The sequence below is a fragment of the Chryseobacterium turcicum genome, assembly GCF_021010565.1.
Lineage (GTDB): Bacteria > Bacteroidota > Bacteroidia > Flavobacteriales > Weeksellaceae > Chryseobacterium > Chryseobacterium turcicum.
The window spans coordinates 1,948,089-2,870,834 of sequence record NZ_JAJNAY010000001.1; the positions used below are offsets into that span (position 1 = coordinate 1,948,089).

General features: G+C 33.3%; 835 protein-coding genes, 3 tRNA genes, 1 other RNA gene, 11 pseudogenes, 1 CRISPR repeat array and 1 riboswitch (1 of these 852 cut by a window edge). Of the genes and pseudogenes, 417 read left to right on the forward strand and 433 right to left on the reverse strand.

Annotated features, from left to right (window positions below; translation table 11 throughout):
* Positions 1–115: 115 nt before the first annotated feature.
* The 4 genes from LO744_RS08830 to LO744_RS08845 all read right to left on the reverse strand — a co-directional run bounded on the left by LO744_RS08830 (position 116) and on the right by LO744_RS08845 (position 3,986).
* On the reverse strand, positions 116–1,339 hold the full coding sequence (locus LO744_RS08830) for a DUF3883 domain-containing protein (RefSeq protein WP_230668717.1): 1,224 nt from the start codon (positions 1,337–1,339) through the stop codon (positions 116–118).
* 176 nt (positions 1,340–1,515) lie between these two features.
* A complete protein-coding gene (locus LO744_RS08835; protein ID WP_230668718.1) occupies positions 1,516–2,412 on the reverse strand; it encodes a pPIWI-associating nuclease domain-containing protein in 897 nt (298 codons plus the stop codon).
* A gap of 207 nt (positions 2,413–2,619) precedes the next feature.
* Entirely contained in the window at positions 2,620–3,357 is a 738-nt protein-coding gene (locus tag LO744_RS08840) for a DUF6882 domain-containing protein (protein WP_230668719.1), read from the reverse strand.
* Positions 3,358–3,515: 158 nt separating this feature from the next.
* The gene (locus LO744_RS08845; protein WP_230668720.1) at positions 3,516–3,986 is read right to left on the reverse strand and encodes a hypothetical protein; all 471 of its coding nucleotides are present in this window, start codon (positions 3,984–3,986) and stop codon (positions 3,516–3,518) included.
* A gap of 393 nt (positions 3,987–4,379) precedes the next feature.
* Here LO744_RS08845 and LO744_RS08850 point away from each other — a divergent pair, with 393 nt between their 5' ends.
* A complete protein-coding gene (locus tag LO744_RS08850; protein WP_230668721.1) occupies positions 4,380–5,357 on the forward strand; it encodes an IS110 family RNA-guided transposase in 978 nt (325 codons plus the stop codon).
* Between the two features lie 37 nt (positions 5,358–5,394).
* Here the strand turns inward: LO744_RS08850 and LO744_RS08855 are convergent, their stop codons facing one another.
* The 6 genes from LO744_RS08855 to LO744_RS08880 form a co-directional block, all read right to left on the reverse strand.
* Positions 5,395–6,165, reverse strand: a complete 771-nt coding sequence (locus tag LO744_RS08855; RefSeq protein WP_230668722.1) for a formyl transferase — start codon at positions 6,163–6,165, stop codon at positions 5,395–5,397.
* On the reverse strand, positions 6,155–7,138 hold the full coding sequence (locus LO744_RS08860; RefSeq protein WP_230668723.1) for a polysaccharide deacetylase family protein: 984 nt from the start codon (positions 7,136–7,138) through the stop codon (positions 6,155–6,157). The genes LO744_RS08855 and LO744_RS08860 overlap by 11 nt, the downstream gene beginning before the upstream one ends.
* Positions 7,139–7,314: 176 nt before the next feature.
* Entirely contained in the window at positions 7,315–7,737 is a 423-nt protein-coding gene (locus LO744_RS08865) for a hypothetical protein (RefSeq protein WP_230668724.1), read from the reverse strand.
* Positions 7,738–8,100: 363 nt separating this feature from the next.
* Positions 8,101–9,744, reverse strand: coding sequence for a tetratricopeptide repeat protein (locus LO744_RS08870; RefSeq protein ID WP_230668725.1), 1,644 nt, complete (start codon positions 9,742–9,744; stop codon positions 8,101–8,103).
* Positions 9,745–9,963: 219 nt separating this feature from the next.
* Positions 9,964–11,136, reverse strand: a complete 1,173-nt coding sequence (locus LO744_RS08875; RefSeq protein ID WP_230668726.1) for a peroxiredoxin family protein — start codon at positions 11,134–11,136, stop codon at positions 9,964–9,966.
* A gap of 188 nt (positions 11,137–11,324) precedes the next feature.
* The gene (locus LO744_RS08880; RefSeq protein WP_230668727.1) at positions 11,325–11,699 is read right to left on the reverse strand and encodes a hypothetical protein; all 375 of its coding nucleotides are present in this window, start codon (positions 11,697–11,699) and stop codon (positions 11,325–11,327) included.
* A 432-nt stretch (positions 11,700–12,131) separates the two neighbouring features.
* Here LO744_RS08880 and LO744_RS08885 point away from each other — a divergent pair, with 432 nt between their 5' ends.
* From LO744_RS08885 to LO744_RS08905, 5 genes are all read left to right on the forward strand, one after another.
* On the forward strand, positions 12,132–12,464 hold the full coding sequence (locus LO744_RS08885; protein ID WP_230668728.1) for a single-stranded DNA-binding protein: 333 nt from the start codon (positions 12,132–12,134) through the stop codon (positions 12,462–12,464).
* Positions 12,465–12,486: 22 nt separating this feature from the next.
* A complete protein-coding gene (locus LO744_RS08890) occupies positions 12,487–12,948 on the forward strand; it encodes an HRDC domain-containing protein (protein ID WP_230668729.1) in 462 nt (153 codons plus the stop codon).
* A gap of 361 nt (positions 12,949–13,309) precedes the next feature.
* Complete coding sequence (gene hisS / locus LO744_RS08895; protein ID WP_230668730.1) at positions 13,310–14,680, forward strand: histidine--tRNA ligase; 1,371 nt, start codon at positions 13,310–13,312, stop codon at positions 14,678–14,680.
* Between the two features lie 11 nt (positions 14,681–14,691).
* A complete protein-coding gene (locus LO744_RS08900; RefSeq protein WP_230668731.1) occupies positions 14,692–15,159 on the forward strand; it encodes a DUF1835 domain-containing protein in 468 nt (155 codons plus the stop codon).
* 28 nt (positions 15,160–15,187) lie between these two features.
* The gene (locus tag LO744_RS08905; RefSeq protein ID WP_230668732.1) at positions 15,188–15,379 is read left to right on the forward strand and encodes a hypothetical protein; all 192 of its coding nucleotides are present in this window, start codon (positions 15,188–15,190) and stop codon (positions 15,377–15,379) included.
* A gap of 52 nt (positions 15,380–15,431) precedes the next feature.
* Here the strand turns inward: LO744_RS08905 and LO744_RS08910 are convergent, their stop codons facing one another.
* The gene (locus tag LO744_RS08910) at positions 15,432–15,938 is read right to left on the reverse strand and encodes a thermonuclease family protein (protein ID WP_230668733.1); all 507 of its coding nucleotides are present in this window, start codon (positions 15,936–15,938) and stop codon (positions 15,432–15,434) included.
* A gap of 354 nt (positions 15,939–16,292) precedes the next feature.
* Positions 16,293–16,937 (reverse strand): TerD family protein, encoded by a 645-nt coding sequence (locus tag LO744_RS08915; protein WP_230668734.1) that lies wholly within the window; start codon positions 16,935–16,937, stop codon positions 16,293–16,295.
* Between the two features lie 605 nt (positions 16,938–17,542).
* On the opposite strand from LO744_RS08915, the gene LO744_RS08920 reads away from it, so the two are divergent.
* Positions 17,543–18,340 (forward strand): class I SAM-dependent methyltransferase, encoded by a 798-nt coding sequence (locus tag LO744_RS08920; protein ID WP_230668735.1) that lies wholly within the window; start codon positions 17,543–17,545, stop codon positions 18,338–18,340.
* A 62-nt stretch (positions 18,341–18,402) separates the two neighbouring features.
* Here the strand turns inward: LO744_RS08920 and LO744_RS08925 are convergent, their stop codons facing one another.
* From LO744_RS08925 to LO744_RS08935, 3 genes are all read right to left on the reverse strand, one after another.
* Complete coding sequence (locus LO744_RS08925) at positions 18,403–18,642, reverse strand: YtxH domain-containing protein (RefSeq protein WP_230668736.1); 240 nt, start codon at positions 18,640–18,642, stop codon at positions 18,403–18,405.
* 101 nt (positions 18,643–18,743) lie between these two features.
* Complete coding sequence (locus LO744_RS08930; RefSeq protein ID WP_230668737.1) at positions 18,744–19,586, reverse strand: isoaspartyl peptidase/L-asparaginase; 843 nt, start codon at positions 19,584–19,586, stop codon at positions 18,744–18,746.
* A gap of 60 nt (positions 19,587–19,646) precedes the next feature.
* Entirely contained in the window at positions 19,647–20,531 is an 885-nt protein-coding gene (locus LO744_RS08935; RefSeq protein WP_230668738.1) for a cyanophycinase, read from the reverse strand.
* Between the two features lie 198 nt (positions 20,532–20,729).
* On the opposite strand from LO744_RS08935, the gene cphA reads away from it, so the two are divergent.
* Entirely contained in the window at positions 20,730–23,357 is a 2,628-nt protein-coding gene (gene cphA / locus LO744_RS08940; RefSeq protein WP_230668739.1) for a cyanophycin synthetase, read from the forward strand.
* A 45-nt stretch (positions 23,358–23,402) separates the two neighbouring features.
* Here cphA and LO744_RS08945 read toward each other — a convergent pair whose 3' ends face one another.
* The 9 genes from LO744_RS08945 to LO744_RS08985 form a co-directional block, all read right to left on the reverse strand.
* Positions 23,403–23,858: a hypothetical protein gene (locus tag LO744_RS08945; RefSeq protein WP_230668740.1), complete on the reverse strand. Its 456-nt coding sequence runs from the start codon at positions 23,856–23,858 to the stop codon at positions 23,403–23,405.
* Positions 23,859–23,873: 15 nt separating this feature from the next.
* Positions 23,874–25,058: a hypothetical protein gene (locus tag LO744_RS08950; protein ID WP_230668741.1), complete on the reverse strand. Its 1,185-nt coding sequence runs from the start codon at positions 25,056–25,058 to the stop codon at positions 23,874–23,876.
* A 397-nt stretch (positions 25,059–25,455) separates the two neighbouring features.
* Positions 25,456–26,289 carry a type 1 glutamine amidotransferase gene (locus tag LO744_RS08955; RefSeq protein ID WP_230668742.1) on the reverse strand — a complete coding sequence of 278 codons (834 nt, stop codon included), beginning with the start codon at positions 26,287–26,289 and terminating at the stop codon, positions 25,456–25,458.
* A 29-nt stretch (positions 26,290–26,318) separates the two neighbouring features.
* On the reverse strand, positions 26,319–27,440 hold the full coding sequence (locus tag LO744_RS08960) for a carboxylate-amine ligase (protein WP_230668743.1): 1,122 nt from the start codon (positions 27,438–27,440) through the stop codon (positions 26,319–26,321).
* Positions 27,441–27,465: 25 nt separating this feature from the next.
* Positions 27,466–28,419, reverse strand: coding sequence for an ATP-grasp domain-containing protein (locus tag LO744_RS08965; protein WP_230668744.1), 954 nt, complete (start codon positions 28,417–28,419; stop codon positions 27,466–27,468).
* 49 nt (positions 28,420–28,468) lie between these two features.
* Complete coding sequence (locus LO744_RS08970) at positions 28,469–29,179, reverse strand: alpha/beta hydrolase-fold protein (protein ID WP_230668745.1); 711 nt, start codon at positions 29,177–29,179, stop codon at positions 28,469–28,471.
* A 90-nt stretch (positions 29,180–29,269) separates the two neighbouring features.
* Positions 29,270–30,481, reverse strand: a complete 1,212-nt coding sequence (locus tag LO744_RS08975) for an ATP-grasp domain-containing protein (protein ID WP_230668746.1) — start codon at positions 30,479–30,481, stop codon at positions 29,270–29,272.
* A gap of 140 nt (positions 30,482–30,621) precedes the next feature.
* Positions 30,622–32,037, reverse strand: a complete 1,416-nt coding sequence (locus tag LO744_RS08980; protein ID WP_230668747.1) for a M17 family metallopeptidase — start codon at positions 32,035–32,037, stop codon at positions 30,622–30,624.
* Positions 32,038–32,054: 17 nt separating this feature from the next.
* Positions 32,055–33,170, reverse strand: coding sequence for an alpha/beta hydrolase (locus LO744_RS08985; protein WP_230668748.1), 1,116 nt, complete (start codon positions 33,168–33,170; stop codon positions 32,055–32,057).
* A gap of 178 nt (positions 33,171–33,348) precedes the next feature.
* Here LO744_RS08985 and glgB point away from each other — a divergent pair, with 178 nt between their 5' ends.
* From glgB to apaG, 7 genes are all read left to right on the forward strand, one after another.
* Positions 33,349–35,298, forward strand: coding sequence for a 1,4-alpha-glucan branching protein GlgB (glgB, locus tag LO744_RS08990; RefSeq protein WP_230670522.1), 1,950 nt, complete (start codon positions 33,349–33,351; stop codon positions 35,296–35,298).
* Entirely contained in the window at positions 35,295–36,701 is a 1,407-nt protein-coding gene (locus tag LO744_RS08995; protein WP_230668749.1) for a glycogen synthase, read from the forward strand. The genes glgB and LO744_RS08995 overlap by 4 nt, the downstream gene beginning before the upstream one ends.
* Positions 36,702–36,717: 16 nt before the next feature.
* Positions 36,718–37,986 (forward strand): glucose-1-phosphate adenylyltransferase, encoded by a 1,269-nt coding sequence (locus LO744_RS09000; RefSeq protein WP_230668750.1) that lies wholly within the window; start codon positions 36,718–36,720, stop codon positions 37,984–37,986.
* Positions 37,987–38,162: 176 nt separating this feature from the next.
* Positions 38,163–39,203: an SRPBCC domain-containing protein gene (locus tag LO744_RS09005; RefSeq protein WP_230668751.1), complete on the forward strand. Its 1,041-nt coding sequence runs from the start codon at positions 38,163–38,165 to the stop codon at positions 39,201–39,203.
* A gap of 123 nt (positions 39,204–39,326) precedes the next feature.
* The gene (locus tag LO744_RS09010; protein WP_230668752.1) at positions 39,327–42,140 is read left to right on the forward strand and encodes a 2-oxoglutarate dehydrogenase E1 component; all 2,814 of its coding nucleotides are present in this window, start codon (positions 39,327–39,329) and stop codon (positions 42,138–42,140) included.
* A 99-nt stretch (positions 42,141–42,239) separates the two neighbouring features.
* Positions 42,240–43,478, forward strand: coding sequence for a 2-oxoglutarate dehydrogenase complex dihydrolipoyllysine-residue succinyltransferase (gene odhB, locus LO744_RS09015; RefSeq protein WP_230668753.1), 1,239 nt, complete (start codon positions 42,240–42,242; stop codon positions 43,476–43,478).
* Positions 43,479–43,560: 82 nt separating this feature from the next.
* Positions 43,561–43,947 (forward strand): Co2+/Mg2+ efflux protein ApaG, encoded by a 387-nt coding sequence (apaG, locus tag LO744_RS09020; RefSeq protein ID WP_230668754.1) that lies wholly within the window; start codon positions 43,561–43,563, stop codon positions 43,945–43,947.
* A 51-nt stretch (positions 43,948–43,998) separates the two neighbouring features.
* Here apaG and LO744_RS09025 read toward each other — a convergent pair whose 3' ends face one another.
* The 3 genes from LO744_RS09025 to LO744_RS09035 all read right to left on the reverse strand — a co-directional run bounded on the left by LO744_RS09025 (position 43,999) and on the right by LO744_RS09035 (position 46,495).
* Entirely contained in the window at positions 43,999–44,553 is a 555-nt protein-coding gene (locus tag LO744_RS09025) for a 3'-5' exonuclease (protein WP_230668755.1), read from the reverse strand.
* Positions 44,554–44,626: 73 nt separating this feature from the next.
* The gene (locus LO744_RS09030) at positions 44,627–45,616 is read right to left on the reverse strand and encodes a glycosyltransferase family 2 protein (RefSeq protein ID WP_230668756.1); all 990 of its coding nucleotides are present in this window, start codon (positions 45,614–45,616) and stop codon (positions 44,627–44,629) included.
* Positions 45,617–46,495, reverse strand: coding sequence for a lysophospholipid acyltransferase family protein (locus LO744_RS09035; protein WP_230668757.1), 879 nt, complete (start codon positions 46,493–46,495; stop codon positions 45,617–45,619). It abuts the gene before it with no gap.
* A 78-nt stretch (positions 46,496–46,573) separates the two neighbouring features.
* On the opposite strand from LO744_RS09035, the gene LO744_RS09040 reads away from it, so the two are divergent.
* Positions 46,574–47,149: a thioredoxin family protein gene (locus LO744_RS09040; protein WP_230668758.1), complete on the forward strand. Its 576-nt coding sequence runs from the start codon at positions 46,574–46,576 to the stop codon at positions 47,147–47,149.
* A gap of 34 nt (positions 47,150–47,183) precedes the next feature.
* Here the strand turns inward: LO744_RS09040 and LO744_RS09045 are convergent, their stop codons facing one another.
* From LO744_RS09045 to LO744_RS09060, 4 genes are all read right to left on the reverse strand, one after another.
* Complete coding sequence (locus LO744_RS09045) at positions 47,184–48,545, reverse strand: aldehyde dehydrogenase (protein WP_230668759.1); 1,362 nt, start codon at positions 48,543–48,545, stop codon at positions 47,184–47,186.
* 43 nt (positions 48,546–48,588) lie between these two features.
* Complete coding sequence (locus LO744_RS09050) at positions 48,589–50,151, reverse strand: MFS transporter (RefSeq protein WP_230668760.1); 1,563 nt, start codon at positions 50,149–50,151, stop codon at positions 48,589–48,591.
* Between the two features lie 161 nt (positions 50,152–50,312).
* Positions 50,313–51,359: an HlyD family secretion protein gene (locus tag LO744_RS09055; protein ID WP_230668761.1), complete on the reverse strand. Its 1,047-nt coding sequence runs from the start codon at positions 51,357–51,359 to the stop codon at positions 50,313–50,315.
* Between the two features lie 5 nt (positions 51,360–51,364).
* A complete protein-coding gene (locus LO744_RS09060) occupies positions 51,365–52,702 on the reverse strand; it encodes a TolC family protein (protein ID WP_230668762.1) in 1,338 nt (445 codons plus the stop codon).
* Positions 52,703–52,837: 135 nt separating this feature from the next.
* Here LO744_RS09060 and LO744_RS09065 point away from each other — a divergent pair, with 135 nt between their 5' ends.
* Complete coding sequence (locus LO744_RS09065; RefSeq protein ID WP_230668763.1) at positions 52,838–53,641, forward strand: helix-turn-helix domain-containing protein; 804 nt, start codon at positions 52,838–52,840, stop codon at positions 53,639–53,641.
* A gap of 613 nt (positions 53,642–54,254) precedes the next feature.
* Here the strand turns inward: LO744_RS09065 and rplI are convergent.
* From rplI to LO744_RS09095, 6 genes are all read right to left on the reverse strand, one after another.
* Positions 54,255–54,776 (reverse strand): 50S ribosomal protein L9, encoded by a 522-nt coding sequence (gene rplI, locus LO744_RS09070; RefSeq protein ID WP_230668764.1) that lies wholly within the window; start codon positions 54,774–54,776, stop codon positions 54,255–54,257.
* Between the two features lie 166 nt (positions 54,777–54,942).
* Positions 54,943–55,245, reverse strand: coding sequence for a 30S ribosomal protein S18 (gene rpsR / locus LO744_RS09075; protein ID WP_034757623.1), 303 nt, complete (start codon positions 55,243–55,245; stop codon positions 54,943–54,945).
* 35 nt (positions 55,246–55,280) lie between these two features.
* Complete coding sequence (gene rpsF, locus LO744_RS09080; RefSeq protein ID WP_066676900.1) at positions 55,281–55,622, reverse strand: 30S ribosomal protein S6; 342 nt, start codon at positions 55,620–55,622, stop codon at positions 55,281–55,283.
* 133 nt (positions 55,623–55,755) lie between these two features.
* The gene (locus LO744_RS09085; RefSeq protein ID WP_230668765.1) at positions 55,756–57,120 is read right to left on the reverse strand and encodes a chloride channel protein; all 1,365 of its coding nucleotides are present in this window, start codon (positions 57,118–57,120) and stop codon (positions 55,756–55,758) included.
* A 406-nt stretch (positions 57,121–57,526) separates the two neighbouring features.
* Positions 57,527–58,837, reverse strand: coding sequence for a dihydrolipoamide acetyltransferase family protein (locus tag LO744_RS09090; protein WP_230668766.1), 1,311 nt, complete (start codon positions 58,835–58,837; stop codon positions 57,527–57,529).
* Positions 58,838–58,900: 63 nt separating this feature from the next.
* Positions 58,901–59,728, reverse strand: a complete 828-nt coding sequence (locus LO744_RS09095; protein WP_230668767.1) for an SAM hydrolase/SAM-dependent halogenase family protein — start codon at positions 59,726–59,728, stop codon at positions 58,901–58,903.
* 126 nt (positions 59,729–59,854) lie between these two features.
* Here LO744_RS09095 and LO744_RS09100 point away from each other — a divergent pair, with 126 nt between their 5' ends.
* From LO744_RS09100 to LO744_RS09120, 5 genes are all read left to right on the forward strand, one after another.
* Positions 59,855–60,811 carry a PhoH family protein gene (locus tag LO744_RS09100; RefSeq protein ID WP_230668768.1) on the forward strand — a complete coding sequence of 319 codons (957 nt, stop codon included), beginning with the start codon at positions 59,855–59,857 and terminating at the stop codon, positions 60,809–60,811.
* 103 nt (positions 60,812–60,914) lie between these two features.
* On the forward strand, positions 60,915–61,586 hold the full coding sequence (locus LO744_RS09105) for a porin family protein (RefSeq protein WP_230668769.1): 672 nt from the start codon (positions 60,915–60,917) through the stop codon (positions 61,584–61,586).
* Between the two features lie 129 nt (positions 61,587–61,715).
* Positions 61,716–62,225: a hypothetical protein gene (locus LO744_RS09110; RefSeq protein ID WP_230668770.1), complete on the forward strand. Its 510-nt coding sequence runs from the start codon at positions 61,716–61,718 to the stop codon at positions 62,223–62,225.
* Between the two features lie 207 nt (positions 62,226–62,432).
* Complete coding sequence (locus tag LO744_RS09115; protein WP_230668771.1) at positions 62,433–63,089, forward strand: outer membrane beta-barrel protein; 657 nt, start codon at positions 62,433–62,435, stop codon at positions 63,087–63,089.
* A gap of 315 nt (positions 63,090–63,404) precedes the next feature.
* Positions 63,405–64,028, forward strand: coding sequence for an OmpW family outer membrane protein (locus LO744_RS09120; protein WP_230668772.1), 624 nt, complete (start codon positions 63,405–63,407; stop codon positions 64,026–64,028).
* A 150-nt stretch (positions 64,029–64,178) separates the two neighbouring features.
* On the opposite strand, the gene ffh is transcribed toward LO744_RS09120, so the two are convergent.
* The gene (gene ffh / locus LO744_RS09125) at positions 64,179–65,540 is read right to left on the reverse strand and encodes a signal recognition particle protein (protein ID WP_230668773.1); all 1,362 of its coding nucleotides are present in this window, start codon (positions 65,538–65,540) and stop codon (positions 64,179–64,181) included.
* Positions 65,541–66,141: 601 nt separating this feature from the next.
* Between ffh and LO744_RS09130 the strand changes: the two genes are divergently transcribed.
* The 34 genes from LO744_RS09130 (at position 66,142) to LO744_RS09295 (ending at position 98,447) form a co-directional block, all read left to right on the forward strand.
* Complete coding sequence (locus LO744_RS09130; RefSeq protein ID WP_230668774.1) at positions 66,142–66,510, forward strand: hypothetical protein; 369 nt, start codon at positions 66,142–66,144, stop codon at positions 66,508–66,510.
* Positions 66,511–66,597: 87 nt separating this feature from the next.
* On the forward strand, positions 66,598–67,674 hold the full coding sequence (gene atpB / locus LO744_RS09135) for a F0F1 ATP synthase subunit A (protein WP_230668775.1): 1,077 nt from the start codon (positions 66,598–66,600) through the stop codon (positions 67,672–67,674).
* A 45-nt stretch (positions 67,675–67,719) separates the two neighbouring features.
* Positions 67,720–67,926 (forward strand): ATP synthase F0 subunit C, encoded by a 207-nt coding sequence (gene atpE / locus LO744_RS09140; RefSeq protein ID WP_066676872.1) that lies wholly within the window; start codon positions 67,720–67,722, stop codon positions 67,924–67,926.
* A 90-nt stretch (positions 67,927–68,016) separates the two neighbouring features.
* Positions 68,017–68,511, forward strand: coding sequence for a F0F1 ATP synthase subunit B (locus tag LO744_RS09145; protein WP_230668776.1), 495 nt, complete (start codon positions 68,017–68,019; stop codon positions 68,509–68,511).
* 2 nt (positions 68,512–68,513) lie between these two features.
* Positions 68,514–69,053, forward strand: coding sequence for an ATP synthase F1 subunit delta (gene atpH / locus LO744_RS09150; RefSeq protein ID WP_230668777.1), 540 nt, complete (start codon positions 68,514–68,516; stop codon positions 69,051–69,053).
* 18 nt (positions 69,054–69,071) lie between these two features.
* Entirely contained in the window at positions 69,072–70,649 is a 1,578-nt protein-coding gene (gene atpA / locus LO744_RS09155; RefSeq protein ID WP_191178554.1) for a F0F1 ATP synthase subunit alpha, read from the forward strand.
* An 88-nt stretch (positions 70,650–70,737) separates the two neighbouring features.
* Positions 70,738–71,607: an ATP synthase F1 subunit gamma gene (gene atpG, locus LO744_RS09160; RefSeq protein WP_230668778.1), complete on the forward strand. Its 870-nt coding sequence runs from the start codon at positions 70,738–70,740 to the stop codon at positions 71,605–71,607.
* A 99-nt stretch (positions 71,608–71,706) separates the two neighbouring features.
* Positions 71,707–73,062 carry a hemolysin family protein gene (locus LO744_RS09165; protein ID WP_230668779.1) on the forward strand — a complete coding sequence of 452 codons (1,356 nt, stop codon included), beginning with the start codon at positions 71,707–71,709 and terminating at the stop codon, positions 73,060–73,062.
* Between the two features lie 10 nt (positions 73,063–73,072).
* Positions 73,073–73,378 (forward strand): ATP-dependent Clp protease adaptor ClpS, encoded by a 306-nt coding sequence (locus LO744_RS09170; protein WP_230668780.1) that lies wholly within the window; start codon positions 73,073–73,075, stop codon positions 73,376–73,378.
* Between the two features lie 68 nt (positions 73,379–73,446).
* Entirely contained in the window at positions 73,447–74,115 is a 669-nt protein-coding gene (udk, locus tag LO744_RS09175) for a uridine kinase (protein WP_394799522.1), read from the forward strand.
* 1 nt (position 74,116) lies between these two features.
* Entirely contained in the window at positions 74,117–74,473 is a 357-nt protein-coding gene (locus LO744_RS09180) for an FtsB family cell division protein (RefSeq protein ID WP_230668782.1), read from the forward strand.
* Positions 74,474–74,575: 102 nt separating this feature from the next.
* Complete coding sequence (locus tag LO744_RS09185; RefSeq protein ID WP_230668783.1) at positions 74,576–75,739, forward strand: methylmalonyl-CoA mutase family protein; 1,164 nt, start codon at positions 74,576–74,578, stop codon at positions 75,737–75,739.
* Complete coding sequence (locus tag LO744_RS09190; RefSeq protein ID WP_230668784.1) at positions 75,739–76,179, forward strand: DinB family protein; 441 nt, start codon at positions 75,739–75,741, stop codon at positions 76,177–76,179. The genes LO744_RS09185 and LO744_RS09190 overlap by 1 nt, the downstream gene beginning before the upstream one ends.
* Before the next feature lie 2 nt (positions 76,180–76,181).
* Positions 76,182–77,345, forward strand: a complete 1,164-nt coding sequence (locus LO744_RS09195) for a class I SAM-dependent methyltransferase (protein ID WP_230668785.1) — start codon at positions 76,182–76,184, stop codon at positions 77,343–77,345.
* A gap of 126 nt (positions 77,346–77,471) precedes the next feature.
* Complete coding sequence (locus LO744_RS09200; RefSeq protein ID WP_230668786.1) at positions 77,472–77,744, forward strand: hypothetical protein; 273 nt, start codon at positions 77,472–77,474, stop codon at positions 77,742–77,744.
* Between the two features lie 231 nt (positions 77,745–77,975).
* Positions 77,976–79,358, forward strand: coding sequence for a dipeptidase (locus LO744_RS09205; protein WP_230668787.1), 1,383 nt, complete (start codon positions 77,976–77,978; stop codon positions 79,356–79,358).
* A gap of 130 nt (positions 79,359–79,488) precedes the next feature.
* Positions 79,489–80,424: a T9SS type A sorting domain-containing protein gene (locus LO744_RS09210; protein ID WP_230668788.1), complete on the forward strand. Its 936-nt coding sequence runs from the start codon at positions 79,489–79,491 to the stop codon at positions 80,422–80,424.
* A 340-nt stretch (positions 80,425–80,764) separates the two neighbouring features.
* Positions 80,765–81,820 carry a T9SS type A sorting domain-containing protein gene (locus LO744_RS09215; RefSeq protein ID WP_230668789.1) on the forward strand — a complete coding sequence of 352 codons (1,056 nt, stop codon included), beginning with the start codon at positions 80,765–80,767 and terminating at the stop codon, positions 81,818–81,820.
* A 370-nt stretch (positions 81,821–82,190) separates the two neighbouring features.
* On the forward strand, positions 82,191–83,051 hold the full coding sequence (locus tag LO744_RS09220; RefSeq protein ID WP_230668790.1) for a T9SS-dependent choice-of-anchor J family protein: 861 nt from the start codon (positions 82,191–82,193) through the stop codon (positions 83,049–83,051).
* Positions 83,052–83,129: 78 nt separating this feature from the next.
* The gene (locus LO744_RS09225; protein ID WP_230668791.1) at positions 83,130–83,837 is read left to right on the forward strand and encodes an SDR family oxidoreductase; all 708 of its coding nucleotides are present in this window, start codon (positions 83,130–83,132) and stop codon (positions 83,835–83,837) included.
* Between the two features lie 280 nt (positions 83,838–84,117).
* On the forward strand, positions 84,118–84,864 hold the full coding sequence (locus tag LO744_RS09230) for an electron transfer flavoprotein subunit beta/FixA family protein (protein ID WP_219242761.1): 747 nt from the start codon (positions 84,118–84,120) through the stop codon (positions 84,862–84,864).
* Between the two features lie 86 nt (positions 84,865–84,950).
* Positions 84,951–85,898, forward strand: coding sequence for an electron transfer flavoprotein subunit alpha/FixB family protein (locus tag LO744_RS09235; protein ID WP_230668792.1), 948 nt, complete (start codon positions 84,951–84,953; stop codon positions 85,896–85,898).
* Between the two features lie 180 nt (positions 85,899–86,078).
* The gene (locus tag LO744_RS09240; RefSeq protein WP_230668793.1) at positions 86,079–86,678 is read left to right on the forward strand and encodes a bifunctional nuclease family protein; all 600 of its coding nucleotides are present in this window, start codon (positions 86,079–86,081) and stop codon (positions 86,676–86,678) included.
* Positions 86,679–86,698: 20 nt separating this feature from the next.
* On the forward strand, positions 86,699–88,033 hold the full coding sequence (locus tag LO744_RS09245; protein WP_230668794.1) for an MFS transporter: 1,335 nt from the start codon (positions 86,699–86,701) through the stop codon (positions 88,031–88,033).
* A 109-nt stretch (positions 88,034–88,142) separates the two neighbouring features.
* Positions 88,143–88,697 (forward strand): RNA polymerase sigma factor, encoded by a 555-nt coding sequence (locus LO744_RS09250; RefSeq protein ID WP_230668795.1) that lies wholly within the window; start codon positions 88,143–88,145, stop codon positions 88,695–88,697.
* On the forward strand, positions 88,663–89,349 hold the full coding sequence (locus tag LO744_RS09255; RefSeq protein ID WP_230668796.1) for a hypothetical protein: 687 nt from the start codon (positions 88,663–88,665) through the stop codon (positions 89,347–89,349). Before LO744_RS09250 ends, LO744_RS09255 begins: the two co-directional genes overlap by 35 nt.
* Positions 89,350–89,433: 84 nt before the next feature.
* Positions 89,434–90,516, forward strand: coding sequence for a hypothetical protein (locus tag LO744_RS09260; RefSeq protein ID WP_230668797.1), 1,083 nt, complete (start codon positions 89,434–89,436; stop codon positions 90,514–90,516).
* A gap of 148 nt (positions 90,517–90,664) precedes the next feature.
* On the forward strand, positions 90,665–91,054 hold the full coding sequence (locus tag LO744_RS09265; protein ID WP_230668798.1) for a hypothetical protein: 390 nt from the start codon (positions 90,665–90,667) through the stop codon (positions 91,052–91,054).
* A gap of 51 nt (positions 91,055–91,105) precedes the next feature.
* Positions 91,106–92,284, forward strand: coding sequence for an acetyl-CoA C-acyltransferase (locus tag LO744_RS09270; RefSeq protein WP_230668799.1), 1,179 nt, complete (start codon positions 91,106–91,108; stop codon positions 92,282–92,284).
* A 302-nt stretch (positions 92,285–92,586) separates the two neighbouring features.
* The gene (locus LO744_RS09275) at positions 92,587–94,065 is read left to right on the forward strand and encodes an MFS transporter (RefSeq protein WP_230668800.1); all 1,479 of its coding nucleotides are present in this window, start codon (positions 92,587–92,589) and stop codon (positions 94,063–94,065) included.
* A gap of 74 nt (positions 94,066–94,139) precedes the next feature.
* Positions 94,140–95,072, forward strand: coding sequence for a mevalonate kinase family protein (locus LO744_RS09280; RefSeq protein WP_230668801.1), 933 nt, complete (start codon positions 94,140–94,142; stop codon positions 95,070–95,072).
* Positions 95,073–95,082: 10 nt separating this feature from the next.
* The gene (locus LO744_RS09285; RefSeq protein ID WP_230668802.1) at positions 95,083–96,012 is read left to right on the forward strand and encodes a UbiA family prenyltransferase; all 930 of its coding nucleotides are present in this window, start codon (positions 95,083–95,085) and stop codon (positions 96,010–96,012) included.
* A gap of 63 nt (positions 96,013–96,075) precedes the next feature.
* Entirely contained in the window at positions 96,076–97,242 is a 1,167-nt protein-coding gene (locus tag LO744_RS09290; protein WP_230668803.1) for a proline dehydrogenase family protein, read from the forward strand.
* A gap of 749 nt (positions 97,243–97,991) precedes the next feature.
* Entirely contained in the window at positions 97,992–98,447 is a 456-nt protein-coding gene (locus LO744_RS09295) for a T9SS type A sorting domain-containing protein (protein ID WP_230668804.1), read from the forward strand.
* A 4,859-nt stretch (positions 98,448–103,306) separates the two neighbouring features.
* Here the strand turns inward: LO744_RS09295 and LO744_RS09300 are convergent.
* Positions 103,307–103,834 carry a helix-turn-helix domain-containing protein gene (locus LO744_RS09300; RefSeq protein WP_230668805.1) on the reverse strand — a complete coding sequence of 176 codons (528 nt, stop codon included), beginning with the start codon at positions 103,832–103,834 and terminating at the stop codon, positions 103,307–103,309.
* Positions 103,835–104,676: 842 nt separating this feature from the next.
* On the opposite strand from LO744_RS09300, the gene LO744_RS09305 reads away from it, so the two are divergent.
* Positions 104,677–105,786: a M14 family zinc carboxypeptidase gene (locus LO744_RS09305; protein WP_230668806.1), complete on the forward strand. Its 1,110-nt coding sequence runs from the start codon at positions 104,677–104,679 to the stop codon at positions 105,784–105,786.
* A 78-nt stretch (positions 105,787–105,864) separates the two neighbouring features.
* On the opposite strand, the gene LO744_RS09310 is transcribed toward LO744_RS09305, so the two are convergent.
* On the reverse strand, positions 105,865–106,377 hold the full coding sequence (locus tag LO744_RS09310) for a DUF4920 domain-containing protein (RefSeq protein ID WP_230668808.1): 513 nt from the start codon (positions 106,375–106,377) through the stop codon (positions 105,865–105,867).
* 142 nt (positions 106,378–106,519) lie between these two features.
* Between LO744_RS09310 and LO744_RS09315 the strand changes: the two genes are divergently transcribed.
* From LO744_RS09315 to LO744_RS09355, 9 genes are all read left to right on the forward strand, one after another.
* Complete coding sequence (locus tag LO744_RS09315; RefSeq protein ID WP_230668810.1) at positions 106,520–107,932, forward strand: APC family permease; 1,413 nt, start codon at positions 106,520–106,522, stop codon at positions 107,930–107,932.
* A 1,916-nt stretch (positions 107,933–109,848) separates the two neighbouring features.
* Positions 109,849–110,289 (forward strand): GPW/gp25 family protein, encoded by a 441-nt coding sequence (locus tag LO744_RS09320; RefSeq protein WP_230668812.1) that lies wholly within the window; start codon positions 109,849–109,851, stop codon positions 110,287–110,289.
* 24 nt (positions 110,290–110,313) lie between these two features.
* Positions 110,314–112,191: a type VI secretion system baseplate subunit TssF gene (locus tag LO744_RS09325; protein ID WP_230668814.1), complete on the forward strand. Its 1,878-nt coding sequence runs from the start codon at positions 110,314–110,316 to the stop codon at positions 112,189–112,191.
* A gap of 21 nt (positions 112,192–112,212) precedes the next feature.
* The gene (locus LO744_RS09330; RefSeq protein WP_230668816.1) at positions 112,213–113,139 is read left to right on the forward strand and encodes a DUF3829 domain-containing protein; all 927 of its coding nucleotides are present in this window, start codon (positions 112,213–112,215) and stop codon (positions 113,137–113,139) included.
* A gap of 355 nt (positions 113,140–113,494) precedes the next feature.
* Positions 113,495–116,323 carry an excinuclease ABC subunit UvrA gene (gene uvrA / locus LO744_RS09335; RefSeq protein WP_230668818.1) on the forward strand — a complete coding sequence of 943 codons (2,829 nt, stop codon included), beginning with the start codon at positions 113,495–113,497 and terminating at the stop codon, positions 116,321–116,323.
* 274 nt (positions 116,324–116,597) lie between these two features.
* Positions 116,598–117,002 carry a hypothetical protein gene (locus tag LO744_RS09340; RefSeq protein ID WP_230668820.1) on the forward strand — a complete coding sequence of 135 codons (405 nt, stop codon included), beginning with the start codon at positions 116,598–116,600 and terminating at the stop codon, positions 117,000–117,002.
* A gap of 99 nt (positions 117,003–117,101) precedes the next feature.
* Positions 117,102–117,614 (forward strand): DUF421 domain-containing protein, encoded by a 513-nt coding sequence (locus tag LO744_RS09345; RefSeq protein ID WP_230668822.1) that lies wholly within the window; start codon positions 117,102–117,104, stop codon positions 117,612–117,614.
* A gap of 3 nt (positions 117,615–117,617) precedes the next feature.
* Positions 117,618–118,112, forward strand: coding sequence for a GNAT family N-acetyltransferase (locus tag LO744_RS09350; RefSeq protein ID WP_230668824.1), 495 nt, complete (start codon positions 117,618–117,620; stop codon positions 118,110–118,112).
* Between the two features lie 103 nt (positions 118,113–118,215).
* Positions 118,216–118,500 carry a hypothetical protein gene (locus LO744_RS09355; RefSeq protein ID WP_230668826.1) on the forward strand — a complete coding sequence of 95 codons (285 nt, stop codon included), beginning with the start codon at positions 118,216–118,218 and terminating at the stop codon, positions 118,498–118,500.
* Between the two features lie 56 nt (positions 118,501–118,556).
* On the opposite strand, the gene LO744_RS09360 is transcribed toward LO744_RS09355, so the two are convergent.
* Positions 118,557–118,871, reverse strand: coding sequence for a DUF4286 family protein (locus LO744_RS09360; protein WP_230668828.1), 315 nt, complete (start codon positions 118,869–118,871; stop codon positions 118,557–118,559).
* 149 nt (positions 118,872–119,020) lie between these two features.
* Here LO744_RS09360 and gyrA point away from each other — a divergent pair, with 149 nt between their 5' ends.
* Positions 119,021–121,621 carry a DNA gyrase subunit A gene (gene gyrA, locus LO744_RS09365; protein WP_230668830.1) on the forward strand — a complete coding sequence of 867 codons (2,601 nt, stop codon included), beginning with the start codon at positions 119,021–119,023 and terminating at the stop codon, positions 121,619–121,621.
* Positions 121,622–121,648: 27 nt separating this feature from the next.
* Entirely contained in the window at positions 121,649–122,701 is a 1,053-nt protein-coding gene (locus LO744_RS09370; RefSeq protein WP_230668832.1) for a tetratricopeptide repeat protein, read from the forward strand.
* 258 nt (positions 122,702–122,959) lie between these two features.
* Here LO744_RS09370 and LO744_RS09375 read toward each other — a convergent pair whose 3' ends face one another.
* Positions 122,960–123,616, reverse strand: coding sequence for an NAD(P)H-binding protein (locus tag LO744_RS09375; protein ID WP_230668834.1), 657 nt, complete (start codon positions 123,614–123,616; stop codon positions 122,960–122,962).
* A gap of 115 nt (positions 123,617–123,731) precedes the next feature.
* Between LO744_RS09375 and LO744_RS09380 the strand changes: the two genes are divergently transcribed.
* A complete protein-coding gene (locus LO744_RS09380; protein ID WP_230668836.1) occupies positions 123,732–124,085 on the forward strand; it encodes an MmcQ/YjbR family DNA-binding protein in 354 nt (117 codons plus the stop codon).
* 49 nt (positions 124,086–124,134) lie between these two features.
* Here the strand turns inward: LO744_RS09380 and LO744_RS09385 are convergent, their stop codons facing one another.
* Positions 124,135–125,055 carry a bifunctional riboflavin kinase/FAD synthetase gene (locus tag LO744_RS09385; RefSeq protein ID WP_230668839.1) on the reverse strand — a complete coding sequence of 307 codons (921 nt, stop codon included), beginning with the start codon at positions 125,053–125,055 and terminating at the stop codon, positions 124,135–124,137.
* 205 nt (positions 125,056–125,260) lie between these two features.
* Here LO744_RS09385 and atpD point away from each other — a divergent pair, with 205 nt between their 5' ends.
* From atpD to LO744_RS09400, 3 genes are all read left to right on the forward strand, one after another.
* A complete protein-coding gene (gene atpD, locus LO744_RS09390) occupies positions 125,261–126,769 on the forward strand; it encodes a F0F1 ATP synthase subunit beta (protein WP_191178508.1) in 1,509 nt (502 codons plus the stop codon).
* 55 nt (positions 126,770–126,824) lie between these two features.
* A complete protein-coding gene (locus LO744_RS09395) occupies positions 126,825–127,109 on the forward strand; it encodes a FoF1 ATP synthase subunit delta/epsilon (RefSeq protein WP_230668841.1) in 285 nt (94 codons plus the stop codon).
* Positions 127,110–127,189: 80 nt separating this feature from the next.
* Entirely contained in the window at positions 127,190–128,017 is an 828-nt protein-coding gene (locus LO744_RS09400; RefSeq protein ID WP_230668843.1) for a hypothetical protein, read from the forward strand.
* Positions 128,018–128,170: 153 nt separating this feature from the next.
* On the opposite strand, the gene LO744_RS09405 is transcribed toward LO744_RS09400, so the two are convergent.
* The 3 genes from LO744_RS09405 to LO744_RS09415 form a co-directional block, all read right to left on the reverse strand.
* On the reverse strand, positions 128,171–130,366 hold the full coding sequence (locus LO744_RS09405) for a B12-binding domain-containing radical SAM protein (RefSeq protein ID WP_230668845.1): 2,196 nt from the start codon (positions 130,364–130,366) through the stop codon (positions 128,171–128,173).
* Between the two features lie 155 nt (positions 130,367–130,521).
* Positions 130,522–131,784 (reverse strand): aminotransferase class I/II-fold pyridoxal phosphate-dependent enzyme, encoded by a 1,263-nt coding sequence (locus LO744_RS09410; RefSeq protein WP_230668847.1) that lies wholly within the window; start codon positions 131,782–131,784, stop codon positions 130,522–130,524.
* A 74-nt stretch (positions 131,785–131,858) separates the two neighbouring features.
* On the reverse strand, positions 131,859–132,896 hold the full coding sequence (locus LO744_RS09415; RefSeq protein WP_066676628.1) for a PLP-dependent cysteine synthase family protein: 1,038 nt from the start codon (positions 132,894–132,896) through the stop codon (positions 131,859–131,861).
* Positions 132,897–133,120: 224 nt separating this feature from the next.
* On the opposite strand from LO744_RS09415, the gene LO744_RS09420 reads away from it, so the two are divergent.
* The 7 genes from LO744_RS09420 to LO744_RS09450 all read left to right on the forward strand — a co-directional run bounded on the left by LO744_RS09420 (position 133,121) and on the right by LO744_RS09450 (position 143,221).
* A complete protein-coding gene (locus tag LO744_RS09420; protein WP_230668849.1) occupies positions 133,121–136,606 on the forward strand; it encodes a protein O-mannosyl-transferase family in 3,486 nt (1,161 codons plus the stop codon).
* A 91-nt stretch (positions 136,607–136,697) separates the two neighbouring features.
* Complete coding sequence (locus LO744_RS09425; RefSeq protein ID WP_230668851.1) at positions 136,698–138,185, forward strand: hypothetical protein; 1,488 nt, start codon at positions 136,698–136,700, stop codon at positions 138,183–138,185.
* A 74-nt stretch (positions 138,186–138,259) separates the two neighbouring features.
* Positions 138,260–138,784, forward strand: a complete 525-nt coding sequence (locus LO744_RS09430) for a DUF1697 domain-containing protein (protein ID WP_230668853.1) — start codon at positions 138,260–138,262, stop codon at positions 138,782–138,784.
* Positions 138,785–138,947: 163 nt separating this feature from the next.
* On the forward strand, positions 138,948–139,757 hold the full coding sequence (kdsA, locus tag LO744_RS09435) for a 3-deoxy-8-phosphooctulonate synthase (RefSeq protein ID WP_230668855.1): 810 nt from the start codon (positions 138,948–138,950) through the stop codon (positions 139,755–139,757).
* A gap of 42 nt (positions 139,758–139,799) precedes the next feature.
* Positions 139,800–142,028: a TonB-dependent receptor plug domain-containing protein gene (locus LO744_RS09440; RefSeq protein ID WP_230668857.1), complete on the forward strand. Its 2,229-nt coding sequence runs from the start codon at positions 139,800–139,802 to the stop codon at positions 142,026–142,028.
* 9 nt (positions 142,029–142,037) lie between these two features.
* The gene (locus LO744_RS09445; protein ID WP_230668859.1) at positions 142,038–142,691 is read left to right on the forward strand and encodes a DUF4844 domain-containing protein; all 654 of its coding nucleotides are present in this window, start codon (positions 142,038–142,040) and stop codon (positions 142,689–142,691) included.
* Positions 142,692–142,747: 56 nt separating this feature from the next.
* Positions 142,748–143,221, forward strand: a complete 474-nt coding sequence (locus LO744_RS09450; RefSeq protein WP_230668861.1) for a DUF3347 domain-containing protein — start codon at positions 142,748–142,750, stop codon at positions 143,219–143,221.
* Between the two features lie 32 nt (positions 143,222–143,253).
* On the opposite strand, the gene LO744_RS09455 is transcribed toward LO744_RS09450, so the two are convergent.
* From LO744_RS09455 to LO744_RS09470, 4 genes are all read right to left on the reverse strand, one after another.
* Positions 143,254–144,372, reverse strand: a complete 1,119-nt coding sequence (locus tag LO744_RS09455; protein ID WP_230668862.1) for an FAD-dependent monooxygenase — start codon at positions 144,370–144,372, stop codon at positions 143,254–143,256.
* Positions 144,373–144,470: 98 nt separating this feature from the next.
* Positions 144,471–145,058 carry a hypothetical protein gene (locus LO744_RS09460; protein WP_230668864.1) on the reverse strand — a complete coding sequence of 196 codons (588 nt, stop codon included), beginning with the start codon at positions 145,056–145,058 and terminating at the stop codon, positions 144,471–144,473.
* Between the two features lie 215 nt (positions 145,059–145,273).
* Positions 145,274–146,140, reverse strand: coding sequence for a sigma-70 family RNA polymerase sigma factor (locus LO744_RS09465; RefSeq protein WP_027385416.1), 867 nt, complete (start codon positions 146,138–146,140; stop codon positions 145,274–145,276).
* A 500-nt stretch (positions 146,141–146,640) separates the two neighbouring features.
* A complete protein-coding gene (locus LO744_RS09470; protein WP_230668866.1) occupies positions 146,641–147,432 on the reverse strand; it encodes a S1/P1 nuclease in 792 nt (263 codons plus the stop codon).
* 313 nt (positions 147,433–147,745) lie between these two features.
* On the opposite strand from LO744_RS09470, the gene LO744_RS09475 reads away from it, so the two are divergent.
* The 6 genes from LO744_RS09475 to LO744_RS09500 all read left to right on the forward strand — a co-directional run bounded on the left by LO744_RS09475 (position 147,746) and on the right by LO744_RS09500 (position 155,442).
* Complete coding sequence (locus LO744_RS09475) at positions 147,746–148,687, forward strand: type VI secretion system baseplate subunit TssG (protein ID WP_230668868.1); 942 nt, start codon at positions 147,746–147,748, stop codon at positions 148,685–148,687.
* Positions 148,688–148,740: 53 nt separating this feature from the next.
* The gene (locus tag LO744_RS09480) at positions 148,741–149,634 is read left to right on the forward strand and encodes a TssN family type VI secretion system protein (RefSeq protein ID WP_230668870.1); all 894 of its coding nucleotides are present in this window, start codon (positions 148,741–148,743) and stop codon (positions 149,632–149,634) included.
* Between the two features lie 32 nt (positions 149,635–149,666).
* Positions 149,667–150,812: a hypothetical protein gene (locus LO744_RS09485; protein ID WP_230668872.1), complete on the forward strand. Its 1,146-nt coding sequence runs from the start codon at positions 149,667–149,669 to the stop codon at positions 150,810–150,812.
* 235 nt (positions 150,813–151,047) lie between these two features.
* Positions 151,048–152,226 (forward strand): aminotransferase class V-fold PLP-dependent enzyme, encoded by a 1,179-nt coding sequence (locus LO744_RS09490; RefSeq protein WP_230668874.1) that lies wholly within the window; start codon positions 151,048–151,050, stop codon positions 152,224–152,226.
* An 85-nt stretch (positions 152,227–152,311) separates the two neighbouring features.
* Positions 152,312–154,714, forward strand: coding sequence for a S9 family peptidase (locus LO744_RS09495; RefSeq protein WP_230668876.1), 2,403 nt, complete (start codon positions 152,312–152,314; stop codon positions 154,712–154,714).
* Positions 154,715–154,866: 152 nt separating this feature from the next.
* Entirely contained in the window at positions 154,867–155,442 is a 576-nt protein-coding gene (locus LO744_RS09500; RefSeq protein WP_230668878.1) for a Crp/Fnr family transcriptional regulator, read from the forward strand.
* Between the two features lie 333 nt (positions 155,443–155,775).
* Here LO744_RS09500 and LO744_RS09505 read toward each other — a convergent pair whose 3' ends face one another.
* From LO744_RS09505 to LO744_RS09550, 10 genes are all read right to left on the reverse strand, one after another.
* Positions 155,776–156,294, reverse strand: coding sequence for a GNAT family N-acetyltransferase (locus LO744_RS09505; RefSeq protein WP_230668880.1), 519 nt, complete (start codon positions 156,292–156,294; stop codon positions 155,776–155,778).
* Positions 156,295–156,296: 2 nt separating this feature from the next.
* A complete protein-coding gene (locus tag LO744_RS09510) occupies positions 156,297–156,809 on the reverse strand; it encodes a GNAT family N-acetyltransferase (protein WP_230668882.1) in 513 nt (170 codons plus the stop codon).
* 120 nt (positions 156,810–156,929) lie between these two features.
* A complete protein-coding gene (locus LO744_RS09515; RefSeq protein ID WP_230668884.1) occupies positions 156,930–158,294 on the reverse strand; it encodes an MATE family efflux transporter in 1,365 nt (454 codons plus the stop codon).
* Positions 158,295–158,363: 69 nt separating this feature from the next.
* Positions 158,364–159,548 carry a sigma-54-dependent transcriptional regulator gene (locus LO744_RS09520; protein WP_230668886.1) on the reverse strand — a complete coding sequence of 395 codons (1,185 nt, stop codon included), beginning with the start codon at positions 159,546–159,548 and terminating at the stop codon, positions 158,364–158,366.
* A gap of 56 nt (positions 159,549–159,604) precedes the next feature.
* Positions 159,605–160,264 (reverse strand): YggS family pyridoxal phosphate-dependent enzyme, encoded by a 660-nt coding sequence (locus LO744_RS09525; RefSeq protein WP_230668888.1) that lies wholly within the window; start codon positions 160,262–160,264, stop codon positions 159,605–159,607.
* Positions 160,265–160,425: 161 nt separating this feature from the next.
* Positions 160,426–161,289: a polysaccharide deacetylase family protein gene (locus LO744_RS09530; protein ID WP_230668890.1), complete on the reverse strand. Its 864-nt coding sequence runs from the start codon at positions 161,287–161,289 to the stop codon at positions 160,426–160,428.
* Positions 161,290–161,487: 198 nt separating this feature from the next.
* Positions 161,488–162,384: a GLPGLI family protein gene (locus tag LO744_RS09535; RefSeq protein ID WP_230668892.1), complete on the reverse strand. Its 897-nt coding sequence runs from the start codon at positions 162,382–162,384 to the stop codon at positions 161,488–161,490.
* A 101-nt stretch (positions 162,385–162,485) separates the two neighbouring features.
* On the reverse strand, positions 162,486–165,230 hold the full coding sequence (locus tag LO744_RS09540) for a heavy metal translocating P-type ATPase (RefSeq protein WP_230668894.1): 2,745 nt from the start codon (positions 165,228–165,230) through the stop codon (positions 162,486–162,488).
* Between the two features lie 201 nt (positions 165,231–165,431).
* The gene (locus LO744_RS09545) at positions 165,432–165,992 is read right to left on the reverse strand and encodes a helix-turn-helix domain-containing protein (RefSeq protein ID WP_230668896.1); all 561 of its coding nucleotides are present in this window, start codon (positions 165,990–165,992) and stop codon (positions 165,432–165,434) included.
* Positions 165,989–166,384: an acyl-CoA thioesterase gene (locus tag LO744_RS09550; protein ID WP_066680486.1), complete on the reverse strand. Its 396-nt coding sequence runs from the start codon at positions 166,382–166,384 to the stop codon at positions 165,989–165,991. The genes LO744_RS09545 and LO744_RS09550 overlap by 4 nt, the downstream gene beginning before the upstream one ends.
* A gap of 256 nt (positions 166,385–166,640) precedes the next feature.
* Between LO744_RS09550 and LO744_RS09555 the strand changes: the two genes are divergently transcribed.
* Entirely contained in the window at positions 166,641–167,018 is a 378-nt protein-coding gene (locus LO744_RS09555) for an RNA recognition motif domain-containing protein (protein ID WP_230668898.1), read from the forward strand.
* 273 nt (positions 167,019–167,291) lie between these two features.
* Here LO744_RS09555 and LO744_RS09560 read toward each other — a convergent pair whose 3' ends face one another.
* Both LO744_RS09560 and LO744_RS09565 read right to left on the reverse strand, forming a co-directional pair.
* A complete protein-coding gene (locus LO744_RS09560; RefSeq protein ID WP_230668900.1) occupies positions 167,292–167,771 on the reverse strand; it encodes a BlaI/MecI/CopY family transcriptional regulator in 480 nt (159 codons plus the stop codon).
* Positions 167,772–167,780: 9 nt separating this feature from the next.
* Positions 167,781–168,383, reverse strand: a complete 603-nt coding sequence (locus LO744_RS09565; RefSeq protein WP_230668902.1) for a phosphatase PAP2 family protein — start codon at positions 168,381–168,383, stop codon at positions 167,781–167,783.
* Between the two features lie 126 nt (positions 168,384–168,509).
* Here LO744_RS09565 and pdhA point away from each other — a divergent pair, with 126 nt between their 5' ends.
* The 3 genes from pdhA to LO744_RS09580 all read left to right on the forward strand — a co-directional run bounded on the left by pdhA (position 168,510) and on the right by LO744_RS09580 (position 172,227).
* Positions 168,510–169,511: a pyruvate dehydrogenase (acetyl-transferring) E1 component subunit alpha gene (pdhA, locus tag LO744_RS09570; protein ID WP_230668904.1), complete on the forward strand. Its 1,002-nt coding sequence runs from the start codon at positions 168,510–168,512 to the stop codon at positions 169,509–169,511.
* Between the two features lie 108 nt (positions 169,512–169,619).
* A complete protein-coding gene (locus tag LO744_RS09575; protein WP_230668906.1) occupies positions 169,620–171,224 on the forward strand; it encodes a pyruvate dehydrogenase complex dihydrolipoamide acetyltransferase in 1,605 nt (534 codons plus the stop codon).
* Positions 171,225–171,381: 157 nt separating this feature from the next.
* Entirely contained in the window at positions 171,382–172,227 is an 846-nt protein-coding gene (locus LO744_RS09580) for a GLPGLI family protein (RefSeq protein WP_230668908.1), read from the forward strand.
* 49 nt (positions 172,228–172,276) lie between these two features.
* Here LO744_RS09580 and LO744_RS09585 read toward each other — a convergent pair whose 3' ends face one another.
* The gene (locus LO744_RS09585) at positions 172,277–172,633 is read right to left on the reverse strand and encodes a hypothetical protein (RefSeq protein ID WP_230668909.1); all 357 of its coding nucleotides are present in this window, start codon (positions 172,631–172,633) and stop codon (positions 172,277–172,279) included.
* Between the two features lie 152 nt (positions 172,634–172,785).
* Positions 172,786–173,058, reverse strand: coding sequence for a hypothetical protein (locus LO744_RS09590; protein WP_230668911.1), 273 nt, complete (start codon positions 173,056–173,058; stop codon positions 172,786–172,788).
* A 328-nt stretch (positions 173,059–173,386) separates the two neighbouring features.
* On the opposite strand from LO744_RS09590, the gene LO744_RS09595 reads away from it, so the two are divergent.
* Positions 173,387–175,045: a helix-turn-helix domain-containing protein gene (locus LO744_RS09595; RefSeq protein ID WP_230668912.1), complete on the forward strand. Its 1,659-nt coding sequence runs from the start codon at positions 173,387–173,389 to the stop codon at positions 175,043–175,045.
* A 512-nt stretch (positions 175,046–175,557) separates the two neighbouring features.
* On the opposite strand, the gene LO744_RS09600 is transcribed toward LO744_RS09595, so the two are convergent.
* Positions 175,558–175,728, reverse strand: a complete 171-nt coding sequence (locus LO744_RS09600; RefSeq protein ID WP_111944949.1) for a lmo0937 family membrane protein — start codon at positions 175,726–175,728, stop codon at positions 175,558–175,560.
* A gap of 540 nt (positions 175,729–176,268) precedes the next feature.
* Between LO744_RS09600 and LO744_RS09605 the strand changes: the two genes are divergently transcribed.
* Complete coding sequence (locus tag LO744_RS09605) at positions 176,269–176,988, forward strand: hypothetical protein (protein WP_230668914.1); 720 nt, start codon at positions 176,269–176,271, stop codon at positions 176,986–176,988.
* 106 nt (positions 176,989–177,094) lie between these two features.
* Positions 177,095–177,367: a SemiSWEET transporter gene (locus LO744_RS09610; RefSeq protein ID WP_230668916.1), complete on the forward strand. Its 273-nt coding sequence runs from the start codon at positions 177,095–177,097 to the stop codon at positions 177,365–177,367.
* A 33-nt stretch (positions 177,368–177,400) separates the two neighbouring features.
* Here the strand turns inward: LO744_RS09610 and LO744_RS09615 are convergent, their stop codons facing one another.
* The 4 genes from LO744_RS09615 to LO744_RS09630 all read right to left on the reverse strand — a co-directional run bounded on the left by LO744_RS09615 (position 177,401) and on the right by LO744_RS09630 (position 182,773).
* Positions 177,401–178,375, reverse strand: coding sequence for an FAD:protein FMN transferase (locus LO744_RS09615; RefSeq protein ID WP_230668918.1), 975 nt, complete (start codon positions 178,373–178,375; stop codon positions 177,401–177,403).
* Positions 178,376–178,594: 219 nt separating this feature from the next.
* Positions 178,595–180,790 (reverse strand): PepSY domain-containing protein, encoded by a 2,196-nt coding sequence (locus LO744_RS09620; RefSeq protein ID WP_230668920.1) that lies wholly within the window; start codon positions 180,788–180,790, stop codon positions 178,595–178,597.
* A gap of 13 nt (positions 180,791–180,803) precedes the next feature.
* A complete protein-coding gene (locus tag LO744_RS09625) occupies positions 180,804–181,289 on the reverse strand; it encodes a DUF2271 domain-containing protein (protein WP_230668922.1) in 486 nt (161 codons plus the stop codon).
* A 5-nt stretch (positions 181,290–181,294) separates the two neighbouring features.
* A complete protein-coding gene (locus tag LO744_RS09630; RefSeq protein ID WP_230668924.1) occupies positions 181,295–182,773 on the reverse strand; it encodes an ankyrin repeat domain-containing protein in 1,479 nt (492 codons plus the stop codon).
* 358 nt (positions 182,774–183,131) lie between these two features.
* Here LO744_RS09630 and LO744_RS09635 point away from each other — a divergent pair, with 358 nt between their 5' ends.
* Entirely contained in the window at positions 183,132–183,458 is a 327-nt protein-coding gene (locus tag LO744_RS09635) for a hypothetical protein (RefSeq protein WP_230668926.1), read from the forward strand.
* 3 nt (positions 183,459–183,461) lie between these two features.
* On the opposite strand, the gene LO744_RS09640 is transcribed toward LO744_RS09635, so the two are convergent.
* On the reverse strand, positions 183,462–183,899 hold the full coding sequence (locus tag LO744_RS09640) for a hypothetical protein (protein WP_230668928.1): 438 nt from the start codon (positions 183,897–183,899) through the stop codon (positions 183,462–183,464).
* Between the two features lie 110 nt (positions 183,900–184,009).
* Between LO744_RS09640 and LO744_RS09645 the strand changes: the two genes are divergently transcribed.
* Positions 184,010–184,717 (forward strand): DUF421 domain-containing protein, encoded by a 708-nt coding sequence (locus tag LO744_RS09645; protein ID WP_230668930.1) that lies wholly within the window; start codon positions 184,010–184,012, stop codon positions 184,715–184,717.
* A gap of 59 nt (positions 184,718–184,776) precedes the next feature.
* Here the strand turns inward: LO744_RS09645 and LO744_RS09650 are convergent, their stop codons facing one another.
* The 9 genes from LO744_RS09650 to LO744_RS09690 all read right to left on the reverse strand — a co-directional run bounded on the left by LO744_RS09650 (position 184,777) and on the right by LO744_RS09690 (position 193,047).
* The gene (locus tag LO744_RS09650) at positions 184,777–185,196 is read right to left on the reverse strand and encodes a hypothetical protein (RefSeq protein WP_230668932.1); all 420 of its coding nucleotides are present in this window, start codon (positions 185,194–185,196) and stop codon (positions 184,777–184,779) included.
* Between the two features lie 146 nt (positions 185,197–185,342).
* Positions 185,343–186,632 carry a cryptochrome/photolyase family protein gene (locus tag LO744_RS09655; protein ID WP_230668934.1) on the reverse strand — a complete coding sequence of 430 codons (1,290 nt, stop codon included), beginning with the start codon at positions 186,630–186,632 and terminating at the stop codon, positions 185,343–185,345.
* Positions 186,619–187,311 (reverse strand): lycopene cyclase domain-containing protein, encoded by a 693-nt coding sequence (locus LO744_RS09660; protein WP_230668936.1) that lies wholly within the window; start codon positions 187,309–187,311, stop codon positions 186,619–186,621. The genes LO744_RS09655 and LO744_RS09660 overlap by 14 nt, the downstream gene beginning before the upstream one ends.
* Positions 187,311–187,769: a sterol desaturase family protein gene (locus LO744_RS09665; protein ID WP_230668938.1), complete on the reverse strand. Its 459-nt coding sequence runs from the start codon at positions 187,767–187,769 to the stop codon at positions 187,311–187,313. Before LO744_RS09665 ends, LO744_RS09660 begins: the two co-directional genes overlap by 1 nt.
* A 1-nt stretch (position 187,770) precedes the next feature.
* A complete protein-coding gene (locus tag LO744_RS09670) occupies positions 187,771–188,232 on the reverse strand; it encodes an SRPBCC family protein (RefSeq protein WP_230668940.1) in 462 nt (153 codons plus the stop codon).
* 19 nt (positions 188,233–188,251) lie between these two features.
* Complete coding sequence (locus LO744_RS09675) at positions 188,252–189,088, reverse strand: phytoene/squalene synthase family protein (protein WP_230668942.1); 837 nt, start codon at positions 189,086–189,088, stop codon at positions 188,252–188,254.
* An 8-nt stretch (positions 189,089–189,096) separates the two neighbouring features.
* Positions 189,097–190,563: a phytoene desaturase family protein gene (locus LO744_RS09680; protein WP_230668944.1), complete on the reverse strand. Its 1,467-nt coding sequence runs from the start codon at positions 190,561–190,563 to the stop codon at positions 189,097–189,099.
* 2 nt (positions 190,564–190,565) lie between these two features.
* A complete protein-coding gene (locus LO744_RS09685) occupies positions 190,566–191,234 on the reverse strand; it encodes a MarR family winged helix-turn-helix transcriptional regulator (protein ID WP_230668946.1) in 669 nt (222 codons plus the stop codon).
* A gap of 439 nt (positions 191,235–191,673) precedes the next feature.
* Positions 191,674–193,047, reverse strand: coding sequence for a tetratricopeptide repeat protein (locus LO744_RS09690; protein WP_230668948.1), 1,374 nt, complete (start codon positions 193,045–193,047; stop codon positions 191,674–191,676).
* 354 nt (positions 193,048–193,401) lie between these two features.
* On the opposite strand from LO744_RS09690, the gene LO744_RS09695 reads away from it, so the two are divergent.
* Positions 193,402–195,210, forward strand: a complete 1,809-nt coding sequence (locus tag LO744_RS09695; RefSeq protein ID WP_230668949.1) for a hypothetical protein — start codon at positions 193,402–193,404, stop codon at positions 195,208–195,210.
* A gap of 400 nt (positions 195,211–195,610) precedes the next feature.
* Here the strand turns inward: LO744_RS09695 and LO744_RS09700 are convergent, their stop codons facing one another.
* Positions 195,611–196,906: a voltage-gated chloride channel family protein gene (locus tag LO744_RS09700; protein ID WP_230668951.1), complete on the reverse strand. Its 1,296-nt coding sequence runs from the start codon at positions 196,904–196,906 to the stop codon at positions 195,611–195,613.
* 27 nt (positions 196,907–196,933) lie between these two features.
* Positions 196,934–197,000, reverse strand: a riboswitch (Fluoride riboswitch).
* A 181-nt stretch (positions 197,001–197,181) separates the two neighbouring features.
* Here LO744_RS09700 and LO744_RS09705 point away from each other — a divergent pair.
* Positions 197,182–198,126, forward strand: coding sequence for an aldo/keto reductase (locus LO744_RS09705; protein ID WP_230668953.1), 945 nt, complete (start codon positions 197,182–197,184; stop codon positions 198,124–198,126).
* A 63-nt stretch (positions 198,127–198,189) separates the two neighbouring features.
* Here LO744_RS09705 and LO744_RS09710 read toward each other — a convergent pair whose 3' ends face one another.
* Positions 198,190–198,915 (reverse strand): MBL fold metallo-hydrolase, encoded by a 726-nt coding sequence (locus LO744_RS09710; protein WP_230668954.1) that lies wholly within the window; start codon positions 198,913–198,915, stop codon positions 198,190–198,192.
* Positions 198,916–199,579: 664 nt separating this feature from the next.
* Between LO744_RS09710 and LO744_RS09715 the strand changes: the two genes are divergently transcribed.
* The 6 genes from LO744_RS09715 (at position 199,580) to LO744_RS09740 (ending at position 205,216) form a co-directional block, all read left to right on the forward strand.
* On the forward strand, positions 199,580–200,203 hold the full coding sequence (locus tag LO744_RS09715) for a TetR/AcrR family transcriptional regulator (protein ID WP_230668956.1): 624 nt from the start codon (positions 199,580–199,582) through the stop codon (positions 200,201–200,203).
* 88 nt (positions 200,204–200,291) lie between these two features.
* A complete protein-coding gene (gene dnaX / locus LO744_RS09720; protein ID WP_230668958.1) occupies positions 200,292–201,377 on the forward strand; it encodes a DNA polymerase III subunit gamma/tau in 1,086 nt (361 codons plus the stop codon).
* 134 nt (positions 201,378–201,511) lie between these two features.
* Positions 201,512–202,000: a hypothetical protein gene (locus LO744_RS09725; protein WP_230668960.1), complete on the forward strand. Its 489-nt coding sequence runs from the start codon at positions 201,512–201,514 to the stop codon at positions 201,998–202,000.
* 358 nt (positions 202,001–202,358) lie between these two features.
* Positions 202,359–203,438, forward strand: coding sequence for a chorismate mutase (locus tag LO744_RS09730; RefSeq protein WP_230668962.1), 1,080 nt, complete (start codon positions 202,359–202,361; stop codon positions 203,436–203,438).
* A gap of 103 nt (positions 203,439–203,541) precedes the next feature.
* Entirely contained in the window at positions 203,542–204,468 is a 927-nt protein-coding gene (gene rsgA / locus LO744_RS09735; RefSeq protein WP_230668963.1) for a ribosome small subunit-dependent GTPase A, read from the forward strand.
* A 331-nt stretch (positions 204,469–204,799) separates the two neighbouring features.
* Positions 204,800–205,216, forward strand: coding sequence for a nucleoside-diphosphate kinase (locus tag LO744_RS09740; protein ID WP_074228878.1), 417 nt, complete (start codon positions 204,800–204,802; stop codon positions 205,214–205,216).
* A 407-nt stretch (positions 205,217–205,623) separates the two neighbouring features.
* Here LO744_RS09740 and rpe read toward each other — a convergent pair whose 3' ends face one another.
* Complete coding sequence (rpe, locus tag LO744_RS09745; protein WP_230668965.1) at positions 205,624–206,274, reverse strand: ribulose-phosphate 3-epimerase; 651 nt, start codon at positions 206,272–206,274, stop codon at positions 205,624–205,626.
* 113 nt (positions 206,275–206,387) lie between these two features.
* Positions 206,388–207,464, reverse strand: coding sequence for a chryseobasin maturation metalloprotease ChrP (gene chrP, locus LO744_RS09750; protein WP_230668967.1), 1,077 nt, complete (start codon positions 207,462–207,464; stop codon positions 206,388–206,390).
* Positions 207,465–207,516: 52 nt separating this feature from the next.
* Here chrP and LO744_RS09755 point away from each other — a divergent pair, with 52 nt between their 5' ends.
* Positions 207,517–208,224 (forward strand): DUF4294 domain-containing protein, encoded by a 708-nt coding sequence (locus LO744_RS09755; protein WP_230668969.1) that lies wholly within the window; start codon positions 207,517–207,519, stop codon positions 208,222–208,224.
* Between the two features lie 20 nt (positions 208,225–208,244).
* On the opposite strand, the gene LO744_RS09760 is transcribed toward LO744_RS09755, so the two are convergent.
* The gene (locus LO744_RS09760; RefSeq protein ID WP_230668970.1) at positions 208,245–208,661 is read right to left on the reverse strand and encodes an NUDIX hydrolase; all 417 of its coding nucleotides are present in this window, start codon (positions 208,659–208,661) and stop codon (positions 208,245–208,247) included.
* A 192-nt stretch (positions 208,662–208,853) separates the two neighbouring features.
* Positions 208,854–209,528, reverse strand: coding sequence for a tRNA (5-methylaminomethyl-2-thiouridine)(34)-methyltransferase MnmD (mnmD, locus tag LO744_RS09765; protein ID WP_230670524.1), 675 nt, complete (start codon positions 209,526–209,528; stop codon positions 208,854–208,856).
* Between the two features lie 84 nt (positions 209,529–209,612).
* On the opposite strand from mnmD, the gene LO744_RS09770 reads away from it, so the two are divergent.
* The 12 genes from LO744_RS09770 (at position 209,613) to LO744_RS09825 (ending at position 220,588) form a co-directional block, all read left to right on the forward strand.
* Positions 209,613–210,683, forward strand: a complete 1,071-nt coding sequence (locus LO744_RS09770) for a branched-chain amino acid aminotransferase (protein WP_230668972.1) — start codon at positions 209,613–209,615, stop codon at positions 210,681–210,683.
* A 272-nt stretch (positions 210,684–210,955) separates the two neighbouring features.
* Positions 210,956–211,465, forward strand: coding sequence for an FKBP-type peptidyl-prolyl cis-trans isomerase (locus LO744_RS09775; RefSeq protein ID WP_230668973.1), 510 nt, complete (start codon positions 210,956–210,958; stop codon positions 211,463–211,465).
* A gap of 79 nt (positions 211,466–211,544) precedes the next feature.
* Positions 211,545–212,549, forward strand: coding sequence for a peptidylprolyl isomerase (locus tag LO744_RS09780; RefSeq protein ID WP_230670527.1), 1,005 nt, complete (start codon positions 211,545–211,547; stop codon positions 212,547–212,549).
* Between the two features lie 74 nt (positions 212,550–212,623).
* Entirely contained in the window at positions 212,624–213,199 is a 576-nt protein-coding gene (locus tag LO744_RS09785) for a hypothetical protein (protein ID WP_230668975.1), read from the forward strand.
* Between the two features lie 105 nt (positions 213,200–213,304).
* Complete coding sequence (locus LO744_RS09790) at positions 213,305–214,492, forward strand: DUF4062 domain-containing protein (protein ID WP_230668977.1); 1,188 nt, start codon at positions 213,305–213,307, stop codon at positions 214,490–214,492.
* Positions 214,493–214,790: 298 nt separating this feature from the next.
* Positions 214,791–215,627, forward strand: coding sequence for a 1,4-dihydroxy-2-naphthoyl-CoA synthase (locus LO744_RS09795; RefSeq protein ID WP_230668979.1), 837 nt, complete (start codon positions 214,791–214,793; stop codon positions 215,625–215,627).
* Positions 215,628–215,808: 181 nt separating this feature from the next.
* On the forward strand, positions 215,809–216,354 hold the full coding sequence (locus LO744_RS09800) for a PH domain-containing protein (protein ID WP_230668980.1): 546 nt from the start codon (positions 215,809–215,811) through the stop codon (positions 216,352–216,354).
* Positions 216,338–217,837 carry a PH domain-containing protein gene (locus LO744_RS09805; protein WP_230668981.1) on the forward strand — a complete coding sequence of 500 codons (1,500 nt, stop codon included), beginning with the start codon at positions 216,338–216,340 and terminating at the stop codon, positions 217,835–217,837. Before LO744_RS09800 ends, LO744_RS09805 begins: the two co-directional genes overlap by 17 nt.
* A 62-nt stretch (positions 217,838–217,899) precedes the next feature.
* Positions 217,900–218,829 carry a 1,4-dihydroxy-2-naphthoate octaprenyltransferase gene (menA, locus tag LO744_RS09810; protein ID WP_230668983.1) on the forward strand — a complete coding sequence of 310 codons (930 nt, stop codon included), beginning with the start codon at positions 217,900–217,902 and terminating at the stop codon, positions 218,827–218,829.
* A gap of 289 nt (positions 218,830–219,118) precedes the next feature.
* Complete coding sequence (locus LO744_RS09815) at positions 219,119–219,565, forward strand: SRPBCC family protein (protein WP_230668985.1); 447 nt, start codon at positions 219,119–219,121, stop codon at positions 219,563–219,565.
* A gap of 5 nt (positions 219,566–219,570) precedes the next feature.
* Positions 219,571–219,879, forward strand: coding sequence for a hypothetical protein (locus LO744_RS09820; protein WP_230668987.1), 309 nt, complete (start codon positions 219,571–219,573; stop codon positions 219,877–219,879).
* Positions 219,880–219,901: 22 nt separating this feature from the next.
* A complete protein-coding gene (locus LO744_RS09825) occupies positions 219,902–220,588 on the forward strand; it encodes a metal-dependent hydrolase (RefSeq protein WP_230668989.1) in 687 nt (228 codons plus the stop codon).
* A gap of 62 nt (positions 220,589–220,650) precedes the next feature.
* Here the strand turns inward: LO744_RS09825 and ffs are convergent.
* Positions 220,651–220,747: signal recognition particle sRNA small type (ffs, locus tag LO744_RS09830), an RNA gene on the reverse strand.
* Between the two features lie 132 nt (positions 220,748–220,879).
* Between ffs and LO744_RS09835 the strand changes: the two genes are divergently transcribed.
* From LO744_RS09835 to LO744_RS09875, 9 genes are all read left to right on the forward strand, one after another.
* Positions 220,880–221,476, forward strand: a complete 597-nt coding sequence (locus tag LO744_RS09835; RefSeq protein WP_230668991.1) for a DUF4199 domain-containing protein — start codon at positions 220,880–220,882, stop codon at positions 221,474–221,476.
* A gap of 17 nt (positions 221,477–221,493) precedes the next feature.
* A complete protein-coding gene (locus tag LO744_RS09840; RefSeq protein WP_230668993.1) occupies positions 221,494–222,444 on the forward strand; it encodes a glycosyltransferase family 2 protein in 951 nt (316 codons plus the stop codon).
* A 5-nt stretch (positions 222,445–222,449) separates the two neighbouring features.
* Positions 222,450–222,833, forward strand: a complete 384-nt coding sequence (locus LO744_RS09845; protein ID WP_230668995.1) for a hypothetical protein — start codon at positions 222,450–222,452, stop codon at positions 222,831–222,833.
* Positions 222,833–223,534: a GIN domain-containing protein gene (locus tag LO744_RS09850; protein WP_230668997.1), complete on the forward strand. Its 702-nt coding sequence runs from the start codon at positions 222,833–222,835 to the stop codon at positions 223,532–223,534. The genes LO744_RS09845 and LO744_RS09850 overlap by 1 nt, the downstream gene beginning before the upstream one ends.
* A 118-nt stretch (positions 223,535–223,652) precedes the next feature.
* Positions 223,653–223,967: a four helix bundle protein gene (locus LO744_RS09855; protein WP_230668999.1), complete on the forward strand. Its 315-nt coding sequence runs from the start codon at positions 223,653–223,655 to the stop codon at positions 223,965–223,967.
* Between the two features lie 84 nt (positions 223,968–224,051).
* Positions 224,052–225,767: a phospho-sugar mutase gene (locus LO744_RS09860; RefSeq protein ID WP_230669001.1), complete on the forward strand. Its 1,716-nt coding sequence runs from the start codon at positions 224,052–224,054 to the stop codon at positions 225,765–225,767.
* Positions 225,768–225,869: 102 nt separating this feature from the next.
* Positions 225,870–227,123 (forward strand): pyridoxal phosphate-dependent aminotransferase, encoded by a 1,254-nt coding sequence (locus LO744_RS09865; protein ID WP_230669003.1) that lies wholly within the window; start codon positions 225,870–225,872, stop codon positions 227,121–227,123.
* 85 nt (positions 227,124–227,208) lie between these two features.
* Positions 227,209–228,534: a S1 family peptidase gene (locus LO744_RS09870; protein WP_230669005.1), complete on the forward strand. Its 1,326-nt coding sequence runs from the start codon at positions 227,209–227,211 to the stop codon at positions 228,532–228,534.
* Between the two features lie 31 nt (positions 228,535–228,565).
* The gene (locus LO744_RS09875) at positions 228,566–231,397 is read left to right on the forward strand and encodes a VIT domain-containing protein (RefSeq protein ID WP_230669007.1); all 2,832 of its coding nucleotides are present in this window, start codon (positions 228,566–228,568) and stop codon (positions 231,395–231,397) included.
* Between the two features lie 208 nt (positions 231,398–231,605).
* On the opposite strand, the gene LO744_RS09880 is transcribed toward LO744_RS09875, so the two are convergent.
* On the reverse strand, positions 231,606–231,914 hold the full coding sequence (locus tag LO744_RS09880) for a hypothetical protein (RefSeq protein WP_230669009.1): 309 nt from the start codon (positions 231,912–231,914) through the stop codon (positions 231,606–231,608).
* Between the two features lie 192 nt (positions 231,915–232,106).
* On the opposite strand from LO744_RS09880, the gene kdsB reads away from it, so the two are divergent.
* From kdsB to LO744_RS09895, 3 genes are all read left to right on the forward strand, one after another.
* The gene (gene kdsB, locus LO744_RS09885; protein WP_230669011.1) at positions 232,107–232,829 is read left to right on the forward strand and encodes a 3-deoxy-manno-octulosonate cytidylyltransferase; all 723 of its coding nucleotides are present in this window, start codon (positions 232,107–232,109) and stop codon (positions 232,827–232,829) included.
* A gap of 271 nt (positions 232,830–233,100) precedes the next feature.
* The gene (locus tag LO744_RS09890) at positions 233,101–233,763 is read left to right on the forward strand and encodes an outer membrane lipoprotein-sorting protein (RefSeq protein WP_230669013.1); all 663 of its coding nucleotides are present in this window, start codon (positions 233,101–233,103) and stop codon (positions 233,761–233,763) included.
* A 15-nt stretch (positions 233,764–233,778) separates the two neighbouring features.
* Entirely contained in the window at positions 233,779–234,357 is a 579-nt protein-coding gene (locus LO744_RS09895) for a glutathione peroxidase (protein ID WP_230669015.1), read from the forward strand.
* A gap of 65 nt (positions 234,358–234,422) precedes the next feature.
* Here the strand turns inward: LO744_RS09895 and LO744_RS09900 are convergent, their stop codons facing one another.
* Positions 234,423–234,905, reverse strand: a complete 483-nt coding sequence (locus LO744_RS09900) for an Lrp/AsnC family transcriptional regulator (protein ID WP_230669016.1) — start codon at positions 234,903–234,905, stop codon at positions 234,423–234,425.
* A 108-nt stretch (positions 234,906–235,013) separates the two neighbouring features.
* Here LO744_RS09900 and LO744_RS09905 point away from each other — a divergent pair, with 108 nt between their 5' ends.
* The gene (locus LO744_RS09905; protein ID WP_230669018.1) at positions 235,014–235,928 is read left to right on the forward strand and encodes a DMT family transporter; all 915 of its coding nucleotides are present in this window, start codon (positions 235,014–235,016) and stop codon (positions 235,926–235,928) included.
* Here LO744_RS09905 and LO744_RS09910 read toward each other — a convergent pair.
* The gene (locus tag LO744_RS09910; protein ID WP_230669020.1) at positions 235,925–236,578 is read right to left on the reverse strand and encodes a metal-dependent transcriptional regulator; all 654 of its coding nucleotides are present in this window, start codon (positions 236,576–236,578) and stop codon (positions 235,925–235,927) included. The two genes, LO744_RS09905 and LO744_RS09910, sit on opposite strands and share 4 nt — an antisense overlap.
* An 85-nt stretch (positions 236,579–236,663) precedes the next feature.
* On the opposite strand from LO744_RS09910, the gene LO744_RS09915 reads away from it, so the two are divergent.
* The gene (locus LO744_RS09915; protein ID WP_230669022.1) at positions 236,664–237,695 is read left to right on the forward strand and encodes a threonine aldolase family protein; all 1,032 of its coding nucleotides are present in this window, start codon (positions 236,664–236,666) and stop codon (positions 237,693–237,695) included.
* 81 nt (positions 237,696–237,776) lie between these two features.
* Here LO744_RS09915 and LO744_RS09920 read toward each other — a convergent pair whose 3' ends face one another.
* The 4 genes from LO744_RS09920 to LO744_RS09935 all read right to left on the reverse strand — a co-directional run bounded on the left by LO744_RS09920 (position 237,777) and on the right by LO744_RS09935 (position 241,325).
* The gene (locus LO744_RS09920; RefSeq protein ID WP_230669024.1) at positions 237,777–238,307 is read right to left on the reverse strand and encodes a hypothetical protein; all 531 of its coding nucleotides are present in this window, start codon (positions 238,305–238,307) and stop codon (positions 237,777–237,779) included.
* 426 nt (positions 238,308–238,733) lie between these two features.
* Positions 238,734–239,966 carry a MutS-related protein gene (locus LO744_RS09925; RefSeq protein ID WP_230669026.1) on the reverse strand — a complete coding sequence of 411 codons (1,233 nt, stop codon included), beginning with the start codon at positions 239,964–239,966 and terminating at the stop codon, positions 238,734–238,736.
* A gap of 46 nt (positions 239,967–240,012) precedes the next feature.
* The gene (locus LO744_RS09930; RefSeq protein ID WP_230669028.1) at positions 240,013–240,612 is read right to left on the reverse strand and encodes a 5'-methylthioadenosine/S-adenosylhomocysteine nucleosidase family protein; all 600 of its coding nucleotides are present in this window, start codon (positions 240,610–240,612) and stop codon (positions 240,013–240,015) included.
* Positions 240,613–240,626: 14 nt separating this feature from the next.
* A complete protein-coding gene (locus tag LO744_RS09935) occupies positions 240,627–241,325 on the reverse strand; it encodes a DsbA family oxidoreductase (RefSeq protein ID WP_230669030.1) in 699 nt (232 codons plus the stop codon).
* Between the two features lie 144 nt (positions 241,326–241,469).
* On the opposite strand from LO744_RS09935, the gene LO744_RS09940 reads away from it, so the two are divergent.
* The 5 genes from LO744_RS09940 (at position 241,470) to LO744_RS09960 (ending at position 246,412) form a co-directional block, all read left to right on the forward strand.
* A complete protein-coding gene (locus LO744_RS09940; RefSeq protein ID WP_230669032.1) occupies positions 241,470–242,504 on the forward strand; it encodes a serine hydrolase domain-containing protein in 1,035 nt (344 codons plus the stop codon).
* Between the two features lie 250 nt (positions 242,505–242,754).
* Positions 242,755–243,597 (forward strand): M23 family metallopeptidase, encoded by an 843-nt coding sequence (locus LO744_RS09945; RefSeq protein ID WP_230669033.1) that lies wholly within the window; start codon positions 242,755–242,757, stop codon positions 243,595–243,597.
* A gap of 407 nt (positions 243,598–244,004) precedes the next feature.
* Positions 244,005–244,355, forward strand: coding sequence for a hypothetical protein (locus tag LO744_RS09950; protein WP_230669035.1), 351 nt, complete (start codon positions 244,005–244,007; stop codon positions 244,353–244,355).
* A 21-nt stretch (positions 244,356–244,376) separates the two neighbouring features.
* Positions 244,377–245,234, forward strand: coding sequence for a GLPGLI family protein (locus LO744_RS09955; protein ID WP_230669037.1), 858 nt, complete (start codon positions 244,377–244,379; stop codon positions 245,232–245,234).
* Between the two features lie 164 nt (positions 245,235–245,398).
* Positions 245,399–246,412 (forward strand): SDR family NAD(P)-dependent oxidoreductase, encoded by a 1,014-nt coding sequence (locus tag LO744_RS09960; protein ID WP_230669039.1) that lies wholly within the window; start codon positions 245,399–245,401, stop codon positions 246,410–246,412.
* A 291-nt stretch (positions 246,413–246,703) separates the two neighbouring features.
* Here LO744_RS09960 and LO744_RS09965 read toward each other — a convergent pair whose 3' ends face one another.
* On the reverse strand, positions 246,704–247,429 hold the full coding sequence (locus tag LO744_RS09965; RefSeq protein ID WP_230669041.1) for a DUF6261 family protein: 726 nt from the start codon (positions 247,427–247,429) through the stop codon (positions 246,704–246,706).
* Between the two features lie 440 nt (positions 247,430–247,869).
* The gene (locus LO744_RS09970) at positions 247,870–249,291 is read right to left on the reverse strand and encodes a sugar MFS transporter (protein WP_230669043.1); all 1,422 of its coding nucleotides are present in this window, start codon (positions 249,289–249,291) and stop codon (positions 247,870–247,872) included.
* 296 nt (positions 249,292–249,587) lie between these two features.
* On the opposite strand from LO744_RS09970, the gene LO744_RS09975 reads away from it, so the two are divergent.
* A complete protein-coding gene (locus LO744_RS09975) occupies positions 249,588–250,337 on the forward strand; it encodes an NUDIX hydrolase (RefSeq protein WP_230669045.1) in 750 nt (249 codons plus the stop codon).
* A gap of 292 nt (positions 250,338–250,629) precedes the next feature.
* Here the strand turns inward: LO744_RS09975 and LO744_RS09980 are convergent, their stop codons facing one another.
* Positions 250,630–251,256, reverse strand: a complete 627-nt coding sequence (locus LO744_RS09980; RefSeq protein WP_230669047.1) for a CatA-like O-acetyltransferase — start codon at positions 251,254–251,256, stop codon at positions 250,630–250,632.
* Positions 251,257–251,436: 180 nt separating this feature from the next.
* Here LO744_RS09980 and LO744_RS09985 point away from each other — a divergent pair, with 180 nt between their 5' ends.
* The 4 genes from LO744_RS09985 to pdeM all read left to right on the forward strand — a co-directional run bounded on the left by LO744_RS09985 (position 251,437) and on the right by pdeM (position 257,706).
* Complete coding sequence (locus LO744_RS09985) at positions 251,437–252,444, forward strand: ligase-associated DNA damage response exonuclease (protein WP_230669049.1); 1,008 nt, start codon at positions 251,437–251,439, stop codon at positions 252,442–252,444.
* A gap of 256 nt (positions 252,445–252,700) precedes the next feature.
* A complete protein-coding gene (locus LO744_RS09990) occupies positions 252,701–254,281 on the forward strand; it encodes an ATP-dependent DNA ligase (protein WP_230669051.1) in 1,581 nt (526 codons plus the stop codon).
* A 228-nt stretch (positions 254,282–254,509) separates the two neighbouring features.
* Positions 254,510–256,966 (forward strand): ligase-associated DNA damage response DEXH box helicase, encoded by a 2,457-nt coding sequence (locus tag LO744_RS09995; RefSeq protein WP_230669053.1) that lies wholly within the window; start codon positions 254,510–254,512, stop codon positions 256,964–256,966.
* Entirely contained in the window at positions 256,963–257,706 is a 744-nt protein-coding gene (gene pdeM / locus LO744_RS10000) for a ligase-associated DNA damage response endonuclease PdeM (RefSeq protein ID WP_230669055.1), read from the forward strand. The genes LO744_RS09995 and pdeM overlap by 4 nt, the downstream gene beginning before the upstream one ends.
* 3 nt (positions 257,707–257,709) lie before the next feature.
* On the opposite strand, the gene LO744_RS10005 is transcribed toward pdeM, so the two are convergent.
* Positions 257,710–258,060 carry a hypothetical protein gene (locus tag LO744_RS10005; protein ID WP_230669056.1) on the reverse strand — a complete coding sequence of 117 codons (351 nt, stop codon included), beginning with the start codon at positions 258,058–258,060 and terminating at the stop codon, positions 257,710–257,712.
* Between the two features lie 383 nt (positions 258,061–258,443).
* Here LO744_RS10005 and LO744_RS10010 point away from each other — a divergent pair, with 383 nt between their 5' ends.
* On the forward strand, positions 258,444–259,037 hold the full coding sequence (locus tag LO744_RS10010; RefSeq protein ID WP_230669058.1) for a Crp/Fnr family transcriptional regulator: 594 nt from the start codon (positions 258,444–258,446) through the stop codon (positions 259,035–259,037).
* A gap of 54 nt (positions 259,038–259,091) precedes the next feature.
* Here the strand turns inward: LO744_RS10010 and LO744_RS10015 are convergent, their stop codons facing one another.
* Both LO744_RS10015 and LO744_RS10020 read right to left on the reverse strand, forming a co-directional pair.
* Complete coding sequence (locus LO744_RS10015; RefSeq protein WP_230669060.1) at positions 259,092–259,592, reverse strand: CinA family protein; 501 nt, start codon at positions 259,590–259,592, stop codon at positions 259,092–259,094.
* Positions 259,593–259,868: 276 nt separating this feature from the next.
* A complete protein-coding gene (locus LO744_RS10020) occupies positions 259,869–260,483 on the reverse strand; it encodes a Crp/Fnr family transcriptional regulator (RefSeq protein WP_230669062.1) in 615 nt (204 codons plus the stop codon).
* A gap of 444 nt (positions 260,484–260,927) precedes the next feature.
* On the opposite strand from LO744_RS10020, the gene LO744_RS10025 reads away from it, so the two are divergent.
* Both LO744_RS10025 and LO744_RS10030 read left to right on the forward strand, forming a co-directional pair.
* Positions 260,928–261,434 (forward strand): pyridoxamine 5'-phosphate oxidase family protein, encoded by a 507-nt coding sequence (locus LO744_RS10025; protein ID WP_230669064.1) that lies wholly within the window; start codon positions 260,928–260,930, stop codon positions 261,432–261,434.
* Positions 261,435–261,474: 40 nt separating this feature from the next.
* Positions 261,475–261,825 (forward strand): hypothetical protein, encoded by a 351-nt coding sequence (locus LO744_RS10030; RefSeq protein ID WP_230669066.1) that lies wholly within the window; start codon positions 261,475–261,477, stop codon positions 261,823–261,825.
* Between the two features lie 119 nt (positions 261,826–261,944).
* On the opposite strand, the gene LO744_RS10035 is transcribed toward LO744_RS10030, so the two are convergent.
* From LO744_RS10035 to LO744_RS10060, 6 genes are all read right to left on the reverse strand, one after another.
* Positions 261,945–262,538 carry a Crp/Fnr family transcriptional regulator gene (locus LO744_RS10035; RefSeq protein ID WP_230669068.1) on the reverse strand — a complete coding sequence of 198 codons (594 nt, stop codon included), beginning with the start codon at positions 262,536–262,538 and terminating at the stop codon, positions 261,945–261,947.
* The gene (ytxJ, locus tag LO744_RS10040) at positions 262,535–262,915 is read right to left on the reverse strand and encodes a bacillithiol system redox-active protein YtxJ (RefSeq protein ID WP_230669070.1); all 381 of its coding nucleotides are present in this window, start codon (positions 262,913–262,915) and stop codon (positions 262,535–262,537) included. Before ytxJ ends, LO744_RS10035 begins: the two co-directional genes overlap by 4 nt.
* Positions 262,912–263,367, reverse strand: coding sequence for a hypothetical protein (locus LO744_RS10045; RefSeq protein WP_230669072.1), 456 nt, complete (start codon positions 263,365–263,367; stop codon positions 262,912–262,914). The genes ytxJ and LO744_RS10045 overlap by 4 nt, the downstream gene beginning before the upstream one ends.
* Positions 263,364–263,903, reverse strand: coding sequence for a YfiT family bacillithiol transferase (locus LO744_RS10050; protein ID WP_230669074.1), 540 nt, complete (start codon positions 263,901–263,903; stop codon positions 263,364–263,366). Before LO744_RS10050 ends, LO744_RS10045 begins: the two co-directional genes overlap by 4 nt.
* Positions 263,860–264,483 (reverse strand): hypothetical protein, encoded by a 624-nt coding sequence (locus LO744_RS10055; RefSeq protein ID WP_230669076.1) that lies wholly within the window; start codon positions 264,481–264,483, stop codon positions 263,860–263,862. The genes LO744_RS10050 and LO744_RS10055 overlap by 44 nt, the downstream gene beginning before the upstream one ends.
* A gap of 145 nt (positions 264,484–264,628) precedes the next feature.
* Positions 264,629–265,771 carry a DEAD/DEAH box helicase gene (locus LO744_RS10060; RefSeq protein WP_230669078.1) on the reverse strand — a complete coding sequence of 381 codons (1,143 nt, stop codon included), beginning with the start codon at positions 265,769–265,771 and terminating at the stop codon, positions 264,629–264,631.
* 154 nt (positions 265,772–265,925) lie between these two features.
* On the opposite strand from LO744_RS10060, the gene pncA reads away from it, so the two are divergent.
* The gene (pncA, locus tag LO744_RS10065) at positions 265,926–266,531 is read left to right on the forward strand and encodes a bifunctional nicotinamidase/pyrazinamidase (RefSeq protein ID WP_230669080.1); all 606 of its coding nucleotides are present in this window, start codon (positions 265,926–265,928) and stop codon (positions 266,529–266,531) included.
* Positions 266,532–266,533: 2 nt separating this feature from the next.
* A complete protein-coding gene (locus tag LO744_RS10070; protein ID WP_230669082.1) occupies positions 266,534–267,223 on the forward strand; it encodes a hypothetical protein in 690 nt (229 codons plus the stop codon).
* A gap of 123 nt (positions 267,224–267,346) precedes the next feature.
* Here LO744_RS10070 and LO744_RS10075 read toward each other — a convergent pair whose 3' ends face one another.
* Positions 267,347–268,498, reverse strand: coding sequence for a pseudouridine synthase (locus LO744_RS10075; protein WP_230669084.1), 1,152 nt, complete (start codon positions 268,496–268,498; stop codon positions 267,347–267,349).
* Between the two features lie 100 nt (positions 268,499–268,598).
* On the opposite strand from LO744_RS10075, the gene aroB reads away from it, so the two are divergent.
* Together aroB and LO744_RS10085 are read left to right on the forward strand one after the other, a co-directional pair.
* A complete protein-coding gene (gene aroB, locus LO744_RS10080) occupies positions 268,599–269,645 on the forward strand; it encodes a 3-dehydroquinate synthase (RefSeq protein ID WP_230669086.1) in 1,047 nt (348 codons plus the stop codon).
* Between the two features lie 252 nt (positions 269,646–269,897).
* Positions 269,898–270,542, forward strand: a complete 645-nt coding sequence (locus tag LO744_RS10085; protein WP_230669088.1) for a porin family protein — start codon at positions 269,898–269,900, stop codon at positions 270,540–270,542.
* An 83-nt stretch (positions 270,543–270,625) separates the two neighbouring features.
* On the opposite strand, the gene purF is transcribed toward LO744_RS10085, so the two are convergent.
* The 5 genes from purF to LO744_RS10110 all read right to left on the reverse strand — a co-directional run bounded on the left by purF (position 270,626) and on the right by LO744_RS10110 (position 274,685).
* A complete protein-coding gene (gene purF, locus LO744_RS10090; protein WP_230669090.1) occupies positions 270,626–272,125 on the reverse strand; it encodes an amidophosphoribosyltransferase in 1,500 nt (499 codons plus the stop codon).
* A gap of 64 nt (positions 272,126–272,189) precedes the next feature.
* A complete protein-coding gene (locus LO744_RS10095; protein WP_230669092.1) occupies positions 272,190–272,549 on the reverse strand; it encodes a four helix bundle protein in 360 nt (119 codons plus the stop codon).
* Between the two features lie 37 nt (positions 272,550–272,586).
* Entirely contained in the window at positions 272,587–273,309 is a 723-nt protein-coding gene (purC, locus tag LO744_RS10100; RefSeq protein ID WP_230669095.1) for a phosphoribosylaminoimidazolesuccinocarboxamide synthase, read from the reverse strand.
* A gap of 72 nt (positions 273,310–273,381) precedes the next feature.
* The gene (locus tag LO744_RS10105; protein ID WP_230669097.1) at positions 273,382–274,077 is read right to left on the reverse strand and encodes a DUF3307 domain-containing protein; all 696 of its coding nucleotides are present in this window, start codon (positions 274,075–274,077) and stop codon (positions 273,382–273,384) included.
* Positions 274,078–274,079: 2 nt separating this feature from the next.
* Positions 274,080–274,685, reverse strand: a complete 606-nt coding sequence (locus LO744_RS10110; protein WP_230669099.1) for a SatD family protein — start codon at positions 274,683–274,685, stop codon at positions 274,080–274,082.
* A gap of 320 nt (positions 274,686–275,005) precedes the next feature.
* On the opposite strand from LO744_RS10110, the gene LO744_RS10115 reads away from it, so the two are divergent.
* From LO744_RS10115 to LO744_RS10125, 3 genes are all read left to right on the forward strand, one after another.
* Complete coding sequence (locus LO744_RS10115) at positions 275,006–275,575, forward strand: Crp/Fnr family transcriptional regulator (protein WP_230669101.1); 570 nt, start codon at positions 275,006–275,008, stop codon at positions 275,573–275,575.
* Between the two features lie 73 nt (positions 275,576–275,648).
* Entirely contained in the window at positions 275,649–277,628 is a 1,980-nt protein-coding gene (locus LO744_RS10120) for an alkyl/aryl-sulfatase (protein WP_230669103.1), read from the forward strand.
* A 60-nt stretch (positions 277,629–277,688) separates the two neighbouring features.
* Positions 277,689–278,366: a DUF2490 domain-containing protein gene (locus tag LO744_RS10125; protein ID WP_230669105.1), complete on the forward strand. Its 678-nt coding sequence runs from the start codon at positions 277,689–277,691 to the stop codon at positions 278,364–278,366.
* A gap of 367 nt (positions 278,367–278,733) precedes the next feature.
* On the opposite strand, the gene LO744_RS10130 is transcribed toward LO744_RS10125, so the two are convergent.
* Positions 278,734–280,599: an endonuclease gene (locus LO744_RS10130; RefSeq protein WP_230669107.1), complete on the reverse strand. Its 1,866-nt coding sequence runs from the start codon at positions 280,597–280,599 to the stop codon at positions 278,734–278,736.
* Positions 280,600–280,791: 192 nt separating this feature from the next.
* On the opposite strand from LO744_RS10130, the gene LO744_RS10135 reads away from it, so the two are divergent.
* The 11 genes from LO744_RS10135 (at position 280,792) to LO744_RS10185 (ending at position 292,491) form a co-directional block, all read left to right on the forward strand.
* Complete coding sequence (locus LO744_RS10135; protein WP_230669109.1) at positions 280,792–281,931, forward strand: acyl-CoA dehydrogenase family protein; 1,140 nt, start codon at positions 280,792–280,794, stop codon at positions 281,929–281,931.
* 210 nt (positions 281,932–282,141) lie between these two features.
* Entirely contained in the window at positions 282,142–285,072 is a 2,931-nt protein-coding gene (locus tag LO744_RS10140) for a reprolysin-like metallopeptidase (protein ID WP_230669111.1), read from the forward strand.
* Positions 285,073–285,461: 389 nt separating this feature from the next.
* On the forward strand, positions 285,462–285,929 hold the full coding sequence (locus LO744_RS10145) for a nucleoside triphosphate pyrophosphohydrolase family protein (protein WP_230669113.1): 468 nt from the start codon (positions 285,462–285,464) through the stop codon (positions 285,927–285,929).
* A 1-nt stretch (position 285,930) separates the two neighbouring features.
* Complete coding sequence (locus LO744_RS10150; RefSeq protein WP_230669115.1) at positions 285,931–286,503, forward strand: TlpA family protein disulfide reductase; 573 nt, start codon at positions 285,931–285,933, stop codon at positions 286,501–286,503.
* On the forward strand, positions 286,500–287,105 hold the full coding sequence (locus tag LO744_RS10155; protein ID WP_230669117.1) for a DUF4230 domain-containing protein: 606 nt from the start codon (positions 286,500–286,502) through the stop codon (positions 287,103–287,105). The genes LO744_RS10150 and LO744_RS10155 overlap by 4 nt, the downstream gene beginning before the upstream one ends.
* A gap of 12 nt (positions 287,106–287,117) precedes the next feature.
* Positions 287,118–287,303: a hypothetical protein gene (locus LO744_RS10160; RefSeq protein WP_230669119.1), complete on the forward strand. Its 186-nt coding sequence runs from the start codon at positions 287,118–287,120 to the stop codon at positions 287,301–287,303.
* A gap of 305 nt (positions 287,304–287,608) precedes the next feature.
* The gene (thrS, locus tag LO744_RS10165) at positions 287,609–289,546 is read left to right on the forward strand and encodes a threonine--tRNA ligase (RefSeq protein WP_230669121.1); all 1,938 of its coding nucleotides are present in this window, start codon (positions 287,609–287,611) and stop codon (positions 289,544–289,546) included.
* Positions 289,547–289,685: 139 nt separating this feature from the next.
* Positions 289,686–290,186: a translation initiation factor IF-3 gene (gene infC, locus LO744_RS10170; RefSeq protein ID WP_066678569.1), complete on the forward strand. Its 501-nt coding sequence runs from the start codon at positions 289,686–289,688 to the stop codon at positions 290,184–290,186.
* Between the two features lie 369 nt (positions 290,187–290,555).
* Positions 290,556–290,753 (forward strand): 50S ribosomal protein L35, encoded by a 198-nt coding sequence (gene rpmI / locus LO744_RS10175; RefSeq protein ID WP_230669123.1) that lies wholly within the window; start codon positions 290,556–290,558, stop codon positions 290,751–290,753.
* A gap of 117 nt (positions 290,754–290,870) precedes the next feature.
* Complete coding sequence (rplT, locus tag LO744_RS10180) at positions 290,871–291,215, forward strand: 50S ribosomal protein L20 (RefSeq protein ID WP_230669125.1); 345 nt, start codon at positions 290,871–290,873, stop codon at positions 291,213–291,215.
* Positions 291,216–291,312: 97 nt separating this feature from the next.
* Entirely contained in the window at positions 291,313–292,491 is a 1,179-nt protein-coding gene (locus tag LO744_RS10185; RefSeq protein ID WP_230669127.1) for a M28 family peptidase, read from the forward strand.
* A 109-nt stretch (positions 292,492–292,600) separates the two neighbouring features.
* On the opposite strand, the gene hisIE is transcribed toward LO744_RS10185, so the two are convergent.
* The 30 genes from hisIE to amaB all read right to left on the reverse strand — a co-directional run bounded on the left by hisIE (position 292,601) and on the right by amaB (position 319,383).
* Positions 292,601–293,188 carry a bifunctional phosphoribosyl-AMP cyclohydrolase/phosphoribosyl-ATP diphosphatase HisIE gene (gene hisIE, locus LO744_RS10190; RefSeq protein ID WP_230669129.1) on the reverse strand — a complete coding sequence of 196 codons (588 nt, stop codon included), beginning with the start codon at positions 293,186–293,188 and terminating at the stop codon, positions 292,601–292,603.
* Positions 293,185–293,937 carry an imidazole glycerol phosphate synthase subunit HisF gene (hisF, locus tag LO744_RS10195; RefSeq protein ID WP_230669131.1) on the reverse strand — a complete coding sequence of 251 codons (753 nt, stop codon included), beginning with the start codon at positions 293,935–293,937 and terminating at the stop codon, positions 293,185–293,187. The genes hisIE and hisF overlap by 4 nt, the downstream gene beginning before the upstream one ends.
* A gap of 360 nt (positions 293,938–294,297) precedes the next feature.
* Positions 294,298–295,011: a 1-(5-phosphoribosyl)-5-[(5-phosphoribosylamino)methylideneamino]imidazole-4-carboxamide isomerase gene (hisA, locus tag LO744_RS10200; RefSeq protein ID WP_230669133.1), complete on the reverse strand. Its 714-nt coding sequence runs from the start codon at positions 295,009–295,011 to the stop codon at positions 294,298–294,300.
* Between the two features lie 2 nt (positions 295,012–295,013).
* On the reverse strand, positions 295,014–295,592 hold the full coding sequence (hisH, locus tag LO744_RS10205; protein ID WP_230669135.1) for an imidazole glycerol phosphate synthase subunit HisH: 579 nt from the start codon (positions 295,590–295,592) through the stop codon (positions 295,014–295,016).
* A 1-nt stretch (position 295,593) separates the two neighbouring features.
* The gene (gene hisB, locus LO744_RS10210; RefSeq protein WP_230669137.1) at positions 295,594–296,688 is read right to left on the reverse strand and encodes a bifunctional histidinol-phosphatase/imidazoleglycerol-phosphate dehydratase HisB; all 1,095 of its coding nucleotides are present in this window, start codon (positions 296,686–296,688) and stop codon (positions 295,594–295,596) included.
* Between the two features lie 2 nt (positions 296,689–296,690).
* The gene (gene hisC / locus LO744_RS10215) at positions 296,691–297,716 is read right to left on the reverse strand and encodes a histidinol-phosphate transaminase (RefSeq protein WP_230669139.1); all 1,026 of its coding nucleotides are present in this window, start codon (positions 297,714–297,716) and stop codon (positions 296,691–296,693) included.
* 4 nt (positions 297,717–297,720) lie between these two features.
* The gene (gene hisD / locus LO744_RS10220) at positions 297,721–298,995 is read right to left on the reverse strand and encodes a histidinol dehydrogenase (RefSeq protein ID WP_230669141.1); all 1,275 of its coding nucleotides are present in this window, start codon (positions 298,993–298,995) and stop codon (positions 297,721–297,723) included.
* A 1-nt stretch (position 298,996) separates the two neighbouring features.
* Positions 298,997–299,854 (reverse strand): ATP phosphoribosyltransferase, encoded by an 858-nt coding sequence (hisG, locus tag LO744_RS10225; RefSeq protein ID WP_230669143.1) that lies wholly within the window; start codon positions 299,852–299,854, stop codon positions 298,997–298,999.
* Positions 299,855–300,104: 250 nt separating this feature from the next.
* Positions 300,105–301,205, reverse strand: a complete 1,101-nt coding sequence (locus LO744_RS10230) for a glycosyltransferase family 4 protein (protein ID WP_230669145.1) — start codon at positions 301,203–301,205, stop codon at positions 300,105–300,107.
* Positions 301,189–301,863: a glycosyltransferase family 32 protein gene (locus LO744_RS10235; RefSeq protein WP_230669147.1), complete on the reverse strand. Its 675-nt coding sequence runs from the start codon at positions 301,861–301,863 to the stop codon at positions 301,189–301,191. Before LO744_RS10235 ends, LO744_RS10230 begins: the two co-directional genes overlap by 17 nt.
* 11 nt (positions 301,864–301,874) lie before the next feature.
* Positions 301,875–302,687, reverse strand: coding sequence for a 2,3,4,5-tetrahydropyridine-2,6-dicarboxylate N-succinyltransferase (locus LO744_RS10240; RefSeq protein ID WP_230669149.1), 813 nt, complete (start codon positions 302,685–302,687; stop codon positions 301,875–301,877).
* A 109-nt stretch (positions 302,688–302,796) separates the two neighbouring features.
* Positions 302,797–303,399 (reverse strand): methyltransferase family protein, encoded by a 603-nt coding sequence (locus LO744_RS10245; protein WP_230669151.1) that lies wholly within the window; start codon positions 303,397–303,399, stop codon positions 302,797–302,799.
* Between the two features lie 66 nt (positions 303,400–303,465).
* Positions 303,466–304,035, reverse strand: a complete 570-nt coding sequence (locus LO744_RS10250) for a C40 family peptidase (protein WP_230669153.1) — start codon at positions 304,033–304,035, stop codon at positions 303,466–303,468.
* A gap of 269 nt (positions 304,036–304,304) precedes the next feature.
* Complete coding sequence (locus LO744_RS10255) at positions 304,305–304,679, reverse strand: hypothetical protein (RefSeq protein ID WP_230669155.1); 375 nt, start codon at positions 304,677–304,679, stop codon at positions 304,305–304,307.
* Between the two features lie 627 nt (positions 304,680–305,306).
* Complete coding sequence (locus LO744_RS10260) at positions 305,307–305,825, reverse strand: DUF4468 domain-containing protein (RefSeq protein WP_230669157.1); 519 nt, start codon at positions 305,823–305,825, stop codon at positions 305,307–305,309.
* Between the two features lie 13 nt (positions 305,826–305,838).
* Positions 305,839–306,375, reverse strand: a complete 537-nt coding sequence (locus LO744_RS10265) for a hypothetical protein (protein ID WP_230669159.1) — start codon at positions 306,373–306,375, stop codon at positions 305,839–305,841.
* A 6-nt stretch (positions 306,376–306,381) separates the two neighbouring features.
* Positions 306,382–306,930 carry a hypothetical protein gene (locus tag LO744_RS10270; protein ID WP_230669161.1) on the reverse strand — a complete coding sequence of 183 codons (549 nt, stop codon included), beginning with the start codon at positions 306,928–306,930 and terminating at the stop codon, positions 306,382–306,384.
* A gap of 87 nt (positions 306,931–307,017) precedes the next feature.
* Positions 307,018–307,245, reverse strand: a complete 228-nt coding sequence (locus LO744_RS10275; RefSeq protein WP_230669163.1) for a hypothetical protein — start codon at positions 307,243–307,245, stop codon at positions 307,018–307,020.
* 85 nt (positions 307,246–307,330) lie between these two features.
* A tRNA-Ala gene (locus LO744_RS10280) sits at positions 307,331–307,404 on the reverse strand.
* Between the two features lie 119 nt (positions 307,405–307,523).
* Complete coding sequence (locus LO744_RS10285) at positions 307,524–308,003, reverse strand: MarR family winged helix-turn-helix transcriptional regulator (RefSeq protein WP_230669165.1); 480 nt, start codon at positions 308,001–308,003, stop codon at positions 307,524–307,526.
* Between the two features lie 3 nt (positions 308,004–308,006).
* Positions 308,007–308,495: a GNAT family N-acetyltransferase gene (locus tag LO744_RS10290; RefSeq protein ID WP_230669167.1), complete on the reverse strand. Its 489-nt coding sequence runs from the start codon at positions 308,493–308,495 to the stop codon at positions 308,007–308,009.
* A gap of 163 nt (positions 308,496–308,658) precedes the next feature.
* The gene (locus LO744_RS10295) at positions 308,659–310,074 is read right to left on the reverse strand and encodes an efflux transporter outer membrane subunit (protein WP_230669169.1); all 1,416 of its coding nucleotides are present in this window, start codon (positions 310,072–310,074) and stop codon (positions 308,659–308,661) included.
* A gap of 21 nt (positions 310,075–310,095) precedes the next feature.
* Positions 310,096–313,242: an efflux RND transporter permease subunit gene (locus LO744_RS10300; RefSeq protein WP_230669171.1), complete on the reverse strand. Its 3,147-nt coding sequence runs from the start codon at positions 313,240–313,242 to the stop codon at positions 310,096–310,098.
* On the reverse strand, positions 313,242–314,426 hold the full coding sequence (locus LO744_RS10305) for an efflux RND transporter periplasmic adaptor subunit (RefSeq protein WP_230669173.1): 1,185 nt from the start codon (positions 314,424–314,426) through the stop codon (positions 313,242–313,244). Before LO744_RS10305 ends, LO744_RS10300 begins: the two co-directional genes overlap by 1 nt.
* A gap of 1 nt (position 314,427) precedes the next feature.
* A complete protein-coding gene (locus tag LO744_RS10310; RefSeq protein ID WP_230669175.1) occupies positions 314,428–314,883 on the reverse strand; it encodes a transcriptional regulator in 456 nt (151 codons plus the stop codon).
* 122 nt (positions 314,884–315,005) lie between these two features.
* Positions 315,006–315,524, reverse strand: a complete 519-nt coding sequence (locus LO744_RS10315; protein WP_230669177.1) for a GNAT family N-acetyltransferase — start codon at positions 315,522–315,524, stop codon at positions 315,006–315,008.
* A 180-nt stretch (positions 315,525–315,704) separates the two neighbouring features.
* A complete protein-coding gene (locus LO744_RS10320; protein ID WP_230669179.1) occupies positions 315,705–315,935 on the reverse strand; it encodes a DUF2007 domain-containing protein in 231 nt (76 codons plus the stop codon).
* A gap of 63 nt (positions 315,936–315,998) precedes the next feature.
* Positions 315,999–317,321 carry an L-lysine 6-transaminase gene (gene lat, locus LO744_RS10325; RefSeq protein ID WP_230669181.1) on the reverse strand — a complete coding sequence of 441 codons (1,323 nt, stop codon included), beginning with the start codon at positions 317,319–317,321 and terminating at the stop codon, positions 315,999–316,001.
* Positions 317,322–317,334: 13 nt separating this feature from the next.
* A complete protein-coding gene (locus tag LO744_RS10330; protein ID WP_230669184.1) occupies positions 317,335–317,826 on the reverse strand; it encodes a hypothetical protein in 492 nt (163 codons plus the stop codon).
* 6 nt (positions 317,827–317,832) lie between these two features.
* Entirely contained in the window at positions 317,833–319,383 is a 1,551-nt protein-coding gene (gene amaB / locus LO744_RS10335; RefSeq protein WP_230669185.1) for an L-piperidine-6-carboxylate dehydrogenase, read from the reverse strand.
* 135 nt (positions 319,384–319,518) lie between these two features.
* Here amaB and LO744_RS10340 point away from each other — a divergent pair, with 135 nt between their 5' ends.
* Positions 319,519–319,713, forward strand: coding sequence for a hypothetical protein (locus LO744_RS10340; protein ID WP_230669186.1), 195 nt, complete (start codon positions 319,519–319,521; stop codon positions 319,711–319,713).
* Positions 319,714–319,764: 51 nt separating this feature from the next.
* Here LO744_RS10340 and LO744_RS10345 read toward each other — a convergent pair whose 3' ends face one another.
* The 3 genes from LO744_RS10345 to ccsA form a co-directional block, all read right to left on the reverse strand.
* Positions 319,765–319,953 (reverse strand): Arc family DNA binding domain-containing protein, encoded by a 189-nt coding sequence (locus LO744_RS10345; RefSeq protein WP_230669187.1) that lies wholly within the window; start codon positions 319,951–319,953, stop codon positions 319,765–319,767.
* Positions 319,954–320,124: 171 nt separating this feature from the next.
* Positions 320,125–321,003, reverse strand: a complete 879-nt coding sequence (locus LO744_RS10350) for an SPFH domain-containing protein (RefSeq protein ID WP_230669188.1) — start codon at positions 321,001–321,003, stop codon at positions 320,125–320,127.
* A 219-nt stretch (positions 321,004–321,222) separates the two neighbouring features.
* Positions 321,223–324,558 carry a cytochrome c biogenesis protein CcsA gene (gene ccsA / locus LO744_RS10355; RefSeq protein ID WP_230669189.1) on the reverse strand — a complete coding sequence of 1,112 codons (3,336 nt, stop codon included), beginning with the start codon at positions 324,556–324,558 and terminating at the stop codon, positions 321,223–321,225.
* A gap of 250 nt (positions 324,559–324,808) precedes the next feature.
* On the opposite strand from ccsA, the gene LO744_RS10360 reads away from it, so the two are divergent.
* The 6 genes from LO744_RS10360 (at position 324,809) to LO744_RS10385 (ending at position 331,692) form a co-directional block, all read left to right on the forward strand.
* On the forward strand, positions 324,809–327,388 hold the full coding sequence (locus LO744_RS10360) for an FtsK/SpoIIIE family DNA translocase (RefSeq protein WP_230669190.1): 2,580 nt from the start codon (positions 324,809–324,811) through the stop codon (positions 327,386–327,388).
* Between the two features lie 64 nt (positions 327,389–327,452).
* The gene (locus LO744_RS10365) at positions 327,453–328,100 is read left to right on the forward strand and encodes a LolA family protein (protein WP_230669191.1); all 648 of its coding nucleotides are present in this window, start codon (positions 327,453–327,455) and stop codon (positions 328,098–328,100) included.
* A gap of 67 nt (positions 328,101–328,167) precedes the next feature.
* Entirely contained in the window at positions 328,168–329,622 is a 1,455-nt protein-coding gene (locus LO744_RS10370) for an LptF/LptG family permease (RefSeq protein ID WP_230669192.1), read from the forward strand.
* 124 nt (positions 329,623–329,746) lie between these two features.
* Positions 329,747–330,535, forward strand: a complete 789-nt coding sequence (locus tag LO744_RS10375; RefSeq protein WP_230669193.1) for a hypothetical protein — start codon at positions 329,747–329,749, stop codon at positions 330,533–330,535.
* A gap of 70 nt (positions 330,536–330,605) precedes the next feature.
* A complete protein-coding gene (locus tag LO744_RS10380; protein WP_230669194.1) occupies positions 330,606–331,307 on the forward strand; it encodes a hypothetical protein in 702 nt (233 codons plus the stop codon).
* Positions 331,308–331,350: 43 nt separating this feature from the next.
* On the forward strand, positions 331,351–331,692 hold the full coding sequence (locus LO744_RS10385; protein WP_230669195.1) for a hypothetical protein: 342 nt from the start codon (positions 331,351–331,353) through the stop codon (positions 331,690–331,692).
* Positions 331,693–331,839: 147 nt separating this feature from the next.
* Here LO744_RS10385 and frr read toward each other — a convergent pair whose 3' ends face one another.
* On the reverse strand, positions 331,840–332,394 hold the full coding sequence (gene frr / locus LO744_RS10390) for a ribosome recycling factor (protein ID WP_230669196.1): 555 nt from the start codon (positions 332,392–332,394) through the stop codon (positions 331,840–331,842).
* A gap of 108 nt (positions 332,395–332,502) precedes the next feature.
* The gene (gene pyrH, locus LO744_RS10395) at positions 332,503–333,210 is read right to left on the reverse strand and encodes a UMP kinase (RefSeq protein WP_230669197.1); all 708 of its coding nucleotides are present in this window, start codon (positions 333,208–333,210) and stop codon (positions 332,503–332,505) included.
* Between the two features lie 168 nt (positions 333,211–333,378).
* Here pyrH and porQ point away from each other — a divergent pair, with 168 nt between their 5' ends.
* The 5 genes from porQ (at position 333,379) to LO744_RS10420 (ending at position 336,459) form a co-directional block, all read left to right on the forward strand.
* Complete coding sequence (porQ, locus tag LO744_RS10400; protein WP_230669198.1) at positions 333,379–334,371, forward strand: type IX secretion system protein PorQ; 993 nt, start codon at positions 333,379–333,381, stop codon at positions 334,369–334,371.
* Positions 334,372–334,451: 80 nt separating this feature from the next.
* Positions 334,452–335,138, forward strand: coding sequence for a (d)CMP kinase (gene cmk, locus LO744_RS10405; RefSeq protein ID WP_230669199.1), 687 nt, complete (start codon positions 334,452–334,454; stop codon positions 335,136–335,138).
* A gap of 79 nt (positions 335,139–335,217) precedes the next feature.
* A complete protein-coding gene (locus LO744_RS10410) occupies positions 335,218–335,568 on the forward strand; it encodes a YtxH domain-containing protein (protein WP_230669200.1) in 351 nt (116 codons plus the stop codon).
* 81 nt (positions 335,569–335,649) lie between these two features.
* Complete coding sequence (locus tag LO744_RS10415) at positions 335,650–335,958, forward strand: phage holin family protein (RefSeq protein ID WP_230669201.1); 309 nt, start codon at positions 335,650–335,652, stop codon at positions 335,956–335,958.
* A gap of 3 nt (positions 335,959–335,961) precedes the next feature.
* On the forward strand, positions 335,962–336,459 hold the full coding sequence (locus tag LO744_RS10420; protein ID WP_230669202.1) for a phosphoribosyl-ATP pyrophosphatase: 498 nt from the start codon (positions 335,962–335,964) through the stop codon (positions 336,457–336,459).
* A gap of 78 nt (positions 336,460–336,537) precedes the next feature.
* On the opposite strand, the gene LO744_RS10425 is transcribed toward LO744_RS10420, so the two are convergent.
* Positions 336,538–337,263, reverse strand: coding sequence for a TrmH family RNA methyltransferase (locus LO744_RS10425; RefSeq protein WP_230669203.1), 726 nt, complete (start codon positions 337,261–337,263; stop codon positions 336,538–336,540).
* On the opposite strand from LO744_RS10425, the gene tamL reads away from it, so the two are divergent.
* Positions 337,249–339,852, forward strand: a complete 2,604-nt coding sequence (tamL, locus tag LO744_RS10430) for a translocation and assembly module lipoprotein TamL (protein ID WP_230669204.1) — start codon at positions 337,249–337,251, stop codon at positions 339,850–339,852. The two genes, LO744_RS10425 and tamL, sit on opposite strands and share 15 nt — an antisense overlap.
* Here the strand turns inward: tamL and LO744_RS10435 are convergent.
* Together LO744_RS10435 and LO744_RS10440 are read right to left on the reverse strand one after the other, a co-directional pair.
* Positions 339,849–340,466 carry a SanA/YdcF family protein gene (locus LO744_RS10435; RefSeq protein ID WP_230669205.1) on the reverse strand — a complete coding sequence of 206 codons (618 nt, stop codon included), beginning with the start codon at positions 340,464–340,466 and terminating at the stop codon, positions 339,849–339,851. The two genes, tamL and LO744_RS10435, sit on opposite strands and share 4 nt — an antisense overlap.
* Positions 340,463–341,587 (reverse strand): 2Fe-2S iron-sulfur cluster-binding protein, encoded by a 1,125-nt coding sequence (locus LO744_RS10440; protein ID WP_230669206.1) that lies wholly within the window; start codon positions 341,585–341,587, stop codon positions 340,463–340,465. Before LO744_RS10440 ends, LO744_RS10435 begins: the two co-directional genes overlap by 4 nt.
* Before the next feature lie 116 nt (positions 341,588–341,703).
* Between LO744_RS10440 and LO744_RS10445 the strand changes: the two genes are divergently transcribed.
* The 13 genes from LO744_RS10445 (at position 341,704) to LO744_RS10500 (ending at position 354,312) form a co-directional block, all read left to right on the forward strand.
* Positions 341,704–342,261 carry a TlpA family protein disulfide reductase gene (locus LO744_RS10445; RefSeq protein WP_230669207.1) on the forward strand — a complete coding sequence of 186 codons (558 nt, stop codon included), beginning with the start codon at positions 341,704–341,706 and terminating at the stop codon, positions 342,259–342,261.
* Positions 342,262–342,281: 20 nt separating this feature from the next.
* Entirely contained in the window at positions 342,282–343,253 is a 972-nt protein-coding gene (locus LO744_RS10450; RefSeq protein ID WP_230669208.1) for a FecCD family ABC transporter permease, read from the forward strand.
* A gap of 400 nt (positions 343,254–343,653) precedes the next feature.
* A complete protein-coding gene (locus tag LO744_RS20380) occupies positions 343,654–343,785 on the forward strand; it encodes a hypothetical protein (protein ID WP_262908704.1) in 132 nt (43 codons plus the stop codon).
* Between the two features lie 407 nt (positions 343,786–344,192).
* Positions 344,193–345,116: an ABC transporter ATP-binding protein gene (locus LO744_RS10455; protein ID WP_230669209.1), complete on the forward strand. Its 924-nt coding sequence runs from the start codon at positions 344,193–344,195 to the stop codon at positions 345,114–345,116.
* A 166-nt stretch (positions 345,117–345,282) separates the two neighbouring features.
* Positions 345,283–345,732: a MarR family winged helix-turn-helix transcriptional regulator gene (locus LO744_RS10460; RefSeq protein WP_230670530.1), complete on the forward strand. Its 450-nt coding sequence runs from the start codon at positions 345,283–345,285 to the stop codon at positions 345,730–345,732.
* A gap of 116 nt (positions 345,733–345,848) precedes the next feature.
* Positions 345,849–348,242, forward strand: coding sequence for a 3-hydroxyacyl-CoA dehydrogenase/enoyl-CoA hydratase family protein (locus tag LO744_RS10465; RefSeq protein WP_230669210.1), 2,394 nt, complete (start codon positions 345,849–345,851; stop codon positions 348,240–348,242).
* Between the two features lie 102 nt (positions 348,243–348,344).
* Complete coding sequence (tnpA, locus tag LO744_RS10470) at positions 348,345–348,806, forward strand: IS200/IS605 family transposase (protein WP_230669211.1); 462 nt, start codon at positions 348,345–348,347, stop codon at positions 348,804–348,806.
* 106 nt (positions 348,807–348,912) lie between these two features.
* Entirely contained in the window at positions 348,913–350,091 is a 1,179-nt protein-coding gene (locus LO744_RS10475; RefSeq protein WP_230669212.1) for a thiolase family protein, read from the forward strand.
* Between the two features lie 48 nt (positions 350,092–350,139).
* The gene (locus LO744_RS10480) at positions 350,140–350,508 is read left to right on the forward strand and encodes a four helix bundle protein (protein WP_230669213.1); all 369 of its coding nucleotides are present in this window, start codon (positions 350,140–350,142) and stop codon (positions 350,506–350,508) included.
* Positions 350,509–350,628: 120 nt separating this feature from the next.
* The gene (locus tag LO744_RS10485) at positions 350,629–352,407 is read left to right on the forward strand and encodes an acyl-CoA dehydrogenase family protein (protein ID WP_230669214.1); all 1,779 of its coding nucleotides are present in this window, start codon (positions 350,629–350,631) and stop codon (positions 352,405–352,407) included.
* 189 nt (positions 352,408–352,596) lie between these two features.
* A complete protein-coding gene (locus LO744_RS10490) occupies positions 352,597–353,367 on the forward strand; it encodes a hypothetical protein (protein WP_230669215.1) in 771 nt (256 codons plus the stop codon).
* Positions 353,368–353,456: 89 nt separating this feature from the next.
* A complete protein-coding gene (locus LO744_RS10495; protein WP_230669216.1) occupies positions 353,457–353,759 on the forward strand; it encodes a hypothetical protein in 303 nt (100 codons plus the stop codon).
* A 106-nt stretch (positions 353,760–353,865) separates the two neighbouring features.
* The gene (locus LO744_RS10500) at positions 353,866–354,312 is read left to right on the forward strand and encodes a phosphohydrolase (protein WP_230669217.1); all 447 of its coding nucleotides are present in this window, start codon (positions 353,866–353,868) and stop codon (positions 354,310–354,312) included.
* 84 nt (positions 354,313–354,396) lie between these two features.
* On the opposite strand, the gene LO744_RS10505 is transcribed toward LO744_RS10500, so the two are convergent.
* Positions 354,397–355,113 (reverse strand): DUF2490 domain-containing protein, encoded by a 717-nt coding sequence (locus LO744_RS10505; protein ID WP_230669218.1) that lies wholly within the window; start codon positions 355,111–355,113, stop codon positions 354,397–354,399.
* 52 nt (positions 355,114–355,165) lie between these two features.
* Positions 355,166–356,977 (reverse strand): TonB-dependent receptor plug domain-containing protein, encoded by a 1,812-nt coding sequence (locus tag LO744_RS10510; protein ID WP_230669219.1) that lies wholly within the window; start codon positions 356,975–356,977, stop codon positions 355,166–355,168.
* Positions 356,978–357,372: 395 nt separating this feature from the next.
* Between LO744_RS10510 and uvrA (LO744_RS10515) the strand changes: the two genes are divergently transcribed.
* Complete coding sequence (gene uvrA / locus LO744_RS10515; RefSeq protein ID WP_230669220.1) at positions 357,373–360,159, forward strand: excinuclease ABC subunit UvrA; 2,787 nt, start codon at positions 357,373–357,375, stop codon at positions 360,157–360,159.
* A 53-nt stretch (positions 360,160–360,212) separates the two neighbouring features.
* Here uvrA (LO744_RS10515) and LO744_RS10520 read toward each other — a convergent pair whose 3' ends face one another.
* Both LO744_RS10520 and LO744_RS10525 read right to left on the reverse strand, forming a co-directional pair.
* Entirely contained in the window at positions 360,213–362,021 is a 1,809-nt protein-coding gene (locus LO744_RS10520; protein ID WP_230669221.1) for a T9SS type A sorting domain-containing protein, read from the reverse strand.
* A 336-nt stretch (positions 362,022–362,357) separates the two neighbouring features.
* On the reverse strand, positions 362,358–362,816 hold the full coding sequence (locus LO744_RS10525; protein ID WP_230669222.1) for a hypothetical protein: 459 nt from the start codon (positions 362,814–362,816) through the stop codon (positions 362,358–362,360).
* A gap of 412 nt (positions 362,817–363,228) precedes the next feature.
* On the opposite strand from LO744_RS10525, the gene LO744_RS10530 reads away from it, so the two are divergent.
* Positions 363,229–363,774 carry a peptidoglycan-binding protein LysM gene (locus tag LO744_RS10530; protein ID WP_230669223.1) on the forward strand — a complete coding sequence of 182 codons (546 nt, stop codon included), beginning with the start codon at positions 363,229–363,231 and terminating at the stop codon, positions 363,772–363,774.
* 293 nt (positions 363,775–364,067) lie between these two features.
* Here the strand turns inward: LO744_RS10530 and LO744_RS10535 are convergent, their stop codons facing one another.
* The 3 genes from LO744_RS10535 to LO744_RS10545 form a co-directional block, all read right to left on the reverse strand.
* A complete protein-coding gene (locus LO744_RS10535) occupies positions 364,068–364,592 on the reverse strand; it encodes an endonuclease V (RefSeq protein WP_230669224.1) in 525 nt (174 codons plus the stop codon).
* A gap of 3 nt (positions 364,593–364,595) precedes the next feature.
* A complete protein-coding gene (locus tag LO744_RS10540) occupies positions 364,596–364,964 on the reverse strand; it encodes a VOC family protein (protein ID WP_230669225.1) in 369 nt (122 codons plus the stop codon).
* A gap of 117 nt (positions 364,965–365,081) precedes the next feature.
* Complete coding sequence (locus LO744_RS10545; RefSeq protein WP_230669226.1) at positions 365,082–366,131, reverse strand: M28 family metallopeptidase; 1,050 nt, start codon at positions 366,129–366,131, stop codon at positions 365,082–365,084.
* 84 nt (positions 366,132–366,215) lie between these two features.
* Here LO744_RS10545 and LO744_RS10550 point away from each other — a divergent pair, with 84 nt between their 5' ends.
* The gene (locus LO744_RS10550; RefSeq protein WP_230669227.1) at positions 366,216–367,355 is read left to right on the forward strand and encodes an aminotransferase class I/II-fold pyridoxal phosphate-dependent enzyme; all 1,140 of its coding nucleotides are present in this window, start codon (positions 366,216–366,218) and stop codon (positions 367,353–367,355) included.
* A gap of 476 nt (positions 367,356–367,831) precedes the next feature.
* On the opposite strand, the gene LO744_RS10555 is transcribed toward LO744_RS10550, so the two are convergent.
* A complete protein-coding gene (locus LO744_RS10555) occupies positions 367,832–370,573 on the reverse strand; it encodes a sodium-translocating pyrophosphatase (protein WP_230669228.1) in 2,742 nt (913 codons plus the stop codon).
* Between the two features lie 135 nt (positions 370,574–370,708).
* Here LO744_RS10555 and LO744_RS10560 point away from each other — a divergent pair, with 135 nt between their 5' ends.
* Together LO744_RS10560 and LO744_RS10565 are read left to right on the forward strand one after the other, a co-directional pair.
* The gene (locus LO744_RS10560) at positions 370,709–372,415 is read left to right on the forward strand and encodes an amidohydrolase (RefSeq protein ID WP_230669229.1); all 1,707 of its coding nucleotides are present in this window, start codon (positions 370,709–370,711) and stop codon (positions 372,413–372,415) included.
* A 40-nt stretch (positions 372,416–372,455) separates the two neighbouring features.
* On the forward strand, positions 372,456–373,424 hold the full coding sequence (locus tag LO744_RS10565; RefSeq protein ID WP_230669230.1) for a SphA family protein: 969 nt from the start codon (positions 372,456–372,458) through the stop codon (positions 373,422–373,424).
* Between the two features lie 77 nt (positions 373,425–373,501).
* Here the strand turns inward: LO744_RS10565 and LO744_RS10570 are convergent, their stop codons facing one another.
* From LO744_RS10570 to pepE, 11 genes are all read right to left on the reverse strand, one after another.
* Positions 373,502–374,113: an inorganic pyrophosphatase gene (locus LO744_RS10570; RefSeq protein WP_230669231.1), complete on the reverse strand. Its 612-nt coding sequence runs from the start codon at positions 374,111–374,113 to the stop codon at positions 373,502–373,504.
* Between the two features lie 21 nt (positions 374,114–374,134).
* Positions 374,135–374,647, reverse strand: a complete 513-nt coding sequence (locus tag LO744_RS10575) for a DUF7935 family protein (protein ID WP_066675677.1) — start codon at positions 374,645–374,647, stop codon at positions 374,135–374,137.
* Between the two features lie 248 nt (positions 374,648–374,895).
* Entirely contained in the window at positions 374,896–375,792 is an 897-nt protein-coding gene (locus LO744_RS10580) for a phytanoyl-CoA dioxygenase family protein (protein ID WP_230669232.1), read from the reverse strand.
* A 108-nt stretch (positions 375,793–375,900) separates the two neighbouring features.
* The gene (locus LO744_RS10585) at positions 375,901–376,809 is read right to left on the reverse strand and encodes a hypothetical protein (RefSeq protein WP_230669233.1); all 909 of its coding nucleotides are present in this window, start codon (positions 376,807–376,809) and stop codon (positions 375,901–375,903) included.
* On the reverse strand, positions 376,806–377,483 hold the full coding sequence (radC, locus tag LO744_RS10590) for a RadC family protein (protein ID WP_230669234.1): 678 nt from the start codon (positions 377,481–377,483) through the stop codon (positions 376,806–376,808). Before radC ends, LO744_RS10585 begins: the two co-directional genes overlap by 4 nt.
* Positions 377,484–377,501: 18 nt before the next feature.
* A complete protein-coding gene (locus tag LO744_RS10595; RefSeq protein ID WP_230669235.1) occupies positions 377,502–378,266 on the reverse strand; it encodes a DUF6263 family protein in 765 nt (254 codons plus the stop codon).
* 14 nt (positions 378,267–378,280) lie between these two features.
* Entirely contained in the window at positions 378,281–378,853 is a 573-nt protein-coding gene (locus LO744_RS10600) for a murein L,D-transpeptidase catalytic domain-containing protein (RefSeq protein ID WP_230669236.1), read from the reverse strand.
* Positions 378,854–378,863: 10 nt separating this feature from the next.
* Positions 378,864–379,532: an ABC transporter ATP-binding protein gene (locus LO744_RS10605; protein ID WP_230669237.1), complete on the reverse strand. Its 669-nt coding sequence runs from the start codon at positions 379,530–379,532 to the stop codon at positions 378,864–378,866.
* A 67-nt stretch (positions 379,533–379,599) separates the two neighbouring features.
* On the reverse strand, positions 379,600–380,757 hold the full coding sequence (locus tag LO744_RS10610; RefSeq protein WP_230669238.1) for a sensor histidine kinase: 1,158 nt from the start codon (positions 380,755–380,757) through the stop codon (positions 379,600–379,602).
* Between the two features lie 7 nt (positions 380,758–380,764).
* Entirely contained in the window at positions 380,765–382,135 is a 1,371-nt protein-coding gene (gene dacB / locus LO744_RS10615) for a D-alanyl-D-alanine carboxypeptidase/D-alanyl-D-alanine endopeptidase (RefSeq protein WP_230669239.1), read from the reverse strand.
* Positions 382,136–382,445: 310 nt separating this feature from the next.
* The gene (gene pepE, locus LO744_RS10620) at positions 382,446–383,138 is read right to left on the reverse strand and encodes a dipeptidase PepE (protein ID WP_230669240.1); all 693 of its coding nucleotides are present in this window, start codon (positions 383,136–383,138) and stop codon (positions 382,446–382,448) included.
* 188 nt (positions 383,139–383,326) lie between these two features.
* On the opposite strand from pepE, the gene LO744_RS10625 reads away from it, so the two are divergent.
* Together LO744_RS10625 and fsa are read left to right on the forward strand one after the other, a co-directional pair.
* The gene (locus LO744_RS10625) at positions 383,327–383,884 is read left to right on the forward strand and encodes a tetratricopeptide repeat protein (RefSeq protein ID WP_230669241.1); all 558 of its coding nucleotides are present in this window, start codon (positions 383,327–383,329) and stop codon (positions 383,882–383,884) included.
* A 178-nt stretch (positions 383,885–384,062) separates the two neighbouring features.
* The gene (gene fsa / locus LO744_RS10630) at positions 384,063–384,716 is read left to right on the forward strand and encodes a fructose-6-phosphate aldolase (protein WP_230669242.1); all 654 of its coding nucleotides are present in this window, start codon (positions 384,063–384,065) and stop codon (positions 384,714–384,716) included.
* Between the two features lie 117 nt (positions 384,717–384,833).
* On the opposite strand, the gene LO744_RS10635 is transcribed toward fsa, so the two are convergent.
* Together LO744_RS10635 and era are read right to left on the reverse strand one after the other, a co-directional pair.
* Complete coding sequence (locus tag LO744_RS10635; protein ID WP_230669243.1) at positions 384,834–385,262, reverse strand: DoxX family protein; 429 nt, start codon at positions 385,260–385,262, stop codon at positions 384,834–384,836.
* Positions 385,263–385,331: 69 nt separating this feature from the next.
* The gene (era, locus tag LO744_RS10640; RefSeq protein WP_079465058.1) at positions 385,332–386,207 is read right to left on the reverse strand and encodes a GTPase Era; all 876 of its coding nucleotides are present in this window, start codon (positions 386,205–386,207) and stop codon (positions 385,332–385,334) included.
* Positions 386,208–386,449: 242 nt separating this feature from the next.
* Here era and LO744_RS10645 point away from each other — a divergent pair, with 242 nt between their 5' ends.
* The 3 genes from LO744_RS10645 (at position 386,450) to LO744_RS10655 (ending at position 388,267) form a co-directional block, all read left to right on the forward strand.
* Positions 386,450–387,019: a Crp/Fnr family transcriptional regulator gene (locus tag LO744_RS10645; RefSeq protein WP_230669244.1), complete on the forward strand. Its 570-nt coding sequence runs from the start codon at positions 386,450–386,452 to the stop codon at positions 387,017–387,019.
* Between the two features lie 175 nt (positions 387,020–387,194).
* Positions 387,195–387,521 (forward strand): DMT family transporter, encoded by a 327-nt coding sequence (locus tag LO744_RS10650; RefSeq protein WP_230669245.1) that lies wholly within the window; start codon positions 387,195–387,197, stop codon positions 387,519–387,521.
* Positions 387,522–387,562: 41 nt separating this feature from the next.
* On the forward strand, positions 387,563–388,267 hold the full coding sequence (locus LO744_RS10655; protein WP_230669246.1) for a T9SS type A sorting domain-containing protein: 705 nt from the start codon (positions 387,563–387,565) through the stop codon (positions 388,265–388,267).
* Positions 388,268–388,316: 49 nt separating this feature from the next.
* On the opposite strand, the gene LO744_RS10660 is transcribed toward LO744_RS10655, so the two are convergent.
* From LO744_RS10660 to gpmI, 5 genes are all read right to left on the reverse strand, one after another.
* Positions 388,317–389,084, reverse strand: a complete 768-nt coding sequence (locus LO744_RS10660; RefSeq protein ID WP_230669247.1) for a class I SAM-dependent methyltransferase — start codon at positions 389,082–389,084, stop codon at positions 388,317–388,319.
* Entirely contained in the window at positions 389,084–389,893 is an 810-nt protein-coding gene (map, locus tag LO744_RS10665; RefSeq protein ID WP_230669248.1) for a type I methionyl aminopeptidase, read from the reverse strand. The genes LO744_RS10660 and map overlap by 1 nt, the downstream gene beginning before the upstream one ends.
* 161 nt (positions 389,894–390,054) lie before the next feature.
* A complete protein-coding gene (locus tag LO744_RS10670; RefSeq protein WP_230669249.1) occupies positions 390,055–390,486 on the reverse strand; it encodes a BT0820 family HAD-type phosphatase in 432 nt (143 codons plus the stop codon).
* A gap of 94 nt (positions 390,487–390,580) precedes the next feature.
* Positions 390,581–391,561, reverse strand: coding sequence for an acyl-ACP desaturase (locus tag LO744_RS10675; RefSeq protein ID WP_230669250.1), 981 nt, complete (start codon positions 391,559–391,561; stop codon positions 390,581–390,583).
* Positions 391,562–391,709: 148 nt separating this feature from the next.
* On the reverse strand, positions 391,710–393,251 hold the full coding sequence (gene gpmI, locus LO744_RS10680) for a 2,3-bisphosphoglycerate-independent phosphoglycerate mutase (RefSeq protein ID WP_230669251.1): 1,542 nt from the start codon (positions 393,249–393,251) through the stop codon (positions 391,710–391,712).
* A 384-nt stretch (positions 393,252–393,635) separates the two neighbouring features.
* On the opposite strand from gpmI, the gene LO744_RS10685 reads away from it, so the two are divergent.
* The 4 genes from LO744_RS10685 to LO744_RS10700 all read left to right on the forward strand — a co-directional run bounded on the left by LO744_RS10685 (position 393,636) and on the right by LO744_RS10700 (position 396,506).
* Entirely contained in the window at positions 393,636–393,959 is a 324-nt protein-coding gene (locus LO744_RS10685) for a translation initiation factor (protein WP_230669252.1), read from the forward strand.
* A 294-nt stretch (positions 393,960–394,253) separates the two neighbouring features.
* Entirely contained in the window at positions 394,254–395,108 is an 855-nt protein-coding gene (locus LO744_RS10690) for a nucleoside phosphorylase (protein ID WP_230669253.1), read from the forward strand.
* A 166-nt stretch (positions 395,109–395,274) separates the two neighbouring features.
* Positions 395,275–395,574 carry a hypothetical protein gene (locus LO744_RS10695; protein ID WP_230669254.1) on the forward strand — a complete coding sequence of 100 codons (300 nt, stop codon included), beginning with the start codon at positions 395,275–395,277 and terminating at the stop codon, positions 395,572–395,574.
* Between the two features lie 122 nt (positions 395,575–395,696).
* On the forward strand, positions 395,697–396,506 hold the full coding sequence (locus tag LO744_RS10700; RefSeq protein WP_191179599.1) for an enoyl-ACP reductase FabI: 810 nt from the start codon (positions 395,697–395,699) through the stop codon (positions 396,504–396,506).
* Positions 396,507–396,815: 309 nt separating this feature from the next.
* Here LO744_RS10700 and LO744_RS10705 read toward each other — a convergent pair whose 3' ends face one another.
* The 3 genes from LO744_RS10705 to LO744_RS10715 are packed head-to-tail and all read right to left on the reverse strand — an operon-like array spanning position 396,816 to position 402,514.
* Positions 396,816–398,246, reverse strand: coding sequence for a glycoside hydrolase family 30 protein (locus LO744_RS10705; protein ID WP_230669255.1), 1,431 nt, complete (start codon positions 398,244–398,246; stop codon positions 396,816–396,818).
* A 2-nt stretch (positions 398,247–398,248) separates the two neighbouring features.
* Positions 398,249–399,712, reverse strand: a complete 1,464-nt coding sequence (locus tag LO744_RS10710; RefSeq protein WP_230669256.1) for a RagB/SusD family nutrient uptake outer membrane protein — start codon at positions 399,710–399,712, stop codon at positions 398,249–398,251.
* Positions 399,713–399,721: 9 nt separating this feature from the next.
* Complete coding sequence (locus tag LO744_RS10715) at positions 399,722–402,514, reverse strand: SusC/RagA family TonB-linked outer membrane protein (RefSeq protein WP_230669257.1); 2,793 nt, start codon at positions 402,512–402,514, stop codon at positions 399,722–399,724.
* A gap of 180 nt (positions 402,515–402,694) precedes the next feature.
* On the opposite strand from LO744_RS10715, the gene LO744_RS10720 reads away from it, so the two are divergent.
* From LO744_RS10720 to LO744_RS10730, 3 genes are all read left to right on the forward strand, one after another.
* A complete protein-coding gene (locus tag LO744_RS10720; protein ID WP_230669258.1) occupies positions 402,695–403,879 on the forward strand; it encodes an MFS transporter in 1,185 nt (394 codons plus the stop codon).
* Positions 403,880–403,901: 22 nt separating this feature from the next.
* Complete coding sequence (locus LO744_RS10725) at positions 403,902–404,642, forward strand: NUDIX hydrolase (RefSeq protein WP_230669259.1); 741 nt, start codon at positions 403,902–403,904, stop codon at positions 404,640–404,642.
* 72 nt (positions 404,643–404,714) lie between these two features.
* Positions 404,715–405,893: an acyl-CoA dehydrogenase family protein gene (locus LO744_RS10730; RefSeq protein WP_230669260.1), complete on the forward strand. Its 1,179-nt coding sequence runs from the start codon at positions 404,715–404,717 to the stop codon at positions 405,891–405,893.
* Between the two features lie 55 nt (positions 405,894–405,948).
* On the opposite strand, the gene LO744_RS10735 is transcribed toward LO744_RS10730, so the two are convergent.
* The 4 genes from LO744_RS10735 to rsmG form a co-directional block, all read right to left on the reverse strand.
* Positions 405,949–408,651 carry a PD-(D/E)XK nuclease family protein gene (locus LO744_RS10735; RefSeq protein WP_230669261.1) on the reverse strand — a complete coding sequence of 901 codons (2,703 nt, stop codon included), beginning with the start codon at positions 408,649–408,651 and terminating at the stop codon, positions 405,949–405,951.
* Positions 408,648–409,184, reverse strand: a complete 537-nt coding sequence (locus LO744_RS10740) for a DUF922 domain-containing protein (protein WP_230669262.1) — start codon at positions 409,182–409,184, stop codon at positions 408,648–408,650. The genes LO744_RS10735 and LO744_RS10740 overlap by 4 nt, the downstream gene beginning before the upstream one ends.
* Positions 409,184–409,591: a hypothetical protein gene (locus tag LO744_RS10745; RefSeq protein WP_230669263.1), complete on the reverse strand. Its 408-nt coding sequence runs from the start codon at positions 409,589–409,591 to the stop codon at positions 409,184–409,186. The genes LO744_RS10740 and LO744_RS10745 overlap by 1 nt, the downstream gene beginning before the upstream one ends.
* A 63-nt stretch (positions 409,592–409,654) precedes the next feature.
* The gene (rsmG, locus tag LO744_RS10750; protein WP_230669264.1) at positions 409,655–410,290 is read right to left on the reverse strand and encodes a 16S rRNA (guanine(527)-N(7))-methyltransferase RsmG; all 636 of its coding nucleotides are present in this window, start codon (positions 410,288–410,290) and stop codon (positions 409,655–409,657) included.
* 92 nt (positions 410,291–410,382) lie between these two features.
* On the opposite strand from rsmG, the gene LO744_RS10755 reads away from it, so the two are divergent.
* Both LO744_RS10755 and LO744_RS10760 read left to right on the forward strand, forming a co-directional pair.
* Entirely contained in the window at positions 410,383–411,576 is a 1,194-nt protein-coding gene (locus LO744_RS10755; protein ID WP_230669265.1) for a pyridoxal phosphate-dependent aminotransferase, read from the forward strand.
* Between the two features lie 7 nt (positions 411,577–411,583).
* Positions 411,584–414,523, forward strand: a complete 2,940-nt coding sequence (locus LO744_RS10760; protein WP_230669266.1) for a M16 family metallopeptidase — start codon at positions 411,584–411,586, stop codon at positions 414,521–414,523.
* Positions 414,524–414,572: 49 nt separating this feature from the next.
* Here LO744_RS10760 and LO744_RS10765 read toward each other — a convergent pair whose 3' ends face one another.
* Both LO744_RS10765 and LO744_RS10770 read right to left on the reverse strand, forming a co-directional pair.
* Complete coding sequence (locus tag LO744_RS10765; RefSeq protein ID WP_230669267.1) at positions 414,573–415,397, reverse strand: GLPGLI family protein; 825 nt, start codon at positions 415,395–415,397, stop codon at positions 414,573–414,575.
* Positions 415,398–415,463: 66 nt separating this feature from the next.
* Complete coding sequence (locus LO744_RS10770) at positions 415,464–415,676, reverse strand: bacteriocin-like protein (protein ID WP_230669268.1); 213 nt, start codon at positions 415,674–415,676, stop codon at positions 415,464–415,466.
* A gap of 146 nt (positions 415,677–415,822) precedes the next feature.
* Between LO744_RS10770 and LO744_RS10775 the strand changes: the two genes are divergently transcribed.
* From LO744_RS10775 to LO744_RS10790, 4 genes are all read left to right on the forward strand, one after another.
* On the forward strand, positions 415,823–416,170 hold the full coding sequence (locus LO744_RS10775) for a helix-turn-helix domain-containing protein (RefSeq protein WP_262908707.1): 348 nt from the start codon (positions 415,823–415,825) through the stop codon (positions 416,168–416,170).
* A gap of 210 nt (positions 416,171–416,380) precedes the next feature.
* Complete coding sequence (locus LO744_RS10780; RefSeq protein WP_230669270.1) at positions 416,381–417,013, forward strand: peroxiredoxin; 633 nt, start codon at positions 416,381–416,383, stop codon at positions 417,011–417,013.
* A 303-nt stretch (positions 417,014–417,316) separates the two neighbouring features.
* Positions 417,317–417,622 carry a thioredoxin family protein gene (locus LO744_RS10785; RefSeq protein WP_230669271.1) on the forward strand — a complete coding sequence of 102 codons (306 nt, stop codon included), beginning with the start codon at positions 417,317–417,319 and terminating at the stop codon, positions 417,620–417,622.
* 55 nt (positions 417,623–417,677) lie between these two features.
* Positions 417,678–417,926 (forward strand): DUF6952 family protein, encoded by a 249-nt coding sequence (locus tag LO744_RS10790; RefSeq protein WP_055978832.1) that lies wholly within the window; start codon positions 417,678–417,680, stop codon positions 417,924–417,926.
* A 180-nt stretch (positions 417,927–418,106) separates the two neighbouring features.
* Here LO744_RS10790 and LO744_RS10795 read toward each other — a convergent pair whose 3' ends face one another.
* From LO744_RS10795 to LO744_RS10805, 3 genes are read right to left on the reverse strand one after another with little or no spacing between them, the layout of a single operon-like run.
* Positions 418,107–418,796 carry a Bax inhibitor-1/YccA family protein gene (locus LO744_RS10795; RefSeq protein ID WP_230669272.1) on the reverse strand — a complete coding sequence of 230 codons (690 nt, stop codon included), beginning with the start codon at positions 418,794–418,796 and terminating at the stop codon, positions 418,107–418,109.
* A 20-nt stretch (positions 418,797–418,816) separates the two neighbouring features.
* Entirely contained in the window at positions 418,817–419,263 is a 447-nt protein-coding gene (locus tag LO744_RS10800; protein ID WP_230669273.1) for a peptidylprolyl isomerase, read from the reverse strand.
* Positions 419,264–419,308: 45 nt separating this feature from the next.
* The gene (locus LO744_RS10805) at positions 419,309–420,343 is read right to left on the reverse strand and encodes an acyl-CoA reductase (protein ID WP_230669274.1); all 1,035 of its coding nucleotides are present in this window, start codon (positions 420,341–420,343) and stop codon (positions 419,309–419,311) included.
* Positions 420,344–420,402: 59 nt separating this feature from the next.
* Here LO744_RS10805 and LO744_RS10810 point away from each other — a divergent pair, with 59 nt between their 5' ends.
* From LO744_RS10810 to LO744_RS10840, 7 genes are all read left to right on the forward strand, one after another.
* Complete coding sequence (locus LO744_RS10810) at positions 420,403–420,753, forward strand: 4Fe-4S binding protein (protein ID WP_191179578.1); 351 nt, start codon at positions 420,403–420,405, stop codon at positions 420,751–420,753.
* Between the two features lie 128 nt (positions 420,754–420,881).
* Positions 420,882–421,946, forward strand: coding sequence for a 3-phosphoserine/phosphohydroxythreonine transaminase (gene serC / locus LO744_RS10815; RefSeq protein ID WP_230669275.1), 1,065 nt, complete (start codon positions 420,882–420,884; stop codon positions 421,944–421,946).
* A 112-nt stretch (positions 421,947–422,058) separates the two neighbouring features.
* Positions 422,059–423,018 (forward strand): D-2-hydroxyacid dehydrogenase, encoded by a 960-nt coding sequence (locus LO744_RS10820; protein ID WP_230669276.1) that lies wholly within the window; start codon positions 422,059–422,061, stop codon positions 423,016–423,018.
* 7 nt (positions 423,019–423,025) lie between these two features.
* Entirely contained in the window at positions 423,026–424,267 is a 1,242-nt protein-coding gene (locus LO744_RS10825; RefSeq protein ID WP_230669277.1) for a DUF1015 domain-containing protein, read from the forward strand.
* A 196-nt stretch (positions 424,268–424,463) separates the two neighbouring features.
* The gene (locus tag LO744_RS10830; protein WP_230669278.1) at positions 424,464–425,864 is read left to right on the forward strand and encodes a M28 family peptidase; all 1,401 of its coding nucleotides are present in this window, start codon (positions 424,464–424,466) and stop codon (positions 425,862–425,864) included.
* 277 nt (positions 425,865–426,141) lie between these two features.
* Positions 426,142–426,522: a hypothetical protein gene (locus LO744_RS10835; protein ID WP_230669279.1), complete on the forward strand. Its 381-nt coding sequence runs from the start codon at positions 426,142–426,144 to the stop codon at positions 426,520–426,522.
* Between the two features lie 47 nt (positions 426,523–426,569).
* The gene (locus tag LO744_RS10840; protein WP_230669280.1) at positions 426,570–427,925 is read left to right on the forward strand and encodes a M20/M25/M40 family metallo-hydrolase; all 1,356 of its coding nucleotides are present in this window, start codon (positions 426,570–426,572) and stop codon (positions 427,923–427,925) included.
* Between the two features lie 188 nt (positions 427,926–428,113).
* Here the strand turns inward: LO744_RS10840 and LO744_RS10845 are convergent, their stop codons facing one another.
* On the reverse strand, positions 428,114–429,280 hold the full coding sequence (locus LO744_RS10845; protein ID WP_230669281.1) for an aspartyl protease family protein: 1,167 nt from the start codon (positions 429,278–429,280) through the stop codon (positions 428,114–428,116).
* Between the two features lie 177 nt (positions 429,281–429,457).
* Here LO744_RS10845 and LO744_RS10850 point away from each other — a divergent pair, with 177 nt between their 5' ends.
* Together LO744_RS10850 and LO744_RS10855 are read left to right on the forward strand one after the other, a co-directional pair.
* Positions 429,458–431,161 carry a DUF4041 domain-containing protein gene (locus LO744_RS10850; RefSeq protein ID WP_230669282.1) on the forward strand — a complete coding sequence of 568 codons (1,704 nt, stop codon included), beginning with the start codon at positions 429,458–429,460 and terminating at the stop codon, positions 431,159–431,161.
* 128 nt (positions 431,162–431,289) lie between these two features.
* A tRNA-Ser gene (locus LO744_RS10855) sits at positions 431,290–431,374 on the forward strand.
* 91 nt (positions 431,375–431,465) lie between these two features.
* Here the strand turns inward: LO744_RS10855 and LO744_RS10860 are convergent.
* Genes LO744_RS10860 through LO744_RS10875 form a run of 4 tightly spaced genes read right to left on the reverse strand, consistent with a single transcriptional unit; the run spans position 431,466 to position 433,917 of the window.
* Positions 431,466–432,434 (reverse strand): ISAon1 family transposase, encoded by a 969-nt coding sequence (locus tag LO744_RS10860; protein ID WP_230669283.1) that lies wholly within the window; start codon positions 432,432–432,434, stop codon positions 431,466–431,468.
* A gap of 4 nt (positions 432,435–432,438) precedes the next feature.
* Entirely contained in the window at positions 432,439–432,792 is a 354-nt protein-coding gene (locus LO744_RS10865; protein WP_230669284.1) for an ISAon1 family transposase N-terminal region protein, read from the reverse strand.
* Positions 432,789–433,559, reverse strand: a complete 771-nt coding sequence (locus LO744_RS10870; RefSeq protein WP_230669285.1) for an ISAon1 family transposase — start codon at positions 433,557–433,559, stop codon at positions 432,789–432,791. The genes LO744_RS10865 and LO744_RS10870 overlap by 4 nt, the downstream gene beginning before the upstream one ends.
* Positions 433,560–433,563: 4 nt before the next feature.
* Positions 433,564–433,917, reverse strand: coding sequence for an ISAon1 family transposase N-terminal region protein (locus tag LO744_RS10875; protein WP_230669284.1), 354 nt, complete (start codon positions 433,915–433,917; stop codon positions 433,564–433,566).
* A 648-nt stretch (positions 433,918–434,565) separates the two neighbouring features.
* Here LO744_RS10875 and LO744_RS10885 point away from each other — a divergent pair.
* The 5 genes from LO744_RS10885 to LO744_RS10905 all read left to right on the forward strand — a co-directional run bounded on the left by LO744_RS10885 (position 434,566) and on the right by LO744_RS10905 (position 441,662).
* Positions 434,566–435,450 (forward strand): ABC transporter ATP-binding protein, encoded by an 885-nt coding sequence (locus LO744_RS10885; protein WP_230669286.1) that lies wholly within the window; start codon positions 434,566–434,568, stop codon positions 435,448–435,450.
* The gene (locus LO744_RS10890; protein ID WP_230669287.1) at positions 435,443–439,147 is read left to right on the forward strand and encodes a M1 family aminopeptidase; all 3,705 of its coding nucleotides are present in this window, start codon (positions 435,443–435,445) and stop codon (positions 439,145–439,147) included. The genes LO744_RS10885 and LO744_RS10890 overlap by 8 nt, the downstream gene beginning before the upstream one ends.
* Positions 439,148–439,623: 476 nt before the next feature.
* The gene (locus LO744_RS10895; protein WP_230669288.1) at positions 439,624–440,190 is read left to right on the forward strand and encodes a Crp/Fnr family transcriptional regulator; all 567 of its coding nucleotides are present in this window, start codon (positions 439,624–439,626) and stop codon (positions 440,188–440,190) included.
* A gap of 65 nt (positions 440,191–440,255) precedes the next feature.
* Positions 440,256–440,654 carry a YybH family protein gene (locus LO744_RS10900; protein WP_230669289.1) on the forward strand — a complete coding sequence of 133 codons (399 nt, stop codon included), beginning with the start codon at positions 440,256–440,258 and terminating at the stop codon, positions 440,652–440,654.
* Positions 440,655–440,663: 9 nt separating this feature from the next.
* Positions 440,664–441,662 (forward strand): NAD-dependent epimerase/dehydratase family protein, encoded by a 999-nt coding sequence (locus LO744_RS10905; protein WP_230669290.1) that lies wholly within the window; start codon positions 440,664–440,666, stop codon positions 441,660–441,662.
* Positions 441,663–441,933: 271 nt separating this feature from the next.
* Here the strand turns inward: LO744_RS10905 and LO744_RS10910 are convergent, their stop codons facing one another.
* Both LO744_RS10910 and LO744_RS10915 read right to left on the reverse strand, forming a co-directional pair.
* Positions 441,934–442,461 carry a RidA family protein gene (locus LO744_RS10910; RefSeq protein WP_230669291.1) on the reverse strand — a complete coding sequence of 176 codons (528 nt, stop codon included), beginning with the start codon at positions 442,459–442,461 and terminating at the stop codon, positions 441,934–441,936.
* The gene (locus tag LO744_RS10915; protein ID WP_317207249.1) at positions 442,454–443,245 is read right to left on the reverse strand and encodes an alpha/beta hydrolase; all 792 of its coding nucleotides are present in this window, start codon (positions 443,243–443,245) and stop codon (positions 442,454–442,456) included. The genes LO744_RS10910 and LO744_RS10915 overlap by 8 nt, the downstream gene beginning before the upstream one ends.
* Before the next feature lie 136 nt (positions 443,246–443,381).
* Here LO744_RS10915 and LO744_RS10920 point away from each other — a divergent pair, with 136 nt between their 5' ends.
* The gene (locus tag LO744_RS10920) at positions 443,382–443,951 is read left to right on the forward strand and encodes a Crp/Fnr family transcriptional regulator (protein ID WP_230669293.1); all 570 of its coding nucleotides are present in this window, start codon (positions 443,382–443,384) and stop codon (positions 443,949–443,951) included.
* 748 nt (positions 443,952–444,699) lie between these two features.
* Here the strand turns inward: LO744_RS10920 and LO744_RS10925 are convergent.
* From LO744_RS10925 to LO744_RS10940, 4 genes are all read right to left on the reverse strand, one after another.
* On the reverse strand, positions 444,700–445,233 hold the full coding sequence (locus LO744_RS10925; protein WP_230669294.1) for a hypothetical protein: 534 nt from the start codon (positions 445,231–445,233) through the stop codon (positions 444,700–444,702).
* Positions 445,234–445,331: 98 nt separating this feature from the next.
* Entirely contained in the window at positions 445,332–448,415 is a 3,084-nt protein-coding gene (locus LO744_RS10930) for a DUF11 domain-containing protein (protein ID WP_230669295.1), read from the reverse strand.
* A gap of 5 nt (positions 448,416–448,420) precedes the next feature.
* Positions 448,421–449,083 carry a hypothetical protein gene (locus LO744_RS10935; RefSeq protein WP_230669296.1) on the reverse strand — a complete coding sequence of 221 codons (663 nt, stop codon included), beginning with the start codon at positions 449,081–449,083 and terminating at the stop codon, positions 448,421–448,423.
* 703 nt (positions 449,084–449,786) lie between these two features.
* Positions 449,787–451,517: a helix-turn-helix domain-containing protein gene (locus LO744_RS10940; protein ID WP_230669297.1), complete on the reverse strand. Its 1,731-nt coding sequence runs from the start codon at positions 451,515–451,517 to the stop codon at positions 449,787–449,789.
* A gap of 284 nt (positions 451,518–451,801) precedes the next feature.
* Between LO744_RS10940 and LO744_RS10945 the strand changes: the two genes are divergently transcribed.
* Positions 451,802–452,020 carry a hypothetical protein gene (locus tag LO744_RS10945; RefSeq protein WP_230669298.1) on the forward strand — a complete coding sequence of 73 codons (219 nt, stop codon included), beginning with the start codon at positions 451,802–451,804 and terminating at the stop codon, positions 452,018–452,020.
* Between the two features lie 538 nt (positions 452,021–452,558).
* Here LO744_RS10945 and LO744_RS10950 read toward each other — a convergent pair.
* The gene (locus LO744_RS10950) at positions 452,559–453,584 is read right to left on the reverse strand and encodes a rod shape-determining protein (RefSeq protein WP_230669299.1); all 1,026 of its coding nucleotides are present in this window, start codon (positions 453,582–453,584) and stop codon (positions 452,559–452,561) included.
* 275 nt (positions 453,585–453,859) lie between these two features.
* Here LO744_RS10950 and LO744_RS10955 point away from each other — a divergent pair, with 275 nt between their 5' ends.
* Positions 453,860–454,441: a YdeI/OmpD-associated family protein gene (locus LO744_RS10955; RefSeq protein ID WP_230669300.1), complete on the forward strand. Its 582-nt coding sequence runs from the start codon at positions 453,860–453,862 to the stop codon at positions 454,439–454,441.
* 107 nt (positions 454,442–454,548) lie between these two features.
* Here LO744_RS10955 and LO744_RS10960 read toward each other — a convergent pair whose 3' ends face one another.
* On the reverse strand, positions 454,549–457,416 hold the full coding sequence (locus LO744_RS10960) for an AsmA-like C-terminal region-containing protein (RefSeq protein WP_230669301.1): 2,868 nt from the start codon (positions 457,414–457,416) through the stop codon (positions 454,549–454,551).
* Between the two features lie 220 nt (positions 457,417–457,636).
* On the opposite strand from LO744_RS10960, the gene LO744_RS10965 reads away from it, so the two are divergent.
* From LO744_RS10965 to LO744_RS10985, 5 genes are all read left to right on the forward strand, one after another.
* Complete coding sequence (locus tag LO744_RS10965) at positions 457,637–459,955, forward strand: outer membrane beta-barrel family protein (RefSeq protein WP_230669302.1); 2,319 nt, start codon at positions 457,637–457,639, stop codon at positions 459,953–459,955.
* Between the two features lie 277 nt (positions 459,956–460,232).
* On the forward strand, positions 460,233–462,569 hold the full coding sequence (locus tag LO744_RS10970) for a TonB-dependent receptor (RefSeq protein WP_230669303.1): 2,337 nt from the start codon (positions 460,233–460,235) through the stop codon (positions 462,567–462,569).
* Between the two features lie 107 nt (positions 462,570–462,676).
* The gene (locus LO744_RS10975; RefSeq protein WP_230669304.1) at positions 462,677–463,486 is read left to right on the forward strand and encodes a DUF4249 domain-containing protein; all 810 of its coding nucleotides are present in this window, start codon (positions 462,677–462,679) and stop codon (positions 463,484–463,486) included.
* 174 nt (positions 463,487–463,660) lie between these two features.
* Entirely contained in the window at positions 463,661–465,814 is a 2,154-nt protein-coding gene (locus LO744_RS10980; RefSeq protein WP_230669305.1) for an outer membrane beta-barrel protein, read from the forward strand.
* A 165-nt stretch (positions 465,815–465,979) separates the two neighbouring features.
* The gene (locus LO744_RS10985; RefSeq protein WP_230669306.1) at positions 465,980–466,267 is read left to right on the forward strand and encodes a hypothetical protein; all 288 of its coding nucleotides are present in this window, start codon (positions 465,980–465,982) and stop codon (positions 466,265–466,267) included.
* 54 nt (positions 466,268–466,321) lie between these two features.
* Here LO744_RS10985 and LO744_RS10990 read toward each other — a convergent pair whose 3' ends face one another.
* The 6 genes from LO744_RS10990 to LO744_RS11015 are packed head-to-tail and all read right to left on the reverse strand — an operon-like array spanning position 466,322 to position 473,597.
* The gene (locus LO744_RS10990; RefSeq protein ID WP_230669307.1) at positions 466,322–466,693 is read right to left on the reverse strand and encodes a response regulator; all 372 of its coding nucleotides are present in this window, start codon (positions 466,691–466,693) and stop codon (positions 466,322–466,324) included.
* 33 nt (positions 466,694–466,726) lie between these two features.
* Positions 466,727–467,299, reverse strand: a complete 573-nt coding sequence (locus LO744_RS10995) for a chemotaxis protein CheB (protein WP_230669308.1) — start codon at positions 467,297–467,299, stop codon at positions 466,727–466,729.
* Positions 467,300–467,308: 9 nt separating this feature from the next.
* The gene (locus tag LO744_RS11000) at positions 467,309–468,139 is read right to left on the reverse strand and encodes a CheR family methyltransferase (RefSeq protein WP_230669309.1); all 831 of its coding nucleotides are present in this window, start codon (positions 468,137–468,139) and stop codon (positions 467,309–467,311) included.
* Positions 468,140–468,484: a response regulator gene (locus LO744_RS11005; protein ID WP_317207250.1), complete on the reverse strand. Its 345-nt coding sequence runs from the start codon at positions 468,482–468,484 to the stop codon at positions 468,140–468,142.
* Positions 468,485–468,508: 24 nt separating this feature from the next.
* Entirely contained in the window at positions 468,509–472,117 is a 3,609-nt protein-coding gene (locus LO744_RS11010; protein ID WP_230669311.1) for a response regulator, read from the reverse strand.
* Positions 472,118–472,121: 4 nt separating this feature from the next.
* Entirely contained in the window at positions 472,122–473,597 is a 1,476-nt protein-coding gene (locus LO744_RS11015; protein WP_230669312.1) for a hybrid sensor histidine kinase/response regulator, read from the reverse strand.
* 412 nt (positions 473,598–474,009) lie between these two features.
* Between LO744_RS11015 and LO744_RS11020 the strand changes: the two genes are divergently transcribed.
* Together LO744_RS11020 and LO744_RS11025 are read left to right on the forward strand one after the other, a co-directional pair.
* Entirely contained in the window at positions 474,010–474,600 is a 591-nt protein-coding gene (locus tag LO744_RS11020) for a hypothetical protein (RefSeq protein ID WP_230669313.1), read from the forward strand.
* A gap of 404 nt (positions 474,601–475,004) precedes the next feature.
* A complete protein-coding gene (locus LO744_RS11025) occupies positions 475,005–475,205 on the forward strand; it encodes a lmo0937 family membrane protein (RefSeq protein WP_230669314.1) in 201 nt (66 codons plus the stop codon).
* Here LO744_RS11025 and LO744_RS11030 read toward each other — a convergent pair.
* The 19 genes from LO744_RS11030 to LO744_RS11115 all read right to left on the reverse strand — a co-directional run bounded on the left by LO744_RS11030 (position 475,152) and on the right by LO744_RS11115 (position 501,297).
* Entirely contained in the window at positions 475,152–476,504 is a 1,353-nt protein-coding gene (locus tag LO744_RS11030; RefSeq protein ID WP_230669315.1) for an IS5 family transposase, read from the reverse strand. The two genes, LO744_RS11025 and LO744_RS11030, sit on opposite strands and share 54 nt — an antisense overlap.
* Before the next feature lie 302 nt (positions 476,505–476,806).
* Complete coding sequence (locus LO744_RS11035) at positions 476,807–478,540, reverse strand: sensor histidine kinase (RefSeq protein ID WP_230669316.1); 1,734 nt, start codon at positions 478,538–478,540, stop codon at positions 476,807–476,809.
* Positions 478,540–479,664 carry a sensor protein KdpD gene (locus LO744_RS11040; RefSeq protein ID WP_230669317.1) on the reverse strand — a complete coding sequence of 375 codons (1,125 nt, stop codon included), beginning with the start codon at positions 479,662–479,664 and terminating at the stop codon, positions 478,540–478,542. Before LO744_RS11040 ends, LO744_RS11035 begins: the two co-directional genes overlap by 1 nt.
* 155 nt (positions 479,665–479,819) lie before the next feature.
* Positions 479,820–480,899: a porin gene (locus LO744_RS11045; RefSeq protein ID WP_230669318.1), complete on the reverse strand. Its 1,080-nt coding sequence runs from the start codon at positions 480,897–480,899 to the stop codon at positions 479,820–479,822.
* Between the two features lie 276 nt (positions 480,900–481,175).
* Complete coding sequence (locus tag LO744_RS11050; protein WP_230669319.1) at positions 481,176–481,742, reverse strand: K(+)-transporting ATPase subunit C; 567 nt, start codon at positions 481,740–481,742, stop codon at positions 481,176–481,178.
* A gap of 108 nt (positions 481,743–481,850) precedes the next feature.
* Positions 481,851–483,860 (reverse strand): potassium-transporting ATPase subunit KdpB, encoded by a 2,010-nt coding sequence (kdpB, locus tag LO744_RS11055; protein WP_230669320.1) that lies wholly within the window; start codon positions 483,858–483,860, stop codon positions 481,851–481,853.
* Positions 483,861–483,915: 55 nt separating this feature from the next.
* On the reverse strand, positions 483,916–485,610 hold the full coding sequence (gene kdpA, locus LO744_RS11060) for a potassium-transporting ATPase subunit KdpA (RefSeq protein WP_230669321.1): 1,695 nt from the start codon (positions 485,608–485,610) through the stop codon (positions 483,916–483,918).
* A 145-nt stretch (positions 485,611–485,755) separates the two neighbouring features.
* Positions 485,756–485,833: a potassium-transporting ATPase subunit F gene (locus tag LO744_RS20460; protein WP_394799523.1), complete on the reverse strand. Its 78-nt coding sequence runs from the start codon at positions 485,831–485,833 to the stop codon at positions 485,756–485,758.
* A 2-nt stretch (positions 485,834–485,835) separates the two neighbouring features.
* Positions 485,836–486,216, reverse strand: coding sequence for a DUF7674 family protein (locus tag LO744_RS11065; RefSeq protein ID WP_230669322.1), 381 nt, complete (start codon positions 486,214–486,216; stop codon positions 485,836–485,838).
* A 98-nt stretch (positions 486,217–486,314) separates the two neighbouring features.
* The gene (locus LO744_RS11070; protein WP_230669323.1) at positions 486,315–486,455 is read right to left on the reverse strand and encodes a hypothetical protein; all 141 of its coding nucleotides are present in this window, start codon (positions 486,453–486,455) and stop codon (positions 486,315–486,317) included.
* Between the two features lie 12 nt (positions 486,456–486,467).
* Positions 486,468–486,827 (reverse strand): DUF7674 family protein, encoded by a 360-nt coding sequence (locus LO744_RS11075; protein ID WP_230669324.1) that lies wholly within the window; start codon positions 486,825–486,827, stop codon positions 486,468–486,470.
* Between the two features lie 159 nt (positions 486,828–486,986).
* On the reverse strand, positions 486,987–488,339 hold the full coding sequence (locus tag LO744_RS11080; protein ID WP_230669325.1) for a sigma-54-dependent transcriptional regulator: 1,353 nt from the start codon (positions 488,337–488,339) through the stop codon (positions 486,987–486,989).
* 566 nt (positions 488,340–488,905) lie between these two features.
* Positions 488,906–490,363, reverse strand: coding sequence for an OmpA family protein (locus LO744_RS11085; protein ID WP_230669326.1), 1,458 nt, complete (start codon positions 490,361–490,363; stop codon positions 488,906–488,908).
* A 411-nt stretch (positions 490,364–490,774) separates the two neighbouring features.
* Positions 490,775–491,539 (reverse strand): LytR/AlgR family response regulator transcription factor, encoded by a 765-nt coding sequence (locus tag LO744_RS11090; protein WP_230669327.1) that lies wholly within the window; start codon positions 491,537–491,539, stop codon positions 490,775–490,777.
* An 81-nt stretch (positions 491,540–491,620) separates the two neighbouring features.
* Positions 491,621–492,940, reverse strand: coding sequence for a RagB/SusD family nutrient uptake outer membrane protein (locus tag LO744_RS11095; protein ID WP_230669328.1), 1,320 nt, complete (start codon positions 492,938–492,940; stop codon positions 491,621–491,623).
* Positions 492,941–492,951: 11 nt separating this feature from the next.
* Entirely contained in the window at positions 492,952–496,293 is a 3,342-nt protein-coding gene (locus LO744_RS11100) for a SusC/RagA family TonB-linked outer membrane protein (protein WP_230669329.1), read from the reverse strand.
* Positions 496,294–496,299: 6 nt separating this feature from the next.
* Positions 496,300–498,864 carry a zinc-dependent metalloprotease gene (locus tag LO744_RS11105; RefSeq protein WP_230670533.1) on the reverse strand — a complete coding sequence of 855 codons (2,565 nt, stop codon included), beginning with the start codon at positions 498,862–498,864 and terminating at the stop codon, positions 496,300–496,302.
* Between the two features lie 121 nt (positions 498,865–498,985).
* Positions 498,986–500,569 carry a histidine kinase gene (locus LO744_RS11110; protein ID WP_230669330.1) on the reverse strand — a complete coding sequence of 528 codons (1,584 nt, stop codon included), beginning with the start codon at positions 500,567–500,569 and terminating at the stop codon, positions 498,986–498,988.
* Positions 500,570–500,913: 344 nt separating this feature from the next.
* Positions 500,914–501,297: a hypothetical protein gene (locus tag LO744_RS11115; protein ID WP_230669331.1), complete on the reverse strand. Its 384-nt coding sequence runs from the start codon at positions 501,295–501,297 to the stop codon at positions 500,914–500,916.
* A gap of 206 nt (positions 501,298–501,503) precedes the next feature.
* On the opposite strand from LO744_RS11115, the gene LO744_RS11120 reads away from it, so the two are divergent.
* A complete protein-coding gene (locus LO744_RS11120) occupies positions 501,504–502,307 on the forward strand; it encodes a DNA alkylation repair protein (protein WP_230669332.1) in 804 nt (267 codons plus the stop codon).
* A gap of 92 nt (positions 502,308–502,399) precedes the next feature.
* Here LO744_RS11120 and LO744_RS11125 read toward each other — a convergent pair whose 3' ends face one another.
* Together LO744_RS11125 and LO744_RS11130 are read right to left on the reverse strand one after the other, a co-directional pair.
* Positions 502,400–502,579, reverse strand: coding sequence for an alpha/beta fold hydrolase (locus tag LO744_RS11125; RefSeq protein WP_230669333.1), 180 nt, complete (start codon positions 502,577–502,579; stop codon positions 502,400–502,402).
* Between the two features lie 57 nt (positions 502,580–502,636).
* Positions 502,637–503,089: an alpha/beta fold hydrolase gene (locus LO744_RS11130; RefSeq protein WP_230669334.1), complete on the reverse strand. Its 453-nt coding sequence runs from the start codon at positions 503,087–503,089 to the stop codon at positions 502,637–502,639.
* A 572-nt stretch (positions 503,090–503,661) separates the two neighbouring features.
* Here LO744_RS11130 and LO744_RS11135 point away from each other — a divergent pair.
* From LO744_RS11135 to LO744_RS11175, 9 genes are all read left to right on the forward strand, one after another.
* On the forward strand, positions 503,662–503,949 hold the full coding sequence (locus tag LO744_RS11135; RefSeq protein WP_230669335.1) for a hypothetical protein: 288 nt from the start codon (positions 503,662–503,664) through the stop codon (positions 503,947–503,949).
* A 91-nt stretch (positions 503,950–504,040) separates the two neighbouring features.
* Complete coding sequence (locus LO744_RS11140) at positions 504,041–504,322, forward strand: hypothetical protein (protein WP_230669336.1); 282 nt, start codon at positions 504,041–504,043, stop codon at positions 504,320–504,322.
* Positions 504,323–504,437: 115 nt separating this feature from the next.
* Complete coding sequence (locus LO744_RS11145; protein ID WP_230669337.1) at positions 504,438–505,046, forward strand: hypothetical protein; 609 nt, start codon at positions 504,438–504,440, stop codon at positions 505,044–505,046.
* A gap of 131 nt (positions 505,047–505,177) precedes the next feature.
* Positions 505,178–505,987, forward strand: coding sequence for a class I SAM-dependent methyltransferase (locus LO744_RS11150; RefSeq protein ID WP_230669338.1), 810 nt, complete (start codon positions 505,178–505,180; stop codon positions 505,985–505,987).
* A 660-nt stretch (positions 505,988–506,647) separates the two neighbouring features.
* Positions 506,648–507,802 carry a porin gene (locus LO744_RS11155; RefSeq protein ID WP_230669339.1) on the forward strand — a complete coding sequence of 385 codons (1,155 nt, stop codon included), beginning with the start codon at positions 506,648–506,650 and terminating at the stop codon, positions 507,800–507,802.
* An 18-nt stretch (positions 507,803–507,820) separates the two neighbouring features.
* Positions 507,821–509,251 (forward strand): anion permease, encoded by a 1,431-nt coding sequence (locus tag LO744_RS11160; protein ID WP_230669340.1) that lies wholly within the window; start codon positions 507,821–507,823, stop codon positions 509,249–509,251.
* A 114-nt stretch (positions 509,252–509,365) separates the two neighbouring features.
* Entirely contained in the window at positions 509,366–510,022 is a 657-nt protein-coding gene (locus LO744_RS11165) for a succinate dehydrogenase cytochrome b subunit (RefSeq protein ID WP_230669341.1), read from the forward strand.
* Between the two features lie 11 nt (positions 510,023–510,033).
* The gene (locus tag LO744_RS11170; protein WP_230669342.1) at positions 510,034–511,950 is read left to right on the forward strand and encodes a fumarate reductase/succinate dehydrogenase flavoprotein subunit; all 1,917 of its coding nucleotides are present in this window, start codon (positions 510,034–510,036) and stop codon (positions 511,948–511,950) included.
* A gap of 566 nt (positions 511,951–512,516) precedes the next feature.
* A complete protein-coding gene (locus LO744_RS11175; protein WP_230669343.1) occupies positions 512,517–513,266 on the forward strand; it encodes a succinate dehydrogenase/fumarate reductase iron-sulfur subunit in 750 nt (249 codons plus the stop codon).
* A gap of 15 nt (positions 513,267–513,281) precedes the next feature.
* Here LO744_RS11175 and LO744_RS11180 read toward each other — a convergent pair whose 3' ends face one another.
* The 4 genes from LO744_RS11180 to LO744_RS11195 are packed head-to-tail and all read right to left on the reverse strand — an operon-like array spanning position 513,282 to position 518,066.
* Positions 513,282–514,427: an ABC transporter permease gene (locus tag LO744_RS11180; protein ID WP_230669344.1), complete on the reverse strand. Its 1,146-nt coding sequence runs from the start codon at positions 514,425–514,427 to the stop codon at positions 513,282–513,284.
* Entirely contained in the window at positions 514,424–515,590 is a 1,167-nt protein-coding gene (locus tag LO744_RS11185; RefSeq protein ID WP_230669345.1) for an ABC transporter permease, read from the reverse strand. Before LO744_RS11185 ends, LO744_RS11180 begins: the two co-directional genes overlap by 4 nt.
* Positions 515,591–515,624: 34 nt before the next feature.
* Positions 515,625–516,623, reverse strand: coding sequence for an HlyD family secretion protein (locus LO744_RS11190; protein ID WP_230669346.1), 999 nt, complete (start codon positions 516,621–516,623; stop codon positions 515,625–515,627).
* A gap of 12 nt (positions 516,624–516,635) precedes the next feature.
* Positions 516,636–518,066 carry a TolC family protein gene (locus LO744_RS11195; protein ID WP_230669347.1) on the reverse strand — a complete coding sequence of 477 codons (1,431 nt, stop codon included), beginning with the start codon at positions 518,064–518,066 and terminating at the stop codon, positions 516,636–516,638.
* 340 nt (positions 518,067–518,406) lie between these two features.
* Between LO744_RS11195 and LO744_RS11200 the strand changes: the two genes are divergently transcribed.
* The 10 genes and pseudogenes from LO744_RS11200 to LO744_RS11245 all read left to right on the forward strand — a co-directional run bounded on the left by LO744_RS11200 (position 518,407) and on the right by LO744_RS11245 (position 527,788).
* Entirely contained in the window at positions 518,407–518,697 is a 291-nt protein-coding gene (locus LO744_RS11200; protein ID WP_230669348.1) for a DUF3817 domain-containing protein, read from the forward strand.
* A 685-nt stretch (positions 518,698–519,382) separates the two neighbouring features.
* Positions 519,383–519,763 (forward strand): hypothetical protein, encoded by a 381-nt coding sequence (locus tag LO744_RS11205; protein WP_230669349.1) that lies wholly within the window; start codon positions 519,383–519,385, stop codon positions 519,761–519,763.
* A gap of 106 nt (positions 519,764–519,869) precedes the next feature.
* On the forward strand, positions 519,870–521,285 hold the full coding sequence (locus LO744_RS11210) for an aminotransferase-like domain-containing protein (protein WP_230669350.1): 1,416 nt from the start codon (positions 519,870–519,872) through the stop codon (positions 521,283–521,285).
* A gap of 79 nt (positions 521,286–521,364) precedes the next feature.
* Positions 521,365–522,150, forward strand: a complete 786-nt coding sequence (locus tag LO744_RS11215; RefSeq protein WP_230669351.1) for a PhzF family phenazine biosynthesis protein — start codon at positions 521,365–521,367, stop codon at positions 522,148–522,150.
* Between the two features lie 385 nt (positions 522,151–522,535).
* The gene (locus LO744_RS11220) at positions 522,536–523,021 is read left to right on the forward strand and encodes a hypothetical protein (protein WP_230669352.1); all 486 of its coding nucleotides are present in this window, start codon (positions 522,536–522,538) and stop codon (positions 523,019–523,021) included.
* Positions 523,022–523,032: 11 nt separating this feature from the next.
* Positions 523,033–524,127, forward strand: coding sequence for a hypothetical protein (locus LO744_RS11225; RefSeq protein ID WP_230669353.1), 1,095 nt, complete (start codon positions 523,033–523,035; stop codon positions 524,125–524,127).
* 140 nt (positions 524,128–524,267) lie between these two features.
* The gene (locus tag LO744_RS11230; RefSeq protein WP_230669354.1) at positions 524,268–526,109 is read left to right on the forward strand and encodes a chloride channel protein; all 1,842 of its coding nucleotides are present in this window, start codon (positions 524,268–524,270) and stop codon (positions 526,107–526,109) included.
* Between the two features lie 282 nt (positions 526,110–526,391).
* Positions 526,392–527,124, forward strand: a pseudogene (locus tag LO744_RS11235) (IS1595 family transposase).
* Between the two features lie 83 nt (positions 527,125–527,207).
* Positions 527,208–527,363, forward strand: coding sequence for a transposase (locus tag LO744_RS11240; protein ID WP_230669355.1), 156 nt, complete (start codon positions 527,208–527,210; stop codon positions 527,361–527,363).
* Positions 527,342–527,788: a transposase gene (locus tag LO744_RS11245; protein WP_230669356.1), complete on the forward strand. Its 447-nt coding sequence runs from the start codon at positions 527,342–527,344 to the stop codon at positions 527,786–527,788. Before LO744_RS11240 ends, LO744_RS11245 begins: the two co-directional genes overlap by 22 nt.
* 13 nt (positions 527,789–527,801) lie before the next feature.
* Here the strand turns inward: LO744_RS11245 and LO744_RS11250 are convergent, their stop codons facing one another.
* Complete coding sequence (locus LO744_RS11250) at positions 527,802–528,650, reverse strand: hypothetical protein (protein WP_230669357.1); 849 nt, start codon at positions 528,648–528,650, stop codon at positions 527,802–527,804.
* Positions 528,651–528,752: 102 nt separating this feature from the next.
* Here LO744_RS11250 and LO744_RS11255 point away from each other — a divergent pair, with 102 nt between their 5' ends.
* The 7 genes from LO744_RS11255 (at position 528,753) to LO744_RS11285 (ending at position 534,965) form a co-directional block, all read left to right on the forward strand.
* Positions 528,753–529,904, forward strand: coding sequence for an ABC transporter ATP-binding protein (locus LO744_RS11255; RefSeq protein ID WP_230669358.1), 1,152 nt, complete (start codon positions 528,753–528,755; stop codon positions 529,902–529,904).
* A gap of 21 nt (positions 529,905–529,925) precedes the next feature.
* Positions 529,926–531,803, forward strand: coding sequence for a DUF2254 domain-containing protein (locus LO744_RS11260; RefSeq protein WP_230669359.1), 1,878 nt, complete (start codon positions 529,926–529,928; stop codon positions 531,801–531,803).
* A gap of 56 nt (positions 531,804–531,859) precedes the next feature.
* Positions 531,860–532,384, forward strand: coding sequence for a Crp/Fnr family transcriptional regulator (locus tag LO744_RS11265; protein ID WP_230669360.1), 525 nt, complete (start codon positions 531,860–531,862; stop codon positions 532,382–532,384).
* Between the two features lie 54 nt (positions 532,385–532,438).
* Positions 532,439–532,999, forward strand: coding sequence for a DinB family protein (locus LO744_RS11270; RefSeq protein ID WP_230669361.1), 561 nt, complete (start codon positions 532,439–532,441; stop codon positions 532,997–532,999).
* Between the two features lie 325 nt (positions 533,000–533,324).
* A complete protein-coding gene (locus LO744_RS11275) occupies positions 533,325–533,930 on the forward strand; it encodes a DUF2911 domain-containing protein (protein ID WP_230669362.1) in 606 nt (201 codons plus the stop codon).
* A gap of 19 nt (positions 533,931–533,949) precedes the next feature.
* A complete protein-coding gene (locus tag LO744_RS11280; protein ID WP_230669363.1) occupies positions 533,950–534,486 on the forward strand; it encodes a GNAT family N-acetyltransferase in 537 nt (178 codons plus the stop codon).
* Positions 534,487–534,596: 110 nt separating this feature from the next.
* On the forward strand, positions 534,597–534,965 hold the full coding sequence (locus LO744_RS11285) for a cupin domain-containing protein (protein ID WP_230669364.1): 369 nt from the start codon (positions 534,597–534,599) through the stop codon (positions 534,963–534,965).
* 285 nt (positions 534,966–535,250) lie between these two features.
* On the opposite strand, the gene LO744_RS11290 is transcribed toward LO744_RS11285, so the two are convergent.
* From LO744_RS11290 to LO744_RS11300, 3 genes are all read right to left on the reverse strand, one after another.
* On the reverse strand, positions 535,251–536,036 hold the full coding sequence (locus LO744_RS11290) for a dienelactone hydrolase family protein (RefSeq protein WP_230669365.1): 786 nt from the start codon (positions 536,034–536,036) through the stop codon (positions 535,251–535,253).
* Entirely contained in the window at positions 535,999–536,154 is a 156-nt protein-coding gene (locus LO744_RS11295) for a hypothetical protein (RefSeq protein ID WP_230669366.1), read from the reverse strand. Before LO744_RS11295 ends, LO744_RS11290 begins: the two co-directional genes overlap by 38 nt.
* A gap of 381 nt (positions 536,155–536,535) precedes the next feature.
* Positions 536,536–536,805 (reverse strand): hypothetical protein, encoded by a 270-nt coding sequence (locus LO744_RS11300; protein WP_230669367.1) that lies wholly within the window; start codon positions 536,803–536,805, stop codon positions 536,536–536,538.
* A gap of 26 nt (positions 536,806–536,831) precedes the next feature.
* Between LO744_RS11300 and LO744_RS11305 the strand changes: the two genes are divergently transcribed.
* Both LO744_RS11305 and LO744_RS11310 read left to right on the forward strand, forming a co-directional pair.
* Positions 536,832–538,583: an RHS repeat domain-containing protein gene (locus tag LO744_RS11305; protein WP_230669368.1), complete on the forward strand. Its 1,752-nt coding sequence runs from the start codon at positions 536,832–536,834 to the stop codon at positions 538,581–538,583.
* A gap of 15 nt (positions 538,584–538,598) precedes the next feature.
* Positions 538,599–539,048, forward strand: coding sequence for a hypothetical protein (locus tag LO744_RS11310; RefSeq protein WP_230669369.1), 450 nt, complete (start codon positions 538,599–538,601; stop codon positions 539,046–539,048).
* Between the two features lie 71 nt (positions 539,049–539,119).
* Here the strand turns inward: LO744_RS11310 and LO744_RS11315 are convergent, their stop codons facing one another.
* Positions 539,120–539,488, reverse strand: a complete 369-nt coding sequence (locus LO744_RS11315; protein ID WP_230669370.1) for a helix-turn-helix domain-containing protein — start codon at positions 539,486–539,488, stop codon at positions 539,120–539,122.
* Positions 539,489–539,602: 114 nt separating this feature from the next.
* On the opposite strand from LO744_RS11315, the gene LO744_RS11320 reads away from it, so the two are divergent.
* The 3 genes from LO744_RS11320 (at position 539,603) to LO744_RS11325 (ending at position 541,062) form a co-directional block, all read left to right on the forward strand.
* Positions 539,603–540,484: an IS5 family transposase gene (locus tag LO744_RS11320; RefSeq protein WP_394799516.1), complete on the forward strand. Its 882-nt coding sequence runs from the start codon at positions 539,603–539,605 to the stop codon at positions 540,482–540,484.
* Positions 540,481–540,699 carry a transposase gene (locus tag LO744_RS20465; RefSeq protein WP_394799517.1) on the forward strand — a complete coding sequence of 73 codons (219 nt, stop codon included), beginning with the start codon at positions 540,481–540,483 and terminating at the stop codon, positions 540,697–540,699. Before LO744_RS11320 ends, LO744_RS20465 begins: the two co-directional genes overlap by 4 nt.
* Positions 540,700–540,912: 213 nt before the next feature.
* On the forward strand, positions 540,913–541,062 hold the full coding sequence (locus LO744_RS11325; protein WP_230669371.1) for a hypothetical protein: 150 nt from the start codon (positions 540,913–540,915) through the stop codon (positions 541,060–541,062).
* A gap of 17 nt (positions 541,063–541,079) precedes the next feature.
* On the opposite strand, the pseudogene LO744_RS11330 reads toward LO744_RS11325, so the two are convergent.
* Positions 541,080–541,349 (reverse strand): annotated as a pseudogene (locus LO744_RS11330) (IS3 family transposase); the annotation flags it as partial.
* Positions 541,350–541,667: 318 nt separating this feature from the next.
* Between LO744_RS11330 and LO744_RS11335 the strand changes: the two are divergent.
* From LO744_RS11335 to LO744_RS11405, 16 genes and pseudogenes are all read left to right on the forward strand, one after another.
* Positions 541,668–541,994 (forward strand): hypothetical protein, encoded by a 327-nt coding sequence (locus LO744_RS11335; RefSeq protein ID WP_230669372.1) that lies wholly within the window; start codon positions 541,668–541,670, stop codon positions 541,992–541,994.
* Entirely contained in the window at positions 541,945–542,160 is a 216-nt protein-coding gene (locus tag LO744_RS11340; RefSeq protein ID WP_230669373.1) for a hypothetical protein, read from the forward strand. Before LO744_RS11335 ends, LO744_RS11340 begins: the two co-directional genes overlap by 50 nt.
* Positions 542,161–542,241: 81 nt before the next feature.
* A complete protein-coding gene (locus LO744_RS11345) occupies positions 542,242–542,709 on the forward strand; it encodes a T9SS type A sorting domain-containing protein (RefSeq protein ID WP_230669374.1) in 468 nt (155 codons plus the stop codon).
* Positions 542,709–546,140, forward strand: coding sequence for a hypothetical protein (locus tag LO744_RS11350; RefSeq protein ID WP_230669375.1), 3,432 nt, complete (start codon positions 542,709–542,711; stop codon positions 546,138–546,140). Before LO744_RS11345 ends, LO744_RS11350 begins: the two co-directional genes overlap by 1 nt.
* 295 nt (positions 546,141–546,435) lie before the next feature.
* Complete coding sequence (locus LO744_RS11355; protein ID WP_230669376.1) at positions 546,436–548,058, forward strand: T9SS type A sorting domain-containing protein; 1,623 nt, start codon at positions 546,436–546,438, stop codon at positions 548,056–548,058.
* Positions 548,059–548,061: 3 nt separating this feature from the next.
* On the forward strand, positions 548,062–551,514 hold the full coding sequence (locus LO744_RS11360; protein WP_230669377.1) for a hypothetical protein: 3,453 nt from the start codon (positions 548,062–548,064) through the stop codon (positions 551,512–551,514).
* Positions 551,515–551,522: 8 nt separating this feature from the next.
* Positions 551,523–555,095 (forward strand): DUF6443 domain-containing protein, encoded by a 3,573-nt coding sequence (locus LO744_RS11365; protein WP_230669378.1) that lies wholly within the window; start codon positions 551,523–551,525, stop codon positions 555,093–555,095.
* Position 555,096: 1 nt separating this feature from the next.
* Positions 555,097–555,642 (forward strand): hypothetical protein, encoded by a 546-nt coding sequence (locus LO744_RS11370; protein ID WP_230669379.1) that lies wholly within the window; start codon positions 555,097–555,099, stop codon positions 555,640–555,642.
* A 10-nt stretch (positions 555,643–555,652) separates the two neighbouring features.
* Positions 555,653–555,841, forward strand: a pseudogene (locus tag LO744_RS20470) (RHS repeat-associated core domain-containing protein); the annotation flags it as partial.
* A 682-nt stretch (positions 555,842–556,523) separates the two neighbouring features.
* Positions 556,524–556,805 (forward strand): hypothetical protein, encoded by a 282-nt coding sequence (locus LO744_RS11380; protein WP_230669381.1) that lies wholly within the window; start codon positions 556,524–556,526, stop codon positions 556,803–556,805.
* 47 nt (positions 556,806–556,852) lie between these two features.
* Positions 556,853–557,596 (forward strand): annotated as a pseudogene (locus LO744_RS11385) (RHS repeat-associated core domain-containing protein); the annotation flags it as partial.
* Positions 557,597–557,611: 15 nt separating this feature from the next.
* Positions 557,612–558,178 (forward strand): hypothetical protein, encoded by a 567-nt coding sequence (locus tag LO744_RS11390; protein ID WP_230669383.1) that lies wholly within the window; start codon positions 557,612–557,614, stop codon positions 558,176–558,178.
* A 116-nt stretch (positions 558,179–558,294) separates the two neighbouring features.
* Positions 558,295–558,351 (forward strand): annotated as a pseudogene (locus LO744_RS20475) (hypothetical protein); the annotation flags it as partial.
* The gene (locus LO744_RS11395; RefSeq protein ID WP_230669384.1) at positions 558,352–558,804 is read left to right on the forward strand and encodes a JAB-like toxin 1 domain-containing protein; all 453 of its coding nucleotides are present in this window, start codon (positions 558,352–558,354) and stop codon (positions 558,802–558,804) included.
* Between the two features lie 91 nt (positions 558,805–558,895).
* A complete protein-coding gene (locus LO744_RS11400; RefSeq protein WP_230669385.1) occupies positions 558,896–559,096 on the forward strand; it encodes a hypothetical protein in 201 nt (66 codons plus the stop codon).
* The gene (locus tag LO744_RS11405) at positions 559,093–559,692 is read left to right on the forward strand and encodes a hypothetical protein (RefSeq protein WP_230669386.1); all 600 of its coding nucleotides are present in this window, start codon (positions 559,093–559,095) and stop codon (positions 559,690–559,692) included. Before LO744_RS11400 ends, LO744_RS11405 begins: the two co-directional genes overlap by 4 nt.
* Here the strand turns inward: LO744_RS11405 and LO744_RS11410 are convergent.
* A pseudogene (locus LO744_RS11410) lies at positions 559,681–561,171 on the reverse strand (YWFCY domain-containing protein); the annotation flags it as partial. The gene LO744_RS11405 and the pseudogene LO744_RS11410 overlap by 12 nt on opposite strands.
* 30 nt (positions 561,172–561,201) lie before the next feature.
* Here LO744_RS11410 and LO744_RS11415 point away from each other — a divergent pair.
* Together LO744_RS11415 and LO744_RS20480 are read left to right on the forward strand one after the other, a co-directional pair.
* Positions 561,202–561,402 carry a hypothetical protein gene (locus LO744_RS11415; protein WP_230669387.1) on the forward strand — a complete coding sequence of 67 codons (201 nt, stop codon included), beginning with the start codon at positions 561,202–561,204 and terminating at the stop codon, positions 561,400–561,402.
* 15 nt (positions 561,403–561,417) lie between these two features.
* Positions 561,418–562,374, forward strand: a pseudogene (locus tag LO744_RS20480) (PDDEXK nuclease domain-containing protein); the annotation flags it as partial.
* Here the strand turns inward: LO744_RS20480 and mobB are convergent.
* The gene (mobB, locus tag LO744_RS11430; RefSeq protein WP_230669389.1) at positions 562,371–563,669 is read right to left on the reverse strand and encodes a conjugal transfer protein MobB; all 1,299 of its coding nucleotides are present in this window, start codon (positions 563,667–563,669) and stop codon (positions 562,371–562,373) included. The pseudogene LO744_RS20480 and the gene mobB overlap by 4 nt on opposite strands.
* A gap of 4 nt (positions 563,670–563,673) precedes the next feature.
* Positions 563,674–564,108, reverse strand: coding sequence for a conjugal transfer protein MobA (gene mobA / locus LO744_RS11435; protein WP_230669390.1), 435 nt, complete (start codon positions 564,106–564,108; stop codon positions 563,674–563,676).
* A 652-nt stretch (positions 564,109–564,760) separates the two neighbouring features.
* Here mobA and LO744_RS11440 point away from each other — a divergent pair.
* The 14 genes and pseudogenes from LO744_RS11440 (at position 564,761) to LO744_RS11505 (ending at position 575,902) form a co-directional block, all read left to right on the forward strand.
* A complete protein-coding gene (locus tag LO744_RS11440; RefSeq protein ID WP_230669392.1) occupies positions 564,761–565,528 on the forward strand; it encodes a ParA family protein in 768 nt (255 codons plus the stop codon).
* 10 nt (positions 565,529–565,538) lie between these two features.
* Positions 565,539–565,940, forward strand: a complete 402-nt coding sequence (locus tag LO744_RS11445; protein WP_230669394.1) for a DUF3408 domain-containing protein — start codon at positions 565,539–565,541, stop codon at positions 565,938–565,940.
* 132 nt (positions 565,941–566,072) lie between these two features.
* Positions 566,073–566,579, forward strand: coding sequence for a conjugal transfer protein TraD (locus LO744_RS11450; RefSeq protein ID WP_230669396.1), 507 nt, complete (start codon positions 566,073–566,075; stop codon positions 566,577–566,579).
* Positions 566,580–566,971: 392 nt separating this feature from the next.
* Positions 566,972–567,277 (forward strand): DUF4134 domain-containing protein, encoded by a 306-nt coding sequence (locus LO744_RS11455; RefSeq protein ID WP_230670541.1) that lies wholly within the window; start codon positions 566,972–566,974, stop codon positions 567,275–567,277.
* Between the two features lie 9 nt (positions 567,278–567,286).
* Complete coding sequence (locus LO744_RS11460) at positions 567,287–567,619, forward strand: DUF4133 domain-containing protein (RefSeq protein ID WP_230669398.1); 333 nt, start codon at positions 567,287–567,289, stop codon at positions 567,617–567,619.
* Positions 567,616–570,123, forward strand: coding sequence for a TraG family conjugative transposon ATPase (locus LO744_RS11465; RefSeq protein ID WP_230669400.1), 2,508 nt, complete (start codon positions 567,616–567,618; stop codon positions 570,121–570,123). Before LO744_RS11460 ends, LO744_RS11465 begins: the two co-directional genes overlap by 4 nt.
* 35 nt (positions 570,124–570,158) lie before the next feature.
* Positions 570,159–570,776: a DUF4141 domain-containing protein gene (locus LO744_RS11470; RefSeq protein ID WP_230670544.1), complete on the forward strand. Its 618-nt coding sequence runs from the start codon at positions 570,159–570,161 to the stop codon at positions 570,774–570,776.
* A gap of 1 nt (position 570,777) precedes the next feature.
* A pseudogene (traJ, locus tag LO744_RS11475) lies at positions 570,778–571,757 on the forward strand (conjugative transposon protein TraJ).
* 13 nt (positions 571,758–571,770) lie between these two features.
* A complete protein-coding gene (gene traK, locus LO744_RS11480; protein ID WP_230669402.1) occupies positions 571,771–572,394 on the forward strand; it encodes a conjugative transposon protein TraK in 624 nt (207 codons plus the stop codon).
* 11 nt (positions 572,395–572,405) lie between these two features.
* Complete coding sequence (locus LO744_RS11485; RefSeq protein ID WP_230669404.1) at positions 572,406–572,648, forward strand: hypothetical protein; 243 nt, start codon at positions 572,406–572,408, stop codon at positions 572,646–572,648.
* Positions 572,641–573,972 carry a conjugative transposon protein TraM gene (traM, locus tag LO744_RS11490; protein WP_230669406.1) on the forward strand — a complete coding sequence of 444 codons (1,332 nt, stop codon included), beginning with the start codon at positions 572,641–572,643 and terminating at the stop codon, positions 573,970–573,972. The genes LO744_RS11485 and traM (LO744_RS11490) overlap by 8 nt, the downstream gene beginning before the upstream one ends.
* Before the next feature lie 21 nt (positions 573,973–573,993).
* Positions 573,994–574,881, forward strand: a complete 888-nt coding sequence (gene traN / locus LO744_RS11495) for a conjugative transposon protein TraN (protein WP_230669408.1) — start codon at positions 573,994–573,996, stop codon at positions 574,879–574,881.
* Between the two features lies 1 nt (position 574,882).
* Positions 574,883–575,446, forward strand: a complete 564-nt coding sequence (locus LO744_RS11500; protein ID WP_230669413.1) for a conjugal transfer protein TraO — start codon at positions 574,883–574,885, stop codon at positions 575,444–575,446.
* 9 nt (positions 575,447–575,455) lie between these two features.
* Entirely contained in the window at positions 575,456–575,902 is a 447-nt protein-coding gene (locus LO744_RS11505; RefSeq protein ID WP_262908713.1) for a DUF3872 domain-containing protein, read from the forward strand.
* A 234-nt stretch (positions 575,903–576,136) separates the two neighbouring features.
* Here LO744_RS11505 and LO744_RS11510 read toward each other — a convergent pair whose 3' ends face one another.
* On the reverse strand, positions 576,137–576,394 hold the full coding sequence (locus LO744_RS11510; RefSeq protein WP_230669415.1) for a hypothetical protein: 258 nt from the start codon (positions 576,392–576,394) through the stop codon (positions 576,137–576,139).
* A 513-nt stretch (positions 576,395–576,907) separates the two neighbouring features.
* Here LO744_RS11510 and LO744_RS11515 point away from each other — a divergent pair.
* On the forward strand, positions 576,908–577,609 hold the full coding sequence (locus LO744_RS11515) for an META domain-containing protein (RefSeq protein WP_230669416.1): 702 nt from the start codon (positions 576,908–576,910) through the stop codon (positions 577,607–577,609).
* A 323-nt stretch (positions 577,610–577,932) separates the two neighbouring features.
* On the forward strand, positions 577,933–578,781 hold the full coding sequence (locus tag LO744_RS11520; protein ID WP_230669418.1) for an alpha/beta hydrolase: 849 nt from the start codon (positions 577,933–577,935) through the stop codon (positions 578,779–578,781).
* A gap of 192 nt (positions 578,782–578,973) precedes the next feature.
* Here LO744_RS11520 and LO744_RS11530 read toward each other — a convergent pair whose 3' ends face one another.
* Together LO744_RS11530 and LO744_RS11535 are read right to left on the reverse strand one after the other, a co-directional pair.
* Positions 578,974–579,438, reverse strand: a complete 465-nt coding sequence (locus LO744_RS11530) for an AraC family transcriptional regulator (RefSeq protein ID WP_262908714.1) — start codon at positions 579,436–579,438, stop codon at positions 578,974–578,976.
* Positions 579,439–579,478: 40 nt separating this feature from the next.
* On the reverse strand, positions 579,479–579,889 hold the full coding sequence (locus LO744_RS11535) for a single-stranded DNA-binding protein (RefSeq protein ID WP_230669420.1): 411 nt from the start codon (positions 579,887–579,889) through the stop codon (positions 579,479–579,481).
* 531 nt (positions 579,890–580,420) lie between these two features.
* On the opposite strand from LO744_RS11535, the gene LO744_RS11540 reads away from it, so the two are divergent.
* Positions 580,421–580,690: a DNA-binding protein gene (locus tag LO744_RS11540; protein WP_230669422.1), complete on the forward strand. Its 270-nt coding sequence runs from the start codon at positions 580,421–580,423 to the stop codon at positions 580,688–580,690.
* A 1-nt stretch (position 580,691) separates the two neighbouring features.
* The gene (locus LO744_RS11545) at positions 580,692–580,970 is read left to right on the forward strand and encodes a hypothetical protein (protein WP_230669424.1); all 279 of its coding nucleotides are present in this window, start codon (positions 580,692–580,694) and stop codon (positions 580,968–580,970) included.
* 110 nt (positions 580,971–581,080) lie between these two features.
* On the opposite strand, the gene LO744_RS11550 is transcribed toward LO744_RS11545, so the two are convergent.
* The gene (locus tag LO744_RS11550) at positions 581,081–582,412 is read right to left on the reverse strand and encodes a site-specific integrase (RefSeq protein WP_230669426.1); all 1,332 of its coding nucleotides are present in this window, start codon (positions 582,410–582,412) and stop codon (positions 581,081–581,083) included.
* Positions 582,413–582,595: 183 nt separating this feature from the next.
* On the opposite strand from LO744_RS11550, the gene LO744_RS11555 reads away from it, so the two are divergent.
* Positions 582,596–582,949 carry an ISAon1 family transposase N-terminal region protein gene (locus tag LO744_RS11555; protein ID WP_230669284.1) on the forward strand — a complete coding sequence of 118 codons (354 nt, stop codon included), beginning with the start codon at positions 582,596–582,598 and terminating at the stop codon, positions 582,947–582,949.
* 4 nt (positions 582,950–582,953) lie between these two features.
* The gene (locus LO744_RS11560; protein WP_230669283.1) at positions 582,954–583,922 is read left to right on the forward strand and encodes an ISAon1 family transposase; all 969 of its coding nucleotides are present in this window, start codon (positions 582,954–582,956) and stop codon (positions 583,920–583,922) included.
* A gap of 541 nt (positions 583,923–584,463) precedes the next feature.
* Here the strand turns inward: LO744_RS11560 and LO744_RS11565 are convergent.
* The 28 genes from LO744_RS11565 to LO744_RS11700 all read right to left on the reverse strand — a co-directional run bounded on the left by LO744_RS11565 (position 584,464) and on the right by LO744_RS11700 (position 613,172).
* Complete coding sequence (locus LO744_RS11565) at positions 584,464–584,820, reverse strand: hypothetical protein (RefSeq protein ID WP_230669428.1); 357 nt, start codon at positions 584,818–584,820, stop codon at positions 584,464–584,466.
* Positions 584,821–584,893: 73 nt separating this feature from the next.
* Positions 584,894–585,154, reverse strand: coding sequence for a helix-turn-helix domain-containing protein (locus LO744_RS11570; RefSeq protein ID WP_230669430.1), 261 nt, complete (start codon positions 585,152–585,154; stop codon positions 584,894–584,896).
* 363 nt (positions 585,155–585,517) lie between these two features.
* Positions 585,518–590,668, reverse strand: coding sequence for a helicase-related protein (locus LO744_RS11575; RefSeq protein ID WP_230669432.1), 5,151 nt, complete (start codon positions 590,666–590,668; stop codon positions 585,518–585,520).
* Positions 590,661–591,341, reverse strand: coding sequence for a hypothetical protein (locus LO744_RS11580; RefSeq protein ID WP_230669434.1), 681 nt, complete (start codon positions 591,339–591,341; stop codon positions 590,661–590,663). The genes LO744_RS11575 and LO744_RS11580 overlap by 8 nt, the downstream gene beginning before the upstream one ends.
* A gap of 70 nt (positions 591,342–591,411) precedes the next feature.
* Entirely contained in the window at positions 591,412–592,602 is a 1,191-nt protein-coding gene (locus tag LO744_RS11585) for a hypothetical protein (RefSeq protein ID WP_230669435.1), read from the reverse strand.
* A gap of 182 nt (positions 592,603–592,784) precedes the next feature.
* Entirely contained in the window at positions 592,785–593,405 is a 621-nt protein-coding gene (locus LO744_RS11590) for a hypothetical protein (protein ID WP_230669437.1), read from the reverse strand.
* 133 nt (positions 593,406–593,538) lie between these two features.
* On the reverse strand, positions 593,539–594,069 hold the full coding sequence (locus tag LO744_RS11595) for a tRNA (adenine-N(6)-)-methyltransferase (protein ID WP_230669439.1): 531 nt from the start codon (positions 594,067–594,069) through the stop codon (positions 593,539–593,541).
* A gap of 21 nt (positions 594,070–594,090) precedes the next feature.
* Entirely contained in the window at positions 594,091–594,783 is a 693-nt protein-coding gene (locus tag LO744_RS11600) for a hypothetical protein (RefSeq protein WP_230669441.1), read from the reverse strand.
* Complete coding sequence (locus tag LO744_RS20410; protein WP_317207251.1) at positions 594,773–595,612, reverse strand: M23 family metallopeptidase; 840 nt, start codon at positions 595,610–595,612, stop codon at positions 594,773–594,775. The genes LO744_RS11600 and LO744_RS20410 overlap by 11 nt, the downstream gene beginning before the upstream one ends.
* A 41-nt stretch (positions 595,613–595,653) precedes the next feature.
* Positions 595,654–597,642 carry a type IV secretion system DNA-binding domain-containing protein gene (locus tag LO744_RS11610; RefSeq protein ID WP_230669443.1) on the reverse strand — a complete coding sequence of 663 codons (1,989 nt, stop codon included), beginning with the start codon at positions 597,640–597,642 and terminating at the stop codon, positions 595,654–595,656.
* Between the two features lie 5 nt (positions 597,643–597,647).
* The gene (locus tag LO744_RS11615) at positions 597,648–597,956 is read right to left on the reverse strand and encodes a hypothetical protein (protein ID WP_230669445.1); all 309 of its coding nucleotides are present in this window, start codon (positions 597,954–597,956) and stop codon (positions 597,648–597,650) included.
* Between the two features lies 1 nt (position 597,957).
* Positions 597,958–598,845, reverse strand: coding sequence for a DUF4138 domain-containing protein (locus LO744_RS11620; RefSeq protein ID WP_230669447.1), 888 nt, complete (start codon positions 598,843–598,845; stop codon positions 597,958–597,960).
* Between the two features lie 4 nt (positions 598,846–598,849).
* Entirely contained in the window at positions 598,850–600,055 is a 1,206-nt protein-coding gene (gene traM, locus LO744_RS11625; protein ID WP_230670556.1) for a conjugative transposon protein TraM, read from the reverse strand.
* Positions 600,051–600,404 (reverse strand): hypothetical protein, encoded by a 354-nt coding sequence (locus LO744_RS11630; RefSeq protein ID WP_230669448.1) that lies wholly within the window; start codon positions 600,402–600,404, stop codon positions 600,051–600,053. Before LO744_RS11630 ends, traM (LO744_RS11625) begins: the two co-directional genes overlap by 5 nt.
* 2 nt (positions 600,405–600,406) lie before the next feature.
* On the reverse strand, positions 600,407–601,021 hold the full coding sequence (gene traK / locus LO744_RS11635) for a conjugative transposon protein TraK (protein ID WP_230669450.1): 615 nt from the start codon (positions 601,019–601,021) through the stop codon (positions 600,407–600,409).
* A 53-nt stretch (positions 601,022–601,074) separates the two neighbouring features.
* Positions 601,075–602,220 carry a hypothetical protein gene (locus LO744_RS11640; RefSeq protein WP_230669451.1) on the reverse strand — a complete coding sequence of 382 codons (1,146 nt, stop codon included), beginning with the start codon at positions 602,218–602,220 and terminating at the stop codon, positions 601,075–601,077.
* A gap of 103 nt (positions 602,221–602,323) precedes the next feature.
* The gene (locus LO744_RS11645) at positions 602,324–603,154 is read right to left on the reverse strand and encodes a hypothetical protein (protein ID WP_230669452.1); all 831 of its coding nucleotides are present in this window, start codon (positions 603,152–603,154) and stop codon (positions 602,324–602,326) included.
* Positions 603,155–603,159: 5 nt separating this feature from the next.
* Positions 603,160–603,828: a hypothetical protein gene (locus tag LO744_RS11650; protein WP_230669453.1), complete on the reverse strand. Its 669-nt coding sequence runs from the start codon at positions 603,826–603,828 to the stop codon at positions 603,160–603,162.
* Between the two features lie 97 nt (positions 603,829–603,925).
* Positions 603,926–604,648 carry a hypothetical protein gene (locus tag LO744_RS11655; protein WP_230669455.1) on the reverse strand — a complete coding sequence of 241 codons (723 nt, stop codon included), beginning with the start codon at positions 604,646–604,648 and terminating at the stop codon, positions 603,926–603,928.
* Between the two features lie 9 nt (positions 604,649–604,657).
* Positions 604,658–605,311, reverse strand: coding sequence for a hypothetical protein (locus LO744_RS11660; protein WP_230669457.1), 654 nt, complete (start codon positions 605,309–605,311; stop codon positions 604,658–604,660).
* Positions 605,298–608,363: a TraG family conjugative transposon ATPase gene (locus tag LO744_RS11665; protein WP_230669459.1), complete on the reverse strand. Its 3,066-nt coding sequence runs from the start codon at positions 608,361–608,363 to the stop codon at positions 605,298–605,300. The genes LO744_RS11660 and LO744_RS11665 overlap by 14 nt, the downstream gene beginning before the upstream one ends.
* A 24-nt stretch (positions 608,364–608,387) precedes the next feature.
* A complete protein-coding gene (locus LO744_RS11670) occupies positions 608,388–608,699 on the reverse strand; it encodes a DUF4133 domain-containing protein (protein ID WP_230669461.1) in 312 nt (103 codons plus the stop codon).
* 1 nt (position 608,700) lies between these two features.
* Positions 608,701–609,021, reverse strand: a complete 321-nt coding sequence (locus LO744_RS11675; protein ID WP_394799518.1) for a DUF4134 domain-containing protein — start codon at positions 609,019–609,021, stop codon at positions 608,701–608,703.
* Between the two features lie 122 nt (positions 609,022–609,143).
* Positions 609,144–609,734, reverse strand: a complete 591-nt coding sequence (locus LO744_RS11680) for a hypothetical protein (protein ID WP_230669463.1) — start codon at positions 609,732–609,734, stop codon at positions 609,144–609,146.
* A gap of 45 nt (positions 609,735–609,779) precedes the next feature.
* On the reverse strand, positions 609,780–610,463 hold the full coding sequence (locus LO744_RS11685; protein ID WP_230669464.1) for a ParA family protein: 684 nt from the start codon (positions 610,461–610,463) through the stop codon (positions 609,780–609,782).
* A gap of 60 nt (positions 610,464–610,523) precedes the next feature.
* Positions 610,524–611,987 (reverse strand): relaxase/mobilization nuclease domain-containing protein, encoded by a 1,464-nt coding sequence (locus LO744_RS11690; protein WP_317207252.1) that lies wholly within the window; start codon positions 611,985–611,987, stop codon positions 610,524–610,526.
* Positions 611,988–611,998: 11 nt separating this feature from the next.
* Positions 611,999–612,349 (reverse strand): hypothetical protein, encoded by a 351-nt coding sequence (locus LO744_RS11695; RefSeq protein WP_230669468.1) that lies wholly within the window; start codon positions 612,347–612,349, stop codon positions 611,999–612,001.
* Between the two features lie 28 nt (positions 612,350–612,377).
* The gene (locus tag LO744_RS11700) at positions 612,378–613,172 is read right to left on the reverse strand and encodes a hypothetical protein (protein WP_230669469.1); all 795 of its coding nucleotides are present in this window, start codon (positions 613,170–613,172) and stop codon (positions 612,378–612,380) included.
* Positions 613,173–613,377: 205 nt separating this feature from the next.
* On the opposite strand from LO744_RS11700, the gene LO744_RS11705 reads away from it, so the two are divergent.
* The 6 genes from LO744_RS11705 to arsB are packed head-to-tail and all read left to right on the forward strand — an operon-like array spanning position 613,378 to position 616,962.
* Positions 613,378–613,704 carry an ArsR/SmtB family transcription factor gene (locus LO744_RS11705; protein ID WP_230669470.1) on the forward strand — a complete coding sequence of 109 codons (327 nt, stop codon included), beginning with the start codon at positions 613,378–613,380 and terminating at the stop codon, positions 613,702–613,704.
* 56 nt (positions 613,705–613,760) lie between these two features.
* Entirely contained in the window at positions 613,761–614,231 is a 471-nt protein-coding gene (locus LO744_RS11710) for a DUF6428 family protein (RefSeq protein ID WP_230669471.1), read from the forward strand.
* Positions 614,232–614,241: 10 nt separating this feature from the next.
* Positions 614,242–614,733, forward strand: coding sequence for a GNAT family N-acetyltransferase (locus LO744_RS11715; protein WP_230670562.1), 492 nt, complete (start codon positions 614,242–614,244; stop codon positions 614,731–614,733).
* A gap of 24 nt (positions 614,734–614,757) precedes the next feature.
* On the forward strand, positions 614,758–615,531 hold the full coding sequence (locus tag LO744_RS11720) for a metallophosphoesterase family protein (protein WP_230669473.1): 774 nt from the start codon (positions 614,758–614,760) through the stop codon (positions 615,529–615,531).
* Between the two features lie 18 nt (positions 615,532–615,549).
* A complete protein-coding gene (gene gcvH, locus LO744_RS11725) occupies positions 615,550–615,927 on the forward strand; it encodes a glycine cleavage system protein GcvH (protein ID WP_230669475.1) in 378 nt (125 codons plus the stop codon).
* A 3-nt stretch (positions 615,928–615,930) separates the two neighbouring features.
* Complete coding sequence (gene arsB, locus LO744_RS11730) at positions 615,931–616,962, forward strand: ACR3 family arsenite efflux transporter (RefSeq protein ID WP_230669477.1); 1,032 nt, start codon at positions 615,931–615,933, stop codon at positions 616,960–616,962.
* A gap of 584 nt (positions 616,963–617,546) precedes the next feature.
* Here arsB and LO744_RS11735 read toward each other — a convergent pair.
* Positions 617,547–617,687, reverse strand: coding sequence for a hypothetical protein (locus LO744_RS11735; protein ID WP_230669478.1), 141 nt, complete (start codon positions 617,685–617,687; stop codon positions 617,547–617,549).
* A gap of 218 nt (positions 617,688–617,905) precedes the next feature.
* Here LO744_RS11735 and LO744_RS11740 point away from each other — a divergent pair, with 218 nt between their 5' ends.
* Positions 617,906–618,394, forward strand: a complete 489-nt coding sequence (locus LO744_RS11740) for a helix-turn-helix transcriptional regulator (protein ID WP_230669479.1) — start codon at positions 617,906–617,908, stop codon at positions 618,392–618,394.
* Between the two features lie 2 nt (positions 618,395–618,396).
* Positions 618,397–619,044, forward strand: coding sequence for a nucleotidyl transferase AbiEii/AbiGii toxin family protein (locus tag LO744_RS11745; protein ID WP_230669481.1), 648 nt, complete (start codon positions 618,397–618,399; stop codon positions 619,042–619,044).
* Here the strand turns inward: LO744_RS11745 and LO744_RS11750 are convergent, their stop codons facing one another.
* From LO744_RS11750 to LO744_RS11775, 6 genes are all read right to left on the reverse strand, one after another.
* Entirely contained in the window at positions 619,045–619,890 is an 846-nt protein-coding gene (locus LO744_RS11750; RefSeq protein WP_230669483.1) for a toprim domain-containing protein, read from the reverse strand.
* A gap of 402 nt (positions 619,891–620,292) precedes the next feature.
* Positions 620,293–621,390 (reverse strand): hypothetical protein, encoded by a 1,098-nt coding sequence (locus LO744_RS11755; RefSeq protein WP_230669484.1) that lies wholly within the window; start codon positions 621,388–621,390, stop codon positions 620,293–620,295.
* 50 nt (positions 621,391–621,440) lie between these two features.
* Positions 621,441–622,178, reverse strand: a complete 738-nt coding sequence (locus LO744_RS11760; RefSeq protein WP_230669485.1) for a hypothetical protein — start codon at positions 622,176–622,178, stop codon at positions 621,441–621,443.
* Positions 622,179–622,430, reverse strand: a complete 252-nt coding sequence (locus tag LO744_RS11765) for a DUF3853 family protein (protein ID WP_230669486.1) — start codon at positions 622,428–622,430, stop codon at positions 622,179–622,181.
* A gap of 530 nt (positions 622,431–622,960) precedes the next feature.
* Entirely contained in the window at positions 622,961–623,806 is an 846-nt protein-coding gene (locus LO744_RS11770; protein WP_317207253.1) for an RteC domain-containing protein, read from the reverse strand.
* Positions 623,807–623,852: 46 nt separating this feature from the next.
* Positions 623,853–625,637, reverse strand: coding sequence for a helix-turn-helix domain-containing protein (locus tag LO744_RS11775; protein ID WP_230669487.1), 1,785 nt, complete (start codon positions 625,635–625,637; stop codon positions 623,853–623,855).
* Positions 625,638–625,895: 258 nt separating this feature from the next.
* Between LO744_RS11775 and LO744_RS11780 the strand changes: the two genes are divergently transcribed.
* Genes LO744_RS11780 through LO744_RS11795 form a run of 4 tightly spaced genes read left to right on the forward strand, consistent with a single transcriptional unit; the run spans position 625,896 to position 628,199 of the window.
* Positions 625,896–626,165: a hypothetical protein gene (locus LO744_RS11780; RefSeq protein WP_230669488.1), complete on the forward strand. Its 270-nt coding sequence runs from the start codon at positions 625,896–625,898 to the stop codon at positions 626,163–626,165.
* Positions 626,166–626,197: 32 nt separating this feature from the next.
* On the forward strand, positions 626,198–626,368 hold the full coding sequence (locus LO744_RS11785) for a hypothetical protein (RefSeq protein WP_230669490.1): 171 nt from the start codon (positions 626,198–626,200) through the stop codon (positions 626,366–626,368).
* 11 nt (positions 626,369–626,379) lie between these two features.
* Entirely contained in the window at positions 626,380–627,885 is a 1,506-nt protein-coding gene (locus tag LO744_RS11790) for an HTTM domain-containing protein (RefSeq protein ID WP_230669492.1), read from the forward strand.
* A 35-nt stretch (positions 627,886–627,920) separates the two neighbouring features.
* Entirely contained in the window at positions 627,921–628,199 is a 279-nt protein-coding gene (locus LO744_RS11795) for a DUF6520 family protein (protein WP_262908727.1), read from the forward strand.
* A gap of 20 nt (positions 628,200–628,219) precedes the next feature.
* On the opposite strand, the gene LO744_RS11800 is transcribed toward LO744_RS11795, so the two are convergent.
* The 3 genes from LO744_RS11800 to LO744_RS11810 are packed head-to-tail and all read right to left on the reverse strand — an operon-like array spanning position 628,220 to position 635,146.
* Positions 628,220–630,736 carry an alpha/beta hydrolase family protein gene (locus LO744_RS11800; RefSeq protein WP_230669494.1) on the reverse strand — a complete coding sequence of 839 codons (2,517 nt, stop codon included), beginning with the start codon at positions 630,734–630,736 and terminating at the stop codon, positions 628,220–628,222.
* Positions 630,736–632,121 (reverse strand): RagB/SusD family nutrient uptake outer membrane protein, encoded by a 1,386-nt coding sequence (locus tag LO744_RS11805; RefSeq protein ID WP_230669496.1) that lies wholly within the window; start codon positions 632,119–632,121, stop codon positions 630,736–630,738. Before LO744_RS11805 ends, LO744_RS11800 begins: the two co-directional genes overlap by 1 nt.
* A gap of 34 nt (positions 632,122–632,155) precedes the next feature.
* Positions 632,156–635,146 carry a SusC/RagA family TonB-linked outer membrane protein gene (locus tag LO744_RS11810; protein WP_230669498.1) on the reverse strand — a complete coding sequence of 997 codons (2,991 nt, stop codon included), beginning with the start codon at positions 635,144–635,146 and terminating at the stop codon, positions 632,156–632,158.
* Between the two features lie 692 nt (positions 635,147–635,838).
* Between LO744_RS11810 and LO744_RS11815 the strand changes: the two genes are divergently transcribed.
* The 4 genes from LO744_RS11815 (at position 635,839) to LO744_RS11830 (ending at position 638,773) form a co-directional block, all read left to right on the forward strand.
* Positions 635,839–636,135: a helix-turn-helix domain-containing protein gene (locus LO744_RS11815; RefSeq protein WP_230669500.1), complete on the forward strand. Its 297-nt coding sequence runs from the start codon at positions 635,839–635,841 to the stop codon at positions 636,133–636,135.
* A 52-nt stretch (positions 636,136–636,187) separates the two neighbouring features.
* Positions 636,188–637,216, forward strand: coding sequence for an HNH endonuclease family protein (locus tag LO744_RS11820; protein ID WP_230669502.1), 1,029 nt, complete (start codon positions 636,188–636,190; stop codon positions 637,214–637,216).
* Positions 637,216–637,581, forward strand: coding sequence for an HIT family protein (locus LO744_RS11825; protein WP_230669504.1), 366 nt, complete (start codon positions 637,216–637,218; stop codon positions 637,579–637,581). Before LO744_RS11820 ends, LO744_RS11825 begins: the two co-directional genes overlap by 1 nt.
* 211 nt (positions 637,582–637,792) lie before the next feature.
* On the forward strand, positions 637,793–638,773 hold the full coding sequence (locus tag LO744_RS11830) for a hypothetical protein (protein WP_230669509.1): 981 nt from the start codon (positions 637,793–637,795) through the stop codon (positions 638,771–638,773).
* 246 nt (positions 638,774–639,019) lie between these two features.
* Here the strand turns inward: LO744_RS11830 and LO744_RS11835 are convergent, their stop codons facing one another.
* A complete protein-coding gene (locus LO744_RS11835) occupies positions 639,020–639,235 on the reverse strand; it encodes a hypothetical protein (RefSeq protein WP_230669511.1) in 216 nt (71 codons plus the stop codon).
* Between the two features lie 2 nt (positions 639,236–639,237).
* Entirely contained in the window at positions 639,238–639,450 is a 213-nt protein-coding gene (locus LO744_RS11840) for a hypothetical protein (RefSeq protein WP_230669513.1), read from the reverse strand.
* Positions 639,451–639,557: 107 nt separating this feature from the next.
* On the opposite strand from LO744_RS11840, the gene LO744_RS11845 reads away from it, so the two are divergent.
* From LO744_RS11845 to LO744_RS11885, 10 genes and pseudogenes are all read left to right on the forward strand, one after another.
* Positions 639,558–639,989, forward strand: a complete 432-nt coding sequence (locus LO744_RS11845) for a RidA family protein (protein WP_230669515.1) — start codon at positions 639,558–639,560, stop codon at positions 639,987–639,989.
* A 141-nt stretch (positions 639,990–640,130) separates the two neighbouring features.
* Positions 640,131–640,847 (forward strand): hypothetical protein, encoded by a 717-nt coding sequence (locus tag LO744_RS11850; RefSeq protein WP_230669517.1) that lies wholly within the window; start codon positions 640,131–640,133, stop codon positions 640,845–640,847.
* A gap of 100 nt (positions 640,848–640,947) precedes the next feature.
* Positions 640,948–641,121 (forward strand): DUF3606 domain-containing protein, encoded by a 174-nt coding sequence (locus LO744_RS11855; protein WP_230669518.1) that lies wholly within the window; start codon positions 640,948–640,950, stop codon positions 641,119–641,121.
* A gap of 113 nt (positions 641,122–641,234) precedes the next feature.
* Entirely contained in the window at positions 641,235–641,852 is a 618-nt protein-coding gene (locus tag LO744_RS11860) for a hypothetical protein (RefSeq protein ID WP_230669519.1), read from the forward strand.
* 161 nt (positions 641,853–642,013) lie between these two features.
* A pseudogene (locus tag LO744_RS20485) lies at positions 642,014–642,151 on the forward strand (DUF3606 domain-containing protein); the annotation flags it as partial.
* 207 nt (positions 642,152–642,358) lie between these two features.
* A complete protein-coding gene (locus tag LO744_RS11865; RefSeq protein ID WP_230669520.1) occupies positions 642,359–642,769 on the forward strand; it encodes a hypothetical protein in 411 nt (136 codons plus the stop codon).
* A 216-nt stretch (positions 642,770–642,985) separates the two neighbouring features.
* Positions 642,986–643,930, forward strand: a complete 945-nt coding sequence (locus tag LO744_RS11870; RefSeq protein WP_230669522.1) for a hypothetical protein — start codon at positions 642,986–642,988, stop codon at positions 643,928–643,930.
* Positions 643,931–644,071: 141 nt separating this feature from the next.
* Entirely contained in the window at positions 644,072–644,245 is a 174-nt protein-coding gene (locus LO744_RS11875; protein WP_230669524.1) for a DUF3606 domain-containing protein, read from the forward strand.
* A gap of 118 nt (positions 644,246–644,363) precedes the next feature.
* Positions 644,364–644,960: a hypothetical protein gene (locus LO744_RS11880; protein ID WP_230669526.1), complete on the forward strand. Its 597-nt coding sequence runs from the start codon at positions 644,364–644,366 to the stop codon at positions 644,958–644,960.
* A gap of 10 nt (positions 644,961–644,970) precedes the next feature.
* Positions 644,971–645,633, forward strand: coding sequence for a hypothetical protein (locus LO744_RS11885; protein ID WP_230669528.1), 663 nt, complete (start codon positions 644,971–644,973; stop codon positions 645,631–645,633).
* A gap of 70 nt (positions 645,634–645,703) precedes the next feature.
* On the opposite strand, the gene LO744_RS11890 is transcribed toward LO744_RS11885, so the two are convergent.
* Together LO744_RS11890 and LO744_RS11895 are read right to left on the reverse strand one after the other, a co-directional pair.
* Positions 645,704–646,555, reverse strand: coding sequence for a hypothetical protein (locus tag LO744_RS11890; protein WP_230669530.1), 852 nt, complete (start codon positions 646,553–646,555; stop codon positions 645,704–645,706).
* The gene (locus LO744_RS11895) at positions 646,542–648,485 is read right to left on the reverse strand and encodes an AbiJ-related protein (RefSeq protein WP_230669532.1); all 1,944 of its coding nucleotides are present in this window, start codon (positions 648,483–648,485) and stop codon (positions 646,542–646,544) included. The genes LO744_RS11890 and LO744_RS11895 overlap by 14 nt, the downstream gene beginning before the upstream one ends.
* Before the next feature lie 251 nt (positions 648,486–648,736).
* On the opposite strand from LO744_RS11895, the gene LO744_RS11900 reads away from it, so the two are divergent.
* The 6 genes from LO744_RS11900 (at position 648,737) to LO744_RS11925 (ending at position 655,343) form a co-directional block, all read left to right on the forward strand.
* Entirely contained in the window at positions 648,737–651,991 is a 3,255-nt protein-coding gene (locus tag LO744_RS11900; RefSeq protein ID WP_230669534.1) for a hypothetical protein, read from the forward strand.
* 152 nt (positions 651,992–652,143) lie between these two features.
* Positions 652,144–652,860, forward strand: a complete 717-nt coding sequence (locus LO744_RS11905; protein ID WP_230669536.1) for an HNH endonuclease — start codon at positions 652,144–652,146, stop codon at positions 652,858–652,860.
* Between the two features lie 105 nt (positions 652,861–652,965).
* Positions 652,966–653,430 carry a hypothetical protein gene (locus tag LO744_RS11910; protein ID WP_230669538.1) on the forward strand — a complete coding sequence of 155 codons (465 nt, stop codon included), beginning with the start codon at positions 652,966–652,968 and terminating at the stop codon, positions 653,428–653,430.
* Positions 653,431–653,448: 18 nt separating this feature from the next.
* Complete coding sequence (locus tag LO744_RS11915; RefSeq protein ID WP_230669540.1) at positions 653,449–653,868, forward strand: hypothetical protein; 420 nt, start codon at positions 653,449–653,451, stop codon at positions 653,866–653,868.
* A 166-nt stretch (positions 653,869–654,034) separates the two neighbouring features.
* The gene (locus LO744_RS11920; protein ID WP_230669542.1) at positions 654,035–654,172 is read left to right on the forward strand and encodes a hypothetical protein; all 138 of its coding nucleotides are present in this window, start codon (positions 654,035–654,037) and stop codon (positions 654,170–654,172) included.
* A gap of 145 nt (positions 654,173–654,317) precedes the next feature.
* Positions 654,318–655,343 (forward strand): AAA family ATPase, encoded by a 1,026-nt coding sequence (locus tag LO744_RS11925; protein ID WP_230669544.1) that lies wholly within the window; start codon positions 654,318–654,320, stop codon positions 655,341–655,343.
* Here LO744_RS11925 and LO744_RS11930 read toward each other — a convergent pair.
* The gene (locus tag LO744_RS11930; protein ID WP_230669546.1) at positions 655,332–657,779 is read right to left on the reverse strand and encodes a S8 family peptidase; all 2,448 of its coding nucleotides are present in this window, start codon (positions 657,777–657,779) and stop codon (positions 655,332–655,334) included. The genes LO744_RS11925 and LO744_RS11930 overlap by 12 nt on opposite strands.
* A 294-nt stretch (positions 657,780–658,073) precedes the next feature.
* Between LO744_RS11930 and LO744_RS11935 the strand changes: the two genes are divergently transcribed.
* Both LO744_RS11935 and LO744_RS11940 read left to right on the forward strand, forming a co-directional pair.
* Entirely contained in the window at positions 658,074–658,691 is a 618-nt protein-coding gene (locus LO744_RS11935; protein WP_230669548.1) for an NADAR family protein, read from the forward strand.
* Positions 658,692–658,735: 44 nt separating this feature from the next.
* Positions 658,736–661,597 carry an ATP-binding protein gene (locus LO744_RS11940; RefSeq protein ID WP_230669549.1) on the forward strand — a complete coding sequence of 954 codons (2,862 nt, stop codon included), beginning with the start codon at positions 658,736–658,738 and terminating at the stop codon, positions 661,595–661,597.
* A gap of 659 nt (positions 661,598–662,256) precedes the next feature.
* Here LO744_RS11940 and LO744_RS11945 read toward each other — a convergent pair.
* Entirely contained in the window at positions 662,257–663,537 is a 1,281-nt protein-coding gene (locus LO744_RS11945) for a DUF3945 domain-containing protein (protein WP_230669551.1), read from the reverse strand.
* A 56-nt stretch (positions 663,538–663,593) separates the two neighbouring features.
* On the reverse strand, positions 663,594–664,022 hold the full coding sequence (locus LO744_RS11950; RefSeq protein ID WP_230669553.1) for a JAB domain-containing protein: 429 nt from the start codon (positions 664,020–664,022) through the stop codon (positions 663,594–663,596).
* 510 nt (positions 664,023–664,532) lie between these two features.
* Here LO744_RS11950 and LO744_RS11955 point away from each other — a divergent pair.
* A complete protein-coding gene (locus LO744_RS11955; RefSeq protein ID WP_230669555.1) occupies positions 664,533–664,754 on the forward strand; it encodes a hypothetical protein in 222 nt (73 codons plus the stop codon).
* 208 nt (positions 664,755–664,962) lie between these two features.
* Here the strand turns inward: LO744_RS11955 and LO744_RS11960 are convergent, their stop codons facing one another.
* Positions 664,963–665,781, reverse strand: a complete 819-nt coding sequence (locus LO744_RS11960) for a hypothetical protein (protein WP_230669557.1) — start codon at positions 665,779–665,781, stop codon at positions 664,963–664,965.
* 47 nt (positions 665,782–665,828) lie between these two features.
* On the opposite strand from LO744_RS11960, the gene LO744_RS11965 reads away from it, so the two are divergent.
* Both LO744_RS11965 and LO744_RS11970 read left to right on the forward strand, forming a co-directional pair.
* On the forward strand, positions 665,829–665,993 hold the full coding sequence (locus LO744_RS11965) for a hypothetical protein (protein ID WP_230669558.1): 165 nt from the start codon (positions 665,829–665,831) through the stop codon (positions 665,991–665,993).
* 113 nt (positions 665,994–666,106) lie between these two features.
* Positions 666,107–666,499, forward strand: coding sequence for a VOC family protein (locus tag LO744_RS11970; RefSeq protein WP_230669562.1), 393 nt, complete (start codon positions 666,107–666,109; stop codon positions 666,497–666,499).
* A gap of 83 nt (positions 666,500–666,582) precedes the next feature.
* Here the strand turns inward: LO744_RS11970 and LO744_RS11975 are convergent, their stop codons facing one another.
* Genes LO744_RS11975 through LO744_RS11985 form a run of 3 tightly spaced genes read right to left on the reverse strand, consistent with a single transcriptional unit; the run spans position 666,583 to position 669,242 of the window.
* Positions 666,583–667,497, reverse strand: a complete 915-nt coding sequence (locus tag LO744_RS11975; protein WP_230669563.1) for a helix-turn-helix domain-containing protein — start codon at positions 667,495–667,497, stop codon at positions 666,583–666,585.
* Positions 667,498–667,514: 17 nt separating this feature from the next.
* Positions 667,515–668,252: an SDR family oxidoreductase gene (locus LO744_RS11980; RefSeq protein ID WP_230669564.1), complete on the reverse strand. Its 738-nt coding sequence runs from the start codon at positions 668,250–668,252 to the stop codon at positions 667,515–667,517.
* Between the two features lie 12 nt (positions 668,253–668,264).
* Positions 668,265–669,242 (reverse strand): aldo/keto reductase, encoded by a 978-nt coding sequence (locus LO744_RS11985; protein ID WP_230669566.1) that lies wholly within the window; start codon positions 669,240–669,242, stop codon positions 668,265–668,267.
* Positions 669,243–670,111: 869 nt separating this feature from the next.
* Between LO744_RS11985 and LO744_RS11990 the strand changes: the two genes are divergently transcribed.
* The gene (locus LO744_RS11990; RefSeq protein ID WP_230669569.1) at positions 670,112–670,708 is read left to right on the forward strand and encodes a DUF1353 domain-containing protein; all 597 of its coding nucleotides are present in this window, start codon (positions 670,112–670,114) and stop codon (positions 670,706–670,708) included.
* 18 nt (positions 670,709–670,726) lie between these two features.
* Here the strand turns inward: LO744_RS11990 and LO744_RS11995 are convergent, their stop codons facing one another.
* The 9 genes from LO744_RS11995 to LO744_RS12035 all read right to left on the reverse strand — a co-directional run bounded on the left by LO744_RS11995 (position 670,727) and on the right by LO744_RS12035 (position 682,309).
* Positions 670,727–671,053, reverse strand: a complete 327-nt coding sequence (locus tag LO744_RS11995; RefSeq protein ID WP_230669570.1) for a helix-turn-helix domain-containing protein — start codon at positions 671,051–671,053, stop codon at positions 670,727–670,729.
* Between the two features lie 99 nt (positions 671,054–671,152).
* On the reverse strand, positions 671,153–671,584 hold the full coding sequence (locus tag LO744_RS12000; RefSeq protein WP_230669572.1) for a transposase: 432 nt from the start codon (positions 671,582–671,584) through the stop codon (positions 671,153–671,155).
* A 1-nt stretch (position 671,585) separates the two neighbouring features.
* Positions 671,586–672,914 (reverse strand): hypothetical protein, encoded by a 1,329-nt coding sequence (locus LO744_RS12005; protein ID WP_230669574.1) that lies wholly within the window; start codon positions 672,912–672,914, stop codon positions 671,586–671,588.
* Between the two features lie 370 nt (positions 672,915–673,284).
* On the reverse strand, positions 673,285–674,268 hold the full coding sequence (locus LO744_RS12010; RefSeq protein WP_230669576.1) for a helix-turn-helix transcriptional regulator: 984 nt from the start codon (positions 674,266–674,268) through the stop codon (positions 673,285–673,287).
* Between the two features lie 154 nt (positions 674,269–674,422).
* Positions 674,423–675,790 (reverse strand): aldehyde dehydrogenase, encoded by a 1,368-nt coding sequence (locus LO744_RS12015; protein WP_230669577.1) that lies wholly within the window; start codon positions 675,788–675,790, stop codon positions 674,423–674,425.
* A gap of 12 nt (positions 675,791–675,802) precedes the next feature.
* The gene (locus LO744_RS12020) at positions 675,803–676,600 is read right to left on the reverse strand and encodes an SDR family oxidoreductase (RefSeq protein WP_230669578.1); all 798 of its coding nucleotides are present in this window, start codon (positions 676,598–676,600) and stop codon (positions 675,803–675,805) included.
* Between the two features lie 98 nt (positions 676,601–676,698).
* On the reverse strand, positions 676,699–678,045 hold the full coding sequence (locus tag LO744_RS12025; protein WP_230669580.1) for a TolC family protein: 1,347 nt from the start codon (positions 678,043–678,045) through the stop codon (positions 676,699–676,701).
* Between the two features lie 47 nt (positions 678,046–678,092).
* Complete coding sequence (locus LO744_RS12030) at positions 678,093–681,194, reverse strand: efflux RND transporter permease subunit (protein WP_230669582.1); 3,102 nt, start codon at positions 681,192–681,194, stop codon at positions 678,093–678,095.
* A gap of 14 nt (positions 681,195–681,208) precedes the next feature.
* Complete coding sequence (locus LO744_RS12035; RefSeq protein ID WP_230669584.1) at positions 681,209–682,309, reverse strand: efflux RND transporter periplasmic adaptor subunit; 1,101 nt, start codon at positions 682,307–682,309, stop codon at positions 681,209–681,211.
* 119 nt (positions 682,310–682,428) lie between these two features.
* Here LO744_RS12035 and LO744_RS12040 point away from each other — a divergent pair, with 119 nt between their 5' ends.
* Both LO744_RS12040 and LO744_RS12045 read left to right on the forward strand, forming a co-directional pair.
* Positions 682,429–683,277, forward strand: a complete 849-nt coding sequence (locus LO744_RS12040; protein WP_230669585.1) for a helix-turn-helix domain-containing protein — start codon at positions 682,429–682,431, stop codon at positions 683,275–683,277.
* A gap of 304 nt (positions 683,278–683,581) precedes the next feature.
* Positions 683,582–684,115, forward strand: a pseudogene (locus tag LO744_RS12045) (SDR family NAD(P)-dependent oxidoreductase).
* A gap of 118 nt (positions 684,116–684,233) precedes the next feature.
* Here LO744_RS12045 and LO744_RS12050 read toward each other — a convergent pair.
* Positions 684,234–684,584, reverse strand: a complete 351-nt coding sequence (locus LO744_RS12050) for a winged helix-turn-helix transcriptional regulator (protein ID WP_230669587.1) — start codon at positions 684,582–684,584, stop codon at positions 684,234–684,236.
* 109 nt (positions 684,585–684,693) lie between these two features.
* Here LO744_RS12050 and LO744_RS12055 point away from each other — a divergent pair, with 109 nt between their 5' ends.
* Positions 684,694–685,563, forward strand: coding sequence for an SDR family oxidoreductase (locus tag LO744_RS12055; RefSeq protein WP_230669588.1), 870 nt, complete (start codon positions 684,694–684,696; stop codon positions 685,561–685,563).
* A 146-nt stretch (positions 685,564–685,709) separates the two neighbouring features.
* Here the strand turns inward: LO744_RS12055 and LO744_RS12060 are convergent, their stop codons facing one another.
* A complete protein-coding gene (locus tag LO744_RS12060; protein WP_230669590.1) occupies positions 685,710–686,087 on the reverse strand; it encodes an MmcQ/YjbR family DNA-binding protein in 378 nt (125 codons plus the stop codon).
* Between the two features lie 131 nt (positions 686,088–686,218).
* On the reverse strand, positions 686,219–687,094 hold the full coding sequence (locus tag LO744_RS12065; RefSeq protein ID WP_230669591.1) for a helix-turn-helix domain-containing protein: 876 nt from the start codon (positions 687,092–687,094) through the stop codon (positions 686,219–686,221).
* Positions 687,095–687,233: 139 nt separating this feature from the next.
* On the opposite strand from LO744_RS12065, the gene LO744_RS12070 reads away from it, so the two are divergent.
* The 4 genes from LO744_RS12070 to LO744_RS12085 all read left to right on the forward strand — a co-directional run bounded on the left by LO744_RS12070 (position 687,234) and on the right by LO744_RS12085 (position 690,291).
* Positions 687,234–687,695, forward strand: a complete 462-nt coding sequence (locus LO744_RS12070; protein ID WP_230669592.1) for a DUF4440 domain-containing protein — start codon at positions 687,234–687,236, stop codon at positions 687,693–687,695.
* Between the two features lie 284 nt (positions 687,696–687,979).
* A complete protein-coding gene (locus tag LO744_RS12075; RefSeq protein ID WP_230669593.1) occupies positions 687,980–688,351 on the forward strand; it encodes an MmcQ/YjbR family DNA-binding protein in 372 nt (123 codons plus the stop codon).
* The gene (locus tag LO744_RS12080) at positions 688,351–689,082 is read left to right on the forward strand and encodes a DUF5131 family protein (RefSeq protein WP_230669595.1); all 732 of its coding nucleotides are present in this window, start codon (positions 688,351–688,353) and stop codon (positions 689,080–689,082) included. The genes LO744_RS12075 and LO744_RS12080 overlap by 1 nt, the downstream gene beginning before the upstream one ends.
* Before the next feature lie 171 nt (positions 689,083–689,253).
* Entirely contained in the window at positions 689,254–690,291 is a 1,038-nt protein-coding gene (locus tag LO744_RS12085) for an NAD(P)-dependent alcohol dehydrogenase (protein ID WP_230669597.1), read from the forward strand.
* Positions 690,292–690,408: 117 nt separating this feature from the next.
* Here LO744_RS12085 and LO744_RS12090 read toward each other — a convergent pair whose 3' ends face one another.
* The 3 genes from LO744_RS12090 to LO744_RS12100 form a co-directional block, all read right to left on the reverse strand.
* A complete protein-coding gene (locus tag LO744_RS12090) occupies positions 690,409–691,317 on the reverse strand; it encodes a helix-turn-helix domain-containing protein (protein WP_230669599.1) in 909 nt (302 codons plus the stop codon).
* Between the two features lie 49 nt (positions 691,318–691,366).
* Entirely contained in the window at positions 691,367–692,377 is a 1,011-nt protein-coding gene (locus tag LO744_RS12095; protein ID WP_230669600.1) for an aldo/keto reductase, read from the reverse strand.
* A 156-nt stretch (positions 692,378–692,533) separates the two neighbouring features.
* Entirely contained in the window at positions 692,534–692,860 is a 327-nt protein-coding gene (locus LO744_RS12100) for a DUF6616 family protein (RefSeq protein WP_230669601.1), read from the reverse strand.
* Positions 692,861–693,075: 215 nt separating this feature from the next.
* On the opposite strand from LO744_RS12100, the gene LO744_RS12105 reads away from it, so the two are divergent.
* From LO744_RS12105 to LO744_RS12115, 3 genes are all read left to right on the forward strand, one after another.
* The gene (locus LO744_RS12105) at positions 693,076–693,945 is read left to right on the forward strand and encodes a helix-turn-helix domain-containing protein (RefSeq protein ID WP_230669603.1); all 870 of its coding nucleotides are present in this window, start codon (positions 693,076–693,078) and stop codon (positions 693,943–693,945) included.
* 198 nt (positions 693,946–694,143) lie between these two features.
* Positions 694,144–695,037: a helix-turn-helix domain-containing protein gene (locus LO744_RS12110; protein WP_230669605.1), complete on the forward strand. Its 894-nt coding sequence runs from the start codon at positions 694,144–694,146 to the stop codon at positions 695,035–695,037.
* A gap of 102 nt (positions 695,038–695,139) precedes the next feature.
* Entirely contained in the window at positions 695,140–696,267 is a 1,128-nt protein-coding gene (locus tag LO744_RS12115; protein ID WP_230669607.1) for an NADH-dependent flavin oxidoreductase, read from the forward strand.
* 170 nt (positions 696,268–696,437) lie between these two features.
* Here the strand turns inward: LO744_RS12115 and LO744_RS12120 are convergent, their stop codons facing one another.
* Positions 696,438–697,337 carry an SDR family oxidoreductase gene (locus LO744_RS12120; protein WP_230669608.1) on the reverse strand — a complete coding sequence of 300 codons (900 nt, stop codon included), beginning with the start codon at positions 697,335–697,337 and terminating at the stop codon, positions 696,438–696,440.
* A 37-nt stretch (positions 697,338–697,374) separates the two neighbouring features.
* Complete coding sequence (locus LO744_RS12125; RefSeq protein ID WP_230669610.1) at positions 697,375–697,752, reverse strand: nuclear transport factor 2 family protein; 378 nt, start codon at positions 697,750–697,752, stop codon at positions 697,375–697,377.
* A 112-nt stretch (positions 697,753–697,864) separates the two neighbouring features.
* Between LO744_RS12125 and LO744_RS12130 the strand changes: the two genes are divergently transcribed.
* From LO744_RS12130 to LO744_RS12140, 3 genes are all read left to right on the forward strand, one after another.
* Positions 697,865–698,197: a winged helix-turn-helix transcriptional regulator gene (locus LO744_RS12130; RefSeq protein ID WP_230669612.1), complete on the forward strand. Its 333-nt coding sequence runs from the start codon at positions 697,865–697,867 to the stop codon at positions 698,195–698,197.
* A gap of 10 nt (positions 698,198–698,207) precedes the next feature.
* A complete protein-coding gene (locus LO744_RS12135) occupies positions 698,208–699,080 on the forward strand; it encodes an AraC family transcriptional regulator (protein ID WP_230669613.1) in 873 nt (290 codons plus the stop codon).
* Between the two features lie 65 nt (positions 699,081–699,145).
* Positions 699,146–699,688 carry a cysteine hydrolase family protein gene (locus LO744_RS12140; protein ID WP_230669614.1) on the forward strand — a complete coding sequence of 181 codons (543 nt, stop codon included), beginning with the start codon at positions 699,146–699,148 and terminating at the stop codon, positions 699,686–699,688.
* 98 nt (positions 699,689–699,786) lie between these two features.
* Here LO744_RS12140 and LO744_RS12145 read toward each other — a convergent pair whose 3' ends face one another.
* From LO744_RS12145 to pckA, 18 genes are all read right to left on the reverse strand, one after another.
* Entirely contained in the window at positions 699,787–700,383 is a 597-nt protein-coding gene (locus LO744_RS12145; RefSeq protein WP_230669615.1) for an NAD(P)H-dependent oxidoreductase, read from the reverse strand.
* Positions 700,384–700,405: 22 nt separating this feature from the next.
* Positions 700,406–701,551, reverse strand: coding sequence for an aldo/keto reductase (locus tag LO744_RS12150; protein ID WP_317207254.1), 1,146 nt, complete (start codon positions 701,549–701,551; stop codon positions 700,406–700,408).
* Between the two features lie 200 nt (positions 701,552–701,751).
* Positions 701,752–702,648: a helix-turn-helix domain-containing protein gene (locus tag LO744_RS12155; RefSeq protein WP_230669616.1), complete on the reverse strand. Its 897-nt coding sequence runs from the start codon at positions 702,646–702,648 to the stop codon at positions 701,752–701,754.
* A gap of 56 nt (positions 702,649–702,704) precedes the next feature.
* Complete coding sequence (locus tag LO744_RS12160; protein ID WP_230669617.1) at positions 702,705–703,004, reverse strand: putative quinol monooxygenase; 300 nt, start codon at positions 703,002–703,004, stop codon at positions 702,705–702,707.
* Positions 703,005–703,066: 62 nt separating this feature from the next.
* Positions 703,067–703,996: an enoyl-CoA hydratase/isomerase family protein gene (locus LO744_RS12165; RefSeq protein ID WP_230669618.1), complete on the reverse strand. Its 930-nt coding sequence runs from the start codon at positions 703,994–703,996 to the stop codon at positions 703,067–703,069.
* Positions 703,997–704,022: 26 nt separating this feature from the next.
* Complete coding sequence (locus LO744_RS12170; RefSeq protein WP_230669619.1) at positions 704,023–704,763, reverse strand: SDR family oxidoreductase; 741 nt, start codon at positions 704,761–704,763, stop codon at positions 704,023–704,025.
* A 36-nt stretch (positions 704,764–704,799) separates the two neighbouring features.
* Positions 704,800–705,603 carry an SDR family NAD(P)-dependent oxidoreductase gene (locus LO744_RS12175; RefSeq protein ID WP_230669620.1) on the reverse strand — a complete coding sequence of 268 codons (804 nt, stop codon included), beginning with the start codon at positions 705,601–705,603 and terminating at the stop codon, positions 704,800–704,802.
* A 252-nt stretch (positions 705,604–705,855) separates the two neighbouring features.
* The gene (locus LO744_RS12180) at positions 705,856–706,716 is read right to left on the reverse strand and encodes a helix-turn-helix domain-containing protein (RefSeq protein ID WP_230669621.1); all 861 of its coding nucleotides are present in this window, start codon (positions 706,714–706,716) and stop codon (positions 705,856–705,858) included.
* A 336-nt stretch (positions 706,717–707,052) separates the two neighbouring features.
* Entirely contained in the window at positions 707,053–707,832 is a 780-nt protein-coding gene (locus tag LO744_RS12185; RefSeq protein ID WP_230669622.1) for an SDR family NAD(P)-dependent oxidoreductase, read from the reverse strand.
* A 25-nt stretch (positions 707,833–707,857) separates the two neighbouring features.
* Entirely contained in the window at positions 707,858–710,923 is a 3,066-nt protein-coding gene (locus LO744_RS12190) for an efflux RND transporter permease subunit (protein ID WP_230669623.1), read from the reverse strand.
* Between the two features lie 6 nt (positions 710,924–710,929).
* On the reverse strand, positions 710,930–711,973 hold the full coding sequence (locus LO744_RS12195) for an efflux RND transporter periplasmic adaptor subunit (RefSeq protein WP_230669624.1): 1,044 nt from the start codon (positions 711,971–711,973) through the stop codon (positions 710,930–710,932).
* 16 nt (positions 711,974–711,989) lie between these two features.
* Complete coding sequence (locus LO744_RS12200; RefSeq protein ID WP_230669625.1) at positions 711,990–713,324, reverse strand: TolC family protein; 1,335 nt, start codon at positions 713,322–713,324, stop codon at positions 711,990–711,992.
* 156 nt (positions 713,325–713,480) lie between these two features.
* Positions 713,481–714,401 carry an NAD(P)/FAD-dependent oxidoreductase gene (locus LO744_RS12205; RefSeq protein ID WP_230669626.1) on the reverse strand — a complete coding sequence of 307 codons (921 nt, stop codon included), beginning with the start codon at positions 714,399–714,401 and terminating at the stop codon, positions 713,481–713,483.
* A gap of 198 nt (positions 714,402–714,599) precedes the next feature.
* Entirely contained in the window at positions 714,600–715,217 is a 618-nt protein-coding gene (locus LO744_RS12210) for a TetR/AcrR family transcriptional regulator (RefSeq protein ID WP_230669627.1), read from the reverse strand.
* Between the two features lie 401 nt (positions 715,218–715,618).
* Positions 715,619–716,188 carry a class I SAM-dependent methyltransferase gene (locus tag LO744_RS12215; RefSeq protein WP_230669628.1) on the reverse strand — a complete coding sequence of 190 codons (570 nt, stop codon included), beginning with the start codon at positions 716,186–716,188 and terminating at the stop codon, positions 715,619–715,621.
* Between the two features lie 133 nt (positions 716,189–716,321).
* Positions 716,322–717,422: a glycine cleavage system aminomethyltransferase GcvT gene (gcvT, locus tag LO744_RS12220; protein ID WP_230669629.1), complete on the reverse strand. Its 1,101-nt coding sequence runs from the start codon at positions 717,420–717,422 to the stop codon at positions 716,322–716,324.
* A 1-nt stretch (position 717,423) separates the two neighbouring features.
* The gene (gcvH, locus tag LO744_RS12225) at positions 717,424–717,807 is read right to left on the reverse strand and encodes a glycine cleavage system protein GcvH (RefSeq protein WP_230669630.1); all 384 of its coding nucleotides are present in this window, start codon (positions 717,805–717,807) and stop codon (positions 717,424–717,426) included.
* 13 nt (positions 717,808–717,820) lie between these two features.
* On the reverse strand, positions 717,821–719,425 hold the full coding sequence (gene pckA, locus LO744_RS12230) for a phosphoenolpyruvate carboxykinase (ATP) (protein WP_230669631.1): 1,605 nt from the start codon (positions 719,423–719,425) through the stop codon (positions 717,821–717,823).
* A 161-nt stretch (positions 719,426–719,586) separates the two neighbouring features.
* On the opposite strand from pckA, the gene LO744_RS12235 reads away from it, so the two are divergent.
* A complete protein-coding gene (locus tag LO744_RS12235; protein ID WP_230669632.1) occupies positions 719,587–720,165 on the forward strand; it encodes a hypothetical protein in 579 nt (192 codons plus the stop codon).
* Between the two features lie 42 nt (positions 720,166–720,207).
* Here LO744_RS12235 and LO744_RS12240 read toward each other — a convergent pair whose 3' ends face one another.
* Positions 720,208–720,927, reverse strand: a complete 720-nt coding sequence (locus LO744_RS12240) for a YoaK family protein (RefSeq protein ID WP_230669633.1) — start codon at positions 720,925–720,927, stop codon at positions 720,208–720,210.
* Between the two features lie 71 nt (positions 720,928–720,998).
* A complete protein-coding gene (locus tag LO744_RS12245) occupies positions 720,999–722,024 on the reverse strand; it encodes a PLP-dependent cysteine synthase family protein (protein WP_230669634.1) in 1,026 nt (341 codons plus the stop codon).
* Positions 722,025–722,340: 316 nt separating this feature from the next.
* Here LO744_RS12245 and LO744_RS12250 point away from each other — a divergent pair, with 316 nt between their 5' ends.
* Complete coding sequence (locus LO744_RS12250; RefSeq protein ID WP_230669635.1) at positions 722,341–723,021, forward strand: Crp/Fnr family transcriptional regulator; 681 nt, start codon at positions 722,341–722,343, stop codon at positions 723,019–723,021.
* 720 nt (positions 723,022–723,741) lie between these two features.
* Here LO744_RS12250 and LO744_RS12255 read toward each other — a convergent pair.
* The 15 genes from LO744_RS12255 to holA form a co-directional block, all read right to left on the reverse strand.
* Entirely contained in the window at positions 723,742–724,437 is a 696-nt protein-coding gene (locus LO744_RS12255) for a VIT1/CCC1 transporter family protein (RefSeq protein WP_230669636.1), read from the reverse strand.
* 65 nt (positions 724,438–724,502) lie between these two features.
* The gene (locus LO744_RS12260) at positions 724,503–725,693 is read right to left on the reverse strand and encodes a DUF3570 domain-containing protein (protein ID WP_230669637.1); all 1,191 of its coding nucleotides are present in this window, start codon (positions 725,691–725,693) and stop codon (positions 724,503–724,505) included.
* 34 nt (positions 725,694–725,727) lie between these two features.
* Positions 725,728–725,949 carry a DUF4266 domain-containing protein gene (locus LO744_RS12265; protein ID WP_230669638.1) on the reverse strand — a complete coding sequence of 74 codons (222 nt, stop codon included), beginning with the start codon at positions 725,947–725,949 and terminating at the stop codon, positions 725,728–725,730.
* Positions 725,946–726,872, reverse strand: coding sequence for an FAD:protein FMN transferase (locus LO744_RS12270; protein WP_230669639.1), 927 nt, complete (start codon positions 726,870–726,872; stop codon positions 725,946–725,948). Before LO744_RS12270 ends, LO744_RS12265 begins: the two co-directional genes overlap by 4 nt.
* Positions 726,873–726,877: 5 nt before the next feature.
* Entirely contained in the window at positions 726,878–727,321 is a 444-nt protein-coding gene (locus tag LO744_RS12275; protein WP_230669640.1) for a thioredoxin family protein, read from the reverse strand.
* Positions 727,322–727,391: 70 nt separating this feature from the next.
* The gene (locus LO744_RS12280; RefSeq protein WP_230669641.1) at positions 727,392–727,781 is read right to left on the reverse strand and encodes a hypothetical protein; all 390 of its coding nucleotides are present in this window, start codon (positions 727,779–727,781) and stop codon (positions 727,392–727,394) included.
* Between the two features lie 39 nt (positions 727,782–727,820).
* Complete coding sequence (locus tag LO744_RS12285) at positions 727,821–730,328, reverse strand: cation-translocating P-type ATPase (protein ID WP_230669642.1); 2,508 nt, start codon at positions 730,326–730,328, stop codon at positions 727,821–727,823.
* Positions 730,329–730,380: 52 nt separating this feature from the next.
* Complete coding sequence (locus tag LO744_RS12290; protein WP_230669643.1) at positions 730,381–730,869, reverse strand: heme-binding domain-containing protein; 489 nt, start codon at positions 730,867–730,869, stop codon at positions 730,381–730,383.
* A 35-nt stretch (positions 730,870–730,904) separates the two neighbouring features.
* The gene (locus tag LO744_RS12295; RefSeq protein WP_230669644.1) at positions 730,905–732,044 is read right to left on the reverse strand and encodes an efflux RND transporter periplasmic adaptor subunit; all 1,140 of its coding nucleotides are present in this window, start codon (positions 732,042–732,044) and stop codon (positions 730,905–730,907) included.
* Between the two features lie 3 nt (positions 732,045–732,047).
* On the reverse strand, positions 732,048–736,397 hold the full coding sequence (locus LO744_RS12300) for a CusA/CzcA family heavy metal efflux RND transporter (RefSeq protein ID WP_230669645.1): 4,350 nt from the start codon (positions 736,395–736,397) through the stop codon (positions 732,048–732,050).
* Between the two features lie 138 nt (positions 736,398–736,535).
* Positions 736,536–736,922 carry a hypothetical protein gene (locus tag LO744_RS12305; RefSeq protein WP_230669646.1) on the reverse strand — a complete coding sequence of 129 codons (387 nt, stop codon included), beginning with the start codon at positions 736,920–736,922 and terminating at the stop codon, positions 736,536–736,538.
* A gap of 430 nt (positions 736,923–737,352) precedes the next feature.
* On the reverse strand, positions 737,353–738,579 hold the full coding sequence (locus LO744_RS12310; protein ID WP_230669647.1) for a site-specific integrase: 1,227 nt from the start codon (positions 738,577–738,579) through the stop codon (positions 737,353–737,355).
* A 253-nt stretch (positions 738,580–738,832) separates the two neighbouring features.
* Positions 738,833–738,917: transfer RNA gene (locus LO744_RS12315), tRNA-Ser, on the reverse strand.
* Positions 738,918–739,143: 226 nt separating this feature from the next.
* Positions 739,144–740,085, reverse strand: coding sequence for a thioredoxin-disulfide reductase (gene trxB, locus LO744_RS12320; protein WP_230669648.1), 942 nt, complete (start codon positions 740,083–740,085; stop codon positions 739,144–739,146).
* Positions 740,086–740,253: 168 nt separating this feature from the next.
* Positions 740,254–741,291, reverse strand: coding sequence for a DNA polymerase III subunit delta (gene holA / locus LO744_RS12325; protein ID WP_230670571.1), 1,038 nt, complete (start codon positions 741,289–741,291; stop codon positions 740,254–740,256).
* 7 nt (positions 741,292–741,298) lie between these two features.
* Between holA and LO744_RS12330 the strand changes: the two genes are divergently transcribed.
* The 3 genes from LO744_RS12330 (at position 741,299) to LO744_RS12340 (ending at position 742,832) form a co-directional block, all read left to right on the forward strand.
* The gene (locus LO744_RS12330) at positions 741,299–741,730 is read left to right on the forward strand and encodes a type I restriction enzyme HsdR N-terminal domain-containing protein (protein ID WP_230669649.1); all 432 of its coding nucleotides are present in this window, start codon (positions 741,299–741,301) and stop codon (positions 741,728–741,730) included.
* Between the two features lie 116 nt (positions 741,731–741,846).
* Positions 741,847–742,185: a hypothetical protein gene (locus LO744_RS12335; RefSeq protein WP_230669650.1), complete on the forward strand. Its 339-nt coding sequence runs from the start codon at positions 741,847–741,849 to the stop codon at positions 742,183–742,185.
* Positions 742,186–742,217: 32 nt separating this feature from the next.
* On the forward strand, positions 742,218–742,832 hold the full coding sequence (locus tag LO744_RS12340; protein WP_230669651.1) for an HAD family hydrolase: 615 nt from the start codon (positions 742,218–742,220) through the stop codon (positions 742,830–742,832).
* A 129-nt stretch (positions 742,833–742,961) separates the two neighbouring features.
* Here the strand turns inward: LO744_RS12340 and LO744_RS12345 are convergent, their stop codons facing one another.
* From LO744_RS12345 to LO744_RS12365, 5 genes and pseudogenes are all read right to left on the reverse strand, one after another.
* Positions 742,962–743,576: an IS630 family transposase gene (locus LO744_RS12345; protein ID WP_317207255.1), complete on the reverse strand. Its 615-nt coding sequence runs from the start codon at positions 743,574–743,576 to the stop codon at positions 742,962–742,964.
* Positions 743,577–743,786: 210 nt separating this feature from the next.
* Positions 743,787–744,961: pseudogene (locus LO744_RS12350) on the reverse strand (IS3 family transposase).
* A 231-nt stretch (positions 744,962–745,192) separates the two neighbouring features.
* Positions 745,193–748,372: a carbamoyl-phosphate synthase large subunit gene (carB, locus tag LO744_RS12355; protein ID WP_230669653.1), complete on the reverse strand. Its 3,180-nt coding sequence runs from the start codon at positions 748,370–748,372 to the stop codon at positions 745,193–745,195.
* Positions 748,373–748,634: 262 nt separating this feature from the next.
* Positions 748,635–749,708, reverse strand: coding sequence for a carbamoyl phosphate synthase small subunit (locus LO744_RS12360; RefSeq protein WP_230669654.1), 1,074 nt, complete (start codon positions 749,706–749,708; stop codon positions 748,635–748,637).
* A 147-nt stretch (positions 749,709–749,855) separates the two neighbouring features.
* The gene (locus LO744_RS12365; RefSeq protein ID WP_230669655.1) at positions 749,856–750,746 is read right to left on the reverse strand and encodes an aspartate carbamoyltransferase catalytic subunit; all 891 of its coding nucleotides are present in this window, start codon (positions 750,744–750,746) and stop codon (positions 749,856–749,858) included.
* Between the two features lie 241 nt (positions 750,747–750,987).
* Between LO744_RS12365 and LO744_RS12370 the strand changes: the two genes are divergently transcribed.
* Complete coding sequence (locus tag LO744_RS12370; protein WP_230669656.1) at positions 750,988–751,449, forward strand: Lrp/AsnC family transcriptional regulator; 462 nt, start codon at positions 750,988–750,990, stop codon at positions 751,447–751,449.
* A gap of 151 nt (positions 751,450–751,600) precedes the next feature.
* Here LO744_RS12370 and argH read toward each other — a convergent pair whose 3' ends face one another.
* The 8 genes from argH to LO744_RS12410 form a co-directional block, all read right to left on the reverse strand.
* On the reverse strand, positions 751,601–752,905 hold the full coding sequence (gene argH, locus LO744_RS12375) for an argininosuccinate lyase (RefSeq protein WP_230669657.1): 1,305 nt from the start codon (positions 752,903–752,905) through the stop codon (positions 751,601–751,603).
* A 244-nt stretch (positions 752,906–753,149) separates the two neighbouring features.
* Positions 753,150–754,232, reverse strand: a complete 1,083-nt coding sequence (locus tag LO744_RS12380) for a M20 family metallo-hydrolase (protein ID WP_230669658.1) — start codon at positions 754,230–754,232, stop codon at positions 753,150–753,152.
* Positions 754,207–755,001, reverse strand: a complete 795-nt coding sequence (gene argB, locus LO744_RS12385; RefSeq protein WP_230669659.1) for an acetylglutamate kinase — start codon at positions 754,999–755,001, stop codon at positions 754,207–754,209. Before argB ends, LO744_RS12380 begins: the two co-directional genes overlap by 26 nt.
* Positions 755,002–755,070: 69 nt before the next feature.
* Positions 755,071–756,030, reverse strand: coding sequence for an N-acetylornithine carbamoyltransferase (locus tag LO744_RS12390; RefSeq protein ID WP_230669660.1), 960 nt, complete (start codon positions 756,028–756,030; stop codon positions 755,071–755,073).
* A gap of 197 nt (positions 756,031–756,227) precedes the next feature.
* Positions 756,228–757,367 (reverse strand): aspartate aminotransferase family protein, encoded by a 1,140-nt coding sequence (locus tag LO744_RS12395; RefSeq protein ID WP_230669661.1) that lies wholly within the window; start codon positions 757,365–757,367, stop codon positions 756,228–756,230.
* A 311-nt stretch (positions 757,368–757,678) separates the two neighbouring features.
* Entirely contained in the window at positions 757,679–758,665 is a 987-nt protein-coding gene (gene argC / locus LO744_RS12400) for an N-acetyl-gamma-glutamyl-phosphate reductase (RefSeq protein WP_230669662.1), read from the reverse strand.
* 173 nt (positions 758,666–758,838) lie between these two features.
* Complete coding sequence (locus LO744_RS12405) at positions 758,839–760,035, reverse strand: argininosuccinate synthase (RefSeq protein WP_230669663.1); 1,197 nt, start codon at positions 760,033–760,035, stop codon at positions 758,839–758,841.
* The gene (locus LO744_RS12410; protein ID WP_230669664.1) at positions 760,007–760,603 is read right to left on the reverse strand and encodes a GNAT family N-acetyltransferase; all 597 of its coding nucleotides are present in this window, start codon (positions 760,601–760,603) and stop codon (positions 760,007–760,009) included. The genes LO744_RS12405 and LO744_RS12410 overlap by 29 nt, the downstream gene beginning before the upstream one ends.
* Before the next feature lie 158 nt (positions 760,604–760,761).
* Between LO744_RS12410 and LO744_RS12415 the strand changes: the two genes are divergently transcribed.
* From LO744_RS12415 to nhaA, 15 genes are all read left to right on the forward strand, one after another.
* Positions 760,762–761,178 (forward strand): IS1/IS1595 family N-terminal zinc-binding domain-containing protein, encoded by a 417-nt coding sequence (locus LO744_RS12415; RefSeq protein ID WP_230669665.1) that lies wholly within the window; start codon positions 760,762–760,764, stop codon positions 761,176–761,178.
* A 262-nt stretch (positions 761,179–761,440) separates the two neighbouring features.
* Complete coding sequence (locus tag LO744_RS12420; RefSeq protein ID WP_230669666.1) at positions 761,441–762,820, forward strand: porin; 1,380 nt, start codon at positions 761,441–761,443, stop codon at positions 762,818–762,820.
* Positions 762,821–762,860: 40 nt separating this feature from the next.
* Positions 762,861–764,441 (forward strand): MFS transporter, encoded by a 1,581-nt coding sequence (locus tag LO744_RS12425; protein ID WP_230669667.1) that lies wholly within the window; start codon positions 762,861–762,863, stop codon positions 764,439–764,441.
* Positions 764,442–764,484: 43 nt separating this feature from the next.
* Complete coding sequence (locus tag LO744_RS12430; protein WP_230669668.1) at positions 764,485–764,712, forward strand: DUF6814 family protein; 228 nt, start codon at positions 764,485–764,487, stop codon at positions 764,710–764,712.
* Positions 764,713–764,812: 100 nt separating this feature from the next.
* Positions 764,813–765,007, forward strand: a complete 195-nt coding sequence (locus LO744_RS12435) for a hypothetical protein (protein ID WP_230669669.1) — start codon at positions 764,813–764,815, stop codon at positions 765,005–765,007.
* A complete protein-coding gene (locus LO744_RS12440; protein ID WP_230670574.1) occupies positions 765,000–767,708 on the forward strand; it encodes an ATP-binding protein in 2,709 nt (902 codons plus the stop codon). The genes LO744_RS12435 and LO744_RS12440 overlap by 8 nt, the downstream gene beginning before the upstream one ends.
* Before the next feature lie 289 nt (positions 767,709–767,997).
* Positions 767,998–768,441, forward strand: a complete 444-nt coding sequence (gene tnpA / locus LO744_RS12445) for an IS200/IS605 family transposase (protein ID WP_230669670.1) — start codon at positions 767,998–768,000, stop codon at positions 768,439–768,441.
* Between the two features lie 303 nt (positions 768,442–768,744).
* Complete coding sequence (gene tnpA, locus LO744_RS12450) at positions 768,745–769,251, forward strand: IS200/IS605 family transposase (protein WP_230669671.1); 507 nt, start codon at positions 768,745–768,747, stop codon at positions 769,249–769,251.
* A gap of 205 nt (positions 769,252–769,456) precedes the next feature.
* Positions 769,457–769,819, forward strand: coding sequence for a response regulator transcription factor (locus tag LO744_RS12455; protein ID WP_230669672.1), 363 nt, complete (start codon positions 769,457–769,459; stop codon positions 769,817–769,819).
* Between the two features lie 187 nt (positions 769,820–770,006).
* The gene (locus LO744_RS12460; protein WP_230669673.1) at positions 770,007–771,899 is read left to right on the forward strand and encodes an AMP-binding protein; all 1,893 of its coding nucleotides are present in this window, start codon (positions 770,007–770,009) and stop codon (positions 771,897–771,899) included.
* A gap of 21 nt (positions 771,900–771,920) precedes the next feature.
* The gene (acs, locus tag LO744_RS12465) at positions 771,921–773,828 is read left to right on the forward strand and encodes an acetate--CoA ligase (protein WP_230669674.1); all 1,908 of its coding nucleotides are present in this window, start codon (positions 771,921–771,923) and stop codon (positions 773,826–773,828) included.
* 69 nt (positions 773,829–773,897) lie between these two features.
* The gene (locus LO744_RS12470; protein WP_230669675.1) at positions 773,898–774,824 is read left to right on the forward strand and encodes a DUF6438 domain-containing protein; all 927 of its coding nucleotides are present in this window, start codon (positions 773,898–773,900) and stop codon (positions 774,822–774,824) included.
* 159 nt (positions 774,825–774,983) lie between these two features.
* Positions 774,984–775,349 carry a hypothetical protein gene (locus tag LO744_RS12475; RefSeq protein ID WP_230669677.1) on the forward strand — a complete coding sequence of 122 codons (366 nt, stop codon included), beginning with the start codon at positions 774,984–774,986 and terminating at the stop codon, positions 775,347–775,349.
* A 120-nt stretch (positions 775,350–775,469) separates the two neighbouring features.
* Positions 775,470–777,674, forward strand: coding sequence for a RelA/SpoT family protein (locus LO744_RS12480; protein ID WP_230669679.1), 2,205 nt, complete (start codon positions 775,470–775,472; stop codon positions 777,672–777,674).
* A 9-nt stretch (positions 777,675–777,683) separates the two neighbouring features.
* Positions 777,684–778,853 carry a Na+/H+ antiporter NhaA gene (gene nhaA, locus LO744_RS12485; RefSeq protein ID WP_230669681.1) on the forward strand — a complete coding sequence of 390 codons (1,170 nt, stop codon included), beginning with the start codon at positions 777,684–777,686 and terminating at the stop codon, positions 778,851–778,853.
* Between the two features lie 201 nt (positions 778,854–779,054).
* Here the strand turns inward: nhaA and LO744_RS12490 are convergent, their stop codons facing one another.
* Positions 779,055–779,441 (reverse strand): hypothetical protein, encoded by a 387-nt coding sequence (locus LO744_RS12490; protein ID WP_230669683.1) that lies wholly within the window; start codon positions 779,439–779,441, stop codon positions 779,055–779,057.
* The gene (locus LO744_RS12495; protein ID WP_230669685.1) at positions 779,431–780,444 is read right to left on the reverse strand and encodes a YihY/virulence factor BrkB family protein; all 1,014 of its coding nucleotides are present in this window, start codon (positions 780,442–780,444) and stop codon (positions 779,431–779,433) included. The genes LO744_RS12490 and LO744_RS12495 overlap by 11 nt, the downstream gene beginning before the upstream one ends.
* A gap of 31 nt (positions 780,445–780,475) precedes the next feature.
* On the opposite strand from LO744_RS12495, the gene LO744_RS12500 reads away from it, so the two are divergent.
* A complete protein-coding gene (locus LO744_RS12500) occupies positions 780,476–780,949 on the forward strand; it encodes a 23S rRNA (pseudouridine(1915)-N(3))-methyltransferase RlmH (RefSeq protein ID WP_230669688.1) in 474 nt (157 codons plus the stop codon).
* On the opposite strand, the gene LO744_RS12505 is transcribed toward LO744_RS12500, so the two are convergent.
* From LO744_RS12505 to secD, 6 genes are all read right to left on the reverse strand, one after another.
* A complete protein-coding gene (locus LO744_RS12505; protein WP_230669690.1) occupies positions 780,950–781,276 on the reverse strand; it encodes a hypothetical protein in 327 nt (108 codons plus the stop codon).
* A 133-nt stretch (positions 781,277–781,409) separates the two neighbouring features.
* On the reverse strand, positions 781,410–781,865 hold the full coding sequence (locus LO744_RS12510; RefSeq protein ID WP_230669692.1) for a tRNA (cytidine(34)-2'-O)-methyltransferase: 456 nt from the start codon (positions 781,863–781,865) through the stop codon (positions 781,410–781,412).
* 216 nt (positions 781,866–782,081) lie between these two features.
* Positions 782,082–782,648, reverse strand: coding sequence for a phosphatase PAP2 family protein (locus LO744_RS12515; RefSeq protein WP_230669694.1), 567 nt, complete (start codon positions 782,646–782,648; stop codon positions 782,082–782,084).
* Positions 782,649–782,651: 3 nt separating this feature from the next.
* Positions 782,652–782,987 (reverse strand): Sec-independent protein translocase subunit TatA/TatB, encoded by a 336-nt coding sequence (locus LO744_RS12520; protein ID WP_230669696.1) that lies wholly within the window; start codon positions 782,985–782,987, stop codon positions 782,652–782,654.
* A 60-nt stretch (positions 782,988–783,047) separates the two neighbouring features.
* Positions 783,048–784,265, reverse strand: a complete 1,218-nt coding sequence (locus tag LO744_RS12525; protein WP_230669698.1) for a TCR/Tet family MFS transporter — start codon at positions 784,263–784,265, stop codon at positions 783,048–783,050.
* Positions 784,266–784,422: 157 nt separating this feature from the next.
* On the reverse strand, positions 784,423–787,320 hold the full coding sequence (secD, locus tag LO744_RS12530) for a protein translocase subunit SecD (protein WP_230669700.1): 2,898 nt from the start codon (positions 787,318–787,320) through the stop codon (positions 784,423–784,425).
* A gap of 208 nt (positions 787,321–787,528) precedes the next feature.
* Here secD and LO744_RS12535 point away from each other — a divergent pair, with 208 nt between their 5' ends.
* Complete coding sequence (locus LO744_RS12535) at positions 787,529–788,890, forward strand: PQQ-dependent sugar dehydrogenase (protein ID WP_230669702.1); 1,362 nt, start codon at positions 787,529–787,531, stop codon at positions 788,888–788,890.
* 71 nt (positions 788,891–788,961) lie between these two features.
* On the opposite strand, the gene hemN is transcribed toward LO744_RS12535, so the two are convergent.
* The 4 genes from hemN to LO744_RS12555 all read right to left on the reverse strand — a co-directional run bounded on the left by hemN (position 788,962) and on the right by LO744_RS12555 (position 794,001).
* A complete protein-coding gene (hemN, locus tag LO744_RS12540; RefSeq protein WP_230669704.1) occupies positions 788,962–790,320 on the reverse strand; it encodes an oxygen-independent coproporphyrinogen III oxidase in 1,359 nt (452 codons plus the stop codon).
* Positions 790,321–790,413: 93 nt separating this feature from the next.
* Positions 790,414–791,325, reverse strand: a complete 912-nt coding sequence (locus tag LO744_RS12545; RefSeq protein ID WP_230669706.1) for a sialate O-acetylesterase — start codon at positions 791,323–791,325, stop codon at positions 790,414–790,416.
* 77 nt (positions 791,326–791,402) lie between these two features.
* Positions 791,403–792,428 (reverse strand): WD40/YVTN/BNR-like repeat-containing protein, encoded by a 1,026-nt coding sequence (locus LO744_RS12550; RefSeq protein WP_230669708.1) that lies wholly within the window; start codon positions 792,426–792,428, stop codon positions 791,403–791,405.
* Positions 792,429–792,492: 64 nt separating this feature from the next.
* Positions 792,493–794,001: an APC family permease gene (locus tag LO744_RS12555; protein WP_230669709.1), complete on the reverse strand. Its 1,509-nt coding sequence runs from the start codon at positions 793,999–794,001 to the stop codon at positions 792,493–792,495.
* Between the two features lie 168 nt (positions 794,002–794,169).
* Between LO744_RS12555 and pnuC the strand changes: the two genes are divergently transcribed.
* The 5 genes from pnuC (at position 794,170) to LO744_RS12580 (ending at position 800,059) form a co-directional block, all read left to right on the forward strand.
* The gene (gene pnuC, locus LO744_RS12560; RefSeq protein WP_230670577.1) at positions 794,170–794,847 is read left to right on the forward strand and encodes a nicotinamide riboside transporter PnuC; all 678 of its coding nucleotides are present in this window, start codon (positions 794,170–794,172) and stop codon (positions 794,845–794,847) included.
* Entirely contained in the window at positions 794,844–795,464 is a 621-nt protein-coding gene (locus tag LO744_RS12565; protein ID WP_230669711.1) for a hypothetical protein, read from the forward strand. The genes pnuC and LO744_RS12565 overlap by 4 nt, the downstream gene beginning before the upstream one ends.
* A 91-nt stretch (positions 795,465–795,555) precedes the next feature.
* Positions 795,556–796,326 carry a diaminopimelate epimerase gene (gene dapF / locus LO744_RS12570; RefSeq protein WP_230669713.1) on the forward strand — a complete coding sequence of 257 codons (771 nt, stop codon included), beginning with the start codon at positions 795,556–795,558 and terminating at the stop codon, positions 796,324–796,326.
* A gap of 35 nt (positions 796,327–796,361) precedes the next feature.
* A complete protein-coding gene (gene mltG / locus LO744_RS12575; RefSeq protein ID WP_230669715.1) occupies positions 796,362–797,387 on the forward strand; it encodes an endolytic transglycosylase MltG in 1,026 nt (341 codons plus the stop codon).
* Between the two features lie 167 nt (positions 797,388–797,554).
* Positions 797,555–800,059, forward strand: a complete 2,505-nt coding sequence (locus tag LO744_RS12580; protein WP_230669717.1) for a TonB-dependent receptor domain-containing protein — start codon at positions 797,555–797,557, stop codon at positions 800,057–800,059.
* A gap of 128 nt (positions 800,060–800,187) precedes the next feature.
* Here the strand turns inward: LO744_RS12580 and LO744_RS12585 are convergent, their stop codons facing one another.
* The 4 genes from LO744_RS12585 to LO744_RS12600 are packed head-to-tail and all read right to left on the reverse strand — an operon-like array spanning position 800,188 to position 803,461.
* Entirely contained in the window at positions 800,188–800,622 is a 435-nt protein-coding gene (locus tag LO744_RS12585; RefSeq protein WP_230669718.1) for an adenylyltransferase/cytidyltransferase family protein, read from the reverse strand.
* A gap of 25 nt (positions 800,623–800,647) precedes the next feature.
* On the reverse strand, positions 800,648–801,670 hold the full coding sequence (galE, locus tag LO744_RS12590; RefSeq protein WP_230669720.1) for a UDP-glucose 4-epimerase GalE: 1,023 nt from the start codon (positions 801,668–801,670) through the stop codon (positions 800,648–800,650).
* A gap of 20 nt (positions 801,671–801,690) precedes the next feature.
* Entirely contained in the window at positions 801,691–802,287 is a 597-nt protein-coding gene (locus tag LO744_RS12595) for a hypothetical protein (RefSeq protein ID WP_230669722.1), read from the reverse strand.
* Positions 802,288–802,336: 49 nt separating this feature from the next.
* On the reverse strand, positions 802,337–803,461 hold the full coding sequence (locus LO744_RS12600; protein ID WP_230669724.1) for a DegT/DnrJ/EryC1/StrS family aminotransferase: 1,125 nt from the start codon (positions 803,459–803,461) through the stop codon (positions 802,337–802,339).
* Positions 803,462–803,617: 156 nt separating this feature from the next.
* Here LO744_RS12600 and LO744_RS12605 point away from each other — a divergent pair, with 156 nt between their 5' ends.
* Positions 803,618–805,219: a S8/S53 family peptidase gene (locus tag LO744_RS12605; RefSeq protein WP_230669726.1), complete on the forward strand. Its 1,602-nt coding sequence runs from the start codon at positions 803,618–803,620 to the stop codon at positions 805,217–805,219.
* Between the two features lie 5 nt (positions 805,220–805,224).
* Here the strand turns inward: LO744_RS12605 and LO744_RS12610 are convergent, their stop codons facing one another.
* The 4 genes from LO744_RS12610 to LO744_RS12625 all read right to left on the reverse strand — a co-directional run bounded on the left by LO744_RS12610 (position 805,225) and on the right by LO744_RS12625 (position 809,391).
* Positions 805,225–806,871, reverse strand: coding sequence for an alpha/beta fold hydrolase (locus tag LO744_RS12610; protein ID WP_230669728.1), 1,647 nt, complete (start codon positions 806,869–806,871; stop codon positions 805,225–805,227).
* A gap of 125 nt (positions 806,872–806,996) precedes the next feature.
* Positions 806,997–808,127 (reverse strand): peptidogalycan biosysnthesis protein, encoded by a 1,131-nt coding sequence (locus tag LO744_RS12615; RefSeq protein ID WP_230669730.1) that lies wholly within the window; start codon positions 808,125–808,127, stop codon positions 806,997–806,999.
* 42 nt (positions 808,128–808,169) lie between these two features.
* A complete protein-coding gene (locus tag LO744_RS12620) occupies positions 808,170–808,688 on the reverse strand; it encodes a DUF1761 domain-containing protein (RefSeq protein ID WP_262908744.1) in 519 nt (172 codons plus the stop codon).
* Between the two features lie 76 nt (positions 808,689–808,764).
* Positions 808,765–809,391 (reverse strand): hypothetical protein, encoded by a 627-nt coding sequence (locus LO744_RS12625; RefSeq protein ID WP_230669732.1) that lies wholly within the window; start codon positions 809,389–809,391, stop codon positions 808,765–808,767.
* Positions 809,392–809,459: 68 nt separating this feature from the next.
* Between LO744_RS12625 and LO744_RS12630 the strand changes: the two genes are divergently transcribed.
* Positions 809,460–811,358: an ABC-F family ATP-binding cassette domain-containing protein gene (locus tag LO744_RS12630; RefSeq protein ID WP_230669733.1), complete on the forward strand. Its 1,899-nt coding sequence runs from the start codon at positions 809,460–809,462 to the stop codon at positions 811,356–811,358.
* Between the two features lie 57 nt (positions 811,359–811,415).
* Here the strand turns inward: LO744_RS12630 and LO744_RS12635 are convergent, their stop codons facing one another.
* The gene (locus tag LO744_RS12635; RefSeq protein WP_230669735.1) at positions 811,416–811,574 is read right to left on the reverse strand and encodes a hypothetical protein; all 159 of its coding nucleotides are present in this window, start codon (positions 811,572–811,574) and stop codon (positions 811,416–811,418) included.
* A gap of 52 nt (positions 811,575–811,626) precedes the next feature.
* A complete protein-coding gene (locus LO744_RS12640) occupies positions 811,627–812,682 on the reverse strand; it encodes a Gfo/Idh/MocA family oxidoreductase (RefSeq protein WP_230669737.1) in 1,056 nt (351 codons plus the stop codon).
* Between the two features lie 169 nt (positions 812,683–812,851).
* On the opposite strand from LO744_RS12640, the gene LO744_RS12645 reads away from it, so the two are divergent.
* Positions 812,852–815,062 carry a TonB-dependent siderophore receptor gene (locus tag LO744_RS12645; RefSeq protein WP_230669739.1) on the forward strand — a complete coding sequence of 737 codons (2,211 nt, stop codon included), beginning with the start codon at positions 812,852–812,854 and terminating at the stop codon, positions 815,060–815,062.
* A 342-nt stretch (positions 815,063–815,404) separates the two neighbouring features.
* Positions 815,405–815,995 carry a hypothetical protein gene (locus LO744_RS12650; protein WP_230669741.1) on the forward strand — a complete coding sequence of 197 codons (591 nt, stop codon included), beginning with the start codon at positions 815,405–815,407 and terminating at the stop codon, positions 815,993–815,995.
* A gap of 101 nt (positions 815,996–816,096) precedes the next feature.
* Here LO744_RS12650 and LO744_RS12655 read toward each other — a convergent pair whose 3' ends face one another.
* Positions 816,097–816,732, reverse strand: a complete 636-nt coding sequence (locus LO744_RS12655; protein WP_230669742.1) for a peroxiredoxin — start codon at positions 816,730–816,732, stop codon at positions 816,097–816,099.
* Between the two features lie 93 nt (positions 816,733–816,825).
* On the opposite strand from LO744_RS12655, the gene LO744_RS12660 reads away from it, so the two are divergent.
* Positions 816,826–817,716 (forward strand): mechanosensitive ion channel family protein, encoded by an 891-nt coding sequence (locus LO744_RS12660; RefSeq protein ID WP_230669744.1) that lies wholly within the window; start codon positions 816,826–816,828, stop codon positions 817,714–817,716.
* Between the two features lie 51 nt (positions 817,717–817,767).
* On the opposite strand, the gene LO744_RS12665 is transcribed toward LO744_RS12660, so the two are convergent.
* Positions 817,768–820,302 (reverse strand): phosphoenolpyruvate carboxylase, encoded by a 2,535-nt coding sequence (locus LO744_RS12665; RefSeq protein ID WP_230669746.1) that lies wholly within the window; start codon positions 820,300–820,302, stop codon positions 817,768–817,770.
* A 148-nt stretch (positions 820,303–820,450) separates the two neighbouring features.
* Here LO744_RS12665 and LO744_RS12670 point away from each other — a divergent pair, with 148 nt between their 5' ends.
* The 11 genes from LO744_RS12670 (at position 820,451) to LO744_RS12720 (ending at position 827,025) form a co-directional block, all read left to right on the forward strand.
* Complete coding sequence (locus tag LO744_RS12670; protein ID WP_230669748.1) at positions 820,451–820,909, forward strand: SLATT domain-containing protein; 459 nt, start codon at positions 820,451–820,453, stop codon at positions 820,907–820,909.
* Between the two features lie 96 nt (positions 820,910–821,005).
* Positions 821,006–821,263 carry a hypothetical protein gene (locus LO744_RS12675; RefSeq protein WP_230669750.1) on the forward strand — a complete coding sequence of 86 codons (258 nt, stop codon included), beginning with the start codon at positions 821,006–821,008 and terminating at the stop codon, positions 821,261–821,263.
* 434 nt (positions 821,264–821,697) lie between these two features.
* Complete coding sequence (locus LO744_RS12680; protein ID WP_230669752.1) at positions 821,698–821,922, forward strand: hypothetical protein; 225 nt, start codon at positions 821,698–821,700, stop codon at positions 821,920–821,922.
* Between the two features lie 96 nt (positions 821,923–822,018).
* Positions 822,019–822,423 (forward strand): putative periplasmic lipoprotein, encoded by a 405-nt coding sequence (locus LO744_RS12685; RefSeq protein WP_230669754.1) that lies wholly within the window; start codon positions 822,019–822,021, stop codon positions 822,421–822,423.
* A 184-nt stretch (positions 822,424–822,607) separates the two neighbouring features.
* Positions 822,608–823,021, forward strand: a complete 414-nt coding sequence (locus tag LO744_RS12690) for a hypothetical protein (protein ID WP_230669756.1) — start codon at positions 822,608–822,610, stop codon at positions 823,019–823,021.
* 4 nt (positions 823,022–823,025) lie between these two features.
* Entirely contained in the window at positions 823,026–823,283 is a 258-nt protein-coding gene (locus LO744_RS12695) for a hypothetical protein (RefSeq protein ID WP_230669758.1), read from the forward strand.
* 26 nt (positions 823,284–823,309) lie between these two features.
* Positions 823,310–823,747, forward strand: a complete 438-nt coding sequence (locus tag LO744_RS12700; protein WP_230669759.1) for a WG repeat-containing protein — start codon at positions 823,310–823,312, stop codon at positions 823,745–823,747.
* A 91-nt stretch (positions 823,748–823,838) separates the two neighbouring features.
* Positions 823,839–825,002, forward strand: coding sequence for an iron-containing alcohol dehydrogenase (locus tag LO744_RS12705; protein WP_230669761.1), 1,164 nt, complete (start codon positions 823,839–823,841; stop codon positions 825,000–825,002).
* A gap of 225 nt (positions 825,003–825,227) precedes the next feature.
* Complete coding sequence (locus LO744_RS12710; protein WP_230669763.1) at positions 825,228–825,686, forward strand: lipocalin-like domain-containing protein; 459 nt, start codon at positions 825,228–825,230, stop codon at positions 825,684–825,686.
* Between the two features lie 69 nt (positions 825,687–825,755).
* Positions 825,756–826,412, forward strand: a complete 657-nt coding sequence (locus tag LO744_RS12715; protein WP_230669765.1) for a GDSL-type esterase/lipase family protein — start codon at positions 825,756–825,758, stop codon at positions 826,410–826,412.
* A gap of 148 nt (positions 826,413–826,560) precedes the next feature.
* Complete coding sequence (locus LO744_RS12720; RefSeq protein ID WP_230669767.1) at positions 826,561–827,025, forward strand: lipocalin-like domain-containing protein; 465 nt, start codon at positions 826,561–826,563, stop codon at positions 827,023–827,025.
* Between the two features lie 68 nt (positions 827,026–827,093).
* On the opposite strand, the gene LO744_RS12725 is transcribed toward LO744_RS12720, so the two are convergent.
* From LO744_RS12725 to LO744_RS12805, 17 genes are all read right to left on the reverse strand, one after another.
* Entirely contained in the window at positions 827,094–828,446 is a 1,353-nt protein-coding gene (locus LO744_RS12725; protein ID WP_230669769.1) for a DEAD/DEAH box helicase, read from the reverse strand.
* A 455-nt stretch (positions 828,447–828,901) separates the two neighbouring features.
* Positions 828,902–830,545, reverse strand: a complete 1,644-nt coding sequence (locus LO744_RS12730; RefSeq protein WP_230669771.1) for an ABC1 kinase family protein — start codon at positions 830,543–830,545, stop codon at positions 828,902–828,904.
* Positions 830,546–830,639: 94 nt separating this feature from the next.
* Positions 830,640–830,987: a hypothetical protein gene (locus LO744_RS12735; protein WP_230669773.1), complete on the reverse strand. Its 348-nt coding sequence runs from the start codon at positions 830,985–830,987 to the stop codon at positions 830,640–830,642.
* A 6-nt stretch (positions 830,988–830,993) separates the two neighbouring features.
* Complete coding sequence (locus tag LO744_RS12740) at positions 830,994–831,695, reverse strand: hypothetical protein (protein ID WP_230669776.1); 702 nt, start codon at positions 831,693–831,695, stop codon at positions 830,994–830,996.
* A 259-nt stretch (positions 831,696–831,954) separates the two neighbouring features.
* Positions 831,955–832,791, reverse strand: a complete 837-nt coding sequence (pheA, locus tag LO744_RS12745) for a prephenate dehydratase (protein WP_230669778.1) — start codon at positions 832,789–832,791, stop codon at positions 831,955–831,957.
* 192 nt (positions 832,792–832,983) lie between these two features.
* Positions 832,984–833,358: a hypothetical protein gene (locus tag LO744_RS12750; protein WP_230669780.1), complete on the reverse strand. Its 375-nt coding sequence runs from the start codon at positions 833,356–833,358 to the stop codon at positions 832,984–832,986.
* Between the two features lie 64 nt (positions 833,359–833,422).
* A complete protein-coding gene (locus LO744_RS12755) occupies positions 833,423–833,941 on the reverse strand; it encodes a hypothetical protein (RefSeq protein WP_230669781.1) in 519 nt (172 codons plus the stop codon).
* Positions 833,942–834,030: 89 nt separating this feature from the next.
* On the reverse strand, positions 834,031–835,560 hold the full coding sequence (guaA, locus tag LO744_RS12760; RefSeq protein WP_230669783.1) for a glutamine-hydrolyzing GMP synthase: 1,530 nt from the start codon (positions 835,558–835,560) through the stop codon (positions 834,031–834,033).
* A 313-nt stretch (positions 835,561–835,873) separates the two neighbouring features.
* Positions 835,874–837,112: a phosphoribosylamine--glycine ligase gene (gene purD / locus LO744_RS12765; protein WP_230669785.1), complete on the reverse strand. Its 1,239-nt coding sequence runs from the start codon at positions 837,110–837,112 to the stop codon at positions 835,874–835,876.
* Positions 837,113–837,200: 88 nt separating this feature from the next.
* On the reverse strand, positions 837,201–838,715 hold the full coding sequence (gene purH, locus LO744_RS12770) for a bifunctional phosphoribosylaminoimidazolecarboxamide formyltransferase/IMP cyclohydrolase (protein ID WP_230669787.1): 1,515 nt from the start codon (positions 838,713–838,715) through the stop codon (positions 837,201–837,203).
* A gap of 305 nt (positions 838,716–839,020) precedes the next feature.
* Positions 839,021–839,593 carry a phosphoribosylglycinamide formyltransferase gene (gene purN, locus LO744_RS12775; RefSeq protein ID WP_230669789.1) on the reverse strand — a complete coding sequence of 191 codons (573 nt, stop codon included), beginning with the start codon at positions 839,591–839,593 and terminating at the stop codon, positions 839,021–839,023.
* A 254-nt stretch (positions 839,594–839,847) separates the two neighbouring features.
* Positions 839,848–840,840 carry a phosphoribosylformylglycinamidine cyclo-ligase gene (gene purM, locus LO744_RS12780; protein ID WP_230669791.1) on the reverse strand — a complete coding sequence of 331 codons (993 nt, stop codon included), beginning with the start codon at positions 840,838–840,840 and terminating at the stop codon, positions 839,848–839,850.
* A gap of 271 nt (positions 840,841–841,111) precedes the next feature.
* The gene (locus LO744_RS12785; RefSeq protein ID WP_230669793.1) at positions 841,112–841,669 is read right to left on the reverse strand and encodes an NADPH-dependent FMN reductase; all 558 of its coding nucleotides are present in this window, start codon (positions 841,667–841,669) and stop codon (positions 841,112–841,114) included.
* 145 nt (positions 841,670–841,814) lie between these two features.
* Entirely contained in the window at positions 841,815–842,543 is a 729-nt protein-coding gene (locus LO744_RS12790; protein ID WP_230669795.1) for a pirin family protein, read from the reverse strand.
* A gap of 243 nt (positions 842,544–842,786) precedes the next feature.
* Positions 842,787–843,317, reverse strand: a complete 531-nt coding sequence (locus LO744_RS12795; RefSeq protein WP_230669797.1) for a nuclear transport factor 2 family protein — start codon at positions 843,315–843,317, stop codon at positions 842,787–842,789.
* 121 nt (positions 843,318–843,438) lie between these two features.
* Positions 843,439–844,491, reverse strand: coding sequence for a succinylglutamate desuccinylase/aspartoacylase family protein (locus tag LO744_RS12800; protein WP_230669799.1), 1,053 nt, complete (start codon positions 844,489–844,491; stop codon positions 843,439–843,441).
* A gap of 12 nt (positions 844,492–844,503) precedes the next feature.
* A complete protein-coding gene (locus LO744_RS12805) occupies positions 844,504–845,505 on the reverse strand; it encodes a bile acid:sodium symporter (protein WP_230669801.1) in 1,002 nt (333 codons plus the stop codon).
* Between the two features lie 150 nt (positions 845,506–845,655).
* Between LO744_RS12805 and metG the strand changes: the two genes are divergently transcribed.
* Positions 845,656–847,692 carry a methionine--tRNA ligase gene (gene metG, locus LO744_RS12810; RefSeq protein ID WP_230669803.1) on the forward strand — a complete coding sequence of 679 codons (2,037 nt, stop codon included), beginning with the start codon at positions 845,656–845,658 and terminating at the stop codon, positions 847,690–847,692.
* A 197-nt stretch (positions 847,693–847,889) separates the two neighbouring features.
* On the opposite strand, the gene LO744_RS12815 is transcribed toward metG, so the two are convergent.
* The 3 genes from LO744_RS12815 to typA form a co-directional block, all read right to left on the reverse strand.
* Positions 847,890–849,494, reverse strand: a complete 1,605-nt coding sequence (locus LO744_RS12815; protein ID WP_230669805.1) for a glycoside hydrolase family 10 protein — start codon at positions 849,492–849,494, stop codon at positions 847,890–847,892.
* Positions 849,495–849,842: 348 nt separating this feature from the next.
* On the reverse strand, positions 849,843–851,270 hold the full coding sequence (locus LO744_RS12820) for a T9SS type A sorting domain-containing protein (RefSeq protein ID WP_230669807.1): 1,428 nt from the start codon (positions 851,268–851,270) through the stop codon (positions 849,843–849,845).
* Positions 851,271–851,504: 234 nt separating this feature from the next.
* On the reverse strand, positions 851,505–853,313 hold the full coding sequence (gene typA, locus LO744_RS12825) for a translational GTPase TypA (RefSeq protein ID WP_230669809.1): 1,809 nt from the start codon (positions 853,311–853,313) through the stop codon (positions 851,505–851,507).
* Positions 853,314–853,669: 356 nt separating this feature from the next.
* Here typA and LO744_RS12830 point away from each other — a divergent pair, with 356 nt between their 5' ends.
* Complete coding sequence (locus LO744_RS12830) at positions 853,670–856,075, forward strand: hypothetical protein (protein WP_230669811.1); 2,406 nt, start codon at positions 853,670–853,672, stop codon at positions 856,073–856,075.
* A gap of 105 nt (positions 856,076–856,180) precedes the next feature.
* On the opposite strand, the gene LO744_RS12835 is transcribed toward LO744_RS12830, so the two are convergent.
* Positions 856,181–856,537, reverse strand: coding sequence for a DUF1294 domain-containing protein (locus tag LO744_RS12835; RefSeq protein ID WP_230669813.1), 357 nt, complete (start codon positions 856,535–856,537; stop codon positions 856,181–856,183).
* Between the two features lie 12 nt (positions 856,538–856,549).
* On the opposite strand from LO744_RS12835, the gene LO744_RS12840 reads away from it, so the two are divergent.
* Complete coding sequence (locus LO744_RS12840; protein ID WP_230669815.1) at positions 856,550–856,906, forward strand: hypothetical protein; 357 nt, start codon at positions 856,550–856,552, stop codon at positions 856,904–856,906.
* A gap of 21 nt (positions 856,907–856,927) precedes the next feature.
* Positions 856,928–860,284: a CRISPR direct-repeat array (repeat unit 47 nt; unit sequence GTTGTGAATTGCTTTCATTTTTGAGTATCTTTGAGATATAACACAAC).
* A gap of 57 nt (positions 860,285–860,341) precedes the next feature.
* On the opposite strand, the gene cas2 is transcribed toward LO744_RS12840, so the two are convergent.
* The 4 genes from cas2 to LO744_RS12860 form a co-directional block, all read right to left on the reverse strand.
* Positions 860,342–860,680 (reverse strand): CRISPR-associated endonuclease Cas2, encoded by a 339-nt coding sequence (gene cas2, locus LO744_RS12845; RefSeq protein ID WP_230669817.1) that lies wholly within the window; start codon positions 860,678–860,680, stop codon positions 860,342–860,344.
* A gap of 170 nt (positions 860,681–860,850) precedes the next feature.
* Positions 860,851–861,744: a type II CRISPR-associated endonuclease Cas1 gene (gene cas1 / locus LO744_RS12850; RefSeq protein WP_230669819.1), complete on the reverse strand. Its 894-nt coding sequence runs from the start codon at positions 861,742–861,744 to the stop codon at positions 860,851–860,853.
* An 11-nt stretch (positions 861,745–861,755) separates the two neighbouring features.
* Positions 861,756–865,985, reverse strand: a complete 4,230-nt coding sequence (gene cas9, locus LO744_RS12855; protein ID WP_230669821.1) for a type II CRISPR RNA-guided endonuclease Cas9 — start codon at positions 865,983–865,985, stop codon at positions 861,756–861,758.
* Positions 865,986–866,466: 481 nt separating this feature from the next.
* Entirely contained in the window at positions 866,467–870,981 is a 4,515-nt protein-coding gene (locus tag LO744_RS12860) for a fibronectin type III domain-containing protein (RefSeq protein ID WP_230669823.1), read from the reverse strand.
* Between the two features lie 350 nt (positions 870,982–871,331).
* On the opposite strand from LO744_RS12860, the gene LO744_RS12865 reads away from it, so the two are divergent.
* The 3 genes from LO744_RS12865 (at position 871,332) to LO744_RS12875 (ending at position 874,762) form a co-directional block, all read left to right on the forward strand.
* On the forward strand, positions 871,332–873,455 hold the full coding sequence (locus LO744_RS12865) for a Tex family protein (RefSeq protein ID WP_230669825.1): 2,124 nt from the start codon (positions 871,332–871,334) through the stop codon (positions 873,453–873,455).
* Between the two features lie 51 nt (positions 873,456–873,506).
* Positions 873,507–874,142 carry an HAD family hydrolase gene (locus LO744_RS12870; protein ID WP_230669827.1) on the forward strand — a complete coding sequence of 212 codons (636 nt, stop codon included), beginning with the start codon at positions 873,507–873,509 and terminating at the stop codon, positions 874,140–874,142.
* A 71-nt stretch (positions 874,143–874,213) separates the two neighbouring features.
* Positions 874,214–874,762, forward strand: coding sequence for an RDD family protein (locus tag LO744_RS12875; RefSeq protein WP_230669829.1), 549 nt, complete (start codon positions 874,214–874,216; stop codon positions 874,760–874,762).
* 34 nt (positions 874,763–874,796) lie between these two features.
* Here LO744_RS12875 and LO744_RS12880 read toward each other — a convergent pair whose 3' ends face one another.
* The 4 genes from LO744_RS12880 to LO744_RS12895 form a co-directional block, all read right to left on the reverse strand.
* Positions 874,797–876,359 (reverse strand): M20/M25/M40 family metallo-hydrolase, encoded by a 1,563-nt coding sequence (locus LO744_RS12880; protein ID WP_230669830.1) that lies wholly within the window; start codon positions 876,357–876,359, stop codon positions 874,797–874,799.
* Positions 876,360–876,579: 220 nt separating this feature from the next.
* Complete coding sequence (locus LO744_RS12885; RefSeq protein WP_230669831.1) at positions 876,580–877,413, reverse strand: GLPGLI family protein; 834 nt, start codon at positions 877,411–877,413, stop codon at positions 876,580–876,582.
* A gap of 6 nt (positions 877,414–877,419) precedes the next feature.
* Positions 877,420–878,565 carry a carboxypeptidase-like regulatory domain-containing protein gene (locus LO744_RS12890; RefSeq protein WP_230669833.1) on the reverse strand — a complete coding sequence of 382 codons (1,146 nt, stop codon included), beginning with the start codon at positions 878,563–878,565 and terminating at the stop codon, positions 877,420–877,422.
* Between the two features lie 123 nt (positions 878,566–878,688).
* Entirely contained in the window at positions 878,689–879,831 is a 1,143-nt protein-coding gene (locus LO744_RS12895) for an Atu1372/SO_1960 family protein (RefSeq protein WP_230669835.1), read from the reverse strand.
* 63 nt (positions 879,832–879,894) lie between these two features.
* Between LO744_RS12895 and LO744_RS12900 the strand changes: the two genes are divergently transcribed.
* A complete protein-coding gene (locus tag LO744_RS12900) occupies positions 879,895–880,707 on the forward strand; it encodes an AraC family transcriptional regulator (protein WP_230669837.1) in 813 nt (270 codons plus the stop codon).
* Positions 880,708–880,746: 39 nt separating this feature from the next.
* Here the strand turns inward: LO744_RS12900 and LO744_RS12905 are convergent, their stop codons facing one another.
* A complete protein-coding gene (locus LO744_RS12905) occupies positions 880,747–880,923 on the reverse strand; it encodes a histone H1 (RefSeq protein ID WP_055981058.1) in 177 nt (58 codons plus the stop codon).
* A 496-nt stretch (positions 880,924–881,419) separates the two neighbouring features.
* On the opposite strand from LO744_RS12905, the gene LO744_RS12910 reads away from it, so the two are divergent.
* The 8 genes from LO744_RS12910 to LO744_RS12945 all read left to right on the forward strand — a co-directional run bounded on the left by LO744_RS12910 (position 881,420) and on the right by LO744_RS12945 (position 890,973).
* Complete coding sequence (locus tag LO744_RS12910; RefSeq protein WP_230669839.1) at positions 881,420–882,271, forward strand: helix-turn-helix domain-containing protein; 852 nt, start codon at positions 881,420–881,422, stop codon at positions 882,269–882,271.
* Positions 882,272–882,900: 629 nt separating this feature from the next.
* Positions 882,901–883,425 (forward strand): hypothetical protein, encoded by a 525-nt coding sequence (locus LO744_RS12915; RefSeq protein ID WP_230669841.1) that lies wholly within the window; start codon positions 882,901–882,903, stop codon positions 883,423–883,425.
* Between the two features lie 73 nt (positions 883,426–883,498).
* The gene (locus tag LO744_RS12920) at positions 883,499–884,290 is read left to right on the forward strand and encodes a fimbrial biogenesis chaperone (RefSeq protein ID WP_230669843.1); all 792 of its coding nucleotides are present in this window, start codon (positions 883,499–883,501) and stop codon (positions 884,288–884,290) included.
* Positions 884,283–885,314: a hypothetical protein gene (locus LO744_RS12925; RefSeq protein ID WP_230669845.1), complete on the forward strand. Its 1,032-nt coding sequence runs from the start codon at positions 884,283–884,285 to the stop codon at positions 885,312–885,314. The genes LO744_RS12920 and LO744_RS12925 overlap by 8 nt, the downstream gene beginning before the upstream one ends.
* 10 nt (positions 885,315–885,324) lie before the next feature.
* Positions 885,325–888,120, forward strand: coding sequence for a COG1470 family protein (locus LO744_RS12930; RefSeq protein WP_230669847.1), 2,796 nt, complete (start codon positions 885,325–885,327; stop codon positions 888,118–888,120).
* A gap of 362 nt (positions 888,121–888,482) precedes the next feature.
* Positions 888,483–889,547 carry a 3-oxoacyl-ACP synthase III family protein gene (locus tag LO744_RS12935; RefSeq protein WP_230669849.1) on the forward strand — a complete coding sequence of 355 codons (1,065 nt, stop codon included), beginning with the start codon at positions 888,483–888,485 and terminating at the stop codon, positions 889,545–889,547.
* Positions 889,548–890,028: 481 nt separating this feature from the next.
* On the forward strand, positions 890,029–890,478 hold the full coding sequence (locus LO744_RS12940; RefSeq protein ID WP_230669851.1) for a GNAT family N-acetyltransferase: 450 nt from the start codon (positions 890,029–890,031) through the stop codon (positions 890,476–890,478).
* Positions 890,479–890,484: 6 nt separating this feature from the next.
* Positions 890,485–890,973 carry a GNAT family N-acetyltransferase gene (locus tag LO744_RS12945; RefSeq protein WP_230669853.1) on the forward strand — a complete coding sequence of 163 codons (489 nt, stop codon included), beginning with the start codon at positions 890,485–890,487 and terminating at the stop codon, positions 890,971–890,973.
* Between the two features lie 2 nt (positions 890,974–890,975).
* On the opposite strand, the gene LO744_RS12950 is transcribed toward LO744_RS12945, so the two are convergent.
* Positions 890,976–891,542 (reverse strand): Crp/Fnr family transcriptional regulator, encoded by a 567-nt coding sequence (locus LO744_RS12950; protein ID WP_230669855.1) that lies wholly within the window; start codon positions 891,540–891,542, stop codon positions 890,976–890,978.
* A gap of 132 nt (positions 891,543–891,674) precedes the next feature.
* Between LO744_RS12950 and LO744_RS12955 the strand changes: the two genes are divergently transcribed.
* Positions 891,675–892,301, forward strand: a complete 627-nt coding sequence (locus LO744_RS12955) for a CatA-like O-acetyltransferase (RefSeq protein ID WP_230669857.1) — start codon at positions 891,675–891,677, stop codon at positions 892,299–892,301.
* Between the two features lie 82 nt (positions 892,302–892,383).
* Here LO744_RS12955 and LO744_RS12960 read toward each other — a convergent pair whose 3' ends face one another.
* The 13 genes from LO744_RS12960 to LO744_RS13020 form a co-directional block, all read right to left on the reverse strand.
* The gene (locus LO744_RS12960) at positions 892,384–893,643 is read right to left on the reverse strand and encodes an efflux RND transporter periplasmic adaptor subunit (protein WP_230669859.1); all 1,260 of its coding nucleotides are present in this window, start codon (positions 893,641–893,643) and stop codon (positions 892,384–892,386) included.
* 1 nt (position 893,644) lies between these two features.
* Complete coding sequence (locus LO744_RS12965) at positions 893,645–898,009, reverse strand: CusA/CzcA family heavy metal efflux RND transporter (RefSeq protein ID WP_230669861.1); 4,365 nt, start codon at positions 898,007–898,009, stop codon at positions 893,645–893,647.
* A 154-nt stretch (positions 898,010–898,163) separates the two neighbouring features.
* Positions 898,164–898,490 carry a DUF6660 family protein gene (locus tag LO744_RS12970; RefSeq protein WP_317207256.1) on the reverse strand — a complete coding sequence of 109 codons (327 nt, stop codon included), beginning with the start codon at positions 898,488–898,490 and terminating at the stop codon, positions 898,164–898,166.
* 63 nt (positions 898,491–898,553) lie between these two features.
* The gene (locus LO744_RS12975) at positions 898,554–899,852 is read right to left on the reverse strand and encodes an HlyD family secretion protein (protein ID WP_230669865.1); all 1,299 of its coding nucleotides are present in this window, start codon (positions 899,850–899,852) and stop codon (positions 898,554–898,556) included.
* Positions 899,853–899,871: 19 nt separating this feature from the next.
* On the reverse strand, positions 899,872–900,228 hold the full coding sequence (locus LO744_RS12980) for a four helix bundle protein (protein ID WP_230669867.1): 357 nt from the start codon (positions 900,226–900,228) through the stop codon (positions 899,872–899,874).
* Between the two features lie 71 nt (positions 900,229–900,299).
* The gene (locus LO744_RS12985) at positions 900,300–902,495 is read right to left on the reverse strand and encodes a peptidase domain-containing ABC transporter (RefSeq protein WP_230669869.1); all 2,196 of its coding nucleotides are present in this window, start codon (positions 902,493–902,495) and stop codon (positions 900,300–900,302) included.
* A 62-nt stretch (positions 902,496–902,557) separates the two neighbouring features.
* Positions 902,558–902,761 (reverse strand): bacteriocin-like protein, encoded by a 204-nt coding sequence (locus LO744_RS12990; protein WP_230669871.1) that lies wholly within the window; start codon positions 902,759–902,761, stop codon positions 902,558–902,560.
* Positions 902,762–902,919: 158 nt separating this feature from the next.
* The gene (locus LO744_RS12995) at positions 902,920–903,081 is read right to left on the reverse strand and encodes a bacteriocin-like protein (RefSeq protein WP_230669873.1); all 162 of its coding nucleotides are present in this window, start codon (positions 903,079–903,081) and stop codon (positions 902,920–902,922) included.
* A gap of 10 nt (positions 903,082–903,091) precedes the next feature.
* Positions 903,092–903,238: a bacteriocin-like protein gene (locus LO744_RS13000; protein WP_230669875.1), complete on the reverse strand. Its 147-nt coding sequence runs from the start codon at positions 903,236–903,238 to the stop codon at positions 903,092–903,094.
* A gap of 31 nt (positions 903,239–903,269) precedes the next feature.
* The gene (locus LO744_RS13005) at positions 903,270–903,413 is read right to left on the reverse strand and encodes a bacteriocin-like protein (RefSeq protein ID WP_230669877.1); all 144 of its coding nucleotides are present in this window, start codon (positions 903,411–903,413) and stop codon (positions 903,270–903,272) included.
* A gap of 82 nt (positions 903,414–903,495) precedes the next feature.
* Positions 903,496–905,019 (reverse strand): vitamin K epoxide reductase family protein, encoded by a 1,524-nt coding sequence (locus tag LO744_RS13010; protein WP_230669879.1) that lies wholly within the window; start codon positions 905,017–905,019, stop codon positions 903,496–903,498.
* Positions 905,020–905,471: 452 nt separating this feature from the next.
* Entirely contained in the window at positions 905,472–905,792 is a 321-nt protein-coding gene (locus tag LO744_RS13015; protein WP_230669881.1) for a helix-turn-helix domain-containing protein, read from the reverse strand.
* A 64-nt stretch (positions 905,793–905,856) separates the two neighbouring features.
* The gene (locus LO744_RS13020; protein ID WP_317207257.1) at positions 905,857–906,186 is read right to left on the reverse strand and encodes a hypothetical protein; all 330 of its coding nucleotides are present in this window, start codon (positions 906,184–906,186) and stop codon (positions 905,857–905,859) included.
* Positions 906,187–906,646: 460 nt separating this feature from the next.
* Between LO744_RS13020 and LO744_RS13025 the strand changes: the two genes are divergently transcribed.
* A complete protein-coding gene (locus LO744_RS13025; RefSeq protein ID WP_230669885.1) occupies positions 906,647–908,326 on the forward strand; it encodes a tetratricopeptide repeat protein in 1,680 nt (559 codons plus the stop codon).
* Between the two features lie 192 nt (positions 908,327–908,518).
* Here LO744_RS13025 and LO744_RS13030 read toward each other — a convergent pair whose 3' ends face one another.
* The 6 genes from LO744_RS13030 to LO744_RS13055 form a co-directional block, all read right to left on the reverse strand.
* Complete coding sequence (locus LO744_RS13030) at positions 908,519–909,274, reverse strand: LuxR C-terminal-related transcriptional regulator (RefSeq protein ID WP_230669887.1); 756 nt, start codon at positions 909,272–909,274, stop codon at positions 908,519–908,521.
* Positions 909,275–909,897: 623 nt separating this feature from the next.
* The gene (locus tag LO744_RS13035; protein WP_230669889.1) at positions 909,898–910,467 is read right to left on the reverse strand and encodes a hypothetical protein; all 570 of its coding nucleotides are present in this window, start codon (positions 910,465–910,467) and stop codon (positions 909,898–909,900) included.
* Between the two features lie 80 nt (positions 910,468–910,547).
* The gene (locus tag LO744_RS13040; RefSeq protein WP_230669890.1) at positions 910,548–916,100 is read right to left on the reverse strand and encodes a DUF6923 family protein; all 5,553 of its coding nucleotides are present in this window, start codon (positions 916,098–916,100) and stop codon (positions 910,548–910,550) included.
* A gap of 37 nt (positions 916,101–916,137) precedes the next feature.
* On the reverse strand, positions 916,138–916,728 hold the full coding sequence (locus LO744_RS13045) for a hypothetical protein (protein ID WP_230669892.1): 591 nt from the start codon (positions 916,726–916,728) through the stop codon (positions 916,138–916,140).
* A 301-nt stretch (positions 916,729–917,029) separates the two neighbouring features.
* Positions 917,030–917,683: a hypothetical protein gene (locus LO744_RS13050; protein ID WP_230669894.1), complete on the reverse strand. Its 654-nt coding sequence runs from the start codon at positions 917,681–917,683 to the stop codon at positions 917,030–917,032.
* Between the two features lie 521 nt (positions 917,684–918,204).
* A complete protein-coding gene (locus LO744_RS13055; RefSeq protein WP_230669896.1) occupies positions 918,205–919,161 on the reverse strand; it encodes a pentapeptide repeat-containing protein in 957 nt (318 codons plus the stop codon).
* A 383-nt stretch (positions 919,162–919,544) separates the two neighbouring features.
* On the opposite strand from LO744_RS13055, the gene LO744_RS13060 reads away from it, so the two are divergent.
* Positions 919,545–921,602: an Ig-like domain-containing protein gene (locus tag LO744_RS13060; RefSeq protein WP_230669898.1), complete on the forward strand. Its 2,058-nt coding sequence runs from the start codon at positions 919,545–919,547 to the stop codon at positions 921,600–921,602.
* 295 nt (positions 921,603–921,897) lie between these two features.
* Positions 921,898–922,746, forward strand: the 5' portion of a protein-coding gene (locus tag LO744_RS13065; protein WP_230669899.1) for a hypothetical protein. It continues 57 nt past the right edge of the window; 849 of the gene's 906 nt are visible here — the first part of the coding sequence; the start codon lies at positions 921,898–921,900; the stop codon falls past the right edge of the window.

Consider the following 922,746-nt stretch of genomic DNA (forward strand, 5'->3'; position numbering starts at 1 on the left):
TGATGGTTGGGCAATCGAAGCGCAAAACCTCAATTTTGCACAAAAGTTGAACCGAAGAACAACTGTTGAACTTTGCAGTTTCGCCCCACTAGCGCAAAACCCATGTTGTACCCAGTTATTTTGTATGCATATTCAATTTATATAAAATCGGTTCTTTTACAATATTTTCATCGCTCAATAAATCCGAACTTTTAATTCTCCATATTTTTGGTCGTGTACTTCCAACTTCGTAAACAATGTAGAAATAATAGTTTTTCTCATTTTCTGCAACTTGTAACTCGTTTGCTGAAAGGAAAATATTGCTTTTGCCTATTTTTCTCAAAGTTGATTTGACTTCAATTAGTTTTTCGGTTCCGTCCAAATCATAGGATTTTATATCATATCCAACACTATCATCTCTTTCAGAAATTTGGTCAACTAATTTTGCTAAATCCATTTTGCCATTTTTCTTTAGAAATTGTCTTTCTGCTCTTAAAACAATTTGCTCACCTCTGTCTCCAATTCGTTTAAACTTTTTTGAACGGTTAGAATAATCAATTTTTGTTTCTTTTTCTGTTCTTTTTTCTTTCGGCTCAGTAAGTTCATTTGTTTGTAAATCAACATAGTCAAATTTTAAACTTTCAATTGGCGGAAAATCTCTTAATCTAAAATATTTAAGTTCTTTGGAAATATTATGTTCTTTTACTTCGTCATTTGGATTTCCAAATGATTTGTATAGGAATTTGCTAAACTCGTAAACATCCCATTCTTTCATCACTTTGTCGCTATTTTTATAGTGAAGCAAAAGTGCTTGTTTATCTAATTCAGATTTCGAATCATTATCTAAACCAAGAATATTAATAAAATAATTTAGGTGCTTTGCAGAGAAAATATTTAAAAAATCATTTGGGTAATAAACTGACAATATTTTCCCTTTGTACATTGGTGAAATCGGATTTTTCTTTAAAATATCAAAATCATCTTTGTTCTCTAAAAGTTCGACGATTGAAGAAAGTATTTTTTTAAGTGCGATATTTTCATCTGTTCCATATTCGTTTCGTCCAATTCTATATTTTCGAGTTTTATCTTCTCCGTATTTTCCGAAATATAGACCAAATTTTATTGCTGGACTACCATGAATATTTCCCCAATCGTTAAGGTCATTTTCTATTCTGTTACAAAATGTTGAATCGCCTTTTCCAATTACATATTCATCTTTTGTCAAATTTGCAATTTCGTGAATAGGATAGTCTAATGTGAATTTTTTCCGTAAACCATTTATTACTATAAAACCTGAATTATAATCTGCTCTGATTTTTTCAAATTCAATTTGGTAATCTCTTAATTCAGTTATTTTCATTTAAGTTCTGGTTAGGATTCGGGTTCTGTTATAATTGGGTACGACGTTCCGGGTATTGCCGAAGGCGGGGATTTTTAGCACAAAAGTTCAATATAACTACAAATGTTGAACCTTGCACAAATGTCCAATCGAAGCCGCTCAGCCCCGCTTTTGGCAATACCTTGTTAGCGGTAGTTTTATTCTGTTTCGTTAATTCGTTTGTCAATTTCTTTATCAATCTCGTTTTCGTAATACTCTTCGTCTCCATACCATTCGGACGTGTCTACATCAAATTCGTCAACTTCATATCTTTGAGAAGGAAAATCATCTTCTATTTCGTATCTAATGTTAGTCTCAAAAGGAAAACACTCTTCTAAATCAAGTCCATCGTCATCACGCCTTTCTTGCTTTGAGCCATATTCTAAAGTAACGTGCAAATCACCAAAAACAGAGACAATTATTTCTTGGTCTGTTATTTCGGAAATGTGATAGTCTTTCAGTTCACTATAATTCAAAGAATAATACGGGGCTAAATGGTCAAGGTTTTCAAAATAATTTGATACTACTGATGAAATCATATGGTCTTCTATATGTCCGTCCAAAAACGTTTTTAGTTGCTCTCGGTAACTTTCAATAGTTTGAACAAAGTTTTTAAAAGCTGACAGAACATCATTTTTATATTTCTCTATTTCGTCTTCTTTTAAGTCAAAAACATCTGGATTAATATGTGTGTATTTGCTTAAAGTGTCAATAACAGCCTTAATTTCTTTTATTGTTTCATTTAACTCTTCTATGTCAAAGCCCCATTTTCCAAGTGTCTTATTGGTTATACCGCCCTGAATTGCATACCTAATTCTTTGCGACCGTGTTGGTTTTCCATCTTCAGTTTCCTTTTTGTACCAACTACAATTTTTTACATTTTGTTCAGGGGCAAGTCTATGCAAAAAATGTCTTGACAACTCTCTTATAGAATAAGCAAAATTGTTATACCTCAGTTTGTTGCCTGTCTCGTTTAAGCTTGCTAGCGAAGCTTCAAACAAGTCTGTTTCAAACTGTGATGTTAATAGTCCTTTAATGTCATTTACGCTGTCCATAAAAATTACCGCTAACGTTCCGAGGCTTGGCGGAGTGGCGGAAATTGGAAACTAAATTTTCAATTTTGACGACACAGAGCAAAAGCCAATTATTATAGAGTAAATATAACAAAAACCTTTATAAAATTTGTTTTTTCGAAATAGTAAACCACTTTTTCAATTCACTTCGACAACAGCCATTGCGTCAAACCTATTAGCAGCCGTTTTTTATCCGTTTAGTTTTGTTAGTCTTGATAATTCGTCAAATTCAGCAGTTATTGTTTGTCCATTTTTTGTCATAATTAATTTTGTCCCATTTTCTGAAATTGTATAACCTTTTGCAATTAGATAATTTGTCAGAGCAAAATTATGGTTCATTTCAAACTGCGAAATTAATTGAGGAAAAACGGTTAAAATTCTATGATGATTATCTTCTTTATGAATTCTGTCCACTTTTTCGCTTTTTATTGTTACAACCATTGCACCTTGTCCGTAATCACAAATATAATATCCACTAAAATTATTAATTCCGGACGCAATAATTCCGATTAGATGTAAGTCTTCTTTTGTAAAATCGAAAGTATCATTTCTTAAAAGGTCAATCCCATTTTCTTCGCCATATTTTTTGAGTTCCAGTGCTTGCTTTATTACATTTTCGGAAAGACCAGATTTTGTGTTTGCCCAAGCCCAAAGCCAAGTCTGCGAAGAATGAGAAATTGTACCAAGAACTTGCATAGGAAGAACAATGTCATCTCCAAAGCTTATTTCTCCGTTTGCAATATTTATATTCCAATTATTATTACCAATAAAATCGCCAAAACTTAATTGCTTATCCATTGCAATTCCTCCATATCTTTCTATAAGTTCTTGTTCGGTTTTGCAAGGTGTCAAATTTTGTTGTGGTCGCGTTTCGTTAGTTTGTTCTGTTTTGTCGTTTTGTCCAAAAATTTTATTAAAAAACCCCATATATTCTGTGTTTTATTTTAGGTCGTCTTAATGTTAAAGGTCGCTCGTTTTAAAATGGCTGCTAACGTTCCGGGTATTGTCGAAGGCGGGGATTTTTAGCACCCAAACTCAATAGAAATACCTCATCAAATATAAACAAAAAGCTCAATAGAAGTGCTTCAGCCCCGCTTTTGGTAATGCCTTGTTAGCGGTTCGTTGTTTTTTTTATAATCCGTCAAATATCCCCCCCCGATAAATTCTCCAATTCCTTCAAAAACATCACCAAAATCTAACCAGGATGCGTCAATGTCAATATTTGGAATATCAAATAAATCAGTGTTTGAAGAAACTGACAAACCACTTAACATTTCAGATTTCATTTCAGTATAATCACAAACTTCGCCTGTTTCTTCATGATATTTATCAAAATCGGTATGAGAAGAAAATGTACTCATACCCCAGCAAGAAAAATCAACACCGTCATACCATTTACTTTTTTTATGTGATTTTGTAACTTCTTCTGGTTTATAGTATTTCTTTTTCCCATAATCATTAACCAAAATTTTTCCAATATCAGAAATATATTCTTTTTTATTTATTGGAGATGGAGTACAAGATATTCCCATGAACAATTTTTCGTTTTTAAGCATCCGTTTTTTACAATGACCGCTAACGTTCCGAGGCTTGACGACACAGAGCAAAAGCTAATTATTATGGAGTAAATATAACAAAAACCTCTATAAAATTGGTTTTTGCGAAATCGGAAACCAATTTTTCAATTCACTTCGACACCAGCCATTGCGCCAAACCTATCATATGTTTGCAATTCTATAAATTTATTAATTATAAAACGATAAAAAAGAAAGAATCAATGAGCAGAATAAGATAGGCAAACCCTTTAAGCATTAAGCTTGGCTAACATGATTATCCCTGCTCATTTTCTTACCACAAACCGTACAGTTTATTTGAACATCAAGTTCGTGCTAGGATCGTTGGTTAAAAGGTAAGAATCATTCTCTCAATAAAAATTAAAAGTATAAAAAATGGAAGAGAAAAACAATTATTGCGGTATTGATGTTTCCAGTGAGACATTAGATATTTATTTTAAAAACAAGGAAGGAATTCTTCAGCATTTACAAGTCACAAATACAGTTTCGGGTTTTCGTAAAATAATAAAATTATCGGGCAAGTCAACTCATTTTGTAATGGAAGCGACGGGAGTTTATCACTTGCATTTTATTTTTTTTTTGAAGGAACAAAATATGGCTTTTAGTGTGGTAAATGCGTTGCAGATCAAGCGTTACATCCAGATGCATTTGGAACGTAACAAATCGGATAAAAAAGATGCAAAACGAATCTACGAATATGGTGTTGACCGACAACCGGAAATCTACGCCATGCCCGATACAGCGTACTTTGAGTACCGTTCTTTAAACAACGCTATTCACGATTTAACGAAAGAAATCACCAAATTCAGCAACCAGATCCATAGCATCAAAAAATGTCCTTTTGAGACGAAAACCATTGAGAAAAGCTTTGAAAAAATAATAAAAAAACTTAAGGAAGAGAAGCAGAATTTAGAGATGATTTTGCAGCAAAAACTGATGGCCTGGGAGTCAGAAATGTTGAAATTGGTTACCAGCGTAAAAGGAATCGGCAGCAGAGCAGGAGCAGAACTTATCATCTATACCCAAGGTTTTAAAGATATGGATTCTTACAAGCAATTGATCTCTTATGCAGGTCTAAGTCCCACCGAATATCGGAGCGGAAGCAGCATCCGTGGACGGGTTAGAATCTGTAAACAGGGCGGAAAACAACTGCGGCATATTCTGTACATGTGTGCCTTAAATGCGAAGAAAACCAATGCACAATGCAAAGCACTTTTTGACCGTTTAGTTGAGAAGGGAAAGAACAAAAAAGCAGCCATCATTGCGGTGTGCAACAAGCTGCTCAAGATTGTATTTGGGGTGGTAAAAAACAAAACAATGTATCAAGATAATTTTATTGCAAAAAGTGCCTGAAATGTTTGGTTTTTTACACAATTCATGTTGGGCGAAGCTATTTTATACCTCTTGAAATTCTATGATACATATAACCCCATATTGTTGGGTGATAATATAATTTACTTTTTCCCTTTTCTTTTGAGATAACAATACGTTCATTAAAATAATTATCTACTGCTTCTACAAGTAATTTAACGCCTATTGATAGCTGTAACATTGGATAAGTAGAAAAATTGTCATGAGAATTGGGTACAATTTGTTTTTGTGCAATTATGTTGCCTGTATCTATTCCTTCATCAACAAAATGTACTGTTACGCCACTATTGTCTACGTCGTTGTTTACAAGCGCCCAATATGTTCCATGTACGCCTCTATACATAGGTGTAATACCTGCATGTGTATTGATAAATTTACAATTAACACTTTGTAGAACTTTTTTTGAAATAATTCTTGTCCCATTTACAATAATCAAATCTGGGTTTAATGACTTAATTAATTCTATTGAACTTTTAGAGTTTATTGAAGTTGTTTTTTTTATTTTGTGTGAAGGTATTTCATCTGTTATTAAGTTGTTACTTTTCAATATTTCTTCATTTCTATTTTTCGATAAGAAGTGAAGTGTTTTTGGTATAATGAGTTGAAAACAGATTTGTCCAAATACAGTAGTAAATCCAAGTCGCTTTATTCTTCTTTTTAAGAAAATTTTTAAAGGTTCTTTATCTTCAATAATTGCAGTAACAACATTAAATTTTTCATTTAATGCGTTAAATACAATGCTGGTTGATTGTCCATAACCACCAAGCAAAATTATCTTTTTATCCTTCATTTTGTATTTTTTTTGCTAAATTACTCATTGTAATACTTTGAAAATTGTATTTTAGATTTAAAAGTTTGTAATGCTCTAATATTTTTTCTAAAAAATTGAAATTTTCATTTTGATTTATTCCGAAATTATGTGGATGCCACCACAAATGATAGGTTAAATTATTTTTTGCAGCATATGTCATTCCTGATTTTATACGATTTAATCTTAGTTGGTCAAATATCTTTAAGCTATTACTAAACGGTCTCAAAAACCTACTTGATGGTATGTCAATAGGGAATTTACTCTTTAAACATTCTGTACTATAACAATTATGTCCTGAAATATTAATGTAGGCATCTATTAAACGTAAAGCTCTTCGGAAACTACTTTCTTGTTTTCCATTTTTTGCTTCATAAAGCCAAGAATGCTCGTTGCCTCTATAACAAATTATACCTAAATCATTACAGACGTTTAAATATTCTTCATTAAACTGATTTCTAGGGAAAATTAATGATGTGATTACTACATTATTTTTTGTTGCAACTTTCATTGCATACGTAATGTCATCACGAAATTGCTCAACTGTCTGACCACTTTCTAAACAATAATAATGCGAAAATGTATGTGAGCCAATTTCTTGTTTAGGATATTTCTTTATTTCTGCTATTAATTGTGGTGCAAAGTGGTATAAATCTTCTTTATAATTATCTCCAACTAAATTAAAATGTCCTAAGTAAGGGGAAAAATCATTATTATCATAACTCGGTAAATTTGATGGAATATTGCCAAGCAATTGTGCCTTATTTTCAAAAAACAAAAAACCTACTGTTGAAAATGTAGCATTAATGTCAAAAGTATTGAATGTATTTAAGAGTCTTGGAATAACAGTATGAACGCCTCTGATATTTTCGCCATATTCTTGAAATGTTTTTTTGTCTCGAACTCCCCAATGAAGTTCAAAGTCGAGTGATATTACAAATTTTCCGTTATTCATATTTTCGTTTTAGGATGTTGCTGTTATAGTTTTGCCCAACGTTCTGCCGCTTGGTGCAGTAGCGACTGCGTGGAACGATTATTTCTTGCTAAGATAAGATTTTCCAGCGGAAAATCGAACGTGATGCTAATTGTAAATTTAGCTATTGTGCCAAACCGTTGTTAGCCGTAATTTTTTTATAAAATCGGGTCGTATTCAATATTTTTTATTTCTTGATTAATAATTTCGAGTCTGAAACCGAAATCATTTTGTAAATAATCATAAATAAATATTTCAGTTTCTATAGTTAAATCTTCTTTTATTTCTATTATAAAATCATTTGGTTCATGATTTGCAAAAATACAACAATCACCTGTTATTGGCATATTCTTATTTAAAACAACTATACTTTTAATTTTTTTTGAAGTTTTTATTAGATAAGAATTTTCTTCATATTTTTCAATTATAAAACTATCCTTTGAAAGAATAGAGGCTTTTTTGACTATTTTAGAATCACGTAAATCTCTATATATTTTAACATTCCAATTATTACGTTGATTATTGATTCTAGTTTGAATAGACTTTAATCTTTCAATTTTTTTACCTTTAGCGTTAACCATTGAATTATCAATTGTTTTTAAAGCAAATGCATTTTTACCAACTAAATTATAAATTTCGGCTAGAATATAATTTCTTCAAAATTTTTTTCCTTAATGTCTTTTAATAAATTATATCATATAAATTTTCGACGCTATTTTCAGTCTTATTTGAGTTTAGAAACTCTTTTTTAGCATTTATAAATCTGTTTGTTAATTCTTTCACAATGTTGATTTTAAAATTACTGCTAACGGTTTGGGACTTTGCGTTCGGGCGGGAAATAGAAGTACAAAAGCCGAGTTTATTACTAATGTTCAATTGAAAAACTACTATTGAGTTTTGTACTTCAGCCCGCCTGACGCAAAACCCATCCTAGCAGAAGTTTTTTATCTGGTGATTTCTAAGAACTGACTATCATTATGTAGGTTTTCAAGCTCTTCATATGTTTTTGCATCTTCCTTAATATTTGGGTCAAGTTGAAAAGCTTTTTTTAGATAGTCGATGCTTTCAGATGTTTTTCCTTGCAAGTTATTTATGATTGCAATTTGATAATAGTTCCAAGCAAAATCGTAAATTTTGTTTTGGGAATTAAACACTTGAATAGCTTTATCGTAAAGATTTTTTGATTTGTAGTACAACCCTTTTCTATATTCAATATTATAACTTTCATTAGGATTATTATTATTATTATTATTATTATTATTATTTAATTTTTCAATGTAATTTTCAACTTCCGTTTCAGATTTATAAAGTTCTAACAATTCTATAATAAAGCCAACATAGTTCATATTGGTATTATCTGTTGAATATATCTTTTCAGTTATTTTCAAAGCCTCATCGTATGATTTTTGAGAAACTAAAATACGAGCTTTATTAAAAAGCGCATTTACATTATTTGGGACGATTGCTAAAATCTGTTCTATTTCTATGTTGACATCATAATCAGTGTTAGCTTCAGAATATAAGGTTACTCTATTTTGTCTTGCTTGAATGTCGTTCGGATTAATTGCTAAATATTCATCATAAGATGAAATTGCAACTGTTTTGTTCTTATCAAAAAAGAAATCTGCTTTAGCTTTTAGAACAACAGCGTTCTTTGTTTTTTTATATTGTATGTCAAAAAATGCTTTCGCATCATCTATTTTATTTTTATGAAAATTAAGGTTTGGAATTATATGATGTATAATTATTTCTTGAGGAAACAGAGAGGTCATTTTTAGGTATAAATCTTCCGCTTCTTTTACAAGTCCTAATTCATATAAAACCCCAATCTTACTTAACTGAGGCCCAAAAAGTTCATCTGAACCATCTGTTAAGTCAATAACTTTATTTAAATTTTTAAGAGCAATTTCGAATTCATTGTCTTGAACATTGAGTTGAGAAAGAGAAAAAGTTGCTTCTAAATTATTACTGTCAATTTCAATTATTTTTTCGTAACATTTTTTCTCTTCTTCGTGTAATTCCAAATGTTCACAAGTAACAGCTTTATTTTTGTAATAAATGATTTCTAAAGGTTTTATCTCTATAGCTTTATTTATGTTTTCTAAGGATTTTTCAAAGTCATTTATTTCATAGTTTAGAATACTTAAATTTGAATAAACTTCATCCGCATTTGGGTTGATAAGTAAACATTTTTGGTATAATTCTAAAGCATTTTTTTGTTTTCCATTTTGAGCTTGGTATGTAGCAAATGAAAACAATTTATCAAAGTAATTCCTTATTTCGAGTTCACTTATTTCTTTTTTTATAATTTTATCCAACAAATCATCGGATATTCCAAAATCAGTATTTTGTATATTAAAAGTTTGTTCAGGTTCAATTATTTTTTTAGTTTTTTCTAATACATAATCAATTTGTTCATCGCTCAGTCCAACTTTTTTTAGTTCTTTGATTGCGATATAAGGATTGGAATTGTTTTCTTTTAGTTTCCAGAGCGCTAAAGCACAAATTTCATTTTGAAACTGATTAGAAAGAAACTTATTTTCATCAATTCCTTTATTTTTTTTCGTTAGAAAGTCAAATATTCCCATATGGTCGGTTTAAAATTGCTACTAACGTTCTGAGGCTTGGCGGAGTGGCGGAAATTGGAAACGAAATTTTCAATTTCGACGACACAGAGCAAAAGCCAATTATTATGGAGTAAATATAACAAAAAACTCTATAAAATTGGCTTTCGCGAAATCGTAAACTACTTTTTCAATTCAATTCGACACCAGCCATTGCGCCAAGCCTATGTTAGCGGTAGTGTTTTATTTTAAAGCATTTTTTATTATGGATTCAATTTCGTTTTCGTCTGATTTTTCATTTTGGAGATAAATTATTTTTCCATTTTTATCAATTATTAATATTGTTGGAAAAGAATAAACACCATAATTTTTCGCTACCAAATTTCCATTTGTAAGAACTTGATATTTTAACTTGTATTTTGTGTGAAATTCTTTTATTTTTTCATTAGAATCATAAGAATTTAATGCTAATAAAACAAAATCTTTATTTTTGAATTTTTCTTGAAGTTCATTCAAAAATGGAATATTTTCAATACAAGGCGAACAATTTTTTATCCAAAAATCTAACAGAACAACTTTTCCTTTCAAATCATCTAAACTTAATACTTTTTTTTCATTCAGCAAGTTAAGTTTCCAGTTTGGTGCTTTAGAACCTAAAGATAAATTTGATTTTTGTAATTGTTTTTCTGTGCTGTGATATTCGTTTTTATATGTTGAGTAAAACCAAGAATTTTCGTTAGGAATATTTGGATGTTCGTTAATATTATCAAAATTAGTTTTAATAAAATCGGAATTAGAATTGTTCGATTGTAGAATTTCTATTGGAAAATTATTTTCGGAATCAACTAAAATTGTAAAGATAAAATCATATTCAGTTTTCATTTTGTCAAAATTTCCTCCTAAGTTCTGAATTCTTCTTTTTCCAATATTTATTTTTACTTTTTGATACAATTTATTATTTATCAAAGTGTCTGTAACAGATTTTTTTGAATCTTTATCCGCAATAAGTGTTGGTAATATATTTCGAAGCGTTATAATTGAGTTGTAAAAATAACTATTACTTGCAAAATCTTCTTTTTGAGGTTTGCTTAAAAGTTCATAAGTCTTATCTTCTTTGTTTAACTCAAAATATTCTGTTCCATTAAAAATGTATGATGAAGTTGAATTGTCAATTTGAAATTTAAAACCAATTGGATTTTCGTTTAAATCAAAAAAATAATTAGAATTCCATTTGGAAACAGCATTGTAATTATTGGAAGGATAATTTAATTCTCTGGATAAATCGTAGCTCAAAGAATTTAAGCCTTTCAATTTAAGATACATTTTTTCCAAGGTTTGATTTACTGATTTTTCTTCTTGAGAATAGACAAAATTTGCGTTTAAGAATATTGTCAAAAGTACTATAAAACATTTCATTTTTTTTCGGTGATTTCTTTTTAAACACGATATTTTCTGGAACATTACCGCTAACGTTTCGGGGCTTTGCGATGGTGGGGCAATCGAAGCACGAAACCTCAATTTTGCACAAAAGTTGAACCGAAGAACAATTGTTGAACTTTGCAGTTTCGCCCCACTAGCGCAAAACCCGTGTTAGCCGTTCGGTTTTATTTTTTTCCTGCTTCTACTTTTGTTTTCGATAGTTTTTTCAATTCACTTTCTTTGTTAAAACTCCAAATTATTAAAATATTATTTTTAAAGTAGATTTCTTCAGGATTCTTATTTGTTGGTTTATTGCTTGTACCCCAAAGTAAACTTTTTACAAAACTTTCAGATTCAAATTTATTTGCAAATTCTAAATAAAGTATACTTCCGCTGTCTTTTGAGCTTTCAAAATTTTGGATTTCTTGAGATTTAATTTTCCCAAAAATCATTTCGTACATTTTCGGATTATTAAATAAAATGCTCGCTTGAATAGATTTACACTGATTTTCTTCGGTAAGTTTATACTCTTTTGGTATTTCGCTTTCTGTTAATTTCATTTCCTCAATTTTTTGAGAAAACATTTTCAGCGAACAGATTAATAAGCAACAAATTAACAATATATTTCTTTTCATACATTTATTCAATTTCCAATTTAAAGTTTTTATTTTATGCAGTTTGCCAAACTGACGGCTAACATCCAAATATACGCATTGCGCAAATACAAACTATATGTTATTGCATTAATGCTGTTGTTTTTTTTTTTGTTATCTTACTGTTTATAAGGGTGTTGTGTTTTGGTTTATTTAGATAAACTCAATTTTATAGGTGAATAAAATTAAATTTTCTTATCCGTTTTCAAACGACTACAAACGAATTTAAATAGTTTACAACCGACTAAATTTCCTAATGTGATGAATCTTTGCAATAGAGATTTGAGAAAACAAGTGAACGTCTCTTATCTAAATTGTTAATCTAAAAAATATAAAGTTATGTCACTAAGAAACAAAGTAACCTTAATTGGTTTTACAGGAAAAGAAGTTGAAATGATAAACTTCGAAAATGGAGGAATGAAAGCTTCGGTATCACTCGCAACAAATGATCATTACACCAATGCGAAAGGCGAGAAGGTGGAAGAAACACAATGGCACAGTTTGGTAGCTTTCGGAAAGACAGCAGAGATTTTTCAGAAGTATGTTTCGAAAGGGAAAGAGATTGCCATTGAAGGGAAATTAACGTACAGATCGTACGACGATAAAGACGGTGTGAAAAGATATATTACCGAAATTAGAGTAGATGAACTTCTGCTTTTAGGTGGTAAATAATTACTCAATTTTAAAATCAGAAATGATGAAAATAAAAGTTTTTAAAATCAGAATTGCAAACGAGTTTCTGCACAATGACCAAAGAATGATTGATGATTTTCTGGAACATCATGATATTATTAAAACAGAAACAGCTTTTATTCATGACGAACAATTTTGGAGTGTTATACTTTATTTTAATGAAGAGAAATCAATTCCGATTAATATGGTAGTAAAAGATTCTAAAGCAGTAAAATACTCTGCAGACGAGGAAGTGCTAAATGAGGATGAAATTAAAATTCTCGACGCTTTAAAACTTTGGCGCTCTGAAAAAGCAAGAGAACAAAACCTCCCAACATATTTTATTGCAACCAACAAAGAACTAGTTTCTGTTGCGAAATACAAACCTGCAAAAAAAGAAGAGCTTCTGGATATTAAAGGCTTCGGAAAGCATAAGATAGAAAATTATGGCGAAGAAATTCTTGAAATTTTAGAAAGTGTATAAAATGTGATTAAATACCAAAACTCAAATGTTGAAAATTACAAAGCTTGAGAAATCTAATCTCTGGCTTTGTTTAATATGAATTGTTTAAGCTTTTTATTTAACCACAAAAGGCACAAAAAGGTTTAAATATTTCTATTAAAGCTTATTTTTAAAATGAAAAAAGAACACATCAATTTTCAAAAATCTTTAATTTTTATTCTTTTGAGAGCTTTTAATATCTAATCAGATACATTTCGAATTTCTTTTGCCTATTTTGCGGTTAAACAAAAATTAGTTTAAACAGCTTTACGCTGAAAGTGTTTTCAATTGCTTATTTTTGCAGTCAATTACTCATTACAGATTTATTCATTACCCATAAATTATGAAGCCAAGCTTAGCAAAAGGAACGAGAGATTTTACCTCACTGGAAGTTTCAAGAAGAAAATACATCATCAATATATTACAAAAGAATTTCGAATTGTTTGGGTTTCAACCTTTGGAAACTCCAAGCTTTGAAAACCTATCTACCTTGACCGGAAAATACGGGGAAGAAGGAGACCGTTTGATTTTTAAGATTTTAAATTCGAGCATCAACGAAGCTAAAGAGGATAAAAAAACTCAAATGTTGACCGATTTTCAGAAAGCTTTAGATAAACCATTCAGCGCAGAAAGTCTTACAGATAAAGCACTCCGTTATGATTTAACGGTACCTTTCGCAAGATTTGTAGCGATGAATCATGGGAAATTGACTTTTCCTTATAAACGTTATCAAATTCAGCCGGTTTGGAGAGCAGATCGCCCACAAAAAGGGAGATTCAGAGAGTTTTATCAGTGCGATGCCGATGTTGTAGGTAGCGAAAGCCTTTATCAGGAAGTAGATTTAGTGCAATTGTATTTAAAATCTTTTGCTGAATTAAAAGTTTCTGTGACCATTCATATCAACAACCGAAAAATTCTTTCAGGGTTGGCTGAATATGCGGGAATTACTGATAAATTGATTGATTTTACTGTTGCTCTGGATAAATTGGATAAAATAGGGAAGGATGGAGTAGTGAAGGAACTTTTGGAAAGAGAAATTTCTCAGGAATCGATTGATAAATTAGATTTCCTTTTCAATCAGTCTAACGATGCTTTAGAAAATCTTCTTCAGCTTAAAGAAAAGTTTGCCGGAAACGAGATCGGATTAAAAGGAGTTGAAGAATTGGAGTTTGTGATTACACAATCTTTAAATTTGGGTGTTGATATTCAGAATCTTGTTTTTGATATTACTCTAGCGCGTGGTTTAGATTATTACACCGGAGCAATTTTTGAAGTAAAAGCAGATGAGGCACAAATGGGTTCCATCGGTGGTGGTGGTAGATATGATAATCTTACCGAAGTTTTTGGAGTGAAAAATGTTCCGGGAATCGGAATTTCTTTCGGCCTTGACCGTATTTATCTGGTAATGGAAGAGCTCAATCTTTTCCCAGAAGATGCAACCTCAAACGTAGAATATCTTTTTGCTAATTTCGGAGGTGAAGAAACTCTGGACGCTTTGAAATTAATTATTAAATTAAGAGAAAAAGGAATTTCTGCAGAGCTGTATCCTGAAAGTGCAAAAATCAATAAGCAGTTTACTTACGCAGAGAAAAAAGGAATTAAAAATCTTGTTTTCTTAGGAGAAGAAGAGCTTAAAAATAATACCGTTACCTATAAAAATCTTGAAGTCGGAGAGCAAAAAACAGTTTCTTTGGAAGAATTTCTTAATTCTTAAGCTCTTGATAGATGAGAGCTTTTCACATTCTGAATGGTGATTGTTTAGCCGAAAAATTTCCAAAAAAATTGGACGGTGAAAGTATTATCTGGCGTGAAGCTTTAATTGATGGATCTGTTTCAGATAATAATTTCTTTGAAAATCGCAAAAAATTTATCAAAAAAAATTACGATTCAGAAAGCAACTATGACGAATTGGTCGTAAAAGAATTTCAAAGAATACAAAATATCCCAGAGGATTCTGATGTATTTTTCTGGTTTGAAGACGATTTGTTTTGTCAGACAAATTTTTGGTTTTTAATTTCGAAATTGAATTTAAATAATACAAAAGTTTTTAGAGTATTCCCAAAAAATAAAGAAAAGGGATTTGCAGAAACTAATGAAAATGACCTGCTGGAAATGTTTCATTTTGCAAAAGAAATTACTGATACAGAAAGAAAATTAATATCTAACCATTTGGAATGGTTTCCAATAAAATAATTTATCTAAAGAGACCTCATCAGAAATTGTGAGAAACCTTGAAGAACTGATTACCGCAAACGAAAATAGGTTTAACGGAACTTTGGAAAATCAAATAAAAGATATTCAAAAGAATGCAGAAACTTTTGAAGCAGTTTTCAAAATCTTCAATCAAAAATATCCTGTTTATGGATTCGGAGATTTACAATTGAAGAGATTGATGAATCAGTTTTTTGGATGATTTTAGATGAAATATTAAAATTCCGGCTACGAAATAGCCGGAATTTTTTGTGTTATTTGCTTTTAGCAATTGTAGATAAAGTTGGTTTCGAAGATTTTTTTCGGGATTTTCTCCATTCCCAAGGTGCTGTAGGAGTTTTGTCATTCCATAATCCTACTTTCAGTTTTCTTGCATACTTTTCTAAATCATCATAACTATTGTCTTTCGAATATTTTTTGTAATGCCAAGCTAAACCATTTTTTACGAGTTCTTTATTAAGGTTTTTCCCGTTTGATAATATAATCTCCGCAAGCAATCTTTTATTACGATCTTTTTTCCAACCTGTAGAAAGTTTAACTTTTTTTCCAAAGCACAAATCTGATGCAAACTGTTTTGCGTTGTTTCCGAACGGCTGTTTTTTTTCAGGACAATCAATATGCGAAAGTCTCACGACTTGCGGTTTTCCATCCATTGATATTTCTACAGTATCACCGTCTTTTACCCCGATTACTTTGTAAGATTTATTTTGCGAAAAGATAATAATTGGAAATAGTAAGAGAAGAAAAATTTTATAAATCATTTAAATATAATTACATTATCATTGTTATTCGCTTTCAATCATACCAAAATCTACAGATAAGATTTCTTAAAAAGTATTATTAATTACGATTGCCTCTACATTATTTAAATTAATATTTTTACCTTTTTCAGGTATTAAATCAATTTTCTTAGTACACGACAGAAAAGCTTAAGTATCTTTTTTGCTGCAAAAGTATCAAAAGAAATGATAAATTCAAAAGATTACGAAATCTTAAAAACTCTTCTCTGCAAATGCTTTTAACAAATAAAATCCTGTGATAACTTTGTAAAGTTACCACAGGATTTGAGATAATCGTTTTAGGAAATATAAGAATAATTTATCTACAATAGAATATTAAAATCCACGAGTAAGTTTAATAAATTTTTGCTCATCAATTCCTTTCCCTATGGCTTTAAATTTCCACTCATTATTTTCACGGAAAAGTTTTCCTAAGACTAAAATTCCTTTATTTCTTTTATTATAATTGGGTATAACGTTGAACTCGACTAATGGATGATCAACTTTTACATCTTCATTAATCTTTAAATTCACAGATTCTACCATTGAAAAATCGGTTTCCTTTATTTTTTTTCGATCAATACTTAAATAAAAAAATACCGTTTCTATTTCATTCCCTATTTTTTTAGGATTTATTTTTATCGTTTTTTTATACTCAGAATCATCGTTTAATGTTTTGTAAAAATGATTAAAGGCGTTGTCTTTTGAATGGTATTTACCTAAAGGGAAATTATGATGAATAAGCCAGCTGTTGTATTTCGGAGAGTATATCCAGTCGATTGCTTTTTTTTGAGCATCAAACATAATGCAAGTTAAGTCAAGGTCAATATCTAAAGTAATTTTTTTTGTTTTTATTCCTAAAAAATTACGTTTCTGTATTTCTATTTTCCCCCAATTTACACCCAAAGTATAAATTGCATCATTGCTTTTAGAATCTCTAAATATATTGGTGACCTGACTTTTCTCTAAAATTGCTGTCATAATTTTTTGTGAAATTTTTACTTAAAAAAACTAATCTCAAGCTGTTCGCATGTTGTAAACAAAAGTAATTTTTGTTGAAAAAAATAAATGTAATTCCAGTTTTGATTTAAATAGATTAATCAAAACTTAAAAAAAGATGAAAATATAAAATTGAAGATTTTTATTTGATTCGATATTTGGAAATACAGTTGTTTAATTAGTTTTTAGCTCTTAGTTTGGGACAAATTTAACATAGTTTTTTGAAATAACTCTACTTTTTTTTTCTTTATTTAAGTAATATTTAATGTTTTTTGTAATATGTTACGTTAACATTAAATATAATTAGTAAATCATTAATTAATTGAATGTTTTTTGTAGATATATTATCTCTCTTTCAAAATTTTTGTTTCCAGTTGATTTACCTTCCAGTTTTGTGGCATAAAGCATTCAGCATAGAAATAAAAGAAGCCATGAAAGAATATAACATTGTTTTTTTTACTTAAAACCAGAAATTCAGTATTCTAATTTTCTTCAAAACTACAGTGGGATTCTTATATTTTTTTACGGGAAACCATAAAGGATAAATGTTTCTGAAAAAAATTATATTTACATTAAAGAAAAACTCAATGGAAAACTATTTAGAAATCAACAAAAAATCGTGGAACGCCAAAGTAGAACCGCATCTGAAATCTGACTTTTATTTTGTAGATGAATTTTTGAAAGGAAGAACATCATTAAATTCTATAGAACTAGGACTTTTAGGAGATGTTAAAGACAAGAAAATTTTGCATTTGCAGTGTCATTTCGGGCAAGATTCTATTTCACTCTCAAGAATGGGAGCAAAAGTTACAGGAATGGATCTTTCGGATAAAGCGATTGAAGCTGGGAAAGATTTAGCAGAACAATGCAATACTGATACAGAGTTTATCTGCTCTGATGTATATGATTTACCAAATATTTTAAACGAAAAATTTGATATTGTTTTTACAAGTTACGGAACAATTGGCTGGCTTCCTGACTTGAAGAAATGGGCGAGTGTAATTGATCATTTTTTAAAACCTGACGGACAGTTTGTCATCGCCGAATTTCATCCTGTTGTTTGGATGTTTGATGACAATTTTAAAGACATTGCCTACAATTATTTTAATGAAAAGCCAATTATAGAAACCTACGAAGGAACGTATGCTGATTTTTCTGCCGAAATCGTTCAGGAATACGTGATGTGGAATCACTCGTTATCAGAAGTAATGCAAAGTTTGATGGATGAAAACTTGATAATAGAGAAATTTCAGGAGTTTGACTGGTCACCTTATCCTTGTTTTAAGCATATTGTAGAGTTTGAAAAAGGAAAATGGCGAACCGAAAAATTTGGAAATAAAATACCCATGGTTTATGCTATTTCAGCACAAAAAAAGTCATCGTAATGATGACTTTTTTATATGAATGTTAAAAAATGAATATCTAATGTTTGTTGATTCAAATTTTATTATTTAGAGGCAGAATCTTCTACTTTTGACTTTGCTTCTTCAAATTTGCTTTGAGCCTGGGAAGCCACTTCATTTGCTTTATCTTTCAAATCATTTCCCCATTGGTTCAAATTATCTTTAGCACTGTTAATTTTGTCTTTTACAGCTTGCTGCTGCTCTGGAGTAGATTTTTTGTATTTCCAATATGCTAAAGCACCTAATCCTAATAAAGCTAATATTCCGTTTGTCTTATTTCCCATGATTTTTGATTTTTAAAGGTTGTAATATTAAAATTTTGTTATTAGTAGCTATGTAAAATGTGTGCCAAATATATTTTTGGAATAATAAATAAATGTTAAAATTATTTAAATATTTCAAACTGATTTCCATCAAAACTTGCAAAAACCATAGTGGGGTATGAGTCTTGATGATACATATTTCCGTTTTTATCAATCGCAATCGCTCCGGCAAAACCGTCAATTGTTTTTAATTCTGCAAAAGTTTTGTCAAAAGCTTCTTTCAGGCTCATTCCGTCAGTTACTCTTGTCACAATTTTAGCTGAAGTGGCGTTGCTTACAATATCTTCACCCACTCCGGTGCAGCTTACTGCGCAAAATTCATTGGCATAATTTCCAGCTACCGTTGCAGAATCTGAAATTCTTCCCGGAATCTCAAAACCTTTTCCTCCGGTAGAAGTGGCAACAGCTAAATTCCCATTTTTATCGATGGCAACACAGCCTACCGTTCCTTTTCCGCCATTTGCCAGTTTAGCTTCGTATTCTTTTCTTCGTTGAGGAATTTCTGTTGAGAAGTTTTCAAATCCGTTTTTATCAGCATATATTTTAGCGCCATTTCCACCTAAAACCCGGTCGTCTTCTTTCATTAATTCTTTCGCCACAAAAATAGGATTCTTCACATCTTGAATATTGATAACACCACTCATTTTCTGGGTTTCACCATCCATCAAAGCGGCACTCATTCTTATAATTCCGTCACTCTGAATTTGTGAGCCAATACCTGCATTAAATAATTCATCATCTTCCAAAAGTGAAACTGCATAGGCAACCGTATCAACCGCTGAATGGGTTTGTAAATATTGATATGCTTTTTCTGCGATGCTTTTTAAAGAATTTTGTTTTGCTGTTTTTACTTCGTGGCTTTGGTCGCTTTCAGAGAAAAAACCGCCGTGGATGATAATTTTCATTTTAATTATTTGACTTAAATATATAAAAAAAGTGAAGAAAAACTTCACTTTAATTTATTTTTACGTTTGAGGTATCGGATTAAACTGCGAATTTTCTATCGTCAGCTTTCTTGTTGTTAAATCATAATGATCGTTCATCGACATGACATGAACCGTAAGATTGTCAATTGAAATCGGCTCACCCAAATTGATGTTCGTAAGATTGGTATCTTTAATGAATCTTCCGTCAACAATAATTACCAATCCAGATCCTACTGCAGTCATTATGTCATTGTGAATAAAAAGCCCGGTGTCTTCACCTAAGCCAATTCCTAATGTTCTAGGATTATTGACAACCGCTTGGAAAAGTCTTCCGATTCTTCCTCTTTGTACGAAATGCGTATCTACAATTACATTATCGATTAATCCTAAACCTTGAGTGGTCTTGATTTCACCTTTCAATAAAGCTTCAGAGCTGCTTCCCTGATAAATCATATTCTCAGAAGCTGCTGCAGCTCCTGCTGAAGTTCCGGAATAGATAAAATCTTGCTCCTGATATTTCAGTAAAATAGCATCGTGAAATCTAGTTCCTCCTAAAATTGAAGTCAATCTTAATTGGTCTCCACCTGTAAACATCACAACATCTGCTGCATTGGCTCTTGCAACAATAGCATCAGAATTAGCTTCTTCACGATTGTGAATATCTAATATATTGACGTTTTTGGCTCCTAAAAATTCAAAAGCTTTTTTATATTCAGCACCCACAATTTGAGGGATTTGCGACGCAGTAGTCACAACCTCGATGATTGAGTTTTCTTTATTTTTAGATTCAGTAATGATTTTTCTTAAAATCCCCCTTTCAAAAAAGTTGAGATTTTTTTCCACATTCTGGTCGTAATCGGTCTCCGAAAAACTGCCTTTATTAACAGCTCCACCAATAATAATTAATTTTCCAACAGGTTTCATAGCTTGCAAATTTAAAAAATAATAAATTGTTAATGCAATGTAAACTCATTTTTAACGTATTTGCTTTGATTTATAATCGATTACACAAATTATATTTTTTTAATAAATCTTTAATAACGCTATGGTTTTGTTTAAGGTTTTGCATTATCTTTGATTTAGAAAGATGTTTTTATTAATATAATAAGGTATAGCTAAACTATGAAAATTGAGAAGATACAGGCTTTGCGTGGTCCAAATATTTGGAGCATAAGAAGAAAGAAGCTGATACAGATGCGTTTGGATCTGGAGGAAATGGAAAACTTTCCTACCAATAAAATCGAAGGTTTTCGTGAAAGAATAGAACGTCTTATGCCTTCGCTTATTAGTCATCGTTGTTCTGAAGGAACGATAGGCGGTTTTTTTCATAGAATAGAAACCGGAACTTGGATGGGGCATGTGATTGAGCACATCGCCTTAGAGATTCAAACTTTAGCGGGTATGGATACTGGTTTTGGACGAACACGTGAGACAAAGACTCCCGGAGTTTACAACGTAGTGTTTGATTATATAGAAGAAAATGCAGGGATTTATGCTGCTGAACAAGCGGTAGAAATTGCTTTAGCTTTAATAGAAGATAAAGATTATGATGTTAATGCCTGTATTCGAAAATTAAAAGAAATAAGAGAACGTGTACGATTAGGTCCTTCTACTGGAAGTATCGTTGAGGAAGCTGTTTCAAGGAAAATTCCGTGGATACGACTGGGCAGCAATTCTTTAGTGCAATTGGGTTACGGGATTAATCAACAGAGGTTTCAGGCGACAATTACTGGGAATACAAGCTCAATTGCTGTAGATATTGCGTGCAATAAAGAATTAACCAAAAGAATGCTTCATGATGCTGCAATTCCTGTTCCGATGGGAGATTTAATTGTAGATGAAGAAGAATTACAAAGCGTTATCAAGAAAATTGGATATCCTATCGTGATTAAACCTTTAGACGGAAATCATGGCAAAGGTTCTTCCATTAATGTCAATGATTGGGTTTCTTCGGTTATTGGGCTAGAACATGCTCAAAAATATTCAAGAAAAGTAATTGTTGAAAAGTACATTACCGGATACGATTTCAGAGTTTTGGTGATTAATAATAAAATGGTTGCGGCGGCGAGAAGAGTTCCTGCACATATTGTAGGAGATGGAGAGTCTAATATTGAGCAATTAATTGAAAAGGAAAATCAAGATCCAAGAAGAGGGTATGGACATGAAAATGTGTTAACCGAAATTAATGTTGATAAAGATACTTTAGAATTACTCGAAAAACTTCAATATACGTTAGAAACGGTTCCTCAAAAAGGGGAAATAGTTTATCTGAAATCTACGGCGAATCTTTCTACTGGTGGTACTTCTATTGATGTAACCGATATGGTGCATCCTGAAAATATCACAATGGCAGAAAGAATTTCAAAAATCATTGGTTTAGATGTCTGTGGAATCGATATTATGGCAGAAAATCTTACTCAACCTTTGAAAGAAAGCGGTGGAGCGATTATCGAAGTAAATGCAGCGCCTGGTTTCAGAATGCATTTGGCTCCAAGCGAAGGTCTTCCGAGAAATGTTGCGGCTCCGGTTGTTGATATGTTATATTCACAAGGAAAGCCTTTTACGATTCCTATTATTGCGGTAACCGGAACCAATGGTAAAACAACAACGACAAGACTAATTTCTCATATCGTTAAAAATAATGGCTATAGAGTAGGTTTTACTACATCTGATGGAATTTATATTCAAAATACGATGTTAACGAAAGGGGATACTACCGGTCCCATTTCTGCGGAATTTATTCTAAAAGATCCTACCGTAGAATTTGCCGTTTTGGAAACTGCACGTGGTGGAATTCTTCGTTCAGGTTTAGGGTTTTCTCAGTGTGATATCGGAGTTTTAACCAATATTAAAGAAGATCATTTAGGAATGAATGATATTCACAATCTAAAAGATCTTACCAAAGTAAAAAGGGTAGTGCTCGACAGTGTAAAGAAAAACGGATGGAGCGTTTTGAATGCTGAAGATGAATATTCAATGAGAATTATCAACGACTTGCCAAGTAATGTTGCGATTTTCAGTTTGGATGAAAATAATCCATACATCAAAAAATTTGCTAAAGAAGGTCGTATAACTTGTGTTTACGAAGAAGGTTTTGTAACCATTAAAAAAGGTGACTGGAAGATCAGAATTGGCAAAGTAAAAGACTTCCCGATTACGATGGAAGGAAAGGCAAAATTCATGATTGATAACGTTTTGGCGGCAAGTTTAGCTTGCTACCTTTACGGTTTCGGAATTGAAGATATTTCCAACTCACTTCGTACATTTATTCCAAGTGCACAGTTGACTCCTGGAAGATTGAATGTATTTAAATTTAAAAACTTTAAAGTTTTAATAGATTTTGCACACAATCCTTCAGGTTACGAAGCAATTGAAGATTACCTTAAAAATGTAGAGTCAACCAAAAAAATCGGAATTATTTCTGGTGTTGGAGATCGTCGAGATGAAGATATAAGACTGTGCGGAAAAATTGCCGGAAGAATGTTTGATCATATCATCATTAGAAATGAAAAACACCTTCGTGGACGAACAGAAGAAGAAATCAATAGCTTGATTATCGATGGAATGCAATCTTCGGGAAGAGATGTAAGCTATGAGACGATTCCCAAAGAAATTGAAGCCTTAAAACATGCCATGGGAATGGCGGAAGATGGTACTTTTATTACCGCTTTAAGCGATGTTATTTCCAATGCGATTGACCTTGTTCAGGAATATCAAGCGAGAGAATTGCTTGAGGATGATAGGATTTAATTAATATTTTCGGCGGCCTTTTTATAGTCCGCCGATTTTTTTTACTTATGAGTCATTTTTTTTCACTTTTAATATTCCGAACTTTTTAAGTTCAATTATTTCTGTGAAAGCATCATAAGAGTCAGCTTTCCAAATATTGTTGTGATATATGAATGATAAAAATTCTACCCAGTATTTATTTCTTTGAAAATTTATCTGCAAATTATCTCCTTCTTTAGGATGGTAATCAAAATCAAAACAATTTTTATTATTTATATTATCAAGTACGAATTCTTCAGTTAAGGAAAATCCAATTTTTTCACTTGGCATGTCCAAAAGACCCATAATTCCTTCATTACTTTGATGACCGATATATTCGTAAATTATCCAGCTATAAGATTCTTTAGAGTTTGGTAGCTTTTTATTCTGGAATTTTTCTAATTTTTGATGAATGTTAATTATTTCCAGGTCTTTAAGCTCCAAACAAGTACAAAACTTTAATTCATTTGAAATTTCACACATTTTAATATAGTTGTATTATTCTTCTCCAAAAAACGCATGAGAACTTCCAATCCAAATGGCATCTTTTTTATTAAAATCTACATTCACCATAGCTGCTTTGGTCATTCTTGAAAGGTTTTGAATTAAAATAGGGTGCTCTTCATTTTCCTTCCAGATATAAAGTAAACGGATTTCTGCTCTTGAAAAATCTCCGTTGATATCTTCAAAAATAGGTTCGTAGTTTACTTTTCGCTGCAAGATATAATTTTCTTTGTCTAAAATAGCATCTGTGATTTCTTTGGTTGGATTTAAATTGACACCGCTTCCTGCAAAAGAAAACAAAGGTTTTAAAACAAAGTTTTCTAAATTTTCATTTTCAGGGAATTCGTGCAGGAAATAGCTTTTTGGGACAAATTCATGTTGTAGTAAAGGCAAAAGATATTTAGAAATTTTGAAAAACCAATTCGGATGTGTAATCCATTCTACATCTGCTTCCTCACGGAAATTAAATTCAGTTTTAAGATTAGGAATTTTATCAAGCTCATCAAAAATAACGCGGTTGTAAATTCTTTTAATTCTAATCAGTTCGCCACTATGTTCATAAAATAATTGATTTTCCTGCTTTTTTACTTTTGTAAGACAAACAGTTTTTATCCCTAAAAGTTTCTCTGTTAAAGCAAAATCAATGGCTGTTTTTTGTTTTTCAGGATAAATTTCAAGCAAAATAACGTTTTCAGGATTTTCTTTACCAACAATCAATTCATATAAATGTTTTTGGTAATCTTCAGGCGAAATATTATTTTTCAGAGTATTTAAAAATGGATAAACCTCACAAAAAGTATCTTCATAAACATTCTGAAAAGCATACAGCGAAGGAAAAGCTTGCAGCTCTATCAGTTGAGGTTCTATTTTACCGTTCTCGCTTCTGCATATTCCAAAATCGATGGTGAAAAAATGAGGCTGTTTGGTGTCGTTGGGAACTTTACAGTTTTCAGGAATTGATTTTTCTAAAGTTCCTGCAGGAAAATTTTTAATTTGATTAATAATACTTTCACTTGCCGAAACTAATTTTTCTTTGAATTTATGAGTCAAAAAAATCGGACTTTCAGACAATCTGAATGTAGGTTGTATGCCGCTTTTTTCTTCTAAGATTGATTTTATCTGATCGTATTTTTCGCTGGTGAATTCTTCGTTAAACTGTTTTCTGTATTTTGGAATCATATTTTTTCTTTTGTGATTTAAAAAATCGAACAATGTTGCTCGATTTTATTGATTTTTTTGAACTTTAATTTTTTTAAATTTAAATGGAAATAATTTCTCTCGCAGATTTTGCTGATTAAGCAGATTAATTTCTCTGTTTTTAATATGCTAAATATTTGAGGATCATATAAATATATGACAAAAACTTAAAGTCTCTTTTTAACCACAAAAGCATCAAAAGAAATGATTGGAAAAAGAGAAGTTCAAAAGTTTACAAAATGTTTTTTTTAATTTATCACTTGTTTTGTTAGCTTTTGGATGACTTATCTATTATAAAATATTTTGTCACTTTTGCGTTAAAAAAAATGTCATGTACTAAATAATTAACTTACTTAATGTTTAGAAAATTTAAAAATATCTAAGCTGTTGCCGTCTTTTGTTTCAAAATATTTCTCTTAGCATCGCTTAAAAAGCGAGGTAGAATTTGAGATTGTGTAAGAACAATTTTGTCTTCGTCATTAATTCGGTCTACGGTTTCCAGATATTTTTCCATACCGAAGTTTTCAATCATGGCTTCTTTATTTTTTTCATCTTTCAGATTTTCCAGCATTCCATCAGGATTAGCTTCTGGATGAAACTGTGTTCCGAAAATTTCATCAGAAAATCGAACTGCCATAATTGCTCGTTCAAGATCGATATGTGGACGGGATTTTTCAATCGCCACCATTCTCATTCCCAATTCTTCAAAACGCTCTATATGAGGCTCAATAAATTGATACGCTCTGGAATCTACTGCATAAAAAGGATCAGGTAAGTTTTTGAATAAAAATTCATCTTCACCTTCTTCTGTTTTGTGAATAGGCTGCACACCAAATGAGTAAGATTTTCTTTTGCAGATATTCCCTAAATCCCAATGAATACTTGCTAATTGGAAGGAATGACAAATTAAAAAAAGATATTTCTTGGCTTCATTCTGCTTATTGTGTTCATAAACTTCATCTAAAAAATCTGCAAATTTCTGTTCCCATTCAAAACCTTCACGGTGAGGATTTCCCGGTCCGCCAGATGAAATAAATATATCAAAATCCTTAATATTTGGAATTTCATTTTTATGTCTTACATCAAAGCTTGTAATGCTAATATTTTCTTCCGATTGCTTTTTGAAGTTTTCAGAGATTTCTTTAATATTTTTAAATCCCTGATTTGCCTGATTATTATTCATATCCAGCAAAGCAATTCTTACCTCTTTCATAACTTCATAATTTCTACAAAGTTATAAAATTATTGCGAAGCAGTTTCGCCATGAGTGATGCCATATTCTGTCTCAGAAATCATATAATCAACAACTTTCTTGAGGTCTCCGGTTTCTTTGTAAATAGCCAATTGACGGTCTGCGCCGGTTCCGTTTTCCAAAATTTTCCAAGCATATTCTACTTCTTTTCTGCATCCTAATTCATCTACAACATCATCGATAAACTCTAAAAGTTCTTTTAAAAGATCAGGATAGGGTACCGATTCTTCTTTACCAAAATCAATCAGTTTAGAATGAATTCCATCTTTGGAAGCACGCCATTTGTTTTCATTAAGCAGTAACCTTCGGTAACTTCTGAAACTTAAATTTTGCTGATGAAGTTTATAGATTTTAGCCACTAAACTTTGCATAATTGCCGCTAAACAAACTGTTTCTTCAATTCTTAAAGGCATATCGCAAATCCTGAACTCAATGGTAGGATAAAAGGGATGAACACGCAAATCCCACCATATTTTTTTAGCATTATCAATCGTTCCGGTTTTTACCAAAAGGTCAACATAGCTGTCAAACTCTGCCAAAGAATTAAAATAACTTGGAATACCGGTTCTTGGGAACTTTACGAAGATTTCCTGTCTGTAAGATTTAAAACCTGTACTTCTGCCAATCCAGAAAGGTGAATTTACCGAAAGTGCATACACATGCGGAAGGAAATAACGCATGACATTCTGTATTCTCACGCCTTCTTCACGATTGGGAATCCCGATGTGAACATGCAACCCGAAAATTAAATTTCCACGGGCAACATCACCCATATCGTCTACAATTTTATTGTAACGTTCGCCGTTTGTAATCGTATTGTGTTCCCAGTTTGAAAAAGGATGAGTTCCACCTCCGGAAACTCTTAAACCTTGTTCGTGGGCGGTATTAATTAAATGTCTTCTAAGATTGGTGAGTTCAGCTTGTGCTTCCTGAATGTTTTGGCAAATTCCGGTCTCCATTTCAATCATTGATTCGTGCATTTCATGCTTTAAATTTTCACTTAAAACAGCTTTTCCGCCTTCAATAATTTTTGAAACATGAGAAATTAAATCACGGCTTTCAACATCGATAATCTGATACTCTTCTTCGATTCCTATTGTAAATTGATGCATTTTTTTTCAGTGTTTTTTTTAGGTTTTATTTTACAGAGTCCTTTACGAAAGTTCCCCATGAAATATTTGGTTTTCCGGGAACGTATTCTTTAGCTTTTTCAATGGCTAATTTTGCTGAATGCTCTACAATCCAGGCAAAATTTTCTTCTCCTACAGAGTTTCTGTCTGCATCCGGAGCAGGGTTACAGAAATCAATAGCGTAAGGAATTCCGTCTCTTACCGCAAATTCTACGGTGTTGAAATCATATCCTAAAGCCTGATTCATTTTAATGGTATAATCATGAATTGTTTTCAGTAATTTTTTTAAATCCTCACCTTCTGTTTGATGAGTCGTTTCATATCTCAAGTGAGGTGCATTTCTTGGCTCATAAGGCATAATGTGAACGTATTTTTGTCCTAAACAATATACTCTGTAATAATCCTGAAATACAATTTCTTCCTGAACCATCATTACCAACTGTTCTGTTTCGCTCAGTTTATCCCAAAGGTCTTGCGGATTTTCTACTCTGTAAACGCTTTTCCAGCCACCCCCATCGTGAGGTTTCATATAAGCCGGAAATCCTACGTAATCAAAAATATATTCCCAATCGTGTGGAAATTTTAGGTTTCTGAATGAAGTTTCTGAAGTATCTGTAGGTCTTTCATGTGAAGGAAGCAAAACAGTTTTCGGTAAAGGTATTCCAAGTTTTGACATCAAAGCATTGTTGAAGAATTTTTCATCGGCACTCCACCAAAAAGGGTTGTTAATGACATAGGTTCCATTTAAAGCTGCATTTTTCAGATAAGCTCTGTAGAAAGGTACATCTTGAGAGATTCGGTCAATAATTACGGCATAACCATAATCTGCACCTTGTTCCAGTTTATCTATATTTACTGCTTCAGCGATGATTTCACCGCCTCCGAGTTCGTTTACTTTATCAATGAATGCCCACGGAAACGTATCTTCCATACCGAATAAAATTCCTACTTTTTTTGCCATAATTTTTGTTTTTTTTAATGTTTACTATTAATATTTTGTTTTTTGATACTTAAAAAAATGTACCGATATACGTTGGGAAGACCATTCTCCAAAGAGGCCAGTCGTGATTAATCCATTTTTTTTCATCATACCAAAAATTGATTCCTTTGGAGGCTAAAATTTCTGCCATTTCTACATTTTTTTCTTTGCAGATATCTTCATCAGAAGTACTCAAAACAATATGCATATGTTTATATTTCCAAGCTTCATCATTTTTTACAAACTCTCTTGGACAATTAAAATAAACCAGTTCATCATCATATCCATCCATGAAATTTCTGATGCTAAACGCTCCCGAAAGACAGAGTAAATGTGAAATTACATCCGGAAATCTGAATGCAAAATTCGCAGCATGATAGCCTCCAAAACTCGCTCCTGCAATGGCAACACGATGGGTCTGATGTATTTTTTGAATGTAAGGAACAAACTCCTGAATTAGAAACTGTACATATTTTTCATAATTTCTGATTCTTTGCTGAGGCGAAATTTTTTCGTCATAAAAAGTCCACGCATCGATTGTTTGAACGTTATATAGCTTTACTTTTCCCTGCTCAATAAAATAATTAATGCTGCTGTTCAGGTGAAAATCGTGATTTTGAGTATATAAACCCTGAGAAGTAGGAAACATAATAATCGGATAACCGTAATGACCTGTAACTTCCACTTTAAGGCTTGTTCCTAAAATATTGGAATAATAATCTGTATGTTCTATATGAGGCATATTTTTTATAATTGATAAGTAATGAGTAATAGATAATAATTTTGCATCTAACATCTAACATCTAACATCTAACATCTAACATCTAACACTTTAGCTTGATGGCTTATCTTTCGGAGGAAGCACATTCAACATTTCTGCATGAATTTTTTCTGCTGCGGAATCAAGTCTTTCCTGAACAACGCCAGAATCTTTTGATTTGTAAACAATTCCCACATGGTAATCGATAGGAAGAAATTTTACGACTTCTTCACATTCAAAATCTTTATAATTGGGAGCTAAATCTTTAATCAATGCCACAATTAATCCCGAATAATATCCCGTTGGTTTTGAAACTTCGTAATGATTTCCTCTTAAAAGTGCATCTTCAATTCTTGCCCATTCACGCCAAATATTAATGTTGCTCGAAGCTTCCACTAAATCGGGAATATGCGCACCTCCAACTCTTGAAGAGGTTTCTAAAAAATACCATTTTCGGTCTTCTTTACCACGGATGAATTCTGTATGCGTTGCGCCATTCATCAAACCAAAATTTGATAAAACTTTGGCATTAGCCTCTTCTAAAGCTTTAAACTCATCAGAATATCTTCCTAAAGTTTTGGTTCTGAAAACACCGCCTTCGTGAGAAACCTGCATGGGTGGAGCGAGATATTTTGAAGCGGAAGTAAAGACAATTTCTTTATTAAAAGTTAAACTATCAACATGATAAACATCTCCAGGTTTAAAACTTTCGAGAAGAAATAAATGTCTTTCTTCACCCAGTTTCTCCAATGCTTCCCAAAGTTCTTCCTGCGTTTTTAATTTTTTAATTCCTGATGCTGAAGCTTCCGAGCGTGGTTTTAAAACCCAGGGCGGAGAAACTTTATCGGTAAAATCTCTTACTTCCTCATTATTAAATACAGCAGTAAATTCCGGAACATTGATTCCCGAATCTTTTGCTTTTTGACGCATCGCCAGTTTATCTCTGAAATAGCGGTGCGTTGTTTGCCCCATTCCGGGAATACGAAATGTTTCACGAATCAATGCTGCCTTTTCAACGTCATAATCGTCCAAAGCAATGACAGCATCTACTTTTCGGGTCTTCATCAGATGAGAAAACCCCTGAATAAGATGGTCGAGATTCCATACCGAAGGTTTAAGTTCCGGCATATAGAAAACCTCATCGACAGCGTGCCATGGCCAGTTTTTTTCTTTTAAATTTTCCGATGTTATGAGGATGATTTTATTGCCGAGTTTTTTCATCTCGTCCATAAAATCGTAACCTTTATAATAGCACGAAATGCATACGATGGTTTTCTCCTTCATATAATGATTTTTAATTTTTATTAAATTATAAAAAATAAAAGCTTATGATTATTGATTATTTAATATTAAAAATTGATAATCGGTGTGCTTTTGAAAATTACTAATCAAGTATAAGGAGAAAAATTTTAAAAAACTAATTTTTAATAATAATTTTCGATTAAATCGGCCAGCAATTGCACTCCAAAGCCGGTTGCTGCTTTTTCTTTGGCATATCCTACATTTCCAAAGGCAACTCCTGCAATGTCTAGATGCGCCCAATTTGGATGGTTTTCGATAAACTGTTCCAAGAATTTTGCCGCAATAATACAATCTCCAAGAGGCTTCATTGATATGTTTTTAAAATCAGCAACATCAGATTTAAAATCATCTAACCAGATATCCCATAAAGGCAAATTCCATAATCTCTGATTGGTTTTATCACCGGTTTTAATCAATAGATTTTTTAACTCTTCATTATTAGAAAACATGGCGCCGCAAGTGTCTCCAAACATTCTCACAGAACTTCCTGTAAGGGTTGCAAGGTCAATTAAAATATCTGTTTTATAATTTTTTGAAAGATAAGAAAGCCCGTCAGCAAGAGTCATTCTACCTTCAGCATCGGTGTTTAATACTTCGATTGTTTTTCCGTTGTACGCGGTGATTACATCGCTTGGCAAATAAGCGTTTTCTGAAATTGCATTGTCGGTAATCGGTAAAATCGCGGTAATGTTAACGGGAAGTTTCATTTTGGATGCGTAAATTAACGCTCCAAGAACGGCAGTGGCACCTCCCATGTCAGATTTCATATAATGCATATTGTCTGAAGCTTTCAAAGAAATTCCTCCGGTGTCAAATAAAACACATTTTCCTACAAGTCCGAAAGTTTTGGCATTTTTCTCGGTGGTTTTATATTCTAAAATTGTAAAAGCCGCATCATAAGCACTTCCCTGATTAACAGACAGGAAAGCTCCCAAGCCAAGTTCTTCGCATTTTTTTCTGTTGAATGCCGTATATTTTAAATCATTTTTCTGGGCTAAATTTTTCAAATATGCATTGAAAATTTCAGGTTTCTTTAAGTTAGCCGGTTTGTTGAGCCAATCCTGACAAGCAGTTTGTCCGTCGCAGATAGCATTAATTCTTTTGGAAATATCCTCCAGTTTTTTCTGGCTTAAATTTTCAAAGTGTAGCTCAAAAGATTCGTTCCAGAAAGTGTGGGTTTTGTTAAAAGGGTAGTTGTAAGTTCCTAGGAGTAATCCTTTTGTGAATTCTTCAAACTGTTTTTCATTAATAAATTCAGAAACTAATAAAGTAGGCACTTTCTGAATATTTTTTTTCTGAGTCTGAGAAAATTTAAGTCCAATTTGCTGAAATTCAAAATCTTTTAAACTTTCTTTTCCAAGACCAATATAATAAATGATGGTTTCTTCATTGGTTTCAATGAAAACTTCTTGCTTTTTTCCAGCAAAAAGAAATGCTATATTTTTATTAAAGTTTTTAGAATTTAAGGCCCAAGATTCTTCTGTAAATAATTGAAAAATCTGTGTGTATTGTTTATTTTTTTTGTTTAATAATTTCATTTTTAAAAAGTTTTATTTTAAATATTTTCCTGCTTAGGTTTTACTTCAACAGGATTTTCTGTATTGTTATAGAAAAGCCATTCAATTGCCCTCGGGAATTCCTGTGACCAGTAAAATTCGTTGTGTTCGCCATCTGGGTTGATGTTAGTCTTAAATTCAAAATCAAAAAGGTTTTTCTTTTCCCATCGTTTCAAATAGTTTTCAAAAACCTGAATTCTTTTTACCATTTTAGAACCTTCACGTTCACCACCATACAGATAAATTTTCGTTTTAAAAGGAACTCTGAAGTTCATCATGGGGAAATTATTGGTAGGCTCTATCCAAAGAGAAGGAGAAAAAATAAGCAGCTTAGAATATACTTCAGGATAAAGAAATCCGCTGTAAATACTGATGAGTGCGCCTAAAGAACTTCCGCCAATTCCGGTGTTTTCGCGGTCTTTTTTGGTACGATAATGCTCGTCAACAAAAGGTTTTAAAGTATCAGTAACAAATCTGATGTATTTTTTTCCTTCAGACCCGTTGGCTACATTATCGTTGTCGAAAATATATTCTTTAATTCGGTCTTCATTACCGTGTTCTACAGCGATGACGATGATGTCTCCACGACCATATTCTGCAAGAATAGACAGTTTTTTATCGATTTCCCAATTTCCGTACTGACTTCCTTCATTAAATAAATTTTGAGCGTCCTGAAGATAAAGCACAGGGTATTTTTTGTCTGAAATATAATAATCATAGGGTAGAAGTGCCCAAACTTTACGGTAACGGTCAAGCTGCGGAATGTAAAAATCTTCAGAAATAACTTCTACAATAGGAAAAAACTCATCTTTGAAAGGTCCCCAATTGAATCTCCATTTTTCTACAAAATCATTGATTACTGCAGATTTTTTTTTGACTTTCCTGTTGGGTGTAATATTTCCGTATTTGTCTAGTTCTACATTTTCCCAACCTCCTTTGGTGAATTTATATTCTATGTCATCATTGAGTAACTGGTCATCAATATTAATGCTGTAGGTATTTTCATCAGAAATTTTAAGCTGAAAATTGTAATCTTTCGGATTCCATTTATTAAAATTTCCGGTAATGAAAATAGGTCTGGTGTCTTTTTCTGCCGTACTGAGTGTAAATTTCATTCTGTGTTTTTAACGGTTTTAAAACTTTTAAATTTATAAAAAATATTTTTATGAATTCTTTTTAATATTGACTAAAAATAGCTCTTTCCACGGGAAAAGTTTATATATTTGGTAGTCATCGTAATTCAGTGAAAAAAAAAGAGATGCTGATGATGACTTAGACCAAAAACCGATTATGATGAATTTTGTAAAAACCTACACCCTTTTTACGGATCATGATGTTTATCTTTTTAAAGAAGGTAAACATTATAGACTCTACGAAAAGTTTGGTGCTCATTCTGTTGAAAAAGACGGAATAAAAGGGGTTTATTTTTCGGTTTGGGCTCCGAACGCTAAAAAAGTTTCTGTCATCGGAAATTTTAATAACTGGAATCACCGCGAGCATATCCTTTTCCCAAGGTGGGATGAATCTGGGATTTGGGAAGGTTTTATTCCGGTACTTTCCTGGGGTACGCTTTATAAATATGCCATAGAAACGGTTCAGGGAGGAATTTTAGAAAAAAGTGATCCTTATGCATTAAGCTGGGAGCAAAATCTACAAGCCGCATCAATGGTTTCTACCAATTGGTATGAGTGGGAAGATCACGAATGGCTTGAAAAACGCTGGCAAAAAAATAGTTTAGATGCTCCGATTTCGGTTTACGAAATACATTTAGGCTCTTGGATGCAGAATGAAAATAATCCTAAAAAATTTCTGAATTATAGAGATATAGCTTCCAAACTCGTTCCATATATTATTGAAATGGGTTTTACTCACGTAGAATTTATGCCCGTAATGGAATATCCTTATGATCCGAGTTGGGGATATCAGATTACCGGTTTCTTTGCGGCAACTTCTCGTTTTGGTTCACCACAGGATTTAATGTTTTTGATTAATGAACTTCACAAAAATGATATTGGTGTTATTTTAGACTGGGTTCCTTCACATTTTCCCGGTGATGCAAATGGTTTACATCGTTTTGATGGTTCTTATTTATACGAACATGAAGATCCGAGAAAAGGTTTTCATCCTGATTGGAAGTCTTATATTTTTAATTACGGAAGAAATGAAGTGAAATCTTTCCTGATTTCAAATGCTGTATTTTGGTTTGATCGCTATCATGCAGACGGACTTCGTGTTGATGCAGTAACTTCGATGCTTCATTTGGATTATTCTAGAAATGAAGGTGAATGGGAACCTAATATTTATGGCGAGAATGTAAATCTTGAAGCAAAAGCTTTTCTTCAGGAATTTAATACAGCCGTTTATAAAGAATTCGGAAATAATATCATGACCATTGCCGAGGAAAGTTCAGATTTTCCAAAGCTGACAAAACCTGTACATGAAGGCGGAGTAGGATTTGGAATGAAATGGATGATGGGCTGGATGCACGATACTTTATTTTATTTTAAGCAGGATTCTGTAAACAGAAAAGATTATCATAACAAGCTAACTTTTTCTTCGATGTATATGTATAATGAAAATTATATGATTCCGCTTTCACATGATGAAGTGGTGCATGGAAAAGCAAGTTTGATTTATAAAATGAAAGGAGATGAATGGCAAAGATTTGCCAATCTCAGAGCTTTGTATGTATATATGTTTACGCATCCCGGAGCAAAATTATTGTTTATGGGCGATGAATTCGGGCAAACCAACGAGTGGGATTTTCAGAAAAGTTTAGATTGGCACTTATTACAATATCCGGTTCATAAAGGGTTACAGAATTTAATAAAAGATTTGAATCACCTTTATAAAAATGAAACGGCGCTTTTTGAAAATCAATTTAATCAAAATGGGTTTGAATGGGTTGAAGCAAATGATCAGGATAATTCTGTCTATATTTATTTAAGGAAAGGAAGAAGAAGGGATGATGTTTTTATGGTGATTTTAAATCTCACGCCAAATGTTTTAGATTATAAAGTGGGTGTAAATTTATGTACACACTGGGAAGTAGTTCTTAATTCAGATGATGAAAAATATAATGGAAGCGGAGTTGAAGCTAATATTTTCAGAGAAGACCATGATGAATGGATGAACCGTCCAAGATCAATAAGCCTTAATCTTCCTGCGCTTTCCGGAATCGTTTTAAGACAGAAAAAAGATAAAAAGTATAAATTAAATAGGATTAAACAACACAAAAAATGACAATATTTCACCTCAGTACAGAATGTTATCCCGTAGCAAAAGTTGGCGGACTTGCAGATGTAGTTGGTGCTCTTCCAAAGTATCAGAATAAAATAAAAGAGGTCACGGCAAAAGTAGTGATGCCTTGGTACAACAAACATTTTGTATACGACTACGATTTTGAAGTAGTCTTTGATGGGTTTATTCATCAGGGTTCCAATATGCTTCAGGTGCAGGTAATGAAAGAAACTACCGATGTTTTGGGGTTTGAATTGTTTATGGTGAAAATACCGGGATTGCTCGATCGTGAAAATCCTTATGGTTACGAAGATGAAAGTTTTCAGTTTTTAGCCTTTCAGCACGGCATTCTGCATTGGTTGTCTGCGATGAAAATTCGACCTGATGTTTTGCATTGTCACGATTATCATACCGGCTTAGTTCCTTTTATGATAGAAAATTGTGATGAGTTTGAATTTCTGAAAGGGGTGAAAACGATTGGAACGATTCATAATGGAGAATATCAGGGAATGATGAGTTGGGATATGGTGAATTATATGCCTGCTTTTGATCATCATAAATGGGGACTTCTCGATTGGAATGGTTTTATCAATCCTTTAGCGAGTATGATTAAATGCAGCAGTGCTTTTACAACGGTTTCTGAAGGATATCTTGAAGAGTTATTTGTGAGTTTCAGAGGTCTTGAAAGTTTGGTGAGAGAAGAGTTTTCTAAAGCTTACGGAATTATCAACGGGATTGATACTGATGTGTGGAATCCACAGACCGATCCGATGATTGATTTTAATTTTAATAGTAAAAATGCACTTAAAATAAAGAAGAAAAACAAGGCTAAACTTTGTAAAGAGTATGGTTTGAATCCTGATCTTCCTTTATTTGCTTTCATCGGAAGATTTGCCACTGAAAAAGGTGCAGATTTGTTACCTGATTTAATTTGGAGAAGCATCAAACAAAGCTTTGGAGGTTTAAATATCATCGTTCTCGGTTCGGGAAATGCTTATATAGAACAACAGCTGAAAGAATTGGATTCTGTATACTCCAATTTTGCGACAGATATAGGGTACAAAGAGCATCTTTCTCATAAAATTTATGCTTCGGCAGATTTTTTGTTGATGCCTTCCAGAGTTGAACCTTGTGGTCTCAATCAAATGTATGCAATGCGGTACGGAACTGTTCCTGTGGTAAGCTATACTGGCGGATTGAGAGATACCGTAAAAGATATTACAACCGGAGGTGCTGGCTTAAATTTTACCTATCCCGGAGTCGACGATATTATTCACGCAATGAGTCGTGGTGTGGATATTTACAAAAATAAAGCGCAAATGGATGAATTGGTGTTATCTAATATGAAATTTGACTTTGCCTGGGAAAAATCAGCAGAAAAGTATTTAACTTTATATAAAAATTAAAAAAACGCAGATATTTATGAAACACAACGTTATTTCTATTGTGTTGGGAGGAGGTAGAGGAACAAGGCTTTTTCCATTAACTTATACAAGGTCTAAACCCGCTGTTCCTATTGCAGGAAAATACAGATTGGTAGATATTCCAATCTCAAATTGTCTTAATTCTGGACTGAATAAAATTTTGGTTTTGACTCAGTTTAATTCGGCTTCCCTTAATTCACATATTAAAAATTCTTATCACTTTGATATTTTCAGTCAGGGTTTTGTAGATATTTTGGCAGCGGAGCAGAATGTTGACAGTGATAGCTGGTTTCAGGGTACAGCAGATGCGGTTCGTCAATCGATGAAGCATTTAGAAAAGTATGATTATGAATATATTTTGATTCTTTCCGGAGATCAATTGTATCAAATGGATTTTAATGAAATGCTTGATTTTCATATTGAAAAAGGAGGTGATGTAACGATTGCAACGATTCCCGTAAATTCTAAAGATGCTACAGGTTTCGGAATCTTAAAATCTGATGATGAAGGAAACATTACTTCATTCGTAGAAAAACCAGCATTTGATGAGCTTGAAGGTCTGCAATCTGAAGTTTCAGACGAAAATAAAGTGAAGGGAAAAGAGTTTTTAGCCTCAATGGGAATTTATATTTTCTCTAAAAGTATTTTGAAAAAAATGTTTGAAGAAGGTGCTGGAGACGATTTTGGAAAAGATATTATCCCCAATTCTATCGGAAAATATACGACTTTAAGTTATCAGTATGAAGGATATTGGACGGATATAGGAACCATTGAATCTTTCTACGAAGCCAACTTAGATTTGTGTCACGATTTTCCACAATTTAATCTTTTTTCATCAGCGCCTATTTTTACGCGTGCAAGAATGCTTCCGCCATCGAAAGTTAATGGTTCTTACGTAAGCAAGGCTGTTTTTGGTGATGGTTGTATTATTATGGCAGATAAAATTGAAAATTCGGTGATTGGAAACCGTACAAGAGTTGACAAAGGAAGTACCATTGTTAATTCATATATTATGGGGTCAGATTTTTATCAAAATACAAATGATATTGTCAGCAATGATCAAAAAGGACTACCTAATATGGGGATTGGTAAATATTGCTACATTGAAAAAGCAATTTTGGATAAAAACTGCTACATTGGAGACAATGTAAGAATCATTGGTGGGAAACATCTTAAAGATGGCGATTACGGAACCCATTCTGTACAAGACGGAATTGTTGTGGTAAAAAAAGGTGCAGTTCTGAAACCAGGAACTCATATTGGATAAGAGGCTGGAAGTTTGGTACAGGAAGCTGGATGTTTTGAGAGCTAATAACTTTCAAGCTTAGTTTTTAATTCAAAATTTTTACAGTCGAACATCAAACATCCAATACCCATCAAAAAATAAAAAACAAGAGTGATCAAGTTATTGGTCACTTTTTTTATTTGTATTACTTTTGTGTGATGCGTTTTTTCAAAATTATAGCGGTTATTGTAGTATTGTTGGTGGGAGCTTATGCGGCTTCTATGTACTATTTTGTGGATGAAAGTAAAAGGTTTACCATAGAAAAAGAGGTAGATTATCCTTTAGAAAAGGTTTTTAATCAGTTTAATAATTTACAGAACTTTACCCGTTGGAATAATTTTTTCTCCAGCTCAAAAACCATTACCATTGACTATTATTCGCCTTACGAAGGGCAAGGAAGTGCCATCAGCTACGATGATCCTAAAAGTAAAGATGGCGGCGAAATGTTTATCCGCTACGAAAATCCGAATAAAACCTTAAGGTATCAGCTTTTCGAAGATGAAGATGAGAATCCTACTTTAATTGATGTGAAATTTACAGCAGTTTCACCGGAAAAAACAAAAATTACATGGTATGTTCACACTCCAAAATTATCGGTTTTATCTAGAGCTCAGAATTTTTGGACGGAAGATAAATTTGCAGATAATATTGAGAAAAGCATGCTTAATCTGAAAAATGTGTTAGGCAATAAAGTAGAAAAAGACAATCAGTTGGCTGCCATAAAATATGATAGTCTGATGGTGGAAAAAGAAGAGGAGAAAATGATTTTGGGTATCAATGTAAGTACATCTAATAAAAAAGATGCCTTGTATAAAAATATTGTCATGAATTACAACAAGGTCAATAATTTTGTAACGATGGATTTAGGTAAAAAAAATGATGAGGTAGGGTATCCTGTTCTTATTACCGATGCCGATAATTTTAAAGATAACGAAGTCTCTTATTTTTTCGGAATTCCTTTATCAAAAAAAATAGGAGTTGCCGATAATAATTTTAATTTCAGATCTGTGAGCCCTACAGAAAATTATGTAATGTATTACAAAGGTTCTTATCCGGGAAGAATAAAAGCAATTCAACAGCTTATACAAAAGGCAAAGAAAGACGAAATGCGTTATGGTGATGTTTATCAGACTTTTATAGAGCCACCTGTAGACGGTAAAGATGTTAATCTTAAACTTTCTCTCTCTGTTTATAGATGATTTTTTCCCAATTATCTTTTTTATATTTTTTTTAAGGTTTTGAGGTCATCCCAACTCGGTTTTTTTTATTAAATTTGAGGATTAATACGTTAAACAAAATTTAATAATAGATAAACTGTAATAATGGACAGATTTTCATTCCTAAACGCAGCTCATTCTCAGTTAATTGAGGATTTATACCAACAATACTTAAAATTCCCTGACTCTTTAGAACCATCATGGAAAGCCTTTTTTCAAGGCTTTGATTTTGCAATTGAGAACTACAGTGATGATGAAAGCATCCAGTATGTACAAAATTTGGTGAAATCTTCTCCTGCTGTGCAGCAAATTTCTCAGGCAGCATCAAACGGTGAAGTACCAGAGCATATCAAAAAAGAATTTAAGGTGGTAAACCTTATAGAAGCTTACAGAACGAGAGGTCACTTGTTTACAAAAACAAACCCTGTACGTGAAAGAAGGCATTACACACCAACTTTGGATATTGAAAATTTTGGTCTTGATCAATCAGATCTAAATACAAAATTCAACTGTGCTGTTGAAACAGGGATGAAAGGTCCTGCAACTTTAAAGGATTTGATTGCACATTTACAAAGCATCTACTGTGATTCTATTGGTGTAGAATATATGCACATCAACAATGTTCAGGAGAAAGACTTTATCAAGCAGTGGCTTCAGGTAAACGAAAACCACCCCATTCTTTCTTCAAACGAAAAAACTGAAATTTTATTAAAATTAAATCAGGCAGTTGCATTTGAAAATTATCTTCATACAAAATTCGTAGGGCAGAAAAGATTCTCACTAGAAGGTGGTGAAACTTTAATTCCTGCTTTGGATCAGTTGATCTCAAGATCTTCTCAGCTAGGAGTAGATGAGGTTGTTTTGGGGATGGCTCACAGAGGAAGATTGAATGTTTTAACGAATATTTTCGGAAAATCGTACAAGCAGATTTTCTCAGAATTTGAAGGAAAAGAATTTGAAGAAGATGTATTCTCGGGTGACGTAAAATATCACTTAGGATCATCTAAAAAAATAAAAACAGCTTCTGGAGAAGAAGTAGCTATCAACTTAACGCCAAACCCGTCTCACTTAGAGACTGTTGCAGCTTTAGTTGAAGGTATTTGTCGTGCAAAAGTAGACGATAAGTATAAAGATTATTCTAAAGTTTTACCAATCATTATTCATGGTGATGGTGCAATTGCGGGACAAGGTATTGCTTACGAAGTTGCTCAGATGATGACTTTGGAAGGGTACAAAACGGGTGGTACCGTACATATTGTTGTAAATAACCAGGTTTCATTTACAACAAACTATATGGATGCTAGATCTTCTACATACTGTACAGATGTTGCAAAAGTTACAGAATCTCCTGTAATGCACGTAAATGCTGATGATGCAGAAGCGGTGGTACATGCTATTCATTTTGCTGCTGATTTCAGAGCTAAATTTGGTAAAGATGTATATATTGATTTATTAGGATACAGAAAATATGGTCACAACGAAGGTGATGAGCCAAGATTTACACAGCCTAATTTATATAAATCAATTTCTAAGCACCCGAATCCTAGAGAAATTTATAAAGATAAATTACTGAAAGATAACATTACCTCAAATGATGTTATCGCAAAAATGGAAACAGAGTTCAAAGCACTTTTAGATAAAGATTTTGATGCTTCAAAAGAAATCGAAAAGAATGTAATGGATATTTTCATGGCAGATGACTGGACTAATTTCCCGATTGCAAAAAGAGGAGCTGTTCAGAATGCTGTTGATACAAAATATGACTTAGAGAAGTTGAAAGAATTGGCTATTAAAATGTCAACGCTTCCTACAGATAAAAAATTCATTAATAAAATTACGAGACTGTTTGATAACAGAATCAAAGCAATTGAAGGAAACTCTTTAGATTGGGCTTTAGGAGAATGGTTAGCTTACGCTACACTTCTTGTAGAAGGTCACAACATAAGAATTTCCGGAGAAGATGTTGAAAGAGGAACTTTCTCTCACAGACATGCCGTTGTGAAAACTGAAGATACCGAAGAAGAATATGTTCCTTTAAAAGAAGTTTCAGAAAGCAGATTTGATATTTTCAATTCTCACCTTTCAGAATATGGAGTTTTAGGATTCGATTATGGGTATGCAATGGCATCTCCTAATACTTTAACGATTTGGGAAGCTCAGTTTGGAGATTTCGTAAACGGTGCTCAGATTATTGTTGACCAATATTTGGCTGCAGCAGAAGAAAAATGGAAGATTCAGGACGGTTTGGTCATGTTGTTACCTCACGGTTCGGAAGGTCAAGGTGCAGAACACTCTTCAGCAAGACTAGAGAGATTCCTTACACTTTGTGCTAACGAAAATATGGTCGTGGCGAATATTACTTCTCCTGCCAACTATTTCCACTTATTAAGAAGACAATTGAAATGGTCATTCAGAAAACCATTAATTGTAATGAGTCCGAAATCTTTATTAAGACATCCAAAAGTGGTTTCTCCGCTTGAAGATTTCTCAAACAAAGGATTCCAACCTATTTTAGATGATCCTACGGCAGATCCAGCAAAAGTTGAAAAATTAGTGCTTTGTTCAGGTAAATTATACTTCGAACTATTAGCTAAAAAAGAAGAATTGAATTGTGAAAATATTGCATTGGTAAGATTCGAGCAGTTGTATCCATTACAAAATGATGCAATTGAAGCTATTTTTGCTAAATATGACAATAGAAAATCAATCATTTGGGCTCAGGAAGAACCAGAAAACATGGGAGCTTGGTCTTATATCTTAAGAAATTTCAGAGATACAGGAATTCAAGTTGTTTCTCCGGTACAAAGTGGTGCTCCGGCTCCGGGAAGTCACAAAATGTTTGAGAAAAACCAAAATGCTGTGATCAACAGAGTGTTCGACAGAGATGATGCTCCGGCTAAAAGACCAGTAACAGCTTAATAAAAAAAATAGAAACTAGAAATTAGAGGTTAGAAATTAGTCTTTTATCTATTTTCTCAAAGTCTTAATAAATATCAATTAAAAAATAAAAAATACGATATGTCAATTTTAGAAATGAAAGTTCCTTCACCGGGAGAATCAATTACAGAAGTTGAAATTGCAACTTGGCTTGTAAAAGATGGTGATTACGTACAAAAAGATCAACCAATCGCTGAAGTAGATTCAGACAAGGCAACTTTAGAATTACCTGCAGAAGAAAGTGGTATTATTACTTTAAAAGCAGAAGAAGGTGAAGTGGTACAAGTAGGTCAGGTTGTTTGTTTAATTGATATGGCTGCGGCGAAACCAGAAGGTACTGCTGCTGAAGCTCCAAAACAGGAAGAAGCTAAAGCTGCTGAACCTGCAAAAGCTGAAGCTCCAAAACCAGCTCCGGTTGCTGCTCAGTCTTACGCTACAGGAACTCCTTCTCCGGCTGCCAAGAAAATTCTTGACGAAAAAGGAATCGATGCTTCTCAGGTTTCAGGTTCTGGTAGAGACGGAAGAATCTCTAAAACTGATGCTGAATTAGCTGCCGTTCCTGCAATGGGAGGAAGCTCTTTAACAGCTACAGGGGCGAGATCTACGACTACAACTAAACTTTCAGTTCTTAGAAGAAAAATCGCTCAGAGATTAGTTTCTGTAAAGAACGAAACTGCAATGTTGACGACTTTCAACGAAGTTGATATGTCTGAAATTTTCAGATTAAGAAAGCAATATAAAGAAGAATTTGGCCAAAAACACGGAGTAGGACTTGGTTTCATGTCTTTCTTCACAAAAGCAGTTACCAGAGCATTACAAATGTATCCTGATGTAAATGCATCAATCGACGGAGATTTCAAAATTAATTACGATTTCTGCGATATTTCAATTGCGGTTTCAGGTCCTAAAGGATTAATGGTTCCGGTATTGAGAAATGCTGAAAATATGTCTTTCAGTAGTGTTGAAGCTAATATCAAAGACTTAGCAATCAAAGTAAGAGACGGTAAAATTACAGTTGACGAAATGACAGGAGGTACTTTCACGATTACAAACGGTGGTACTTTCGGATCTATGTTGTCTACACCAATTATCAACCCGCCACAATCTGCAATCTTAGGAATGCACAACATTATCCAAAGACCGGTTGCGGTTGACGGACAGGTTGTTATCCGTCCAATGATGTATGTTGCAATGTCTTACGATCACAGAATTATCGACGGTAAAGAATCTGTAGGATTCCTTGTTGCGGTAAAAGAAGGGATCGACAATCCTGTAGAAATTCTATTGGGTGGAGACGAAAGAAAAGGCTTAGGATTATAATATTTTTTCAAATAGATATATATCTACAATCTCGCCTTAAAAAAGGCGAGATTTTTGTATTTACTAATTTAAATTGAATGAAATGTTTTCTAAAATTACTTCTAACATCAAAGTTTCGGTAGACCCTGAATATGATAGTAAGAACTCTTATCCTTCAGAAAACCGTTACGTTTTTAAGTATAACATCGTTATTGAAAACGATGGCGATTTCCCAATTAAAGTCCTAAAGAGAAAATGGCTTATTTTTGATGTAGGATTTGGGTTTACAGAAGTTGTCGGCGATGGGGTAATAGGTCTTACTCCAGATGTAGTAGCTGGTGATAATTTTGCTTATTTTTCGAATGTAATGCTACGTTCAGGCGTAGGAAGTATGAGCGGAAAATATCTGGTTGAAAATTCAAATACCAAAGAACAATTTGAAATTGATATTCCAAAATTTAGCCTTTTATCTGAAGTTTTAAGCAATTAATAGAAGCTTAAATTATTTAATCAGAGAAATATTTGAACTGAAAATTAAATATTAAAGCGCTTTAATTTTCAGTTTCATAAAATCTGATACTTCATCATTGCTGGTAAGAATAAGCTTTTCAAAAGCTAAAAGTGATATTCTGGCACAAGCTTCCGCATCATCTCCGGCTCTGTGATGTTTAAACTGAATATTATGATATTCTGCAAGATGCTTTAAACCATATTTTGGAAGATAATTCCATGATTTTTTGGCTAACTGAATACTGCAGAGATAATTTAATTTTGGGGTAAACATGCCATAATAATCAAGGCAGCCTCTTAAAACACCGGCATCAAAACTTGCATTGTGGGCAATCATCAATGTGCCATACATCATTTCTTGTACTTCATGCCAAATTTCATCAAACCTAGGTGCATCTTTTACATCATTGGGTAAAATACCGTGTACATCAATATTTCTTTGATGAAAATAAGGGAAACTTGGCGGTTTTATCAGCCACGTTTTGGTTTCCACAATTTTAGAATCCTGAACAATACAGATTCCTAATTCACAAGCAGAATTTCTCTCGTGAGTAGCCGTTTCAAAATCTAATGCGCAGAAATCCATAAAGTTTTTTTATAATTTATTATTGATAATTTTAAAACCTAAAACCTAAAACCTAAAACCTAAAACCTAAAACCTAAAACCTAGTTCCTAAAAAATGCTTAAAAATAAGCCATTTTGTTTGGTAATACTTTGATTTTTGATGTTTTTGTCGACGTTTAATGGTTTCAGGAAGTTGAGCATAGAATCCAAAATGTCCTCTTGCAACCGCCCAAAGATGTGAAAAACCATTTTTATATGCAAAATAGAATGAGGCAACTCCATCTAGACATAATCTGAAAAATATCAACCCAATCAATTGAGGAAAAGGTAGATTTTTAAGCATCATCGAAAGATTATTTCTGATGTTTAAATATGTTTTTTGTGGGCTCTGTTTGTTTAATGTTCCACCTCCTACATGATAAATTTCTGATTTTCCGGTGTAAAATATTTTCTTTCCAGAATTAATCAATCTCCAGCAAAGGTCAATCTCTTCCTGATGGGCAAAAAATCTTTCGTCAAAACCATTTTGCTCCCAAAAATCTTTCGATTTGATGAAAAAACAACAACCCGAAGCCCAAAAAATTTCAGTTTCGTCATTGTATTGTCCTTTGTCTTCCTCTACATCATCAAAAACTCGTCCTCTGCAATAAGGATAACCTAAATTATCAATTAATCCACCAGCAGCACCTGCAAATTCAAAATATTTTTTATTGCTAAAAGATAAAATTTTAGGTTGAATCGCAGCAATTGAAGAATCTTTTTCAAATAAATCTACAACAGGCTTAATCCAATTTTCTGTTACTTCTACATCAGAATTCAAAAGGCAGTAATATTCTGCATTTATTTTTTTTAAACCTTGATTATAACCTCCTGCAAAACCGTAATTTTTATCATTAATTACAATTTTTACGGTAGGAAATTTTTCCTTTAAAAAATCAACAGAATCATCAGTCGAATGATTGTCGATAACGTAGATTTCAGCTTCTTCAGAAAAACGAATAACGCTTGGAAGAAATTTTTGAAGCCAGCTTTTACCGTTCCAGTTGAGGATAACTACGGCAATGTTTTTAGAATTTTCTGTCATTTATTCACCATCATAAGTTTTAATAGAATCCTGATATTTCCATTTTCTGTGTGACCAAAGGTAGTTGTCGGGATTTTTTCTTATCGTATTTTCAAGTAATTGATGAAATTTTCTTACCACTTCATTCTTTACAAATTTTTCACCTTCCGGATATATTCTGTGGTAATTAACTTGATAATGACCTCTTTTTACTTTTTTCATGTCACAGTAAATAAAAATAAGATCCATTCTTGTAGCCAGTTTATCATAACCGATAAATGCAGGAGTTCTCTGATTTAAGAATTTTAATCCGTAATTGACATGAGCAACGTGTGGTGTTTGATCTGCAACAAAAAGATAAAGAGTGTCTCCATCATTTTTGTTTCTGAAAATATTTAAGATAACTTCATTTGCTTCTAAAGGTTCATTTCCGAATTTACTTCTCAATTTTTTCATGTGATTTTCCCAAAAACTGCTGTTAACTTTTCGATACACAGGATGCGAATTTTTTTGTGGAGTAGTGGGTGCCAAAGCATTCATCCATTCCCAGTTGAACACATGACCCGCCATAAGAATCATATTTTTACCTTCAGCTTTTGCATCGTGAAATACATGTTGATTAATGTATTGCATTCGGACACGCGTCTCGGTTTCAGAAATACTGAAAGATTTTATCGTTTCAGCTAAATAATCTGAAAAATTTAGGTAAAATTTCTTTCTGATGGCTTTAATTTCTTTCTCTGTTTTTTCAGGAAAAGAATTTTTTAAATTCTGGGTAATAATTTTCTTTCTGTAGCCTACAAAATAGAAGTTTAAAAAAAAGATAATATCCGAAAAAATATATAATATTTTAAGCGGTATCTTAGAAATCAGGTAAAGTATTTTTATCAGGAAATTCATAAAGTATGCAAATTTAGTGATAAAAAAAATATGGTTTCATTTTTGCAAGTAATAAGTATTATTTTTTATTTTTATAGTATGAAAAAAATGTCGTTAGTAGCTCTTTTGACCTTAAGTACATTGGCTTGGGCTCAGAAGATTAGTAAATCAATAGATGCTAAAAATTCAAGTGATAAAGCTTTGTTGGTAAAAAGTGATGCAGCAGAATTGGAAGCGAAGAAAAAAGCAGTGGCAGAAGAAAAGGCAAAAATGCCTAAACCTTATGACGCTAAAGCTGATGCGCAAGCAGATATTAATAAGCTTATCGCTCAGGCAAAGAAAGAAGGAAAGAATATTATAATTCAGGCGGGTGGAAACTGGTGTATCTGGTGTTTAAGATTTAATCAATATGTACAGACAACTCCCGAATTGAAGAAAATCGTTGATGAAAATTATCTTTATTATCACTTAAATTACTCTCCAGATAATAAAAATGAAAAAGTTTTTGCAAAGTATATTAATATTAATGAACAACAATTTTATCCATTTTTTATCATTTTAGATAAAAATGGTAATAAAATTCACGTACAGCAAAGTGATGTTTTAGAGCAAGATAAAGGGTATAGCTTAGAAAAAACGAAAGCATTTTTTAATCAATGGGCTCCTAAATCATAAAAGTAAAACCGAGAAAGTTTCTCGGTTTTTTTATTTACAAAAATCTTTTAATCCAGCTTAATTTTTTCTCAGAATAAGGAGGATATTTTATATTGGGTTCTCCCCAGGTTGCTCTTTCAAGCATGGATTTTTGATGCGAAAAGGTTTCAAAGCCATATTTTCCATGATAATTTCCAATTCCGGAACTTCCAACGCCGCCAAATGGGAGGTTTTCGTTTCCTAAATGCATAATCACATCATTGATGCAACCGCCACCGAATGAAAGTTTATGAGTAAAGTTTTCTTTTTCTTCAGCATTATCAGTGAATAAATAAGCGGCTAAAGGTTTTTCGAGTGCTACAATCTCATTTAGAATCAAATTAAAATTTGTAAAAGAAATTACAGGTAAAATAGGTCCGAAAATTTCTTCCTGCATCACATCATCTTCCCAGGTAATATTCATTAAAATAGTAGGTTCTATATATCGTTTTTTATCATCATAGTTTCCTCCAAAATAAACTTTATCTTGATTAATTAATTTAATTAATCTTTGGAAATTTCTTTGATTAATAATTTTTGTATAATGCTCAGATTGGGGTTCATATTTAAATTGCTGAATGTTTTTTCTCAACATTTCTAAAAATTGTTCCTGTATAGATTCTTCTACCAATAAATAATCAGGTGCGACGCAGGTTTGTCCGGCATTTAAAAATTTCCCCCACACAATTCTTTTGGCAGTCACTTCAAGATTGGCATCTTTTGTAATAATAGCAGGGGATTTTCCACCTAATTCTAAAACTACAGGAGTTAAATTTTCAGCAGCAGCTTTGTAAACGATATTCCCGATTTTTGTACTTCCGGTAAAAAATATTTTATCGAATTTGAGTTTTAAAAGCGCTGTAGTTTCATCAATTCCTCCTTCGTAAGCATATAAATATTCCGGTGGGAAATTCTCATTGATGATTTTTGCCATTATTTTCATCGTGTTTTCGGCAATTTCGCTTGGTTTTAAAATACAACAGTTTCCGGCTGCTAAAGCTGCTACAATAGGAGATAAAGAGAGTTGATAAGGATAATTCCATGCGCCAATGACCAAAATGTTTCCTAAAGGTTCGCTATGAATTCTGCTTTTCCCAAATTGATTAGCAAGATTTGTTCTTACTTTTTTGGGTTTTGAAAGTGAGTTTAAATTCTTTAGATAATATTTAATGTCATTTAAAATAAAGGAAATTTCTGTGGTAAATGTATCGAATTTTGACTTTCCGAAATCATTGTAAATTGCTTCATATAAAAGGTTTTCGTTTTCTAAAATTACGTCACGAAGTTTCTCAAGATACATTTTTCTGAATCGGATACTTTTCGTTTGCTGTGTTCTAAAAAATGCTTTCTGCTGTGATACAATTTCCTGAATTTCCATAAATCAAATTTCAGGAAATATATCAAATCTTTTGCCTAAAATTTTACATAATATTTCTGATAGCAATTTTTACCGGATGATAAAGCAATACAATAAAAGCAGTGATTAGAGCTAGCCAAAATAATCCGGTGAAAATCTCCATATTAGACAGCAATATTGCCTGTGAATTAATTTTAGCTTTAAAAGCACCCACCGTCATCGATAATGATTCATTTACCGGAAGTTTGGCGATATTGGCTCCGAAAATTTGATTCCATTGTGAATAGAATATGGGATTGGTATCGGCAAACTGTGAACTTAAAGTATCAGAATGTTTTAAGGTTAAAAATAACATTAAATTTTGCATTAAAGCGTATCCTATTGCGGTGGTCCAGAATCTTGTTGAAGTTCCGACTGCCGTTGCATTAGATACATATTTTTCGGGCATTCCGGCAATTAAGAAAAAGACGAGAGGTGTAAAAAGTAATCCCTGTCCTACACCTTGAAGAAATAAGGGCGGACAAATCGTTTGAACAGTAGTGTCTGGATAAAAAGTGTAAGTAAACCAAGCACAATCAACTGCCAAAATCAAAAAACCTGCGAAGAAAACCAACCTTGACGAAGCTCCTTTTGTAATACATAATGCAGAAATAATAACTCCCAAAAAAGTTCCTGCAACATTCCAATATTGAATTTCAACAATATAATCCCAAGGCCATTTCCATACTGTTGCCATAATGTTGTAAACGTTGTTTATCGACGCTCTCAGAATATAAAAAATGAAAAAGAGAATAACGCCTACAATCACATTTTTAGAATTGAAAACTTCAAAATGAAAAAACGGTCTTGCAGAATTTCTTTGTTTCAGCATAAACAAACCTCCGGAAATCATACAGATGAAAAGACAGATTATAATAGTATTCGACTCGAACCACATTAATCTTTTGCCATAAATTAAAGCATATCCACCTGCCTGGAGACATCCCCAAAGCAAAAACCAACTCGTAATATCTAATTGATACAAAGGTTTTTTGGCGAAAAATCTGTTTTTATTAAAAATAGCGATGGCAATAATCAAAACAAAAACATGAAAATAAACCATCATTAAAATCATGTGTTGAAAATCGTAATCTTCAATACTCGATTTCAAAAAAGAAGTGGTAATCGTTCCGCCAATGAGAATAATGGTGTACATAAAAAGATAGGCAATTTCTTTGGCGTGTTTTGTTTTCAGCTCGGCAATAATTAATGGTAAAAAAATAGCGCCTTCCAAAACTCCAAAAATCCCCTCCAAAACACGAATTACCAAAATTAAATGATAATCGTTGGTAACAGAGAGCGCATAAAGCGTAAGAATAGAAACTGAAGACATCAGCAATGTGTAATATTTCACACTGAAATACGCCATAAACCTCTGTATTACTAAAAGTGTCACCACAAAAGTTCCATACATCAAAATCATTAAATATTGAATGTCGTCTGAGTCCGCATCCATAAATGAAGCAGTAAAAGCACTATTGGAATGCAAAAGTGATAACAACATCAGGTGCGGAAAAAGTGCTAAAATCAAAAGAGGAATCTTAAGCCATTGCGGCACCCATTTATGATAAACTGTATTGTGTTGCATGATTTTTTTTGAAACAAAATGCGAAAAGACAAAAGGGCAAAAGGTGTAAAAGTAAAGGTAAGATGGCAAAATTGCGATTCTGTCTTTTCGCGAAAATAGTTTAATTTGAAAATTTGAAAATGAGTTAATTTGAGAATTAAAAAGCTTTTTTACTCTAAAACCTATATCTTCTTAGCACTCACCAGAACATTCATTCCGGAAAGCAGTTTTTCGTTATTTTGATGACTATTGAGAATAATTTTCACTGGAAATCTTTGTTCTATTTTTACGAAATTTCCTGTTGCATTGTCTGGTTTTATTAAAGAAAATTGCGAACCTGAAGCTGGGGAAATAGAAACTATTTTTCCTTTAAATTCTACGTCAGGATAAGCATCTGCTGTGATGATAACTTCTTTATTCTGGTTGATTTGCCCGAGTTGAGTTTCTTTATAATTGGCAATAATCCATTTTTCTTTACTTACGATTTGAACCAAAGCCTGACCTTCTTTGATTAGCTGACCCTCCTGAATGGTTTTCTTGCCGACCCAACCATCATAAGGAGCCGTAACAACCGTATAAGAAAGAAAAAGTTTAGCATTATTTAAACTTGCAGAGCTTTGCTGAATCTGGCTTTTTGCAGGGGCAACTTTTGTTCCCTGCTCGTTAACACTTGCTCTCACAGCATTTTTTTGTTGTTCTAAAGCTAAAAGATTGGCTTTTGCCTGTTCGTAAGAAGCTTTTGCATTTTCAAATTGCTGTTCTGTGGCAGCGTCTTCTGAAACTAGGTTTTTATATCTTTTAAAATCCTGCTCGGTTCTCCAGATGTCGATTCTTGCAGAGGCAATTTTGGCATCGATGATTTTATTATCGCTTGCTTTGGTGTTTACGCCACTTTCAATGGTGCTAATATTTTCAGAATTTGCATTGAGATTAGCTTCTGCCATTTTCACTTGATTAACAAATTCACGATTGTCTATGACGATTAAAGTATCTCCTTTATGAACAAATTGATTTTCGTTAAACTTAATAATTTTTATAAATCCTGAAACTTTGCTGGAAACCGGAGTAATATACTGCTCAATTTGCGCATCGTTTGTGGTCACGTTTTTTCTGGAAAAAAGATAAAAGCTTAGCATTCCCGTTATTCCTGTGATAATGAGAATCCATGCTAATAAAGTAATCGTCTTGTTGATTCTTTTTTCCTTTCGTGTTAATTGCTTCTGTGCCATAGTTTTTATAGGTTTCCAATCGTGTATTGGAGTTGATAATATTTAAGTTGACGATTTATTTTTACTGAAATTAAATTAGACTGAGCTTCCAAATATGTATTGTCAGCATCGATTAATTCGGTGATTAAACTTAGTTTGTTGGTGTATTTTGTTCTTACAATTCTATAATTTTCTTTAGCCTGATTAATAGCTTCTTCTGCAATGGTTACCTTTTGATTGGTTTCTTCAAACTTCTTGTAAGCTTCGTAGACGTTATGTCTTATATTTTCTTCATTTTCTTCAATTTGCAGCTTTGCAAGGCTTATATTCTCTTTTGCTTCCTGCATTTTATACTTATTTTTATATAAGTTTTCGATAGGATACGTAAGATTTACGCCAATCATTCCAAGACGATAGGCATAAGGTTCGGGCGGAAAAAACATCATATTCGGATATTTTATAAAATATTCTCCACCTGCGGTAATTTTTGGTAAATAATTCGCTTGTGTTATTTTTTTGTCTATTTCTTTTAGTGAAAGATTTTTGCTCGCCATTTCTACAGATTCATTTTTATGTAAAGCGGTTTCCGTTAAATCATTCACATAAGGGATTTCGGCATTTTCTGAAATCAAATCTCCTGTATCTACATGCATTTCCTGATTTTCGGGAAGGGAAAGGATTGTTTTTAATTTGTGTTCGGCAATCTGTACATCGTTATCCAGCTCTGTCCAGCTCATTTTATGATTAGAAAGCTGTAAAGAAGTTCTCAGGACTTCATTTACCGTCACAACACCATTTGCTTTCAAGGCTTTGACATGTTTGATATTAACTGAATCTTCATGCATTTTATCATTAATCAAACCTTGCTGTTCTTTTAAATGATGAATTTGAAGAAAAGCCGTGATAATTTCCATCGTTAATTGTCTTTTGTCTAAATGAGTTTTTAGTGAAGAAATTTCGGTGTCAATAGCTGCTTTTTTCTCTGTATTTTTAATTTTTCCACCCATATAAACCGGAATAGAGGCTGAAAGCGTAAAGTCGTACATTCCATTTATGATGTCATACTTTGTAGCTTTTCCAAATACGCCATTTTCGTGCTGAAAAAGATTAGAAACCTGATTGTAGCTTGTATGAAACTCAATATCCGGAAGCCTTTCCATTTTGAGGTCTTTTTCTTTGGTCTCAGACATTTCACTTTTCAGATGGCTGATTTGAATGTTTTTGTTGTTTTTTAAACCAATTTCAACGGCTTGCTCTAGGCTGAGATGTTGATAATCGATTATTTGGGAGTGTAAAATATTGCTTATTAGTAATAAGCACAACGCGATACAGTGATATCTGTTTGCGTTAAATATCATTTTCATAATTTATTTGAACGTTTTTTGAAAAATTGATTTTGATGCTGCAAATTTACGGGGTGAAGTTAAAGACACGATTTGTGAAAACAGAAAAATATTTGTCCATTTGCGCCAAATTGATTTTTTTATTACCTTTATGGTATGGATGACAGTCATTTTGGAGCCGTTGAAGAATTAGATGCCGAGTTTTATATTTATCATGTTCTCGCAGGGAGTATAAAAACAGAGATTCATCACCATAGTTCTGCACAGTTGGTGTATGCTGAAGGCGGTATTGTGCATATTTTTACCGATTTGAAACACTGGTATTTACCGGCGAGATGTTTTATGTGGATTCCTGCAGGAACTCCGCATTATATTTTTTCAACAAGCCCAAAAGTAGATTTGTATAATTTTTATTTTAAAAAAGAAGAAAATGAAGATGGCTTTTTTGATGAAATAAACATTTATTCGGTCAGTCATTTGTTGAGAGAGATGATTTTATATACAAAAGAATGGGATGGGAAAATCACAAAAAATGATAGCACTAATTATTATTTTCTCAAAGCTTTAAAAGCTATTTTACCTGATAAGAGAGATAAGAAACTAGCGTTCCCGATACAGCATCCTTTTCCTAATGATGAAACTTTATTGAAGATTGCCCAATACATTCATGCTAATCTTGAAAAGCCTTTAACCATCGAATCTACGGCAAAAGAATTTGGAATGAGCACAAGAACACTCTCAAGGAAATTTAAAGAGATTTTGGGGATGAATTACGTTCGTTTTCTAAGAGCTTTAAGAATTACCCGTTCATTAGAATTAATGATTGAAGAAAAATACAATATGTATGAGATTGCTATGATGGTGGGATATAACAGTCTTTCTTCTTTCAGTAACATTTTCAAAAAAGTAATTGGAATTCCTCCGACGGAATATCAGCAAAAGCTGAGAGGGAATGGTTAGGTGGGAGAGTTATGTGTTTGAGAGTTGGAGGGTTCTAGAGATAGTGAGTTTTTGCTGCGAAGTTTTTTGTGTCATTGAGAGGAATGGAGTGACGAAGCAATCTCTTTAAAAGAATTATTAATAAGATTTTCACAAAGTTTGTCATCCTAAAAGAATTTAGGTAACGGTTTTTACAAATCAGTCTCTACAAAAAGATTTTAGATTCCTACCGGAATGACAAAGTGGATGTAGATTTTAATTTTATATCGAGATTACTTCGATGCGACACTCCTCGCAATGGCAAAACTTCTAACGCAAGAATTATTCCCCTCCTTTGGAGGGGTGGCGAAAATTCGAAAGAATTTTTGACGGGGTGGTTTTTGAGGCTAAAAATTGCTTTGTCACTCCACTTCTCGCAATGACAAAAGTGGAATGAAAAACATATTTCCTAGCCCCGATAGAAACGGTTACCCCGCAACAAGGAGTGGGAAAGCATGAGGGTTTTGGCGGGGGAGAGTTGGTGGCGTGAGGAGTATGAGTGGATAGCGGGAAATAGCTTCTAAAAAATAGATTAAAAAGAAAAAAACCACTTCAGATGAAGTGGTTTATATTTTAGAGAAAATCTCTTGAATTCTTAAGCTTCTTCAGAAGGAGTTTCTTCTACTTTAGCTACTGGCTTTGGAGCAGCTGGTTTAGGAGCTTCTACTGGTGCGTCAGATACGATGTCGAATTCGAAGTTGTATTCTACATTTCTGTGTAATCTTACGTTAGCAGTTACTTTACCAGTTCTCTTGATTGTGTTTCCAGGGATTTTGATATATTTCTTGTCAACAGAAACTCCAGCTTTAGAAAGAGCAGCAGAAAGATCTGCATTGTTGATAGATCCAAATAATTTATCACCAGAACCTACTTTTGCAGGAATAGTAATAGAAGTTTTCTTTAATTGATCAACTACAGCGTTTGCAGCAGCGATTAATTTAGCTTCTTCTTCTTTTCTAGCTTCCAAAGTAGCTTCAAGAGCTGCAATGTTTTTAGGAGTAGCTAAAAGAGCAAAACCTTGAGGTAACAAGAAGTTTCTTGCATAACCTGGCTTTACATTTACTGTGTCGAATTCAAGACCTAAGTTTTCTACGTCTTTTTTTAGAATAATGTTCATTGTTGTTGTCCTTTTTTAGATGTTAGAAGTTAGATGTTAGAAATTAGATGTTAGACATAGTCTGTTATCTGAAATCTGTTATCTGAAATCTAAAATCAAGTTAGAATTAATATGTATTCAGCAACAAAAAGCCAAAAGCGATGAGCTAATGGCTAATTGCATTTTTTTATTTCAATAAGTCAGCTACGTAAGGCATCATTGCAAGGTGTCTTGCTCTTTTGATAGCCGAAGAAACTTTTCTTTGGTACTTCAAAGAAGTTCCAGTATATCTTCTAGGTAAGATTTTACCTTGTTCGTTTACAAATTGTAATAAGAAATCAGCATCTTTGTAATCAACGTGCTTAATTCCGAATTTTTTGAATCTACAGTACTTTTTATCAGTTTTAGTGTTGATATCAAGTGGTGTAAGGAATTTCACTTCAGATTCTCCTCCAGCTGAGGCTTGTTTAGCCATATCATCTATTGCCATGTCTTGTCTTTTTTAAATTTTGGGTTAATAAATAATTAAGCTCTTGAAGCTTTAAGTTTAGTTCTTCTAGTTACAGCGTACTCTACAGCGTGCTTGTCTAGTTTTGTAGTAAGGTAACGAATTACTCTTTCGTCACGTTTGAATGCTAATTCTAAATCAGCAACTACAGTACCTTCACCTTTAAACTCGATTAAAGTGTAGAATCCATTCTTTTTAAGTTGAATAGGATAAGCTAATTTTTTTAATCCCCAATTTTCTCTAGTGACAATCTCACAGTTCTTTTCTTTCAAAAGATCTACATACTTGTTCACTGCTTCCTCCACCTGAGCTTCAGATAGAACGGGAGTTAAAATGAAAACAGTTTCGTAATTGTTCATAATGTTAAATGAATTTGTTAATTATTTCGAGGTGCAAAATTATGAAATGTATTTGGAATATGCAATAAATAAAAGCTATTAATAATAAAATTAATTTGGCGAAATCATTTCCATTAATTTAAAAAATAGAAACTTAAGCTTCCTGATCTTCTTTATTTCTAATTTCGGTAAGGAAATTCATTTTCAATACATCATAAAGCGAATGTCTGCTTACTAAAATTGAAAATATTGAAGAAATCATCCCCGCCAACATCAAGTGAAAAATTAAAGAATGCCTGTCGGTCATTTCCAAAACGATGATTGCAGAGGTGAAAGGCGCTCTTGTAATGCCTGTAAGAAAAGCAACCATTCCTCCTAAAACTACAACATTGGTCTCATTAGGGGTAAGATGTATAATTCCAGAAACGACAGATCCAATACTTGCACCCGCCGTTAATGCAGGTGCGAAAATTCCCCCTGCTCCGCCTGAAGTAAATGATAGAGCTGGACCCAGCATTCTCAAAATGGGAACATACCAATCTTCATGTTTATCCTGAGTGAAAAGTACGCGCTCTATAATTTCTTTTCCTGAACCTAAAATTTCACGGCTTATAAAAAACGAGATACAGGCTATTAGTAAGGCACAACCTACTAAAAATATGATGTGGTCTCTATTTGTTTTTAATTTTCTTTTTTTCCAGCTACTTATTTTAAGCATAATCACTGAAAGTTGACTGGCTAAAATTCCGGCAATTCCGGCAACTAAAACAATAGGAAACATCACCATTAATGAAACATCGTTGGTTTTAGGATACGCTAAATACAAATAAGAACCGGCTAAAGTCTGTGCCGTTAATCCAGCAATAATGACTGCGGTAAACAATGCTGTTTTAAAGTAATTGATGTGTGTTTTTGAGAGTTCTTCCACCGCAAATACAATTCCGCCAAGAGGAGTGTTGAAGGCAGCAGCTAATCCAGCAGCAGCTCCCGTCATAATCATGTTTTTTTTTGATATTTTTGGCCACCATTCCGGAAGATATTCATTTACTTTTCTAAAAATAGACCCTGCAATCTGAATCGTGGGTCCTTCTCTACCTACAGCGCCACCTCCGATTACCAAAACAACGGAAGAAAGGATTTTAAATACAATAATTTTTATGCTTAAAAGACTTCTGATTTTTTTATGCTCTTTAGGATTGGCTAATTCTACAGCTGCCATTACTTGAGGAATACCGCTTCCTTTAGCGTTGGGAGCAAATTCTTTTACCAACCACCACGACAAAACAAAACCAACGGGAGCAATAAAGAAAATCATCCAATCGTGCCAATTTAAAATATAATGAAGCAAACCTTCACCCCATGAAAATATTTTAGCATACATCACTGCAAAAAAGCCTGTAATAATCGAGCCTATCCAAAAAGGAATCGCCTGAAGCAAATTATGTTTCAGTTGTTCGTTTCGGATGTTGTCGAAAGATTTTTTAAGACCTTTTCGGATGTAGACCAATATTCTACGCATATTTCAAATCTAAACTAATTTTTAAGGATATGAAAATTTTATATCTAATTCTGATTGTTAAATTTTGGAATTAATAATATTAGAGCTTGTTTAAATTTAAATAATTTATCTCGCAGATTTTGCTGATTAAGCAGATTAATTTCTCTGTTTTTAATCTGCTTAATCTAGGTAATCTGCGAGAATTATATAAAAAATGATTGAAAAAAATCACAACTTAATCGTACAGAATTTAAATTAATAAAATTTAAACAAGCTCTTGGTATTGGAGGCTTTACTAAAATTTAATTTGAAACATTAAAAAGGTAAAATAATTAATGAAAAGACATGAAAAAAAACCTTCGAAAAAAATCGAAGGTTTTTATATTTTCAAATTGGCAAAAATTACTTATTACCAATTATTCATTACTTATATTTCAGTGTTAAGATCCCAGTTTTGTAGGTAATCGTGAACGTGCTTCAACATCATTCCACCTAAAGAACCGTCTACCACTCTGTGATCGTAAGAGTGAGACATGAACATCAACTGACGAATAGCGATTACATCACCATCTTTAGTTTCAAGAACTGCTGGTTTTTTAACGATCGCTCCAATTGCCATAATTGCAACCTGAGGCTGAGGAATAATAGGAGTTCCCATTAAGTTTCCAAAGCTTCCTACGTTAGAAATAGTGTAAGTAGCCCCTTGAGTATCTTCTGGTCTTAATTTTTTGTTTCTTGCTCTGTATGCTAAGTCGTTAATCGCTTTTGCTAAGCCTGAAAGTGATAACTGATCAGCGTTTTTAATCACAGGAACGATAAGGTTTCCGTCTGGTAAAGCTGTTGCCATACCGATATTGATATTTTTCTTCTTGATAATGTTTTCACCATTGATAGAAACATTGATCATTGGGAAATCCTGAATCGCTTTTACAATTGCTTTTACAAAAATAGGCATGAAAGTCAGTTTTTCACCTTCACGTTTTTCGAACATATCTTTGTTTTTAGCTCTCCATTTTACAACGTTGGTTACGTCGGTTTCGATGAAAGAGGTAACGTGTGGAGCGATATGTTTTGCTTTCACCATGTTTTCAGCGATGATTTTTCTCATTCTGTCCATAGGAATGATTTCGTCACCTGCAGCTGTACTGATGGTAGCAGCCGGAGTTGATACTGCTTTTACTGCTGGAGTAGAAGCTGCCTGAACTGGCGCAGCTTGTGGAGCTGGCTGGTTTCCTCTGTTAGCAACATGTGCTAAAATATCTTCTTTGGTAATTCTTCCTTCTAGACCACTTCCTTTGATCGTTTGTAGTTCAGATTCAGAAATATTTTCTTGCTGAGCGATAGATTTTACAAGAGGAGACAAGTAAAGATCTCCCGAAAACTCTACATGAGAGGTAGCTGTTGCCGCTAAAGGCTCTTCAATTGTCTTAATTGTTGCTGCATCCGGAGCTTGAGTTTCAGTTTTTACTTCCTCAGAAGCTGTGTTTCCGCCTTCTCCTTCGATTTCTAAAATAGCGATGGCTTCACCTACTTTTGCAACTTCGTCTTTTTGTTTAAGGATTTTTACAATTCTCCCTGAAACTGGTGTCGGAACGTCTGAATCTACTTTATCTGTTGCAATTTCTACTACCGAATCATCTTCTTTTACCTGGTCGCCTTCATTGAATAACCAAGTGATAACTGTAGCTTCCATCACGCCTTCACCCATAGAAGGAAGCAATAATTTGTATTCTGCCATTTTTAAATTTTAGATTTTGACAAATATATAAAAAAAATCGGTTTTTTTATGAAATAGATAATCTTAGAAAAATTCTATGTAAATATTTTCTCCCACATTAAGCCCAAAAAGCGTTTTTGCCCCATTTTTTTTACTGCCTTTGTAGATGGTTAATTCAAGTTGGTCACAGTCATTAAAAATAGCTGCAGATTGCCCATGATATTCGGTTTCTCTTTCCCAATCTACGACCAATTCTGTATGGCTGGAATATATTTTTGAAAGACTTAAGTTCCTGAATTTGATGGTAAAACTTTCAAAACCTTTGGCTAAGGTTTCAAAAAAATCTTTGTTAATATTTGAGATTATATTTCCGAAATTATCAATGTACATAACATCACCAATAATCATTTTTTCAGACTCATTATAAACCGGTTTCGGGAACAAAAGCTGCTTGGTAGATTCTATTTTTCTACCGATTACTTCGGGGAGTCCGCCATTGGCTAAATGTACAGCAACAGGAACAAAAACATCGGTCGAAGTGAAGCTTACGATGTCATCAAATCGGTTGTTAAGTGTGATTTCGTAAACGGCTTCAGGTTTAATGTCGAAAAAAATAAGACTTAAAAGCCCGTTATCGGCTGCCAAAAAATAATGGCCATCTGATTTATATAAAATATTTTTTCTTGATTTATGAAAAAAACTGTCAACAGAAATAATGTGAATTGTTCCGGTTGGGAAATATTTGTAGGCATTTCTTACAATATAAGACGCTTGAATCAAATTATACGCCTGGATATCATGAGTGATATCAACGCTGTTTACGTCAGGGTTAAGCGACAAGATTTTTCCTTTCATAGCTGAAACTCTGTAATCTAAGCGTCCGAAATCTGAAGTGAGGGTAATAATTGACATGAATAAAAGGGATAGTATTGCAAATTTATCTAAAATAAAAAGAAAGAAACGGCTATTGTGGATAAGAATTTAATTTAAAATTAAAAAAAAACTTCTAAATTTAAATTCTAATATAAAAATATTTGCATGTTTGAATTAACGTATGATTTAGATGATATTGATTCAAAAAACTTCTATGGAGTTAATAACCAATATTTCAATTTAATAAAATCAAGCTTTCCAACCATTAAAATTACTGGTAGAGACCATTTTATCTTTGCGATCGGAAATAAGGAGGCTTTAGATATATTTAAGCAAAAGCTTGACGATATTGTCGCTTTTATTTCTAAAAACAATGCTATAGGGCTGAAAGACGTAGAAAATATCCTCAATATAAAAGATGAGCACGAGAAGCAACTTGTTTTCGACCAGGATATCATTGTAAAAGGGGTTAATGGAAAAGTTATTAAGGCTAAAACCACCAACCTTAAAAAGCTTGTTAAAGAAACGGATAAGAAAGATATGGTTTTTGCAATTGGCCCTGCAGGAACCGGAAAAACATATACTAGTGTTGCTTTGGCGGTAAGAGCTTTAAGAGATAAAGAGGTTAAAAGAATTGTTTTGACAAGACCTGCGGTAGAAGCCGGAGAAAGTCTTGGTTTCTTACCCGGAGACCTTAAAGAAAAGCTTGACCCTTATTTGCAGCCATTGTATGACGCTCTCCGCGATATGATTCCACATGAAAAATTGGAAGGATATATGGAGAAAAAAGTGATTGAAGTGGCACCGTTGGCATTTATGAGAGGTCGTACATTAGATGATGCCTTTGTAATTTTGGATGAAGCGCAGAATACAACCCACGCTCAAATGAAAATGTTTCTTACAAGAATGGGGATGAATGCTAAATTTATCATTACAGGAGATCCTACTCAGATTGATTTACCTCCAAAGCAGCATTCTGGGCTGAAAGAAGCAATGCGAATTTTAAAAGACGTAAAAGAAATTGGCTTTGTGTATTTAACGGAAGAAGATGTAGTGCGCCATCCTGTAGTTAAAAAAATTATTTTAGCGTATAACGAAGAAGATAAGAGAGCTAAAGAGTAATGTATTCGTATAATTTTTTCAAAAATATTTAAAAGTATTTTGCGATTCCAGTAAAAGTGATATATTTGGAATCTTAAAATTTGTTAAAAAAAGACTGTAAATTATGAAAAAATTATTACTTGTTGCTTCTGTAGTTTTAATGGGAGTTGGTGTAAATGCTCAGGAGTTTCGATTTGGACCAAAAGCTGGTTTCGCAATGTCAACAATGAAGATTGATGATAAACAAGATGATCTTGGTGCTAGAAAAATGAGCCCTAAATACACTTTCTACGTTGGGGGTATGGCAGAATACAAAATCAATGATAACTTTGGTCTTCAGGCAGAAGTTTTATATTCTCCGCTGGGAGCAAAAGAAAAAATTGATGGGATAAATGCAGGAGTTGTTTTTGTTGGTGAGCAAACTAAGGTCGAGTTGGGGACTATTTTGGTGCCGGTTTCTGCGAAGTATTTCTTTACAGAAAATATTTCGGTTGCTGCGGGTGCAAACTTTGGAGTGATTCTTACAGCGAAGCAAAAAACGGTAATTGGTTCTGATTTTATTAACGTGGGCGTAGTAGACGAAGAAAATAATTCAGGCGAAATAGATATTAAAAAAGATATCAAAAAATTAAATATTGCTCCATTTGTAGGAGTTGAATATATGTTGGAAAACGGACTCTTCTTTGATGCAAGATACAGCTTAGGAGTATCTAATCTTTCTAATGACGGAAGTGGAGGAAAAGTAACCAACAGCTTTGCGCAAATTGGTGTAGGCTTCAAATTTGGAGGAAACTAAGAAATTATTTTTCAAATATAATATTATGCAGGGCAGTTTTGCTCTGCATTTTTATTGTAATATACTCCTGCGGCATTGTGTTTGCTATAAAGAAGCATTGAGTTAATAACAAACATTTAAATTTTTAAAATGAAAAAATTACTATTGCTAAGTGCATTTGCATTGTTTGGTGGAGCTTTACAAGCTCAAGAAGGGTTTAAACTGGGAGCTCACATTGGTGCGCCAGTAGGTGATGCGGCAGATTTTGCTTCAGTTACTTTAGGCGTTGATGCTTCATATATGTGGAATATCACAAAAGGTTTAGACGTAGGTATAGCTACAGGATATTCACATTTTTTCGGTAAAGACCGTTGGGAAGATTTCGGATTTATTCCTTTGGCTGCATCAGGAAAATACAGATTTAATGGTCTTCCTCTTTTTGTGGGCCTTGATTTGGGTGGTGCAATCTCTACTAAAGATGGAATTGATAGTGGTTTATACGTGTATCCAAAAGTAGGTTTTCAGTTGCCTAAAGCTGAAATATATTTAGGATACCAGAATATTGGAAGCGAAAGAGGAGATTGGGATAGAGACAGAGACCGTAGAATTGATTCAAACTTTGGTGCCATCAATTTGGGGGTAAATTTCTTTTTGAAATAAATTCTTAAACAATGATATTGAACTCTGATTGAAAAATCAGAGTTTTTTTATGTTAATTTTTGAAAATAAAAACATTTCTATCTCTTAGTTGTGATTTCTACCTGATAAAACCTAATATTCATGCGTGATATTAATCACATTAACAAATTTTAATATTTCCTGAGGTCAGTATAAATTTGCAGTCAAGAAAGTATAAAATTATTCAAAATGAAAAAATTATTAATTGCAAGTGCTGTTGCACTTTTCGGTTTATCAAACGCACAGATTGCTAAAGGAACTGTATATTTATCTGGATCTGTTGGTTATTCTCAAGAAGAAACTAACAACGGAGATTCTAAAGTAGAAAACTTCAACGTTCTTCCTACAGTAGGATATTTTGTTGCTCCAAACTTAGCAGTGGGTGTAGGTGTAGGTTACAAAACTAATACAACTACTGATATCGATACTAACGTATTTGGTGCAACTACAATCGTAGACACTGATAAAGTAAAAACACCAGCATTTGTTGTTGAGCCTTTCGTAAGAAAATACTGGACTCTAGGAGAAAAATTATATTTCTTTGGACAATTGTCAGTACCAATGCAGTTTGGAAAAACTGAAGTTGAAGGTTCTAATGTAACTACTACAGGTTCTACTGTAACTACTACAACGACTTCTACTGAAGCTAAATATACTTCTGTTGGAGTTACTGTAAAACCAGGTTTAGATTATTTCTTAAACAAAAACTGGACTATTGAAGCTACAATCGGTGAGTTTGGTTATAATAACTACAAACCAAAAGAGGGTGATGCTACAAACAACTATAACTTCGGTTTAAACTTATCTTCAGTTACAATCGGTGTTAAATATGTATTTGCTAAGTAATTAGTAAACATAAATTAATATAAATCCTGAGATTATTTCTCAGGATTTTTTATGTTTTAAAATAAAATATTTCAAATTAAAATGAATTAAACTATTTTATTTGAGTCATTTTTTTGACGAATTTGGATGTATTTTTAAGTTAAACGAAATTGGTTTTTTATTAAATATTTATAGCTTCGAAGTGAATGTGTTCTCAGTATGGATGGGGTATTACTTTGTTTTTACAAAGTATTTTTTTTGATGAAAAATAGTAAAAATACCTGACTTTTCTTAGAACTTTTTTTGTATTTTCGCCGATTCAAATATCAATAAACTATGAAAAAATTATTATTAGTTGGAGCAATCGCTCTTTGTGGATTATCAAACGCACAAATGACTAAAGGAGACTGGGTAATCAGCGGAAATACAGGTTTAGGTTTCAACTCTGCAAGTTCTACAGTAAAAGCTAACGGTGAATCTGAAGACGGGCCTAAAATTTCTAAATTTTCTATCACACCATCTGTTGGATATTTTGTAATGGATGGATTAGCTGTAGGAATTGATCTTGGATTAGACAGCGAAACAAAAAAATATGATGGCGATAAGACAACGGATACCAGATTTTCTGTAATGCCAACAGCAACTTATTACTTCAATACAGGTAGCAAATTTTTTCCTTTTGTAGGAGTGGGTGTTGGTTATGCGACAAACAAAACAAAAGAAACATTGTCTGGAATTTCTGACAACTATACAGCTGACGGATTAACTTGGAAAGCTAAAGCTGGAGTAACTTATATGGCTACGCAGTCTTTAGGAGTTAATTTAGGCGTTGGTTTTGACCAGTTTTATAGTAAGAATACTTACTTTAATACAGAAGTTAAAACGACAAGAAATAATTTTGGTGTAAATGTAGGTTTCTCTTATTTCATCAAATCTAAATCTCAGAAATCTGATAAATAATCATTGATTATTTTGATTTAATATAATCCGATTCAAAAAAATTTGAGTCGGATTTTTTTATAAGATTGTGTGCAAAAAAACTCTCAGAAAAATCTGAGAGTTTTGTATGTTTCAATGCCATTAGCTAAAAGCAAATAGCTATTAATTTCTCTATTTTCCAAACATTCCGCCCATTCCCGGCATATTTGGCATTTTGCTCATCATCTGCATCATCTGCTTTCCTTGAGGGCCTTGCATCATCTTCATCATTTTCCCCATTTGGTCAAATTGCTTCATCAAAGCGTTTACATCTTCAATTTTTCTTCCGGCACCTTTAGCAATTCTGTTTTTTCTCTGAGTATTGATGATTGAAGGTCTTCTTCTTTCATCTGGAGTCATAGAATGAATAATCGCTTCAATATGTTTGAATGCATCATCACTGATCTCAACATCTTTAATGGCTTTTCCAACTCCCGGAATCATTCCCATCAAGTCTTTCATATTACCCATTTTTTTGATCTGATTGATTTGCTTTAGGAAATCGTCAAAACCAAATTCGTTTTTAGCGATTTTTTTGTGAAGTTTTTTGGCTTCTTCTTCATCAAACTGCTCCTGAGCTCTTTCTACTAACGAAACAACATCTCCCATTCCTAAGATTCTGTCGGCCATTCTTTCTGGGTAGAAAAGATCTAAAGCTTCCATTTTCTCACCTGTAGAGATAAATTTGATTGGCTTTTCAACAACAGAACGAATGGTAAGAGCAGCTCCACCACGAGTATCACCGTCTAATTTCGTTAAAACAACTCCGTCAAAATTCAAAGTATCGTTGAAGGCTTTTGCTGTATTTACAGCATCCTGACCTGTCATTGAGTCTACAACGAATAACGTTTCGTTAGGTTTAATAAGAGAATGAACCGTTTTAATCTCGTTCATCATCTGCTCATCAACTGCCAAACGACCAGCGGTATCCACGATAACAACATCATGACCGTTAGATTTAGCAAAATTAATAGCATTTTGAGCGATGCTTGCAGGATCTACAGAACCTTCTTCACTGTAAACAGGAACTCCTATCTGTCCACCAAGAACTTTCAACTGGTCAACTGCTGCAGGACGGTAAACGTCACAGGCAACCAACAAAGGCTTTTTAGTTCTTTTCGTTTTTAAATAGTTAGCCAGTTTTCCAGAAAAAGTAGTTTTACCAGAACCCTGAAGACCAGCAATAAGAATTACAGACGGTTTTCCTGAAAGGTTAATGCCTTCCTGAGAACCTCCCATCAAATCTACCAACTCGTCGTGAACAATTTTCGTCATCAGCTGTCCCGGAGTAAGCGATGTCAAAACGTTTTCACCTAAAGCTTTATCCTGAACTCTTTTGGTAAGATCTTTAGCAACTTTATAGTTAACATCGGCATCTACCAGTGCTCTACGAATTTCTTTTACGGTTTCCGCAACGTTGATTTCTGTAATCTTTCCACGTCCGGAAATATTATGAAGGGCTTTGTCTAATTTATCCTGTAAACTATTAAACATACTGTTTCTATATTAATGGATTGCAAAAATAACAATTTTATATCTAAAAACCTCAGTGTGATTAATATTTAAAAGAATTTGAATTTTTATTTAAGTAATACAAGTCATTTTATTGGTTTTTAAGAATCATTAAAACGATTTTTTTTAAAAGATTTCGCATCTGGATTCTAAAAAATTATAAGCTACCAATACACAAATGCTATTATGTGAAAATGAAAAATATTCGTGCATTAGTGGCAAATACAGATTCTAGAAAATATAAATTGATTCACTTACCCTTTTAATTAATATTGAATAACAGCCATTTAGTAAGCGGTTTTCTAACAGAAACCCTTCGGCAAGCTCAGGGTGACATCTCTTATGCTAACTAGAAAACTTATACATTGTCAGCCTGAGCCTGTCGAAGCCTTTATTAGTAAAAGGGATAGGTCAATACATTAATTTCTAATCCTTAATTAAAACGATGAATTTATAGTTTATAAATCGTTTGGTTTCTAAAACAGATTGATGAAATCTATTTTTCAATTATGGGGTAAATGTCATTTTTTCCATCGGAGATTTAGATTGGGATATATCATAAATTTTGGTAGTTTTGCAACCAATGAAAAATTTTTTAGTAGTTTTAAAAGGATTAGGATTGTTTTTGCTAATGTCTGCATTGCTTTTTGTTTTGCAATGGCAGTTGGCAGAAAACAATGTGATTGTGCTCAATTATAAAATTCACATTCTGATATTTTTTATTACACTCATTAGTTTGTTAACGATGTTTGTGGTTTTTATCTTAGAGAAAAAAAATATCATAGGATTTATTTTTCTGGGGTTTGTGGTTTTTAAATTCTTTGCAATGGGGTATATTGCTGTGTTTCAGGAAGAATTTAAGCTAAATATTATCCCATACTTTATTTTGTATTGGATTTATTTGACGATAGAAGTGGTTTTTGTTTTAAAGTTAGTTAAAAAACAAGACTAATATCATGTAATATAAAATTGAAGAATCACTAAAAATCGAATAAAAATTTATATTTTTGCAAAAAATTTAGGAAATAAAAGTCTAGTCATGAGTTTTAAAAAACTGTTAATCGCCCTCTATCTTTTTGTCTTCTGCTTTAGTTTTGCAGAAACACATGAAGGTACTGCGGAAGCTGCAAAGGATGAAGTATACAATCCGGTTCCATTTATTATGCACCATATTGCGGATGCACACAATTGGCATCTTTGGGGTGAAGGTCACAATTCTGTAGGAATTTCTTTACCTGTAATTCTTTGGGATAATGGTTTGAAAGTATTCAGCTCTGAAAAATTCGGTCACGAAGAAGAGAAAGTTGCTGAAGTAGATGGTAACTTCTACAAAGTACACCACAACAAAATTTATTCTACCAATGCTGCAGGTGATTTAAACATGCACGACGGTCATCCTACAAACAATGAGCCTTTAGATTTCTCAATCACTAAAGTAGTTGCTCAGATGTTATTAGCTGCAATTATTTTATTAATTATTGGTATAGCTTCAGCTGCAAGTTATAAAAAATCTCAGGTTCCTTCAGGAATTGCAAAATTCATCGAGCCTCTTGTAGTTTTTGTAAGAGATGATATTGCTTTGCAAAACATCGGATCTGTAAGATATAGAAAATATGTACCTTATTTGGTAACTCTATTTTTATTCATCTGGCTTCTTAATATCTTAGGATTACTTCCAGGAGCTGCAAATACAACAGGTAACATTGCATTTACAATGGTTTTAGCAGTATTTACTTTGCTAATTGTAAACTTAAGCGGTAGAAAAACATACTGGATGCACATGTTGGATCCTTTAGGAAAGAATATGCCATTTGGTGGTAAGATTTTAATCTACATCATCCTTATTCCTGTAGAATTATTAGGAATTATTACAAAACCTTTTGCATTGATGATTCGTCTTTTTGCCAACATGACAGCAGGACACATCATTATCATGAGTTTGATTTCTTTGATTTTCATCATGAAAACTTACTTGATTACACCGGTATCTATCGGTTTAGCATTATTCATTTATGTATTGGAAGTATTGGTAGCAGCTTTACAGGCTTATATCTTTACAATGTTGACAGCATTATTTATCGGGTCGGCGGTAGAAGAACCTCACCACGATCATTAATTGAAATTTAGAATTAAGAAAAAATAACTTTTTAAATATAATATTATGACAGGTAGTATCGCAGCAATCGGAGCTGGTTTAGCAGTAATCGGAGTTGGATTAGGAATTGGTAAAATTGGTGGTAGCGCAATGGAAGGTATTGCAAGACAACCAGAGCAATCAGGAAAAATCCAAACTGCAATGATTATCGCAGCAGCTCTTATCGAAGGTGCTGGTCTATTCGGTATCGTAGTAGCATTACTAGGTAAATAAGAATAGTAAACAAATAGAATTCTACAAACGGTTGGTTTGTAGAATTCTTTTAAAAAAGTTAAAACAAATTAAAAAAATAATTGATATAAAATGGAATTATTAACTCCTTCAATTGGTAACATATTCTGGACAGCAGTAGTATTTTTATTATTGGTAGTTCTTCTTAAAGCTTTTGCTTGGAAGCCTATCCTTAGTGCTGTGAAAGAAAGAGAAGACAATATTCAGGATGCTCTTAACCAGGCTAAATTGGCTAAAAAAGAGATGGAAACTCTTAAAGCGGATAACGAAAGAATTATGCGTGAGGCTAAAATCGAAAGAGATGCTATGTTAAAAGAAGCTAGAGAAATCAAAGACAGAATTGTAGCTGAAGCTAAAGATGCAGCTAAGTCTGAAGGAGATAAATTAATCGAAGCTGCAAGACAAACAATCAACGAAGAGAAAAATGCTGCAATGGCAGATATTAAATCTCAAATCGGTATTTTGTCTGTAAATATCGCAGAATCTATCTTGAAGCAAAAGCTTGAAAACAGCGAAGCTCAAAACGAATTGGTTCAGAATTATTTAAACAAATCAAATCTTAACTAAGAATGCTTACATCTAAAGTAGCTAAAAGATACGCACAAGGTTTACTAGAATTCACCAACGAATCTGGGCAAACTGAAGCGGTTTTTTCTGAAATGAAAGATGTAGTGAAGCTGATGTCTGAATCTAAAGATTTGAACAAATTTTTCCTTACACCTTATATTGATGCTCATAAGAAAACTGAGATTGCAAACGAAATTTTTAAAAACTTTTCACCTGTAGCTCAGAATTTGATTAAACTGATCATCAAAAACGGAAGAGAAAACCAAATTAAAAATATTGCACAGCAGTATATCAATGAAGTTGAAGATATTAACGGGATTCAAAGAGTTACGATTACTACCGCAACACCACTTTCTCAAGAAAATATCGATCAAATTTTGAAGTCTACCTCTTTAGTAAATGCACAAAGTAATGCAGATGTTGAAGTAAATGTAAAACCTGAAATCTTAGGAGGTTACATTTTAAGAGTAGGAGATCAACAAGTTGACGCTTCTGTGAAATCAAAATTGAATAAGATTAAAAAAGACTTTCAGTTAAATTAAGAAAAAAACAACCATACAATGGCAGAAATAAATCCAGCAGAAGTATCTGCGATCTTAAAACAGCAATTGGCCAACTTCGATACTCAATCTAATGTTGAGGAAGTAGGTACAGTTCTTACCATCGGTGATGGTATTGCTCGTGTTTACGGGTTAGAAAATGTACAATACGGTGAGTTGGTAAAATTTGCTAGCGATGTAGAAGGTATCGTACTAAACCTTGAAGAAGACAACGTAGGTGTTGCTTTACTAGGGGAAAGTAAATTGGTAAGAGAAGGAGATACCGTAAAAAGAACAAACAGAATTTCTTCTATTAAAGTAGGAGAAGGGATGTTAGGTAGAGTAGTTGATACTCTAGGTAACCCTATCGATGGTAAAGGTCCTATTACAGGAGATTTATACGAAATGCCATTAGAAAGAAAAGCTCCCGGAGTTATCTACAGACAACCGGTAACTGAGCCTTTACAAACAGGTATCGTTGCAATCGACTCTATGATCCCTGTAGGAAGAGGTCAGAGAGAATTGATTATTGGTGACAGACAGACAGGTAAAACTACTGTTGCTATTGATACAATCATCAACCAAAAAGAATTTTTTGATGCTGGTCAGCCAGTATATTGTATATATGTTGCAATCGGACAAAAAGCTTCTACAGTAGCTCAGATTGTAAAAACATTATCAGACAAAGGGGCTTTAGCATATACAGTAATTGTTGCAGCTAATGCTTCAGATCCAGTTCCTATGCAGGTTTATTCTGCAATGGCAGGGGCATCTATCGGTGAGTTCTTCAGAGACTCTGGTAGACCAGCTTTGATCGTTTATGATGATTTATCTAAACAAGCAGTTGCTTACCGTGAGCTTTCTCTACTATTGAGAAGACCACCGGGACGTGAGGCTTATCCTGGAGACGTTTTCTATCTTCACTCAAGATTATTAGAAAGAGCTGCAAAAGTAATCGCTGATGACAATATTGCAAGCCAAATGAATGATTTACCTGAGTCTCTAAGACCAATCGTAAAAGGGGGTGGTTCATTAACGGCACTTCCTATTATCGAAACTCAGGCGGGTGACGTTTCTGCGTATATTCCAACAAACGTAATCTCTATTACTGACGGACAGATTTTCTTGGAGTCTGATTTATTCAACTCAGGAGTTCGTCCAGCAATCAATGTAGGTATTTCTGTATCTCGTGTTGGAGGTAATGCTCAGATTAAATCAATGAAAAAAGTTTCTGGAACTCTTAAATTAGACCAGGCTCAATATAAAGAATTGGAGGCGTTTGCTAAATTCGGTTCAGACCTTGATGCTTCTACTTTAGCAGTTATCTCTAAAGGAGAAAGAAACGTTGAGTTGTTGAAGCAGCCAGTTAACTCTCCACTTCCTGTTGATAGCCAAGTTGCTATGATCTATGCAGGTACAGAGAACTTAATGAGAAACGTTCCTATCAAAAAAGTAAAAGAATTCCAACACGAATATATCGAGTTCCTAAGATCTAAGCACCCTGAAACAATGGCAGCTCTTAAATCTGGAAAATTCGATAACGATATTACAGGTGTTCTTAAGCAAGTTGCTACAGATTTAGCTTCAAAATATAATTAATTTAGATAATTTGAAAATTAGATAATTTGAGAATTTTTTATTCAAATTATCTAATTTTTCTCAAATTTTCAAATTTTCAAATTAAAAAATGGCAAACTTAAAAGAAATACGAGGAAGAATTACTTCAATTTCATCTACGATGCAAATTACACGTGCTATGAAAATGGTTTCCGCTGCGAAACTTAAAAAAGCACAAGATGCCATCGTAATGTTGAGACCTTATTCTGAAAAACTTCAGGAAATCATTCAGAATGTAAATTCTAGTTCAGATCCTGATCAGGTTTCTATTTACGCTCAGAAAAGAGAAGTAAAAAAAGTATTGTTTATTGCTGTAACTTCAAACAGAGGTTTGGCAGGTGCTTTCAACTCTTCTGTTGTAAAAGAATTAAATCACCAGTTTCAGAACAATGCTCAGTACGAAATTGAAATTCTTACCATTGGTAAAAAAGTTTATGATGCTGTAAGAAAAAACCGTGCGGTGTTTTCAAATGAAAGTGCAATTTTTGATAATCTTACTTTCGATAAAGTAGCAAATATTACAGAAAGTGTAATGGCTAGTTTTGTAGAAGGTAAATTTGATGAAGTATATGTTGTGTATAATAAATTTATCAACGCTGCAACTCAGGAAGTGATTACAGAGCAAGTTCTTCCAATTTCAATGGTTGAAACCGAGAAAGAAGAGAATCAAACTGAAACTGATTACATCTTTGAACCTAATAGAAACGAAATTTTAGATAATTTAATTCCGAAATCTATTAAAACTCAGGTTTTCAAAGCAGTTTTAGATTCTGTAGCTTCAGAACATGGTGCGAGAATGACAGCAATGCATAAAGCAACAGACAATGCAGAATCTCTTAGAAATGATCTAAAGATTTTCTACAACAAAGCAAGACAAGCTGCTATTACAAACGAAATCTTAGAAATCGTTTCAGGAGCAGAAGCTTTGAAAAACTCGTAATAAAATATTCAAAAAATATGAAAGCATCGATATCTTCGGTGCTTTTTTTGTTAGTTTTATTTTGTATATCTTTGCATTATAAAATATATTTTTTTTTAAATGGACTCAGACGTCGTCAAGCTTTTATTAGCGCTATTCTTAGTATTACTCAATGGTTTTTTTGTAGCCGCAGAATTCTCTATCGTTAAAGTTCGTTACTCTCAAATTCAGCTTAAAGCTGCCGAAGGAAACTCTATGGCAAAACAAGCTGAGCATATTATTAAACATTTAGACGAGTATCTCTCTGCAACTCAGTTAGGTATAACATTAGCTTCACTTGCATTAGGTTTTGTGGGTGAAAGTGCACTTCATCATATTTTTGAAAATATTTTTCACTATTTCAATTTTCAGATTGCAGATGCTACGATAACAAGTATCGCATTGGTTTCTAGTTTCCTTTTAATTACTGTAATGCATATTGTCTTCGGAGAATTGATTCCTAAATCTTTAGCGATTAGAAAATCAGAAGCAACAACCATGTTTATTGCAATGCCGTTGCGTATTTTCTACACCGTTTTCAAACCATTCATTTGGACGATGAATAAGATGTCGAACTTCTTTTTACGTTTAATGAAAGTGCATCCCGCCTCAGAAAACGAAATTCACTCGACTGAAGAGCTTCAGCTTTTGGTAAAACAATCAGCCGACAGCGGAGAAATTGAAGAAGAAAATTACGAAATCATCAAAAATGCATTTGATTTTACAGACCATTCTGCAAAACAAATCATGGTTCCGAGACAAAATATTACTTCTATTGATTTTTCTGATGATTTGAATGAAATTATCGATAAAATTATGGATAGTGGATATTCCAGAATTCCGGTCTATGAAAATTCGATAGACAACATTATCGGTGTTTTTTATACCAAAGAAATTATCAGAGAATTTGTTAAAAGAAAAGGACAGCTTAGTCATGATGATTTAAGAGAATTGATGCGTGAATCTTTCTTTGTGGTAGGAAGTAAGAAAATTTCAGACTTATTGAAGATTTTCCAACAGAAAAAACAGCATTTAGCAATTGTAATTGACGAATTTGGTGGAACTGAAGGAATTATCACGCTTGAAGATATTTTGGAAGAATTGGTAGGAGAAATTCAGGATGAAGAAGATGATGAAGAAAAACTGGTTGATAAGATTGCTGAAAACACCTATTGGGTAAAAGCAACGCAGCCATTGGAAGAAATTAACGAATCTTTGCCTAAAAAATTGACTCTTCCTGAAGAAAGCGAGTACAATACTTTAGCCGGATTTATTCTGCATGCTTTAGAAGATATTCCGGAAGAAAACCAGGAGTTTGACCTTGAAAATTATCATTTTAAGATTTTGAAAATGAATAATAAAAGCGTTGAAATGGTTGAGTTAAAGTATATTGAGCCCAATATGGTAGATGATATATTAGATAAATTAGACGTTTAAATATAAAATAATGATTTTTTATAACAGCATAAAAGATTATGAAAATCCGAAACGAAAGTACGAAGAAGACGTATTGGTTTTGGATGATACAGATGAAGTGTATAAACTGATTCTGCATAATGACGATATTCATACTTTTGACGATGTAATTGAAGCATTAATTCAAATTTGTAAGCACGACCCAATACAGGCAGAGCAATGCACGATGTTGGTTCATTTTAAAGGCAAATGCACGGTAAAAACAGGTTCAATGGATCTTTTGAAACCGATGCACGAAAAATTAATAGCAAGAAGCCTAACAAGCGAAATCGTATAATATAAAACTCCGGCAATAGTCGGAGTTTTTTTTGAATCTAAACTAAGCTCTAAATTCTAATTTCTAACATCTCATTTCATCTAAAATACTATCTTTGTAAAAACTCTAAAGAAATAAATAGAATGCTTGTAATAGGAATTGCCGGAGGTACAGGATCGGGCAAAACTACCGTTGTTGATAAAATTATTCAACAGCTTGATATTGAGGGAATGAATATTCTTTCTCAAGATAATTATTATAATGATAATCACAATCTTACGCTTACAGAAAGAGAAGCTTTAAACTATGATCACCCAAAATCTATTGATTTTGCTTTACTGCTTCAGCATGTAAAAGCGTTGAAAAATAATGAAGCCATAGAGCAGCCTATTTATAGTTTTGTAACGCACGGAAGAACCGGAGATCATATTACCGTAGAACCAAAAAATGTTTTGGTCGTTGAGGGAATTCTGGTTTTAACCAATAAAGAATTATTGAAAGAATTTGACTTAAAAGTATTCGTACATGCAGATTCAGACGAGAGACTCATTAGGAGAATTAAAAGAGATACACAAGAGAGAGGAAGAGATCTGAATGAGGTTTTACACCGTTATCAGACTACCTTGAAGCCTATGCATCAGGAATTTATCGAACCTTCAAAAAACGAAGCCGATTTAATTATTCCCAATATGAGACAGAATTCTGTCGCGATTGATTTTTTAACAACAGTTATTAAAAATTCATTAAGAAAACACTAAAATGGAAGAGAAAGAGCTTATTAAAGAGATCAAACCAAAATCGGAAACGTTTAAATTTTTTCAGAGTTATGTTTTAAACAAATATATTCTGACAATTTTCTTGTTTTTGGTGTGGATGATTTTCTTTGATCAAACTTCTTTTCTTGTTATCCATGAGCTTAATGGCGAAATTAATAAATACGAAGAACAGCTCGATTATTACAAATCAGAATACGAAAAGAATGATAAATTCTACAAAAAACTGATGAATAATAAATCTGAAAAAGAAAAATACGCCAGAGAAAATTACTTTATGAAAAAACCTAACGAGGAAATTTTCATCCTCGTTGTAGATAGTGCAAATATTGCTAAAAAATAATTTTAAAGTAAATTTTGCAAATAGTCAATCAGCTTCGCTGTCAATTTAAAATAAGTACGCAAATCTAGATTGCCCATTACTCATTACCTATTACCATCATTTATGTCAAATACCGAAACCTTCTCAAACTGGGAAAATCTTGTTAAAAAACAACTTAAAACGGAAGATATCTACACCATTCTGAAAAAAGAAAATTTAGAGGGAATTGATATAAAACCTTTTTATAATTCTATAGAAAAACCAATGGTAAGCCTTCCGAAAATAGAAGAAAGCACCCACTTGGTAGCCAGTTACCACGAAAGTTTAGAAGATGATGTTTTCGCATTTCTATTAAATGAAAATGTAGAAAACCTGGTAGGAAAAACTGTTTTTATCAACAATAAAGAGTTAGCAGAACATATCAGTCCGCAAGATGAAGATCAATATTTTTCGCTAATCGATGTTTTTGATGAGAAAAATGCTGAAATTAATGATCAGTTGGTGAAAGAACTTTTAGCAAAAGATTTTAAAAGAAACATTTGTGTAGATATTTCACTTCATCAAAATGCAGGAGCAGCAATTTACCAGCAATTGGGAATCGCTTTGGCAAAAACAAAAGAACTCGTTGAAGTTTACGGAGCGGAAATTATCAATAAATTGATTTTTAGAATTGCCATAGGAGGAAATTATTTCTTTGAAATGGCCAAAGTTCGTGCTTTAAAATTGGTATTTAATCAATTGACGAAAGAATATGGTTTAGATGAGATTCCGTATATTTTTGCTGAAACGTCATTGAGAAATAAAGCCATTTCAGACAGTGAAAATAATCTTATTCGTTCTACCTTAGAATTGGCTTCAGCCATGATTGGTGGAGCAGATGCGGTATACAGTACCAATTATTTGGTTGAAAAAAGTACAGATAATTCTGAAGAAATTTCTTTCAAACAGCAAATTGTTCTGGCTTATGAAAGTATTATTAATGTTTTTGAAGATGCCTCAAACGGAAGTTATTATTTAGAAAATATCACCAATCAGATTGCTGATAAATCTTGGACTTACTTTGTTGAAATTGAAGAAAAGGGAGGTTATCTTGAGCTTTTAAAGCAAGGATTCATCCAAAAAAATATCTACGACCATGCCGTTGAAGAACAAAAATGGGTGGAAGAAGGTAAAATAAAACTGATTGGCGTTAATTTATACCCCAAATTAGATCAGAAAAAATCTATTGAGGAATTGTATAATCAAAATGAAATAAAAGCTGTTCGTTGGGCTGAAATGTTTGAATAATGAAAGAAAATATGATTGACTTGTTTGAGTATACTTTTCATTTTAATAATGAAATGATTAAAGTAATTTCTGAAAATTTCTCGAAAGTAGACGAAAAGACAATTAATTTAATTAATCATACTTTAAATGCTCAACAAATTTGGAATTCAAGAATTTTAAATGAGAAAAATTTCGAAGTTTGGCAGATAAATTCTTTTGAAGATTTGAATGAAATTAATGAGCTTAATTTCCAGAAAAGTTTAAAAATTGTTAATGAATTTGATTTAAATCAAGTGATTGCGTATAAAAATTCACGAGAAGAAAAATTTGAAAATACAGTTTTTGAAATGCTTTTTCAAGCAATTAATCATTCAACTTATCATCGAGGACAGATTAATTCCCAATTAAAACAAAATGGAATAAATCCTTTACTCACAGATTATATTTTTTATAAAAGATAAATTTGGAGAAAATATTCGTGCATTCGTGGCATTCAAACAAAGAAATTCAAGACTATATTAATAAGAATCTAAATTCAGATTTGCATTCTTTGTTATTGAAAAAATCCCCGTTTCCTGAGGTTTCGATGCAGGAAATCGTTCAGCAGATTAAAGGGAAACAGGTCGCTCAGAAAAAGTTTCCTTTTCTTTTGAAGGAAGGTATTGTTTTTCCGCCACAACTTAATCTCGAGCAATCTTCTTCAGAAAAAACGGCGCTTTATAAATCTGAAATTTTAAAAGGCGAGAAATTCATCGATTTAACAAGCGGTTTTGGTATCGATGCGTATTATTTGTCTAAAAATTTCAACGAAATAACTTTAGTTGAACAAAATACTGAGCTTTTAGAAATTGTACAGCATAATTGGAGTGTTTTAGGGAAAAAAGCAAAATTTATTAACCAAAAATTGGAAGATTTTCTTAGCCAAAACAAAGAAAATTTTGATGTCATTTATCTTGATCCGGCACGACGAGATCAGAATAAAAATAAAGTTTTTTTACTTGAAGATCTTTCCCCGAATATTCTGGAAATTCAGGATCAGTTGCTGTCTATTTCAGAAGAAGTTATTATAAAGCTATCTCCTTTAATTGACTTAAAATATCTGATTTCCGTTTTAAAAAATATCTCTAAAATAGAAATTATTGCCGTTCGTAATGATGTAAAAGAGATTGTAGTTTTTCTTTCTAAAAATTATTCCGGAGAAATTATTTGTAATTGTGTGAATCTTGAAAGCGAGGAGAAAAGTTTTAGTTTTACTATTAATTCTGAAAAGAATGCTTCTGCTGAATATTCTGAGCCCCATAGATTTATTTATATTCCAAATAATACGATTCTGAAAGCTGGAATTTTTAATTTGATTTCAAGTCAGTTTAAACTTAAAAAATTGCATCCAAATACTCATTTATATACTTCTGAGGTTAAAATTGAAGACTTTCCGGGAAGAGTTTTAGAGATGGAAGTGGTTGACTCAAAAGAAATTAAAAAGAAAGAACAATTTAATCTTATTTCAAAAAACTATCCTTTAAAACCTGAGGAAATCAAGAAGAAATACCAGTTAAAAGATGGCGGAAACCGGTATCTTATTTTTACACAATCCAAAAAAGGTAAAATAATATTAAAATCAGTCTAAAAATGTTGCCGAAAAATGCAATATTTCTTACTTTTGGGCAATTAAAAATTCGAGAAGAAATCGCAAAAGCTTAAACGCTCACAAAATAAGGTGATTTCATAAGATCTTAAAAATAAATATCTGCATATGAAAAAAATAGTTATATGTTTAGCTCTTGCAACGGTAGCGGTAAGCTGTAAAAAAATCCAGGCTGGAGGTAATAAAAATATCATCAAATTGGAAGAGGGTACAGAAAGATATTCTGATGATCACCAAGGTGGCTCAGAAGCTCATGGAACTGCTCACGAAACGACGACTACTGCTCATGCAGAACCAGCTAAAGATGCTAAGGGAACTGAAGCTCCAAAAACAGATTCTACTGCTGCAAAGAAAGTAGAGCCTGCAAAAGCTGGGCACTAATTTTCTGAAAATAAAATACACGAATCCTGCTTTTTGCAGGATTTTTTGTTTAAAATTAATTTGTGAAATGTAAACCTCATAATTTTCTAAAACATGTAAGGTTTAATGGAGTGCTTTATTTGCTTCAAGTCGGTACGTTTTTTACAAAAAAGACAATATTGCTAAATAAATAGCATCTTTTGTTTGCCTTGCCGATTCAAAATTTTTAATTTTAACGAAATTTAATTTATAATGCAAGAAACATTAAATTATATCAACGAAAACAAACAGCGTTTCGTAGATGAATTGTTTGACTTACTTAGAATTCCTTCTATTTCTGCCGATCCGGCTTACAGCAAAGACGTTTTACAATGTGCGGAAGTTTGTGCAGAATACCTTAAAAATGCAGGAGCTGACAATGTTGAAGTTTGTACAACAAAAGGGTATCCTATTGTTTTCGGTGAAAAGCTGATTGACGCAAATCTTCCAACGGTTTTGGTTTACGGTCATTATGATGTACAACCTGCTGATCCTTTAGAACTGTGGAAAAAGCCACCTTTTGAGCCTTATATCGAGAAAACAGAGCTTCATCCTGAAGGAGCGATCTTTGCAAGAGGTTCAGCAGACGATAAAGGGCAGTTTTTTATGCAGGTAAAAGCATTTGAAGCGATGATGAATACCAATTCTCTACCTTGTAATGTGAAATTTATCTTGGAAGGTGAGGAAGAAGTAGGTTCTGTAAGCTTAGGAGATTGGGTAAATGAAAACAAAGAAAAGCTTTCTTGTGACTGTATTTTGATTTCAGATACTCATATTTACAGCAATGAGCAGCCAACCGTTACAACCGGTTTAAGAGGTCTTAGCTATGTGGAAGTAGAAGTGGAAGGGCCAAACAGAGATCTGCATTCAGGTCTTTACGGAGGTGCGGTTCCTAACCCTATTCATGTGCTTTCAAGGATGATTGCTAAGTTAATTGATGACGAGGGGCAAATCACAATTGATGGTTTTTATGACAATGTAGAAACTGTTTCTGATGAGGAAAGAGCTGAAATGAATAAACTGAAAGATAATCCTGCAGAATTTAAAAAATCTATCGGTTTGAATGATGTAGAAGGTGAGAAAGGATATACTACTTTAGAAAGAACTTCAATTCGTCCAACATTAGACTGCAACGGAATTTGGGGCGGTTATACAGGTGAAGGCGCAAAAACAGTGATTCCATCTAAAGCTTCGGCTAAAATTTCAATGCGTTTGGTTCCGTATCAAACTCCTGAAGAGATTACAGAGAAGTTTACAAAATATTTTGAGAAGATTGCTCCTGCAAATGTAAGAGTAAAAGTTACGCCACATCACGGTGGGATGCCTTATGTTTTACCAACCGATACCAAAGAATATTTGGCGGCTAAAAATGCAATGCAGACCGCTTTCGGGAAAGAGGTTTTACCATATAGAGGAGGAGGAAGTATCCCAATTACCTCAATGTTTGAGCAGGTTTTAGGAGCTAAATCGGTATTGATGGGCTTCGGTTTAGATTCTGATGCAATTCATTCACCAAACGAACATTACGGCTTGTTTAATTTCTATAAAGGAATTGAAAGTATCCCGATGTTTTTTGAGAATTATTCAAAGTCTTAAAAAAAAGTAAATTAATTTATTAAATAATACTCCTTGAGAAGCCTTTCTTAAGGAGTATTTTATTGAATATATTATCATGGACGTGTGAGTTTTCCATATATTTGCGAAAAAATAACCAAAAATTAAGTTTATGAAGAAAATTTTATTTTCTATGTTGGTAGGAGTTTCTCAATTGGCATTTTCTCAACAGTTAATTTCTTTTGAAGCGAGTGAAGGATACACAGCTGCAAACATTGATACACAGCAGGGATGGGCAACTTCTGCTAATGGAGTGGGTTTACCTAATATATCTGGTCAAAAAGTTTCTGCAGAACAATTCGCGGATGGAGCAAGATCATTAAAAATCACAAAAGAGGCAGCTTTAATAGCACAAACTAGCCCTGTTGTAGGAGCTTTCAAACCGATTGGTTCATTCCTAGAATATAATAATTTTACTATTTCATTTGATATTCGATTTACTGAGAAAGGGTCTACTGCATCACAGTATGAATTTCAGACATTAGGGAATGGTCCTCTAGGGAGAATTTATGTAATACGATTGAGATTTAATAAAACAGGAGAGATTGTTGTTGCACAAACTACTGGTACATCATCTACATTAGCGACTACCACTGGAACATGGAATGCTAATACTTGGTATCGTGTGAAAATTGTTGGTACCGCTACAGGGCTTACATATTATTTAAATGATACTCAAATTTATACTGGTAATTTCTTCAATAATTATAATTTTGATGAGATGACTTTTGTACATGATAACTATTCTGGAAGCGCTTATGTTGATAAGATTGCAATTAATAACGAAGGGGGAGTGTTATCTACAAAAGATGATGTGAAGATGATAAAAAATAGGTTATCAATCTATCCAAATCCTACTTCCGACGTTTTAAACATCAAAACAGATTCTAAAATCAATTCAGTTTCTGTTGTAGATATTACAGGTAAAAAAGTAAATGTAAAATTAGAAAATGATAAAATCGACGTTAGAAATCTTCCCGCAGGAATTTATCTAGTCAATATTGAAACAAAAGATGGGATCTCTACAGAGAAATTCATTAAAAAATAAATTGCTGATCAATCTCAGTATATTAAAAAACGCTCCAATTGGGGCGTTTTGTTGTTTATATAATCTAGGATAATTTAAAGTAAGATGGAGAAATTAAAAATACAAAAAATACCATCTTTATTCGAATAAGATTGGCGATGTTTGTTTAATTTCTGTGAAAAAATTGAGCGTATCTTAATGTTTTTTGAGAATTATTCGTAACCGTAAAAAGCAAATTAATTTATTAAATAATTTTCGTTTAGGGGTTTTTCTTAAGGAATATATTTTTTTTAGGAATATATTATCATGAATGTGTGATTTTTTTATATATTTACGAAAAAATAATTAAAAATTAAGTTTTATGAAAAAAATTCTATCTTCTTTACTGTTAGTTTCTGGAACTATCTTGATGTTCGGACAAGCTCAGACTCTAGTAAATGAAAATTTTGAAGCATTAAATTTAGGAGATGTAACTACTGATGTAACTGGAGCAACTGCAGGACAGGGAAATATGTATTTGTCTGGTGGTACATCTGCAAATTATCAAATAGCAACAATAGATGCGGCTAATGGTAAGTCTTTACAAGTAACAACAGGTAACGGCGCTCCTACTAGTACAGGAAATACAAATACGAGATGGGTTTGGAAAGAAATAACAGCTACTGCCACAGCTGCAAACAATATTACAGTTACAAGGGGTAAAATTTACACAGGCGCAGCAAACGGTGCAGGAAATATTAAATTAATTATTTATGGCGCGATTGGTACTTCATCGGGAACTTTAGGAGGAATTAAATACAACTATGCTACGAAAACTATTCAAGGCGAGGCATATATTACTTTAAATTCAACCCCTCAATCAGCTGGAGTTTTAACTGTGACTTTAGGAACACAAACTTTTCCTGCAAATACTTGGGTAGATGTGGAGCACCGTTACAATAAAACAACTGGTTTACATGAGTTTAAATATACAGGTTCAATTGTTTATTCTTATTCTTCTGGGCAAGTTACGAGTGGTGGATTAACCTACACAGGAACTACTGTAGCAGGTTTAGTTCCTGCAGAATCTGATATTGTAAATGATACTGCTGCCGGAAATACAGTTGCAAATACAGCAGGAGTAGATCTTTGGAATGTAGAGTTTTCAAATAATGTTACATTATCAGTAGGAGAGACTAAAGAGGCTGTTGCTGGAAAGCTTTTTATTTCTATTTATCCAAACCCGACTTCAGATATTTTAAATATCAAAACAGATTCTAAAATCAATTCAGTTTCTATTGTAGATATTACAGGTAAAAAAGTAAATGTAAAACTAGAAGGCGACAAAGTTGATGTAAGAAATCTACCTGCAGGAATGTATCTAATTAATGTTGAAACAAAAGACGGTATCTCTACAGAGAAATTCATCAAAAAATAAATTACTGATCAATCTCGGTATATTAAAAACGCTCCAATTGGAGCGTTTTTGCTGTTTTAAGGGTTGAGAGTAAAGATGTTTTAAATGTATATCGTCATTTTTCATCCCAATCAGGGTTGATCTTATTCAGATGAAAGTTTGTTAAGATTTTTCGAAAAAATAACACCAGTAAATGACGATGTTTTTATAGAGTTATTCGAAGTTTCTAATACTTAATCTATTTATTAAATATTAATCTGTAAGGGTTGTAAGTTGGTAATTATTTGATTTATATGGGGTTTTGTTGATTTTGTTGAATATTTTTTTATAACTTTAACAGGAACTTTTTAATTATGATATTATGAAAAAAATTCTATTACTAAGTGCCCTTATGGGGCTAGGATTGTTAAATGCACAATCAACTCTTTTTCAAGAAAATTGGGATGGGCAAGGTCCGGGAATTAGTTCTTGGACTCTACATAATGTTGATGGTCTCACACCAATTGCCGCTTCAGCTGCTTCTAACGATGGATTGCCAGCTCTTGTAACAAATGCCTGGAATGTGTTGTCATTAACTCAAATTAAAAACTCTGGAGCATCATCATACTTAACGTTTGCTTATCCTCCAGCAGCTACAGGTATGGCAGGTAATGTAGCAGTTGTTAATTCTTGGTATAATCCCGCTGGTGTTGCAAATGATTGGCTTGTATCTCCACAGATTAATATTCCTGCAGCAGCAACAGGCGTTAATCTAACGTGGTCTGCGACAAGCTTGGGAGCAGCTTCGTATTTAGAAAACTATAAAGTTTATATTTCTACTACAGGTAATCAAGTCGCAAACTTTACTACAATTTTGAAAACAGTGACCGATGAATCAAGTTCAGGAACATATCACACCGTTAATCTTAATTCATATATAGGTCAAAATGTTTATATAGCTTTTAGAGATGATAGTAATGATGAATACATAATGTTATTAGATAATATTAAAGTAACATCTACTAATACACTTGCAACAGCTGATATAGCAAAAAAACAAACTTATTTTTCTCCTAATCCAACAAGAGATTTTCTTAACATCAAAACAGATTCTAAAATCAATTCAGTTTCTGTCGTAGATATTACAGGTAAAAAAGTAAATGTAAAACTAGAAAATGACAAAGTTGATGTGAGAAGTCTTCCTGCAGGAACTTATCTAATCAATGTTGAAACAAAAGATGGTATTACTACCGAGAAATTCATCAAAAAATAAATTGCTGACCAATCTCAGTATATTAAAAACGCTCCAATTGGGGCGTTTTTGTTATTTTAGGGTTTTAAAATTTAATCTATGATAGAAAATAAAGTAGCTTATATTACAGGAGGAACAAAAGGCGTAGGATACGGAATTGCAAAAATATTGCTTCAAAATGGTGTTTCAGTTGCGTTTTCGGGGAGAAAAAAAGAGGATGTTGAAAAAGTAGAAAATGAATTAAAACAATATTCAACTCATGTTTTGGGATTGGTTTCGGATGTTAAGAATTTGGATAGTGAATTTAACGCCGTTAAAAGCATCATAGAAAAATTTGGAAGATTAGATTTTGTAATCGCCAATGCAGGATTAGGAATTTTTAAACCTGTTGACGAACTAAGTTCCGAAGAATGGAATGAGATGATTGACACCAATTTAACCGGAGTTTTTCATACTTTAAAAGCATCAGTTGAAGAGTTAAAGAAAACAGAAGGGTATTATATTACGATTTCAAGTTTGGCAGGAACTAATTTCTTTGAAAACGGAACAGGCTACAATGCTTCAAAATTTGGTGTTGTAGGTTTTACTCAGGCGGCAATGATTGATTTGAGAAAGTATAATATTAAATCTACGGTGATTATGCCGGGTTCGGTAGCAACCCATTTTAACGGAAATATTCCTTCAGAAAAAGATGCCTGGAAAATTCAGCCGGATGATATGGGAAATCTAGTATTGGATGTTTTACGAATGAACCCAAGGGTTTTACCTAGCAAGATTGAGTTTAGAGCAACAAAATCAAAAGCTTAGAAACTTATAATGCGCTGAATAATAATTAAATAAGTATTATGCATGCATAATATATTTTTTATTTATATTTACAAAAATTAACAAACAAAAATAGCTTCAAAAAATTTTCCGATTTAAAGAGGCTAAAAAGTAAACAAATAGAGTACACATGGAGCCGTAAAGCTGCATATGGCAAGTGAAAATAATTAAAACAACATATGAAATCGCCATGATTTGGAAACGCTTTTACCAATGAAAACAAGCGATAACATATGGCAATTAAAAACAATAAAATCTACATATGAAAATATTAGTTTGCATCAGTAGTGTTCCAGATACTACTTCAAAAATCAACTTTACAGCAGATAAGTCTGCATTCGACAAAAACGGAATTCAATGGGTAATCAATCCATTAGATGAATTTGCATTAACAAAAGCAATCAAATTACAAGAATCTCAGGGAGCAACAGTGACGGTTTTAAACGTAGGAGATGCTGCTACAGAACCGGTAATCAGAAAAGCTTTGGCAATTGGTGCAAACGATGGAGTAAGAGTAAATCTTGACCCTAAAGACAGCTATTCTACCGCTAAAGAAATCGCTTCAGTAGCTCAGAATGGTGGTTATGACTTAATTCTTTGTGGTAAAGAATCAATTGATTACAACGGAGGTTCTGTTCCTGGGATGGTTGCTCAGTTATTGAATCAGCCTTTCGTTAATGCATCTGTAGGTTTAGATGTAAACGGAGCTGAAGCTACTGCTGTAAGAGAAATTGAAGGCGGTAAAGAAACTATTTCTGTGAAATTACCTGCTGTAATCGCTGGTCAGAAAGGATTAGTAGATGAAAAAGATTTGATTATTCCAAACATGAGAGGGATTATGTCTGCAAGAACAAAACCTTTGCAGGTAGTAGAGCCTACTTCTTCTGAAGTAAAAGTTCAGGGAGTTTCTTATGATTCTGTTCCTGCAAGAGCAGCTGTGAAAATCGTTTCTCCAGACAATTTAGATGAGTTGGTAAGACTTCTTCACGAGGAAGCTAAAGTAATTTAAAAAAAGATAACAGATCTTAGGTATAAGGTAATAGCTTAAAACCTAATTCCTAAAACCTAATTCCTAAAACCTAAAAAAATAAAATCATGGCAGTATTCGTATACGCAGAAAATATAAATGGTGTTTACAAGAAAGCAGCTTTTGAGGCAGTTTCTTATGCTAAAGCAGTGGCAGACCAAGCGGGAGAAACCGTTACGGCAATCTCTGTAAACCCTACAGATTCTTCAGATTTATTGTATAAATATGGAGCAACAAACGTAATCAATATCAAAGACGAAGGTCTTAAAAATTTCTCAGCAAAAGCTTATGCACAAGCAGTAAGTGAAGTTGTAGATGGAAATATCCTTGTTTTCCCTCACACAACAGATGCTTCTTCTGTAGCACCAATGTTAGCGATAATGAAAGATTACTCTCTTATTACCAATGTTTTGGAAGCTCCTGAAAGTCAGTCTCCATTTCAGGTAAAAAGAAAAGCATTCTCTGGAAAAGGTTTTATGCATGCAAAAGCTGAAGGAACAGGGGTAATCCTTACCGTTTCTCAAAATGCTTTCGGTGTTAAAGAAAATACAGTTTCTGGTTCTGAAGAGGTGAAAAATCTTTCTGTTGCTAATGAAGATACTAAAGTTATCTCTCATGAGCAGAGTTCAGGGAAATTAGACCTTAAAGAAGCTGAAGTAGTTGTTTCTGCAGGTAGAGGATTAAAAGGTCCTGAAAACTGGGGTATGGTAGAAGAGTTAGCAAACGTTTTAGGCGCTGCTACAGCTTGTTCAAAGCCGGTTTCGGATATCGGATGGAGACCTCACACAGAACACGTAGGTCAAACTGGTAAAGCAATTGCACCTAATCTTTATATTGCAATTGGTATTTCTGGAGCGATTCAGCATTTGGCTGGTGTAAACTCTTCTAAAACAATCGTTGTAATCAACAGTGATGCTGAAGCTCCGTTCTTCAAGTCAGCTGACTATGGGGTTGTAGGAGATGCTTTCCAGATTATCCCTGCATTAACTGAAAAGATTAAAGCACTTAAAGGATAGAAAGGTTAATGGTGAATTTTGCTTCACAAGTCAATATTGAATTTTTTAAAATTGATAACGAAGTAATTGACATTTGACCATTCACAATTTAAATAATTACAATAAAAGCTCGGCTTCCGGGCTTTTATTTTTGTCTAAAAAGTAAAACCTACAATAAAAAATTAATTTATATTTGTAGTTATGGATTATAAACAGCTAGTCATACGCGGAATATCGTACAGCCAGACCCAGTCTGGAGCTTACGCATTGCTATTGGAACATGAAGAAACAAACATTAAATTGCCCGTGGTTATCGGTAATTTTGAAGCGCAATCCATTTCTTTAGGTTTAGAAAAAGATATTCATCCGCCACGTCCGCTTACACACGATTTATTTACAAAATTTATTATTTCTACCCATTATAAATTGGTTTCTGTAATCATTTATCAGATTGTAGACGGTGTTTTCTTCTCAAATATCAATTTTAAAAATTCCGAAACCGAGGAAGAGCTTATTCTTGATGCAAGAACATCAGACGCTGTTGCAATGGCAGTAAGATTTGATGCACCCATTTATACCACACAGCAGGTTTTAAATGAAGCCGGAATATTATTGGAATTGGAAGAGGTAGCTAAAGAAGATGAAACTTTTTCTGAGGCTGTTGAAGCTGAAGACAGTTTAACCTCTGCTTCAATGGAAGAATTGCAGAAATTGCTGGATGAAGCGGTAAAAGAAGAAGATTTTGATACGGCTCTTGAGATTCAGGAGGAAATCAAAAGGCGAAAAAAGAAAATAGATTAAAGAGATATTATATTTAAAAAATGAATTTAAAATTACGATTGACCATCCTGAGCTTTCTCCAGTTTGGAGTATGGGGAGCTTATTTAACTTCCATGGGAAATTATTTAGGATCGGTAGGATTGGGCTCTAAAATTGGTCTTTTCTACGCAATGCAAGGAATTGTATCTATTTTTATGCCCGCAATTATGGGAATTATTGCAGATCGATGGATTCAGGCTCAGAAACTTCTTGGGATTTCACATTTTCTTGCTGCAGCTTTCTTGGCATGGGCTGGATATTACGGGATGTCAGCAGGAGCCGATGTAGAATTCTCAAAATTATTTCTTTTATACGGCTTAAGTGTAACTTTCTATATGCCCACAATTGCGCTTTCAAATTCGGTTGCGTATTCGGTTTTAGTGAATAATAATTTTGATACTATAAAATCGTTTCCTCCAATTCGAACAATGGGAACTGTAGGCTTCATCTGTGCCATGCTATTCGTAAATTTTGCAGGCATTCAAGATGGAAATTTAAGTTTCAACTTTTCAAATGAAGCAGGTTTTTCAAGTTTTCAAAATAGTTATAGCCAATTTTTTGTTTCTAGTATTTTAGGAGTTGTTTTGTTTATTTATTCATTTACCTTACCTAATTGTGAAGTGAATAAGAGTGATGAGAAAAGAACTTTATCTGATGCTTTAGGCTTAAAAGCTTTTGCTCTGTTTAAAGAGAAAAAAATGGCTATTTTCTTTATATTTTCTATGTTTTTAGGGGTTTCATTGCAAATTACAAATGGTTATGCCAATCCTTTTATTACTAGTTTTAAAGAAATTCCTGAATTTGCCAATACATGGGGTTCAAACAATGCAAATGCTTTGATTTCATTGTCACAAGTTTCAGAAACACTTTGTATACTATTAATTCCATTCTTTTTAAAGCGATACGGAATTAAAAAAGTAATGCTAATGGCAATGTTTGCTTGGGTTCTAAGATTCGGATTATTTGCAACCGGAAATCCTGGAGGTGGAGTTTGGATGTTTATTCTTTCTATGATTGTTTACGGAATTGCTTTCGACTTCTTTAATGTTTCAGGTTCGTTATTTGTTGATAAAGAGACTGATAAAAGCATTCGTTCTAGCGCACAAGGAGTATTTATGATGATGACTAACGGTTTTGGTGCAACTATCGGAATGTTGGGAGCTCAGGAAGTAGTAAATCATTATGTTTTCTCACAAACCGATCCGAGCTTACAACTAGCAGGATGGCAGACGGCATGGTATATTTTTGCGGGTTACGCACTAATAATAACGATTGCTTTTGCCATTGTTTTTAAACATAAACATGATCCTAAAGCGGTTGCCAATATCAATCATTAACTAAACTAATGCTTAAATATTACATTGCACTTTTGAAAAAAAGTGCAATTTTTTTTATTTTTAGGCAACCATTTTCAAATTACACCGTCTTATAGATAGAAACTAATCAATGAAGCATTTAGAAGAGAATTTTAAACTTGCCAAAAAACATGACCGGAGAGCTCAAAAAGCGCTTTACGATTTGTTTTCAGCTAAAATGTTGGCGGTTGCAAATTCTTACACAAATAATATTCATGATGCAGAAGATATTTTACTGAATGCTTTCCTGAAATGTTTCAATAAAATCAATGATTGCAAAGACTGGAAAAGTTTTCCTTTTTGGCTCAGAAAAATTGTTGTTAATGATTCTATCTCTTTTGTCAGGAAAAATAAAAATATTCTTTACGCAGATATTGAGATTGCTGATGATTATCCGGAAGAAGAATTAGATGAAAATATAAGTCAAATTAATATTCAGGAGATTTTTTCTCAAATGCCTACAGGCTACCGATTGATTTTTAATCTCTATGTATTTGAAGACAAGAAACATCAGGAAATTGCTGAAATCCTCAATATTTCGGAAGGAACAAGCAAAAGCCAGCTCAGCAAAGCCAAAAAATGGATTGCAGATTATTTAAAAGCAAAAAAAAATGGACAAAAACATACTGAAACAGTTAAAAACTGACTACGAAGACCTCGAAATAAAGCCTTCAGTTAATCTTTGGAATCAAATTGAAAGTAGAATTGAAGGAACTGAAAAAGAGGCGGAAAAACCATTATTTCATTGGTGGAAATACGCTGCAGTACTTGTTCTTTTAATTTCTGTAGGTGGTTTGTTTTATTTTAATTCTAATGAAAATTTAAGACCTAAAGAACTAATTGCAACTCATTCTACTTCAAATAATGCATCTAAATCAGTAAATATTTCGAATGAAGCTATTGTCTTAAGTGAAAATATAACACAAAAAACTTCCACTGAATTTAGAGAAAATAAAAATGAGTCACATACACCTGAAAATAGAATAGCTGAAAAAAAAGAATCTGCTCAATATTCAATTATTACTGAAAAAGGGAGTGAAATTGTCGAAATTCCAAAGGTTTCAATCGAAAAAATAGAATCTACGATTACTAAACCTCGTATGGTTGAAAGCAAAAAAACATCCTACATCAGCGCTGATGACTTACTTTTGGGAAGAGAATTTGACAGAACAAGAGGAGAGGCAAGTAGCAATAAACAATTCGGTGTTTTGGATGCTTCAAATTTAAAAATCAAACAACTACATTCTCTAAGAATCTTCGGAATGAAAGTCTTTTCAGATTCTTCATCCGCAGAATAATCAATTTAAATTAAACGAAAATAGTTATAAATACTGCTTGAAAATTCAAACAGCACTTAAGAATTATGTCTAAAGTAAATCAAAATGAAAAATAAAATTACCTTATTATCTTCGTTATTAATCTCTTTGCTGGCTTTTGGTCAGAGCGACAAGACAATACATTCTGAAATGGATGTGTACACAAAAAAAATAGACAGTATTATTATCTCAGAAAAATCAAAGATGAATGTTGAGCTTGATCAACTTGATCAGGATTTTAAAGGGAAATCTGCGGTAGAAGAAAAGCAGAAAAGAAAAGCCGAAATTGCCGAAAAATATCAAAACAGTCTGAATGAAAAGATAGAAAATGAAAAAGCAACGCTGGAAGATTCTACAAAGGAAATGGTAAGAAATATCGTACTAAATCCTAATAAAAGAAATAGTTTTATCATTGATCCACAAAATGGTTTTATGCGTTTTTCAAATAAAAGAGTAAAACTGCCGAAAGATTATTTACATTCTATTAAACTTACGGGAAGTTTTGTATTTTCATCACTTACTTCTGGAGATAAACCATTTTCTTTTTTTAATAATGATTCCGATGTTAAGCGTCCAAGTAAAAATATGTCGGGATATACAACTTTAAGATATGAAAATCAATTAGGAAAGTTTACCAGTCCGCTTTTTTACCGCACAGGTTTAGGTTTCCGTATCGATTATTTTACGCCGGAGAATAACAAAGTATTTGCACAGGATGGAAAGAATTTATTCTTACAAAATTTTGAAAAAGGACATTTGAGAAAAACGCTAATTTACAATTCCTACATAATGATTCCGTTAGAATTGAGATGGGTTCTTAATCCTAAATATACAGATTACGAAGGTGTTAAATATATTGACAATAAGAAAACACAGTTTTATGTAATGGGTGGTTTTTATGGCGGTTTAAGAACGGGAAGTACAATTTATAATAAATATTCTACTGATTATACAAAAAAAATAGTGGAGAGAGAAAGGGTAATGGTTGGCGTAAATAATTTTATTGGAGGTGCGAAAATTGGAGTTGGCTATGGCGGGATAGCATTATTTATTCAGAAAGATTTTAATCCAACTTTTAACGATGATGCGCTTCTTAATAACAAATATGGTTTGCAAATCGGACTTGAATTTTTAAGTATTAATTTTTAAATTTACAACGTAATTAAATTAATATTAAATAATCAATATTTTTTAGCTAATAATTTTATATAAACTGAGGTTTAAGTTTTAATTATTTGATTTTAAAACATACTTAGAAAAAGTATGTTTTTTTTCGTATTTTGGCATTTTAAGAACAATGAAAAATTTACAGCTTTTAGGGTTAATCTTAGTGATTGTAGGAAGCTTTCTTCCGCTTGTTCATGTTCCTATCATCGGAAATTGGAACTATTGGCAACTCGATCATTATCTGGCAATATTTTGCTGGATATTCTGTGCCTGCGCAGTTTTCGGGATTGTAAATAACCGTTCGGTTTTAGTCAATACTTTTGCGGTATTTTTGTTAATACTTTTTGTATTTACTTTATTTGCGGTAAAATATCAGGCAGCAAGCTATTTTAGTTTTTTACCATTTAAATCTTGGACTAATGCTTTGGCAGGTACCGTAAAACTAAAATGGGGCTGGTTTATAGAGTTTTTAGGGGCTCTTATTATGCTTTTTGCTAAAAATAAGGCGAAAGCACAATAATTTTTTATCATTCAATTCAACTAAAAATTAATTAATAAAATTAAAAAAGATATGAAAGAAGTATTCATCGTTTCCGCAGTAAGAACTCCAATTGGAAGTTTTATGGGTAGTTTAGCTACAGTTCCTGCTACAAAATTAGGTGCTGCAGCAGTAAAAGGAGCATTAGATAAAATAAACCTTGACCCGAAAAACGTTCAGGAAATCTATATGGGAAATGTGCTTCAGGCAGGTGAAGGACAGGCTCCTGCAAGACAGGTTGCTTTAGGTGCAGGATTATCAAACGAAACTCCGTCTACTACAATCAATAAAGTTTGTGCTTCAGGAATGAAAGCTGTTTCAATGGCTGCACAGGCGATTAAAGCTGGTGATGCAGACGTAATCGTTGCAGGAGGTATGGAAAACATGTCTATGGTTCCTCATTATTATAATGCAAGAAATGCTACAAAATTAGGCGATGTAAAAATGCAGGACGGAATGATTCTTGACGGCCTTACAGACGTTTACAACAAAGTACACATGGGAGTTTGCGCAGAAAAATGTGCAACAGACTATAGCATTACAAGAGAAGATCAGGATAATTTTGCAATACAATCTTATACAAGATCTGCAAAAGCTTGGAGCGAAGGGAAATTCGCTGAAGAAGTTGTTCCTGTATCAATTCCACAGAGAAAAGGTGACCCAATCATTTTCGCTGAAGATGAAGAATATAAAGCAGTAAATTTCGACAGACTTCCTACACTTCCTACAGTGTTCAAAAAAGAAGAAGGAACGGTAACTGCAGCGAACGCATCTACTTTAAATGACGGTGCTTCTGCTTTAATCCTTGTTTCTAAAGAGAAAATGGAAGAATTAGGATTGACGCCTTTGGCAAAAATCGTTTCTTATGCTGATGCAGCTCACGAGCCAGAAAACTTTACCACAGCTCCGGCAAAAGCATTGCCAATCGCCCTTAAAAAGGCAGGTCTTGAGGTTTCAGATATCGATTTCTTCGAATTCAACGAAGCTTTTTCTGTAGTTGGTTTGGCAAACAATAAAATCTTAGGATTAGATGCTGCTAAAGTAAATGTAAACGGTGGAGCAGTAGCTTTAGGACATCCACTTGGAAGTTCTGGTTCAAGAATCATTGTTACTTTGATTAACGTTTTGAAGCAGAATAATGCTAAATATGGTGCTGCTGCAATCTGTAATGGTGGTGGTGGTGCTTCGGCAATCGTTATCGAAAATATATAAAATTTAGTTTTATTGTTATATTGAAACCAAAAGCATTCGTGTTTTTGGTTTTTTTATGTCTTTATTTTAAATTTTCTACTTTAAAATATTTGAACTAAAACTTGCTCCATAAGAACGATACTTTAGTAATGAAAATGATGATGGAAAGCTTAAAGCTCCGTAGGAGCGACACCTTTTTCAATGCTTTTATATTTTTAAATCACCTTTAATTTTAACAAATCAATAAAATTTCGCCTAAAAAAAATAAAAGCCTCCGAATGTTCAGCGGTTTTTCTATTTTTGTGCAACTAATTCATTTGAAAATGTCTGAAACCGAAATTCAACCTACTCAAAATATTAAAAATAATCCAAAAATCATGAAAGCCTGGGCAGTTTACGACTGGGCAAACTCTGTGTATTCTTTGGTAATTACTTCTGCGATATTCCCAATTTATTATACAATTCTTACGACGGCTTACAATAAAAAAGAATTCGTTCCGGAAGCGGGAGAAGTTCAGGAAATCCCGGTTAGAAATATGATAAAGGTTTTCGGGGAAGCGTACGAACCGGAAGCGGTTTTAAGTTTTTCGTATGCAATTTCATTCTTTTTAGTTGTGTTATTGTCTCCATTCTTATCTTCTTTGGCAGATACGATTGGGAACAAAAAATCATTTCTTCAGTTTTTCTGTTACCTGGGAGCGACATCTTGTATGGGTTTGGCGATGTTCACAGGCATGGAAAATATCTTTTTAGGACTCCTTTTTAGTATTACAGCGAGTGTTGGTTTTTGGGGGAGTTTGGTGTTTTATAATTCATTTTTACCAGATATTGCCACTCCGGATAAGCAAGATGCATTGTCTGCAAAAGGATATATTTACGGATATATTGGTTCTGTAGTTTTATTAATTATCTGTTTGGTATTGATTCAGGTGGTTGCAAAAGGACCGGATCAGGCTAAAATTTATATCAGAATAAGCTTTTTATTAACGGGAGCTTGGTGGTTTGGTTTCTCACAATATACATTCAAACATTTACCGCAGTTTGGTGATGTGAAGGATAAACTTCCTAAAGATTTAGTGCTTTTAAATTATAAAAACATCTTTAAAAAACATCAGGAGCAAGGAGGCTTTTTTGAAGTTTTAAAAGATAATATCAGTTTCTACAAAGATATTGCGAAAGAGAGTTTCAGAGAATTATACAGTGTAGGGAACAAGCTTTTTTCAGACAAAGCATTAAAGTTTTTCTTGTCTAGTTTTTTCTTTTACAGTGTAGGGATGCAGACTATATTTTTAATGGCTGTGCCTTTTGGAAGTACAGTGATTTTCCCTAAAGAAGCCGATAAATACAAATTGATTATTACCATCTTGGTTATTCAGATTATAGCGATTTTCGGAGCCTTCTTATTCTCTAAATTATCTAAAAAAATAGGGAATAAAAACGTGATTACTATTGCTGTCATTATCTGGATTATCTGTTGTTTATCTGCTTATTCATTAAACAAAGAAAACCCTAATATCCAACTGCAGTTTTACGGCTTGGCAGCTTTGATTGGTTTGGTAATGGGAGGTCTTCAGGCAATGTCTAGGTCTACTTATTCAAAACTTTTACCTGAAAATTCTATGGAAAATACGACTTATTTTAGCTTCTATGATGTGTTAGAAAAAATTGCTATCATCTGTGGAATGCTTATTTTCAGCGTATTTATTCAGAAGTTTCATAATATGCAATATGCTTTTATTTCGATGTCGGCATTTTTTGCGACGGGAGCGATTCTTATCAGATTCTTAAAAACGAAGATATAAGTTCCATAATGGCTTAAAATTTGTTAATATTCAGCAGAATAATAGTAACTTTGCATAAAGATTTTTAACACACAATGACGAACCCTTTATTTTACGCTAAAATAATCCTCTTCGGAGAGTACGGAATGATAGAAGACTCACAAGGTCTTGTAGTTCCCTACAGTTTTTATAAAGGCACGTTAAAGTTTTCAGATTCAGATTCAGATTCAGAATTTGAGAAAAAATCAAATCAGCATTTGCAAAAATATGCTGATTATCTTGAAAATTTAAGCCTTCCCGAGCAGTTCAAATTAGATGTAAACCGTCTTAAAGAAGATATTTCAAAAGGACTTTTCTTCGATTCAAACATCCCTCAAGGATATGGAGTGGGAAGTTCTGGAGCATTAGTTGCCGCTATTTTCGAAAAATATTGCTTCACAAAACACAACCCTGAAACGATTTCTAAAGACGATTTAAAAAATATAAAAGCTATTTTTGGCGAAATGGAAAGCTATTTCCATGGTAAAAGTTCAGGAATGGACCCTTTAATCTGCTACATGAATCTTCCTATTCTTATCGAAAATAGAGATAATTTAGACAAAGTAGCAATCCCAAAAGGTGAAGAAGGAAAAGGAGCAATCTTTTTAATTGACTCAGGAATTACAGGCGAAACAGGTCCGATGATTCAGATTTTCTTTGAAAAAATGAAGACCGAGGGTTTCCGTAAAACATTGAAGGAAGAGTTTATTCGTTACAATAATGCTTGTATCGATTCTTTCCTTAAAAAAGATATGAATCCATTTTTTAGAAACCTTAAAAAGCTTTCTTACTGGGCTTACGAACATTTCCGTCCGATGATTCCTGAAAGCATTTTTAACATCTGGAAAAAAGGATTAGATTCTAATGCTTATTACCTAAAACTTTGTGGAAGTGGCGGTGGGGGCTATATTTTAGGCTTTACTAAAGATTACGAAAAAGCAGAAAAAATGCTTGATGGCTTCCAGAAAGAAGTGATTTATAGATTTTAATAGATGCTGAATGAGTTCTGAAAAAGAAAGTTTCCAACAGAAAAATTTTGTTTCGAAATCTTTGTTTTACAGGTTTTCTCAGCTTGTAGGATTTCTTTTGGGAGCGAGATTTTTTGTTGCTGTCTTGCTTACTTTTGCATTGTACGTTTCTACTTTTTTCCTTTTTAATCAGGAAGAATCTTTCAGAAAATTTGTATTTGATTTCAAAGTTCACGGGATTATTTTCTGTACCGTTTTAAGTATTCTTGCCGGCGGAATCATCAATCAGTTTTATGATTTTGAAAAAGATCACATTGTAAAACCTTTCCGGACGAGAATTCAAAGCTTTATTCAACAGAAATATTTCCTCTATGTATATTTGGCTTTAACGGTCATTTCACTCGGAGTCGCAAGTTTTATCTCCTACAGAGTTTTAATTTTCTTTATTATTTATCAGTTTTTCATGTGGTTTTATAGCCATAAACTGAGTCGCATTTTAATTCTGAATAACCTAACTTTTGTTAGTTTAACTTTGTACCCATTTTTTGGAATGATGGTCTATTATCAGACTTTTTCAAAGAAGGTTTTTTTGATGGCAATTTTCTTGTTTTTGATTCTTTTATGCATTGATATTGTAAAAGATACATTGACAAAAAGTGTAGATAAAGCTTTTGGTTATACTACAATCCCAAACTATTTTAAGAGTAAAAACACTAAGATTATTCTTATTTCTTTGCTGATGATAACAATGGCGGTTTCGATGAAGCTTATTGTTAAAACTGGAATTTCAGGTTTTATGGCTTATTATTTTACTGGTGGTTTGTTTGTAATGGTTATCTGTATTTACCTTCTTTTAAACTCTTCGAGACGTACCAATTTTCTTACACTCAATATTTTACGTTTTTGGGTTTTCATAGGAATTCTTGCAATGCTGCTTAACGGAATTGAAGGTAAATTGTAGAAAAAAAGCTTTAAAAAAGCTCAGGTTATTCTTACATTTGTAGAATTAAATTTAACAAAAAGAATGCCCATTTTTAACGATACTAAAGTTGCATTTGCCGATAAAACCGATGCACAGCTGAGAAAAGCCTATTGGATGTTTAAGATGATTGAACAGCCAGCTTTGACAAGTCTTGGAACTTCTGTCCTGAATTTTACTGTTCATAATAATTTTCCATTCGTCACCGGAATTGTAAAAAACACTTTGTTTGAGCAGTTTGTAGGGGGTGAAACTCGTGAAGAAAGTATGAAAGTTGTAAAGCAGCTTTTCAAAAGAGGAGTTGGAAGTATTTTCGATTATTCGATAGAAGGGAAAGAAGAAGAAGAAGCTTTTGATGCAGTCTGTAAAGAGATTAAAGATATCGTTAGATTTTCAGTGGGAAATCCTGCCATTCCATTTATTGTTTTTAAACCTACAGCATTCGGAAGAATTGACTTGTATGAAGCGGTGGGAAAAGGTTCAGAGCTAACTTCAAGCCAAAAAGAAGAATGGCAAAGAGTCGTAAAAAGATTTGACGAAGTTTGCCAACTTTGCCATGAGAACAATAAAAAAGTAATGGTTGATGCAGAAGAAACCTGGATGCAAGATGCGGCAGACCTGCTTTGTGAAGAGATGATGGAGAAATATAATCAGGAAAAACCGATTGTTTGGAACACCATCCAAATGTACAGAACCGGCCGCCTAGAGTATATGGAGCAGAATCTTCAGAGAGCCAGAGAAAAGAATTATTTTATTGGCTATAAAATTGTTCGTGGTGCATACATGGAAAAAGAAAGAGCGAGAGCTGCAGAAAAAGGGTATGCAGATCCTATACAGCCTACAAAAGATGCTTCAGATAAAAATTATAATGCAGGAATCGATTTTGTAATGAATCATTTGGATAAAGTTTCTGCGTTTTTTGGAACTCACAACGAGATATCTTCTGAATTGGTGATGGATAAAATGAAGGCTAACGGTCTTGAAAACAGCCATCCAAATATCCATTTTGGACAGCTTTATGGGATGAGTGATAACATTACATTTTATTTGTCTGACAAAGGATATAATGCAGCAAAATATCTTCCTTATGGTCCTGTAAAAGATGTTGTTCCTTATCTTACCAGAAGAGCGAGAGAAAATACTTCGGTGGCCGGACAAACCGGAAGAGAATTAGGATTAATTAAAAAAGAATTAGATAGAAGAAAGAAATAATTTATTTTGTCATATATTGAAGAAACTTCGTTGAATACGAAGTTTTTTTTGTTATTGACTTTTTTTTGGACGTGTATCTTTTTAATAAATTATTGATTTTATTAAAAAGATATTGGTTTTGTAATATGTTTATTGTCAGTTAAATAGGTTTTAATTATATTAGTTTACCAATAAAAATTAATAATTATGAACAAAAAATTACTTTTGCTACTATTCTTTTAGCAAATTTTACAATCCCACAGACCTATAATAATGGAGGTTTAAGCACAGGAGCTACATCTAAAAGTGGAGGCGCTGCATCTACGGGATACACATGGTCTGAGCTTCAGAATAATACTGGAAATACTACAGAATCTAATATAAGTTTAGGATAAGGAGGTACGTACAGCTCTACAACAGCAAGTTTTTTTCTTGCTGATGATTTTACAATACCTGTAGGTTCTCAGTGGCAGATAAGCAGTGTTGATTTTTTTGCTTATCAGACAAGCTATACAGGAACAACTTCCCCATTCAACACGGTTAGGGTTAATATTTATAGTTCAGACCCATCTATTACAGGTGCTGTAAGTGTTTTTGGAGATGACACTACTAATAGATTTAGTTCTAGCGTAGATTCAAATATATACAGAATAGGGAATAGTATTATTCCAACTACTACTGCTGCACCATTAACAAATAGAAAGATTTGGAAAGTAACAGCAAATACTCCTGTTACTTTAGGCGCTGGTACTTATTGGATAAAATATCAGTTGCAAAATGTAGTTACTGCTAATTCAGGGTTCTTTCCGCCTGTTACGATTGCTGACAGTAGAGGATTGCCTACTTTTAATGCTAAGCAATTGGATGCAATAGGAGGTGTATGGTCATCCCCTGTAGACGGTGGAAATCCTGCGACAGCACCCGATGTACCTATAGATATGCCGTTTGTTATCACCTATACTTCTGCTACTTTAGGTACAAAGGAGGTAGTGCAATATGACAATAGAATACAGGTTTATCCTAATCCTGTAAAAGATGTTTTTAAGATCAATAATCCAGAAAAGCTTCAAATAGTTTCTGTTGAAGTGATGGATGCAACGGGTAGAGTTGTGAAAGTATTGAAAGGATCGGAAGAATATAATGTGTCAGATTTACCAAAAGGAAGTTATATTCTTAAAATTTTAAATAATGAAAGTCCTAAAATTACCAAACTTATAAAGCAGTAATTTTTATATTTATAGAGCCTGATTTTTCTGATCAGGCTTTTTTTATGGCTCAAAACTTCCAAATTTTCCATTTTCGTAGAACAAGATAATACGTTTTATCTTACTGTTTTTATTTCAAGTATTTCATCATTCGATTTTTCTGATTTTAAGAGTTGATAATTATAAAAAACAGTTGTTTTTTTTGCTTTAAAATAAAAAAACGAGAATGAATTATTGTGAAATTCCTTCAGGTTTTTCAGATAAGTAATCATTAAAAAGGTCAAATTGTCTATGATTTTAGCAGGAATAATTACGGAGATTTTGAAAGTTTTAGTTGAATAAATTGCATCAAATTGACGGGGCAAAAGTGTGTTTTCAGAGCTGAGAATTTCTAAAATAGCAGTTACTTTTTTTGCTTTAAAATAAAAAAACGAGAATGAATTATTGTGAAATTCCTTTAGATTTTTTTAGATAAATAATCTTTAAAAATTTCAAATTATCTCTGATTTTAGCAGGAATAATTATGGGTGTTTTGAAGGTTTTATAAACGAATAAATTGCATCAAAACTGTTGGGTTAAAATGTAATTTATGGGTTGGAAATTGCCGAAATAACTGTTGCTTTTTGTGTCTGAAAACTTAAAAAATGAGCTTGAATTATTGTGGAATCCCTTTGGTTTTTCAGATAAGTAATCTTTAAAAAGGTCAAATTATTTCTGATTTTTGCAGGAATAATTACGGATATTTTGAAAGTTTTTGATAAATATATTGCATCAAATCGACGGAACAAAATGTGTTTTTAAAGTTGAGAATTGCCAAAATAACAGTTGTTTTTTTTGACTTGAAAACTAAAATCCTAGCTTAAATTATTGTAATTTTCTTGTAATTTTCAGAGTAAAAAGCGCTAAAAAAAACCTTTAAAAATGTTCAATTAAATTCCGAATTTTAAGAAAAAGTACTGTTGATTTTAAACAAATTAGAGACTGAAATTGCATCAAAACTGTTGGGCTAAAATGTAATTTATGGGTTGAAAATTACCAAAATAACAGTTACTTTTTGTGTCTGAAAACTTAAATAGTGAGCTTGAATTATTGTGAAATTTCTTCAGATAAGTAATCTTTAAAAAGGTCAAATTATTTCTGATTTTAGCAGGAATAATTACGGATATTTTGAAAGTTTTAGATGAGTAAATTGAATCAAATTGACGGGACAAAAATGTATTTTCAAGGTTGAGAATTGCCAAAATAAAAGTTGTTTTTTTTGCTTAAAAAGTAAAAGTGGAGCTTAAATTCTTGTGTTTTTTCAGGGTAAATAATCCTAAAAAAGTTGAATTAAATTCTATTTCAAATACGAATTTAATGAAAAATTCAGGTTGATTTAAAAAAAAATAGAGATTAAAATTGCATCAAAACTGTTGAGTGAAAATGTAATTTATGGGTTGGGAATTGCCGAAATAACAGTTGCTTTTTTTGCTTGAGACCTACAATTTGAGCTTAAATTATTGTGAAATTCCTTCAGATTTTTCAAATAAGTAATCTTTAAAAAGGTCAATTTGTCTCAGATTTTAGCAGGAATAATTACGGATATTTTGAAAGTTTTAGATGAATAAATTGCATCAAATCGAAGGGATAAAAGTGTGTTTTCAAGGTTGAGAATTGCCAAAATAACAGTTGCTTTTTGTTTCTGAAAACTTAAAAAATGAGCATAGTTATTGTAAAATTCCTTCAGATTTTTCAGATAAATAATCTTTAAAAAGTTAAAATTATCTCTGATTTTAGCTGGAATAATTACGAATATTTTGAAGGTTTTTGATAAATAAATTGCATCAAATTGACGTGGTAAAAGTGTGTTTTAAGGTTGAGAATTCCCAAAATAACAGTTACTTTTTGTTTCTGAAAACTTAAAAAATGAGCTTAAATTATTGTGAGATTCCTTTAGATTTTTTAGATAAATAATCTTTAAAAATTTTAATTTATCTCTGATTTTAGCAGGAATAATTACGGAGATTTTAAAAGTTTTAGATGAATAAATTGCATCAAATTGAAGGGGCAAAAGTATGTTTTCAGAACTGAGAATTTCTAAAATTTCAGTTACTTTTTTTGTTTGAAAACTAAAAAGAAGCTTAAATCATTTGAAATTCCTTCATTTTTTTTCAGATAAATAATCTTTAAAAAGCTCAAATTATCTCTGATTTTAGCAGGAATAATTACGGAGATTTTGAAAGTTTTAGATGAATAAATTGCATCAAATTGACTGAACAAAAATGTGTTTTCGGGGTTGAGAATTGCCAAAATAACAGTTGTTTTCTCGTGTCTTAAAATTAAAAATGAGCTTAAATTGCTATGGTTTTTTCTCGAAATTATCAAGATAAATAATCCTTAACAAGTTCAAATTTTCTCAATTCAAATTAAGAATTTAGTAGGAATAATTACGGATATTTTGAAAGCTTTAGATGAATAAATTGCATCAAATCGAAGGAATAAAAATGTGTTTTTAGGTTTGAGAATTGCTAAAATAGCAGTTACTTTTTGTGTCTGAAAACTTAAAAATGAACATGGATTATTGTGAAATTCCTTCAGGTTTTCAGATAAATTATCTCTGATTTTAGCAGGAATAATTACGGATATTTTGAAAGTTTTTGATAAATAAATTGCATCAATTCTCAACCCTAAAAATATATTTTTAGGGTTGAGAATTGCCGAGATAACAGTTGTTTTTTTATCTGAAAACTAAAATTTGAGCTTAGATTATTGTAAAATTCCTTCAAATTTTTCAGATAAATAATCTTAAAAAAGTTCAAATTATCTCTGATTTTAGCAGGAATAATTACGGGAATTTTGAAGATTTCAGATGAATAAATTCCATCAAATTGACGGAATAAAAATGTGTTTTTAGGGTTGATGATTGCTAAAATAACAGTTGCTTTTTTGTTTGAAAATTCAAAACTGAGTTTAAATTACTATGAGTTTTTCTCGAAATTTCAAGGTAAATAATCCTTAAAACTTCAAATTATCTCTATTCAAATTAAGAATTTATTAGGATTAATTACGAAGATTTTGAAAGTTTTAGACGAATAAATTGCATCAAATTGACGGAACAAGAATGTGTTTTAAGGTTGAGAATTGCCAAAATAACAGTTACTTTTTAGTGTCTTAAAATTAAAAAATGAGCTTGAATTATTGTGAAATTCCTTCAGGTTTTTTAGGTGAATAATACTGAAAAAGTTCAAATTACCTCTATTCAAATTAAGAATTTATTAGGATTAATTACGAAGATTTTGAAAGTTTTAGATGAATAAATTGCATCAAATCGAAGGAACAAAAATGTATTTTTAGGTTTGAGAATTGCCGAGATAACAGTTGTTTTTTTATCTGGAAACTAAAATTTGAGCTTAGATTATTGTGATATTCCTTCAAATTTTTCAGATAAATAATCTTTAAAAAGTTCAAATTATCTCTGATTTTAGCAGGAATAATTACGGGAGTTTTGAAGATTTCAGATGAATAAATTCCATCAAATTGACGGAATAAAAATGTGTTTTTAGGGTTGAGGATTGCTAAAGTAACAGTTGCTTTTTTGTTTGAAAATTTAAAACTGAGTTTAAATTACTATGAGTTTTTCTCGAAATTTCAAGGTAAATAATCCTTAAAACTTCAAATTATCTCTATTCAAATTAAGAATTTATTAGGATTAATTACGAAGATTTTGAAAGTTTTAGACGAATAAATTGCATCAAATTGACGGAACAAGAATGTGTTTTAAGGTTGAGAATTGCCAAAATAACAGTTACTTTTTAGTGTCTTAAAATTAAAAAATGAGCTTGAATTATTGTGAAATTCCTTCAGGTTTTTTAGGTGAATAATACTGAAAAAGTTCAAATTACCTCTATTCAAATTAAGAATTTATTAGGATTAATTACGAAGATTTTGAAAGTTTTAGATGAATAAATTGCATCAAATCGAAGGAACAAAAATGTATTTTTAGGTTTGAGAATTGCCGAGATAACAGTTGTTTTTTTATCTGGAAACTAAAATTTGAGCTTAGATTATTGTGATATTCCTTCAAATTTTTCAGATAAATAATCTTTAAAAAGTTCAAATTATCTCTGATTTTAGCAGGAATAATTACGGGAGTTTTGAAGATTTCAGATGAATAAATTCCATCAAATTGACGGAATAAAAATGTGTTTTTAGGGTTGAGGATTGCTAAAGTAACAGTTGCTTTTTTGTTTGAAAATTTAAAACTGAGTTTAAATTACTATGAGTTTTTCTCGAAATTTCAAGGTAAATAATCCTTAAAACTTCAAATTATCTCTATTCAAATTAAGAATTTATTAGGATTAATTACGAAGATTTTGAAAGTTTTAGACGAATAAATTGCATCAAATTGACGGAACAAGAATGTGTTTTAAGGTTGAGAATTGCCAAAATAACAGTTACTTTTTAGTGTCTTAAAATTAAAAAATGAGCTTGAATTATTGTGAAATTCCTTCAGGTTTTCCAGATAAATAATCTTTAAAAAAGGTCAAATTATCTCTGATTTTAGCAAGAATAATTATGGATATTTTAAAAGTTTTAGATGAATAAATTGCATCAAATCGATGCAACAAAAGTGTGTTTTCAGAGGCGAGAATTGCCAGAATAATAGTTGTTTTTTTTGATTTGAAAACTAAAATCCGAGCTTAAATTATTGTGACATTTCTTCGTGTTTTTAATATGAATAGCCCTAAAAACCTTGAAAGAATTGGAAGAATATTATGTGTCAGAATTACCAAAAAGAAGTTTTATTTTTAAAATTTTAAATAATGAAAGTCCAAAAATTAGCAAACTGATAAAGTAGTAATTTTATATTTATAGAGCCTGATTTTTTAAATTAGGCTTTCTTATGGTTCGAAACTTTCAAATTTTCCATTTTCGTAAAATAAAATAATTCGCTTTATCTTATTTGTTTGATTATCAATTACTTGGTTTATGATTTGTTCGTTTGGTTTTCCTAATTGCTGAGAATCGAATATTTTCTCGTTTGCTTTACTTTGATACGTTTTAACGGATTCTGAAGGGCTCTCAATAATGGCCGATTCTTCAAATTCTTTGCTGCCAAAATCTTTATCGCTATTTATCATGGTAAATAAATCGGGTAGGGAAGTAGGTTTTACCTTTCCTTCCGTTACCGGTTCTTCTGTATCGGGAAGTTCAGATTTTAGCATTTCACCTTCTCCAGTAACCAACCAATCCCATAAAATTTCTGGAAAACGAGATTTTATTTTGATGATAAATTCTAGAGAAGGTTTATTTCTTCCTGATGTTATGTGAGAAATAGATGACCGTTGTACATCTACTTCATCTGCAAATTCGGAAGGAGTAAACCCCGAATATTCTATAACTTTTGAAATTCTTTCATTTAAATTCATACAAGAAGATATAAAATTGTATTTACAAATGTAAATAATAAATTTACAAAACACAAATACAAATGTAAACAGTTTTGAATTCTTAAATGTACAAAAGTAAATAGTGTTAAGTAGTTGTAAAGCAGACACTTAAAACAAATGTAAAATTTGAGCAGTTAAATTACTAAACAATGTTTCCACAATCTATTGCTGATAAGTAATACCTAAAGTAAATGAAGATGTAAGATGGATATTGTAAATTTGAAAAATAATTGTGAGTAAATTAGACTGTTAAATTTGATTTTTTAGTGATTAATAAAAAGATTTACCTTCTTTAAAGCTTTATAGAGTAGGATAGGGTCTAGATATCATTAGAAGGCAATTTTTGTAAGTGTTTCTATTGGTGAAATAGGTGTCTTTTACTATAGATACTCGCTTTTAATGATTTTTAAAAATGAATATTCTATATGCGGGTATTTATTTTTAAAGTATTGTATTAAAAGTCATATTCGAAGGTCGATTTTATCCTTATTCCGATGAATTAAACTTAAAGTTATCCGCAATTAACATTTGTATATCGTGTTAAATGTTGATTTTGTCCACAAATTATTTGTTTGAGTTAGTTTTACTCATTTTGCTAAAAATAGTAATATTCAGACTTAAAGAATGTTTAATCTATCACTACATTTAAACAATATAAATTAATGATTTTCAACTACTTAAGTGTTTCTTATTGAAATATTGCTAATCCACAATTTAACTAACAGACAAAATGACAATATCTACTGTTTAGTAATGTTACATGTGTAAATCTTATCTTTATAGCTAAAATTGTTAATTTTGAAAAATGTAAATTATTATTAATGAACTTTGAACATTTCTACATTCCAAATCCTGATTTCCCTAATCGGTATATTTCGCCTGAAAAATTATTTTCTTACTTACAGACCAATCTCAAAGATTACATTCAAGAGATTGGAAAATCTTATTTAGATAAACCTATTTATAAATTAAGTGTAGGAACGGGTAAGATTAATATTTTAGCTTGGTCGCAAATGCACGGGAACGAATCTAATGCAACGCATGCAATGCTTGACCTGTTAGTGAGTTTTGAAAATGCTCCTGAACTAAAAGAAGAATTATTCAGTAAGATAAGTTTAGATTTTATTTTTATGCTAAACCCGGATGGTTCTGAAAAATGGACGAGACTGAATGCATTGGAAATAGACCTCAATAGAGACTTTCATAATGAAGCGAGTAAAGAGATTAAATTTCTGAAGAACTTGGCGGTTTCGAAGAAATACGACTATGCACTAAATCTTCATGAGCAACGCACGATCTTTACCACCGATGGAATTCATCCGGCGACACTCTCCTTTTTGGCACCTTCAGAAAATATAGAACGAACGGTTACCGAAAACCGAAAAAAATGCATGGCGGTAATTGCGGATGTTTATAACCATTTGAAAGAATTAATTCCTAATCAGATTGGCAGATATTCTGATGAGTTCTATCCCACTTCTACAGGTGATAATTTTATAAAAGCCGGAATGCCTACCATTCTTTTTGAAGGCGGTCATTTTGTAAATGATTATCCAAGAAAGGAAACAAGAAAATATTTTACCCTTGCTTTGTATTACGCGTTAAAATCAATTAGCGAACTCAATTCTGATACCAGAGGTTGGGAAGTTTATCAAGAGATTCCAGAAAACCAGGAAACGCATTATGATGTTATTTACAGAAACGTAAAATTAAATACGGAACATGAATGTATTTTGGATATTGCTGTTCAGTACAGAGAAATTTTTGAAGAAGGTAAAGATGAAATTTCATTTATCCCTTTTGTGATAGAGGCGGGAGATGTGAAGAAAAGAAAAGGCTGGTTGGAAATTGACTGTACCGGAAAAAAATATATTTCGGATACCAAATATCCTAAACTTGAAGCAGAAGTAAATTTCAAAATAGAAGACTAAAAAAAGCGGAACAAATTGTTCCGCTTTTTGTTTTTATATTCTGTCGTGCTGAGCAAAGCTGAAGCATTTCAGGTAGATTTAGTTTACCACCTTAATTCCGTTGGCTACGAATCTAATTTCTTCTTTAGGCTGAGTAATCGCATCAATTTCTGCTTTTGGTTTTTTAGCATCTTCTGCGTAATGTTTCTGTTCGTCAATAGAAGTTACTTTTCTTTCAGCAGTTCCGTCTAGTACCACTGTTTTTCCTTTTAATGCAGTAGGAACGAAAAATGCATAATCTTTCATTTTTACGAAAAACTGAGAATTGTCTTCAGTTTGAATCGTTAACCAACATCCTTTTTTCTCGCAAACGTCTATTACTTTTCCTTTTACAGCTACGTTTTCTACTTTTTTATTTTCTTTCTTAAGTTTTTTGCCTAATTTTTCTACAGTAATTGCTTTAGACTCCACATTAGAAGCTACTGCCGAACCATAGGTGTCTCCTACAATCGCATTCCCTTCAGGTGGTCCCATTTTTTTCTTTCCCTCCTGTGCAAAAGCTAAAGTAGATATACTTACTGCTGCTAAAACTAATATTCCCTTAAATTTCATTATTAATATTTTTTTCAAAATTAACAATAAAATTTGAATGTAGAATGATTATAAACTTGATAAATAACAGGTCGTTTATAAATTGAAAACAAAAGTGCGAAATAATTGCAGATTTATTTATATTTGAATGCAATATTTGAATATGCAGAAAAAACTAAAACTTTGGGACGCCATTATGCTCGTGATGGGCTCAATGATTGGAAGCGGAATCTTTATCGTAAGCGCCGATATGATGAGAAATCTCGGCTCGGGATACTGGATGATTCTCGTCTGGGTTATCACCGGAATAATGACGGTTGCTGCAGCGATAAGCTACGGCGAGCTGTCGGCATTGTTTCCAAAAGCGGGAGGGCAATATACTTACCTTACAGAGATTTTTGGTAAAAAAATGGGCTTTCTCTACGGATGGGGATTGTTTACCGTTATTCAGACCGGAACCATTGCTGCCGTTGCTATGGCATTCGGGAAATTCACAGCCTATCTTGTTCCGGAACTAAATAATGCAGCTCCGATATTTCAGAGCGGAACATTTCAGATTACCTGGATTCAGATTTTAGCAATCGCCGTCATTATTCTGCTTACCTACATCAATACACGAGGGGTAGAAAGTGGAAAGATGCTTCAAAATGTTTTTACTGGGTCTAAAATTTTGGCATTGCTGGGTTTGATAGCTTTGGGATTCATCTTGGTCGACGTTTCTCATTTGGCTGAAAACTTTAGCTTAGGAACAGATGCTTTTAACAATTTGAAACAAGATGCCAAAGGAGTCTTTTTACAGTCGGGTTGGGAGCCAATATCCGGAATGACTTTAATGGGCGGAATTGCCGCTGCTATGGTAGGCTCGGTATTCAGTTCGGTAGCTTGGGAAAGTGTAACTTTTGTTTCAGGTGAAATCGAAAACCCGAAAAAGAATGTTGTAAAAGCTATGATTCTGGGTACTTCAGCGGTAATGCTTTTGTATATTGCGGTCAATTTTGTTTACATCAATGCGCTAGACAGAGATTCAATTGCGTTTGCAACAAATGATAGAGTCGCAGTTGCTGCTTCACAGAATATTTTTGGAAGTGCAGGAACGGTGATTATTGCGGTCTTGGTGATGGTTTCTACCTTCGGATGCAATAACGGATTAATTTTAGCGGGGTCAAGAGTTTTCCAGACCATGGCAAAAGACGGATTGTTCTTTAAATCTGCTGTTGACAATAATAAAAATCAGGTTCCGGGAAATGCACTTTGGATGCAGGGGATTTGGGCATCACTTCTTTGTTTGAGCGGACAATACGGAAATCTCTTAGACATGATTTCATTTGTCATTGTATTGTTTTACATGATTACCGTTTTCGGAGTAATTTACTTAAGAATTAAACAGCCCAATCTCGAAAGACCTTACAAGGCATGGTTATATCCGGTTACCCCGATTATTTATCTGCTTATCGGAACCGCCTTTTGTGTGTTGCTATTAATTTACAAACAACAATACACATGGCCAGGATTTTTGATTGTTCTTCTCGGACTTCCCGTTTATTATCTCATCAATAAAAATAAAAAAACAGATTAATATTTTTTTAGGAGCTTTTTCCCGCTTTCACTACTCGCTTTTTTGTTGATTTTGCAGCAGCAGTTTTGCCTTCACCGAAAAATCAACAAAAAGAGCTCAAACAGACCGTTCAATCGGGGCTATTGATAAATTCAGTTACTAGTTAGGAAAAACAATTAAGATTGAATAAAAGCTCTTAAAAACACTTGTATTATTGGAGCAAGCAAGTTGAAGAAACAGCCCTCATCTGAATAGTGAAGTTTTTATAAAAAAAACCGTGTCAAGTTTTAAATCTTGACACGGTTTTTTTATGACACAAAGCTTGATTTTCGTAAATCTAGTTTTTAAGGAGCAAATACAAATCAATAAATCCTTCACTTTATTCAAGCTTCATCAGCGACTCTGTCGCCATTCTTTGCTCCTTAAAATATTAAGCTTAAAAATAAAAATCTTTGCGTGATAAAAAAATGCTCAATTTCCTATTTCGAACTCAAGTTATTTACAGAAAAAATCTTAATTCTGTTTTTGAGAAGCCAAGACAAATCAATAAATTACTTTTTATAAATTATTCAGTTTACTCAAGCATCATCAGCGACTCTGTCGCCATTCTTTACTCCTTAAAATATTAAGCTTAAAAATTAAAATCTTTGCGTGAAAAAAAATGCTCAATTTCCTATTTCGAACTCAGGCTAATTATAGAAAAAATCTTAATTCTGATTTTGAGAAACAATGCAAACGCAGTATCAAAAAATCTCTCCAACAATTTCGTAAATTTAGTTTTTAAGGAGCGAATAGAAATCAATAAATCCTTCAGTTCATTCAAGCTTCATCAGCGACTCTGTCACCATTCTTTGCTCCTTAAAATATTAAGCTTAAAAATTAAAACCTTTGCGTGATAAAAAAATCTTCAATTTCTTATTTCGAGCTCAGGCTAATTATAGAAAAAATCTTAATTCTGTTTTTGAGAAACAAAGCAAATGCAGTATCAAAAAATCTCTCCAACAATTTCGTAAATTTCGTTTTTAAGGAGCAAATACAAATCAATAAATCATTCACTTTATTCAAGCTTCATCAGCGACTTTGTCGCCATTCTTTGCTCCTTAAAATATTAAGCTTAAAAATTAAAATCTTTGCGTGATAAAAAATGCTCAATTTATTATTTCTAACTCAGGCTAATTATAGAAAAATCTTAATTCTGTTTTTGAGAAGCAAAGCAAACGCAGTATCAAAAAATCTCTCCAACAATTTCGTAAATCTAGTTTTTAAGGAGCAAATACAAATCAATAAATCATTCACTTTATTCAAGCTTCATCAGCGACTCTGTCGCCATTCTTTGCTCCTTAAAATATTAAGCTTAAAAATTAAAACCTTTGCGTGATAAAAAATGCTCAATTTCTTATTTCGAACTTAAGTTAATTAGAGAAAAATCTTAATTCTTATTTTGAGAAGCAAAGGCAAATTAATAAATCATTCAGTTTATTCAAACTTCATCAGCGACTCTGTCGCCATTCTTTGCTCCTTAAAATATTAGGTTTAAAAATAAAAAACTTTGCGTGATAAAAAAATGCTCAATTTCTTATTTCGAACTCAAGTTAATTAGAAAAAATCTTAATTCTTATTTTGAGAAGCAAAGGCAAATTAATAAATCATTCAGTTTATTCAAGCTTCATCAGCGACTCTGTCGCCATTCTTTGCTCCCTAAAAATATTAGGTTTAAAAATTTAAACCTTTGCGTGATAAAAAAATCTTCAATTTCTTATTTCGAACTCAAATTAATTAGAAAAAATCTTAATTCAGTTTTTGAGAAACAATACAAACTCAATATCAAAGATTTTTCTCCAACAATTTTAAGATTCCATAAGGCATTATTTCTCAAAAATGATTAATTTGGTATTTCGTTTAAAATAACACCAAAGAGAAATAACAAAATATCACGTATGGACACACCAAATTACAGAATGCCTTTTGTACCATCTACACTCATGTCCGAAGGTGGAAGTATCGATACCTGCGACATGGGCGAGAGCATAGCTCACAACATTATGCTTTTAATCACAACAAAAAAAGGAGAAAACAGATATGATGACAACTACGGAAACGATGTTTGGAATCTGGAATTCGATAACGGCGTAACATCAGCGGTTTGGGAAAATGTATTTATCAAAAGTCTTAAAAGACAAATTTTACAATACGAACCCCGAATTGTACAGCCACAGATTGATGCTCACATAAATTTTGTAGAGCATAACTATGATACCAAAGAGCACACGGAAATCAAGAAAAAAGTAAAAATAGGAATCAATGCAAAAATGGAAGCTACAGGCGAGCGTTTCAGTTTTTCTACCGAGCTTTTTCTAAGCCCGATGTCTATCGACTAAATATGTATTTGTAATAAAATTTTTATGAATTTAAATCAGAATATTTATTCCAAAGAATCCGTAAAAGCGAGAATGCTTCAGAATGCTACAAAAGTTTGGGGACTAAAAAGCCCACAGTCACTAGACCCTTTTGTGAAATTATTGATTGATGCATTTAGCACCGAAGTTTTTAAAGCGAATAATGAAATTCAAACCGTTAATGCAAGAATTTTAGAGAAACTTGCAAAGCTATTAACACCTTCAATTTATACACATCCAATTCCGGCTCATGCTTTGGCGTACACTGCACCGTATGAATCTTCAGAAATATTATTGGAACATACCGAATTTTTTTTCAGGAAGCATATGAATTCCACTATAAAATCAGAATCAGACAAACAACTGAACATTCCTTTTACACCAGTGGGAAGCGTAAGAACAAACAAAGCGCAGACCGCAATTATGTTTGTGGGGAATACATGTTACAGTGTAGATGAAAGACTAAATAAAATTCCAATCTCAAGATTCCAGGGAAGACCCGAAGATTACAGAAAAGTAACCATCGGAATTGATGTTTCAAAATTTACGAATGAAAGGTTTCCGAAAACATTAAGTCTTTACTGTTCAAATCCAGCTTTTGAACATCTTGATTTTGTGTACAAGCTTTTACCGTACTGTACGGTTTCAAGCAACGGAAATCCTCTGTTCATCAAAGAAGGGATATCTTATGTGAAAAATAATGAAGCAGAAGGGTACGAACAGTTATTTCACGAGCAATCGATACGAACAAAAATTGTGGATGATATTAAAAGCATCTACAGTCATAAATTTGTTGAAGTTACCGGTCTTTCAAGAGAACTTTTCACTAAAGACCTTCCACAGGATTTAGAATTTTTAAAAGGAAGAGAAGAAATTGAAAAATATCTGAATGGAAAAGAATATTTGTGGCTTACTTTTGAATTTCCGCCACAATTTTCAGCAGAAATATTAGATAATTTTACTTTTGTTTTAAATGCTTTTCCTGTATACAATCGTGGTTGGAAAAAAACAGAGTACAGTTTAGATATCATGGGGAATAATATTCCATTGATTACAGAAGAGGCTGAACATTTCTTATATGTAGATGAGGTTCAGGATGGGGATGGACGAAAATATACCGAAATTCCTTTTACGCCTTCAGATAATCTTAAAAAAGGGTTATACACCGTAAGAAAAGGTGGAATGGAACGTTTCAACAACAGAAATGCTGTAGACATGATTTCTAATGTTCTTGAACTGACAAGAGATGAGATTGCGGCATTTTCATTATTAAATCGAGATAATGTAAAAGGAATGCTGGGCGAAATGTCTGATAAGATGAAATCGATGGTACAGAAAGTAAACAACGCCAAAAGAAACATCAGACAAGAACTCAACTACGTCATCATGGAGCCTGTAGAAAAAACTGACCATACTTATGCTTCATTTTGGATTACGCATTGCACTTTTGCCAATCATATGCGTCCCGGAACTGAACTTTCAAACCAGTTAAAATCACAATCGATGATTTTATTGACAGAAACAATCGGTGGTGCCGAAGAGCAGAAAGGTTCAGACAGTATTCAGGCTTATAAATATGCCTTAACGACTAGAGATAAAATCATTTCTCTGGAAGATGTAAAAAATTATTGCCGAATGGTCTTAAAAGATGAACTGAAAGATGTTCGTGTAAAACGCGGAACCATGATTAGCAATAAACCAAAAGAAGGTTTTGTAAGAACAGTAGAAATAGAAATCATACCTAATAATTATTCTTTCTACGGAAGAATGTATTGGGAAAACATGGCTAATATTCTGCGAAACCAAATTGTAGCAAAAGCAATCGATGGAATAGAGTATATCGTGAAAGTAAGCAATGAAGACACCGATTTTTTTGAAAATTAATTAAATACCAAAATATAAAATATGAAAAAAGTAATGATGGTTGCACTGGCTTTGTCGTTGAGTGCGGCAAGTGTAAGTTGTAAAAAAGGAATGGATAAAATAGGGAATGCCGTTCTGAAAGCTGGAGAAAATGAATCGCAGGCAATAATTGATTTTAATAATGACTTTTTAGATTCTTACAAAAGCTCTTCTAGATATATTGAAAATATTGTAAAGTATGCCGAAGCAGCCGTTAAAAAATCTAAAGGCGAAACCGTGTACAGCATGCCGGTGGTAATTAGCTCTATGGATTCTGCGCTGAGTAAAATAAAAGAAGTTCCGTCTGGTTTTGAAAAAGATAAAACCCTTGTAGAAGCAGATTTCAATACTTATAAAGCAAAGAAAGAAAGTATCGCAAAAACGTTTGAACAACTAAAATCATATATCACTTCCGAAGATTATAAAGATGACAAAGGCGTAAAAGCTGAAGCGATGAAAAAAGCTATTGATGCCGACGCGCAAGCATTTTTTACTTCCGGAGAAAATATTTTAACGAAAATAAAACCAGCAACCGATGCAGCAGAAGAAGTCATTTTGAAAGATCATCCGATGAAAGAGTTTATTGTTTCGTCTAAATCTTTGATGAGCTCAATGGATTCTGTGATGGATGTTTTAGATAAACAATATGCGGGAAGCTTCAATGAAGCCGAGGCGCAGAAAAAATATGACGAGTTTGAAAAAATAGTCGAAATCAATTCTAAAAAAGTCTTCAATGTAAAAGAACAGCAATACGCTTACAAAAAAACTCAGCTTGAAACACTGAATAATAAAGCATCAGACTTCTTAGATAAATACAGAAAACTAATCAGAGATTCAAAATCTGCAGGAAAAATTCCAGATAGTAATATCAATGAAATGGATTCTGCTTACGAATCTGTATTGAATTCTTACAATTCATTTGTAAAATAAAATTAATTTTAGATAAATTGAGATTACCGATGGAATTTTTTCATCGGTATTTTTTGTTTAGTATAAATTTCAATTACAGGCTTTAGTAATATATCTTGTTTTTCTTTCTTAAATGAAATGCCTTTGTTTAACTTAATTTTAAAGCAGCTATTCTAAAAAACTTTGTCTGCCTTTGCCGTTATTAAGCATAAAGAACTATTTTCAATAAACAATAAAATAATTTTATAAAATCTAAATTAAAAGAGAATATATTTTCAATTTTACAGATTTTAAACTAACATTTTTTAACACTATAAAGTCCATAAAATTCCGTAATTTTGCACATCGTGATTTTCAGGTAAAGTCACCCCAAATTATGAGTAAATCAACTGAATATATAGAAGTTTACGGAGCTCGTGAACACAACCTTAAAAATATTAATGTAAAAATTCCGCGCAACGAATTGGTTGTAATTACCGGACTTTCGGGAAGCGGAAAATCATCATTGGCTTTTGATACTATTTTTGCAGAAGGTCAGCGTCGTTATATCGAAACTTTTTCTGCCTATGCGAGACAGTTTTTAGGAGGTTTAGAGCGTCCGGATGTTGATAAAATTGAAGGACTTTCTCCCGTAATTGCTATTGAGCAGAAAACAACCAACAAAAATCCACGTTCTACGGTAGGTACGGTTACAGAATTGTACGATTATCTGCGTCTTTTATATGCGAGAGTTTCTGATGCGTATTCACAGACTACAGGAAAAAGATTGGTAAGCTACACCGAAGACCAGATTCTTGATGCCATCAAAGAAAATTATAAAAATGAAAAAATAATGTTGATGGCGCCGGTGGTGCGCTCCAGAAAAGGGCATTATCACGAACTTTTCGTGCAAATGGCTAAAAAAGGATACGGACAGGCAAGAATCGATGGCGAATTGCAGGATATTGAGTATGATTTAAAACTAGACCGTTACAAAACCCACGATATCGATATCGTTATCGACCGTTGGATTATCGGTGAATCAGCCTCTGAAGCCAGAATGGAAAAATCGCTCAGAACAGCCATGGAAATGGGTGAAGGTTTAATTGGTATTCAAAAACTGGGAAGCACCGAGATTGAATATTTTTCAAAAAACTTAATGGATGCCGAAACCGGTCATTCATTGGCTTTGCCGGAACCCAATACATTTTCTTTTAACTCACCAAAAGGAAGTTGCCCAAGCTGTAAAGGTTTAGGAACGATTAAAAAAATCAACACCGATTATTTTGTAGAAAATAACAAATTATCAATCAACCAAGGTGGTTTGTTGCCATTGGAAGATATTAAATCTAATAAATATATACTTGCTCAAATTAAAAGTATTCTTGAAATTTTTGGTTTAGGATTGGCAACGCCTTTTAAAGATATTCCTGAAGAGGCATTAGATTACATGTACAACGGTTGTAACAAAGAATTTAATAAAGATTTAAAATACGCAGGAATTTCCAAAAAAATTAAAATCAATTTTGATGGTTTGATTCCTTTTATGGAAGAATTGATTGAGGAAAGAGAATCTTACGAAGCAATTTTGTTGGAAAGACATTTCACAACCGAAGAAACTTGCCCTGAATGTAATGGAGCACGTCTTCAACCTTCAAGCTTGAGTTTTAAAATCGATGGAAAAAATATTGCTGAAATTAATGGATTAAGTTTATCAGACTTAAAAGAATGGTTGGCTGATGTAAAAGATAAATTTTCAGAAAAAAAGGCAATCATCGCTCATGAAATTTTAAAGGAAATCGAAACCAGACTTCAGTTTTTATTAGATGTAGGTTTAGATTATTTAAGTTTGAGCAGAAGCTCAAAAACACTTTCAGGTGGAGAATCTCAAAGAATTCGTCTGGCAACACAAATTGGTTCTCAATTGGTCAATGTACTTTATATTTTAGATGAACCAAGTATCGGGTTGCACCAAAGAGACAACGAAAGATTGATTAATTCATTAAAAAATCTTCGTGACATCGGAAATTCTGTTTTGGTGGTAGAGCACGACAAAGATATGATTATGGAGGCCGATGAGGTTTTAGACATTGGTCCGAGAGCCGGAAAATTTGGTGGCGAAATTCTTTGGCAGGGAAAACCGAAAGATTTGCTAAAAGCAGATACCATTACTGCAGATTATATTACCGGAAAAAGAAAAATCGCCATTCCGGAAGTGAGAAGAGAAGGAAACGGTAAAAATATAGTATTAAGAGGAGCAACAGGAAACAACCTTAAAAATGTAACCCTTGATATTCCGTTAGGGAAATTGGTCGTGGTTACCGGAATTTCAGGAAGCGGAAAGTCTTCTTTGATTAACGGAACATTGTATCCTATTCTAAATAAACATTTCTACAGAGCAGTTCAAGAACCTTTACCTTACAAAAAAATTGAAGGTATTGATAATATTGATAAAATTGTAGATGTAGACCAAACTCCGATTGGAAGAACTCCGCGTTCAAATCCTGCAACCTACACCGGAATGTTTACCGATATCAGAAATTTATTTTCAGAATTACCTGAATCTAAAATCCGTGGGTACAAACCGGGAAGATTTTCTTTCAACGTAAAAGGTGGAAGATGCGAAACTTGCCAGGGTGGTGGTTTGAAAGTTATTGAAATGAACTTTTTACCGGATGTTTACGTTCATTGTGAAACCTGCAACGGAAAACGCTTCAACAGAGAAACGTTGGAAGTTCGTTACAAAGGAAAATCAATTTCTGATGTGTTGGACATGACGATTGATGAAGCGGTAGAATTTTTCCAGCCGATTCCTAAAATTTTTGCTAGAGTAAAAACTTTACAGGATGTTGGTTTGGGATATATCACAATGGGGCAGCAGTCGACCACACTTTCGGGAGGTGAAGCGCAACGTATCAAATTAGCAACCGAATTAGCAAAAAGACAAACCGGAAATACGTTATATATATTAGATGAACCAACAACTGGGCTTCATTTTGAAGACGTGAAAATCTTGATGGATGCGATTAATAAATTAGTCGAACTAGGAAATTCATTCATTATCATTGAACATAATATGGATGTTATTAAATTGGCAGACCATATTATCGACGTTGGACCAGAAGGTGGAAAATATGGCGGTGAGATTATTGCCAAAGGAACTCCGGAGGATATTATTAAATCTAAGAAGAGCTTGACAGGGAAGTATTTGAAGAAGGAGATGTAGTTATTTTAATAATTAAACCTAACAGATTTTAAAAACCTGTTAGGTTTCGTAATAATTAAAGCCAAATCATGAGATTTGGCTTTTTTGATACTTAAATTTTAATTCCAATGTTAATAATTCAATTATTTTTATTATTTAAGTAATTGAAAATCAGTATTTTATGTTTCAATGTTAACTTAATGTTAACTTAATGTGAAATTTGTATGAATATTTTTTTATATCTTTGATTTAGAATTTAAAACAAGTTTAATATATAATTTAAAATCAAATACATATGAAAAATAAAATTCAAATATTCGTTGCTTCTCTTTTCGTTTTAGGATTAACAGCAATCGTAGGTAATGTAAAAGCTCAGACAACTTCAGATAATACAATTCAGGAAGTTCAGTTAAATAAAAATGATGCTTTCAGCGAAATCAGAAATTTATTGATGGCTAATTTCGATTTTACCAATCAGGATTATAAGCAAGGCGTGGTAAACTCTGAAGTGAAGTTTGATATTGCAGAAAACGGTAAGATTGTAAATATTCGTTCAAAAGGAGATTGCAAAAATGTAAGCAAAGAAATAGAAAATGTACTTTCTCACCTTCAATATAAATTAGATGCCAACAAAATGAATGAAAATATGCTGGCTTCATCTTTTGTAATGCCTGTGAGAGTAGACATCAACAACAGATAATTCAATAGAAACAAACGATATAATTTTCTTTAAACTGCTTGAAAAAGCAGTTTTTTTATTTCCGCTAATTGTATACATTTGATTTAAATTTTCTACACTTTGAATCCAATTCTAGATGTCGTCATTCGTTCACTCTGTGTTTATCTTTTTATGATAATCGCAATCCGTTTATTTGGGAAAAATCAGCTTTCACAATTGAATGCAGGAGATGTCGTTTTGCTGTTGCTCATTTCAAATGCTGTACAAAATGCAATGGTTGGAGAAAATACTTCCTTGGAAGGTGGTATTGTAGCGGCACTCGTTTTATTTGCGGCTAATTTTACATTAAAGAGATTGATGTTTTCGAATCCTGGCTTTGCAAGCTTTATGGAAGCGGATCCTGTGATTTTGGTGAAAGATGGAAAAGTAGATCAGGTTTCTTTAAGAAAAGTAAAAATTACTTTTGATGAACTGAATGAAGCCATCCGAGAACATGGAGTAGAAGTGATGGAAAATGTGCGACTTGCTATTTTGGAAGTTGACGGAAACATTAGTGTGATTTCTGAAGATAAAGATGACCAGCAAACTCATTACTCCAGAATTAAAAGAAAAAATAAAAGAAAATACCATTAAAAAATGAACTACGAGATAAGAGAAATGCTTCCGCATGACGAAACTAAGGTTTTAGAAATTTTTCAGCAGGGAATTGATGGAGGAATCGCAACCTTCGACACCGAATTACCAAGCCTAGAAGCCTGGAATTCTAGTTTTTTCAATGATTGCCGATGGGTTTTGGAAAATGAAAACAACGAAGTTATTGGCTGGTGTGCTTTAAAACCTGTAAGTAAAAGAGATTGTTTTAAAGGGGTTGCCGAAGTGAGTATTTATTTTGACACTAATTATGTTGGGAAAGGTTTAGGTTCGATTCTTTTAAAAAAGCTAATTCTCGACAGCGAGAACCACGGATTTTGGACTTTACAGTCGAATATTTTTCCTGAAAACGAAGCCTCTATAAAATTTCACCAGAAAAATGGCTTCAGAATCGTAGGTAAAAGAGATAAAATTGGTCAGCTTCATGGGGAATGGAAAGATTTAATTATGCTCGAAAGAAGAAGTCCGAATATTTTTTAGTCTGAGATGATAAATTTTTCTTAAAAATTAAGGAAAACGTAGTTGTAATCAATTATTGGCATCAGTATTGTAATTTTGGTTTACTAATTTGAAATTGATTATTATGAAAATGCTAACTAAAGTAATTGGACTGTTTTTAATTGTTTTTTCAATCGTGTTTTATCAGGCTGCACCTCTTCAGAGAGGGCATGGTCACGGTCACCACAAAAAACATCATCATCATGGTCATCACAAGCCGAAATATAAAAAAGTAGTATATTATCATAAAGCTCCAAGACATTATAAGAAACATTATTATAAGCCGGCAAGACCGCATCATTATTCTCATGAAAGAAACAGACATCCGCGAGTGTATCATAACAGACCGGTTGTTATTGTAAATTTATAAACAAAACAGGCTGTCTCTACAATGAGGCAGCCTGTTTTGTTTGGGATGAGGTTTGTTTAAAACCTCTTTTTCTTAGGATTTAATGAAGTGTTGAAAATCATCACATCTTGCCCGAATTTCGTCTCTATTCTTTCGGAGATGTTTAATAATTCACTTTCCATAAAGTCTGTTCTCTTTTCTTCATCATCAAAAATCAAAAGAAGATTATAGTTTTTTCCTTCTTCAATAAAATCGCTGTGAACTTCAGATAAGATGTATTTATCAACATCTAGAAGGTTTTCAGCCATTAAAATTAAAGTTTCATTCACATAGATTTCCCACTCATCGATGCTACTATTTATGCAATGAAAAGTTATACTTAATACACTCATATTTTTAATATTTTTTAAGACATTTTGCTTAATTTCTCAGGCAAAAATCGGTAAAAATTTTGTAACTTAGCACGTTATTAATTATTCAAAATAAATAGTTTTCAGACCCATTTTTAAAAGTCTGATTATCATTACAATAAAACTTATATATGCAAAAAGAAGGAGAAAGATTAATTCCTATCAACATTGTTGATGAAATGAAATCATCTTACATTGATTATTCGATGTCCGTTATTGTTTCAAGAGCTTTACCGGATGTAAGAGATGGCTTGAAACCTGTTCATAGAAGAGTACTTTATGGTATGTATGGTTTGAATGTATTTTCAAATAGAAAACATTTAAAATCGGCGAGAATTGTAGGGGATGTTTTAGGTAAATATCACCCACATGGTGACTCTTCTGTTTACGATGCTATGGTAAGAATGGCTCAAACTTGGAGTTTGCGTTATCCACAAGTAGACGGGCAGGGTAACTTTGGTTCAATGGATGGGGATCCTCCTGCTGCAATGCGTTACACTGAAGCAAGATTAAAGAAAATTTCAGACGATATCTTATCAGACCTTGATAAAGAAACGGTAGACTTTCAAAATAACTTTGATGATAGTTTAACGGAGCCCACTGTAATGCCTACAAAAATTCCAAATCTTTTGGTTAATGGTACTTCTGGTATCGCAGTAGGTATGGCAACTAATATGGCGCCTCATAATCTTTCTGAAGCGGTAGATGCAATCAATGCGTATATTGATAACAAAGAAATTACCATCGATGAATTGATGCAGCACATTATTGCTCCAGATTTTCCTACCGGCGGAATTATTTACGGATATGATGGGGTAAGAGATGCTTTCCATACAGGAAGAGGAAGAGTCGTTCTAAGAGCAAAAGTAAGTTTTGAAGAAGTTCATAACAGAAACGCAATTATTGTTACTGAGATTCCTTACCAGGTAAACAAAGCAGAGATGATTGCCAGAACTGCTGAGTTGGTAAAAGATGATAAAATCGTTGGTATCTACGAAATCAGAGATGAGTCAGACAGAAACGGGATGCGTATTGTTTATGAATTAAAAAATGACGCAATTCCTAATGTTGTTCTGAATTTATTATATAAGTATACTTCACTACAAACGTCTTTCAGTGTAAACAATATCGCTTTGGTACACGGAAGACCAGAGCAGTTGAACTTAAAAGACATTATTCACCATTTTGTTGAGCACAGACATGTGGTGATTGTAAGAAGAACTCAATACGAGCTTAAAAAAGCTAAAGAAAGAGCCCACATTCTTGAAGGTTTCATGAAGGTGATTGGTTCTCAGAGTTCTCTAGATAAAGCGATTGCAATTATTCGTCACAGCGCCAATCCGCAAGCTGCAAAAGAAGGAATTATTCAGGAGTTTGATTTATCAGATACTCAGGCGCAGGCAATTCTTGATCTACGTTTGGCTCGTCTTACAGGGATGGAGCTTGATAAGATTCGTGACGAGTATGATGCCATTATGAAAGAGATTAATAATTTAGAAGATATTTTGGCTAATGAACCAAGAAGATTCCAAATTATTAAGGAAGAATTAGCTGAAATAAAAGAAAAATACGGCGACGAAAGAAGAACAGAAATTGATTATTCTGGAGGTGAAATGTCTATTGAAGATATTATTCCGAATGAAGCTGTGGTTCTTACTATTTCTCACGCAGGATACGTGAAGAGAACGTTGCTTTCAGAATACAAAATTCAAAGTAGAGGGGGTGTTGGAAATAAAGCGGCGACAACGAGAGATTCAGATTTCTTAGAGTATATCGTTTCTGCGACTAATCACCAGTATATGTTGTTCTTTACAGAAAAAGGGAAGTGTTATTGGTTAAGAGTATTTGAAATTCCTGAAGGTTCTAAAACTGCAAAAGGAAGAGCGGTACAAAACTTAATCAACATTGAGCCGGATGATAAGATTAAAGCATATATCAGAACCAATGATTTGAAAGATGTAGATTACATCAACCAAATGAGCGTGGTAATGATTACTAAAAATGGTACAATCAAAAAGACCTCTTTAGAAGCTTACTCAAGACCAAGAGTAAATGGTATCAACGCTATCGAAATCAGAGAGAACGATCAATTGCTAAGTGCTTATCTTACCAATGGGGAATCTCAGATTATGATTGCTACGAAAAACGGTAAATGTATTCGTTTCCCTGAAGAGAAAGTAAGAGAAGTAGGAAGAGGGTCTATCGGTGTACGTGGTATTACGATGGAGGAAAATGATGAGGTTATTGGTATGATTGTTGTAAACGATGTAGAGCGCGAAACGGTTCTTGTGGTATCTGAGAAAGGGTATGGTAAGAGAACAGCAGTAGAAGACTATAGAATTACCAACAGAGGTGGAAAAGGAGTTATTACTCTTAATATCACTGAGAAAACAGGTAATCTTATTGCAATTCAGAATGTTACAGATGAAGATGGATTGATGATTATCAATAAATCGGGTGTTGCCATCAGAATGAATATGGATGAAATGCGTGTGATGGGTAGAAATACTCAGGGTGTAAAAATGATTAATCTTAAAAAGAATGACGAGATTGCAGCCATCGCAAAAGTTGAAATGGATAGAGATGTAGAAGAAGAAGGCCTTGAAGGTGAAGAATCTCAAGAGTCTGCTGAAAATATTTCAACTGAAGAAAACGCTTCACCACAAACAGAAAATAATGCAGAAAATGAAAACCCAGTTGACGAAACTGAAAATTCAGAATCTGAAGAATAATATAAAATATAATTAAAATTCATATTTATGAAAAAGCTAATTTTAGGTATAGCAATCGTTTCTTCAGTTTTTGCTTTTGGGCAGAAAGATGATAAAAAAGATTTAAATGCTCAATTGCAAGCTACTAATAAAGTAGCGATGGATGCATATAATGCGAAAAATTATACAGTTGCTGGACCTAAGTTCATAGAACTTTATGATTTGTTAAAAACAAACGGTCAAGAAGATAAAACTTATAAGTATTATGCTGGTTTGAGCTATGCATTAGCAAATAACTTAGAAGAGTCTATTAAAATTTATACTGATTTAATCAACTCTGGGTATACTGGCGTACAGACAACTTACACAGCCAAAGAAAATAAAACAGGACAAGTATCGGGATATGATAAAGCGACTTGGGATTTATTGAAAAGTAAATCTGCCAAAGATTATTCTGATTTCAAAACTGAGCAATCTAAAAGTGTTGAGCCAGATTTATATGAAACTTTGTCTACATTGCTTTTAAATGCAAAGAAAAATGATGAAGCTTTAGCGATTATAGAAAAAGGATTAGCAAAATATCCTAATAATGCTAAACTAAAAGAATATCATGGTTCTGCTTTATATGCGACAGGTAAGACTGATCAGTTTATGACAAACCTAAAAGAGCAGTTAGCAAAAAATCCTAATGATGCTACTAATTGGTATAATTTAGGAGTTTTACAGTCAAAAAATCCTGCTACAGAAGCTGATGCCATTAATTCATTTAATAAAGCAATTGAGCTGGCTGTAAATGATGTTAAATTGAAAGACAATGCTTATCAAAACTTAGTGTATACTGCTATTGGTGATGATGATAAGGCTGTAAAAGAAATTAACGCAATAAGAAAATCAGATCCAGATAAGGCAACAACGTTAATTGAAGCAAGAAAAGAAAGATTTGCCAAAGCATTGCCTCATGCTGAAAAATGGTATCAGGCAAGTCCTAACAATATCGATGCCGTTGGAACTTTGAAAGATATCTACGGAATGTTGAAAAATCAGGCAAAAGTTACTGAATTAAAAGCTAAAGAAGCTGAGCTTCAGGCTAAAGCGAAGTAGTTTTTTAAAGATTTTCAATTCTATAATAAGGAAAAACGTCTCACTTTTGAGACGTTTTTTTTGCTTTAAATAATTAATAGTTTGTTGAAATTTCATTATTTAAAAGTAAAAAGGTAAAATTGCCACGAATTCACGAATGTTTTTTGATAAATGTATTTCTTGTATTTGTAGCAGTTTAACAAAATCATGAAAAAATCAGCTTTATTTACAACATCTGCGAGAGAATGTGTTTATTCTCATTGAAGTTTTTAATGGGTTTTAAGTGTTGCTTTTCTCAGCAAAACAGAAAATATTCCCAAGCTTAATACTTGAGTAACCATTACTTTTTATTTTTGAAGAATTAATCATTGCTTTAGCTAAAACATCCGTAGGCAAAGGTTTCTGACTTTCAAAAAGCCCCAATTTATTGGCAAACTTAATAATCCTGCTGCCTAAAACTTCCCCTGTTCTTTCAGAATCTTTTCTTTCGAGCATTCCCGGTTTGAAAATGGTAATTTTATTAAAATGAAGCTTTTTTACAGCTTCTTCAAGCTCGCCTTTCATTTTAGAGTAAAATATTTTCGATTTAGGATTAGCTCCGTAAGCTGAAACCAGAATATAATCATCTACATTATTTTCTTTTGCCGCTTTTGCAAACTTATATTGATAATCAAAATCAACTTTTCTTTGCAAATCTTTACTTCCGGCAGCTTTAAGCGTCGTTCCAAGGCAAGAAAATACAACATCACCTTTCACAAGATTTTTCCAGTCTTCAAATTTTTCAAAATCTACAACATGAGTTTTCAACTTTTCATTTTGAATAGATAAAGGTTTTCTTACAAAAATATTAACCTCTTCAAAATCATTATCCTCTAATAATTGGTTCACCAAATCTTTTCCTGTAGCACCTGTAGCACCGATTACTAAAGCTTTCATAATAATGTAGTTTGTATGATGGTATTTTTCTTTCTTAAATTTACTAAATTTGAGATAATTATTTAAGATAAAAGATTAAATATATCAATTATTTCTTACCTATTACTCATACGAAATGGATGCCAACCAAATTTTAGATTATTGTCTTGCAAAAAAGGGAGTTACAGAAAGTTTCCCGTTTGATAACGAAACTTTAGTTTTAAAAGTAGGAATAAAAATTTTTCTGCTAATGTCTTTAGAAAGACAGCCTTTAAGTATTAATGTAAAAACGGATCCCGAATGGAGCGAAGAACTTCGCGAGCAACATCCACAGATTACCGGAGCATTTCATATGAATAAAACCCACTGGAATTCTGTTTCTCTAGATGGTTTAAGAAGAGATTTAATTTTAAAAATGATTGACCAGTCGTACGATTTGGTTTTCAAATCATTGACGAAAAAAGCGAAAGAGGAGATTGAAAACTCTTAAAAATGTTTTTTAAAAAAAAGATCAATCATCTTTTATAAAGTTAATTTTCCTAAAAAATAAACTCCTCGGTCAATCTTTTATCCTCGTCCAACCTTTCAATCAGTTTATCAAGACCTTCAAATTTAATTTCTTCGTGTAGATAATCTCTGAATTTTACGGTAATTCTTTCATCGTAAATATCTCCTTCAAAATCAAGAATATAAACTTCAACGGTTAATTTTTCTCCATTGACGGTTGGGTTGGTTCCAACACTCAACATTCCTTTGTATTGTTGGTTTTTCACAAAGACTTCAACAATATAAGCTCCTTTTTTAGGAAGTAATTTAAGGTTTTCAGTTTCAATATTGGCGGTAGGATAACCAATCGTTCTGCCCAATTTTTTCCCATGAACAACCGTTCCGGAAACAGAGTAGGAGTAACCCAACATTTCATTGGCCTCTAAAATAGTACCTGCCAATAAAGCATTTCTGATTTTCGTTGAGCTGATGTTATTTTCGTGGATATTAATCGCTTCCATTTGCTCAACTTCAAAATCTAATTCTTTAGAAAGTTTTTGAAGCAATTCAAAATTTCCACTTTTATTTTTACCGAAAGAATGATCGTAACCGATGATTAAATATTTAACATTCAATTTCTCAATTAAAATCTGACGCACAAACTCTTCACCGGTAAGGTTTCTGAATTCATCATCAAATTCTTTTAAAAATAAATTATTAATGCCATATTTTTCCATCAGCAAAGTTTTTTCATCCAATGTATTAAGAAGCTTAAGGTCTTCGTTTGGATTAAAAACAAACCTTGGATGTGGCCAAAAAGTAAGGATTGCAGTTTCCAGATGATGAGCAGAGCCCACTTTTTTCAGTTCGTCGATGATACATTTATGACCAAGATGTACTCCGTCAAACATTCCCAATGATAGCGCTAGAGGCCTGTGAGAGGGATAATCACTAAAATTTCTGAAAACTTTCAAGATGAAAAAAATTTGACTGCAAATATAGGGATAATGTAACAATCTAACAATGTAATAATATACCAATGTTTTGATAGCGAAATGATTGGTAAAAGGATAAATTGCGATATTGGTAAATTGGTAAAAAAGTATGATAAAAATCTGTTTTTTACCAATTGCAGGTTTAGTAAGATTTGTTATATTTGCACCAAGAAAAAATTTAGCAATGGCAAACCAAATTAAAGGAAAAATTTCTCAAATTATTGGTCCTGTAATCGACGTAGTTTTTAATAATGTAGAAGCTATACCAAGTATTTATGATGCTTTGGAGATTACAAAAGAAAACGGTGAAAAAGTAGTATTAGAAGTAGAGCAGCATATCGGTCAAGATACAGTAAGATGTATCGCAATGGATGCAACTGACGGTCTTAAAAGAGGTCAGGAAGTAATCGGATACGGAAATCCTATTATTATGCCAATCGGTGATGCAGTAAACGGAAGACTATTCAACGTTGTTGGGGATGCTATCGACGGACTTCAAAATATTTCTAAGGAAGGTGGTCTTCCTATTCACAGACCAGCTCCAAAATTTGATCAACTTTCAACTTCTGCAGAAGTTTTATTCACAGGTATTAAAGTAATCGACTTAGTAGAGCCTTACTCAAAAGGAGGTAAAATTGGTTTGTTCGGTGGTGCAGGTGTAGGTAAAACAGTATTGATCCAGGAGTTGATTAACAATATTGCAAAAGGACATGGTGGTCTTTCTGTTTTTGCCGGTGTAGGTGAAAGAACGAGAGAAGGAAATGACCTTTTGAGAGAGATGTTAGAATCAGGAATTATCAAGTATGGTGATGATTTTATGCACTCTATGGAAAACGGAGGTTGGGATCTTTCTAAAGTAGATTTAGAAGCTATGAAAGATTCTAAAGCAGCATTCGTTTTCGGACAAATGAACGAGCCACCTGGAGCAAGAGCAAGAGTAGCACTTTCGGGTCTTACTTTAGCTGAATACTACAGAGATGGTGGTGAAACAGGTCAAGGTAGAGACGTATTGTTCTTCGTAGATAATATCTTCCGTTTTACACAAGCTGGTTCTGAAGTTTCTGCACTTTTGGGTCGTATGCCTTCTGCGGTAGGTTACCAACCAACATTGGCATCTGAAATGGGTGCGATGCAGGAAAGAATTACTTCAACTAAAAACGGTTCAATTACTTCAGTACAAGCGGTTTATGTACCTGCGGATGACTTAACTGACCCGGCTCCTGCTACAACATTTGCTCACTTAGATGCAACAACCGTATTAGATAGAAAAATTGCTTCATTAGGTATTTATCCAGCAGTAGATCCATTGGCTTCTACGTCAAGAATCTTGGCTCCGGAAATTATCGGTGAAGAACATTATAACTGTGCTCAAAGAGTAAAAGAAATTCTTCAGAGATACAAAGCATTGCAAGATATTATCGCAATTCTTGGTATGGAAGAACTTTCTGAAGAAGATAAATCTGTAGTTTACCGTGCTAGAAAAGTTCAGAGATTCTTATCTCAACCTTTCCACGTAGCTGAGCAGTTTACAGGTCTTAAAGGATCATTAGTAGACATCAAAGACACCATCAAAGGATTTACGATGATTATGGATGGTGAGCTAGATCACTTACCAGAAGCTGCTTTCAACTTGAAAGGAACTATCGAAGAAGCGATCGAAGCTGGACAAAAAATGTTAGCTGATAACGCATAATAATGCTAATTGCTGATAGCCAATAGCTATTAGCCAAAAGCCAAAAGCAATTACAATGAATATAAAAATTTTAACACCAGAATACGTAGTTTTTGAAGGAGAAGTAGACTCAATATTGCTGCCCGGAAAAAATGGTGAATTTCACCTTATGAAAAACCACGCAGGAATTGTTTCTTCATTATCTGGCGGTAAAGTAAAGCTTTTTACAAAATCTGTAGGCGAAGCTTATGCGAATAATTTTACCAAAGAAAATGAAAATCAAAGTGAGTTTTTTTCTTACCCTATCAAAAGCGGTGTTGTAGAATTTAATAATGAAAAAGGAATTATCCTTTGCGAATAATTAAAATCGAAGCTAAATATATTTTCAAAAAAGTGTAACTTTGGTTACACTTTTTTTATGCTTTGTAAAAATCTGATTTTATGAAACAAAGTTTAATCATGTTCTTTACAGTTTTGGGCTTCATTCTAAATGCTCAAATTATTAAAACGAAAAGAGGCATTGTTAGTTTAGACGGAATTCATGTTGCAAAAATCTCTAGTAAATCTGGAGAATATACTTTTATGGACTTAAAAGAGACTCCTATTTTTACCATGGAGTTTATAGATAAAAGTGTTGTAGATTCTGTACGAGATAGCTATATAAAGCTTAATAGGATCTATAATCGCGATAAAACGTTAGATATGGACTATATTTCACCGTCGGCATTTTCAGGAGATGAAAAATCTGCAGTTTATACTTCTATTAAAGCTTTGAAAATTATTGATGATCGAGGAATTAATGTAAAAAACCTGGATAATCTCTTCAAAGAAATGCCCAAACGTAAGCTAGATACAAAAACCAAAGAAGCGTATACGATACGGTCTAAAATTGATAGATTGAATATCAGCGTTAATAATGTTGGTGAGATCCTAAGCAACGGTGTTCCTGTAGGATATTTCACCAATTTACCTGTAAGTTTTGGTTCTGAAGATACTGTTTCAGATAAAACATTTATGGATATTGAAATTTATGATGCTAAAAGTAAATTAATAGGCAGATACAGTACCACCACAAAAAGAATTACCACAGCAGGCGGCAAAATCTTTACTTTGTATAGAGAAATGTCGGGTAGAGCTTCTATTTTGAAATTTCCTACCTATAAAGCGCTTGCAGAGAGAATGGCAATTCTTGATCCCAGTTTTATAAAAGTACAGGATAAAATAATTGTGGGTGAAGTAGTAAAAGATGGTGTGGAAAAAGATAAATAATAAATTTTCTAAAATTATTACTCGGTAAAATCGGGTTTTAATCCGATTATAAAAATAAAATTGAGTATTTTGGTCAAAACTTAAAAATCCTGAAAATAATTTTCAGGATTTTTTTTATTTGTTGTTTTCTGTAACTTCAATAGTATCAATTATTTACAAACTTAAAATAATACCGTTTTCTTTGAGTTGTTGCATTGGTTTTGAAAACCAGAATAATTCAAAATCATCAAAATTTTCTTCAAACTGAGTCTTAACTTGTTGAAGTGTAATACGTTTCGGATTTTCAAAAGTATTTTCTGCAATAATTTTTATCAACCAATCTGCTTTTTCCTGCTCTAAATCTACACTTACAATATTCGTTTTTAGATGAAATGTAATTCTTGTGTACGGCCAAGAGTTTTGTTTTTTTGTTTTTATGTAATTCTCAGCGATTACGTTTTTCTCCAAAAATACAATTTTAGAGTTTCCTTTAAAGCTAAATTGATTTTCATCTAAAAGACAATCGTGAATGTAATCAGGATGAATCGTAGTTTTTGGAATTTTAAAATCAAACCAGTCCTGCAGAGGAAGTTCAAAATTAATTCCGTGCATAAAATTGAAGAGCGATTTTTTTAATCCAAAACTAAATTTACTGTGATCGATTCCGGTTTTATCTTTAAAATCGATGTCATTATTAGCAAATTTAATTTCCAGTTTAATCGGAGTAACTCCAAATTCTTCAGGATTTTGACCCACCGGAGAATGTGCGGTCATGGCAAACTGATGCCAAAAACCACTTTGTAAAATTCCCATTTCGAAAAGCTGACGAACCATTTCTAAAGAATCTACCGTCTCTTGAACCGTTTGGGTAGGGTAGCCATACATCAAATAAGCATGAACCATAATTCCGGCTTCGGTAAAATTTTTGGTAACTTTTGCAACCTGATCTACAGAAACTCCTTTGTCAATTAACTTCAGTAATCGGTCACTCGCCACTTCCAATCCGCCAGATACGGCTATACAACCAGAAATTTTTAGTAAGAAACATAAATCCTGAGTAAAGCTTTTTTCAAATCGAATATTAGTCCACCAGGTTACAACCAAATTTCTTCGTAAAATTTCTAAAGCCACTTCTCTCATTAGAGCAGGAGGTGCAGCTTCATCTACAAAATGAAATCCGGTTTCGCCGGTTGTTTTAATTAATTCTTCCATTCTGTCGACCAAAATTTTGGCAGAAATGGGTTCATAAATTTTAATATAGTCTAAAGAAATATCACAAAATGTACATTTCCCCCAATAGCAACCGTGCGCCATTGTCAACTTATTCCATCTTCCGTCGCTCCATAAACTGTGCATCGGATTGGCAATTTCTATAACAGAAACATATTTATCTAGCTGTAAATCACTATAATCTGGAGTTCCTATTTCCGATTGTTTATAATCGTGTTTTGTCGTGTTATTTTTGTAAGTAACTTCTTCATTTTCAATTAAAAATGTTCTTTTATACTGAGGTTCTTCGTTTTGCTCAACATGGAAAACGCTTTCATACACCAACTCGAGAGGAACTTCACCATCATCTAAAGTGATAAAATCAAAAAACTCAAAAACTCTTTGATCTTTAATTTCTCTTAATTCAGTATTAGGAAAACCACCACCCATGGCAGTTTTGATGTGCGGATAATTTTCTTTTATAAATTTTGCAGATCGAAAAGCTGAATATAAATTTCCAGGAAAAGGAATCGAAAAACACACCAATTTCGGTTGGACCAATTCTAATTTCTCGTGAAGAATTTTTAAAGTAAAATCATCAATAAATGTCTGATCAGAATTTAATTTTAAATATAATTCGTCGAAAGAATTGGCACTTTTCCCTAATCTTTCGGCATATCTGCTAAATCCAAAATCAGAATCTACGTTTTCAAGAATATAATCAGACAAATCTTCTAAATATAAAGTGGCCAAATGCTTGGCTTTATCCTGAAGACCCATATTTCCGAAAGCAAATTCAACGTCATCCAACTGATTAAATCGGGAGGCTTCGGGCAGAAAATTCATCGAACAAATCTGTCTTGCCAAAGTAGGATTTTTATTCTGAAGAAATAAAATGACATGATCAATTGTTTTTAAATATTCATCTCTTAAAGCAAAAATACGCTGCGAGTTTTCTGAAATATTCTGTAAATTAATTTCTATATCAAAAACTTTTTGAATTCCGTCTTTTGAAAATAATGCCAAAATTACTTCAATCCCTAAATCGATTTGATAGCTTGAAATATTTTTAGTGTTTAGAAAACCTTTAATATAAGCTGTCGCCGGATAAGGAGTATTAAGTTGCGTAAAAGGTGGAGTGATAAGAAGAAGGTCTTTCAAAAGGAATTTTTTTTTTGCAAATTTATTGTAAATCTTTTAGTTTTGCCACGAATGCACGAATATATTTTCAGATACTACTAAATAAATTCGCGCATTCGTGGCAAAAAAAACCGCTAGAAATTTCTAACGGTTCTTATATTTTAATGAAATCAAAATTACATTTGCTTGTATTCGATATTCATTTGTTTTTCCATTTCTGCATATACTCCAGTATCAAATTTTTCTTTGATACCTTCAAAAGCAGCTAAAGTTTCATTAATTTCAGCATCAGTATGTGAAGCTGTAGGAATTAATCTCAATAAAATCATTCCTTTTGGAATTACAGGATATACAACCACTGAGGTAAATACTCCGTAATTTTCTCTTAGATCTTTCGCTAAAAGTGTTGCTTCGATAGTTGTTCCTTGAATGAATACTGGTGTTACACAAGTGTTTGTGTTACCAAGGTTGAAGCCTCTTTCTTTTAATCCGTTTTGTAATTTATAAACGTTTTCCCACAATTTATCTTTAATTTCTGGGCGTGTTCTTAATAATTCTAATCTTTTCAAACCTCCAATTACCATTGGCATTGTTAAAGATTTAGCAAAAATCTGAGAACGAAGATTATATTTCAAATATCTGATAATCGTTTCATCTCCCGAAAGAAAAGCTCCGAAACCAGCCATTGATTTAGCAAAAGTAGAGAAGTAAACATCAATTTGATCTTGACATCCTTGCTCTTCACCAGCTCCGGCTCCTGTTTTACCTAGAGTTCCGAAACCATGTGCATCATCAACTAAAAGTCTGAAATTAAATTTAGATTTTAAATCACAAATTTCTTTTAGTTTCCCCTGCATTCCTCTCATTCCGAAAACACCTTCCGTAATCACTAAGATTCCACCACCGTTTTCTTCAGCCACTTTGGTTGCACGAGCCAAGTTTTTCTCTAAACTTTCAATGTCATTATGTTTGAAAGTAAAACTTTTTCCCATATGAAGACGCACACCATCTACGATACAAGCGTGAGAATCTGCATCATAAACAATAACATCATGTCTTGTTACCAACGCATCAATACACGAAACCATCCCTTGATAACCGAAGTTTAAAAGATAAGCAGCATCTTTTTGAGTAAATTCTGCCAATTCTTTTTCCAATTGCTGATGTTGTTGAGTTTCCCCAGACATTGCTCTTGCACCCATCGGATAAAACATTCCGAATTCTGCAGCCGCTTTTGCATCTGCCTCCAAAACTTCAGGATGATTACACAATCCTAAATAATCGTTGGCGCTCCAAAAGATTACATCTTTACCTTGAAATTTCATTCTCGGACCAATTGGACCTTCCAATTTTGGGAATACAAAATATCCTTCTGCGTAGTCTGCAAACTGACCTAGTGGCCCTGGATTTTGTTTTATTCTTTCAAAAATATCTAACATTGTATGAGTATTTTTTATGTAAAAAAGCCCTTTGTAATTTACTAAAAGGCTTAATTTGTATTAATTTATTCTTGTTATTTGATGAATTCTGTTTTGAAAACTTCATCATAGTTGTGGAAACAGTTGTTGATGAAACCTTGTTCCTCCATCCATTTGTCGCTGTACACTTTTGTAATATAGCGTGAACCATGATCGGGGTAAATCATTACCACAAAATCATTTTCGGTCAACTCATGAGACTGCGCATATTGCATTAATCCCTGAGTAACCGCTCCTGTTGTATAACCACCCATAATGGCTTCTTTCAAAGCAAGTTCTCTGGTTCTGTAAGCCGACATTTCGTCATTTACTCTCACAAACTCATCTACTTTATCAAATAAAAGGGCAGAAGGGATTAAGTTTTTCCCCATTCCTTCAATCTGGTAAGGATGTACATCTTCTTTGTGAATTTTACCGGTTTCATGGAAACTCTTTAAAATAGATCCATCAGCATCAACACCGATAATTTTAATATCTGGATTTTTTTCTTTTAAGAATTTTGCAGAGCCCGATAGCGTTCCACCCGTTCCAGTACATGCAAAGAGGTGAGTAATTTTGCCTTCAGTCTGCTCCCAAATTTCAGGACCTGTGGTTTGATAATGAGCATCAATATTAAGCTCATTAAAATACTGATTGATATAAACAGAATTTGGGGTTTCGGCAGCAATTCTTTTTGCTACCTCATAATACGATCTTGGGTCATTCGCAGGTACATTCGCAGGACATATATATACTGTAGCACCAAGAGCTTTTAGATAAGCTATTTTTTCAGCTTTTGTTTTGTCACTTACCGCAAGAATACATTTGTATCCTTTAATGATGCAAACCATTGCAAGTGAAAAACCTGTATTGCCGGAAGTAGTTTCTACCACTACTGAATCTTCCTTTAATAAACCTTTTTTCTCAGCGTTTTCAATAATATGAAGTGCGATTCTATCTTTTGTGGAATGTCCAGGATTATATGATTCTAACTTAGCATAAATTTTGGCAGGAATTTCTTTAGTCACCGTATTAAGTTTCACTAAAGGAGTGTTCCCAATTAAGCCAAGAATATTATCGTAAACATTACTCATTATTTGTTATTTTTCAAATAAAAATCTGACCGCAAAAATACAAAAAAATAAATAATCCTTAAAACTTTTACTCAACTATAAGTTTGCTATTTGTATAAATAGGTGATTTATTTTTGCTTGCAGCCCACCGAACCACACAAAAACCACGCCATAATTTTTAAATTTTGTTAAAATTAATTTAAACTAATCTAAAAACCTTATTTTCGCATAATTGATTTTATACTATGAAAAACTGGACTTTTAGGCAATGGAATACCCTTCTCGGATGGGTGACTTTCGTTATTGCATTTTTCACGTACTTATCAACTATGGAACCCAATTTTAGTTTTTGGGATTGTGGTGAGTACATTTCTTCAGCAGTAAAATTAGAAGTAACGCATGCTCCCGGAGCAGCTTTATTTCAGATTGTGGGAGCAGTAGCTGCCATTTTTGCTTTTGGTAAGGGTGAAAATTACTCTCTCGTTATTAACGGAATGTCGGCATTATTCAGCGCATTTACAATTTTGTTTTTGTTCTGGACGATTACTCATTTTGTAAGAAGACTTCTCAACAAAGATTTTGAAGAAATCACAAAACATCAGGAGATTTCTATTCTTTTTGCTGGACTTGTTGGAGCTTTGTGTTTTACATTTTCTGATACGTTTTGGTTTTCAGCAGTGGAAGGTGAAGTATACTCGATGACCTCGATGTTTATTGCGCTTTTAGTTTGGTTGATTACAAAATGGGAAAACGAATACCTTGAGAAAGACAACGAAAGATGGATTATTCTAATCTTTTTTATCTTAGGTCTTTCGGTAGGAGTTCACATGATGGGAATGCTTGCTATTCCTGCTGTATGTTTAGTTTACTACGCAAGAAACTACACATTTACGTGGAAAAATTTTATTATTGCAAACCTTATTACTCTAGGGATTTTAATTCTTGTATTTAAAATTATCTTCCCGGTAATCATGTCTTTATTTGGAAAACTTGAAATCTTCTTTGTGAATGGTTTAGGATTACCTTTCCATTCTGGAACGATTGCTGGCTTTATCATTATGGTAGCGCTTTGCTATTTCCTTATAAAATATGCAAGACAATCGAAGAAAAATATTTTTCAGACGGTAGCTTTATCTGTGGTTTATATGATGATTGGTTTCTCTTGTTGGATGGTAATTCCGATCAGAGCAAACGCTAATCCGCCAATGAACCTTAACGATCCAGATACTGCAATTGGTATGCTTGATTATTATAACAGAGAGCAATACGGAGATTGGCCAACAATTTACGGTCAAAACTATACTGCGTTTTTGGATGCAAACGGAATTCAGAAAAACGAAGACGGTAGTTTTAAAACTAAAAAAACCGGAGAAGTTTACGAAAAAGACGAAAAAACAGGAACTTACAGAAAAACAAGTGAGCGTTTTAATTATATTTTTGATAAGTCTCATGTGAGCTTAATGCCAAGAATGTTTAACGATGATAAAGATGTAATGTCAAATTACATTTCTATGTATGGCGCACCAGATTTTCAATTTAACTATGCGAATGAGGATGTGGCAGATAGCCCGGAAGCAAAACAAATTTTTGATGAGCTGAGAGCGAAATATGAAGATGGATCGATTACCGCTGCAGATTATCTAAAAGTAAGACCTTATAACTTAATCACTGTTCAGAAGCCATCTTTAGCTCAGAATATGGATTATTTTATTTCATTTCAAAACGGATATTATTTCTTAAGATATTTGATGTGGAACTATGTTGGAAGACAGAATGACCTTGAAGGAAACAGCGAAAATACAAAAGGAAACTGGATCTCGGGGATTGCACCAATCGATAATGCACTTTGGGGAAATCAGGATGCGATGCCTGCAAAATTCAAAAATGAAAGTACAGTAGCATTTTTCTTTTTACCATTATTATTAGGTATTTTAGGATGTTATTTCCAGTTTAGCAGAGACTTCGGAAGATTTTACGCGATATTATCTTTATTTATTTTAACAAGTGTCGGAATTATTTTCTACACCGGAGTAAAACCTTTTGAGCCGAGAGAAAGAGATTATGCAATGGTAGGTTCGTTCTATGCATTCGCCATATGGATTGGTTTGGGAGCCGGAGGAATTCTTTGGTACTTGCAGTCTAAAGTAAAATCTAATGCAGCCAATATTGGTTTTGGAGTGATTTTGTTGGGAGTTCCATTTATGATGGGTTTCCAAAATTATAATGTTCACGACAGAAGCAATAGATATACAGCATACGATTATTCTTATTCAGTATTAAAATCATTACCAAAAGAAGATATCTTATTTGTTTACGGTGATAACGATACCTATCCGGTTTGGGCAATGCAGGAAACGGAGAGATTCCGTGACGATGTGAAAGTGGTTAACTTTACATTGCTTTCAACGCCTTGGAATATCGATCAGGTAAAAAGAAAAACATATAATTCAAATCCTATTCCTAGTGAGCTTACTCACGAAGACTATAGAGATGGTGTGAATGATCAGATTTATCTGATGAAGAAAAGTGATTGGAAAAATATCATCGCTAATCTACAAGAAGCAGGAGCTCCAGAAAGTGCAATAGCACCATTCCAGAAATATTTGGTTCAGGATTCTATGACTTTAAAAGAGGCAATGAGCTTTATTAAAATGAAATCTCCTGAAAAAGATGAAGTTTTAAAAATGATTTTTGGTGAAGAGCGTTACGAAAAGTACAATTTCCTTCCGGTAAATAAATTTGTAATTCCTGTAAACAAAGCAAATGCAGTGAAAGCAGGAATCATTAATGCTTCAGACCTTCCTAATACAGTAGATCAGATTGTTGTTGATTACAAATCAGGAACTTTATACAAAAATAACCTGATGATGTTTGATATTTTGGCAAACTTCGATTGGAAAAGACCTATCAACTTCTCTTCAGGAGGGGTTTATGAAAGCGAAAATATTTTCTTCTTAGACGAATATCTGCAGTTTGATGGTTTCAGCTACAGATTGGTTCCTATTCACACGCCAAGAAGCAGTGATGGAGAAATGGGAAGAGTAGATGCAAACTCATTATATAATATTGTCAAAAACTACAGATGGGGTAATTTCAAAGACTTGAAAGTTCATTTTGATGAAACGGCAACTTCAAACATTATGAGCTACAGAAGTTCAGCAAGCAGAGCAGCAGCAGCTTTAGCTCTATCAGGACAAAAAGCAAAAGCTTTAGAAATATTAGACCTTGCATCAAAAGAAATTCCTGCAGAAAAATATAATGATCCTCGTTCTTTAAGTTCAATGGTTTACGGATACATCGTTGCAGGACAAGAAGAAAAAGGATTGAAACTGGCTGAAATTCTTAAAAAAGGAATTTTTGAAGAGTATGATTATTATTTATCTTTAAGTCCGGCTGAGCAAAGATTTGCAGGAAGACCAATGAGATCAAAACCAATGGAATATTCGTTAGTAGTAACTTCAGTAACTGATGCTTACAAAAAAACAGGGCAGACTGAGAAAGCGTATAATTATCTTGTGAAATCTATTGAGCCTGTTGATAAGAAATTTAATGTATTTATTAAAGATCTTCAGCAAATGGGTAAAGAGAAAGCAATGAAAGAATCTGAAAAAGTACAGAAAATCACCCCGTTTTATCAATATTTATTTGATATAATGGAACCATTTGATTCTACTTACGCTAAAGAAAAAGAAGATCAGATTACCACAGCGATTATTAAAGCAACACAATAAAATCAATACTTAAAACGGAACTTCGGTTCCGTTTTTTTTATGTTGATATTCCTGAAATTTAGAATTACCTTTGTGTAACTAAAAAAACGCAATGGCTGAATCTCAAAATAAGAATCTCCCAATCTACGCTGTATTTTTTGCAATCATTGCAAAACTTTATTTTTTACTCACGCACCACATTCAGGAGGATGCATTTATCACTTGGCGGGTTGCCCAAAATCTGATGGATTACGGAGTAATCGGTTTCAACGGAGCTACGAAAATATCGGCTTCTACAACGCATTTATATGTTTTTGTATCGTATATTTTCAATATTATTTTCGGAAAAGAAAATTTTATAGAGCCTTTGCTTGTTTTCAATACTACACTTTTTACGATTGGAAGTTTATTTCTGTCGCATCTTTTATTTAAAAATAATTGGCATAAAGCAATTTTCATCTTATTATTTGGAATTTTACCGCCATCAATAAAGATTTCTATTCTCGGAATGGAATATGGAATTTTGTTTTTCCTTGAAATGGCATTGCTGTATTATGGTTTTAAAAAAGAAAAAAAATGGGCTTTTATTGTGCTTCCTATTTTAATACTGTTCACAAGAATTGATACGGTAATCTTCTTAGGAATTGTATTTTTAGTGGATGTTTTCTGGAATAAAAAAATCAGATGGAGCTATATTTTAGGTGGAATTTTAGGCGTTGCAGTCTGCGTTTCTTTCAACTGGTTTTATTTTGGTGAATGGGTAAACAATACGATTGTTGCGAAAAAACTGGCGTACGATCAAGCATTTACTTTACAACAGAATATAGAATATTTTAGGTTAAACTATGGCAATTTCTGGGGAATGTTAAAGCTGCCCGGAGATTTTAATCCGATTACCATTGTGATTGCTCTTTTTGAACTTGTATGTTTTATTTATTTAATAAGACAGCGTGAAAAAAGAAACTATTTTCTTTGGATTATTTTTTTGTTTGCATGGTCTAAACAGATTATTTTCCTTTCTCAAAAAAGTCTTTTTGATTGGTATTATTGGGTGCCACAGATTCTACTTTTCGTTCCGGTTTTGATTTTTGTTTTAGAGCAGAAAGTGAAAAGAAAACTTTGGCTGACTTTATTAATTCTTATTTACATCTTACCAATGCTGGCTTTCCAAACCATACATTCTATTGCCACAGGAAACGGTGAATGGAATTACAGACGCTCAATTGGTTTATTTTTAAACACGTATGAAAAAGATAAAAAACAATGGATTTTACTCGAACCGGCTGGTTATATTCCTTATTTTTCAGGCTTAAAAACGATTGACGAAGTAGGATTGGTGGATAAGCAAATTCAGGAAGAGATTAAAAAAGATAAATCCAATTATTGGATAAATACGGTAAAAAACAGAAAACCCAAGTATCTGCTTTCTTACAAAAGTCTGTTTGAAGATAAAGATTCTACGTATTATAAAACGCATTATCGTCTCCTGAATGAGTTCAGAATAAACAATCATCTGAAAAGTGAGTATCCGATTTTAGAAAAAATTTATAAACTGAAACCTTCAGGCACTGACTATAATTTGTACGAAAAAGTAAAGTAAGAATTTGTATTAAAGTAAAAAGTAAAAAGTAATTTTGAGCTCTAAAACTCTAAAACTCTAAAACTCTAAAACCTATGCAGTACTGTGCTTTTCTCCGTGGCGTCAACGTAAAAGGAACGAATATGAAAATGGCAGAAGTTTGCCAGGTTTTTAAGGAAGCCGGAATGGAAAATGTGAGTTCTATTTTAGCTTCAGGAAATATTATTTTCAGCTCCGATAAAGATGCCGTTGAGCTTAAAACTATTTTAGAAAAAGCAATGTCAGAATATTTTAATTATGAAGCTTTTCTATTTATAAAGACAGTAGCAGAAACAGAGTTGTTTTGGACTAAAAATCCGTTTGAAAAGAATGAGAATTTTCATACTTACGCATTTGTAGGAAATGAAAATGTAGAAAATGTTTTAATGAATGAGTTTGAAATAGCTTTAAAATCTGAAAATGAGCAAGCTAAGATTGTTAATAATATCTTTTATTGGCAGGTTTCAAAAGGAAATACCTTAGATTCTAGCTTTGGAAAAGTTTTAGGTAAAAAAAGTTTGAAAAATCAGTTTACCAGCAGAAATATTAATACTTTTGAAAAGATTCTTAAGAAATTTTAATACTTTCAGTTATTATTCCGAGAAACGAACAAATATTTAATTTTTTTCTCTTTTAAAATAATTTTTAATTCTAAAAACCGTTTACAGGTTAAGTTTATAAATAATTTCCAATTATAAAACTTTCTCAGTATTTTTACTGAACTTTTTAATTTAAATAAAAATAATGATTCAACATTTAGATAACATACAGCACAAAGATTCAAAAAACTTCTTCTTAATTGCAGGACCATGCATTATCGAGGGCGAAGACATGGCATTAAGAATTGCCGAAAAAGTAATTGAGCTGACTAATAAATACAATATTCCTTATATTTTTAAAGGAAGTTTTAAAAAAGCAAACCGAAGCAGAGTAGATTCTTTCACAACAATTGGTGAAGAAAAATCTTTGGAAATTCTTAAAAAAGTAGGAGAGACCTTCAATATTCCTACCACAACAGATATTCACGAAAACGAACACGCTGCTTTGGCGGCGCAATATGTTGATGTTCTTCAGATTCCTGCATTTTTGGTGCGTCAAACCGATCTTTTAGTGGCTGCCGCTGAAACAGGAAAATGTGTAACATTGAAAAAAGGACAATTCCTTTCTCCTGAATCCATGAAATTTGCGGTTCAGAAAATTACGGATTCTAATAACCCAAAAGTAGCAATTATTGAAAGAGGAAATTCTTTCGGATATACCGATTTAATCGTTGATTACAGAGGAATTCCTACCATGAGAGAATATGCTCCGGTAATTCTGGATGTTACGCATTCTTTGCAGCAGCCTAATCAAAGCTCAGGAGTTACAGGAGGAAGACCAGATCTTATAGAAACTGTTGCTAAAGCTGGAATTGTGGTGGGTGCAGACGGGCTCTTTATAGAAACTCATCCTACTCCAGAAACCGCACTTTCTGATGGGGCAAACATGCTAAGATTAGATTTATTGGAAGATTTATTACAAAAACTCACAAGAGTTAGAGAATCTATACTATAATTGTTAAAAAATACTTAATTTTAGAATTCTAAAAAATTCCTTTTGAAAAAACTAGTTTTACCACTAAGCCTTATGGTTCCGGTTTTGATATTTTCGCAAACAAGAAAAAGAGATACCACAACGACAAGGGTTACCAATATTGAGGAAGTTGTTTTCCAGAAAAAAGTTACCGGGAAAACCACTGATATTACAGCAGTAAGAATTTCAGCAAAAGATGCCAAAAATGTCGCAAGTATCTCTGGCGGTGTAGAAGGAATGCTAAAAACACTTCCGTCTGTAAATTCAAATACCGAGCTTTCTTCACAATACATGGTGCGTGGTGGAAACTATGACGAAAACCTTATCTATATTAATGATATTGAAATTTACAGACCTTTCCTGATTAGAAATTCTCAGCAGGAAGGTTTAAGTATCATCAATCCGGATATGGTTTCGGCAGTCAATTTTTCGGCAGGAGGTTTTGAACCAAGATATGGCGATAAAATGTCTTCTGCTTTAAATATTTATTATCGTGAGCCTAAGAAGTTTGAACTTTCAGGGGAAGCGAGTTTAATTGGCGGAAGATTAACCACAGGTTTTGCATCAGGAAAAGAAGATGAAAACGGAAATAAAAAATTTACCGCTTTATTTTCTGGAAGATACAGAAATACTAATCTGGTTCTGAATACTTTAAATGAAGATACTGATTTTAATCCTACCTATTACGATTTCCAATCTTATCTGAATTACCATGTCAACAGTAAGCTTTCACTATCATTTATAGGATATTATTCTAAAAATGATTACGAAATGATTCCTAAAGAACGTAGCGTAGATTTTGGAACGATAAATCAACCCATTAACTTGTCAGTTTTTTATAATGGTAAAGAAAATGACCAATATAAAAACATGATGGGAACGTTTTCTGTAAACTATAAACCGTCGGATAAATGGAGGTTTACGCTCGATAGTTTCTCTTATCAAAACCGTGAAAGAGAATATTATTCTATTGCTTCAAGCTATATTCTGCAGACTTTTGATCCTATTACAGGAACTCCTATCACATCTTACGATGTTGGTGGGCAAATAGAGCATGCGAGAAATGATCTTTTTGTAAGAACGTATGGAACACAATTCAGAACTCGTTTTTCACCCAATGTGAATACCGATATTGAAGTAGGATTTAAATATGAAAAAGAAAATCTTCGAGATTTAACGAATGAATGGAAATTGGTGGACTCTTCAGGATACAGCATTCCGCATCCGGTTGATGATCCTAGATTTCCAGATGCTTCAGATTTAGATTTATTTTACAGTATTTCGGGTGCTAATCATATTGAACCAACAAGATTATCGGCTTACGGACAGTATTCTCAGAAGTTTTTCTGGGGTGCAAGTAAAATTTTGGTGAATGCCGGGGCAAGAGTGGCACACTGGAGTTTTAATAAAGAAACTATATTTTCACCAAGAGCTCAGTTTGCAATAAAACCTGATTGGGATACCGATATGTGGTTCAGACTTTCTGGAGGTGTTTATTATCAGGCTCCTTTTTATAAAGAAATTAAAGATCTGAATGGTAATTTTAATCCAAATATAAAATCTCAGCGATCTATTCAGGCAATTTTAGCCAATGAAACTGAGTTTGAGTTTGAAGACAGACCATTCAAATTAACGACAGAATTATATTATAAAAAAATGGATAATGTAATTCCGTATTATATGGATAATGTGAGAATTCGTTATTCAGGGCAAAATAATGCTTCAGGCTACGCGTACGGAATTGATACCAGATTATTTGGTGAATTTGTTCCTGGGGTAGATTCTTGGCTTTCTGCAAGTTATGCACGAGTTTTTGAAAATATTGATGGAAGAGGAAATATTCCAAGACCTACAGATCAGAGATTTAGATTTGCAATGTTTTATCAGGATTATATGCCGAAATTCCCTCAAATGCGTGTAAATCTTACCTTAACTTATGCGATGGGATTACCAAACGGAGCACCGGTTTTCACAGATCCTTACCAATATCAGAAAACTTTACCTTCTTACAAAAGGGTAGATTTGGGGCTTTCTTATGCATTTGTTGATGCTGAAGCAAAAAAACAGACCTATGGTTTCTTGAGTAATTTTGATGAATTAACTTTAGGTGTTCAGGTTTTCAATGCCTTTAATATCAATAATACAATTGCCAATCAATGGATTACGGATGCAAATAGTAGTATCATGTATCCTGTTCCGGTTCGCTTGACGGGTAGATTCTTTAATGTGAAATTAGAATTTAAAATAAAATAATTTTTATTGATGAGTTCTAATAAAATTGAGATATTAAATAATTTAAAGAATACAAGAAAATTTGGAGACAAAGATTGGATTAAAAGAGGATTAAATCCTTCTAATCAGGAGGTTTGTGAATTATTGGAAAATAATATTGATAATTGTTTAGTTGAATTAATTCAAAAGCTAGAAATTAAATATTCGGATAAAGATATTCTGAAAATTTTGAAAACTAATTTGAAAAAACTAGGAAAGAATTTTGATACTGAAGAACGAGAATTTGTAGCAGATTATTATGATCAAATCTCAAAAATTTTATCAATCGATTTTAGTAGTGAATTAAATAGTTGGCTGTATGGATCTTTATTTTCATCTCTACAAAGAGTAAATGACTTCTTTAGAGGAAAAGAAAAGATTCTTAATATTATTCAAACAAAATGTACCAAATGTAATTCTAATTTAGATACTTTTATTTTAGAGAAAATGGATAACGATATTCAGAATGACTATAATATCGTTAAATGTATAAATTGTTCTGAATATAATTTAATCGATAATGAATCTGGCAATAAAAGAATTAAATTTGGTAATTATGAATTGATAGAACAATTACCAAAAAATAATTTTAATCTTGAAGATGCGGAAATTCGATTAAAGCAGATAAAAATATTCAGAAATTAAAAGCCTGAGAGCATCTACTCAATCTTTGGGACAAAAAAAATAAAAAAATAGAAAAAATGAAAAAACATATCATCACATTCTTGTTTTCAATATTTACAGTCGTGTCTGTAACTGCACAAACGAAAATAAATCCTCAACTTTCAAAATTATATCAAAACTATATCGCAGTAAAAACAGCTTTATCTTCTGATGATTTTAAGAAAACTTCGGTTGCGGCAGGAGAATTTCTGAAGACAGCTTCTTCAGTCAATTCAAAATCTTTAGACGAGAAAAAGTTGAATTCGTTGAAAGCTGATGCAAAAACAATTTCTTCGGCAAAAAATATCGATGCACAAAGAAAACCGTTTTACAGATTATCTGAAGTAATGATTGCTGTTGCTAAAGAAAACAAAATTTCTGATAAAACCATCTTCGTACAATATTGCCCAATGGCTGAAGGAAGCTGGTTGAGTAACGAAAAACAGATTGTCAATCCGTATTATGGAAGTTCAATGCTTAAATGCGGTTCTGTAAAATCTGAAATAAAATAAATGAAAAAGAAACTCAAATCGAGTTTCTTTTTTTATATCTCCAGTTTTAAAATCTTTTCTACCATTTTCTGATTAAGGTTTTCCGGTATAGTGCGCATCAAAAAATTCCTTAGCTGATTTCCTTTTTCCCACTGAGAAATTGTACCAATCGTCCAGCTGTTTTTAACAATCGTATCAACTTTTTTTCTTCTGATATTCTGAAATTCTTCAAAAACTGAATTCAAATCTTGGTTCTTTTCTAATAGTTTTCCGATTACATAAGCATCTTCAATCGATTGACAAGCGCCTTGTCCCATATTTGGAGTCGTTGCATGAGCAGCATCACCAATCAGACAAAGATTTTCAGTACACCATTTTGGAATAGGAGTGAGGTCGATAATATCGTTCAGAATAATATTTTCCTGTTTTGTGGCTTCTAAAATTTCTAAAACTAAAGAATCAAAATCACCGAATGTTTCAATTAAATTTAGATTTTCTTTAAATTTATTTTCATTAATTAAAGCATACCAATACACTTTTTTGTCTGAAATTTTCACAAAACCAAAACGTTTTCCCTTTCCCCAGATTTCCAAAGCATGATGATTGTATTTTTCAGGAAGATTAAAATCGGTTAATCCACGCCAACATTTTTGACCGGCATTTCTGATTTTTCCATTTCCAAAAATCTGATTCCTGACTTTAGAATGAATTCCATCGGCTCCAAAAATGATTTCACTTTCTGTTTTAAAACCGTTTTCAAATTCTAAAAGATAATTTTTTTCCTTCTGAATTTGCTGTAAAGAATGATTTAATTGAATATTTTCAAAACCTAAATTTTCTGCTAAAATGCTCTGAAGCTCGGCTCTGTGAATTGCTACATTGCAAGAATTGAATTTTTGTTCTAAAGCCAAAATATTTGTCGTAGAAATGGTTTTCAGCTTTTCATCCGTAATAAATATTCCATGAATTTTATTTCCTCTGTTTTCAATTTTCTCTTTTAAACCTAAAGTCTCAAAAATTTGCATTGCATTGACCGCCATCATAATTCCGGCTCCGACAGGTTTTATTTTCGCAGCAGATTCATAAATCGTAAAATCTAAATGGTGTTGTTTCAGAACATTTCCTAAAGTTAAACCGCCAATTCCGGCTCCGATGATTGAAATTTGATTCATTTATTAGTTTTTGCTTTAGATTTGTTCAGTTGATAAGCCAGGAATGCACGAATAATTTTAAATAACAATTAGGAAGTTTGTGCATTGGTGGCAAATATTTACTTCAAATTTTTCAACTCGTTCAACAATTGATTTTGCTTGTCGATGAAATTATTTAAGATGTCAGTTTTTAGAGGATGTGCATTTTGATATTTTTCAATTTTGGGAAGCGTTTTCTTGATTTTAAATGCTTGATAATAACTATAAATTTTGTGATTATTTATGCTAACTTGTTTTGTTAGTTCTTCAAATTTAATCTTCTTTTGAGTGAATTTTTCTGAACTATTTGTTAGAATAGCAAAAATTTCTTTTTTCAGCAAAGAATCATTTATCGCCTTTGCATTAGATTCCGCAATGTTGTAATAATCATTTGAATTATTAATTATATCGCTGTAGAGTTCCTTCATTATTTTGCTGTCGCTAGTAATTGCATTAACTTTTTTGTCAAGTTTTTGAAGTTCAGTATCATTTTTCATTAATTCAGTGTAAATTCCATCTAAAATATTTTGAGCATTGCTCATTCTTTTAATTGGGAAACTTGATTCTGTATTTTCGGCTGCTGTGTCAACGATTTTATTTTCTGTGTCTTTTTGATTACAGGAAATTATGAATAAAAATAGAGTAGAAGTAATAAGTATTTTTTTCATGTTTGTTTGTTTATTGAATTTGTCATTTCGACTATAAGAGAAATCTCTTAATGGTTTAAAATATTGAGATTCTTCACTTCGCTACGCTTCGTTCTGAATGACAAACGTGCTGTTTAATTTATTATTTTAATGAGCTGAAGATACTCAAAAAATTGTCACAAAAAAGCGGAGCTTGAAAAAATCAAACTCCGCTTAATAATTATTTAAAGCTAAAATTATTTACCTAAATAAGACTTCAAAATCTTACTTCTCGTATTGTGTTTTAGTCTCTTAATTGCTTTTTCTTTAATCTGACGAACTCTTTCTCTCGTAAGGTCGAAAGTTTCACCGATTTCTTCTAAAGTCATTGGATGTTTTCCGTTTAATCCGAAATACAACCTTACCAAATCAGCCTCTCTTGGCGTCAAAGTATTCAATGCTCTTTCAATTTCAATTTGAAGAGATTCAAGCATCAAATCTTTATCCGGGCTTGGAGATTCTCCAGAACGTAAAACGTCATACAAGTTAGAATCTTCACCTTCCACCAATGGTGCATCCATAGACAAATGTCTTCCGGAGTTTTTCATTGATTCTTTAATATCTTCCTCGCTCATGTCAAGAACTTCAGCCAATTCTTCAGGTGAAGGTGGTCTTTCGTTTTCTTGCTCAAGGTGAGCGTAAGCTTTGTTGATTTTGTTAATCGACCCAATTTTGTTCAATGGCAATCTTACAATTCTTGATTGCTCTGCCAAAGCCTGTAAAATCGACTGACGAATCCACCAAACCGCATAAGAGATAAATTTGAAACCTCTGGTTTCGTCATATCTTTTTGCTGCTTTCATTAATCCTAAGTTACCTTCATTAATCAAATCGGGTAAAGAAAGACCTTGGTTTTGGTACTGTTTAGATACTGAAACTACGAAACGAAGGTTGGCTTTAATTAATTTTTCCAGTGCTGCTCTGTCGCCTGCACGGATTCTCTGTGCCAAATCTACTTCTTCGTCTGCTGTAATTAGTTCTACTTTACCAATTTCCTGCAAATACTTGTCTAGTGAAGCGGTTTCCCTGTTGGTAACCTGCTTGGTTATTTTTAATTGTCTCATTTATTTTATCTCAAAAATAGAGTTGCTACTACATTATACGTTCGAAAGAATAAAAAGGTTACACATGTTGCAATAATTTTTTATTTAATTAATTTGATTTCAAAAAAATATTTGTAAATTATCGCTCTTACGACCCAGAACAACGATTTTAGAGTAAATTTTATTTGAAATATATTTTTCAATTATTGAGAGAGTAGATTTAATTGATAGAAATCTCGTTTATTTTATGAGAAGCTATTTCCCGCTATCCATTGTATCTTTTTAATTGTGAATTTGCATCGTCACTTCGAGTAGATTTTGAAAAAATCGTATCGAGAAGTTGTTGAGTATAAGACAAGTTTTATTTGAAGTTCACTGGTTCTCGATACATTTTTCTTCCACTTTGTTGCAGAAAAATACTCGAACTGACGAAAACAAAAAAAGCGAAACCGAAGTTCCGCTCTATATTAAATGTGAAGATAAAATTAACTTTTAAAATTCACCATTAACTTTTTACTTTTTTAGAATAAATCATTCAACAATTTCGCCAATCTTAAACCTCCGTAAAGAAGCTGTCTTTCCATTGTATCATTAAACTTATACTGATAGTCATAAGATAATTTAGACCCGTCCGGAGTTTGCGCATAGATTTTATTGGCAATCTGATGAGAATCATACAACCAGTTTTCTAATGTTCCAGATTGTATTTGCTTTACTTCGTCTTTAGATTTAATATCTAAAAGTTTGGCATATTCGGTATAGCTGTATTTTTGTGAATCTACTAATTTTCCGTCCCAAACTGAGTGAAGATTTGTTTTATCTCCAAAATAAGTAACGTTAATTTTATTTCCACCCAAATCTCCAGACCTTCCGGTGTGCATTGGTTGTGCTAAATCTCCCATCATGTGAATCAGGAAAATTAAAGCAATTTTTCTATCTTTTTCAGAAGTTTTTACATCTTTAATCTGACTAGATAATACTTTAATCTGCGAATAAAGATTAGCTCCTGCCTGAGCTTTCAAATCTTTTTCAAATGCTGTAAAATCGGTTTGTGGATCAATGTTTACATAATGCCAAGCTGAAGCCTGTTTCCAGGCACCTGTAGTATCAGATTTAATAAAATCTGGCCAGTTTGCCCAATACGCCATTCTTTCTTGCCCCAACATTTTTTTCATTTCTCTCTTTGCCTTTCCCGAAAGATGGTTTTCTGCAATCTCAGCAATCACTCTGTGACCCGTTAATCCCCATGCATAAGAATAAACCGAGCTCGCTACGAATGCTAAAAGCAAAATTTTAGAATAAATACTTTTCATTTCTTTAAATAATTTTCGAATTGCAAAGATAGGTCAGCCTCATGGAAATTTAAGTTTAAAATGATAATTTGTTGCTTGTAGCACTGTTAATTTTTTGTAAAGTATTTATTAAAGAAAGTGATAACCTTTAATACGGATCGTAAAATTATTGAGTATAAAACGTATTTTTTACCTCAGACAAACGTAATACAAAAGAAAATCAGTAAATTAGTACAGACGAAGTATTTAAATTCAAAAAAATAATCTAAATGCTTTTTCAATATAAAGAGATATTTTATCTTTACGATACCAAACATGATCACAGAAAAAAAATATGTACGACAACAGCACGATAGATATGCATTACAACAAGCTGCAAACAGACTTTAAAGCTGAAGCAGTAGCTGTAAATCTCCTAAAATATCACAAATCTGTAAGCAATATTTTTATTGACCGAATAGGAATAAACGACAGAGCTTATCTAAAAGATATTAAAAGTATTTCGAGTCATTACTTAGGTTTTGACGAGGAAGTTCTTAATATTAAAACGTATCGCGAAGGAATATACGATTATCTTCCTGAGGGTATTTTTCATCCGCCATCACTCAATACTTCACGAAAAAATGTAGAAAGCGTTGTAAAAGAAATCCGTAAACAAAAAAGGGTAGAAGACGATGCTCGAAAATTCTTCAGACCGTTTGAGCTTGAGATTTTTTTTACAGAAATAAGCGCCTTGCTGAAAGAGTATGATTTTGATTTGGCAAGTGAAACAGATTCACTACTCGATATTTTCAGTGAACTTTGGCCGATTATTAAAATGCTCGATAAGCAGAATGCTTATATTTTTCTTCATGTCTTACCTTTTTTTCATAACATCAGAGGTGACAAAAAATGGTTTGAACGTTGTATGACCGCTTTCTTAAAAGTTCCTGTAGAAATTACTTTTACACCCAACGAAATAGACAGGATGAAAGAAGATGATTCTTCTATTCTTTTAGGAAATTCAAGACTGGGAGTAACCTATATTGCCAGCGGGAAACATATGGATGGTGAAAGAAACTGGATTGTAAATATAGGCCCGATTCCTTACGACGAGATGAAAAATTATATTCCGGGGCATCCTTTCAGAAAAGTTTTGCAGGCTTTGTATGATTATTGCCTTCCTGTTTCTGTAGATATTGAAGAAAATTTTATTACAGAAAAAAAAGACTATTCTTTTGTGTTAGAAGACAATCAAAGAAATGCAAACAGACTCGGTTATTCTACTTTTCTGTGAAATAATTTATTATATTTACATTCATCAATCAAACTAAATATTAATAGAAATCAATGGAAGTTTCTTCAGTAAAAGGTATATTTTTCAGGTATATTTTGGTGCCGCTTATAGCGGTTATCATGATGGTTGTTTTAGGATTCATCAGGAAAAGCCAGCCTGCTATAAAAATAAAAGTCATCATTATTTATGTGCTTTTATGTAGTCTGTGTCTTGCATTACCAGGTTTTTTCGGTTTTGCAGGTAATTCATTTAATCCGTATTGGTATTTAATTTCACAGATAATTTATCTTATTTTCGGGATTATTCATGTGAATTTAATGCATAATTTTTTCAGAAAGCATTTTAATTCTCAAACAAAAAGCATTCTTTTCGAATCTGTATTATCGGTAACCTGTGCTCTTGTGGGAGCTTATCTTTTTGTATTAATTTTCGAATGGATTAGCAAAGGAGCAGGATATCCTGTAATGTCTGCAACCAGTGTCTTGATATTCTTTGTACCAATGGTTTTTTACTATTGTTATATCATGTTAATCAGTATTCCGGTAGATATTTATAAAACATGGAAATATTCTCCCGATCAGAAACCACCTGATTTTGACGGCGCAGACTTTGACCGTTTAATGGTTTTAAATGTTGAATTGAGTAAAAATCTAGAAGATGCCAACAGATTCAGAATTAAAGCAAAAACTTTACCGACCGGCGTAACTTTTGGAGACTGGTTTTTCCGTGTAGTTGATGATTACAACCATAAAAACCCAAAATCTGTCATTCATTTAACAGACGAACAAAGAGAATCTTATTACTGGATATTTTATACTAAAAAATCATTTTTCAGTTTTAGAAAATACATCGATTTCGATCAGGATATTACCACGAATACGATTTCTGAAAATGAAGTTGTCATCTGTAAAAGAGTTATTCAGCACGAAGAAGAAGGAAAAAAATAAAATCAAAATCACACCACTAAAAATATTACACTATGATACAGCCCATAAAACACTTTGCTATCAACTGGGTTGATGGAATGAAAGTTTCGCAGAGACATCTCAACGATCAGGATAATTTTTTAATAGATACCATAAGAGACGCAAATTCTCTTGCCATTACCAATTATAATTACGGCTTGTTGCCTTTGTCTAATGAATTTACAGATAAAACTATTTTTGATGTTCATAATACGGCAACCAATGATGTACAATTGTTTATCAAAAACTGCAGCGCTGTAACTTTGGCAGGATATAGACTGGAGTTGAAAGATAGGAGAGTAAGTGTAAAATCTTTGGCTAAATCTCTCAACATCGATGAAAACCAAATGGATGGCGAATATTATATTTTAATCTCTGTAAACCCTTTTGATAAAGTGCCGTTTGGAGATATTGATCCCGAAGAAATTCCACCACGACACCCGAATGCGCAGGCCAATTATCATATCGAATTGCTTCCAATAAGTTCATTAAACAGCAATTATTCGGGCGGAAATTACCTGGTAGTTGGAAAAGTAGATTTTAAAGGTAATATTGCACAGGTAAACACTAATTTTATTCCGCCTTGTACATCGATTCAGAGTCATCCTGCTTTGATTGATTATTACAACGGATTTGCAAAATCTATTGGAAACTTACAGCAATATGCTTTCAAAATCATTCAGAAGGCTTCGCATAAAAACCAAAATACATCTTTGGCATTAAATGTAAAAGCTTTGTGTACTGTTTTGGTCGATACATTTGGTGATATGTATTTTCAGTTCAGAAATATTATTCCTTATCAGGCACCAGTTTTTTTGATTGAAACTTTCGCTAAATTAGCGTTAAGAATGTACAATTCTACACAGGTTTTAGTTCCAGGCGAATTGGAAGAAATGCTTAATTATAGTTTAGAATGGAGCGAAATTGCGCCACACACTTTACTTAATCAACTTTCTACGGTTGCAGAAACCAATTATGACCATCATAATACTGGAGAACCTCTTTTACATATCCATCAGATGTTGAGAAGTTTAGAAACAATTTTTGCTAAGCTGAGTGAACTGGATTATATAGGCCAGAGAAAAGAAAATATTATTGTTAACGAACAGGAAGTGTCTTCAAATACCAATCCTAAAAGAGGTTGGAGTGTTTTAGATTAAAAAGATAATTTTAAAATAAAAATAAATCCCGATACTTCAGATTCGGGATTTTTTGTATAAAATTGTTGTGTCTTATGAGAAAAAAAAACTAAGCATGATGTTGTCATTACGTAGGAATCTAAACAAGAATTGTAATATTAGATTTATACAAATAGATTTAGATTCCTACGGAATAACAAACTCTGTGAATAAGTAAGTAAATTATAGTAAATTCATTCGAATTAAAAGTAAAAAAATGAATACAGATAAAATAAGAGAGGAAATAAGAGGTCTGTCAGACGATAAATTATTCTTTAATAATGCAGGTTCTTCATTAATGCCCAATATCGTAGTTGATTCTATGATTGATTATCTGCAACAAGAAGAACAGTTTGGAGGATACGAAGTTGCGAACAGAAATGCAAAATTGCTTGAAAATTTCTATACTGAAACCGCAAAGCTCATTAACTGCAAACCTTCAAATATTGCTTTTATGACAAGTGCGACTGAAGCATTTTCGAAAGCACTATCGAGCATTATTTTCAAAGAAGGAGATGTTGTTATCACTACAGCAGACGATTATATTTCTAATCAGATTACATTTATTTCGCTTCAGAAAAGATTAAATGTAAAAATAATTCGTATCAAAAAACTTGAAGATAACGAATTGGATTTAGAAGACCTTGAAAATTTAATTCAACAACATCAACCGAAATTGGTTGCTGTTACTCATATTCCGACCAATTCAGGATTGATTCAGGATATTGAGGCGGTAGGAAAAATATGTCGTCAGTATGATATTTTATATTTGGCAGATTGTTGTCAATCGGTTGGGCAAATGGTCGTGGATGTTGAAAAAATAGGTTGTGATTTTTTGACTGCAACAGGAAGAAAGTTCATGAGAGGACCACGAGGAAGTGGCTTTTTATATGTTTCAGACAGAGTTTTAGAAAAAAAGTATGCACCGGTTTTATTAGATATGAGAGGCGCACACTGGTCGGAATATAATAATTATGAACTATTTAAAACCGCCAAAAGATTTGAACATTGGGAAGTTTCTTACGCCGCTGTTTTAGGAATGATGGAAGCTGTAAAATATGCCAACAATGTAGGGCTTAATAATATTGAAAATTACAATAGAAAATTAGCCGAAACACTCAGGATAAATCTTAAAAACAGCGGTTTCAAAGTTTTAGATATTGGAAATAATCTATGTAGTATCGTCACTTTCTGTGGTCCTGATAATGATTTAGAAAATATTCAAAAAGTTTTGAGAGAAAATAATGTTTTCTTCTCAGCAAGTTACAAACATTCGGCATTGATTGATTTTACCGATAAAAAAGTTGACGGAGCTGTAAGACTTTCACCCCATTATTTTAATACTTTAGGTGAGATTGAAAAAGTTTCGGATATTTTGAAAAAAAGTTTGAAATAGCGAGTAAACTATTTATGAAAGATAAATCAATAGATTTTTTTTCATTCGAAACTTTCATTAAATTCGTAAAAAATCAAAAAAGATAATGAAGATCAAATTGACCATCTGTCTTCTTGCGTTTCTTAATTTCTATGAAGCTCAAGAAAATATCACGTATCAGAAGCCGTCTGCAGAGATTTTAAAGCTTGCAGATTACGACCGACCGCCAAGTGTTTTAACCAATTCAAAAAAAGACTGGGTTATTTTTGTGTATCGACCAACCTATAAAACGTTAGATGATCTCAATCAGCAGGAAATGAAATTGGGAGGATTAAGAATCAATCCTATAACCAATATTTCGAGTACTGCAACCTACTCTAACAATCTGAAAGTGCGTAAAATGAATGATAAAACGGAGGTTCAGGTTAAAAACTTACCTGCAAATCCGAAAATCACTAATACCGCATTTTCTCCGGATGAGAAAAAATTAGCCTTCACTCATACTACAGATAGTGGAGTTGAGCTTTGGATTGTTGATCTTGAAACGGCAACCGCAAAAAAAATAACCAAAGATAACCTGAATGCCAATTTAGGAAATCCTTACAGTTGGATGAAAGATTCTCAAAGCTTTCTGATTAAAGTGCTTCCGGGAAACAGAGCTAAACTAACAGATTCTTCGAAAGATCTGCCAACTGGACCAATTGTTTCAACTGCCGATGGAAAAGTTTCTCAAAACAGAACGTATCAAGATTTACTTAAAAATCCTCAGGATGAAAGAAATTTTGAAATCCTTACTGCTTCTGAGTTGTATAACGTAGATTTAAATGGTGGTTTAAAAAAGATAAAAGATCAGGATTTATTTGCCGGAGTAAGCTATTCTCCCGATGGAAATTACCTGATGCTGACAACGATTAAAAAACCTTTTTCTTACATCGTTCCGCTAAACAGATTTCCAATGACCACAACCGTTTACGACGCAAAAGGAAATACTGTAAAAGTGGTGAATGAAGTTCCTCTAAATGAAATTATGCCGAAAGGTTTTTCATCTGTAAGAACGGGAAAAAGAGATATGGGTTGGAGAGCCGATCAACCTGCAACTTTGGTTTACGCTGAAGCTTTGGATGGTGGTGACCAATCTAAAACGGTTGATTTCAGAGATGAAGTTTTCAATTGGGAAGCTCCGTTTACTGCTCAGCCAAAATCTTTCTTTAAAACAAAACAAAGATACGGCGGCGTAAGCTGGACCAACAATCATTACGCTATTGTTGGTGAAAGCTGGTACGATACCAGAAATACAAAATCTTACTTAGTTGATTTAAACACAGGCAAATCTGAAGTAATAGAAGATAGGAATTACCAGGATGTCTACAGTGATCCCGGAAGTTTTAATACCACAAAAAATGATTTCGGAAGATATGTCATCGATATTAAAGGTGAAAAATCTTACCTGATTGGTGATGGATTTACAAAAGACGGTCAACATCCTTTCATCGATGAAATGGATATGAAATCTTTAAAAAAGAAAAGACTCTACACTTCAAATCTTAAAAATGCCAAAGAAGAAATTATCGATATTATTGATCCTAAAAAAGGAGAGGTATTGACGATTCAGCAGTCAGCAAGTCAATATCCGAATTATTTTAAGAAAAATATTAAATCTAATAAAACAGAAGCGGTAACCAATTTTGCCAATCCGTTTGAAAGCATTAAAGATGTTTACAAAGAAGTAATTACCTACAAAAGAAACGACGGAGTTACTCTAACAGGAACACTTTATTTGCCAGCAAACTACGATAGAAAAGCTAAAAAAGATAAACTTCCTCTATTAATTTGGGCATATCCTACAGAATATAAAGACAAAAATACAGCAGGACAAAATACTCAAAATCCGAACGATTTTACGTTCCCATATTACGGTTCTTTTGTGTATTGGACGGCGAAAGGATATGCAGTTCTTGATGATGCAGCATTCCCAATTATCGGGGAAGGAAAAACAGAGCCGAATGACACTTTTATTCCTCAATTGGTTGCTAATGGAAAAGCTGCGATTGATGCGGTAGATCAGTTAGGATACATTGATAGAACAAAAGTGGCTGTGGGAGGGCATTCTTACGGAGCATTTATGACCGCGAATCTTTTGACACATTCTAAAGATTATGCGTGCGGAATTGCAAGAAGTGGAGCATACAACAGAACGTTGACGCCTTTTGGTTTCCAGAGTGAGCAGAGAAATTACTGGGATGTTCCGGAAATTTACAACACGATGTCTCCATTTATGAATGCCGATAAAATGAAAACGCCTATGTTATTGGTTCATGGTGATGCCGACAATAATCCGGGAACGTTTACTTTGCAAACCGAAAGATATTTCCAGGCTTTGAAAAATCTCGGAGCTCCTGTGAAAATGGTTCTTCTTCCAAAAGAATCTCACGGCTATGCTGCCAAAGAAAATATTCTGCATTTGCTTTGGGAACAAGATCAGTTTTTGGAGAAATGTTTGAAGAAATAATTATACATAAAACTCGCTCAGTGGAGCGAGTTTTTTTATGGATTTAATTTAAATAATTCATATTCTATTCATTTTAATTTTTGTAATTTTTCGGCTCATAAAAGTGAGTATAAATAATAGATTCCGAAAGGTGTCTATCTGAAATAAAAATAATGTTAAGAACGAACCAACCATTTCTAAATTATCTTGAGATACTTTTCCATAGCCAGGAACATAAAGGAAATATTATTTTAGAATCCTTCGAAAAAGACGAAAAACTATTAACACAAGGCGAAGTTTCCGACAAAATAATGCTCATTAAAAGCGGAATTACCAAATGCTTTTTTACAGAAGAAAACAAAGAGGAATACATTGTTGAGTTTTTAGGAAAAGGAGAAATTCTTGGGGAAATAGAGATGATGAAGAATGTTCCTTGCATTTGCAGCATTGAAGCGATTACCGAAGTTACGGTATTTACCATAACGATTCCGTATTTCCAGTCGTTGATTAAAAGTGATCTTAATTTAAACAATTTGCTGCTCGATGTTTTTGCAGAACGTATTGCAAACACTTCAAACCGATCATCTTATCAGCAACTTCACGCTACAGAACATACGCTGTCTCAACTTCTCGAATTAAAAGCTAAAGAAATGAAAATTTCAAAAGAAGATATGGCTTCCTATTTGGGAACAACCGTAAAAAGTCTTACCAAAGCCATAAAAGATTATGAAAAGAAAAAGACAGTGTAAATTAAATCCAGATATTTATTTTTTCGAAATTCAAAACAAAAAAGCTGATGAGAATACCAGTTTTGAATATTTTTTTTAAGATGGAACTCTAGCTTTATTTAGCTTACGGAGGAATTTTACTTTAAAAATATAGTTTTTATCTGATTAAATAAACATAAACTTTTCACGAAGATTATACCAAAAGCTCCCGTCGACTTACATAAATCCACGGGAGCTTTTAGAAAAAGCAGGCGTGTAATTATGAAAAGCATGCCACCTTTTTAATTTTGCTTATTTAGCTTTTTCAAACTTCATTACTTTAAGATTAATTTTAAGTGAAAAGCTATTTGATAATTACAACTCCTTTCTCATCATCAAATCCGTCTGCTCTTCGTCACCAAATTTAAAAATATGCTTATCAAATTCTACAAAACCATTCTTTTTATAAAATTGAACGGCTCTGTGATTTTCTTCCCAAACGCCTAGCCAAACGTATTGTAAGTTTTTGCTTTGTGCAATATACAATGCTTTGTCGTATAAAATCTGTCCAACTTTTTTGCCGTGAAAATCTTTTGAAACATAAATCCTTTCAATTTCAAGAGCATTTTTATCTTGTAATTCAGTTTGTGCATCTCCTGAGTTGACTTTCAAATAGCCGACAACATCACCAAGATAGATAGCAAAGAAAAATTCAGAATTTTTATTTTTAAGTTCTGATAGCAATTTTTCTTCAGAAAACTTTTCATTCAGATACTTTTCCATATTTTCTGCAGTATTATAAGGCGAAAAGGTTTCGAAAAAAGTCTTTTTAGCGATGCGCTGAAGCTTTTCAGTATCGTCGATTTTAATTTTTTCAATGACTATATTTTCCATATTTATTTTATCATTTTATTTTTAATTGTATAAATCACACCTTCTTGCTCATCAAAATCGAAGCCTTTTTCATATTGAAGTCCTATTTTTTCTAAAACTTTTATAGATGCTGTATTTTCTTTCATTGCTCTTCCTACAATTGTTTTTAAATTTAATTTTTCAAAACCATAATCGATGCAGGCTTTTGCGCTTTCGGTAGCAAATCCTTGATTCCAGAAATGTTCAAAAAACCGAAAACCAATGTCAGTTTCATTTAAATCTTCATCATACTTTAATCCGCACCAACCTATAAATTGTTGAGTTGATTTATCGATAACTGACCATCTTCCAAAACCATTTCTTTGATAATCTGAATAGTTTTCCAAAAAAAGTTTAGCTTCATCAATATCTTTAAACGCAGAGTTTCCAGTATATTTTATAACATTTGGATTTAAATTTAATTCATAAAAATTTTCTGCATCGCTGATGTCAAATTCTCGAAGTAAAAGACGGTTGGTTTCTAGTATTGTTTTCATTAAGAATTAGTTTTTAATTTTAAAGATAATAAATCATTGCGCCTTGTTTAGTATTAAAAACAATCTTTGCATTTTTCAACATACTCAATAAAAAAAGCGATCCAAAGACCGCTTTCAATATTATATTTTGTTTCCTTTAATTCGTCTTGCAGACATGTTGAGAAAACGTTTCACCAGCATAATCGCTGAAATTGTTAATCCTAATCCAAGGGCAATCCACATTCCGAAAGCTCCCATTTCCATGGTCACACACAAGAAATATCCTAAAGGAATTGTAATCAACCAATACGCAATAAATGTAATGATTGAAGGGATTTTTACGTCCTGTAAACCTCTCAACATTCCTAAAGCTGTTACCTGAATTCCATCAGAAAGCTGGAATAAAGCGGCAATAATCATTAATTTTGAAGCTAACATAATTACTTCCACCTCTTCTGGTTTTGTGAAAAATGTAGGTAAAATATTTCGTCCTAAGATGAATATAACTCCACAAAAACACATAAAAAGAAATGCTATTTTCAGGTTGTTGATTCCTATTTTTCTTAATTCTACAAAATTTTGTTCACCCAATTTTCTACCAATCATTACTGTTGACGCCACGCTGAAACCAATACATAAATTGAAGGTGAATGATGCCATACTTAAAGCAATCTGGTGCGAAGCGATATCATGAGATGAAATTAATCCACAGATAAACGCTGCTCCTGCAAAAGCGGTAACCTCAAAAAACATTTGTAATGCAGTTGGAAAGCCTAATCTTACCATTTTTTCAAACATTTTCTTTGAAAATACCTGTATTTTTAATGAAAATGCTTTGAGATACTGTCTTGTTTTTGGCTCTTTCATTAAAACAAAATAAAGAAAGACTACCATAAAAACTCGGGCAATTAAACTCGCTAAAGCAGAACCTTTTACGCCCATTTCAGGGAAAATCCAAATTCCTTGAATCAATACATAATTAAGGACAATATTGATTACGTTAGCAATAATAGTCGCTTTCGTTACGCCAATGGTATATGACAAACCTTCAGAAACCTCTCTCAGAGTCTGAAACGCCATAAACGGAACAATACTGATGGCCATAATCCATAAAAAATCTACCGTATCAGGAATAATTTTTGCCGGCTGACCAGAATGATAGAGTAGCGGTAATCCTAAAAACAAGATAAGCATCAGAATAATACCTACCGTCATGTTGATGACAAAACCGTGACTGAAAACTGAATTAATTGTTTTGTGGTCATTTTTAGAGTGTGCCTCAGAAACCAGTGGTGGGATGGCAAAAGAAAAACCCAGCGCCAAAACAAACATTGAGAAAAATACAGCATTTCCCAAAGAAACCGATGCCAACGCATCTGCACCCAAAAGTTGTCCTACAATGATATTATCAAAGAGGTTGACAGACACCTGTCCTACTTGCGTAAGCATTACCGGAAGAGCCAGCGTTAAGGCTTCTTTCGTGTAATTTTTATTTAAAAAACTCATAATAGTTCAAAAAAAATTTGCAGTATAGGTACTGCAAATTTTTATAATTTATTTTAATTAAATATTAAATTATTTTCTTACAAAACTTGCAACATCCTCTTCAGAAACCGTAGCTCCCCCAAGAATAATTAATCTTTCCACAACATTTCTCAGTTCTCTGATGTTTCCAGTCCATGAAAGGGCTTTTAATGCGTCAATCGCAGAATCATCAAATTTTTTCAATACAGTACCGTGTTCATCAGCAATCAATCCCGAAAAATGGCTCACCAAAAGACTGATATCATCTTTTCTTTCATCCAAAGGCGGTACATAAATTTCAATCACAGAAAGCCTGTGATACAAATCTTCTCTGAATCTTCCAGCTTCAATCTCTGTCTGCATATTTTTGTTGGTTGCAGCCAAAACTCTTACATCAACTTTGATTTCTTTATCGCTTCCTACCGGAGAAACTTTGCTTTCCTGCAATGCTCTCAAAACTTTTGCCTGAGCAATAAGACTCATGTCACCAATTTCGTCTAAGAAAATAGTTCCACCGTTAGCTTGCTCAAATTTTCCTTGTTTGTCTTTAATAGCTCCTGTAAATGAGCCCTTTACGTGTCCGAAAAGTTCAGATTCAATTAATTCAGAAGGTATTGCAGCACAGTTTACTTCTACCATGGGTCCTCTCGATCTTTCACTTAAATTGTGAATGGCGTGAGCTACCAATTCTTTTCCTGCTCCGTTGGGTCCAGTAATCAAAACTCTAGCGTCTGAGACTGCTACTTTTTCGATCATATCCTGAATTTTCTTTAAAGCAACAGATTCACCAATCATTTGGTATTTTTTGTTGACTTTCTTTTTCAGGGTTTTATTTTCGGTCTGAAGATTTTTATTTTCTTTCTTTAATGTTTCTTTAACCAAAGCATTTTTCACGCTTGTTATCAATCGGTTGATATCGATTGGCTTAGAAATAAAATCATATGCTCCATCCTTTAAACAAGAAACCGCAGAGTCGATGTCAGCGTGGCCAGAAATCATAATAAAAGTAGATTCAGGCTTAATCGCTAAACTTTGCTTTAAAAGCTCAGTTCCTGAAAGCTTTGGCATTTTAATGTCTGAAATCACTAATGCGAAATCTTCTTTTTCTATTTGTTTGTAGCCTTCCAAACCATCATCGGCGATTACAAATTCATAGTCAGTTAGTTCATCCGAAAGGATACTGTGAAGTACTCCGGAGATTGCTTTTTCGTCTTCTACAATAAGGATTTTTTGCATAGTCGCAAATTTAGGTATTTTTTGCTTGAGTATTAGCAAATATCATTCCTAAAAGTCTATATTGAGTAATCTCTTCGTCCAAAAATTGCAGAACCTACCCGTACAGAATTGGCTCCACACTCAATCGCAATTGGGAAATCATCACTCATTCCCATTGATAAAGTTTCGAGTTTTCTGGTTTGGTTTAATTGATCGAACAGGTTTTTTAAGACTGAAAATTCTTTTTTTATTTGACTCTCGTCTTCTGTAAAAGTTGCCATTCCCATCAAACCTGTGATTTCGATATTTTCAAATTCTCCGGTAACGAATTTTTCAAATAAAGATTTTGCTTCTTCAATTTCTAATCCGAATTTTGTGTCTTCTTCGGCAATTTTTACCTGAAGTAAAACTTTTATCTTACGGTTGTGTTTTCCGGCTTCTTTGTTAACTTCTTTCAAAAGCTTTTCAGAATCTATACTTTGAATAGTATCAACAAATTCTGCAATATATTTCACTTTATTAGTCTGAAGATGTCCGATGATATGCCACTGAATATCTTTTGGAAGAAGAGGGTATTTCTCAACCAGTTCCTGAACTTTATTTTCACCAAAAACTCGTTGTCCCAAATCATAAACTTCCTGAATGGAAGAAACGGGATGCGTTTTTGAAACAGCAACCAATTGTACACTTTCCGGTAATTGATTTTTTATTTCTTTGTAATTATTCTGAATACTCATACTTGCAAATTTCCGAATTTTAAACTAAATGATAAAGAATTATTGCTTTTTATAAATCCCACAGATTATGCAGGTTTTCACAGGTGACTGTACATCATATATTTATATGAATTTATAACGCAAACATGTGTGAAAATCTGTGCGATCTGTGGGAGATAAAATTAATTCAAAATCTCATTGATTTTCGGATACGCAGAAATTTTCCTGAAAACAAAACGGTTTGATTTCTGTAATTTTTCAATAAATAAATCAAGCTCAATAATTGAGTCTGCATCGGTAAGATATTGATCGTGGGTAAGAAAAACCAAATGTCTTGATGTTTTTTCAAGGTCATTAAAGAAAATACTGTCTACTTTTTTAAGCATTTCCTGATGATTTCCTTTAAGGTGCATTTTATTGGTTGGTTTCCATTCCAGATCCCAGCCAATAACTTTATAGCCCGCAGTTTTTAATCTATCGGCTGCTTCATTAGAGCTTTTAATATCGGTAACATTGATGTTATTAAGCCTCCATATATTTCTTCCGGGAGTTCTCGCTATTTTTCCGGAAAGTTTTAAGCTGTCTTTGGCAATATTAAAATCATTAAGAACAGCCTCAGGATTTTTGTAAAAATCTGAATATTTATTGTGAGCATGAGCATAACTGTGATTGGCAATTTCAAGCAAGCCATCAGTTCTCATTTTTTCGAAATCTTCTCTTTGTTTTTTACTATCTGATGCATGTTTACCTACAAGAAAAGCGGTTGCAGTGACATTTCTTTTATGTAAAATTTTCAAAAGATTTTCGGTGCCACGATTGGGGCCATCGTCGAAGGTAAGGTAGATTACTCTTTTATCGGTAGGTACATTTTCATCATCTATTCTGGGGACTTTTGCGACGGGAGGCAGCTTTGAAAGTGTTTTTTCTGTTTCTTTTACTTCAGTTTTCTGATTGCAGCCTGTAAATAATGTTGATGTTACAGTCATCACTGTAATCATCCTTAGAAAAATCTTCTTCATAGACTTTTCCGCAAAAGTTTTTTTCATAAAGAGTAATGGGAATTAAATTGTTAAAAATCGTTAAATTTTACGAATTTTAGTTAACAAAGATAATGCCATTTATTCTTAAAATTTCACTTTTTAATGAAATTTTAAGAAGTTTTTTTAAAATTCATTTTTATAAGTAATTGAGATGTTTTTAAAACTAAATTGTTTGATTGTCAGAATGTTATTTATAATGTTAAATTAGTATCTATAAAGGTCAAAATCTAATCTATTATTGCTTTTCTTCAAATTTTCTCTAAATTGTTTTTCATTATTTCTCATGACTTCATTGGGATCCAGTTTTTTTCCTGTGGCACCATCCCTAAAACTAAAATTAGAGTTTCCTTGGGCATCATTACCTAAAGCTGCCATTTTTTGTCTCGTTATTTTATTGGGATCACGTACATGTTCTTGCCAAAGCTTTTTAAATTGTTGATTATTGATAGCAATTTCGCTTTGTGGGCCAAAAGCATGGTTTTCATTTTTTTTCTGAATTACAGGTTCTTTAACTGTTTTGTTTCCAATTAAAGTCATGACATGAGTCTGGGCTCTATCTTCTAATTTTACAATCAATCCGGGTAAACCATAGAATTTATACGGACCATCTTGAAAAGGTAAATCAGTACAAAACCAAGCTGTCCATTGTCTTCCTAAATATTTGGTGGTTGCTTTTTGAGATGAATAACTTCCGATTTTTACTTTTTCAGGATGTATTTTCCAAACGGGCTTATCGGTTTCTTCTATTTTATAAAAATCTGAGCTCAGAGAAGCGTGCAAATAGGTTTTGTAATCGGGATATTCTTTACTGACTTTACTTCGGATACTTCCTTTAAAGTTGCTATTAGGTTTTACAATTCCCCATGGGGTTCCAGAATCTCCCTGTTTTTCCAATTCGGCACTTATTATAGAGTCTGTCACAAAAATATCGTAGCTGTAATATTTAGAACCGCTATTTTGGATGTCTAAAAGCATTATTTCTTTTTTTGCAGCTGCTCTGTTTGTAGAGTCTGTAATAAAATTATACTCATAGGTAAAGCGTTGAATTTGTGAAGAATATAAAGAAAAGATTAATAAAAATATAAAAGTGTAATTTTTCATATATAAAATGCAGTGTTTTTAAATCTGAGCTTAAAGCTTATTTTCAAATATAAACTTTTTAATGATTCCTCAAATATAAAAACACTGCATTTTAATTTTTCTTATTTAATTTTTAAATCCACAGAATTTAATCGCAATGAATTTAAAATCACCGATAAAGAACTAAGACTCATTGCCGCAGCAGCAATCATTGGAGATAATAAAATCCCGAAGAATGGATAGAGTAGTCCTGCTGCAACCGGAATCCCCAAAACATTATAGATAAACGCAAAAAATAAGTTTTCTTTGATGTTTCTCAATAGTTTCTCGCTTAAGATTTTTGCTTTTGCAATTCCTAAAATATCACCTTTTAGTAATGTGATTTCTGCCGTTTCTATAGCAACATCGGTTCCTGTTCCCATTGCAATTCCTACGTTTGCTTGCGCTAGAGCAGGAGAGTCATTGATTCCGTCTCCGGTCATGGCTACGATTTTTCCTTGCGCCTGAAGTTTTTTCACCTCATTTAATTTATCTTCAGGAAGACATCCCGCTTTATAAGTTTTGATTCCTAGTTCATCAGCAACAGCTTTTGCCGTATTTTCGTTGTCACCAGTCATCATAATCACCTCAATTCCTTCGTTGATTAAGTGCTGAACTGCCTTTCTCGAACTTTCTTTAATCTTGTCACTAAAACTTATAAAACCTAAAGCCTCATTTTCCTGAGCGATATATGAAATGGTATGCGCTTTTGATTGAATTTCCTGAGCTTTTAATTTTAAATCTTCTGAAATCTGAATTTTATTTGAAACTAAAAGATTTTCATTTCCTAAATAAACAGTCTTACCGTTAATAATTCCTTTCACTCCTTTTCCGGAAATGTTTTCAAATTTTTCAACTTTTTCGGCAGAAATGTTTTCTGCTTTTGCTTTCTTAATTACAGCACTTGAAAGTGGATGTTCTGAATTTTGATTTAAAGAATAAGCTAATTTTAAAATTGAATTTTCCGAAGCATTATTTACTGTTTCAATATGTTCTAAAGAAGGCTTTCCTTCGGTTAGAGTTCCAGTTTTATCAGTAATTAAAACGTTTACTTTATGCATTAATTCTAGAGCTTCTGCATTTTTTATTAGAATTCCGTTTTTGGCACCTTTACCAATTCCTACCATCAGAGACATCGGAGTTGCTAAGCCTAAAGCACACGGACAAGCCACAATAAGAACCGCAACTGCATTAATAAAAGCAAATAATGTTTTCTGACCTTCTGGACCGAAAATCTGCCATAAAATAAAAGTAATAGCAGCAACTAAAATAACAGTTGGAACAAAAACCTTCGCCACTTTATCAGTCAGTTTCTGAATTGGAGCACGGCTTCTGCTTGCATCGTTCACCATTTTTATAATCTTCGAAAGTAAAGTTTCGTCACCTACTTTTTCAGCTTTCATCAGAAACACTTGATTTCCGTTAATCGTTCCTGAAGTTACCTGGTCATCAATGTTTTTCTCAACAGGAATAGGTTCTCCGGTAATCATACTTTCGTCAACGATAGAATTTCCTTCGATTATTTTTCCGTCTACAGGAATTTTTTCGCCGGGTTTTACTTTCAGGATATCGCCAATTTTCACTTCAGAGAGCGGAACTCTTTTTTCTTCATTATTCACCATTAGGTTGGCTTCGTCAGGAGAAAGATTCATCAGTTCTTTGATGGCGTTTCCTGTTTTTTTGTGCGCTAAAGCTTCCATCAATTGACCTAAAATAACCAAAGTCATAATTACACAGACTGCTTCAAAGTATAAAGGAATCTCATGGTTATGACCTCGAATTTCATGAGGAAGCAAATCTGGGAATGCCAAAGCAACAATACTGAAAATAAATGCTGCGGCAACACCTAAAGCAATTAAACTAAACATATTAAGATTCCAGGTTTTAAATGAAACCCAGCCTCTTTTCATTAAAAACCATCCTGAATAAAATAAAACAGGAAGCGTTAAAATCAATTCAAAAATCCCCTGAATATTATGCGAAAAAGGAAAATCAATCACCATTCCACCCATTGAAAGAATAAAAACAGGAATCGTGAAAGCTAAAGAAATAATGAATTTTCTTTTTAAAATAAGATAAGTATCATCGGTTTCTTCTTCGCCTTTTTCAGGATATTTTACCAAATCCATCCCGCAAACCGGACAGCCAACGTTGCTGTCGTAAGTTTTGTCACCTTCACAGAACATCGGGCAGTAGTATTTTCCAGCCATGTCGTCTGTAACTTTTGGTGTTTCTTGCTGCTGATGATTGTGGTGATGGTGTGAATGAGAATTTGAAACAGTATTTTTCACCAGCTCTTCGGTAATTTCCTCCAAATGCATGTGACAAACCGGGCAGTCTGTTTTTTCGTTATACACTTTATCTCCTTCACAGAACATCGGACAATAGTAATCACCAATGTGGTTTTTAAAATTTTCGGGTAAATTGGTTGAAGAATACGTAGCTTTATAGTTCGGGTCTTTTGCTAGCTTTTCCTCAATCGGAACCAAGTACATATTGCAATCAGGACATCTTTTTCCCTGTTGAAAATATACTTTATCACCCTCACATTCCATCGGACAATAATAAACGGAAGAAGGAGAAACTCGGTCTTGAGGTTTTATAAATGTATTGTCAGGATTTTTTGAGTCTTCAAGCTTATAATTTCCTATTTCTGAAAGTGTTTTATTTAAATCATCAAGATTAACTTCAACATCAGAATTTATGTCAACAGTATTGTTTTCAAGATTTACATCTGCTGAAATTCCGTCTAAACTGTTCAGTTTCTCTGAAATTTTTTTCTGGCATCCAGAACAGGTCATTCCTAAAACTTTATATTGTCTGTCCATAACTTTAAATTTATATTACAAATTTCCGAAAAGGCTTTTGTAAGCTGTTATAAATTTAGGGATAATATTTACAATATTATGGAAATTTTTGACTTGGGGAGTTTGAGAATTTGAACATTTAAGCGTTTTTAGAATGATATCTTAGTGAGAATTAATTTTGCACTAAAACACTAAAACACTAAAACACTAAAACACTAAAACTTAAACTTTATCAAGTGGTTTTCTGTCATGAACTTTCAGTTTTTTAAATTCAGTAGGGGTAAAACCTGTCGTGTTTCTGAATTGTGATGATAAATGTTGTACACTTTTATAGCCCAGTTTTCCGGCAATTTCAGTTAAGTTGAATTCATTGTAAAGAAGCAGTTCTTTTACTTTTTCAATTTTTTGAAGAATAAAAAACTGCTCAATTGTAATATTTTCATTTTGCGAAAAAGTTTTCGATAATGCGCTATAGTCTTTATGGAGCTCAGAACTTAAAAATTTTGAGAGTAAAAAGTCTTCATCAATATCAAGCTTTCCAATTTTAATAATGATAAGATTTTTAATTTTTTCGACCAATTGATGACTTGCATCTTTTATTCTTTCAAAACCCGTTTCCCTTAGGCGATTTTCAATAAGTTGGATGTTGCTTTTTGAAATTTCATCCGCAGTTTCTACTTCACCTAAAGAGATTTTGGTTATTTTAATATTCAACTCTTCAAAAATAGTTGAAACGGCAGCAATGCACCTTCCGCAAACCATATTCTTTATGAAAATTTTCATAAAGAATTGTTCAATCTGTCTTTCACAAATTCTACTTTTGTTTTTCCGTGTGCTGCAGGATTTCCGTTTTCATCAAGATTCACCATTACGATTTTATCGACAGTGATAATGGTTTGATGAGTCATTTTATTTCTTACGTCACATTTTAGGGTGAGAGAAGTAGAACCAAATGATGAAACCTCGATGCCAATTTCGATAATATCACCTTGTTTTGCAGAGCTTACAAAATTGATTTCTGAAATAAACTTGGTGACTACTTTCTTGTTTTCCAGTTGGATAACTGCATATAAAGCCGCTTCTTCATCAATCCACTGTAGTAGTTTTCCTCCAAATAATGATTGGTTAGGATTAAGGTCTTCCGGTTTTACCCATTTTCTAGTATGATAATTCATTTTTATGATTGTTTTCAGTACAAATTTAGTTTTAAAAATAAGCTTTTAAAAGTTTATTTAATGAAAAATTCATCATTTTTTTGCCATATTATTACAGGTTTAGAGGAGAAGTGAATTAATCTATTAAAAAGTTTTGATTTGAAGTTTTTAATTGTATCTTGCACCTGTTTATATTTGGAATCAATATCATGTTCATTATTATGTTGCTTTTCTTTTATATACCAATTTTATATATTAATTTTTAATTTTTTTTAAAATGAACATTTTTGTTTCAAACATCAATTACGCAACTAAAGAATATGAGTTGCACGATTTATTCGCAGAATTTGGCGATGTATCATCAGCTAAAATTGTAACAGACAGAGAGACTGGTCGTTCTAGAGGTTTCGGTTTTATCGAAATGGGTGACGAAGAAGGAGGTCAAGCTATTGAGGCTCTTAACCAGAAAGAATTTAACGGAAAAATTCTTAACGTTTCTGAGGCTAAGCCAAGAGAAGAAAAACCAAGAAGAAGTTTTGATAATAACAGAAGCGGTGGTGGAAGTTATGGTAACAACCGTTCAGGAGGTAACTCTGGAGGTGGTTACGGAAACAACAACCGTGGAGGTAACGGAGGCGGCGGAAGTCGTTGGTAAAAAATTGAAGCGGCTTTTTAAGCCGCTTTTTTTATGTCTTTATTTAAATTTATATTCTTAATTTACCTAAGTAAGCTTTGTTTATTTTTTACTTTTAAAATATTAAACATTTGTTTAATGATAAGTATTTTAAGCGTTTTACTTGGGATTCATTTAAGCATAAGCCTTTGAAAATCTTAGTGATTAAAAAAGGCTTGATGAAAATTTAAACAAGCTGACAGTAGTTCTTTATTTTAAACCAACAGCCAACAGCTAAAAACTAGCAATTATTAACTAGTCTTCACTCTTTTTCTTCTTCTTTTTCTTGTCCTTATCTTTTCCTTTTTTAACCTTTTTAGGATTTAGAATTTCTTCTGCATATTCTAGTTTAGGTTCTTTTATTTTTACAGGTTTTATTTCGATTTTTAAGTCAAAATAAGTTCTAAGGTCATCCTGTGAAATCAGATTTTCATTAAATAAAAATTCTAGAATTTCTTTTCCTGAATCATTAAAGAAATTATGTGAAAGTTCTTTCAATAAAAACTTTTTATAATCTTCAAAAGGTACAATTACGGAGTATTTAAAAATCCTGCCTTCTTTTTCGGTAGACAAATAACCTTTTTCAACTAATATTTTCAGATAGGTTGAGACGGTATTTTGATGGGGTTTCGGTTCTGGATGTTGCTCCATAACTTCCTTTAAATAAAAGCTTTGGAGTTTCCAGAATAGTTTCATTAAGTTTTCTTCAGCAGAAGTAAGATGATTTATTTTCATAAAATATTCTTAGTGTTGAAATTGAATATTGCAATAAAGATAAATAAAAGATATCAAAAAAGCTATTCCTGCGCCCATAAATACCTCTTTTACGGTGTGTCTTTTTAAAATAATTCTTGTAATTCCTACCAAAGCTGCAATTCCTAACCAGAAAATCCCCGCCTTCCAGTCGAATGCGTAAAACAGTGCGGCAACAAATACATTGAAAGCTGTGTGCATCGAACTTTTGATATATAAATTACTATACTGAAGGGCAAATAACAAGACTAAAATAAAAAGCATCACAAAATCAATGAAGCCATTTATGATGTAATGATAAATTTGATAGGTAATAATACAAACTGCAATAAAAATATATAAAGATTTTCTCTGCACTCGATTTGAAACATCCATATTCGTATATCTGCCTGTTTTTACATTCCAGATAAGCCAAAAAATGACCGGAATGATAACAATTAATAGAATAGGAAGGAAATGGATAATTGCTTGTTTAAAAGTGTAATTCTGAAAGCTTAAATATAAAAAATAAATAAACAGAGAAACTAAAGGATTGAAAAAGTCTGAGATAATTCTCGAAATAATATGCAGTGCCGAAGTCTTTTTTTCTTCCATAAATGAGTTTGAAATGTAAATATAACATTATAAGTAAAAAAACAATTGCCGAGCATATAATAAAAACGAAGTTTTTTTTATATTTTTGCTCAACTATTTCATAATAAATAAGCAAGAAGCTCGCACATGAAAGAATTTTCTAAAGAGATATACCTAAAGTGGTATGAAGATATGACAATGTGGAGAAGGTTTGAAGACAAATGCCGTTCTCTTTATCTAAAACAAAAAATCAGAGGTTTTTTACATTTGTACAATGGCCAGGAAGCTATTCCTGCAGGTTTTACACATGCAATGGATTTAACTAAAGATAGTATGATTACTGCTTACAGATGTCACATTCATCCGATGGCAATGGGGGTAGACCCTAAAAGAATCATGGCAGAACTTTGTGGTAAAGCTACAGGTACTTCCGGAGGTATGGGTGGATCTATGCACATTTTCAGCAAAGAACACCGTTTTTACGGAGGTCATGGTATTGTAGGAGGGCAGATTCCTTTGGGAGCTGGTATTGCATTTGCAGATAAATTCTTCGACAGAAAAGCAGTAAACATCTGTTTCTTTGGTGATGGTGCTGCAAGACAAGGTTCTCTTCACGAAACTTTCAACATGGCAATGAACTGGAAACTTCCTGTAGTATTTGTTGTTGAAAACAATCAATATGCAATGGGAACTTCTGTAAAAAGAACTGCTAACCACGAAGATATCTATAAATTAGGTTTAGGATACGAAATGCCGTGTCTTGCTGTAGACGCAATGGATCCTGAGAAAGTGGCTGAAGCTGCTTACGAAGCTATTGAAAGAGCAAGAAGAGGTGATGGACCTACTTTTATCGAAGCTAGAACTTACCGTTTCAGAGGGCATTCAATGTCTGATGCTGAGCCTTACAGATCTAAAGAGGAAGTTGCAATCCATAAGAAAGATGATCCTATTGAATTAATCAAAGAGAGAATCTTAGTAAACAGCTGGGCAACTGAAGAAGAATTGGAGGTGTTAGATAACAAGTCTAGAGATTTCGTAGAAGAATGTATCGAGTTTATGGAAAACTCTCCATATCCTGATGTAGAAAAGGTCTATGAGTATGTTTATGCTCAAGAGAACTACCCGTTTTTAGATAAATTAGAAAACTAAAGATAATTAAGTCAATTTGAAAATTTGAAAATTTGAAAATGAGATTGTAAATACATCCTTTTTTAATTTTCAAATTAGCAAATTCCCAAATTTTCAAATTAAAAAAATATGGCAGAAGTGATTACAATGCCACGTCTTTCTGATACAATGACAGAAGGAAAAGTGGCTAAATGGCATAAAAAAGTAGGTGATAAGGTAAAAGAAGGAGATATTTTAGCCGAAATCGAAACTGATAAAGCAGTACAAGATTTTGAATCTGAAGTGGAAGGAACTCTTTTATATGTTGGGGTTGAAGAAGGTTCAGCTGCTGCAGTAGATTTAGTTTTGGCTATCATCGGAAATGAAGGAGAAGATATTTCAGGATTAACAGGCGGAGCTGCTGCTCCCAGTGTTGCTTCTGAAGACAAAAAAGAAGAACCAAAAGCAGAATCTAATACTACTGCAACTGAAGAAACTTCTGCGGAAGTTCCGGCTGGAGTAGAAGTGATTACAATGCCAAGACTTTCTGATACAATGACGGAAGGTAAGGTTGCTAAATGGCATAAAAATGTTGGAGATACAGTAAAAGAAGGTGACCTTCTTGCTGAGATTGAAACCGACAAAGCTGTTCAGGATTTTGAATCAGAATTCAATGGAATTCTTTTAAAGCAAGGTGTTGAAGAAGGTGGTGCTGCTCCGGTTGATACTGTTTTGGCTATCATCGGACCTGAGGGAACTGATGTTTCTGCAGTGGGAGCTCCAAAAGCTGCTGCAAAATCTACAGATAAACCTGCTGAACAAAAATCTGAAACAAAAACAGAAGAGAAATCGGTTGCATCAACTGAGAACTCATCTTCAGACAGAGTGGCAATTTCTCCATTAGCTAAAAAAATGGCTCAGGATAAAGGAGTTGACATCAATGCCGTACAAGGTTCTGGTGAAAACGGAAGAATCGTTAAAAAAGATATTGAAAACTATCAACCTTCTGCAAAACCAACTGTTTCAGCTCCGACCGCAAGTCCTGCTGCTCAAGTTGCATTAAGTTTTGTACAAGGTGAAGATACAGAGACTCCAAACTCTCAAGTAAGAAATATTATCGCAAAACGTCTTGCTGAAAGTAAATTCTCTGCGCCTCATTATTATCTGATGGTTGAAATTAACATGGATAAAGCGATTGAGGCTAGAAAAGAAATCAATTCTTTACCAGATACAAAAATTTCTTTCAACGATATGATTATTAAGGCGACTGCAGTTGCTTTAAGAAAACATCCACAAGTAAATTCTAGCTGGGCGGGAGATAAGGTGATTCACAGAGGGAATATCAACGTTGGTGTTGCGGTTGCAATTCCTGACGGATTGGTAGTGCCTGTTTTGAAAAATACTGATCAAATGAATTATACTCAGATTTCTGCTGCTGTAAAAGATATGGCTGGAAGAGCAAAATCTAAAGGTCTTAAAGCAAACGAAATGGAAGGTTCTACGTTCTCAATCTCAAACTTGGGAATGTTCGGAATTGAAACGTTTACAAGTATCATTAATCAGCCTAATGCAGCAATTCTTTCTGTAGGGGCAATTATTGAAAAACCAATCGTTAAGAACGGTCAAATCGTAGTTGGAAACATCATGAAGCTTTCATTAGCTTGTGACCACAGAGTAGTAGACGGAGCAACAGGAGCTCAGTTCTTACAAACATTAAAAACGTATTTAGAAAGTCCTTTAACTTTGTTACTGTAACTTTTTAGGATATAAATTATTTAAACCTCTCATTTCGAGAGGTTTTTTTTTGTTTTAAAGTTTAGTTAAGGTCGCAATTCTTAATTTTGTTCCTAATTCCTAAAATTCAAAACTTTGTCAATAAAAAATAATATCCTATTTTAGTGAAAAAATATTTATGAAGAGAATTTTTGTCGGCATGATGTCAATTTTCAGCATTATTACTTATGCGCAAAATCAACGTTTTTCTTACGAATATAAATTTATAACAGATTCTACTAAGGTCAATGAAGTAGATTCTGAAATAATGTATCTTGATGTAGCTAAAAAAGGTTCGAAATTTCTTAGCGAGAAAAAAAGTATTGCCGATTCCATACATCAGGATCGTATAAAGAAAGGAACAAGAGACTTTACGGGGATTGATTATGGTTCGGTATTGTATGTTGTAGAAAAATCTTATCCGGATTTTAAGATTGATTTCTTCAAAAATCTTGAGATGACAAAATATAAGGTTTCTGACACTCGAGAAATGAATTGGAAAATCTTGTCTGAAAAAGAAAAAATTGGTGAATTTAATACTCAAAAGGCTTCTCTTAATTTTGCCGGAAGAATTTGGACAGCGTGGTTTGTTTCTGATATTCCAATTCAGGATGGACCGTATAAATTCCATGGGTTACCCGGATTGATTATCAAAATTGAAGATAAAACAAAATCGCATTCTTTCGTTTTAAAAGAAATAAAAAACATTCCTACGGATCAGGAATGGGTGAGTGACAGTATGAGAAAAAGTTTAGGGAATATGATTACTGTTGATCAGGAAAAATACAAAAAACAAGTCGTTGATTTTAGAAATAATCCAACAAAAGAAATGCGTCAAATGCTTTCCGGAAATACTAAAATTGCAATGATAGATGAAAATGGGAAACCGTTAGATATCGAAAAAATACTCAGAGATAAAGAGAGGGATGCAAAAGCAAATAACGCAAGGAATAATAACTTTTTAGAATTAGATTTATTGAAGTGAAATTATAAATTAAAAACCTGCTGAAATATGCAGCAGGTTTTATAAAATTTTAGTTTTTCGCTCCCATTCTCCAGTGAGAGCCATCCCTTGGAGGTTCTTTGCAGTCATCTGTGCTAAGAGTTCGCCAATGAGAACTATCTCTAGGTGGATTTTGAGGCGGCGGAGGGGGCGGTGGACAGTCTTCTTTACTATTAGCTTCTAACAAGCTCATGTCAATTTTTATTGAATTCTCATTAGCTTTAGAAATTCTCCATTGAGAACCGCTATTAGATGTTGCTTGAGTTTTCTCTGCTTGTAAAGAAAGTTGCTGTTGTTCATTTTCTACTAGCATTTCATCATTTTCTCTACAGGCAATACTTGAAAGACCGATTGCAATTAAGCTTATTGCGATAATTTTAGTTTTCATGTTGATTATAAAAGTTTTTATGCTTCAAATCTACTGAAAATTATTTATATAGAAAATTATATTGCGATTTGGTAAAATGATTTTAATTCTGAAATTATGATTAAAAAAACCTACTAAAATAATTCAGCAGGTTTTTTGTGTTATTAAAAATTTTATTTTCCTTTCCAGTGAGTACCATCCCTCGGAGGGTCTTTTGGTCCATTATCAGGATTATCTAGTAAAAGTAATGATAAAGAATCTGTTTTTTTTGTTTGATTAGCTTCATCTACTTTCCAATGTGTTCCGTCTCTTGGAGGATCAGTTTCTAAATTTTCTATAGATAAAGAATCACTAGCATTTCTTTGTAATTCTGTAGATGTATTTTCTTTCAATGATGATTGAAAAGTTTCTTCTGTTAGGCTTTCATCGTCTTGCCTACAGCTCATTGTGCAGATTCCAGCGACGATAAGGCTGAGTGCAATAAATTTAGTTTTCATTTTATTCTAGGATTAATGATTATATTTGTTCTGTATTATTCTCTTCGAAAGTAGTCAAAAATATATATACATAGCAAGTGTAACACGGTTCGATTTATAAATTTTTACCTTGCAAAAATACATTTATTTTTATAAATGATATGTTAAATAATTAAACTGATTACTCTCTAATAGCTTATAATAAATAGTTTTTGTGTATTTTTGAATAAAATTTTCTTAGATATATCTGATGATTAAAAGAATTTTTACGTTTAGCTGTTTTTTCATTATTAACATAATGTATTCACAGGATTATTACTCAAAGCTTAGAGAGAAATACTGGGCTTATGAAGAAAATAACCCTAAGGCACTTGTATATGTAAATCAATATATTAAAAAAGCAAAATCTGAAAAAAATTATTCAGAACTTTTTCAGGCCTACAAAGACGCAATCATATATTCTGAAAATCAAAAAATGATTTATGCAGATAGTGCTTTGGTTGCTGCAAAAAAAACTGAAAAAACTGATCTTATTGGACAAGCATTTTTAAGTAAAGGTGCCATTTATTATTTTAACCAAAGAAAATTTCAATTTGCGTTAGAAGAATATTTAAAAGCATATGAATATCTAAAGGATTCTAAAAACGAATATTTAAAGTATCAGAATATTTACCATATTGGTGTTGTAAAAAGTTACTTAGGCTATTACGATGAAGCCTTAGAAATATTTGAGCAATGTATTGATTTTTTTGAGGCTAGAATTGATGGTAAAATGACTGATAATAAGGTTTTTAATAACACTAAAGGCTATCTAAATTCTTTACATCAGGCAATTGTTTGCTATCAAATGCTCAATAAAAATGCAGAAGCTATAAGTTTATTAAAAAAAGCGGCCGAAAAAACACCAAATATAAAAGAGTTTTATTTAGAAAAAAGTTATTTTACAAAATGTCTTGGAGTTTCCGAATTCAAAAATAAAAACTATACAAAGGCGATTCAATACTTCGACCAGGCTCTTCCTGAGCTTATAAAGGTTAATGATTTTACATGGGTTTCGTATATTTATTTTTATAAGGGCAAGAGTTATGAACTTTTGGGTGATTTGAATCTTGAGGTTGAAAATTATAGAAAAGTAGACTCTATCTTCAATAAAAATAAATTTATTCTTCCTGAATTAAGAAGCAATTATGAAGAGTTGATTGGATATTATCGAAAAGAAAATAATCATAAAGAAGAATTATACTATACGAATCAACTTCTTAAAGTTGATAGTGTAATATCTTCAGACTTTAAACATCTTTCTACGCGAGTATACAAAGAGTATGATACAAAGATGCTTTTGGAAACCAAAGAAAATTTAGAGAAAGCAAACTCTTATAGCAAATTGCTCATATTCATTTGTTTAGCGATTATTATTGCGCTTGGAATTGTAATGTATTACAGAATCCGAAAGCAAAAAAATATTCAAAAAAATTATAACGATTTATTAATAAAGCTTGAAGAAAATAATCAAGCTGAAGTGGTTGCTCCGATTGTAAAATCTGAAGTAGCAGAAACAGGAGATAAAAATATAAAGTTTGATAATAGTATTGTAGAAAAGCTTTTAAACGACATTCATACCTTCGAAAATAAGCAAGGATACCTAGAGCAGGGATTAACGCTTAAAAAGCTGTCAGAACAGTTTAAAACGAATACTTCTTACCTTTCACAAGTTATTAATGAATACAAAGGAAGTAATTTTAATACTTATATCAATATTTTAAGAATCAACTTTGCAACGCAGAAAATCTATCATGATAAAGAATGGAGAAAATATTCTATTGAGCATATTGCTTCGGCAGCAGGGTTTAGCAACAGACAGAGTTTTTCAAATATTTTTCTTGAACAAAATGGTATAAGACCTGCCGATTTTATTAAAAAGAGAATTAAAGAACTGGAAGATCAAAATCTTTCTTAGTTCTAAAACTTAAACCTATTTAAAATGAAAACCGAACCTTCAATGAAGGTTCGGTTTTTCTATTAATAAAATGTGATAAATGGTGTCTAATTTAGAATTGTAGATAACAGGGTTCTTATTCCTAGATTGTCAGAACCCTGATGTTCTACATGAAAACTGAATGATGAAAAGTTATTATATATGAATGATTTAGTGTCTCGTTTTATCTGTAGCAAATATATAATCATAAAATTTCATCAACAACTTATTGTGGGAGCTATTTATAAATGTTGACGTAAAAACGTGTAAAAAAATCGATTTTTTTACACGTTTAATTAATTGATAATCATGTTTTTAATGCTGTTTTTAATGTTAAATAAAAATGATTTGTAAATATGAATAGTTTTAATGGAATAAAACCATAATTTAATGTTTTCAAGGATAATTCTTAGATATTTTAATATCAGATTAGTTTTTTTTAATAAAAAAATCAGGATAATTTGATCCTGATTTCCTATTTTTTGATTAATGTTTTAGTCTAAAGGTTTTCTACCGGAAATAATATTGTAGAGAACTACAATTACTGCAATTACTAATAAAACATGAATTAAATAATTGGTACTAATCCCAGGAATAATGTTTAGCATTCCTAAAAGCCAAACAATAATACAGATGACGGCTACTAGCCATAATAAGCTTTTCATAATAATATTTTTTAGGTTGATAAGCAGTAATTAGCATATTGTATGCCTTTTCAGAAAAAATAAAATATTTTTAATAAATAGTAAACTCTAAAGTGATAATGTTTTAAAATTAAAACCTTAAAAAGCTTTTTCAAAATAACTTTGACATATAAAGGATAAGCCTTGAATTTTCTTACGATTTTTTTTCATCAAGGCAAATTGATATCAATATGTTTTCTGTGCGGATAGAATTATTTTATGAAAATAAGCTCATGCAACTTGAAGTTTTCGAATACATTAAAATTTTGTATAACAAAAAATACAAATATTCTAAGACGTATGTAGAAAGTTAAAAAATAGGAGGGGAACAGAAGTTCTTACAAAAATTAAACCCTCCTTGTGGGAGGGTTTAATAAAAACACAAATGATGAAAAAAAAATTTTCAGTCCAAATATACTCAAAAATTTAATATAGGTGCTAATTAATTTAAAAAAATATCATCTATTTATACTTTTTTATAAAAAATGATATTGCTTAATCATTGGTAAATTGATTTATTCAATGAAAATTTATGATTTTAATATTGAAAAAGGAATGAAAATTGTAACTAAGTTTTGGATTAGTAAATCATTGTTTGGTTTTAAACCATACTATAATAAATTAATGCAGATTAAATTAATGAAGGCAAAAAAAATTCCTGGAATTCCGTTGCAGGTTAAAGGACAGTTTCATGATACTGAGAGTATCCAAAAATTTGAAAACGCTCAAGAAACTGAGCTAAAATACAATCTCCTTAAAGAACGTTTTTTTGATATAAATAAATGGAATACTTATTCAAATGAAAGTATTGCAGAGTTTACTTTATGTGACTCTTCGGGAAATACAGTCCACAGATTACCTTTTATAGGGGATTATATTAAAATATTATTGTCTGAAATTAAAAAATCGGAAAAAGAGAGTTATCAATGGGTACGCATTGATATGATAGACAAAACAAATCCTAACAGCATAATGATACAATGTAGACCTTCAAAATTACCTGGTAATCAATTTGGGGGCGATACAGTTCATTTTCATTCAGGAGGTACCACTTCTACATTTATTATCTCAAAAGGCAATGATTATATTAAAATGGCAATTTATGGAAGAAATGAAAAACCTAATCAAAATACAGATATCATTAGCAGCATAAAAAATATGTTTATAGCTTTTAAAGGAGTCGTGGGACCGTCAAAAATTCAATGGAAACAGCTTGCAGATGGGATGGTTAATTTAAAATAAAACACGGCATTTTAAAATTTATCGATATTTTTTTATTAGAAAGGCTTATAAAATTTGATTTTTGAATCCCAATGTGAGAATTATAGTTTACAGATAATCTAAAAAAATGGACGTACAGATTCTAGGATTAATCGCAGGAGCTTTAACAGCCATTGCATCAATGCCACAGCTTATTAAAGTAATCAAAACAAAAAATGTAGAAGACATTTCTTGGCTGATGCTTGTTATTTTGATTTCCGGACTGTCGCTTTGGATTTGGTATGGTTTTGAACAAAATGAGTTGCCTATTATTTTATCAAATTCTTTTGCCGTATTGATAAATACGACGCTACTGATTTTTTATTTTATTTTTAGAGAAAAAAATGATGATTTGACATAAATATCTGTCCATTTTTGGCAAAAATATAGACCTTTAATTCTTCAAATTTCTTATAATCTTCCCAGAATCAGTAATTAATAAATATTGATATTCAGGGAATTTTTTTATCAGCTTCAGACCTTCTTTTTTTCCTAAAACCATTATTGATGTACTGAAGCCATTGGCCATTGTTGCATTAGGTCCCACAACGGTAACGCTCGTTAACCCGGTTGAAGGATAACCTGTTTTGGGATTCATAATGTGAGAATATCTTTTACCATGAATTTCTGCATATTTCTCATAGCTTCCCGAAGTGGTCACAGCATTTTCTTTTAAATAAAGAACTGCCGCAATTTTATCATCTTTAAAAGGGTTATTAATTCCAATTGCCCACGGTTTTCCATCGGGTTGAGTTCCCCAAGATGCAATATCTCCGGAAGCATTAATTATTCCTGCTTTTACTCCAAAACTTTTCATCAATTCTCTGGTTTTATCAGCTGCATAACCTTTTCCTATCGACCCGAAGCCTATTTTCATTCCTTTATTTTTTAGAAAAATCGTAGAATTGGTTTTATCTAAAATAATATTTTGATAGCCAACATTTTTCACAGAATTTTTTATAGATTCTTCTGAAGGTAATTCGTTCATAGAATCATCAAATTTCCAGATTTTATCCATGGCAACGATGCTGATGTCAAAAGCTCCGTCAGTTAGTTTTGAAAAGTAAATGGCTTGCTCGGTTAACGCAAAAACTTCTGCGTCAACTTTCACAGGTTTAATTCCTGCATTTCTATTGACTTCCGAAATTTGAGTCTCCGGATTCCATTCTGAAATTAAATTTTCTATTCTTCGGATTTCAGCAATAGATTTATCAATATTTTTTTCTGCTGAAAGAGAATCTTTGTCTACCAAAGTAATTTCAAACTTACTTCCCATCAAAGTTACTACGCGACTTCTTTCAACCTGAGCAAAAACCGCTACAGAAAGCAATAACAGAGAAAAAGTAATGAAGTTTCTTAGAATTTTCATTGTTTTAAAATTAATAGTAATCAGTTTAGTACATGATAATTTTTTTAACCGCAAAAGTGACAAAAGATTTTATGATGGAATAAGTTAATCAAAAGCTAACACAAAAAATAAATGAAAATTTTACACTTTGTAAACTTTTGAATTTCTCTTTTTTCAATTATTTCAATTATTTCTTTTGACTCTTTTGCGGTAAAAAGTATTTTAAGTTTTTTTTATGTATTAGTAACAATCGGTTAAGATCTGTCCGTTTGATTTATAAATTTCGTAATCTTTATTTTTTGACGAGCATAATGTTCTCAAAATATCTTCCACATCATGCTGCATTTTAAGCGCTCCGCAAATCATAATATATCCTCCGTTTTCTAATACATTGATAAATAATTCGGCATCTCTTTTTACCAAATCCATCACATATTGGGATTTTTCTTCACGCGAAAACGCTAAATTGAATGATGTTAATTTTTCTTTCTGAATATTTTCATGAGCGAAATGCTCGTAATTAACAATCAGTTCGGTTGATTTCCTGAAACCACAATACAAATGAGTTTTGGTTTTTCCGGTTTGCTCTTCAATCATGCCTAAAAACGGTGCAATACCAGTTCCGTTAGCAATCATAATCACTTCAGAAGCTTTTTTAGGAAAATGAAATTCTGAATTTTTAATTATTCTCGCTTTTATTTCCTGATTTTCTTTTAAACGATGTAGAAATCCTGAACCAATACCATTTTCATGAAGTTTCACAACCAATTGAATCGCTCCGTTAACTTTTCCGATAGAGTAGAACCTTTCTTTATGGTCATTCTCAGGATAAATAGCAAGTAAATCTCCAGATTTAAATTTTACCAAAGAATTAGGCTTTAAAATGACTTTAAAAGTGGTTACTTCATCAATAATTTCACTTTTACCAATCACTTTCATCTTCTTTAAAGACGGAATTTTCTCATTATATAAAGACGGTGCAGTAGCTAAAGGAATCATCGTTTCGTAACTCCATTGTTTTGCCCATTCTGTAAATTCTGTAGTTGATTTATCGTTTACAGTATGCATTTCAATCAAAGATTCTGCCCAAGTTTGCTCAGATAATAATTGATTGACTTCAGTAGCGAAACCACAAAAATCTTCGTACGATTGAGAACCAAAACCTGCAACAGAATATTTAATCTTTTGCTGCTGCGGAAACTCCTTCAAAAGCTTTTTAAATTGAGAAGCATTAGTCGGAGCATCACCTAAACCATAGGTTGAAGTGAAAATAATAAGGTGTTCTGCTTTAGGATATAATTTATATTGATTAAGCTGAGAAATAAACGATTTTTTTCCATCTGATAAAAGCTGTGAATGAATTTTATTGGCAAAACCTAAAGTCGAGCCATTTTCAGAACCAACCAAAATGATGATTTCTGCATTTTCAGCTTTGTATTTATTTTTAATTTTATTTCGGGTTCGTTTAAAAGTAATGACAAAACCTGAATAAATAAATAGTAAAATACCAATAGATGAAAGCCCTAAAACCGTTGACCAAACAATACTTCCGCGGCCAGTATGAAAGGTTAAACTAAGATTTTCATAAATAATATTCAGCGGATATTTTTCTTCTTTTACAATTTCCCCATTAATTTGGTTGACGGTAATTTCTCTGTCTTTTAATTTTAAAACAAAAAATTCTTCTGCATCATCTTCAATAAAAGGAAATTCAATTTTCTTAACTGCACTAAGTTTAGTTTCTTTAAAAATAGGGAAGTCGGTTAATTTTATCTGGGTTTCAGAATTGGTGATTTTATGAGGAATCTTTTCGTTTTTACCTTTCGGAATCAATTCAAAACGATGCATAAAAAGATAAGTTCCCGTCAAAGAAATTACAAAGATAGGAATCAACAAAATTCTTCCGGAAACGACATGAAAATATTGTGAGAAAAAATCTTTTTTAATTTTAGAAAAGAAATATCTGATTCCGTTTTGTCTTTTAATAATCAAGATAAGCCCGGAAATACTTGTAATCATTAACAAAAAAGAAACAACTCCTACAGCAAATCTTCCTGTTTCTTTTAAAAATAAAGAACGGTGGAGTGAAGTCACCCAATTGATAAATTTAGTTTTCTCAACAGGTTTTCCTAGAATTTTTCCGGTTTTAGGATTGATGTATGCTTTGATGTTTTCACCATTCTCGTCTGAACCTTCCAAGGTTACAAACTGATTGTGGTCAACACTTATTTCCATTATTTCCGGAAAAACCTTGCGCAGTTCCGGTAAAGACTGTGCAAGGTTTATGGTACTGAAATCATCAACACGATAAGGCTGAGTTTTTTCCTGTGCGGCATCGTATGCTAAAATTATTCCTGTAGTAGATGCTACGATGAGAAATAAAAATGTAAGTAATGCTAAAGTTAAATGGGCATACCTCCAAATTGATAAGGTCATTTGTAGGTTTTTTTTAAAGCTTATTCATTTTTACATAACGAATATATCCGCCTTTACCTTCTGTTTTTGTGGTAATAGCATCCGCAGTGAAAGGAATTTCCAAATCGGTAACGTTATATTTTTTGTCTTCTACAGCCGTTTCAAAACGTACTTTGTAGCCTTTGTTCAGATATTTATCTTCAATTGAAAAGGTAGAAATATTTCTATCTCCATCTGCAACAGAAGCTCCGGTAATGGCATTTAATTTTACAGGTTTTTTGCTCTGAAATTTATACCATTCTTTCAAAGTATCGTGCCACTTTGCATCTGGCCCCATCATGTAAAGTGTTTTTTCGTATCCTCCTTTAGGATTTATCAAAGAAACCACAACGTACGCACCTTCACCGCCATAACTTGTCAATTGAAGCATGCATTTATATTTTGAAGCTTGTGCGTTGGCAAAACCTGCACAAAATAAGGTCATTAAAATTCCTAAAGCCTGAATTTTAAAATATTTCATATTATTTATTTTAAAAAGTCGATTGATACGTTATTATTTTTTAAGCTTTCATTTTCTGAAGCAAGGTCATAAGCTGTTTCGTCAAATTCTGTTTTGATTGTTTTATTAGCATCCAAAGAAACCAAATATTTCAAAATTGAATCATCTTTCGCGACTAAAACGGCTTTATGAAGCACAGTCATACTTTCTTTATTCACAGAATTGATATCGATTTTAAGAGTATTCAATTTTTTAAGAAGCTCAAGGTCATTTTTCGCAATCGCCAAGTGGAGTAGTGTATTGCCATCTTTTTGCGGAGCCGTAACATTTACATTATTCGATTGAAGAATATTTAATTTTTCTGAAAACTCATCAGGACCTCTTTGTGGGCCAGGTCTGTAAGACTGAATCAAATAATATGCTAAGTTATTTCCTTTAGCATCAACAATTTTGGCATCAGCTTTATTAGAAATTAAAAATTTAGCAATCTCTACAGAACCATTTTGGATGGCTTGAGTTAAAGCAGACTCTCCATTTGCATTTATAGCATTTATATTTTTTGTTTTTGCTAAAATTGCTTTTACATTTTCAATATCTTTTCCTCCTGAAGCAACTATTAAAGCATTATTGCCTTCCTTGTCTGTTTTATTGGCATCAACTCCTTTGCTCAATAAATAATCAATAATTTCTTTTTGATTATTTTTTTTAGCAATAATTTGTAAAGCATTTGCACCGTTTGCATTGACAGCAGAAGGATTCAATTTTACTTCATCAATTAAATATTGATAAACAGCAAGTGGATTGGTAGCTGCTCTTGTTCCTGTTGCAGCATTAACCAAAGCTTTATCTGAAGCTTTTACACCCTGATTTTTTAATGATTTTAAAAGCTCGATATTTCCTAAACTTGCAGCATAGTCAAAAGAGGTTGCTCCGGTTTCATCTACATCTTTTATAGAAAGACCTTTTGAGGTGAATAGTTTTTGTAAAGAACCATCTTTGTCGTTTCCAATCGCTAAAAGCAAAATATTGGCTCCGTTTTTATATTGATGTTTTGGATTTACACTGGCTTTGAAAAAAGCTTCATATACTTTTGGGTCGTTTAAACCAGATACTGCTGCAAAAGCAAGCGGAGTTAATCCTTTTGTATCTAATTTATTAACATCAGAACCTTTAGAAATAAAATATTCAATAATTTCAGGATTTCCAGCCATTGCCGCCCAGTGAAGGTAAATTCTACCATCATGAGTCAATTTGTCTACTGAGTTTCCTTTTTGCTCTAAAAGAAATTTTACAGTTTCCAAAGGAGCTTTATTACTCAATGAAAGAGAAACGGCATCGAAAGTATTTCCGTTGAATTCAGACGGATTATTTCCATTGGCAATTTCGTGCTTTACTTTTTCAACATCGGGTTTAGATTTCCAAAAATCTGCCTGTAGTAAAGTGTTTTTTTGAGCACTGATTAGTACCGAAAACAATAATAGAGCAGAATACAATATCTTTTTCATTGTTATTTTTATTTATTCTAAATATTGAACGCAAAATTAGTCTTTCCTATCGAAGCGGAAAAGAAATCTATATAAAAATTTACAGCTTAATGGTTGATTAATATCATAAATTATTATTCAATAAATAACGCAAACAGCATCATTATGCGTTAAATCATAAAATCTTAGATTCAGTATGCATAATTTTGAGTTTATAGATAGTATCAATCCAATATTTGTCATGTCTATGTTTTTAACTCAAGTTTTTTAAGACTGTTAGTTTTTGCTGACAGTCTTTTTAGTTTTAAATAACAGTTTAGAGATACCACAGATTTTATGGTTGGCAATAGATTTGTTTTATCTGATGAAATATTAGTTTATGAAAAATTCAGTAAAAATCACATTAGGTATTATTGCAGGTGGAATTTTAGTCTTTTTAAATAAAAAGAGAAAGCAGCGCATGAACAATAAAAAACAAACATTTACCGCTCCAGATGGTTGTCAATATAATGAGAATCAGATGTACAGAACATCAGAAGGTGAAGTTTTTAGAAACGGTAAAAAAATGCGTGTTCAGATTCCATTAGACTCTTCTCAGAACTTAAGCAAAGTTGATTCAGGTTTTAATAACCAACATCTTAATGAGAATTTTAATTTACCAAAAACGGAAGTTTCTTATCATCAAAAAGGAACGCGACATCATTAATGTTTAGCAATCATTAGCATTGTAGTTGGCTTTTTCAAGTTCATCTTCCATTTTTTCAATTTCAGATTTAGAATGTTTTATCTTTTTTAAACTGACTTTAAGTTGCTTTTTTCCGTCTGGAGAAATCCATAACCCTTGAAGGTTATCAGAATTACGTTTTAGCAACATAATTCCTGTATTATAATGCTCAACAAAAGTATATTGTTGAGCTTTTTCTGAAAAAGTAGTATCTAAAAGAATCCAATTTCCTGTTTTATTGTCGGTGTATTTATAAATTCCCGAAGCAATAATATTTGGACAGCCTGTTTCTTCGATTTTTAGATAGAATGAAATATTTATTTTTCCGTCAATGGTTCCTATATACTTTTCTTGTGCGAGAATTTTTTGTGAAAACGCTGAAATAGATAGTAATAGAAGAATTAGTATGCTTATTTTTTTCATATTTTTATTTTACTAAAGTTAAAGAAATATTTTATAGAAAAAAAATTTAAGGTTAGATGTTGCTATTTCTCTTGGCTTATTTTTTGAATCTCTGAATCTAAAATTAAATCATGTTTTTAGCTACTTTTTTAAATTTTAACTGGAAAGAATTATTTCTAGGAACTGAGGATTGGGGATTTCTTATGGAAATTGTGCTTCGTACTATTATCATGTTTCTTACCATTATTATAAGTCTTCGTGTTTTAGGAAAAAGGGGAGTGAAGCAATTGTCGATTTTTGAATTAGTCGTTATTATTGGCTTAGGTTCAGCAGCCGGAGACCCTATGTTTTATAAAGAAGTAGGAATTGTTTCTTCCATCATTGTTTTTGTAGTGATTATCGTCCTTTATTCAACAATAACTTTTTTGATTGGAAGATTCAAAAAAATAGAAAACTTATTTGAAGGAAAAGCAATTTGTTTAATCGAACACGGAGTTTTTGCCATTGCTAATTTTAAAAAAGAAAACTTAGGAAGTGATGAGTTTTTTGCAGAATTAAGAGTGAAAGGTATTTCTCATTTAGGACAAATTGAGCTTGCTATTGAGGAAGTTTCCGGTGAAATAAGCGTTTTCTTTAATGAAGATAAAGAGGTGAAATATGGCCTGCCGATTATGTTGAATTCTTTAGATTATCCAATACAATATATCAATAAGGAAGGTCATTATTCTTGTACCTTTTGTGGCTTTACAGAAATAAAAGAAGAAGGAAATGCTGGAAATTGTAAAAATTGCAATAAAAAGAATTGGGTTGAAGCCAGCAATAAAATAAGAATAACGTAAAAATCCCCGATATAAAACCAGGGAAATTTAAAATATATAAAACTTAATTGATGTAGTTGCTACACTATAGCTTTGTGAAAAGAGCTTTTCATAAAGATGGTCGTTTCTTTGCCAAAAAGAGAAGAGAAAATATTTTGAAACTCGTGTATGTATTTACATCTTATCGTATTTCCGTAAATTTTTAAACCTTCAAAAATCTTTTTTGAATTCAAATCAATATCATATTTAATGAAAGATTCTGGCCTTTCGTAACGGATAATTTGCTGATCCGAAGCATACGTTTTCAGGAAACCAAATTTTTCTAACCAATCTTCTGTAATCTGAATAGGATTGATGTTTTCTGCAGGAATAGAAATCGTTTGCAAATCGTTTTTTATTTTAACAAAATAAGCGTTGTCATTTTGGTATATTTCGGTAATCGTAAAAATCTCATGATTATATTCAACAAGATTTTTAATCTTTAGATCGGTGACTTTCATTTTAATTTAGGTATGGCGGTTAATAATAGATACTCTAGAAGTATGTGCAAATACTATGCCTTGCATTATTTGTGTGGTATGTTAAATACCAATCTATTATGAATTTTTCGTAACAATTATAAAATGAAGTTCAGTTTTTAACCTATTTAATCTTTTACCGCCTTTTTATACGTTTCCAATGCTCTGTTTCTTGCAAAAGTATGATCAATCATGGGCACAATTTCTGAATAATTTTCAGGAAGCCATTTTTTGATATATTTTTGGTCTTTATCAAATTTTTTGGTTTGCTCACTCGGATTGAAAATCCTGAAATAGGGAGCTGCATCACAACCACAACCTGCAGCCCATTGCCAGTTTCCGTTGTTGGAAGAAAGTTCGTAATCTAAAAGTTTTTCAGCAAAATAAACTTCGCCCCACCTCCAATCAATTAATAAATGTTTAGTAAGAAAGCTAGCAACAACCATTCTCACACGATTATGCATAAATCCGGTCTCGTTGAGCTGTCGCATTCCGGCATCTACAATAGGGTAGCCGGTTTTTCCTTCACACCAAAGTTTAAACTCATCTTCATTATTTTGCCACTCAATTTTCTCATATTTTTCTTTGAAAGACTGGGTAACAACTTTCGGAAAATGGTAAAGAATCTGCATGAAAAATTCTCTCCAAATTAATTCATTAAGCCATGTTTCATTGTGTTCTGAAGCATATTTTACACATTTTCTGACCGAAATTGTTCCAAAACGTAATGCAATTCCCAACCGTGTTGTTTGGTCTAAAGCCGGAAAATCTCTGTTTTTATCGTAAGATTCGATGATTTTTTTATCTAAAGTTGGTTCATTGAAAACTATATCTGTTTTTTCAAAACCAATTTCTTTTAAACTGAGAATATTTTTAGATTCAAATGAATGAAAATTTTCAAAATTGATATTTGTTGAATAAATTTCAGTCTGGTACAATTTTTCCTTCCATTTTTTTGAAAAAGGAGTAAAAACAGTGTATGGTAAACCGTCGCTTTTCACAATTTCATCTTTTTCGAAAATGACCTGGTCTTTACAATCTTTAAATTCAATATTATTTTTATTTAAAAAATCTTCAATTTCTTTGTCCCGTTTTATCGCTTGTGGCTCGTAATCACGGTTGCAGAAAACAGTTTTAATATCAAATTCTTGGATAATTTCTTTAAAAATATCAAGCGGTTTTCCTTGATAGGTTTTAATTCCGGATTTATAGTTTTTTAATTCTTCATGAATTCCTTCTAAAGCCTGATGAATATAATCAACTCGTCGGTCAGATTTGTTGTCAAGCTGATTTAAAATTTCAGTATCAAATATAAAAATAGGAATTACTTTTTGGTCTGATTTTAAAGCAGCATTCAGACCTAAATTATCTTGAAGTCGTAAGTCTCTGCGAAACCAGAATATATTAATTTTGCTCATCTTTTTTTAATTTATGAAAGAAGAAAAGATTCCAGAGAATCATTTCGTATCCGTAGACCGTATCTTCAATGGGAATGGTTAAAATTCTGAAACCTATAAAATCTTTTGGGTTATAATTAACGATAGGAGAATCGAGTCCGGTTCCTGTAAGAATTCCGTTAACAGCTAAAAATCCGGGCATTAGAATTAAATAAATAAAAGAAGCTTTGCCCATCGATTTTACCTTTAAAATAAAATAAAGAACAATTAGACTGATTGCAGTCGTTAAAAAAGTAACGAAAGAATATATTTTATCTTTAAATAGAATTGCCAAAATAAGACACGAAATAATTGAAATGATTACAAAAATCTTTTCAATGGAAGGTTTCCAATCGAGTTTGAAGAATTTATCTAAACAGAAATAGGTGAAAACACAAGAAAAAGGAATGCAGATAAAAAAGAGCAATTCCTCAATCGGAAGACCAAAAAGTCGTTTACCAATTAAATATTTATCATTAAACCACCAAACTCCATTTGCCGTAAACCAAACATCCCAAGCAATAAAAAAAACAGCAACAATGACTGAAGATATCAAAAATGCCTTGAAATGCCTGTGAAATTTAATCTTTGGATGAAAAGAAAAAATAAAACAGATAATAATCGTAAAAAAGTTAATCGATAGATACGTATAATGCCACATTATGCTTTGTTTTTATTAAAAAACATTTTAAAATATTTTACAGGAACCCAAAGAAAACCGAAACATTCACCTTGTTCTTTTCCAGTGTGTTTATGATGTTGTTTGTGACCTCTTCTAATCGCTAATAAATACGGGTTTTTAGTATTCTTCAAAATATTGAAACGCTGATGAATAAAGATATCATGAACAAAAAAATAGGCCATTCCGTATAGCGTAATTCCTATGGCGATATAGAAATATATGTTAAAATTATTAATTGTTCCGTAGTACATTAAAGCAATCGTCGGGATGGCAAAAATGGCAAAAAAGTAATCGTTTCTTTCCATTTTTCCTTCGTTGCTATGGTCGTGGTGGTCGCGATGAAGCGTCCACAAAAAGCCATGCATAATATACTTATGAATAAGCCATGTCATACCTTCCATCACAAAAAATGTCGCTAAAACAATTAAAAAATTCATGCTATTTTTTATTAAATGTTTCTTCAAGAATTTTAAAACGGTAGTCGAAAATATTTTGTAACTTTTTCTTTACCATTGCACTATGGGCTATTTCACCTAAAAACCCGAAAGGCAATTCGTAACTTATAGTGTCTATCATCAACACTCCTTTATCATTCAAAATAAATTCATGAAAATGATTCCACAATTTAAAAGGGCCTTTTTTCTGGAAATCAGTAAAGCTTTCTTGATGATTAACCTGTGTAATTTCGGTTTGCCAGTTTAATTTAATTCCCAAAAGAGGTGAAACATAATAATCAATTAGCATTCCTTCGTAGATTTCATCATTAGAAAGCTGAGTTCTCACTACAAAACTCATATCTTTTGGTGTAATTTCTGAAAGATTATTGGCTGAAGAGAAAAATTTCCAGGCAGTTTTTATATCGCAGTTAAGTTGTTGTTGACGCTTTAATTGATGTACCATATTTTAAAATTTAAATTATTTACAGAAATGACATTTTATATTGTACATAACTGCTCATCATCAAAGAAAATTTCTTTCCGTTTGAAATCCTGATTCTCTGATTAATTATATTTTTTGCTGAAGTTTTTTTTATTTTTCTGAAAAGTGAAATGTAATATCGATACGCCAAATACACTCCAAATCTTGATGAATTGGGAAGATTTTTTATTCCTTCTAAAGCTTCTTTAAATTCGGCGTAAATTTCCTGTTCAATCTGAGCTTTTACCACGTTATCAAAGTAAGAAATATCAACATTCGGAAAATAGGTTCGTCCCAAAATCTGATAATCATCTTTCATATCACGCAAGAAATTAACTTTTTGAAAAGCCGAACCCAGCTTCATTGCGGAAGGTTTCAGTTTGTCGTACATTTCTTTATTTCCATCGACGAAAATATGAAGACACATCAAGCCGACAACTTCGGCAGAACCTAGAATATATTCTTTATAAAGTTCAGAATCGTAATCGATTTTCTGCAAATCCATTTCCATACTGTTGAGAAATTGATTGATAAGCTGCACATCGATATCATATCGATGAATAGTCTCCTGAAAAGCCTGTAAAATAGGATTTAAAGAGATTTTCTCTTCCAAAGCCTGATTGGTTTGCTCTCGAAATCTTGCCAAAAGAGTAGTGCGGTCAAAACCATGAAAACTGTCTACAATTTCATCAGCCAATCTTACATATCCGTAGATGGCATAAATAGAATTCCTGATTTTCGGGGAGAGTGCCAAAATCCCCAAAGAAAAACTCGTGCTGTACTGTTTTGTGGTCTGCTTGCTTATCTTATAAGATAGTTCATCGAAAAGTTTTTTCATATTCTTGGTTATTTAGTGGCTTCGGTTGCGGCTATTTTTCCTGAAATAATCGAAGGCGGAACTCCCGGTCCTGGAACGGTAAGCTGACCTGTATAAAAAAGATTTTTCACCTTTTTATTTCTCAGTGAAGGCTTTAAAACTGCAGTCTGATTCAGCGTATTGGCTAAACCATAAGCATTACCTTGATAGGCATTGTAATCTTTTTTGAAATCACTGATGCAATAGCTTTTTTTATAGTCGATTTTTGATAAAAGATTTGAAGATTTGGTGTGCTTTTCAAGTCTTTGTATCATGTCGAGAAAGTATTTTTCCCGTGTTTCTTCGTTGTCTTCAATTCCTGTAGCGATAGGCATTAAAAGAAATACATTTTCACAGTTTTCTGGAGCTACATTTTTATCTGTTTTGGAAGGGCAACACGCATAAAACAAAGGCTTTGTAGGCCATTTTTTATCTTTATAAATTTCTGACGTATGTAAATCTAAATCATTTTCAAAAAACAAAGTGTGATGTTTTAAGTTTGGAATTTTTTCACTAAATCCTAAATAATAAATCAGGCAAGAAGGTGCAAAAGTTTTCTTTTTCCAGTAATCTTCGCTGTAATTTTTATATTCTTTGGGTATTAAATTTTCTTCAGTATGATGATAATCTGATGAAGCAATGACAGTGTCAAACTCTATTTCATTTCCGTTGACAACAATTGATTCTGCATTTCCGTTTTTAATTTTAATTTCATCAACATTTGAATTTAAATGTATTTGAACACTTTCACCTTTGGCAATTTCAGACATTGCTTCAATGACTTTATAAAAGCCTCCCATAGGATACCAAGTTCCTAGTTTGTAACCTCCATAATTCATCAAACTATACAAAGCCGGAATATCTTTTGGCGCAGCTCCAAGAAAAATTACAGGAAATTCCATTAGCATAATCAATTTCGGATTTGAAAAATACTTTCTTACAAACCGATGGAAATTTGATAATAAATCTAGCTTCAATGCACTTTTTGCAATCGTTGGCGAAACAAATTCAAACCATGAATGACAAGGTTTTGTGACAAAATTTTTCATCCCAACTTCATATTTGTATTGAGCATCTTCCATAAACTCATCAAGCTTTTTGGCTGCTCCTTTTTCAATACTTTCAAAAAGATTTCTCATTTCTGAATAATCCTGTGGAACTGCCATAATTCCATCTGAAAAAACCATTTCAAATTGCGGATTTAATGGTACTAATTCATAATAATCTGATGAAGTTTTCCAAAAATCATTAAAAAAACCTTCAATAATATCGGACATCCAATACCAACTTGGGCCCATATCAAAAACATAACCATTATCGGTTTTAAACTGTCTTGCTCTACCTCCAAGACTGCTATTTTTCTCAAAAATATGAACTTCATGACCTTGTTTTGCGGCATAAGCAGCCGCTGATAGTCCTGAAAATCCTGAACCGATAACTGCTATTTTTTTAATCATAATTAATTATCATTAAATGAATTTTCTTTAAAAACCGTATCTATTAAATTTGCACTCTCAATATTTCTTCCAAAAATAGGATTGTGAAAATGGTCAAGCTTATTTAATAGCTCAATTAACTCATATTTTTCATCCTCAGTAAGATTACCACTTACGATTTTAGTAGCATTTCGGATGTTTGCCATTTGTTTTTCAAGCGCATCCAGCCCTTTTTGAGTAATTGCGATAATTTTAGTTCTTTTATCTGTCTTAGAATCGGCTTGTTTTACCCAGCCATTTTTGATAAGACGAGTGATGATGAGGTTTCCGACAGGTTTATCCTGAATATTCTTTTTAATCAATTCAGTTTTTGACATTTCACCGAAAGATTTCAGATTAATCAGATAGATAAATTCTTCCTGAGTCGAAAATTCTGAACCGGCAATCGCTGATTTTGAGTATGTTTTCGCATACCTATTCATGTGAACGAGTAGTGTGCTGATGATACTTTCTGGACTTCTTCCGCTTTCTTTGCCTTCCCAAGTAATGTTTTTTCGTGAAGGTTTGTCTTTTTGCTGGTGAAAAACCCAGCTTTTAAACCCTTCTATATCAGGAGGGTATTGAGAATTTGTGTTTTCAGAATCGAATTGTTGAAGCAGTTGAATAACATCTTTTGCTAAATTATAATTCATGTCTAAATTATTTTAATAGTATACAAATGTACTTATTATAATATATAAAACATCTTTATAAACTATTTTATATTTAAATAAAAAAATAAGACTTTGAAAAATCAAAGCCTTACTCTTCTAAATTTAATTTAGAGCCTGTTTAAGTTTTATTAATTTAAACTCTGTATGATTGGTTTTTTGATTTTTTTTTAATCATTTTTTATATAGTTCTCGCAGATTATACAGATTAAGCAGATTAAAAACAGAGGAATCAATCTGCTTAATCAGCAAAATCCGCGAGAGAAATTATTTCCATTTAAATTTAAAAATTCTTAATATATACGATTTATTTCTTCTAATTTTTAATCATTTGTTTGTCATTTTTCAAATTGATTTTCATGAAGTAAATTCTTCAAAAATAAGCTGTTACATCGACTCTATGATGAATTATGAAACATTTTTAAATCTGGTCTATCCAATGGTAAATGTCTACATTCTGAGGGATGTCTAGTTTTTTTCTGATTCGGTATTTTTTATTCTGCACCGTTCTGGTTTCTATAAAACTGATTTTAGCAATTTCTTTAGTGGTCAGTTTCATTTTTAAAAGAGCACAGAATTCTATTTCCGATTGTTGCAAGTCTGAGCTTTTTGCTAAAAGTTTAGAAGAAAAATCAGGGTAGATATTTTCAAACGCAAAGATAAAAGCGGGGTCTCTTTTTTCTAAAAGCTTCATCAAATCATGATACGCTTCACTTAGATTGATTTCCGGCTTTATCTCATTATTATTTTTAGTTTCAATAGTTCTTTTGCCTTTTCTTTTGTAGACGAAAAAGCTAATTACTCCAATAGATGCTAAAGCAGGAACAATCCAGAACCATAAAGCATTTTGAGAGTTTTCCTGTTCTTTTTTATCTTTATTAATAACTTCCTGCAAAGAATTGTATTTACTTTTCAAAGCTTTCAGTTCGTATTGCTCAATTTTATTTCCGTAAAAATTGATACTGTCATTTACTTGTAGAATTTCATAAATTTCTTTTAGAGAATGATAAATCTGGTTGGTGTTGATTTCTGTTCCTGTTTTTTTGCTGATAAAGAGAGCTTTGTGGAAGTTTTTTAAAGCACTTTCGTAATTTCCTTTATCCTTATAAACTTTTCCGATGACAGAATAATTATCAATCATCGATTTGTCGTCAATAATATCACCAGGTTTTATTAAAATTGATTTTTTAGCGTAATGATAGGCGGAGTCAGCATTTATTTGGCTATAAATATTGGCAAGATTAGCATAATTCAGATACTGAAAATTGTCACGTTCGTATTTGTCTTTTAATTTTTTTCCGCTTTCAATTTGCTCGTAAATTTTTTTTGCAGCTTCCTTAGGTTGGTTTTTATCTAAATAGATATTGGCAAAACTGCTAAGTACATTAGCTTTTGCATAGAAAATCCTTTCGCTGTTTGCATCTCCTTTTTGTAGGATTTTGTAAGCAGAGTTAAGATAGGCGATTGCTTTATCGGGAAATTTATTGATAGAGTAGGTTTCTGCAATATAAATATTAGACATCGCTTCAAAATAGACATCTTTATATTGATGAGATTTTTTCTGAAGATTTTCACTCGTAATAATCAGGCTGTCCATCATATTTTTACTGTAGAAATACCTGCACTTTCTATCCAGAAGTTTCATTTCTGAAATGGAATCTTTCAGAATAACAGACTCTTTCAAGAGATTGTTTAGCTCTTTGTATGCTTCATCGATATTAGCCTTGTAAAGTTTGGTATTGTTGCTGATTTTGGTTTTCAGCTCTTTAGCAGTAACTTTATTTTGTGCTACCATTAGAAAACTAAAAAATAGGCAAAACAAGAATAGTACTTTTCTTAAGTCAGTCATTAAAATAGATAAATCTCTTATATTATTAAAAGATAAAAATAGTGAAAATATGCTAAAAATAATCATAGATTAATGTGATTTTTAGCAATATGAAAGGTTAATTTAGGTTTTTCTTTAATTGTTCAATTAGTTTTAAATTTATTCATCATAAGAGACAAAACTCAGAAAAATATCATTTATTATTTGTTGCATAGTGAGGTTTAAATTTTTACATTTGTCAAGAATTTAATACAAATTCACAGGTTTTCAGATCATTATCACTTTCATAGAAATATGAAAGTAAATTTATTGTTTAAAATAATGATTAATAAACCTTTACACAGTTTTCATATTCCCGTTATGGGATTATCTTACACGATAGACAGCCCTATTCGTGTTGCACAATACGGAATTTCTTCAGTTATATCAATCATCGATGACGAAATTGTAGAGAAAATGAAAAATTTCTACAGTAAAAAATTCAATCTTAATTATTTGGGGATCTCTTCTAAAACGGAAGATTACAGAGCCAAAAGAATTACAGATTATCTCGATATGATGGATGATATCGTCACAGAAAAGTTTGAATCTTTTAAAGATGAAATTTCTAAAAATACAGACGCTCTGAAGCATTTTATGGCCATACTGCCTAATACGTCAGAACTGAAATGTGGTTTACAGAATATCATGAATCAGAAAGATTCTTTTGCTTCAAACATTAAAAGTTTTATTGAAAAAAATCTTACACCTGGAAGTATTGATGTCAATATCATGACTAAAGTTGATAAAGATAACTATCGCAATAACGAGCCGCTTCCGGTAATTTTTAATGATGCACATGCTTCTCTCAGAGGTTTTGCCCAGAGTAAAATTTCATCATCAATGGTGCTTTCTGCAGGGATGAATCCTCGTTTGTACAGTTATATTGAAGAGTTTAATGACTTCTTCCCAGGCTCAAACAATTATATCAAAAAGAAAATCATTCTTAAAGTAAGCGATTTCCGTTCTGCAATGATTCAGGGGAATTTTTTAGCTAAAAAAGGACTCTGGGTTTCAGAATATAGAGTTGAATCTGGACTTAATTGTGGCGGTCATGCTTTTGCGACAGAAGGTTTGTTGCTGGGTCCAATTATGGAAGAATTTAGGGTAAAGAAAGATGAATTGATTTCTTCTGCACATTCTTTAATGATTAAAGCGCTTGAGCAGAAAGGAAAATATATTCCTAATGAGCCATTAGAAATGAAAATTACGGTTCAAGGCGGAGTAGGAACTTCTGAAGAACACGATTTTTTGATTGAAAACTATCAGGTTGACAGTGTAGGTTGGGGATCACCATTTTTACTGGTTCCTGAGGCGACATCTGTAGACCGTGAAACGCGTGATCTTTTGGTAAAATCAAAACAAGATGATTATTATCTGAGCAATATTTCTCCTTTGGGAGTTCCATTTAATACGGTAAAAGGAACCTCAAATGAAATTTTGAAGCATCATAAAGAAGCAAAAAGTAAATTTGGAAGCTCGTGTCCTAAAAAACTATTGGCATTAAGTAAAGAATATTCTCCAAAAGGAATGTGTACTGCCTCAAAAAAATATCAGGATATTAAACTGAAAGATCTTGAAGCTGTAAAAAGTGAAATTACTCAGAAGCAATTTGAATCTGAAAAAAAGAAAATTACCGATAAAGCATGTTTGTGTGTAGGTTTGGTAAATTCAGCCTATCTAGAACAAGGAATTGAAATAAAAGGCGAAAAGCAAGGGGTTGTTGTTTGCCCTGGACCGAATTTAGCCTATTTTGATAAAGAAGTTTCTCTTTCAGAAATGATAAAGCATATTTACGGCAATGGAAATATTCTTCCTGACGCCGAGCGATCGAATATGTTTATTAATGAACTAAAAATGTATGTTGAGCATCTAAGTAAGGAGATTGCAGATTTCTCAGCAGAACTCACTAATTCTCAAATCAAAAAATGGAAAGCTTTTAAAGCTAATCTTTTTGAAGGAATAGCGTATTATGAAACTCTTTTTAAGACCACTTCTTTTTTTGTGACTGATAAAAATAAGATACAAAGACAGTTAGAAGATTTTAAAATGAATTTAGATGAAATTGTAATTCCAGAATTACAAAAATAAACTTTACCTCTAAGGCCGGAACTTATTAATTTCGGCCTTAGTTTCTATTGGGTTATTATAGCAGGCAGATAGCATTGCGAAGTATACAACTAAGTTTGCGATAAAGCCAGATGCATTTGCGCAACCTACAGATAGATTTGCACAGTGAACAGTTGAGTTTGCGAAGAGGTCAGATGTATTTGCAGAACAGACAGATAAATTTACAGGGCGACCAGCTTCTATTGCGAAGTGTACAGTTGAGTTTGTGATAGTGCAAATGTATTTACACAACAAACAGATGATTTTGTAATGGGTACAGATAGGATAGATGAATGTACAAGGAGAATGAGTAGATGTCAAAAAGTATTTTGATTCTTTTATGGTTAAAAAATGTAAAATACTAAACTTGCTTTTAGATATTTTAAAGATACTCCTCCTTTTTCCAATATCTTTTGTGCTTAGACTTGCCAAGAATTTGACTTTTATAAATACTGTTTTGCCCGGACAACAGATAGGAAACAACACATGCGATAATGACATACACTGCGCATTCGTATCCAAATAATTCTATTGCCATAATGCTACAAGCAATCGGTGTATTGGTAGCTCCGGCAAAAACGGCCACAAAACCCATTCCTGCTAAAAGTGCTAACGGTAAAGGGATGAAATATCCCAAAGCATTTCCTAAAGTTGCTCCAATGAAAAATAAGGGAGTTACTTCACCACCTTTAAAGCCTGAAGCCAAAGTAATAATGGTAATAATCGCTTTTAACGCAAAATCATAAGCCGGAAGCTCTTCTGAAAAAGAATCTAGAATTGTGGGAATTCCTAAACCGATATATTTTGAGGTTCCCATTAACCAGACCGATAATAAAACAATAATTCCTCCTATTAAAGGTCTAAATGGAGGATAAGAGATTTTAGATTTAAAAAGGTTACCTGTTTTATGAATAATTTTACTGAATAGTGCAGCACAGATTCCGAAAAAAAGACCAGCAGCTACAGCATATAAAATGTTTAGAAAAGAAATAGAAGGCACAAAATTGATAAGATAATGAGTATGGTGTGTATTCAGGGATTTTGTAACCCAATCTGCAATTAGCGATGCGGAAATTGCAGGAAATAAGGCTTTGTATTTAATTTTTCCTGTAAGAGAAACTTCTAATCCGAAAATCGCTCCGGCTAAAGGTGTTCCGAAAACCGAACCAAAGCCTGCGGCAATTGCAGAGATGATTAAAATTCTCCTTTCATCTTTTGAAAGTTTTAATGGTTTTGAAAACTGATCAGCAATTGATGCTGCCATTTGTAAAGCTGTTCCTTCACGCCCTGCAGAGCCTCCAAAAAGATGAGTCATCATCGTTCCTAAATATACAAAAGGCGCCATCTTGAAGGGAATAGTCTTTGATGGTTGGTGGATGTTTTCTAGTAATAAATTATTTCCCGCTTCAACATCTTTTCCGAAATAGTGATAAAGTAGACCAATTAAAAAACCTCCCAATGGTAAAAAAATAATAATCCATAAATGGTTTTCTCTGAATTGCGTTGCCCATTCTAAAGTTTGTAAGAAAAAAGCAGAAGCAGCCCCAATACAAATCCCGATGATTGAAGTGATAAAAAGCCATTTTACTATAAAAAATACAAAAGGATATTTTCTAAACAATAAACGGATTAAAATAAGGAGGATTCTAAAAACTGATTTTTTACTTTTTTTAAACATACTAACCTGATTAAATGTGAGACATTCAACTAATCAGGCGCCATCAGCTTTTTTAATGCGGTTGGGTAAGGAAGACACCATTTCCTTTATTCGAAAGAACAAATGTAAGACAAAAATTTTATTCACTAATAATTTGATGGTAAGATTGAGTTTAAACATTTTTTAATCGAAATTTTCTATGGGTTAAATTTTTATTAAAACTAAATTCCAGAGCCTTTTTACGAAGGTTGTTTCATAAATTAGCTCTACTTTTTTAAATGATATAAATCTATTTTATGGAAAAAATAAAAATAAAAAATACCGATCTTTTGATAGCGCCGGTAAATTTTGGAGGAAATGTTTTTGGATGGACTTTAGATGAAAAGAAATCTTTTGATATTCTAGATCAGTTTACCGCTGGAGGATTTAATTTTATTGATACAGCCGATACCTATTCGTGGTGGGTTAACGGAAAAGGCGGTCAGTCTGAAGAAATCATCGGAAAATGGATGAAAGAGAGAAATAACCGAAATGATTTGGTGATTGCTACAAAAGTTGGTTCCGAAACAAAAGAGCATGGCTTTGACATCAGCAAGAAACATATTCTGAAATCTGTAGATGAATCTTTAGCCCGACTTCAGACCGATCATATCGATCTTTATTACACGCATTTTGATGATCAAAAAACTCCGGTTGAAGAAACTTTAGAAGCCTATGATGAAATTATAAAAGCTGGGAAAGTAAGATATATTGCTGCATCAAACCTTTCGCCTGAAAGATTGAAAGAATCTTTTGATGTTGCTGAAAAAAATAATCTCCCGAAGTATGTTGCACTACAGCCGCATTATAATTTACTGGAAAGAGAAAAATTCGAATCTCAATATGCAGATTTGGTAAAAGAATATGATCTGAGTGTTTTTACCTATTGGTCTTTAGCATCAGGTTTTCTTACAGGGAAATATCGTAATGAAGAAGATTTAAAGAAAAGTGCAAGGGGAGAAGGTGTAAGGAAATATTTAGATGAAAAAGGTCTTCATGTTTTAAAAGCTTTAGATGAAATCAGTATAAGATTAGAAACTACTCAAGCTTCTGTGGCTCTAGCGTGGCTTTTGGCAAATCCTTTAGTAACGGCTCCTATTGTAAGCGCAACCAGCGAATCTCAACTGAAAACTTTATTTGCTGCTCCTGAACTGAAATTAAGTTCTGAAGATATTGAACTTTTAAATACAGTAAGTCAATAATTAATCTTGCTTATCCAAAAAAATCTCCTGTGATTATTTTTGCAGGAGATTTTTTATGAAAAGCTAAAACTGCAGAATGCTTTTTTCAAGATCGTGATAAAGAAGAACTTTCCAGTTGTTTTCAATAGCTTCTTTTTGCCATTCTATCCGAAGTTGCATCGCTTTTTTACCATCAAAATCACTTTTGTAAGCTACATGATATTTTAAATAAGACTCCTGTGGAAGATCATCGGCACCATAAAAAGCCGTTTCATTATTTTCTGTAATTTTAAAAATCTGCATGAAAGGACTGTGGCCACCCACAACTTCATAATAAATTTCATCATTTATTTTTCCTTGATCATCTTCCATCCAAATAATATTGGGTTGTTGAATGAGTGCTTCTAAAATCTCAAAATCAAACGATGGGTTTCCTCGGTTTTGAAAAGCAAAATCAAGCTCTCTTTTCTGAATGTAAATTTTAGCATTCGGGAAATTTGGCTCAAATCCATGCTTTGTTTTCAATAAAGTTCCATTAATGTGGTCTTTATGCAAGTGGGATAGGAGAACTTTTGTGATTTGGCTGTTCAGAATATTTTCTTCTTGTAAAATTTTATTTATAACCATTTTGTGCTCCGGGTTTTTCCAACCGAAGCCTGTATCGACAAGGATATAATCGTTTTGTGTAATGATTAAAAATGGCTGAATAGACATCTTTACTCCTTTGGCTTCTGGATTTTCTTCAAGAATTTTAAAGTTTTTAAACTTGTCGGCGACAAAATTGCCTTCTTTTAGAGGGATGATTTTCATTTAAGTTTAAATTATGTACTGATTTTTTTTAATAATAAATTCAGTTTACAGTTGCAAAGATACATTTCGTGATAATTATGAAAATAAAAATGACCGATAATATTCTGTACACAAAAAAAATAAACTTGTAAACCGGAAATTACTTTGAAAATTGAAGTTGGTATCAAATGTGCAACAGTGCAGGGAATGCGGTAGAAAAAATTATAAATATCTTTTGAGGATTTATAGTTTGATATTAAAAAAAATTGTAATTTTAATTAAGGATATTAAGTGTTTTCAATTGGTAATATTATATGTATTATAATACCATTGTTGTAATTATTTTACTTAAATGGTATTAAATTTATTCATATGATAATGTTTGATTATTATGATTAAAAAAATAATATTATTATGTGATTATTATTTGATTAGGATGTAGTATTTTTGCACTTTTTATTTGAAAAAAAATTAAAGATTAAAAATATTTGTTTGTTTTTTTTGCAGACCAAAAACCGGATGATGAAAAAAATCGTATTTATTAAAATATATCTTATACAATTCTCACACAAGAGATGTATATTTGTTAGACAAACTTGTTAAATCTTTTGTTTACAAAAGATTAGATGTTGTGTAAGATTTTTAAATATTAAATTAATTGCTTTTAGCAAAATAAATTGAAACGATGCCTAGAAAAGTTGTACAAGGTCCGATTAGAGACAAAGAAAAAACAAAACAAAAACTACTCAATGCAGTAGGGAAGATTTTGAAAACTAAAGGATATTCAGGATTGATGGTAAGCAAAATTGCTGCTGTTGCTGGTTTTGATAAAAAACTAATCTATGAATATTTTGGAAGTACTGACAAATTAATTGATGAATACATTAAATCTCAGGATTACTGGAGTAAATTTGCACCAGAAGGAGATGTTGATTTGTCTGATGGAGGAAAAGAAATGTCTAAATTGGCAATTCTTAACCAGTTTGAAACTCTAAAAAAGAATAAAGAACTTCAAAAGATTTTAGTTTGGGAAATGTCTGAAAGCAGACCTATTCTTAAAAAACTTTTAGATCAAAGAGAAGAAGTTGGAGAAGAGCTTTTTAAAAATATTACCGATCCTCATTTTGGCGATAAAGCTGAAGAATACCGAGCGATTACTGCTATTTTAGTAGCCGGAATTTATCATTTAAACCTTTATACAGGTCATAATGGATCTACTTTCTGCGGAATAGAAATGAAAACTGAAGAGGGACGAAAGAAAATTGAAAAAGCATTAGTGGATATTATAGACTACGCTTACAGTAAATAATATTCTGTTACCCAAAAGTAACAAAGAGTTTACTAAAATTTGAAAGCTAAAATTTTTAAATTAAAACTATATTTCTTACTTTTGGGCAATGGAAAATTTTATAGTATCTGCAAGAAAGTACCGTCCTCAACAGTTTGATACCGTTGTTGGACAATCGCATATTACAGATACTTTAGAACACGCCATTGAAGAAAACCAGTTGGCACAGGCGCTGTTGTTTTGCGGTCCGCGTGGCGTAGGCAAAACTACATGTGCCCGAATTTTAGCAAGAAAAATCAATGAAAAAGACGGCTCTGTCTCAGAAGATGGTTTTGCTTACAATATTTATGAGCTCGATGCAGCATCCAATAACTCCGTTGATGATATTCGTGAATTGATAGATCAGGTGCGTTTTGCACCTCAGGTTGGTCAGTACAAAGTGTATATTATTGATGAGGTTCACATGTTGTCTTCTGCTGCATTTAATGCTTTTCTTAAAACTTTAGAAGAGCCACCTGCTCATGCTATTTTTATCTTGGCAACGACCGAAAAGCATAAAATTATACCCACTATTTTATCGCGTTGTCAAATTTATGATTTTAAAAGAATTACCATTCTTGACATTCAGAATCATCTGAAAGGTATTGCTGAAAAAGAAAATGTAAAGTACGAAGATGATGCATTGTATCTGATTGCACAAAAGGCAGATGGTGCATTAAGAGATGCTCTTTCGATTTTTGACAGGCTTTCTACCTTTTCTCAAAAGAATATTACTCTTGCGAAAGCTGCAGAAGTTCTCAATATTTTAGATTATGATCAATATTTAAAAATTGTTGATTTTGCTAAAGAAAATAAAATTCCCGAAATACTTTTTGCTTTTAATGAAATTGTAAAAAAAGGTTTCGATCCTCATTTATTTATTGCCGGACTTGGAAATCATTTCCGAGATTTGATGATGGCTCAAAATTCTTCAACGATAGATTTAATTGAAGTAGGAGAGCAGACTAAAGTGAAGTTTGTGGAGCAAGGGCAAAAATGGAGTCCTCAAAATCTCATCGATGGAATAGAAATTTGCAATCATGCAGATATCAATTATAAAAATTCAAAAAATCCTAGACTTACTGTAGAAATTGCTTTAATGCAATTATCTTCTCTTTCAGCCCCTGGCGAAATAGCTAAAAAAAAAAGTTCTTAATACTAGCTCCATTCCTTCAGGAGAAACAGGAAGTTAAATTACCTACCCAAACTCTTGAAAAGAAACCAGAAGTTGAAGTAAAGCCTCAACCTCAAGCAACGCCTGAGCAACCTTCACAGCCTGTTGCTAAAGCTTTGAAGCCTTTATCAAAGCCTAATATCTCATCAGGATTTAGCATTAATTCTTTCTTAAATAAAGAAGAAAAATCTACTGAAGAAGCTGAAAAAGCAGTTGTCATTAATACCGATAACCTTCCAGAGCATCACTTTACCGAAACCGATGTTCAGAATGAGTGGACTGAACTTTTGAAACAACTCCGTACCAAAGATCCGGTTATTTTTAATGCTATAAAAGCTTTTAAGCTTCATAAAAAGGATGAAAAAGTTATCCAAATTTCTTATCCGTCAGACTCTGCAAAAGTAGAATTTGATAAAATAAGTATTGAGTTTTTTAATCATTTTAAACATAAAGTAAGCAACCATTCTATCGTTTTTGAATTTAATAAAGACCACGAAAACCTTAAGATTGAAATCATGACGAAAAAGAAAATCTTTGAGAAATTTGTTGAGATGAATCCTCTTTTAAAAGATTTAGATGATTTAATGAGGTTTGATTTATCATAATTTTTATATATTTGCTGAATATTTACAAAGACAAAGATAAATACAGTATAAAAATTGGAACATTCCAAATTTACATATACACCTGATTTTACTCAAACAATCAGTTTTACACCTGCTTATTTCTTAAGCAGTTATCTTTCTTTTGCTACATTTTATTATAGAAATTTCAGAAGTTATTATCGATTTTATTGGTATAGCTAATTTAATTTCTTTCTTAAAAAATATAAGGACTCAATCTTAGATTCCTGATTTCACAACAATTTTTGTACGACATTTTTTTGAAAGAATTATAAAGTAACTTTATAATAAATATACTATTGACTCTAATTTTAAAATATAAATATAAATATAAAACAATATGAATTTAAGAGATTTGGAAAATAGCTGGATTAACCAGTTTCCACAGCCACTCATTATTGCAGGACCTTGCAGTGCAGAAAGCGAGCAACAGATGCTCGAAACGGCCAAAAGAATTAAAGAAACCAATGCGCAGGTTCCTATTTTCCGTGCAGGAATTTGGAAGCCGAGAACGAAACCTAATGGTTTTGAGGGAGTTGGGGTAATTGGTTTAAACTGGCTAAAAAAAGTAAAGGAAGAATACGGTTTCAAAACAGCGACAGAAGTTGCCAACGCTCATCATGTAGATGCTGCATTGAAAGCAGATGTTGATATTTTATGGATTGGCGCACGTTCTACAGTAAATCCTTTTACCGTTCAGGAAATTGCAGAAGCTTTAAAAGGAACTGAGAAAATAGTTTTGGTTAAAAATCCTGTAAACCCCGATTTAGCTTTATGGATTGGTGCTTTAGAAAGGCTTTTAGGTCAGGATATTAAAAACTTAGGTGCGATTCACAGAGGTTTTTCTACATACCAAAAAACAAAATACAGAAATAATCCAAACTGGCAGATTGCTTTAGACTTTAAAAGTCAGTTTCCTAATGTCCCTATATTGATTGACCCTTCACATATTTGTGGAAATCGTACCGGATTGGCAGGTATCACTCAGGAAGCCCTGAATGTCGGTTACCAGGGTGCTATTATTGAATCGCATTGTAATCCTGATGAAGCGTGGAGTGATGCTTCGCAGCAGATTACGCCGGAAGTTTTAGGTGAAATGATTGCTAATCTTAAAGTTAGAAATACCGGTTTAGCAGGTTTTGACGATGAAATGGGAAGACACAGAACTTTAATTTCTGATTTGGATTTTCAAGTGATTGAATTGCTTTCTCAAAGAATGAAAATTTCTGCCAAAATCGGAAAACTGAAAAAAGAAAATGATATTGCCATTTTCCAGCCAGACCGTTGGAAAGTAATTACTGAATATGCTGCTCAAAAAGCTTCAGAGACAGGAATGTCGCAAGATTTTATTGAAAAAGTTTTCAAGGCAATTCATGAAGAGTCTATTGAGGTACAAAACAGTATTATGATTAATAAATAAATTGGTTAAAAAAGGTGATAGGGTTTAGAATGTATGATTCAGTAATCTGACATAACTAAATCCTATTATCTAAAACCTAATTCCTTATATTTGCACTTATCGTATGAAAGGAAAAATCATTAAATCTACAGGAAGCTGGTATCAGGTTTTGGAAACGGAAACCGGAAAAATTTTTGAAGCGAGAATTCGTGGAAAGTTTAAACTAATAAAAACCAGACTTACAAATCCCTTGGCCGTTGGTGATTTTGTTGAATTTCAATTGGAACAAGACGATGTGGCATGGATTACCAAAATTGAACCCCGCAGAAATTATCTCATCCGAAAATCAGTAAATCTTTCAAAAGAAGCGCACATTATTGCGTCAAACATTGATTTGGCGTGTTTTATTTTTACATTAAAGCATCCTGAGACTTCTCTCGGTTTTCTTGACCGATTTCTTGCTTGCTGTGAAGCGTACAACATTAAACCGCTTATTTTGTTTAATAAAATGGACGTTTTGGCAGAAGAAGAGTCTGAAATTGTAAAAGACATCGAATTTTTATATAACGAAATTGGATATAATTCTTTGGAAATATCTTCTTACTCTAAACTTAATTTGGATAGTCTTGTTGAGTTACTGAAAGATAAAACCTCAGTGTTTTTCGGGCATTCTGGTTGTGGAAAGTCTACATTGGTAAATGCAATGCAGCCGAATCTTAATTTGAGAACATCTGAAATTTCTGATACTCATTTAAAAGGAAAGCATACTACTACTTTTGCGCAAATGCACTTTTGGGATTTTGGCGGAAACGTAATTGATACCCCTGGTGTACGTGAATTTGCCATGATTGATATTGAAAAAGAAGAAGTGCAACATTATTTTCCTGAGATATTCAAAAAGAGAGAAGAGTGTAAATATCACAACTGTCTTCATGTGAATGAGCCAAAGTGTGCAGTCTTGGAATCTTTAGAAACTGGCGAAATTCAAACTACAAGATATTCTACCTACGTTAAGCTTATGGATGAAGCGGAAGAAAACGCTCGAAACTAAGTAATTCTTATCTTATTTTTAAAATTTCAATTATTGCTTTAGTTCATTTTGAAGCAATAATTTGTTGTGCCTATTTATATATTGTTTTACAATTGCGAATTATATAATTAAATTAGCCTTTTAATGTAAATAAAAAACCCAGCCGAAGCTGGGTAAAAACTAATAACCATGAAAACTCAAATTAAACATGAGAATCGAATTAATAATAACAATAACCGTGCCAAAAATGTTTTTTAAATTTTTTATTGAAAGTTATTTAATGTTAAAATTAAATTAAAATTATATTTTGGATATTTTTTGTAATTTTGCGCCATTAAAAAAATATTTACTTATGTCAAACATTACATTTACAATGATTAAGCCAGATGCAGTTGCTGACGGTCATATTGGTGCTATTCTAGGAAAAATTTCAGAAGGTGGATTTAAAATCAAAGCGTTGAAATTAACTCAACTTACTGTTGCTGATGCAAAAAAATTCTATGAAGTACACGCAGAAAGACCTTTTTACGGTGAATTGGTTGATTTTATGAGCTCTGGGCCTATCGTTGCAGCAGTTTTGGAAAAAGACAATGCAGTTGAAGATTTCAGAACTTTAATTGGTGCTACTAATCCTGCTGAAGCAGCAGAAGGAACTATCAGAAAAATGTTTGCTAGAAGCATTGGAGAGAATGCAGTACATGGTTCTGATTCTAACGAAAATGCATTAATTGAAGCTCAATTCCATTTTTCAGGAAGAGAGATTTTTTAATTAAAACTTTACGAAAAAAAATCCGGAAATTATTCCGGATTTTTTTTTGATATTATTTTGGAAGGTAGTTGTCTGTCATTTTGACTTTCTTAATATCAGGAAAAAAATGATTTTTCAGAATTGCGATTATTTAGATTCGATATAAATAACTGTAATTTATCTGATATTTTGTTAATTGATATTGCGATATGTTTAGAATAAAAACTAAAATAAATGCTTATTAATTAAAATTTCAGTGTTTTTACGGATAGGTTGATGTTTTGTATTTTACCATCTTTATATCAGCAAAAAACAGAAAGTCAGATTTTTCTGATATCTGAATCGAAAACGTGAAAACTAACGACCATATAATTACTCTTTCTCAATAATGGGAAGAAAGACAGTTGATTAAACTGTCTTTTTTTTATTTAAATTTTTAAAAGCTCAATCGTTCTTTCAGGGTTTTCTGTTGAGAAAACAGCATTTCCAGCAACCAAGACATCTGCGCCAGCTTCAAACAATTTAGATGCATTATCTAGATTTACTCCACCATCCACTTGAATAAGGGCTGTAGAGTTATTACTTAAAATAAGGTCTTTGGTTTCAGCGATTTTTTTATAAGTATTTTCGATGAATTTTTGACCGCCAAATCCAGGGTTTACACTCATTAGTAAAACTAAATCTACATCTGCAATGATATCTTCAAGAAGCAATACAGGTGTTGAAGGGTTTAAAACAACCCCAGCTTTTACCCCTTTGCTCTGAATGTGGTGAATTGTTCTGTGAAGATGAGTACAAGCTTCATAATGTACAGAAATTAAATCTGCTCCGTGATTGATAAATTCATCGACATATTTTTCAGGCTCTACAATCATCAAATGTACATCTACGAATTTTTTTGCATGTTGCTGTACAGTTTTCATTACAGGAAATCCAAAAGAAATATTAGGCACAAATCTACCATCCATCACATCAATATGAAACCAGTCTGCCTGAGAATTATTAAGCATTTCGATGTCTCTCTGCAGATTCCCAAAGTCTGCGGATAATAGGGAAGGAGCGATAAGTTTTGTTTTCATTTTTACTTTACTTAGATATTAAATATTAGAAGTTAGATATTAGAAGTTAGATATTAGAAATCAACCATTAGTTTTTAACTAACTTCTAAAGTCTAATATCTAACTTCTTTTTTTTAATGATACTTCAGCTTCATTTCTGGCTTTATTTTTAGAAGGGTTTCGTAGATAAGTTGAATAACGTTTCCTACATCTTCTTTAGAGACCATTTCCACGGTTGTATGCATGTAGCGCAAAGGTAAGGAAATCAAAGCACTTGGTACACCACCGTTAGAATGAGCAAAAGCATCTGTATCTGTACCAGTTGCTCTGCTTGCTGCTGCTCTTTGGAAAGGTATTTTTTTGCTTTTTGCGGTGTCAATAATCAATTCTCTGATGGTATGATGTACACTTGGTGCGAAAAATACAACCGGACCGTCACCACATTTTTGGTCGCCTTCTTTTTTCTTTTCAATCATTGGTGTCGTTGTGTCGTGGGTAACATCGGTAACAATTGCGATATTAGGTTTAATAGTATCTGCAATCATGTCTGCTCCATAAAGACCAACTTCTTCCTGTACCGAATTGGTAATGTATAGCCCGAAAGGAATTTGTTTTTTGTTTTCTTTTAAAAGTCTTGCGACTTCTGCAATCATAAATCCGCCAATTCTGTTATCTAATGCTCTGCAAACAAAATAACGGTCGTTCATTTCAAAAAACTCATCAGGGTAAGTAATCATACATCCTACGAAAATCCCTAAGTCTTCTACTTCTTGTTTTGTGATTGCTCCACAGTCGATAAAAATATTGTCGATTTTTGGAGTCGGTTCGTTTTGATTAGCGCTTCTTGTGTGAATGGCAGGCCAGCCAAATACTCCTTTTACAATTCCTTTTTCACCGTGGATATGTACTACTTTAGAAGGCGCAATGGTTTGGTCTGAACCTCCATTTCTGATTACGTAAATTAATCCATCATCAGTAATATAGTTTACGTACCATGAGATTTCGTCTGCGTGTGCCTCAATAACCACCTTAAACTCTGCTTCAGGATTGATAATTCCGTAGCATGTTCCATAGTGGTCAACTTCTACTTTATCTACATAGGGGGTGATATAATCCATCCAAACTTTTTGTCCGTTGTGCTCGTAACCTGTTGGTGATGAAGTGTTTAAATATTTCTCTAAAAATTTCAAAGATTTCTTTTCGAATTTCATATAAAGGGAATGATTTTTGTTATCAAATTTTGTTATAATACGTGTAAAAATAATGAAATTTCATAAAATCGCCTGCCTTTTTCTCCTGTTTTTTGCAATTGGTGTTTTCGGACAAGGCAAAGATTCTATAACAATCAAGCCTCTCAGTCAGTATCCACCGGAAGAATTGAAAACGGATGAGTTTGGTAATAAATATTATTACGATGCAAGGCAAAAAGCTAAGTTCTACGAAATCAATGGTGAAACTGTCGTCGTGATGGATGAGTTGGTGCTTTTAAACAAACCTAAATTTAATAATCAACTCGATAAAAATTATTACTTTTTTTTAAATAAGAAATTATATAGAGTGTACCCATTATTTCTAACTGCTTTGCAGCAATACAGAGACATTCAGGGAGAAATGAATAATTTGGATAGCGCTGCCAAAAGAAAATACGTAAAAGACAGACAAAATATGTTGGCTGACCAGTATGAAAAGCAATTGCGAGACTTAACAACCACAGAAGGTCAGGTTTTTGCTAAATTAATGAATAGAGGAACAGGAAAAAACGTTTTCGAAATCATTAGAGAATTACGCGGTGGATGGAGTGCATTTTGGTGGAATGTAAAAGGGAAAATGGCAGATATTGATTTGAAAGACCCTTACAATCCTCATAAAAACAGAACAGATGAGTTTTTAGAATCGCTTTTGCAATCCAATTGGAATTCTGGGTATTTGCAACCCTATCCTGGAGCAAATGATTTTAAGGTTTCTAAATAAAGAAAAATTCCTGTAAATATTTACAGGAATTTTTCTTTCAGTTTATCGAAAACAATTTTGTCAATTGGCAAGCTAAAGGGGTTTTCAGCCGAGTCAATAGAAATCCAGTCTATTTTTTCAATACATGGATCCATAATGATGAAGTCTTCTTCATTAATAATGTTTACCATATAATATATAGTAAGAAGCTGCTCGTTTTCTTTGAAGCGGGAAACCAAGAAATCTTCCTGTGTGTAAAGATGTTCTACAACTTCTATATTTACATTCAGCTCTTCTTCAAACTCTCGCTTCAGGCAATCTGTTAATCCTTCTCCATATTCAAGACCGCCACCGGGGAATTTCATTAAAGCTTCTCCTGCGTATTCTTCAAAAAGGGTAAGAACTTTTTTGTCTTTTACAACGCACGCATAAACTCTTACATTAAAATTGTTAATCATAAATCATATTTAGATGAGCTAAAATAGGGAAAAATAGTTGTCAATTGTCAATGATTAATTATCAAATATGAGTTATGAATTTTAAATTAAAAAAAATCGTAAGACTTTATAGATTAATTTTTTCCACTTATCACTTATCACTTATCATTTGTCACTTATCATTTATAATTAACAGTTAACAATTAACCATATTTATAACTTTATTGCATTAATCATTTCTCTTTTTCCGGGAGGCCCTTGTTTTTTTTCAACTTTAAAATTAAGGTCTTGCAAAACTCTTCTTACACTCCCTTTAGAAGAGTAGGTCGTTAATAGTCCGTTTACATTCATTTTATCGGCAACCATTTCAAATAAAGGCATTTCCCAAAGGTCTGGCTGTACTCTTGCTCCAAAACAATCGTAGTAGACAAGGTTAATCTTCGGTAAATCAATGTTTTTAAGGTCGAAAAAATCACACTGTATCTTATGTAGATTAAGACCCGGAGTAATTTCTACCGATTTCTCCCACTCAGATTGATGAATTTTTTGATAAATATTTTTTAATTCAGGGTTATCAAACAGTTCGAAATACGCCAAATTGTCAATTTCAGATTCATTTATAGGGTATTTTTCAAGCGTAAAATAGTTGATGACATGATTTTTGTCAGTTTTTAAATATTCATTAATTGTCACTAAAACATTCAAACCTGTTCCAAAACCGAGTTCTAAAATGTTAATTTCGTAATCATTTATTAAATTTAGTCCATTTTTGATAAATACGTGTTCGGCTTCTTGAAGAGCGCCATGATGAGAATGATAGTTTTCATTTAATTCATTGATAAACAATGTTTTGCTTCCGTCGTTTGTAGTCTTAATCTCTCTTTCCAATGTAATTTTTTTCAAATTTAATCTAAAATTTTTATATTTGAAAAATTATGTTAAATTTGTAGAACATCATAAAAATTTTAAGAAATGATAATTCAAAAAACAGAAAACTCTAGAATTTCTACTTTCGATCCCAATAATTTTTCTTTTGGAGGAACTTTCAGCGATCACATGATCATCTGTGAGTACGAAGATGGAAAATGGGGCGAGGTAAAATTGGTTCCTTACGGGCCTTTATTGTTTACACCTGCGATGATGGGAGTGAATTATGGACAGGCTTGCTTTGAAGGTATGAAAGCTTACAAAGATAAAGACGGACAGGTTTTCCTTTTCAGGCCAGAGAAGAATTTTGAGCGTATCAATAAATCTGCAAATCGTTTGGCGATGCCTTCGGTTACAGAAGAAATCTTTTTAGAAGGCTTGAAAGCTTTAATTGATATTGACAGAGAATGGGTTCCTCAAGGAGAAGGTAATTCTTTATATATTAGACCATTAATTTTTGCTACGGAAGAAGCTTTAAAAGCAAGAATATCTAATAAATATATGTTTGCAATTGTAGCAACACCTGCAAAAATGTATTACACTGAGCCTGTATCTGTGAAAATTTCTGATCACTATTCTAGAGCAGCAAGTGGTGGTGTAGGTTCTGCTAAAGCGGCAGGTAACTATGCGGCTTCTTTCTACCCAACTCAATTGGCAATGGAAGAAGGTTATGATCAAATTATCTGGACTGATGATGCGACGCACGAGTATTTTGAAGAAAGTGGAACAATGAATGTTTTCGTAAGAATTAACGATACAATCTTTACCCCTCCAACTTCAGAGAAAATCTTAGATGGTGTTACAAGAGATAGCTTCATTCAATTGGCGAAGAAAAGAGGATTTGATGTAAGAGTAGAGCCTATTAAAGTAAAAGATGTGGTAGAAGCCCAGAAAAACGGAACTTTGAAAGAAGTTTGGGGAGTAGGAACAGCAGTTGTTACTACAGTTTTCCAGGCTTTAGGACATAATGGTGAAAAGCTTGAATTACCAAGACTTTCAGACGAAGAAAGTTTTGCGGTAATCCTTAAAAATGACTTAGTAAACCTACAAAATAATCTTTCTGAAGATCCTTTCGGATGGAGAGTTTTGGTTGACCATGCATTAGAAACAGTTTAATTTTTACAATTAAATATCAATATAGAGTCGGGAATTATTCCCGACTTTTTTTGTTTTAAAATGAATTAGTTTAATGAAAATTTTTCTAGCAGATCTTTCAGATTAGGCAGACTATTTTTTTTGATTCTAAATCTGCTAAATCATTAAAATCTGCGAGAGCTTAAAATTTATCTTAAGCAACTTTAATTATTAAAAAAGTCAAAATTTTATTTCAATAAATTCAACAACTTTTGTTAATCATTCCCGAAATGCTTATTTTCGCAAAAGTTTTTATGAAAAAAATACTTTTTATATCCATTTTAAGCTTACTGAGCTGTAAAAGAAATAACCCGGTGCATCCACCGGTTGGCGGTGTTTTGAACCAAAACGATTTGGATGTTTCCAAAAACAGAATGAAAAATCTCAATACGGTTGAAAGGCAACAAATTCAGGATTGGATCACAAGTCAAAACGTTAAATTCTTTCCCACACAACTGAATTATTGGACGACAGTGGAGGGTTTTGACAAAAGAGAAAGAAGACCTGATGAGTCTACTATTTCGTATTCGTATGATCTTTACGATTTTGATCAGACTAAAATTTATGATAAATCCATAAGCAGAAACGATGCGAGATTCGGACATTTTGATGAACTTAAAGCGGTTGAAAACGCACTTCGATATATACAAAACGGTGAAGAAGTAACGCTTCTTGTACCGTCATCATTAGCTTACGGAACCTACGGAGACGAAAATAAAATTGATAACGATATTCCTTTAATTATAAAATTAAAAGCACTGTAAAATGAAATTCTTAAACAAAAATATAATCTTAGCAGCGGCGAGCGTTTCGCTTTTAAGCTGTACCCCAATTTATAAAAAGATGAACGTAGACAAAGAAACTTACGAAGGGCTTAAAGACGGACTTTACGCTAATATTCAAACTACAAAAGGTAACCTTATTGTAAAATTTGAAGACAAAAAATCACCAGTAACTGTGGCTAACTTTGTTGGTCTTGCAGAAGGGAAAATAGATAATAAATCTAAGGCGAAAGGAGTTCCTTTTTATGATGGAACAATCTTCCACAGAGTAATCAAAGATTTCATGATCCAGGGAGGTGATCCTAAAGGAACAGGAATGGGAGACCCAGGATACAAGTTTGAAGACGAGAAAAACGACCTTAAACACACTGGAAAAGGTATTCTTTCTATGGCGAATTCTGGTCCGAATACCAATGGTTCTCAGTTTTTTATTACTGAAATTGCAACTCCTTGGTTAGACGGAAAACACACTATTTTTGGTGAAGTAGTAAAAGGTGACGATGTAATTGATGCAATTGCTAATGTAGAAAAAGGAGCACAAGACAAGCCAAAAACGGATATCGTATTAGAAAAAGTAAGCATTTTCAGCAAAGGAGATGAGTACAAAGGATATGATGCTGCAAAAACTTTTACAGAAGGGAAAGGTAAAATTGCTGCAAACAACAAAGCAATGGCTGAAAAAGCTGAAGCTGATGCAAAAAAAGCTATTGAAGATTTAAAAGCGGGAATGCAGGTAACTGAATCTGGTCTTTACTATAAAATCACTAAAAAGACTGAAGGAAAAGCTGCTAAAGCTGGAGATAACGTTCAGGTGCATTATGCTGGTAAATTGACAAACGGAACTGAGTTTGATTCTTCATTCAAAAGAAATGAGCCTCTAGAATTCCCTGTAGGAACAGGTAGAGTAATCAAAGGTTGGGACGAAGGAATCTTATTATTGAAAGAAGGTGAAACGGCTACTTTATTGATTCCACCAGCAATGGGTTACGGAGAAAGAGGTGCAGGAGGAGTTATTCCACCAAACGCATGGTTAATCTTCGATGTAGAATTGGTAAAAGTTCCTTAATCGGAAATTTTTAAATATATTTGAAAGCCGTCTCGAAAGAGGTGGCTTTTATAATGTTTAAATAAAATCATTTCATGAAAACTAAATTAATTACCGCGCTGCTTATTTTTATTTCACTATTTTCTTTAGCTCAAACAAAAACTAATGCAGATGATCAGGCAATACGCAAATCGATGGTTTATTTTGTCAATACGATTAAATACAAAAAAATAGATCAAACGGTAGAATGCATTTATCCAAAGTTTTTTACGGTAGCAAATAAAGACCAGTTGACACAAATGCTGAATATGACCTACAATAATCCGTTTGTGAAAATTGATGTTTTAGATATGAAATTTATTTCGGTAGGTAAACCAGAATTGATAGATGGTGAAAACTTTTCGATCAGCAGTTATTATTTAAAGCTGAAAGCCGATGTAAGCTCGATGGGTGAAGAGATGAAAAAGTCTATTTCAGAAATGCTTACTAAAAAATATGGCAAAGGAACGGTAGAATATCTCGCCAAAGAAGGTGCTTATGTCATTAACGCTCCCATGAAAATGGTTGCTGTTTCAAAGGATAAGAAAAGCTGGAAAGTGGTTTTTGCTGATGCAGAATATAAAAAGAAACTGATAAAAGTTCTTCCAAAAAAGATTTTGGATAAGTTATAAATTGAAAAGCCAATTCGTGAGAGTTGGCTTTTAATTAAAATATTTTAGAAATACGGATTCCCATAATATTGTTTACTTCTAAATTTATAATTTCACAAAAAAAATATGGCAAAAAACATTACCAAGTATACAATTTTTCTAGGTTCTCCAGGTGATTTAGAAGAAGAAAGATTTGAAGTTGAAAATGTGATTAAAGAAATAAACTTAACCTATGGATATAGAGATAATTTAGTGTTGGAATTATTAAAGTGGGAAACACATTCTGCTCCAGGTATTACTGATACATATACTCAAGATTTAATAAGTAAAGACATAGGTAATGATTATGATATTTTTATAGGAATGATTTGGCAAAAATTTGGAACAAAAACTAATGTAGCTAATTCAGGAACAGAAGAGGAATTTTTAAATGCCATAAAGCGATTCGAAAATAAGGAAAACATACAGATACTATTTTATTTTAAAAATAAACCACCACTTAGGTTAGATGATATAAACATCGAGGAATTAAGTAAAATAAAAAAGTTTAAAGAAGTCTTAAAAGAGAATAATGTTTTCTATAGTTCATTTAATGATGTTGATGATTTAAAAACAAGTCTTCGCATTCACCTACCTAAGAGAATTGATAATTTGAAATCATTTCAACCTAATTATGAGAAAGGGGTCATTTTAAAAAATTCAGAGTCTGAAGATTTTAATGATAATTTAGTTTTAGATGAAGATTACGGCGTGTTTGATTATTTAGTTGAATTTGAATCTTTACTAATGATTTCTACTAATTCCATTCTGAATATTAATGAAAGTACGAAAAATATTGGAATTGAATTTGCGAAAAAATCTGAAGAAATTGAGAGATTAATAAATTACCCTAATCCTAACAAGTTTCAGATGATTGATTTATTCAAAAAGATTTCAAAGCTAATGGATGGATATTCTGATAAAGTAAAGATTGAAAATTCTATTTTTTATAATAATTTTCAGAATGCGATAGATATAGGATTAAAATATATAAATAGTATGGAAGATTTAGATAAAGAACATCATAAACAAAATTTAGAATCTATATTAATTGCTACTGAAGGTCTTTATAAAAATATTCCTTTTGCAATACAAGGAATGTCTGGTTTTCAAGCTACAGTAAAAACATTACCGAGATTACAGTCAAATCTGAATGCATCAAAGAGAAAATTAGATAAACAATTAGACGAACTTATTTTCAATTTAGAAGGTATTAAAAATCTTACGGGTGAATTTATAAATGAAATAAAATATAAATTGTCTAGACTTATTTAAAATTAAAAACTACCTCAGAAGAGGTGGTTTTTAATTTTAAATATTGTAAACATTTTTTATCTTCCTTTCTTCTTGAAAAAAACTAGATTTAATAAATAAAATTTTTTTCAGAATTTCATCCGAACCGACGAAAGTTATCATACTTAGTAAACATTATTTTAAACTTTTGTAAAACCAAACTCATTTTTTTAGAACTAATAATATTACTTATTGCCAATTACTCATTCTTCATATTTCAACAGCGACTATCATAAAACTCTCTCTCTAATTCCGTATATTTGGGAAAAATTTTTACAAAATGATCGAGTGGAAAACCGTGAAGGAATACGAAGATATTACTTATAAAAAATGCAACGGAGTGGCAAGAATTGCCTTCAACAGACCAGAAATCCGTAATGCTTTCAGACCAAAAACAACTTCAGAATTGTACGATGCTTTTTATGATGCCTCAGAAGACCCTTCTATTGGCGTGGTTTTGCTTTCAGGAGAAGGGCCAAGTTCTAAAGACGGAGTTTTTGCATTCTGCAGCGGAGGCGACCAAAAAGCAAGAGGCCAGCAAGGTTATGTAGGCGAAGATGGAAGACACCGTTTAAATATTCTTGAAGTTCAACGATTAATTCGTTTTATGCCGAAAGCGGTAATTGCAGTGGTTCCGGGCTGGGCAGTGGGCGGTGGTCACTCGCTTCATGTAGTTTGTGATTTAACTTTGGCAAGTAAAGAACACGCTATTTTTAAGCAAACCGATGCTGACGTTACAAGTTTTGACGGTGGTTACGGTTCTGCTTATCTGGCTAAAATGGTCGGACAGAAAAAAGCACGTGAGATTTTCTTTTTAGGAAGAAATTATAATGCACAGGAAGCTTTCGATATGGGAATGGTGAACGCTGTAATTCCTCACGATGAGCTTGAAGATACAGCTTACGAATGGGCTCAGGAAATTTTAGCTAAATCTCCAATGTCTATCAGAATGCTGAAGTTTGCGATGAACCTTACCGATGACGGAATGGTTGGTCAGCAGGTTTTTGCAGGTGAAGCAACCCGTTTAGCTTATATGACGGAAGAGGCAAAAGAAGGTAGGAATGCTTTCCTTGAAAAAAGAAAGCCAGACTTCGGAAAAGACCAGTGGATTTCTTAAAATCTAAACAAAATAATAGGTAATGAGTGATTTCATTACCTATTATTTTGTTTAGATGCTTTTCATAAGTTTAGAATTATATCAAAAAGGGGTTATTTAATAATTTTTTCTAAAACCTTAAAAAGACCTGAAATAATTTAAAATCTGCTTTATCTGCAATATCAGCGAGAAATTTTACACTATGGAACAAAACTTTCAAAACCCTCAGATTTTCGACCTTGAAATCCCTGATTTCGATGATTTAAAATTGACGGCGGTCTCGCCAAAATATCTTAAGATTATCTTATTTAATCTGGCTTTATTCTCTGTTTTTCTAATTGGAGCAATAGCAGTCACTTTTTACTTTTTTTATTTTAATTTAAGCAAAGTTCAGGCTTTGGCAATTGTTACTGGAATTTTTCTAATGATTGCTTTTCTTTTTCTGAATACGCTGATTGGATTTAAATTCAGAAAATATGCAGTTCGTGAAAAAGATTTAGTCTACCAACACGGCTGGCTGAAGCGAAGTATAACGATTGTTCCGTTCAATAGAATTCAGCATATTAAAGTAGAGCAGGGATGGTTTTCAAAACTATTGCATTTAAAATCGGTTTCTGTTTTTACGGCAGGAGTGAGTGGGGGTGATATTACCGTAAACGGTTTGCCTGAAGATATTGCAGAAGGAATTAATAATCACATCAGAGGAACCATTTCCAAAGAAAATTTAGAAAATGGAGGAGAAGCTTAATTCTTTTTTTCAGCCTCAACGGCAGTCTAAAACAGGTATTGTTTTGCTTTTCTTGTACAATGTAGGGATGGTGATTAAAAACTTATGGGTTTTTGTCATCCTTTTTTTTGTGAGAAAAGATAAAATCGAATCCTGGATTATTGTGCTTGCCATTATTGCTGGGCTCTTAATTCTTATTGTTTCTGCGGTTTTACAATATTATCATTTCAAATATTATATTGATGAAGAAAATGAAGAGTTTGTCATTCACGAAGGAATCATCAACACGTCAGTAACTAAAATTAAAAAAGAAAATATTCAGGAGGTTAATATCTCACAACCTTTTGTTCATCGGTTTTTTAATATCTATAAACTTGAAATCGACACCCCGGGAAGTTCTGAAAAAGAAGTGAAAATTTCTGCTTTAACGAAACAAAATGCGATAGACCTTAAGAAATATCTTTTAACGGAAGTTAAAGTCGAAAATAGTGTACATGAAGGTGCTGAGATTGCCGAAAATCAAGATGTCAATACGCTTCGTTCAATCAAAATTTCGACGTTTAGCATTTTAAAATATGGTATTACTGCCAATTATGTCCGTAGTTTTTTCGCTTTGGTCAGTTTAATGATTTATGGTTTTTCTGAACTCACCAACTTGCTAAAAAAAGCGAAACTAGACACGCAATTAGATTATGACACGGTAGAATCTCAGTTTTTAGCATTTTCGATTCCAGTCATTTTTGGGATTGTTTTGGTGGTGATTATTCTTGGGATTTTGATTAATACGGTTCGTACATTGATTAAGTTTTTCAACTTTAAAATCAGCGAAAATAATCAGAGTTTTTCTTTTGAATACGGTTTATTTAATACCCGAAACTCGATTGTCAACAAATCAAAAGTACAGGTCATTACCGAAACACAAAACTGGATTCAGAAGCAAATGAATATTTCTTTTGTGAAGTTTCTCCAAATCGGTAAAAACGAAGAAGAAGAAAAAAATGTTGCCGCTGTTCCCGGAATTAATAATGATGAAAAAAGAAAGCTGATTTCTACCATCTGGAAAGAGAATCCGGTTTTTGAGAATAATTTGACACCTAATTTTCGATTAGTTATTGTCAATAATTTTCAGTTTATCATTATTCCTTTGCTGTTGTTTTTTATTATTGAAAAAGATTTGTTGATAAACTACTGGTTTTTAGCAGTTATATACATTGTATTAGCGGAGTTATTCATTTTGATTGCTTTCAGAAATTTAAAATTGTTTTACAATGAAAAATTTATAAGATTAAAATCAGGAATTTGGGACATCGATACACGAACTTTTGAGGTCGAAAAACTTCAGACTGTGAAAATTTCTCAGTATTTTTGGCAACGGAAAACAAACTTAGGAAGTATTACTTTTTATACCTCTGCAGGACGTTTTAAAATGGTGGCTTTAAACTTTAAAAAGCTTAAAAAACTTTTGAATTACTGCATCTATAAAATAGAAACATCTAAAAAATAAATGATAATTTATTAATGATAATCGATATATCATTAATAAATTATCTCTTATCAATTATAATTATGGTCAATTGGATAAACGCCGCGAGGCTGAGAACGTTACCGCTTTCGTTAAGCGGAATAATCATGGGTTCTTTCATTGCAAAATGGAAACTAAAAGAAGAAGGAGGAATTTGGGACTGGAAAATATTTGCGCTGGCACTTGTGGTGACTTTGCTGTATCAGGTTTTATCAAACTATGCTAATGATTACGGAGATGGTGTAAAAGGTACGGATGCCAAGAGAATTGGTGAAGCAGAAGCAAGAGCGGTGGCTTCAGGAAGAATTACTGCAAAACAAATGAAAAACGCAGTGATTTTGTTTTCTATTTTGTCATTTGTAGCAACAGTTGCGCTTTTATACCTTGCTTTTATCCCTGAATTTATGAATGAGTTTTATATTTTCATCGGATTGGGAGTCGCGAGTATTTTAGCAGCAATTGGTTATACAGTTGGTAAAAAACCTTATGGGTATATGGGATTGGGCGATGTTTTCGTGTTTATATTCTTTGGTTTAGTTTCAGTTTGCGGAAGTTATTTTCTGTTTACAAAAACTTTTTCTTGGGACATTCTTTTACCGGGAACGGCTATCGGAATGATGAGTATGGCAGTTTTAAATCTGAACAATATGCGTGACATTGAAAGCGACAGATTGTCAGGAAAGAACAGTCTTGCGTTGAGAATAGGTTTCAGAAATGCAATGATTTACGAAATGGTTTTATTGCAGCTTCCATTGATTCTTATTCTTGTGTTTTTAGGGATGAATAATTTTATTCAGATGCAAAATTATTATGTGTTTATCGTAATGATTTTATTGATTCCCGTTGCGAAATTGAGAAGAAATATCATGGCGGTGAAAGAACCAAAGCAGCTTGATCCATTTTTGAAACAAGTAGGGATTTTGACTTTGATGATGGCTGTTTTAACGGCTGTAGGTCTTAATTATTTTAGCTAATTACTTATAATGAAGTTGAAAATATTAAATATTATTTTTTCAATATTGATATTAATTTCAAATATCTATTTCATATCCGCAACATTTAATTTAATAAAAGACGATGGAGGACCAATGGGATTTGGTTATGTTATTTTACCACTTTTTCTTTTAATAAATTTAGGAATCATTCCATCATCTGTTGTTATTTTTGGAAAAAAATATGAGAATAAATTATTGTTTATTTTGAACTCTAGTGTGGTAATTTTAATATTATATATTCTATACTTATCATTATAAAAATTAAAGAATGGACTCGAAGATTTACGTTAAAGTACAGATGTTAATCAGAAAACCAGTTCAAGAGGTTTTTGAAGCATTTATAAACCCCGAAATCACAACCAATTTCTGGTTTACAAAATCTACCGGAAAACTGGAAGAAGGTAAAATAATTACATGGGAGTGGGAAATGTACAATGCAAAATCTGAGGTTAAGATTTTACAAATTATCCCAAATCAATTGATAAAAACAGAGTGGGGATTGTTTTCAAACAATGTAGATTATGAGTTTAAACAAATGGAAAAAGGAACTCTGGTTGTAATTAAAAGTTACGGATATTCCCAAACTGGAGAAGATTTCTATAAGATTATTAATGACAATACAGGCGGATTTACTACCGTTTTAGATGGTTGCAAGGCTTATTTAGAACACGGGATTAATTTGAGATTAATAGAGGATAAATTTCCAGCGAAATAAATATCATGAAAAATAGATTCTATAAAATTATTTCTTGGGTATCAGTAATTATCCCAATTCTATTTTTTATTTTATTAATTAAAGAATTGATATTTGAAGAATTGTCTTTATTTGAAATCGCATTAACTCCATTTGTTTTAGGGGGAATTTTATTGATTGATTTTTTTGTTTCTTTTTATATTTTAAAACAAAAAATAAAATCAAATATCACCATTTTGCTATTTCAGTTGATAATAATTATATTTTGCACTTACCAAACTTATTATTACAATAGCGCTATGTCTAAAAAGGTTGATCATGTTATTAGCCCATAATAAACTATAAAAAAATTATAAAATGAAAATACAATACTTAGGACAAAATTGTTTTTTGTTCACGTACAAAGACAAAACGATTTTATGTGATCCTTTTTACAATTACAAAAAGGCTGAATCAGGATTTGATATCTCGGCTCAGAAAATTGATTATATTTTAATCACTCACGCTCATGGCGATCATATTGCAGATGTAGGAGAGGTTTTGCAGCATTATCCTGAAGTTATGATTATTGGTCAGCCAGAAATCTGTGCGTATTTTAAAAATGCAAAAAACACCGATGATGTGAATCTTGGTGGGTCTGCAAAAATTGATGATCTTAAAATCTCAATGGTTCCGGCGCATCATACAAGTTCATTTCCTGATGGAACTTACGGTGGAGTGCCAGTAGGATATATTTTTAGACTTCCTGAGGGTAAAAACGTGTACTTAGCTGGTGATACAGGAGTAATGGCAGATATGCAGCTGTTTCCGGCGTTGTACGGAGATTTAGATCTTTCAATTCTTCCGATTGGTGGTCATTACACAATGTGTGCGAGAAAAGCAGCTTTTGCAGCTTCAGAATTATTGAAAACTCCAAAAGTAATCGGATGTCACTTTGATACTTTTCCTGCGATAGCAATCAATCATGAGAGTGCGGCGAAACATTTTGCTGATAAGAATGTTGAATTGGTTTTACCTAAACTCGGAGAAAGCTTCGATATATAACAAAAAAAAGAGATTAAGTAATTTAAATTAAATCATCTTAATCTCTTTTTTATAAAATAAAAAAATGGCAAGCTACCTAAATCACACCGCTCAACCAATTACCTTTGCTGCGTTCCCACCCTGGAGGGTTTTTAGGAGCTGGTTGTTTAGGACTTGCCGTTGCAAATATAGGAACTTATTTTAAAATTAAAAATATTATTACAGAAAAAATCTTTAAAAATCCCTTTATTAAAGCTAAAACGCTGAAATTTAGAGCAATATTTTTTGAGAAATTTTCTAAAAATTAGAATTATGACGAAAAGTCCACTTACCCTAGGAATTTTACTGTATGCCGTTACCATGGCCATCTTTTTTGTAGTCTACACATTTTTTTCAGGTGTTGAATATTTTGATACCACGCTGAAAGTCAATGCTTTTGTTTTACCAATCGTATATGTCTTATTTGCATTTTGGTCTGTAAAATCTCATTGGAATAACCACCAAATGAATTTTAAGGAAGCTTTTAAAAGAGCATTCGTGCCCATGTTTGTAGGCGGGATTTTATCTATTGTTAGTATTTTTTCGTTCTTAAACTTCATTGATACTGATGCAAAAAAGCTGTTGAACTATCAATATGTACATCGTCAAAAATCTGAATTGGAGAAAGAATATCAGTCGGCAAAAAAGATTTTGAAGCACCAAAAAGACATCGACGAACTAGAGCAAAAATATCAGGAAGGCCTTCAAAGATTTGATCCTGCGACAATAAAAGATAAAGATATGCTTACGGCGAGTCATTTTTCAGGATATTTTGCCGCAATTCTTATATTTTACGTAATTTTGTCTGTCTTTTTTGGAGCGTTTTTTAGAAAGAAAACAAACCATCAGGAAGAAATTAATCAAGACTAATTTTTATTAAAAATTAAATGAATTTATCTATAGTAATTCCGTTACTCAACGAAGAGGAGTCTCTCGAAGAGTTATTTACAAGAATCGACAACGTTTGCAAAACCAGCAACTTGTCTTATGAAGTTTGGTTTATCGATGACGGAAGTACAGATTTGTCGTGGAGCATTATTGAGAATTTAAAAGTGCAGCATCCACAAATCCACGGAATAAAATTTTCCAGAAATTACGGAAAATCTCAAGCGCTTCATGCGGCTTTTGAAAGAGCAAACGGTGATGTTGTTATCACCATGGATGCAGATTTACAAGACTTCCCGGAAGAAATTCCTGAACTCTACAAAATGATAGTTGAAGATAATTACGATATCGTTTCAGGTTGGAAAAAGAAGCGTTTTGATAATGTAATGACTAAAAATATTCCTTCAAAACTCTTCAATGCAGCAGCTAGAAAAGTTTCAGGAGTTTATTTACATGATTTTAACTGTGGTTTAAAAGCTTATAAAAAACAGGTCGTAAAATCAATCGACGTGTACGGTGATATGCACCGATATATTCCGGTTTTGGCTGCCAATGCTGGTTTTAGAAGAATTACCGAGAAAGAAGTTCCGCACCAGGCAAGACCTTACGGAACCTCAAAATTCGGAACGGAAAGATTTGTTCGTGGATTTTTAGATTTGGTAACGCTTTGGTTTGTAAGTCGTTTTGGCGGAAGACCAATGCATTTCTTTGGGGCAGTAGGTACAATCATGTTTATTGTAGGTTTTCTTTCAGCTTTTTGGTTGGGGATTTCAAAGCTGATTGATGTAGCAAGAGGTATTTATGGACATTTAATCACCAATAATCCTTGGTTTTTTATTGCACTAACGATGATGTTGATGGGAACTTTGCTTTTTATTGCAGGATTTTTAGGTGAAATGATTATCCGTACAAACAGAGAACATAAAAATTATAATATCGACGAAGTGATATAAGCTGTATGAAATTTTATCTATTAATTCTATGTACTTTGTTTCTATCATGTTCGAAAGTGAAAGAGACTACACCGATAACTTCTCGATGGGAATTTATCAGCATCAATGAAGGTGAAAGAAATGAAGTTGACGCTAAAATGTTGAATAACATTAAAGAAGAGTATGGTACTGGTACACTAGAATTTAAGGATGATTTATCTTTTTCATCGTTGGGAAGCAAAAATAAAAGTGAGGGTACTTATACTTTAAAAAATAATATTTTGGTGATGCAATATTCTAATCTGCCTGAGCCCATAGAGTTTAATTATTCTGTAGTTGAAAAAAAATATTTGCTTTTGAAGAATATTGATGGTAAAAAACTAACATGGCTTTATAAAAAAAGTAAATAATGAAAAAAATAGTTGCAGGAGTAAGTTTACTAGCTATATTTTCTTGTGGAAAAATTTCTCCCAAAGGAAATTTAGAAAAAAAAGAAATTGATGTTGAAGAATTTGTAAACCTTGACCTTGAAGGAAAGTTTAGAGTATTTTATGCAAGAGGGCCGAAAAACTTTGTGGAAGTAGAAACTTACCCAAACATAGCTGGAAACCTGGATATCGATGTAGATGATAAAACTCTTTCCATTAAAGAAAGCAGAAAAACAAAGGGCGTTGATTTTTATAATATCACGATTTACTCAAAATATAATTTGGAAAAAATTTCAATTTCAGACTCTGTGGAAATGAATATTTCGAGTGAAATTAAAACAGATAATTTCAAATTAAATTTGAAGAATTACGCTACTTTTATGGGTTCGTTGAACACGCGAAGAGCTGAAATTGACATGCAGAACAGAAGCCGTGCTAATTTTTTAGGAGCGACTAAAGATGCGGTGATAAAAATCTCAGATACAGCAAGTTTAATAGCTCCTTACTGGAAAATTGTGAATCTAAATGTTGATTCTCAAAACGGTAATTATGCAGAAGTTAATGTAAAAGATACGCTGAAAGGAACTGTAAAAAACACAGCAAAATTTGTGTATTATAATGATCCAATTAGAGCTTTTAAAGTTGATAAAACTACGAGAGTAGAGAATAAGAAATTGAACTAAAAGTTGGAAGTTAGAAGTTGGATGAGGGAAGTTTTCTTAGTATAAAGTTTCAAAATTAGTAATCAATACAGATGAAATGAGTTTTAAATTTGAAAAGCTGAGAATTTGGTAATTATCAATGGTATTTGGAGAAAATATTTACAAATTATCTCTAAATTTTCCTAAAGATGAATCTTTTAATCTTACTTCTCAAATTAGAAGAGCTTCGGATTCTATTGCATTAAATATTTCGGAAGGAAGTATTTTGCAGTCTAAATTAGAGTTTAGAAAATTTTTAGGCTATTCAATACGATCATTAGCTGAAGTAGTAACTTGTTTGTACAAAGCGAGAAATAGAAAATATATTTTAGAAGAAGAATTTAATAAATTATATAATGAAAGTTATAGCTTAATGAATCAAATTATAGCTTTCAGAAATCAAATAAAGGAATAAAAAAGCTAGAAGCCTGAAGCAGGATGATGGAAGACTTCCAACCTCCAGCTTCCAACTTCCAGCCTAAAATAACAAAATACACATATGACAACATTAGAAAAAGCGAAGCTTTGGTTAAGCGATACCTTTGATAAAGAAACAAGAGATGCTGTTCAATTATTAATTGACAGTAACTCTCCTGATTTAGAAGATTCTTTTTACAGAGAATTAGAGTTCGGAACCGGAGGAATGAGAGGGATTATGGGGGTAGGAACCAATCGTTTAAATAAATATACGTTAGGTCAGGCTACACAAGGACTTGCAAATTATATGTTGCAGCAGTTTCAAGGTGAGGAAATTAGTGTTGCGATTGCTTATGATGTAAGACATAATTCAAAAGAGTTTGGGAAATTAGTGGCAGATGTTTTAACAGCAAACGGAATTAAAGTTCTTTTGTTTAAAAATCACAGACCAACTCCTGAATTATCTTTTACGGTTCGTGATAAAAAATGTAACGGAGGAATTGTTTTAACAGCTTCTCACAATCCACCAGAATACAACGGATATAAAGTATATTGGAATGATGGGGCGCAAATTGTTCCGCCACATGATGAAGCAATTATCAATGAAGTATATTCTGTGAAATTCGAAGAAATTAAATTTCAAGGAAACGACGATTTAATCGAATGGATTGGAGATGAGCAGGATGACGTTTATATCGATGCCTGTATCGAAAATTCTTCGTATCAAGATGTTGGAAAAGGTAATTTGAATATCGTTTTCACATCGATTCACGGAACGACTTACACAACGGTGCCTCAAGCTTTGGAAAAAGCAGGTTTTAAGAAAGTCGATTTGGTTAAGGAGCAAATGATTCCTAGTGGAAATTTCCCGACCGTAGCTTCTCCAAACCCGGAAGAACCTGCAGCTTTAGAGATGGCAATGGATTTAGCTAAAATCACCAATGCAGATATCGTTATTGGAACAGATCCAGATGGTGACAGATTAGGAATTGCCGTGAGAAATCTGGAAGGTGAAATTCAATTGCTCAACGGTAACCAGTGTAATACTATTTTAACGTATTATATTTTGGATCAGTGGAAAAAACAAGGGAAAATTACAGGAAAAGAATTCATCGGTTCTACCATTGTAACTTCAGATATTTTCTTTGATATTGCCGAAAAATTCGAGGTTGACTGCAAAGTAGGCTTAACAGGTTTCAAATGGATTGGAAAAATGATTCGTGATTTTGAAGGTCAGGAAAAATTTGTTTGCGGTGGTGAAGAAAGTTTCGGGTTTATGACCGGAGATTTTGTACGTGATAAAGATTCTTGTGGAAGTATCATTTTAGCTTGCGAAATTGCAGCTTGGTGCAAAGCCAACGGAAAAACGATGTACGAATACCTGATTGAAATTTATCAGGAAACCGGAATGTATTATGAAGGTTTAATCAATATCGTTAAAAAAGGAAGAGACGGAGCCGAAGAAATTCAGAATATGATGAAGAATTTCCGCGAAAATCCTCCAAAAGAATTAGCGGGTTCTCCTGTGGAAGAAGTTAAAGACTTTAAAGAACAAACCAATTACGTAGTTTCTGAAAACAAAAAACACGTAATGGATGATATTCCAAAGTCTAATGTTTTGATTTATTACACACAAGACGGTACAAAAGTTTGTGTAAGACCTTCGGGAACAGAACCGAAGATTAAATTCTATGTTTCTGTAAAAGAAACGATCACTTCAAAAGAAGACTTTGAAGAAACGTTAAAGTCTCTGGAAGCAAAAATAGAAGAAATAAGAAAAGATCTTCAATTGAATTAAAATAAGGTTGCAGAAATTAGGTTTTAGGTAATAGTTTTTAACTTCTATTTAAACCTAATTCCTGCAACCTATAATCTAAATATCTAATTTAATATATAAAAAGTGAAAGTTTCAAAATTAGCAGCGAACCTTATTGGTTCAGAAATTGTAAAAATTGGTAATGAAGTAAATGATTTAAAGGCGAAAGGGGCAGAGATTGCTAATCTTACGATTGGTGATTTAAACTCAAATCTTTACCCGATTCCTGCTGAATTAAAAGAAGAAATTCAGAAGGCGTACCAGAATAACTTAACCAATTACCCACCGGCAAACGGATTATTATCTTTAAGAAATGAAGTTTCTAAAGACCTTAAAACAAGATGGAATCTTGACTATTCGGCAAATGATATTCTGATTACAGCTGGTTCAAGACCGTTGATTTATGCAGTGTATAAAACAATCGTTGATGAAGGTGATAAAGTAATTTATCCTACACCATCTTGGAACAACAATCATTACGCTTATCTTACTTCTGCAGATGCTGTTGAAGTAAAAACTACTCAGGAAAACAATTTCTTACCCACTGCGGAAGATTTAAAACCACACTTAAACGGAGCTGTTCTTTTAGCACTTTGCTCACCGTTAAATCCTACAGGAACTATGTTTACAGAAGCTCAGTTAAGAGAAATCTGTGAAATGATTTTGGAAGAAAACACAAAAAGAGGAGCAGACGAAAAGCCTTTATATTTAATGTATGATCAGATTTATTCTAATCTTACTTTTGGGGCAAAACATGTAGATCCAGTGTCTCTTTTCCCAGAAATGAGAGAATTTACAATCTATATTGATGGTATTTCTAAATGTCTTGCCGCGACTGGAGTTCGTGTAGGATGGGGATTTGGTCCGGCTCATATTATAGACAAGATGAAAGCTTTATTAACTCATGTTGGAGCTTGGGCACCAAAACCGGAGCAGGAAGCAACTGCAAAATATTTCCAAAATCCCGATAATGTAAATACATTTATCAATGATTTTAAAGGAAAATTAGAAGCGAGTTTAAAAGTTCTTCATAAAGGAATCCAGGATTTAAAAACCAATGGTTTGACGATTGATAGCATTGAGCCGATGGGAGCAATGTATCTTACCATTAAATTAGATTATATCGGAAAAACAAAACCAGACGGGGCAGTAATTGAAAATTCTTCTGATTTGGTTTTCTATTTAATCAATGAAGCAGGAGTTGCTTTAGTTCCTTTTTCTGCTTTTGGCGAAGAGAAGTCAGAACCTTGGTTTAGAGCTTCTGTTGGAGGTTTAGATATCAAAGAAATCGAACTGATGATGCCTAAATTGGAAAATGCTTTAAATAATTTAAAATAGTTTAAATTATTTTTCTAACTTTATACAAGTTGATTCTTATTATAAGAATCAACTTTTTTATTATAAATACTTAATATCTACACAAATGGATAATGAAAAAAAAGAAACCAATCAAGAGTTGGAGCAAAATCTGCCAGAACAAAATAATAATTCGGCTTCTGGTGACTTTTCAGAACATCAAAATTCTGAATCTCAAAATACCGATTCTGAAACTCCCGAAAATACTTTAGAACAAAATCTAAAACAAACTTTACCTGCAGCCGAAAGAAAGAAAAGAAATCCTTATAAAATTGCTTTTTTTAGCTTGGGAGGAATTATTATTTTAGGTGGTGCTTTTTATTTTGGATATAAATATTATAAAGATCATCAGGTTGTACCCATCGTTGAAAACGTTTGTCTTGATAGCGATACCAAGATTTATGATGCCTATAAAGATGCAGTGGTTATGGTAAAGCACAGATATGCTTTTTTTGCTAAAATTAAAGGAAAAGAAGTTCAGCTTACTATTCCTGAAGCTTCTGAGGAAACGCTTTTTGGAACTGCATTTTTTGTCGATAAAAAAGGGAATATGATTTCAAACAGTCATGTTCTTCAACCTTGGAATTCATCCGAAAATATAGAGAAAATATCCACTGATGCTGCAAATATCCGTAGAAAAATAGCATCTATTCTTACGACAGATATTACAGAAGACGGTTACGAAACTTTTATAGCATCCAATTGGGGAAATGCTTCGTCAGAATACAATGAAGAAGGTGATGGCGATTATCATGACGAAAGCTCGGAAAGAAATGAGGGTGAAGAATTCATTAATTCAAATGATACAGTAGCAGATTCTGCGTCTGAATCTGTAGATATTGCAGCTTCAATTCCGCACAAAAATTACGTTTCTGAAGACGATATTGAAGTCTACATGAAAACCGTAGATATTTCTGTTGCTCTTCATAATTCAGCGGAAGAATGGTTGCCATGCTCCATTGAAAAAATTTCTGAAGATGCAACTATTGATTTAGGTGTCTTACAATTAGCAACAAAAGAAACACCCAATACCGTCGTAAATATTATCAATCTTGATAATGCCATAACTGATGATCAAACTTTACGTCCAGGCGAAAAAGCGGTATTGATTGGCTATCCTTTGGGTGAAGATTTAGCACAAACTATTTCCGGGATTAAAGTGCAGTTGTATAATGGGCAAATCAGTAAAGAATCAGACGGAACCAAAATTCAATACAGTGTTACTTCAACAAATGGAGCAAGTGGGTCGCCCGTTTTTAATAATTGCGGACAACTTATTGCCGTAAATTTCAGTGGTGTTGAAAAAGTACAAGGTTATAATTTTGGAATTATTGCTAAAAAAATCTATGCTGTATATCCTGTTACAGATACGACAGCAACACAAAATAAATAATAATTGTAACGAATAAAAACCAAATTATCAGATGAAAAAAATTAATTGTTTTATGGCAACCTTGCTCTTCAGTGTTGCATTTGCCCAATTTCCGATATTAGAAATCGGAAATGAAAAAAAACATCCTGTTATTCTACAGGAAGCTAAAATTGATACCAAAATTCTCGGAAATCTTGCTACAACGACGGCAACTTATACTTTTTATAATCCAAGCAATAGAATTCTAGAAGGAAAACTTACTTTCCCGCTACCAGAAGGAGTAAGTGTAAGTGGTTATGCATTAGATATCAACGGAAAACTCAGAAACGCTGTTCCCGTCCCTAAAGAACGAGCCAAAGAAGTTTTTGAAAGCATTGAAAGAAGAAATGTAGACCCCGGAATTATTGAAAAAGTAGAAGGAAATAATTTTAGAACGAGAATTTATCCTATTCCACAAAACGGAAGCAGAACGATTCAAATTACTTATCATCAGGAACTGAAAAATTTCGCTTCAGATTATCAGTATTTTTTAAGTTTTGCCAATGCCACCACCATTCCAAAGTTTAATCTTAAAGTTTGGATTAGCGAAACGGCAGCCATTCCTAAAATACTAGAAAATCCTGATGGAAGTTTTTCTTTTCAGAAACAAGGAAATCAATGGATTGCAGAAATTTCTAAAAATGATTTTAGACCTAATGAAAGTTTAAAAATAACAATTCCTAAAAACCAAAATTCGTCAAATGTTGTTTTACAGAAAGCTTCAGGAGATAAATATTATTTCGCTGCAAACGTTGGATTAGATTTTCCTGTAAAAGAGAAACCAAAGTCTCAGAAAATTGCCATTATTTGGGATAATTCTTTCAGCGGGTCTAAGCGTAACAGAGATAAAGAACTACAATTTTTGAATGCTTACTTTAACGATAATAAAGAGGTTTCTGTTTCTTTTTCTTTGTTGAATAACACGTTTGAAAAGGCTGAAGAATATAGTATTTCTCAAGGGAATTGGGCTGATTTGAAAAATAAAATCCTCAATCTAAAATATGATGGCGGAACTGATTTTGGAGCTTTAAAAGAAATTAATGGAGTAGAAGAATGTCTTCTTTTTTCAGATGGAATTTCCAATTTTGGAGATTTTATAATGAAATTTAAAAAGCCTGTAAACAGTATTTCAAGCACGCCGACTTCAGATTTTAATCTGCTTACATTATTAGCCAATCAATCGGGTGGAAATTTTATTAATTTAAATGAATTAGATACATCAGCCGCTTTTAAAGCGTATAAAAAATTGCCCATTCGTTTTTTAGGTTTTAAAGAAAACCAAAATATGCAGGAATTGTTTCCCAACATTGGCTTAGTAATTAGTGAGCCTGTCAATATTTTTGGGATTACTACCGGAAATGTAGGTAAATTAACCGCTGTTTTTTCTGTTGGAAACGAAAAATTTGAATCACCTGTTGACTTTTCAAAAGCTCAATTATTAGAAAATTGGCAAATCTCACAGTTTTGGGCACAAAGGAAAATAAACGAATTAGAATTAAATTCTACCCAAAACCGTCAGGAAATTAAAAATATCTCTGAACAGTTCGGTGTGGTCAGCAAAAATACAAGTTTGATTGTTTTAGATGATATTGATGATTATATAAGATATAAAATAACACCACCGCAAGAGTTATTGGCTCAATATCAGAAAGTTATTGCCAATAGTGAAAATAAAGTTTTAGAAAAGAGAAAAATTCTTTTATCTAAAGCTTTCGATAAAACCAAAGAATTAAAAACATGGTGGAATACAGAATTTAAACCTCTAGAAAAGAAAAAATATCCTAAAGTTGCTAATCAGTCTGTGGCAGAACCTCAAGCAAATGCTGTGATGAGTGAAGTTGTAAATTCGGGAAGAGTAGATATGTCAATGGAGATTTATAGTGATAAAGCTATAAAAAAATCACAAGATTCTAACGGGAAAATTACTCTAATTGATATAGAAAGTACTGAAGAATACATGCAAGACTTCCAAAACTTGCAGTCTGCAGATGTAATTTATCAGAAGTATTTAGAAAACCGTTCAAAGCATGAAAAACAAGTTTCATATTATTTTGACGTTTCTAAATTACTGTTTAAAAAAGGAGATAAAGTGCTTTCACTAAAAGTTTTAAGTACTTTGGCTGAGCTTGATTTAGAAAATGAAGAATTGTATAAAACGATTTATTACCTTTTAAAGCAACGAGGTTATTACGATAAAGAACTATGGGTTACCCAAAAAATCCTAGAATGGCGACCTTTTGATGCACAAAGTCACAGAGATTACGCATTGGCTTTGGTTGATAATAAGAAACCTCAGGAAGCGCTCAATGTATACAAATCTTTATTGTATCAGGAATTTACAGACGAAATTTCTACACGAGATAACGGAATTGAAGAAATCCTGATTATGGAAATCAACAATATTTTAAAGCAAAATAAAAATATTGACGGAAGTAAAATTGATGACCGTCTTAAAGCCGATCTTCCAGTCGATATCCGCGTTGTTATCAATTGGAATAAAGACAATACAGACATCGACCTTTGGGTGACAGACCCTAAAGGAGAAGACTGTTCTTATTCTCACAAGTCTACCGCAATCGGGGGAAGATTGAGCAATGATTTCACTCAAGGTTTCGGGCCAGAGCAGTTTCTGCTGAAAAAAGCCGTTAAAGGAAAATATAAAATTAAAACCAATTTCTTTGGTGAAAGACAAAATATGATTTCGGGACCTACAACAATTATGGCAGAAGTTTATCTCTATTATTCGGATGGTAGACAAGAGAGAAAGATTGCCGTTTTCCAAAGCCAAAAAGAAAATAAAAAAGAAAGTGACAGTAAAATTCTGATTGGAGAATTTGAGTTTTAAGAAAAATCACATAAATTGCCGAAGGTTTGTACTTTGGCAATTTTATTTGATCAAAGTAGAGAGTGAAAAAAAATAAAAAATGATTAATGAAATTCCAGAGAAAAACTTTTCTTGAAACAAAATGGTTAAGCTATTTCACTGTAGCAATTATCATTTTGGTTATTTTGAGTGTTTGGCTTTCCGGTACACATTCTCACAGATCTTTATTTCAAAATTCTATCGTATCAACATCCATTTTAGCTGGAGTTTTTTTTATTTTTATTAGCTCAGGACTATATTTTGGATGGAAACTTAAAGATAATGTCGGGCATATTTTGCATAAAGAAAAAGTTAAAAAGTATTCAGAGAATATTTCTTTACCTGATGTTTCCGGATTTGATCCACCTGCTGTAGGAGACGGAATAGGGGGAGTTATTGCCTCAATTATTTTATGGTTTTTAATTTCAATTGTATTTGCTTTTTTATTATACTTTTTAGGGTTCTTCTTCTGGGCGGCAATTTTATTTTTCGCTGCCATGTTATATTGGATTTTTTTCCGAGCTTTACGATTGGTATTTAAAAATTCAAGAAAATGCAAAGGCTACTTATTGAAAAGTTTAGCATTTGGATTTTTTTACTCTTTTCTGTACATTTCATGGATTTACGGAATCATCTTTTTAGTTAATTATTTAAACTAAAACTCACATTTAATAATTTATATTCAAATAAAATGAAAATTATCGCGGTTATTCCTGCACGCTATGAAGCCAGCCGTTTTCCGGCAAAACTGATGCAGATTTTAGGAGACAAAACAGTTATTACAACAACATATCAAAATGTTGTGGAAACCGGACTTTTCGATGAAGTTTTTGTAGCCACAGATTCTGAATTAATCTTTAAAGAAATTGAAAATCATGGCGGAAAAGCTGTAATGACCGGGCAACATGAAACAGGAAGCGACCGTATTGCAGAAGCCGTACAAAATATTGACTGTGATATTGTAATCAACGTTCAGGGAGACGAACCGTTTTTGAAATTAGAACCTTTAAAACAACTCATTGAAGTTTTTAACGAAGATGAAAATCAGGAAATTTCTTTGGCTTCATTAAAAATAAAACTTCACGAAAAAGAAGAAATCGAAAGCCCAAATAACGTAAAAGTGATTACTGATAACAATGGTTTTGCTTTGTATTTCAGTCGTTCAGTGATTCCTTTTCATAGAGAAATCTCTTATAATGTTGATTATTTCAAACATATCGGTGTCTACGCTTTCAGAAAACACGCTTTACTGCAGTTTTCAAAATTAGAAATGAAACCATTAGAGATTTCAGAAAAAATAGAATGCATCCGTTATTTGGAATATGGAATGAAAATAAAACTCATAGAAACCAATTTCATCGGAGTCGGAATTGATACACCGGAAGACTTAGAAAAAGCAAGGAAGTTAATTTGAAAATGTGTTAATTTGAAAATTTAATACGAATGTCCGTTTTTAATTATAATATTAGAAATCAACAGTACTTTTTTATTCCGAAAGAATCTCAACATCCTAAAAATAAAGCAGTTTAGGCTCTTATGGAAAGACAAATAAGTTGTTATAAGCTAAGTTATTATTAATTGCAGATATTTATGAAATGTAATGCATAGTTTGCCATTTTCAAATTACCACATTTTCAAATTTTCAAATTAAAAAAACCTTATATTTGAATTTATAAATTGATTTAATGAAGAAATTACTCATCGTTTTCGTCCTGATTATTTCTCAACTGGCTTTTGCCCAGACTGCTAAAGAAATTATTGATAAAAACATAGAATCGTCGGGAGGATTAACTAGTTGGAAGCTTTTAAATTCAGTATTCCTTCAAGGGAAAGTAATTTTAGGGATTAAAGACGAATATCCTATTAAAATATACCAGCAAAGACCAAACCTAACCAAAACGGTAATTACGATTAGTGGAAAAGATACTGCTATTGAAGGGTATGACGGAACTAAAGGCTACGCGATGAATTATGCTACCAATAAGCTACAGGAGTATAAAGAATATGTTCCGGAAAGCTTTGATAATGATTTTATCGATTGGGAAAATAAAGGGTTTGAGGCTAAATATTTAGGCAAAGAAAAAGTAGGAGAGGTTTACTGTCACAAAGTAGAATTGACTAAAAATGTCAACAAAAACTACTATTATTTTGATACCAAATCGTTCATGCTTTTAAAAGAAATGAAAAAAGATGAAACTTTAACATATTCAGATTACAAAAAGGTAGGAAATTTGATGATGCCATTCAGAATAGAATCATCAAGTGCCAAAAAAGACGGCGACTATGTAATGCTTCTTAATAAAGTGGAGATTAATAAAGTCTTTCCTATTAATAGTTTTAAATTTTAAAATAGATATCTCAAAATGAAGAAGATTTTTATAGTGCTTATTTCTTTCATAGCATTTTCTAACAGTTGCGCTCAGAAAAAAAGCGAAGTTTCTAAAGTAAAAAGCAAACAGGTTATGTCAAAAACAATATACGATTACAAAGTAGATGCTCTTGAAGAAGGCAAAACAATTAATTTTGCAGATTTTAAAGGGAAAAAAATCCTTATCGTAAACACTGCTTCAGAATGTGGTTTTACCCCTCAATATGAAGATTTGGAGAAGCTTTCTAAAGAATATGGTGATAAATTGGTAATTGTTGGTTTCCCTGCAAACAATTTTGGAGGACAAGAGCCAGGAACCAATGTTGAAATTGGTGCTTTTTGTCAGAAAAACTATGGCGTTACTTTTCCTTTGGCAGCTAAAGTTTCTGTAAAAGGAGAGGATACAGCTCCAATTTTCAAGTATCTTACTGAAAAAGAATTGAATGGAGTGAAAGACACTGAAGTAAAATGGAATTTCACCAAGTTTTTATTGGATGAAAATGGTAAGCTGATTGATAGTTTTGTAAGCAAAGTAAAACCTACAGACGAGGCAATTACTAAATATTTGAAATAATTATCAAAATATATTTTTAAAGCGGATTTTTTAATCCGCTTTTTTTATGTCTAAAATTTTCTAATCTATTCCAATTGCTCTAATATTTCATCGGGCAATTCAAGATTAGACTTCAAAATATCCATGTTTACCATTGTTCGGAAATGGTTGATATTTTTATTACTATAGAAAATTTTTCTCGTTAAAACTTCATAATCTTTCATAGAAGGAACTACAATAATCAGAATAAAATTAGAAGTTCCGGTGACGAAATAGCATTGCTGCACTTCAGGAGTAGATGTAAAAACTGATTTGGCATAATCTAAAAGTTCAATCTTTTCACTTTCCATAAAAATTTCTACAATTAATGTAATACAGTGATTGATTTTATTAATGTCAATCACCGAAACATCTGCTTTTATAATTCCAGATTCACGCATTCTTTTAATTCTACGCTGAACAGCAGCAGCAGAAAGCCCAATTTTTTCGCCAATATCTCTTTGAGGAGTTAAATTATCTTTCTGAAGAATTTTTAAAATGGCAGTATCAAATTGATCGAGTCTTTTCAAAATAGTAATGATTAAAATTAAATATGAAACAAAATTGCAAAAAAGTATTGAAATTTCATTAAAAAGCAATTGTTATTTGATGCAATTTTGCAAAATAATTATCGAACAATGAATGTTTTTAAAGGTTTTCTATTAGCTGTAGTTGCAGCGCTACTTTGGGGAGTTTCCGGAACTTTCGGGCAATTTCTTTTTCAGCAAAGAGGAATTAATATCGAATGGCTGATTACCGTAAGAATGCTAATTTCCGGGATATGTTTACTTTTGTTCGCTAAATTCATTGATAAGGCAGACTTATTTTCTATTTGGAAAAACAAAAAAGATGCTATTCAATTAACGGTTTTCAGTATCACCGGAATGCTTGCCGTGCAATACACTTATTTTGCAGCAATCAAACATTCAAATGCGGCTACAGCAACAGTTTTGCAATACGCAGGTCCAGTTGTAATTGCTATTTATTTAGCTTTTAAAAATAAGAAAACTCCTTTGATGATTGAATTTTTAGCAATTGCTTTAGCGGTTACCGGAACATTCTTATTGGTAACTCACGGAGATATTAGTAGTTTGAATATTTCAAAAACGGCATTGTTTTTTGGCTTAGCTTCAGCTGTGGCACTAGCCATTTACACCTTACAACCGGTAAAATTACTTTCAAAATATAAATCATCGGTGGTCATAGGATGGGGGATGATGTGCGGTGGTTTTGTTTTTAGCTTTGTGAAATCTCCGTTCAGCATCGAAGGAATCTGGGATTTTCAAACATATTGGTACACCGCATTTATTGTGATTTTTGGAACCTTAATTGCGTTTTATGCATATCTTACCGCTGTACAAATTATCGGCGGACAAAAAACAAGTCTTTTAGCTTCAATGGAACCGCTTTCTGCAACAGTTTTGGCAGTACTTTGGCTGAACGTTTCTTTCTCTACAATCGATTGGATTGGAAGTTTACTTATTATCTCAACCGTATTTTTACTCAGTAAAAAACCAAAGAAATTAAGCGAAATAAAAGAAATTGAAAATTAATGTTTTACCAAAATCTTTTCAGTTGCTTTCTTGCTTAAGACTTCTGTTTTTTCTAAAATTTCTATGGTCATAGATTTATCAAAATCTTCAATTTTAATAATTTTAATCTTCGTATTTAAAAGAAGTTTTCTTTCGGTAAGGTAATTCAAAAAGGCGTCATCAGATAAGGTAACCGAAGTAAAAACAACAGTTTCACCAATTTTACAGTTGCTTAATTGCTGCAAATCCTGAGAGATGATATTTCCATCTTTATCGGGAATAGGCTCACCATGAGGGTCAAATTTCGGATAATCTAGAATTTCATCCATTTTATCAAAGAAAACCTGAGAATGTACATGTTCCAATTGCTCTGCAATCTCGTGTACATTTTCCCAGCCAAAATTCATTTTTTTTACCAAAAACATTTCGGTAAGACGGTGTTTTCTTACCACCAAAGCAGCTTCACGTCTACCTTTTTCGGTAACTCTTAGTGGCTTATAGGTTTCATAGATTACCCAGTTTTTATCGGCAAATTTCTTCATCATGTTATTAACGCTGGGCATTTTTACGTTTAGAAATTTGCTCAGCTCGTTAATTGTAACTTTCCCTTCATGGTCAACTACATGAAACAAAGCTTTCAGATAGTTTTCTTCTGTTAATGTTGTTCTCAAAATGTTAGATGATTTTCGTTACAAATCTAACAAAATATTTTTTAAATCTAGGTCTTGTTATTTTAAGATTTTTTAATTTTGCAGGATGAAATTTTCTTTTAAAAACGATTATTCCGAAGGATGTCATCCTCAGATTTTAGAATCTCTTCTTCGAAATAATCTCGATCAGCAAGCAGGATATGGGGAAGATGATTATTCTAAAAAAGCTAAAGATATAATTAAAGCTAAGATTGAAAATAAGGAGGCAGAAGTGTACTTTGTTTCTGGTGGAACTCAGGCTAATCTTATTGTAATTTCCTCAATATTAAGACCTTATGAATGTGTTATTTCTGCATCAACCGGTCATATTTTAAACAACGAAACAGGAGCAATTGAAGCAACGGGGCACAAAATTTTAAGTATAGAAAAAGAAGACGGAAAACTTTTTCCGGAAGATATTATTCCTGTTTTAGAGAGTCATCAAAATATTCCGCATCAGGTAATGCCCAAGTTAGTTTATATTTCAAATTCTACTGAACTCGGAACAACTTACACGAAAAAAGAGCTGGAAAATCTTTCAGCGTTCTGCAAGAAAAACAATCTGTATCTTTTTATGGATGGAGCTAGGCTAGGGCACGCGTTAACTTCAGAAATCAACGATTTAGAATTAAAAAACATTGCTGAATTAACCGATATTTTCTACCTGGGAGGTACTAAAAATGGAGCTTTATTAGGGGAAGTAATAATAATTACTGAAAATGATTTGAAGCGAAATTTCGCCTTTAATATAAAGCAAAAAGGTGCGTTATTAGCAAAAGGAAGACTTTTGGGAATTCAGTTTTTAGAATTGATGCAAGATGACCTTTATTTTGATTTAGCCAAAAACGCAAACCAACAGGCTATGAAGATTAAAAAAGCGCTGTCTGATAGGGGAGTGCAGTTTCTCTCTGATACATATACCAACCAAATCTTCCCTATTTTAAACAATCAAACTATTGAAGTTTTAGCTGAAAAATTTGAATTCTATATTTGGAAAAAAATCGATGAAAATTCTTCAGCAATCCGCTTAATAACCTCTTGGAGCACTCAGAACAATGCTGTTGAAGATTTTATTGAAACTTTTAATAGTGAATTATAGTAAGATTAGCCACGAATACACGAATGTTTTTATGCAAAACATGATGAAAACATTCGTGTATTCGTGGCAAAAAAAAGCAATTTATTGTAAAACTTTTGCTACAACCTTACAGTCTGTTTTTTCTAGCTTTTGCCCTGCTTTATAATCTATTTTCTTCTCATCTACATAACGCATTACTCCATTGTCATCTGTTTGATTTCCAATTCCTTCCGTTAAAAGATTTCCTTTCTGAATAAAGAAAATATCTCTTTTGCTGGTGGTTCCTTCAGCAGCAAACTCGTAAGTAAGTTTTAAAGTATCCCCCGATTTGAATCCGGATAATTCACCTTTTGAACCATCTTTTTCATTATTTTTATAAGCCATTTTTCCTGACAGCGTGCCCAAATTATCATCAATACTTACAAAAACACTGTCTTTTCCGGTAACACCTGAATAACAGGAGCTTTTTGCACCTAAAGTATCAATAACCGTTTCAGTTGGAGCTTCAATTGAATCTGCAATGACCACAGGTTTTACAGATTCTTTTTTTTTATCGCAGTTCATCATCAAAATAGACAATGCACTGAGTAGAATATACTTTATGTTAAATTTTATAATTGCTAATATAAACATTAAAAAACTCTGAAACTAATTCAAATCTGCACATAAATGCTAATCGCTGAGAATCGCGTAAAAAATATTTTTCGGATTACGTTCCGTTTTAACGGAAAATTAAATTTACCATTTTTAAATGAAATTGTATTATTATTAAATTTAAAAAGAAAGTTTCAAATCTATTAGGCAATTCATTCATATTGAGTAATTAAATTAGAGCTTATTAAATAATCCACTAAGTCAATATTAATCTAAAAGCAACTAATTATATGTTTATTTTTGATAATTATAAAAAGTCCTATAATTTATATTATGTTAAATCGTGTATTTTTTTAGAAATTTAAATACTTCAATATCACCCATATAATTAATGTGACGTCGATTTTTTGAAAATACATTAATGATGAAAAATTTGCTTATACACGAAATATCCTATTATATTAACTAATCGTGTTTTAATAAATCATTCAAGCCATATTTATCGAAAAGTATTTTTCCGATTTCAAGTTTAGACCAACCTTCTTTTAGTTTGTAAGTAAATTTCAGTTCATTATCAATAAGAAAAGACTCCAGATTTAGCAACATAATATTTTTATTGTTGACTAAATAATTTTCAATCATATTTAAATGGGTCGAAAAAATAAACATTGAGTTTTTATATTTAGTTAATCCTTCAATCGTATCAACCGTTATTTTTGAGGCATCATTAATATTGGTCCCGTTAAATATTTCATCAAAAACTACGAAACAGTTTTTTGTCTTTAATTCCTGTAATACATTTTTTAGATTTACAATTTCCTGCATAAAATGACTGTAACCTTCTTTTAAATTATCGTTTACAGAAAAATGTAAAAATATACTTTCATAAAACGGAATGTTGCAATTTTCTGCCGGAACAGCAATTCCCAAATGAGCCAGCAATACAACAATACTGATTGACTTCATAGCGGTTGATTTACCAGACATGTTAGCTCCTGTAAAAATAATCGTGTTTTTCTCCGTCGTTGTAATTGTATTTTTAACCGCATCTTTTAAGTCTAGATGGTAAAAATTTTTAATGCTAAATGTTTTATCAGAATTAAATCTGGGAAATGTTAAATCGTATTTTTTAATTCCTTTCGCGATGCTTGAATAAACATCAAACATATAAAAGAAATTCCAAAATGATATAAAGTTTTTGTTTTTAACTTGAACTTCTATTTTAGACAAAATATTTTTCCTTTGTTTGAAATCTAAGACTTTATGATGATATTTATTTATGGATAAAGAATCAATAAATTGAATATATTTTTCAACTTCATCAGAATAATCTTTACATAAATCAGACTTCTGAAAGTTTTTTAAAATCAAACTAAAACGGTGAAAAAATTCGATAAATAAAGAAATATTATTATTCGTTTCTTTGAAAAAATCTCTGTACATAATACTCGTTAATAGATTATAATTTTCAAGATTTACTTCACCCAAAAACTTTTGAATCGATAAAACGATATTTTCACTACTCTTATAACCATCAATAAGTTGAAAATTTTCTAAAAACATTTTCAACTTATTCTGAGTGTATAAAGTTTGATTCTTATTAAAGCTTTTTTGATTGAAAAATGATGTTAAATACTGTTTAGATTTCCTGGTTTGGGTGAAATTAAAATGTGAAATTATTTCCGAAATATTCTCCATAACTCATTTGTGTTGATTGATTTAACCAGTTTTTTTATAGAAATTCTTAATTTTCAATAACTAAATCTGTAAACAATATCTGTTTAAAAGCTTCAGAAGCAAGATGTACCAGAACCGACCAATCGTCTGCAGCATCACTTCCTGCATCATCTGAAATATATTTTAAACATAAAAACGGAATATTTTCTCGCATGGCAATCAAGGCTAAAGGATAAGCTTCCATATCAATTACATTATATTCTGTATTGATATGATTCATCTCAAAACTGTCTCCACTTCCACAAATTCCTTCTTTTAGGTGGTCCATTTTCAATCCATTTTCCAAAACAATGGGAATGCCAGAAAGCGGAGTTTCAAATTTTTTGAAACCTAAGCCTTGAGCGTCCATATCTCTCTGAATAAATTTTGTACAGCAAATAACATCTCCTTTTTTGAAGCCGTTCCCTCCTGCTGAACCCAGATTGACAATCATTTTTGGCTTTTTTTCCTGAATCGCTTTTGTAAGTTCAATAGCTGCATTTACTTTTCCGATTCCGGTAATGAGTTTTCGGGTATGATCAAATACTTTTCCTGCCTCATAATCTAAGGCGAAAACAAAAAGCGTTTCAGAAATGGGATATGTCAGTTCTTTATTTAATGTAATCATGAAAATATATTATGTTAAATTGAGCAGCCATCTGCATCACACGAAAGATTGTTTTGAGATTGATCTTTAAATGGAACAACGGTTTCTTCGTAAGTCTGTGTCAACGCATTTTTCAAAACTTCAGCAGGTTGTGCCCCTGAAACAGCGTATTTACCATTCAAAATAAAAAACGGAACACCTGAAATTCCATTATTTCTAGCTTCTAATATATCCTGATTGATTTCGTAATTAAATTCTTCAGACTGCAACGATTTTTTTGCTTCTTCAGCATCAATTCCTAAAGAAACGGCTAGAGAAACTAGCGTATCAATATCTCCCACATTTTTTCCGTCTAAAAAGTGTGCTTTAAACAACTCCTCCTCCATTTCTGAAGATTGATTATGTTTTTTTGCTAAATGAAGAAGTTTGTGAGCTGTAAAGGTATTGGTAATCAAAGCTTTTTCAAAATTAAAATCAATTCCTGAAGCTTTTCCCATCTGTATCACCTGATTGGTCATTTGTTTTGCCTGCTCTTCAGGAAAACCTTTTTTTTCTCTGAAATATTCTGCGGTAGTTTTAGTTTCCGATTGTTCTAAAGTTGGGTCTAGCTGAAAGCTCTTCCACTCTACTTTTACTTCATCTTTGAATGGTAAATTTTCTAAAGCCTCTTCAAAATTTTTCTTTCCAATATAGCAAAACGGACACATCACATCCGACCAGATTTCTATTTTCATTTATTTTAAATTTACGTAAAGATAAGAATTCATTGAATGATTGCCGGGTTTTAAAAAGTAAAAAAATAAATTAATCACGATAGTTTTTTTCCATGAAATGTCGTAAAAGATTATATTTGGAACCTCTAAAAAATTCACGAAATAATGATTTCAAAAACGATAATTTCTAGCTTTCTTATTTTTTCTTTAAGCATCAATGCTTTTTCTCAAACTCAAAAAAACTTGCAAAATAAAATAGACAGCGTTGTTCAAATCAAAACTCCTACAACATTTAACGGCGTTATTTTGGTTTCTAAAAAAGGAAAAATGATTTATTCTAAAGCTTTTGGATTCTCTGATATTGAAAATAAAAAGGTTTTGAAAATGAATAATCAGTTTGAAATCATGTCAAACACCAAGCAGATGACTTCCGTTTTGGTGTTAAAAGAAGTTGAAAAAGGAAAGATTAATCTCCACACTCCTATCAAAAAATATTTACCCGAATTGAAACAGACTTGGGCAGATTCTGTGACTGTTCATCAGCTTTTGAATCATACCCATGGAATTATTGATATTGAAAAACCCCTAGCTTTCAAACCCGGAACTGATTTTAAATATGGAAATCTTTCGAATATTCTTTTAGGAAAAATCATTGAAAATACAAGCAAGAAAACATATCGTCAGTTAGCAACAGACTTATTCAAACAGTTAAAAATGAATGATACTTTTTGTTATTCTAAAGATGATAAAAAGAATCTTGTTTTTGGTTATATCAACAAAGAAAATCAATTTTCAAAAGTTGAAAATTCTTTTATTAATGAAGAAAATATACCTGCAGATGGCGTTATTACCACTGCAAAAGATTTAGTTATTTGGAATAATCAACTTCATAAAGGTAAAATATTAAGTGCAAAATCTTATCAATTGATGACTTCAGAATCTGTGAAATCTCAACATAATGTTTTTGGAAAAGAGAAAATGGGCTATGGATACAATATCAGAATTGCTGAACATAATGGTGTAAATTACCTCGGTCATACAGGTTTAGGTGATGGTTTTTCTTCATTGAATATTTACGTTCCAAAATCGGATGTGAGTATTATCATTCTTGAAAATCAAATGAATGAAAGCAGTGATTTGTTTTATTATTTTGAAACTTTGATTAAAAATATTGTTCTTGAAAGCGAATTGGTAAAGTAATCCGTAAAGTACATGACATTTTTTTTCAACCGCAAAAGCAACAAAAGATTTTACAATGGTTCAGTTATCCAAAAGCTAACAAAACAAAGGATAAAGGAAAGGTTTTACATTTTGTAAACTTTTGAACTTTTCTTTTTTCAATCATTTCTTTTGAAACTTTTGCGGTTAAAAAGCATTTTAAGTTTTTTTGTCATGTACTAAAAGTAATCTGTTATTAATTATTGTAATTTTTGAATCTAAATTAAAACATATGAAGTTCTATAAAGCATTATCTATTATTTTGTTTTTTTGCCTTTCATTATATGATGCGCAGGAACTTCCTAAGGAAACGTATTATCAATTTTCTTACCATAGAAATGTTGTATATGAAAATGATACGATTACTTTGAGTGTTAAAAATCCTTTATATTCTCCATTGAGAGTGAATATTTTTTCGGGCTATTTAAAAGAGAAAAATGTAATTGATGATACTATTAGATTAGTGATTAAAGAAAATTCAGAATCTAAAATTAAATTATTTGCAAAAAAATTGGAAAGCTCAAAGTTTGATTTTAAACTCAATACGGCATTTGGCGATGATAGTAAAACTATAAAGCATAACAATCTTGCACTACCCTTTCCAAAAGGTAAAGAGTATAGAATTATGCAGGCTAATAAAGGTGATTTCAGTCACAATAATGATTACAGCAGATACGCAGTAGATTTTGATATGAAAATTGGTGATACCATTACAAGTTCAGATGATGGTTTTGTAGTGGGAGTCATCAAAGATTATGAATTTGGAAAAGAAGATAAACAATGGATTCCTTATGCCAATTACATTACGATTTATCATCCTCACAGCGGATTATTTACACAATACGTGCATTTGAAAAAAGAGGGTAGCTTGGTAAAAGTGGGCGATGCTGTAAAAAGAAATCAGCCTATAGGTTTAAGCGGTGCGACTGGTTTTCGTTCTGGTGAACATTTGCATTTTAATGTTTTGATTCCTGAAAAAGGAAAGACTTTAAAATCTGTACCATTTCATTTTGAGCATAATATTTCTTCAAAAAGTCTGAAGCGAGGCATGAAAATTAAAAACCAATACGAATGAAGCCATCAATATTACCAAACATATTTTAATCAGAATATGAGCGGCTGAAATTCCATTTCTACTGCTCAATTTTTATTCTGAAATAGCGATTGAAACCAATAGAAAACGCGAACACAGAGCCGATGTTGGTTTAGGTATCGCTATCATTTTTGTATTGATTATTTTGATGATAGGTTTTATTACCGATTTTGTCATCAGAATTTCTAAAAAACAATATTCTATCGCAGTGATTGATGTGCCTTTTTTGATATTATTTTTAGTTCGGGTTTTATATATCTTTAGTTAGTTTTAAACAAAGTGTTTTATTGTCAATGTTTCGTTAAAAAAAACGTATAATTCATAAATAAATATTAATCTTTACACTGCGAAGAGATTTATATGTATTTTCGTATTATTAAACAAACTATATGAAAAGATTATTTAGAATCTCAGGAGCCTTCGTGCTTCTTCTAATTTCTCAAAACACTTTTGCTCAGGAAAAACAATCTGAAGATAAGATTGAATATAAAGGAGATAATGTAAAACAAAATGCTAAAGAGAAAACGATTATTTTACAGGGAAATGTAATGTTAAAAACAAAAAACATTTCTTTAGGAAACGCTGAAAAAGTTACCATTGACGAAAAAAATAGTACGGTAACTATTTATAATCCAAAAGATTTTAAAATACTACAAGCCAAAACCGTGTCAAAAACTGCACAGAGTAATAAAAATATCATCGTTTATAATACCAAAGAAGAAACAATTACTTTCCAATAAACTATTTTTCAAAAAAAAACCATGAAAATAAAATTCCCTATTCTGTCAATATTAATTACAGGATTATCTTTCGCACAATCTAATCAGTTTGTTTATGAATACAAATTTAAGATGGATTCTCTTAATCGAAATCAATCTGAAGTTGAAAATATGGTTCTGCAGACTTCTCCTAAAGGATCAAAATTTTACAGTCAGGTAAAAGCGGTTTATGATTCTACCATGACGGCTACATTTAAAAATGCAAATGCCACACAGCAGACTCATTTTGATTTTACCAAATTAATACAGTCGAAAGTAAGTACCGAAGTTATAAAAACCTATCCGGATTATAAGCGCACTTTAAAAAAAGAGATCAGTTCAAACCAATTATTGATTAATAATGATAAAAAATTAGATTGGAAAATTAGTAAGGAAAAGTCTAAGGTTTTAGGATATGACGTACAAAAAGCAACAACAACTTTGTATGGAAGAAAATGGAGTGTTTGGTTTGCTCCCGAAATCCCAATTCAGGATGGTCCGCACGAGTTTTTCGGTCTTCCTGGTTTGATTCTAAAAGCTGAAGATTCTAAAGGAGACCACATCTTTACGCTTGTTGGAACAAAAAAAACAGAAGTAAATTCTGATGAAATTATAAATAAAAAAACAAGAGAAATAGCAATAAACGAAGAGAAATTCAGGAAAATTTGGACTGAGTACAAGAAAGATCCAGTAAAAGATATGCGTCAAGATTTAGTTTCATCGGGAGGTTCAGCTGAAGTATCTATGACATTTGAAGGGAAAACTTATACTCAGGATGATGTGTTAAGATTAGTAGAAAAAGAAAGAAAAGAAGGGCTTCAGAAAAATAACAATTTCCTCGAACTCGATTTATACAGATAAAACACTTTTATAAATATTATTTCAAAAAAAGCATGGGCAAAGATGTCTGTGTTTTTTGTTTTATGATAATTTGATTTAAAATTAATCGCTCCGAAAGTCTTATTTGGTGTAAAAATAGATAGGTAATTGATAACACTCAATTCAAAAATATAAAATACCTAAATATGAAATCACCAAACAGTTTAGAAAAAAGAAGCCTTCGTGGGAAAACGGTCGTCGTTACCGGAGGAACCAGTGGCGTTGGAAGAGCAGCCGTTGAAGCTTTTGCTTTTGAAGGTTGCAACATCGTTATCGCAGCAAGAGGTCAGGAAGCTTTAGATGAAACATTAAAAATCTGCAAAGAATTAGGAGTAAATGCCATAGCAGTTTCCACAGATGTTTCGAAAGCAGAGGATGTAGAAAACCTTCTACAAACTGCTGTAAAAGAATTCGGACGAATTGATATCTGGGTAAATAATGCCGGAGTAATGGCAAGCGGAAAATTTGAAGAAATACCAATGGACCTTCATGAGCAGGTCGTTAAAACCAATCTCTTCGGATATATGCATGGAGCCTACTCGGTTTTACCACTTTTCAAAGAACAGAATGAAGGAATATTAATTAATAATATCTCGATTGGCGGATTTATGCCCGCTCCTTACAGCGCTGTTTATTCGGCAACAAAATTCGGAATCCGTGGGATGATGGAGTGTTTGCATGGTGAAATTTCAGATTATCCAGACATTCATATTGCGAATCTGTATCCGCAAATTCAGAGGTCAACGGGAAATATGCATTCGGCAAAGTTTTCAGGATTAGATTTTAAAATCCCTCCGTTTGCATCAGATCCAAGAGATACCGCAGACAAAATTGTACAATTAGCGAAAGAGCCACAGAAAGATTTATTTCCTGATATTAAATCGAAAGCATTGGTCAATTTATATGAAATGTTTCCAAAGGTAATTATCAATACCGCTTCCGCTGGAATGCGATTGATGATGAAACTTAAAAACGGAGAACCTACTTCCGGAAATGTACTTAAACCTTCATCAGAACCCCATCGAATTTATGGGGCAACCATCTTACCCATACCCGGAAAGAAAACAAAAATAGCTTTGATTGCCGGATTAGGTTTAGGAATAGCTTTTATGTTATTGAAATCGAGAAAATCAAATGATGATATTTACCTAGATGATTAATGGTCAACTTCCGTCAGTTCGAGTAAAATTCTGAAAGAATTTGTATCGAGAACCTTACTTGAAACCTAAAACGAGAATCTGTAAAAGATTCTCGTTTTTTATTGCTTAAATTTATTCGGAAAGCCGCCACTTCGAGTAGCTTTTGCAAAAAAAGCGTATCGAGAAGTTTATGCTTTTAAATTCGGTTCTCGATACATTTTTCTCCGCTTTTTGCTGCTAAAAAAACTTGAACTGACATTGGTTACCTTTATGTAGCCACCCTGTCAGAAATTCTTTGAATTTTCGCTACCCCTACAAAGGAGGGGAATTTTTTTTAAATTGCTGGATATTATTTTCGGGTTTATTTAATGTGGAATTTTTGGCTGCTTTTGCTAATTCATTAATATCTGCGTGCAACAGTTTCCAGTCTAAGACATCTTTCATCGCAGTGATAAGATTGATAAAAGATGTCAATATTTTTTCTAAATCTCTGCGAATTGCTGACGCAGTTTTCATCGTTCTGAGATTGGCATTGGCACTGGCCTGTTCTGAAAAAATCTGCTCGAAAGCTTCATGTTTAGATTTCATTTCATAAAAAGATGGTAATAGTAAAAGGGCATTTAGCTTTTGGATGTTTTCCGGAGTTTCAAGCTCTTCAATGAGCTTTTTCATCTGTGCGGTTTGGGAAGAGTAGCTCAGTTTGTCTAGATTGAGACTATATGTTTTGAAAATTTCAAATATATCTTCAGCAAATTGATAGTTGGGCATTAAGACCATTTTTCTATATCCGTTCAGGAAATTTTTAAAGTTTCTAAACGAAATATCTCGGTCTCTATCAGAATTTGCAACATCTGTTCCCCTACCACTGAATGTTTCTTTGGTGTAAACATCATCATAATCTGCATACGTTGTTTTGAGTTCTATAAGCAGCGGATGATTGGTAATAACGCCATATGTACCAGAATCTGAAGTGTTAATAATACGTTGAGTGAGCGTAGCCAAGTCTTTTGTGCTCAGCCTTGTTAAAGCAATTTTCATAATCAAGTGTGTTTTTGTTAAAAAATTATTTAAATATTTCAAGTATGAAGATACTCATTTTTTCATTCAGTAAAAACGATGGGTTTAAACTTTTCGTAGCAATACGAAGCGTTTAAACTTTCGGTTTGAATATTCTGTAGATGTACAGAGTATTTAATCTGACGGTTTAGAGATTCTGTAAAGGTACGGAGCGCTTAATCTTTGGGTTTGGACTTTCTGTAGATGAAGGTTTTGTTTAAACTAATAGTTTATGTTTTCTCAAGGGACTTGAGAGGTTAAATATGTTAGTAGAGATAATGATTTGAAATTAATCTTTAGTATTGAGCACGAGGAGACGCTCACACCAGTATCAAAGACAGCTTCCAACTCGTATTTCTTATGTAGTAATAACAAAAAAACCTGCTGTTGAGCAGGTTTTTCCATATATAAAAGTAAAACTATTAATGTCCAGATTTCGCATCAGCATCCTGCTTCACATGGCTTAAATATTTAGTACAATACGCACCAAAAATTAAAATCGCCACATAACAGAACACCGGAATAATAAATGATTGCTGTACTCCGAAAATATCAGCCAAATACCCCTGGAAAATAGGAACAATAGCACCACCTAAAATAGCCATTACGACTAATGAAGAACCTTGGCTTGTGTATTTTCCTAATCCTGAAATGGCCAATGTGTAAATATTAGAGAACATAATCGAGTTGAAAATTCCTATTCCTAAAATGCTGTACATTGCCATTTCACCGTGATTTACCATTGCTGAAATCAATAATATTACGTTGATTCCTGCAAAGATAGATAAGGTTCTTGCCGGAGCAGATTTCCCTACAAAGAATGCTACAAAATTTAAAGCAATAAACACTAAGAAGAAACTCATTTGTGAGAACGTAAGGTCAACAATACTGAATATCACAAGGAAAACCGCTGCTGCAGCGCCCAACATATATAATGCTTTCTTCTCTTGACTGATAGAATGATTTAATGAAATTGCGCCTAAGAAACGTCCAATCATTGCACCTCCCCAATACATTGAAAGGTAGTTTTTGCTTACGACTTCAGAAAGATTCATAATCTGAGGTTGTTCTAAAAAGCTGATGATAAAACTTCCTACCGCTACTTCCCCACCTACATAACAGAACATGGCAAAAACACCAAACTTTAAGTGATTGAATTTAAAAGCACCAAAACCTTTTTCAATTTCCTCTTCCGCTGTTTGGAAAGATGGTAATTTCACTCTTGAAATTAATAAAGCGACCAACAATAAAATTCCTGCAAAGATTAAATAAGGAATTCTTGTTGCTACAGCAGAGAATGAACCGTCTGCTGAAGAGAAGAATTCAAAAATTAAATGTCCGCCCAACACTGGAGCAATTGTTGTTCCGAATGCATTGAAGGCCTGCGTCATATTCAGTCGGCTTGATGCAGAATCTTCAGAACCTAAAAGTGAAACGTAAGCGTTTGCGGTAATTTGAAGAACCGTAAATCCTAATCCAAGAACGAATAATGCGCCTAAAAACAATCCGTAAGAAGAAAATGTTGCTGCCGGATAAAATAAAATGCATCCAAATGCCGCTAGAAAAATTCCAAAAAGAATTCCTTTTTTATAGCCTACTTTGTTGATGGGGTCTCCGCTTGATGTGGAAACCAGAAAATAAATTAATGAACCTATAAAATAAGCTCCAAAGAAACAAAACTGTACCAACATCGATTCGAAAAAGGTAAGTTTAAACAGCTGTTTCAGGTATGGGATAAGGATATCATTCATACAGGTGATGAATCCCCACATAAAAAATAAAAGGGTAATGGTAATCAAAGGAATGGTATAATTCCTTTTTGATTGTACTTCATTATCTATCATATACATTAAAATTAAAGGGCTAAGATAATCTCTTTTGTTGGTAATCTCTTAATTTGAGACAATAAATTTGATGTAAAGGGGCAATATTTTGGTAAAAAGGAATAATAATTCAATTAATTTCTAAAACTTTTTTTATTGAGAAATGCAGTCAAGAGAAACGATGGCGTTTACTTTTAAAATTTATTTGTGATAAAAATTAAGTTAAAAAATCCTAAAAATGGTTTCAAGTCCTCATTAATAGGTGAGTTTTAGATTTTAATGTTAAATTTGTGAAATTAAGTATTCACAAAAATTTTATGGATTCACAACAACAATTTTTAAAGAAATCTGAGGAGGCAAAAGACCTTTTTCTTCCACACCTTTCTGCAGACCCTGTAGTTTTTGGTTTTGACCAAAGTGAATTGAAGGTGCTTCTTCTTCAGATGACCTATCGCAAACAATGGCTTTTACCGGGCGGTTATGTGAAAAAAGAGGAAGATTTGGATGATGCCGCCAAACGGGTTTTAAAAGAAAGAGCAGGAATTTCAGATGTTTATTTGGAAGAGTTTGCTGTTTTTGGTAAAAATAAAAGAAGCGAATTTTATTTTGAAGATTTCGATGATTCTCTATGGCAGAAGCAGCGTTTCGTGTCTATAGGGTATTATGCTTTATACAATCCGGATAATGCAAATCTTATTGTAGATGAGCTTAGTGAAAAATGTGAATGGGTGTATCTAAGCAAGCTCAACGAAATTGAATTGGCAATGGATCACCGTGAAATTATAGAAAAAGCCTTGTTGACTTTACGCGAAAGAATTTCATATAAACCAATCGGTTATAATCTGTTACCCGAGAAATTTACCCTTTCAGAATTACAGAAATTATACGAAACAATTCTTGGAAAAGAGCTTAACCGCGGAAATTTTTACAGAAAAATAAAAAATCTTGAGATTCTCAGAAAATTAAATGAGCAACGTCGTGGCGGAGCTCACAAATCTCCCGACCTCTACTCTTTTGACGAAGAAAATTATAAAAAAGCCTTAGAAAACGGGCTAAATAATTGGTAAACTTTTTATTAAACCACAAAAGGCACAAAAGATTTAGATTAAAGCTTATTTTAAAATGAAAAAAGAACGCATAAGTTTTCAAAAATCTTTGATTTTTATTCTTTTAATAGCTTTGAATATCTAATTATATACATTTAAAATATCTTTTGACTTTTTTGCGGTTAGACAAAAATTAGTTTAAACAGCTTTAGTAATAAAAAAATCCTGAGTGAATCAGGATTTTTATTTTTTGTATTCAATTATATTTTTATAACAATTAACAATTAACAATTAACAATTAACAATTAACAATTTATAAGCTTAATTGTCTCTGAAATTCTTCAATATATTTTGCCAAATGAAGCCCATCTGCCAATCCGTGATGTGCCTCGATTGAAACAGGAAGATACTTCTTACCTTCACGAATGCTGAATTTTCCAAATGCAATCTTTGGTATAGATTCTTTAGGGTCAAAATTTGTCGGATGCAAAATGGTAGTAAATGAGTTCCAAGGGATTGTAGTATGTCTAATGTGATTAATGGGTAAGACATCGTTGCTTATTCCTAAACCTGTAGAATTTTGTACAGATTTAATTTCTTCTTGAAGTCTTTTGTTAAAAGTTTCAAAGTCTTGAGAATAGTGAAAAAATGAAAACCCAAATGTTCCGTCTGCTCTTCCAATTGTGCCTCCTACATGTACCTCATCATACAAAATCACTTGCCCGTCAACAATTCTGAGTTTTAATTCATCCACAGTATTTATTGCCACCATTGATTTATAAAGATAAATAGCATAAAAAGAATGACCTTCTTTTTTGGCTTTATCATAAGCTTTCGTGCAGTCTACCTCCGTTGTAAAGCCAAAATACGGGCTTTTCATTTTAGAAAAAAACTCAAAATGCTCTTTTCTGTTCCAACTTTCTACATCTATAACTTTCATTGATTTATTTTTTGCAAATTTCCGTAAGATTTATTAAATGTTGACTGATTAAATAGAGAAATTTTATTTTTTTAATTATCCTATAGAAGATAGTGTGTAGAGCAATTTGCAGAAAAGTCTTGAAAAGAAATAATTTGGTTAGGTTTTTGAATATTCAGAAATACACTAATCATCACGCTCTTGAAACTCATTACATTCACAAACAAAGGTATTTACTGTCCGCAAGGGAAATTCTATATTGACCCTTGGCGACCCGTAGATTTTGCGGTCATCACCCACGGTCACGCCGACCATGCAAGATGGGGAATGAAAAAATATCTTTGTCATCATTTTACAAAACCTATTTTAAAGAAAAGAATTGCCGAAGACATCGAATGTCAGACTTTACAGTATGGTGAAGTTTTAGATATCAATGGTGTAAAACTTTCGCTTCATCCTGCAGGTCATATTATTGGTTCAGCACAGGTTTGTCTGGAATATAAAGGTTATGTAAGTGTGGTTTCTGGAGATTATAAAATTCAGGATGATAGTTTAAGCACGCCTTTTGAAGTGGTAAAATGCAATGAATTTGTTACCGAAAGCACTTTCGGACTTCCGATTTACAATTGGCTGGAAGTGGATGATTTGAATAAAAAAATGCAAAATTGGGTTTTACGAAATCAGGAAAATCAAAAAACTTCCGTGTTCATTGGTTATTCATTGGGGAAAGCACAGCGAATTATGAAAGCCGTTGAAGGAATGGGAAAAATCCACGTCCACTACTCCATTGGTAAACTTAATCAGGCTTTTGAAGAAGTTGGAATTGTGCTTCCAGAGTATGAAATTCCTGATTTTCGGGAAAATATCAAACACGTTGCGGGCGATATTGTTATTGTTCCTCCGGCTTTATTAGACAGCAATGTCATTAAAAAAATTCCGGATGCGGCTATGGCAATTTGCTCAGGCTGGATGCAGGTTCGTGGTGCCAGAAGATGGCGAAGTATGGATGCTGGTTTTCCGATGAGCGACCATGCCGATTGGAAAGGTTTATTACAGGCTATAAAAGCCACAGAAGCTGAAATCGTTCACGTGACGCACGGACAAACTGAAGTTTTTTCTAAATACTTAAATGAAATAGGAATTAAATCTGATGTTGTGGAAACACTTTATGGAGATGATGACGAAGACGAAACTGATAAAAAAAATTGAAAATTAAAATTTTGACACTATAAAAAAGCTCCGTAGGAGCGACATATTTGTAGAAAATAATCGCAATAACGCATTTTAAGCTCCGTAGGAGCGACACTTTTACAGGGAATTGCTCGCAGCCCGGCTTGAACGGAGCTCTTTTTTTATTTGTTACTTTCGGCTACGCTCAGGCAACAAATAAAAAAAAGCGGGAGTGGAAGACGGAAATAGCTGCCCAAATTATTGAAATCATATTCTGAAACATCATTGATAATTTATGAAACATTTCGCAGAACTCATCAATGCTCTCGAAAGCACCAATAAAACAACCGCAAAAATTGATGCGATTGTAGATTATCTGGAACGTGCGCAGGATGATGATAAATTGTGGTTTATTGCTTTGTTTACAGGTAAAAGACCGAAACGAAATGTCAATACCAATTTTATGAAAGAATGGGCGTTGGAAATTGTGCAATTGCCATTTTGGTTATTTCAGGAAAGTTATTCTGCGGTTGGAGATTTGGGTGAAACGATTTCTCTCATTCTACCTCCACCAAAAGAAAAGATTGAAAAAACGTTATCTGAATGGATGCACGAAATTATAGATTTAAAAAATAAAACAGAAGCTGAGAAAAAAGATTTTGTTCTGAATTCCTGGAACGGTTTAGACTATACAGAACGACTGATTTTCAATAAATTATTAGGCGGAAGTTTTAGAATTGGTGTTTCATCAAAAACATTGATTAATGCTCTGACTAAATTTTCCGGACAGGAAGCAAGCACGCTCATGCACAGTTTGATGGGAAAATGGCAACCCGACGAAGTTTCATTTAAAGAATTAATTTCTGCTGAAAATATCAATCCCGATAATTCTAAACCTTATCCTTTCTGCTTAGCTTATCCTTTGGAAAAAGATGTAGAAGAACTTGGCAAACCCGATGAATGGCTTGTGGAATTTAAATGGGACGGAATTCGTGGGCAAATTATCAGAAGAAATGATGAAGTTTTTATTTGGTCTCGTGGTGAAGAATTGGTAACAGAACAGTTTCCTGAAATTGCAGAAACCATTCAGAATATGAAAGGGAATTTTGTTTTAGACGGGGAAATTCTAGCAGTAAAAGATGGAAATGTTTTAAATTTTAATGAATTACAAAAACGTCTTAATCGAAAAAATGTAACAAAGAAAATGCTTTCCGAAATTCCGATTGAAGTTTTTGTTTATGATATTTTGGAATTGGAAGGTACGAATGTAAGAGAAAAACCAATTTCTGCAAGACGAGCAATGCTGGAAGAATTATTGTTGAATGAAGCTCCTGAAAAAATCAAACTTTCCCCATCAATTGACTTTGAAAAATGGGAAGATTTAAATCAAATAAGAGAAAATTCCAGGGAAATTAATAGTGAAGGATTAATGCTGAAACAGAAAAATTCACCTTATCATTCCGGACGCAAAAAAGGCGATTGGTGGAAATGGAAAATAAGCCCTTTAACGATTGATGCGGTCTTAATCTATGCTCAAAAAGGAAGTGGAAGGCGAAGTGCTTACTACACCGATTATAGTTTTGCAGTAAAAAGCGGAGATAAATTAGTGACGATTGCCAAGGCATATTCCGGATTAACTGATAAAGAAATTATGGAAGTCAGCAAGTTTGTCAACAAAAATGCAATTGAAAAATTTGGTCCGGTCCGTACCGTAAAGCCAGAATTGGTTTTTGAGATTGCTTTTGAAGGAATTGGTTTCAGTAATCGTCACAAAAGCGGTGTTGCATTACGTTTTCCAAGAATTTTGCGTTGGCGAAAAGATAAAGCAGTGGACGAGATTGATGATATTGAAGAGATAAAGAAACTGATACAATAACTTTAAAAAATTTAACCACAAAAGGTACAAAAGTTTTTTTATTAGAGTTATAATTCTTCTTTTTTAAAGTTCAAATAAGGCGATGCAAAACTTTATGAATTAATGTTCAAGAACAAAAAATTAAGATTTCAACATAATACAGATTGTGCGTATAACTTTTTTGGACTTTGATTTAACTTAAAATTTAACACAAATGCTTTTGTGACTTTTGTGGTTTAAAAAAATAATTTGAAAACATTCGAAAATACAGAAGGCTTTAAAATCATTCAAAACTGGATGATGGAAAAATCGATTTCACCATTCAAATTTCAAATTGATACCTGGAGAAAATTTGGAAATGGTTATAGCGGAATGGTTGTCGCTCCGACGGGCTTTGGGAAAACATTTTCTGTATTTTTAGCGTTGATTTCAGATTTTCTGACAAACCCCGACAAATACAAAAAAGGACTGAAAATGATTTGGGTTACCCCACTCCGTTCACTTTCAAAAGATATCGCCAAAGCAATGCAGGAAGCAATTGACGAAATTGGATTAGATTGGGCAGTTGGCGTGAGAAACGGAGATACAGACCCAAAAGTACGTCAACAACAGGTAAAGAATATGCCTGAAATTCTTGTAGCAACACCTGAAAGTTTACATCTTCTTCTCGGACAAAAAAATCATCAGAGATTTTTTCTGAACCTGCAAAGTATTGTGATTGATGAATGGCACGAATTATTAAGCTCAAAAAGAGGCGTTATTGTTGAATTGGGGATTTCTCAATTGAGGAAATATGTTTCCAAACTAAAAATCTGGGGAATTACCGCAACCATTGGAAATCTTGATGAAGCAATGGAAGTTCTGATTCCTTATCCTATCAAAAAAACAAAAATCTCAGCGAAGCAACATAAAAAGATTGATATTATTCCGGTTTTTCCTGATGAAGTGGAGATTTTGCCTTGGGCAGGACATCTCGGGCATAAATTAGCTTATAAAGTGGTTCCGATTATTTTAGAATCAAAATCAACAATTGTTTTTACCAATACCCGAAGCCAGAGTGAAATGTGGTATCAATTATTATTGGATGCACATCCTGATTTTGCCGGACAGATTGCAATTCATCACAGTTCGATTGATGCTCATTTAAGAAGCTGGATTGAAGAAAACCTGAGCAACGGAAAATTAAAAGCAGTTGTTTCTACCTCATCTTTAGATTTGGGAATTGATTTTAAACCTGTTGATACGGTGATACAAATAGGTTCTGCGAAAGGTGTTGCAAGGTTTTTACAAAGAGCCGGACGAAGTGGCCACTCTCCTTTTGAAACTTCAAAAATTTATTGTGTTCCTACCCATTCTTTAGAATTGATTGAAGTGGCTGCTTTGAAAGAAGCCGTCAAACAAAATGTAATTGAACCTCGTGAGCCACAGGTTTTGTGTTTCGATGTTTTAGTTCAGTTTTTAATGACATTGGCAATTGGGGACGGTTTTTATCCTGAAGAAACGTTTGAAAGGATTAAACAAATTTATGCTTTTCAGGAAATGCGTGATGAAGAATGGAAAGAAATTATCGATTTTCTCACCATTGGCGGAACTGCGCTGAAAAACTACGAAGAATACCATAAAGTTGTGGTAATGGAAGATGGTTTGCACAAAGTCATTTCGAGAAAAATTGCGATGCTTCATCGGATGAATATGGGCGCAATTGTGAGTGATGCGATGCTCAAAGTAAAATTTATTTCAGGCGGATATATCGGTATGGTGGAAGAATATTTTATCTCAAGACTCAAAAAAGAAGAGAAATTTATTTTAGCGGGAAGAGTTCTGGAAGTGGCAATGATAAAAGATATGACGGTTTTTGTGCGGGCTTCTAAAGGAAAAGCGAAAGCTCCAAGTTATCTGGGCGGAAGATTGCCTTTAAGTTCAAACCTTGGATATTTTTTAAGAGAGAAACTTTCTGGGGCGTTAAATCCTAAAGCTTCAGAAAAGGAATTGAAATTTCTGCATCCGCTTTTAGTTAATCAAGAAGAAAGGTCTCATATTCCTAAAGAAGATGAATTTTTGGTGGAAATGATTAAAAACCGGGAAGGATATCATCTATTTATCTATCCTTTTGAAGGTCGTTTGGTACACGAAGTGATGGCGGCTTTGGTTGCGTATCGGATTTCAAAATTAGCTCCGATTTCGTTTTCAATGGCAATGAATGATTATGGTTTTGAATTATTTAGTGATAAAGAAATTCCGTTGAATGAAGATAATCTGGAGAAAATATTGACGAGAGAAAATCTGATGACTGATGTTATTTCGAGTATCAATTCTGCAGAAATGGCAAGAAGAAAATTTAGAGATATTGCGGTAATTTCAGGGATGGTCGTTCAAAATTTTCCGGGACAACAACGTTCTAATAAAGCTTTGCAAAGTTCTGCTGGATTGATTTTTAAAGTGTTGGAAGATTATGATCCAAATCATTTTCTTGTGAGGCAGGCCTATACAGAAGTTTTTAATATGCAATTACAGGAACAACGTTTGGTGGAAGCTTTCAAAAGAATTGAAAAATCTAAACTTATCTTAAAATATTCCACTCAATTTACGCCATTGAGCTTCCCGATAAAAGTTGACAGTTTACGACAGACTTTGACAAGTGAAAATCTAGATGTGAGAATTCAAAAATTAATAAAACAGTCGGGAAGAAATATTAAAGATGAATGATTCAATCATTAAAATTATTTATCGAGTTTGTCATTCTAAAAGAACCTAAACTACTGATATTCTTTCAGAATGACAAACCAACATTACAAAACTCTATGAACATAGCGACAAAAAATATAACCATTCAAAACGAAATTTTCACCTTAACCAATCAGCGAGCTCTGTTTTGGGAGAAAGAAAAAGCATTGATTTTTTCGGATTTGCATATTGGTAAAACGGCACATTTTCGAAAAAATGGAATTGCTTTAGCCAATCAAATTATGAAAAATGATTTGGAGCGACTTTCCATTCTGATAGAATATTTTAAGCCAGAAAAATTTATCATTGTCGGAGATTTACTTCACGCTGGAGATAATTCTGATGTCGATGATTTTTGCAATTGGAGAAATCAATATCCGGAGTTAAAATTTCATTTAATTGAAGGCAATCACGACAGAATTTCAAAAAAGCTGGAATCAAAATTAGGTTTACATTCTAAATTAAAATCTTTAGAAATTGATGCTTTTACCTTTGTTCACGATTTTGAAAAATCAAATTCGAAGTTTCAGATTTCGGGTCATATTCATCCAGGATTTGTTATCAATTCACCTGTTAGAAAAATAAAGCTTCCTTGTTTTGTAATCACAGAAAATCAATTACTACTTCCTGCTTTCAGTGAATTTACAGGTCTGGATACAAAAAATCTCCCTAAAAAAGGAAGATTCTATGTTTTTACTGATGCGGAAATTTATGAGGTTTAATTTTTAAAGCTGATCAAACCATTTATAAATATCAGTATCTGAAGAAATACTAAGTTTTTTTCTTAATCTGTTTTTTCTATTTTGAATTGCCTTTGGTGTTACAAATGTGTAGAGAGCGACCTCTTTGGTACTCAATCTCAATTTGAGATAAATACAGAAAATGATTTCAGAATTTTGCAAATTTGAATTAATTACTGCAAGGTTTTCAAAAAAATCGGGATATGCAGATTTGAATTTGCTTAAAAGACGCGGCGAATTTTGTTTTGCTAATCTAATGATTTCTTCGTCTTCTAAGATTTTTACGCTGTAGTGTTCTGCGTTAAAGTTTTGTGTTGTTTCTATATTTCTATTCATAATGTGGCAGAATTTTTCTCTATCATTATCAAAAACTTCGGTAAAGCTTTGATTTGATTAACGTTCTTATTATCATTTTTTTAATTATTGATGCAGAATCATATTTTTTTTAAATTCTTGATTCAAATGTATCAGAATTTTCATATTGCTTTTTATGATTCTAATCAATATTTATATTTTTTCGGATAACTAAAATAATATCTATTTGATATTTTATGTTGAGCAATTATTATAATGCTTGTTATTTTGTGTGGTATCTGTGTGGTAGGTAAATAATTCACTTTTGTATAAAATTATTCTTTCTTTACATCTCTAAAAATCTTGCCATTATTATGTTTTTAGTATAATAATGATATTTTTTAGATGTAATTAATCCCTATAATATGATAAATGAAGATGTTTTGTTTTCTTTTGGAGCCGATTTGAAAACGTATGATTCTGATGATTTTATTTTTTCTGAAGGTGAAGTTCCTGGCTTCTTTTTCCTGATTTCTAAAGGAAAAGTGAAATTAAATAATTATAATGAAGGTGGTAAAGAGTTTATTCAGGGAATACTTTTACAAGGTCACAGTATAGGCTCATCTTCCCTTTTTACTGAAAAATCTTACCCTATCAATGCGGTTGCTATAGAAGAATCTGAAATTATAAGATTACCTAAAGCTCAGTATTTACAGCTTTTACAACAACATCCCGAAAATTATTTTACAACGATGCAGAGTCTTTCAGAACATTTGCATTACAAGTTTTTGATGATGCAGAGCATGGCTTTTCAAAAACCTGCTCAGAAACTTTTAACTTTAATGAATTATCTAAAAGATTATTATCAAAATCAGTCACAATACTCACTCCAGATTCTTTTAACGAGACAACAGCTCGCGTCGCTTACCGGATTAAGTGTAGAGACCGTTATCAGAGAGATAAAAAACATGGAGAAAGAAGGGATTTTAAAAATTAAAAACAGAAAAATTTTTTATTAGTTTTAAGTAACATTCTTATCCAATTGTTTAAATTTTGGCTTTTTCCTTCAAAGTTTATTTTAAAATTAAAATTTTATTAATCTCACTTTTAAAACATCCTAATATAAACTCGGTATAGTATTGCTGTGCTCCCAATGCTTGTGTTTTGGGATGTAGTTCCAGCTTTTTAGATAAAATAATTTCCCCTTTATAGGCAAAAGAATAATACGAAAATATTTTGTAGGTAGAATTTCTGCTTGGGTTAGCATAGCCTGTAACCGCAATAGACCAGTCGGTTTCAAACAATTTGGCTACATTAAGCGCCATCGTTTCTGCAATTTGCTCAGAGACGCTATCACATGTGCTACCTTCTTCAAAATCTACATTCAAAAGTTTTGTTTTTGGTTCTAATGTGTACGCTGTAATTCCGCCTTTATAAAATAATGCGGCATTTGGCATTTGTGAAAAAGCGAGTTGAAAAAGCCCTGAAGTGACACTCTCAGCGATAGAAATACTTTCATTGGTTGTAATCAATGCTTCGCTGATATAATTGAGTAAGTTTTGTTGAAATTCCATAAGATTTTGTTTTTAGGGAGGTGATGATTGAATACTTTCATATCTTTTACATTATATTTCTTGATTTTGAAGATGATTTATCTTAATAATCAATTTCATATAAAGTCTTCTCAGAATCTGAGATTTAAAACGACATCCGTTAAAGTCTTATGGGGTAAAATAGAATTTTTCTGTTTTCATAGTAGTCTGTTAATTTAGGTGGCGGTTTCTTATTATAATAAAAGATATCAAATATACTTAAGTCAGGAGGCATCAATTTATGATTTGAGTCCTATCTTAATAATATATTTTGCGGTCTTCAATTTTCAGCAGATTTTCTTTTTCCATTTTTTTAATGGTTCTGATGATGGTTTCTACACGCAGACCGGTAAGGTCGGCAATTTGCTGTCTTGTAAGCTTTATATTAAAAGCATGTTGGTCTTCACAATCGGTATAACTTCTAAGGTAATTAAAAAGACCAAGAATTCTTGCAGAAGGCTGTTGCGAGACCATATCATGTATCATTTGCATTTTAAAATAAAGACGATGCGATAAACATGCATTTATTTCTAATGAAACATGAGGATTTTCCTTTACCAAATCGATGAAATTTTTTCTTGGTAATATGATAACTGTCGCGGGTTTCAGAGCATAGGCATTCACCGTGTATTTTTTTTCTATAAATAAATGTGCATCTCCAAAGCTCTGCCCTTTTCCTAAAATATTATGTATAAATTCTTTTCCTTCTTCACTGTAAGTATTAACCTTTACTACACCTTCTACAATCTGATAATAAAAATTTGGCGAGTCGCCTTCTCTAAAGATAATCTCTTTTTCTTTGTAAGTTTTAATTTCAGCGTGGTAAGATTTCAGCAATTGCTCGTCAATCTTCATACAACTTATAGTTTTCATGGTATAAAAATTTTTATCATTGGCATACAGTATTATCTGTAAATTTATTTTACTGTAGGATTTTGTAATCGCATATTTTGTGCCAAAATTTGTTTAAAATAAAGCTTACAAAAATAAAATTCGTTCATTTTAATCTATAATTCAGTTATTTAGAGTAAAAGTAGATGGAAAAATTAGATTATGTTTTTACGATTACTTATTTTAAAATTATGCGGCGTGCATAACAATTTTATAAATTTAGCATCTATGAAAGTTATTTTTTATGATTGTAATCATAAATTCTATTGAATTTTGATTGTTTATTCATAATAATGTGTATTTTTAATTTCTTTTACAGATAAATTGATTTTATTTTGAATATTTTATATTTTTGGTTAGGTTTTTGAAGTGACCAATATTCATAGAATTTTTATTCTAAAATACACCAACCAAAAATATATTAATATGTCAACAGAAAATTTGAATCACACAGAAGCTGTAAAGAAAATCAAAGAACTTTCAGAAAAAGCTAAAATTTGTATGTTTTGCACTAATCTCGAAAGTTTACCGATTAATACCCGACCGATGGGGCTTCAGGAAACTGATGACGACGGAAATCTATGGTTTATTAGCAGTGAAACCAGTAATAAAAATTTTGAAATAAAAGATGACAAAAGAGTGCAGCTTTTATTTATGAATAATTCAAACTCAGAATATCTTTCTATATTTGGTGAAGCTACCATTTACAAAGATAAATCGACGATTGAAGAAAAATGGTCAGCAATGGCAAATGCATGGTTTGACGGAAAAGATGACCCCAATGTTTCCATCATCCGAGTAATTCCAAAAGACACCTATTATTGGGATACGAAAGCTGGAAAATTGGTAAGCCTGCTAAGTTTTGTAACAGCAGCGGTTACCGGAAATAAAACCGATAATTCTGACGGTGTAGAAGGCAATGCAACTATTTAATTTTTAAAATATAATTCCTTACTTAAAAAACTATAAAATCATGATATTTGAAGATGACCCACACGCTGTTGTTCATGAAACGAATAACAAACCTTTAAGCAATTTTGCGATGATTACTCAGGTAATTCAATTCACCGGAGACAAATCTTTTATCTTAAATTCTTTACAGAAAATAAAGAACAGTACGATTTGTGAAATTAAAAGGAAGGTAATCGAAAAATTTATTCATGAATATTCCGTAAATTTTACAGGATATGTAGAAAACGATTATTATCAGTTTCAATCTGAAGGTTATCAATTGTCACCTGCCTATGCAAAGCAGTCTTACGAAAAAGTTTTAAGAGAACAGGAATATCTCAATAGAATAATCACCACACTAAACAACGATTAATTGTGTGGCGTGGTGATTCTTTTCACTTGTAAATCAGTGGTTTAGAGTGTTTGATTGCATATTTTTATCCTTTAAAGATTTGAATATCAAATCATCAATCGACAACTAATAACCATCAACTACTTATCAGTAACAAAATTCTTTTTTGCCAATTCTTTTCTTACGCGGCTCAAGCTTTCCGGGGTAATTCCCAAATAAGAAGCAATCATCCACTGTGGAACTCTCAGCAAAAGGTCTGGATACATTTTAATGAATTTTAAATATCTTTCTTCTGCAGTTTCGCCTAATAAAGAATTGATTCTATCTTGTAAACTTTTTACGTGTTTTTGGATAATTAAATCATTTTTCTCTATCGAATTAGGAAATTCTTCCAATAATTTACTGAAAAAATCTGGCTGAAGAAACAAAACTTCAGAATCTTCTACCGCCTCAATATAATATCGGGATTTTTCATTAAAATAAAGACTGCTTCGGTCACCAATCAACCAATTTTCAGGGGCAAATTGTATCACATGCTCTTTACCGTTTTTATCGATAGAATACATTCTCAAAAGTCCTTTTTCAACAAAAAAAGTATTTCGGCAAACTTCCCCTTCCTGCAAAAGCATTTCGTGCTTGCTTACTTTTTTTAATTCATACTGAATGCTGCACAAATTCACTTTTTCTGCAGGAACTTCAAAAACTTTGGCTAAATAATTATTTATATTACTCATAGAATCTGGCTTAAAGAAATATCCTGATGTGATGCGTTGTTAATGGCTTTTCCGTTTTCAAAAACAATCAATTGCGGACTTTCGTGGCGAATACCAAAATCTTCCGCGATTTTATTAGAAATCGGTCGGAATGCCAAGAGGTCTAGAAAATAAAAACTCACATTTTCGTCATCTGAATTTTCAATTTCTTTTTCAAAATTTTTCAAAACCGTTTTGCTGATAAAACAGCTTGTAGAATGTTTGAAAATGGCTATTCTATTTTCATAAGATTCTTTGATTGCTTTGTTTAAATCTTCCTCAGATTTTATTGTTTTCCAGAAAGATTTTGATTCTTTCTGCTCTTCTTTTCCGCCAAATATTTTATCTAAAAAACTCATACATTAAATTGTTTTAAATGGTGATTAAGATGTTTATACTCCATAAATCCCCAGTCTTTTTCTTTCATTTTACCAAAAAGCTCATGTTTGTTTGGTAAAATATGCTGCTTTGAAGCCAATTGATATTCATCTAACCTCTTTAAAAGATTGTTTTTGGCTTCCTCAAAGTTACATTCAAAATTAACGATTACTTTTTTAAAAGTAGGCATATTTCGGGGAATTCCGTTATTGAAAATCTGTATTTCTCTTTTCACAAAAATCCCTATCGATTTAAACAGAAAATTGATGGGTGGAAGAATTATTTTCTTTAATGCTATCTGCAAAATCAAATCGCAGTGTACAAGCATTTGAGAAACATTCATACTCCCCCATTTTCTATCTGAGGTTTCTGAAAGCTGAGCAATTCTCTGCTTAATTTCGTTAAAATCGTTTTCGTTATGAAGGCTTTTCACGACCAGTTTTGTTCTTTCTTAAGATTCTCAATATGCGCAAAATGATGATTACAATGCCAAACGTAATTGGCAAGATAAACTCTCAGGTTATAATTTTGGTTGTTTTCGGGATGATGAAAAGTTCTTTCAAACTGTTTATTGGTCATTGCTTTCAAGAGAACAGTCCATCTTTGGTGTGTTCCTTTTATAATTCTCATGGCAGGTTTTATCGGCATGTTGGCGCTGTCTTGAAGTTCTGCAAATTTGGCTTCGTCGTAAGGTTTTATCGTGGGATTTTCTTCCGTAAGAGCCAATTTTAAACGAATAAGACTATTCATATGACTGTCTGCAATGTGATTAACGAGTTGTCTTACCGTCCAACCGCCTTCTCGGTATTGTGTGTCTAATTGGTCGTCGTTAAAATTTTCAATCAGATTTTTTAATGTATCAGGGAAATCTTTAATGACTTTAATATATTCTGTGAGTTTGATGTCGCAGATATTTTCAGGAGTTTCAAAGCGACCTATTGGAAATTTTTTCTGTTCTAGATTGTTCATTTTTAATTATCGTGTTTAATACTTCAACTAAAATTACTGCGTTTTTGTCTTTAAGATAATATAACATTATATTTTTGTATTGATCTTCTTTCGAATAAATCATAAAATAATGGTTATACTTTTTTATAGCTAAATCTGAATACAATATTTCTTTCTTATCAAATTGTATGCAAGCATTTTTGAAAAGAATTCCGCCAAGATCAAATATTTCATTATTATTGTATTGTAAGAGATAATGATTCAGAATATCATTAAAATAATAGTTCCAAAGCTCGTCAACAATGTCAGAAAATAATTGATGCTTTTCATTTAGCTTTCTACCGTAAAAAAGTTTGAAGAATATTTTTACTTCTTTTCCTGACTGAGTTTGAACAAAAATCTGATATTCTCTACCAATATAAAATTCTAAACCTTTAATGAAATGAATTCCATAGCGAATTCCTACAATTTCATTTTTAGGAATAATTGAAAATAAATCTTTAATATGATCTTTGTTTTCGAATTTTAAGAAATTTTCATCAATAATCAACTGTCGTTTTCTTATATCAAAAAGACCTCTCACAACGGTAAATTCTCTCATAGATTTTTTATTATTTAAGAACTAAAACCTACATCAGTTTATAATTATTAATTTTTGTAAATGTATTTAAAATTTAGATTTTTTCGCACAAAAAAGGTTTCAATTTTAATTAAATTGAAACCTTTTTTATTTTTAAATTAATCTCTTAATAACCGTGCAAATCAATATCTTCAGTTCTTTGCAGCGTCACTTTCTTACCCATTTTCTTTTGAATCACTCTGAAATGTTGCAGCTCATCATCAGTTAAAATACTGATTGCAGTTCCCTTTTCTCCTGCACGACCCGTTCTACCAATTCTGTGAATATAATCTAAAGGCGAACGAGGTAATTCGTAATTAATTACACAAGGTAAAGACTCTATGTGAATACCGCGACCAATTAAATCAGTTGCCACCAAAATCTGTGCGCCGTTTACTTTAAATTCCTCCAGATTATTTCTACGTGCACCCTGAGATTTTTGACTGTGTATTGCGACTGCTTTTATTTTATTCTTCTTCAGTTTTTCAACCAAATTATCTGCAGATCTTGTAGATGAAACGAAAATTAAAGCTTTTTCAACTTTCTTTTCTTTAATTAAATATCGCAAAAACGGACCTTTATTCTCAGGAGAAACATGATACGCCAATTGCTCGATATTATCAATTTCTACTTCTTCTTTTTTAATCTCAATCATCACAGGATTGATTGATAAACGCTCTTTTATCTCAGAAACTTTATCATTTAAAGTTGCAGAAAATAAAGTCGTCTGTTTGGCAACAGGCATCATTGCAAAAAGTTTATTCATCTCTTCACCAAAGCCTAGCTGAAACATCTTGTCGGCTTCATCAATAACTAAATGCTGAATTCCCGATATACTCAACGCATTATGATCGATCAGGTCTAATAAACGACCCGGTGTTGCTATAAGCACTTCTACACCATACATTCCTTTCATTTGAGGATTGATGGAAACACCACCATAAACAGCCATCGTCTGAATCTCACGTTTTAAATTATCTTTAAAAGCGTTGAAGACCTCTTCGATCTGAATGGCCAATTCACGGGTTGGAACCAAGATTAAAACCTGAATATTTCTATCTTTTTTTACTTCGGCATTCTGTAGTTTTTCCAAAATAGGCATAACAAAACAAGCTGTTTTCCCTGAGCCTGTTTGCGCAATTCCCATTAAGTCTTTTCCTTGCAATATAACAGGAACAGCCTGCTCCTGAATAGGAAATGGTTTTAGGTAACCTAGTTTGTTTACAGAACGAATAATATTGTGTGATAATCCTAACGATTCAAATGACATACCTCTTTATTTGGGACAAAGATAAGCTATTGAGATTTTTATTTATCGCTTAAAACGAAATTCTATTTATAAAATGCCGTTTTGTCAGATAATCGTATTTTGGACAAATATTTGAATGTTAATTTTGAATCATTAAAAAAGAGAAAAACGATATATGAAAAAAGCATTAATAATAGTAGATGTTCAGAATGATTTTTGTGAAGGTGGAGCTCTTGCAGTTCCAGGAGCAAATGAAATAATTCCTTATATTAATCTTCTGATGGAAGATAATCAATACGATCAAATTATTCTTACCCAAGATTGGCATCCTGCAAATCATAAAAGCTTCGCAAGTAATAATGACAGAAAGGTTGGCGAAAGCATCATTTTAAATGGTGTACCACAGTTTATGTGGCCAGATCATTGTGTACAAGGAACTTTCGGTGCAGAATTTCATAAGGATTTGAATAGAGAAAAAGTAACACACGTTATTCAAAAAGGAAAAAATACTGAGATTGATGCTTATAGCGGTTTCCAGGATAACAATCACTTTATGAAAACTGGGTTGGATGATTTCTTAAAATATAATGAAATTCAGTTGGTAGAAATTGTTGGTTTAGCAATGGATTATTGCGTGAAATTTACCGCTATGGATGCTGCAGCCAATGGATATGTGACATGTTTACACTTCAACGGATCTCGTGCTGTCAACGTAAAACCGGATAATGGAAAAGATGCTATCTTTGAAATGGTACAAAAAGGAGTGACTATATTGGGATAATTATGGATAAATCAATTTTTAGAAAAAGTAGTGATAAAGCTGTAATACAAGAAATAGCTTTCATACTAGACCAGAATACAATTCATTATGAAATTATTGATAATGAAAAGGATTTTGACCCTAGTTTTGTGACCAATGTTTCTAAAATTGATTATCAGCTTTTAATCTCTAAAGATGACTTTGAAGCAGCCAACGAATCTATCTCAAGTTATTTTGCAAAAGAAGTTAGTATTCCTGAAGATTATTATTTATTAGATTATTCAAATGAAGAGCTTAAAGAAATTCTTTATAAAAAAGACGAATGGAATGAGTTTGATTATGAAATCACCAAAAAAATTCTTAAAAATAGAGGCGAAAATATAAGTGATCAAGAATTAACTCTTCTCAATGAAAAGCGTAGTTTAGCCTTAAGGAATGAATATGAGAAACCCAAAGAAGTAGAAAATTATATCATTATAGGTTATATTTTTTCTGTTTTAGGTTGTATTTTGTCTTTATTTTGGGGAATTTTAATTTTTGTGAGTTATGGAATTGCAATTGCCATTATTAAACTCAAAAAGCAACTGCCCAATGGTGAAAGAATTTATTATTTTAATCAAAAAGACAGAAAACATGGGAAAAACATATTGTATTTAAGTTTAGCCTTTACAATTTTTTGGATCTTGTTATTAGTCTTTAAATCTAAATCTTAGGGATTACTTTATTACAACACAAAAAAGCCGCAGAATTAATTTTCTGCGGCTTTTTTATAATTTAAGTTTGAAAATTTTAAGGACCAATTAAACTCATAATTTATCACTTAAAACGTTTAACTTTTAAAGCATTTTCAAAGTATTCACTTCCAAATCGCTAAGGATTCTCCAGTGACCTCTTTTGATGTTTTTCTTGGTTAATCCTGCAAACATTACTCTGTCTAAAGATTCCACTTCGTATCCTAATCTTTGGAAAATTCTTCTGATAACACGATTCCAACCGATATGAATTTCGATTCCGACTTCATTTCTAGGTTTTCCTTCGATGAAAGATATTTGGTCAACTTCAGCAATACCTTCATCCAAACGAATTCCTTCGGCAATAAGCTTAAGGTCTTCATTCGTTAGTTTTTTATCTAAAGTTACATGATAAATCTTCTTAGCATCAAAAGATGGATGCGTTAGTTTTTTAGTCATGTGACCGTCATTGGTCAATAGAATAACTCCAGTTGTAGAACGGTCTAATCTTCCTACCGGGAAAACTCTGTACGGAGAAGCATTAGCAACCAAATCCATTACGGTTTTTCTTGCTTTATCATCTTTTGTCGTAGAAATATAACCTTTAGGCTTATTTAATAGTACATAAACAGGCTTTTCTGGCGTAATGCTTTGTCCGTCGAAAATTACTTTATCAGTTTTTTCAACTTGGTAACCCATTTCGGTTACTACTTTCCCGTTAACTTCTACCAAACCTTGAGTAATTAACTCATCAGCTTCTCTCCTGCTGCAAATTCCAGAATTGGCGATATATTTATTCAGACGAATAGTGTCTTTGTGAACATCTTGCTCTACTTTCTTGAATCTTCTTTGTTGTACAAAAGACCTTGCCTTGTCTGAATCTTGATCTTTACCTTCAGATCCGGGTCTTCTTCCGTATTTCAGGCTGCCTCTTTCGTATTTATCTCTAGCATCAAAACTAGTGGGTCTGCTACCTCCTCTTTTGGGAGCAGATTTACCGAAAGTCTTTTTCTCTTCACCTGAACTGGTAATAAAAGGTTCTTGTTCAGTTTTTGAATATTTCTTATTCATTCGAGCCTGATAACTGGTATCATCACTTCTTTTGGAATCAGAATTTCTTTCTCCTGCTTTAGGGAATGACTTCTTGAAAGGTTTTGATCCGGAATCTCCAGATTTAAGAGAACGAGGACTGTCTGAGTTTCTTGTTGAAGATCTAGGTTTTTTAGGTCTCCCTGAATTATTATTGTCTCTGCTCATTCTAAATATTTTTGCAAAGATAGTAATTTAGTTACGAGTTAGAAATTAAGAATCATAACTTTGTAGCTTAGAATAGCTTTAATTATAAAAAAATCATAAGATGATTACCTTATTAGACGAAAATTTTTCGCAGCTTAATCAATTTTTAACCGAAAAATCATTCAGCAAAATTTTTATTTTAGTGGATGAAAATACGCATGAATATTGTCTTCCTGTATTTTTAGGCAACTTAGAAACAGAGATTTCTTTTGAAATTTTAGAGATTGAGGCAGGGGAAGAAATGAAAAATATTCAAACTGCCAATCAGCTTTGGGAAATTCTTACAGAAATGAAAGCCGACAGAAAAGCATTGATTATTAATCTTGGTGGCGGTGTGATTACCGATATGGGAGGTTTTGTAGCTTCTACTTATAAAAGAGGAATTCAGTTTATCAATATTCCAACGACGCTTCTTTCAATGTGTGATGCATCTATCGGAGGCAAAACAGGTATTGACTTGATGCACTATAAAAATATGGTGGGAACATTTTCTTTTCCTGAACAAATATTTGTTTACACTCGATTTTTAGATACCCTTCCTGCAAAAGAACTCAAAAGCGGATTTGCAGAAATGCTTAAACATGGTTTAATCGCTGATAAAAAACATTGGGAAGACTTAATTCAGCTTCAGCATTTAGATTCGGTGGGTATTGAGCCGCTTATTTATCAATCGATGGAAATAAAACAAGAGGTTGTTAATAAAGATTTTCACGAAAAAAATGTAAGAAAAACGTTGAATTTCGGTCACACGATCGGTCATGCTATCGAAAGTTTATGCCTTCAGAGTGGAAACCCGATTCTTCATGGGGAAGCTGTAGCATTGGGAATGATTTGTGAAAGCTACCTTTCTTTTCTTGAAGGTTTAATTGTAAAAGAAGATGCAGATGTAATTATAGAAAATATACAACGATACTTTAGTTTTATTGATTTGAATAATTTTAAAGATGAAGATATTTTCAATTTATTATTGAATGATAAGAAAAATGCAGACGCTAAAATCAATTTTTCTCTGCTTTCCGCAATAGGAAATTGTACTTATGATTACGAATGCAGTACCGAAAATATTCAAAAATCAATCAATTTTTATAAAACACTGAGTGGATTTTAGCTTTTAAACTAAAGTTTTAGATAAATATTTAATAATTTGCTATTTAATACATATTAATTATTTTAAGTTTAACTTGTTTTATTTCAATTAATTATGATAAAAACCATTTGCTTTAGTGAATGGTTTTCTTATTTGTCGCATCAAGTGAATGAATTTTTGGCAAACAATTTGAAAGATACGACTCGTCAAACTGAAAAAGCTTGACAGTAAAATTTAAAATTAGAATTAGTAAAATATTAAAAAATTTAAGTTATGAAAAAGTTAATTTTAGGAATCGCAGTTTTGTCAACATCTTTGGCATTTGCTCAGACGACAACCACTACAACTAAAACAACATCATCTTCAGATGTAAGATTCGGTATTAAAGGTGGTATGAACGTTTCTTCGTTGTCAAAAGACGGTTCGTTAGATGATCAGAAATCTAAAATAGGATTTAATGCAGGTGTATTTGCTACGATTCCTGTGGCAGAGTCTTTCAGCATTCAGCCAGAGGTTTTATACACTCAATATGGAAGTAAAGCAGATTATACAGTATTAGGAACTAAATATTCTTCATCTACAAAATTAGACTATGTTGCCGTTCCGGTAATGTTCCAATATAATTTTGTACCTAACTTTTATGTAGAAGCAGGTCCTGAATTTGGATTGATGGTAAGTGCTAAAAATAAAGTTAAAAACGAATCTAATGGTGCTTCATCAACTACAGATAACTATAAGGATGATTTAAATTCATTCAACTTAGGTATTGGTCTTGGTGCAGGTTATTATTTCACAGATAATATCGGTATTACTGCAAGATATGTTGCTGGTGTAACTGATATTGCTAAAGACAGACCAAGTAATTCAGATGCTGTAAGAAATAATACTTTCCAAGTAGGTTTAGCTTACAAATTCTAAGACAAGAAGATAAAATCTTATTTCAATAATAAAGGTCAGACTTAATTTTAAGTCTGACCTTTTTATAGTTGATTTAATTAATCTTAATTAAATAATTCTATTTCTTCTCCTTTTGCAACCGGATATTCTTCAGTAAAGCATCCGAAACAGTGGTTTGAAGAACCTAAAATTTCTTTTAAATTATCAGTACTTAAAAACTCTAAAGAATCTACTCCTAAATAATCTCTAAGTTCTTCTGTTGTCATATTTGCAGAAATCAAATCATCTTTTGATGGTGTATCAATTCCTAAATAACAAGGTGCGATAATCGGTGGAGAAACACTTCTAAAATGAATTTCCTTCACACCTGCTTCTTTTAAAATTTTAACCAATCTCTTAGAAGTTGTTCCACGAACGATAGAATCGTCAATGATAACCACTTTTTTATCCTTGATTTCAGAAATAATCGGGTTCAGCTTTAGGTTGACAATTCTTTCTCTCATTTCCTGAGTAGGAACGATGAAACTTCTACCAATATATCTGTTTTTAATTAAGACCGGACGGAAAGGTATTCCTGAAGCCTTAGAAAAACCAATGGCAGCAGGAACTCCAGAATCAGGAACTCCAATCACGATATCGGCATCTACAGGAGCTTGTTCCCAGATTTTCTCACCAGATTTTTCTCTGATTTCGTAAACGTTAATGTTTTCTAAAGTAGAATCGGGTCTTGCAAAATAAATATATTCAAAAGAACAGATTCTTTGCTTAGCTCTTTCTTCATCTACCATAATTGAGTGGATTTTCCCAGGCTCATTTTCATTTGTATAAATGATTTCACCAGGTAAAATGTCACGTACATATTGAGCGCCTACAGCATCCAAAGCAACAGATTCTGAAGCAACAACATAAGAATTCTCGTTGATTGCTCCTAAAACTAAAGGTCTGATTCCGTTGAAATCTCTGAAAGCAAAGAATTTATTTCTCGTCATTCCCACCACAGAATAAGCACCTTCAATTTTCTCCATTGTCGCTTTAATAGCACCACGAAGTCCAAGGTCAAGATTTTTTTGAATCAATCTTAAAATAACCTCAGAATCTGAAGTCGCTCTGAAGACTACACCTTCAGCTTCCAACTCTTGTTTTAGCTCTTTTGCATTGGTTAAATTACCGTTGTGAGCAATAGAAAGTATAATCTGGTCGTACTCATTTTTTGCAAAAAATGGCTGAAAATTATACTTCTTTTTGTCTCCTGCAGTCGTGTAACGGGTATGTCCGATTGCAGAATTCCCCATAAAAGTCTCAGGATTCTGAATCTCTTTATAAACATCCAAAACCAAACCTTCATCTTTCATGTTGGTGATTTTCCCGTCTTTAAGGACAGAAATACCACAAGCTTCCTGACCTCTGTGCTGAAGTGCAAAAAGCCCGAACTGTGAAAGTGAAAACGTATCCAAATCGTTATCAGAATACATTCCAAAGATTCCGCACTCCTCATTCGGAGCATCCAGTCTTTCTTCTTCCTGCGTTCTGAAAAGATTTCTTCCGTAGGTTTGAGTGTCAAACTGTTTTAAATATTCACTTTTATGAATGTCTAAACTTTTCATTTCTATTTTTTCTAAATTAGAAGTTAGATATTAGATGTTAGAAATTAGTCTAAGTTAACTTCAATTATAATTTTAAACTTGTCTTCAATGAATAAATCATTTTCTGTATCTCAGTTAAAAGTTCTTTTAAAGGAATTATTTTCGTTTCAGAAATAAAATTTAAATCTATTAATAATTGTAACTGAGTTTGTAGCTCATATGTAGAGCCAAACGCAATTCCAAGAAATTGATAAAATTCGTTTTTATTATTTCTTCCTGCTCCTTCTGCGATATTAGATGGTATTGAGACTGCACATCTTCTGATTTGAGAAAGTAAACCAAACCTTTCTTCATTTGGCAATTCTGCAGTAACCAAATAGACTTCTTTTACTAAAGCCATTGATTTGCTCCAAACTTTCAAATCTTCAATTCGGTGCGATTTCATACTAAATTCTAATATCTAACTTCTAACATCTCAAACTTTACTTATTAAGTACAGTTTTCAATCTGTTATAGATCTCAACGTAAGCTTCAGTTACTTCACCAAGATCTCTTCTGAATCTGTCTTTATCTAGCTTCTTCATGGTATCTTTGTCCCAAAGTCTACAAGTATCAGGAGAAATTTCGTCAGCAAGAATGATTTCGCCGTTCGCCGTTTTTCCTAATTCGATTTTGAAATCTACCAAGATGATGTTCATTTTATCGAAAAGATCGATTAAGATATCGTTGATGTCTGAAGTTAATTCATACATCTCATCAAGCTCTTCATACGTTGCAGCTCCTAAGAAAACAGCGTGGTGATCGTTGATTAGCGGATCTCCTAATTCGTCTTTTTTGTAGCAGATATCGAAGATTGTTACCGGAGATTTAATTCCTTCTTCCACTCCTAATCTTTGAGCCATGCTTCCTGCAGAATAGTTTCTTACCACCATTTCCAAAGGAATAATTGATACTTTTGTTACCAATTGCTCTCTTTCGTCTAATTGTTTGATGAAATGAGTTTTAATTCCTTTCTCATTTAAATATTCAAAAATAAGAGTAGTGATGGCGTTGTTCATTTCACCTTTCAAATCTACAGATCCTCTTTTTTGAGCATTAAATGCAGTTGCATCGTCTTTGAAACGTACGACAACTTCTTCAGGATTTTCGGTTGCAAATACTTGTTTTGCTTTCCCTTCATACAGCATTTCTAGCTTTTGACTCATAATTTTTACTTTTTTTACTTTAGAAAACCTCGAATCAAAGGTTTTCTGTTATAGTTAGATTTATATTACTTTTCACTTAATTAAAATTCCTGCTAAAACAGCGATTCCAAAACTTAATAAGGTACCTATTAATACGTACTCTGTAAGTTTTCTCTGTTTTGCCTGTGCCAAATCACTAAATCTGAAAACAGATTTTGCGGCAATCATAAAACCTACGCCTTCCCAATGATTGACAACAATAAAAGTGAAGACTAATAAACGTTCTAAAATTCCGATATATTTTCCGGCACTCGATAAAGATTCTGTTTGTATATTTCCTTCTTCTTCCGTTACTGGAGTCCAAGATGATAATAATAGTTTAATGAAAATTGATGCGGGAGTCGTTAAAAATAAAGCGCCCATTGTAATTTTCAAAAAGTCCTGATTTTTAAGAAAATCAAAATTAAATTCACCAAAATAAAGAGAAACTCCACCAATCACAGCAACATGAAGTGCCTGATCGATGAAAAACCAGCTTTTTTTAGTTTGATTATTCTGGAAACTTAGTTTACACGCGTCAATAATGAAATGAGAAATACCCACTAAAACAGCTACCCACCAAAGTTTAAGATCCCAAAGAAAAATAAGACTTAAAACAGTATGAATTAGGACGTGAAAATAGAGGTATGAACTTTTCAGTTTATTGCGCTCTTTATCTGCAACCCAAGAATTTGGCTGAAGAATAAAATCTCCGAGTAAATGTGCCAATATGAGTTGAATAAAAATCATGCTTATAGTTCTGAAATTTTCTTTCTAAAATATTGATTGGTTTCTACGATAAGTTCGTAGTTTGCCCGTTTCAGTCTCTGACTGATTGATGACTGAGAAATTGCAAATTTCTTTGCCAAATCTTCCTGGGTGATATCTTGGTTCATGATCATTTCGTGAATGATTTCAGAAGTAGCCATCGTCCAGTTATCGAAATCTTTAGATGCCCATTTTAATAAAATATTCAGATCTCGGTCTATTGCATCGTTGGAGGTTTTGATGGAAACGGTGTCGCCATCACTCTTCAGGTCATTTAATAATCTTCCGGAGTTTACATACGCAGTACCATTGGATTCTGTGATTTTTTCGGATGAAAAATTCTCCAGCCCAATTCCAATTGCGATTCTAACGTCTAAATTTTCCTGACTTTTTATAAGAGATTTGATAGCTAAGAAATGCCAAAAGACATCATCGATATTACATTTAAACTGAAACTCGTCTCCTCTGTATATTTCCCATACTTGTGGAGCATTCCCCCATTTTTCTAGGAGATTTTTAAGCTTGGTAATCCAAACTTCAGTGTCTGCATGTTGCGAATTAATAATATCACCCGTGATGACCGCTATCATTTTGCAAATATAATCATTATTACTTATAAATAAAATATATAAGTAGATTTGCTTATAATTTTTAAATATTAGCTTTTTTGCTTATAATTCTTTATCGATATTAAAAATAAAAAAAGCTGTAAGCTATGCATATTTAGTTGGCATCATTCTAAGATTGAATAGTGCTGATGTTGACATCAACTACTCTATTGTTGGGTTTTAATTAATTTTATTTTTCCTGTAATCAACTTACAAGTAATTAGTTACAGTCTGAAAAGAAAAAGGTGTTATCGTGTATATGATTGATTAAAAAATTTAAATTAGATAAAACTTTAATTGTAATGGATTTGCTTAAAGAAAAATTTCCATTTTTATCTGATGAAGATTTGGAATCTCTTGCTCAAATATCAGACGTACAAACGTATGGTAGGCGTGAAGAAATCATTAGCATCGGCAAGTATAGTGGCGATTTTATGTATACTATAAATGGTATTTTAAGGGGATATTATATAGATGATTTAGGGGAAGAGAGAAATGTTTTTCTAGTCAATAATAATATGTTTTTTGGAAGCCCGGAATGTATTTTAGATGATAAAGCTTCTAATTATATTTTTGAAACGGTTACAAATACATCACTTATAGTTTTCGAATATAAAAAACTCGAGCAGCTCGCCAGTGAAAACAAAAATATCTTCCGTTTTTACACCGATGCCGTAAAAAGTATCCTCCGTTTTTTTGTTATTAGATTAAATGATTTCACTTGCTCATCTCCGCAAGAAAGATTTCTAAAACTACAAGACTCGCGTCCTCTTTTAATAAAAAATGCTAAAACAAAATTATTAGCAAATTTCCTTGGTTTATCACCAAATTCTCTTTCTAGAATTAAAGCAAGACTTTTTAAGAAACGCTAACTTTTGTATATTTTTTTCTCAAAGCCATTATATAATTTTGTCACTGTTTCCATTAACTTAAATATTTAAAATAATGAAAAAATTAATCTTAGATAGTTTGATCGTTGTTGTTTCTACAGCTTCAATTCAAGGTCAAACGATAAAATTAGACGCAAAGCAAAAAGAAGCCACTGTACACACTAAAAAAACAAACAATGACTTGTTGAGTTATTTGCCTTTTGGTGATAAAACTGATTTCGATAATGCCCGAAAAGGATTTATTGCAACTTTGGATGAAGGTGAAATAAAAGATGAAAATGGGAATGTAGTGTATAGTATGAAACAGTATGATTTCATTAAAGGAAACGCGCCAGCTACAACAAACCCTAGTCTTTGGAGGCAAAGTGAATTAAATAGCATCAACGGTCTTTTTAAGGTTACAGACGGTGTTTATCAAATCAGAGGTTTTGATTTAGCTAATATGAGTTTAATCGAAGGAAACACAGGGTGGATTATTGTGGATCCTCTGCTTTCGCCTTCAACAGCCAAAGCTGGTCTTGATCTTGCCAATAAACATTTAGGAAAAAGACCTGTCGCAGCTATCATTATTACCCATAGCCACATTGATCATTTTGGAGGTGTAAGAGGCATCGTTGATGAAGCAGATGTAAAAAGTGGTAAGGTGCCCATTTATGTTCCGGAAGGGTTTTTTGAACACTCGGTGGCAGAAAATGTAATGGGAGGAAATACCATGGGGAGGCGAGCTTCATATATGTACGGGAACTTGTTGGCAAAAGATGCTAAAGGAACTTTAGGAACCGGATTGGGGCAAACAACTTCTACAGGAATGGCAGGTATTTTGGATGGTACACATATTATTAATAAAAAAGAAGAAAGTCATACGATTGATGGGATTGAAGTAGAGTTTACTTACGCGCCAGAATCTGAAGCACCTGCAGAAATGATGTTTTATTTTCCGAAATATAAAGCATTTTGTCAGGCAGAAGATTTGAACCATACACTGCACAATTTATATACTTTAAGAGGAGCTCAAGTGAGGAATGGTAAAAAATGGAGTCAATATATTGACCATGCCATTGCGAAATGGGGAGATAATGTTACAGCATCATTTGGTTCACACCATTGGCCAACTTGGGATAATAAAAACATTAGAATTTATTGGGAAAGTCAGAGGGATTTATATAGATTTATTCACGATCAAACACTTAGGCTGGCAAATAATGGATTTACACCAAGAGAAATTGCTGAAATGTTGAAACTCCCCGAATCATTAGATAAAAAGTTTTACAACAGGGGTTATTATGGCTCTGTGAGTCATGACGTAAGGGCGCAGTATCAGTTGTATTTTGGTTGGTTTGATGGCAATCCTTCTAATCTTAACAAGCTTACTCCAACAGATGGCGGAAAAAAATACGTTGAATTTATGGGTGGTGCAAACAATTTACTTGCACAGGCGCAAAAATCCTATGATAAAGGAGAATATCGTTGGGTAGCAGAAGTCGTGAGTCATTTGGTTTTTGCAGAGCCTAATAATAAGAATGCAAGATATCTTTTAGCAGATGCTTATGAGCAGCTAGGCTACATTGCAGAATCTGGTCCGTGGAGAAATTTTTATATTTCTGGTGCTTTAGAATTAAGAAATGGTGTGAGAGAACTGCCAACTCCTAATACAGCTGGGCCAGATATGATAAAAGGAATGACCACAGAGTTGTTTTTTAATTTCTTAGCGATGAAGTTTATTGGCACTGATGCTGAAGCTTCAAAAATGAAATACAATTTCAATATTACAATGCCTGATGTGAATGAGAAATTGGCATTAATTGTTGGAAACGGAACGGTAACGCCTAGAATCGGTTCGCATGTTAAAAATGATATCACCGCAGATATCACACTTAATAGGTCAGATTTAGACAGGATAAATCTTGGTGAAACAAGTTTTAATGATTTATTGAAAAGTAAGAAAATTAAAATAAAAGGAGATGAAGCAGCATTTGCAAAATTTTTATCTAAGATTGATAATTTTAAATTTTGGTTTAATATTGTAGAACCTTAAAAAAGAATGAATTCGGTTGGTATAATAAGTATATATCAACCGAATTTTTTTATTGAAACTATGAAAAAATCAATCGCTTTACTATTGCTAATTTCTGTAAATTTCTTTGCTCAAGCTCAAGAAGATTTTTTTTATGAAATGAAAGTTTCTACAAACCTCGTTGAAAAAGAAAGCTTTTATTTGGAAGTTAATACTAACTGGAAGCATGTTTATAATGAAGTTGGCTGGAGGCGTTTGGGTGTTGCGGGTATGGCGACTAAAAAAATAAATAACTGGTCACTTTATGGTGGTTTGTCTACATTTTACACATTCAATAAAGATATCGTTAATTATTTAGAAATAAGACCACGGATAGGTTTGGGGTTAACTACCCCTATTGTAGACAGACTTACTTTAAATCAAAGACTTTTGGGTGAATGGCGAAATCATTTCTATTCTAAGGAAAATAAAAACAGAAGTTACACAAGGTCTCGTTATCGAGTATTGCTGAATTATACAATTGCTGAAAACAAAGAAAAGCAAACGGCATGGAAAGTAAAACCAAGTATAGAATGGTATTTTACTAAAAATGTTGCTTATGGCGAACGCTTTGCAGAATCTAGAAGATATACTTTAATGCTGTCACGTGAATTTAAAAACAAAGATGAATTAAGTATTGGCTACAGATATGAAGATTTTATAAAATTATTAGAACAAAACAAAATTGGACACCTTGTTTTATTAGAATATAGTTTTTGATTAAAAACTTATTTAAACTTTTTATTAAACCACAAAAGGCACAAAAGATTTAGATATTTCTATTAAAGCTTATTTTTAAAATGAAAAAAGAACACAGAAGCTTTCAAAAATCTTTGATTTTTATTCTTTTGAGAGCTTTGAATATCTAATCATGTGCATTTCAAATATCTTTTGTCTCTCTTTTGCGGTTAAACAAAAATTAGTTTAAACAGCTTTTAAATATTATTGCTTCTAAACTAATTTAATTGAAGATTTTTTAGCTAATTAGGTGTCTTTTCTTATCAGTTCTTTTGCGATAAACAGTTTTCCTAAAAAAAAACTTCGCCCAATATTGAGCGAAGTTTTTTTTATATTTCGTTTCAGAAGCTTATTTCTTAATAAACGGATAAGTTTTATCATCCAGTTTTAATAAATAGGAACCTGTTTTTAAGTTCTGTACAGAGATATTTTTCTTTTTTTCGAATGGATTTTTCTCTGTGTAAAGTAATTTTCCTGAGTAATCGAATATTTTTGCTTCTTGAATGTTTTCTATTTTTCCACTCACAAAAATGTTTTCATGAGCCGGATTTGGATAGATTTTAAATTCTTTTCCAGCTAATAGTTCTACATCAGAAGTTGATAAAGAGCCTGTATTTTCGCAGTAATTACTTGCATAAGAGTCCCATTCGCTTACAGTGAATGTTGAATTAGGTTCTGTGACAGTATTTTTTCTGTATAACGAAACATTTGCATTGTTATTGCTTATAAACTTATTTCCAATTGCATCAACCTTTGTTGATTGATAAGCTAATTCCACATATTGAGTTCCTGTGAAAGCTAAAGCCTCTCCTGCTGTAAGAAATAATGCATCATTGTTTGTGAAACATGATAGTGTAGATTTTGGATTAAGGATTACAAAGCTTTCGTTGTTGAGGATTTTACCTTCGAGCTCAAAAGTTCCGGTAAAATAATAAGAATCAGTTGTGTTATTGTAGTATTGGGCTTTTATACTGTAGTTATTTAAATTGACTTCATGTCCGGTTTTATTTACAATTTCCAAAGCCTTATTATTGTCTGTTCCTTCAATGTATTTTGTAATTAAAAGATCTTTAAAATTTGAATCTGTTGCAAGAGTTGATACATTCGCAGTATTGCTGTCTGTAGATTCTAAATAGCCTTGATCGTAAGCTCTCACCGTAAATGAATAAGATGTTGCAGGATTTAAATGATCAACAATAAGGGAAGTTGATTTTGTTGTCGTTAGAAAAACTCCATTTTGATATACATTATACCCTATTACGTCGTTACTTGTGCTCGGTGACCAAGTCAGATTTGTAAAATAAGCTCCGGATTGAGAGGTGTTTAAATTGGTAGGAGCCTGTGGTGCAATAGCATCTGGAGTTTGTGTCCAAATTTCGTTAACCCATTGAGGGTTGTCAATAAAAGGATTCCTGTTATTCTGAATAGTATATACGGCATTGTTTCTATTGATTTCTCGCTGAGAAACAGGGTCTTGTGTATGCCATTGAATAAGCATTGAAATATAAGCAGAATCAAAAGCTCGCTCTGCTGTACCATCAAATGGAGAGCGGTCAATCGCAGGATTGATATTGGTAGAATGATTAAATCCAGGCAGTTTGTCTTCATATCTTACTGCAAAATAAAGCAGCATTCTTGCGATATCACCCTTAAATTCATTGATGGGTTCATAAACTCTATTGGTGTATGAGTAATTAGGAATAGCGCTATTGGCAATCTTAGATGTGTTGCTGAAGGTATGGTGGATGGTAGAATTTCCAATTCCATACGGATAATTGTTTCGCAATTGATTGATTCTTGCATCGGTAGGAATTACAAAATGCAAGTCTGAATACATCGGATAATTGCTATTAAATGTACTTTGGGGTATCGCATGTTCCCTATTATACCCTAATCCTTCAGTTCCGGAAGTACTGATTAGGTTTGCAGAAGTATATTCGTAAGCATCCGGTCCGGCAGGGATTTCAGAATATATATCCAGTAAAATTGTGGTATTGTTAGATCCGTGATCATAATATTGATCTAAATCGGTTTGGTTGTAATAGTTAGGCAAATCCCCATAGCCCCAATTTACATTTTTGGTTGCAGTAATTTCATGCAGCTTAGTCTTTAATGCGTACCCAGTCAGTCCTGTCGTTCCATTATAATATCCCGATGGAATCTGGGCTGAAATAGAAGCGGATATTAAAAGTATAGGAAGTAAAAAATTTTTCATGTTTAAAAAATTGGACAACTAAAGTAAGAAATAAACATAATTAAAATCAAATAAGATGATTAATATAATGTTAATAATTTGAAATTAATTTACTGAATATTAATTACTTATTTGCTTCAATTTAGCTTCAGAACAAATTATTTTAGTATTTCAGCAATTTAAGTATCTTTGGGACATAACTATACATGTAATATGAACACAGAAACGATTAACAACATCAAAATGATCGCGGAAACAGCAAAGGAATTTGCTGAAAAGAACATCAGACCCAATATTATGGAGTGGGACGAAAGTCAAACTTTCCCTAAAGAGCTATTTCATCAGTTAGGTGATATGGGTTTCATGGGAATTGTAATTCCTGAAGAATATGGCGGTTCTGGTCTTGGTTATCATGAGTATGTTGCTATTCTGGATGAGATTTCTCAGGTTGATCCTTCAATCGGATTATCTGTTGCAGCGCACAACTCACTTTGTACCAACCACATTTATGAGTTTGGTAACGAAGAGCAAAGGAACAAATGGTTACCACAATTGGCTACCGGAAAAGTAATAGGAGCTTGGGGGCTTACAGAGCATAACACAGGGTCAGATTCTGGTGGGATGTCTACTACAGCTGTAAAAGATGGTGATGAGTGGATCATTAATGGAGCTAAAAACTTTATTACTCACGCAATTTCTGGTGATATTGCAGTAGTAATGACAAGAACAGGTGAAATTGGAGCTAAAAACAATTCTACAGCATTTGTTTTAGAAAAAGGAATGGCTGGTTTTACTTCTGGTAAAAAAGAAAACAAATTAGGAATGAGAGCTTCAGAAACTGCAGAGCTTATTTTTGATAACGTTCGTGTTTCAGATGCAAACCGTTTAGGTGAAGTAGGTGAAGGTTTCAAGCAGGCGATGAAAATTCTTGACGGTGGTAGAATTTCTATTGCTGCTTTAAGTTTAGGAACAGCAAAAGGAGCTTATAAAGCTGCTTTAAAATATGCTAAAGAAAGAAAACAATTCGGAAAATCAATTTCAGAATTCCAGGCGATTAACTTTATGTTGGCAGATATGGCAACAGAAATTGATGCGGCAGAATTGTTGATTCAAAGAGCTTCTACTTTGAAAAATGCAAAACAAAAAATGACCAGAGAAGGGGCAATGGCAAAATTATATGCTTCTGAAGCTTGTGTGAGAATATCAAACAATGCGGTTCAGATTTTTGGAGGTTACGGATATACTAAAGATTTCCCAGCTGAAAAATACTACAGAGATTCTAAACTTTGTACAATTGGTGAGGGTACTTCAGAAATTCAAAGATTAGTAATCGGAAGAGATATTACTAAATAGTTTTTGGTTTAAATTACCTTAATTCAAGATAAAGCAATAGCATACGAGATATTCGTATGCTATTTTCATTTTATAGAGATTTATTTTTAATTATATTTAATGTATTGCATATTGTTTTATATTAATTGTCTAAAAATTTCTTAAATAATTTTGTTTTTCATAATAATATTTTTATTAGCTTTGATATTCCAAAATCAAAATAGATATTATATGAAAAAACAACTATTGGTGATTGGGATGCTGGCTTCGGGCATTTCTTTCGCACAGACAGACCGTCTTTGGTCTGAAGGTTCTAGAAAAACAAATTCAGAAATTTTTGAAAACAAATCAACAATCAACAATCCGAAAATCTATAGTTTAGATATTGAGGGGTTAAAAAATGCTTTGGCAAAAGCTCCAAAAAGATTGGCTGTTGGTGAAAAATCACAAATTATCATTTCCTTCCCAAATTCTGAGGGCAAAATGGAGAATTTTAAAGTGAGAGAAAATTCTAATTTTGATCCTCAATTGGCTGCGAAATATCCGGATATCAAATCTTATGTTGGTGAAGGATTGGGAGATTCAAATTCGACAGTTTATTTTAGTATTTCTCCATTAGGATTATCCTCGATGGAGATTTACAATGACAAGTCTGCGGTTTTCATTGAACCTTATACTAAAAATCTTTCAACGTATGTCGTTTACAGAAAATCAGACAAAAAAGATGACCTTAATAAATTTGAATGTACGGTAATTGATGTAGCTCAAAAAGGAGTTTCAGGTTTAGATAATCTTCAGGCGAGACCTAATGCAGATGATGCCAAATTAAGAACATTCAGATTAGCTTTGTCTTCCACAGGAGAATACACCACGTATTTTGGAGGGACGAAAGCTCTTGCTTTAGCAGCAATGAATAATACAATGACCCGTGTAAATGGAGTTTTTGAAAAAGATTTTTCAGCAAGAATGGTTTTAATTGCCAATAATGACGCGGTAATCTACACCAATGCTTCTACAGATCCTTATTCTGCAGCTTCAGGAATGAGCAGCTGGAATTCTCAGCTTCAATCGACCTTAACTTCAGTAATTGGTGAGGCTAATTATGATGTAGGGCATTTATTCGGTGCTTCCGGAGGTGGCGGAAACGCAGGCTGTATTGGTTGTGTTTGTGTAAACGGATCTAAAGGAAGTGGTTATACTTCGCCTGCAGATGCAATTCCTTCAGGTGATAATTTTGATATCGATTATGTAGCTCACGAATTGGGTCACCAGTTTGGTGGAAATCATACTTTCTCTCATTCTAATGAAGGTACGGGTGTAAATATGGAGCCAGGCTCGGGATCAACTATTATGGGATATGCCGGAATTACAAGTCAGGATATTCAGGCGCATTCAGATTCTTTCTTTCATGCGGTGAGCATCCAGCAGATTACCGATAATATTAAAGCTAAAACCTGTCCTACAAGTACGAGTACAGGAAACTCAATACCAACAGCAAACGCAGGTGCAGATTATACCATTCCAAAAGGGACGCCATTTATGTTAACTGGTGCGGGAACTGATGCAAACGGTGATGCTCTTACTTATATTTGGGAACAAATGAATAATGCATCTTCTTCTCAAACAGGAGCGAGCTCAGCAGCAAGTGCTACAAAGGCAACTGGTCCTACTTTTAGGTCATGGACTCCACAAACAACGCCTACAAGATATTTTCCAAGAATGGCTTCTGTTTTAACTGGAGCTACCACAACGGCTGGTTCGGAAATTACTGTTGAAGCATTGTCAAATGTTGCAAGATCTTATAATTTTAGATTTACAGTTCGTGATAATAGATCTGGAGGTTCAGGGAATAATTCTGACGATGCAGTAATTACAGTAAACGGAACTGCAGGTCCATTCAGTGTGAGCTCTCAAAACACATCGACAACTTATTCTGGAGGAACTTCTCAAACGATTACCTGGAATGTTGCTGGAACAACGGCTAATGGTGTGAATGCAGCTAATGTAGATATTCTTTGGTCTACAGATAGTGGAAATACGTGGACTACTCTACTTTCAGGAACTCCAAATGATGGCTCTCAAGCGGTAACAATTCCAAATACTTCTACTACGACAGGAAGAATTATGGTAAAAGGTTCGAATCATATTTTCTTTGATGTAAATAATGCGAATATTACAGTAAATGCAGGCTCAGGAACTTCAGATACTACTCCACCGACAGCTCCAACTTTAGCGGCTTCAGGAACAACTTCTACAAGCACCAATCTTTCTTGGTCGGGTGCTACAGATAATGTTGCGGTGACAGGTTACGATGTTTATCAAGGGACTTCATTGGTGGGCTCTACAACTTCAACTTCTTATACGGTAACAAGTTTAACGCCTTCTACAACGTATAGTTTTACTGTTAAAGCTAAAGATGCTGCAGGAAATAATTCGGCTTCAAGCAATACGGTTTCTGTAACGACACTTGCGGGAAGTGTAGTTACTTATTGTTCTGCAACTGCAACGAATACGGCAGATGAAAGAATTGGAAATGTAAGCTTCGGAACGATTAATAATACATCAACGGGAACTGCGGGTTATGAAAACTTTACGGCAGTTTCTACAAACATAACAAGAGGTACAGCGTATACAGTTTCTGTAACTCCGGTTTGGACTTCAACTAAATATAATGAAGCGTACGCGGTATATATTGACTACAATAAAGATGGAGATTTTACAGACAGCGGAGAATTGGCTTGGACAAAAATAGGTTCACAGACAAGTCCGGTGACTGGATCTATTACAATTCCGTCAACTGCAACACTTGGCACTACAAGAATGAGAGTAATGATGCAGTATAATTCTGTTCCGTCGTCTTCATGCGGTTCTTATACTTACGGACAGGTTGAAGATTATACTTTAAATATTGTGTCATCAGGAAGAGGTGACGATTTTGATACAAAAGATTTAATGACAGATATTAAAGTGTATCCAAACCCAGCAAGAGATATTTTGAATGTCTCAAATACAACAAATGAAGATTATAAAATCTTCGATATGGGTGGAAAACTAATCAATTCCGGAAAACTTAAAAGTGGCTCAGTGAATATAAGTGGTCTTGTAAAAGGCGCTTATGTGATTCAGGTGGGCGAAATGTCTAAGAGATTTATTAAAAACTAATTATCATCTTAATTAACCTTGAGATAGGAAGGCTGTTCGGAAACGAGCAGTCTTTTTTTATGAATAAAATATCTACAGATCAAATTACGATTAGCTTTTTGTGTTGTTTTTTTTGGTACATAACAAAAACTAAAAACGTCTTTTTAACCGCAAAAGTATCAAAAGAAATAATTGAAAAATGAGAAACTCAAAAGCTTACAAAATGTTTTTTTTTATTTTATCAGTTGTTTTGTTGGCTTTTGAGTAACTTATCCATTATGAAATCTTTTGCCGCTTTTGTGGTTAAAAAAAATTATGTACTAAAACTAAATCACTAAAATCTAATTTCTGCAACCTAAAACCTAAAATCTAATATCTAATTTTTATATTTGCCTTAAATAAAAAATTTCATGGATAAAATTGACAGCCTGAACCAAGTAGCAGAATTCCACACCACTTTTAAAGCACCTATTTTAGAAACTCCACAAATTCCTTCTCAGGAAAGATGCGACTTGAGAGTTGAGCTTTTACAGGAAGAATTAAATGAATTGAAGCAGGCGATTGCTGATAATAATATTGTAGAAATTGCTGATGCATTGTGCGATTTGCAGTATGTTTTGAGCGGTGCAGTTTTAGAATTCGGATTGGGTGATAAATTTGTAGAATTATTCAATGAAGTTCAGCGTTCTAATATGTCTAAAGCTTGCGATAACGAAGAGCAGGCAAATGAAACTGTAGAATTTTATAAAGAAAAAGAAGTTGAATCTTTCTACGAGAAATCAGGCGAAAAATTTAACGTCTACAGAAAAGCAGATCATAAAGTATTAAAAAATAAATACTACTCTCCTGCGGATTTAAAAACAATAATTGAAAAATAAGATGAAAAAATTGATTACCAAAATTTGCACCCTCACCGTTTTAACCTTGGCTATGCAGCAGTTTAGTGCTCAGAAAGTTGTGGTAAACAGAGAGGTTGAAACGACTAATGACGGCAAAATGCTTTTGGGGCATCAGCTTAAAGAGCAGTTTTCTAAAGAGCCTTATTCAGAATGGTATACAAAAGAATTTAACGAATATGCTTTAGACCAAAAAGCGGTTACGGAACTAAGAAAAAATAATATTAATTCTTACAATCTGATTGTTTTTGTGGGAACTTGGTGCGAAGATAGCCATAGAGACTTTCCTAGGTTGATGAAGATTTTGGCGGAAGTAAAATATCCGGACAGTAGATTGACAATTATTGCGGTTAACCGTAAGAAAGAATCTCCTACTGGGGATGAAGCAAAATATAATGTTTCAAAGGTTCCTACAATTATTGTTGAAAAATATGGCAAGGAAATTGGAAGAATGATAGAGATGCCGACTACCGGGTATGTAGAAAGAGACCTTGTAGAAATCTTAAAAAAAGATGACCAGTCGGTAATCAAAGAAATATTTAAAAAAGAAAATTGAGAAATTTAAAGTTAATTATTCCATTTGTTGCGGGCATTCTTTTGATGCTGATTCTGTTTTTTAGTTTTAAATCTTGCTTTAAAATGAGCGAGAAAACTGAAAAATCGGATTATTATATTCTGACCAATCAGATTTCTAAGATGAACAAAATGGTTGTTTTAGAACAGGATTTTTCTGCGATGCAGAAAACAAAATTTGGTTACGAATTCCTTGGGAAAGAAATGACGAGTAATAGCATAATTACTTATACTAAAACCAATGCTCAGGTTTCTTACGATCTGAATAAGATGAAAATAGAAGTTGATTCTATTGGTAAAAGACTTATTGTTAAAGAGCTTCCCAATGCAGATATCAGAATTACGCCGAGTGTAGAAATTCAGTCATTAGACGATTCTTTCCTCAATAGAATTTCTGAGCAGGATATCAAAAATGTGCAGCAAAAAGCCAAACAAGCCGCCATAAAATCTGTAGACCAGAATAAATTGAGAAGCGAAGGTCATCAACAATTAATGGAAAATCTTAACAATATTTTCGTTTTGGCAAAGGCTTTGAATTATAAGATAGAAGATCAAACCGGAAAAATCGGTGTTCTTGGACTCTAAAAATTCAAAATTATGGATTCAAAAGACAATAATAAAAAGAAAGAATCTGCCAATTCTGCAGAAACCAAAAAACAAAATGAAGACTTCCGAGATATTCCGGCGTCTTCACAGAAACAAAATCCGCCTGCTATTGATAAAGAAGATGTACAAGAATCTTCTAAAAACAACAAATCCGGAAAAACAGATAATACCAAGTGAGAGCTTGGTATTTTTTATGGCAGCTATTTCCGCCCTCCACTCCCGCTATTTTTTGCACAAATTGTAGACACCGATAGAATTTTATTACCAAGCAAAAAATGAGCTCCATTCAGGTCGGGCTGCAAATTTCAACACTTTCTCAAGATTTGTCATTACTTCAATGTAGTACCAATGTTCAACTATCAAAAAGAATCGGCAACGTAAAAAGTTAAAATAAATTGTATTTTTTTGTGAATTATCGCGCTACAATTTCTTAAAGACGTAAAAAAAACGTATTTTTGCAACTTAAAATTTCTTAGTAAACAATGATAAAAATTACACTTCCAGACAATAGCGTCAGAGAATTTGAAGGAGCAACGACTCCTTTGGATGTGGCAAAATCTATAAGCGAGGGATTGGCTAGAAATACCATTTCCGCAGTTGTAAACGGCACACAAGTCGAAACCACCACGCCTATAACCACAGATTCTACGGTACAGCTTTTGACATGGAATGATGATCTTGGGAAGAAAGCTTTTTGGCATTCTTCAGCTCACCTTTTGGCGCAAGCTATCCTTGAGTTTTATCCTAATGCTAAGTTAACGATTGGTCCTGCTATTGAAAGCGGTTTCTATTATGATGTAGATTTCGGTGACGAAACATTATCAGAAAAAGATTTCGAAAAAATAGAGAAGAAAGTTTTAGAAAACGCTAAAAAAGGATCAACATTCTCATTGTATCCGGTTTCTAAAGAAGAAGCTTTAAAAACGTATGCAGACAATCCTTACAAAGTAGAATTAATCTCTAATCTTAATGATGGAGAAATTACTTTTGTAACACACGATAACTTCACCGATCTTTGTCGTGGTGGTCACATTCCAAATACAGGAATTGTGAAGGCAATGAAGATTTTAAATGCTGCAGGAGCGTACTGGAGAGGAAATGAGAAAAACCCTCAACTAACAAGAGTATACGGAATTTCTTTCCCTAAACAGAAAGAACTGACTGAATATCTTGAGTTATTAGAAGAGGCTAAAAGAAGAGATCATAGAAAATTAGGTAAAGAATTAGGAATTTTTGCTTTCTCAGAAAAAGTAGGTGCAGGTTTACCGCTTTGGTTGCCAAAAGGTACTGCCTTGAGAAAAAAATTAGAAAATTTCCTTTCTGATGCTCAGAAAAAAGGAGGTTACGAATTTGTAATGTCTCCACACATTGGTTCTAAAGAATTATATGTAACTTCAGGGCACTGGGATAAATATGGAGCAGACAGCTTCCAGCCAATTAAAACTCCGAATGAAGGAGAAGAATTTATGCTGAAGCCAATGAACTGTCCGCATCACTGTGAGATTTACAAAACTTCACAATGGAGCTACAGAGATTTGCCAAAAAGATATGCAGAATTCGGTACCGTTTACAGATACGAGCAAAGTGGTGAGCTTCACGGTTTAACGAGAGTTCGTGGGTTTACTCAGGATGATGCGCACCTTTTTTGTACTCCAGATCAGTTGATGGATGAGTTTAAGAAAACAATTGATTTGGTTCTTTATGTTTTCGGTTCTTTAGGTTTTGCTGACTTTACGGCTCAGATTTCATTGAGAGATCCTGAGAATAAAGAAAAATATATCGGAACTGATGAAAACTGGGAGAAAGCAGAAAATGCAATTGTAACTGCTGCCAAAGAAAAAGGATTGAATACCATTACAGAATATGGCGAAGCTGCATTCTATGGTCCTAAATTAGACTTCATGGTGAAAGATGCTTTAGGTAGAAAATGGCAATTAGGAACAATCCAGGTTGACTATAACTTACCTGAAAGATTTGACCTAACTTATATCGGAAGTGATAACGAAAAGCACAGACCGGTGATGATTCACAGAGCACCATTTGGTTCTATGGAGCGTTTCATCGCTATCTTATTAGAAAATACGGCTGGAGATTTCCCATTATGGTTGGCTCCGGATCAGTTTACCATATTACCAATCAGTGAAAAATATGTAGATTATGCTAAAAAAGTTTCACAACTTTTAGAAAATAACGATATTAGCGGATTGATTGACGACAGAAATGAAAAAACGGGTAAAAAAATCCGTGATGCTGAATTAAAAAAGATCCCATTCATGCTTGTAGTGGGAGAAAATGAAGAAAAGGATGGCACAATTTCTGTAAGAAGACGTGGAGAAGGAGATCTTGGAGCAATGAGTCTTGAAGATTTTGTCTCTTATTTTAAAGAAGAATCAAAAACTGGAGTTGAGTATCAAGCTTAAATCCAAAGAGTTATTCTGAACGAAGCAAAATTTTGTTTAGATGATTATAAATAGAAATTAACCAATAAAATTTAATACAATAGCACAGCGATTTAACAACAGAGGCCCACAAAGACGTCCTGTACAAGAGGACTTACACATGATAAACGATAAGATTCGCGTAAGAGAACTTCGTTTAGTGGGCGATAACGTAGAGCCAGGAATTTTCCCTATCGACAAGGCAAGACAGATTGCCAAAGAACAGGAACTAGACTTGGTCGTAATTTCAGATAAAGCTGAGCCTTTTATTGCGAGAATATTAGACTATAAAAAGTTTTTATACGAGCAGAAAAAAAAGCAGAAAGAGCTTAAAGCAAAACAAATCAAGGTTGTCGTAAAAGAGATTCGTTTCGGACCTCAGACTGACGAGCACGATTATGAGTTTAAGAAAAAACATGCTGAAAAGTTCTTAGAGGAAGGTTCTAAACTGAAAACATACGTGTTTTTCAAAGGACGTTCTATTATCTTTAAAGACCAAGGTGAAATTTTACTTTTAAAACTGGCTCAGGAATTAGAGCACGTGGGTAAAGTAGATCAGTTGCCTAAACTTGAGGGTAAGAGAATGATTATGATGATGAGTCCTAAGAAACCAGCTAAATAATACATCAAAAATGTCGGAAAGTTGGAGGCTTAATGCTTCTAACTTAATGATTTACGATATACAGAAGAGATTTTCTTTGAAAGTCTCTTTTCGTATTATTATTTTTCGTAATTTTGCACACGCAATTATCTGCGTAAGGGATAGGAATGAAAAGCCCACAGCAAAAGCCGGAATATGCGGCGGTGCGAGGACTTGTAATGAATAGCCCGACCCAAATGAGTGAATGGAGCGAAGCGGAATGAAGGAGTGAGGGATACGCCCAAAGTAATGTAACAATATAAAAGTCTAACAATGTAACAATCATTGATACACTGACAAATTGCTACACTTGAAAACAGTATTGATAACAAAAACATAAAAAAGCAAACAATGCCAAAATTAAAAACGAAATCAGGTGCTAAGAAACGTTTTGCTCTTACCGGTTCTGGAAAGATCAAAAGAAAAAACGCTTACAAAAGTCACATCTTAACTAAGAAAGAAACTAAGCAGAAGAGAAATCTTACTACTACTTCTTACGTAGCTAAAGTGGATGAGAAAGGCGTTAAGCGTCAATTAGCAATTAAGTAGTTTTTATAAATCTTATTCGGTTTATAAGAATTCAAACAAATTCAACATTTTAACCCTGAAACGGTGCACCCAAGAACAACAATTGTTGTCGCCCTTTTCAAAAAAACAATTTAAATTATGCCAAGATCAGTAAATGCCGTAGCTTCTAGAGCGCGCAGAAAGAAAATAATCAAACAAGCTAAAGGTTTTTTCGGTAGAAGAAAGAACGTTTGGACTGTTGCTAAAAACGCGGTACAAAAAGCAATGCAATATGCTTACCGTGGAAGAAAAGAGAAAAAGAGAAATTTCAGATCACTTTGGATCATGCGTATTAACGCAGGAGCTAGAGAGCATGGAATGTCTTACTCTCAGTTTATGGGAGCTCTTAAAAAGAACAACATTGAATTAAACAGAAAAGTTCTTGCTGATTTAGCAATGAATCACCCTGAAGCTTTCAAAGCAGTTGTAGATCAAGTAAAATAATGTAAAATTTTTTGTTATCAATATAAGATCCCGAGTTTTTTGCTCGGGATTTTTTTATTATCTACATTTGCGTATTATTAAAGTACCATCATTTAAAGTGAAAAAATTAACAGGTCTTCTACTTCTTTCTTTGGCATCATATAATTTGAATGCACAAAATTTTATTCAGGCTTATCAAACAAGAGCGAATCAGATTACTCAAACCAATATTAATACGCTGCTTCAGGAATTTGCAAGCTATGGCGTAAAAACCACAGGTTCTGCGGCAAATACAAATGCATTGAATTGGCTTAAGGCTAAGTATCAATCTTTTGGTTATACTACAAGTCAGATTACAGAAGATTCTTTTACTTATGGTAGCTCAACTTCTAAGAACTTAATTATTACTAAAACTGGGACTTTGTATCCTAATACCTATGTCATTATTTGCGGGCATTATGACACTGTAAACGGACCCGGGGTAAGTGATAATGGAAGCGGAACTTCAATTCTATTGGAAGCTGCAAGAATTTTAAAAGATGTTCCTACGGAATATTCGGTTAAATTTATTCATTTTTCTGGTGAAGAGCAAGGATTGGTAGGAAGTAATCATTATGTAAATAATGTTGTTTTTCAAAATAACGCTCGTCAAATGACTATTAAAGTTGTCTTTAATATTGATCAGGTTGGCGGACAGATTGGAAATATCAACGATACAATTACCTGCGAAAGCGATCAAACATCTACCACAGGAACAACAGGAAATAATGCTGCGTCACTTTTAAAGACTCAAGAATTAGCAAATTGCACAACATTATACTCTCCTCTTCAGGTAAATATGTCGAATGCTTACGCATCTGATTATATGCCATTTGAAAATAGAGGCGATATTATTACTGGGTTTTATGAAACAGAAAGAAGTAATAATGAACATAGTGTAAATGATACTTATGCAAATATTGATCCTGTGTATGTATTTAATGTAGGAAAAGCAGCGGTTGGCGCTTTGCAACATTTTGCAGTCGCAACTTCGGTTTTAGGAACTCATGAGAGCAGTCAAAATAAACTGGAATCTATTAAAATTTATCCAAATCCGGCAAAAGATATTTTGAATATTGAAACTCCGAAAGAGATTAAAAACTTCAGTTTTGAGATAAAAGATATGAATGGAAGGCTCATTTCAACCTATGAAAATGAAACAACAATTAATGTTTCAAAATTATCAAACGGCGTTTATCTGTGTACGGTAAAATCTGATGGAGAAACGATTACGAAAAAAGTGATTATTGAAAAATAAGGAAGTATAAAATATATTTTGCTTTTCAATTTGTAAAAGTTCTTTGCCACTAATGCACGAATATTTTTCTAAATAATATTCATGCATTAGTGGCAAAATATATTATAAGCTACTTATTTCTCGCTAAAAGTATTTCTTCAATATCTGTTAACGTTACATTTTTAGCTTTCAGTAAAATTAAAAAGTGATACAGTAAATCTGCTGCCTCATTTTTGAACAGATTATCATTATCATCTTTGGCTTCTATCACTAATTCTACCGCCTCCTCTCCTACTTTTTGAGCTACTTTATTGATTCCTTTTTCGTAGAGAGAATAGGTATAGGAATCTTGAATTTTATCATCAATTCGCTGGCCGATTTTTTCTTCTAATTCATACAAAAATCCTTTAACATTTTTTTCTCCAAAGCAGCTGAAGCTTCCGGTATGGCAAACTGTATTTGTTGGAACTGCTTTAATTAAGATGGTATCTTGATCACAATCTATATCCATACTTTTTACGGCTAAAAAATTTCCAGATTCTTCGCCTTTAGTCCATAATCTGTTTTTTGAACGGCTAAAAAAAGTAACGACTCTTTCTTTTTTTGTCTTGTTAAAAGCTTCTTCGTTCATATAGCCCAACATCAAAACCTGCAAAGTTCTTTCGTCCTGAATAATGACGGGAACGAGCCCATTTGTTTTGTTAAAATCTACTTTCATCTTACTTCAATATTTTTATTTTTCAATTCATTTTTTAAATCATTAATTTTAATTTCATCAAAGTGAAAAATACTCGCCGCCAAGGCTCCTGTTGCTTTGGTTTGAGTAAAAACATTTTCAAAATCTTGAGTTTTACCGGCGCCGCCCGAAGCAATTGCCGGAATATTTACAGCATCAGCAATCAGTTGCGTTAATCTTACATCAAAACCATTTTTGGTTCCGTCACCATCCATTGATGTGAGAAGAATTTCGCCTGCACCCAATTCTTCTACTTTTTTAGACCAATCTAAAGTTTTTAAATGAGTCAATTCTCTTCCGCCTTTCACAAAAACCCAATCGGTTTCATTAATCAATTTTGTATCAATAGCGACAACAATACATTGGCTTCCAAATTCTTTAGCCAAATTAGAAATAAGTTTTGGATTTTTTACCGCTGAAGAATTAATGCTTATTTTATCTGCTCCGGCTTCCAAGAGTTTTCTTACATCTTCAACAGAAGAAATTCCGCCTCCGACGGTAAATGGAATACTGAGTTCTTTTGATATATTCTTAACTAATTCAACGAAAGTTTTTCGTTCTTCAATAGTTGCAGTAATATCCAAGAAAACCAATTCATCAGCTCCTTCATTTTCATATTTTTTGGCTAATTCGATAGGGTTTCCGGCGTTTCTTAAACCTTTAAAATTGATACCCTTTACGGTTGTTCCGTCTTTTATATCCAAACATGGGATAATTCTTTTTTTTAACATTTTATTACGTTTTTTAATAGGGTTTTCACCCTATTCTTTATTAAATCGTCCCTTTTAGGACTTCAATTAGAAAACTAATTTCATCCGCTAAAAAATCTTTGATTTTTAAAAACTTACGTGTTCTTCTAAAGCAGTTAGTAGTCACTTACAATTTCTAATGTGTTAAAAAAAATGTGTTTTTACTACCGCGAATATTGATAGGATTTTCATCCTATTCTTTATTAAACCGTCCCGTTGGGACTTAAGTTGTTTGATGTTTAACACCCGCTAAAAAATCTTTGATTTTTAAAAACTTAGGTGTTCTTCTAAAACAGTTAGTAGTCACTTACAATTTCTAAAGTGTTAAAAAAACTTTTGTGGTTAAACAAAATCCTGTAATTCTTTCAGTCTAATTTTTTCCTCGTAAATCGCTTTTCCGATAATTGTTCCGCTGCATCCAATTTCCTTCATTGTGTAGACATCTTCAATACATGAAATTCCGCCACTTGCAATCAATTGAATTGTAGCTTTATCTAAAATTTCCTGATACAATTCTGTGGAAGCTCCCTGCAACATTCCGTCTTTTGAAATATCGGTACAAATCACATTTTTAATACCTTTTTTCTGATAATCAAGAATAAAATCAATTACATTTTCATTACTTTCTTCAAGCCATCCTGAGGTTTTTATTGTTCTATTTTCACAATCAGCTCCCAAAATAATTTTTTCTGAACCGTATTTTTTAATTAATTCCAAACAAAACTCAGGGTTTTGAATCGCGATACTTCCGATAGTAATTTGTTTTGCTCCACAATTAAAGGCAATTTCTATATCTTCTAAAGTTTTTAAACCACCTCCAAAATCAATTTGTAATGAAGTTTCTTTTGCAATATTTTCCAGTACTTTTTGGTTGACAATATGTTTTGATTTTGCGCCATCCAAATCCACCAAATGCAAATATTTAATCCCAAAATTTTCAAATTCTTTGGCAACTTCTACAGGATTTTCATTGTAAATTTTTTGTGTGTTATAATCACCTTTTGAAAGACGTACACATTTTCCATCAATAATATCAATGGCAGGAATAATTTTCATTTTTAAAGTTTTAAAAAATTGTTTAATAATAAGCTTCCTATTGCCCCAGATTTTTCAGGATGAAACTGCATCGCGTAGAAATTATCTTTTAGCAAAGAAGCACTGAATGGCAAAATATAATCACAAACTGAAGTGGTATTTTCAGATAATTCGCAATAAAAACTATGCACAAAATAAACATCATTATCTTCTATAATCTCTGAAAAAATAGAAGATTTAAAATTTGAAATTGTATTCCAACCCATATGTGGAACAATATTTTTTGCAGGAAATTTCTTTACATTAATATCAAAAATTCCCATTCCGACAGTATTTCCTTCTTCATTGTTTTTACACATCAGCTGCATTCCTAAACAAATTCCCAAAACAGGTTGTTTTAAAGTTGGAATTAACTGATCCAAACCTTTTTCCTTTAAAATTTTCATCGTGGAAGAAGCCTCACCAACACCAGGAAAAATCACTTTATCTGCTTTTTTTATCAACTCAAAATCATCCGTAACAATAGATTTCACATTTAATCTATTCAAAGCATTTTGTACAGAATTCACATTTCCGCCGTTATATTTTATAATCGCAATCATTTTATAAACTTCCTTTGGTTGATGGTAAATTAAAATTCTTATCCGTTTGATTAACCGCCATTTTTATCGATTTTGCAAATGCTTTAAAAATAGATTCAATCTTATGATGCTCATTTTCACCTTCACCTTTAATATTTACATTACATTTGGCCGAATCGGCGAAAGATTTAAAGAAGTGCTGAAACATTTCCGTTGGAACATCACCAATTTTCTCTCTTTTAAAATCAACCTCCCAAACCATCCAAGGTCGCCCTCCAAAATCAATGGTAACTTGCGCCAAACAATCATCCATCGGAAGAAGAAAACCATATCTTTCAATTCCTTTTTTCTTGCCTAAAGCCTTTAAAATAGCTTCTCCCAAAACAATTCCGGTATCTTCAATCGTATGATGTTCATCCACTTGCAAATCTCCTTTTACTTTAATTTTTAAATCTAAATTTCCATGTTTTGAAATTTGTTCTAGCATATGATCGAAAAAGTGTAAACCTGTTGAGATTTCAGATTTTCCGCTTCCATCGAGATTGACTTCAATTTCAATTTCGGTTTCATTCGTTTTTCTGAAAACTTTAGCCTTTCTTGGAATTTGCTTTAAATATTGGTAGATTTCGCTCCAATTCTCAGTTGTTAACTGAGAATTTTTATTGATTGATTTATTAATGAAAATTGCTTTTGAGCCTAAGTTTTGAGCCAACTGGATATCCGTAATTCTGTCTCCAATCACGAAAGAATTTTTCAAATCATAATCTCCATAAATATATTTTCCCAACATTCCGGTTTGTGGTTTTCTAGTTGGCAAATTTTCATGCTCAAAACTTTTATCTATTAAAATATCACTGAAAATAATTCCTTCATTTTCAAAAGCTTTCAGCATCTTTTCATGTGGTTTTATGAAGTCTTTAAAAGGAAAACTCTCCGTTCCCAAACCATCCTGATTTGTCACTATTACCAGTTCAAAATCAAGTTCTTTGGCAATTTTTGAAAGGTTTTGAAAAACTCCGGGATAGAATTCAAGTTTTTCTAAAGAATCTACCTGAAAATCTGTTGGCGGTTCTAAAATTAATGTTCCGTCACGGTCTATAAATAATACTTTTTTCATGATTAAATACTTTTTAAAACCTGAATTAATTGAATATTTTCTTCTCTGGTTCCTACATTAATTCTGATACAATTTGGAATCTGAGGACTTCTTTTGCTGGTCAAAATTTCTTTTTCCAAAAGTTTATCGTACACTTTTTCTACATCTTCAAACTCAATTAAAAAAAAATTAGCATCAGTTGGATATACTTTTTTAATACAATTAACTGATTGGAATTCATTTTCTAACCATGAAATTTCATTTAAAATACTTTCTATGTTTTGCTTTAAATTTTCTTGTTTATCAATGAGTTCAATTACTTTATTCGAGCTTAAAGAATTCACATTGTAAGGCGCTTTTACCGTATTAATTAGCCGAATAATTTCTTCAGAAGAATATGCTATTCCTACTCTTGCTCCAGCCATTCCCCAAGCTTTTGAGAAAGTCTGAAGGATAATAAGGTTAGGGTATTTTTCTAATAACTCAATACAAGATTTTTTACCTGAAAACTCAATATATGCTTCATCGACAACTACAATTCCATTGAAGTTTTTAATGTAAAACTCAATATCTTTTACAGAATTTCCGGTCGGATTATTGGGTGAACACAGAAAAAAAACTTTAGATTTAAAATCTTTTACAATTTTCAAAAAATCATCTTTTACAATCTCAAAATCTGCATTTAAATCGAGTTTTATTACTTTATTTTCATTGATAGAAGCATAAAAACCATACATTGCAAACGATGGATTCATCATTAAAACTGAATCTTTTTTAGGTTCACAAAATACTTTTATAATCAAATCGATGAGCTCATCGCTTCCATTTCCGACTGCGATTTCATTAGCCGAAATATTTTTTACTTCTGATATTTTTTGCTTTAATTTTTTCTGAGTAGAATCAGGGTAACGACTCAGTTCTCCAAACGGACTTTCATTAGCATCCAACAAAACTGGATTTTCAAATTCATTATTGTCCCTAAAACTTACGTAAGGCTGTAATTCTAAGATATTTTTTCTTACTAAACTATTGATGTTAAATTCTTTCATTTTCTTATTTTAATCTGATTGATACGGCATTTTTGTGAGCAAATAATCCTTCTGCTTCGGCCATAAGCTCTATTGTTTTTCCTAAATTTTGAAGACCTTTTTTTGATAGATTCTGAAACGTTATTTTCTTTACAAAACTGTCTAAAGAAACTCCGCTGTAATTTTTTGCAAATCCGTTTGTTGGAAGGGTGTGATTGGTACCACTCGCATAATCTCCTGCGCTTTCACAAGAATAATTTCCCAGAAAAACAGAACCAGCATTTTGTATTTTATCGATATAATTTTCAAAATTTTCGACTGCTAGAATCAAATGTTCCGGAGCATACTGATTGCTAAATTCTAAAGCTTCATCAACCGTTTTTAACAAAATAAAATGACTGTTTTTTAATGATTCTTGAGCAAATTCATTTCTTGGAAGTTCTTTAACTTGTTTTTCTATTTCTCCGATAGTTTGATTAAAAATTTTCTTGTCTGTTGAAATAAAAATCACCTGACTGTCATTACCGTGTTCAGCCTGAGATAATAAATCTGCTGCACAGAATTCTGGAACTGCATTTTCATCGGCAATTACTAAAACTTCGCTTGGTCCAGCAGGCATATCAATTGATACTCCGAAATGCTGAGAATACTCTTTTGCGGCAACAACAAACTGGTTTCCGGGACCAAAAATTTTGTAAACATTCGGAATGCTTTCCGTACCGAAAGTCATGGCGGCTATCGCTTGAGCACCGCCAGTTTTAAATATTTTTGTAATACCACAAAGTTTTGCGGTGTAAAGAATTGCAGGGTTGATATTTCCGTTTTTATCTGGAGGTGTACACAAAATAATTTCACTACAACCTGCTAATTGTGCAGGAATTGCCAACATTAAAACTGTAGAAAACAATGGAGCTGTTCCTCCCGGAATATAAATTCCCACTTTCTCAATAGCTCTATTTTCTCGCCAACAAACGACTCCTTTTGTAGTTTCAATTTTCTGAATTTTAGGAATTTGTGAAGCGTGAAACTTAGTAATATTTTCTTTTGCCTGTTGAATGGCAAGTTTCAATTCTTCGCTTATTAAATTTTCTGAACTTTCTAATTCTTCTTTCGAAACTTTGATTTTTTTTACTTCTGCTCTATCAAATTTTTTATTGAAATCAATTAAAGCCTGGTTTCCATTTTTTTCAACTTCATCAAAAATATTAACGATTAATTCTGAAAGTTGCTCTCTTTTTATTACTGGTCTTTTTATCAAGTCAGACCACGTATTTTTTGCAGGATAATTACTAATTTTCATCTTAAATCACCATTTTATCGATTGGAATTATTAAAATATCTTGTGCTCCTTTTTCTTTTAACTCGTCGATGACTTCCCAGAAACGGTCTTCATCAATCACTGAATGAATGCTGCTCCAATCCTTTTCTGCTAAAGGAATTACGGTAGGACTTTTCAAAACAGGAAGAACATCTGAAATTTCTGAAATCTTTTCGTTCGGAACATTCATCAAAATATATTTTGAATTTTTTGCTCTTAAAACAGACTGAATTCTAAACAGAAATTTTTCTAAAATTCTTTGTTTATCATTATTTAGTTGAGATGTTTTTGCAAGAACAGCTTCAGACTTTAGAATGGTAACAGTTTCTCTCAATCCATTTTTAAATAAAGTACTTCCCGAGCTTACGATATCACAGATTCCGTCGGCAAGACCAATATTTGGAGCGATTTCTACCGAACCGGAAATGATATGAATTTCTGCTGAAATATTATTTTTTATTAGAAAATTTTTCAGTGTATTCGGATACGATGTTGCTATTTTTTTTCCTTGAAAATAATTAATATCGTCGGTTTCAATTTCTTTTGGGATAGCTAAAGAAACTCGGCATTTTGAAAATCCTAAACTTTGAATAATCTCAATGTTTTTCTGTTTTTCAACTAAAAGATTTTCACCGACAATGGCAATATCTACTACACCATCTTCCAGATATTGTGGGATGTCTGAATTTCTAAGATACATAATTTCCATAGGGAAATTGTCTACGGAAACTTTGAGCTGGTCTTTTCCGTTGTTGACGTAAATACCGCAATCTTTGAGGAGTTGGAGCGATTCTTCGTAAAGCCGTCCGCTTTTTTGTATGGCAATTTTTAATTTACTCATTTTATTATTTTAAATCTGAGTAAACGAAAATGATTAATTGAAATAAATTGCCCGGGAAGAATTTAGAAACAAAAAAACCGTCTGTTTACTCAGACGGTTTTTAATTATTTTGATTTTTAACATAGTTACATATCAATCAATTCCGTCTTAGCAGAGATGATGATAATAATGATGTACTGTTAAAAAATTGGGTTTCATTGTTGAAAATTGTGGTACAAATGTAGAACTTATTTTTAAACTTCCAAGAGTTTTAGGAAATAATTTTTTGATAAAGACTCATCACCTGATTGGCAATAGGCTCATCATTAAACTTCTGAACAAACTCAAAACCTTTATCAGCACGGCGTTTTCTTTCAGATTCGCTATCCCATAAAAATTTTATTTTTGAGCTTATATCCAGCTCATTTTTTGGGTCGATATAAACAGAATCTTTACCTCCAGCCTCGGGAAGACAACTTGTATTGCTCGTAATGGCAGCCGTTTTTGAGAAAAGGGCTTCTATTACAGGAATTCCAAAGCCTTCGAAGAAGCTTGGATACACAAAAATATCAGCCAATTTATAGATTACAGCCAGCTCATCCATAGAAACTCCTTCCAAAAAATGAATCTGTTTTTCCATTTTATTTTTTTTGATAAAACCTGCTATTTTCTGATAATATTTTGTCTTTTTTCCGACTACGACTAAAGGGATATCGGTGTCTTTTATTGCTTTAACAATATTCAAAAGATTCTTACGCTCTTCAATGGTTCCTACATTTAAAATGAACCTTTCAGGAAGATTAAACTTTTGCTTTGTTTGCTGAATAAATTCTTCAGATTGTTGTTCTTTAAAAGCTTGATGACAGCCTTGATAAATCACTTCAATCTTGCTTTCAGGAACTTTTAAATACTGAATAATATCGCGCTTTGTTTGCTCTGAAATTGCTATGATTTTATCGGCCGAATGTGCGGCTTTTTTAAATTTCCAAAGATGAATTTTACGGTCAAAAAAAGAATAATATTGAGGATATCTTACGAAGATTAAATCGTGAATGGTAACGATTTTTTTGATGGGCTTTTTGTCCCATTTCAAAGGTAATTCACCCGATAATCCATGGAAAATATCTGCATTTTGTTTTTGAGCATCTTTTCCCGTTTTAAACTGACGGGACATTGCTCCTTTTGAGCTTTCAACAAAAGTAACAGTAGGATTTTCTAAAATATCGGAACCTCTTTCCGATTTGTTTTTATTAAGTAATAAATACTGATTTTCAGGATAGTATTTAGATAAAATTCTGACTAAATCTCGCGAGTAATTCCCTAATCCTGAAGTATTATGAAAAAAACGTTTGGCATCAAATGCTATCTTCATTCTCAGGTTTTATAATGTTTTGGGTAAGCTGCTTTCTCTTCCAGTGTTCAGATTTATCACTGTAAAGGAAGAATTTTCCCAATTTATATTTAAACTGCATATTATTGTCATAATGTGGCCCCATAAAACGATGCGGGATTGTTGGGTCTTCACTTAAACATGCTTTAATAGCATCTGTGTAAACGGTGGGTCCGGTTGTTTTATGCACATTATGAGGAAATGGATTGTTTTTGATATTATCTAAAATCATTTCCAAAGTTCTCTGTAAAAATGGGTGTCCTGCAGCATATGCAAGACCCCATTGTACATAATATGTTTGAGGAATCTCATCGGTCACCAAAGCTACATCGTCTTCACGAATAAACTTTTTGATGGGCTTGTTGATTCCGCTGTCTACGTCTAAGTAAACGCCACCTTTTTTATAAAGAATGGCATATCTGAAAAAATCGGCTTTGGCAGCCCCTATCGTCAGTCTGTTGTAAGCCTTCAAATATTCTGGCGGAAACTCATCTTTAAAGAATGTCTGAATCCTGTTATCATCATAAAAATGATATTCGTACTCAGGATTTTTTTTGAGCATTCTGTTGATATGAAATTTCGTAAGCCAAGGAAGCTTATCGGTTTTAAAAGTCTGAAAAATTTGTTTGGGAATTGCCATTTTGCAAAGATTTAAACAGCTACGTTATTTTCTCTTAAAGCATCGTTTAGTGATGTCTTTTTATCAGTAGATTCTTTTCTCTGACCGATAATCAAAGCACAAGGAACCTGATATTCTCCTGCAGGATATTGCTTGGTATAGCTTCCAGGAATTACCACTGAACGAGCAGGAACTCTACCTTTAATTTCAATTGGAGTATCACCCGTAACGTCAATAATTTTTGTGGAAGCAGTCAATACAACATTTGCTCCTAAAACAGCTTCTTTTTCAACGTGAACTCCTTCTACAACGATACATCTAGAACCGATAAAACAATCATCTTCAATGATAACCGGAGCAGCCTGAAGAGGTTCTAAAACACCACCAATACCAACACCACCACTCAAGTGAACGTTTTTACCAATCTGTGCACAGCTTCCTACTGTTGCCCAAGTATCAACCATCGTTCCCGAATCTACATAAGCACCAATATTTACATAAGAAGGCATCAAAATAACGCCTGGAGCAATATAAGCTCCTTCTCTTGCAATGGCATGCGGTACAACTCTTACGCCTTTCTCTGCATAATTTCTTTTCAAAGGCATTTTATCATGAAATTCAAAAGGACCTACTTCAATCGTTTCCATTTTCTGGATTGGGAAGTACATTACTACAGCTTTTTTCACCCATTCATTCACCTGCCATCCGTTTTCTGTAGGCTCTGCTGTACGAAGTTCACCTTTGTCAACTAAAGAAATAACCTCTCTAATCGCCTTTTGGCTGTCTTCATTCTGCAATAATTCTCTGTTGTCCCAGATATTTTCAATAGTTTGTTGTAATGACATAATAAAATTTAAAAATTGTTTAAAAAATTCACTGCCAAATATACAAAAAAGTTGGGCAAAAGTGATGACTTAGAATTGATGGAAGTGATTAAAATTTTATTAAATATTTCTATAAAAATCTTCTTACTTTGGCTTTGTACTGCAGATAAACTTTATCGTGTTGTTTTAATAAAAATTCTTCTTCCAATCTGATTTGGGTTTGAATTAATATGTTGGCTACGATTAAAAAACTTAACGAAATAAAAGTGGGTACTGTGAGAAACATTCCGATTAAACTAAGCAGCATTCCCAGAAAAACAGGGTTTCTAGAATAATTGAAAAGTCCGTTTGTGATTAAATCTGTTTTATGGTCTTCATCAATCCCTATTCTCCAGGAATTTTTCATTTGAAACTGAGCGATGAGAACCCATGCTAAACTGAAAAGCATTAAAATAATCCCTACATATTTAAAGAGATTGTTTTCTAAGAAATTAATTGAAGATTTCAAAGTGGATGTGCTGGGAAAAAAGAAAAGCAAAAGAGTGTAAATGAAAAGAAAAATCAGGGTTAGTTTAAAATATCTGCCAATCAATCCGTAAGCGGAATCATCTTTTGGAAGAACATTTGGATTTTTACCGATTCTTTTTGAAACGATAAAACTTGTTCCGAAAAATGCAGTAAGAAAGAAAACGATAAAAAATAGAGGCATAAAAACTCTTATAAAATCTGTCATAATTAATAATTTTTGACAAATGTAGAGCTCAATGAAATGCAATTCTATTGCAAAGTTTTGGTTTAATTATAAAACGCGTTGTGCGTGAAGATAGGCTTTGTTCCAGTATTTTTCGTTTAAAGAAGAAATAATGACTCCTTTTGATGTTGATGCATGAATGAATTTTATTTCGCCATCATTTTCAATGGTGTGAACGATGCCAACATGGGAGACACGGCTTCCGCCTGCAGTTGCAAAAAATAAAAGGTCACCTGGTTTTACGGTTTTAATATCAATCAATTTTCCTGAATCTGCCTGGTCGGCTGACCTTCTTGGTAAGGTGAAATTGCTTTCCTGAAAAACTTTTACGGTAAATCCTGAGCAATCAAATCCTGAAGAATTATTCCCGCCAAATTTGTAAGGAGTTCCCAAATAAGTTTCGGCATCTTTCAAAAGGCTTTTTACAGAGCCTGAAATCTTCCCGTCAAAAGAAGAATCTAGTTTTCTTAGATTTTCGGACTTTGTAACAGTTTTTGACGGAGTTTTCTTTGACGAAGAAACATTTTTAGAGCTTCCACAAGAAACAATAACTGTAGTAGCTAGAGCTAAAGCAACCAACTTTTTACATAATTTAATTTCCGAAAAACGCAATTCCATATTCATTTGAATAATCAATTAGATATTAATGAAACAAATATAAATTAAATTTTTTAACGATGAATTTTAGATATAGAAAATGAGAAAGAAAAAAGAACGGTGAAGGCAGGATTAAAAACTAAATTTTGAAAATGTTTTTTCAGAAGAAGATGTGATTTATTTTACCGTACTCAAAAAATATTCTCAAATTCTACAGATGGGATTTGTTTAAATAAAAAAATCGGCCGCAAACAAAGTTCACAGCCGATTTTAATTTATAATAGTTACATCTATTTTTTATCTTTCTCTCCGCTCCAAGATCCGCTTCTTACAGGAGTTGGCGATTCGTTCGTCCAGCTTCCGCTTCCTTTTTTCTCTGTATTTAATGTTCCTGAGAACTGCCCGTCCGCTGGAATTACCAATTCTGCAGTAAGCTGCCCAGAGCTGTTTAAGAATCCTGAGATGTTATAGTTTTCATTACTTGATTCATTATACATGGTTCCTGTAACTTTTCCGTCACTGGCAACTACCAGCTTCCACAGGCCTTTTTCAGTACCTTGATACGTTCCAGACCAGGTTCCTATGTAGTCGTTTAGGGTTTCATCGTCTGAAGTACAGCCAATTAATGAAAAAATAGTCAATAAAAGTAAAAAAAGTTTCTTCATAGGTTAGAATAGTTTATAAAATAAGTTTATTCGTTCAATTAATTTTTAAAAAGTTGTACAATGTTTCAATATAATTATGAAAATATTAAAAAAAGGTACGCTTCTTTGAATTGGGCAAATATATTAATTTAATTTTATAGTTTAATCTTTTAGGGATGATATTTTAAACAGTTTTGAGGAAATTTATTTTCAAATAAAATTTTCCATCATTTAGTTTTTCTTCTGCTCAGTGAAGGGTTCTTTTAATGAAAAGCAATTTTTAAATTGATAAGATTTTCGATAATGTGATTTGAATCATAAATGACTGACTCATAAATCAATTAGTTTTGAGAAAATTAATAACCACAGAGATTTAGGTTTAAATAAACATAAAAACCTTCCAGATTTGGAAGGTTTTTGTATTTTTAATAAAACACGGGTTTCAAGTTGTGGAGAATACGGGGATCGAACCCGTCACCTTTAGACTGTCAGTCAGAAATTAAACTTAATTATACGTATTAATGGCGTTTAAACCGTGTTATTGCTTTTATTTATTGGTGTAAAGATAATGTGTATTGCTACCGATTTTGTTACTGAATTTATCCTTATATAATACAGAAAAAGAGACTGATTATAGTCTCTTTTCTCTTACCAGTCTTTGGATACTTCGTATTTTTTATTCATTGCTGATTTTAAATCCGAAATAATAGGATTAACAAAGTCTGTGATTTTATTTATTATATCAACAAATCCTTTGTCTGTGTTTTCTGGCTCATAACGAAGTACTCCTAGATCTAATCTACTACAATTAGCTCCCCGTGAACCTTTATGCTCGAATGTATGAAATTGATATTTGTACCGTCCGTCCTTAACATAAATGTTCATCTTATAACTAATTGGACCCTCAATACATGATGCTCCTAAATAATTTTTCTTTGTTCGATAATCAATCACTCCGACGCCTGCAATTTCTCCATCTTCTTTATCTTCTATATTTACTGAAGTTTTCTTAGATTTAAAACTTTGGTTTGCCCAAATTCTTGCACGATTATAAAGTTCTTCTTTTGTGATTGTAGAATCCATCTTTACTACTTCTTCAAATTGAAATTCCTGAGAGAATGCGAGAATTGAAAGCAATAGTGTAAATAACGTAATAGTCTTTTTCATTTTTTTATTTTTTTCACCAATCATTGGTTTTATTACTTGAAACTTCGTTTTTAATATTATTTACAAAAGAATTTGTAAAAGCTTCCACAAAATTAGCAGCGTTTTCAAGCCTCACAATTCCTCTACTATTAAAGAAAGAACCTAATAATGTTGTTGAAGTTTTATCTGCATTAGTTAGATTTACAAATGTTGGTTTAATCATTATTTTATCATCCTTAAAATTGATTTCAAAATAATTAACGACACTCCAGACGTTTGAACCTCTTTTATTGATAAATACAGTTCTACTTGTTTGGCTCACAACTTCAAATAATAATTGGTCATTCACAGTTTCTTTTAATTTCTCTTTATCTAAATATGGATAATTAGAAGTGATGTAATTTTTTGTCTTATCAAATAAGGTTTGCTTATTCACTCCGGGAAAAGATAAAACAATGTAGTTTTTGGATGTATCATCAGAAACCTTAAAGTTATCTTCTGTTAATTTAAATTCCTGTGAGAAAATAAAAATTGAAAATACCAAGGTTATTAATATAATTATCTTTTTCATAAGCTATTAATCTCTTTCCTTTAAATTTTCATCAATTACACTAAAAAACGTTTTAGATGCCATGTTGAAGTTATAATATAAATTGTCCTTTTTAAATGCAATGGAATAGGTATAATCTCCTAGTGATTTGCTTTTTCGTAATATATTTACCATAGCGTTAAAATCTATGTCTTTTTCATAAATATCATCTTCACTTCCACTGACAAACGAATTGATAAATTTATACTCTTTATTAGCATTAGCAGCTTTCGCAATGTTGTACCATAGCTCATCGTTATTGCCTGTCTTTTCTGTAAGAATTGATATTTTAGAAATTTTATTTTCTTCATTATTACTTTCTACTAGTATTTTGAAGGCTTTTAAATTATACACTCGTGATTCTAAACCGAATTTAGAACCTCGGTCAAAAGGTTTAATGTTCATTGTTTTCTCTAAAACATCAAAAGTCTTGTTGTAATTTGATGCTAATTTCTCAATGTCATTTAAATTCTGACCTAAACAAAAATTACCGCATAAAATAATTAGCAATGATAATAATTGTAGTATTTTATTCATATAAAAGTTTTAATTCGCAAATGTAATAATAAGAAAACACATCAAATTACGGGTATCCGTATTTATACGGTATTTCAAAAATAAATGTTAAATTAGTAGATTTGGATTTAAACCTATCTGCTCAGTCATTTGCTTGAGAAGACTCTTTTCAATATGTTTTCGCTCTTTCTCGTCTTTGAACCTGTTAAGCCTTCGGAGATGAGTAAAAGGTTTTTTTCTATCCGGTTCGTAAAAGCGACATTGAATAAACCAGTCATTATTTGAGCTGGTCGTAAGGAAATCGGATCGTTTGCATCCGAAGTTAAGGTTTTTCATACGTATTAATTTTTGTTACCGATTAATACGTATGAAAAAAAGTTGTTTTTCTCGTAAACCACTTGTGGGATGAGGTTTACAGTAGTGGAGAATATCGGACTCGAACCGATTACCTCAACACTGCCAGTGTTGCGCTCTAGCCAGATGAGCTAATTCCCCTTTCTCAGATTATTATTTCTGAAGCTGTACAAAAGTAAGTATTTAAAGTACATATGCAAACTTTTTAGTGAAATTTTCTTTAATAATTTTACTATTCAATAATCGATTATCAATATGACTTATTGACTACTTTTTAATTCTACAACTCTTTGTAAAAAAGACTGTTTAGCAATTTTTTCTTCGGCTTCATTTATTGCTTTCAGTAAATGATTCTCATTATCGGCTATTTCTTCCAATACTTTGGAGATGATTTCCCACGCAGGTTTCATTTTTTCTATCAATTCAATACCTTTTGGTGACAATTCGATTAAGCGTTTGCGTTCATCTGTTTTATCTTTTTTAGAGATAATCATTTGTTGCTTTTCAAGCTCTTTTAAAAGGCTAATTGTTGAGGGATGCGTATATCCTATTTCATTAGCAATTTCTACAACGCTGAGTGTATTTTTGTGATGTAATGTAAAGATTACCGGAAACCATTTAGGCTCGAAATTTATTCCAAATTCTTTATAAACTAGAGCTCCATCCTTACGCAATTGCTCACTAAGGCGTTGTAATCTTGTAGATAAAGCTAAGGTTCCAGATTCATTGATGACATTCATAAGCTATGATTTTAGATCCAGAAAACAAAATACATTATCGGCACTCATTAAAGGGAATTTTTCTGGTAGAAGTTCTTTTTCAATGATTTTAAAATGATTTCGCTCGTAAAAACGCAATGCAGCCTGAAGTATTGATACTGTTCCCAAATATACTTTATCTATTTCGTTTTTCTGGCAATAAGCAAGCAGGATTTCTAATAGTTTCTGAGCGATACTGTGTTCTTTTCCTCTGAATTCTTTTTTCACAAACATCTTTCGGACTGCTGCTGCTTTTTCATCAAATTTCACCAAAGCAATTGTTCCGACAAGCTCACCATTAATAAAAGCTCCCCAAAAACTTCCGCCATTAGCAAAGTAGAAATCTTCAATTTGCATAAGGTCCGGCTGGTCTTCTATTGTGATTGGAACATTAAATTCCTTTTGCTGAATATTCAAAACCAAATTTATTATTTCTTCTGAATGTGTATTGTTTACAAGATTAATTTCTAACATAATATTTAATTTAAGTACAAAACTACGTAGTTGACTACATATATGCAATAGAAAAATGAAAATTTAATTTAAAACGTATCAATTTTTTATTTTAATCAAAAAAAAACGTGCACTGTTTCCAGTACACGTCTTAACAAGATTTGAATATATAATAACTAACTTTTTATTTCCATCCGCCGCCTAAAGCCTGATATAAATCTACGGCAGCTTTCATTTTGCTATATTCTGCATTTGAAATATTAAGTTCGGCATTCAATGAGTTTACACTTGCATTTAAAACTTCAAGGTAATTTGCCATACCATAATTAACCAATTCCTGAGAATAGTCAACTGATTTTTTGTAAGAGTCTAATTCTTTTTTCTTTAAATCGATAAAAGAATCCTGAACAGAAAATACTCTTATGGCATCAGAAACTTCTTTTCCGGCAGTCAAAATAGATTTTCTGAAATTCAGATACGCTGTTTCTTTGTTCGCCAAACTTACATCGTAAGCAGTTTTGATTTGCCTTTTATTTAAAATTGGCTGTGCTAAACCAGTTACAACATTTGCAAAAAGAGAGTTTACACTAAACAAATGATCGATGTCTACTGACTGCACTCCTCCACTTCCTGTTAGTTTCAATGTAGGGTAAAATTGAGCTTTAGCTACATTTGTCAACTCAAAAGCATTCATTAAATTAAATTCTGCTTGCATCACATCCGGACGGTTTGATAACAAACTTGCAGGATATCCTAAGGCTAAACTTTCTGGCAATGACTGCGATTTTAAAGAAGACCTTGCAATCGTCTGCGATGAATCACCCATCAACAAACTCATCGTATTTTCTAAAAGTTGAATTTGAGTATCGATGTCAATCAGTAAAGATTGAGCATTATAAACCAACGCTTGACTTTGCTGAACAGCAACTTCTGTTACTGATCCTGACTCTTTTAATGCTTTTGTGGCTTCTAAATTATTTTCTCTTACTTTGATTGTTTCTTGAATGATTCTCTTCTGATCGTCATACGTTAACAATTGAAAATATGCCGAAGCGATTGAGGCTACCAAGTCACTTTTTACCGCTTTGTGAGCGGCTAAGGTTCCCAAATAAGTCGCTAATTGAGCTTTTTGCTGAGACTTCATTTTTCCCCACAAATCTGCTTCCCAACCTATCGTAGCTGTAATATCAAACTGGTTTACATAACGTCTTTCTCCGATAATCTGACCAAACTGAGTATTGATAGATTGTGTTTGAAAAGTGTAATTCGGTCCTATTGATAAAGTCGGTTCGTAGGCTGCTTTTGCCTGTTTTAAATAAGCTTCTGCAGAAGTGATACTCTGTACAGCGATTCTTACATCAAGATTATTTTCTAAAGCTTTTGTAATGTGTCCCTGAAGAATAGGATCTGTAAAAATCTCTTTCCAGGAAACATTCGCAATACTTGTGCTATCCTGAGGCAGCATATCTGTACGGAATAGTTTTTCGTCAACTGCAGTTGCGGGTCTTTCGTACTCTTTTCTTACCATACAAGACGATAAAACCGCGAACGCGACCACTGAAAAAGCAGTTCCTTTTATTATTATTGATAAATTTTTCATTATTTAAATCTTAAAGATTTCTTATTCAGCTAAGTTCATTTCTTCGTGCTTGATAGGTTTTATTTTTTCCTGTAAAGTCTGGAAAATAACATATAAAACCGGAATCACAAACACCCCTAAAATAGTACCTATTAATAACCCTATTGCAGCACCTGTAGCAATAGAACGGTTACCTACAGCACCAATTCCACTTGCTAAAACGAGAGGTAATAGACCACAAATAAATGCTAAAGAGGTCATCAAAATAGGTCTTAGTCTGGCTTTGGCTGCATTCACTGCAGACTCCACAATCGTCTCACCATGATGTCTTCTCTGTACCGCAAATTCGATAATCAAAATCGCATTTTTCGCTAATAAACCGACTAACATAATCAATGCAATCTGGAAGTAGATATTGTTTTCTAAGCCCATTATTTTCTGTCCGAAATATGCTCCCATTACCCCAAGAGGAAGTGAAATTACCACAACTAAAGGAAGAATATAACTTTCGTACTGAGCAGAAAGAATGAAATAAACGAACACCAAACTTAAGGCAAAAATCAATAAAGTCTGAGATCCTGAATTTAATTCTTCTCTTGTAAGACCTGTAAATTCAACACTGTAATTTTGATCAAGTGTCTCTTTTGCTACCGCCTGAACTGCCGTAATTGCATCACCCGAACTGAAACCTGCTTTGTTTGCTCCTGTAATCTTTACTGATGTAAATAGGTTATAACGACCTACAGATTGAGGACCATAAGATTTAGTCAACGTCACAAATTGTGAAATAGGTGACATCTCTCCAGAGCTCGTTTTGATATAGTATTGATTAAGATCTTCAGCATTTATTCTGTTTTCTGGTGGTGCCTGAATCATTACTCTAAACTGTTTCCCATATTTGGTAAAGTCAGCAGCATAAATTCCACCAATATATCCTTGCATCGTAGACAAAATATCATTTACAGAAACTCCTTTTTGTTTCGCTAACGGAACATTGATTTCCATTAAATACTGTGGATATTTTGTGTTAAATGAAGTCTGAGCAAATTCAATTTCTGGTCTTTGCATTAGGTTTCCGATAAACTCGTTGGTTTTAGCATCAAGCTGAGCAAAATCACCCCCTGATTTATCTAAAAGTACCATCTCAAAACCTGCACTACTACCAAAACCTGGTACACTCGGTGGTTGGAAAAATACAACTTTAGCATCAGGAACTTTTCCTGCAAGACCAAATAGTCTCTTTGTAATCTCGTCAGAAGATAAACCTTCTCCTTTTCTATCATTAAAAGGTTTAAGCTTAACAAAGGCAAGACCATTATTACTTCCGTTTCCAGATAATAATCCTCTACCTGTAGAAATGGTTACGTTTTGAATTCCCGGAATCTGCATTGCATTTTTCTGCAACGTTTTCAGAACATTGTAAGTTCTTTCCATAGATGCTCCCGGAGGAAGCTGTACGTCTGTAAAGATAATTCCTCTATCTTCTGTAGGTACAAAACCTTTCTTCATACTTCCGTTTGCCCAGTAGATAATTCCACAAGTAACGACAAGAATTAATACAGTCACCCATTTGTGTTTGATAAGAAAGTTAAATCCTCTACCATAACGATCAGTTGCTGTTTTGAAACCGATATTAAATTTATAGAAGAATTTTTGCATGAAATTCTTATTCTTATAACCTTCGTGATGATCTTCGTGAGGCTTTAAGAATAGTGAACATAAAACCGGACTTAAAGTTAATGCATTTACTGCCGAAATAATAATCGCAATAATTAGGGTAATCCCAAACTGCTGATAAAATACTCCGGTAGGACCTGTAATAAATGTAACCGGAATAAATACTGCTGCCATTACCAATGTAATTGAAATAATAGCACCTGTAATTTCGTCCATTGCTTCTACAGTTGCCTTTTTAGCATCAGAAATTCCATGCTCCATTTTAGCATGTACGGCCTCGACGACGACAATCGCATCATCTACCACAATACCAATTGCTAAGACTAAAGCAAAAAGCGTTAATAAATTTAATGAATATCCAAAAAGATTCAGGAAGAAGAATGTTCCTACAATAGATACCGGAACTGCAATCGCCGGAATTAATGTCGATCTGAAATCTTGTAAGAAAATATATACTACAATAAATACAAGAATGAAAGCTTCAATTAAAGTATGAATTACTTTTTCAATAGAAGCATCCAAGAATTCGTTGGTATCAAAGTTAAATGTATATTTTATGCCTTCAGGATAAGAACTTTCATTTTCTTTAAGCTGAGCTTTAATGTTGTCAATAATCTCCTGAGCATTTGATCCCGGAGTTTGAAATACTCCCATACTGATGGAAGGATAATCTCCGTTTTCACCAACACCACTGTAAGATAAACCACCTAATTCTACTTTTGCAACATCTTTCAACATTAAATTCTGCCCGTCTGGAAGAGATTTAATGATAATATCATCATATTGCTCCTTGTCACTGAATTTACCTACATATTTAATAATATATTCAAAAGAACTTCCGCTGTTTTGTCCTAATGACCCTGCTGCAGCTTCTCTACTTTGATCATTAATTGCATTGGTAACTTCAGCTGGTGTAATTCCGTAAGCTGCCAATTTTGCCGGATCAAGCCATACTCTCATCGAGTAGTTTTTTCCACCAAAAACATTGGCTTCCCCAACTCCATTAATCCTTTGCATATTTGGAATAACGTTGATATTCAAAAAGTTTTGAAGATAAGTATCATCAATATTTTTGTTTTCAGAATAAAAAGAAAGGTACATCAATGCACTCGTTTGTTGCTTCTGAGTAACAACTCCCGCACGGGTAACCTCACTTGGAAGTAATGGGCTCGCTCTAGAAACACGGTTTTGAACGTTCACCGCAGCAATATCAGCATCGATTCCTTGTTTAAAGAAAACTTGAATCTGTGCTGAACCATCATTTCCTGCTGTTGAAGTAATATAATCCATCCCTTCAACTCCATTGATTTGTTCTTCCAAAGGAACAACAACACTTTTCATTACAGTTTCAGCATTTGCTCCTGTATAATTTGCTCTCACACTCACCGTTGCCGGTGCAATATCGGGATATTGCGTAACCGGAAGCGCTGTAAGTCCCAATACACCGAGAATAACGATGATGATGGAGATTACAGTGGATAAAACCGGTCTGTTAATAAAGTTCTTTATCATTAGAATTTCGGTTTTACAGATTGAACGAGGCTATCCATGCTGATTTTTTTAGGCTTTACGGCGGTACCAGGCTTTACATTTCCTGTTCCAGCTGCAATAATTATTTCACCTTTTTTAACCCCAGATTTTATTAAAGCTAAATTGTCGATTCTTTCAATTAATTCAACAACTGTATTTCGTGCAGTATCTTTTTCAACTTTATAAACGTAAACAATTCCTTGTTGTTCGTATGTTGCACTTTCTGGTACTACCAAAACGTTGTCGTAATGTTTAGGGAATCTGATGGTTCCACTGTTACCGTTAGTTAAAAGTTTCTGTGCATTATTAAAGGCTACTCTAAACTGAATTGTTCCTGTTGAGCGATCTAGAGAACCTGTAACTGCTTCAATTCTTCCTTTTTCAGGATAAATACTTCCGTTCGCTAACTGAAGCTCTACCATAGGAAGGTTTTTTATTTTTTCAGAAATGCTTGATCCTACAGATTTTTCTAAGAAATCGAAATATGCCTTCTCATTCATTGAGAAATAAGCAAAAATTTCTGAAGTATCTGAAATCGTCGTTAAGGCAACCTGATCTGTAGGTCCTACTAAACTTCCTACTTTCAAAGGAAGTTTACCAATCACTCCAGAAATAGGAGCACGGATTATTGAGTAATCAATGTTTGCTTCTACCCCTTTGTAGTTAGCAACAGCCTGTCTTTTTGCAGCAATAGCCTGTTGTAAGCCTGCTTGAGCCTGAGCTAAACTAGCTTGAGCGGTTTGTAACTGAACATTGCTAATGATGTTTTTCTGAACCAATGGTTTCAGCTTATTAACTTCTACGGTAGCGGCATTTACCTGAGCTTGTGCTGCTGCAATGTTTGATTCTGCAGCGCCAATTCCTGCTTTTGAGGCAGCGGCATTTTCTGTCAGAATATTCGTTTCAAGGCGAAATAATGGCTGCCCTTTAGTTACATATTGACCTTCATCTACCAAAACCTGAGTAATATAACCCTGGATTTTTGCTCGAACATCATTATTAATTCTACCTTCAATACTTGCAGGGAAGTTGTCGTACCCTACTATATTTTTAGTCTCTACCGAAACCACAGGGAAAGTTTTTGCGCCATCCTGTTTCGGAGCTTCTTTTTTGCAGGCAGTCAATGAAAATGCTGCTACAGAAAATAATATAAGCTTGTTTGTCATTTTATAGTTTATTAAGAGATTCCTGAATATTTGATATGCTTTTATTTAAAAGAGCTTTGTAGACTTCTACTCTTTCGTCGTCGTCTTTATGCTCAGTTTTTCTGAAATTTTTAAGGTTTTCTAAAAGCACCAATTCATCCTGCATTTTTTGAACAATCTTTTCAAATCGTATTTTTTTATAATCATCATTGGCGAAGAAATACCGTTTTCTTTCATCCATTTTGTTAACGTCGATAATTAATTCTGAATTGATGAGTAAATTGAGACTGGTAGAAACTGAACTTTTGCTTGCAGAAAAGACTTCTACAAACTCATCAAAGGTAATTCCTACCTTGTCAAAATCGAAAATAAGGTACGAATAAATTTTTGAAGCCAGAGGTGGTAGATTAAAAACAGTGCTGTAAAATTTTACAGCATCCTGAAAAATTTTCTCATCTACCTTTAAACTTTTTTTCATTATTTAAAGTTTTCAACAAAAGTAAAAATTAGTTCGGAACTAAACGAACAAACATGATAGAGTTTATGAATAAACAGTTTCTTAAAGAATCAATGAGTATTGATTTAACCTTTTGTATTTTTTTACATCAACACTTTTTCAAATGCTTTTCTTGCACCTCCTGCAAGAACAACTTCCCCGCAATAAGAATAACCTTTAGATTCTAAAATTTTCAGCATCGCCAAATTATCAAAATTGGTATCAACTTTTATGCTTAATACATTTTGTGATTTAGTATATTCTTCAATATAATCAAAAAGTTTTTTCGCTAATCCTTGTCCGGCAAAGTTTTCAGAAACTGCGACTCTGTGAACGACGACAAACTCGCCGGTCGTTAACCAAGCTCCTTCAATAGAGCTATAAGCAGGCTCATCATTGAAAATCAGTGCTACATAAACCGCAATTTTATTATCTACGGTAAGAACGTGCCCAAATCCTTTAGAAACATCACTTTCTACAGTTTGCAGATTGGGATAACCATTTTGCCACTGTGTACTTCCGTCTATTCTTCTTCGTTCTATTGATTGTTGAATAATTTCCCAAATAACAGAAATATCGGATGTGTTTGCTTTTCTAAAATGGATTTCGTTTTTATTAATCATAAGAAGTTTTATATTACAGACTTTAAAATTGGGAAATAACATCATTAATGCCAAAAATGGTACATTAAAATTTTATTAAGAATATTAATTTTTCTTTAAAGCTTAAGACCAAAAAAACCGAAAATTAACAAGAATTAATTTTCGGTTCTGAAGTAGTAAAATTTAAAATTATGAAATTTTTTATTGATTTAGATTTTCCTGAAGATAAGCATCAATAATATCGAATGCTTTCTTTTCGTCTTGTAAATCTACCATTACTTTTAAAGTTGTCGCCGTAGGCGTTGTTGTAAAAGTCAAATAATTATTTTCAACATCACTAGTGATTTGCGCATCATCTAATTTTGACTTTATCAACTGAATTTCTGCAGATTTATCGCTTTCAAAAACTGATACTCTCGTGTTACGTTCCATATAATATACATTTTGAGTATCTAAATTTAGAATTTTTTTTTCAGAATTCCAAATTTTGAAGCTTTAAATCTTATTAATATTATTTTCAATTTTATCTAAAGCAATCTGAATTTCCTCTTTGCTAACATTCAAATGTGGTCTGAATCTTATAGATTGATCGCCACAAGAAAGAATAATTAATCCATCATTATACAACTCATTTCTGATGTGGTCTCTTTGCTCGCCCGATGGTAAATCTATGGCACACATTAGACCTTTACCTCTTGCATTAGATAATTTTTCAGGATGCTTCTGAGCTAAATTTTGTAATCCTTCCAAAAGATATTCTCCTACAATATTGGCATTTTCTAAAAGGTTTTCTTTTTCGATAACTTCCATTACCAATTGGAAACGCAACATGTCAATTAAGTTACCTCCAAAAGTAGAATTGATTCTAGAGCTTTCTCTGAAAACGTTATTTGGGATTTCGTCAAACTTTTCTTTATTCGCCAACACTCCACAAACCTGAGTTTTTTTACCGAAAGAAATAATATCAGGTCTTACGCTTAAATGCTCAAAAGCCCACATTTTACCAGTGATGCCTATTCCGGTTTGTACTTCGTCGAAAATTAAAAGAATCTCATGCTCATCACAGATATTTCTTAGACCAACAAAAAACTCGTCTCTGAAATGATTATCACCACCTTCAGCCTGAATTGGTTCAATAATAATACAAGCAACTTTATCTGGATTTGCAAGAATTGCTTCTGTAATTTGTATTAACGCTAAATTTTCGTTTTTAATAGTTTCTTCTAAATTTTCTTCTGTAATTGGGAAATGCAATTTAGGATTTAGAATTCTTGGCCATTCAAACATCGGGAAGTACTGATATTTACGTGGATCTGAAGTATTTGTTAAGCTCAAAGTATACCCACTTCTTCCGTGAAATGCCTGTCTGAAATGGATGCAAATTCCTGCTTCGGTGTCAAGACCTTTTTCGAAATTTTTTCTTGTTTTCCAGTCGAAACATGCTTTCATTGCATTTTCAACACCTAAAGCTCCACCTTCAATAAAAAATGCATACTGCAATTCTTCAGGTAAAACTACTCTTTCGAAAACTTCCAGAAAATGAGCATATTCTTTAGAATAAACATCTGCCAAAGTAGGCTTGTTGACTGCCATTTTTCCCAGCCACTCAGATTTTTCAACCAAATAAGGATGATTATAACCTATTGAAGCTGAACCGAACATTGAAAACATATCTAGGAAATTTTTCCCTGAAACTGAATCGTGAATCCAAGATCCGTGAGAGTTTTCAATATCCATTACAAAGTCGAAACCGTCTGCTAAAACGTGTTTTCCAACGATTTCTTTTATTTTATTTGTTTTTTCTAATGTATTATCCATATAGTTTTTTTATTTAGTGATTGTCATAAAATTCCAACAACAGATCTTTTAATTTTTTCCTCTCTTTTAGAAACCATTTATTATTTTTTTTCTCAAAAAGAGCAAGAAATACATCCTCTTTAGAATATTGTACTAATGCCTGAGATTTACTGTTGTCAAAACCTAAATTTGAAAAAATTATTGATCCATTGTTTTTATAATTAACTATTACAATGTTTTTATCAGAGTTGAAATTATTATATATCGTATTTTCCTTTCTATTATTCGCAATAAAATTTTCATAAGTACTTTTCCGTAGAAATAAAAATTTCCTCATAAAGATTTTAAATTCTTGCTTTTCATCAGGGTTTCCTTCGAAATTTAAACGAAAAACTTTATCATTAATTTTAAGTTCTTTTTCCGGAAAACTATTGATAATCAAGGAATAAATTTCTTTCTCATCCGCATCTTGAGAAAAACAAAAAATGGATAATAAGAAAAAAACACTCAATAATAATCTCTTCATTGTAAGTTACAAATCAAATTTAATTCCCTGGGCCAATGGAAGGCTTGCGGTGTAATTGATGGTGTTGGTTTGTCTTCTCATGTAGTATTTCCAAACATCAGAGCCAGATTCTCTACCGCCTCCGGTTTCTTTTTCTCCACCAAAAGCTCCACCGATTTCAGCACCTGAAGTTCCGATATTTACGTTGGCAATTCCACAATCTGAACCTGCATGAGAAAGGAATAATTCTGCTTCTCTCAAGTTCTGAGTCATAATTGCTGAAGATAAACCTTGAGGAACATCATTCTGAATAGCAATTGCTTCCTCTAAAGTTTTGTATTTAATTAAATATAAAATTGGTGCAAAAGTCTCGTGCTGTACGATTTCGTAAGAATTTTTAACTTCTGCGATACAAGGTTTTACATAACAGCCAGATTCGTAATCTTTACCTGTTAAAACTCCACCTTCAACAACGAATTTCCCACCTTCTTTTTTACATTTTTCGATGGCTAATTCGTACTGATTTACTGCAGCAACGTCGATAAGAGGTCCAACGTGCATATTTTCGTCTAATGGATTTCCTATTTTCAACTGTCCGTAAGCTTTTGCCAAACGGTTTTTTACTTCGTTGTAAACAGATTCATGAATAATCAATCTTCTTGTAGAAGTACATCTTTGACCAGCAGTTCCTACAGCTCCGAAAACAGCTCCGATAATTGACATGTCTAAATCGGCATCTTTAGAAATAATAATAGCATTATTTCCACCTAATTCTAAGATTGATTTACCAAATCTTTCAGCAACTTTAGAAGAAACCATTCTTCCTACTCTTGTAGAACCTGTGAATGATACCAAAGCAACACGTTTGTCATCAACCAATTTTTGCCCAATTGTGTGGTCTCCTACCATTACGCTAGAAATTCCTTCAGACAAATTATTTGCTGCTAAAACTTCATTCATAATATTTTGGCAAGCAATTGCACAAAGCGGAGTTTTTTCTGATGGTTTCCAGATGGTAACGTTTCCACAAATCCAAGCTAAAGCGGTATTCCACGCCCAAACTGCTACCGGAAAGTTAAATGCTGTAATAATACTTACAATACCAATTGGGTGATATTGCTCGTACATTCTGTGGCCTGGTCTTTCAGAATGCATCGTGTAGCCGTGAAGCTGTCTAGATAAACCGACTGCAAAATCGCAGATATCTATCATTTCCTGTACTTCACCAAGGCCTTCCTGTAAAGATTTTCCCATTTCGTAAGAAACAAGTTTCCCTAGGTCGTCTTTGTATTCTCTTAATTTTAAACCAAGCTGGCGTACGATTTCACCTCTTTTTGGTGCCGGCACCGTTCTGAATTCCAGAAATGCTTTTTGAGCAGATTCTAATACTTTATCATAATCTTTCTCGCTCGATAATTTTACTTTACCTATTAATCTTCCGTCTGCCGGAGAATAACTTTCTATCGATTTTCCTGATGCAAAAAATTTACCTCCTGTAGAAGTTCCTTTATTTTCATCTTTGATTCCTAAATTTTTTAATGAATTTTCAATTCCGAAATCTTTGATTTTTTTTGACATAAAAATGTAACTTTTCGTTTTGCCTAAGATAAAAATAAATATGGTATCAGGAAAATTTTTATGATTTAATACTGTTTTTATTTGGAATAATTATAGATATACTTATCTTTGTACCACAACATTTACCACTTTGAAATGGAAAATAAAGAAGTTATCAACGAGCAAAATGCAGAGAAAAGTACAAGATGGAAAAAGATGCTGAAGAAATTCGGAGTCTGGGGAATTGTATTTTTTACCGTAAAAGGAATTATTACTTCTACCTTAATTTATTTTCTGGGTAAAAATTTCTGGAGCGTAATTAACGGTTTTTTTACTGGTGCTGCCCAATAAAAAAAAGCAAAGAAATTATTCTCTGCTTTTCATTTTATTTAAAACTAAATTTCACTCTTTTTTCTTTCTCCCAGCGTTGATTAGATTCTGATTAAGAAGATACTCAATCTGTCCGTTGACGCTTCTAAACTCGTCATTTGCCCATTTTTCAAGAAGTTTATAGGTAGACTCATCTATCCTTATTACGAAAGATTTTTTGCTTTTGTTTTCGGAAGAATTTTGAGTTTTTTCTGACTTCATTTTGTTTGTTTTTCTAGTCGCTGCTTTGTTTTTAAACGCAAAGAGCGCAAAGTTTTTTCTTAAATTATTGAGGATATTTTTTTGTTCGCAAAGGCGCTTCGCTCAGCAAAGGCTTATTCTTAATTTAATGATTAAGTTACGTTATTATCAATCTTAACCTAAGCCTCAACCTTAATTATATAACGTTCCTGCGTTTAAGATTGGAGTTGCTGCTTTTTCGCCACATAAAACAACCATAAGATTACTTACCATTGCAGCTTTTCTTTCGTCATCTAGTTCAACAATATTTTCAGCTGAAAGTTTCTTTAAAGCTAAATCTACCATTCCAACGGCGCCTTCTACAATTTTTGTTCTTGCTGCAACAATCGCTGTTGCCTGCTGTCTTTGAAGCATTGCTCCTGCGATTTCTGATGCATATGCCAAGTGAGAAATTCTTGCTTCCTGAATGATGATGCCTGCTTTAGAAAGTCTGTCTGTTAATTCTTGCTCCAAAATAGAATTGATTTTTTCGCCACCTTCTCTTAATGTAATTGGCGCATGGTCATCTTCTAAGTTATCGTAAGGAAAGCTCATTGCCAAATGACGAACTGCCGCCTCGCTCTGCATTTTTACAAAATCTGAGTATCTTTCAACATCAAAAGCAGCTTTGTAGGTGTCTCCTACTTTCCAAACCATTACAACTCCAATTTCGATAGGATTACCCATTTTATCATTTACTTTCAAAGTCTGTCCTTGCAAATTCTCCGAACGTAAAGACATTTTCTGAGAAGAATACAAAGGATTAATAAAAAACATTCCGTTATCTTTTACAGAACCTACATATTTTCCAAAGAAGTTTAGTACTCTTGAATGGTTAGGTTGAATAATCATTAAACCTTTCAATAAAAAACAGGTAATAAAAAATGCAACAATTGAAATGATGACAGAAGTGGCATCTACATTTTCTCCATCATTAATACCGTAAATAAAAAGATATACCGAACCTCCTAATAAAATAAGAGAGATTACAAGTGCCAAATAACCTGACATTGGTTTTAAAACTTTTTCCATGATTGTAATTTTTAAAGTGATATTGTTTTGATATCATAAAGATATGAATAAATTATTAGTTATTAGTTATTAGTTATTAGTTATTAGTTATTTTGGTTGATAAGTTTTGTTGTTTTTGAAAGAGTAGTTTTTTACTTTGCTTAATTTTTTGGTTTTCTGTTTCATAAAAAAATCCCGAAAATTATTTTTCGGGATTTTTTATTTATTTAAAATTGAGTTTTACTTTTTCTTAAGAGCAGTAAATTTGAAGTAAGAAACTAGTGCTAGTAAGAACATCACTGCTAAACCAATGTATACCCAAGCCGGAACCGGAACCGGGTCACCTGCTGCGTAAGAGTGAAGTCCGCTTAAGTAATAGTTTACTCCGAAATACGTCATTACCATTGAGCAAAATGCAAACATTGTCGCAACGTGTACCGCCCATCTGCTTCTTAATCCTGGAACCAATCTCATGTGTAAAACAAAAGCGTACACCATAATTGAGATAAAAGCCCACGTTTCTTTTGGATCCCAGCTCCAGTATCTTCCCCAAGATTCATTTGCCCAGATACCTCCTAAAAAGTTTCCTACAGTAAGAGCAAAAAGACCTATTGTTAAAGACATTTCAGAAACAATTGCCAATTCTTTCAGTGTAGAATCATTGTGGGTTTTAAATAGATTTTTATCTGCAATAATATAGAATACTAATGAAATTACTGCAATAATCATTGACAGTGCAAAGAATCCATAACTTGATACAATAATCGCAACGTGTACAATTAGCCAATAAGATTTAAGAACCGGAACCAATGGCGTAATTTGTGGGTCTAATGCAGAACCTCCATGAGCAAATCCCATCATGATTACCGCAACCATAAATCCAGCAGCTGGAATTAACGCGTTTGACGTATTTTCTTTTTTAATCTTTTTTGTTGTAGACTCTAATGCTTTTTTACCTAAACTTGGTTTCCCAAATCCGAAATAGAACATCAATCCTGCTGAAATCCCTACCCAAGAAATGAAGATAATTGCTTCGTAACCGTTACTCCAAGGAGCGTGACCAGAAATAAACCATCTTGCTATCAATCCGAAGAAATGACAAACATATCCTACTATCCCTACATAGATAATTCCTTTGATGATTTTATTAAGAGTTTTATTAGGCTTAAATAATGCTACAAAACCTAAAATCAATAATAAACTTCCAATAATAGTATAGAAAATCAATAATTTGAAATTGATATCCGCTTTGTTCATGAATACTTCCAGCTTAACTTTTGCTTCAGATGGCACGACTGCTTTCGCCCATTTTTGCTGATAATCTGAAAGCTTTTTTAGTTCCGCATCAGCTTTGCTCCAGTCTCCTGTTTTTTGTGCCTGAAGTGCTTCTGCGAAGTAAGGTCCCATTACTTTTTGAGACTCCATATCCGGCTCCATTTTTTGGTCTAACCAAGAATGCCAAGTATGATTCGGGTCGTTTTTTACAGGAACAATTCTCATAAACTGTCCGCTGAAAAACTCATTAAAAATCTGAACTCTTTCGTTCAGTTTGATAACTTGTTTGTCGTATTCAGACTGCTCTGCCGGTTTCTTACGGAATGCCGTATTGTATTCTGCGTCTAGGATATAAGTAAGATTTCCGTTGGCATCAGAAGGGAAAAGGTTCATCAAAGAAGTATATCCGTCTGCATCAGCTTTTGTAATTTTCAAAAGCTCCTCACCTCCTTTTGCATCCACTTTAATCAACGGAACCATTGTCCAGCTTGGTGTATCTGTGTTAATAGACAAGAACCACTGTTCAGCCGTTAAGTATTTTCCGTCAGTTCCTTTAAATTTATCTCTTTTATAAAGCTTTCTTAAAACATCTAAAGCCTGAGTATTAATAGGAACAATTCTACCTTCAAAATTTTGTACCAAAAGATATCCAAACTTGTCTGCATGTTCTTTGGTAATTTTATTTCTGGCAATCATTTCGTCTGGCGAAATCATTCTCATTTTCGTTAACGGTGCTGCCAAAGAATTTTGTTGATGACTTCCTTGTGGCTGAGTTGCTTGAGGAGCTGCATCGTGAGTGTGACCATCGCCTTCTACATGTACATGTTCTCTGCTTCCGTCTGTAGTACCATGAGTTTCAATTTTCTGAGCGCCCAAACTTAAGCTTAACAATAATAAAATTACTGTTGCCGCTCTTTTCTTGTTGATGTCTTTCAGCATTTTATTAAGTTTCCAAAAGTGGGTTCCTTTCCAGAAGAACATCACAAACATCCCTCCGAATAAGAATGCATAACCAATATAAGAAATTAAAGTTCCCCAAAAGTCGTGATTTACAGAAAGTAAAGTTCCCATTCTGTCTGGCGTATAACTCGCTTGGAAAAAGCGGTAACCTTTATAGTTAAGAACGTTATTCATGTAAATTTTATAAGGCGTTTGTTTTCCTTCGTCTATAATTTTTATGTGGCTTTCATAGGCACTTGGAGATGAACTTCCAGGATAAGTTTCCATCACGAAATCATCTAATTTTATAGCAAAAGGAGTGGTGTAAATTTTAGGACCAAAACCAACCATGATATTCAGGTTATCCATGGTTACTTGTTTGTAAGCGTTAGGATTTCCTCTTTCTACAGAAAGTTCTACAACTTGTTTTGTTTTCGGACCTTCAATTTCTATTGTCATCGCGTCAGGAACATTCTGGTCTTTTTTTCTGTCACCTTCAAAAGCCATTAACTTTCCTTTTCTAAGACCTTCAGGAACTACTAATTTTAATTCGTTAATGCTGTAAAGACTTCTCAAAACTAAAGGTTGATACTGGTCTTTCGCAGTATTTCCTGTTGCCTGAGTTGCCATGGTCATATAGGTTGCGTCAACGGGAGTTTTGATTAACATCTGTCCGTTTTCCTGCTTAAATTCAACAGCTCCTTCGATGGCTCTGTTGAATGTTACCAAAGTTCCGTTGATAGATTTTGTATCTCCAGATTTGATGTAGATATTCTGTCTTCCGGTTTCTGTAGTCGATACTAAATGAAGGTATTCTGCCCCATTGTTATCAGCAACTAAACTGTCTTTTTTTCTTTGAACATAATCCAAAGTTTTTATCTTAACTTGCTTTCCGTGGAAATCATAAGTTGCTTTAAAATCTTTGTGTAATGGAGACATTAAATAAGGAACATCCTGATAATTCAGTACATCTCCTTTATCTTCGATTTGAATTTTAAAGAAATTTTTATCGGTAACGATTTCGTTTGAGGTTTCGCCCTCTCTGATGCTCATTTGACCTTCAAAACTAATGTATCTGGTAATAGCACCCCCAATGAAAATTAAGATAAATGAAAGGTGAAACACCAAAACGGGCCATTTTTCTCTTTTCCAGAGACGGTATCGTCCGATATTTCCCACAAAATTAATAATGAGGAGAAGCATAATGAGTTCAAACCATTTTGCTTCATAAATTAAGGCTTTTGCCGTTGGAGTTCCATAATCGTTTTCTAGGAACGTTGCATATGCCATGGCAAATGCATAAACCAGCAATAGAACAGCCATTGTTCTGGTGGAGATAATTATATCCTGCAGCTTCTTCATGATATTTTTTACTTGACATGCAAAAATAAGGATGATAAACCGAAAGAGGGCTAAAAAAAGCTGTTTTTTGTCACGTTAAAAGGGATTTAGCTTATTTTTAAACGTTCTTAATAAGCGTTATTTTATTAAATAAAACATAAAAATAAGCCTTGATTTTAGCCATTAAATATGACATCAAAAAACAAACGTGTTTTCTCCTAAAAAATATTTAAAATCTAAAAAAAACATTAAATTTGCGCAGACTGACATTATGGAAAAGAAATCACAAAAAAACCGAGCAGCAATGCCTGAAACAAGCAAAATCTTATCAAAACAACGTATTTTTTTCGGACTTACACTTATTGTGTTCGCCGGAGTATTAACGCTGTCATTTATTTCTTATTTAATGAATTGGAAGGCAGACCAAAGCCAAGCCGGAACAATACTAGATAAGACGATAAAATCATCAAATATTTTTGGAAAACTCGGCGATTGGCTAGGTAATATCTTTATTTTTGAAAGTATTGGTATTGCTTCGTTTATCATTGCTTTTCTGTTTGTGGTCTTAGGAACAATGATTTTAAAGAAGAAAATCTTCAAACCTTGGATGACGTTTGGGCACTCACTTTTTTTCATTTGTTGGTTGCCAATCTTATTGGGGGCGATTACAAGAGGCAATGGTAATGGCGGTGTTTTAAGCGGTGTGTATGGGTATCAGATTATGGATTCTCTTTCTGCGATTATTGGAACTGCCGGTCTTTGGGTAGTTTTAGTGGTAAGCATTGCGTTGTATTTCATTCTTGAATTTAATCTTAGACCTAGCTCAATAAAAGCTAAGCTGAATATGATTAATGAAAATACCATTGGAAAAGTAAAATCAATGATGCCAAATTCTGACCAGGATTTTGATGCCGATGAGGAACTGGAAGAAGAATTACACGATGAAGAAGATAAAAATATTACTGTTACCGAAGTAGCAAGTCCTAAAAAAAGCCCTGTAACGGCCAAAAAAAATACGGTTATTCCGGAAAATCAGCCAACTCAGTCAATCGCAGAAGTTGAAACGATCGTCACGCCTAATCAAACTTCTTTTGAAGAAAATAAAGAGATTACTCCCTCTTTAAATATTACTACAGCATCTAGCAGTCCTACGATAAAACCTGAAGATGCTTTTGATGCTCCAGTTACAAATTTTTCAACATCAGCATCTTCTTTTTCTACTCCAGCTCCTACTTCTACCCCAGAACCGGAAGAAATTAAATTGAAAGTAGAAATTGCTCCGGTCATTGATATTATTGATGAGGCAGATAAACAGTCACAGGATTTGGTAGACAAACATGGTTTGTATGACCACCGACTAGATTTGGCTAAGTTCCAAATGCCGCCCGTAGATTTGTTGAAGGAATACGGAAACGAAGAAATCTCAATTAATAAGGAAGAATTAGAAGAGAATAAAAATAAAATTGTTGGTCTTCTTAAAAATTTCAACGTTGGAATTGCTGAAATTAAAGCAACCATCGGGCCCACGGTTACTTTGTATGAAATCGTTCCTGAAGCGGGAATCAGAGTGGCTTCGATTAAGAAATTGCAGGATGACATTGCCTTGAATCTTTCAGCTTTAGGAATTAGAATTATAGCGCCAATGCCTGGAAAAGGAACGATTGGTATTGAAGTTCCTAGAAAAAATCCTACGATGGTTTCTATGAGGTCGGTGATTGCTTCTCAGAAATTCCAAAATACAGATATGGATTTACCTGTTGTTTTTGGAAAAACAATTTCTAATGAAGTGTTTATGGCAGATTTGTCTAAAATGCCTCACCTTTTGATGGCGGGAGCAACCGGACAAGGAAAATCTGTAGGTATTAATGCAATCCTTACTTCTTTATTATACAAAAAACATCCGAGTGAACTGAAGTTTGTAATGGTGGATCCTAAAAAGGTTGAACTTTCTTTATATTCAAAAATCGAAAGACATTACTTGGCAAAACTTCCTGATTCTGATGATGCAATTATTACGGATACTAATAAAGTGATTAATACGCTAAATTCTCTCTGTGTTGAGATGGATCAGCGATATGATTTGCTTAAAAATGCTTTCTGTAAAAATTTAAAAGAATACAATAAAAAGTTCACTGAAAGAAAATTAAACCCAGAAAACGGACACCGTTATTTACCTTACATTGTTTTGGTGGTGGATGAGTTTGCAGATTTAATTATGACTGCCGGAAAAGAAGTTGAGCTTCCTATCGCAAGATTAGCACAACTGGCAAGAGCGGTGGGAATTCACTTAATTGTTGCAACACAAAGACCGTCTGTAAATGTAATTACAGGGATGATTAAAGCTAACTTCCCTGCAAGAGCTGCATTTAGGGTAATTTCAAGTGTAGATTCAAGAACGATTTTAGATTCTACAGGAGCTGATCAGCTGATTGGAAAAGGAGATATGCTTTATTTTAACGGAAATGAAATTTTAAGACTTCAGTGTGCATTTGTAGATACTCCGGAAGTTGAAAGACTGGCTGAGTTTATTGGGGAACAAAAAGGGTATGCTTCAGCGTTCTTACTTCCAGAATATGTTTCTGAAGAAGCAACAAGTACTGTCGGAGCCTTTGATCCTAACGAAAAAGATTCTTTATTTGAAGATGCAGCAAGAATTATCGTTTCAACACAGCAGGGTTCTACTTCTATGCTTCAAAGACAGTTGAAATTAGGATATAACAGAGCCGGAAGAATTATGGATCAGTTGGAGGCAAGCGGTATTGTTGGTGGGTTTAATGGTGCTAAAGCGAGAGAAGTTCTGATTAGTGATTTGTATTCTTTGGAACAGTTTTTGGAAGATTTGCGAAATTAAATTTTAAAAAGACAATCTTTAACTTTCAGGTTGTATGAAAGTCTAAATAATAGAAAAATTAAAAATGAAAAAAATAATATCAAAAATAGTTGTAGGAACATTGGTCGTAGGAAGTATTGGTTTTGTGCAGGCTCAAAAAATTGATGCCAAGGCAAAGAAAATATTAGATGATATTACGGCAAATTATAATTCTAAGAAAAATTCATACTTCAAATTTGCTTTCGGAAGCGGAATGAACGGAACTGTTTCTAAAACAGAGCCGGGAATTTATTATTCTGCAGGCGATAAGTATAAGTTGAAAATCATGGAAACGGAACAGATTTTTGACGGAAATAAAATCTACAACATCAATACCGAAGACATGGAGGTGACCGTGGCAAAGCCAAATGCAAACAGTACGATGTTCTCCCCTATCAATTATCTTACTTCTTACAGAAAAGATTATAATGTTGCTTACAGCGGTAAAAAAACGGTAGATGGTGTGAGTGCAGATTTAATTAAACTAACTCCTGTAAAAGCAAACGGATTAAAATATATTTATCTTTATGTAGACTCAGACAAAAAGCAAATGCTGAAACTAGAGCAATACGGAAACAACAAAGATATCTCTGTAATTGCAATTAAAGAATACAAGGAAAACCAACAATTAGACCCTAATATGTTTGTTTTTGACAAGACAAAATTTAAAAATTATCTTGTTACAGAATTATAAATCTAAATAAATATTAAAATTTAAAGTCACAAAGAAAACTTTGTGGCTTTTTTATTAATTTTGGCGAATGTTTAAAATCTTAGACCGATATATCATCAAGACCTTTTTTGGTCCGTTTTTATTTATATTCAGTGTACTGTTTTTTATATTTATAGTAAACATTATCTGGATTCAGCTGGGTCAGTTTATGGGTAAAGGTTTGACGACTTTACAGATCATGAAGCTCCTTTTCTATCTTGGAGTAAGTGTAGTAAGTATGGTGTTGCCATTAACAGTTTTATTGGCAAGTATCATGTCTTTCGGGGAACTGGGAGAACGGTACGAATTGGCCGCCATGAAAGCTGCCGGAATATCTTTAACGCGTGTGATGCTGCCGCTTTTGGGGGTAACCGCTGTTTTAGCAGTCATGCTCTACTTTTTCTCTAATAATATTATTCCTGATTTTCAACGGAAGGCGAAAAATATGCTATTTAATATTGCTCAAACCAAACCTGCCTTAAACTTTACGCCGGGTCAGTTTATTGATCAGATTCCTGGTGTCATGGTTAAATTTGACAAAATAAAAGGGGAAGATGGAAGAGATTTGGAAGGTATTTTTATCCATAAAAAAGCAGGTAATTACGAAAATCAACAGACGATTGTTGCCGAAAAAGGAAAATTTGCAAATGCTGTGAATAGAAAATATATGAAGCTTATCCTTTATAACGGAAGTGTAATTGAAGACAATTATGCCGGAAAAGCAGATAATGTAAGATTAAAGCAACCTGATCAGGCAACAAAATTTGATACTTTGATCACGCATTTTGACATTAGCGAATTAATTGATAAAGCCATCGAAAAAGAACAGATTACAGACGACTACCGTTTTCAAACGTATACTGAGCTTTTAGGTACAATTGATAAGGCTAAAAAAGACAATAGTAGAACTGCAGATAATATCAGTAACGACATTATTTCTCAAACGAATTCTGTAGTTACGTATATGGATAAAAATAAAACCAAAGCCCCTATAAAGTCTCAGTATAAATTAGACACCATAAAAGGAGAAAAGAAACTACAGATTCTTACCAATGCTTATTCTAGGTTGGATAATCTGAAAACCAATTTAGATGCTAAAGAAAAAGAGATTGATCCTAGTGTAAAATATTTCAGCAAAGTGGTTATTTACCAGCAGAGAATCCTTACCTATTCTTTTACATGTATTATATTTTTTATGATTGGTGCCAGTTTAGGATCTATTATCCGAAAAGGAGGAATGGGCGTTCCGGTAATCATAGCGATTGTAATATTTATTATTTTCTATGTCATTAATGTAGGTTTTGAAAACGTAGCATGGTCCGGAAAAATGAGCCCGTATATTGCGGCTTGGCTTCCCAATATTATCTTATTTCCTTTTGGGATTTTAATGACTTATAAAGCCTTAACAGACTCTCAGCTATTCGATTCTGAAAAGTATAAAACTTTGTTTAAACCAATCACGAAGTTATTCGTCAAACAAAAAGAACATCAACGTTATCAATAAACATAAAAAAATACTTAAAGATTCGGAGGTTTTCCGAATCTTTTTTTGTAGTATGTTGAAAAAATATCATTTAAGTTTATTTAATTATAAAAAATTATCTTTGTGGGGATTTAAATAAATTTATATGAAGAAATTATTACTTGTTGGATTATTAAGCCTAGTTTCATTGAATGTATATGCTCAGGATGATAATACTGAATACGAAATGAGAGTTGGCGAAAAAACTGGCTATATCATCGACAAAAGCGGAAAGAAAATTGAAGGTATTGTAAGGTTGGTAGGTGATGAAATGAATCCCTGGACTAATCAGAAGAAAGTAAAATTCATTGCTTCTGCTGATATTGACAATGCTAAGAAGAAACAAAAATTCAAAACCTTCGATACGGATGATTTGAAAGGCTATATGGCAATTGATAACAATAACGAAAGACATTTTGAATCTATAAAATATACCAATACAAAAGAAGCTTACAACACATCGAACGGAGGATTAAGTGGAGGATTAAAAGCATTTAATAACCTTACAAAAAGTAATCAGTTTGCTGAGTTAGTGGCAGATGGTAAGATTAAAGTATACAAATTGTACGGTTATCCGACAACTTTTTCAGCGGGAGGTCAGGTTGCTGTAGCAGAGGAAGAAACTAGAAAAATGAGAGTAAATCCGTCTTATATTTACTCTAAAAAAGGTGGAAAAGCGGAAGAACTGACAGTGGCAAAAGCAAAAATGATAGTTGCAGACTGTCCTATTGTAAAAGGAAAAGTAACAAGTGGAGAATACGGTTCTTTAAAAGAAGATAAAAAGAAAAGATCAGGATTGGGGAAACTCATCAAAAATGAAATCGACAATGCAATGTCCGATAATCTTTCTATTGTGAATGAGGTAATCTATGATTACAACGAAAATTGTAAATAGGTTTTTATTAAAATAAAGAGGAAATACATTTGTATTTTCTCTTTATTTTAATAAAACTTTAAAAATAGATATGAAGAGAATTATTTTTATTCTATCAACGATTTCAGTAATTTCTTGCTCGGGGAATTCTGAAGGCGTTGCAGGCTCAAGCAATATTAATCAAGAATCTCCCATTGAAAATCTGAACGTTCAAACTACTAATTTTTCAGAAATTGACAGTAGTGGAGTTTTGATGTTTCCACTTAAAATGGGCGAAAGCAGAAGTGAAAATGGAAGTTCTTCTTATAAAGAGATTCCCCAATCTGAATTTTGGAACATCATGTTTTACAACTCTAAAACAAGTAATTATTATTTACTGACAAAAGATAAAATTTTAATTGAGAATTTTAATGATGCAGAAACAATTTCAACTAATAAAACAAATTATATTTTTTATACAGCCAGAAGTTTAGATTATAATAAAGACAAACTTTTGAATCATCAAGACCCTTTATATCTGTATGTGTCAAATAAAAAAGGTGAAAATTTTAGACAACTTTCTCCAAATAATTTTAATCTGGAAAATTGGGAATATATAAAATCTACCAATAAAGTGGTTTTCTCTGCATCAAAAGACAGTAATAAAAATAATCTTTTTGACGATAAAGATGAAGTTGTTGCTTTTGAAGTAAACGTTGATTCAAATGAATTGGCAAAAGAAATTTTCAGTTCTGAAACAAAAAACGAACTCAAAAAACTATATGACAGAGACTGGAAAAAGGTGAAAAAATAGTCTGCCAACATTTGCTTTTAATCATTTGAAAATAATATGTATCATGAAAAATGTATTTATGTTAGCCTTAATTTTCTGTGCTTCATTTTGTTTTGCTCAAAAGGAAGACCTTAAAAAAACAATTAAGGAAGAAAGTATTGGTGGTAGTTTAGATTTTACTAAAACTATAGAAGAAAAATACTCATCTGCTCCGTTTATTCGTTTTGGTGATATTCTGTATAATAAAAAAGATTTTGCTATTTTATTTTGGGGTGCAAAAGTGAAACATTTGGGGATAGAATCTTTAGACGAAGCGATTAAGCTTTGGGAAGAAATTCATAAGAAAAAATTAACGAAGTCGGAAAATAAAGCATTAAAAACAGGTTTTGAAACAAAGTTTGAGTAAGGGTATTAGTTTGAAAACTCTATATTTTCCATATTTTTTGCTTTACTCAAAAAAAACAAAATCTTTATTCAAATTGTATTTTATAAAAACAAACAAGAGGATCCATCACTGAATCCTCTTGTTTTATATATTTTCAAAATCTGAAAATTATACTTTCATAATTTCAGCTTCTTTTGTCTTCAGGTGGTCTTCACAAGATTTCACATATTTGTCGGTAAGCTCCTGAATAGTTGCTTCCACATTTTTTACTAAATCTTCAGAAACACCTTCCAGTTTTTTCAGTTCTTTAATACCGTTTTGTCTTGCATTTCTTACAACAATTTTAGTATCTTCTGCTTCTCCTTTAGCTTGTTTTGCTAAATCTTTTCTTCTGTCCTCCGTTAAAGGTGGTACATTTAAGATGATATTTTCACCGTTGTTAGACGGAGCAAAACCTAAATTAGAATTGATAATTGCTTTTTCTATCGCTCCAATCGCAGTTCTATCCCAAGGTTGAATAGAGATGGTCATCGCATCGGGTACAGAAACGTTAGCAACTTGATTAAGAGGAGTTGGAGCGCCATAATATTCTACCATTACATCCTGAACCATGTTCGTAGATGCACGCCCAGCTCTGATTCTTTGAAATGCATGCTCCAAGTGCTTTATAGCCGCTTCCATATCATGTTTTACAGATTCTACGATAAGATCTAATTCTTCCATTATATATATAAAATTTGAATAGTTACACATTAATAATATAAATAATAAGTAATGGGTAATGAGTAATTGTTTTTACCTGATTCCTAAAACCTATTATCTCCTACCTAGTTACAAATTGACTAAAGTTCCTACATTTTCGCCATCTACAATTTTCACCAAATTACCATCTTTATTCATATCAAAAACAATAATCGGTAATTTATTTTCATGGCTTAATGTAAAGGCAGTCATGTCCATTACTTTAAGGTCTTTTTCAAAAACTTCTTCGAAAGTTAAAGAATTATATTTTACTGCATTTTCGTTTTTCTCAGGATCGCTGTCGTAGATACCGTCTACTCTTGTTCCTTTTAGAATCACATCAGCTCCGATTTCGATAGCTCTTAATGTTGCTGCAGTATCAGTGGTGAAATAAGGATTTCCTGTTCCAGCTCCGAAGATTACGACTCTACCTTTTTCAAGATGTCTTACTGCTCTTCTTTTAATGAAGGGTTCAGCCACTTTATCCATTTCAATAGCAGATTGTAGTCTGGTTTTAATTCCTGCATCTTCCAAAGCACCTTGCAAAGCCATTCCGTTGATTACCGTTGCAAGCATTCCCATATAATCGCCTTGTACTCTATCCATCCCTTTTGCAGCTCCTGCTACACCACGGAAAATATTTCCTCCTCCAATTACAATCGCAATTTCGCAGCCTCTGTCAACCACTTTCTTGATTTCCTGAGCATATTCCATCAGCCTTTCGGTATCAATACCATATTGTCTGTTTCCCATTAGTGCCTCACCGCTCAGTTTTAGAAGGATTCTTTTATATTTCATCTTTAATTTTAAATAATAGTTTTTTAAGAATTAATTTCCTTGAAAATTAACTTTGCAAATATAATCATTAAAAATATTGTAAAAAAGAAAAATATTATACATAAATAATGACCTAAATATTTTGATAAGTAGCAAAAAGGATTATTTTTGCATTAATTAAATACTGATTTGAAGAAAGTACTAATTTTTTCACTATTTCTTTCGGGAATTGTTTCATTTGCTCAAAATGGAACAAACGTTTACTCTTTCTTAAATATTCCCGTCTCTGCAAGACAGGCTGCTTTAGGTGGTGATGCAATTACCATTAGAGATTACGATGTATCTTTTGCTATTGCCAACCCGGCTTTGCTTAATAAAGATTCAGATAAACAACTTTCGATAAATGCTTCTACCTATCTGGCAGACTCAAAATTCGGAACACTTGCTTTTGCTAAAGATTTAGACAATGGGCATATGGTGACTGTAAATGCGAGATATTTAGGCTACGGAAACATCCCCAGAACTGACGAAAGCGGTTTTGAAATGGGAGAATTCTCAGCGTCTGATGTTGCTGTAGGAGCAGGATATGCTTATCAGTTTGAAGAAGACTGGACGATTGGTGGAGGATTAAATTTTATCACTTCAAAAATCGATACCTATACTTCTTCTGCCCTATCTGGGACTTTAGCCGCAACGTATCACAACAAGCAAAGCAAAGAAGTTGCTTCTGTAGTGCTTAGAAATTTCGGATATCAGTTTAAATCTTTTAATGGCGAAAGAGAAAATCTTCCGTTTAGAATAGATTTAGGATATACCAAAATATTAAAAGCAATACCTCTTGCAATTACGATAACAGCCCACGACTTACAAAAATTTGATATTTCTTCTGATTATAATGTTAACGGACAGGAAATTGGCTTCGGAAGAAAACTTGCCGACCACTTTTCTTTAGGTGCCGAGCTTTTCCCTGAAAAAGGATTCAATATCAGATTAGGTTACAATGTAAGAAGAGGAAATGAGCTTGCTGTTGTTGACCAACGAAACTTTACTGGGTTGTCTGCAGGTTTTGGTCTTAAGATTTCAAAATTCCGTTTAGATTATGCTCATGTGAGATATCATAACTCTTCCAATGTCAATCAAATCGGGATTTCTGTAGATTTAAGCGGACGTAGAGGAGAATAAATTTTATCTAATTTTAAATTATTCAGGTTTAAACTTGAAACATTCTTGATTTTTTCAGAAAATTTCTTGAAATTTGTCCTATGAAAAAACCAGTAATCGCTATTGATGGATTTTCTTCTACCGGAAAAAGTTCTATCTCAAAAATTATTGCCAAAAAATTGGGTATCGTACACTTAGATACCGGTGCTTTATATCGGGGTATTACTTGGTTTGCTCTGCAAAATTGTGTTGATGAAAATGATAATATCAATTTATCAGAACTTTTCAAATCATTTCATTTAATTGAATTAGAATTTAAAAAAGAAGACGAAGAACTGGTTCTTTTCCTTAATCACATCAATATTGCCAAAGAAATCCGAAGCAACGAAGTGTCTGAAAATGTAAGCTTAGTGGCAAAACAGAAAGAAGTAAGAGATTTTTTGTTGGATGCACAAAGATTAATAGCAAAAAATGGCGGAGTAATTATGGATGGAAGAGATATCGGAACTGTAGTTTTACCCGATGCTGATTTTAAATTTTTTCTCACCGCAAGTATTGATGAGCGTACAAAACGAAGATACAGCGAACTTCTATCTCTAAAAATAGAAGCTGATGAAACTAAAGTAAAAGAAAATCTTATTGAAAGAGACCGTATTGACAGTGAAAGAGAAATCTCACCCTTGCGACAGGCAGAAGATGCCATCGTTATTGACAATACAAATATGACAAAAAGTCAAACAATAGAAAGCATATTACAATATCTTACAAAAATTAACAATTTTTATTAGACATAAACCTTGATTGGTATATTAATTGCAACCTTTTAAAACGAAAACTAGTATTTATTAACTATTAAAAAAACAAAAAATGTCTAGAAAAGGAAATAATACAGCAGGTATTTTAGCAGGTCTTTTAGCAGGTGCTGCGGCAGGTGTAATTTTAGGAATGCTTTATGCCCCTGAGGAAGGAAAAGAAACAAGAAAAAAAATCAAAAGCAAAGCCGACGACTTAAAAGATCAGGCAAAAAATAAATATGGTGAAGTATCTGAAATAGTAAAAGATCAGTATGATAATATCTCTTCTACTTTCAAAGAAACTGCCAATAATGTAGCACATACTGTAAAAGATGGGTATGACAAATATAAAGATCAAATCGTTTCTAAAACTACAGACATGGTAAAAGATGTAGAATCTGGATTGAACGATCTTAAGAAATAATATTTAATTTTTATTGAATATAAAAAAGGAACTTTAAGTAAAAGAGTTCCTTTTTTTGTAACTTTTAAAAAAAATATACGGATGATTGAAACTATTAAAGAATACGCATCTAAAAGAATAGATTTGCTGAAAATTGAAGCTACAGAAAAATCTTCAATTTCTGCAGGTGTTATTGCTTATTTAGTGATATTGTTGGTGGCATTTGGCTTTTTTATCATTCTCTTCAATTTTGGGTTGGCATTTCTTATTGGGAAAGCTTTAGATAATTATTCATATGGATTCTTAATTGTTGCTGGATTTTATTTTGTGGTGATGATTTTAGTTGCTACCTTTAAGAAAAGAATCGTAAATATGGTGGCAAATAAAGTAATCGAATTTTTAAATCATTAAACTATGGGCAGAAATTACGAGAGTCTGGAAGAGCTTAAAAGAAAGAAGAAACTGTTGAAAAGTGAAATTACCGATTTGGAAGCTCTTTTAACTTTTAAAAACACAAAAGAAAGCTTGAGTGCATTTACCAATGGTCTCAGCGATCAATATTTGAAAGAAAAAATTGATGAAGATGGTGAAGAAACAACGGTCATCAGAAAAGATGTTATCGCAAAACAAATCACATCTGAGGTAAAAGACCTTTTGCTAAGTAAAAATACCGCAATGGGAATTGCAGGAAGCGCATTTAAAGGTGATGCGATGGATGCTGTTGTAAAACTTGCTGTAACTGCTTTTGTGGCAAATTACGCTAAGAAAAATATGAAAAGTCCAAACTGGAAAAAGAAGATTTTGGGGGCAGCATTAATTTATGTGGCACCCATGGCTTTAAAATTTGTCCGTACAAAGTTAGAAGCTTACCAGAAAACAAAAAGTGTCTCTAGTATGGAGCAACTTATATAAGTTTTAGAGTCAGAGTATTTGAGAGTTGTAGAGTATGATTAGGTTGTTACCTTCTCAAACACTAAAACTCTCAAATACTCAAACTTTAAAAAGCTGTCCTAAAATTATTCCTGCAGCCATAGAAACATTAAGGCTTTCTGTAGACTGTGATTTTCCAAATCTAGGAATACTTATTCTTTTGTGAAGAAATTGTTCTGTTTCATCGCGCATTCCGTTTCCTTCGTTGCCTAAAATCAAATTGATTTTCTTAGGTTTTTCAAATTGATAAATATTCTCCCCTTCCATATCGGTGCCTACATTGGTATTTTCAGTTGTCGAAAGATATTCTGTCAAATTACAATACACCATGTTTACTCTTAGAAAAGAGCCCATGGTTGCCTGTATCACTTTTGGGTTGTAGAAGTCGACCGTATCTTCACTGCATATAATTTGTTCGATACCAAACCAATCTGCCAAACGAATAATGGTGCCCAAATTTCCGGGATCCTGAATACCATCTAAAACCAATTGAAAATCTTTGTCTTCAAACTGAGGCTCTTCAAGCAACTCACAAACGGCTATAGAATCTTTGGGATTTCTTAGGAAACTTATTTTTTTGAGTTCATTTTCAGAGATCTGTGTAATTTCTACGTCTTTACATACAAGATTTTTAGGATCTGTAGAAAATATTTCTTTAATTTTAAAGTTAGAATTAGGAAGTTCGGAAATGATTTTATTCCCTTCAACCAAAAACAAATTGTATTTTTGTCTGAACTTCTTTTTATCTAAAGACTGTAAAATTTTAATTGTATGAGCTGTAAGCATTTTAAGAATTCTCCTCAAAAATATTATAAAATAATATCATTTGCAACATTTATTGGATTACTTTATGCGTGCAGTACCACAAAAAAAGTTCCTGATGGTGAATATTTGCTTACTCACAACAATTTTGAATTTGAAGATAAAAAGCAATTTTTCGATGATGAGCTACAAGATTATGTACAGCAGAAACCTAATAAAAAGCAGCTGATTTTCATGCCGCTGAGTCTTCTTTTTTATAATGCTGCCAATCCTAAATACGATACTATTCTTAATGAATATATGACCTATCCTAGTGAGATGAGAAATCAGAAACTTCGTGATTCTCTTTTCATTAAATATAATATGCAGAGCAGTGTCGGGAAAAGTCTTTACATGGACAGGTTATTTCATAATTGGGGAACTCCGCCTGTGATTTTAGATCAGACAAGAACTGAAAAAAGTGCTCAATCTATCGAAAAAAGGATGACGTACAGAGGTTTTTGGGATGCCGAAGTTAAATACGCCCATAAGCTTGATTCAGCCTCAAAAAAAGCATCTGTAAACTATTCAATTAAACACAATAGCCCCACAAATATCAAAGAATATTATTACAATATTCCTGATTTAGGTATAAAAGGACTTTATCAGCAAAAAATGCATGAAAGTTTGGTGAGAAGCGGGCAATTGCTTGATCAAACGGTTTTAGAAAAAGAAATTATGCGTATCAACGATTGGATGCGTGAAAATGGATATTACAGGTTCAATGCCGGAAATGATGAAGTAGGATTTGTAGCAGATTCTCTATTAAGTCGTAAAGAAGTTCCTTTGATTTTAGAAATCCGTAAAGATTCGATAAATCGTCCTTACAAAAGAGCGACTTTTGGTAATATCGATGTTGCAATTGTTGATCATCATTCAGATTTTCCAAGAAAAACGGTGAAAGACAGTCTTAGAAGAATTAGATTTCATAAGATGAATGAAAACTATAAGATTTCGTCGTTATGGAGAACAATTATTGTAGATAGTAAAACTGTTTATGATCAGAAAAAATTAGATCTTACCAAAAGAAATCTTTTGGCGATGAATAATTTCAGTATTCTTAAAGCCCGAGATTCTTTGAGACAAGGAGGGGCAACTTCACCAAATGACAGTATTGTAGATGTTTTATATATCCTGAAACCTTTAGATAAATATGAGCTAAAGATAGGAACAGATGTCAATTATTCACAGTTATTAAACTTAGGAGTTTCGCCTTCAGTAGATTTAACGAGCCGAAATATCTTCCGTGGAGCCGAAAACTTAACGACGAGTATTGCAGGAACTTTCGGATCTATAAGGAACCCTAAAAACTTAGATACAAGAATTTTAGCGTATGAATATTCTGCGCAGGGATCTCTAAGCTTTCCTAGGCTTTTACTTCCATTTAACTATTACAAACTGATTCCTAAAAGATATACCCCAACATCTTCGATTGTTTTGGGAGCTTCGGTGCAGAATAATATCGGTTTGGGAAGAACCAATTTTAATACTGGTTTAAATTATTTTGCCAATGTAAATGATCAGGTATCACACAGGTTGACATTGTTTAATACTCTTTTCAGTTTAACAAAAAATAAAGACAATTATTACGATTTCTTTGTCAATGACGATGTCGTGAGACAAACGGTTTTTGATGACTATTTTATTACTAATTCTCAAATTAAACAAGACTTTGAATCTGGAGTTTTAACCAGAGATCAAGTTTCAGAAAAAATTATTACCGATTTAGAATATGCTGCTTCTGCAGCCCTTGACCCTAAAAGAGCAGATGATTTGATTTCTTTTTTGGGAACAATCGTCAATAAAGACAGACAGACTCAGGACGTTCTTATCTCATCGATGATTTATAATTTTATTTATAATGAAATTGGTAAAAAAGATTATCCTAATGCTTTTTATTTTAATGGAAAAGTAGAATTGGCAGGAAACATCCCGAGTGTTTTTAACAAAAAAAGACAAGACGATGGTGGAATTTTAAGAAGTCCCGAAAGAACAATTTTCGGAATTCCATACGCACAGTTTGTGAAATTTGACTTTGATGTAAGAAAATATTTTAAATTTAATGGTAATCAAACTTTAGCATTACGCCAGTTTATCGGAATTGGTATTCCTTACGGAAATTCTTCAGCAATGCCGTTTGTGAGGTCTTATTTTAATGGAGGTTCTAATGATATTCGAGCTTGGGTTGCTTTTGGAGGTTTAGGGCCTGGAGCTTCTCAGATTGACGAAAAAGTACGTACTTATTTAATGGGAAACATTAAGCTGACAACTAATATAGAATACAGAGTTCCGTTTACCGAAATGTATGAAGGTGCTATTTTTACAGATATCGGAAACGTTTGGAATACCGAAAATAACGGTTTTGATGACCAGTTTAAATTCAATAAATTTATTAAAGAAATGGGGATTGGTAGCGGGTTTGGTCTTAGAGTAAATGTTGCTTACATCACATTAAGAGTAGATTTAGCGTATAAAATTTATGACCCCAATAAACCTGAAGGTGACAGATGGAGATTCCATGATATTAAGCCTTTAAAACCTACCTTAAATATCGCTTTCGGATATCCTTTTTAATCTGAAGAAATTCCTAACACAAAATACACTACAGCGACCACTCTTGCAAGTATTTCGCGGGATTGGTTTCTGTAGTAACTCTCTGGTTTTGTAACATCCTGAGCATCGAATCCTAGTGCATTCATATTATTATTTCGTGCAAAAAATAATGCTCTCAAATTATGAAAACCTTGAGAAACGATAATCACATTTTTCTTTTTGTACACATCTTTACAACGTAAAATACTTTTGTAGGTATTAAAGCCTTCTGGGTCTTCCATAATGATTTCTTCAGGCACCCCTTCTTGATAAATAAGATAGTTTTTCATCGCAGCAGGCTCGTTATATCCTTTGCTTTTTTCGCCGCTTACGATGATTTTTTTTATTTTTCCGTGATGATAAAGCAATGCAGTGGCATCCATCCTTTTGGTAAAATAAGGATTAGAAAGCCCGGAACGCATTCTTGGTGATGTCCCTAAAACTAAAGCCACTTCTCTAGGCGGAATTTTTGAAATTTTGGTATAGGTTCTTCCATTGGTGAGCCCAAAAACCCAGGCATTAGATAAACATATCAGAAGAAAAACAATTTCTACTGACACAAAAAATAGCTTAAATATGTTTCTGATTATTCTCAATTGAAATCAAAGTTAAGCTTTATTTTCTTAGTTTTTGCAATTGACATACACGCTAATATTTTCCCATGAGCTTCCTCCTTTTCGGTAAGATATTCGTTTTCTAAAAGCTCTACTTCGCCTTCTTCCAAAGTACATTCACAGCTGCCGCAAATTCCAGATTTGCAAGAATAAGGAACTGGGAAATTTTGAATTAAAAGCTGCTGAAGTATCTTCTCGCGGTTATCTGAAAGCTCCGTTTGATAGGTTTTTCCTAAAATTTTAAAATCTACCTGCACATTTTCAATCAGTGGAAATTCTTTTTCTACAGGATAAATATCATCATTAAACTCTTCAAACAATTCAAAATGAATATTCTTTTTAGGAATTCCGTGATGATGACAAGCGTTTGCCAACGTTTTTATCATTTCCCCTTTTCCACAAATTAAAACTTCATCCACAGCATCCCAAATCGTAGATTCTTCATCGGTATCATCTAAATGCAGAATTTGATTGATAATTAAGTTTAGTTTTTTAGCATCCAATCTTCCATAAAAAAACTGGTCGGCGGTTTTTTCCTGTGAGTAAAAATAGAAAATTTGCAGTCTGTCTTGGTGTTGCCTTGCAAGATTATCTAAAAGTTCACGATAAATAAGTTCTTCAGAATTTTTATTTCCAAGAAAAAGAAACAGTCTCGTTCTTGGTTCATTATGAAGGATATTTTTAAAATGACTTAAAATGGGTGTGATTCCAATTCCAGCCGCAAAACCAACAATAGTCCTGAATTCGCTCGGTTTAGAAACCAAAGTAAATCTTCCGTTAGGTTCACTTACCAAAATTTCATCTCCAATTTCGTAGTTTTCAAATAATTGAGCAGTCGCTCCTTCTGTTGAGTTTATTTTAATTCCCAAACATATCTTTTTCTCATACGGAGCCGACGTCATCGAATAATCATTAATGACATTTTCACCATGAGCCTGAAATTTTAAACTTACATATTGACCTGCTTCAAATTTAAAATTCTTTTTCAAATCCTCAGGAATTTCAAGCTCCAAAGAAAAAGTATTTTTGGTCAGCCTTTCTTTTTTAGCTATTTTTAACCGATGAAACTGCGTGAGTTTCCCTTTATAGATTTGTTGTTCCATACTGCAATTCAAAAATAAATAAAAAATAATTATGAAACCGCGATTGCTCAGATTTTCTTGATAATAGAAATTTGGTTAATCATCATAAGCAACTTAATAAAATTAAAAATCTCCGTATGAAAAAAATAATTTTGACTGCCTTTTTAGCTACTGCATTGATTAGTTGTAAAAAAGAAGCTGAAAAAACGGATGAAAATATCGGTGTGACAGATTCTACAGATATTCAAAATACTCCAGAAGCAGCAAATGTTTCATTAAAATCGTTGTCTATACCAGAGACTGCTGATTTTTTACAAAAGAAAAACGATACCTTATACGTAACCAATTTTTTTGCGACTTGGTGTGGACCGTGTGTAAAAGAAATTCCTCATTTTAAAAAGAAAATAGAAGAACTGAAAGACCAACCTGTAAAAATTACTTTTGTAAGCCTAGACCAAAAAGAAATTTGGAACACTGAAGTTCCTCGTTTTACAATGCAGCACGGAATTCAAAATCATACTGTTCTTTTAGACGGACAGCTTTTAGACGACAGCTTTTTTAAAAATAATTTTAAAGAATGGACTGGAAATGCAATTCCGTTTACGTTTATGAGAAGAGGTGATAAAACAGACGAAACGTTGGGTATGATTAGCGAAGAGCAACTCAACGAAAAAATTTCTACTCTTTTGAAATAAAAGTTAAGCAGTAATTCAAAATGTCTAAAAAATTTAAAATCCTGTGTCTATTTTTAGTAATCGCAGTTATTTTGACAGCGCTCATTAATCTGAATACAGGATTTTTAACTTTAAATCTTCAGGATTTCTTTCAGGATTCCACCAACAGTCAGATAGCAGAAATTCGTGTAAATAGGGTTTTAGTGATGCTTTTGGCGGGAATTTCAATTCCTACCTCAGGTTTTCTCATGCAGGAATACTTTCAGAATCCTCTTGCCGGACCTGATATTTTAGGAATTACCTCAGTTGCCAGCTTATCGGTTGCATTTTATATTTTCTTTTCCCATAATATTTTCCTGCCAGAATTTTTGCAAAACAGTTTTCTCAGTTTATCGGCAATTATCGGGAGTTTAGTCTTGATGCTCGTTTTACTGTCAATGTCGAATAAATTTCAGGATAAATCATATCTTATTATTTTCGGTTTTCTGGTTTCAGCTTTTGCAGGAGCTATTGTTTCTCTGCTTCAGTTTTATGCAGAAAATCAAAGCTTAAAAAACTATATTTTATGGTCTTTTGGAGCTAATAATATGGTGTCGAGAAATCAGATTATTGTTCTTTCTGTTTTAGTTTTTATTGGATTATTTATTTGTTTTAAAGCTATAAAACCATTAATTGGAAATTCTCTGGGAAGTTCATATGCTCAAAGCTTAGGAGTTAATTTAAATCATTTGAAGTTGATGATTATTGTTGCTTCTTCTCTACTTTCAGCCTCTGTTACAGCGTTTTTAGGCCCGATATTATTTATTGGAATTATTGTTCCTCATTTCTGCCGATTAATTTATAATCCTTCAAAACTTTGGCAACAATGGATTTTGAATATGTTTTTAGGAATGCTCATGATGTTATTCTTTTCAATCATTGCCGAAAAATCACAAATCCCATTAAATGTAATAAGTTCAGTTTTCGGAATTCCTGTAATTTTAATGATGCTTTTAAAACAGAATAAAGTGTAAATGTTGGTATTTCGCAAAGGCGCAAAGTTTAATTATAAAAGTGTCTGTTTTAAGGCGCAAGGATTTTATCTTTGATAAAATTTAAGGCTGTAAAATATAAGTGATAAAATAATTTCAATATTGGTTGAAAATCTTTGATTTTCTTGCGCCTTAAAAACAGTATGAAAATTTAAAAATTGCGCCTTTGCGAAATACTAACAATAAATAATAAACAGACAACACAATGACAGAGAGGATTGCTATTGAATTTCCAATCTAATCTATTCAAAAATGGAGTTACAAGAATTGTGAATTTTTTATAAATTAATCCGTACGAAAATTTGACTTTGTCAAATTCCTTACGCCTTAAAAACACTATTTTTGTAAAAGAAACTTTGCGCCTTTGCGATAAACCAACAAAATGCACCTACAAATAAAACAAGCCAATATAGGCTATGACAAAACCTTAATTTCAAATGCTAATACATCTTTGAATTTGGGAGACGTTTGCCTGTTAATTGGTAATTTTAATGATGCTTTTAAAACAGAATAAAGTGTAAAGGTTGGTGTTTCGCAAAGGCGCAAAGTTTAATTATAAAAGTGTCTGTTTTAAGGCGCAAGGATTTTATCTTTGATAAAATTTAAGACTGTAAAATATAAGTGATAAAATAATTTCAATATTGGTTGAAAATCTTTGATTTTCTTGCGCCTTAAAAACAGTATGAAAATTTAAAAATTGCGCCTTTGCGAAATACTAACAATAAATAATAAACAGACAACACAATGACAGAGAGGATTGCTATTGAATTTCCAATCCGATGTATTCTAAAATGGAGTTACAAGAATTGTGAATTTTTTATAAATTAAGCCGTACGAAAATTTGACTTTATCAAATTCCTTGCGCCTTAAAAACACTATTTTTGTAAAAGAAACTTTGCGCCTTTGCGATAAACCAACAAAATGCACCTACAAATAAAAAAAGCCAATATAGGCTACGACAAAACCCTCATTTCAAATGCTAATACATCTTTGAATTTGGGAGACGTTTGCCTGTTAATTGGAAATAATGGTGTTGGTAAAACTACTTTAATTAAATCCATTCTTCATCAAAACCCTTTATTGAGCGGCGAAATTTTAATTAATAATAAAAATATAAAGGATTTATCGGTAAAAGAAATTGCTGAAAATATAGCTATTGTTTTTTCTAAAGCTGTCATTCCGCAGAATTTTACGGTTGAAGATTTAATTTCTTTAGGGAAATACATTTATTATCCCTTTTATTTTGAGCTTAAAAAAGAAGACCGGGAAGAAGTTTCAGATATTATTACAACATTAGATTTAGAGCAATATAAAAACACACCTTTAAAAAACCTTTCCGACGGAAATCTTCAAAAAGCATTTATTGGTAGAGCATTAACACAGAACTCTCCTATTATTATTCTCGATGAGCCAACAACCCATTTGGATGAAAAAAACAAAATTATCATCCTAAAAACACTCCGAAAACTTGCCAAAGAGCAGAATAAATTAATTTTACTTTCTTCCCATGATTGGCGTTTGGCAAAAGAATTTGCAGACAAAATTTGGTATGTTAAAAATCAGGAATTATTTTCAGGGATTGTAGAAGATGTGTTACTAAAGCATGATGAGTTGACCAATGCATTTTTATTTCAGGTGAATGAAAATTTTGTAGCACCTTCTATTATTTCGCCCGAAATTCAAAAAGAAATGTTGTACTCATTGTTGCAAAAAAACTTTCAAAAAGACCTTTCTTTATTTCAATTTGAATATAACAATACATTTTGGGAGATTTTTTATAAAAATGAAATCTTCAAATGCGAATCTTTTGAAGAAATCGTAAATTTAGTCTCAAAGCTTCATTAATTCATTCTTTTACTTATTTATTCTACATACTATGCATGCATAGTATTATGCTTGTCATACATTTTAAAGATCTTTAAATCAATCTGTTAATAAATTTTAATAGTATTTAATGCTATGCATGCATAATATTTGCTACATTTGATAAAACCGATAAGCAAAAAATATGATGGATAATAATAAAGAGAAAACAGAAAACGTAGACCTCATTCTAAAGCAGACTTGGCTGGCTGTTTCAAAAATGTATACTGAACTTGCCCAAGAACATGATTCTACAGCAGTACAAGCCCTAACTTTATTGAAAATTGACCCTAAAGAAGGCACAAGAAGTACCAATTTAGGTCCTAAAATGGCAATTGAGCCTACATCTCTTACAAGGATTATTAAACTCCTTGAAGACAACGGATATATCTATAAAGAAAAGACAACCACAGATAAAAGAGAAGTTATCATCAAGCTTACCGATAAAGGATTAAGCTCAAGAAACATGTCGAAAGAAGTGGTAGTAAATTTCAACAAAAAAGTGATGGAGAAAATAGCTCCTGAAAAGTTGGAAACCTTCAAGGAAGTAATGAGTGAAATCATGAAAATCGCTGCCGACTTAAATCATAGAAAATAAAAATCACATCTCTTGAAGCGTGGTAAAATTTGAAAAATTTTAAAGAAGTGATTTAAATAAACTTCAATAAAATTTTTTGAAAATATAATTTTAATAAATAACTAAAATAAATATTAATGAAAAGAAGAATCAAACACGTTACGGTATTAGGTTCAGGAATTATGGGAAGTGGTATTGCTGCGCATTTTGCCAATATTGGTGTGCAGGTTTCACTGCTCGATATTGTTCCGTTTGAATTGAATGAAGCCGAACAGAAAAAAGGTTTGACCAAAGATGACAAAGCCGTTCGTAACAGAATAGCTTCAGAAAACTTTGAAAAACTGAAAAAATCGAGCCCTGCACTACTCTATTCTCCGAAATTTGCGGAGCGTATTAAAGTTGGAAATTTTGATGATGATTTAGCGAAAATAAAAAACACAGACTGGATTATTGAAGTGGTTGTCGAAAGACTTGACATCAAAAAATCGGTTTACGAAAAAATCGAACAGTTCAGAAAACCTGGAACTTTAGTTTCTTCAAATACTTCAGGAATTCCAATTAATATGTTGGTGGAAGGAAGAAGCGACGATTTTAAACATTATTTTGCAGGAACGCATTTCTTCAATCCTGTAAGATATCTTCCTCTTTTAGAGATTATTCCAACAAAAGATACGGCACCGGAAATCATTGATTTCTATATGAATTACGGAGCAAAATTCTTAGGTAAAACAACAGTTCTAGCAAAAGATACTCCAGCATTTATAGCTAACAGAGTTGGAGTTTTCTCCATGATGGATTTGCTTCACAATGTCCAAAAATTAGGTTTAACGGTCTCTGATGTAGATAAATTGACAGGTCCTGTAATCGGTCGTCCAAAATCTGCGACATTCAGAACAGCCGATGTTGTTGGTTTAGATACCTTGGTAATGGTTGCCAATGGCGTTCGTAATAGCGGTGTTGAAACAAATAATTTCAATGATGTTTTTGCGCTTCCAAATTACATCCAGAAAATGGTTGATAATAAATGGCTAGGTTCAAAAACTGAGCAAGGTTTCTATAAAAAAGTGAAAGGTACAGATGGTAAATCTGAAATTCACGGTTTAAATCTCGACACTTTAGAATACGAACTTCAAGGAAAATCTTCTTTCCCGACTTTAGAATTAACTAAAAATATCGACAAACCAATTGATAGATTTAAAGTCTTAATTGGTGGAAAAGATAAAGCGGGAGAATTGTACAGAAAATCTTTAGGTGCGTTATTCGCGTATGTTTCGCATAAAGTTCCTGAAATTTCTGATGAAGTTTACAAAATCGACGATGCCATGAGAGCTGGTTTCGGTTGGGAAAACGGACCGTTTGAAATCTGGGATGCTGTTGGAGTTCAAAAAGGAATTGAATTAGCTACAGAAGCTGGTTATGAAGTTTCAGATTGGGTGAAAAACATAGAAAACTTCTATAAAGTTAATGACGAAGGACAAAGTATTTACGTTGATAAAAACTCTGGTGAATACAATAAAATTCCGGGTCAGGATGCTTTCATTATTTTAGATAATATCAGAAAAAATAAAACGCTTTGGAGTAATTCGGGAGCTGCAATCGAAGATTTAGGCGACGGAATTATCAACTTCGAAATCCGTTCTAAAATGAATTCTCTTGGAGGCGAAGTTTTAGATGGATTAAACAGAGCGATTGATTTAGCTGAAAAAGAATATGACGGTTTAGTGATAGGAAATCAAGGCACAAATTTCTCTGTTGGAGCTAATTTAGCAATGATTTTAATGATGGCAATCGAGCAAGATTGGGATGATTTGAATATGGCTATTGCATATTTCCAAAAATCGATGATGAGAGTTCGTTATTCTTCAATTCCTGTCGTAGTCGCTCCTCACGGAATGACGCTTGGTGGTGGTTGTGAAATGACCATGCATGCTGACAGAGTTGTCGCAGCCGCAGAAACGTACATCGGATTGGTAGAAACCGGAGTTGGTGTAATTCCTGGTGGTGGTGGTACGAAAGAATTTGCTTTGAGAACTTCAAGAGAATTCCACAGTGATGATGTGAAAAACAACCGTCTTCGTGAAGCTTTCATGAATATCGCAATGGGTAAAGTAGCAACTTCTGCTTACGAAGCCTACGATATGGGAATTCTTGAAAAAGGAAAAGACATCGTAGTTGTTGATAAAAAACGTCAGATTGCAGAAGCCAAAAAAGTGACAAAACTATTAGCTGAACAAGGCTACACACAACCTATCGAGCAAACTGTAAAAGTGTTAGGTAAGGACGCTCTTGGAATGTTCTACGTTGGAACCGACCAAATGTTAACCGGAAATTTTATCTCTGCACACGACAAGAAAATTGCCGATAAATTGGCAAATGTTTTAGTAGGTGGAAATCTTTCTGAACCAACAATCGTTACCGAACAATATTTGTTGAATCTTGAGAGAGAAACGTTCTTACAGCTTTGTGGTGAAAGAAAAACTCTAGAGAGAATTCAGTTTATGTTGCAGAAAGGAAAACCGTTGAGAAATTAATAAGGAGAGCTCCGTAGGAGCGAACTGTTAATAGCAGAGTAATTTTAGAAAAACGTTGAGCCTCGTAGAGGCGACCTGATAATAGAAGACCACGTTAATTTTATGGCAAATACATACACCCAAATTTATATTCAAATTGTTTTTGCTGTCAAAGGAAGACAAAATCTGATTTCAAAAGAAAACAGAGAAGAATTACATCAATTTATTACAGGTATTGTTTCCAATAGAAATCAAAAATTATTCGCAGTTTTTGCAATGCCTGATCATGTTCATATCCTCGTAAGTATGAGTCCTACTTTTTCGGTTTCAGATTTAGTAAGAGATCTTAAAGCAGGTACTTCAAAGTTTATTAATGAAAAAGGATGGATGAATGGGAAATTTAATTGGCAGGAAGGTTACGGTGCTTTTTCTTATTCTAAAAGTAGTGTAGATTCTGTTGTAAAATATATTTTAAACCAAGAAGAACATCATAAAAAGAAATCATTTAGAGAGGAATATTTAGATTTTATGTCAAAATTTGAAATTGAATATGATTCGAAATATTTATTTGAATGGATGGATTAACAGGTCGCTCCTACGGAGCTCCGCAATTGCAAAACAATAAAAAGCTATGAACAGTTTACCTCTACGAGGCAAATAATTCTCAAAACAATTTAATTAAACAAAAAATATGAAAACAGCATATATCGTAAAAGGATTTAGAACAGCGGTGGGAAAAGCACCTAAAGGTTCACTTCGCTTCACTCGTCCCGACGTCATGGCGGCAACCGTAATTGAAAAATTAATGGCTGAACTTCCGCAATTAGACAAGAATAGAATTGACGACCTTATCGTAGGAAACGCAATGCCCGAAGCTGAACAAGGCTTGAATGTCGCTCGTTTAATCTCTTTAATGGGATTGCAAACTGATAAAGTTCCAGGAGTTACCGTAAACAGATATTGCGCTTCAGGAAGTGAGGCAATTGCGATTGCTTCTGCAAAAATTCAGGCAGGAATGGCTGATTGTATTATCGCAGGAGGTACAGAATCCATGTCTTATATTCCGATGGGTGGTTATAAACCGGTTCCTGAAACGGAAATTGCTAAAACAAATCCTGATTATTATTGGGGAATGGGTTACACCGCGGAAGAAGTGGCTAAGCAATACAACATTACAAGAGAAGAGCAAGACCAGTTTGCTTTTGAATCTCATATGAAGGCTTTAAAAGCTAATGCAGAAGGTAGATTTGCTAACCAGATTGTTTCGATTCCTGTTGAATATAATTTCTTGGATGAAAACCAGAAAATGCAGACTAAAAAGTTTGATTTTTCAGTAGATGAAGGTCCAAGAGCGGATACTTCTTTAGCTGGTTTGTCTAAATTAAGACCTGTTTTTGCCAATGGAGGAAGCGTAACTGCCGGAAACTCGTCTCAAATGAGTGATGGAGCAGCTTTCGTAATGGTGATGAGCGAAGAAATGGTAAAAGAATTAGGTCTTGAACCAGAAGCAAGATTAGTTGCTTATGCAGCTGCAGGTTTAGAACCAAGAATTATGGGAATGGGACCGATTTATGCAATTCCAAAGGCTTTGAAACAAGCTGGTTTAGAATTAAAAGATATCGATTTAATCGAATTAAACGAAGCATTTGCCTCACAATCGGTTGCGATTAAAAAAGAATTAGGTTTGAATCCTGATATTTTAAATGTAAACGGAGGAGCAATTGCTTTGGGTCACCCTCTTGGATGTACAGGAACAAAATTAACCGTTCAGCTTCTTGACGAAATGAGAAAACGTGGAAACAAATACGGAATGGTTTCTATGTGTGTAGGAACCGGACAAGGAGCAGCGAGTATTTTTGAGTTGCTATAAGACAATAAGAGAATAGACGGATAGATAATAGATTGTACACAAGAAATGATGAATGACTTTAAGAGACATAATTTCAAAAAGCTTAAAATTTGGCAAATGGGTATGGAATTATCAAAATTTACTTTAGACCTTACTGATACTTTTCCAGCCTATGAAAAGTATGGTTTAAAAAGTCAAATGGATAGGTGTTCAATCTCAATTCCTTCAAACATCGCCGAAGGTTCAAGCAGAACAAATAAGTCTTTTAGTCATTTTTTAGATATTTCTTTAGGTTCATCTTTTGAATTGCAAACACAAATATTGTTGGCAAATCACAGAAAATATTTATCTGAGGAAAAATGTGAAACCTTTGAGATTAAGATTGAAGAATTTCAGAGAGCAACAATGGTATTTCAGAATACGCTTAATAAAGACTAAAAAGATGATAGACGGATAGAAAATAGGCAAGCAAAATATAGTTTATAGACACCAAAAAGTCTATCCTCTATCCGTCTATTATCTAAAAGTCTAAATAACTAAAATTTAAAATAAACAATAATGAGCAACATAGTAAAAGGAGGAGAATTCCTAATCAAAGAAATCCTTGCAAACGAAATTTTCAGTCTTGAAGAACTGAGTGAAGAACAAAAAATGCTTCGCGATTCTGCGAAAGAATTTATAGATAGAGAAGTGATTCCGCATCATGATCGTTTTGAGAAAAAAGATTATGCATTGACTGAAGAAACAATGCGTAAATTAGGAGAAATGGGACTTCTTGGAATTACCGTTCCTGAAGAATACGGAGGTCTTGGAATGGGATTCGTGAGTACCATGTTGGCTTGCGATTATGTTTCTGGAGGAAACGGATCATTAGCAACAGCTTATGGAGCTCATACCGGAATCGGAACGCTTCCAACTCTACTTTATGGAAGTGAAGAATTAAAAAAGAAATACCTTCCGGATTTAGCGACTGGGACAAAATTCGGAGCCTATTGTTTGACAGAGCCGGATGCTGGTTCTGATGCAAACTCTGGAAAAACAAGAGCGAAATTGTCTGAAGATGGAAAACATTATATCATCAACGGACAAAAAATGTGGATTTCTAATGCAGGTTTTGCAGATACTTTCACTTTGTTTGCGAAAATTGATGATGATAAAAACATCACAGGTTTTGTGATTAACCGTTCAGAATTAGAAGATCCAAACAGCTTAACTTTTGGTGAAGAAGAGCATAAATTAGGTATTCGTTCGTCTTCTACACGTCAGGTTTTCTTCAACGATATGAAAATTCCTGTAGAAAATATGTTAGGGGAAAGAAATAATGGTTTCAAAATCGCTTTGAATGCATTGAATGTTGGTAGAATTAAGTTGGCTGCAGCAAATCTTGACGGACAAAGAAGAATTTTAAACCACTCTATTCAATATTCAAACGAAAGAAAACAGTTTGGGGTTTCAATTTCGACTTTCGGAGCGATCAGAAAGAAAATTGCAGAAATGTCAACCGGAGTCTTCGTAAGTGAAGCGGGATCTTACCGTTTAGCAAAAAATGTAGAAGATAAAATTGAAGAATTGGTTGCTGGTGGAATGGATCATCAACAAGCCGAACTAAAAGGGGTTGAAGAATTCGCTGTAGAAGCTTCTATTCTTAAAGTTTTCGTATCTGATCTTACTCAAAATACTGCCGATGAAGGAATTCAAATCTATGGTGGAATGGGATTCTCAGAAGATACTCCGATGGAATCTGCATGGAGAGATGCAAGAATCGGAAGAATCTATGAAGGAACCAACGAAATAAATAGACTTTTGGCGGTTGGAATGCTAATCAAAAGAGCAATGAAAGGAGAATTAGATTTACTTTCTCCGGCAATGGCAATCAGCAAAGAATTGATGGGAATTCCGTCATTCGAAGTTCCGGATTATTCTGAATTGATGAGCGAAGAAAAAGCGATTATTGCTAATTTGAAGAAAGTATTCTTAATGGTTTCTGGAGCTGCTCTTCAAAAATATATGATGGATATTGAGAAACAGCAACATTTACTATTAAATGCTTCTGAAATTCTTAACCAAATCTACATGGCAGAATCTGCTATTTTAAGAGCTGAAAAACACTTCTCTGCTGATTCTGTAGAAGCTGCAATGGCTCAGTTAAACCTTTACAAAGCGATTGACAAAATCATTGCTGCAGCTAAAGAAGGAATTGTTTCTTTTGCAGAAGGTGACGAACAGAGAATGATGCTTTCAGGTTTAAGAAGATTTACAAAATATACAAATAGTCCGAATGTAGTCGCTTTAACTGAAAAGGTAGCCGCTCATTTTATTCAAAAAGGGCATTATTAGTCTTTACAAATAAATTTGATTTCAAAACGTCTCAATTATTTGGGACGTTTTTTTATTGCTTCAAAACAACAAATTTAGGATAGAATTTCATCCTATTTTCATCTTTTAGAGGTTAAGCAAAATAAATTATCGCTTTATAATAATTTTATTTTATCATTGCAGAGATATTTAATTTAAGATAATAGACTAATGAGAGTTTCTTTAATAATAATTGCAATCGCTTCTTCCATTTTTGCCAAAAGCCAAGTGATGTATCATACACCGGCTGGAAAAGATTCTTCAATTGAAGAAAAAATTTACGGCAATAAAGAACCCTACGAACAAGCCGAAACATTTCCTCAATTTAAAGGAGACATTACTCAGTTTAAAAAAATACTTTTTGAAAAATTAGATCTTAAAAGATTTAATGATAGTAATGAAATTTACTTTTCTGAGCTTAGTTTCATTATTGAAAAAGATGGCTCTGTAAGTTCTATAAAAGCAGAGGGTGACGAGAAAGAATTTAATACAGAAGTAATTAACGCATTTAAAAAAATGAAAACCGAATGGATAGCTGCAAGAACTACAAACTGGGAGGTTCGGTATCATGTAAGTGTTCCTGTTACTTACAGTAAAAATAAAATGGGCAAAGGCAACAGTGGTAAATACAGGTTTTTTGGAGATAAAAAAATAAGTACCCTTGAAATATTCACTGCAGTAGAACAGAAACCCGTTTATACAAAAGGTGATTTTAAAAATAATATACGTTCAAAAATTGGAAATCTTGCAGATTCTTATCCGTTTACAATGACTTTTGTGGTAGAAAGAGACGGGCAATGTTCTAATTTGAAAATTTTTGGGACAGATGAAGAAAAAAATGAAAAATTAAAAAGAGTAATTTTGCCGATAAAAGAAATCTGGATTCCTGCTAAAGTTAGCGGACAAATTGTGAGATGTAAATATGGAATTAATTTTCCTTGAGAAGTAATAAATAAACGTTTTCAGTTGTCTTATAATAATACATGGGTTTTTGAAACGTTACAATTTAAATCTAATTAACATTTAAGACAATGAAACTATTATTAATATTTACCTTATTAAGCTCAATAACTATTACGGCACAGGTTTCTATAAGAAAACCTTTGAAAATAGATTCTACAGCGTTTCCGAAATTAGAAAAACCTTTTGGTATAGTACCTTCTGGCGTTATCAAATTTGACAGTTCAATAGTTAATTTATACAAAATACCAGTTGCAAAACCTCAAAATCCTGAAATTTATTCTAGTTTAAAGACTCCTAAAAAAGATTCTACATTACATAAAATACCAAATCTTCTGGATATAGCCAAACCACCAAAGTTAAGTGTGAAATAAATTCATTAACATTTAGAATTGTTGATAAAATCTCTTAAATTTTTCTTGAAAAACATCAAATTTATCTGAGCTGTTTTATATTTTTGTATTCTATTTTTCTAAAAGAATGACAAAAGAAGAACTTTTATATAAAGCCATAAAAATTGCCGACAAAGCACACAAGGGGCAAAAAGATAAGTATCATGCTCCATACATTGCTCACGTAATGCGTGTAATGGAATATGGTAAAACAATGGACGAGAAAATTGTTGGTGTTTTGCATGATGTCGTAGAAGATCATCCTGAAGAGTTTAGCTTTGAATATTTAAGATTTGAAGGCTTTCCTGAATACATCCTTTTTGCAATAAGCTGCCTCACAAAATTTGATCCCGAAGAAGTTTATGATGATTTTGTAAAAAGAACCGAAAGATCACCTCTTGCTGTCGCAGTAAAGCTTAATGACCTTCGCGATAATATGGATTTGAGAAGGGTAAACCGAGAATTAACTTCTAAAGACATTCATCGTTTTAATAAATATTTAAAAGCATATCGATATTTATCTGATAAATATTAATACCTGCTAAAATTTTATAATTCTTGCTGATTTTACAGATTAAAAACTTAGTTTAATCGGTAAAATCAGCAAGTTTTTTTTAGATTAGTCTGCTCCTGGGAAATGGTAAGTTTTGTTATCATTATCAGTACCATCGATATTGATGTTTAAAGCTAAATAAAGAAAATGTACGTTTTTATTTCCTTTTGCTTCAAACTCTCGCTGCCACAAATAACCACCTAACACTCCAAAGTTTTCATCAATTTGGTATCCCAAACCACCATACACTCTATTTCTTGCAAATGAAGGTTTCATTGGAGTAACTACAAAAATTTCGTCATAAACATTGGCAAAAAGGGTTCCTGGAGCTATCTTTTTAGCATTTAAAGGTACCGAAACATTTAAACGGTAACGGTATCGCATTCTTTCAGAGTTTTTATCAGTTTGTGGCTCATAAAACCATGACTTTTCTGCACGGAATCTGTTTTCAAATTTTACGACTCCACTTTTGAAATCAATTACATCCTGCAGCCAAATACGAAATTCTTCTTTGTTAATTGCGTGGTCTTTGTAAGTCGCATATCGACCTAAACCGATAAAAGGTTTATGATTTTTGGTAAGATTATATCCTAAACCTCCTTTTATTTCGTAATAATCAGGATAAGTGTAGTCTTCAATACCTCTCAATTGGCCTTCAGCATAAAGGAAAAATTTTGGGTGAAATTTATAGGTTAGAGTCAAGGCATTGAACGAGGAAATATGTTCCTGTGCTTTGAAAACACTTAAACTGAAAAGTAAACTTAGGCTTAAAATAAATTTCATTTTAAAAAATTTTTGCAAAATTATACCATTTAACTATTCCGTAATATTAAGTTTACTTAATATTAATATTGTACGAAAAACCAATGTGAAACCACCTTTGAGGCATAGGCACCCCAAACGTTTCCGTATATTCTGAATCGGTTACATTGTTGATTAATGCATACACCGAAAAATCTTTTTTATTAAAGCTTAGTTTTTCATCCAACAGATGATAACTTCCCAAATTCATTCTGTCGTTATATCTGTAAACCAATTCGTTCGTAAAATATTTAAGGAATTTTGTCTGAAGTTTTGCAACAAACTGATGTTTCAGATTGTCTAATGCATAGCGGGAGTTTAAGTCATTTAAATCTTTCAACTTGTTATCGATGTACGTGTAACCTACTGTATATTTCATCCAGTCGAAAACTTGATGCCCTACTTCCACTTCAATCCCTTTTGTTTCTTTATTTCCGATATTTCTTGAGTACCAAACAGGGTCTTGTAGAGAATTTTTAATCCAGTCGATAGAATTATTAGAGTCTCTGTAGAAACCGCTTAGTTTTGCTAAAATATTTTTGTTCTGATACTGATAACCAATTTCTGCATATACTGCATTTTCAGGAGTCAGATTTACATTTCCCTGCTCAGTTTTGCTTGAATAATAAAGGTCTGTAAAAGTAGGAACTCTGTGAACTTTTGAAATACTTCCAAAAAATTTATTGTTCTGATAAAATGTGTATCCAACATCTAATCCAGGGTAAAAGAAGTTACCGTTGGTAGAATAGTTGGCCCAAGAAGCTCCCGGACTAATATTTAATTTTTTGTCAAAAAACGAAAAGTGATGCTCAAAGAAAACCTGCGTTACAAAACGTTCTCTATCACCTAGATTATTGCTTGCCAAGAATTCTTTTCTTAATTCAACCCCTAAACCTGTGGTTCCTAGGCTTGATTGGTAGCTTGAATTAACTTCTCCACCTACATTGTTCCCGATATGCATATTTCTATAAATCTCAGGCTTTTCTCTGTTAAAAAGATACATATCTTGCCCTCTTCTCCAATAAACATTAGAGTTAAGTTTAAGTTTTCCAAAAGTTTGCTGATGAGCAACACTTATAATTGACGCTTGTAATTCTTCATATTGTTCTGTAGCTTGTGGTGAAGAATAAAATCCGTTGGCGCCAAATTTCTTTTCAGAAAAACCAGCTTGTAATCTTATGTCACCGTTTTTTATCTTCAACTGATTTTGATAGAAAACATTTCTGATTTCAAAATCGGTATTGTGTCTGTAGCCTTGCGATGAATTTGAATTTGCCTGCAATGAGTTTGAAAATTTTTCGTTCCCCAGATTGGCATTAAATCCGAAACCATACGTCTCATAATCTCCTGCATTGGCACTTATTTTCACACTTTTACCAATCTGACTTTTAGTAATAATATTAATGGCTCCAGCATAAGCATTTTGCCCGAATCTTCTTGCTGAAGGTCCTTTAATAACTTCTATTCTTTCAACATTATCCAAATCAACAGGAACATTTAAAGAGTTATGTCCGGTTTGAGAATCATTCATCCTTATTCCGTTGATAAGAATTAAAACCTGCTCAAAATTGCTTCCACGGAAACCTACATCACTCTGCACGCCGTTTGCTCCTCTCCTTCTGATATCCATCCCTGGAATCTGTTGCAAAATTTCATCAATACTTGTAGCTGGAGAGCTCAAAATATCAGCTCGTGTGATGATAGAAATATTCTGATTGGCATTTTTGTAGGTAGTTGCAATAAATTTTCCTTGGATTTCAACAGAGTCAATTTCCAATGTTTTTACCTGTGCATTTAATGCGCAAAACGTCGCGAGAAAAAATACAGTTCCGAGATTCTTATTCATAACACTTCTTAGTTTATTTTGAAGTTTCCAAAATTAGGAGACTTTCGCAAGACCAAAAAATGATAGATATCATAAAAAAGACGCATATTTCATGCGTCTTTTTGGGTTTGGGAAACCTTTTTTATCTTTTTTTCATGAGATGTGTAATAAAATGTTTGAAAAGTGTTCTCATTTTTTATTACTTATTTCGTTCTGCAATTTTACACGAAAAACAGGTGAAAAACAAGTAATATTGATAGAAATATGATGTTTTCATGCTCATTTAGCACCTAAAATAGAAGAGCTTGATTTATAATAATTTAAAATATCTTTATTTGTATCGATAAAGTTTTAGTCTAGAATTCTTTTGAGAAAATCCGGCAAAAATTCGTATTTTTGTTAGTCTTAATTTTACTATGGCTTCAACAACAGAAATAGATATTAAAAAACAGGTTTTCGTTAAAAACGCACACCTTAACAACCTGAAACATATTGATGTTTTAATTCCAAAGAATAAACTCATTGTCATAACGGGGGTTTCAGGAAGCGGAAAATCTTCTTTAGCTTTTGATACAATTTATGCAGAAGGGCAGAGAAGATACGTAGAAAGTCTCAGTTCTTATGCGCGTCAGTTTTTAGGGAAATTAGAGAAACCTAAAGTTGATGACATCAAAGGTTTAGCACCTTCTATTGCTATTCAGCAGAAAGTAATTTCTTCAAATCCGCGGTCTACAGTAGGAACTTCTACTGAAATCTATGATTATATGAAACTTCTTTTTGCAAGAATCGGGAAAACATATTCTCCGGTTTCTGGCGATGAGGTGAAAAAAGATTCGGTTACTGATGTTATAGATTATATTAAGAGTTCTAAAAATAAAGTTCCGTTTTTACTCACTTCACCATTGAATTTTGATGTTGAAACTTTTACAGATACTTTAAATGTTTTAAAACTCGCAGGCTTCACCAGATTAGAAGTCAGTGGGAATCTTGCAGGAATAGAAGATTTGGAAAGTTTTGGTTTCACTCCTGAAAAAGGAATGGAAATCAATTTGGTGATTGACCGTTTTTCGTATGAAGAAGATGAAAGTTTTCTTCAACGTTTAGCAGATTCTATTCAGATGGCTTTTTATGAAGGTCGAGGTTATTGTTCATTAAAAAATACTGAAACCGGAACTGTAAAAAATTTTTCAAATAAATTTGAGCTCGATGGAATAGAATTTCTTGAGCCCAATGTTCATTTTTTTAGCTTTAATAATCCTTTTGGAGCTTGTCCGACTTGTGAAGGCTACGGAAAAGTAATCGGTATTGATGAAGACTTGGTTATTCCAAACAAAGCTTTATCAATTTTTGAAGACGCTGTAGCTTCGTGGAAAGGAGAAACCATGAGCGAATGGAAAAAAGACTTCATTAAAAAAGCAAACGATTTCCCTATTCATAAGCCTTATCATCAATTAACAAAAGAGCAGAAAAACTATCTTTGGAAAGGTGATGGCAAAAGCAGCTTTCCTTCTTTGAATAATTTCTTCAAAATGCTTGAAGAAAATTTATATAAAATTCAGTATCGTGTAATGTTATCTCGTTACCGCGGTAAAACACTTTGTCCTACTTGTGAAGGTTTACGTTTGCGTGAAGAAACAAGCTGGGTAAAAATTGACGGAAACAATATTCAATCAATGATTGAACTTCCTTTGGATGAACTTTTACCTTTAATTCAAAGCTTAAAACTTTCAGACCACGATAAAGAAGTAGCTAAAAGATTATTATACGAAATCACAACTCGTTTAGAATTTTTATTAAAAGTAGGTTTAGGTTATTTAACGATTAACCGAACCTCAAATACTCTTTCTGGTGGTGAAAGCCAGAGAATTAACCTGGCAACAAGCTTAGGAAGTTCTTTGGTAGGTTCTATTTATATTTTAGATGAACCTTCTATTGGTTTGCATTCCAGGGATACCGAAAATCTAATTGGAGTTTTAAAAAACCTTCGTGACATTGGAAATACAGTGATTGTTGTTGAGCATGATGAAGATGTAATGAGAGCTGCAGATTACATCATTGATATTGGCCCTGAAGCTGGATATTTGGGTGGTGAACTGGTTTTTGCAGGCGATTATGCAGCATTGAAAGATGCCGATACGCTGACTTCAAAATACCTTACCGGAAGATTAGAAATAAAAGTTCCTGAAAAACGCAGAAAAGCAAAAGAATTTATTCATATCAAAGGAGCACGGTCAAATAATCTAAAGAACATTGATGTAGATATTCCTTTGGAAAGTTTAGTCGTTATTTCCGGAGTTTCAGGAAGCGGAAAATCGACTTTGATGAAAGAAATCCTGACCAATGATATTCAGATTCAGTTGGGAATGGGAGGTAAAAAAGGAGATTACGATTCTGTAGAATTTCCAAAAAAGCTGATTAAGCATATTGAATTAATTGACCAAAATCCGATTGGAAAATCGTCCCGTTCAAACCCAGTAACATACCTGAAAGCTTATGACGATATTCGTGATTTGTTTTCTAAGCAGAAAAGTGCCAAAATGATGGGCTACAAGCCGAAACATTTTTCTTTCAACGTTGATGGCGGAAGATGTGACGAATGTAAAGGAGAAGGTATCATCAGCGTTTCGATGCAGTTTATGGCAGATATCGAGCTTGAATGTGAGACTTGTAAAGGAACCCGTTTTAAAAATGAAGTTCTGGAAGTAAAATTCGATGAGAAAAACATTTCAGATATTCTTCACATGACGGTGGATGAAGCATTAGATTTTTTCAGAGAAAATAAAGAAGATAAAATCGTCACAAAACTGACTCCGTTACAAGATGTTGGTTTAGGATATCTACAGTTGGGGCAGAGCTCTTCTACCCTTTCTGGAGGTGAAGCGCAACGTGTAAAATTAGCTTCTTTCCTTGTAAAAGGGATAACAACCGATAAAACGTTATTTGTTTTTGATGAGCCTTCTACAGGATTGCATTTCCACGATATTCAGAAACTATTAAAATCTTTGCAGGCTTTGATTGACTTAGGACATTCTGTGATTGTAATTGAGCATCAACCGGATATTATGAAGTGCGCTGACCACATAATCGACATCGGCCCCGAAGCCGGAAAATACGGTGGAGAAGTTGTTTTCGCAGGTACTCCGGAAGATTTGGCAAAGAATAAAAAATCGCATACAGCGAAGTATATTGCTGAGAAATTGTGATATTTCAATATTTTAAAATAAAAAGGAAGCAAAATTTGCTTCCTTTTTATTACTTATTTAACAGTCATTTTAAAGACTTTTAGTTTTTCTGCTTTTTCGGTACTTATTTCAACTAAATAGTTTCCGGATTGTAATTTACCATTCAATTGTAGATAATGGGTTTTGTTTAGAGTGAGATACTCCGTATTGAGTAATTTGCCAGACATATCAAAGATTCTAACAATTGTCTTTTGTTTTTCTAAAATTTTTCCGGACACATAGAAGTTGCCATTATTGGGATTATCATAAAGCTGGAGCTCATTTTGCTTAGTTAATTCAGAAGTTGACAATTCATTTTTTACGCTAAACTTAGCGATAAAACCAAATGGTATATTTGGATAAGGGTTAATCATATTTTGATAGGCCGCGCCTTCTGTTCCAATTCCCGTTGTTGCCCCTGTAGTTCCCCATAATATTAATGAGCCATTATCCATAAATTTAGCATTGATATGTTCGCCAAGATTGTTACTACCACCACCGCCATAATATGATGCCCAAATTCTATTGCCATTAGAATCAAACTCTGCAAAATACATATTAGTAAGTCCTAAAGAGGTATTTGGAACTGTTGTGAGAAATGCTCCAGGTGTTGATATATTGCTTGTGGCTCCGTGCTGACTTCCAGTGATGACAATTCTGCTTCCCAAAACAGTTAGGTTGTTTGCTCCAAACAGACCATCATAGCCCGCACTTCCAAAATACGTACTCCATATTCTGTTTCCACTAAAATCAAATTTAGATAAGAACAGGTCACCATTTACCAATTGAGATTTATAGGCACCTATGGTTGCAAAATAATTGGGATATGCATCGTTTTCATCTTGTCCACTTACATAGATTCCGGTAGAATTAACATCAATTGCGCTTATACCATAACCTGTAAATGAAGTAGGATTGATAGGTGTTCCATAAAAAGTACCCCAAATTTTCTGACCTGTATTGGCATTAAATTTTAAAATTATATTAGCTGCTTCTGCTGTCGGCTGGAACGTTCCTGGATTGGTGAAATTTCCAGGCATTTGCGGTGAATAATTTGCTACAATATATAATTCATCATTAAACCATTTGAAATCAATTATTCCCGGAGTTGAAAAAGTACCCCATAACTTTTGGCCAGAAGAATTGAGCTTTACAAGGTATGAATTCTCATGTACGCTTCCGCTCGTCACATAGCTTGCATAGTTTTCCTGAAATACCCCGGGAGTTCCCAGTCCAGGCACATCATGCGTTACAGATCCTAATAAATAGATATCCTGATTATCATCAAATCTTAAGCTCATGGTATTGCTTGGCACATACGTAGTCCATGCTATATTATGAGAAGGGTCATATTTTGTAAGGGTAGAAGTTTGATTATTTGCAGTATTTACATTTTGATTGAGCCAAGCTCCTGGTGTTGCTAAATTGGGTACTTGTGTAGGATATTTTTTTAGAACGTAAACATTTTCAGAATTATCAATTCCAACAATTCTTTCAAAATTATTTGAAGCACCATTATAACTTCCCATGAGCATTTGTCCGGTAGGAGAAATTTTTGCAGAATAATAATTACTTTGATTTGGTGTAATTGTATTTCCACCTCCGGTTACGAATTGATTATAATAGGCTGAAGTATAACTATTTTGATAAGAAATATGCCCATTTACAAGAATATTTTGTTGAGAATCAATAAAGAAAGAATTCCCGTTTATGCTAAAGTCACCAAGATAAGTTCCGGTAGCTCCTATATAAGTTCCCCAGCTGCGTTGATAAGGAAATGTTTGCGTGTTGTAAGATGTAGAAAGTGAGCTAAACGCTATTAGTAGGAGTAATTTTGATTTCATGGCATGGTATTTAATTCACTTGCAATATAGTTATTTTAATTAAAACCTTTTAAATTAATAATTGATTGATATGAAGTATTACTTTACCCACAGTAAAAATTGGACAAATTGTTAGTTTTAACATTAAATTCACATTGCGTATTAAAAATATTCTTACATTTACTATGTAATAAAAATGAAATGAATCTTTTTTTTGCCTTTTTCAATTACGGAATCGCAATTAAATTTGAAATAAAAATTTAAGCACAGCATCGTCGGCTGTGCTTTTTTGTTGTTGTCTAATTAAAAAATGAGATGTATTTATCTATTGAATCCACTTCTAAAGAGTGGGTTCTTTTATTTTTTAGATTTCACAAAAGGTTTCTCCTGAGAAATCATAATTCCATTAATTACGTTTTGGTCTCTGTAAATCCAGATGTTGATGTATTTTAAATCTTTAGATTTTTCAAAATCAACATCAAAAACAATCAATTCTACGGGGTCGCTATTTTTCGTGTAATCTTTGACATACGCCGAATTAAGCTTTATCGCATTGATTTTTCCAGATTGATTCACTTCTTCACACTTCTTTTCGTAATCCTCAAAAAGTATTCTTTCTAACCTTTTGTCTAAAATAAAATGAGTGAATTGAGAATAATCTTTATTCTCACATTTTTTGTAATATTCTTTAATGAAATTTTCGCTCACATATACTCTTTCAGTGCTGATTTTGGAAGTGCCGATTTTCGTGTAATTTTTTTGAGCGGATGCAAAAAGTGAACCTGTTATTGCAAGTAGTAATAATTTTTTTTTCATGACAATGTGTTTAATTGTCTTCAAATTTAAAAATTAAAATTAATAAAACCTGAATTCGAGTTAAGTAAAGTTTAAAAATAGTTGACCATCATTCACTTTATTCAAATTTAATGATAATAATAAATTTACCAACCTATAAATATTGTTTGTAAAAAAACTAATGAAAAATTATACGCAAACAGTAATTTATATTACGACAGCTTTATAATAGAAATAACAGCAGTTTATATAAGCCCTCAACACGCGAAAGTGTTGAGGGTTTTTCTATTTAAATTAAATAAATGAACCGTGTAGTTATTTTACTACAACAACTTCCATTTTCAACTACAAAGAAACTTTTTTCGCCACCGTAGATTTGTAGTGTTCAAAAGAGAACAATTAAACAAGAATAAAAAATTAAAATATTATTACCATGACAAAACAATTCGCAATCGCAGCATTAACTATCGGAGCAATCGTATTAGGAACTAACAATGCTAAAGCTCAAAATACAACTGCTACTACAACAGTAAACATTACCCTGAATGACGTCATCTCCATTGATGCTGGAAGTACTGCAATTGGTAATACCGTTGACTTTAACTATGTTACTGCAGCAGATTATAACTCTAATCAAACCATTACTAAAGCCAACTCTTTGAAAGTTACTTCAACCAAGAACTTTAATGTAAAAGTAAAAGCAGGAGGTGCCAATTTCATGAATGGAGTTAACTTAATCCCTGTAAATGTTTTGACAATCAAAGCCGCTACAGCTGCCGGAACAATGGGCGGAACAAAAAGCGCGGTTGTTTTATCTGCAACTGATCAAAATTTAGTAGCAAATGCTCCACTTGGAAGTGCATTAACGCTGAATTTAGACTATACCATTCCAGCGGCGAAATCATCATCTTCTGATATTTTAGGTAAACCAGCTGGAACTTATACACAAACAGTAACTTATACTGCGACGGCTTTATAATATTTTTTTTTCATATTAATATTTTGTGATTTGGTGTTCTAAGGCTTCCTAAAGGAGGCCTTAAATTTTATATTTATTGATACCAACCCATCGAAGGTTTTCCAGGTTCAGACAATCCTTTAAAAACTTTATGGTTTAAAAAAACAAAAAACCGACAAGCAATGCTTATCGGTTCTTGAAAAATGAAAAATTAATATGGATATGAACTATTTGACGTTTTAGAATCGTTTTTAATTCTGAAGCAAATTTATATTTATTTAGAATAAATATAAATAATATTCGCCTGACTTTTATCAGTTTCTACTATTTAGTTCATTTTTCTCTCTTGTAAGCTGGTCAAGCTTTTTCAATAATGTAGGCATTCTATATGCGCCGTGCATATTTTCTACATTACTTTTCATATCATCTGCATCAATTCCAATCGCAGTAAGAAATAATGGTGTTTTGCTTTCTCCACGAAAAACGGTTTTTCTTAAAGAATCTTCACTGGCAAATCCGTTTTTAGCAATACCAATAACAGGATTTTTTTCATTTAAAGATTGATAAAGATAGCCTCCTAATCCTATTTTTCCAGTATTATCCAACGTTACATAGCCATCAACAATAATGAGGTCATCATCTGCTAAATCAATTTGTTTTAATAAGCTTAAAATGCAAGGTAATTCTCTTTTGTAAAAAGCTCCACTTTCATAATCAGCATTAATTTCTGTATTTTCGGTATAAATAAAACTTTCAATTTCAGAAGTCCAGTTTTCGAAGGCAATACAGACCGTTTTTGCAAAATCTTCGTAATAAAAAGTATCAAATGCGTAAATCATATTTTAAACAGTAAAAAATTCACCAAAATGCCACAAAACACCCGCCGGGTCAATAAGAAAACATTCTTTACCCCAATCCTCAGTTTTTATAGGAACCAATCGGATGGAGTCGTATTTTTCTTTTAGATTTAAAGAAATAAGTTCTTCCCAATAAAGGTCTACATTTTCTATTTCAAGGAAAATCATGGTGTTTTCAATCCACTCTTTTGCATAATAATCTTGTAGATAAAAGGCAAAATCTCCTTTTTTAAAGACCGAAAATTTAGGGTCAATTTCTACTTCTTCAAATCCTAAATCTCTGTAAAATGCTCTGCTTTCTGCAAAGTTTTTAGAACCTATAAAGGATCTTATTGATTTGATTTTTTGATTCATGATTTTAGGGATTAGTTGTTTAGTTTTTAGTTATGCAATTCAAAAAATAAAAATTTAAAGGTTTAAAAATCAATACACTGAAATACTTTAAAACTAAAATACTAAAATACTCCAAGTTTATTTTTTATCAACTACAATTCTTGCTTCACGATTTGCAAGCTCCCAAGCGGTAGCAAACACGAGCTGCGTTCTCTTTTGTAACAACGGAAAGTCAATTTTCTCAACATCATCTGTTGGCTTGTGATAATCTTCATGTATGCCATCAAAGAAAAATGCTACAGGAATCCCATGTTTTGCAAAATTATAATGATCTGAACGGTAATATAATCTATCTGGATCTTTAGGGTCATCATATTTATAGTTTAATTCCAGATTATTTGTTTTTTTGTTAGCTGCTTCATTAATGATTTTTAATTCTGAACTTAGCATCTCAGAACCAATCACATACACGTAGTTTTTTCCTCTGTTTTCTGCGTCATCTCTTCCAATCATGTCGATATTTAAATCAGCAACGGTGTTTGCCAAAGGAAAAACAGGATTGTCAGAGTAATAAGAAGACCCGAAAAGTCCGTGCTCTTCTCCCGTTACGTGTAAAAATAAAATCGACCGTTTAGGACCGTTTCCTTTATTTTTAGCATTTTGAAAGGCTTTTGCAATCTGCATTACTGCAACAGTTCCGCTTCCATCGTCATCTGCCCCGTTATAAACTTCTCCATTTTTTGTTCCTACATGGTCGTAATGTGCAGAAATTACAATGATTTCTTCTGGTTTTTCGCTTCCTTCTACAAATGCTAAAATATTTTCAGAATCAGGAAGATTTCCGCCACCTCTTTTATTCATGTAAGAAGACGGTACTTTTTGATAATATGAAGCTAATTTTTTAGGATATGAAACGCCTAAATCTTTATAAAATTGAATAATATACTCACCTGCCTTTTTCTGACCAGGACTTCCCGTGTCTCTTCCTTCCATTTCGTCAGACGCAATCACATATAGATTCTTCTTTAAGTCTTTAAGTTTAATCTTCTGATATGCTTTATTAAAGGCTTTCTCATTTTTAAGATTACTTGAACTCGCATTTTGGTTCTGATTATTAATCGATGTATTTGCTGCTCCACAACTCGTAAGAATAATTGCAGAAAATATCGGAAGAAGTAATTGCTTCATAATTAAAAAAATATTTCTCTAAAAATAACAAAAATATTTCACCTGCTTACCGATACCATTTTTTTTATATATTTGGGAAACACTATGGAAAAAAATTACGGATTTAATGATTATAAATTTTTCACAGAAATGTCTGAGCTTTCTTCCAGACATCAAAGTTACGATTTGTCTTTAGGGCTTCCCGATTTTGAAATTGACCCGCGTCTTCGGTATTTCCTCAAAGAATCTGTAGATATGATTAGCCACAGCTACGAATCGTTGGCGGGTAATTCTTTATTGATTGAGAATATTATTCGGTTTAATTTAAACAGGAAAAACAGTTTAAAATTAAAATATGAAGAAGTAAACATCGTTCCGTGTTCTACATTTGGGTTATACACATCTTTAAAGTCTATTTTAAATGCGGGTGATGAAGTTATCGTTATTCAGCCTTCTTATTACACCTATGCTCCTTCTATCGTTTTGAATGGCGGGGTTCCTGTTTACTATAATTTGGATAATGATTTTAAAATTGATTGGGAAAAGCTTCAACAATGTATTTCTACAAAAACAAAAGCGATTATTGTAAATTCTCCTCAAAATCCCACCGGAAAAACGTGGACTAAAGAAGACTGGAATCAATTGTATGAGCTTATCAAACATCAGGAAATCTATCTTATTTCTGAGGAAGTTTATGATATTTACTATTATGACAATGAAGAACATTATAGCTCATTTTTACATCCTGAATTAAGAAAGAGAACGTTTTGTATATTTTCTTTTGGCAAAATGTTCCACGCAACAGGCTGGAAGGTTAGTTATCTTTTAGCTTCAGAAGAATTACTTATCAATTTCAGGAATCATCAGCAATATATTTCATACAGTTCCAATTCGCCTTGTCAATATGCCATTGCAAAGTATCTTGATGTCTTTAATCCAGCAGAAAATCAAAAAATCATGCAGGATAAGCGTGATATTTTTAATGAATTGATACAACCGACTCCTTTAGTTGTTGAAGAAATATCTCAGGGTGGTTTTTTTCAAATTGTAAATTTCAGAAATCTTACCAAAACAATGACTGATGTTGAGTTTTCGAAATGGTTAACTGTAGAAAAGAAAGTTTCTTGCTTACCACTTTCTGCATTTTATCACTCTAAAACAGACTCAGATTATATCCGATTTAGTTTTGCTAAAAAAGATGAAGTGATTATTCAAGCTTTGGAACATTTAAAGAAGAACTTGTAATAAATAAGCAGTTTTTACTCTCTCTAATTTCACCGAATTATATAGATTGTACGGTCTTAGAATATTAATTTAAATTCTGTATGATTGACTTTTGATTTTTTTAATCATTTTTTTATAGTACATGGCAATAACTTAAAATCTTTTTTAACCGCAAAAGCATCAAAAGAAATGATTGGAAAAAGAGACGTTCAAAAGTTTACAAAATGTTTTCTTTACTTCATCACTTGTTTTATTAGCTTTTGGAAAACTTATCCATTATAAAATCTTTTGTCACTTTTGCGGTTAAAAAAAATGTCATTTACTAAATCATTTTTTATACAATTCTCGCAGATTAAAAATAGAAGAATCAATCTGCTTAATCAGCAAAATCTGCGAGATAAATTATTTTCATTTGAATTTAAAGCTCTAAAAGCCGGTAGATAAAAATAACAAAAGCACCGCAAAATGCAGTGCTTAAAATTTCCTTTTAATTTGTTTTAAAGAGCAGTAACTCTTACATCAATTCTTCTGTTTTTCGAGCGACATTCCTCGGTGTCATTAGCTTCACAAACTGGATGTTGCGAGCCGTAGCCTTCTGTTTCGATACGGTCTCCTGAAATTCCCAATTCTAAAAGTTTCAGCTTAGTTGTCTGCGCTCTAAGATTAGAAAGCTTCTGATTGGTTTCCTGATTTCCGGTATTGTCGGTATAGCCACCCAATTTTATTTTCATAGTAGGATATGCATTCATCAATTCTACCAAATTTAATAATTGAGCTTCTGCTTTAGGTTTAAGGTTGCTTGAGCCTACTTCAAAATACAAATTCTCCAATGTAAACCAGTTATTTGGGTCTAAAACTGCCTGGTCTTTGTTTTTTACGGCATTATACATTTGATAAAGCTGACTTCCTTCACCAATAGTAATTTTCTTGCCACCTTCAAGCTCTACTTCCTGAATATTTCCTGTATCGTAAACGAAATCTCCGTCTTCATTCAGATAACCTTTAATGATTTTTGGTGCAATAACCACGGTATTGATGACGTGTGTATTGGCTATTATAGCAGGATAAATTCCTGACATTTTTGTTAAAGCTTCAATTTTCGCCTTTCTATTGGCTTCAATTTTATCTTTATGTAAAACAGCTAAAGTAGGTGCAATAACCAAAGAAACAATCGACATTAATTTAATTAAAATATTCATCGAAGGCCCTGAAGTATCTTTAAACGGATCACCTACTGTATCTCCTGTTATAGAAGCTTTATGGGGTTCTGAACCTTTGTAATAGGTTTGCCCATTGATATCTACTCCTTTTTCGAAAGATTTTTTAGCATTATCCCAAGCTCCACCAGCATTATTCTGGAAGATTCCCATTAAAACGCCGCAAACTGTGGCTCCAGCCAAAAAGCCGCCCAATACTTCAGGTCCGAAAATAAAGCCAACCAATAATGGTGATACAATTGCAATCGCTCCCGGAAGCATCATTTTACGGATTGAAGCATCGGTAGAAATGGCAACACATTTTTGATATTCCGGTTCGGCTGTTCCTTCAAGAATTCCGGGGATTTCTCTAAATTGTCTTCTCACCTCTTCCACCATTGCCATTGCAGCCTGTCCAACGGCAGTAATCGCCAAAGATGAAAATATAAACGGAATCATTCCGCCGACAAATAATCCAGCTAAAACATCGGCTCTGTAAATGTCGATACCGTCAATGCCTGCAATTCCAACAAATGCTGCAAATAACGCGAGTGCTGTTAAGGCTGCAGAAGCAATTGCAAACCCTTTTCCGGTGGCAGCGGTAGTATTTCCTACAGCATCTAAAATATCTGTTTTTTCTCTAACTTCTTTTGGTAGTTCACTCATTTCGGCAATACCACCTGCATTATCAGCAATAGGCCCGAAAGCATCGATTGCCAACTGCATAGCTGTTGTAGCCATCATTCCTGCTGCGGCAATGGCAACGCCGTATAATCCGGCACATAAATAAGAACCGTAAATTCCTCCAGCAAGCACTAGAATTGGTAAAAATGTAGATTCCATTCCTACAGCAAGTCCACCAATGATATTGGTTGCGTGACCGGTAGAAGACTGTTTAACAATACTGGAAACCGGTCTTTTTCCCATTGCCGTATAAAATTCGGTGATAATACTCATTAAAGTTCCTACGACTAAACCAACGATAATGGCTCCAAAAACACCCATTTTGGAGAACTCATGACCTCTGAGAACCATCGTTTCAGGTAAGAGATAATTAACTAAGAAATAAGAAGCTACTGCTGTGATGACGATACTTCCCCAGTTTCCTAAGTTTAAAGCATTCTGTATATTTGATGTAGATGCTCCTTCATTATCATTAATTTTAACGAATAAAGTACCAATCATTGAGAAAATAATCCCAGTTCCGGCAATAAGCATGGGTAATAAAATCGGAGCAAACCCTCCAAATGAATCATTAGAAAGAGTTTCTCTTCCCAAGACCATCGTTGCTAAAACTGTGGCTACATATGAACCAAATAAATCAGCGCCCATCCCTGCTACATCACCTACGTTATCTCCCACATTATCTGCAATTGTTGCTGGATTTCTAGGGTCGTCTTCAGGAATTCCGGCTTCTACTTTTCCTACTAAATCAGCTCCAACGTCGGCAGCTTTGGTGTAAATACCGCCTCCCACTCTGGCAAATAAAGCAATAGATTCTGCGCCTAAAGAAAATCCTGTGAGGATTTCAATAGCTCTTTCCATTTCGTGAGAATCTACGGTTGCATGAGGAGCAAAAATTTGTTTAATAATTAAATAGACTGACCCTAAACCTAAAACAGCTAATCCGGCTACTCCCATTCCCATCACAGAACCCCCAGTGAAAGATACTTTAAGAGCTTTAGATAAAGAAGTTTTTGCAGCTTCGGCAGTTCTTACATTGGCTTTTGTTGCAATTTTCATTCCTATAAAACCTGCCAATGCTGATAATATGGCGCCGATAATAAAGGCAATTCCAATAGCCCAATGTGAATTGGAATTAGTCATTCCCATCACGGCTAATAAAATGGCAACTATAATCACAAAATACATCATAATCTTGTACTCGGCCTTTAGAAAAGCCATTGCACCGTCAGCGATATGCCCGCTGATAACTTTCATTTTTTCATTTCCGGCATTTTGCTTACTCACCCACCTGCTTTGAATAAAAGTAAAAAGAAGGGCAAGTACCCCAAAAATTGGAACTAGCATAAATAAATCCATAGTTTATTATTTTTATGTTAATAAATTGTAATTATCTTTATAAATGTAATGAATTTTGTAAATACTTTTAAAAATTAGGTATGATTATTCTATTTTTTTGTAAATTTATTCAATACCATTTTATATAAAACTATTATGAAAACTTTAATTTATTTATCAATTTCAGCATTCTTCATCAGTAGTTGCCAAACTAGAAAATCTGCAGAATCTCTTTATTTTGGAGGATCTATTTTGACAATGGAAGACGCCTCTCCCAAAGTGGAGGCAGTTGTTGTAAAAAATGGAAAAATATTTTTTGCAGGATCTAAAACTGAGGCTAATCATCATGTCAATAATAAGACAAAAATGATTGACCTTAAAGGCAAAACTTTATTGCCAGGCTTCATAGATGTTCATGGTCATTTTACTTCAAGAGCAGGTTTAATACAAGCGATAGATTTATTTCCTGAACCTTATGGCACTGTTAACTCTATTAAAGATTTACAAAATACCATTAGAAATTATATAAAAGAGCATAAAATTCCGGAAAATCAGCCTATTATTGGGAATGGATACGATGATGCCATCATGGTAGAACACCGACATCCAACAAAAGAAGAGCTTGATGCAATCAGTACAACCAATCCTATTATTGTAATTCATACTTCGGGTCACGTTAGTGTTGCTAATTCTGCGATGCTAAAACTAGTCAATTTATCAGATGCATCAAAAGATCCTGAAGGAGGACATTTAGGAAGAGATAAGAATGGAAAACTTAACGGAAAGTTAGAAGAAAATGCAAGTTTTAAAGCATTACTTACTATTACCGAAAAAATGAAAACAGGTGATTCTAAAGCTCAGGCTATGAATAATCTTATGAAAGCACAAGAAGAATGGCTAAGTTATGGGCAAACCACAATTTGTGATGGAAGAACGATGGGAGAAAGTGTAGATCTTTTGGAACAAGCCGCTGCTGAACATTTATTTAAAGTTGATGTGGTTTATTTTCCAGATTATGAGTATTTTAAAAAGGATTTGGATGTTTTTAAACCTAAATACATGAAATATCAAAATCATTTAAAACTTGGAGGGTTTAAATTTTCTGATGATGGCTCTCCACAAGGAAAAACAGCCTGGCTAACACAGCCTTATCTTGTTCCACCTGAAGGTCAGTCTAAAGATTATAAAGGCTTCCCAATATTTACAGACGAAGTTCTATACGAAGATTTAAAAACTTTATTTCAAAATCATATCACCGCTCAGCTTCACGTAAATGGAGATGCTGCAATAGATCAAGCGATACGGGTTATCAAAAGATTAAAAGACGAAAATATTTATACTCCAGAATTGCGTGCAACGTTGATTCATGTACAAAATAGCCGCCCTGATCATATTCAAAAAATAAAAGATTTGGGGGTTATTCCTTCTTATTTTTCCACACACACTTATTTATGGGGAGATTGGCATTACTCAAGTGTTTTCGGTCCTGAAAGAGCTTCTTTTATCAGTCCAGCAAACTCTGCATTGCAAGCAGGGATTATTTTCACGATTCATCATGATGCCCCTGTCACCCCTCCAGATTTGATTACTGCCGTTTATGCTGCTGTTAACAGAAAAACCCGTTCTGGACGAATCTTAGGACCTGATGAAAGAATCACTCCTCTTCAAGCATTGAAAGCAATTACCATCAATGCTGCTTATCAACTTCAGGAAGAAAAAACAAAAGGCTCAATAAAAGCTGGAAAATTGGCAGATTTTGTCATACTAGATAAAAATCCGGTAACGATAGATCCAGAAAAAATCCGAAGCATTATTGTTTTAGAAACAATAAAAGAAGGCATTCCGGTTTACACCAGAAAGTAAATGATTTCAGAATTATAGTTTTCATTAAAAACAACTTATTATGAAAAAAATTATCTCATGCATCGTTTTTTTATTTTCAGGAACGATATTATTTGGACAAGGTCATTACAACGGATCTTCCTTTAATCCGAATGATTATTTTGCCCCTCATGCCGGATGGATTATCCCAGTCTGGTACGGATATGCCAATATGGATTATCATAATGCTTCAGGAAAAAAATCTGATCAATTAATAAATCCAGCTCCTGGAAATCCTACAGATCTTAAGATTAAACAAAATGTAGTCACCAATTCTTTTATTTTAATGGCAATATATGGAGGAAAAGGTAAGGTTTTAGGAGCCAATTGGGGAATGATGATTATTCCTACCCTGAATAGCCCGACGGCAAATATTGCTTTAGACTATTATTCTAGTCAGACGGGATCAGGAACTTATGTTTTCACCAACAAAAGCATCGGGATTGGCGATATGTACATTCAGCCCGTTTGGTTATCTTGGACGAAAGGAAAATTCAGTTACGCTCTTAATTACGGAGTCTGGGCTCCCACAGGAAAATATAAACCTCACGATTTAGATAACGGAGGACATGGATATTGGTCGCATAACATTCGTGTAGCGGGAAAAATGAAGCCAACCTCTAAAACCAATATTAGTTTGGCAACGACTTTAGAGGTGAATCAATGGCAAAAAGACACCGATTTCAAAGAAGGGACTCATTTTACAATTGATGCAGGCGGATCTCACGTCTTAAACTCAAGAGGAGACGAAATAGGAGCATTTGCCCACTACGCTACTCAAGTAGGTGATGATAAAGGGACTAACGGAGGTTTTGCGTCTGATCAAATTGCTGGGATTGGAGCTTTTGGCTCTTACTGGATAGTTCCCATGAAAATTGGAGTAATGGCAAGAGTTACTCAAAATTTCGCAACAGAAAATCGATTTGGAGGAACGGCAATACAAGCCGGCGTCAATATTTTAATTCCATCTTCTTCTTCTTCTCATCATTAAATATTTAGGTTGTAAAAACTAAAAAGGGTAAATGAATTGTTCATCTACCCTTTTTTATATCTTAAATAAAGAGAATCTTATCCTCCAAATTTACTTGCGTAATCTTCCTGAGAAGCTATAATTACTTTTCTTGCATGCTCTGCTCCGTACACTTCCTGGATTCTACATTTTGCAGGCTCATCTGGTAAGTTTTTATACGTTAAGAAATAGTGCATCAATCTTTTTACTTCAGCTTCAGGCAATTCTGAAATATCTCTGAAATGACCAAATGCGTGATCACTAACCATTACGGCTACAATTTTATCATCAGCTTCACCTCCATCAATCATTTTGAAACCTCCGATAGGAATAGCTTCCATCAAAAGTCCTCCTGAATGAATATTGTGAGAGCTTAATACACAGATATCCAAAGGGTCATGATCTCCCATCGTAACGTCTGTAGCACCACTTTCTACCGCTAATCTCATTACTTCTTCATTACAGTAAGTTCTAGGAACAAAACCGTATAATGCAGGAATAATATTAGAAAACTTCTGAGGTCTGTCTACTTTAAGGTAACCAGTTTCTTTATCTATTTCATATTTAATGGTGTCTGAAGGAACTATTTCCACGAATACGTTAACCACGTTTGGCGCATCTTCCCCTGCAGAAATCCCATGCCACGGATGTGCTTTAAAATTTGGAATCATTATTTATATTTATTATTTAAATTAAGCTATTATTAAAATTTCTCTTCTCAAATCTTCTATTGTTGCCCCGATATAATCATTATCATTCATATAATTCATGATAAAAACGGTTTTATATTCATTAAGATTCGGGTTGTTATTAAGACTTTCGTAAGTTTTGTGCAGCAAATCTATGATTGCGTTTTTAGAATCTACGATATTCTGCCATGAATTTTTTGTTAAATAAAGTTGCTGTGAAGCATTATAATCAAACTCTTCATTGATGGTTTTCTCGGTAAGAAATACAAACTCGTGAGCTGCAAGGTCTTTATCAAACTTAAGAATAAGGTTTGAAGGTTTTATCCTTTCTAAAAAAAGAGTCATTCTTTCATAAGAATGGGTTTTATTTTCAGAATTAGATTTTACAGAAAGTAGTTTTATCTCCTGATTTTTTAAGTTGATGTACGAATACACAAATTGTCTCAGCAAAACCAAAAACGGAATTGCTATAACTAATGCGGCTGCATAGGGTAAATAGTCTGAAAAATCTGTCATAATTTGAGGTAGCAAAATTACTAATAAATTGGCTCTTAGGAAAGTTTTTTAAATAAATCTTCTTTTGAACTTTGAATGTAAACTAAACTAAGAATAATGATGAGATAATAACCAATCATCATTCTGTTGACCATCGGTGGAAAAATCAAAAATCTAAGAAAAATAGATAGCATCAACAATGTAATATTAAGGATTTGTAGAGATTAATAAGATAAAGCTATCAAAAAAGATCGTTTTCTTAGGTATATTTACAATTCAAATAAGGCAGGTCTTTGGGTAACCTCATGATAACACACGCTTTTCTCATCAAAATAATGATACACTAAGCTTTTTCTTGTCTTTGTTTTGTCTAAGTGTGGTTCGCCACCGTGAAGAATATTGGCATGCCAAATCAAAAGATCTCCTTTTTTAGCTCTGAAAATTTCCTTTTTTAATCCTAATTCTTTCACTTTATTTTCTAGATACTCTTCGTAAGCCAAATAGCTTTTCTTACCTATTTTAAATGGAGTTCCTTCATTATCGTAATCAGAATTCAGGAAATACGGAAGTTTATGGCTTCCCGGAATATAATGTAGAGCACCATTTGTTTCATCTACATCTTCTAGGGCAATCCAAACTCCGAGAAGGCCACCCAAAGGATAAGTCGTCATGTGAATGCTGTCTGAATGTGTTTTTTGCTGGCTTCCATTGATAAAATTGATGCTCTGAAACAATTTGGCATCTCCATCAATCAAAACCGATAAAAATTCGAGTAGGTTTTTATCATTTCCAATATTTTTAATGATTTCAGAATGATGAATAACAAACATCAACTTGCCTCCATAACGAAATTTTATGGTTCCCGCTTTCATCAGTTTCTCAATCTCATCATTGATTTGATCTGCAGTTTCGGGTTTAATATAATTCCTCAAAACTAAGAACCCTTTATCGTCAAAACCTGCGGCACTGGTTTTATTTTCTTCGGAAAGATTCTTGTAAAACTCTGTATCGAATAGTTTTTGCTCATCAAATATCCTTTCATTTTCAGGTAAATGGGCAAAATCTTTGCTTGAGATGCTTGAAAAGTAGCTTTTATCAAGTCCGTATTTTTTATAAAGCGGAATGTTATGCTGTAATTTTTTTTTATTGAAAAAATTATAAATCATGTAGGGCAACTTATAATTGCGAATCTTCTTTAGCATTGCGATTAGTTTGTAAATACTTTTATAAATTTAAGAATAATATGTAGAACTATTCTAAAGAGCGTGATTAAATTAAAGTTTCATGATAAATTTCAAGTTCAGCAATTTTTTAATGATGTCTTTTTTTGAATATTCAATCAAATGGTAAGGACGAAGCTCCGGTCTGAAGCCTCTAAAAAACTCTTCCACATTCGGTAATTCGCTCCCTTCAAAATCAAATATTTTTGTTTGAATATTTTCTTTTATATACTTGTCTATCAAAACAGAAGCTCCCGATACTTTAACGGATTCTTTATCATTAAATGTTCCCAAAAGTGCTGCATTAAAATCATCAACATACATTACAATAATATTGATAACTCTTTGGTTGAGATAAAAAGCCGAAAAATTCAAACAGTTTGCCTCATACATATTTTTAAAAATATTCATGAAAAACTCTACATCTTCTTCTTTATCTGCTCCTAAAAAATTCTCTTTAATAAAGCTTTCAGCCTGAGAAAAACTAATATTTTTAATCTCAGAATTCTTTACGATTTCTTCATCAAGCCTAAGCTTTCTTTTCCTTTTTGGTGAATATTTAGAATAAACAGTCTCATAATCATTAGGTAAAATAAGATAGTTTTTTTTAGATTTTAAAGAGGTTTTAAAATGATTGAATTCATTAAAACTATAAATTCTGATAAGATAATTTTTCTCTAAGAAACCAAGAAACTGCTCATTAATTTCTACATTATCTTCTTTTGAAAAAACCCCTAATTGCTGACAAAGCATAGGATTATGAACGATTTTAATCCCCGATTTAAACACATAAGGAACCGGCATTACAGCTTCGTAATCTCCATACACCAAAAGTTCCCATTTTTTGTCAGAAGAAATATCTAAAAACTGTTTTGCGGCAGAGTATTTTCGCTGTGCGGAGTTTTCAAGGCATTGAGTGTATTTTTCAAAATCAATTTCATTATATTTTAATCTTCTAATCATAATAATCCTTCGTCTGCAAAACTTGTATATGTGTTTTGTGTAATAATTAAATGGTCCAAAAGCTGAATATTCATAACATTTCCTGCTTCCTTCACTTTTTGGGTGATATTGAGGTCTTCTTCGCTTGGTTTTAAATTTCCTGACGGATGATTGTGCGAAATGATAATGCCTGTAGAAAAATGGTCTAAAGCTATTTTAAAAAGTATTCTGATGTCTACAATTGATTGATTAATTCCGCCTTGTGTAAGCTGGGCGATGTGAATTACTTTATTGCTTTGGTTCAAAAAAATAGCCCAAAACTCTTCGGTTCTGAGGTCTGATAAATGTAGTTTCAGGATGTTATAAGCATCTTTACTGCTTGAAATCGTTGGCTTTTCGGGGATTTCCTGGCTCGCTCTTCTTTTTCCTATTTCTAAAGCTGTGGCGATTGAAATTGCTTTTACTTCCCCCACTCCTTTAAATTTCATTAAATCTTTAATCGTTAATAAACTCAACTGATGCCAATTATTATCAACCGATGCCAGAATTTTCCTTGCTAATTCTACCGCTGTTTCGTCTCTGCTTCCGCTGCCCATAATGATAGCCAAAAGCTCAGAATCAGAAAGTGAGTTTTTACCTTTCAGTAAAAACTTTTCTCTCGGTCTGTCATCTTCTGCCAAAAATTTTATAGACATAAGTTTGGTTATTAAATTTTAATTAAAACCTTCCATTTTTTGAATAATTTCAAAAGTAACTGTTCCACCACCCGATTGTACAGGCATTTGTCTTTCTGCAGAAATCAGTGCTTTGGTTTTGCTGTCAAAAAGATATTTACCATTAATCTCCGTATCTTTTAAAACATTAGACATTCCCGACATTCTTGAAAGAACAGAAACTTCAATTTTACCGTCTTTTATCCCTCTGTAGGTGTAATCTGTAGTTACGGGTAAAAATTTCGTTAACGTATTTATGACTTTGCCCTTCCACATAAATCCTACATCTACGCTTTCGTTAGGAAAAGACAGAGGAATAAGAGTGTATTGGCTTGGGTCTAAATCTTTCGAAATTTCAGCTTTAAACTTATGCTTTTCAAGAACTTTCCCGTGTTTATCTATTTTAAATGTAAAAGGATTATTGATGACGGGTTTTATTTCAGCACCTAATCCAAAATCTGAATTTGACTGATCCCTCGAATCATAATAAATTGTTTCACCAAACATATTTTGACTAAAATTCATCCTAAGAACTTCACCGGTGATGTAATAATTTTTATCCTGATCTACAGAATCTACTTTATATTTTACTTCTGTAGTATCGTTCATTTCACCATTTTTGTTCCCAACGGTCGAGGTTGTATAAATCAAAGTCTGTTCGTAGCCTTTTTTAAGGTTTAAAGACAAGTCTTCCTTATGTATTTCTTTTTTTTGACAAGAAGCAAGGAGAGTTAAAATAAATAAAATGGTAGAAGTTTTTTTCATCAATTATTGTTTTTTTAGTAAAAAGCATATAAAATAATACTCTTTTTTGATTGGTCTAAAATCTTTGCTGTTTCCTTAAAAGCTTTTGTAGAAAGCATAGGACAACCTAAGCTTAAACATGCCAAATTTTGAGATTCCTGATCAGGAACACATCCAAAAGAATGCAAAACAATCGCTCGCTGCATAGCGTTACTATTGGTAGAATCTAAACCTTGTAAGCGATAGGCTTTACCAAATTGCCCTACATAACTTTGTCTAATTTCATATTTCCCTAAAGAAGATTGGTAAGAACCTTCAACATTAGAAAATTTAAGCTGATTCGATTTCGGAATTACTGATCCTGACCCATGAGATACAATTGCTTTCTGTACTATTTTATCATTTTTCAAGTCATAGACAAAATACCGATACTTTCCTGAATGAATTTTAAAATTAATGAAAACTGCCAGATTTTGATTGTAGTTTTTATCTTTAATATAATTTTTAAGCTCTGAAATTCTTTCTTTAGGCAAAACATCTATATTTTCCTGAGCTTTTGACTGAGTACAGGAAATAAAAAATATAAATACAAAAATGAGAGATTTCATAATTGAAAAATTATTCAATGATTAATCCGTCTTTCATCACCAGTTTGCGATCTGTAATTTCTGCCAATTGTGGATTATGTGTTACAATTACAAAAGTTTGGTTGTATTTATCTCTCAAATCGAAAAATAATCGGTGAAGATCATCAGCGTTTTTCGAGTCTAAATTTCCTGTCGGCTCATCTGCATAAATAATTTTCGGAGAATTAATCAAAGCTCTTGCCACAGCAACTCTCTGTGCTTCACCACCCGATAACTGATTGGGTTTGTGATGAACTCTTTCTGCGATTTTTAAATCTTCAAACAATTGATAAGCCTTATCTAAAGCTTCCTTTTCGCTGGTTCCTGCAATTCTGGTAGGCAGCAAAACATTTTCTAAAGCAGTAAATTCAGGAAGTAACTGATGAAACTGAAAAACAAAACCAATATTCTGGTTTCTGAATTTTGAAATCTGCTTATCGCTCATATAAATGAAAGATTGGTCATTCAGCAAAATTTCAGTCTCGTAATTTTTAGGAGTTGAAGGCGTGTCTAAAGTTCCTAAAATCTGTAATAATGTAGATTTTCCGGCACCAGATTCTCCAACAATAGAGACCACTTCCCCAGTTTTGATGTGAATATCAACTCCTTTTAATACTTCCAGACTTCCATAAGATTTATGGATACTACTCGCTTTAATCATGCTTCAAAAATAGTGAAATTTTTGCTTCTGGCTTTTAGCAATTAGCTTTTGGCATTAATTTCTTTTATTATTTTTCTTTTTTAATCACAATTCTAAAAGTAGTTCCTTTTCCTACTTCTGTTTGAGAGATTTTAATATCACCATTATGGTATTCCTGTACAACTCTTTTTGCAAGACTTAAACCTAATCCCCAACCTCTTTTTTTTGTAGAATACCCTGGCTTAAAAGCATTTTGAGCCTGATATTTTGTCATTCCGCTTCCATTGTCTTTTACTTCAACCAAAATGTTTTTGTTACGTTCAAAAACCGACATTTGTAAAGTGCCTTCCCCTTTCATTGCATCAACAGCATTTTTTACCAGATTTTCAATCACCCAGCTCATCAGAATTTTATTGTGCGGAACCAAAATATTGTAGGTGGGAAGCAATAGTGTAAAATCGATTTTCTTTGAAATTCTTGTTTTCAGATAATCGTAATTTTCTTTAATGGTTTCATTAAAATTACTATCGTTCAATTCGGGAACGGAACCAATTTTTGAGAATCTTTCAGAAATTGTTCTGAGTCTTTCAATATCTTTTTCTATTTCGTTTACACCATCAGAATCGGGGTTTTCAAGCTTCATGATTTCCATCCATCCCATCATTGACGATAACGGAGTTCCGATTTGATGAGCTGTTTCTTTTGCCAAACCAGCCCAAAGATAACCTTCATCAGTTTTTTTAACTGTCCTTAAAAACCAGAAAGAAAATAAGAAATAACACAGCACAAAAAATCCTAAAAGAAAAGGGAAATATTGAAGGTTATTCAACATTTTTGAGTTGTCATAATACACATATTGATCATTTCCACCCTGAACTTTTATTTCTATGGCCGGATATTTTTTCTCCATTTTTTTTGCTTCAGCAATGATAGCTTGAGGATCATCGCCAATTTCTTTTGGCAAATGTTTATACTCTATAAGCTGATCATTTTTATCTAAAATAATCACAGGAATCGTTGTGTTTGAACTATAAATAGCAAGAAGCAGCTCCTGAACTTCAAGACTTGGGGTAACATCCTGTTGAAATTTTATAGCTTTCACCAAAATATCAACTCTCTTTACTTCATCCTTCTTTAAGTAATTGACGACCATTGTTGAAGCAATTACAATGGCCACGACCACCAATGTCATCAGCGAAAAAATAAACCAGTTGTTGAATCTGGCGAATATGGATCTTTTTTTCAATTCTATTTTATTTTAAAACATTCAAAATCTTCTGTAGTTCTGTACTTCCGCTACCCTGATAATTATTGATAATAATCGAATATACATACTTTTTTCCGTCTTTAGATGTTTGGTAGCCTGCGTAGGATTTGGTATCGCGCATGGTTCCGCTTTTCATTTTCATGCCATTATCCTGAGTAGGAAATCCGTCATAATACGATTCAAACCAGGGTTGTTTTTTAGCGTAAATTAAAGCCTGAACCTGTGCTTTTGCAGAAACATAATTTTGTGGCGAAAGTCCGCTTCCATCAGCAAAATTGATCATATTTGAATTGATTCCTTTAGCCTTCCAGAATTCTTTTAAGTAAGCAATTCCACTTTTGAAACTTGGATTGCCTTTTTTCTCTTTACCCAAGGTTTTAATTAAATTTTCGCCATATAAATTCACAGATTTTCTCAGAAACCAATAAATTATTTTATCTAAAGTCGGCGATTCGTAAGTAAAAAAAATATTGTTTTTTGGAGTTTCTACGATTTTACCTTCGATTTCCAATTGAGCATGAGTGACTACTTTTCCTGAAAAATCAATTCCTGATTCTTTCAGCCATTTCTGAACTTCTACCCCCAATTGCAATGGCGGATTAGGAACAGATCCCGAAACGGTAGTTACTTTTCCTGCCGGTAAACTTCCGTTGATTAAAGCAACGCTAGAATAAGGCGCTGTAAAAATTAAACTTTGATCTGAATTTCCGGCTGCTTTTAAATCATTCAGCCATTTTACTCCTTCTAAAGGATAAGAAAAACTTTTAAAATCTGAACCATTGATATTGATATCGAATTGGTTTTCTCGCCAATTGACTCCCCAAACTCCAGCTCCGTAATAGTTTCCTAAATCATCCCAAGGCCAACCTCCGGGAATGGTTTGATGGTCAAAATAAGAATCATCAATGACTAAATCTCCTGAAATCTTTGTAATCCCGGATTTTTTGATGGCTTCAATCAGTTTTTGCCTAAAATTTTCAGGTTTGTAGCCTTCATATCTCCAACTTCCCAAAGTAGGATCACCATTGGATGTGATGAAAAGATTACCGTTTAGATTTCCATTAGAAATTGTTCCGGAATATGAGGATGTTGTTTTGTACGTATAATTTTTGCCTAAAGTTTCCAAAGCTGCTGCTGCAGTAAAAATTTTCTGCGTTGAAGCTGTTGAAAGTCCTTTATTTCCCTGAAAGTCATACACAAGATTTCCGCTTTCATCTGAAACGTAGAAAGATAGATTAGATGAAATAGCTAAAGAGGAATTCATTAGATTTTTTGTAGCATCATCTAATTTTTGAGCAATATTTTGAGCAAAAATAATTTGTGTAGAAAGGGTAAGAAATACAAAGGTTTTCTTCATGGAAATATTATTTATTAAAATATAAAGATAAGAATCATTCGACTCTTAACCATTTTGTATGTAAATGAAATTCTATAAACTCTATTTTGAATCTATAAATAAATATAATTTATAGAATTTTAATTTTTAAGTTTTTTTAAGCGAAAAATCAAAGATTTTATTTATCGGAACACTTAAAACGAAGCTCTACTTAATTTTTCTTTAATCTTAATCGCTCTTAATGTTAAAATAAATGAATAACTTCATAAATGTCGGTTATTTGTCACAATACATAATTTCATCCGCAGTTTTTGGCGAAGAACTAATCGTTTTAAAGTTCGCTTCCGGCTTCAATCTCGTAAGGTTCTTTATCTTTTTCAAAAATTCTGGTCAGTTCATTTCCTTCAACGGTAATTTTATTGCCAATTTTTCTAATCCAGTTTCCTTCGCGAAGTCCTACAACTTTGATGTCGTTTTGCGTTAAAAATTCTTTAATTCTTGTTTCTCGGGTTTCTCCGTTATGTTTCAAATCAGGATTAGGATCTAAATAATGTGGATTGATATTAAACGGAACCAATCCCATACAATCAAAACTTGGAGGATAAACAATCGGCATATCATTCGTCGTTTTCATGTTTTGTCCGCCAATGTTACTTCCTGCGCTGCAACCTAAATAGGCTTTTCCGCTTTCTATGTTTTGTTTTAAAGCTGACATTAGATTTTCTTCATGCAACGTTTTAACCAGTAAAAAAGTGTTTCCACCACCCGTAAAATATCCTTTTGCTGAATCTAAAGCTTCAATTTCATCATCAAATTCATGCAGACCTTTCACTTTAATATTAATAGTTTCAAAAAAAGACTTTGCCTTTGCGGTGTAATCATCATGCGAAATACCTCCCGGTCTTGCAAAAGGAATGAAGATAATTTCATCAATTCCTTTATATAAATCAATGAGTTCTTCTTTTAAATATTCAAGATATTCTCCACCAAAAAGTGTAGACGTTGAGGCTAATAATACATTCATAAGATGAAATATAATAAGGTTGTTATGAAACAAAGATAAACTCAAAGAAGCTAAAAATCAAAAAATACGCTAAAAAAAGTCTTCTAACTGTTAATACGTTCAAAAAAAACTTAAGAAATCTAAAACTTTGCCTTTTGTGGAATTATTCTTGAACTTCAACAGCTACAATTTTAAATATGTAAAATAATATGAAAACGATTAAAATTAATACGAAACAACTATTTGTAGCTTTAATAATGATAGGAAGTACAGGAGCTTTTGTGGCCCAAACCACTCCGAAAACTGATAGTGTAAAAGTCGTTGCTTCTACAACTCAGGTACCAACCAATCCTGTAATTGAAGGTTTAAAAAAACAAGTTGAGACCAACCCCAACGATGCAGAATCTCTAGCAAAATTAGCCACTGCATATCAGGATGCTACAGATTGGCAAAATGCAATTGCTACGTGGAAAAAAATATCAGTACTCTTACCTGATTGGTCTCCATCTTATTACAGTCAGGCCTATTCTTATCAGTCTGCAAAAGATGATTTGAATGCCAAACTTTCTTATGAAAAATATATTTCTACCGTAAAACCGGAAGAGATTGAAACAAGTAAAAAAAATCTTGCATACGCTTATTATTTCATTGCTTTTAATGAGCAAAAAGGCAACACTGATAAAGCAAAAGAGTATGTCGCAAAATCAATTCAGTATGACCCGAGTAATCAGGATGCTGTAAAATTAAGTCAAGTTCTTAATTCATAAACATTAAAAAACCGAAGCATTTAATTTCTTCGGTTTTTTAATTGTTTTTAAAGGTATGATTATACAGGTGGTCTTCAAAAAGAAGGTGATTTTGAATGTTAAATCTTGTAATTCATAAATTAATTTCGCACTCAAAATGGAATGTTTATCTTTACGAAATTAAATCTATTTAAAGAAAATGAAATTTTTTATTGACACTGCTAATTTAGAGCAAATTAAAGAAGCAAAAGACCTTGGTATTTTGGATGGAGTAACAACCAATCCATCATTAATGGCTAAAGAAGGAATTAGGGGAACTGAAGCTATTAACAACCATTACAAAGCGATTTGCGAAATTGTAGATGGAGATATTTCTGCTGAAGTACTTTCTACAACGTATGAAGAAATGATTAAAGAAGGTGATGAATTGGCTGCAATTCACCCGAATATTGTCGTGAAAATCCCGATGATTAAAGACGGAATTAAAGCTTTAAAATATTTTTCTGATAAAGGTATCAAAACCAACTGTACTTTGATTTTCTCTCCAGGACAAGCTCTTTTAGCAGCTAAAGCGGGTGCTACTTACGTTTCTCCTTTCTTAGGAAGATTAGATGACATTACTACAGATGGTTTAAACCTAATCAAAGAAATCAGATTAATTTTTGATAACTATATGTATGACACTGAAATTTTAGCAGCTTCTATCCGTCATTCAATGCACATTATTGACTGTGCAAAAATCGGTGCTGATGTTATTACTTCACCGCTTCCTCCAATCTTGAGTTTGTTGAAACACCCTTTGACAGACAGCGGTTTGGCTCAGTTTGTTGCAGATTCTCAAAAATTAGCGTAAGAATTTGAAATCTGAAGTTTGAGATTTGATATTCGTTCATTGAATAAAATATTTCAAATTCACATAAAAAATCCCGAAACAAAATGTTTCGGGATTTTATTTTATAACAAATTGACGTTACCAGTCATTAGCTCTTCTGCGTTTTTCAATCATTCCATCAATTGAAAATCTTCCGGCTCCAAATGAAATGATGATTAAGTAAATTGAAAGATACAATAAACTTAATTCTCGTTTGTCAAAACCGTCTGCTCCATGAACTACAAATGCCGCAATAGCCATCGTAAAGATTAAAAATCCTGAAGCAATTCTTGTAAATAAACCAAGAATAATAAAAATGGAACACACAAACTCAGCAAAAACCGTTAATATTAAAGAAATTTTCGGACCAAGCCCGATAAAATCATAAAAAGGTTTTTCAACACCATTAATTAAATCCTGAAGTTTGGGAAATCCATGCGAAATCATCGCAAATCCTATAAACAATCTTACTATAAGTAATACAATATCGAAAATTATTGGATTCGTTTTTGTGTTTGAATAGCTCATTGACTGAAAATTTTAACTAAAGTTAATAAAAATATCCGTTAATACAACGATGAATAGAGATGTTTTAGTCTATCTGTATCCAAAATTCTTTAAATCTCTGTCATTTTTTCGCCAATCTTTTTTCACTTTTACAAAAAGATTCAGGTGAATTTTTTTTGAGAAAAACTTCTCCAAATCAATTCTAGCTTCTGTTCCTACTTTTTTTATAGCCTCACCTTTATGTCCGATGATAATTCCTTTTTGGGTATCTCTTTCTACATAAATAATAGAATCTATGAAGATAATCCCTTCTTTTTCCTTAAACATTTCCGTTACCACTTCTACAGAATAAGGAATCTCTTTCTCGTAATTTAAAAGAATTTTCTCTCTGATAGCTTCGTTTACAAAGAAACGCTCCGGTTTGTCGGTATACATATCTTTATCGTAGTATGCCGGACTTTCGGGTAACATTGATTTTAATTTCGGTAGAATAATGTCAAGGTTGAAAGCATTTAACGCAGAAATAGGAAGAATTTCAGCTTTAGGAATTCTCTCGTGCCATTCAGTCGCAATTTTTTCAAGGCCTTCTTGGTTGGTTTGATCAATTTTATTTAATAATAATAAAACCGGTACCGGAATTTTATTTAGTTTATCAATTAAAAATTCTGAGGGTTCTGCTTTATCGGTAACATCTACAATAAAAAGAAAAACGTCTGCATCTTGTAAAGAATCTTTTACAAAATCCATCATTTTTTCCTGCAAACCGTATTTTGGGTCTAAAACTCCCGGAGTGTCAGAAAATACAATCTGCAAGTCTTCTTCATTATAAATTCCAAAAATTCTATGTCGGGTTGTCTGAGCCTTTTGTGTAACAATAGCCAGCTTCTCTCCCATCAATTGATTAAGAAGGGTAGATTTTCCGGCATTTGGCTTTCCAACGATATTTACAAATCCTGCTTTATGCATATATAAAAATTAAGTCGTTTTTATTACAATCTGCAAAGTTAGTAAAACAAAATCGGTCTTTCGTTTAATATTGGAAAATTAGATGCTTAAAAAAGTTTATTTTTGAAATAAATTTAAATATCTCAAAGTCTCAAAAGTATTATCCATGCTAAATACTTTTTAAGATTGTAAAAGATTTGATTTTAATTAGCTATTTTGATATGATTGGAAATTCTGCTATTAATTCCAAACAAATTATTCTGATGAATATTAAAGAAATTATTGATACGATATATCCTCTTCCGAAAGCTTCTAATGAAAGCTTAATACAGCATATTTCTGAAGTAAGCTATCCTAAAGGATTTTGCCTGATGGAAGCCAATAAAGTGATTCCTTACCTCTATTTTTTAAAGAAAGGAATCGTGCGCGCCTATGCTTCTACAGAAAATAACGACATCACTTTTTGGTTTGGAACTGAAGGCGAAACCATTGTTTCGATGAAAAGTTATGTCGATGAAAAACCGGGCTATGAAAATATAGAACTTTTGGAAGACTGCGAATTTTACAGATTGGAAACCAGTAAGCTTAAAACGCTTTATAATGAAGACATTCACATTGCAAATTGGGGTCGGAAATTTGCAGAACACGAGCTTGTAAAAACTGAAGAATTAATCATTTCCAGGCAATATAAAACTGCAATGGAAAGGTATAAAGACTTGCTAAAAGAAAAACCTTATCTGCTGCAGCGAGTTCAGCTTGGTTATATTGCTTCTTATTTGGGAATTTCTCAGGTAAGTTTGAGTAGAATTCGAGCAGAAATTAAGCATTATTAAATTATTTTCGCAGATTGAGCAGATGACTCAGATAAAAAATTTGCTTAATTAGCTAAATCTGCGGGAGTTTTTCATTGTATTTATCAAAAAAACCTTAGAAATAAATTTCATTTTTAACATTTGTAAAATTTTATTTCACTTTAAAACCTCAATTTTGCAGTATAAAATTATATCAATGAACTGGATTATTTTAATCATTGCAGGATTATTTGAGGTGGCTTTTGCATCATGCCTCGGAAAAGTAAAAGAAACAACCGGAAACGAAATGTATTGGTGGTTTGGAGGATTTTTGGTTTGTCTCATCATCAGTATGCTTTTGCTTATCAAAGCTACAGAAACATTACCTATCGGAACCGCTTATGCAGTCTGGACCGGAATTGGCGCTGTAGGAACCGCTTTGGTAGGGATTTTAGTATTTAAAGACCCTGCAAGTTTCTGGAGGATATTCTTCATTTCTACATTAATTGGTTCTGTAATTGGTTTGAAAGCTGTTTCTCATTAAAAGTAAAAGGTATATTTCTTATATTTGGGAAAAACTTTTCTATGAAAACAAAATTATTCTTTCTATTCATCAGTTGCTCTTTGTTTGGGCAAAATGCTGAGCTTTTTAATAATAATTGGTACATTTCACAAATAACAATTGCCAATCAGACGGTTAATAGTCCGATAATGGAATTGCCGATTGCATCTTCTCTTTTCCAAAATAATGGAAGCAGTGGCTATAGTTTTGTTTCTTCGTACTATAATTCTGCAGGTTCGAGCATTACGTTTAATACAGTTACAGACAGTTTTACCCGACATGGAACAGCAGTAACATTATTAGTATACAATGGTACAAATGCTGCTGCAGCGCAGAGTTATGATCAAAAAAATTGGGAATTTTATTTTAATGCACCTGTAGGAAACATTTACAATTATCAGATTATGAATAGTGGCAGTTCAAAAACACTCACTATAACAAATGCGACCACAGGAGATAAAATAGTATATAACAATTCATTTCTTGGGACAAAAGAAAGCGCTCTTAAGAAAAAAGCTAGAATATTTCCGAATCCGACGAGTGACTTTTTAATTGTGGAAGATGTAGAAAAGAATTTAAATGTTAAGATTTTTGATTTATCTGGTAAGGTGTTGTATGAAACATTATCTTCAGGTAAAGAATTAAAAATCAATACTACAGATTTTCAAAAAGGTCAATATATTTTAAGTATCGAAAACTTTAAACCTGAATTTTTTATTAAGAAATAAATTTCAACTTATCAAACAAAAACGGCTTCAAAATCTGAAGCCGTTTTTGTTATTTCTTTAAAACGATGGGTAAAATTTCGTTGAGTCTTAAACCATATTTTTTTATTTCTGAATTAGAAAACTGTTGTGAGTAAAAATTAGCTTCCACTTCAAAACCGGCATCTTTAAGTCGGTCAAAATAATCCATACCATACCAACGAACGTGATCGTATTGACCGAAGTGTTTTTGGCGTTCTTTCGGGTCGGTAATGGTGAAATCTTCATAGGTTTTCTCCAAAGAATTTTTCATAGGAACCTGCAAAATACCCCAACCTCCGGGTTTCATCACTCTATATAGCTCGCTCATCGCTTTTGCATCATCCTGAATATGCTCTAAAACATGATTACAGAAGATAATGTCAAAACTTTCATTTTCAAAAGGTAAATCTAAAATATCTGCTTTCACATCTACAATCGGCGAATATAAATCGGCAGAAATATAGTTGAGATTGCTCATTCTTTTAAATTTTCTCAAAAATTCCTGTTCGGGAGCAATATGAAGAACTTTATAGTTTTTAATGAAAAAATCGGTTTCATTTTGAAGATAAAGATACATTTGACGGTGTCTTTCTAGACTTAACGTTCCCGGAGACAAAGCGTTTTCTCTTTGCTTTCCGTAACCGTAAGGAAGAAATTTACGATAAGATTTACCATCGATAGGATCGTAAAACTTATCACCTTTGAAAAATTGATAAATCAACGGACGCGCCCAAATACTCATCTTAATAAGTATAGGACGAGGGATTTTATTTAATAAAAACTTAGTCAGCTTTTTCATTAAAAATCCAATTGAAATGGCTTTTCTTCATCACTTACAATGCCTAAAGCTTCGTAAATATAATCGAAAGTTGACAGTAAAACCGGTTTACCATTGATTACACAAACATCATGCTCAAAATGCGCAGAAGGCTGATTATCAAGTGTTGTAACCGTCCATCCGTCATTATGGAATTTTACTTTTTCAGTTCCTAAGTTAATCATCGGTTCGATAGCGATTGCCAAACCATCTTTGATGACTTTTCCGCTACCTTGTTTCCCGTAATTTGGAACCTGAGGATCTTCGTGCATTTTCTTTCCTAAACCATGACCAACAAGCTCTTTTACGACTCCATAGCCTTCTTTTTCACAATGACTTTGGATCGCGTGAGAGATATCACCTATTCTTTTTCCTCTGATACACTGCTCAATTCCTTTGTAAAGAGATTCTTTGGCAACTTTCAGTAATTTTTTGGTTTCAGGGTTTACTTCACCAATTTCAAAAGTATATGCGTGATCACCTACGTAACCATTAAGAATCGCACCACAATCTACAGAAAGTATATCTCCTTCTTTGATTTCGTCTTTATTAGGAAAGCCGTGTACCACTTGCTCGTTGGGTGAAATACACAAAGAATTCGGAAAACCTCCGTATCCTAAAAATGCTGGTTCAGCACCGTGATCTTTAATAAAATCGTGCGCTAATTTATCTAAATATAAAGTAGTAATTCCCGGTTTGATTTCTTTTGCCAACATTCCTAATGTTCTAGAAACCAATTGAGCACTTTCTTTCATAAGACGAAGCTCGTCTATTGTTTTTAATTGAATCATTTTTTAATATAGATTTAGATATTAGATGCTAGATATTAGATATTAGATTTTCAACTTTATGAATAAATCTTTTAACTCTAAACATCTTTACTTTCTTGATAAAATTATTAGAAGTTATATTAAAACTAATTTTTAACATCTAACTTCTAATTTCTCAAATCTTACCAGAAAAGTCCTTTTTTCTTTTCTTTTTTTAGTTTTGAATATGCTAAAACCTCATTACCTTCTACTCGGAACTCTATTCTTTCGTTGATGATATTATAAATCTCTCCCCATCCAGGAAAGCCACCTAAGTTTCTGTCGTCGATAAACCAATCTGCATCCAATTTTCTCGACTGAGTTCCAGAATCAAAAACTTCTCCTTCAAAGCTTGAGTTAATTGCGTAGAACTCAATACCATTCTTTTTGCAGAACTCTACAGCCTCGTCCAAAGCTTTACCATGTCTGTACGTCCAAAGTATCAATCTAAAACCTTGAGCCTGAAGTTTTTTAAGTGTTTCGAAAGCGAAAATTTTAGTTTTCCCAATTGCAGGATAGGCGTCGTCTACGATAGTTCCGTCGAAATCAACAGCAATTTTTTTATTATTTAACATTTTGTTGCGTTTTTAGCTGGGCAAAGATACTAAATAAATAAAAGTGCCGAAAAACATCCGGCACTTCAATTTATAATTTATTGTTAAAATCTTATTATTTTTTTACCCAGTTAAACTCAAACTGTAAATCTGGAGTAGAAATTCTATCGGTAATTTTTTGTAATCTCGAAGGAAGCTTAATTAGGTACTCCTGAGCTTTCTCTGCTTTTTCAGTAAGACCTGTAACATGCTCAATTTTCCATTCATCAAGAAGATCTTTCATGATGTTGATATAATCCTGACCGGTGTATACCATACATCTTTGTGCTGCATCAGAAAAATGACCCCACAGTTCACCTGCTTTCTGACCAGACTGTCTCATCATATGTGCTGGCATAACGATTTTTTTACGCATCATATCTTCAAATGCCAAAATCATTTCAGAAGGGTCTAATTCTAAAATTTTAGCTACGAAATGCTTGTATGCTTTTGCGTGTCTTGCTTCATCTGCAGCAATTACACCACACATTTTCGCCAGTTTGCCGTTTCCTGTCTGTTTAGCTAAAGTGCCTACTCTTCTGTGCGAAACATTAGTTGCAGTTTCCTGGAAGCTTGTATAAATAAAATTTCTATAAGGATCCATACTGGTTCCGATATCAAAACCATCACTAATTAGATATTGGGTAGTAATTTCCATTTGTCTCATGTTTACTCTACCACATAAGTACAGATATTTTCCAAGTAAATCACCGTGTCTGTTTTCTTCGGCAGTCCAAGATCTTATCCAGCTTGCCCAGGTTGGTCCGCTTTTTTCTTGATCAATTCCTTCAACACTCATTAGCCAAGATTCGTAAGAAGGTAAAGCTTCTTCAGTAATACAATCCCCGATCAATGTTACAAAAAGATCATAAGGCATTTCTTGAGCGAAAGTTTGAATTTCTTCTAAGTCATATTTAAAATCAGAGCTTGAAGGATCTGGTAGATAATCTGAAGGTTGCCAGATTTTCTCAATTGGAGTCAAAAACTTATCGAGAAAAGAACCGACTTCCTTTTCCAAAATACCCATTACTTCTTTTCTTACGAGAGCATTATACATCAAAAATAAATTTATAATTTACAAATATATGATTTATTTGTTATTTACAACATAAGATAATATGTAAGTCATAATAATTCTGACATAAATCATAAAAAAACACCGCTATTACTAGAATAACGGTGTTTTTTCAATATTATTATTCACCTTAGCTTACTAAAATATCTCCTGTCATTACTGCAGGAATTTCAATGCCCATTGTGTGTAAAATAGTTGGAGCCATATCTCCTAACTTCCCGGGTTTTAAATTCCAGTTTTTATCTTTATCCATCACAATTAAAGGAACCAAGTTGGTTGAATGCTGTGTGTTTGGAGAACCATCCGGATTCATCATTACATCAGAATTACCATGGTCTGCTAAAATGAAAACGGCATAACCGTGCTCGTAAGCCATTGTCGCTACTTTCTCAATGCATTTATCTACGGTTTCGGCAGCTTTTACAGCCGCTTCAAAAACTCCTGTATGACCTACCATATCAGTATTTGCAAAATTTAAACAAATAAAATCTGCAGTTTCATTTTCCAATTCCGGTAAAATAGAATTTGTGATTTCATACGCAGACATTTCAGGCTTCAAATCGTACGTAGGAACGTCTTTCGGACTTGGGCAAAGCAATCTTTTCTCTCCATGGAATACCTCTTCACGACCGCCAGAAAAGAAAAAGGTGACGTGTGGATATTTTTCAGTTTCTGCAATTCTAATCTGGGTTTTTCCGTTTCTTTCTAAAACTTCTCCCATCGTATCTTTTAAAACTTCTTCATCAAAAACCACATTTACATTCTCGTATGTTTTATCATAATTAGTCAATGTAACATAATGTAAATCTAGTTTTCGCATAAAATAGTCGGGCATATCGTGCTGACAAAGTACCTCTGTAATCTCGCGACCTCTGTCTGTACGGAAATTGAAGCAAATCACGACATCATTATCAACGATTTTCCCTACAGGAACAACGTTTCCAATCTGAGTTTCTTTCACCAAAATAATAGGCTTAATAAACTCATCAGTGATATTTTCATCATAAGAAGCTTTTATGGCAGCCAATGCGTTTGTCGTTTGCAAACCTACACCTTCAACCATTGCGTCATAAGCCAATTTTACACGCTCCCATCTCCTATCACGATCCATTGCATAATATCTACCCGTAACCGATGCAAGATGCCCTGTAGTTTGCGCCATATGATTTTGAAGCTCTTCAATAAAACCCAATCCTGAAAGCGGGTCGCAATCTCTACCGTCAGTAAATGCGTGAACGTAAACGTTTTCATTTAAACCAAAATCTTTTGCTGCGGATAAAAGTCCTTTTAAATGATTGATATGTGAGTGTACTCCCCCATTGGAAACCAAGCCAATAAAGTGTACATTTTTATTTTCTCTTTTAGCGTAAGCAAAAGCCTCCTGAATTACTTTCTCCTGTCCTAAAGTTCCATTTTCCACAGCCATATTAAGCTTTACCAAATTTTGGTACACTACTCTCCCTGCTCCCAAATTCATGTGTCCTACTTCAGAATTCCCCATCTGACCAAGGGGTAGCCCTACTGCCAAACCGCTTGCTTCTAAAGTTGTATGTGGAAATCTGTGGTAACAACTATCTATAAATGGTGTATTTGCTTGCGCTAAAGCCGAAACTTCAGGATTTGTTCCCAAACCCCAACCGTCAAGTATTGCTAATATTGCTTTTTTAGACATTTTAATTTGATTTTTAAACAAACAAATTTATTGATTTTAAAGTGAATTGAAGAATTTTCAATGTTTAAATTTTAAAGCTGTTTAAACTAATTTTTGCTTAACCGCAAAAGAGACAAAAGAAATTTGAAATGTATATTATTTAGATATTCAAAGCTCTCAAAAGAATAAAAATCAAAGATTCTTTGAACTTATGTGTTCTTTTTTCATTTTAAAAATAAGCTTTAATAAAAATATCTAAATGTTTTGTGTTCTTTGTGGTTAAATAAAAAGTTTAAACAAGTTTTCTGCTTAAGAATCGTGATTTCAAATTAGAATTACTAAAATATTATTTACGATTAAAATTAAATTATCTTGAATTATAAATATTATTTTTAATTTTGTTTTATGGATTTTAGAGACCAATTAAAAAACCTTTTTCCTGAACACGAAGAGCAGGATTTTCAAATGCCCGAAGAAGAATTTAAGCAGAAAGAACCTTTGGTATGCAAATTTGAAAAAAAAGGACGAAACGGAAAACCTGTCACCATCGTTGAAGGTTGGGAAGGTAGTGAAGATGATTTGAAGAAGATTTCAAAAAAAATAAAAACAACATTAGGAATTGGTGGTTCTGAAAAAGACGGAAATATTATTATTCAAGGGGATAACCGTGATAAAATTATGGCGATTCTAAAAGATATGGGTTATAAAACCAAAAGAGTTGGTGGATAAATGACATTTAGGTCATAGGTTGCAGGTGATAGAATAAATTCAAAGCTTTACAACTGAAAAGGAGGCATAAATATTATCCGGAAATTATTTTCAACATTTCATAAATAAAAAAATTGCCATCGACAAAGAACATGACGACAGCAACAGAGAAAGTGTAATTATTAAAAACACAAATCTAAGATTTCAATATTAAGAGAGTTTTAATCTTAAATTAAATAAAGATTATCTTTTGATTGATTTATCTTTATTAAAACAAAATTCTTATCTTCACCTTCCTTTTTTAATAAAATAATTATGCTAAATAAACTTGCAGCTTCAGAATTGATTCTGAATGAAGACGGAAGTGTATATCACCTTAATCTATTACCGGAAGATATCGCCACTAAAATAATTTTGGTGGGCGACCCAGACAGGGTTCCAAAAGTTTCAAAATACTTTGATAAAATTGAAGTTAAAAAAAATAAAAGAGAGTTTTACACTCATACAGGAACTTTACGTGGCGAAAGAATTTCTGTAATGTCAACAGGAATCGGTACCGAAAATATCGATATCGTGATGAATGAGCTGGATGCTTTGGTGAATATTGATTTGAAACAGAAAGAATTTAAATCTGAACATCAATCATTAGAACTATTCAGAATGGGAACTTGTGGGAGTGTAAATCCTGATGTACAGGTAGATAATATGCTGGTTACTCAAAATGTGGTAGGTCTTGACGGCTTGATGCATTTTTATCAAGATTATCATTTTGAAAATGAGTTTTCTAAGAATTTCTTCGAAAAATTCCCTTACGAAAAGATAAAGCCAATGCTTTATTTCTCTGAATGGTCTGAAGAATTGGGAGAATTGTATAAAGATGCAAAGTATCACGGAAATACTGCTACTTTCCCAGGTTTTTATGCTCCGCAAGGAAGACAGCTTCGTTTAAAAGCTTTAGATGAAAAGTTTTTGGAAAACTTAAACGATTTAGGAATTACCAATTTTGAAATGGAAACTTCAGCCATTTATGCTTTTTCAAAATTATTAGGGCACAAAGCAATTACGGTAAATAATGTAATTGCCAACAGAAGACGTGGTGAGTTTTCATCAGACCATCATGCTTCTGAAAAGAATTTGATAGAATGGGTTCTCGACAGAATCATAAAATAACACAGAAAAGGATTTCATGAATTTGAAATCCTTTTTTATTTATAATCATAAACATCTTGTTTTTTAAAAGATGTTTTTCAAACATTATGAAAAATTTAACAGCATGATTTGTTTTTGGGAATAGTTCTTGTTTAATCTATAAGTATAACACTTAAATATTAACATAATGGAAAATCAGGATTACAACAAAGCCGAAAAAGCAGTAAATAACACAGAGAATTCTCTAAAAAATGCAGCATCTGATGCTAAGTGGAAAATAAGTGATTTGGCAGATAAAGCCAGAGACTATATCAATGAGAAAAGAAATAATGATGAAGAAGCAAAACATGAAGATTGGCTAGACCGGGTAAAAGCTAATGCTGCTGATGCATGGGAAGATATTAAAGATGGGGCCAATGAAGCTTGGGAGAAAACTAAAGATGCTGCAGAAGATGTAAAAGCAGAATGGAACAAAAAAACAAACTAAATTTATTAGTCTTTTATATATTATCAAAGAAAAACGAAGTCTTTTTAGGAAGGCTTCGTTTTTTATTATGTTCTAAACACAAATTATTGCTACATTTGTGAATTAATAAACATTAAAAAATTATGTCATACGGTTTACTTAAAGGCAAGAAGGGAATTATTTTTGGAGCCCTTAATGAACAATCTATCGCATGGAAAGTTGCTGAAAGATGCCACGAAGAAGGCGCAGAGTTTATCCTGTCAAACGCTCCTATCGCTCTTAGAATGGGAGAATTAAACGATTTAGCAGAAAAAACAGGTTCTGAGGTAATCGGTGCAGATGCAACTTCTATTGAAGACCTTGAAAAGCTTTTTGATGCTGCTGTTGCAAAATTTGGTAAAATCGACTTTATTCTTCACTCAATTGGTATGTCTATCAACGTGAGAAAAGGAAAGCATTATACAGAAATGAACTACGATTGGTTGGAGAAAGGTTGGGATATCTCAGCGGTTTCTTTCCACAAAGTAATGAGAGTAGCTTACGAAAAAAACTGTATGAACGAATGGGGAAGTATTTTAGCATTGACTTATATCGCTGCTCAAAGAACGTTCCCAGATTACAACGATATGTCTGATAACAAAGCATATTTGGAAAGTATTGCAAGAACTTTCGGAAACTATTGGGGTGAAAGAAAAGTACGTGTAAACACGGTTTCTCAGTCTCCTACTCCTACTACTGCAGGAAGTGGTGTGAAAGGTTTCGGAGGTTTCTTAGGATATGCTGAAGATATGTCTCCTCTTGGTAACGCGACGGCTCTAGAATGTGCAGATTATTGCGTAACTCTTTTCTCTGATTTAACCAAGAAAGTAACGATGCAGAATCTTTTCCATGATGGAGGTTTCAGCAGTTCTGGAGTTACTCAGAAAGTAATCAGCAAATATGATGTTGAATAAGTGAAATTTTCACTCTAAATAATTAAATCCGAAACATTTTGTTTCGGATTTTTTTTTGGAAAGTTTATTTGAAAATTTTAACGCAAAGTTTTTATTTTGAATACGGTTGATTTTAAGGGGCAAAGATTTGCGACAAGTCGCTTATGAAGCTCGCTCCTGAAATATTTACGTTTTTAAAAAAAACTAAAATTTAATTTTATTAATAACAAAGTCCGCAAAAAATATTTGCGGACTTTATTTATCATTTTAAGGATTGAAAATATTCTTTAATTAGTAAAGAAGACAATCTTAATGCAATTAAATCTTAATTTAAAAAACATAGGTTGCCACAGAATTTCCAGTCAATGTAGCCGGAGCTGTTTTTTGATTGTATTTAATATTAAAATTTTCATCCGTTTTACTATAATTCTGAACAATCAAAACTGTTTTTCCTGCCGGGGTTTTAAAAGCAACGGTAGATAAGTTTTCAGTTTGTGTAGAGGCGATTCTCTGAGAATTTGCCGGAACAAATTTTGAAGCATGAGCAATAATATAATATGCAACATTTCTGGTGAAATTTTCGCTGTCTGAAACCGTAATCGCTCCTTTACATTCTGTACATCCTCCCGGAGTATGTGGTTTATATTGAGGGTCATTCGCAAGATTCCATTCTAAAGCAATTTTACTCCAGTTTCTCATGGATCCAATGACAACGTTTTTGGTATGCCAATTTAAATCTTCATTGAAAGTCCCTTTTGCACCTGTCCATTGCTCTGTAAAATAAAGGTTTTTATTGGGGTGAGCATCGTGAACGGTACTTAAAGCTGAAATATCCCCTTCATACAAATGAAAAGCAGAGCCATCAATGTATTGATTAGCTTCCGCATCATTTAAAATATTGATAGCATACTCCGGCTTGTTGCAATTGTGATCGTAAACAACAATCTTCGTTTTAATATTGTTAGATTTAAAAATCGGCCCTAAACTTTGCTTAATAAAATCTCTCTGTTGATCTGAAACCATTAGCAAACTTGGGTTATTTCCGGGATGTAAAGGTTCATTTTGAGGAGTAACAGCATCAATCGTAATACCTTCTTTCTGCATTCCCTGAATATATTTTACAAAATACTTTGCATATACGTCGTAATATTCAGTTTTTAAACTTCCACCAATTGATTTACCATTATCTTTCATCCAAACCGGCGGCGACCAAGGTGCAGCAATGATTTTAATTTTAGGATTAATGGCTAAAATTTCTTTTAACATAGAAATCAAATCCTTGTCTCTTTCCAAACTGAATTTAGAAAGAGAAGGGTCGGTTTGACCTTCCGGTAAATCATCATACGAAAAAACTTCCCCATCTAAATCGGACGCACCAATGCTTAATCTTAAATAACTAATGGAAATTGAGTTTTTATCATTTCCAAAAAGTTCGTTTAATAAAGCTTTTCTTTTAGAAGGTGAAAGTCTATTGATTACTTCTACGCTTCCACCCGTTAATGTATACCCAAAACCATCAATATATTGAAATTTCTGAGTGTCGTCAATTTCAATATTCTGAAAATTATTAGAAATATTTACAAAAGCTAATGTATTTTGCTGTTGCAATTTTACGCTTTCATCGCCTTTGGTCATCCAAATTTGAACTTTTTTATCTGTATTTGCTACAGATTTACACGATGATAAAGGTAAGAGTACCACACCGCTAAATAGCAGTGCAGTACTCTTTAAAAAGAAACTATATGATTTTTTATTTAACATATTTAATATCCAGGATTTTGAGTTAAATTCGGGTTATTATCCAATTGAGTCTGTGGAATAGGCCAAAATAGTCTGTTTTGATTTAAATTATTGACATAAGGCAGAAGATTTCCATTGGCATCTCTTTGTTGTGAAAGTATAGAAATTGCTTTTCCTGTTCTTTTCAAATCAAACCAACGGTGACCTTCAAATGCCAATTCTAATTTTCTTTCTTTAAGAATTTTATTAATCCCATCATCTGTACTGGTAATGGTAACCGGAGCTAAACTTGAGCTTGCTCTTCCTCTCACTTGATTAACCAACGTTGCAGCATCTGCAAAATTCCCTTGACGAACTAAAGCTTCAGCTCTAATTAAAAGCAAATCAGCATACCTCATTACATAGAAATTCTGATGTCCTGTGGTAATTCTCATTTTATACATGAAAGGAAAACTTGCGCTCGGCCAAAAGTTATCTGACCAACCAACTGCAGTAGGAGAAACCCAAATGCTCGAATTTTTTCTTACATTATCGTTTTCAGTATTGAACGTATTTACGATGTCATAAGAAGGCGTATTAAATTTCTTCCAATCTGTTCCGTAAAACATCGATGATCCCCATGCCCAAAGATTTCCTGCGTTTCCGTTAGATTCAAAAATAGATTCTGCGTTGGCTTCATGACTTCCGTCAAAAAGTTGGTCATAAACGGGAAGTAATGAATAACCTTGTCCCATTAACTGAGTTGTATAGTCAATTACTTTTGTATAATCAGGATTAGGTTTTGTTGCATACACTTTTGCCAATAAAGATAAAGCTAAACCTCTTGTTGCTCTGTATTTATTTGAACTTGCCGGTGCGTTAGCTAAAGCACCTTCCAAATCTGCGATAATTTGAGCATATACTTCGTTTACAGGTTTTCTTGTTGGATATACTTGGTCATATACTTCTTCGAAATTTTCATCATTTACCCCAATTACAGCTTTTGTTACCAGAGGGAAATCCCCCCAAAGTTGTACACCTTGGAAATTATACATTGCTCGCATAATCGCCGCTTCAGCTTTCATTTCTGATTTTCTTGCACTTGTAAGAGAAGGATCAGGAACATTATCTATATAATTTAAAACTTTGTTACAGTTGTTAATAAAAGTAAATAAGTAGTTCCAATCTCTGTTAACGTTTGAGTTGGTAGCAATAATTCTGTATTCATCAATTTGGAAATTTTGAATATTATCACTTCCAGCATGAGCAATTTCAGTTTGTGCATCTCCGTTAAAAAAATAATCTAGCTGCCAATATTCATTACCTAAATCTGCATAAATAGTTGACATTAAACTTTCACCTTCTGCAGCTGTTTTATAAGGGGTGTCTGAAAGTGGAATTGCTCTGTCAGTTAAAGGTTCTGTATCCAAATAATCGCTACAAGATGTTGTTCCTATAGTTAAGGTTGTTCCCAACAGAAAATAATATATTGTTTTATTAAATTTCATAATAATTGATTAAAAATTAGCTTTAAGACCGAAAATAAATGTTCTTACCTGTGGATAAGTACCGTAATCAACGCCAGAGACACCCGGCGTTGTATTGAAAGCATTTACTTCAGGATCAAAACCTGTGTAATCAGTCCAGGTTAAAAGATTTTGTCCAGTGACATAAACATTAATTTTACTCACTCCTTTAAACGGACTTAGGAAATTGTACCCTAAAGTTGCACTTTTGACTTTAAGAAAAGAACCGTCTTCCACAAATCTGTCTGAAACATATTGTGAACTTGGAGAATTAGCTCTTGGAGTATTTGTAATTTGTCCTGGAGTTGTCCAACGATCTAAAACTGCAGTTGATTGATTTTTAAAGTCATTCATCATTTCCAAATCAAATCTTGATGCATTATAAATTTCACCGCCATAAGACCCTGTTATTAGTACATCTAAATACCAGTTTTTATAAGAAAAATTATTGCTAAAACCAAAAGAAAAATCAGGGTTTGGATTCCCTATAAACGTTCTGTCGCCAGTATCAAAATATCCGTTTCCATTAGTATCTTTATAAACAAAATCCCCTGTTTGAGAGTCAACATGATCTATCTGATAACCATAAAAAGAACTAATTGCTTGTCCTGGAGTAAATCTCACTAAATTAGCTCCTACAGTTTCGATATTAGCTTTATCGAGAATAGGAACCCAATTTAGCTGTAATACTTTATTATTTGTGAATGCAATATTGAAGTTGGTATTCCAATTAAACCCCTCTCCTTTAAAATTTTGGGTATTTAAAGCAAATTCTAGCCCTTTATTTTCCATATTTCCAACATTTCTATAAAAAGGTACTTGTGCTGGTCCCATTGGTATTGGAATTATTAGGTTATTTGTTTTTCTTTGGTATGCATCAATGCTTAATTTAATTCTATTATTAACAAATCCCATATCAAGACCAACATTAGTATCGCTGGTAAGTTCCCAACCTAAATTTCCACTATCCCATTGACGGCCTCGCCAAATACCATCAGGGCCTACACGTGAAACTCTTTCTAAATTAAAGTGAGAATATGATGGAATCCCAGAAACATTTCCAGTTTGTCCCCATCCTCCGCGCAATTTCAATTCTGATATAACCTTACTTTCAGATAAAAACTCTTCATTAGATACTACCCAAGATGCAGATACTCCTGGAAAAAAACCCCATTTGTTTCCAGGAGCTAAAGCAGAACTTCCGTTATATCTAAACACTCCCATAATAGTATATTTATTATCTAGGGTATATAATGCTCTACCAAAAAAAGAAAGCTCTCTTAAATGTTCTTTTACAAGAGTTTCTCTTTTATCATCAATTACTGTATTGTAATCAAAAAAAGATGTTCCTGCAGGGAAATTATTTCCTTCATAGTTATGCCAAGTGTTTCTCTTTTCATGTATCTGATTTCCTCCTAATAATGATAAATCATGAACTCCTGACTTTATGGTATACGTTAAAGTATTCTCAATATTCATATCCTGATAAGTCGATAAATATTTTCCACCAATCCCTTTTTTCTCTCTTCCATAGCTAGTCTGAAATCCATCGGTGAATTGATCATTTGTAACATCAATTAAGTCAAATGAAACTGTAGGTTTCCAAACTAAATTTTTAAGCAGATTAACTTCCAATCCTAAATTACTCATAAAACGCTGCGTCTGAGTTTCGTTCTTTCTCGATTGATAGGCAACAGGATTTTCCCAAGATGATTGAAATGGGTTTAGCGCAAACTGACCATCTTTGTAACCATCAATAAAATTTCCTGAAGCATCTTTTTCTCTTACCGCAAGTTGACTTCCATAGATTGGTAAAAACGAAGGTGTATTTAATGCACTTAAAATAACTCCACCTCTTGAGGTTCCTAAATTGTCATTTGTATTTTTTAAACCTGTGTTAATGTAATTGAAATTACCCGTCAACTTCAACCAATTGGTGATTTTAGCATCTAAATTCATCTTTGCTGAAATCCTTTCGAATCTCGCAGGATCAATAATTCCGTCAATTCCTTGATAGCCTAATGCTGTATAAGCTCTTACTTTTTCATTCCCAAAAGAATAGTTTACATTATAATTTTGATCAAAACCAGTTCTGAAAACTTCGTCTCTCCAGTTGGTATTAATGCCTTCGTAACGAGGATTATTGATTAAAGGAAGATAATTTGTTCCTCCATTAGCATGAAAGTCAAACATCAAGGTTTTATATTGGTCTAAATTTAAAACATCAATATTGTTTACCGTTTTAGACATTCCCCAATAGGCGTTGAATGCTAATTGCGGTTTATTGGCTTTTCCTCTTTTTGTAGTCACAATCACAACTCCCGAAGAACCGTTAATTCCATAAATTGCTGCAGAAGTCGCATCTTTCAGAATCGTCAGCTCTGTAATGTCATCAGGGTTAATTCCGCTAATATCGAAGGTTTGAATGCCGTCTACTACATACAATGGGTTTACACTCGATGAGATTGAATTGTTTCCCCTGATTTTCACATCAATCGCAGCGCCCGGCTTACCCGAAGACTGTATTACATTCACCCCTGCAGCATTTCCCTGCAACGCCTGTCCGACATTATAAATAGGTCGATCGTCAAATGTTTCAGATTTCACGGTTGATACTGCACTTGTAAGGTTTGATTTTTTTACCGAACCATAGCCAATAACAACTACTTCCTCAATCTTCTGTTCTTTGGAAGCAGTATCTCGCGGTGTAGTCTGTGCATTGAAATTTGCCGTAAAATAAAGGGCGGCAATAATTCCTAAGCTTCTTGATATTTGTACATTCATATACAGTTAAGTTTTTTTTAATTCTCAAATTGAGACAATAAAAATATATATTTTTTTTAATAATTAACATTTTTTTAATAATTATTTTAATATTTCCACTATTTTTGAGCTTCTAAAGTGAAAAACAGAATAGGTTTATCAATTAATTGTTAATAAAACCTATAAAAATAAATTCCCAAAATGAACGTTAAGCAGCCCAATATCTCTCTTCCATTGAAGCTTACTTTCCTTATTTTCTCAATGGTTTTGAATTGCATAGGGATTGTAATTATTCAGCTTTCAGAGCAGAAAATAACCTACGATAAGCTTGGTTTTTTAGATTCTTTCAAAGATTTACCGAATGCTCTATTTTCACTTTTCGTCGTAAATTTTATCAGCAGATTCGGAACAAAAAAGTCCTTAATTTTTGCTTTAATGCTTGTTGGAATTTGCTCGTTATTTTTACCTTTTGTAGAAGTTTTTTGGTTTTATAAGCTATGGTTTGCCATTATCGGAGCTTGTTTTGCGATAGGAAAAATCTGTGTGTACGGTATTATTAGAAACAATATGACCGAAGAAAAGTCATTAGCTAAAACAATGAATAGTGTAGAAGCGTCTTTCATGATTGGTATTTTTACGGTTAATACAGGTTTTGGATGGCTAATTTCCAGTCAATTTGGAGAATATTGGAAATTTGGGTTTATGTTTATCTCTTTGATTTCTTTTATTACCGTTTATCTTTTTATGAAAATTAAAATTGCTGAACCTCAAAATAAAAGCACCAGAATTTTCCCTGATCTATCAGGATTTGGTAAAAAAACATTTATCCTTTTTTTTGGAGTAAGCTTTTTTATTATTTTCATCGAACAAAGTTTTAATTCTTGGCTTCCAGCGTTTTACAAAGATCATTTGAAAGTCAATTCTTTCTTTGCACTTCAGGCATCTTCATTTTTAGCGCTCTTTTCGTACACCGGAAGAACAATTACCTCAAAGATTATTCAGCGTTTTCCGCTGTCAAAATATTTTATGACATGTGTAATGATGATTGTTTTTTTATTGATTATTACTTCAGTCATTCAATTTTATTTTAGCGAAAATGCAAGGGTTTTATTATTCATGTTTCCTATCATCGGCTTGTTCCTTGCCCCACTCTATCCGCTAATTAACTCAAAAATGATTGCAAAAATTGATAAAGATAAAATCAATGCTTTTACTTCTTTAATCGTTATTGTATCTGCGGTAAGCAGTTCTATAAATTCAATTTCGATTTCAATACTATTTAAATATCAGATGCTTACCTATTATTCTCTCTATATTTTGGGAGCTGTAATGATGGTTTCTGTTTTGGCATATTCTTATTTTAAACTTAGCTCTAATAAAATTTAAAAAATAATTTTATTTTTACCCCATGAAAACTGATCACAATAAAAACATAGAGACCCTAAAAGAACTTATTGATAGCAAAGACCTTATTCCCAATGTATCTGTCGACTGTACCATTTTTGGCTTTCACGATAATATCCTTAAAGTTTTATTATTAAAATACCACGACCTTAATTTATATTCTCTTCCGGGCGGATTTGTTTTTATTGATGAAGATTTAAGGGAAGCGGCTGATCGTGTTTTGTATGAAAGAACACATCTTAAAGGATTGTTTCTGGAGCAGTTTCATACGTTTGGAAGACTCAACAGAACGGCAAATAATGTACACAAAACATTAATCAACAACAAAGGTTTGGATGTTCCTAAAGATCATTGGATTTTACAAAGATTCATCACTGTTGGATATTGTAGCCTCATAGATTTCACCGTGGCCAATACTTTTCCTGATGCTTTTAATGAATCTTGTGCTTGGTTTGAAGTCAATAAACTTCCAGAAATGGCGTTTGATCACGACAGAGTGATTGCTGAAGGACTAGAATATCTACGTAAAAACATCGATACTCAGGTTGCAGCAAGCAATTTACTACCCGAAAAGTTCACCATGAAAGATTTACAATCGTTGTATGAAACAATATTAGGTGAAAAATTCAGACGTAACAATTTCCAACGTAAAATACTAAGCACTAATTCCTTAGAAAGGATGGAGAAATTATTCGATGGCTCTGCAAACAAGGCACCTTATCTCTATAAATTCATTGCAGAGTAGTTTTTTCTCTCTTTGAAAAAATTTTCTTTTCAGCATTCCGAAAAAATCCTATTTTTAGGAAAATTAAATTACATGTCATATTATCCTCTTACCAGCATCCCCGATTATTACGGAATAGATGCTTTACTTACCGAAGAACACAAGCTTATCCGTCAATCTGTAAGAGATTGGGTAGAGAGTTTTGTAATGCCGAATATTGATGAAGCAGCTCAAAATCATACCGATTTGCCTAATCTGATGAAAGAATTGGGGAAAATTGGGGCTTTAGGACCTTATATTCCTGAAGAATACGGCGGTTCTGGCTTAGATCAGATTTCTTACGGTTTGATTATGCAGGAATTGGAAAGAGGAGATTCTGCGGTACGTTCTGCGGCTTCTGTACAGAGTTCTTTGGTGATGTTCCCGATCAACGAGTTCGGTTCTGAAGAGCAAAAAAGAAAATACTTACCCAAGCTGGCTTCTGGTGAGATGATTGGATCTTTTGGCCTTACTGAGCCTAATCACGGGTCTGATCCTAGTTCTATGGAAACTTATTTTAAAGATATGGGAGATCATTATCTTTTGAATGGAGCGAAAATGTGGATTACCAATTCTCCATTGTGCGATATTGCAGTAATTTGGGCTAAAAATGAAGAAGGAAAAGTACAAGGATTGATCGTTGAAAGAGGAATGGAAGGTTTCACTACTCCGGAAACTCATAACAAATGGAGCTTAAGAGCATCTAAAACTGGTGAGTTGGTTTTCAATGATGTGAAAGTACCTAAAGAAAACTTATTGCCAAATGTTACAGGATTAAAAGGACCTTTATCTTGTCTAAATTCTGCGAGATATGGAATTTCTTGGGGAGTAATCGGAGCGGCAATTGATTGTTATTGTACTGCAGTTCAATACTCTAAAGAAAGGAAACAGTTCGGAAAACAAATCGGTGGATTCCAGTTACAACAGAAAAAATTGGCTGAGTTTTTAACCGAAATCACTAAGGCTCAGTTGCTTTGTTTACAATTAGGAAACTTGAAAAACGACCATAAAGCAAGTCCGGCGCAGATTTCTATGGCCAAAAGAAACAATGTAAAAATGGCGATTGATATTGCTAGAGAATCTAGACAAATTCTTGGCGGAATGGGAATTATGGGTGAATTCCCGATGATGCGTCATGCTGCAAACTTAGAGTCAGTGATTACGTATGAAGGAACACACGATGTTCATTTGTTGATTACAGGTCTTGATATTACAGGAATTAACGCTTTTTAAAATAAATTTATTCAAAACCTCCCAAATTTCTAAAAATCTGGGAGGTTTTATAATTTTAATAAGCGCTAAAAGTTTTTACATTTTCAATAAAGCTCATTTCAGGATTTAAAATTTCCAGAATTAAATTTTGAATAGAAACCATTGCATCATCAAGACTTCCCTGAGCAAAGTCAAGTGATACAACACCCTTTTTAGCGTCAGCAAAGCTCCAAATCCCTGTTTCTACAGGAAATCCCCAGAATTCTGGCAAACTCTGAATTACATATTGATATAAACAAAGCTGCATTGCCTGTTTTCTGTCGCTATTTTGAAAGTAATCTGATTTATTTAAATCATCAATCTTGACAGTAAGATTCTTTGTTTTCGCTGTTTTATAATCGATAATTCTTACCGTTCCGTTTAATCGGTCGATGCGGTCGATGAAACCAAAGAAAGAAACCTTATCATTTTTCTCTTCATTCAGATAAAAATCTACAGCTTCAAATCGTCTTTCAATATCAATTATTTCTAAAGAATTCCCAGCTTTTATCAATTCCAAATCGTAATTCAGAATATTCTCAATCACTTTTTTGGCAATTGCTTTGTGGATGTAATTCATCCCTTTTTTATAAAATTCGGGTTGATGTTTTAGCTTTTCAATAGCCATATCAATAAATTCATCTATTCGTTTAATTGAATCTTGTAAATCGTTTAATTTTAAAATCTTACCTTTTAATACCTCATAAACTTCTTGAAGGGTATAATGAACTAAATTACCGTAATTTCTAATCGATAATTCTTCTTCAATTTCATCTGCTTCAGAGGTATTCAGAATCTTTGAAAGATAAAAATCAATTGGATTATAGAGATAACTTGTCAAATGAGAAGCTGAAACTTTTTCTTTCCATTTTAAAAGTTGCTGCTTTACAATTTCAGTTTTAAAAACTTCGATAGGCTGACTTAAAATTGGCTCCGAAGAATTTTCAACAATAACATGCTCAATATGATGATTACTCTCCATTTCAATCTGAGTAATAAACCTACTCTTCTCTCCTGTATTTACTCCCGAACTTAAAGCATTAAAAAGTAAGTGTACATTCTGCGCGTCCTGAATCAAACGGTAAAAATGGTATGCATAAATACTGTCATTTTCAAGAAAAGTATGCAAATCAAAATATCTTCTGATATCGAAAGGAATATAGGTGTTTTGGGAGTTTCCGAGCGGTAACTTACCTTCATTAACCGATAATAGAATTACGTTTTCAAAATTCAAAAGACGGGTTTCCAAAAGTCCCATTACCTGAAGCCCTTTCAATGGTTCACCCTGAAAATCGATGCTTTCTGAATTAATATGCTGGTTGATAAGAATTTCAAGCGTTTCCATCTTGATTTCAAAACCATACGGTGTAATCTGATTTTTGATGATTCTAAATGCATTTTCAAAATGAGAAACGTTTTCATACTGAATATCATCTAGTTTCAACCATTTTATTTTTTTACAAAATTCAATCAAGTCATCTAAAAATGAATATCCTGAATCTGCTTTTTGAAGCAAATTAAAATAGGAAAGGTTCTCTAATAGCTCTTTTAAAAGCTTTTGTGAAATATAAACAATATTCCTCTCCTCTATTTTGGATTTGAAATCCGTAATAATTTTTTCATCCTCCTCAGATTTTGGAAGTTCTTCCAGAATTGGATAAACATCGCGGTAATAATATGAAGATTTGCTTTTTTCAAGCTGTTTCTGAAGATAAAAAAGTTGTTTTACCGCATTCGAAAAAGAAAGGTTTTTCAACGGAAAACCCATTGTAATGTTTAGATTTTCAACATCATGCATCACATCCAGACTTGCAGGAAGAAGGTTTTCATCGAGTAAAACGACTGCGGTATTGGTAAATGTTTTATTATCTATATTTTTAAATAATTCAGGTAGAATTTTGGTTTGGGTAACGTTTCCGGAAACTTCGTAGACTTTTATGTTTTTAGGCTGGTTAAAATCATCCTCAATCCAATTGAAAGCTCTGTTGTCATCAAATTCTTTCCAGGTTCTATGATTTCTTAAAAATTTTCCAGCTTCCTGTCTTTCGTCATCAAAATAATATTTATCTCCCTGAAAAAAACATTGTGCTTTATCCCATTGCAAAAGATTTCTAACCAGTTTTTCTTCAACCGGAGTAAAAGCATTAAAACCGCAGAAAACAAAATTTTCGGTGTTGTTTTTTGCAAATTCGCTTATTTTCGCCTTAGCAGACTCGTGAATCATTCCGGGAGTTGCCCAGTTTTTTTCTTTTAATTTCTCCTTTAAAACAGGAAGGAAAACATTCATATTCTGCCAAAAATTCAGGAATTTTTTTCTTGGGACGTCGTCATCTTCTCCTAAATCCTGTGCCCATTCTTTGATACGTTCTTCGTCAAACATATATTCTAAAACAGCTTCATCTGAGTCTGAAAATTTCAAAATATCATCCCAATCTTTCTGGAGCGTAGGAAACCATTTTAAAAACTCCGAAAAATTATCGTTGGGAATAAAATTCAAACTTTTATAAACATCAAATGCAAAAAGCCATAACGGAATCCCCTGAATTGTTTGCTGGTCTACAATATTTACAATCAGTTCTTCGATGGTATAAAAATTAGGAAGAAATCCTGAGTAGTTATTTTCTTCTAAAATCTGACGTATAAAAACGATGGGTCTTTTACCGGGAAGAACAATGTTGAATTGCGATAAATCAGTGTTTTGAATTAATAATTCATCGATTATTTTATTTAGAAATTTCAAATTTTCTGAAAGTTTTTTAGATTATTGAGTTCTTCGGCGATTAAAATATTGTATTCTGCTTGTTTTTCTTTATTCATTCCATGTTCTGTAATACGGTCATAGTCAGTCTGAAAACCTTTATATTCAGAGGAGATTTTCGCATAAATTATTTTGAATAACTTATTGTAATCAGCAGTCGTTTTTATTTTTTCTGAAACTTCTTTTCTTAATTTTCTGGCGTGAATTTCAGCGATATCAAAATGTTTCTGCTCATGAAGAAGTACATAATCATTGATTCTTTTAACGTCTTTCCATGATTTATTTTCATTAAAAACCGTTTGAATCGTGATTTTTACAGGAATTTTAGGGTCACTCGATGTGGTTGCAGAATATTCCCAACCGCAATGGGTATAAGCTACCACCGTGGAACCACCTAAGTTATTGGTTTTACTTTTAAAATTGTCCCAAACCAACTTTTGATTCTCACTCCAGTAAATATTTTGAGACCATAGATTATTGAAAATCAATAAAAAACCGATTAAAAAAAACTTCATTATTCCACTACAATTGTTTTGGTAATCCAGTTGTTATTACCATTCCAAAATCTGAATGTATAATTTCCTTTTTTTCGTGGACTAAAATTAATCTGATTTGTCGATTTATGATTTGCCTGCGAGCACATCCCATTGGTGAGGTATTGATAAGCAGTAACATCTCTGTCAAATTCTCCAGTATGTGCATAATCGTAGCCGTAAAATCCCCTACAAGTTGACGCGTATGTAGAATAGGTTCTAATACTTTGAACAGTAAAAACACTCATGGTATCTCTAACGATTTTCACACTATCGATTTTTACTTTATCTACAGATTGTATCGTTTGATAATCATCATCATCTTTACATGAAGTAAAAAAAGCACCTAAAACTGCCGCAGCAAGACTTATTTTTATTAGAGATTTCATGATATTGGATTTTATCATTTGGAAGTATAAATTTAGCAAAAAAAAATGCCAATTAACATGATTTTAAGAGTTAAAATTACCTTTTGAAAGATATACTACTTTTTTAGTATCAAAAAATTCTTCTTCAAAGTAGTTTTTAAGACTAAAAAGCTCACATTTTAATCCTGCAAGTTCTTCGGCTAAATCTCCACCTTTAAGATATAGAACTCCGTTGTGTTTTGGGTTAAACTGTTCTTTTTCAAATTTACCTTTCAGCCATCTTAAAAATTCAGGCATTTGAGTAACGGCGCGACTCACTACAAAATGGAATTTTTCTTTTACTTTTTCTGCTCTTCCATGAATGGCAGTAAGATTTGATAAACCGATACCTTCTGCAACAGCATTTACCACTGTAATTTTTTTACCGATAGAATCGATTAACGTAAATTGAGTTTCCGGGAACAAGATTGCCAAAGGAATCCCTGGGAACCCACCACCTGTACCGACATCTAAAACTTTGGTTCCGGGAGCAAATTCCATAACTTTTGCAACGCCTAAAGAATGCAGAATATGCTTCTCATAAAGAGATTCCATATCTTTTCTGGAAATAACGTTGATTTTTTCATTCCATTCTTCATACAGGCTTTCAAGCTTTGTAAACTGCTCGATTTGTTTCTCTGTAAGATTCGGAAAGTATTTTTGAATGATTGATATTGACATAAAACTAATTCTAAAGAGCAAAAATAAGTTTTATTCACACTTTATTCAAATTAAGTTTTTATATATATTTGTTAAAAAGACAAAAAGAATACATGAATAAACTTTCAGACAGAGTAAACAGATTGGGTTACTCGCAGACATTCGTCATGTCAAACAAGGCTAGAGAGATGAAAGCCAGCGGAATAGATGTAATTTCTTTAACATTGGGTGAGCCCGATTTTAATGTTCCCGATAATATTAAAGAAGCTGCTTTTACTGCAATCAATGAAAATTATAGCCACTACTCTCCTGTTCCGGGATTTTTAGAACTTCGTCAGGCGATTTCAGAAAAATTAAAAAGAGATAATCAACTCGACTATAAACCAACCCAGATTTGTGTTTCAAATGGCGCAAAACAGGCAATTATCAATGTTTTAGCAGCTATTATCAATGATGGTGATGAAGTTATTCTTCCTTCTCCTTTTTGGGTAAGCTATGATGAAATGGTAAAAATGATGGGTGGAAATTCTATAATGCTTCCTACTTCTTACGTTACCGATTTTAAAATCACTTCAGAACAGCTTGATGAAGCGATTAACGAAAAAACAAAAGCTATTCTTTTCAGCTCACCTTGTAATCCTTCTGGTGGATATTACACTTATGATGAGTTAAAATCTTTAGCGAAAGTTATTGCTAAATATCCGCATGTAACGGTAATCTCTGACGAAATCTACGAATACATTAATTACGAAACCAAAAGTACGTCTATCGCTCAGTTTCCTGAAGTATATGAGCAAACCGCTGTAATCAACGGAATGTCTAAAGCTTTTGCGATGACAGGTTGGAGAATCGGTTATTCTGCTTGTCCGGAATGGTTGGCAAAAGCCTGTGAAAAAATTCAAGGACAAATGACAAGCGGTGCAAATACAGTGGCTCAGAGAGCTTCAATTGTTGCTTTAAAAACTGATCCTTCAGAATATAAATACATGATTGATGCATTCGAGAAAAGAAGAAATTTAGTATTCGATTTAATGAAAGAAATTCCAGGATTTAAGGTGCTTTTACCGAAAGCTGCTTTCTATTTCTTCCCAGATATTTCTCATTATATCGGAAAAACATTAGATGGAACCGAAATAAAAGATGCTGATGATTTTGCGATGTTTATTTTAGAAAATGCTCATGTAGGTTGTGTAGGCGGCGTTTCATTCGGAAGCCCGGAATGTATTAGATTTTCTTATGCTGCTTCTGAGGAAGAATTAAGAGAAGCGATGAGGAGAATAAAAGAATTATTAGAAAAATTTAATTAAAACATAAATGAATTTATTTAAAAAATTAACGATTGTAACCAGCATTGCAGCAGCAAGTTTTTGCGGTTACGCTCAAGCTCAGGATTTTCAGTGGAAAGAAGCAAAATCAAATGGTTACACCTATAAATACGTAACCAACGACCCTACTTCCGCAAGATATTATAAGCTTAAAAACGGATTAACGGTAATTTTGAGCCCTACCAATAAAGAACCTAGAATTCAGACTTATATTGCAACAAAAGCAGGGAGTAAAACCGACCCGGCAACTCACACTGGTCTTGCGCATTATTTGGAACACATGCTCTTTAAAGGAACCGATAAATTTGGTTCAAAAGATTGGGCAAAAGAAAAACCTCTTTTAGATAAAGTGGATGCTCTTTATGAGAAATATAACCAGACAAAAGATGAAGCTAAGAGGAAAGAAATTTACAAAGAAATAGATAAAGTTTCGGGAGAAGCTGCCAACTACGCCATCGCCAACGAATACGACAAAATGATGGCAGGAATGGGCGCAGACGGTACCAATGCATTTACTTCTTTTGAGCAAACTGTTTATGTAGAAGATATTCCGGCTAATGCGGTTGATAAATTTTTGGCTGTACAGTCTGAACGTTTCAGAGCGCCTGTTTTAAGGCTTTTCCATACAGAGCTTGAAGCGGTTTATGAAGAGAAAAACAGAACTTTGGATGATGATACCGACAAAGTTTACGATAAAATGTTTGAAGCTTTATTTCCAAATAACAATTACGGTAAACAAACAACGATTGGGAAAATTGAACATCTGAAAAACCCTTCTTTAAAAGCAATTAGAGAATATTACAACAATTACTATGTTCCCAATAATATGGGAGTAATTATGTCTGGAGATTTTAATCCGGATGAGATGATTGCTAAAATTGACAAGGCTTTTTCTTACATGAAGACTAAAGCAGTTCCCGAATATGTTGTAGGACAGGAAAAACCAATTTCGTCACCTGTTATAAAAGAAGTTGTAGGACCAAATCCTGAAAGCGTAATGATGGGATTCCGATTTCCCGGAGCAACAACCAAAGATGCAAGACTTTTAACGTTAGTTGGAAATATGCTGACCAACGGACAAGCTGGATTGATTGACCTTAATCTTGTGAAAAAACAAAAGCTTTTGGGAGCTTACGCCTTTCCATATGTGTTAAAAGACTATTCAGTATTGCTTTTACAAGGAAGGCCTACCGAAGGTCAGTCATTGGATGATGTGAAAAACCTTCTTCTTCAGGAAATTGACAAACTCAGAAAAGGTGAATTTTCTGATGATTTAATTCAGTCTATCGTCAATAATGAGAAGAAAAGCATTATTCAGAAAGACGAAAAATACTCTTCCAGAGCGGGAATTTTAATGGATGAATTTACCTCAGAAATTGACCACAAAACGTCATTGGAATATGTAGATGAAATCTCTAAGCTTACAAAAAAAGATATTATGGATTTTGCTTCCAAATATCTTCAAAACAATAATTATGTAGCCATTTACAAAAAGAAAGGCGAAGATAAAAGCATTGTAAAAGTAGACAAACCTACCATCACGCCGGTTTCTGTAAACAGAGAAGATAACTCTCCGTTTCTTGCAATGATTGAGAAGATGCCAGAAAACAATATTTCTCCGGTTTGGTTAAATTTTGAAAAAGACATTGCTAAAAGCAAGGTTAAAAGTGTTGATGTTCTTTCTGTAAAAAATACAGATAATGACCTTTTCAGAATGTATTATTACTTTGATTCAGGGAAATGGAATAACAAAATGCTTCCTTTAGCTGCAGAATATTTAGAATATTTAGGTACAAAAAATAAGTCTTCTGAAGCAATTAGCAAAGAATTTTACAAACTGGCTTCAAGCTTTAGGATAAGCGCAGGAAACGAAGAAACCTATGTAATTTTGGAAGGGTTAAATGAAAACTTTGATAAAACTGCAGATTTATTTGAAGATTTAATTAAAAACTGTCAGGCAGATGAAGGAGCATTAACCGCTTATAAAGCAAGAGTAAAAAAAGCTAGAGACAACGCAAAACAAAATAAAAGCGCCATCATGCAGGGATTACGAAGCTATGCACAATATGGCGCTCAAAATCCATTTAACAATGTTTTAACCGATGCAGAATTAGATGCTTTGAAGGCTGAAGATTTGGTAAATATCCTTCATGATTTATTTAATTTTAAACATAAAATTCTTCATTACGGACCAAAATCGGCAAACGAAGTTGCATCTTCTTTAACTCTGATTCATAAAGTTCCGACAACATTGAAGGAAATGCCGAAATCTAAAACCTTTACTCAAATCCCAACAGATAAAAATAAAGTTTTGTTTGCCAATTACGATATGGTACAAGCTGAAGTTTTCTGGGTGAGAAATGCGGATAATTACAACCCAAATCTTAGTCCTACAATAAGTTTGTTTAACAATTACTTTGGTGGCGGAATGGGTTCTATCGTTTTCCAGACCATCAGAGAATCTAAAGCTTTGGCATATTCTACTTATGCATACTTTGGTCAGCCAAACAAAAAAGAGGATAAAAATATGATTACGGCTTATGTAGGAACTCAGGCTGATAAACTGAATGAATCTACAACTGCGATGAACGAGCTTTTAACGACTCTTCCAAAATCTGAGCAGTTGTTTGAAACGGCAAAAAGCGGCTTAAGAAAAACGATTGCTGCAGAAAGAATTACCCAAGACGGAATTATTTTTTCTTATTTATCAGCTCAAAAATTAGGTCTCGATTATGACAGGAGAAAAAGTGTCTACGAGCAATCTCCGAAACTGAGCTTCTCAGACATCAATACGTTTCATGACAAGGAAATGAAAGGGAAAAACTATACTTACTGTCTTGTAGCGTCACAAGACAAAGTGAAAGATGAAGATTTGCTGAAATTAGGTGAACTAAAAAAGCTAAGCCTTACAGAAATATTCGGTTACTAAAACCAGAAAGAGCTTCGAAAGAGGCTCTTTTTTATTCATACTAAAGCGATTATTGATAATCTATTTTGTGATTGAGTTCTATTGGATTGTTATTGTTTCTTATCACCTTCTTTATTCTATCAGTTTCAAGCTTCAAATCGAGTGAAACTGCATTTCCTGCTCCATCATCTTTTTTTATCGGAACTCCCATAGATTTCATACGCGCATAAGGATCAGAATAGTAATTTTCAGCTAATTTTTTAAATTGTTCCCAATTTAGTTCTGTACCTTTATTTCTGTAATAGATCTTTTCACTACCATTTTTTATTTCAGTTAAATTAAAGATATAATTGTTCTGATCATCTGAAAGATTAACAATCAAGCCTGGTAAACCATTAAAAACATAAGGACCATCTTGAATGGGAATTTCTGTTGTGAACCAAGCGATCCAATTTCTGCCACCATAAGTTACTTTTGCTTTTTGAACATTGAAATTTTCGATTTTACTTTTTTCAGATAAGATTTCCCAGTTAAGTTTTTCAATGATTTTTATCGAATAGAGATCTCTGTAAATATTTTGAATACTTTTATACGTAATATTTTCAGTAAAATTTTTAATAACATAAATCTGATCTTCCAGTGTTATTCCTCTTCCCAGTCCTAAACCAGTAATTGCAATAAGAGAATCAGATCTCCTATCATGCTCAGTTCTAAAAACAGAACTTTTACCATTTTCTGAATCTAAAACCATTTTTTTTAGAGTGATGCTATCCTTTCGTGGATTTGATTTATACTCTAAATCGTATTTGAATAATTTATTTTGAGCATGAATGTTATCAAAAAATATGACAATACAAAAAAATAGGAATTTTATAAGAAGTTTATTTTTTTTCATACTATAAATATAATAATCATATAAATAATGAGACGTAAAATTTTACGTCTCATATTTAAAATTAATTTATTGACATCTATTTCCCCAATCATTTACTCCACATTGAAAAAATCCACAGACAAGACCATATTGTCTACAACCGTCATCTGTACCTCCTCCAGTTGGCGTACACATATCAGCACATCCACCACCACTTCCACCACCTATATAAGGTGGTAATTTCTTCCCTCCATTTAAAGATTTCAATTCATTTCTCGAAAGTTTTTTTAAATTTTTCATACTAAATTTTTTAGAATTAATAATTATTTTGTAATTCAGCAGTTTTTTCTGTGTAAATTGCTTTTGCTAATATGGAAATTTCTTCATATTTTAACCAACTAAGAAATTAATTATTTCAATTAGAAAATTAATCAAACACAAATGATATGAACACAGGTACTAAAATTAAAAATTTGAGAGAAGAAATGCATTTTTCTCAAGCTCAATTAGCTTTTGAGTTAGGAATTTCACAAGGAACTTTACACAACATAGAAAGCGGACATTCTAGGAAAATTGACTTTTTACTGGTAGACAAAATTTGTCAGTTTTTTGATAAAGATTTTAAATATTTTTTAGATGAAAAGACAGTGAATAATATAAATGAAAATCACGGTCAAACTGTTTTTCTAAATAATCTCCAAGAAAACTACTTAGAAGAATTCAAAAATTTGGTTTTAAGAAATAAAGAGAATGAAGAAATTATTAAGGAATTAAAAAACAAACTTAATTTTTAAAAATAGAAAATTTATTAAAAACCCAAAAAGAGCTTCGAAAGAGGCTCTTTTTTTATAGAGTTAATAGAAAATTAACTGTGAATTCAGAGCTTTTTTAGTAATTTAGATTAAAAACAATTATAGATTTTATTTATCAAAAAGTATTTTATCGATAGATAAAACTGTGTATATTTGCATTGTAAAATTAATCAAATTAAAAATTAGAAAATTATGTCTTTAGTAGGTAAAAAATTTCCAAACGTAACGATTGACGCAATGTCTGAAATGGGTGATGATCTTAGAATCAACATCTTTGAAGAGACTACAAAAAACCAACAAAAAGTGCTTTTGTTCTGGTATCCAAAAGATTTTACTTTTGTTTGCCCAACTGAGCTTCACGCATTTCAAGAAGCTTTAGGTGAGTTTGAAAAAAGAAACACTAAAGTGATTGGTGCTTCTTGTGATACAAACGAAGTACACTTTGCTTGGTTGAACGTTTCAAAAGACAACGGTGGTATTGAAGGAGTTACTTATCCGCTTTTAGCTGATACTCACAGACAATTGGCAAACTTATTAGATATTGTAGATCAAGATCTAGAATTTGACGAAGAAGGAAATGAGTATTTCACAGGTTCAAACGTAACCTACAGAGCAACCTATTTGATCGACGAAACAGGAAAAGTATTCCACGAGTCGGTAAATGATATGCCTCTAGGAAGAAATGTAAAAGAATATTTAAGATTAATCGACGCTTATACTCACGTTCAGAAGCACGGTGAGGTTTGCCCTGCAAACTGGGAAGAAGGTAAAGACGCGATGAAAGCTGACAGAACTTCTACTGCTGAATATTTAGCGAAGAACTAAGACAATGTGGTAATTTGAAAATGAGATAATTTGAAAATTAATCACATTGGTTATTTAATAATTATCTCATTTTCTATTTCTAAGAGTCAGTTTAAGTTTTATTATTTTAAATTCTTTAGGATTAACTTTTTGAGGTTCTCAATCAGTTTTTAGTGTAATTCTCGCTGATTTTGCTGATTAAGCAGATTTGTTTCAATGTTTTTAATCTGCGAGATTTCTACAATCTGCAAGAGAAACTATGAATTTAAAACAGACTCTAAACATTTTCAAATTAATAAATTCTCAAATTTTAAAATTAAACTTATGTATACAGAATTAACAGAAGATACGTTACAAAATATCGTTAATGAAAACGAAAAAGTAGTTGTACAATATGGTGCCACTTGGTGTGGAAACTGCAGAATTATGAAGCCTAAATTCAAGAAATTAGCTTCAGAAAATGATGCGATTCCTTTTTTATATGTTGATGCTGAAAAATTGCCAGAAAGCAGAAAATTAGCAAAAGTAGACAACTTGCCTACGTTTGCAATCTTCAAAAATGGTGAATTGGTCAACCAAGTACAAACTAACCAAGCAGAAAGTTTAATTAACTTGTTTAACGAATTGTAATAAGGAATTTACTTTTTTAGTGAATCCATATTACTTATAAAAATAAAAATCAGATATGAAACTGCCAATTATAAGACAATTTTATCAAAACCAAACTCCAGAAAATTTAGAAAAAACGTTAGAGGTTTTAGAATCTTTTACAGAGTTTAGAGGAACTACCGAAGAAGATATGAATGTTGCAGGTGAATTGATTACCAATATTTGTGGCGCTTTGGAAGTTCATGCTAACGTACAAAACGGAATGAGCGAGAAAGATGCTTTAAACTCTTTTGCACAAAAGGTTTTAGGCTCAATTGATAAATAGTATTTAATCACGAATGTTTTCAAATAAAAGACTAAAGATTAGTGTTATTTGTTATAAAAATTAGAGCTATTCGTGTTTAAATCTCAAAAATAAAATCCCGATGAAAAACATCAGGATTTTTTGGGTTTATAAAAGTTTAGGATAATTTATATCTCAAAACTCATCATTTATAATTCTAAATTAGCTTCTTCGGCTCATTAATATTCTTAAAATATACCAAAATAATAACATAATAGAAGCAAAAAGCTGTAAAGAAGCGCCAACATATTGATCAATTGTATAAGAATCTTTCAACTTACTCGTTTGATATAAAATCGTTACAGAAGCTAAGATTACCATTCCTACCGAGAACCAAAGCCCAAGGTCAAAACCGAAAATCATTCCTGCAACAATTAATCCTAAAGCGATAAAACCTCCTATTGTAATAATATTTCTAAGGAACGAAAAATCTCTTTTAGAAGTAAACGCTACTGCAGAAACCCCTGCAAACATTGCAATAGTAAGAGTTGCTGCCTGAAAAATCAACTGCCCTGTATTAGGATATGCCATTGCCATATACATCATCGGCAAAAAGATAATTGCCTGAAGCACGGTGTAAAGAGCAAGCCCCAAATATTGAATCGACCTGCTTTGAGCTAAAGACCATTTGTTTGCTAAAAAAGAAGCCAACCAAAACAGTCCTAAAATCAAAAGCCAGCTGTATTTCTGCCCGACCATCATATACACTATTTCGCTCGGAACAACGGCTAGCAAAGTAGTTTCAACAGCAATAAATGCAAGAATTGCAAAAGCAACATGCAAATAGGTTTTTTTGTAAAAATTAGCCTTTTCTACATCCGAAGAATGTGCGACTAAAACATCTGTCATCATAAGTTTTCTATTTATATTTTTTAATTACTATAATTCGGTTTTACCCCAAGTATTTTACCATCGTTCTCAAAAATAACGGTAATCAAATCTCTTGGTGGGTCATTTTTATCATCTTCATATTTGTATTGAATCGCAGGATACGTCTGATTATCTAAAAGCTTTTGATAGCCAGATTCATACACTTCCGTCTTTCTTTCAAAGCTTATTCCGCCGGAAAGTTTCTGAATCATGTTTTCGTTTACCATGCTCTTTACTTTTTCAGAAATAAGCAAACCAACTGCTTGTTTATCTGCTGTTTTTAGCGCAGAAACAAATTTGGAAAAAGACTGATTGTACAATTCAATTTTATCTTTAGGTATGCTGGCTAAAACATCCATTGCTGGAGTTTGAACCTCTACTTTACTTATATTTTGTGCAGATGCAAAAGTGATAGCGAAAAGACCTAAAGCTGCAAATATTTTTTTCATGTCAAATAATTTTTAATTTGGCTGATCTAATTTAAGACAAATAAATTAAATACCTTCCAAAAATTTCATTGTATCTACATTGTCTGCGTAGGTATTCAATCCTGGGTTTTGTGCTTCTCCGAATGGAATTGAGGCTATTTCAAGCTCACTTTTCGCGACAATACACTGAATATTTTCTTCATTTTCAGCAATGAAATTTTTCACTTCATCTAAAGAAGAATATCTGCTAAAATTAATCACAGAAAGCGGACTGAACAATTGATTATCTTCTTTCAGCATTACAAAATTATTATCCCAGAATTTATCTTGGTTTAAAAGATAAACCGCTCTGTTATAATCATAATTATTGGCATATTTATTATGGTTAATAATATCTTCAAAACCAATAAAACTCTCAAACAATCTGTCGATTACAAAATCTTCAGGAATAAAAATTCTAGTTACATTTCTGCATCCTAAACCAAAATATTGAAAAATATCTTGCGCTAAAAGCTTCAGTTCTTCTTCTGTTTCATCGCCTTTTAAAACAGCAATTGAAGTTCTGTTTTTACGGATAATGCTTAAATGATTTTTAAAATAATATTCTAAATATCTTGCTGTATTATTGCTTCCTGTCGCAATCACTGCATCAAAATTCTCTAATCTTTCTACCAATTCAAAGTCAATTGTTTCTTCAGAAAACTCGCTCCATTTTTTAAGTAAAAAAGGAACCATTAGTCTGTCTTTTGAAGAAAGTTTAATTAAAGGAATATGATTGCTTAAAATTACAGAAATCACATCGTGAAATCCTACCAAAGGAATGTTTCCGGCAAGAATTAATCCTACTTTTTTTGCTGTTTTTGAGGGTGAATAGCTCTGCAGCCACTCATTTATATTCTCCTGATTCAACAATTCAGACCACTGCTTTAAAGCATACTTCTGATTATCAGCCGTAAACCACGGGTTTTCAATTTCCGATTTTTTCAACACCTGTTGAAATTCAACATCACTTTCATTATATTCTTCAGAATTCTTTGCTAAAAACTCTTTTATATAACCGCTTAACTTATTTAGTCCTAAAACTCTTTTTTCGATATTCATAATTACTGTAAAATTGGGGAATATTTTGTAATTTTGTGCAAATTTAAAAAAAATTAGCGATGGCTATTAAAATAACTGATGAATGCATTAATTGTGGGGCTTGCGAACCAGAATGTCCAAACAATGCAATATATGAAGGAGCGGTAGATTGGAAAGCATCCGAGGGTACTGAACTTTCAGGAACTGTAACTTTACCATCAGGTCTTACAGTTGACGCAAATGCACCACAGGAACCTGTGAGTGACGACGTTTATTTTATTGTAACAGACAAGTGTACAGAATGTAAAGGCTTCCATGAAGAGCCACAGTGTGCTGCGGTTTGCCCTGTAGACTGCTGTGTTCCGGATGAAGACCATGTAGAATCTGAAGAAGCTTTGCTAAACAAAAAAGCGTTCTTACACGGTGAATAAAAACTACCGTCTCATACATTATGAGACGGTTTTATTTTATATTTAAATTAAATCTCTTCAAATAGTAATAATGAAACCGCAGATTTTATTTATCTTGAATAAAATTTGCAAAAACAACAAGTAAAATTATGAGCAAAAAGCACAATTTCAGCGCAGGACCATGTATCTTACCTCAGGAAGTATTTGAAAAATCAGCAGAAGCAATTTTAGATTTTAATGGAATTGGTTTATCAATTCTTGAGATTTCGCACAGGAGTAAAGATTTTGTTGCGGTGATGGATGAAGCTCGTGCGATTGTAAAAAGATTAATGAATCTTGGTGATGATTATGAAGTTCTGTATTTGGGAGGCGGTGCAAGTCTTCAATTTGCAATGGTACCTTACAATTTGATGAAAGTGGGCGGTAAAGCAGCTTATCTCGATACCGGAACTTGGGCTGCAGGAGCTATAAAAGAGGCTAAAAAAGTAGGAAGTGTAGATATTGTAGGTTCTTCAAAAGAAGAAAATTACTCATTCATTCCTAAAGATTATAAAATAGGTGCAGAATATGATTATTTTCACTGTACATCAAACAATACTATCTATGGAACTCAAATGAAAACTTTCCCTGAAGTAGACACTTTAATGGTTTGTGATATGAGTTCTGATATTTTCTCAAGACAATTAGATTTCTCAAAATTTGATTTAATCTACGCCGGAGCTCAGAAAAACATGGGACCAGCAGGGGTGACTTTAGTGGTTGTGAAAAAAGAAATTCTTGAAAAAGCAGGAAGAGAAAATATGCCTTCTTATTTTGATTATTCTCAACACATTGCTAAAGAATCAATGTACAATACTCCACCGGTTTTCCCTGTGTACGCATCTTTGCTTACGTTACAGTATTTAGAGAAAAACGGAGGTATTGCAGCGGCAGAAGCAAGAAATGAAGCGAAAGCTAAATTATTATACGACGAAATAGATTCTAACCCATTGTTTGAAACATTCTGCGTGAAAGAAGACCGTTCGTTAATGAATGTTTCTTTTAAACTAAATGATGATTCTAAAAAAGAAGAATTTGATGCAGCATGGAAAGCCGCAGGAATTAATGGTTTAAACGGACACAGAAGCTTGGGAGGCTACAGAGCAAGTATGTATAATGCATTGCCAATAGAGAGCGTACAAGTTTTGGTAGATGTAATGAAATCTATAAAATAATTCAGCAATAAAGAAATCAAGATTTAAAAGATGTTTTTCATTCTCTTAAATTTTCTTAATTTGCGCAACTATTTATTTTTTAAATTCATCTTAAAAATATTAGATAAAAATAATGAAAGTTTTAGCTAACGACGGAATCTCCCAAGCTGGAGAGCTCGCTTTAAAAGAAGCCGGAATTGAACTGCTCGATAACAGAGTTGCTCAGGAGCACGTTATCAATTTCATCAATGAAAATAACGTAGATGTTCTTTTGGTGCGAAGTGCTACCAAAGTTAGACAAGATTTGATTGACGCTTGTCCTAATCTTAAAATCGTCGGAAGAGGCGGGATTGGGATGGATAATATCGATGTAGAATATGCCATTGAAAAAGGATTGTATGTAATCAATACTCCTACTGCTTCATCAAAATCGGTGGCAGAGTTGGTGTTTGCACATTTCTTTTCTTTAGCAAGATTTTTACATGAATCTAACCGATTGATGCCATTGGAAGGAGATACCCATTTCAATGCCATGAAAAAGTCTTTCAGCAAAGCTTACGAACTTTCAGGAAAAACGTTAGGCGTCATTGGTTTTGGAAGCATTGGCCAAGAAGTCGTAAAAATGGGAATTTCTTTAGGAATGAAAATAAAAGTTCTTACAAGAAAACCCAGAACAGAAGTTTTAACCTTAAATTTTTTTGACGGACAAACTTTAAATTTTGAAATTACTTCGACGAATGATACCGACGAGTTTTTAAAAGATGTAGACTTCATCAGTATCAATACGCCACAAACTGAAGGATACATTATTGATACTCCACAGTTTGAAAAAATGAAAGACGGTGTTTACATTGTCAATACAGCAAGAGGAGGCGTCATCAATGAAGTTACTTTGCTCGATTTTATAGAATCTGGTAAAGTGGCAGGAGCCGCTCTAGATGTTTTTGAAAACGAACCGTCACCTGAACTGATTTTGCTAATGAACCCTAACCTTTCTCTTACACCGCATTTAGGAGGAAATACTGTAGATGCACAGGAGAAAATAGGAGTAGAACTTGCTCATCAGATTATTGAAATTAAAAAGAAACTATAAATTATATATGCCAGTTTTTAAACCTTTCCGTGGAATACGTCCTCATAAAGATTATGAGTCTACGTTTCCTACTCATCCTTTAGATAATTTCACACAAGCTGAAATTGCTGAGAAAGCTCAAAAAGAGAAAACTTACATCAATATGATTAAACCCTATGTTGTAAGTAAATCTAAAGATGTAGACAGGAATTTAAGGAAAATACGGACTACTTTTGAAGAACTTTTAGAAGACAAAACCTTAGTTCAGGATAGCTCTGCCTATTATCTTTATGAGCAGACTTATCCAAACAAACAAAAATTCAGAGGACTTCTTGGCTTATCGAGTATTGAAGATTTCTGGAACGGCAAAATAAAAAGGCACGAAAGTACCATCCCTCAAAGAAAAGAAAAGCTGGCGCATTATCTTGATAAAGTAAATCTTCAGGCTGAACCTGTTTTGCTGACCTATCCGTCAAATTCAAAGATTGAATTGTTGATGAATCATGAGGAAAAAAATGTTCCGATTTTCAATCATATAGATACTATTGGCATTAGACATAAAATCTGGCGAATAGACAACCGCCTGAAACTGCAACAATTCAAAGAAGTAATCGACCAAATCGATTCTTTTTATATTGCAGACGGTCACCACAGAATTGGTTCTACAGCCCTTCATGCAAAACGTTTGAAAGAAAAAAATAAGCGTCATAACGGAACTGAAGCTTATAATTTTGTCTATAGTTTTATTGTTTCTAATCAATCCATTAAAATTCACGATTATAATAGAATTTTAAGCAACATCGGAGATTTATCTACCGAAGATTTCTTGAAAAAACTGGAAACATATTTCCTTATTCACGAAAAAGATCAGACCGCATACTACCCTTCTCAGAAGTTTCATATTTCAATGTATTTGGATGGAAAATTCTATTCACTTCACGTAAAGCATGAATTGCGTTCTCCGGAGATGTCATTAGACAATCTTGATCATCATATTTTAGATAAATATATCATTAAAGATATTTTGAATATTGAAGATTCAGACAGCTCAGATCAGATTACTTACGTGAAAGGAACTTCAAATCTTGAAGGAATTAAACTATTGAAAGAGAAAATCGATAATGGCGAAGGAAAAGTAGGTTTTGGAATCTATCCTGTAAGTTTTAATGATATGATTAAAATATCTGATTTAAAGTTACGTATGCCTCCAAAATGCACATTTATCGAGCCCAAACTTGTTAGTGCATTATTAATGTATGATATGAAATAGTTTTTGCCGACTAGCGGATTGCTTTTAGCTTCCCTTTCAAAGTGAAAATTATGATAATATATTTCCTCAAAATTACTTTCTCATATCTTCTAGAGAGTAATTTTGAGGATTTTTAATTATAAGCATAATCTAAATCTACCATACTTACTGAATTTTTCTTTATTTTTATGCTCCGAAAAGAAAACGGTCAGTAAAAATGAAAAAAATCTTACTCATCATATTTCCACTCTTTTTGAGTGGTTTTTTATTTTCTCAAAAAAAGACTCCGGCAAAAAAGCCAAAACCAATTCCTAAATTCAACTATCATGAAGAATTTAAGAAAATCTCTGATGAAATTTTTCTTCACGGAAAAGCTTACGATAATCTTGGTGAATTGACTAAAGGAGTCGGTCCTAGATTTAGTGCAACACCAGGATATACAAAAGCAACTGAATGGGCCGAAAAAAATCTTAAAGAAGCCGGCGCTGAAAACATATGGAAACAGGAAGTAAGAGTTCCGATTTGGATTAGAGGAAAAGAATCTTTACAGATTAAAACGTCCAGCGGTGACTGGAAGTCTATAAAAATGCTTTCTTTTGGAAATTCTGAAGGAACAAAAGGTAAAGACCTTATTGCTGATATTCTTTTGGTGAAAGATGTTCAGGAATTGGTAAATCTTAGAACTTCCGATGTAAAAGATAAAATTATTTTTGTTAATTATCCGATTGACCCTACCGTTATCAGTACCGTAGATTCTTATATGATTACTGCAAAATCTAAACTTATTTCGGCATCAGTTATTGGACAAAAAGGAGCGAAAGCTTTAATCATAAGGTCATTAACAACTGCTACGGATGATATTCCTCATGCAAAACAAATTTATTACGAACCTGACGACAAGGCAAGAATACCTGCAATGACCATTGGTGTTCGTTCTGCGGATGAACTTGAGCAACTTCTCAAGAAAACAGGCGTAAAAGCTAAAATTAATATGTCTGCTGAATCAAAAGGCGAAACGATTAATCATAATATTATCGGAGAAATTCCTGGTAAAAAAGATTCAAAAGTAATTGTTCTCGGTGCCCAACTCGATTCTTGGGATTTTGCCGAAGGCGCCCATGACGATGGAACCGGAGTGGTACAATGCATGGAAGTTTTAAGGACGTTTAAAGCTTTGGGGTACGACAATAATCACACCATAAGAGTTGTTCTTTATGCTAACAGTGAAAATGGCGGAATGGGTAGAGAAACCTACGCCATGAGTGTAAAAAAGAAGGAAGAAAAACATATTTTGGCTTTAGGAAGTGATTCCGGAGGATATTCTCCGCGTGGTTTTTCGTTAGATATGTCGCCACAAAGAAGAAGGCTTATTTTCGAATGGAAAAACTACTTTTTGCCGTACGGAATTTATGATTTCGACCAAACCTATGCAATTCAGGATATTGCACCTTTGAAAAAACTAGATATTCCGTTGGTAGAAATGGTGGTTGATACCCAAAGATATTTTGATTATCATCATTCTGAAAAGGATACTTTTGATAAAGTAAACAAAAGAGAATTGCTTCTCGGAGCGGTTGCTATGACCCAGCTTGTTTTTATGATTGATAAAAACTGGTAGGTAGTTTTAAGAATATATTAATTTCAAATAATCACAGAAAATACTTATCAATACATTAAAAGATTTAAACTATTTTAAATACAATTCGGCTGAAGAAAAGAAGAAATTTGAAGATACTATAAAACGTTATGGTTCAAATCGAAAAAATCTTAATAAACTAATCAATAAATTCACATTTAATTATGATTACAGAACTTATTTAATTGATGAAAGTATAGATGATGATATTTTATTAATTGATAAAAATGGTAGAGATGATGAGTGGGAAGAATTTGCTTTGAGTTCTGAATACATCAACAATGGAGATTTCAATAATTTTCTGGAAACACTTGGCCTTTCTATTTCTTATTCTGAACTGATTTTATTTGATGAAAATAGCGAAGTCAAAACTTCTATCATCATTATCAACAACACAGAATATAAAATTCAATATCCGTATTTGAAGGAGGAAATATTATTAAGCAGTTTTGCAGAAACTATAAATAAAGAATTAATAAAAGTAAACGCACAGGAGCGATGTTATTTAATTGATCGATATCCTACAATAATGATATTTATTTCTGAAGAAATTTATAAATATCTAATTCAATTGGAATCTGATAATCGTTTTGAAATATTAAAACCAGAAAAATGGATTCAAAAATTCATCACAAACTAATCTAAGGTAATAGTTATATCATTGTACACTTTCTCAAATCCAGAAATATGAAAAATATTCTATCAACTGCTATTGTCTTTTTAAGTCTAAATGTATTTGGGCAGACTCAAGAAGACTCAATCCAATTCAGTAAAATTTCAACAGAAATTTTAAACAAAGGAAAATCGTATACCGAACTTAGAGATTTAACCAAAAATATAGGTCATCGTTTGAGCGGTTCTGAAGCTTATGAAAAATCGGTGAAATGGGCCGAACAAAAATTGAAAGAAGCCGGTGCTGATAAAGTCTGGCTGCAGGAAGTAATGATTCCGGTTTGGGAAAGAGGAAAAGAATCTTTAAAAATAAAAGCTCAAAACGGTAAATGGAAATCTTTAAAAATGCTTTCTCTTGGTAATTCTGAAGGAACGAGCGGAAAAGATGTTTCGGGAGAAATCATCATGGTAAAATCTTTAGCAGAATACGACAAACTAAGCCCTGAACAGGTAAAAGATAAGATTGTTTTCTTTAATCATCCTTTCAGCCAGTCTTATGTTCAGACTTTCAAAGCGTACAGCGATGCGGCAGTTTATCGTTCTACGGCTGCTTCATTAACCGCTAAAAAAGGTGGAAAATTTGCCATTGTAAGGTCGCTTTCTTCGGCATTTGATGATGTTCCACACACCGGAGCAATGAGATATGGAGATTCTGATAAAATTCCAGCCGTTGCCATTGGAAACACCACTGCAGACGAATTGGAAACGCTTTTAAAATCACAAAAAATCACCGCTAAACTCAACTCAAATTGTGGTATGAAAGGTGAGAAACTCTCCCACTCTGTCATCGGCGAATTAACAGGAAAGAAAGATAAAAGCGTTATCGTTGTAGGTGGGCATTTAGATTCTTGGGACGTTGGTGAAGGAGCTCATGACGATGGAGCCGGAATTGTACAAAGCATTGAGGTTTTAAGAACTTTTAAAAATTTAGGCATAAAAAACAATCATACCATTCGAGTCGTTTGCTTTGCAAATGAAGAAAATGGTGTGAAAGGTGGCCAACAATATGGAAAAACTGTAAAAGAGAATAACGAAAAGCATCTTTTTGCTTTAGAATCCGATGCGGGAGGTTTTTCACCAAGAGGAATTGCTTTAGAAATGGATGATGATAAAATCAATCAGATAAAGAGCTGGTCTCCCCTATTTCTTCCTTACGGAGCCTATGATTTTGACGGAAGATATTCGGGAACAGATATTTACCCTTTAAAAGATATGGGAATTCCTACAGCAGAGCTCGTTCCCGATTCTCAGCGCTATTTTGATATTCATCACACCGAAGAAGATACTTTTGAAAAAGTCAATCGTCGCGAATTGTTATTAGGAGCAACAATTATGACGCAAATGATTTATATGATTGATAAAAACTGGTAAAAATAGAAAGTCCTCAAATTTTGAGGACTTTTTTAGTATATGACATTTTTTAAACCGTAAAATCAACAAAAGATTTTATGACAGATAAACTATTCAAAAGCTATCAAAACAGACTTTAAATGAGGATTTTATATTTTGTAGACTTTTGAATTTTTCCTTATTCAATTGTTTCTTTTGCGGTTAAAAAGTTATTTCAAATATTCTTTTTTAGCTATCGTAAAATCTAAAACTTTACCTTCTCTTTTCACTTTTACATCAATAGAATCTCGATTTTTTTCTATCCGATTTTGAAGATAGTTACAAACCGATTCTTTATCTAAATTTTCTAAACTTATATTGTTGATGCTTAGAATTTCGTCGTCAAGTTTAAGAGGCATATCATTTCCGTTAAAAAGTAAAACCACCATTGCTTTTTGGTCCACAAATCGATAGGCAAAGCCAAAAGATTCTAATTTTGAAGGGTAATCTTTAATTTTATTTAAATAGATTTTATTGTTTTCCCAATCGATTATAAATCTGAACTTTTTCAAAAACTCATTTCCAAGCAGACTTGAAGAACCGGTAGAGATAATTTCGTTTTCAAATTTTTGTTCGGCCAGAAACACTTTGTCTGGTTTAAAATAATAAGAACTCTCCGGTTTTCCTGCTCCGAAAGCTCCGATGGAAGCCGTTCCATAAGTTTCAACAAACTTCCCTTTGCTATTTTTTGCATCGTATTCCTGATTAGAAATTCTCACTGTTCCTGTAAATCCGGTATCAAAAGTAAGATTGATTTTCTTATCTAAAATATAAGCTTCTATAACAGGCGTTTTCTGAGGTTTTGGCTTAAAAGACCATACAGCTTCATACCCTTCTGTAGGAAAATTTGCCAAATCTTGAGTTGCTTCTATTGAGTTTTCAGAATAATTAATTCTCCAGAAAAGCTTTGCCATTTGATTGGCTCCGATAATACCATCAATTTTAAAGCATTCAAATTCAATTCCTTTTAAATCCATCACAACAGCACCAATCTTTTTGAAAGTAATCTGATTAATTATTATTTCAGGAACTTCTGTAAAAATTTGCTCTTGCTTATTTTTTTTGGAATCGGTGACTTTACTGCGATGTTTTCTCTTAAGATTCAGCTCATTATAAATTGACGTAGAAATTACAGTAGGCGCTCCAGTATCAAAAAGAAATTGATATGTTTTCCCATTAATATTTACCTTAACAAAAGGTAATTCGTTAATATAAGTCAGATTAATTTTTTCAACAGGATTTTTTAGTTCGACTTCCCCATTTTCAAAAAATCGTTTTCCTTGTGCTGAAGCTAAAATTGTAATAAATATTAAGACAAAAAAGAAATGTTTTTTCATGACTTATTTTTTATAAAAATAGTGTTTTATCATGAATGAGATTGAATGAATATCAAAAGGTTAATATGCTTTATTTTAAACAAACCTTAGCTTAATATTAATTTAAACCAAAATACGGTTTCCCGTAAAGAAACAATTTAATATTTGTGTATTATTGCATTACAAAAACTAATAACCATGGAAATTTTACTCATTGTAATATTTGCTGCATTGGCTGTGTATTTTTATACCCAATCTAATAAGTTGAAGAATGAAATTAAAAATAAGAATCTTACAATTAATGATTTAACACAAAAAATAAATCAGTTTCAAACTGAAATAGTAAAGTATCAGACTGATAATAATTCTCTAAAAACGAATCTTCAGTCTGTAAAAAAAGACTTTTCCTATGTTCAAATTACCAATCGGGAACTAAAAGATAAAATTGCAGAACTGAGTCAATATCAAAACATTATTGATGTAAAAGTTGAGTGTGAATATTTGCTTAAAAAAGCTCAGAAAGATTACGAAAAACTAAGAGAAAAAGGCAATCAGGAACTATCTGAAGCTCAGGAAAACGCAAAAGAATCGCGTAGAAATATCAAAGAATTAACCGAAAAGAAACAGAGGGAAATAGAACTTTTATATGAAAACGCGGTAAGAGAATCTAATCGAATCATCGATAATGCTGAAAATAAAGCAGAAACTATTGGCGGCGATGCGTACAGAAGCCTGAGAGAAGCTAATGAAATTGCAGACAGAATTCAGGCCATGAAAAACGTTATTGAAGGTTACGGAAATGAATATCTTGTCCCGAGTTATACTCTTTTGGACCAGCTTGCAGAAGATTTTAGTCATAAAGATGCCGGAGAAAATCTAAAAAAACTTCGTCAGAATAACAAAATGATGATTATTAACCGACAAGCCGGAATCTGTGAATACATGGATGAAGAAAGGCAAAAAACGGCGGTAGATTTTGTCATTGATGCCTACAACGGAAAGGTAGATTCTATTTTATCAATGGTAAAAAAAGATAATTACGGAATTTTAAAACAGAAAATAGAAGATGCTTTTCAGCTGGTTAATTTTAATGGAAAAGCTTTCCGTAATGCAAGAATCTCAGAAGTTTATCATCAGGCAAGACTTGAGGAACTTAAATGGGCAGTTGTGACACAGGAATTAAGAGCAGCTGAACTTGAAGAGCAGAGAGAAATTCGCGAACAGATTCGTGAAGAAGAGAAAGCTCGAAAGGAATTTGAAAAAGCAATAAAAGACGCCGAAAAAGAAGAGCAAACTTTAAAAAGGTTAATAGAAAAGGCTGAAGCTCAAGTTTCGAGAGCTAATGAAGAACAGAAAGCTCTTTTCCAGCAGAAATTGGAGGAGCTACAAGGAAAACTTGAACAGGCAGAAGAAAAAAATCAAAGAGCTATCTCCATGGCACAGCAGACAAAAAGCGGAAATGTATATGTAATTTCAAACATCGGTTCGTTTGGAGAGCACATTTATAAAATTGGAATGACAAGACGTTTAGAGCCTTTAGACCGAGTTCGTGAACTGGGAGATGCAAGTGTTCCGTTTGAATTTGATGTACACGCAATGATTTATTCGGATGATGCTCCTGCTTTAGAAAGACAGCTTCACAAGAAATTCCTTAAAAATCAACTTAATAAAATCAACCCCAGGAAAGAGTTTTTCAGACTTAATCTAAGTGATTTAAAAAATCATTTGGAAACGATTGGAATCAATTGTAAATGGACACTTTTAGCCGAAGCAAAACAATACAGAGAAACTTTAAAACTTGAAGAAGAGATGAAAACCGATAAAACGCTTGAAGCGGAATGGGAACTTTACCAAAAAACTGCTGATTCCGTTAATTACGAGGAACTCATTGAAGAAATTTAAGTTTCATAAACAATTCATTTATTGTTATTTAACTAAAAACTTACAATAAATGTGAAATTTTTCTTTGCTGGTATTAAAAAACCTTATATATTTGCACCACTGAAAACAACGATACAATCGGAGTTTAAGGAGAGGTGGCAGAGTGGTCGATTGCGATAGTCTTGAAAACTATTGACTGTAACAGGTCCGGGGGTTCGAATCCCTCCCTCTCCGCTAAAAGAGTCTTCAATTTGAAGACTCTTTTTTTTGTTTAAAGATTAAAACGGATCAATGCCAAAACCGGATCAATGCCAAAACCTGGGGACTAGGCAAAAAGTTTTGATAATCTGAATAGGAAAAATGCTTTATCTCGTACACCTCGAAGTTGTAACCTGAAGTTTTTTATTTTGGCATTGAAAGATTCTGCTGAAGCATTTGTGCTTCGCTGGTTAAAATAATTGAGAATGCCGTTGTAGTTATGCATAATAGTTTTTGTTAAGGTATTAAAGGATTTAAATCCAGATTCTTCCACTTCTCTAAACCAATGGACTAACTTTAACATAGCGACAGATTTTTGAATGTTCTGATTATAAATTTTCCTGAGCCCATCTGATAAATTGTACGCCTTTTCTAAATCGGGATACTCCTTAAATAGGATTTTTGCTCTTTGTTTTTGTGATAAAGTCCACTTTTCTCTAGTTTTATAAAGCAGGTATCTGCTTCTTGCTAAAAGTTGCTTTCGGGTGTCATCGTTTTCAAAAACTTTAATTATAGGTTTTCGCTTCTTTTGTTTCGCTTCCGTGAGCAAGTTATTTTCTTGCTCAATGGCCTGCCAGCGATGCTTAATCCTTATTTCCTGAAGGGCTTCTGTGGCGAGTTTCTGAACATGGAAGCGATCGATAACCGGTGTTGCATTAGGAAAACATTTTTTGGCAATAAGTTTCATAGACCCAGCCATATCTAAAGTAATTTCCGTTACTTTTATTCTTAATTTTCTGTTGATTTTAAAAAGATGTTCAATTACTGTTTCACTCTGTATTCCTCTGATAATGGCTACAATTGAGCCTTTTCTACCCTTTCCCTTTTTTGAGGTGAGAACGGTATAGAGTTCGCCATCAGAAAGGGCAACTTCATCCAGAGAGAGCTGCTCTGAAATATTTTGAGGATGCAAAATCCAGTCTTCGGCGTGCGGTTTTTGCTCCCAATTTTTAAAATCGCTGAGGGAATGTTTGTACTGTCTTTGAAATTTTCTGCCCTCCACACCGTAAAGCTCTCCAATGGTTTTGCAGGACAAGGCTTTAGCATCGGCAGATTTTTTTTAAGAACTCGGCAAAATCTTGTGTCATGCGTGTTCCTTGGGCAATAAGAGTCCAATCTCTTTGGAGAATATTCCCCGTTTTCGTGTCTGTCCACCTTCTTCGTTTGATGTGGAGTTTTACGGTTTTTCCACGAAGCGGAAAATCATCCACCGTAATTTCTTCTAAAAAACCTTTGGAATACAAGGTTAAAGAAGAAAACTCTTTTGGAATCCTACTTTTCTCTTCGAAATAAAGATGTAAAATTTTGTTTTCTTCTTCAAAATTTATAATATCGAAGTGCTCGATTAAATATTCTGGTAATAATAATTTGAGTAGCCCGGCATCGTTAATCATACCCCAAAATTAAGTATTTTTATTTTTCTCCCCAGGTTTTGGCATTGATCCATGTTCTGATTATAAATTTTCCTGAGCCCATCTGATAAATTGTACGCCTTTTCTAAATCGGGATACTCCTTAAATAGGATTTTTGCTCTTTGTTTTTGTGATAAAGTCCACTTTTCTCTAGTTTTATAAAGCAGGTATCTGCTTCTTGCTAAAAGTTGCTTTCGGGTGTCATCGTTTTCAAAAACTTTAATTATAGGTTTTCGCTTCTTTTGTTTCGCTTCCGTGAGCAAGTTATTTTCTTGCTCAATGGCCTGCCAGCGATGCTTAATCCTTATTTCCTGAAGGGCTTCTGTGGCGAGTTTCTGAACATGGAAGCGATCGATAACCGGTGTTGCATTAGGAAAACATTTTTTGGCAATAAGTTTCATAGACCCAGCCATATCTAAAGTAATTTCCGTTACTTTTATTCTTAATTTTCTGTTGATTTTAAAAAGATGTTCAATTACTGTTTCACTCTGTATTCCTCTGATAATGGCTACAATTGAGCCTTTTCTACCCTTTCCCTTTTTTGAGGTGAGAACGGTATAGAGTTCGCCATCAGAAAGGGCAACTTCATCCAGAGAGAGCTGCTCTGAAATATTTTGAGGATGCAAAATCCAGTCTTCGGCGTGCGGTTTTTGCTCCCAATTTTTAAAATCGCTGAGGGAATGTTTGTACTGTCTTTGAAATTTTCTGCCCTCCACACCGTAAAGCTCTCCAATGGTTTTGCAGGACAAGGCTTTAGCATCGGCAGATTTTTTTTAAGAACTCGGCAAAATCTTGTGTCATGCGTGTTCCTTGGGCAATAAGAGTCCAATCTCTTTGGAGAATATTCCCCGTTTTCGTGTCTGTCCACCTTCTTCGTTTGATGTGGAGTTTTACGGTTTTTCCACGAAGCGGAAAATCATCCACCGTAATTTCTTCTAAAAAACCTTTGGAATACAAGGTTAAAGAAGAAAACTCTTTTGGAATCCTACTTTTCTCTTCGAAATAAAGATGTAAAATTTTGTTTTCTTCTTCAAAATTTATAATATCGAAGTGCTCGATTAAATATTCTGGTAATAATAATTTGAGTAGCCCGGCATCGTTAATCATACCCCAAAATTAAGTATTTTTATTTTTCTCCCCAGGTTTTGGCATTGAGCCCCAAAACCTGGAGACTAGGCAAAAAGTTTTGATAATCTGAATAGGAAAAACGCTTTATCTCGTACGCCTCGAAGTTGTAACCTGAAGTTTTTTATTTTTGCATTGAAAGATTCTGAATTGAAAAAAATTGTCGGCCTTCAAAATAAATTCAATCCGACAACTCTTGGATTTGATAGATCAGACTACGATCGCTTAAACAGTAAATATAGCTTTTTTACTTTTGGCAATTTTGACGGCCAAAACGACCATAGCTTCGATGTTTACTTAAATAACCCCAAATTTCAGAAAATGGTTGAAGCCTATATAGAATGATAAGCATTATAAAATCCTAACTCTGGTTGGGATTTTTTGTTTTAGACTTAGCCCCATCTTTTTAATTTACGAAAAAATGTAAAATACCCGATGTTTCAAATCAGTCAAGGTTAATCATATTTCGTATTAAAATTGATATTTTAAATAAAGTCTGCCTAATTCTATCGTCTAAGATTACAAGACTAATTTCATACTAATTTATTTAATATTCCCTTCTATTTTAGAGATTCTGTAACAAATCCTATAAGTAATCGTCTAATAAATTAAAATATTAAATCATCAACTATGGAACTCAAAATAAACAACATCAGCAAAACCTACGGAAATGGTTTGAAGGCTTTAGACAATGTTAACCTTACTATTGGAAAAGGAATGTTCGGCTTACTTGGTCCCAACGGCGCCGGAAAATCATCTTTAATGAGAACCATTGCCGGATTACAGGCTCCGGATACGGGAGAAATATTTTTGGGAGACCTGAATGCTTTGACTCAAAAAGAGGAACTCAGAAAAATTCTTGGCTATCTTCCTCAGGATTTTGGTTTTTATCCAAAGGTAAATGCTGTTGAGCTTCTCAATCATTTTGCCATTCTTAAAGGAATTTCAAATAAATCTGAACGTAAAGAAATTGTAGATGGACTTCTTCATCAAACCAATCTTTTCGAAGCCAGAAAAAGAAATGTCAGTGAATATTCCGGTGGAATGCGTCAAAGATTTGGAATTGCACAAGCACTTCTTGGGAATCCAAAATTGATTATTGTGGATGAGCCTACTGCAGGTCTGGATCCTATGGAACGTAACCGTTTCCATAATCTCCTGAGTGAAATTGGTGAAAACACCATCGTTATTCTTTCCACGCATATTGTGGACGATGTTAAAAATCTTTGTAACCGTGTGGTTGTTCAAAATCAGGGTCAGATTATTCTGGATGGTACACCAAAAGGAGTGATTGAGAATTTTCAGGGGAAAATATGGAAAAAACTTATTGAAAAATCGGAAGTTGAGGCTGCTAAAGAAGAGTATCAAGTTATTTCAACCCATATTTCTGAAGGAAAAGTGGAGATTCGTGTTTTTGCAGAAACCCAACCAGATGCAGGTTTCATTCCCGTAGAATCCAACTTGGAAGATGTGTATTTCTCAAGTATCACCAAAAAAACAACAGCAAATGTTTAAAGAACTATTCTCATTTGAACTCAGAAACGGTTTTAAAAAATGGAGTACCCAGATTTATTTTTTGGTCTTTCTTACATTGGGTGTCCTTGTAGGACTGGGAACTACAGGTGCATTTGACACTTCTACTTCAGATTCTATTCTTATCAAAAACTCTTCTTTGGCCATTGCTAAGCTAATTGTCGGGATGAGTGGGAATATTATGGTTCTCATCAATGGCGTTATGATGATCAGTATTATGGCAACAGCCATTCAGAAAGATTATGCGTTTAATTTCCATGGCTTATTATACACGACTCCCATTACAAAAAACGGTTATTTTTTCGGAAGATTTTCTGCTAACTTTCTTTTATCAGTCTATGTTTTCTCAGGAATGCTCATTGGTTATTTCTTTGGAACCCTTTACGGACTTGGAACTCCACAGCTAGGCCCTGTTAATATTTTCAATTATTTATGGCCTTTTTTGGTTTTCACAGTAATTAATACTTTGATTATCGGTTCTATTTTTTTCGCATTAACAACCCTTACAAGAAGTACTTTATCTTCCTATCTTTTCTGTATTATTCTGCTTTTAATTTCGATTCTAAGTGAAAGTATTTTATCAGATATCCAGAACAAAGATCTAGCATCACTCATCGATCCGTTTGGGAGTTTTGCATTGAAACAAACTATCGAATATTGGACTCCTTTCGAACAAAATAAAAACACAGTTCCACTCTCCGGTGTTTTACTATGGAACCGTTTACTTTGGTTAGGCATTGCATTTTTATGCATAGGATTTACCTATCTTAAATTTGATTTTAATCAATTTCTACAACCTTTTTCTCTGTTCAAAAAGAAAAAATCAGATGTTGTAGAAGCCACCTATACTCATTCCGGAAAATCACTGCAGGAAATCCTGAATGTCCAGAAAGATTTTGGATGGATTGCTAAATTAAAAGAGCTTTTCTACCTTTCATTTTTCGAAGTAAAAAGAATTGTTTATACGCCATTTTTTGGCATTATCGGTTTCATTTTCGGTGTAATGCTGATTGTGATTTCTAATTTTATGAAATCGATGTACGATGCGGAAGCTATTCCAGTGACATTTTTGTTGGCAGAACTGTCAGAAGAAGGCCTTTCTTTTTTCCTGCTTTTACTGATCGTTTTCTTCTCAGGAAATATTGTCTGGAGAGAACGTGAAAATAAAATCGATGAACTGATTGGGGTAAGTACCGTTTCCAACTTCAACCTTATGTTTTCTAAATTTTTGGGATTGGTTTGGATGGTTATCATTATGCAGATTTTTTCTAATTTAATCTGTATTGGGATTCAGTTTTACAAAGGATTTTATGATGTAGAACCACTTACGTATTTAAAATTTGACCTTTACAATCTACCTTATTATTTGGTTTTAATAGGTTTCAGTCTGTTTGTTCAACTCGTTGTCAACAATAAATATTTTGGCTTTTTCCTAGCCATTTTTCCAATCGTCTTCCTTCCGATTATATATAATTATCTTGAGCTTGACGGCATTTTGTACAGCTTCAATTCCAATGGTCCTCAACTACCCTATTCTGCTTTGAATGGTTTTGGACAAGTGCTTTACAGCTACTTTATTGTAAAATCGTATTGGATTTTGATGATGCTATTCTTATTGTTTATTGCACTCATGGTTTTCCCAAGAGGTAAGGAAAAAGGATTGTCTAAAAAATATCTTCTTTCAAAAACATCTTTTCATTTGAAACATAAGACCTTGATGTTTTTATTCCTGTTTTCAACTGTTGGGCTTGGAGCCTATATTTATTACAACACTCACATACTGAACAAAATCTACACAGAGGTTGAAATAGAAAAAATGCGTGTTGATTATGAAAAAAAATATAAATATTTAGAAAAAATCAATCAGCCAAGAATTGTTTCTTCAGATTTGAAAATTGATCTCTTTCCTAAAACATCCGGCTGGAGTGTCGATGGAATTTACTATCTAAAAAACAAACAACAGAAACCTGTTGACAGCATTATTATCAAATATCCAAATAATCTTGATGGGCATTACTCTTACCAAAAAATACAATTATCAGCTTCCGGAAAAGAGATTTTCAATGATGAAAAAGCTGGTTTAAAGCTTGTAAAACTCAACCAGCCACTTCAGCCGGGAGATTCTATTGCTTTTAAATTTCAGTATCAATTCCAACCCAAAGGTTTTGCCAACTCCGAGACAGAAACTGATGTGGTAGGAAACGGATCATTTTTCAATTCTCATAATTTACCTGGATTGGGATATGATTCAGAGACAGAACTTTCTGAAAATGATGCGCGAAAAAAATATGGTTTAAAGCCAAAACTGAGAATGGCAAAAGTGAATGACCAAAAAGCGAGAATGAATAATTTCATTTCAAATGACGCTGATTGGATAAGATTTAATACTCAGATTTCTACAGATGAACATCAAATCGCGATTGCACCGGGCTATCTCCAAAAAGAATGGAAAGCAAATGGCAGAAGATATTTTACGTATAAAATGGATTCTCCGATTCTCAATTTCTACGCATTTCTTTCCGCAGATTATCAGGTGAAAAAATCAAAATGGAACGATGTAAACATTGAAATTTATTATCAGAAAGGCCACGAATATAATTTAGACAGAATGATTTCATCTGTCAAAAACAGTTTAAGTTATTACACCAAAAACTTTGGACCTTATCAGCATAAACAAGTCCGAATCATTGAGTTTCCACGTTATGCTTCATTTGCACAATCTTTTCCTAACACGATTCCATATTCCGAAGAAATTGGCTTCCTGACGAAGGTTGAACCCGATAAACCAGAAAAAATAGATCTTCCATTCTACGTAACGGCTCACGAAGTTGCGCATCAGTGGTGGGGACATCAGGTTGCCGGTGCTAATGTTCAGGGAAGCGCCATGATGTCTGAAACATTTTCACAATATTCAGCTTTGATGGTCATGGAGCATGAATACGGCGCTCAAGCTATGAAAAAATTCCTGAGTTATGAGCTTGACAAATATCTAAAGGGACGAACAATGGAATCTAAAAACGAAATGCCTTTGATGTTAGTTGAAAATCAGAACTACATCCATTATAATAAAGGAAGTGTAGTGATGTACGCACTCAAAGATTATCTGGGTGAGGCAAAACTGAATTCGATTTTAAAAAAGTATTTAAATCAGACTCGATATCAGGAACCACCTTACACCAATTCTGTAGAATTTGTCAATCTCCTAAAAAAAGAAACACCGGACAGCCTGCAATATTTGGTAAAAGATATGTTTGAAAACATTACATTGTATGAAAATTATGTGAAAAACCTTTCATACAAAAAAATTGGGAACAAATATGAAGTAAAACTTACCGTGGGAAGTGCCAAGTACAGAGTTGACGGAAAAGGAAAATCCAAAAAAGTTCCGGTTGCTGATTACATCGATATTGCCGTTTTAGGATCACAATCTAAACAATTTCCTGAAGGAAAAGAGCTTATTTTAAAGAAGATAAAAATGGACAAACCCGAAAAAACTTTCACATTCCTCATCAACGAAGAACCTTTGAAAGCGGGACTTGATCCTTACGCCAAACTTATCGACCGTAATGTTAAAAATAATGTTCACGATTTCAAATCTCAACCAACAAAAGTGAATCTGGATGAAGATGACAAATCTAGCGGAGCAGGAATGAAAGTAACTGTAAATACCGGAGATTAAAAATTTTAAATATTCTGAGCCTCCATTGTGAGGCTCTTTTAAAAATTAAGGTACTCAAATTTTTCTTTAAAATAATCCTTTGTACTATTTACAATAATTTTTAAATTACCAAAATCAAATAGAGAACACTTCAATTGACATAGCTTTTGGTTTTTAAATAGAATTTTATTCTGTTCAAAAAAAAGGAAATTGAATCAAAACGTCATTTATTAATTTAGATTTCTACTAAAGAAAAAACAAAATTTACCCTAAAATTTTTCAAATATTTATGTAATGCTTGATATTTACATTTCTCCTCTGCACAATCTAGAATTGGATACTTTGACCAATCAATAATAATTGCTGTTCTTTACTATGATAATTTTCAGCGTACATTACATTTAATTTATGATTAGCTCTAGAATTTAGCCATATTGAAGTACTGCTTAAAAAATTGTTACTTTGTACAAGAAAAACGTAACCTCAAAAAAGAAACGATGTTAGTAATAAAAGAACATCTCCAGAAACTTAGTCTCTTATCAGAAGAGGATTGGAATCATTACGCCTCTAAATTTGAAAAACATACTTTTAAAAAAAATAGCCTCATCATTCAGACTGGAGAAGTTGAAAATTACCTTTCTTTTATTGAAACAGGTATTGTTCGCTTTTGGATTGATATCAAAGACAATGAAGTGACTTTTGACTTTGCTTTCGAGAAACAATTTTTCAGTGCTTATCCATCATTTTTAACACGCGAATCAACAAATTGGAATATCCAAGCATTGACCCCAATCGTTTTATGGCGAATTTCACATGCTGACCTTCAATTGATTTATCAGCAAACTCAATCGGGTGATAAACTCGGAAGACTTGCCACTGAAAGCTTATTTATTACAGCTGCAAAGCGAAAAACTGACCTGCTGACTCAAACCGCAGAGGAGCTTTACTTAAGACTCTTGCAGGAACATAAACAATTAATACAATATATTCCATTAAAATACTTGGCCTCATATATAGGCATCACTCCCCAAGCGCTAAGTCGGATTAGAAAACGTATTTGTTAACCGAAGTTCATTTTTTTATCCTTTAGCTATCAATACTTTTGTGATTATAATTTAATAATCAACACATGAGTGAACGTTTGGATAAAAAAAGTCCAGAAAGAATGGTACGTTATTTTCGTCATTGTATTTTCCAGGGTGACTTACAAGGGGCTTTAAGTTGTTTTGATACTGAAGGAGTCTATATTGAAAGAGATGGTCAAGAAGTTAAAGGCCTAGACAACATTGAAAAAGCACTCGAAAGTATATGCGTATGGAAACCAAAAATTAGCAGTGTTAAACATAGAGTAACCATTGTTGACAATCATGCTATCTGGACAGATAAATATTTTGTAAAAGCTAAAACTCCTCATGGGGAGCCCATCGAAATGGATGGCGTTACAGCTTGTCTAATGAAGTGTAATATCAAAGGTGATTGGCTATGGTTGGTTGACAATCCATTTGCTGCAAACGATATAACTAACTAAAAAATAGACATGAACAAAAAAATGACATGTTTAGTTACAGGAGCAAATGGTCATCTTGGCAATAATCTTGTTCGAGCCCTAATAAAAGATAACTATCAAGTAAGAGCAAGTGTGCGAGATCTTAATAATAAGAAACCCTTTGAAGGCTTAAACTGTGAATTAGTATATGCAGATTTGCTGAATAAGGAATCTTTGAAAAAAGCGATGAAAGATGTGGCTATTGTATTTCATGTTGCCTCTGTTTTTAAGCATTGGTCAAATAATCCTCAAAAAGATATTATAGAACCGAATGTGATAGGTACTAAAAATATCATGGAAGCAGCAGCAGCTTGTAATGTAGATAAAGTAATAGTAGTCAGTTCAATCGCTACGCTTGATCACACCTTAGTACCGATGACGGAAAATACATGGAATCGCTCTTTCCCGAATGCTTATTACCAATCCAAACAAGAGGCTGAACAAATGGCTTGGGCAATGGCCAGAGAATTACAAGTAAACCTAATTACTGTACTTCCTTCTTCGATCATTGGAGGGCAAGTATGGAGCAACTTAACCCCTACCATGGCATTTTTTGATGGAATACTAAACAATGTATTTCCCATCAATCCTAATTTTTCCTTTAATTATGTAGATGTTACAGATGTAGCCGCAGGAATCATTTTAGCCGATAAATATGGGAAAATAGGTGAACGCTATATTTTAGCTACCGAACCGTCAATCACTACTTATGATGTATTTTCTATAGCTCAGGAATTATTTCCCGAAGTTTTAATTCCACCTAAGCTATCAAAGCCTGAACTGCTTGAGCTGGCTAAACAAATGGAAAGAGAAAGTATGATTACAAAGCTTGCTCCACCACTTATGGTGAATACGGTCATGGCATATTATGGAGTTGATTCCCGAGTGAATATTTCAAAAGCACGAACAGAATTAGGTTACAATCCTATATCTCCAGTAGAAGCCATCAAAAACACATTGTTATATTTAAAACAAAAAATGGATAAATAAAAACAGTATGCCCAATACTGAAGTATCCTTTAAAATAAGATTATCTGCTTCAATGATATGCTTGAAGCCGTGTCAATGCCTTTTAATTTTTCAATGAGCGTATCCATTTGTTTTCATATATATAATTGATTTCAAAATATTAAATAGTATCACTTTAATTCCTTCAATTTAATCAATCTTTAATATAGGAATATTCTTTATTCATCATTTGAATTTACATAAAAAAAGCATCTAACTATGTTCAGATGCTTAAAAAAATAACGAAAATCATTTATAACGGCTTAAATGCAATGGCATCCACCTCAATGAGCATGCCATCCAGCGCCAGTTTTGGAACTGGAATTAAAGTACTTGCCGGAAATTGATTTTTATCCCATACCTTATGCATTTCTTCTGTCCATATTTTAAGTTTCTCATGATCGTGGTCAACAATCAGTATTGTAATTTTAAGGACATCATTAGTTGTCAGACCTGATGCTTTAAGAACAGTGTTCAGGTTTTGAAGAGCAGTTTTAACCTGTATTCGGAAGTCCTCCGAAAGCCTATGTTCTAAACCATCTCCCCCACTTTGCCCGGAGATAAACACTAAACTTCCGTTTCCTGAAGCAGATGTAGAATGGGAAAATACAAATGGTGTGGGGTCGAAAAGCCCTTTGGGATTGTTGAATTGAATATTTGACATGTCTTTTGGATTTGGTGGATTATTTTCATTTTTAGAACAACCTATCAACAATAAAATAAATAATGGAGAGATAAGGATATTTTTTTTCTTATCCTTAAAAAGTTTAAAATTAATCATGGTTTGCAAAGAATTGTTTGATTTGAAATATCTGAGTAACTGCAGTCTTGGACCAATAGTTTGCATCATGACCACCGGGACGTTCTTCATAAATATGAGAAATATTCAATTTGATTAATTGCTCGTGAAATTTTCTGTTTTGTGTAATCAAAGGGTCGCCGGTTCCACAACTGATCAGGATTTTTTGTCGGCTGTCTTTAAGTTTATCTATCTGAGAGATGGCTGTGTAAGAAGACCATTTTTCGGTATTTTCTCCTAATAATTTAGGGATACCATATTCTCTTCCAAAAGGAACGAAATCTATAACACCACATATGCTTCCAATAGCACCAAAGACATTCTGATGTCTTGCACCTATATACAGAGTACCGTGCCCGCCCATACTCCAGCCCATTAAAGCAGTTTTAGATTGATCAGAACTATAATTTTTTTGAATAAAACCCGTCAGTTCTTTGGCAATAAACGTCTCATACATCAAATGGGGACTATCTATATACCAGCTATCATAATTTCCGTCGGGTAGCACGAATATCATCTTCATTTCTTCACTAAGCTTTACTAAGGAAGGAATATCTTGTATTAATGTTCTTTTCGGATAACCACTATATCCATGTAGTATATAAACCGTTGGCAGTTTTTCATTCTTTTCGTTTGAGGGGTGCAACACAAGGGTTTTTATTTCCTTGTTCATAGAAGCACTATAAATATTCAGTGAGTCGACTTTTTGGGAAAACATTTTTATTCCAATGCAGGTAACGACCAATGCAAATAATGACTTTATCATTGTAATTGATTTTTGTAGGAGCAAAGTTAAAAGTCCAGATCCTCAAAAATCTTTACATATGTTGAGGGAATGAGAAAATAATTCAATTTCTGAAAATTCGTATCACCTTCTTTCTGATTTAACTTATCTTTATACAATGACAGAATTTTGGGAATTTATAAATAATTATTCTTCGATCTCTGAGGAATCTAAAAAGGCTTGGTTTGCTTTGTTAAAAACGTCTGAAATAGCCAAGGGAAATCTTTTATTGGAACAGGGCACAATTCCGAAGAACATCAACTTTATATCTAAAGGACTGCTTTCGTATTATTATCTTAGTGAAAAAGGTGAAAAAATAATCAAAATATTTTTTCCAGAAAACTCCCTTGTTGCTTCTACAAGCGCATTGTTAAAGCAGGAACCTGGATTTTTCTCCATTGAGGCACTGGAAGATACGGAAGTCATCAGCTATTCTTTCAGGGATTTCAAAAAGCTTACAACAAAGCATAATGATATCGCTACTTTCTACATCACCTATCTGGAACGTCATTGGGTCGTTGAAAAAGAATTTGCCGAAATCACACTAAAATCTGCTACGGCAAAACAAAGATATTTAGAATTTGAGAAGAAATATCCTGAGCTAATTGTGCGCTTAAAGCTTCATCAAATAGCCTCCTATCTGGCAATTACTCCTACTCAACTGAGCAGAATAAGAGCGGAGCTTTAGTAATTCTATCGACATACATAAAGAATTTTATATTTTTTACGATTTATAATAAATTGATCTAAAGGCTATTATTATCATAATTTAAAAAAAACGATGAACATATAATCAAGTACTCTGCACTAAAAAGTATAGAAATTAACACCAGCTTCTCCTATTCTTTTTAGAGATTTTATATAATTCATTTCTTCACCATCAAAATGTTCCCTGAAAAAACCGACTACATCGATAAATCGTGAAATAGATCTTTTACAATGTCCTTTTTTAATTTCGTTTACAATATTTTATTTCATCATTCATACTCTGACCACCGCGTATATCTGTTTTTCCATCATATAGCTTTTTAGATATAAGCCTTCATTACGTTTTACGTCATTTAAGGGCTTTTTTTGAATTATTAAAACAATTAGTAATTTTCAGTAATATATCCTTGAAATTTAAGCCTAAGAAACTTAAAAAGTTGTTATAGGAATACGTATTAGAATACAATTATCAAAATTGTTAATTCTTTAAAAACCAATAAGACAAACAATTGACAGAAACTTAAAATTTTTGCTAAGGTTTTGGAATTTCTAACTCCGAATACACATAATTCCCCGCCTCAACAACGGAATACATTGCTTTAAAAAATCGGGTAATCCTTAATACCAGCTGTACTTTGAAAGTTGCCCATGATTAAATCAAAAATAAATTAACAAAAAAGACTACCCGATGTGGGTAGTCTTTATTATCATTGTTGTGTTTTTAGAATCTATGGTGCCCAGAAAGTCCATTTACTTCCGTTGAAAACAGCTAATCTTTTGTTGGTCCCTTTGATGTAAACCATCATTCCTGGAGCAGGGTTGATAACAGCATCTGTACTGGTTACCTGTGGTAAAATCATCGCTTTATTAGAAGATTCTAAAACCAGAAGTCCTGTTGCAGAAGTCTGATCTGATCCTATAATCGTTCCTATTGTATTGCTCTCAGCTACTATAGGTTGTTTTGTAAGTGCCGAACTTATATCTGCTTCATTCCCGCTACTTAAATCTTTCCAAGTGCCATTGTAATATTTTACTTTAGCCCTAGTCGGATCTGTTGCGTCTACCATAATAGTTCCTTCTGTAGGAGCAACAGGCATGGTACGCAGATAAGGAAGTACAATCCCTCTGTCATTAGTATTGGCAAACTCCAGTAAAACCGAAGTTTTATCTGTAGCTGTTCCGATACCGTTCCCGATGATGACTTGCGAAAAAACCACTCCGGAAATCATTAAACATAATGATGATATGATTATTTTTTTCATTTTAATATAATTTTGAAATTAAAAAATAAGTTCTAAGGTCCATTAATGATATTTAAGCATCAATCAACGATTAGAATACTTTTAAAAACCTAGAATAATTATGGGCAAGCAGGTGTACTAAAACATTTCCACTCTGTACCTGTATAGATTTTCAGACATTTGTCTGTGGTGTCATATACCATCATTCCTTCCTGTGGTTTTGTGATATTCCCCAAGTTAGCCTTCGCTATTCTGGTCGGCACGAAACCTTGATTATTAGACTCCAAAGCCATAAACCCTCCTTTTCTTACCATTGGCCAATTATCAGCATCTTGAGCACTCGCTCTTTTCAGTAAGGTGATTCCTACTTTGGTATCTTGAGCACTTCCAGCGGTAACTGCTGGGTTGTAGCAAAGAAATTCAGTGATAGGCGAACTAGGACAATGGGCAGCGTCGTTAATTGATGAAGAAGGTGAATCTGACACCTTAGTTCTAGTACCCGTTACAATATCAAATTTATAAAAGCCTCCTGAGTTTAGAAAACCATAGATTTCTCCATTAGCACCAATCATTCCTCCAAAAGAACGGAGTACCGGGTCTGCAGCACCAATAGTGGTCACTGTACCCGTTAAACTTACTTTAATTAACATCCCGTTTTGAGCAGCTCCGATATTATCTAATACAGCATACAGATGGTTGTCATTTTTATTAAATGCAAAATCTAAAACTGTAATATTATTATCTAATGTTATAGGAGTAGCTGTTTTTGTACTTACATTAATTTTATAGAGTATGTTTCCGACTACATTTATCTTTATATATAAATTACCAGCCAAATCAAATTCACCCGCATTATACTCTACATTGATTGGTAAACCTAACACAGTACCTAAATTAATAAATGAACCATCAGCGCCAAATTTTATAAGCTCACCGGTATTGTTTTTAATACCATAAATATGATTATCTATCGCATTATATCCTATCGCATTAAAATTAATCGCCGAATTAGCCCCCACCGGAGAAAACTGTAAATTGGCTAGATTGGTTGTATTAACTAAATTCAGTTGTGTGGGATTGTTTTGAGACAAATACATGTTTTCATTACAAGCAAAAGGATTGCTGAAATACGTGACAACAACAGATTTAATGTTATTACAAGCTGTAGACAATCCGTTATTTGCACATTCATAGAAAGGATCTGTTGGAGGAGTGTTTACATCTGGATTGGTTGCATCCGGGTCAGTAACATCATTAGGTCTCAATATGGTCGCTGTAAAATTATTGTTTCCGTTGGCAGGAGTTACTACTGTATTTACTTTTACAGGAAAAGAATAAGTAATCTCACAACCATTAGGCAAAGCTAATTTTGAAGAATAAATCCTGGTTGTCGCATTGTAAGTAATTCCTAGATTTTCACTACCACAAGTGTTACCTGTAAAAACAGGGGTTCCGTTTGCTTCGAAGCCGGCAGGAAGTATGAAACTAAATGGCGCTCCAGTAACACCGTCTGGGCCGTCGTTCTTTACTTTAACTTCAATATTAAAAGTATCTCCTGCTGATAAATTGCTTTTATCAGTAGTAATTGATGAGACTTTAAGGTCTGCCACTTTAATATTGACACTGGTGGTTTTAGTAACTGTTGAACCTTGAACAAAAGACCAAGTATCCATTGATTTTTCATTACCAAAACTATAACTACCTTTTCCACCGTTACCAGATCCTGACGAAGCGCTGTACGTTCCCCATTTGTGCCCATTGGCAAGAGTGGTACCAATAGTGGTACCACTGCTTAATCCTGTTAAATTGGTAAGAGGACTAGACTTTTCTCCTGCTAGACCTGTTAAAATTAAAGAATCGTCCCAATACACAACATCAGATTCTACAGAAAGATCTGCTCTTAGTAATTCAATAATGATACCTTTTGGGTTAATTTCCATATCGATATAAGGGAAATGAACTTCTCCACCTTTCAAGGTAACACTTACTTTAACGGGGATATTGCCTGTAATGGGCAGGTTATTTCCAGCACCGTCTTTTCCATTCCAAAAAACAGTATTAATCCCCATTTCAGAGTCTCCTGTTAATGTTCTTGAAGGAAAAACTACCCCTGGATCATCGCTTTCAATAAGAACGACATAAGTACCATGAGAATCTGAATCAAAAGCAATATTGCCTCCTTTTTCTCCCATTTGTCCTGCCGTACCATCTACACCCGAAAATGTAATATTACTAGCAGTAGCGGTTGATCTGGGAGATTTAAGCCACGTAGAAACACCTCCTGGCACTGCTTTGCTATTGGAAGATATAGGTAAATCCGTTGATGGTAAATTATAAAACAATTTATGAGTCAATCCCTTAGGACCATCTGGATCTCTTGGATCTTGACCTTGTGTAGCAGTAATGGTTGAAGTAGTTAAACTTTTATAGGTTTGTTTATTAGCACTGTCTACAAAACCTTTAGAATTAACATACGAAATAAAACCAACCCCATTAGAGCCATTGTTATTTACATGGTATATATATCCGTCTTTGGTTAATACATAGTTTTTACCATAAAAAGATTTAGCTTCTGTAAAGCTAGCATTAATTATAAAATTAAACTGGTTGGTATACACTCTCCCATTTACCCATGCGTTATTAGCAGAATTTCTAACCGACACGTCCCATGCTGCGATACTTGCAGTGGTACCGGCATTATTATTTGCTTGAGACCAACTGCCTGTCGCAGCCATATCAACTTGAGGAGTATCTGATGCGGTAATACCTCCTGGTGCAATAAATTCAATTTTCCAAATACCCACTTGGTCATTCGTAGCTAATCTGTTAAAAGTGGAATACGCATCACCAACGGTAGCACCTGTTGAACTAGGGCCAGCAACCTCTGCAATTCGATTCGGAATTTGACCTGTTGTATTGGCCCCACTTGTATATACTGTACCATCTGGTGCGGTAAGTCTTATTCTACCATTTCTTACTCCTTGGGCGCTAGAAGCAGCATGAATTGTTTCACCGCTTTTCACATACGCATAATGTATTCCAAGATTACCATAGGGATAACTAGCTGTATTCACTCCTGTTCCACTCACCAAAAATGCTCGGTTTCCTACTGCATCACTTGGGTATAGATCTTTTGACCCTTCTGCATAACCATAGCTTAATCCTAAAAATAAAAAAACTAAGCTGTATAAAAATTTGTTCATTAAAATTATGTTAAAATTGAAATTTGTTTTATTTTCTGATTTAAACATAATGAAGGAGGGCCTCTATCTTTAAGATTAATAAATATTTCATGAATAATAACGCATTGTTCTCTGGTGGGAATTTTGCGTTTTACACAAAAAGAAGATAACAAAAACTTAGATTCAATGACGAGATAAGCTTTTTGTATTTCTTGAGATCTAGTAAGGATTAAAGAATTTTTTTCTTGAGATCTGGTAAAAAAGCCACTAGATTCAGACTCTTTAACGAGCCGTAATTCTTCTTTTTTAGGGCCATTTTTTTTAGAAACTTTTGAGAGTGTATTTTGTTTTACAGCCTTCGCTGGAGTTTTTGTATATTTTGTCTTATGTTTTTCATGCTTAAACTTACCATTTTTAAGCTCTTGAGCATTGATAATTGTGGCACCGTTGCTTACAAATACAGAGATGCTATCTTGTTTATTAGAGACATAAACACCTAACCCAACAGTCTGTGTACCAGTTGAAATATGTATTGTGGGAGTTTGTGCAAAAATAGGGATTGAGACCCACAACAGAAAAATACACCCCAAAAAAGTGAGCTGCTGTGTGTTTATTTTTTTAAATAATAAGGAAGAAAGGTTTTTTTTGGCCAAATTAGCTTGTTTGTCCGCTACTGAAAATTTTTGCAATATTACAAAATATTAATTTATTTTTTTATCACTATTTATTGATAAAAAACAAGCAATAAAGGACATTAATCTTATTATTCATAAGTATTACAACATTTTTAATTTGATTAATTATCACAACAATAAGAATATTAATAAAACAATAAAACATTTCATATAAATAAGTTTTATTAATCTATAGAAAAAAACTGATGCTTATCGTAAAAATGAAAAATTGTGAATTTCTGACCCTGAATTTTTAAACATTGGCTTTACAGATTAAGACAGTATTTAAAGAATATTTTGCGACTTAGCGATGGTCAACTTTTTAGTTTAAATAGATTTAGAATTAAGTATAGCACCTGAGGGGTCAAATTACTATTATTTTAGAGCTTGTTTAAATTTTATTAATTTAAATTCTGAACAATTAAGTTGTGATTTTTTCCAATCATTTTTTATATAATTCTCGCAGATTACTCAGATTTAGCAGATTAAAAACAGAGAAATTAATCTGCTCAATCAGCAAAATCCGCGAGATAAATTATTTTCATTTAAATATAAACAAGCTCTTAATATATTATAAAAAATATCTATTACGAATCACGACAAGCTTAATTTAAAATTAGGTAGTCATATTTCTAAGTAATAAATATGAAGCAATAAGTTAAAAATAACCAATAATATTATAGACTATTTACCTTCTCCCTCAAAAAAAACATTCTCGTTACGCAGGATGAGATTGTAGAATCTGATTATTCTCCAAATCCTGATTACGGTTTTTTATGAAATCAACGGGACGAATTCCATTGATTTCCTGAAAAAGATTTGAAAAGTTTGTTCTGGAAGCGATTCCGCACTTTTCTGCTAATGTCTCAATTTTGTAGTTTAGATACACTTTATCATTATACAACTTATTGGTAATATAATTGATACGAAGTTCACTTAGGTATCTATTAAAATTCATCTCCTTATACTCATTGATTACCTGAGAAAGATAATTTGAATTGGTATTAAATTTCATCGCCAACTTATTCAATGTCAATCCATTTTCAACAAATCCAGACTTTCTCTCAAAATTATCTAATTTTAAAAGTAAGTCGTTAATTATTGCGTCGCTTAATCCTGATTTTTCGTCTCCGTTTGGTTTTACTTTACTTTTTTCTGTAACAATTTCTGCAGAAGATTTATTCAGAATCTTTTCTTCCAAAATAAGATAGTTTGCTTTAATTCTTTTCTCATTCTTATATTTTATCATTAAAGCAATCGTAAGCGCTATGAGTAGAATAATTAAGCCCACAATAATCCAAATACCCCAAGATGTTGCTTTTTCTAGCCTTTCTTTTTCTTCGGTTAATGCTTCTGTATCATATTTTTTATGAATTGTTGATGCGAGGTAAGAAAAGTCTTTTGATATTACACTATCAGCCTTCAATAGTTGCTTGGTGTAATAGAGTTCTTTTTTGAGCTCACTATCTTTTTTATAGTAATTAATCAGTAGCTCATAGTTTTCACGAAGTTCCGGGAGTATAAAATTATGCTTTTGGAACACGGAGTCTACCTTATTAAAATGTAAAATGGCATTTGAATAATCCTGAAGACCTAAATACGATTTACCAATATAAAAGTAAACTACAGTCGCCCAGGCAAAATCGTTAATATTGGTAATTGGTTTTATTGATTCATGAAGTAAATTCAATGAATTTCTGTAATTTTTTTTCCGATATTCATTAATACCCTTTTCCTTTAGAAAATAGCCATATTCCTGCTGGAAATCTTTATTGTTTTTCGTCTGTTGAAATCCTATATTAAGAAGAGAATCTACGGCTTTGTAGTTATTTAATTTCCTATAAGATACAGCCATCTGATGAAGGCTATTGTAATACCCTCTTTTATTATTAAATACAATATTGGAATGTACTTTTTCTTTTGATTTTAATTCAAAATAAGATTGTGTTTTTTTAAAATGAATTAAAGCTTCTTGATTATATCCCAAATAACTTTTCACCACTCCCATATGATAAAGAATAGCATTTTTCAAGAAATCATCTTGGGAGTTTTTAGAATATTCATAAGCTTTTAAATACTCCTGTAAAGCAGACTGATATTTTTTATAATTAAAGTAATATACTACTCCTTTTCTAAGGTAAGCATCACTTATCAAATCGGTATTATCAGATAGCTTTGCCGCAAAAATAGCACTGTCGGCATATTTCAACTTAGCATTCGCAGAAGAAGAATAAAAGGTAGCATCATGATATCCTTGTACCAAATGCGGATAGTCTTTTTCTTTTTTAGCCAACGAGATATACTCTTTCAAAAACTGAAAAGCACGAGCGTCATTTTCAGAATAATTTTCGTATTTCTTCTTTATTTTATAGAAATCACTATACGATTCTTGTTGTGAATAGAAAGTGTTAAAAATAAATAAAAGCAGAATAAAGTAAAACCTGTTCAAAAATTCGGATTATGAGATGAAATATTTATCCTATAAAAGTAGCTAAAATCTAATTAAAACAATCAGAAAACAACACTTTAACATCATAAAATTCAAATTACACAAAAACACATTTAAATCACTGAAAATCAAAAACTTAAAATTGAGCTAATTCATTAATTAGCACGTGCTGATTCTACAATAAGTACTACAAACGTTTTCGTAAGCGGGTAAAGCGGTCTAAATTCGAAATCTGAATTCAAAGATAAAACCGGCCGGGATAACCTTTCAAAACAAAGTAGAAAATGAAAACGCTTATCTCAATATTTTTAGTTTTAACCATATTAATATCAACAATATCATGTAGGGTTCAAGATGATGATTTTGAAACAAATGAAATTGTAAATCATACAGAATTACAATTAGCTAGCAGAAAAAGTAACGACACTGCTACAACAAAATTCATTAATAGTCTAGGAGACCCGCCCCCAAAAAACGGAACACAATGGAGAATAAAAAAATAAAACCATAACCATAAAAACTTCAATTACAAAAGCAGCCAAATTAAAAAAATGAGTTTCTCACGTTTGGTTGCTTTTTCATCTTTTTTAATTTGAAGAATTTATAATTTAATCAATAATGACACACCAAAAGCATAGTCTATAAAGCCAAGAATCAGCAATACTGAAACTGATAAAAGCTACTTTAAATTTCAAAGAAAGAGCTTGGAGGCATTTACCCAAAGCTGAGAATGAACTGACTTTACAAATTAATCGGCTCAACGATGAGCAAAAAAGTGTAAAAATCAGCAACAACAAAGAAAAACACAACATCAATATCATTCTCAGCATAAGGGTTAAAAAGAGTGTTATAAAAAGCGTATTATGCGTAATAATAGACAAGGGGTCTGTATTTAAATTCTAGGTAAATTTCGTTTCTACGGAACCCCTAATAATAAAAGCTGTAATTTAATTATTACAGCTTTTATATTTTCGATGAAATTATTTTTTTAAAAATCCGAAAGCAAGTTTAAAATTACTACAGATTTTCGGATGTTTTACTCTATCTCATAAGAAATCTGAATCTGTCAATGTTTTTAAGCGCAATACCCGTTCCACGAACGACTGCTCTTAATGGGTCTTCAGCTACAAAAACAGGCAATCCTGTCTTTCTGTGAATTCTATCTGCTAATCCGTTAAGCAACGCACCGCCTCCTGCAAGGAAAATCCCTGTTTTATAAATATCTGTTGCAAGTTCTGGTGGTGTAATGGAAAGCGTTTCTAATATAGCGTCTTCAATTCGTATCAAAGATTTATCTAAGGCTTTAAAAATCTCTTTATAATTAACGATAATCTCTTTTGGCTTACCTGTAAGAAGGTCTTTTCCCTGTACAGAAATATCATCTAAAGGAAAATCTAATTCTTCCAATGCAGAACCAATTTCTATTTTTATTTTCTCAGCAGTTCTTTCACCAATATCCAGATTGTGCTTTGTTCTGATGAAATAAGAAATATCATTGTTAAAAACATCACCTGCTAATTTTAAAGATCTGTCGCAGACGATTCCACCTAATGCAATAACGGCTATTTCGGTTGTTCCACCACCTATGTCAACAATCATATTTCCTTCCGGACTTTCAACATCAATACCCGCTCCTATCGCTGCTGCCATTGGCTCATACACCATTATAATTTCTTTGGCATTTACTTTCTGTGCAGAATCTCTAACCGCTCTTCTTTCTACCTCGGTTATTCCCGAAGGGATGCATATAACGATTCTAAGTGCAGGCTGAAAAAACCTACCCTTAATTTGAGAAATCTGCTTAATAAATTCTTTAATTAGATGCTCAGAAGCGTGAAAATCTGCAATAACACCATCTTTCAACGGTCTGATAACTCTTATATCTTCATGCGTTTTACCCTGCATGAGTTTTGCCTCCTGTCCTACGGCGATTGCTTTTCCAGTCAAGCGGTCCATAGCAACAATAGAAGGTTGATCAATAACAATTTTATCCTGGTATATAATTAGGGTATTAGCCGTTCCTAAATCCATAGCAATCTCTGCCGTAAACATATCAAATATCCCCATTCTTACAATAATTTATAGGGCATAAAATTACGCCTATTCCTGATATTTACCGCTAAAATAAACTACTTAAGAAGTTAAACATACGTTAAAATTACAGATATAAGGCTTGATGAGCTTCACTTTCAAAAAAACAATGCTTTTTAAGAGTAATTTAAAGTTTAAACATTCTGTTCAGCTTTAAATATTATGGTTGATAATGTAAATTATTATTGGTAAATATTTTATCTTGGTATTTAAAATCTGAAGGTAGAAAATAATCATAAAAAGCAATTAAAATGAATCTACAAGCTGAGCAATTTTTCGAAAAAGCTAAGAAATGGAAAGAAGAATTCTATCTCTTACGTGAAATCATTTCTGAAAATGATGTTTTGGAAGAAGATTATAAATGGATGCATCCCTGTTATACATTAGATGGAAAAAATGTGGTGCTTATTCATGGTTTTAAAGAGTACTTTGCGCTGCTTTTTCATAAAGGTGCATTGATGAAAGATTCTGAACATATTCTCATTCAGCAAACCGAAAATGTACAGTCAGCAAGACAAATCAGATTTAAAAATATTGAGGAAGTAGAAAAACAACGAACCATTATAAAAAAATACATTGAAGAAGCAGTAGCAATAGAAAAATCCGGACAAAAAATAGAATTAAAAAAGGTTTCAGAATATCCTGTTCCAATAGAATTTCAACGAGCATTAGATGAAGATGTAGCTTTAAGTCAATCATTTTATGCATTAAGTCCTGGAAGACAAAAAGGATATTTATTTTATTTCAATCAGGCTAAACAATCAAAAACGCGTGAAACCAGAATTGAGAAACACTACCAAAATATTCTGGATGGAAAAGGAATGGATGATTAACCCATTAGAACTATTAAACAAAAACTCTCGCAGATTAAGCAAATTTTGCAGATAAGATTTTATAAATAATCAGCTCAATCTGCGAGAGTCTTTTTTTTAAAATGAATTTATTTTTCCTTCAGATCTTTATTAATCTGCTTTTCGGCATTTTTAGCTTTCTGTTCCTGAGCCGCTTTTTCTTTACGTTGCTGTTTTTTTGTCTTCTTCTCAGCACGTCTTTCTTCACGAATTACTTTGTTTGATTTTTCGTTATACAAAGCATCTACAATCCCCTGCCCTTTTTTACTGAATATTTTCACCTGTGGTTTCTCATGGGTTCCTGTAACAACAATAGGGAAACCAATTAATCCACCAGGAAGAATTCCAACACGTACTCTCAAATCTAGCAAACCATTAAAACTGGTTGTTCCACTGATGGTAGGTCTCAAAATAGACACTTTAAAAGTAAATTTATCAACGTGAATCAAATTATTCTTGATATGCGTTTCAATATTCACCCCTTTCATATCAGGATTATTAAAGGCTTTTGCTCCAATATTATCTCCCACTGCAGAAAGCATTTTCAGATTTTTAACTTCCACATCACGAAGATTGACTACTCCACCACCTTCTAAAGACGGATAAATCGGGGTCATATTTTTATCAAAATCTCCTTTTAATTTATAATCTAAAGAAACAATTCCTTTCACATTTTTGGCGGCAGTTGCCATTTCTCGCACCATATCAATTTCATTATATGCTCGCTGAACATCAAAATCTAATACGTTAAGAGCAATATCATAATTAGCCGTTAACGGCGACTCATCCTGATAACGAGCATCAATTTTCATTCTGCTTCCCACCAAGTCAAATGATGTATTTTTTAGAAAAACTTCACCTTTATTGACCGATGCCAAACCGAAAAGATTATTAAGATTCAAGCCTTTAAATTCAACATTTTTAGCATCTGCTTCCAATGAAACGTCTAAATTTTTAGGAATAATCACCACCCCGCTGCTTTTCGGATTTTCAACTTTAGCATAATCTACTTCTATCGATTTTTTTGAATTATCTCCGTCTTTAAGAGCCATAAATTCATCAATGAGAATGTATCTTGATTTTAATTTAAACTTCCCGTGAAGCGTACCTTTTCTTTCAATAAAATAATTAATAGTGTTTAAAAGATAACCATTTAAAGCAAAATCTGATTTTCCATAATTGGCAAAAAACTTTCTGAACCACATTTTCTCATTTTCAAACTCAAAATTTCCTTCTTTAATATAGAATGATTTCGGAAGATACTCTGTCGTCGCTTTTATATTTTTTAAAATTAAATTTCCTTTATTATCCAATCTGCTGTACTGACCTGTTGTTGCATAACTTTGTCGACCGTTCAGTGACAAATCTGCCATGATTAAACCACTCACATCTAAACCTTTTTTAGCAAAAACTTTATAAATTCGTCCCACATTCAGAGTTCCTTTTGCACGAACTTTATAAAGAACATCTTCAAAATTCTGCAAATCTGCGTTTATAAAAACAGGATTTCCTTCAAAATCAAATTTAAACGGGTCTAGCTTTACACCTAAACTCTTAAAAGTACCGTCTGAATTGATAATATTTGCTACAATATTGATGTTTTGGATAGGATTAGGATAATATTTTGTTTTCAGCCAACCATTTTTCAAGTTAAGGTAACCATTCGTTTTGGGGAACAATTTTTTATCTAAACTAAAAATCCCGTTCGCTTTGATATCTGTATCCATCAAACCTCTTACATCAATATCTTTTAGCCCTAAAGACTGACTTAAAGTCTGTAAATCAACTGCACCTTTTACATTGGCATTAATAAACATTTCATCTAAACCTTTTGTTTTAACAACCGCCTTAAAGTTATTATTCGGACCGAGGTCGAAGCTTAATTTTTTTAAATCAATTTCTAGTTTTTCTGTATTTAAATCGGGTAAATCTACATTAAGGTTCATATTAAAATTGTTCATCGGAACCGGAGCTTTTCCGTTGGAAACAAAACCGTCTTTTACAAACAATCTCGCTTTCAATCTTGGTTTTTGATTTTGAGGCTCACTGAATCGTCCTTTCAGACTAAAAAACAAATCACTATTTCCTTCAATTTTGGTGTCTTTTGCCCAATCTAAATACTGTGGCGGAAGCACAGAAATCATATCACGAATGGTTGTTTTTTCTGATGCGACATTGATGTCGAGATTATAACCGTCTTTTAAAATACTTACAAAACCTGTAAATTTTAAAGGTAAATCATTAATTCTCAACTCATTTTTTCTAAGCACAAAAGTCAAAGCATTGGTATTGATTCTGGTAATTAAATCGGCGTGCAACGTTTTTTGTTTAGCGTAATAAATTCTGTTTAAGCTAAAATCAAGCTTATCAATATTCAAATCTGTTGTAAGGTCAAAAATATCTTCACTTAAACCACCTTTTCCTGTATAATTTAATCCTTTTGCATCCACCAAAACTCTTGCGGCATGGTCGTTATACTTGATATTCCAGTTTCTTAATTTAATTAAATCAAGCTTTATAGATGCTCCGGTTCCTGTTGTATCTTTTGGCTTTTCTGAAGGTTTTGAAACATAAACGTTATAATTTGCTTCTCCTTTCGTATTGACAAAAACATTGGCATAAGCATCTGTAACATAGATTTCATCAATTTTCACTTCACCATCGAAAATTAGATTTTTAAGATTAATCCCCACGGCTACTTCTTTTGCAGCAAGCAAAGTGTCGTTTTGAAAAGGCTTTGAACCTTTCAGTAAAAAATCATCAACAGAAACCGTCAATGATGGAAAGTGTCTAAAAAAAGTAAGGTGTGTTTTTTTATAATCCAGTTTACCTGCAAGATGATTATTGGCAAATAGTTTTACCTGCTCAGAAACTGTTCCCGGAAATAAAACAGGAATGATAAACATAAGAAAAAGAATGGATACGATTGAAATTCCTATCCATTTCAAAATTTTCAAGATTATATTTTTAAACCTATTCATGGCTGAATTATTTTGTGATTATACGTGTGAATTCTATAAGAATATTTGATTATCATCTAAAATCGAGCCATTGAAAACCTTAGATATTCTGAAAATCACTAAAACTGTTCAGAAAGAAATAATTTTCTTTTTTATCACTAACAGATGTAATATTTATATCATTTTGATTGTCAATAACAATATAAACCATACTCGAATGACTAAATATCAAATCTTTTTACTCTTTATTTTCAATGTTGTATTTTTTTCAGCTCAACAAAAATTTACTATTAATGGTACTGTTTCCAACCGTAATAACAACAGTTCACCAGTAGAAATCTATCTGTATAACAGCGAAAATAAGCTGGTAAAAACTACAGTAACCCGAGAATCAAAATTTGAGTTTAACGATTTAATATCAAACACCTATTATCTTCAGATTTCTTCTGGGGAAACAGAACAAAAAGAAAAACCATTCTTACTAAACCGTAATGAAAGTTTCAATATCGTCTATCAACCTAAAATAAATGAAATTGAGGGAGTAACTATCAATCGGGAGAAGAAAAAATTCAGTGTAGAAAACGGAAATATCACATTAGATATTGCAGATTCACCTTTAAATAAAGTAGCTAGTTCTTCAGAATTATTGGCTAAATTACCTTTTGTCACCCTTGATGCAAATGGTGAAGGTCTTTCTATGGTTGGGAAAGGTACTCCTTTGTTGTATGTTGATAATCAACGGATAGATTTTTCTACTCTGGCAGGAATTTCAGTGGAAGATATAAAATCGGTTGAAATCATTAGAAATCCATCTGTGAAGTATGAAGCTGAAGGCAAAGCAGTCATCAAAATCAATTTGAAAAAGAGTAAAAAAGATGGCTCTAAACTTTCATTATCTGAAACAGCGACTTTTCAAAAACGATTCAGCAATTATTTTAATGCAAATTTTCAGCAGAAAAAAAACAAAACAGAGTGGAAAATCAATGCAGCCTACAACGCCATTCAACATTGGGAAAGCAATGGCTACAATTATGCGGTACCCAGCCAAAACATTTCGTCAGATTATACTATCCTTTCTCTTACCAATCGCCCGCAAACTATTTTCGGAGCAAGTTTGTATCAGGAATTAAACGATGATGGAGATTATCTTACTTTGACTTTCAACAGTAATTTCCGTCCGGATAAAGGAGATAACAATACCAATACAAAATATTCTGAAAACGGAATTTCTAAAAACATCTTGACGTTAAATCATCAAGATAGCAAAAGAGCATCTATCAATTCAATTTTTAATTATAATAAGAAATTAGCTGATTGGGATGCTAATATTTTTACTGGATTTCAATACACACGAGAAAGCCGAAATGTAGATTATGAGTTTTTGAATAATATTGATGGTTCAGGATATGAATTCAATCAATTTCGAAGACAAATGTATGCCGGTGATGTTTATTCGGGAAGAATTGATTTTGAAAAAAAACTCAATGAAAATTACAAATTAGAACTTGGCACAAGTTTTACAAAAGCAGAAACAATTACCGATAATATCACAGATTTTGCAGCTTTAAAAGCTCCCGAATTTTTTAATTATCTTTTTAAAGAAAATAATAGCGGGTCATACATTAATTTTGGAGCTGAAAAAGATAAATGGAACTTTAAAGCCGGAATTCGTATGGAAACTACTTCCGCAAAAGGATTTGATAATATTTTGAAAGACACTACCCTATCTCGAAATGCCCTCGACTGGTTTCCCAATGCAGAAATTTCGTTTCAACAAAATAAAGAATATGTTTACACCTTAAATTTCAGAAAAACAATCTCAAGACCTGGTTATGGCAATCTTTCTTCAGGAGGATTATACGGAAGTCCTTATATAGAATACGTTGGAAATCCCAATTTAATCCCGACATACACCAATACATTATCTTTTAATACAAGCTTAAAAAAATGGTCGGTAAATGCATCGGTTTACACAAGCAAAAACCCGATGGGATATACTTTGGTTTATGATGATGCAAAAAACATTTCAAAATTTACACTTATCAATTTTGACAAAGAGATGGGAGCAAGCATCGGTGTAGATTTCCCTTTTGAATGGAAAATATGGTCTTCACAAAACAGTATGTCTGTAAATTATGACAAGACAGAAGACAGTTTAGCTTTAATGAAAAAGTCCAATCCCTACTTATATTTCTACACCAACAATACTTTAAAAATTACTAAAACTTTTTCTCTATTAATGGATGGCTCTTACATCAGCAAGCGTACTCAAGGCTTGTACGAAAACAATGCAATTTGTGCCGTTAATTTTGGTATCACCAAATCTCTATCTGATTTTGATTTTACCTTCAGATACAACGATGTTTTTAAGCAGCTGAATTATGTCCAGACCATGACCTATGATAAAATTATTTCTACAGGAAATTTTTATGGAAATACACCCACCGTATCCTTTGCCGTAAAATATAATTTTGGAAGGCTTGAAAAATCGAGCTATAAAGAAAATAATGTTAATGAAACTTCTGGGAGGTTGTAAGAACATTTGCTTTTTTTAGTACAAGAGAAGTTCACCCCTGTCAATGTTTTAAACCTTGACAGGATTTTTTATATAGATTATGAAATGTAAACTATTTCTAAATTTATTATAGATAACCCTAATTTAATTATTTTTTAATATTAGCTTGCAATAAACAATCTACATCACCGTTGTTTAGGCAGATTTAAAGTTTTTATTTCTCAGTGTTTTGAAGAATAAGTATTTTATTTTTCTTTAATAAACTCTTTATTTTAATTAAAAAAATAAACTAAAAAAATTGATACAGAAAACATCATTAAGGGCTGCAACCACTATCGCTGCAGTCTGCTTTAGTACTGTAGTTTTTGCGCAGCAGAAATACTCGATAAGCGGTACGGTAAAGGATAAAAAAAATGGAGAATTGCTCCTCGGAGTTGCCGTAAAAGTTGCCGAAGACCCTACTATTTCAGTTGTGGCTAATGAGTACGGATTTTACTCGCTCTCACTTCCCAAAGGTTCTTATACTTTGGTTGTTTCAAGCCCGGGTTTTAAAGATTTTCAGCAGATTATTAATGTTGAAGATAATATTAAACAAAATATTGAGTTGAATCAGGAAGATGAGGAAAGAACAGCCAAAATTGATGAAGTCATTATTTCTGGTGTTAAAAAAGATAAAAATCTTTCTTCAGCACAAATGGGAACTGAAACATTAAGCATTAAAAACATTGAAAAACTTCCCGTTTTATTTGGTGAAAAAGATGTGATGAAAACGATTCAGCTTTTGCCGGGGATTAAAAGCAGCGGTGAAGGAAGCAGTGGTTTCAGTGTAAGAGGTGGCGCCACAGACCAGAATTTGATTTTATTGGATGAAGCTCCTGTTTATAATGCATCGCATTTACTAGGATTTTTCAGTACCTTCAACAGTGATGCGCTGAAAGATGTGAGCATCATCAAAGGAAACAGTCCGGCTCAATATGGAGGTCGTTTGTCTTCTGTTTTGGATGTAAAAATGAAAGACGGAAACAACAAAGATTATAATGTTAATGGCGGAATTGGTTTAATAAGCAGTCGATTAAGTGTAGAAGGTCCGATTCAAAAGGAAAAGTCATCATTCATTGTTTCGGGAAGACGAACCTATGCTGATGTTTTTCTGAAAGCAACCGATGATTTCAAAGACAGTAAATTGTATTTTTATGATTTAAACTTAAAAGCCAATTATCAAATCAATGACAATAACCGATTATATTTATCAGGATATTTTGGAAGAGATGTTTTAGGTTTAGGTGATACTTTTTCTACAGATTGGGGAAATACTACCGCTACTCTACGTTGGAACAGTATTATCAATAGTAAATTGTTCTCCAACACGTCATTCATCTACAGCAACTACAATTATAATGTAAGTTTAAGCAGTAACAATAATACTTTCGGATTAGATTCTGAAATTGAAGACTGGAATTTGAAGCAGGATTTCACATGGTTTGCAGGAAATAAGCATTCAGTAAAATTTGGTTTGCAGTCTATTTACCATACCATTACACCAAGCAGTGCTTCTGGAACAAGTGTGAGTAGCTTTCCTAGAAACCCGAGATATTCTTGGGAAAATGCAGTTTACATTAATGATGATTTTAAAGCAACTGAAAAATTAACGATTAATTACGGAGCAAGATTGGCGATGTTCTCTGTTTTAGGAGGTGATACTTTTAATACGTATGAAAATGGAGTTTTGACCGATTCTGAATTTTTAGAAAAAGGAAAATTTGGCAAAACTTATATCAATCTTGAGCCGAGAATTACGGCAAATTACAGAATTAATCAGGTAAGCAGCGTGAAAGGAGGATATTCCAGAAACACTCAGAATCTTCATTTATTGAGCAACAGCGGAAGCGGAAATCCTACCGACCAATGGATTGGGAGCAGCTATACCGTAAAACCTGAAATTGCCGACCAGATAAGCGCAGGCTACAGCCGAAATTTCAACAATAATAATTATGAGTTGAATGCTGAGATTTACTACAAATCAATGCAAAACCAAATCGACTTTAAAAACGGAGCGCAAATTAGTTTTGATACTGCTGCAGATGTAGAAAGCGAATTGCTATTCGGGAAAGGAAGAGCCTATGGTTTAGAATTAATTGCCAAAAAGAAAAATGGAAAACTAACCGGCTGGATTTCTTATACTTTGTCTAAAACTGAAAGAAAAATAAACGGTATCAACGATAACGAATGGTATGATGCAAGACAAGACAAAACGCATGATCTTTCTATTGTGGCAACATATCAACTGAATCCGAAATGGTCTTTTTCAGGATTATTCCTTTACAGCACCGGAAATGCAGTAACTTTCCCAACCGGAAAATATGAACTGAACGGGCAAACTGTTTTCCAATACAGCAAAAGAAATGCCGACAGAATGCCCGCTTATCATAGAATGGATTTGAGTGCAACCTATGAACCTAGCTCTAACAAACGCTTTAAAGGTTCTTGGTCATTCGGAATTTACAATGTCTATGGAAGACAAAATGCGTACACAATAACTTTTGAAGACAACCCGGATAATCCGGGAACTACGAGAGCAATGCAGACTTCGCTATTCCGTTGGGTTCCTAATATTACGTACAATTTCAAATTTTAATACATGCTAAAAATCTCATGTACTTAATAAAATATTTTAGTTTTTTTAATTTTAGTCTCAACTAATTTCTAAAATATAAAATCTAATTTCTAACTTCTATTTAATTTATGAAAAATATATTTTTAATCATATTATCCCTGTTTTTGGTAACGTCTTGTGAGAAGGAAATCGACCTCGATTTGGATGATCAAAGCGGAAGTATTGTCATAGAAGGCAATGTAACCGATCAGGCGGGTCCGTATTACGTGAAAATCACAAAATCGGTTGCTTTCACCCAAGCCAATCAATATCCGGCTATAGAAAATGCTCAGGTTGTTTTAAGCGACAATACCGGACAAACCGAAACCTTGTTATATATTGGAAACGGAAAATACCAGACATCAACTTTCGTTGGACAATCTGGAAGAACTTATACGTTAAAAATTCAGGCAGAGGGCAAAGAATACACTTCAACAAGCATAATGCCTGCAGCGGTTTCTTTTGACGGTTTAGACCAAGATTCTTTTATGGTGGGTGGTGAAACCAGTTACACTCTTTTACCGGTTTTCACCGATCCTCAAGCTTTAGGCGACCGTTATCTTTTTGTATACTCAGTTAACAACAATCCTAAACAGTTTTTTTCTGAGTTTTCTGATAATGTTAACAACGGAATGCTTAACCAAAGACCATTAATTTTACCCAACGACGATGGCGATAAACCAGACGATATAAAAGTTGTGGTAGGCGACACCATTCATGTAGAAATGCAGTGTATTGATGATAAAGTGTACACATTCTACTCAGCATTGCTTCAGCTTTCGGGAGGTGGCGCTGGCGGTGGTGTTACCCCAAGTAACCCACCAAGTAATATTAGCAATGGCGCTTTAGGATACTTTTCGGCACATACCGTGAGGAAAAAAAGTATCGTTATTCAATAAAAAAACGAGAAAAATATAAATAAAAGCTATTTCATTAATTTGAAATAGCTTTTTTATTGTATTGATTTATAGAGCATTTATATCACTAAAAAATACGTTAACAATAATTAACACAATTTAAATGTAACAAATATTCCCATTTCGGTGTCTTATAATTAAAATATGTAACTTTTAATGAAAAAAATATTAGCACCCATTGCTTTATTAATAGGAACTCTGGCTTTTTCACAAGCTGCTAAAGATACCATAGAATCAAAAGTAAACGAAATAGAAGAAGTAACTTTTGTTGCAAGAAAGCCTACTGTAGAATCTAAAGTTGACCGTACTGTTTTTAACGTTGCCAACAGCTCTATTCTTGCAGGAAATACGACTTGGGATGTTCTGAGAATGACCCCTTTGGTAAGTATTGATAACAACGACGCATTGAAAGCAGAAGGCGAATCTGTTACTGTTTACATCAACGATAGAAAATCTGTTTTTACAGGGAAAGAATTAAAAGAATATTTGCAGACAATGCCTGCAGATAATCTGATGAAAATAGAGGTTATTACAAGCCCGTCTTCAAGGTATGAAGCTTCAGGATCGGTTATAAATATTGTTTTGAAAAAGCGTGATGATGAAGGTCTGAAAGGAAGCGTAACATTCAACAACAGACAAAACACTCAAAATTCTCAGTACACCAATCTTAATCTTAATTATCATAAGAAAAATTTCACACAAACCCTTGTAGGAAGTTATAGCGACAATACTTGGGTGCAAAGAAACTCATTTTTGAATACATTTTATGAAAATAATGTCGTTACTGAGGGATCTACGAATAATATCTACAAAGGGAAAAACCCTTCTATATCTTCAACTTCAGAATATGAGTTGAATGACAAAAATACGATAGGCCTTATTTTAGAAGCCTATCAAGGTAAAAGAAGTAATAATTCAGACGCATTAGGAACTCGTTTTGAGAATAATATATTAGATTATTCTTATGATCAAAATCAAAACTCATCAACCTTAAATCGTACTTTTGGGACCAATTTTTTCTACAAATATTATGATAAAGAAAAAAACAGAATTTTAGATATCAATTTAGGAACAAACTACGACGGAGAAGATGATAACAGTTATTTTATCAAAAATAAAGTATCCTCAACTAAAACTGAGATTCAGGAAACTAGACTGCTTTCTGATGTTGAAAACCGAAATTATTACATCAAAGTTGATTACACTCAGCCTATAGGGAAATCAGGAGGTAATTTTGAAATTGGAGGTAAGATGGATTTTAATAATAATGTCATTCCCAATCAACTTTACGCAAATCAATTGAAAGGATTAAGTACAGGAGACACCTTCCATTATCAGGATAATATCAACTCTGTTTATGCCAATTATTCTAAAACGTTCTTCAAAAAATTAGAAACAAGAATTGGTTTACGTTATGAGCATATTGATTACAAATTCCGTCAGGATGTAGCAGGAACATCACGAGATGAATCTTACGGGAAATTGTTACCCAATATTTTACTTAAATATTCTTTTTCAGACAAATATGATCTGAGTTTAACGTATAATAAAAACCTTTGGAGACCATGGTATGCAGAATTTAACCCTTTTATGCAGCCTACCAGTGATGGGTTTTATAGCCGTGGAAATATGGAGCTCAACCCCAACCCAAGTGACAGGTTTTACATGAAATTCGGGTTTTTGAAAAAGTATTTTCTTTCGGCAAGATATACTTTCACAGATCAAGATTATTGGACCAAAGATGTTATCGAAGGCGACAAAATTATTTCAGAGCCAGCCAATTTTGTAGGAAAAGTTCATAAATACAATCTTTATGCAAACACCAATCAGTCTTTCCTTAAAAATAAATTAAACGTCAATTTAAGCTTCGGATGGAACTATCTAGACAATAGCGATTTTAACACAAAAAATGACTTAAACTCTGACAACAATTATATAAGTTATTGGGCAGGTTCTACCAACTTAACGTATACCAATCTTTTTAATAAAAATATTAATTTGAGCGCTTGGGTAGAAGTTTCTAATCAGAATAACGGAAACTCTGTTGCGAATAAAACCAATGTTTTTCATAATATTTCGGCAACAAAAATTTTCCCAAAAACTCAATTAGAGTTTAGCTTACAGCTGATGAATATTTTCGCAAGACCTACGTTTGATTCTACAACATTTAGTCCGACCGGAAGTCGGAGAAATTCAACAAGATCAGACTGGTATGGAGCTTCGTTTTCTATTGTAAAGCGATTTGGAAACCAGAAAGTAAAAGAAAATACCAAAACCGATGTTGAGAAAAACAGCGGTGGCGGAAAATAAAGAGTAGTTTTTTTATCATTGGAACGGATAGTGAGTAATTCATTGTCCGTTTTTTTGTCTTAATTTAAAAATACAATTGCAAAGAATGCTTTTTTTTATAATTATTAAAATTTTAACACCTCAATGGCATAAATATTATTAGTAATTATAGTAAATACTGAAAGAATGGAAAAAAGGTTACTAAATAATTACTTGGCTCTATGTGTGAAACAGCAGCTAGGTTTGAATGTAGATCTCACCGATCAATATGATTTTGCAGAAAATTTGGTATCGAAAAAAAGTATTATTGCGCCTACCTTTACAGATAAAGTTTTGTCTAATAATCAGCTTAAAATATTTTTATCTTCATTGATTACCGAATTAAACTACGAAAAGTGCAGCGCAGATGATATAAAAGAACGCCTGGAAAATCTTAAAAAATCTCATCTTGAAGAAATTAAAAAGGTTGTATAAACACTAAATCCCATCAGAAAAACTGATGGGATTTTTATTTTTAAAGAAATTATTTTAAACTTTTTCTACTAAATACTTGGCTACTTTATCTTCTAAATCTTCAAGATTAAAAGGTTTTGCGACATAATCATCAGCCTGAGCTTCTTTCGCCAATGCCACGATATCGTTATTTGCCGTCACATAAATGACCGGAATCGATTGAAACTCCTCATGATTCTTTAAAAGTTTGGTAGCTTCTACTCCACCAATTCTGGGAATCCAGTTATCCATGAGAATTACATCGGGTTTAAACAGAGAAACCTTTTCGATAATATCATGAGATGTTTCTGAAATTTCGACCAGATAACCATTTTCTTCAAAAATGATTGCGATCACTTCCAGAATTGTTTTATCATCATCAAAAATCAAAATTTTCTTCTTACTCATATTCTTATATTTAACTTTAATTTGTTTAATTTTTTATAACTGATTGATATAATCTGCCAGATTATCGGGTCTTATAAGCAAATCATACTTTACGCCTTCCACAGCATGTTTGGGCATATAATTTACTTCTGCCGTTTCCGGGTTTTGAATCCAGACTTTGCCATTATTTTTTTTAATGTAAGACAATCCTTCTACTCCGTCTGCATTGGCTCCAGATAGCAAAATTCCTACCAAAGTTTTACCATAAATTTCTGCTGCAGATTTAAAAGTAACATCTATTGACGGCCGAGAGTAATTCATCTTTTCAGAACTGTCTAGAGACATCATTTTTTTGTTTTCAAATAAAAGATGATAATCTGCTGGGACGATATAAATTTTATTTTTTTTAATATCTGTTTTATCATCAATCTCTACTACTTCTGTTGAAATAAACTGTTGAAGTAAAGTCTGCAAGATATTGGTTGACTGCGCTTTTCTGTGCAATACCAATATAATCGGAAAGTTTAAATTTTCATTTAAATTTTTAATCATTTCTAAAATTACCTGCAGACTTCCTGCGGATCCGCCGATTAAAACCAATTCGGTATTTGAGCTTTCAGTATGCATGGTAAAATATTAGTTATGATCTATTTTTTTCCAGATTCTCTGGTCATCAACCTGATGAAAATTTTTGTCTAATTTAGAAAATCTAATGGTTTCTTTTCCTCCTAAAGCCAAAAAGCCTAAATTTTCTAAACTGTTATCAAAAAGTTTGAAAACCCTTTCCTGCAAACCACGATCAAAATAAATAAGAACGTTTCTGCAGATAATCAGTTGAAAGCTGTTAAATGAACTGTCTGAAACCAAATTATGTGTCGATAAAATAAGCTTCTCCTGCAGGCTTTTATCAAATTTTGCACTGTCGTAATTCGCAGTGTAATAATCTGAAAAATCTTTTTTTCCACCCGATAACCTATAGTTTTCAGAATATAGTTTCATTTGCTGTAATGGGAAAACTCCTGCTCTTGCCGTCTCTAAAACCGAAGGATTCAGATCTGTTCCATAGATTAAAGACTTATGATACAAATTGGCTTCTTTCAATAAAATAGCTATAGAATATGCTTCTTCACCTGTAGAGCAACCTGCCACCCAAATTCTGATTAAAGGATAAGTTCCCAATTGGGGTAATATTTTTTCTCTTAACCCTTTGAAAAAATAAGGATCTCTGAACATTTCGGTTACATTCACTGTTACTTCTTCTACAAAACGCTTCAAGTATTCAGGCTCATTGATGAGGGTGTAACGTAACTCGGCAAAGCTCGTAAATCTGTCTATAAGGCAGATACGGTTTATTCTTCGTTTAAAAGAGGCTCTGCTGTACTCAGAAAAATCATATCCGTACAGTTCGTAGACATCTTTAATAAGATATTCTACCTCTTCATCTTTTACAATACTTGGTTCGAGCATTTAAGAAAGTTTTTCGAGAGCTGTTAATAATAAATCAACGTTTATAGGCTTTGATACATAATCCCGTGCTCCTGCATCCAGACATTTCTGGCGATCTTCAGGCATTGCCTGTGCAGTAACTGCGATAATATAGACATCAGCAATCTCCGGTGTATTTCGGATAATTTTTATGGCTTCATAACCATCCATTTCGGGCATCATCATATCCATTAAAACTACAGAAATATCTTTATCACTTTTAAGCATATCAATAGCTTCTAAAGCCATTGTAGAGCTTTCGATTTGATATCCTCTTGCTTTCAGGGTCAGTTTGAGAGCAAATATATTGCGTGGATCATCGTCCACTATTAAAATCTTCTTATTCATCATTTAAATTTCATACAACCATACTCTTAGCAGGGACAATAACTGATCGATATCTACCGGTTTTGAAATATAATCTGAAGCTCCTGCATCGATACATTTCTGGCGGTCTCCTATCATCGCTTTTGCAGTAATGGCAATAATTGGAAGCTTCGCAAATTTCGGCATTTTTCTGATTTCCTGAATGGTCTCATACCCATCCATTTCGGGCATCATCATATCCATTAAGATAACATCAATATCAGGATTTTGCTTAATTTGTTCCAAAGCATGCTTTCCATCCATTGCAACAATAGCTTCCACTTTATATTTTTCTAAAGATTTGGTTAAAGAGAAAATATTTCGGGCATCATCATCGGTAATCAGAATCTTTTTACCACTCAAAACTTCTGTTAATGAGCCTAACGTTTTCGTTCTAACATTTTCCAAAGAATTATTTTTCTCTTCCACTAAATGTAAAAATAAACCTACTTCATCTAAAATTCTTTGATAAGAATGCGCAGTTTTCACCACGATAGAGTCTGCATATTGCTTAATTTTCAACTCCTCAGATTGAGACAGGTTTCTTTCTGTAAAAATAATAATCGGAAGATTTTCAAGACCTTCATAGCTTTTTATAGATTCGATTACCTGATATTCATTACCACGAGAATCGCCAATGTCTAAAATCACACAATCGGTTTGGTTAGAAGTTAATGCTTTCACAACATTTTCCACATTATTCTCAATAGATAAAGAGATATTAAAATTGCTTAAGAAATAAGACAAAGCACTCGCATGTTTGGCATTTTCTTCCACAATCAATACTTTCTGTGGAGATTTTCTAATGGCTTCTTCAATTTTTTTAAAAACATCTGCCATCTGATCTAAAGCCATGGGTTTATTAATAAAATCAATCGCCCCTTTCATCAAACTTTCTTTCTTTACATGAAGCACAGACATCATGTGCACCGGAATATGTTTTGTTTCAGGCGTTGATTTTAATTCATCCATCACCTTCCATCCGTCTTTTACGGGAAGCTGTACATCGAGTAAAATTGCTTGTGGATGATATTGTTTTGCCGCAGCTAAAGCGTAATCTCCTCTTACGACAACAACGCCTTTATAATCCTGTATTCTTGCATATTTTAATAAAGCTTTTGCGAAGTTGATATCATCTTCAATAATCAAAATCACTTTATCATCTTCGCTGATATTATCTCTGTCATCTTCTACATTTTCAGGGATTTCAAGAACAATATTTTCATAATATTCCGTTTCACCATCATCCAGAATATTCTGAATTTCTTCTACGTCTTCACGAATGATATCTACTAATTGCTGATCGGTTTCATATTTTGTGATTTCAGCAATCGGTTTGATTGGAATGATTAAATTAAACTCACTTCCTTCATTTACCTTGCTTCTTACACTAAGTTCTCCGCCTAATAATCTTGCAATTTCTCGGCTTATTGATAATCCTAAACCTGTTCCTCCAAACTGTCTGCGTGTAGAACCGTCTGCTTGTTGAAAGGCTTCAAAAATAATTTGCTGTTTATCTTCTGCAATTCCGATTCCGGTGTCTTTTACTGAGAAAATGACGAAATCTTTATTTTTAGGGTCTTTTTTAATATTTAAATTAATACTTCCCTTTTTTGTAAACTTCAATGCATTCGAAAGAAGATTTCTTAATACCTGATCGACACGTAAACGGTCTGTTTCAATCGTTTTTTCAACCTCCTGATCAATTTCGATATTAAATTGAAGTTTTTTATCTAGAAATACGGGATTAAAGAGGTTTTTCAAATCTTTTACAACTTCAGAAATTTCAACATCATGATATTCTAAAGTCATTTTCCCGGATTCTATTTTCGCTAAATCTAAAATTTCGTCAATCAATGTCAAAAGACTGCTTCCTGAACTTTGAATTACTTTTGCTGATTCTACCTGATCTTCATTCAGATTTTCTTCAGGATTTTCTGCCATCAGTCGGGAAAGAAGAAGGATAGAATTCAAAGGTGTACGCAACTCATGAGACATGTTTGCTAAAAACTCAGATTTATACTTTGTGCTTAAAGCCAGTTCTTCAACCTTTTTCTGAATTTCGTTATTTCTTTCGGCAATCAGATGATTTTTATCTTCCAATAGTCTGGAACGTTCCTCCAATTCAGCGTTTGCCTGCATCAGTTCTTCCTGCTGTACTCTCAATTCTTCCTCTGAAGCCTGAAGTTTTTGAGTTTGAGCCTCTAGTTCTGTATTTAGATTTTCTAATTCAGAATGTTGTACTTGTAATTCCTCAGACTGAGCTTGTGTTTCTTCCAACAACTGCTGTTCTTTTTCGCGCCCTTTTGCTGCGTTGAGCGCTATTCCTATATTTCGAGTTCCTTCTACAAAGAAATCTACTTTATCCTCCTCAAAATTAGTAATCGACGCCAATTCTAAAACACCTATGCTGTTGCCATCAGAAAATATAGGAATCAACAATAAAGCATTTACTTTCAGCTTGCTGCTTGCAAAGCTTACTACAAAATCATCTTCTTTAAGATCGTTATAGACTTTAGGTTTTTCGTTAACGAAAGCTTGACCAATCATTCCTTCACCGGGCTCAAAACTTTTTTTCATACCGCTTTCTAAGCCAAAAGCTGAATTTAGTCTTAAAATTCCTTCATCAAAAACGTATAAAGATCCGTTGATGCATTTTCCATATTCGATAATTTGATTCAGAGATTTTTCTGACACTTCTTTTACCGATTTATTTCCTACTAAAGATTCGTTTAATAATGCTAAACCTTTCTGTTTCCAATCACTTTTATTAATGGTTTCGAAAGCTATTTTCAAAGAATCTGTCATGTGATTAAGAGAGCCTACCAAATCTCCCAAGTCGTCTTGCGAGTTATCTACTACTTTTTGACTGTAATCACCATTGGCTACTCGGTTTGCAATTTGCTGAATAGCAGTTACCCTTCTTGATATTTGCGCATCTTTATCTCTTAAATCTTTTTCAAGCTTTTCTCTACGCACAAGATCTGACCTAAGTTTTAAGTAGAAAAACACCGTCACTACAATTGCTGAAAGTGCTGAAAATATGATGAATAAAACCGTTGTATTCGATGAACGGTTGAGGTCTTTATTTTTTATTTCGAGCTGAGCTTCTTCATACTGTACAAAGTCTTTTACCACTTGACGGCATTTGTCCATATACACCTTACTCTCTAAAATCTGCTGTTGAGTCATCACAATACCTTTGCGTCTGTTTTCAACATAAAATTTCAGATTGTTGATGCTTTTTTCAACATTTTCCTCTAAAATATTTAAACGCTTTTCCTGCGCTTTATCTGATACATCTAAACGTTTTGCAAGCGCTATAGCATTAGAATATTCATTTAAACTACGGTTATAAGGTTCAAGAAAACTCTCTCTTCCGGTAAGTTGATAGCCTCTGCTTCCGGTTTCGGCATCCAAAAGAGCTACTAAAACATCTTTTACAGCAGTTGCCGAACGTCTGCTTTTCCCAACGCTTTCACGATGATCCATTTGGTTCTGAATACTCAGATATGAAGCAATTGAGCTTGCAATTAATATCAATAATGAAAAACCGACCCCAAACTGCAGATTTCTTAGTATTTTTTTCGGCATAAAATTAATTTAATGGTAATGTGAAATAAAATGTAGAACCTTCGTCTAAAACACTCGAAACTCCTATATTTCCGTGATGCTGTTTGATAATCTCCGAGCAGATGTAAAGACCAATTCCCATTCCCTGAAACTGAAGTGAAGATTCTTCGACACGGTAAAATTTGTGAAAAACAGCTTCCTGCTTAAAATCTGGAATACCAATTCCAAAATCGGTAATACTCACCTTTACTTCCTGCTCTTCTTCGTCAACAAATGTGGTAACGATTACCTGATGATTCTCCGGAGAATATTTGATGGCATTGGTTAAAAAATTAATCAAAACCTGCTCAATACGAATGGCATCTAAAGGAATAAGAATATCCGGAATATAACCATGGCGATCAATTTTCACTCTTTTTTCGTCGTGAGTCTGAAGAATGGTCTCGATTGCATTTTGTATTAGCTGATCAAGATTGGTAGGTTTTTTATTGATTTTAAGTTTTCCGTTTTCGATTTTAGAAACATCCAGCAAATCTGAGATAAGTGTATTGAGTTTTTCGATCTGATCCTGAACTTTCACCATAAATCCAGCTTCTGCGCTTTCTTTATTTAATTTTAATTTTCGGTCTAAAAGCTGAACGTAAGCCTTAATACTCGTTAAAGGAGTTTTCAACTCATGACTTGCAATACTCAAAAATTCGTCTTTTTCTTTCTCTACTTTTTTCTGATCATTGATATCGGTAAAAGTTCCTACCCAGTTTTTGACTGCATTCTCTTCACGCACCGGAGTAACACGAAGGAGATGATATCTAAATTCCCCTGATTTTATATTTTTTATTCTGATTTCTAATTCGAGTGCTTTTCCTTTCTTTTTGCAACGGGCAAATTCTTCTAAAATACAGAAGTCATCGGGATGAGTTTCGGGAAAAATAGTGTCGGAATGAGAGTATTCGTACCATTTTCCATTCACAAAATCCACAGTTCCTTGTTCGTTAAGCGTAAATGCAATTTGTGGTAAAGACTCCAGCATGAGATGGAAGTGATCAATTTGAGACTTCATGGTAACTTGAGATTCGCGTCGACCTTTTACTTCAAGCTCCAGACTCTGCTGTGTTTTTTTCATCGCAATATTCTGCTCTTGAAAGTTGTAAAATGTTTTTACTTTTAAGAGTAGAATTTCAGAATCTACAGGTTTTGTAACGTAATCTTTTCCCCCAGAAGCGTACCCTTTTGTAATAAATCTTTTCTCTGTATTAACAGCTGACAAGAAAATAATCGGAATATCTTTGGTTCTGCTGTATCCGGCAAGAGTTTCGGCAACTTCAAACCCATCCATTTCCGGCATTTGCACATCCAAAATAATTAAGGCATAATCATTTTTTAATGCTTTTCCCAATGCTTCGGGACCCGAATCTGCGGTATCTACCTGAAAATCTTTGGATTTTAATAGTTTTTTTAATGAAAAAAGATTGTTTTGGTTGTCATCGACGATTAAGATCATATCTAAGGTAAAAGCAATTATTTATTATATTCTTCTGAATCAAAAATACTTACAATTATCCGATAAACAGTTATTTATAAACCATTTTTATCATATTCTACATTATCAATAATTTATTCTAAATAATTAACAGAAAATATTTCAAATATGATAAATTTGACTGCTGATTATTTAAGAGAAAATTAGCTTAGTTTGAAAAAAACAATGATTATAAAAATAATCCCTCCTTCAGTTCCAAAATAATAATCTTCTAAAACAGAATATCTTACCCAGTAAATATCTTTTCATTATTCTCCTGATTTTGTTTATCTTGTCCGTTAAAATTTGGATATTTTTTTGTTTTAAACTTACCATCGATGATGTAAATTTTTGTTCAAAAAAAACAATCCGATCATAAACTTTTACCAAAACCATGAAAAACACATTGCTGATATTTTTAGTTTTCACTTCATTGAATGTCTATGCGCAACAACAGAACAACACAGAACATTTTACGGTACGCGTAAGAGAAGAATTAGGCGACCTGAACAGAGACGGACTGCAGGATAAGGTTGTTTTAACAATGGATACTGTTGATGCACAGCAACCACTAAAACTACAGATTTTTTTACTGCAATCGAACCGAAAGCTCAGATTAGAATTTTCTTCGAAAGAGATTTTCAACCCTCAATATCCTAATGGAAAATATGGGGGCGATCAAGTTCCGAGTGTACTTATTGAAAATGGAAATCTTATTCTTTATTGTGAAATAAAAGATGTAAAAGAGTACTATACATTCCGTTATCAGAATGGAAAATTTGAATTAATTCAGATTACCAAAATCATTTGGGATGGCAAAGACACGACAACTGAAACAAAATTTGACCTCGTAAAGGGAGAAAAAACTGAAATTAGCAAGCAATTAGGTACAGAAAAAGCTAAAAAGAAAAAGCCTACAAAAATTACTCTGAAAGCTTTACCTACATTACAAAATTTTAGAAACCCCGAGAATCGATTGGAATAAAAAAGGCTAAAAAATTAAGATTTAAACGATATAGAATTATGAGCTATAGTACTTTATGATTAGTAATATAATAATCTTATTCGATTGAAAAAAAATAAAAGTTTAGATACCACACAATCTATGCATGGCATATTAGTTGATATTTATGAAATATACCAGTATCAACTATATTATTATGATATTAAATTGCCTGCATTATGTGGGCAATTTTCTTTTTTTCAGTCACGACAATTAAAGATAAACGTCTTTATATTTTAAAATCACAAAAAAACATACCACTTTACAGAATTTAAGCAACTGTAAACCAGCTGTAAACTAAAATGATTAAAATGTAAAATAAAGCTCAAAGCCAATTAAGGCACAGAAAATGCATATATCTACGTACCAACCAAAAATTTATTATTATGAGAAGTATATTATGGCTTGTTGCAGTAATCTGCATCGTAATTTGGCTACTAGGAATGCTCGGAGTAATTCCAGGAATGGACACTGGAAGTTTAATTCACGTTCTTTTAGTTATTGCAATAATTGTAGTACTAATTAGTCATTCCTTAAAAAGCCACTATTTTAGTTTCAACAAAAATAGTGGCTTTGTTTTTTGTTGAAAAGTTGAATATTATTTGAAAGCAAAAAATAATTTGGGCTTTGATGTGATTTAATCGAAGCTTTAAGTTGTATCCTATCCCCGCTAAAATAGCATTATGGATATCTCCTATTACTCCTTTTAGAAAGTTTAAACCTAAAGAATGGTTTCTTTTTAAATGAGAGATACAAGGCTCAATGGCTGCTCTCGCTCGGAATCTTTTTCTGGCAACTTCTTGACCATATTTGGTGCTTGCTTTTTTATTTTGTGGAATTAAAATTTCGGTTCCCTCTATTTCTTTTACTCCTCGAAAACCACGATCTGTACTCGCTATTTCAGGTCTTGTTCCGCCAATTAATTCTCGAACCCTTTGGCTTTGGGCTAGAGATTCTTCTAAAGTTTTGCTGTCATGTGGATTCCCTGAAAATCTTTTTATGGAAGTGATAACACCCGTTTTTCTTCCTCTCACAACCGCTACTTTTGACCCAAATTCATAAGCCTTCCCCGATTTCCCTTTTGCGATACACGAAGTTTGGGGCTCGTGCAAACTGTAAATCTTATCTTTCGTAGTTCGCTCTTGGGTCAAAACTTTTTGATACTTTTCAAACTCCAGTTTGTAGTTTTCTAAAATAGTTTCCGGTAATTTTCTCTCCAATTCACGAAGTAGTCTTTTTCCCAAAGTCCGAAGCTTTTTCCGTGACATCAATGCTTTCTTTTTTCGTCGCGGATGATGACCAAAATACGCATCTCTCAGCAATTGTTTGCTCACTCTTTTGTAGGTTTGCCTCTGGGGAATACCTTCTTTTTTAGCTATTTTCACGCAATTGTCAATCACTTTTTTTGCCAGTTTTGCATCCGTGGGAAAAGTGATGTTTTTCTCCTGAACCGTCGTGTCTATTTGAACTTCTTTTTCAAATTTTGCTCTCGGATGAAGCTTTACGCTTTGACTCAACAAATATTCCAGACCTCTTTCTCCTATCCTTTTTCTGAAATGAACGAACTGGCTTGGATCAAATGGTTGTGCGGTTTGAAAAAAGGTTTCTCCCGTGAAATATTGCCAATAGGCGTTCTCTATCCATCTTTCCACAACGGATTCATCGCTTTCTTTAAAGAGTTCTTTCAAAAGTAATAAACCGGCAATTTTACGAATGGCAACAGAAGGTCTTCCGTGGGTTGAAAAGAATTTTTCAAACTCCTGTTCCAAATGATCCCAATCAAGCTCATGTGCTAATTGCACAAGTGGATGCTCCATATTAATGAGTTCCGTGAGTCTGGTTTTAAATAAATTCTGTTGTAAATCTTGTTTTATTTTGCCTAACATATTGCCGCTTTCTATACTCTAAAATACAACTTTTTGGCGATTTAGAAGATAGAGTTTATGTGTTTTGTTTAACTAAAACACTGAAATACAATAAATTAAATACATTTTAAGGTATGACTAATTAATGTTATTTCTGGACGTAAACCACTCAACTAAAGAGTAATTTAAAAGATAAAAGAAGCTGAAAATAGTATTTTCAGCTTCTTTTTATTTTGGCTAAACTGGTTGTTTTTTTGCCACGAATGCACGAATATTTTTTCAAATTCTACTTAATGATATTCGTGGCTTACTAAATGTATATTTTATGAATTAAGTTGTAAAATGATACTAAAAGTACTACCCTTTTCTATCTCACTTTCTACAGCAATACTTCCGCTCTGCGCTTCAATAAACTCTTTACTAATACTGAGCCCTAAACCTGTTCCTTCAGCTTTGGTACCGGGAACTCTGAAATATCTTGTGAAAATATGTTTTAGATATTGCTCTTCAATACCCATCCCTTCATCTTTTACAGAAAATTTCACTTGGTCAACATCAATCTTTTCTACTTTTATGATGACATTTGAGCTCTCGAAAGAGTAACGAATTGCATTAGAAACAATATTATTGAGTACCCACAATGTTTTTTCTTGGTCAGCACTCATTATATTTAATCTAGAATCGATATCTGTAATCATCGAGATTTGCTTTTTATCTGCTGCCGATTTATTGGTTTTAATAACCTCTTCAAGCATTGCACCTATCTGAAACGGACGAATATTCAATTGGCTTACTCCTGTTTCTAATTGAGCAATATTTAGTAGTTCAGAAGTTATTTTAAGCAATCTAAGAGCGTCTTCATCAATTCCTTTAACGAGTTTTTGCTGTTCTTCATTCAGACTACCAATTTTTTCATTTTCTAAGAGCTGCAATCCCATTTGTATTGAGGAAATAGGAGTTTTAAATTCATGAGAAACCGTACCTATAAAACGGGTTTTAGCCAAATCAAGCTCTTTAAAAGGTGTAATATTTCGAAGCATAATTACCTGACCAATAAAACGACTGTCATTTTCACCGGTAGGAATTACATTGATATCTAAAATTTCTTTTTCAAAATAATTTTCTTTGCCTTCTACAAAGATTTTTAATAATTCTGAAGGATTTTTCTCTGTATTCGGATCAATGATTTCCTTAATAAGGTCACGTACCAAATCATTACTCACTGCGACATCCTGAATAAGCTTACCTACAAAGTTTTCCTTTTTAAGACCTGAAACTTTTAAAGCTTCATCATTCACAAAAAGAACTTTTCTGTTTTCGTCAATCCCAATTACCGCATCATGCATATTGTCAATAAGTGTTTCGATGCGCTTTTTTCCTTTTAAAATTTTATCGATTCTGCTTTCAGAATATTCATGAAGTTTTTCGGCCATTGTATTAAAAGATTTCGCCAATTCGCCAAACTCACTGTTGCTCTCAAACTGCACGCGTTGTCTGTAATTTTGATTGGCAATTTGATGAATACTAGAAGTTAATTCACGAATCGGGTTTGAAATATTGGCGGGAAGATTGACCATCAGAATAAAAGCAATCAAAAAACATAACGTTCCGGCGATAGAGATAACGGCAATTGCATTTTGTGCTGTTCTATTGGCAATTCCGCTTTTAATTTGGATGGCGTTCATATTGAGCTGCATCAATTCGGCAATATCTTTTCGAATAGCTGAATGTAAAGCTAAATTCTCTTTATCATTTTTTAAATCTGAAAAATGACTGAATATATTTTTTGTTGCTTCTTTTTCACCATCTTCTGTAATATTCTTTCGCTGCAAATCAAGATTCTTCTGAAATTCGGCTATTGCAAAAGGCTCCGTACCTATTTCTTCAAGCGACAGCAGCATATTTCGGGAATACTGCAAGGTGTTATAGTTATCCGTAAGAATATTCTGTGTATCTTTTTTAAGCTGATAAATAAACCATCCACCCAAAACAGACAGTACAATTATCATAAAAAACAGCAGACCAACCCCTGCATTAAGTTTTGTTTTTATTTTCATTATGACAAAATTACTAAATCTACGTTCTGTTTTGAAAGTCTTTTGAGCAAGGAATTGAAAGTGTCTGTTGCCAGAATTATTCTCCAGATATCCAGATGTGGTTTGCCAATACATACGGTGGTAATCTTACGTTCTTCACATTGTTCCATAATTGTCATTGCAATATTTTCACTTTGAACTTTGATGATTTCTGCACCCAATTCTGTAGCTAATCTGAAGTTATTGATGAGATGTCTTTGTTTATTCAATGCAATTCTGTCTGCCGACTCACGAGGAACCTGTACATATAACAAAAACCACTGACTGTTATAGTAACTTGCCAACCTTGCCGTTTTTCTGATTACATTTTTAGCCGTTGTTTCGTTTGAGCTGATGCAGGCAAGAAATCTTTCTTTTTTTAAAGTCTTTCCGGTTATAATTTCGGTTTCCACTTTTCTGGTCACCTGCGACGCTACTTCTTTCAATGCTAACTCACGAAGCTGAAGAATATTTTCATTTTTAAAAAAATTACTCAGCGCAGAAGAGATTTTACTTTGGTCGTAAATTTTCCCTTCTTTTAGTCGGGTAATCAATTCATCAGCGGTAAGGTCAATATTCACAACCTCATCAGCAGAAGCCAAAACAGTGTCTGGAATTCTTTCTGTGACTTCTATTCCTGTGACAGTTTTCACCTCATCATTGAGGCTTTCCAAATGCTGAATATTCACTGCGCTGATGACATTAATTCCGGCATCTAAAATCTCAAAAACATCCTGCCATCTTTTTTTATTTTTGCTACCTTCAATATTAGTATGCGCCAACTCATCGATAATCACAATTTCTGGACGGAGAACAATAATCGCAGGAACATCAAGTTCATCAAGCTCTTTGCCTTTGTAAAATAATTTTCTTCTGGGAATAATAGGCAAACCTTCCAATAAATCGTGCGTTTCTTTACGATTATGCGTTTCCACATATCCTATTTTCACATCAATTCCGTTTTGAAGAAGTACATGAGCTTCCTGCAGCATTCTGTAGGTTTTTCCTACGCCTGCACTCATCCCGATGTAAATTTTCAGTTTACCGCGTTTTGAACTGTTAATCAGGTGAAGAAATTCTTCTGCAGATTTTCGTGATTCATTCATTGGTTTAATTTATAAATCTTTTTAACCATTAAGAGCATTTAGTTTTTAAGAATAAAACAATTCATACTTTTTAAGATTCACCTAGATGAATGATTTAGCAACATTCTTAAATCAATCAATTATCTTAATGGTTAAAAAGTCAAATTTTATTTTTATTAAAATGAAATTGCCAATGCTGTAGTTGCTGTCAAACTATTTTTATTAAACTCATCTGTTCTGTTCATAAAGATAGCATCTTTACTACTTAAATTTCTAATTTCAGTTCGCCAGACAAGATTGGGGGAAATCTGATAGTCTAAGTTTAAAGAATATCCGAAAGTTTTGAAACCATTTTCTGTACCTGTAGAAATAATGACTCCTTTTTCATCCTGATAATATTCTCCTCTTACTGTAAAACTCAGTTTATCGGTGGCATTGTATTTTACAATTAAAACCGGAGTATACCAAATATTATATTGATTACTTCCTTTTACTTTTTGTTCGGCTCCGATATCGAAGCCGGCAGTCAATCCAAACTTTTTATTGATTTGATAGATTGCATACAGATTATGAAAATACCTCATCTGTCGAATACTGTCGGGCTTATCATTTCCTATGAACGAGCTGCTGTTTAGAGTCAATTTTTCATTAGGCTTAAATATCAGTTGATGCCCGAATGCAGGAGTAGAATTTCCATCAACTCTTTGAATGCGTTGCCAACCGTTGAGAACCAAACCACTTACAAACCATTTTCCGCTTTCTGAAGTATAAGAAATCTTTGCTCCCGTTTCGAAATAGGGAGAATTGTCTGCGAAAAGACTTCTTGTGAGTGTCCAGTTATCTTTTCCTATTGCACTTTCAAAACCTAAATGGGATGGGAAAACTCCGGCATCAATCCAGAGATTATGTTTTTTAGAGATTTTTAAACCTGCATTAGCTTCATACACATTTTTCATCACGTCTTGTTCGGCTGCATAATTGGCATTCATGTAAGTTCCTGCTGCAAGAGCAAGATTAGCTCGTATATTTTCTGTATTATAGGCTGTTTTTATAAAAGCTAAATTGATATTGACTTCATTATTTCTATTGTGGCTGTACACAAATCCCGGTCGGTTATTGTTTTTAGGATTATTAAAATCTGCTGTATAGTAAACTTCAGCATATCCGCTTACAGTAAAGGGTTTATTGATTGAATCATTTTGAGCAGATGCAGTAATTCCGCATACGGCCGACAAAACAAAAAGTATTTTTTTCATTGATTTTTAAATTAAAAAGTTTGGGAGAATTTATTTAATACACGGCATTTTTTTTAACCGTAAAAGCAACAAAAGATTTATAATGAAATAAGTTATTCAAAAGCTAGCAAAACAAACAACAATTCAAAATTTCACATTTTGTAAACTTTTGAATGTCTCTTTTCCCAATCATTTCTTTTGATACTTTTGCGGTAAAAGATATTTTAAGTTTTTGTCATGTACTATAAAAGAATTTCATTGAATAAAATTCACGATGATAATATTGATTTTTTAAATTTATTTTCCGCTTAATTCGTCTAGTGCGATATTCAATTTAAGAACATTGATTTTTTCAGGACCAAACATTCCCATCAAAGGTTTTTCTGTATGTTGAGCGATGAGGTCATTAATTTTTTTCTCATACATGTTTCTGCTTTTAGCAATTCTTTTTGCCTGAATTTTCGCAGCCTGAACTGAAATATTCGGGTCGAGACCGCTTCCGCTTGCGGTTACTAAATCTGCAGGAATTTCTGACTTTGCTATCCCCGGATTTTTCATTAAAAAAGTATCAATACGAGCCTGAACTAATTTAAGATATTCTTCATTTGATGGACCTTTGTTGCTTCCTCCAGAACCTGCAGCATTGTAATCAACCGCAGAATGTCTTGACCAAAAATATTTATCGCTGGTAAAAGACTGTCCGATATTGGCATAGTAGGTTTTGTCATTGTGTGTAATCAAATCTCCTTTTCCATGATTTGGTGAAAGCTGAGCAATTGCCCAAATAGAAATCGGATAAACAATCGCAAGAAGAATGATGCACAAAGCAGTCAATTTTATTGCAGGTAAAATATGTGTTTTCATTTTATAATAATTTAATGAAAGGCAAATGGCAAGAAGATATGGAATCGTTAAAAGGACGAAAAGTGTGATTAGATAATAAAGCCTCTCCTTGCCAAGCCAGTTAGATATTTAGAAAAATAAGGAAACGATGAGGTCTATAATTTTAATACCAATAAATGGAATTATCACACCACCCAATCCAAAAATGAGTAAATTGCGTCTCAGCAAAGCCGATGCACCAATAGGTTTGTAAGCCACTCCTTTAAGTGCCAACGGAATTAATATCGGGATAATAATCGCATTGAAGATGACCGCAGACAAAATTGCACTTTCCGGACTGTGAAGATTCATAATATTTAAACCTTGTAAAGCAGGAATTGCAGTGATAAACAAAGCCGGAATAATCGCAAAATACTTGGCGACATCATTGGCAATACTGAATGTCGTCAATGTTCCTCGTGTCATTAATAATTGCTTCCCAATTTCTACAACTTCTATCAGTTTTGTAGGGTCATTATCTAGGTCAACCATATTTCCGGCTTCTTTTGCAGCCTGAGTTCCGCTGTTCATGGCAACACCTACATCGGCCTGAGCTAAAGCTGGAGCATCATTGGTACCATCTCCCATCATCGCAACCAAACGACCATCGTTTTGTTCTTTTTTGATGTAATTCATTTTATCTTCCGGTTTTGCTTCGGCGATAAAATCATCAACCCCTGCTTTTTCAGCAATAAACTTTGCCGTTAAAGGATTATCACCCGTAACCATTACGGTTTTAATACCCATTTTTCTAAGACGGTCAAAACGTTCGCTGATTCCGGGTTTAATAATGTCCTGAAGCTCAATTACTCCTAAAACTTTTTCATTTTCTGAAACTACTAAAGGCGTTCCTCCGTTTTGAGAAATTTCTTTTACTTTTAAATCTATTTCTTGAGGAAAAGTATGTCCGGCTGATTCTGATATTCTTCTAATAGCATCTGTTGCTCCTTTTCGAATACGGGTTTCATCATAATCAACTCCTGAGCTTCTGGTTTCTGCAGTAAATTTGATAAATTTAGGATTGTTAATTTCATAGCTTAAAGGATTAATTCCAGCCAACTCAATAATCGATTTTCCTTCAGGAGTTTCATCTGCCATTGAGCTTAGAACCGCTGCTTTTATTAATTGTTTTTCATCAACTTTGTCAGCAGGATAAAAACTTGTTGCTTTACGATTTCCGATGGTGATTGTTCCGGTTTTATCTAGCAATAAAACATCGATATCTCCTGCTGTTTCTACTGCTCTACCACTTTTTGTAATCACGTTGGCGCGCAACGCTCTATCCATTCCGGCAATTCCAATTGCTGATAAAAGTCCACCAATTGTAGTAGGAATAAGACATACAAACAAAGAGATAAACGAAGCAATAGTGATTGTAACATTAGAATAATCAGCAAATGGTTTTAAGGTAACACAAACAATAATAAAAACTAATGTAAAGCCTGCCAATAAAATGGTTAATGCTATTTCGTTCGGCGTTTTCTGTCTGGAAGCACCTTCTACTAAAGCAATCATTTTATCTAAAAAGCTTTCTCCCGGCTGCGTAGTTACCTGTACTACAATTTTATCTGACAAAACTTTTGTTCCTCCTGTTACAGAGCTTTTATCACCCCCTGCTTCACGAATTACGGGAGCAGATTCTCCGGTAATCGCACTTTCATCAATCGTAGCAAGACCTTCGATGATTTCTCCGTCTGAAGGAATAATATCTCCTGCTTCACAAACAAACACATCTCCTTTCTGTAATTTGGATGACGAAATTGTATCACCATTTTGAAGTTTTGCGGGAGTTTCTTCTCTCGTTTTACGAAGACTGTCTGCCTGAGCTTTTCCTCTTGCTTCGGCAATGGCTTCGGCAAAGTTTCCAAACAGAACAGTCAGTAGAAGAATGATAAATACGGTGAAATTATACGCAAAGCTTCCCTGAGATTTTTCTCCTGTCAAAGTCCAGATGCTAACAAAGAACATTACTAATGTACCAAGCCATACGAGAAACATGACAGGGTTTTTAAACATTAGTTTAGGATTTAGTTTCACAAAAGACTGTTTCAATGCTTCCTGAACCAATTCTTTTTGAAACAAAGATTTATTTTGAGTCATTTTAATTTCTGTTATTTTAAATTTAATCTGAATTTTATTTAATTAGGTATCAAAATCATAGCGATTTCATTGAAAAATATTCTGCAATAGGCCCTAAAGCTAATGCCGGAAAGAAAGCTAGTGCTGCAATAATGGCAATCACTGCAAAAGTCATTAACCCAAAGGTTGAGGTATCAGTTTTCAGCGTTCCTTCCCCTTCCGGAATGTATTTTTTCTTAGCCAGTAATCCTGCAATTGCGATAGGACCAATAATTGGCAAGAAACGACCGAGAAGCAATACAATTCCTGTAGAAATATTCCAGAAAAGATTATTATCGCCTAAGCCTTCGAAACCACTTCCGTTGTTGGCAGCAGAAGATGTATATTCATACAATACTTCGCTGAAACCATGAAATCCGGGATTATTGAGTGTAGAAGTACCCACTTCCGGAAAATAAGTAGCTATTGCAGTTCCTACAAGAATTAGAAACGGATGAAATAGTGCTACAATCATCGCAATTTTCATTTCACGGGCTTCAATTTTTTTACCCATAAATTCAGGAGTACGGCCTACCATTAGTCCACTGATGAATACGGCAAGAATTATATAAATGAATATATTTAGGATTCCTGCTCCGTCACCGCCATAGAAAGCATTCACCATCATGGCAAGCATTTGGGTCATCCCTGAAAGTGGCATTGCACTGTCATGCATAGAATTAATAGACCCGGTAGAAATAACCGTAGTTACAATACTCCAAAAACCTGAAGCCGCCGCTCCGAAACGAATTTCTTTTCCTTCCATTGCACCTAATGATTGGTCAATTCCCATCTGACTGATTGCGGGATTACCATTCATTTCCATAATAACTGTCGGTACCGCCAACAAAAGGAATCCAACCGTCATGACTCCAAAAATCATATATCCGAATCTCTTTCTGCGGATAAAATGTCCGAATGCAAAAACCATTGCCATTGGAATGATAAACTGAGCAAACATCTCAACCATATTGGTAAAGTAAGTTGGGTTTTCAAGTGGATGTGCTCCATTAGCTCCAAAAAAGCCTCCACCATTAGTTCCTACATGTTTAATCGGAACAAATACTGCAACAGGTCCTGTAGAAACGTCTACATTTTTACCTTCGAGTGTAATCATTTTATCTTTCCCGCTGAAAGTCATTGGCATTCCCTGAAAAACCATTACCACACCCATTAAAAATGAAAGAGGCAATAAAATTCTGGTTGTTGATTTAAGGAAATAGTCGTAAAAATTCCCCAGTTTTTCGGTAGATTTTTCTCTGAAAGCTTTAAAAATTACGATTGAGGCAGCCATTCCTGTTGCTGCAGAAACAAATTGAAGGAACATCAACCACATCTGTCCCAGATAGCTCATCCCGGTTTCTCCTGAATAATGCTGTAAGTTGCAATTAACCAAGAAAGAAATGGTTGTATTGAATGCCAAATCCGGCGACATATCCGGATTTCCGTCTGGATTGAGAGGAAGCCAACTCATATTCATCAAAACCAACATGCTTAGGAAAAACCATAAGACATTGATTGTTAAAAGAGCTGTGAGATGCTGCTTCCAGTTCATTTCATGATCAGTATTAATCCCTGATATTTTGTAGAAAAACCTCTCTATGGGTTTGAAAACAGGATCAAGAAATGTTTTTTCTCCTGTGTAGACTTTTGAAATATACTTTCCAAAAGGTATCGCCAGTAGCAATGTTATTAAAAACATCGCTACAACGCCTAAAACTTCAGTGTTCATAATTTGTTTAATGAATTAATGCAAATTCTTTTACGGAAATCACCAAGTATAAAAAAGCAATGACGAAGCTGATCCAAAAAATCAGAATTCCCCATTCTTTTAACTGATGTATAATCTTGCGGTTCATTTGCTTATTAAATTGTTTTTAAAATTTCTCTGGTTTTACCAGTACATAGCAGATGTAAATGAATATCGCTATTGAGAGAAGGAATAATAAGGTCATATCTATAGTTTTAAATTTTGATCTTTTTTTGTTTGATCACTGTACACATTTCTAAAATCTTTTGGAATTTCCTGATAGATAAATTTCCATTGTTGTGGTTTTAGATTTTTTCTTAAGGCTCCGAATGAACGTACAAAAAGATTTTCTATAATGTATCTGATGTAAGAGTTTCCATTTTTGTAAATCCAGTACATTCTTTTAATTGAAATATTAATTTTCTGTACATTTGAATTTTCTGTAAGCACTTTTATATCATCTACTGCAACCTGTACAACTCCTGGAAAATTATTTTGCTCAGAAAGCGCTACAATCTCTTTTCTAACTGTTGGAAAAAAAACTTTCAGATATTCTACAGCAGTGAATCTGTTTATTTTTTTCAACATTTTAAATTTTTTCGAAATATTCGATGAGGCTATAAAACAAAACGAATAGCAGAACTGCTGTTGCTAATAGAATAATTGTGGTCATTGTTTATCTGTTTTTAGTTAACCTGTAGAATTGCTGCGGCGACAAACACGCCAAGGATTACAGCAATATTGATGGTTATTATTTCAAGATTATGTTTTTCACGGGTAGCTTTTAAGAGTTTCCAGTTCCCTATTTTTCTAATTTTAGACTTCATTTTTTTTTAGTTTTAAATTCCAGATTTATAAACTTGACGCAAATAATTATTTTGAAGACCCGGAGACATTCTCGCAAAAATCAATTCTTTGTATGCCGGTTCGCAGCAAAACGTAAGGCTATCTAAAGAATAGATGAAAATATTTTCGATAGCGTTTTTTAATGCCTGATCTCCTTTGTTGTAAAGCAGATTCATCTTGGTAATCGACTTCATCAGAATTTTCTGATCGTGATTTTTAATCAGCTTTTTTATTTGTTTGGTGAAAACACTGATTACCATAAATGGTGTTTTGGTTTTGTAAGATTCTTTAAATTCTTCCTCAGATTCAGGAATGATTTTTACGATTTCTTTTACAGCGTCTGTATGATTCATTTTTAGATTGTTTTGAATACTTATGCCAAGATTTATTCCTTTGACAAAACAACACACATAAAAGCTTGAAAAACAAACAATTAAACAAAACACAAGATGTGCTAAAACACAAAAAACCCTATCAAAATGATAGGGTCGTTATCAGAATGGAAGTATTTCCTACGAGACTTTATATTCTTCAATCTTTCTGTACAAGGTTGCAATACCGATTTCGAGTAATCGAGCGGCTTCAGCTTTATTGCCTTTTGTATGATTGAGAACTTTCTGAATCTGCATTTTTTCGGCACTTGCCATAGAAAACGCAGACATGAGTTTTGTTTGTAGAGTATCTTTTTCGTTATTGTACACGGCAATATCGATAGGAAGACTTTCTATCCCTAGTTCGGGAGAATCGGTGAGAATAACACTTCGCTCGATTACGTTTCGAAGTTCACGAATATTGCCTCTCCAAGAATGATTTTTTAAAGCTTTTAAATAATCTGGAGAAGCTGAGGTTATATTTTTTCCTGTTTTAAGCGAAAAACTTTTCAGAAAGAATTTAACCAACAATTCAATATCTGCAACTCTTTCTCGCAATGAAGGAAGTTTTATCTGAAAAATATTAATCCTATAATATAAATCTTCACGGAAGTTTCCATTTTCAATCTCCGTTTCAAGATTTCTATTGGTGGCAGAAATGATTCTGACATCGGTTTTGGTAGGTTTACTGTCTCCAACTTTCAGAAATTCACCAGATTCCAAAACACGTAATAGTTTTGCCTGCAAATCTAATGGCATCTCTCCTATTTCATCAAGAAAAACGGTTCCCTGATTCGCTTCTTCAAAAATACCTTTGCTATCTTTCATAGCGCCTGTAAAAGCACCTGCTTTGTGGCCAAATAGTTCGTTTTCTAACAAGTCTTTGCCAAAAGCTGAACAATTGATGGCAACAAAAGTTTTTTTGTTTCTTTTGCTTGCGTGGTGAATGGCCTGCGCAAAAACTTCTTTCCCGGTACCTGTTTCACCTGTTAAAAGAACCGTAGCATCTGTTCCTGCAACTTTCTGAGCCGATGAAATTGCGGCAGAAAACGAATCTGACTGACCAATAATGCTGCTAAATGATTGTTTGGTATCTAATTGTTTTTCGAGTTGTAAAACCCGTTTATTGAGCGCTACTTTTTCTGCAGCTTTATAGACAAGCGGAAGAATTCGAGTATTGTCATCTCCTTTTGTAATATAATCGAAAGCTCCATTTTTAATCGCAAGAACACCATCGGGAATGTTTCCAAATGCGGTTAACAGAATAATTTCTACGGTAGCAAATCTCTCTTTAATTATTTTTGAGAATTCCACACCATTTCCATCGGGCAATTTAACATCGCAAATCACAATGTCAATTTCTGAGGTTTCAAGTTTTTTTAATCCACTCTTCAGATTGCTTGCTTCGAAAACTTCAAATCCTTCAAGACTGATGATGCGTGACAAAAGCGACCTTATTTTCGCTTCGTCGTCGATAATTAAAATAGTATTCAATTGTGAAAAATTATAAGTTTCAAAATTATAACTAAAATTGAGTAATTGATTAAATATTTTTTGAAACTTAACAATAAGTTTAAACTAATTTTTCTTTAACCGCAGAAGACAAAAGATATTTGAAATGTATATGATTAGATAGTCAAAGCTCTTAAAAGAATAAAAATCAAGTGTTCATTTTTCAGAAAAAAACATTGTTGTCCGATTAAAGGAATAAACAAATTGACAAACTTAATGTTAATAGGATAAATCGACAGGTCGCTCCTCTGGAGCTTAGTTTTGGGTAATTTCATTTTTCTATTAACAGAAAATCCCGATGGGATTAATACAGTTTCATTAGGAGCAAACTGTTAATAGAAAATAGTGGTTCTTTTATCATTAAAGCTCCTGAGGAGAGAGCTCTTAATTATATTTCTAATTTTACCAGACAAGAATGATTTAAAAAATAAGCTTTAATAGAACTTTCTAAACCTTTTGTACCTTTTGCGATTAAAGAAGAATCTCAAATTTTTCTAAAAAAAAGACTGCCATTAAATGACAGTCTCAAAAATTAGAAGTTATTATTTTTATTTTGCTTTAAAATACACTCTTCTATTGGCTTTGTTTTTCCATTCAGGACATTTTGAGGCAGGATCACATTCAGGATACTTTAAATCTGCTTTTCCATTTCCCTGTGCATCAAGTTTATGAGATTCTACTCCGTTTTTAATCAAATACTGCATTACATTACTTGCTCTTTTTTTGGATAAATTTTTATTGTATACTTCACTTCCTCTTGCATCTGAAGCTCCTACAACGGTGTAAGAAGCATTTGAAGAATTAATATAACTCACTGCGTTATTCAAAATCGGAGTATTGTTTGACAAAATTTTATCTGAATTCAATTCAAATTCAATTCCATCTAATTTAGTTTCAGATTCTGCAACAACACCCGTTTCTTGGTTTGTAACCGGACAGCCGTTATTCTCTACAGGCCCAGGAACTGTTACACATTTATCATACAAATCAATTACTCCATCTAAATCAACATCAAGCGCAACACCCGAACCATCAACTCTTGCTCCTGCAGGAGTATCTAATTGTCTGTCCCAATCATCGCAAACACCGTCATTATCAGCATCACCAGCTTTGCAAGATTCAAGATCATTGATTTTAGATTCTAAAACTTCTGTTCTAGAATAGACTTCCTGCATTGGGTCGTGCCACATTAAGTGTGAGTCGTGTTTACCTAACTTTAATGAAAGACCAAGGGTAGCATTGATAAAATTATCAGAATTATTATCTTTCAGCGTATTCACTACTCTGTCTCCACCATCAAAACTATCGTCTGTAGTAACTACATACATCACTCTTCCTTCAACATCCCATCTTTTGTTGATTTTATATTTCAAACCGGCACCACCCTGTGCAAAAAATGAAATACCATTTTTAATTGGAGTAACATCTGTTACCAGACGCTGTCCTTTTTCATCTTTCAGATAAGCTCTATATCCTATAGTTCCTATACCACCATATCCGTGCAACGCCCATCTATATGGAGATTTATTATCCACTCTTCTAAAAAGATTAGAGAAATTAATATCCCCTAAAATCGAAATAGCATCATACTGAGTTCTCCCACCGTACTTTCCTGTTGCAGAAGCATTTGCTGGAGCAGCATTTTTAGTATTAAAAGCACCCTGACGAGTCTCTCCGCGGTCATACTGTAACTTCAATCCGAATGTATGGGTAATTGCTTTATCAATACTCAAATAAGCAGAGTATCCAACCATGCTTTTTCCGGCTCCCTCACCAAATTTTAATGAAGTAAGATCTGCATACTGCATTAACGGAACACCTGCACCAAATGAAATAGACCAGTCATTAAATCTCTTAGAAGACTGTGTAAAAGGCTCTACATTTGCAGATCCTGACGAGAATGTGTTTGGATAAACTCCATTGTTTGTTACTTTGAGAGAATCCTGCGCAAATACGCATGAAGGCACAGCTATCGCAAGCGATAGAATTGCTAATTTTGATTTCATATAAAAATTTTAATTTATTTAAAAAAAGGAAGATAAGTGTAGGATTAATTCATCCTATAAAACCTATCCATTTTCCCAAAAGCACTTGCCAGTGCGGGTTTTCAGCTGTGCCATCTTACATTCAATTACTGTACCAAAAAAGGAAATTCACATGCCACATTTTTTGGATTGGTTTGTAAAGAGTTGAAAGTTAGTCAACTTAAAACAGGAATTTATTTTAAAAACAAGTTAAAAAGATTGCTTTTTTAACCAAAAATTTAGAAGGATTATTATAATTTAAGAATACAAATTTTTGATCCAGATAGAATCAAAAATCATAGATAAAACAGCGTATGCAGGAAATATTTTGAAGATTTAAATCAGAACACGATTTTCAATATTGTTGTCGTAAAAAAAATACCTCTTTTAAGATTAATTCGTCATCCACTGCAAAAAATCTGTAATCTGTCTTTTACTGACAAATACATCCGAATTAATTTCGGGTGCAGGAGAAAGTTTTAATTCAATTTTTTGGCTTGAATGTTTAATGATTTCAACGATTGCCATTTTATTGATAATAAACTTGCGGTTGATTTTAAAAAATAGTTTGGGAGTTAATTTAAAGATGATATCTTTTATGGTATCATCATAAATATAAGTACGATTATCTGTCGTTGTTAAAAAAAGATATTTTCCGGAAGCAAAAAAATAAGCCGTATTTTCCTCTGGCACAGACTTTATTTTGTTGCCGTCTGTTACCATAAAGTGTTTCATCTTTTCAGTATCATTAGCCTTGTATAATGCAGAAATAGACTTCAGTACAGGTTCGGGATTAAAATTACCTCTTATCGAAATAAATTTTTGCAAGGCTTTATGTAAATCTTCTTCTTCAAAAGGTTTCAGGAGATAATCTATGGTGAAATGTTTGAAAACCCGCATCGCATATTCATCAAAAGCAGTAATAAAAATAATCGGTGTAAAAAGCTCTACCTGCTCAAAAATCTCCAGGCTCATGCCGTCGCCTAGGTGAATATCCATAAAGAGAAGATCGGCAGCATCATTTTTGAAGAAATCGATAGCCTGCTTTTTTGAACGAAGAATGACGATTTCTGTAATAGGGACAATGGTTTGTTTATCTAAAAGATCTTTCAGATAATTAACCGCCAATAACTCATCTTCTATGATTGCAATTTTCATAACATTGCAAAAATACAAAAAAACCGCTAAAACAATTAAGTTCAAGCGGTTTCGAGGGTTGTTAATATGAATGTTAAATTTTTATAAGTACGGATTGTTCTTCTTCGCACTTTTTGGGAACTCTATCGTATATCTTACATCATTTTGCTGAAGAATATATTCTTGTCCGTTGACGTTGTGAATGATTTTTTTCTGATTTAATCGTCTTAAATCAAACCAACGCTGACCTTCTAAGGCAAATTCTCTGAATCTCTCATCCATCATAAAACTCATGAATTCTGTAGCGTTCATCGCATTGACATCAGTTTGAATAGAAGTAAATCCAGCTAGAGTGTATCTGTTTTTCAAAACTTTAAGCAAGGTTTCTTTAGCTTCATCTAATCTGTTTAATTTTACTAAAGCTTCAGATTTTATAAAATATAATTCTGATGTTCTGAAAGAAACTCTGAAATCTGAACTTCCACCTTTGATGATTTTATATTTGCTGCCATTTTTTTGGAAATAGACTCCAAATCTTTTGTCGGTGGTTGTATTGTATTTTGCAAGTAAATCTGTAGAAGCATACGATATATTCTGTACAGCGCTGTTGAAAGAATTATCCAAAGCCATAATAGATTCTACCGAAGTAAAATGATTAGGTGCTTGAGTAGAGGTATTTAGATTGCTTAATTCTCCTTTAATGGCCAAAGCCTGCTCAGAATAGTTTAAAGCTTTACTCCAATTCCCTTCATACAAAGCTGTTTTTGCCTGAAAAGCCAATAATGAAACTTTCGAAAATCTATAATTGATAGGAGCTGTCTGCTTCTGCTCAATCATCATCTCTTCTGCTTTATTGATATCAGCATGTACCTGATCGTAAACTTCCTGTACGCTTGAAGGCTTTAAAACCTGCTCAAGATCGATTTCCAAATTAATAGGAACTCCTCTATCCTGAGATGCTGTCGCTGCATTGTATGGTTTTCCGTATAAATTGACCATATCAAAATAAACATACGCACGAAGCGCATAAGCTTCTGCCAAAATCTGCTGCTTTTCCGGAGAATCAGCCATTGTTTTGCTTCCTTCGTTGATGACCTGATTCAGATAAAAAACAACCGAGTAAAAGCTTACCCACGGAAACTCAATCGTAGACTGGTCGTTATTGCTGTCTTTCCACATCGCAATTTCACGGTAAGCGATGAAGTCACTTGTATTTTCATCTATATTAAGTTCATCTGTACGAAGCGAAACTAAAGATTTGTGAATAGGGTATTTTGAATACGCCGAAGTTAATACTTTACGGTAGTCTTCTACAGTAACAGGAATAATTTTTCCTTCTGGTTGTATATCTAAAAAACGATCGCATCCTATACTGGAAAAACTTAATGCTGCAACCGCAATGAATGTTGTAATTTTTCTCATGTTTTTAAATTTTAAAAAGAAACATTAAATCCTACTGTAACCGACTTAGTAATAGGCTGTGCATAAATATTACCATACGTTTCAGGATCGAAATATCCTTTATATCCATTACTGAATACAAATAAGTTACGCCCTTCAACACTTAACCTCAACGCACTAATCCCCATCGGAGCTGTAAATTCTTTAGGCAAAGTATATCCTAAACGAATGCTGCTGATTCTTACATAACTGATTTCTTTTGCCCAGATATCAAGAAGGCTGTATGCATTAGAACGGTTATCAGAAAGCCATTTGTTCCCCATCCAACCAGGGTTGGTTTCCATATCAGGACTTGTAATTCCCGGAAGTGTAGTCCCTGCGTTGTAGATATCTTTGGTATAATTTCTTCCTCTATCCAGCTCCATTCCACGGTAAGAAGGCGTTTGCATTACCGTTTGTTTAAGATTAAAAGTAGCAGAAACTGTAAAATCAAAGTTACTGATTTTAAAGGTGTTAATAATACCTCCTGTAAACTTAGGATCTCTGTCACCTACATACGTGAAAAGACTTCTCAGTTCTGCATTAGAAAGCTTAGAATCTACCAATTGACCCGGAAGGAAATCTGCATATACATCATACAATGCAAAGAAATCTTCAATTTTCACTTTTTCATTTCCTTTCCAGAACATTGGGTTTCCGTTTTCATCTATTCCTGCCGTTTTCAAAGCAAAAACAGCGTTTACCGGAAGACCTTCTCTTGAAGGAAGCAATGCATTATCACGAGGTTGCTCACTAAGAACATTACTCTTGTTGTGAGCAAAGTTAATGGTGGTAGACCATTTGAAATTATCTTTGTTGATGTTTCTTGTAGATAGCGCCAATTCAAATCCTTTGTTGGTTAAGCTTCCCCAGTTCATCATGGTATATTCAAATCCAGTTTCAAGAGGCGTTTCTTTCATACTGATCATATCTGTTCCCTTTCTGTTGTAAACATCAGCAGTAAGGTTGATACGATTATTAAATAAGCCTAAATCTAGCCCAAAATTCACATTGGTAGTCTTCTCCCAACGAAGTTTATCATTTGGAGGACTGATTACGTTGATGATATTCTCTTTTCCACCCGGAAGAATGGTCGTATCACTGTATTCACCAATAAAAAACGGTGATGTATTACGGTCAATATTTCCCTGCAAACCATAAGAAGCTCTTAATCTAAAGTTAGAAATAGCCGAAAGATTCTTCATAAATTCTTCTTTCGACACTAACCAAGAACCAGAAACCGCCCATATCGGAAGATATTTGTACTTTTTATTAACTCCGAATAAATTGGTACCATCATATCTCACACTTCCAAAGAAGGTATATTTCTGATCGTATGTATAAGAAGCCGTTGCAAACATTGAAGCGTATGCATTCTCAATTGGAGGCATTTCTCTGTAAGTTTCGTACTTTCTTTCCGCTGCAAAATTCGAGCTTGGAAAAACAATCGCAGTAGCTCTTCTCGTCACAGAATCATACCCGAAAGCTCGTGTAACTGTTGTATTATCCTCAGTTTTACGAAGTTCAGTTCCCGCCATTAAATCAATCTCGTGTACCGAATTGATTTTTGTGCTGTAGCTTCCCTGTAATTTCCAGTTGTACTGAAAGAAATTATTATCCCAGTTTTGTTTTACTCCACCACCCGGCAAAAAGTAACGGTATGCACCATCTTTGTAATAACGGGTTCCCTCTTTCATCTTTCTGGTAAAGTAGGTGTTTTCGGCTGCAAATTTCTCTGTCTTATTGCCGTCGTACTGAATCCCTAACTGTGAAGTAATTTTCAGACCTTTTGCTACTTTATAATCTAAATCGAAAATCGCTTTTAATGACTGATTTTTCAGGGTATAGCTTGTATTTTCTCTCTCTTCTAAAAAGTTGAAAGGAATATATCTGTTTTCAAAACCATCAATATCCTGGTCATATCTATAGCTTCCATCAGCATTGTAAGGACTTAAATAAGGATTTGCATTTCTTGAATAATTAATCGGGCTTATAGAAGCATCGGCATCGGTAACAAATGATGTTCTCTCACTTTGTGTCCCAAAAACTGAGACTCCAAAATTAAGTTTATCATTTATTTTATAATTGTTTTTCAACGTCAGGTTATAACGCTCAAAACCAGTTCCAATCGTTGTTCCCTCTTCATCATAATATCCTAAAGAGAAATAGTAGTCTGAACGGTCACTTCCTCCGGAAATACTCATACCATACTGCTTATTAATTGCATTTTGATACAATAATTTTCCCCAGTCTGTATTGTTGTTTCTTAAACCGTCGATTTGCTGACGTGTCAATAGATTTAAACCTCCTAAACCTCCATTTCTATAGGCATCAAGCTGTCCGTTTTTGGTTAAGATTCTCATCACTTCCCCTTTATCGGTACGGTACGTTAAGTCGGTACGGTTGGCAAGCATTAATTCTAAATCTACTTTTTCAGAAGCATTTAAAAGATTAAGTTTACCAAAATCAGGACGTGCCGTAATAAAAGTATCTGCTGAGAAGTTGACTCTTAAACTTCCTTTTTTTCCTTTTTTTGTTGTGATAGAGATTACTCCATTCGCTGCTCTTGCTCCATAAATAGCTGTAGCTGCTGCATCTTTTAGAATGGTAATATCTTCAATATCATTAGGGTTTAATCCCGCAATAGAAAAATTCTGAAGCTGATCGATATTGTCTTTATCACTAAAATTTGGCACATCATTTCCCTCCAACGGAAGACCATCAATTACCCATAGCGGATCTTGAGGTCCCGAAAGTGAAGCGGTACCACGGATTCTTATTTTTGCAGGACTTCCGGGAGCTCCTGTTTCAGGCGTAACCGCTACTCCGGCAATCTGACCGGCTAATAACTGATCTACACTGGCAACACCCGCCTGCTGAATATCGTTCATCTTCACTGTAGTTACAGCTGAAGTTTGTTTACGCTTTTCAATTTTTTGATATCCTGTAATAATTACTTCCTGAATATTGTTTTTTTCAGGAATATCGGCACTTACAACAGGTGTTAAAGTTATATTATAATTGGTTTGACCTTCAGAAACCTCAATTACTTTAGGTTCATACCCAAGATAACTTACCGTTACAGATTTTGTATCTGCAGGGATTTCTAAAATAAATTTTCCGTTTTTATCTGTGATGGTTCCGATAGAAACACTTTCAATAATTCCGGATTGATTTGTTTTTGTAGAAACAGATTGAGTTTCAATTTTTATCGATGCCCCCGCAATGACTCTTGAGGTATCTCCGTCATCAATTTTCCCGGTAATGGTTTTCTTTTCTTGGGCTAATGCAATCTGAGCCGCCAAAAGAGGTAAAAGTATAAATGCTTTTTTCATAACTGATTACTTGTTTAAAGCCTCTTTAATACGGATGATTAAGTCAGCATAATGAGCCCTAGAGGCATCATCTCCCTTGTTTTTACTTTTGTTTAATAAATTCAACACCTTCTGTAGCTCTGCTCTTTTATAAGTAGTAACCTCAGACACTCTTTTCATCGATGAATAATTAATATTCCTTAGATTTTGAGCTTCTTCCTGGAAATTACAAATGGTAGGAATATTCAACGTTTTATCTATTTTTATTGCTTTCACAGCAGTTTTTTCAAATAATTTATTCACTGAAACGATTAGAGCGTCCACATAATTTTTCTGTGTCATCTTCTCAAGAATCGTTAAGCTTCCTTTTTTATTAAAAATTGAACCTCTTACTTGCTCAAATAGATTTTCTACGGTATAAATTTCTTCCTTAGAGCCAGAAATCTGGTGTTTCAATTCGTTTTCAATCATTCTCAACAAACGATCATCCATAAACAAAGAATACAAATTACCATACTGCATTCCTCTTGCAAGATTGTAAGGAGTCTGCTCAAATGGTCCCATTGGTGAGTTTTTAACAGGATATGTTTTCTCAGTAATCGGATTAAAAAATAACCATTCCGGAAGGTTTATCGCATTTTTAACAAGATAATCAACCGCTCTTTTCTGAGTTTCGGCAGGAACCGCTTCGTAAGCTTTTTTGTTACTTCCAAAAACAGTATGATCCAAATAAACTCCTCCTACATTTGCCATCACATGACCAGAATACAAATCCCATTGCCCGATTGCTCCTAAATAAAGCTTACCGGCATCGGTATACTTTTTCCCATCTTCATAAGTCCATTTTAAAAGATTATCAATTACAATCTTTAAGTTTTTCATCCCATACTCACTCGCCTTCATCGCATCATCACCTAAATCTTCAGACTGCGAACGCGGATCGATGGTTTCTAGATAACTCTGTTGCTCACCATAAAAATAGGTAGGATCATCTTGATGTTTTTCTATTAAACTTCTCAATGCTTTTTTCTCAGACACTGCATCTGAATACCAACGGTACCCCCATTCAATGGCATATTTATCATAAAGTCCGATTTTTGGAGTAATTGCAGTAACGCCATCCTCGGGCTGAGCTACATAGTTATAACGTGCATAATCCATAATTGAAGGCGCTGTACCTCCCATTTCATCTGTAAATTCTTTTGAACGCAATGATTCAACCGGAAAAGCAAATGAAGAACCCATATTATGTTTCAATCCAAAGGTATGCCCTACTTCATGAGATGATACAAAACGAATCGCTTCGCCCATATGCTCGTCACTAAATACATTTCCTCTCGCTTTTGGATCAATAGGCCCAGTCTGAATTCTCATCCATTCTTGAAGAGAAGTCATTACATTATGCCACCAAATAATATCAGATTCAATAATCTCGCCACTTCTAGGATCTACCACAGAAGGTCCCATCGCATTAGATTTTGGTGAAGCCGCATAGGTAATCACCGAATATCTTACATCATCAATATCAAAATCTGTATCATTCTCATCCGGCATTTTTGCGATAACGGCATTTTTAAAACCAGCCTTTTCAAAAGCAGCTTGCCAATCGTAAACTCCCGCTATAATTTTTTTACGCCACTGGATAGGAGTTGCAGGATCAATATAGTAAACGATAGGCTTTTTAGGCTCTACCAATTCTCCTCTCAGATACTTTTCTTTATCTTCATCTTTAGGTTCCAAACGCCATCTTGTAATGAAACGTTTTTCATCCATTCTTTGTTGACGGTCATTAAAAGCCCAATGTTTTTCACTGAAGAAACCAACTCTAGAATCATCAGTTCTAGAATCCATCGGTACTTTAGAAAGCAACACAATATTACTGGTCACCCCAAGTGTTACAGGTAAATCAACCCCTCCTTCATTAACTGTAGTGGTCAATTGAGACTTAACGACAAGGTTTTGAGGAAATGTTTTTACGCTTTCAATATAAGAAAGATTAGATTTTACCGACCCTCCAAGACCAACATTTGCCAAAACATCGTTGAAGCTTTTTTGGTTACCGTCAAAAACTTTATTTACTTTAATAGCTACCGAAGTAGAATCGGTATTTTGTGCTTCAATATCGAAAACCTCAATTACAGATTCTGAAAAATTATCTTTAACAGATTTTGTAATCACATCATTTTTTGGAGAAGACACTTGTGGAATTACCGTTTTAACCCAAATCTTTTTGGCGACATAATCACGGTGAAAAGAAATGACCTTATTTTCATAATTCATTCCTTTATTAAGTCCAGCTTCATTCACTTGCATCGGAACTTGTGAAAGCTTATTGACCACCAAAAACTGTCGACCGATTAAACTGTCTGGAATTTCAAAATAAATATCTGTTTTTACCTGAATCGTATTAAAAAGACCTTTTTTATAAGTTCCTTTTTTGATCAGTTCATCAATTTTTTTCGTTTTTTTTGAAGAAACATCTGTTTTAGCAGATTTTTCTTTGTCGGTAGTTACCGTATCTTTTTTCTGTGCAAATACTGACGGAGAGGCCAAACTAAGCCCCAGATACAGTGCAAGCCTGTAATTCTTCATTAAAATAGTACATTTCATGCCCTCTAGGTTTTCAATTGACAAAACTATAACCTATGAAACTATATCTATATTAATAGGGAGTGAAAGGGAGAATTATCGGAGTGAGTGGATTTTTAAGCTTTTAATCCATCAATGGAAGAAAACAGATAAAATACCCATCTTGCATAGAGATATCCAGATTATTATTCTTAAAATATTGATAAATCTGATTTAAATAATCTAAACCAAACTTTTCGCTTTGGATATCTTCTGTCTTCGGTTGCCATGTATTTTTTACAATAACTCCATCTTTTTCTACGGTGATTATAATGGATAAAGGATTATCTATTGTTGCGATATTATGCTTAATGGCATTCTCTGTAACCAACTGAAGAGACAAGTAGGGAATTCTCTTTTCTAAACTTTCTTCATGATTGATAATCAATTCAAAGCTAATTTCCTGATCAAACCGACTTTTCAAAAGATCCATATATTGTTTGATAAAGCTGATTTCTTGTGAAACTGGGACAATATTTTCTTTTGGAGGAACAATAAGATATCGATAAATCTTTGAAAGATTCATGGTAAACTTCTGAGCATTATCTTTGTTAAGCCCAATCAACATATAAAGAGAGTTTAATGAATTAAAAAGAAAATGCGGATTGATATTATTTTTAAGCTGTTGAAGCTGATTCAAGACTTCTGCGCGATGCATTTTTTCATTTTCAACAAGGAGTAAATTCTTTTCTGACTGTATTTTTTCTTTCTCCTGAAACGCCATATTGGTTGCCCTGTAAAATAAAATAAATACCGTCACAATAAGTAACAAAGCTGCCAGAAAAATATAAACGGTATATCTTTTTGTTTGATTTACACTCTCATCAATAAGAAAACTTACATAGTTTACCACTGCATATCCTTCAAAATTATCGGTTTTTAAAGGTTTTATAAATCGTATAACTTCTACATCAAGATATTCTGAGATTGTATTTCGTTCCGTATATCCCAATTGAGTTTTGCTCGTTAAGGTATCTTCTGGCTGAATATCTGTAAAGTCGAAAATATTTTTACCCAAATATTTTTTTTCAGGATGAGTAATGCAAATGCCTTCTTTTGAAAAAACATAAGTATACGTATTCGGAGACTGATCGATGGTCGCAAAATACTGATGAAGATTATCAAGACTTACCGCAGAACCGTAATACAGCATATCTTTATTTGCTTGTATCAAAGAATCGTAACTTAACCAATAAATACTGTCATTATGACTAATGATATAATTATTAAAGTTACCAGGGGCTTTATTTTTTATTTTGGTGTACTTTTCTACCTTTTCATCTTTTTTGAGAATATCTGATAAAAGATCTTTATTGCCAGATTCTCCAGAAGCGCCATTGTAGTAGTAATACCAACTATAGGGAATGAGTTTACGCCTTTTATTTAAACTATTTAAGACTGAGGAATAATCTTTGTAATTTTTAAGCCCATCTTTCTGAATCAAAGCACGAAGAAGGTATTGATAATCTTCAATGTTTCTAAACTCTTTTTCTACCGTTTCATATTTCCTCAAAAAAGTTTTTCGGGCAAACTCTTCATTATTTTTTCGGCTATCGTGCGTAATAAGAAGACTCAGCACCGCAAAAGCGACCGCTGCTATAAAACAAGCTGACAAACCTGCTATAAAAACAGATCGTTTTGTAAGTACATGTTTAAAATTAATCTTCAAAGGTTCCGAATTATTATAGCTTCCAGTAAGTACAATGGCTCATGAAAAGCTCAGTTTTTAATCTTGTTGTTTTATTAAAATAGATGGAAATCAAATAAACATTTCCATAAACAGAAAACGAATATACATAATTTTTTAAGCAAAAAAAGAGAGTTTATGATTCAAAAATTGGAAATGGATAGCGCTATTTATCTCTAAAACCTTATTATTAAAGCATAAAAAGTAGTTATTAAAGCCTTTTTAGTTTAAAAAAAAATCACTCATTTTCACAAAGAAAAGGAACTGAATAATTATTCAATTCCTTTTTATTTTAATGAACAAGAGCTTCCTCTCATCAATATATTTTAATGAAAATTATATGACAAACGGTAAATATCTCTAAAGTAAATTTCAACTTCTGAAACGTCTTCATATTTAGGCGTTATAGTCGATGATTCCGAGAAGTTTATTTTTTGAGTAACAAATACTGCTTTTATTTTTTTCTTACATCCACAATATTTATGATCATTTTTCTTATGTTCCTTCAACGGAATCGTTTTTATGGTAGTGTATTCTAATTGTTCAGCCTTACTAAAACTAGATGGGTTTAAAGTAAAATAAGGTTCACCATGATAGAAGTAATGATCAATAATTTCGGGATTATTTTTCTGAGACGAATCGGCGTAGGTTGAAGCATGATATCCGCTACATTTTTGGCAAAAAGCCACCTTGATATAAATCTGTTCCATACATTAATTTTGCTATGCGTTATATAACAGATTGCATGCCATAATCCTTTGCGAAGCTTAAATTATTGATTTTTTACGATTTTTTCATATTGAGTTAACATAAGTTTACTTGTAAAAACACTTTACTTTTTTATGGAGAATAAAGGCGAAAAATAATCTATACATTTGTGCATTAACCTACATCGATTTTATATCGAAAAATTGTTATGACAGAAATAAAACGCAAAGGTTCTCGCTCAACAAAAGATATTCCCAAAGATATTTTAGAACAGTTGAACCGTGGAGAAATTGAAACAGCAAATTTAATTGAATGGTTGGCAGTTGACCAACGGCTTTTATTGGAAAACATATTGATGCAGTTTAATAGAACTAAATATTTAAAACCAATTTTATCCGAGATTCAAAATCTAAAAAAGCAAACGGTAAACACCATTAATGAAGCCATTGGAACACAAATCCTTGAGCTGTCATTAAAAAATAAAGACCCTGAAATAGTATCAATAATTACCCATCACACCTCAGATTTAGTTCGGTGTTGGGCTACCTATACCATTGGTAAAAATCAGGCATTAGATATTTCTCAAAAACTTCAACAAATTCAGGTATTTTCAGCTGATAAGCATTTTGGAGTAAGAGAAATTTGTTGGTTGGCAGTACGACCAAGCATCGCTAAAGACTTAGCAAAAAGTATTGAAATATTATCAAATTGGACAACCCATAAAGACCTAAACATAAGGCGATTTGCAAGCGAAGCAACACGACCTAGAGGCGTTTGGTGCGAACATATTGAAGAATTAAAACAAAATCCAGAATTAGGCTTATCTATTGTAGAACCTTTAAAATCTGATGAAGCAAGATATGTACAAGACAGCGTTGGAAATTGGCTAAACGATGCAAGTAAAACACAACCCGATTTTGTGAAAACAATTTGCGACAAATGGAAAACCGAAAGCCCAACCAAAGAAACAGCTTACATTATAAAAAAAGCATTGCGGACTATTGAAAAATAATTTAGATATTTTTTCTAGAATATGTCGCATTTTTTATGAAATAAGCTCTTTTAAAAACACTTTAAAAGAGCTTATTTTAAGTAAATGCTATGTTATAAACTTGCAGCGGCTTCTTTAATTAAATTGGCTATTTCTTCAGGATGAGTAGCCATTGAAGCGTGGCTTGCATCTAATTCGATTACTTTTTTAGGATTCATTCTCGCGCTCATTTCTCGCTGTGTATCGGGATGTATCATTTTATCTTGATTAGAAACCTGGTACCAAACTGGCAAATTTTTCCAAGAAGGACTAGCCATTTCATCTCCAAAACATTGTCCGTTAATTGCTTTTTATGACAACGACATCACCAATGCATCATTATCATTTAAATCAGGGCAAAAAGCTTGTTGAAACTCATCATATTTTATCCATAAAAAACCTTTGTTATCTGGTGCAATACTTTCTCCACCAGAAGTAGACCGTTTTGCCAATAAACTCCCTAAACTTTCTCCTTCATCAGGTGCAAAAGCGGCTACATACACCAAGCCTACCACTTTATCATGGTTTCCCGCTGCAGTAATCACAGCACCACCATAAGAGTGCCCAACCAACAAAACTTTTCCATCCTGAGCATCAATTAAATCTTTGGTTTTTTGAACATCATCCGCTAAAGAAGTTAAAGGATTTTGAACTGCACGAACTTTATATCCCGCATTGACTAAACTTGGAATAACACCCTTCCAATGAGAGCCATCTCCCCAAGCACCGTGTACTAAAATAATCGTCAAATCTCTGTTTTCCATTGTATTAAATTTTATTGGTTAGTAATGATTTCGTTGAGTATAATCAGTTTACCTATTAATTTAGACTTATTTTATGCGATTTTATTCAAGGATTTCGGCTTCATAATGTCTAAAGATTTTATAAAACTAATTTTAAATTCTACAAAAGCATCTTAGCTAAATTAAGTAAAAAAGTAAAACAAATGGTTTTTGAATTATCTTTCTCAAAGATGAGAAGGCGTAAGGTTTTCCTGATAATTATAGTTTCGATTTTACTTTTTGTGATATCAAATTTTTGTACATCAATTTCCTTTTTTTTAATGTCATGTTCAAAAAATGAGAAGCTATATCATCAAAATAGTAGATATTTATGTTGTCGGATTTGGTAATTGTGATTCACCTAACCAAATTGTAAGAGATATCGTTGACGTTGAAAGATTCACAAAAATAAAAAGATATATATACTTGTTAAAGTCAAATTAGAAAAAACCTAATGCTAAAAATAGGAAGTACTACTCTATTTTGATTAACTTGGCTTTATTGAAAAAAAATCAGCTAAAATTCCTTTTAGACAAGCTTAACACTGTAATTATATGAATCAAAACCGTAAAGAAACCGCTTGGAAGAAAAATAGAAAATTTGGAGACATTTATGGTGGACGTGCGCACTTAAAATGTGCTGATGGAATTTTTAAAAAACTACACAATCTTTTACCTCCAAATGAAGGAGAAGTAACCCCAATTTTCATTATTGAAAATACTTCAAGAGACTTTTATTTCCCTGTTACAATTGATGAAATTAAAGAAACACTGACAAAACTTCCAACATCACATACTAAATATTTAACCCATATTTGGCTAGATAAAGTTAAAAAAAACTGAATATCTGAAAAGAGAAACTGTACAAGGAGAGTTTATTTATGGAAGTAAAGTATTTCTGATAAAACTTTACGCAGTTCCTATAAATAATAGAATGCTTTTCGGTCAGATTAAACCAACGTCAAAGCAATTAAGTTTCTATAAACAATATTGTACAGATTTATGTCACGACAAAAATGGTTGGTACTTGCAATGGACAAATGAAAGTTATAAAAAATATTACCTTGAAAAATTGCTTTTACATGAAATTGGTCATTGTGTAGATTACTTCTATCAAAGGTATTGGAGCAAAGCAAATCTAAAACAAGTTGAAGATTTCGCAGATAATTATGCAGTAATCTGGAGTAATAAAATTAAACAAATTATTGGTGAATAAAAACTTTGCATCCTAGAATTTAAAATATAAACCTCAACTTTAATCATTGCTCATTCATTTAATTTCACATCCCCATTTCTGACGAAAAACAATCTCTAAATTCCGTAAAAAGTTTATGTCAACAGCACATCAAAAAATCTTAGAAGAAAAATTCACAGCCTATATCATTAAATATATTTCTCCAAATTTTGTTGATGGGATTTATCTTATTTGGTTTACTGATAATGATTCTGAAAGTACAGACAAATTACTAACGTTAAAAAATGGAAGAATTTTTTCATCAAAAAAGATAGAAAATATTAAAGATGAAATTATTAATCTTAAACATGAAATTGACAATTACGAACGATTCATTATTTGGCTAAATGACGATAGTAATCTTGAGTCAATTGAAGATAATTTTTATGACACTAAATTTCTTTTGAATCAAATCGAGCAAAATAATTTTCCAATTGATAGTATTGAACTTTTTGCAAACTACATTAATCTTTTTGGAGATTATGCGAGACAAAACGAAAAAAACAATTATTTGTTAGAATTTGAAAATAATTCAACGATAAAACAATTATGGAATTATTATTACGAAGCTATCTTTTGGCCTAGATTTTATAATAAAGTAGATTTTGAAAGCACACAACTTCCATTTCTAGATATAAATAAATCAGAATTACACATACGACTTTCAGAAATCATTACCGAACTTGATAATAAGATTCATTCCTAAACATCCTTTTAACATAGTATTTAATAAGAGAATTAATTGAAAAGTATTAAAAAACAAATAGATTTCTATTTGTTTTCCTCAAAATTCCATAATTTTAATATATTTGAGGCTTAAAAATATCTCACACCATTATGAATCCTGAAAATAATTATATAGAAATAAATAAACATTCTTGGAACAACAGAACCGACACTCATTTAAACTCTGATTTTTACAATCTGGAAGGTTTTTTAAAAGGAGAAACTTCTTTAAATCCTATCGAATTGGAAATACTTGGAGATATAAAAGGTAAATCTGTACTGCATTTACAATGTCATTTTGGGCAAGATACAATTTCATTAAGCAGGCTTGGTGCAGATATTACGGGCGTAGACTTATCTGATAAAGCGATTGCAAGTGCTCAAAAAATCGCAGAAGAAACCAACTCCACTGCCCAGTTTATTTGTTGCGACTTATACGATTTAGAAAATCATTTAGACAAACAATTCGACATTGTTTTTACGAGTTATGGTACGATAACCTGGCTTCCAGACTTAGACAAATGGGGAAAACTAATTTCTAAATTTTTAAAACCTAACGGGAAATTTGTTTTTGTTGAATTCCATCCTGTTGTCTGGATGTTTGACGATAATTTCGAAAAAATTGGTTATAATTATTTTAATGTAGAACCTATTGTAGAAACAGAAAATGGTACTTATGCAGACAAAGAGGCCAACATTTCGCAATCCTATGTTACTTGGAATCACAGCTTGAGTGAGGTAGTAAGCAGCCTGATTAATAATGGCCTTGAAATTCTTCAATTTCAAGAGTATGATTATTCTCCGTATAATGTTTTTAGTAATATGATAGAATTTGAGCATAAAAAATTCAGAATAGAACATTTGGGCAGTAAGATTCCAATGCTTTATTCTATTGTTGCAAAAAATAAAAAAACGGAATAGAAAGATATCAATTTACTCTAATATTTGATTCTTTACAATAACACTTTATAATTGAAAATTTCAAATTTCTAAAATTTTCATAGTTCAAAAACACAAAAGCCTTTCACATCGAAAGGCTTTTTAAGTTCGATTTAAATCTTATTTAATTAGATTAAAATTCCGATTTTCATCATATTATTGTATGTATTAACTTCATGTCTACAGTGAATAATCACAATGCAAAATTACGCGCTGTGTTCTAATAAAGACTGTGTCCATAGTAAAGAATGGTGTATCCGTTTTGAGAGAATTTGGTGAAACATTATTTCACTTGTTTCTAATTATCTCTTCCGATTGTTTCTGTTTTTTAGATATCTGTAAGTAATTACAAATATATTAAGTATTTTAAAACTAAGGCTTTCTAAAAAAGAGAGAAGGTTTCTGTTGCAATTTCATCTAAATATCATTTATTAGAAACATATTATTTACTTCTCAATAGAATCTGGAGAAATATTTTTGAAATAAAACTCGGTTCGAGATTTACAGGATTAATTTTAATTTAAAATTAATCCTAATAATGTGATTATTAACATTTATTTTCTTATTTTTAACTTAATTTAACAATCGTGTTTATTCTAAAATAGATTGCTAAAAAACCATACACCAACAAAAATAATAAAAATGAATACTTTTTTACTCTTAAAAAAGCATCTGCTTTTATACTTTACACTCCTTAGTGTTATAGTTACCGCTCAAGTACCCGACACTTTAACGACTCAATCCGAAGATTTAGTAAAGTATCCTCAAATCCAAATTAAAGGACTTTTTCAGGCGCGTTATTTAGTCGGAATGAAAAATGATGTGGATGTCAACGGATTGCATCACACAGATGGCTCTGGGACAAATAATAATTTCATGCTGAAATACATGAGAATTCAGGTTCGTGCACAAATCAGCAAACGGACCGAAGTTGTCGCATTAGCCAATCTTGCAGACTTTAAAAATGACCCAAAATCAAGAGTTCTTGAAAATGCGTATTTAAAATACACGTTCAACTCAAAATTAGCTCTTACAGTTGGGCAATTCAGGCCTTGGTTTGGTATTGAAGAAACCTATCCTATTGACATTATTAAATCTCTGGACTGGTCAAATCAATATACAGAATTTGGAAAATTGGGCTGGACGAGCTTTCAGATTGGAATGTCTGCAACGGGGCAAACTCAGTTGGGAAGTATGCCGTTTCAGTACGCTGTTTCGGTGGTCAATGGAAATGGTAAAAATCAGGTGAATGATAATAACGACGGTAAACAATATTCCTCAAGATTGGTTTTTGGTTTGGTTAAAAAGTATAATTTTAATGTTGGTTTAAATGGTGGTATCGGTGATGTTTTCGGAAAGAAAATTTATGCCGTGGGAATCGATTTTAGTTCACTCGTTAATTTCGATTCAAGATGGAGTCTCGATATGCAACTGGAAGGAAAACAGGCAACCAATCATCCTTTATATTTTGCGGTGGCACCAGAGTTAAGGCCTTCAAATCCTGACGAATACCTTATTCGCGGCGCATACTTTCTTCCAAATTTAAGATATGAAGTCAATCATAAAAACCTGAGTGCTTTCGAATTATCTTGCCGTTACGAATATTTAGATACTAATTTTAGATTAAATTCAAATCCTAGACAAACCATTACACCAATGGCTGGTCTGGAATTTCTAAAAAATTACGGTGCTAGAATTCAAGTAGGTATCCAGTTCGACCGCTACAAGCATCAGGTAGAAAATACATCTCAATACAATAATAATTTATTCATAGTTCAGGTACAAAGTAGATTTTAATTCGTAACACTCATTATTATGAAAGAAATTAACATTAAAGCCATTGCAATCACCTTTGCAGTTGCGCTTATCATCTGGTTTATTCCTGCTCCGGAAGGCGTTGCAGAAAATGCGTGGCATCTATTCGCTATTTTTGCAGCGACTATTTTAGGAATTATCCTTAAAGCCGCTCCAATGGGAACGATGTGCATGATGGCTATAGGATTTACCGCTTTAACACAGGTTTTAGCTCCCGGAGAAGCCGGAAAATCAATCACAAAAGCACTCTCAGGATTTGGAGATAAAGTAATCTGGTTGATTGGAATTTCATTTTTTATTGCCAGAGGATTTATTAAAACGGGCTTAGGAAACAGAATTGCTTTTTTATTCATACGAGTTTTCGGAAAAAGTTCTTTGGGTTTAGCATACGGATTGGGATTGGCAGACGTTTGTTTAGCACCTGCAATTCCTAGTAACACTGCAAGAGGTGGCGGAATTATTTATCCGATTATGAAGTCGATGGCGATAAGTTTTGATTCAGTTCCTGATAAACCCGAAACCCATAGAAAATTAGGTTCTTTTTTAACATTGAATAGTTATTACATGAATCTAATTGCTTCTTCCATGTTTTTGACCGGAACAGCAAGCAACCCAATGTGTCAGAAATTCGCAGCCAATTTGGGAATTAATATCACGTGGATGTCTTGGGCAGCCGCAGGTTTTCTCCCAGGATTAGTTGCTTTTTTTGTAGTGCCTTTGGTTTTATACAAATTATATCCGCCTGAATTAAAAAAGACCGGTGATGCTCCGAAAATGGCAGCCCAAAAATTAAAAGAAATGGGTCCTATTTCTAAAAACGAATGGTTAATGCTTTTTGCATTTTTCATTTTATTAGCCCTTTGGATTTTTGGAGGTTCATTATCTATTGATGCAACCACAACGGCTTTCATAGGATTAACCTTGCTTTTATTAACCTCTGTTCTAACTTGGGAAGACGTAAAATCTGAAAAAGGCGCTTGGGACACCATCGTTTGGTTTGCGGTTTTAGTAATGATGGCAAGCTCACTCAACGAGCTAGGTTTCATTGATTGGTTTAGTAATCTTATTAAACTTAAAATCGGTCACATGACATGGACACTCGCTTTCCCTGTAATTATTCTCGTCTATTTCTTTAGTCATTATATTTTTGCAAGTGCAACGGCTCACGTTGCAGCAATGTACGCTGCCTTGTTAAGTGTTGGTGTCGCAGTTGGTATTCCTCCAATGTTATTGGCGATGATGCTTGGGTTTATGGGCTCTATTTACGGTGTTTTGACGCATTACGGTCATGGTCCAGCTCCTGTATTTTTTGGTAGTGGATATGTCGACTTAAAATCTTGGTGGCTAAGAGGTCTCGAAATTGGAATTGTTTTGCTGATTATCTACATGGGAGTCGGCGGACTTTGGATGAAAATTTTAGGGTATTATTAAAATTTCAGCGCTGGAAGATGGAAGCACGAAGCTGATAGTTCATGAAAAATAAATTTAAAACCTCCATTTTCCCTCTTCCAACATCAATCCTCTTTAACAAAAAACAAAAAAAATATGCTGTCTACATTATCAAGAAAAATGCTGATGTGTCTTACAGGATTGTTCCTGAGCTTCTTTCTGTTGATTCATTTCTTGGGGAATCTTCAGCTATTTTTACCACAGGAGCAGGCGCATCTTCAGTTTAATGCCTATTCGCATTTTCTGTCGGGAAATATTGTCATCAAAATTGTTTCTTACGTTTTGTACGCAAGTATTATCCTTCATGCTGTGGATGGTTTAATCATTACTTTAAAAAACAAAAAATCTGGCGCCAATTATCAATCTGATAAACGCGGAAGAGCTAGTAAATGGGCGTCCCGAAATATGGGAATTCTAGGAACACTACTGTTGATTTTCTTAGTCATTCACTTTCAGAACTTCTGGTATGTTTATAAATTCGGGAATCCACCTTTAGACGAAAACGGAAACAAAGATTTATATATTTTGGTCGTAACTGTTTTCAAAGAATGGTGGTATGTGATTATTTATGTTTTGTCGATGATTGCGTTGTGTTATCACTTAATTCATGGGATTTACAGTGCTGTAAGAACATTAGGATTGTATCATCCGAAGTTTATAAAATGGTTTAAAACCATCGGTGTTGCTTATTCAATCATCATCAGTGTAGGATTTGCTTTGATGCCAATTTATGTTTTTTTCACTGCCAAATAAATTGATAAACTATGATTTTAGATTCAAAAATACCGGAAGGGCCTTTAGAACAAAAATGGGATAACTATAAAAAGACAGCCAAATTGGTGAATCCTGCCAACCGAAAAAAATTAGACGTTATCGTTGTCGGAACCGGTTTAGCGGGAAGTTCTATTGCGGCTTCGTTGGGTGAAATGGGATATAATGTAAAATCATTTTGTTTTCAGGACAGCCCGAGAAGAGCTCATTCCGTTGCTGCACAAGGTGGTGTAAACGCTGCTAAAAATTATAAAAACGATGGCGACAGTGTGTACCGAATGTTTGTTGACACGTTAAAAGGCGGCGATTTCAGAGCCCGTGAAGCCAATGTTTACAGAATGGCAGAATGTTCTTTAAACCTTATTGACCAAGCCGTTGCACAAGGCGTTCCTTTTGGCAGAGAATATGGTGGTTATCTGAATAACCGTTCGTTTGGGGGCGTTCAGGTAAGCCGTACGTTTTATGCGAGAGGACAAACGGGTCAACAACTACTTTTAGGCGCTTATCAAGCATTGATGCGACAGGTTGGAAAGAAAAGTGTTCAATTATTTTCAAGACACGAAATGCTCGACTTGGTCATGATTGACGGAAAAGCAAGAGGCATTATCGTAAGAAATTTAGATACCGGAGAAATTGAAAGGCACGCTGCCCACGCTGTAATTTTGGCAACAGGCGGTTATGGTAAAATTTATTATTTATCAACTTTGGCGATGGGCTGCAATGGTTCTGCCATCTGGAGAGCACATAAAAAAGGAGCGTTAATGGCTGCTCCAAGCTGGATTCAGGTGCATCCTACTTCATTACCGCAGTCTGGAGATTATCAGTCAAAATTGACTTTAATGTCTGAATCTTTAAGAAATGACGGCAGAATTTGGGTTCCTCTAAAAGAAAATGAAACCAGAAAAGGCAACGACATTCCCGAAAACGAAAGAGATTACTATCTGGAAAGACGTTATCCAGCTTTTGGAAATTTAGCGCCAAGAGATATTTCGTCAAGGGCAGCCAAAGAAAGAATTGATGCAGGTTTCGGAATCGGACCGTTGAAAAATGCCGTTTATCTTGATTTTTCAAAAGCCATTAACGAACAAGGCAAAGAAAAAATTCAGGAGAAATATGGGAATTTATTCGATATGTATCTTAAAATCACAGGGTATAATGCTTACGAAGAACCGATGATGATTTCGCCTTCTGCACACTTTTCGATGGGCGGACTTTGGGTAGATTATGAATTAATGACCACCATTCCGGGATTATTTGCGCTGGGTGAAGCTAATTTTGCTGACCACGGAGCCAATCGACTGGGTGCAAATTCTTTACTTCAGGCTTCTGTGGATGGATATTTTATAGCACCTTACACCATTGCCAATTATTTGTCTCAAGAAATTCATACTGGAAAAATTTCAACCGACCATGCTGAATTTGATAAAAGTGAAAACAATGTTAAACAACAGATTCAAGGTTTTATAAATATTAATGGCACAAAAACCGTTGATTATTTTCATAAAACATTAGGTAAATTGCTATACGATTATTGTGGATTAGCCCGAAATGAAGAAGGTTTAAAATTTGCCATCGAAGAAATTAAAAAACTGAAACTAGAATTTTATAAAGACGTAAAAGTTTCCGGACAAGGTGATTCTATGAATAATGAATTGGAAAAAGCTGGTCGTGTCGCTGATTATTTTGAAATCGGTGAACTGATGTGTTATGATGCATTAACCAGAAACGAATCTTGCGGAGCGCATTTTCGTGAAGAATATCAAACCGCAGATGGAGAAGCGTTAAGGAATGATGCTGAATTTCAATTCATCTCAGCCTGGGCTTGGAAAGGCGAAAATAGCGAACCGGAATTGATTAAAGAACCGTTAGTTTTCGAAGAAATACAGCCTATTGTAAGAAGTTATAAATAAAGCGTTGATAAAGAATAACTTATTGAACCACAAAAGTTTTTAACACATTAGTTATTTGAAGTTGAATATAAAACCGCAGAAAAGAACACATTAGTTTTAGGAAAATCTTTGATTTTCTTCTTACGTGGTCTTAATATTTTCAAAATAATAAGCTTAAAAACTAAAGTGCTCTAAAGTGTTAAAACAAAAAGTACAAAAGTTTTAACACATTAGTTATTTGAAGTTGAATATAAAACCGCAGAAAAGAACACATTAGTTTAGGAAAATCTTTGATTTTCTTCTTATGTAGTCTTAATATTTTACTAATAATAAACTTAAAAACTAAAGTGCTCTAAAGTGTTAAAACAAAAAGTACAAAAATTTTAACACATTAGTTATTTGAAGTTGAATATAAAACCGCAGAAAAGAACATATTAGTTTAGGAAAATCTTTGATTTTCTTCTTATGTGGTCTTAATATTTAATTAATAAATTTCTTAAATCTCATGTGACTGATGTGTTAAAAATCACAATATTTTATGGTTAAAGGAATATTAATCGTCAATCAGGACTAAAAATAAAGAAATTATGGATTTACACCTAAAAATATGGAGACAGAAAGATAACCAGAGCGCAGGAAAACTGGTAAATTATGATTTAAAAGAACTAAATCCGCATATGTCTTTCCTTGAAATGCTGGATATATTAAATGAAAAATTAATTGTTGAAGGCGATGAACCTGTCGAATTTGACCACGATTGCCGTGAAGGAATTTGCGGGCAATGCGGTGTCATGATTAATGGTTTAGCGCATGGACCTTTAGAAAATACCACAACCTGCCAACTTCATTTACGTTCTTTTAAAGATGGCGAAACCATTGTTATAGAGCCATTCCGTGCTTTGGGATTTCCGCTTAAAAGAGACTTGAAAGTCGACCGTTCTGCCTTTGACCGAATAATTTCTTCAGGTGGTTTTGTTTCAGTTAATACAGGTCAAGCTCCCGATGCAACGGCAATTGCAATCACTCATCAAACTGCGGAAGAAGCCTTTGATTCGGCAGCGTGTATCGGTTGTGGTGCATGTGTCGCGACTTGTAAAAATGGAAGTGCCGCGTTATTTACTTCAGCGAAAATCACCCATATGGCTTTGCTTCCTCAGGGAAAAGAAGAACGAAGCAAGCGTGTTGTAGATATGGTAAACCAAATGGATGCCGAACATTTTGGTCACTGTTCCAACACCGAAGCGTGTGAAGTAGAATGTCCGCAAGGGATTTCGGTATTGAATATCGCCAGAATGAATTATGAGTACAGTCGGGCTTTGTTTTTTAGGAAGAAGTAAAGTCGTTTAAAACGGTTATGTTTTAACTAAATACTTTATTCTAAAGATTAAAAGAAGTTTAAAAACAATCCATAGCACAATTAAGTGGATTACTGAACTGATATTATCGGAAAGTGAACCTCCTGCTTGTACAATTGAAATATAAGTTTTCAAAAATGGAGACGTGGGAAGTGTATCTGATAACATTTGAACAAATTTTGGCAAAGCCTGATAAGGCATAGAATATCCCGTAATCAAAAAAATCGGATACGATGAAAATACCAAAACCTGAAATGCAAAAAGTTTTGTTTTAAAGAAACTGCCAATCAACATTCCAAAAACAATAATGGTTGAAATAAACAATGCCGAAACTACAGCAAGGTCTAAGTAATTCCCTCTAACCTCAACTCCAAAAACTGAAAAATTAACCACCGAAAAAAACAATCCAAAAATCATAAATACAATAAAATACAGCAAGCTTTTTCCAAAAATCATTTTAGAAATACTCTGCTTTGAAACTTGATAAAGATTTAATAGTTTCTTCTCTTCTCTTTCTGACGTAAAAGCTGCTGCAACACCTATTAAAAGTGTTTGCTGTAAAATAATAGCTAATAATCCTGGCAAAAGAAATGAGCCATACGTCATGCTTGAATTATAAAGCGGTCGATAATCCATATTAATCGGATTGGTCATTTTCATAGCCTCGTCCTCTCCCATTCCCTGCTTGTTAAAATATGTTTTTCTAACTCCGGCTCCCACGGTAAGACAAACTTTTGTAGCGGTACTCAGCAAATCGCTCGAAGGTAAAAACCGTGAGGCATTCAAAACCAAATTCACATTTGCTTGCTTCTGCGAAAAAATATTCTTTTCAAAACCTGACTGAATATAAAAATATCCCTGAACATCTCCTTGAAACATCTTTTCCTGAGCTTCAGAAAGATTTGAACTTGGCACAATTTCAATCATTGGGGTTGAGTTTAATTGCTCTGTCAATGTTCTGGAAATAGCAGTTCCATCGTTGTCAATCAATGCCAATCTTACTTTTTCTTCTCCTTTATTCAGATAAATACTACCATACATAAATGCATAAAGAATCGGTGCCAAAAGCAAAATCAGAAACAGACTCGAATCTTTCGATACGTTTCTCAGCTCCCTTTTTAATATTTCTAAAATTTCTTTCATGCCTGATTTTCTTTAAGGTATTGATTGATTTTTTTCTGAAAAAACAGAATACTCAAAGGGAATGTAAGTCCAATAAAAATCAGTAATTTGAAAATTTCCGAACTTGCATAAGACAATGGAAGTTCCATAAAATAAAGCTTTATAAATCCGTCTAAAAAGTGAGTATAAGGCATGATATCCGCATAAAACTGGTCGTACCAAGGCATTGCCCATCTTGGAAATGTAAAACCACTGAAAACAAATGCAGGCGACGTAAAAAACAAAGCAACATCGGTCACAAAAAGAAGGTTGTTAGAAATGGCAGAAAGCATCATTCCAATCCCAATACATGCTAAAGACATTAAGCTGTAAATCAGGAAAAAATTAAAATCGGTTTGCGGTTTTCCCAATTCATAAACTGGAAAAACGATATAAGCAACCAATACAAAAAGTATCCACGAAATACAGAGATGAGCGAACATTTTCCCTACCACAATTTGTGAAGATGATGTCGAAATCTGTAGCAGTTCATCAATTGTATTTCTTTTAAATTCGAGATTTAAAATTAAAACAGAAGCCACTATCAAAGCCATTTGAAGCCCTACTGTTATCAATCCTGGGGTGAGATACAATTGGTAATTGAAATCAGGATTATACAATGTGGTTGTATTTAATTTGATAGGTTGCACCAAAGTATTTGCTTTTTCAGCAGGCATTCCTTGCTTTTCGGCTTTTTGAAGAACAACGGCAAGTCCGCCTTTGATAATTACTCCGGCAGCACCTTTGTAAATCATTTTTGCAGGAACCAAATAAGCGCCGTTGGTGTAAAGTGTAATATTGGATTGATGATTTTTTTTGGCATCAGACTCCAGATTTTTTGGAAAATGTACCGCTCCGAAAATCTTTCCTTCCCGCATTAATTTTTCAATTTCGGCATTGCTGTAAACCGTTTGCGTAAAGTGGATGAACTCATTATGCTCCATCATATCAATCAACGTTCTTGAAACAGAAGATTGGTCTTCATCCCAAACGGCCATTGGAAGCTCTTTTGCAAATTGTTTCTGATAAATAAATCCGTAAAAAAGAAAAATAATAGGCGGAATAACTAACAGAATCACGTAGAAATTAGGAATCGAAAAAATTCGTTTCCATTCTCTAATCATGATTTGGCTGATGATTTTCAATAGTTTTATTTTTTTTGAATTAAGACAATATTTTTTAATCAAAAAGAAGCTGAGCGGTCATTCCTGAACGAAGTCCTTTTATAAAATTCATATTCTCAGGCTTCACTTTTATTCTGAATGTTCTTAGCTCAAATTCTCCATTTTGCTTCTCAGGAACCCAATCTGCATAGCCTAAAGCCGGTGCTAATTCTACCACAACTCCTTTCACTTCTTCCGGTGTACAACCCGGGATTTTAATTTTCACCACACTTCCTTTATCAATTTTGTTCATTTGATTTTGACGAAGATTAAATTTCACGAAAAAAGAATCGTCTTTCTGAATCGTCATCATCGGATATCCTGCATTCACCATTTCACCTTTATTAGAAATCATTGTAGAAATTTTCCCCGAAGCAGGTGCTTTTATAGATGCATTATCTTTAATTTCCTGAGCAAGCTGGTCGGCACTTTTGGCTTGGTTTAAAATTGCCTGAGCTGAGTTTTTAAGTTCCTGATTATTTCCACGCTGCAAAAGCTGTACGTTTAGATTCGCAGTTTCCAGCTCTTTTTGAGCAGCTTTATATTTAAAATAAATAACGTCTCTTTCCTGCCCTGAAACCACCCCTTCAGCATAAAGATTCTGAAAACGAGTGTAGGTTTTATTCATCAAATCCATCTGTTGTTTTGCAATTTGTTGAAGATTTTCTGCAGATTTTAAAATTTCAGGTTCTACTCCACGATTAATCTTATCTAATTGATTCTGAGCAACCGTTACCGCTTCAGAAACCTGCGCCTGAATAGTTTCTATTTCAGAAGTTTTCATTTGAGCAACCACTTGGCCTTCTTTTACATCATCGCCTTCTTTTACCAATAGTTCGACAACTCTTCCCGGCAACGAAGGAGAAACATCCACAAATTCAGCATCTACCATTCCTATTACGTTTTCTGCTTTACTGCTTTCGGATGATTTATTTTTAAACAGGTAAATAAGTGCTATAACCAATACAATAATTGGAATAAAAACGGCCCAGTAATTTTTTATAAAGTTTTTCATCTTGTTAGTAGTTTAAGGAATGTAGTTGGTGATATTTTCAATGTTTCCTGTGACATAAAAATAAGTTACAATCACGGTTTGGTAAGCAACCAAAGAGGTGTAATATAATTTTTCGGCTTCGTACTGAAGCTGCAAAGCATCATTTACATCTTTTACAGAAGAAAGACTGTTTTCCATTCTCTTTCTTACCATTTCGGTGGTGGTATACGTCTGTTTTCTTGCTGCGTCAAATGTTTCGTTCTGTTCTTTAAAGCTAATTAATTTATTCTCAGAAATTTTAGTCGCCAAATTCACCGATTTTTGCTTTTGATTAATAAGAAGATCAGCTTCCTTTATTAATGACGCTGAAGCCAGGTTTCTGGATTTTCTTTCAGGGTCAAAAAGTGTCCATTGCATTTCTACCCCCACCAGCCAAGGTGGTGTAATCAGCGGAAGGTCATTTCTGAAAAACTGTACATTTCCAATGGCAAAAATATTAGGTTTAGAAAGTGATTTTGTAATATTATGGGTAGTTTCGGCTTCTTTCTTTTTACTTAATAATAGTTTTAAATCTGCATTTTTTTCTGTTGAAGAAAAATTAGGCACATCAATATTTTCATTCAAATCTTCATTAATTTCCAAAGATTCATCTAGAGAAACTCCCATAAGGTCTTTCAAAGTTAATAGAGCATTATCTTTTTCAAGTTTCAGATTTTTAAGATTGGTTTCGCCCTGAAGTTTTGTAATATTCGACCAGTTTTTCAAATAAGGTGGAATAAGCTCTGCTTTTAAAAGACTTTGCGCATATTTTTCATTATCAACAAGAGATTCTACAATTTTTTCCTGCTTTTTAATCATCGAATTCAGATACATCAACTGAATATAATTTAAAGAAATATTATAAGCTGTGAGGTCCTGAGAAGATTCAAGATTTGCTTTTCCGCTTTCTACCTGCTGTTTTGAAAGCTCTTTTGCTGCATTTAGTTTTCCTCCTAAATAAATAGGTTGACGCACTGCAATTCCTGCTAAAAAGTAACTTTGTTTGGTGATTGCAGGATTATAATTGGGATACACTGCACTGATAATATCTTTAGAGGTTTGATAAATCACATCCTTTACCGGTTGTGAAAGTTGATTTCCGGTAAGCTCCTGGTAAGCTGCATTTGCAGAATATACACTTTGATTGGCTGAACCTTCAACGATTCCGTCTTTTACCTGTTGTAAGTTAATTCTTATGGGTTCACCGATATAATTATAACCACCCAGGAAATCTGCTTTTGGCAGCCCGTTATTTTTATTCGATTGTAAAAGCTTTTCACGGGTTTCTAAGGATTGCTCTGCCAACTTTATAATGACATTGTTTTGTTTTCCCTTTTCAATACATTGTTGTAGGGTATATTGCTGACAAAACATTTTAGAGGAAATCATCAGAAAAGAAGCAAACAGGATTTTCTTGCACCTCATAATTTTCAAAATTTTCTATTAAAATATTTTACTGTTTAGAATTTTTTCGTAAGACAGTGTATATGATTTGTAGTGGTATAAATTTAATTAAAAAAATCACTAAAAATCGATTTAATATGTAATAATTTAGTCGCATTTTTATGCCTGATAAAAATGGAGATAAATTTTATTACTTTTTTTAATTATTACGCAGACATATATAAGAATTTTTGACAAAAAAGAAGAGGCTAATGATATACTCATTGATTTTGATAATCGAAATACGATAGTGTAAATTAAAAAAAAGATAAAATAAAAAATTTCAGCAAAAAAATAAATATTTTAAAACAACCATAATTTTATGATCAATCTATACCGCAAAACTGCAATCATCGAAGGTATATCGTATTTAATTTTACTTTTTATTGCAATGCCTATTAAATATATACTTGATATTGCTGAACCAGTAAAATATTTTGGCTGGATTCACGGGGTTTTATTTCTGTTTTATATGGTAATTTTAATCATTGCTTCTCTGAAATACCGTTGGAGCATTAAAAGAATGATTATTTACACGGTAGGATCGGTATTGCCTTTTGTGCCTTTTATTTTAGATAAAAATTTGAAAAAAGAATATCCTAATCATTCATAATGATTCCCAACGTGAAAATATTAAAAAGATCTAGCAGATTGTAGCTAAACTTATCTTAAATAAATCAGACCTAACAGATTAAAAAAACTTTTAGGTCTGATTTAGAGGCTGTTTACGTTTTATTAATTTTAATTCTGTAAGATTGGCTTTTAATTTTTTTTAATCATTTTTTTTAGTACATGACATTTTTTTTAACCGCAAAAGTGACAAAAGATTTTATTATGGATAAGTTATCCAAAAGCTAACAAAACAAGTGATAAAGTAAAAGAAACATTTTGTAAACTTTTGAACTTCTCTTTTTCTAATCATTTCTTTTGATGCTTTTGCGGTTAAAAAGAGATTTTAAGTTTTTGTCATGTACTAAATCATTTTTTATATAATTCTCGCAGATTCCCTTTAAATTTAGCAGATTAATAACAGACGAATTAATCTGCTTAATCAGCAAAATCTGCGAGATAAATTATTTCCATTTAAATGTAAACATTCTTAGTATACATTCCTTTATAAGCTAAGCAATCTCTTACTATAGAGTTCATTTTCATTATCAATTTTAAATATATCGATTCTAAAAAAAAGAGATTAAAGATTCTTTTTCCAACCTCAAACTGTATCCATTAAATAACTCATTTCTGTATCTGTAATTATTAAGCGACTGTAAATAAATTTGTTTTCATAAAAAAACAGTATGCCAACAATAATAAATGAAGAAACAGGTTTGGAATTTGAATCTATTCACCTTTCCGATTTAGCTAAAATAATAGATTTATACTTTGGGCAATTAGAAAAAAAATATGCTGACCGACCTAAACTCACAGAAGAATTCGGGTTTCCAATTGATAAGCTGACTCAAGGAAATCTCATCATTGGTTATTCCTATTTTACAATTGAAACTTCAGGTGAAATTATTTTCAAAGCAATCATCAATCCTGGAGATTCATCTGGAGATTTAGAAAATAAAATGATTAATTATTCTAGACAAAAGTATCTTTCAAAGAAGGAATTAGATCATAACGGAATGAGAAATTCGATCCACAGAATTGTAGATTGGCTAAACTGGTGCGGGTAAAACCAAGATTTAATGACAAAAATATGCTACCTTAATTTCAATCAACTATTTTTTGAGATTTAAAAACATAATTTTAATAAATTTACAAGAAACAGAACGTAAAATAATGGCGAAGGAAATTTTATATGTAAAAATTGCAAAGATTTTAGAAGATCAGATTCTGTCGGGAACTTTGAGAATTGGGGACAAAATCCCATCAATCCGTTCTGTTCAAAAAATTTATGATGTAAGTCTCAATACTGTAAAATTGGCTTTTTTGGAATTAGAAAGCAAATCTCTCATTGAATCGAGACCCAAGTCTGGTTATTATGTGAGCAAAACATCACAAAGAAAATTTGCGTTACCTTCTGTAAGCAAACCAGAAATTTGCGAGAAAGAATCTAATCCTGAAGACCTCATCAGTAAAGTGTTTGATACTTTACACCATAAAAACATAAGACAATTTTCGCTGGGAGTTCCTGATCCCGGTTTACTTCCCATTGCAAAATTGAATAAAGGAGTTATAAAAGCCATAAGGACTATGGAAGATAGCGGTACAGCTTACGAACCTGTGGAAGGCAACCTTAATCTTAGAAGAAATGTTGCAAAATGGTCTCTTGTTTTAGAAGGAAAACTCTCTGAAGATGATATCATAACCACTTCTGGAACAATGAATGCTATTTTTAATTGTTTGATGGCAGTGACCAAGCGAGGCGATACATTAGCGATTGAGAGCCCTGTTTATTTTGGAATTATACAGAGTGCAAAAGCAATGGGTCTAAATGTGATTGAATTACCAACTCATCCGATTACAGGCGTAGATATTGAAGTTTTAAGAAAAAATATTCATAAAATAGATGTTTGTTGCTTTATCAGCAATTTCAGTAATCCTTTGGGCTCTTTGATGCCTGAAGAAGTGAAAAAAGACTTGGTAGAATTGCTTACGTATCACAATATTCCGTTGATAGAAGATGATTTGTACGGCAATCTTTACTTTGGTACAAGCAGACCTAAACCTTGCAAAGCATTTGATGAAGCGGGAATCGTGATGTGGTGCGGATCAGTTTCTAAAACCTTAGCGCCCGGTTACCGAGTAGGTTGGGTGGCTCCAGGAAAATACAAAGAAAAAATCTTGCGTCAAAAACTTATTCAGACTATTTCTACACCACCTCTATACCAGGAAGTTATCGCAGATTTTATGGAAAACGGAAGATATGATCATCATTTAAGAGGTTTTAGGCAAAAACTTCATACCAACTGCCTCAAATATCAAAGAGCTGTTGAAGAATATTTCCCTGAAAACACCAAAATATCTCAGCCTCAAGGCGGATTTGTACTTTGGCTGGAATTAGATAACAGAATTGATACCGCAAAATTGTATGATGTTGCTGTAAAACAAAATATATGTTTTGCTCCTGGTCGTATTTTCACACAACATGACCAGTTTAATAATTGCATGAGACTAAATTTTGCTTTAAAATGGGACGAAAGTCTTGAAAGTGATTTAAAAAGATTGGGAGCAATCGTTAAGAATGTGCTCTAAACTGTATCCATTAAATTACACATTTCTGTATCTGTAATTAGTGAAGTTTATTTCTGAACTTTGACTTAAAATCAAAACAATGAAAATAAAGATATATCAGGTCGATGCATTTACTGATGAAGTATTTAAAGGAAATCCTGCAGCAGTTTGCCCTCTCGAAGAATGGTTGCCGGAAGAAACTTTACAGAAAATTGCCGCAGAAAATAATCTTGCAGAAACTGCATTTTATGTTCCAAAAGAAGACGGTTTTGAAATCAGATGGTTTACACCTACCGTAGAAGTCGCTTTGTGCGGGCATGCAACTTTGGCAAGTGCTTTTGTGTTGCATCATTTAGAAGGATTTAAAGGAGATTTAATTCACTTCTATTCACTTCATAGTGGAACCTTAACCGTGGAAATTAAAGAAAGTCAATTTTTACTTAATTTTCCTGCAGACCAATATTCTGAAACTGAAACAACGGATGAGTTATTAAATGCTACTAATAAAATACCGTTTGCTGCATTTAAAGGAAAGACAGATTATCTGCTGGTTTTCGATAATGAAGAGGATGTTATTTTACTACAACCCAATTTAGAAATTATTTCAAATTTAGATGCGAGAGGGATTATTGTCACTGCAAAAGGCAAAGACAGCGATTTTGTATCTAGATTTTTTGCTCCAGCTGTCGGAGTAAACGAAGACCCCGTTTGTGGTTCAGCACACACCACTCTTACTCCATATTGGGCAAAAGTATTTCAGAAAAATGAACTTACTGCCATTCAACGCTCAAAAAGAAGTGGAAAACTACACTGTAAATTGCTCAACGACAGAGTTGAATTAGGTGGAAATGCAGTTCTGTATATGGAAGGACACATTTCAATTTAATTAAGAAATTCTTGATATTTAGAGACTGTTTAAGTTCTATTATTCTAAAATTCTATAGAGTTGATTTTTTATATAATTCTCGCAGATTATATAGTTTTAACAGGTTAAAATTGAAAAGCAAATCTGTTGAGCTGTAAAATCAGCGAGATAATTGTTTTATTTAAATTTAAATAAGCGCTTAAACACCATTAAATAAAGCAATAAACCACTGAACAACAACTATTTAAAAAAATAAGCAAATAAGTATAAAAATAATTCTCTCTTATTCTTTGAAAGAAAACCTGTCAATTATAAAAGAAAAAGAGACCTAACATAAATCATTAAACTCTATCTTTCTGATACAAGCTTTTTTAACTATTTTTACTTCAAAATATATAAATAACTTATGAAAAAAATAGTATTCGCTGGATTAGTGATTTTAGGAGGATTTGCAACAATAAATGCACAGTGTAAAACAGTCTCTACTCTTACAGAAAACTTCGATTCTTGGAAAGAAATTAACAAATGTTGGACGGCTCTACCAGGGAAAGCAATGCTTTATGCTAGTGAAAAAAAGATTGTATTCTATTCGATGAACAGTCCGAAAGAAAACATGTATTTGGTGACTCCAAAAATTAAAGCCGGAAAATATACATTGACTTTTGATGCGTCAGACAATGGAGGTGAAACTTCAATGGAATTGTTCACTATCAACAATGCATCTGACCCTAAATCTTATGTTTCAATAGCTAAATCTTCAAAAATAACTGGAACTAAAAAAACATTTGATGTTACTTTAAAAAAAGATTCTAATTTAGGATTGAAAGTTGTATTAAACGGAATACATCAAGCGGTTTACGTAGATAATTTTTCTTTGACTCCGAAAAAGTAATTCGTTACCCTATGAAATTCAGTGTTTTATTCTTTACTATTGTTTCTTTTACATCAATCACTTTTGGCCAACAATTAGTTACCAAAGCAAAATTCGATACCATCGAGTATGTAGAAGATGTAGATTGGCATAGTGAAGATATTTACTGTGCGGGTTTCAGTTTTAAAACAGTAATTAATGACGGAAATGCATGCGATGCTTATCTGATACATTATGACACCCAGCTGAAACCCAAATGGACACTGAAATTAAATGATTATCACACCAATAAAATTTTTGCAGTAAAAAGGTATAAAGACAAAATTTACGCTCTGGTTATTCAAGGCAAAGCTATCGGCTCCGATGAAGATGTTTTTATGAAATTATTTACCATTAATCTGAATGGTGAGATTGAGGATAAAGTAACTTTCGGGCGTACTTTCAACAGTCCTTCCAATTTAGTAATCAACGGCTCGAATTTGATTTTCGGATATAGAATTACAAACAGTACAAGCTACTCTACCGACTTTAAGTGTGAAATCATTAATTATAATCTCGATACCAAAAAATTTGTACGCCATACAAGTACACAATATCTGGCAACCCCAAAGAAAATAGTAGTCGATAAGTCGAATATTTTTCTCTTCGGAAACTATATTCATCCCAATCAGCCTAATATTATGGTTTACAAAAATGGAAAATACTCTGAAATTTCTTTAAAATCACCCAAAACGGAATACTTTCTCGACAGTTATATCAATAAAAATACCCTGACTGTGCTTTGCGCATTTCCTGGAGAGTATGGGGATAAACGTACTTATTTAAAATATTATTACCTCAACCTGGCTACTAATGCCATTACTTCAACTGCTATTCCTTATGAAAAATTAGGTTGGAGTGATTTGAATTTTGACACTTTTACTCAGGGAGAATCTTCATGGTTGATTGTAGAAGATGCGAAAACAAAAACATTACAATATGTTCTCATTGATAGTAAAGGAAAGGTAACAAAGACCTTAAATTTTGACCAAAATAATGGAAATGGCGCATGGGAAAACTATATCATCAGAGACGGTATGTTGTTAAATGCAAATGCTGATGGAATTAAAATGTATAAAACTGAATAAAAATTAAACAGATTTAGCATCTAATTTTTGGAAAGCTGGAGACTGTTTTAAATAATCGGGTTTATATCGGGTAAGAGTTGTCGATACATTTTAATACCTTTGCGGGTAAGTATATCAATAATTACTTCATTTTATTCAAAATGAATTTCCAAAACAAAAAAAAGTTCGTAAGTTTTCTTAAGTTCAGAAGAGATTTTCAGCAATATGGTCTCAAAAAAGCACGCAGCTATGAGATTATCCTTCATTGGCTCAAGAAACATTTAAGCAGAAATCAATTTCTTATTCTCTCGGGTATTCTGGTAGGATGCACTGCGGGTTTGGCAGGAGTTATTTTAAAAACATTTGTACACAATATTCATCATTTTATTACCCATGAGGTACATTTTGAATATCAGATTATATTTTATATCGTATTTCCATTTCTTGGAATTGTTTTAACAGCAGCTATTGTAATTGCCTTATTTAAAGGTCAAGACAAAAAAGGAATTGGCGCCATATTATATGAAATTGCCCAAAATTCAAGCATTGTCTCGAATGTAAAAATGTATTCACAGATAATACAAAGTGCGGTTACCGTTGGCCTTGGTGGTTCTGCCGGAATCGAAAGCCCGATTGCTGTTACCGGTGCGGCGATTGGTTCTAATTATGCAAGAACTTATAGACTAAGCTATAAAGAACGAACACTTCTTTTGGCTGCAGGTGCCACTGCCGGAATTGCTTCTGCATTCAACGCTCCGATTGCCGGAATTATGTTTGCATTCGAAATTCTGCTTACTGGAGTTGTATTTACAGATTTTATTCCTCTTGTTGTAGCGGCAGTTTGTGGAAGTTTATTATCAAGAATATTACTTCAGGAAGACGTTTTATTCAGATTTTATACCCGTGAACCATTTGATTACTATAACGTCCCTTATTATTTAATTCTTGGTCTTATTACGGGGTTATATGCAAGATACTTTGTAGTTGTCTCTCAAAAAGTAGAACATTTCATCAATGGCTTACAGCTTTCAAGACTAAAAAAAGCCATGTTTGGTGGTGCCATACTTTCTTTGTTGTGTGTACTTTTCCCGCCCTTATTTGGTGAAGGCTATGATACGGTGAAAGATTTCACAAATGGTAACATCGATTTGGTGATGAACAACAGCCTTTTCAGATATTTTGAAATAAAAGAATGGACAGTTATTCTGTTTCTGGTGTTAGTTTGTCTTTTAAAAGCCTTCGCAACTTCATTTACTATTTTCAGTGGTGGAAATGGTGGAAATTTCGCTCCTTCCCTATTTGCAGGAGGTTCTGTGGGATTTTTATTTGCCTTTATCTGTCAAACCTTAGGATTTTCTAATGTTCCCGTAACCAATCTTATTTTAGTAGGAATGGCCGGAGCAATGAGCGGCGTACTGTATGCTCCTCTTACCGCAATATTTCTGATTGCAGAATCTAGTTTCGGATATGATTTGTTTATTCCATTAATGATTGTTGCCGTGATGTCTTATCTTATTGCCAAATGGTTTGCCCCTATTTCACCTGAATTAAAAAACTTAGCAGACCAAGGCAAAATATTTACTCATAAACACGATAACAATCTTTTATCTTCATTGCAAACCAGAGACTTCATCGATTTTAATTCTCAGATTATCCATGAAAATTCTTCATTACAAGAACTGTATGACATCATCAGTAACGGAAAAAAGAACAATTTTGCAGTTGTAGATGATGAAAATAAATTGAAAGGTGTTCTTACGTTAGATGACATCCGTCCTTATTTATTTAATGAAAACCAAAAACTGGATATTTCTAAACTCATCAAAGTTCCGGATGGGTTTGTGCATCTCAATGATAAACCTGTAACCATTATTCAGCTATTTGATGATACTGATACCTGGCATCTTCCGGTTGTGGATGATGAAAATAGATTTATCGGATTTATTTCAAAATCAGCCATGCTTACAAGTTACAGACAGCTATTGAAAGATTATTCTTCATAGAAATACCTTTTTTTACCGAGTTTATTTTTAAAAGTAAAAATTTTCCTAAAAAATGGGGAGCTAAAACTTACTGTTGAAACAAAAAACAGTAGAAAAGCCAAGGATAAATACAATGATTGCTTTTTTGAACATTTGAATTTGCTTTGCGGGGCAATATCAGTAAATCGTTCATTTTGTGACTTGTAATAGGTAATTTTTAAAGATTATAATTGTTGTTTTTTATTTATGAATATCCGTAATCATTAATAACTTTGTGTATTTGACTGTAATTTAATACGTTATATGGATGCATTTAGTTTTACGGCTCATTTTGGTACTGAGGCAGATTGCAGAATTCATTTTAAAGAGCAGAGAGATAAAATTGGGGTGCATTGTAAATGCGGTCACAATGAGCATTTCTGGATTAAAAGTATTTGGAGCTACGAATGTAAAAAGTGTCGTAAAAGAATTTCCTTGAAAAGTGGAACGATTATGCAGAACTCTAATCTTTCCTTTTTAATTTGGTACAAAACCATGTTTCTGATGAGCGTTACCAAGAAAGGTTTTTCGTCTAAAGAAATCCAGAAGCAATTGGGATTAAAGCGTTATGAGCCAGTTTGGGCGATGGTTCATAAACTAAGAAAAGCAATGGGAACTCGAGATGAAAGATATACCTTGGAAGATATGATAGAATTTGATGAAGGATATCTCACAGTAGAATCGAGCGAGATTGAGCAAGACAAAGGGATTCGAGGGCGAGGTGCAGCGGGGAAACAAAATGTTGCTGTAATGGCTGAGCCTACTCCTTTGGAAAATGTTGAAACTGGTGAAAAGTCTAAGTCTTGCAGATATTTTAAAGCTAAAGTTTTAGAAACCCATCTATCCTTAGAAATTAAAGAATCTATCAATAATGAAAGAAATCAAAAGAAAGTACTTACAACTATACTTGAATGAATTTATCTACAAGCTAAACCGAAGATATTTTGGAGACCAACTATTCGAAAGGCTCATTATTGCTAATATTATTGCGGTATGAGTAAAAACGGATATACATAAAAAAAAGAGTAAGAGTTAAACTTTGAATAAATTGTCATTTTAGAGTTGCAAAACAAAATAGCAATGTATTCAACAGATTTAACCCAAACTCAGTGGCAATTTATAAAAAAAGCATTAGATTTCGATGATAGAAAGCGGAAATATGATTTACTTGTCATTTGGAATGCGATTCTTTATCTCGTGAAAACAGGCTGTCAATGGCGGCTATTACCTTGTTGAATGGTTATGATGGGGCTAAAAAAATAAAAGGAATCAAAAGACATGTTGTGGTAGACAAAAATGGATTTTTATTAGCAGTAATGGTCAGTGTTGCTAATATTCATGACAGTAAAGCATCAATACTGTTGATGAAAACCCTTCAATACTTATTGATTCCTCTTAAGGTAATTCTTGCTGATGGAGGTTACAGAGGTGAGATTATTGAGGAAATAAGAATTAAGTTTAATTATATCATTCAAATCGTTATGCGGAGTGAGAAAAAAATAAAAGAATTTAAGCCTATTCATAAACGATGGATTATAGAACGTACATTTTCTTGGTTTGATAACGACAAAAGACTCTGTAGAAATTATGAACTTCTCATGGAATCATCTGAAAATATTGTCAAATTATATGCTATAAAATTATTATTGAACAAAATTTAAACAGACTCTTAAACTAATTAATTTTGTAATAAGGTTCATTAAAATATTTACTTGGTTTAAAATAAATGATTTGTCTTTCTGCATCAAAAATCCAGTTGAATCTTCTCAATAAATCAGCACCGAAATAACTGACTTTTTGTGTTTTCAAATCTCCTACAAAAAATCCTGCGGAAATATCTTTTAAAACGGTATTTCCAAGCTTTAGAAAAGGTAAAATTCCTTGTTTTGTAATAACGCTTTTTCCTGCAGAATTTTTTAATGTTTTTTCTCCGGTAACTTTTAGCTTTTTCTCTAATTCTTTTCCGTCTGCAAATTCGTTACTATAAAGAATTCCGCCAGAATAGCCTGATTGTAATAAAAAATAAACTTCCTGTTGTCTATTATCAAGCACATTATCAGCGACAATATAAAACTGTCCGTTTTCAAAAAACAACGGAGTTGATTCATATCCTTTTAAGTCAGGCATTTTATCATAAATTACAAACTGGTTTTTATCATAATCGATTTTAAAAGTTTTTCCTTTAAAAATTCCGGTTCCTATTTTTCCATCGGCTTCATGACCGGTCAGTTCATTATCAAAAAATCTGATGTTCTCGTATTTTTTATTGCTGATTTTTATTGTATTTCCGTCACTTATTTCATCTTTAAATTTGATATGGTCTGCTTTTCTGATTCTGTTCGGAGAAATTGAAGCATCTTCCATTGCAATCTGGAACATCAGATGAAGCGAATCTTTATCATTTACCAAAGTTTTTACGATGATGTTATTGTGTTTTGTGATTCTAAAAGGAATCGTTTCCTGAGCCTGTAATAGCGCTAAACTCACCATAACTGATAAACCGAATGCAATTTTTTTCAACATTTTAAATAGAAATTTCACCAAATATAATCATTAAATTTATCTCTATAAATTGATTTAATTATTGTTAAATTTTCTATATATTAGAATCACTAAATATAACAAATGACGAAACATCAACATCGTGTGAACGAAGTGTATCATTTTTTTGATAATAAAGATACTGTTCTGGGTTTCAGAAAACTACTCGATTGCGCCATGGATACACAAAACATGAAGATTTACAGAGAAGCTATCGAACTTACCGACTGGAAAGAAAAATTCCCAACTTACACCGAAGAATTGATAGAAAAATCTAAAATTCTCCTTCATAAAATTGAAAAAATTCCTGTTCAGGAACATGTAACAGAAAAATCTGTCTTACGAGCAAGAAATATCTTAAAATCCTATGGAAATAATCGTTTTTCGCTTGGTCCGGTTTCTATGGAAATCAACAAAGGCCAGGTGTATGGTTTGGTAGGTGAAAACGGAAACGGAAAAACCACGTTATTGAGAATTTTGGCTAAAGAAATTTCTTTTAATGAAGGTGATCTGCATTTTTCTTTCAACACAGAGCCCAAAGACGATTATGACCTTTGTACGAAACTTGTTTACATCCCGCAACGTACAGAAAAATGGTATGGAAGCCTGAAAGATAACCTAAAATTTGTACTTTCTAATTACGGTATAAAACCTGAGGAAAATGAAACCCGAACGTTAATGATGATTGCCCGTCTTGGACTTTGGAATTACAAACATCTGAAATGGAGCGAGCTTTCTTCGGGCTATAAAATGCGTTTTGAATTGGCTCGAACCCTTCTTAGACAACCCGAAATCCTACTTTTAGATGAGCCTTTAGCTAATCTTGATGTTTTGGCGCAACAGGTGATTCTTGAAGATTTGAAATCTATCGCCAACTCGGTCAATAATCCGATTGCGTTAATTTTAAGTTCGCAGCAGTTGTATGAAGTAGAAAAAGTTTCAGACAAAGTTATTTTCTTGAAAAACGGACAGTATAAAGACAATTCTGAATTAAATAATTCGGAAAATGAAGGATTGATTATCGAAATCGATACGCAAAGCTCACGTGAAAATCTTTTGGAAGTTTTTAAAGCTTTTAATTTGGATAAATTGAATTTTAACGGCGGTGTCCATGTCGCATATTTCTCTGCCGATACCGAGTTTTATGATGTAATGGTTGCTTTGGGAAATGCAAAAACCGACATTGTTTACATCAGAAATATTTCGTCTTCTACGAGAAGGTTTTTCGTTAACTAATCATCATTAATTCAAATTACAATGCAAAAAATAAATAAATTTAATCAGTATCTCCTCGAAAAATATCCTACGATTTGGAACACCAAATTAGTCTGGATGCTTATGGCAGGTTTTATGGTGCATATTCTATTTTTTATCATCGGTTATATTTCACATATCAACCCAAAATCATTGCAGACATCAAATGTAACCAACGATTATTTCAATGATGGGATTATTTTAGTACATCTTATCATCTCTATTTTGATGATTGTGGGCTGGCTGATTATGATGTTTAAAAACAACGCTTTCAAAAACTTTTATCCCAGCTCAAAAGGCAAACTTTTTTCACAGTTCTTTCAGTATTTTGTGATTATTTTTGTTTGTACTACTTTTTACTTTTCTTACATGATTGGTTTCAAGATGTATATAAATAATAAATATCCTGATGCCGAGATGAAAGAAAATATTGAAGTTGTCAACCGCGGAAATGCTTTTTTAAGTCAGAATTTAGAATTATATACCTTAGACAACCGTCTTTCACCAAAACCATTTTACAATTTATATTGCGAAACTAATATAAAAAAAGTAGACCGTACAAAGAAATATTTTGTTTTTTATGACAGAGTGTATCAATACAATTCTGTTTATTCAAAAACATCTTACAAAAAGAATAAAGACAAAGAGTTTATTGTTCCAGAGCCTGAAAAAACGGAGAATAAAGAAGTTATTTACTCTGAAACGAATGACAATAAATCGGAAACCTTTTACTTTAAAAAAGATGTGGTCGATGTTTCTCAATATATAAAATATGAAGGGTTTAGCTTTTATAATTTTTCAGAATTATTTTATGAATACAAATCTGAACACTATGATTATAGCGCCATCAATTATTACGATAAAAACCATATCGATTACGAAAACCTTTTATTAAAAAAGAAAAAAGCAGAGGTTAACAGAAAAACTGCCGAACTTTTAGATAAAAATAATGCCGTTGAAGTTGAAAAATTGCTTTCTCAGTTTTTAAAGATATCCACTCAATTTGCCATTGAAAATAATTTGGATGCAAAGCAATGGAGTAAAATGGTGTATGCACCACAAGATTTTAAAGTGCGTTATTTCATCAAAAAATATAAACCGATAAGAGGGCAAGAGTATAATCCAGATAATTCCGAGTATTATGATGATGCTTCAGTTGCGGTAGATTCAGCAGTAATTGCGGTAGATGAAGATGCTGCAATAGTAAATGAAAACGGTCAGATTGTTGACGACAGTATTTTGATAAAAGATTTTAATCCGGAGCTCGATAAACAGATTTCTCCTGAAGAATATTTTAAAAAGAATATCACAGATTATTACTATAATTCTGATGATTTGAAAGATTTTTTGGTAAGTGTAGATGATGTGAAAACTTTCGATTTTTTCTCTGCAAATATTCATATTTATCTTTGGATTGCTTTTTTCTTAGCTACATTTATTTTCAGTTTTAGAATTACAGGTTTAAAATCACTATTATTTAGTGTAATTTCGGCAGGATTACTTACTTTGGCAATTACCTTGGTAACGGTTCTATACTCGGTGTCAATTACAGGAAAAGAAGAGTTTTTTGTAGCCTATTTAACGTTGATACTATCGATTTTTATACTTTCGGTACCCGTTTTTATGATGAATAAGTTTAATAAACTCGTTACTTCAATCTTTGTAAATATTTCATTGAATGGCTTCGTCTTATTTGTTTTCCTGATTTTTGGGATTATCACGATTCATCAAAAAGAAGCATGCCGAAATATTGATGATTACTGTGAAAACATTATAGAGGTTTTAGGATTTGCATTGAGTTACCTTATTTTAATTTTCGGTTTTCTTTTTGTGTTTTTCTATACAAAAGTTCTCCAGAAATGGAAAGCGAGACCAGAATAAACTTATTATAATCTAAGCCTCATAACTGTTTATGAGGCTTTATACATCTTCAGAATATGAGTATTCTTCAAAAATTATTAAATTCCGATTTATTTAAAAAGAAAATGACGTTGAGCCGATATCAATATTTATCTATTGAGGCTGAAATTAATACCAATATTTATTTTATTGAAAGCGGAAGTGTTAGGATATTTATCAGAGATAAAGATGAGGAAAGGATTATTAGGTTTGGTTATTTTGGAAATATTATCGTGAGCTTAGATTCATTTTTATCAGGAAAACCATCTGATTTTTTTATTCAAACGCTTAAAAAGACAGAAATCAGGATGGCTTCAAAAAAAGACTTTTATGAATTTATACACTCTTCTGATGAAAACCTGAAATTCTGGATATTGATTTTAGAAGATTTAGTTCTGCAACAGATGGAAAGAGAAAAAGATTTATTAATAAATTCTCCAAGAGAACGCTATGAAAGAGTTTTGAAGAGAAGTCCTCAACTTTTTCAGGAAATACCTAATAAATATATTGCCAATTACCTCAGAATGTCACCTGAAACTTTATCAAGGCTCAAAAAATCTTGATTTCAATCAAGATTTATCATGTTCCAAAATCAGAAATTTGTTATAAAAATTGACATGAAAATTCCTACCCAACAATTGCTTAATGATTTAAAAATAATAACAGAACAAAACGTACAACTTGTTGAAAGTCTTTTAAGTGAAACGGAAGAAAAACTCAATTTCAGACCTTCAGAAAAAAGCTGGAGTATTTTGGAGTGTATTGAACATCTGAATCTTTATGGCAAGTTTTATATTCCGGAAATTGATAAGAGAATTCAAAATTCAAATACAAAAGCTACAGAAAATTTCAGTTCAGGATTTTTAGGAAACTACTTTGCCAATAGCATGCTTCCAAAAGAAAAACTGAATACAATGAAGACTTTTAAATCAATGAACCCCATTCACAGTACACTTGACAGAAGTGTTTTAAATGAATTTATTTTACAGCAAAAACAGACGATTAATCTTTTAAATAGGGCTGAAAATATAGATTTGAATACAGTAAAAACCAGCATCAGTATTTCAAGTTTTATCAAATTGAAGCTTGGTGATACTTTTCGGGTGGTAATGTATCATAATGTAAGACACATCGAGCAGGCAAAAAGAATTTTAAAATTAACAAACTTTGTTGAGTAGAGCGTGATTGCGAATGGGAAATATTCTCATTTTTTTTTAAAATGTACTATTTGTACTAAAAAATAATCAATATAATAACGAATATCTGCAATTAGTAATACTTTAGTTTTAACGGTTTATTTGTCTTTCCGTAGGAATCTAAACTACTTTATTTTCTAGTATATTGAGATTCCTACCGGAATGACAAAGTGTATGCTGATTCTAATGTTATGATTAAAACAGAGAGTCATATAAATAATTAGAGAAATTTAATTTAACAAAATTTATCAATCTCAAAAAGTGATTTATAAGCTCGATTTTGTAATTTTATCAAAATTTAAAAAAAGTGAAAAAATTATTATTTGCAGTTTGCATATCGGCTTCAATTTTCAGTTTTGCACAAGATTATTCTGTACCGGCAGCAAGCCCGCGTCAGAAAGTAGAGCAGCAGTTTTCAATGTCAAAAGTCTCTGTAGATTATGGAAGACCGGGAGTAAAAGGACGTAAAATCTTCGGAGAATTGGTTCCTTACGGACAAGTTTGGAGAGCGGGCGCAAATTCATCTACAAAAATTACATTCGGACAGTCGGTAAACTTTGGTGGTAAAACTGTTCCGGCAGGAACTTATGGTTTATTTATCGTACCAACAGAAAAAGACTGGAAAGTTATTTTAAATAAAGATTTCCAACAGTGGGGAGCTTATACATACGACCCAAAACAGGATGTTGTAGACGTTACAGTTCCTGTTAATAAATTGGCAGACAAACAAGAGTGGTTTGAAATTACTTTAAACCCAACCGATGAAAACTCTGGAAATTTGGTAATCAAATGGGATACTGTTCAAGCTGAAATAGCGTTAAAGCCTGCAAAACCTGAAGCAGTAACGAAAATTGCTGAAAAATTAAAAGAAATCAAAAAAATAGAATCTGACGCTGCAAAAGCAAAAGGCTAAGATTCAAATTGATAAAAAGATGAATTTTTCTATTCAGCTCGTTTTAGAAAACGAAGAATATCAATTAATCCCCTTACAGCAAGGGGATTTTGACTTATTGTACGAGGTAGCTTCTGACCCTAGAGTTTGGGAGCAACATCCTAATAAAGACCGGTATCAAAGAGAAGTTTTTGAAAACTTTTTTAAAGGAGCGATGGAAAGCGAAGGTGCTTTTAAAATCATTGAAAAATCCAGTAGAAACGTTTTGGGAAGTACCCGTTTTTATGATTTTGATGAAAATAAAAACTGCATTTTTATTGGCTACACTTTTTATGGGACAAAATCTTGGGGAAAAGGCATCAATCCTCAAATTAAAAAACTGATGTTGGATTATATTTTCCAATTTGTAGAAAAGGTTAATTTTCATATTGGAAAAGAAAATTTCCGTTCTCAGATTGCATTAGAAAGACTAGGTGGAAAAAAAATTGCGGAAGAAGAAGTAGCGTATTTCGGAGAACCTACAAGAACCAATTTTATTTACGAAATAGCAAAAGAAAATCATTTTAAAGTTGATTAAACTGAAATGAATTCTCTCGCAGATTTAGCAGAATACGCAGATTAATTTTAGGAATTAAAATCTGCTCAATTAGCTAAATCTGCGAGAAGTTAATTAAACAAAATATCATCATGAAAAAATATAAAATTCAGAAATCCCCATTTGTAGTTCCGACTACTGACGGAAAAGTGATAGAAGAACATTGGGGAAATTCAACCCAAAATTCAAATATTTCTATTGCGCACATGGTTGCTCCTCCAGATTGGAGTGAACCTCATCAAACTCCAGAGTTTGATGAATTTACCATCATTATTTCCGGCAAAAAACAATTTGAAATTGACGGAGAAGAGGTGATTTTAGAAAAAGGACAAAGTATTTTGATAGAAAAAGGAGCAAGAATCCGTTACAGCAATCCGTTTTCAGAACCTTGCGAATATATTGCAATCTGTCTTCCGGCTTTTTCGATGGATTTGGTGAATAGAGAAGAAGAAATAATTTAAATATATGGCGTTACAAATTTGCCCAAAGTGTAAAGAGAACTCTTTTACATGGTTTATCAACGGAAAGTCTCATTTGACAAGTTGGAGTTGTTTTGACTGCGATTATGAAGCGAAAGAAAATGAAAGCGATAGATGTGTCTGTGAAAGTTGTGAGACGAAAACAAAGATTAAGTTGAAAGATAAGGAAACTGAATACTGGTGGTGTTCTAGTTGTAATACAATCAGTGATTTATAAATAGAAACAACCTCAGTAATTGAGGTTGTTTTTAGTTTATTGTAGTTCAATTATTTCAAAATTTCTTTCAAAAATAAAAGCGTATGATTCCAGGCTCTTTTTGCCATCACTTCATTATAATCGGGAGATTTTGGGTCTGTAAAAGTATGTTTTGAATTGGCATACGTAATGATTTGCCAATCCGCTTTACCGTCATTCATTTCTTTAACCAGATTATTGTAATCTTCCGGCGTCACACTTTTATCTTCTGCAGGATTTTCAACCAAAATTTTAGTTGAGATAGCTTCATTTGGTCTCGATTGGTCTTTTCCAATGCTTCCATGAATGGAAACAACACCCGCAACAGGCAACTTTCCTCTTGCAGATTCTAAAGCACCAGTTCCACCGAAGCAATAGCCAATCACAGCAATTTTATCGGTAATGGCTCCGTTTTTCTTCAATTGTTCCAAAGCTAAAGAAATTCTTTTCTGATAGGCTGCGAAATCTTTTTTGTAAAATCCGGCAGTTTTTGCAGCTGAAGCATTATCAGTAAGAACATTTCCTTCGCCATAAATATCAGCAATAAACGCAATGTAACCTTGTTTCTCTAAATCTGCTGCGGCAGTTTTAGCTTCATCATCAATTCCTTTCCAGGCGGGAAGAATCAATACTCCCGGAAGTTTTTTTCCTGCATTAGATGTTACTAAACCATTCAGTTTTTGCGAACCATCCTGATAAGATACAGGTTTTAAATTCTGGCTAAAAACCGTTGTTGAAATGAGTAAAGCTATGTACAGCAAGATAGATTGAAAAGATTTTTTATTTAAGGATTTCCCATTTATTGTTTTTGTATTCATAAGTTGTAATATTTTTGGTGTCATTTATTTCTATTTTGTAAGGAGTCTTGAACAAAACTTCTATAGGAATTGGAATTTTTAATTTGCTGTTTTCTGAGGCGAGAATCTTAACTTTCATTATTTTTGGATCGTAATATTTTTTGATGAAATTATATATTTCATAATCTATAATTTTACGATATTCATCAAAATCATCATTTGGAATTTTCGTTGAAAGATAGATTTCTTTAATAGGTCACGATTTTGGATATCCAAATTGTAGCTCACTATCATTTTTTGAGATTGTTTTATGATAATTATGATTATTTTTGAAGAAAGGCTCAGATTATAAAATCCGAGCCCTAACTTTTCAACTTACACACTTCCTGGGATAGTGTCTTATTATCGAAAGCTTTCACGTATCCATCTTTAAATGTACTCATAAAACCCTTCAGCATGCCCCGTTTTTAATGGTTTCTGGGCGCAATTACATCTTATCCAATTATATTTTTATCCATTTTTACATTTTAATATATCCTATAGTACCATTATCTATAATTTTTTTCCAACCGTGTAATTCTTCATTAGTTATTTGAATTGTATTATTATCTGAAATATAATATAATTCATCACCATTTGGATAATTGTATAAGGGCTGTTCTTCTAACCTCTTACTATTTGATTTTAGAGTTGGGTTACTTGTTTGAAACATCCCATTAGAAGAAGAACTAGGGATTTCAAATAAAGGAGTTATGCTTACTACATTATTTAAATCTTGATTTAATTCCAAACTACTTATTTTTTCAGACCTTTTATTTGAGTATCTTATTTCCCAACAAAAAAAAGGTATCCCAAAATAATCCTTTAAAAAGATATGGCTATGTATATGATGGATTAAATAGACTGAAAGCAGGCTTTTATCAAAAGGCAGGTACTGAAGCATCCAAAGAATATTTTGAAAAAATAGAATATGATCTTAATGGCAACATTAAAAGGCTAAAAAGATCAGAAGGTACTCTTCAGAACGGTAGTATTGCCTTGCAAGTTGATAATCTAAAATATGATTATGTAGGAAACAGATTGACCAAAATTACAGATGAGCAGGAAAATCCGTCAGGATATCCGTATTTTGTAAATCCAAATGATATTGAATATGACAATAATCAGGCTAATGGAAATGGCAATATGACCAAACATTTAGATAAAGGTATTTCATCAATTCAGTATAATTATTTAAATTTACCAAAGCAGATTACTCAAAATACTCAGGTAACCAATTATCTTTACCGGGCAGACGGAGTAAAACTAAAGAAGCTCTTTGCAGATATTGAAACCAATTATCTGGATGGTTTTCAGTATAAAGCTTTGAAGCCATCGCAGGAAAATCCTGGTGGCTTGGTAGGCCCTGATGATATTGCGGTGATGAAACTGAGAATTATTCCAACATCAGAAGGATATTTTGATGCGGTTACAAATCAGTACATTTATAATTACACCGATCATTTAGGAAATATACGGTTGAGCTACACTGACACCAATAAAGATGGAATTATTCAGCCAAGACAATATTTCGTAAGTGAGTGTAGTGGTAATTGGAATCCTCCATTTGAATTTCCTATATGTATAGATAACTGGAAACCAGGCGAGATTGTAGAAATTAACAATTACTATCCATTCGGATTGATGCATAATTATACAACTACCACGCAGAATGCTTATCAATATAAGTACCAAGGACAGGAGTTGCAGGAAACAGGAATGTATATGTTTAAGTACAGAACATATATGCCTGACACAGGTCGGTTTATTCAGTTAGACCCATTGACGGAAAAATTTCCTTACAATTCTACCTATGCTATTCAAGAGAATAAAATGGGCATGGGTATCGAATTAGAAGGTCTTGAATTACTTAAAACAAATTCCGGTTATTTTGCTATTAAAGGAAATCAAATGACTGTTAAACAAGCTCCCATCACACAAAGAGATTCCTTCGGAAGACCATCTTTCAGAGCAGGAGATATTGGATTAACGACAAGCGGATATAATTCTAATGGTGCAAGAATTACGGACGGAGCAACTGGGCTAAAACTTAATTCTTATAAATATAATGGTGCAACAGATTCAGAGCCAAAAATGGAGGGTTTAAATAGGGATAATTTACCTACTAATGTTTGGTATAAAATGTATATTCCTGCTGCTGACAATGCGAGAAAAGCTGTAGGAGGTTTGAAAGAGCTAATAAAAAATGCAAAAATGGCTTTAGACATTCCTGAAGCAATAAAAAGTACAAATGATTATGTACAAGCAACAAAAGATGTAAACTCTGTTTTAGATCAAGCGGGAATTATGGGAGACGCTATCAACTATGTAGATTCGAGCGGGATAAAAATGGGTCCCCAAACTCGTAATGATGTTGTTAATTTTGTTTTTGATGGAACCCTACCTCCGGGAACAGATACACAAAACGGTCTTATTATTCAGAATGGAACTTCAATATTAAATTCTAATAGTATACCTGTTCGTCCTACCCCCGAACAAATTAATCAGAAAAAAATAGATAATTTATAAATATATTCCACAGTCATGAAGATAATTAAATTTACAATTATATTACTTATTTTCTTTAGTACCAGTTGTGTAAACAAAAAAAATAAGGATGAGCAACAAATAAAAGAAACTGTTCAGGAATTTTGGAAAAAAGCTAAAATAAATGATTTTGAAGGCTATAAAAAGTTAGTCGAGGATCCTGATGTTTTTTTAGGATCAATGCAGGCAGAACTTAATTTTATTCATAAAAATTATGATCAAATAAATCCTAATGATATACTTTTAAAGAATATTAAGGTAAAAGATACAAGTATTGCAGGACCTAATGTGCATCAAAAATATGTACAGTATATAATAAAAAAAGAAAATGACAGTAATTATCTGAAAAAACCTTTAATTATTACATTATTATTTTATAAACCCGTGGGATATAATAAAATATTTAATAGGAAAATATTACAAAACCATATAGGATGGGATAAATAAAAATCCCTCCCGCACGATTGTATCGTGTAGCAGATAAATAAAAACCCTCGCAAAATGCGAGGTTTTTTGTTTTATAGTGCAGCTACATTTTTATTAAAGAAGTCTTTAAATTTTTTCTTTGTAAGCATTGTTTCTACAATCTTAAAGACGGTTGTTTTATCTTCTTCGTCTAATTGCTGAATAAGTTGCATTTGTTCAATGGTATTTTTATCATCAAAAGTTACTTCATTAGGAATCTCTCCCTCAAAGTTTACTAGATCGTCGATAGTCATATTAAAAAATCTTGCAATTTTTCCCACAGCTTCAATAGATAAATCTCTGTCATCTGTCTCTACTCTGGAGTAATTAGAACGATGCATTGCAATTAAATCCGCAATCGCTTGTTGAGTTAAACCCTTTTCCTCACGTATTTTTTTTATGTTTTTGCCGATGTGTTGCATATGATAAACTTTACACGAAGTTATCTAAAAAGCACAAATTATACAATATAAGACCATTGCACGGTGAAACTTCAGAAACAATATACCTAATACATTGTTTATCAATTAAATAATATGTATTTTCAGGTTATGAAAATAGAGAAGTCTCCAAGTTTTGCAGATACCATTTGCGATTTACGAGTTCGGAAAATAAAAAGTGTTTTTTTCACTCAGATTGATGTTTTAATCGATTGGGGATTGATTAGCAACATCATCAATAAATATTATGCTAAGGGTAATAATGTGGTTGGAAATCCAAGCTACGATGGACTTTTGCTTTTCAAAATGAGTCTATTACAGATGTGGTATGGTTTGAGTGATTATGAAGTTGAAGAACGTATTAATGATTCGATATCTTTCAGTAAATTTTGTGGTTTAACATTGGAACAAACATCTCCTGATCATAGTACTTTGAGTAGGTTTAGAAGCAGAATGACTGAGAAAAAAGGCTGCGAAAAATTATTAAAAGAGTTTAATCGACAACTGGAAAAACATCAAATCATTGTTAAAACAGGAGCTATTGTGGACGCTTCTGTGATTGATACCCCATTGAAACCGAAAGGAAAATCGAGTTATGAAGCTGCGGAAGACCGAAAAGAAGATGAGAGATCGGAGGGGAATTTGGAGAAAGAAAAGGCAGAAAAAATATCATTAAAAATCTTAAAACCCAGTGTAGATACCGATGCAAGTTGGATTAAGAAAGCTGGAAAACTTCGCTATGGTTACAAAAAGCATCACGTTACCGATGAAAATGGGTTAGTTTTAGGAATTTTAACAACATCAGCAAATGTGAATGAGATTTCGAATTTAGAAGAAGTTTTGGCGACAGCGGATTTACCAAAAGGGACTATAATTTATGGTGACAAAGGCTATCAATCCTCAAAAAATGAAGAATTATTAAAAAAGAAAAATCTCAAGAACAGAATTCTAAAAAAGCAAAAAAGAACAAACCATTGAGCGAAATCGAAAGGAAATTTAATAAATTATGTGGCAAAGTTCGTTACAAAGTAGAACGTACTTTTGGTAGTATTCGGCGTTGGTTTAATGGTGGTACAGCACGATACAAAGGAATTAAAAAGATGCATGCGCAGAATTTATTAGAAGGTTTAGCCTATAATTTATATCGAAGTCCAGCCATAATTATGCCTAATGCTCTAAAAAACGAGAAATAGTACGTGAAACAAACAGAAAAAAGCACTTTATCTACAAAATAAACAAAAAATTAAGACCAAATTAAAAATTAAACTTCGAAAAATTTATAATATTTGATGATGTTTAATTGTGCAACGGTCTTAATATGTGTTAAATTAATAAAATAAATGTTGTTGAAATGATACTTTTATTTTACTTTTGTAATGTATCAAAATAACACAACATAAGCTTTTATGGAAATCTCCGCAATCAAAGAACGTTTAAGTTTATCCGAAGTTCTGCAACATTACAGTTTACAACCTAAAAACTCGATGCTGAAATGTTTTATGCACGAAGACAAAACGGCAAGTGGATATGCAAATAAAAAATCCAGTATAAGTTAAGCAGCATTTTTACAAATTTAGTTTTGATTGTTAAATTCTTCTATCGTTTGGTAATTCAGGGTGCTATGACGTCTTTTTTTGTTGTACCAGATTTCTATGTATTCGAAAACTTCCAGCTCCATTTTTTCTTTTGTAATGAGCTTGTTACTATAAATGAGTTCCGTTTTTAATGATTTGAAAAAACTTTCAGCCACTGCATTATCCCAACAATTTCCTCTGCGGCTCATACTTCTTGTGACGTTATAAAAATCTAATGTATTTACAAATTTTTTGCTTGCATATTGAACATGGATATACTAATTTAATGTCCAGTAAAGGTTAAGCATAAAACCTTAATTTTAACATATGAAACGCAAGCAAAAATTTATGATAATGCTTTTCTTTACTCAATCAATATTTAATATCTCAATTTAATCATTATATTCTTACAATTTATCTAATTCTCATAGCGTTTTATTACACTAAAAATATCACGTCAAGTTTTGACGTGATTGATATTTACATTTGTCACATTAATATGATAATACTCATATTAAATCTAAAATAAGAGATTATAAAATTATTTAAAAAGCATTAAATTCGCAATCAAAATTAATAACCAAATCATGAAAAAACTCTACATGAGCGCATTCATTATATGCACAACTGCTGTACTGTATGCTCAGGATGTTGTATGGCAGAAAGATATTAAATCTTCTACTCAGGATTTTCTTTCACAAGTCACCACAACAATAGACCAACAGTATCTTATAACAGGAAGCTCTATTCAATCTAAAAAAATAACTTCGGATAATAAACAGAACAACGGCTACGATTTTCATTTAGTTAAATTGAATCAGCAAGATGAAGAAGTCTGGGAAAAAAATTTCTCGGGACAGAATCATGGTTTTTACTTCATCCGGATATATTATCGGGGGAGAATCGAGATCTGAAAAGTCAGGAAACAAAACCGTTGGCATTGAAGAAGGAACCGATGTTTGGTTGATTTCTTTAAACACAAAAGGCGACCAACAGTGGCAAAAATCTTACAATTTTAAAAACCGTGATATTCTGATGGGAATGAATGTCATCAGCGGAAAACCATCAACTGACAACTGACAATCATCAACTAAAGGCATCTTACTCGGAGGTTACACTCAGGCAGAAGGAAGAATAGAAGCCGATGATGAAACATTCTGGATGATGTACATTGATAATGACGGGAAAGAGCAATGGCGAAAACATGTAAAAGGAGAATCTAGAAAGAAAGAAGAACGGCTTTCTGACCTGAAAATGAATAAGGATGGTTCTATTGTTTTAGCAGGAACTAGTGCTGAAGAATTAGGTAAAGAGAACTGGAAGATTGTGAAATTGGGCGATCAACAAATTGATCAGTTGATAGAAAAACAGAATATTAAGATTTATCCTAATCCGGTATCAGACTACGCTTATGTTGAAATAGGATTTGACTCTTCGACAAGCTCAGAGCAAGGTTTTAAGGAAGCAGACATCACCCTTTATGATATGGGTGGTAGACAGCTTCAGAGCTTGAAAACAAAGAATAAGATAACCAAAATAAATACGCAGAGTTTGATTCAGGGAGCGTATCTGATTGTGATAAAAACAGATACTGAGAAAACTGCGAATGCTAAATTGATAAAGAAATAATGAAAAAGATACATAATATATTTAAGATTGTACTGCTGCTATTTTACGGCTTTTATTTTTCACAATCGACAGGTTCTTCGGTAAGTAACCCTATGGATAATATCAATCAAATGTATCCGGCTTCTCCAACTGTGAATAATTTGATGAAATTTGAAGAAACACCTACCAATAATTATACGGGAATTCCTGATATTAAAATTCCGATTACCAGCCTGTCCACAAAATCTCCTAGTGTAAAGGTTAATGTATCATTAAATTACCATCCAAACACGGCAAAACCTGAAGATAAATCTTCGGAAGTAGGGCTTGGCTGGAGTTTGTTTGCAGGCGGGTCGATTTCCAGAACAGTCATGAATGGGCCTGATGGTGATGTTGTGATTCCAAATCTGCATCAGATACCAAAAACAGGGATTTATTATGATGAATTTTCCCCCGGCTCTCAAACTAATCTTACAAGAAAATTTTTGGACTCTCTTGAAACTGAAGGGGTATATGTTCCTATTGTAAAGTCGCCAACCTACAACAGCTTTTTGAATTTTGCATATAAAGCCTGTTATTTAAATTTATTTGATACGGAATATGATCTGTACCAATATAATTTCATGGGGTATAGCGGCAGGTTCATTATTAAAAAAAATTCAAGCAATCAGTTGTATGTTCAAAAGCTTGACGAAAACAATCTAAAAATTGAAATTAGCTCACTGAACCCTAATAAAACATATGATGTCAGTAGATTTACCATAATTGATGAATTTGGAAATAAATATATTTTCAATGTTACGGAAGACTCGAAAATCACATCCTATAGTCATAGAATAGGATTTAATGGATATATTAGTGATAATATGTATAATATAGGAGCGGTTACATCTGCATTCCACTTAGGTGAGGTTCAAGATGTATTGGGGGATACTTTGATAAAATTCAATTATTATCCTTTAAGCCCTGTTTTCTTTACGACCAATTCGAGTATTACAAGAAATAGTTCAACTCTGATTGAAAATTCTTATACCTATCCCCATAATTTTGGAAATGTAATTCCTGCAGCACAAGAATTTTCTACCAACAGTATCAATACTCAAACAAGACTGTTGAAAGATATAGAAATAGTAGGCCGTGGAAAAATTAACCTTTCCTATCTCCAGAGCAGGATAGATACCAATTATAGCAACCCCAACCAACTCAATAAACTTGATTATATTCAGATACTGAGCCCGGCGGGAAACATTATGGATACCTATAAATTCAATTATTCCAATTTCAGTTTTGATTTACACAACATGCAGGAATACCGTTTGAAATTGGATAACATAAGTGTTTTTGATGCTTTACAACAAAAAAAATATGATTATCAATTGAATTATACGAGCAATATACCATTATCCTCTTCAAAACTGAATATAGATCATTGGGGCTGGTTTAATTGTATTAAGCCTACCGATAATACTCTTTTGAGTAGAAATCCGTCTCCTGCCTGTATGAAATATAATATCTTAGAGAGCATCAAATTACCTACAGGGGGAATACAGAAATATGATTTTGAAAGCAATACCTATTCATTTATTGGTTCTGAACCGGCTGATATCTATGATAACCCGGATAATTGGGATGCTAACAGTTATATGACGACCCATAGCGGATCTCAGCAAAACGTAAAGAATTATTTCTTCTCGTTGTCTGGCGTGCGCCAAATGGAGATTAGTTTTCCGGATCTTGAGGATAACTATAATATTAGAAACAATACCTGGACATTTAGTATTTATAAAAAAGTGGGGAATGTCTACAATCTCATTACGATTATTGGACCAACAGTTGATCCAGATCCTGATTATCCAGCATATCATCTGAGAAATTTAGAGGCAGGTGATTATTATACAACATTCCAGGTTATTTCAAATACCAGCTATGTTAATTATGGCCAGATAAAAATATTGGCAGAGTTTAAAGAAAAGAAAAGTACAAATCTTATCCAATATGTAAACGGAGGCGGTATCAGGATCAAGAATATCAGCTATTATACAGATGAAAATATTTCTGTGCCTGCAAAATCAATAAACTTTGACTATAATAATATTGAGAACGGTCAGGAAATTTCTGGGGCTTTAATTTATCCGAAACCGCTGCACAATTATTTTTACGAATATAGTAACATTTTTACGGGTTCGGCGGGATCTTTAGGTTTTGATAAAGCATATACGATACTCTCTTCCGACAATTTTATTCCCGTTCAAAAAACACAGGGGGCAGATGTCGGGTACAAAAATGTATCAGTTTCAGAATTAAATAAAGGGAAAACTGTTTACACTTATACGTATCCTGAAGATACTCCAAACGCTATATTTCCGTCATCTTTTGCCCCTCCGTTTATATCATATCCGAATTTTGATTTTAAAAGAGGACTTTTAGTCAAAGAAAGAAAAGTAGATGTATTCAATAATGATTTATCTATTAGTGATAATGTACATCAGCTTCGTTCTGTTTATAAATATACAGGAATCAAGTTCCAGTATCCGGATTCGCCTTACAAAGAGTTTACAACAGCTGGTGCATTTATGAGTTATGAACACTATCGTCAAATATGCACAAGTGGTGGTATCCCTGGTCCAAATTGTAATTTCTATCAAGATCCCAAAATTTTTGTCAGCCTGGAAGTGGTAGGAAAAGCCAATATGACTAATTCTGTTTCAAAAGACTATAATAACGGAAGTTATATCCAAACAGTTAACAATATTTTATTTAATGCGAGAGACCTTCCGATTAAGAAAGAAACGATTCTTCCATCTCAGGAAATTAATGAGACCCTTTACTCTTATGCCCATGAAAAAGGAAATACAAGATTAATTAATGCTAATATCATTGGAATTCCTCTTGAAACATCTATTATTAAAAAACAAAATATTACTGATCCAGGGAAGGTACTTTCAAAAATAGAAACAAAATATGACAATCCTTCCAACTTGTTCCCAAGTTCAGTGTTATCTTATGATTTCAATAATGTTGCTCAAACCGAAGTCACTTATGATCAATATGATTCCAAGGGGAATTTAGTGCAGTACACAACCAAAGACGGTATTCCTACAGCAATCATTTGGGGATATAATTCTGCTCAGCCTATTGCTAAAGTTACAGGTGTTCCTTATTCCGTTGCCGGTAGTTTGGCAGCAGAGATTATCACTGCCTCTGATGCTGATATTAACGCAACTACAGAGCAGACTTTAATAGACAAACTAGATGTATTCAGAAAACAGTCTGCATTTCTCAATGCCCAAGTAACGACATATACTTACGACCCTTTGATTGGAGTAACAAGCATCACTCCACCGTCAGGAATAAGAGAAGTTTATAAATATGATTCTGCCAACAGGTTAGAAAGTATCAAAGACATTAACGGTAAACTGTTAAAAGAATTCAAATACAACTACAAACACTAACCCAAATCATGAAAAAAATAATCATCCCAATAAGTGCATTGTTTGTAGTAGGGTTTTCCCATGCGCAGACTTTGAATTTAAGTTCAAACTAGAATTGGATATACTAATTTAATGTCCAGTAAAAGTTTAGCATAAAACCCTCATTTCTTCATTAAAAATATCACGTCAAGTTTTGACGTGATTGATATTTACATTTGTCACATTAATATGACAATACTCATATTAAATCTAAAATAAGAGATTATATAATTCATTCGAAAACATTAAATTCGCAATCAAAATTAATAACCAAATCATGAAAAAACTCTACATGAGCGCATTTCTTATATGCACAACTGCTGTACTGTATGCTCAGGATGTGATATGGCAGAAAGATATTAAATCCTCTACTCAGGATTTCCTTTCACAAGTCACCACAACCATAGACCAACAATATCTTATAACAGGAAGCTCTATTCAATCTAAAAAAATAACTTCGGATAATAAGCAGAACAACGGCTACGATTTTCATTTAGTTAAATTGAATCAGCAAGGGGAAGAAGTCTGGGAAAAATATTTTTCAGGACAGAATCATGACTTTTTATCGGCAACCGTTGCTACACAGGAAGGAGGATTTCTTTTAGCAGGAACTTCTTTTTCAGGAAAAGGTCTTGATAAAAAAGAGAGTTCAAAAGGAGGATCTGATATATGGCTGATCAGAATCAATGAATTTGGAGATGAACTGTGGCAAAAAACCTTAGGAACCTCTCAGGATGAAGAAGCGAGATCTGTCATTCAGACTGCTGATTTTGGTTTTATGGTCGCTGGAAATGTTCAGAATTCAACTAATGGTTTCGGTTCTAAAGATGTGACCGTAACCAGGCTTGATAAAAATGGAAAAGTAATTTCAGAAATAATCTTAGGCGGAAGAGCCCTCGATGAAGTGGAAAAAATGATTCCTACACCTGATGGAGGTGCTTTGCTAGGTGTTTATTCAAGAAGTAATTCAACAACAGGAAACAAAACAGTAAAAAGTGATGATAAAGAAAATCCTGTTATGACTCAATTTACTGCAAAAACGACAGAAAACTTCGGGGAAGGCGATTACTGGGTCATCAAACTAAGCAAAGACAATAAAATAGAATGGGAAAAGAATTTTGGAGGTAAAGGTGATGACCATTTAAGAACCATGGTTTTTACTTCATCCGGATATATTATTGGTGGAGAATCGAGATCTGAAAAGTCAGGGAACAAAACCGTTGGCATTGAAGAAGGAACCGACGTTTGGTTGATTTCTTTAAACACAAAAGGTGACGAACAGTGGCAAAAATCCTACAATTTTAAAAATCGTGATATTCTGATGAGTATGAATGTCATCAGTACCGGAAATGGCAGAAACACGAAAGGAGTTTTACTCGGAGGTTACACTCAGGCAGAAGGAAGAATAGAAGCCGATGATGAAACATTCTGGATGCTGTACATCGACAATGACGGAAATGAACAGTGGCGAAAACATGTAAAAGGTGAATCTAGAAAGAAAGAAGAAAGACTTTCTGATTTGAAAATGAATAAAGACGGTTCTATTGTTTTAGCAGGAACAAGTGCCGAAGAACTAGGAAAAGAGAACTGGAAAATTGTGAAATTGGGAGATCAGCAAATTGACCAGTTGATAGAAAAACAGAATATTAAGATCTATCCTAATCCGGTATCAGACTACGCTTATGTAGAAATAGGATTTGACTCTTCGACAAGCTCAGAGCAAGGTTTTAAGGAAGCAGACATCACCCTTTATGATATGGGTGGAAGACAACTTCAAAGTTTAAAGACCAAGAATAAAGTAACCAAGATTAATACGCAGAATTTGATTCAAGGAGCGTATTTAATCGTTGTGAAAACAGATACTGAGAAAACGGCGAATGCGAAAATTATAAAAAAATAAAATATGATAAAAATATTTAATAATTTTCTTTTTGTTGTTATTTCTATCGGATTGTTCACAACAACAAAAGGACAAAGCAATGTAAAAAATTATGTTGAAGATGTTAATAAGATATACCCAGCTGCTCCTACCTCAAATAATTTGATGAAATTTGAAGAAGTTCCAGTAAGTAATTATACAGGAATTCCGGACATTAGCATACCTCTTGTTTCTATTCCTTCAACAAATCCCAATGTAAATATAAACATTGGATTAAAATATCATCCACTAAATACAAAATCCGAAGACAGATCAGGAGAAACAGGCTTAGGATGGAGTTTAATGGCCGGAGGAACGATTACAAGAACTGTAAGAGGTGGCGGTCCAGATGAAAAAAATAAAACAATTCCATTTGGATTCAACTATAAACTTGGAATTTATAATCATGTACTAAATCCTACTTATAAAATTATCAGCGGTGAAACAGCTTTGTTTGAAGGTAATATATTAGACAATAATGAATATGCTTTCTATGCAGTAAAAGGTAGGTATGATACTGAATATGATCTGTATCAATATAATTTTATGGGAATTTCAGGAAGATTCTATATTGTAAAAAATAATGATGGTAGTTTTACCGTTGAAAAACTTGACAGAAACAATGTACAGATTATCTGCCATAAAGATGTAGTAAGCGGAGAATTAGATGCATTCACTATCATTGATGATAAAGGAATTAAGTACAGCTTTAATGGAATGGAAAGAATTCACAGAGAATTTAATACCATTAAAATAGGCCTTACAACAAGCTTTGGCTATACCAGTTCACAGATAGAAGGTAGCGATTATTTTTCTGCATATCATTTGGTGAAGATCATGGATCAGGCAGATTCTGATTTAGTAACATTTACTTATGATCTTTTTTCTAATGTGAAATTTCAAGAAACCCCCACCTTTATAAACAGGATTGCAAGTGATGTATCTTATCAAAACCTTACCAGCGAAGTCACGGGTGATTACATAGAGGTGGATGAAGTAATGCCAGGTGCTATAGAAACACAACACACATTTAATACTTCACACACAAAACTTTTAACACAAATTAATATCATTGGCAAAGGGAATATAAAGCTAAATTACGAGGTTGGAAGGCAAGATTCAAATTATACTGAACCCAATAATCTTTATAAATTAAAATCAATTCAGACCAACTACCTAGGACAAGATCCAATAAAATTTACCGAAAAATATAATTTTGAATATGATTATTCAGATACTAACTTTTTGGAGCGCACAGACTTATCTCCCATTATTTTAAAACGTATGCTTCTGGATAAGGTAATTAGAGTTACGGAGAATAATCAAAATACAGAATATAAGATTGAATATAACCGTTTTTCAGGTATTGAATTAAAGAAAGATAAATGGGGATATTTTTTGGATTCCGGGTTGAATTATGTTGCCCAGGATGTTGTTAAATCAATCACCTATCCTACAAACGGTAAAGTTGCTTTTGATTTTGAGGCAAATGAATATAGTTACTTTCCGGGCTCAGGAAATGGACTTTTACAGCAAGTAGAAGGATACTTCAGACCTGAATATGATGGGCATTCTATACATTTTGGAAACTTTAATCCCAACATTAAAAAAGAATTTTTCACAGTTATTTCACCTCAGAAGGTAAGTTTAAAACTGATGCTGGGAAATTTAATTTATTGTAATTGGAAACTTAATATTTATAAAAAAATTAGCGATAATCAATATTCTCCGGTTGTTTACAATTACGAAATGTCAAGCCAGATGTGTAGGCGTACAACACCGCCATTCTGCCCCAATGACAATACGAATCCAGATCAGGAGATAATAAGTGAAATAAATCTTAATATTGATTTTGAACCAGGAGTTTATTATGCCTCTTTGACAGGCGATTTTGCATTTTCTTCTCCAATAGCAAATACGATAGATACTTTTGAGGCAACTACTGTAGAAAATGTTTTTGTTGATACAAAAAAAGAAAAAGGTGGAGGATTAAGAATTAATAATATTTCTTATTTCGAAAACTCAACCTCAGATATTTTCACAAAAAAATATACGTATAACTATGATGATATAAATGATCCGCAACGTAGTAGTGGCGCATTGGTATTTCCTGTGCCAATATTCAATTACTCGGTACAGTATGATTACATAGACCAGCCAGTATACCAGAAAATTCACTACAATGCTCATCTTAATGTGACTACAAACTACAACATACTTCCTGTAATGAAAACGCAAGGCGCTGATGTGGGATATAAGTTTATAAGCATACAATTACTTGATAAGGATGGAAACAGCAAAGGTAAAAGTCTTTATAATTATAGGTCTCCTATAGATTTCAGGAATACGGGAGCACTTTTAATCGATATGCCTATCATACCAATTCCTGATCAAGATTATCTCAGAGGACAACTGATTTGGGAAAAAACGACTGATGAAAACAATAGATTGCTTGCCGAAACTGAAATTATATACAATACAAAAGACGCTCTTAAAGTAAGCGGTATTAAACTGCGTGAAACATCATTTTCAAATATGATTAATCATTGCTATAGTCTTCAAAACTATACCCCTATTGTCATCAATTGCAAGTATGTAACAATATATAAAAACACTGAAAAATTTGGAATCACATTGCCTATTCAAAAAAAAGACAAATCCTACTTTTATAAAAATAATATCCCAGATATAGTTTCTACAATAACTAATTATACTTATAATACTAGAGATTATATTACAGCTACTACACAAATTTTTGCAGATGGCACTATCAACGCTTCCGAAAGTCAATATGCTCATGAAAAAGGAAATACAAGATTAATTAATGCTAATATCATTGGAACTCCTTTAGAAACGTCTATTGTTAAAAAACAAAATATTACTGATCCAGGGAAGGTACTTTCAAAAATAGAAACAAAATATGACAATCCTTCCAACTTGTTCCCAAGTTCAGTGTTATCTTATGATTTCAATAATATTGCTCAAACCGAAGTCACTTATGATCAATATGATTCCAAGGGGAATTTAGTGCAGTACACAACCAAAGACGGTATTCCTACAACAATCATTTGGGGCTACAACTCAACTCAACCTATTGCTAAAATTGTAGGTTATCCATATGCTTTAGTAAACGGTTTAGCCACCGATATTATTACAGCTTCTGATGCTGATGCTTTAAATCCTTCAAATGAGACAGCATTGATAACAGCTTTGGATAATTTTCGTCATCTCCTGCAGCTAAAAGAGTTTCAAATTACCACTTACACATATGATCCATTGATTGGAGTAACAAGCATTACCCCACCATCAGGAATCAAAGAAGTATATTTATATGATTCTGCGAATCGATTAAAAGAAATAAAGCAACAGGAAAAAAATACGGCAGGAAACCTGATTTATAAGACGGTAAAAGAATTCAAATACAATTACAAGCACTAACACAAATCATGAAAAAAATAATCATCCCAATAAGTACATTGTTTGTAGTAGGGCTATCCCATGCACAGGCTTTAAACCTAAGCACAGATCAGAATTATGTTTATTCAAAAACATATCTTGACTATGATACAAATAATCAAGCTATTAAGGCAACAGAAACCGTTCAGTATCTTGACGGTTTAGGCAGACCCAAGCAGGTTGTCAATATCAAAGCATCCCCATTGCAAAGAGATATTGTTTCTCACATCGAATATGATGGATTTGGAAGACAGGCTTTGGATTATCTTCCCGTTCCTCAAGGGGGTACAATGAACGGTGCTATTGTTCCGAATCCTTTGGCAAATGCATCCAATACACCTTTAGGCAACGAAGTTATTTTTGCTAAAAAAGAATTTGAAAACTCACCTTTAGACAGGATTTTAGAACAAAAACAGGTAGGCCAGGCATGGAGCGATAAGCCTGTAAAATTTAATTATGATGCTAATATAGATGGAGAAGTGAAAAAGTTTACAGCCACATTTGACTATACAAATTTAGAATCAAAGCTTACTCTATCAACATCTTACACTATTGCCCAATTATATAAAAATATGGTAACCGATGAAGACGGAAATAAAACCATTGAATATAAAAATGGCCGAGGTCAGGTATTGCTTATCAGAAAAGTACTAAGCGACACAGAAAATGCCGATACTTATTATGTATACAATAATTATGACCAGTTAGCGTATGTTATACCCCCTTTAGCAGCAGATGCCGTTAAAAATTTAACTAGTGGTCTATTTCCTGATATTACATTAAACAATCTCTGCTATCAATATAAATACGACAGTAGAAACCGTTTAGTAGAAAAGAAGCTGCCGGGAAAAGGTTGGGAATATATGGTCTATGACAAAACAGATAGATTAATCTTTACACAGGATGCCGTAATGCATCCTTCCAAGAAATGGCTTTTCACCAAATATGATCAATTTGGCAGAGTTGCCTATACCGGAGTTATACATCTTCCCGGCCAAACTCGTGAAGAATTACAAGCTATCACTAATAATCAGGTTATTACTGAAAAACGAGAGGGAAGTCTTTTCAGTAATGGAATACTTATTTTTTATAGCAATGATATGTACAGTCAGATAGAAACGGTATTATCTGTCAATTATTATGATAATTATCCTCGAGAAACCCCTCCTATTCCGTCACAGATTTTAGGACAGGATGTTCTTTCACAATATTCTCAGAATTCAAATATCAGCACCAAAAGTTTACCCGTAGCTTCTTATGTAAAAAACATTGAAGATGATAATTGGACCAAAAACTACACCTGGTACGACCAAAAAGGAAGACCAATCGGAAGTCATTCTATTAACCACTTAGGAGGTTATACCAAAACTGAATCTGAACTCGACTTTTCCGGAACTCCCAAGATGGTAGTTACCAGACACAAAAGATTAGACAGCGATACTGAAAAAGTAATTACCGAAAACTTCACCTATGACCATCAGAATAGATTAATGACTCACACCCACAAGGTGGACAATAATCCTGTAGAATATCTTGCTCAAAATATATATAATGAGCTTTCGCAGCTGGAAAGCAAAAAGGTAGGCGGTACAAGTTTAGGAAGTGGACTTCAACAAGTAGATTATCTATACAATATCCGTGGTTGGATGACGCAGATTAATGATCCTGGAAATTTAGTAAATGGAGATCTTTTTGGTTATAAAATAAAATATAATCAGGTAGAAGGTGAACAGACTCCTAATAATGATTTTTCAACTCTTCAGGTAAAGCCTAAATACAATGGAAATATTGCGGAAATAGATTGGAAAACATCTACACAAGAAAACGAACCGTTAAAAAGGTACGGTTATGTATATGATGGATTAAACAGGCTGAAAGCAGGCTTTTATCAAAAAGATATCAATCCTACAGCGAAAGAATACTTTGAAAAAATAGACTATGACCTAAACGGAAATATTATGAGACTCCAACGTTCTGCTGAGCTCATGACAGGAAATACTGCAGCCTTTAAGATTGATAACCTTAAATATGATTATATAGGAAATAGGCTTACAAAAGTTACTGAAGAAGAAATTGGAAAGAGTGATGGCTATCCTTATCTGGCAAGTCACAATACCATTGAATATGATAATAATGTGACAAACGGAAATGGAAACATGACCAAACATTTAGATAAAGGCATTTCTTCTATTCAATATAATTATCTAAATTTACCCAAGCAGATTACTCAGAATGCTCAAATAACCAATTATATTTATCGGGCAGATGGAGTAAAAGTAAAGAAGCTCTTTGGTGATATAGAAACCAATTATCTGGATGGTTTTCAGTATAAATCTACCAAATCATCGGGAGTTGGTAATGGAGGCGGATTTGGAACAATTGATGACCCTAATGAGGTTGCTGTTATGAAGCTCAGAATTATTCCGACTTCGGAGGGGTATTTTGATGCTTTGAGCAATCAGTATATTTATAATTATACCGATCATCTAGGAAATGTGAGGTTGAGTTATAGTGACACTAACAAAGATGGTATTGTTCAAGCAAGACAATATTTCGTAAGTGAATGTAATGGAAATTGGAATCCACCATTTGAATTTCCTATATGTATAGATAACTGGAAACCGGGCGAGATCGTAGAAATTAATAATTACTATCCATTCGGATTGTTGCATAATTATACAACTACCACTCAGAATGCTTATCAATACAAGTACAACGGTAAGGAGCTGCAGGAGACGGGAATGTATGACTATGGCGCAAGGATGTATATGCCGGATATTGGTAGATGGGGAGTGATTGATCCGTTGGCAGAAGTTTATAGACGTCATAGCCCATATAATTATGTCGTAAATAATCCAATAAGATTTATTGATCCTGACGGAATGCGAATAAGGTGGGCATCATGGGGGGATGTTCAAAATGATGAAGAGTTAAGTAAAACATTTTCTTCAAGAAAAGAATATAGAGAAGCAAGGAGAGAACTGAAAAAACAATATAGAGAAGTCGTTAATAATTCAGAAACAGCATCTTTGATTTATAATGATTTGGAAAAGGATAGTAACACCCATACAATTTTTGCAACAAAAGAAAATGGTGGAAGTACTGTTAAAAATGATGATGGAGGTACAACAATAAAAATGGGAATAGGAAATGGTAGTGATAAATATTTAGAAGGGGTTTCTAGTCTTGAAGCTAATATTCAAGCCACAGTAGCACATGAAGGAGGTCATGCATGGTTAAAGATGAAGGGTATTGAAGGAGAAATGTCAGCCCCTGATTTAAGCTCAATGCCGGAATTTAAGATATCAGCTTTCAACAGTTATGTTGAAAACAGAGAGCGTAGAGCGTCGCATATAGAAAATATTATCAGAGGAGAATTGATAAATAATGGAATTAAAAATATGAACCTATCTAGTGAGTATTCGGCACAAATGATGAGATATGATTCAAAATCCTTTTTAAAAATGCAATTACAGACTGTTCCATTAAAATTATTAGAAAATAATCCATACAATGCAAATGACTATTTAAATAGAGTATATAAAATATCTGATATTAAATAAGATGAAATATTTATTGTTATTAACATTATTTTTTGTCTCATGTAAAGGGCAGAATTTTAGAAAAAATTCAGATTGCAATGTGATAGAAACAAAAAAAATAGAAGAGTTTGACAGAGTATATGAAAATATTATAATGCCAGATAATTATAAAAATATAATTAATGGTAATGATGCAAGTAATAATTATGAAGTTATTTTATTCATTACAGGAGATAATAGTGATGGAAGTATTACTATTCTGAAAAATAATGATAAGAAAAATATTGGTTATAAGAATTACTTTAAAACAAATCAAAGCTTAAGTTTCAAAGAGAAGGATTTTAAGACTATTTCAGAAAATTTAGAACTTTTAAATTATGGTTTGTATTACGAGAACTGTAAAAAAGAGACTTCTAAGAATATTTACTTACTAATAGTAAAAAAAAATGGAATTGTAGTTTCAAAATACTTAACATACCATTCATTAAATTTTGAAAAAAGCCAGTCTAACGGAAACCTTAATTATTTAAAGAATATTTTAGAAATAATGTATAGAAATTCTTGGTAGTCACTATATCGCTTATCAATACAAGTACAACGGCAAAGAACTCCAAGAGACAGGAATGTATGATTATGGGGCAAGATTTTATATGCCGGATATTGGAAGATGGGGTGTGTTGGATCCGCTGGCAGAAAAAGACAGACGTTGGACTCCATATCGTTACGCATATAACAATCCTCTTCGCTTTATCGATCCGGATGGAAGAAGAGAAGAGTTATTCATAGACGGGGATAGAGCTGAAGAATCAACAGCAGAATTACAAAAATCTACAAATCTTAAGTTAACACGGAATAGTGAGACAGGAAAAATTGAAGCTGAAGGTAAGGCAATTACTAAAGCGGATAAAAAATTACTTAAAACAATCCAGGATAAAAAAAATGTTGTAAAGTTAGAAGCAACTTCGTCTTATACTATTGGAGATGACGGATTAATAATAGTCGGGGCATATTTGGGATCAAAGGCTGAAGGAGATAAAATATTCGGAGAACAAGTCATTAACATTGATCAAGCAAAGAAAATAGAACAAAATGGAGGAAGTAAGGCTTCAGCAAATGTTTTACATGAGGTATTAGAATCATATGAAGCTATGAGTATAGGCAATGGAATTCATGACTACCGCTCAGCAGATGTGCAAAAATATATATATAAGAAAGCCCATAAAATAGTAAACAAAATACCTGAAGCGAAATCAGATGAAAATATCTTTAAAGATGAAGGTATTTATAAACCAGGGTATAATACCTATTATCATTTAAATCCCACAACAGGAAACAAGAAAATTTTATTTATCTATGAAAACGAACCTTAATTTAAGTTTTTATAGAATTATATCAATAATATTTTTATTAATTATATATTCTTGCACAGGTATTTCAAACAATACTACTATGGAATCGAATAAATTAAAAATTTTATCAATCGATTCAACTAATGATTATTATGTATTTAATGTCCGAAATGATATTATTCTTGCTGAGAAAAGAAAGGTTACTTCATGCAATTTTTTTAAAAATATAATTAAAGATAGTATTATAGAAACAAGCAGACTTAAATCAGGAAAAAAACATGTTATAATTGGTTTTAATGAATTAACCATAAATAATGTGAAAATTAAGAAAAAAGGAAAATTGGCAAAAGTGATTAATGGTTGTGGGGCATTTATACCATAAAAATCTAAGTTTATAATTCTCGCTACGAGCATTTTTTCACAAATAACTACAAGTACCAAGGACAGGAGTTGCAGGAGACTGGTTTCTACAGTTTTAAATGGAGAAATTATATGCCCGATGTAGGAAGGTTTTTTAATGTTGACCCGCTTTCTGAAAAGTATGCTTACCAATCTCATTATAATTTTTCTGAAAATAGGGTTGTTGACGCAAGAGAACTTGAAGGTTTAGAAAAAGTTTTAATTAATACAGCACTAAATAGAGATAAATTATTTAAAAGTGCTTATACTGCAAATAGACAAACAACAGGAGGTAAACAATTTTTACAAAAAGTACAAACTCAAAACAAGTATAATGTTTTATATGCGCCCTTCTGGAATAAATATGATCCTTCTTCTGGAAGAGAATTCTCTGTGTCAAATCAGCAAGAGTACAACACTACTATTTCAAATTATGGTTTAAAGATTAATAAATCAGAATATAATAATATTACAGATAATGGAACCAAAGAATTAATTATTATTGGTGTTCAATTAAAAACTAATGGTAGTAGAAAAGATGTAGAAAAAGAAGAAACGCTTAATTTGGCAGCAACCATTAATCATGAAGAATCTGCACACGCGGTATTTAGTTTAGATAACATTGAAAAGTCTAATGCGGAAGGATATAAATCATATTATGGTGAAAAAAAAGAGTCTTCACCTTCCCCAAGAGATGTTTTATCTGATAAAAAATATGAAAGAACGCAAGCAAAAATGAACTTTAAAGAGTTATTGAAAGTCATTTTTAAATAATAAAATTTTATTCTGATGAAGATTTATTTTAATTATATTTTAATATTAATATTATTAATTAATTGCAAAAGTGACAAGTGTTCTTTTGATAATTCCTTTGCTATATCACAAGAAAGTGTTGCTCTACCAAGTTTAATGATAACTTCTAATTTTTGCAATGAACTATTGCTTAAAGGTGATTTTGCATATTATCTCAAAGGTTATAAAATAAGTAAAAAATTATACTTAAGAGACAGTGTTTATAGTTATCAAGTTAGCAACAATGACACTATACTGTTCGATTATAGTTCAAATAGGAAAAATGGGCATTTAAAAATTAGTAATTTAAGAGAATTGAATGTTAAGTTTTTTATGGATATAAATTTTAAAAGCAAAAATTATAGATTATTTAAAATTGACGACATTGATAGCTTCTATACATTGAAATTATCTAAAGTTTATATTACTCAATATAATTACGGAATTGTAGGAGAATTTATTCTTGCTAAAGAAAATAATGAATGGATAATAACCAATTTAAAAGGTTATATACCTAATGAAAAAAAAATTTTCTCAATATTCAAACAAAGAAATCTTGAGTAATATCCCCGCTCTCGCATGATTTTATCGTGTGGTAGATAAATAAAAAGCCCTCGCAAAATGACAATGGTAAAGAGTTGCAAGAGACGGGAATGTATGATTATGGTGCGAGATTTTATATGCCGGATATCGGGAGATGGGGTGTGGTAGATCCGCTGGCGGAAATGTATCAACCAATGTCTACGTACCATATGTCTGGAAATAATCCAATTTTTTATGTAGATTCTAACGGAATGAACTACCATGATTATGGAGTTGATGACAATGGAAATACTAGCTTAATTCAAACAACTGAGGATAAATTTGATAGACTTTATAAAGCAAAAAGCGATTCTAAAGGAAATGCCATAAAAGGTTCTGATGGTCTTGCACAGAAAGCAACTGAAGGAACTGGAAAAGAAGATCGGGATTATGTAAAGGTAAACAAAGAGACAAAAAATAGTGGAACCATTATTAGCCAGCTTTCAGGTAAAGATAGCGAGGGTTTAAGTCATGGTACAACAATAAATTCTGTAGATGCTAGAAAGGTTTTTCAATTTGCGGCAGATAATAGTCATGTAGAGTGGACTATAGGAGGATTTAGAACAGGGAAAGAAAATATATTTTTTAGTAGGCACATCTCATGCTAACGATAGAGTTAGAGTTCCTTGGCAATTTGGGGAAAAAGGGCTTAATTTCGAAAACATTACGTATCATGGTCATACCCACCCGAATTCTAGAATGCCATTATCGCATGATGTAGGAATATCGAATCCCGCTGCATATAATTTTATATATTATACAGGAGCAAATACAAAAGACAGAGAAAACTATTTTGTCCCTTTTAGCATACTTTCTGGGAAAAACGGATCATCAATTGCTACTCCAAAACAAAACAAAGGCCAAATAAAATTACCAAACTTAATACCTGTTGCACAATGAAAACCTATTTATTATTAGTTTTCTTTTTTCTTTCAAATACAATTTTTGCTCAAGATCGATTATCATTTGTAAAAGATGAGAAAGTAAAAAAAGAGATGTTAAGAAGTATAGAATACTTTCAAAAAACTATTCCCTTAGAAGTTAAAAACAAAATTGTTTTTATATCATTTCAGTTTGAAGAACTCCTTGAGGTCGAAAATCTTAGTATCTATTATTCTACTAATGTGCTTACTCAATATGCAAAATTGAATAATGAGGGTCAATTTATAAGCAGTTCTCAGAATAAAATTCTATATTATAATTATTCTCCCAATATTATTATAGTTATAGAAAACGGGTTTAAATATTTTGATATTTACAGATTAAAAGAATTATCAGAGCAAATTGGAATTAGCAAAAACAATTTAACAAAATCAGAATTTTTTAAATATGAAAAAGGTAATAAATACAGCGCAGATGTAGTTGAAAATTTCATTAGTTTAGATAAGATAAATAATGAATTTATTCCGGTTCGTGTCAACACATTTGATTTAAAATCATTTATGGAAATTTGGTACAGATTAGATGTAAAAGAAATTCCGGTTAGTCAGACATGAATAGTCCTGAAAACCTAAACATACCGCAACTTTATTACTTCTAGCTGTTGCAATCAAATTATCCAACCCCCTAAAATAAATTGTAGGCAATTCATCAATGATGACAGAACTTTTCAGTTTTCCTTTTTTATTAATCAGTTTAACAATTCGGGAATTATATAAACCCAAAGCGGCGGAGTAAATATTCTGTCGGTCGGGATTGTTTCCGACACATAAAATTTTAGGTTCTTGGGGATTGTTAATATCTAAAGTAAAATCATCTCCGGTCATCACCCAATATAGATTAGGAGATATCATTCTTAAAAGAGGTATTTTAGCTGATGCAATCTGACCCTGTAACTGATCCTGCGCACCACCCTGCCAAGCATCCATAAAAGGGGAAAGATAGTTTTCAAGATCGGGATATGACGTCAAGATTGTAAAAATATCAGAATATTTTTTATTGAGCAATTCAATGGCATGAGGAAATGTGCAGTATTTTCCATTATCATAAATCTTCAGGTACCAAATGATAGCGGCTAATAAAATAATTTGTGATTCTACAAAAAAATCACCCTGTTTCTGAATCCAGCTGCGGTTAAGGTTCAACATTATGGTTTATGCTGCCTCATAAGCGTCTGATATATCTGTCATAAAATCAGGATTAAGAGGGTTACATCTGTGACTTTTTCTTGGATCATCAAAATTGATCACATAAAATTGAGGCGGAATTCTGTACTGATGCTTATTCTTCAGCAAATGATTGTAAGCAATAGTTGACAGATCATCAAACTTAAAATCATAGATATACATAGAAAATCCTTTTTCTATTTGTTGTTTGATGAAATTATTGACAATAGCATATGATTTTCCCGATCCTGGAGTTCCCAGTACAATCGTCGCTCTGAAAGGGTTGACAATATTAATCCAGCCATGATTCCATTTTCCTTTATAGTAAAACTTGGTAGGAAGATTAACAGAGTACTCGTTTTCCATTAATTTTGTTTCCTGTAAAAAGCTTTCGTTTTCATTATTGAAGACATCATCCATCAGATTATTTCTTAAGAGCCTGCTCATCCATACTCCCGCCATCAGTAAAGAAATGTACCCTAATGCAATCGTCAATATGTAAAGAAATTTTCCGACGGGAGCAGACAAATGGAGCAGAAAATGATTCATAAAAAACAGTACCGCACCAACTCCCAAAAGCATGTAAATTTTTGGCCATGTTATTTTTTCATTTTTTGCCCCTTTTGTTCCAAGGCAACTTAATGCCAACAGCACAACAGCAAAAATTTTAGTGTAAAGTGGATGTGAGAATAAGCCTACAGTTTTTTGGAAATTATATAATATCTTGTTGATTAATTCCAACGTCCATTGTCTTTCCTGAAAGAAACTGTAACAATACCAATATAAGTGAATCAGTACGAGTAATATACTGACAGCTCTCATGAATCCCATAATCTTGGCGAGTCCTCTTAAATCGTCTTCTCCCTGCATACTTTAAAATTTAATGTGGGGCTAATATAGATGCTACAACAAAGTATTTTTGAAGTTGGAACTATATGGCTTCAATTGTCCGGTTGTGACAGTTTCCAATCAGATATTTTAGTACTCTACAAAGATTTTAAATTATGTAGAATGTTTACATTTGCTGATACAGAATTAACGATGACGCCGACAGAATTAAAGTATACAAAACTTCTTGACACGATAGGTTCAACGATTTAAACTGCGAGGCAGAGTGCTGTTAAAGCAGTCAACATCAAATTGGTGAAATCCAATTTTGAAATCGGCAGGCACATTGTTGAATATGAGCAAGAAGGACAGGAACGTGCTGAATATGGAAGTGACCTGTTAGCAATCCTTTCCAAGGATTTAAGACTTCGTTTTGGTAAAGGATTTGGCAGGCGTAATATTTTAGATATGCGTCGTTTTTATTTAGTCTATCAGAAATGGCAGGCAGTGCCTGCCAAATTAAGCTAGACCCATATTGTTAATTTATTAGGTATTTCCAATGATACAGCGCGTAAGTTTTATGAAAAACTGGCGGTATTGGAAAACTGGGGATATCGGGAGTTGAACAGGCAAATCAATTCATCGCTTTTTGAACGTTTGGCATTAAGCAAAGATAAAGATGGCGTTTTGCAGCTGGCAGAAAAAGGACATGTTGCCAAAAGCCACTCAGAGGTTGTTAAAGATCCATATATACTGGATTTCTTAAAAATTTCACAAAGCCATCGGGTCACAGAAAAGGGTTTGGAGCAAAAAATTATTGATAATCTGCAGCTGTTTCTGTTAGAACTCGGAAAAGGATTTGCATTTGTTGGCAGACAGTATAAGATTTCACTTCGAAACAGACACTTCTATATTGATCTTGTGTTTTATCACCGTATTTTAAAATATTTTGTACTGCTTGATTTAAAAATCAAGCAGGTAGAACATAATGACATCGGACAAATGAATATGTATCTAAATTATTTCAAAGCCGAAGAGAATGTCGAAGATGACAATTAACCCATCGGTATCATCCTGTCGGGTGAAAAAGATGAAGTTTTAGTAGAGTATGCCACGGGAGGAATTTCTAATAAAATATTTGTTTCAGAATATCAGTTGTATCTGCCTGATAAGAAAGAGTTGCAAAATAAAGTACAGGCAATTTGGAGAAAGAAAGATCAAAGTAATTTCGATTCTGCAGGTTAATGCCTTTTCTTTCTTTTAACCTTCATTCGCCGTGCAAAATCGTGTTCCTGCGAATCTTCTGAATCGGAAAAATTTAAAAGCCCACCTAAACCTTGAATTACTTCTTCTGCATCATTTCGCTCATTGTTATTTTGAAGGAAATCAAATAAAGGATGAATTTCTGTTACAGAAGATTTTTCTCTGTTGCCAGATTCTACAGGTTTTAATTTTCTATTGGTAGATTTATCTTTAGCAGCATCTTTACTTTCCTTCCATCTTTCTTGAAAAGCATTAGCAGCATATTCTTTTCCCAAACCTGACCCATTCCAAACGGTTTTAGAATGGTGATCAATGAATGTTATTCCATAAATGCGACCTAAATCATTTCTTCTCACCACAGTATTGATACCGTTGGAAACTAATTTCTTTATAAAATCCTCTTCATTTTTCGATGAGTTTAACACTTGGTCAACAGTTTCTTGTAAAGCTTTTTTAGCAGCAATGATGTTAGTATTGGTAAGTGATTGACAGCACTTTAGAAAATATAAATCCATTGCAGATAGTCCAGTATTCTTTCCGAAAAGAGAAGATTTAAAAGGATGACCTACTCTATTTCCATCTCCATCCAATGCTGAATAGACTAATCCACGCTGTAGCTTGCCGTGAAGTTCACCTTCTATTTTTTCCACGTTGATGTTGAATAATGATAAAAGAGCATTGTATTCACCCAAAGTTTTAAAATGATAATATTTCTGCACGTTACGAATGACGTTAGCAATCTGTCTTTTTACATCTCCGGATGCATAATCTACTTTTCGAAAAATCTGTGCATTTGTCTGAGTTTCTTTTTCAGTTGCAGATTTTAAATGATACTTCTTTTCAAGGTCTCTGCAAATTTCCATCGACTTTCTTTTTTCAAACCGGTCTGATATTTTCCTCCCTTCCTCATCAACACAAACCGAAACAATATGAATATGAGTTCGGTCAATATCCGTATGCTTGAATACTGCATAAGGTTGGTTTCCATATCCCATTTCATTCATATATTCATTGGCTATTTTACTGAAGGTTTCATCGTCGACCTTGTCTTGAGGATCAGGATTGAGTGAGATATGCAGCGTATGTTTTTCTGTATTTCGGTTTGCAGCAATATGCGATTCAAAAGATTGCATTAATTTGATAACAGAATATTGTCCATTAGCCGTTTCAATCATCTTATTAAGATGTAAAATTTCTCCGTTTCCATCTTCAACTTTCTGATTATCATAGGCTAAAGCACCATATAAATTACTGCTTCTTCCAATTTTCGCAATCATTAATTTATTTTTTATTGATGGAAATATTATTAAATTCTTCTGCTAGCTGGAGAATCTTTTGACCTATCATGGCTAATTCAGCCGTCTGCTTTTCCAATTTATAGAGGAAAGCTGCTGCCTTTTTTTCTGTAAAATGGGTATATAGAAGCTTGACGACCTGGTTATAGTTAACGCCGACTGCGCGAAACTGAGAATATAAAGAAGTTAATCTAATATAAAAGTCTGATTTCCCTTTATCAATTGTCACTGTTTTAATTTCTTTTGAAAATAAAACTGAAGTAATAAATTTCGCTTTATTAGTCATCCCGGAAGCTTCAAAAAGAGACAGTAATCTGTTGTTTTCTTCATCATTCAGCCTAAAAACGTGACGATGAATGCTTGGGTCAATCTTTGGCTTTCTACCACCTTTGTGCTTATTGTTCATTTTACCTTTATTCATAATAATCAATTTAAATTTTATAAACCTCGACTTCGGAGAGTGTTTTTCTGCTCCCGTCAGGGCAAGTTGTTTTGAGGCACAAAAAACAGTTATGAGGCACTCAAAACACAACTTGCCGTGTTCCGGTGAACACCAATTATAATTGACCCTTCAATTATTCATGTATAAAGATCAACTACAACTAGCTCTCAGAAATTCATGGATGGATAATCAAGTTCACTTTTACAAAGTAAAAACCTATTGGTTAAAAGACTACAAAGTTTGGCGGAGCCAATCAAAGCTAAATTGCGAAAAATGATACCGGTTAATCATCATGATTAAAAACACTTACGTTCTTTACCGTAGTGCTCGAACGAAAATTTACAATATTGTGAAGCATAAAAATTACTAAACAGAATTACAGAAAGCACGTAATCTAAATTTCCTTAAAAGCATATAGTTTTAAAAATATAAAAGCATAAAAGCATTTTGCAAAATGTATAAGCAAGATCCTTTCATTATGTACTTCCACATGGTCAAATAACAAAATATTTTACCACATGTAAAAATTGCTTTGCATTAATAAAGTAATAAAAGATAACAGTTATATGTAAAAACACCAACCAACATTCTGAATCAATTATGAAAAAATATAATCTTAAAATTCTAAAAAATGGAAACAGCAAAAAAAACTTTAAAAATTAGTTTTTCTACACAAAAAGGAGGAGTAGGAAAATCAACAATGACTACTCTACTCGCCAGCATTCTTCATTATCGATTGGGATATCATGTGCTGATTATGGATTGTGACTTTCCTCAATACAGTTTGAGCAATTTGAGAGAACGAGATAAAAAAAACATTATGCTGAATGAGTATCATAAAAAGGCAGCAATGAAACAGTTTCAGACCATTGATAAAAAAGCATATCCAATTATTCGCTGCAAGGCAGAGAGTGCATTGGAAAAATCTGAAGAATTCTTAGAACAATCATTGGAAATACCCGATATCATTTTTTATGATTTACCCGGAACTGCGAACACGAAAGGGGTTCTAACGACTCTTAAAGCAATGGACTATATTTTTTCTCCAATGACTGCTGACCGGTTGGTTGTAGAAAGCACATTAGCATTTACGAAAGCTTTTTTGGAGCTACCTCATTTGGAAAATGAGAGAAAAGAACAAGTGCTGACCTTATTTTGGAATCAAGCGGACGGTCGGGAAAAAACGAGTCTTTATGATGCTTACGAGCAGGTCATTAAAGAGTTGGGCTTAAAAATCATGAAAATCAGAATTATGGACAGCAAACGTTTCAGAAAGGAGTCGGATGATATTGGAAATACAATTTTTAGATCAAGTTTATTGCCAGCTGAAGCTTCAGCACTCAAAACAACCAGAATGGATTTGTTTGTAGAAGAGTTTATAAAAATAGTAGAACTCTAAAACATTACTTATGGCTATCGACAGAAAAAATGAAGATTTTGAAAAACCACAGGTAGATGAAGAATATCTGCTGAATGTAATCAGCGGAGAAGAGCTGAGCACTATAAATCTACCTGAAAAACTAAAAACTTCCTCAGAAACAAAACCTAAAGAAAAGTCAAAGGTTCAGTCATTTAAGAAAGCTGATTATGAAGAAACCTTTATGACTAACCGTTTTCCGTCAGGACGAAACGGCAAAGTCGTCTATATCCGTCCGGAATATCACGAACGTCTGATCCGAATCGTTCAATTGACGAGAGATGAAAAAATGACTTTATATTCCTATATCGACAATATACTTGAACAGCATTTCAAAGATTACGGAGACGATATTACTCAGTATTTTAACGATCGTTTCAAACCAATACTTTAAGCTATGGAAATTCTTATATTCATATGTTTACTCATCATCATCTATTTGATGATACAGAATAAATTTAATCATGCACCAAGAAAATTACATTCTCCTGAAACCACAGTACATTACAGTAATAACACTTCGATAATGGGAAAATCTAAAACAGTAGTGAGTCAGTTACTGCCAAAGTCCTCCATAGAAAGTCAGGAATCAGATACTAATATAGATCCCAGTACTTTAGATATAGAATTTGATATCAATGAAAGTCTCAATGGTCAAATTCTACAGGAGGAACCGGAAAAAGATTCCGGTAGTCAGTTAGATTTTTTAGAAGAGGAAGAAGAATGGAATAAATACAGAATAGTCAGTGAAGATAACGGTTTAGCTCAGGGAGTTACCTATGAAGAACTAAGCAATGTGGAGATGATGTTACAACAGGATATATTGGAATCATCTCAAAAGGAAACAGCAATTGCTACAGTTCAGAAAATTTACGGAACCGAATTACATACTTTGCTTGAAAATTCTATTGAAAACGCTTCCCAAAAAATAGCTGAGCTTTTGGATAACAGTATTTATACTAAAAAAACCGGTTCCTCTATTTTACAAAATAATCATTCTAATCCATTTAACATTGATGGATATATTACATAAAATACTGAAAACATTTTAAATTTTATCAAATACTGCTAATACTAAAGATTTCAAAATTTTCGCAAAAATATCCATCAAAGAAAATTACAACTTTTTAACAAATTTTGGTTTGTTTATTGCTTCTTATAGAATCTTCTCAAGTTAATTGAGTTTTCATGGTTATTAGTTTTTAAACCCAGCTTTTGCTGGGTTTTTTCATTTCCACCGATTATTAATCCCAAAAATCAATCATCTTTTCTTAAAGTTCAAATTCAATTTTAATTTCCGGAGAGAAATACTAAGCCATTGTATTCCATGTAATTCCAATTCTCATATTTCATTCTATTGTCCGGATATATTTGTTCACGAACCTGCAAAGCGCAGATTTCTCGAACAAATTAATTATTATAATCATGGGACATAACAAATGTAAAATCCTGATTACAGCATTAGCTTTAACTATCGTAAGTCCACTCTCAGCTCAGGGAAACGGTACCGCCGGAATCAATGAAGCCACCCAGATGGTCACCTCCTATTTTGAGCCGGCTACCCAACTTATTTATGCTATCGGAGCCGTCGTCGGACTTATCGGAGGCGTAAAAGTTTACAACAAATTCAGCAGTGGCGACCCTGACACCAGCAAGACCGCTGCCAGCTGGTTCGGAGCCTGTATTTTTCTGATTGTTGCAGCTACCATCCTCCGTTCATTTTTCCTTTAAAATGAAGTTATGAATACCTATAACATCAATAAAGGAATCGGAAGAACCGTAGAGTTCAAAGGATTAAAAGCACAATACCTCTTCATTTTTGCAGGAGGTTTATTAGGACTTTTGATTGTAGTCATGATCATGTACATGACAGGAGTCAGTACTTATTTCTGTTTAGGAGTAGGAGGTCTAAGTGCAAGTTTACTGATTTGGAAAACCTTCTCTCTCAACAGAAAATATGGAGAACACGGACTCATGAAACTCGGAGCTAAAAAGAGGCATCCCAGATACATTATCAGCCGAAAGTCAATCTTCAGGCATCTGAAATATAACTCCAAAAAAACTGCAACATGATAAATCAATCGAAAGCAGCTACTTTGGAAAGCAAATTTCCACTGCTGGCAGTAGAAGAAAACTGCATTATCTCAAAAGATGCTGATGTTACAGTTTGTTTTAAAGTGAGACTTCCTGAATTATTTACTGTTGCTTCAGCGGAATATGAAGCGATTCATTCAGCGTGGTTTAAAGCTATTAAAACTTTGCCAGATTTCACAGTTGTTCACAAGCAGGATTGGTTTATCAAAGAAAATTACAATCCTGACTTATCAAAAGACGACCAAAGTTTTCTTTCTAAATCTTTTGAAAGACATTTTAACGAAAGACCATTTCTTAATCATTACTGCTACCTGTTTATAACCAAAACAAGCAAAGAGAGAATGAGAATGCAGAGTAATTTCTCATCGCTCTGTAAAGGCAAACTCATTCCAAAAGAAATCAGAGACAAAGAACTGATGAGTAGATTTATGGAAGCTGTCGATCAGTTCGAACGAATCATGAATGACAGTAGTTATGTTCATTTGGAAAGAATGACCGAGAATGAGATTACCGGCACTGAAAAACAGTCAGGATTACTTGAACAATATCTGACCTTATCAAGAGACGTTAACCCATCTCTTCAGGATCTGAATTTAGGAGCAGAAGAAATGAGAATCGGCAATAACCGTATCAGTATGCATACGCTTTCAGATACAGACGATTTACCGGGGACAGTTTCTTCTCACAGTCGTTATGAAAAACTGAGTACCGACAGAAGTGACTGCCTCTTATCATTTGCATCTCCGGTAGGATTGCTGCTCAATTGCAATCACATTTATAATCAGTATCTGTTTATTGACAACAGTGAAGAAAACCTGGCAAAGTTTGAAAAGTCAGCCAGAAATATGCATTCACTCGCAAGATACAGCAGAGCCAATCAAATCAATAAAGAATGGATTGAAAAGTACCTGAATAAAGCCCATTCATTTGGACTGCAATCTATCCGTGCTCATTTTAATGTAATGTCATGGTCAGACAATCTTTCTGAATTGAAGCAACTGAAAAATGATACAGGAAGTGCTTTGGCACTGATGGAATGCAAACCCCGACATAACACAACGGATGTAGCAACATTATATTGGGCGGGAATTCCCGGCAATGCAGCAGATTTTCCCGCTGAAGAAAGTTTCTACACGTTCATCGAACCGGCATTATGTTTTTTCACGGAAGAAACCAATTATCAAAATTCCCCCTCGTCATTTGGAATCAAGATGGCTGACCGTTTAACTGGAAAACCTATTCATTTGGACATCTCCGATCTTCCAATGAAACAAGGAATTATTACCAACCGTAATAAATTTATTCTCGGACCTTCAGGAAGCGGAAAATCATTCTTTACCAATCACATGGTAAGACAGTATTATGAGCAAGGCGCTCATGTTCTTCTAGTCGACACTGGAAATTCCTACCAAGGATTGTGTGAACTCATCAAGGGAAAAACCAAAGGTGAAGATGGTGTGTACTTTACGTATACAGAAGACAATCCTATTGCTTTCAATCCATTTTACACCGATGACGGTATCTTTGATATTGAAAAAAGAGAAAGTATCAAGACTTTGATTCTTACCCTATGGAAAAGAGATGATGAGCCTCCAACGAGATCGGAGGAAGTTGCGCTGTCCAATGGAGTGAGCGGATACATTGAAAAAATCAAAAACAACAATGATTATCCTTCCTTTAACGGCTTCTACGAATTTGTAAAAGAAGATTATCAATCTGTTCTTGAACAGAAGAAAGTCAGAGAAAAGGATTTTGACATTGCTAATTTTCTCAATGTGTTAGAACCTTACTATAGAGGAGGAGAGTATGATTATTTACTCAATTCAGACAAACAACTTGATCTATTATCCAAACGGTTTATTGTTTTTGAGATCGATGCTATCAAAGACCATAAGATTTTATTTCCTATTGTAACGATCATTATAATGGAGGTCTTCATCAATAAAATGCGAAGACTCAAAGGTATCAGAAAATTGATTCTCATTGAAGAAGCATGGAAAGCCATCGCGAAAGAAGGGATGGCTGAATACATCAAGTATCTGTTCAAAACTGTCAGAAAATTCTTTGGAGAAGCCATTGTAGTCACACAGGAAGTGGATGATATCATTCAGTCACCAATCGTCAAAGAAAGCATCATCAACAATTCAGACTGCAAGATTTTATTAGATCAGCGAAAGTACATGAACAAGTTTGATGACATTCAGGCGATGTTGGGTCTGTCCGACAAAGAGAAAGCGCAGGTCTTATCTATCAACATGAACAATGATCCTAAAAGACTATACAAAGAAGTCTGGATTGGACTGGGTGGAACTCATTCAGCAGTCTATGCTACGGAAGTTTCTACTGAAGAATATTTGGCTTATACCACAGAAGAGACAGAGAAAATGGAGGTCATGAATTTGGCATCCGAACTTGACGGCAATGTCGAACATGCCATCAAGAGGATTTCGCTCAAGCGAATCAAATCAACAAAAAAAAATTAATCAATTAAAATTTTAAGACAATGAAAAATTTAATCATGACCACGATGGTGGTTACGGCGATGGCTCTAACCTCCACAGCAAAAGCACAGTTTGTAGTAACAGACCCAGCCAATCTTGCTTCAGGAATTCTGAATTCAGCGAATGAAATTGTTCAGACCTCAAATACGGTTTCCAATGTCGTCAAGAATTTCAATGAAGTCAAGAAAGTCTACGAACAGGGTAAGGAATATTACGACAAACTGAAAGCAGTGAATAACCTCGTAAAAGATGCAAGAAAAGTTCAGCAGACTGTACTGCTTGTAGGTGATGTCTCTGAAATGTATGTCAACAATTTCGGAAAAATGCTCAATGACCCAAACTTCAATGCTCAGGAATTGACGGCTATTGCCAACGGTTATTCCACATTACTCAATGAGAGTACTGAACTTTTAAAAGAGCTAAAACAAATTGTCAATACCAGCAGTCTTTCACTGAATGATAAAGAACGAATGGACATTATTGACAAGGTGTACAAATCAGTCAAAGACTATCACAATCTGGTTAGGTATTACACGAACAAGAATATTTCTGTAAGTTATCTGAGAGCGAAAAAACAGAACAATACGCAACGAGTACTTAATCTGTACGGAACGTCGAATCAAAAATACTGGTAAGATGGAGCCTACAAACTTACACGAAGTACTGCGCTCTATTTACGACGAAATGATGCCAATGTGTGCAGATATGGCCGCCGTTGCCAAGGGTGTTGCAGGATTGGGAGCACTTTTTTATGTCGCCATCAAAGTTTGGCAGGCGTTAAGCCGTGCTGAACCTATTGACTTGTTTCCTATGCTAAGACCATTTGCTATCGGAATCTGTATTATGTTTTTTTCAACGATTGTTTTGGGAAGTATCAACGGGGTTTTAAGCCCCGTTGTTCAGGGCAGTCATTCCATGCTGGAAAATCAGGTTTTAGATATGAATGAACTGCAGCAGAAAAAAGATTTATTGGAAAGAGAAGCCATGCTCAGAAATCCTGAGATGGCTTACTTAATCTCAGATGAAGAATTTGATAAAAAGCTAGAAGAGCTGGGATGGTCACCGTCAGATCTTGTAACGATGTCAGGAATGTATATGGAAAGGCAGATGTTCGAAGTAAAGAAACAAATCAGAGATGGCTTTCGTGAATTTTTAGAGATTCTCTTCCAGGCAGCAGCCCTCGTTATCGATACCATCAGAACTTTCTTTTTAATTGTTCTGTCAATACTCGGTCCTATTGCCTTTGCCATATCGGTTTGGGATGGATTTCAGTCGACTCTCACGCAGTGGTTGACTCGGTATATCAGTGTGTATTTATGGCTACCCGTCGCTGACATTTTCAGTGCCATTCTTGCTAAAATCCAAACACTGATTTTAGAACGAGATATAGAGATGCTGGCTGACCCAGCTTTTATTCCTGATACCTCCACATCTACATGATTATCGGAATCATAGGCTACTTCACCGTTCCAACTGTTACAGGTTGGGTTATTCAGGCTGGAGGTGCAGGAAACTTTATGCGCAATGTCAATCAGGCAGCTTCGAAGTCAGGAAATATTGCGGGAGCTGCTGCCGGTTCAGCAACGGGTAATATTTCAGGCAGATTATTAAAATAATTAAAACAAAAAAATGGAATTTAAAATCTTAAGAAATATCGAAAACAGCTTCAGGCAAATCAGGTTATTCACTTTTGCTTTTGCACTGTTATGTTTTGGAATTGTAGGCGTGGTTGTTTACAAATCCTATGAATTTGCTGAAGAGCAACGCCAGAAAATTTACGTTTTGGATAATGGTAAATCTTTGATGGTTGCTTTATCTCAAGATATGTCATTGAACCGACCTGTTGAAGCAAGAGAACACGTCAGACGCTTTCATGAACTATTTTTCACGGTTGCTCCTGATAAAAATGCTATTGAAAGCAATGTGAAAAGGGCATTTAATTTAGCTGACCAGTCTGCTTTTAACTATTACAAAGATCTTTCTGAAAAGGGATATTACAACAGAATTATTTCAGGGAATATTCAGCAGAGAATTGAAATAGACAGTGTAGCTGCCAACTTTGACAGTTATCCTTATCAGGTTCAGACATTCGCAAAGCAATTTATCTACAGATCCAGCAATCTGACCAAGAGAAGTTTAATAACCAGCTGTATGCTCGTGAATTCCGTACGATCTGACAATAATCCGCAAGGATTTACTATTGAAAAATTCAATGTTATTGAAAATAAAGATCTGGAAACTGTTGACCGTTAAAAATTTACATCATGAAAAAATTCCGAACAACAATTGAGTGGTACATTCATGCCTCCGACAACAGTTGGAAAGCTTTAAGTGTTAACAAACAAAGGCTTTTGACAAAACTATTTTTGGGTGTCTACTTCTTATTGACATTAGTAACACTGACCTATATCTGGTATGAGACTGCTAACGGAGGCAATATCCTCTCCATCAGCCATATTCAGGGGATTCCTCAAAATATAACTAGTAAAGTCCATCAAAATGAATAACGAAAACAAAACCCAAATCCAAATTACAGAAGGAAACGCTAACAGTTTGACTAATGAGGAACAATCATTAAGCAATCTGCAAAGAATTGAAAAATTTAGAAAACCGCTCATCTATTTTCTAATGGCTGTTGTTTGTGCAGGATGCCTGTACCTCATCTTTAAACCAAAAGAAAAAAATGTTATAGCTGAGGAAGCTGGTTTTAATTCTGCAGTTCCTCAGGCAGCAGATGATAAACTGCAGTCTGATAAGCAAAAAGCTTACGAACAGCAACTGTTGGAACAGAAGAATGAAGAAAAAAGAAATAATCTGACTTCATTGTCAGATTATTGGAGCGACAATCAGTCTGCAAATCCGACAGCTCAACCAACTCCTTTAAGCTCAGTAGATAATTCTGGAGCGTTGATGCAGGGCGACCAAAATGCTGTGAACAGTTACCACAATGCGCAAAAGACCTTAGGAAGTTTTTACAGTAGGGACGATCAGGAAGTCGGCAATTTGAAGAGAGAGATTTCTAGATTGAAAAGTGAATCTCTGAACAGTAATTCAGTACCGAAAGGGAGCGGAATTAATGAGCAGTTAGAGCTGATGGAAAAATCTTATCTGTTGGCAGCAAAATATCTTCCATCATCTTCTCAACAGAAAGAAACTTTCGAAGAACCAAAAGCATCCAATACCTCCGAGAAATCAGACTCAAAAGAAACAAAAATTAAAATCTCAACTGTTAAGCACCTCGACAAAAACGTAGTATCTGTTCTGTACCGTGAACCAAGTGACAGTGCATTTCTGGCAGGATTTAACAGAAACAGTTTCACCGGAATTCAAAATGAAAGTCAGCTTAATAATGCACTAACCACAAACAGTATTCGGGCAGTGATTCATCAGACTCAGCTTATCACTAATGAGAGTTTCATTTCATTACGATTGTCTGAGCCAATAATGTTGGGTAAAATGACAATACCGAAAGGAACTTTACTGAAAGCCTCCTGCAAATTTCAGAGCGAAAGACTGCAGATGAAAATATCAAGTATCGAATATCAAGGTTCAATACAGCCTGTTGAAATCAATATTCATGACAATGACGGGCAACTAGGGTTAAACATTCCCTACACTCCGGAACAGAGTGCAGTGAATGATATCGTTGCCAATATGAGTCAGTCATCAGGAACAAATATTATGATGACGCAATCCGCGGGTCAGCAGATTGCTTCTGATTTGACTCGTGGAGTTGTTCAGGGAGTTTCTGGCTATTTTCAGAGAAAAGTCAGAATGCCAAAAGTTACTGTAAAAGCAGGTCATCAAATAATTTTGGTGGCTAAGAATTAACTCAAAATAAATTAAAATTCAATGAAAAATATTATAAATAAATGGATATCATTACTTCTATTTACAATCATTTGTCATTCAGTAGATGCACAGGATAAAGATGGTTTAATGTCGCTAAATCAGGGGAGAATTGAATCCTACAAAATGGAAGTAACTTATAACTTATTATTTCCATCACCCATCAAATATGTTGATTTAGGAAGTGAAAACCTAATTGCTAACAAGGCAGATGATGTCGCCAATGTGTTAAGAGTTAAAGCATCAACCAGAGATTTTGAAGAAGAGACCAATTTTTCAGTAGTTACTGAAGACGGAAAGTTTTATAGCTTCGATGTTTTTTACAGTTCTTATCCTGATACTTTGAACTACGACCTGCTCAAACTTCAAAGAAATAATGAAAAAGATTATGCATCGGAGGTTGCTTTTGAAGACATGAAGGGGAGCTCATCTTTGCTTAGCAACTTAATCATGCAGTCCTTGTATGAAAACCCAAAAAGAAGCATTAAACATATTGGAAACAAGAGTTTTGGAATTCAGTTTCTGCTTCGGGGACTGTATGTGCATGAAGGCAAATATTACTTTATCCTCCATCTAAAAAACTCTGGCAACATTCCGTATCCGGTAGATTTCATCAGTTTTAAAATAATCGATGAAAAGAAAATGAAAAGGACTGTTATCCAAGACAGGATATTGTCTCCAATTCGAAATTTCTCAACAATATCAACTGTGGAAGAGCATCAGGAATCTTTTGATGTTTTCCTATTAAATCAGTTTACGCTGACGGAAGGACAACTTTTAGAAATAGAGGTTTTAGAGAAAAAGGGAGGCCGTAATTTAAAAATGCAGGTGACCAATAATGAACTGATTGAAGCATCTGTTTTTAAAGACATGAATCTAAAACTGAAATAATATGAAAAATCTACACCTCTGGATAATCGGATTATTGCTCATGAGCTTAACGACAACAAATGCTCAGCGGTTAATTCCTAAACAAAAAGCGATTGAATTGAATACAGGACTAGTTTTAAATAACTCTAAGAGTGAGAATTATTTTGTCAGCGCAGGAATGACAATTCAGTCCGGAAAAGGAAATTATAGTTTTGTTGGCTTCGAGTATAATAGAGAAATACAGAATTACAAAACGGTCACCATCCCTATTGAAACATACATTGCTGAAGCAGCTTACAGTTTAAATCTAATAGCTGACCGAAGAAAAAATGTTCTTATTAATTTTTCGTTATCCGCAATAGCTGGTTTTGAACGTATCAATAAAGGAGAAGAATTACTTTTTGACGGAGCTATGATTTTGAGTGAATCCAATTTTGTGTATGGTGGAGTAGGTAAACTTTCAGTTGAAGTTTATATTTCAGACCGCATTGTTTTAATTCCACATGTTAAAACAAAAGCGTTGTGGAATACCTCCCGTGAACTGTTCAGACCATCTGCTGGATTAGGCATTAGAATTAACCTTTAAAATTTAACAATGAAAAATATAAGAAAGCAAATTAAAAGAGGAATTGGTTTATTACTGATTATTCCTGTCATGATTCTTTTTGAGTTAACTCTCTCATCATGTTCAACAGAAGAAATAGAAATACAGCAGAACTTTCCTTTTGAAGTTTCAGTCATGCCTATTCCAAAAGATATTGCGAACGGTGAAACCATTGAAATTAGACTCAAAATTATTCCAAAAGGGAATTTTTCTGAAACCAAATACTATCTAAGGTATTTTCAGTTTGATGGAAGTGGAACTCTTCAACATTCTAATGATCCACCTTATCAGCCTAATGATGCTTATGAACTTGTTAAAAAGGAATTCAGACTATATTACACTTCAACATCAAATGTCTCGCAAAGTTTCAATGTCTGGATATTTGATAATTTTGGAAATGAAAAGCATATTAGTTTTCAATTGAATAGCAAAAATTAGCACTTATAAAGCCTACTTTTCTAGTGGGCTTTATAATTTTAAGATCAAATATATTTTTATCTTTCTGCCTAAATATTCTGTAGGTAAGAGCCATTAAATTCTTAAAACATAAATACTTCTTTAAAAATTGATTTTTAAACTGTTTTTTCTTTTGATGTGAATATTTTTCTATAGTCACTTCTTTTACATTTATAGATTCTTTTACTAAAACACTCAGGTTGAAATAGTAAATTCTTATTTGATGAGAACTACATCAGCAATGTCATTTTCATCAAATCCTATAAATGTTTTCTTTCTTCTAAACAAAAACATTCTCACAGAATAAATTATATTTCCTTCAGAATCCTCAACATATTTATTTCCTAATATTGATATTATTTCAGTTTTTGTTTTGCCTGTCAATTTTATATTTTTAGAAATATAGTCATTATTGTTTTTCCTCATCTTTACTAATTCATTGGTGTTAAATAGTTTTGGACAGTTTTCATTCATCGATTACCTGGAAATTTATTTTTCATTACTTTCATTTTTTTATAATTTCTTTATCTGAACATTCAAAATATGATGATAACCTTAAACTCTGAGTTGCGTCAATTCTAGCAACACAAACTCATTAAAACATTACCTATCATCAATTTACCTCCTAAAATATCTACAAATCTATTATTCTAAAACATAGATACTGTTTCAAATCATTGGCTCATCGTTCTGCCAAATATTTAAAACAGTATTGGTTACAAAAACAGATAAGTACATAAAAAACATTTCACTTTATTTTTAAGCTTCTGAAACATGCAGCAAACTACATATAAAACAACAAAAAACACAAAAACACAATCATTTATCATCTGAATGCTTTTACATTTAATTTTTTTACAATAAATTTACAATTGAATCACTAAATTAATATCGATGAAAAACTTATCTATTTCATTTTTTTGCTCCTTTCTATTATTTACTGCATGTACAGTATCAAATAAAACCACTACAGAAAACAAAACCAGTATGATTACAAATTCTTTAGTCGATACTCAATGGAAGCTTATAGAACTTAATGGCAAACCTGTTGACGACAAAATAAATGGCAAAGAACCATTTTTAAGACTTCAGCAAGCAGACAAACGATATATGGCTTCAGCAGGTTGTAATGGTATTGGTGGACAATTTACCCTTTTGGAAAATGGAAGAATAAAGTTTTCTCAAGGTATGTCTACAATGATGGCATGTGAAAATATGGAGGTCGAAACTCAACTTGCGAATGTATTGATAGCAGCAGACAATTATACTATAAACGGAAGTACTTTATCATTAAATAAAGGGAGAATGGCACCTCTTGCCCGTTTTCAAGCAATTGAAGCGTCTACCGCTAATAATGAATTGAACGGAACCTGGGAAGTTGATTATGTTTCAGGATCAAGAATAGCTTTTGACGGCTTGTATCCTAACAAAAAACCAATCATTACATTTAATACTGCAGACAATAAACTAACGGGAAACAGCAGTTGTAATAACTTTAATACTACTTTTAAAATTGATGGAAATTTCATAAAATTCAATAGCCCAATGGCTACAAAAATGGCGTGCCCAGGAGAAGGTGAAACTGTTTTTTTTAATACGCTTAAAACTGTTAACAAATATGATGTTAATGGTAATACGCTAAACCTTATCATGGGAGATATTGCCGTAATGCGTTTACAAAAGAAATAAACGATGACCTAAAAGCATCATTTTAAACACAATCAATTTAGCTAAGCTCAATCACTTAGCTAAATTTGACACTATCTCGCTACATTCATTATTTTGTTTGAATGAAAGAACTCGTTTTTTTTGAGCTTAGCAACATATTACAGTAATTTACGATTAAATTGCCGTGTTTAATTTTCACTTAACAATAAAGCAGAAATACTATGTTCAAGAAAGTTGTGGTTATGCTGTGTATCTTTATTGCACTAATTTACCTCGCATTCCAAATATCACCTTGGCCTGCTGCTCTGGTTATTCGAAAGCTATTTGATAGTAATGGTGAAAAGATGAATAAAGCATTACTGAAAAATGTTCCTGCTGAAATAATCTCTGTAAAAAATCAACAATACGATCTAAAAAACACTTCTTTACTATTTGATGTCTATTACCCAAAAACAGATTCTCTACTTCCTGCTATTATCTGGACACATGGTGGTGGCTTTCTTTCAGGAAACAAAGGGCAGATAGAAAATTACGCCAAAATTCTCGCATCAAAAGGCTATGTCGTGTTTTGTTTAGATTACAGTATTGCGCCTGAAAAAAAATATCCTACTCCTGTAATTGAGATAAATAAAGCATTGCAATATATCTCGACACACCATCAAAAATATTTTGCAGATAAGAATTTCATTGTTTTAGCAGGAGATTCAGCTGGTTCTATGATTTCGGCACAGGTCGCTAATATTATTACAAATCCTGAATACTCAACCATAATGAAGATACAGCCCGGAATAGATTCTGAGCAATTAAAAGGATTATTGCTTTATTGCGGTTTTTACGATTTGAATCTGATTATAGAAAATGGCACTTCTGGTTTTTTTCTAAAAACGGTCGCATGGTCATACTTTGGAAAAAAAGACTTCAAAATTGATGAATCTCTAAAAACAGCTTCTGTTGGCAATTATCTCACAAAAAAATTTCCTCCTGTTTTTATTTCGGCAGGAAATACTGACCCCCTACTTTATCAATCTGAATTTTTTACTCAAAAATTAAAGGACAACGGAATTAAAACACATACATTGTTTTTTGAAAGAAACCTTTCTCCTGGGCTCAATCATGAATATCAATTTAAGATGGATCATTATGGCGAACAAGCTTTAGGTTGCTCTTTAGGGTTTCTTAATTCATTAAAATGAAGAATCATTACACAACAATTCAAGAAAAGAATGTATATCCGTTTTCACTACTATTTTATAATTTAACGCAAAAGCAAACAAAGAATATTAAAATTTCATTGTTTTAAAATGATACTAAAGGGCGTAAACTTAGCAAAGAAATACAAAAAGTTATAAAATATGAGAAATTGCGGACAAGCAGTAAAAATAATCTCAATTTCTATTGTTAAGGATATTTTTTCTGTAATCTATTGGTGAAATTTGATAATAGATATTAAATGTTCTGTAGAATGACGAGCGAGAATTAAAGCCACTTTCCATCCCAATTTCTTCAATAGCATCAAAAAAAGAAAATGCTTCACGGTTTTGTACAATGTGGTAATCTTTGCCGACTACCCCTAAAACGGTATTGTTGTCGGTTCTGATATTGGCAAAATAGTTGGAAACTTCCAATTCGGAATTGGTTATTTCGATACCGTCGGCTTGTTCAATAATGCCCGAGCCTTTGGTAAAAATAGGCGATTTTTCTACCTCATAATCCAGACCTGCAAATTTGATTGCTTCTTCACTCGTTGGATGTTCCTTGACAATTTGTCCCAAGCTGTGCCATGCTTTTTCTTTGACGCTGAAAAAAGAATATTTTCCTGTTCTGTTGTTGAAATTAAGATTGTGTGCCATGATGTTAATATTTAATTGTTAGAAATTTTGTTTTGTAGTTTTAAAATGGTAAATCGTCATCTTTGTCGCTGTTATTCTCATTGGATTTCGGTTTGGCTTCTTCTGCTTTGTGTTGAGATTTGACAGTGGTGTTTTCATTCTTTTTGCCACCGCCATGAATTTTTATTTGTGAGGTGTGAAAATTCATTCCTGCGTGCGGTTCTCCGTCTTTTCCTATCCATGCTGTTGCGTAAGCTCTGCCGTTGAGTTCTACCAGAGTTCCTTTGGTTAAGAAGTCGGCAACCTTTTCAGAAATCCAGTAGGAGCATTCAAAATAGGTGGTCTGTTCAATTTTTTCGCCTTGTTTGTTGCGATAGTTGTCATTGGTAGCAATAGAGAAATTGACTACTTTTTTGTCTTTCGGCAAGTTGCGGACTTCCGCATTTCTTGTCAGTCTTCCGATAACGTTCATAACTGTTTTGTTTTAAGATTGTACATTTTGATTTATTCTCAATCTGTTCTCCGACCCATCTCCTAAAAGCCTTTCAGGCTTCGCTGAATATTTTTCAAAAGAAAAACCGGAAAAAAGAAAGCAGATAATCAAAGCGGTCAATGCTGAAAGCCAAAAGGAAACGGAATAATTGGAGGGCACCTTCAGGGAGGAAACCGTTTATGCCGTAGTCTTTTGGCTGGGAATGGTGATGCTGGCCGCTCTAACTTAGCTGCCTTTTTACAGGTTGATTATGAAAAGAATTCTCAATGAATCAATCCGATAAAATCCAGCATTTTTAGGGATTTATAATGAAATATAAGAGCAAAAGAGATTAATAACAGGAATTTTATTTTTTGACTAAGAACAAGCAAACAATTTATGTGATGGTACATAGAGAGTTCATGATTTAATTATCATAGCTTACCATTTAATGCCAAGTTAAGCTTCACACTACCTAATGTTGTAATACATTAAATACAAAAAATAACTTTATTTTCTAAAATTGAAGATATGGAAAATATTACCCGCGCAGATCTAAGGGATCTAAAGATTGAGATTATCAATGAGTTTAAAAGAATTGCCGCAGAAGAAATTTCTAAAGATTCTTACACTGAAAATGATTTCGAATGGCTACGAAGTAAATCAATCAGGAAGATTATGAATATTTCCCCAGCGACTTTACAAAACCTACGGGTAAGTGAGAAAATAAGATATAAAAAAGTAATGGGCTCTTACTATTACAACAAAAAGGATCTTTATAAACTATTTGAATCTGAATAATATGGATCGTAAATGGATTAATTTTTTGCAAAAAATTTCTGATGACAAAAGACTGAATGTATGGCATATTGCTATTATTGTAGCAATTATCCAAATTGCGATTGCCCAGAATGATATAGATCGAATTAAAATCAGTCGAAGTAAACTGATGAAAAAATCACATATCAAAACCATTCCTACGTATCACAAATATTTTAGAGAATTACAGCTTTTCGGCTATACAAAATATACACCTTCCTATCATCCACAAGGCAGGAGTTATATTGAGATATTTTACTAATTTTTTTGATAATTAAGATATTTACACTCATTAATTTTTCAGGGCGTTCTTTCCATTTTTCAGAAAAAATCCGTTAATTTTTTATTTAACGGATTTTTATTGTTTGAATTTTATTTCATCTTTAAAATCATATTTTTAACTAACTCAAAATCTTTGAGAATCCTAAGATCCTCTTCATTAAGAATTTGAGAAAGTCTTCCCGTGTCTGGTATTGCCACCTCATTCTTATCCAACTTCTGCTTGAGTTTCAACATTTCGCTATTGATCATTTCCTGAGTTGTCAATGCATACTGCTCAGTTTGAGTAACAGAATAATGCCCCATCATTTCCTTTACAACATTTATCGGCACACCGTTTTTCAGAGTAACTGTACTGCCGAATGTTCTTCTAGCTCTATGGGTGTTCAAGTCACCGTCTATCTCGCATAAAATTGCAATCTCCTTCAAATATTCATTCATCTTCTGATTTGACTTTACAGGCAACACTAAATTATATTCTTTGCAAATAAGATCATCCTTGTACTTTTTCATTATTTCAATAGCATTTTTTAATAATGGAATATTTGTGGAAGAGTTAGTTTTTTGCCGTTTCGACATAATCCACATACTGCCATCAATTTCAATTTTGATATCTTTATAAGAAAGTTGCTTAATATCCATGTAAGCCAAACCTGTGTAGCATTGGAAGACAAAAATATCTCTGATCGCTGTTAAGCGCTTAGTTGAAAATATTTTATTTTCCAAGACATTCAGTTCATACGTACTCAAAGGTTTTTTATCCAGTTTTGTTTTTTTGGCCTTAAATAATTTGAAAGGATCTTTTAAAATTATTTCCTTTGCTATTGCTCGAAGGACAATCTTCTTGAAATTGGCAATATACTTAAGGGTGGTATTATTAGAGCATTTTCTAACAGTTTTTAAAAAAAAATCATATTCTGTAACAAAAGTATAATCAAGCTCTCTAAATTCAATATCTTCACGTTGATAACGATGCTTAATGAATTCTTCTACATGAGATCTTGCAGTGACGTATCTTTTATAAGTTCCGATTGCGAATTGTTTGTTGTCAACCAACTGTAGCATTTCATCGTTATGATTTTGAAATTCTTCTAAAACCATAACTCTGGAAACATCTTTTCCTTTAATATGATCAATTATTTTCTGTGCAGTGGCGAACTGACCACTATTATGCAGCTCAGTCCGCAATTTGGTAATGCTTAAGACAATAGAATCTAAAAAATAGTTGAGTGATCTCGCATCCTCCTTACTACCACTAGCTCTTTCGGTTTTTTGATTCCAGCGATCCAGTTCCCATCTAAGCATGGTTGAAACCTCTTTTGAGATTCCGTCAACGGTAACTCTTAAATAGATTGTTCTATTAGTTACTTTCTTCTTACTTGGCGATTTTAAAAAAAATGTAGTGCCAAAACTTTTTTCTAACATAATTCAAAAATTTCATTTAATAAATTTCGAATTAAATTGCTTATTAATCAAGACGTTAATACCATTTACTAGTTTGATATTCAAATGGTTATAACGTATTTTGTGGCACGAATATTTTTACTGGTCGTTGTGGGCTCAATGCCAAAACCTGGGGAGAAAAATAAAAATACTTAATTTTGGGGTATGATTAACGATGCCGGGCTACTCAAATTATTATTACCAGAATATTTAATCGAGCACTTCGATATTATAAATTTTGAAGAAGAAAACAAAATTTTACATCTTTATTTCGAAGAGAAAAGTAGGATTCCAAAAGAGTTTTCTTCTTTAACCTTGTATTCCAAAGGTTTTTTAGAAGAAATTACGGTGGATGATTTTCCGCTTCGTGGAAAAACCGTAAAACTCCACATCAAACGAAGAAGGTGGACAGACACGAAAACGGGGAATATTCTCCAAAGAGATTGGACTCTTATTGCCCAAGGAACACGCATGACACAAGATTTTGCCGAGTTCTTAAAAAAAATCTGCCGATGCTAAAGCCTTGTCCTGCAAAACCATTGGAGAGCTTTACGGTGTGGAGGGCAGAAAATTTCAAAGACAGTACAAACATTCCCTCAGCGATTTTAAAAATTGGGAGCAAAAACCGCACGCCGAAGACTGGATTTTGCATCCTCAAAATATTTCAGAGCAGCTCTCTCTGGATGAAGTTGCCCTTTCTGATGGCGAACTCTATACCGTTCTCACCTCAAAAAAGGGAAAGGGTAGAAAAGGCTCAATTGTAGCCATTATCAGAGGAATACAGAGTGAAACAGTAATTGAACATCTTTTTAAAATCAACAGAAAATTAAGAATAAAAGTAACGGAAATTACTTTAGATATGGCTGGGTCTATGAAACTTATTGCCAAAAAATGTTTTCCTAATGCAACACCGGTTATCGATCGCTTCCATGTTCAGAAACTCGCCACAGAAGCCCTTCAGGAAATAAGGATTAAGCATCGCTGGCAGGCCATTGAGCAAGAAAATAACTTGCTCACGGAAGCGAAACAAAAGAAGCGAAAACCTATAATTAAAGTTTTTGAAAACGATGACACCCGAAAGCAACTTTTAGCAAGAAGCAGATACCTGCTTTATAAAACTAGAGAAAAGTGGACTTTATCACAAAAACAAAGAGCAAAAATCCTATTTAAGGAGTATCCCGATTTAGAAAAGGCGTACAATTTATCAGATGGGCTCAGGAAAATTTATAATCAGAACATTCAAAAATCTGTCGCTATGTTAAAGTTAGTCCATTGGTTTAGAGAAGTGGAAGAATCTGGATTTAAATCCTTTAATACCTTAACAAAAACTATTATGCATAACTACAACGGCATTCTCAATTATTTTAACCAGCGAAGCACAAATGCTTCAGCAGAATCTTTCAATGCCAAAATAAAAAACTTCAGGTTACAACTTCGAGGTGTACGAGATAAAGCATTTTTCCTATTCAGATTATCAAAACTTTTTGCCTAGTCCCCAGGTTTTGGCATTGATCCTCGTTGTGCCACGATTTTGCCACAAAAATTATGAGTAATTATAAAAATTTTGCGCATCTTATAAACACAAAAAAAGCTGTAAATCGTTAATTTACAGCTTTTTAAATAAATTTTTGAGCGTTTTTGAAAAGTTTGCTTTTCCTACTCTGCGGAGAGAGAGGGTTTTTGTAACTTCTTCTCGTCCTTTTATTGATAAGCGTTTCGCTGTAGCATCTTGTGAAAGGCCTTAAATAGGACATTTGCAAAAAGCGGTAAAATCCATTATAAAAATTTTACGTAGTAAAAGTAGAAATTTTCGTTCGGATTCACAAACATTTTTTTGAAAATTCACTCAGATTCAAACATCTCAAAGTATGAAATTACGAGTCGGTATTTCGTAATTTAAACACTTAACTACAAGACCTGAAAAAATTATCTATTTAAGAAAATCTGGATTTATGATTTTGAAGTTATTTGTTAAAAATGATTTTTGTATCAAATGAAAATTTTACTCAAGAAAATAATCAATGCCTCGAAATCTATAGTTCAATAAGCTTGGTACAATCTATTTTTATTTTTGTTTGCTTTAGATGAGGTTTTAATTCATCTGTGAAATCCAACATAAAAACTTGGCTTCCTGTGAATGGATTGTAGGATGGTTGATAATCTATATATCCTAAAGAATGTAGATTCTTTAGGCATTTATGATATGTCGCTCTTGAATATATTTTACTTATCCGCATAACTTCATCTCTGGAAATATTAATCGGATTTCTGAAACGGTTGAAGTTCCAAAATTGAAATAAAGCTATATATAAGCTAATATGTGTAGGATTTAATGTTTTGTCCTGAGCTACTTTTTCAAAAAAACCTGTTAAATGTTTAATGTAATTCATTGCGAATAATGATTATTAGTTGATAGAAATTTCTCATACGTCAGAATGCCAGCCAAAGTGCGATATACTAAAATTAACCATCGCTGTTTAGCAATTCTTCTATATCTTTATAATTATAGTATAATGTTGCCCCGACACGAGTGTAGGATATTGTTCCCTTGTCACGAAGGGTTTGTAGGGTTCCAGAGGAAATTTTTAAAAGTTCTTTAACCTCTGATGAACGTAGCCATAATTTCTGTTCTGAAGTCTTGATTTTAAATAATTTTTTAATATCTTCAAGCAATTCACTTTTAAATTCTTGAAGATCCTCTGTGGTAATGATATTTACTTTCATAACTATTTATTTCACTTTGTTATTGATTAAAAATTAATGTAAAGTTGAAGTATATGAATAGTAAAAACAATAGTACTCAAGAGTTTTGGACTGAATAAGATGAATATGGAATGTTTAAAAAAATGTAGGAACTAATAACGTGTGTTTTGTGTCAATTACTATTGTCCCTGAGACAAAGAAACATTTACCATCAAAGTTTTGCATCAAGAAAAAACAAATGACAGAATTGGGAATTAATGATACAAATCTATATCATTTTCAATGGATAAAGGTTTCAAACCCTATTATAAGCTATTGATTTTATGAAATTTGCAACATTTACACTTCATATATGATTGATTCGAAATTGATTTTAGAAAATCGTTATCGTTTTCTAGAAAGTCCCAAATTTTGATCTTGCCTTGGAATATCATTAACTTTTTTTTGATCTGGAATCTCCAAGCTCATATTATTTATTTTTAAAAACTGAACATTCTCAATAGCTCTTTCTTTTATGTAATCCCAATGTTCATTAATCTTCAGTTGTTGCTTTTTTTCAATAATATATTGAATTGTAAGATTATTCTTAACCTCCGGAAGATCTTCAAGTTGCTTATCCAGTTCCGCAATTTTATCTTCGGTAGTTTTGGTTTGAAATTCAATTTGAGTAACATTTATTCCTTTTTGAGCCAAATTATCAATTACTTCTTGAACTTGAGCTTTATGCAGGGCTATTGTTTTCTGATAAGAAGGGAGCTGATTTTTCCAGTAGTCAGAATCTCCATCTCCATTTTTTGAATAACCTTCAATCCTGTTATAAGAATGTTCAGCTTTTGTAACCAATTCTTTCACTTTTATGAAATCTTCATACTTTCTCAAAACAAATGCACTATCTGCGAGTTGTTTATTTTTCTCACTTTCAATCCTTTTTTTCATCAATTCAATTTCAATATTTGCCCTGGTTTCAGGATTTGTTATGATGGAAGTTTTCAATTCCTGTGTACTGATGTCTGAAATATCCAAAACATCTGCGCCTTTTTTCATCGCTTCCAAATATCTTGCCTGCTTAGCTTGCAACTTTTGAAGCATAAAAACATCAATACTGTCATTGGTCAGCATAAAATTTATTCTTACATTTTCGTTTTTATTTCCTTGTCTGTGTGCTCGTCCTTCCACTTGTCGCAGGGAAGTAAAATTGTAAGGCAAAGAAAGAAAATACACATCCGTGGTATTTTCCTGAAGATTCATTCCTTCTTGAATCGCCTCACTTCCAATAACAACTTTTATTTTTCCCTCATTAAAATCATTTTGGATATTTATTCTTTGATTTTTATTGATTGCCCCTGTAATAACTCCAATTTCTTCCGGTTTGTAACCAATTTCAGTAATGAGATATTCTTTCAGCTTTGAAAATTGAGCAACAGCTAATTCAGAATATATAATTTGTCCCGATTCCGGAATGTCCTTTTTATTCTGAGCGATTAAATCCATCGTTTGTTTCAACTTCGGAGAATTTTCAATAAATTCTTTTAAGGTTGGTTCTTCATCTTCATAATAAGGCGAGAGATAAGGTGAAATGGCGATGAGACGGGCATTGAGAATATGTGTAAGAATTGCCCCTTTTTCAGTTTCATTGAAATTTTCATTAAGTAGATCGTATTGTTCTTTCGTCAGATCGTTCTGCTCAATTTTATATTCTTTATTGATCTTACTAGGACGGATCAATTCCGGATTATCTTCTTCTCCTTTGATGTCAATAAATTCAGATAAGAGCTGTTGAAAGAGAGAATTATTTTTAAATCTTCTAACGTTGGCTTTGAATTTCACATCGCCTTTTGCATCGATCTCCATATCATTATCCGCTTCCATAAAGGTTTCAAAGAAGGTATTGACATTGAAGTAACCTGATTCCTCCAATCGTTTATTTGCGATCAGTGATAAGATGGAATAATATTCTAATGGTTTATTGGTGAAAGGTGTTGCAGATAATAAGGTAACATTTCTTCCGTCGTTTTTATCCTGTATATATTGACATGCCATCCAAGTATTAATCCCCAGTTTGGAGGTCTGCTGGTTCTGACCTCTAAAATCAGAAGCAAATCGTCGGTCTTCAATCTTTACTTTTCCAACGATATGATTGGCGTTATGAACTTCGTCATAGGTCAAATGGTCAAACCCAAAATCTTCCCAGTCGTAGATTTTCCCACGTTTCATCTTACCTTCAATCTCTTTTTCTTTCTGCAGCTCAATTTGAATATCCCTTTCTGTATTGGTAATACTTTTCAACTCACTTGCAGAGATATAATTGAATTTTGAACATAAGCTTTCGGTGATCTCATTAGAAAATCCAATGTTATTAAAACCTTCATAAGTAACGATGGTAATTTCTCCGTCCTTATTATCAAATTTTGAAAGGTCATAGTCTATGCCAAGATTTCCGAGCACATTGACTTTAGCATTGGGAATGATTTCAAAAATCGTTTCTACCCATTGCTTCAAAATACTGTCATTTGGAACTACGATGAGTGGTCTTCTTATATTTCCTCTCCCCATTGCTTCGTGCATTGATAAGATTCCCGACAATGTTTTCCCAAAACCAACTTCGTGCGCCAGCAAACCAACACCTTTTGTGGTTTGTCTTCCAATTCCTGCTTTCTGAACTTCGGTCAATCTAAGTTCTTTGCCTTTGAAATTTAGATGAATTTTAGAAAACAAAGGAAATTTAGAATAATCAGGGACGTGAATGTTGTTATAATTCCTGTTGAATTCTTTTACAAATCGATCTCTTATTTCATCGGACAATTCTTCTCTCAGAAATTTATAAAACAAATCATTGGCAGCTGCTTTTCTTCTTTCTCTGACTAAAGCATTTCTTTCTTTATCACTTCCCGTGACCGTTTCGTTATCTACGAAACTTTTGACTTCCCAAGCAGAAGAACCTGCAAAAGCTTCACTCGGTAAATTGCCAGCAAAATCCTTGAAATTTTCTGCAAGATTATAATTTTCTGTTACAAGTTCTGTAGCTCTTGAAGCGGAATTGTATCTTAGCTTCTCAATAGTTCCCAAATCAAATTTGTGGACAAATTCGTGGTTAGGACTGATGAAAATCTCATCAAGTGATTTGGGCTTTGGCAAAACATTTTCTAAGAGTGCTTTTTGCTTTTTATAATATTTCTTTTCAAGACTACCTATTCCCCAATCTTCAATAAAATCTTTTTCTAATTGATTTAACTTTTCATAAATATTTCCTTCGACATAATAAAAATCGTGAACATATTCTCCATTATAATAATTAACGAATTCAAAATGTCTTGAATAATTTTTTATAATTCCATCATAGGAGGTGGCTTTAAACGCTGCAATTTGTTCTTCAGTAATGTCAGAATTATTTTGCAGAGAAGCTTCAACAATTTCATCAGCTTTGGAAAATTGATATTTTAAAATACCTTTCTTGATTTCCGGTTTTGTCTGGAATTTATATTCCGTATTTTTTTTTCCGTTTTGAGATTGGATGATCTTATCCGCTTTCTGATGAATTTCCTCAATGCTTTTTTTATTGAATTTTTTAGGTTCATCAATAATTTGGGATTGAAGTTTCATGTATTTATCGATTTCTTTTATAACTGCAGGAGATTTGAATTTGATATCATCTAATTTGGAAAGAACTTCACTAATTTTCTCTTGAACCTCGGTTACATTCCATTTAGTTGCATTTTTACTCACAAGCTTTACCGAACTTTCGGTTATTGCAGTAATTTCTTTTTGTCTGGATTCTTTATTTTCAACCTTAATTTCAGAATCATCTAAAAATAGATCTTCAAAAAGATTTCCGATTCGCTGAGTTTCTTTCCTGTTTTTAAACTGTTCAATTTTAAATAAGGCTTCCTCTAAGCTTCCGTATACGTATTCTTCCAAACGACCGAAACGGTTGGTTTTTTCTTTGGTTTCACCTAAGATTCTATCCGGATTAATTTCAAAATATTCGGAAATGTCGGTAGGTATTTTTTGAGAATCCTTTTTTAAAATGATAATATCCGTTCCGATTTGCGTTTCTGCAAAAGTACCAGTTGGCAGCCTAAAGCCCTCCAAAATATGGGCGTTTGACAAATTATTTTGTCGGTTTAACCAACCTGATGGAAGCACCATTGCTAAAATTCCGTTTGGCTTTAATGAGTCCAAAGACCGTTTAGTAAAATAATCTTCGTATTTAGAAATTTTCGGTTCTTCGCCCAAACCTTTATACAATCCACGATGTTCACCATAAGGTGGATTACCAATAACCAGATCATATTTTTCAGAAAAGTTTTCAGATTCCTTTTTGTTTCCTTTATCATCGATGAATTCAGTTTCAAAAGAACGAAGGTTAACATTCGCTTCAGGATGAAGTATTTTTGCAATTTTTGCGGTAGTTTCATTGATTTCAAAACCAGTAATAGCAGTTTTTATTCCTAAATCTTTCGCAGCGTAAAGAAAATTTCCCGTTCCAACACTTGGTTCTAAAACTGAAATTTCAGTTTTATTTTTAAATTGGTCTTTAATTAAATTGCGAACAGCATTAACGATTTTAGAATGTGTGTAATATTCATCTAAAATTCCTCTCCCCTCTTTTGCTGTTCCGCCACTTTGGAATTGGCTGCAAATTTCTTTTAGATCATCAGTAATTTGAAGGTTTTCTTTCAGATTGATTTTGTGATTGTCAGAAACAAAACAAGCTGAAGAAACCACTTCTGCAACTTGCTCATTGGTCAGTTTTTGACCTTTATATTGTTCTATAAGGTTTTCTACATCGGAAACTGGTCTTCCTCCTTCTCTTCTATCGGATACGATTCCGCCCAAGGAATGTTCTCTTCCCTCATTTTTTTCATCATCTTGCGGTTGTGTTCCGTCATCGGATCCTCTTCTTTGTTCTCCGTGGTTTCCCAAATTGTTCCGCTCTGAGCCTGCAGATCCATTTCCAGCATCGTTGCTGCCCATTCTTTGTCTGCCGGAGTAATCTCCGTTTTGCTCGGATTGGATGTTTTCGCCAAGTTCTCCAAAATTTCTTCCAGAAGACTCGGATCCCAAGTGCTGAGTGTCGGAAATTTGGTCGGATTGAGTGCTGTCGTTTTCATTGATTAGAATTTTTGGTTCAACTAAATTAAGATTTTTATTTTGGATGTGTAATTTTTTTTGCAGATACTCAGTCAGGTTATTATTCTCATTTTCAGAAATTTGATATCGTGGACGAATGTCTTTGATATTTTTGTTTTTAAATTCCGTAAGCATTTTTTTGGTTGCTGCATCTCCTGTTCTGCCTCCGTTAAGGCAAAGAAATATCTTACCCTCAAAATTCTGATACCTATTTAGAAATTTCTTCGCATTTACAATATAATTTAAAGTAATAAGGGTTCTGTCATTGCTTTGATTGTTTAATTTCAAAAGCTCCAGAAATGAAAGCGTATCGCTCCTATTTTCAAATAAAATGATTTCATCTTTACTTCCTTCAAGTATAGAAATATCTTCATTGAAATCGGCAGTATTGAATGATCTATTCACTTTTTCTGTTTTTTATGAAATGATTAAAGTCAAAAATTTCTTTGGCTTCTCTGTCCCAGTGTTTTCTCGCTATTAATTGAAGCGTCACAAATATGTCGGTCTTTTTATTGTACGAATCGATACGTTCCAATCTGCCTTTATAGTCTATTTCTGCGTGTTTATAAATTGAATAAGGTAAGATGGTATCAGTTGGATAAATATAAAAACGCGTGTACATCCAAGGTGAATTGATCTCAAATCGTTTGTATTTTTTCTTGAATAAAATCGTGTCTGACAAATTTTTTCTGTTTCTGTAGTTGGGGATGAGCTCCTTAGAAAATAAGATTCCTCCTTTTTTGTTTTCAACCGGAATCGGTGTATGTTTTTTTGTAATTTCAGACAAGATAATTTTACTCGCATCTTCATTTTCAATCGTGTAGCATAATGAATCTTTAATGAAGTGAATTTGTTTCGTTATTTCGGGTGCATCAATATCCGGAATTCTTTCTATAATGGAATCTCCTGAATAATTGAGGCTCGACAAATGAAAACTCTGTATTTTGTTCAGATTTTTAGAAGCATCGAAATAGACATTAGAAACAACATCGATTCCGCCTTTTTTCGATTTGATCTCTTTGTGGCAGGAAATCGTTGTAAATAAAAAAATTAGGATTGAAAATAGTATTTTTTGCATCATTTATAGGTTTTAAAAAGCGGCAAATATTTTAGAACTTACCGCTTTAATGATTGTTGGGTACTGTTAATTATCGTTTAATACTCTGTTCTTTAGCATTGCTTTTTTCTTGTTTGTTGTCATTCTCTATGCCTTCCAAAGGTTTGTTGGTATTAATCCGACTCATATCCTGGTCGTACAGGTTCAGATTTTTATATTGCGGATTCAGAACTGCTTTTCCTTCTACAACCTTATCATCCAGTTCAAATTTCACTTTCACCACATTTCCTTTTTCCAAAGATTTTATCGTGTTTTCTTTGTATTCAGGTTTATCAAAAATGAGATTGGATTTTTCGACTATGTTAGCCGTGTCTACACCATAATTTTTGTAAAAATTCTGAAATTGATAATTTCCTTTTTCTGTTTTTGGTTCGAGAAAATCAAGTTTGACAAAGGCTGGTTCCTTTTGATTGGTTTTCGGATTCTGAAATTCAATTTTTACTGCACGCCCTTCAAGCAAATTAACCGCTTCTTTAGCAGTGAATGTATTTTCCCGATTTACAGGAAAATTATGGGAGATATTTTTTGCTTTCTCAGTATTTAAAGTAGCATTATAGGAATTAAGAAAAACACCTCCATTTTCCGTTTTGTTGAATTTTAGGGTAAAATCTACTTGGTTTCCGGGCAACGCCTTGTCAGAAGACGTTTTAATCTCAAACTGCGGTTTGACTGATTTAATGCCTTTTTCAAGATCTTTGTGAAGTTTTTCACCTTCTCCGAAACCAAGGTATTTTAATTGGTCTTTTAGGTATTGTACCTGATCGAATTCTTTTAGTGTTTCCATAATTTCTGTATTTTGATTGTTAAAATTTATATCACTGGTTGTTAATGTTCTATATGATGGTAAACTATCTTCATCCATATAGATTTTTAATATTTCATAGGATTTGCCATACCTTTGTTTTTCCAAAAGGCCAAAAGCTAATTCGTATTTATCATTCTTTGATAGATTATGTCCATCAAGTGTATCAGGAATTTTATCCAATTGTTTCTTCGTCAGAGTAAAGTCTCCATCTATTGTCGCAAAATCCTCTTCTTTTGAAAAACTCTTTCTTTGCTTGTCGGTTATGCTCAGATTTTCGAGGATGAATTTATTTTCCTTATTAAAGATTATGTAATTGAGTAGATTATTTTTTTCATCTTCGGAAAGCTTCGGAGAAAGATCATTTTGTGCCGCTCTTTCTTTCAGATCATTTTCAGCATAGGTCTTAAATTCATTCAAACTTTTAGATCACTCATAAAAATCTTTCATACCTGTCCAACGATTGTCCAATGTTGGTGACCTATATTCCTGAGTTTGCATATCATAACTATAGTAATTGTAGCCGCTTGGACTTTTTAGTGAACCACTCCCATCATCATATTCCCGCCAAATTCAGCCGTCCGGAAGATCAGATGCGGGGACTAAAATTTCGCCAAAGTCTTCTTCCGAAAACTGACCATCAAATTCGGGACTGTTTTCTTCCCAGTCAAGTTGACGGATACTATTTGGTCTTCCGTATGCTCTTCAATAAATGGCGTTATTTCAATTCCCAACTTTTCAGCTTCAATCATATGTTTCAGTAGATGATAGGCTCGCCTTTCATCGATTTGCGTAAGCGTTAATCCTGAACTCAAATCCGTTCTCTTTTCCAATTCTTTTACCCATAAATCAGATAAAAACTTTTCTTTTTCTAATTCATTTTTAATGCAAATTTCAAATTGATTCGGAATATCTTGATAGATATAAGTGTGCTTATCTGAAAATTCTAATAAATCCATTTGACTAAAAAAAGCCTTCAAAGAAGAAATATATAATGAGCATTGTAGTCTGTTTTTATATAATACTGCTATTTTAAAAGCATAGCCCTCTTTTGCCTTTTCGTAATTCAGTCTGTTATATATTTCAAGAAATCGTCCTTGCGTTTTGGAGAGTCCTTTATTCAAATATTCTTCAGTATTACTTTCAAACTTTTTTATAAATTTTTTATATGCCGGAATTCTTGTTGTGATATGTTTTTCAGACCAGGACAGTTCGTTTTTCATCCGTGTATGATTATGTTTGTTTGAATTAATAAAATAACTAGTAAATTGAACCTTAGTAGAAATAAAACACTTAAAATCAAAATTTCAGACATTTAAGTTACTCTGAAATAAAATCTGAACACGACGTAAAATGCTAATCTTTAGGGATGGCTTTTGTTGTATTAATCGTATGCATTATTATTTGCTTCGGTAAAAAATTCCAACAATAATAACTGCTGCTAAACGTGATTTTATTGTTTACTATTCCTCGACAGTTGAATCTGACTCTTTTATCAAACATTAGTAATTGTAACTCTTTTTGCATAAAAAGTTGTTTTGGAGCAGCATCATTTAACCAAGTATTTGACATTAGCAATGCAAAAGGTTTATTGAAAGCCATACATCTTTCAAAAACTTTTCTTTTATTAGTATAGGGCGGGTTTGATATGATAATGTCCCAGTTTTCTGGTTCATATCTATAAAAATCCTTACCATTATCGATATGTGAAAACTCAACTTTGTTTGTTTTAGAAATCTCTTTTACAAATCTGCTATTTTGTGTATCAAAGGGGCACCAGATAATGGCATTTTTGGGTATATATTCTATGATTGGAATAACTGCATAGTCTGGAGTATGGCATTCGTCATTATTTCCCTTTGAATATAAAATTTCATTACTCTTCATAATTATTGTTCAAATAAAAAATTACCTTCCTCTGCCTTTGGGTCTGTGTAGTTCTTCTTCCTCTTCCCAGTATCGCCTGGAATTTTGATACATATCAGGGTCATTGACATTCAGCTGAATGTCAGTTTTATCCAGTTTTTGAGTATCATTTTGCTTTTTAGAAATTCCATCAACCGTCCCTATTTCTTTAGCTACAATATTCAGATCATTGGTGATCTCTTTTGCCATTTCCGGGAACTGGTCAATTTTATACTGAAGGAAAGATTTTAGTTTTTGAAGTTCAGTTTTGTAGCGGTTAGTTTCAGCGATATCTCTTTTATCCGCGATAATTGCGGTGAGTTCTCTTGTATTTTTGATCAGGTCAAATTCAACCACCTTATTGGTTTCTTTGTCGAAAATGAAAGCCTTTTTTTCATAAACCATTTCTTTCTCTGATTTTGAAAGGTCTTGAATATTGGAATATTCAATATTGGCTTTACTGTTTTTAAGAATCTCATCAATACTTTTATCTCGTTCCAAAAAAATGACCTTCAGTTTGGAATTATTTTCAGTAAGCTGAAAAGTAGCCCTGTTTTTGTTGTGGTCTGCAACGATGGTGTAGCCTTTCAGAAATTTCTGAACATCATCTGCATTTAATTTTTTAGAAAATGATAGATCTTCATTGATTATTCCGTATTTCTTTAGTTCGTCTGTTGGTAAGGTTTTAGTGTTCATAATGGTTTGCTATTAAATTGTTTACTTTTATGAGGTCGTTTAAAAATTGAGAAGGATTGATATTTTGTCCAAATTCCTTCACCGAAAAATGCAAATGTGGTCCCGTGGAGTTTCCGGTATTTCCACTTTTACCAATAATAAATCCTGCTTTTACTCTATCTCCAATCTTATAATAGATCTCGGATAAGTGCATATAGGTCGTTTCAAAACGATTGAAATGTTTTACTTTGATGAAATTTCCGCCGCCTTTAGGATCCCAACCTGTTGCAGTTACAATACCATCTATTACGGAATAAACATTTTCATAGCTGGCTTTTAGGTCGATCCCGTTGTGCATTTTTTTGCTTCCGAAAATGGGATGCGTTCTGGTTCCATAAGATGATGTCACTGTTAATTTATTTTTAAGTGGCATTACAATTTTTGAAAAATATTCTGTTGGTTCATCTGCAAAATCATAAGTCCTAACTGCATTCTGTTTTTTTAATGTTTCTCTTTTCTTTTCGAGCTGATTCTGAGTGAGCTGCGTTAAAGAAGTTTTCAGTTTTTCAATGTCATTTATCCTTTCATCCTTTACACTTCCATATTCTTTAATCAGCATTTTCAAGGAATCTATTTCTTGCTTTAAAGCTGATTTTGTTGTGATGTTTAAAATTTGTTTCCAAAATTTTTTATCTTTTTTTTGTTTCGCCGGGTCTTCTTGATCAGATTTTTCAGCAATTTTTAGATTTTCAGATTTCTTTGGTAATGTTGGTATCAACGTATTGAACTGGGCAAAGGAAAACCCGCTCATTAGTATGAAACCCAACAATATTATTTTTGATTTTTTCATCTGTAGATATTTTTGTTTTTATTTTTGGTGATTTCATCAGATTATGCTTTAACTAATTCGTCAACAATCAACTCCACCTCTTTGTTAATTCTTCTAAAATTGGTCATCAGCACTTCTTCTTTACGGTTAACCCCTTTTTTATCTACAAAAGAGTAATATGACGGCATTTTCACATAGTTGCTTTCTTCTTCTTTTATCGTTTTCATATCCAAGTTGATCTTACCACTAACCGCAGAAGTCTTGTATTCTTCTGCATCATTTTCTTCTCCCTGTGCAATCATTCCAACCATTTCTCCGGTTTTCAGAGCTGCAATTTTTCCGGCAGGGATCATATTGTCCATTTTTTCATTAATGCTGGTCGTAGTTCCTTGTTGTGAAATGGATTGTGAGTATGACTTCTGTTTAATTTTTCCGAATAATTTTTCCAGCCAATCAAGTGTATTTTTGTCTCTGGCGGATCCGGAAAGAATATTTCCAACAATTGCAGAAATAGTATCGGCAACTTCTTTTTTATAAAACTGACGAAGTTGAGGAAGTTCCTGAAGACCGAGTAAAACAGCCACCCGATTGCTTCTTGCGGTAGCAACGATGTTATCAATCTTATGAATGTAAATCGTTGGAAACTCATCGGCGATAATTCCGCCAGGTAAATTGTGTTTGGAATTGATCAGTCTTAATGTTCTGTTTAATACTGATGAATAAAGAGCCGAATTAATATCCTGTGTTCCGGGATCTGATGCTAAAATGATGATGGAAGGGTTTTCTCTGTCTGTTATTTTTAATTCAACTTCATCACCCGAAAAGACCCAAAAACTTTCTTTAGTTGCCAGTCTGGAAAGAAAAATTTTTAATGTTCCGACTTGTCCTTCCAATTGGTCAAAAGCTTTGTTTTCATAAGCAGATTTGAACGGAGAAAGCAAAGAGAAAATTTCTTCATTAGTAAAAAGGGTATCAAAAATTTCTTTATAACTTCTATTCATAAATGAAAGTATGTGCGGTAGATCTGAATATTTTCCGTTTTCGTGAGTAGCAAAAAAATAAATGCAGGATGAAAGGAAATTGATCGCAGATTGAGTGAAAAAAGCATCAGAACCACCACCTCCAGAAGAACCTCCTTTTTGAAGGGAAGAAACCATCGATTCTGCCATTTCCTGCGCTTCCGCCAAAGTTTTTACATATTCTTTTTTGAATGGGTTGACCCGTTTTGATTTTTCAACCTCATTTAGATTGATGACGTGAAAATTGTAAGCGTAGTCTGAATCTTTACTTTTTTTTAGTAAATAATGATAGTAGGCAATTTGTGCTAAATCCGGGAATTTAAAATCGTAAATACAGAGACAAAACCCTTTGGCAATCATTTGTCTGATGGCGGGATTTATAACCCCAAAAGTTTTTCCGGATCCTGGCGTTCCTATAACTATCGTTCCACGAAATGGATCTATATTTATTACGCCTTTATTTAACTTTCCTTTCCATCTAAATTCATAAGGAATATTAATGCTTGTAGGTGTATTTACCAATTCTTGGTTTTGGTCAAATGATTCCTCTTCTATGTTCCATCGGTCTTTCCCCATCTTTTGCTGCATCAGTTTTGAAATACTGTCAGCTCCCATTTGCAGAATTACCGCTCCCAAAAATGAAAGGATCGCATAAATGACTTGATAGAGATTAAAGCCCGGAAATACTTTTGGAAGTTTTGTATCTCCTGCCTCATTCTGCCAAATCAATGAAGAAAATAGCATCAGTAATCCCAAAACCATCGGGATAACAATCTCAGTAGCGATATTTAAGTCTTTCTTTTTCTTCGCTTTTGTTCCGATGGCAACCAATCCAATCAAAATCAATGTTGCAAATTTCGCATTGATCGGAGGATAAATAAAACTCAACTTTGAGAAATTTTTCAGAAGGTTGGATACTACTGGAACATCGGCATTTAGGTAAAAAAGCGAAGCACAATCTAACGCAACGACCGCATACACTGCTTTCTGCAGGAATCCGTAAATCTTGATCTGATGTTGTTGCTCTTGCATTCTTTCTAAATATTATTTTCTTTTAATTTTACTTTTAATCTGATCATAAAATGTTCTTCATTCTCAAAAAACACTCTCGCTTTGGATATGTTTTTAAAATATTGTTGTCCAAATTCATTTAGAATACTCTTTTGCTGATGTGATAGTATTTTCTCCTGCATTATGCTTCTGATGGACTCACTTTCTTCCCATCTGATAACTGCTTTCATCTTATTATCAAGCAAGTATTCCCCGATATCATCTATTCCAAACGAAATTGCTTCCTGCCGAATTTCTTTACCCTGGGATCTTGATAATTTTATGGTGTATTCCATTTCAGAAAGTATCGGCTTTGAGAATTTCAGAATAATTGACTTTCATTTCAATGGTTCTGCCTGAGAGTTGTTCTTCTATCAGACGAATCATCATCACCTTGGAGTTGGGATAAGTGAATTTTTTGAAAACATAAATGTTCCTGAAATTTTTCCTGAAGTGTTTTTGAGGATTAAGCTGTAAAATGGGAATCAGTTCTACACTCTGGTTGTTGGTTGCCTTATGGATTTTTTTGTCCTCTAAGGAGAATTTTAAATCTTCAATATCATAGCTCAGATTAGAATTATTCTTGATAGTCATATCTAAAAAAATATAGTCACTGATGACATATACATTATTGAGCTGAAAGCCGAGTTTCAGATTTTTTTCTTCCCGAATCGGATTTTTCTCAGATTTTTTCTGAATAATATCCATCGCAAACTTTCTTAACTCAAGATTAGAAAATGTTATTTTTTCAAACTCAACGGGTTGCATTGCTTCGGGTTGGATATGGATATTGGTAATCGTGTTTAGATTATCCTGATTTCGATAAACCACTTTGTACTGTGCAATGAAAGACTGTGCAACAACGGTGATAATACCAATATTACTTCCATTGGTATAAATATTACTATTGGCGTTAACGATAGCTTTTTTTAGTTTCTCTTCTTTGGTAGCAGTAGTATTATCCGTGATTTTAATTCTGGCAATATTTCCAGCCGGAAGATCTCCTGTTAATTGTTCTGTTGACAAATCCACATATTGTATAGGCTCTGGTGAAATAATATGCAGGTTGATGCCTTCAGTCAATTCAATCTCCGGTAAATCGGAAATAATTTGTTCCTTGGTGGCGGTTTGTGCCGTTAATAAATTTGCAATAAATAGTAACAGAGTGTATAATGTAATTCTCATTTGTTTATTTTTTTTGTTGGTTTTGTGAATCTTTCAGTTGTTTTTCGTCGATCAAAAAGACGTAAGAATTGTATTTTAGTTTTGCTTTGTTTTCTTTGATCAGATTGGCAATTGATTTGGAAGTTGAAGTAAACAAGCTGGTTCCAATACTTGAGAAGAATCCTTTCCCACCCATATCCATCTGGGTTCCCTGAACCGAATTACTTCCCATCTCCCGCATCATATCTCTGAAAACACTTTGCGGAACGTACAGTCCTTTCATCCCATCAATATCATAAATGGAAAGGTTGACAGGAAAAATTTCTCCTTTGGTAAATACTGATACAATACTCAGATTAACTCTTTGCATTGAAAATCCTGAGATCTGCCCATATAATATTGAACCTTTGCTTATTTTTCTGTTTCCGACAAAGATGTCTTCCAATAATCGGAATCTGATTCTGCTTCCGAGAAAGCCTTTGTTATTCTCGTCAACAACAGCTTTAATAAAGCTGTTTTCTTTTTCCTTATAAAAAGCATTGAACTCATTGTTAATTCCTGACTTGCTGACATTGAACGTGGAATTAAGAAAATCTTCCATTTTGTCTTTATTTGCTTTGAGTTTTTGCTCAGCCGCCAATTTGTTTTGATACTCAGGATCACGGGATTTTTCTAAAGAATCCATCACAAGCATTTGTTCTTTCAGGTATTTTACAGGATCTGGCTGGACACTTTGTGGTTTTTCTTTTGGTATATCTCCATATTTGTTATCGTCTTTTCCATAAGATTTTTCATTCAACATTTTGATGATCTCTGAAGACCTTTTATAATCTTTGTCATCCCGTTGCTGATTGGGATTGTAATAGGAAGATTGATCTCCTTTTGCCTGGTATTTATTCTGTCTCCCGTTGACTGTCTTTAATGAATCAATTTTTCTTTTTTGGTCTAATGATAATTGATCATCGTAGCTTAATAAACTGTCTGATTCCTTATCTAAACCACCAAGCATCGTTCGGTTGTCTTCTTTTTTAAAGAATTCATCATAAGCATCGTTTTTAGTCATAATAGAATCCTGCGTATCGCCCAATGAGAGAGACAATTCTTTTGGTTTATTTTTTTCAGACGTGTCTTCCTTCATAAACTGCGCTCCCACATAGCCGAAAAGAAAAAGAAATGGCAGAGCCAAAAGCGGCAAAACGTATTTTTTATCTTTAAAATTGATTTTTTTAATGTCCATTTTTTAAATTTTGATATTGGTTAAACAGATAGTCAATTCGTAAACTGTCTTCTTTTTTCAGAGTATTTTGGTCTCTTTTCACTTTTAAAATTTTGAGTTCGTTCACAATCTGCTCCATCTCTTTATCATTGTTCACGGGAAAACTTTGATTCACCTTATTTTTAGAATAGAGAACCGGAGGTCTTATTTTGAAGGCTGTTTCGGAAGGAAAAAATATACCCTGAATAATCGATGCTATAAAAGAGACTGACAGCAGGATCATTGAATAGGTAAAGAATTTCTTCGGATTTTGAACTGCCCATTGTATCCATTTTTGTCCCTTTTGTTTTAATATATTACTCATTTTTAATAAGAATTTTTAGTTTGATTTGATAACTCTTCATTATTAATGATCCGCCAGTTTTTAAGAATCACGCCGTGAGGATTATTCGGACTTCGGATAATATCCTCAAAGAAGCCTTCCGTGATCAGCTTCCTAGTAATGACTGAAGATTTTCTTGCGATCATCTGCTTGCCGAAAAAACCAAATTTCTTCTGTTCCATATTGATGGTAATAGAATCGGTATGGATGCTGACCATTGAACTGGAGGCGATGATCTGATTATAAAATCCTTTCTCCTTTAGATTAGTATATTCTTTTTTTCCACTGTCATCAATGAGATACATTGACTTTTGAATATTATCCTTGATGTAAGCATCATCCGGAGCCAGTGTGAAAAACAGTCTGTGGAAAAGCTCTATCTGAGCTTTGTATTCCACAGGTCTGTTCAACAGCACATCGGTTTGTTTGGCGAGAACCGGAACACCATTGTCTAAAATGTAAATTGATTTTCGTGAATCTTCAATCATTTTGTAGGCAAAGAAAAATCCGCCAATGACTATGAAAACAGCAAAAGCAATGGTTGCTATGGACACTACTTTATTTACTTTAATTCTTTGTTCTATATTTTTTATTAGCATTTTTATTTAGTTGTTGGTTGATCGTGTTTGGTTATTGGTCATTCTTAATAGAGCTATTTTCCGTTTTTCATCGCACTATTTACCCTACCAGATGCAGAACCGGCTGCTGCATTTTTAGCTGTGGCAGCTGCTACAGAAGCACCTCCTGTTTTGGCAGCCAATATTGCTGTTTTGGTACCGCTGGCTATTTTTCCGGCTGCATTTTTCATTTTGGTCATTGAGCCCGCTCCTCCTGCTGAAACAATACTGTCTGCAATAGTTGGCGTCATTAGAACCCCGATTCCTGTCACAACATAAGCAACACAGGTAAATAACTGGTTGTAGATCATTCCCGAATTACTCACATAGACCATCAACGCGTCCAAGTTTGTAATCATTCCGTTGGATAATAAGGTGTCATATCGTTCTATTTCCATCTCATAGCCGGAAGCGATCAACTGCTGACCAATATTGATGATGGTATAGGCAACAAAAGTGTAGAGATTGATATTGATAAATTTCGATACCCAGCTATATAATGAATTTTCAAAGCCTGGAACTAGCGCCATTCCTACGGCTATCGGTCCTAAAATGATGAGTATATAAGCCCATATTTTTTGAATGAAGAAAATGAGATATACACAGATTCGAAGGATGGAAAGGCAGACAAATTCAATGAGTTCTGCTACCAATTTTTGCATCTGGAATTCCATTCTTATGGACCATTCTTTGATAGGCTGAATTAATTTATCCAAGCCCTCACTGATATCAAACCAAGAATCATCTACATCTTCAGTGGTGTTTTCAATGACTTCCTGCTTCGCATCTTCTTCCGCTTTCAGTTTTATGACGGCATCCAATAATTGTTGCTGCTTTTTGAATCTCTCAACACGCAGGTCATTTACTTCAGATTCTATTTCGCTGAAAATTGATATTCCTGGTTCTGCAATGGCTTCAAAGGGTGCCTGGATCATACTGACAAATCCGTTCCAATATACAAGCGTAAATCCTATCAGAATTGGTTTCAGCATCGGCGTGATTTCCCATTCTCTGTCTCCGGCTGCCATTTGCCAGCCCATATATCCGAGATACATCAGAGCACCTAAACCGCCTATTGCTTTTCCGACCAAAGCAGAACCCGCAGCGCTATCTTGTATAGTGGTGTCGAGTTTTGCGAAAACTTCCATAAACCATTTCTCAAACGCGCCGTCACCCTTCAAAAATTGGAGTAAATTACTGTAATCACTATCTGTCTGGGCGAAACCCATTGCAGGTAAAAGCATTGCCAGCAGGCAACAAAAAATTGTGAGATTTTTATTCATTTTAATATCTGTGTTTATAATGTTGCATCGTGCTATGGACGATCTGCCCGTCTGATGCCGGTGTCCATGCAGGCGGTAAAGCGTAATTTGAATGGTTTTTTAAAATGTTCTTGTAATCAGTGAGAAGTGTCGTCTTGTTATTGTGATTTCTTAATTCCCATACAAATTTTCTCCATTTCATAAGGGTTTCGTGGTACATCAGGAATCGTTTTCCTCTTGGCATATCCATACTTCTGGACATTGTATATTTTTCTTTGATGAGATCCAGTTCTTCCTGAAGCCTTTTTATCGTCCCTGTGATATTAAGGGTTTCATAGGTTTGTGGGTCTTTCAGCTTCCATTCTAAAAAATTCTGTGGATGATCGGGGAATTCAGTAATGGGTTTTAACATTCGTTTGTAATAAAGCAGCCAAAGAGGGTCTGCATCAACTGTAGCGGAAGTCCAGTGGGCAAAATCCTGAACGCTTCTTTTATGAATAGTATCCGAAGCGGTTTTTATCTTTTTTGCTTCTTCTTCCTGAAATTTCAATTGGGCGAATCGTTGATTTTGAACTCCAGTAGGTTTTAACGGTCTGATGTCTTCACCATCTTTGTAATCCCTGTTGATATTAGGTGCCCACATTCCCCAAACCGTAGCGTAAGCAAAATTGGTTTGGATTCCCAGAAAATATTTGGGATATGGTCGCCAGTCTCCCCAGCTTTCAAATGTCATTCTCTTATGCTGGGCTACAATTGATGGGTCATTCAATCTTTTCACACTGACTTGTCCAAAAACATTTGTTACAATCAATAATAAGAGGAAAAATTTTCCTTTTCTTAATAAATTTTCCATAGTTTTTAATTAAAAATGTATTTGTATTTTTGAATAATATCGCCAACAATAAGTTTGTCTATATTGATGTAATTTCTTAGTACAGGAACCTGATACAGATAAGGGATCTTCTTGGCATTCTCTAATCGTAAATTGATGTACAGTATATTCCCGTTAATGTTTCTGACCCTTATAAATATTTTTTCAATGAGCATTTCCCTATCCATCGAATCCATCAGAAAACCTTTGTCTTCTTTTAGGATATCTTCCGTAACTTCTTGCTGAAGCTTCAAAGTCTGCTTGCCGATTTCTACATAGTATTTTGAAACCAAGACAGCATATTCGGGATGTTGTGCAGATAGATCCAACATTTTGTTGGAGTTGGTCACTATTTTACTGAGATATTGATACAGGTATATGAGCTTTTTACTCTGTATCAGTGCGGAATTGACATTTTTCAGTTGTTGATAGATGTATTCCTGAATCGCTATAATTTGCGTTATTTTATTATTGACGTCATCATACAATTCTTTTTGCTTTTCATAAGAATCTAAAAAAGTCTGCTCGCTTCCTAACCGAACACCATGATTGACAGTGATCTGTGATAACAATTTGTCATTAATCACTATTTGCTGGCTGTTTACAGGTGCTATAGTGAAAAATAAAGCTCCAAAAAGAATTGCTTTTTTGCTCATATCATTATTATTTCATTAAGGAATTTGCCAAATACATTGGCTACGCCGAATCTTCGATTTCATCGACTGACAGGAGATAATCTTAGATTTCTCATTTCTAAAAAGATTTAATGTTTACCATTATGTTTTCAACCACCTGCCTGTCTCTATTGACATAGTATTGGAAGGTTCTTTTATTACGCTTTACTTTGGCTTTTATATCTCTTATCTTCAAAAGCATATGCGTGGAATTCCTGCTCAATGTTTTTACTTCACCCAAAGCATAATCCAGTAAAATCTTACGTTCTGATTTCTCCATTTGGTTGATGGCTCCGTAAGACAAAATGATTCCGGTTACAAGCCGTGTTATCATTTGCAAATCATTCACAAACTGAACTTGAGCAGGCAAAACAGCTATAATTGAATAGGGTGCATCATTAATTTCGTTGATGATTGCGGTCTGATTTTGTGTGATCTTCGTAATCTCCCTGCTCATTGCAATTCCGGCTGGAATTGCCTGAATGGCAAATGAAACAATCCTCAATCTGTCCTGAATTTTAGTAACCTTATCTTTAAAATTGTTCCATTGCGTTCTGTTGGCTGTTTCGACCGTAGCATTCAGTGTTTGCTTTTGGCGCATTTCTGTTTGCCTTTCGTGTTCTTTCATCGTGGCATTGATCTCTAAATCCATCATAGGAAATGATACATTTTCCTGCTGCCACGCAGGTGTAGAACCACCACCAGAAGAAGTGATAACAATGTATATTACAGAAAAAAGCAAACTTAAAAGCAATTTATTTTTGCCTCCGTAAAGTCGGCGAATCTCATCCTTCGATTTCATCTTATGCTTTTAAAAATTCTTTTTATACCGATCCATAATATTTTCAACAATAGCTTTGTCTGTATTGATATAGCCTGCCAATGGGTTGATGGAATTCCAAAACCCCAATCGGTTGGCTTTTTCCAGTCTTAATTTGATCGCCAAAAGCCAAAGCTTCAGATTCTTTACATTACCCGAAATATTGTGTAAAAGCTTGTAGCGATCTCCTGCCGTTGCCAAATTCAGTTCTCCAGAGGTTAATAGATCCGAAACATCTGTCACTATCTTTAAACTTTGCTCGTAGGTCTTTTGTGAAGCTTTAACCCCGAAAATCGCGTACTGCGGATGTTGTGATGCCAATTGTACCACCTGTGATGAATAATTGTAACATTTATTGAGCTCAGAGTAGATTTCCTGTACCTGAATACCATTCTGCAGTGTTCCTGAAACTTCTTTTAAGCCTTTCAGAATTTTATTCTGAATATCATTTGCTGCCACCATTTGGGTTCCGACCCAGGTTTGAGCATCTTTTAATTTTGAAGTTTCTTCAATGACCTCATTCTGCTTGGCTTTCAGATTTTCAGAATACAGAATCATTGCCGCCGTTACCGTAGGATCGATATAGGTATTTTGTGAATAAAGTAATCCTCCAAATCCTAAGAAAATAATGCTAAACTTTTTCATATTGCTGTTTGTTGATTAATACTGAAAAACTGATATTACGGTCTTCTAATTCCTGTGAGATGATTTTGAAAACATTCTTTCCTTTATGCTGTATTTTCATCATTCTGTAATAAGAATTGATTTTTTCATCCAAAGGATTCTGATATAAATTCACGAGTGATACCAAGTTTTCCAGACTGTCTCCGAAGATTTTTAAATCACCAACTATTCTGCGTAATGCTTCGTCATAATCCCCATATTGATGTACATAATATTCAACAGCTAATTTTTCAGGCTTTTCTGTCGTGTAGGTCAGATACTGCTCCAATGAAACCTCGTTTCCATAGACTTCCCCTTTCGAACCCCGTTTCAGATAAAATTCCTTGAATCGGCTTCGTCCGAATTTATTATTGAGATTATTGATGGTGAAAATCTTGTTCTGCTCGACTTTATTGAGTGAAAGCAATGAAGCGATTTTGTCAAAGTTGTCCTTGAATTTGGTTTGATCAAGCAAAATGAATGTATCCGAGTTGTTGATGATACTGTCTTTTACGACTGCGTTTCCGATAATGTCATCCAGTTCCTGCGTTACCACCACCGCTTCTCCCCAAAATTTCCTTACCGTTTTATACAAATAAAGAATGTAACCTCCCATCAGTTTACTGGCAATCGCTTTCCAGGCTTCTTCAATGATGAGGGCTTTTCTACGGTCTTTTCTGAGTCTCATTTTCTGAATAAAAGTGTCCATAATAATGAGCGTTACAATCGGAAACAGTTTCGGATTGTCTTTTACATTGTCGATCTCAAACACAATAAATGTTTCGTCAAACAGCGTATTATCCGTACTTTCATTTAGCGTTGTTCCATACCTTCCACCTTTGTAAAAATCTCTCAGAACAAACAAAAATGTTCGAAGATTAAACTCCTTCTCAATGATGTTGTGCTTCTTATTATTCAGATAGATTGGAAGAAATTGGTCGCAATAATCATAAAATCCATTGAAAGAAAGTTCAGTTACAAGCAGCTTTTCTTCTAGTTCTTTGATTTTTCTAATGATCGCTTTTCTAAAAGATTCATTCCAATCATCAGCTGATCTTGGTTGCTTGATGATATCGCTCGACTTAATTAAAATCAATTGGGTTTCATTGTATATTTTCCGCCTTTCTTCATCATTCAGCGTGTCATAAGCTTCATAGACTTTATAAAAAATTTCACTTTCATATTCCGGATTGTTGATGTTCTTATCAGGATGATAAAATTTCAACAGTTTTCTTCCCGCTTCTTTTATTTCATCGGAACTGGCGTCGAAAGTAATTCCTAAAACATCGTAATAGTTTTGCTGCCACTTAACTTCATTCTCATATTCAGAAAATAGATCCTCTTCGTGAATATTGTATTTATTGAGATATAGAATTAATTCTTCCGAAGTTTTTCCCTCATACCACTCTTGTCCGGAATTAAAATACTGATGATAATACGACATCAACACATTGTCTAATATAGATTTTTGTGCAGATGACATTGCAGCATCAGGACCTTGCCAGATCAGGAAAATCAAATTGGTTAAGAATTCAATTTTTTCAATATTAAATTCTTTTTTATCCATTAGAAAAGGATTCATTGTGATTGGTTTTTCTTCTGTGTATTGGATATATCTTCCTCCTTTATATTTGCAGGTTCCAGAATAGGAATCTCCGGTATCAACAATTACGACATCATAATTATAGGTCAGATACTGCTCAATAATATTGTTCATTAAAAAACTCTTGCCTGACCCGCTGGGTCCAAGAACAAACTTATTTCTGTTGTTGATTCTTCCTATTTTCATCGGTAAATCCGAAGGATCAACTTTCAGCGGAACACCTTGCCTGTCTGTAAATCTCAGGTAGAAATTGGAATCTTCATTGACGGGGTAACTTTCCTTAAAAAAAAAACACAAGGCCGCTTCGCTTGTCGTCATAAATAGATCGTATTCTCTGAGTTCGGTTCCATTACCCGGAATGGCCGCCCTCCAAAGTTCCAATTGATTGTAGGCATTTTTAGAAACAATGATGCCTTTCGTAAAAAGCTTATTTTCAATCATCGACTGAATGTTCTCCATTTTTTCCAAAGTATCTGCGGAAAATAAGATTGAAAAATGTGCATTGACAACGAGCTGTCCGTCAATGGCTATGTTATGAAGCAAAGTCTGAATTTCATCTGCTATAATCGCATTGGACGGAGAATTGTTGGCTGCTCCTTCGTGCTTTTTCTTCTTTTTATCAAGCTCCCTTTGCTGTTGTGCCTGAAGCGGAATCGTAATGATTTGATTGTAAACAATGGTCTCATAATCTTCCAGTTCATTGATGAAACTAAAATTGTCAACTGCCGTCTCAGCTGCAGCTCCGTTTCCTCCAAGAACAGAATAAGGTTCAATTTCTGAAGGCAGATCAATGTTTTCTACATCGACGTAAGCAATGTTTTTCACAAACCTGTTTCCTATCTGCAGAAATTCATTGGTACTTTTTATATTATCAAAGGTTGGAGACTTAGAAAACTGCATCGACAATACGCCTGATATATAGTATTCCAGATCTTTCTCGAATAAAAACTGTGGTTCGCAGTCGCTTTGTTTCAAAAGCATAAATACTTTCTGACATTTGTCCCGTAATTCTTTGTAGCTTTTTTCAGAGAATTGGTAATGTTTAGTTTTCTTTTTCAGTTTGTCATCGATGATATCCGTGAAGAATAGCACGGTTTCAATGGTCTTAAAAAGCCTGCCTTCAAAATGTTCTGAATATTTTTGCTGTAGAAATTGATTGGATTGTTCTGCAGTATATTTCTTTTTAGAAAAAATGTCAAGCTTCTGGACAATTCTTCCTTCTCCAATAATCGATACCACCTGATTTAAGACTGTATGAAAATGCAGGTACGTATCCGGATCTGCAGAATATTGCTCAACAATGTTTTTTATCCTGATGCCAATGATAGGATTTCCGTACTGCCCAAAAAGAACATCAAAATCCCAATTGAAATCTTTGGCATAGTCATACCCGATAAAAGGGATATTAAATGCTTGTTTTTCCTTTTTCATATGAATTTATTTATTTTTTATTGGTCATATGAACCTTTCGGTTTCATCACTTTTTAAAAGTCTTTTGTTGGTTAATTTTTTTGGAAAGATCAAGATCTGATCGAAATTTTTGGTCTTGTCATACAATCCATATTTATCCTGTCTTTTGAAGATCAGATAAACGCCTCCTGCAGTTATTGCTAATCCGAGTAAAGAACCCAGTAATCCGAATTTGGATAGTATTAATGATGCAATTACTCCGCTTCCGATCACACCTACTGCGTAAAAAATGTATTTCCCTTTCAGTCCAAAAAACACAAGGGGTTTTTTGAGCCCCTTGTATAAATAAAATCCCATTTTAGGCAAAGAATGCGGTTACAAATTCTGGAACTACAAGCAGGAAGATCATTGCTCCTCCATAACCAAGGATCTCTTTGTTGACATCCTGGTCTCCATTCGTCCATTTGTTGTACACTCTCAAACCTCCGATGAATCCTACCAATCCACCAACTGCTTTTAAAATAAGCTTGATAGGATCCCAGTAATCTTTAATATCGTTGGCGGCATTCGAGATTGCTGTTGCACCGCCTTGTGCAAATGCAGGTGTTAGTGCCATCACTACCAAGGCGAGGGTTAGAACTTTTTTCATCATTTGGTGCTTTTTGAATTTTTGCTTCATAATAAATGTGCTTTTAGAAGGTTAATAAATGGGTTGATTTTTGGTTTTTGGGCGTAGAACACCCTGCATCGTAATTTTAATACGTTGATTATTAATACTTTATAATTATTTAGATTTTAGAACTACATCGTGGAGTTATACACTTTGTGTCCGTCGTAGTTGGCAACCATTTGAACTAAAGTTTCAGATAGATTAAGCATCTTCTTCCATTCTTTTATTCTGGAATTTTCTGTGTCTTTATCGATAGTAGTTTTGTTTTGGAGAACTTCGTTAGGTTTTTGGATTTCCTGTTCGTTTATTATTTTTTTCGTTTGCTCAGGATATGTTTCGCGTGATTCAGATTTTTCGGGACTAGATTGATTTTCAGTTTCCGCAGAATCATTTTTTGTTACAGTGTCCAGTTCCTCCAAATCTTGCTCAGATTCAAACTTACCTTTCAAAAACTGTAAATACTGTCGTTCATTCGATTCTTCCCCAGCATCAGGAATCAATTCTTTTCTGTTGAATGATTTTGGAGTTATAATGTTTTCTACATCTTCAATCCCGATAGTTCTCGTTAATTCTTCGTATTGATCGGAGATTTCTGATAAAGAAAATTCCTGAGTCTCTTCTTTATAAGCTTCTTTTTCTTTTTTGAGAAACAGATCGTATAAAATATTACCTGCATAATACATCAGGTAAACAGCCAGTATGCTAAGTGAAATTTTTATCATTTTTTATTGATTTAGTGGTCATTTGAGAGTGGTCTGTGTTGGTATTTAGTCTTTGGTTTTTTCCTTCTTTTTCAGAATTTCTATTTTGAGTTTTGAATTTTCATTGATATGCTTTATAAGTTCATCGAACGTATTTTCTACTGCATATTTTTGCTTGCCAGCCAAGTTTCTGGTATTAATAGTTTGCAGGATGTTTCTTTTGAATACCGGACTTGGCAGAAGCATTCCATATTTTGCCAGCTCAATATCCATTGCTTCCTGATTTAGGTATTTGTATCCTTTATCATATTTGGAACGGATAAAAATTCTTTCAGCCTCACTTTCAAGTAATCCCAGCATATTTATGAAAACTAAAGTCGATTTTACAGAAACATCTGAATATTCAAATGGAATCACAATAAAATCGCTGTATATCAAAAGATCGCTGTATTTTGCATCGAGTGTTCCTGCCAAGTCAAAGAGGTTGATCTCCTCACTTTCTTTCAGATCAATAAGAGTATCAAAGTCCGAAAACGGCTGCTGATCATCTTCACCAATAATCTCAACATCATACAGTTTCGGGATTTCCAATGCTTCATCTTCTTTCCATTTATAGTAAAAGGACTTCTGATAATCAAAATCGAATACATTTATTTTTCTTTCCGAATTGGTGGAAATATAATTGGCAAAAGCAATCGCCAATGTTGTTTTTCCGGTTCCTCCTTTTTGAGTAGCAAAAGTGATAATCATACGCTTTTTGATGGTTTTTGGTTGATAGTTGTTGACTCTAATTAAAAGCCGAACTTCGGCCTACCTTCTCTTCTTCCTTCGTTTTTTGAGTGCATTTTCAGCAGGGTCGTTTGCAGTTCCTGAATTCTTCATCCATTCAAAAAGCATTTCATTGACCGCTTTATTTAATTCTGCTTCTTCCTTAATATCAGTTAAGGTTTCACTTACATTAAGCGGATTTAGAAATTTCTGATACTCCTTTTCTCCAATTAATGATTGAAGTTCTCCGATGTAGTGAAAGCGGGTATGAACTGCATACCTATTCCCGTCTTCGCCTATGGTTATTGTAATATTTTTCTCATCATTTGTATTTTTGTAATTCCTGATAAATTCCTTTACTTCAGACTGAACTTTTCGGTAGGTTTCCAAATCTTTTTTTCCTCTGTTTTCAAAAAGCATAAATGCCTTGATCTCTGTCCCTGGATATTGTTTTTGTAAAAACTCCAACAATATTTTTTTTGATTCCTGATTCCGAATGTTATAATCTTTTAAGACTTCAAAAAGCTTCTTGTCCAACGTTTCAGTAGTGAATTCAAACAACTCATTCATTTTTAAAATATCACTTCCTTTATATACTCTATCTGTTTTATGGTCGATCAAAGTATAACCAAATGGTTTCAAACCTTCTTTTTGATGAAAAACAATATCTATCCCGAATACATCCTTCAGCTTTTTCTGAAGCTCACTTTCAAATTCAATTTTAGCCTTTGAATGATTTTCTCCTTCAGCTTTTCTTTCTTGTGGGAGCATCGATTCTTTTCGTCTGTTGTCTTCCACCTTAAAAACTTTGTTGGAATACAGTTCCTTATATTTTTTTAGGATGGCTTTAATCTGTCCGGCTCTTTTGTCGTTCTTTTGGTTGTCAAATACAATTTGATTTCCTGAAAGTGTCCGTTGTACTACTCCGTTTTTTAAAATGTTGTAAAAATTTTCAACATTTGTGTTTCTGTTTATTTTGTAACCATTTCTATTCAGTAAAGTTTCCAGTTGATTGATCGAACTTATTCTGTAATTCAACAGTTTGTCCAAATCTGTGCTTATATTCAGACCGTACAATTTTTCCATTGTACTGCTTAATGCCTTTTGAGCTTTAAGTCTCTCGTAGCTATCATTGATTTTCTTTCCGGATTGTTTATCAACCCGCGATGAAACAATATGGACGTGGTTGTTATCTGTGTCCTTATGGAATACCAAAATAAATGGCTGGTTCCCGTAACCCATTTCGTCCATAAAATTTTCTGCAACTTTTGTCAGTTCTTCTTTGCTGTGCTCCTGAAATTTGGTTGAAATAACGGCGTGGAATTGAGGTTTTTTTACTTTTTCGTTTTTTGATATTGATTTTAAATAATCCCTGACTTCCTTTTGACTGCTGGCTTCATTAATGAACGAAGGAAAATTTTTCATCAGCATCAATTCCCCTGTTCCTTTATTTACTTTTTTATCGTTGTAATTGACTCCCGGAAAGCTGGAACCAGATGGTTTCATTATTTTAACGATCATTGTCCGAGCAAAGAATATATTTTAATAAAAATGTTATTCTGTATGATCTTTAAATCAGCTATTTCAGATAGTTTGTTTGAAAAATATTGCAAGTCTGTTGGACTGATATATTTTTGAGCATTTGCAAATTTTGCAACTTGATTGATATTGGTTTCTATTTTCACGAATAGGTTATCCTGTTTTTCAATGAACGCTAATACTTTTCTTCTCTCATCATCCATTATTCTGTTCTCTACCGAATCGATGATTAAATTGGTTAGAGAAATTTGCTTTTTGGAACACAGTTCTTTCCAGTTTTCTTTCCGATCTTTTTGAATCCTTATGAAAATACGTACTTCTTTTTCCATACTTCATCATGTGTTATTTTTAAAAATATTATGGTAAATAAGGTTTTATCCAATTAGAATACCCTTGAACTTCTCCGTACGTGTAGTACATTGTGGACATTGCACTTAAAGAGGTTTGAGGAATTATAAGAGAGCTAAATTCGAGCAATGCCGGGAAAAATTGTGTTGAACCTTCGGTATGCAACAACGCGATCTGATGAGGAACATATCCTATATCATTGTATATATCTGCAAGGCTAATAAAAGCATTACCGATAATAGGATTCGAATCAGTCGACCTGTATATTTGAAATTTTATGTTGACAATACCTTGAACTTTTCTAAATAAAATAGACCCTTTTAAGCCTCCATAATTTTTGGTTCCTATAGTATAATATTTTGAAGACGTTAAATAGGCATTGGTATTGCCATTATAATTTACCGGAGCGGACCAGATAGAAGTTGCACTAAGTCCTGCGGTGCTGTTATGGTCAAATGTTAATAAAATTCTGTATTCAGTGGGCTGCTTTTCTTTTGAAAACCCTTGCCACAAAACACCATCAAAATAATATAAGCCGGGGTCTGTTACATTAATTACCTGACCCGAAAAATTGGTTGCAGGAGAAGTTGCAAATACTACAGCTCCTTTTTTTGCAGAAGAATATGTCTTTGTAGCGAGCTGGTTTCCTGTGATACGTGGCGGAATGATTCCGTCATAATGATTGACATCGTTTGGCTTTCCTACTACTTCTAAAGTAGCTTCGGGTATTTGGGTATTGATGCCCACTTGTCCGAAAAGTAATGTTGTGCTTAAAAATAATAGAAGGTAATTCAACTTTTTCATTTGCATTCTGATTTAATATTCTGATGCAAAATTGAGCGTTAAAATTCTTCAAAACAATAGTATTCAAGGGAGTTGGGCTAACTAGGAATACTCTGGATGAGTCTGGAATCTTCAAAGATTAAAAAAGAATAAATTGGATTATTTTGGATTCCTACTATTCTATTAAAATATTTATCGTAATATTGCAATATTAAATACATTAGAAATGGGAGCAACGAAGACTGAACATTTTACAAACCGACAAAATCAAATTGCAACAATTGCAAAAGCGTTAGGACATCCTGCAAGAATTGCCATCATCGAGTATTTGATGAAAGTTAATGAGTGTATTTGTGGAGATATTGTCAATGAATTACCATTAGCTCAACCAACCGTTTCTCAACACTTAAAAGAATTGAAAAATGCTGGTATTATAAAGGGTAATATTTCTGGAAATGCAATTTGCTATTGCATAGACGAAAAAACCATAGAAATTTTAAATACATATTTCTCCCAAATAGTACAAACTGTTTCAAAAACAAGATGCTGTTAAGCATTTTTTTAACAAAGTATATCGCAATATTGCATTTTAACTATAAAGATTTAATTATGAAATTATCAGAAGTAAAACAAATTTTACCAACATTGGAAAATGTAGAATTCCAATTAGAAAATGGAACTTTTGTTCCGGAACATTTTCACGTTACAGAGATAGGAATGATTACCAAAAACTTTATTGATTGTGGTGGTGTTATCCGTTCTGAGAAAGTAGTGAATTTTCAATTGTGGAATGCTGACGATTTTGAACATCGTTTGAAGCCAAACAAATTACTCAACATAATCACACTTTCCGAAGATAAACTAGGAATTGAAGATTTTGATATTGAGGTTGAATATCAAAGTGAAACTATCGGAAAATACGATTTAGAATTTAATGGGAAAACATTTGTGTTAAAAAGCAAAACCACAGCTTGTTTAGCACAAGAAGCTTGCGGAATTCCATCAGAAAAACAAAAGAAGAATTTAATTGAACTGGTTAGCAACCAAAACAATTACACCCAAAATTCAGGATGTTGCTAATCAAATTTCTATGGAAATAAAATTGATTACCAAGGATAATTTTGCGGAGTTAATAGAAATCTATCGTCAAGGACTAGCAACGAATATCGCAACTTTTCAAAATGATTCGCCCATATGGAAAGATTGGGATAAGGGACACCTTGATTTTTGTAGAATTTGTATATATGAAAATAGCAAGATGCTTGGTTGGACTGCGCTATCTCCAGTTTCAAGCAGATGCGTTTATTCAGGTGTAGCTGAAGTAAGTGTTTATGTCGCAACAGATTCAAGAGGAAAAGGTATAGGCAAACTGCTACTGAATGAATTGATTAAGCAGAGTGAATCAAATGGAATATGGACGTTGCAATGCGGAATATTTTCAGAAAACCAAAGTAGCATAAAATTACACGAGAAATGCGGTTTTAGAATTGTTGGCTACAGGGAAAAAATTGGAAAGAAAAATGGCGTTTGGAAAGACAATGTATTGATGGAGTACAGAAGTAAAATTGTCGGAATAGATTAAAATAAAATTATAAAATCAATAAAAATGAAAATTGCATTATTCAGCGACATTCACGCTAATCTCCCTGCATTAGAAGCATTCTTTGCAGATGTCGAGAAAAGAAATCCAGATAGCATCTATTGTTTGGGCGATTTAGTTGGCTACAACATTTGGCCAAACGAAGTTGTAAATGAAATTCGTAAAAGGAAAATACCAACTATTGCTGGTAACTACGATTTTGGCATTGGAAGAATGAGTAACGAATGTGGTTGTGCATACAAAACTGATAGCGAAAAAGATAATGGAAATATTTCTATTTCCTTTACCAATTACTTGATGAAAGACGATGAACGAGCTTACTTGCGTACACTTCCAGCTCACATCAAAGTCGAATTTCAGCTGAATGAAGACAAATTAAATCTGCTCTTGGTACACGGTAGCCCACGAAAAATAAATGAATATCTTTTTGAAGACCGTGAAGAAAAAAGTATGATTCGAATTATGGAGCAAGCCGATGCTGACATTATGTGCTTCGGACATACACACAAACCTTATCACAGAGTTTTGAATTCTGGTAGTGGGGGACAAAATCATTTTCGTCACGCAGTAAATATCGGTTCGGTAGGAAAACCAAAAGACAATGATATTAGAGGTGGTTATGTGATGTTGACAATCAATGAAAACAGCTCAATACTAGATAAAGAGAGTATTGGCATAGAGTTTATTCGCTTTGATTATGATTTTGAAAAAGCTGCAAAGGCTGTAGAAGAAAGTCCTCTTCCAAACGAGTATGCAGAAAATCTAAGACGTGGCTATTAATCTTTAAAATCTAAAAAAATGGAACTTCCAAACGATTTATATTACTCTAAAGAACATACTTGGGTTCGTATTGACAACGAGACTGCAACTATCGGTATTACAGAATTTGCTCAGAAGGAGTTGGGCGAAATCGTATATGTTGACTTACCGAATACTAATCATAGTTTCAAACAAGACGAGGTATTTGGTTCTGTAGAAGCTATTAAAACTGTCAGTGATTTGTTTATGCCTCTATCAGGAGAAGTAACTGAAATTAATGAGCAACTTTTAAGAGAACCAACACTGGTAAACTCTAATCCCTTCGATAAGGGTTGGATGATAAAAATTGAAATTGAGGACTTAAAAGAAACTGAAAATTTATTAACAGCGGAACAATACGCTCAACTAAACAATTAGAGAATGCAACCAAAATTAAAATTCCTCGACCGCTTTCTTACACTTTGGATTTTTTTAGCAATGCTTTCAGGTGTTGGTTTAGGATATTTCTTTCCTAATATATCTAACATTACAAACTCTCTTTCTGTAGGAACGACTAATATTCCCTTAGCAATAGGATTAATTTTGATGATGTACCCGCCTTTGGCAAAAGTAGATTATTCTCTATTACCAATGGCTTTTAAAGATAAAAAAGTGATGTCGGTATCTTTACTTCTAAATTGGATTATCAGTCCAGTTTTAATGTTCGTATTGGCAATTATTTTTCTTAGTGATGAGCCGGACTATATGATTGGCTTAATCTTGATTGGTTTGGCTAGATGCATTGCTATGGTAATTGTTTGGAATGATTTAGCAAAAGGTAATAGAGAGTATGCAGCTCTGCTAATAGCATTAAACAGTATCTTCCAATTAGTTTTTTACAGTTTTTATGTTTGGCTTTTCATTAATATATTACCTCAAAAACTTGGACTAGGAACCTTTAACGTTGTTGTACCGATGAAAGACGTTGCCGAAAGTGTTTTCATTTATTTAGGAATTCCATTTATTGCAGGATTTTTGAGCCGATATTTTTTGATTAAATTAAAAGGACAAGACTGGTTCAACAGAAAATTTATTCCTGCTATTTCTCCAATGACATTGTATGCTTTACTTTTTACAATAGTATTAATGTTCAGTTTGAAAGGAGATAAAATTTTAGAATTGCCAATGGACGTTGTGAAAGTAGCCATCCCATTAATAATTTACTTCGTCCTTACATTCTTTATCAGCTTTTTCATAAGTAAAGCATTGAAAGTTCCTTACGACAAAAATGCATCTATCGCCTTTACGGCAATAGGAAATAATTTTGAATTGGCTATTGCTGTTGCCATAGCGGTTTTTGGAATTCATTCATCACAGGCATTTGTAGGAGTTATTGGACCTTTAGTAGAAGTGCCTATTTTAATTCTATTGGTTAGGGTTAGTTTATGGTTGAAACAGAAATATTACAAATAATATGCGTGAATAACGTTATTTCTAAATACTCCACGTAACAGTATTATTACATATATCTAATTTAAAGCAGAAAAAAAACAAGTTCCGCCGTTTTCCCCCTTTTTGCAAAAAAGGCAAGATCGTCTTTGTGTATCAGACTTGAAAAGTTTGTACGTACAAAGACACATCTTGCCATTACTTTGTGATAAATAAATACAAATATTTTACAGGTCTAAAATACTGAAGCCATTTCATACAAATAACTAATAATCAGTATTTTAATTTTCAAATTAATAATTAGTGCATTTGAAAGAAAAGAGAGCAATAGTTTTGGAAGAAAAAACGAAAGCTATCATCATTTTTGACAGGTTGAATATTGACCTATAGCTATTTTATACATATTTAACGATAACCTATATTTATTATTCAGCATATGAAAATGCTAATGAAAAATAATAACCTGTGTATAATAAACACAGGTTTAGATATAACTAGTATCTAAAATGAACAGATTTAATAAATGATCTGCAAATTACTTAGAACTGTTAGATAATACTCATTAATAAAAAACCTAGAACACTTTAAAATGCCCTATGTTTTGTATCCTAAGGGGCTCTTGATTCCACGATCAGAAAGTGGGCAATTCGTTCTTTAATGAGCCATTTTCCGTTTTGAATAAAATATTGGTCATCATATTTTACGCTGTAATCCGTTAAAATATCTTTGCTTTCAACCTCTCTAATCATTTTATCTGACTCTAAGATACACCTGGAGTACCGCCGTCAATTTTTACAGTTTGCTGTCCGTTGCAATAGTAAAAAGCCAAACCTCAGTAGAGGTGATTAAAATGAGGGAAGTAACATTCCGGAATGTGGAAAAATTTAGCAGAATAAACAACGGTTTTTTAAAGATTAGAAAATTTCAATTCTTTCAACATGTAAACAAATTTGTTTATATTTGTACTATGAGTTCATTGTTAAAATATAAAGGAATCCATCCGGGAATCATTCTTGAACGAGAGCTAGAGAAGCGATCGCTTAAGAAGCGTCCTTTTGCTTTATCTATAGGTGAATCTGCACAAACGATTAATAATATTACAACCGGAAAAAGAAATATTCCTGTTGCGCTAGCACTAAAAATAGAAAGAAAACTCAAATTGGAAGAAGGTAGTATTGTTCTTCTGCAAAGCTATTATGACATCAAAATTGAAAAAGAAAAAATAAAGGAGTCCCCAAAACTTTCTGTGCTTCGCAGATCTTTATTTTGGGACACAGAAATCAACCATATCGATTGGGATAGGCAATATAAGGCTGTCATTAACAGGATTTATGAACGTGGAAATGATGATGAAAAAAATGAAGCGATCCGTTTTTATGGAAAAATAAAGGTCGAAATTGCATTAAAGTCAAAAACAACACAGCCTATGAAGCTGCAAAAAAAATCTTCCTCATAAGTATGTATTACAATACCGTAAATGATTTACTGAAAAGCAGCTTGCAGATCCTTATGGCTTCAAAGGTTTTTGATGATTTCAGGCTTGTAGGTGGGACATCTTTAAGTCTTCAGCTAGGACACCGTATATCAATAGACATCGATCTATTTAGTGACGTACCCTACGGAAGCATTAATTTTACTGAAATTGATCTTTTTCTTAAATCTGCGTTTACCTATGTTGATGGTTTTTCAGACCTAGATCCTGCTATGGGTAAATCCTACCTTATTGGAACCGATAAGCAGAACTCAGTAAAACTTGACTTATACTATACAGACAGTTACATACGACCTGCTATACTAGCCGAAGAAATAAGATTAGCAACGGTAGACGAGATCATTGCGATGAAGGTAGATGTAGTCCAAAGAGGCGGTCGTAAAAAAGATTTTTGGGATCTTCACGAATGTCTTCCCGAATATGGTATCGGAAAAATGCTGGAGCTTCACGAGGAGCGCTATCCATATGATCACGACAAGGAATTAATTCTGAAAAAATTTATTGACTTTATTATCGCAGATGATGATTTTGACCCTATCTGCCTGCACGGCAAATATTGGGAATTTATAAAAGAGGATATTGAAGAGGCGGTCAGCAAATATCAGAATTTGTAATTATCTGCGGTAATTACAAAACCACTCGTTCATATCTTTAAAATCACTGTATATTAATGAACAATCCTCCACTTTTTCATAATTCATTTGGATTGTTTCTTTGGTCAATCTACCATTAGTATCATTGTCCAGAAATAGTGATATTAGATCATATTCATTCAAGGCATCCCTGACCTTAAAAAGCAATGCTGTTGAATTCAGAATCAGATAATCCGCTTTTGAACTCTCTTCTCGAGTCATATTTCTGTACGCCAGATAATCAAAAAAACCTTCAAAAATAAGTACCTCATTATTTACGTTCGGCTCATTTTTGACCCAAGTAACATCCTTTTGGCCTAAACATATCTTTGTATATTTATTTCTGATTTCATAACCTCCCGAATTATTTAGAAAGCCAATTGCGAATAATGTTTTGCCGTCCAAACGATAAAGTATCTCTTCTACTAAATGTTTCTGTTCAAAGACCTCTCGAGATTTTAAATATTGGATCAATGCAAGGTGTCTGATTTCACTAACTTTAATGATCTGGTAATTCTTAACTTCAGTAATCATTTTAACGTCTACATTTCTAAAAACAGGAATATTAAAGCTTAGAAGATATTTCAGCGCTTCAGAAACAGAACATTTATTCATCTGCTGAACTAGTGATATTACATCATAATTTTTACCAGTGCCAAAATCAAATGCCGTATTTTTCACAAAATCGACTGACAGGCTGGGAACAGTTTCCTCCCTATCAAGTGCAAAATAAAAAGCAGTTTTCCTGTTTTCTTTCACAGGAAAAAGATTGAACGATTCCAAAATCGTTCTGATCTTTATTTTTTGTCTGGCTTCCTCGCAGTTCATTTTTTTTTCTTAAGCAATTTTATTATCTATTTTCTTTTTAATAAAAAAGAACTTTTATATTCTTTTGAAATACTTTTAATAAGTTATCCGACCCCTTTCACCAAAGGGTAATAGCGGACTTTACAATGAGTATTATTCCGAAATTGGAATGAGTATAATTCCGAAATTGGAAGAAGTTCAAATCCGAATGTAGTTCTATTTTGTAATGAGTACTATTCCGAATGGTTAGCATTATAAAGAACTTTTATGCATATTCTCGTTTCAAAAATTCGGTGAAATGAGTACAATTCCGAAAACTCAACATTTTAGATCCGCTATTTAATATTTTCTTAACGCCAGTGAGCGTAATTCCGAAATACGGATGAGTACAATTCCGAAAGTGAGATGAGCGCAAATCCGAATTCAGATAATGTGTGGGTAACCGTTTGGGAGCAACTCTCCCATTTTTGTTCTCCTGTAGAAAAGAATAATATATTCCTGAATTTTGTTCAAAAATTCCAAACCTTTAAAATTTGTTGACTTAACATTTCTTATTCTGCAATTTTTGATAAATTCTTTAAAGCATTTTTCGATCATCTCTCTCGTCTGGTGAATATTCCGATACTGATAACTGAACTGAACCATTTCATCAACTGTTAGGCAGTATCTCTTTTTAAAATAATTCAGTCTCCTAGTGACGATTGAGTGTTCCGCTACATTTGTCTTTAATTTATCCTGTGGAATTGATTTGGTGTAGTAAGGAATAATATATATCAGGTCTTTTTTATATTTATAGTTGAAAGACAGATTATTGAACTGATCCAGATTGATCCTGGCCGATTTTAGAAATTTAAAACAAAAATCATTGGTAGTTTTATAATTGAGTCCGAATCTTTCGTTCAATGTAGAAAGCTTTATGGCGGTACCTTTTTCAGGAAGCTTTGAAAGCCATATGGCAAAGATGATATGTTTGTTATTTCGTATAGTGTATACCAAATTGTAAAGTATATAATTGTACTCGGGAATGACCAGTAATTTTTTGAGCCAGTAACTGCTGATCAAAAATGTGGTAAAACCTCTCTGGTCATAACTCGGATTTGAGATCAAACCGCCAAATGTTTTGATTTCCCGACCCTTTAAATTGACGGATTTGTACCAGCCCATCTTGTATCTCGCTAAAAACTCATAAGCATCGATAACTTGCTTAGTAGAACCACTTGGAGAAATTTTGTTATTCCTGATCCGAAGTGACGCAAACACATTATTCTCCGTTTCAAATTCCTCATCAAACAGCGACAATTGTTTAGGCCTATCTTCCGGACGAAATTGTTCGTTACCAATAATAGAAATTATATTAAATATCACGCGTAGGGCATTGATGGGAATATCGGCAGTCTGCTGGCCCTCAAAAATAAAATCATCAATAAATCCGTTACCCAAACGGATTCTTTCAGATGCTCCATTGTCCTTTTCCACAAAAATCCTACGGATCAATTTAGAATTCTTATCATTATCACTCATTTCAAAAATATTAATTACAAATCAGTCTCCAACCACAGTACTAAAAAGTGCTATTTATTTTTATCTGACGGATATTGAGGACGTCTAATCTTTGGAATTGTGCCTTCATAAAGCGTTTTACCTAGATTCGAATCAAGTAGGAAGGGCAATGCACTTTTTAAAGAAGACTTCCAGTTCGTAATAGGTCTTTTTGCATTATTGCACCAGCCTTTTTCAAGCCATTCACTGTATTTTTTTCGAATTTTAAATTCAAGAGTGGAATCATAACCATCCAATGTTTTTGCATATTCCAGGTATTCTTCGATTTCTGGTATTATCATCTTCATTTTTAATGGCAAAATATCCTTTGACGGCACTATAGCATTTTCCTTCGAACTATTACCATTCAAGCAACTACTCACGTTTGCTTCAGTACCTATGTCCTCTGCCATCTTTATGTCCAGCGATGTTTTATCGTTGATGGATTCTTCCATATTGATTTTCAACAACTCTAATTGCCCGGAATTATCTATCGGGTAATTGATAATCATCCTATATCTGCAAGGAAGTCCGTTTTTTGTCTTAAAATCTATCAATCTCAATTTTCGAAGTCGACCCTTCGTTGTAATAACCGTGTTCCGGCTTAGCCCTAAATCCCTGCTAATGGCTACATCTGAAATTGTAAAATCGTAATGTCCATTGCTGTATGCAGTTTTCAAAAGATACAGATACATTGCAACAGCGGTAGATCCGACCTGAGCATTTTGATTGTAGGTCCAGAAACGTTGTATCAGTTCAAGATAGTACATCTATTTTTTACCAAAAAGCTGAAGAGCTTTTTCTTTATCAATAATGATAATATTTCCATTTTGAACAATCGCAGCATCCAACATGCCCGAGGATTTTACTTCTGAAGCTTTGGAAAGAGAACATCCTAAAATTTTTGCCAGTCCTTTCAGTCCATACTCGTATTTTTTTTCAGAATTAATATTCTTTGAAACCTCTAAGAATTCCCCTACTGTCAATTGCCAAATAGGTGTAGCAGGATCAATTTTCTTCATTTTTATATTTTTTTTCCAGATTAATTAAGAATTATAATAACTTAAATTTCGCAGTCGTCCAATGATTTTTATAAAATCAAGACCTTCAACTAATACAAATTTCAGAATTGCATTTGATTATTTTTCGGTAGTTTCTCGTATGTACCGAGTGAATCTTCTATGTTTGTATTCAATGTTTAATCTCTTATTCTTAAGTTATTCCATCAGAATCCAGATATGAGGTACTAGTTGTATTTTTTAGCGAGGGCTAACAAAAGGAAAAAATTACCAAACCAGATAAATTCATCTGTTTGTACATTTCCACATTTTACATATTGCGCCTCATCATTGGAATTTTTAAATTATTTAAACAAATCAAATCCCGAGAAGATCTGCTCTCTAATTCATCGAATCTCAACTCAAATGATCATATAACACAGAGAGAATACGGTAGCATGGAAAAACTACCGTACACAAATTTTACAGTCAAAAGCAGATATAAACTACTGGAACATAAATTTAAAATTCATCATTTAAAGGAGTACAATATATCATTGATCAGAATTTTCCAGATAACTCTGCATATTTTGCTGGATAAGCTTTAGAAACCTGGTTTGATCTGTTTTTCTCTGTCTGATCTCGCTTAAAGTTTTATGGTAATTTCCAAGATTGATATTCAATGCGGTTTCTGCCCAGCGGAAGACATCTATAGCATCGCACTGACCTCCATTGAAACATTTGGTCAGATATAAAGCATATAGCAATTCGGTCATTGCCACCTTTGGAGCTGTCCATTCGAGCTGACTGCTCTGAAAAACCATCCGCTCGAGAATATTTTCTGAGCTGATCTTCTCTGCCAGATAAGACTCAAGAAGGTCATTGGCTAAGATCTGTGAAACCGTATGGTCGTGAGATGTAGAAAAATCCTGATCGTAGCTATAGAATTCAGGACTTAACTTCAATTTAAAATCAAAATTACGCCTTACAAAATACTTTTTATCCAAGTACATTGCCTGACGCCTGTAGTAACTTATAAAATCTCTGTTTTCTTGATAAAAATAAATGAGATTGCTCCTTTCCTTTTCATAGTACGATCTCAATATCTCAGGGTCTGCATATGGTCTACCACTCTCAATGGCCAAGATCTTGGAATAATAGATGTACAGTGAGACAAATTTGGGTTTTGTCGTTTTAAAAAAATCTATTTCCTCACGCCAACCCTTAAACTCGTTCTCCCCGGCATATTCCTTAAGTTTACGCAAGGCACTATCTATTTCCATCAGGATTTCTTCTGATTTTAGAATAATGTCATTCTCTGTCCTATTAATCTGATCGATCTGTGTGTTAAGATCCTTCCACAATTGCCCTGTAATCGACTTAAAATTCTCTCCATTCATACGTATATATTTTTAGTAACGTAAAAATCGGATAAAAAATCAGTGTTTAGAGTCGATCTAGTTCCGCAAACCGTTTCTTTACAAAATCCTTTGGGGTCATACCGTTGATCTCCTGAAAATGTACTCTGAAAACTTGCCTGCTAGCCATTCCGCAAATTTCCGCAAGACTTTCAATCTTATACTGCAGGTATTTTTTGTCTTCCAATATTAATTTAGTAATATAATTAATCCTCAACCCTTTGATATACTCGGGGTATCCAATGTTCATATGCTCGTTCAATATATAGGACAAGGTAGTCCTGTTAGTACCTACGAGAATAGCAACGTCAGGCAATTTGAGATTTTTGTTGAGGTACAGTTCTTTTTGTTCGAAAATTTTCAATTTATTTAATACTTTTTCAACAAGCTCTGTATTGTACAATTCTTTCGCATTTCCATCTTCATCCATTGATTCCTTTTGATCTTCTACGCTGAAATGAGGGTCGATATATTTCGTATTACCATCATTGCATATTTTAACATCATAAGCTGATAAAGAATTTTTTCCAAGCTGGTTCATCTTAGCTAAAATCAGATTATATTTATCCGTAAGGATTCTTTTCTTTCTTTTAAACCGGTGTAACACAAGAGATAGAAAAAAAACACCGACGGTAGTTGTAGATGCAAATGCTATGGTTCCCAAATGCTTAATTTTCATCAAGTCGTTTTTTTCAGCCATAAGCCGCTCCGTATCATATTCGTATTTCATTTTTGAGGATAACGGTGGGAAGTCTGTTATAATAATCGAATCTGCTTTCAACAGTTGGGTTGTGTAGTAGAGACGTTTATCCTTGTTACCGTGTTCCTTAGTGTCATTGATCAGATATTCGTAGCTAGACCTAATTTCTGGCGTTATCATTTTATATTTGTTGAACATTGCATCCACTTTATTGAGATGCACCAGAGACTCTTTCCTTTTGCCAGCATTCCAGTAGAGCTTCCCTAAATAAAAATTAACCGTGGCCAGAGAAGCAACGTCTTGCTTATGCATAAGAATATCTTCTGCAATCTTAAAATGGAGCAAAGCTTCATCAGGTCTTTGCTGACGTATCAATTGAATTCCCCTTCCTTTCTGAAAATATGCAAATTCGGTCGAGAGCTTGTCAGATCCATCTATTTTGTCAAGGCCAATCTTAATCAAGGAATCTTCCTTAACGTAAAGCTTCAAGTTATGATAACATTTACTAAGTCTGTAGATACTGTTGAAATATCCAGACTCATAATTCAGCCGTGTATTTTCGTGCAGACCATCGGATTTCATATTTGTTTCAAAATAACTTGCTGTTTCAACAAAATGTCCCGCAGCTTCACTATTGTATCCTAAATAGCACTTTACAATACCTAAATGATAAATGATCTTGTTTTTCAGATATTCATCTTCTGAGCCTTTAGAATATTGGTATGCCCTAATGTATTCTGCCAACGCTTTTTTAAAGTTTCTGACATTGTAGTAGTAAATAATACCTTTACCTAAATAAGAACGTGATATCTGATCTTTATCTTCCGCTTTCAGTGCCGTAATTATGGTACTGTCGCTATATTTTAACTTGCGCTCTATTAACGACGAGTAATAAATTGCCTCTTCATATCCCACGATAAGTCTTTTCAGATCGGATTCTTCCTTAGCTTTTTGTATATATAAATTAACATATACCATTGCCCGTTCATCATTTTCGACATACTTATTAAAAATTGACGAAAGTTTTTTATAGGAATTTTGCTGTTCCTGACTTTGAAAAAGATTCACGAACAGAAAAAAAACAAATGCGATATGTCCTTTGAGAATGAGCATATGATATAAATCATATCAAATTTAGTTAAAAAGTATCTTTAAATCCTTGGGATAAATGGTTTACGCTTCGATAATCCACAATACATTGAACAACAATACAATAAAGGCTAATAAACAGGGAATAATGGATCAATTATTCCTTTTAAATGGTCCATTATTCCAGAATAAACTTTTTTGATGGATGAGATCATTCTAATTTCGAATCAGAATTCTAATCACCCCGGCCGGGATAATTTTTCAACATTCAAATAAAAAATTATGAAAAAGTATATCTCAATTTTTAGCTTAATAAGCATATTTCTATTGCACTCATGTGAAAGATCCACTGGCGGTATAATTTCCGAAAATCAGGACTTTACCCATACGAACAAAAGCAGCCTAAAAGATCAACAGTTAAACACCACCGCTAAAAATGAGGAGCCATCAGCAAGTGATATTCCCTCTGCAAATAATTTTAACGTCAACGATGAAGACGAACCAAGAAGGGATAAACAACATTGGAGAACTGTGCAAGACAGTATTCGGTAAAAAGAAAATCACGGGATTCAAAAACAAAAGATATGAATGATGGAAAGAAGACCAGTGCTCTCGAGTCAGGAAAACTTTGTACGGTAAGCGGTGAATATGAAAAAGTAGGATCTATAACCACTATTGTTTTTTTATCTAGAGGTGATGTGATGCCTGAATATTGTGGTAAGAAGGTTAAATGGATTTTAGTTAGAAAAGGATAAATACCTAAGTTATGAAAACGATCATAATAAGATTTGTAGAATTTGTGTGCTACTTTTTCATCCTGCTGTTTTGTTATGCCAGCATCAGTAAAATTATCGATTTTGAAAATTTTCAGGTTCAGATAGCGCAATCCCCTATTTTAAGTTCAGTTGCAGGATTTATTTCTTATGGTGTGCTGATTATAGAATTGGTGGTTTGTTTTCTGCTTATTTTCGAAAGAACTAGAATTATCGGACTGTACTCATCTTTTTTCCTGATGGTCTCGTTTACGATCTACATTTATGTAATTCTAAATTACAGCGATAATGTCCCCTGTTCTTGCGGTGGAATATTGGAAAAAATGGGATGGAGAACCCATCTCATTTTTAACATTGCAACCGTCATACTTTCATCGTCTGCGATTCTTTTGCACACAGGCCAGAGAAGGAAAAAAATAATTACTTCTGTTTTTGTACAACTTCTCTTATCTGTACTTAGCACCGCAATGATCCTCGTACTATATCACCGCTCTGATTATATGATAAAGAAAGAAAATCATTTTATAAGAAGATTTCTTCAACATCCGATCACGGAAGAGAAGCGGTACGATCTTGAGGTTAATTCTTACTATTTCGCAGGTTCATCAAAAGACTCTGTTTATCTCGGAAATTACACCACTCCCTTCTCGCTGATATCTTTAGATACAGGACTAAAAGGAATGAATGAAAAAAAGATCATTCCGGATCGTTTTGATTTCAATTTCAAGAGAGCTATTTTACAGATCAATGCGCCTTATTATTATCTGTATGATGGAACCGTTCCTGTCATTTATAAAGGCTTGCTGGGAAATGAGAAAGTGCATACTTATAGTAGATCACAAGCCTACTTCAGTCAGCTAATCAATTGGGATCAGCGTTCTTTCATTTTCAGTACCTACTATGCGCCTTTGAAAAAACAGTCGTTAGGCATTTTGTCTCCTGAAGAAAAGAATCCTCTTCAATTAAAACCAGATCTTTTACAGAAATCTAAAGATGGGGTTTTTGACACAGACGGAGTGATACTTTTTGATAGTGAAAACCAAAGTCTGGTCTATGTTCATTACTATAAAAATCAGCTTTTGATGATGGATAAAGACCTGAATATAAAAGGTAATTTCAAAACCATCGATACCATAAGCCAGCCCCAAATTGATGTTGCTGAATTAAGCGATGGGAGAAGAAAGATGAATAAGCCCCCGCTTAAGGTCAATTTTACATCCACCGTTAAATATGGTCTGCTGTTTAACCAATCTAATTTAATGGGCAGATATGAAAACAGTAAGAATTGGGAAAATAATGCTGTAATCGATGTGTATTCCATTGCTGAGCAAAATTATATAGGCAGCTTTTACCTTTCAAAACCTAAAGAAATTAAAAAAATACAATTGGAAATCGTAGGAGATCATCTTTTTGTATTAGTCGGAAATGAAATCATCAGGTATCGTTTTGCGCAGAACATTACCAGGCATTTCATTAAAGGGGAAAGCCGAAAACCCTGACCAAGAGTAGGCACCAATAACAAATTTCAACCATTATGAAAAATTTCAGAAAAATCGCATTGCCCGTAGCAATCCTATTGATGGGTGCCGGAAGTGCGTATGCTACCACAGCATTCAAGTCAGCAAAAACAGATTTCCAAGGCTATCGTTTTGATCCTGCAGCACCTGTCGGACAAAGATGTGTTCTGACGGAAAAAATGTGTACTGATATTCGAGGAGAAGTCTGTACCTACAGCGATGCTTCCGGAACACACAATCTATCCAAGAACATCGACGGGACTTCTTGCGGAGATCAGTTGTTTGAGATCGAATAATTTTTAAAAGATGAAGGATGCTAATAAGCATCCTTCATTTGTTTATCTATCCAAGGGATATTTCTTTTATCCTTTAAAAAATATTCGAACCAATCCAGCATTCTTAATGTATAGTCCTTTTGTGCAGGATATTGCGTTATTGTATGCCCTTCGCCTGCATAAAACAATGCTATAACTGTTTTCCTGTATTTTCTCAGCGCACTGAAAAATGTTCTGGTCTCCTCCTGATCAACATTCTTATCCTCGGTACCTGTCCATAAAAGCATCGGCGCAATCACTTTTGATGCGTGATAAATAGGATTGTTATCAAAATATTTCTGCTTATTACTCTCAAAACTTTCAACCATTCTAAATTGTCCACCTTCAATACGATAATAATCAGGTGATTTGAAGTTATAGTTAAACGAATTAGCCATATGAATGATGTCTGACGGAGATGCCCCGGAAATATATGCAGCAAAACGATTGCTGTGTGTAGCGATAAAATTGGTCTCATAGCCACCAAACGACTGCCCCATAAGTGCAATCTTTCTCATATCGAACTGCTCCAATTTTGCAAGCTCATCCAAAGCATTGTTTATACACTGTAAGGCTGACAGTCCTGCTCCTTTATTGTCATAATTAATATCTGGCACCAGCACCATATATCCAGATTCGAGCAATAATCTGGCATTAAAACCGCGTCTATTTTTAAAGGTAGGCACTAAATACTTATCGGTAAACTCTTGTTGTTTTTCGTAGATCCATAATACGACAGGATATTTTTTTTGAGGATCAAAATTTGCAGGTAAGAACAGGCTTGCCTGAAGATCTTCATTATTGACACCTTTATAGTACAGCTGCTTTTTAGTAATTGTTCTGGCTCCTTTATCCTGAGAATTATATTGATAAACTGCTCTGGAAGCTGAGGATTTTATTTTCGCCATTACCACAGGCGGCTTATTGTAATTCTCTTCAGTCCATATAAAATTTTTACCATCATTACTTACCTGAAGATGTTTGATTCGATCTGTGCTTTCTTGAATAATGACAAACTTCTTGCCTTGATCCAACATATAGTAGGTTGATCGCAGATCGTTATCGTAATGTGCAGCAATTAGTGGGTAAGAATCATCCAAATAATAATACTTTCTGTGAAAACCTGCTTCTGTTGATTTTTTCACTACGTTGATAACCTCAATGCTATCCGCGTTGACCGACATTATTTTTTTCTTTTGAAGGTCATTTGTATTCTGCTCCCATAATTCACCTTTTGAAGACCATAAAATTGTTCCTGACGAACTAAAGTATGGAACTGCTTTGGATGGCATACCTACAAATTTATCCGTCATTGTTCTGGTGTCCAAAAGTTTCCAGTTAGCCCCTACATACCTAAGAATAAAATTCCCTTCTTTATCAAAATACATCACATCTCCATCTTTATCAAGCAATTCATCCGCACCTGTTACAGCGTTCCATAAATGCATCTCACCATGATCTACCTTATCAGCGCCTTCTATTACATCTACTTTTTCTTTGTCCACCCTTCTTCTGAGAAAAAGATTTGACCTGCCGATGCCCGTATATCCGGCATAATCTGAATCCAATTTAATGACTTTCTGTTCCTCAGGATACCATAAAACATCAATGGAGGGTCTTTCTCCATAAAAATAATTGCTTAAATCTTTTTCTTTGCCATACCAGACACTTACTATCTTATTATCTGCAGGAAGCCTTTTGCTGAGTGTCAGGAATATAGCATTTGCATCTGACGACTTCTTAACATTGATCTGAGTGTAATTACCGATCGAAGGAGCATCCAGTTCCACGATAGTCAGATCAGAACTCACAAAATAAGTTTTCAGTCCTTTTGCTGCTGATACAGAAACTACATATCCTTTTTTTTCTGTGTCCGATTTTGCCACATTGTAAATTTCATCCTCCGATGACCAAATTGTTCTATTTGAACGGCCGTCTGAACTGATCTTCAATAAATTTTTCTTTTCTCCCTTATCCTCAAAAATGATCAGATCTCCTTCTGTTTTCTGCCATCGTGAGACTGATTCAATTCGTTGTCTCAAAATAAAGTGATCATCATAAATTTCCAGCATATTGTTTTTACTGATGTCATAATGAATCAATAGCTGTTTTTCAGCTTCTAAAAAATCAATGGTCTTGATGTTTTGTATTTCAGATTCCTTCTGAGACTTTAGATCTATCTTCTGAAAGACACTCCCTACCTGCAGAACCAATACATCATTGCTCAAAAAGAAATTCTTTGAAACATTGGTCTTGTGGATCTTTCTGAAAGGTTTCTGAGTTTCAGAAATGATAAGACTTATTTTTGAATCCTCATTGGTCTCAAACATCAGCACATACTTTCCGTCCGGAGATAGTTGAGTTACCAAAGGTTCCACTATATCCTTTGCTAATTTTTCAAGCTCAGGTCTGGGTGTTTGTGCTTGCAATACCAAGTGATACCTTATGACGAACATCCCCAACAACATCATTATGATGTAGATGACTTTACATAAAAAACTATTCATAAGAGCCTTCATTAGTAACCTGTATTCTGTGGATTAAGCTTCGGATTTAAAAGCAGTTCTTTTTGAGGCAGTGGCCAGTTTGAATGAAAGCTTTTCCAATTTGGTTTTACCATGACCAGTTGATCCAGCAGTCCCCATCGCTTCAGATCAAAAAACCTGATGCCGTGTTCAGTAAAAAACTCTCTCCTTTTTTCTTCACGCATCTGGATCTTGACATCATTTGCAGATAATGTATTGCTCAATGTCGGAAGCCCTGCACGCTGTCTTGATCTGTTAATAAGCGGAATTGCTTCTGAAGAACGATCCAGCTCGGTTAGGATTTCTGCCTGCATCAGATAAACCTCATCAAGGCGGTATATAATTGAATATTCTGTAGGATTATTCACCGCAAGATTTTTATATTTTGCAGAACGGTAATTTGTCTGCTGACCGAAAGGCACCGTTGCGATATAGTTTTGACGACGCAGATCAGTCGCAGCAAATAAACTGATCAGCTCAGGTCTTAACACAAATGATGTAGGAGCTCCAGAAAAAGTATACAATGAAGCTTCTTTTGTTGCATCATTGGTATTCTTCGGTTTAAGCTGCCATATAATATGGGTACCGCTTTTCTGGAAAACTTTTGTAATATCGGTCTGATAAACGTAAGTAGAATTCTGCATAATCGTGGAACAAAGGATTTCTGCCTCATTCCATTTCTTTAACAACATTTTCATTTTAGCCAATACCATATAACCTGCATATTTGTTGGGATAGATTCTTTCTGCATTTTTATATGTGGTAGGTAATAGGTTGATAGCTTCCGAAAGATCGGTCTCGATCTTCAACAGCAGTTCGTTTTTAGGCATTCGGCCAAGTTGACTGTTTACGACATAATCTGTGGTGTCAGCGTATGGTATTTCACCAAAGATCTGGTACAGCTGCATATAAAGTATGGATCTTACAAAAAGTGCCTCACCTGTGATTCTGTCTTTGACTGCATCAGAAAGTGTTTTGGAATTTCTCACACCTTCAATAATGCTGTTTGCAGCGTAAATCTGCTGATAGGCAAATGTCCAGAACGAGGTCACTGCCGTATTTGTTGGAATCTGCTGATTATTGAACAGATCGAGTGCGCCATTGGAAGAACTAGTATAAACACACGATAGGTCATCGGTATATGTTCCTAACAGTGCGCCCATTCCCTCAACTCCGCCTGAGTACATTGAATTAGTCCAAAGGCTGGAATATAGTCCTGCCAATGCGGCATCCGCAGTCTGTTCATCTTCAAACACCAATTGGGTCGGAATTTGATTGGATGGAAAATCCGTCTCTATGAATTTTTCACAAGAGATATTACATAACAAAGCAGTGCTTAACATTCCTGCTGCTATTATATATTTGATTTTTATTGTCATAATTATTATTTAGAATGTTATCAAAAAAAGGTCATTAAAATATGATCTGAAAGCCCAGAGAATAAGTCTTCAAAGGCGGAAGGAATCCATTCAGGACAAACTCCGGATCTAATCCAAAATACTTAGTCACCGTTAAAAGGTTCTGTCCCTGAACATAGATGGTCGCCTCTTTAATTCCCAGATCATTTACAGGAATCTTGTAACTGATCTGCACATTTTTCAATCGAATGAATGAAGCATCACCAATGGCAGCGGTTGAATTCTGAAAGAATGAATGCGCCGAAGTTTTTGCGGCAATACTTCCTGAACTGTAAGGCATATAAGCTCCCGAAGGATTAGCAGTTGACCACACATCCAGAACTTCAGCAGGCTGATTGTTCATAGATCCCGGAATCACCATCTGGCGGTTATAATTCCAGTTTCTCTGCTTCACGAAATACCAAAGAAAAGAAGCCGACCAAGGGCCATAGCTCAAATTATTCGACCATCCGCTAAAGAACTTCATTCCGATCTTTTCAACAACTTTGTTATCATCAGGCGACGATATTTTCCCGTCGCTATTAAAGTCCGTGAATTGATACAATCCAGTTATCGGATTGATGCCTTCAAACTGATAGACTTTAACTAACGTTGTCGGATATCCTATAACATACTGATTGGAATAGGTGGAACCTTCAAGATTAGGAAATTCCACCAATTTACTGTTGGGAATTGATAGGTTAATTGAAGTATTGTATCTGAATTTTGAGTTTCTCAATACCTGTACGGAAGTTTCCAGCTCCCAGCCTGTATTCTTAACCTTGGCAGGCAGGTTAGACTGTATAGAAGAAAATCCCGTAGTCGCAGGCAGAGGAATCCCGACCAGCTGATTGGATGAGGTATTATCGTAATAGGCACCCGATAGGTTCCATCGGTTCTTGAAAAACGAAAACTCTGCAGCCAGTTCCTTTTTCAAGGTCTTCTCCCAGCTAAAATTCGGGTTATACAACCTCGAAGGATTAAGTCCGGTCGTATTATTGTAAATATTGGTGGAGACGGTATAAGTGTCCAAATATTGGTAATCCCCTATCCTATCATTTCCTGAAGTTCCTATACTACCTCTTATCTTAGCAAGACTCAGCCAAGAAACATTTTTCACCCAAGGTTCTTCTGAAACCAGCCACGCAGCACCCACTGCACCAAAATTCCCGAAACGATTATTAGGTCCAAAACGGCTCGAACCGTCCCTTCTGCCTGTCACATTCACAATATATCTTTTCAGATATTTATAGTTCAGCCTTGCAAAAACAGCTGTATAGTTGTACTGGTTATTGACCTGATCACCCACCACCTTTGTTTTAGCAGCCGCAATGTTCCTTATCAAGGCATTGCTTTCAAAACCATAACCCTGTATTGTTCCAGACTTGGTCTCCGACTGCTGCAAAGTCGCTCCGATGAGCATTTCAACACTATGGTCGTTCCAACTGTAATCCCCTACAATTTGCGGTTCAAGAATATATGAGAAACTTGAACTGTTGTTTTTAGAAGAATTGGAAGTCGAACTATTAAGCCCAAATGAAGGATTGTACATCGTATGTGGCTTCAGAGAATATTCCTCAAAAATATTATAGGTCAGCCCTCCATTAAATTTCAGAGAAACAAAGGGAAACAGCTTATAAGACAACTGAGTTCCCGTATTGATAAAGCTTGAGGAATTGAGGTATTCACTTACAAATGATGCCACCGGATTGGTAAATGTACTATTTTCCCAGTTGAGAGAACCATCCGCATTATACAGAGCCGGAGCATTCGGACTTAGCGTTAGACTTCGTTTTGTAAGATCATCATTTACCACATTATTGTCCTGAAATGAAAAAGTATTGGTCAGATTGATCTCCAATTTTCTGTCTGGACTCCTGTATCCAAAATTCCCGGTCAGATTATTCGACCTGTATCTGAAACCCGCAGGTAAGACAGTAGACTGTTCATTATGACCATAGCTGATAAGGTAAGACGAGTTTTCGGAACCACCACTTAAGGATAACTGTACCACAGAAGCGTCAGCATTATTACCTATCAGTTGTCTCTGCCAGTCGGTCTCCCTTTCCTGACTCCAAGTGTTGAGGTCATAAGCTATTGCAGGAACAGCAGTAATCCCGTCATTCTGAAAAGCCTGTCTGCGCATTCCGAGATACTCGGAAGTATTCATCATTTTCAGACGGTTTGCCACTGTGCTGATCGAATAGGATGTATTAAACTTAAGTACAGACCTGCCTTTCTTCCCTTTCTTAGTCGTCACAATGATTACTCCATTAGCGCCACGACTCCCATAAATAGCAGTAGCATCAGCATCTTTTAACACCTCAAAACTCTCAATATCATTAGGATTGATTGCATTGAGCGGGCTGATTGCCCCATACGGCAAGACCGCTGCACTATAGGTAGAAGGCGATTCAGAAAGAATCGGTATCCCGTCAATAATATACAGAGGCTCATTCCCCTCACGCCTAATACTGTTCTTACCCCTGATCTGAATATCAAATCCACCTCCTGGAGTTCCTGAATTCTGGGTAATTGAAACCCCTGCCATTCTCCCCTGCGCTGAAGCAAGAACATTCGTGACAGGTTGGTTCTCAATATCCCTTGCAGAGATCTTCGCAATATTTCCTGTCCTCTCCTTATCCTTTACCTTATAATATCCTGCATTAAGAACCACTTCCTCAATTGCCTTCTCTCCTTCCCTACCCAATGAGACATCTATCGTTGGTTTGCTACCAAGCACAACTTTACGGTCTGGATAATCTGGATGTTTATACATAAGGACAGGATTTTTTCCTGATACCTGCAGACTATAAATACCGGAAGCATTACTTACTGCAACTATATCGCTACCCTCTTGAGATACATAAACACCTGATATTGGTCTGTTATTATTTGTGACAGTGCCTGTGATCACACGCATCTGCCCTATTGCTACGCCGGAGGCTAGCAAGGTGAAGCCAAAAGCCAATTGAATATGACTTAGGCTGCAAAAGTTTTTTTTCATACTTTTGAAAAGATTTAATTCGTTAAATTTTAGGCTCTTCTCTGCATTGTGTAAACTCGAAAATACGTTTATGCAGGGAGGGCTTTTCTTTTTCTATGGCTACTTATTTTACACTTTCTGTTTCTTAATACTTGATTTTTACTTTAGAATTTCTTGATGATCTTATTTCTCTTCGCTTCATTCCAAAATAATCGATAATGCTTGGGGGAAGTCTCAGTAAGAACATAGCAAAACCTCCTGCCCCAGAGCACATCTAAAAAAATTAATCTGAATGAAAATTGTGTCCTATAAAAGCTTTAAAGCCGCAATGAGTTGTACACCCCATTGTATCGTGCAGTCTGATACCGTATTTTAAGGAAGCGGCTTAGGTTTAATTGTAGAGAAAGCGGACAGCATTGGAAAAAAACGGCGTGGGACTCTACATTATCCAATTCGGGGTACTGGTATACCTTTGACACAGATAAGAGAGCCCACGCCTAGGTCGTGAGCTTCCTGCTTATCGTCTCGTGTCATAAAAATTACCAGTTTTCGAATTGAGATTCTAAGCAATAGCTTCTAATATTTCGTTGAAGTATCGCAAAATTACACTTCTGTAACTTATTTTACAAATATAATAAAAATATCCAAATCATTCGCTATAGCGAACAGTATTTTTCATTTTAATCTTTTCTTTTGATAAAGATTATAATAAAATGCAAGATAAAGAGATACGTAATAGTAAAAATGCGCTTGTTAATAAGCATTTATGCAATTATATTGAAGGTAAATTCTTGCGGGAATATCGTAACCAACAAGGGGAAATACTTTCACAAAATGAATATGCTAAACTCTGTGGAATAACTTCTTCTACAATTTCAAAGTTAAAATTACCTGAAGGTTATAATATTCCGATGTCAACAATTTATAATATTCTTAGACACGAACAATATTCTTTGGAAAGATTCTTTAAAGAATTTGAAAATTCCAAGGGCATAAATATTCCAGATTAAAATTATAACGATAATTGGTTTACTGTAACTAAAATGTAAATTCATTAACAAAATGTCCCTAAATTTCCAGGAAAATGACCCAAGTTTAGAATCCCAATGGCGAGCGATTATATTGTTTGGGAAAAATTCTGCGACTTATAAATTTGCATTCGGAAAGATCCTCTTAAAATTAGTTTCAAAAGAAACAAATACGTTTTCACTTAAAGACATCTCATCACTCTTTGTCGACAGTATTTTAGAACACCTTAAAAGAAACGATAAACAAGGAAACTCTAACTCTAGTGCATTTTTGAATGCTTGCCGAAAATACAATCATGGTGATATTGATTATGATAATCTGCTAAATATTACGGAAAAATATGGATTTGTAAATGTAGTTGATGCCTTCCAAAATGTTAATGGAGGAATTATAGCAAACAAATTTTACGAAAAAGATTACAACGGAACCAACAAGAACATTGTAGTAAGAGATGAATTGTTAAAACTTAAAGAAAGTATTCAATTCACTAATTTCAACGAAGAGGTAGAAGCACGATGGAACCTTGTAGAAACTGCTTGGAATTTAAAAATAAACCCAGATCTACTTGAAGTTAAAATTGATAACGATCTGCAAACTCTCTTTATCGAAAGTGATTTTATGAGAAGAAAAGACATCTCCTCTGCTAAAGCTTCATTAAACGGATATCAGAAAGGTAAATGCTTCTACTCCTTTCAGGATATATCAATAAAATCAGGAGATGAAAATTTATGCACGGTTGATCATTTTTTTCCTCACGTTCATAAAATCAGGATAAATGAATCGGGAGCGAATGTAAATGGAGTTTGGAATTTGGTTTTATCAGACAAGTTTGTGAATCTATCGAAGAGTTCTAAAATCCCCGAGTTAAAATACTTAGAAAGGCTTTTTACAAGAAATGAATTTTACATTGCAAGCAAACATCCCCTTGGTGAAACGATAGTAAATCAGACCGGGAAAACTTCATTAGATAGAAAACGTTTTTTACAAAAGCAATACAATTTATCAGTAAATTTATCACTCCAAAAATGGAAACCTTTAGTTGAATTTGCCCCTCTTTTCTAATGAAAGATTTCACAACAATATCAGACGATAGAATTTTATACAAAGGCAATTATTTCTTCATAATAGAAGATGGGTTCCCTGTTTCCCCAGGTCATTTATTAATAATTTCAAACGAAATTAGAAAGGATTTTTTTGAACTCACCGAAGAAGAAAAAAATAACCTTCCCGAAATGATCGAAAAAGCTAAAGAATTTATCTTAACTAAATATCAGCCCAATGCTTACAATATAGGAATGAACTGCGGAGTTGATGCAGGGCAAACGGTTTTTCATTTCCATTGTCATATAATTCCAAGATATAAAGGTGATATGGAAAACCCAAGAGGTGGTGTTCGTCACGTTATTCCGAGTAAAGGAAGTTATTAATTCTATCTTGTTTAAGCACATTTTTATACTATTAAGACTCCTCTCATTTTATATTTTGGCAATGTATAATCATAGCATTTTTGCAAAAACTTATTTTAATCCTTTTAAAATTTTCAATGATTTTCCTAAAAATACTCACTTACATTAGTTTTGACATTTAAAAAATGAAGTAATTCATAATTTGATAACTTTATAACTAAAAGGAAATCCAATGAAATACAGTCGTGAAAAATTAAATTCATTTTCAGGAGAAAAGGTTGACAAATCAGAATATGACTCCATTGCGCAGGAACTTGTTAAATCTGTGTTAGAAGGAAAAAATGTTAGTCTCGCAGAAGAATCTTTTGCTTGTTCAATCATAAAATTACTACGTAAAGATGGTACTAACGAATTAGCATTTGATATCAGCCAAGTTGAAAAGTGCAAAAATTATAGATTTAAAAATGCCTATTTACTATATTTTTCTGACTTAAATGGTCACAAACAAGTAATTGATCCATCAGGAGTTATTTCTGAAAAACAAAAGACTCTTGATGTTACATTTCTTGAAAATGAATATCAAATTTGGAAAAAACTTCTAAAAGGTGAAACCCAAAAGAATAACTTGACAGGGTATCTGGCGAGAGAAACTGAACATCAAATTAAAGAGTTACATTCCTACGGTTCTCAAAGTATGCTTGGATCAAATTATATAAAATACCTGGAAAAATCTTTAACTCTCCACGGTAAATACATATACTTAACAGTAAAAGAATCATTTGAGGAAATTGGAAATCCTGAAATAAATTTTAATGATGGCAATAATAACTTTATAATAGATTCTTACTCGTACGTTCATACATTATTCAGACATTTCGCAAAAAGTATCAAACAACATCAAATAGATAAAAGTTACCACTTTGATCAAAATATAAAATTTGATAACATTCCAAACTTTATTTTAGAATTATTAAAATGCTATTCAACCTCTAATTTTTCAAAATCATTTAATAAGCAAAACATCTACTTTAAATATAAAGGAAGCTCTTATGCAATTTGGTTTAGGAAACTAAAAAAGAATATTAAAGGTGGATCAACAGCTGAGTTTCTAAGAGTTCAAACATTGTATCCTGTTGAAAACAGCGAAGAATTGGAAAAAATTCAGAAATTAAATTCAGAAATTACAAATTGTAATTTTGAATTTTTCCAATAAAACGTAGTAACTTTCCTAATAGCTTTACAAAAACTATTCACAATTAAAATTTTGGGTTTCTAAAATAAACTACTCTGCTATCGCAGAAACCAAATACAAGTTAATCACCTTAAAATCAATATTTTATAAATAATTCACCCCAAAATTTTTTATTAAGTTTACTTAAGGAGAAATTACATAAAGAAAGAGATAATCATTTTTAGGAGTGAAGATGAGAGAAAACAAATCCTGAATAATGTAAGATTTTTACTTTTGGCTATTCATAAACGTACTCATATTTATTATTTTATTATCGTAGCTGTTGTATGCTACTTCAACAAAAAAACTATATAATTTATAAAGTACATACTTTACCTCACCTTTTACAGATGAATCAATAAATTCACCACTGCTAAAAACAAGTTCATATTGTTCTTCTTCTGGCAATTGGGTGAATTCGTAGAAAGATAATTCCTTACTCATACTTATTTTCCAATTTCCTTATAGTATCTATCAGAACATTGTTGTAGAACTTCATCTGTTTCTTTTAAAAGTTTTACTTTTTGTTGCAGTTCTGTTTCTTTTAGCTTTAGCTTTTCCTCAGACGAGTTAAGCTTTGTCGCACTTTGGTAAAGAAATACTGATAGCGTAATAATTACTATTGCTGAAAATGTGCTGTAAATTTTTAATGTTTTCATATTTGTGGCTTTTTGTAAAGGTAGGAAATATTCAATTTCAGTCCTTGCAAACAATTTATTACTATATTTGAAAATACAGTGAAACTACAAAATCTACTCATTTGAATATGAAATATTTCCTTTTACTAAGTTCTCTGTTAGTGTTTACCACTACATTTGCCCAAGAGAATAAAATTAATAAAGAAAAATGGCACTGGAATAATAAAAAGCAAGATACAATTGCAGGATATTGTCAAGTTTTAAAAGTTGACAATGTCTTATATATTTCAGGTGCAGTAACTAATAAGATAACGCCAGAAGGAATTACTTCTGTTTACAACGATTTAAAAGCATCACTGGCAAGTTATGGTGCTACTTTCGAAAACGTTGTTAAAGAAAATTTGTACACAACAGATATTGAAATGATGAAAAAATATAATGATGCTAGGAAAATATTTTACAAAAATGATTTTCCTGCAGCTACTTGGATACAAGTACAAAGATTATATATGCCCGATGCTAAGTTAGAAGTTGAATTGGTTGCGCACTTACCTAAATAACTCGATTAGGTTTTAATTGTTTTCATAAATGTGCTTTTTGTAAAAATAGAAAAATTCCATAAAATTCTAATGAGAGTTGGGATTTTATGACTGCAAATAGCAATTAAAAATTGCATATATTTAAGATTTAGCAGTAATTCTATGAAAAGTCTACCGCAAGAAATTAAGATTCTTAAATTAATAAAGGAAAGATTGGATATACTAATGTCCAATCGGGAAACTGCTGTTGAAATTAGATCAAACGAATTATATGAATTTGTAAAAAAAGACCCTATTTTGAACAGTTATTTCAAAGATGGAAAAATGTTTAATCAATTCCTTCGACAATATCACAATAACGGGATTATGAAACAAATAATTCCAAATTATAGCGTTGATACTTACAACAAAAATTTTTACAGATGGTTTTTTTCAAGAGAGATTAAAATTAAAAATGAACCTGGAAAATTAGTTGAAACAAAAGAAAGTAGTTTAAGCTATTACAAATCAGGTTTGTATATAATTGCTGAAAATGGGACAAAACTAAGGTCTCTGCAAGAAAAAAAAATTTATGAAAATTTAATTAGATGCAATTATTTAGCAATTGGTTATGATGCGCAAATTATAGGAAAGTATGACAGAAAATATGTTGATTTTAAAATATTGAACAAACTAACTCAAAAAACATTCTATTGGGAGCACTTTGGTATGACAAATTCAGATCAATATTTAACTTCTGTGGAAGCTAAAATTGAATGGTATAGAAATAATGGTTTTAAAACAGTTGAAAATAGAGGTAATGTTATTTACACTTATTTTTCAACAGATAATAAATTTGAAAAAGATATTAAAAAGTATATCGAGTTGATTATAGAATAAGAAAGTATTAAGAAAATCAGAATTTTTGCTTTATGGAAAACCGTAATAATACCATTTAAAACCTTCTTACCTTTACTTTTATTAACCTAAAAAAATTATTATGAGTGATGATTTAACTAAAAAACCCCTAGATACAACTAGAGTGAATGTGAGTGAGAGTTGGGAATTAGACCACTGGTCAAAAAAATTTGGTGTTACCAAAGAACGTTTGAAAGAAGCAGTTAAGGCTGTGGGAACGTCTGCTGATGCAGTCGAGAAGTATCTTAGAAAATAAATATGACTTTTAAGTTCCAAAATAAATCCTGACGAGAGTTGGGATTTATTATTTTACACATTTAGCATAGTAAAAAAAATTATATTTGAGTCTTATCACAAATTTTATTAAGAATGACCCGTTTAGTTGAAATTTATAAATCTTTATCTTTTCTTTTCACACAAATAAAATTAACAATTCTCTGTATTGAGGAATGTATAAAAAACCATTCAGAATTAAGTAAAATTAAATTTGATGAAAATTTTTATAATCAACCTGGATTTTCAATGTCCTCAAGAGCAATTTTATCAAATCATTGCTTAATACAATTTAAATCATTTTTAGATGAATATAAAAACTTTAATGAAAGTAATTTTGATGGAAAATACGCTGAATCGATAAGAAGAGTAAGAAATCTAAATCAATACGGAATTAAACGAATTAATAAATGGAAAGATTTAGAAAAATTCAGAAATGATATTCTCGCACATAATTTTAAAGCAAATAAGAAGTCATTTTTTAATAATCCGAACAATGAGGTTTATGAATATTTAATTCCTGATTCTTTAAATGAAAAAAAAGTTTGTTTAATGATTATGCAAAAAATATGCTTGAACATAATGGATGAATTCCCTGAAGTTATAACACATTCTAATATAATCCATTATAACATTGGTATGAATTTAAAAATAAACTTTGACAGTAAATTGGATTTAGAAGAGGAAACTAGATTAATAAATGAAAATATGTAAAAACTAATAAGGTCATCGACTAAATATAAATCCAGACAAGATTTTGATTTTTTTGTTTTTACGGAAATCCGTAAAAATGTAACAAAAAACCGTCCTACCTTTACTTTTATTAACCTAAAAAATATTATGAGTGATGATTTAACTAAAAACCCCTAGATGTAACTAGAGTGAATGTGAATGAGAGTTGGGAGTTAGACTACTGGTCAAAAAAATTTGGTGTTACCAAAGAACGTTTGAAAGAAGCAGTTAAGGCTGTGGGAACGTCTGCTGATGCAGTCGAGAAGTATCTTAGAAAATAAATATGACTCTTATTTTCGAAATAAATACTAACGAGAGTTGGGATTTTGCTTTTGGAATACGCAATAAAATAAGAGTATAATTATGTATATTTGGTATGATAGTCTTAAACTCAGCTCAATTACAGTTCAGCTTCATATTATACTTGTCTTTCTCACTAAAAAAATAATAAAAGCTGAATTTATTAACAAAAATTTTAATAATCCAGAATGCTAAAAACTATATTTATTCCTGCGCATTTCAAACCTATTATTCAAGATGTTTTTGAAAATGTTCCAACTGGTGAAACAAAAAAGAGTTGGTTAGGAAGTGAAAAACAAGTCACTCAAAAGGTGGCATCTCAAAAAATTGTAGGATGGTCAGATTCAGAAATTGATGGTGAGAGATTATCCGCTGATATTAATGAAGAAATGGAAAAGTGGTCTTCTCAAAACATTCGAGTTATTTCTATTACGCCAATCACTTCGGGTCGTTACAATTACCAATACAGTTCTGAAGGAATATCAAGCTCACGAAGAGTTTTTTCCGAAACAGAAAAAGTAAGTGGTGGCGGAAGTTATGGTTTTGGATATGGATATAGTTATACCGAAGGAGTCTTAATTTCTATTGAAATTTTATAAATACAAAAATTGAAAAATAAAACTGCTCGAAAATAAGCTTTGCTAAAATATTCCTACTTGTCAATTGGAATTCTAATGAATGTTAGGATTCTTTCTTTTGTAGAAAATCATAATCCAAATAGGCTGATACTTGTAGAGTACCTTTAAAATAACTTACCGTAATTAAAATGTAATTGTTTTAAGAAAAATAAATTCTCAAAATTGCAAGAAAAAATTATGATTACAGATAATATTTATTTTACGCAAAAAACTTATTCGGTTATTCAGCAAATAGAAAATGAAATTGATGATGCAATAAATGCCGAAAAATTTCTATTTAAAAAATTTACTAGAGAAGAAATCTATAGTGAGTACTGCTCAATTTTTTATGAATTTCCATATAGAATAATCCCCAAAAATGATTTTATTGGTATTTCAATAAATGCGCTTGAAGTTTTAGATGGCGGTAGTACATTTGATGAACACCAGGATCAAAATAAACTATATGATTTTCAGATTCAAAAATTTTTTGAGCACAGAAAATCTTATGATCCTAAAAACTGTTTAGAAACTGTCGAATGTTTCATTGATGAATTTTTCAATAAACTAGTCTTTCACTTTGACAGGTTCATAGAAAGTTCGAAAAAATTCCCTTTCTTTCTCGGTATAAATGATGAACAAATCATATTGTTAAACTTAATAAAACATTACAAATCAACTCTCTCAAATGACAGCATACAGATAGATTTCTTTTGGGCAATACAATTACCTAAGAAAATAAATGATCAATTATTACTTTTGCTAATTGAATATTTAGAACAAAGAGTAGCGATTTTGAATGTAAAAACAACTGATATCATTTTCGAAAATAAAAATAGTGTTTCCCCAGAGTTTCAAAATAAAATAATTTGGAATGGAACTCAGCAACAGCTTTGCGAGTTGTTTTTAAAATTGAAGGACAATAAGTGGATTGAAGATTTTGAAGAAGGTAAATTGAAACTATTCGTGAGTTCTTTGTGTAATTTGTTCGATATAAAAAAAACTAAAAAAAAGGACACATCCGATGAAATAACTTCTCTCTATCAAATTTTTAAAGGAGAAATACTTGACGGAAAGAAAACTTATCCATTTTTAGAAAAACCTAAATATAAAAAGGTTATTGAGGAGATAAATGAAAACTAAAGCTATATTTTAAATACTACGCTTTACACAGACTTGAAAATCCTGACGAGAGTTGGATTTTTTTGTTTTTACGGAAACCCATAATTATTCAATATGCAACCTGCTTACCTTTGCTTTTATTAACCCAAAAAATAATTTATTATGAGCGATGATTTAAGTAAAAAACCACTAGATTCAACTAGAGTGAATGTGAATGAGAGCTGGGAATTGGACTATTGGTCAAAAAAAATTGGTGTTACCAAAGAACGTTTGAAAGAAGCAGTTAAGGCTGTGGGAACTTCTGCTGCTGCAGTTCAGAAGTATCTTGGAAAATAAATATTATTCTTTATTTCCAATATAAATCCTGACGAGAGTTGGGATTTATTTTTTAATCAAATATTATTTGAATGAATTCTGTATATTTGAGGTTAACTGATAACCTAAAAGCATAATAATGACCGAATTTGAAAAAACTAATCCATATGTTTTTATTATCGAAAGCTTGGATTTTGATGACGAAGAAAAGCAAGCTTACGAAGGCGAAATTATTTCACGAATTTTGAGTATTTCCAATATTGAACATAAATATTATTACATTAGAACAAAAAGAGAATTTGAGCACTTTATCAACGAATTTCTTGAGTCAAATTACAGATATTTGCATATTTCCTGTCATGGAAATTTAAATGAGATTTCTACAACTTTAGACAGAATTTCTTTCCAGGAGCTAGGAACAATACTTGGTGATAAACTTGACAGGAAAAGACTCTTCCTTTCATCATGCTTATCTACAAATAAATCATTAGCCGAAACTATACTATCGAATTCGGATTGCTTTTCAATTATTGGTCCAAATGAAGAAATCGATATGGATGATGCTGCTATATTTTGGAGTTCGTTTTATCAAAAAATGTTTAAAGACAATGATAGATATATGAAAAACGATAAGGTCAAGGAAGCTATAAAAACTCTCAAAGAATTTTTCAATGTTTCCATTAGCTATTTTGCATCTACAAAAACAGCAAAAGGTTGGAAAGAAGTAAATTTATAATGTTCATTTTATGGAAGAAAAACAAATTATAAATAATCTATTAAATATAGACATCAAAGAAAATAATAAGATTTCTACGCTTGCACTTGCAATTCGTGGTGCTAGAGAATTAGGTAACAGAAATATTGAAACTGGTGCTTTAGATAATTATTATAATATAGATGCTTTGAATAAACAAATAGAGAATAGAACCTTTTTAAGTAACAAGTTTTTAGCATTAACCAATTATTTAATAATTATTGACCTAATTGGAAATATATTTTACCGTAAAAATGAAACTGAAAACACAAATGATACTTTTAAAAATGCTCTAAAGAATTTTACAAAGTTAGATAGTAAAACAATTAATTCGCTCAAAAATTTAAGAAATGCACTTGCTCATCAATTTAGTTTGGGAAACGATACTGAAATATTTGTCTTAGATTATTCTACTTCCTCCGATAAAATAATAGCGAGTGCTGAAGAAATTTATCATATTGGAAAAAGAAGTGTAAAAAAAAATGATAAAAATTTCACTACTGCATATTATTGGAATATTTGCGAATTGGTTGAAAGCATTTTTTCAAATCTTTTGACATCAAATAATAAGAATGAGCTGTCTATTCTCAGCAAATATAAAGCTGACAACAATATTAAAATTCATCATTTCAATTCTATCTTTTTTGTGAAATAAAAAAATATTAACTAATAAAAAATGATTACTATATAATAATTATTGACTGGAATTTTTTTTGCATTGAATTTTAATCTAATTTAAAAAACTTTGGTTCTTCTATAAGTTTTTCCGTAAGTATTATTTTCCAGTGATTTACTCCTAAATGATCTCTGTCTTTAATACATTTTCTTTTTATAACATTAACAATTGTATTTAGGGAAATACTTTCCTCAAGACTAGATTTTATTGTGTTTTTTAATTCTGAAACTGTATCATTACAGTTTTTTGAAAATCGACTAAGTAAATCTAATTTGGAATAATGACTTTCTATGATACTAAAAAAAACTTTATCAATGCCGCAATTATTGTCCAATTTAAAATTAGTTTCTATATTTTTTTTTCGTAAATCGATTTTTATATCTACAAATAAGTATTGGTCAAGTGGTAAAGGATCTAAATATAGATTAAGAAATAAAGGGTGTCCATTTTTAACCCAATTGGTACTTTTATGACCATTGCACACATTACATGAAGGAAACAAATTTTGAGGATGAATTGAAAATTCAGGAAAATCTTCTTTGGGCAATAAATGATCCATAGTTTTAGCTTCATTGATTGTACAATTTTGACATGTATTTATAATTCTGTTATAGTGTGTCGTAGTAACTGTTTTTTTTAGTTCCTGGATTTTACTGTTCCGGTAAGAATATAATTTTTTAAGATCGTCCTTATTCGGATTAGTGTATCCAAATGATTTTGTAATTAGTAAATTTTTATTCTTAAAATTTTTATTATAAACATTGTAGCACTTCTCAACATTTGGTTTTAACAAGCTTATTCTATATTTGTAAGTGGGGTCATTAATTGTATCGTTTTTTGAAGAAACAACTTCATCAAAAAAATCTATGCAAGTTTTTGAAAATGCTTTAAGATTTCTCATATAAACTACTTAAATATATATTTGCATTCAAAGACATAGGTATTTTATCAGATTCTAATTTATTAACTATCTGTTCGTATGACAGACCAGCATTTACCAAATCTTTCAAAATTTCTCTGTATTGCTTAGGAATCTCTCTATTTCCAAAAACTTCGTCTGTCAAAACTGTTAAATTTTCTCCAAACGTTTCTATACCTAATTTTCTGACAGAAAAATATACACCTTCCTTCTCAACAACCAATACATTTTTTGACAGCAGATCCCTTATTATAAGAGGCGAGTGTGTAGCGACTATACAATATGATTGAAATTCCGAAACCAAATCATAAATAGTATTGATTAACTGGGATATTGCATTTGGATGCAGATGTGTTTCTGGCTCATCGTAAAGTATTATTGAATCATATCTAATATTAGCAACGATTTCAGTAATAATATATAAAATTATACTTTGTCCCGAACTTAATAGCTTACGCGTAGCACTAAAACCAGTATAATCAAAGGTATAAGTTTTTCTTTTTTTCTTAATGAACAAATCAATTATATCGTTTTCTATGAAATTGTACAAAAGTTCAACCCATGTTGACATCCTTTCCTGTTCCTCCAATTTTTTTCGAGAACTGTGAAATCTCAAAACTAAGCCTTTATCAGTCATTCTTTCTCCTGCTTGGTCTCTTAAACCACAATAGACGTAGTTAAATGATGATGTTTTCTTGGGTATATCAAATGAATCAAAAGCGCTGTAAGAAACGGCAATAACCTTACTAAAAGATGGCGATTTTGGAGAAAAATTCTCATGTCTTTTCCGTGAAATATCAAGTGGTAACGACGTCATGAACTGGGTTTTCCCTGTTCCATTTTTACCAATCATTGCATAAATTCTATTGGAAGATAAACCCTCGTCACTAAATCTAAAATCTATTTCAACCTTATTTTTAGCAAATTTTGGTTGAAAATTATATTTAAAATTGTATAAATTTTCCAAATCATAATCATATATGCTGAACTTAGCTGTTCTTAACACTCTTTCAACTTCATTATAACGGATGAGTGAAGTATTAAAATCGCTATCATTTTCAAATTTCTCAGCAATATCCGGAAAGAAAGCGGCATCCTTTACTGCCCATAAAAAACTCTCTAAATTTTTTCCAAGATCTTCTTTTAATTTATTGTAATATTTCTGTGACTGTCCTAATGAGCAAAATTGATTGTCTAATGAATAAAATGGCGTGGATAAGCTTCTTAATTCGTCAATAATTTTATTTTCTTTTTTGGATATAATTTTTGTCGAACCAATATTGTAGCCATCCTCTTCACTTGCGTAAAAAAATAAATAAAATTCTGTTCGAAGTGCAAAATCATTCCATCCTTCATTCCAAACAAGTACCATTGAAGGAAAAATTTCAGGCTTTTTGTGGGAACTTCTTCTATCTGACCGACCACTTGGATTATCAACCAGAAAGATAGGAATTTTATTCTCGTTGATATCAGTCGGTTCATCAACTTTTAATTTCTGAACTGTATGAACTGGTAGCTGCTGTTCATTATATTCCCTCAAATAGTATGATAAATTTTCTTTTTCCAAGTAAGGATTAATAAGGAAATAAAATTGATAAATATTATCTTCATCTTTTCTTACATCTGGCGAAAGCATCACATTTAAAAAATTTAAGAATTCTTTTGTATTTCCTTCCAAAATATTTAATCTATCAAAAAAAAGATATTCGTAATCCCAGTCATCATTACGCAACATATGTTGGGCAATATCATCCAATGCATTTTTCCTATTTTCCTCAGAAGGCATACCTTCCAAATCCCAGATTTTTAATAGAAAGTCAGTTATTAAGAAGTCATCTGTTAAGTTAAAAGGATTTGACGAATTCAGAATGGCCTCTATAATACTCTTTATTCCAGCTTTCGAAATCTTCATGAAATATTGTTTTTACTAAAATAAAAAAACTAATCATAATAATTATCTATAATTATTTAAAATGTACTTTTAATGAAGAACTATTCAAAAAATTAGTAAATTAGTATCTGTGTGCTTATCTCATATATTTATGAATAAATGTAAAGATTTGTATCCATTAGGAAAACCAAAAATATAAAGTTTCAAAATCCAAAATTGATAAATTCTTTTTTTTACCATTTTTGTGATTTGGATGCAATTAAACAGTTATAATGACTAAAAAAATATTCCCTACACCTTCTCAATTTTATAGACATAGAAGACCTGAAAATTTCTCAGATTCACAAATTGTTTCAAAAGCTATTTTACCAAGGGAGCAACTGGACTATGAATTAAGCCAAATTTCTATCAATCAAAAACATGACAGTTTTGAAACATTATGCAGGAGACTTTCAGAGAAATTAATATCGCCGAATTTGATTCCGCAAGTAGGTCCTACAGGTGGTGGAGATGGAAAAACTGATTCTGAGACTTATCCCGTTTCTAATTTTATTTCAGATCGCTGGTATATAAGTGATAATAAATGGAATGAAAAGGAAAATTGGGCTTTTGCAATAAGTGCAAAAAAGGATTGGAAACCAAAGGTAAAATCTGATGTTAAAAAAATCGTCGATACAAATAGAGGTTACACAAAAATATTCTTTTTCTCTACTCAAAAAATATCAAGCCGCAATAAAAAAGAAATCCAAGACCAGACAAAACTGGATTTCAGTGTCGAACTCATTATATTAGATGCAGAATGGATACTAGAAAAAGTATACAGCAATCAATTAGTAAACGAAGTAGTAGAGGCATTGAATCTTTCCAGAATATATTTGGAAGAAAAAGTTACAGGCCCTAGAGATTCTGAAAGGTTATTGTTACTAGAGGAATTGGAAAAAGAAATTAATTCTTCAAATCGCTCTTTTGATATTGATTTTAAATTAATTGAAGATTGTCTTGAAAGTGCTATTCTATCGAGAATGCTTGAACTTCCAAAAGCCGAGGTAATTGGAAAGTTTGAAAGGGCTTTGAAATTTGCTAATAAACTAAATAACATTCAATTAAAGATTAGAGTTCATTATCAATTCGCTTGGACTTTAATCAACTGGTATGATGATTATAAAACCTTTTATGATGAATTCTTATTAGTAAAAGAATTAGTACAAAATGAGCCTAATATTAGTAATATTGAATTTTATCTTAATCTATCTAATATACTTCAGACAATTTCAAATATAGAGGAGGCTGCAAATCTGATTTTAGTTGATTTTAACAAGGAGAGTAAAGATTTTGTTTTATTTTTGAACTTATGTAGTGAAAATAACAATAAACCATCTACAGCTCTTTTAGCCAAATTCTATTTATCGTTGTATCAAATAAGAAAAAATCTAGAGAATGGCACCACAGTTTCTGATATATTAATAAAGCTAAAAGAATACTTTTACACTAGCAAAAAGCATCTTGACATACCTTTTGAGCAATTAACAGAGTTTATAGACCTATATAATAAATTACTTCCTGAAAGCTCCGAGTTTGATGATTTGATTGATACAATTGCAGAAATCGAATCGACGAGAACGTCTGAGCTGAACGCAGGACAGAGGTATTTGAATAGAGGAATTGTAAAACTTGAAAATAATTTCATTAAAGAGAGTTTAATATTTTTTGGTAAGGCTGCAAGAAAACTTGCCAAGGATGAAACTCAAATGGAATTTTTTTATTGTTTAATGTTGTTAAGCGATGCCTATTCTAAACTGGATCTCTATTGGGCATCTTACAATGCCTTAATTGCGGCAACCAATATCTTTGCAAACAAATGGTACAATACAGGTAAGCTGCACATAAAATTTCTTAAGAGTGTCGAAGCGATATTGAAGAATGAGGTTATCATTGGAAGAGTTCCTGTACTATTATGTTGGTTTGAACTTCATTCTGTGTTAAATAGATATTTTCAGCAAGATAATGAACTTGAGGATAATGAAAAAATTACTCCAGAACATATGACTGATGCTTGTCTAGCAATAAGACTATTAAATCTAAATTTCAAAGATTTTCCAAATCTGAAATTACTTCCAGACATTTTTAAATCTAGTGAATTATGGTTAAGTGAAGATGCAAGCTTATATTTATTAGGGAATGTAGATTTAATCGACCTTGATGAAACAAAAACTTCTCTGAGGAAAGAAGATTTTCCTCAATATTATAATAATTTGGCTAATCAACCATTTGTTGAACAGATAGCTTATGAAACAAATTTTCTAAATACAGAGCAAGTTTCAATAGAGAGTCAAATTCTTGGTACAAGGCTTAAAATTGTAATGTCAAAAAACCCACGAATATTAATAGTTGCAGAAGTTATTTTAGCATATATAGAATCTTTTTTGGCTACTTCATTTGAAGAGGTATTTCCAGTAAATGAAAATATTATTATAAATCTTGATTTGCTCGAAAACATTGCTAATTTTAAACTAGAAGTTATCAACAAAAAAAATATTACAGTCAGCTTAAATGATTTAGTAAAATTTGATGGAAAATATTTTAGGGAGCTACTAGATGAATTACTTCCTCAAGTTATAGGAGGAAATTATATGTTTCGGGATGCGAAGCAATTTTTTGAAAATTTATATAAAAAGGATGAAGTCAATGAAAGACTGTCTATAATTGTAGAGCATTATAATTTTATAACAAATGTAATAACAAATAAACCTAAATTATTTTTAGAAGATTGGCAGACCAAAGAAGTTACAGATTATATGCTGTTAAGAACAGAGTCTCCCATTGAAATAGATAGTAAATTACAAAAATTACCAACACAAGAAGGAAATGAAGAATTAGAAGATGAAAAAAAACCGGACTTTAAAAATATGTCTCATAAAAAAATAAAAGCTGAAACCATTATTAACGCAGAGTTGTGGGACAATGCTCATTGGAAAGCTTTTGGTTATTTCTCATCGGAACAAATACCATTTGGTTTATTGCTATCTTTTGAAGATGGAGAATATGGAAAAAAAATCTTCACAGAGTGGATTGATGAATATGGGAAAGTAGATAAGAACGATGTTATAAAGATCACTATCGTAAAAGGAATCGACAAAAATAATCCTTATTGGTATAAGGTCATTGTTAGTAAGAATGTCAGCAAAGATTTATTTTCCAATGGAAATTTGGTTTCAATTTCTTCTCGATTTCATAAAATGGAAGCTACAAGTGGTGTGAATCTTGAAAATCTCATTAAAGGTTTTGAGAGATTTAAAAAATACATTCTTATTCCGGCACATGTTGACAGTAATTACAATATGACCCCATATCTGGAATTAGGAATTCTGAAATCAGAATTGAGGGTGATAGAGGCTTGGCAAATTGGTGTTAACGACATTGAAAGAGTTGTAATTACTAAAGATGACAATCCAATAATTCCTGATCATATCGTTGACGCTCCAATACTTGAATTATTGAATGAAAAGAATCGCCAAAAAGATGAGTAGTTTATTGTAGACATTTATATCACTTAATAGAATGACTTCAATTTGCACTCATTGCTTAAGTATAATTGTTACATCTAATTGTCCAAAATAAAATCTTTTTTTACTTTTTGCAAATTGACCTTAATTTAAAAACCCATTATAAGCATAATTAAATGGCCATCACACATAAAACAAGAAAATTTCTTTGGGCAAAATCAGGTAATACTTGTGCATTCTGTAAAACACAATTGATAAGTAATAATATTGATTCAACTGAATTTAATATTGGAGAGGAATGTCACATCATCAGCTCAAAACCTACTGGTCCACGACATGTTGCAGATCTTAAAGATTATGATAATTACGAAAATCTGCTTCTTCTTTGTAAGAATCATCATAAAGAAATAGATGAACTTGTTGATACATATACAGAGGAACTTTTAAGATATATCAAAACAAATCATGAAAACTGGGTTAAAAAAGTAATCGCTGAAGCTGCTGAAGAAAAGGAAAAAGATCAAAAGCCAAAATTTTTAATGAGGATCACGTCTGGAAAAGATCTATTTAATATCGTAAACGAGGTTCATGCATATAATACAGATTACGAAGATGCTAAAGATAGTACAGAAGCACAGTTTATTGGAGATTTTATACAGACACTAATAGATTATGGAGACATAAGCTCAATGCTTGAACCATATGATAAGGTACAAATCGGATTTGAACTGCAAAAGGTGTTGGATGATTTGGATCAAAAGGGTTATTATGTATTTGGAGAGAAAACTCCTAATGCTATTCTCCCACATATTTCAAAGAAAGATAAATGGACAGTAGCTAACGTTGTAATAAGAAGAAAAGAAAATCCAGAAATCATAAAACTTGATATTTAACTGTCGGAACTTTTGTTAGCAACTAGAGGGTTAAGATTAACAGTTAATTTTACATGAATAAAATTATGCTCGAAAAAAGTAAAGTTTGGAATACTATTAAATAAAATGATGGAAATTAAAACTAGCACAGGAGAAACAAACTATAATACTAATCTCGCATCAGAATATTTTATCATGAGTATTCTGTGCCGTACAGCTAAGGATGCTTATCTATCCTTAGGAAACAAAAAAGGTGTTGATATTATAGTTAAAACCAAACTTGGCGCTATGTGTATTGTAGAGGTAAAAGGAGTTAATAAGAGAAATGATTGGCTCATCTCCAATTCAGGAAAATTTGAAACAGCTCCAAACCTTATATATGCACTGGTTTGCTACCATGGAAAGATTGACGACTTAAACACTGTACCGGATTTTTGGTTTGTCCCCTCTCTCAAACTATCTGGAAATACAGAACACAAGATTTCAAAAAATGGAAAAACGGTCTACATTTCAAACAAATTTATCAGGGAAAATTATGATGAATATAAGAATTCAACCAAATACCTGGAGGAATATTTGAATGCTTTTTAATTTTTTATTTACCTTAAGATGAAAATTAATTTTGAAAGCTTAAAAAATGATGTAGTTTACAATTTTATCGCCGACTATTCATATGATTACGATGAAGATAGCGAAGCCAACAGATACATTTTCAAGATCTATGAAAAAGGACGTGAAGAAGAAGATTCATTTGATTTTATGCTTAGAGAAATGGAAAATGGAATAGATCTAAAGGTGATTGCTTTGTTCGCAGATAATATATATTATTTAGGAAAAGGCATTTCAATAAGTATTATTCTAAAAGCTAAGGAAATATTTGGAAAACAAATTATTTCAAGCAGCAATTTACGACCGGTTACAATGGGAGAGAATATTTCTGAACTGGCTATTTCAAAAGTTTGGAAGCCATTAGTTGAATGTGGTAAAGCGAAGTACTGCAAAAATGAACATCATTATTATTTAATTTAAATCAGCTAAGGAAATAACTATAGGACATAGTGTATGATTATCTCATCGTTGGTTTCTTGGATATTATGTGAAGTGTTGTTACATTTAAAAGAAAATTCTTTTTTTATACTATAAACTTAATTATTTTTTATAAATTTGATAATATAACAAATTAATTATCAATACCATGGCACTTAAACCGGGACCGAAACGAATCGCAATTTCCACTGGTAAACCAGACGAACGACAGCGTGATAACAAAGACACTCCAGGAAATACACCATCTTTAAAACCTCCTAAGAAACAACAACAGACAAAAAAATAAAATTTATTCCCGGAGTCATAACGTTAGGACTTTAAAATAATATTTCTAAATGAACACAATAGTAATTATTTATCTGCATCTTTCAAATTAATTACATAATATCGACATATTATGTATGTAAAAAAAAGTTACCTTTGCGAAAATAATGGCACAGTTAGATTACATAAAAGAGATAGCTAAATATGGTCTTGAAAATGATCAAGAGCGTTTATTGTATGTACTTAATGAACTTATTGAACATTCAAAGCAGACAAAAAAGCTTAATTTTGCTATTCAGCTTCAGTCGATTCTAAAAGATTCTTTAAGATTTCAGAAAACTAATGGTTTGACAAAAGTCGGATCAGAGACTCATCTAAATCGAATCGAAGACAGAGAATTATCAGATTTAATTCTAGAAAAAATCACATCAGACTATTCACTGGATAATATTATTGCTAATACCAAAATTCATAATGAACTACAGTTTTTTATAGAGGAACATCAAAAAATTGAAATCTTACAACAGTTTGATCTTCCAGTTTCTAATAAATTACTTTTATATGGTCCCTCAGGATGTGGAAAAACTTTGGCATCTTACGTTATCGCTGGTGAGCTGGATAAAATGATGGTAGTCATTGATTTAGGAGCAATTGTTTCTTCAAAACTAGGAGAGACAAGTAAAAATCTATCAAAAATATTTAAAAAGGCCGCAACTGAAGATTGTATAATCTTTTTGGATGAATTTGATAGTCTTGGAAAAATACGAGATTATAGTCAAGATCATGGAGAAATGAAACGGGTTGTTAATACAATACTTCAACTGTTCGACTATCTTCCACAAAGCAGCATCGTAATCGCTGCAACAAATCAAAAAGACATGTTGGATGATGCCCTTCTAAGAAGATTTGACAATATTATCGGCTTCGAACTTCCTAACGAGGGTGACATTAAAAAACTGATAGATTTGGTGCTCCAAAATGGAAACTTTAAATTTGATAACAAATCAGCTGCCAATAGGATTATTAAAAATGCTCTTGGGCTATCGTACTATAGTATTCAAAAAACATTGATTACTGCTATAAAACGTACACTATTTGCCTTTACTGAACCAAAAAAGATACTATCCGCTCAAATCAATACCAGTATCTGGAAAGATCTTATTGAAACAGAGAAAAAATCATTAAACGTTTAGATCTTCAGTTTCTAATGTAGTGTCAAGATCAAGAGCACTGATAACCTCAAGATGATTTACCGCATGAAGTTGATCATATAATTTCCCTGTACTCTTTTTTAATGTTTCTTCAATTGAAATCACAATAGAAAATGGAAACTCAGATGGATATCCATCCGGTAGATTTCCCACAATCTGATCCGATACTTTAGCATGGATTGCAAGTTTGAAAGTACTATCTTCTTTATGCAGGTCTGCAAGGTTGACATTCAAAAAAATTTTCTGAGTATTTGCATATGGCAGTGGCTTCGCCACGTGTCTACCATTTTCTGACCATGAGAGTGTTGACCTAAGCTTTGATTTCAAAGCTTTGTCTGGCTTCATAATATCATCAGCTGATTGATTTTTGAAAATGCTGAAAGCCATGTGGATGGGATTGTATGAAAGTTGGTTATTCTTAATAGGAAGAAATTTAAAACACAATGTTGCTGTAACTTTTAAAATTCCATTTTTTTTACCTAACTCATCATTAAGTAGGTAATCCGGAAAATTAATCGGATATATTTTTATTTTTCCAGGCTCTATATTATCCTCCAAAATCATAGTTGCTGAATTTTCACTGGAGTACAAACTTTTTGATTCATCGACAACTCCATTTCCTACTACTCTGTTAAGCAATTGAGTAACATTTTCTGTAAACTGTATAAAGTTTAAAGATGCGCCGTTGATGATTAGAGCTTTGACACTTTCGTTCGTCAATTGTGGATAGTTTTTTATAATTTTTGCGGCAAGGTTTGCAGTCAATGGTGCTGCAAAACTCGTACCCACGTCCTGCATAATTCCTCTATGAGGCAACGCTGATAGCAAAGTTAAGGCTGGTTCATCCATCCAATCCAGTGTTGTAGGATTATAAAATCCCATATCTCCTCCACTTTCGATAACATCAGGTCTGAAATAATTTTCATTGTTTTTTTTGGAACTGTAGATCGCCGACAGATCAATATGCCCTTTTCTGGTGTACAAAGCAGGAAACTCACGGCCAGAAGCTATTCCTAAAAAAGCTCCATCCTTTAAATTATCTGCTGCTGCTCCTACGATGAAGTTATTTAAACTGTCTGCTGGTGTCGATAGATTAGTATGCTCTCCGTGAAAATAATTAAGATCATAATTTGAATTTTCATTGATACAGTTGTCATTATTACCAGTGCAAATAAAAAGTAGACTATCCGTTTCAAATGCAAATTTATCAAGTGCATAGGTATAATCTGAAAAAGCTTCGTTCGTGGACATATTGCAACTATAACAAGTTGTTAAAGTAAAAAGCCTGATTTCAGGATATCGCTTCTTAACTTCATACAACATCTCAATAAGATCAAGTTCTGAAATAAAACCATTACCGCTGTTACTTATCTTTATCGAGAGCAATTTAGCATCAGCCCTTACTTCACCTTCGAAATTATTTCTGTGATTATGTCTCCCTAAAGCTACTAGTCCAGCTACTGCAGTTCCGTGACCTAACCTGTTGCGCCCTCCATGGTCTACCAGCGGATTTCCAGCCAACGTAAAGGTCTCATCAACAATTATTAATGGGGATAGGGCTGTATCACGTGAGATTCCTGTATCAATGATACCTACGATAGGAAGATCTTCGTCTACATTCAGAATCTCAAAACCAAATTCGCGTTCAACGGTATTAAATTCTCCAGGTCTAACTGTTGTAAAAGCAGAACATGTAGCACTTTCGATAATATCAAAATTTTCTACAATCTTTTTGATTTGCTCTAAAGTAGGATTGCGTACTTCTATTCTATCACTTTCTTCAATATATCGGAATTCTATTTCATTACTCCCAAAATAATCAAAAAGTGCCGACAAAATCTCTTCTTTGAGCTTTATCTCCAAGGGAAGATCTATGATTGATAGATAAACTATTTCACCAATATCTTCAAGTTGAAATCTAACTATATCCTCAGTTTTTAACAGTCTAAAACCGGCAATATATTTGATGTTGGCAGAATATGATATGCTATTATCGTGGTCCAGTTCAGATCTTGTAAAACCTATCACATCGCCAATAAATGCTTCGAACTTATCACGGTCAATAATTGCAAACAGACCTCTTTTTGCAAAATCATAAAATGCTACGCCTTCAAGACCATAATCTTCATAATAAATAGAGAAAAACTTCCTGATTTCGAACAGATCCTGAAAAGTAATCTCCATATAATCAATGTCAGCAGGTATAGTTATATCTGGATCTCTTCTTTCATACTTTTCTGAAACATCGTGCTCAAAAGTTCGAAGATTTGCTCGAAGTGCTGTTGCTAACCTAAAATAATTTTTAGGAGATATGTCCTCCTCTTCTTTATTACCGTCATAACCGTAGTTGTACCTGAAATCTTTTACTTCTGATAACTGTTCCTTACTTATAAATTTTAGATGAGATCTTTTGGCCATAGTGTTTTATTAGTTTTTACAAATTGTAAATACCGCAAGTAAAACGGTATACAAAGTAAAGATAAAAAACTTTTTGATTTACAGAAGCACACTAAATTACAATCTAACAGAGTTTTTAATGGAAATTCATAAATCATTCAAAAAAAATATCGACTTACAACACCCTTCACAAAATGAAAATGGTATTATTCATAATTTAGAAGTTTTTATCAGGAATAAAATATCATTCTGTATAACAACTTTTGCTGGATTAAATTAATAAAAAATAGTGGGAAAAATGTTTAAATTAGCACTATGAATCCGAGCATTGGAGAATATAATACAAGAGAAATTATAACTTTTGCTAAAACTGAAAATAAATTTGGAGGCCTTTCTAATATGGCTCCTGGTTATTCTCTGTTTATTAACGAAGTTAATATCCAAAGTTCAGAAATTCTTTATCAGGCATGCAGATTTCCATTATTTCCAACGATTCAGAAGGAAATTATTGAAACTAAAAATCCTATGGATGCAAAAGCTGTGGGCAGAAAATACCAGCAGTTCAGGAGGCAGGATTGGGATAGCGTAAAGTTTAAGGTGATGAAATGGTGTCTAGAAGTTAAATTGATTCAAAACTTTGATACTTTTTCTGAATTACTACTAAGTACGGGTGAAAAAACAATAGTAGAATTTTCTAAAAAAGATACTATATGGGGAGCTTCACCTTTAAACCCTTCTATATTGAAAGGAAAAAATGCATTGGGAAGACTTTTGATGGAATTAAGAGAAAAAGTCAAATCAAATATGATTACTAAAGAAACAGTAATTCTTGAGCCACAAATCAAAGCATTTCTATTGTATGATAATCCAATAAAAGAAGTTCATAACGATAATTACTTTATTGACGACCTTGATGATATCCATGCTCACTAAATACTTCTGTTAAATTTATTTTCACATACATAATTTTATAAACATTGTCAGCGCCATTAATCTCAGCCGATTTACTAAAATTCATCAAGATAAATCGCGATGCAATTGCAACAAATCGTGGTTTCTACTATCAGTATTTACATGTTGTCTTGAAATGGCTGGATCACTATGTAAATAGTATTGAAGACGACATTAAAACCGAAGTTGACGAGGATATCACAGAGATAGGTGATCAATTAGTGTTTACGCAGATCAAATGCTATTCCTCAGTTTTCAGTTTTAAATCACCCGAGATAAAGAAGTCACTATTTAATTTCTTCAGCTTATATCTTGAGCATTCGAACAGTTCAACACCTGTTTTTTTTCACTTTATTACAAATACCAAAATTTCTGAAAGTGAGCAACTGTTACAAAGATGGTTTGCAGAGCAACACAATATTGGAGAAGAGACCCTTCAGCAATGCGGAAACATTGTGTCTGATATTTTATTTTCACAGATCAATTCAAAGATTCAGAAATCTTTAGCAAAAAAAGCAATTTCGGATGATGAGAAAAAAACCTTAGAGAGCAATTTATCTTTATTTCAGAAATTACTCGATGATCAGAATTTGATCTGTGATTTTGTGACTAAAATAAAATGGGATTTCAAAGAAGTACCTACCGAAGAAGCAGTTGATAAAATAATTGTTGATATCAATAATTATTTAAATCATCCTGTTTTTGAAAAAAGACCTAAAAAATTACTTTTCGATGTTCTTTTAAGTGAAATCTATCGCATATCTCAGCTACCAGATCCCAATAAAAGGAAAGTTAATAAAGGCATTCTAGATGGCCTATTGAAATCGAATGATGATGAAATGGTGCATTACATTGATTTACGTTTTGCTCAATTGTTTCATTTTCGTGTAGAAGTTCTTGAAAAAGATGTCTCTATAATAAGGGAAAAGGTCGATGGTCTGATAGATATACAAAAACTACATGGAAAAAAACTTGAAGAGCTAAGTGGCAAGAAGCTGATTCCACAATTGATAACCACTATTCCTTTCATTAATTCGTCAATGATCATTGGACGGGAAACCTTGATTGCTGATCTTCAGGACCTTCTTAATGATAACAAACATGTTAGCGTGAATGGCAATGGGGGAATGGGGAAATCTTCCCTTTTAAAACTCTATATCTCAAAATATGTTCAGGATTATGATCACATCATTTGGATCAATGTTGAAACAGGCCTGGTAAGCACTTTGAACTTTCACGAGCAATTAGCCGTAAATCTCGATTTACCTGCTTTAAATCCCGATGAATTCTCAGGTAGGTTTGGTCTAATAATTAACAAACTGAATCAGATTTCAGGTAATAATTTGCTAATTGTTGATAGCTACGATAGTACCGAAGCCGAAATGGCAGAGTTACAGTGTATAACGAATTGGAAAATGATCATTGGTACGAGATTACGACTAGAGAATGTAAAAACTTTAACCATAAAAAAATTAAGTTTTGAAGAATCTAAGGCAGTCTACCTTAATTTCGACAATGCTACTGATATTACAGACGAGCAATTTATATCTTTATTTAAATATGTAGAATATAATACTTTGGTCATTGGTTTAGTGGCCAAAACAATTAAATACAGTTTTGATCTTAGTTTGGATATAATGCTAGATCATTTTGAACAGCAAAGTCTGGATGATGACAACCTCAACATAGACATTCCCAATGATGGTGGACAATCATTCAATATTTTAAAGATTTTAAATCAGACATTTAGCCTAAGCAGAATTGAACCTGCTGAAGCATATTATTTGACCTTTTTCGCAATGCTGCCTTTGGAGGATGTACAGTTTAATGATCTTGTTGATTGGTTTGGAGAAGAATACAAGTCTGAAAGCAGAACAAATCTAACGAATGCGATTAATAGATTGCACGCTAAAGGCTTAATTGAACGAGAGGGCACGCAAATTACAATGCATAAGGTCTTGAGGGATTCTATCATCTATCAGGAGCGCACAAAGGAGCTGCCATTTTTAAACCAACTTAACAATGTCTGGTGTCTTTTAAAGGTGTTAAAAAAAGGTGCTGATCAGGATCTTAGCTTTGCTTTAAGATTTTTAAAGTTTGGAGAAGCAATGCTTAACGTGATCGATGAACCATATCGCAAAACCATTTATCAACCTTTGCTACAGTTGGAGAACGAAGTTTTAAATATGTATAACTGGCTGGGGAAAGATAATATAACCAATAAGTGGACGAGCCTATTTGAACGAGCAGAAAACCATCTGGAGTCTACTGACCCGCTTCTTGGATTAATAGCCAATAATTACGGGATTGCTCTCGCAGCTGACGGTCATCTAGATCAAGCTTTTGAACATTTTGAACAGTCAGTGTCAATCTTAAGTCTTCATAAAGAGCACCTGCCTAAACTGTTCATATCCATCTGTAACCTCTGTAATTTGTTCATCCAGCAAAGAAAGATGGATCGTTTCAAAGAGTGTTTTGAAAATCTTGAGCATTTAAGGCAGAAACACAATGTTTACGATGATTTTTCCATGTCCATTCAATGTCAGGTTTTGGCATTAGCAAATTATGAGGTGCTAAATTTCCCTGAAGCCATTACACTTTTTAAACTGGCAATTAATCTTCATAAGGAACTTCCAGATGAAAATAGGAATGATGCTTTTCTCATGCACTACTACATCAAGCTTGGGGAATCATTTTATTTCAATGGGGAGTTGGAAAATGCATACAAAGCTTGCATGATAGCCCTTACTATTTTTAAAAACCTAAATGTGAAAGTATTAGGTTATCCCCATCCTATATTTAATTTAATGTACTCTGTAGCACACACAAAAGACGATCATGAGCTCATGGAAAAAATTAAAATAATGAAAGAAGAGTATAGCGATTAAAATTTGATGTTGTTTTAAATATTAAAAAATCACACTTTTGAATTGTTTATCTGTCTTCATCGCATTAAATCTTGATCAGGTATTTTTTAACAATCATTTACAGTTATTAACTTCATATTTCCAAAAAAAGTAGTCGTACCATCACTTTTTATTTACAAAAAAATATAGCAAGAAATAATTGCAATTTGACACAATTAATTGCTGCGTGCTTTAGTGTTTTGAAGAAATTTTCCATAACATCATATTATTAGAATTTAAATAATCAGCAACTGTAGGTTAATTGGTCATGAACAGATTATTAGTCTTGTTCCCACCTGTCAAAAGAGAACATGCGGAAAACATTCTTCACTAATGTAAACATCAGAACCCTAAATACGATATTATTATTTTAGATCTCCGTAACCTTTTTTCAAAAACATAGTAAAGCTCTACTTGGCAATGTTTTAGAAATTGGGTTGCTCCAAACTTCGCAAAAATGCGTTTCCGACTACAGGGAGGAATTGCATTTTTGCCGCCCGATTTTCCCTCAACCATTTCTATTGTAAAACTCAAAGAAAGCAACCTACAAAGTCAATCGACCTTGCAGGTTACTTAAAATTTATATTCAAAAATACTTACTCGTTACCTCTAGAACTACCCAAAACATTTTCACGACTCCTCTATTTCTTTTTCGGATTCTTAAACGAAAACACGATTCTCCCTACTGACTTATCAAAACTCATATATCCCTGATAAGTCTTGCCTTTTCTGCTCTCTAATCCCTTGATATAAGCCACCTCCCCTGCCTTCAACTTACCCATCTGCCATTGGCGAAGTTTTACACCTCTGAAATGTGAAGGAACTACCCTTTCAGAATGATTCCCTTCGCTAAAACCAACACCTCTAAACTTATTCTCAAACAAAAACTCCACCCATTGCCTATCCGCATTGAACTGCACGGTTGCGGAAAACAACCTTGCTTTCTTCGATACTATATTTTCAATAAACAAAGGCTTCCCATCAAGAAGCATCTGTTTCTGTTCAAAATCCAGTCTTACCCTACAAAGCACATCAGGAATCCTCACAAATTCAATCCTCAAAGAAATCAGCTCATTGGTCAGCCTGTCCAAACTAATCAATGAAGGAATTATCTCGCCCGTAAAGGAATCAACCAAATCCACCACTCTGCCCATATTTCCCGAAGTCAAAAGATTCATTCTATCCTCTTTTGTAAACTTATGCCCTTTAAACTTCTTTCTGAAATCCACTTTCTTACAGACCCGATACACCTTAACAATCAATTCTCCATCATCGTCAATCCTTAACTGCAGCCGTGCATCAATCCGACTTACCGCTTCCCCATCATTAAAAAGTATCGGAATCAGCATCGGTGTCTTAAATCCTTTTAATAAAGATTCCAACGCACCTATCTCTTCCAACTTTTCCATATCGAGACCCAATTCAGTCATCGTTTCCCAAGGAACATCTTCTATCTGATAGCGGTAATGAGAACGATTATTAATGATTGGTGACCCATTCTCTAAACCACTCTTCATGACAGAAGAATCTTTATTTATATACTTCTGTTCTCCGGCAGTTTTCACCGCCTCAATAGAAACTTCAAACTCCTTTAAATCCTGTCTTTCAGCATCCGATGAATCATCAATATACTTCTGTAAACCTATCGCTGTTTCGTGCGCTTCAAATTCCCGCACTTTAAAAAATGAATATTCAGAGGGATCTTTGAGCTGGTGGTAAAAATCTGCATAGAAGTCTGTAAAAGAATTCTCCGTCGAATCAACACGAATGACCGCATCCACTTTATTACTATCAGGCTTCACATCTATCAAATTTCCGGATTGGTTGACCGCCTGAACAATCCCGACAGAATTATTACGGTGACGAAGTACCAACAAGGTACTGACTTCTGAAACTGCTGTATGATTTCCAATGTTGTGCATAATCTTTAGATATTTGTTTAATTCTATTATTTTTTGATTGCTTATTATTTTACTACTCAGATCATCCCCTCATCCGCAAAAGAATAATGAGAATCCGAAGTCAATATCACATGATCCAGCAAGGACATACTCAGAATTTTTGCAGCCTCTTTTATCTGTGCAGTCATTTTAATATCGCAACCAGACGGCTTCAGATTCCCTGAAGGATGGTTATGGGCTACGATAATTCCTGAAGCATTGCAAAGAAGAGCCGCCTGCATCACAATTCTCACATCAACCAATGTCGAAGAAATTCCGCATTCAGATATTTTCTTAATTCCTAAAACTTTATTCGCCTGATTGAGATACAGCGCAAAGAATGATTCCCTGTAATCCATTTCCTCCGCATCAAAATGTTCCCTGAAAACATCCACCGCATCCCTTGAAGATGAGATAGACCTTTCACAATTTCCTTTTCTTGAATAGCTCAATTTAATTTCGTTCACAATATTAAAATTCATGTAGTTCGCTCCGAGTACGGCGGAGACCTGTTTTTCCCGCACTTGCCATCAAAAACCCGTGATTGCAGATTGAAGGAAATCTTGACCTTTTTCTATCTTTTATTTCATCATTCCATCGGAAGAACTGATCTTAAATAAATTGGAAGAATTGTCTTATAAATAAGTTGGATTAATTGATCTATAATAACATCAATCATCTGATTTATACCAAGAGAATAATAAGGATCAAAATTTCAATGAACTGCAACTGCATCTTGTGAGGTTTCTGACTTTTTCTATGCGGATTACCATTCAGGCAGGCACAAGGAAAACTGCAATCAATTCCTTGAAAACAATAAGAAAGAACATTGATGAAAGCTTGAAATCTTTTTGCGGAGGTTCTGGGATCTCCGATCCCGGATACCCAAAAAGATTTTTTTCAGCAGGGACAACGGAATATATTTGCTATAGAAAATCAGGTAGCCTCATATGGAATCATAGTAATTGAAATATGATATGCTTATTGAATATAAAAACAAATCAAATAAATGGAAATTTGTTGAAGCAAAAACAATGTCAGAGGATCAATTTATTGTTTCTGCCTCCGAAAAGGATAAAAGAACTACAGAACCTGACAGGTTTGAAATGACACTTGTAAAAGACAATGTAATTTACATGAAAAAGGATATATTTAAATTTAAGCAGGGTAAAACTTTGGAAACAATTCAAAGTTTGTAGCATTCCAAAGACTACGTTATTGTATTTGACCTAAACTTACTTGAGGCGAATTGAAAACATATCAATAGAAATAAATTAAAAACCAAAGTTAAAACTGTTGTGATATCCTGAATACTAGCCTATTTTTATTAGAGACTAGATTACAACATGTTAATAAAGTAGAAGCTTAGATTTGGATAAAATTCCCTGAAGAACTTACCTCTACTTTTCATTCAGGCATTCTGTTCAACATCAATTTATACTTACTCTTATTCTTTAAAAAATGGTTTTTAATCTTTAGTATAGTAAGTTGCAAGGTTTTTGGATTAAAGCAACAAGCTGCTAATTTCTGATGGCAAACATCTGATGTACAAATAAGCATACGATCATCTTCATAAAACTCTAATCCATATGAAGATATTCCGATAAAATCAGGAAGCTGCAGGGTCATCAGTCTCTTGATCTGATTTTCGCTTGACCACCAGGCAAACTGATCCATTCTTACATCAATAAGATAATCGTCAAAAGATTTCCCTTCTTCCTTTCCTAATCCGCTATTTGCCTTCAAGGTTGAAAATTTAATATCTACTTTCTCTTCTTCCGGTAATGGTTCTGTAATGGAAACGTGAATCAAGCCGACCAGAGGAAATCCATCTTCTGCAAGACCTAACGCCTGCGTAACACCCAATGAATTTGCATTTCTCCCAGGATTTTTTCTAGTAGGACGAACAATCTTGATTTCGTAAACCGAAGTCCTCTCAAAATAGATTTTCGTTTTAGTGAAAGGAATAATAATGACATCAATATCCCCTGGCTTTTTGTTTTTTTCAAGTTTAAGCTCATCCCTGAGAATTGTTTTTGTCACATAGAACCCTTCATACTCAAAATAAGCTTTCTGATCAGGATAAAAAATCCCACTTAAAAAAGACCTTAAATCAGATTTCTCACGATTATTATTCCAGTTTAAAAGGAGATCAATTACTTCATTTTCAGTTAAAGATTTATAGATTCTGTCACCATTAAATAATGGATTTTCATTATTTTTCATCTTTTACATTTTTGACATATTATTTCTAATTAAATTTAATTAATTTCTTGAAATATTCGTTTACAATAAAACACGGCGGAGCATTTTCAAGTGATTTTAGCGATGCTTTTGACATTTCATATTTGGAAATAGAAAAAATTGACGGAACGAAATTAAGCTTTAGAAGAGAAGTCAACAATGTAAAAGAATTTTGGGATGCATATTTCATCTAAATTTCTACAAGACTACACATATCATCAGTTTGACAAAATTGTGGTAAGTCACCAAATGATACCACTGCCACTCAGACATAAAACAATAATTAATAAAAAAGATTATACATCTAATGATAAAATTTGCTTACACCATCTTATACGTTCAGGACGTAACACGATCAATCAAATTTTACGAAAACGCTTTTGGTTTTACAATAAAATTTATAACACCGGATAATGACTATGGTGAACTTTTGGTTGGCGAGACAACACTTTCCTTTGCTTCCACTACATTAGCCAAATCAAACCTGAAAGAGGGTTTTATTGAAAGCAGTTTGACATCTAAACCATTTGGAATTGAAATTGGCTTTACAACAGACAATATAGAAGAAACAGTTTCGAAAGCTCTAAATGCAGGAGCAACAATCGCTGCAGATCCTATAACAAAACCGTGGGGTCAAACAGTTGCCTATGTCCGAGACATTGACGGATTTCTCATTGAGATCTGTACTCCAATTGGCTGAAAAAATAATTAAGGTGATCACTTTTTGTAGTCAGGAATCTGAATAAATTTGAAATTGAAGCTCAGTAAATAATTATTCGTATTTTAATTAAACGACTGTCTGAACTCCAAAGGCGAAACGTTTGTTTTAGTCTTAAAGAGTTTGCTGAATGACTGTGAATGTTCAAAGCCTAGTTCATAAGCAATTTCCGAAACGGAAAGATTCGTCGTTGATAACTTTTCTTTCGCTTTTTCTATAATTGCGTTCTGAATGTATTGTTGTGTATTAAGTCCCGTCAATGTATTTAGCATATCACTTAAATACCTTTGTGACAGCTTAAGTTCAGTGCTGACATATTTTACGGACGGCAACCCTTCTTTCAGACTATTTCCTTCTTCAAAATAGCTGCTTAAAAGTTTGTCCAAAGAAGTGATGATATCGTGATTGACTGCTTTTCTCGTCAAAAACTGCCTGTTGTAAAAGCGATTGCTATAATTCAATAGCAATTCTATCTGCGACACTAGCACATCCTGACTAAAACTATCAATATTGTTTTCCAATTCACTGGCTATCGTGGAAAATAAATTGGCTATAATTTCTTTTTCCTTTGCCGATAAAAATAAAGCTTCTGACACATCATAGGAGAAAAATCCAAATTGATTAATTGTTTTTCCTAACGGATAATTTCGGATAAAGTCCGGATGAAAATACAAAGCGATTCCCTCATAGCTTTCTATTTCTTCGGGCGGAAAAACAATCTGTTTTGGCTTCAAAAATGCCAATCCGCCTTCTTCAAAATCGTAGTAGCCCTGTCCGTATTTGATGTGTCCTTTGAAACTAGGCTTAAAGGAAATCTTGTAGAAATCAAGACTTACTCTTTGCCCCTTTGGAAACATATCAATTGGAACATTCTTGTAATCAACCAATGCGATCAACGGATGCAATGGCGCAGGAAATCCCAGCACACGCACTAGTTGCGAGATACTTTTAATCTGATTGATGTCTGATGTGTGTTGCATTTCGTTTACGAATTTAATCAATTTTGTTTTGACGGACGAATCACGATGTCACCAATTTCAACATCATCAGGTTGGCTTACTGCATAAATCACAGCATTGGCAATCGCAATCGGATTAATAGCCATCTGTTCCATTCCGTTTTGAACTGCGGTTTTCATTTCTTCGTTTTTAATATTTTTCGCAAAATCTGTTTTCACAAACCCAGGCGAAATCCCAGTAATCCGAATACTTCCGTCAGACTCCTGACGAAATGCTTCTGCAATCGTACGAATAGCATTTTTAGTTCCTGCATAAACGCCTTGCATGGACACGATCTTTATTCCTGCCGTTGAAATGATATTGATGATATGTCCCGATTGTTGCTGTTTGAAAACGGGAATTGCAGCTGCCATCCCATACAAAACGCCTTTGAGATTAATGTCGATCATTTCTTCCCAGCCATCAATATCCAATTCGTCAATGCGGCTTAATTGACTAACACCTGCATTGTTTACAATGACATCTAATCTTCCGTACTGCTCAACAGCTGTATTGACCAACCTGACCAGATCCGCTTTATTCTTCACATCAATTTTAGCAAAGGTGGCTTCACCACCTTTGCTTTTAATTTCTTCAACAAGTTGTTGTAATTGTTCTGTTCGTCTTGCACCCAAGACAACCTTTGCACCATTTTTGCTTAATTGTATGGCAAGAGCTTTTCCCATGCCGCTGCTTGCACCTGTGATGACGACCACTTTTCCTTTAATATTTTGCATTACAATTAATTTTTATTTATCTATTTGCTTTTCTAAAAATTCGGGATACCGGTCGCCTACCAATGTAATTCCACTCACTGTTTCATCAATTTTTGCAAGTTCCTCAGCTGTAAGTACAACATTAGCACTAGCTATGTTTTCCTCTAAACGATGCAGTTTTGTGGTTCCGGGGATTGGTGCTATCCAAGGCTTTTGAGCCAATAGCCAGGCTAATGCTAACTGTCCGGTCGAAATATTTTTTTGTTCAGCAATCTTAGAAAGTGCATCCACTAAAACCAGATTGGCATTGATGTTTTCTTCTGTGAAACGAGGAATTACATTTCGTCGGTCAACTTCCTCTAATTTTTTGTTGATGATACCTGTGAGGAAGCCTTTGCCCAAAGGACTGAACGGTACGAAACCAATCCCTAATTCTTCCAATGTCGATATGATCTCATTTTCAGGTTCACGCCAAAACAGAGAATACTCGCTTTGCAATGCTGACACTGGTTGAATTGAATGAGCTTTTCGAATTGTCTTGGCACTTGCTTCCGATAAACCGAAATACTTCACTTTTCCCTCCTGTATTAGATCTTTTACAGTTCCTGCAACATCTTCTATCGGAACATTGGGGTCAACTCTGTGCTGGTATAGCAAATCAATATAATCTGTCTTTAATCTTTTTAAAGATGCTTCGGTTACTGCCCTTATCGTTTCAGGTCTGCTGTCTAAACCTACTGCCGGTCTGGCATCTTTACAACCAAATTTTGTAGCGATCACTACATCTTTTCTATAGGGCTGTAATCCTTCGCCAACAAGTTCTTCGTTAGTGTAAGGTCCGTAAGCTTCTGCAGTATCAAAAAATGTAATCCCTCTATCAACTGCATTGTGTAGTAGTGTTATGGCCTCTTTTTTATCAAGACCTTTCCCATCCAAAAAGTTCAACCCCATACAGCCAAAGCCTAGTGCCGATACTTCTAATCCGCTATTCCCTAATTTTCTCTTTTGCATAATTCTTTTTTTAATAGTTTGTATAACTAACTTCAATCTTAAGTGCAAAATTCTTAATTACCCTTCTATAAAAAGTAGTTGAATTGGTAATTGTTGTAGTCTGATTCTCAAACATTATTCAAACTAGGTAAAATGATCAAATTGATCATCTATTACGGAGTAAAGCAATAGGACAGATTGAGGGAAGCTTAATTTTTTTTGCGGAAGGTTAGGGATTTTCGATTTCCGATACCCAAAAAAAATTCACACAATGACCACGGAATATATTTGCTATAGAAAATCAGGTGACCTCCTATGCAATCCTGAACTTTGAAATATGCTCCTAATCGTTTGAAGTATATAAAAAAATGGGGATCAATAAATCAAAGAAAATGAAGAATTATGGGTTGGAATTCTATATTATTTAAGAAATCTTTACACTTAAGATTTTTGGATTCTCATTCAATAGTTTAAAGATATTTCTATCATTATTTGATTTGTTAGTACATCTCAATCTTCCTGATAGAGCTTCTAAGAATGAGGTTTTATCTAATGAGGTCATCCAGTTTACAACACACATCTTTCCACAGATGATCCTTCATTACTTTCTTGAAGAAACCAAAATGATCAATCTTAGTCAATCCAAATTTCTGCGGACTATCTTATAACAAATGATATTATAGATCATCAACTCCAGCAAAGAACCAATAAGTTTGACAAAAAATATGGGATGCATGTTTAAAATAGAATGCACTAATCTTAATATTTCAAAACCAATAAACTAAGTTGATACTGACTTAACAGATAAGCAACACCTAAATTACTAATTTTTAAAACTTTACACACAAACATTCACAAAAAACACTAACTTTGGTTAAAACTAACCAATCATGAAACTAATTTTACTATTACTATTTTTTCCATTGGTGTTAAGCAGCCAACAAACAATAGATAAATTTATCGGTGACGTAACTGTTCAGTGGCTCAATGATGGAAGATCAATGAAACTAAAACGCGAATTTAGTTATATAGATCCTGACGGAAAATTATGGAAGGTTCCAAAGAATACTGTTGTAAACGGTGCATCAATTCCACAAGCATTTTGGACCATTATTGGAGGACCTTATGAAGGCAAATACAGAAATGCCTCAGTCGTTCACGATTATCATTGTGATAAAAAAATAGAGAAATGGCAGGACGTTCACTTAATGTTTTACCATGCCTGTTTAACGGGAGGCACTTCCATCACCAAAGCAAAAATCATGTATGCTGCTGTATATGCAGGTGGTCCAAGATGGGACACAACCATAATTAAAAATGGGAAAGAAAAGATCATAACAACTAGCACAGTTAGCACAAGTAGTAATGAAATGAAAATAGTCACTGATTGGATTGAAAGTACAAATCCCTCATTGGAAGAAATAAATAAGAGGCTAGATACTGTTGTAATAGAAACTGAAAAACATGACATGCAAACAGCCAATTGAGTACTTTTAAGTACTCAATTAAATTACAAATATTTTTTTCCATTTACCAACAGTATTCCGACTTAACCGGAAATGAACAGCAAGTTGTGTATTATTGAGTCTGTGCATTTTTTGATAATCAAGTATTTTTAAGATATCTACTTTACGATAAGAGCGATGCAACATATTATTTTTTTTAGATGAATAATTTACCGAGTTGAAAATTCGATCATTTATTTCCAATATATCCTGAGCTGTCCAGGTATGTTTTGCTAAAACTGAACTGCATAAAGCCTTTTTATCGGGGAACTTATTTTCAAGAATATCTAAGTAGATACGTTTGTAATCGGGTCCAATAGGTCTCATAGATACTATTTTTTGTCAAGCCCTACAGTTATGCACATTTCTAAGTGTGATCTCTGGTGGCATACAGATTAATACTTTTAATTTTAAGCGTGATGAATACTATGGTAGTTTGTATTTATCAATCCACTTATATAATGTTGTTTTGGGAATACGGTATTTTTCAATAACTTGCTCTTTTGTCATTGCTCCCGAATTAATTCGTTCGAGAATAAAATCAATCAGATCTCTTGTATATATATTTTTTCGGAATTGTGGAAGTGAAAACTTATGGGCATCAAAAGAAATATTTTTTTTTGTACCAGCCTGTGGAGCAAATAAGATCAGATGCTGCGAATAGATCCGAAAAAAATCATATTCCAACAGTTTACTCCATCGTAAAAGAACTGCTGATTCCATACTCTCCATCTCATACATGGCAAGAGCCTCCTGTATCGTACAATCTATAAAGTTACAAATACGGGATATTTCTATCCCGCGTTCTGTAACAGTTTTTTCGATTAGACTGCCTATATGAATATTTTTAAAATCCATACTAAGGTGCTGTAATTTGTCTCAAATTAAAAAATACACGTGTTGACGTACAGGTTCCTGAAGGACATGTCACAGCGGTTGCTTGCGCTGAAGGTGTAGATGATCCCATCATAAACTCCATCGTATAAAATACTTTTGACCCTGCAGTATCAAAATCTGTCCAATGGTATAACCTGTATTCCGGTATCGACGAAGCGTACACTCCTGGATCACCCCAGTTAGGGAAATTACTTGCATTTTGTGCCAATGCAGTCTGTAGGCTGGAAACATTTACATTGGATCCCGCCCATATATTCTTCGGATACCTAACTTGATTTCCAGAGGTAGTAGCTCCTCCTCCCCACATATACGTCGTATTTTGTATGATATCCCGTGTTGTAGGATCTGATGCTGAACCATTGTACCGAAGTTGTAGATTAACATCTGAAAAGTCAGTATTAGTAGGTAAAAAACAGCGCACAGACCATTTTCCATCAGGTGTATTACCGACAAGGTGATAGCCACTTCTTCCGTTTTCACTCGTTAATGTTAAGGATCCCAGAAAAGCAATATTCTTGATATCAGCTCCTTTTTGATTTGTGATCATCGTTGTACATTCCTGTCCTGATGCCAAAAATGGAACTGCTGCTTGATTTAGAGTAATTGCAAAATCATTATTTGTATCCGGAGTTCCTGTCACAGAAAAAACCAATTCTCCTTCCCCGTATTCCAATTTTCCAGATCTTAAAGCAATGGTCAGACCATGGATATTAATTGGCCCCCCAGTCTGATAAGAACCTCCATTTCCGCCCGTATAAGGTACTCGTAAATTACCTGTATAGGGAATACCATTTGCATAACCGGATGGAGATAAGGTTGCTGAGGCGCAAACCAGTCCATCAAAGGTGGGCGTAATTGATGTTGAACTATCAAAAACCCGCCATTCTGAGCCATCCCAAAAATAATACCCCTTGCTTAATGCTGTACCAGTATTGTAGACCAACAGACCTTGAGGCTGATTGCTCAGGTTGTTATCACCATCGGCATTGAGGTCGTAAATATTTGAAATGAGGTTTACACGCGGAGCTAAAATTCCTTTATTAGAGGAAGCGATATCCAACATTGCATAATTATCTGGAACAGTTCCGATTCCGGTTGCACCTGTATTTTTTACGATAAAATCGTCGGTCATTTGCAAATTCGTTGGTACTCCGGTGATCGGATTAGTTGTGTTTGTACTGGACTTTCCGTCAATATTGAAAATCCCCTGTGGATTTTGAGTATTGACACCAACCTGTGCCAGGCTATACAATGAGGCAAGAACTGCGCCTGCCAGAAATATTTTTTTCATTTTGTTTAGTTTTAAAATAGGTCAACCAATGAAAAATTCAAATAGATAAGGTGGACCAATTGGTTATTAATCTTGCGTTATTTTATGTTCAGGGAATCAGTTTACTCTGGTGGACCTCGTAAAAAAGAAAACTTATCAAATATCGATCGTACGAAATCTAGAACAGTTTCAAACTGACCTTCAAAAAAAGTATATGCCTTTTGTAAATGTAATCTCTGCTCTCTCATCTGTATGCTTTGAGATATCCTTAATCTGATGATCAAGTAACCTCATATGCAAAAAGACAATAAATCTGAATAAAGCCTAGTATTAAACAGACCTCAGATACCCTCACATGGAAAAGTAAGGTGTAAAACAAAGCTTGGGAATGCTAAATTCCAGAGAACCAAACCCTGGAATCTCTATCAGGGGCAATATTAAATTTTTTTCGCAATCGATATATTTTTCCCTCCACAGATTTTATAGATGAATTATTATAAATAGCAATCTGTTTTGAAGTAAAGCCCATTTTTAAGAGCGCGCATATCTTTAAATCAGACAACATCAGCTGATTTGGACTTAAAGATCGGAGATGGTAGAAAAAATCAGGAAAATAGCTCTCAAATTTTTCGATGAAAACCTGATCGTTAATCTGAATTAAATCTAGAAGTTCTTTTAATGCCTCTTCAGTAAATACATTTTTATTCATCATTTTTTTTAGCCGCTTAACCTCATTGTTTAAATTCGCAATTTCCTCCCCTTTGTCCATCCGTGCAGAAATAAAATAATAATCCTGTATTTTTTGCTGAAAGAAGTACGAATTAACAGCTAAAAGCAACAAAATACAAGTCATATTAAGAACTAACAGCGTTTTCCTATATTCGATATTCTTATTATTGACTTCGATAAAATCAAGATGACCAGTAGCGAATAGATAAAGGTTAGCCAAAATAAATAGCAGTAGTACTGTTATAAACTTTTTATGTGCCTTCCAGGAAAAAAATATATACAGTGCCGAAATCAATGGAATATAAAACACAAAAACACCGCTTTCAATAGCACAGTACGAAGAATAGTAGGTCACAATTACCGTCAGCAAGATAAAGACAAACGATATGACATATTTATTTTCCCTGAGCTTAACTAGAAAAAAGAAGGAAAGGCAAAAGAACACTGAAATGGCTAAAAGCACAACGCTGTCAACAGATAAACCTAAAAAAAGAACATTAAATACAGTATGAAAAAAGAACATAACAGATAATATTGATATGTATTGATTAAGTAAGATTTTAAGATCTTTCGTATCAGGTTCCGTTATATCTTCATTGATTCTCCAATAGGAGATGAAATCATATAATTCTTCAAAAATATTCATTCTTATAAGGTTTTAATGTAAGACGAGATAAAAAAGGTAATAACAAGACGTTCCTTACATCAATAATGTCCGATGCTATTTTGACATATAGTACCGGACATAAAAGCAAATAAAATTCAACGTACTTATTCTTGTCTTGCAAAGACTATTTGGTCTAACCTAACAGCTTTTTGATAAGCTTTAGGCGCAGCGGTGTATGTGGGTAATACTTCAGATTAAATTCAATCCAAGTAGGCTTATCCAAGATGCTTTTATAATGTGTAAAAGCCCGAAAACCTGCATCACCATGGTAGGAACCCATACCACTTTCCCTAACTCCTCCAAATGGTAGCCGTGGATTAGTAATATGCATCACTCCATCGTTAACGGCTCCTCCGCCAAATGATATACTTTTTAATATGCGCTCTTTTATGTGCTTATCTTCCGTATAGATATAGCAAGATAACGGACGTGGCCCCTGTTTCACTTTTGAAATAACATCGGCCAGATCAGAATATTCAATCACAGGAAGAATAGGTCCAAAAATCTCCTCCAACATTACCTTATCGCTGAAATTTACATTAGTCATTACAGTAGGTTCAATGAATCGGCTCTGCTTATCGACCTTACCCCCATAATAAACTTTATTATGGTCAATCAATCCTTCTAGTCTCTCAAAATTTCGCTCATTAATGATCTGTACGTAGGTACCCTGTTCAAAACTGAAATCAATGGATTTAATTTCAGCAATCAGTGCATCAAGAAACTGCTGTTTCACCGAACTATGAACCAGAACGTAGTCCGGGGCGATACATGTTTGGCCGGAGTTAAGAAATTTTGACCAGACCAGACGTTTGGCTGGCATTTTCATCCTGGCACTTTCGGTTATAAAGGCCGGGCTTTTTCCACCAAGCTCTAAAGTTACCGGTGTAAGGTTTTTGGCAGCAGCCTGATAAACAATTCTTCCAACAGGAACACTCCCTGTGAAAAAGATCTTATCAAAATTCTGTTCCAGTAAATTGGTAGTTTCCCTGATTCCACCCTCCACGACCGCAATATAGCAAGGGTCAAAATGCGCAGATATAATTTTCGCCATAATCCTACTGGTATTCGATGGTAACTCACTTGGTTTTAATATTACTGTGCAACCGGCGGCAATAGCGGGAATGATTGGAGCCAATGATAATTGATAAGGGTAATTCCAGGCCCCGATAACTAAGGAAACTCCTAATGGTTCAGGAATGATATAGCTTTTTGCAGGGAAATTCACCAAATTTGTCCTCACTTTTTTGACCTTTGTCCAACGTTTCATTTTGCTGATAGCCTCGTCAATGTCACTGTAGAGTAATGCAAGCTCGTTCGTGTAGGTGTCAAAGGGTGACTTTTTAAAATCCAGTGCTATAGCCGCTATCATTTCACTTTCACTCTCCTTAAGGGCTGAGCGAAGTATCTTAAGTTGCTCTATCCTAAACGCAATCGGTTTTGTGGCATCGCTAAGGAAGTATCTTCTTTGATCTTCTACTATTTTGGCTATGTAATCCATAATATAAATTATTTAGTGTCCTTTGAAATGATCCATTGTTTTGTAAATCCCCATCACATTTCCAACGAACCAGTCGAAGAACCAGATAGGGAAAATCCCCTGGAAAAACCTCACAAAATGAATGCTCCAGGGCATACTGGCAATTGGTTTACGACGTTCAATACTTCGAACTATTTTTTTTGCAACATTTTCAGGTTCCAAAATAGGCACGATAGAACGTATTCCATCAAACATGCCAGTATTAATATAATAAGGTGTGACTGTTGTCACTCCAATATTCTTTTTAAGTTGTTTCATTTCCAAACGAATGCTGTCAGACCAGCCCAGTACCGACCATTTGCTAGCGGCGTAAACAGACATTCTGGGGTTTGAAATCAAACCGGCTGAGGAAGCTACATTGCAAATATATCCGGAATTCTGGGCCATCATATCCGTCAAGAATAACTTTGTTATGTACATAGGCGCATTTGCATTAATATCCATACTACGCTGGATATCTGCGTCAGTATGTTCATGGAAGAATTTTCCCACGACAATTCCAGCATTATTGATCAGAACATCAACGATGCCGTGCTTCTCTTTCACATTTGCAAATGCAGCCTTAAGACCCTCAAAGTCTGCAACATTGACCTGGTAACCCTGAATGGGCCCCAATGTAGACAGTTCACTTACCGTCTCATCAATCTTAACCTGATTGATATCCCAAATGATCACCTTTGCTCCTTTTTGAAGAAAGATCCGGCTCATTATTTTGCCTATGCCTGCTGCACCACCGGTGATCAGTACATTTTTGTTTTTAAAATTTTCCATTTTTTCAGATTTTAAATATTTTATTGATGCACCTTAGACGGATTAACCGCAAAGTTTGGTAATCGATATTTTTCTAATGCACTGTTGCTTTGCCATGATTATCTTCCAGTAACCTGCAGATAATTGGTTACCGCAGTTTTATAAGTAGTTTTCGCTTCAGTAAGTTTGTCTTCGGTATCGGATTTTAATGCTCTGGCTTCAAGAAGATCAGACAATTGAATAAGACCATTTCGGTAACTGTCCTGATTCACCCGTAAATTCTCATTAGCCTGCTCCAGCGTTTCCTGAATGAGTGTGATCTTCTCATCTGTTTCTTTAAGGTCGGTCCAGGCTTTCTCCATTTGTAGATTAAGTAAACCTTTAGAATCATTTAGTGTATTAATCGTTATATTTTCCCGGATTTCCATCTCGTTAAGCTTATGCTTGCCACCCCACCAGTCAGAAATAGGAATAGAAACAGTCGCGTAGAGCATACCGTTGAATGCACCGTTCTGACCTTTTTCGAATTGGTTCATATAATAACCTGACAGGCCTACGCCTAATGTCGGCATATACTCGCTTTTAGCTATTTTAGTTAATAAATGAGAAGCTTCGACAGAATTTTCAAGTAATTGGTATTCGGCTCTTGTGCTCATGACATTCTCGTTTGAAACAAAATAAGTCTGTGGGTCTGAAAAATTGTCAAGTTCGTTTTCCACACGTATAGTCGGGTCATAAGGAATTCCGATTGTTTGACATAACTGCATAAGTGCAAGCTTCTTTCCATTGGTCAGCTGCGTTTGGTTTACCTTAAGTTCACTTTGCTTAATCGTTACTTTTAGGAGATCATTTCTGATAATCACACCATTTTGGTATGCCGTGCTGACCTGCCGATAAAGTGTATCCAGAAACTTAACATAGTTGTCTAGCGATTTCTGCTTCTCTTCCAAGGCAACGATCTGCCAATATTCCCGCTCTGTTTTGAGCAAAATTTCATTTTGAACCACCTTTTGCTGTTTTTCCTTTACTGTAAGGTTAAGGTCCGCCAGCTTATTCCCATTCTTAATTTTTCCACCAGCATACACAGGCTGTAAAACGTTCAGATAGCCCAAACCCACCTGATTGAATAATCCCAGCTCAGTGCCCGGCATATAAGCAAATTGATTTGCCGTCGGCAGATTGGCCGGATTGCCATCATACACCGGAAGATTCCCCCCTTGTATCTGCATTTTTAATAAAGGATCAATAGCCTGCATTCCTGTGGCGGAAGCACTTATCTTTGGAAAGTACTTTGTATATACTTCACTTTTGGTTTCTCGCGCAGCGTCTATTTCCAATGCGCTATTTTTTGTCTTACCATTGTTTTCCAGCGCCAGCGACTTACTATGCATCAGGGTGAGTCGCTGCTGTGCATAGCTAGATATGCCTAGTAACATGGCCGTGATGATCATTATACTTTTTCTCATTTTTTTTGTTGTGAAATTTTTTGTTTACCTAAACTTTTGTAGCTTCCTTAGACCGTTTTTCGAACTTTATCTTCACTGCCTTTATAAGCTAACCAATAGATCAACGGCAACATAGTCAGGATAAAAAACATCGAAATCAATGTTCCAAAACAGATGACCGTACCCATTGGCGCCCATAACGGACTTTTACTGATAATCATTGGGATTACACCCATCGATGCTGCCAGGGATGTAAGTAATATGGGACGCATTCGGCGTTCTCCGGCATGCAGACAGGCCTCCCTTAAAGGCATACCGTGTTTATGTCTCAGTTCCTCAATATAATCGTACATAATGATCCCATTACGAACAATAATACCGATAAGACTAACCAGTCCCAAGACAGCCGTTATGCTAAATTCCATATCCATAATCCACAATCCTAAGGCAGCTCCTAGGAAGCTGAAGGTGGTAGATGCAAGGACAAGCCCTGCCAAACCTGGATTTTTAAAATGGAATACGAGGATAAAGAATATAATGGCGATGGATATCACAAGACCACGGATTATTTTAGGTAATGTTTCATCTGTATTTTCTTTAACCCCACCATAGGAAACTGTCACCTTGTGGTCTTTGATGTCTTTTGATAAATTACTTACAATACTTTCTACTTTTGCTTGTACAGGTGCAATAACATTTCCACGTTTAAGATCTATGAGTACGGAAAGGGTGCGTACACCATTTCGGCGAACAATTTGACCTTCTTGCCAGCCAGTACTGACCTTAGCAATCTGGCGCAATGGTACTGCGGGCGCAAAAAGACCGGATACATATTCGTTTTCAACATCAGCAGCAACTGGATCCTTAAGCTCCCACTGAGATTTAAGTACGACAGGCAGCTTGTAATCATTTTCCCAGACTGAAGTAACAGGAAGTCCTCCGAATCGGGAAGCCAATGCGACGCCCAGAAGTCCTTCAGTTACACCGAGCCTATTAGACTCTATTGGATCTAGTGCCACACGGACATCTGGCAATGGTTCTTCATAGTTGGTATAAACCCTCAACGGTTCATCCAATTGAGCGACTTGTGAACGTATTTTTTCGGATACAGCCTTCAGATCACTGATACTGTCGCTTGTCAGTCGCACTTCAATATCCGCATCCACACCAGCTTGATAATCCAATTGTTTGAACTTAACAAATGCATTTGGATAGTGATAGGCATATTTCTCTGTATACTCGTTCAATATTTCTTCTGTTGCTTCGTTTGATTCTGTATTGACTATGAACTGTGCAAAGTTTGATCCTCCTATTTTTGGTGCATAAGTCGTCTGAAAGCGTGGTGAACCACTTCCAACGAATGTTGTGATCGATTTGACACGTTTATCCTTTTCTAGTATTCCAGCCATATCTTTCGCAACAGCAGCGGTTTGTGGAAGGGAGTTTCCCTGCGGAAGAAATATTTCCACCGAAAACTGATTACGTTCTGCAATGGGCATCAGCTTAATAGGTATTTTAAGGAATAACAAAATGCCCAAGACCACCGAAAGCACACCGAACAAGAATGACGTTCTTGGAAAGCGAAGCACCGATTGTAAAATATGGTCATAGCCATACTGTACATAATCCAAAAATGATTTTTTGCGGGGTTTACCAGCGTCTTCTTTGAAATGTAACCCCTTTTTGATAATCAGATACTGTAAATACGGAACAAAAAGAACTGCAACTGCTAATGAAACACTAAGGGTGATCAGTATAGTCCACGGAAAGGCCTTAACAAAATCATATAATTGTCCTGAGAATGTCAGCAGAAATGGAAAAAAAGTAAGTCCGATGGCTAATGTAGCCGAAAAGATGGCCTTAAAATATTCCTGGGCACTGGCAACTGCAGCATCCCAATGGGGAACGCCCTCATCCAGCATTTCAAGATAACTGTCCACGATCACGATCGAATTATCTACAATCATTCCCAGCACCACAATAAGAGCGGCAAGAGTAACTGTATTCAGCTCTATACCAAAGGCAAACATTAGGGTCAGGGAGATAAAAATCGTGACCGGAATTGTGGACGCTGCAACACCAGCGACGCGAATTGGCATCAATGCCATTACCACAAGAACTACGGCAGCAATTGCAATGGCCAATTCATGAAGGAACGAACTTATCGAAGCATCGACAACTTTGGGCTGGTCAGCTATACGGAAAATCTTCACATCATCCGGAAGCGTTTTTTCAAAATTGTTGATTACTTCATCAACTTCTTTACCATACTGTACAATATTGTAGCCCTGACGCATCTCCGTGGAAAGAATTAGACATTTTTTTCCATTGTTGATAGTATAAGTAGATGGTTTTGGGTATTCTCTGACCACACGACCCACATCTTTCAGGCGGATATGATTCCCTTGGGGATCGGAGTAAATAACCTGCTCTTCGAGATCTTTCTCGGAGGAAAATGGTCGAGTGATATGTATCGGTACCACCATTTCATCATTATCGATCGCACCGGAAGGACCCACCATGCCTTTTGTAAGCAATACTTGATATAGACCATACAGATTGATGCCATAACTTGCTATTTTTTCCTTGTCGATATAAACGCTCAGCTGTTCATTCTGCTCGCCAAAACGACGCAGATTAGAAACAGATTCAATTGAGCGCAGACGTCCTTCGAGCGTTTCCATGTACTCCTTGAGCTGACGATAGGTCTTCGTATCGGATTCCAGAGAAACAAGTAGTGCTGAGGTATCTCCAAAATCATCGTTGGCAATCAATGCCACCACACCAGGAGGAAGTTTCATTTTAAAGGTGGACAGACCATGCTTGATTTTTGACCAGACCTCATCCTTATCCACCACATCATCGTTAAGCTCAACCAATAAGTACACAATTCCATCTTTTGACTGAGAATAGGTCTTTGACTTCTTTACTTCTTTGTAAGTGAACAGGAACTGTTCCAATGGTTTGGATACTTGTTCTTCAATTTCAGCCGAGGTGGCCCCAGGATAAACTGCAGCTACAATACCCTGACGGATTGTAAATGCAGGGAATTCTTGCTTTGGCATTTCGCGTAAGGCGAAAACACCACAGATTACCAGTATTCCGATCAATAATAAAACGATCTTATTGTATTTCATAGCCGTGGCTATGGCTCCTTTTTGTTCTTTCATCTGAAAATGGGTATTTATTTAATGACCGACACTTTTGTTCCCACACTGATATTCTGGTAACCTGCGGTAATCAACTGCTCACCCTCTTTTAATCCACTGGTAATCGACACTCCATCACCACTGAGTTGCCCTAATTTGACTTCTCGGTATGCGGCTTTTCCTTTATCGTCAACAATCCAGACAAAACGTTTACCCGAAAAATCAATCTGAACAGCTTTGATAGGAACAACAATACTCCCACCTGCTGAATTTTCAGCAGTAACATCAGGATATACTTTACAGACCATCCCCGGCATGATTCGGCTCTCAGGATTGCTGATCCGGACCATCACATCATAGGTATGGGATATGGCATCGGCCGAAACCCCCTTTTCAATAATTTTTCCATTGAAAGCTTCATTATTGAGCGCTGAAATTTTCACCGTACTTAACATACCTGTGTTAATACCTGATATTTCGTTTTCAGGTATCGCCGTTTTTATTTTGACATTAGATACATCAAGAATTTTATATACAGGGGTTCCCGGCATTACATTGGCACCAGGTTCTAAAAACCGATTCCCAACAACACCCGACTGTGGTGCATATAAATTACAATCCTGCAAACTTTTTTTGGCAATAGCCTCGCTGGCCAGCGCCTGTTCCAGTTTGGTACGCACATCGATGAATTGGATTTCGGGAAGGCTTTTATTTTTGTACATCGCTGATAATCTTTTGTAAGCATCCTGAGCCTGATGTAAAGAGGAAACCGAAAGATCATGGGCATATTTTAAAGAAGTGGTATTGAGACGACCCAATAATTGACCCTTCGTTACTTTTTGGCCTTCATTGGCATACAACTGTTCGATGTTTCCAGAAGCCAGAAAACTGATATCAACTGCATTTTCACTCACAACCGTACCGATGTACTCGGTCGGGAATATATTATTGTTTGTGGAGATACGCTGAATATTAACCTGTACATCTTTAATTACTGCAGGCTTCTCCTTGTCTTTACAAGAGCAGAATAAAAACATCGTCGCAAGTACGAAGTATTGTTGATTTGGGTGAAATTTTAACAGTCTCATATTAATAACTAATTTTTCTTTTACAAAAGTCTGAAGAGATAGATACATTTAAGCTATCGATCAGTCGTGATTAATGTTCAATTGGTCGAATTTTTCACTATATTCGTACAACAAACGACAATACAATGAGAAAAATGGGTAATTTTGACTGTGTATCAATAGAAAAAATGACTAAACAGACCGACATTATTGCTGAAACATTCGACTTGGTTGTGTCGAAAAAACCGCATACGGTCAGAGACTATTCCTTTGACCTTCTTTATCCGCATATGGTGGATGGTATTGGCTTCACGTTTTGTACGCGCGGCACCGGAAGAATAAAAATTAACCTTGTTGAATATGATGTAACCAAAGATATGGTTGGTGTATATACCCCCAACTCCGTTATACAGATTCTGGAGCAAAGCGATGACCTGCAGATAGAGCTGTTATTGTTTTCCTTTGATTTGATTTCCGATGTTCCTGTCTGGAAGGAATTGTCGGAAATTGCCCATAAAGCTGAAAAACCAGCTTGTTTCCTGATTGGGGACAAACGTTTTTCAAGTCTGTTAGCCTTTCACAAAATGATTGTTGAACAATATGAAACTCCTGCAATATATCATATGGAAATTGTAAAGAACCTACTTGGTGCAGTAATCTATCAGGTTCTACAATTTTATTCCGAGATGGATGTTGAAAAGAATGCCCAGAACCGATCACGTCATGAAGCAGTGTCCCGTGAGTTTATGACCTTGCTCCATCAGTACTACAAAACGCAGCGCCATGTTCAATTTTATGCTGATAAATTGTACCTCACACCGAAGTACTTTTCCAAGATCATCAAGAATATTACGGGAAAAACCGCCGGGGAATGGATTAATGAAATGGTATTGATGGGTGCAAAGGGAATGCTGAGAAGCTCGGACTTGACTATTGCCCAGATCGCAGATGAACTGAATTTTACAACAGCATCATTCTTTGGTACTTATTTTAAAAAAATGACCGACATGACACCGGCTCAGTACAGGAAAGCCTGAAAACATAACAGATATAATAAAAAAATCTTAATCGCTTCCTGGCCTAAACTTACTTCTGGCTTTTCAGGAGCATAGTTTTAAGATTGAAGATCTGAATAAGATTATTACTCATTAGGTCAATGAAAAAATGGATAAGGAAATTGTAAAAAGGTTTTATAAGTTATATTAAACACCAATCCCAGCTAATATATGCCAATGATCATAAGTGAATTGGACCACCGCAGTGTAGCAACCATATCAACACTCTTGTACCTTATACTAATCTGTTACCTACATCAAACTGGACATCAGCAATTCCGCAGACATAGAAAATGTAAAAGAATACGTTGAAGCCGAACATGGTGTACTGGACATTCTGATCAATAATGCTGCCGTATTTTTAGACAGTACTTGGTTTGGAAACAACACAGAAACGATTCCAAAGCAAACTCTTCGTGATACATTTTGCATCAATTACTTCGGTATTGTTGAGTTGACCCAGGCTTTACTGTCGGCAATCAAAAAAAAGCGATGCCGGATGAATCGTTAATATCGGTAATCCGCTTCTTTTGGAGTACATCTGAATGAATCCCATTGGTTGTATGCCTTAAAACCTTATGCTTACAGTACTTCAAAGACAGCATTGAACCGATTTACCGTTTTTCTGGTCAATGCATTGAGTCAAACCAATGTAAAAGTAAATACGGCAAATCCGGGATGGGTGCAGACCTCCATCGGTTCTGATCAAACACCGTTCACGTCAGAAGTAGGCTCAAAAATGGGTGTAGCATTGGCTTTGATTGATGAAAATGAACCAACGGGAACTTTTTCTCAGTCAGGAGAGATTTTACCTTGGTAACATTCATTAAATCAAAATATTTATTTAAACCTACCCAGATTTATTATATTTGATTTGCCAAAACATTTCATTGTGAAATATCCGAACAAATCAGCTCTAATCTTAAACAAACTAAAGTCTATTTTGACACGACTGCTTTTCGGTGTTCAATTCCCCATTCAATCATTTTATCCAAAACATCAGTAATTAATATTCCTGACTCGGATAACTCATATTCTATTGTCACAGGAAATGAGTCATACACTTTTCGAACAATCATTCCATTCAATTCCAATTCTTTCAGTTCTTTACTCAACATTCTTGGTGTTATCTTCGAGATATTACGCTGTATTTCGGTAAACCGTTTTTTACCAAAATAGAGGGAACCTATAATTGGTAATTTCCACTTTCCGCTAATGACATTCATCGTGTCGTTAATTGACGTCACATATTGAACCGGGCAGACCTTAAAGTCTTTGATACTTTCCATTATTTCTATTCATTAACAAAGTTTATTAATATACTTTAGTATACTACTATACTTTAAGAAGCAAATGTACTATATCTTTGCATCATATTAATTAAAAAATATAGAAAATATGATTTTAGTAACAGGAGCAACTGGAAATTTAGGAGCATCAACAATTAATTATTTATTAAATAAAGGCTATTCTTCAGCCAATATCGTTGCATTGGTAAGAGACGAAGAGAAAGCAGCAGATTTAAAAAATAAAGGAATTACGCTCAGAATTGGTGATTACAGCAATTATGAATCGTTAATAGCAGCATTTAACGGAGTTGAAAAAGTATTATTGGTTTCAGGAACAGACGTTGTACAACGTGGAAACCAACACGAAAATGTTGTAAATGCAGCGAAGGACGCAGGCGTAAAACATATTTTCTACACCAGTTTTGAGCGCAAAAACGATACTGAAACTTCACCAATTGCATTTCTCGGAAAATCACATATCGAAACAGAGAAACTGATTAAAGAAAGTGGATTGACTTACACCATTTTCAAAAACAATCTTTATCTGGATGCCTTACCTATGTTTTTTGGCGAACAAGTCTTAACAACCGGAATATTTTTGCCTGCTGGTGATAAAGGAGGTGCATTTGCTTTGCGCAATGATATGGCAGAAGCTATTGCGAATGTGCTGACAAGCGAAGGTCACGATAACACAGAATATTCTTTAAGTAACACAGAAAATGTAACGGTACAGGAGCTTGCCCAAGACCTGACTGAAATAACAGATAAGGAAATAAACTATGTAAGTCCATCGCAGGAGGTTTATGTAGAAGCACTGACACAGGCTGGTGTTCCAGCAGAATATATAGCAATGTTTTCAGGTTTTGCGGAAGCTATTAAACAAGGTGAATTTGTAGCTGAAACAACAGATTTAGAAAACCTTTTGGGCAGAAAACCTACGACTGCGAAGGAATTTTTAGAACAGGTTTACGGTTCTTAAAAAGGAAATTAGATTACAAATATTTTGCGTTTGGTGGGTTAAGAACAATTTGTTATTTGCTTCAAAAGCCCACCTGAGCGTAAAACATACTATGGGTTAAAAAAATGGTCAAGGATATAGTAATAGAAAATATCAAAGTCTTTATGTCATAGATTCTTTTCGAACTCTTCCCGCTCCTTTTTGGTCAATCCCGCAATGATGAGATCATAGGATTTTTTTACTAAGGATTCAATTGTTTTCTTCGGAACATCTTTTTTGAAATGAACGCTTATCCAATGTTTTTTATTCATATGATAGCCTGGTGTGATTCCTTCGTATTCATCTTGAAGATGTTCAGATTCCTCCGGATCACATTTCAGATCACAAAAATCAAACTTCTCGATATTAACAAAACAAAACCATTTACCCATTACGCTAAAGGTCATAATATCTTTATCATAGTCTGATGTTGTTTTCGCAAAAGGCATTTTTTCCTCAGATCCTTTAAATGACAAACAATAGTCTCTAAATTCTTCAATGTTCATAACAGTAAATTTTTACAGGTTAGTAATGTGGTATTTTCATCGATCTCAAAATTATAATAAATGATAGTCAATAAATATACATAAACAGGGATTAAAGCGTCACTTTTCGGGACTTTTAATGGTATTATTATTTATTTAGCTTCACTGTTTCGGTATTCCTTGGGCGTCATACCAGTGTGTTTGCGAAACATACGAATAAAATAGGATGACGTTTCATAATTGAGTTTACTACTGATCTCTAAAATAGATAAACTTGTATAATGAAGCAAATTCTTAGATTCTTGAATTACCTTATCTGATATATACTTTTTAGCTGTTGATCCTAAGACCTCTTTTGTTATTTTATTCAGATAATTGGTGGTAATAAACAGTTTATCTGCATAAAACTTAAGCTCACGCTGGTGCATAAAATTAGCTTCAACCAGACTTGTGAATGATTCCATATAACGGTCTGTGATAATGCCTTTTTTATGTTCAGCCTTTTCTAAGATCTTCGAATCACAATTTCCCAAGAGACTTAAGACCAGATAGAGTAAAGCTCTCAAAATATCTTTGTTACAGTCATTCTTTTTTAAAATTTCCGATTTTATGGTGTCCAGATATTGTAGCAACATCTCAAAGTCATTTTCATTGGCCGTTACAACCGGTGATGTGCGGTGTATCTGTAGATAACTGAGATTTCTAAGAAAAAATCTATCCTTAAAAAAGGAAAGAAGAAAATTCTCTTCAAAGACCAATGCATAACCCTCAAGTTTGGTATTTTCCTGCCAGCTCCACACCTGCCCTGGAATGGCACATACAATATCTCCCCTTTTGACAGACAGTTTTGAATCGTTAATAACCAATTCTTCATTGCCGGAGACAATAAAAGTTAAATCAAAATAAGATAGGCGATGGGTCGGCTTTTGATCTATAAACTTTTTGAAATCCTGTATCGCTACAACGTCAATTGATAGATTGATACCATACTTATTTCGATAAAAATTAAACTGCGGTATTGATCTCATTTGTTTCTTCTTATAATAGCTCTGTAAAAATAGTGATTAAATAAAAATTTGTCCGCAAAAGTGTCATTTTTCTCCGTGAAATTTTACTGATGGGTGTATACAAGCGACCTATTTTTGCCAAAATAAAATATAGATCATTATGAAAAAAGAAACAAGCAAAGTTTGGCATTACAAAAATGACGAAGAAAAACAAATAGCAGAGCACATCCTTGGTTTGGAGGAATCTGCACTTGAAAAGTGGTTTAAAGGTGATGTGTCAGGCTATGCTCAAATTTGGTCAAAACGCAGCTTTACCTATTTTGATGCTGTGGTGACAGAACGTGTAGATAAATTTGAAGACATGGCATCACTGTTCAATAAGGTTGAAGGAAATTTAAATGCAGAGAGCTATGAGGTTCGTGATCCTAGAGTTCAACTTGGAAAAGATATGGGAGTATTGACCTATCAGCTTTTCGCCAAAACAAACCTAATCGATATGGAATATAATTGCATTGAAGTATTTCAGAAAGAGGAGGATGGAGAATGGTATGCCATCCACTCCACTTGGTCAGTGATACGGCCAATAGATAAAGATTTCAGCGTTTTTAAAGAAATGGTTTAAAATACGTTCTTTATACTTCACAACTTTGCACACTACATCCGTAATATGGATGTAGTGTGCAAACCATTTTTCTGCCCCCCCCTTTTTGTAAGATTTTTTTTACTGATTAGGATTTTTTTTAAAAGATGGGACCAAGAAACAATGCATATCTATATCGCTCAACAAAAATATTATAGGTACGAAAATAAAAGAATGGAGTCAAAAAATCAGAGAAACTTATAATTTGTAACTTTTAAAGTAAGCAAAAAGAAAGCTTATATTTAACCTGTAAACCTATCAGCGTAATGAATGTAGAAGAATTTAGAGATTATTGCCTGTCTTTTAAAGGCGCTCACGAAGGAATGCCTTTTGAAGGTTTTTTTCATAATTCTAGGTCAATACTTGTGATGTATGTTAAAGAGAAGATGTTCTGTTTTTTCGATTTGGATAAGTTCGATAGTTGTACGATAAAATGTGCTGCGGATAAGATAGCGAGTTTAAAAGAAGAGTATAATTCGATTGAAAAACCATTCAATCTAAGTCCAAAATACTGGATAAACGTTGGATTTAATGGCGATGTGTCTGATAAGATACTGAAGTCCCTTATTGCAGATTCATATCAATTGGTAGTTGAGGGTCTTTCCAAAAAGGAACAGGCAGAATTAGAAAAAAATTAATGTCAGTTATCTGGAACCTTTGGCACGGCTGTGTAAAAATCAGTCAAGGCTGTAAAAACTGTTATGTCTTTCGTAGAGATGCACTTTACGGGATAGACAGCAGAAATATTTATAAAACAAAAAGCTATGACCTGCCGATTAAGAAAAAGAGAGACGGAAGTTTTAAGGTGCCTTCAGGGGAACATCTGTGGACTTGCTTTTCATCAGATTTTTTTATAGAAAATGCCGACGAATGGAGAGATAATGCCTGGGCGATGATGAGAATAAGGCAGGATCTGACTTTTTCCATTGCCACCAAAAGGATTGATCGAATCGAGAAGTGTTTACCTGAGGATTGGGGATCTGGCTATGAGAATATTTCTTTGATTTGTTCAGTAGAAAATCAAAAACAGGCAGACATACGTTTGCCTCTATTCAGAAATGTGCTCATTAAAAAAAAATCAATTATTTGCGAACCATTATTAGGGCCTATTGATCTTATGGAGTTCCTTGCCGAAGGTTGGATAGATCAAGTTATTGTTGGCGGAGAATCCGGTGATACAGCACGACCCTGCAACTTTGAATGGGTAGAAGGCATTCGGCAAGCTTGCATTAAAAATAATGTCACTTTTATTTTTAAACAGACAGGTGCTCATTTTATAAAGAATGGCAAAAGCTATCACATAGTCAGAAAACTACAAGCAACTCAAGCCAGAAAGGCAAATCTTAATTTCACGCCACATAAAGATTAACAACAAATCCTCCACAAATGGTAACTATGATCAACTTAAATAGTGGAAAATTACGCATATCAATAAACGTCTGCTAATTCAATATTCCTTTTTTGGACACAAAATCCAGTGATTTGGATAATTTTAGAACAGCCTATTTATTTAAATTTACTTTTTTAAAATCTAAACATAATGGTACAAACAAAAGGATACGCGGCACAAAATGCCAATGAAAAACTTACGCCCTGGAATTTTGAAAGACAAGAGGTTCGCGAAAAAGACGTATTAATAGAAATTTTGTACTGTGGAGTTTGCCATTCAGACCTGCATTGCATCACCAATCATTGGGGAGAAAGTATTTTTCCGTTGGTTCCAGGACACGAAATTGTTGGCAGGGTTCTTAGTACAGGTAATCTGGTCACAAAATTTAAGGTTGGCGATTTGGCTGGCGTTGGAACCGGAATTGATTCTTGCAGGGAATGTGAGGAATGCAAAAGCGGACACGAACAGTTTTGCATAGATGGGGTTCAGACGTATAACAATTTAGACAAAAAAGGAAATCCAACATACGGAGGTTATTCCGACAAAATTGTAGTTGATGCGGATTTTGCTTTCCATATTTCAGAAAAACTTGATCTTGCCGCAGTTGCTCCATTATTATGTGCCGGAATAACCACCTACTCTCCTCTTAAAAAATGGAAAGTAGGTAAAGGTCATAAGCTTGCAGTTGTAGGCTTGGGCGGTCTTGGACATATGGCCGTTAAATTTGGTAAAGCATTGGGTGCTGAAGTAACCGTTATCAGCACATCGCCGTCTAAGGAAGAAGCTGCCAAAGAATTAGGTACGGATCATTTTTTATTATCTAAAGATGAAGAACAAATGAAGTCGGCGTTTCATACTTTTGATTTTATTTTAGACACGGTAGCACAAGATCACGACATTAATCCCTACTTAGGTTTATTGAGAACAGATGGCGTTTATATCAATGTTGGTCTTCCGCCGAAACCTTGGGAAGTTTCATCATTTTCACTGGTTGTGGGAAACAAAACGATGACCGGTTCTGGCGTTGGAGGTTTAAAAGAGGTGCAAGAAATGCTCGATTTTTGTGCCGAAAACAATATTGTTTCAGACATCGAACTGATCGACATTAAAAACGTGAATGAAGCATTTGAAAGAATGGAACGTGGCGATGTACGCTATCGTTTTGTGATTGATATGTCAACTCTTTAGTTCAAAGAAAATAAAAGGAAGAAGCATCAATAGTACTTCTTCCTTTTATCTTTTAAGCTGTTCATCATTGTAATTTTATATCTGATTATTTCCATAACTCAGCGGATAGAGAATCATTTAATTATACGACTGCCTGAATTTCAGTGGCGTAAGCTGTGTTTTATTCTTGAATAGTTTGCTGAACGATTGCGGATATTCAAATCCCAATTGATAGGCGATTTCGCTTATGGATAATTCGGTTGTAGATAAAAATTCTTTCGCTTTTTCCAGAAGTTGGTTTTGAATATGTTGCTGTGTAGTTTGCCCTGTAAGGTTTTTGAGCATATCATTCAAATAATTAGTAGATACAAAAAGCTGATCCGCAAAATAATGAACTGTTGGTAGTCCTGCTGTTACAGCCTTTTCTTCACTATAATATTCTTTTAAAATAGTTTCGAATTTTACGAGCAAATCATTGGATACTTTTTTTCGGGTAATAAACTGACGCGTATAAAACCGGTTGCAGTAACTAAGCAAAAGGTCGATATATCCCACTAAGACATCCTGAGAATGGTTGTCAATTTTGTCTGTAATTTCCCGTTGCAGGCTTTCCATCAAACCGCCAATAATATCGTCTTCTGCTTCCGAAAGATGAAGGGCTTCGTGGGTGGCATAATCAAAAAAACCGTAGTCTTTTATTTTTTTTGCCAGCGGATATCCGTGAAGAAAATCGGGATGAATAACTAGCATCCAGCCATTTACATTGGATGGTGGCGTACCTTCTAAACTGACTTTTTGTTTTGGTGCAAAAAAAGACATTGTGCCATCGTCGAAATCGTAATATTTTTGACCGTATTTAACTTTTCCATCAAAATCTCTTTTCAAAAAAATAGTGTAAAAATTAAATACAATTTCCGTCATTTCTACACCAAATTCAGGGCACACATCTTCCAATCTTACCACACTTATCAAAGGATTGGTGGGCTTTTTTAGGTTCATCGCAGTGTGGTATTCTGAGACGGAATTGAATAGATGTTGATTTTTCATAATGTAAAGTAAAGAAATCGCCAGCAAAAAACTGCCGGCGATCAGAATGTTATAAATTTACTCCTTTCATTGACGCTTCGTCATACCTCGCTCCTGTAACTGTTCCTAACGGAATAATGCTTTCCAATCGGTCTAAATCTTCTTTCGTTAACGAAAAGTTGGCTGCTGCTAGATTCTCTTCAACATATTTTACCCGTTTTGTACCCGGAATTGGGGTATGTCCTTTGGCAACAACCCAAGCAATAGCCAATTGCGCAGAAGAAATGTTTTTTTCGTCTGCTACTTTTTTAATTTCATTCACCAATTCCACATTCTTGAAAAATTGCTCACCTTGATATTTTGGTAACGATTTTCTCCAATCATTTTCGTTAAAATCTTCCGGCTTTTGTATGCTGCCATTTAAAAATCCTCTTCCTACAGGCGAATAAGCAATTAATCCAATACCCAATTCTTCCAATGTAGCCAAAATACCCAATTCTTCAATTTGTCTTTCAAACAATGAGTATTCTGATTGCACTGCGGTAAGTGGGTAAACGCTGTGTGCTTTTCTGATGGTTTCAGAACCAACTTCCGAAAGTCCGATATATTTTACTTTTCCTTCTTTTACCAATTCGCCCATTGCTTCTACGGTCTCTTCAATGGGTGTATTGGTGTCTAATCGATGAAGGTAATACATATCAATATAATCGGTACCCAGATTTTTTAAGGAACGTTCTACCGCTTTTTTTACATAATTTTTACTGCCATTAAATCCGCCAGTAGCTTGTCCATTATCACCAATTTCAAAACCCATTTTAGTGGCAATGATATATTTCTCTCTGTTTCCCTGAATAGCTTTCGCAATGAGCTGTTCGTTGAGAAAAGGACCATAGATATCTGCGGTATCCAAAAAATTACCGCCCAACTCTAATGAACGATGAATGGTAGCAATTGCTTCTTTTTCATCAGCTTTACCGTATATATCAGACCCGAATCCCGTTGTCATACCCATACAACCCAAACCAATTGCAGGAACCACAAGTCCCTGACTTCCTAATTTTACTTCTTTGATGTTACTCATAATATTGTACTTTTATTGATAACAAATTTATAGCGATTTATGTTTAAAAAAGTGTTCAAATCACAGCGTGTTGTATCCAAAAAACATTTTCGGTTAATAGTTGAACGTAGCTTAGTATCTTTGGTTTGAAATACATCAGCTAACAGCCTATTTCAATTAAAGATTGATTAGTTTTTCAAAAATATCAGTCGGTTCGCCTTTCAAATTCAGTTGGTCAAAATAGGTAAACCAGCCTTCGTTCACCATCAGCTTTTGAACGGCATCAGCTAATTCATCTGTTTCAATGGTCCAGATGACAAAGAAATTATAACCGGCACGATGTATCGTGTCTTCATCGTTTTCTTGCATAGCGATAATAGATACACCGTTCTCCATCATTTCCTTAGAAACTTCATTGACGTGGTTCAGGTAATTTGCTCTTTTTTCTTTGTTCAAATCCATCCAAGCTTGGGTAGGCGAAAACATTTCGATAAAATATTTCATAATTTTTATTTAAATAATTTAAACTTAATAAAGCCCGTTGCTTCATTATCTGTTGACAAAAGTACAGGCAATTGAAATGGCAAGAAATAGACAAACCGTACCAATAATGTCACTATTGGTGCAACAATTTTAAGTAAAGAGAATTTGCGTTCTGATTCGTTATTAGCATTCATCAATTAAATAGTCATTTTCAAAATTTACTTATATTTAACATTATGAAATCAATCGTTCAATATCAATTTAGCAATGAAAAATATGGAAAAACTCTACTGATTGATATTGTACCCATCTCTGAAATTAATAAATATATAGAAATAGAACCCACCCATAGGCTTACTTTTTATGATATGACATTCATAACCAATGGAAGTGAAAACGTTTTTATTAATCAAACAGAATTGAGTGTTCAGGCAGGAGATGTGATTTGTTCCATTCCGGGAGAAATTTGGAGTTGGCCAAAACAGACCCAAATGGAAGGCTATGTTTTGTTGTTTGAGGAAGAATTTCTCCTCTCATTCTTCAACGATAAACAGTTTTTAAATAAATTCAGGTATTTAAGACCTGGTCGTACTTCTCCATTGATACGGCTTAATAAAAAACTTTTTAAAAACGTTGTAGAATATCTTAAGCAGATCAATATTGAAATAAAATTAGGTATTGACAGCAGTGAACACGTTCTTCGGGCATTAGTTTACTTGATCTTGGCACAGCTTGAACGAGCAGAAGTAATATCTGTCAAAACGACTGATAACAATATAAAAGTTGAACAAGCCAACAGACACATTCACGAATTTATAAAATTGGTAAATGAACATTATCTGCAATCTCACGATGTACAGTTCTTTGCCGATAAGCTTTTCATATCTGCCAATTATTTAAACAGAATGACGAAAGAATATCTGGGTTCTACTGCAAAATCTTATATCTTAAAAAGAGTAATTCAGGAATCCCAAAATTTACTCAAATATTCTGATTTAACAGTGGCTGAAATCAGCGGTCAATTAGGATTCGAAACAGCCAATTATTTTAACCGTCTGTTCAGAAAATATGTGGGGAAGACACCAAAGGAATTTCGGAATAAATAATTTTAAAATCTGGTAAAACAAGTTAATAACTAGGTAGGAATAATTTGTTATCTCAATTTTTTATTTCAGTAAACATCTGTTAATTTTTAAATCTGAGCAGCGTAAAAATGTGCTATAATGTGCTACTTTTGTATCCATCGCTTATTATAAAAATAACTGAAATTTGCATAGTAATAATTAATAATTGTTTTAGAAACTATGAAACATTATAATGACATCAGCAGTTTTAGCAAAGATATTGGCGAAGAAGTTCCTGAGCATCCTTTGTTCAATATTTCCTTCGGACATAAAAAAAATGAAGGTATTGATGATATCGTTTTTACTGCGGGATTTTATATCATTTCATTTCAGAAAATTATTTCCGGTGAAATTACATATGGTAAAAAGGAATTTGACTATGGCAGAGGTAAAATGGTATTTTTTAAGCCTAATCAAACAGTTACTTTTAAGAATGTAAAGCTGGAAGATGAATGCTTTTTAATTACAATTGATGAAGATTTTCTTTCAGGAACTGCTGTCAATAAGGAAATTAAAAGTTATGGTTATTTTGAGTACGAGATCAATGAAGCCCTCAATCTTTCGCCTGCGGAAGAAGAAACAATTTGGAATCTCGTAAGGATAATGCATCAGGAAATTCATAATAATACGGACAATTATAGTAAACGTATTCTGTTGGCTCATCTAGGAACTTTATTGACCTATTCTCAGCGTTTTTACAAAAGACAGTTCATCAATCGTTTAGAGATAATTGGAACATTTGCCAATAGGTTTCAGCAATTGCTCAACGATTACTACGATAAAAATCTAGTCCAACAGTCCGGTCTTCCGACAGTTTCGTATATGGCTGAAAAATTTAATGTTTCCTCACGATATTTAAGTGACCTTCTTAAACAGGAAACAGGTAAAACAGCGCTCGAATTAATCCATATTCATTTGATAAAAGAAGCAAAAAATCTTCTTATAGAAGGAAAAATGAATATCTCCGAAATTTCTTTTACGCTGGGATTTGAAAACCCTAATTACTTTGCGAGACTTTTTAAAAAAGAGGTTGGTACTCCACCTAACATTTTTAGGGAAAACCATTTAAACTAACACCTATAACTTCTTGAAGTAGTAATAACAAGGCTTAAATTCTCTTTTGCCTCAGTAATACTATACAATCATTAATTAAATTTTATTTACAATTAATCAAATATGAATACAGAAACAATACAAACATTCGAAAATTTCGAGTTCAAAAATGGACTGAAAACCAAAAACAGAATTGCAATGACACCAATGACAACGTGGGCAAGCAATGATGATTACACCGTGGCAGATGATGAAATTAAACATTATGAAGCTCGCAGTTCAGATGTAGGTTTGGTAATAACAGGATGCACAAGGGTTACAGCAAATGGAATAGGCTTCAATAATGAATATGCGGCTTATGATGATGCATTTCTACCAGGTCTTGAAAAACTAGCAACGGCTGCAAAACGTGGCGGAGCTCCCGCAATATTGCAGATTTATCACGCAGGAAACAAAGCGGTTCTGGATCTCATTCCCGACGGTATTCCTGTAAGCGCAGGTAACGTGGCAACAGCGCCATCTGCATTTTCAGCTGGAGGCGTGGTTTCTCGTGAACTGACACATTCTGAGATTTTAGAAATTATAAAAGCCTTCGGAGATACGACATACAGAGCTATTAAAGCAGGATTCGACGGTGTAGAGCTGCACGGAGCTCACGGATTTCTGTTGCAGAATTTCTTTTCGCCATATTACAACCAAAGAAATGACCATTGGGGTGGATCAGAAGAAAAACGTATGAATTTTGCCTTGGAAGTGATTAAGGAAGTTCAGGACGTTATCAAAAAATATGCAGACAGACCATTCTTAATTGGTTTTAGAATATCTCCCGAAGAACCTGAAAGTTACAGGGTAAAAGATACTTTTCCATTGATTGACAAATTGATCGATGCAGGAATTGATTATCTCCACGTCTCTCTATCTGATTTATTAAATCAAAAGCCTTTAGAAGATCAAAATGGTAACGACACTATTTTAAAACTAATACTTTCTCACGTTGATCAAAGAATTCCGGTAATCGCTGCGGGAGGCATCAAGCAGGCGGAAGATGCTGTTGCTGCTATTGAATTGGGATTGTCTTTGGTTGCTGTGGGACACGCACTCATTATCAACCCAGATTGGGTGGAAATTGTTGCAAACGGAGAAAGAGCAAACGAAGTATTGAGTATGTCAAAAGCTGATGAGCTTGCTATCCCTAAAAAACTTCAGGCTTTTATGAAAGTAGCTACAGGTTTTTTTCAGATTGAAGAGTAGTTTCAACCGTTCAGAATAAAGTAACTTATCATTGAATAATACTAGCACATTTATGATGTGCTAGTATTATTTTGCATTAAAGTACCAATGAATTGAATTTTTACTAAAAGGCTAAAAAACCGCCCACATTATGATAAAAACTCACCCCAAGCAATAACATTGACTTAAGTTTAACTTTTTATAAAATAATTTTTATTCTCTTTTGCCCATTGCTCTAGCGAAGTCATTTTCACAGGAAGTTTCTCTAAGATCTCATCCATTTTAGGATTAAATTTTGATGGATATTCCGTTGCTTTTTGAAGACTTTCATAATATAATGCAACACTTTCTGCGCCAGCTTCTCCAACCATTGGTTTTAATATATCGCCAAACTCCTTTGGTTGTTGTGGATAATAAACAATTTTTTCTTCTACACCTCTAGAAAACTGTTCTGCCAAATCATTTCCTTTCAAATTTTCTAAACCACTAATTTTGAAAGATTCTGCTTTTAAAGCTGAATTGTAAATTGCCTCTACAACAAATGCACTTACATCTCTAGAAGCAATCCAGCCAATTTGCATCGCTTCTGGTATAGGATAAGCTAATTTTTGTTCATTGGTAATAAACGGTGCACAAAATGGTCCCATCATATTTTCCATATAAATTGTTGGTTCAATAATCACATAATCTATTCCGCTATTAATCAAATATTCTTTAACATCCAATTTCACATCATCCATTGGCGAGCCAATTTTTTGTGATTCTAGCCAACCACTTGTATTCCAAATAAGTTTTTTTACACCATTAGTTTTAGCTGCATCAATTACATTTTTGGCATATTGTAAACCATCAAAAGGATTTGGCAAAGAAACTGGGATCATAAAAGCAATTGCATCAATACCTTTCGTAATTTCAAGCATCCTATCCGGATCACTTAAATTGGCCAAAATGGGTGTTGCTCCAGCTTGCTTTAATTTTTCAAAGCTATTTTTTGAACTTGTGGCAGCAATTACTTCTGCTCCTTTTTTTACACCTTCAGCGATAATATTAAATTGTTGTGAGCCTGTAGCTCCGAATACTAAAATCCTCATTTTTTCTCTGTTTATATATATTATTGATTGTGTTTTTTTAGAACATTGAATTATTATTCGCTCTTTGGTCAGGCATTGACATCATTGCATCCCAATGTTCAACTAATTTGTCATTTTCTAAGCGGTAGATGTCAATAAACCTCCATTCTTTTCCTGCCATTTCATAGCGAGAATGAAGGAAAACAATATCGTCTTCAACACAAATGTGTTTAAATTCTATTTTTTGAGCTGCAACACCTTGAGAAATCAACATTTGAACTAATGACTTCACACCTTCTTGTCCGTCAGGTGTTGAAGGATTGTGCTGTATGAAATCTTTACTCATAAATTCATCTACACCAGTAATATCTAAATCACCAAAAATTCTTTGATAAGCTGTTATCGCTATTTGTTTGTTTTTTTCTGTTTGTGACATATTCTATATTTATTTAAAATTATTTGCACAAAAATAATAATACACCTACTTTTGTACAAGTACCTACCTAATAGTTTGGTACTTACCTAATGGTTAGAATTATTGAAAATCAATGAAAAAAAACTTAAAAAATTTTACAGCTTGTGATGAAAAATGTCCTGTAAGAGCATCTTTATCTTTATTAAGCGGAAAATGGACGTTAATGATTCTGTTTCAAATCAATGAAAATATTATTAGATATGGAGAATTGAAAAGAGCTGTGGTTGGAATTAGCGAAAAAATGTTGATACAAGAATTAAATATGCTTGTAGAGAATAAATTAGTCAATAAAAAAATATATCCCGAGATTCCGCCAAAAGTAGAATACAGCTTGACAGATTTGGGACTGAAAACCCTACCAATTGCAGACCAATTAGCACAATTTGGATTGGAGAATTTAGTTTAATGATGTTTAAATGAAGATATTAAAATTTCACAAAACCGAATGTGGTGTAGATTTTCTTTTGAATGTTTTGCCATCAGAAGAAGCGAAAGGAAACTATCAAAATTCTGGAGTTTACAGTACCGATTTCTTTGAAATTATTGTTTTTAAAAAAGGAAAAGGAATTTTAATATTAAATGAAAAACAAATCGATATTTCAGAAAATTCTATCGTCTTTATTTCCCCATTTCAAAAACGACAATGGAATTTGGAACCAAACGATTTAGAATTCACGGTGCTTGCTTTTCAGGAAGATTTTCTGAATGATTTTTTTGCAGATAAATTATTCACGTATCGACTACTCTATTTTTATCAATTAGATTGCCCTTTGGATTTTATTGAAAGCAAAGAAAATATTGAAAAATATTGCGAATTACTCACAGAAATTAAAATAGAATTAATTGCTAGAAAACCCGACAGTGTTCATATTATTCGTTCTTTAATTTATTACTTGTTACAAAAATTAAACCGCCAATATGCACAAATAAATAACTTATCTTTAGAAAAATCTGACAGTAATAATGCTTTTCAGTTTAAAAAACTGTTAGAAAAATACATCAAAGAAAAACAACGAATTGAAGACTATACATCTTTGTTAAATATCAGTAGAATATCGCTAAACAAGGCCATTAAAACTCAATTTAATGTTACAGCAAGCTATTTATTGAAGCAACGTTTGCTTTTTGAAATTAAAAATTATCTCATTTATTCTGAGCTTACCGTTGCCGAAATTGCACACGAATTGCATTTTTCTGAATCCAATCATTTGATGCGTTTTTTCAAAACCCAAACAGGATTTACAACAAGCGAATTTATTTCCGATTATCAAAATGGTAGTTATTCGTAATCATTTGGTAGCAAATCAAATTTGATTGAGAACTAATTTTGCCCTATAATTTAAAACAAAAATTTATGAGCAAAGCATTAATAATTATCGATATTCAAAATGATTATTTTGAAAACGGAGCTATGGAATTGGTGGGTTCTTTAGAAGCTAGTGAAAATGCAAAAAAGGTTTTATCAAAATTCAGAAATGAAAAATTACCAGTTGTTCACATTCAACATCTTTCTGTTGCACCAGGTTCCTTCTTTTTCTTGCCCGAAACAAAAGGACAAGAAATTCACGAAAATGTAAAACCTCTATCTGGCGAAAAAGTAATTGAAAAATACTATCCAAACAGCTTCAGAGAAACCGAGCTTTTAGAATATTTGAAATCTCAAAACGTTACCGAATTGGTATTTGTAGGAATGATGACGCAAATGTGTATCGATGCAACAGTACGAGCGGCAAAAGATTCGAACTTCGAATGTACCGTAATTGCCGATGCAACTGCAACAAGAGATTTGGAAGTAAATGGGAAACAAGTAAAAGCAACCGACGTGCAAACTGCATTTTTAGCAGGATTGAGTTTCTTTTATGCAGAAGTCAAGAACACGGCAGATTTTTCAATTTAGGTTGAACGATTTAAAAAAATAGGAATTTCACCAAAAAACCTCATCAAATTTTAACTTGATGAGTTTTTTTGATGTAATAAAGGCTTATTTTTTCATACTTATACTCCGAAAAAATTTTCTAAATATATAGGATAATTCTCTAAATCTTTAGCAATATCGCCATCTTTGAAAATATCGAAACAATTATAATCTGCTAGTATTTCTACACCACAAAAACGGTAATTGCTTGTAATAGGAATAAAGAAATCAGCAGTGCTTCGTCCTTCAAATAAAACTTGATTTGGGTCATCAAAACTATTTTTTGGTGCATTCCAAGTTGCAGAAACCATAAATTTTTTGCCTTGTAAATACCCGCCAGTTCCATACTGTCTTGATGGGTCTGTTCTTGTTCGCCCATCACCTTCAAGAAATTTTTTGCTGTTACCTGCACTGCTAAAAATTTCATCTACATATTTTTTATAAATCCAAGGTGCACCGAACCAATTTACAGGAGTTTGCAAAATGATAATATCTGCCTCCAAATGTTTTTCTACTTCTTCATCGGCATCGTAACCATCTTCCACTTTAGTTTCTAAAACTTCAAAACCTTTCGTTAAGAAAAAATCTTTTGCTTTTTGGTGGAATGAGTCATTTAGTGTGCCTTCGCTCCAATTAGGATAAGTTAAATGCGTATTAATTAAGAGTACTTTTTTCATTATTTATATTATTTCTTTAAAATTAAATGGTATAATCAATCGAGCTCATATGTGCAATGCCCATTCTGTCACCATAAACGGGGAATTTCGACAAACAAGTTTCTATATCCTGAACATCTTTTGGTGTTAATAAAACTTTTGATGCACCCAAATTTTCCAATAAATGTTCTTCTGTTCTCGTACCAGGAATGGGCACAATATTCGGGCTTTTTGCAAGTAACCAAGCCAAGGCTATTTGAGCTGGCGTAGCATTCTTTTTTACAGCATAATCTTTCAGCCATTCGATGATTGGCATATTCAAGGGCATAAATTCTTTTGAAAAACGAGGAAAGCCTGCACGAAAATCCGTGTCTTTATCGAACTTAGTTTTTGTATCATATTTGCCTGTTAAAAATCCGGCACCAACAGGCGACCAAGGCACAAAACCAATACCCAATTCTTCACAAGTTTTTAAAACGCCATTTAATTCCACGTTGCGTGTCCACAAAGAATATTCTGATTGTACAGCAGAAACAGGTTGCACAGCGTGTGCTCTTTTAATGGTTGTCGCACTTGCTTCTGAAAGTCCAAAATGCAAAACCTTACCTTGTTGAATAAGTTCTTTGATTGCTCCTGCAACTTCTTCAATGGGTACATTAGGGTCAACACGATGCTGATAATATAAATCGATATAATCGGTTTTCAGGCGCTTAAGCGATTGTTCAACCACTTTTTTTATTCGTTCAGGTCGGCTATCCAAACCGATGGTTCCATCGATAGCAAAACCAAATTTTGTAGCAATTTTCACTTGATCACGAAACGGCTGTAACGCTTCTCCTACAAGTGTTTCATCTGTGTAAGGACCGTAAACTTCGGCGGTATCAAAAAATCGCACACCATTTTCAAATGCAGTACGAATGGTTTTGATGGACTGTTGATGGTTTGCTGGCGGATTATAATTTCCCACCATATTCATACAGCCAAGTCCTATTTCTGAAACTTCCAGAGTTCCTAGTTTTCTTGTTTTCATATCATTAAATTCTGTAGTTTTTTTGTTAGAAATAATCGGATGATTTGACGCAGATAAAAATGCAGGTGCAAACATTAACCCCAATCCTGCGAGGGAAGTTTGTTGTATGAATTTTCTTCTGGAATTTCCACCTTCGTTTTGGCTTGTATCGTTTTTCATTTTTACACTGATTTTTAATTACAATGCAAAGTTAGAAACAGGCGAAACGGACTAAGGAAACAGATTACTATTAAAAAAGAAACAAATTACTGATTACGAAAAACGCCCCGAAATTTCGGGACGTTTTAATTGCAAATTTTATTTCACAAACTCAGCATTATTCTTTTTTACAAGTAACCTTTTTGGACGGCAAAACTTCACTAATTCAAAAACTGTTCTCGGTATTCTGTTGGCGTAAGTCCTACTTCTTTTTTAAAAAGTCTCGAAAAATAAGGTGGGTTTTCAAAACCTAATTCATAAGCAGTTTCAGCGACAGTTTTGTCTGTACTCATCAAAATGTTTTTTGCTTCCATAACTAATGCTATGTGAATATGTTCTAATGCAGTTTTCCCTGTTTCTTGTTTCAATAGGTCGCTTAAATATCTTGACGATAAGTTTAATCTTTCAGCCATATATTTTACGGTTGGTAAGCCGTTTTTTTGAAAACTTCCATTTTCAAAATATAATTTTAAAACTTCTGTAAATTTTGAAACAGTTGTACCTGACAATACATTTCTGTTTAGAAATTGTCGCTTGTAAAATCTTTGCGAATATTTTAAAATAGAGTCGATATGTGTTAGAATAATATCTTTGCTGAATTCATCCTGATTATTGTAATATTCGCCTTTTATTTTGTTGAATAATTCCCAAAGTGTTTCTTCTTCACTGGGAGATAAATGCAAAGCCTCATTGGTTTCATAGTCGAAGAAACCATATTTTTGAATACTTGAATGCAGCGAATGGTTTATTAAAAAATCTTCGTGAATATAAATCATAAAGCCTTTCTCGGTCAGCTCTATATCATTCATTTGGATGATTTGATTGGGCTTCAAAAAAAACATCGAACCATTTTCGTGGTCGTATTTTGTTCTACCGTACATCACATTTCCCGATTTTACTTTCTTTAAAGCAATTTTATAAAAACCTAATGTAAATTCTGTTTCTACAAACTTGCAACCTCTAATATCTTCAAAAGTGACCAAACCCAATAATGGATTTTCGGGTGGTGGAAAACCGTTGAAGGTATAGAGTTCAGTAATTGTTTTAAAATGTTTCATCTCAATATTGTTTCAAATTTATTAAAAATAAAAATGGCTTTCTTCTGTTTGATATATTAAATTTCTTCAAGCTGATTAGCAATAGGTGCTTCAAGCAGTTTATTCGTCAAAAAACTAAAAAATGTTTTTACATACACCTGTTCCAAATGCCAATCGTACAATTCTTTGGATTTGTAAACTGCAAAAATAACAAGAGTATTTGGTTCGTCTTTTTTTCTTGTTAATTTGAAGATTTCTGTGCCTTCTTCCAACGAAATTTCATCTCTTGTGGTTTTAGCTTTTATCAAAACTTCGTCTATAAATTCTGGATTTATGGTAAGTTCAGCGTGGGTAATTATTCTTTCTAAATTCTCCATTATTTTTTATTTTTAAAATAGCGGTGTTATATTTTTCACACCGCTATTTGGTTTTGATTGAATTATTTCTTCTGATTTTTTTTGCTTTCTTGAATACGTTTGTTTCCTTCACCAACGTAGAAGCCCATATTTTGCTCTAATTTTTCCACGCCAATTTCACCATACATCGCTCCAAAAACGGGTACTCTTGTTTGCAAACCTGCCCACGATAATGATTTCAGAAATTCGGAATAAGATGCTAAACGTTCAGCCTCGGTAGGTGCTGCAACCAAATTAAGTTGTTGTTTTACCGTAACCAAAGCTGTTTTATCAAACGTAGCTAAGCGATTAGCCAAATTATCTACAAAAGCATCTAATTCAGCGTTGGGTAATGTTCTGGTAACCAATCCAAATTTTTCTGCAATGGTTGCATCGTAATCATTGCCACTTGCAAATACTTCAAATGCTCTGTCTCTGCCTATTAATCTTGGCAGCAAATTAGTTCCGCCGCCACCTGGAAAAAGACCAACGCCAACTTCTGGTTGCTCGAACACTGCTAATTCTTTGCTTGCATAACGTAAGTCAAAAGCCAAGCTCAATTCATCGCCACCGCCTTGTGTGCGACCTTTGATATTGGCAATGGTAATAAACGGTGCATTGGTAATATTTGTCAATAAATCTACAAACATTGGTTTACCTTCAGTAGTTACTGAACCTGCAAAACCTGCCATTTGTGTAAGGTCGAAATGGTTGAAGAAATAGCCTTTTACATCGCTTTGAAAAATGACCACTTTTACTGCTGAATCTTTACTCAACGTTTTAATTACCTCATTCAAATCGGTCAGTGTTTCAGGCACAATTACATTGATGGGCGCATTTGAAAAATGTATTTTTCTGATTTCCGGCGACACTTTTTCTACACTTATGGTACTTTTTGCTTTTGTTTGAGCGTAGCTGTTTATGCTGAATACGGTTGCTATCAATAGGATAGCTGCTAATTTTATACTTTTCATTTTATTATTAATATTTTTAAATTGAATTAATGAGAATCGTTCATCATTGCAAAAGCTTCTGTTGGGGATGATAAATAGAATTTTCTAAATTCTGCTGTTTCTCCAACCTGAATTTCATATTCGTCATTTTCCATTGCGGTTATCAAGTCTTGTGCTACCTTGCTTGGAGCCAGTCCGCTTTCGCCACCATAACCTTTTGTTAAGTCTGTGTTTACCATTGGGGGCAATAATTCAAAAACCTTTATTGCCGTATCTTTTGCTAAAGTATAACGAAGCGAAAGCGTGTAAGAACGGATGGCTGCCTTGCTATCAGAATAAGTAGCTATAAAATGGTGTGGCGAATAAGCAGTGAGAGAAGATACATTTACAATGGCGGTTTCTTGCTGTGATTTTAACTGTGGTAATAACTTTCCGATAAGCCTAATCACCGAGAAATAATTCGTAGCAAATTCTTCGGTAGCTTTTTCAAAGTCAGTCGCAGCAACGTTTTTCGGGTCAGCTATTAACCCTGCGTTGTTGATAAGTACACTTAATTCAGGAAATTCGGTAGTAACTCTATTAACTAAATGTTGTACATCGCTTTCGTTACTGACATCACAACGGATAGCAGCTACGCCAGGCAATGATTCGGCTGCTGCTTTTAATTTGCTTTCCGTTCTGCCAACGATAATAACTTTATTTCCTTTTGCAATTAGATTTTCTGCAATTGCAAAACCTATACCTGAGCCACCGCCTGTAATAAGAACTGTTTTGTTTGTAATATTCATTTTTTTTAAATTTTAAATTGTTGTTAAAGTATTTTATTAAGATTTTGCAACCATTTTCAGCATATTGCCTTCCAACATTTTGGGTGCAAATTTTTGTAGAAAATTTATCATACCCGACTGCTTACCAACAGGATTGCTGAATTTCGGTTCTTTCGTTTCTATTAGTTTAGTAATGATATTTACCACAGGTTCAGGGGTTTGAGCGTTGTCTAATCCTGCTTGTGTTAAAGCAATTACTTTTTTTCTGTAAGCGTCATAATCGGCAATATTCTTTCCGTTGGAAGCCACTGCATTATGTCCTAAATTTGTTTTAAACCAAAGCGGTTCTACCACACTTACCTTAATATTGAATTGATTAAGTTCTAATCGCAAAGCTTTGAAATAGCCTTCAACAGCGTGTTTTGAGGCAGAATAGAAAGATAAATTTGGTGGACCAATTAAGCCAACGATAGAACTAACGGTAATGATTTGCCCAAATTTTTGTTTACGGAAATGTGGTAAAATGGCGTTGGTCACTTTTACTGTTCCCCAAAAATTGGTTTCAAACTGATTTCTTGCTACGTCCAAAGGTGTTTCTTCGGCAATGCCTGTAACCATAAACCCAGCATTGTTTACCAATACATCTAAGGTTTTTATTTGGCTAAATAATTCGGAAGTAAATGATAAGATAGACTTGTCGTCATCAATATCCAACTGCAATAATTTGAAAGGAAATTTACCTTGGTATTTTTGTGGTTCACGGCTTGTGCCTATTACATTGAAACCTTTTTTGTGAAGATCGTTGGCAAGCATCAACCCAAAACCCGATGATGCCCCTGTAATTAATATTGTTTTGCTCATTGTTTTAATTTTTACAATTATTTAATGATGCAAAACTACTATTGATGTCGCCCTCGCTAGTTATACAAAAGTGGGAAGTTGTGATACATTTTTACAGAGAGAAGATTTGTCTTTTGACGAATATTGGGTTTTAAGTTGCATAGTGGGAAATCTCACTTAACCATTTTTTTTATGATGGGTTCAATTAATATCTAAAATGAAACAAATAACTGATAACGAAAAAACGCCTCTTTTGGAGACGTTTTCATTGTTTTAATTTTTACTGATTGTTTGCAATCGATATTCTTTTGGAGTAAGATTGACTTGCTTTTTAAAAAACTTAGCAAAGTAATTTGGATATTCAAAACCGAGTTCATAGGCAATTTCGGTATTGTTTAAATCTGTTCTTTTTTCAAGCAATTCTTTTGCTTTTGCGATTACAAATTCGTGAATATTTTCGATAGCCGATTTTTGAGTAAAATGTTTAATGATGTCACCAAAATAATTCGGTGTCAATCCAACTTTTTCAGCAAAGAATTGAACATTGGGCGTTTGGCTTACTGGTTCATTGTAATAATTTTTCAAATTCTGTTGAAAATCGGTTACAACTCGATTGTATTGTTTTGGATCGGAAGAAAATTGTCGTTTGTAAAATGCTTCTACCAAAGAGATTAAAACATTTACATAAGACAATAAAACCCCGAAATTTTGTTTTTCAGAATTATAATATTTTATCATTAAACCAAATAAAGTGCTGACCTCTTTTAATTCGCTTTCGGTTAAAAACAGGGCTTCGTGTAACCCATAATCCAAATAATTTTTAAATAAAAATCTGTTTTCTTCGATTATTTTTTTTGATAACTGCAAATACATCCCTGAAAATGTAGGTTCAATATCCCAACCTCCAACCATCTCAGGACTATTGAAAAACACCGCAGTTATTGGCTTTGCATCTGGTTTAGTTTTATCTTTAAAATTTATTTTGAAAGAAATTCTGTAAAAATCAACCATTACAGACTCCGACTTCAAACGCATATTTGCGGGCTCATAATAACCAATGTCAATATCATTATCCAATGGTTTTGCGACACCCAAATAGTCATTATAGTCTTTAAAGTCTTTGAATAATTTCATACTATAAAGTTAGATTTTAAATTTTTAATCGTAAGAAAGCCAATAAGCTAAATCATAAAAAGCATTGATTTGTTCAATTTTATGGCTAATCTACAAAGGTAAAATCACGTAGAATAATTTGGGGGAACATTTCACTGTAAAAAAGGATACAAATTACTGATTGGTTGTATTTTTTATCATTTTTTATGAGAAATTTTAATTTTAAAACAATAATAGCTCAAACAATTAGCAAGACCTTATTTTTAGAAAAATAATTATTTAAAGAGAAACCACTTGCAAGACTTTTCGCAAGTGGTTTTTTATTTTTATTAAAAATTAGGCAATTGTAAATTCAAATTATTTTCGCTGACTCGAAAGATTCTTTTTAACTTTCATCATCAGAAAATCTGGTGTCACTCTCGGAACATTGGAAAGAAACCAGTTCATAAAACCGACAACCTTCTTTCCTTTGCCATTTAAAAGAAGCTTTACTCCTGCTTCTGCAACAACTTCTGGATGCACGGGTTTATTGGTTTTTACCATATTCGCCTTCAGCATTTCTTCATTGTAAAATCCGGTATCAATTGGTCCCGGACACAGAGCTGTGACCACAACTCCCGTTCCTTCAAGCTCGGAAGCTAGTGTTTCAGTAAAGGCTAAAACGAAAGTTTTCGTTGCGGAATACACCGAGTAATATGGAAACGGTAAAAATGCCATCAGCGAAGAAATATTCATTATTCTGCCTGATTTTCTTGTGACCATATCCTTGACGAATAATTTGTTGAGCGCCACAAGACTGGAAATATTCAAATCAATCATTTTCAGTTCTTCTTCCAAAGAAGTTTTTGTGAATTCGCCGTAAGTCCCTACACCTGCATTGTTGACCAACCCAGTTACCAATAGATTTTTCTCTTGAACCTCGTTATAAAGTGCAATTGCATTTTCAACTTTTGACAAATCTTTAACAATATAATGCACAGAAACCTTGTATGATTTGATTAATTCTTCCTGTAATTTTTTCAGTTTTTCTTCGCTTCTTGCAACCAAAATCAGGTTCTTATCTTTCTCTGCAAGCTGAATCGCCATATGGTAACCTATTCCGGATGAAGCTCCTGTTATTAATATATATTCTTCCATTTTATTTAAATTTTAATGATTAATTCTAATTTTCTTCTTCGCTCTCAATTTCCAAACTTGGTGGAATCAGTTTATACATTACAGGTGTCACAATTCTTGAAAGAATCGTTGAGCTGATTAAACCTCCAATAAGTACGATAGCCAATGGTGCAATTAATGGATTGGAGTTTAATGCTAAAGGAATCAAACCGCAAATCGCTGTGATTGACGTTAAAACTACCGGAAGAAAACGGGTTTCTCCCGCAATAGCAATCGCTTCGTCAATTGATTTTCCTTCCAGTCTGAGCTGATTGGTAAAATCTACCAATAGCAGAGAGTTTTTAACCTGAATCCCAGACAATCCAATAAATCCTATGATGGCAACCAGTGACATCGGACTTCCGTCAATCAATAATAATATTACACCACCTAAAATCCCCAACGGAATGATTGACAATACGATGATGATTCCTTTGAAGGTTTTAAACTGAAGCAGCAAAACTGCAACAAATAAAAATGTACTTAAGATAATCACGGAAAGAAAATTTCCGCCCAATGCATCTCCTTCCGATTCTTTTTCTCCTGCTAATTTGTAAGAATAACCTGCAGGCATTTTCAGTTTATCCAATTGAGGAATAATATCCACCAAAAGATCATTCGCATAATAGCCTTTGGCTGACATTGCGGTCACTTTCGCAAATCGTGATTTGTTGAAATGATTGATTGCTGTCGGTGAGGTTTCAAAAGAAACGGTCGCAATCTGGTTCAAAGCGACGGGTGCTCCCTGAACATTGTTGACATACAAGTTTTTCAAAGCATCCAGATTGGAAAATTTTTCTCTTGGTAATGTTAAAGTCACGGTTCGTGCATCGCCACGGTCATCAATATAATCTCCGATCGGCAAACCTACCACAGCAAGACGAATTACTTTGTCTACTTCGCTGGTCATCACGCCCAGCGTTCTCGCTTTTTCTTTATTAATTTTAACTTTTACATCGGTTTTGTAGATATTCAGTTCATTGTTGATATAAACTGTTCCTTCCTGTTTTCTCAAAATATTTTCAACCTGTGAAGACAGTTGTCTCAAAATAACAGGATCTTCTCCGAACAATCGCACCACGATATTCGCTTCAATAGGTGTTCCTTGTTCAAAATCTTTTACCTCTACTTTGGCATAAGGCATTGTCTTGAATTTCTCTCTCAAGATTTCGATCAATTCTGTCTTTGTTGCTGGTTTTGCCTCGTCCTCCAGCTGAACAAAGATCTGAGCGAAATCTGATTTTCTGTCCTGTGGATGGACGTTGTAATAGATCTGTGGATTTCCCTTTCCGACATTAGTTGTATAATAAGTAATTTCCTTGTGTTTTTTCAGTTCTGACTCAACAATTTTTGCCACACGATCGCTTTCCGAAATGTTGGATTGAAGAGGCGTTTTAATATTGATCAAAAACATTGGTTTTTCAGAGGTCGGGAACAATTTGAATCCGGTAAAACTGAACATTCCAAAAGCCAAAACACTCAATCCCAATGAAATTCCGATGGTAATTTTTGGATATTTCAACGCTTTAGGCATAATTCCTTTATAGCTGTTGGTCAGAAACTTTTGAAGATATTGAAGAAAAATATTTCCGCCCTCGTGGTCGTGGGTTTTCAAAAATTTACTTCCTAAGAAAGGAACTAATGTAAGTGCCACCAACATCGAAGCTAATACACTCGTAATAACCGCCATAGGAAGACTTCTGAGAAACTCACCTGCTGCATCTGGAAGGAATGCCAATGGTAAAAATGCAATGATCAATGTCGCTGTACAGCCCACAACCGCCATTCCAATCTGTTTGGTACCTTTCAGAACCGCATCTTTTTTGGAATACCCTTCACGAAGCCATCTTTCAATATTTTCGACGACCACGATACTGTCATCAACCAATAATCCCAAAGCAACCACCAATCCAACGATGCTTAGCTGATTTAATGAAAATCCTAACGCGTTCATCGCAATCAACCCCAATGACAATGACAACGGAATGGAGATCATTACAATAATTGATGCACGAGAACCTAACGGTAATAAGGTGATGATCACCAAAACAATAGCCAATCCGAAATCAAAACCTAAATGTCCCAAACGCTGAGAAACCATATTGGCTTGATCAAAGTTTTTAACCAATTTGACATTTTCGGGAAGGCTTTTTGAGAAGTCATCGATGATTGGCAAAAACTGCTTTTGAACATCCGTGATATTTACATTATCCTTCATTCCTGCAGTAAGCAAAACGCAACGGTGTCCATTGATCCTTGTGATATGATCCATCGTCTGAGATTTGTAACCGACCTCGGCAACGTCTTTCATATAGACGATCTTTCCGTTGGCATTATAAATTACGGTGTTGGCAACATCTTCTTCGTTTTTAAATTTTCCGCTGGTTTTCACGTTGAAAACTTTGGTATCCATATCGATGCTTCCACCCGGAATATCGGCTGCTTCACTCTGCAAACTTCCCATCACTACATTCAATGGAATTCTCAGTTGAGCGAGTTTGTCTAATTTTAAATCAACTCTAATTTCCTGTTCCGGAATTCCGGAATAGATCACATTTTTTAGATTGGTCAATTTCTCCAATTTGGATTTAAGTTGATCTGCCTCATCGTGTAGTTTTTTCTCAGAAGCATTTTCTGAAACCAAAGCAACCTGAAGAATTTTAACATCAGAAGATGATATTTTCTCTGTCTTGATCTGATAAATATCTTTCGGAAGTTCACTGTTTTTCAACGCATTCATCTCGGTTGAAATTTCCTGATATTTGTTGTCAACATCAACTCCATATTTGAATTTCACTTGAAAAGCGGCAACACCATCCTCAACGGTCGTCAGAATCTTATCTATATTCTCCAATCCGTAGATCTTATTTTCAATAGGTTTCACCACCTGTTCTTCCATATCTTTCGGGCTCGTTCCGGGATAAATAACTGTGATCAGATATTGTGGCGGATGTGTTGAGGGATCTTCTGCTCTGGGCATTGTGAAGAGCGTAAGGAAACCGACTACTGCAACGAGAAGAAATATGATCAACGTAAACTGATAGTTTTTTACCGCAAAATTTGTAATTTTCATCAGTTCTTATTTAATGATTTTAATAGTTGACTGTTCATTCAGATAGGCACTGTTGGAAATCACGATTTTGTCACTTTTCTGAAGTCCATCCTGAATGAATACTTTATCATTTTCAAATTTGGCAATCGTCACAGGTCTTTTTTTAACCTTAGTATTTTCAACAACATAGACAAAGGCTTTGTTTCCATCAGCTTCAAGCAGAGAATTGTAAGGAATCACGATAAAATCTTCGGAATGATCGGTTTTGATTTCTGCTTTCCCGAACATTCCTACGGCAGGTTTGCTGTCATTCATCGTCAGTTTCAATTCTACCTGAAAAGATCCGATCGCCCTATCTGCCGATTGTGATTTTCTGAAAACAAAGGCATCAAACTTTTTATTAGGATAACCATCCAGTGTGACAACTGCCTTCTGTCCAATCTTCGTGGATGCCCATTCCGTATCCGTTAAACCAACTTTTAGTAAATAATTATTGTTGTGGGAAGTTTCATTGATTAACAAAACCGGAGAGCCCAAACCTACGATCTCACCTTTATTGGCAACTTTTTGCGCAACAAAACCATCGGCACTCGCATAGATTTTCGAGTATTTTACATTAAATGCAACAGCATCTTTCTGCTTTCGTGCAATGTCTAGACCCGTTCTGGTATTCTGAACCTGCTCCAAAGTGTACACACTGTCTTTGTATAAATTGGTTGCCCGTTTGTAATCACGTTCGTTTTTTTGAACATTCAGATCAGATTGATTGAGACCTGCACGGATTTCCGTTTCATCCAAAGTCGCCAAAAGTTGACCTTTTCTAAAAAACTGACCTTCTTCCACAAAAACACCGCTCACTACTCCACCGATCTTGAAGGAATAGGTCGTTTCATTTTCTGTCGTTACCAAACCGGACACGCTGATGTTTCCGGCCAATGCCAAAGAGCCAACAGTTGCAGTTTTCACAGCAATAACCTCGGCATTTTCAAATGTTTTTACTTCTTTTTTCTCTTCTTTACAGGACGAGATCAGGAAAAGGGAAAGGAGTGATATTGTGATTGTTTTATTCATATTAGTTATCATAAGTTTATTTGTTAAAATTGAATGTTGCATTGGCTCTTTCCAGCTCTGCAAAGGCAATCCAGGAGTTATACAATGAGATATTGGCGTTAAGTTGTGTATTAACCACCTGATTTTGTGCATCCAGTAATTCGATGTAAATTGCCATCCCTTCTTTGTACAGTTTGGTGACGTCACCGTTGTATTTTTTGGCAGTTTCTTTTTGCTTACTGTCAGATTGGTATTGCTCTAAAGCTGATCTTAAATTGTTTTGCGAAACCTGAAACTGTAGCAACAACTGCTGTTTCACATTGTCGATCTGGGAACTGATCTTTTTGCTCTCCTCATCAACCTGCTTCAGTTTATATTTGTTCTTGTTGCCTGAGAAAATGTTCCATTCAAGGCTTAGACCTGCGAAATAATAGCGGGAAGATTTATCTACTTTAAAATCGAAATCCTGTATTCCCAAATCTGCAAAACCGCTTAATTTTGGAAACCAATTGGATCTCGTTAATTGATAAACATTTTCGTTGATCTCTTTAGCCCGACCCAGTTGTTTCAATTCTTCTCTGTTGGCGGTATTTTCTGCAAGAAGTTCGGCAGGCAATTCCATATTTTCATCAATCTCGATGTCTGAATCCAGTTTTTGATTTATAAGAAAGTTGAAATAAGCTTTAGCATTTTTGCTGGTATTTTTCGCAGTTTCAAGATTCGCCTCAATTCTTATAACTTCATTATCACTTCGTAAAACAGCGGTTCGGTTGATCTTGTCATTTTTGAAAAGCGATTTGTTCACTCTTTGATTTTCTTTAACAATGGACAAAGCATTTTCATAGATCCTAATGCCTTCCACCGACTGTAAATATTTGTAATAGGCAATTTTTATTTCCTTAACCAATTCTCGCTGATAAATTTCTAATTCGATCTTTTGCAACGTGGTTTGTTGAGCCTTGATTTTTTTGTTATAAATAATCTCGTAATTCAAAAGAGGCATCGTTGTGTGAAGTTTTACGTCGTAGAAATTATTGGGATTGATCAAAACAGACTGATTCTGCAACTGAGGAAAAGCATTGGAGTTGGTGATTTGATTCAATGTGCTGTACACCGGATTCAGCATATCCCCGATTGGAATATCGATGGTTCTACCACCGTCTGCAATCGTGTAATTTCCGACGAAAGCCACTGTTGGCGAAAACAGAGAATGTGCTTCTTTTAAAGCATACAAACTTTTGTTGATGTCGAAGTTTTTCTGTTTGATGACTTCGTTATTTTGCAGACCAATTTCTATGTAGTGGTCGAGATGGCTTTGGGAATACCCGAAAAATCCGAGGCAAAACAAAACTATTAATGATAATTTTTTCATTTTATTTATACATTGTTTTATATTTGAACATTGTTCAAGTTTTTAGATAAAAAAATAGCTTTTTGCTTATTACAGAGCAATATTTGATTACTCATTATTATTTCTATAAGAAAGATATTTATTACATCAAATTGCTAGAGAAAGTCAATTGTTTATCTACAAAAACATTTCAGCTGACAGCTCAGAATTCACCCTGACTCCCGCCACATTTCCTGACGAGACTGCTAATGCAACCGATCTTAATGGGTTAGAGTTATCACCTACTGCATAGATCCCATCCACACTTGTTTTTTGTAAGGAATCAATATTAATCAGACCTGTATCTGTCATTTCACATCCTAATTCCTTCGGAATGCTACAATGTTGTCGGAATGGTACCGGTGCATACATTGCTTCAAAACTTTCTGCTGTTCCATCAGAAAAAATGACCTTAGTGACATATCCATTATGATGTTCTATTTCCGAAATTTTTTTCTCAATTACTTTTACGCCATTTTTCTTAAGTGTAGCAATATCATCAACATTATTGACAGTTTTACCTGATGTAATTAAGGTTACATCATCGGTCAAATTCTTAATTAACGAAGTAAAATGTACCAAACGATCTCCTTCCCCTAAAATAGCTGTTTTTTTGTTCCTGAATTCATATCCGTGACAATAAGGGCAATGTATAACGGATATACCCCAGCATTCTGCGAATCCTTTGATATCATGCATTATATCTAAAATTCCGGAAGCAAAAATTAGTTTTTTACCTTTAAATGATTTGCCATCTGAAGTCTCGATTAAAAAACCTTCAGATATTTTACGTCCATTGACTGCGAAACCATTGTAAAACTCGATGGTAGGATATTTAGAAACCTCTTCTTTAGCTATTTTCGCAATTTCTCCTGGAGGCATGCCGTCTCTCGTTAAGAAATTCTGCGAATGAGGGGTTTGCTTATTGCAGGGATTTCCACTGTCAATAATTAAGACATTTCTCAAAGAACGTCCGAGTGTCAATGCAGAAGAGAGTCCTGCATAGCTACCACCTACGATAATTGTATCGTACAATTTTTCATTACTTAATAATCCCATATCAATGCTATTAAAAAAGACAGAAGGTTCGGAAATCGTAAAAAATGCGAGGGATCCCTTTTTAATAAAAATCTTCTGTCTATAGTTATTATTATATATTTAATCTGTTTTAAAGCTTATCTTACAGCACAAATCTCCGTTTCTAATTTACTATGATAAATTTTGAACACTGTTCATTAATTTATTCAAAAAAAAACTTTACAGTTTTTCTATCATTATTAAAAATTCATTATATCCTTCAAACATAATGGTATCCGGACTACTGAATTTCAAACCTTTTGTTCTCTGACGAATTTCCAGACTGCACATTCCGTGTACCAAACTCCAGATCATAAAAGCTAATGCTTCAGAATTATGATTTTTAAAATGACCTTTAGACATACATTCTTCAACTGTTTTTTTAACATATCCAAAGGTTTCTTTTCCTTCTGACCATAAGTCATTTTCTGTATTCTCAAGATACTCCATCGGAGCTCGTAAATTGAACATCAAATCATACATCTCAGAATTCTCCAAAGCAAATTTCATGTAAATTGTACCCATTTTACGAATTCTCTGCATCGGGTCTTCTATCGAAAGTAATTCTTTAAAATATCCTCCTAATTCCTTAAAACCTATTGAGTGTAAGTCGTGAAGAATTGCATTTTTATCTTTGAAATAAACGTAAACCGTTCCAACACTATAATTAATTTCGTCAGCAATATTTCTGATAGTTGTCTGATCGATCCCTTTTTCAACAAAAAGTTTTTTTGCTCCATTAAGAATTAATAATCTTAATGCTTCTTTTTCCTGTTTTTTTCTTTCGCTAATACTCATAATCGAATTTCTTCTGCAAATGTATGAATATTTTTTGAACGATGTTCATTTTTTCATTTTAAAACATTCTAATTCTCAAATTTATAGTATCTGATTTTTTAGGTAATTATATATCTCAATGTACTAACTATGGCAAAATTAGTTTTTAACGAAACCTACATTAGATAGTAAGTAATATTTATGAAAAAGAAGATCTATTTTGACGATTGGTACATTTAAGTATATTGACACCAAAAAGTATTACTGCAAGAAGGTTGCAGTAATACTAAAAAAAAATACATAATATTCAGACCTATGTATTCTGTTGACAAATCAAGTTTCTCAATATTTGTCATTCTCTTTTTTCAATTTATAGAAAAGGCTTTGTTTACCGAAGAATTTTTCTATTCCTTATCTTCCTCTCAAAATATCTTTTCCCAAAAATTCAATAACTTATTGCAAGCGGTATCTACTAAAGTAAAACTGTTAGGAATTTCGTCCCATTTACTCCAATAAGTAACCAGTCTCGTTCCAATAGGTGTTGCGTCAAGCTGTTCCCTCACATACGACGAATAATCGTAGTATAAATCTCTATCATGAATAATTGTATCATCAATGGAGCAAGAAGTATCTATATTTTCATAAAAAGAATTAAAAAAATAGAATGCTTCATATTCTAAAAAAGGGACTTCTTTTATATTTACATTAATAAAATCAACATTATTTATATTGTGTTTATCGGCTAATTTTTTTGATATTTTAGTTAGAGATGCTCTTTGCTCAACTCCATAAAATATACCATCTGTAGAAGCTGCTCCTACAAGACAAAATTTACCCGCTCCGGATCCAATATCCAAGACTCTTCTATTGGTATCATCAACTAAATATTTAGCAGCCATCTTAGCAACAGCAACAGGAGTCCAATGACGTTGTGACAAAGCTTTTATATGTTCAGGATATATTTCATTAAAAGTATTGTCATCAATATCCATATTTAATTTAAGGTATTCAAAAATCATTCTATCATTCAATTATATGCCTCACAGATTAAGAAATTATTTTACCAATCACAAGTAAAATAAGCAAGATCCAACAATTTGAAAAATTGATATTATCAGAGGTAAGCTATTTTACATTAATAAATGGAAGAGCCACAATTATTGCTTTAGTTGGTTTATTTCTAATATTAATAAAAATTTTATTTCCTACAGCCGAATTTTCAACGGAGATGTATCCCATTCCAATCGCTTTTTTAAGGGTCGGTGACATAGTTCCGGAAGTAACGGTTCCTATAATTTCATGATTCCCATTCAAAATTTCATAGCCATGACGGGGAATTCCCTTATCTTCCATTTCAAACCCTACTAACTTTTTGGATACTCCTTTTTCTTTTTGAATTTTTAAGAATCCACTATGAACAAAGTCTTTATTAAATTTAGTAATCCAGCCTAGTCCAGCTTCTAAAGGAGAAGTATAATCATCAATATCATTCCCATACAAACAGTAGCCCATTTCCAATCGTAATGTATCTCTGGCTCCTAAACCGATGGGTTCTATCCCTTCTTCTTTTCCAGCTTCAAAAAGAGCTTCCCATATGTGTGCTGCATATCTGTTTTCCACATATATTTCAAATCCTCCCGCCCCAGTATATCCAGTGGCAGACAGTAAAGCATTAGGAATATGCGCTAATTCACCGATAGTAAACGTATAATATTCCATGTCTTTCAAATTGATATCTGTCAATTTTTGTAAGACCTGTTCTGCTTTGGGTCCCTGAACTGCTAGTAATGAAATAGAATCCGAAATATTACTAACTTGTGCATCAAAAGAATTCTGTCCCTGGATCCAGCTTAAGTCTTTTTCTGTATTTGATGCATTGATGACCAATAAATAATCGTCCTGACTGATCATATACACTAAAAGATCATCAATTATTCCTCCGGTGTCATTAGGCATACAGCTGTATTGTACCTTTCCCGGAAAAAGTTTTGAAGCATCATTGGATGTAATCTTCTGGATTAATGACAAGGCCTCTTTTCCCTGTATGAGAATTTCTCCCATATGAGAAACATCAAATACCCCCACCTTATTTCTTACAATTTCATGTTCATGGTTTATCCCTTTGTATTGAACGGGCATTTCATATCCTGCAAAGTCAACCATTTTCGCTCCTAACAAATGATGGACTGCATTAAATGGCGTTTTCTTGATTTTTACTCTTTCCATACTATGATAAACCTATTAACAAAGTGTATGACTCGGTGGTCAAAAGTCCTTCAGTATCTGCTAAATTATTGACTTTCATTTTAATCATCCATCCTTCTCCATAAGGATCAGAATTGACTAATTCAGGATTTGATTCCAACTTCGGATTGATTTCAACTACTTCACCGGCAATCGGCAAGAAAAGATCGGATACTGTTTTCACTGCTTCAACGGTCCCAAATACTTCATGTTGCTGTAACTTTTCTCCAAGCGTTTCGATTTCAACATATACAATATCACCCAATTCATGTTGTGCAAAATCTGTGATTCCAATATATGCCATATCATTTTCTATTTTCACCCATTCATGGTCTTCTGTATACAAAAGATTTTCAGGAATTTCCATTTCTATTCGTTCTTTATTTTGATTTATTTATTTTTTTTTGGACAGGACCTCCCTCTATAATTTCATTATTAGCAAAAGACTCAAACTCTTTAAAATTCTCCATAAATTGAGTAGCAAGATGGATAGCCTTTTGATCATATTGAGAAGAGTCTGTCCAAGTATTTTTTGGATTCAGGATTTCAGAAGGAACTCCTTCGCACTGTACCGGCATTTGAAGTCCAAAGACATCATCACTGATGAAATCAACATTTTCTAATTTATTTTCTAATACTGCAGTGATCATAGCTCTCGTGTATGACAACTTTATACGTTCCCCTACTCCGTAAGAGCCTCCAGACCAACCTGTGTTAATAAGCCACACGTTTACTTTATTCTCATTGAGCTTTTTTCCTAAAAGTTCAGCATATTTTGTAGGATGAAGAGGAAGAAAAGGTTTTCCGAAGCATGCTGAAAACGTGGTCTGTGGTTCAGTAATTCCCGCTTCAGTTCCAGCTACTTTTGCCGTATATCCGGAAATAAAATGATACATCGCCTGACCCGTTGTTAATTTTGAAATCGGAGGCAATACACCAAAAGCATCGCACGTCAAAAAAAAGATATTATTGGGAACACCTCCAACAGAAGGATGGATAGCGTTATCTATAAAGTCGATCGGATAAGCAGCTCTTGTGTTTTCAGTTATGGAAGTATCATCATAATTAACAATATCAGTTCCCTCAAAAAAACGTACATTTTCAAGCAAAGTACCCTGACGAATTGCCGAAAAAATTTGTGGTTCTTTCTCTTGGCTTAAATTCACACATTTAGCGTAACATCCCCCTTCAAAATTAAAAATATGCTCATCATCCCATCCATGCTCATCATCCCCAATTAATTTTCTGGACGGATCTGCTGAAAGTGTAGTTTTTCCCGTTCCTGAAAGTCCAAAAAAAACGGAGGAATCTCCATTCTCGCCAATATTAGCAGAACAGTGCATAGATAGGACCTCTTTCTCATGGGGAAGAATATAATTCAATACCGTAAAAATGCCTTTTTTAATTTCACCCGTATAAGCACTTCCTCCAATAAGAATGACTTTTTTTGTGAGGTTGATAATGGTAAAGTTATGCTGACGGGTCTTATCAGTTTCCGGAACAGCCTTGAAACTTGGGGCAGTAAGAATAAGCCATTCGTGCTTAAATGATTCAAGCTCTTTTTCATTAAGTCTTAAAAACAAGTTATTGGCAAATAAACTTTGCCATGGGTTTTCTGTGATAACCCTTATATTTAAGCGATATTCAGGTTTTGCACACGCATAAACATCTTTAACATAAAGATCACTTTGTGAAAGGTGTTCCACTACACGATTGTATAATCTATCAAAATCTTCCGGCAAAAAAGAATGGTTTATATCCCCCCACCAAACGGAATCTTGAGTCTTATCATCTAAGACTACATATTTATCTTTTGGGGAACGTCCCGTAAACTCACCGGTATCACAAGCCAATGCTCCTGAGTCTGTTATAACACCCTGCCCTTTCCTTAAGGTCTGTGAAATTAACTGTGCTTCTGATAGATTCCAAAAAATCTCTTTTGCGGATAGAATTCCAACCTCCTTTAAACTTTCTAAATGATTCATTTCAAGATCAGTTTTTTACTTTCGAGCAAAAGTAACCTCTTTATCAATAAATTTTTATGATCTATCTCTTCGTAAAATTTGATTTAAGTCAAACTTTTGGGTAATCAAAATAACTTACTTTAATAAAAATTTTTCATTATTTTAATATCGAATTAATATCGATGATACATATACAAAAAGAACTTACTAAAACAGGATTCAGTATTAATCCGTTAAGTTATATTATCAAAAAAAAACAAGGAAAATCGGATTTTAATACATTAGAATATTTTTGTATTTTATTTACACTTGATGACCTAATCATTGCTATTGAAGATCAAACTTATTACATAAAAGAAAACAGCGTTGTGTTTATAGGACCGCATAAGAAACTCTCATTTAGTGATTACAAAAGACAGGAAATATATATGTTCTCTTTTTCCTCGCTTTTCTATGAACACCATTCTAATAATTCTACTTGTCTATATTCGATCTTATTTTTTAATTCGAGAAGGAATATTTTTGTTTTCCCTTATGTTCATACAACCAAAGATATGATAAGACATTCCTTGATAGACCGACTCTATAACTTTCAAAGTAAAAATAAAAAACTTTTTATTTCTGCGGCTTATACAACAATTGAATCCCTAATTCTTGATGCATCATTAGCTCTCAATAATAGAATAAACAATACGGCTGAAACCTCAGAAACCAGTACTGATATATTAACATCTTTCAATATGAAAATTAGCCAGAACTAGCTTTCACAGAAATATACATTTAATTTTTGCAAACGGATTAATTCATCTTATTTTTCTTTTCAATACATAATATTTATATAATAACCTATCATACCAGATCACAAAGAAAAGTATTCCAACAGAAAACAATAATGTTTTTACATGAAAGACTTCATAAGTAAAACCGCCTATTACCCCTCCAGAAAAAAAACATAGTACAATTACAATTTTTAACATAATGCTTTTTTTAAGCTGGCTATACGAAATCGCATTTCCGTAAAAAAACAACTTGGATATTTCTATCCCCAAGTCAGTAAAGATTCCTGTTAAATGTGTTGTTCTTACAACGGACTGAGATACTCTTGTTACTAAAGAATTCTGTAGCCCCATTGCAAAAAGTAAAAGGCAGGCAACCATATTGGGACTAATTATTATTTTAAAATCGGCAGATAGTCCTATGAAACCCAAAATAAAAATTTCTATTAATAAGGGAATAAAGTGAGATTGGAATTTTCTGAAACGGGATACAAATTCTACCAGAAGGCTGGAACTGAAAGCTCCCCCAAAAAAACATCCAATAAATAAAAGGTAGAGCGCTGCATCATAATAATTCTTCAGCACTACTTCCTCCGAAAAAAAAGCAAAATGCCCTGTAATGTTTGTAGTTAATATCTTAATTGATAATACCCCTACAATATTGACTGTCCCTGCAACAAAGGAAAGAAGTGATGCTAATTTAATATTATGAAAATAAGTTCTGTTTTTTCCTCTATGTCTAAACATATCTACCCTATTTCGACTGTTACAATAGATACTTCCATATCTGTTACACGATTTTCCTTTTATTTAATTAATTATAGTTGGAAAACTTCATCGTAATTGTGAACACAGTTGTTGACAAATCCTTGTTCTTCCATCCATTTGTCGCTGTACACTTTGGTAATGTATCTTGACCCATGATCCGGATATATTAAAACGACCATATCGTTTTCAGTGAATTCATGAGACTGTGCATATTGTATTAATGCCTGAGTAACCGCTCCGGTAGTATAACCTCCCATAATGGCTTCTTTCAAAGCAATTTCACGGGTTCTGTAAGCAGACATCTCATCATTTACCCTTACAAACTCATCAATCTTATCAAAAAGAAGAGCGGAAGGAATTAAATTTTTTCCCATTCCCTCAATCTGATAAGGATGTACATCTTCTTTGTGAATTTCTCCAGTCTCATGATAGCTTTTTAGAATAGAGCCATCTGCATCTACTCCGATGATCTTGATATCCGGATTTTTCTCTTTCAAATATTTGGCTGAACCCGACAGCGTACCTCCGGTTCCGGTGCAGGCAAAAAGGTGAGTGATCTTACCTTCCGTCTGTTCCCAGATCTCGGGACCTGTAGTCTGATAGTGGGCATCAATATTAAGCTCGTTAAAATATTGATTGATGTAAATAGAATTAGGAGTTTCCTGAGCGATTCTTTTAGCTACTTCATAATATGATCTTGGATCATCCGCCGGTACATTGGCCGGGCATATATATACCACAGCACCCAATGCTTTCAGATAAGCAATTTTTTCTGGTTTTGTTTTATCACTTACTGCAAGAATACATTTATATCCCTTAATGATACATACCATTGCAATAGAAAAACCGGTATTTCCGGAAGTAGTTTCTACAACTACAGAATCTTCTTTTAATAAGCCTTTTTTCTCAGCATTTTCTATAATATGAAGTGCAATTCTATCTTTAGTGGAATGTCCAGGATTATATGATTCTAACTTGGCATAAACGGTTGCAGGAATATCTTTTGTAACAGTATTTAGCTTCACCATAGGAGTGTTTCCTATTAGGCCAAGGATATTATCGTAAACATTACTCATTATTTGTTATTTTCAATAAAAAATAACTGGATAAATAAAAGGTAAAAAATTTAGCTTTATCAATATGTATATGAAGAGTACATGTTTTTATTTATCCAGTATACTTAAAAATTCGTTATATAATAATTTATCTCTAACTTCTCTTCATTACATTCAGTTCATCTCTTAAAAAGACTTTCTTTCCCATTTCAAGAGCAATTTTCTTACTTTTGCAAAAATAATCCGTTTAGAAAGATAACTTGGTGATTTATGTAGGCTTAAAATGTGATTTAAGTTAAATTTTGAGTTCTTTTTCAATATCTAAGAAGTAAAAATTATGGTTTCAAAATTTATTTTTAATAATCAATATCTTTTTAATGAGCTTCCTGAGTATGATAAAAACTTACTCATTACTGCGATGAAAAGTAAAAACTACCGTAATCATGAAGCTATATTTACAGACGGCACAAAACCCACCGGTATTTACTATTTAAACGAAGGTAAAATAAAGAAGTACAAGGTAGATAATGATGGAAGAGAGCAAATCATTTACATTTACAGTTCAGGTGAATTTTTCGGATATTCTGCTATTTTGAGTAATGAGACTTATGGAGATACCACATTAACCCTTGAAAATTCTGTCATCTCATTTATTTCAAAAGATGATTTCTTAAATATCCTTAATCAGTCACCAGTTTTTTCAAGACTCTTATTAAAATCCCTTAGTCACGAGTTTAGTGTTATGGCCAACCTTATGGCGGTCTTATCACATAGAACCGTTAGAGAACGGGCCGCTCTCAGCTTATTGATCCTTCATGATAAATATGCATCTAACGAGTCCAAAGAAAATGTTTTTATCACACTATCCCGAATTGATCTGGCCAATATGGTGGGGACAGCAAGAGAAACCTTAGCCCGTATACTCAACGATTTTAAGCAGGAAAATCTTATCAAAATTGAGGGACGCAAAATTCAATTAATCAACATTGAACAATTGGTTCGTATTGCTAATTTTTAAAATCACTAGAACAAAAACTGAGTTCTATTACAGATCTAAAAAATTTGGAAATAATTAGATATAATCTTTAGTTTCATATTCTTTATTTTCTATCTTAAATTTTTCAAGTAAGTCTAAGATATCTTTTGCAATTCTACTACTGAAAATATTGATGGTAATAAAAAATATAAAATTATTTCAATCAGAATAATATAGAGAATCACTATGTATATTAATAAACAAAACACTCATACTAAGGTTGTTATGCAATCAATTAATTTTAGGAACTATGATAGGGTAATTCATTTTTATACCGAAGAATAATATTTTCCAGAAGAGAAACTGATTTTAACTTTAGACAGAAAACTGATTTTAAACTTTTATTGGACAGCAAGGGATCAAATCTCAATTTTTTTGGATCATATTTCATTCCCTTCACGAGATTGTATTTATTCTTGCCATAGTTTTTTGCTGGAAAATTGATTCCGTAAGAAACTGGCATCTGATCTTGTTTGCTATTCATTTTATGGTTCGGACTTGGACAATTTTGTACTTTGCACCCAATATTATTGATTTTCAAAAAATAAGTGAAAGTTCTTCTTCTGCAAAAAAATTAGTAAACAGAGTTTCGCTTTTGCAAACATTAAACTACATCCGCATTGTTTTTCAATCTATTCCTTTGGTATTGATCCATTTACGCGTTAAACCATTCGGTTTACAACAATAATTTTGATGAAAATTTTATGAAACTGTCACCCCGAAAAGATGCCCTATCAAAGCGGTAATTCCCATAGCAACCGTTCCCCAGAAACAGATTCTCAAAACGGCAATTCCGATTTTTGAACCGCCAGTTTTTGCTGAAATAGCCCCTAAGATCATTAGAAAAATAATCGAAAATCCGTATTGAAAATAAACCATCTGTTTAATTGGCGCCAAAAGCGAAATAGCAAAAGGTAATAATGCGCCCAAAGCAAACGAACCGAATGATGCAAATGCAGCCTGCAAAGGTTTTGCCTGTGTTATTTCATTGATTCCCAACTCGTCATGAGCATGAGCAGCCAAAGCATCGTGTGTCGTGAGTTCAGTAGCTACTTTCAAAGCGGTTTCTTTACTGACACCGCGTCTTTCATAGATTTTAGCTAATTCTCTTACCTCTACTTCCGGCATTTCTTCAAGTTCTCTTTTCTCACGCAAAAGATCAGCTTTTTCTGTATCTTTCTGTGAACTTACGGAAACATATTCTCCTGCAGCCATAGACATCGCTCCGGCGATCATTCCTGCAAGTGCAGCAAGAATAATGGTATTTCTGTCGGGACTTGCGGCAGCAATACCAATTACGATACTTGTGGTAGACAATAATCCGTCATTTGCTCCTAAAACGGCTGCACGAAGCCAACCAACCCTGTTGACATAATGTTTTTCCAATTGATGATGCATAAGCTTTATTTTTTATTAAAAAATGACTTGCCAAACATCTTCGGCAAGTCAAATTTAAAATGATTTTATTTAAATCTCAAATTCAGGGAAATAATATCAGACTTCATCCCAATAGATTTCGTGTAATGTCCGTATCTGATTTCCAGCACATTCAGCCTTTCAACACCAAATAGGCCGTTCTTCGGACTGATTCTGATTCCTGCACCGTAAAAATTACTGCTGAATTTTGAAAGATCATAATTACTTGTATAAAAATCATCAAAAGCCGTGTGCTCTTGATAAGGTGCAAAATATTTAGCCGCAGTCTGAGAATAATATCTGTAAAAAGGACTTACTGAAACAAAAGGCGAAATTTTCACCGGCGTTTCTAGACTGAAAGTATTTGATTTTAAGCCCCAATCATCAGTATAATAACGATAATATGCTCTCAGAATAACCTTATCTCCAAGAAAATAATTCGCTCTTACTCCCAAAGGAATTTTAAACCGTTTATCCGGCAAAGCTTCCTGATGAACTGAATTATCATTGAAATAAACTCTATGAAAAGGTAAGCTTAAATATCCTGTCTGCTGAACGCCGTCTGCCAAAAATTCTACCTGAAAGTTCTGATTGATGATTTGCGAATAGGATAGAGACAGCGCAAAAGTATTCCTTCCGCTGGTTCCGTAGTTATCGTGTTCTCCTCCGGCGCTTCCGTTTGCTCTGAGCTCAATCGGGGCAATCAGTTTTACCTGATCCAGATAAGCCTGGAATTTCGCCGTAAATTCTCCCATTCTGTTCTTGGTCTTTTGCGAAAAGCCAATATTAGCGCCATAAGACTGATAATCGAATTCTGTGGAGAAAGAAACGCCTGCCATTAAGGTTGTGCCTTTGTTTTCATTTTCACGGCTCCAGCTTAGTGCAGGATAAATTCTGTTGTCTGCGTGGGAAGCCGATGAATTGGCTTTCAGATCGATCATATCCGAAGACGCAGAAGTATAATGATCGATCCCGACACTGAAATCGAATTTATTTTTCCTGTCTTTCCTGTCATATTTTACCATCGTTACGTCAATGGTATTGGAAATGTCGGTCAGTTTTTCCGTCCCGATTCCTCCCGTAACGGCAGAATTGTTTCCATTTTGTTTATAATAGCTTGAAACTAAATTAGCTTCATCAAAAGTCAGTTTTTTAGGCTGTTCATTGTTTATGTTTTCCTGTGCTTTTGCATTGAAAATTCCTAAAAGAGCAATAACACTTACGATTAATTTTTTCATTTTAAATCACAATTAAATTTTACGATTACTCTTCTTAGTTACATCCACAACCACCGCCAACTTTTCCGGCATTCGCGCCCGAAGATCCTTCTCTGTAAGATTGGAAGCTGAGCTCGGTTTTTTCAATCGTTCGGTTTCCGAGAACCATTTCGGCGTCGTTTAATTTGTTTTTTTCGTATTCTTTTACGGTGGTGCAAGACTGTACTGAAGCAGTTGTGATCAGTAGGCAAGCTAATATTTTTATAAGGTTTTTCATTTTAAATTAATGTTTTGAGATGAATAAATTTTGTCACGATCATCAATAATGATGCATTCCAAATGATTGATCTGGTTGATCATATTGAGTGCGACATCAATTTCCATAATGCTTACGGGAGTTGCCATTGCATCGGCAATTTCTGCATTGGGACAAAAGATAGTAACACTTTTCACGCCCGAAACAGGCATTCCTATTTTGGGATTAATAGTGTGAGAATATTTTTTACCGTTGATGACGACGAATTTTTCATAATTTCCAGAAGTTGCAACCGCCATATCTGTGATATTCATATAAGAAAACGGCTGTTTTGCGTTGTCTGGATCTGCAATTCCGATAGTCCAGGGTTTTCCGTCCGCCTGATTTCCCCAAGTCGTTAAATCACCCGAAGCATTCACAATTCCGGAAGTTACCCCTCTGTTTTGAAGCATTTGTTTGGCCATTTCTGCAGCATACCCCTTCCCGATTCCTCCGAAACCGATTCGCATTCCTTTTTCTTTGAGGAAAACGGTTTGATTTTCGCGGTCAAGAATAATATTCTGATAATTAACCAATTTCAGATGATCTTTAATGAGTTCAGGATTGGGAAGCTCTTTCATTTCACGGTCGAAATTCCAGAAACTTTTATCGATTCCGCCATAGGAAATGTCGAAATATCCATCCGTTATTTTGCTAATCCGTAGGCTTCTTTCAATGAGGTCAAAAATCTCCCAATCTACTTTTACAGGCTTGATTCCGGCATTTCTGTTGATGAGATTAGTCTGGCTTTCCTCACTAAATGTTGTCAGAAGCTTTTCAATTCTCCTGATTTCGTCAATAGCGACATCAATGTGCTGATTTGCCGAATTTTCATCATCGCTTACAACGGTAATTTCAAAAGCGTTCCCCATTAATATCTGAGGTCTTTTGAATTCTCTTAACATATCTTTTATTTTTGATTTTCTTTGATAATTCTTATCTCTTTGCTGAAAGCCAATGCATTTTCCGAAGGAAGACCTTCCCAGCTTTTCAGGATTTTGCCTTCCGAGTTCAGCAGCAATGTGTAAGGAAATAATCCTTTTTTATTGTACTGGTCAGCAAGTGAAGCATTTTCTTTTTTCAGTTCTGGGAGAAGCTGATTCTTTTTGTTTCTTGGAAAATCTGCATTGATGTAAACAACGACATTTTCCGTTTCCAGCTTTTTAAATTCATCGGTTTCGATGATATTCTTGTGAAGTTTGATACATGGAATACACCAGTCTGAACCTGAAAAATTCAAAAGGATAAGTTCTTTATTTTGTGAGGATTGTTTTTTTGCATTTTCCAAACGGCTTTGCGCATGAATGCCAACAGCGAATACAACCATTAAAATGGCTGAAAATAGTGTTTTCATTATTCTGAAATTAATGATATGAAATAATTGATGATGTTGATCTGTACATAAAAACCAACTTAGGATTGAATTATGAAAAAGAAGACCTTGGTGGTTCCCAAACAGAATTCAGAAATCCTTTATAGCAAAGATCTTCGTCTTTTGAAGGAATTTTATGTATTTTTAAAGGAATGAAATGATACGTTGCAGTTTCAAAACTGAATCCCCGATTAATCGTAAAAACCAACGACAAGGGCGCAGAATGTATAATAAACGGAAGTCTCTGATCTTTTCCGTAATCTCCATCTTTCACCGGATGATCATAGTGTGTTCTCAGAAATGCCGTAAGCGTCATATCCGGATTCAGTTCTTTATGCTCGACGTAATGCTCAATCAGTTCCGGTATTTTCAAAAGCTGATACAATTCGGTTGTGGAAACCAAATATAAAAATAACAACAATATGGAAATCAACTTTTTCACTGATTAAAATTATGAAATACTTTATTACTAATGATTTTTTTATTTTCTTCCCAACTTTCTTTTCACAAACTTATAAACCTCGAACCACAAAACCGAAATAGCAGCAACAAGCAATGTCATTCCCAATTCTTTTGCAATAAGAGGAGTTACACTAAAGAATACTGCTACCGCCTTTACATAAAGAATGACAAACAACAATACAAGAACCAGCACCGAAATTCCCACCAATAAAAAATTACGGTTTTTAAAACTTTCAAAAATACTATAATAGAATGACCGATTTACCAAGCTCAGTAATATATTAGCAAATATCAAAGTACTGAACACTAAAGATCTTGTTTTAGGCTCATCATTCCCCAGGTCAACAGAATATTGATACATCCATAGTATTCCTGCAGTAATAACCAATCCCTGAATAATACTTACCGTAAGCTCTCTCCAGTTCAGAAATGTATCTGTAAGCATTCTGGGAGGTCTGCGCATCGCATCTTGTTCAATAGGTTCATTCTCATAAACAATAGAACATGTGGGGCCCATGACCAATTCCAGAAAAATCACATGCACCGGAGTAAATATATGAGGAAATACCCAACCTAGAAACAAAGGCAAGGAAACGGTGAGAATAATAGGGATATGAATGGAAATAATATACTGGACCGCTTTTTTTATATTGGCATAAATTCTTCTTCCAGCAGCAACCCCAATCACGAGCTTCTCCAGATCATCATTGGTGATGACCAGTGCTGCGGCTGATTTGGCAATTTCAGTCCCTTTATTTCCCATGGCCACTCCAATATGAGCCGCTTTTAAAGCTGGTCCGTCATTTACGCCATCTCCCAGCATTGCCACCACGTGACCTTGTGCTTTCAAGGCAGAAACCACTTCGAGCTTTGCTTCCGGAAACATTCTTGTAAATAAAGTAGTATCTTCAGCAAGCTTTATAAGATCCGCCTCTGAGCACGCTGCAATTTCACTTCCATTAACGGGTGAAGTACTGTTTTCTATTCCTGCCTGCAATGCGATGGCTCTGGTAGTATCCGCATTATCTCCTGTAATGACTTTTACTTTAATACCGGCATCGTAGATATGTTTAAATACTTCTTTTATTCCTTTTTTAGGAGGATCATAAAATACGGTCAATCCTAAAAAGTCAAATTTAAAATCCTGCTGCTTATCAGGGAAATCATTTCCTTCAAAATGAGATCTGGCAACACCAAGAACTCTGTATCCTTGTTCTCCAAAATTCTTAATTAACTTTCTTATGTTATTTTTTTCTTGTTCTGAAAGATTGGAAACAGTGATGATGGCTTCCGGCGCTCCTTTAGCCGCAATAATCCGGTCTTTCTGTTCGTTTTCAAAAAGATGAGTCATCATCAGCGGTTTGCCTTCCAACGGGTATTCATGAAACATTTGATAGTCTTTTCTTTGATCAGGCTTCCGGGTCTGTTCATAGATCTTATGCAGCGTTATTTCCATGGGGTCAAAAGGTACAGGCTCACTACTCCACATCGCATAATCAATAAGCTCATGCAGCTCTTTTATTCCAAACTCTGTTTCTTCATAAGTTCTATCAGAACGGTAATCATAAAGATGCTTCAACTGCATGGAGTTTTCCGTAATTGTGCCTGTTTTATCAGTACAAATTACAGAAACGCTCCCTAGGGTTTCTACAATACTGCTTCGTTTAATGATGATTCCTTCCCGCATCAACTTCCATGAACCCAAAGCCATAAAGGTCGTAAAGGCTACAGGAATTTCTTCGGGAAGAACAGACATTGCCAATGTAAGTCCATTGAGTAAACTGGTCACAAAATCTCCTGTCTTGACAAAACTGAAGATGCATACTGCAAGAAAGATAATGACTCCGATAACAGCCATCCCCTTTACAAAGTTCCGGATCTGAATCTGCAACGGAGATACTTCTGCTTTTATACCTAATATAGACTGGCCTATTTTTCCTACTTTAGTTTCTTTTCCTATATTTTCGACCTCAAAAACGGCAAGCCCGGAAACAGTGATTGTCCCGCTGTACACTTTATTATCTTCGGATTTGCTATCCTTAAAAACAGAAAAGCTCTCTCCCGTAAGGGAAGATTCATTCACAGAAAAATCGTTGCTGTGAACAATTCTTCCGTCAGCATTAATAAGATTGCCCTCCTCGGTAATGCACAGATCTCCAACTGCTATTTCAAAGGTAGGAATATCTATAATCTTTGAATCCCTGATCACCTTACTTAATGGTTCATTCAATTTTTCAAGTTCTTCCAGCGCCTTTTTGCTCCGGTTATCCTGGTAAAAAGAAATTGCAGTAACTCCAACAATAGCAGCAAACATAAATAAAGCCTCGCCATAATCTCCTGTAAGCACATAAATGAAGGAAACACATATAAGAAGAATCAGCATCGGCTCTTTCAGGATGTTGAGAAGAAGGTCTGCCCATGATTCTTTCTTAACCGCTTCAAAGCGGTTATATCCGTATTTTTTTCTGGAAGTGATTACTTCAGCTTCTGTAAACCCTTTCAAATTTTCCGGTATATTGTAATTCATACGAAATGGATATAATATTAAATTTACTGATTGTTTTTGTTATATCAGAATACTATTTCTGTTTTTTAACAAACTGATATTCAATCTGTTTTTTCACCTCTTTAACCCATTGTTCTATTTCTGACTTTTGGATATCAGACAACTTTGCATTCTGATGAACAACAGTATAAGATGTAAGAGGCATTTCACCCTCTCTTATAGTTTCTGCAACTTCATCAAGTTTCTTTAATTTTTTCTCTTTTGAATAGCTGTTAAATTCGTCAAAATTGAAATGTCGTTTTCCTGAGTTCACATGATCTGCCAGCCACCATTTTACAGGCTGTATGTTATTATACCACGGATAAGCTGTAGTGTTGGAGTGGCAGTCATAACAGCTTGTTTTTAATAATCCCTGTACATGATCCGGAACCTGGTAATGCTTTTCAAGAGCATTTTCCGAAGGGACCGCCGCTATATTTTTAGTGGTATCAAAAAACTGAATAGCAATCAGAAACAGAACAATAAATCCTGCTCCTGTTTTTATTAAAGATGATGTTTTCATTATTTATCTATTTAAAAATGTTTAACCACTGCAGTTTACTCGTCAGCAGTATTTTTAAGTTTCATGAGAAGTGTATACGCATTCTTGATGACAATTTTTTTATTCTTAAAATCATCAGCATTCATGATCTGTACAAATCCGTTTTCTGTTTCACCTACTGTTACAGGTGTTAAGCGGTAGGTCTGCTTTTTTTCTTCGACGAAAACAAAATCTTTTCCTTCAAAATTGACAATACTCTCTTCAGAAACAGCATTGGAAAAAGAAGTACTGGTCTCAATCTCAGCATTCATATACATTCCCGGTATAAGGTTCTGCTCATATTTTTCAAAATGACAGTGTACTTCAGCCCATCCGCCCTGGCTCACATCTTTACTTATCAAGAGGATTTCACCGTAGTATTTTTTATCAGGCTCGGTATTGGTATAGGCGGCAAACCTCTGCCCTTTTTTCAGATTCGCCAGATCCTTTTCATATACTTTAAGATTGAGATGAATATCATCTGGATTAATGAGTTCAAAAAGTACATCAGATGGGTTTACGTATTTTCCTATATTCACATTTACCTTACTTACAAAACCATTGACATTGCTGTAAACAGGGGCGCTTTTTACAATATTTCCTGAGCTCAGAGATTCAGGATTAATATTAATAAGACGGAGCTGCTGCGCAAGAGAATTCATTAAAATTTTCTGATTGTTCATTTCAGACTGCGCTTGCTGCATCACCTTATCACTGGTTGCCTGACTTTGATTCAATGTTTTCTGACGATTATAATCCAATTGAGCAAAATGCATTTTAGATTTTGCCATCAAATAATCCTGCTGAAGCTGTATAAACTGTGGATTTTCAATAACAGCAATTACCTGTCCTTTTGAAACGGGTTTTCCTGGAAGCAGATTACTGGATTTGAGATATCCCCCCAAAGGAATGCTGACTGAAACAAGATTTTGCGGGGGAACATCAATCATTCCATTAAGCTTTAAAACTGAGGAAATCTTCTGCATAGAAACCCCAACAGTTGCTATGGATGCATTTTTAAACTGAGCGTCGGTCAGTTTCACCACATTTTCGTCTTTTGACAGGTTTACTTTAGAGCCTGTCTGCTCTTGTTTTTTACATTGAATAAAAATAAAAAAACTGATTAATAAGGTATAATATATTGAAATTGATTTCATTTTTTACGGATTTAAAGTAAGATATTCTAGTTCTATAGCACTCTGATTTAGTTTCCAAACTGCATCTGCATAACTGCTTTTTAAGGTAACAGCCTGATTCACCAATATGACAAAATCCAGATAATTGATTTCTCCTGCGAGAAATTGTTTTTTAGCTGTTTCTGTAATAATATCGGCATTTTTCAGCTCTGAGATTTCATAACGAGAGACAATCTCAAGATTCGTCTGATACATACCCATTACTTTTTTAAGCTGATTCTGTAAATTAAATTCTGTTTTCAGCAAGTCATTTTCAGCAATAGACTTAGCAATTTTAGCAGCCTGAATTCTTGCTTTCTGACCTCCTGAAAAAACAGGAACCGAAACACCCAACTGTACGGAATGAAACTGAAGTGCAGAACCATATACTCTATCATCAGCTCCCATCCCTCTGAAACTATTAAGATTATAAGCAAGCTGTAGATCGGGAAGCAGCTTTGCTTTTTCAAGGGATACTTGCTGTTCAGAGATATTTTTTTGTTGCTGTAGTATTTTAATGATTGGATGTAAACTAAGCTCCTCCTTAACTTCCCCATTAAAAAATTTTTGATTTTCAGGCACAAAATCTGTTTCTGTATTTAAAAGCCACTGAAGCTGATATCCCAAAACAGAAAGTTCCTGATCCAGCTGCTTTAACTGAATTTCTATAGCTGATTTCTGATTGGAAGCTGTTATTTTTTCCAGAATATTACTCTCACCTGCTTTTAAACGAATGCTTGCTTTGTCTAGAAAATCAGTGTAGAATTTTAATGTTTCGCGAAGAAGCCGTTCTTTTTCTTTCCAATACAGAATATTATAAAAGGTAAGACTCACTGCTCTTTTCAATTCAAATTCTTTAAGAGAAACATTTAACAAAGACTTTTTCCACTCTTCTGTGTAAACATTTTTCTGTTTTTTATAAACAGTTGGAAATGCTATGCTTTGGGAAATTCCGAATTTCATATCCGTCAATGCACTGTTAATCTGTCCGTAATCCATCATAACTCCCGTCTGAGGAATATCATTGGCAGATTTGATCAATGCTTTTGAATATTCTGATTTCAGTTTTTCATTCTTAAGATTTCTATTATTTTCCAGAGCTGTATTAATAGCATTTTTCAGACTGATCGGAGTTTGAGATTTAATAACAGTTCCAGTAAGGCTAAAGATTAAAATCAATACAGCCACTACATTTTTATTATTATTCTTATTCTTTTTCATTTTAAATCCTTTTTCAATATTTACATACAGTAATGGTAAAACAAACAGGGTAAGAAAAGTTGCAACCATCAATCCCCCAATAACCACTGTTGCCAAAGGTCGCTGTACTTCCGCTCCTGCACCATTGCTGACCGCCATAGGAATAAAGCCCAACGAAGCAACAAAAGCCGTCATCAGAACCGGACGAAGCCGCGACTCTCCTCCGTCAACAATAATTCTTACAATGTTTTGAATTCCTCTTTTGTGAAGACGGTTAAACTCTGAGATCAAAACAATCCCGTTCAACACTGCCACTCCGAAAAGAGCTATGAATCCTACTCCTGCACTGATACTGAAAGGCATACCTCTGAGTGCCATAAGGAAAACTCCACCAATAATAGAAAGGGGAATAGCCGTGTAAATCAATAGACTCTCTTTAACTGAATTGAAAGCCAGAAACAACATCACAAAAATAAGAGCCAAGGCAATCGGGACTGCAATCATCAAGCGTTGTTTAGCATTATTAAGATTTTCAAATGATCCGCCATAAGTCATATAATACCCTGTAGGAAGTTTCATTTTCTGATCTACTTTATGTTGGAGTTCTTCCACAATACTTTGAACATCCCTTCCTTTTATATTAAAGCCCACTACAATTCTTCTCTGAGCATTTTCTCTCTGAATTTGGTTGGGTCCATTTTTCACCTCCACTTTAGCAAGCTGGGATAACGGAATCTGATTTCCAAAAGGAGTAGGAACCAAAAGATTCTTAATATCAGTAACATTTTTACGGTCTTTTATATCCAGACGCACTACCATATCAAAGCGCTTTTCACCCTCAAAAACCAATCCTGTACTTTGCCCTGCAAATGCTGTATTAACAATCCTGTTGATATCTGAAATAGATAAATGATATTGGGCAATCAAAGGTCGGTTGTACTCTATAACCACCTGTGGCATTCCGGAAACAGGCTCTATATAAAGATTCTGGGTTCCATCTACAGTCTCTATAATTTTTCCCAATTTCTGAGCATTTTGAGAAAGGACATCGAGATCTTCTCCAAAAATTTTGATTACTACATCCTGTCTTGCACCTGTCATTAATTCATTAAAACGCATCTGAACCGGATACTGAAAGCTGGCGGTAATTCCGGGTACCTCCTGCAATTGTTTACCCATCTTATCTGCTAATTCTGGAAAGGTGGAAGCTGAGGTCCATTCTTTTTTATCTTTTAAGATGACCATCATATCTGAAGCGTCCATTGGCATCGGGTCGGTAGGTACCTCCCCGCTCCCAATTTTTGTAACTACTTTTTCCACTTCAGGAAATCTGGATTTAAGAATATGGGCAGCCTTCTGAGTACTTTCAACCGTTGTTGTCAGGCTACTTCCTGTCAACACTCTTGTATCTACAGCAAAATCACCTTCTTCAAGGGAAGGAATAAACTCACCTCCCATTCTGGTTAGTATGAAAACCGCCATCACAAATAAAGCCGCTACTGCTGTAAAAACCGTTTTGGGAACTCTGAGAAGTTTAAGTAAAACTTTCAGATAGAGCTGCTCAACTTTTTTCATAAGTTTATCTGATAAAGTAGGTTTATCGCTTCTTTTTCTCAGCAAAACAGCACTCATCATCGGAATATAGGTCAATGACAATAAAAATGCTCCCAACAATGCAAAAGCAACGGTCTGAGCCATAGGTTTGAACATTTTCCCTTCAATTCCCTGTAAAGTAAGAATCGGAAGATAAACGATTAGAATGATGATCTGACCGAAAACTGCACTATTCATCATTTTCCCTGCAGAATCGATAACAATCGTATCCATTTCTGATTTTCCTACAGAAAATATCTTTTTGAATTTTGAATTATGGCTAAACTGGTGTAAAATCGATTCTACAATGATCACCGCCCCATCAATAATCAATCCGAAGTCTAACGCTCCAAGGCTCATAAGATTACCACTGACTCCAAAGAGATTCATCATACAGATAGCAAAAAGCATAGCCAGAGGAATAACAGAGGCAACCAGCAAACCAGCCCTTATGTTTCCCAGGAATAAAACCAGTACAAAGACAACAATTAATGCTCCTTCTGTAAGGTTTTTTTCTACTGTTCCGATGGCATTATTCACCATTTTGGTTCGATCCAGAAAGGGTTCTATCACCACTCCTTTTGGAAGTGTATTTTGAACCTGAGCAATTTTTTCCTTTACATTTTTTATGACCTGATTACTATTTTCACCTTTCAGCATCATAACTACAGCCCCTGAAACTTCTCCCTGGTCATTAAAAGTCATCGCTCCGTATCTGGTGGCAAAACCAGGTTTCACTTCGGCAATATCTCTTATAAACAGCGGAACATCATTTGTTTTTGTAGCAATAGAAATATTTTTAATTTCTTCAATACTTCCTACCAATCCTTCACTTCTGATATATAGAACGGTAGGTCCTTTTTCAATATAAGCACCTCCTGTATTTTGATTATTAGCCTTTAATGCATCAAAAACATCATTAATTGTTATTCCATATGCGTTAAGTCTATCAGGATTGACTGCAATTTCATATTGTTTGAGCTTTCCCCCAAAACTACTGACTTCTGCTACTCCTTTTACACCTAAAAGCTGTCTTCTTACAATCCAATCCTGAATAGTACGAAGTTCTGTGATATTGTATTTTTTTTCATATCCTTTTTCAGGTCTTACCACATATTGGAAAATTTCGCCAAGTCCTGTAGAAATGGGCCCAAGTTGAGGATTTCCTATTCCTTGTGGGATTACAGCCTGTACCTGTTGCAGCCTTTCCGCAACTTGTTGCCTTGCCCAGTAGATGTCAATATCATCCTCAAAGACAATGGTAACTAAGGAAAGTCCGAACCTTGAGAAACTCCTGATTTCCTTTAATCCTGAAATATTATTGTTAGCCTGTTCTATAGGAAAAGTAACAAGCCTTTCTATATCTGTTGCGCCAAAAGAAGGGGCAATAGTAATGACCTGCACTTGATTATTGGTAATATCCGGCACTGCATCTATCGGCAATTTAGTAACCTGATAGGAGCCAACTCCTATAAGCCCTAATACCAACAATGCAATAATGAGTTTATTCTTTATAGAAAACTCAATAATTTTTGTAAGCATAAATGATTTATTAATCTTAATTATTGAAATAAGTTTAGAAATTCTGAATCACAGGATGAATGCATCTACATCTTTTGCAGATACTTTACCTATATAACAGAATACTCTCAATCAAAAAAATGATTGAGAAAAAATAGATTAAGATTGATAAAATCTTGGGGGCTCCCAAATAGAATTTAAAATTTCTTTGTTGTAAAGAATACTTTTATAAAAGATTTTCTTTATCTCAAGAGAAATGTATGCTTTCTCTGTAAAATGAAAATCTACAGAAGGATTGATAGTGAAAACTACGGAAAGAAGATTTGCATGAGAAACAAAAGGTAATTTTTGATCTTTATCATAATCTCTGTCTTTAACTGGATTTTCATAATGGGTTTTAAGAAATGCAGTGAGAGACATCTCTGCATTCAACCCTTTATGCTCTATATAATGCTCTATAAGAACAGGAATCTTTAAAAGCTGATACAGTTCAGTTGTAGAAACTAAATATAGTGATAACAATAATATGGAAATCAGCTTTTTCACTACTTCAAAATTATGAAATATTTCATTAAGAATGATTTTAAATAAAAAAATTAGAAAGAGAAATTATCTCAGTTTATTATTAACATGAATATTTATTTTGGTGTCAATATACTTTAGTGTCCAAGATTATATCTCTATAAATCTTATCGGCTACATTCAAATTAAATCTCTCACACATTCTTCGTAAAATCTGCTTGTAAATATAAAAGACAATCGAAGTAAACTAAAGACTAATAATGTCAATTTCGATTATTTCAAATACCTAAAAATTAAATTGCAAAATATTAGAAGTTAAATCCTAAATTAATGATAGTCAATTCTTGTTTAATTTGACACAAACGAATTAAATCGTCAATAAAAGTGTTTGAAGATACGCTCGTCAAGGTCCCAAGGCGGGATTACATTTATTATCTCCATCACCATTTTAATCTCAATTAAACTCACTACTCTCAAGTTTACTTCTTAAAGCAGACATATCATCACTCACTTTCGTATCCAAAATCTTCGCATAATGCTGTGTTGTTTTTATGTTGGTGTGACCAAGCATTTTGCTCACGCTTTCAATCGGCACTCCATTGGATAATGTAACCGTAGTAGCAAAAGTATGTCTTGCGATGTGGAAAGTCAGCTCTTTATTAATTCCACAGACATTCGCAATCTCTTTGAGATAGGAATTAATAGTCTGATTACTCACAACAGGAAACAGAACATTTGCGTTTACACACTGCGGATGGTTCTCATATCTTAAAACCAGTTCTTTAGCTACAGGTAAGAGGGGAACTCTGGTCGAGGTGTCTGTTTTTTGACGACGGGTGAATATCCATTGTTCGCCATCAATCCCTATATTGATGTGAGACTTTGTCAATTTTTTCACATCAACATAAGCTAAACCCGTATAACAGCAGAAAAGAAAAACATCACGTACTTGTGTCAATCTATCGGAAACAAATTCTTTTTCATACATCGTCTGGATTTCTTCTTTAGATAGAAATGGACGTTCTACAGCTTTGAGCTTTGCTTTATAACCAAGAAAAGGGTCTTTGTTGAGCCAGCCATGTGCCATACAGAGTCTGATGATCTTTTTAAAGTTCTTAATGTATTTCACCGCGGTATTGTTTCCGCATTTACGTACACTACGAAGCCAGAAATCATAATCCATGATGAAAGCATGATCAATAGCTTTGATATCGATATCAGAAGTTTTATACTTCCAATTAATGAATTCCTGCGTATGCTTTAATGATGTTTTGTAACGCTCCAATGTTCCTGGAGCAAAATCTTGACCGACCAGGGCTTCCACTTTATCATTATGCTCTTGAAAGATAGGAATTAGCATTCTTTGCTCAATATCAGTTCCAAGCAGTTTAGATTTTAAACCAACAGCGGTTACATTGTTATCCTCTTTTAACATTACGTAGTGTGAATCGTAAACCTGTTGTTCTAAAGTCTTAAGATAGACATTAAGCGTTCTAGCCTCCTGAGAGTTACCCAGTGCTTTATGCGCTTTACCATCCCATTTCTGCGGTTCGATATACCTTTTAGCAGCAATGTCCGCCGCCTTGCCATCTATCGTGATTCGTAAGTAGATGGGAGCAGTGCCGTTTGTTCGGATTTTATTCTTTTTTATAAAGAATAACAGATTGAATGTTTTGTTCATGATGTGGTAACTTTAATTGTTTAATAATTTAGTTTTTGTTACCACTTTTTGCAAGATGTACAATCGTTAAACTGCCTATTGGTCGGGTTTCCCTGAATTTTTAGTGACCTATTTTCCGATTTTCGGTGTGGGTCATTAAAAAGGTCATAAAAATCGTGACCTATTTTGATTTTTTTTGACTCTAGCGCAAAACAAAAAACGCTGTAAACATTGATGTTTACAGCGTTTTAGCTTATTTTAGTTTCTCAACCAGCGGAGAGAGAGGGATTCGAACCCCCGGACCTGTTACAGTCAATAGTTTTCAAGACTATCGCAATCGACCACTCTGCCATCTCTCCTTAAACTCCGATTGTATCGTTGTTTTCAGTGGTGCAAATATAGAACGTTTTTCAATTGCGTCAAAATATTTTTACTGCAAATTTTAACAAAACTTAATAATCACCTAAAAATCAGACTCATTATTTTCACAAACATCGATTAATACAGAGAAAAATTTAAATTAGAAACCAAAAAACGCACCTCAAAGAAGTACGTTTTTCAGATTTATAAATTAATTTTTAATAATTAATGCAATTCTGCCAAATACTTTTCAGCATCCATGGCTGCCATACAACCGCTTCCTGCTGCTGTAATTGCTTGTCTGTAGATATGATCCTGAACATCTCCTGCGGCAAAAACACCAGGAAGATTCGTTCTTGTAGAACCTTTTTCAGTTACGATATATCCATTTTCATCTAAATCTATTTGACCTGCGAAAATATCGGTGTTTGGCTTGTGACCAATTGCGATAAAAATTCCGTGAACGTCTACTGTAGATTTTTCCTGAGTCTGGTTGTTGATTACAACTGCTCTTTCTACAAGATTGTTTTCACCTTCAATACCAATCAATTCATGGTGAAATTTCACTTCGATATTCGGTGTATTTTCTACTCTGTGAATCATTGCTTTTGAAGCTCTGAACTCTCCTTTTCTTACCAACATGGTCACTTTATTCACCAATTTTGCAAGATAAGTCGCTTCTTCAGCTGCAGTATCTCCTGCTCCTACAACCACAACATCTTTTCCTCTGTAGAAAAATCCGTCGCACGTTGCACATGCAGAAACTCCTCCTCCATTATATTTTTTCTCGTCATCAAGACCTAAATATTTTGCAGTAGCTCCTGTAGAAATAATTACAGATTTCGCTAAAATTTCTTTATTTCCTGCGTATAATTTATGAATACCGCCTACTTCTTTCGAAAATTCAGCTTTAGTAATCATTTCGTAATGCACTTTTGTATCGAATCTTTCAGCTTGCTTTTGCAAATCCATCATCATTTCAGGACCTGTAATTCCTTCAGGATATCCCGGAAAATTATCAACTTCTGTCGTGGTGGTTAATTGTCCACCTGGTTCTAATCCTGTGTACAATTCAGGTTTTAAGTCTGCTCTTGCTGCATAAATTGCCGCTGTAAAACCAGAAGGTCCTGATCCAATGATCACACAATCTAAAATATTTTCTTCCATAATCTATATATCAATTTCAAGGGTGCTAATTTCGTAATTTTTAATGTTTTATTAAAGTAAAATTAATGATACTTGTCAATATTTCAAATTTCAATTGTTAATAGTTGCTAGTCTTTGGTTGCTAGATTTTACTACCATCAACTAAGAACCGTCAACCAACAACAAAAATTACACTTTCATCTTAATTTTATCGACATTAATAATCTTATATACCAATTCTTTAATCAGTTCTGCATCATCCATATTTACCGCTCCTAAACCTTTTCCTTTCATATCAAATTCCCTTAAAATAGAAATGACACGAGTGGAATGTTTCAAAGGATATAATCTTGCAGCTTCTGCGTAATCTTTAATAAAATAAGGATTAATACCCATCTGAGAAGCGATTACTTGCTGAGGCTGCCCAATCATCGTATTGTAAATAATTACATTAGAAAAATAATTATACAAACTAGAAAGTAACATCACAAAAGGATTATTTTTAGGGTTTTTCCCCATAAAATAGGCAATCTTGAATGCGGCATTGGCATTTTTTGCACCTAAAGCTTTCTGAAGTTCAAAAACATTAAACTCTTTGCTTATTCCAATATGATTTTCAACGATGGTGCCATCTAAAAGCTGACCTTCTTTTAAAATAATTTTAAGTTTTCCCAGTTCATTTGAAATTCTTGAAAGGTCATTTCCAAGATATTCTGCCAAAAGATGAGAAATATTGGGGGCGGTTTTTATTTTTAATCTAAGACACTCATCAGCAATCCATTTTGGAAGGGTGTGGTCTTTTAAAGATTCGCTAAGAAAAAGAGCATTTAGCTTTGTTAATGTCTTGCTTACTTTTTTTCGACTGTCAAGTTTCTTATGTTTATGGGCAAAAACCAAGACTGTTGATGGAACCGGATTTTCGGCATACGCATCTAAAGCTTTGCTTTCTTCCTCATTAAATTTCAAATCTTGCGCTTCTTTTACGATAATCACCTGCTTCTCCCCCATCATCGGAAATTGTCGCGCCAAAGAAAGAATTTCCTGATAGGTTGTATCTTTTCCGTACGTTACGGTTTGGTTGAAAGCTTTTTCGTCTTCCTCAAGAAAGTCTTGTTCAAGAGCTTTTACAGCAACATCAATAAAGTAAGGTTCTTCTCCGTGGAAAAAATAAATCGGTAAAACTTCTTTATTTTTAATATTTTTGAGGATTAAATCTAATTCTTTCATCATATAAATGGAACTTCCAAAACTGAACTTTCAGGAAACTTTTGATTTTAAATTCAAGAAAGACAAAGATAAGTTTTTTATTTATGACTTGGTTCGTAAAACTTACCTTTTGCTTACTCCCGAAGAATGGGTAAGGCAGCATTGGGTACATTATTATCTCACTGTAAAATCCTACTCTACATCAGCATTAATTACAGAAAAAAAGATTGTTCTGAATGGCTTAACAAAGCGTATTGATTTATTAATCACAGAAAAAGCCCAGCCAAAAATTTTGATTGAATGTAAAGCGCCACACATCAAATTAACAGAAAAAACATTCGAGCAGACTGCAAGATACAATTCTGTAATCGGTGCTTCTGAAATTATTTTAACGAATGGCTTGCAACATATTAATGCCTATTACGAAAACGGGCAATATCAGTTTTACAGACCTGAATAATTTTAATGTGTCATTATTTATTCCTGAATGTTAAACTTTTCTAAACTTATTTATTTTAGGGTGTTTAACTAAAAAACTTTCGTGATTTTTGTATTGTAAATTTATTTTTTTCAAAATTGAATAAGACAATATTAAAGAAGTATGGTTTGGTGATGCAGAAAACACTAAAAAAATTTGATGGATTTATTTCAGGAAAACCCATTGCCAATTATATCTACAGCTACAGACATCCCGATGATGTTGATGATTTTATATCTGACCTAGATTTGGCAATCGGTGGTCATTTTTCTCAAATCGAAGATCCTGATTATGGGAGTGGTTTGGGGAGTCACTGGTTTGCAGAAATCACTCCAACCCACTTTGAATTATGGCAAGAAGGCCACCCAAAAACAATAATTCCGTTGGAAGATTGGAAAGAAATATTGTTGTCTTGGAAAGAATGTTTAGAAGAATAATGAAATAACAATTAAATAAGATTTTATAAATTATGGAAATTAAAAATATAATATTCGATTTTGGAGGTGTTTTGATGGATTGGAATCCGAGGTATTTTTTCAAAACTTATTTTAATGATGATGAAAAAATGGAATATTTCCTCGAAAATATTGCTCAGGATGAATGGAATATCGAACAAGACAGAGGAAGAACGTTAGCTGAAGGCACTGAAATTCAAGTGAAAAAATTTCCGGACTGGGAAAAAGAACTCAGAGCTTTTTATGATAACTGGACGGTAATGCTGAAAAGTGATATTCCTCAAAATGTAGAAATTCTGAGAAAATTGGGGAATACGCCTTATCAATTATTCGGATTGACCAATTGGTCTGAAGAAACCTTTCCTTATGCCTTAGAAAACTATGATTTCTTTCAGTTATTTGATGGTAAAATTGTGGTTTCGGGAACAGAAAAATTAATCAAACCCGACCCTAAAATCTGGAATGTATTATTGGAAAGATATCAATTGGAAGCCAATGAATCGGTCTTCATTGATGATAATTTCAAAAATATTGAAATGGCTAAAAATTTAGGCTTCAAAACCATTCGCATTCTACCGGAAACCGATTTGGAAGCTGAATTGAATAATCTGGGTGTAAAACTTGAATAACTACAGCTTTATAATATTTTGTTAATCTTTATTGTAAGTTATTTGAATTTGAAAGTTCAATAATTTCAGCATTGAATTTAAACCGATTTTTGTAGATAAGTATCATTCGTTAATTATTCGTCATTTTTTTTAAGGTTTGAAAATTATGTTATAAATATTTCCAAATCCTGAAAAGATATTTTCTAACGCCTTTTCAAGAGTTTGCCAAGAGGCATAATCCTTTGCAAGAAGCCATTCATACTTTATTTTTCTCCAAAGAATCTCAATAGAATTAAGATGTGGGCTATATTTTGGAAGATAAAAAATTTCAATATCTAACTTCTTCCATCTTGAAATTTGGATTTTAAATTCCTTAGAATGGTGTATCCGTGCATTATCCAAACAAATAACAGTTTTCTTTGTGATGGTTTTTGAAAATTTATCAATGGCCTGAATAACAAAATCAGAAGTTATTTTTCCCATATGATGACATTGAAAAAGATTATTATTCTTAGACATAATCCCAAAAACATTGATTCTTTTACTGTGTCGGGGTACGATTTTTACATTTTCATTTTTTTGTTGCCAGTGGTAAGAAATGGAGGGACTTAAAGAAAACCCGCTCTCATCAGCAAAGTATACATCCAAATAATCATCTTTCGCCAGATTCATTAAACTCTTCAATTGTTCTGCTTTCAACAGGTATTCCTCTTCATTTTGAAGAGGTTTGAGCCAACATCGTATTCTTTTCCAGACATAAGGCACGGTCTCGAACGAAAGAATTTGGATGGTGCCTGGACATCATTTTCAAGGTTGCTTTTTCATTTTCATTTTCATTTAAAACTATAAATTTCATCCTTTAAAGTTATAAAATCCTGACGAATAATTAGGGTGTACTACTTATATGATATTTTTTAACCGCAAAAGCGACAAAATATTTTATGATGGATATGCAAATAAAATTTCCAGTTAAAGCTAAGCTACATTTTGATAAATTTTGTTTTGATTATTAAACTCTTCTATTGTCTTAAAATTTAGTTTACCATGACGTCTTTTTTTGTTGTACCAAATTTCAATATATTCAAAGATTTCTAACTGCATATTTTCTTTTGAGATAAGTTTGTGACCATAAATCAGCTCGGTTTTCAATGACTTGAAAAAGCTCTCCGCCACCGCATTGTCCCAACAATTTTCTTTCCTGCTCATACTCCTTATTACTTCATAGAACTCAATTGTATTAACGAATTTCTTACTTGCATACTGAACGCCTCTATCTGAATGAAAAATCAATCCTTTTTGAACCGTTCTGTTTTTTATTGCCATTTTCCATGCTGCAAGACTTGTTTCTTCGGTGCTCATTCCATCGCTTAAGCTCCAGCCAATTATTTTTCTATCAAACAAATCTATTATTGTCGTGAGGTATAAAAAGCCTTCCTTGGTTTGAATATAAGTGATGTCCTACACCCAAACTTTCGACGGTTCTGTAACTGAAAATTTCCTGTCCAACACATTTTCTACCACCAAATAATTGTGTTTTGAGTTGGTTGTAACTTTAAACTTCTTACTTAATTTGCTTCTCAAACCCAGTTCTCTCATATATTTTGCAACTGTAATCCGAGATATTTTGTAACCCAATGCGTTTAATTCAAAAGTAATCCGTGGGCTTCCATAACGCTGTTTTGAAGAAAAATATATCGAGCTTATTTCCTTTTTTATTTTTTCTTTCAAAAGCAATCGTTTGCTAATCGGTCTGCTTTTCCATTTGAAAAAACTGCTACAACTTACTTTCATTACTTTGCACATTTTCTCAATCGGAAATAGATATTCGTAACTTTTAATGAACTCATATTTCATCGACCGCTCTTGGAAAAAATGCTGATCGCTTTTTTTAAGATATCACGTTCCAACTCAACATCTTTGAGTTTTTTCTCCAATTCGTAGATTTTTTCTTGATCTGCGGTCAATTTCAAATTCCCATTTCCAGGAAAACTTCCTTCTCCAAATTCTTCATATTCTTTACGCCATTTATAAAGCAATGTGACTTTGATTCCAAGTTCTCGTGAGAGTTCCGAGATATTAGTCCTCTCTTTACTTAGTTGAACTGCTTTTGTTTTAAAAGCTGGATCGTAGATTTTTCTCTCTCGTTTCATATGTTAAAATTAAGGTTTTATGCTTAACTTTAACTGAACGCTAAATTAGTATATCCAGTATTTAATTCGATCTCCATTATTATCAAAAATCCCCATAATTATTTAGTTTAGTTAAAGAAAAATTAGTGTTTTTTTGTCTATTAGACAAAAAAACAGCATGTAAATATAACAAAAAAACCTCGCAAGAAAACTTACGAGGCTTAATAATATTTTGAATGTCTAGTCCTAAAACTACATCGTTTCCATCTTAAAGCTCATGCTTTCAATCACTTTTAAGATGGCTTCTACTGTATCCATTGATGTTAAACAAGGAACACCGTTTTCTACACTCATTCTTCTGATTTGGAAACCGTCTCTTTCAGATTGTTTTCCTTTGGTCATAGTGTTGACAACGTATTGTACTTTTCCTTTTTGAATCAAATCGATAAGATTTACACTCTCCTCTCCTATTTTGTAGCCAATTTTGCAAGGAATTCCTTGTTCTGCGAAGAATTTTGCTGTTCCTTCTGTTGCCCAGATTCTGAACCCAACTTCATGGAATCTTGATGCTAAATCTGCAGCTTCCTGCTTGTGTTTATCAGCTACCGTGAATAAGATTGAACCGTGCATCGGAACTTTTCTTCCTGCTGCAACCAATCCTTTGTACAATGCTTTTTCTAAAGTTGTGTCTTTCCCCATTACTTCTCCTGTAGACTTCATTTCTGGGCCTAAAGAGATATCAACTTTCGTTAGTTTTGAGAAAGAGAACACAGGAACTTTTACGAAAACTCCTTCTTTATTAGGAACTAATCCGTTTTTGTAACCTAAATCTGTTAGTTTCTGACCTAAAATTGCTTTCGTAGCTAAGTTTGCCATTGGAACTTCCGTAATTTTAGATAAGAAAGGAACTGTTCTTGATGAACGTGGATTTACCTCAATTACATATACATTTCCTTCAAAAAGGACGTATTGAATATTCATTAAACCAATCACCTTCAAACCTTTAGCCAATCTTTGAGTATAATCTACCAAAGTATCAACTTCGCTTTGAGAAATATTCTGTGGAGGATACACCGCAATCGAGTCTCCGGAGTGAACTCCTGCTCTTTCGATGTGTTCCATAATCCCAGGAATGATTACTGTTTTGCCATCACAAATCGCATCAACTTCAATTTCTTTTCCGACCATGTATCTGTCAACCAAAACCGGATGTTCCGGGCTTGCATCTACTGCAAATTCCATGTAGTGAGCCAATTCTGCTTCTGTATACACAATTTCCATTGCTCTACCTCCCAAAACGTAGCTTGGACGAACTAAAACCGGATATCCAATTTCGTTAGCAATCACAATCGCTTCTTCTTTTGAAGTCGAAGTTTTTCCTAAAGGTTGAGGAATTCCCATTTCCTGAAGGGCTTTTTCGAACTTATCTCTGTTTTCAGCTCTATCTAAATCTTCTAATGTAGTTCCTAAAATCTGAACTCCGTGAGCAGCCAATTTATCCGCTAAATTAATGGCTGTTTGTCCACCAAACTGTACGACAACACCTTTTGGTTTTTCAAGGTCAATGATATTCATTACATCTTCTTCCGTTAATGGTTCGAAGTATAATTTATCTGAAATCGAGAAGTCTGTAGAAACAGTTTCAGGGTTGTTATTGATGATAATCGCCTCGTAACCCATTTCTTTGATTGCCCAAACTGAGTGAACTGTCGCGTAGTCAAACTCAACACCTTGCCCGATTCTGATTGGACCAGAACCCAAAACGATGATTTTTTCTTTATCTGTAACTACACTTTCATTTTCTTCTTCGTAAGTTCCGTAGAAATAAGGAGTTTCAGACTCGAATTCTGCAGCACAAGTATCTACCATTTTGAAAACTGGAATTACTCCATTTTCTTTTCTAAAATTGTAGACTTCACGTTGAGAAACTTCCCAAAGCTCTGCAATATGTACATCTGCAAAACCTAGTTTTTTAGCTTTAGTTAAAGTTTCAACATCAAATTTATTATCTGCAATTGTTGTTTCAAAATCAATTAATTTCTTGATTTTCCAGATAAAGAATTTATCAATTTTGCTCCATTCTACAATCTTTTCCCAATCATATCCTTTTCTTAAAGCATCTCCGATAATGAATAATCTTTCGTCATCACAAACTCTGATTCTTCTTTCAATTTCTTCTTCAGTAAGCGCATCAGCCTGTTTTTTCTTTAAACCTAAATGCGTAAGACCTGTTTCTAGAGAACGGATTGCTTTCTGTAAAGACTCTTCGAAATTTCTTCCGATTGCCATTACTTCACCCGTTGCTTTCATCTGTGTAGATAATCTTCTGTCTGCAGTTTCAAACTTATCAAAAGGGAATCTTGGGAATTTAGTCACCACATAATCTAAAGCTGGTTCAAAACAAGCGTAAGACGTTCCCGTAACCGGATTCATGATTTCGTCAAGAGTCAATCCAACAGCGATTTTAGCAGCAATTTTTGCAATCGGATAACCCGTTGCTTTTGATGCTAAAGCTGATGAACGAGAAACTCTAGGATTCACCTCGATGATATAATACTCGAATGAATGTGGGTCTAAAGCTAACTGCACGTTACAACCCCCTTCAATTCCTAATGCTCTGATGATTTTTAGAGATGCGTTTCTCAACAACTGATACTCTCTGTCTGAAAGTGTCTGAGAAGGCGCTACAACGATTGAATCTCCTGTGTGAACTCCAACCGGGTCTATATTTTCCATGTTACAAACCACAATCGCATTGTCGTTTGCATCACGCATTACTTCGTATTCGATTTCTTTGAAACCTGCGATTGATCTTTCAATCAAACACTGCGTAACTGGGCTGTATTTTAAACCTAATTCTGCAATTTCTTTTAATTCAGCTTCTGTGGCAGCGATACCACCACCTGTTCCACCCATTGTGAAAGCAGGACGAACAATTACTGGATATCCAATTTCATTCGCAAAATTAATTGCTCCTTCTACAGTTGTTACAATGTCAGATTCTGGAACCGGCTCGTTTAATTCTCTCATCAATTCACGGAACAAATCTCTGTCTTCCGCTCTGTTGATAGCTGAAAGTGTAGTTCCTAAAACTTCCACTTTACATTCTTCAAGAATTCCTGATTTTTCCAATTCTACCGCCATGTTCAAACCTGTTTGTCCACCAAGAGTTGGTAAAAGTGCATCTGGACGCTCTTTTCTGATGATGTGACTTACAAACTGAAGTGAAATCGGCTCGATGTATACTTTATCAGCGATTTCAACATCTGTCATAATCGTTGCAGGGTTTGAGTTAATCAAAATTACCTTGTAGCCTTCTTCTCTCAAAGACAGACAAGCCTGCGTTCCTGCATAATCAAATTCCGCCGCCTGACCGATGATAATTGGGCCGGAACCGATTACTAAAATTGTTTTTATGTCGTTTCTTTTCATTTCTAAATTTATCCTTTTGTTATGTTGAACCCTTTCGGGTTCTGATGATGATTGTTTCATCATTTCCATAGGTTTCACCTACGGCTATTTAAATTGAATCCTTCGGATTTTTAACTATTCTCTGTTGATTATAACAGCGAATTGTTGCAGCCCGACTTGAGCGGAAATCCTTTTTTGCCAACCTGCTATTTCTAATTTTACGGAAATTTTCTGCAAAAAAGATTGGGAGCGGAAGGCGGATTAAGCTGCCCAAATTAATTTTCTATTTTTTGAAATCCTCCATTAGCTGGATAAACTCATCAAATAAGTAGTTTGCATCTTCAGGACCTGGGCTTGCTTCCGGGTGATACTGAACTGAGAAACAAGGGTGAATTTTATGTTTCAGACCTTCGTTTGTTCTGTCATTCAATGCGATATGTGTTTCAACTAAATCTGTATTCTTCAAACTCTCCTGGTCAACTGCATAACCGTGGTTTTGAGAAGTAATTGCCACTTTGTTTTTTTCTAAATCTAAAACCGGGTGATTTCCTCCTCTATGACCGAATTTTAACTTAAACGTTTTTGCTCCACAAGCCAAACCAATTAATTGGTGACCTAAACAGATTCCGAAAATTGGAACTTTTCCTAATAATCCGCGAATCATTTCTAAAGCTCCCTGATTATCTTCAGGGTCTCCAGGACCGTTTGACAACATGATTCCGTCTGGATCCATTAATAAAATCTCTTCAGCTGTTGTATCGTGAGAAACTACTGTAATATCGCAATTTCTTTGAGATAATTCTCTGATAATACCTAATTTAGACCCAAAATCAACAAGTACCACTTTAAGTCCTCTTCCTGGGTTTGCATAGGCTGTTTTTGTAGAAACCTGCTCAACCTGATTGGTTGGAAAATTGGTTCCTTTTAGTTCTGCAACAACTTCATTTTCTTCAGCATCAACATTAACTATTTTTCCTTTCACTACTCCAGAATTACGAAGAATTCTTGTAAGTCTTCTCGTGTCAATTCCTGAAATTCCTGAAAGGTTTTTCTTTTTAAATAACTCATCTAAAGTAATCTGAGTACGGAAATTTGATGGTAAATCGCACAATTCTTTTACGATAAGACCTTTAATAGCCGGCTCAATACTCTCATAATCATCTCTATTAATCCCATAGTTTCCGATAAGCGGATAAGTCATACAAACAATCTGACCGCAATACGAAGGATCGGAAATCAACTCCTGATACCCCGTCATTCCGGTATTGAAAACTACCTCTCCCGCAGTTTCCAATTCTGCTCCAAAACCTTCTCCGTGAAATACTTCACCGGACTCCAGTATTAACTTTTTCTTCATTTTCTTTATCTCTTTATTTCTAATTATCTTTTATAAATGATAATCCTCCTTCAGATTATCTTTTCCATGGGTTTCACCCACGGCTATTATTGTTTGACCCTTTCGGGTCGGCTGAATACTTGATTCTTTTTACTTTTACCTTGGCTCTTACTTAAAGGTAAATCCTTTTTTCTCCAAGGCTTCTTTTAAAATGGCCATTCTTGCGAAAACTCCGTTCTGCATTTGTTTGAATATTCTCGAACGTTCGCATTCTACCAAATCTGTATCAATCTCAACTCCTCTGTTAATTGGTGCAGGATGCATGATAATCGCTTCTTTTTTCATTGCTTCTTCCCTTTCTTTCGTCAAACCATATTTTCTGTGGTAATCTGAAGCTGAGAAACTCATTTTCGCATCGTGTCTTTCGTGTTGAATCCTTAGCAACATTAAAACATCCACTTCTTTAATCAATTCATCGACAGATAAATAAGTACCGTTAATTAAAGCTCCTTCATCAAACCAATGTTCGGGTCCTGAGAAATGTACTTTTGCTCCTAATCTTCTTAAAGCTTCCGCATTTGAGTTGGCAACTCTGCTGTGTTTTACATCTCCTACAATACCTATTTTTAGACCTTCAAATTTCCCGAATTCCTGATAAATTGTCATTAAATCGAGCATACATTGAGATGGGTGATTTCCCGTTCCGTCTCCTCCATTGATGACAGGGATATTAATGTTTTCTAATTCATCAAAATATCTGTCTTTTTTATCTCTGATTACAACCAGATTAACTCCTAAACTTTCAATCGTCTTTACGGTATCATAAAGACTCTCGCCTTTATTTACCGAACTGTGTGAAGCATCGAAAGGAACGACCTGCAAACCCAATTTTCTTTCGGCAATATCAAAGCTTGTTTTTGTTCTGGTACTGTCTTCAAAAAACAGATTTGAGCAAAAAACTTCGCCTTCAATTTTGGCAGTTTTTCCGTTAGCAAAAGCTAGTGCTTCTGTTACTATACTGCTGATTCTCTCGGTACTTAGTTCTGTAATCGTAAACATAATATCTTAATTTTTTACAAAAAAAAAGCGAAGAAACATCTTCGCTTAAAATAAATAAATATCGTAAAGGGCGTCTACGCCCGGTAATTCTAATGATATAAATACTGTGTTATTCATTAGGTGCAAAGATATAACATTTGAGCGAACCTACAAAACTAAATTTCGATTTAATTAAAAAATATTATTCTCTCTTTATTTTCATTTTTAAATACTATTTTTGTTTTCTACTCAAGCTTATTATATGGATTTAAAAGACAAAATGATTCTCAGTATTATTCAGGAAGATTCTACGCATTCTGTAAAGGAAATTTCAGAAAAAATCGGACTTACCTTTACACCGACGTATGAACGCATCAAACAACTGGAGAAACAAGGAATTATTGAAAAATATGTAGGTCTTTTAAATCGTGAAAAACTAGGTTTAAACATTGTCGTTTATTGCAACGTCCGTTTGAAAGAACAATCTCAAAAAGTTCTTGAAACTTTCGAGAAAAACATCGGAAAACACGATGAAGTTCAGGAAATCATCAGCCTTTCTGGTGAATACGATTATATGCTGAAAATCATTGCCAAAGACATTAATTCTTATAACGAATTTGCAGTAAACATCATCTCAAACATTCCTAATATCGGCCAATACCACAGTTCTATTGTGCTTCATGAGGTGAAAAAATCGACTAAGTTTAAGATTGATTTGGGATAAAAATTTAATTGAACCATTAAGATTTTGATAAAGAAGTTAAGGATATTTAAGCTTCTTAAATGAAATAAAAACGTTAGGATTATAAAAAAATCTATACTTTTTCTTAATTAAGCTAAACTCCTTAAATTAATCTTAATGGTTTAAAATAAAATCAACCCAATAATTTATTTTTTAATTTATTAAATTGATATTCAATCTTATCCAAACAAAGATTTCCGATACTTCCCTGGTGAGTATGATTTAGGTTTTTTATTTCAAAATCAAACTCGTTATTTTCAATCTCCTGCCCTACTTTTACATACGCATCACGAAATGAACTTCCGTTTTTCACCTCTTCATTAATTTTCTCTACGCTGAAAAGATATTTATACTTTTCATCTTCCAGAATTCCATCTTTTACCTGGATATTTGGCAACGTATAACTTAAAATCTCCAAACATTCTTTTAAAGAATCAATCGCAGGGAAAAGAATCTCTTTCGTTAACTGCATATCTCGGTGATAGCCTGAAGGAAGGTTATTCGTCAATAAAATAAACTCATTCGGCAACGACTGAATTCTGTTGCAACGCGCACGAACCAATTCGAAAATATCCGGATTTTTCTTATGTGGCATAATACTGCTTCCCGTAGTAAATTCTTTAGGAAAACTGACAAAATCAAAATTCTGACTTAAATAAAGACAAACATCATACGCAAACTTCCCCAACGTTCCTGCCAAAGTCGCCATTGCCATCGACAACATTTTTTCAGACTTTCCACGCGTCATTTGAGCATACACAGAATTATAATTCATCGATTTAAATCCTAAATTATAAGTGGTACTTTCACGGTCAATTGGAAAAGATGAACCATAACCTGCCGCCGAACCTAAAGGATTTTTATTGATGATATTCTTTACCGAAAACAACATTTCAACATCATCTAACAATGCTTCAGCGTACGCTCCAAACCACAATCCAAACGATGAAGGCATCGCAATTTGCAGATGCGTATAACCAGGAAGCAAAACATTTTTATGCTGATCTGCAAGTTTGATTAATATTTGAAAGAATTCATCTGTCAGAGCGGCAATTTCACGAATTTCATCTAATAGATACAGTTTAATATCTAATAAAACTTGGTCATTTCTCGAGCGAGCGGTATGAATTTTCTTTCCCGTATCGCCTAACTTTTCAATTAAAATAGATTCAATTTGTGAATGAATATCTTCGGCACTTTTATCAATTTCAAAAGTTCCGTTCTCGATATCTTCTGAGATTCCTGCCAAAACAGACAACATTTGTTTTGACTCTTCATTGGAAATAATTCCTACTTCTGCCAACATTTTACAGTGCGCCATTGAGCCTTTGACATCGTATTTCGCCAAACGTTCATCAAAATCAAGGTCTTTCCCGACTGTAAATTTGTTAACTAATATATTGGTGGCGTTATCGTCTTTTTGCCATATTTTTTTCATAAAATTTCTTTTTTGATAGAAGATGTAAGCTGGGTGATGGAAGTTTATTCCCAACCGCTTTATCTTCCTTTTATTTATTATTTTTTTGCCATTTCGACGAAGGAAGAATCTATTTTAAAAATATTAAAGATTCTTCAATTCACTTCGTTTCTTTCAGAATGACAATGGGAAACATTTATTATAGAAACTGGTTTTCTAGTGAAGGACTTTACAAATCTCCATCATCCATCTCCCCGCTTCCAGCCTATAAAACCTTTTCCAAGATTTGAATATAAATCTCAATTCCTTCTGCAATTTCTTCGATGAAAATAAATTCATCTGCCGTGTGAGAGCGCCTACTATCTCCAGGGCCAATTTTCACTGAAGTACACGGAATAATCGCTTGGTCGGATGAAGTTGGTGAACCGTAAGCTGTCCTTCCAATTTCTAAACCAGCTTGTACGAATGGATGTTCCATTTCTATTTTTGACGAATTTAACCTGAAAGACCTTGCCTTTAAAATCGATTTCATATTTGATTGTATGATGTCAAATACTTCTTTGTTGGAATATTCATCCGTAACTCTTACATCTAAAGTAAAATTGCATGATTCCGGAACAACATTATGCTGAACTCCGGCATGAATTCCCGAAAGCGTTACCTTAACTTCACCCAAGTAATTTGAAATTTTTGGAAACTTGAAATTTAAAATTTGCTGCAAATCTTCCATACATTTTACAATCGAATTATCATCATTCGGATGAGCGGCGTGAGAAGGAGTGCCTTTCATTTCCCCATCAATCACCAATAATCCTTTTTCCGCAATCGCCAAATTCATCTGCGTAGGCTCTCCTACAATGGCAAGTTCCACATTCGGAAGCTGTGGAAATAAAGCTTCAATCCCATCAAACCCAGAAATTTCTTCTTCTGCCGTTAAAGCAATAATTAGATTGTATTTTAAATCTTCCTGAGCAAAAAAATGCAAAAAGACCTGAGCCATAGAAACCAAAGAAGCGCCTGCATCATTACTTCCCAATCCGAATAATTTCCCGTCTTTTTCAATCGGCAAAAATGGGTCTAGAGTGTAAGCTTTATTAGGTTTTACGGTATCATGATGCGTATTCAACAAAATCGACGGTTTGAAAACATCAAAATTCTTGTTCACCGCCCAGATGTTATTTTTAAAACGTTTTGTAGGAATTTGATTTTTTTTGAAAAAACTTTCAATTTCCACTGACGTATTAAATTCATCTTTACTGAATGACGGAATTTCAATCAGTTTTTTCAATAAACCTACTGCATTATTCAGTAATTCTTCTTTACTATAAACAGATTTCAGTTCCTGCATGATGATTTTCTATATGGTTTTTAAGTTCAGTTTCTTTAATTAAGAATACTTTATTGACTTTATTTTTTATCGCTCCAAGAGCGTTTTCCAACTTTGGAAGAATTCCTTTATGAAGTTTTCCTTCATTTTTTAATGTTGAAAATTCTTCTTCTGAAATATTTTTGATAACAGATTCAGGATTATTTACATCTTCCAAAACACCCGATTTATCAAAACAATACAACAATTCAACATCATATTTTGAAGACAAAGCCTGCGCAATGACCGAAGCAATCGTATCTGCATTCGTATTGAAAAGATGCCCTTTTTTATCGTGAGTAATTGCTGAAAACACTGGGACAAGCTTCAATTTAATTAATTTTGAAATCAACTTTTTATTCACACTTTTCTTTTCAATATCTCCTACAAAGCCAAAATCTATTTCTGCATGTTCTCTTTTGGTAGCTTTAATTAAATTGGCATCAGCTCCTGAAAATCCAATCGCTTTACATTTTTTATGCTGAAGTTTTGCTACAATATTTTTATTGATTCCTCCTGCGTACACCATTGCAACAATATCCAACGTATCTTTATCGGTAATTCTTCGTCCGTTAATCATTTTTTGTTCAACACCTAATTTATCAGCTAAAGTTGTTGCCAATTTTCCTCCTCCATGAACCAGAATTTTCTTTTCTTTAATTTCAGAAAATTGCTCCAAAAATTCATTCAATAATTCTTCATTATCAATTAAAGCACCGCCAATTTTTATGATGTATAATTTTTCTTTCATTTTTTATACATTTTTAAATAGGATTTCATCCTATCCTGATTTAAGTCGTCCTTTCAGGACTCCAATAATTTATTTAGAATTCAATTCGTCTAAAATTTCAGAGAAAACTGCCTGAGCTGAGAAAATTCGGTTTTTTGCTTGTTGGTAAATAATTGAGTTTTCACCATCCATCACCTCATCGCTCAACTCTACATTTCGACGAACAGGAAGGCAATGCATCACTTTCCCCTGATTGGTATTGGCTAATTTTTCATTCGTCAACATCCAATTTTCTTTTACTTCAGGCATTGCGGCATAATCATCAAAAGACGACCAGTTTTTCACATAAATAAAATCAGCATTTTTCAACGCTTCATCCTGATTGTGAATTACTTTTACATTTTTTGTGAAGTTTTTATCTAAATCATATCCTTCAGGATTAGCAATTACCAACTCCACATCCATTTCCTGCATCCATTCAGCGAAAGAATTTCCTACTGCATGCGCAATCGGTTTGATATGAGGAGCCCAAGTTAAAACTACTTTAGGCTTACGTTCTTCTTTCCAGTTTTCAGTAATCGTGATACAATCTGCCAAACTTTGCAAAGGATGACGTGTAGCCGATTCCAATGAAATAACCGGAACTTTTGCATGTTGCTCAAACTGGCTTAAAATACTTTCGTTAACATCATCTTCCTTGCTTTTCATTCCTGCAAAACAACGAACTGCGATGATGTCACAGTATTGATTTAATACTTCAATCGCATCTTTAATATGTTCTACCGTATCACCGTTCATTACAGCTCCATCTGCAAATTCTAAATTCCATGCTTCTTGCGCTGCATTTAACGTTAAAACATTTAAACCTAAATTTTGAGCCGCAATCTGGCTACTTAAACGAGTTCTCAAACTTGAGTTTAAAAATACAAGTCCTATTGTTTTTCCTTTTCCTTTTTCTGTTTCCGAAAGAGGGTTTTCTTTTATTTGTAAAGCTTTATTTATAATTTCTTGTAAGTTTTTAACGTCACTTACAGAGGTGAATTTTTTCATTTTGAATTGATTTTAAACCAAAAAACTTTTAACACATTAGTACACTTTAGAAGTTTTATATTATTGAAAATATTTAGAACACATTAGATGAAAATCAAAGATTTTCAAAATCTTAAGTGAACTTTTTCCAATATTATTTTTTAGCTTAATTAAACTAAAGTGTTTTATTGTTTTGTACTTTTATGGTTAATTAAAATTTAAAGATTTTCTAACACCGTTTTCAAAGCACCGATGAATATATCGGTTTCTTCTTTTTTAATGTTAAGCGCTGGAAGAATCCTCAACACAGCCTTATCATTGGAGTTTCCTGTAAAAATATGATGATTGTACAACAAGCTATTCCTCACTTCTGAGCAGTCTCTGTCAAGTTCAATTCCAATCATCAAACCCTTCCTTCGGATCGTTTTAATATGTGGAAAATCTTTCAATTCATTTTCAATATAAGCGCCCATTTCCTGAGCATTTTCGATGAGGTTTTCATCTTTCATTACATCTAATACAGCAATCGCAGCCACACAAGCTAAGTGATTTCCACCGAAAGTGGTTCCCAACAAACCGTTGCTTGCTTTAAATTTCGGATGAATCAAAACGCCGCCAATCGGGAAACCGTTCCCCATTCCTTTTGCCGTTGTGATAATATCCGCTTCAATTCCAAATTCCTGATGCGCAAAGAAATAACCGCTTCTTCCGTATCCAGACTGAACCTCATCCAAAATCAAAACTGCATTATGCTTTTCACACAATTCTTTGATTTTAGTTAAAAATTCAATCGTCGGAATCATAATTCCGCCAACTCCCTGAATTCCTTCAATAATAACAGATGAAATTTCGTTTCCATGAGTTTTAAAAGTTTCTTCAAGCTGTTCAATATTATTCCATTCAGATTTAATGAATCTTTCGTCATAATTTACCGGAGCTACAATTTTAGGATTATCTGTCACAGAAACTGCTGCTGAAGTTCTTCCGTGAAATGAGCCTGAAAAATACAGCACTTTATTTTTTCCGTTATGAAAAGAGGCTAGTTTTAAAGCATTTTCGTTCGCTTCAGCTCCTGAATTACACAAGAATAAATTATAATCTTCCAAACCTGAAAGTTTTCCTAATTTTTCAGCCAATTCTATTTGCAATTCATTCTGAACAGAGTTTGAATAGAAAGATATTTTATCTAACTGTTTTTTTAATTGAGTTTGATAATGCGGATGATTGTGCCCGATAGAAATCACAGCATGACCTCCGTAAAAATCAAGATATTTTTCTCCTTTATCGTCCCAAAGAAATGACCCTTGAGCTTTTACTGGATTGATGTTGAATAATGGATATACGTTGAATAAATTCATTTTCTAGTTGATTGTTGTTGGTTGATAGTTGCTGGTTTTACAACTTCATTTTTATTAATTTCTTTTGTCTTGAAACAAAAGAAACAAAAGTTCAAGACTGGAAACTCCGGCTAAAAATGAATTCTATTCTCTAAAAATTCTAAAACTTGCGCGAGTTCAACATTTGTCTGTTAATTTAACATTTGTCTCGCGCTTCGAACAGAAGAGTTTTCTTAACGTTCATAGAATTAATTTTCTTAACGCCTTCGTTTCCTAGGTCGTTTTTAATTTGAGCTTTAAAAATTCACGATTTACTTATTGACAATTGACTTTTAAAATGCAATCGGTTTTAAGTTTAATCCTAAGTTCTCTTCCCAGCCCATCGCAATATTCATATTTTGAACCGCTTGTCCAGAAGCTCCTTTTAACAAATTGTCAATCGCTGAGTGAATAACCGCAACATTTCCACTCTTTTCTATATGAATCACACAGCGATTGGTATTGACAACCTGTTTTAAATCAATTGCTTTCTCGCTTACCTTCACAAAAGGTTCATCTGCATAAAAATCCTGAAACAATTGATTGATATCTGAAAGTTCTAAATCTGTTTTCACCGTGGAACTCGTAAAAATCCCTCTTGCAAAATCTCCTCTCCATGGAATAAAATTTAAACTGATTTCATTATTATTAAAAGAAATTAACTGTTGTAAAATCTCATCCACATGCTGATGGGTCAAAGTTTTATATGCTGAAATATTATCATTCCTCCAAGTGAAATGCGTCGTCGATTGTAAAGATTGACCTGCACCTGTAGAACCTGTAATTCCTGTCGTATACACTTCATTCAACAAACCTTTTTGAGCTAAAGGAAATAAAGCCAATTGAATTGCCGTTGCAAAACATCCCGGATTCGCAATACTTTTTGCTCCTAAAAGTTGTTTTTTGTTGATTTCAGGTAATCCGTAGATAAAATTTCTGTTTCCCAAATTTCCATCCAGACGGAAATCATTTCCTAAATCAATGACTAACGTTTCATCTTTTACATTATTTTGAGTCAGCCAATTCTGACTTTCTTTGTGAGGAAGGCATAAAAATAAAATATCAACCTCTTCTGATTGATTTGTTAAAACCATCTCACAAACCATCTCTAAATCTGGGTACAAATCTGAAATTTTTGTGCCCGAATTTGAACGACTATATAAAAAACTCAAAGTCACATTGGGATGAAAAGCCAGCAGACGAACCAATTCACTTCCCGTGTAGCCGTTGGCACCGATGATTCCTACTGTTTTTATTTCTTGTTGATTAATCTTAATCATTTTGTTTTTTCCACGGGTTACGCCTGTGATTATTGTTATTGAACCCTTCGGGTTCTGATTTTTTTTATTTTTATTAACCATAGGTTTCACCTACGGTTATTTATATTGAATCCTTCGGATTCTAAGTTTACCATAGGTTTCACTACAGCTACTCATATTAAATCCTTCGGATTCTAAGTTAAAGACTGATTAATCTGATGATATATATTTAAAGAATTGCTTACAATTTTTGTATATCCTTTCACATCTTCACCTGTCCATGCTCTGTTTGCTTCGCCATAGCTTCCGAATTTATCTGACATTAAATCATGCTTAGATTCAATTCCATTTAAAATAAATCTGTACGGATGGAGGGTTACAAATACTTTTCCACTTACTGTTTTTTGAGAATCTATTAAGAAAGACTCGATATTTCTCATCACAGGGTCTAAGAAAAGAGCTTCGTGAAGCCAGTTTCCGTACCAATCAGACAATTGAGATTTCATCATTTGCTGATATTTTGATAGTGTATGCTTTTCTAATAAATGATGTGCTTTGATAATCACAGAAGCTGCTGCCGCCTCAAAACCAACTCTTCCTTTAATTCCTACAATCGTATCTCCAACATGAATATCACGACCGATTCCGTACGCAGAAGCTAATTCTTCAATTTTTTGAATCGCATAAACTGAATGTTCAAAATATTCTCCATTTACTGATACAACTTCACCATTTTTAAATTCAATTTCGAGTTCTGAAGGCTGAGTTTCTTTAATTTGTGAAGGAAAGGCTTCTTCAGGCAGATAATTTCTTGAAGTCAACGTTTCTTTCCCACCTACTGAAGTTCCCCAAAGTCCTTTATTCACAGAATATTGTGCTTTTTGGAATTCCATTTCGTAACCGTGACTTTTCAAAAATTCAATTTCCTCCTCACGAGAAAGAGCCATATCACGAATTGGCGTGATAATTCCTACATTCGGACACATTACGTGAAAAATTAAATCAAAACGAACTTGGTCATTTCCAGCTCCTGTACTTCCATGAGCAATAGCGTCAGCACCGATTTCAATAGCGTATTTTGCAATTTCCTGCGCCTGAATCGTACGTTCTGCACTTACCGACAAAGGATAGGTATTGTTTTTTAATACATTGCCAAAAATTAAATATTTTACACAAGAATTGTAATAATCTTCCTGAGCATCAACACACCTGTATTCTTTCACCCCAAGATTGAAGGCTTTTTTCTCCAGTTCTTTTTTTTCTTCTTTAGAAAAACCACCGGTATTTACAGTGACTGCATACACCTCATACCCAAGTGTTTCACTTAAATATTTGGCGCAGTAAGAGGTATCTAAACCTCCGCTAAATGCTAAGATTACTTTCTTGCTCATTTTTATATTGATTTTCGGGTTGATTATTTACAACACCATTTACTTTATTATCTGGAACGAAAAGCATTGCTGTACAAAGACAGTTTTTACGTTCTTTTTTCATTAAAATTTCATAGTTCACACAGTTTTTACAACCGCTCCAAAATTCTTCATCTTGCGTTAACTCAGAATAAATAACTGGCTTATATCCTAAGTCACTGTTAATTTTCATCACAGCAAGACCTGTCGTCAACCCAAATATTTTAGCATTGGGGAATTTCTCCCTTGATAACGCAAACACTTTTTCCTTTATAAGAGTTGCTGTTCCTCTATGTCTAAAATTTGGAGATACAATAAGACCGGAATTTGCTACAAACTGACCATGTGACCATGTCTCAATATAGCAGAAACCTACCCATTCCCCGTTTTCAGTAGCCACAACAGCATTGCCCTCTGAAATTTTTTTACTTAAATATTCTATAGAACGTTTTGCGATTCCCGTTCCTCTTCGCTGTGCAGAATCATACATTTCTTGCTGTATTTCATTCACATACATCAAATGTTCGCATGAGGAAACTTTTATTTCCATTTATTTATCTGAATTTTTTGACAAATTTAAAACATAATAACTTTAAAAACCAAATTAAAAAGATAATTTTATTGTTTATTTAATATTTACAGGTAAAATTATCTTTAATCAATTTTATACATTTGCTAACTTATTATATATTTGCTAAAATATTATACATGGAGAATAATTGTCCGAAATGCAAAAGTGATAAAGTGGTAAAAAGCGGAATCATTAATGAGAAACAAAGATTCCATTGCAAGCAATGCAACTATTATTTTACGGTTAAAAAACTGGGTAAGAAAATAGATGATTACTATGTAACAAAAGCGCTCCAACTTTATCTTGAAGGATTGAGTTTCCGTGAAATAGAAAGGATTATTGGAGTTTCTCATGTAACAATAAGTTCGTGGATTAAGAAATACAATATCACGAGACCCCCTCATTCTGACTTCCATCCTGTCTATAAAATTTTAAAACAAAATGAGCTTATTGAATACATGAGCAAAGAAGAAAATATAAAAAATTCAGGATTAATTATCACTCAGTTTGCAGATAAATATATGCTGATTAAATGGGAACGATTTAAGAAATAACCTTTTTAATTGTTAGTTATTAATTATAAATTATTAGTTTTTTTTCAGTTAGAAAAAATATAATCAAACATTTAATAATCATGTAATTAAACTTAAATATATCACAAAATTAAGTTTAAAAATAGAATCATTTTTTAACTCATAATTAACCATTAATAATTAACAACTATATCATTAACGATAATATATATTAAATTTTTATAATTAAATTATTAATTACAATTTGGCTTTCACAAAATAACAGCCAAAAAGTTAATAATTTATGAAGAAAATATTAAGTTTTATTGGATTAGCTTTAATAAGCAGTTCTGTATATTCACAAGGCTCTCCTGATTATGGAAATGGTTTAAAAATAAACTTAAACCCTGAAGGAGATAAATATGTTAGATTTATTTTATGGGACCAGTTCTGGATTAGGAATACAGAAATGAATCCCGGAAGTATGGTTGGAGGCGAACCTACTGATAATACCTGGAATGTAGGAAACCGAAGAGCTCGTATTTTAGCATACGCTCAAGTTACCAAACGTTATATGATTTTAATGCATTTTGGAATCAACAATCAAACTTTCATTAATGGTGGCGCCACCGGAACCACGGGAACAGGCGGTTACGGAAACGGTAAAAAACCACAACTTTTCTTTCATGATGCTTGGAACGAATACGCTGTAATTATGCCAGGTGAGGCAGGAAAGTTCAGCTTAACTTTAGGAGGTGGACTTCATTACTACATGGGACTTTCTCGTATGACCATGGCTTCAACATTGAATTTCCTTACCTTAGATTCACCAGTTTTCAGTTGGCCTTTAATAGATAATTCAGACCAATTTGCAAGACAAATGGGAGTTTTCGCCAAAGGTAAATATGGTAAATTCGAATACCGAATGAGTTTAAATAAACCGTTCGCCACAGATTTAACTCCACCAAACACTTTAATCCCCGGCAATCAAGTCGCTGTTGACAATAATGGAAACCCGAACTGGTCTAAAGCAGGTTATTTTGAATACCAATTTTTAGATACCGAATCTAATCTTCTCCCTTTCAAAGTAGGTTCTTATTTGGGAACTAAAAAAGTTTTCAATGTTGGTGCTGGTTTTTATCACCAAGCAGAAGGAACAAGAACTTCGGTTAATTCCAATATCGAAAAGCACGACATTACTCTCCTTTCCATAGATGCTTTTGCTGATATTCCTTTAGGTGAAGCAAAAAACAAAATGGCAGTTTCAGCATATGCAGGATATTTCAATTATAATTTCGGACCGAATTATGTGAGAAATCTTGGAACCATGAATATCGCAGCAAATGACCCAAATTTTATAGGCCAGAGAGCTCTTGCTGGTCCTGGAAATCTTCAACCAATGATTGGAACCGGGAATGTGGTTTATGCACAAGCTGGTTTACTCCTTCCGAACCAATCAGAAAAACCAAAAATCAGAATTCAACCTTTTGCAGCGTATACGTATAAAGATTTTGAAGCATTCGACAAGCCATCATCCCAAATTGACGTGGGTGCTAACTGGTTTTTAGACGGACATCATGCTAAAATTACTACGCAATATTCTACAAGACCAGTGTACACAAGTCCCACTGAAAGCCCAAAGTCTAAAGGAGAATTTATTGTACAACTTCAGATTTATTTATAAAACCAATTCCATTTAATAATTAACAAAAAAATCTAGTAATATGAGCGAGCAGCATCACGATACTTACGAGAATATGACAGATAAGCAGAAAAACCGCACTATCTGGAGCGTAATCACCGCATCATCTCTCGGAACTTTGATAGAATGGTACGACTTCTATATTTTCGGAAGTTTAGCCGTTGTTTTGGCAACAAAATTTTTCCCAGCAGACAATCCTACAGCAGCCTTTTTATCTACATTGGCGACTTTTGCAGCAGGATTTGTAGTAAGGCCTTTCGGAGCTTTATTTTTTGGGAGATTGGGAGATATTATCGGAAGAAAATATACTTTTTTGGTCACTTTATTAATTATGGGACTCTCTACATTTCTAATTGGATGTATTCCCGGATATGAAACCATAGGGTATTTGGCGCCGGTTTTAGTTTTAATCTTAAGACTTTTACAAGGATTAGCCTTAGGTGGAGAATATGGTGGAGCTGCAACTTATGTAGCAGAATATTCACAACCACACCGAAGAGGTTACTGGACTTCTTGGATTCAAACCACTGCGACTGCGGGACTTTTCATCTCATTAATTGTTATTTTAATAACAAAAAATACCCTTTCCGCAGACGAGTTTGATTCTTGGGGATGGAGAGTTCCTTTCTGGATTTCAATTTTAATGGTAGGAGTTTCTTACTTCATCAGAAAAAACATGAAAGAATCACCGCTTTTTGCAAAGGCTAAAAGTGAAGGAAAAACTTCAAAAAATCCTTTAAAAGAAAGTTTCGGAAATAAATTCAATTTTAAATTTGTTTTATTGGCATTATTCGGTGCTGCAATGGGACAAGGGGTAATCTGGTACACAGGGCAGTTTTACGCTATGAGTTTCCTTCAAAAAGTAATGAATATCAATTCGATGCAGGTCGATTATTTAATGGCAACAGCTTTATTAATGGGAACACCTTTCTTTGTGTTTTTCGGTTGGCTATCTGATAAAATTGGTAGAAAAGCAATTATGATGACCGGAATGCTGGTTGCAATATTAGCCTATAGACCAATCTACGACGCAATGTACAAAAGCGTAAATATTGAAGCCAAAACCGTTGCAAGCGACGGCATCAAAGAAACAAGAACAGCAGTCATTCATAAAACAATTGCATCAGACAGTATAATTACTTTCCACAAAGAAACCGCTTTCACAGACGGAACTTTAATTAAAAAAGACAGTATTGTTCATTGGTCCGCAAAAGGTCCGGTAATGACAAACGGAAAAGCCGAGGAACCGAAAGTTTCCACAGCAATTACATTAAACGACGACACGAGATGGTATTTGGTATTCTTGGTATTTGTTCAGGTACTTTTTGTAACGATGGTTTATGGTCCTATTGCCGCATTTTTAGTTGAAATGTTCCCAGTCAGAATCCGTTATACATCGATGTCTTTACCTTATCACATTGGTAATGGGGTTTTTGGAGGTCTTCTTCCTGCAGTTGCCACTTATCTCGTAACTTCCGGAAAAGATGCAGGGCATCCAACTTGGTATCTCGAAGGACTTTGGTATCCGATAGGAGTTGCTGCAGTCTGCTTAATCATCGGATTGATTTATCTTAAAAACAAGAACAATAATATCCACGATTAATAAGGATAATCACTTAAAAATTATTAATTTTAAATCTACTAAAATGAACGGATTAAAAAAAATATTAGGCATTGTATGGATTTTGGTTGCCATAATCGTCGCATACTTTGGAATAACAGTAATGGGAGTTCCTAAAATCACTTCAGGGAAACAGGAAGACCTTGTATTTGGTATCATCATACTTTTCGTATTGGTGCCGATTGTAACAGGCGGAATGGCAATCTTCGGATATTATTCTTTAATAGGAGAATATTCTGACGAGAAACAATAAATTATAAACAATGATTGATAATTGATGAATGATTTAGGTCTATTCATCAATTATCTTTTTTTAATAAACATTCGAATCAATAGATTATCACTCATCAATTATGAAAAAGCGGCACGAACAAAAACTAATTATTCTGAGTATAGGTTTACTTATCGCTTTCAGTATTCCTATTTCATTGCTTTTTAATAGTGAGAGAGAAATATTCGGCTACCCAATGATTCTTGTTTATCTATTCGTAGTCTGGATGATTTCCATTATTATTTCTTTTGTAATCGTAAAAAAATATGATGAGTAGTTTTGCATTATTTATCGTTGTTTTAATCTACCTCGCACTTTTGTTCTTAGTTGCTCATTTGGCAGAGAAGAAAAAAAGTAAAGCCTGGATTAACAACCCTTACATTTATGCATTGTCTCTTGCCGTATATTGTACAGCATGGACGTATTATGGAAGTATAGGCGTTGCCGCAACAAGCGGTCTCAACTATTTACCGATTTACATTGGCCCAATCATGGTTATTCCGGCATGGATATACATCAACACGAGAATTGTAAGAATCTCAAGGGTTAATAAAATAAGCAGTTTAGCCGATTTTATTTCTTTACGGTATGGAAACAGCCGAAATTTCAGCGCCATTATTACATTAGTTTGCCTTTTTGCCATTATTCCTTATATCGGATTGCAAATAAAAGCGATTTCCGAAACTTTTCACTTAGTAACAGAAACTAGTGTTTCTAAAAATATTTTAACAGACAGCGCCACTTTTGTAGTTGTATTAATTGCTATTTTCTCATCTTACTACGGAACAAAATACGTAGATGCTTCCGAAAAAAGGTTAGGAATCATCTCCGCTATTGCGTTAGAAAGCTTTCTTAAACTATTTTTTATTATTATCTTAGGATTATTTGTTATCTATTATGCTTTTGACGGATTTTCAGACTTGTATCAAAAGGCGAGTAAATTTTCTGATTTTAAAGCAAAGAATACCTTCAACGGAATCGAAGGTGCAATGAACTGGATGGTTCTCTGCATGATTTCCGGAACAGCAATCTGCATTTTACCCAGACAATTTCACACCGCAATTGTCGAAAATAGACAGGAAAAACACATTAAAACAGCTATTTGGTTTTTCCCATTGTATCTTTTAATATTCACTATTTTTATTTTCCCGATTGCTTGGGGCGGAAGATTAATTTTCCAAGGACAAAACGTCAATCCTGAGTTCTACTCTATTTTAATTCCGCAACATTTTGACAATACTTTGATTACCGTTTTGGTGTTTTTAGGAGGCTTAAGTTCATGTATTTCAATGATTATCATTTCGGCAATCACGTTGTCAATCATGCTCTCCAACAACCTGATTATTCCTTACGGTTTATTGGGAAAATTCAAAGCTGAAAATGAAATTCAAAACACCAGAAACATCACCAATATTCGTAAATTTTCGATTTTCGGATTGATTATCGTTGCGTTTGCTTTTTATAAATATTTTATTTTAAAAACTTCACTGGATTCGGTTGGTTTAATTTCATTCGTGATTATCGCACAATTAGCTCCCGCTTTTTTTGGTGCTATATTTTGGCGAAGAGGAAGCTATAAAGGTGCAATTATCGGGCTTTTTGCTGGATTAATTATTTGTTATTTCGGATTGATTATTCCTCAATATTACTTTTCATACAACTCAGAATTAAAAGGTATTTTAAGAGAAACTTATGATGTATTCCAATTTTTTGATATTTCTTTTTTATCTAAAATCCCTGAAATATTCTTTTGGTCGATTTTAGTAAATACAGCTTTGTTTACGATACTTTCTGTAAGTATGAAAGGAAATTACCGTGAAAGAAATTTCGCTGAATTATACGTTGATATCGACAAGTACATTCAGAATCATGAAAATGCATTTATCTGGAGAGGAACAGCTTACGTTTCTGATATTAAAAACATTCTGGAAAGATTTTTAGGTAAAAAGAAGACCGAACAAGCCCTGCGGATTTTCAATATCAAATACAACATCGATTCTCAAACCGAAACTGCAGATTCAAGATTTATAAAATTCTCAGAAAACCTTTTGGCAGGAAGAATCGGAACCGCATCAGCAAAAATATTAATTGAAGGTGTTACTAAAGAAGATAAAATTTCGCTAAAAGAAGTCTTAAATATCCTTGAAGAATCTAAAGAAAACATTACTTTAAATAAAAAACTGACCGAAAAATCTGAAGAACTAAAGCAACTTTCAAGCGACTTGAGTTTAGCCAATGAAACTCTAATTGTAAAAGACCGTCAGAAAGATGATTTCCTAGATTCTGTTGCGCACGAATTAAGAACTCCAATCACGGCAATTCGCTCAGCAGGAGAAATTTTAGCCGATGATGACGATATTCCCTTAGATATCAAAAGAGAATTTTTAAACAATATCATCACAGAATCTGACCGTTTAAGCGAAATCATCAATGATATTTTGTATTTGGATAAACTTCAGCATGGAGAAATCGCTTTAAACATTCAGCAAAATAATATCATTGAAACCTATAAAAAGGCTTTAAACCCGATTTTACATTTAATTCAGCAAAAATTCATTCATGTAAGCGAAGTTGATTTACTCAATAATTATTTGTTTGAATATGACGAAGCGAGAATGATTCAGTTATTCCAGAACATTTTAGGAAATGCATTGAAATTCACCGAAGAACAAGGTACTATTCAAACTAAGTTTTCGGAAAAAGACGATTTTTTAATCATCAAAATATTCAATACCGGGAAAAATATTCCTGAAGAAGATTTAGAGGTAATTTTTGATAAATTTTATCAATCTAAAAATCAAAACATCATAAAACCAATCGGAAGCGGGCTTGGTCTTGCCATTTCCAAAAGAATCGTTGAAGCCCACAACGGAACCATAAAAGCGGAAAACAGCGGATTAGGAGTAACCTTTACCGTTACTTTAACTAAAAAAACTCCTATTGACGACACAGAACCCGAAAGGATTCAACAAAAATAATTATAGATGAAAACCTATGGATAATGAAAACTAAGCACAATTGAGAATCCGAAAGGATTCAACAATAATAGCCGTAGGTGAAACCTATGGATAATGAAAATTCAACACAATTAAGAACCCGACAGGGTTCAATAACAATAACCGTAGGTGCAACCTATGGATAATGAAAACTAAGCACAATTGAGAATCCGGAAGGATTCAACAACAATAGCCGTAGGTGAAACCTATGGATAATGAAAATTCAACACAATCAAGAACCCGATAGGGTTCAATTTTAAAACAAACACAAATGGGAACATACAGACAAATATTCTATCATATTGTTTTCGGAACAAAATATAGAAAACCAACAATTAATGAAAAGAACGAAGCAGAACTTTACAAATACATTTGGGGTATTTTAAACAATAAAAAATGTAAATTATACAGAATTAATGGGATGCAAGACCATATTCATATATTGTGTGACTTACATCCAAATATAAATCTCAGTAGTTTGGTGAAAGATATTAAAGTAGCATCAAACTTATGGATGAAAGAATCGGGATTATTTGATGAGTTCGAAGGGTGGCAAGAAGGCTATGGAGCATTTACAATTTCTGTAAGAGAAAAGGAAATTATTATCAATTATATTAAAAATCAAAAAGAACATCATAAAAAAGAAACGTTTGAAGATGAATTTAAAAGGCTATTAGAAGAAAACGGGATTAAATTTGAAGGAGAAATTATTTAAAATTCAACCCTTGCGGGTTGGTTTGATGCGAATCATAATTTGTATTCCATAGGTTTCACCTACGGCTATTGAAATTAAACCCTTACGGGTTATGCAAATAATGAAAATTCGACACAATCAAGAATTCGGAAGGATTCAATAACAATAGCCGTAGGTGAAACCTATGGATAATGAAAATTCAGCACAATTGAGAATCCGGAAGGATTCAATAACAATAACTGTAGGTGAAACCTATGGATAATGAAACCTAAGCACAATCAAGAATCCGGAAGGATTCAATAACAATAGCCGTAGGTGAAACCTATGGATAATGAAAATTCAACACAATTAAGAACCCGACAGGGTTCAATTTTAAAACAAACACAAATGGGAACATACAGGCAAATATTCTATCATATTGTTTTCGGAACAAAATATAGAAAACCAACAATTAATGAAAAGAACGAAGCAGAGCTTTACAAATATATTTGGGGTATTTTAAACAATAAAAAATGTAAATTATACAGAATTAATAGGATGCCAGAGCACATTCATATATTATGTGACTTACATCCAAATATAAATCTCAGCAGTTTGGTAAAAGATATTAAAGTAGCATCAAACTTATGGATGAAAGAATCGAGGTTATTCGATGAGTTCGAAGGATGGCAGGAAGGTTATGGAGCATTTACAATTTCGGTAAAAGAAAAGGAAATTATTATCAATTATATTAAAAATCAAAAAGAACATCATAAGAAAGAGACCTTTGAAGATGAATTTAAAAGACTATTAGAAGAAAACGGGATTAAATTTGAAGGAGAAATTATTTGAAATTCAACCCTTACGGGTTGGTTTGATGCGAATCATAATTTGTATTCCATAGGTTTCACCTACGGCTATTGAAATTGAACCCTTGCGGGTTGGTTGACGCAAATTATAATTCCATAGATAACACTAAAGATTAATGAAATGGAATCTTTCCGCTTTCGTAACAAGATAAAAAAATAATGAAGTTGAATCATAAAGAAAATACACAATGAAGAAAATATTAATCGCTGATGACGAGCACAAAATATTAATGTCTCTGGAATACAGTTTCCGAAAAATCGGTTACGAAGTGTTTATTGCCCGAGACGGAACTGAAGTTTTAGAATTTTTAAAAACACTCGTTCCGGACGTTATATTATTAGATATCATGATGCCGAATCTTGACGGATACAGCACTTTAGAAGAAATTAAAAAAAATAAAGCATTAAACAACACTAAAGTTCTTTTTCTAAGCGCAAAAAACAATCCGAAAGATATAGAAAAAGGGTTAGAAATGGGTGCTGATGCCTATGTAACAAAACCCTACTCTATTAAAAAACTGATTCAACAGATTGAGGAAATGTTTGAATAGATTTTTAGATGATAGAGAGAAGATAAAAGACTAAAAAACATACAATTATCATTCTGTACGAAATGATATAGAGTGAAGAATCTTAATAAAATACTTAAAAATTCAAACCATTAAGATTGATTTAAGAAGTTAAGATAATTAAGAGATGCTTCGTCGCTAAACTTCTCGCAATGAAATAAAATACAACATGAACGCAGATAACTTATTTAAACAAAGCATAGAAAATAAAGAGCAATTTTGGAAAGAACAAGCTCAGGAAATTTCGTGGTTTAAGTTTCCCGAAACAATTATTTCTAAGGACGAAAACGAGTACAGTCAATGGTTTACTGATGGAAAGCTGAATATGTCTTATCTCTGTATCGACAAACATATTGAAGATGGTTTCGGGGAAGAAATTGCTATCATTTATGATTCTCCAGTGACTAATCAGAAGAAAAAATACACTTTTAACCAAGCTAAAGAAGAAATTTCAAAACTAGCAGGTGGATTGGTTTCTTTAGGTTTAAAAAAAGGCGACACGACGGTAATTTATATGCCAATGATTCCACAGACACTTTTCGCGATGTTGGCTTGCGCAAGAATCGGCGTGATTCATAATGTTGTCTTTGGAGGTTTTGCACCTCACGAATTAGTTATAAGAATTGATGACTGTAAACCAAAAGCTTTGATTACAGCCACCGCAGGTATTGAAATCGCCAAGCGAATTCCCTATTTACCTTTAGTAGAAAAAGCCATTGAATTGGCCCAGGATAAAGTTGACAACATTATCGTTTTTAATCGAAAATTAGTTGAGAATCAGGACGAAATGTTTGAAGGAATTATCGATTACGAGGAATTAGTTTCAACATCAGAACCTGCAGATTGTGTTTCTGTAGAATCAAATCATCCTTTATATTTACTCTACACTTCCGGAACAACCGGAAAACCCAAAGGAATCACAAGAGACACAGGTGGTTATGCAACCGCCTTAAAATTCTCCATGAAATATATTTACGGAATCGAACCGGGAGAAACCTTCTGGGCAGCTTCTGATTTTGGTTGGGCAGTAGGCCACAGCTACACTGTTTATGGACCTTTAATTAATAGAAATACTACCATTATTTTTGAAGGAAAACCTATCATGACTCCTGATGCTGGAACTTTTTGGAGAATAATATCAGAATATAAAGTTTCAGCAATGTTTACAGCACCCACCGCAATAAGGGCTATAAAAAAAGAAGACCCGAATGGCGAATTGATTAAAAAATATGATTTATCAAATTTCAAAAAGCAGTTTTTAGCTGGCGAAAGATGTGATGTTGCAACTTTAGATTGGTTTGAAAAACATATCGGAGTTCCCGCCATCGACCATTGGTGGCAAACAGAATCCGGATGGCCGATGTTAGGTTTAATGACTTTTAATAATGATTATAAAATTAAAAGAGCTGCCGCCGGAAAACCAATTCCTGGATATGATATTAAAATTTTTGATGAAAACGGTTACGAACTAAACGAACATAAAGAAGGGTATTTAGTCATCAAACTTCCACTTCCGCCAGGTGCACTTTTAGGAGTGTGGAATGATTATGAAAGATTTGAAAAGTCCTATTTATCACAATATAAAGGCTACTATTTTTCAGGAGATGGTGCGATAAAAGATGAAGATGGATATATTTTCATCACAGGCCGAGTGGATGATGTCATCAACGTGGCAGGACACCGACTTTCCACTTCCGAAATGGAGGAAATCGTTTCCTCTCATCCTGATGTTGCAGAATGTGCTGTAGTGGGAATTGACGATGATTTGCGCGGGCAAGTTCCTTTCGCAACCGTTGTTTTGAAAAATGGCTCGGAAATTTCAGAAGAAAATGTAGAAAAAGAAATTATTCTAAAAGTAAGAGAAAAAATCGGAGCAGTAGCTTTTCTCAAATCTGTCATGGTTGCAAAACGTTTACCTAAAACACGTTCAGGAAAGATTTTAAGAAAACTCATCAGAACGATTATTGATGGGAAAGATTTTCAGATTCCATCGACAATTGATGATGAGAAGATTATTGAAGAAATTCAGGAAAAATTCAAAAACTACACAGACAAAAAATAATTTAAATATAAAAAAGAAGGTATGAGAAATTACGTGATAGAAGATTTACCACACTATTTTGAAGAGTATAAAAAATCAATCAAAAATCCTAAGAAATTCTGGGATAAGGTGGCTGACCAAAATTTTGTATGGTACCAAAGATGGAGCAAAGTGGTAAAATATGATATGAATGAAGCAAAAATCACTTGGTTTAAAGACGCTAAATTAAATATCACCAAAAACTGTCTCGACAGACACCTTTCTGTAAGAGGTGAAAAAACTGCTATTATCTGGGAACCCAACGACCCAAAAGAAGAGGCGCAGCATATTTCTTACAACGAATTATATACAAGAGTCAATAAAACCGCCAATGTTCTTCGCGAAATGGGGATTGAAAAAGGCGACAGAGTTTGCATTTACCTTCCTATGATTCCTGAATTAGCGATTACGATGTTGGCTTGTGCAAAATTAGGAGCCGTACATTCCGTCATTTTTGCAGGATTTTCAGCTTCAGCAGTTGTTTCAAGAGTAAATGATTGCGGTGCAAAATTATTGATAACTTCAGACGGAAGTTACAGAGGGAGTAAAGTTTTAGATTTAAAATCTATTATTGATGAAGCTTTAGAAAAATGCCCTACCGTTGAAAAAACCTTAGTGGTAAAACGCACCCACAACGAAGTGAAAATGAAAGAAAACAGAGATTTCTGGATGAATGATTTATACGAAAAAGCTTCCGCAGACTTTGTAACTGTTATTATGGATGCAGAAGACCCATTGTTTATTTTGTACACTTCTGGCTCTACAGGAAAGCCAAAAGGAATGCTTCATACGTCGGCTGGTTACATGGTGTATTCGGCATATACATTTAAAAACGTTTTCAATTATCAGGAAAATGACATCTATTGGTGTACCGCAGATATTGGCTGGATTACCGGTCATTCGTATATTCTTTACGGACCATTACTAAATGGAGCAACAACCGTTATTTTTGAAGGAGTACCAACCTATCCAGAACCAGACCGTTTTTGGGAACTTATTGAAAAACATAAAGTGACTCAATTTTACACTGCACCCACTGCGATTCGTTCTTTAGCCAAAGAAAGCACAGAATGGGTAGACAAACATGATTTAAGTTCATTGCGAGTAATAGGGTCTGTTGGCGAACCAATCAATGAGGAAGCTTGGCATTGGTTTAATGACCATGTGGGAAGAAAAAAATGCCCGATTGTAGATACCTGGTGGCAAACCGAAACGGGTGGAATTATGATTTCTCCCATCCCATTCGTAACGCCAACAAAACCAACTTACGCGACACTTCCTTTACCGGGAATTCAGCCTGTTTTAATGGATGATAAGCGCAACGAAATTACAGGAAATCAGGTAACAGGAAATCTATGCATCCGTTTTCCATGGCCGGGAATCGCAAGAACCATTTGGGGAGACCACCAGAGATATAAAGAAACTTATTTTTCAGCTTTTCCGGGTAAATATTTTACAGGTGACGGTGCTTTGAGAGACGAGGTTGGGTATTACAGAATTACGGGTCGTGTAGATGATGTGGTGATTGTTTCAGGTCATAATTTAGGAACAGCACCTATCGAAGACAGCATCAATGAACATCCGGCGGTTGCAGAATCTGCGATTGTTGGCTTCCCACACGATATTAAAGGAAGCGCTTTGTATGGTTTTGTGATTTTAAAAGATTCGGGGTCTGACAGAAAGCAGGAAAATCTAGTTAAAGAAATCAACCAATTAATTTCAGACCAGATTGGTCCGATTGCTAAACTTGATAAGATTCAATTTGTTTCGGGACTTCCCAAAACACGTTCGGGAAAAATTATGCGTAGAATTTTGAGAAAAATTGCCGAAGGTGATTTCAGTAATTTTGGAGACACTTCCACCCTACTAAACCCTGAAATTGTTGAAGAAATTAAAAATGAGAGAATTTAGTTTTATTTAAATAATTTAGAAGCCTGTTTAATTTTTTAGACAGGCTTTTTAATTATCAAAATCATAACCATGAAGTTTATCTATTTTTTTATTGGAATCTTTCTCCTTCAATCTTGTGAGAAAAAAAATCTTAGTGAAAAAGAAATTTTAGAAATCATTCATTCACATGATAATTATAAAAACTTGGATTTAAAAACAGACTTTGTTGATGGTTATGAATTTATTGATTCCATAAAAATTTTCAGAGAGACCATAAACAAAGAAAATTTCAAATCTATTTATGAAGCAGATTTTAATAATGACGGCAAAGTAGATTACCTAGTTAATTTAAGCTATCCAAAAATAAAAGATAATGATCTTATAGAAATTTTCGAAGAAGAAGGTCGTTTATCCACGGCTTTTTTACTGAGTAGCGACAAAGGTTATCAATTATTAAACCCGGGCAAGAGAGGTGTTTACGATATTGTTTCTGCTAAAATAATAGCATATAAAAATCAATATCTAATTAAGTTATTAAGCATAAATAAAAATCCTGAAAAGGATAGTGATGCTCTACAGTGTGATACTTTGATGATTAAGGGCAAAGAATTAACTGAATTTGTTACTCCATCCAAAAATCATCACATTGAAAAGATAATTATTACTAAAAAAGGAGGCTATGCACCTGGTGTAAAATATCAATTAACCTTAAAAGAAGACTCACTTATTCTGCAATCAAATTTCTATAAAAATAGAGAAGGAAAATTTATGAATAATGACATTTACAGTTTTGAAAAAGCTTCAAAGCATCTTAATGAAATAAATTTTAACACCTTAAAAGATAATTACTTTATTAATTGTGATGATTGCTCATCATTTGTAACAGAAATTACTTTTGACAATGGTAAAAGTAAAAGAATTTATGACTATGGAGAAAAAGGAACCTTAAGTCTTTTAAGATTTTACGAAAAAGTAGACAGTATTATGAACCAACAAAAATGGAAGAAAATACACTAAGCAAATTCATTTAAAGTTTAAAAAAATCACACTACTTAAAAATAGATAACATCTTAATTTTTATTAAATAATTATAGATAAAATAAAATATTGTAAATTATATTAAATTTTTACTAATAATATTAAAAATATTTATATCTTTAGATAAACAAAATTACTATGTCAAGCATCTTAGCAGGATTATTTGGACCAGAGAGTGATTATAAAAAACTCGAGCAAGAAGTTGAGGATTTAGGATTCTTAGATTCAGAGTATATCGTATACCTTAGTGACGATCATCACAACTCCCAGTACTTGGCGAGTGTGGAAATAAAAAATAAAGATTTAGCCGATAAAGTGAAGCATATCTTTAATGAAAACCATGTACATAAAACCTACTTATTTGAAAATATGAGTATCGACCAAGCATCTTACGTTAATTTAAAAAGATTAATTGATGCGCGGAGCAAAGCAGAAATTCACAACTGCCCGGATGTGAAAATTAAAGTAAAGCATGACGGAATGAATTCTGAGGTAAAAGCTTAAACCTAAAACTAAAAACTTATAACCAGATCCGTGGAATTTATTTCTACGGATTTTTATTTTTATAAATTGACTAATCATAATATTTTTCGTATTTTCGTTTAAATAAAGCCTTTTACACAGATGAGTTACGATTTGGAACAAGAAAATAAAGAAATCTCAGCGAGGTACAAAGACCTGATTTCTAACACCTACAGAACTTTGGATGAAGAAAACAATAAACTCATCCGAAAGGCTTTTGATATTGCTCTTGACGCACACAAAGACCAGCGAAGAAAAACTGGGGAGCCCTACATTTATCACCCTATTGCTGTGGCTAAAATTGTGGCTACAGAAATTGGTTTAGGGGCTTCGTCAATCGCTTGTGCTCTTTTGCATGATGTAATTGAAGATTCTGATTATACCTATGAAGATTTAAAAAAAATATTTGGGGAAAGAATCGCAGGAATTGTCAACGGACTGACCAAGATTTCTATCATGAATCATCAGAATATTTCTGTACAGTCAGAAAACTACAGAAAATTATTACTGACTCTTTCTGAAGATTTCCGTGTGATTTTGATTAAAATTGCAGACCGACTTCACAACATGCGAACGCTGGAAAGCATGGCTCCCGACAAGCAGAAAAAAATTGCTTCCGAAACGGTTTATATTTATGCGCCAATGGCTCATAGATTAGGATTATACAACATTAAATCTGAACTCGAAGATTTATCTTTAAAGTATAATAATCCCGATATCTATAATGAGATTACCGAAAAACTGGAGTTGGCAAAAGAAAACCGAATCCGCTATATCGAAGAGTTTACGAAAGAAGTTTCTGCAAGATTAAAAGAGGAAGGTTTAAATGTAAGTATAAAAGGTCGTGCAAAAGCTATTTCTTCTATTTACCGAAAAATGCTTAAACAGGGCGTTTCTTTTGAAGAGGTTTTCGACAATTATGCCATCAGGATCATCTATAAATCGGATGCTAAAAACGAAAAATTCCTTGCCTGGAAAATATATTCTATTGTAACCGATGTTTATCACAGTAATCCATCGAGAATGCGTGACTGGATTACCCAGCCTCGCTCTACAGGCTACGAAAGTTTACATTTAACTGTTCTGGGGCCCGACAAAAAGTGGATTGAAGTGCAAATTCGTTCAGAAAGAATGGATGATATTGCCGAAAAAGGAGTTGCTGCACATTACAAATATAAAGAAGGCTACAAACAAAGTAACGATGACCGAAATTTTGAAAAATGGGTTACCGAAATACGCGATGTACTCGAACAGCAGCAGAATCTTTCGACCTCTGAACTTTTAGATAATATTAAACTCAATTTATATTCAAAAGAAGTTTTTGTTTTTACTCCAAAAGGTGAAATTAAAATTCTGCCCACCAATGCAACTGCGTTAGATTTTGCTTTTTCTGTACACTCCGATTTGGGAATGAAATGTTTAGGCGCAAAAATCAACGGAAAATTGGTTCCTATTTCGTATGTTCTTCAAAATGGCGACCAAGTAGATATTATTTCGTCTCAAAATCAAAAACCTAAGTTTGACTGGCTTGATTTTGTGGTGACTTCAAAGGCAAAGTCAAAAATTAAAAGCTACCTTAATTCTGAGAAAAATTCTTTCGTAGAAGAAGGAAAAGAAATTTTACAAAGAAAACTTCGTCATGCAAAAATTAATTTTAATGATGAGGAGATCAATAAACTTCAGAAGTTTTTCAATCTTAAATCCTCTCAGGAATTATTCTTAAAATTCCAAACTAATGAATTGGATGCAAGTAGCTTAAGAAAGTATATTGAAAGTAAAAATGTATTTAACAATTTGCTTTCGAGATTTAAGAGAAATACCAATAAAAACCAGCATTACGAAGAGCCTAAAGAAATCAATCTCGATATGATTGTTTTCGGGAAAGATGAAGAAAAGCTCAACTATAGCTACGCAAAATGTTGTACGGTAATTCCGGGAGATAAAATTTTTGGGTTTATTACCATTTCTGAAGGGATAAAAGTGCACAGCGACAATTGTCCGAACGCTATTAATCTTCGTGCTCAATATGACTACCGTGTGATTCCTGCAAAATGGGTGAACGAAGAAAGCTTCAAAAACCGTATTAAAATTGAGATTGAAGGTCTTGATAGAATGGGAATGATTAACGACATTACCACCGTCATTAGTGGTGCAATGGGTATGGATATGAAAAGTATGTCTATTGAATCTAACAACGGAATTTTCACAGGAAACATCAATCTAGAAGTAAAACATAAAGGTCAGCTTGAAGAAACATTTAAAAAACTGAAAGCAATTGACGGAATTTCAAGAATAAGACGTATTTAAAAATAAAAAATGAGGTTGTCCCAATATTTTAAAAAATTTTTCCAAAGCAATCAATCATCAGGAATTTTACTTATTTTCTGTGTCAGTCTTGCGTTAATTATCGCAAACTCACCTTTAGGAAGTAGTTTTCAACAGTTTTTAGATTTTCAAATTGGTTTTGAAGATTTACACTTAAAATATCCGGTAAGCATTTGGATTAATGATGGTTTGATGGCTATTTTCTTTCTTTTGGTCGGTTTAGAAATTAAAAGAGAGCTTGTAGAAGGTGAGCTTTCATCTTTTAAAAATGCTTCACTCCCTATTTTTGCGGCAATCGGTGGAATGCTAGTTCCTGCACTTATTTTCGTTGCTTTCAACTCCGGAACAGATTACAGCAACGGTTGGGGAATTCCGATGGCAACAGATATTGCTTTTTCTTTGGCGATTATTTCGATGTTAGGAAAAAGGGTTCCGGCTTCACTCAAGATTTTTTTGGCAGCATTAGCTATTGTTGATGATTTAGGCGCTATTTTAGTGATTGCGATATTCTATACAGAACAAATTCATTGGATGTATCTTTTACTCTCTTTTGGAATTGTGGCAATTTTATTTGCTTTAAATTTCCTAAAGGTTACAAAACTGATTTACTACATTATTCCAGGAATATTTTTGTGGTATTTCCTACATCATTCGGGTATTCATGCAACAATTGCTGGGGTTTTGGTCGCTTTCAGTATTCCAACCAATGCCTCAAATACAAAAATCTCACCTTTAGAAAAAATGGAACATTCGCTTCATTTTCCAGTAAACTTTTTAATAATGCCCATTTTCGCTTTAACGAATACCAATATTGCCTTTAACAGCAGTATGATTGATGGATTATTTAACAGTTTAGGACTGGGAATAATTGGTGGACTTGTTTTAGGAAAATTAATCGGTATTAACTTATTCTCTTTAATTGCTATAAAACTAAAAATAAGCTCTCTTCCACAACGCTCTTCATGGAATCAGATGATAGGTGTTGGTCTTTTAGCCGGAATCGGATTTACCATGTCAATATTTATTGCATTGCTTTCTTTTAAACATGAAATAGCTTTTCAGGATGAAGCTAAGTTTGCGATTTTAATTGCTTCAGTAATAGCGGCGGTTTCAGGATATATGATTTTAAATTTCAGTTCAAAGAAAATGAAAAAATTGTAAGAAATTTTTCATTTAACCACAAAAGGCACAAAAGATTTAGCTTTTTTTATTAAAGCTTATTTATTAAAAGAAAAAAGAATACAAGATTTTGAAAACTCTTGTATTCTTTTTTCTTTTAAGAGCTTTGAATATCTAAAATAATATACATTTCAAATTTCTTTTGTCTCTTTTTCGGTTGAAATATTCTATGCTAGAGGAAAATTAGTTCTTTTTAACGGTCCAATTTCCTTTAGAACTTCCCATTTCCCAAGTTCCCATCTTAGAATTAAGATTGCCTATCAGCATAAAACCTGATGGTGCTTTATTGGTGGTATTGAGGGATGCGTTGATAAAACCTGTATAATAAGATTCACTAAAATTTAAGCTCGTTCGTGTAATTTCAATAGAACCTTTTTCGCTTACATTAATAATCAACTCTCCGGTAGAATCTCCTGTATAAGTTCCCGTATATTTACCTCTGTAGGGAGAAACATAGTTTTGTTCTTCTTTATTTTTATGAATCTCATCAATCATTTGATCACAAGACTGAAGATTGAAAAAAGAGGCTAATAGAAATAGTAGTGTAAAAGGTTTTAATTTATTTTTCATTATTTTTAAGGTAAGGTCTTTTGTGTTCATCATCGCCTTCTAAATTAGGCTCTGTTTTTTCTGCGTGATAATTTTCTGCTTCTCTTTTGATTTCGTCAGAAAGTAATTTTTCTATTCTTAATTTTCTCAATGCCATATTCAGCTCATTTCCGAAAAGTAGCAGGTAAACATTTACATTCACCCAAATCATCAAAAGAATCATACTTCCAATTGACCCGTAAAGAACGTTGTAACGGGCAATATTTTTAACATATAGGGCAAAGAAATAAGTGGTTACCACAAATAAAACTGTCGTTAGAATCGCGCCAGGAATCGCCTGTCTGAATCTAATAATTTTCACTGTTCCCAACCAATAAAACATCGCTAACAATATAAAATAAAAGAGCGGAAACGACACAAAACCAATGATTTTAGAGAGATTCCTTACGATCCATGACAAATTATAACCTGGCGAAAAATCTTTCAAAACAACTTCGGTGTAATACACTCCGAAAAGCGCTAAAAATATAATACTTACAAAGCCAATTGTGATGAAAAATGAAAGTATAAACTCTTTTACATCGCTAAGTTTTTCTTCTGAATTTTCATTAAAACCGTTGATTAAAGAAAAAGTACCGTTGGTCGCAAAAACTAAAGCAATAAGAATCGTTAAATTACTGATTCCCTTCATATTGGGAATGATATTATTTTCGATATAATTTCGTACATCACCTTCGATATTGGAAGGGAAAATATTGTGCATTAAAACTTCAAAAATATAGAACTGAAGCTTATCATAATGTGGCATATAAGGAATTACCGAAAGTAAAAAGAGTAAAAAAGGAAATAAACTCAAAGTAAAGCTCCATGAAATTGCTGCTGCTTTTCGCCCTATTTTTCCTTTAAAAATCCCTGAAATATAGATTTGAAACATCTGCCAAAGCGATATCCCGAGAACCGGAAGATGGATGTCGTCTAGAAATTCTTGAAATTTTAAGATAAACTTAGGAATTTTTATAGCCATAAAGTATATTTGTGCTCAGCAAATATAAGAAATGCGAATCAGTTTAGTTTGTATTGGGAAAACAGATGACAAAGAAATTACATCTTTAATCAGTTATTACCTCACCCGCCTTCCAAAACATTGGAATTTTGAGATTGTAGAAATCCCAGATGTCAAAAATGCCAAAAATCTGTCTTCTGACCTTTTAAAGAAAGAAGAAGCCAAATTATTTTTAAATCAAATCGACAAAAACGATTTGGTTATTCTTCTTGATGAAAAAGGAAAACAGTTTACCAGTCGCGAATTTTCAAACAAAATGGATACTTGGATGAATTCTTCTGTGAAAAAAGTTCACATTCTGATTGGCGGAGCGTACGGTTTTTCGGATGAAATCTACAACAGGGCCAACGAAAAAATGTCATTATCTAAAATGACATTTACGCATCAGATGATTCGACTTTTTATTGTTGAGCAGCTTTACAGAGCGGATCAGATTTTACAGGGAAAACCGTATCACAACGATTAGCTATTTTGTAGTAACAGAAATAATTTCTTTAATCCCTTTTTCTCTGAATTTTTTCTTTACAGAATCATCTAAAAGTACTTTTACGCCTTTTACATCTTCCCCTTTAAGTTCTTTAAGAGCTTCTAGTGAGCTTTCATTTTTGTTGATAAGAATCAGAGTCGAAGCTTTTAATTTGGGAGATGCTTCATGTCTTTTAACAGTTTCGCCAAGTAAAGAATTGGTATGAATGGCTAATTCATTTTTAGTTCCCTGAGCAAAAGCAGTATTTGAAATTGCTAAAGTCATTACAAAAGCTGTTGATAAAATAAGTTTAGAAAGTGTTTTCATAATTTAAATAAATCTTAAATGAGTGATATTTCACAAATATACACAAGGCTTTTAATAAAATTTAAATTTTATTATTTTTTTTAACAACAATTAAAAATTTTAGAGTCAAAATAAGATTATAACGTTTGTATAACTATTTTTTCAAAGTAATCTGTCTCTTTGCTTCTCCTACTACAAAGGCAACCGAATTGGCGATATTAAAGCTTCTAATCAATTTAGACATCGGAATAGTCAAATGATTTTCAAAACGGTCTAAAACATCTTTACTTAAGCCTGCACTCTCCTTTCCGAAAACCAACCAATCCCCATCCTGAAAATCTATTTCCAGATAAGATTTCTCAGCATGTGAACTCATCAGAAAAACACGTGACAAATCAGGAATATTTTTCATCCATTCATCCACATTTTCATATTCTGTAACATCAAGATGAACCCAATAATCTAAACCTGAACGTTTCAGGTTTTTATCATCAATTAAAAATCCGAACGGATGTATTAAATGCAATCTGCTTCCGGTTCCTACACATAGTCTTCCGATATTACCGGTATTATTAGGAATCTCTGGTTCTACGAGAACAATATTTAACATGAATTTTTAATTTATTTTAGTAAGATAGACTGAAAGCTAAAATAGTTCTACGTAGCTTCAAGATTAACGTATAATTTTGATTGACATTTCTGAATATATTCCGTAAGAATCAATTTTGAATATTAGTCTTCAGTACAAGTACAATTGGCTTTTTACATTCTTAACAGAGAGAAAACTAAAAAATATTGCTATTAAGCCAAGAACGAGTAAATACTTTTAAGAAGCTACGGTTTGCTTGTTAATCACTTTTTTTGCGAGCATAGCGAAAATCCCTCCCAATAAAGTTCCAACAAATGCCCCAACCAAAATATCTATCGGGAAATGTACTCCTAGATAGATGCGGCTGTATGCTACTACTGCAGCCCAGACGAATATAGCATAAGGAAACCATCTAAGCTTATCTTTCAATAAAAAACTTAGGAAACTTGCCAAAAAGAAAGTGTTTGAAGCGTGCGCAGAATAAAAACCATATTGCCCGCCACATTTTACAATACGCATCACGTTATGAAGTGAAGGATCATGACAAGGCCTTAGTCTTGCGACACCATATTTGAAAATCCCTGAAACCTGGTCTGAAACCGTTACGCCTATCGCAACGAACAACAGAATATACAACAGAGATTTTAATTTGAAATTTTTATAGAGAAGATAACAAAGAATTACATAAAGCGGAACCCAAATCCAGGTTGCCGAAATCATCATCCAAAACTGGTCAAAAGGGGTATCCCCCAAATTGTTGAGATAAAGGAAAAGATTCTTATCTTCCTGAATAATTTCTTCCATATTTTAACGGCTTACCGGCCCTTCGTAAGTTTCATCATCTGCAGGTTTTACTGTTGGTAATTCTGTTGCAGAAGGCTGTTCTTTTAAAATGTTTTCCTCGATATTCTTCATCGGATTAAAATCTTTTGCAGCATCTTTTACTTTTTCAATCTCACGTTTTATCTCAGAAACAGGGTTATCTGTTTCTTTCATGATTTCAGTTTTGATATCTTCTACTGCGCCACGCATTTTTCTCACTCCCGCTCCAAGGTCGCGAGCAATCTGAGGTAGTTTATCCGGACCAAACAAAACTACAATTGCAATGGCAATAAGTGCCATTTCTCCAATGCTTAATTCCATGGTGCTAAATTACAAAAGATTATATATATAAAATATGTTATGTTTAATTTTAAATAAATTTTAAGATTTCTTTTTCTGAAAAGCATAATAAGTAACCACTACACTTACAGACATTAGTATAAATGCCAAGAAGAAAGGGGCTCCGGAGAATTTAAACGGTGCTTCGTCATGGGTGAAAAAGTAAAATAAATTGGTCATTACCGGAGGTCCGATAATGGATGTTGCACTCATTAGGCTCGTTAAAGCTCCCTGTAGCTCACCTTGTTCGTTTGAAGGAACCGATTTTGTGATTACAGACTGTAATGCCGGACCGCAAATTCCTCCCAAGCAATAAGGAATTAAAAATACAAACATCATCCAACCTTCAGAGGCAAATGAGAATAAAAACAATCCTATTGCGTATAAAATCAATCCGTAATAAATACTTTTTTGTTCACCGAGCTTTGGGGTTGTCCATCGAATTAGAACTCCCTGAACCAAACCAACCAAAAGACCGACGACTCCTAAAGAAATTCCAACCATTCTTTCTGTCCAATCAAATTCATACATCGTAAAGAAACTCCAGTTGCTTTGTACCGCATGACCTGCAATATAAATTAAAATTAAAGCAAAAATTAAAGCTGAAATTTCAGGATGTTTTCCTAAAAACCTGAAAGAACCAACGGGGTTTGCACGTTTCCAGCTAAACTCACGTCTTTTGTCTTTATCTAAACTTTCGGGAAGTATAAAATACCCATAAAGGAAGTTTAAAAGGCATAAACCTGCTGCTGCATAAAATGGCACTCTTGCACCATAATGTCCTAAAACACCACCTAAAACCGGACCTATAATAAAACCCAAACCAAATGCAGCACCAATTAATCCAAAGTTTTTGGCCCTGTCTTTATCATTAGAAATATCAGCAATATAGGCACTCGCTGTGGTGACACTTGCTCCAGTAATTCCTGCAATAACACGTCCTACAAATAACCATAAAATTGTTGGGGCCAAAGCAAGCAAGATATAATCAATGGCAAAGCCAAAAAGTGAAATCAAAATAATAGGTCGTCTACCAAATTTATCACTAAGGTTTCCTACAACGGGCGAAAAAACAAACTGGGTGAAAGCATAAGCAAAGCCGAGCCAGCCACCATATTTTGCAGCTTCACTAATATCAGCATGAATCAGTTCTTTAATCAATTGTGGAACTACAGGAATAATGATTCCCCATCCCGTTATATCTATCAGCAATGTGATAAATATAAAGCTCATGGCTGCTTTCTTTTTTGAGTTTTCCATTGTTATGCAAAAATAAGTAAATCGGGAAAAATATTCGTTTTTAATTTATTAATTGTTGTTGGTTTATAGAATTGTTGATTTAGTTTTATTTAAAATGGTATCAAAAAAAAGAGCCTTTCGGGTGAAAGGCTCTTTAATATATTTAATGTAGTTGATATTACTTTGTAGCAAGCAATTCTTTGTCTGAAGAAGACTTACCGTGTACATCTTCTTCTTTTCCTGATTTAAGGAAGTCGTAAGCAATTGCTGATGCAATAAAGATTGATGAGTATGCCCCAAAACCAATACCGATTAACAATGCAAACATAAACCCTCTCAAGTTGTCTCCACCAAAGATGAAGATGGCAAGAATTACAAGTAATGTAGTAAACGTCGTGTTAAACGTTCTACCTAAAGTACTAGAAATCGCATCATCAAACAATCCTGATAAAGTAAGCGCTTTTTTCTCTCTTAAGTATTCTCTAATTCTATCGAAGATAATTACCGTATCGTTAATTGAATATCCTAATACTGTAAGAATTGCCGCGATGAAATCCTGGTTAACCTCCATGTTGAAAGGCATTACAGAATGGAATAGTGAGAACGCACCCAAGATGATAATAGCATCATGTAACAATGCAGCAACTGCACCCAATGAAAACTGCCATTTTCTAAATCTCACCAAAATATAGATGAAAATACCTGCCAATGCAGCAACTACTGCAAGAGTACCGTGTGTCTGAATATCATCAGCTACAGAAGGTCCTACTTTTTCGGAAGAGATAATACCTGCGTGATCTGTATCTGCAGATTTAAATTCTTCTAAAGTCATGTTTGCAGGAAGATTTGGTTTTAAACCTTCAAATAATTTTTGCTCAATCGTCTGGTCAGCCTTCAATGATTCGTCATTGATAAGGTAATCTGTAGAGATTTTCAGCTGATTTTCATTTCCAAAAGTTTTAGCTTCTACAGAAGAGTTTTTACCATCCTGAGTTGTGAAAACTTTCACCAAATTATTTTCAATATCTTCTGCATTTACATTTTTATCAAATCTTACCACATAGTTTCTACCCCCTGTAAAATCGATACCAAATTTAAATCCATTAACGAAAATTGATCCTAAAGAAATTACCGTTAAAATTGCAGAAATGATGTATGAATATTTTCTTTTTCCAATAAAATCGATCCACGTATTTCTGAAAAGGTTTTTCGTTGGAGGAGTCCAAACTGAAAGTCCTTTTCCTTTATTTAATCTGTGGAAAATCATTACTCTTGAAAGTAAGATTGAAGTAAACAATGTCATTACAGCACCGATCAATAGTGTTAATGCAAATCCTTTGATAGGACCTGTTCCGAAGAAGAACAACACTACCGCCGTCAAAATCATCGTTAAGTGACCATCAATAATCGCATTCAATGCATGTTTGAAACCATCTTTGTAGGCTTCAAGAATATTTTTCCCGGCAAACAATTCTTCTTTCGTTCTTTCGTAAATAATTACGTTGGTATCTACCGCCATTGCCATTGAAAGTACAATACCCGCAATACCAGGAAGCGTTAATGTAAAGTCTCCGGAATCCATAATTCCGAAAATATAGAATAAGTTGATGATCATTGCAATTACTGCATAAACTCCAGCTCCACCGTAGTAGAAAATGATGTATGCAATAATAATTAAGAATGCAATAGAGAATGAAATAACTCCCGCATCAATAGATTCTTGTCCTAAAGATGGACCTACTTGTGTAGCCTGTACTACTTTTGCACCTGCAGGTAATTTACCAGCTCCTAAAACGTCTACCAATTCTTTAGCTTCTTCCTGAGAGAAGTTACCCGAGATTTGAGTTCTACCGTTAGGAATTGCACCCTGTACATTTGGCGCAGTATATACTCTGTTATCTAAAGTTACAGCAACTGGTTTTCCTACGTTTTTCTCAGTAAGCGTTTTCCAATCTTTAGCACCTTTAGAATCCATTTGCATATCTACCACTACTCTGCTCAATTCATCGTAACCGATGCTTGCAGTTTCTACAGCTCCATCTACCGGAGCTTTTTGGTTGATATTACCTCTTATAGCATATAAAACCAAGCTTTTCTCATCCGTAGATTCTGGCTTGTACCCCCACATAAATTGGGTATATTTAATATTTGCAGGACGTAAAGACTGTGCAATTTTACTGTTTAAAATCTTGTTAACTTTTGCAGTATCTGTTAGCTTCACACTTCCTACAGAGCTCATGCTTCCAGATTTACCACCCTGCATAAGATTAAGGAAATTAGTGTTTTTAGCAACTCCCATAGAGTCACCTTTTGCAGCAACTACCGCTGTTAAAGTCTGAAAATAAGGTGCTACTTCAGCAAACTGCTGTATTTCCCAAAACTGAAGTTTTGCAGAAGTTTGAAGCATCTTTTTCACCTTATCGATATCTTTCATACCCGGCATTTCTACAGAGATTCTTGCCGTTCCCGGAACTCTCTGTACGTTTGGCTGGATAGCTCCTAGTTTATCAATTCTGGTTCTGATTACTTCAAAAGCTGTACCTACAGAAAGATCAATTCTTTTTTTAACAATGCTTCTTACCTGATCATCTGTGGTGTTAAATTTAATCTCAGAAAGATTAGTATTTCCGAAGATTTCAGGATCTGCAAGTTTAAGGTTTGCGCCTTTTGCTTTGTTTACGGCATCAAACTCAACAAAGAAGTTGTCGATATAAGATTTTGTAGAGTTTTTTTGAGCTTCATCTGTTCTATTTAGAGCCTCAATAAGAATAGGATTGGTAGAATAATTAGTTAAATCATTCACCAGATCTCTCTGATTGATTTCCAAAAGAACGTTGATCCCCCCTTTCAGGTCAAGACCTAGCTTCATTTCTTTGTCTTTTGCCTTAGCATAAGAAAGTTCTGTAAACCCAAGATTTAAAGTTTCATCTTTTAATCTCTGAATTTCTTTCTCGTTTCCGTTCGCAGCTTCGATTTGCGATTCAATTCTGCCGGCGTACCAGGTTGGTAATAGCTCATTTAAGCAAATTAACCCTAGTACAATAGCAACAATTGTAATAAGTCCTTTTCCTTGCATTTTGTTATAACTACGTTAAATTAAGTCGGCAAATATAATGATTTTATTGACATTTTATGAACTTTTAGCAACAGAAATGGTTTATTTTCAGATATATCGGCAATCGTATTTTAAGAATATTTTATGACTTATTTTATTAAATATTAAAAATAAGTATTGGTACGAAATTTTCATTCAAACTATACAACACCTTAAATTTCAAAATATTATGAAAAAACTATTACTTTCATTAACATTATTCTCTTCCTTAATCGTACAAGCTCAAAGTTTTGTTCTGGAAGAATTCGCAACAGGGCTTACCAATCCCGTAGAAATTACCAATGCAAATGACAGCCGTCTTTTCGTAGTGCAACAGAATGGAATTATTAAGATTATACAACCTAACGGAACAATAAATGCTGTAGATTTTATTAATATTAGCAGTAAAATAAATTTCGGTGGAGAAAGAGGTCTTTTAGGCTTGGCTTTTCACCCTCAATATTTAACTAACGGATATTTTTTTGTGTATTACAACAATACAGCCGGAAATATTATCGTAGCAAGATATTCTGTGAGTACAACCAATTCTAATATTGCTGATCCGGATTCAGAAAAGATTATTTTAAACATTCCCAAGCCTTTTGCAAACCATAACGGCGGAAGCATTCATTTTGCTCCGGACGGAAATTTGTGGGTGGTGACGGGAGATGGAGGAAGTTCAGGAGACCCTAACAATAATGCGCAAAACAAAAATTCATTATTAGGAAAAATGCTTAGAATTGATATTAATTCAACCGCGGCTTACAACATTCCTACAGAAAATCCTTTTGTAGGGATAGATGGTTCAGATGAGATTTGGTCTTATGGATTAAGAAATGCGTGGAAATATTCTTTTGACTTAACCACCGGAAATGTAATGATTGCAGATGTAGGACAAGGCCTTTTTGAGGAAATCAACCGAATGCCGATAACGCAAGCTGGAATTAATTATGGATGGAGATGTTACGAAGGAAATAATACGTATAACGCAACTGGCTGTGCAGCTTCATCAACCATGACTTTTCCGGTCGCTATTTATGATCATTCTGGAAGTAAATGTTCTATTACCGGAGGTTACGTTTATCGCGGAACCCAAAATCCTAGTTTGCAGGGAAAATACTTTTTTGCAGATTACTGTTCTCAACAAATCGGGATGATGGAAACCAATAATTCAATTTCTTGGACGACTCCTTTTAGCGGAAATAATTTTTCCACTTTCGGACAAGATAATCTTAAAGAACTTTATGTGGCAGCTGTAAACAATGGTAAAATTTACAAGATTACAACGGCAACTTTAGGAGTGCAAGATACTACATTCAGCCAAATTCGAGTGTATCCCAATCCTGCTTCTGAAAGAATTTTTGTTGATGGGTTAAAAGGAAATAATAATGTTGCAGAAATTTTCACTACCGAAGGCAGAAAAGTTTTAGATGAAACAAAATTCGATTTTGAAAACAGCATCAATATCTCAGGAATTCCTGCAGGAGTTTACTATATTAATATTAAAGCGGGAGATTTTAAATCTTACAGCCAGAAAATTATGATTAAATAGCTTTAGGCTTTAGGCTTTAGGCTTTAGGCTTTAGGCAAAGAAAAGCGATTCATTTCTGAATCGCTTTTATTCTATATCGTCATTGAAAAAATTCTGGTTTCGGGCTTGTTTCTCAACATTCTGAGATCAAAAACCATGGCTACATTTCTGGTGAAAGCCCGTCCTTTTTCAGTAATTTTTATTTGATTATCGTTAATTTCAACCAATTCATCACGTTCCATTTCCTGAAGCATATCAAAAGCATTTTCAAGCTCCGGGATGGCTTCTTTATTTTCAAAAGTGGTTTCCAATTGGCACATTAAGTTTAGAATATGTCTTCTGATTGATAAATCTTCTTCATTTAAAACATGGCCTTTCACTACAGGAATCTCCCCTTCTTCAACAATTTTTTGATACTCTTCAACCGTTTTTACATTTTGAGCAAAAGCATACCAAGAATCTGAAATCGAACTCATTCCCAAACCTATCATCAGCTGAGTTTTGCTCGAAGAGTATCCCATAAAATTACGGTGAATATCTCCCGAAATCATAGATTTGTACAACTCATCATCTTCCAAAGAAAAATGATCCATCCCTACTTCTCTATATCCTAATTCTTCTAATAATTTTTTACCATCTTCATACAATCTTCGCTTCTCTTCACCGCTTGGTAAATCATTTTCATCAAAACCTCTTTGCCCTACTCCTTTTATCCATGGTACATGAGCATAAGAATAATAAGCAAGACGATCTGGCTTCAACTCTAAAGTTTTATGAATGGTAAGCGCCATACTTTCCCAATTAGAATGTGGTAAACCATACACCAAATCATGAGAAATGCTTGTATAGCCAATTTCTCTAGCCCATTCAGTAACATTTTTTACGTTTTCGAAAGGCTGAATTCTGTTGATAGCTTTCTGAACTTTCAAATCATAATCCTGCACTCCAAAACTAGCTCTTCGGAAACCTAAATCAAACAAAGTCTGAAGATGTTCTCTTGTGGTATTATTTGGGTGACCTTCAAAAGAAAATTCAGGATGTTCTGCAATTTCTACTGTATTAAAAATTCCCTGCAATAAAGTTTTTAGATTTTCCGGAGAGAAAAACGTGGGAGTTCCGCCTCCTAAATGCAGTTCTTTTAATTTTGGCTTTTCATTAAATAATTTAAGATAAAGCATCCATTCTTTTAAAACACTTTCCAGGTAAGGAACTTCTACACTGTGTTGCTTTGTAATACGTTTATGACAAGCACAAAAAGTACATAATGCTTCACAGAAAGGAAGGTGAATGTAAATTGAAATTCCTTCTCCCGAATTGCTTTCATTAAAAGATTTAATGACACTTGATTTCCATTTTTCCGGAGAAAAAGTAGATTCGTCCCAATAAGGAACAGTGGGATAAGACGTATAACGCGGGCCTGGAATATTATATTTATCGATTAACGAATTCATTTGAAACTTTATATTTTTTCTAAACTGATGAAATTGATCAATTTCATTCTACAAAATTAACCATTCCTGCTGAATTAAAGTTCATGAATTATATTAGTCTTTCTTCTCGAAATTTATAATGAGTCTAAATACTTCATCTGCGAAACTCTTCCCCAAATCGATATAACCTGCACTGTCATAATGCCATGGGTCGTTTCCGTAATTGTATTTTTGGGTTGAGCGAACAATCGCAGCGTTTTTATCTTCACGTACAAATTTCTCCTGAGCATATTGTACCAACTCTCCCATTGGCCAGACTTTTCCTTTTTCATTTTTTCCTGAATCTGAAATTTTTCCAATCACAACAGGTAAATCATCGGTGCGCAAAGCAGCCCGCATTTGGTTCATTAAATTTTTCAGATGAGCGTAATAATTATTTGCAATTTCTTCGTTGTAGCTTGCGTCTCCTTCGCCTTGCATCCACAAAATTCCCGAGATTACTAGTTCGTCTGCTTTTCCGTTTCCGTCAATATCTTTTTCGCTTAAAGCATTTTTTACCGTGTTCAGAAAATAATCATATTGATTAAGTCCATTTTTTCCGTGATAATCGGAATCCCAACAGCCAAAGCTTCCCGTCGCAAGGCTGTCGATGGAGGTGCCTTCTCTTGCATATTTTATCAAAGCAATTTTATCGTTTGGAAAAAGTTCTTTCATCCTTTTGGCAAAAGTCATTTCCAATCCAAATCGGTTTGAAAGAGCATTTATTTTTCCGTCAGTTTTAAAACCAGTTCCGTTTCCGGCTTTCAAAACATCCCATTTTCCTACTCCGCCATTTTTTTCGCCATCCGGAACAGAATTTCCCTGAAAAATATAAACATCTTTAAAAGTTTTTAAATCATTCGGAAGATCCTTATTATATCCAAAACCATTCATATTCGACTGACCTGCCAAAACGAAAACCCGTATTTTCTGAGCATAAAAAAAGGTTGGAATTAATAATAGAAAAAATATTTTTAAATTTTTCATGTAAAAATTTTGTCAAAGATAATTTTAAGAAGATTCAAATTTGCTCAGATTGAAAAGATATACTTTATCTGAAAAATTTAAAATTTTAATTTCATTAAAGAAATCTTATCTTTCCCTGCAAAAACCACCGTATTTCCATTTACCCATTTGCAAACATAAAAACCTTTTTCATCGGAAATTTTCTTCCAGGTTTTTCCGAAGTCTGAAGAATAGCTGATGTGTTGATCCCCCACAGAAATCATTTCTTTCCCTTTTGAATTGGGTTTTATTTTCACACAGGTTGTGTACCCTGCATTTTTTCCTGATGCTTGAATTTTCCAAGTTTTTCCGCCATCATTTGTAGTGGCAATATTATTAACATTGGCTTCTTGTTTTGTGTAATCACCACCAACAGCAATGCCGAATTTTTCGTTATAAAAATCTATTGAATAAATCCCCTGAGAAGATTCACCTTGAATAAAAGGCGTTTTAAAAATATCAAAATTTTGTGTATTCAAATTCAATCTAAAAATCCTTGAAAATGCACCGCCAGTTGCCAACCAAATAAAATTTTTAGTAGAAGAAATATTTGTATTGCTGGCTGCAAAAGCAGCTTCACCTTTATAAAGTAAAAAATCTGATGATGTTTCTAAATGAAAATTAAAACTTCCATTTTTTTCAGAAAATGTAGGCATTTTAAATTCTAAATCATCTTCAGGGTCGCTGAATGTATAAAATTTATCTTTATTAAAATGTAATGTATCATAAAACGCATTTTTTGCAGAATCTATTTCTACAATCTCACTTTCTAAAGTTTTTTTATCAATTCTGAAAAATATAGCCGGACTTTCAATATTAATGGCATAAAAAGCGTCTTTATTTTGCGCTAATGTTCGAAACTGCAACTTATTTTCAGACAGTTTAATTTGTTTTTGATTTTTAGGGTCTTTTAAATCAACAAAGCCAAATTTAGATTCTGTTCCTGAATACCAGACTTTATTATCGTACAATTCGATTGCTCGGATGCTAATTTTATCATTTAAAATGGTTTCAAAGCTTTCGATTTTTTGAGAAAACATCCATAAACCGATGAGAGAAAATAATAAACTGAAGATTTTTTTCATAATAACAAAAATAAAAAAATCCGCAGAAAATTAATCTGCGGATTCTAAAGTATCTATTTAAAATTTATTTTTCCATAAATTCATCGTAACCTCCTTTGTTAAGAACACTATTACGTCTACCGTACAAGAAGTAAATTAGAAGCCCTAAAGCTAACCAACCAATTGCCATATAAATTGCACTAGCCTCTAAGTTGATAATCAAATAAATATTGATTAAAATACCTGATGATGCTACAACAGGAAGCATAGGTGTTTTGAAGCCTCTTTTTAATTCTGGCTTTCTTATTCTTAGCAACCAAACTGCAAAACAAACCATTGTAAATGCGAATAAAGTTCCGAAACTACACATATGTACCAAAGTACTGATTGGCGTAAGTGCTGCTACAGTCGCTACAATTATACCTAACAAAATAGTATTTTTATAAGGTGTTTTTCTTACCGGATGAATCTCTTTAAACATCCCAGGAAGAAGACCGTCTTTTGCCATTCCTAAGAAAATTCTAGACTGCCCCAACATCATTACCAACAATACCGAAATAAGCCCGATAGTTGCTGCAACAGTAATTAAGATTACTGCCCAATCCATTCCGGTAGCTTTTTCAAAAGCAACAGCAACAGGTGCAGTTAAGGCATCAGGAACTGTTCCGAAATCCTTATAGTTCATCATTCCTGTAAGCACCAAAGACATTAAAATATATAATACCGTACACACCAACAATGAAGTGATAATCGCAAAAGGAATATCTTTTCTAGGATTTTTAGCTTCTGCAGCCTGAGTAGAAACCGCATCAAAACCAATGTATGCAAAGAAAACCGCTGCTGCACCGGCAATAATACCGTTAAAACCATAAGCGGCTCCCATTTTTCCGTCTGACTGAAGAATCATTTTTTCGTCTGGAATAAATGGTGTAAGATTATCCATATTGATAAATAAAGCACCTACAACGATTACAAAAACAACAACAGAAGTTTTTAAAATTACAATCATGTTATTTGCTCCTGCAGCCTCTTTAGTTCCTTTTACCAAAATTGAAGTAACAATTAAAACAATGATAAATGCTGGTAAATTGAATGCAAAGCTTGGCTCTGTTAAACCATGACTCACCGCATATTGTTTTGCTGTAGAAAAGTCATTCGTTAAATAATAAGGCAGCTCTATATTAATAATTTTCAAAAATTTATTAAAATATCCGGACCACGAAACGGCGACCGTCATAGACCCCATCGCATATTCTAAAACCAATCCCCAACCGATAAGCCAGGCAAAAACTTCACCTACCGTTCCGTAAGCATAGGCATATGCAGAACCTTCAACAGGTAATAAAGCAGCAAATTCTGCATAACAGAGTGCTGCAAAGATACAGGCGATCCCTGCAACGACGAATGATAAAGCTAAAGCAGGACCCGCATGATAGTAAGCGCCGGTACCTGTAAGTACAAAAATTCCACCTCCGATAATTGCTCCGATACCAATAGCAGTAAGGCTCCACTTCCCTAGAACTCTCTTGAGCTCACTCTTTTTCATATCAGCCTCATAGGCTCCTAATGGTTTTGTTTTCCAAATATTTGACATATTGTTTTCCTTGTTTTAAAGATTTACGAAAATATAAAAAATTTAGAGACCTTAATATTTATTGATAAACTTTTGTCAATTTATTTTAATTTTAAATTATACAAAACTGATTTACACCTATTTTAATGCATTTTTAAGATGCTACAATTTTTACTTATTTTTGAAGCCATGAATATGTACGACCTCTTCATAAAACCTTACGAATCTGCCACAGTATTACACATCTTTCTTGAAGCTATCGCCACTGTTTTAGGCATTATGAGCGTGTTTTTTTCAATAAAGAAAAACATTTGGGTATATCCCACAGGAATCGTTTCCACCATAATATATGTGTATCTTCTTTTTATCGCCGGCTTGCTTGGAGACTGCATGATTAATGTCTATTACTCCGTAATGAGCGTGTATGGATGGATTTTGTGGAATAAAAATTCTGAAGACCAAATTCACGTAGATGTTTCTTGGGCAAAAAAGAAAGAATGGATGATGGCGGCAATACTTTTCATCTTAAGCATCTTTCTCGTGATGATTATTTATTACTACAAACCTTATATTGACAATCATTTTTCTATGGAAAATATAGAGTTTGGTTTTTATCATCTCGATTGGGCAAATTGGCTGGATGTTTTTACGACCTCTGTATTTTTGATTGGCATGTGGCTCATGGCAAAAAGACGCATTGAGAGTTGGTTTTTCTGGATTTTGGGCGACCTCATTTCTATCCCGATGTATATTTATAAAGGATATGGTATCACTTCGGTTCAATATTTGGTATTTACTGTAATGGCTATCATTGGATATGTCAATTGGAAAAAAAGTTTTAAAGAAAAATACAGAGTACAATTATGAAAAATATATTAAAAATAACAGCAGTTCTTTTATTAGGATTTAGTTTGACATCCTGCGCTGTTTACAGTGACAACAATGCTTACGGAGACCCATATTATGATAGCGGATACTATTATGCACCTTCAGGCTATTATGGCTCTGGTGGATATTATGGTAATGACGGATATTATTATAGAAATGATATGCAATATTATTATGACAACGGCGTACCTTACTATTACGGAAACAACAGAAATAAAGTCTATGTACAACGTAATTCTGGCGCTGTAGGAAAGGTAACAACAAGTCAAAGACCGAATAACGGCATAGGTAACGGAAATAATAATTCTTACCGAAACAATAATAGTCAAAGACCTAATAATAATAATAATAATAATAATAATAATAATAATAATAATAATAATAATAATACTCCGCCACGAAATAACACAAACAACGGAGTAAGAAACCCAAGTAACTCAGGTTTCCGTAATCAAAATCAGGGAAACAGTGGAACAAGAAATCAGACGCAACCCACACAAAACAATAGCGGAAACTACAGAAACAATACACAGACAACGCCTCAGAACAATAATAATTCAGACAACAATCCTCAAAGAAGCGGATTCAGAAGATAATTATTCTAAATATTGAAACGGACAGCAATCGCTGTTCGTTTTTTGTTATAATTATATTAATTTTGCAGGCTAATTTTAGAGAAAATAAAGTATGGAATTTTATAAATATCAAGGAACAGGAAACGACTTTGTAATGCTCGACAACCGTTCCGGAGAGTGGGATAATTTATCTATCATCAATATTAAAAAACTTTGCGACCGTCGTTTTGGCATCGGTGCAGACGGATTAATTAAGATAAACTCAGCAGAAGGCGTAGATTTTGAAGTTGATTATTACAATTCTGATGGCTCAAAAAGCTTCTGTGGAAACGGAGCTCGTTGCTCGGTAGCTTTCGCTCACTTCCTTTCTATTTTTAAAGATAACAAAACGGTATTTACGGCAATTGACGGACTTCATGAAGCTGAAATCAACGGAAATATTGTAAAACTAAAAATGAGCGATGTTACAGCCATTACCAATGATGGTGATGATTCAGTTTTAGATACAGGCTCGCCTCATTACATTAAATATGTTGAAGACATTGCTAATTTCAATGTTTTTGCAGAAGGAAATAGCATCAGATACTCTGAAAATTATAAAGAAAAAGGCATCAATGTCAACTTTGTAGAAAATATTTCTAATGATGAAATTTTCGTAAGAACCTATGAACGAGGCGTTGAGGATGAAACTTACAGTTGTGGCACAGGAGTTACGGCTTCTGCTTTAACTTTTCTTAAAAAAAGTAATCTAACCTCCATAAAAGTTAAAACGTTGGGTGGTGACCTTAAAGTGTATGCCGAAAAAGAGGGAGAAACATTCCGTCAGATTTGGCTAGAAGGTCCTGCAAAACAAGTTTTCAGAGGAAATATAGATATTCTTTAGAAAAAAATAAAAACTTTTAACCTATTTCAATCATAATGAAAAAAGCTATTCTCATTATCGTACTCCTTATTCTTGCCGTAGCAGGATTTTTTGGTTTAAAATTCTACAATAAGTATTACGGAAACAATGTATCCAAAGACGGGTATGTTTTGATTCCACATGGTGCAAAATTTAATCAGGTTTTAGATTCCATCGCTCATTATATTGATAATAAAGAATCATTTGTTGAGGTAGCAAAAGATAAAAACATGGATGAATATTTCAAGCCAGGTCGTTATCATTTTGCTAAAGGAGCCAGCAATACAAGTTTGGTAAATATGATAAAAGCCGGAAATCAGACTGAAAACTCATTCAGAATTGGTGATTTCGGAGATGTTTATCAAATGGTAGGAAAAGTGAGCAAAAAAACAGAGCTTGATTCTTTACAATTCGTCACAGAACTTGATAAAATAGCTTCTGAAAAAGGATATAAAAACGCTGAAGATTTAAAAAAATACTTCTTCATCGATACTTATAATTTTTTCTGGACGGTTACTCCGAAAGAATTTTTCACAAAATTTGAAAATCAGTACAATGAATTTTGGAATTCTGAAAGAAAAGCTAAAGAACAGCAATCTGGTTTAACAAGAGACCAAATTTATGCCTTGGCATCTATTGTTTATAAAGAATCTGGTGGAAAGCAGGATGAAATGAAAACAATTGCCGGTTTATACTTAAACAGATATAAAAAAGGAATGAAATTGCAATCTGACCCAACCGTTATTTATGCAATAAACAAGCAAACCAATTTTAAAGAACCTATTAAAAGAGTTTTTTATAAGCACCTTACGACTCCATCACCTTATAATACTTACGCCAACAAAGGAATTCCGCCAGGACCTATTTGTGTGGTAGACAAAAATTCGGTAGATGCAGTTTTAAGCCCTGAAAAACACGATTATATCTTTATGTGTGCAGACCCTGAAAGATTCGGATTCCACAAATTTACGGCAAGTGCAGAGCAACATGTCATCAATGCAAAAGCATATCAAGATTGGCTAAACTCAAAAAATATTAAATAATAAAAATATTTAACTTTATTTTAACAAATCAATAATTAACATTTAGCGCTTTTAGGCGACCTATCTATTAAAAATAATAAACGAATCGTGAAATTGTGTTTTTAAAGGCTTTAATAAATCAATAAAATTAAAACCTTTTCATTACGGTTTTATCTAAAGAATACCTTATGAATCAGACGGAAATAATTAGTATTTTCACAAAGAAAACCTTAGGACTTACTTTTGTGTTATCTGCAGCAGCTTTTGCTTTTGCGCAAGATAAAGTGGGAGTTTCAGGAACTGTGGTTGATAAAAGTAACCAGCCGGTTGCTTACGCTTCTGTAACGTTCAGTAATAAAACAAGCAAACTGTTGAGTGATGCTACCCTTACAGACGAAAAAGGAAACTACAAACTAGACCTTACTCCAGGTAACTACGATATTACGATAGAAGCAATCGATTACAAAAAAAGTGTAATCAATAAGCAAATTACCACAGCCGGAAGTATTGGTGCACTTTCTATAGAACCTGAAGCAACAAGTACAAACTTAAAAACTCAGGACATTCAAGGGGTTGTGATTACTGCTACTGCAAAACCATATAAAGTTGAGCTCGATAAAAGAACGTATGACCCTTCACAGGATATTGTAAGTAAAGGTGGTAATCTTCAGGACGTATTATCAAATGTACCTTCGGTTTCTGTAGATACTGACGGAACTGTTTCGATGAGAGGAAGCTCAAACGTACGATTTTTAATTAACGGAAAGCCTTCTGCCCTTCTAGGAATTGATGATGGGGCCAATGCTTTACAAAGTATTCCTGCGGATCAGATTGAGAGAATTGAAGTAATCACGAATCCTTCATCAAAATTTGAAGCCAGCGGAACTGCGGGTATCTTAAATATTATTTTAAAGAAATCAAAAAAGACAGGTTTTAACGGAAGTGTTACCGGAACTTTAGGCTATTTACCTCAAACCAATTTAAATACCAATTTAAGCTGGAGAAAGGGTAACCTTACCTGGTTCTTGAACGGTGGCGGTGGTTATCGTGAATCAAAAAATACAAATAGAAATAATGCTACATTTTACAATGCTATAAATGGTGGCAGAACGAATACCGATCAGGAATCTATTTCAAAAAATAAAAACAGCAATTACAATGCTTCTACTGGTTTAGTTTATGATATTTCAGACAAAACATCTGTAAATGCATCTGGAACGGTGAGAACTTTTGAAAGCGACAATTTAGGAAATATTACCTATGGTTACCGTTTTTTGAATGCTCCAAGTTTATTTACCGAAAGAATCAATACAGGTGCTAATAATAACTTAGCGTTTCAGGGAGATTTTGGTTTAGACCACAAGTTTGATGATAAAGGACAAAATATTTCCTTATCATTAAGCTTACAAAGTAATAGATCTTACAACGATACCGACGTTAATCAAATTACAAATAATATTTTTGAGCTTCAGAACAGCATTAGCCAAACCACAAAAAACAAAACTTTGGTAGGTAAAGCAGATTATGAACTTCCAATTGGTGAAAACTCAAGAATTGAAGCAGGGTACAGATTAGACATCAATAATAACAATTATGACAATGATGTTTTAGAGCGTTACTCTCCTTTTGTTGATTTTCATTATTTAAACAATTTTACATACAATGCAAACTACAGAGAGATGTTTAATGCAGGATATGTACAGTTTAAAAGTAAAATCGGGAAATTAGGATACCAAGTTGGGGTAAGAAATGAGTATTCTAACGTTGATATTCAATATTCAAACTTAAATTCTGACACAAAAAACATCGATAATAAGAAGAGCTACAATAATCTTTTCCCAACAATATTTTTAAGCTACGAAATTGCAAAGGACAATCAGTTTTTAGTTAATTACTCAAGAAGAATTGACAGACCGAGATCGTGGTTTTTAATTCCTAATCCAAGTTATACCGATAATCAAAATATCTTTGACGGAAATATTGATTTGAATCCTTCTTATGTAGATTCTTATGAATTTGGATATAGTATTTCTAAAGGTAAATTTACAATCAACCCAACTATTTATTTCAGACATACCAATGATGATGTAAAAATGCTTGTATTCTCTGATGCCAATGGTGCGTTTCATACAAAACCAATTAATTTAGGTACAGATGACCGTTACGGTTTAGATTTAAACTTCAACTGGGATGCTACAAAATGGTTAAAATTCTTAGGAAATGTAGATTTGTTTGGATATAAAACTACCGGAACATTTAGTGATTTACGAGTAGTACCTAAACCTATGCCTTTTGATGGGTCTGGTTTTGCAGCGAGAGCACGTTTAACCTCAACGTTTAAGATTGATAAAACATTTAGTTTCCAACTGCAAGGTTTTTACAGAGGAGGTCAAAAAACGACGAGTATCGACAGAAAAGAGATGTATGCACTTAACTTTGGTGCTTCAAAAACAATCTGGAAAGGAGATGGAACTTTAAGTTTCAACATTCAGGATATATTTAATACAAGAGCCATGCAATCTACTGCATACGGAGATAACTTTACGAGAGAGTCTTATATGCAATGGCAGCCAAGACAGTTTGCAGTATCTTTAACCTACAGATTTAAGCAAGGTGAAAAGATAGAGCAGCCGAAAAGAAAAAAAGATGTAAATTCTAATGCTACAGGCGACGACCAAGGCGGACCAATGTAATCGTTTTTAGTTGCTTGTTGATGGTCTTAATTTCAAGACTTTAAAATTTAAAACACCATCATTTACAAGAACTTAAAAGTTTTATCATCATAAAAAATCCCGAAAAATTAATTTTTCGGGATTTTTATTTATTTTGATTTTGCTATTTCGGCTTCGTAGATTCTTTTCCTTAAATCACTTGACGAAAAGCGGTGATCTCTTTTATTATAAAAAATTTCAATGCCTTTTTCTTCACAATATTGCTTACCAGTAAAATCACGATCTAAATAATCATCTCCGATAATCCTTACGTCAATTACAAAAGATTTTAAAATATCTTCTAAATCTTCTTCTGTGTAATAAGGAATAATCTCATCAACCGCATTCACTGCTTTCAACTGAATATATCGCTCAACAATCGTTTGAGTGGGCTTATTTTTTGTAGGACGCTCATGTGAAGGGTCAATTTGTAAACCCACAATCAGATAATCACAAACAGTTTTAGCTTCTTCCAACATTTTAATATGCCCTGCGTGAAGCAGGTCAAATGAGGAAAATGTGATTCCTATTCTTTCCGTTTTCATATTTATTTTTAGTGTTATTTTTAGTTTAGTTTTTTCTTGAATCTAAGTATTTCTGCCATTCCCAAACCGTTTTCAGCGCTTCATTTAATGACGTTTCAGACTTCCAGTTGAGTTCTTTTTCTGCTTTATCGGCATTGGCATAAGCGATAGTAATATCGCCTTCTCTCCTATCGCAAATTTGGTAAGGTACGGCAATTTCATTTGCAGATTCAAAAGCTTTTACAACTTCTAAAACCGACGAGCCTTTTCCTGTTCCCAGATTATAAATATCAATGATTGTTTCTTCTGTGTCTTTGTTCATTAAACTTTTCAAAGCAGCAACGTGAGCTTTCGCCAAATCTACCACATAAATATAGTCACGAATTGCCGTTCCATCTTCTGTAGGATAATCATTGCCCCAAACACTCAGTTTCTCACGAATTCCTGCAGCAGTTTGCATCACATAAGGAACCAGGTTATTTGGAATACCAATTGGCAATTCTCCAAGCAAAGCTGAAGGATGCGCTCCAATTGGATTAAAATATCTCAAAAGACAAATTTTACTGTTGTAAGATTGAGCAAAATCTTTTAAAATTTCCTCGCCCATCTGTTTTGTTTTTCCGTAAACACTTTCCGGCATTTTTAGCGGAGTATTTTCGTCGATTGGCATTTCGTCTGCCTGTCCGTAAACTGTGCAAGATGAGCTGAAAATAAAGTTTGACAGTTTTCTAGCCTTAAATTCTTGAAGGATATTGATTAAAGAAAACAAATTATTTTCGTAATAATCAATTGGCTTTTCCTGACTTTCGCCAACCGCTTTAAAAGCCGCAAAATTAATACAACCTTCAATATGATGTGCCTCAAAAACCTGATGAAGAAGCTCTTTTCTTTTTAAATCGAAAGGATAAAATATAGGTCGCTTTCCTGTAATTTCCTCAATATTATGTAAAATAAATTTTTCTGAATTTGATAAATCATCAACGATGATTACTTCAAAGTTATTATTAATAAGTTCAACTACGGTGTGAGAACCGATGTAACCAAGTCCGCCTGTTACGAGTATTGCCATTGTTTTATTTTATTACTTTGTCAAAGTTCAAAATCTTTGACAAAGTTTATATTTAAATTTAAATCTTTATTCTGATGACACTCAATGAAATTCATACGGTTGTCAAATAATTCTAGAATTTTTTTTCTCTGAATACTAGTTTCTGAATCTGAAATAATTGCTAGATATGATGAAAATCTGTACTCTTGAAAGTTATAAGGATTTTGATGAATATATACAATCAAATTTCTAAGGTATTCTTCAGAATTAACAAGAATTCTTTTAAAAGGTGATTCAAAAACCGGACCTGTCCTTTGATACACTTTATTAAATGACTGTGTGTAACTACTAATAAATTTACTTAACATTTTACTATAAAAACATTCTTCTGAATGCAGTCCTTTTTCTTTAAAGCCTGAAGAATAGTCAATTTCAGATTTAGTTTTCAATATAAAATGGAAATGATTCGGCATCAGACAATATGCATAGATTTCAAAATACGGAACAATATAAATTTTAGCTTTTCTAAGGAAAAAATTAAAATTTTCATCATTCAAAAAAGCTAATTTAGAATTTACTCCACGATTAAAAATATGATAAAATCTATCGGGTTCTAAATGACTTTCTCTTATTTTCATTATTCATATTTTTTAAACTTTGTCAAAGATTTTCAACTTTGACAAAGTATTATCCCATAAACTCCAACACAGCATCCGTAATATACTTCAACTGCTCTTCATCTAATTCAGTATGCATAGGAAGTGAAATTACCTGATCTAAAAGTTTGTCTGTATTGATAAAATCTGCGTCATTACTTTCCTGATAATAGGCTTTTTGCTTTCTTAAAGCAACCGGGTAATAAATCATCGCAGGAATTTCTTTTTCAGTCAAAAACTTCTGCAATTCATTACGCTTTCCGTTTAAAATCCTTAAAGTATATTGATGAAATACGTGTGTCGAGTTTTCATCTCTTTTTGGTGTAGAGATATTTTCATTTCCGGCAAAAGCTTCATCATAATAATCAGCAGCTTTTCTTCTTGCATCGTTGTAAGAATCAAGATTCGGAAGCTTTTTTCTTAAAATCGCAGCCTGAATACTGTCTAATCTTGAGTTCACCCCAACTTCGTCATGGTAATATCTTTCGTACATTCCGTGGTTTACAATTCCTCTTAAACGGTGAGCCAACTCATCATTATTAGTAAAAATCGCACCACCATCACCGTAGCAACCTAAATTTTTAGATGGAAAAAAAGAAGTTGTTCCTACTGTAGACATCGTTCCTGCATGTCTTGCGGTTCCGTCTGAAAAAGTATATTGAGCACCGATTGCCTGTGCATTATCTTCGATGACAAATAAATTATGTTCTTCAGCAATTTTTAAAATTTCCTCCATATTGGCACACTGTCCGAAAATATGAACCGGAATAATCGCTTTTGTTTTTGGAGTGATTGCTTTTTTGATAGCCTCTGTCGAGATTGTAAAAGTGTCGTAATCTACATCTACCAACACAGTTTTTAGTTTTAATAAATGAATAACTTCTACCGTAGCTGCAAAAGTAAAATCAGCAGTAATCACTTCATCTCCTTCTTGTAAATCTAATCCCATTAAAGCAATCTGCAACGCATCGGTTCCGTTTGCACACGGAATTACATGTTTTACATCAAGGTAAGTTTCCATTTCGTTCTGGAAAGATTTCACTTCAGGTCCATTGATAAAAGCAGCAGAATCCATCACATTTAAAACCGCATTGTCTACATCATTTTTAATTTTGTAATACTGACTTTGCAAGTCAACCATCTGTATCTTTTTCATACGTAAATTTTATTTTTAAGTTTTATTCAATCGCTTTACTCTTTGAATTCATTTTTATAAAGCGATTTTTAAACGAATATTTTCGTAAAAATAAGGAATTTAAAGTGCTATCAAAAATTTTATTGATTTTGTTTTATCTTTATACAAAATTATTAGATGAAAAAACTTTTACTCTTTTGTTTTTTAGCGGGTTATTCTACAACATTTGCTCAGACTGAGCTTGTTTTTGTTTATTTTACTGATAAACCAAACAAAGCTGCATTTTATGCCAATCCTCTTTCCGAACTTAGCCAGAAGTCGCTTAACAGACGTACTGCATTAGGAATTGCACTCAATGACCAAGATGCTCCTATTGAGCAAACCTATATTCAAAACTTACAAAATTTAGGATTTACCATCACCGATTACTCAAAATGGCTAAACGGAGTTGCTCTAAATGTTAATCAGGCACAGGCAAATATCATCAAGGCACAACCATTTGTACAGTCTGTAGAAAGTTTTGCTAAAAACTCTTCATTGACTTTAAAAACTCAAAACATAAACAAATGGGCAGATTTTGAACTGGCACAGAAAAACATGACGGTTTTCGATTATGGTTCTGGTTCTGAACAAATTGACCAAATTAACTTAAGACCGCTTCACCTTGCAGGATTTACCGGAACTGGAGTGACCATTGCAGTTATCGACAGCGGATTTCCTACAGTAAATACTGGTTCTGCTTTTTCAAGATTATGGACGAATAGTAGAATAAAAGGCGGTTACGATTTTGTTTCTAAAAATACAGACATCTACAATCCTTCTCTCAATAATCACGGAACGGTAGTTTTAGGAGCAATTGGAGGTTATATTGCTGATACTTTTGTGGGTTCTGCTCCCGATGCGGATTTTTATCTTTACCGAAGTGAAAATGCAACGGTAGAAGTTCCTGAAGAAGAATTGTACTGGATTGAAGCTGCAGAAGAAGCCGACAGAAAAGGCGTTGATATCATTACAACATCATTAGGCTACAATAATTTTGATGACCCGAAATACAGCTACTCGTACAATGATATGAACGGCACAAAATCTTTTATCGGAAGAGCCAGTGAAATTGCTGTAAACAAAGGAATTTTTGTTTTAATTGCAGCCGGAAATTCCGGTGAAGTTCCTTGGCATTATATCACAACTCCAGCAGATAATGTGAAAGTTTTTTCTATCGGTTCGGTAGATGCTGCGGGAAGCTCATCTCCTTTTTCATCGTATGGTCCTAATTCTTTAGGAGCAGTAAAACCAGATGCAAGCACAAGAGGAAGTTCTGCTACCACCGTTGACAATAATACGACTATTTCAGTTTCTGGAACATCAATCTCAACACCAATCGCAGCAGGCGGAGTGGCTTGTTTAATTCAGGCTTTTCCGACAATGAACAGAGATATCATGCGTACAAATCTTAGACAGACCGCATCGCTATTCCCTTCTTATACCAATCAAATGGGATACGGAATTCTGAATTTTGGAAGCTTCTATAATTCTACACTAAATACTTCGGAGCTCGTTAAAAAGAAAACGATAGCCATCTTCCCAAATCCCGTAAAAAACATCCTTAATATTGCGACCGAAGCACAAATTATTTCAACAGAAGTTTATGATAACCTGGGAAGACTTATTTTAAAATCTGCTCAAAAATCAATTAAAGTAGAAGACTTTGCCAAAGGAACTTATTATTTAAAAATACAAACCAAGGATAAAGTATATTATGAAAAATTTCTGAAAGAATAATCTGTTTATTTCTTCATAAATTCTAAAATATCCTCATTAAGTTGCTCTGCATTTTCAAAAGGAATCATGTGGGTGGCATCTTTATAGATTTTCAGTTCAGAATTTGGGATTTGTTTCGCCATAAATTCGGTGTGAGCTTGTGTAATGACATCTTTTTCACCAGCGATAACCAACACCTTATTCTGAATTTTATTTAATTGTTTGTCTGTAATTTTGGGTTCTTTAAGCATTAATTTCAATAATCTGCCTTCGTTCAGTTTTTCAGGTTTATTCTGAAGCTGTAACACTTTATATTTAATACTGAAATTATTAATCAACTCTTGATCAACACCTTCAGGAACTGCATTGGCACCGATGGTAATCAGTTTTCCTAAGTTTTGAGGATATTTCAAAGCAAATTCTAATCCTGTATTTCCGCCATCACTCCACCCTGCAATATTGATTTTTTGTAAACCTAAATCATCAGCCAAAGCTTTTACATCATCCGCAAAAATCTTATAGTTAAAATCTTTTTTTGTTTTATCAGTACTTTTGCCTTGCGCTCTTGTATCCATCACAATTACTTTATACTGTTTTGAAAGCACCGGAATCTGCTGATAAAAATCTTTGATACTTCCAGAATTTCCATGAAGCAAGAAAAGAGGTTCACCTTTCCCATACACTTCATAATAAAGGTCTGCATCTTTTAGTGCTAAAAACTTACCCATTTCTTGATTTTTACCATAAATTTCTTTATCAGATTCTTCCATATATTTACTTACATCCGGAAAAAGAGAGGCAACACTTTGGTCACTCATTTCTTCAAATTTATTTTCATCTTTGGCATTTTTATCCACTTTTACATCAATATTTATCGCGGGAGCGGCAATCGTCATCTTCTTCCATTCATCATAAAATTTTCTGATATATCCGGTTCTGAAAAGCGCCGCACTGATATTTACCCTGCCTTCAAATTCTTTCAAAAACTGAATTCCAACAAAAAATTTTCCCTGAACCCAAATATTTTTGTCATTTACATCTAAAGCAAACGTATTATCGATAATTTTATGTTTTGTAAGCTCAACCGTAATTTCTTCATCCAAAATACTTTCTCCGGGAAGGCCATTCTTTTCGTTATAAATTGTATAACGCATTATCACAGGTCGGTCTGCGGTGATGCTTGCAATATTCAGATTGATTGTTTTAATTTTTGATTTCTTTGAAGCTTTAAACTCTAAAGCAGTTTCCCCTAAAAAATCTTCTTTTCTGAATGCCGGATTTACCGAATACATCACACTTTTTGTCTTCGTATTTACGCCCCAATTTTTGTCGACTAATTTTTTAGTTCTTAGTACAACTTCCTGAATATTTTTTACTTTTTCCTTAAGATAAATCTTTTGTGAACTTTGCTTAATAAAATTAGATACGGTCTCTGTATAAGGTTCGTAACCCGCAACCTCAATTTTGATTTTGTTGGATGGAGAGGCATTAAAAAGATTAATGCTAAAATTTCCGTTTTCATCAGTCACTACTCCAATATTTTCTTTTTCAACCCCAATTTTCGCGAAAGAAATAGGATGATTTTCGTTTTTAGCAATTACAGTTCCCGTAATAGTTTGCGAATAGTAAAAACCAGCAGCAAAAAGAAGCGATAAAATAGTAGACTTTTTCATGGTATTAATTTGAAGCAAAAATCTCAAATCTCAATATCAATCACTCTTAAATTCATATTAAATTTGACTTGCGTTTCGTTAAATTTTATTTAAAAAATCACAATAAAGTGAACCTAATTCTTAATTTATTTAAAAGGTTTTCTCTGAATCCATTCAATTTTAGGATTTAGCGATGTGAAAATCTTTTCCATAAATGGATTAATTGCTTTGTTGTTATGCTTTATCAATCCAAAAATATCTACCGGCTCTGCTCCGATTGTAGATTTTATTTCGAGAGCAGTTCTACCAAAAACGATACGCTTAAATTGATTAGAAATTCCAAATTCAATCATATCAAAAAGCATGTTGAGATAGACTTGCTTTTCTTTCTGAATCTCTTTTTTATAACCTAAAAAATAAGTATCAATATCATTATTATTGAGAATTAACGTAAAAAATCCAATCAGCTTTTCATTAAAAAAATATCCAAAAACTCTGAAGTTTTCCTGAAGATTGCGTTTCATGCTTTCAAAATGATTTTGTGTAAGAAAAAATGTATTGAAGGGAGCATTTTCCGCAACGTTTTGATACAAAACATTCATTTCATTCTGATGCTTTTTGATTGACTCAATATTTAATTCTAATCTTTGAATTCCTTTGATTTTTTTCTTTGCAGATTTCAATCTCGCTCGGTATTTTTTAGATAAATCATTCGAATAATTTTCAAAAGAGCTCCATTCCTGTTTTATATTTAAAATCATATTCGGTTGTACCGAAAATCTATAAAAAGATTTCAGCTTTTCGTCCTCAAAATTTTTCAAAAACGATTTCTGATAATCTTTGTAAATAATCAAAGATGTTTTTCCCAATACTCTACTTACACTTTTAGATGCTTCATTCAACAAGGGAATCGCTGTATCTGTAGGTATTTCTGCGGTATCGAAATAGAAACCATTTTGTCCGGTCAGCATATTATTCCCTAAAATCATCACATCCTTACTCAACTGTCTGGTCAAAAAATTTCTTATGTTGCACAAAACTTCACCTTTCTGAAAGCTTTTATGCTCGATGAAACTTAAATATTGAAATAAAGCACCGCCCACTAACTTTTTATCAGAAAAAAAGCCCACAAAACAGCAATTCATATTTACAGGTTTAGATTCTTCTAAAACACGAAAATATTCTTCAGACAACATAATATTTTGTTGCCCGATTCTGGAGTTCCAGTCCTCCGGAAGCTCAGTAGTAGAATTAAAAATTTTAAAAGTATAAGCCATAAAAAAGGCCACTCAAGCAGCCCTAAAATTTATAATTTGATATTATTTTTGTGTAACCCAATTGAAACCATCTGTCGCATACCATCCACAAATAATTCCGCCCATTAAAGTGATGGTAATGGTCCAGAATCCTGTGTTAATGAAAACATATTTCCAAGATTTTCTTTCAAACATGGCATTAATCGCAATTAATGGAAAAACAAAGAAAATACCTGTCATAAAAGAATGTAGTGCGCCATGACCAAATGAGCGGTAGGCTTTACCATAATCATTCATAAAAGCAGTGTAAGAAGGTTTTGCTAAAGTTTCATCACCACCTATCATTCCCAAAGCTCCAAACTGATGAATCGTTACAAATTGTAAAAACATCCCGATTAAAAAAGATAAAATAATGGACAGAATAAAGACTACGCCCATATTTGCGCCTTTCATTTTTTCTTCCGTTAAACCAGATTCTCTCATCCAAATGTTTCCGAAAACTTTAGGATTATACCAAATAAATCCCATTATCAAAGGGATTAACGCAGCAACAAGTATTGCCAAAAAGTTAATTTGTATCATAGTTTTATGTATAGTTTAGTTACTCAAATCTACATTAAAAATGATTACAAAAATCTTAAGAATAAAAATATCAAGTCTATTGAAAAAGACTCTGAATAAGTTTAAAACTTTCAGAAACTCTTTCAGGATTGGTTATGTAATAATAAAGAGCGTAAGGAATACCTGGTAAAATCTCTAAGAATATTGCAAATAAAGGCAACAAAAAATAAAGAAACAATGGGAATTTCCTTTTTATCGAAAACTTTTTAATTATTGCCTTCCAAATAATTTTTATCCGTTCTTTATCATTCCATACAATTAAAAAACATAAAACAAAATAGAATATAAAACGTCGTGTAAAAGCTTGTCCCATCCCTTCATCCATAAAACTGATGTCCATTAAAACAATATTTGCAGCAATAGGAATAAAGAAAATAACTCCTAAAATTGCAGTGGATTCAAACAAAAGTAAAATTCCGGTAATAATTTGTAGTATGCCTACCGTAGTTTTTAAAGGTTCATGATCAAATAAAAACCACATGACTTTAAATAAAGGCAGGTCTTTTAACGGAACCAGTAAATCATTAGAAGAAACTCCAAACTGCCCATCCACAAGTTTACTGTACCCATAATTTATAAAAGTAAAAGCCAGCAAAAATCTTGCGACTAGAATGAAATAGTCCCAATATCTTTTTTTAGGGAGAGAACGTAATTTTGCAATCATATTTTTAAGGTTTAAATTTCGTATTTTTGCGGCTCAATTGAAATTTCAAATAAAATCTTCATAATATAATGAATTACGTTTCTGTCGAAAACCTTACCAAATCGTATGGTATTAAAACTTTATTTAAAAATATCTCTTTTCATGTCAACGAAGGCGACAAAATTGCCATTGTAGCCAAAAATGGTAGCGGTAAGTCTACCCTTTTGAAGATTTTGATGGGAAAAGAAATCGCAGACAGTGGAAATGTAGTCATTAATAAAGACATTCAGGTAGTTTTGTTTGATCAGGAAATCGATTTTGATTCTGATTTGACGATTGACGAGTTTATGATGACTTTAGATTCGGCGCCAATTTTAGCTTTAAAAAAATACCATCATGCTTTGCTTTCTGGAAACCCGGATGAGATGGAAACAGCGCTTGCTGAAATGGAAATTCACAAAGCTTGGGATTTGGAAAATGAAATGAGCCAAATTCTTTCTCAGCTGAAAATTACAGATTTAACAGCGAAAATGGGAATGCTTTCCGGAGGACAGATTAAACGTGTTGCTTTGGCAAAACTTTTAACGGAAACCAGAGCAGAACACCGTCATACCCTATTGATTATGGATGAGCCCACCAACCACCTTGATGTGGAAATGGTAGAATGGCTAGAAAATTATTTAAATAAAGCAAAAATAACTTTAATTCTTGTTACGCACGACAGGTATTTTCTTGATGCTGTTTGTGGAATTATTTGGGAAATGGAAGATCAAAATCTATATTTCCATAATGGTTCTTATGCGACTTATCTTGAAAATAAAATGATTCGTGAGGATAATATGAATTCTACGATTGATAAAGCGCAAAACCTTTACAGAAAGGAATTGGAGTGGATGCGTAGACAGCCAAAAGCACGAACTACAAAATCTAAATCGAGGCAAGATGACTTTTACGAAACTGAAAAAGTAGCTAAAACCGATACCCGAAAAGAGTCTTTGGAGCTTGATTTTGAAATGAAAAGATTGGGTAACAAAATTCTTGAACTTAGAGATGTTTCAAAAAGCTATGGTGATAAATTATTGCTAAAAGACTTCAGTTACCAGTTTCAAAGAGGTGAAAAAGTAGGAATTGTAGGAAAAAACGGAGCCGGAAAATCTACTTTACTGAATATTATTCAAGGTTTTGAACCTAAAGATTCTGGGGAAATTGAAACCGGAGAAACTATTAAATTCGGATATTTTTCTCAAAAAGGACTTCAATATAAAGAAGAAGAAAGAGTCATTGATTTCATTAAAGACATTTCTGAAAACTTCCCTTTGGCTAATGGAAAAACAATTACTGCCTCTCAGTTTTTGAGGTTATTCTTATTTGATGACCAAACGCAATACTCACCGATTTCTAAACTTTCGGGAGGTGAAAAAAGAAGACTGCATTTGATGTATATTCTGTATCAAAATCCTAATTTCTTGATTTTTGATGAGCCTACCAATGATCTTGACCTTCCTACTTTGACGGTTTTGGAAAATTTCCTTTTAAACTTTCAAGGCAGTTTGATTATCGTTTCTCACGATAGATACTTTATGGATCGTATTGTTGATCATATTTTAGCGTTTGAAGGGGAAGGAAAAATTAAAGATTTCATCGGAAACTTTTCAGAATACCGAGAAAATAAAAAACTAGAAGACGTAAGCCAAAAAAGTGAATATAAAAAGGCGAAATTAGTTCCTGAAAAAGTCGTTGAAAAACCAGCTCCAGTAGCTGTTGAAAAACCACAGGCTCCAAAAAAGAAACTTTCTTTCAAAGAGCAACGTGAACTGGAAACTATTGAAAAAGAAATTCCTGAATTTGAAGGTAAAAGAGCAACTATCTTGGAACAACTGAATAATGAAGCTGATTACGAGAAAATATCAAAACTTTCTGCTGAGCTGGAAAGTCTTGCTGAGAAACTTGAAAATCACGAAATGAGATGGCTTGAGCTTCAAGACTAAATAAAACTAAAAAAGAGCTGTTCAATTACTGAACAGCTCTTTTTTTATGCTTAAAAATTACTTTTTTCTGATTAATTTAAAAATACTGTAAAAAAGAAATACCGTTCCCACAATAAGAAATCCATATTTAAGATATATATTATCTTGAACTAAAGTCATTGCAATCCCTACAAACAACAAACCGATGACGGTAAAACTTGAACTTCTTTTTTGCATAATTTATTTTATAAATAGGTGTGCTACCGGCTGTATTTGTTACAAAAATCTATTATAGTTCAACAACTTTTCCTTTTTTAGAACTTTCAAGAGCGGCTTCAATAATTTTCATATTTTGAACGACTTCGTTTCCTAGAGAGGGCAAAGCGTATCCAAAAACAATGTGTTCGTAGATTTGCTGATAATAATTCATATAATTTCCAGGATTACTCAACGTTAAAACTCTTTCTGCTTCTGAGTTTTCATTAAAATAATTAAGAATTCCGTCAGTTTCTATTAAAGGTTGCATCCAATCTTTTCCGTAGGTGGGAATCGCTCCAGCTACCAATTCATTTTCCTGATTATCGGTACGCTCTTGCAAAAAGCTGCCTTTATCACCATGAATTTTATAGGCGTAATGATCTTCTTTGGTAAAAACAGAAGATTTTAATCTCACTCTCAAATCATTTTTATAATAAAGTAGAATTTCAAAATAATCATTGGCATAAGCTTCTCCTTTCATTGAAAAAATATCTGCAAAAACTTTTTCGGGGAAACCAAAAAATTGCGTTGCCTGATCTACCAAATGCGAACCTAAATCATGCACAGATCCGGAACCATTTTGCTCAGGGTTTTCTTTATGCTCTTTTCCACTAGGTTCTGTTCTGAATCTGTCGAAACGAATTTCAACTTCTTTTATATTCCCTAATTTTCCTTCCGCCACAACTTTTTGTACCTGAAGGTAATCACGGTCAAATCTTCTGTTTTGATAAACGCTTAAAAAAAGATTCTTGTTTTCAGCTAAATCCACCAGTTCTTCTGCTTCTGAAACCGTAACGGTAAAGGGTTTTTCTACAATCACATTTTTTCCGGCTTCCAAAGCCATTTTCACATATTCAAAATGAGTCTGAACCGGAGTATTTACAACGACAACTTCTATATCTGCATGTTTCAGCATTTCTTCTACCGAACGGTAAATAATGGCATCGGGATATTTTTCTTTAGAATCTTCCTTCGATCTTTCAACAATCGCAGACATAAAAAAACCGGGATGCTCTTTTAAAAACGGAGCATGAAAAACTTTACCACTCATCCCAAAGGCACACAAACCTACTTTTACCAATTGCATAGACTTAAATTTGAACAAATATATTTAAAATTAAGAACATTAGAAACTGAGATTTTAATGTTAAATAATCATAAAAAAGGATATGACAAAAATCAGAAAATTATTTTTAGTTATTCTAAATAACAATGATACATTTGCGCATTATTTAAATCTACTCTAAATAAATATAATGAATAAAAAACTAATCACGTTAGGATTACTTACCATCACAGTGTCGCTATCTGCTCAATTAAAAAATACAGAAGCTGATACCATTAGAATTGGAACCATTGAAGATGTAAATATTCGTAAGACAGGAAACCCAAACAAAGCGATTCCATTATCGATTAAATCGAACCTTACCGTAATGGAAACTCCCCAGCCTATTGCTATTATTACTCATGATATTATTGAGCAACAACAAGCAAAACAGCTTAGCGATGTTTTACAGAACGTAAACGGAATGTATATTACATCATCAAGAGGAAATTCTCAAGACAGTTTTGGAGGCCGTGGTTTTGCGCTAGGAAATGACAATATATTTAAGAACGGAAGTAGAGTTAACAGTGGGATCTTCCCAGAAGTAAGCGGATTAGAAAGAGTGGAAGTTCTGAAAGGAGCCAACGCAATGCTTTACGGAAATACTGCTGCTGGAGGTGTTATCAACATGATTACTAAAAAACCGCGATTTGATTTTGGTGGAAGTATTGGTTTAAACGCAGGGAGCTGGAATTCTTACAAACCTACAGTTGATATCTATGGCCCATTAACAAAAAACATCGCTTTCAGAGTAAACGGAGCTTATGAATATGCTGAAAGTTTCAGAGATGTGGTACAATCTGAAAAATATTATTTTAATCCTTCATTCTTATTTAACTTGAGCTCAAAATCTCAATTAATTGTTGAAGCAGATTATCTTAAAAATAATTTCACTCCAGATTTTGGAATTGGAGGTATTACAGCTAATGACGGTAGTTACTCTTTAAATACAAACACAGATAGAAGTACATTTTTTGGTACCAAATGGCAATATCAAGATGTAGAACAGGTTTCTACCAACGTAACTTTTAACCATAAGTTTAATGATAACTGGTCGTTAAATTCTACGGCTTCTTATCAGAATTATACAAAAGATTATTTTTCTACAGAAAGAGTAGCTTGGACGTATGCAAAAACAAGTCCTACAAGACTTTCTTGGACGGTTCCTTACAATAAAACAAACGGTGAACAAAATTATGGATCTGCACAAGTAAACTTAAATGGTGAATTTAATACAGGAAGTATTGGTCACAAAGTATTAATTGGTGCAGATGCAGATTATGGGCAAACTGATGCTTACACGTATACTTTAACCAATTCTCCATCTAAAGTTGTTTATCTAGATGACCCTTCAACTTGGGACAATACAAATCTTGCAATGCCAGATTCTAAACTTAATATTAATAATAGAACAAGGACAAGAAGAATTGGAGCTTACGCACAAGATTTCATTAGTTTAACAAAAGAATTTAAAGTAATTGCTGGTTTACGTTGGTCTTATATAGAAAATATGGCGACAATTAATACAGATTTCAAGACTGGCGAAAAAATCTTAACCCCTAATTCATCATCATCAGATCAAGCTTTATCACCAAAACTTGGTTTAGTGTATATGCCAAATGATAATTTATCTGTTTTTGCAACTTATACCAATTCATTCACTACAAATACCGGAAAAGATATTAACCAAAATGCTCTAAACCCAACTACAATAGACCAATATGAAGTAGGGGTGAAGAAAAATCTTTTTGGAAATGCATTATCTTTCAATGTTTCATTATACCAAATATTATATAATAAGTATTATGCGACTGCGCAATTCGATGGTAATGGAATTGCCAATAATGATACTACTATTAAAGAATATATTGGTAAAATGAGCAGTAGAGGTTTTGAAGTAGATATTACAGGAAATCCTACAAAATATTTATCAATTATCGGAGGTTTCTCTTACAACCATGCAGTTTATAAAGATACTCCAGATTTGCCTGCTTCATACGTGGAAGATCAGAGATTAGTAAGAACTCCTGCTACTACAGCAAATTTATCCGTTTTTTATAAATTTGGAGAAAAGCTTCAAGGTCTAAAAGTAGGCGCAGGTCTTTACTATGTAGGAAGTAGATTTGCTGGCTGGAACGATACAAAAGCTACATTAGCATCAAGAAATAACGTAACAAGAATGTTTGAAGTAGACCCTTATACTACCGCATCATTTAGCGTAGGTTATGATTGGAAAAAATTCTCAATACAAGGAAAACTTAATAATATTTTTGATTCTAAAAGTTACAACGTTCACGAAAATTATTCTGTAAACCCTATTACACCAAGAAATTATTATTTTACGCTTACTTATAAGCTTTAATAATATAATAATCATTTACTATATAAAGAGGAAGTTACAATTTTGTAGCTTCCTCTTTTTAATTTTAATACCTTTCTATTGAGAGATATTAATAGCTAAAAGTCCCTATGGGAAGGAATTCTCTTCATTTTATTAAACTTTCTACCACAAATTTCAATAGTAAATTAAGTGCTTTTTATAATCCTATTTATAATCAAAAATTCTCAATTGATATTAGTTACACCCTAATTTTATTGTTAAAAAAAAATTAAAAAACAAAAAAAAAGTCTCTAATATTAACGTATTGGCACATTAATTGAATTTTACGTTTTATCAAAGTAATAAACATTAAATAATAAAAATATGAAAAAGTTAATTTTTACAGGAATTTTAGCAATCGCTGGCTTAGCTACAACTGCAAATGCACAAATTCAAAAAGGTAACTGGATGGTAGGAAGTAGTTTGCTTTCAAGCAACTTCGGATTAAATACAGGAGCTGGTTATGATATCAAACTTCAACCAAGAGCGGCATATTTTATTGAAGACAATGTTGCTGTTGGAGGTTATGTAACTTTAGGATTTTCTAAGCCAGGTGCCGGTAAATCAACACAATTTGATTATGGAGTTGGAGCATTAGGTCGTTATTTTGTTTCACCAGGTGAAAAAGGCGTTGATAATTTATTAAATCACGGACGTTGGTTCTTGGAAGGTAACGTAGGAGTTGGTGGATTCAATGTTGAAAACGGAATTTCTACTACAGGTCTAGACTTTGGAGTAGGTCCTGGTTATTCTTATTTCATTACACCAAATATTGGCGTAGAAGGACTAGTAAAATATAATGGTGTAACTGGATTTGGAAATGAAGGATTAACATCAAGAATTAGTTTCAATGTTGGTTTCAGTATTTATTTACCTACTTCAAAAGCTAAAGCAATTGCTAATGACATGAAATAATAACAAAGTAAGTTTTATCAAAATAAAAGCGGCTAGGAAATTTCCTAGCCGCTTTCTTCAAATTAAAACTAAACTATATATAATAAATAAAAAATCTATGACTATTTGTTGGGTTGTGGTGTGTACCGTAAATAAGGTTTTATTTCGGTCACTCCTTTCGGAAAAATATTTTTTGCATCTTCTGTAGAAATTGATGGTGGAATAATCACATCATCCCCGTCATTCCAGTTAACAGGAGTGGCTATTTTATGAGAATCTACCAATTGAAGCGAATCTAAAACCCTATTAATTTCATTAAAATTTCTCCCTGTAGAAGCGGGATATGTGATAATCAATCTCACTTTTTTATCGGGGTCGATAATTAATAAAGAGCGAACTGTAGCGGTTGCGGAAGCATTAGGATGAATAAAATCATATTGTTCTGAAACTTTTCTGTCTTTATCGGCAATAATTGGGAATTTCACTTCCGTATTTTGAGTTTCATTAATATCATCAATCCATTTTTTGTGTTCTTCTACCCCGTCCACACTTAAAGCAATTACTTTTGTATTTTTCTTTTCAAAATCAGACTTCAGTTTTGAAGTAAATCCTAATTCTGTTGTACAAACCGGAGTAAAATCTGCAGGATGTGAAAACAAAATTCCCCAGGAATTCCCTAAGTATTCGTAAAAATCAATAGTTCCTAATGATGAATCTGCCTGAAAATTGGGTGCGGTATCTCCTAGTTTGATTGACATAGTATTTTGCTTTATTAGTCTACAAATTTAATAGACTTTTTATAACTGGCAAAATTTTTGCTTAAAAAATATATTAAAATTTAAAAGATTATTATGGAATATGGCTTAAGCTACATAGATACTGTGTATAACGTTTTAGAGAATTGGTATATCGCATTTGCAAAACTCACTCCGAAGCTCGTTGTGGGGATTTTAGTTTTTTTATTCTTCCTTTTTAGCAGTAAATACTTAAGTAAGTTTGCCGTAAAAATCATGCACAATGTTTTTCCTCAAAGTAAAAACGAAGGTTCAGTAATTACCATTATCGGGATTTTTAGATTTATCATCATGATGATGGGGTCATTTATTGCGCTTGAAATTATGGGATTCAGTGGGTTTTTATGGAAATTCATCGGTAGTTTAGGAGTTGCCGGGGTAATTGCCGGGGTTGCTTTAAAAGATTTAGTTTCAAGTATATTCTCAGGAATGCTGATTGGAATCGATAAAGCATTCAAAGTAGGAGATTATATCACGATAGGAAATCACTCAGGAACCGTGCAGGACATTGGTTTTCTGACCACAAAAATGATTACTGACGACGGAAAAAAAGCCTATATTCCGAATCAGGTTATCTTTAATGCGCCGTTTTACAATATCACCGCATCACCACAGAGAAGAATAATTTTAGATTTTGAAATTCCTGCCGATGAAGATATTAGCAAAGCACAGCAAGGAATTTTGGATGTGATAAAAAATTTACAAAATATAGATAAATTGGAAACTGCTGAAGTAAATTTCACCAGTCTAAAACAAGGAATTTTCAATCTTCAGGCTAAATTCTGGATTATTGCAGGTTCAAATATGGTGCATACTAAAAGTGAAGCTTTAGAGAAGATAAAAAAACGTTTAGATGCAGACAATATTCCTTTGGTAACGCCTACAAGTATCAGCTTGGTCAATCAAGTAAGTGAGCAGCCAAATCCTAATGACAAATTAGGTCTATAAAAAAAGAGACTGTCTTTATGGCAGTCTCTTTCAGTTTATTTTAAAAATTCTTTACGCAGAATTTCTACTTGCATTAATATTTCCAAATAAAGAACGTGTTACCAATTTCTCGTAAGCTTCTTTATTACCTTCTCCTTTCTGTATTTTCATTAAGGCATATTGCTGAATACTCAACAACGGAAGTACAATTCTCTCACGAATCTTCACCGATTTTCTTGATAACGGGTCTTCTTCCTGAAGCTGTTTAAATCCTGTCAATTCAAGCATAATATCTTTCGAAAGATTATATTCTGAAAACAAAACATTCCAGAACTCTCCAAATTTCGGGTTCTTTTTTATGTAATACGTTAATGGAAAATAAGATTTATTCATACTCATCATCGAGTTTAAAACTAAAGTTTTAAAGAAATCTGACCCTTTATACAAATCTCTCACTTCATCAAACCTACCCTGCTCTTTCATCTGCTGCATCGCAAAACCAAAGCCAAAAAATCCGGGAACATTCTGCTTCAACTGTGACCAAGACCCCACAAAAGGAATTGCTCTTAAATCTTCAAACTTTAATTCACTGCCACCACCACGTTTTGAAGGTCGGCTTCCGATATTGGTTTTCCCATAATATTCCAGCGTACTCATCTCCTGTAAATACGGAACAAACATCGGATGCGCCTTTAAATCTGAATATTTTTGATAACTGATGTCTGCCAATTCTATAATTAACGCTCTTTCTTTTTCCGTTAAATCTTTTTTAGAATTTTTGAAAACATCATTTTCTACTCCGGCTGTGAGAAGCTGTTCAAAGTTATATTTTGCCTGTTCTTTATTTCCAAAAATACTCGTTATTGTTTGCCCTTGAATAGTGAGTTCAATTTTATTATTGGCAATCGTTTTTCCTTGTGAAGCGTAGAAATCGTGAGTTTTCCCACCACCTCTTGCAGGAGGCCCGCCTCGACCGTCAAAGAAAATTACTTTAATACCATATTCTTCTGAGAGTTTCGTTAAAACTTCTTTAGCTTTATAAATTTCCCAGTTGGCTTTCAGATAGCCACCATCTTTTGTTCCATCCGAAAAACCAAGCATAATCGTCTGTTGATTTTCTCTTCTCATTAAATGCTTTTGATAAACAGGATTCTGATAGAGCTCTTTCATTACATTTTCAGCGTTAGCAAGGCCTTCCATTGTTTCAAAAAGCGGAACAATATCCATGTTAATCTCTTCATCTTGATACCCTGAAATTTTGAAAAATGCATATACATTCATCACATCTTTTACCGCATCAGAATTTGAAATAATATAGCGGTTCATTCCTCTGGAGCCATTCAACTCCTGAATTTCTGAAATCTGCGAAACCGTCAATAAAGTATCTTTTACAATATCTTCAAAATCATCAGCGTTCACTTTTTCTGAAATTTGAATTAACTGATTAAATTTTTCTTCATTACTAGCTTCAATATTACCAAAAACTTTAGCAAAAACCTCATTAATAACCTGCTGATGAATTCTGCTGTCTTGCCTAACGTCTAACGTCGCAAAATGAGTTCCGAAAATCTTTACACGGTCCTTGAAATTTACCAAAACATCAAGGAATAACGAATTGTGTTGCTCAACCAGAATTTTTTCAGCTTCTTCTAATCTTTTAATAATATCATCTGCAGTTATTTTTTCATTTCTAAAAATACCGGAATATAATTCATTGCTAAGTTTCGTCAACACATCAGAAACTCCACGGAAGCTTAACCTTCTTCGTACAGATTTAAGATTATTATAATAAGCCTTCAAAATAGCTGAATGCAATTCTTCGGCAACTCTTTTCGTTACATCTGCGGTCACAAAAGGATTTCCGTCACGGTCACCTCCCGGCCAGAAACCTAACTGAATAAGGTCTTCATGCAAATGAAAATGCTCACTTCCAAATGTTGATTTTATCTTTGTAAAAAGCTCTCCAATCGTATCATAATATACATATCTCAGGTAATAAATAATACTTAAAGCTTCATCAATCGGAGTTGGCTTTTCTTTATTAACAAACGGAGTTTTTCCCAACTGCTGCAACAGCATATCAATATTGGTAATAGAATCCGAGGTAATTGCATTTCTAAGGTCATGAAGAATCCTTTGCACAGAATTTGGATAAAACTGTGTCGGGTGAGCTGTAAACACAATTTTCACCGCAAAACCCTTCAGTTTTTCACGAATTTTTTCCAGTTTATGGTCTTGTAATGAACGTTCATACATATTCGTTACTGTTCCGTTATCACTTTCGGAGTGCATGTTTGGAAAAGCAGCGTCTTCAATACTATCAAACAAAACAACTTGTCTTTCAATATATTGTATGATTTTAAAAAGCAGTTCAGTCTTCTGCTCTTCACTCTGTAAATCGGTATGATTTTTAAAAAACTCTTCAACGATTTCTTCAGGTGTTTTTCCAGCTTCGTATCCAATCTTGCTTTCTTCAGAAAGAAACGGAAGCAACATTCCGATATTCGTCATTTTATCATAAGGCAGGCTCATAAATAATGAATTGTAGATCTGAAACTTATTTTCAACGATCTGCCTGAATTTTTCTGCGCGTTGGTCGTGTATCATATAACAAATGTAATCGATTTAAACTTGAATTCAAATGGTGTTTGATTTAAAAATAATTAAATAATTAAATAATTAAATAATTAAATAATTAAATATTTAATATGCTTTATTTTAATTAATTATATAATTTTAATTAAAACTATTTACCATGAAAGATGACTCAATAAATGATTCTTTTTATCTGCAGATACAAAAGGAAATTAACAGAATTGAAAGAAAAGCCAGAAGTTATACTTGGATGTTTTATTTTATTCGGATAATTCAAATTGCTTTTGCCGGAACTATTACTGTTTTGTCCGGTATGATGAAAATAAAAGACTTAGATGCAACAACAAATATTTTAATTCTTGGAGCTGTAACAACTGCGGTAACTGCAATTGACACTTTATTTCAAGTTGATAACAAGAAAAATACTTATAAACTTGTTTTATTTGAATTAAGATCAATAAGAGCCGAACTTGTATATAATTTTATTAAATCAGAGGAAATTCCCGAAGCAATAAAGCATATACTTTTCGAAAAATATAAAAGCGTTAATTCTTATGCAAGAGAACTTATAAGTATCGATTTTGATAATAATACTAATAATACAGAAATAAAAAGATAGAGAATACTAAAACAATTTTGTTATTATTTTTACTGAATGAAAAGTTTTTGGAAAATATTCAATTTAGTTATCTTACTTTTTTTAATTACAATCTCTTTGTTGGGGACATTCTACAAACATATTTCTTTCGGAAAAGGATTAGGAGATATGCTGGGTTATTGTATTTTATACGTAACAACCATTACTCATTTAATTATTACGATAATTTTTAGGAAAAAAGGCAATTCTATTCACGCTGTTTTTAGCTTAATATTTTTTATTCAAACTCTTATCATTTGTCTAAAAGCTACTGCTTGGCGAGGTTCTGAATATCCGTGGAATGGAAATATATTCTATAAATCTTCTGTAAATTAAGTTTAAAATGTATCTTCACAAAAATTAAAATACAAATAAAATTCGGTATCATCTTCTACGCAATTGTAGGAATTTTAGCTTTCTTAATAGGAATTTATTTTCTACAATATAACTTTATTCTTTCGATTATATTTTTTATTGGTGCATTTATCAATGGAGTTTTTATTCATAAAGAATACAATACTCATAAACATGATAAAATTGAATATGAAGAAGATACAGTTTCAGATGAGGTAGTTATTAAACATTCACGTTCTGGCAGGATTATTAAAATTTCCATCTACAGCATTTTTGTAATGATAGGAATTCTCTTCCTTTTCTCAATTATCATTAAGATGAATTTCGTTGTGATTTTTGTATTAACTTTATTAATAGCGTTTACAGGTTATTTTATTGTAAAAATAGTTTTAGAGATTAAGAAAATATCTAAAGTTATGATTTCTATAAATAAAAATGGAATTCAGATAAAAGATAACCCAAGATACCTTTGGAATGAAATTCAGCTTGAAAAAATTATATCGAAACATTTAGTAAGCAGAGAATCTAAACACGATTACAAGCCTGAAATTAATTATTTATATTTTTTTCATAACAATGAAAAAATAGAAATTAAGATTGATGATTTTGATATTAGCAATTACCAACTTGCACAGTTTTAAAAATATTCAGATCTAGAAGTAGTCATTCAGATTTATAATTTTGAATGCAAATATTTGATGATTAGTTCTTACTTTTATCGAACCAATCTATATCCAATGAAAAAAATATTCATATTCCTTGTTATTGCATTTCTTTTCACAGCTTGTGGCGAAGAATGCTACAATGCTCCACAGCCCATTGTTTTTGAATTCGTAAATTCTGATGATGAAAACCTGATTACCAATGGAACGCTTAGTAACTATTCAATTCAAGACGAAAATAACGCTAGTCTGAAACTGACCAAGACCGATGATAATAAGATCATTTTAGAAAATGTGGGCGCTTATAATGGTACAAAAAACTATACCTTCTTTTCTAATGTTAAAGTGTTTGATTTTTCAATACAATCTTCAGAATTTAAAGGTGGTTGCGATGGTTATCAAATCAATAAATTAACATTTACAGGGATTGCGATTGATGTAACTGACGAAAAAGGATACTACAAAATTATATTAGAATAATTATCATCACAGATTTCTCATTCGTGAAAACTTTTACAAAAGATGATATACCAATAATAAAAATTAAAGTGAATTAAAAGCGAGCGCTTTAAAGCGTTTATTTTTTCAACTTAAAGGGAATTTTAATTAATAATTCCCTTATTTTTTTGTATTTTCGTAAGATTCAAATCTTAAAATATCTATTGTGTTTAAAAAATTACTGCTATTGCTTTGCTTTTCATTAATTATAATTTCGTGTAAAAAAGACTGTTATACAGCTCCCGAAAAAGTAGTTTTTGAGTTTGTAAATTCTGCCGGAGAAAATTTAATTCAGAATGGAAGCCTTACAACATACAGCATTATGAGAAAAACCGGGCAAGACAGTTATACAAGTGTAGAGCTCACCCAAACTGATGACCATAAAGTTATCTTAAAAAAAGTAGGATCGTTTAGCGGAACACAAGAATACAGATTTACTGCAGCGCCAAATATTTTCTTTTTTTCTATCAAATCATCTCATGTCACGACAGATTGTGATGGCTACCAAATTGACGATATTAATTTTGAAACCGTTTCGGCCACAAAAGAAAATGGATATTACAAGATTTTATTAGATTAAAAAAATGATGAAAGCAAATAAATTATCTGAGCTGAGTATTGAAGAATTAGAATCTAAGAAAAAAACTATTTTAGGTGCTTCAATAGGGATTGGAATTGTGATGATTATTGCATGTTGTGCTTTGTTTTATTTTGCTATATCATCTAAAAGTTTTGCTTTAATCGCTGTAGGAATGGGGAGTTTAACGACATTAATTCCCAGTTTTATTAGCATTAACCAAATAAACACCGAAATCAGATCGAGAAAATCTAAATATTTATAATTTCTTAGCCCAAAAACTACCAACTTATGAAAAAGACTTTATTTGTTTTCGCGTTTACGATTCTGAGTATTTCCTCCTATGCTCAATACAAAAAAGTCTATCCTTATGGGGATTATCAAAAAGATTGGGCTCTGGTAAAAACAAGTTCGGGAACTTATGGTTTTATTGATCAAAATAAAAAACAAATTGTAACCCCTATTTATTCAAAAATTGAAAAATTCGGTAAAATACATGCAGATTTTGCCATGGTGAAAGCAATTACGGATACGTATGGGCTGATTGATAAAAACGGAAAAGAAATTGTACCCGCAATCTATCATCACATCGGAAAATTTGATGAATTAAAGAATAATTTCGCTTTGGTAGAATCTATCAACAATAAATTTGGAGTCATTGATTCCAGCGGAAAAGAAGTAATTTCAGCGATTTACAGTTTAGATGAAATAAAAGCAAAATTGCAATAGTTTTCATAAAATGCAATCATATAAATTTTAAAACTTTCTTAACTCATATTTTGTCTTTCTATCCTTACATTTGAAGTAAATAATTAGAACAATGCTTAATTTCGAGTTTAAAAATCCCACAAAAATACTTTTCGGAAAAGGTGAAATTGCAAAAATTTCAAATGAAATCCCTAAAGACGCCAAAATTTTAATGATATATGGCGGTGGAAGTATCAAAAGCAATGGCGTTTACGACCAGGTAAAAGAAGCTTTAAAAGATTATAATCTACATGAATTTGGTGGAGTTCCTGCTAATCCTGAGTATGAAGTTTTAGTCAATGCTTTAAATTTTATTAAAGAAAACAACATCAATTATCTACTTGCTGTAGGAGGCGGATCTGTAATTGACGGTGTGAAATTTCTTTCTGCAGCGGCCAATTATGACGGTGAACCTTGGGAAATTCTAAAAAAACCAGTCCGTACTTTTGAAGGAGAAGGAATGCCTTTCGGAACAATTTTAACGTTACCGGCAACCGGATCTGAAATGAATTCAGGATATGTGATTTCGAGAAGAGAAACCAACGAAAAATTATCTTCAGGCGGACCTGGGTTATTTCCACAGTTTTCAGTTTTAGACCCGGAAGTCATCAGGTCAATTCCTAAAAACCAAATTGCAAACGGAATTGCTGATGCTTATACCCACGTTTTAGAACAGTACATGACAGCACCATCATCTGCAGATCTTCAGGAAAGAATTGCAGAAAGTATTTTGATAAGTCTTCAGAATACTGCTTCAAAAGTGATGTCGAATGATTTTGATTACGATGCAGCAGGAAATTTCATGTGGTGTTGTACGATGGCTTTAAATGGATTAATCCAAAAAGGAGTCATTACCGATTGGGCTGTGCATGCAATAGGGCATGAATTAACCGCTTATTACGGAATCGACCACGCGAGAACTTTAGCCGTGATTGCACCTTCGCATTACCGTTATAATTTTGATGCTAAAAAAGGAAAACTAGCGCAATATGCTGAAAGAGTTTGGGGAATTACAGAAGGTAGTACAGAAGAAAAAGCTGAGCAAGCGATTGTAAAGTTGGAAGAGTTTTTCCACAGCCTTGAAATACAGACTAAACTGTCTGACTACACTCCAGATTTTGCAGGAACTGCAGAAAGAGTACAACAAGCTTTTACTGAAAGAAACTGGCTAGGTTTGGGAGAACATAAAAATCTTACCCCTCAAGATGCTTTCAAAATCGTTGAGATGAGTTATTAAAATTAGTAAATAGGTATTAGGACTTAGGATTTAGTTAAGAAAATAACATGATATATCTTTCAGGAAAATGAAAAATTGTGGTACTTAAAATATTTTTCTAAAGCCTAAATCCTAAAACCTGTTGCCTAGATTATATTTTCTACAAACATTTGTTTAAAAAACCTTAATTTCATTATAGATATTACAAATTTATTTATATTTTAGCATATTATAAAATTTGTGAAAATGAAAAAACACTTACTCTTATTTGCCTTTTCTGCATTAGCATTGACATCATGTGAAGATGATGACGTTCAGGGTTATGAAATGGACATGCTGAAAGGCGAATGGAAAACTGTAAAAATGGAAGTAATATCCGGAAAAGATAATACCACTGTATTGCAAACGTACACTCCTACAGGTTGTGAAGCCAAAAGTACTACAGAGTTTAGAACCGATTATTACGCTTCTTATACAGATTTTTCAGGAGTAGGCGCAGCTTGTACAAGTCAAAAAACAGAAGGAACCTACACTTACTCTAATGAATCTAAAGAGTTGGTTACAAAATACGTTAATGACAATGAAAACAAGTACAAGGTTATTATTTTAAGCAATACTGAACTTAGATTGATGCAGATGTTTGGTAATGTAGATATCAATGGCGACATGGTAATAGATGTCACATACATTACTTACAAAAGATAAAAGAATAATATAAGCTCCCGTTTTACGGGAGTTTTTTTTATATTTACTTTCGTAAAAAAATTAGAAACAATGAAGAAGATTTTATCAGTAGTACTGCTACTGACTTTCGCCCTGATTTTCGCTCAGGAAAAACAACCGATGTACTGGCAAGACATTCAGAATTTCAAAAAGCTAGATCAAGAAAATGTCCCGCCAAAAAATTCTATTCTTTTAGTTGGCAGCTCATCATTTACAAAATGGCAGGATGTTGGAGACTATTTTCCTGGTAAAACAATTATCAACAGAGGTTTTGGAGGATCAAGATTATCAGATTTAAACTATTTTTCTGAAGATTTATTGTCGCCTTATCAACCTAAACAAATCATTATTTACTGTGGTGAAAATGACTTTGCTGATGATGCTACCTTAAAAGCTGATGTTGTAGTTGACCGATACAAAACATTTTACAAGAAAATACGTGAGAAATTTCCGAATATTCAGGTTGCCTATATCTCAACAAAATATTCGCCAAGCCGTGAAAACCTATGGCCTCAAATGAAAGAAGCCAATAAAAAAATTGCAAAGTTTATGAAAAAGGAAAAAAATGCTGATTTCATAGATATTACAAAGGTTATGAATGATGCTAATGGAAACGTCAGAAAAGATCTTTTTATAGAAGATATGCTTCATATCACCCCAGAAGGTTACAGTCTTTGGACGAAAGTGATGAACCCTTATATGAAATAAGAAAGATTATATAAGAAGTAATCCTAAAAAACATTCGATTATTCGAAAAGTAAAAGCGATTTCAATTGAAATCGCTTTTTTTAATTATTTCATTGTCAGTATTTTAAAAATACATAGTTTTGTAAAAATAAACACAAACAAAACATCGATGAAACAAAAATTTTTACTGGCATTTGCCACAATACTCCTATTTTCTTCCTGTGGTAATGATGACAACGAAAATAATCAAAATGGTATAAAACCTATTGTAGGGACTTGGAAAATGAGTAGAACCATGATTATCTCAGGTTCTAACAATGCAATCTTACGATCAACCCATATTACAGGTTGCGAAGCTCAAAATACTTTTGAATTCGGGAAAAATCAAAATTTCAGCATAAAATATTACACTAAAAATAATATTGAATGTATTGCTGACGGATTTGATACCGGCACGTATCAATATAGCGAAAATTCAAAAATGTTAACTTTCACCTACTCCGATTCTATAGTAGAGTCTGCTGTAGTTCATTCACTTAACATTACTGAAATGACAACTGTTGATCATATCGAAGATTACAACAATGATGGCGTAAATGATACGTCAGTAATCTTATTTAAAAAACAACTCTAAAATTTATTTTGCTTTAAAAGCAAGTTCTATAGAAAAATAAATGCGCCTCGCTTGAGACGCATTTATTTTTATTTCTTTTTCTTAGACTTAGAAATTGCTTTCTGTTGTGCTCTATTCGTTCCGAATTTTTTTGGAGTTTTTCTTTTAGAAGGGCCACCCCAGTTTTCTTTTTTATTCTTATCTTTTTTCTCATGGAAAGCTCCTCCACCATCAAAAAGTTTTACCTGAGCTGGATTTTTCATTACAATCTGATCTTCTTCAGATGCAATTTTCTTAGGATTGATTTTTACCGTTTCAGGAAAATCGATGTATGCCAATTCTTTATCCATCAATAACTCAATATCCAAAGCAGAATCATCTTCTTTCTTCGTTACGAAAGTTACTGCCTTACCATCTTTATCGGCTCTACCTGTTCTACCAATTCTGTGAATATACTGTTCAGGAACTTCAGGAGTTTCAAAATTGACTACGTGGGTGATATTTGAAATATCAAGACCTCTTGCCATAACGTCGGTCGTAATCAAACCTCTTATTTCTTCATTTTCAAAGCGTTTCATCGCTTTCAATCTGTAGTTTTGAGATTTATTAGAGTGAATTACATCAAAGTCTTCTGGGAAAAGCTCATTAATTTGGGTGAAAAGTAAATCTGCGTGCTTTTTATTGTTTGCAAAAATCAATACTTTAGACATATCTTCATTGCTTTTCAATAAATGCTCAAGCAAATTAATTTTTGTATTAAAGTTTTCAACTTTATAAGCGGTCTGCTCAATCTTTTCAAGCGGCGTTCCAGATTTTGCCAAAGAAATCTCAATTGGACCAGCAAAATATTCATCAAGCATTCCGTCAACCGCATCGGTCATCGTTGCAGAGAAAAGAATATTTTGTCTTTTATCACGCATCATTTCGAAAATATGCGTTAACTGTGGTCTGAAACCAAGATTCAGCATTTCATCAAATTCATCGATGATTAATTTCTGAACTTCTTTTAATGAGATGGCGTTATCAATCGCTAAATCCATGATTCTACCTGGAGTTCCTACCAAGATATCACAACCATCGTTGAACAATAGCTTCTGTGTATTGATATTTTTTCCACCATAGATACCAATTACTCTTGCAGTAAGATTTTCTGTCAGTTTTTCTACGATTTCTGTTACCTGAACAACCAATTCTCTTGTAGGAACCAAAACAACAACGGTAGGATTTCCATTTTTGTTATATTTCCAGGTTTTTAAAACCGGTAATAAATATGCCAATGTTTTCCCTGTTCCCGTTTGTGCAATTCCCATCACATCTCTTCCCGAAAGAATCGGACCGATACTTTTTTCCTGAATTGGAGTGGGCTCAAATAAATTTAAATCTGCTAAAACATCAAGAACTTTAACCGGAAGGTCAAAATCTGCAAAAGTGAGTTTTTCCATTTTGCAAAGATAGACATTTAATTTTTGTATTTTTAATAAGGAAGATGGAAGTTTTTATTCTGTGAATTTCATAATTTTCTGAACCAAATTAAACAGATTTCTTTCCAAAATATTTTAAATAAAATCTAAGAGCATCTTTAAATTTAAATGAAAATAATTTATCTCGCAGATTTTGCTGATTTAGCAGATTGATTCCTCTCCTTTTAATCTGCTAAATCTGTTTAATCTGCGAGAATTATATAAAAAATGATTGAAATAAATCAAAAGTCAATCATACAGAATTAAATTAATAAAATTTAAACAGGCTCTAAGATAAAGGAAGTAAAAAAGTGGAGGTTTTTATCCCGCAGAATATACAGATTTACGCAGGTAGTTCTTATTGAAACTTAACTTCTTAATTGACCTTACTATTTGAATTTTAAAAGTACTAAATAATAAAAATCTGCGAATACATTTTATTTTCGTAAAATTCTAAGCAAAAGAATAATAACTAATAAAATAGAAAAACAAAATCCTAAAACGGCCACCAAAGACATCTCGCCAATTCTTGGTCCTGATTCTGAAACAAAAACAATAGCGGTTGCAATAATATTTGCCCCTAAAATCATCGTTAGCATCAGATTGATGATACTCGATTTTATTAATTGATTTGTTTTGTCAATATTTTTAATCTCACTTGAAATCGTAAAACTGTTATCATCTAATTTCTGTAATACAGATCGCAGTTCTTTAGGAATTTCATCTACATTATCGGTAAAAGTCATCACCTTTTCCATTCCTGTTTTCAGGAGTTTCTTGGGGCTTATTTTCTTCGTGAATATTTTTTTCGTGTAAGGATGCAGGCTTTTTACAATATCCAAATCAGGGTTGATGGTTCTTCCAACGCCTTCTATTAAGCCAATTCCTTTAAATAAAAGATAAAAATAATCGGGCATATACAACCTGTTATCTTTCAACACATCTTTCATTTTGTTGATGATAATATGAGGATCAATATCTTTTAAAGACGTACTGTGGACAAAATTGAGCACTTCATCAACATCATTTTCAAATCTTCTTTCATCCGGAATTTCATAACTGACTGCCATTTTTTTCAGATGGCGAACAATTTTATGGGAGTTTTTAGCCACAAAAGCCACAATCAGACTTTCCAAAACCTCCTTATCATTGGGTTGAATTTTTCCAACCGCACCGAAATCTATGAAAACCACTTTTCCATCTCTTTTCACCAAAATATTTCCGGCGTGAGGATCAGCATGAAAAAATCCGTAATCTAAAATCTGAGACACAAAAAGCCTTAAACCCACTTCAGAAACAATTACCGGATCGATATTATTTCTCAACAATTCTTCTTTATCGGTAACTTTAATTCCGTCGATAAACTCCATGCACAAAACATTGTTGTTGGAAAATTCATCATAGACTTTCGGAACGTAAGTTTCTTTATTATTTTTAAAATTTAAAGCAAATTGTTGGATATTATTTCGTTCATTCACCAAAGAAACTTCTTCCAGCAATGATTTTTCGAAAGTAGAAATCGCCTGTTTCAGATTGAGTTTAGAGCCTATTTCGGAATATGTGGAAATCAATTTCACCAAGTCTTTTATCAGCAACAAATCATCTTCGATAACCGATAAAACATCTGGTTTTTTGATTTTTAAAATCACTTCTTCACCGCTAATCAATGTCGCTTTGTAAACCTGCGCAATCGACGCCGTTGCCAAAGGTTTCGAATTGATTTCTGAAAAATGTTCTTTTGGAATAATATTAAACTCATTCTCCAAAATTTCTTCTACATTCATTTCCACGACTTCTACTCTATCCTGAAGTTTTTGAAGTTCCTGAATAAGTTCCGGTGGAAGTAAATCTTCACGATTACTGAATGTTTGTCCGAGTTTCACAAAAGTAGGCCCTAATTCTTCCAAAGCGAGACGAATTCTTTCATAAACCGTACCTTTTGAAATCACTTCATCAGATTGAGCAAAATTTTCTTCCGGTTTCTTGCCCATTCTGGCAATCATATCTTTGAATCCGTATTTACTTAAAACGGAAATTAGTTTTGCTGATCTCTTGAGTTTTCGCTGCTGTTTGTCGAACATATTATTGTGAGAGTAAATTGAGTTACAAAGTACGTTCAAAAATTGTTCCTTATAAAAGGATTCAAAAAATATTTACTTAGAATGATATTAAAATTTATTCAGTAAATCTAGATTTATAAATTCTATTTATAAAAGGAAATGTTGGATTAAACTCGACTGTAAGTTCTTCCCCAATGAGAAAATTTTCATTGTCACTTTCGTTTTTGTATTCTTTACCCTGATATTCAAAACTATAAGAATAAACAAAATCACCAGTTAAATGAGATTTTCTCATTCCATTTTTTTCATTGATGATTTTTGCAATAACTTTTTGCGTTTCAAATAAATTTAAAATTGGTTGATAAATCATTAACTCTTTTGAAAAAAACAAAAGAATTAATACCACTAATATTCTTTTAAAAATTATAAATTTATCTTTCTTTTGTATAATTCTCTTATTCATTTATATTTAAATAACCTTAAAAACCGTCAACAACAAAATCAAAGCTTGCCAACCTAAAATAAGATAGAAAAACAGTCGGCTTGGCTCGGAAATATCTTTCAGCTTATCGATTATTTTATCTTTTAAAATCTCGGTAAAACTTATATTTTCATCTTTAAAATCGAATTCATTAAGCTCAACTTTTTTAAAACCGTAGCTGATAATTTTTTTGAACCATTTATTTTCTTTAGAATCTCTTATTTCCTGTAAAATTTTCAGTTGCAGCTTAGCTTTATCTGTTCCTTTTTGAAACAACTGAGGCTGATTGGCTTTTACTTTATTTAAAATTCGGTCAATCATAGGAAAAAGCATTTCTTCCCCTTTATCAGCAATAAGCCTGTTGATGGTACGAAGCATCACATATTTATTTCCGAGTGTAAATAAAAGAAATGGCGCTGCAAAAATACTGACCATAGATAGTCCGAAAGCAATAGGTCTCGCTGCAAATAGCACTAAAATCGCTGCTTGTCCGTTTGCATGAACCGGACCACCACCATTATTAAAAGTTTGCGCGATGATAATGACGATTGTGGTAATTCCTAAAATAGCAATAGAAATTTGCCCGATAATATTGATTTTGAGAAAACTTAATGTAGCCCGACTTAGAAGTTTGGCAACATATTTAACTTGGTCATTAATACTGGTTTTAGATTTTAATTCATCTATCATTTGTGAAAATTTTGGATAGGTAAATTACACAAATTTTAGCGATTATTCTATAAAAAATCAGGATGAAAATTCTGGAATAAATTATTTTCATTTATTCAGATTACAAATATTTTTTTTAATCATAATATTAGAATTGGTGGCACTTTGTCATTCCGTAGGAAACTCAACATACTAAAAATAAAGCAGCTTAGATTCTTACAGAATGACAAATAAGCCGTTAAAACTAAGTTATCATTAATTTTAGATATTCTAAAAAATTCTATTCCTCCACAACATATTCATTATAATGTCCTAAAAATTTCACATTAGAACCTAGCGCAATAATCTCATCGATTGCATTTTGAGAAAGTACATTGTGCCATTCGCTTGCTACATTGATGAAGAAAAAATAATTTCCCAAACCGGTTTTTAAGGTTCTGCTTTCGATTTTAGAGAGGTTCATTTTTCGCCATGCAAAAACAGAAAGTACCTGATGAAGACCTCCTGCGTGATCTTCAGGAAGAGTAATGATTAAAGACGTTTTTTCCGAAATTTTTGAAAGAGGAATATCTAAAGCTGTCTTTGTTTTTGAAATAACAATAAACTTGGTATGATTCTGCTCAAAATCCTGAATATTTTCATGAATAATCTTTAAACCATACAGTTTTGCAGAATATCGGTTGGCAATTGCTGCCCATTTTTCCTGAGAGTTTTCAGAAACTAGTTTTGCCGAAGCCGCTGTAGAGCTGTAATCCTGCGAAGGAATATCTTTAAAATTTTCGTATCTGAAATGAAAAGTCTGCGCCAAAGCTTGAGGATGAGAAATAACTTTCTCAAAGGTTTCGTTGTCAGGATGAATCATCAGATGATGCGCAATGGGCATTACCAATTCTGTCTCAATAAAAACTTCAAAATCATAAAGATAATCAAGGGTCATCGAAACGGTTCCTTCGATAGAATTTTCCAGAGGAACTACGGCTTTATCTACTTCATTATTTTTCACGGCATTAAAGCAATCTAAAATACTCGATTGAGGAACTAATTCTTCAGTCGGGAAAATCTGCGATGCTGCTAATTGCGTGAAACTGGCTTGTGGACCGAGGTATGCTATTTTCATAGGACAAATGTAGAAAATATTGAATAAAAGTAATTTTAATTAGACCTTTTTATTCCTTGTATATATATGTTTCATTTTTTAATTTACCATTGTCTTGCTGCTCTATTTCTATGTATACATCTTCAGAAATAGGTTTACCTCTATTTTTTAGAATATCAAATTTAAGATTAACCAAACTATTTTCAATTTTCTTTATACAAAACTGGTACTCATCTTTATCATAATATTTATTAATTTCCTCATTCTCGCTAAAGATTCATTACTAAATAAGTCTTGTTTATTCCTCAAACCTCCACAATCAATCATTCCCGATAAGTATAATTTATTATCAATAACTTCATAAACTCCTTGATAACCACGCCAACATGACAAAGGAATAAGTTCTCCTTTAAAGCTAAACTTTGCTAATTCATCATCATTGAACTTTTCTCGGAGATACCTTTCAATCAATAAATTATAAGTTGGAATCGTATCATTCTTATAAATAATTAAATCTGGCGATTGAGGACTTGCAATCGCTTTTAACGACAAAAGAAATAACAATAACATTGCTACATTATTTTTCATAAAATTGTAGTAAAATTTGTTTTAAAATATACAAAAAATCCCACCAAAAGACAGGATTTAAATTTTACTTGGAATAATCTGGTAAAGATAGTTCAGAAATATTACTAAATTCAACAGAATCTTTTACCGTATTATATTTCATATACATTGTGCGCCATTTTTCTTTCATCGCTTCTTCCTTTGTAAAAGCATGTTCTTTTACCATAAAATGTTCTTTCATATGGTCAAAATCCTCATATTTCAGTTTAAAAATATTTTCCAATTTTTGAGTTACAAGAAATTCGTAATCTTTATACTTAAAATAACCATATTTCTGACTTTTAATTTCATCATTTACTCTAGGTGAATTATCATTAATGATTGTAGGCTTTTGATTTGTGAACAGTAAATCCAATTGTTTTTTTTCAGGATTTTCAAATCCTGACACAATTATAAATTTCACTTTTTTCTTAGCATTAGAATCTTCAATAAATTTATCAATCTCAGTAATTATTTTCTTTTGGCTAATAACTTCATTGATTTCGGGATTTTTACTGCATGCAGACAATACCAGTAAGATAGCTGCAATTAAAATATTTTTCATAGACAATTAGTTTCAAAAATTTTATAAACAAAAATAAATCAAAAAATCCCACCAAAAGGCAGGATTTATATTTAAAATTCAAATCAAGATTACTCCCACTCTATTGTTGCAGGTGGTTTGCTTGAAATGTCGTATGCTACTCTGTTGATACCTCTTACTTCGTTAATGATTCTGCTTGAAACTGTATCTAAAAACTCGTAAGGAAGTCTGCTCCAAGTTGCCGTCATAAAGTCGATGGTGTTTGCTGAACGAACTACTGCTGTGTATTCGTACGTTCTTTCGTCACCCATTACTCCTACAGATTTTACAGGAAGTAAAACGACAAACGCCTGAGAAACTTTATCGTACAAGTCATTTTTATACAATTCTTCGATAAAAATATCGTCAGCTTCCTGAAGAATTTTTACTTTTTCTTCATCTACAGCGCCCAAAATTCTGATTCCTAAACCTGGACCAGGGAAAGGGTGTCTGTGTACCAAGTGATGAGGAATACCTAATTCTTCACCCACTTTTCTTACTTCGTCTTTGAATAATTCTCTCAAAGGCTCCAACAATTCAAACTCCATTTCTTCAGGAAGTCCGCCTACGTTGTGGTGAGATTTGATTACTGCAGAAGGTCCGTTTACAGACTGACTTTCGATAACGTCTGGGTAAATCGTTCCTTGTGCTAAGAATTTTGCTCCTTCAATTTTGTGAGATTCTTCGTCGAAAACATGAATAAATTCGTTTCCAATGATTTTTCTTTTAGCTTCAGGATCATCAACTCCTGCTAATTTTGAAAGGAATCTTTCTTTTGCATCAACCAATTTAATGTTCATATGGAAATGTTCTCCATAGTTTTCCATTACTTTTACGTCTTCGTCTTTTCTCAACAATCCTGTATCTACAAAGATACATTGTAATTGATCACCAATCGCTTTGTGAATTAAAACTGCTGCAACAGAAGAATCTACTCCTCCTGAAAGACCAAGAATCACTTTTTGATCACCTACTTTTTCTTTGATTTCGGCAACTGTTTTTTCGATATAGTTGGTCAATTTCCAGTTTTTCTCTGCATTACAGATTGGAAACACGAAATTTTCTAACATTTTACCTCCTTCTTCTGTGTGAGAAACTTCCGGGTGGAACTGTACGCAATAGATTTTCTTCTCTTCATTAGAAATTGAAGCGATTACTCCTGATTTTGCGTTTAATTCAAAACCTGCCGGCAATTCTCCAACCTCGTCAAAGTGGCTCATCCAGACAATAGAATTGTTGGTTACTCCTTTTAATAAAGAAGACTCTTTTACGATTTCTAAATGTGCTTTTCCGTATTCTCCTTTTTCTCCTTTGTGTACTTTTCCACCTAAGAGATGTGCTGTAAGCTGCATTCCGTAGCAAATTCCTAAAACAGGAATTCCTTGCTCGTACAATTCTTTTTCAACCAAATGAGCGTTTTCTGCATTTACAGAGCTTGGCCCACCTGAAAGGATAATTCCTCTCGGTTGCTTTTCTAAAATTGTTTCTAATGGTGTATTGAAAGGTAAAATTTCAGAATAAACACCCATCTCACGGATTCTTCTTCCGATAAGCTGGTTGTACTGAGAACCGAAATCTAATATGATAATACCGTTGTTCATTTTTATAATTGATAAATGATGATTGATAATTAATGAGTTTCAATTTATTTAAATTTTTAAAAGAATGTTTGTCATTCCGTAGGAATCTAAACTCTTTATTTTTTTATCATTACCGCAGAGATTCCTACGGAATGACAAAAATGCATTTATTAAAATTAAATTAACTCATATATTTTTTAAACTAATCTTTTAAGCTTTGGCTAAAGCCAAATTTCATATCTCACTTTTGAAATCGGGCTAAAGCCCGATCCTATTGATGAAACTTTTACAAAAAAAGACCTGGATTACTCCAAATCTTTTTTCGTGATTTATTTTAAAACTTTCCGATGTCTTCTCTGTAGAAGCCGTAATCGAAATGTACGTGACTTGCATCTTCGTACACTTTTTTACGAGCATCGTCGTAAGTTGCTCCTGTTGCAACGATATTTAAAACTCTACCGCCGTTTGAAACTACTTTATCTCCTTTTTTGATGGCACCTGCGTATAAAAGCTGACTGTGTCTCACTTTTTCTTCACCAGTGATTTCAAAACCTACTTCCATATTTCTAGGGTAACCTCCAGAACACATTACAAGACAAACTGCTTTTTCGTCTTTAAATTTAAGTTTGATTTCTTTACCGTCCATACAGTCGTTGATTACATCAAGAAGATTATTCTCCATTAACGCCATCAAAACCTGAGTTTCAGGATCTCCGAATCTCATGTTGTATTCTAATAAGTAAGTTCCGTTTTTGGTAATCATCAATCCGAAGAAAATCATTCCTTTGAACGTGAAACCTTCAGCTTTAAGACCTTTTACGGTAGGATTCAAAATATTATTTTCGAAATCTACGTAATGTACTTCGGTGAATTCAGGGCTTGGAGCTACTGAACCCATTCCGCCTGTATTAGGACCTGTATCGCCGTTTCCTACTTTTTTGTAATCTTTAGCTGCAATACATGGGTATATTTTTTCGCCATTTGAGAATGCAATAATTGAAGCTTCAAAACCTACTAAATGTTCTTCAATAACCAAACGGATTCCTGCATCACCATAGATTCTTCTGATCATAAAATCGTGAATCGTAGCTTCTGCTTCCTCCAAAGTTTCGCAGATAACAACTCCTTTTCCACCAGCAAGACCACTCGCTTTGATTACTAAAGGATATTCTTGTTTTTGAACATATTCTTTAGCTTCAGGATAAGAATCAAACACGACTGCTTTTGCCGTTTTGATATCATAGGTCTGCATAAATTTCTTAGAAAAAGCTTTACTACCTTCTAAGCTTGCCACTTTTTGATTAGGACCAAAAACTTTAAGATTATGTTTCTTAAACTCGTCCTTCAAACCAGCTACAAGAGGAGCTTCTGGGCCTACAATCGTAAGGTCTACCTGCTCTTTAATTGCAAAATCTCTAAGTTCTTTAATCTCTGATAAATGAACATTTTTTCCTATTTTGTCGGTCGTTGCGTTTCCGTTGGCAAAAAACATTTGACTCACTCTAGAATCTTTCTGAAGTTTTGCTGCCAAAGCAGATTCTCTTCCACCTTCACCTATGATTAATATTCTCATGCTTTATTTATTATCTAGTCTATTGTACAAATATATAATTTTGAATGCTATAAATACAATCCCAAATTATTTTTTAATTCTATTTTAATTAATGGAAAAAATGTCTAATCCCAGTAAACATCATCGGAATTTTGTGCTCATTGGCTGCTTCGATGCTGTCTTGGTCTTTTACACTTCCACCCGGCTGAATAATTGCCGTAATACCTTCCTGAGCGCAGAAATCTACTACATCACGGAAAGGGAAAAACGCATCAGAAGCTAAAACTAAGTCTCCTGTGAATTTTTCTTTTGCTCTTTCAATAGCTTGCTGCGTTGCCCAGATTCTGTTTACCTGTCCACCTCCGATACCGAAAGCCTGGATTCCGTTTGATACAACGATTGCGTTAGATTTTACATATTTTACGACTCTCTGAGAGAATAATAATGCTTTTTTCTGCTCTTCTGTTGGTTGAGTTTCTGTAACTACTTTAATATCATCTGAGAAAATACTGTCGTTATCCTGAACTAAAATTCCACCGTCAACCTTTACCCAAGTCTGTTTGTCTGAAACTGGGTTAACGATTTTTATAATTCTTAAATTTTTCTTTTTTCTTAGAATTTCCAAAGCATCTTCATCAAAATCTGGAGCCATTACAATCTCAAGGAAAGTTTTGTTTAATTCTTCCGCTGTTGCTGCGTCGATTTTGTAGTTCATTGCAACAATTCCGCCAAAGATAGAAACAGGATCACATTCGAAAGTTTTTGCATATGTTTCCAACGCTGAAGTTCCGATAGCAACTCCACAAGGTGTAGAATGCTTTACCGCACAACAAGCCATTTCTTCTTTAAATTCTGTCACAACTTTCCAGCAAAGATCCATATCACGAAGATTATTGAAAGACAATTCCTTACCTCCCAATTGTTCGAAATCTTTCATCGCTCCATTTTCGAAAGTAGAAGCATAATAAGCTGCAGTCTGATGAGGGTTTTCACCGTATCTAAGGTCTGCAACTTTTTTGTAAGAAACGCTTAAATACGTTGGATATTCTTCGTCTAAAAGCATTCTTGAAATTGCTGCATCATAAGCAGAAGTCAAATTGAATACTTTTCCTGCCAATCTTTTACGAGTTTCGATAAGCGTATCGCCATTCTCCTCCATTTCGATTTTCACTTTCGCATAATCTTCAACGTCAGTAAGCACGGTTACAGAGTCGAAGTTTTTAGCAGCAGAACGAAGCATTGAAGGACCTCCGATATCGATAAATTCTACCTTTTCGTGAAGAGGAATATCTTTATTTACATTTTCAAAGAAAGGGTAAAGATTTACGATAACCATGTCGATTAAACCAATTCCGTGTTCCTGAACGGTTTTCATGTGCTCTTCATTCGCACGAACTGCCAATAAACCACCGTGAACTTTTGGGTGTAAAGTTTTCACTCTTCCATCCAACATCTCAGGAAAATCGGTTACTTCATCAATCTGAATTGGATTTAAACCAGCCTCTTTCAAATGTTTGAAAGTCCCACCAGTAGAAATCAATTCATAATTTTGGGATTCCAAAAACTGTGCGAATTCTGTTAATCCGCTTTTGTCAGAAACACTGATCAAAACTCTCTTGCTCATAGATTTTCATTTTTTTTTGAAGTCGAAACCGCATTGATTGCGGTTTTCCCTTCTTTTTACTTTTTTTAATAGGATTTTCATCCTATCCTTTAATAAGCTGTCCCCATTGGGACTTTTTCAACTTTTACTTTTTACAGTTATTTCAAACTGTAGACCGGTTCTTTCACCTCCGATCTTACTTTTACTTAGATTTTTTACTTTTTCGAAATTCTTTTTTTTTATCTAAGTGTTTCTTTTATTTTAATGTAGCAATGTATCAGTTTAACAATATAACAATTCGTTATAGTTGGTAAATTGTTACATTACTAGATTGGTACATTATTTAGTACTTTATTAATTGCTATTGGAAAAATTTCATATTCAATTTTGTGAACTTTTTCAGCAACGGTTTCGGGAGTATCCTTTTCTGTAACTTCGAATGATTTTTGAAGAATCGCTTCTCCTTCGTCAATCCCGGGAGTTACAAAATGTACAGTTGCTCCGCTTTCTTTTTCTTTAGCTTCAATCACCGCATTATGCACATGATGTCCCCACATTCCTTTTCCTCCAAATTTTGGAAGCAAAGCTGGATGAATATTAATTATTTTCCCAACCCAGTTTTCACAAAACTCAGGTTTTAGAATAGATAAAAATCCTGCCAGTACAATTAAATCTGTATTTTCCGGAATGATTTTACTCAATTCGCTGCTGAAGTTTTTTCCTCTCGGAATCAAAACATTTTCTATGTTGTGATTTTTCGCTCTTTCTAATCCGAAACATTCTCTGTCGGCAACTACTAAAGATACTTTTGCATTTTGGATTTCTCCGCTATCAATGGTATCGATAATTCGCTGAAGATTACTTCCTGAACCTGAAACGAGTATTACTAAGTTTTTCATAAATTAATGTAACACTATATCAGTTTAACAATGTAGCAATACTTAAAATTGGTAAACTGATACATTGGTAGATTGTTATATTGAAAGAAGTGTTTTTTCACTTCCTTCTGTTTTGTAATCCTTGTCAAGGTTTGAAACCTTGACAAGGCTTTCTATATTATTAACTAGCCCCGATTGCAGCGACATCCTTTTTCTGAAATGCTTTGTAAAAAAGCGATGGCGAAAAAGATATAGCGGAAAGCGGGATTAAGCTTCTAAAATTTCAAATCTATTTTCTCGCTTCCTTCTGTGATTTCTCCGATTTCGTAAGCATCATCAAGAAGGTGCAACACTTTCTCAGCATGTTCTGCATCTACCACTACAATCATTCCTACTCCCATGTTGAAAGTTCCGAACATCTCTTCATGAGCTACTCCACCTCTTTTTTCTAATTCCACCATGATACTTGGAATCTGGATTTTTGAAGCATCAATTGAAGCACATAATCCGTCACCGATAATTCTTGGAATATTTTCGTACAAACCACCTCCCGTAATGTGAGCGATACCTGCAACTTTTACTTCTTCGATTACCTTGTGAATATCTTTATAATACAATCTTGTAGGAACTAAAAGTGTTTCGTACAAAGGCTTTCCTTCAAATTCTTCGTTGAAATCTGGGAATACTTTTCTTACTAAAGAAAATCCGTTTGAGTGGAAACCTGAACTTGGTAAAGCAATAATTTTATCTCCTGGTTTAATTTTTGAACCATCAATAATCTGGTCTTTCTCAACAATTCCTACGCAGAATCCGGCAACATCATAGTCTCCCGGCTTGTACATTCCCGGCATTTCAGCAGTTTCACCACCGATAAGCGCACAGTTATTGTCTTTACAAGCTTCTACCATTCCTAAAACGATTTCTGCAGCAATTTCAGAATCTAATTTTCCGCAAGCCAAGTAATCTAAGAAAAACAATGGTTTTGCACCATGACAAAGAATATCATTGGCACACATTGCGAAACAGTCAACCCCGATAGAGTCGTATTTCTTTGAGTCTAAAGCTACTTTTAGTTTAGTCCCAACGCCATCAGTTCCTGAAACTAACACTGGATTTTTATAACCTCCAATCTCATAGAAAGCTCCAAAGCTTCCTAAATGATTCAAAACATTAGAATTGTGAGTTTCGCCCACCGCTTTTTTGATTTTGTCAACGGTTTTGTAACCTTCTTCTTTGTCTACTCCTGCAGATTTGTACGTGTTGCTCATGTTTTATAATTTAGCAATGTATCAATGTAATAATGTAACAATGTTTAAAATTGGTAAACTGTTACATTGATAAATTGGTACATTTTATTTTTACTTTTATATCAATTTTAGAAAACAAAAAAGCCGACAATCTTGGTAGATTATCGGCCGTTATTTTATGTCAGAATTTCAGAGTCCACAATTTTCCCTTTTTCGGAGAAACATTCTTTAAAAGTGGTCTGAATATTCATTACTTTTTCTTTTTGCAAAGATATTAATTTTATATTAATTTTCAAATGCTATTTTCTAAGATTATTTCAACAGCCGAAATCTTATTTAATTTTTCTTGTAACTCACTGTCTTTTTCGATGTTAGAGATTTTATTATTTTCTCTATCGAAGTTATCATTAAAGAAGGGAAGCGTGAAAGTATCGATAATATTCCCTCCGTGTAAAGGAAAACGTTTTTCTGCAGCTTCCAAAACTCCCAAACCACCTCTTCCACCAGGAGCTGTAGCCATTAGTAGCATTGGTTTTTTGTTCCAAACTGCTCTGTCTTTAATTCTTGAAGTCCAGTCGAAAACATTTTTGAATGCTGTAGAATACGTTCCGTTGTGCTCTGATAAAGAAACCAAAAGAATATCTGCCGCATCAATTTTTTCAGCAAAGTTTTTAGCTTCCTGAGGAACTCCACTTTCTACTTCACGCTGGTGTTTGTAGATTGGCATTTCAAAATCGTTCATATCTACGATTTCTACTTCTGTATTTTCGATTAATGAAGCTGCGTAAGAAACTAATAATTTATTGATTGATGTGTCGGAATTACTTCCTGCAATTGCTAAAATTTTCATTGTATAATTTAAAATTTGTCTGATTTTTATTTGTTTTATTCTTGCTGTGCATAAACCACCCCGTCAAAAAATCGAAGATTTTTCGCCACCCCTCCAATGGAGGGGAATTTTTGAGTAGAAATTTTGATTGTGCAAAATTAAGAGTTTATTTCAGATAAGCTGGTAATTCCATAGGAACTTCCATTAAAAGGATTTCGATATCTTCTGTTGCTTCGATGTTGAAACTTTGAGTATCCCAAATTCCTAAACCGTCTCTTTCTCCTAAAACTCTGTCACCAATTTTTGCACTTCCTTTTAAAACAAATGCATAAACGCCATTTCCTTTTTTGTTAAGCATGTAGTTTTTACCGTTTCCTTTGGTGAATTTAGCTAAATTAAACCATGCATCCTGATGAATCCAAACTCCGGCATCGTTTTTATTAGGGGATAGAATCTGTTGAAAGCCATTTTCTTTTGCTCCGTCTGTAATGCTTATTTGGTCGTATCTTGGCTCAACACCAACTTCTCTTGGGAAAACCCAGATTTGTAAAAACTTTACTTCTTCGTCTTTATTTTTATTGTATTCACTGTGCTGAACTCCTGTTCCGGCGCTCATTACCTGAATTTCTCCTTTTCTGATTACTGCAGTGGTTCCCATAGAATCTTTATGCTCTAAATCTCCTTCTAATGGAATTGAAATAATTTCCATATCTCTGTGTGGATGTGTTCCGAAACCCATTCCTTGAGAAACCGTATCATCATTTAAAACTCTTAAAGCTCCAAAACTCATTCTTTCAGGGTTTTGATAGCCTGCAAAACTGAATGTATGGTAAGAATTTAACCAACCGTGATTGGCGTGACCTCTTGTATCTGCTTTGTGATAAACTGTTTTCATATCTTTATTATTTATTTGCTATTTTATTATGGTACAAATGTACAGCTTGCAGGTTTCGGAAATGTTGATGTAAGGTAAGAAAGGATTTTTGTGAATAGTGAATCGTCAATTTTCTTAGAAGTGAATTTTAATGCTGCACATTTATTATAAGTTTTGACTAAAGCCCATCTTCCTTAAAACATAAAAAGCGGACTAAAGCCCGCTCCTATTGATGAAATTATTAATCCTAATCCGACAAATAATTTATTTTTTGTTATTTTTTAATTCCGTTAAAATATCATCTTCCATTGCTGCTTTTTCAGCAACTACTTTATCAACCACATCATTTGGAACCGTCATCGAAAGCACATATTGTTTTACCTTCCATTGCCCGTTGATTTTTTCTACAACTCCAGAACCACGGCAGATTTTCATTTGTGTGTCGAGCAACTCATCAAACCAAGCCAGCTTTCCGTCTTTGCTGAAATAAATATTTCTTTTCACAGAAGTAAAATTCCAGGTTTTCTTTTTATCAAAATAAGGCTTTGCCCAGGTTTTAAATTCTTGCTTATTCCAGATTTCAGTAGCATCGGTTCCTATAAACGTAGATTCATCTGCAAAATAATTGAAGTATTTTTCAAATTCTGAATTCGCAGCAGCAACATTAAAGTCATCGAGCATTTTTGAAATTGCTGTTTTTTCGTTTTCAAATTTTGAATCTTTAGATTGTGCTGAAAAGCTTGAAAAAGTAAAGAGTAAAATTACTAAGACAAAAAGAAGTTTTGTTTTTTTCATTATTATTAAAATTGTATTATGTACTTTATGATGTTGAATTTTAACGTTAAGGTCGCAAAGTTTTTATTTAATTGAGAATATTTTTCGTTCGCAAAGGCGTTTCACTCAGCGAAAATCGCAATTACAATTCATTATAGCCTATACAAAAAAGAGTTTCTCCTTTGTTTACAGGTGGGGTTCCTACTTTGTATAAAATAATTCCGTCAGTTTGCGAGACGATGTCTTGTTTTTTATTTCCAAATTCGTCGGTAATATAGCCTAAAATTTGGTTCTTTTTTACCTTATCTCCACTTTTTAAATTGCTGTAGAAAATTCCGTTTTCAGGAACTCTGATATAATCCTGTTGATTAAGAAGAACAGTTGCTTTTTTAGTAACAGCTTTTGATTTTCTCATTATATAATTTCCTGAGTGTTCAAGCATATTGTATATCGCAGTTTTAATCAAATCTACATTCTCTTTCTGAACTGTTCCTAACTTTCCGGCTTCAATACTCAAAGCTGTAATTCCCTGTTGAGTAGCTTCTTTAAACGCGTATTTAGACTGGTCGGTTGATTTTAATGTATAAGGATAAGAAACCACATACTTAATTCGTGATTTTATAGATAATTCGTGAGCTTTTTTAGTATTTTCAGCGGCGTCTTTTCTGTTGTAATAGCAAACAAAAGGTAGCAAATCTTCACTCGCATCTCCGCCGTGAATATCTAAAAATATCGTTGAATTAGGAATAATTTCTTTCGTAATTAAATGAGCAATCTGGTCAGTCGGAGTTCCGTTTGACAACCCTGGAAAAGCCGTATTCAAATTTTTCTGGTCTAAAGGATTAATAAAAGGTGTTCTTTTTTGAAAAGACTCCACATTAGCAATCGGAATGATGATTAAACTTCCTTTTATATTTTCTGGCTGAATTTCTTTTAGCAATTCCTGAACAGCAATAATCGGTGGATATTCATACCCATGAATTCCTGCAACAATCGTAAAAACGGGGCCTTTTTCTTTTCCTTTTACAATTGTAACCGGCAAATAAGTTTCTTTTGATTCGCTTTTAATAGAAAATATAGTGTCTTTTCTGAATGAGCCATTTTGATTTAAAATTTCTTTTATCGATTGAGATTTCATCATTGAAAAAGAAACAAATACCGATAATACAACCGCTTTTGAAATTAAATTTGTCATTTTTAAATATAATTAAATTTTAGAATCAACAATTTCCATACGTTTTGCAATTTTATTGGCCAACCAACTCACATAAAACAATTGAAAGCTGTGATAAACCATTACAGGAAGCAGAAACAAGACTTTTTGTTCATCAGGAATTCCTAAAACCAAAAGAAATAAACTTCCGTGAACCAATGATTTTTTGGAGCCGCAAAAAGTAGCCGTAATGACTTCTTTCGGTTTAAAATTCATTTTCTCAGCTAGTATTTTAAGAATATAATAGACTGAAAAGAAGAGAAAAATCACACTCAAAGCTAAAATTAAAAATACCGCAGACGGAACTGAAGCGAAAATATTTTCTATAAACGCCCCTGAAAAGCTTTCATAAACAATTAATAAAATAATCAACCTATCAAATTCTGCAAAGATTTTGGAATATTTTGTAACCCATTTTTTGAAAACCGGATTTAGTAAAACACCTAAAATTATCGGTAATAAAACTTTAATTAAAAGTTGTTGAATAATTTCAGTCTGATTTCCCGAAGATGAGTTTGAAACTAAGAAAAAACTCATTAAAAGTGGTGTCATAATAATCCCAATCAAACCTGAAATCGAGGCATTAAAGATTGCAGACGTTACATTTCCCTTGGCAATAGAAACCATTACGACAGACGAAGAAACCGTTGAGGGTAAGCTCGCCAGGAAAAATACAGAAAGCCAAATATTGTAATACTCCGAATCTTTTATAAACGGATAAAAAATCAAAACTAATAAAGGAAAAATGATAAAAGTTCCAGACTGAATCAGCAAATGTAATTTCCAGTTGGACACATCTTTTACAACTTCTTTTAAATTTAATTTTAACCCATACAAAAGAAAAATCCCAGCAATTCCCCAATCGATAAACGCAGAAAGATTAAAATATTGGCTGTATGATGATTGAAAAGGAATCAGTTTCGCAAGCACAACCATGACAACAAGCAACAGAAGAAAAGTATTTTGCTTGGTAAAAATTTTAGTAATCAGCTTCATTAAAAATCATTTAAAAGAAAAATCCCTAAAATTTTTAGTTTTAAGGCCTATAAAATTAAAACAAAAAAATCACATCGAATTATTACACCATTCAATTCTGCAATTTTGGCAGATTATCTTTATCTTTGCAGACTTAAAACTATACTATAAATGTCAAACAAAAAGATGATTACGGCAGCTTTGCCTTATGCAAACGGGCCTGTTCATATTGGGCATTTGGCGGGAGTTTACATTCCTGCAGATGTTTATGCTAGATTTCAGAGAAGGTCAGGAAAAGATGTGGCGTTTATCTGCGGAAGCGATGAGCACGGAATTCCAATTACCATAAGAGCTAAAAAAGAAGGCGTTACACCACAAGATATCGTCGATAAATACCACGAAATCATTAAAAAATCATTCTCAGACTTGGGAATTTCTTTTGATGAATATTCTAGAACGACTTCACAAAATCATCGTGAGACGAGTCAGGATTTCTTTAAAGTGCTGCATGAAAAAGGGAAATTTACGGAAGAAATGTCTGAGCAATATTTTGATGAACAGGCAGGAGAATTCTTGGCAGACCGATATATTGTAGGAACTTGCCCTAATTGTGGTAATGACAACGCTTACGGAGACCAATGTGAAAAATGCGGTTCTACCCTTTCACCTTCAGAATTGATTAATCCAAAATCAATGTTGAGCGGAAATGTTCCTATTTTAAAAGAAACAAAAAACTGGTATTTACCTTTAAATGAATATGAAGATTTCCTGAACGAATGGATTATTGAAGGTCACAAGGATGACTGGAAACCTAACGTTTACGGACAAGTAAAATCTTGGTTAAATGACGGTTTGAAACCTCGCGCAATGACCAGAGATTTGAACTGGGGCGTTCCTGTTCCACTTCCGAATGCAGAAGGAAAAGTACTTTACGTTTGGTTTGATGCACCGATAGGTTACATTTCTTTCACTAAAGAATGGGCTGCGAAAAACGGAAAAGATTGGAAGGATTACTGGCAAAGTGAAAACTCTGATTTAGTTCACTTTATCGGAAAAGATAATATTGTGTTCCACTGTATTATTTTCCCTGCGATGATGAAGGCTCACGGAGACTACAAAATGCCAACAAATGTTCCCGCATTTGAATTTTTGAATCTTGAAAACGATAAAATTTCAACTTCAAGAAACTGGGCAGTTTGGGCGCATGAATATGTTCAGGATTTCCCAGGACAGCAGGATGTTTTGAGATACGCTTTATTGTCTTCAGCTCCTGAAACAAAGGATAATAACTTTACCTGGAAAGATTTTCAGACGAAAAACAATTCTGAATTAGTTGGAATTTTTGGAAACTTCATCAATAGAGTTGCTGTTTTAATTCATAAATATTATGATGGAATTGTTCCTCAAGGTGATGTAAATGCTCCTGAATTAGCAGAAATTAATAAATCAGCAAAAGAAATTTCTGGTTTCTTAGAAAACTATGAATTCAGAAATTCTTTAACCGCTTTGATGAATTTAGCAAGATTCGGAAACCAATATCTTCAAGCTGAAGAGCCTTGGAAAACGATTAAAGATAATCCTGAAAAAGCAGCGCAATCTTTATTTGTTGGAGCTCAGATTGCTGTTGCTTTGGCTCAGTTATGTGAACCGTTTATGCCTTTCAGTTCTGAGAAATTATTGACCATGTTTAATGTTCAAAAATCAGACTGGAAAGATATTGAAACAAAATCTGTTTTAATTGAAACTGGTCACCAAATCAACGAATCGTCTCTTCTTTTCTCAAAAATCGAAGATGATGTTATCGAAGCTCAAATCCAGAAATTGGAAGACACTAAACAAAATAATAAGAAAACAAATCCTAACGCCAATCCTATGAAAGAGGAAATTCAATTTGATGATTTTACAAAAATCGACTTAAGAACAGCAACTATTCTTACTGCTGAAAAAGTAGAAAAAGCAGACAAGCTTTTAAAATTCACAGTTGATACTGGTGTTGATGTAAGAACAGTCGTTTCTGGTGTTGCAGAAAGTTTTTCTCCGGAAGAATTAGTAGGAAAACAAGTCATGCTTTTATTAAATCTTGCCCCAAGAAAAATCAGAGGGATAGAATCTCAGGGAATGTTTTTATTAACGACCAAACCAGACGGAAAATTATCTTTCGTAACGCCTGATGACAGCAATGTTGAGAATGGTATTGAGATAGGATAAATTTCAAAATCTTAGATAAATAGAAAGACGCAAAATTTGCGTCTTTCTTTGTGTAAATATATTCTGTAAACAAATAAGACGTCTTAATTCTAGAATTAAGATGTCTTATTTGTTTAAGTTACCCGTGTAATTTTTCAAACTTAGCCGTGTGAATTTTAAATTGAAAAACTTTCATTCAAATCCACACCATCAAATAACTATTTTACCTTCTTCGCCATATAATCGCTTTCATTTCCTAAACGGTCAATTGCTTTTATGGCAATGGCATTTAAAGTTTTACCATCTTTAAATTTAGGAATTTCTTTTGTTAATTGGTCTAAAGTAAGAATTTCAGTTTCCCAAACGCCGTTGTATTGAGTGAAAAGCACCCATTGGAAAACATTTCCTATATTTTTGGTACTCCAACTTGTCTGTATAGAACTTCCGTTGTCTTTTACAAACAAATCTGGTTTCTGTAAAGGAATAGCTTTAATCCACGGACTTTTAGGTGTTAATGCTTTTTCTTTATATGGTCCGTTTTTCAAAGTCGGAAGCATATTTGAGTTTTTCGTTAAACCGGCAATACTCCAGTGCACTTCCCCTGCAGCATCAGCATTGAGAATTTGTCTAGATAATTCTACCTGACTTTTTATTTCGTTGGGTCTGTCAGAAACTTTCACTTCAACCGTATTTAAACCTGGCCAAAGATGGCGATTCATCGTATTTTCAGATTTCCACCAGTTTAATAATGAAGCAAAAGGTTGTCCTTTAGATTCTATCGGCCAATACAATTGTGGAGAGAAATAATCTACCCAACCTTTATTTAGCCATAATTTTGCATCAGCAAACAATTCGTCATATTGCGAAGAACCCACAATTCCTTCAGGATAACCAGGTTTCCAGATTCCAAACGGACTGATTCCGAATTTTACATAACTTTTTTCAGCATGAATTTCTTTGTAAATTCTTTCTACAAATTTATTCACTTGGTCTCTTCTCCAATCTGGTCTTGAAAGTGTACCGCCAGATTTTTGATACTCACTCCAACTCGCATTATCTGGAAAATCGGCACCTCTATTATACGTTGCGTAAGGATAAAAATAATCATCAAAATGTATCGCATCGATATCATATCTTTTCACAATATCTTTTACCACATTCGAAACGTGACCTTGAGTTCGAGGATTTGCTGGGTCAAACCAATACATTCCGTTTTTCAGTTTAATCGTGATATCTGAAAGTTTATTAGCCATCGACTGGCTGGTAACCGCTCCCCCATTCGAATGATGTGCTCTGTAGGGATTTAACCAGACGTGAAGTTCCATTCCTCGTTTGTGAGATTCTTCAATCCAAAACTGCAGAGGGTCATAATTCGGATATGGTGGCTCACCCGTTTTTCCGGTCAGAAAATAGGACCATGGTTCCAATTCGCTTGTATATAAAGCATCTGCAGAAGGTCGAGCTTGAAATATTACCGCATTAAAATTATTTTCCTGAAGCATATTCAACATATTAATAGCTTCAGCTTTTTGCTGTTCTACAGAAAGATTATTCCTTGAAGGCCAGTTGATGTTGGCAACACTTGCAATCCATACCCCACGAAATTCTCTTTTGATGGCTGGAAGATTAACTTTAAAGTCATTATCAATGGTCGTTGCAATCGGAGGAACAGATTTTGGATCCGGAGTTTTTATATCGCTCTTTGAAGGTTTTGTGTTTTTTGTTGCCTTTGGTTTTGGGGAAACTTCTCTCACCGCACACGACGTACTGAAAGATGCAAACATTCCTAATATGCAGACTAATTTTATTGTAGATATTCTCATAGATGATACCAAGAAGGGGGTTCTGAATTGTTAAAACACAAAACTAATGATATAAAAATCATTTCAAAAATCTTAGAATGTAAAATTTAGTTAAAACAAAAAAATGCAGAAAAAGCTTTGTAATTAAATAGTATAAAAGTTTACTTAGAATGTTTAGATTTAAATGAAAATAATTTATCTCGCAGATTTTGCTGATTTAGCAGATTAATACCTCTCCTTTTAATCTGCTAAATCTGTGCAATCTGAGAAAATTATATAAAAAATGATTAAAAAAAATCAAAAGCCAATCATACAGAATTTAAATTAGTAAAACTTAAACAGGCTCTTAGAGTAAATTTAAATATTCAATTAATCTACTTTGATAAGTTTTTTATTTACCACACCTGTTTTCGTGGTTATTTTTAAAATATAACTTCCTTTTGGAATATTTAAAGTAGACATTTCTTTTTTATTTGTTGATAATATTAATGTACCAGAATAGCTGTATAAATCCATTTTTAGTATTGATTTTTTTTCATCTTTAGCAATTATTGAATTACCAAATGGATTATTAACTACAATTGTATCATCTGCACTATTTTCAGTTGTACTTAAAGTCGGCTGATTTTCGATAATATTATATTTTATCACAGAGACATTATTGCTAGTTACACCAACCATAAAAATTGCATCACCTTTACTATAAAGATTAACATAAGATAAATATGGGGGAATTCCTGAGTCAGTAAAAAACTGTTGAGAATTTACATTAATCTGATTTCCATTTTCATCATATGCTAAAAAATTATATGGACCAAATGTCTGTGGAACTCCAAATATCAAATAATTTCCGTTGGGCGTATAAATTACATCTGTACTATTGCTGTTATAAACATTAGGATTAATAGGCAAATTGATATGCGAATTACTTCCAAAAGAAGATGCATTAAGATTTTCATCCGTTTTCATCAATCTTATTCCTGTGAAATTGGGTGTATTAAAAGGGTCTGAAGTAAATCTAAAATAATACAGGCTGTAATTATTTTTCACTTTTGTTCTGTAGTTTTCATAAAGAGCAATTGGATTCGAGTAAATTGAAGGTGCTTCTTTTTCTACAATACTTGATGTATGTGCATCTATTCTCGCTGTGCCACCAAAATTATCAAAAAACAATTTATTGCCCTTCATTACTGTTGGTTCTAACGGATAATTGCTATTATTAGATGTCACTAAACCATTAGTACCCACTGCCGAATCAAAGTTACCGGTTTGCAGATATTTTGTAAACCCATCATTTTTTATGAGTAACAAACCTCCGTCTTCAGTTGAAGTAAAATAACCTTCTATAATACTAAAATTATATGCTAAAATTCCATTATTAGAAAAACTACTATTAACGGTTCCGTTTGCATTGTAACTAATAATACGATTATTTATAGGAGAGGTATAAGGATCAGCATAGTTAATGTAAAATTTACCTCCGTTACCTTGTAGAAGTGTATGAAAAGTATCAGAACTGTTATCTAATTGAAGGTAGCCATTTTGAGCGAAACTATTATCTAAAATTCCATTTGAACTGATTTTTACAACATATCTATTCGAAATCATATCCGCCTTGTTGTTTGTTATCAGTAATGAATTATCATCTTGTATAAAAATTTCAACTCCATATCCATTTCCCTGATTATAAGTAAATATTCCATTATTCCCGAAAGAAGAATCTCTTTGTAACTGAATTTGCGCGTTGGAAGCACCAAAGAAGCCTATTAAACTGCTTAAAAGTAAATATTTTTTCATCGTATTGTATTTTAAATAAAAATACATAAAAAAATCAATAACAAATCACAAAAAAATGATTTTTAAATAAATAATAAACTTGATAAACGTTTATAAATTAAAGAAGTGTTAATTAATAATATAAATAATAGTTTCGCATTCATTATATCATTCTATCACAGGATTTATAATCACTTCACAATACAAAAAAAGCCCCGAAAAATCGAGGCTTTATATCTATTTAAGAATTTAAGATTATGCTTTCGCTCCTCTTTCGATTCTTCTTCTTTCTTCTTCAGAAAGTATTTTCTTTCTCATACGGATAAAGTTTGGAGTAACCTCAATCGCTTCATCAGCCTGGATATATTCCATACATTCTTCTAGTGAGAATAAGATTTTTGGTGCAACACCAGTATCTTTATCTTTTCCTGAAGCTCTCATGTTATTCAACTGCTTAGCTTCTACAATATTGATTACTAAGTCACCTGGCTTGTTTTGCTCACCAATTACCATTCCTGCGTAGATTTCCTCGCCCGGATCAACATAGAACTTACCTCTATCTTGTAGTTTAGCGATAGAATATTCAGTTGCTGGACCTTGACCTTTGCTTACCAAAACACCATTACTTCTTCCAGGAATTGCTCCTTTGTAAGGTTTGTATTCTGTGAAACGGTGTGCCATAATAGCTTCACCAGCAGTAGCCGTCAACATCTGAGAACGCAATCCGATTAATCCTCTTGAAGGAATTTCGAATTCCATATGTTGCATCTCACCTTTAGTTTCCATAATGTGAAGGTCACCTTTTCTCTGAGTTGCCAAATCGATTACTCTTGAAGCAAATTCTTCAGGAACGTCTACAACCAAAGATTCATAAGGCTCCAACTTCTCACCATTTTCACCTTCTCTCAAAATAACCTGTGGCTGACCAATAGTCATTTCATACCCTTCTCTTCTCATTGTTTCAATTAAAACTGACAAGTGAAGAATACCTCTACCGAATACTAAGAATGTGTTTGCATCACCAGTTTGCTCAACTCTTAATGCTAAGTTTTTCTCTAATTCTTTATATAATCTCTCTTTCAAGTGATTAGAAGTTACGAATTTACCATCTTTACCAAAGAAAGGTGAATTGTTGATAGAGAACGTCATATTCAACGTAGGCTCATCAATTGCAGTTCTTTCTAATGGCTCAGGATTTTCAAGATCTACGAAAGAGTCTCCAATCTGGAAAGCATCAAAACCTACCACAGCACAGATATCTCCAGCTTTTACTTCGGTTACTTTCTTCTTACCAAGACCTTCGAAAACGTACAATTCTTTTACTTTTCCTTTTACAATTTTTCCGTCAGCTTGCGCTAAACCAATCCATTGAGATTCTTTAATTTCCCCTCTGATTACTTTTCCGATTGCAATTCTTCCTAAGAAAGAAGAGAAATCAAGAGAAACGATTTGCATTTGTAAGCTACCTTCCTCTACTTTCGGTTCAGGAACATATTCTAAAATACCGTCTAGTAATGGGAAAATATTGTCTGTTTGCTCTAATGAAGTGTTGAACCATCCTTGTTTAGATGAACCGTAGAAAGTTGGGAAATCCAACTGCTCTTCTGTAGCATCAAGTGCAAAGAACAAATCAAATACTTTATCATGAACTTCTTCAGGACGACAGTTTGGTTTATCAACTTTATTGATAACAACTAAAGGTCTCAAACCAAGATCCAAAGCTTTTTGAAGTACGAATCTTGTCTGTGGCATTGGTCCTTCGAACGCATCTACCAACAAAACCACACCGTCTGCCATTTTCAATACTCTTTCTACTTCACCACCAAAATCGGCGTGACCAGGAGTATCGATAACGTTAATTTTTGTATCTTTATAAGTAACAGAAATATTTTTTGATAAAATGGTAATTCCTCTTTCTCTTTCAAGATCGTTGTTATCCATTATTAATTCTCCACTTTCCTGATTTTCTCTGAAAATGTTTGTAGCATGAATAATCTTATCAACCAAAGTAGTTTTACCGTGGTCAACGTGTGCGATAATCGCAATATTTCTAATGTTTTGCATGAATGATTTTTACGGGTGCGAAATTAGTGATTTTTAATCAATTAATCATCATCTATATTTATTAATTAACAAATTCATAATGAATGAATTTCATTTTAGGCATCATTCCAACAAATAATTCATCAATTGACAACAGCCTACGGTACAACAAAGTATGAGATTAAATATTTTTAAAACAGTTAAAAAACAAGGATTAAATCATATTTAATAAGCTAAAACATTCTATATAAATAATTTTGTCAATTATAAAATTACTTGAAAACATCTCTGATAAATTATTAAATCATAAAGTATATTAAATATTTTATCCTATAAACAGTTTTTACTTAATTTGCATAATATTAATGTAGTAGAACATGAAAAGAATAATTACATTCTGTTTTGTTTTGGCATCTTTCAGCCACATCCATTCACAACAATCTGCCGATAAGGCGCTTCAATATATTAACGAAAATCTTCCACAGGAAAATATTTACATCCTTACGGATAAAGACTTGTATCTTTCTGGTGAGACATTATGGTTTAATGCGATGGTTTTCAGAAACTTTACCATATCAGAGCTTTCAACCAACTTTTTTATTGAACTTTATGATAAAAATAAAAAGCAGATTCTGAGAAAACGATTCCCAATTTTTAACGGAGTTGTTCAAGGAAGTTTTCAGATTCCCGAAAGTTTGAGTGAAGATATTTATTTTGTAAGAGCTTATACTCCGATGATGAGTAATCTGAGTGAAGATTTCCAGTATTTAAAGCAAATACCTATCTACAATCCTTCGTCGCCTAAAAAATTAGTTGCAGAGAAATCTTCTTCTTGGTCTGCAACCGTGCATCCGGAAGGAAATACTTTTATTGTAGGAAATCAGTCTAAAATTACTGTACGTCTTCATAATATAGGAACTCCACCCTCTCAATGGGAAGGCTATGTAATTGAAAAAGACCATCCTGAAAAGAAAATTGCAACTTTTAAAGGACTAGACGAAAATGTTGGTGTTTTCTCATTAAGCCCTGAAAAAGATAAAATTTACGAAGCAGTAATTACAGATAATAACGGCTTACAGAAATCTGTAGTACTTCCGAAAGCTTTAGAAAAGGGAGTAAGTCTGCAGGTTATCAGTGAAAAAGATAATATTAAATACAGAATAAAAAACTCCGGAGAAAACATCCCCTACTACACTGTTATTGGCAGTATTGGTGACCAGTTGGTTTACAAAGCGAAAGTTAATCAGTTAAAAGATTCATTTCAGGCAATACCAACCAATCAGCTTATCAACGGTGTTTTACAACTTACGGTATTTGATGATAAAGAAAATGTATTGGTAAGCAGAATGTGTTTTATAATGCCTCAGCATCTAAACATGGTAGCTCCTGAAGTAAAGCCTGAAGTAATCAGTGCAGAAAAAAGAGCGTTAAATTCATTAGAAATTAAGCCTCTTAAAGATATTATCAATTACTCTGTAACTGTATTTGACCCTGAGTTTAAAAAATCGTTGCAGGATGAAAATCTTTTAAGCTCACTATGGCTTACCAGTGTTATCAAGTCTAAAATCGACAGACCTGCACAATATTTTACAGAAAAAAGAAATACGGAAGCACTTGATGCTCTATTGATTTCAGAACAATGGAAATCTTTCAACTGGAAAGAAATAATAGCGGAAAATTACCCTACTATTATCAATAATCCTTCTAAATACATTTCATATAAAGGAAGAGTAACCTTTAATGCAAAGCCTGCACCTCAGCAAAATCTAATTATGTTTATAGAAGGAGGCAAATCGGAAAGTGAAGTTTTTCAGGTTGAGACAGACAGTAACGGAGAATTTTTCTTCGATAATATGCTTTTCGAAAAACCCATTAAAGTAACTTACCAACTTAATGGAGCTAATGCGGCTATGAAAAGCCGAACCAATGTTTATGTAAATCCTGCCAATACCTTTATTCCATTGAAAAAGGAATTACCGTCAATCGAAGGATATCAATTGGTAGACAGGGCATCAGATTTATCACAACCTGTAGAAATTACTAAAATAGTAGCATCTCAAAAAGCAAAAAAAGAGTATGATGAAAAAATAATCACCATTGAAGAAGTAAAATTAAAAGCTAAAAAGAAAAATCTTACGACTGAACTTAACAACAAACTTAGTAGCGCGCTTTACAGAAGCATGAGTGAGACCGTTTTTGATTTTGTCAATGAAAATCAGTCGCTGAGTTCACAAAATATATTACAATGGCTACAAGGTCGCGCTGCCGGATTAACAATTAATTACGAAAATGGAATTCCTACCCCATATATCCGTCAGGCAAAAGCGAATGTTTATTTGGATGAAATGCTAACTGATGCAAGCACCCTTACTGGCTTATCTTCAGATAACATTGCTATGGTAAAAATTATTAAAGACGGTGCAATTGGTATGAGCGGCGGCGGCGGCGGAGGTGTACTAATTTATACTAAAAGAGGAGATACAAAGCCTGTAACCAAAGCAAACTCGCTTTCAGAAATGGTTAATCTTAACTTTTTTGTGATGGAAGGTTATAATCAATCTGAAGAATACCCCGATTCTGATTACGGAAATTCTGAATTATCTAAAATAAGCAATGACTACCGACCTGTGCTCTACTGGAATCCCAATATGGAAATAGATTCGGATACTCCTGCCAAGGTTGATTTTTACAATAATGATACTGCAAAAAAATTCCGTTTTCTGATTATGGGATTTGATGCAGAAAAATACACTCCTGTTTACTATGAAAAGCTATTGCCTTAGCAATTTTTAAGTTAAAAAGATTTAAACATACGGTTCCTGAAATTATTTTGGGAACTTTTTTATGATTAAATTAAACTTATCTAAGCTTTCTATTTAACATATTTATTATTTAAACTTTTGATAGAAAATGACCATCAATATGGTTTGAAGTGCAAGTACTCCAAAAAACTTTATCAAAAATGTTTTTTTAGAAATTTTATGTCTGAAAATCAACATTCCTATTACAGCGCCTACGCTACCTCCGAAAAAACTTAGCATAAGGAGTGTATTTTCAGAAATTCTTCTTCGATGCTTTACTGCCTTTCGTTTATCTGCAAAAAACAAAAAAAAAGTCAAAAGATTGATAGCAGTCAGTATATAAAAAATCATTGGTTTATAATGTTCGTTAAAGATACATGAATTCGCACAAGAACTTCCATTTCCTAAAGATTGCAAAGGTTTTTCTATTTTTGCAATACTCAAACAACAAAATTAATGACGATACATGATTTGGCAGGAAGCTATTCTATTCAGGGAAGCAATCAAGTAGAAAGCAATGAAATTACCTACCAAGGAATTCTCACCCTCTCTCTGGATGAAAACAACAGAATCGTTGCTCAATGGATGATTGATGACCATATTCAGAATGGAAAAGGTTTTTATAAAGATGAAATTTTAGTTATCAATTTTAATTACGAAAGTGAAGACGAAATAATTTATAAAGGTGTTGCTGTTTATCATTGTATCAATAAAAACATTTTGGATGGCTTCTGGTCTGAGAAACACGGTAATCCTCTCTATCTTGGAAGTGAGTACTGCGTAAGAATCAACACCTCTGAGTTTTTAAACTGATATTTTAAAATGAAACTTTGATATTCTTATGGCATTAATTTTTGAGTATCTTTGAGATATAACACAACCCGGAAATTTAAGATTAAAATATTTCTTATGTTGTGAATTGCTTTCATTTTTGAGTATCTTTGAGATATAACACAACCGGAACCTATATTGTCATTACAATCGGTGTGTTGTGAATTGCTTTCATTTTTGAGTATCTTTGAGATATAACACAACTTTGGCAATTTAGCATATCCGCCAATGTGAGTTGTGAATTGCTTTCATTTTTGAGTATCTTTGAGATATAACACAACTACGACTGAAGTCATAATAGACACGCCATTGTTGTGAATTGCTTTCATTTTTGAGTATCTTTGAGATATAACACAACCTTATATATGTTTTTCTCGCCTCCATATGTGTTGTGAATTGCTTTCATTTTTGAGTATCTTTGAGATATAACACAACTGAGCGTTTTTTGTTTCTGTACATGATAGTGTTGTGAATTGCTTTCATTTTTGAGTATCTTTGAGATATAACACAACTATCTTGGGGAGTACGTTACAAGTGTACGAGTTGTGAATTGCTTTCATTTTTGAGTATCTTTGAGATATAACACAACGTTTCCTCGTATCTTCCCCCTCCGTATGATGTTGTGAATTGCTTTCATTTTTGAGTATCTTTGAGATATAACACAACCACTCTTAAAGAGAAGACAATCTCTAAAGGTTGTGAATTGCTTTCATTTTTGAGTATCTTTGAGATATAACACAACCTTTAATTTGTTCTAAAATTTTGTACATAAGTTGTGAATTGCTTTCATTTTTGAGTATCTTTGAGATATAACACAACATTCCGAATACCGCTGCAATTACTCGTTTGGTTGTGAATTGCTTTCATTTTTGAGTATCTTTGAGATATAACACAACAAGAAAATCAGCCGATAAAACATTTGGTGAGTTGTGAATTGCTTTCATTTTTGAGTATCTTTGAGATATAACACAACACATCAAAACTTTCTAAAGGAAGCTCTGCCGTTGTGAATTGCTTTCATTTTTGAGTATCTTTGAGATATAACACAACATTTTTTCAGATGTTTGCTTTGCCATAATTGTTGTGAATTGCTTTCATTTTTGAGTATCTTTGAGATATAACACAACTCTAAACCTGAATCGATGCTTATCTGATTTGTTGTGAATTGCTTTCATTTTTGAGTATCTTTGAGATATAACACAACTCAGCTCCCAAATTCTCGCATCTATAATTGGTTGTGAATTGCTTTCATTTTTGAGTATCTTTGAGATATAACACAACAAAAAAGGCGAAAAGTTTGCGATACCAATTGTTGTGAATTGCTTTCATTTTTGAGTATCTTTGAGATATAACACAACTTAAGGTCACCACGGTTAATTTCAAATTGAGTTGTGAATTGCTTTCATTTTTGAGTATCTTTGAGATATAACACAACACTTAAATTATATCTACGCTAAATACGATAGTTGTGAATTGCTTTCATTTTTGAGTATCTTTGAGATATAACACAACCATTAGCTTTTTTTGGAGTGGGCGTACCCGGTTGTGAATTGCTTTCATTTTTGAGTATCTTTGAGATATAACACAACAGATCTTCATTCAACGTGTTAATGACTAACGTTGTGAATTGCTTTCATTTTTGAGTATCTTTGAGATATAACACAACAATTTCGCATTAGCATATATTAAACTTGTAGTTGTGAATTGCTTTCATTTTTGAGTATCTTTGAGATATAACACAACACTCATGAAAAGGAATTAAAAAAGGAGTCTGTTGTGAATTGCTTTCATTTTTGAGTATCTTTGAGATATAACACAACCTTTTTTGAAATTGGATCTGATAAGAGTTTGTTGTGAATTGCTTTCATTTTTGAGTATCTTTGAGATATAACACAACATCAAACAAAAAATTGAAGTTGTTGTTTCTGTTGTGAATTGCTTTCATTTTTGAGTATCTTTGAGATATAACACAACCTAGGGGATTAGGTGCTTCAGACGTTGGAGGTTGTGAATTGCTTTCATTTTTGAGTATCTTTGAGATATAACACAACCCGATTCTTGTGAAAAGCCATTAACGGGAAGTTGTGAATTGCTTTCATTTTTGAGTATCTTTGAGATATAACACAACTGAGCTTCCACTTTCTGCCATTGCTTTTTTGTTGTGAATTGCTTTCATTTTTGAGTATCTTTGAGATATAACACAACATTTGATTTGTTCCGTTCCGTTTACTCCGTGTTGTGAATTGCTTTCATTTTTGAGTATCTTTGAGATATAACACAACATTAGTCAACCAATTTCGCCAGTCTTGAGTGTTGTGAATTGCTTTCATTTTTGAGTATCTTTGAGATATAACACAACGGTAACTAAAGAGATTGAAGATTCTTACTTGTTGTGAATTGCTTTCATTTTTGAGTATCTTTGAGATATAACACAACCATACGGGTCTGGAATGTAAATTGGATTGCGTTGTGAATTGCTTTCATTTTTGAGTATCTTTGAGATATAACACAACGAGCTTTTTTTCTCTAACAAAAACTAATAAGTTGTGAATTGCTTTCATTTTTGAGTATCTTTGAGATATAACACAACTGTAGAGATTTACGTTTGATTGATTAAGTAGTTGTGAATTGCTTTCATTTTTGAGTATCTTTGAGATATAACACAACCCAGTTGACTGATAAAACATAGCCCAAAAGGTTGTGAATTGCTTTCATTTTTGAGTATCTTTGAGATATAACACAACAAAAGAGGAATAGACTTCGTTGGCTACGTTGTTGTGAATTGCTTTCATTTTTGAGTATCTTTGAGATATAACACAACAGTGAGAAAATAGACAAGAATTACCAATGCGTTGTGAATTGCTTTCATTTTTGAGTATCTTTGAGATATAACACAACAAAACCATTCAATCTGAAATAGCTTTATTGGTTGTGAATTGCTTTCATTTTTGAGTATCTTTGAGATATAACACAACTAGCGCTTAAGCTATTTGCATAATCTACCCGTTGTGAATTGCTTTCATTTTTGAGTATCTTTGAGATATAACACAACAATTTTCATCTGGAAAGCTTTGGCCAGAGTGTTGTGAATTGCTTTCATTTTTGAGTATCTTTGAGATATAACACAACTCGAACAAGCTGCATCAAAAGACTTCGCCGGTTGTGAATTGCTTTCATTTTTGAGTATCTTTGAGATATAACACAACTTAAAATTTGAATTCCCGTTTATTTGGAAGGTTGTGAATTGCTTTCATTTTTGAGTATCTTTGAGATATAACACAACCGTCTACGGTATATTTACACGGTGGTTTTAGTTGTGAATTGCTTTCATTTTTGAGTATCTTTGAGATATAACACAACCTCAAAATTTAACCCATTGTTTTTCAATGGGTTTTGTTGTTTTTTAGGATTTGGAATTTAGAATAATTCGAGTTGCTGGAAGGTCGGAGGTGGCTCTTCTTTGTTTCTGGCAAAAAATATTTCTATGTCTCCAAATTGCTTATCGGTAATGCACATGATGGCTACTTTTCCTGCTTTTGGAAGATTAAACTTTGTTCGTTTGATGTGTACCTCAGCGTTTTCACGACTTGGGCAGTGGCGAACATACATCGAGAACTGAAAAAGGGTAAACCCATCATCAAGCAAACCTTTACGAAAGCGGTTGGCGTCTTTCATATTGGTTTTCGTTTCGGTTGGTAAATCGTATAGCACTAAAACCCACATAATTCGGTAAGCGTTAAACCTTTCGGAATTCATATTTTGCTGAAATATTATTTTTTGGTACTCATCTTCTAATTTTGCTGGAGTTGCAGCCCGGCTTGAGCGGAAATCCTTTTTTTTTGCGAAGGAAAAAGCCTCGGCAAAAAAAAGATTGGGAGCGGAAGACGGATTAAGCTGCCCAAACCAAACTTAGCGGTTCAATAAAATTACATCAATTCGGGATAAGAAATCTGTCGCTTTTCTCCCGTGTAACATTTGTAAAGCGAAGAAACAGTGGTTTTAACGGCCACCAACAAGGGTCTTGTTTTTGTGTCAATCTGCACATCTTTGGTTGCTATTTTTAAGATATGTGCTTTGAATTCTTTGGTCAATTCTTCTGTTTCGGAATTTTTCGTCAGCCAATCCATGACCAATAAATCGACAAACGGGCGGTATGGTTCCATCAAATCATCGGCAAGACAATACGGATTATATTTGTTTTTGTGGAAAATCCCGAGAACCGGAAGCAAGCCAGTTTCAACGATTGCCCTCGCGACAATGCTCCTTAAAACGGCATATCCAAAATTGAAGAACTGATTGGGCGAATCTCCGTAACGCTGTCTCAGGAAATCGAGACTGATGAGGTATTTCCAATAATGTTGTGCCGCAATGCCTTCCATATTGGTAATATCGCCGCTTTTCACGTTGGTTTGATAGTCAATCATCGGTTCGTAATAGTTCCCTAACCGACGGAGAACTTCTTTTTGATTTTCAATTTTGCATTCTACCGTTTGCTTCCATAGTTGTTTTTTTAAAGGTTCACTTGCTTCCAATTGGTCTTTTAATCTATCTGAATGTTCGGTATGTCCGTAAAGTGGTAACATGATGCCGTGGGGTAAATGATGAGCGTCGCAACTCACCACCACCACATTATTGCCCATCATTTTCTGAATCAACTGATGCGAAATCGTAATCTGAAAATGATCTAACATCAGCAACCCCAAATCTTCGACAGGAACACTCCCCTTTTCGGTTTTTGTTTCCGGACACAGAATCTTCATCTGATTGTCTTTGAGCTTCAGATGCGTGGGATTGCCGATGTAGATGGAGCGGGTAATCATAATTTTCAGTTTTAATATTCGCCTACTTGAACTATTTTACCAAGATTATTGAGCCTAATTTTTAATATATCTCGTAGTGGAAGTAAACTTTTAATTTGATTGTAAGTTACTCCTTGCAATTCTTTATTATCATTAACCGTTGTTTCTAAATGATGCCTAAATTTGAAATCTCTAATTACAGCATTTCCATATTGTACAACTGATATTGTTTGTACTCTAAACATATTTTTAGAAATCAAGCTCAAATTCTTTTCATCCAACAAATCGGTTTCTTTTGGATTGAAATCTTCGGAAGGAAATAAAAACATCTCATTTTGTTTCATTGTAAACAAAAACTTCCATCCTAAACTAGAATTATATTCTTTATCAATAATAGAAAGCCCTTGATTAACTCTTTCCACAGCTTCATAGAAACTGACTACTCTTTCTTGCAAGTTTCCAGCTTCATCTTCATAGATGGCAACATGATGATTGTTCCCGGTACTTACAAAATCTACAGGTATTTTATTTCCATTGTCGTCAAGAATTTCATTTCCAAAATTGTCTTTCTTGTAATGTAAAGTTTCTGCATTACTAATTCCTGTTATGGTAACTGTTTTTATCGCAATTCCCTTGGATTCATTTAGCCAAATCGGATTTTTTTCTAAATCAGAAAAAGCTTCTTTTGCATTGCCGTCGAATTCGCTCAAGCGGTTTCTCAATATTTCTTTTACACCTTTATCAATAATTTTATCAAGATTTTTAAAGTCTTTAAAGTTATCCGCATTCACTGCTTTTCTAATGGTGTAGCCTGTTTCGTACCAAGCTAAAACAAGGCTTTCAGGAACTTGATCGGTTTTTTCTTCGTTCAGATAAATTGGATTCTTTGCTAAGCTATTTTTACCGGTAAATGCTTTTTTAGCATCATTCCCATTTTCCTCAAGTCTTTTTAATAAAGCTTCACGGTAGATTTTATTTTGGACTTTATTAATCATTTTCACATCAAACTTTCCAGATACCTTTTCTTCTTTTGTTTTAAGAAATTTCGCGCTTCCGTAGATGGTTTCTTTATGCAATTGTCCTCTTGGTGTCAAGGTAACTTTAGAAATCAATCCTCCTTTTTTCTTAGTCTTATTGATGTTTTTGGTAACAACTTTATTTTTAGTTTTATGAGATATCAAGACTTCATCCAAGTGCTTTTTAGCTTCAACTCTAAAGTTCTTGATAGGTTCTACAAATCTTCGTTCCTTAGAACCATTTTTCTTTTCAAATACTTTTGTAATCAGATTTTCGATATTTGAAATAACGACATGCTGATTGTGTTTCTCATCTTTTCTGGCATTAAGATGGTTCAAATACTGAATATGATTATGCGTCGTAAACGCTACTGTAAGCGCATCCATAGCGTGATGACGATGGTCATTTCTTTTAGTCCAATCTGTAATACGTTCCTTTTCTACTCCTTTAGAATTAATAACAATTTCCGTTAAACCTAATTTTCGATATTTTTCCAGATTAAGTTCTTTCATCGTATTGACAAGATTCCAGTCTTCACGCAACTTATCTGTAATTCTTCCGGATGTGGAGACAACAGAATTGGTAATTTCAAACAAAATTTCTTTTGCTTTTTTGGCAATATATTGGGTGTCACGCAAATCTCTTTCAATGAAACCTTCGCCAATATCACTTCCTTTTTTCTGAAGTTTTTCAAATTTAGCTTTACTGATTGCTCCTTTATCAAATAAATCCTTGATGGTATTAAGAAATTTCTCCAATCTATCTTTTCCTTCAATTTCAAGATAATCAAACGCCGTAAAATTGCTTTTTTTAAGATTGGCGCCTCTTGGAACTAAAACTTTATTGGAAAAACTATCATCGAAAAATCGAGATTGTGGAATAATATGGTCGATGTCATATTTATCAGTAAAAATATTTTCTCTTTCTATTTTTTCATTGGTATAAAGGTCTTTATATCCATTATTTGCCAATTCCAAATACAATTTATATCTGATGATATCATTTCTTGAAGGTACTTTTATCCCGAATTCTTTCTGTAAAACTTCTGCATATTTTTGATGAAGCAAAGTTGCTTTGCTAATATCGGAAGTCATATTTGCTCTTTCTTCAGCATTTTTTTTAAGTTCCCTTGCTAGCTCTATTCTAATTTCCGTAGGCTTTCCGTATTCATTAATGATTTCATTGACCAAATTTATCATTTGATTCAGAATCTTTTCAACCACAGGATTTCGCAAAGAGTTTTTAGGTAAAATATCTAAAGTTTCTTTCAACACTCTACTTTCTAATTGCTCTTTGGTTAAGGAATTTTTAGAATGGTTATATCCTGCGTGAAAACACGCATCGCTGTATTTATGCTCTTTGATGTACGTAAATATCTTTCGCATTGCCTTAGAGCTCAAACTTCCATAATCTGGAGAAAAACCAATTTCAGATAAAACCTTAGAATGTTCTTTTTTGAAACCAAATTTCTTCTCCAAAAGTTCATACAATTTTTCGTTTCCAGAAGCAGAATCATCACCTTCGTAGGAGTACAACAAATGCCAAAGTTGGTAAGCTTCTTGTTTTTCAAAATCTTTTCCATCCAATTCTGGATTAAAATCTAAAATAGAAGTATTGATACCTAAATCTGAAAAACTTTTTCGTACAAACTCCTTTATTTTATCTGCAGAAGCATTAATTTTCGAAATTTTAATCTCATCATCTGTATTGACTTTGAATTCTTTCGGAAATTCTACATCTTCATTCGTTATAATTTTCAGGTAAGCATTGTAAAGATTTTCATTGGTTCTGTTGCCTTCAACATCTTTAAAATTACATTTCCATTCTTTGGAAGTATACCCCAACAAGTCAATCAATTCTTTAGCAGAAAGATTTCCTTTTATATTTAAATTATTGAAAAAAGTTTCTTTATGTTCTAATTCCAAAGGAAATAACTCCTTTGTCTCAATATTTTGAAACTCCAAATTATTCAGAACCTGCCAGATTTTAAACTCTTGAAACAATGGAGAAGACTTAGGTGCTACTTTTAAACCGACTGTTTTCTTTTTAATTTTTCCTGTTGAGCCTGTCGAAACATCTTTTATTTCAATCTCTCTGTTTTCGAACTCACAAATGCTGATTAATCCTTTTTGAGATTTCAGTTTTCTCTGATAAAAAATAACGACATCCCGAACTTCATCTTTTAGTTTTTTGGTTAGTTCCGGATGATATTGCGCTTGCGTTTCCCATATCTTTTCAAATTCATCTAAGTAATCCTGTCTGTAAAAAACTTGATTTTTTAGCTTCGTATGAGAATTTGCTTTTAGTTGTTGAAACAAATATTCGCCAACTGTTTGATTATTGAAATACAGCTCTTTGCTTCTATCACTAATAGCGCCAAGATAACCGCTAGAGTTATTCAGATTACTGTTAATCTCCTGAAATACTACAGCCAAACTTTCAAAATCTAATTGTTTTTTTACAGCTTCACTTCTCCAAAGATACTTTTCAATCTTTTTTTCTTGTTGCGTTCCGATTTGTTTTATACCTACAAGCTTAAAGGGTATTTCTAAAGTCTTCCAAGTGGCATTTTTATTTTTCCCTTGCAATGCTTTATATAATTCATCCGTAAATATTTCCGGTGAATATTGTTTTTGAAAATTCCAGACTTTATCCAATTCAGATTGTAAATCGGAACGGTAAAAATCAGGCAATTGTTTCTTTACTTCTGCTAAAAGCTGGTAAGAATATTCTCCTGGAGTCAGATTGTTTTCATATAATTTTTTAGCTACTGCCATCCCATCGATGATTTGCCCCTCATCTTCGTTTTTGGCTTTACGACTGCTTTTATAGCCTCTTTTTTTATTGATTAAAAGTAACACTCTTGCCAATTCAGAAAGTTCAATCTTTTCTGTAGCAGATTTTGCTCTTATTTCCTGTGTTTGAAACGTCGAGTTTTTACCAACCTCAGTCAGTAAATCAGCTTCTTTAAGAATATTATTTTTGCTGAGAATATCAATTAAATTAACTCTTCTTAATTTAAATCTTTGGAGATTTCTTCTTGCGCCACGTGCCAACGTTCTACCTGCATTAGTCGTAATAGGTTTTCCTTTCTCAAAATTAATCTGTTCATCCACAGTTAAAGGATTGACACGAACTCCTAATTTGATAATTTTATTATTCTGAGGATTTTCGAGGTCTTCGTGAACCAACGCCCATCCAATTGATGAAACTCCCAAGTCTAATCCGAGTATATTTTTAGCCATAGCAATTAGTTTAAATGAATTTTCTAAAATTAACAATAATAAAATTTATAAAAATGTGGAAAACCGTAAACAGATTAAAAATATTATTTTTAGATTTGTATCCGAAAGCAATTCACAATAAGGATTATTCCGTTGTGAAAACATTTGGGTCACCTCTTGTCCATAATCAGGAGGTTTTTTTATGCCCAAATGTTTCACGAATACTTTAAAAATCAATATAAAAAAATGAGCTAAAACATTCAAGGCGGGGCAACTCGCCTTTCTTTATTTATAAAAGTTCCTATTGAATGTTTCACGAAATCAATAAAATTTGTGAGCTACAACATTTAGCACCTCGCCCATCTGCAGGGCATTTTTACTTATAGATATTTTACTTCGCTGAATCTATGATTTCGCTATTTTGAAAAAAACAAGAGATAATAAAAACAAAATAAGCTCTCAGAATTGAGAGCTTATTGTTTATCAATGGAAATTAAAACAGTTAATCTTCTTTAATGAATTTTCTCTGTGCATTTCCTTTCTTGTCATCAATATCAATGATATAAACACCGCTAATAAGAGCACTTACGTCAATTTTATTATTAACGATTAATCCACTCGATACTAATCTACCCGCAGCATTATAAATTTTATAATTTGCTTTTGCACTAATATTTTTAACATTTAGTACTGATTTAACAGGATTTGGATAAATCAAAATATCCGTGTGGTTAACAGAATTGGCAGTTGGTAACTTTGATATTCTCACCGTATAATCTTCTACTTCCCCATCATCGAAACTGATACAGTTAACAGGTATAGCACCTTTAGCCATAGCTACTCTCATTACAACATACTTAGCGTTGGTCATGCTAATGAATGCATCAGATGGTACACTGAATGTAGCACTTGCCGTAGAATTTGAATTAAGCCCGTCAGCAAGAATTCTTTCATCAAGGTCAAATTCTCCATTTCTGTTGAAGTCAATCCAAACAGCAACTCCTGAATCTGCTCCTTGAGTTTTGTCAATGGTGATTTGATTTCCTACCGAGCCTTGAATTAATTCAATGAATTTTGTAGGATTTCCTGTGAAATCAGAATACGTAGTTCCTATTGAAACATTAATCATTTGAGGTTTACCATTCGGTTGAGCAGTAACTTTTGATATATATTCTGTTGCAGCGTTAGTAGAATGCATCTGACAGTAAATTACTGTAGGTGTTGTAAAATAATAAAGAGGGGTGAAATTCCCAGGTCCTCCACTACAAACATTTGCTACCTGCATTTCATATTTAGTTAATTCTAATAACCCTGTTATTGTATAGGTATTATTACTAACATTAATAGTTGTCCAGCTTGGTATTCCTATTTTTCTGTATCTTAATATGTAATTATTGGTAGCTCCAGTACCCGTGTAAGCATTCCAAACCACTTCTGCAGTTGTAGGAGTTAACTGAGTAATAGTAAATCCTGGAGGAAGTACTTCACAAACTCTTACCGTTGTAAATATCTGTGTATTTGCCCAAGGATTAGGGTTTGTTTGACCGTTACAAATACTCGCTACCTGTACTTCATATGTTTTATAGGAATCCAGGTTTGGAATCATATAAGAATTTACTGGTGGAGGTGGTAATGTTGGCGTATTCCAAACTGTAGTTCCTACCTCTCTCCATCTTAAAACATAGGTGGCATTAGGAACAATTGGGTTCCAAGTTACCAATGCTGAAGTTGATGTAATATTAGATATTACCACATTCGGTGGTGTTGGGTCACATTTTGTTGTAAATGTCTGTACAGGAGTAAAAGCACCTGCTCCCCCACTTCCACACACTGCAGCAACTTTAACTTCATAAAGTGTAGCCGGAGTTAGTGCTGAAATAGTTACCGGCGGGTTTCCTCCTAAAACTGAAAGGTTCATCGTCGTCCATGCAGAAACAGGATTGGTTACTGGTCTGTATTCTAAAACAAATGCATTGTTATTGGCTGCTGGAATCCAATTAATAATAACAGAAGTATCCGTTATTGTAGTAAAAGCTGGAATTCCCGGTGTAGCATTATTACAAGGTCTTAATTTTACAGCATAGTCTTCTACTTCTCCATTCACCGCATCCTGACACATTATTGGCGCACTTCCTCTCTTCAGAACCACTCTCATTGTCGTGGTATTCGTTCCTGTATACACTCCAGTTGCCGGAACATTAAATGTTGCTGTAACAGGAGTTGTTGTATTAGAAGGAGTGTTCATTATTTTTTCACTGTCTGTAAAAACACCATCTCTATTCCAGTCAATCCAAGCATGTACCGAATCACCATAAGTTGTCCCTGCCCAAGCTTTTGATACTGAAATTTGATTTCCAACTGAACCTATTTCCAAGTTAATTAAAGTGTTAGGGGCTGTATAGCTAATATAATTGGTTTGAAGTGAAATATTCTCCATTATTGGAAAATTCACAGGAGTCATTTTTACATTAGAAATATAATCATTAATCCCCGTTCCATTCATATTACAATAAGTAACCGGTGGTGTCGTAAAATTAAGTGACGGTGAGAATGCTCCTTGATTTCCACCACATATCGTAGCTACTTGTACCTGATAAGCAGTTTGCTCCGTCAGATTAGTAATCGTATGAAAACTTTGACCCGCTGGAAGTGTCAATCCCGCTGCACTTGGTAACCATGCCCCAGTAGTTCCTTGTCTCCATCGGATAACATACGTTGCATTAGCCGTAGGCATCCAAGATACATAGGCTGAAGTATGTGTAAGATTACCTACCGCCATACTCGTTGGAGCTGCCGTAGTACACGGCTGAAGGTCGATAAATTTGATTTGGTAATCTTCAACTTCTCCGTTGCTGGTAAGAGCAGAACAAGCGTCTGTAGGAGTATTAATATATACAATAACACGCATTTTAATTTTACTCGTGCCAACATACGCATTTGCCGGTACATTAAAATTAGCCGTTAAAGGTGTTGTACTAGAATACCCAAAATTCATAATTCTTTCTCCACCCGCAGTACTTACAGGATTATTATTAAAAATTCCGTCGCCGTTAAAATCAATCCATGCATAGGTAGTATAAGTTCCTGAAGCAATGGTTCTTCCAACAGATAATGTATTGTTAACCGAATTTCTTAATAAAGTAATCGTTTTAGAAGGGTCATTAGAATAATCTGTGTAAGTAGTAGGTCCTGAATTATTAGTCGTAGTAGGAACATTGGTTCCTATCATTGTAATATTATTGATATATCCATTGGTAACCGTTGCAGTTCCTGAGCTACAATAAGTAAGAGCCGGTGTGGTAAAAGGAACTGGTGTAGAAAAAGCTCCCTGAGTACCGCAAATAGTAGCGATTTCCACTTCATATTGAGTCTGCTCAGTAAGTCCTGGAAGTACTGCATTATTCGTAAATGGTGCGATCACATTAATCGTTTGCCACGCTCCAGATGGTAAAACTCTGTATCTTACAACATAGGTTGCATTTTGAGTTGCAGCCCAAGATACTGAAGCAGAAGTAACCGTGATATTATTGACTGCAATATTTGATGGTGATACATTCGTACATGGAGGCAAAACAGTACCAGTAAGCTGTAGTCTTGGTAAAATAGCATATCTGCTTGTTGCCGTAGGAGGATTCAACGGATTTGGATTGGTAGTCGCGTTATAATAAAGCATACCTCTATTTGTTCCTGCAGAATAACTTCCCCAGTTAGCAGTACAAGACGTCCCTGCAATATTTTCATCTACCGCAACCACAACATTGCTTATTCCATCCCAAAGAAATGGCGTTGCAAGAGGAATATTAATCCAAGTTCCTGCAGTCATTGCAGGGAGTGTCCCGGTATAAACCTGAGTCATGGTACCGGCAGGAATCCAACTTGTAGTGGTCGCAAAATCAGTTTGTGCTGTATTTCCCATATACACTACCCATTGATTATAATTTGCCTGAGCAGCTGCAATACTAGATACAAAAAACTTCACCGAAGTAATCATGTTATTTGTTCCCACCGCACCAGCAATTTCTGTTGCTGTGTAAATTTGCTGAGAATAATTAAATCCAGAGCAAGAATAAATCGGTAAAAATCCATGAGTTGCCGTTCCACCTCCAATCTGTCCTGGAGTAAAAGGCTCTCCTTCTACCCATAATGATTTGTCCGTAGCACTACATACCGAACGAACCCACCAATAATAAGTAGACCCTGGCGTTAAAGGAGTGATAATAGCAGAAGTCCCTGAAACAATAGTTCCCACTGTTCCAGCCGTTGGAGGGGTATTTGTAGTCGTGTAATAATACTCATATCCACCTGCAGGAGCTGGAGCCGGAGCTAATGGCACTGCCCAATTTAAGGTTGCAGAATTGGGAGTGATATTGGTTGCTAATGCAATAACAGGTTCAAAACATGTTGGAGCCTGTATCACCTGAACTTCATCTAAAAGTACATCATCATAAAAATTTCCGTTGTTAGCGACATCTTTGTCAACTGTAAATTTAAGTTGAACGGTAGCGCCTACATACGTTGCAGCAAGGGGAACTCCTACCGTTCTCCATTCTATAGCATTACTATTATCTGACCAAATTTCAACCCATCCGGTTCCGTTATTTACTTCAAGCTTCATTTCATTATGCTCGCTAGCTGGAACGGTTCCTGTTGCTGAAGTAAGATGATTTTTAAACCATTCAAATTTCACATAGGGATTGGTCAATCCTGTAAGATTAATCTGCGGACTGATGAGTTCAACCGTGTGCTCATTATCGTATGGTGCGCTTGCATCAACCCAGGCAAAAGTTCCTGCGGGTTTCCCTCCATTTCCCGTGGCGCCATAACCTGCTGCTCCGGCAAATCTCCATTTGACATTGGCGTTCGTAGAAGTCGTGGTTGGGTTTAGACTCGTCCAGCAAGCAGGTAGTGCTCCTGTACTAAAAGATTGTAAAAAGGGTACGGGAACTGCCGTACACTGGGCGTAGACTTTGAGCTGAAAACACAGCAAAAGCCCCAGAATTGTTAAAAATCTGTTCATAATTATAGAATATGGATTAGTAAATGAGATGTTTTTGGATTAGAGAAACATCTGAATTTGTAAATACAAAAGGAATAGAAGAAGTAGAAAATTTCCTCATAGGCATATTATTTTGTGATGGTGCACAAATATAGTATTTTTATTTACACCACAACATAATTATCTAAAACAATTGTATATCCTACTAAAAACATAGATTATTTATCTTTTTAAAGAAATCAATATATTTACTTCATTATTAGATTTATTAAACATGTTTGAGGAATAAATTTTACAAAGTTTAAATTGTCATTCACGCATATTTCATTCCTCTAAAAAAGTCAGTATTTTAGCCATTCTAAAAAAGCCGCATGATTGTAACTCAATTTATACATAACACACTCCACATATCCGATAAAAGCATTAATGCTACTTTAAAACTATTATCTGAAGACTGCACAATTCCCTTTATCTCGAGATATCGAAAAGATGCAACAGGAAATTTGGACGAAGTACAAATTGAGCAAATTTCAAAACTCAGCAAGCAGTTTGAAGACATTACGAAGCGTAAAGAAAGTATTTTAAAATCTATAGAAGAACAAGGTGCGCTTTCCTCAGAATTAAAAACAAGAATCGAAGAAAGTTTTGATATTCAGGAGTTGGAAGATTTGTATTTACCTTTCAAAAAACGTCGAAAAACCAAAGCAGACGCTGCCAAAGAAAAGGGTTTGGAGCCTTTAGCTAAAATTATAATGAGCCAAAACGCTCAAGATGTAGAGTTTTTAGCTTCAAAATATCTGAACGACCAAGTTTCTTCTGAAGAAGAAGCTTTGCAGGGCGCAAGAGATATTATGGCAGAATGGATTAATGAAAACATGTACGTCCGTAAAAATCTACGTCGTCTTTTTCAGCGCAAAGCCGTTGTATCGTCAAAAGTAGTAAAAGCTAAAAAAGATGATGAGGCGGCTCAAAAATTTTCGCAATATTTTGAATGGGAGGAAAGTTTAAACAGAACTCCTTCTCACCGTCTTCTCGCAATGTTGAGAGCGGAAACTGAAGGCTTTGTAAAAATAAATATCGGAATCGATAAAGATGAAGCCTTAGATTTTATTGAAAATGCAATTATTAAATCTAAAAATGATAGTGCAACACAAATCGCTTTAGCCATTAAAGATTCTTACAAAAGACTTCTTGAGCCTACAATTTCTAACGAAACCCTTCAAGAAGCGAAAGAAAGAGCAGATAAAAAGGCCATCGAAATATTCTCAGAAAATTTAAGTCAGCTTTTATTAGCTCCGCCTTTAGGTGAAAAAAGAATTTTAGCAATTGACCCAGGTTTCAAAAGTGGCTGTAAAGTGGTTTGTCTAGATGAAAAAGGAGATTTACTACACAACGAAACCATCTATCCTCATGCTCCACAAAACGAAAGCGGAATGGCGATGAAAAAAATCCGTTCGATGGTGAATGCTTATAATATCCAGGCAATTTCTATCGGAAACGGAACAGCTAGCCGCGAGACTGAATTTTTCATTAAAAAAATAGCCTTCGATAAGCCGTTACAGGTTTTTGTGGTTTCAGAAGCCGGAGCTTCTGTTTATTCGGCAAGCAAAATTGCGAGAGATGAGTTTCCGAGTTTTGATGTAACCGTTCGTGGCACCGTTTCTATCGGACGAAGACTTTCTGACCCGTTGGCAGAATTGGTAAAAATTGATGCTAAATCTATTGGTGTCGGGCAATATCAACATGATGTAGACCAGACTCAATTGAAAAACGAGCTTGATTCTACCGTCATGAAATGTGTAAATTCTATCGGAATTAATTTGAATACGGCAAGTAAATCACTCCTAAGCTACGTTTCGGGAATTGGCGGAAAGATGGCGGAAAACATTGTGAATTACCGTGCTGAAAATGGTGCTTTTGAAAACAGAAAACAACTAAAAAAAGTTCCAAGGCTGGGCGAAAAAGCTTTTCAACAGGCTGCAGCTTTCATTAGAATTACCAATGGAGAAAACCCTTTAGACAACTCGGCCGTTCATCCTGAAGCTTATTCTATTATTGAAAAAATGGCAAAAGATTTAGGAATAAAAACCAATGAATTGATTGCCAATAAAGAAAAAATCACTTTAATTCAACCCGAAAAATACACCACTGAAGACATTGGAATTTTAGGAATAAAAGATATTCTGAAAGAATTGGAAAAACCAGGATTAGACCCTAGAAAAGCTGCAAAAGTTTTTGAGTTTGACCCCAGCGTTAAAAAAATAACCGACTTAAAAATCGGAATGATTCTTCCCGGAATTGTCAACAATATTACCGCTTTCGGATGTTTTGTAGATTTAGGAATTAAAGAAAGTGGGCTCGTTCATATCTCTCAATTGAAAGAAGGTTTTGTTTCTGATGTAAATGAAGTGGTTAAACTGCATCAACATGTTCAGGTAAGAGTGACTGAAGTGGATGAATCGAGAAAGAGAATTCAGCTGAGTATGATATTGTAAATCATGCTTTATAAAGATTCTTCAATAATATAAATTAAATAACAATACATTTTGAATAAAAAAAATTTAATTTTCGATCTAGACGGAACACTTTGGGATCCCAGAGCGACAATCATCAAAATTTGGAATGAGGTTTTAACAAAACGTCAACTGCTACAAAGAGAATTGAAGCCTGAAGATATGAATCAATACATGGGGCTGTTATTTGATGATATTTTAAAAGATATCATTCCCGGTGTTTCTGATCAACAGATTCAGGAAATTCTTTTAGAAATTGTACAAAAGGAAAATAAGGTTTTGCGCGCTCATGGCGGTATTCTTTATGAAGGAGTTGCAGAAACTATTGCGAATTTGAAAAAAACACATAATCTTTTTATTGTCAGCAATTGTCAGGATGGATATATTGAAGCATTTTTAGAATACTATCAATTTAATGATTTGTTTACAGACATTGAATCTCATGGCCGAACTAAAAAACCGAAAGCCGAAAATATAAAACTGCTTATGGAAAGAAATTATTTAAAAATTGAAGATTCAGTATATATAGGCGATACACAAACAGATTATGATTCTGCGAAAGCAAACCATTTATCATTTATTTTCTGTGAATATGGTTTTGGAACACTGGATATTCCAGGATACAAACCTTCTGTTTCAAAATTTTCGGATTTGGAATTTTACATTTAATAACAATTGAATATTCTTAGCTCCAATTCTATTTATAATTTATGAAAACTATCTAATTTTGATTATTACGGATGAAAAGAATTTCGGAACTTAAAATAAAGAAAACTATCCATAGACCAACTCAGTCATTTGATAAGTTGGGAAATCGTATCTACAACGTTTTTGAATACGATTTACCTTACAAAGCCGAATTTTCAGGGAATGAAAAACAAAGAATATTTGCAAAAATAATTGATGCGATGCCATTCTTTCTTATTTTCTTTTTTCTTTTTCAGCAACCTGCGATTCTTTCATTAATATTTTCAATCCCGTCTGTAATTTTATTTGGAGCTATTTTAGAAACTTTATTTGGAACTACTTTAGGAAAAACAATATTAAAACTGAAAGTAATTGATGACAATGGAAATTATCCTAAAATATTAAAATCCCTTTGGAGAAATTTTCTGTGTTTGGTTATTTTCTATCCTGTTTTTGATGATTTCATTCCAATGCCTCCAAATGAAATTTTAGGAATTGAACATAAAGAAACAAACTTTACCATGCACATGAATAATAAATTAAGTAAAACTTATATTGTAAAAGAAAGTCAATTATCAGAAATCAAAAAGCTTTTAGCATAAAAAAGGTAGCTTAAAATTAAGCTACCTTTTCCTTTTATTTATAATCTTTAGAATCCCTTCTCGGTTCTTTTAGTTCTGGCCATTTTGCAATTTCACCTTTATCATTTTCAGGCATTACTCTTCGTTCTCTGCTTGTAAATTCAGGATCTTCAGATGCCATATACGCTAAAGTTGCGGTAAGAATGACGTTATTTTTTACTTCATCAAAAACAATCTTATCATAGGTGTCTTTCGTAGTATGCCAAGTATACCCAAAATATCCCCAGTTTAATGAGCTTAAAGAAAATCCTGGAACTCCTGCTGCAACAAAAGAGGCATGATCAGATCCTCCACCACCCGGCATTCCCGGAAAATCGGTTTTAATGTGATCTCTCACATTTTTTGGAACTGCATTGAGCCATTTTCCGATATAATCATATGATCTTACAAAACCCTGGCCTGCAATATTTACCACTCTTCCCGTTCCGTTATCTTGGTTGAAAACAGCCTGCGTTCCTTTGATAATTTCCGGATTATCAGCCACAAAACCTCTCGAACCGTTCAATCCCTGCTCTTCACTTCCCCAAAGTCCTACAACGATGGTTCTTTTAGGATTAGGATAATATTTTTTAAGAATTCTCATGGTTTCAAGCATTGTTAAAACACCTGTTCCGTTATCAGTAGCACCCTGAGCACCGTCCCAAGAATCTAAATGCGCAGAAAGAATTACATATTCATTCGGTTTTTCTGAACCTTTAATCATTCCAACCGTATTAAACATCTTCGCATCAGGAAGAACTTTTGATTGAGCGTCGATTTTAATTCTCGGCTTGCTTCCTTTTTCAGCCATTCGGTACAACATTCCGTAATCTTCTACGTCTATATCAACCATTGGGATTTTTGAAGTTTTAGCTCCAAAAATACGGTTAGCTCCCATAATTCCTGTCCAGTTTGAAATCGCAATTCCAGCCGCTCCTGCTTTTTCTAAAGCTTCGGGAAGTGTATTGTTATCATAGCCGATATTTTTCACATAATCACGGAAGTCTTTTGAAGCCTGCTCTTTTTCAGCTTTCAGTTTCTCATATAATTCAGGAGTGGCAAATTCTTTAATCTGCTCATCCGAACGACCGATTTTCTGATATTGAGCCATTAAAACGATTTTCCCTTTCACTGAAGGCAGCCATTGGTCAAATTCAGCTTTAGAAGAAAGCTTAGGAAGAACAATCACTTCTGCTTCAATTGCTTTTTTCGTTGATGGACTCCATGCTAACTGTGTTGCCGAAAGAGATTTTATTCGTGGATACACCATATCGACATGAGTAGTTCCTCTTTGCCAACCTTTCCAGGTGCCGAATTGCTGTAAATTGGCATCAATGCCCCAAGATTTTAATTTATTAGCTGTCCATTCATTAGATTTCAGCATTTCAGGAGTCCCGACCAAACGTGGCCCGATTCCGTCTAATAGCTCAAACGCCATATCTTCTAACTGAGAATTATTGTTTGTCTCGTTTACAAAATTTTCAACAATGGGATTTAATTTCTGAGTGGTTGATTGTGCATTGACAAACTGACTCGCCAAAACTACTGCAGGAACTGCAAAAAAGGTGTTTATCTTCATACTTTTATTGATTGGCATAAAGATAAAAATTAAAATTCTTAAATCCTCTATTTATGCTTTAATGATGAGTTATTCGTTAATTCAAATAACAAAAAAATCTGTATAATCAACGGGACATGAATTTTATGTTCTCCCACAGATTTACAGACTTAATATTAAAAAGAATCGTAAATATGAACTGGGAATCATTACCTATTACATATTGCTCATTACAAATGAATTACAACGGATATTTTATGGCTTTATCTAGCTCAATCGGGTTATTGTATTTTCGGATGTTTCCTTTTAGTCTCTCATTAACTTCACGAGAATTGTTTTGTCCAACTTTAGTTCCGTCATTCAGGTAAAATTCTTCACTCGACTGTGTTTGTGTTGTTGCATTTCTGAGGTAATTTATGGGAGCATCGTAATATTTCAACTTAGAATCTTTATATTTTTTTTCATCTACTGCAACACTGTTCCCTATCATATAATCGATATACATATTGGCTTTAGGGTTGGCAAGGTTTTGAGTTTTTACCAATTCAAATTTATAATCACCCTTATTATCATACAATTCTGTAATTAAACCTGGAAGCCCATGGAATTTATAAGGTCCTTCCTGAAAAGGAATATCTGTTGTGAACCAAGCTGTCCAATTTCTTCCACCCCAGTTTGTAGTTGCTTTTTGTAAATTAAGATTTTTCACTTTCTTTTTTTCGGTAGTAAGCTTCCAATTTTGGATATTTTTAGAAGAAAGCTTCAAAACGACATTTTCCAAAACGTCAAAATAATCGTAATCTGCCGAACCGGATTTATGAGCAATAATATGTGAAGTATTAAATTTTGAGCCCTCTGTAATCGGTAGATTTTGTGTGACCAAAGAGTCTCCAACAAAAAAATCTCTCGGATAGTATTTTATTATTTTAGATTCAATATCCAAATGATAATTTTCTTTTGTGATTATATTTTGGGTAGAATCTTTTTTGTATTCCACATCATAGATAAAACGGTGAGTCTGTGCTTTTGCGGCAAAACCAGTCAGTAAAACAGTTGTTAAAAGTATTTTTTTCATCTTCAATTATTTCTGGTTAATAAATTCCTGCTCTTCTTTAGACAGTAAAATAGTCGCTTCTTTATCTTCTTTCACCGGAACATTATCCCAAATACTTTTATTGAAGTCTACTTTTGATTCTAATCCTTTTTTATTTGATTTTGTAAAAGTATTGTAGACGATTTCGGTACTGAAACTTCGCTCATCCTTTTTGCCATCATGAATTATAAAGAATTTTTCACCTGTAACTTTTTTAGAGGCGGGGATGTAGATGCCGTCTTTTTTATAAAAGTCAAAAAGTACACTTGCATTTCCAAGCTGATAATCAAATTCGACCCCGTCTTTATTTGTTTTTTTGTAAATAGGGAAATTTTCTTGCTGATAAATTAAATTGTATAGCGTTATTACTTTATCTATTTTATTATAAGTAATTTCACCAGAAACGTCTATTCCTCTTTCAGATTGCACTTTTACATAGATAACTTGAGTATCATTATCTTCTGAAATTAGTCGACCGGTAATTTTTGAATTTTTAGTGTTCATATTAGCTAACAACCGATATATTTCAAAACTAAAAAAATAATCACCCATACTTGCATGTTCAAACTCATTAGTTTTTACATTAAAAATACCTTTCAAGTTATCTTTTTTATACTTTACATTATTGAGCTGTATCTGTAATATTTCGTCATAGTTCTTTTTATATCCGTCTCTAAAATTGTAAGAATTGCTTTTACTCCACAATTTAGCTTCTGCAATCACCATAAAAATCAGGTTATTATTATTAAAGCCTTTAGATTTAAAAGTGATATCATAAAGTGATGGTTTGTCAAAATATCGTTTGTTGTAGTTTTTATGCAAATCTTCAATGATTTTTTTGATATCTACATTAATGATTTTCACTTCCTCAATATCTTTAAAAGCTGGTTGCAATTTAATGATTGAACTGAAGTTTTTGACATTTACTTTTTTAAAACCTGATGCAGAAACTTCAAAATCTTTAGAATTTTCATTCACAGGCGCAAAACCATCTTCATTGGTGTAAACTAATTGATTGATTAAAATAATTCTTGCATTAGCGATAGGTTTTCCATTTTCAGCATCCACAACCTGTAATTTTTGTGCCGTTAAAAATGCCGAAAATAAAAGGAATAAAAAGGAAATATGTTTCATAATAAAAGTTCCGCTATGGTTATTAGCGGAACAAATATATATTCAAAAAGGAATACAATTCTACAGTGAATGATTTATTTAATATTAATTGTGATTATTTAAATTTCTTTAACGGTTTTTAAATTATTCTACTTCAAAAATAGCCTGAATTTCTACAGAAGAATTTACAGGAACAGAAGAAACTCCAAATGTAGCTCTTGCATGCTTTCCTTTTTCACCAAAAACTTCCACTGCAAGATTTGAAGCAACATTCATTAAATCTGCATGTTTGGTATAATCATCTTTTGTGTTGAAAATTCCGGTAAGCTGAACTACTTTTTTTACTTTATCTAAATCTCCATTCACCGCATCTTTCAATACCGCCAAGACATTTAGCATTGTTTGTTTTGTAGCTTCTTTTACTTGATTTTCATCAACCGAAATTCCTAATTTGCCCGGATATAAAATTTTTCCATCTTTCAAAGCAACCTGATTAATGAAAACTAAGTTTCCAGACCTTACAAAAGGTTGATAATTTCCTGCCGGTTTCGGAACATTAGGAAGAATAATATTTTTCTCAGCCAAAACCTTTTCTATACTTTTATTTTGCGAAATTTTAATTTCAGAATTTTTGTTAAAAGTTCCTTTTAAAGCAAACACAACTTTTGCAAAATTCTTTCCTTGTTCGTAAGCCATTTCCTTTTCACCAGAACTTGGTCTTTCTACATTTTTTACCAAAGCAAGACTCGTTACTCCCAAAACCGTATTTCCCTGAGGAATATTTTTATCAATTTTTTCAATCCCTCGAATTCCGTTGGATACCAAAACCATCCCATGGACTGAAAGGCTATTCCAAAATGCCTGAACTGCCAATTCGTTTCCAGCTCCACTTCCAGCAGACATAAAAACGGCAGCAGGCATTCCTTCTAAAGCGTGATTCGTCCATAAATCAACTGTTTTAGAAAGAAATTCACTCATTCCTGTACTGATATTCCCAAAATAAACCGGCGAGCCAAAAGCAATTCCGTCATAAGAACTTAATTCTTCCACAGAAGCGACCGGAATATCTTTTAAACTCGGATGATTTGAGGATTTCACCTGTTTTATAATAGACTGAACGTTATTATTAGTTTCAATTCCTTTTGAGATTTGTTTTGCTAATTCATACGTTCCTCCATTGTCAGAATGAATCAGTACCAACACTTTTGCTTTATTATTCTGAGCTATCATCGTGTTTGAAATTATTGTTAAAATAAAGACTGCTAAAAACCTATTGAGTATTTTCATGTAAACTGTTTAAGATTATACAAATTTAATACTGTCGTTTTTATTAATTTTGCCAAAAACTTTATGCAAAACGCCAATTCAAAATGCAATCTTATCGAACAGGAAAACGGCTTTCTCAATGATTCAATCGAGAAAGAAGCTTACATTTGGTATGAAGAAAACTGGCTGCATGACGACCATGAACATCAGCATCAGCGAGCCCAACTGACTTTTGTACAAGAAGGCTACCAATATTTTCATATTAATGATAAAATTTATCTCGTTCCTCAGAATCATGTCATCTGGGTTCCTTCATCTCAAAAACATAAAATAACTTCCGAGGCAGAAACTGTAAAATTGATGGTTAGTTTGTTTAAAAATGTTCCGAAAGATGATTTTTATAGTACTACCCATGTTTTTCCTGTGCCTTCGGTTTTGAAAGAAATGATTTTGTATGCCACAAAATGGAATAAAGAAACAGAAAAAAATATAGAGCAGGAAGCTTTTATGAATGCTTTACTAATCAGTCTTCCTAATTTTTGTAATGAAAACGTTGCATTGCAAATTCCATTACCTTCGGATAAAAGATTACTAGAAGTCTGTCATTTTATAAATCTGAATTTTCATCAAAATGAGAGCATTGAAGAACTTGCAGAAATAGCTAATCTATCTACGAGAAGTCTTCAGCGTATTTTTAAAAAGGAAACTGGGATAAGTGTAAAGAAATATGTACAACTGATAAAAATTCTTAAAAGCATAGAATTAATAGATTCACATCAGTTTACATTAAGTGAAATTGCTTATCAGGTAGGATATAAAAGTCTTTCAGCATTTACATCGTCTTACCAAGCGATTATGAATGCAAAGCCAAGAATTAGTAAGAAGATTAGTTTTTGATATAAAAAATAAGCCGACTGAATCAGCCGGCTTATTTTATTATTTTTTAGATTCTTCAACAGAAACTTTTCTGAAATCTTTAAACAATTTGCTTAGTTCAAGAGCTGATTTACGAGCTCTAGTTCCAGCTGCTTTGTTTCCTTTTTCAACTTGTTGGTTAGCTTCTGTCGTGAACGCCTCAAATTCTGCGTTGATTTTTTCGATAAGTTCTTTCATGTCTATAAAATTTAGGGTGCAAATATATGCTTTAAGACCATTCCAGCCTAATTGTAGCGGTTTTTTTTGACCTATAAACATCAAAAAAATACAACAAAACTCAAAAATCTTAAAATACCATATCAAAATACGCTGAAAACTAATCTAATAGGGCATTTATTGACTTAAATTGTACTTTTATCGGGTCATCAATTTTTGAAAAATTAGTACCCATTTACCTTCTTTCTCAAATCTTCATCAATTTACCCTTAATTAAGCGAGATTTTGAAAACAAATCGCTTTCGATAATATAGAATTCACTTAAGCTTTAAATAGCCTTATATATGATTAAATCAAGGAAAATCCATTTTATCAGCGACCTTATAATAGCATAATCAAACTTCTTTCGTGTTTTTTTTGAAAATTAACGATAAAACCTCACGTTAAAGTAACGATTTTCCTTAATTATTACTTAATTTTGATAAATATATTCATTCACAAAACACAAGAAAACACAATGCATCAAATATCCGATGAATTAAAAAAAAATGGCTTCAGTATTAATCTTGTCTCTAAAATCATAGAGCGCAATAATTTCTCAAGAAAGTTTAATACATTAGAGTATTTTGCAATCTATTTGGTTGCTGAAGACCTCAATATTACCGTAGAAAATAAACCTTATCATATCTCCGGTGGAAATTCTGTATTCATTGGGCCTCAAAAAAACGTAGAATTTGGTAATGCAATGGGCAAAGAAATTTATGCCATTGTTTTTTCTAAAGAGTTTTTCGACAAAACATCTAAAGACAGCATCTACTTAAATTCTAATATTTTTTTCAACAGTACATCCAACATTTTTGTAGCACCCTATTTTGGTAATAATGAATACAACAAAATTATCTTAATAGAAAGACTAAAGAGATTTTCAGCTATTGACGAAGAAAGCATTTATTTTTCGGCTGCACATAATGCGATAGAAAGTTTAATTCTAGATGCTCATTTGCATATTGACCATAAAAATGAGCCAAAAGAACATTTGGAATCTGTAAGCTTAGTTAACCGTTTTACCGTTATTCTTCAACGAGATTACAAAACCGAAAAAAAAGTTATTCACTATGCGAGTGAACTTAGAGTGTCTAGTCGAAAATTAACCGACATGGCCGAGTTTGTTTATGGGAAATCTGCCAAACAAATGATTATCGAAAAAGTAACATTCGAATGTGAGAAAGCAATTAAATTTTCAAGTAAAACTTTATCTGAAATTGCATTTGATTTAGGCTTTAAAGATGAGGGTAATTTTAGTAATTTTGTCAAAAAACACAGCGGAAAAAAACCATCCGATATGAGAGAGATTGCTAGCTCAATATGATGAATTTTCATTAAAAACTCCTTTTAATCTTTGATTTATTTGCTTTATTTTTATAAAGCATTTTTTTTGCTCATTTTTAAGATACAAAAACACAAAACAATGATAATCAAATATTTAAAATTAATTTTTACGTAAAAATTTATAAATTATTACGTAAAAATTATTAAATCAAACCCACGTTAAATTGTATTACATGTATATACTGATTAGATTTGCAGTATTAAATAACAACAACGAAAAAATTACCAATATTTAGAAAATAAAAAAAGAACACCAAATCACAAAGTTTTATTAGTATTTTATTTATTCTTTTCAACCTAATACATTCATATTAATAAACTTTTCATCATCAGTTTTCAATGGTAACTGGATGTATTGAATACAATCAATAAATCCGGTTACCTATTTTAAAAGTTTAACAATTAAATAAATATTTTCATACCATATTATTAAAGAGTCTTTTAATTAGACATTTTTATCAAAAATTATTTTCATTTCATCGTATTGCATTTTTTGTAAAAATTTACAAAAAATAAGCACGTTTTCGCAAAACCCAATTTGCAAACTGCCTGTATCTTTGCACCCGAAAAGAATAGATAACAATATCTAAATTAAAACTCATTGATACTATGAAACAATTTTTATTTGCGGCAGCTGGATTATTTGCTTTCGCTACAGCTAATGCGCAAAATAATACTGTAACACTAAATGTTAAATTAAAGCCAGTTCAAACCCTTATAGTAACTAGTGCGCTAAATAATGTAGATTTAACTTACCAAACAGAAGCTGACTATACTAATGGAGTTAGTAAAAAAATGGACAACCAATTAACTATATATAGTACAGGTAGTTATGAACTAAGCGTAAGTAGCAATGATGCAACGATAACAAAGGGAAATAAAGTAATGAATGTAAGTAGCATCCAAGTAATACCTACATCGGGTACAAACGGTCCAGATAATGCTATTTATACAACAAAATCGCTTTCTAACAATCCAAATACTTTAGTAACCTCTACAGCTGGTGCAGTTAACAAACAAATTAGTATTGAATATAAAGGAGCAGGTGGAAATACTTATTTAGATAACTATATTGCAGGTCAAGACCCTACTGTTTACACAACAACTTTAACATATTCTATTGTTAGTAAATAACAAACGATAATCATATAATTTTATAGTGTCACAAATTATTGTGACACTATTCATGTACTTATAAAACACCATTATGAACAAAATCACTCTCTTATTCTATTTTCTGGTAATACAAATCAGTGCACAAACAGGTATATCGGTTTCTCCACCAAGGGTTTATTTTGAATCGGCACCAGGAGTAAGTAGTACGCAAACGGTAACGGTTTCCAATGTGAGTGAAAAACACGCGCTAGATCTTGCGATAAGTTTAGGAGATTGGAATTATGATGAAAAAGGTGATAATATAATACAAGCAGCTGGTACATTAGAGAATTCTTGTGCAAGCTGGATAAACATCAACAAAAACGATAATTACTTCAGTCTCGGCCCTGGAGAGAAAAAAGAGCTAGAAATAACACTTACTTCGCCTGCATTACCAAAAGACAAGCTTTCTGTTCATACAGCAGTATTATTTGTGAGCCAAATGAATCCCGTGGATGATGTAGATAGTAAAGGAGCAAAAATTAAATTAAGTGTTCGTTCTGGAATTAAAATATTTCATAAAACGCCAGAGGTAATAAAAAGAAAAGTTGAAATTAAAGATTTGAAATTTGATGCTTCGAAGAAGCTACTGAATATCACATTTGAAAACCAATCTGATGCATGGACCGATGGAAAACTTATAACAGATATTGTTAATACAAATACTGGTAAAAAGATTAGTATTGCACCTATTGTATTCTATACATTACCAAGAAATACTCGTAAAATAAGCATTCCTATGCAAGATATAACCGAGAAAGGCTCTTATAACGCCTCAGTAATCATTGATTATGGGGATAACGAAACTTTAGAAATGGGAGAGCTAAATTTTGAATATGAGTAAAATAATAGTCATTTTATTTGTAATGATCTCTTTGTGCAGCAATGCGCAGGTTTCGTTTAATACATGGACAACAAACAACTATATGCAGGTAAATTCCTATAATGGAAACAGTAATCCTGATGCGTTAACTTCAAGATTTGAGACTAATGGCAATCTAAATATGCCGTACTGGAAAATTTCAGCAAAACTTAAACAAGCGATTACTTCTGCAGGCGGACAATATACGATTCCTGGAAATAAAATATCTTTTCAGCCAATATCTACATCCGGACAGGCTTACCCTAACCCTATTCCGTCATTCACACAGATTGGAGTTCCTCCTAATGTATTTTTACAGGAGAATACAGAAGTTTTTTTGATTCCTCAATCAAATGCTCCTTTGTATAATATGCCCTCAACGCCAAATGGCTATTACGACCTTCAGCTTAAATATGGAATTACCATAATGGGAGGTGCTTATTTGGGTGCTTATCCTACCTGGACAGATTTCACAGCACAAATAGAGTTTACAGCTTATGATCAATACAACAATGTGATTGGAAAAAAAACTGAGGTTTATAGGTTTCAGATTGCGAATCTATCAGGAACGCCACCCGTAACGCAGGAAATGTCTTTAAAGGTAAACGCCAATGTAGTAAACGGTTTTCTTGAATTCAATAGCATGCAAGATTATAACAATGGTAAGAGTGTAGTTTATCCTAGTGGTCTGCAAGTCACTACCAATACCAATTTTCAGATTAAAGTAAGATCATTACAGAGTCATTTCCAATCAATTACAGGTAATTACTCTATTCCTGTAGATGCTATGCACGTTACTTTACAACCTTTAGGTCAAAATAATCAGGTAATTTCCCCGGTAGCATTAAGTACAATAAGCCAAACTTTGGTTAAAGGAAATACCAGCCAAGGTACTACTTACAATTACGATATCAAATATTTCACATTGCCTCAGGATATGCAGTTCATTAATGCTAAATCTACTGAGTATTCTACTAGTTTACAGTACGAAATTACTCCTCAATAAATTTTATAAGATGCCTTTTTTAAGCAGAAGATTTTTGTTCACCCTTTTTATCGTTTTATTCAGTTGTATTTATATCAATGCGCAAAAAACTGAGTCGAATGTGATCATGGAAATTGAGCAGGAAAATTCAACATCTTATTCTAGGATTCTGAATATGGTTGTAAGTGTTCAGAATTTGAATTCTACTAATTTCAGTGGAAAAATTCAGTTTACCTATCCAAAAGGATTTAAAGTGATTACAGGTGACGAACCTTTAATAGAACTAAAACCCAACGAAAAAAAATATTTACCTGTAAGAATAATCTTACCTTCTGATGCTGAAGCAGGATCATCTCCTATAAAAGTTCGGCTGCTTGATCAGCTTGGGAATTTTATAACCGAAAGAATTAAAGAACATATTATTGAGATTAATAATGATCTGAATTTATCTTTATTAACAACCTCCATCTACAGATCTTCTAGCCAAGAGCCTTTATTAATAAAAGTGAGAGTAGGTAATACAGGAAATATCTCTCAGGATATTACTTTGGTATGCAAAATTCCTGATCCTGAAAATGGGAATCAATTTTTGGAGCAACAAGCTTTAATTAATGTAAAAAAAGATTCTACTTTTGTATTTACTTATCAACCTTCTAAAAGCCTATCTAGATTATCTAGCTTTACAATAAACGTTTCAGGTTTCAGAAATCCAGATAAAGAAATATTCAATACATCGACTATTTTGGTACAAAATATTTCCAGCGTTCAAAAATATCAAGATCCACAATTTAGTAATTTTACCGAAGACTCCAAAAATCAGATTACAACTTTATACAGGAGAATTGGAGACAATGCCGATATGTATCAGTTGACTGGTTCGGGTGGCTTCAACTTACCTTCCGGTTTTCTTAATATGAAAGGGAATATTGCATTTTTCAACAATCAGCGACAGCCTTTGGTAACCAATACCAATATTACCCTTGAGCAAGGTAATAATCAATATACAATTGGAAGTATCAATAAGTTTTTAGAGATGCCTTTGGCGGGAAGAGGGGTAGAATATAGTCATACTTTCAAAAAAAACACCAAACTGGAGGTTGGATTTATTGATCAGAATTTTAACCTTATTGAAAGAAATACCTTTTTAAAAAACGGCTATGGCTTTTTCACCAGAGGAACAATGAATATAAACAATAGCTCAAAAACTATTTCGGCAGGTTATAATTATCGCTATGACCCTTATGAGAAAACTAGCCATCACATTTTGGGAACAGAAACCCATTATACCTTTGATAAGGTCTGGATGGTGAATGCAAAAGTAAATGCCGGATTAAGTTCTTACGAATCTCAGGATTTGCTAAAACCATCGTTCTCTGCTGAATCTAACTATACCGGTGCTTTTAAAGATTATAATCTTAACGGAATTTACTTTTTCAGTTCTGGATATTATCCTGGAAACCGACGAGGAAGCGTACAGCTACAGCAGAATATTTCAAAGAGCTATAAAAACTATAATTATTTTGGTAATATTACCTACTCTAATTTTTCACCAAAATATTACTTTTTCGACAGACCTCAAGCTTCTGAAAACGTTAGAATGGAGATGGGAACTAAATTTCCCAATAGTAAAAATTTTAGTTTTGGCCTTTTATATCAGTTTCAAAACGAAAAATCTAACAGCTACAATAATTTCTTTGGAAACTTAAACTCTAATGAATTTCGAGAATTAACAACGCATAGATTGGTCGAACAAATTTCATGGTCACATACCAAAACAAAACAATATGCATCACTTACATTCGATACAGGTTTAGCAAAATATCCACTTAATGACAATCTAAAATTTCAAATGAAGTTGAATGGAAATTACAGCTTCAAAAAATTTAACATTAATACAATTTACCAATCGGGAAGTTATTATTTATCTGAATATGCATTATCTCATTTAATCTCGGATAACACCGATTATAAAAAACTTTCAGTTTCGCTTTTCTACAATAGTAATTTCATCAAAGACAAAGTTAACGTAAGTACAGGATTATCTTATATAGACGATATAATCTATGGGAAATCTCCTTCCGCATTTTTTAATGCGAAGTATAGTAGCAAAAATTTCAATGTATTTATGAACTCTTCTTGGTATAAATATTCGCTAGGAGACTTGGCAAATAATATTATAACATTTGAACTTGGTTTAACATTGAATTTAAAAAACTCAGTATTGAGCCCTTACAAAAAAGCAAAAATTCAGGTGTTTACTTTTTATGACGAAAACAACAACAATATTTTTGATTTGGGAGAAAACCCCGCTAATGACTACATCGTCAATATTAATAATACAGCGTTAAAAACTACCACAGACGGAATGGCAACCTATAAGAGTGTGCCTTTCGGAAAATATAAACTAAAACAGCATATTCAGCAAGGCTGGTATTATGATGAAACTGATTTTAATGTTGATTCTCACACCTATCTTTTGCATATTCCGCTTCATCAAAACGGAACGCTTTTAGGTAATATATCTTTTGATTACAATGCGAAAACGGCATTGGAATTTGAGCATAGAGCGTCTTCTGTAACATTCAAAATTCTTAAAGGGAATGAGGTTGTACAAAAATTAGAAAGTGATGACCAAGGGAAAATAACCTCTTTTTTACCTACAGGCAGTTACACAATTTTTATTGATACCTCTAGCCTTCCTCCCAATACATATTGCGAAACTCAAAGCTTTGATATTAATGTAAAAGCCGGAGAAATGGTAGTTGTTCCTGATTTCATTATTAAAGTAAGAGAGAAAAAAGTGAATAAAAAAACGTTCAGCAATTAAGATAGTAGTTGATGATTGCTAGAATGATATAAAGAATCTTAGAATCTATAAATAGGTTATCAAGAAGTCACTAAATAATTTACGAAAAATAAATAATCAAACCACAACAGAAGCTTTTCTGCTCGGATTTTTTGTTTTTATCATCTATATTTCCTTTTCATACAGTCATTTATGATGTATAGAGTATGAATTATTGTTATACATTAAATTATCCAATCCATATTTTTGTATGTATCGAATGTTAAATCGTTGTAATAGATTATTTTTTATAGTATCTTTCGCCACAAAATAACTATCTTTATTATAAAAATATTAATTATTCATAATATTTTATTGAATCTCAACAAAGGGACTCCCGCAATATGAAAAGTAAAATTATCGGTGTAGGCAACTACATACCATTAGAAACTATTACCAATCTGTTTTTCGACAACCATATTTTCCTTAATGAAAAGGGCGAAAACCTAAAGGAAGACAACCACTTAATTACCAGTAAATTAAAAAAAATTACAGGAATTGAAGAAAGAAGATATGCTAGTGACAATCAGGTAACTTCTGATTTGGGATTTATTGCGGCTAAAAATGCAATAGAAAACTCGAAAATTGATCCTGAAACTTTAGATTATATTATTTTTGCTCACAATTTTGGCGATGTAAAGTCTGGTACGATACAGTCGGATGCCGTTCCTAGTCTTGCATCAAGAGTAAAAAATTTATTACAGATTAAAAATAATTTCTGTGTTGGTTACGATTTACTATTTGGATGCCCAGGCTGGATTGAAGGAGTGATTCAGGCTAATGCATTCATTAAATCGGGTATCGCTAAAAGATGCTTGGTTATTGGAGCGGAAACTCTTTCTCGTGTGACAGACCCGCATGACAGAGACAGCATGATTTATGCAGACGGAGCAGGAGCAATCATTTTAGAAGCCAATGAAGATGACGATGATTCGGGTATAAAATCTCATATTTCGGCATCTCATACCTATAAAGAGAAAGATTTTTTAAATTTTGGGAAGTCTTATAATACCGATAATTGCCCAGACACCCGATACATCAAAATGGATGGCAGGAAAATCTATGAATTTGCCCTCATCAATGTTCCGGATGCAATGAAAAAATGTCTTGACCAAAGTGGCTATACAATAGACCAGCTTGATAAAATCATTATTCATCAGGCAAACGAAAAAATGGATGAAGCGATTGTTAACCGATTCTATCAGTTATATGACACTCCTCCACCTCCAGATATTATGCCGATGGTAATCAGTAAACTCGGAAACAGCAGTGTTGCAACAATACCTACCTTATTGACGATGATTTTAAATAACGAATTGCCTACGCATTCAATTAAAAAAAATGACATTGTGTTATTTGCATCAGTAGGTGCAGGAATGAATATTAATGCATTTGTTTATAAGTTTTAAATTATAAATCAGCTTTATTTAATAGATACAAAAAGAGAAATAACTTGTTTACTTCTCTTTTTTTTTGTTTCCAAATGTGACTTTTAAAATATTGAAAACATAAAATTACGCAATCTTTTATATTTGAAAATATTGTTGATATCGGTCGGTTTATTTTCTTTAAACCATTTTGGAATTACAATTCCGTCGGGGAATTTATCCTGGCTTTTCAGTGCTGAAGATGATACAGCGAGAATTAATAGTGACCAAAAGAAATTAGATGTATTTCGATATTTCATAACATTATTATATTAAGATATGTTCTTATATTTATGCAAATTTGAATATGAAGCATAAAAATATACATTCCGAGGCTTTACAGCATCCTACTCTTTCATGTTGGAAGTTTTTAATCGGTTTTTGTCTTAATAAACTTTTAAATTCCACAGGGTTTTAGTAAGTTTACTTTTCTTATATCAAATGAAGTTGAAATTAAATACTTATGAAAATAATATCTGTAAGACAAAATCCTGAATATATAGAAAAAGCAATTCAATATTTCCAGAAAAGCTGGTCTGAAATTTCGCCTATAATTTATGAAGATTGTATATCGAATAGTATTGATGCAGAACAGTTTTTGCCTCAGTGGTATTTATTGGAAAAAGATGAAGAAATAATTGGTTGCGCCGGATTAATCACTAATGATTTTATCAGTAGAATGGATTTGTATCCTTGGCTTTGTGCCATGTTTATTGATGGAAATCACAGAGGAAATCATTACGGTCAACTTTTGATTAACAAAGCTAAAGAAGATACAAAATCGGGAGGTTTTAAGTACCTGAATCTATGTACAGATCATATTGGGTTTTACGAAAAATATGACTTCAAATATATCGGACAAGGTTATCATCCTTGGGAAGAAGAATCTAGAATTTATCAAATCGAAGTATAAACTTTCATGAATATTAAATACCGAAATCTTTTACCGTGTGAAAGTAAAGATTACCGAAAAATCCGGCTGGAAAGCTTAAAAGAATTTCCGGAAGCTTTTTGTGCAAACTATCAGGAAACATTGAATATAAGAAAACTTACTTTAGAAGACGATATTGAAAAACAGACAATCAACAAATTTGTACATGGTGTTTTTGCCAATCAAGAATTAATCGGTATATGTACTTTTGTAAAAAGCGATGAAAACATAGGAAATATTTATCAAATGTATGTTCAGAAAGGTTTTCAGGGAAAAAATATTGGGTTGAATTTAATTCAGGAAACCATAAAAGAAGCCACAAAACGATACGGTTATTTAGAAATTTTCCTCGAAGTATCTATTCATAATCTAAAAGCTAAAAATTTTTATTTAAAAGCTGGTTTTGAAAAAATTCAGCAAACTGATGATTCAGAAGATATTTTAATGCAATATAAAAAATTAACTAATAATTCTTAAAATTACCCCTCCAAATTCTTCAGACTTCTATTTAAACTTCTTACAGAAATCCCCAAATACGCTGCCAAATCTTCCTTGGAAAGTTGAATATCCTGTTCTGACTGAAGGTCTAAAAGCTTTCGCAAACTGTGTTCAACCGTATAGAGCTGCTGAAAAGATGCCCGCTTTGAAGTATTCACAATGCGCTCTGCAAAAGCATCAACAAGTAGAGCATTGAGTTCTAAATTATTTTTTAAAAGTTCGCGAAAGTATGGAACCGACAATGCATACACAGAAACATGGGTCATCGCTTCAATATTGCATAAACAAGGAGTATTTCTAATACATTCTATTTCGCCCATAATTTCGCCATTTCCTAAAAATTCAAGAATAAATTCTTTATCATTTTCTTCACTGAAATAGCATTTTGCAATCCCCTCTTTCATCAACATGACTTTGGACGAATTGTCATTCTGAATTAAAAGCTTTTGCCCTTTTGCAAACTGTTTCAAAATCACATCTTCTTTTCGCTCCTGCTTCTCATAAAGTTTGGTAATAAAGTCTAAAAATGTCAGGTTGGTACGTAGCATATTCTTATTCGGGACAAATGTCCTTTCGGGATTTTTTATATAGGTTGAAATTTGCAGCAGAAAAATACACAATACTGCTGAAAAATAAAATTAGTGATTCTAATCAATTTTTAATATAAAATTTAATAAAATATGAAACAACTTATTAATCAAAATAGCTGGAAAAGAAAAGACCATTTCCAGTTTTTCTCAAAATTTGAAGAACCTTTTTTTGGAGTAACCATCAATATAGATTGTACTTTAGCTTACCAACAAGCGAAAGCAAAAGGTAACTCTTTTTTTCTTTATTATCTGTACAGAGCTTTAAAAGCTGCTAATGCAATAGAAAATTTCCGCTATAGAATTATTGATAAAGAAGTGTATTTGTTTGACCAAATCAATGCTTCTGCAACCATCAACAGACCCGATGAAACCTTTGGTTTTTCTTATATAGACTATGATAAAAATGAAGAATTGTTTATCAAAAATGCAAAAGAAGAAATTGTAAGAGTACAGCAATCTACAGGTTTAATTCCTGCAGGTTCGGGAGAAAATGTTATTCATTTTTCGGCTGTTCCGTGGTTAGATTTTACTTCACTTTCTCACGCAAGAAGCTTTACATTTCCGGACAGCTGTACCAAAATCTCGTTCGGTAAAGTAACCGAGAGCAATGGTAAAAAATTAATGTCCGTTTCCATTCATGCACATCACGGTTTGATGGATGGTTTTCATATCGGATTATTTGCTGAAAAGTTTCAGGAACTGATGAATGAAATCTAATTTAAGGAACCATAATTAAAAAAGCAACGTCTGTAAAATTTACAGACGTTACTTTTATTGGAAATAAATTTTTAAATAAAACTTAATGTGCGTGGTCTCCAGAATTTGATAATTTGGCATTGACAAAAAATGCACCTTTTGTAACCACCTCTGCATCAGCAGGAATTTCGTTAACGGTTGTAATTGCCGTATATCCCATATCAGAAGATCCTTTTACAACTTCTATTTTTTCAAAATTGACGGTTTTAGATTCTTTTTCGTGAGCTTTCTTTTCATCTGTATGTTCGCCTTTTTCTTCAGAATGAGAATGCTCTTCAGGTTTTTTATTGGTTTTAATGAAAATATAATATTTGCTGTCTGCTTCTACAATCGCTTCACTAGGAACTGCTGGTGTTGTACTTTTATCAAGACTTACAATTCCTGTGATATTCATTCCATCGATTAATCCGGTTTTATTTCCTGTGACAGAACAATGTACAGAGATAGTCTTACTTTCATTTTCAAAAGATGAACCGATGCTATAAACCTTTGCATCGTACTCGGTTTCCGGGTTGTTGGTCAGTTTAAAATGAACAATTTGTCCTACTTTCATTTTAGGTAAATCTTTTTCAAAAACCTGTAAATCAAGATGCAAAGAACCATTATCAATCACATCGGCAACGGGTGACGAGATATCCACATAGCTTCCTATTTGTGCAGAAATATTACTAACCGTTCCGCTGATTGGAGAGGTAATAACCAAACCTGAGCGCAGATTGCCATTATTCACATTTGCAGGGTTGATTCCCATAATCTGAAGTTGTCTTTGTAAAGAGGCTTTTTGCGTTCGTAAAGTTTTCAGTTCGGCATCAGAACTTTGTAGGTTTTTCTTTGCCCCGGCATCATTATCGAAGAGTTCTTTTTGTCTTCTGTATTCCTGTTCGGCAAACGAAATCTTACTTTTCACCATAAGAAATTGCTCTTGTAATTGAATATATTCAGGATTGCTGATGGATGCGATGACCTGACCTTTTCTTACAAAATCTCCAATCTGAACATTCAGGGTCTTGATAATTCCGCCATACATCGAAGTGATTGTGGCTTTATTATTGTTTGGAACTCTTAATGCGCCATTAGCTTTAATCGTGGAAGTCAATTCTTTCATTTCGATTTTTCCTAAGGTAACCCCGACACTTTTTATTTGCTCGTCGGTAAGACTGGCAATCGTTTGTGGTGCTTCTTCACTATGTTCTTCGGTTTGTTCGGTTTTAACTTCACCTTCAGGTTCTGCAGTTGTTTCTTTTTTGCCACAACTTACCAGAAAAGCAAAGATAAAAGCAGTATAAATGATATTTTTTTTCATTTTATTTGTTGATTAAAGAGTTAATGGTAATGACAGACTGATTGACCTGTTGTATAGACTCCAGATATTTCAGCTGAATATTGGTGGCAGTCTGCAAAGCAAATAAATACTCAACGTAAGAGATTTCTCCGGTTTTATAGCCAAGCTGTCCCGCTTTCACAATTTTTTCAGCATTCGGTAAAGCTTGCTCAACGTAATATTGGTATTGCTGAATATCTTGTTGATATTGACCTAATGCATTTTCTAACTGAGCTGTCAACTGCTTTTGTTGCTGTTTGGCATTCGTTTCCGCCATTTGTTTCTGATATTCCAGCGATTGAATTCTTGCTTTGGTTGCTCCGAAAGTTAAAGGAATTGCAATTCCAATGTTGGCAACACTGAAACGGTTTCCTGAATTAAAATATTTTTCCTGACCATTCAGCGTATGAAAACCAATAATCGACTGATTCGTATATCCTAAACTGAATTCGGGTAAACCTTGTGACTTTTCCACGTTTTTGTTCTTATCGGCAATTTCCATTTCTTGATAAAAAGCTTTTACCGTCGGATGGTTAGCAATGGCTGTACTATCTAGAACGTATTCAGCTTTCAAAGGTTCATAATTCTTATTAAAAGATATTTGAATGTTATCATCCGTATTCAGAAGTGTTTTTAAATTTTTGTAGGCATTATTTAGATAGATTTTATTCTGATTTAGTAACAAGTTAATCTCTCCTTTCTGTGTTTCTGCAGTGCTTATTTCTATTTTTTTGATGTCTCCGGCATTAAATCTTACCGTTGCAATTCTGATAAAGTCCTGATAAAGACTATCTAGTTTCAAGAGTTTAGCCTGATTGTAATGCAGATATTCAATTTGATAAAAGTAAGTTCTTACCTGTTTTGCAAGTTCATTAACTGTAACTTCTTTATTAATTTGCTTTCCTTTAATTTCCTGCGCGATAAGTTCTTTTCTTGCTTTAAATAAAGTAGGAAATGGTATACTTTGCGAAATGGAAAACGACTGGTCAAATTTCGGGCTGTTGTATTGTCCTAATTGTGCATTCAAATCCATTTTTGGAAGTTCGTTGGCTGTTGGTTTCAGGCTTTCAGAAACTTTAATATCCAAATCTTTTGATTGTATTGAATAGTTATTGTTCAGCGCCATTTCTGTTGCCTGCTCAATGGATACTATCTTTATGGTTTGAGCTGATAATGTCTGTCCTAAAAATAAAAACCCTAAAATAATCACGGTCGTTATAGGTTTCATTTTTATATCCTTTCTTCTCAATTTTGTATTGAAAATAATGTAAAGCATTGGTAAAACGAATAATGTTAAGAAAGTTGCCGTTATCAATCCGCCAATAACGACGGTTGCCAAAGGTTTCTGAACTTCCGCACCCGCTCCGGTGGAAATCGCCATTGGCAAAAATCCTAAAGATGCTACAGCTGCAGTCATCAAAACCGGACGAAGCCTTGCTTTAGTTCCTTCAAAAACACGTTTCAAAATATCGGTTTCGCCATCTTTTTCTAATTGGTTGAATGTTCCTATTAAAACGATTCCATTTAAAACGGCAACACCAAACAATGCAATAAAACCAATTCCTGCGCTGATACTGAATGGCATATCCCGAATAATTAATGCAAAAACTCCACCAATGGCACTCATAGGAATAGCAGTAAAAATCAGAGCGGCTTGTTTTAAAGATTTAAAAGTAAAATAAAGCAACATAAAGATTAATAAAAGAGAAACAGGAACCGCAATCATCAGTCGTTTACTTGCTGCTTGTAAATTCTCGAATTGCCCGCCATACGTGAAATAATAACCTGAAGGAAGTTTCACTTTATCATCCAATTTTGCCTGAATCTCTTTCACCACACTTTCCACATCGCGGTCTTTCACATTAAAACCGATGACGATTCTACGTTTTCCTTCTTCACGACTTATCTGTGCAGGACCGAGTTTATAACTGATATTAGCAACCTGCGAAAGCGGAATTTGATTTCCTGAATTAGTAGAAATCATTAAATTATTCACATCATCAATATTGGTTCTGTGAATGCTGTCTAAACGAACTACCAAGTCAAAACGTCTCTCATTTTCAAATACAAGACCTGCACTTTTCCCGGCAAAAGCTGTACTGAGCGTATTATTTACGTCTTCAATATTCAACCCGTAGTTTGCCATTCTTGTTCTGTCGTATTCTACGTTGATTTGCGGAAGACCACTTACTCGTTCAATCTGCGGTGTCGTTACGCCTTCTACATTTTGAATGACTTTATTCACTTTTTCCGCATAGATTGCAAGAGAATCTAGATTTTCACCAAAAATTTTCACAGCAACATCCTGACGAATTCCGGTCATCAGTTCATTAAAACGCATTTGTATCGGTTGATTTTTTTCAAAGAAAACCCCTGGAATATTTTCCAGCTTTTCAGAGATTTCATCTGCTAATTCATCATAAGATTTTTTAGTTTTCCACTCTTTTTGTGGTTTTAAAACAATAATCATATCGGTGGCTTCCGGTGGCATCGGGTCTGTAGGAACTTCGGCTGAACCTGTTTTCCCTACCACCATTTTCACTTCGTCAAATTGCTTAATGATTCTTGATGCCTGCATCGATGTTTCTACACTTTGCGTCAATGAACTTCCCTGTGGTAAAATGCAATGGTATGCAAAATCTCCCTCTTGTAATTGTGGAATAAACTCACCTCCCATTCTGCTGAATATTAAAATACTGATGGTAAATAATACGACTGTAGCCGAAACGATAATATATTTTAATCGTAATGCTTTTTGTAATAAAGGCTGATAAATATTCTGCAATTTCCGCATCATTTTATCCGAAAAGTTTTCTTTTGTAGAGGGTGTTTTAGATAAAAACAAAGCACTCATCATCGGAATATAAGTTAATGATAAAATCAAAGCTCCTAAAATTGCAAAACCTACTGTTTTTGCCATCGGTGTAAACATTTTACCTTCTACTCCAACCAAAGTTAAAATCGGAATGTAAACGATAAGGATAATAATTTCTCCAAACGCTGCGCTGTTTCTGATTTTTGAAGCGGAAAGAAAAACTTCCTCATCCATTTCAGCCTGCGTTAATTTTTGAGTCGATTTTCTGAGTCCTAGATGATGAAGGGTAGCTTCCACAATGATAACCGCACCGTCAACAATTAACCCAAAGTCAATCGCACCAAGGCTCATCAGGTTTGCACTTACCCCAAAAACATTCATCATTCCTAAAGCGAAAAGCAATGCTAATGGAATCGCAGAAGCTACAATTAACCCAGCTCTAAAATTTCCTAAGAATAATACAAGAACAAAAATGACAATCAATGCACCTTCGATTAAGTTTTTTTCAACGGTGTTGATGGCTCTTCCCACCAAATCTGTTCTGTCTAAAAACGGTTCGATAACAACATCACTGGGCAAAGATTTTTGAATCGTAGGAATTTTATCTTTTACCAAATTAACCACTTCATTACTATTGGCACCTTTCAGCATCATTACAATACCGCCTACTGCATCTACTTTACCATTGAATGTCATCGCTCCATAACGTACTGCGCTTCCTAACCTTACATCCGCAACATCTTTTATAAAAATTGGAACGCTGCCTGTATTATTTTTTATGGCAATATTTTTTATATCTTCCAAAGAAGTTACCACCCCGATTCCCCGGATAAAATAGGCATTTGGTTTTTTATCAATGTACGCCCCACCTGTGTTTTGATTGTTTTTTTCTAATGAAGTGAAAATATCGGTCACACTTACCCCCATTGCTTTTAATCGATTGGGGTCAATAGCTACTTCATATTGTTTTAGCTCACCTCCAAAACTATTGACTTCTGCAATTCCCGGAGTACCATTCAATTGTCTTCTTACAATCCAGTCCTGCATTGTACGCAGTTCTTGCGAAGTATATTTATTTTCACTCCCCTTTTTCGGATGCAGAATATATTGATAAACCTCTCCCAACCCTGTACTTACAGGAGCAAGTTCTGGCTGACCAATTCCTTTAGGAATTTCTTCAGCAGCTTCTTTTAGTTTTTCGTTAATAAGTTGACGTGCAAAATATACATCAACATCTTCTTTGAAAACTACAGTGATTACAGATAGTCCAAATCTGGAGATACTTCTTGTTTCCTCAATATCCGGAATATTGGCAATGCTTTGCTCAATGGGGAAAGTAACCAGCTGCTCTACTTCTTGCCCAGCAAGTGTAGGACAAACTGTGATTATTTGCACCTGATTATTTGTAATATCGGGTACAGCATCAATCGGTAATCTGGTTGCACTCCACACGCCCCAAATTATCAATAATAAAGTCATTATCCCAACGACAATTTTATTTTTGATGCTAAATTTTATGATTTTATCTAACATAGAATTTAATTTTTATTAATCTGCGTTTTCATTATTGCATCAAATAATTGATGTATTTTGAAAACACAAAAATGACTAAGAATACCTTGCAATGATATTGCAAAGCTTCTTTAAAAATTTTGATGAAAGAATACTTTCATCTCATCATTAAAAATTAAATTTTGGGAGGTTGCCAAATATGGTCGTAGAGCTGATAGGCAATATTATTTCTATCGAAAAGAATTTTCTTTGAAAAATAAGTTTTAACCTGAACAGGAAGTTCTGAAAAAGGTTCCATTTTAAAAGCCGTTACCGTAATCTGGCAACAACTGCAAAAACAAAATGGAGAACAGCCGTCATCTGTAATATCAGAATGAGGGTCTTCAGTATTTAGTGAGACTTGACTGTAACTATTCTCAACAGGCTGTGCTTTTACATCACTGCACGGCATGATGAGCAGTGCAATGAAATAAAACATCATTATAAGCCTTAAAAATTTCACACAACAAAAATATAAAAATAGTTGGGATAACTAAACTTTTCTTGCCGTTCAGTATTTATCTTTTTAATATTGATAGCCCAATAATTTTCTAATCTGATAAAAGAATCTTTCAATCAACCTTAAATCCTGAGTTACAATTTCAGCGTTTCCTCTTAGTTCTTTGTCGAATTTCAGCGTCTTGTTGTAAGATGTTTTTAAACCTTTTGGCAATACAACATCTACATAATAATTTCCTTTATCGTCGGGAATAAGTGAGATATTCTGTACTTTTCCTTCGATGATTCCATATTCCTGAAAACGGTAATTTTCTAGTTTAATTAATACCTTCTCTCCCGGAATAATTTTCCCTGAATTGACGGTCGGTACAGACATTCTACCCACCAATTGCTCTGTGCGGTCTGGTAAAACAGATAATATAGGGTCGCCTGCTTTCACAAACTGATTTTCACCATAAAACTGTTGAAAACTAGCCATACCATCAGTTGACGAAATAATGAGATAGCTCTGTTCCCACTGTTTTAAAGATTTTCGCAACTGCTCAAATAACTGAAGAGTTTGCGACGAATACGTGATTTTATCTTTTTCGATATTGATTGCTGTTCCGCTTTTCGTTTTATTAAAATTAGAAATACTTTCTTGCAATTGAGAAAGAGAAATGTTTAGATTTTCTAAGCTTTGCTGAGCCTGAAGATATTTTATTTTCTCACTTTCAAGTTCTACTGCTGCAATTACCCCTTGATTGAATAATTCTTGAGACCGCTGATAACTTTTGCGGGAAAGCTCAGCCTTGGCGACTTCCAGATTTTTTTGTTGCTTTAAATTAGCAATTCTACTTTTAGATTCTGAGATACTCAGATTGGTGGCTATATTTTCAGGAGCATAAGGTTGCAAACGAGTAAATAAATTCTCATCCTGGAAAGCTTTTGCAAAATTATTATAATCTCCTTGAAGCTCTCCTAATTTAAAATGAGAAGCTTCTTTCACTGGGAAAGTAAGCAGCTGATCTGAAGCGATAGAGTCTACAAGTTTTTTAAGTTTTAAAACATCCTGATAATTTGCTGTAGACTGCAAAACCATCATTACATCCCCTTTTTTTACTTTTTGATGATCTTTAATAAATATTTTTTCGATTTTCGAACTGCTTCTTGCTTCAATTTTTTCAGGTGGATTTTGAGAAGTTACAACAATAGGAGCCGGAACAAATTCCGGATATTTAATAATGTAACTCATCACCAGAATGAGCAATAATATGATAAATATAATTGTATTTCCCCATCGGAACATCCAATGTGGTGGCTCGGTAAGTATTTCCTGAACGCTTTCTGAGCGAAGTTCTATGTTGTCTAAAATGTCTTGCTTCATAGTAATTACGAATTTTAAATTACGAATTACGATTTTTTATCGTAATCTGAATTTCACCAATAATTCTCAAAATTTCATCGCAAAGACTTAACATTTCAATAGCATCATTTTCACTAATATAATGACTATCTTTTAATAATCGTAACCAATAATGCGTTTCTCTAGCCTCCTTGTATGCAATAGAAATTTTAGATAAAAAGTCCTTGTCGCTCTGTGCACCTATCGTTTCTTCAATATTGGCACCAATAGAAGTGCTACTTCTAAGAAACTGTTTGGATAGCACATATTCTTTATTTTCTGTTATTATTTTCTTGTAAATAGCAACAGATTTCAGAGCAAATTCATAACTTTTTTGCTGTATAATATTGTATTTCATATTTTAATTCAAATTATTAATTACTTTAAACTAAAACTACGTAATTCGTAATTATTATTTCGTAATTCTTTCTAATTCCCCAATTCCAACTGATTTTTAACGAGTCTGTAATATTCTCCTTTTAAAGTAACCAGTTCTGCATGATTTCCTTCTTCAACCACCTTTCCTTTATCTAAAACTATAATTTTATCCGCATGCTTTACGGTTGATAATCTGTGAGCAATGACAATTGCAGTTTTTCCTTTGAAGAACTGTTCTAGGTTTTCCATAATTACCTTCTCATTATTAGCATCCAAAGCACTGGTTGCTTCGTCAAAGAAAATATACTCCGGAGATTTGTAAACTGCTCTTGCGATGAATAATCTTTGTTTTTGTCCACCACTTACACCAAGACCTTCATTTCCGATTTTTGTGTTATAACTTAATGGTAATCCTTCAATAAACTCTTTAATATTGGCAATCTCGACAGCTTTTCTTAGTTTAGATTTATCTACATAATCTTCGCCCACTGCTATATTATTGGCAATTGTATCATTAAAAACATATCCTTCCTGCATCACAACTCCGCACTGATCTCTCCAAAATCTTGGCGAGATATTTTTCATCTGAGTATTTCCTATTTTTATTTCGCCTTCACCAGGCTCATAAAATTTCATTAATAATTTTAAAAGAGTCGTTTTTCCGCTTCCACTGGCTCCGACAATGGCTGTTGTTTTTTGATGAGGAATATTTAAACTTAAATTTTCAAAAACAGGAACATCCGAACCGATATATCTGAAAGACATATTCCTGATTTCTATATCTTTTTCAGGAATTTCATTAGCATACTGCTCATCTTTATTCTCTTCATCTTCTTTATCGTGAATTTCTCCCAATCTTTCCAAAGAAATTTTAGCGTCCTGAGTTTGCTTAATAAAATCAATTAATTGAAGTAAAGGACTGTTTAATTGCCCGATAATATATTGAACGGAAAGCATCATTCCTAAAGTCAAATTTCCTTCTAAAACTAGTTTTGCCGAAAGAAAACTCACTAAAATATCTTTCATCTGATTAATGAAATTCCCTCCGACAGACTGCCATTGTTCCAATGAAAGAGATTTTATTTTCAGTTTAAATAATTTTACCTGAAGAAACTCCCAATCCCAACGCTTTTGTTTTTCGGCATTGTGCATTTTTATTTCCTGCATTCCGTTGATAAGCTCAATAACTTTGCTTTGCTCTTGAGAAACCTGCGAAAATCTTTTATAATCAAGCTCCTTTCTTTTTTTGAGGAAAAAACTAATCCATCCGATGTATAAAAACGCTCCCACTAAATAAACGACAAACAATCTATAATCATAAAGCAGTAGTACAATACTGAAAATGACTAAATTAACCAATGAAAATAGTGTATTCAGAGACGAATTGGTCAGAAGCTGCTCAATTCTATGATGGTCATTAATTCTCTGCATAATGTCTCCCGTCATTCTTGTATCAAAAAAACTGATGGGAAGTTTCATCAATTTAATAAAGAAATCGGAGATAATTGAAATATTAATTCTCGTGGAAAGATGAAGTAAAATCCAGCTTCGGATCACTTCAATTCCCATTCTGCCAAGAAAAAGCATCACTTGAGCGAGAAGAACCAAATAAATAAAATTCAAATCTTGATTCTGAATCCCCACATCCACAATACTTTGCGTAAGGAAAGGCATAATAAGTGACAATAAACTTCCTGCCAACAACCCAACAGCCAATTGAATAATCAGCGATTTGTATTTAAATAAATATTTTGAAAGGAAAGAAAAACTCGCTTTGCTTTCGTGATCATCAAATTCGGTTTGGAAAAATGCAGGAGTGGTTTCAAGAATTAAAGCAATACCTTCTTCTGTATTTTCGTTGGCATTTTCGCCAATCCATCGCTTGATAAATTCTTCTCGAGAATAAGTAATCAACCCATAACTCGGATCTGAAATATAAACGGTATTATTTTTATCAATTTTGTAAACAACCACAAAGTGATTTTTATTCCAGTGGACAATACATGGGAAAGGAACTTCTTCAGTCAATGTATTAAAATCAATTTGCACACCCAAAGAGCGGAAGCCCAAATCTTCGGCTGCATCGCTCAAACCAAGCAAGCTGCTTCCTTCTCTAGTAGTTTCTGAAAGGTTCCGAATTTGTTGCAGGGAAATACTTTTTCCGTAATGTTTGCTCACGATTCTGAGACAAGTGGGGCCGCAATCTTTGGAATCTGGCTGTATGTAGTTTGGGAATTTTTTTTTCAACGCTTTATATTAAAAAGACTGTATAAATACAGCCTTAGTTTATGATATTTTTTAAAGGATAATTACCATATACAATATAATGTTTGGCCACAAAATTCAATTGTATTTAAACAGCCACTGCCAGAATAAAGTTTACAATGATCATAAGAAGAATAGCATGAACTTACATCACGAATGTCAAGACATAAATCCCACGATGCTCCTATTCCTCCTTCTCCTTTTAAATTTTTAAGATTTTCTCTTGATAATTTTTTTAAATTTTTCATAAAATATTTTTTGATTATTTTTCCTACTCTATTTAAGCTTTTCGGATAACGCTTTATTTTTATCCCAATTTAGAGTTTTTTTTAAATACAAATATTATATCTAATAAAAAAATAAAATCATTCGATTTTTTTTAATCTCTTCGAATAATACAAAATTTCTATACATACTGCGGACAAACTACAGCCGGGCAAATCAATTTTGGACATTTAATTTGTCCAGGAGGCGGACAACAGATATTTACGCATTGTTTTAAGATTATTCCACCGCTTCCGGTAATATTTTTCATCTGATTTCTTGAAATTTTTTTAAAATTTTTCATATAATTATTTTTAAGATTCTACAGGACATGGTGCAAAACAATAGATATTTGGGCATCTTTTAATTCCCGGAGGAGGACAGCATTCTTGAGAACAACTTGAAGCTCCACCATTAATGCCTTTCATCTGACTTCTTGAGACTTTTTTTAAATTTTTCATAATACAATAGTTTGGTTGATTTGATAATTGATTAAGGTTGGTTGCCACCGCCACATCCATCATATGACATGCATTTCCATTTTCCGTCGATTAGGCAAAGTTGTCCGCCTGTACAGACAAGGCCACCCTGAATGATTTTCAGTTCTTGTCGGTTGATTTTTTTTAAATTTTTCATAAAAATTGAATTTGGTAATTTCCTACTCGTTTTAAGCTTTTCGGATCTCGCTTTTAATCAATTTAAAATTAATCATTTCACATTAAACAGAAACAACTTCGGATACAAAATCCTCATCTTCAATTAATTCACTTATGAAATAATGAATATCATCACGGTCATACTTATCTGGAAACTGATAGCCGTTAATAATGAAAACGGGCGTAAAATTAAGCCCTGCCAAGCCGTTTTCTGAAGTCATCTGAATAATATTTGTAAGATTTTCAGGAATTTCTAATCCTGATTTTTTCTTAATCTCACTTTCATCTCGATTTTTAAACCATGTATCTACAGTATTTAAAAATTCTTTCTGTGATTTGTTTTTGTAAATATTCGAAAAGTCTGAAATAAGCTGGGTATATTTTTCACCAGCCCCTTCACCGGAATAATTAAATCTCATCTGTACAGAAATTTCATCTGGATATTTGGCTAATAAATCTTCGAGAATCTTATGTGCATCTTTACAAAACCCACAATATGGATTAGAAACCACAGAAATATGAAGTTTTGCATCTTCATTGCCTAATAAAAAAGTCTGATTATCAGAAAATTCAATTTTTTCTTTATCAGTAAGTTCTCTTTTAAATAAATCGTAGTTTCTTTTAAACCTTAAATTCTTGGCGTTCGCTTTTTTAAGTTCTTCTTTCTGGTTTGTTAAATTATTGATGAAAACAAGCATTAGGAATAGAGCAGCAAATAAAACAGCAGAAATTAAAATAATATTTATTGATAAGTTCCACGAAAAAAACACTGTGCTTAGTACTATTTGTGATAATAAAATTGCAATAATTAACAAACAAACTCTACAAAGAGACTTTTCAACAAAAGCCTGTACGTAAACTGAATACAAAATAACACCCACAGAAAGCCAGGAAATAGCTTTAAGCATAAATTGAGTGGCAGGAAATAACAATCCTAAAACGGTGATCCCTAAGAAATAAATCAAACTAAAGTCTGATAATTTTAATCCCAGAATATTGGTTTTATCAGAAGAAAATATTTTAGAACACGAACCTTGAGATTGCGAATTGGCAGTTCCTCCACAAATATTATTAACTACAACAGACTCATTTCCGAATTTTTGATTGAAAAGTTCCAGTGAAATATAAACTCCTATTAACGACAAAATATTAAAAACAGCTTGTGACCATTCTAATCGGAAAACAGAGTACAAAATGATAATCCCGAAAATGGCATACATGAAAGGTTTAAAATCGAAAGACGAAGTATTTTTTATCGTTTCGGTTTTCTCAAATAATAAGACAAAATCATCTGAATTTTTGTAAAGTTCATTTTTATTTATATTCTTTACTTTATCAGAATAAATAGTGAATGCATTATCCTTCTTTTTTACCAAAGAAAAAGAATTGTTGACTAAAGCAATGAATTCATCGGGCAGTTCTTCCCAGTACTCTTTATCCAACTCATAGGCATCATTTTTTAACCCTAAGAAATTAAGAGTATCACTAAAAGCTAAAGCTGAAGGATAGTTTGGGTGAGAATTGAATTGAAAATAAAACTCTTGTTTGTCGAGTTTAAATTGGTCGATTAATTTATCGAAATTCATTGAATGATTTGGTGTATGGTTAATAGGGTGTCAAGATAATAAAAATTATTTCACCAGTGTATTCAATTCTTTAAAAAATTAAACTTTTCTATATTTAATTATAAAAAACACACTCAAACTACATTTTTAATGCATATAGCTCACATTTACCTTAAAAATAAACCTTCGACAACAATGCTAAAAATGCTTTAAAAACATTTTTTCAAAAGAAAACACACACTTAAAATTGCTATTTTATCACGTTAAGTAGAGATAAAAATTCGATTAGCTGTGAGAAAACTATAATTAAAACTAAAAATTTATCTGCAAGTGTTTATGAATGGTAAGTGAAATTTGAACTTTAAAAAATCATCTTTAAAACAAAAACAACGCAATGAAAATCATTTGCGTTGTTTTACCTTCTGTTATTTTAACTGTATAGTATAAAGTTTCTCTACATTTTTTTTCAATATTTACACTAAAAAATGCTTCTTCCATTTAGCAACTGTATTCCTGCTCAATCCGTAATATTTTGCCAGCTCAGAATTATTCAGATTATTGTTTTTCTGATAGTCAAGAATTTTAAAAATTGTAGACTTATCGTACGATCTATGTCTTCCATCATTAAGAAATTCTTCACTTTGCTTCTTTCCAAATAAGATGATTTCAAGGTTGATAACATCCAACTGCGAAAAGTTCTCTTTCTGTAAAATCGGTTGGCAATCTTTTTCCTTTTCAGGAAATTTCATTTTAAGAAGATCTCTATAGATCCTTTGGTAATCAGGTTTGTTCATGTTATTGTTTTTGGTTTTGTTTTTTTAATAAATAGTATCAATTCATAAATTAAATAGTATGTTTCTAATATTTTTCAATCCACTTTAATAATGTGGTTTTAGGGATTTTATATTCCTCTATAATTTGGGTATTCGTTTTTTTTCCTGTTCGGATGAGTTCAAGAATAAATTTGATAATCTCTTTCGTATAAAGATTTTTTCTAAAACTTGGAAGAGCGCTTTTATTTTCTTGACTGCTTGCAACGCTTGAGTTTTTTGCAGAAAACAAAATCAGATGCTGTGAATAAATTCTAAAAAAATCGTACTCAAGAAGTTTACACCATTGTAAAAGAATGTTGGTCGGAAGACTTACTGCTTCATACATATTTCCTATTTCATTTTCAGTACAATTCATAAATTTGCAGATGCGAGTACTTTCAATATTATTTGCTTCTACCTCTTTTCGAATTAAATCTCCAATGTGGATTTTTTTGTAATCTAACTTCATTTTAAAATTATCATTATCATAAATCATCATTCATAACGATGAAATGATTCATAAGTTTTACATTTCTTTTTAAAATTATTTATTTAAAAAGCTTATTTTTCAAATAGATTTTAGATTTTTTCAAATCGTATAGAAACGAAAATACATTGAGAAAAATAAATTAGTAAAAAAAGAGGCATTAATTAATATTAATGGAAACTTTAATCGTTAAAAAAAACGTTAATTTTAAAACAATAAATAACTGAAAACAAATAGATTAAAAAACAAAAAGCGTTAATTCAATGAAAAGTAATTTTTAATGCTTTTTATCTCATAATTCATAGAAAAATATACTAATATTGTCACCATAAAAGACATTTATACATAGATGATTAAATATCTACTCTATTTTTTTACATTTAGTTTTTTATTTATCTCCTGCAACTCTTCAGGTGATGATGATTATTTTGATTCTTTAAATAAGAAAATAAACAATTCTATTGCCTCTGCAAAAGAAGATCGTGATGCAATTGTTAAGAGATTTTATAATGAAGAATTACAAAAATATAATCAAGATAAAAAACGACTTTACCAAATAAGCAGTAAATACGTAAATGTACTTTACTATTCTGAAAAAAGGAATGAGCAAATCCCCCTCGTATATGATCTTTTGAAACTCAATAACGGAAAGTATAAGTACGTGTCTATTGCTTGTAATTACAATCTGGCAACTCAGTTTGAAATCAGCTCTCCCGAATGGTCAATGAAATATATCAATGAAGCTATAGAGTTGAATGAAAGTATGGGAAATAAATATTACCTCCCTCACTTATACCATTTTAAAGGACGCCTTTTCTACAATAAAGAAGACTACAAAAACGCATTAGTTTTCTTTAAAAAAGCATTAAATATCTACAATAAAAAGAAAGACCTGCTTTATATAGCCTCTATGCATAATAACTTTGGGATGTGCTATGATAAAATGGGAAAAGTAGATTTAGCTATTCAAGAAGCTCATAAAGGAATACAAATATTATCGCAGCAAAAGAAAATAAATAATGAGCAAAACGTTTTTATTTATTACATGAAGGGCAGCTTGGCTCACTATTATTGGGAATTAAAAAAATACGATGTTGCTGAAAAATTACTTTTAGAAAAATGGAAATTTTCTAAAAGTAATGGAAACTACGGAATGGCACTTTACGCAGCCAGAGATATTTTGAATATTTATGATGTAGCAGGTAAAAGGAGTGATGAAGATAAAATTATTGAACCTAAGATAAAAAAGGTGGAAGATAAAATTATTTTAACCAAACTCATCAAAGATTATTATTTAAGAAATGACAATTACAAAGACTTTAAAGGTGTTTCGATGAAGTTAGCTGAACTAAATTTAGCTCAAAAAGAACTCAGCAAAACGGTAGATGCCATCGATAGTTACATCATAAAAGAAATCAATGAAGAAAAAGAGCATGAAAAGAAAAAAAATGCATTTCTAATGTTTACTTTAGTCCTTATATTTGTTATTTTTATTGGTTCTATCGTTATTTTAAGAATGAGAAAAAAGAAAAAGGAGGATCTTATAGAAAAAGAGAAAATAATACTTGAAACGTCAAAAAAAATTCTTGAAAAAGACCTTCAGCTGCAAAAAGAAAAAGTAAAAAACCTTCATCTCAACCTTAATTTGAGAACAGAAACTAAAAAAGCATTTCTGGAAAATTTAAAAAAAATAAAGAAAACAAAAAACATTGAACCTGAGGAGATTATAAAAGATTTACAATTTAAAATAAACAACTTAATCCAGCTTGACAAAAAGAACAATGAGCTCATTAACGAAAGTTCTCTGGAAAATAAGCTATTTATGGATAAGCTTTCTGAAAGGTTTCCTATTCTCACCCATCAGGAATTGAAGTTATGTGTTTATTTTAAGCTAAATTTATCCGGAAAAGAAATTTCACTTCTCGAAAAATTTACCGTTGGAAGTATTAGAGTTTATAAAGCGAAGATAAAATCGAAAATAGGACTGAGTAAGGAAGAGAACTTAAATGAGTTTTTGAATACAATTTAAAGCAATCAATGTTACTAAAATGAGTAAAAATTACACTCACATCTAATTATTGGCAAAATAAACTTATTCGTAACTCGCATAATTGATATATCGAATGCATTGTGGCAGGATTTCTTTCATCCCGACGACATGTCTCAAAATTATAATTCTATTTCACAATTTTCTGAGGAAATTAAAACCTCATCGTTTATACTAAATCAGTTTGTGTGATTTCACATAAGATATTGCTTCCGATATATTATTGACTCCAATTTTATCAAATAGCTTGCTTCTATGAAATTTTACGGTATTGGGGGAGACACAAAGACGGTCTGCTATTTCTTCTATGTTTAGTCCTTGCAAACACAATCTAATGATATCCATCTCCCGACCTTTAAGGATGATTTTTGGTTCTCCCGACCATTTTCCTGTAAAAATATTATATTTCCAATCGGTATCAGAACGACTAGATGAGATGCAAATATTCCCTGCGGTTCTGTTGTGAGAATAAGACACTGCGCAAACCATTTTAATGATATCTCCATTTTCATTAAGCTCTACGGGGGTTATTGCATGGTTTACAAGCAAACCATAATGGTCGCAGTTTTTAACATGAAAGTCAAAAGTTAGCGTATATGTTTTTTTTTCTTCGACCGTTAGGCATTCAAAAAATTTAAATCCCGAAGACTTTACTGCTCTAAAAACGCCCAAATCTTCTTTTCGGATATACTTTCTATAATAATTATAGCCCAGTTTTTCAATTTCATGAGAATTGAGACCTCCATGCAAGAAGGGATTCTCTGATAAAAAATTTATTTTTTCATTTTCAATATCTAATATAAAGACGCACGTGAAACTTGTTCTGGCGATACCTTTCATTATTTCCAGAAACTGTATAGAAATATTCTCTTGAGCAAAAATAGGACCCGATTCTTCGGTGTTAGAAAGTAAACCAACGCGGTGATTCATTTTTTATGTACAATTATTGTTGAATTCAAAACTATACAAAAGTATAGCAATATTAAATTATTTTTAAATTATTTTTACCATCACGTTGCTAATTACGTGCTGACAATAAAACAATTACGCATAAAAAATAAATAAAGCAATTATTCTTTCTGCCAAGCAAATTAATTTACCTTTTACAAACGAAAAAAATCCCTTCAACGCAAAGGCTGTTTTCATTTAAAATTCATTAAGTGAAAGCAATAGCAGTAATCAATAATTATTACCTCATCAAGATTTGCGGCAATACTTTTTAAAGACAGATAGGTCTTTTCATCCATTTTTGCTCCCTTGAAGCAGACTGTTTTAATTGTTTTAAAATATTTTTTTTAATGGCAAAATTCGATAGATGTATATACACTTCGATAAGGCTCCATTATTTAGCTTTTTCTATTTTGTTTCTCAGGAAAATAAAAGTTCAAAAAACTTTATTAAATAAATTCAGATATGTTAAAAGCATAGGATCAACTAGCAAAATTAAGATAAACAGTAAAAACCACTTTAAAATAAAGTGGTTTTTACTGTTAAAAAAATGTACTAAGTTTTATAAAACTTGACTTTTACATCAGAAGCCAAGTTTATTAGTTTTATGGTTTCCAAAAAGACCATTTCTGACCATTAAAAACGATGAGTCGATGTTTATCGGTTGTAGCACCTCTCAAAAAAGCCATCATTCCTGGCGATGGATTTTTAATGGCAGTAAAATCAGAAACAATAGGTAAAACCATAGCTTTGGTATTGGAGTCTAACACCAAAATCCCATCTGTTGTCGTCGCTTCATTACCTATAATGACTTTTGCACCTGTTTGATCGGTCAAAGGCAAAGCCTGTGGGGGTTTAACTAGTGTTTCAACAGCCGTAGAATACCCTGAAACAGTACTCAAATCACTCCAACCTGCATTTTCATTCTTCACTTTCAATTTGTACTCTGTATTTGCCGAAACATCAAAAATTAATGTACCTCCTTTAGCATTATTTACGCCAGTAGGTACGGTTTCTACATAGGGAAGAATAATTCCCTTGTCGTTGTCTGTACCAAACTCCAATAGCACAGATGTATTGGTGGTATTTAGTACAGAATTTGTGGATCCGATTCTCACTTGAGCATAAGCAAAAAGTGAACATGAAACGGATAGTATAACAAATATTTTATTCATTTTTTTATTTTTAAATTAAATAAAAGCAATTGGATAATGATGATAATTAAAAAATCTATTATCCAATTGCAGTACTATTTTTACGGACAAGCTGGAGTTATAAAACATTTCCAACCTTCACCGACAGCAGATCCTGTGTAGATCTTCAGACAGCCTTTACCTGAATTTTCATCTGTATCAAAAACCATCATTCCTACTACAGGAATTGCAATTGTTGTTTCCGGACTACTATTTCTAGTAATTACAAAACCTTTATTTTTACTTTCTAATGCTGTGTAGGCAGAGTTTTTCGACATGGGCCAATTACCATTATTTGAGCCTGCTCGTAATAAAGTAGTAATTCCATGTTTTACAGGATAAGTCTGCCCAGCTACTAGTCCTGGATTTTCATAACAAACCCCCAGCGTATTGGTATCTGTGGCTGTGTTATTTGCTAAATTGGGGTCTGTAATATTGACCGGAGCAGTAACTGTTGCAGTATTTACCAAGTTGCCAGTGAAAGAAGATGGTACATTAATGTTAACAGTATAAGTGACAGTACCCCCATTCGGAAGCCCTACCACATCATTTATTGCGCCAGTTTGGGTTCCTACTACATTCGTTGTAGATCCTGCCGAAGCAACAGCGGTGTAACTCACGTTAGCTGAAAGAATACCTGCTGGAAGAGGATCGGTAACAGAGGCGTTCAATACTCCGAAAGGACCATTATTGGTTACCACTATGGTGTATTGAACGGTATTTCCTGGAGTATAAGTAAGAGAACCATCGGTTTTAGTAATAGCAAGATCAGCATTAAAAGTAATAGGTGATGTGACACAGTGTGCCCCATCATTAGCATTACTCGCAGGTGAACTAGAGATCAATATTTTTTGACCTGTTACTAAATTGAACTGATAAAATCCTCCTGCGTTATCTGAACCATACATTTCGCCGGTGCTAGAACCAAACAAGGCTCCAAAAGAAATAGCGCCAGGTGCCGAACCTATTTCTACAACATTTCCAGTGGTTGGGTTAATAGAAACAAGTTGTCCATCAGGAGAGTTTACCGTATATAATAAACTGTTGGTGGTATTAAAACCTAAATCTGCAACGTTAATACTTTTTGAAAGGGTAATAACTGTAGCAGTCTTCGTCGTAAGGTTAATTTTATACAACTGGTTATTATTTGCACTGGCTTTCACATAGTAATTACCTAAATTATCTATTTCTCCCGCATTATAAGTAACCCCGTTGGGTAAACCTGTTACAGGTCCCAGATTTATTGAAGAGCCATTCGTATTAACTACTAAAAGGTTGTTAGAAGCAACTTCCATCCCATACAAAAGACCATTTAAAGGATTAACTCCTATAGCATTGTAAGTAACAGCTGCCGATCCTACCGCAGGATAAGTGAATGGATTGGTGGAATTATTCACAGTATAAAGGGTGTTACTTTGGGAAAGATACATGGTAGGAGTACATCCAAAAGCATTTGCACATTGAGCATTTTGTATAGATGAATTATTAGAATTACCTATGGACTGCCCTGTTCCCGCAATCGTTGGAACTCCCATTGTAGTAGCTGTATTACCTACTGTATTTCCAAGGTTTTTATTAGGAATCTGAGAGGCAAGATTACCGGTTGCTGTTTGCAAATTAGCATTTGTAAAACCTCCACCGCCTTCAATAGCATCCGGACATCCGTCACCATCGGAGTCTAAATCTAAATAATCAGGAATACCATCAGCATCGGTATCTTTAATACTACAAGCAGATTGCTGGGCTACAAATGCCCATATATTCATAAAAAGCCTGTCGTTATTTGACGTAACAGCATTTCCTGCTGTAACCCCCCCTATTGTTGTGAGGATATCAACATCTGCAATCATTAAGTCATTATAAATTCCATCAATATACATCACTGGTTGAGTATTTCCATTTACCGCAAGAGGACTTACTGTACATAAAGAGTTGATTGTATTAAAATATCCTTGAAAACCTCCTCCTTGATTGAATGAAGTAATGTTTCCAAATGGACCATTGAAAATCGATGTTTGACTTCCATATGCTGTTGGAAGGTTTGGATTAGCCGTTGAAGAAGTTATAGTGCTTCCCCAAGGTGCTGTTTGAAATTGTGTTGCCACTACAAAATTATTTGGAGAATCATCTGACCAGTCTTTAATTGCATCAAACTCTGCTGTTGATAAAAATGAAGTTACTCCGTTATCAATACCACCAAGAAATACAACATTCAGATTTAAACTCGTGATAATTGCCTTTGTAATAGGAGCTGTACCCATATTCACCAGTACAATATTTGCATTTACAGTACCGGTTGGTCCAAAATTAGCTAAATTGCTTAATTTCAATGCTCCAGAACCGCTCATGTAAGTCCCATTAAAAGTATACCCGCTATCTGTATCTGTATCTCTAGAATTAGGTATATATCCTACTCTGATAGTTTGTCCGGATAATGCACAACTTTTTTCGTTGACATCTAAAATCCCATCATTATCACTATCAAGATCACAAATATCAAGAATACCGTCGCCATCACTATCAGTACACTTGTTTACGTTATTATTTTGAGAAATACCAACAGACTGCCCTGTTCCCGCAATCGTTGGAACTCCCATTGTAGTAGCCGCATTCCCTACCGTGTTTCCAAGGTTTTTATTAGGAATCTGAGAGGCAAGATTACCGGTTGCTGTTTGCAAATTGGCATTTGTAAAACCGCCACCGCCTTCAATAGCATCCGGACATCCATCACCATCGGAGTCTAAATCTAAATAATCAGGAATACCATCAGCATCTGTATCCTTACACGCTAATAATGAAACTGATCTAAAACCCAAATCATTAACTTGGTTTACAGATGTACCTGCGGTAAAAGTAAAGAGTAAAACACCACTTGTGGGTACTGAACTCGGAAACGTGATACCTAGAGTAACAGGAGTAGAAGCTGTTCCGTTAGGTGCAACACCAGTAGTAATGGTTTGTAGAGTCGACAAGTTAGAGGTAGCCCCATTACTTGTGGTAATAGTGGGTGTAGTTCCTGATGTTGTTATTGTTGCGTAGATGGTACCAGCGTAAGAAACGGTAAACACAGATGTAGCTGTTGCATCTGTTAGTGGAGTTTTATTCCAATATAAATCATTAAAATAGATTGTTGACTTCCCAAGAACATTCGTTAAATTCTGATCTACCGTTGTTACCGTATTGAAATCCCTTCTGAATTCTAAACCTTTCGCATTTAAATTTATCCTTCCTGTGGGTGATACCCAGGCTCCCGAAGGTGCATATGTACCTCCAACAATCCAATCTGTCAGAGTATTAGTATTTCCTCCAGTAATAGGAAAAACACCACTTGTAATCCTATCATAAGAACCACATTCAACAGTATCTAAAATCCCATCATTGTCATCGTCAAGATCTATAGAATCTGGAATACCATCATTATCATAATCTTCACAAGCATTCACAGCAGCATCTTTAGAATATCCTATTGATTGCCCTGTAGTATTGCTATATCCTATTGGTAATGTGGTAAACTGAGGCAAACCGATATTGGTTCCCGTTGTACTTACACAAGCTGCAGTGGCGCAAAGATTTTGATTTACAGAAGTGTTTCCTCCGGTCACCGTCCCTCCAGCAGTCGCCAATTGTGCAGCAATAATAGTAGCTCCACCTTCTAATGCATCAGAACAGCCATCACCATCTGAATCTAAGTCTAGGCTATCTGGAATACCATCGCCATCGGTATCCACATTATATTTACATGAACTAAATAGACCGTAAACGATACCAATATCAGCTCCTCCTCCCGTAGTACTTGAAGTAGCTGTTGGGTAAGTCGTCCAATCAACTATATTCGAGGAATTATAATCTGCAGGCAATATAGCATATCCAAAGATTTCTTGCCCGGATACCACCCCTAATGCACTTAGTTTGATTATTCCTAAACCAATATTTTGATTAAGAGTTTGATGAGGTCTAAAATTAGCATCACTAGGTTCCTTCCTAAATATTGTTTCATTTGTAGCACCGCTATTAAACATTGTGGAAGAGGATACCGTTTGAACAGCACCAAATCCATTAGGTACTCCCGCAGAATTTAAACTTGTTATTGCAGCTAATAAAATATTATCGTTCGCTCCTCTTTCAGAAAGTACAATATAATCATTATCTGCATTTAGCACTTTGAAGCCATTTTTAAAGACGACATCAATTCTTTCAATATTACTATAATTTATTTCTGATGATAAATTATTAAAAGTATTATCAGAGCCTGTATTATAGTATCCTTTGGTAAATAGATTAGCCATACTACTTGGCATTGATAGTAAAACTGATTGAGCAGATGGTAAAGTGGTACCAGCAGACTCCAACCAAATAATTTCATTTGCAGGTGTAGCTGTAGTGTTTCTTCTAAAAAACACTTCTGACGAAACTCCCGAAACCTGTGATAAAGTTTTTCCAGATGTAAAATTAATTCCATTCAAGGTTTTTGCATTACCTGTTCCAAAATTGAAAGTATAATTTGTACTTGCATTGAAAGGAGCGTTTGCATTTACTGTGGAAGTAAGAGTTGTCGCAGATACTGTTTGAGAAACTATTGCAGTAGATAGTGAAGCAAATACTTCAGTAGCAGATAACGTAGCGCATGCTGCTTCATTAATATCTAAAATACCATCATTATCGTCGTCAATATCTAGCCAATCAGGAATAGTATCTCCATCAGTATCTAAACAATCGTTTTTAGTAACATTCTGAGACTGTCCTATTGTTTGCCCAGCTGCTTGTGTATAACCCGTGGTAGACGCAGGAAGATCCGGCACACCCGATGCATTAACGTTGGTATTCAGCCTATTTCCCGTGATATAGCTTGCCCCGCTGGTAAAATTGGCACCTCCTTCTATCACATCCGGGCATCCATCACCATCAGAATCTAAGTCTAAATAATTTGGAATCCCATCATTGTCATCATCGCAAATACCAGCATGAATGGAAAGATCATCTAAACCCCAATCATCGTCTCCAGAAATCATATTAAAAGAAAGAACTGCACTATTAGGTCCTGTATAAGGAATATGTATAGAAAAAGGAATGGACTGTGTGTAACCATTTACCCCAGTGGTTCCAAAAGTTGTGAAATTACTTAAAGCGCCGTTTGACAAAACCATTGTTACGTTTGAGGTATTTCTCAAAATACCATTTGTAAAGGTAGCATAGACCACACCATTTAAAATTACCTGCAACGTCGCAACACTACCTCCTCCATCACTATTATCCCTAGCTCCCAATTTTATATTAAGAGAAACAAAGCCATTAGGAACATGGTTTAAATTAGAAAGAGATTGAGATAACATACTACCGGTTGTTAAATTATTGGTATTATTAGCTGCCATTCCTCCCCCATATACCCAACCTGGTCCCGCAGTCCAGCCAGATAAATCTGTAGTGAAAGTACCGTTTGTAATAAGGTCTCCCGGGCATTCTTCTATATCTAAAATCCCATCATTATCATCATCTAAATCATAAATATTAGCAACGCCATCACCATCAGAGTCTAGAAGAGCTTGGCTATATATACTGATAGAAAAAAGAAGGATAATAAAATATAATAGTTTATTAAAAAATTGTTTTAAAATCATATTATTAAATTAAAGTTTAAATTTTATCGAAAAAAGTTCAAACTTTAAAAGGCGGAGGTCTCGTATAAAAGATCTGCGAATGACAAAAATTAATAGATTTATTATTGTAATAAATAATTTTCTGTTTGTCTAAAAGATTTAACGCAAGATTGGTTGAGAAATAAGAAATAACAAAATGTGCATTAAAATAATCTTCACGATACGTACGCTGAGTAATATAATCTGTATTATTTTTTTGATTGGATGAAAAGTGATTGGACGAAGGATGCTGTTTTACAGCAAGTTTTAAAAAATCTACTTCTCTTTTTTTATGTACTGTAGTCTGTGGGTTGAGTAGTTTTGTTTTTTGTGTCTTTTTCTCTACTTTTGAGTATCTCTGATGATGATTAAGATGAGATGATTTGATATTTTTTGCTGATAAAACGATGAGGCTCTTAGAAAAAGAGAGTTTATCTACAGTATTTTCTGAAACTTTTATTTGATTTTCAATAATCTGTTGATTAAATTTTGAATCAGCAGAATATAAAACCGCACCACTTTGTATCACCAAAATCACCTTTGCCTTTTCCGATTGCAATTCATTTTGCTCTTGAGCATTTACAAATCCTGCAAAAAACAATATGTTCAAAATACATAAAACCAGCCTTGACAACTTATTAAGTTGAAGTCTGACAAATGCATTTCGAGACAAATAGTGATTAGTTTTCAGGTGAGTTTGGGTTTAATTCAAGGTTAGTATTGTAAAGTATTATCAACATGTAAAATATCCTGTCGATTTAAGGTATCAATCCCCACTTGATAATATGCATGGCATAGAATTAAAGATAAACAAGTGTTTTTTTGCATGTGATTGGTACAAATATTGTCTTACTCTAATTGTTTCTTTGTTAATTGTATAAAACAAATAAAAACATAAAAAAAAGCCCGTTTTAACTTATTGTAAAACGAACTTTTCCTGTGTTGATAGAATCTCTAACATCTACAATAAAGGGAATGCTGTAGATGTTATTTCTTGTAACTAAAAATGCAAATAATCTATCAAATACAAGATCAATTTGATTAACTGTCTTTATCTTGATAAAAATATTTGAAAAAAAAGTTATTTTTTTATAGGCAACCGCTAAAGTGTTTGAAAACTTTAGGTTAAATAATGCTTTGCTCACACAATAATCCTTATAGCAATTAATTATAGTATAAGAAATACCATAAATCACAGCCAACATCTTATTGAATACGATATCTAAAATTCTGTTATTAGGATTTGTTTTTTCATAGCTATTATCGTTCACTTCTGTAAATTGTTCTTTAAATAAAGAAGAGCGTTGTTTCTCAAGAATACGGCTAATAGCAATTGAACTTTCGATAAAAACAACCTTATTGTATTGAGATATTAGGATATTTATAGAATTAAATAGAATATCAACTGAATATTCTAATAATTTTATAGTTTCATCGGTTTGAAAGGAGATAATTTCGGGTTTTCTCTTAACGTCTAAAGCAGGTTTCAGATCAGGATTCCCTATTCCTACTTGTGCAAATGGAAAATACGGAGTACGTAAATTTGATAGATATTTAAATATCATGTGAAAATGGTTAGTAGTTTTTAATTTATTAAATTATCAACACATCAGCATTGCATTAATAAACTTCTCCGAAGATATGTGTTTTTTTTAATAATTCAATAATAAAAGAATAAATTATTATTTATTCTTTTATTATTGAATTAACGTACTACCATTTTTAATGATTCCAGTGATGCAATATATTCTATACCCGGAATTCTTTTATACCGAATAAACTACTATTTAAAAATCACAATACTAGCAAAAGATTAAAAAAGTAGCAAAACCTATCACAAGTTCTTATTTTTTTTTGAATCAATAAAAAACTCATATTAAGCTTATTGCTTGTTTTAATGTATATAAATACTTTATTTACTCAGCTAAATAAAGAACTTTTTCACAAAAAAATCAAAACTTTATAATCCATTATTAAAAGCAATTATTCTTTCTGCCAAGCAAATTAATTTACCTTTTACAAACGAAAAAAATCCCTTCAACGCAAAGACTGTTTTCGTTTAAAATTCATTAAGTGAAAGCAGTAATCAATCAATAATTATTACCTCATCAAGATTTGCGGCAATACTTTTTAAAGACATATAGGTCTTTTCATCCATTTTTGCTCCCTTGAAGCAGACTGTTTTAATTGTTTTAAAATATTTTTTTTTAATGGCAAAATTCGATAGAAATGTAACATTTTTTAAGGTTGCTCCTCTAAAGGTTGTATTTGACAATATGGTTCCTTCAAACTTAACATTGGTGAAACTTTGCCCATCAAAACAGACCCCATTCACATCACCTGCGTTAAGTACAACATTCTTAAAAATACAATTGATAAAAATGGGCGCTGTAAGTTTTTTAGCTGAAATGATAACGTCGGTCAGGCATGTATCAATAAAAGAAAGTTGATGCAGCTTCGAGCTTTTTATTTGGGTTCGTACAAGCTCTGTATTTTTAAATTTCGCCCTACTAAGGTCATTAAAATATAATATCGAATCAGTAAGATTGGCGTTTTCAAAATTTACACCATTCATATTATTGTTTCTAAAAACACTTCCACTTAAATCAGCTCCCGAGAAGTCAGTCTCACAAAGATTTTCTCTAAAATATTTTTGCTTTGGGATAATATGATGTGGCAGATTACGATTCTGAAGTAAATAGTCGTCTAAGCTAATCGATGGATTAATACCATTTGATTTCCAGGCTTTGATTATATAACTTAGCTTTTGTCCCCTTCTACACGGCATTTTGGTTGCGTCATTATATACCTCTATACCAATATTTCCTAAGAAGTAGTAGGGCTCAACCTTGTAAAATTCGGCTATTTTAAAAATAATATCTAAGGAAGGGATGCTTTGCCCACACTCCCACTTGCTAATTTTAGAAATTGTAACAGACAAAACATCAGCGAGCTGAATTTGGTTCATATTATTCTTTTTGCGGATAACCGCAAGCTTATTGCCGAGCTCTACTTTATATTTCCAATCAATAATATCAACCATTTGCTTCTGTATTAAATTTAGATTGCTGAAGTATATAATTTTCTTTGGCTGGATAATATTGGGGAATAAATAACCTGAATTAGAAGAGGATTTATCTGTTAAACAATAGCAATTACGACCTTTAAGCTCTCTTATTTTTCGTTTTCAAAATAGCTTTATGAAAATATAATATCAAACGGTCAAAAATATTTTAACTATTTTTCAATAACACTATACTTAGGAATAGTTTAGGTATTAAAACTCGACAGATATTTATAAAAAACTATTAACAGTTTAAAATGAGTTTTAAAAACACAAAATAGCTAACCATCTATCTCATAATCTATACTAAAGTATAGCCATTATCTATTTTCACTAATATATATTCACAAAAATTTATATAAATGAAAAAAGTCTACAATTTTAAACTCTTTAAGAAAAAAAATCATCGTGCTATTGCATTAGGTCTTATAGTATTTACAACCTGCCAAATAAGTGTAAATGCTCAGGCAAATGCCTATTCGTTTACTCAATCATTAACGGCGTATGATGCAGTTAGTGGAGGTACGATTTTAGGAACAGCTACGGCCAATACTGGTGCTGCAAGTCTTTATAACGTATCTTACTCAGCCGCTATCCCCTTTTCGTTTAATTTTAATGGTGAAAATTTTAATAATTTAAAAGTTTCTTCAAACGGGTACATTAGTTTCGGAGGAACAGATGATCCTACAGGAAGTACCCCTATTAGTGGAGATATGAATTGGAAAGGAGCAGTCTCGGCCTGGGGAAGATCTCTAAACTCGATGTTTAACATCAGTAATACTACGGGAGATATTAGATATGAAACGGTAGGAATTGCTCCTAACAGAGAATTTGTGATTCAATGGACCAATTTTAAACCGAGCTATTCAACCAGCACAACCAGTGTTTACGCATTTTCTTTTCAAATACGCCTTCGTGAAACATCTAATACCATTACTACGAAATACAATTCAGGCTCATTTTTGGTTGGGAGTACTGCAGTAGCATCCACCGCTCAGATTGGATTGCGTGGAGCTTCAGATATAGACTATCATAATCGATTAAATTTATCTACCAATTCATTTACAAATTCTACACTCGGAACAGCAAACACCAGTACACAATATTACAGTACAACTTCTACTGCAGCTTCAGGAATGCCACCCGCTGGTTTAACGTATACTTGGGCACCGCCATCATGTTTTGCGCCCGTTCTTACAACCGGAGATTCAACAGCTAATTCAATAACAGCTAATTGGTCAGCACCTCTACCATCACCGAGTAATTATGAAATTTATTACAGCACAAGCAATACGGCGCCAACAAACGCAACACCTTCATCCCCAGCTATTATTTCGGGAAGTACAGCTACAATTAATTCATTAGTACCTTCTACATTGTATTATGTATGGGTTAGATCTAATTGCGGAGTGGGTACATTAAGCAGCTGGTCTACAAAGCCTCTGATGTTAGTAACTAAATGCCAACCACCTGCTTTATTAGGAACTACAGGGGCAACTGTTTGTCCTGGTAACAATGCCATCTTAAATGCAACTGTTGAGAATGGTGGTACTATTAAATGGTATGATACATTAACAGGAGGTAACCTATTGGCAACGGGAAATTCTTATTCAACTCCATCATTAACATCAACAACAAATTACTGGGTTTCTACATCAAAATCAAGTGTTGGTAATGTAGGACTGCCTGCTCCCATCTCAACCTCTGGTAATACCGGAGTAGGAATTGGGCTTACAATAGATGCATATAAAAGCCTTACAATCAACACCGTTGATATATATCCTTATACAACTACCTCAGCCAATGCCGGTAACGGAACAGTAACCGTTAACTTGGTTAATTCTGCTGGTACAATTTTGCATACGAATACCTTCACTGTAAATGTTGCTTATCAAGCTACAGCAGCAACATTAAATACGCTTCCCCTCAATTATAGCATTCCTGCAGGTACTGGATATAAACTCCTAATAAGTGCAAAGTCACCTACTGTTAGCGGTTTTATCAGAGAAAGCTCAACATCAGCATTTTCGTTTCCATATATTCTGGCGGAGGTTTGCAGCTTAGGAACCACAACGTCTGGATATTATTATTACTTGTACAATCTAAATATCACTAGTAACTGTGAATCTGAAAGAACTCAAGTTACTGCTACCGTAGACAATGCTTGCCTGAGTACAGCTGAAACAAAACTGGCTGAAAAGTTATTCTTATATCCCAATCCTTTCACAAACATTCTTAATATTGATCATTCTTCATTGATTAAATCATTACAGATTCTAGATCATTCAGGAAAATTGATTAAAACAATCAATGCTCCAAAATCCTCTTTACAATTAGATGACTTACCTTCGGGAGTTTATTTGATAATTTTAGATATGAACGATGGTTCCAAACAATCTTCAAAAATCATTAAAAAATAGTTTTTATTAGTTCACTCTATTTAAAGTTCGTTTCGCAATTGCAAAACGAACTTTTTTTAGGAAAAAGGTCAGGTACAATAATTTTCCACAACCTAGTTGAAGTACATGAAATCACATGATAAGAGATTAAATATTACAGTAATTAAATACCACACGAAAATTTATTAATCATCTTTCAATATATTAATTTGCAATTCAGTAATAATACTGATTTATTTTAAAAAAAATCATATTAATATTGGTTTTTTAATAAAGTATCAACTTAATTAAATCTAACCAAATCACAAACTAAACCATGTTATCAAAAGTAAATCATTTTTTTGACGCATTCTTTTCTCCTGATAAAACAGTAATACGTCTAAGAATATTAATTGGTATTACCGCTTTCATGCTACCCATAAGTTTAATTAGTTCGTCTTGCTTTTTTGACCTCGAAATTCAACCATCAATAAGTCATTATAATTTCACCAATTTTAGAGAAATCTTTACTGGATGCTTAATGGCAATAGGCTTTTTTATGCTCTGTTATAAAGTTCCTAGTAAAAACAAAATAGAACAAATACTATCTACCTTAGCCGGTATTTTTGCTATTTTGATTGCTTTTTTCCCTACTACTCCTGTAAATACAGTCAATTCGTTACAGATAAATGAAAATTATAATCAAGCAGTACAAAAATTGATAACTAAACAACAGATGATGGTTGATTGTTATGGAAGCAATGAATGCGTCGAAGATTCTCTTAAAAAAATATATAAAACTAAAATTGCATTTCCTAAAGAAAAAACTCCTTCTAAAATATATGTAGATTATTCACAATACACATTAAATGGATCATTCGTAAAAATGGACAATTCTAATGATTCTTTTACAAAAGGATATTATAATAAATTCAATGCAACAATTCATACTGCATCAGCATTTATATTATTTTCAATATTAGGAATATTATCACTCTTTATTTTTCCTTCAAAATCTTGTAAGAGATACAAATTTTGGTATAGGCTTTTTGGGGCATTAATTTTCTTATCAATTATTGTATTATTTGTTGATTTTTTAATGAATAAATACAACCCCAACAAAACTAACATTGTCCTTTGGTGTGAAGTAGTAATGTTGTTTTCATTTGGTGCTTCCTGGTTGCTA

Coding starts and splice junctions, on each gene's coding strand:
- LO744_RS12390 (WP_230669660.1), bottom strand. CDS start 756,030: ATGAAAAAATTCACCTCTGTAAGTGACGTTAAAAACTTACAAGAAATT.
- LO744_RS12665 (WP_230669746.1), bottom strand. CDS start 820,302: ATGATACACGACCAACGCGCAGAAAAATTCAGGCAGATCGTTGAAAAT.
- LO744_RS12105 (WP_230669603.1), top strand. CDS start 693,076: ATGAAATCAATCGTTCAATATCAATTTAGCAATGAAAAATATGGAAAA.
- LO744_RS10530 (WP_230669223.1), top strand. CDS start 363,229: ATGACAAAACAATTCGCAATCGCAGCATTAACTATCGGAGCAATCGTA.
- LO744_RS09200 (WP_230668786.1), top strand. CDS start 77,472: ATGAAAAAAATAGTTATATGTTTAGCTCTTGCAACGGTAGCGGTAAGC.
- LO744_RS10495 (WP_230669216.1), top strand. CDS start 353,457: ATGAAACTATTATTAATATTTACCTTATTAAGCTCAATAACTATTACG.
- LO744_RS09460 (WP_230668864.1), bottom strand. CDS start 145,058: ATGAAAAAAATACTTATTACTTCTACTCTATTTTTATTCATAATTTCC.
- purD (WP_230669785.1), bottom strand. CDS start 837,112: ATGAGAATATTAATCATAGGTGAAGGTGGAAGAGAATCTGCTTTGGCA.
- LO744_RS09105 (WP_230668769.1), top strand. CDS start 60,915: ATGAAAAAATTATTACTTGTTGCTTCTGTAGTTTTAATGGGAGTTGGT.
- LO744_RS10490 (WP_230669215.1), top strand. CDS start 352,597: ATGAGAGTTTCTTTAATAATAATTGCAATCGCTTCTTCCATTTTTGCC.
- mobA (WP_230669390.1), bottom strand. CDS start 564,108: ATGAATAAAGGTAAAATGAACAATAAGCACAAAGGTGGTAGAAAGCCA.
- LO744_RS08870 (WP_230668725.1), bottom strand. CDS start 9,744: ATGGGAATATTTGACTTTCTAACGAAAAAAAATAAAGGAATTGATGAA.
- LO744_RS11780 (WP_230669488.1), top strand. CDS start 625,896: ATGAAAAAGTATATCTCAATTTTTAGCTTAATAAGCATATTTCTATTG.
- LO744_RS09600 (WP_111944949.1), bottom strand. CDS start 175,728: ATGAAAAGCTTATTATGGCTAGTAGCCGTCATCTGTATTATTGTTTGG.
- metG (WP_230669803.1), top strand. CDS start 845,656: ATGTCAAACAAAAAGATGATTACGGCAGCTTTGCCTTATGCAAACGGG.
- LO744_RS10675 (WP_230669250.1), bottom strand. CDS start 391,561: ATGTATAATGCTCTCGTAAGAAAAGAAGTAATGGGTATTTTGGAAAAG.
- argC (WP_230669662.1), bottom strand. CDS start 758,665: ATGATTAAGATTAATCAACAAGAAATAAAAACAGTAGGAATCATCGGT.
- LO744_RS12750 (WP_230669780.1), bottom strand. CDS start 833,358: ATGAAAAATAATGTAGCAATGTTATTGTTATTTCTTTTGTCGTTAAAA.
- LO744_RS09050 (WP_230668760.1), bottom strand. CDS start 50,151: ATGCAACACAATACAGTTTATCATAAATGGGTGCCGCAATGGCTTAAG.
- LO744_RS10525 (WP_230669222.1), bottom strand. CDS start 362,816: ATGAAAAAAAAATTATTACTACTTGCAATAACAGGTTCACTTTTTGCA.
- LO744_RS13060 (WP_230669898.1), top strand. CDS start 919,545: ATGAAAAAAGTCTACAATTTTAAACTCTTTAAGAAAAAAAATCATCGT.
- LO744_RS11995 (WP_230669570.1), bottom strand. CDS start 671,053: ATGAGACCTATTGGACCCGATTACAAACGTATCTACTTAGATATTCTT.
- LO744_RS12270 (WP_230669639.1), bottom strand. CDS start 726,872: ATGTTAAGAGAATTCAAAAGACCTCAGATATTAATGGGGAACGCTTTT.
- rpe (WP_230668965.1), bottom strand. CDS start 206,274: ATGAAAACAAAACTTATCGCTCCTTCCCTATTATCCGCAGACTTTGGG.
- LO744_RS09115 (WP_230668771.1), top strand. CDS start 62,433: ATGAAAAAATTATTAATTGCAAGTGCTGTTGCACTTTTCGGTTTATCA.
- LO744_RS11900 (WP_230669534.1), top strand. CDS start 648,737: ATGACTAAAAAAATATTCCCTACACCTTCTCAATTTTATAGACATAGA.
- LO744_RS10235 (WP_230669147.1), bottom strand. CDS start 301,863: ATGGCAATTCCCAAACAAATTTTTCAGACTTTTAAAACCGATAAGCTT.
- LO744_RS10415 (WP_230669201.1), top strand. CDS start 335,650: ATGATTGAAACTATTAAAGAATACGCATCTAAAAGAATAGATTTGCTG.
- rpsR (WP_034757623.1), bottom strand. CDS start 55,245: ATGGCAATAGATGATATGGCTAAACAAGCCTCAGCTGGAGGAGAATCT.
- cmk (WP_230669199.1), top strand. CDS start 334,452: ATGAAAAAACCAGTAATCGCTATTGATGGATTTTCTTCTACCGGAAAA.
- LO744_RS10655 (WP_230669246.1), top strand. CDS start 387,563: ATGAAAACAAAATTATTCTTTCTATTCATCAGTTGCTCTTTGTTTGGG.
- LO744_RS10780 (WP_230669270.1), top strand. CDS start 416,381: ATGTCTTTAGTAGGTAAAAAATTTCCAAACGTAACGATTGACGCAATG.
- LO744_RS09490 (WP_230668874.1), top strand. CDS start 151,048: ATGAATACAGATAAAATAAGAGAGGAAATAAGAGGTCTGTCAGACGAT.
- LO744_RS11705 (WP_230669470.1), top strand. CDS start 613,378: ATGGGAGCAACGAAGACTGAACATTTTACAAACCGACAAAATCAAATT.
- LO744_RS10915 (WP_317207249.1), bottom strand. CDS start 443,245: ATGATAAAGTCATTATTTGCATTGGTCGTTACCTGCATTGGAATAAAA.
- kdpB (WP_230669320.1), bottom strand. CDS start 483,860: ATGACTCAAAATAAATCTTTGTTTCAAAAAGAATTGGTTCAGGAAGCA.
- LO744_RS09775 (WP_230668973.1), top strand. CDS start 210,956: ATGAAAAAAATACTTTTTATATCCATTTTAAGCTTACTGAGCTGTAAA.
- LO744_RS12115 (WP_230669607.1), top strand. CDS start 695,140: ATGAATACAGAAACAATACAAACATTCGAAAATTTCGAGTTCAAAAAT.
- LO744_RS11045 (WP_230669318.1), bottom strand. CDS start 480,899: ATGAAAAAAATACTTTTTGTTTTGTCGGCCGTATGCGGAATTACTGCA.
- LO744_RS11470 (WP_230670544.1), top strand. CDS start 570,159: ATGACCACGATGGTGGTTACGGCGATGGCTCTAACCTCCACAGCAAAA.
- LO744_RS11025 (WP_230669314.1), top strand. CDS start 475,005: ATGAGAAGTATATTATGGCTTGTTGCAGTAATCTGCATCGTAATTTGG.
- LO744_RS10760 (WP_230669266.1), top strand. CDS start 411,584: ATGAATTTATTTAAAAAATTAACGATTGTAACCAGCATTGCAGCAGCA.
- LO744_RS12940 (WP_230669851.1), top strand. CDS start 890,029: ATGAAAATAATATCTGTAAGACAAAATCCTGAATATATAGAAAAAGCA.
- LO744_RS12655 (WP_230669742.1), bottom strand. CDS start 816,732: ATGTCAATCAAACTAGGAGATACCGCACCCAATTTTCAGGCAGATTCA.
- LO744_RS11100 (WP_230669329.1), bottom strand. CDS start 496,293: ATGAAAAAAGCATTTATACTTTTACCTCTTTTGGCGGCTCAGATTGCA.
- LO744_RS12800 (WP_230669799.1), bottom strand. CDS start 844,491: ATGACAAATTTAATTTCAAAAGCGGTTGTATTATCGGTATTTGTTTCT.
- purF (WP_230669090.1), bottom strand. CDS start 272,125: ATGAAAAGTTTAGACATTCATAAAAGTGAATATTTAAAACAGTTTGAC.
- LO744_RS11180 (WP_230669344.1), bottom strand. CDS start 514,427: ATGAAAGAAATTTTAGAAATATTAAAAAGGGAGCTGAGAAACGTATCG.
- LO744_RS09800 (WP_230668980.1), top strand. CDS start 215,809: ATGGAACAAAACTTTCAAAACCCTCAGATTTTCGACCTTGAAATCCCT.
- LO744_RS10885 (WP_230669286.1), top strand. CDS start 434,566: ATGGAACTCAAAATAAACAACATCAGCAAAACCTACGGAAATGGTTTG.
- LO744_RS08980 (WP_230668747.1), bottom strand. CDS start 32,037: ATGAAATTATTAAACAAAAAAAATAAACAATACACACAGATTTTTCAA.
- LO744_RS12075 (WP_230669593.1), top strand. CDS start 687,980: ATGAATGTAGAAGAATTTAGAGATTATTGCCTGTCTTTTAAAGGCGCT.
- tnpA (WP_230669670.1), top strand. CDS start 767,998: ATGGGAACATACAGACAAATATTCTATCATATTGTTTTCGGAACAAAA.
- LO744_RS10240 (WP_230669149.1), bottom strand. CDS start 302,687: ATGTCATTACAACAAACTATTGAAAATATCTGGGACAACAGAGAATTA.
- LO744_RS11210 (WP_230669350.1), top strand. CDS start 519,870: ATGGCGAAGGAAATTTTATATGTAAAAATTGCAAAGATTTTAGAAGAT.
- LO744_RS10365 (WP_230669191.1), top strand. CDS start 327,453: ATGAAAAAAATAATATCAAAAATAGTTGTAGGAACATTGGTCGTAGGA.
- LO744_RS10025 (WP_230669064.1), top strand. CDS start 260,928: ATGTCAACAGAAAATTTGAATCACACAGAAGCTGTAAAGAAAATCAAA.
- LO744_RS09555 (WP_230668898.1), top strand. CDS start 166,641: ATGAACATTTTTGTTTCAAACATCAATTACGCAACTAAAGAATATGAG.
- LO744_RS12065 (WP_230669591.1), bottom strand. CDS start 687,094: ATGAGATCAATACCGCAGTTTAATTTTTATCGAAATAAGTATGGTATC.
- LO744_RS12730 (WP_230669771.1), bottom strand. CDS start 830,545: ATGTTCGACAAACAGCAGCGAAAACTCAAGAGATCAGCAAAACTAATT.
- LO744_RS13025 (WP_230669885.1), top strand. CDS start 906,647: ATGATTAAATATCTACTCTATTTTTTTACATTTAGTTTTTTATTTATC.
- LO744_RS10120 (WP_230669103.1), top strand. CDS start 275,649: ATGAAAAAATTAATCTTAGATAGTTTGATCGTTGTTGTTTCTACAGCT.
- pyrH (WP_230669197.1), bottom strand. CDS start 333,210: ATGAAATATAAAAGAATCCTTCTAAAACTGAGCGGTGAGGCACTAATG.
- LO744_RS10095 (WP_230669092.1), bottom strand. CDS start 272,549: ATGAAATCGCACCGAATTGAAGATTTGAAAGTTTGGAGCAAATCAATG.
- LO744_RS08935 (WP_230668738.1), bottom strand. CDS start 20,531: ATGAAACCTGTTGGAAAATTAATTATTATTGGTGGAGCTGTTAATAAA.
- LO744_RS12640 (WP_230669737.1), bottom strand. CDS start 812,682: ATGCAATTGGTAAAAGTAGGTTTGTGTGCCTTTGGGATGAGTGGTAAA.
- LO744_RS10500 (WP_230669217.1), top strand. CDS start 353,866: ATGACAAAAGAAGAACTTTTATATAAAGCCATAAAAATTGCCGACAAA.
- LO744_RS10305 (WP_230669173.1), bottom strand. CDS start 314,426: ATGACAAACAAGCTTATATTATTTTCTGTAGCAGCATTTTCATTGACT.
- LO744_RS11280 (WP_230669363.1), top strand. CDS start 533,950: ATGAATTTTTCTATTCAGCTCGTTTTAGAAAACGAAGAATATCAATTA.
- LO744_RS11085 (WP_230669326.1), bottom strand. CDS start 490,363: ATGAAATCAAAATTAGCAATTCTATCGCTTGCGATAGCTGTGCCTTCA.
- LO744_RS09420 (WP_230668849.1), top strand. CDS start 133,121: ATGAAAAACTGGACTTTTAGGCAATGGAATACCCTTCTCGGATGGGTG.
- LO744_RS10905 (WP_230669290.1), top strand. CDS start 440,664: ATGAACAAAAAAATGACATGTTTAGTTACAGGAGCAAATGGTCATCTT.
- LO744_RS11745 (WP_230669481.1), top strand. CDS start 618,397: ATGTATTACAATACCGTAAATGATTTACTGAAAAGCAGCTTGCAGATC.
- atpB (WP_230668775.1), top strand. CDS start 66,598: ATGAGTTTTAAAAAACTGTTAATCGCCCTCTATCTTTTTGTCTTCTGC.
- LO744_RS11010 (WP_230669311.1), bottom strand. CDS start 472,117: ATGCCGAAAAAAATACTAAGAAATCTGCAGTTTGGGGTCGGTTTTTCA.
- LO744_RS09785 (WP_230668975.1), top strand. CDS start 212,624: ATGAAAACTAAATTAATTACCGCGCTGCTTATTTTTATTTCACTATTT.
- rplT (WP_230669125.1), top strand. CDS start 290,871: ATGCCAAGATCAGTAAATGCCGTAGCTTCTAGAGCGCGCAGAAAGAAA.
- LO744_RS09515 (WP_230668884.1), bottom strand. CDS start 158,294: ATGAGTTTTTTAAATAAAAATTACACGAAAGAAGCCTTAACGCTGGCT.
- LO744_RS09240 (WP_230668793.1), top strand. CDS start 86,079: ATGGATTATAAACAGCTAGTCATACGCGGAATATCGTACAGCCAGACC.
- LO744_RS11765 (WP_230669486.1), bottom strand. CDS start 622,430: ATGAAGAAAATTGATCCTGCTACACCTATTTGGCAATTGACAGTAGGG.
- LO744_RS12945 (WP_230669853.1), top strand. CDS start 890,485: ATGAATATTAAATACCGAAATCTTTTACCGTGTGAAAGTAAAGATTAC.
- LO744_RS08855 (WP_230668722.1), bottom strand. CDS start 6,165: ATGAAGGATAAAAAGATAATTTTGCTTGGTGGTTATGGACAATCAACC.
- glgB (WP_230670522.1), top strand. CDS start 33,349: ATGAATTTTGTAAAAACCTACACCCTTTTTACGGATCATGATGTTTAT.
- LO744_RS11690 (WP_317207252.1), bottom strand. CDS start 611,987: ATGAAACCATCTGGTTCCAGCTTTCCGGGAGTCAATTACAACGATAAA.
- LO744_RS12180 (WP_230669621.1), bottom strand. CDS start 706,716: ATGAAATTATTCAAAGACTTTAAAGACTATAATGACTATTTGGGTGTC.
- LO744_RS12155 (WP_230669616.1), bottom strand. CDS start 702,648: ATGAAACATTTTAAAACAATTACTGAACTCTATACCTTCAACGGTTTT.
- LO744_RS12480 (WP_230669679.1), top strand. CDS start 775,470: ATGAGTTACGATTTGGAACAAGAAAATAAAGAAATCTCAGCGAGGTAC.
- LO744_RS11775 (WP_230669487.1), bottom strand. CDS start 625,637: ATGCTCATTCTCAAAGGACATATCGCATTTGTTTTTTTTCTGTTCGTG.
- LO744_RS11870 (WP_230669522.1), top strand. CDS start 642,986: ATGATTACAGATAATATTTATTTTACGCAAAAAACTTATTCGGTTATT.
- fsa (WP_230669242.1), top strand. CDS start 384,063: ATGAAATTTTTTATTGACACTGCTAATTTAGAGCAAATTAAAGAAGCA.
- LO744_RS09940 (WP_230669032.1), top strand. CDS start 241,470: ATGATTTCAAAAACGATAATTTCTAGCTTTCTTATTTTTTCTTTAAGC.
- LO744_RS09835 (WP_230668991.1), top strand. CDS start 220,880: ATGACGAAAAGTCCACTTACCCTAGGAATTTTACTGTATGCCGTTACC.
- kdsA (WP_230668855.1), top strand. CDS start 138,948: ATGATTCAACATTTAGATAACATACAGCACAAAGATTCAAAAAACTTC.
- LO744_RS10995 (WP_230669308.1), bottom strand. CDS start 467,299: ATGCATACTGAAAGCTCAAATACCGAATTGGTTTTAATCGGCGGATCC.
- LO744_RS10455 (WP_230669209.1), top strand. CDS start 344,193: ATGCACCTACAAATAAAAAAAGCCAATATAGGCTACGACAAAACCCTC.
- odhB (WP_230668753.1), top strand. CDS start 42,240: ATGTCAATTTTAGAAATGAAAGTTCCTTCACCGGGAGAATCAATTACA.
- LO744_RS11805 (WP_230669496.1), bottom strand. CDS start 632,121: ATGACAATAAAAATCAAATATATAATAGCAGCAGGAATGTTAAGCACT.
- LO744_RS10350 (WP_230669188.1), bottom strand. CDS start 321,003: ATGGAAAAAGTTTTAAAACCAATGTCAGGTTATTTGGCACTTGTAATC.
- ccsA (WP_230669189.1), bottom strand. CDS start 324,558: ATGAAGAAGCTGCAGGATATAATTATCTCCACCAGAACAATGGCTGTT.
- LO744_RS11655 (WP_230669455.1), bottom strand. CDS start 604,648: ATGAAATCGAAGGATGAGATTCGCCGACTTTACGGAGGCAAAAATAAA.
- LO744_RS10230 (WP_230669145.1), bottom strand. CDS start 301,205: ATGAAGATAGCATTTGATGCCAAACGTTTTTTTCATAATACTTCAGGA.
- LO744_RS11505 (WP_262908713.1), top strand. CDS start 575,456: ATGAAAAATATAAGAAAGCAAATTAAAAGAGGAATTGGTTTATTACTG.
- LO744_RS10830 (WP_230669278.1), top strand. CDS start 424,464: ATGAAAAAAATCTTACTCATCATATTTCCACTCTTTTTGAGTGGTTTT.
- LO744_RS11510 (WP_230669415.1), bottom strand. CDS start 576,394: ATGAATGAAAACTGTCCAAAACTATTTAACACCAATGAATTAGTAAAG.
- LO744_RS11570 (WP_230669430.1), bottom strand. CDS start 585,154: ATGAAAGTAAATATCATTACCACAGAGGATCTTCAAGAATTTAAAAGT.
- LO744_RS11315 (WP_230669370.1), bottom strand. CDS start 539,488: ATGCAACACATCGGCAAAAACATAAAAAAAATACGTGAGGAAAAGGGT.
- LO744_RS11755 (WP_230669484.1), bottom strand. CDS start 621,390: ATGAGTGATAATGATAAGAATTCTAAATTGATCCGTAGGATTTTTGTG.
- LO744_RS08915 (WP_230668734.1), bottom strand. CDS start 16,937: ATGACAGCAATTTTAGAGAAAAGTCAGGTCACCAATATATTTAGAGAT.
- LO744_RS11750 (WP_230669483.1), bottom strand. CDS start 619,890: ATGAACTGCGAGGAAGCCAGACAAAAAATAAAGATCAGAACGATTTTG.
- LO744_RS12455 (WP_230669672.1), top strand. CDS start 769,457: ATGAAGAAAATATTAATCGCTGATGACGAGCACAAAATATTAATGTCT.
- LO744_RS10425 (WP_230669203.1), bottom strand. CDS start 337,263: ATGCTTACAGCTCATACAATTAAAATTTTACAGTCTTTAGATAAAAAG.
- LO744_RS10510 (WP_230669219.1), bottom strand. CDS start 356,977: ATGAATAAGAATCTCGGAACTGTATTTTTTCTCGCGACGTTTTGCGCA.
- LO744_RS11660 (WP_230669457.1), bottom strand. CDS start 605,311: ATGAAAAAGTTTAGCATTATTTTCTTAGGATTTGGAGGATTACTTTAT.
- LO744_RS10105 (WP_230669097.1), bottom strand. CDS start 274,077: ATGATTTTTATTCAACTCATATTGGCACATTTACTCGGAGATTTTATT.
- LO744_RS12625 (WP_230669732.1), bottom strand. CDS start 809,391: ATGATTGCAAAATTACGTTCTCTCCCTAAAAAAAGATATTGGGACTAT.
- LO744_RS10420 (WP_230669202.1), top strand. CDS start 335,962: ATGGGCAGAAATTACGAGAGTCTGGAAGAGCTTAAAAGAAAGAAGAAA.
- hisA (WP_230669133.1), bottom strand. CDS start 295,011: ATGAAAATTATTCCTGCCATTGATATTATTGATGGAAAATGTGTACGT.
- LO744_RS11555 (WP_230669284.1), top strand. CDS start 582,596: ATGATTAACGATGCCGGGCTACTCAAATTATTATTACCAGAATATTTA.
- LO744_RS12740 (WP_230669776.1), bottom strand. CDS start 831,695: ATGATAGATGAATTAAAATCTAAAACCAGTATTAATGACCAAGTTAAA.
- LO744_RS20380 (WP_262908704.1), top strand. CDS start 343,654: ATGCACCTACAAATAAAACAAGCCAATATAGGCTATGACAAAACCTTA.
- LO744_RS09565 (WP_230668902.1), bottom strand. CDS start 168,383: ATGGAAGAAAAAAAGACTTCGGCACTGCATATTATTTCGAGAATTATC.
- gcvH (WP_230669475.1), top strand. CDS start 615,550: ATGGAACTTCCAAACGATTTATATTACTCTAAAGAACATACTTGGGTT.
- LO744_RS11675 (WP_394799518.1), bottom strand. CDS start 609,021: ATGAAGCAAAAATTCAAAAAGCACCAAATGATGAAAAAAGTTCTAACC.
- LO744_RS09260 (WP_230668797.1), top strand. CDS start 89,434: ATGAAAAATAAAATTACCTTATTATCTTCGTTATTAATCTCTTTGCTG.
- map (WP_230669248.1), bottom strand. CDS start 389,893: ATGATTCAATTAAAAACAATAGACGAGCTTCGTCTTATGAAAGAAAGT.
- LO744_RS12130 (WP_230669612.1), top strand. CDS start 697,865: ATGAAAAAAAACTTAAAAAATTTTACAGCTTGTGATGAAAAATGTCCT.
- LO744_RS09270 (WP_230668799.1), top strand. CDS start 91,106: ATGAAAGAAGTATTCATCGTTTCCGCAGTAAGAACTCCAATTGGAAGT.
- LO744_RS09895 (WP_230669015.1), top strand. CDS start 233,779: ATGAAGAAGATTTTTATAGTGCTTATTTCTTTCATAGCATTTTCTAAC.
- LO744_RS12165 (WP_230669618.1), bottom strand. CDS start 703,996: ATGAAAAGTATAAAATTAGCAGCTATCCTATTGATAGCAACCGTATTC.
- LO744_RS09355 (WP_230668826.1), top strand. CDS start 118,216: ATGAAAATGCTAACTAAAGTAATTGGACTGTTTTTAATTGTTTTTTCA.
- LO744_RS11565 (WP_230669428.1), bottom strand. CDS start 584,820: ATGAATTACATTAAACATTTAACAGGTTTTTTTGAAAAAGTAGCTCAG.
- LO744_RS09670 (WP_230668940.1), bottom strand. CDS start 188,232: ATGGTACATCAATTAAAGCGTCAACAACAACTTAACTGCGATATAAAA.
- LO744_RS11065 (WP_230669322.1), bottom strand. CDS start 486,216: ATGTTGAAAAAAATAAACAGATTCACTGCTGTAGAATATCTGAAAGTT.
- LO744_RS09560 (WP_230668900.1), bottom strand. CDS start 167,771: ATGAAAATAAATCATCTTACTTCTGCTGAAGAAAACTTAATGAAACTA.
- LO744_RS11265 (WP_230669360.1), top strand. CDS start 531,860: ATGAGTATTCTTCAAAAATTATTAAATTCCGATTTATTTAAAAAGAAA.
- LO744_RS10555 (WP_230669228.1), bottom strand. CDS start 370,573: ATGGATTTATTTATGCTAGTTCCAATTTTTGGGGTACTTGCCCTTCTT.
- LO744_RS09220 (WP_230668790.1), top strand. CDS start 82,191: ATGGGGCTAGGATTGTTAAATGCACAATCAACTCTTTTTCAAGAAAAT.
- LO744_RS10015 (WP_230669060.1), bottom strand. CDS start 259,592: ATGGAATTTCAACAAAACTTACTCAATTATATCAGCGAAGCATTGATT.
- LO744_RS12080 (WP_230669595.1), top strand. CDS start 688,351: ATGTCAGTTATCTGGAACCTTTGGCACGGCTGTGTAAAAATCAGTCAA.
- LO744_RS11530 (WP_262908714.1), bottom strand. CDS start 579,438: ATGGCACACAATCTTAATTTCAACAACAGAACAGGAAAATATTCTTTT.
- rpsF (WP_066676900.1), bottom strand. CDS start 55,622: ATGAACAATTACGAAACTGTTTTCATTTTAACTCCCGTTCTATCTGAA.
- LO744_RS10460 (WP_230670530.1), top strand. CDS start 345,283: ATGGATAATAATAAAGAGAAAACAGAAAACGTAGACCTCATTCTAAAG.
- LO744_RS10260 (WP_230669157.1), bottom strand. CDS start 305,825: ATGAAAAAGACTATTACGTTATTTACACTATTGCTTTCAATTCTCGCA.
- LO744_RS11000 (WP_230669309.1), bottom strand. CDS start 468,139: ATGCTCGAACCAAGTATTGTAAAAGATGAAGAGGTAGAATATCTTATT.
- LO744_RS08875 (WP_230668726.1), bottom strand. CDS start 11,136: ATGAAATGTTTTATAGTACTTTTGACAATATTCTTAAACGCAAATTTT.
- LO744_RS10160 (WP_230669119.1), top strand. CDS start 287,118: ATGGATTCAAAAGACAATAATAAAAAGAAAGAATCTGCCAATTCTGCA.
- LO744_RS12905 (WP_055981058.1), bottom strand. CDS start 880,923: ATGAAAGAACTTATCGAAAAAATCAACGCAGAATTTGAGGCGTTCACG.
- LO744_RS11960 (WP_230669557.1), bottom strand. CDS start 665,781: ATGAAAAATAATGAAAATCCATTATTTAATGGTGACAGAATCTATAAA.
- LO744_RS09025 (WP_230668755.1), bottom strand. CDS start 44,553: ATGGATTTCTGCGCATTAGATTTTGAAACGGCTACTCACGAGAGAAAT.
- LO744_RS09315 (WP_230668810.1), top strand. CDS start 106,520: ATGCAGAAAAAACTAAAACTTTGGGACGCCATTATGCTCGTGATGGGC.
- LO744_RS10540 (WP_230669225.1), bottom strand. CDS start 364,964: ATGAATCAAAAAATCAAATCAATAAGATCCTTTATAGGTTCTAAAAAC.
- LO744_RS11990 (WP_230669569.1), top strand. CDS start 670,112: ATGAAACTAATTTTACTATTACTATTTTTTCCATTGGTGTTAAGCAGC.
- LO744_RS13040 (WP_230669890.1), bottom strand. CDS start 916,100: ATGATTTTAAAACAATTTTTTAATAAACTATTATATTTTATTATCCTT.
- LO744_RS12410 (WP_230669664.1), bottom strand. CDS start 760,603: ATGGAAATAAAAGTTTCCTCATGCGAACATTTGATGTATGTGAATGAA.
- LO744_RS10740 (WP_230669262.1), bottom strand. CDS start 409,184: ATGAAGTTTTTTTTAATCGGTTTTTTATTGATTTTCAATAATCTATGG.
- LO744_RS09840 (WP_230668993.1), top strand. CDS start 221,494: ATGAATTTATCTATAGTAATTCCGTTACTCAACGAAGAGGAGTCTCTC.
- LO744_RS12430 (WP_230669668.1), top strand. CDS start 764,485: ATGAACGGATTAAAAAAAATATTAGGCATTGTATGGATTTTGGTTGCC.
- LO744_RS09130 (WP_230668774.1), top strand. CDS start 66,142: ATGAAAAATTTTTTAGTAGTTTTAAAAGGATTAGGATTGTTTTTGCTA.
- LO744_RS09695 (WP_230668949.1), top strand. CDS start 193,402: ATGATTAATAAACCTTTACACAGTTTTCATATTCCCGTTATGGGATTA.
- trxB (WP_230669648.1), bottom strand. CDS start 740,085: ATGGAAGAAAATATTTTAGATTGTGTGATCATTGGATCAGGACCTTCT.
- LO744_RS12660 (WP_230669744.1), top strand. CDS start 816,826: ATGGAATATGGCTTAAGCTACATAGATACTGTGTATAACGTTTTAGAG.
- LO744_RS09485 (WP_230668872.1), top strand. CDS start 149,667: ATGATACAGCCCATAAAACACTTTGCTATCAACTGGGTTGATGGAATG.
- LO744_RS09805 (WP_230668981.1), top strand. CDS start 216,338: ATGGAGGAGAAGCTTAATTCTTTTTTTCAGCCTCAACGGCAGTCTAAA.
- LO744_RS11255 (WP_230669358.1), top strand. CDS start 528,753: ATGACGAAACATCAACATCGTGTGAACGAAGTGTATCATTTTTTTGAT.
- LO744_RS10570 (WP_230669231.1), bottom strand. CDS start 374,113: ATGATTCCAAATTTTAAAGCACATCCGTGGCATGGGATTTCTGCAGGG.
- LO744_RS11345 (WP_230669374.1), top strand. CDS start 542,242: ATGATGTACATTGATAATGACGGGAAAGAGCAATGGCGAAAACATGTA.
- LO744_RS09550 (WP_066680486.1), bottom strand. CDS start 166,384: ATGAATTATCATACTAGAAAATGGGTAAAACCGGAAGACCTTAATCCT.
- LO744_RS12035 (WP_230669584.1), bottom strand. CDS start 682,309: ATGTATCTATCTCTTCAGACTTTTGTAAAAGAAAAATTAGTTATTAAT.
- LO744_RS12755 (WP_230669781.1), bottom strand. CDS start 833,941: ATGAAAAATATTTTAATTGCAGCTATCTTACTGGTATTGTCTGCATGC.
- LO744_RS09285 (WP_230668802.1), top strand. CDS start 95,083: ATGAGTTCTGAAAAAGAAAGTTTCCAACAGAAAAATTTTGTTTCGAAA.
- LO744_RS09255 (WP_230668796.1), top strand. CDS start 88,663: ATGGACAAAAACATACTGAAACAGTTAAAAACTGACTACGAAGACCTC.
- LO744_RS09280 (WP_230668801.1), top strand. CDS start 94,140: ATGACGAACCCTTTATTTTACGCTAAAATAATCCTCTTCGGAGAGTAC.
- LO744_RS12895 (WP_230669835.1), bottom strand. CDS start 879,831: ATGAAAATACTCAATAGGTTTTTAGCAGTCTTTATTTTAACAATAATT.
- LO744_RS12135 (WP_230669613.1), top strand. CDS start 698,208: ATGAAGATATTAAAATTTCACAAAACCGAATGTGGTGTAGATTTTCTT.
- thrS (WP_230669121.1), top strand. CDS start 287,609: ATGATAAAAATTACACTTCCAGACAATAGCGTCAGAGAATTTGAAGGA.
- LO744_RS12950 (WP_230669855.1), bottom strand. CDS start 891,542: ATGCTACGTACCAACCTGACATTTTTAGACTTTATTACCAAACTTTAT.
- LO744_RS09325 (WP_230668814.1), top strand. CDS start 110,314: ATGAATTTAAATCAGAATATTTATTCCAAAGAATCCGTAAAAGCGAGA.
- LO744_RS09530 (WP_230668890.1), bottom strand. CDS start 161,289: ATGAAAAAAACTTTTGCGGAAAAGTCTATGAAGAAGATTTTTCTAAGG.
- LO744_RS08985 (WP_230668748.1), bottom strand. CDS start 33,170: ATGAAATTTACACTCAGTACGGCAGAAAAAGACACCAGACCTATTTTC.
- LO744_RS10370 (WP_230669192.1), top strand. CDS start 328,168: ATGTTTAAAATCTTAGACCGATATATCATCAAGACCTTTTTTGGTCCG.
- LO744_RS12205 (WP_230669626.1), bottom strand. CDS start 714,401: ATGGGATTATTAAGTAATGAAAAATTGTACGATACAATTATCGTAGGT.
- pnuC (WP_230670577.1), top strand. CDS start 794,170: ATGAATATGTACGACCTCTTCATAAAACCTTACGAATCTGCCACAGTA.
- LO744_RS11715 (WP_230670562.1), top strand. CDS start 614,242: ATGGAAATAAAATTGATTACCAAGGATAATTTTGCGGAGTTAATAGAA.
- LO744_RS12685 (WP_230669754.1), top strand. CDS start 822,019: ATGAAAAAAATATTCATATTCCTTGTTATTGCATTTCTTTTCACAGCT.
- LO744_RS11925 (WP_230669544.1), top strand. CDS start 654,318: ATGGCACAGTTAGATTACATAAAAGAGATAGCTAAATATGGTCTTGAA.
- LO744_RS10005 (WP_230669056.1), bottom strand. CDS start 258,060: ATGAATAGAAATATAGAAACAACACAAAACTTTAACGCAGAACACTAC.
- LO744_RS12865 (WP_230669825.1), top strand. CDS start 871,332: ATGATTGTAACTCAATTTATACATAACACACTCCACATATCCGATAAA.
- LO744_RS11115 (WP_230669331.1), bottom strand. CDS start 501,297: ATGGAACAGATTTATATCAAGGTGGCTTTTTGCCAAAAATGTAGCGGA.
- LO744_RS10410 (WP_230669200.1), top strand. CDS start 335,218: ATGTCTAGAAAAGGAAATAATACAGCAGGTATTTTAGCAGGTCTTTTA.
- LO744_RS12470 (WP_230669675.1), top strand. CDS start 773,898: ATGAAGTTTATCTATTTTTTTATTGGAATCTTTCTCCTTCAATCTTGT.
- LO744_RS12545 (WP_230669706.1), bottom strand. CDS start 791,325: ATGAAAAATTTAAAAATATTTTTTCTATTATTAATTCCAACCTTTTTT.
- LO744_RS10145 (WP_230669113.1), top strand. CDS start 285,462: ATGGATAAAATTGACAGCCTGAACCAAGTAGCAGAATTCCACACCACT.
- LO744_RS12475 (WP_230669677.1), top strand. CDS start 774,984: ATGTCAAGCATCTTAGCAGGATTATTTGGACCAGAGAGTGATTATAAA.
- LO744_RS09465 (WP_027385416.1), bottom strand. CDS start 146,140: ATGAGACAATTAAAAATAACCAAGCAGGTTACCAACAGGGAAACCGCT.
- LO744_RS11520 (WP_230669418.1), top strand. CDS start 577,933: ATGAATAAAGCATTACTGAAAAATGTTCCTGCTGAAATAATCTCTGTA.
- LO744_RS09520 (WP_230668886.1), bottom strand. CDS start 159,548: ATGCAAAAAATCCTTATTGTAGAAGACGAAAAAGCAATCTCCGGAGTA.
- traN (WP_230669408.1), top strand. CDS start 573,994: ATGAAAAATATTATAAATAAATGGATATCATTACTTCTATTTACAATC.
- LO744_RS11050 (WP_230669319.1), bottom strand. CDS start 481,742: ATGAAAACACATATTTTACCTGCAATAAAATTGACTGCTTTGTGCATC.
- LO744_RS12085 (WP_230669597.1), top strand. CDS start 689,254: ATGGTACAAACAAAAGGATACGCGGCACAAAATGCCAATGAAAAACTT.
- LO744_RS09740 (WP_074228878.1), top strand. CDS start 204,800: ATGTCAAACATTACATTTACAATGATTAAGCCAGATGCAGTTGCTGAC.
- LO744_RS09495 (WP_230668876.1), top strand. CDS start 152,312: ATGAAGATCAAATTGACCATCTGTCTTCTTGCGTTTCTTAATTTCTAT.
- cas9 (WP_230669821.1), bottom strand. CDS start 865,985: ATGGCTAAAAATATACTCGGATTAGACTTGGGAGTTTCATCAATTGGA.
- apaG (WP_230668754.1), top strand. CDS start 43,561: ATGTTTTCTAAAATTACTTCTAACATCAAAGTTTCGGTAGACCCTGAA.
- LO744_RS09825 (WP_230668989.1), top strand. CDS start 219,902: ATGAAAATACAATACTTAGGACAAAATTGTTTTTTGTTCACGTACAAA.
- LO744_RS11325 (WP_230669371.1), top strand. CDS start 540,913: ATGGAAATCTCCGCAATCAAAGAACGTTTAAGTTTATCCGAAGTTCTG.
- LO744_RS11460 (WP_230669398.1), top strand. CDS start 567,287: ATGAATACCTATAACATCAATAAAGGAATCGGAAGAACCGTAGAGTTC.
- traK (WP_230669450.1), bottom strand. CDS start 601,021: ATGCTAATAAAAAATATAGAACAAAGAATTAAAGTAAATAAAGTAGTG.
- LO744_RS11830 (WP_230669509.1), top strand. CDS start 637,793: ATGAAATACAGTCGTGAAAAATTAAATTCATTTTCAGGAGAAAAGGTT.
- LO744_RS10075 (WP_230669084.1), bottom strand. CDS start 268,498: ATGAGCAGAGACAATAATAATTCAGGGAGACCTAAAAAACCTAGATCT.
- hisS (WP_230668730.1), top strand. CDS start 13,310: ATGAAGCCAAGCTTAGCAAAAGGAACGAGAGATTTTACCTCACTGGAA.
- LO744_RS10545 (WP_230669226.1), bottom strand. CDS start 366,131: ATGAAGCAATTACTTCTTCCGATATTTTCTGCAATTATTCTTACGAGT.
- LO744_RS13030 (WP_230669887.1), bottom strand. CDS start 909,274: ATGAATCACCGCGTTGGTTTACTTTCTAACACCGAAGAATCGGGTCCT.
- LO744_RS10820 (WP_230669276.1), top strand. CDS start 422,059: ATGAAAGTTTTAGCTAACGACGGAATCTCCCAAGCTGGAGAGCTCGCT.
- LO744_RS13050 (WP_230669894.1), bottom strand. CDS start 917,683: ATGATATTTAAATATCTATCAAATTTACGTACTCCGTATTTTCCATTT.
- LO744_RS10890 (WP_230669287.1), top strand. CDS start 435,443: ATGTTTAAAGAACTATTCTCATTTGAACTCAGAAACGGTTTTAAAAAA.
- LO744_RS09370 (WP_230668832.1), top strand. CDS start 121,649: ATGAAAAAGCTAATTTTAGGTATAGCAATCGTTTCTTCAGTTTTTGCT.
- LO744_RS11895 (WP_230669532.1), bottom strand. CDS start 648,485: ATGAAGATTTCGAAAGCTGGAATAAAGAGTATTATAGAGGCCATTCTG.
- LO744_RS11600 (WP_230669441.1), bottom strand. CDS start 594,783: ATGAACACTAAAACCTTACCAACAGACGAACTAAAGAAATACGGAATA.
- LO744_RS12735 (WP_230669773.1), bottom strand. CDS start 830,987: ATGAATAAGAGAATTATACAAAAGAAAGATAAATTTATAATTTTTAAA.
- LO744_RS10030 (WP_230669066.1), top strand. CDS start 261,475: ATGATATTTGAAGATGACCCACACGCTGTTGTTCATGAAACGAATAAC.
- LO744_RS10115 (WP_230669101.1), top strand. CDS start 275,006: ATGGATTTGCTTAAAGAAAAATTTCCATTTTTATCTGATGAAGATTTG.
- LO744_RS10565 (WP_230669230.1), top strand. CDS start 372,456: ATGAAAAAAATTATCTCATGCATCGTTTTTTTATTTTCAGGAACGATA.
- LO744_RS12365 (WP_230669655.1), bottom strand. CDS start 750,746: ATGTTTACGATTACAGAACTAAGTACCGAGAGAATCAGCAGTATAGTA.
- LO744_RS09955 (WP_230669037.1), top strand. CDS start 244,377: ATGAAAATAAAATTCCCTATTCTGTCAATATTAATTACAGGATTATCT.
- LO744_RS09795 (WP_230668979.1), top strand. CDS start 214,791: ATGATCGAGTGGAAAACCGTGAAGGAATACGAAGATATTACTTATAAA.
- kdpA (WP_230669321.1), bottom strand. CDS start 485,610: ATGAACACTGAAGTTTTAGGCGTTGTAGCGATGTTTTTAATAACATTG.
- LO744_RS09040 (WP_230668758.1), top strand. CDS start 46,574: ATGAAAAAAATGTCGTTAGTAGCTCTTTTGACCTTAAGTACATTGGCT.
- tnpA (WP_230669211.1), top strand. CDS start 348,345: ATGGCAAATACATACACCCAAATTTATATTCAAATTGTTTTTGCTGTC.
- LO744_RS11040 (WP_230669317.1), bottom strand. CDS start 479,664: ATGAATGAATCACGAAAATCTGCAGAAGAATTTCTTCACCTGATTAAC.
- LO744_RS10925 (WP_230669294.1), bottom strand. CDS start 445,233: ATGAAAAAAATAATCATATCATCATTATGTTTAATGATTTCCGGAGTG.
- LO744_RS12295 (WP_230669644.1), bottom strand. CDS start 732,044: ATGAAATCAATTTCAATATATTATACCTTATTAATCAGTTTTTTTATT.
- LO744_RS12520 (WP_230669696.1), bottom strand. CDS start 782,987: ATGGAATTAAGCATTGGAGAAATGGCACTTATTGCCATTGCAATTGTA.
- LO744_RS11930 (WP_230669546.1), bottom strand. CDS start 657,779: ATGGCCAAAAGATCTCATCTAAAATTTATAAGTAAGGAACAGTTATCA.
- galE (WP_230669720.1), bottom strand. CDS start 801,670: ATGGCAATACTCGTAACAGGCGGACTTGGTTACATCGGTTCTCACACC.
- LO744_RS11225 (WP_230669353.1), top strand. CDS start 523,033: ATGAAATTCAGTGTTTTATTCTTTACTATTGTTTCTTTTACATCAATC.
- LO744_RS09645 (WP_230668930.1), top strand. CDS start 184,010: ATGTTTTTAGCTACTTTTTTAAATTTTAACTGGAAAGAATTATTTCTA.
- LO744_RS10700 (WP_191179599.1), top strand. CDS start 395,697: ATGTCATACGGTTTACTTAAAGGCAAGAAGGGAATTATTTTTGGAGCC.
- LO744_RS11245 (WP_230669356.1), top strand. CDS start 527,342: ATGGCGGCTATTACCTTGTTGAATGGTTATGATGGGGCTAAAAAAATA.
- LO744_RS09320 (WP_230668812.1), top strand. CDS start 109,849: ATGGACACACCAAATTACAGAATGCCTTTTGTACCATCTACACTCATG.
- LO744_RS11985 (WP_230669566.1), bottom strand. CDS start 669,242: ATGCAAAAGAGAAAATTAGGGAATAGCGGATTAGAAGTATCGGCACTA.
- LO744_RS11855 (WP_230669518.1), top strand. CDS start 640,948: ATGAGTGATGATTTAACTAAAAAACCCCTAGATACAACTAGAGTGAAT.
- LO744_RS12795 (WP_230669797.1), bottom strand. CDS start 843,317: ATGAAAAAAACAAAACTTCTTTTTGTCTTAGTAATTTTACTCTTTACT.
- LO744_RS11760 (WP_230669485.1), bottom strand. CDS start 622,178: ATGTACTATCTTGAACTGATACAACGTTTCTGGACCTACAATCAAAAT.
- LO744_RS10730 (WP_230669260.1), top strand. CDS start 404,715: ATGTCATATTATCCTCTTACCAGCATCCCCGATTATTACGGAATAGAT.
- LO744_RS10770 (WP_230669268.1), bottom strand. CDS start 415,676: ATGAAAAATTTAAAAAAACTTTCGAGAAATGAATTGAAATCTTTAAAT.
- LO744_RS11735 (WP_230669478.1), bottom strand. CDS start 617,687: ATGATTAGAGAGGTTGAAAGCAAAGATATTTTAACGGATTACAGCGTA.
- LO744_RS09770 (WP_230668972.1), top strand. CDS start 209,613: ATGATAATTCAAAAAACAGAAAACTCTAGAATTTCTACTTTCGATCCC.
- LO744_RS12615 (WP_230669730.1), bottom strand. CDS start 808,127: ATGGCTTATACTTTTAAAATTTTTAATTCTACTACTGAGCTTCCGGAG.
- LO744_RS12700 (WP_230669759.1), top strand. CDS start 823,310: ATGAAAAAGACTTTATTTGTTTTCGCGTTTACGATTCTGAGTATTTCC.
- LO744_RS12805 (WP_230669801.1), bottom strand. CDS start 845,505: ATGAAGCTGATTACTAAAATTTTTACCAAGCAAAATACTTTTCTTCTG.
- LO744_RS11700 (WP_230669469.1), bottom strand. CDS start 613,172: ATGAAAAAGTTGAATTACCTTCTATTATTTTTAAGCACAACATTACTT.
- LO744_RS11515 (WP_230669416.1), top strand. CDS start 576,908: ATGATTACAAATTCTTTAGTCGATACTCAATGGAAGCTTATAGAACTT.
- LO744_RS08995 (WP_230668749.1), top strand. CDS start 35,295: ATGACAATATTTCACCTCAGTACAGAATGTTATCCCGTAGCAAAAGTT.
- LO744_RS11360 (WP_230669377.1), top strand. CDS start 548,062: ATGATAAAAATATTTAATAATTTTCTTTTTGTTGTTATTTCTATCGGA.
- LO744_RS09685 (WP_230668946.1), bottom strand. CDS start 191,234: ATGAATTATAATTTAGCAAAAGATGTTATTCAACTGCTTCAACAATTC.
- LO744_RS11440 (WP_230669392.1), top strand. CDS start 564,761: ATGGAAACAGCAAAAAAAACTTTAAAAATTAGTTTTTCTACACAAAAA.
- mltG (WP_230669715.1), top strand. CDS start 796,362: ATGAAAAAAGCTATTCTCATTATCGTACTCCTTATTCTTGCCGTAGCA.
- LO744_RS08925 (WP_230668736.1), bottom strand. CDS start 18,642: ATGGGAAATAAGACAAACGGAATATTAGCTTTATTAGGATTAGGTGCT.
- LO744_RS11795 (WP_262908727.1), top strand. CDS start 627,921: ATGAAAAATTTCAGAAAAATCGCATTGCCCGTAGCAATCCTATTGATG.
- guaA (WP_230669783.1), bottom strand. CDS start 835,560: ATGAACAACGGTATTATCATATTAGATTTCGGTTCTCAGTACAACCAG.
- LO744_RS12595 (WP_230669722.1), bottom strand. CDS start 802,287: ATGAAAATAAGAGAAAGTCATTTAGAACCCGATAGATTTTATCATATT.
- LO744_RS11290 (WP_230669365.1), bottom strand. CDS start 536,036: ATGAATACAAAAACAATAAATGGGAAATCCTTAAATAAAAAATCTTTT.
- LO744_RS12935 (WP_230669849.1), top strand. CDS start 888,483: ATGAAAAGTAAAATTATCGGTGTAGGCAACTACATACCATTAGAAACT.
- rsgA (WP_230668963.1), top strand. CDS start 203,542: ATGAAAGGAAAAATCATTAAATCTACAGGAAGCTGGTATCAGGTTTTG.
- LO744_RS12175 (WP_230669620.1), bottom strand. CDS start 705,603: ATGAGCAAAACAATATTAATTACAGGGGCATCATCGGGTTTTGGGTTG.
- LO744_RS10110 (WP_230669099.1), bottom strand. CDS start 274,685: ATGATAGCGGTCATCACGGGTGATATTATTAATTCGCAACATGCAGAC.
- LO744_RS08910 (WP_230668733.1), bottom strand. CDS start 15,938: ATGATTTATAAAATTTTTCTTCTCTTACTATTTCCAATTATTATCTTT.
- pckA (WP_230669631.1), bottom strand. CDS start 719,425: ATGAATCATTTAGAAAGTTTAAAGGAGGTTGGAATTCTATCCGCAAAA.
- LO744_RS09095 (WP_230668767.1), bottom strand. CDS start 59,728: ATGTCAATTATTACCCTCACTTCAGATTTCGGACGCTTAGATTACAGA.
- LO744_RS11150 (WP_230669338.1), top strand. CDS start 505,178: ATGAATCCTGAAAATAATTATATAGAAATAAATAAACATTCTTGGAAC.
- LO744_RS11350 (WP_230669375.1), top strand. CDS start 542,709: ATGAAAAAGATACATAATATATTTAAGATTGTACTGCTGCTATTTTAC.
- LO744_RS12250 (WP_230669635.1), top strand. CDS start 722,341: ATGGTTTCAAAATTTATTTTTAATAATCAATATCTTTTTAATGAGCTT.
- uvrA (WP_230669220.1), top strand. CDS start 357,373: ATGGCTTCAACAACAGAAATAGATATTAAAAAACAGGTTTTCGTTAAA.
- LO744_RS12930 (WP_230669847.1), top strand. CDS start 885,325: ATGCCTTTTTTAAGCAGAAGATTTTTGTTCACCCTTTTTATCGTTTTA.
- LO744_RS09545 (WP_230668896.1), bottom strand. CDS start 165,992: ATGAAAATTTTCATAAAGAATATGGTTTGCGGAAGGTGCATTGCTGCC.
- LO744_RS08850 (WP_230668721.1), top strand. CDS start 4,380: ATGGAAGAGAAAAACAATTATTGCGGTATTGATGTTTCCAGTGAGACA.
- LO744_RS09535 (WP_230668892.1), bottom strand. CDS start 162,384: ATGAAAAATTACACTTTTATATTTTTATTAATCTTTTCTTTATATTCT.
- LO744_RS11365 (WP_230669378.1), top strand. CDS start 551,523: ATGAAAAAAATAATCATCCCAATAAGTACATTGTTTGTAGTAGGGCTA.
- LO744_RS12620 (WP_262908744.1), bottom strand. CDS start 808,688: ATGATACAAATTAACTTTTTGGCAATACTTGTTGCTGCGTTAATCCCT.
- LO744_RS09210 (WP_230668788.1), top strand. CDS start 79,489: ATGAAGAAAATTTTATTTTCTATGTTGGTAGGAGTTTCTCAATTGGCA.
- LO744_RS09330 (WP_230668816.1), top strand. CDS start 112,213: ATGAAAAAAGTAATGATGGTTGCACTGGCTTTGTCGTTGAGTGCGGCA.
- LO744_RS09395 (WP_230668841.1), top strand. CDS start 126,825: ATGAATATAAAAATTTTAACACCAGAATACGTAGTTTTTGAAGGAGAA.
- LO744_RS12440 (WP_230670574.1), top strand. CDS start 765,000: ATGAGTAGTTTTGCATTATTTATCGTTGTTTTAATCTACCTCGCACTT.
- LO744_RS09300 (WP_230668805.1), bottom strand. CDS start 103,834: ATGAATTTAAATGAAAGAATTTCAAAAGTTATAGAATATTCGGGGTTT.
- LO744_RS12705 (WP_230669761.1), top strand. CDS start 823,839: ATGCTTAATTTCGAGTTTAAAAATCCCACAAAAATACTTTTCGGAAAA.
- LO744_RS12140 (WP_230669614.1), top strand. CDS start 699,146: ATGAGCAAAGCATTAATAATTATCGATATTCAAAATGATTATTTTGAA.
- LO744_RS11980 (WP_230669564.1), bottom strand. CDS start 668,252: ATGCAAAATATTAAAGGAAAAGTGGTCGTCATCACAGGTGCAAGCAGC.
- LO744_RS12290 (WP_230669643.1), bottom strand. CDS start 730,869: ATGAAAACATCATCTTTAATAAAAACAGGAGCAGGATTTATTGTTCTG.
- LO744_RS11285 (WP_230669364.1), top strand. CDS start 534,597: ATGAAAAAATATAAAATTCAGAAATCCCCATTTGTAGTTCCGACTACT.
- LO744_RS10980 (WP_230669305.1), top strand. CDS start 463,661: ATGAAAAAAATATTAGCACCCATTGCTTTATTAATAGGAACTCTGGCT.
- LO744_RS11500 (WP_230669413.1), top strand. CDS start 574,883: ATGAAAAATCTACACCTCTGGATAATCGGATTATTGCTCATGAGCTTA.
- LO744_RS12185 (WP_230669622.1), bottom strand. CDS start 707,832: ATGGAAGAATATATATTAATAACAGGAGCTTCATCCGGAATAGGTTAC.
- LO744_RS12460 (WP_230669673.1), top strand. CDS start 770,007: ATGAACGCAGATAACTTATTTAAACAAAGCATAGAAAATAAAGAGCAA.
- LO744_RS12920 (WP_230669843.1), top strand. CDS start 883,499: ATGAACAAAATCACTCTCTTATTCTATTTTCTGGTAATACAAATCAGT.
- LO744_RS10060 (WP_230669078.1), bottom strand. CDS start 265,771: ATGTCATTTGAATCGTTAGGATTATCACACAATATTATTCGTTCTGTA.
- LO744_RS12120 (WP_230669608.1), bottom strand. CDS start 697,337: ATGAGGATTTTAGTATTCGGAGCTACAGGCTCACAACAATTTAATATT.
- acs (WP_230669674.1), top strand. CDS start 771,921: ATGAGAAATTACGTGATAGAAGATTTACCACACTATTTTGAAGAGTAT.
- nhaA (WP_230669681.1), top strand. CDS start 777,684: ATGAGGTTGTCCCAATATTTTAAAAAATTTTTCCAAAGCAATCAATCA.
- LO744_RS09425 (WP_230668851.1), top strand. CDS start 136,698: ATGGCTGAATCTCAAAATAAGAATCTCCCAATCTACGCTGTATTTTTT.
- LO744_RS09945 (WP_230669033.1), top strand. CDS start 242,755: ATGAAGTTCTATAAAGCATTATCTATTATTTTGTTTTTTTGCCTTTCA.
- rsmG (WP_230669264.1), bottom strand. CDS start 410,290: ATGTCAATATCAATCATTCAAAAATACTTTCCGAATCTTACAGAGAAA.
- hisIE (WP_230669129.1), bottom strand. CDS start 293,188: ATGAAAGTAGATTTTAACAAAACAAATGGGCTCGTTCCCGTCATTATT.
- LO744_RS12580 (WP_230669717.1), top strand. CDS start 797,555: ATGAATCAGACGGAAATAATTAGTATTTTCACAAAGAAAACCTTAGGA.
- LO744_RS11135 (WP_230669335.1), top strand. CDS start 503,662: ATGAATCAAAACCGTAAAGAAACCGCTTGGAAGAAAAATAGAAAATTT.
- LO744_RS09215 (WP_230668789.1), top strand. CDS start 80,765: ATGAAAAAAATTCTATCTTCTTTACTGTTAGTTTCTGGAACTATCTTG.
- LO744_RS11710 (WP_230669471.1), top strand. CDS start 613,761: ATGAAATTATCAGAAGTAAAACAAATTTTACCAACATTGGAAAATGTA.
- LO744_RS09980 (WP_230669047.1), bottom strand. CDS start 251,256: ATGAAAGTTATAGATGTAGAAAGTTGGAACAGAAAAGAGCATTTTGAG.
- LO744_RS12785 (WP_230669793.1), bottom strand. CDS start 841,669: ATGAAAATTTTAGCAATTGCAGGAAGTAATTCCGACACATCAATCAAT.
- dapF (WP_230669713.1), top strand. CDS start 795,556: ATGGAATTTTATAAATATCAAGGAACAGGAAACGACTTTGTAATGCTC.
- LO744_RS10310 (WP_230669175.1), bottom strand. CDS start 314,883: ATGAAAAAAAGTTTAAAGGTAGATGAGAAAATTTTTCAGGATGCTGTA.
- LO744_RS10485 (WP_230669214.1), top strand. CDS start 350,629: ATGAGCAACATAGTAAAAGGAGGAGAATTCCTAATCAAAGAAATCCTT.
- LO744_RS12925 (WP_230669845.1), top strand. CDS start 884,283: ATGAGTAAAATAATAGTCATTTTATTTGTAATGATCTCTTTGTGCAGC.
- LO744_RS09880 (WP_230669009.1), bottom strand. CDS start 231,914: ATGGCAGCGAAAAATAAAATTGCCGCCCAGAAGAAGAACCCTAAAAAG.
- serC (WP_230669275.1), top strand. CDS start 420,882: ATGAGCAAAAAGCACAATTTCAGCGCAGGACCATGTATCTTACCTCAG.
- LO744_RS09205 (WP_230668787.1), top strand. CDS start 77,976: ATGCAAGAAACATTAAATTATATCAACGAAAACAAACAGCGTTTCGTA.
- LO744_RS09180 (WP_230668782.1), top strand. CDS start 74,117: ATGGAAGAGAAAGAGCTTATTAAAGAGATCAAACCAAAATCGGAAACG.
- infC (WP_066678569.1), top strand. CDS start 289,686: ATGATAAACGATAAGATTCGCGTAAGAGAACTTCGTTTAGTGGGCGAT.
- LO744_RS11955 (WP_230669555.1), top strand. CDS start 664,533: ATGCTTATTGAATATAAAAACAAATCAAATAAATGGAAATTTGTTGAA.
- secD (WP_230669700.1), bottom strand. CDS start 787,320: ATGCAAGGAAAAGGACTTATTACAATTGTTGCTATTGTACTAGGGTTA.
- LO744_RS11445 (WP_230669394.1), top strand. CDS start 565,539: ATGGCTATCGACAGAAAAAATGAAGATTTTGAAAAACCACAGGTAGAT.
- LO744_RS12040 (WP_230669585.1), top strand. CDS start 682,429: ATGACTAAACAGACCGACATTATTGCTGAAACATTCGACTTGGTTGTG.
- atpA (WP_191178554.1), top strand. CDS start 69,072: ATGGCAGAAATAAATCCAGCAGAAGTATCTGCGATCTTAAAACAGCAA.
- LO744_RS10575 (WP_066675677.1), bottom strand. CDS start 374,647: ATGACAGATTTTTCAGACTATTTACCCTATGCAGCCGCATTAGTTATA.
- hisC (WP_230669139.1), bottom strand. CDS start 297,716: ATGAAAGAATTTAACATCAATAGTTTAGTAAGAAAAAATATCTTAGAA.
- LO744_RS10475 (WP_230669212.1), top strand. CDS start 348,913: ATGAAAACAGCATATATCGTAAAAGGATTTAGAACAGCGGTGGGAAAA.
- LO744_RS11220 (WP_230669352.1), top strand. CDS start 522,536: ATGAAAAAAATAGTATTCGCTGGATTAGTGATTTTAGGAGGATTTGCA.
- menA (WP_230668983.1), top strand. CDS start 217,900: ATGGTCAATTGGATAAACGCCGCGAGGCTGAGAACGTTACCGCTTTCG.
- LO744_RS12635 (WP_230669735.1), bottom strand. CDS start 811,574: ATGCAAAAAAGAAGTTCAAGTTTTACCGTCATCGGTTTGTTGTTTGTA.
- LO744_RS09915 (WP_230669022.1), top strand. CDS start 236,664: ATGAAATTTTCTTTTAAAAACGATTATTCCGAAGGATGTCATCCTCAG.
- pdhA (WP_230668904.1), top strand. CDS start 168,510: ATGAAAGAATTTTCTAAAGAGATATACCTAAAGTGGTATGAAGATATG.
- LO744_RS09705 (WP_230668953.1), top strand. CDS start 197,182: ATGGAAAAAATAAAAATAAAAAATACCGATCTTTTGATAGCGCCGGTA.
- LO744_RS12525 (WP_230669698.1), bottom strand. CDS start 784,265: ATGGAAAACTCAAAAAAGAAAGCAGCCATGAGCTTTATATTTATCACA.
- hisF (WP_230669131.1), bottom strand. CDS start 293,937: ATGTTAAAAAAAAGAATTATCCCATGTTTGGATATAAAAGACGGAACA.
- LO744_RS11450 (WP_230669396.1), top strand. CDS start 566,073: ATGGGAAAATCTAAAACAGTAGTGAGTCAGTTACTGCCAAAGTCCTCC.
- LO744_RS11810 (WP_230669498.1), bottom strand. CDS start 635,146: ATGAAAAAAAACTTTTGCAGCCTAAGTCATATTCAATTGGCTTTTGGC.
- LO744_RS12200 (WP_230669625.1), bottom strand. CDS start 713,324: ATGAAAAAATTATCATTAATAGTTTTGTTTTGCCTCGGATTTTTCGGG.
- LO744_RS11035 (WP_230669316.1), bottom strand. CDS start 478,540: ATGAAAATAAAAACAAAACTTAATGCAGGGGTTGGTCTGCTGTTTTTT.
- LO744_RS11610 (WP_230669443.1), bottom strand. CDS start 597,642: ATGCAAGAGCAACAACATCAGATCAAGATTTACGGATTCCTGCAGAAA.
- LO744_RS09595 (WP_230668912.1), top strand. CDS start 173,387: ATGTATTCACAGGATTATTACTCAAAGCTTAGAGAGAAATACTGGGCT.
- LO744_RS09780 (WP_230670527.1), top strand. CDS start 211,545: ATGAACGTAGACAAAGAAACTTACGAAGGGCTTAAAGACGGACTTTAC.
- LO744_RS10985 (WP_230669306.1), top strand. CDS start 465,980: ATGGAAAAAAGGTTACTAAATAATTACTTGGCTCTATGTGTGAAACAG.
- LO744_RS09635 (WP_230668926.1), top strand. CDS start 183,132: ATGAAAAATTCAGTAAAAATCACATTAGGTATTATTGCAGGTGGAATT.
- pheA (WP_230669778.1), bottom strand. CDS start 832,791: ATGAAAATAGCATACCTCGGTCCACAAGCCAGTTTCACGCAATTAGCA.
- LO744_RS09790 (WP_230668977.1), top strand. CDS start 213,305: ATGGCAAAAAACATTACCAAGTATACAATTTTTCTAGGTTCTCCAGGT.
- LO744_RS09060 (WP_230668762.1), bottom strand. CDS start 52,702: ATGAAAATGATATTTAACGCAAACAGATATCACTGTATCGCGTTGTGC.
- rpmI (WP_230669123.1), top strand. CDS start 290,556: ATGCCAAAATTAAAAACGAAATCAGGTGCTAAGAAACGTTTTGCTCTT.
- LO744_RS10320 (WP_230669179.1), bottom strand. CDS start 315,935: ATGGAACGTAACACGAGAGTATCAGTTTTTGAAAGCGATAAATCTGCA.
- LO744_RS12715 (WP_230669765.1), top strand. CDS start 825,756: ATGAAGAAGATTTTATCAGTAGTACTGCTACTGACTTTCGCCCTGATT.
- LO744_RS11665 (WP_230669459.1), bottom strand. CDS start 608,363: ATGAAAAAGGAAAAACAAGCATTTAATATCCCTTTTATCGGGTATGAC.
- LO744_RS11070 (WP_230669323.1), bottom strand. CDS start 486,455: ATGAAGTCTAAAATTAGAAAAATAGGGAACTGGAAACTCTTAAAAGCT.
- LO744_RS11845 (WP_230669515.1), top strand. CDS start 639,558: ATGAAATATTTCCTTTTACTAAGTTCTCTGTTAGTGTTTACCACTACA.
- LO744_RS09230 (WP_219242761.1), top strand. CDS start 84,118: ATGAAAATATTAGTTTGCATCAGTAGTGTTCCAGATACTACTTCAAAA.
- LO744_RS09055 (WP_230668761.1), bottom strand. CDS start 51,359: ATGGCACAGAAGCAATTAACACGAAAGGAAAAAAGAATCAACAAGACG.
- LO744_RS09640 (WP_230668928.1), bottom strand. CDS start 183,899: ATGAAAAAAATAAGCATACTAATTCTTCTATTACTATCTATTTCAGCG.
- LO744_RS12555 (WP_230669709.1), bottom strand. CDS start 794,001: ATGTCAAATATTTGGAAAACAAAACCATTAGGAGCCTATGAGGCTGAT.
- LO744_RS12680 (WP_230669752.1), top strand. CDS start 821,698: ATGATTTCTATAAATAAAAATGGAATTCAGATAAAAGATAACCCAAGA.
- LO744_RS11580 (WP_230669434.1), bottom strand. CDS start 591,341: ATGCAAAAAATACTATTTTCAATCCTAATTTTTTTATTTACAACGATT.
- LO744_RS12505 (WP_230669690.1), bottom strand. CDS start 781,276: ATGAAAACACTTTCTAAACTTATTTTATCAACAGCTTTTGTAATGACT.
- LO744_RS10795 (WP_230669272.1), bottom strand. CDS start 418,796: ATGATGACAGATGTTTTAGTCGCACATTCTTCGGATGTAGAAAAGGCT.
- traM (WP_230669406.1), top strand. CDS start 572,641: ATGAATAACGAAAACAAAACCCAAATCCAAATTACAGAAGGAAACGCT.
- LO744_RS12495 (WP_230669685.1), bottom strand. CDS start 780,444: ATGGCTATAAAAATTCCTAAGTTTATCTTAAAATTTCAAGAATTTCTA.
- LO744_RS09450 (WP_230668861.1), top strand. CDS start 142,748: ATGAAAAAACATATCATCACATTCTTGTTTTCAATATTTACAGTCGTG.
- LO744_RS12670 (WP_230669748.1), top strand. CDS start 820,451: ATGAAAGATGACTCAATAAATGATTCTTTTTATCTGCAGATACAAAAG.
- LO744_RS11535 (WP_230669420.1), bottom strand. CDS start 579,889: ATGAACGTTATCGGAAGACTGACAAGAAATGCGGAAGTCCGCAACTTG.
- LO744_RS12975 (WP_230669865.1), bottom strand. CDS start 899,852: ATGAAGCAAGACATTTTAGACAACATAGAACTTCGCTCAGAAAGCGTT.
- LO744_RS13035 (WP_230669889.1), bottom strand. CDS start 910,467: ATGAATAAAATATTTGTTATACTATCCGTTTCATGTTCACTTTTTGCT.
- hisH (WP_230669135.1), bottom strand. CDS start 295,592: ATGATTGCGATTATAAAATATAACGGCGGAAATGTGAATTCTGTACAA.
- LO744_RS12380 (WP_230669658.1), bottom strand. CDS start 754,232: ATGCAGGAACTGAAATCTGTTTATAGTAAAGAAGAATTACTGAATAAT.
- LO744_RS11230 (WP_230669354.1), top strand. CDS start 524,268: ATGAATTTCCAAAACAAAAAAAAGTTCGTAAGTTTTCTTAAGTTCAGA.
- LO744_RS10635 (WP_230669243.1), bottom strand. CDS start 385,262: ATGAGCTATTCAAACACAAAAACGAATCCAATAATTTTCGATATTGTA.
- LO744_RS11720 (WP_230669473.1), top strand. CDS start 614,758: ATGAAAATTGCATTATTCAGCGACATTCACGCTAATCTCCCTGCATTA.
- LO744_RS12630 (WP_230669733.1), top strand. CDS start 809,460: ATGAATTACGTTTCTGTCGAAAACCTTACCAAATCGTATGGTATTAAA.
- rplI (WP_230668764.1), bottom strand. CDS start 54,776: ATGAACATTATTCTAAAAAAAGACGTAGAAAACTTAGGTCTTGAATTC.
- LO744_RS09290 (WP_230668803.1), top strand. CDS start 96,076: ATGCCCATTTTTAACGATACTAAAGTTGCATTTGCCGATAAAACCGAT.
- LO744_RS13055 (WP_230669896.1), bottom strand. CDS start 919,161: ATGGTTGATATTATTGATTGGAAATATAAAGTAGAGCTCGGCAATAAG.
- LO744_RS12100 (WP_230669601.1), bottom strand. CDS start 692,860: ATGAAATATTTTATCGAAATGTTTTCGCCTACCCAAGCTTGGATGGAT.
- LO744_RS10805 (WP_230669274.1), bottom strand. CDS start 420,343: ATGAATATCGAAAAAAGAGTTTTAGGACTAAATAAGTTAAGCGGTTAT.
- LO744_RS09850 (WP_230668997.1), top strand. CDS start 222,833: ATGAAAAAAATAGTTGCAGGAGTAAGTTTACTAGCTATATTTTCTTGT.
- LO744_RS11740 (WP_230669479.1), top strand. CDS start 617,906: ATGAGTTCATTGTTAAAATATAAAGGAATCCATCCGGGAATCATTCTT.
- LO744_RS12960 (WP_230669859.1), bottom strand. CDS start 893,643: ATGAAAAAAAATATCATTTATACTGCTTTTATCTTTGCTTTTCTGGTA.
- LO744_RS10695 (WP_230669254.1), top strand. CDS start 395,275: ATGGAAAATCAGGATTACAACAAAGCCGAAAAAGCAGTAAATAACACA.
- LO744_RS10845 (WP_230669281.1), bottom strand. CDS start 429,280: ATGAAAAAACATTTCTTTTTTGTCTTAATATTTATTACAATTTTAGCT.
- LO744_RS11020 (WP_230669313.1), top strand. CDS start 474,010: ATGAAAAACACATTGCTGATATTTTTAGTTTTCACTTCATTGAATGTC.
- LO744_RS11120 (WP_230669332.1), top strand. CDS start 501,504: ATGACAGAAATAAAACGCAAAGGTTCTCGCTCAACAAAAGATATTCCC.
- LO744_RS12585 (WP_230669718.1), bottom strand. CDS start 800,622: ATGAAAACGGAAAGAATAGGAATCACATTTTCCTCATTTGACCTGCTT.
- LO744_RS10330 (WP_230669184.1), bottom strand. CDS start 317,826: ATGAAGAGATTATTATTGAGTGTTTTTTTCTTATTATCCATTTTTTGT.
- LO744_RS11595 (WP_230669439.1), bottom strand. CDS start 594,069: ATGAAGAGTAATGAAATTTTATATTCAAAGGGAAATAATGACGAATGC.
- LO744_RS08860 (WP_230668723.1), bottom strand. CDS start 7,138: ATGAATAACGGAAAATTTGTAATATCACTCGACTTTGAACTTCATTGG.
- purH (WP_230669787.1), bottom strand. CDS start 838,715: ATGAGCAAGAGAGTTTTGATCAGTGTTTCTGACAAAAGCGGATTAACA.
- pepE (WP_230669240.1), bottom strand. CDS start 383,138: ATGAATGTATTATTAGCCTCAACGTCTACACTTTTTGGTGGAGAATAT.
- LO744_RS12190 (WP_230669623.1), bottom strand. CDS start 710,923: ATGAAAATTACAAATTTTGCGGTAAAAAACTATCAGTTTACGTTGATC.
- aroB (WP_230669086.1), top strand. CDS start 268,599: ATGATTACCTTATTAGACGAAAATTTTTCGCAGCTTAATCAATTTTTA.
- LO744_RS12405 (WP_230669663.1), bottom strand. CDS start 760,035: ATGAGCAAGAAAGTAATCTTAGCATTTAGCGGAGGTTTAGATACCTCT.
- LO744_RS12070 (WP_230669592.1), top strand. CDS start 687,234: ATGAAAAAAGAAACAAGCAAAGTTTGGCATTACAAAAATGACGAAGAA.
- LO744_RS10755 (WP_230669265.1), top strand. CDS start 410,383: ATGAATAAACTTTCAGACAGAGTAAACAGATTGGGTTACTCGCAGACA.
- LO744_RS08920 (WP_230668735.1), top strand. CDS start 17,543: ATGGAAAACTATTTAGAAATCAACAAAAAATCGTGGAACGCCAAAGTA.
- LO744_RS09360 (WP_230668828.1), bottom strand. CDS start 118,871: ATGAGTGTATTAAGTATAACTTTTCATTGCATAAATAGTAGCATCGAT.
- LO744_RS09475 (WP_230668868.1), top strand. CDS start 147,746: ATGTACGACAACAGCACGATAGATATGCATTACAACAAGCTGCAAACA.
- LO744_RS10465 (WP_230669210.1), top strand. CDS start 345,849: ATGAAAAGAAGAATCAAACACGTTACGGTATTAGGTTCAGGAATTATG.
- LO744_RS13000 (WP_230669875.1), bottom strand. CDS start 903,238: ATGAAAAATTTAAAAAAAGTCTCAAGAAGTCAGATGAAAGGCATTAAT.
- carB (WP_230669653.1), bottom strand. CDS start 748,372: ATGAAAAGAAACGACATAAAAACAATTTTAGTAATCGGTTCCGGCCCA.
- LO744_RS09340 (WP_230668820.1), top strand. CDS start 116,598: ATGAAAAATAAAATTCAAATATTCGTTGCTTCTCTTTTCGTTTTAGGA.
- LO744_RS12510 (WP_230669692.1), bottom strand. CDS start 781,865: ATGTTAAATATTGTTCTCGTAGAACCAGAGATTCCTAATAATACCGGT.
- LO744_RS11175 (WP_230669343.1), top strand. CDS start 512,517: ATGGATTTACACCTAAAAATATGGAGACAGAAAGATAACCAGAGCGCA.
- LO744_RS09170 (WP_230668780.1), top strand. CDS start 73,073: ATGATTTTTTATAACAGCATAAAAGATTATGAAAATCCGAAACGAAAG.
- LO744_RS08885 (WP_230668728.1), top strand. CDS start 12,132: ATGTCACTAAGAAACAAAGTAACCTTAATTGGTTTTACAGGAAAAGAA.
- LO744_RS12010 (WP_230669576.1), bottom strand. CDS start 674,268: ATGAATATTTTTGAAGAATTATATGATTTCATCTCCTATTGGAGAATC.
- tamL (WP_230669204.1), top strand. CDS start 337,249: ATGAGCTGTAAGCATTTTAAGAATTCTCCTCAAAAATATTATAAAATA.
- LO744_RS08840 (WP_230668719.1), bottom strand. CDS start 3,357: ATGGGGTTTTTTAATAAAATTTTTGGACAAAACGACAAAACAGAACAA.
- LO744_RS09510 (WP_230668882.1), bottom strand. CDS start 156,809: ATGAAAACAATACTAGAAACCAACCGTCTTTTACTTCGAGAATTTGAC.
- cas1 (WP_230669819.1), bottom strand. CDS start 861,744: ATGATTACCCGCTCCATCTACATCGGCAATCCCACGCATCTGAAGCTC.
- LO744_RS12435 (WP_230669669.1), top strand. CDS start 764,813: ATGAAAAAGCGGCACGAACAAAAACTAATTATTCTGAGTATAGGTTTA.
- LO744_RS08890 (WP_230668729.1), top strand. CDS start 12,487: ATGATGAAAATAAAAGTTTTTAAAATCAGAATTGCAAACGAGTTTCTG.
- LO744_RS12265 (WP_230669638.1), bottom strand. CDS start 725,949: ATGAAAAACCTTATAAAAATATTAGCTTGCCTACTGATCACAACTGCT.
- LO744_RS10010 (WP_230669058.1), top strand. CDS start 258,444: ATGATAAATGAAGATGTTTTGTTTTCTTTTGGAGCCGATTTGAAAACG.
- lat (WP_230669181.1), bottom strand. CDS start 317,321: ATGGATAATACATTAGAAAAAACAAATAAAATAAAAGAAATCGTTGGA.
- LO744_RS09145 (WP_230668776.1), top strand. CDS start 68,017: ATGGAATTATTAACTCCTTCAATTGGTAACATATTCTGGACAGCAGTA.
- LO744_RS12110 (WP_230669605.1), top strand. CDS start 694,144: ATGAAACATTATAATGACATCAGCAGTTTTAGCAAAGATATTGGCGAA.
- LO744_RS10715 (WP_230669257.1), bottom strand. CDS start 402,514: ATGAATGTACAAATATCAAGAAGCTTAGGAATTATTGCCGCCCTTTAT.
- LO744_RS13015 (WP_230669881.1), bottom strand. CDS start 905,792: ATGAACAAACCTGATTACCAAAGGATCTATAGAGATCTTCTTAAAATG.
- LO744_RS09920 (WP_230669024.1), bottom strand. CDS start 238,307: ATGTTTATATTAGCAATTATAAAATTTAACATAAAGTATATTCTACTC.
- LO744_RS09500 (WP_230668878.1), top strand. CDS start 154,867: ATGTTAAGAACGAACCAACCATTTCTAAATTATCTTGAGATACTTTTC.
- LO744_RS10315 (WP_230669177.1), bottom strand. CDS start 315,524: ATGATTAATAAAAACGAAATCCATTTTAGAAAAGCAAACACATCCGAT.
- LO744_RS08945 (WP_230668740.1), bottom strand. CDS start 23,858: ATGTGTGAAATTTCAAATGAATTAAAGTTTTGTACTTGTTTGGAGCTT.
- LO744_RS11145 (WP_230669337.1), top strand. CDS start 504,438: ATGTCAACAGCACATCAAAAAATCTTAGAAGAAAAATTCACAGCCTAT.
- LO744_RS10645 (WP_230669244.1), top strand. CDS start 386,450: ATGAATATTAAAGAAATTATTGATACGATATATCCTCTTCCGAAAGCT.
- tnpA (WP_230669671.1), top strand. CDS start 768,745: ATGGATAATGAAAATTCAACACAATTAAGAACCCGACAGGGTTCAATT.
- LO744_RS11390 (WP_230669383.1), top strand. CDS start 557,612: ATGAAGATTTATTTTAATTATATTTTAATATTAATATTATTAATTAAT.
- LO744_RS12275 (WP_230669640.1), bottom strand. CDS start 727,321: ATGAAAACACTATTTTCAGCCATTTTAATGGTTGTATTCGCTGTTGGC.
- dnaX (WP_230668958.1), top strand. CDS start 200,292: ATGGAAAATTTTATAGTATCTGCAAGAAAGTACCGTCCTCAACAGTTT.
- LO744_RS10595 (WP_230669235.1), bottom strand. CDS start 378,266: ATGAAAAAAACTTCTACCATTTTATTTATTTTAACTCTCCTTGCTTCT.
- LO744_RS10990 (WP_230669307.1), bottom strand. CDS start 466,693: ATGAGTAAGAAGAAAATTTTGATTTTTGATGATGATAAAACAATTCTG.
- gyrA (WP_230668830.1), top strand. CDS start 119,021: ATGCAAAAAGAAGGAGAAAGATTAATTCCTATCAACATTGTTGATGAA.
- LO744_RS12145 (WP_230669615.1), bottom strand. CDS start 700,383: ATGAAAAAAGTACTCTTAATTAATACGCATTTAACTTATCCTAATTGG.
- LO744_RS11910 (WP_230669538.1), top strand. CDS start 652,966: ATGATGGAAATTAAAACTAGCACAGGAGAAACAAACTATAATACTAAT.
- LO744_RS20460 (WP_394799523.1), bottom strand. CDS start 485,833: ATGACCTTATTATTCCTTCTCTCAATAGCGATATTCATTTACATCTGC.
- pdeM (WP_230669055.1), top strand. CDS start 256,963: ATGATTCAATCATTAAAATTATTTATCGAGTTTGTCATTCTAAAAGAA.
- LO744_RS10910 (WP_230669291.1), bottom strand. CDS start 442,461: ATGATTAATTTTAAACTTTTTAAGGATAAGAAAAAAAATATCCTTATC.
- cas2 (WP_230669817.1), bottom strand. CDS start 860,680: ATGAATTCCGAAAGGTTTAACGCTTACCGAATTATGTGGGTTTTAGTG.
- LO744_RS11240 (WP_230669355.1), top strand. CDS start 527,208: ATGTATTCAACAGATTTAACCCAAACTCAGTGGCAATTTATAAAAAAA.
- LO744_RS10720 (WP_230669258.1), top strand. CDS start 402,695: ATGAACGTTAAGCAGCCCAATATCTCTCTTCCATTGAAGCTTACTTTC.
- LO744_RS10285 (WP_230669165.1), bottom strand. CDS start 308,003: ATGAATGTCATCAATGAATCTGGAACCTTAGCTTTATCTACAAGATTA.
- LO744_RS12915 (WP_230669841.1), top strand. CDS start 882,901: ATGAAACAATTTTTATTTGCGGCAGCTGGATTATTTGCTTTCGCTACA.
- LO744_RS13010 (WP_230669879.1), bottom strand. CDS start 905,019: ATGAATTTCGATAAATTAATCGACCAATTTAAACTCGACAAACAAGAG.
- LO744_RS10055 (WP_230669076.1), bottom strand. CDS start 264,483: ATGAGAGAATTTACCGTTGTGAGAGGTCTTTTTGATATAAGAAAACGA.
- radC (WP_230669234.1), bottom strand. CDS start 377,483: ATGTCTATAAAATTTTTGGCAGAAGATGACAGACCGAGAGAAAAGTTT.
- LO744_RS10585 (WP_230669233.1), bottom strand. CDS start 376,809: ATGATTAGAAGATTAAAATATAATGAAATTGATTTTGAAAAATACACT.
- LO744_RS09000 (WP_230668750.1), top strand. CDS start 36,718: ATGAAACACAACGTTATTTCTATTGTGTTGGGAGGAGGTAGAGGAACA.
- LO744_RS09410 (WP_230668847.1), bottom strand. CDS start 131,784: ATGTTAGATATTTTTGAAAGAATAAAACAAAATCCAGGGCCACTAGGT.
- LO744_RS10670 (WP_230669249.1), bottom strand. CDS start 390,486: ATGTTAAATAATAAAAAAATTGCTGTTGATTTCGACGGAACTATCGTA.
- LO744_RS12535 (WP_230669702.1), top strand. CDS start 787,529: ATGAAAAAACTATTACTTTCATTAACATTATTCTCTTCCTTAATCGTA.
- LO744_RS09165 (WP_230668779.1), top strand. CDS start 71,707: ATGGACTCAGACGTCGTCAAGCTTTTATTAGCGCTATTCTTAGTATTA.
- purM (WP_230669791.1), bottom strand. CDS start 840,840: ATGAGCAACACGTACAAATCTGCAGGAGTAGACAAAGAAGAAGGTTAC.
- LO744_RS10560 (WP_230669229.1), top strand. CDS start 370,709: ATGAAAACTTTAATTTATTTATCAATTTCAGCATTCTTCATCAGTAGT.
- LO744_RS08960 (WP_230668743.1), bottom strand. CDS start 27,440: ATGCATCAATTTACAATAGGAATCGAAGAAGAGTATCAGATTATCGAT.
- LO744_RS10520 (WP_230669221.1), bottom strand. CDS start 362,021: ATGAAATCAAAATTACTCCTACTAATAGCGTTTAGCTCACTTTCTACA.
- LO744_RS08965 (WP_230668744.1), bottom strand. CDS start 28,419: ATGGCAAAAAAAGTAGGAATTTTATTCGGTATGGAAGATACGTTTCCG.
- dacB (WP_230669239.1), bottom strand. CDS start 382,135: ATGAAGAAAACCTTTGTATTTCTTACCCTTTCTACACAAATTATTTTT.
- LO744_RS11970 (WP_230669562.1), top strand. CDS start 666,107: ATGATAAAATTTGCTTACACCATCTTATACGTTCAGGACGTAACACGA.
- LO744_RS08845 (WP_230668720.1), bottom strand. CDS start 3,986: ATGCTTAAAAACGAAAAATTGTTCATGGGAATATCTTGTACTCCATCT.
- LO744_RS08955 (WP_230668742.1), bottom strand. CDS start 26,289: ATGAAAGAGGTAAGAATTGCTTTGCTGGATATGAATAATAATCAGGCA.
- LO744_RS10360 (WP_230669190.1), top strand. CDS start 324,809: ATGGAAAAGAAATCACAAAAAAACCGAGCAGCAATGCCTGAAACAAGC.
- LO744_RS09575 (WP_230668906.1), top strand. CDS start 169,620: ATGGCAGAAGTGATTACAATGCCACGTCTTTCTGATACAATGACAGAA.
- LO744_RS12215 (WP_230669628.1), bottom strand. CDS start 716,188: ATGGATATTGATGACAATACTTTTAATGAAATATATCCTGAACATATA.
- LO744_RS12060 (WP_230669590.1), bottom strand. CDS start 686,087: ATGAACATTGAAGAATTTAGAGACTATTGTTTGTCATTTAAAGGATCT.
- frr (WP_230669196.1), bottom strand. CDS start 332,394: ATGGAAGAATTAGATCTTATCGTAGAATCTGTAAAACATGATATGGAA.
- LO744_RS09350 (WP_230668824.1), top strand. CDS start 117,618: ATGAACTACGAGATAAGAGAAATGCTTCCGCATGACGAAACTAAGGTT.
- mobB (WP_230669389.1), bottom strand. CDS start 563,669: ATGATTGCGAAAATTGGAAGAAGCAGTAATTTATATGGTGCTTTAGCC.
- LO744_RS12095 (WP_230669600.1), bottom strand. CDS start 692,377: ATGAGTAACATCAAAGAAGTAAAATTAGGAAGTCAGGGACTTGTGGTT.
- LO744_RS11815 (WP_230669500.1), top strand. CDS start 635,839: ATGCAAGATAAAGAGATACGTAATAGTAAAAATGCGCTTGTTAATAAG.
- LO744_RS09845 (WP_230668995.1), top strand. CDS start 222,450: ATGAAATTTTATCTATTAATTCTATGTACTTTGTTTCTATCATGTTCG.
- LO744_RS09905 (WP_230669018.1), top strand. CDS start 235,014: ATGAATGTTTTTAAAGGTTTTCTATTAGCTGTAGTTGCAGCGCTACTT.
- LO744_RS11835 (WP_230669511.1), bottom strand. CDS start 639,235: ATGAGTAAGGAATTATCTTTCTACGAATTCACCCAATTGCCAGAAGAA.
- LO744_RS10800 (WP_230669273.1), bottom strand. CDS start 419,263: ATGAAAAAAATATTTGCAGCTTTAGGTCTTTTCGCTATCACTTTTGCA.
- LO744_RS09755 (WP_230668969.1), top strand. CDS start 207,517: ATGAAATTTCATAAAATCGCCTGCCTTTTTCTCCTGTTTTTTGCAATT.
- LO744_RS12015 (WP_230669577.1), bottom strand. CDS start 675,790: ATGGATTACATAGCCAAAATAGTAGAAGATCAAAGAAGATACTTCCTT.
- LO744_RS12240 (WP_230669633.1), bottom strand. CDS start 720,927: ATGTTTAGACATAGAGGAAAAAACAGAACTTATTTTCATAATATTAAA.
- hisD (WP_230669141.1), bottom strand. CDS start 298,995: ATGAAAATTAGTAATTATCCTGCAAAAAATACGTGGTCTGACTTGATA.
- LO744_RS09820 (WP_230668987.1), top strand. CDS start 219,571: ATGAAAAATAGATTCTATAAAATTATTTCTTGGGTATCAGTAATTATC.
- LO744_RS09625 (WP_230668922.1), bottom strand. CDS start 181,289: ATGAAATATTTTAAAATTCAGGCTTTAGGAATTTTAATGACCTTATTT.
- LO744_RS09245 (WP_230668794.1), top strand. CDS start 86,699: ATGAATTTAAAATTACGATTGACCATCCTGAGCTTTCTCCAGTTTGGA.
- LO744_RS09110 (WP_230668770.1), top strand. CDS start 61,716: ATGAAAAAATTACTATTGCTAAGTGCATTTGCATTGTTTGGTGGAGCT.
- LO744_RS11825 (WP_230669504.1), top strand. CDS start 637,216: ATGAAAGATTTCACAACAATATCAGACGATAGAATTTTATACAAAGGC.
- LO744_RS12650 (WP_230669741.1), top strand. CDS start 815,405: ATGAAAAAGTTAATTTTTACAGGAATTTTAGCAATCGCTGGCTTAGCT.
- LO744_RS09930 (WP_230669028.1), bottom strand. CDS start 240,612: ATGATTACATTAAATAAAGAACTGACATATCCCATTTCTGAAACGCTT.
- LO744_RS10440 (WP_230669206.1), bottom strand. CDS start 341,587: ATGGAACAACAAATCTATAAAGGGAAACTCACGCAGTTTCATCGGTTA.
- LO744_RS12990 (WP_230669871.1), bottom strand. CDS start 902,761: ATGAAAAATTTAAAAAAATTATCAAGAGAAAATCTTAAAAATTTAAAA.
- LO744_RS12050 (WP_230669587.1), bottom strand. CDS start 684,584: ATGGAAAGTATCAAAGACTTTAAGGTCTGCCCGGTTCAATATGTGACG.
- LO744_RS10775 (WP_262908707.1), top strand. CDS start 415,823: ATGAACACAGGTACTAAAATTAAAAATTTGAGAGAAGAAATGCATTTT.
- LO744_RS09890 (WP_230669013.1), top strand. CDS start 233,101: ATGAAGAAATTACTCATCGTTTTCGTCCTGATTATTTCTCAACTGGCT.
- LO744_RS11590 (WP_230669437.1), bottom strand. CDS start 593,405: ATGAAAAACGAACTGTCCTGGTCTGAAAAACATATCACAACAAGAATT.
- argB (WP_230669659.1), bottom strand. CDS start 755,001: ATGAAAGAAAAATTATACATCATAAAAATTGGCGGTGCTTTAATTGAT.
- LO744_RS11310 (WP_230669369.1), top strand. CDS start 538,599: ATGAAGATAATTAAATTTACAATTATATTACTTATTTTCTTTAGTACC.
- LO744_RS20410 (WP_317207251.1), bottom strand. CDS start 595,612: ATGAAAAAATCAAAAATAATATTGTTGGGTTTCATACTAATGAGCGGG.
- LO744_RS10150 (WP_230669115.1), top strand. CDS start 285,931: ATGAAAAAATTGATTACCAAAATTTGCACCCTCACCGTTTTAACCTTG.
- LO744_RS09100 (WP_230668768.1), top strand. CDS start 59,855: ATGTTTGAATTAACGTATGATTTAGATGATATTGATTCAAAAAACTTC.
- atpE (WP_066676872.1), top strand. CDS start 67,720: ATGACAGGTAGTATCGCAGCAATCGGAGCTGGTTTAGCAGTAATCGGA.
- LO744_RS09620 (WP_230668920.1), bottom strand. CDS start 180,790: ATGACCTTATCAATTTGGAGGTATGCCCATTTAACTTTAGCATTACTT.
- LO744_RS10085 (WP_230669088.1), top strand. CDS start 269,898: ATGAAAAAGTTAATTTTAGGAATCGCAGTTTTGTCAACATCTTTGGCA.
- LO744_RS11820 (WP_230669502.1), top strand. CDS start 636,188: ATGTCCCTAAATTTCCAGGAAAATGACCCAAGTTTAGAATCCCAATGG.
- LO744_RS11905 (WP_230669536.1), top strand. CDS start 652,144: ATGGCCATCACACATAAAACAAGAAAATTTCTTTGGGCAAAATCAGGT.
- LO744_RS10345 (WP_230669187.1), bottom strand. CDS start 319,953: ATGAAGTCAGAAAAAACTCAAAATTCTTCCGAAAACAAAAGCAAAAAA.
- LO744_RS12300 (WP_230669645.1), bottom strand. CDS start 736,397: ATGCTTACAAAAATTATTGAGTTTTCTATAAAGAATAAACTCATTATT.
- LO744_RS09990 (WP_230669051.1), top strand. CDS start 252,701: ATGAAACATTTCGCAGAACTCATCAATGCTCTCGAAAGCACCAATAAA.
- LO744_RS09190 (WP_230668784.1), top strand. CDS start 75,739: ATGAAAGAAAATATGATTGACTTGTTTGAGTATACTTTTCATTTTAAT.
- LO744_RS09120 (WP_230668772.1), top strand. CDS start 63,405: ATGAAAAAATTATTATTAGTTGGAGCAATCGCTCTTTGTGGATTATCA.
- LO744_RS10385 (WP_230669195.1), top strand. CDS start 331,351: ATGAAAAATGTATTTATGTTAGCCTTAATTTTCTGTGCTTCATTTTGT.
- LO744_RS12550 (WP_230669708.1), bottom strand. CDS start 792,428: ATGAAAAAAATCTTCAGTTTATTATTTTCTCTCATCGGTTTATGGATG.
- LO744_RS09975 (WP_230669045.1), top strand. CDS start 249,588: ATGGATTCACAACAACAATTTTTAAAGAAATCTGAGGAGGCAAAAGAC.
- LO744_RS11670 (WP_230669461.1), bottom strand. CDS start 608,699: ATGGGATTTTATTTATACAAGGGGCTCAAAAAACCCCTTGTGTTTTTT.
- LO744_RS12710 (WP_230669763.1), top strand. CDS start 825,228: ATGAAAAAACACTTACTCTTATTTGCCTTTTCTGCATTAGCATTGACA.
- LO744_RS12210 (WP_230669627.1), bottom strand. CDS start 715,217: ATGAGTATTAGCGAAAGAAAAAAACAGGAAAAAGAAGCATTAAGATTA.
- LO744_RS12160 (WP_230669617.1), bottom strand. CDS start 703,004: ATGGAGAATTTAGAAAGAATAATTACCCACGCTGAACTTACCATAAAT.
- LO744_RS09950 (WP_230669035.1), top strand. CDS start 244,005: ATGAAAAGATTATTTAGAATCTCAGGAGCCTTCGTGCTTCTTCTAATT.
- LO744_RS12395 (WP_230669661.1), bottom strand. CDS start 757,367: ATGAATTTATTCAACGTATATCCATTATTCAACATCAATCCAGTAAAA.
- LO744_RS10650 (WP_230669245.1), top strand. CDS start 387,195: ATGAACTGGATTATTTTAATCATTGCAGGATTATTTGAGGTGGCTTTT.
- LO744_RS10125 (WP_230669105.1), top strand. CDS start 277,689: ATGAAAAAATCAATCGCTTTACTATTGCTAATTTCTGTAAATTTCTTT.
- LO744_RS10480 (WP_230669213.1), top strand. CDS start 350,140: ATGAATGACTTTAAGAGACATAATTTCAAAAAGCTTAAAATTTGGCAA.
- gcvH (WP_230669630.1), bottom strand. CDS start 717,807: ATGGAAATTCCTGAAAATCTTTTGTATACAGAAGACCATGAATGGGTG.
- LO744_RS09525 (WP_230668888.1), bottom strand. CDS start 160,264: ATGAGTATTCAGAATAATTACAAAGAAATAAAAAATCAATTACCGGAA.
- LO744_RS12500 (WP_230669688.1), top strand. CDS start 780,476: ATGCGAATCAGTTTAGTTTGTATTGGGAAAACAGATGACAAAGAAATT.
- LO744_RS12910 (WP_230669839.1), top strand. CDS start 881,420: ATGCATCAAATATCCGATGAATTAAAAAAAAATGGCTTCAGTATTAAT.
- LO744_RS10920 (WP_230669293.1), top strand. CDS start 443,382: ATGACAGAATTTTGGGAATTTATAAATAATTATTCTTCGATCTCTGAG.
- LO744_RS10600 (WP_230669236.1), bottom strand. CDS start 378,853: ATGAAATCTCTCATTTTTGTATTTATATTTTTTATTTCCTGTACTCAG.
- LO744_RS08970 (WP_230668745.1), bottom strand. CDS start 29,179: ATGCCTCATATAGAACATACAGATTATTATTCCAATATTTTAGGAACA.
- LO744_RS09650 (WP_230668932.1), bottom strand. CDS start 185,196: ATGAAAGTCACCGATCTAAAGATTAAAAATCTTGTTGAATATAATCAT.
- LO744_RS10550 (WP_230669227.1), top strand. CDS start 366,216: ATGGAAAAAAATTACGGATTTAATGATTATAAATTTTTCACAGAAATG.
- LO744_RS09630 (WP_230668924.1), bottom strand. CDS start 182,773: ATGAAAAAGATATTGTATTCTGCTCTATTATTGTTTTCGGTACTAATC.
- LO744_RS12125 (WP_230669610.1), bottom strand. CDS start 697,752: ATGTCACAAACAGAAAAAAACAAACAAATAGCGATAACAGCTTATCAA.
- LO744_RS10265 (WP_230669159.1), bottom strand. CDS start 306,375: ATGAAAAAGATAATTATATTAATAACCTTGGTATTTTCAATTTTTATT.
- LO744_RS09875 (WP_230669007.1), top strand. CDS start 228,566: ATGAAAAAAATTAATTGTTTTATGGCAACCTTGCTCTTCAGTGTTGCA.
- LO744_RS11645 (WP_230669452.1), bottom strand. CDS start 603,154: ATGGAAAATTTATTAAGAAAAGGAAAATTTTTCCTCTTATTATTGATT.
- LO744_RS11800 (WP_230669494.1), bottom strand. CDS start 630,736: ATGAAGGCTCTTATGAATAGTTTTTTATGTAAAGTCATCTACATCATA.
- LO744_RS12150 (WP_317207254.1), bottom strand. CDS start 701,551: ATGAAAAACGATACAAGCCAAAACGAAGGTGGAAATTCCAGAAGAAAA.
- LO744_RS11615 (WP_230669445.1), bottom strand. CDS start 597,956: ATGGAATACACCATAAAATTATCAAGATCCCAGGGTAAAGAAATTCGG.
- LO744_RS09815 (WP_230668985.1), top strand. CDS start 219,119: ATGGACTCGAAGATTTACGTTAAAGTACAGATGTTAATCAGAAAACCA.
- LO744_RS12860 (WP_230669823.1), bottom strand. CDS start 870,981: ATGAACAGATTTTTAACAATTCTGGGGCTTTTGCTGTGTTTTCAGCTC.
- LO744_RS09680 (WP_230668944.1), bottom strand. CDS start 190,563: ATGATTAAAAAAATAGCAGTTATCGGTTCAGGATTTTCAGGACTATCA.
- LO744_RS11880 (WP_230669526.1), top strand. CDS start 644,364: ATGACCGAATTTGAAAAAACTAATCCATATGTTTTTATTATCGAAAGC.
- LO744_RS09235 (WP_230668792.1), top strand. CDS start 84,951: ATGGCAGTATTCGTATACGCAGAAAATATAAATGGTGTTTACAAGAAA.
- LO744_RS08975 (WP_230668746.1), bottom strand. CDS start 30,481: ATGAAGGAGAAAACCATCGTATGCATTTCGTGCTATTATAAAGGTTAC.
- LO744_RS11790 (WP_230669492.1), top strand. CDS start 626,380: ATGAAAACGATCATAATAAGATTTGTAGAATTTGTGTGCTACTTTTTC.
- LO744_RS09250 (WP_230668795.1), top strand. CDS start 88,143: ATGAAGCATTTAGAAGAGAATTTTAAACTTGCCAAAAAACATGACCGG.
- LO744_RS09225 (WP_230668791.1), top strand. CDS start 83,130: ATGATAGAAAATAAAGTAGCTTATATTACAGGAGGAACAAAAGGCGTA.
- LO744_RS09415 (WP_066676628.1), bottom strand. CDS start 132,896: ATGAGTAATGTTTACGATAATATTCTTGGCTTAATTGGGAACACTCCT.
- LO744_RS08880 (WP_230668727.1), bottom strand. CDS start 11,699: ATGAAATTAACAGAAAGCGAAATACCAAAAGAGTATAAACTTACCGAA.
- LO744_RS11295 (WP_230669366.1), bottom strand. CDS start 536,154: ATGAAAGTTAAGATTCTCGCCTCAGAAAACAGCAAATTAAAAATTCCA.
- LO744_RS10825 (WP_230669277.1), top strand. CDS start 423,026: ATGCCAGTTTTTAAACCTTTCCGTGGAATACGTCCTCATAAAGATTAT.
- LO744_RS12285 (WP_230669642.1), bottom strand. CDS start 730,328: ATGAATTACAATATACCGGAAAATTTGAAAGGGTTTACAGAAGCTGAA.
- LO744_RS11160 (WP_230669340.1), top strand. CDS start 507,821: ATGAAAGAAATTAACATTAAAGCCATTGCAATCACCTTTGCAGTTGCG.
- LO744_RS11840 (WP_230669513.1), bottom strand. CDS start 639,450: ATGAAAACATTAAAAATTTACAGCACATTTTCAGCAATAGTAATTATT.
- LO744_RS10865 (WP_230669284.1), bottom strand. CDS start 432,792: ATGATTAACGATGCCGGGCTACTCAAATTATTATTACCAGAATATTTA.
- LO744_RS09730 (WP_230668962.1), top strand. CDS start 202,359: ATGAATTTAAGAGATTTGGAAAATAGCTGGATTAACCAGTTTCCACAG.
- LO744_RS12340 (WP_230669651.1), top strand. CDS start 742,218: ATGGAAATTAAAAATATAATATTCGATTTTGGAGGTGTTTTGATGGAT.
- LO744_RS08835 (WP_230668718.1), bottom strand. CDS start 2,412: ATGGACAGCGTAAATGACATTAAAGGACTATTAACATCACAGTTTGAA.
- LO744_RS12725 (WP_230669769.1), bottom strand. CDS start 828,446: ATGGAAAAACTCACTTTTGCAGATTTTGACCTTCCGGTTAAAGTTCTT.
- LO744_RS11165 (WP_230669341.1), top strand. CDS start 509,366: ATGCTGTCTACATTATCAAGAAAAATGCTGATGTGTCTTACAGGATTG.
- LO744_RS11250 (WP_230669357.1), bottom strand. CDS start 528,650: ATGTTGAAAAAAATTGCATTCGGTTTATCAGTTATGGTGAGTTTAGCG.
- LO744_RS11395 (WP_230669384.1), top strand. CDS start 558,352: ATGTCTACGTACCATATGTCTGGAAATAATCCAATTTTTTATGTAGAT.
- LO744_RS11260 (WP_230669359.1), top strand. CDS start 529,926: ATGCAAAAAATAAATAAATTTAATCAGTATCTCCTCGAAAAATATCCT.
- LO744_RS11650 (WP_230669453.1), bottom strand. CDS start 603,828: ATGAGCAAAAAAGCAATTCTTTTTGGAGCTTTATTTTTCACTATAGCA.
- LO744_RS11015 (WP_230669312.1), bottom strand. CDS start 473,597: ATGATCTTAATCGTCGATGACAACCAAAACAATCTTTTTTCATTAAAA.
- LO744_RS10605 (WP_230669237.1), bottom strand. CDS start 379,532: ATGATTAAAGCGAGTAGTATCCATAAATCTTATGGAAGTCTGGAAGTA.
- LO744_RS12815 (WP_230669805.1), bottom strand. CDS start 849,494: ATGAGAATATCTACAATAAAATTAGTCTGCATATTAGGAATGTTTGCA.
- LO744_RS09540 (WP_230668894.1), bottom strand. CDS start 165,230: ATGGACAGACAATATAAAGTTTTAGGAATGACCTGTTCTGGATGCCAG.
- LO744_RS11335 (WP_230669372.1), top strand. CDS start 541,668: ATGAAAAAACTCTACATGAGCGCATTCATTATATGCACAACTGCTGTA.
- LO744_RS10050 (WP_230669074.1), bottom strand. CDS start 263,903: ATGAACAATCTAGAACAGAAAAAATTTCCAATAGGTCGCTTTGAAACT.
- hisB (WP_230669137.1), bottom strand. CDS start 296,688: ATGAAAAAAGTATTATTTATAGACCGTGACGGAACATTAATTTTAGAA.
- LO744_RS10785 (WP_230669271.1), top strand. CDS start 417,317: ATGTATACAGAATTAACAGAAGATACGTTACAAAATATCGTTAATGAA.
- LO744_RS10340 (WP_230669186.1), top strand. CDS start 319,519: ATGGAAAATAAAGAAGTTATCAACGAGCAAAATGCAGAGAAAAGTACA.
- LO744_RS12415 (WP_230669665.1), top strand. CDS start 760,762: ATGGAGAATAATTGTCCGAAATGCAAAAGTGATAAAGTGGTAAAAAGC.
- LO744_RS11095 (WP_230669328.1), bottom strand. CDS start 492,940: ATGAGAAAAATTACAACATTCATTGCGGTTGCAGCATTAAGTTTTTCC.
- LO744_RS09970 (WP_230669043.1), bottom strand. CDS start 249,291: ATGATAGATAATGAAGTACAATCAAAAAGGAATTATACCATTCCTTTG.
- LO744_RS09400 (WP_230668843.1), top strand. CDS start 127,190: ATGAAACAAAGTTTAATCATGTTCTTTACAGTTTTGGGCTTCATTCTA.
- LO744_RS09675 (WP_230668942.1), bottom strand. CDS start 189,088: ATGAAAAAACTTTTCGATGAACTATCTTATAAGATAAGCAAGCAGACC.
- LO744_RS11975 (WP_230669563.1), bottom strand. CDS start 667,497: ATGCAACACACATCAGACATCAATCAGATTAAAAGTATCTCGCAACTA.
- argH (WP_230669657.1), bottom strand. CDS start 752,905: ATGAAAAAAATATGGCAAAAAGACGATAACGCCACCAATATATTAGTT.
- LO744_RS10130 (WP_230669107.1), bottom strand. CDS start 280,599: ATGAAAAATTTTTTACTTCCTATACTTTTAATATCCGCTTCTATTTCA.
- LO744_RS09715 (WP_230668956.1), top strand. CDS start 199,580: ATGCCTAGAAAAGTTGTACAAGGTCCGATTAGAGACAAAGAAAAAACA.
- LO744_RS09965 (WP_230669041.1), bottom strand. CDS start 247,429: ATGAAAATTGCTTTAACAAGGCTGAGCACAAAAGACTTGGCTACGCTC.
- LO744_RS10810 (WP_191179578.1), top strand. CDS start 420,403: ATGGCTATTAAAATAACTGATGAATGCATTAATTGTGGGGCTTGCGAA.
- LO744_RS09925 (WP_230669026.1), bottom strand. CDS start 239,966: ATGGAGAATATTTCGGAAATAATTTCACATTTTAATTTCACCCAAACC.
- LO744_RS11155 (WP_230669339.1), top strand. CDS start 506,648: ATGAATACTTTTTTACTCTTAAAAAAGCATCTGCTTTTATACTTTACA.
- LO744_RS10895 (WP_230669288.1), top strand. CDS start 439,624: ATGTTAGTAATAAAAGAACATCTCCAGAAACTTAGTCTCTTATCAGAA.
- LO744_RS12020 (WP_230669578.1), bottom strand. CDS start 676,600: ATGGAAAATTTTAAAAACAAAAATGTACTGATCACCGGTGGTGCAGCA.
- LO744_RS10035 (WP_230669068.1), bottom strand. CDS start 262,538: ATGAGTAATATAAATAATTATTTAGCCAAAGTTTTTGAAGTTCCTGCA.
- LO744_RS10930 (WP_230669295.1), bottom strand. CDS start 448,415: ATGAACAAATTTTTATACAGCTTAGTTTTTTTATTTTTAGGATTAAGC.
- LO744_RS12980 (WP_230669867.1), bottom strand. CDS start 900,228: ATGAAATACAATATTATACAGCAAAAAAGTTATGAATTTGCTCTGAAA.
- LO744_RS09860 (WP_230669001.1), top strand. CDS start 224,052: ATGACAACATTAGAAAAAGCGAAGCTTTGGTTAAGCGATACCTTTGAT.
- LO744_RS10295 (WP_230669169.1), bottom strand. CDS start 310,074: ATGAAAAATTTATCAATAATAATAAAAGGAACTGCTTTTTCAGTGGTC.
- kdsB (WP_230669011.1), top strand. CDS start 232,107: ATGAAAATTATCGCGGTTATTCCTGCACGCTATGAAGCCAGCCGTTTT.
- LO744_RS12490 (WP_230669683.1), bottom strand. CDS start 779,441: ATGAAAAATAAATTAAAACCTTTTACACTACTATTTCTATTAGCCTCT.
- LO744_RS12005 (WP_230669574.1), bottom strand. CDS start 672,914: ATGAAAAAAATATTTCTGGCAGGCGCAGTTCTTGCCTCATTGTATAGC.
- LO744_RS10705 (WP_230669255.1), bottom strand. CDS start 398,246: ATGTTAAATAAAAAATCATATAGTTTCTTTTTAAAGAGTACTGCACTG.
- LO744_RS10955 (WP_230669300.1), top strand. CDS start 453,860: ATGAATCTACAAGCTGAGCAATTTTTCGAAAAAGCTAAGAAATGGAAA.
- LO744_RS09375 (WP_230668834.1), bottom strand. CDS start 123,616: ATGAAAGCTTTAGTAATCGGTGCTACAGGTGCTACAGGAAAAGATTTG.
- holA (WP_230670571.1), bottom strand. CDS start 741,291: ATGAAAGAATTAGATTTAATCCTCAAAAATATTAAAAATAAAGAAGTT.
- LO744_RS11545 (WP_230669424.1), top strand. CDS start 580,692: ATGGATCGTAAATGGATTAATTTTTTGCAAAAAATTTCTGATGACAAA.
- LO744_RS13005 (WP_230669877.1), bottom strand. CDS start 903,413: ATGAAAAATTTAAAAAAAATCAACCGACAAGAACTGAAAATCATTCAG.
- LO744_RS10450 (WP_230669208.1), top strand. CDS start 342,282: ATGTCTAAAAAATTTAAAATCCTGTGTCTATTTTTAGTAATCGCAGTT.
- LO744_RS09010 (WP_230668752.1), top strand. CDS start 39,327: ATGGACAGATTTTCATTCCTAAACGCAGCTCATTCTCAGTTAATTGAG.
- LO744_RS12600 (WP_230669724.1), bottom strand. CDS start 803,461: ATGAAAAAGATACAGATGGTTGACTTGCAAAGTCAGTATTACAAAATT.
- LO744_RS12820 (WP_230669807.1), bottom strand. CDS start 851,270: ATGAAAAAATATTTACTTTTAAGCAGTTTAATAGGCTTCTTTGGTGCT.
- LO744_RS09690 (WP_230668948.1), bottom strand. CDS start 193,047: ATGGTAGCACAAAATAAAGTTACTGCTAAAGAGCTGAAAACCAAAATC.
- LO744_RS10625 (WP_230669241.1), top strand. CDS start 383,327: ATGAAAACGATTAAAATTAATACGAAACAACTATTTGTAGCTTTAATA.
- LO744_RS11195 (WP_230669347.1), bottom strand. CDS start 518,066: ATGAGGTGCAAGAAAATCCTGTTTGCTTCTTTTCTGATGATTTCCTCT.
- purC (WP_230669095.1), bottom strand. CDS start 273,309: ATGAGTCAAAAGCTAGAAATGCTGTATGAAGGGAAAGCAAAACAAGTA.
- LO744_RS11935 (WP_230669548.1), top strand. CDS start 658,074: ATGAATCCGAGCATTGGAGAATATAATACAAGAGAAATTATAACTTTT.
- LO744_RS08900 (WP_230668731.1), top strand. CDS start 14,692: ATGAGAGCTTTTCACATTCTGAATGGTGATTGTTTAGCCGAAAAATTT.
- LO744_RS11920 (WP_230669542.1), top strand. CDS start 654,035: ATGGCACTTAAACCGGGACCGAAACGAATCGCAATTTCCACTGGTAAA.
- atpH (WP_230668777.1), top strand. CDS start 68,514: ATGCTTACATCTAAAGTAGCTAAAAGATACGCACAAGGTTTACTAGAA.
- LO744_RS12830 (WP_230669811.1), top strand. CDS start 853,670: ATGAAAAGAATAATTACATTCTGTTTTGTTTTGGCATCTTTCAGCCAC.
- LO744_RS11270 (WP_230669361.1), top strand. CDS start 532,439: ATGAAAATTCCTACCCAACAATTGCTTAATGATTTAAAAATAATAACA.
- ytxJ (WP_230669070.1), bottom strand. CDS start 262,915: ATGAGTTTTTTAGATAAAATATTTGGCGGAAAAGAAGAGCAGAAAGAA.
- LO744_RS09665 (WP_230668938.1), bottom strand. CDS start 187,769: ATGAATTTTTTAATTGTTTTAGCGACATTTTTTGTGATGGAAGGTATG.
- LO744_RS09870 (WP_230669005.1), top strand. CDS start 227,209: ATGGATAATGAAAAAAAAGAAACCAATCAAGAGTTGGAGCAAAATCTG.
- LO744_RS08865 (WP_230668724.1), bottom strand. CDS start 7,737: ATGGTTAACGCTAAAGGTAAAAAAATTGAAAGATTAAAGTCTATTCAA.
- LO744_RS12255 (WP_230669636.1), bottom strand. CDS start 724,437: ATGCATCATCAATTGGAAAAACATTATGTCAACAGGGTTGGTTGGCTT.
- LO744_RS12720 (WP_230669767.1), top strand. CDS start 826,561: ATGAAACAAAAATTTTTACTGGCATTTGCCACAATACTCCTATTTTCT.
- LO744_RS12420 (WP_230669666.1), top strand. CDS start 761,441: ATGAAGAAAATATTAAGTTTTATTGGATTAGCTTTAATAAGCAGTTCT.
- traK (WP_230669402.1), top strand. CDS start 571,771: ATGGAATTTAAAATCTTAAGAAATATCGAAAACAGCTTCAGGCAAATC.
- amaB (WP_230669185.1), bottom strand. CDS start 319,383: ATGTCAAAAAAAATCAAAGATTTCGGAATTGAAAATTCATTAAAAAAT.
- LO744_RS09305 (WP_230668806.1), top strand. CDS start 104,677: ATGAACTTTGAACATTTCTACATTCCAAATCCTGATTTCCCTAATCGG.
- LO744_RS12995 (WP_230669873.1), bottom strand. CDS start 903,081: ATGAAAAATTTTAAAAAAATTTCAAGAAATCAGATGAAAAATATTACC.
- LO744_RS09710 (WP_230668954.1), bottom strand. CDS start 198,915: ATGAAAATCATCCCTCTAAAAGAAGGCAATTTTGTCGCCGACAAGTTT.
- LO744_RS11455 (WP_230670541.1), top strand. CDS start 566,972: ATGGGACATAACAAATGTAAAATCCTGATTACAGCATTAGCTTTAACT.
- LO744_RS10255 (WP_230669155.1), bottom strand. CDS start 304,679: ATGAAGAAACTTTTTTTACTTTTATTGACTATTTTTTCATTAATTGGC.
- LO744_RS10535 (WP_230669224.1), bottom strand. CDS start 364,592: ATGATTTACGCATTTGATACTTTTTATTACGAAGATTTTGCAAAAACG.
- LO744_RS11030 (WP_230669315.1), bottom strand. CDS start 476,504: ATGTTAGGCAAAATAAAACAAGATTTACAACAGAATTTATTTAAAACC.
- LO744_RS10020 (WP_230669062.1), bottom strand. CDS start 260,483: ATGAAAACTATAAGTTGTATGAAGATTGACGAGCAATTGCTGAAATCT.
- LO744_RS09605 (WP_230668914.1), top strand. CDS start 176,269: ATGAAAATTTATGATTTTAATATTGAAAAAGGAATGAAAATTGTAACT.
- purN (WP_230669789.1), bottom strand. CDS start 839,593: ATGAAAAACTTAGTAATACTCGTTTCAGGTTCAGGAAGTAATCTTCAG.
- LO744_RS11680 (WP_230669463.1), bottom strand. CDS start 609,734: ATGATAAAAATTTCACTTAGCATACTGGCTGTTTACCTGATGTATTAT.
- LO744_RS12695 (WP_230669758.1), top strand. CDS start 823,026: ATGATGAAAGCAAATAAATTATCTGAGCTGAGTATTGAAGAATTAGAA.
- LO744_RS10380 (WP_230669194.1), top strand. CDS start 330,606: ATGAAGAGAATTATTTTTATTCTATCAACGATTTCAGTAATTTCTTGC.
- atpG (WP_230668778.1), top strand. CDS start 70,738: ATGGCAAACTTAAAAGAAATACGAGGAAGAATTACTTCAATTTCATCT.
- LO744_RS09760 (WP_230668970.1), bottom strand. CDS start 208,661: ATGATTAACAATTTTAATGTAAGAGTTTATGCGTGCGTTGTAAAAGAC.
- LO744_RS12965 (WP_230669861.1), bottom strand. CDS start 898,009: ATGTTAGATAAAATCATAAAATTTAGCATCAAAAATAAAATTGTCGTT.
- LO744_RS12885 (WP_230669831.1), bottom strand. CDS start 877,413: ATGAAAAAAATACTTTTAACAACTGTTTTACTGACTGGTTTTGCCGCA.
- typA (WP_230669809.1), bottom strand. CDS start 853,313: ATGCAAAACATTAGAAATATTGCGATTATCGCACACGTTGACCACGGT.
- LO744_RS12900 (WP_230669837.1), top strand. CDS start 879,895: ATGCAAAACGCCAATTCAAAATGCAATCTTATCGAACAGGAAAACGGC.
- LO744_RS12605 (WP_230669726.1), top strand. CDS start 803,618: ATGAAAAAACTTTTACTCTTTTGTTTTTTAGCGGGTTATTCTACAACA.
- LO744_RS11890 (WP_230669530.1), bottom strand. CDS start 646,555: ATGAGAAATCTTAAAGCATTTTCAAAAACTTGCATAGATTTTTTTGAT.
- LO744_RS12030 (WP_230669582.1), bottom strand. CDS start 681,194: ATGAAAGAACAAAAAGGAGCCATAGCCACGGCTATGAAATACAATAAG.
- LO744_RS09185 (WP_230668783.1), top strand. CDS start 74,576: ATGTCAAATACCGAAACCTTCTCAAACTGGGAAAATCTTGTTAAAAAA.
- LO744_RS12370 (WP_230669656.1), top strand. CDS start 750,988: ATGGATTTAAAAGACAAAATGATTCTCAGTATTATTCAGGAAGATTCT.
- LO744_RS11405 (WP_230669386.1), top strand. CDS start 559,093: ATGAAAACCTATTTATTATTAGTTTTCTTTTTTCTTTCAAATACAATT.
- LO744_RS11205 (WP_230669349.1), top strand. CDS start 519,383: ATGCCAACAATAATAAATGAAGAAACAGGTTTGGAATTTGAATCTATT.
- LO744_RS11865 (WP_230669520.1), top strand. CDS start 642,359: ATGCTAAAAACTATATTTATTCCTGCGCATTTCAAACCTATTATTCAA.
- LO744_RS10275 (WP_230669163.1), bottom strand. CDS start 307,245: ATGAAAAACCTTAACTTCGGATGCAAACGATCCGATTTCCTTACGACC.
- LO744_RS10140 (WP_230669111.1), top strand. CDS start 282,142: ATGAAAAAACAACTATTGGTGATTGGGATGCTGGCTTCGGGCATTTCT.
- LO744_RS11850 (WP_230669517.1), top strand. CDS start 640,131: ATGAAAAGTCTACCGCAAGAAATTAAGATTCTTAAATTAATAAAGGAA.
- gcvT (WP_230669629.1), bottom strand. CDS start 717,422: ATGGAAAGAGTAAAAATCAAGAAAACGCCATTTAATGCAGTCCATCAT.
- LO744_RS09430 (WP_230668853.1), top strand. CDS start 138,260: ATGCAGTACTGTGCTTTTCTCCGTGGCGTCAACGTAAAAGGAACGAAT.
- LO744_RS12565 (WP_230669711.1), top strand. CDS start 794,844: ATGAAAAATATATTAAAAATAACAGCAGTTCTTTTATTAGGATTTAGT.
- LO744_RS10850 (WP_230669282.1), top strand. CDS start 429,458: ATGGAAATTTTACTCATTGTAATATTTGCTGCATTGGCTGTGTATTTT.
- chrP (WP_230668967.1), bottom strand. CDS start 207,464: ATGAAATTCGAAAAGAAATCTTTGAAATTTTTAGAGAAATATTTAAAC.
- LO744_RS10900 (WP_230669289.1), top strand. CDS start 440,256: ATGAGTGAACGTTTGGATAAAAAAAGTCCAGAAAGAATGGTACGTTAT.
- LO744_RS12875 (WP_230669829.1), top strand. CDS start 874,214: ATGAAAAGAATTTCGGAACTTAAAATAAAGAAAACTATCCATAGACCA.
- LO744_RS12425 (WP_230669667.1), top strand. CDS start 762,861: ATGAGCGAGCAGCATCACGATACTTACGAGAATATGACAGATAAGCAG.
- LO744_RS11075 (WP_230669324.1), bottom strand. CDS start 486,827: ATGAATCATACAGACGCTGTAAAAGAAATCGTAAAAATCATTCCTGAA.
- LO744_RS11380 (WP_230669381.1), top strand. CDS start 556,524: ATGGAATCGAATAAATTAAAAATTTTATCAATCGATTCAACTAATGAT.
- LO744_RS12330 (WP_230669649.1), top strand. CDS start 741,299: ATGGAACTTCCAAAACTGAACTTTCAGGAAACTTTTGATTTTAAATTC.
- LO744_RS10070 (WP_230669082.1), top strand. CDS start 266,534: ATGGATAAATCAATTTTTAGAAAAAGTAGTGATAAAGCTGTAATACAA.
- LO744_RS09035 (WP_230668757.1), bottom strand. CDS start 46,495: ATGAATTTCCTGATAAAAATACTTTACCTGATTTCTAAGATACCGCTT.
- LO744_RS12025 (WP_230669580.1), bottom strand. CDS start 678,045: ATGAGAAAAAGTATAATGATCATCACGGCCATGTTACTAGGCATATCT.
- LO744_RS09610 (WP_230668916.1), top strand. CDS start 177,095: ATGGACGTACAGATTCTAGGATTAATCGCAGGAGCTTTAACAGCCATT.
- LO744_RS12310 (WP_230669647.1), bottom strand. CDS start 738,579: ATGAACAAAACATTCAATCTGTTATTCTTTATAAAAAAGAATAAAATC.
- LO744_RS11485 (WP_230669404.1), top strand. CDS start 572,406: ATGAAAAAATTCCGAACAACAATTGAGTGGTACATTCATGCCTCCGAC.
- LO744_RS08930 (WP_230668737.1), bottom strand. CDS start 19,586: ATGAAAATTATCATCCACGGCGGTTTTTTCTCTGAAAGCGACCAAAGC.
- LO744_RS10745 (WP_230669263.1), bottom strand. CDS start 409,591: ATGAAATCTCTAATAAAAATAAGTCTTGCTGCGGCAGTTTTAGGTGCT.
- LO744_RS09310 (WP_230668808.1), bottom strand. CDS start 106,377: ATGAAATTTAAGGGAATATTAGTTTTAGCAGCAGTAAGTATATCTACT.
- LO744_RS11190 (WP_230669346.1), bottom strand. CDS start 516,623: ATGAAAAACTTTATAAAAAATTACTGGGCCGTTTTTATTCCAATTATT.
- arsB (WP_230669477.1), top strand. CDS start 615,931: ATGCAACCAAAATTAAAATTCCTCGACCGCTTTCTTACACTTTGGATT.
- LO744_RS12790 (WP_230669795.1), bottom strand. CDS start 842,543: ATGAAAACAGTTTATCACAAAGCAGATACAAGAGGTCACGCCAATCAC.
- LO744_RS12840 (WP_230669815.1), top strand. CDS start 856,550: ATGACGATACATGATTTGGCAGGAAGCTATTCTATTCAGGGAAGCAAT.
- LO744_RS09700 (WP_230668951.1), bottom strand. CDS start 196,906: ATGTTTAAAAAAAGTAAAAAATCAGTTTTTAGAATCCTCCTTATTTTA.
- LO744_RS10660 (WP_230669247.1), bottom strand. CDS start 389,084: ATGAAAAAGCTGACTAAGTTTTTATTAAATAAAATCCCTCGTCCTATA.
- LO744_RS11140 (WP_230669336.1), top strand. CDS start 504,041: ATGCTTTTCGGTCAGATTAAACCAACGTCAAAGCAATTAAGTTTCTAT.
- LO744_RS09065 (WP_230668763.1), top strand. CDS start 52,838: ATGGATGACAGTCATTTTGGAGCCGTTGAAGAATTAGATGCCGAGTTT.
- LO744_RS09005 (WP_230668751.1), top strand. CDS start 38,163: ATGCGTTTTTTCAAAATTATAGCGGTTATTGTAGTATTGTTGGTGGGA.
- LO744_RS11355 (WP_230669376.1), top strand. CDS start 546,436: ATGAAAAAACTCTACATGAGCGCATTTCTTATATGCACAACTGCTGTA.
- LO744_RS09960 (WP_230669039.1), top strand. CDS start 245,399: ATGAAATCACCAAACAGTTTAGAAAAAAGAAGCCTTCGTGGGAAAACG.
- LO744_RS09855 (WP_230668999.1), top strand. CDS start 223,653: ATGGTATTTGGAGAAAATATTTACAAATTATCTCTAAATTTTCCTAAA.
- LO744_RS12890 (WP_230669833.1), bottom strand. CDS start 878,565: ATGAAACATATTTCCTTTTTATTCCTTTTATTTTCGGCATTTTTAACG.
- LO744_RS11340 (WP_230669373.1), top strand. CDS start 541,945: ATGGTTTTTACTTCATCCGGATATATTATCGGGGGAGAATCGAGATCT.
- LO744_RS09480 (WP_230668870.1), top strand. CDS start 148,741: ATGGAAGTTTCTTCAGTAAAAGGTATATTTTTCAGGTATATTTTGGTG.
- LO744_RS11105 (WP_230670533.1), bottom strand. CDS start 498,864: ATGAAGAATTACAGGCTTGCACTGTATCTGGGGCTTAGTTTGGCCTCT.
- LO744_RS13020 (WP_317207257.1), bottom strand. CDS start 906,186: ATGAATTGTACTGAAAATGAAATAGGAAATATGTATGAAGCAGTAAGT.
- LO744_RS11915 (WP_230669540.1), top strand. CDS start 653,449: ATGAAAATTAATTTTGAAAGCTTAAAAAATGATGTAGTTTACAATTTT.
- LO744_RS09445 (WP_230668859.1), top strand. CDS start 142,038: ATGAGTTCTAATAAAATTGAGATATTAAATAATTTAAAGAATACAAGA.
- LO744_RS12610 (WP_230669728.1), bottom strand. CDS start 806,871: ATGAAAAAGTCTACTATTTTATCGCTTCTTTTTGCTGCTGGTTTTTAC.
- LO744_RS11875 (WP_230669524.1), top strand. CDS start 644,072: ATGAGCGATGATTTAAGTAAAAAACCACTAGATTCAACTAGAGTGAAT.
- LO744_RS09585 (WP_230668909.1), bottom strand. CDS start 172,633: ATGAAAACTAAAATTATCGCAATAAGCTTAATTGCAATCGGTCTTTCA.
- LO744_RS10790 (WP_055978832.1), top strand. CDS start 417,678: ATGAAACTGCCAATTATAAGACAATTTTATCAAAACCAAACTCCAGAA.
- LO744_RS12235 (WP_230669632.1), top strand. CDS start 719,587: ATGATACATATACAAAAAGAACTTACTAAAACAGGATTCAGTATTAAT.
- LO744_RS11620 (WP_230669447.1), bottom strand. CDS start 598,845: ATGAGAATTACATTATACACTCTGTTACTATTTATTGCAAATTTATTA.
- LO744_RS12090 (WP_230669599.1), bottom strand. CDS start 691,317: ATGAAAAATCAACATCTATTCAATTCCGTCTCAGAATACCACACTGCG.
- LO744_RS10505 (WP_230669218.1), bottom strand. CDS start 355,113: ATGAAATTTATTTTAAGCCTAAGTTTACTTTTCAGTTTAAGTGTTTTC.
- hisG (WP_230669143.1), bottom strand. CDS start 299,854: ATGAGTAAATTAAAAATTGCCATACAAAAAAGCGGACGGCTTTACGAA.
- ffh (WP_230668773.1), bottom strand. CDS start 65,540: ATGTTTAATAGTTTACAGGATAAATTAGACAAAGCCCTTCATAATATT.
- LO744_RS11200 (WP_230669348.1), top strand. CDS start 518,407: ATGATCAATCTATACCGCAAAACTGCAATCATCGAAGGTATATCGTAT.
- LO744_RS11550 (WP_230669426.1), bottom strand. CDS start 582,412: ATGTTAGAAAAAAGTTTTGGCACTACATTTTTTTTAAAATCGCCAAGT.
- LO744_RS10975 (WP_230669304.1), top strand. CDS start 462,677: ATGAAAAATATATTTTTAATCATATTATCCCTGTTTTTGGTAACGTCT.
- LO744_RS09505 (WP_230668880.1), bottom strand. CDS start 156,294: ATGGAAAATATAGTCATTGAAAAAATTAAAATCGACGATACTGAAAAG.
- LO744_RS10290 (WP_230669167.1), bottom strand. CDS start 308,495: ATGTTAGAAATTAATCTTGTAAACAATACACATTCAGAAGAAATAATA.
- LO744_RS09090 (WP_230668766.1), bottom strand. CDS start 58,837: ATGGCAGAATACAAATTATTGCTTCCTTCTATGGGTGAAGGCGTGATG.
- LO744_RS11400 (WP_230669385.1), top strand. CDS start 558,896: ATGCCATTATCGCATGATGTAGGAATATCGAATCCCGCTGCATATAAT.
- LO744_RS09590 (WP_230668911.1), bottom strand. CDS start 173,058: ATGAGCTGTAGGCAAGACGATGAAAGCCTAACAGAAGAAACTTTTCAA.
- gpmI (WP_230669251.1), bottom strand. CDS start 393,251: ATGTCTAAAAAAGCAATATTAGCAATACTTGACGGTTGGGGTTTGGGA.
- LO744_RS10685 (WP_230669252.1), top strand. CDS start 393,636: ATGGATTTTAGAGACCAATTAAAAAACCTTTTTCCTGAACACGAAGAG.
- LO744_RS11885 (WP_230669528.1), top strand. CDS start 644,971: ATGGAAGAAAAACAAATTATAAATAATCTATTAAATATAGACATCAAA.
- LO744_RS09470 (WP_230668866.1), bottom strand. CDS start 147,432: ATGAAAAGTATTTATTCTAAAATTTTGCTTTTAGCATTCGTAGCGAGC.
- LO744_RS10690 (WP_230669253.1), top strand. CDS start 394,254: ATGCTAAATAAACTTGCAGCTTCAGAATTGATTCTGAATGAAGACGGA.
- LO744_RS09045 (WP_230668759.1), bottom strand. CDS start 48,545: ATGGAAATTCAGGAAATTGTATCACAGCAGAAAGCATTTTTTAGAACA.
- LO744_RS10135 (WP_230669109.1), top strand. CDS start 280,792: ATGAACACAGAAACGATTAACAACATCAAAATGATCGCGGAAACAGCA.
- LO744_RS09455 (WP_230668862.1), bottom strand. CDS start 144,372: ATGAATCAAATTTCAATCATCGGAGCCGGAATTGGCGGTTTAACTTTA.
- LO744_RS09085 (WP_230668765.1), bottom strand. CDS start 57,120: ATGCGTAGAATATTGGTCTACATCCGAAAAGGTCTTAAAAAATCTTTC.
- LO744_RS11465 (WP_230669400.1), top strand. CDS start 567,616: ATGATAAATCAATCGAAAGCAGCTACTTTGGAAAGCAAATTTCCACTG.
- LO744_RS12170 (WP_230669619.1), bottom strand. CDS start 704,763: ATGAATATTACAAACAAAACAGTTCTTATTACAGGCGGTGGCTCAGGT.
- LO744_RS10710 (WP_230669256.1), bottom strand. CDS start 399,712: ATGAAATTTAATAAAACAATATATTATTTTCTGTTGGGAACAACCTTA.
- LO744_RS09935 (WP_230669030.1), bottom strand. CDS start 241,325: ATGAAAATAGAAATCTGGTCGGATGTGATGTGTCCGTTTTGCTATATT.
- LO744_RS11130 (WP_230669334.1), bottom strand. CDS start 503,089: ATGGAAAACAGAGATTTGACGATTATTTTAGTACACGGTGCTTGGGGA.
- LO744_RS12515 (WP_230669694.1), bottom strand. CDS start 782,648: ATGGAAGAAATTATTCAGGAAGATAAGAATCTTTTCCTTTATCTCAAC.
- LO744_RS09265 (WP_230668798.1), top strand. CDS start 90,665: ATGAAAAATTTACAGCTTTTAGGGTTAATCTTAGTGATTGTAGGAAGC.
- pncA (WP_230669080.1), top strand. CDS start 265,926: ATGAAAAAAGCATTAATAATAGTAGATGTTCAGAATGATTTTTGTGAA.
- LO744_RS11090 (WP_230669327.1), bottom strand. CDS start 491,539: ATGAAAATTGCAATCATAGAAGATGAGTTATTGGCGGTTAATTATCTG.
- LO744_RS11215 (WP_230669351.1), top strand. CDS start 521,365: ATGAAAATAAAGATATATCAGGTCGATGCATTTACTGATGAAGTATTT.
- LO744_RS11770 (WP_317207253.1), bottom strand. CDS start 623,806: ATGAATGGAGAGAATTTTAAGTCGATTACAGGGCAATTGTGGAAGGAT.
- LO744_RS10950 (WP_230669299.1), bottom strand. CDS start 453,584: ATGGGGATATTTGATATGTTTACGGCAGAGATTGCTATGGATTTAGGA.
- LO744_RS11320 (WP_394799516.1), top strand. CDS start 539,603: ATGTATTTTCAGGTTATGAAAATAGAGAAGTCTCCAAGTTTTGCAGAT.
- LO744_RS09275 (WP_230668800.1), top strand. CDS start 92,587: ATGTCTGAAACCGAAATTCAACCTACTCAAAATATTAAAAATAATCCA.
- LO744_RS10765 (WP_230669267.1), bottom strand. CDS start 415,397: ATGAAAAAAAATAAACTTCTTATAAAATTCCTATTTTTTTGTATTGTC.
- LO744_RS11860 (WP_230669519.1), top strand. CDS start 641,235: ATGACCCGTTTAGTTGAAATTTATAAATCTTTATCTTTTCTTTTCACA.
- LO744_RS11945 (WP_230669551.1), bottom strand. CDS start 663,537: ATGCACAACATTGGAAATCATACAGCAGTTTCAGAAGTCAGTACCTTG.
- LO744_RS10445 (WP_230669207.1), top strand. CDS start 341,704: ATGAAAAAAATAATTTTGACTGCCTTTTTAGCTACTGCATTGATTAGT.
- LO744_RS09380 (WP_230668836.1), top strand. CDS start 123,732: ATGGATGCCAACCAAATTTTAGATTATTGTCTTGCAAAAAAGGGAGTT.
- hemN (WP_230669704.1), bottom strand. CDS start 790,320: ATGAATTCGTTAATCGATAAATATAATATTCCAGGCCCGCGTTATACG.
- LO744_RS12055 (WP_230669588.1), top strand. CDS start 684,694: ATGATTTTAGTAACAGGAGCAACTGGAAATTTAGGAGCATCAACAATT.
- LO744_RS11695 (WP_230669468.1), bottom strand. CDS start 612,349: ATGGAAAAAGAAGTACGTATTTTCATAAGGATTCAAAAAGATCGGAAA.
- LO744_RS10965 (WP_230669302.1), top strand. CDS start 457,637: ATGACTAAATATCAAATCTTTTTACTCTTTATTTTCAATGTTGTATTT.
- LO744_RS10840 (WP_230669280.1), top strand. CDS start 426,570: ATGAAAAATATTCTATCAACTGCTATTGTCTTTTTAAGTCTAAATGTA.
- LO744_RS10580 (WP_230669232.1), bottom strand. CDS start 375,792: ATGATTTATAATTTTTTCAATAAAAAAAAATTACAGCATAACATTCCG.
- LO744_RS12955 (WP_230669857.1), top strand. CDS start 891,675: ATGAAACAACTTATTAATCAAAATAGCTGGAAAAGAAAAGACCATTTC.
- LO744_RS12260 (WP_230669637.1), bottom strand. CDS start 725,693: ATGAAAAAATTAATCGTAAGTGTTATTGCTCTTTTAGGAATTTTCAAT.
- LO744_RS09615 (WP_230668918.1), bottom strand. CDS start 178,375: ATGAAAATTCTAAGAAACTTCATTACTTTTTCTCTGTTATTGCTTTCT.
- LO744_RS11685 (WP_230669464.1), bottom strand. CDS start 610,463: ATGATTATCACTTTTGCTACTCAAAAAGGAGGAACCGGAAAAACAACA.
- LO744_RS12880 (WP_230669830.1), bottom strand. CDS start 876,359: ATGAAGATAAACACCTTTTTTGCAGTTCCTGCAGTAGTTTTGGCGAGT.
- LO744_RS11170 (WP_230669342.1), top strand. CDS start 510,034: ATGATTTTAGATTCAAAAATACCGGAAGGGCCTTTAGAACAAAAATGG.
- LO744_RS10270 (WP_230669161.1), bottom strand. CDS start 306,930: ATGAATAAAATACTACAATTATTATCATTGCTAATTATTTTATGCGGT.
- LO744_RS09580 (WP_230668908.1), top strand. CDS start 171,382: ATGAAGAGAATTTTTGTCGGCATGATGTCAATTTTCAGCATTATTACT.
- LO744_RS09030 (WP_230668756.1), bottom strand. CDS start 45,616: ATGACAGAAAATTCTAAAAACATTGCCGTAGTTATCCTCAACTGGAAC.
- uvrA (WP_230668818.1), top strand. CDS start 113,495: ATGAGTAAATCAACTGAATATATAGAAGTTTACGGAGCTCGTGAACAC.
- LO744_RS11415 (WP_230669387.1), top strand. CDS start 561,202: ATGCTACAACAAAGTATTTTTGAAGTTGGAACTATATGGCTTCAATTG.
- LO744_RS11540 (WP_230669422.1), top strand. CDS start 580,421: ATGGAAAATATTACCCGCGCAGATCTAAGGGATCTAAAGATTGAGATT.
- LO744_RS11370 (WP_230669379.1), top strand. CDS start 555,097: ATGAAATATTTATTGTTATTAACATTATTTTTTGTCTCATGTAAAGGG.
- LO744_RS09660 (WP_230668936.1), bottom strand. CDS start 187,311: ATGTGGCATTATACGTATCTATCGATTAACTTTTTTACGATTATTATC.
- LO744_RS12000 (WP_230669572.1), bottom strand. CDS start 671,584: ATGGATTTTAAAAATATTCATATAGGCAGTCTAATCGAAAAAACTGTT.
- era (WP_079465058.1), bottom strand. CDS start 386,207: ATGCATAAAGCAGGATTTGTAAATATCGTTGGAAAGCCAAATGCCGGA.
- LO744_RS09655 (WP_230668934.1), bottom strand. CDS start 186,632: ATGAGCAAAATTAATATATTCTGGTTTCGCAGAGACTTACGACTTCAA.
- LO744_RS10300 (WP_230669171.1), bottom strand. CDS start 313,242: ATGATAAAGAACTTTATTAACAGACCGGTTTTATCCACTGTAATCTCC.
- LO744_RS10875 (WP_230669284.1), bottom strand. CDS start 433,917: ATGATTAACGATGCCGGGCTACTCAAATTATTATTACCAGAATATTTA.
- LO744_RS12360 (WP_230669654.1), bottom strand. CDS start 749,708: ATGAAGAAAAAGTTAATACTGGAGTCCGGTGAAGTATTTCACGGAGAA.
- cphA (WP_230668739.1), top strand. CDS start 20,730: ATGAAAATTGAGAAGATACAGGCTTTGCGTGGTCCAAATATTTGGAGC.
- LO744_RS12645 (WP_230669739.1), top strand. CDS start 812,852: ATGAATAAAAAACTAATCACGTTAGGATTACTTACCATCACAGTGTCG.
- LO744_RS10725 (WP_230669259.1), top strand. CDS start 403,902: ATGAAAACTGATCACAATAAAAACATAGAGACCCTAAAAGAACTTATT.
- LO744_RS10245 (WP_230669151.1), bottom strand. CDS start 303,399: ATGACAGATTTTATAAGAGTTTTTATGCCTCTATTTTTTATCGTTTTC.
- LO744_RS08830 (WP_230668717.1), bottom strand. CDS start 1,339: ATGAAAATAACTGAATTAAGAGATTACCAAATTGAATTTGAAAAAATC.
- LO744_RS12195 (WP_230669624.1), bottom strand. CDS start 711,973: ATGAATAAAACAATCACAATATCACTCCTTTCCCTTTTCCTGATCTCG.
- LO744_RS08950 (WP_230668741.1), bottom strand. CDS start 25,058: ATGATTCCAAAATACAGAAAACAGTTTAACGAAGAATTCACCAGCGAA.
- LO744_RS10250 (WP_230669153.1), bottom strand. CDS start 304,035: ATGGAATTGCGTTTTTCGGAAATTAAATTATGTAAAAAGTTGGTTGCT.
- atpD (WP_191178508.1), top strand. CDS start 125,261: ATGGCAAACCAAATTAAAGGAAAAATTTCTCAAATTATTGGTCCTGTA.
- LO744_RS10945 (WP_230669298.1), top strand. CDS start 451,802: ATGAAAACGCTTATCTCAATATTTTTAGTTTTAACCATATTAATATCA.
- LO744_RS10375 (WP_230669193.1), top strand. CDS start 329,747: ATGAAGAAATTATTACTTGTTGGATTATTAAGCCTAGTTTCATTGAAT.
- LO744_RS11630 (WP_230669448.1), bottom strand. CDS start 600,404: ATGAGTAATATATTAAAACAAAAGGGACAAAAATGGATACAATGGGCA.
- LO744_RS11785 (WP_230669490.1), top strand. CDS start 626,198: ATGAATGATGGAAAGAAGACCAGTGCTCTCGAGTCAGGAAAACTTTGT.
- LO744_RS12245 (WP_230669634.1), bottom strand. CDS start 722,024: ATGAGTAATGTTTACGATAATATCCTTGGCCTAATAGGAAACACTCCT.